At 39.3% G+C, this 922746-nt stretch carries 825 protein-coding genes, 6 tRNA genes, 3 rRNA genes and 156 pseudogenes (1 of these 990 running past the window's edge); 540 read left to right on the forward strand and 450 right to left on the reverse strand.

Going from position 1 to position 922746, the window contains the following annotated elements; genetic code table 11:
• Together V8V91_RS10410 and V8V91_RS10415 are read left to right on the forward strand one after the other, a co-directional pair.
• A protein-coding gene (locus V8V91_RS10410; RefSeq protein WP_373400005.1) for a DUF1080 domain-containing protein crosses the window boundary here: on the forward strand, positions 1 to 533 show its 3' portion. 178 nt of this gene lie to the left of the window's left edge; 533 of the gene's 711 nt are visible here — the last part of the coding sequence; its start codon lies off the left edge, out of view; its stop codon occupies positions 531 to 533.
• Between the two features lie 46 nt (positions 534 to 579).
• Positions 580 to 1329: pseudogene (locus V8V91_RS10415) on the forward strand (polysaccharide deacetylase family protein).
• Positions 1330 to 1654: 325 nt separating this feature from the next.
• On the opposite strand, the gene V8V91_RS10420 reads toward V8V91_RS10415, so the two are convergent.
• The 8 genes from V8V91_RS10420 to V8V91_RS10455 all read right to left on the reverse strand — a co-directional run bounded on the left by V8V91_RS10420 (position 1655) and on the right by V8V91_RS10455 (position 6511).
• Positions 1655 to 2104: an alpha/beta hydrolase gene (locus V8V91_RS10420; RefSeq protein WP_373400006.1), complete on the reverse strand. Its 450-nt coding sequence runs from the start codon at positions 2102 to 2104 to the stop codon at positions 1655 to 1657.
• On the reverse strand, positions 2011 to 2457 hold the full coding sequence (locus V8V91_RS10425; RefSeq protein ID WP_373400007.1) for a hypothetical protein: 447 nt from the start codon (positions 2455 to 2457) through the stop codon (positions 2011 to 2013). Before V8V91_RS10425 ends, V8V91_RS10420 begins: the two co-directional genes overlap by 94 nt.
• Positions 2458 to 2468: 11 nt before the next feature.
• A complete protein-coding gene (locus tag V8V91_RS10430) occupies positions 2469 to 3587 on the reverse strand; it encodes an alcohol dehydrogenase catalytic domain-containing protein (protein WP_373400008.1) in 1119 nt (372 codons plus the stop codon).
• Between the two features lie 145 nt (positions 3588 to 3732).
• Positions 3733 to 3846 carry a hypothetical protein gene (locus V8V91_RS10435; protein WP_373400009.1) on the reverse strand — a complete coding sequence of 38 codons (114 nt, stop codon included), beginning with the start codon at positions 3844 to 3846 and terminating at the stop codon, positions 3733 to 3735.
• The gene (locus V8V91_RS10440) at positions 3843 to 4502 is read right to left on the reverse strand and encodes an NAD(P)/FAD-dependent oxidoreductase (RefSeq protein WP_373400657.1); all 660 of its coding nucleotides are present in this window, start codon (positions 4500 to 4502) and stop codon (positions 3843 to 3845) included. Before V8V91_RS10440 ends, V8V91_RS10435 begins: the two co-directional genes overlap by 4 nt.
• 2 nt (positions 4503 to 4504) lie before the next feature.
• Complete coding sequence (locus V8V91_RS10445; RefSeq protein ID WP_373400010.1) at positions 4505 to 4987, reverse strand: FAD-dependent oxidoreductase; 483 nt, start codon at positions 4985 to 4987, stop codon at positions 4505 to 4507.
• Entirely contained in the window at positions 4984 to 5292 is a 309-nt protein-coding gene (locus V8V91_RS10450) for a 2Fe-2S iron-sulfur cluster-binding protein (protein WP_373400011.1), read from the reverse strand. The genes V8V91_RS10445 and V8V91_RS10450 overlap by 4 nt, the downstream gene beginning before the upstream one ends.
• A 4-nt stretch (positions 5293 to 5296) precedes the next feature.
• Positions 5297 to 6511 carry a cytochrome P450 gene (locus tag V8V91_RS10455; protein ID WP_373400012.1) on the reverse strand — a complete coding sequence of 405 codons (1215 nt, stop codon included), beginning with the start codon at positions 6509 to 6511 and terminating at the stop codon, positions 5297 to 5299.
• Positions 6512 to 6631: 120 nt separating this feature from the next.
• On the opposite strand from V8V91_RS10455, the gene V8V91_RS10460 reads away from it, so the two are divergent.
• Complete coding sequence (locus tag V8V91_RS10460; protein ID WP_373400013.1) at positions 6632 to 7474, forward strand: AraC family transcriptional regulator; 843 nt, start codon at positions 6632 to 6634, stop codon at positions 7472 to 7474.
• A 14-nt stretch (positions 7475 to 7488) separates the two neighbouring features.
• Here V8V91_RS10460 and V8V91_RS10465 read toward each other — a convergent pair whose 3' ends face one another.
• From V8V91_RS10465 to V8V91_RS10505, 9 genes and pseudogenes are all read right to left on the reverse strand, one after another.
• Positions 7489 to 8502 carry a family 16 glycosylhydrolase gene (locus V8V91_RS10465; protein WP_373400014.1) on the reverse strand — a complete coding sequence of 338 codons (1014 nt, stop codon included), beginning with the start codon at positions 8500 to 8502 and terminating at the stop codon, positions 7489 to 7491.
• A gap of 31 nt (positions 8503 to 8533) precedes the next feature.
• Positions 8534 to 9931 (reverse strand): sulfatase, encoded by a 1398-nt coding sequence (locus V8V91_RS10470; RefSeq protein ID WP_373400015.1) that lies wholly within the window; start codon positions 9929 to 9931, stop codon positions 8534 to 8536.
• A gap of 18 nt (positions 9932 to 9949) precedes the next feature.
• Entirely contained in the window at positions 9950 to 10963 is a 1014-nt protein-coding gene (locus V8V91_RS10475; protein WP_373400016.1) for an L-rhamnose/proton symporter RhaT, read from the reverse strand.
• 36 nt (positions 10964 to 10999) lie between these two features.
• Positions 11000 to 12043, reverse strand: a complete 1044-nt coding sequence (locus tag V8V91_RS10480; RefSeq protein ID WP_373400017.1) for an aldose epimerase family protein — start codon at positions 12041 to 12043, stop codon at positions 11000 to 11002.
• 9 nt (positions 12044 to 12052) lie between these two features.
• Positions 12053 to 13147: a mandelate racemase/muconate lactonizing enzyme family protein gene (locus V8V91_RS10485; RefSeq protein ID WP_373400018.1), complete on the reverse strand. Its 1095-nt coding sequence runs from the start codon at positions 13145 to 13147 to the stop codon at positions 12053 to 12055.
• The gene (aldA, locus tag V8V91_RS10490) at positions 13144 to 14601 is read right to left on the reverse strand and encodes an aldehyde dehydrogenase (protein WP_373400019.1); all 1458 of its coding nucleotides are present in this window, start codon (positions 14599 to 14601) and stop codon (positions 13144 to 13146) included. The genes V8V91_RS10485 and aldA overlap by 4 nt, the downstream gene beginning before the upstream one ends.
• A 27-nt stretch (positions 14602 to 14628) precedes the next feature.
• A pseudogene (locus V8V91_RS10495) lies at positions 14629 to 15398 on the reverse strand (SDR family NAD(P)-dependent oxidoreductase).
• Positions 15399 to 15423: 25 nt separating this feature from the next.
• A complete protein-coding gene (locus V8V91_RS10500; RefSeq protein WP_373400020.1) occupies positions 15424 to 16440 on the reverse strand; it encodes a zinc-binding dehydrogenase in 1017 nt (338 codons plus the stop codon).
• Positions 16441 to 16464: 24 nt separating this feature from the next.
• Positions 16465 to 17676: a family 43 glycosylhydrolase gene (locus V8V91_RS10505; protein WP_243430975.1), complete on the reverse strand. Its 1212-nt coding sequence runs from the start codon at positions 17674 to 17676 to the stop codon at positions 16465 to 16467.
• Between the two features lie 400 nt (positions 17677 to 18076).
• Here V8V91_RS10505 and V8V91_RS10510 point away from each other — a divergent pair, with 400 nt between their 5' ends.
• The 7 genes from V8V91_RS10510 (at position 18077) to V8V91_RS10540 (ending at position 27415) form a co-directional block, all read left to right on the forward strand.
• Complete coding sequence (locus V8V91_RS10510) at positions 18077 to 19747, forward strand: hypothetical protein (protein WP_373400021.1); 1671 nt, start codon at positions 18077 to 18079, stop codon at positions 19745 to 19747.
• Between the two features lie 415 nt (positions 19748 to 20162).
• Complete coding sequence (locus V8V91_RS10515) at positions 20163 to 20828, forward strand: TonB-dependent receptor plug domain-containing protein (RefSeq protein WP_373400022.1); 666 nt, start codon at positions 20163 to 20165, stop codon at positions 20826 to 20828.
• Between the two features lie 32 nt (positions 20829 to 20860).
• The gene (locus V8V91_RS10520; RefSeq protein ID WP_373400658.1) at positions 20861 to 23230 is read left to right on the forward strand and encodes a SusC/RagA family TonB-linked outer membrane protein; all 2370 of its coding nucleotides are present in this window, start codon (positions 20861 to 20863) and stop codon (positions 23228 to 23230) included.
• Between the two features lie 18 nt (positions 23231 to 23248).
• Positions 23249 to 23908: a RagB/SusD family nutrient uptake outer membrane protein gene (locus V8V91_RS10525; RefSeq protein WP_373400023.1), complete on the forward strand. Its 660-nt coding sequence runs from the start codon at positions 23249 to 23251 to the stop codon at positions 23906 to 23908.
• The gene (locus V8V91_RS10530; RefSeq protein ID WP_373400024.1) at positions 23887 to 24966 is read left to right on the forward strand and encodes a RagB/SusD family nutrient uptake outer membrane protein; all 1080 of its coding nucleotides are present in this window, start codon (positions 23887 to 23889) and stop codon (positions 24964 to 24966) included. Before V8V91_RS10525 ends, V8V91_RS10530 begins: the two co-directional genes overlap by 22 nt.
• Positions 24967 to 24977: 11 nt before the next feature.
• Positions 24978 to 26552 (forward strand): hypothetical protein, encoded by a 1575-nt coding sequence (locus tag V8V91_RS10535; protein WP_373400025.1) that lies wholly within the window; start codon positions 24978 to 24980, stop codon positions 26550 to 26552.
• Positions 26553 to 27088: 536 nt separating this feature from the next.
• Positions 27089 to 27415 carry a hypothetical protein gene (locus V8V91_RS10540; RefSeq protein WP_373400026.1) on the forward strand — a complete coding sequence of 109 codons (327 nt, stop codon included), beginning with the start codon at positions 27089 to 27091 and terminating at the stop codon, positions 27413 to 27415.
• Positions 27416 to 27665: 250 nt separating this feature from the next.
• Here V8V91_RS10540 and V8V91_RS10545 read toward each other — a convergent pair whose 3' ends face one another.
• Both V8V91_RS10545 and V8V91_RS10550 read right to left on the reverse strand, forming a co-directional pair.
• Positions 27666 to 28265 carry a hypothetical protein gene (locus V8V91_RS10545; protein WP_373400027.1) on the reverse strand — a complete coding sequence of 200 codons (600 nt, stop codon included), beginning with the start codon at positions 28263 to 28265 and terminating at the stop codon, positions 27666 to 27668.
• Positions 28266 to 28474: 209 nt separating this feature from the next.
• On the reverse strand, positions 28475 to 29200 hold the full coding sequence (locus V8V91_RS10550) for a hypothetical protein (protein WP_373400028.1): 726 nt from the start codon (positions 29198 to 29200) through the stop codon (positions 28475 to 28477).
• A 292-nt stretch (positions 29201 to 29492) separates the two neighbouring features.
• Here V8V91_RS10550 and V8V91_RS10555 point away from each other — a divergent pair, with 292 nt between their 5' ends.
• On the forward strand, positions 29493 to 29717 hold the full coding sequence (locus tag V8V91_RS10555) for a hypothetical protein (protein WP_373400029.1): 225 nt from the start codon (positions 29493 to 29495) through the stop codon (positions 29715 to 29717).
• Positions 29718 to 29800: 83 nt separating this feature from the next.
• On the opposite strand, the gene V8V91_RS10560 is transcribed toward V8V91_RS10555, so the two are convergent.
• From V8V91_RS10560 to V8V91_RS10585, 6 genes are all read right to left on the reverse strand, one after another.
• A complete protein-coding gene (locus V8V91_RS10560) occupies positions 29801 to 30460 on the reverse strand; it encodes a hypothetical protein (protein ID WP_373400030.1) in 660 nt (219 codons plus the stop codon).
• Between the two features lie 126 nt (positions 30461 to 30586).
• The gene (locus tag V8V91_RS10565; protein ID WP_373400031.1) at positions 30587 to 31654 is read right to left on the reverse strand and encodes a DUF4221 domain-containing protein; all 1068 of its coding nucleotides are present in this window, start codon (positions 31652 to 31654) and stop codon (positions 30587 to 30589) included.
• 300 nt (positions 31655 to 31954) lie between these two features.
• Positions 31955 to 32785, reverse strand: a complete 831-nt coding sequence (locus tag V8V91_RS10570; RefSeq protein WP_373400032.1) for a hypothetical protein — start codon at positions 32783 to 32785, stop codon at positions 31955 to 31957.
• Between the two features lie 522 nt (positions 32786 to 33307).
• Positions 33308 to 33919, reverse strand: coding sequence for a hypothetical protein (locus V8V91_RS10575; RefSeq protein ID WP_373400033.1), 612 nt, complete (start codon positions 33917 to 33919; stop codon positions 33308 to 33310).
• 240 nt (positions 33920 to 34159) lie between these two features.
• Complete coding sequence (locus V8V91_RS10580; protein WP_373400034.1) at positions 34160 to 34606, reverse strand: hypothetical protein; 447 nt, start codon at positions 34604 to 34606, stop codon at positions 34160 to 34162.
• A 53-nt stretch (positions 34607 to 34659) separates the two neighbouring features.
• Positions 34660 to 35340 carry a DUF4304 domain-containing protein gene (locus V8V91_RS10585; protein ID WP_373400035.1) on the reverse strand — a complete coding sequence of 227 codons (681 nt, stop codon included), beginning with the start codon at positions 35338 to 35340 and terminating at the stop codon, positions 34660 to 34662.
• Between the two features lie 268 nt (positions 35341 to 35608).
• Between V8V91_RS10585 and V8V91_RS10590 the strand changes: the two genes are divergently transcribed.
• Positions 35609 to 35731, forward strand: a complete 123-nt coding sequence (locus V8V91_RS10590) for a hypothetical protein (RefSeq protein ID WP_373400036.1) — start codon at positions 35609 to 35611, stop codon at positions 35729 to 35731.
• Between the two features lie 518 nt (positions 35732 to 36249).
• Here the strand turns inward: V8V91_RS10590 and V8V91_RS10595 are convergent.
• Positions 36250 to 36558, reverse strand: a complete 309-nt coding sequence (locus V8V91_RS10595) for a hypothetical protein (RefSeq protein WP_373400037.1) — start codon at positions 36556 to 36558, stop codon at positions 36250 to 36252.
• Between the two features lie 478 nt (positions 36559 to 37036).
• Here V8V91_RS10595 and V8V91_RS10600 point away from each other — a divergent pair, with 478 nt between their 5' ends.
• The 4 genes from V8V91_RS10600 to V8V91_RS10615 all read left to right on the forward strand — a co-directional run bounded on the left by V8V91_RS10600 (position 37037) and on the right by V8V91_RS10615 (position 38862).
• Positions 37037 to 37351 (forward strand): transposase, encoded by a 315-nt coding sequence (locus V8V91_RS10600; RefSeq protein WP_373400038.1) that lies wholly within the window; start codon positions 37037 to 37039, stop codon positions 37349 to 37351.
• Between the two features lie 74 nt (positions 37352 to 37425).
• Positions 37426 to 37800, forward strand: a complete 375-nt coding sequence (locus V8V91_RS10605; protein WP_373400039.1) for a hypothetical protein — start codon at positions 37426 to 37428, stop codon at positions 37798 to 37800.
• A gap of 21 nt (positions 37801 to 37821) precedes the next feature.
• Complete coding sequence (locus V8V91_RS10610) at positions 37822 to 38109, forward strand: integrase core domain-containing protein (protein ID WP_373400040.1); 288 nt, start codon at positions 37822 to 37824, stop codon at positions 38107 to 38109.
• A gap of 483 nt (positions 38110 to 38592) precedes the next feature.
• Positions 38593 to 38862, forward strand: a complete 270-nt coding sequence (locus V8V91_RS10615; RefSeq protein ID WP_373400041.1) for a hypothetical protein — start codon at positions 38593 to 38595, stop codon at positions 38860 to 38862.
• Positions 38863 to 38920: 58 nt separating this feature from the next.
• Here the strand turns inward: V8V91_RS10615 and V8V91_RS10620 are convergent, their stop codons facing one another.
• Both V8V91_RS10620 and V8V91_RS10625 read right to left on the reverse strand, forming a co-directional pair.
• Complete coding sequence (locus tag V8V91_RS10620) at positions 38921 to 39247, reverse strand: hypothetical protein (RefSeq protein WP_373400042.1); 327 nt, start codon at positions 39245 to 39247, stop codon at positions 38921 to 38923.
• 463 nt (positions 39248 to 39710) lie between these two features.
• Positions 39711 to 39965, reverse strand: a complete 255-nt coding sequence (locus tag V8V91_RS10625) for a hypothetical protein (protein ID WP_373400043.1) — start codon at positions 39963 to 39965, stop codon at positions 39711 to 39713.
• Between V8V91_RS10625 and V8V91_RS10630 the strand changes: the two genes are divergently transcribed.
• The 3 genes and pseudogenes from V8V91_RS10630 to V8V91_RS10640 all read left to right on the forward strand — a co-directional run bounded on the left by V8V91_RS10630 (position 39873) and on the right by V8V91_RS10640 (position 41490).
• Positions 39873 to 40094 carry a tyrosine-type recombinase/integrase gene (locus V8V91_RS10630; protein ID WP_373400660.1) on the forward strand — a complete coding sequence of 74 codons (222 nt, stop codon included), beginning with the start codon at positions 39873 to 39875 and terminating at the stop codon, positions 40092 to 40094. The two genes, V8V91_RS10625 and V8V91_RS10630, sit on opposite strands and share 93 nt — an antisense overlap.
• 111 nt (positions 40095 to 40205) lie before the next feature.
• Positions 40206 to 40265: pseudogene (locus V8V91_RS10635) on the forward strand (hypothetical protein); the annotation flags it as partial.
• Between the two features lie 96 nt (positions 40266 to 40361).
• Positions 40362 to 41490: pseudogene (locus V8V91_RS10640) on the forward strand (transposase).
• Positions 41491 to 41832: 342 nt separating this feature from the next.
• Here the strand turns inward: V8V91_RS10640 and V8V91_RS10645 are convergent.
• The 9 genes and pseudogenes from V8V91_RS10645 to V8V91_RS10685 all read right to left on the reverse strand — a co-directional run bounded on the left by V8V91_RS10645 (position 41833) and on the right by V8V91_RS10685 (position 49235).
• Positions 41833 to 42414 carry a hypothetical protein gene (locus V8V91_RS10645; RefSeq protein WP_373400044.1) on the reverse strand — a complete coding sequence of 194 codons (582 nt, stop codon included), beginning with the start codon at positions 42412 to 42414 and terminating at the stop codon, positions 41833 to 41835.
• A gap of 525 nt (positions 42415 to 42939) precedes the next feature.
• A tRNA-Ser gene (locus V8V91_RS10650) sits at positions 42940 to 43031 on the reverse strand.
• A gap of 92 nt (positions 43032 to 43123) precedes the next feature.
• Positions 43124 to 44191 carry an asparaginase gene (locus tag V8V91_RS10655; protein WP_074226279.1) on the reverse strand — a complete coding sequence of 356 codons (1068 nt, stop codon included), beginning with the start codon at positions 44189 to 44191 and terminating at the stop codon, positions 43124 to 43126.
• Positions 44188 to 44963: pseudogene (locus tag V8V91_RS10660) on the reverse strand (TatD family hydrolase). Before V8V91_RS10660 ends, V8V91_RS10655 begins: the two are co-directional and overlap by 4 nt.
• On the reverse strand, positions 44960 to 45946 hold the full coding sequence (locus tag V8V91_RS10665; RefSeq protein ID WP_373400045.1) for a glycosyltransferase: 987 nt from the start codon (positions 45944 to 45946) through the stop codon (positions 44960 to 44962). Before V8V91_RS10665 ends, V8V91_RS10660 begins: the two are co-directional and overlap by 4 nt.
• A 119-nt stretch (positions 45947 to 46065) precedes the next feature.
• Positions 46066 to 46692 (reverse strand): polysaccharide deacetylase family protein, encoded by a 627-nt coding sequence (locus V8V91_RS10670; protein WP_373400046.1) that lies wholly within the window; start codon positions 46690 to 46692, stop codon positions 46066 to 46068.
• Between the two features lie 2 nt (positions 46693 to 46694).
• Positions 46695 to 47904, reverse strand: a pseudogene (locus tag V8V91_RS10675) (PP2C family protein-serine/threonine phosphatase).
• A gap of 2 nt (positions 47905 to 47906) precedes the next feature.
• A complete protein-coding gene (locus V8V91_RS10680; RefSeq protein WP_074226275.1) occupies positions 47907 to 48158 on the reverse strand; it encodes a hypothetical protein in 252 nt (83 codons plus the stop codon).
• 189 nt (positions 48159 to 48347) lie between these two features.
• Positions 48348 to 49235, reverse strand: coding sequence for a glycosyltransferase (locus V8V91_RS10685; RefSeq protein ID WP_373400047.1), 888 nt, complete (start codon positions 49233 to 49235; stop codon positions 48348 to 48350).
• 75 nt (positions 49236 to 49310) lie between these two features.
• Here V8V91_RS10685 and ruvC point away from each other — a divergent pair.
• A pseudogene (gene ruvC, locus V8V91_RS10690) lies at positions 49311 to 49885 on the forward strand (crossover junction endodeoxyribonuclease RuvC).
• Between the two features lie 33 nt (positions 49886 to 49918).
• Here ruvC and V8V91_RS10695 read toward each other — a convergent pair.
• Positions 49919 to 50467, reverse strand: a complete 549-nt coding sequence (locus tag V8V91_RS10695; protein ID WP_373400048.1) for a porin family protein — start codon at positions 50465 to 50467, stop codon at positions 49919 to 49921.
• Between the two features lie 113 nt (positions 50468 to 50580).
• Positions 50581 to 51210, reverse strand: coding sequence for an outer membrane beta-barrel protein (locus V8V91_RS10700; RefSeq protein ID WP_373400661.1), 630 nt, complete (start codon positions 51208 to 51210; stop codon positions 50581 to 50583).
• 94 nt (positions 51211 to 51304) lie between these two features.
• Between V8V91_RS10700 and V8V91_RS10705 the strand changes: the two genes are divergently transcribed.
• From V8V91_RS10705 to V8V91_RS10730, 6 genes are read left to right on the forward strand one after another with little or no spacing between them, the layout of a single operon-like run.
• Positions 51305 to 51646, forward strand: a complete 342-nt coding sequence (locus V8V91_RS10705) for a Crp/Fnr family transcriptional regulator (protein WP_373400049.1) — start codon at positions 51305 to 51307, stop codon at positions 51644 to 51646.
• Positions 51637 to 51867, forward strand: a complete 231-nt coding sequence (locus V8V91_RS10710) for a hypothetical protein (RefSeq protein ID WP_373400050.1) — start codon at positions 51637 to 51639, stop codon at positions 51865 to 51867. The genes V8V91_RS10705 and V8V91_RS10710 overlap by 10 nt, the downstream gene beginning before the upstream one ends.
• Before the next feature lie 36 nt (positions 51868 to 51903).
• Positions 51904 to 53232 carry a parallel beta-helix domain-containing protein gene (locus V8V91_RS10715; RefSeq protein WP_373400051.1) on the forward strand — a complete coding sequence of 443 codons (1329 nt, stop codon included), beginning with the start codon at positions 51904 to 51906 and terminating at the stop codon, positions 53230 to 53232.
• A 2-nt stretch (positions 53233 to 53234) separates the two neighbouring features.
• Positions 53235 to 53411: a hypothetical protein gene (locus V8V91_RS10720; protein WP_373400052.1), complete on the forward strand. Its 177-nt coding sequence runs from the start codon at positions 53235 to 53237 to the stop codon at positions 53409 to 53411.
• Positions 53408 to 54109: a hypothetical protein gene (locus V8V91_RS10725; protein WP_373400053.1), complete on the forward strand. Its 702-nt coding sequence runs from the start codon at positions 53408 to 53410 to the stop codon at positions 54107 to 54109. The genes V8V91_RS10720 and V8V91_RS10725 overlap by 4 nt, the downstream gene beginning before the upstream one ends.
• Positions 54106 to 54321, forward strand: a complete 216-nt coding sequence (locus V8V91_RS10730; RefSeq protein ID WP_373400054.1) for a hypothetical protein — start codon at positions 54106 to 54108, stop codon at positions 54319 to 54321. Before V8V91_RS10725 ends, V8V91_RS10730 begins: the two co-directional genes overlap by 4 nt.
• A gap of 268 nt (positions 54322 to 54589) precedes the next feature.
• Here V8V91_RS10730 and V8V91_RS10735 read toward each other — a convergent pair whose 3' ends face one another.
• The 14 genes and pseudogenes from V8V91_RS10735 to V8V91_RS10800 form a co-directional block, all read right to left on the reverse strand.
• Entirely contained in the window at positions 54590 to 55180 is a 591-nt protein-coding gene (locus V8V91_RS10735) for a porin family protein (RefSeq protein WP_373400055.1), read from the reverse strand.
• A 72-nt stretch (positions 55181 to 55252) separates the two neighbouring features.
• Positions 55253 to 56326, reverse strand: a complete 1074-nt coding sequence (locus tag V8V91_RS10740) for an alanine racemase (protein ID WP_373400056.1) — start codon at positions 56324 to 56326, stop codon at positions 55253 to 55255.
• Positions 56327 to 56767 carry a GNAT family N-acetyltransferase gene (locus tag V8V91_RS10745; protein ID WP_074226266.1) on the reverse strand — a complete coding sequence of 147 codons (441 nt, stop codon included), beginning with the start codon at positions 56765 to 56767 and terminating at the stop codon, positions 56327 to 56329. It lies immediately after the preceding gene.
• Positions 56764 to 58197: pseudogene (locus V8V91_RS10750) on the reverse strand (sodium:solute symporter). Before V8V91_RS10750 ends, V8V91_RS10745 begins: the two are co-directional and overlap by 4 nt.
• A 374-nt stretch (positions 58198 to 58571) precedes the next feature.
• Positions 58572 to 58961, reverse strand: a complete 390-nt coding sequence (locus tag V8V91_RS10755) for a hypothetical protein (protein ID WP_373400057.1) — start codon at positions 58959 to 58961, stop codon at positions 58572 to 58574.
• A gap of 156 nt (positions 58962 to 59117) precedes the next feature.
• Positions 59118 to 59294 (reverse strand): NAD(P)H-binding protein, encoded by a 177-nt coding sequence (locus V8V91_RS10760; protein WP_373400058.1) that lies wholly within the window; start codon positions 59292 to 59294, stop codon positions 59118 to 59120.
• Between the two features lie 1032 nt (positions 59295 to 60326).
• The gene (locus V8V91_RS10765; protein WP_373400059.1) at positions 60327 to 60917 is read right to left on the reverse strand and encodes an ester cyclase; all 591 of its coding nucleotides are present in this window, start codon (positions 60915 to 60917) and stop codon (positions 60327 to 60329) included.
• Between the two features lie 87 nt (positions 60918 to 61004).
• Entirely contained in the window at positions 61005 to 61241 is a 237-nt protein-coding gene (locus tag V8V91_RS10770) for a helix-turn-helix domain-containing protein (protein ID WP_373400060.1), read from the reverse strand.
• A gap of 241 nt (positions 61242 to 61482) precedes the next feature.
• Positions 61483 to 61941 (reverse strand): hypothetical protein, encoded by a 459-nt coding sequence (locus V8V91_RS10775; RefSeq protein ID WP_373400061.1) that lies wholly within the window; start codon positions 61939 to 61941, stop codon positions 61483 to 61485.
• A 203-nt stretch (positions 61942 to 62144) separates the two neighbouring features.
• Positions 62145 to 62516 carry a hypothetical protein gene (locus V8V91_RS10780; RefSeq protein ID WP_373400062.1) on the reverse strand — a complete coding sequence of 124 codons (372 nt, stop codon included), beginning with the start codon at positions 62514 to 62516 and terminating at the stop codon, positions 62145 to 62147.
• Between the two features lie 357 nt (positions 62517 to 62873).
• Positions 62874 to 63659, reverse strand: coding sequence for a DUF6090 family protein (locus V8V91_RS10785; RefSeq protein WP_373400063.1), 786 nt, complete (start codon positions 63657 to 63659; stop codon positions 62874 to 62876).
• Between the two features lie 162 nt (positions 63660 to 63821).
• Positions 63822 to 64721 (reverse strand): hypothetical protein, encoded by a 900-nt coding sequence (locus V8V91_RS10790; protein WP_373400064.1) that lies wholly within the window; start codon positions 64719 to 64721, stop codon positions 63822 to 63824.
• A gap of 454 nt (positions 64722 to 65175) precedes the next feature.
• The gene (locus tag V8V91_RS10795) at positions 65176 to 65370 is read right to left on the reverse strand and encodes a hypothetical protein (RefSeq protein ID WP_373400065.1); all 195 of its coding nucleotides are present in this window, start codon (positions 65368 to 65370) and stop codon (positions 65176 to 65178) included.
• Positions 65371 to 65516: 146 nt separating this feature from the next.
• Positions 65517 to 66509, reverse strand: a complete 993-nt coding sequence (locus tag V8V91_RS10800; protein WP_373400066.1) for a DUF1214 domain-containing protein — start codon at positions 66507 to 66509, stop codon at positions 65517 to 65519.
• A 738-nt stretch (positions 66510 to 67247) separates the two neighbouring features.
• Here V8V91_RS10800 and V8V91_RS10805 point away from each other — a divergent pair.
• Positions 67248 to 68510 (forward strand): amidohydrolase family protein, encoded by a 1263-nt coding sequence (locus tag V8V91_RS10805; protein ID WP_373400067.1) that lies wholly within the window; start codon positions 67248 to 67250, stop codon positions 68508 to 68510.
• A 243-nt stretch (positions 68511 to 68753) separates the two neighbouring features.
• On the opposite strand, the gene V8V91_RS10810 is transcribed toward V8V91_RS10805, so the two are convergent.
• From V8V91_RS10810 to V8V91_RS10835, 6 genes are all read right to left on the reverse strand, one after another.
• A complete protein-coding gene (locus V8V91_RS10810) occupies positions 68754 to 69134 on the reverse strand; it encodes a nuclear transport factor 2 family protein (protein ID WP_373400068.1) in 381 nt (126 codons plus the stop codon).
• Between the two features lie 244 nt (positions 69135 to 69378).
• Positions 69379 to 69609: a hypothetical protein gene (locus tag V8V91_RS10815; protein WP_373400069.1), complete on the reverse strand. Its 231-nt coding sequence runs from the start codon at positions 69607 to 69609 to the stop codon at positions 69379 to 69381.
• On the reverse strand, positions 69584 to 69937 hold the full coding sequence (locus tag V8V91_RS10820; RefSeq protein WP_373400070.1) for a hypothetical protein: 354 nt from the start codon (positions 69935 to 69937) through the stop codon (positions 69584 to 69586). Before V8V91_RS10820 ends, V8V91_RS10815 begins: the two co-directional genes overlap by 26 nt.
• A 249-nt stretch (positions 69938 to 70186) precedes the next feature.
• On the reverse strand, positions 70187 to 71413 hold the full coding sequence (locus V8V91_RS10825; RefSeq protein WP_373400071.1) for a serine hydrolase domain-containing protein: 1227 nt from the start codon (positions 71411 to 71413) through the stop codon (positions 70187 to 70189).
• Positions 71414 to 71446: 33 nt separating this feature from the next.
• Positions 71447 to 72433 (reverse strand): GTP pyrophosphokinase family protein, encoded by a 987-nt coding sequence (locus tag V8V91_RS10830; protein WP_373400072.1) that lies wholly within the window; start codon positions 72431 to 72433, stop codon positions 71447 to 71449.
• A 131-nt stretch (positions 72434 to 72564) separates the two neighbouring features.
• Complete coding sequence (locus V8V91_RS10835; protein ID WP_373400073.1) at positions 72565 to 73830, reverse strand: IS110 family transposase; 1266 nt, start codon at positions 73828 to 73830, stop codon at positions 72565 to 72567.
• A gap of 1021 nt (positions 73831 to 74851) precedes the next feature.
• Here V8V91_RS10835 and V8V91_RS10840 point away from each other — a divergent pair.
• The 3 genes and pseudogenes from V8V91_RS10840 (at position 74852) to V8V91_RS10850 (ending at position 76395) form a co-directional block, all read left to right on the forward strand.
• Positions 74852 to 75016 (forward strand): hypothetical protein, encoded by a 165-nt coding sequence (locus tag V8V91_RS10840; RefSeq protein WP_373400074.1) that lies wholly within the window; start codon positions 74852 to 74854, stop codon positions 75014 to 75016.
• Positions 74955 to 75161, forward strand: a complete 207-nt coding sequence (locus V8V91_RS10845) for a hypothetical protein (RefSeq protein ID WP_373400876.1) — start codon at positions 74955 to 74957, stop codon at positions 75159 to 75161. The genes V8V91_RS10840 and V8V91_RS10845 overlap by 62 nt, the downstream gene beginning before the upstream one ends.
• Positions 75162 to 75297: 136 nt before the next feature.
• A pseudogene (locus V8V91_RS10850) lies at positions 75298 to 76395 on the forward strand (transposase).
• Positions 76396 to 76673: 278 nt separating this feature from the next.
• On the opposite strand, the gene V8V91_RS10855 reads toward V8V91_RS10850, so the two are convergent.
• Both V8V91_RS10855 and V8V91_RS10860 read right to left on the reverse strand, forming a co-directional pair.
• Positions 76674 to 77243 (reverse strand): hypothetical protein, encoded by a 570-nt coding sequence (locus V8V91_RS10855; protein WP_373400075.1) that lies wholly within the window; start codon positions 77241 to 77243, stop codon positions 76674 to 76676.
• 207 nt (positions 77244 to 77450) lie between these two features.
• Entirely contained in the window at positions 77451 to 78251 is an 801-nt protein-coding gene (locus V8V91_RS10860; RefSeq protein WP_373397886.1) for a hypothetical protein, read from the reverse strand.
• Positions 78252 to 78287: 36 nt separating this feature from the next.
• On the opposite strand from V8V91_RS10860, the gene V8V91_RS10865 reads away from it, so the two are divergent.
• The gene (locus V8V91_RS10865) at positions 78288 to 78620 is read left to right on the forward strand and encodes a hypothetical protein (protein WP_373400076.1); all 333 of its coding nucleotides are present in this window, start codon (positions 78288 to 78290) and stop codon (positions 78618 to 78620) included.
• A 374-nt stretch (positions 78621 to 78994) separates the two neighbouring features.
• On the opposite strand, the pseudogene V8V91_RS10870 reads toward V8V91_RS10865, so the two are convergent.
• From V8V91_RS10870 to V8V91_RS10880, 3 genes and pseudogenes are all read right to left on the reverse strand, one after another.
• A pseudogene (locus V8V91_RS10870) lies at positions 78995 to 79743 on the reverse strand (succinate dehydrogenase/fumarate reductase iron-sulfur subunit).
• Positions 79744 to 79768: 25 nt separating this feature from the next.
• Positions 79769 to 81703: a fumarate reductase/succinate dehydrogenase flavoprotein subunit gene (locus tag V8V91_RS10875; RefSeq protein WP_205646998.1), complete on the reverse strand. Its 1935-nt coding sequence runs from the start codon at positions 81701 to 81703 to the stop codon at positions 79769 to 79771.
• Between the two features lie 13 nt (positions 81704 to 81716).
• Positions 81717 to 82400: a succinate dehydrogenase cytochrome b subunit gene (locus tag V8V91_RS10880; RefSeq protein ID WP_074226253.1), complete on the reverse strand. Its 684-nt coding sequence runs from the start codon at positions 82398 to 82400 to the stop codon at positions 81717 to 81719.
• Between the two features lie 316 nt (positions 82401 to 82716).
• Here V8V91_RS10880 and V8V91_RS10885 point away from each other — a divergent pair, with 316 nt between their 5' ends.
• The 3 genes from V8V91_RS10885 to fabD are packed head-to-tail and all read left to right on the forward strand — an operon-like array spanning position 82717 to position 86864.
• Complete coding sequence (locus V8V91_RS10885) at positions 82717 to 85497, forward strand: gliding motility-associated C-terminal domain-containing protein (RefSeq protein WP_373400077.1); 2781 nt, start codon at positions 82717 to 82719, stop codon at positions 85495 to 85497.
• Positions 85494 to 85934, forward strand: coding sequence for a thiol-disulfide oxidoreductase DCC family protein (locus tag V8V91_RS10890; RefSeq protein ID WP_373400078.1), 441 nt, complete (start codon positions 85494 to 85496; stop codon positions 85932 to 85934). The genes V8V91_RS10885 and V8V91_RS10890 overlap by 4 nt, the downstream gene beginning before the upstream one ends.
• 54 nt (positions 85935 to 85988) lie before the next feature.
• Positions 85989 to 86864 (forward strand): ACP S-malonyltransferase, encoded by an 876-nt coding sequence (gene fabD / locus V8V91_RS10895; protein ID WP_373400079.1) that lies wholly within the window; start codon positions 85989 to 85991, stop codon positions 86862 to 86864.
• A 79-nt stretch (positions 86865 to 86943) separates the two neighbouring features.
• Here fabD and V8V91_RS10900 read toward each other — a convergent pair whose 3' ends face one another.
• The 3 genes from V8V91_RS10900 to folK all read right to left on the reverse strand — a co-directional run bounded on the left by V8V91_RS10900 (position 86944) and on the right by folK (position 89228).
• Positions 86944 to 87888, reverse strand: coding sequence for a hypothetical protein (locus V8V91_RS10900; protein ID WP_373400080.1), 945 nt, complete (start codon positions 87886 to 87888; stop codon positions 86944 to 86946).
• Between the two features lie 130 nt (positions 87889 to 88018).
• The gene (locus V8V91_RS10905; protein WP_373400081.1) at positions 88019 to 88516 is read right to left on the reverse strand and encodes a hypothetical protein; all 498 of its coding nucleotides are present in this window, start codon (positions 88514 to 88516) and stop codon (positions 88019 to 88021) included.
• A 232-nt stretch (positions 88517 to 88748) separates the two neighbouring features.
• Positions 88749 to 89228, reverse strand: coding sequence for a 2-amino-4-hydroxy-6-hydroxymethyldihydropteridine diphosphokinase (gene folK / locus V8V91_RS10910; RefSeq protein WP_373400082.1), 480 nt, complete (start codon positions 89226 to 89228; stop codon positions 88749 to 88751).
• A 71-nt stretch (positions 89229 to 89299) separates the two neighbouring features.
• Between folK and sppA the strand changes: the two genes are divergently transcribed.
• On the forward strand, positions 89300 to 91066 hold the full coding sequence (sppA, locus tag V8V91_RS10915; RefSeq protein ID WP_373400083.1) for a signal peptide peptidase SppA: 1767 nt from the start codon (positions 89300 to 89302) through the stop codon (positions 91064 to 91066).
• A 28-nt stretch (positions 91067 to 91094) separates the two neighbouring features.
• On the opposite strand, the gene V8V91_RS10920 is transcribed toward sppA, so the two are convergent.
• Positions 91095 to 91988, reverse strand: coding sequence for a flavin reductase (locus V8V91_RS10920; protein ID WP_373400084.1), 894 nt, complete (start codon positions 91986 to 91988; stop codon positions 91095 to 91097).
• Positions 91989 to 92051: 63 nt separating this feature from the next.
• Here V8V91_RS10920 and V8V91_RS10925 point away from each other — a divergent pair, with 63 nt between their 5' ends.
• Positions 92052 to 92909, forward strand: a complete 858-nt coding sequence (locus V8V91_RS10925) for an endonuclease/exonuclease/phosphatase family protein (protein WP_373400085.1) — start codon at positions 92052 to 92054, stop codon at positions 92907 to 92909.
• A gap of 74 nt (positions 92910 to 92983) precedes the next feature.
• Here the strand turns inward: V8V91_RS10925 and pgk are convergent, their stop codons facing one another.
• The 13 genes and pseudogenes from pgk to V8V91_RS10990 all read right to left on the reverse strand — a co-directional run bounded on the left by pgk (position 92984) and on the right by V8V91_RS10990 (position 104384).
• Positions 92984 to 94183: a phosphoglycerate kinase gene (gene pgk, locus V8V91_RS10930; protein WP_373400086.1), complete on the reverse strand. Its 1200-nt coding sequence runs from the start codon at positions 94181 to 94183 to the stop codon at positions 92984 to 92986.
• A gap of 132 nt (positions 94184 to 94315) precedes the next feature.
• Positions 94316 to 95280 (reverse strand): annotated as a pseudogene (locus V8V91_RS10935) (L-threonylcarbamoyladenylate synthase).
• A 1-nt stretch (position 95281) separates the two neighbouring features.
• Positions 95282 to 95989 (reverse strand): tetratricopeptide repeat protein, encoded by a 708-nt coding sequence (locus tag V8V91_RS10940; RefSeq protein WP_373400087.1) that lies wholly within the window; start codon positions 95987 to 95989, stop codon positions 95282 to 95284.
• Between the two features lie 48 nt (positions 95990 to 96037).
• Positions 96038 to 96469, reverse strand: a complete 432-nt coding sequence (locus V8V91_RS10945; protein ID WP_373400088.1) for an acyl-CoA thioesterase — start codon at positions 96467 to 96469, stop codon at positions 96038 to 96040.
• Entirely contained in the window at positions 96469 to 97020 is a 552-nt protein-coding gene (locus V8V91_RS10950) for an NUDIX hydrolase (RefSeq protein ID WP_074226240.1), read from the reverse strand. Before V8V91_RS10950 ends, V8V91_RS10945 begins: the two co-directional genes overlap by 1 nt.
• Positions 97013 to 97615, reverse strand: a complete 603-nt coding sequence (locus V8V91_RS10955; RefSeq protein WP_373400089.1) for a hypothetical protein — start codon at positions 97613 to 97615, stop codon at positions 97013 to 97015. The genes V8V91_RS10950 and V8V91_RS10955 overlap by 8 nt, the downstream gene beginning before the upstream one ends.
• Complete coding sequence (locus tag V8V91_RS10960; RefSeq protein WP_373400090.1) at positions 97608 to 97991, reverse strand: RecQ family zinc-binding domain-containing protein; 384 nt, start codon at positions 97989 to 97991, stop codon at positions 97608 to 97610. Before V8V91_RS10960 ends, V8V91_RS10955 begins: the two co-directional genes overlap by 8 nt.
• Before the next feature lie 97 nt (positions 97992 to 98088).
• The gene (locus V8V91_RS10965) at positions 98089 to 99369 is read right to left on the reverse strand and encodes a RecQ family ATP-dependent DNA helicase (protein WP_373400091.1); all 1281 of its coding nucleotides are present in this window, start codon (positions 99367 to 99369) and stop codon (positions 98089 to 98091) included.
• 158 nt (positions 99370 to 99527) lie between these two features.
• Positions 99528 to 100304 carry an enoyl-CoA hydratase/isomerase family protein gene (locus V8V91_RS10970; protein ID WP_373400662.1) on the reverse strand — a complete coding sequence of 259 codons (777 nt, stop codon included), beginning with the start codon at positions 100302 to 100304 and terminating at the stop codon, positions 99528 to 99530.
• Between the two features lie 227 nt (positions 100305 to 100531).
• The gene (locus V8V91_RS10975; RefSeq protein ID WP_373400092.1) at positions 100532 to 102274 is read right to left on the reverse strand and encodes a ComEC/Rec2 family competence protein; all 1743 of its coding nucleotides are present in this window, start codon (positions 102272 to 102274) and stop codon (positions 100532 to 100534) included.
• A 110-nt stretch (positions 102275 to 102384) separates the two neighbouring features.
• Positions 102385 to 102957 carry a DUF3575 domain-containing protein gene (locus tag V8V91_RS10980; RefSeq protein WP_373400094.1) on the reverse strand — a complete coding sequence of 191 codons (573 nt, stop codon included), beginning with the start codon at positions 102955 to 102957 and terminating at the stop codon, positions 102385 to 102387.
• 28 nt (positions 102958 to 102985) lie between these two features.
• Positions 102986 to 103426 carry a GNAT family N-acetyltransferase gene (locus V8V91_RS10985; protein WP_373400095.1) on the reverse strand — a complete coding sequence of 147 codons (441 nt, stop codon included), beginning with the start codon at positions 103424 to 103426 and terminating at the stop codon, positions 102986 to 102988.
• Positions 103395 to 104384 carry a PhoH family protein gene (locus V8V91_RS10990; RefSeq protein WP_373400096.1) on the reverse strand — a complete coding sequence of 330 codons (990 nt, stop codon included), beginning with the start codon at positions 104382 to 104384 and terminating at the stop codon, positions 103395 to 103397. Before V8V91_RS10990 ends, V8V91_RS10985 begins: the two co-directional genes overlap by 32 nt.
• Positions 104385 to 104486: 102 nt before the next feature.
• Here V8V91_RS10990 and V8V91_RS10995 point away from each other — a divergent pair, with 102 nt between their 5' ends.
• The 3 genes from V8V91_RS10995 to V8V91_RS11005 all read left to right on the forward strand — a co-directional run bounded on the left by V8V91_RS10995 (position 104487) and on the right by V8V91_RS11005 (position 105731).
• On the forward strand, positions 104487 to 105257 hold the full coding sequence (locus V8V91_RS10995; RefSeq protein ID WP_074226233.1) for an S-adenosyl-l-methionine hydroxide adenosyltransferase family protein: 771 nt from the start codon (positions 104487 to 104489) through the stop codon (positions 105255 to 105257).
• Between the two features lie 4 nt (positions 105258 to 105261).
• Entirely contained in the window at positions 105262 to 105561 is a 300-nt protein-coding gene (locus V8V91_RS11000; protein ID WP_373400098.1) for a putative quinol monooxygenase, read from the forward strand.
• An 88-nt stretch (positions 105562 to 105649) separates the two neighbouring features.
• A tRNA-Leu gene (locus V8V91_RS11005) sits at positions 105650 to 105731 on the forward strand.
• A gap of 211 nt (positions 105732 to 105942) precedes the next feature.
• Here V8V91_RS11005 and V8V91_RS11010 read toward each other — a convergent pair.
• Positions 105943 to 108465: an ABC transporter permease gene (locus V8V91_RS11010; protein ID WP_373400099.1), complete on the reverse strand. Its 2523-nt coding sequence runs from the start codon at positions 108463 to 108465 to the stop codon at positions 105943 to 105945.
• A pseudogene (locus V8V91_RS11015) lies at positions 108458 to 109134 on the reverse strand (ABC transporter ATP-binding protein). The gene V8V91_RS11010 and the pseudogene V8V91_RS11015 overlap by 8 nt, the downstream one beginning before the upstream one ends.
• Positions 109135 to 109557: 423 nt before the next feature.
• Here V8V91_RS11015 and V8V91_RS11020 point away from each other — a divergent pair.
• The 6 genes from V8V91_RS11020 (at position 109558) to V8V91_RS11045 (ending at position 115077) form a co-directional block, all read left to right on the forward strand.
• Positions 109558 to 110058: an arylesterase gene (locus tag V8V91_RS11020; protein WP_373400663.1), complete on the forward strand. Its 501-nt coding sequence runs from the start codon at positions 109558 to 109560 to the stop codon at positions 110056 to 110058.
• Positions 110059 to 110186: 128 nt separating this feature from the next.
• Positions 110187 to 111935: a GMC family oxidoreductase gene (locus V8V91_RS11025; RefSeq protein WP_373400100.1), complete on the forward strand. Its 1749-nt coding sequence runs from the start codon at positions 110187 to 110189 to the stop codon at positions 111933 to 111935.
• Positions 111932 to 112639 carry a gluconate 2-dehydrogenase subunit 3 family protein gene (locus V8V91_RS11030; RefSeq protein WP_373400101.1) on the forward strand — a complete coding sequence of 236 codons (708 nt, stop codon included), beginning with the start codon at positions 111932 to 111934 and terminating at the stop codon, positions 112637 to 112639. Before V8V91_RS11025 ends, V8V91_RS11030 begins: the two co-directional genes overlap by 4 nt.
• Positions 112640 to 113025: 386 nt before the next feature.
• A complete protein-coding gene (locus V8V91_RS11035) occupies positions 113026 to 113358 on the forward strand; it encodes a hypothetical protein (protein ID WP_373400102.1) in 333 nt (110 codons plus the stop codon).
• Entirely contained in the window at positions 113349 to 113813 is a 465-nt protein-coding gene (locus V8V91_RS11040) for a hypothetical protein (protein WP_373400103.1), read from the forward strand. The genes V8V91_RS11035 and V8V91_RS11040 overlap by 10 nt, the downstream gene beginning before the upstream one ends.
• Before the next feature lie 109 nt (positions 113814 to 113922).
• On the forward strand, positions 113923 to 115077 hold the full coding sequence (locus V8V91_RS11045; protein WP_373400104.1) for a hypothetical protein: 1155 nt from the start codon (positions 113923 to 113925) through the stop codon (positions 115075 to 115077).
• A gap of 51 nt (positions 115078 to 115128) precedes the next feature.
• On the opposite strand, the gene V8V91_RS11050 is transcribed toward V8V91_RS11045, so the two are convergent.
• The 12 genes and pseudogenes from V8V91_RS11050 to V8V91_RS11105 all read right to left on the reverse strand — a co-directional run bounded on the left by V8V91_RS11050 (position 115129) and on the right by V8V91_RS11105 (position 124489).
• Positions 115129 to 115722 carry a porin family protein gene (locus tag V8V91_RS11050; protein WP_074226224.1) on the reverse strand — a complete coding sequence of 198 codons (594 nt, stop codon included), beginning with the start codon at positions 115720 to 115722 and terminating at the stop codon, positions 115129 to 115131.
• 76 nt (positions 115723 to 115798) lie between these two features.
• On the reverse strand, positions 115799 to 116170 hold the full coding sequence (locus tag V8V91_RS11055) for a response regulator (RefSeq protein WP_074226223.1): 372 nt from the start codon (positions 116168 to 116170) through the stop codon (positions 115799 to 115801).
• Between the two features lie 138 nt (positions 116171 to 116308).
• Entirely contained in the window at positions 116309 to 117694 is a 1386-nt protein-coding gene (locus V8V91_RS11060; protein WP_074226222.1) for a sodium-dependent transporter, read from the reverse strand.
• 62 nt (positions 117695 to 117756) lie between these two features.
• Positions 117757 to 118692, reverse strand: coding sequence for an NAD(P)-dependent oxidoreductase (locus V8V91_RS11065; protein ID WP_373400106.1), 936 nt, complete (start codon positions 118690 to 118692; stop codon positions 117757 to 117759).
• A complete protein-coding gene (locus V8V91_RS11070) occupies positions 118664 to 119191 on the reverse strand; it encodes a peptidylprolyl isomerase (RefSeq protein WP_373400108.1) in 528 nt (175 codons plus the stop codon). Before V8V91_RS11070 ends, V8V91_RS11065 begins: the two co-directional genes overlap by 29 nt.
• A complete protein-coding gene (locus V8V91_RS11075; RefSeq protein ID WP_373400110.1) occupies positions 119188 to 119511 on the reverse strand; it encodes a peptidylprolyl isomerase in 324 nt (107 codons plus the stop codon). The genes V8V91_RS11070 and V8V91_RS11075 overlap by 4 nt, the downstream gene beginning before the upstream one ends.
• Positions 119508 to 120446, reverse strand: a pseudogene (gene hemC / locus V8V91_RS11080) (hydroxymethylbilane synthase). The gene V8V91_RS11075 and the pseudogene hemC overlap by 4 nt, the downstream one beginning before the upstream one ends.
• Positions 120418 to 121352 (reverse strand): annotated as a pseudogene (gene rimK, locus V8V91_RS11085) (30S ribosomal protein S6--L-glutamate ligase). Before rimK ends, hemC begins: the two co-directional pseudogenes overlap by 29 nt.
• 29 nt (positions 121353 to 121381) lie before the next feature.
• The gene (locus V8V91_RS11090) at positions 121382 to 121831 is read right to left on the reverse strand and encodes an ATP-dependent zinc protease (RefSeq protein WP_373400111.1); all 450 of its coding nucleotides are present in this window, start codon (positions 121829 to 121831) and stop codon (positions 121382 to 121384) included.
• A gap of 1 nt (position 121832) precedes the next feature.
• A complete protein-coding gene (locus V8V91_RS11095; RefSeq protein WP_373400112.1) occupies positions 121833 to 122963 on the reverse strand; it encodes an ATP-binding protein in 1131 nt (376 codons plus the stop codon).
• A gap of 12 nt (positions 122964 to 122975) precedes the next feature.
• Positions 122976 to 124171: pseudogene (locus tag V8V91_RS11100) on the reverse strand (GlmU family protein).
• A gap of 69 nt (positions 124172 to 124240) precedes the next feature.
• On the reverse strand, positions 124241 to 124489 hold the full coding sequence (locus V8V91_RS11105; RefSeq protein ID WP_074226215.1) for a type B 50S ribosomal protein L31: 249 nt from the start codon (positions 124487 to 124489) through the stop codon (positions 124241 to 124243).
• Between the two features lie 180 nt (positions 124490 to 124669).
• Between V8V91_RS11105 and V8V91_RS11110 the strand changes: the two genes are divergently transcribed.
• The 6 genes and pseudogenes from V8V91_RS11110 (at position 124670) to V8V91_RS11135 (ending at position 130583) form a co-directional block, all read left to right on the forward strand.
• Positions 124670 to 125077, forward strand: coding sequence for a hypothetical protein (locus V8V91_RS11110; RefSeq protein ID WP_373400113.1), 408 nt, complete (start codon positions 124670 to 124672; stop codon positions 125075 to 125077).
• A gap of 180 nt (positions 125078 to 125257) precedes the next feature.
• Positions 125258 to 126367 (forward strand): hypothetical protein, encoded by a 1110-nt coding sequence (locus V8V91_RS11115; protein WP_373400115.1) that lies wholly within the window; start codon positions 125258 to 125260, stop codon positions 126365 to 126367.
• 54 nt (positions 126368 to 126421) lie between these two features.
• Positions 126422 to 128252 (forward strand): annotated as a pseudogene (locus V8V91_RS11120) (ABC transporter ATP-binding protein).
• Between the two features lie 94 nt (positions 128253 to 128346).
• Positions 128347 to 128514: a hypothetical protein gene (locus V8V91_RS11125; protein WP_373400116.1), complete on the forward strand. Its 168-nt coding sequence runs from the start codon at positions 128347 to 128349 to the stop codon at positions 128512 to 128514.
• On the forward strand, positions 128511 to 128642 hold the full coding sequence (locus V8V91_RS11130; RefSeq protein ID WP_373400118.1) for a hypothetical protein: 132 nt from the start codon (positions 128511 to 128513) through the stop codon (positions 128640 to 128642). The genes V8V91_RS11125 and V8V91_RS11130 overlap by 4 nt, the downstream gene beginning before the upstream one ends.
• A gap of 402 nt (positions 128643 to 129044) precedes the next feature.
• The gene (locus V8V91_RS11135; RefSeq protein ID WP_373400120.1) at positions 129045 to 130583 is read left to right on the forward strand and encodes a YifB family Mg chelatase-like AAA ATPase; all 1539 of its coding nucleotides are present in this window, start codon (positions 129045 to 129047) and stop codon (positions 130581 to 130583) included.
• A 1-nt stretch (position 130584) separates the two neighbouring features.
• Here the strand turns inward: V8V91_RS11135 and V8V91_RS11140 are convergent, their stop codons facing one another.
• Genes V8V91_RS11140 through V8V91_RS11150 form a run of 3 tightly spaced genes read right to left on the reverse strand, consistent with a single transcriptional unit; the run spans position 130585 to position 131815 of the window.
• Complete coding sequence (locus tag V8V91_RS11140; protein WP_373400664.1) at positions 130585 to 131175, reverse strand: MBL fold metallo-hydrolase; 591 nt, start codon at positions 131173 to 131175, stop codon at positions 130585 to 130587.
• Complete coding sequence (locus tag V8V91_RS11145; protein WP_373400122.1) at positions 131139 to 131429, reverse strand: MBL fold metallo-hydrolase; 291 nt, start codon at positions 131427 to 131429, stop codon at positions 131139 to 131141. The genes V8V91_RS11140 and V8V91_RS11145 overlap by 37 nt, the downstream gene beginning before the upstream one ends.
• Positions 131426 to 131815, reverse strand: a complete 390-nt coding sequence (locus V8V91_RS11150; RefSeq protein ID WP_373400123.1) for a PAS domain-containing protein — start codon at positions 131813 to 131815, stop codon at positions 131426 to 131428. The genes V8V91_RS11145 and V8V91_RS11150 overlap by 4 nt, the downstream gene beginning before the upstream one ends.
• Before the next feature lie 233 nt (positions 131816 to 132048).
• Between V8V91_RS11150 and V8V91_RS11155 the strand changes: the two are divergent.
• Positions 132049 to 132788: pseudogene (locus V8V91_RS11155) on the forward strand (MBL fold metallo-hydrolase).
• Between the two features lie 110 nt (positions 132789 to 132898).
• Positions 132899 to 133264 carry a cupin domain-containing protein gene (locus V8V91_RS11160; protein ID WP_373400124.1) on the forward strand — a complete coding sequence of 122 codons (366 nt, stop codon included), beginning with the start codon at positions 132899 to 132901 and terminating at the stop codon, positions 133262 to 133264.
• A gap of 288 nt (positions 133265 to 133552) precedes the next feature.
• Here V8V91_RS11160 and V8V91_RS11165 read toward each other — a convergent pair.
• Positions 133553 to 134651, reverse strand: a pseudogene (locus V8V91_RS11165) (PLP-dependent aspartate aminotransferase family protein).
• A gap of 285 nt (positions 134652 to 134936) precedes the next feature.
• Between V8V91_RS11165 and V8V91_RS11170 the strand changes: the two are divergent.
• The 3 genes from V8V91_RS11170 to V8V91_RS11180 are packed head-to-tail and all read left to right on the forward strand — an operon-like array spanning position 134937 to position 136927.
• Positions 134937 to 135467 carry an RNA polymerase sigma factor gene (locus V8V91_RS11170; protein ID WP_373400125.1) on the forward strand — a complete coding sequence of 177 codons (531 nt, stop codon included), beginning with the start codon at positions 134937 to 134939 and terminating at the stop codon, positions 135465 to 135467.
• Complete coding sequence (locus V8V91_RS11175) at positions 135464 to 136141, forward strand: hypothetical protein (protein WP_373400126.1); 678 nt, start codon at positions 135464 to 135466, stop codon at positions 136139 to 136141. The genes V8V91_RS11170 and V8V91_RS11175 overlap by 4 nt, the downstream gene beginning before the upstream one ends.
• A gap of 27 nt (positions 136142 to 136168) precedes the next feature.
• Positions 136169 to 136927, forward strand: coding sequence for a hypothetical protein (locus V8V91_RS11180; RefSeq protein WP_373400127.1), 759 nt, complete (start codon positions 136169 to 136171; stop codon positions 136925 to 136927).
• A gap of 46 nt (positions 136928 to 136973) precedes the next feature.
• On the opposite strand, the gene V8V91_RS11185 is transcribed toward V8V91_RS11180, so the two are convergent.
• Entirely contained in the window at positions 136974 to 137450 is a 477-nt protein-coding gene (locus tag V8V91_RS11185; RefSeq protein ID WP_373400128.1) for a DUF4293 domain-containing protein, read from the reverse strand.
• Positions 137451 to 137551: 101 nt separating this feature from the next.
• Here V8V91_RS11185 and truA (V8V91_RS11190) point away from each other — a divergent pair, with 101 nt between their 5' ends.
• The 6 genes from truA (V8V91_RS11190) (at position 137552) to hemE (ending at position 143000) form a co-directional block, all read left to right on the forward strand.
• Positions 137552 to 138271, forward strand: coding sequence for a tRNA pseudouridine(38-40) synthase TruA (gene truA, locus V8V91_RS11190; RefSeq protein ID WP_373400129.1), 720 nt, complete (start codon positions 137552 to 137554; stop codon positions 138269 to 138271).
• 44 nt (positions 138272 to 138315) lie between these two features.
• A complete protein-coding gene (locus V8V91_RS11195; protein WP_373400131.1) occupies positions 138316 to 140088 on the forward strand; it encodes an ABC transporter ATP-binding protein in 1773 nt (590 codons plus the stop codon).
• Positions 140089 to 140121: 33 nt separating this feature from the next.
• Positions 140122 to 140706, forward strand: coding sequence for a hypothetical protein (locus V8V91_RS11200; RefSeq protein WP_074226200.1), 585 nt, complete (start codon positions 140122 to 140124; stop codon positions 140704 to 140706).
• Positions 140707 to 140708: 2 nt separating this feature from the next.
• The gene (locus V8V91_RS11205; RefSeq protein WP_373400133.1) at positions 140709 to 141224 is read left to right on the forward strand and encodes a hypothetical protein; all 516 of its coding nucleotides are present in this window, start codon (positions 140709 to 140711) and stop codon (positions 141222 to 141224) included.
• A gap of 103 nt (positions 141225 to 141327) precedes the next feature.
• Positions 141328 to 141861 (forward strand): hypothetical protein, encoded by a 534-nt coding sequence (locus tag V8V91_RS11210; protein WP_373400135.1) that lies wholly within the window; start codon positions 141328 to 141330, stop codon positions 141859 to 141861.
• A gap of 113 nt (positions 141862 to 141974) precedes the next feature.
• The gene (gene hemE, locus V8V91_RS11215; protein ID WP_373400136.1) at positions 141975 to 143000 is read left to right on the forward strand and encodes a uroporphyrinogen decarboxylase; all 1026 of its coding nucleotides are present in this window, start codon (positions 141975 to 141977) and stop codon (positions 142998 to 143000) included.
• A gap of 52 nt (positions 143001 to 143052) precedes the next feature.
• Here the strand turns inward: hemE and V8V91_RS11220 are convergent, their stop codons facing one another.
• The gene (locus tag V8V91_RS11220; RefSeq protein ID WP_373400138.1) at positions 143053 to 143862 is read right to left on the reverse strand and encodes an MOSC domain-containing protein; all 810 of its coding nucleotides are present in this window, start codon (positions 143860 to 143862) and stop codon (positions 143053 to 143055) included.
• A gap of 437 nt (positions 143863 to 144299) precedes the next feature.
• Between V8V91_RS11220 and dnaK the strand changes: the two are divergent.
• A pseudogene (dnaK, locus tag V8V91_RS11225) lies at positions 144300 to 146216 on the forward strand (molecular chaperone DnaK).
• Between the two features lie 78 nt (positions 146217 to 146294).
• A complete protein-coding gene (locus tag V8V91_RS11230; RefSeq protein ID WP_074226194.1) occupies positions 146295 to 146669 on the forward strand; it encodes a co-chaperone GroES family protein in 375 nt (124 codons plus the stop codon).
• A 34-nt stretch (positions 146670 to 146703) separates the two neighbouring features.
• Here the strand turns inward: V8V91_RS11230 and V8V91_RS11235 are convergent, their stop codons facing one another.
• The 6 genes and pseudogenes from V8V91_RS11235 to rocD form a co-directional block, all read right to left on the reverse strand.
• Positions 146704 to 147063, reverse strand: coding sequence for a hypothetical protein (locus V8V91_RS11235; RefSeq protein ID WP_373400139.1), 360 nt, complete (start codon positions 147061 to 147063; stop codon positions 146704 to 146706).
• Positions 147064 to 147363: 300 nt separating this feature from the next.
• Entirely contained in the window at positions 147364 to 148551 is a 1188-nt protein-coding gene (locus tag V8V91_RS11240; RefSeq protein WP_373400140.1) for a porin, read from the reverse strand.
• 95 nt (positions 148552 to 148646) lie between these two features.
• Positions 148647 to 149942: an ammonium transporter gene (locus V8V91_RS11245; RefSeq protein ID WP_373400665.1), complete on the reverse strand. Its 1296-nt coding sequence runs from the start codon at positions 149940 to 149942 to the stop codon at positions 148647 to 148649.
• Positions 149943 to 150466: 524 nt separating this feature from the next.
• Positions 150467 to 151383, reverse strand: a pseudogene (gene hemB / locus V8V91_RS11250) (porphobilinogen synthase).
• 52 nt (positions 151384 to 151435) lie between these two features.
• Positions 151436 to 152088, reverse strand: a pseudogene (locus V8V91_RS11255) (HAD family hydrolase).
• A gap of 2 nt (positions 152089 to 152090) precedes the next feature.
• Positions 152091 to 153322, reverse strand: a pseudogene (rocD, locus tag V8V91_RS11260) (ornithine--oxo-acid transaminase).
• A gap of 74 nt (positions 153323 to 153396) precedes the next feature.
• On the opposite strand from rocD, the gene V8V91_RS11265 reads away from it, so the two are divergent.
• From V8V91_RS11265 to V8V91_RS11300, 8 genes and pseudogenes are all read left to right on the forward strand, one after another.
• Positions 153397 to 153555 (forward strand): DUF5522 domain-containing protein, encoded by a 159-nt coding sequence (locus tag V8V91_RS11265; protein WP_159439240.1) that lies wholly within the window; start codon positions 153397 to 153399, stop codon positions 153553 to 153555.
• A gap of 102 nt (positions 153556 to 153657) precedes the next feature.
• The gene (gene rpmB / locus V8V91_RS11270) at positions 153658 to 153897 is read left to right on the forward strand and encodes a 50S ribosomal protein L28 (RefSeq protein ID WP_373400141.1); all 240 of its coding nucleotides are present in this window, start codon (positions 153658 to 153660) and stop codon (positions 153895 to 153897) included.
• A 31-nt stretch (positions 153898 to 153928) separates the two neighbouring features.
• Positions 153929 to 154111, forward strand: coding sequence for a 50S ribosomal protein L33 (gene rpmG / locus V8V91_RS11275; RefSeq protein WP_014020702.1), 183 nt, complete (start codon positions 153929 to 153931; stop codon positions 154109 to 154111).
• A gap of 36 nt (positions 154112 to 154147) precedes the next feature.
• A complete protein-coding gene (locus V8V91_RS11280) occupies positions 154148 to 154300 on the forward strand; it encodes a DUF4295 domain-containing protein (protein ID WP_074226188.1) in 153 nt (50 codons plus the stop codon).
• A gap of 89 nt (positions 154301 to 154389) precedes the next feature.
• Positions 154390 to 155345 (forward strand): annotated as a pseudogene (gene ftsY, locus V8V91_RS11285) (signal recognition particle-docking protein FtsY).
• A gap of 118 nt (positions 155346 to 155463) precedes the next feature.
• Positions 155464 to 156311 (forward strand): annotated as a pseudogene (locus tag V8V91_RS11290) (SPFH domain-containing protein).
• Positions 156312 to 156313: 2 nt separating this feature from the next.
• Positions 156314 to 156754 carry a hypothetical protein gene (locus V8V91_RS11295; protein ID WP_373400144.1) on the forward strand — a complete coding sequence of 147 codons (441 nt, stop codon included), beginning with the start codon at positions 156314 to 156316 and terminating at the stop codon, positions 156752 to 156754.
• Positions 156755 to 156803: 49 nt separating this feature from the next.
• Entirely contained in the window at positions 156804 to 156965 is a 162-nt protein-coding gene (locus V8V91_RS11300) for an Arc family DNA-binding protein (RefSeq protein ID WP_074226185.1), read from the forward strand.
• Positions 156966 to 157052: 87 nt separating this feature from the next.
• On the opposite strand, the pseudogene V8V91_RS11305 reads toward V8V91_RS11300, so the two are convergent.
• A pseudogene (locus V8V91_RS11305) lies at positions 157053 to 158437 on the reverse strand (TolC family protein).
• Positions 158438 to 158723: 286 nt separating this feature from the next.
• Between V8V91_RS11305 and V8V91_RS11310 the strand changes: the two are divergent.
• A pseudogene (locus V8V91_RS11310) lies at positions 158724 to 159485 on the forward strand (class I SAM-dependent methyltransferase).
• Here the strand turns inward: V8V91_RS11310 and V8V91_RS11315 are convergent.
• The 13 genes and pseudogenes from V8V91_RS11315 to V8V91_RS11375 form a co-directional block, all read right to left on the reverse strand.
• A complete protein-coding gene (locus tag V8V91_RS11315; RefSeq protein ID WP_373400146.1) occupies positions 159482 to 160444 on the reverse strand; it encodes a glycosyltransferase family 2 protein in 963 nt (320 codons plus the stop codon). The pseudogene V8V91_RS11310 and the gene V8V91_RS11315 overlap by 4 nt on opposite strands.
• A pseudogene (locus tag V8V91_RS11320) lies at positions 160444 to 161402 on the reverse strand (glycosyltransferase family 2 protein). Before V8V91_RS11320 ends, V8V91_RS11315 begins: the two are co-directional and overlap by 1 nt.
• Positions 161403 to 161405: 3 nt before the next feature.
• Complete coding sequence (locus tag V8V91_RS11325; protein ID WP_373400147.1) at positions 161406 to 161954, reverse strand: DUF4199 domain-containing protein; 549 nt, start codon at positions 161952 to 161954, stop codon at positions 161406 to 161408.
• A gap of 23 nt (positions 161955 to 161977) precedes the next feature.
• Positions 161978 to 162472: a DUF4199 domain-containing protein gene (locus V8V91_RS11330; RefSeq protein ID WP_373400148.1), complete on the reverse strand. Its 495-nt coding sequence runs from the start codon at positions 162470 to 162472 to the stop codon at positions 161978 to 161980.
• The gene (locus V8V91_RS11335; protein ID WP_373400149.1) at positions 162465 to 163706 is read right to left on the reverse strand and encodes a dihydroorotase; all 1242 of its coding nucleotides are present in this window, start codon (positions 163704 to 163706) and stop codon (positions 162465 to 162467) included. Before V8V91_RS11335 ends, V8V91_RS11330 begins: the two co-directional genes overlap by 8 nt.
• Before the next feature lie 284 nt (positions 163707 to 163990).
• A 5S ribosomal RNA gene (rrf, locus tag V8V91_RS11340) occupies positions 163991 to 164099 on the reverse strand.
• Between the two features lie 98 nt (positions 164100 to 164197).
• Positions 164198 to 167066 (reverse strand): 23S ribosomal RNA (locus V8V91_RS11345).
• Between the two features lie 128 nt (positions 167067 to 167194).
• Positions 167195 to 168704, reverse strand: a 16S ribosomal RNA gene (locus V8V91_RS11350).
• Together the 16S, 23S and 5S rRNA genes form the textbook arrangement of a ribosomal RNA operon.
• Positions 168705 to 169277: 573 nt before the next feature.
• The gene (locus tag V8V91_RS11355) at positions 169278 to 169874 is read right to left on the reverse strand and encodes a DUF1080 domain-containing protein (RefSeq protein ID WP_074225231.1); all 597 of its coding nucleotides are present in this window, start codon (positions 169872 to 169874) and stop codon (positions 169278 to 169280) included.
• On the reverse strand, positions 169871 to 170632 hold the full coding sequence (locus V8V91_RS11360) for a DUF1080 domain-containing protein (RefSeq protein ID WP_373400151.1): 762 nt from the start codon (positions 170630 to 170632) through the stop codon (positions 169871 to 169873). The genes V8V91_RS11355 and V8V91_RS11360 overlap by 4 nt, the downstream gene beginning before the upstream one ends.
• A gap of 123 nt (positions 170633 to 170755) precedes the next feature.
• The gene (locus tag V8V91_RS11365) at positions 170756 to 171520 is read right to left on the reverse strand and encodes an ABC transporter substrate-binding protein (protein ID WP_373400152.1); all 765 of its coding nucleotides are present in this window, start codon (positions 171518 to 171520) and stop codon (positions 170756 to 170758) included.
• A gap of 61 nt (positions 171521 to 171581) precedes the next feature.
• Positions 171582 to 172646: a M42 family metallopeptidase gene (locus V8V91_RS11370; RefSeq protein WP_373400154.1), complete on the reverse strand. Its 1065-nt coding sequence runs from the start codon at positions 172644 to 172646 to the stop codon at positions 171582 to 171584.
• 37 nt (positions 172647 to 172683) lie between these two features.
• Positions 172684 to 174267, reverse strand: coding sequence for an acyl-CoA carboxylase subunit beta (locus V8V91_RS11375; RefSeq protein ID WP_373400156.1), 1584 nt, complete (start codon positions 174265 to 174267; stop codon positions 172684 to 172686).
• Positions 174268 to 174526: 259 nt separating this feature from the next.
• On the opposite strand from V8V91_RS11375, the gene V8V91_RS11380 reads away from it, so the two are divergent.
• The 7 genes from V8V91_RS11380 to V8V91_RS11410 all read left to right on the forward strand — a co-directional run bounded on the left by V8V91_RS11380 (position 174527) and on the right by V8V91_RS11410 (position 181021).
• Positions 174527 to 175474 (forward strand): exopolyphosphatase, encoded by a 948-nt coding sequence (locus V8V91_RS11380; protein WP_373400157.1) that lies wholly within the window; start codon positions 174527 to 174529, stop codon positions 175472 to 175474.
• Between the two features lie 75 nt (positions 175475 to 175549).
• Complete coding sequence (locus V8V91_RS11385) at positions 175550 to 176620, forward strand: Ldh family oxidoreductase (protein ID WP_373400666.1); 1071 nt, start codon at positions 175550 to 175552, stop codon at positions 176618 to 176620.
• Between the two features lie 415 nt (positions 176621 to 177035).
• Complete coding sequence (locus tag V8V91_RS11390; RefSeq protein ID WP_373400158.1) at positions 177036 to 177497, forward strand: hypothetical protein; 462 nt, start codon at positions 177036 to 177038, stop codon at positions 177495 to 177497.
• A gap of 110 nt (positions 177498 to 177607) precedes the next feature.
• Complete coding sequence (locus V8V91_RS11395; protein ID WP_373400159.1) at positions 177608 to 178975, forward strand: Gfo/Idh/MocA family protein; 1368 nt, start codon at positions 177608 to 177610, stop codon at positions 178973 to 178975.
• A gap of 100 nt (positions 178976 to 179075) precedes the next feature.
• A complete protein-coding gene (locus V8V91_RS11400) occupies positions 179076 to 180443 on the forward strand; it encodes a Gfo/Idh/MocA family oxidoreductase (RefSeq protein ID WP_373400160.1) in 1368 nt (455 codons plus the stop codon).
• 81 nt (positions 180444 to 180524) lie between these two features.
• The gene (locus V8V91_RS11405; RefSeq protein ID WP_373400161.1) at positions 180525 to 180836 is read left to right on the forward strand and encodes a hypothetical protein; all 312 of its coding nucleotides are present in this window, start codon (positions 180525 to 180527) and stop codon (positions 180834 to 180836) included.
• Positions 180794 to 181021 (forward strand): GNAT family N-acetyltransferase, encoded by a 228-nt coding sequence (locus V8V91_RS11410; RefSeq protein ID WP_373400667.1) that lies wholly within the window; start codon positions 180794 to 180796, stop codon positions 181019 to 181021. The genes V8V91_RS11405 and V8V91_RS11410 overlap by 43 nt, the downstream gene beginning before the upstream one ends.
• Before the next feature lie 98 nt (positions 181022 to 181119).
• Here V8V91_RS11410 and truA (V8V91_RS11415) read toward each other — a convergent pair whose 3' ends face one another.
• From truA (V8V91_RS11415) to ilvD, 13 genes and pseudogenes are all read right to left on the reverse strand, one after another.
• Positions 181120 to 181905, reverse strand: coding sequence for a tRNA pseudouridine(38-40) synthase TruA (gene truA / locus V8V91_RS11415; protein ID WP_373400162.1), 786 nt, complete (start codon positions 181903 to 181905; stop codon positions 181120 to 181122).
• A gap of 44 nt (positions 181906 to 181949) precedes the next feature.
• Positions 181950 to 182189, reverse strand: coding sequence for a hypothetical protein (locus V8V91_RS11420; protein WP_373400163.1), 240 nt, complete (start codon positions 182187 to 182189; stop codon positions 181950 to 181952).
• Complete coding sequence (locus V8V91_RS11425; protein ID WP_373400165.1) at positions 182180 to 182446, reverse strand: hypothetical protein; 267 nt, start codon at positions 182444 to 182446, stop codon at positions 182180 to 182182. The genes V8V91_RS11420 and V8V91_RS11425 overlap by 10 nt, the downstream gene beginning before the upstream one ends.
• A 29-nt stretch (positions 182447 to 182475) precedes the next feature.
• Positions 182476 to 183102, reverse strand: coding sequence for a PHP domain-containing protein (locus tag V8V91_RS11430; RefSeq protein WP_373400166.1), 627 nt, complete (start codon positions 183100 to 183102; stop codon positions 182476 to 182478).
• Positions 183103 to 183327: 225 nt separating this feature from the next.
• Positions 183328 to 184395: a 3-isopropylmalate dehydrogenase gene (gene leuB, locus V8V91_RS11435; protein WP_373400167.1), complete on the reverse strand. Its 1068-nt coding sequence runs from the start codon at positions 184393 to 184395 to the stop codon at positions 183328 to 183330.
• Positions 184364 to 185947, reverse strand: a pseudogene (locus V8V91_RS11440) (alpha-isopropylmalate synthase regulatory domain-containing protein). The gene leuB and the pseudogene V8V91_RS11440 overlap by 32 nt, the downstream one beginning before the upstream one ends.
• A complete protein-coding gene (leuD, locus tag V8V91_RS11445; protein ID WP_373400169.1) occupies positions 185947 to 186543 on the reverse strand; it encodes a 3-isopropylmalate dehydratase small subunit in 597 nt (198 codons plus the stop codon). Before leuD ends, V8V91_RS11440 begins: the two are co-directional and overlap by 1 nt.
• A 10-nt stretch (positions 186544 to 186553) precedes the next feature.
• Positions 186554 to 187963 carry a 3-isopropylmalate dehydratase large subunit gene (leuC, locus tag V8V91_RS11450; RefSeq protein ID WP_373400170.1) on the reverse strand — a complete coding sequence of 470 codons (1410 nt, stop codon included), beginning with the start codon at positions 187961 to 187963 and terminating at the stop codon, positions 186554 to 186556.
• 4 nt (positions 187964 to 187967) lie between these two features.
• Positions 187968 to 189476, reverse strand: coding sequence for a 2-isopropylmalate synthase (locus V8V91_RS11455; protein WP_373400171.1), 1509 nt, complete (start codon positions 189474 to 189476; stop codon positions 187968 to 187970).
• A gap of 18 nt (positions 189477 to 189494) precedes the next feature.
• The gene (ilvC, locus tag V8V91_RS11460) at positions 189495 to 190538 is read right to left on the reverse strand and encodes a ketol-acid reductoisomerase (RefSeq protein WP_373400172.1); all 1044 of its coding nucleotides are present in this window, start codon (positions 190536 to 190538) and stop codon (positions 189495 to 189497) included.
• Between the two features lie 187 nt (positions 190539 to 190725).
• Positions 190726 to 191226, reverse strand: a complete 501-nt coding sequence (gene ilvN / locus V8V91_RS11465) for an acetolactate synthase small subunit (protein WP_074225251.1) — start codon at positions 191224 to 191226, stop codon at positions 190726 to 190728.
• A 9-nt stretch (positions 191227 to 191235) separates the two neighbouring features.
• Entirely contained in the window at positions 191236 to 192930 is a 1695-nt protein-coding gene (gene ilvB, locus V8V91_RS11470) for a biosynthetic-type acetolactate synthase large subunit (RefSeq protein ID WP_373400174.1), read from the reverse strand.
• A gap of 4 nt (positions 192931 to 192934) precedes the next feature.
• On the reverse strand, positions 192935 to 194614 hold the full coding sequence (ilvD, locus tag V8V91_RS11475) for a dihydroxy-acid dehydratase (protein ID WP_373400176.1): 1680 nt from the start codon (positions 194612 to 194614) through the stop codon (positions 192935 to 192937).
• Positions 194615 to 195143: 529 nt separating this feature from the next.
• On the opposite strand from ilvD, the pseudogene ispE reads away from it, so the two are divergent.
• A pseudogene (ispE, locus tag V8V91_RS11480) lies at positions 195144 to 195951 on the forward strand (4-(cytidine 5'-diphospho)-2-C-methyl-D-erythritol kinase).
• On the opposite strand, the pseudogene V8V91_RS11485 reads toward ispE, so the two are convergent.
• The 3 pseudogenes from V8V91_RS11485 to tgt form a co-directional block, all read right to left on the reverse strand.
• Positions 195948 to 196860, reverse strand: a pseudogene (locus V8V91_RS11485) (DMT family transporter). The pseudogenes ispE and V8V91_RS11485 overlap by 4 nt on opposite strands.
• Positions 196861 to 197870: pseudogene (locus V8V91_RS11490) on the reverse strand (LptF/LptG family permease).
• Positions 197871 to 197934: 64 nt separating this feature from the next.
• Positions 197935 to 199064 (reverse strand): annotated as a pseudogene (tgt, locus tag V8V91_RS11495) (tRNA guanosine(34) transglycosylase Tgt).
• A 122-nt stretch (positions 199065 to 199186) separates the two neighbouring features.
• On the opposite strand from tgt, the gene V8V91_RS11500 reads away from it, so the two are divergent.
• From V8V91_RS11500 to selD, 9 genes and pseudogenes are all read left to right on the forward strand, one after another.
• Positions 199187 to 199891 carry a glycosyltransferase gene (locus tag V8V91_RS11500; protein ID WP_373400178.1) on the forward strand — a complete coding sequence of 235 codons (705 nt, stop codon included), beginning with the start codon at positions 199187 to 199189 and terminating at the stop codon, positions 199889 to 199891.
• Complete coding sequence (locus tag V8V91_RS11505) at positions 199855 to 200322, forward strand: hypothetical protein (RefSeq protein ID WP_373400179.1); 468 nt, start codon at positions 199855 to 199857, stop codon at positions 200320 to 200322. The genes V8V91_RS11500 and V8V91_RS11505 overlap by 37 nt, the downstream gene beginning before the upstream one ends.
• Positions 200313 to 200923 (forward strand): annotated as a pseudogene (locus V8V91_RS11510) (RNA polymerase sigma factor). Before V8V91_RS11505 ends, V8V91_RS11510 begins: the two are co-directional and overlap by 10 nt.
• Positions 200923 to 201566, forward strand: a pseudogene (rsmG, locus tag V8V91_RS11515) (16S rRNA (guanine(527)-N(7))-methyltransferase RsmG). Before V8V91_RS11510 ends, rsmG begins: the two co-directional pseudogenes overlap by 1 nt.
• A gap of 88 nt (positions 201567 to 201654) precedes the next feature.
• A pseudogene (dnaE, locus tag V8V91_RS11520) lies at positions 201655 to 205938 on the forward strand (DNA polymerase III subunit alpha).
• Between the two features lie 131 nt (positions 205939 to 206069).
• The gene (trxA, locus tag V8V91_RS11525; RefSeq protein ID WP_074225261.1) at positions 206070 to 206390 is read left to right on the forward strand and encodes a thioredoxin; all 321 of its coding nucleotides are present in this window, start codon (positions 206070 to 206072) and stop codon (positions 206388 to 206390) included.
• Between the two features lie 66 nt (positions 206391 to 206456).
• On the forward strand, positions 206457 to 206732 hold the full coding sequence (locus tag V8V91_RS11530; protein WP_373400181.1) for a rhodanese-like domain-containing protein: 276 nt from the start codon (positions 206457 to 206459) through the stop codon (positions 206730 to 206732).
• Positions 206733 to 206752: 20 nt separating this feature from the next.
• The gene (gene mnmH, locus V8V91_RS11535; RefSeq protein ID WP_373400182.1) at positions 206753 to 207511 is read left to right on the forward strand and encodes a tRNA 2-selenouridine(34) synthase MnmH; all 759 of its coding nucleotides are present in this window, start codon (positions 206753 to 206755) and stop codon (positions 207509 to 207511) included.
• Positions 207483 to 208523 carry a selenide, water dikinase SelD gene (gene selD / locus V8V91_RS11540; RefSeq protein ID WP_373400183.1) on the forward strand — a complete coding sequence of 347 codons (1041 nt, stop codon included), beginning with the start codon at positions 207483 to 207485 and terminating at the stop codon, positions 208521 to 208523. The genes mnmH and selD overlap by 29 nt, the downstream gene beginning before the upstream one ends.
• Positions 208524 to 208557: 34 nt before the next feature.
• Here selD and V8V91_RS11545 read toward each other — a convergent pair.
• From V8V91_RS11545 to V8V91_RS11590, 10 genes and pseudogenes are all read right to left on the reverse strand, one after another.
• A pseudogene (locus tag V8V91_RS11545) lies at positions 208558 to 209117 on the reverse strand (DUF502 domain-containing protein).
• 80 nt (positions 209118 to 209197) lie between these two features.
• Positions 209198 to 209821 (reverse strand): DUF1080 domain-containing protein, encoded by a 624-nt coding sequence (locus V8V91_RS11550; RefSeq protein WP_373400184.1) that lies wholly within the window; start codon positions 209819 to 209821, stop codon positions 209198 to 209200.
• 132 nt (positions 209822 to 209953) lie between these two features.
• Positions 209954 to 210564: pseudogene (gene nqrE / locus V8V91_RS11555) on the reverse strand (NADH:ubiquinone reductase (Na(+)-transporting) subunit E).
• Positions 210565 to 210580: 16 nt separating this feature from the next.
• Positions 210581 to 211263: pseudogene (locus V8V91_RS11560) on the reverse strand (NADH:ubiquinone reductase (Na(+)-transporting) subunit D).
• A gap of 30 nt (positions 211264 to 211293) precedes the next feature.
• A complete protein-coding gene (gene nqrC / locus V8V91_RS11565; RefSeq protein ID WP_373400185.1) occupies positions 211294 to 212058 on the reverse strand; it encodes an NADH:ubiquinone reductase (Na(+)-transporting) subunit C in 765 nt (254 codons plus the stop codon).
• Positions 212045 to 213247, reverse strand: a complete 1203-nt coding sequence (locus V8V91_RS11570) for an NADH:ubiquinone reductase (Na(+)-transporting) subunit B (protein ID WP_373400187.1) — start codon at positions 213245 to 213247, stop codon at positions 212045 to 212047. The genes nqrC and V8V91_RS11570 overlap by 14 nt, the downstream gene beginning before the upstream one ends.
• A 4-nt stretch (positions 213248 to 213251) precedes the next feature.
• Positions 213252 to 214603, reverse strand: a pseudogene (locus tag V8V91_RS11575) (Na(+)-translocating NADH-quinone reductase subunit A).
• A 137-nt stretch (positions 214604 to 214740) separates the two neighbouring features.
• Positions 214741 to 215637 carry a 4-hydroxy-3-methylbut-2-enyl diphosphate reductase gene (locus tag V8V91_RS11580; protein ID WP_373400668.1) on the reverse strand — a complete coding sequence of 299 codons (897 nt, stop codon included), beginning with the start codon at positions 215635 to 215637 and terminating at the stop codon, positions 214741 to 214743.
• Between the two features lie 81 nt (positions 215638 to 215718).
• Positions 215719 to 216072, reverse strand: a pseudogene (locus tag V8V91_RS11585) (d(CMP) kinase); the annotation flags it as partial.
• 112 nt (positions 216073 to 216184) lie between these two features.
• A complete protein-coding gene (locus V8V91_RS11590; protein WP_373400188.1) occupies positions 216185 to 216322 on the reverse strand; it encodes a (d)CMP kinase in 138 nt (45 codons plus the stop codon).
• Between the two features lie 131 nt (positions 216323 to 216453).
• Between V8V91_RS11590 and ade the strand changes: the two are divergent.
• The 3 genes and pseudogenes from ade (at position 216454) to V8V91_RS11605 (ending at position 220933) form a co-directional block, all read left to right on the forward strand.
• Positions 216454 to 218081 (forward strand): annotated as a pseudogene (gene ade / locus V8V91_RS11595) (adenine deaminase).
• A gap of 634 nt (positions 218082 to 218715) precedes the next feature.
• A complete protein-coding gene (locus V8V91_RS11600; RefSeq protein ID WP_373400189.1) occupies positions 218716 to 220662 on the forward strand; it encodes a TonB-dependent receptor plug domain-containing protein in 1947 nt (648 codons plus the stop codon).
• Positions 220619 to 220933, forward strand: coding sequence for a hypothetical protein (locus V8V91_RS11605; protein WP_373400191.1), 315 nt, complete (start codon positions 220619 to 220621; stop codon positions 220931 to 220933). The genes V8V91_RS11600 and V8V91_RS11605 overlap by 44 nt, the downstream gene beginning before the upstream one ends.
• Before the next feature lie 36 nt (positions 220934 to 220969).
• Here the strand turns inward: V8V91_RS11605 and V8V91_RS11610 are convergent, their stop codons facing one another.
• Both V8V91_RS11610 and V8V91_RS11615 read right to left on the reverse strand, forming a co-directional pair.
• Positions 220970 to 222550: a peptide chain release factor 3 gene (locus V8V91_RS11610; protein WP_074225274.1), complete on the reverse strand. Its 1581-nt coding sequence runs from the start codon at positions 222548 to 222550 to the stop codon at positions 220970 to 220972.
• 266 nt (positions 222551 to 222816) lie between these two features.
• Complete coding sequence (locus V8V91_RS11615) at positions 222817 to 224052, reverse strand: sensor histidine kinase (RefSeq protein WP_373400193.1); 1236 nt, start codon at positions 224050 to 224052, stop codon at positions 222817 to 222819.
• Positions 224053 to 224195: 143 nt separating this feature from the next.
• Here V8V91_RS11615 and V8V91_RS11620 point away from each other — a divergent pair, with 143 nt between their 5' ends.
• A complete protein-coding gene (locus V8V91_RS11620) occupies positions 224196 to 224666 on the forward strand; it encodes a Dps family protein (protein WP_373400196.1) in 471 nt (156 codons plus the stop codon).
• Positions 224667 to 224712: 46 nt separating this feature from the next.
• Here V8V91_RS11620 and V8V91_RS11625 read toward each other — a convergent pair.
• From V8V91_RS11625 to V8V91_RS11665, 9 genes and pseudogenes are all read right to left on the reverse strand, one after another.
• Positions 224713 to 226020 (reverse strand): annotated as a pseudogene (locus V8V91_RS11625) (ABC transporter permease).
• Complete coding sequence (locus V8V91_RS11630) at positions 226013 to 226906, reverse strand: ABC transporter ATP-binding protein (protein ID WP_373400197.1); 894 nt, start codon at positions 226904 to 226906, stop codon at positions 226013 to 226015. The pseudogene V8V91_RS11625 and the gene V8V91_RS11630 overlap by 8 nt, the downstream one beginning before the upstream one ends.
• Before the next feature lie 18 nt (positions 226907 to 226924).
• The gene (locus V8V91_RS11635) at positions 226925 to 227812 is read right to left on the reverse strand and encodes a hypothetical protein (RefSeq protein WP_373400198.1); all 888 of its coding nucleotides are present in this window, start codon (positions 227810 to 227812) and stop codon (positions 226925 to 226927) included.
• 80 nt (positions 227813 to 227892) lie between these two features.
• Positions 227893 to 229001: pseudogene (gene dnaJ / locus V8V91_RS11640) on the reverse strand (molecular chaperone DnaJ).
• Positions 229002 to 229008: 7 nt separating this feature from the next.
• Positions 229009 to 229575 (reverse strand): nucleotide exchange factor GrpE, encoded by a 567-nt coding sequence (locus tag V8V91_RS11645; RefSeq protein WP_373400200.1) that lies wholly within the window; start codon positions 229573 to 229575, stop codon positions 229009 to 229011.
• Between the two features lie 76 nt (positions 229576 to 229651).
• A pseudogene (gene obgE / locus V8V91_RS11650) lies at positions 229652 to 230646 on the reverse strand (GTPase ObgE).
• Positions 230647 to 230718: 72 nt separating this feature from the next.
• Positions 230719 to 231291 (reverse strand): adenylate kinase, encoded by a 573-nt coding sequence (locus tag V8V91_RS11655; RefSeq protein WP_373400202.1) that lies wholly within the window; start codon positions 231289 to 231291, stop codon positions 230719 to 230721.
• Between the two features lie 15 nt (positions 231292 to 231306).
• Positions 231307 to 231843 (reverse strand): hypoxanthine phosphoribosyltransferase, encoded by a 537-nt coding sequence (hpt, locus tag V8V91_RS11660; RefSeq protein WP_373400204.1) that lies wholly within the window; start codon positions 231841 to 231843, stop codon positions 231307 to 231309.
• A 10-nt stretch (positions 231844 to 231853) separates the two neighbouring features.
• Entirely contained in the window at positions 231854 to 232762 is a 909-nt protein-coding gene (locus V8V91_RS11665; RefSeq protein WP_373400205.1) for a M20/M25/M40 family metallo-hydrolase, read from the reverse strand.
• A 172-nt stretch (positions 232763 to 232934) separates the two neighbouring features.
• On the opposite strand from V8V91_RS11665, the gene V8V91_RS11670 reads away from it, so the two are divergent.
• From V8V91_RS11670 to V8V91_RS11690, 5 genes and pseudogenes are all read left to right on the forward strand, one after another.
• Positions 232935 to 234215, forward strand: coding sequence for an OmpA family protein (locus V8V91_RS11670; protein ID WP_373400207.1), 1281 nt, complete (start codon positions 232935 to 232937; stop codon positions 234213 to 234215).
• A 119-nt stretch (positions 234216 to 234334) separates the two neighbouring features.
• A complete protein-coding gene (locus tag V8V91_RS11675) occupies positions 234335 to 235567 on the forward strand; it encodes an OmpA family protein (RefSeq protein WP_373400209.1) in 1233 nt (410 codons plus the stop codon).
• Between the two features lie 119 nt (positions 235568 to 235686).
• A pseudogene (upp, locus tag V8V91_RS11680) lies at positions 235687 to 236334 on the forward strand (uracil phosphoribosyltransferase).
• Between the two features lie 8 nt (positions 236335 to 236342).
• The gene (locus tag V8V91_RS11685; RefSeq protein WP_373400669.1) at positions 236343 to 237290 is read left to right on the forward strand and encodes a calcium/sodium antiporter; all 948 of its coding nucleotides are present in this window, start codon (positions 236343 to 236345) and stop codon (positions 237288 to 237290) included.
• Positions 237287 to 237529: a hypothetical protein gene (locus tag V8V91_RS11690; protein WP_373400210.1), complete on the forward strand. Its 243-nt coding sequence runs from the start codon at positions 237287 to 237289 to the stop codon at positions 237527 to 237529. The genes V8V91_RS11685 and V8V91_RS11690 overlap by 4 nt, the downstream gene beginning before the upstream one ends.
• 202 nt (positions 237530 to 237731) lie before the next feature.
• Here V8V91_RS11690 and sdaAA read toward each other — a convergent pair.
• Together sdaAA and V8V91_RS11700 are read right to left on the reverse strand one after the other, a co-directional pair.
• Positions 237732 to 238639: pseudogene (gene sdaAA / locus V8V91_RS11695) on the reverse strand (L-serine ammonia-lyase, iron-sulfur-dependent, subunit alpha).
• 38 nt (positions 238640 to 238677) lie between these two features.
• Positions 238678 to 239081 (reverse strand): annotated as a pseudogene (locus V8V91_RS11700) (OsmC family protein).
• Positions 239082 to 239152: 71 nt separating this feature from the next.
• Here V8V91_RS11700 and V8V91_RS11705 point away from each other — a divergent pair.
• From V8V91_RS11705 to V8V91_RS11715, 3 genes are all read left to right on the forward strand, one after another.
• Complete coding sequence (locus V8V91_RS11705; protein WP_373400212.1) at positions 239153 to 239881, forward strand: hypothetical protein; 729 nt, start codon at positions 239153 to 239155, stop codon at positions 239879 to 239881.
• Positions 239882 to 239935: 54 nt separating this feature from the next.
• On the forward strand, positions 239936 to 240814 hold the full coding sequence (lipA, locus tag V8V91_RS11710; protein WP_074225291.1) for a lipoyl synthase: 879 nt from the start codon (positions 239936 to 239938) through the stop codon (positions 240812 to 240814).
• Positions 240815 to 240905: 91 nt separating this feature from the next.
• Complete coding sequence (locus V8V91_RS11715; RefSeq protein ID WP_373400214.1) at positions 240906 to 241214, forward strand: hypothetical protein; 309 nt, start codon at positions 240906 to 240908, stop codon at positions 241212 to 241214.
• A 51-nt stretch (positions 241215 to 241265) separates the two neighbouring features.
• Here the strand turns inward: V8V91_RS11715 and gcvP are convergent.
• A pseudogene (gcvP, locus tag V8V91_RS11720) lies at positions 241266 to 244162 on the reverse strand (aminomethyl-transferring glycine dehydrogenase).
• A 274-nt stretch (positions 244163 to 244436) separates the two neighbouring features.
• Between gcvP and V8V91_RS11725 the strand changes: the two are divergent.
• Positions 244437 to 245930 (forward strand): annotated as a pseudogene (locus V8V91_RS11725) (M28 family peptidase).
• Positions 245931 to 245968: 38 nt separating this feature from the next.
• Here the strand turns inward: V8V91_RS11725 and V8V91_RS11730 are convergent.
• Positions 245969 to 247341: pseudogene (locus V8V91_RS11730) on the reverse strand (DEAD/DEAH box helicase).
• Between the two features lie 47 nt (positions 247342 to 247388).
• Between V8V91_RS11730 and V8V91_RS11735 the strand changes: the two are divergent.
• The 5 genes and pseudogenes from V8V91_RS11735 (at position 247389) to V8V91_RS11755 (ending at position 253640) form a co-directional block, all read left to right on the forward strand.
• Positions 247389 to 248731, forward strand: a pseudogene (locus V8V91_RS11735) (dihydroorotase).
• Positions 248732 to 248808: 77 nt separating this feature from the next.
• Positions 248809 to 248885 (forward strand) — tRNA-His (locus V8V91_RS11740).
• 338 nt (positions 248886 to 249223) lie between these two features.
• A pseudogene (locus tag V8V91_RS11745) lies at positions 249224 to 251138 on the forward strand (amylo-alpha-1,6-glucosidase).
• Between the two features lie 10 nt (positions 251139 to 251148).
• A pseudogene (locus V8V91_RS11750) lies at positions 251149 to 252436 on the forward strand (glycosyltransferase family 4 protein).
• A pseudogene (locus V8V91_RS11755) lies at positions 252433 to 253640 on the forward strand (glycoside hydrolase family 57 protein). Before V8V91_RS11750 ends, V8V91_RS11755 begins: the two co-directional pseudogenes overlap by 4 nt.
• Positions 253641 to 253692: 52 nt before the next feature.
• On the opposite strand, the pseudogene panB reads toward V8V91_RS11755, so the two are convergent.
• The 4 genes and pseudogenes from panB to V8V91_RS11775 all read right to left on the reverse strand — a co-directional run bounded on the left by panB (position 253693) and on the right by V8V91_RS11775 (position 257230).
• Positions 253693 to 254513 (reverse strand): annotated as a pseudogene (gene panB / locus V8V91_RS11760) (3-methyl-2-oxobutanoate hydroxymethyltransferase).
• A gap of 3 nt (positions 254514 to 254516) precedes the next feature.
• On the reverse strand, positions 254517 to 254960 hold the full coding sequence (locus tag V8V91_RS11765; protein WP_373400215.1) for a phosphoribosyltransferase family protein: 444 nt from the start codon (positions 254958 to 254960) through the stop codon (positions 254517 to 254519).
• Positions 254961 to 255068: 108 nt separating this feature from the next.
• A pseudogene (gene rsgA / locus V8V91_RS11770) lies at positions 255069 to 255991 on the reverse strand (ribosome small subunit-dependent GTPase A).
• Positions 255981 to 257230 (reverse strand): annotated as a pseudogene (locus V8V91_RS11775) (3-deoxy-D-manno-octulosonic acid transferase). Before V8V91_RS11775 ends, rsgA begins: the two co-directional pseudogenes overlap by 11 nt.
• 189 nt (positions 257231 to 257419) lie before the next feature.
• Here V8V91_RS11775 and V8V91_RS11780 point away from each other — a divergent pair.
• From V8V91_RS11780 to V8V91_RS11795, 4 genes are read left to right on the forward strand one after another with little or no spacing between them, the layout of a single operon-like run.
• Complete coding sequence (locus V8V91_RS11780) at positions 257420 to 257905, forward strand: low molecular weight protein-tyrosine-phosphatase (RefSeq protein ID WP_373400217.1); 486 nt, start codon at positions 257420 to 257422, stop codon at positions 257903 to 257905.
• Positions 257898 to 258539 carry a fructosamine kinase family protein gene (locus V8V91_RS11785; protein WP_373400219.1) on the forward strand — a complete coding sequence of 214 codons (642 nt, stop codon included), beginning with the start codon at positions 257898 to 257900 and terminating at the stop codon, positions 258537 to 258539. The genes V8V91_RS11780 and V8V91_RS11785 overlap by 8 nt, the downstream gene beginning before the upstream one ends.
• On the forward strand, positions 258434 to 258757 hold the full coding sequence (locus tag V8V91_RS11790; protein ID WP_373400670.1) for a fructosamine kinase family protein: 324 nt from the start codon (positions 258434 to 258436) through the stop codon (positions 258755 to 258757). The genes V8V91_RS11785 and V8V91_RS11790 overlap by 106 nt, the downstream gene beginning before the upstream one ends.
• Positions 258758 to 258760: 3 nt before the next feature.
• Positions 258761 to 259267, forward strand: a complete 507-nt coding sequence (locus tag V8V91_RS11795; protein WP_373400220.1) for an N-acetyltransferase family protein — start codon at positions 258761 to 258763, stop codon at positions 259265 to 259267.
• 8 nt (positions 259268 to 259275) lie between these two features.
• Here the strand turns inward: V8V91_RS11795 and V8V91_RS11800 are convergent.
• Positions 259276 to 260393: pseudogene (locus V8V91_RS11800) on the reverse strand (Gfo/Idh/MocA family protein).
• A gap of 69 nt (positions 260394 to 260462) precedes the next feature.
• Positions 260463 to 261731, reverse strand: coding sequence for an aspartate kinase (locus V8V91_RS11805; RefSeq protein ID WP_373400221.1), 1269 nt, complete (start codon positions 261729 to 261731; stop codon positions 260463 to 260465).
• 65 nt (positions 261732 to 261796) lie between these two features.
• Here V8V91_RS11805 and fbp point away from each other — a divergent pair, with 65 nt between their 5' ends.
• The gene (gene fbp / locus V8V91_RS11810; protein ID WP_373400222.1) at positions 261797 to 262831 is read left to right on the forward strand and encodes a class 1 fructose-bisphosphatase; all 1035 of its coding nucleotides are present in this window, start codon (positions 261797 to 261799) and stop codon (positions 262829 to 262831) included.
• Positions 262832 to 262905: 74 nt separating this feature from the next.
• The gene (locus tag V8V91_RS11815) at positions 262906 to 264081 is read left to right on the forward strand and encodes a PQQ-dependent sugar dehydrogenase (protein ID WP_373400223.1); all 1176 of its coding nucleotides are present in this window, start codon (positions 262906 to 262908) and stop codon (positions 264079 to 264081) included.
• A gap of 69 nt (positions 264082 to 264150) precedes the next feature.
• Here V8V91_RS11815 and V8V91_RS11820 read toward each other — a convergent pair.
• The 3 genes and pseudogenes from V8V91_RS11820 to V8V91_RS11830 form a co-directional block, all read right to left on the reverse strand.
• Positions 264151 to 265214, reverse strand: a pseudogene (locus tag V8V91_RS11820) (NAD(P)H-dependent glycerol-3-phosphate dehydrogenase).
• Positions 265192 to 266888, reverse strand: a pseudogene (locus V8V91_RS11825) (1-acyl-sn-glycerol-3-phosphate acyltransferase). Before V8V91_RS11825 ends, V8V91_RS11820 begins: the two co-directional pseudogenes overlap by 23 nt.
• A gap of 78 nt (positions 266889 to 266966) precedes the next feature.
• The gene (locus V8V91_RS11830; protein WP_373400224.1) at positions 266967 to 267380 is read right to left on the reverse strand and encodes a DUF4199 domain-containing protein; all 414 of its coding nucleotides are present in this window, start codon (positions 267378 to 267380) and stop codon (positions 266967 to 266969) included.
• 227 nt (positions 267381 to 267607) lie between these two features.
• Here V8V91_RS11830 and V8V91_RS11835 point away from each other — a divergent pair.
• From V8V91_RS11835 to V8V91_RS11845, 3 genes and pseudogenes are all read left to right on the forward strand, one after another.
• Positions 267608 to 268581: pseudogene (locus tag V8V91_RS11835) on the forward strand (polyprenyl synthetase family protein).
• A gap of 181 nt (positions 268582 to 268762) precedes the next feature.
• Positions 268763 to 269707, forward strand: a complete 945-nt coding sequence (locus V8V91_RS11840; RefSeq protein ID WP_373400225.1) for a glycosyltransferase — start codon at positions 268763 to 268765, stop codon at positions 269705 to 269707.
• A complete protein-coding gene (locus V8V91_RS11845; protein ID WP_373400671.1) occupies positions 269707 to 270138 on the forward strand; it encodes a ChbG/HpnK family deacetylase in 432 nt (143 codons plus the stop codon). Before V8V91_RS11840 ends, V8V91_RS11845 begins: the two co-directional genes overlap by 1 nt.
• A gap of 271 nt (positions 270139 to 270409) precedes the next feature.
• Here V8V91_RS11845 and thrC read toward each other — a convergent pair whose 3' ends face one another.
• From thrC to thrA, 3 genes and pseudogenes are all read right to left on the reverse strand, one after another.
• On the reverse strand, positions 270410 to 271708 hold the full coding sequence (gene thrC, locus V8V91_RS11850) for a threonine synthase (RefSeq protein ID WP_373400226.1): 1299 nt from the start codon (positions 271706 to 271708) through the stop codon (positions 270410 to 270412).
• 6 nt (positions 271709 to 271714) lie between these two features.
• Positions 271715 to 272648 (reverse strand): annotated as a pseudogene (locus V8V91_RS11855) (homoserine kinase).
• Positions 272648 to 275098: a bifunctional aspartate kinase/homoserine dehydrogenase I gene (thrA, locus tag V8V91_RS11860; protein ID WP_373400227.1), complete on the reverse strand. Its 2451-nt coding sequence runs from the start codon at positions 275096 to 275098 to the stop codon at positions 272648 to 272650. The pseudogene V8V91_RS11855 and the gene thrA overlap by 1 nt, the downstream one beginning before the upstream one ends.
• 415 nt (positions 275099 to 275513) lie before the next feature.
• Here thrA and V8V91_RS11865 point away from each other — a divergent pair, with 415 nt between their 5' ends.
• Positions 275514 to 275930: an META domain-containing protein gene (locus V8V91_RS11865; RefSeq protein ID WP_373400228.1), complete on the forward strand. Its 417-nt coding sequence runs from the start codon at positions 275514 to 275516 to the stop codon at positions 275928 to 275930.
• Here the strand turns inward: V8V91_RS11865 and V8V91_RS11870 are convergent.
• Genes V8V91_RS11870 through V8V91_RS11880 form a run of 3 tightly spaced genes read right to left on the reverse strand, consistent with a single transcriptional unit; the run spans position 275927 to position 277533 of the window.
• Positions 275927 to 276382, reverse strand: a complete 456-nt coding sequence (locus V8V91_RS11870) for a hypothetical protein (RefSeq protein WP_373400230.1) — start codon at positions 276380 to 276382, stop codon at positions 275927 to 275929. The two genes, V8V91_RS11865 and V8V91_RS11870, sit on opposite strands and share 4 nt — an antisense overlap.
• Positions 276383 to 276844 carry a nuclear transport factor 2 family protein gene (locus V8V91_RS11875; protein ID WP_373400232.1) on the reverse strand — a complete coding sequence of 154 codons (462 nt, stop codon included), beginning with the start codon at positions 276842 to 276844 and terminating at the stop codon, positions 276383 to 276385.
• 11 nt (positions 276845 to 276855) lie between these two features.
• Positions 276856 to 277533, reverse strand: coding sequence for an SDR family NAD(P)-dependent oxidoreductase (locus V8V91_RS11880; RefSeq protein ID WP_373400233.1), 678 nt, complete (start codon positions 277531 to 277533; stop codon positions 276856 to 276858).
• 157 nt (positions 277534 to 277690) lie between these two features.
• On the opposite strand from V8V91_RS11880, the gene V8V91_RS11885 reads away from it, so the two are divergent.
• Entirely contained in the window at positions 277691 to 278485 is a 795-nt protein-coding gene (locus V8V91_RS11885; RefSeq protein ID WP_373400235.1) for a mechanosensitive ion channel family protein, read from the forward strand.
• A complete protein-coding gene (locus V8V91_RS11890) occupies positions 278466 to 278804 on the forward strand; it encodes an MGMT family protein (RefSeq protein WP_373400237.1) in 339 nt (112 codons plus the stop codon). Before V8V91_RS11885 ends, V8V91_RS11890 begins: the two co-directional genes overlap by 20 nt.
• Here V8V91_RS11890 and V8V91_RS11895 read toward each other — a convergent pair whose 3' ends face one another.
• Entirely contained in the window at positions 278805 to 280247 is a 1443-nt protein-coding gene (locus V8V91_RS11895) for a sodium:solute symporter (RefSeq protein WP_373400239.1), read from the reverse strand.
• 52 nt (positions 280248 to 280299) lie between these two features.
• Here V8V91_RS11895 and V8V91_RS11900 point away from each other — a divergent pair.
• The 7 genes and pseudogenes from V8V91_RS11900 to V8V91_RS11930 all read left to right on the forward strand — a co-directional run bounded on the left by V8V91_RS11900 (position 280300) and on the right by V8V91_RS11930 (position 283609).
• Positions 280300 to 280592, forward strand: a pseudogene (locus tag V8V91_RS11900) (ATP-dependent Clp protease adaptor ClpS).
• Between the two features lie 10 nt (positions 280593 to 280602).
• On the forward strand, positions 280603 to 281229 hold the full coding sequence (gene recR, locus V8V91_RS11905) for a recombination mediator RecR (RefSeq protein ID WP_373400241.1): 627 nt from the start codon (positions 280603 to 280605) through the stop codon (positions 281227 to 281229).
• 48 nt (positions 281230 to 281277) lie between these two features.
• Positions 281278 to 281351 (forward strand) — tRNA-Ala (locus V8V91_RS11910).
• A gap of 185 nt (positions 281352 to 281536) precedes the next feature.
• On the forward strand, positions 281537 to 281962 hold the full coding sequence (locus tag V8V91_RS11915; protein ID WP_373400242.1) for a hypothetical protein: 426 nt from the start codon (positions 281537 to 281539) through the stop codon (positions 281960 to 281962).
• Positions 281963 to 281988: 26 nt separating this feature from the next.
• Entirely contained in the window at positions 281989 to 282225 is a 237-nt protein-coding gene (locus tag V8V91_RS11920; protein ID WP_373400244.1) for a hypothetical protein, read from the forward strand.
• Between the two features lie 220 nt (positions 282226 to 282445).
• Positions 282446 to 282712, forward strand: a complete 267-nt coding sequence (locus tag V8V91_RS11925) for a hypothetical protein (RefSeq protein WP_373400245.1) — start codon at positions 282446 to 282448, stop codon at positions 282710 to 282712.
• An 88-nt stretch (positions 282713 to 282800) separates the two neighbouring features.
• Positions 282801 to 283609, forward strand: a pseudogene (locus V8V91_RS11930) (Cof-type HAD-IIB family hydrolase).
• Here V8V91_RS11930 and V8V91_RS11935 read toward each other — a convergent pair.
• The 3 genes and pseudogenes from V8V91_RS11935 to murF all read right to left on the reverse strand — a co-directional run bounded on the left by V8V91_RS11935 (position 283604) and on the right by murF (position 285624).
• Positions 283604 to 283942 (reverse strand): DUF2461 family protein, encoded by a 339-nt coding sequence (locus V8V91_RS11935; RefSeq protein ID WP_373400672.1) that lies wholly within the window; start codon positions 283940 to 283942, stop codon positions 283604 to 283606. The pseudogene V8V91_RS11930 and the gene V8V91_RS11935 sit on opposite strands and share 6 nt — an antisense overlap.
• Positions 283920 to 284279 (reverse strand): DUF2461 domain-containing protein, encoded by a 360-nt coding sequence (locus V8V91_RS11940; RefSeq protein WP_373400247.1) that lies wholly within the window; start codon positions 284277 to 284279, stop codon positions 283920 to 283922. The genes V8V91_RS11935 and V8V91_RS11940 overlap by 23 nt, the downstream gene beginning before the upstream one ends.
• A gap of 50 nt (positions 284280 to 284329) precedes the next feature.
• Positions 284330 to 285624: pseudogene (murF, locus tag V8V91_RS11945) on the reverse strand (UDP-N-acetylmuramoyl-tripeptide--D-alanyl-D-alanine ligase).
• 89 nt (positions 285625 to 285713) lie between these two features.
• On the opposite strand from murF, the gene V8V91_RS11950 reads away from it, so the two are divergent.
• The 3 genes from V8V91_RS11950 (at position 285714) to V8V91_RS11960 (ending at position 289559) form a co-directional block, all read left to right on the forward strand.
• The gene (locus V8V91_RS11950) at positions 285714 to 287255 is read left to right on the forward strand and encodes a hypothetical protein (RefSeq protein ID WP_373400249.1); all 1542 of its coding nucleotides are present in this window, start codon (positions 285714 to 285716) and stop codon (positions 287253 to 287255) included.
• A gap of 29 nt (positions 287256 to 287284) precedes the next feature.
• Positions 287285 to 287800 (forward strand): T9SS type A sorting domain-containing protein, encoded by a 516-nt coding sequence (locus V8V91_RS11955; RefSeq protein ID WP_373400251.1) that lies wholly within the window; start codon positions 287285 to 287287, stop codon positions 287798 to 287800.
• A gap of 76 nt (positions 287801 to 287876) precedes the next feature.
• On the forward strand, positions 287877 to 289559 hold the full coding sequence (locus tag V8V91_RS11960; RefSeq protein ID WP_373400673.1) for an amidohydrolase: 1683 nt from the start codon (positions 287877 to 287879) through the stop codon (positions 289557 to 289559).
• 171 nt (positions 289560 to 289730) lie between these two features.
• Here V8V91_RS11960 and V8V91_RS11965 read toward each other — a convergent pair whose 3' ends face one another.
• Positions 289731 to 290666 carry a hypothetical protein gene (locus V8V91_RS11965; protein ID WP_373400252.1) on the reverse strand — a complete coding sequence of 312 codons (936 nt, stop codon included), beginning with the start codon at positions 290664 to 290666 and terminating at the stop codon, positions 289731 to 289733.
• 217 nt (positions 290667 to 290883) lie between these two features.
• Here V8V91_RS11965 and V8V91_RS11970 point away from each other — a divergent pair, with 217 nt between their 5' ends.
• The 7 genes from V8V91_RS11970 (at position 290884) to V8V91_RS12000 (ending at position 296890) form a co-directional block, all read left to right on the forward strand.
• Positions 290884 to 292353 (forward strand): hypothetical protein, encoded by a 1470-nt coding sequence (locus V8V91_RS11970; RefSeq protein WP_373400254.1) that lies wholly within the window; start codon positions 290884 to 290886, stop codon positions 292351 to 292353.
• On the forward strand, positions 292350 to 292718 hold the full coding sequence (locus tag V8V91_RS11975; RefSeq protein WP_373400255.1) for a hypothetical protein: 369 nt from the start codon (positions 292350 to 292352) through the stop codon (positions 292716 to 292718). The genes V8V91_RS11970 and V8V91_RS11975 overlap by 4 nt, the downstream gene beginning before the upstream one ends.
• A complete protein-coding gene (locus V8V91_RS11980) occupies positions 292697 to 293806 on the forward strand; it encodes an alpha/beta hydrolase family protein (protein ID WP_373400256.1) in 1110 nt (369 codons plus the stop codon). Before V8V91_RS11975 ends, V8V91_RS11980 begins: the two co-directional genes overlap by 22 nt.
• Positions 293807 to 294009: 203 nt before the next feature.
• Positions 294010 to 294591, forward strand: a complete 582-nt coding sequence (locus tag V8V91_RS11985) for a hypothetical protein (RefSeq protein ID WP_373400258.1) — start codon at positions 294010 to 294012, stop codon at positions 294589 to 294591.
• 124 nt (positions 294592 to 294715) lie between these two features.
• Positions 294716 to 294940 (forward strand): FAD-dependent oxidoreductase, encoded by a 225-nt coding sequence (locus V8V91_RS11990; RefSeq protein WP_373400260.1) that lies wholly within the window; start codon positions 294716 to 294718, stop codon positions 294938 to 294940.
• 7 nt (positions 294941 to 294947) lie between these two features.
• Positions 294948 to 296108: an FAD-dependent oxidoreductase gene (locus V8V91_RS11995; RefSeq protein WP_373400261.1), complete on the forward strand. Its 1161-nt coding sequence runs from the start codon at positions 294948 to 294950 to the stop codon at positions 296106 to 296108.
• Positions 296105 to 296890: a hypothetical protein gene (locus V8V91_RS12000; protein ID WP_373400263.1), complete on the forward strand. Its 786-nt coding sequence runs from the start codon at positions 296105 to 296107 to the stop codon at positions 296888 to 296890. Before V8V91_RS11995 ends, V8V91_RS12000 begins: the two co-directional genes overlap by 4 nt.
• A gap of 103 nt (positions 296891 to 296993) precedes the next feature.
• Here V8V91_RS12000 and V8V91_RS12005 read toward each other — a convergent pair whose 3' ends face one another.
• Complete coding sequence (locus tag V8V91_RS12005; RefSeq protein ID WP_373400264.1) at positions 296994 to 297575, reverse strand: DsrE family protein; 582 nt, start codon at positions 297573 to 297575, stop codon at positions 296994 to 296996.
• Between the two features lie 199 nt (positions 297576 to 297774).
• Between V8V91_RS12005 and V8V91_RS12010 the strand changes: the two genes are divergently transcribed.
• The 9 genes and pseudogenes from V8V91_RS12010 to V8V91_RS12050 all read left to right on the forward strand — a co-directional run bounded on the left by V8V91_RS12010 (position 297775) and on the right by V8V91_RS12050 (position 306897).
• Positions 297775 to 298755 (forward strand): calcium/sodium antiporter, encoded by a 981-nt coding sequence (locus V8V91_RS12010; protein WP_373400265.1) that lies wholly within the window; start codon positions 297775 to 297777, stop codon positions 298753 to 298755.
• A gap of 188 nt (positions 298756 to 298943) precedes the next feature.
• Entirely contained in the window at positions 298944 to 300155 is a 1212-nt protein-coding gene (locus V8V91_RS12015; protein ID WP_373400266.1) for a TonB-dependent receptor plug domain-containing protein, read from the forward strand.
• Positions 300152 to 301341: pseudogene (locus tag V8V91_RS12020) on the forward strand (outer membrane beta-barrel family protein). Before V8V91_RS12015 ends, V8V91_RS12020 begins: the two are co-directional and overlap by 4 nt.
• 191 nt (positions 301342 to 301532) lie before the next feature.
• The gene (locus V8V91_RS12025) at positions 301533 to 303581 is read left to right on the forward strand and encodes a DUF5916 domain-containing protein (protein ID WP_373400267.1); all 2049 of its coding nucleotides are present in this window, start codon (positions 301533 to 301535) and stop codon (positions 303579 to 303581) included.
• 80 nt (positions 303582 to 303661) lie between these two features.
• Positions 303662 to 304024, forward strand: coding sequence for a carboxypeptidase-like regulatory domain-containing protein (locus V8V91_RS12030; protein ID WP_373400268.1), 363 nt, complete (start codon positions 303662 to 303664; stop codon positions 304022 to 304024).
• Between the two features lie 160 nt (positions 304025 to 304184).
• Positions 304185 to 305060, forward strand: a complete 876-nt coding sequence (locus V8V91_RS12035) for a DPP IV N-terminal domain-containing protein (protein WP_373400269.1) — start codon at positions 304185 to 304187, stop codon at positions 305058 to 305060.
• Entirely contained in the window at positions 305030 to 305314 is a 285-nt protein-coding gene (locus V8V91_RS12040; protein ID WP_373400270.1) for a DPP IV N-terminal domain-containing protein, read from the forward strand. The genes V8V91_RS12035 and V8V91_RS12040 overlap by 31 nt, the downstream gene beginning before the upstream one ends.
• Positions 305311 to 306411 carry a prolyl oligopeptidase family serine peptidase gene (locus V8V91_RS12045; protein WP_373400272.1) on the forward strand — a complete coding sequence of 367 codons (1101 nt, stop codon included), beginning with the start codon at positions 305311 to 305313 and terminating at the stop codon, positions 306409 to 306411. The genes V8V91_RS12040 and V8V91_RS12045 overlap by 4 nt, the downstream gene beginning before the upstream one ends.
• A gap of 69 nt (positions 306412 to 306480) precedes the next feature.
• Positions 306481 to 306897, forward strand: coding sequence for a carboxypeptidase-like regulatory domain-containing protein (locus V8V91_RS12050; RefSeq protein WP_373400273.1), 417 nt, complete (start codon positions 306481 to 306483; stop codon positions 306895 to 306897).
• A 38-nt stretch (positions 306898 to 306935) separates the two neighbouring features.
• Here the strand turns inward: V8V91_RS12050 and V8V91_RS12055 are convergent, their stop codons facing one another.
• Complete coding sequence (locus V8V91_RS12055) at positions 306936 to 307118, reverse strand: CPXCG motif-containing cysteine-rich protein (protein WP_373400275.1); 183 nt, start codon at positions 307116 to 307118, stop codon at positions 306936 to 306938.
• Positions 307119 to 307290: 172 nt separating this feature from the next.
• Between V8V91_RS12055 and V8V91_RS12060 the strand changes: the two genes are divergently transcribed.
• The 3 genes and pseudogenes from V8V91_RS12060 (at position 307291) to V8V91_RS12070 (ending at position 307937) form a co-directional block, all read left to right on the forward strand.
• Entirely contained in the window at positions 307291 to 307629 is a 339-nt protein-coding gene (locus V8V91_RS12060) for a hypothetical protein (RefSeq protein WP_373400277.1), read from the forward strand.
• Positions 307629 to 307718 (forward strand): annotated as a pseudogene (locus V8V91_RS12065) (hypothetical protein); the annotation flags it as partial. The gene V8V91_RS12060 and the pseudogene V8V91_RS12065, both read left to right, overlap by 1 nt.
• A gap of 69 nt (positions 307719 to 307787) precedes the next feature.
• The gene (locus V8V91_RS12070; RefSeq protein ID WP_373400279.1) at positions 307788 to 307937 is read left to right on the forward strand and encodes a hypothetical protein; all 150 of its coding nucleotides are present in this window, start codon (positions 307788 to 307790) and stop codon (positions 307935 to 307937) included.
• 60 nt (positions 307938 to 307997) lie between these two features.
• Here V8V91_RS12070 and clpB read toward each other — a convergent pair whose 3' ends face one another.
• The 3 genes from clpB to V8V91_RS12085 all read right to left on the reverse strand — a co-directional run bounded on the left by clpB (position 307998) and on the right by V8V91_RS12085 (position 312313).
• Entirely contained in the window at positions 307998 to 310616 is a 2619-nt protein-coding gene (gene clpB / locus V8V91_RS12075; RefSeq protein WP_373400280.1) for an ATP-dependent chaperone ClpB, read from the reverse strand.
• A gap of 228 nt (positions 310617 to 310844) precedes the next feature.
• Positions 310845 to 311675: a c-type cytochrome domain-containing protein gene (locus V8V91_RS12080; RefSeq protein WP_373400281.1), complete on the reverse strand. Its 831-nt coding sequence runs from the start codon at positions 311673 to 311675 to the stop codon at positions 310845 to 310847.
• Positions 311642 to 312313: a DUF2231 domain-containing protein gene (locus V8V91_RS12085; protein ID WP_373400283.1), complete on the reverse strand. Its 672-nt coding sequence runs from the start codon at positions 312311 to 312313 to the stop codon at positions 311642 to 311644. The genes V8V91_RS12080 and V8V91_RS12085 overlap by 34 nt, the downstream gene beginning before the upstream one ends.
• Positions 312314 to 312547: 234 nt before the next feature.
• Between V8V91_RS12085 and V8V91_RS12090 the strand changes: the two genes are divergently transcribed.
• Positions 312548 to 313774, forward strand: coding sequence for an FG-GAP repeat domain-containing protein (locus V8V91_RS12090; protein WP_373400284.1), 1227 nt, complete (start codon positions 312548 to 312550; stop codon positions 313772 to 313774).
• A gap of 197 nt (positions 313775 to 313971) precedes the next feature.
• Here the strand turns inward: V8V91_RS12090 and V8V91_RS12095 are convergent.
• The 8 genes and pseudogenes from V8V91_RS12095 to V8V91_RS12130 all read right to left on the reverse strand — a co-directional run bounded on the left by V8V91_RS12095 (position 313972) and on the right by V8V91_RS12130 (position 320735).
• Positions 313972 to 315380 (reverse strand): annotated as a pseudogene (locus tag V8V91_RS12095) (DUF1501 domain-containing protein).
• A gap of 2 nt (positions 315381 to 315382) precedes the next feature.
• Positions 315383 to 316663, reverse strand: a complete 1281-nt coding sequence (locus tag V8V91_RS12100; protein ID WP_373400286.1) for a DUF1553 domain-containing protein — start codon at positions 316661 to 316663, stop codon at positions 315383 to 315385.
• A 22-nt stretch (positions 316664 to 316685) separates the two neighbouring features.
• Complete coding sequence (locus V8V91_RS12105) at positions 316686 to 317069, reverse strand: LamG-like jellyroll fold domain-containing protein (RefSeq protein WP_373400674.1); 384 nt, start codon at positions 317067 to 317069, stop codon at positions 316686 to 316688.
• Positions 317003 to 317230: a hypothetical protein gene (locus V8V91_RS12110; protein ID WP_373400287.1), complete on the reverse strand. Its 228-nt coding sequence runs from the start codon at positions 317228 to 317230 to the stop codon at positions 317003 to 317005. The genes V8V91_RS12105 and V8V91_RS12110 overlap by 67 nt, the downstream gene beginning before the upstream one ends.
• Positions 317227 to 317571: a hypothetical protein gene (locus V8V91_RS12115; protein ID WP_373400289.1), complete on the reverse strand. Its 345-nt coding sequence runs from the start codon at positions 317569 to 317571 to the stop codon at positions 317227 to 317229. Before V8V91_RS12115 ends, V8V91_RS12110 begins: the two co-directional genes overlap by 4 nt.
• Positions 317572 to 317597: 26 nt before the next feature.
• Positions 317598 to 318728, reverse strand: a complete 1131-nt coding sequence (locus tag V8V91_RS12120; RefSeq protein WP_373400290.1) for a DUF1549 domain-containing protein — start codon at positions 318726 to 318728, stop codon at positions 317598 to 317600.
• A 172-nt stretch (positions 318729 to 318900) separates the two neighbouring features.
• Positions 318901 to 319404, reverse strand: coding sequence for a hypothetical protein (locus V8V91_RS12125; protein ID WP_373400291.1), 504 nt, complete (start codon positions 319402 to 319404; stop codon positions 318901 to 318903).
• Between the two features lie 78 nt (positions 319405 to 319482).
• Positions 319483 to 320735: pseudogene (locus tag V8V91_RS12130) on the reverse strand (dipeptidase).
• A 172-nt stretch (positions 320736 to 320907) separates the two neighbouring features.
• Here V8V91_RS12130 and V8V91_RS12135 point away from each other — a divergent pair.
• The 7 genes and pseudogenes from V8V91_RS12135 to V8V91_RS12165 all read left to right on the forward strand — a co-directional run bounded on the left by V8V91_RS12135 (position 320908) and on the right by V8V91_RS12165 (position 327127).
• Positions 320908 to 322636, forward strand: a pseudogene (locus V8V91_RS12135) (alpha/beta hydrolase-fold protein).
• 6 nt (positions 322637 to 322642) lie between these two features.
• Complete coding sequence (locus tag V8V91_RS12140; RefSeq protein WP_373400292.1) at positions 322643 to 323530, forward strand: ATP-binding protein; 888 nt, start codon at positions 322643 to 322645, stop codon at positions 323528 to 323530.
• A 262-nt stretch (positions 323531 to 323792) separates the two neighbouring features.
• The gene (locus V8V91_RS12145; RefSeq protein ID WP_205645578.1) at positions 323793 to 324794 is read left to right on the forward strand and encodes an acyl-ACP desaturase; all 1002 of its coding nucleotides are present in this window, start codon (positions 323793 to 323795) and stop codon (positions 324792 to 324794) included.
• Between the two features lie 122 nt (positions 324795 to 324916).
• Positions 324917 to 325198, forward strand: coding sequence for a hypothetical protein (locus V8V91_RS12150; RefSeq protein WP_373400294.1), 282 nt, complete (start codon positions 324917 to 324919; stop codon positions 325196 to 325198).
• Between the two features lie 23 nt (positions 325199 to 325221).
• Positions 325222 to 325527 carry a M20/M25/M40 family metallo-hydrolase gene (locus tag V8V91_RS12155; RefSeq protein WP_373400675.1) on the forward strand — a complete coding sequence of 102 codons (306 nt, stop codon included), beginning with the start codon at positions 325222 to 325224 and terminating at the stop codon, positions 325525 to 325527.
• A gap of 26 nt (positions 325528 to 325553) precedes the next feature.
• Entirely contained in the window at positions 325554 to 326207 is a 654-nt protein-coding gene (locus V8V91_RS12160) for a hydantoinase/carbamoylase family amidase (protein ID WP_373400296.1), read from the forward strand.
• Positions 326208 to 326274: 67 nt separating this feature from the next.
• A pseudogene (locus V8V91_RS12165) lies at positions 326275 to 327127 on the forward strand (pirin family protein).
• Here the strand turns inward: V8V91_RS12165 and V8V91_RS12170 are convergent.
• From V8V91_RS12170 to bshC, 12 genes and pseudogenes are all read right to left on the reverse strand, one after another.
• Positions 327124 to 327897 (reverse strand): Rossmann-like and DUF2520 domain-containing protein, encoded by a 774-nt coding sequence (locus V8V91_RS12170; RefSeq protein ID WP_373400298.1) that lies wholly within the window; start codon positions 327895 to 327897, stop codon positions 327124 to 327126. The pseudogene V8V91_RS12165 and the gene V8V91_RS12170 sit on opposite strands and share 4 nt — an antisense overlap.
• Positions 327898 to 328039: 142 nt before the next feature.
• The gene (gene lpdA, locus V8V91_RS12175) at positions 328040 to 329437 is read right to left on the reverse strand and encodes a dihydrolipoyl dehydrogenase (RefSeq protein ID WP_373400300.1); all 1398 of its coding nucleotides are present in this window, start codon (positions 329435 to 329437) and stop codon (positions 328040 to 328042) included.
• A 50-nt stretch (positions 329438 to 329487) separates the two neighbouring features.
• Complete coding sequence (locus V8V91_RS12180; RefSeq protein ID WP_373400302.1) at positions 329488 to 329841, reverse strand: four helix bundle protein; 354 nt, start codon at positions 329839 to 329841, stop codon at positions 329488 to 329490.
• Positions 329842 to 329948: 107 nt separating this feature from the next.
• A pseudogene (odhB, locus tag V8V91_RS12185) lies at positions 329949 to 331470 on the reverse strand (2-oxoglutarate dehydrogenase complex dihydrolipoyllysine-residue succinyltransferase).
• A gap of 69 nt (positions 331471 to 331539) precedes the next feature.
• Positions 331540 to 334333, reverse strand: a pseudogene (locus V8V91_RS12190) (2-oxoglutarate dehydrogenase E1 component).
• 460 nt (positions 334334 to 334793) lie between these two features.
• Positions 334794 to 335738 carry a hypothetical protein gene (locus tag V8V91_RS12195; protein WP_373400304.1) on the reverse strand — a complete coding sequence of 315 codons (945 nt, stop codon included), beginning with the start codon at positions 335736 to 335738 and terminating at the stop codon, positions 334794 to 334796.
• Between the two features lie 19 nt (positions 335739 to 335757).
• Entirely contained in the window at positions 335758 to 337401 is a 1644-nt protein-coding gene (locus tag V8V91_RS12200) for a SusD/RagB family nutrient-binding outer membrane lipoprotein (RefSeq protein WP_373400306.1), read from the reverse strand.
• 19 nt (positions 337402 to 337420) lie between these two features.
• Positions 337421 to 340195, reverse strand: a complete 2775-nt coding sequence (locus V8V91_RS12205; RefSeq protein ID WP_373400307.1) for a SusC/RagA family TonB-linked outer membrane protein — start codon at positions 340193 to 340195, stop codon at positions 337421 to 337423.
• Positions 340196 to 340323: 128 nt separating this feature from the next.
• Positions 340324 to 340575, reverse strand: a complete 252-nt coding sequence (locus V8V91_RS12210; RefSeq protein ID WP_373400309.1) for a carboxypeptidase-like regulatory domain-containing protein — start codon at positions 340573 to 340575, stop codon at positions 340324 to 340326.
• Positions 340576 to 341190: 615 nt separating this feature from the next.
• Positions 341191 to 341613, reverse strand: coding sequence for a hypothetical protein (locus V8V91_RS12215; protein ID WP_373400311.1), 423 nt, complete (start codon positions 341611 to 341613; stop codon positions 341191 to 341193).
• Positions 341614 to 341751: 138 nt separating this feature from the next.
• A complete protein-coding gene (locus tag V8V91_RS12220) occupies positions 341752 to 342285 on the reverse strand; it encodes a 5-formyltetrahydrofolate cyclo-ligase (protein ID WP_373400313.1) in 534 nt (177 codons plus the stop codon).
• On the reverse strand, positions 342282 to 343841 hold the full coding sequence (bshC, locus tag V8V91_RS12225; RefSeq protein ID WP_373400315.1) for a bacillithiol biosynthesis cysteine-adding enzyme BshC: 1560 nt from the start codon (positions 343839 to 343841) through the stop codon (positions 342282 to 342284). The genes V8V91_RS12220 and bshC overlap by 4 nt, the downstream gene beginning before the upstream one ends.
• A gap of 203 nt (positions 343842 to 344044) precedes the next feature.
• Here bshC and V8V91_RS12230 point away from each other — a divergent pair.
• The 6 genes and pseudogenes from V8V91_RS12230 to V8V91_RS12255 all read left to right on the forward strand — a co-directional run bounded on the left by V8V91_RS12230 (position 344045) and on the right by V8V91_RS12255 (position 347476).
• Positions 344045 to 345285 (forward strand): annotated as a pseudogene (locus V8V91_RS12230) (M16 family metallopeptidase).
• The gene (ispF, locus tag V8V91_RS12235) at positions 345282 to 345764 is read left to right on the forward strand and encodes a 2-C-methyl-D-erythritol 2,4-cyclodiphosphate synthase (RefSeq protein WP_373400317.1); all 483 of its coding nucleotides are present in this window, start codon (positions 345282 to 345284) and stop codon (positions 345762 to 345764) included. The pseudogene V8V91_RS12230 and the gene ispF overlap by 4 nt, the downstream one beginning before the upstream one ends.
• Positions 345761 to 346442 (forward strand): annotated as a pseudogene (mnmD, locus tag V8V91_RS12240) (tRNA (5-methylaminomethyl-2-thiouridine)(34)-methyltransferase MnmD). The gene ispF and the pseudogene mnmD overlap by 4 nt, the downstream one beginning before the upstream one ends.
• Before the next feature lie 56 nt (positions 346443 to 346498).
• Complete coding sequence (locus tag V8V91_RS12245; RefSeq protein ID WP_373400318.1) at positions 346499 to 347011, forward strand: hypothetical protein; 513 nt, start codon at positions 346499 to 346501, stop codon at positions 347009 to 347011.
• The gene (locus V8V91_RS12250) at positions 347008 to 347184 is read left to right on the forward strand and encodes a hypothetical protein (protein WP_373400319.1); all 177 of its coding nucleotides are present in this window, start codon (positions 347008 to 347010) and stop codon (positions 347182 to 347184) included. Before V8V91_RS12245 ends, V8V91_RS12250 begins: the two co-directional genes overlap by 4 nt.
• Positions 347177 to 347476, forward strand: coding sequence for a hypothetical protein (locus V8V91_RS12255; RefSeq protein ID WP_373400320.1), 300 nt, complete (start codon positions 347177 to 347179; stop codon positions 347474 to 347476). Before V8V91_RS12250 ends, V8V91_RS12255 begins: the two co-directional genes overlap by 8 nt.
• Here V8V91_RS12255 and V8V91_RS12260 read toward each other — a convergent pair.
• The 6 genes and pseudogenes from V8V91_RS12260 to V8V91_RS12285 all read right to left on the reverse strand — a co-directional run bounded on the left by V8V91_RS12260 (position 347473) and on the right by V8V91_RS12285 (position 352082).
• Positions 347473 to 347976, reverse strand: a complete 504-nt coding sequence (locus tag V8V91_RS12260) for a hypothetical protein (RefSeq protein ID WP_373400321.1) — start codon at positions 347974 to 347976, stop codon at positions 347473 to 347475. The genes V8V91_RS12255 and V8V91_RS12260 overlap by 4 nt on opposite strands.
• Positions 347977 to 348044: 68 nt before the next feature.
• Positions 348045 to 348703: pseudogene (locus V8V91_RS12265) on the reverse strand (phosphatidylserine decarboxylase family protein).
• 74 nt (positions 348704 to 348777) lie between these two features.
• Positions 348778 to 350055, reverse strand: coding sequence for a Glu/Leu/Phe/Val dehydrogenase (locus V8V91_RS12270; RefSeq protein WP_373400322.1), 1278 nt, complete (start codon positions 350053 to 350055; stop codon positions 348778 to 348780).
• Positions 350056 to 350125: 70 nt separating this feature from the next.
• Positions 350126 to 350964 (reverse strand): annotated as a pseudogene (locus V8V91_RS12275) (phosphatidate cytidylyltransferase).
• On the reverse strand, positions 350948 to 351154 hold the full coding sequence (locus V8V91_RS12280; RefSeq protein WP_074225375.1) for a putative signal transducing protein: 207 nt from the start codon (positions 351152 to 351154) through the stop codon (positions 350948 to 350950). Before V8V91_RS12280 ends, V8V91_RS12275 begins: the two are co-directional and overlap by 17 nt.
• Positions 351138 to 352082: a lysostaphin resistance A-like protein gene (locus tag V8V91_RS12285; protein ID WP_373400323.1), complete on the reverse strand. Its 945-nt coding sequence runs from the start codon at positions 352080 to 352082 to the stop codon at positions 351138 to 351140. Before V8V91_RS12285 ends, V8V91_RS12280 begins: the two co-directional genes overlap by 17 nt.
• A gap of 38 nt (positions 352083 to 352120) precedes the next feature.
• Between V8V91_RS12285 and dusB the strand changes: the two genes are divergently transcribed.
• Positions 352121 to 353110 (forward strand): tRNA dihydrouridine synthase DusB, encoded by a 990-nt coding sequence (dusB, locus tag V8V91_RS12290; RefSeq protein WP_373400324.1) that lies wholly within the window; start codon positions 352121 to 352123, stop codon positions 353108 to 353110.
• A 105-nt stretch (positions 353111 to 353215) separates the two neighbouring features.
• The gene (locus V8V91_RS12295; RefSeq protein ID WP_373400325.1) at positions 353216 to 354112 is read left to right on the forward strand and encodes a DMT family transporter; all 897 of its coding nucleotides are present in this window, start codon (positions 353216 to 353218) and stop codon (positions 354110 to 354112) included.
• A 2-nt stretch (positions 354113 to 354114) separates the two neighbouring features.
• On the opposite strand, the gene V8V91_RS12300 is transcribed toward V8V91_RS12295, so the two are convergent.
• From V8V91_RS12300 to V8V91_RS12335, 8 genes are all read right to left on the reverse strand, one after another.
• The gene (locus tag V8V91_RS12300) at positions 354115 to 355014 is read right to left on the reverse strand and encodes a M23 family metallopeptidase (RefSeq protein ID WP_373400326.1); all 900 of its coding nucleotides are present in this window, start codon (positions 355012 to 355014) and stop codon (positions 354115 to 354117) included.
• Between the two features lie 59 nt (positions 355015 to 355073).
• Positions 355074 to 356039 carry a DUF3810 domain-containing protein gene (locus V8V91_RS12305; protein WP_373400676.1) on the reverse strand — a complete coding sequence of 322 codons (966 nt, stop codon included), beginning with the start codon at positions 356037 to 356039 and terminating at the stop codon, positions 355074 to 355076.
• A complete protein-coding gene (locus tag V8V91_RS12310; protein WP_373400327.1) occupies positions 355952 to 356146 on the reverse strand; it encodes a hypothetical protein in 195 nt (64 codons plus the stop codon). Before V8V91_RS12310 ends, V8V91_RS12305 begins: the two co-directional genes overlap by 88 nt.
• 14 nt (positions 356147 to 356160) lie before the next feature.
• Complete coding sequence (locus V8V91_RS12315; protein WP_373400328.1) at positions 356161 to 356742, reverse strand: NifU family protein; 582 nt, start codon at positions 356740 to 356742, stop codon at positions 356161 to 356163.
• Positions 356743 to 356818: 76 nt separating this feature from the next.
• Positions 356819 to 357553, reverse strand: coding sequence for a ThuA domain-containing protein (locus V8V91_RS12320; RefSeq protein ID WP_373400329.1), 735 nt, complete (start codon positions 357551 to 357553; stop codon positions 356819 to 356821).
• A 38-nt stretch (positions 357554 to 357591) separates the two neighbouring features.
• Positions 357592 to 358077: a M15 family metallopeptidase gene (locus tag V8V91_RS12325; RefSeq protein ID WP_373400330.1), complete on the reverse strand. Its 486-nt coding sequence runs from the start codon at positions 358075 to 358077 to the stop codon at positions 357592 to 357594.
• Entirely contained in the window at positions 358074 to 358358 is a 285-nt protein-coding gene (locus V8V91_RS12330) for a hypothetical protein (protein WP_373400331.1), read from the reverse strand. Before V8V91_RS12330 ends, V8V91_RS12325 begins: the two co-directional genes overlap by 4 nt.
• Positions 358355 to 359113 carry an SDR family NAD(P)-dependent oxidoreductase gene (locus V8V91_RS12335; RefSeq protein ID WP_373400332.1) on the reverse strand — a complete coding sequence of 253 codons (759 nt, stop codon included), beginning with the start codon at positions 359111 to 359113 and terminating at the stop codon, positions 358355 to 358357. The genes V8V91_RS12330 and V8V91_RS12335 overlap by 4 nt, the downstream gene beginning before the upstream one ends.
• 604 nt (positions 359114 to 359717) lie before the next feature.
• On the opposite strand from V8V91_RS12335, the gene V8V91_RS12340 reads away from it, so the two are divergent.
• The gene (locus V8V91_RS12340; protein ID WP_373400333.1) at positions 359718 to 360791 is read left to right on the forward strand and encodes a DUF4221 family protein; all 1074 of its coding nucleotides are present in this window, start codon (positions 359718 to 359720) and stop codon (positions 360789 to 360791) included.
• Between the two features lie 64 nt (positions 360792 to 360855).
• On the opposite strand, the gene V8V91_RS12345 is transcribed toward V8V91_RS12340, so the two are convergent.
• Positions 360856 to 361449 carry a porin family protein gene (locus V8V91_RS12345; protein WP_373400334.1) on the reverse strand — a complete coding sequence of 198 codons (594 nt, stop codon included), beginning with the start codon at positions 361447 to 361449 and terminating at the stop codon, positions 360856 to 360858.
• A gap of 160 nt (positions 361450 to 361609) precedes the next feature.
• Positions 361610 to 362331: pseudogene (gene ubiE, locus V8V91_RS12350) on the reverse strand (bifunctional demethylmenaquinone methyltransferase/2-methoxy-6-polyprenyl-1,4-benzoquinol methylase UbiE).
• A 121-nt stretch (positions 362332 to 362452) separates the two neighbouring features.
• On the opposite strand from ubiE, the gene yihA reads away from it, so the two are divergent.
• From yihA to V8V91_RS12365, 3 genes are read left to right on the forward strand one after another with little or no spacing between them, the layout of a single operon-like run.
• Complete coding sequence (gene yihA / locus V8V91_RS12355) at positions 362453 to 363064, forward strand: ribosome biogenesis GTP-binding protein YihA/YsxC (RefSeq protein WP_074225386.1); 612 nt, start codon at positions 362453 to 362455, stop codon at positions 363062 to 363064.
• Positions 363065 to 363103: 39 nt separating this feature from the next.
• Positions 363104 to 363526 (forward strand): DUF5606 domain-containing protein, encoded by a 423-nt coding sequence (locus V8V91_RS12360; RefSeq protein WP_373400335.1) that lies wholly within the window; start codon positions 363104 to 363106, stop codon positions 363524 to 363526.
• A 36-nt stretch (positions 363527 to 363562) separates the two neighbouring features.
• On the forward strand, positions 363563 to 363862 hold the full coding sequence (locus tag V8V91_RS12365) for a hypothetical protein (RefSeq protein ID WP_074225387.1): 300 nt from the start codon (positions 363563 to 363565) through the stop codon (positions 363860 to 363862).
• Positions 363863 to 364305: 443 nt separating this feature from the next.
• Here the strand turns inward: V8V91_RS12365 and V8V91_RS12370 are convergent, their stop codons facing one another.
• On the reverse strand, positions 364306 to 364626 hold the full coding sequence (locus V8V91_RS12370) for a GIY-YIG nuclease family protein (RefSeq protein WP_373400336.1): 321 nt from the start codon (positions 364624 to 364626) through the stop codon (positions 364306 to 364308).
• A 415-nt stretch (positions 364627 to 365041) separates the two neighbouring features.
• On the opposite strand from V8V91_RS12370, the gene V8V91_RS12375 reads away from it, so the two are divergent.
• Complete coding sequence (locus V8V91_RS12375; protein WP_373400337.1) at positions 365042 to 366163, forward strand: sugar phosphate isomerase/epimerase family protein; 1122 nt, start codon at positions 365042 to 365044, stop codon at positions 366161 to 366163.
• A 55-nt stretch (positions 366164 to 366218) separates the two neighbouring features.
• Here V8V91_RS12375 and V8V91_RS12380 read toward each other — a convergent pair.
• The 4 genes and pseudogenes from V8V91_RS12380 to aroQ all read right to left on the reverse strand — a co-directional run bounded on the left by V8V91_RS12380 (position 366219) and on the right by aroQ (position 368970).
• Positions 366219 to 366685: pseudogene (locus tag V8V91_RS12380) on the reverse strand (ribonuclease H).
• Between the two features lie 36 nt (positions 366686 to 366721).
• Positions 366722 to 367311, reverse strand: a pseudogene (locus tag V8V91_RS12385) (MarC family protein).
• 177 nt (positions 367312 to 367488) lie between these two features.
• Positions 367489 to 368544: an aminotransferase class V-fold PLP-dependent enzyme gene (locus V8V91_RS12390; RefSeq protein WP_373400338.1), complete on the reverse strand. Its 1056-nt coding sequence runs from the start codon at positions 368542 to 368544 to the stop codon at positions 367489 to 367491.
• Positions 368545 to 368556: 12 nt separating this feature from the next.
• Positions 368557 to 368970, reverse strand: a complete 414-nt coding sequence (aroQ, locus tag V8V91_RS12395) for a type II 3-dehydroquinate dehydratase (protein ID WP_373400339.1) — start codon at positions 368968 to 368970, stop codon at positions 368557 to 368559.
• Positions 368971 to 369191: 221 nt separating this feature from the next.
• On the opposite strand from aroQ, the gene xerD reads away from it, so the two are divergent.
• Both xerD and V8V91_RS12405 read left to right on the forward strand, forming a co-directional pair.
• Entirely contained in the window at positions 369192 to 370097 is a 906-nt protein-coding gene (gene xerD, locus V8V91_RS12400) for a site-specific tyrosine recombinase XerD (protein ID WP_373400340.1), read from the forward strand.
• 136 nt (positions 370098 to 370233) lie between these two features.
• Positions 370234 to 371272 (forward strand): annotated as a pseudogene (locus V8V91_RS12405) (quinone-dependent dihydroorotate dehydrogenase).
• Positions 371273 to 371375: 103 nt separating this feature from the next.
• Here V8V91_RS12405 and V8V91_RS12410 read toward each other — a convergent pair.
• Complete coding sequence (locus tag V8V91_RS12410) at positions 371376 to 371498, reverse strand: hypothetical protein (protein ID WP_373400878.1); 123 nt, start codon at positions 371496 to 371498, stop codon at positions 371376 to 371378.
• Here V8V91_RS12410 and V8V91_RS12415 point away from each other — a divergent pair.
• Together V8V91_RS12415 and V8V91_RS12420 are read left to right on the forward strand one after the other, a co-directional pair.
• Positions 371458 to 373842, forward strand: coding sequence for a DNA translocase FtsK 4TM domain-containing protein (locus tag V8V91_RS12415; RefSeq protein WP_373400341.1), 2385 nt, complete (start codon positions 371458 to 371460; stop codon positions 373840 to 373842). The genes V8V91_RS12410 and V8V91_RS12415 overlap by 41 nt on opposite strands.
• A 35-nt stretch (positions 373843 to 373877) precedes the next feature.
• Entirely contained in the window at positions 373878 to 374531 is a 654-nt protein-coding gene (locus V8V91_RS12420; protein ID WP_373400342.1) for an outer membrane lipoprotein carrier protein LolA, read from the forward strand.
• 2 nt (positions 374532 to 374533) lie between these two features.
• Here the strand turns inward: V8V91_RS12420 and V8V91_RS12425 are convergent.
• The 4 genes and pseudogenes from V8V91_RS12425 to V8V91_RS12440 all read right to left on the reverse strand — a co-directional run.
• Positions 374534 to 374704 (reverse strand): annotated as a pseudogene (locus tag V8V91_RS12425) (aminodeoxychorismate/anthranilate synthase component II); the annotation flags it as partial.
• Positions 374705 to 374741: 37 nt separating this feature from the next.
• Positions 374742 to 375098 (reverse strand): aminodeoxychorismate/anthranilate synthase component II, encoded by a 357-nt coding sequence (locus V8V91_RS12430; RefSeq protein WP_373400343.1) that lies wholly within the window; start codon positions 375096 to 375098, stop codon positions 374742 to 374744.
• Positions 375082 to 375627 carry a CvpA family protein gene (locus V8V91_RS12435; protein ID WP_373400344.1) on the reverse strand — a complete coding sequence of 182 codons (546 nt, stop codon included), beginning with the start codon at positions 375625 to 375627 and terminating at the stop codon, positions 375082 to 375084. The genes V8V91_RS12430 and V8V91_RS12435 overlap by 17 nt, the downstream gene beginning before the upstream one ends.
• Before the next feature lies 1 nt (position 375628).
• The gene (locus V8V91_RS12440; RefSeq protein WP_373400345.1) at positions 375629 to 376081 is read right to left on the reverse strand and encodes a GatB/YqeY domain-containing protein; all 453 of its coding nucleotides are present in this window, start codon (positions 376079 to 376081) and stop codon (positions 375629 to 375631) included.
• A gap of 59 nt (positions 376082 to 376140) precedes the next feature.
• On the opposite strand from V8V91_RS12440, the gene V8V91_RS12445 reads away from it, so the two are divergent.
• Together V8V91_RS12445 and V8V91_RS12450 are read left to right on the forward strand one after the other, a co-directional pair.
• Entirely contained in the window at positions 376141 to 376860 is a 720-nt protein-coding gene (locus V8V91_RS12445; protein ID WP_373400346.1) for a pyridoxine 5'-phosphate synthase, read from the forward strand.
• A gap of 106 nt (positions 376861 to 376966) precedes the next feature.
• A complete protein-coding gene (locus V8V91_RS12450) occupies positions 376967 to 377725 on the forward strand; it encodes an alpha/beta fold hydrolase (RefSeq protein WP_373400347.1) in 759 nt (252 codons plus the stop codon).
• A gap of 44 nt (positions 377726 to 377769) precedes the next feature.
• Here the strand turns inward: V8V91_RS12450 and V8V91_RS12455 are convergent, their stop codons facing one another.
• The gene (locus V8V91_RS12455; protein ID WP_373400348.1) at positions 377770 to 378969 is read right to left on the reverse strand and encodes an amidohydrolase family protein; all 1200 of its coding nucleotides are present in this window, start codon (positions 378967 to 378969) and stop codon (positions 377770 to 377772) included.
• 227 nt (positions 378970 to 379196) lie between these two features.
• On the opposite strand from V8V91_RS12455, the gene V8V91_RS12460 reads away from it, so the two are divergent.
• The 11 genes and pseudogenes from V8V91_RS12460 to V8V91_RS12510 all read left to right on the forward strand — a co-directional run bounded on the left by V8V91_RS12460 (position 379197) and on the right by V8V91_RS12510 (position 390740).
• Positions 379197 to 379907, forward strand: coding sequence for an SAM-dependent methyltransferase (locus V8V91_RS12460; RefSeq protein ID WP_373400349.1), 711 nt, complete (start codon positions 379197 to 379199; stop codon positions 379905 to 379907).
• A 3-nt stretch (positions 379908 to 379910) separates the two neighbouring features.
• Positions 379911 to 380981, forward strand: a complete 1071-nt coding sequence (locus tag V8V91_RS12465) for a dipeptidase (RefSeq protein ID WP_373400350.1) — start codon at positions 379911 to 379913, stop codon at positions 380979 to 380981.
• 93 nt (positions 380982 to 381074) lie between these two features.
• A complete protein-coding gene (locus tag V8V91_RS12470) occupies positions 381075 to 381572 on the forward strand; it encodes a PEGA domain-containing protein (RefSeq protein WP_373400351.1) in 498 nt (165 codons plus the stop codon).
• Positions 381569 to 382411 carry a hypothetical protein gene (locus V8V91_RS12475; RefSeq protein ID WP_373400352.1) on the forward strand — a complete coding sequence of 281 codons (843 nt, stop codon included), beginning with the start codon at positions 381569 to 381571 and terminating at the stop codon, positions 382409 to 382411. The genes V8V91_RS12470 and V8V91_RS12475 overlap by 4 nt, the downstream gene beginning before the upstream one ends.
• A gap of 160 nt (positions 382412 to 382571) precedes the next feature.
• Positions 382572 to 383279, forward strand: coding sequence for an orotidine 5'-phosphate decarboxylase / HUMPS family protein (locus V8V91_RS12480; protein ID WP_373400354.1), 708 nt, complete (start codon positions 382572 to 382574; stop codon positions 383277 to 383279).
• Between the two features lie 3 nt (positions 383280 to 383282).
• Entirely contained in the window at positions 383283 to 384317 is a 1035-nt protein-coding gene (locus V8V91_RS12485; protein WP_373400355.1) for a zinc-binding dehydrogenase, read from the forward strand.
• 1 nt (position 384318) lies between these two features.
• The gene (locus tag V8V91_RS12490) at positions 384319 to 385122 is read left to right on the forward strand and encodes an SDR family NAD(P)-dependent oxidoreductase (RefSeq protein WP_373400356.1); all 804 of its coding nucleotides are present in this window, start codon (positions 384319 to 384321) and stop codon (positions 385120 to 385122) included.
• Positions 385123 to 385134: 12 nt separating this feature from the next.
• Positions 385135 to 386020 (forward strand): annotated as a pseudogene (locus V8V91_RS12495) (sugar phosphate isomerase/epimerase family protein).
• A 120-nt stretch (positions 386021 to 386140) separates the two neighbouring features.
• On the forward strand, positions 386141 to 387022 hold the full coding sequence (locus tag V8V91_RS12500; protein ID WP_373400357.1) for an SMP-30/gluconolactonase/LRE family protein: 882 nt from the start codon (positions 386141 to 386143) through the stop codon (positions 387020 to 387022).
• A gap of 269 nt (positions 387023 to 387291) precedes the next feature.
• A complete protein-coding gene (locus V8V91_RS12505; RefSeq protein ID WP_373400358.1) occupies positions 387292 to 388773 on the forward strand; it encodes an MFS transporter in 1482 nt (493 codons plus the stop codon).
• Between the two features lie 20 nt (positions 388774 to 388793).
• Positions 388794 to 390740: an alpha-amylase family glycosyl hydrolase gene (locus tag V8V91_RS12510; protein WP_373400359.1), complete on the forward strand. Its 1947-nt coding sequence runs from the start codon at positions 388794 to 388796 to the stop codon at positions 390738 to 390740.
• Between the two features lie 66 nt (positions 390741 to 390806).
• Here the strand turns inward: V8V91_RS12510 and V8V91_RS12515 are convergent.
• The 3 genes from V8V91_RS12515 to V8V91_RS12525 all read right to left on the reverse strand — a co-directional run bounded on the left by V8V91_RS12515 (position 390807) and on the right by V8V91_RS12525 (position 391434).
• Positions 390807 to 390878, reverse strand: a tRNA-Arg gene (locus V8V91_RS12515).
• A 3-nt stretch (positions 390879 to 390881) separates the two neighbouring features.
• Entirely contained in the window at positions 390882 to 391124 is a 243-nt protein-coding gene (locus V8V91_RS12520; RefSeq protein ID WP_373400360.1) for a GIY-YIG nuclease family protein, read from the reverse strand.
• A 67-nt stretch (positions 391125 to 391191) separates the two neighbouring features.
• A complete protein-coding gene (locus tag V8V91_RS12525; RefSeq protein ID WP_373400361.1) occupies positions 391192 to 391434 on the reverse strand; it encodes a GIY-YIG nuclease family protein in 243 nt (80 codons plus the stop codon).
• Between the two features lie 328 nt (positions 391435 to 391762).
• Between V8V91_RS12525 and V8V91_RS12530 the strand changes: the two genes are divergently transcribed.
• The 16 genes from V8V91_RS12530 (at position 391763) to V8V91_RS12605 (ending at position 404647) form a co-directional block, all read left to right on the forward strand.
• Positions 391763 to 392338: a 30S ribosomal protein S16 gene (locus V8V91_RS12530; RefSeq protein ID WP_373400363.1), complete on the forward strand. Its 576-nt coding sequence runs from the start codon at positions 391763 to 391765 to the stop codon at positions 392336 to 392338.
• 15 nt (positions 392339 to 392353) lie between these two features.
• The gene (gene rimM, locus V8V91_RS12535) at positions 392354 to 392884 is read left to right on the forward strand and encodes a ribosome maturation factor RimM (protein WP_074225413.1); all 531 of its coding nucleotides are present in this window, start codon (positions 392354 to 392356) and stop codon (positions 392882 to 392884) included.
• Between the two features lie 3 nt (positions 392885 to 392887).
• Positions 392888 to 393571 carry a tRNA (guanosine(37)-N1)-methyltransferase TrmD gene (trmD, locus tag V8V91_RS12540; RefSeq protein ID WP_373400365.1) on the forward strand — a complete coding sequence of 228 codons (684 nt, stop codon included), beginning with the start codon at positions 392888 to 392890 and terminating at the stop codon, positions 393569 to 393571.
• An 84-nt stretch (positions 393572 to 393655) separates the two neighbouring features.
• Positions 393656 to 394021: a 50S ribosomal protein L19 gene (gene rplS / locus V8V91_RS12545; protein ID WP_008198488.1), complete on the forward strand. Its 366-nt coding sequence runs from the start codon at positions 393656 to 393658 to the stop codon at positions 394019 to 394021.
• 479 nt (positions 394022 to 394500) lie between these two features.
• A complete protein-coding gene (locus V8V91_RS12550) occupies positions 394501 to 394791 on the forward strand; it encodes a hypothetical protein (RefSeq protein ID WP_373400366.1) in 291 nt (96 codons plus the stop codon).
• A gap of 169 nt (positions 394792 to 394960) precedes the next feature.
• Complete coding sequence (gene gltX / locus V8V91_RS12555; RefSeq protein ID WP_373400368.1) at positions 394961 to 396499, forward strand: glutamate--tRNA ligase; 1539 nt, start codon at positions 394961 to 394963, stop codon at positions 396497 to 396499.
• 58 nt (positions 396500 to 396557) lie between these two features.
• Entirely contained in the window at positions 396558 to 396710 is a 153-nt protein-coding gene (locus V8V91_RS12560; RefSeq protein ID WP_373400879.1) for a hypothetical protein, read from the forward strand.
• 81 nt (positions 396711 to 396791) lie between these two features.
• Positions 396792 to 397289, forward strand: coding sequence for a carboxypeptidase-like regulatory domain-containing protein (locus V8V91_RS12565; RefSeq protein WP_373400369.1), 498 nt, complete (start codon positions 396792 to 396794; stop codon positions 397287 to 397289).
• A complete protein-coding gene (locus tag V8V91_RS12570; RefSeq protein WP_373400371.1) occupies positions 397289 to 399103 on the forward strand; it encodes a hypothetical protein in 1815 nt (604 codons plus the stop codon). Before V8V91_RS12565 ends, V8V91_RS12570 begins: the two co-directional genes overlap by 1 nt.
• On the forward strand, positions 399070 to 399450 hold the full coding sequence (locus V8V91_RS12575) for a hypothetical protein (protein WP_373400372.1): 381 nt from the start codon (positions 399070 to 399072) through the stop codon (positions 399448 to 399450). The genes V8V91_RS12570 and V8V91_RS12575 overlap by 34 nt, the downstream gene beginning before the upstream one ends.
• Positions 399451 to 399490: 40 nt before the next feature.
• Positions 399491 to 399784 (forward strand): carboxypeptidase-like regulatory domain-containing protein, encoded by a 294-nt coding sequence (locus tag V8V91_RS12580; RefSeq protein ID WP_373400373.1) that lies wholly within the window; start codon positions 399491 to 399493, stop codon positions 399782 to 399784.
• A 2-nt stretch (positions 399785 to 399786) separates the two neighbouring features.
• A complete protein-coding gene (locus V8V91_RS12585; protein WP_373400375.1) occupies positions 399787 to 402261 on the forward strand; it encodes a TonB-dependent receptor in 2475 nt (824 codons plus the stop codon).
• Between the two features lie 35 nt (positions 402262 to 402296).
• Positions 402297 to 402974, forward strand: a complete 678-nt coding sequence (locus V8V91_RS12590; RefSeq protein ID WP_373400376.1) for an outer membrane beta-barrel protein — start codon at positions 402297 to 402299, stop codon at positions 402972 to 402974.
• Between the two features lie 86 nt (positions 402975 to 403060).
• On the forward strand, positions 403061 to 403555 hold the full coding sequence (locus V8V91_RS12595; protein ID WP_373400378.1) for an RNA polymerase sigma factor: 495 nt from the start codon (positions 403061 to 403063) through the stop codon (positions 403553 to 403555).
• A gap of 27 nt (positions 403556 to 403582) precedes the next feature.
• On the forward strand, positions 403583 to 403855 hold the full coding sequence (locus V8V91_RS12600) for a hypothetical protein (protein ID WP_373400379.1): 273 nt from the start codon (positions 403583 to 403585) through the stop codon (positions 403853 to 403855).
• 54 nt (positions 403856 to 403909) lie between these two features.
• Positions 403910 to 404647 (forward strand): hypothetical protein, encoded by a 738-nt coding sequence (locus tag V8V91_RS12605; RefSeq protein ID WP_373400381.1) that lies wholly within the window; start codon positions 403910 to 403912, stop codon positions 404645 to 404647.
• 169 nt (positions 404648 to 404816) lie between these two features.
• Here the strand turns inward: V8V91_RS12605 and V8V91_RS12610 are convergent, their stop codons facing one another.
• From V8V91_RS12610 to V8V91_RS12620, 3 genes are all read right to left on the reverse strand, one after another.
• Positions 404817 to 406397, reverse strand: coding sequence for a DUF885 family protein (locus V8V91_RS12610; protein ID WP_373400382.1), 1581 nt, complete (start codon positions 406395 to 406397; stop codon positions 404817 to 404819).
• Positions 406398 to 406600: 203 nt separating this feature from the next.
• Positions 406601 to 407428: a VOC family protein gene (locus V8V91_RS12615; protein ID WP_373400383.1), complete on the reverse strand. Its 828-nt coding sequence runs from the start codon at positions 407426 to 407428 to the stop codon at positions 406601 to 406603.
• 58 nt (positions 407429 to 407486) lie between these two features.
• Positions 407487 to 407852 carry a hypothetical protein gene (locus V8V91_RS12620; RefSeq protein ID WP_373400384.1) on the reverse strand — a complete coding sequence of 122 codons (366 nt, stop codon included), beginning with the start codon at positions 407850 to 407852 and terminating at the stop codon, positions 407487 to 407489.
• Positions 407853 to 408077: 225 nt separating this feature from the next.
• On the opposite strand from V8V91_RS12620, the gene V8V91_RS12625 reads away from it, so the two are divergent.
• The 5 genes from V8V91_RS12625 to V8V91_RS12645 are packed head-to-tail and all read left to right on the forward strand — an operon-like array spanning position 408078 to position 412615.
• On the forward strand, positions 408078 to 408947 hold the full coding sequence (locus V8V91_RS12625; protein WP_373400385.1) for an ABC transporter ATP-binding protein: 870 nt from the start codon (positions 408078 to 408080) through the stop codon (positions 408945 to 408947).
• Positions 408948 to 408973: 26 nt separating this feature from the next.
• Complete coding sequence (locus V8V91_RS12630; protein ID WP_373400387.1) at positions 408974 to 409831, forward strand: ABC transporter permease; 858 nt, start codon at positions 408974 to 408976, stop codon at positions 409829 to 409831.
• Entirely contained in the window at positions 409828 to 410673 is an 846-nt protein-coding gene (locus tag V8V91_RS12635; RefSeq protein ID WP_373400388.1) for a hypothetical protein, read from the forward strand. Before V8V91_RS12630 ends, V8V91_RS12635 begins: the two co-directional genes overlap by 4 nt.
• Positions 410652 to 411125, forward strand: a complete 474-nt coding sequence (locus tag V8V91_RS12640) for a hypothetical protein (RefSeq protein ID WP_373400390.1) — start codon at positions 410652 to 410654, stop codon at positions 411123 to 411125. Before V8V91_RS12635 ends, V8V91_RS12640 begins: the two co-directional genes overlap by 22 nt.
• Complete coding sequence (locus V8V91_RS12645) at positions 411065 to 412615, forward strand: M1 family aminopeptidase (RefSeq protein ID WP_373400391.1); 1551 nt, start codon at positions 411065 to 411067, stop codon at positions 412613 to 412615. Before V8V91_RS12640 ends, V8V91_RS12645 begins: the two co-directional genes overlap by 61 nt.
• A gap of 148 nt (positions 412616 to 412763) precedes the next feature.
• Here V8V91_RS12645 and V8V91_RS12650 read toward each other — a convergent pair whose 3' ends face one another.
• The 3 genes from V8V91_RS12650 to V8V91_RS12660 all read right to left on the reverse strand — a co-directional run bounded on the left by V8V91_RS12650 (position 412764) and on the right by V8V91_RS12660 (position 414617).
• The gene (locus tag V8V91_RS12650) at positions 412764 to 412925 is read right to left on the reverse strand and encodes a hypothetical protein (protein ID WP_373400392.1); all 162 of its coding nucleotides are present in this window, start codon (positions 412923 to 412925) and stop codon (positions 412764 to 412766) included.
• Between the two features lie 68 nt (positions 412926 to 412993).
• Positions 412994 to 413539, reverse strand: coding sequence for a hypothetical protein (locus V8V91_RS12655; RefSeq protein ID WP_373400393.1), 546 nt, complete (start codon positions 413537 to 413539; stop codon positions 412994 to 412996).
• Positions 413540 to 413750: 211 nt separating this feature from the next.
• Positions 413751 to 414617: an AraC family transcriptional regulator gene (locus tag V8V91_RS12660; protein ID WP_373400394.1), complete on the reverse strand. Its 867-nt coding sequence runs from the start codon at positions 414615 to 414617 to the stop codon at positions 413751 to 413753.
• 132 nt (positions 414618 to 414749) lie between these two features.
• Between V8V91_RS12660 and V8V91_RS12665 the strand changes: the two genes are divergently transcribed.
• The 5 genes and pseudogenes from V8V91_RS12665 to V8V91_RS12685 all read left to right on the forward strand — a co-directional run bounded on the left by V8V91_RS12665 (position 414750) and on the right by V8V91_RS12685 (position 419587).
• On the forward strand, positions 414750 to 415640 hold the full coding sequence (locus V8V91_RS12665; protein WP_373400395.1) for a dihydrodipicolinate synthase family protein: 891 nt from the start codon (positions 414750 to 414752) through the stop codon (positions 415638 to 415640).
• A gap of 121 nt (positions 415641 to 415761) precedes the next feature.
• Positions 415762 to 416892, forward strand: a complete 1131-nt coding sequence (locus V8V91_RS12670) for an aldehyde dehydrogenase (NADP(+)) (RefSeq protein WP_373400396.1) — start codon at positions 415762 to 415764, stop codon at positions 416890 to 416892.
• 29 nt (positions 416893 to 416921) lie between these two features.
• Positions 416922 to 417215 carry an aldehyde dehydrogenase (NADP(+)) gene (locus tag V8V91_RS12675; RefSeq protein ID WP_373400397.1) on the forward strand — a complete coding sequence of 98 codons (294 nt, stop codon included), beginning with the start codon at positions 416922 to 416924 and terminating at the stop codon, positions 417213 to 417215.
• Positions 417216 to 417302: 87 nt separating this feature from the next.
• Positions 417303 to 418305, forward strand: a pseudogene (locus tag V8V91_RS12680) (4-hydroxyproline epimerase).
• A 34-nt stretch (positions 418306 to 418339) separates the two neighbouring features.
• The gene (locus V8V91_RS12685) at positions 418340 to 419587 is read left to right on the forward strand and encodes an NAD(P)/FAD-dependent oxidoreductase (protein WP_373400399.1); all 1248 of its coding nucleotides are present in this window, start codon (positions 418340 to 418342) and stop codon (positions 419585 to 419587) included.
• Positions 419588 to 419667: 80 nt separating this feature from the next.
• On the opposite strand, the gene argJ is transcribed toward V8V91_RS12685, so the two are convergent.
• The 4 genes and pseudogenes from argJ to argB all read right to left on the reverse strand — a co-directional run bounded on the left by argJ (position 419668) and on the right by argB (position 423947).
• On the reverse strand, positions 419668 to 420879 hold the full coding sequence (gene argJ / locus V8V91_RS12690; RefSeq protein ID WP_373400400.1) for a bifunctional glutamate N-acetyltransferase/amino-acid acetyltransferase ArgJ: 1212 nt from the start codon (positions 420877 to 420879) through the stop codon (positions 419668 to 419670).
• An 11-nt stretch (positions 420880 to 420890) separates the two neighbouring features.
• Entirely contained in the window at positions 420891 to 421934 is a 1044-nt protein-coding gene (argC, locus tag V8V91_RS12695) for an N-acetyl-gamma-glutamyl-phosphate reductase (RefSeq protein ID WP_373400401.1), read from the reverse strand.
• 1 nt (position 421935) lies between these two features.
• Positions 421936 to 423131 (reverse strand): annotated as a pseudogene (locus V8V91_RS12700) (aspartate aminotransferase family protein).
• Complete coding sequence (gene argB / locus V8V91_RS12705; protein ID WP_373400402.1) at positions 423132 to 423947, reverse strand: acetylglutamate kinase; 816 nt, start codon at positions 423945 to 423947, stop codon at positions 423132 to 423134.
• A 490-nt stretch (positions 423948 to 424437) separates the two neighbouring features.
• Here argB and V8V91_RS12710 point away from each other — a divergent pair, with 490 nt between their 5' ends.
• The gene (locus V8V91_RS12710; RefSeq protein ID WP_373400403.1) at positions 424438 to 424848 is read left to right on the forward strand and encodes a DoxX family protein; all 411 of its coding nucleotides are present in this window, start codon (positions 424438 to 424440) and stop codon (positions 424846 to 424848) included.
• Between the two features lie 70 nt (positions 424849 to 424918).
• Here the strand turns inward: V8V91_RS12710 and V8V91_RS12715 are convergent, their stop codons facing one another.
• Complete coding sequence (locus V8V91_RS12715) at positions 424919 to 425368, reverse strand: SRPBCC domain-containing protein (protein ID WP_373400404.1); 450 nt, start codon at positions 425366 to 425368, stop codon at positions 424919 to 424921.
• A gap of 4 nt (positions 425369 to 425372) precedes the next feature.
• Entirely contained in the window at positions 425373 to 425798 is a 426-nt protein-coding gene (locus V8V91_RS12720; protein ID WP_373400405.1) for an SRPBCC family protein, read from the reverse strand.
• 126 nt (positions 425799 to 425924) lie between these two features.
• Here V8V91_RS12720 and V8V91_RS12725 point away from each other — a divergent pair, with 126 nt between their 5' ends.
• Both V8V91_RS12725 and V8V91_RS12730 read left to right on the forward strand, forming a co-directional pair.
• Positions 425925 to 426176 carry a hypothetical protein gene (locus V8V91_RS12725; protein ID WP_373400406.1) on the forward strand — a complete coding sequence of 84 codons (252 nt, stop codon included), beginning with the start codon at positions 425925 to 425927 and terminating at the stop codon, positions 426174 to 426176.
• Between the two features lie 2 nt (positions 426177 to 426178).
• Positions 426179 to 426901 carry a GlxA family transcriptional regulator gene (locus tag V8V91_RS12730; RefSeq protein WP_373400407.1) on the forward strand — a complete coding sequence of 241 codons (723 nt, stop codon included), beginning with the start codon at positions 426179 to 426181 and terminating at the stop codon, positions 426899 to 426901.
• A gap of 14 nt (positions 426902 to 426915) precedes the next feature.
• Here V8V91_RS12730 and V8V91_RS12735 read toward each other — a convergent pair whose 3' ends face one another.
• From V8V91_RS12735 to V8V91_RS12745, 3 genes are all read right to left on the reverse strand, one after another.
• On the reverse strand, positions 426916 to 427464 hold the full coding sequence (locus V8V91_RS12735) for a YceI family protein (RefSeq protein ID WP_373400408.1): 549 nt from the start codon (positions 427462 to 427464) through the stop codon (positions 426916 to 426918).
• Positions 427465 to 427475: 11 nt separating this feature from the next.
• A complete protein-coding gene (locus V8V91_RS12740) occupies positions 427476 to 428345 on the reverse strand; it encodes a DUF5777 family beta-barrel protein (protein WP_373400409.1) in 870 nt (289 codons plus the stop codon).
• 132 nt (positions 428346 to 428477) lie between these two features.
• On the reverse strand, positions 428478 to 428858 hold the full coding sequence (locus V8V91_RS12745; protein WP_373400410.1) for a Rieske 2Fe-2S domain-containing protein: 381 nt from the start codon (positions 428856 to 428858) through the stop codon (positions 428478 to 428480).
• A 195-nt stretch (positions 428859 to 429053) separates the two neighbouring features.
• Between V8V91_RS12745 and V8V91_RS12750 the strand changes: the two genes are divergently transcribed.
• Both V8V91_RS12750 and V8V91_RS12755 read left to right on the forward strand, forming a co-directional pair.
• Positions 429054 to 429290: a hypothetical protein gene (locus V8V91_RS12750; RefSeq protein ID WP_373400412.1), complete on the forward strand. Its 237-nt coding sequence runs from the start codon at positions 429054 to 429056 to the stop codon at positions 429288 to 429290.
• A 149-nt stretch (positions 429291 to 429439) separates the two neighbouring features.
• On the forward strand, positions 429440 to 429967 hold the full coding sequence (locus V8V91_RS12755; protein ID WP_373400414.1) for a TolB family protein: 528 nt from the start codon (positions 429440 to 429442) through the stop codon (positions 429965 to 429967).
• Between the two features lie 553 nt (positions 429968 to 430520).
• On the opposite strand, the gene V8V91_RS12760 is transcribed toward V8V91_RS12755, so the two are convergent.
• The 6 genes from V8V91_RS12760 to V8V91_RS12785 all read right to left on the reverse strand — a co-directional run bounded on the left by V8V91_RS12760 (position 430521) and on the right by V8V91_RS12785 (position 437357).
• A complete protein-coding gene (locus V8V91_RS12760) occupies positions 430521 to 431051 on the reverse strand; it encodes a hypothetical protein (protein ID WP_373400416.1) in 531 nt (176 codons plus the stop codon).
• The gene (locus V8V91_RS12765; protein WP_373400417.1) at positions 431048 to 431956 is read right to left on the reverse strand and encodes a T9SS type A sorting domain-containing protein; all 909 of its coding nucleotides are present in this window, start codon (positions 431954 to 431956) and stop codon (positions 431048 to 431050) included. Before V8V91_RS12765 ends, V8V91_RS12760 begins: the two co-directional genes overlap by 4 nt.
• A gap of 86 nt (positions 431957 to 432042) precedes the next feature.
• Entirely contained in the window at positions 432043 to 432789 is a 747-nt protein-coding gene (locus tag V8V91_RS12770) for a hypothetical protein (RefSeq protein WP_373400418.1), read from the reverse strand.
• Positions 432790 to 433310: 521 nt separating this feature from the next.
• The gene (locus V8V91_RS12775; RefSeq protein WP_373400420.1) at positions 433311 to 434597 is read right to left on the reverse strand and encodes an RHS repeat domain-containing protein; all 1287 of its coding nucleotides are present in this window, start codon (positions 434595 to 434597) and stop codon (positions 433311 to 433313) included.
• A 92-nt stretch (positions 434598 to 434689) separates the two neighbouring features.
• Positions 434690 to 435517, reverse strand: coding sequence for a hypothetical protein (locus V8V91_RS12780; RefSeq protein WP_373400422.1), 828 nt, complete (start codon positions 435515 to 435517; stop codon positions 434690 to 434692).
• 268 nt (positions 435518 to 435785) lie between these two features.
• On the reverse strand, positions 435786 to 437357 hold the full coding sequence (locus V8V91_RS12785; protein WP_373400424.1) for an RHS repeat-associated core domain-containing protein: 1572 nt from the start codon (positions 437355 to 437357) through the stop codon (positions 435786 to 435788).
• A gap of 225 nt (positions 437358 to 437582) precedes the next feature.
• Here V8V91_RS12785 and V8V91_RS12790 point away from each other — a divergent pair, with 225 nt between their 5' ends.
• From V8V91_RS12790 to V8V91_RS12800, 3 genes are read left to right on the forward strand one after another with little or no spacing between them, the layout of a single operon-like run.
• On the forward strand, positions 437583 to 438182 hold the full coding sequence (locus tag V8V91_RS12790) for a hypothetical protein (RefSeq protein WP_373400425.1): 600 nt from the start codon (positions 437583 to 437585) through the stop codon (positions 438180 to 438182).
• Positions 438167 to 438457: a hypothetical protein gene (locus V8V91_RS12795; RefSeq protein ID WP_373400427.1), complete on the forward strand. Its 291-nt coding sequence runs from the start codon at positions 438167 to 438169 to the stop codon at positions 438455 to 438457. The genes V8V91_RS12790 and V8V91_RS12795 overlap by 16 nt, the downstream gene beginning before the upstream one ends.
• On the forward strand, positions 438454 to 438957 hold the full coding sequence (locus V8V91_RS12800) for a hypothetical protein (RefSeq protein WP_373400428.1): 504 nt from the start codon (positions 438454 to 438456) through the stop codon (positions 438955 to 438957). The genes V8V91_RS12795 and V8V91_RS12800 overlap by 4 nt, the downstream gene beginning before the upstream one ends.
• Before the next feature lie 219 nt (positions 438958 to 439176).
• On the opposite strand, the gene V8V91_RS12805 is transcribed toward V8V91_RS12800, so the two are convergent.
• Positions 439177 to 439249 (reverse strand) — tRNA-Met (locus V8V91_RS12805).
• A gap of 382 nt (positions 439250 to 439631) precedes the next feature.
• Here V8V91_RS12805 and era point away from each other — a divergent pair.
• From era to V8V91_RS12825, 4 genes and pseudogenes are all read left to right on the forward strand, one after another.
• Positions 439632 to 440524 (forward strand): annotated as a pseudogene (gene era / locus V8V91_RS12810) (GTPase Era).
• A gap of 2 nt (positions 440525 to 440526) precedes the next feature.
• Positions 440527 to 441840 carry a ribosome biogenesis GTPase Der gene (gene der / locus V8V91_RS12815; protein ID WP_074225455.1) on the forward strand — a complete coding sequence of 438 codons (1314 nt, stop codon included), beginning with the start codon at positions 440527 to 440529 and terminating at the stop codon, positions 441838 to 441840.
• A 76-nt stretch (positions 441841 to 441916) separates the two neighbouring features.
• Positions 441917 to 442114, forward strand: coding sequence for a hypothetical protein (locus V8V91_RS12820; RefSeq protein ID WP_373400430.1), 198 nt, complete (start codon positions 441917 to 441919; stop codon positions 442112 to 442114).
• A 65-nt stretch (positions 442115 to 442179) separates the two neighbouring features.
• Positions 442180 to 442767: a SprT-like domain-containing protein gene (locus V8V91_RS12825; RefSeq protein ID WP_373400431.1), complete on the forward strand. Its 588-nt coding sequence runs from the start codon at positions 442180 to 442182 to the stop codon at positions 442765 to 442767.
• Between the two features lie 76 nt (positions 442768 to 442843).
• Here V8V91_RS12825 and scpB read toward each other — a convergent pair.
• Both scpB and V8V91_RS12835 read right to left on the reverse strand, forming a co-directional pair.
• Positions 442844 to 443369: pseudogene (scpB, locus tag V8V91_RS12830) on the reverse strand (SMC-Scp complex subunit ScpB).
• 41 nt (positions 443370 to 443410) lie between these two features.
• On the reverse strand, positions 443411 to 443794 hold the full coding sequence (locus tag V8V91_RS12835; protein ID WP_074225459.1) for a TraR/DksA C4-type zinc finger protein: 384 nt from the start codon (positions 443792 to 443794) through the stop codon (positions 443411 to 443413).
• A 47-nt stretch (positions 443795 to 443841) separates the two neighbouring features.
• Here V8V91_RS12835 and V8V91_RS12840 point away from each other — a divergent pair, with 47 nt between their 5' ends.
• On the forward strand, positions 443842 to 444156 hold the full coding sequence (locus V8V91_RS12840; RefSeq protein WP_373400433.1) for a hypothetical protein: 315 nt from the start codon (positions 443842 to 443844) through the stop codon (positions 444154 to 444156).
• 128 nt (positions 444157 to 444284) lie between these two features.
• Here the strand turns inward: V8V91_RS12840 and V8V91_RS12845 are convergent, their stop codons facing one another.
• The gene (locus tag V8V91_RS12845) at positions 444285 to 445526 is read right to left on the reverse strand and encodes a hypothetical protein (protein ID WP_373400435.1); all 1242 of its coding nucleotides are present in this window, start codon (positions 445524 to 445526) and stop codon (positions 444285 to 444287) included.
• Positions 445527 to 445588: 62 nt separating this feature from the next.
• Entirely contained in the window at positions 445589 to 446755 is a 1167-nt protein-coding gene (locus V8V91_RS12850; protein ID WP_373400437.1) for a hypothetical protein, read from the reverse strand.
• A gap of 222 nt (positions 446756 to 446977) precedes the next feature.
• Between V8V91_RS12850 and V8V91_RS12855 the strand changes: the two are divergent.
• From V8V91_RS12855 to tnpA, 3 genes and pseudogenes are all read left to right on the forward strand, one after another.
• Positions 446978 to 447966, forward strand: a pseudogene (locus V8V91_RS12855) (aspartate-semialdehyde dehydrogenase).
• 190 nt (positions 447967 to 448156) lie between these two features.
• A complete protein-coding gene (locus V8V91_RS12860; RefSeq protein WP_373400439.1) occupies positions 448157 to 449152 on the forward strand; it encodes a class I SAM-dependent methyltransferase in 996 nt (331 codons plus the stop codon).
• 282 nt (positions 449153 to 449434) lie between these two features.
• Positions 449435 to 449896: an IS200/IS605 family transposase gene (tnpA, locus tag V8V91_RS12865; RefSeq protein WP_373400441.1), complete on the forward strand. Its 462-nt coding sequence runs from the start codon at positions 449435 to 449437 to the stop codon at positions 449894 to 449896.
• A 17-nt stretch (positions 449897 to 449913) separates the two neighbouring features.
• Here tnpA and V8V91_RS12870 read toward each other — a convergent pair whose 3' ends face one another.
• From V8V91_RS12870 to V8V91_RS12880, 3 genes and pseudogenes are all read right to left on the reverse strand, one after another.
• Positions 449914 to 450171 carry a DUF4834 family protein gene (locus V8V91_RS12870; RefSeq protein ID WP_074225462.1) on the reverse strand — a complete coding sequence of 86 codons (258 nt, stop codon included), beginning with the start codon at positions 450169 to 450171 and terminating at the stop codon, positions 449914 to 449916.
• A gap of 24 nt (positions 450172 to 450195) precedes the next feature.
• A pseudogene (carB, locus tag V8V91_RS12875) lies at positions 450196 to 453012 on the reverse strand (carbamoyl-phosphate synthase large subunit).
• Between the two features lie 152 nt (positions 453013 to 453164).
• On the reverse strand, positions 453165 to 453650 hold the full coding sequence (locus V8V91_RS12880; RefSeq protein ID WP_373400443.1) for a peptide deformylase: 486 nt from the start codon (positions 453648 to 453650) through the stop codon (positions 453165 to 453167).
• A 190-nt stretch (positions 453651 to 453840) separates the two neighbouring features.
• Here V8V91_RS12880 and V8V91_RS12885 point away from each other — a divergent pair, with 190 nt between their 5' ends.
• From V8V91_RS12885 to V8V91_RS12900, 4 genes are all read left to right on the forward strand, one after another.
• Positions 453841 to 454050, forward strand: coding sequence for a hypothetical protein (locus V8V91_RS12885; RefSeq protein WP_373400445.1), 210 nt, complete (start codon positions 453841 to 453843; stop codon positions 454048 to 454050).
• A gap of 141 nt (positions 454051 to 454191) precedes the next feature.
• Entirely contained in the window at positions 454192 to 454587 is a 396-nt protein-coding gene (locus V8V91_RS12890; protein WP_373400677.1) for a 6-bladed beta-propeller, read from the forward strand.
• Positions 454548 to 455381, forward strand: a complete 834-nt coding sequence (locus V8V91_RS12895) for a 6-bladed beta-propeller (RefSeq protein WP_373400446.1) — start codon at positions 454548 to 454550, stop codon at positions 455379 to 455381. The genes V8V91_RS12890 and V8V91_RS12895 overlap by 40 nt, the downstream gene beginning before the upstream one ends.
• A gap of 138 nt (positions 455382 to 455519) precedes the next feature.
• Positions 455520 to 457433 (forward strand): ABC-F family ATP-binding cassette domain-containing protein, encoded by a 1914-nt coding sequence (locus tag V8V91_RS12900; protein ID WP_373400448.1) that lies wholly within the window; start codon positions 455520 to 455522, stop codon positions 457431 to 457433.
• Between the two features lie 227 nt (positions 457434 to 457660).
• Here the strand turns inward: V8V91_RS12900 and V8V91_RS12905 are convergent.
• Positions 457661 to 458266: pseudogene (locus V8V91_RS12905) on the reverse strand (DNA alkylation repair protein); the annotation flags it as partial.
• Complete coding sequence (locus V8V91_RS12910; protein ID WP_373400450.1) at positions 458245 to 458376, reverse strand: hypothetical protein; 132 nt, start codon at positions 458374 to 458376, stop codon at positions 458245 to 458247. The gene V8V91_RS12910 and the pseudogene V8V91_RS12905, both read right to left, overlap by 22 nt.
• 504 nt (positions 458377 to 458880) lie before the next feature.
• Here V8V91_RS12910 and V8V91_RS12915 point away from each other — a divergent pair.
• The 4 genes from V8V91_RS12915 (at position 458881) to V8V91_RS12930 (ending at position 459897) form a co-directional block, all read left to right on the forward strand.
• Positions 458881 to 459015, forward strand: coding sequence for a hypothetical protein (locus tag V8V91_RS12915; protein ID WP_373400452.1), 135 nt, complete (start codon positions 458881 to 458883; stop codon positions 459013 to 459015).
• 35 nt (positions 459016 to 459050) lie between these two features.
• Complete coding sequence (locus tag V8V91_RS12920) at positions 459051 to 459317, forward strand: response regulator (protein ID WP_373400454.1); 267 nt, start codon at positions 459051 to 459053, stop codon at positions 459315 to 459317.
• Positions 459293 to 459550, forward strand: a complete 258-nt coding sequence (locus tag V8V91_RS12925; protein ID WP_373400456.1) for a response regulator transcription factor — start codon at positions 459293 to 459295, stop codon at positions 459548 to 459550. Before V8V91_RS12920 ends, V8V91_RS12925 begins: the two co-directional genes overlap by 25 nt.
• A gap of 71 nt (positions 459551 to 459621) precedes the next feature.
• Positions 459622 to 459897 (forward strand): hypothetical protein, encoded by a 276-nt coding sequence (locus V8V91_RS12930; RefSeq protein ID WP_373400458.1) that lies wholly within the window; start codon positions 459622 to 459624, stop codon positions 459895 to 459897.
• Between the two features lie 6 nt (positions 459898 to 459903).
• Here the strand turns inward: V8V91_RS12930 and V8V91_RS12935 are convergent, their stop codons facing one another.
• The 5 genes and pseudogenes from V8V91_RS12935 to pyrF form a co-directional block, all read right to left on the reverse strand.
• The gene (locus tag V8V91_RS12935; RefSeq protein WP_373400460.1) at positions 459904 to 460767 is read right to left on the reverse strand and encodes a nucleoside phosphorylase; all 864 of its coding nucleotides are present in this window, start codon (positions 460765 to 460767) and stop codon (positions 459904 to 459906) included.
• Positions 460748 to 461742: pseudogene (locus V8V91_RS12940) on the reverse strand (rhodanese-related sulfurtransferase). The gene V8V91_RS12935 and the pseudogene V8V91_RS12940 overlap by 20 nt, the downstream one beginning before the upstream one ends.
• Before the next feature lie 67 nt (positions 461743 to 461809).
• Complete coding sequence (locus V8V91_RS12945; RefSeq protein ID WP_373400462.1) at positions 461810 to 462448, reverse strand: acetyltransferase; 639 nt, start codon at positions 462446 to 462448, stop codon at positions 461810 to 461812.
• Between the two features lie 55 nt (positions 462449 to 462503).
• The gene (locus tag V8V91_RS12950) at positions 462504 to 463799 is read right to left on the reverse strand and encodes a DUF2851 family protein (protein ID WP_373400464.1); all 1296 of its coding nucleotides are present in this window, start codon (positions 463797 to 463799) and stop codon (positions 462504 to 462506) included.
• Positions 463800 to 463894: 95 nt separating this feature from the next.
• Positions 463895 to 464711 (reverse strand): annotated as a pseudogene (gene pyrF / locus V8V91_RS12955) (orotidine-5'-phosphate decarboxylase).
• A gap of 30 nt (positions 464712 to 464741) precedes the next feature.
• On the opposite strand from pyrF, the gene V8V91_RS12960 reads away from it, so the two are divergent.
• On the forward strand, positions 464742 to 465131 hold the full coding sequence (locus V8V91_RS12960) for a hypothetical protein (protein WP_373400465.1): 390 nt from the start codon (positions 464742 to 464744) through the stop codon (positions 465129 to 465131).
• A gap of 47 nt (positions 465132 to 465178) precedes the next feature.
• On the opposite strand, the gene V8V91_RS12965 is transcribed toward V8V91_RS12960, so the two are convergent.
• Positions 465179 to 466090: a YbhN family protein gene (locus tag V8V91_RS12965; RefSeq protein ID WP_373400679.1), complete on the reverse strand. Its 912-nt coding sequence runs from the start codon at positions 466088 to 466090 to the stop codon at positions 465179 to 465181.
• Between the two features lie 43 nt (positions 466091 to 466133).
• On the reverse strand, positions 466134 to 467087 hold the full coding sequence (locus V8V91_RS12970; RefSeq protein WP_373400680.1) for a glycosyltransferase family 2 protein: 954 nt from the start codon (positions 467085 to 467087) through the stop codon (positions 466134 to 466136).
• Positions 467088 to 467206: 119 nt separating this feature from the next.
• Between V8V91_RS12970 and V8V91_RS12975 the strand changes: the two genes are divergently transcribed.
• The gene (locus V8V91_RS12975; RefSeq protein WP_373400466.1) at positions 467207 to 468883 is read left to right on the forward strand and encodes an ArnT family glycosyltransferase; all 1677 of its coding nucleotides are present in this window, start codon (positions 467207 to 467209) and stop codon (positions 468881 to 468883) included.
• On the opposite strand, the gene V8V91_RS12980 is transcribed toward V8V91_RS12975, so the two are convergent.
• The 5 genes from V8V91_RS12980 to rpsU form a co-directional block, all read right to left on the reverse strand.
• A complete protein-coding gene (locus V8V91_RS12980) occupies positions 468880 to 469812 on the reverse strand; it encodes a hypothetical protein (protein ID WP_373400467.1) in 933 nt (310 codons plus the stop codon). The genes V8V91_RS12975 and V8V91_RS12980 overlap by 4 nt on opposite strands.
• Positions 469764 to 470390, reverse strand: coding sequence for an ArnT family glycosyltransferase (locus V8V91_RS12985; protein ID WP_373400469.1), 627 nt, complete (start codon positions 470388 to 470390; stop codon positions 469764 to 469766). Before V8V91_RS12985 ends, V8V91_RS12980 begins: the two co-directional genes overlap by 49 nt.
• A 68-nt stretch (positions 470391 to 470458) precedes the next feature.
• Positions 470459 to 470764 carry a ribosome hibernation-promoting factor, HPF/YfiA family gene (gene hpf / locus V8V91_RS12990; protein WP_074226131.1) on the reverse strand — a complete coding sequence of 102 codons (306 nt, stop codon included), beginning with the start codon at positions 470762 to 470764 and terminating at the stop codon, positions 470459 to 470461.
• Between the two features lie 35 nt (positions 470765 to 470799).
• Positions 470800 to 471684, reverse strand: a complete 885-nt coding sequence (locus V8V91_RS12995; RefSeq protein WP_373400471.1) for a tyrosine-type recombinase/integrase — start codon at positions 471682 to 471684, stop codon at positions 470800 to 470802.
• A 217-nt stretch (positions 471685 to 471901) separates the two neighbouring features.
• The gene (rpsU, locus tag V8V91_RS13000) at positions 471902 to 472096 is read right to left on the reverse strand and encodes a 30S ribosomal protein S21 (protein WP_074225478.1); all 195 of its coding nucleotides are present in this window, start codon (positions 472094 to 472096) and stop codon (positions 471902 to 471904) included.
• A gap of 250 nt (positions 472097 to 472346) precedes the next feature.
• Between rpsU and V8V91_RS13005 the strand changes: the two genes are divergently transcribed.
• Positions 472347 to 473588, forward strand: coding sequence for an alpha-L-fucosidase (locus V8V91_RS13005; RefSeq protein ID WP_373400472.1), 1242 nt, complete (start codon positions 472347 to 472349; stop codon positions 473586 to 473588).
• Positions 473589 to 473775: 187 nt separating this feature from the next.
• Here V8V91_RS13005 and V8V91_RS13010 read toward each other — a convergent pair whose 3' ends face one another.
• The gene (locus tag V8V91_RS13010) at positions 473776 to 473913 is read right to left on the reverse strand and encodes a hypothetical protein (protein ID WP_373400881.1); all 138 of its coding nucleotides are present in this window, start codon (positions 473911 to 473913) and stop codon (positions 473776 to 473778) included.
• A 166-nt stretch (positions 473914 to 474079) separates the two neighbouring features.
• Between V8V91_RS13010 and V8V91_RS13015 the strand changes: the two genes are divergently transcribed.
• From V8V91_RS13015 to V8V91_RS13025, 3 genes are all read left to right on the forward strand, one after another.
• Complete coding sequence (locus V8V91_RS13015; RefSeq protein ID WP_373400473.1) at positions 474080 to 474280, forward strand: hypothetical protein; 201 nt, start codon at positions 474080 to 474082, stop codon at positions 474278 to 474280.
• Positions 474281 to 474426: 146 nt separating this feature from the next.
• Positions 474427 to 475038: a DUF4221 family protein gene (locus V8V91_RS13020; protein WP_373400474.1), complete on the forward strand. Its 612-nt coding sequence runs from the start codon at positions 474427 to 474429 to the stop codon at positions 475036 to 475038.
• A gap of 230 nt (positions 475039 to 475268) precedes the next feature.
• The gene (locus V8V91_RS13025) at positions 475269 to 475577 is read left to right on the forward strand and encodes a hypothetical protein (protein WP_373400475.1); all 309 of its coding nucleotides are present in this window, start codon (positions 475269 to 475271) and stop codon (positions 475575 to 475577) included.
• Positions 475578 to 475754: 177 nt separating this feature from the next.
• Here the strand turns inward: V8V91_RS13025 and atpC are convergent, their stop codons facing one another.
• The 3 genes and pseudogenes from atpC to V8V91_RS13040 form a co-directional block, all read right to left on the reverse strand.
• The gene (gene atpC, locus V8V91_RS13030) at positions 475755 to 476000 is read right to left on the reverse strand and encodes an ATP synthase F1 subunit epsilon (protein WP_074225480.1); all 246 of its coding nucleotides are present in this window, start codon (positions 475998 to 476000) and stop codon (positions 475755 to 475757) included.
• A gap of 64 nt (positions 476001 to 476064) precedes the next feature.
• Positions 476065 to 477567, reverse strand: a complete 1503-nt coding sequence (atpD, locus tag V8V91_RS13035) for a F0F1 ATP synthase subunit beta (RefSeq protein ID WP_373400476.1) — start codon at positions 477565 to 477567, stop codon at positions 476065 to 476067.
• A gap of 153 nt (positions 477568 to 477720) precedes the next feature.
• Positions 477721 to 478198: pseudogene (locus V8V91_RS13040) on the reverse strand (C40 family peptidase).
• 107 nt (positions 478199 to 478305) lie between these two features.
• Between V8V91_RS13040 and V8V91_RS13045 the strand changes: the two are divergent.
• From V8V91_RS13045 to V8V91_RS13075, 7 genes are all read left to right on the forward strand, one after another.
• Positions 478306 to 478545 carry a hypothetical protein gene (locus V8V91_RS13045; RefSeq protein ID WP_074225483.1) on the forward strand — a complete coding sequence of 80 codons (240 nt, stop codon included), beginning with the start codon at positions 478306 to 478308 and terminating at the stop codon, positions 478543 to 478545.
• Positions 478546 to 478854: 309 nt separating this feature from the next.
• Entirely contained in the window at positions 478855 to 479232 is a 378-nt protein-coding gene (locus V8V91_RS13050) for a GxxExxY protein (RefSeq protein ID WP_373400477.1), read from the forward strand.
• Positions 479233 to 479414: 182 nt separating this feature from the next.
• Positions 479415 to 479561 (forward strand): GxxExxY protein, encoded by a 147-nt coding sequence (locus V8V91_RS13055; protein WP_373400681.1) that lies wholly within the window; start codon positions 479415 to 479417, stop codon positions 479559 to 479561.
• A gap of 227 nt (positions 479562 to 479788) precedes the next feature.
• The gene (locus V8V91_RS13060; RefSeq protein WP_373400682.1) at positions 479789 to 479899 is read left to right on the forward strand and encodes a GxxExxY protein; all 111 of its coding nucleotides are present in this window, start codon (positions 479789 to 479791) and stop codon (positions 479897 to 479899) included.
• A 160-nt stretch (positions 479900 to 480059) separates the two neighbouring features.
• Positions 480060 to 481043, forward strand: coding sequence for a D-alanine--D-alanine ligase (locus V8V91_RS13065; protein WP_373400478.1), 984 nt, complete (start codon positions 480060 to 480062; stop codon positions 481041 to 481043).
• 235 nt (positions 481044 to 481278) lie between these two features.
• A complete protein-coding gene (locus tag V8V91_RS13070; protein ID WP_373400479.1) occupies positions 481279 to 481764 on the forward strand; it encodes a hypothetical protein in 486 nt (161 codons plus the stop codon).
• An 848-nt stretch (positions 481765 to 482612) separates the two neighbouring features.
• A complete protein-coding gene (locus V8V91_RS13075) occupies positions 482613 to 482885 on the forward strand; it encodes a hypothetical protein (RefSeq protein ID WP_373400481.1) in 273 nt (90 codons plus the stop codon).
• Positions 482886 to 482958: 73 nt separating this feature from the next.
• On the opposite strand, the pseudogene metK reads toward V8V91_RS13075, so the two are convergent.
• A pseudogene (gene metK, locus V8V91_RS13080) lies at positions 482959 to 484213 on the reverse strand (methionine adenosyltransferase).
• A gap of 241 nt (positions 484214 to 484454) precedes the next feature.
• Between metK and V8V91_RS13085 the strand changes: the two are divergent.
• A complete protein-coding gene (locus V8V91_RS13085) occupies positions 484455 to 486089 on the forward strand; it encodes a hypothetical protein (RefSeq protein WP_373400482.1) in 1635 nt (544 codons plus the stop codon).
• A 24-nt stretch (positions 486090 to 486113) separates the two neighbouring features.
• Here V8V91_RS13085 and V8V91_RS13090 read toward each other — a convergent pair whose 3' ends face one another.
• The 9 genes and pseudogenes from V8V91_RS13090 to htpG form a co-directional block, all read right to left on the reverse strand.
• Positions 486114 to 486689: a bifunctional precorrin-2 dehydrogenase/sirohydrochlorin ferrochelatase gene (locus V8V91_RS13090; RefSeq protein ID WP_373400483.1), complete on the reverse strand. Its 576-nt coding sequence runs from the start codon at positions 486687 to 486689 to the stop codon at positions 486114 to 486116.
• 152 nt (positions 486690 to 486841) lie between these two features.
• Positions 486842 to 487611: pseudogene (gene cobA / locus V8V91_RS13095) on the reverse strand (uroporphyrinogen-III C-methyltransferase).
• Positions 487608 to 489706 (reverse strand): annotated as a pseudogene (locus V8V91_RS13100) (nitrite reductase). The pseudogenes cobA and V8V91_RS13100 overlap by 4 nt, the downstream one beginning before the upstream one ends.
• A gap of 133 nt (positions 489707 to 489839) precedes the next feature.
• Positions 489840 to 491096 carry a sulfate adenylyltransferase subunit 1 gene (locus V8V91_RS13105; RefSeq protein WP_373400484.1) on the reverse strand — a complete coding sequence of 419 codons (1257 nt, stop codon included), beginning with the start codon at positions 491094 to 491096 and terminating at the stop codon, positions 489840 to 489842.
• Positions 491097 to 491251: 155 nt separating this feature from the next.
• Positions 491252 to 492150, reverse strand: a pseudogene (gene cysD / locus V8V91_RS13110) (sulfate adenylyltransferase subunit CysD).
• A 168-nt stretch (positions 492151 to 492318) separates the two neighbouring features.
• Positions 492319 to 493004: pseudogene (locus tag V8V91_RS13115) on the reverse strand (phosphoadenylyl-sulfate reductase).
• Complete coding sequence (locus V8V91_RS13120; RefSeq protein ID WP_074225495.1) at positions 492997 to 493269, reverse strand: DUF2061 domain-containing protein; 273 nt, start codon at positions 493267 to 493269, stop codon at positions 492997 to 492999. The pseudogene V8V91_RS13115 and the gene V8V91_RS13120 overlap by 8 nt, the downstream one beginning before the upstream one ends.
• A 75-nt stretch (positions 493270 to 493344) precedes the next feature.
• Positions 493345 to 493761, reverse strand: coding sequence for an Rrf2 family transcriptional regulator (locus tag V8V91_RS13125; protein ID WP_373400485.1), 417 nt, complete (start codon positions 493759 to 493761; stop codon positions 493345 to 493347).
• Positions 493762 to 493879: 118 nt separating this feature from the next.
• Complete coding sequence (gene htpG, locus V8V91_RS13130; protein WP_373400486.1) at positions 493880 to 495766, reverse strand: molecular chaperone HtpG; 1887 nt, start codon at positions 495764 to 495766, stop codon at positions 493880 to 493882.
• Positions 495767 to 495941: 175 nt separating this feature from the next.
• Between htpG and V8V91_RS13135 the strand changes: the two are divergent.
• The 5 genes and pseudogenes from V8V91_RS13135 (at position 495942) to ccsA (V8V91_RS13155) (ending at position 500679) form a co-directional block, all read left to right on the forward strand.
• Positions 495942 to 496606 (forward strand): annotated as a pseudogene (locus tag V8V91_RS13135) (heme exporter protein CcmB).
• Between the two features lie 178 nt (positions 496607 to 496784).
• On the forward strand, positions 496785 to 497459 hold the full coding sequence (gene ccsA, locus V8V91_RS13140; protein ID WP_373400487.1) for a cytochrome c biogenesis protein CcsA: 675 nt from the start codon (positions 496785 to 496787) through the stop codon (positions 497457 to 497459).
• Positions 497460 to 497462: 3 nt separating this feature from the next.
• The gene (locus tag V8V91_RS13145) at positions 497463 to 497705 is read left to right on the forward strand and encodes a CcmD family protein (protein WP_373400488.1); all 243 of its coding nucleotides are present in this window, start codon (positions 497463 to 497465) and stop codon (positions 497703 to 497705) included.
• Between the two features lie 12 nt (positions 497706 to 497717).
• Entirely contained in the window at positions 497718 to 498134 is a 417-nt protein-coding gene (locus tag V8V91_RS13150; protein WP_373400490.1) for a cytochrome c maturation protein CcmE, read from the forward strand.
• A gap of 25 nt (positions 498135 to 498159) precedes the next feature.
• A complete protein-coding gene (ccsA, locus tag V8V91_RS13155; protein WP_373400491.1) occupies positions 498160 to 500679 on the forward strand; it encodes a cytochrome c biogenesis protein CcsA in 2520 nt (839 codons plus the stop codon).
• A gap of 75 nt (positions 500680 to 500754) precedes the next feature.
• On the opposite strand, the gene V8V91_RS13160 is transcribed toward ccsA (V8V91_RS13155), so the two are convergent.
• Positions 500755 to 501783: a phenylalanine--tRNA ligase subunit alpha gene (locus tag V8V91_RS13160; protein WP_373400492.1), complete on the reverse strand. Its 1029-nt coding sequence runs from the start codon at positions 501781 to 501783 to the stop codon at positions 500755 to 500757.
• Positions 501784 to 501980: 197 nt separating this feature from the next.
• Here V8V91_RS13160 and V8V91_RS13165 point away from each other — a divergent pair, with 197 nt between their 5' ends.
• On the forward strand, positions 501981 to 502547 hold the full coding sequence (locus V8V91_RS13165) for a fasciclin domain-containing protein (RefSeq protein WP_373400493.1): 567 nt from the start codon (positions 501981 to 501983) through the stop codon (positions 502545 to 502547).
• A 167-nt stretch (positions 502548 to 502714) separates the two neighbouring features.
• Here V8V91_RS13165 and V8V91_RS13170 read toward each other — a convergent pair whose 3' ends face one another.
• Entirely contained in the window at positions 502715 to 505561 is a 2847-nt protein-coding gene (locus V8V91_RS13170) for an outer membrane beta-barrel protein (RefSeq protein WP_373400494.1), read from the reverse strand.
• Between the two features lie 131 nt (positions 505562 to 505692).
• Positions 505693 to 506034 carry a bacillithiol system redox-active protein YtxJ gene (ytxJ, locus tag V8V91_RS13175; RefSeq protein WP_373400496.1) on the reverse strand — a complete coding sequence of 114 codons (342 nt, stop codon included), beginning with the start codon at positions 506032 to 506034 and terminating at the stop codon, positions 505693 to 505695.
• 71 nt (positions 506035 to 506105) lie between these two features.
• On the opposite strand from ytxJ, the gene V8V91_RS13180 reads away from it, so the two are divergent.
• The gene (locus tag V8V91_RS13180; protein ID WP_373400497.1) at positions 506106 to 507503 is read left to right on the forward strand and encodes a DUF4403 family protein; all 1398 of its coding nucleotides are present in this window, start codon (positions 506106 to 506108) and stop codon (positions 507501 to 507503) included.
• 59 nt (positions 507504 to 507562) lie between these two features.
• Here the strand turns inward: V8V91_RS13180 and V8V91_RS13185 are convergent, their stop codons facing one another.
• From V8V91_RS13185 to V8V91_RS13195, 3 genes are read right to left on the reverse strand one after another with little or no spacing between them, the layout of a single operon-like run.
• Positions 507563 to 508231 (reverse strand): PolC-type DNA polymerase III, encoded by a 669-nt coding sequence (locus V8V91_RS13185; protein ID WP_373400498.1) that lies wholly within the window; start codon positions 508229 to 508231, stop codon positions 507563 to 507565.
• A complete protein-coding gene (locus tag V8V91_RS13190) occupies positions 508228 to 509499 on the reverse strand; it encodes a DUF294 nucleotidyltransferase-like domain-containing protein (protein ID WP_373400500.1) in 1272 nt (423 codons plus the stop codon). The genes V8V91_RS13185 and V8V91_RS13190 overlap by 4 nt, the downstream gene beginning before the upstream one ends.
• A complete protein-coding gene (locus V8V91_RS13195; protein WP_373400501.1) occupies positions 509493 to 509951 on the reverse strand; it encodes a CBS domain-containing protein in 459 nt (152 codons plus the stop codon). The genes V8V91_RS13190 and V8V91_RS13195 overlap by 7 nt, the downstream gene beginning before the upstream one ends.
• A gap of 326 nt (positions 509952 to 510277) precedes the next feature.
• Between V8V91_RS13195 and V8V91_RS13200 the strand changes: the two genes are divergently transcribed.
• Positions 510278 to 510451: a hypothetical protein gene (locus V8V91_RS13200; RefSeq protein WP_373400502.1), complete on the forward strand. Its 174-nt coding sequence runs from the start codon at positions 510278 to 510280 to the stop codon at positions 510449 to 510451.
• Between the two features lie 34 nt (positions 510452 to 510485).
• On the opposite strand, the pseudogene acs reads toward V8V91_RS13200, so the two are convergent.
• From acs to V8V91_RS13225, 5 genes and pseudogenes are all read right to left on the reverse strand, one after another.
• Positions 510486 to 512377: pseudogene (gene acs, locus V8V91_RS13205) on the reverse strand (acetate--CoA ligase).
• Between the two features lie 51 nt (positions 512378 to 512428).
• Positions 512429 to 514113: pseudogene (locus V8V91_RS13210) on the reverse strand (sodium:solute symporter family protein).
• A 26-nt stretch (positions 514114 to 514139) separates the two neighbouring features.
• Positions 514140 to 514401 (reverse strand): annotated as a pseudogene (locus tag V8V91_RS13215) (DUF4212 domain-containing protein).
• Positions 514402 to 514588: 187 nt separating this feature from the next.
• Entirely contained in the window at positions 514589 to 515341 is a 753-nt protein-coding gene (locus tag V8V91_RS13220) for a zinc permease (protein WP_373400503.1), read from the reverse strand.
• 115 nt (positions 515342 to 515456) lie between these two features.
• Positions 515457 to 516521, reverse strand: a complete 1065-nt coding sequence (locus V8V91_RS13225; protein WP_373400504.1) for an FAD:protein FMN transferase — start codon at positions 516519 to 516521, stop codon at positions 515457 to 515459.
• A 122-nt stretch (positions 516522 to 516643) separates the two neighbouring features.
• Here V8V91_RS13225 and ruvB point away from each other — a divergent pair, with 122 nt between their 5' ends.
• Positions 516644 to 517678 carry a Holliday junction branch migration DNA helicase RuvB gene (ruvB, locus tag V8V91_RS13230; RefSeq protein ID WP_373400505.1) on the forward strand — a complete coding sequence of 345 codons (1035 nt, stop codon included), beginning with the start codon at positions 516644 to 516646 and terminating at the stop codon, positions 517676 to 517678.
• Positions 517679 to 517974: 296 nt separating this feature from the next.
• On the opposite strand, the gene pgl is transcribed toward ruvB, so the two are convergent.
• Both pgl and zwf read right to left on the reverse strand, forming a co-directional pair.
• The gene (gene pgl / locus V8V91_RS13235) at positions 517975 to 518547 is read right to left on the reverse strand and encodes a 6-phosphogluconolactonase (RefSeq protein WP_373400507.1); all 573 of its coding nucleotides are present in this window, start codon (positions 518545 to 518547) and stop codon (positions 517975 to 517977) included.
• Positions 518548 to 518589: 42 nt separating this feature from the next.
• On the reverse strand, positions 518590 to 520116 hold the full coding sequence (gene zwf / locus V8V91_RS13240) for a glucose-6-phosphate dehydrogenase (protein WP_373400508.1): 1527 nt from the start codon (positions 520114 to 520116) through the stop codon (positions 518590 to 518592).
• Positions 520117 to 520475: 359 nt separating this feature from the next.
• On the opposite strand from zwf, the pseudogene gndA reads away from it, so the two are divergent.
• Positions 520476 to 521842, forward strand: a pseudogene (gndA, locus tag V8V91_RS13245) (NADP-dependent phosphogluconate dehydrogenase).
• A 72-nt stretch (positions 521843 to 521914) separates the two neighbouring features.
• On the opposite strand, the gene V8V91_RS13250 reads toward gndA, so the two are convergent.
• From V8V91_RS13250 to V8V91_RS13265, 4 genes are all read right to left on the reverse strand, one after another.
• Complete coding sequence (locus tag V8V91_RS13250) at positions 521915 to 522418, reverse strand: hypothetical protein (protein WP_373400509.1); 504 nt, start codon at positions 522416 to 522418, stop codon at positions 521915 to 521917.
• 224 nt (positions 522419 to 522642) lie between these two features.
• A complete protein-coding gene (locus tag V8V91_RS13255; protein WP_373400684.1) occupies positions 522643 to 522843 on the reverse strand; it encodes a four helix bundle protein in 201 nt (66 codons plus the stop codon).
• The gene (locus tag V8V91_RS13260) at positions 522780 to 522932 is read right to left on the reverse strand and encodes a four helix bundle protein (RefSeq protein WP_373400685.1); all 153 of its coding nucleotides are present in this window, start codon (positions 522930 to 522932) and stop codon (positions 522780 to 522782) included. Before V8V91_RS13260 ends, V8V91_RS13255 begins: the two co-directional genes overlap by 64 nt.
• Before the next feature lie 241 nt (positions 522933 to 523173).
• The gene (locus tag V8V91_RS13265; protein ID WP_373400510.1) at positions 523174 to 523737 is read right to left on the reverse strand and encodes a TIGR00730 family Rossman fold protein; all 564 of its coding nucleotides are present in this window, start codon (positions 523735 to 523737) and stop codon (positions 523174 to 523176) included.
• Between the two features lie 139 nt (positions 523738 to 523876).
• Here V8V91_RS13265 and V8V91_RS13270 point away from each other — a divergent pair.
• From V8V91_RS13270 to crtD, 16 genes and pseudogenes are all read left to right on the forward strand, one after another.
• Positions 523877 to 524457, forward strand: a pseudogene (locus tag V8V91_RS13270) (non-canonical purine NTP diphosphatase).
• Between the two features lie 30 nt (positions 524458 to 524487).
• Positions 524488 to 525108, forward strand: coding sequence for a uridine kinase (gene udk, locus V8V91_RS13275; RefSeq protein WP_373400512.1), 621 nt, complete (start codon positions 524488 to 524490; stop codon positions 525106 to 525108).
• 61 nt (positions 525109 to 525169) lie between these two features.
• Positions 525170 to 525529 carry a hypothetical protein gene (locus V8V91_RS13280; protein ID WP_373400513.1) on the forward strand — a complete coding sequence of 120 codons (360 nt, stop codon included), beginning with the start codon at positions 525170 to 525172 and terminating at the stop codon, positions 525527 to 525529.
• Between the two features lie 94 nt (positions 525530 to 525623).
• Positions 525624 to 528593: a protein translocase subunit SecDF gene (gene secDF / locus V8V91_RS13285; protein WP_373400515.1), complete on the forward strand. Its 2970-nt coding sequence runs from the start codon at positions 525624 to 525626 to the stop codon at positions 528591 to 528593.
• 170 nt (positions 528594 to 528763) lie between these two features.
• Positions 528764 to 529513, forward strand: a complete 750-nt coding sequence (locus V8V91_RS13290) for a histidine kinase (protein ID WP_373400516.1) — start codon at positions 528764 to 528766, stop codon at positions 529511 to 529513.
• Positions 529514 to 529689: 176 nt separating this feature from the next.
• Positions 529690 to 530076, forward strand: coding sequence for a molecular chaperone DnaK (locus V8V91_RS13295; protein ID WP_373400517.1), 387 nt, complete (start codon positions 529690 to 529692; stop codon positions 530074 to 530076).
• Positions 530077 to 530725: 649 nt separating this feature from the next.
• Complete coding sequence (locus V8V91_RS13300) at positions 530726 to 531526, forward strand: histidine kinase (protein WP_373400519.1); 801 nt, start codon at positions 530726 to 530728, stop codon at positions 531524 to 531526.
• Positions 531527 to 532384: 858 nt separating this feature from the next.
• Complete coding sequence (locus V8V91_RS13305) at positions 532385 to 533164, forward strand: histidine kinase (RefSeq protein ID WP_373400520.1); 780 nt, start codon at positions 532385 to 532387, stop codon at positions 533162 to 533164.
• Positions 533165 to 533573: 409 nt separating this feature from the next.
• Complete coding sequence (locus V8V91_RS13310; protein WP_373400521.1) at positions 533574 to 534014, forward strand: hypothetical protein; 441 nt, start codon at positions 533574 to 533576, stop codon at positions 534012 to 534014.
• Entirely contained in the window at positions 534001 to 534756 is a 756-nt protein-coding gene (locus tag V8V91_RS13315; RefSeq protein ID WP_373400522.1) for a sensor histidine kinase, read from the forward strand. Before V8V91_RS13310 ends, V8V91_RS13315 begins: the two co-directional genes overlap by 14 nt.
• A 65-nt stretch (positions 534757 to 534821) precedes the next feature.
• Positions 534822 to 535448 (forward strand): response regulator transcription factor, encoded by a 627-nt coding sequence (locus V8V91_RS13320; RefSeq protein ID WP_074225531.1) that lies wholly within the window; start codon positions 534822 to 534824, stop codon positions 535446 to 535448.
• A gap of 3 nt (positions 535449 to 535451) precedes the next feature.
• Positions 535452 to 536498 (forward strand): oxidoreductase, encoded by a 1047-nt coding sequence (locus tag V8V91_RS13325; RefSeq protein WP_373400523.1) that lies wholly within the window; start codon positions 535452 to 535454, stop codon positions 536496 to 536498.
• A 141-nt stretch (positions 536499 to 536639) separates the two neighbouring features.
• Positions 536640 to 536810, forward strand: a complete 171-nt coding sequence (locus tag V8V91_RS13330) for a hypothetical protein (RefSeq protein WP_373400524.1) — start codon at positions 536640 to 536642, stop codon at positions 536808 to 536810.
• Positions 536811 to 536821: 11 nt separating this feature from the next.
• The gene (locus tag V8V91_RS13335) at positions 536822 to 537082 is read left to right on the forward strand and encodes a hypothetical protein (RefSeq protein WP_373400525.1); all 261 of its coding nucleotides are present in this window, start codon (positions 536822 to 536824) and stop codon (positions 537080 to 537082) included.
• A 139-nt stretch (positions 537083 to 537221) separates the two neighbouring features.
• Positions 537222 to 538688 carry a glycine--tRNA ligase gene (locus tag V8V91_RS13340; RefSeq protein WP_373400526.1) on the forward strand — a complete coding sequence of 489 codons (1467 nt, stop codon included), beginning with the start codon at positions 537222 to 537224 and terminating at the stop codon, positions 538686 to 538688.
• Positions 538689 to 538848: 160 nt separating this feature from the next.
• Positions 538849 to 540321: pseudogene (gene crtD, locus V8V91_RS13345) on the forward strand (1-hydroxycarotenoid 3,4-desaturase CrtD).
• Here the strand turns inward: crtD and V8V91_RS13350 are convergent.
• Entirely contained in the window at positions 540318 to 540827 is a 510-nt protein-coding gene (locus V8V91_RS13350; protein ID WP_373400527.1) for a regulatory protein RecX, read from the reverse strand. The pseudogene crtD and the gene V8V91_RS13350 sit on opposite strands and share 4 nt — an antisense overlap.
• Positions 540828 to 540901: 74 nt before the next feature.
• Between V8V91_RS13350 and tpiA the strand changes: the two genes are divergently transcribed.
• The 7 genes and pseudogenes from tpiA (at position 540902) to V8V91_RS13385 (ending at position 546780) form a co-directional block, all read left to right on the forward strand.
• Positions 540902 to 541663, forward strand: coding sequence for a triose-phosphate isomerase (gene tpiA / locus V8V91_RS13355; protein ID WP_373400528.1), 762 nt, complete (start codon positions 540902 to 540904; stop codon positions 541661 to 541663).
• A 7-nt stretch (positions 541664 to 541670) separates the two neighbouring features.
• Positions 541671 to 541826: a hypothetical protein gene (locus V8V91_RS13360; protein WP_373400529.1), complete on the forward strand. Its 156-nt coding sequence runs from the start codon at positions 541671 to 541673 to the stop codon at positions 541824 to 541826.
• 53 nt (positions 541827 to 541879) lie between these two features.
• On the forward strand, positions 541880 to 542497 hold the full coding sequence (prmA, locus tag V8V91_RS13365; RefSeq protein ID WP_373400530.1) for a 50S ribosomal protein L11 methyltransferase: 618 nt from the start codon (positions 541880 to 541882) through the stop codon (positions 542495 to 542497).
• Between the two features lies 1 nt (position 542498).
• Positions 542499 to 542687, forward strand: a complete 189-nt coding sequence (locus tag V8V91_RS13370) for a hypothetical protein (protein WP_074225540.1) — start codon at positions 542499 to 542501, stop codon at positions 542685 to 542687.
• 89 nt (positions 542688 to 542776) lie between these two features.
• Positions 542777 to 544501, forward strand: a complete 1725-nt coding sequence (recJ, locus tag V8V91_RS13375) for a single-stranded-DNA-specific exonuclease RecJ (RefSeq protein WP_373400531.1) — start codon at positions 542777 to 542779, stop codon at positions 544499 to 544501.
• A gap of 1 nt (position 544502) precedes the next feature.
• Entirely contained in the window at positions 544503 to 545240 is a 738-nt protein-coding gene (lptB, locus tag V8V91_RS13380; protein WP_074225542.1) for an LPS export ABC transporter ATP-binding protein, read from the forward strand.
• Positions 545240 to 546780, forward strand: a pseudogene (locus V8V91_RS13385) (GH3 auxin-responsive promoter family protein). Before lptB ends, V8V91_RS13385 begins: the two are co-directional and overlap by 1 nt.
• Before the next feature lie 103 nt (positions 546781 to 546883).
• Here the strand turns inward: V8V91_RS13385 and V8V91_RS13390 are convergent.
• The 3 genes and pseudogenes from V8V91_RS13390 to V8V91_RS13400 all read right to left on the reverse strand — a co-directional run bounded on the left by V8V91_RS13390 (position 546884) and on the right by V8V91_RS13400 (position 550122).
• Positions 546884 to 548234, reverse strand: a pseudogene (locus tag V8V91_RS13390) (FAD-dependent oxidoreductase).
• Positions 548235 to 548258: 24 nt separating this feature from the next.
• The gene (kynU, locus tag V8V91_RS13395) at positions 548259 to 549545 is read right to left on the reverse strand and encodes a kynureninase (protein WP_373400532.1); all 1287 of its coding nucleotides are present in this window, start codon (positions 549543 to 549545) and stop codon (positions 548259 to 548261) included.
• Between the two features lie 64 nt (positions 549546 to 549609).
• Positions 549610 to 550122, reverse strand: a complete 513-nt coding sequence (locus V8V91_RS13400; protein WP_373400533.1) for a 3-hydroxyanthranilate 3,4-dioxygenase — start codon at positions 550120 to 550122, stop codon at positions 549610 to 549612.
• A 119-nt stretch (positions 550123 to 550241) separates the two neighbouring features.
• Between V8V91_RS13400 and V8V91_RS13405 the strand changes: the two genes are divergently transcribed.
• Together V8V91_RS13405 and V8V91_RS13410 are read left to right on the forward strand one after the other, a co-directional pair.
• Positions 550242 to 551231: a dipeptidase gene (locus V8V91_RS13405; protein ID WP_373400534.1), complete on the forward strand. Its 990-nt coding sequence runs from the start codon at positions 550242 to 550244 to the stop codon at positions 551229 to 551231.
• A gap of 5 nt (positions 551232 to 551236) precedes the next feature.
• Positions 551237 to 551848, forward strand: a complete 612-nt coding sequence (locus V8V91_RS13410) for a thiamine pyrophosphokinase (RefSeq protein WP_373400536.1) — start codon at positions 551237 to 551239, stop codon at positions 551846 to 551848.
• On the opposite strand, the gene prmC is transcribed toward V8V91_RS13410, so the two are convergent.
• The gene (gene prmC / locus V8V91_RS13415; RefSeq protein WP_373400537.1) at positions 551849 to 552688 is read right to left on the reverse strand and encodes a peptide chain release factor N(5)-glutamine methyltransferase; all 840 of its coding nucleotides are present in this window, start codon (positions 552686 to 552688) and stop codon (positions 551849 to 551851) included.
• A gap of 57 nt (positions 552689 to 552745) precedes the next feature.
• On the opposite strand from prmC, the gene V8V91_RS13420 reads away from it, so the two are divergent.
• The 4 genes from V8V91_RS13420 (at position 552746) to guaB (ending at position 556963) form a co-directional block, all read left to right on the forward strand.
• Positions 552746 to 553588, forward strand: a complete 843-nt coding sequence (locus V8V91_RS13420) for a hypothetical protein (RefSeq protein ID WP_373400538.1) — start codon at positions 552746 to 552748, stop codon at positions 553586 to 553588.
• Positions 553589 to 553644: 56 nt separating this feature from the next.
• On the forward strand, positions 553645 to 554832 hold the full coding sequence (locus V8V91_RS13425; protein WP_373400539.1) for an RsmB/NOP family class I SAM-dependent RNA methyltransferase: 1188 nt from the start codon (positions 553645 to 553647) through the stop codon (positions 554830 to 554832).
• Between the two features lie 65 nt (positions 554833 to 554897).
• The gene (locus V8V91_RS13430; protein ID WP_373400540.1) at positions 554898 to 555356 is read left to right on the forward strand and encodes an ABA4-like family protein; all 459 of its coding nucleotides are present in this window, start codon (positions 554898 to 554900) and stop codon (positions 555354 to 555356) included.
• A gap of 128 nt (positions 555357 to 555484) precedes the next feature.
• The gene (guaB, locus tag V8V91_RS13435) at positions 555485 to 556963 is read left to right on the forward strand and encodes an IMP dehydrogenase (protein WP_373400541.1); all 1479 of its coding nucleotides are present in this window, start codon (positions 555485 to 555487) and stop codon (positions 556961 to 556963) included.
• Between the two features lie 71 nt (positions 556964 to 557034).
• Here guaB and V8V91_RS13440 read toward each other — a convergent pair.
• A pseudogene (locus V8V91_RS13440) lies at positions 557035 to 557510 on the reverse strand (N-acetyltransferase family protein).
• 75 nt (positions 557511 to 557585) lie between these two features.
• Between V8V91_RS13440 and V8V91_RS13445 the strand changes: the two are divergent.
• Entirely contained in the window at positions 557586 to 558356 is a 771-nt protein-coding gene (locus tag V8V91_RS13445) for a type III pantothenate kinase (RefSeq protein WP_373400542.1), read from the forward strand.
• On the opposite strand, the gene V8V91_RS13450 is transcribed toward V8V91_RS13445, so the two are convergent.
• Positions 558353 to 559021, reverse strand: a complete 669-nt coding sequence (locus V8V91_RS13450) for a peptidoglycan DD-metalloendopeptidase family protein (RefSeq protein WP_373400543.1) — start codon at positions 559019 to 559021, stop codon at positions 558353 to 558355. The genes V8V91_RS13445 and V8V91_RS13450 overlap by 4 nt on opposite strands.
• A 287-nt stretch (positions 559022 to 559308) precedes the next feature.
• Between V8V91_RS13450 and V8V91_RS13455 the strand changes: the two are divergent.
• A pseudogene (locus V8V91_RS13455) lies at positions 559309 to 560247 on the forward strand (pyridoxal-phosphate dependent enzyme).
• Between the two features lie 7 nt (positions 560248 to 560254).
• Here V8V91_RS13455 and V8V91_RS13460 read toward each other — a convergent pair.
• From V8V91_RS13460 to V8V91_RS13515, 12 genes are all read right to left on the reverse strand, one after another.
• Positions 560255 to 560908 carry a hypothetical protein gene (locus V8V91_RS13460; protein ID WP_373400544.1) on the reverse strand — a complete coding sequence of 218 codons (654 nt, stop codon included), beginning with the start codon at positions 560906 to 560908 and terminating at the stop codon, positions 560255 to 560257.
• Between the two features lie 507 nt (positions 560909 to 561415).
• Positions 561416 to 561841 (reverse strand): hypothetical protein, encoded by a 426-nt coding sequence (locus V8V91_RS13465; RefSeq protein WP_074225557.1) that lies wholly within the window; start codon positions 561839 to 561841, stop codon positions 561416 to 561418.
• Complete coding sequence (locus V8V91_RS13470; protein ID WP_074225558.1) at positions 561829 to 563337, reverse strand: hypothetical protein; 1509 nt, start codon at positions 563335 to 563337, stop codon at positions 561829 to 561831. Before V8V91_RS13470 ends, V8V91_RS13465 begins: the two co-directional genes overlap by 13 nt.
• 442 nt (positions 563338 to 563779) lie before the next feature.
• Positions 563780 to 564025, reverse strand: coding sequence for a hypothetical protein (locus V8V91_RS13475; protein WP_373400546.1), 246 nt, complete (start codon positions 564023 to 564025; stop codon positions 563780 to 563782).
• Positions 564026 to 564786: 761 nt separating this feature from the next.
• Positions 564787 to 566496 (reverse strand): GMC oxidoreductase, encoded by a 1710-nt coding sequence (locus V8V91_RS13480; RefSeq protein WP_373400547.1) that lies wholly within the window; start codon positions 566494 to 566496, stop codon positions 564787 to 564789.
• Positions 566489 to 566635, reverse strand: coding sequence for a hypothetical protein (locus V8V91_RS13485; RefSeq protein ID WP_373400548.1), 147 nt, complete (start codon positions 566633 to 566635; stop codon positions 566489 to 566491). Before V8V91_RS13485 ends, V8V91_RS13480 begins: the two co-directional genes overlap by 8 nt.
• On the reverse strand, positions 566632 to 567060 hold the full coding sequence (locus V8V91_RS13490) for a gluconate 2-dehydrogenase subunit 3 family protein (RefSeq protein WP_373400549.1): 429 nt from the start codon (positions 567058 to 567060) through the stop codon (positions 566632 to 566634). Before V8V91_RS13490 ends, V8V91_RS13485 begins: the two co-directional genes overlap by 4 nt.
• Positions 567061 to 567173: 113 nt before the next feature.
• Positions 567174 to 569222, reverse strand: a complete 2049-nt coding sequence (locus tag V8V91_RS13495; RefSeq protein ID WP_373400551.1) for an alpha-L-fucosidase — start codon at positions 569220 to 569222, stop codon at positions 567174 to 567176.
• Between the two features lie 211 nt (positions 569223 to 569433).
• On the reverse strand, positions 569434 to 570612 hold the full coding sequence (locus tag V8V91_RS13500; RefSeq protein ID WP_373400552.1) for an FG-GAP repeat domain-containing protein: 1179 nt from the start codon (positions 570610 to 570612) through the stop codon (positions 569434 to 569436).
• A 52-nt stretch (positions 570613 to 570664) separates the two neighbouring features.
• Positions 570665 to 573232, reverse strand: a complete 2568-nt coding sequence (locus V8V91_RS13505; protein WP_373400553.1) for a c-type cytochrome — start codon at positions 573230 to 573232, stop codon at positions 570665 to 570667.
• A 13-nt stretch (positions 573233 to 573245) separates the two neighbouring features.
• The gene (locus V8V91_RS13510; RefSeq protein ID WP_373400554.1) at positions 573246 to 573536 is read right to left on the reverse strand and encodes a hypothetical protein; all 291 of its coding nucleotides are present in this window, start codon (positions 573534 to 573536) and stop codon (positions 573246 to 573248) included.
• Positions 573503 to 573769: a hypothetical protein gene (locus V8V91_RS13515; RefSeq protein WP_373400555.1), complete on the reverse strand. Its 267-nt coding sequence runs from the start codon at positions 573767 to 573769 to the stop codon at positions 573503 to 573505. The genes V8V91_RS13510 and V8V91_RS13515 overlap by 34 nt, the downstream gene beginning before the upstream one ends.
• A 214-nt stretch (positions 573770 to 573983) precedes the next feature.
• Between V8V91_RS13515 and V8V91_RS13520 the strand changes: the two genes are divergently transcribed.
• The 5 genes from V8V91_RS13520 to V8V91_RS13540 all read left to right on the forward strand — a co-directional run bounded on the left by V8V91_RS13520 (position 573984) and on the right by V8V91_RS13540 (position 578438).
• Positions 573984 to 574880 carry a TonB-dependent receptor plug domain-containing protein gene (locus V8V91_RS13520; protein ID WP_373400556.1) on the forward strand — a complete coding sequence of 299 codons (897 nt, stop codon included), beginning with the start codon at positions 573984 to 573986 and terminating at the stop codon, positions 574878 to 574880.
• Complete coding sequence (locus tag V8V91_RS13525) at positions 574805 to 576223, forward strand: TonB-dependent receptor domain-containing protein (protein WP_373400557.1); 1419 nt, start codon at positions 574805 to 574807, stop codon at positions 576221 to 576223. The genes V8V91_RS13520 and V8V91_RS13525 overlap by 76 nt, the downstream gene beginning before the upstream one ends.
• Positions 576224 to 576257: 34 nt before the next feature.
• A complete protein-coding gene (locus V8V91_RS13530; protein ID WP_373400559.1) occupies positions 576258 to 577772 on the forward strand; it encodes a S10 family peptidase in 1515 nt (504 codons plus the stop codon).
• A gap of 65 nt (positions 577773 to 577837) precedes the next feature.
• Positions 577838 to 578116, forward strand: coding sequence for a nitroreductase family protein (locus tag V8V91_RS13535; RefSeq protein WP_373400560.1), 279 nt, complete (start codon positions 577838 to 577840; stop codon positions 578114 to 578116).
• 49 nt (positions 578117 to 578165) lie between these two features.
• Positions 578166 to 578438, forward strand: a complete 273-nt coding sequence (locus V8V91_RS13540) for a hypothetical protein (protein ID WP_373400561.1) — start codon at positions 578166 to 578168, stop codon at positions 578436 to 578438.
• A 54-nt stretch (positions 578439 to 578492) separates the two neighbouring features.
• Here the strand turns inward: V8V91_RS13540 and V8V91_RS13545 are convergent, their stop codons facing one another.
• Entirely contained in the window at positions 578493 to 579023 is a 531-nt protein-coding gene (locus tag V8V91_RS13545; RefSeq protein ID WP_373400562.1) for a DinB family protein, read from the reverse strand.
• Between the two features lie 76 nt (positions 579024 to 579099).
• Between V8V91_RS13545 and gldD the strand changes: the two genes are divergently transcribed.
• Positions 579100 to 579672, forward strand: coding sequence for a gliding motility lipoprotein GldD (gene gldD / locus V8V91_RS13550; RefSeq protein ID WP_373400563.1), 573 nt, complete (start codon positions 579100 to 579102; stop codon positions 579670 to 579672).
• Here the strand turns inward: gldD and V8V91_RS13555 are convergent, their stop codons facing one another.
• A complete protein-coding gene (locus V8V91_RS13555; protein WP_373400564.1) occupies positions 579673 to 581448 on the reverse strand; it encodes a sodium:solute symporter family protein in 1776 nt (591 codons plus the stop codon). It lies immediately after the preceding gene.
• A gap of 346 nt (positions 581449 to 581794) precedes the next feature.
• On the opposite strand from V8V91_RS13555, the gene V8V91_RS13560 reads away from it, so the two are divergent.
• The 4 genes and pseudogenes from V8V91_RS13560 (at position 581795) to recG (ending at position 586646) form a co-directional block, all read left to right on the forward strand.
• Positions 581795 to 583315 (forward strand): choice-of-anchor I family protein, encoded by a 1521-nt coding sequence (locus V8V91_RS13560; RefSeq protein ID WP_373400566.1) that lies wholly within the window; start codon positions 581795 to 581797, stop codon positions 583313 to 583315.
• Positions 583316 to 583406: 91 nt separating this feature from the next.
• Positions 583407 to 583607 carry a hypothetical protein gene (locus tag V8V91_RS13565; protein ID WP_373400567.1) on the forward strand — a complete coding sequence of 67 codons (201 nt, stop codon included), beginning with the start codon at positions 583407 to 583409 and terminating at the stop codon, positions 583605 to 583607.
• 23 nt (positions 583608 to 583630) lie between these two features.
• Positions 583631 to 584476 (forward strand): phosphotransferase enzyme family protein, encoded by an 846-nt coding sequence (locus tag V8V91_RS13570; RefSeq protein WP_373400686.1) that lies wholly within the window; start codon positions 583631 to 583633, stop codon positions 584474 to 584476.
• Positions 584477 to 584554: 78 nt separating this feature from the next.
• A pseudogene (recG, locus tag V8V91_RS13575) lies at positions 584555 to 586646 on the forward strand (ATP-dependent DNA helicase RecG).
• An 8-nt stretch (positions 586647 to 586654) separates the two neighbouring features.
• On the opposite strand, the pseudogene V8V91_RS13580 reads toward recG, so the two are convergent.
• From V8V91_RS13580 to pdhA, 5 genes and pseudogenes are all read right to left on the reverse strand, one after another.
• A pseudogene (locus V8V91_RS13580) lies at positions 586655 to 586972 on the reverse strand (DUF6787 family protein); the annotation flags it as partial.
• A 59-nt stretch (positions 586973 to 587031) separates the two neighbouring features.
• The gene (locus V8V91_RS13585; RefSeq protein ID WP_373400568.1) at positions 587032 to 588351 is read right to left on the reverse strand and encodes an aspartate kinase; all 1320 of its coding nucleotides are present in this window, start codon (positions 588349 to 588351) and stop codon (positions 587032 to 587034) included.
• Between the two features lie 122 nt (positions 588352 to 588473).
• Positions 588474 to 588950 (reverse strand): 6,7-dimethyl-8-ribityllumazine synthase, encoded by a 477-nt coding sequence (gene ribH, locus V8V91_RS13590; protein WP_074225577.1) that lies wholly within the window; start codon positions 588948 to 588950, stop codon positions 588474 to 588476.
• A gap of 81 nt (positions 588951 to 589031) precedes the next feature.
• Positions 589032 to 589745, reverse strand: coding sequence for a tetratricopeptide repeat protein (locus V8V91_RS13595; RefSeq protein ID WP_074225578.1), 714 nt, complete (start codon positions 589743 to 589745; stop codon positions 589032 to 589034).
• A 113-nt stretch (positions 589746 to 589858) separates the two neighbouring features.
• Positions 589859 to 590877: pseudogene (gene pdhA / locus V8V91_RS13600) on the reverse strand (pyruvate dehydrogenase (acetyl-transferring) E1 component subunit alpha).
• Between the two features lie 91 nt (positions 590878 to 590968).
• Between pdhA and V8V91_RS13605 the strand changes: the two are divergent.
• Positions 590969 to 592069 carry a DNA replication/repair protein RecF gene (locus V8V91_RS13605; protein ID WP_373400569.1) on the forward strand — a complete coding sequence of 367 codons (1101 nt, stop codon included), beginning with the start codon at positions 590969 to 590971 and terminating at the stop codon, positions 592067 to 592069.
• A 25-nt stretch (positions 592070 to 592094) separates the two neighbouring features.
• Here the strand turns inward: V8V91_RS13605 and V8V91_RS13610 are convergent, their stop codons facing one another.
• Positions 592095 to 593000: an NDP-sugar synthase gene (locus V8V91_RS13610; protein WP_373400570.1), complete on the reverse strand. Its 906-nt coding sequence runs from the start codon at positions 592998 to 593000 to the stop codon at positions 592095 to 592097.
• A gap of 278 nt (positions 593001 to 593278) precedes the next feature.
• Here V8V91_RS13610 and V8V91_RS13615 point away from each other — a divergent pair, with 278 nt between their 5' ends.
• The 5 genes and pseudogenes from V8V91_RS13615 to V8V91_RS13635 all read left to right on the forward strand — a co-directional run bounded on the left by V8V91_RS13615 (position 593279) and on the right by V8V91_RS13635 (position 599113).
• Complete coding sequence (locus tag V8V91_RS13615; RefSeq protein ID WP_074225582.1) at positions 593279 to 593617, forward strand: P-II family nitrogen regulator; 339 nt, start codon at positions 593279 to 593281, stop codon at positions 593615 to 593617.
• 31 nt (positions 593618 to 593648) lie between these two features.
• Positions 593649 to 594878: an ammonium transporter gene (locus V8V91_RS13620; protein WP_373400571.1), complete on the forward strand. Its 1230-nt coding sequence runs from the start codon at positions 593649 to 593651 to the stop codon at positions 594876 to 594878.
• Positions 594879 to 595246: 368 nt separating this feature from the next.
• Positions 595247 to 596692: a BatD family protein gene (locus V8V91_RS13625; protein ID WP_373400687.1), complete on the forward strand. Its 1446-nt coding sequence runs from the start codon at positions 595247 to 595249 to the stop codon at positions 596690 to 596692.
• Positions 596692 to 597767, forward strand: a pseudogene (aroC, locus tag V8V91_RS13630) (chorismate synthase). The gene V8V91_RS13625 and the pseudogene aroC overlap by 1 nt, the downstream one beginning before the upstream one ends.
• Before the next feature lie 18 nt (positions 597768 to 597785).
• Positions 597786 to 599113 (forward strand): annotated as a pseudogene (locus tag V8V91_RS13635) (dicarboxylate/amino acid:cation symporter).
• Positions 599114 to 599156: 43 nt separating this feature from the next.
• Here V8V91_RS13635 and fumC read toward each other — a convergent pair.
• From fumC to mazG, 4 genes and pseudogenes are all read right to left on the reverse strand, one after another.
• Positions 599157 to 600557, reverse strand: coding sequence for a class II fumarate hydratase (gene fumC / locus V8V91_RS13640; RefSeq protein WP_373400572.1), 1401 nt, complete (start codon positions 600555 to 600557; stop codon positions 599157 to 599159).
• Between the two features lie 73 nt (positions 600558 to 600630).
• Positions 600631 to 601116, reverse strand: a complete 486-nt coding sequence (locus tag V8V91_RS13645; protein ID WP_373400574.1) for a hypothetical protein — start codon at positions 601114 to 601116, stop codon at positions 600631 to 600633.
• Positions 601117 to 601122: 6 nt separating this feature from the next.
• Positions 601123 to 601503 (reverse strand): RidA family protein, encoded by a 381-nt coding sequence (locus tag V8V91_RS13650; RefSeq protein WP_373400576.1) that lies wholly within the window; start codon positions 601501 to 601503, stop codon positions 601123 to 601125.
• Between the two features lie 111 nt (positions 601504 to 601614).
• Positions 601615 to 602417: pseudogene (gene mazG, locus V8V91_RS13655) on the reverse strand (nucleoside triphosphate pyrophosphohydrolase).
• A gap of 72 nt (positions 602418 to 602489) precedes the next feature.
• Here mazG and V8V91_RS13660 point away from each other — a divergent pair.
• From V8V91_RS13660 to V8V91_RS13670, 3 genes and pseudogenes are all read left to right on the forward strand, one after another.
• Positions 602490 to 602720, forward strand: a complete 231-nt coding sequence (locus V8V91_RS13660) for a hypothetical protein (RefSeq protein WP_074225592.1) — start codon at positions 602490 to 602492, stop codon at positions 602718 to 602720.
• A 60-nt stretch (positions 602721 to 602780) separates the two neighbouring features.
• Positions 602781 to 604174, forward strand: a pseudogene (glmM, locus tag V8V91_RS13665) (phosphoglucosamine mutase).
• 98 nt (positions 604175 to 604272) lie between these two features.
• A pseudogene (locus V8V91_RS13670) lies at positions 604273 to 605354 on the forward strand (cysteine desulfurase family protein).
• Between the two features lie 31 nt (positions 605355 to 605385).
• Here V8V91_RS13670 and V8V91_RS13675 read toward each other — a convergent pair.
• Complete coding sequence (locus V8V91_RS13675) at positions 605386 to 606147, reverse strand: hypothetical protein (RefSeq protein WP_373400577.1); 762 nt, start codon at positions 606145 to 606147, stop codon at positions 605386 to 605388.
• Positions 606148 to 606260: 113 nt separating this feature from the next.
• On the opposite strand from V8V91_RS13675, the gene V8V91_RS13680 reads away from it, so the two are divergent.
• Positions 606261 to 606584, forward strand: a complete 324-nt coding sequence (locus V8V91_RS13680; RefSeq protein ID WP_373400579.1) for a Rieske (2Fe-2S) protein — start codon at positions 606261 to 606263, stop codon at positions 606582 to 606584.
• Here the strand turns inward: V8V91_RS13680 and V8V91_RS13685 are convergent.
• Positions 606581 to 606918: pseudogene (locus V8V91_RS13685) on the reverse strand (tRNA-binding protein). The gene V8V91_RS13680 and the pseudogene V8V91_RS13685 overlap by 4 nt on opposite strands.
• 191 nt (positions 606919 to 607109) lie before the next feature.
• Here V8V91_RS13685 and V8V91_RS13690 point away from each other — a divergent pair.
• Complete coding sequence (locus V8V91_RS13690) at positions 607110 to 607382, forward strand: hypothetical protein (protein WP_373400580.1); 273 nt, start codon at positions 607110 to 607112, stop codon at positions 607380 to 607382.
• Positions 607383 to 607408: 26 nt separating this feature from the next.
• Here V8V91_RS13690 and V8V91_RS13695 read toward each other — a convergent pair.
• The 11 genes and pseudogenes from V8V91_RS13695 to V8V91_RS13745 all read right to left on the reverse strand — a co-directional run bounded on the left by V8V91_RS13695 (position 607409) and on the right by V8V91_RS13745 (position 622097).
• Positions 607409 to 608142: pseudogene (locus tag V8V91_RS13695) on the reverse strand (HisA/HisF-related TIM barrel protein).
• 145 nt (positions 608143 to 608287) lie between these two features.
• Positions 608288 to 608572 (reverse strand): hypothetical protein, encoded by a 285-nt coding sequence (locus tag V8V91_RS13700; protein WP_373400581.1) that lies wholly within the window; start codon positions 608570 to 608572, stop codon positions 608288 to 608290.
• A 20-nt stretch (positions 608573 to 608592) separates the two neighbouring features.
• A complete protein-coding gene (locus V8V91_RS13705; RefSeq protein ID WP_373400582.1) occupies positions 608593 to 609210 on the reverse strand; it encodes a WD40/YVTN/BNR-like repeat-containing protein in 618 nt (205 codons plus the stop codon).
• Positions 609211 to 609325: 115 nt separating this feature from the next.
• Entirely contained in the window at positions 609326 to 610276 is a 951-nt protein-coding gene (locus V8V91_RS13710) for a hydroxypyruvate isomerase family protein (protein ID WP_373400583.1), read from the reverse strand.
• Positions 610245 to 611554: pseudogene (locus V8V91_RS13715) on the reverse strand (Gfo/Idh/MocA family protein). Before V8V91_RS13715 ends, V8V91_RS13710 begins: the two are co-directional and overlap by 32 nt.
• A 19-nt stretch (positions 611555 to 611573) precedes the next feature.
• Positions 611574 to 612532: pseudogene (locus V8V91_RS13720) on the reverse strand (formylglycine-generating enzyme family protein).
• Between the two features lie 109 nt (positions 612533 to 612641).
• Entirely contained in the window at positions 612642 to 612956 is a 315-nt protein-coding gene (locus V8V91_RS13725) for a hypothetical protein (RefSeq protein ID WP_373400584.1), read from the reverse strand.
• Complete coding sequence (locus tag V8V91_RS13730) at positions 612953 to 615742, reverse strand: VCBS repeat-containing protein (protein ID WP_373400586.1); 2790 nt, start codon at positions 615740 to 615742, stop codon at positions 612953 to 612955. The genes V8V91_RS13725 and V8V91_RS13730 overlap by 4 nt, the downstream gene beginning before the upstream one ends.
• A gap of 350 nt (positions 615743 to 616092) precedes the next feature.
• Positions 616093 to 617952, reverse strand: coding sequence for a RagB/SusD family nutrient uptake outer membrane protein (locus V8V91_RS13735; protein WP_373400587.1), 1860 nt, complete (start codon positions 617950 to 617952; stop codon positions 616093 to 616095).
• Between the two features lie 13 nt (positions 617953 to 617965).
• Positions 617966 to 621118, reverse strand: a complete 3153-nt coding sequence (locus V8V91_RS13740) for a SusC/RagA family TonB-linked outer membrane protein (RefSeq protein WP_373400588.1) — start codon at positions 621116 to 621118, stop codon at positions 617966 to 617968.
• Between the two features lie 325 nt (positions 621119 to 621443).
• On the reverse strand, positions 621444 to 622097 hold the full coding sequence (locus tag V8V91_RS13745; protein WP_373400589.1) for a DUF3365 domain-containing protein: 654 nt from the start codon (positions 622095 to 622097) through the stop codon (positions 621444 to 621446).
• 205 nt (positions 622098 to 622302) lie between these two features.
• On the opposite strand from V8V91_RS13745, the gene V8V91_RS13750 reads away from it, so the two are divergent.
• Complete coding sequence (locus V8V91_RS13750) at positions 622303 to 625113, forward strand: YCF48-related protein (RefSeq protein ID WP_373400591.1); 2811 nt, start codon at positions 622303 to 622305, stop codon at positions 625111 to 625113.
• 14 nt (positions 625114 to 625127) lie between these two features.
• Here the strand turns inward: V8V91_RS13750 and V8V91_RS13755 are convergent.
• The 5 genes and pseudogenes from V8V91_RS13755 to V8V91_RS13775 all read right to left on the reverse strand — a co-directional run bounded on the left by V8V91_RS13755 (position 625128) and on the right by V8V91_RS13775 (position 631067).
• Positions 625128 to 625657 (reverse strand): annotated as a pseudogene (locus tag V8V91_RS13755) (GNAT family N-acetyltransferase).
• Between the two features lie 84 nt (positions 625658 to 625741).
• Positions 625742 to 626817 (reverse strand): annotated as a pseudogene (gene prfA, locus V8V91_RS13760) (peptide chain release factor 1).
• 149 nt (positions 626818 to 626966) lie between these two features.
• Positions 626967 to 628807: pseudogene (gene glmS / locus V8V91_RS13765) on the reverse strand (glutamine--fructose-6-phosphate transaminase (isomerizing)).
• A 117-nt stretch (positions 628808 to 628924) separates the two neighbouring features.
• A complete protein-coding gene (locus V8V91_RS13770; RefSeq protein WP_373395581.1) occupies positions 628925 to 630295 on the reverse strand; it encodes a DUF4270 family protein in 1371 nt (456 codons plus the stop codon).
• Positions 630255 to 631067: a glycogen/starch synthase gene (locus tag V8V91_RS13775; RefSeq protein WP_074225613.1), complete on the reverse strand. Its 813-nt coding sequence runs from the start codon at positions 631065 to 631067 to the stop codon at positions 630255 to 630257. Before V8V91_RS13775 ends, V8V91_RS13770 begins: the two co-directional genes overlap by 41 nt.
• Positions 631068 to 631283: 216 nt before the next feature.
• Between V8V91_RS13775 and panC the strand changes: the two are divergent.
• From panC to V8V91_RS13805, 6 genes and pseudogenes are all read left to right on the forward strand, one after another.
• Positions 631284 to 632044 (forward strand): annotated as a pseudogene (gene panC / locus V8V91_RS13780) (pantoate--beta-alanine ligase).
• Between the two features lie 21 nt (positions 632045 to 632065).
• Positions 632066 to 632413, forward strand: a complete 348-nt coding sequence (panD, locus tag V8V91_RS13785; protein WP_074225615.1) for an aspartate 1-decarboxylase — start codon at positions 632066 to 632068, stop codon at positions 632411 to 632413.
• Entirely contained in the window at positions 632413 to 633417 is a 1005-nt protein-coding gene (locus V8V91_RS13790; protein WP_373395582.1) for a lysylphosphatidylglycerol synthase transmembrane domain-containing protein, read from the forward strand. Before panD ends, V8V91_RS13790 begins: the two co-directional genes overlap by 1 nt.
• Positions 633418 to 633445: 28 nt before the next feature.
• Positions 633446 to 634132 carry a zinc metallopeptidase gene (locus V8V91_RS13795; RefSeq protein ID WP_074225617.1) on the forward strand — a complete coding sequence of 229 codons (687 nt, stop codon included), beginning with the start codon at positions 633446 to 633448 and terminating at the stop codon, positions 634130 to 634132.
• Between the two features lie 98 nt (positions 634133 to 634230).
• A pseudogene (locus V8V91_RS13800) lies at positions 634231 to 635367 on the forward strand (acyl-CoA dehydrogenase).
• Between the two features lie 141 nt (positions 635368 to 635508).
• On the forward strand, positions 635509 to 636435 hold the full coding sequence (locus V8V91_RS13805; RefSeq protein ID WP_074225619.1) for a helix-turn-helix domain-containing protein: 927 nt from the start codon (positions 635509 to 635511) through the stop codon (positions 636433 to 636435).
• Positions 636436 to 636546: 111 nt separating this feature from the next.
• Here V8V91_RS13805 and V8V91_RS13810 read toward each other — a convergent pair whose 3' ends face one another.
• From V8V91_RS13810 to V8V91_RS13840, 7 genes are all read right to left on the reverse strand, one after another.
• Positions 636547 to 636996 carry a geranylgeranylglyceryl/heptaprenylglyceryl phosphate synthase gene (locus tag V8V91_RS13810; RefSeq protein ID WP_373395583.1) on the reverse strand — a complete coding sequence of 150 codons (450 nt, stop codon included), beginning with the start codon at positions 636994 to 636996 and terminating at the stop codon, positions 636547 to 636549.
• Positions 636990 to 637163 (reverse strand): hypothetical protein, encoded by a 174-nt coding sequence (locus V8V91_RS13815; RefSeq protein WP_373395584.1) that lies wholly within the window; start codon positions 637161 to 637163, stop codon positions 636990 to 636992. The genes V8V91_RS13810 and V8V91_RS13815 overlap by 7 nt, the downstream gene beginning before the upstream one ends.
• Before the next feature lie 4 nt (positions 637164 to 637167).
• Positions 637168 to 637365 (reverse strand): hypothetical protein, encoded by a 198-nt coding sequence (locus tag V8V91_RS13820; protein ID WP_373395586.1) that lies wholly within the window; start codon positions 637363 to 637365, stop codon positions 637168 to 637170.
• Positions 637366 to 637370: 5 nt separating this feature from the next.
• Complete coding sequence (locus V8V91_RS13825) at positions 637371 to 637514, reverse strand: hypothetical protein (protein WP_373395588.1); 144 nt, start codon at positions 637512 to 637514, stop codon at positions 637371 to 637373.
• Between the two features lie 27 nt (positions 637515 to 637541).
• Complete coding sequence (locus tag V8V91_RS13830) at positions 637542 to 637730, reverse strand: hypothetical protein (protein WP_373395590.1); 189 nt, start codon at positions 637728 to 637730, stop codon at positions 637542 to 637544.
• Positions 637727 to 637912: a hypothetical protein gene (locus V8V91_RS13835; RefSeq protein ID WP_373395593.1), complete on the reverse strand. Its 186-nt coding sequence runs from the start codon at positions 637910 to 637912 to the stop codon at positions 637727 to 637729. Before V8V91_RS13835 ends, V8V91_RS13830 begins: the two co-directional genes overlap by 4 nt.
• 61 nt (positions 637913 to 637973) lie before the next feature.
• Positions 637974 to 638570 carry a YkgJ family cysteine cluster protein gene (locus V8V91_RS13840; protein WP_373395595.1) on the reverse strand — a complete coding sequence of 199 codons (597 nt, stop codon included), beginning with the start codon at positions 638568 to 638570 and terminating at the stop codon, positions 637974 to 637976.
• A gap of 175 nt (positions 638571 to 638745) precedes the next feature.
• On the opposite strand from V8V91_RS13840, the gene V8V91_RS13845 reads away from it, so the two are divergent.
• The 8 genes and pseudogenes from V8V91_RS13845 to V8V91_RS13880 all read left to right on the forward strand — a co-directional run bounded on the left by V8V91_RS13845 (position 638746) and on the right by V8V91_RS13880 (position 647508).
• On the forward strand, positions 638746 to 639468 hold the full coding sequence (locus V8V91_RS13845; RefSeq protein WP_373395597.1) for a TIGR00730 family Rossman fold protein: 723 nt from the start codon (positions 638746 to 638748) through the stop codon (positions 639466 to 639468).
• Positions 639428 to 640408 carry a lytic transglycosylase domain-containing protein gene (locus tag V8V91_RS13850; protein WP_373395600.1) on the forward strand — a complete coding sequence of 327 codons (981 nt, stop codon included), beginning with the start codon at positions 639428 to 639430 and terminating at the stop codon, positions 640406 to 640408. Before V8V91_RS13845 ends, V8V91_RS13850 begins: the two co-directional genes overlap by 41 nt.
• Positions 640409 to 640481: 73 nt before the next feature.
• Positions 640482 to 640910 (forward strand): aminopeptidase P family N-terminal domain-containing protein, encoded by a 429-nt coding sequence (locus V8V91_RS13855; RefSeq protein WP_373395602.1) that lies wholly within the window; start codon positions 640482 to 640484, stop codon positions 640908 to 640910.
• The gene (locus V8V91_RS13860) at positions 640888 to 641757 is read left to right on the forward strand and encodes a M24 family metallopeptidase (protein WP_373395604.1); all 870 of its coding nucleotides are present in this window, start codon (positions 640888 to 640890) and stop codon (positions 641755 to 641757) included. Before V8V91_RS13855 ends, V8V91_RS13860 begins: the two co-directional genes overlap by 23 nt.
• Before the next feature lie 150 nt (positions 641758 to 641907).
• Positions 641908 to 644734, forward strand: a pseudogene (gene uvrA / locus V8V91_RS13865) (excinuclease ABC subunit UvrA).
• Positions 644735 to 644814: 80 nt separating this feature from the next.
• Entirely contained in the window at positions 644815 to 645870 is a 1056-nt protein-coding gene (locus tag V8V91_RS13870; RefSeq protein ID WP_373395606.1) for a sensor histidine kinase, read from the forward strand.
• 15 nt (positions 645871 to 645885) lie between these two features.
• Entirely contained in the window at positions 645886 to 646620 is a 735-nt protein-coding gene (locus V8V91_RS13875; RefSeq protein ID WP_373395608.1) for a LytR/AlgR family response regulator transcription factor, read from the forward strand.
• A gap of 132 nt (positions 646621 to 646752) precedes the next feature.
• Entirely contained in the window at positions 646753 to 647508 is a 756-nt protein-coding gene (locus V8V91_RS13880; RefSeq protein WP_373395610.1) for a LytR/AlgR family response regulator transcription factor, read from the forward strand.
• 79 nt (positions 647509 to 647587) lie between these two features.
• Here V8V91_RS13880 and V8V91_RS13885 read toward each other — a convergent pair whose 3' ends face one another.
• Entirely contained in the window at positions 647588 to 647779 is a 192-nt protein-coding gene (locus V8V91_RS13885) for a hypothetical protein (RefSeq protein WP_373395612.1), read from the reverse strand.
• 443 nt (positions 647780 to 648222) lie between these two features.
• Here V8V91_RS13885 and V8V91_RS13890 point away from each other — a divergent pair, with 443 nt between their 5' ends.
• Positions 648223 to 648990 (forward strand): DUF6090 family protein, encoded by a 768-nt coding sequence (locus V8V91_RS13890; RefSeq protein ID WP_373395615.1) that lies wholly within the window; start codon positions 648223 to 648225, stop codon positions 648988 to 648990.
• A 63-nt stretch (positions 648991 to 649053) separates the two neighbouring features.
• Here V8V91_RS13890 and V8V91_RS13895 read toward each other — a convergent pair.
• The 4 genes and pseudogenes from V8V91_RS13895 to ileS form a co-directional block, all read right to left on the reverse strand.
• Positions 649054 to 650399 (reverse strand): annotated as a pseudogene (locus V8V91_RS13895) (PhoH family protein).
• A 183-nt stretch (positions 650400 to 650582) separates the two neighbouring features.
• Positions 650583 to 653506 (reverse strand): annotated as a pseudogene (locus V8V91_RS13900) (SNF2-related protein).
• A gap of 222 nt (positions 653507 to 653728) precedes the next feature.
• Complete coding sequence (locus V8V91_RS13905; protein WP_373395618.1) at positions 653729 to 654370, reverse strand: lipoprotein signal peptidase; 642 nt, start codon at positions 654368 to 654370, stop codon at positions 653729 to 653731.
• Between the two features lie 16 nt (positions 654371 to 654386).
• Positions 654387 to 657760, reverse strand: a pseudogene (gene ileS, locus V8V91_RS13910) (isoleucine--tRNA ligase).
• Between the two features lie 399 nt (positions 657761 to 658159).
• On the opposite strand from ileS, the gene V8V91_RS13915 reads away from it, so the two are divergent.
• The 4 genes from V8V91_RS13915 (at position 658160) to V8V91_RS13930 (ending at position 661708) form a co-directional block, all read left to right on the forward strand.
• Entirely contained in the window at positions 658160 to 659185 is a 1026-nt protein-coding gene (locus V8V91_RS13915) for a glycoside hydrolase family 43 protein (RefSeq protein ID WP_373395621.1), read from the forward strand.
• 415 nt (positions 659186 to 659600) lie between these two features.
• Positions 659601 to 660518 carry a mechanosensitive ion channel family protein gene (locus tag V8V91_RS13920; protein ID WP_373395624.1) on the forward strand — a complete coding sequence of 306 codons (918 nt, stop codon included), beginning with the start codon at positions 659601 to 659603 and terminating at the stop codon, positions 660516 to 660518.
• 100 nt (positions 660519 to 660618) lie between these two features.
• Positions 660619 to 661134 carry an RNA polymerase sigma factor gene (locus tag V8V91_RS13925; protein ID WP_373395626.1) on the forward strand — a complete coding sequence of 172 codons (516 nt, stop codon included), beginning with the start codon at positions 660619 to 660621 and terminating at the stop codon, positions 661132 to 661134.
• Between the two features lies 1 nt (position 661135).
• Positions 661136 to 661708, forward strand: a complete 573-nt coding sequence (locus V8V91_RS13930; protein ID WP_373395628.1) for a hypothetical protein — start codon at positions 661136 to 661138, stop codon at positions 661706 to 661708.
• A gap of 101 nt (positions 661709 to 661809) precedes the next feature.
• On the opposite strand, the pseudogene V8V91_RS13935 reads toward V8V91_RS13930, so the two are convergent.
• From V8V91_RS13935 to lysA, 5 genes and pseudogenes are all read right to left on the reverse strand, one after another.
• A pseudogene (locus tag V8V91_RS13935) lies at positions 661810 to 662834 on the reverse strand (type IX secretion system membrane protein PorP/SprF).
• 3 nt (positions 662835 to 662837) lie between these two features.
• Positions 662838 to 664850 carry a gliding motility-associated C-terminal domain-containing protein gene (locus tag V8V91_RS13940; RefSeq protein WP_373395630.1) on the reverse strand — a complete coding sequence of 671 codons (2013 nt, stop codon included), beginning with the start codon at positions 664848 to 664850 and terminating at the stop codon, positions 662838 to 662840.
• Positions 664851 to 665277: 427 nt separating this feature from the next.
• Positions 665278 to 665529 carry a type IX secretion system membrane protein PorP/SprF gene (locus tag V8V91_RS13945; protein ID WP_373395631.1) on the reverse strand — a complete coding sequence of 84 codons (252 nt, stop codon included), beginning with the start codon at positions 665527 to 665529 and terminating at the stop codon, positions 665278 to 665280.
• 26 nt (positions 665530 to 665555) lie between these two features.
• A pseudogene (locus V8V91_RS13950) lies at positions 665556 to 666328 on the reverse strand (PorP/SprF family type IX secretion system membrane protein).
• A gap of 222 nt (positions 666329 to 666550) precedes the next feature.
• Positions 666551 to 667782 (reverse strand): annotated as a pseudogene (lysA, locus tag V8V91_RS13955) (diaminopimelate decarboxylase).
• Between the two features lie 215 nt (positions 667783 to 667997).
• On the opposite strand from lysA, the gene V8V91_RS13960 reads away from it, so the two are divergent.
• Genes V8V91_RS13960 through V8V91_RS13970 form a run of 3 tightly spaced genes read left to right on the forward strand, consistent with a single transcriptional unit; the run spans position 667998 to position 670403 of the window.
• Entirely contained in the window at positions 667998 to 669368 is a 1371-nt protein-coding gene (locus tag V8V91_RS13960; RefSeq protein ID WP_373395633.1) for a histidine kinase dimerization/phospho-acceptor domain-containing protein, read from the forward strand.
• The gene (locus V8V91_RS13965) at positions 669271 to 669711 is read left to right on the forward strand and encodes a sensor histidine kinase (RefSeq protein WP_373395635.1); all 441 of its coding nucleotides are present in this window, start codon (positions 669271 to 669273) and stop codon (positions 669709 to 669711) included. Before V8V91_RS13960 ends, V8V91_RS13965 begins: the two co-directional genes overlap by 98 nt.
• Positions 669708 to 670403, forward strand: coding sequence for a response regulator transcription factor (locus tag V8V91_RS13970; protein ID WP_373395636.1), 696 nt, complete (start codon positions 669708 to 669710; stop codon positions 670401 to 670403). Before V8V91_RS13965 ends, V8V91_RS13970 begins: the two co-directional genes overlap by 4 nt.
• A 168-nt stretch (positions 670404 to 670571) precedes the next feature.
• On the opposite strand, the gene V8V91_RS13975 is transcribed toward V8V91_RS13970, so the two are convergent.
• Positions 670572 to 671582, reverse strand: coding sequence for a dipeptide epimerase (locus tag V8V91_RS13975; protein WP_373395638.1), 1011 nt, complete (start codon positions 671580 to 671582; stop codon positions 670572 to 670574).
• A gap of 275 nt (positions 671583 to 671857) precedes the next feature.
• Between V8V91_RS13975 and V8V91_RS13980 the strand changes: the two genes are divergently transcribed.
• From V8V91_RS13980 to rlmF, 4 genes and pseudogenes are all read left to right on the forward strand, one after another.
• Complete coding sequence (locus tag V8V91_RS13980) at positions 671858 to 673153, forward strand: M14 family zinc carboxypeptidase (RefSeq protein WP_373395641.1); 1296 nt, start codon at positions 671858 to 671860, stop codon at positions 673151 to 673153.
• A gap of 101 nt (positions 673154 to 673254) precedes the next feature.
• The gene (locus V8V91_RS13985) at positions 673255 to 673986 is read left to right on the forward strand and encodes an SIMPL domain-containing protein (RefSeq protein ID WP_373395643.1); all 732 of its coding nucleotides are present in this window, start codon (positions 673255 to 673257) and stop codon (positions 673984 to 673986) included.
• Positions 673987 to 674061: 75 nt separating this feature from the next.
• Positions 674062 to 674553 (forward strand): CIA30 family protein, encoded by a 492-nt coding sequence (locus tag V8V91_RS13990; protein WP_373395644.1) that lies wholly within the window; start codon positions 674062 to 674064, stop codon positions 674551 to 674553.
• 214 nt (positions 674554 to 674767) lie between these two features.
• Positions 674768 to 675627, forward strand: a pseudogene (rlmF, locus tag V8V91_RS13995) (23S rRNA (adenine(1618)-N(6))-methyltransferase RlmF).
• Between the two features lie 102 nt (positions 675628 to 675729).
• Here rlmF and V8V91_RS14000 read toward each other — a convergent pair.
• From V8V91_RS14000 to V8V91_RS14080, 17 genes and pseudogenes are all read right to left on the reverse strand, one after another.
• Positions 675730 to 676143 carry an OsmC family protein gene (locus V8V91_RS14000; protein WP_373395645.1) on the reverse strand — a complete coding sequence of 138 codons (414 nt, stop codon included), beginning with the start codon at positions 676141 to 676143 and terminating at the stop codon, positions 675730 to 675732.
• Positions 676144 to 676193: 50 nt separating this feature from the next.
• Positions 676194 to 677404, reverse strand: a pseudogene (locus V8V91_RS14005) (glycosyltransferase).
• Positions 677380 to 678540, reverse strand: coding sequence for a glycosyltransferase family 4 protein (locus V8V91_RS14010; RefSeq protein ID WP_373395647.1), 1161 nt, complete (start codon positions 678538 to 678540; stop codon positions 677380 to 677382). Before V8V91_RS14010 ends, V8V91_RS14005 begins: the two are co-directional and overlap by 25 nt.
• The gene (locus V8V91_RS14015) at positions 678533 to 679432 is read right to left on the reverse strand and encodes a class I SAM-dependent methyltransferase (RefSeq protein ID WP_373395648.1); all 900 of its coding nucleotides are present in this window, start codon (positions 679430 to 679432) and stop codon (positions 678533 to 678535) included. Before V8V91_RS14015 ends, V8V91_RS14010 begins: the two co-directional genes overlap by 8 nt.
• Positions 679429 to 680211 carry a glycosyltransferase family 4 protein gene (locus V8V91_RS14020; RefSeq protein WP_373395649.1) on the reverse strand — a complete coding sequence of 261 codons (783 nt, stop codon included), beginning with the start codon at positions 680209 to 680211 and terminating at the stop codon, positions 679429 to 679431. The genes V8V91_RS14015 and V8V91_RS14020 overlap by 4 nt, the downstream gene beginning before the upstream one ends.
• On the reverse strand, positions 680169 to 680558 hold the full coding sequence (locus V8V91_RS14025; protein WP_373395650.1) for a hypothetical protein: 390 nt from the start codon (positions 680556 to 680558) through the stop codon (positions 680169 to 680171). Before V8V91_RS14025 ends, V8V91_RS14020 begins: the two co-directional genes overlap by 43 nt.
• Positions 680559 to 680717: 159 nt before the next feature.
• Positions 680718 to 681446: a hypothetical protein gene (locus V8V91_RS14030; protein ID WP_373395651.1), complete on the reverse strand. Its 729-nt coding sequence runs from the start codon at positions 681444 to 681446 to the stop codon at positions 680718 to 680720.
• Positions 681428 to 682120 (reverse strand): hypothetical protein, encoded by a 693-nt coding sequence (locus V8V91_RS14035; protein WP_373395652.1) that lies wholly within the window; start codon positions 682118 to 682120, stop codon positions 681428 to 681430. Before V8V91_RS14035 ends, V8V91_RS14030 begins: the two co-directional genes overlap by 19 nt.
• Before the next feature lie 110 nt (positions 682121 to 682230).
• Positions 682231 to 682722, reverse strand: coding sequence for a hypothetical protein (locus V8V91_RS14040; protein WP_373395653.1), 492 nt, complete (start codon positions 682720 to 682722; stop codon positions 682231 to 682233).
• A complete protein-coding gene (locus V8V91_RS14045) occupies positions 682719 to 683042 on the reverse strand; it encodes a glycosyltransferase family 2 protein (protein ID WP_373395654.1) in 324 nt (107 codons plus the stop codon). Before V8V91_RS14045 ends, V8V91_RS14040 begins: the two co-directional genes overlap by 4 nt.
• Before the next feature lie 87 nt (positions 683043 to 683129).
• A complete protein-coding gene (locus V8V91_RS14050; protein WP_373395656.1) occupies positions 683130 to 684248 on the reverse strand; it encodes an oligosaccharide flippase family protein in 1119 nt (372 codons plus the stop codon).
• A gap of 135 nt (positions 684249 to 684383) precedes the next feature.
• Positions 684384 to 685394 carry an exopolysaccharide biosynthesis protein gene (locus V8V91_RS14055; RefSeq protein ID WP_373395657.1) on the reverse strand — a complete coding sequence of 337 codons (1011 nt, stop codon included), beginning with the start codon at positions 685392 to 685394 and terminating at the stop codon, positions 684384 to 684386.
• A 123-nt stretch (positions 685395 to 685517) separates the two neighbouring features.
• Positions 685518 to 687287 carry an SLBB domain-containing protein gene (locus V8V91_RS14060; RefSeq protein ID WP_373395659.1) on the reverse strand — a complete coding sequence of 590 codons (1770 nt, stop codon included), beginning with the start codon at positions 687285 to 687287 and terminating at the stop codon, positions 685518 to 685520.
• A complete protein-coding gene (locus V8V91_RS14065) occupies positions 687284 to 687979 on the reverse strand; it encodes a polysaccharide biosynthesis/export family protein (RefSeq protein WP_373395661.1) in 696 nt (231 codons plus the stop codon). The genes V8V91_RS14060 and V8V91_RS14065 overlap by 4 nt, the downstream gene beginning before the upstream one ends.
• Positions 687980 to 688108: 129 nt before the next feature.
• Positions 688109 to 688344, reverse strand: a pseudogene (locus V8V91_RS14070) (SPASM domain-containing protein).
• Positions 688266 to 688544, reverse strand: a complete 279-nt coding sequence (locus tag V8V91_RS14075) for a hypothetical protein (RefSeq protein WP_373400850.1) — start codon at positions 688542 to 688544, stop codon at positions 688266 to 688268. Before V8V91_RS14075 ends, V8V91_RS14070 begins: the two are co-directional and overlap by 79 nt.
• A 35-nt stretch (positions 688545 to 688579) precedes the next feature.
• Complete coding sequence (locus V8V91_RS14080) at positions 688580 to 689110, reverse strand: radical SAM protein (RefSeq protein WP_373395663.1); 531 nt, start codon at positions 689108 to 689110, stop codon at positions 688580 to 688582.
• A 106-nt stretch (positions 689111 to 689216) separates the two neighbouring features.
• Between V8V91_RS14080 and gldB the strand changes: the two genes are divergently transcribed.
• Positions 689217 to 690221, forward strand: a complete 1005-nt coding sequence (gene gldB, locus V8V91_RS14085) for a gliding motility lipoprotein GldB (protein ID WP_373395664.1) — start codon at positions 689217 to 689219, stop codon at positions 690219 to 690221.
• On the opposite strand, the gene V8V91_RS14090 is transcribed toward gldB, so the two are convergent.
• From V8V91_RS14090 to nth, 5 genes are all read right to left on the reverse strand, one after another.
• On the reverse strand, positions 690184 to 691407 hold the full coding sequence (locus V8V91_RS14090; protein WP_373395665.1) for a glycosyltransferase family 4 protein: 1224 nt from the start codon (positions 691405 to 691407) through the stop codon (positions 690184 to 690186). The genes gldB and V8V91_RS14090 overlap by 38 nt on opposite strands.
• On the reverse strand, positions 691404 to 692096 hold the full coding sequence (locus V8V91_RS14095; protein WP_373395666.1) for an asparagine synthase-related protein: 693 nt from the start codon (positions 692094 to 692096) through the stop codon (positions 691404 to 691406). Before V8V91_RS14095 ends, V8V91_RS14090 begins: the two co-directional genes overlap by 4 nt.
• Positions 692059 to 692430, reverse strand: a complete 372-nt coding sequence (locus V8V91_RS14100; protein ID WP_373395667.1) for an asparagine synthase-related protein — start codon at positions 692428 to 692430, stop codon at positions 692059 to 692061. The genes V8V91_RS14095 and V8V91_RS14100 overlap by 38 nt, the downstream gene beginning before the upstream one ends.
• Positions 692431 to 692599: 169 nt before the next feature.
• Complete coding sequence (locus tag V8V91_RS14105) at positions 692600 to 693175, reverse strand: hypothetical protein (RefSeq protein WP_373395669.1); 576 nt, start codon at positions 693173 to 693175, stop codon at positions 692600 to 692602.
• Positions 693175 to 693840 (reverse strand): endonuclease III, encoded by a 666-nt coding sequence (gene nth, locus V8V91_RS14110; RefSeq protein WP_373395671.1) that lies wholly within the window; start codon positions 693838 to 693840, stop codon positions 693175 to 693177. The genes V8V91_RS14105 and nth overlap by 1 nt, the downstream gene beginning before the upstream one ends.
• Before the next feature lie 188 nt (positions 693841 to 694028).
• Here nth and V8V91_RS14115 point away from each other — a divergent pair, with 188 nt between their 5' ends.
• From V8V91_RS14115 to V8V91_RS14265, 31 genes and pseudogenes are all read left to right on the forward strand, one after another.
• The gene (locus tag V8V91_RS14115; RefSeq protein ID WP_373400688.1) at positions 694029 to 695111 is read left to right on the forward strand and encodes a P1 family peptidase; all 1083 of its coding nucleotides are present in this window, start codon (positions 694029 to 694031) and stop codon (positions 695109 to 695111) included.
• A gap of 11 nt (positions 695112 to 695122) precedes the next feature.
• Positions 695123 to 695539 carry a DUF3052 domain-containing protein gene (locus V8V91_RS14120; protein WP_373395673.1) on the forward strand — a complete coding sequence of 139 codons (417 nt, stop codon included), beginning with the start codon at positions 695123 to 695125 and terminating at the stop codon, positions 695537 to 695539.
• A gap of 211 nt (positions 695540 to 695750) precedes the next feature.
• Complete coding sequence (locus V8V91_RS14125; RefSeq protein ID WP_373395675.1) at positions 695751 to 696539, forward strand: methyltransferase; 789 nt, start codon at positions 695751 to 695753, stop codon at positions 696537 to 696539.
• Between the two features lie 5 nt (positions 696540 to 696544).
• Complete coding sequence (locus tag V8V91_RS14130) at positions 696545 to 696793, forward strand: methyltransferase (protein WP_373395677.1); 249 nt, start codon at positions 696545 to 696547, stop codon at positions 696791 to 696793.
• A gap of 234 nt (positions 696794 to 697027) precedes the next feature.
• The gene (locus V8V91_RS14135; RefSeq protein ID WP_373395679.1) at positions 697028 to 697441 is read left to right on the forward strand and encodes a hypothetical protein; all 414 of its coding nucleotides are present in this window, start codon (positions 697028 to 697030) and stop codon (positions 697439 to 697441) included.
• Positions 697438 to 697791, forward strand: a complete 354-nt coding sequence (locus tag V8V91_RS14140; protein WP_373395682.1) for a hypothetical protein — start codon at positions 697438 to 697440, stop codon at positions 697789 to 697791. Before V8V91_RS14135 ends, V8V91_RS14140 begins: the two co-directional genes overlap by 4 nt.
• Positions 697792 to 697802: 11 nt before the next feature.
• A complete protein-coding gene (locus V8V91_RS14145; RefSeq protein ID WP_373395684.1) occupies positions 697803 to 698162 on the forward strand; it encodes a hypothetical protein in 360 nt (119 codons plus the stop codon).
• Positions 698152 to 698682, forward strand: a complete 531-nt coding sequence (locus tag V8V91_RS14150; RefSeq protein WP_373395686.1) for a hypothetical protein — start codon at positions 698152 to 698154, stop codon at positions 698680 to 698682. The genes V8V91_RS14145 and V8V91_RS14150 overlap by 11 nt, the downstream gene beginning before the upstream one ends.
• 17 nt (positions 698683 to 698699) lie before the next feature.
• Positions 698700 to 698858 carry a hypothetical protein gene (locus tag V8V91_RS14155; RefSeq protein ID WP_373395687.1) on the forward strand — a complete coding sequence of 53 codons (159 nt, stop codon included), beginning with the start codon at positions 698700 to 698702 and terminating at the stop codon, positions 698856 to 698858.
• The gene (locus V8V91_RS14160) at positions 698834 to 699769 is read left to right on the forward strand and encodes a DUF3500 domain-containing protein (RefSeq protein WP_373400689.1); all 936 of its coding nucleotides are present in this window, start codon (positions 698834 to 698836) and stop codon (positions 699767 to 699769) included. Before V8V91_RS14155 ends, V8V91_RS14160 begins: the two co-directional genes overlap by 25 nt.
• A gap of 48 nt (positions 699770 to 699817) precedes the next feature.
• Positions 699818 to 700099 (forward strand): hypothetical protein, encoded by a 282-nt coding sequence (locus V8V91_RS14165; RefSeq protein WP_373395689.1) that lies wholly within the window; start codon positions 699818 to 699820, stop codon positions 700097 to 700099.
• A gap of 94 nt (positions 700100 to 700193) precedes the next feature.
• The gene (locus tag V8V91_RS14170; protein ID WP_373395690.1) at positions 700194 to 700724 is read left to right on the forward strand and encodes a hypothetical protein; all 531 of its coding nucleotides are present in this window, start codon (positions 700194 to 700196) and stop codon (positions 700722 to 700724) included.
• Positions 700721 to 701146 (forward strand): DUF418 domain-containing protein, encoded by a 426-nt coding sequence (locus V8V91_RS14175; protein WP_373400690.1) that lies wholly within the window; start codon positions 700721 to 700723, stop codon positions 701144 to 701146. Before V8V91_RS14170 ends, V8V91_RS14175 begins: the two co-directional genes overlap by 4 nt.
• Before the next feature lie 202 nt (positions 701147 to 701348).
• Complete coding sequence (locus tag V8V91_RS14180; RefSeq protein WP_373395691.1) at positions 701349 to 702791, forward strand: tetratricopeptide repeat protein; 1443 nt, start codon at positions 701349 to 701351, stop codon at positions 702789 to 702791.
• On the forward strand, positions 702788 to 703267 hold the full coding sequence (locus V8V91_RS14185) for an adenylate/guanylate cyclase domain-containing protein (protein ID WP_373395692.1): 480 nt from the start codon (positions 702788 to 702790) through the stop codon (positions 703265 to 703267). The genes V8V91_RS14180 and V8V91_RS14185 overlap by 4 nt, the downstream gene beginning before the upstream one ends.
• Before the next feature lie 132 nt (positions 703268 to 703399).
• The gene (locus tag V8V91_RS14190; protein ID WP_373395693.1) at positions 703400 to 704014 is read left to right on the forward strand and encodes a sulfatase-like hydrolase/transferase; all 615 of its coding nucleotides are present in this window, start codon (positions 703400 to 703402) and stop codon (positions 704012 to 704014) included.
• Positions 703954 to 704457 carry a sulfatase-like hydrolase/transferase gene (locus V8V91_RS14195; RefSeq protein WP_373395694.1) on the forward strand — a complete coding sequence of 168 codons (504 nt, stop codon included), beginning with the start codon at positions 703954 to 703956 and terminating at the stop codon, positions 704455 to 704457. Before V8V91_RS14190 ends, V8V91_RS14195 begins: the two co-directional genes overlap by 61 nt.
• The gene (locus tag V8V91_RS14200; RefSeq protein ID WP_373395696.1) at positions 704454 to 704903 is read left to right on the forward strand and encodes a sulfatase/phosphatase domain-containing protein; all 450 of its coding nucleotides are present in this window, start codon (positions 704454 to 704456) and stop codon (positions 704901 to 704903) included. Before V8V91_RS14195 ends, V8V91_RS14200 begins: the two co-directional genes overlap by 4 nt.
• A gap of 117 nt (positions 704904 to 705020) precedes the next feature.
• Positions 705021 to 706618, forward strand: a pseudogene (gene ggt / locus V8V91_RS14205) (gamma-glutamyltransferase).
• Positions 706619 to 706870: 252 nt separating this feature from the next.
• Positions 706871 to 708121, forward strand: coding sequence for an APC family permease (locus V8V91_RS14210; RefSeq protein ID WP_373395698.1), 1251 nt, complete (start codon positions 706871 to 706873; stop codon positions 708119 to 708121).
• A gap of 158 nt (positions 708122 to 708279) precedes the next feature.
• Complete coding sequence (locus tag V8V91_RS14215) at positions 708280 to 708555, forward strand: TolB family protein (RefSeq protein WP_373395700.1); 276 nt, start codon at positions 708280 to 708282, stop codon at positions 708553 to 708555.
• 77 nt (positions 708556 to 708632) lie between these two features.
• Positions 708633 to 710231, forward strand: a complete 1599-nt coding sequence (locus V8V91_RS14220) for a prolyl oligopeptidase family serine peptidase (protein ID WP_373395701.1) — start codon at positions 708633 to 708635, stop codon at positions 710229 to 710231.
• Between the two features lie 25 nt (positions 710232 to 710256).
• Positions 710257 to 710460 (forward strand): hypothetical protein, encoded by a 204-nt coding sequence (locus tag V8V91_RS14225; protein ID WP_373395702.1) that lies wholly within the window; start codon positions 710257 to 710259, stop codon positions 710458 to 710460.
• Positions 710435 to 710791, forward strand: coding sequence for a DsrE family protein (locus V8V91_RS14230; protein WP_373395703.1), 357 nt, complete (start codon positions 710435 to 710437; stop codon positions 710789 to 710791). Before V8V91_RS14225 ends, V8V91_RS14230 begins: the two co-directional genes overlap by 26 nt.
• Positions 710792 to 710800: 9 nt before the next feature.
• Positions 710801 to 711256 (forward strand): nuclear transport factor 2 family protein, encoded by a 456-nt coding sequence (locus tag V8V91_RS14235; protein ID WP_373395705.1) that lies wholly within the window; start codon positions 710801 to 710803, stop codon positions 711254 to 711256.
• 4 nt (positions 711257 to 711260) lie between these two features.
• Positions 711261 to 711725 carry a hypothetical protein gene (locus V8V91_RS14240; protein ID WP_373395707.1) on the forward strand — a complete coding sequence of 155 codons (465 nt, stop codon included), beginning with the start codon at positions 711261 to 711263 and terminating at the stop codon, positions 711723 to 711725.
• A gap of 56 nt (positions 711726 to 711781) precedes the next feature.
• A complete protein-coding gene (locus V8V91_RS14245) occupies positions 711782 to 712024 on the forward strand; it encodes a hypothetical protein (RefSeq protein ID WP_373395709.1) in 243 nt (80 codons plus the stop codon).
• Between the two features lie 2 nt (positions 712025 to 712026).
• A complete protein-coding gene (locus tag V8V91_RS14250) occupies positions 712027 to 712779 on the forward strand; it encodes a hypothetical protein (RefSeq protein ID WP_373395710.1) in 753 nt (250 codons plus the stop codon).
• A gap of 96 nt (positions 712780 to 712875) precedes the next feature.
• On the forward strand, positions 712876 to 713061 hold the full coding sequence (locus V8V91_RS14255) for a hypothetical protein (protein WP_373395711.1): 186 nt from the start codon (positions 712876 to 712878) through the stop codon (positions 713059 to 713061).
• A gap of 116 nt (positions 713062 to 713177) precedes the next feature.
• On the forward strand, positions 713178 to 713708 hold the full coding sequence (locus V8V91_RS14260) for a DUF6090 family protein (protein ID WP_373395712.1): 531 nt from the start codon (positions 713178 to 713180) through the stop codon (positions 713706 to 713708).
• Between the two features lie 521 nt (positions 713709 to 714229).
• Positions 714230 to 714577 (forward strand): annotated as a pseudogene (locus V8V91_RS14265) (DUF6090 family protein); the annotation flags it as partial.
• Positions 714578 to 714746: 169 nt separating this feature from the next.
• On the opposite strand, the gene V8V91_RS14270 reads toward V8V91_RS14265, so the two are convergent.
• The 3 genes from V8V91_RS14270 to V8V91_RS14280 form a co-directional block, all read right to left on the reverse strand.
• Positions 714747 to 717830: a glycosyl hydrolase gene (locus tag V8V91_RS14270; RefSeq protein WP_373395713.1), complete on the reverse strand. Its 3084-nt coding sequence runs from the start codon at positions 717828 to 717830 to the stop codon at positions 714747 to 714749.
• Positions 717831 to 718344: 514 nt separating this feature from the next.
• On the reverse strand, positions 718345 to 720003 hold the full coding sequence (locus V8V91_RS14275) for a hypothetical protein (protein ID WP_373395714.1): 1659 nt from the start codon (positions 720001 to 720003) through the stop codon (positions 718345 to 718347).
• On the reverse strand, positions 720003 to 721379 hold the full coding sequence (locus tag V8V91_RS14280; RefSeq protein ID WP_373395715.1) for a WD40/YVTN/BNR-like repeat-containing protein: 1377 nt from the start codon (positions 721377 to 721379) through the stop codon (positions 720003 to 720005). The genes V8V91_RS14275 and V8V91_RS14280 overlap by 1 nt, the downstream gene beginning before the upstream one ends.
• 472 nt (positions 721380 to 721851) lie before the next feature.
• On the opposite strand from V8V91_RS14280, the gene V8V91_RS14285 reads away from it, so the two are divergent.
• The 50 genes and pseudogenes from V8V91_RS14285 (at position 721852) to V8V91_RS14530 (ending at position 785229) form a co-directional block, all read left to right on the forward strand.
• The gene (locus tag V8V91_RS14285; RefSeq protein WP_373395717.1) at positions 721852 to 723288 is read left to right on the forward strand and encodes an FAD-dependent oxidoreductase; all 1437 of its coding nucleotides are present in this window, start codon (positions 721852 to 721854) and stop codon (positions 723286 to 723288) included.
• A gap of 46 nt (positions 723289 to 723334) precedes the next feature.
• A pseudogene (locus tag V8V91_RS14290) lies at positions 723335 to 725217 on the forward strand (adenylate/guanylate cyclase domain-containing protein).
• A gap of 317 nt (positions 725218 to 725534) precedes the next feature.
• Positions 725535 to 727418, forward strand: a complete 1884-nt coding sequence (locus tag V8V91_RS14295) for a hypothetical protein (protein WP_373395718.1) — start codon at positions 725535 to 725537, stop codon at positions 727416 to 727418.
• 48 nt (positions 727419 to 727466) lie between these two features.
• Positions 727467 to 728774, forward strand: a complete 1308-nt coding sequence (locus V8V91_RS14300) for a hypothetical protein (protein ID WP_373395719.1) — start codon at positions 727467 to 727469, stop codon at positions 728772 to 728774.
• 390 nt (positions 728775 to 729164) lie between these two features.
• Entirely contained in the window at positions 729165 to 730577 is a 1413-nt protein-coding gene (locus tag V8V91_RS14305; protein WP_373395720.1) for a nuclear transport factor 2 family protein, read from the forward strand.
• Between the two features lie 176 nt (positions 730578 to 730753).
• Positions 730754 to 733636 (forward strand): hypothetical protein, encoded by a 2883-nt coding sequence (locus tag V8V91_RS14310; protein ID WP_373395721.1) that lies wholly within the window; start codon positions 730754 to 730756, stop codon positions 733634 to 733636.
• On the forward strand, positions 733633 to 734469 hold the full coding sequence (locus V8V91_RS14315; protein ID WP_373395722.1) for a sensor histidine kinase: 837 nt from the start codon (positions 733633 to 733635) through the stop codon (positions 734467 to 734469). Before V8V91_RS14310 ends, V8V91_RS14315 begins: the two co-directional genes overlap by 4 nt.
• Positions 734466 to 734669, forward strand: coding sequence for a hypothetical protein (locus V8V91_RS14320; protein ID WP_373395723.1), 204 nt, complete (start codon positions 734466 to 734468; stop codon positions 734667 to 734669). The genes V8V91_RS14315 and V8V91_RS14320 overlap by 4 nt, the downstream gene beginning before the upstream one ends.
• A gap of 1649 nt (positions 734670 to 736318) precedes the next feature.
• A pseudogene (locus tag V8V91_RS14325) lies at positions 736319 to 736510 on the forward strand (histidine kinase dimerization/phospho-acceptor domain-containing protein); the annotation flags it as partial.
• Between the two features lie 403 nt (positions 736511 to 736913).
• Positions 736914 to 737081, forward strand: coding sequence for an ATP-binding protein (locus V8V91_RS14330; RefSeq protein WP_373400691.1), 168 nt, complete (start codon positions 736914 to 736916; stop codon positions 737079 to 737081).
• Positions 737078 to 738043: an FIST N-terminal domain-containing protein gene (locus tag V8V91_RS14335; RefSeq protein ID WP_373395725.1), complete on the forward strand. Its 966-nt coding sequence runs from the start codon at positions 737078 to 737080 to the stop codon at positions 738041 to 738043. The genes V8V91_RS14330 and V8V91_RS14335 overlap by 4 nt, the downstream gene beginning before the upstream one ends.
• A gap of 197 nt (positions 738044 to 738240) precedes the next feature.
• A complete protein-coding gene (locus V8V91_RS14340) occupies positions 738241 to 739380 on the forward strand; it encodes an FIST signal transduction protein (RefSeq protein ID WP_373395726.1) in 1140 nt (379 codons plus the stop codon).
• Positions 739381 to 740205: a sensor histidine kinase gene (locus tag V8V91_RS14345; protein ID WP_373395728.1), complete on the forward strand. Its 825-nt coding sequence runs from the start codon at positions 739381 to 739383 to the stop codon at positions 740203 to 740205. It abuts the gene before it with no gap.
• Positions 740206 to 740290: 85 nt separating this feature from the next.
• Positions 740291 to 740521 (forward strand): ATP-binding protein, encoded by a 231-nt coding sequence (locus V8V91_RS14350; RefSeq protein ID WP_373400693.1) that lies wholly within the window; start codon positions 740291 to 740293, stop codon positions 740519 to 740521.
• Entirely contained in the window at positions 740464 to 741828 is a 1365-nt protein-coding gene (locus V8V91_RS14355; protein ID WP_373395730.1) for a nuclear transport factor 2 family protein, read from the forward strand. Before V8V91_RS14350 ends, V8V91_RS14355 begins: the two co-directional genes overlap by 58 nt.
• Positions 741792 to 742739 carry a hypothetical protein gene (locus tag V8V91_RS14360; RefSeq protein WP_373395732.1) on the forward strand — a complete coding sequence of 316 codons (948 nt, stop codon included), beginning with the start codon at positions 741792 to 741794 and terminating at the stop codon, positions 742737 to 742739. Before V8V91_RS14355 ends, V8V91_RS14360 begins: the two co-directional genes overlap by 37 nt.
• On the forward strand, positions 742715 to 743269 hold the full coding sequence (locus V8V91_RS14365) for a hypothetical protein (protein WP_373395734.1): 555 nt from the start codon (positions 742715 to 742717) through the stop codon (positions 743267 to 743269). The genes V8V91_RS14360 and V8V91_RS14365 overlap by 25 nt, the downstream gene beginning before the upstream one ends.
• Positions 743266 to 744075, forward strand: a complete 810-nt coding sequence (locus tag V8V91_RS14370; protein ID WP_373395737.1) for a sensor histidine kinase — start codon at positions 743266 to 743268, stop codon at positions 744073 to 744075. The genes V8V91_RS14365 and V8V91_RS14370 overlap by 4 nt, the downstream gene beginning before the upstream one ends.
• A complete protein-coding gene (locus V8V91_RS14375; RefSeq protein WP_373395739.1) occupies positions 744072 to 744836 on the forward strand; it encodes a DUF6090 family protein in 765 nt (254 codons plus the stop codon). The genes V8V91_RS14370 and V8V91_RS14375 overlap by 4 nt, the downstream gene beginning before the upstream one ends.
• Before the next feature lie 89 nt (positions 744837 to 744925).
• Complete coding sequence (locus tag V8V91_RS14380; RefSeq protein ID WP_373395742.1) at positions 744926 to 746482, forward strand: hypothetical protein; 1557 nt, start codon at positions 744926 to 744928, stop codon at positions 746480 to 746482.
• Positions 746440 to 748317 (forward strand): ATP-binding protein, encoded by a 1878-nt coding sequence (locus V8V91_RS14385; protein ID WP_373395744.1) that lies wholly within the window; start codon positions 746440 to 746442, stop codon positions 748315 to 748317. Before V8V91_RS14380 ends, V8V91_RS14385 begins: the two co-directional genes overlap by 43 nt.
• Positions 748318 to 748322: 5 nt before the next feature.
• Positions 748323 to 748448, forward strand: coding sequence for a hypothetical protein (locus V8V91_RS14390; protein WP_373395746.1), 126 nt, complete (start codon positions 748323 to 748325; stop codon positions 748446 to 748448).
• 46 nt (positions 748449 to 748494) lie between these two features.
• Complete coding sequence (locus V8V91_RS14395) at positions 748495 to 749979, forward strand: two-component regulator propeller domain-containing protein (protein WP_373395748.1); 1485 nt, start codon at positions 748495 to 748497, stop codon at positions 749977 to 749979.
• Positions 749980 to 749981: 2 nt separating this feature from the next.
• Positions 749982 to 752147, forward strand: a complete 2166-nt coding sequence (locus V8V91_RS14400; RefSeq protein WP_373395750.1) for a triple tyrosine motif-containing protein — start codon at positions 749982 to 749984, stop codon at positions 752145 to 752147.
• Between the two features lie 32 nt (positions 752148 to 752179).
• Complete coding sequence (locus tag V8V91_RS14405) at positions 752180 to 752395, forward strand: ATP-binding protein (protein ID WP_373400694.1); 216 nt, start codon at positions 752180 to 752182, stop codon at positions 752393 to 752395.
• Between the two features lie 11 nt (positions 752396 to 752406).
• The gene (locus V8V91_RS14410) at positions 752407 to 754827 is read left to right on the forward strand and encodes a triple tyrosine motif-containing protein (RefSeq protein WP_373395752.1); all 2421 of its coding nucleotides are present in this window, start codon (positions 752407 to 752409) and stop codon (positions 754825 to 754827) included.
• Positions 754828 to 754901: 74 nt separating this feature from the next.
• Positions 754902 to 755651: a sensor histidine kinase gene (locus V8V91_RS14415; protein WP_373395754.1), complete on the forward strand. Its 750-nt coding sequence runs from the start codon at positions 754902 to 754904 to the stop codon at positions 755649 to 755651.
• Positions 755652 to 756167: 516 nt separating this feature from the next.
• Complete coding sequence (locus V8V91_RS14420) at positions 756168 to 756389, forward strand: hypothetical protein (protein ID WP_373395757.1); 222 nt, start codon at positions 756168 to 756170, stop codon at positions 756387 to 756389.
• Between the two features lie 512 nt (positions 756390 to 756901).
• Positions 756902 to 762337: a S8 family serine peptidase gene (locus tag V8V91_RS14425; RefSeq protein WP_373395759.1), complete on the forward strand. Its 5436-nt coding sequence runs from the start codon at positions 756902 to 756904 to the stop codon at positions 762335 to 762337.
• An 84-nt stretch (positions 762338 to 762421) separates the two neighbouring features.
• Positions 762422 to 763087: a tetratricopeptide repeat protein gene (locus V8V91_RS14430; RefSeq protein WP_373395761.1), complete on the forward strand. Its 666-nt coding sequence runs from the start codon at positions 762422 to 762424 to the stop codon at positions 763085 to 763087.
• Positions 763088 to 763165: 78 nt separating this feature from the next.
• A pseudogene (locus V8V91_RS14435) lies at positions 763166 to 763333 on the forward strand (hypothetical protein); the annotation flags it as partial.
• Between the two features lie 282 nt (positions 763334 to 763615).
• Positions 763616 to 764557, forward strand: a complete 942-nt coding sequence (locus tag V8V91_RS14440; RefSeq protein WP_373400695.1) for a sensor histidine kinase — start codon at positions 763616 to 763618, stop codon at positions 764555 to 764557.
• Between the two features lie 207 nt (positions 764558 to 764764).
• On the forward strand, positions 764765 to 766723 hold the full coding sequence (locus tag V8V91_RS14445; RefSeq protein WP_373395763.1) for a carotenoid oxygenase family protein: 1959 nt from the start codon (positions 764765 to 764767) through the stop codon (positions 766721 to 766723).
• A complete protein-coding gene (locus V8V91_RS14450) occupies positions 766723 to 767007 on the forward strand; it encodes a hypothetical protein (protein WP_373395765.1) in 285 nt (94 codons plus the stop codon). The genes V8V91_RS14445 and V8V91_RS14450 overlap by 1 nt, the downstream gene beginning before the upstream one ends.
• 85 nt (positions 767008 to 767092) lie before the next feature.
• Positions 767093 to 767635 (forward strand): serine/threonine protein kinase, encoded by a 543-nt coding sequence (locus V8V91_RS14455; RefSeq protein WP_373395767.1) that lies wholly within the window; start codon positions 767093 to 767095, stop codon positions 767633 to 767635.
• 338 nt (positions 767636 to 767973) lie between these two features.
• Positions 767974 to 769544 (forward strand): annotated as a pseudogene (locus V8V91_RS14460) (AAA family ATPase).
• Entirely contained in the window at positions 769541 to 770005 is a 465-nt protein-coding gene (locus V8V91_RS14465; RefSeq protein WP_373395770.1) for a hypothetical protein, read from the forward strand. Before V8V91_RS14460 ends, V8V91_RS14465 begins: the two are co-directional and overlap by 4 nt.
• Before the next feature lie 50 nt (positions 770006 to 770055).
• Positions 770056 to 770913 carry a hypothetical protein gene (locus V8V91_RS14470; protein WP_373395772.1) on the forward strand — a complete coding sequence of 286 codons (858 nt, stop codon included), beginning with the start codon at positions 770056 to 770058 and terminating at the stop codon, positions 770911 to 770913.
• A gap of 38 nt (positions 770914 to 770951) precedes the next feature.
• Entirely contained in the window at positions 770952 to 771080 is a 129-nt protein-coding gene (locus V8V91_RS14475; RefSeq protein ID WP_373395774.1) for a hypothetical protein, read from the forward strand.
• Complete coding sequence (locus V8V91_RS14480) at positions 771080 to 772372, forward strand: ATP-binding protein (protein WP_373395776.1); 1293 nt, start codon at positions 771080 to 771082, stop codon at positions 772370 to 772372. Before V8V91_RS14475 ends, V8V91_RS14480 begins: the two co-directional genes overlap by 1 nt.
• An 817-nt stretch (positions 772373 to 773189) precedes the next feature.
• Positions 773190 to 773858, forward strand: a pseudogene (locus V8V91_RS14485) (two-component regulator propeller domain-containing protein); the annotation flags it as partial.
• 191 nt (positions 773859 to 774049) lie between these two features.
• Positions 774050 to 776164 (forward strand): two-component regulator propeller domain-containing protein, encoded by a 2115-nt coding sequence (locus V8V91_RS14490; RefSeq protein WP_373395778.1) that lies wholly within the window; start codon positions 774050 to 774052, stop codon positions 776162 to 776164.
• Between the two features lie 77 nt (positions 776165 to 776241).
• Positions 776242 to 776607 (forward strand): sensor histidine kinase, encoded by a 366-nt coding sequence (locus V8V91_RS14495; protein WP_373395780.1) that lies wholly within the window; start codon positions 776242 to 776244, stop codon positions 776605 to 776607.
• A 49-nt stretch (positions 776608 to 776656) separates the two neighbouring features.
• The gene (locus V8V91_RS14500) at positions 776657 to 778057 is read left to right on the forward strand and encodes a sensor histidine kinase (RefSeq protein ID WP_373395782.1); all 1401 of its coding nucleotides are present in this window, start codon (positions 776657 to 776659) and stop codon (positions 778055 to 778057) included.
• Between the two features lie 45 nt (positions 778058 to 778102).
• A complete protein-coding gene (locus V8V91_RS14505; RefSeq protein WP_373395783.1) occupies positions 778103 to 778354 on the forward strand; it encodes a response regulator transcription factor in 252 nt (83 codons plus the stop codon).
• A gap of 138 nt (positions 778355 to 778492) precedes the next feature.
• Positions 778493 to 779533 carry a response regulator gene (locus tag V8V91_RS14510; protein WP_373395784.1) on the forward strand — a complete coding sequence of 347 codons (1041 nt, stop codon included), beginning with the start codon at positions 778493 to 778495 and terminating at the stop codon, positions 779531 to 779533.
• A gap of 139 nt (positions 779534 to 779672) precedes the next feature.
• Complete coding sequence (locus V8V91_RS14515; RefSeq protein ID WP_373395786.1) at positions 779673 to 781628, forward strand: hypothetical protein; 1956 nt, start codon at positions 779673 to 779675, stop codon at positions 781626 to 781628.
• 98 nt (positions 781629 to 781726) lie between these two features.
• The gene (locus V8V91_RS14520) at positions 781727 to 783301 is read left to right on the forward strand and encodes an amidohydrolase family protein (RefSeq protein WP_373395788.1); all 1575 of its coding nucleotides are present in this window, start codon (positions 781727 to 781729) and stop codon (positions 783299 to 783301) included.
• A gap of 160 nt (positions 783302 to 783461) precedes the next feature.
• The gene (locus V8V91_RS14525) at positions 783462 to 784631 is read left to right on the forward strand and encodes a tyrosine-type recombinase/integrase (protein ID WP_373395790.1); all 1170 of its coding nucleotides are present in this window, start codon (positions 783462 to 783464) and stop codon (positions 784629 to 784631) included.
• A gap of 274 nt (positions 784632 to 784905) precedes the next feature.
• Positions 784906 to 785229, forward strand: a complete 324-nt coding sequence (locus tag V8V91_RS14530; RefSeq protein ID WP_373400696.1) for an STM3941 family protein — start codon at positions 784906 to 784908, stop codon at positions 785227 to 785229.
• 173 nt (positions 785230 to 785402) lie between these two features.
• Here the strand turns inward: V8V91_RS14530 and V8V91_RS14535 are convergent, their stop codons facing one another.
• From V8V91_RS14535 to V8V91_RS14545, 3 genes are all read right to left on the reverse strand, one after another.
• Positions 785403 to 785606, reverse strand: coding sequence for a hypothetical protein (locus V8V91_RS14535; RefSeq protein WP_373395792.1), 204 nt, complete (start codon positions 785604 to 785606; stop codon positions 785403 to 785405).
• Between the two features lie 327 nt (positions 785607 to 785933).
• Positions 785934 to 786260 carry a reverse transcriptase domain-containing protein gene (locus V8V91_RS14540; RefSeq protein WP_373395793.1) on the reverse strand — a complete coding sequence of 109 codons (327 nt, stop codon included), beginning with the start codon at positions 786258 to 786260 and terminating at the stop codon, positions 785934 to 785936.
• A gap of 126 nt (positions 786261 to 786386) precedes the next feature.
• Positions 786387 to 786524 (reverse strand): hypothetical protein, encoded by a 138-nt coding sequence (locus tag V8V91_RS14545; protein WP_373395795.1) that lies wholly within the window; start codon positions 786522 to 786524, stop codon positions 786387 to 786389.
• A gap of 631 nt (positions 786525 to 787155) precedes the next feature.
• On the opposite strand from V8V91_RS14545, the gene V8V91_RS14550 reads away from it, so the two are divergent.
• Entirely contained in the window at positions 787156 to 787929 is a 774-nt protein-coding gene (locus tag V8V91_RS14550; RefSeq protein WP_373395797.1) for a hypothetical protein, read from the forward strand.
• A 474-nt stretch (positions 787930 to 788403) separates the two neighbouring features.
• Here the strand turns inward: V8V91_RS14550 and V8V91_RS14555 are convergent, their stop codons facing one another.
• Positions 788404 to 788694 (reverse strand): reverse transcriptase domain-containing protein, encoded by a 291-nt coding sequence (locus V8V91_RS14555; RefSeq protein WP_373395799.1) that lies wholly within the window; start codon positions 788692 to 788694, stop codon positions 788404 to 788406.
• A 169-nt stretch (positions 788695 to 788863) separates the two neighbouring features.
• On the opposite strand from V8V91_RS14555, the gene V8V91_RS14560 reads away from it, so the two are divergent.
• Positions 788864 to 789076, forward strand: coding sequence for a hypothetical protein (locus V8V91_RS14560; RefSeq protein WP_373395801.1), 213 nt, complete (start codon positions 788864 to 788866; stop codon positions 789074 to 789076).
• Between the two features lie 46 nt (positions 789077 to 789122).
• Here V8V91_RS14560 and V8V91_RS14565 read toward each other — a convergent pair whose 3' ends face one another.
• Positions 789123 to 789338, reverse strand: a complete 216-nt coding sequence (locus tag V8V91_RS14565) for a hypothetical protein (RefSeq protein ID WP_373395802.1) — start codon at positions 789336 to 789338, stop codon at positions 789123 to 789125.
• A 515-nt stretch (positions 789339 to 789853) separates the two neighbouring features.
• On the opposite strand from V8V91_RS14565, the gene V8V91_RS14570 reads away from it, so the two are divergent.
• Together V8V91_RS14570 and V8V91_RS14575 are read left to right on the forward strand one after the other, a co-directional pair.
• Complete coding sequence (locus tag V8V91_RS14570; protein ID WP_373395804.1) at positions 789854 to 790057, forward strand: hypothetical protein; 204 nt, start codon at positions 789854 to 789856, stop codon at positions 790055 to 790057.
• Complete coding sequence (locus tag V8V91_RS14575) at positions 790054 to 790596, forward strand: hypothetical protein (protein ID WP_373395805.1); 543 nt, start codon at positions 790054 to 790056, stop codon at positions 790594 to 790596. Before V8V91_RS14570 ends, V8V91_RS14575 begins: the two co-directional genes overlap by 4 nt.
• Before the next feature lie 457 nt (positions 790597 to 791053).
• Here the strand turns inward: V8V91_RS14575 and V8V91_RS14580 are convergent, their stop codons facing one another.
• The 8 genes and pseudogenes from V8V91_RS14580 to V8V91_RS14615 all read right to left on the reverse strand — a co-directional run bounded on the left by V8V91_RS14580 (position 791054) and on the right by V8V91_RS14615 (position 794372).
• The gene (locus V8V91_RS14580) at positions 791054 to 791317 is read right to left on the reverse strand and encodes a transposase (RefSeq protein ID WP_373395806.1); all 264 of its coding nucleotides are present in this window, start codon (positions 791315 to 791317) and stop codon (positions 791054 to 791056) included.
• A complete protein-coding gene (locus V8V91_RS14585) occupies positions 791263 to 791664 on the reverse strand; it encodes a transposase (RefSeq protein WP_373400698.1) in 402 nt (133 codons plus the stop codon). Before V8V91_RS14585 ends, V8V91_RS14580 begins: the two co-directional genes overlap by 55 nt.
• A 36-nt stretch (positions 791665 to 791700) precedes the next feature.
• Positions 791701 to 791856, reverse strand: a pseudogene (locus tag V8V91_RS14590) (transposase zinc-binding domain-containing protein); the annotation flags it as partial.
• A gap of 159 nt (positions 791857 to 792015) precedes the next feature.
• Complete coding sequence (locus tag V8V91_RS14595; protein WP_373395807.1) at positions 792016 to 792381, reverse strand: tyrosine-type recombinase/integrase; 366 nt, start codon at positions 792379 to 792381, stop codon at positions 792016 to 792018.
• A 113-nt stretch (positions 792382 to 792494) separates the two neighbouring features.
• Complete coding sequence (locus tag V8V91_RS14600) at positions 792495 to 792818, reverse strand: hypothetical protein (protein ID WP_373395808.1); 324 nt, start codon at positions 792816 to 792818, stop codon at positions 792495 to 792497.
• 350 nt (positions 792819 to 793168) lie between these two features.
• Complete coding sequence (locus V8V91_RS14605; RefSeq protein ID WP_373400699.1) at positions 793169 to 793492, reverse strand: group II intron maturase-specific domain-containing protein; 324 nt, start codon at positions 793490 to 793492, stop codon at positions 793169 to 793171.
• A gap of 111 nt (positions 793493 to 793603) precedes the next feature.
• Positions 793604 to 793960 carry a reverse transcriptase domain-containing protein gene (locus tag V8V91_RS14610; protein ID WP_373395809.1) on the reverse strand — a complete coding sequence of 119 codons (357 nt, stop codon included), beginning with the start codon at positions 793958 to 793960 and terminating at the stop codon, positions 793604 to 793606.
• A 229-nt stretch (positions 793961 to 794189) separates the two neighbouring features.
• Positions 794190 to 794372, reverse strand: a complete 183-nt coding sequence (locus V8V91_RS14615) for a hypothetical protein (RefSeq protein ID WP_373395811.1) — start codon at positions 794370 to 794372, stop codon at positions 794190 to 794192.
• A gap of 625 nt (positions 794373 to 794997) precedes the next feature.
• Between V8V91_RS14615 and V8V91_RS14620 the strand changes: the two genes are divergently transcribed.
• On the forward strand, positions 794998 to 795489 hold the full coding sequence (locus V8V91_RS14620) for a serine hydrolase domain-containing protein (protein WP_373395812.1): 492 nt from the start codon (positions 794998 to 795000) through the stop codon (positions 795487 to 795489).
• Between the two features lie 20 nt (positions 795490 to 795509).
• Entirely contained in the window at positions 795510 to 796022 is a 513-nt protein-coding gene (locus V8V91_RS14625) for a serine hydrolase domain-containing protein (protein ID WP_373400700.1), read from the forward strand.
• Between the two features lie 514 nt (positions 796023 to 796536).
• On the opposite strand, the gene V8V91_RS14630 is transcribed toward V8V91_RS14625, so the two are convergent.
• The 3 genes from V8V91_RS14630 to V8V91_RS14640 form a co-directional block, all read right to left on the reverse strand.
• The gene (locus tag V8V91_RS14630) at positions 796537 to 796743 is read right to left on the reverse strand and encodes an IS110 family transposase (RefSeq protein WP_373395813.1); all 207 of its coding nucleotides are present in this window, start codon (positions 796741 to 796743) and stop codon (positions 796537 to 796539) included.
• Positions 796744 to 797067: 324 nt separating this feature from the next.
• Positions 797068 to 797211: a hypothetical protein gene (locus V8V91_RS14635; protein WP_373395814.1), complete on the reverse strand. Its 144-nt coding sequence runs from the start codon at positions 797209 to 797211 to the stop codon at positions 797068 to 797070.
• Between the two features lie 96 nt (positions 797212 to 797307).
• Positions 797308 to 797454 (reverse strand): hypothetical protein, encoded by a 147-nt coding sequence (locus V8V91_RS14640; protein WP_373395815.1) that lies wholly within the window; start codon positions 797452 to 797454, stop codon positions 797308 to 797310.
• A 188-nt stretch (positions 797455 to 797642) separates the two neighbouring features.
• Here V8V91_RS14640 and V8V91_RS14645 point away from each other — a divergent pair, with 188 nt between their 5' ends.
• Positions 797643 to 798326 (forward strand): hypothetical protein, encoded by a 684-nt coding sequence (locus V8V91_RS14645; RefSeq protein ID WP_373395817.1) that lies wholly within the window; start codon positions 797643 to 797645, stop codon positions 798324 to 798326.
• Positions 798327 to 798676: 350 nt separating this feature from the next.
• On the opposite strand, the gene V8V91_RS14650 is transcribed toward V8V91_RS14645, so the two are convergent.
• The 4 genes from V8V91_RS14650 to V8V91_RS14665 all read right to left on the reverse strand — a co-directional run bounded on the left by V8V91_RS14650 (position 798677) and on the right by V8V91_RS14665 (position 800170).
• On the reverse strand, positions 798677 to 798892 hold the full coding sequence (locus V8V91_RS14650) for a group II intron maturase-specific domain-containing protein (protein WP_373395818.1): 216 nt from the start codon (positions 798890 to 798892) through the stop codon (positions 798677 to 798679).
• Between the two features lie 159 nt (positions 798893 to 799051).
• Positions 799052 to 799297, reverse strand: coding sequence for a reverse transcriptase domain-containing protein (locus V8V91_RS14655; protein ID WP_373395819.1), 246 nt, complete (start codon positions 799295 to 799297; stop codon positions 799052 to 799054).
• A gap of 47 nt (positions 799298 to 799344) precedes the next feature.
• On the reverse strand, positions 799345 to 799599 hold the full coding sequence (locus V8V91_RS14660; RefSeq protein WP_373395820.1) for a hypothetical protein: 255 nt from the start codon (positions 799597 to 799599) through the stop codon (positions 799345 to 799347).
• Positions 799600 to 799990: 391 nt separating this feature from the next.
• The gene (locus V8V91_RS14665; protein WP_373395822.1) at positions 799991 to 800170 is read right to left on the reverse strand and encodes a hypothetical protein; all 180 of its coding nucleotides are present in this window, start codon (positions 800168 to 800170) and stop codon (positions 799991 to 799993) included.
• 326 nt (positions 800171 to 800496) lie between these two features.
• Here V8V91_RS14665 and V8V91_RS14670 point away from each other — a divergent pair, with 326 nt between their 5' ends.
• From V8V91_RS14670 to V8V91_RS14685, 4 genes and pseudogenes are all read left to right on the forward strand, one after another.
• Complete coding sequence (locus V8V91_RS14670) at positions 800497 to 800691, forward strand: helix-turn-helix domain-containing protein (RefSeq protein WP_373395823.1); 195 nt, start codon at positions 800497 to 800499, stop codon at positions 800689 to 800691.
• Positions 800692 to 800693: 2 nt separating this feature from the next.
• Positions 800694 to 803337 (forward strand): annotated as a pseudogene (locus V8V91_RS14675) (TrlF family AAA-like ATPase).
• Positions 803337 to 803939: a helix-turn-helix domain-containing protein gene (locus tag V8V91_RS14680; RefSeq protein WP_373395825.1), complete on the forward strand. Its 603-nt coding sequence runs from the start codon at positions 803337 to 803339 to the stop codon at positions 803937 to 803939. Before V8V91_RS14675 ends, V8V91_RS14680 begins: the two are co-directional and overlap by 1 nt.
• A complete protein-coding gene (locus tag V8V91_RS14685) occupies positions 803936 to 804670 on the forward strand; it encodes an ATP-binding protein (protein WP_373395827.1) in 735 nt (244 codons plus the stop codon). Before V8V91_RS14680 ends, V8V91_RS14685 begins: the two co-directional genes overlap by 4 nt.
• Before the next feature lie 260 nt (positions 804671 to 804930).
• Here the strand turns inward: V8V91_RS14685 and V8V91_RS14690 are convergent, their stop codons facing one another.
• Together V8V91_RS14690 and V8V91_RS14695 are read right to left on the reverse strand one after the other, a co-directional pair.
• Positions 804931 to 805194, reverse strand: coding sequence for a group II intron maturase-specific domain-containing protein (locus V8V91_RS14690; RefSeq protein ID WP_373395830.1), 264 nt, complete (start codon positions 805192 to 805194; stop codon positions 804931 to 804933).
• A gap of 92 nt (positions 805195 to 805286) precedes the next feature.
• The gene (locus tag V8V91_RS14695) at positions 805287 to 805517 is read right to left on the reverse strand and encodes a hypothetical protein (RefSeq protein WP_373395832.1); all 231 of its coding nucleotides are present in this window, start codon (positions 805515 to 805517) and stop codon (positions 805287 to 805289) included.
• Here V8V91_RS14695 and V8V91_RS14700 point away from each other — a divergent pair.
• The 12 genes and pseudogenes from V8V91_RS14700 to V8V91_RS14755 form a co-directional block, all read left to right on the forward strand.
• Positions 805508 to 805732, forward strand: a complete 225-nt coding sequence (locus tag V8V91_RS14700; protein ID WP_373395833.1) for a hypothetical protein — start codon at positions 805508 to 805510, stop codon at positions 805730 to 805732. The genes V8V91_RS14695 and V8V91_RS14700 overlap by 10 nt on opposite strands.
• A gap of 1183 nt (positions 805733 to 806915) precedes the next feature.
• The gene (locus V8V91_RS14705) at positions 806916 to 807647 is read left to right on the forward strand and encodes a hypothetical protein (RefSeq protein WP_373395834.1); all 732 of its coding nucleotides are present in this window, start codon (positions 806916 to 806918) and stop codon (positions 807645 to 807647) included.
• 128 nt (positions 807648 to 807775) lie between these two features.
• Positions 807776 to 808468: a DUF6090 family protein gene (locus V8V91_RS14710; RefSeq protein WP_373395835.1), complete on the forward strand. Its 693-nt coding sequence runs from the start codon at positions 807776 to 807778 to the stop codon at positions 808466 to 808468.
• Between the two features lie 312 nt (positions 808469 to 808780).
• A pseudogene (locus V8V91_RS14715) lies at positions 808781 to 808918 on the forward strand (TetR/AcrR family transcriptional regulator); the annotation flags it as partial.
• Positions 808919 to 809016: 98 nt separating this feature from the next.
• Entirely contained in the window at positions 809017 to 809340 is a 324-nt protein-coding gene (locus V8V91_RS14720) for a hypothetical protein (protein WP_373400851.1), read from the forward strand.
• A 409-nt stretch (positions 809341 to 809749) separates the two neighbouring features.
• Positions 809750 to 810219, forward strand: a pseudogene (locus V8V91_RS14725) (DUF1254 domain-containing protein).
• Positions 810220 to 810251: 32 nt separating this feature from the next.
• Positions 810252 to 810431 (forward strand): hypothetical protein, encoded by a 180-nt coding sequence (locus V8V91_RS14730; protein WP_373395836.1) that lies wholly within the window; start codon positions 810252 to 810254, stop codon positions 810429 to 810431.
• Positions 810432 to 810451: 20 nt separating this feature from the next.
• Positions 810452 to 810943: a DUF1214 domain-containing protein gene (locus V8V91_RS14735; protein ID WP_373395838.1), complete on the forward strand. Its 492-nt coding sequence runs from the start codon at positions 810452 to 810454 to the stop codon at positions 810941 to 810943.
• Positions 810943 to 811449, forward strand: coding sequence for a DUF1254 domain-containing protein (locus tag V8V91_RS14740; RefSeq protein WP_373395839.1), 507 nt, complete (start codon positions 810943 to 810945; stop codon positions 811447 to 811449). Before V8V91_RS14735 ends, V8V91_RS14740 begins: the two co-directional genes overlap by 1 nt.
• Before the next feature lie 71 nt (positions 811450 to 811520).
• Positions 811521 to 812354 (forward strand): DUF1254 domain-containing protein, encoded by an 834-nt coding sequence (locus V8V91_RS14745; RefSeq protein ID WP_373395840.1) that lies wholly within the window; start codon positions 811521 to 811523, stop codon positions 812352 to 812354.
• 402 nt (positions 812355 to 812756) lie between these two features.
• A complete protein-coding gene (locus tag V8V91_RS14750) occupies positions 812757 to 813947 on the forward strand; it encodes a serine hydrolase domain-containing protein (protein ID WP_373395843.1) in 1191 nt (396 codons plus the stop codon).
• Between the two features lie 392 nt (positions 813948 to 814339).
• Positions 814340 to 815317, forward strand: a pseudogene (locus tag V8V91_RS14755) (sodium:solute symporter); the annotation flags it as partial.
• A gap of 145 nt (positions 815318 to 815462) precedes the next feature.
• On the opposite strand, the gene V8V91_RS14760 reads toward V8V91_RS14755, so the two are convergent.
• Complete coding sequence (locus V8V91_RS14760; RefSeq protein ID WP_373395845.1) at positions 815463 to 816317, reverse strand: hypothetical protein; 855 nt, start codon at positions 816315 to 816317, stop codon at positions 815463 to 815465.
• Positions 816290 to 816829 (reverse strand): hypothetical protein, encoded by a 540-nt coding sequence (locus V8V91_RS14765; protein WP_373395846.1) that lies wholly within the window; start codon positions 816827 to 816829, stop codon positions 816290 to 816292. Before V8V91_RS14765 ends, V8V91_RS14760 begins: the two co-directional genes overlap by 28 nt.
• A gap of 709 nt (positions 816830 to 817538) precedes the next feature.
• On the opposite strand from V8V91_RS14765, the gene V8V91_RS14770 reads away from it, so the two are divergent.
• The 47 genes and pseudogenes from V8V91_RS14770 to V8V91_RS15000 all read left to right on the forward strand — a co-directional run bounded on the left by V8V91_RS14770 (position 817539) and on the right by V8V91_RS15000 (position 851717).
• Complete coding sequence (locus V8V91_RS14770) at positions 817539 to 817919, forward strand: hypothetical protein (RefSeq protein ID WP_373395847.1); 381 nt, start codon at positions 817539 to 817541, stop codon at positions 817917 to 817919.
• The gene (locus tag V8V91_RS14775) at positions 817859 to 818770 is read left to right on the forward strand and encodes a hypothetical protein (protein WP_373395848.1); all 912 of its coding nucleotides are present in this window, start codon (positions 817859 to 817861) and stop codon (positions 818768 to 818770) included. Before V8V91_RS14770 ends, V8V91_RS14775 begins: the two co-directional genes overlap by 61 nt.
• Before the next feature lie 11 nt (positions 818771 to 818781).
• The gene (locus V8V91_RS14780) at positions 818782 to 819639 is read left to right on the forward strand and encodes a prolyl oligopeptidase family serine peptidase (protein ID WP_373395849.1); all 858 of its coding nucleotides are present in this window, start codon (positions 818782 to 818784) and stop codon (positions 819637 to 819639) included.
• A gap of 274 nt (positions 819640 to 819913) precedes the next feature.
• Positions 819914 to 820285 (forward strand): CPBP family intramembrane glutamic endopeptidase, encoded by a 372-nt coding sequence (locus tag V8V91_RS14785; protein ID WP_373395850.1) that lies wholly within the window; start codon positions 819914 to 819916, stop codon positions 820283 to 820285.
• Between the two features lie 468 nt (positions 820286 to 820753).
• Positions 820754 to 822004: an amidohydrolase family protein gene (locus tag V8V91_RS14790; RefSeq protein ID WP_373395851.1), complete on the forward strand. Its 1251-nt coding sequence runs from the start codon at positions 820754 to 820756 to the stop codon at positions 822002 to 822004.
• A gap of 265 nt (positions 822005 to 822269) precedes the next feature.
• A complete protein-coding gene (locus V8V91_RS14795) occupies positions 822270 to 822608 on the forward strand; it encodes a hypothetical protein (protein WP_373395852.1) in 339 nt (112 codons plus the stop codon).
• Between the two features lie 409 nt (positions 822609 to 823017).
• Positions 823018 to 823854: a hypothetical protein gene (locus V8V91_RS14800; protein WP_373395853.1), complete on the forward strand. Its 837-nt coding sequence runs from the start codon at positions 823018 to 823020 to the stop codon at positions 823852 to 823854.
• A 247-nt stretch (positions 823855 to 824101) separates the two neighbouring features.
• The gene (locus V8V91_RS14805; protein ID WP_373400701.1) at positions 824102 to 824290 is read left to right on the forward strand and encodes a DUF4372 domain-containing protein; all 189 of its coding nucleotides are present in this window, start codon (positions 824102 to 824104) and stop codon (positions 824288 to 824290) included.
• 93 nt (positions 824291 to 824383) lie between these two features.
• On the forward strand, positions 824384 to 824584 hold the full coding sequence (locus tag V8V91_RS14810) for a transposase (protein ID WP_373395855.1): 201 nt from the start codon (positions 824384 to 824386) through the stop codon (positions 824582 to 824584).
• Positions 824581 to 824874 carry a transposase gene (locus V8V91_RS14815; RefSeq protein WP_373395857.1) on the forward strand — a complete coding sequence of 98 codons (294 nt, stop codon included), beginning with the start codon at positions 824581 to 824583 and terminating at the stop codon, positions 824872 to 824874. The genes V8V91_RS14810 and V8V91_RS14815 overlap by 4 nt, the downstream gene beginning before the upstream one ends.
• A complete protein-coding gene (locus V8V91_RS14820) occupies positions 824810 to 825031 on the forward strand; it encodes a transposase (RefSeq protein WP_373400702.1) in 222 nt (73 codons plus the stop codon). Before V8V91_RS14815 ends, V8V91_RS14820 begins: the two co-directional genes overlap by 65 nt.
• Entirely contained in the window at positions 824926 to 825201 is a 276-nt protein-coding gene (locus tag V8V91_RS14825) for a hypothetical protein (protein WP_373400852.1), read from the forward strand. Before V8V91_RS14820 ends, V8V91_RS14825 begins: the two co-directional genes overlap by 106 nt.
• Positions 825202 to 825330: 129 nt before the next feature.
• Positions 825331 to 825813: a DUF4440 domain-containing protein gene (locus V8V91_RS14830; RefSeq protein WP_373395860.1), complete on the forward strand. Its 483-nt coding sequence runs from the start codon at positions 825331 to 825333 to the stop codon at positions 825811 to 825813.
• 369 nt (positions 825814 to 826182) lie between these two features.
• Positions 826183 to 826833 (forward strand): annotated as a pseudogene (locus tag V8V91_RS14835) (alpha/beta fold hydrolase); the annotation flags it as partial.
• Positions 826834 to 827057: 224 nt separating this feature from the next.
• Positions 827058 to 828812 (forward strand): DUF5060 domain-containing protein, encoded by a 1755-nt coding sequence (locus V8V91_RS14840; RefSeq protein WP_373395862.1) that lies wholly within the window; start codon positions 827058 to 827060, stop codon positions 828810 to 828812.
• A 311-nt stretch (positions 828813 to 829123) separates the two neighbouring features.
• Positions 829124 to 829621, forward strand: coding sequence for a DUF6597 domain-containing transcriptional factor (locus V8V91_RS14845; RefSeq protein WP_373395866.1), 498 nt, complete (start codon positions 829124 to 829126; stop codon positions 829619 to 829621).
• Positions 829573 to 829935 carry a helix-turn-helix domain-containing protein gene (locus tag V8V91_RS14850; RefSeq protein WP_373400853.1) on the forward strand — a complete coding sequence of 121 codons (363 nt, stop codon included), beginning with the start codon at positions 829573 to 829575 and terminating at the stop codon, positions 829933 to 829935. Before V8V91_RS14845 ends, V8V91_RS14850 begins: the two co-directional genes overlap by 49 nt.
• Before the next feature lie 47 nt (positions 829936 to 829982).
• A complete protein-coding gene (locus V8V91_RS14855; RefSeq protein WP_373395868.1) occupies positions 829983 to 830579 on the forward strand; it encodes a hypothetical protein in 597 nt (198 codons plus the stop codon).
• Between the two features lie 3 nt (positions 830580 to 830582).
• On the forward strand, positions 830583 to 831398 hold the full coding sequence (locus V8V91_RS14860) for an alpha/beta hydrolase (protein ID WP_373395870.1): 816 nt from the start codon (positions 830583 to 830585) through the stop codon (positions 831396 to 831398).
• Positions 831399 to 831441: 43 nt separating this feature from the next.
• Entirely contained in the window at positions 831442 to 831642 is a 201-nt protein-coding gene (locus V8V91_RS14865) for an alpha/beta fold hydrolase (RefSeq protein WP_373395871.1), read from the forward strand.
• 87 nt (positions 831643 to 831729) lie between these two features.
• The gene (locus tag V8V91_RS14870; protein ID WP_373395872.1) at positions 831730 to 831927 is read left to right on the forward strand and encodes a hypothetical protein; all 198 of its coding nucleotides are present in this window, start codon (positions 831730 to 831732) and stop codon (positions 831925 to 831927) included.
• A gap of 164 nt (positions 831928 to 832091) precedes the next feature.
• Positions 832092 to 832697, forward strand: coding sequence for a TolB family protein (locus tag V8V91_RS14875; protein WP_373395873.1), 606 nt, complete (start codon positions 832092 to 832094; stop codon positions 832695 to 832697).
• Between the two features lie 7 nt (positions 832698 to 832704).
• On the forward strand, positions 832705 to 833982 hold the full coding sequence (locus tag V8V91_RS14880) for an amidohydrolase family protein (RefSeq protein ID WP_373395875.1): 1278 nt from the start codon (positions 832705 to 832707) through the stop codon (positions 833980 to 833982).
• Positions 833983 to 834187: 205 nt separating this feature from the next.
• Positions 834188 to 835717, forward strand: coding sequence for a dienelactone hydrolase family protein (locus tag V8V91_RS14885; RefSeq protein WP_373395876.1), 1530 nt, complete (start codon positions 834188 to 834190; stop codon positions 835715 to 835717).
• A 621-nt stretch (positions 835718 to 836338) separates the two neighbouring features.
• The gene (locus tag V8V91_RS14890) at positions 836339 to 837007 is read left to right on the forward strand and encodes a rhomboid family intramembrane serine protease (RefSeq protein WP_373395877.1); all 669 of its coding nucleotides are present in this window, start codon (positions 836339 to 836341) and stop codon (positions 837005 to 837007) included.
• On the forward strand, positions 837004 to 837441 hold the full coding sequence (locus V8V91_RS14895) for a hypothetical protein (RefSeq protein WP_373395878.1): 438 nt from the start codon (positions 837004 to 837006) through the stop codon (positions 837439 to 837441). Before V8V91_RS14890 ends, V8V91_RS14895 begins: the two co-directional genes overlap by 4 nt.
• 61 nt (positions 837442 to 837502) lie before the next feature.
• The gene (locus V8V91_RS14900; RefSeq protein WP_373395879.1) at positions 837503 to 838159 is read left to right on the forward strand and encodes a hypothetical protein; all 657 of its coding nucleotides are present in this window, start codon (positions 837503 to 837505) and stop codon (positions 838157 to 838159) included.
• An 86-nt stretch (positions 838160 to 838245) separates the two neighbouring features.
• Positions 838246 to 839109, forward strand: a complete 864-nt coding sequence (locus tag V8V91_RS14905) for a hypothetical protein (RefSeq protein ID WP_373395881.1) — start codon at positions 838246 to 838248, stop codon at positions 839107 to 839109.
• 229 nt (positions 839110 to 839338) lie between these two features.
• Complete coding sequence (locus V8V91_RS14910) at positions 839339 to 839713, forward strand: TraB/GumN family protein (protein ID WP_373395882.1); 375 nt, start codon at positions 839339 to 839341, stop codon at positions 839711 to 839713.
• Complete coding sequence (locus V8V91_RS14915) at positions 839710 to 840213, forward strand: TraB/GumN family protein (RefSeq protein WP_373395883.1); 504 nt, start codon at positions 839710 to 839712, stop codon at positions 840211 to 840213. Before V8V91_RS14910 ends, V8V91_RS14915 begins: the two co-directional genes overlap by 4 nt.
• A gap of 102 nt (positions 840214 to 840315) precedes the next feature.
• On the forward strand, positions 840316 to 840531 hold the full coding sequence (locus V8V91_RS14920; RefSeq protein ID WP_373400703.1) for an ACT domain-containing protein: 216 nt from the start codon (positions 840316 to 840318) through the stop codon (positions 840529 to 840531).
• Positions 840477 to 840680, forward strand: a complete 204-nt coding sequence (locus V8V91_RS14925) for an ACT domain-containing protein (RefSeq protein WP_373395885.1) — start codon at positions 840477 to 840479, stop codon at positions 840678 to 840680. Before V8V91_RS14920 ends, V8V91_RS14925 begins: the two co-directional genes overlap by 55 nt.
• Before the next feature lie 70 nt (positions 840681 to 840750).
• The gene (locus V8V91_RS14930) at positions 840751 to 841269 is read left to right on the forward strand and encodes an O-acetyl-ADP-ribose deacetylase (protein ID WP_373395887.1); all 519 of its coding nucleotides are present in this window, start codon (positions 840751 to 840753) and stop codon (positions 841267 to 841269) included.
• A gap of 86 nt (positions 841270 to 841355) precedes the next feature.
• Positions 841356 to 841565, forward strand: a complete 210-nt coding sequence (locus tag V8V91_RS14935) for a GDCCVxC domain-containing (seleno)protein (protein ID WP_373395888.1) — start codon at positions 841356 to 841358, stop codon at positions 841563 to 841565.
• Positions 841566 to 842006: 441 nt separating this feature from the next.
• Positions 842007 to 842537, forward strand: a complete 531-nt coding sequence (locus tag V8V91_RS14940) for a LytR/AlgR family response regulator transcription factor (RefSeq protein ID WP_373395889.1) — start codon at positions 842007 to 842009, stop codon at positions 842535 to 842537.
• A 100-nt stretch (positions 842538 to 842637) separates the two neighbouring features.
• Positions 842638 to 843792, forward strand: a complete 1155-nt coding sequence (locus V8V91_RS14945; protein WP_373395890.1) for a serine hydrolase domain-containing protein — start codon at positions 842638 to 842640, stop codon at positions 843790 to 843792.
• Between the two features lie 2 nt (positions 843793 to 843794).
• Entirely contained in the window at positions 843795 to 844442 is a 648-nt protein-coding gene (locus tag V8V91_RS14950) for a hypothetical protein (RefSeq protein WP_373395891.1), read from the forward strand.
• Positions 844443 to 844685: 243 nt separating this feature from the next.
• A complete protein-coding gene (locus V8V91_RS14955) occupies positions 844686 to 844859 on the forward strand; it encodes a hypothetical protein (protein WP_373395892.1) in 174 nt (57 codons plus the stop codon).
• Positions 844859 to 845218 (forward strand): DUF4440 domain-containing protein, encoded by a 360-nt coding sequence (locus tag V8V91_RS14960; RefSeq protein WP_373400704.1) that lies wholly within the window; start codon positions 844859 to 844861, stop codon positions 845216 to 845218. The genes V8V91_RS14955 and V8V91_RS14960 overlap by 1 nt, the downstream gene beginning before the upstream one ends.
• A 250-nt stretch (positions 845219 to 845468) precedes the next feature.
• The gene (locus V8V91_RS14965) at positions 845469 to 846173 is read left to right on the forward strand and encodes an amidohydrolase family protein (protein WP_373395893.1); all 705 of its coding nucleotides are present in this window, start codon (positions 845469 to 845471) and stop codon (positions 846171 to 846173) included.
• Entirely contained in the window at positions 846170 to 846337 is a 168-nt protein-coding gene (locus tag V8V91_RS14970; RefSeq protein WP_373395894.1) for an amidohydrolase family protein, read from the forward strand. The genes V8V91_RS14965 and V8V91_RS14970 overlap by 4 nt, the downstream gene beginning before the upstream one ends.
• A gap of 226 nt (positions 846338 to 846563) precedes the next feature.
• Complete coding sequence (locus V8V91_RS14975; RefSeq protein WP_373395895.1) at positions 846564 to 847397, forward strand: TolB family protein; 834 nt, start codon at positions 846564 to 846566, stop codon at positions 847395 to 847397.
• Between the two features lie 333 nt (positions 847398 to 847730).
• Positions 847731 to 848111 (forward strand): group 1 truncated hemoglobin, encoded by a 381-nt coding sequence (locus V8V91_RS14980; RefSeq protein ID WP_373395897.1) that lies wholly within the window; start codon positions 847731 to 847733, stop codon positions 848109 to 848111.
• Between the two features lie 539 nt (positions 848112 to 848650).
• Positions 848651 to 848776, forward strand: coding sequence for a hypothetical protein (locus V8V91_RS14985; RefSeq protein ID WP_373395899.1), 126 nt, complete (start codon positions 848651 to 848653; stop codon positions 848774 to 848776).
• A gap of 11 nt (positions 848777 to 848787) precedes the next feature.
• Positions 848788 to 849570, forward strand: a complete 783-nt coding sequence (locus V8V91_RS14990; protein ID WP_373400705.1) for an alpha/beta hydrolase-fold protein — start codon at positions 848788 to 848790, stop codon at positions 849568 to 849570.
• 46 nt (positions 849571 to 849616) lie between these two features.
• Positions 849617 to 850195 (forward strand): Crp/Fnr family transcriptional regulator, encoded by a 579-nt coding sequence (locus V8V91_RS14995; protein ID WP_373395900.1) that lies wholly within the window; start codon positions 849617 to 849619, stop codon positions 850193 to 850195.
• A gap of 31 nt (positions 850196 to 850226) precedes the next feature.
• Entirely contained in the window at positions 850227 to 851717 is a 1491-nt protein-coding gene (locus V8V91_RS15000; protein WP_373395902.1) for an alpha/beta fold hydrolase, read from the forward strand.
• Positions 851718 to 851767: 50 nt separating this feature from the next.
• Here V8V91_RS15000 and alr read toward each other — a convergent pair whose 3' ends face one another.
• From alr to V8V91_RS15020, 4 genes are all read right to left on the reverse strand, one after another.
• Entirely contained in the window at positions 851768 to 852823 is a 1056-nt protein-coding gene (gene alr, locus V8V91_RS15005) for an alanine racemase (protein WP_373395903.1), read from the reverse strand.
• Between the two features lie 94 nt (positions 852824 to 852917).
• Positions 852918 to 853826 (reverse strand): hypothetical protein, encoded by a 909-nt coding sequence (locus V8V91_RS15010; protein WP_373395904.1) that lies wholly within the window; start codon positions 853824 to 853826, stop codon positions 852918 to 852920.
• Positions 853823 to 854683: a hypothetical protein gene (locus V8V91_RS15015; RefSeq protein WP_373395905.1), complete on the reverse strand. Its 861-nt coding sequence runs from the start codon at positions 854681 to 854683 to the stop codon at positions 853823 to 853825. Before V8V91_RS15015 ends, V8V91_RS15010 begins: the two co-directional genes overlap by 4 nt.
• Positions 854684 to 854917: 234 nt before the next feature.
• On the reverse strand, positions 854918 to 856141 hold the full coding sequence (locus V8V91_RS15020) for an acetyl-CoA carboxylase biotin carboxylase subunit family protein (RefSeq protein ID WP_373395907.1): 1224 nt from the start codon (positions 856139 to 856141) through the stop codon (positions 854918 to 854920).
• Positions 856142 to 856736: 595 nt separating this feature from the next.
• Here V8V91_RS15020 and V8V91_RS15025 point away from each other — a divergent pair.
• From V8V91_RS15025 to V8V91_RS15075, 11 genes and pseudogenes are all read left to right on the forward strand, one after another.
• Entirely contained in the window at positions 856737 to 856919 is a 183-nt protein-coding gene (locus V8V91_RS15025) for a hypothetical protein (RefSeq protein ID WP_373395908.1), read from the forward strand.
• Positions 856920 to 856951: 32 nt separating this feature from the next.
• Positions 856952 to 858210, forward strand: a pseudogene (locus tag V8V91_RS15030) (arylsulfatase).
• The gene (locus tag V8V91_RS15035; protein WP_373395909.1) at positions 858204 to 858911 is read left to right on the forward strand and encodes a hypothetical protein; all 708 of its coding nucleotides are present in this window, start codon (positions 858204 to 858206) and stop codon (positions 858909 to 858911) included. The pseudogene V8V91_RS15030 and the gene V8V91_RS15035 overlap by 7 nt, the downstream one beginning before the upstream one ends.
• Positions 858912 to 858985: 74 nt before the next feature.
• Positions 858986 to 859138, forward strand: coding sequence for a hypothetical protein (locus V8V91_RS15040; protein ID WP_373395910.1), 153 nt, complete (start codon positions 858986 to 858988; stop codon positions 859136 to 859138).
• 49 nt (positions 859139 to 859187) lie between these two features.
• On the forward strand, positions 859188 to 860621 hold the full coding sequence (locus V8V91_RS15045) for a DUF1214 domain-containing protein (protein ID WP_373395911.1): 1434 nt from the start codon (positions 859188 to 859190) through the stop codon (positions 860619 to 860621).
• 195 nt (positions 860622 to 860816) lie between these two features.
• Positions 860817 to 861002 (forward strand): hypothetical protein, encoded by a 186-nt coding sequence (locus V8V91_RS15050; protein ID WP_373395912.1) that lies wholly within the window; start codon positions 860817 to 860819, stop codon positions 861000 to 861002.
• A gap of 172 nt (positions 861003 to 861174) precedes the next feature.
• Complete coding sequence (locus V8V91_RS15055) at positions 861175 to 862218, forward strand: adenylate/guanylate cyclase domain-containing protein (protein ID WP_373395914.1); 1044 nt, start codon at positions 861175 to 861177, stop codon at positions 862216 to 862218.
• Positions 862219 to 862537: 319 nt separating this feature from the next.
• Positions 862538 to 863248, forward strand: coding sequence for an energy transducer TonB (locus V8V91_RS15060; RefSeq protein WP_373395915.1), 711 nt, complete (start codon positions 862538 to 862540; stop codon positions 863246 to 863248).
• Positions 863249 to 863449: 201 nt separating this feature from the next.
• On the forward strand, positions 863450 to 863911 hold the full coding sequence (locus V8V91_RS15065) for a (2Fe-2S)-binding protein (protein WP_373395916.1): 462 nt from the start codon (positions 863450 to 863452) through the stop codon (positions 863909 to 863911).
• 3 nt (positions 863912 to 863914) lie between these two features.
• Positions 863915 to 864088: a hypothetical protein gene (locus V8V91_RS15070; RefSeq protein ID WP_373395917.1), complete on the forward strand. Its 174-nt coding sequence runs from the start codon at positions 863915 to 863917 to the stop codon at positions 864086 to 864088.
• Between the two features lie 20 nt (positions 864089 to 864108).
• Positions 864109 to 866046, forward strand: a complete 1938-nt coding sequence (locus tag V8V91_RS15075; RefSeq protein ID WP_373400706.1) for a molybdopterin cofactor-binding domain-containing protein — start codon at positions 864109 to 864111, stop codon at positions 866044 to 866046.
• Between the two features lie 100 nt (positions 866047 to 866146).
• Here the strand turns inward: V8V91_RS15075 and V8V91_RS15080 are convergent, their stop codons facing one another.
• The 3 genes from V8V91_RS15080 to V8V91_RS15090 all read right to left on the reverse strand — a co-directional run bounded on the left by V8V91_RS15080 (position 866147) and on the right by V8V91_RS15090 (position 868036).
• Positions 866147 to 866362 (reverse strand): hypothetical protein, encoded by a 216-nt coding sequence (locus tag V8V91_RS15080; RefSeq protein ID WP_373395919.1) that lies wholly within the window; start codon positions 866360 to 866362, stop codon positions 866147 to 866149.
• A 304-nt stretch (positions 866363 to 866666) separates the two neighbouring features.
• On the reverse strand, positions 866667 to 866855 hold the full coding sequence (locus V8V91_RS15085; protein ID WP_373395921.1) for a twin-arginine translocation signal domain-containing protein: 189 nt from the start codon (positions 866853 to 866855) through the stop codon (positions 866667 to 866669).
• 287 nt (positions 866856 to 867142) lie between these two features.
• Complete coding sequence (locus V8V91_RS15090; protein WP_373395923.1) at positions 867143 to 868036, reverse strand: LysR family transcriptional regulator; 894 nt, start codon at positions 868034 to 868036, stop codon at positions 867143 to 867145.
• 143 nt (positions 868037 to 868179) lie between these two features.
• Between V8V91_RS15090 and V8V91_RS15095 the strand changes: the two genes are divergently transcribed.
• From V8V91_RS15095 to V8V91_RS15180, 18 genes are all read left to right on the forward strand, one after another.
• Positions 868180 to 868431, forward strand: a complete 252-nt coding sequence (locus V8V91_RS15095; protein WP_373395925.1) for a hypothetical protein — start codon at positions 868180 to 868182, stop codon at positions 868429 to 868431.
• Positions 868432 to 868445: 14 nt separating this feature from the next.
• Entirely contained in the window at positions 868446 to 868847 is a 402-nt protein-coding gene (locus V8V91_RS15100) for a hypothetical protein (RefSeq protein ID WP_373395927.1), read from the forward strand.
• Between the two features lie 32 nt (positions 868848 to 868879).
• Positions 868880 to 870109: a proton-conducting transporter membrane subunit gene (locus V8V91_RS15105; RefSeq protein ID WP_373395928.1), complete on the forward strand. Its 1230-nt coding sequence runs from the start codon at positions 868880 to 868882 to the stop codon at positions 870107 to 870109.
• A gap of 63 nt (positions 870110 to 870172) precedes the next feature.
• Positions 870173 to 872659 (forward strand): YbcC family protein, encoded by a 2487-nt coding sequence (locus V8V91_RS15110; RefSeq protein ID WP_373395930.1) that lies wholly within the window; start codon positions 870173 to 870175, stop codon positions 872657 to 872659.
• Between the two features lie 441 nt (positions 872660 to 873100).
• Positions 873101 to 874096, forward strand: coding sequence for a phytanoyl-CoA dioxygenase (locus V8V91_RS15115; protein WP_373395931.1), 996 nt, complete (start codon positions 873101 to 873103; stop codon positions 874094 to 874096).
• Positions 874097 to 874491: 395 nt separating this feature from the next.
• A complete protein-coding gene (locus tag V8V91_RS15120; RefSeq protein ID WP_373400707.1) occupies positions 874492 to 875658 on the forward strand; it encodes a D-arabinono-1,4-lactone oxidase in 1167 nt (388 codons plus the stop codon).
• A 142-nt stretch (positions 875659 to 875800) separates the two neighbouring features.
• Complete coding sequence (locus V8V91_RS15125) at positions 875801 to 876403, forward strand: hypothetical protein (RefSeq protein WP_373395933.1); 603 nt, start codon at positions 875801 to 875803, stop codon at positions 876401 to 876403.
• A 32-nt stretch (positions 876404 to 876435) separates the two neighbouring features.
• The gene (locus V8V91_RS15130; protein ID WP_373395934.1) at positions 876436 to 877374 is read left to right on the forward strand and encodes an amidohydrolase family protein; all 939 of its coding nucleotides are present in this window, start codon (positions 876436 to 876438) and stop codon (positions 877372 to 877374) included.
• Between the two features lie 206 nt (positions 877375 to 877580).
• Positions 877581 to 879443, forward strand: coding sequence for a sulfatase (locus V8V91_RS15135; protein ID WP_373395935.1), 1863 nt, complete (start codon positions 877581 to 877583; stop codon positions 879441 to 879443).
• 39 nt (positions 879444 to 879482) lie between these two features.
• The gene (locus V8V91_RS15140) at positions 879483 to 880019 is read left to right on the forward strand and encodes a dihydrofolate reductase family protein (RefSeq protein ID WP_373395936.1); all 537 of its coding nucleotides are present in this window, start codon (positions 879483 to 879485) and stop codon (positions 880017 to 880019) included.
• Between the two features lie 170 nt (positions 880020 to 880189).
• Entirely contained in the window at positions 880190 to 881110 is a 921-nt protein-coding gene (locus V8V91_RS15145; protein ID WP_373395938.1) for an alpha/beta hydrolase, read from the forward strand.
• Positions 881111 to 881400: 290 nt separating this feature from the next.
• Entirely contained in the window at positions 881401 to 882030 is a 630-nt protein-coding gene (locus V8V91_RS15150; protein ID WP_373395939.1) for a hypothetical protein, read from the forward strand.
• 35 nt (positions 882031 to 882065) lie between these two features.
• Positions 882066 to 882689, forward strand: coding sequence for a hypothetical protein (locus V8V91_RS15155; protein WP_373395940.1), 624 nt, complete (start codon positions 882066 to 882068; stop codon positions 882687 to 882689).
• 5 nt (positions 882690 to 882694) lie between these two features.
• Positions 882695 to 883375 carry a hypothetical protein gene (locus V8V91_RS15160; RefSeq protein WP_373395941.1) on the forward strand — a complete coding sequence of 227 codons (681 nt, stop codon included), beginning with the start codon at positions 882695 to 882697 and terminating at the stop codon, positions 883373 to 883375.
• 150 nt (positions 883376 to 883525) lie between these two features.
• Entirely contained in the window at positions 883526 to 883954 is a 429-nt protein-coding gene (locus tag V8V91_RS15165) for a hypothetical protein (RefSeq protein WP_373395942.1), read from the forward strand.
• A 92-nt stretch (positions 883955 to 884046) separates the two neighbouring features.
• On the forward strand, positions 884047 to 884970 hold the full coding sequence (locus V8V91_RS15170) for a serine hydrolase (RefSeq protein ID WP_373395943.1): 924 nt from the start codon (positions 884047 to 884049) through the stop codon (positions 884968 to 884970).
• A gap of 1 nt (position 884971) precedes the next feature.
• Positions 884972 to 886048, forward strand: a complete 1077-nt coding sequence (locus V8V91_RS15175) for a serine hydrolase domain-containing protein (RefSeq protein WP_373395944.1) — start codon at positions 884972 to 884974, stop codon at positions 886046 to 886048.
• Positions 886038 to 886661 carry a YdeI family protein gene (locus tag V8V91_RS15180; protein WP_373400709.1) on the forward strand — a complete coding sequence of 208 codons (624 nt, stop codon included), beginning with the start codon at positions 886038 to 886040 and terminating at the stop codon, positions 886659 to 886661. The genes V8V91_RS15175 and V8V91_RS15180 overlap by 11 nt, the downstream gene beginning before the upstream one ends.
• A gap of 59 nt (positions 886662 to 886720) precedes the next feature.
• Here V8V91_RS15180 and V8V91_RS15185 read toward each other — a convergent pair whose 3' ends face one another.
• From V8V91_RS15185 to V8V91_RS15225, 9 genes are all read right to left on the reverse strand, one after another.
• Positions 886721 to 887764 (reverse strand): aldose epimerase family protein, encoded by a 1044-nt coding sequence (locus V8V91_RS15185; protein ID WP_373395946.1) that lies wholly within the window; start codon positions 887762 to 887764, stop codon positions 886721 to 886723.
• A 159-nt stretch (positions 887765 to 887923) separates the two neighbouring features.
• A complete protein-coding gene (locus tag V8V91_RS15190; protein ID WP_373395948.1) occupies positions 887924 to 889777 on the reverse strand; it encodes a glycoside hydrolase family 2 protein in 1854 nt (617 codons plus the stop codon).
• Positions 889778 to 889830: 53 nt separating this feature from the next.
• Positions 889831 to 891243: a glycoside hydrolase family 43 protein gene (locus tag V8V91_RS15195; protein ID WP_373395949.1), complete on the reverse strand. Its 1413-nt coding sequence runs from the start codon at positions 891241 to 891243 to the stop codon at positions 889831 to 889833.
• A 126-nt stretch (positions 891244 to 891369) separates the two neighbouring features.
• Positions 891370 to 892359, reverse strand: a complete 990-nt coding sequence (locus V8V91_RS15200; RefSeq protein ID WP_373395950.1) for a hypothetical protein — start codon at positions 892357 to 892359, stop codon at positions 891370 to 891372.
• The gene (locus V8V91_RS15205; RefSeq protein WP_373395951.1) at positions 892257 to 893273 is read right to left on the reverse strand and encodes a beta-L-arabinofuranosidase domain-containing protein; all 1017 of its coding nucleotides are present in this window, start codon (positions 893271 to 893273) and stop codon (positions 892257 to 892259) included. The genes V8V91_RS15200 and V8V91_RS15205 overlap by 103 nt, the downstream gene beginning before the upstream one ends.
• A complete protein-coding gene (locus V8V91_RS15210) occupies positions 893270 to 893428 on the reverse strand; it encodes a hypothetical protein (protein WP_373395953.1) in 159 nt (52 codons plus the stop codon). Before V8V91_RS15210 ends, V8V91_RS15205 begins: the two co-directional genes overlap by 4 nt.
• 224 nt (positions 893429 to 893652) lie before the next feature.
• A complete protein-coding gene (locus V8V91_RS15215) occupies positions 893653 to 894054 on the reverse strand; it encodes a family 43 glycosylhydrolase (protein ID WP_373395954.1) in 402 nt (133 codons plus the stop codon).
• A complete protein-coding gene (locus tag V8V91_RS15220) occupies positions 894051 to 894413 on the reverse strand; it encodes a family 43 glycosylhydrolase (protein WP_373400711.1) in 363 nt (120 codons plus the stop codon). Before V8V91_RS15220 ends, V8V91_RS15215 begins: the two co-directional genes overlap by 4 nt.
• Entirely contained in the window at positions 894356 to 894568 is a 213-nt protein-coding gene (locus V8V91_RS15225) for a hypothetical protein (protein ID WP_373395956.1), read from the reverse strand. Before V8V91_RS15225 ends, V8V91_RS15220 begins: the two co-directional genes overlap by 58 nt.
• 230 nt (positions 894569 to 894798) lie before the next feature.
• Between V8V91_RS15225 and V8V91_RS15230 the strand changes: the two genes are divergently transcribed.
• From V8V91_RS15230 to V8V91_RS15245, 4 genes and pseudogenes are all read left to right on the forward strand, one after another.
• Positions 894799 to 895527, forward strand: a complete 729-nt coding sequence (locus V8V91_RS15230; protein WP_373395957.1) for a hypothetical protein — start codon at positions 894799 to 894801, stop codon at positions 895525 to 895527.
• Between the two features lie 146 nt (positions 895528 to 895673).
• A pseudogene (locus V8V91_RS15235) lies at positions 895674 to 896341 on the forward strand (M20/M25/M40 family metallo-hydrolase).
• Between the two features lie 254 nt (positions 896342 to 896595).
• The gene (locus V8V91_RS15240) at positions 896596 to 897237 is read left to right on the forward strand and encodes a serine hydrolase domain-containing protein (RefSeq protein ID WP_373400712.1); all 642 of its coding nucleotides are present in this window, start codon (positions 896596 to 896598) and stop codon (positions 897235 to 897237) included.
• Between the two features lie 50 nt (positions 897238 to 897287).
• Positions 897288 to 897557, forward strand: a pseudogene (locus V8V91_RS15245) (serine hydrolase); the annotation flags it as partial.
• Positions 897558 to 897577: 20 nt separating this feature from the next.
• Here the strand turns inward: V8V91_RS15245 and V8V91_RS15250 are convergent.
• The 3 pseudogenes from V8V91_RS15250 to pnuC form a co-directional block, all read right to left on the reverse strand.
• Positions 897578 to 899106 (reverse strand): annotated as a pseudogene (locus tag V8V91_RS15250) (arylsulfatase).
• Positions 899103 to 899641, reverse strand: a pseudogene (locus V8V91_RS15255) (AAA family ATPase). Before V8V91_RS15255 ends, V8V91_RS15250 begins: the two co-directional pseudogenes overlap by 4 nt.
• Positions 899631 to 900244, reverse strand: a pseudogene (gene pnuC / locus V8V91_RS15260) (nicotinamide riboside transporter PnuC). The pseudogenes V8V91_RS15255 and pnuC overlap by 11 nt, the downstream one beginning before the upstream one ends.
• 140 nt (positions 900245 to 900384) lie before the next feature.
• Here pnuC and uvrA (V8V91_RS15265) point away from each other — a divergent pair.
• Positions 900385 to 903207, forward strand: a pseudogene (gene uvrA, locus V8V91_RS15265) (excinuclease ABC subunit UvrA).
• Positions 903208 to 903275: 68 nt separating this feature from the next.
• Here the strand turns inward: uvrA (V8V91_RS15265) and V8V91_RS15270 are convergent.
• A complete protein-coding gene (locus tag V8V91_RS15270; protein WP_373395958.1) occupies positions 903276 to 903587 on the reverse strand; it encodes a rhodanese-like domain-containing protein in 312 nt (103 codons plus the stop codon).
• Between the two features lie 11 nt (positions 903588 to 903598).
• Positions 903599 to 905008 carry a rhodanese-like domain-containing protein gene (locus V8V91_RS15275; RefSeq protein WP_373395959.1) on the reverse strand — a complete coding sequence of 470 codons (1410 nt, stop codon included), beginning with the start codon at positions 905006 to 905008 and terminating at the stop codon, positions 903599 to 903601.
• Between the two features lie 221 nt (positions 905009 to 905229).
• Between V8V91_RS15275 and V8V91_RS15280 the strand changes: the two genes are divergently transcribed.
• The 14 genes from V8V91_RS15280 (at position 905230) to V8V91_RS15345 (ending at position 917856) form a co-directional block, all read left to right on the forward strand.
• Entirely contained in the window at positions 905230 to 905748 is a 519-nt protein-coding gene (locus V8V91_RS15280) for a M14 family zinc carboxypeptidase (protein ID WP_373395960.1), read from the forward strand.
• Complete coding sequence (locus V8V91_RS15285; protein WP_373395961.1) at positions 905661 to 907760, forward strand: zinc carboxypeptidase; 2100 nt, start codon at positions 905661 to 905663, stop codon at positions 907758 to 907760. Before V8V91_RS15280 ends, V8V91_RS15285 begins: the two co-directional genes overlap by 88 nt.
• A 199-nt stretch (positions 907761 to 907959) precedes the next feature.
• Positions 907960 to 909624, forward strand: a complete 1665-nt coding sequence (locus tag V8V91_RS15290) for a carboxylesterase/lipase family protein (protein WP_373395962.1) — start codon at positions 907960 to 907962, stop codon at positions 909622 to 909624.
• Positions 909625 to 909719: 95 nt separating this feature from the next.
• On the forward strand, positions 909720 to 910697 hold the full coding sequence (gene glgP / locus V8V91_RS15295) for an alpha-glucan family phosphorylase (protein WP_373395963.1): 978 nt from the start codon (positions 909720 to 909722) through the stop codon (positions 910695 to 910697).
• A 44-nt stretch (positions 910698 to 910741) separates the two neighbouring features.
• Entirely contained in the window at positions 910742 to 911386 is a 645-nt protein-coding gene (gene glgP, locus V8V91_RS15300; RefSeq protein ID WP_373395964.1) for an alpha-glucan family phosphorylase, read from the forward strand.
• Positions 911387 to 911484: 98 nt separating this feature from the next.
• Entirely contained in the window at positions 911485 to 911895 is a 411-nt protein-coding gene (locus V8V91_RS15305) for a hypothetical protein (RefSeq protein WP_373395965.1), read from the forward strand.
• Positions 911853 to 912821 carry an acetylxylan esterase gene (locus V8V91_RS15310; RefSeq protein WP_373395967.1) on the forward strand — a complete coding sequence of 323 codons (969 nt, stop codon included), beginning with the start codon at positions 911853 to 911855 and terminating at the stop codon, positions 912819 to 912821. Before V8V91_RS15305 ends, V8V91_RS15310 begins: the two co-directional genes overlap by 43 nt.
• A gap of 22 nt (positions 912822 to 912843) precedes the next feature.
• The gene (locus V8V91_RS15315; protein ID WP_373395968.1) at positions 912844 to 913668 is read left to right on the forward strand and encodes a sulfatase-like hydrolase/transferase; all 825 of its coding nucleotides are present in this window, start codon (positions 912844 to 912846) and stop codon (positions 913666 to 913668) included.
• 59 nt (positions 913669 to 913727) lie between these two features.
• Entirely contained in the window at positions 913728 to 914225 is a 498-nt protein-coding gene (locus V8V91_RS15320; RefSeq protein ID WP_373400713.1) for a sulfatase/phosphatase domain-containing protein, read from the forward strand.
• Between the two features lie 89 nt (positions 914226 to 914314).
• Positions 914315 to 915640, forward strand: a complete 1326-nt coding sequence (locus V8V91_RS15325; protein ID WP_373395970.1) for a M14 family metallopeptidase — start codon at positions 914315 to 914317, stop codon at positions 915638 to 915640.
• Complete coding sequence (locus V8V91_RS15330) at positions 915628 to 915768, forward strand: hypothetical protein (RefSeq protein ID WP_373395972.1); 141 nt, start codon at positions 915628 to 915630, stop codon at positions 915766 to 915768. The genes V8V91_RS15325 and V8V91_RS15330 overlap by 13 nt, the downstream gene beginning before the upstream one ends.
• Positions 915769 to 915913: 145 nt before the next feature.
• Positions 915914 to 916087: a hypothetical protein gene (locus V8V91_RS15335; protein WP_373395973.1), complete on the forward strand. Its 174-nt coding sequence runs from the start codon at positions 915914 to 915916 to the stop codon at positions 916085 to 916087.
• 129 nt (positions 916088 to 916216) lie between these two features.
• Positions 916217 to 916711, forward strand: a complete 495-nt coding sequence (locus V8V91_RS15340) for a hypothetical protein (RefSeq protein WP_373395975.1) — start codon at positions 916217 to 916219, stop codon at positions 916709 to 916711.
• Between the two features lie 23 nt (positions 916712 to 916734).
• Positions 916735 to 917856: a DUF748 domain-containing protein gene (locus V8V91_RS15345; protein WP_373395976.1), complete on the forward strand. Its 1122-nt coding sequence runs from the start codon at positions 916735 to 916737 to the stop codon at positions 917854 to 917856.
• A gap of 138 nt (positions 917857 to 917994) precedes the next feature.
• On the opposite strand, the gene V8V91_RS15350 is transcribed toward V8V91_RS15345, so the two are convergent.
• Both V8V91_RS15350 and V8V91_RS15355 read right to left on the reverse strand, forming a co-directional pair.
• The gene (locus tag V8V91_RS15350) at positions 917995 to 919398 is read right to left on the reverse strand and encodes an efflux transporter outer membrane subunit (RefSeq protein WP_373395978.1); all 1404 of its coding nucleotides are present in this window, start codon (positions 919396 to 919398) and stop codon (positions 917995 to 917997) included.
• Entirely contained in the window at positions 919395 to 922562 is a 3168-nt protein-coding gene (locus V8V91_RS15355; protein ID WP_373395980.1) for an efflux RND transporter permease subunit, read from the reverse strand. The genes V8V91_RS15350 and V8V91_RS15355 overlap by 4 nt, the downstream gene beginning before the upstream one ends.
• Positions 922563 to 922746 lie beyond the last annotated feature (184 nt).

Consider the following 922746-nt stretch of genomic DNA (forward strand, 5'->3'; position numbering starts at 1 on the left):
AAGGCTGGAAATTTGAAAACGGTGAACTGATGGCCTCCGGAGCAGGATGGGACGCCGGAGAAGATCTGATTACCAAAAACTCCTATGAAAATTTTGAATTGGAGCTTGAGTGGAAAATCGAAGAAGCCAACAGCTCTGGCATTTTTTATTACGTCCAAAAATCCGACAGTACTCCTATTTATGAAAATGCTCCTGAATATCAGGTTTTGGACGACAAAGGTTGGCCTGACCAAATGAAACCCAACCAACTTACGGCTGGTAGTTATGCGATGTATGCACCGGAGGGAGCCGAAGTGAAGCCAGTCAGAGAATGGAATTCTACGAAGATCATTGTCCAATATCCTCACGTGGAGCACTGGCTCAATGGCAAAAAAGTAGTGGAATATGAGTTTGGCAGTGAAGATTGGAAAAGTCGGAAAGCGGCTGGGAAATGGGCTGAAGTTCCTGACTATGGCATTGCCAAATCCGGGCATATCGGGCTTCAAAATGCCGGATTGGTCACTTACAGAAACGTAAAAATCAGAGAACTGTAATCCTTCTGTATTCGCGATTTTCAATATTTAGAATGTGTTTTCACAAATGAATAGCAATTACCCGGAAAACAGCAAATTGCTGATAATCCATGCGGATGATTCCGCTCTTTGCCATTCTGAAAACCTGGCGACAATTGGTGCTTTGGAAAAAGGAATGGTCACTTCCTACAGCATTATGGTGCCTTGTCCCTAGTTTTTTGAAATGCCAAAATTCGCCAAAAACAACCCCCAATTTGATTATGGGATACATCTTACACTCACCTGTGAGTGGAAAAACTATAAATTCGGACCCATTTTACCTATCCATGAAGTTCCAAGTCTGGTAGACGAGAATGCCTATTTCTAACCAAAAAGAAAATCGCTTAGTAAAAATGCCATTGCTAGCGAAGTCAGATTGGAGCTTCAAGCTCAAATTGAGTGAGCATTAGAACTTGGCCTTTCTCCCTCGCATCTTGATTCACATATGTACAGTGTAGGTTCACGCCCCGATCTCCTGAATATATTTAGTGAACTCGCCGAAGAATACCATCTTCCCTGTCTAATCAACCGACAATTGATGGAAGAAGTAGGTTTCGACTTCGAGAGTAACACCCGAAAGGATGATTTGATTTTTGACCATGTGTATGTGGGCAAATATGCAGATTTCGAAAAAGGCAAGCTCGCTATCTATTACGAACAAGTTCTGAGGGAGCTTTTTCCCGGTTTAAATATGATCTTGATCCATCTTTTGACACACAGGAAATGTAAGGTATCTCCATCAATCATCCGAATTTTGGATCGGAATGGCGAAAGATAGACTTCGATTTTTTCACTGGTGAAACATGCAGAATCCTACTAATGGAAAATAACATTCAATTGATAACTTGGAAGGATCTCGGACAAAAATAAATCCACTTTCACAAACCTCTGAGTATGTCTGGGAAAGGCTTTTGATTTGGTCATTATATGATTACAAAAAAATATTGAATTCCAGACAGCTATAAGCTTAAACGCAAGGCTTCTTTTAAACCTTCCTATCAGGAAAAATTCATTTTCGGCTTTAGATTGCCAATCTTCTAGCCCCTATTTTTCTGCCCTATCTTCTTGTATTTCAATAATTGAAAAAACTCACTATAAACAGATTATCTGCTACAGTGGTTATCAAAAAACCTAAGTGTACTCTCCAGATGCTTTTGCCAGTATTCCCACTGATGCCCTCCATCAAATTCCTCATAGGAATGCTCCACTCCTAATTCTGATAATTGCTCATGCAAAAGTCTATTCCCACTAAGCAATTCATCTTCTTTTCCGCAATCAAAGCGAATGGTAGGCAAAGAATTTACGTTCCTTTTGATCAAGTCAATTACATCATTGTCAGTATTTCGAAGCTTATAAGAATCGAGAGATTCTTCTACAAATAAGGACATTTCAGAAAACCTGGTGATGGCACTATGAGCTGAAATAGCAGTAAAAACCTCTGGATATTGAGCTCCTAATTTCAAAGCTCCGTAACCTCCCATGGAAAGACCACCAATGCAGATTGGGGATTTTTCACTGGCGCAGGGAATATTCTCGCGTATAGCTTTGGGCACATCCGAAACAATCCACTGAGCAAAATCCTGTCTTGATGTGTTAAATATCCTGAACCATCTCCCCACAGTCCATCTGAAGGCATGGCAATAATTGCTGGCCGTATTTTACCAGATTCCATCAGCCGCTTTGCTGTCACATGTGCACCTCCTTTCATCGCCCAAACCCAAGCAGATCCATAAACACCATGTAGTAATATGTAGATGGGAAGATCCGTTGGATTGTCTATCACATTGGGCACAAAGAGGCAGATATCTCCCCTACCTTTTAAGTTGGGCGTCTTGACTGTCAAAAAACGAAGGCCTGAATTCTCAAACATCTCGTCTGACAATTCTAAGGATCTAAAACTGCTCATAATTTATGGCTTTAGGGAAAAACGATTACTCCTTTGGCATTTACTCCAGCTAGCATATCATCAAATGCTTGTTGCAGATCATCCAACCTGTATTCCTTACTGATCATTTGATCTAATTTAAGCTGCCCTTTTTTATACAATTGCATCAGGACAGGAAAATCAATCTGGGGTCGGCACTTGCCATAGAGCGGATTGATATAAATTTTATCCCATTCAAAAAGCCGCATGTCTATCGTAATCTCCTCCTCGATTCCACTCACCTGGACAGCCGTTCCTGCATTTCGGATCATGGTCAGAGGCGCAGCTCCCAAAGCAGGAATAGCTGTGCATTCAAAGGCATAATCAGCTCCTCTTCCTACTAGCATCTTTTTGACTTTACCTGAAACGCTGATCAGTCCTACATCATCCTTTTCAGCCAAAATAACCTCAGTAGCTCCAAACATCTTCGCCATTTCCAATTTTGCTGGATTAATATCCACTGCGATAATCCTGCTTGCCCCGGCGATTTGGCAGGCATTGATTACATTCAATCCAACCCCTCCACAGCCTAGAACTACCACAGAGCTTCCAGCTTTCAGTTTGGCAGCATTTACCACAGACCCATAGCCAGTCATTACGCCACAGCTGATAATGCTGGCGGCAGAAAAATTCAGATTTGCCTCTTCTACTTTCACCACTGCTGACTCTTTTACTAAGGTATATTCACTTAAAGTTCCCAGATTGAATGATCGCTCTATAGGATTGCCCTCCCACTTGGTACTTCCCAAAGTGGCCTGACCAGGCGTATGTCCATTTCCCCCGGCAACTACCGGAGAATTATTTTCACAAATGTGCTGATTGCCTTCCTGACATTGAAAGCAATACATGCATGGCGTAGCCCAATTCAGGATCACCTGATCACCGGGTTTTACGCTTGTCACCGCAGCTCCAACTTGCTCAACTACTCCTGCTCCTTCATGCCCCATTACTATAGGTTTGCCCCAGCTTAATGAGTCATAATCAGTATGGCAAAGTCCGGCAGCTTTCATTTTCACCAGCACTTCATCAGGTTCCGGATCAGAAATACTGACCTCACAAATGTTAAAAGTGCCATCTCCTTTGGCTATGGCTGATTTGGAAAGTTTTGACATAGTTTGTATTTACTTTAAAACCACCATGAACACTGTGGTCAAAATGTTTTTTTGCTTACTCCTAAAGCTTTAAGCTAAATGGAATAATAGCCAATCTAAGTTTGGCTAGGTTGAATTACTATTTATTTACCCTGATCCCGTAGTTCTATCTCCCAATAGATTTAAGTTCAATTTCAGGATTCTTCAGTTTTTCTTTGTCTATAGGCTCTCCACTTTTGATGAATTTAGTACCCCAAACATAAGCTTTTGCTGAATTCACCGCGTCAACGGCCAGCAGCTCATTTCCCCGAAAGTACCAGATGGAAAAAACCAGCTCTGATTCTTTCGCAAAACTGCCTCATTATATCCAGCAGACAATCCAACTAGTTGCAGTTTCACTTCATATTGATCAGACCAAAACCAAGGAATCGCATCATAGAAAACATCTTTACCACAGATTGCCCCAGCAGCGATTTTGGCCTGATCCACCGCATTCTGCACACATTCCAGTCTGAGATATCGCTTGTAATGAGGGTTGAAATGATCTGTACAATCACCGATCGCATAAATATTCGGATCGTTCGTACATGAAGTCTCATCCACTCGAATTCCATTTTCTATCTGTAATCCAGCAGCGGATGCCAATTCTGAATTCACTTGAATACCCACTCCAAGTACCAGCAAATCGGCAGGAAAGCTTGAACCATTCTCACAAATTACCTGAACTTTCTCACCATCTTCTGTTATGGAAATCACTTGTTTATTGCAGTGGATGCTTACTCCATTTGCCGCATGAAGACTCTCAAAAAACGAAGACATCTCTGGCGCAGTCACGCGTGCAAGCACTCTGGATTCCCGCTCCAGCACGGTAACTTTTGCTCCTAATTTCCTTAAGGAAGCAGCTGTCTCCAGCCCAATATACCCACCTCCGATGATGACTACTTTTTGACTTGGTTCTTATAGATTTTATCCCGAATTCCGTTGACATCAGCGGCAGTTCGTAACGGATAAACATATTTAGCTTCGGACAAACCCTTGATCGATGGAATCAACGCCCGAGCACCTGTGGCAAGAACCAATTTATCGTAGGCTTGCCATGTACCATTATCCAGCTGTACTTTTTGAGTTTTTCGATCTATGCTTAGCGCTTTGATTCCAAGGAGTAATTGTATGTTTTCCTTGCCATAGCTTTCAGAAGACTTCAGGAGATTTTGTCCCAATGCTTCTGAGCTATGGAGGTAAGTTTTGGAAAGAGGAGGACGATGATAAGGTAATTCCGAGTCTGAGTCAATAAGCAATATTTTCCCTCCCCAACCTTCTTTGCGCAACGCAAATGCACAATTTACACCCGCATGACTAGCCCCGATTATCACACAGATCTGATTTTCCGCTAGGTTTTCTGCCAGGCTCAAATCCCTCATTTGGCAACGCGTAAAACTACTCCATCCAGGTCCTCGCTAATCTGCAGTTGACAGGAAAGCCGACTGTACTGATCCGTATGATCATCCAATTCCAGCATATCCGTTTCGATTTCGCTCGCCTCACCGGTTTTTGTGACATCCTCAGGTGCCACGTGAACATGGCAAGTGGCACAGGAACATACTCCCCCACAATCACCGTCAATCCCTTTTATTCCGTTTTCCACGGCCAATGCCATCACTGAACCTGAAAACCCTTCCACAGTAATCCTTTGCTCATCGCTAGTTATAAAAGTAATCTTTGCCATTTCTTTATGGGGTTATTGCATTGAATTTCACATTGATTTTATGGTAGCCTACCTTACGTTGGAATCTGCCCCATTGCTCTATATTTTCTTTCAAATCAAGAATGTCTATTGATTCTATTTTCTCTGAAAGTTCCTTTAATAGAATTCTCATAATCTGTCGGGCATGCGTAGCCCCAAGACAATTATGGTGACTGAAACCAAAACCCACATGAGGATTGATTTTTCGGTCCAGGACGATTTCATCCGGGTTTTCAAAAACATTTTCATCCCTATTGGCAGAGGCCCAGCAAAGGGAAACCCGACTATCTGCTTTCGCAGCATGCTCACAGACCTGCGTATCTTCCGTCACAACCCTGCCCATGTGGGTCAAAGGCGAAAAGTACCGGATCATTTCTTCCACTGCATTAGTAATGATTTCAGGCTCCTTTCTCAGCCTTTCCAAGGATTCAGGATGATCGGCAAAATAGGCGATTGCATTAGTGACGGCATTAATTACCGTATCACGACCTCCGGCGAAGGTCAAAACCATCACTCCTTTTGCTTCTTCTTTGCACAGCTTTCTCCCATCAAAATCTGACTGCATGAGTACCGAATACAAGTCATCGGATGGATTGGCTATCGCACGATCAATTTCACGATCTATATAATCATAAAGCACATTGGCTTTATCCGCATCCAAAGCTTCTCCTTCACTACGAAAAACGTGTGTCCCCCAGGATATCCAGGTTTCTGACTCTTTGAAAGGCGTATTGAGCAAAAGCGTCAGGGCACGGGACTGTAAGGGTAGCGCAAATTCATTGACCACTTCCAGAGATTCCTTAGCCAACATCTCATCAATAATACTTGAGACCATCGTAGTCAATGCTTCCTGATAGTCCGCATTAATAGGACGCTTAAACCATGCTTCTAGGACTGATCTGTATGCACCATGTTTTGGAGGATCCACTTCAAATGGAATCTGCCGTGTATCACGAATATTCACTTCAGAGGGAACTACAATCCTTCCAGGAACCGTCTCAGAAGTAAAGGTCTTATAATTATGCGCAGTCTTCCTGACATCTTTGTGGCGCAGCAACATGGTCACAGGATCATTTTGGTCGTCTATAGTCTCATAGCCACAATTGGATCTTTGCGTTGCAAAAGGATCAGGTATTTCACTTTTTTCATGGAGTTCGGTTTCAAGTAAGGGCCTTGTTTCTTGGTTTACAATAATTGCCAAAAAATCATTCAGATAACTTCCCTATTTTCACCAATAAGTAATCTATTATGTCGTCTATTGATAATTTTCTATAGATTATTGATTAAATAGTAAACTTAACCATACTATCTCTACACGATTTTGAAGCCAATTTTAGAACCCATCCCCTTAGGAAATCAGAAATCTATCTTAGGTTTCTGTTTTGATAAAAAGGATTTTGAAACACCCTGGCATTTCCATCCTCAGCATGAGCTGACCTACATTGAAGAAAGTGTAGGAACCAAATTTATTGGGGACTATGTAGGGGGATACCAGCCAGGAGAATTGGTTTTGTTGCGATCAAATCTTCCTCATTGCTGGAAAAACAATACCTCCCAGTCATCAAACTCCAAATCATTTGTAGTACAATGGAATTTGGGGATTTTTCCCGAAGTGCCAGAATTAGACTCAATTCATCAATTGTTAAAGACCGCCTCCAGAGGTTTGATTTTTGACAAGGAGCAGGTGAATCACCTAATTCCCCTGATAAAAACCTTCCCGGATTTGTCAGGGCAAGAGCTTTATATTCAACTTCTGGGCCTACTTTCAGCACTTAGTAAAGCATCCTATACCCCACTTTCAGCCGCGAGTTTTACAGATGATATTCCCAGCGAATACGGCACACGAATGGCCAAAATCCATGACTTTGTAGGGGGAAATTTTGGGAGGAAAATTTATCTGAAAGAATTAGCGGATTTAGTAAATCTCTCCGAGCAATCCTTTTCCAGGTTTTTCACCAAGATGATGGGAAGGCCATTCTTTACCTTCCTGAATGAATATAGAATAAACCATGCAGCGAGGATGCTGGTGGACACGGAGGAACCCATAGCGCAAATCGCCTATGCATGTGGCTACGATTCACTTCCTTTTTTCCATAAGAAATTCAACGAATCCTACCAGATATCCCCTGCACAGTATAGAAAGAGGTATTTCAAGAAAAGCTAAAATATGATAGCCTACTATTTTTCCACTGGCTTATACACCCTTATCCACTTCACTCTGAATGTATGATCCTCTGCATTGGCCAATTCTGCATCAGTAGGCGTGTAGGTTTCTGATTGTAAACCTGATTCAGGACTGGATCTCCAGGTTTGATCCTCCACATTGATGATGATATCCATTTCCTTACTCAGCCCGGTTCGGGTGTCCTTGGTGGTATTCCCCGGCTCTTCAGCATTTGTATAAAATTTGGGATCGATCATATCCTTGCCCGAAACGGTACGAACCAACTCCCCATCTATATAATATTCCAAATGCCAGGGATCTCTCCAATACACTCCATAGCGGTGAAATTCTTCCCTCCAGATCGTGCCATCTTGATACCAGGAACCGGAATCCGTGGGCTGATAGTCCTGAAAAGGATCTCTTATAAATACATGATGGCTGAGGTGTATCCGCTCGGCAAACCAGCTGGTATTCTGCTGTGCACTTGCCGAGTAACTGGCTCCATAGGCTTCTACAATGTCTATTTCCTGAGTATCATCAGGGCTTAGAAGCCACACATCGGAGGCCAAGGTAGAATTCATCACTTTGGCATAAACTTCCACATATACGGGATAAGAAACCCGAACTTTGGAAGTAATACAACCCAGCAAAATCTTATCTGAATCCGACTTGCGTGCAGCAATCATTTGCAACTGACCATCTTTTACTAAGGAATGATTTCTTCTCCACTCCGTCAGTCCGGGACCAGCCCACTGGTTATGATAAAAATCATCCCATTTTTCCAGAAATTTCTCACTTTTCCCATCTGCCGCAGCTTCATATTCAAAGTCGTCTGACAAATCCTGAAATTCCCAAATTTTGTTGTCACCTGCTTCCGCAGGAACAGGGATATCTTTCCAGCCCAACTCGGGCTCCGGAGTAACTGGCTCTTCAATTTGCTGCTCATCGTCGATTATCAATTCCTGGTCTTGGGAATTAGAACAAGATGCAAATCCCAATAAAATTATTGATATTAGAAAAAGCTTCATATGATTTCGTAATTAGTTGTGGTACAATATTTTACTTATAATTATTTTTAAACTGGCCCATCCTTTTCATGGCATCTCCCTCATATTTTCGCTGAAGTAGCCAAAGCGGTCTCTCTAAAGTCAATTCCCATTCAAACAATTTCTTATATAGCTCTTTCACAAAATCTGGGTATTTGCCAGCCAGATCATTACTTTCTGAAATGTCCCTACTCAAATCATACAGTTCAGCTGGTCGATCCGGAAATCGAATTAGCTTCCAATCTCCTTGACGAATAGCCCCCCTATTTTCCTTCTTCCAAAACAACACATCATGAGGTCTAGCTTTGTTTTCATTTTTAACAAATGGCATGAGGTTCACACCATCCAAACCTGGAATTTGAGTTGGATTTTCTCCCGCTAAATGCAGAAAAGTCGGAAGTAAATCCAAGGTACTTATTGGCATGTCGTAGGTGGTTCCTTCTGGTAGTTCTCCTGGAAAACTCATAATAAATGGCACTCTAATACCTCCCTCAAGGTGGTTTGCTTTGGTTCCACTCAGCGGAGAATTATCTGAGAAATTTGCGTCTGAAGGACCTCCGTTATCATTGGTGAATACAATCAGGGTATTATCCAGCAGACCCTCGGATTTAAGTTTTGCTATCAAAAGCCCGCAAGCCCGATCCATAGCATAGGTCATAGCTGCCAATTTTTGCCTTTGCTCAATCAATCCAGCAAAGATTTCCAAATCTTCAGGGCGAGTATCCATAGGTGTATGAACTGCATTGAAAGAAAGCATAATGAAAAATGGCTTTGCTTTATTTTCCTCCACAAAGTCAACAGCTTTATCTGCCAGGTAATCTGTGAGGTAAATAGGTGCTTCCTGATAATTCCTAAATCCTTGTTCCAATCTATCCTCAGGCCTGGTGTTGGGATTATTCTTATCAAAAGGGAAATAACTTCTAGCACCTCCCCGAAACCCGTTAAACTCGATGAATCCACGCTTCAGTGGGTGAAATTTGTCCGCATTTCCCTGATGCCATTTCCCGAACAAGGCTGTTTGATATCCTTGTGCCAGTAAATAATCTGCCAAAGTTTTTTGATCTAATGGTAGGCCCATTTCATCATCAGACAGGCAGGATTCTGACATATATCCGGGTACATTATTTTCCTCAAAGCCAAATTTTTGCTGATATTTCCCTGTCAACAACCCAGCTCTAGATGGTCCACAAACTGCTGCGGAAACATAGGCTTGGGTAAATTTCACACCTTTTGCCGCAAGCGAATCAAGATTGGGAGTAAGCATCTCTTTACTGCCCTGAAAACCAAAGTCTGCATATCCAGCATCATCGGCCAAAATCAACACAATATTAGGTTTAGACTGAACTTGAAGTGACTGATGGAAATTACCAGACCAAATCAATAGCAGGAGCATTAGGTATAGTTTCATCATCACTTTTATCTACTAATCTTAATTCCCCATGGCAATCACCACAATTCCTATAACCATGCATGCCACTCCTGCATACAGCAATTTTTTAGCTTTTAGTGAAGCCGAAATCCATTCTTTGGTGATAATCCCACTCAAAATTGCCGTCACCACACATGAAGTATTGTAAATAGCATACCCAACCGTGTTGCCAGCTTCCCCAAGTTTGAATGCTGCGAAAGCAAACAAGGCTGAGGCTGCATAGTGAAAAACTGCCATAAACAGGATGAAGAGGAAGTTCTTACCAAAGGCTGGAGTTTTAAATGATTTCCATGCCTTCTTTTTGGAAAGTTGGTAACCGAAATAGACCGTCATTACGATGCCCCCACTTATGAAAATCGGAAACATGACAGCTACAGCAGTGATCCAATCGGCATTTCCATGCGCTTGACTAGCTTCATGCAGATAAGGTCTACCCACAGCGTTGGCATAGCTAAAACCCGTAGCCAATAATCCACCAACTATTGCAATCAGTATCCCAGTAGCCATGGAACCTTTATTTCCAGCTTCCGAATCTTTATTATCAATTAGAGCTTCGTCTTTTTCACGAATGAGGCCAGCTTTTCTCTTGAGGACAATGCCTAAAAGCACTATCAGTATCCCAACTAGAATTAGGATCAAGGATTCCTGATCCGGTAAGCCATCTACTGCAAAGGGTATCAGCGAACCGATAAAAATCACAGTTCCAATGAAAATGGAAAAGCCCAGCGATAGCCCAATGTAGTTGATCGCTTTGCTCCACATCATCACTCCTATGCCCCAGAGGAAACTCGCTAGGCCCATTTTAATCCAGAGATCCATAGGCATTTCACTGAAAATCTCACTAAAGCCTTGAATCAGTACTACGGAGGCGATCACAGGAACCACAAACATGGTGAGCAAAAAGAAAAGGCTCCAGGTATTTTCGTATTGGAATCCTTTGGTGAATTTTTCGGGTAAGGCATATACGCCTAGCATAATGCCAGCAGTTATCGCCAATAATATTCCTTCGGTCATTTTGGGTGTAGTTTTGGGTGAATGTTAGGAATTGATCTATCTGAAAGAAAACTTGGTACAGCTCTTAAATTTCTCATCGGGTTTGAGAAAAGTACCTGGAGAATTGGGCAGATTTGGGCCATTAGGAAAGCGATGTGTTTCACAGCAAAAACCCCGGAATTTGCCATACGACAGGCCATTTTCACGCTTTAAGGAATCGCAGGTATATTTCCCAGTATAAAATAACATCCCCAATTCATCAGTAGCCACCTCTAGACCTATACCAGTTTCGGCACAGTTAAATTCCGCTACCTTTTCCATTTTGAAAGCAGGCTTGTCAAAGACATAGTAATGTTCAAACCCATCTGCTATGGCCTGTTGCACATCGCCGATGATTTTACTTTTACTTAGGTTATCAGGTTGATTTTCTAAGTCAATCACCGATCCGGTCACAGCTCCAGTTTCATCCATGACCAGCCTTCTGCCTGATGCAATTCGGGCCGTATGTCCTAAAATATTGGAAGAAAAACCCGAGAGATTAAAATAGGTATGGTTAGTCACTGCAAAAGGAGTTTCGAAATCCGTAATTGCTTCATAGTTGATGGTGAGCTCATTTACCTCATTAAGGGAGAAGATCACCAATACCTCTACATTCCCAGGAAAGCCCTCTTCCATGTCCTGACTTTTCAGTCTCATTTCCACAGCAGACAAGTTCGGGAGATCAAGAATACTAGCCTTCCAAACCTTCTTATCGAAACCGATTTTTCCTCCATGGAGATTATTTTTTCCTGCATTGGCCGCTAGTTTATACTGCTTATCCTTTAGGGTAAAGCTGGCATTTTTGATATGCGAGCAATACCTACCCACAGTACTTCCAAAATAGGGGGCGTTCGCCTGATAAGCTTCCGAGAAATAACCATCGAAGCTATCAAAGCCACAAGCTACTTCAAGCAATTCTCCCGAGCGATTGGGCACGCGGATAGAAGTGATCGTAGCTCCATAATTCATTATTTTCACCTGCATCCCAGATGAATTACTCAAGGTGTAGATGGAAATGGATTCGTCCTCAAGCCTACCAAAATCATTTACAATAGGTTTCATAGGCTATGCTTAAGAATTTAGAAATGGACCCAATTTTTCCCAATCGAACACTACTCCTGTACCAGCAGTGTCTGGAGCCACTGCTCTGAAATTTTCGACTACAAGTGGCCTTGTAGTATATTCATCTATTGGAAAACTATGAACTTCCAGCCAACCAGCATTGGGCTGTGCGGAAACCAAGCTAACGTGTAATTCCTGCATGCCATGTGAACAGGCAGGAACACCATACTTTGCCGCTAACCTAGCAGCTTTGAGCCAACCAGTGATTCCTCCACAATTCGAGGCATCAGGCTGTATAAAAGAAAGTTTTGCCTGCTCCATCGCGTACTCATACTCATGGATGGTATGGAGATTTTCCCCCATCGCCAGCGGAAAACCGGTTCTATCTACAATTTCAGCATAGCCTAGGTAATCATCAGGAATAATAGGTTCTTCAAACCAAGTGATGTCATACTCTCTGAACCCTTCAATAGCTTTGATAGCTTTCTCCACATCCATGGAGTAATTAGCATCTACCATGAAAGTGACATCAGGGCCAGTAAACTTCCTCACCGAGCAAATTCGATTCAAATCTTCCTGGAGATTTGGACGACCAATTTTGATTTTCACGGCATTAAAGCCCCTTGCCAGGTAGCTTTCTATACTATGCAGCAGCTTTTCCAACGGAAACTGAAGATCAATCCCTCCGCAGTAAGCTTTACAGGTATTGTCTACCCCACCTGCCATTTTCCAAAGGGGCTGGTTTGCTTTCTTGCATTTGATATCCCAAAGTGCAATATCAATGGTAGAAATAGCAAAAGAGGCAATTCCCCCACGTCCGACATAATGGATATGCCACTCCATGAAATCGTAGATTCCGTCTATATCACTCCCATCTTTTCCCACCAGAACTCCAGCGAAATCATATTCTACCATTGCCTTGATAGCATGACCTCCTTTTCCTCCAGTATAAGTATATCCGGTACCCTCAGTCCCATCTTCCAGGGTAATGGTCGTAGTAACCAATTCAAAATGGGTATGATCTCCATGCTTGGCATCATTCAAAACTTCAGGTAACGGAACCTTGAAAAGCTTACACTTTACTTCTTTTATCAAATTGCTCATGATCTGTTGTAGTTGACGTAGAAAGTCTTTTTCTCCAGGTACTGCTCGAAGCCATACTTGCCATCTTCACCGCCACTTCCGGAAAGTTTGTATCCATTGTGAAAGCCTTGATGTTGCTCTCCGTGACCTCTGTTGACATAGATTTCTCCATATTCCAGTTCCTCGTTGCAACGCATGATCAGGTTCATGTCATTAGTAAAAACCATCGCCGCCAAGCCATATTCACAGTCATTCGCGTAGGTGATGACTTCCTCGAAGGTTTTGAATTTCATGACCGGTAGAATCGGCCCAAATGACTCTTCATGCATAATCGTCATGTCCTGAGTGATATTGGTCAAGACTGTGGGCTCAAACCAAAAGCCTTTTTCAAAAGCAACACCAGCAGGTCGTTTTCCACCTGTGGCAATGGTAGCTCCTTCATCCAAACTGATTTGAACCAGTTTTTCCATGTGCGCCAGTTCAGCTTGATTAACCTTTGGCCCCATATCCGTGTCATCTAGCATGGGATCACCAACTTTGATAGCCTTAGTTTTGGCGATGAATTTTTCCATAAACTCATCATAAATATCCTCCTGCACATACATTCGCTCGTTGCAAGTACACACTTGACCACAGTTGTCAAATCGGGAATGAAGGGCGGAATCCACAGCAGCATCTATATCCGCATCTTTAAAGACAATGAAGGGGGCTTTACCCCCAAGCTCAAGCTGAACATGCGTCAGGTTCTTGGCCGCGTTTCTCGCAATATCCTGACCTACAGGAGTTGAACCAGTCATTGTCACCATTTTGGTAATGGGACTCTCCACGAGTGCGGTCCCCATAGCCCGGCCTGGACCGGTCAGAATATTGATAACACCTTTCGGAATACCTACTTTGTTGGCGAGATTGCCCAGTTCCAGAGTAGCCAAAGGAGTTTCTGAAGTTGGCTTAAGAACTAACGTATTCCCGGCGACTAAAGCAGGCCCGAGTTTTCTTCCGGCCAAAGCCAAAGGAAAATTCCAGGCGGTAATCGCAACCACTACTCCTCTAGGGATTTTCTGAATCCAGATTTGCTCCCCGGGATTGTCGGAAGGGATGATATCCCCTTCTATTCTTCTAGCACCTTCGCAGGCATATTCTATAAAAGATGCGGTCACAGCCACTTCCCCTTTGGCTACTTTGAGAAGTTTACCTTGTTCCTTTACCAGCAATTCTGCCAGGTAATCAGCATTGGTTCTGATTTCAGCTGCCAGCTTGTAAAGCAATTCCGCACGCTGACGAGGAGGCATTTTTCCCCAAGATTTCTGAGCTGCCTCTGCTGCTTCCAATGCCTGAAGTGCCTCGTCCACTGTCCCATTTTGAACTTTTGCTACTACCTCTTCTGTACTTGGATTGATGATATCTATGGTCTCTCCTGATTCAGAAGTCACCCACTCACCATTTATAAATAATTGATACTCTTTGATTGAAGACATATTTTCTAAAGGTTATTTTGGGTAAAATTATCTGCCCATCCAGCCGCCATCGACCAGCATAGTAGTGCCGTTCATATAGGATGCAGCCTCAGAGCAGAGAAAAACTGTAGGTCCGGCAAAATCCTCCGGCTTCCCCATCTTCCTGCTGGAATTCTGGATAAAATCGAAGCGGATCTTTCCGGATCGTTTCTCAAAGCCTCCGTATTATCTGTATTGATATAGCCTGGTGCAATCGCATTTACATTCACTCCTTTTCCGGCCCATTCATTGGCAAAAGCCATAGTCATTTGACCAATCGCACCTTTAGAAGCTGCATAGCCAGGAACTGTAATCCCTCCCTGGAAAGTCAATAGAGAAGCCGTAAACACAATTTTACCAGCTCCTCTTTTCACCATTTCCTTCCCAAATTCACGGGTTAGGATGAATTGAGAATTTTGGTTAACCTCTATCACTTTATCCCACATCTCATCGGGATGCTCGGCAGCAGGAGTTCTGAGAATAGTACCTGCATTGTTGATCAAAATATCTATGACCGGAAAATCCGCCTTTACCTTCTCTATGAATTGATAGACTGCTTTCCTATCGGAGAAATCACAGGCATATCCCTTAAATTCTCTTCCAAGAGATCTTATTTCATTTTCGACAGCGCTTCCATTTTCTTCTAAAGTGGCACTGACGCCTATGATATTTGCACCGGCTTCTGCCAGACCGATCGCCATTGCTTTGCCAATTCCGCGTTTACATCCTGTGACCAATGCAGTCTTCCCGTCTAATCTAAATGTTTCTAATACTCCCATTATTGCTGTTTTTTGTAGTAAAAATTTAAAGTTGGCAGTCCATCAAAACCTTCAATCCCTCAGGGTTCTTGTCTATGTTTTCGAAGACTTGCTGGATATTGCTAAGCGGCTGCACGTCTGTGATCATTTTTTCAAAAGGGAGCTCATTGGCTGTGATCAGTGCAATGGCTTTTTCATAATCCTCCTTTTCATAAACTCTAGCACCTATCAGCTTTAATTCCTTCCAGAAAAACTTGAATAAATCCACCGGTTTTTTCTGCCCATGAATAGCCACCATCACAATACGACCACGGATTCCAGCCAATTCTGTCATCACATCCAAGGCCGGCTGAACTCCAGCCACCTCAAAGACCACATCGGCAAGTCTCCCTTCTGTTTGCTCACGGACGTACTGCACTAGGTCTATTTTGGTTGGATTCACAGCCTTCAAGCCGAATTCACCTGCCATCTGTATGCGGGTTTCATTCACTTCCGAGATGATCACATTTGCTCCGGCTTCTTTGGCAACCAGTGCCACAAGAAGGCCAATTGGACCGCCACCAAGAACAACTGCCGTTTCTCCTGCCACAAGACCAGACATTCGCACATCATGAACAGCCACTGAAAGAGGCTCTATCAAGGCTGCCAGCTTCAAATCCGTCTCTGGCCTTAGCTTGTGAAGTACGAAAGCCGGCACATTCCAATACTGCTGCATGGAGCCTGGGCTGTCGATTCCAATGAATTTCAGATTCTCACAGATGTGATTGAATCCTTTGTCAGAAGGTTTTACCAGACGATCATCCAGTGGCCTAACCACTACTTTTTCTCCTTCGGTGAATCCTTCCACATCGGGACCTACTTTATCTATCACTCCCGACATCTCATGACCTATAGTCTGAGGAATGCTTACCCGCTTATCCATCATGCCATGGTAGATATGAACGTCAGTGCCGCAGACGCCAGAATAGGCTACTTTGATGCGGACTTCTCCTGATTTTGGCGCGTCGATTTCCTTCTCAATCACAGTGAAGGATTGATTGCCATTGTAAACTGTTGCTTTCAAAATGTTTTTGGTTTTTAGGTTTGCTTATTCTCCTTTAGCCTTATGAGTGGTTTTTCTTGCTGAAGAAAACCTCATGATGCTTTGGTAATCATAGCTGTTATAAATGTGGGATAATCCCCATCGAAGGATTTCCGTAGGTTCCTTTTCCGTATCGGCTGTACGATTCAGGCCGATTGCATGTGGCGCTCCTTGGATGGAGGACATTATCTCAAAATTGATTCCATCAGGAGCCCATTGGATCGTGTTTTTCTCTGGACCGTCAGTCGTAATCAAAGAAGCTATACCTCCATTGTAGGGCCAGACACAGATTTCGTGACCGCTATTACTGATTGGATTAAATTCTGATTTGATATAGGGACCTTTAGGATTGTCAGCGATAGCTACTCCATGTCTGATTTGGCGTCCGCCAAAAGTGATCTCCTCTCCCATCTGCTCACCTTTATAGTAGAGATAGAATTTGCCATTGTAAGGAATGATACATGGATCGTGAACCTTGTGGCTATCGAAATCCCCTTTTTTCTCCACTGCAAAGCGGTCCTGCTCCTCGCCTTTCCAGATGCCATTGTCGGCAGGACTTAGAATTGGTTCTTCACTTTTGGTCCAAGGACCATCAGGTGAATCTGCCCAGGCTAATCCGATTTGATTTTTGACCCGAACAGTGTAAGGAGATTTGACCGTCTGATAAGTCAGGTAATACTTATCCTCATGCTTCATGATTTCCACCGTGAACACTGATCTGTCATCGTAAGCACCCGGTTCACCTCGTCCCACAGCCATACCTTCCTCTTTCCAGGTCCAGCCATCCTCGGAAGTAGCATACCAGATATCACACCTGTCCCAAGGAAAGACTTTGTCTTTTTCTATATCTCCTGCAAAGCCATCTGTAGGCCCAACACTTTTACTGTACCAGACATAGTATTTGCCGTTTTCAAAAATCATCGCACTTGGATCACGACGAACGACACCTTCTTCATAGGCAAGATCTCCTTTGAGAGGCTGAAGCCCGGAAAATTCTATAAACCATTCATTACCGATATTCGGCCACTTTAAGGCGCGCTTAGAGGCAGCACTTAAGTGATCTGCATTGGTAATACCTAGTTTGTCGAGCTGCTCAGGAGTAATTGAAGTATCCTGATCTGATGCTATGGTATCCTTATTATCACCCTTATCGGAAGGTGAGCAAGACTGTAATATTACAAGCCCCACCACAGAAGCAATACACAAATTTTTAAACATATATAATTTTCATTTTGGGTTATACTTATTAAAAGACTTATATGTAAAGGACATTAAATTCTATAAAAAGACGAATCCATAAACTCGAATGTAAAGTGAGAGAGGTGCAAAATTGCCAGCCTTAATTATTGAGAAAGAAATCAAAATCCTCTTTTAAGACTGACTATCTAAATTCAAATTTTTTAGTGTTTCGCTTTGAACAAATATGCCATTAGAAAAGAATAAACCTCCAAAAACCATCTAGACAAAAACTGAACAAGTCGATAAAAAGTCTGAAAAAACGAAAAATTAATCTCGACGATCGATAAATTGACCTTACAAAATTTAAAGAACCTGATACGGTTCAGATTATTTTGCAAAAAACATCATTTACACCCAAAATACGCCTAATAACACGAAAATGAGCTCCAATCATTTCGATTTTCCGGTACTATCCTTCCTATGCTCCAAATGCATTTTTAGGAGGTTTTGCCTGATTTTCTCTCTATTTATAGGAGTGATCATCTTGACATGCCAATCAACACTTGCACAGGACAACTCTACAAGCCTAGAAAATGTGCTTCGAAAAAATGAACTGAAATACAGCAATCCTGACAGCTCCATTTTAGTATTAAAAAGTCAAATCGATCAATTCCGGGGAGAAAAGGACACCATAAACTTGATCAAATCCCTTAATGAATTATCAAGCATTCACGCGCACTTATTAGATTATGGTAATTCCTATGATGGGTACTGGGAAGCTCTGCTTCTGGCTGAGGAAATAAATAACGAAATGCTCAAAGCCAAAATATATCAGGAGCTTGGTTGGCTCTATAGCTTTTATCATAGAGATGAAGAGGCATTAAAATATTTCAATTTAGGATTATCTATTAATAAGGAATTGTATGCACAAAAAACTATCGATGTATCCTATATTATAAGTGACTATTTCTCACTGATTAATTTTTATAGAGTTAATGGTAATTTTGAACAGGCAGCTCACTATGTGGACAGCTGCTTTCAACTAAAAGACCAAACCACCAATTCCCTACTCTATGTCACTGCCGAAGATGGGTATTTGGACGGCATGAATGGGAATTACCAGAGTGCTCTAGCCAAATTAGATGAGGCTTTGGATTATTTTGAAAAAAACGACCGATCCTATCTCATCGTAATCCACACGCTGATAGGAAAAGTGTATCTCAAAAAAGGAGACCTTGCAAAAGGTGCGGAGCATTTCAATGAATCTCTGCGCCTGTCAGAAGTATTTCAAAGTCATTCCAATTACAAACTGATGTCTCATGAAGCACTGGCATCTTTATATTCTCAGACCCGTAATTTCCAGGATGCCTTTCAGCATTCGAGAGAAGTAAACAGTATCAATGCGGAAATTTTTGGACCAAATAGTAAGAACAATAAACACCTTTTTGCGATAAACGATCAGTACAGACTGCAAAAGGAAAAGGAAAAAGAGTTGATCAAGGAGCAGCACATCGCCAATCTGGAGAATGAAGAACGCCTAAATGTGCTGAAATTATGGCTCTTGGGAGTGGTCTTATGCTCACTGGTAATCTATGGAATGCTGCTGGTGAAGAATATCCGAAGAAAGCATAAATTGGAGAAAAAGGCCCTTGCTGAAAGGCGGGCCCTGGAACTTCAGAAGACCAATGAGATTCTGGAGTTGAAAAACAAGGAACTAACCACCACTGCTCTACAACTGATAGAAAAAGATGAATTCATCGATAAACTAAAAAACAGTCTATCTGATGACAAGGGCCTGGTGGATGTGAACAGTCTGAAAAAGATGATCAAATCCGTTCAAGGCTCTCCGGGAAGTAACTGGAAAGAATTTGAAGCTCGCTTTACTGCCATCAATCAAAGCTTCTACGAAAACCTGCAAAAGAAATATCCTGAGCTTACTCAGACTGACCTAAAAATTTGTGCCTTGGTAAAGCTTAATTTCAGCAGCAAGGAAATGGCTTCACTCCTCGGGATATCCATAGAAAGCGTACATACCTCTAGATATAGACTCCGAAAGAAATTTAATATAGACCGAAATGAAAATCTCGGAGAGTTTATAGCTAAATTCTAAAAAGAGTGGCAGCAACTAGACAAAATAATTAGCTAAGCCTACACTATATACACTTATACAATTAATAAGTATTCCACACCAAGCAAAATTGCTTGGTGTTTTTTTGTACCGTTTCAATAGTGCAAGCTTTTGCTTCAAATTGAGGTGAAAAAATATGTTCGTCAAGTGCTGTATAGTCAAAAATGGCTCCGCAATCGATATTTTAATCGATTTGTCCAGTTTTAATCGAGTTTGAAAAATGGATTGTAAGGTTTAGGATCTCTACATTGACCGAGGTTTTAAGATCCAAAAAGACTTTTGTGTAAGAAAAGTTGCCTTGATCAAATTTCCGAAAACAAATAACCTAAACTCAAAATACCGTATGAAACAACAACTCTACTACTGGAGGAAAAGCCTCCCTTTGACACTTATCCTGTTGTGTATATGGATACCTATTGTATCGGCACAACAAGAAATAAGAGGCAAGATCATAGATGATCTTGGTTCTCCTTTACCGGGTGCTTCTATTTTATTAAAGGGAACGACTACGGGTACCATTTCAGACATAGATGGTAATTATAGTATAAAAGCTAATCAAGGAGATATAATCATATATACTTTCATTGGCTTTAACGCAGTAGAGAAAACTGTAGGCTCTTCATCTGAAATCAATATACAGATGATGCCTGACACCCAAAGCCTTGAAGAAGTCGTGGTGATAGGTTACGGTACTCAGTCGAAGAAAGAAATTACCGGTGCTGTCGGACAAGTCAAGGCTGACGTCATCAGCAAGGCTCCTGTCTCCGATGTGGGGGAAGCTATCCAAGGTCAAGTGGCAGGTGTAAACGTACAGGCTGCAAGTGGGAGACCTGGCCAAGCGGCCAATATTCAAATCCGTGGTGTGGGTTCTCTCATGGGAGCTCTTGAGCCGCTTTATGTGGTGGACGGAGTACCGTATCAAAGTAATCCAAACATTTCCCCTGATCAGATCGAGTCGCTTGATATCCTTAAAGATGGCGCAGCTGCTTCTGTATATGGAACCCGTGCATCTAACGGTGTAATTCTGATTACAACCAAAAGAGGAAAAAAGGAAATATCGTAGTTGATCTCAATGCTTATGCCGGTGTACAGAACATTACCTCTGGTACACCTTTGATGAATTCCCAGCAGCAGATGTATGCTGAGGAAGTAAAATTGGAAGCCTTGGGAAGGGATCCTTTGATTTTCTTTTTCAATCCTGATGCTTTGGATTACGACACAGATTTTGTGGGTGATGTGCAAAACAACAATGCGCTGATCCAGAATTATGGATTAGGCGTTTCCGGTGGGACCGAAGATCTATCTCTAAACTTCAACACCAATTACTTTAGTCAGAATGGTGTCCTAATCAATTCTGGCTTTGATAGGCTAAGTAACAGATTGACTGCACAGTTCAACAAAGGCAAGTTTAAAGCTTTTGTGAGTTTGGGTTATACAGAAGAAAACACTTCCCAGGAACCTTGGTCACTCTATGAATACAGCATCGCACAGAGACCTTGGCTTGCCCCGCTAAATTCCCTGAAAACGGTGGGTGAAAACAATGTGCAAATCCCAGTGGACAATGCTATCCTGTATAGCTACTTGTCAAAAGAGTTGGAAAATGTAGATGACCGTAAAGTTACCACCTCAAACATTGCTCTGAATCTGGAATATGAATTCTTCAAAGGTTTCAAATACAAATTGAATCTGGGAAGTAACTCCTGGAATTACAGAAGGAATTTCTTCAGACCTCAGTATTTGGTGACCAACAGGGATGGTTCTTACAACCCAACGGCTTCCAGAGAAGATGCCTTATTGAATGAGGATTATACCTTCACTCAAAGAAATGTATTGGAAAACATTTTATCCTACGACAAGGAGTTTGGAAAGCATAAAATCAACTTAACTGCTGTGGCTTCTTATGAAAAATTTACCTCCAAGCAGATAGGAACAGGGATCATTGGCCTATTGAGTAATAAAACACCTGTACTTGGCGCAGGACAGCAAGCCACGAAACCTACCAGTTTTGATTATGTCAACACCTTAAGTGGTTTGATGGGAAGAGTACAATACAATTATGATGAGCGCTATCTGATCTCGGGTAGTTATAGACGGGATGGTTCTTCCAATTTTGGGCAAAGCAATGTGTACGGTGATTTTTATGGCGTCTCTGCCGGTTGGAATATTTCCGAAGAGCAGTTTTTCCAAAATGGAAATTTAAGCTTCATCGATAACTTGAAGTTAAGAGGAAGTTACGCTCAGGTAGGAAATCAAAGCATTCCTCCATATACCTATGCAAGTCAGATCGAAAGTGGCGTCAATTATCTTTTTGGTTCTTCTGAGGATCTTTATAATGGTGCTATCCAGAGAAGGTATTCCAATCCAAATGTGAAATGGGAATCCAGCATTTCTAGCAATATAGGGATTGATCTGGCCATGTTTTCCAACAGGTTAAACTTCACAGCTGACATCTACAAGAATGACAAGCAAGACATGCTGCTTCCTCGTGCAACTCCACCTTCAGGAGGTGCTTATCACCCTGGAGCTGTGGGCACGTATAGTCCAATCATTGTCAATGCAGGTAATATGACCAATAAGGGAATTGAACTTTCTCTTTCCTATAGAACAGAATATGCTTCTGGATTCAAATGGAATCTTGCATCTACTTTCACAAAGAATATTAATGAAATCACTGATTTGGAAGGAATCGAGAGAGGTTATGGCAATGGACAGCCTTCCTCCTCTTTGGGTCCAAATGTAGATTACACCACCTTCTTTGCCGTAGGCTATCAGGCAGGAGCATTCTTCCTGGTGCAGCATGATGGAGTGATCAAAACTCAGGAAGATCTAGTTGAATATAAGAAAATTGACCCAAGTGCTCAGATCGGAGACATGAAATACAAAGATCAATTGACTGAAGACACCAATGGAGATGGGATCCCAGATGCAGGGAACGGAAGAATTGACGAAAATGATCGTGTGTATTCCGGTTCAGGTCAAGATAAATTCAATATTGGACTAAGCGGTAATTTCGAATACAAAGGATTTGATCTGTATGTACAGAATTACTTTTCCTATGGAGCCAAGCTTTATAACGGCTCTAGATATTACGCATACACCCAAGGCAGACACACGGATCAGTATTACATGTGGACTCCACAAAATCCTGATGCGGACATCCCTACTGACCGTGGCGATGGTTATCACAACAATGTGCGTGCACGATCTGACTTCTTTTTGGAAGACGGTACCTATTTCCGAATCAGAAATATCACGCTGGGCTATACCATTCCAATGACAGCAACAAGCAAAATCGGAGTTAACAGAGCGAGAATCTACGGTACAGCTATGAATCCATTCACCTTCACTGAATACACAGGATATGATCCTGAAGTTGGTGGAAACGGCATCAGCACCAGAGGTGTGGATCAGGGAAATTATCCTGTATCAAGAAGATTCATTTTCGGTGTTCAGATTCAATTCTAATTCTAAAAAAGCATAACAATGAAACTCAAAATATATAAACGAACACTTGCCTCAGCTTCCCTATGCGCGATGCTGTTGACTGGATGTGGCCAGGATTTTCTGGAAGAAACCAATCCAAACGCAATAACTACAGACACATTCTGGGAAACTTCCTCTCAGTTCCAAAGTGCACTGGCTACCGTTTACGGAGCTACACAATTTCAGGCGATTTCGGGAGGTGGACTAGTGAATGAAATGATCCTGGGAGATATTGGAGGAACAGAAGCTTGGTATAGACCAACTGCCTACAGAAATCTCACCTACAATGACGCCAGCGATCAGGTGACTGATAAATGGAATCAGCTTTATATAGGGATATTCCGTGCCAATCAAGTCATCAATCAAATTCAGGAAGCTGATCCTAGCATCTTTTTAGCAAATGAAAAAGAAATCATAGAAGCTGAAGCTAGATTCCTTCGGGCTTTCTTTTACTTCCAATTAGCGACTACTTATGGCCAAGCAGTTATAAGAACTACAGTTCCTGTATCAGATGCTGATTTCAACACGCCGCCTAGTCCAAAGGAGGAAATTTTTACTACGGTAGTTATGCCGGATTTGGAATTTGCCAAAACTCATCTTCCTAAAATCTGGGATGATAAAAACAAAGGAAGAGTGACTTGGGGGCTGCAGCCTCATTGAGTGGAAAGACATTTCTTTTCCAGGAAAACTGGTCTGCAGCAGCTGCTGAATTCAAAAAAGTTATCGACTCTAACATCTATAGCCTTACGCCAAAAGTAAGAGATAACTACAGCGAAGAAAACGAATTCAATGAGGAGTCAATTTTCGAAGTAGCATATAATGCGGATATCAACCCTGGAGCAAATGGATCTGTGGTAGATGATGACCCAAGTAGGACTGGAGCTGAAGCTACCAATATTGCCACCCAACTTGGTCAGTTGAATTTTGCTGCCTACAACACGCTATTGCCAAGCTATTATCTGCATGAGTTGTATGTAAATGACGAGATTGACCCGAGCAACTCTATCAATAAGGGAAATCAGCAGTCCGTAAGAATGTCAGCTTCAATAGTTCCTATTAATGGAGAAGGACTCTATTATCAATTGCCTATAGGGACGAGGGGAGGCTGGGCATTCGGCCAAAGTGCTTATATCAAGAAATATACGAATTGGTACCACTTACCAAATGAAGATGGCAATTCACGTTCAGGTATCAACTTCAGACATATTCGCCTTGCCGATGTGTATCTAATGTATGCTGAAGCTTTGCTTAATTCCGGTGGATCGGTAGATGAAGCAATAGAATACATTGATATGGTAAGAGCAAGGGCAGGAGTTATTACTATTAAGCAATACTTAGCTGCAAATAACAATACATTTCCACAGTTGCACATCAGTAAACAAGTACATGGGGCTCAGCCGATGGTAGCTCCAAATGCGGAAAACATCATGACTCATATCCGAAGAGTGGAACGTCCTCTAGAACTGGCTTTTGAAGGACATAGATGGAAAGATCTGGTAAGATGGGGAATCGTAAAAGAAGTGTTTGATGAACTTCGTCAGGATGAGATTTGGAGAATGCAGAATCAGGCTTCCATTTTCAACCAACCGCCGCTTTACATAGCAGAGCGGATCAGACCAGACTTCTTACTTTCCTCGGCCAATTACTCTCCTGCAGTTCACAACTATTTTCCAATCCCTGCTCAGGAACTCCAAACCAATGATCAGATAGGAAATTAATCACGACTCACATGAAAAAATATATCAATATCATAAAAACATTGATTGCTGTACTCCTACTGCAATCCTGTGTAGATCCCTATGAGGGCATCAACTTAAATGAACCAAGTAATCAGGTGATTTTCACCTCAGAAATGGACTTTGAAAATACGGTTCAAATAGGTGGACAATTAGACTTTGGTGATGTATCAGCCGGAGTAATTTCCAGACTATGGACATTTCCGGAAGGTGCTGTGGATATAGAAGGTTCAGACAATGATGTGACCTCTACGGAAGCTACAGTAAAAACTACCTTCAAAATGTTAGGTGAGCATGAAGTAAAGCTTCATCAAGTATTCAAAGACAATGCTTTTGTAGGACTAGAGCAGCGGGGAAAAGAGTTGGACACTACGATTATTGTGAAAGTTATTCCTGAGATAACTATAAGTATAACAGCAAATATCCTGAACAATGACGGCACGCTTGGTGAAGCATTAAGTCTTCAAGACAATGCCAAAAATGAAGTAATGGCAGGAACTTTTATCCGCTATATCGTGAAGTCTGAAGGTGAACCAGCGCTTTATCAATGGAACCTAGATGGAGGAGATCCTTCATTCTCAGAGGAATTGGTGGATACACTTGACGTACGATACAAGAAAGTCGGAGAATTTGATTTCGGTTTGATCGCATCTCGAGCCAGACCCAGAGGGGAATTTGTTATTGCTATAGAAAATGTTTTGAAAATTATTCCTTCTACTGAACCTGTTACACTGGATGGTGCTCAGGAAAAAAATGGAGGAATTGCCTTGAATTTCAGTAGAGAAATGAACGGGGCCAGTCTTGATCCTGCTGACTTTACCGTTAGCATCATGAACAAAGGAAATCCTATTGTTGCTACAGTAGCAACCGCAACTGTAGATCCAATCGAAGGAAATTTTGTGATTTTGAATTTGGATAATCAGTCTATTTACAACGATGATCAGGTTACTGTCTCCTACAAACAAGGCGAAATGGCAACTGCAGATGGCGTGATGGCGGATGATTTTAAAGATATACCAGTATTTTTTATTGGTAAAAACATCCTCAAGGACACCGCTTTTGATTACAGCTTCGAAACTTCCACTAGTACTAATTGGCCTTACCAATGGTGGGGTGCTCCTTGGGACAAATATAAATTCAATATCAGTTCTGCAAAATCATTAGATGGTAAAAAGAGTGCATACGTGACCATGGAACCAAACGGAGGGATGATCATAGGTCATACTGATAATGACAATGCACCGATCACTTTCCCTGTAGAGAAAGGAAAAACCTATGAAATCGGGGTTTGGGTATATGTGGAAGATCTAGGTAAAAGTGATCCTAGCGCCAATCCACCAGATTTAAGATTCTACTGGAATCCAAATACTAACTGGGGAGTGGGACCAAACCCGGAATTCTCAGCAGATTTTGAAATTGGTAAGTGGGTCTATAGCTCTATGCTAGTAGAGTTTCAAGCTACTGGTAACTACAATTTGAATATCCGTGGTGCCAATGAAGGCAATAGTCAGACCATCAAATTCTATATGGATAACATTTCCATATCGGAAGCAAAATTAAGACAGTAATAGATAGATGGGTTATAATTAAGAATATGGGCGAATGCTGATTTAGCTTCGCCCTTATTTTTTCAACAGTAAAAATAGATCAATTACTTCTGTCAATTTAATAAATCAAAATGCACAGAATAAATAATCCGGATAAATTAGTCTGATTGATAGAAGTTCCTTTTTAAACATTTCGTAAAACAAACTTACCAAAATTCAATTTTTAGTTTATTGTTTATATAAATACATCTTTACTTTTTAAAAGACAACGGTTTCGACCATTACCCGTAAAGTCGGTTTAGTTCAACACCTCGCTAAACCCTAGTCCTACTTGTCTATTGCGTATATATTCGCTTTGTCCACAGGGGTACGGGGTGTTGTGGAAACTAAATTAAGGATTTCGTCCATCCCATCAAGTGGGCATTGAATAATTATTTTTTGAAATAAAGAGCCCATCTCCAGGACAATGATTCTCGGCTACAGTCTAGAATCCAATTGAGGAAAAGACTATGAAATGCTGGTTTAGGAAATTATCACCAAGCTAAACTGAAATCAAAATGGCAAAGAAGTTAAACTACCCTAGCAAGGGTAATAAAAATCTGGTAACTTCAAAAAGAGGCCTTGGGATGCTGATAAACTCAGAACCAGAATCACTGCAAAAAGAAAAAGCATCCAGTAAGGAATTCGACACCGAAGATGTAAAAATCTACTCTCTCCGAATCCCTACTCCTATGTTCGACAAACTCAAATACGAAATAGGCAGGGAAACCAAATTATCTATGCGGGATTTGATTTTAAAAGCGGTTGCGGAGCTATGCCCATGCAATAAAAAAGCCCCTCCAAAAGGCATTGGAAAGGCTAAAAAAAACAAAATTTTTCTTTAAATCGATACCGAATCTTCTGACTGGTATTACTTTTTAAACTAATTGGACACCTCGTTTCCTTCAAAAAATCTCGACTCAATCCCCATAAGAACCTCACCGGTTCTCCCGATACGCTGGGCTATCGGGACAGGCTGTGCAACATCGGTTTACCTCCGGTGAAAAGGTGATTTTATGACTCGGTGAATGCTTTGCATTTCATCGTTCGTGCTACGCACGCGACGAAAACCTAGTTGTTAGCCACAGTATTTTTTTATTCTTTTCCAATTGCGATATAAATTTCATGTCTGTACTTGGGAGTTGTGATTTTTATCTCGAGTTCTTGTCGATTTTGAAGAGTGATTTTCAATCCTTTTTCATACAAGGTTTCGTTTTCTCTCTTGTAAATCTCCTGTTCTTCAGTTTCACATTCTTCAAATTCTTTCTTGACTATCATTTTTCCGGTCGAAAGGTTAAAATCAACTTCTCTCCAATACTCACAAAGTTTTCCACCAATTCCGGTATATCCAATTAAATAGAAGTCTCCATTCTGGTATCGATACTTGTCGGTAAATCCCCATTTCCAACTACTTCCACCGTAATGGCTGATTTGAAGAATTCCTTTTTCAATTTTAAGTTCTGCAAATGGGTCGCCCATCATTCCGCCATCTTTGCTCCCGTAAACTGCTTGGTCAGATTTTTTCCATTCTGTCCAACTATCATTTTTGAGCTTATAGATTATTAGTTCGCGTGGAATACCGTCAATCTCGTTTTCAGGCCCCATGTTGTAAACAACAACAAGTTCAGCAATCGAATCTTTGTCTAAGTCGCCCGAAACGGAATCTACAACTGAGTAATTGTCAGGAATTGGCAATTCTTGTCCATATGAAAGTTGATTTAAAGTCAACAGGAATGTCAGTATGTAGATTGCATTTTTCATATTGTGGCTAACGTTTGACAATATGAAACGGTTGGGTTTTCGAAGTGCGTTCTTGTCCACCGACAAGAATGCTGATGCGAGAACCAAACCTTCGCAAACCACTGAACCCCAACTGTTTTATATTGTGTGTTGTAAGCCGTTTTTTATTCATTTTCCCAATAATATTCCAATAAAGAATAAGCAAATCCTGGTATCTTTTGTCTCATATCTTTATCCTGTTTTGGAACTGCTTGTAATTGTTCTTTCATGTACAAGTATACACTGTTCGTCAATCTACTCGAAACATAATCTACTTGTTTGAGTTCCTTTTCGATTTGCTCCTTAAGTACTGTTTTATCAATTGTAATATTCTCTAATAGGCGTAATCCTTTATCGAAAATTTTATTATCAAATAAGTCATTATACCTTTTGTCAAGAAATCGTAATCCAAATTGTTTGTAATCATCAACAATAGACTTTACAATCTTGGTTGTAGTTTCAATTTTGCCGTTATGAAAATAGTAGGCTTCTTCAATCGGAATACTTCCTTTATTCTTTTTGAGTACAATCAAATTCACATGTTGGGTCAAAATCCCACTATTATAAGTTCCAACGTATCTATATGTGGGATTTAGAGTCGAAGAAACTGAACATGAAAAATTTTTATCCTTTAATCCAAAAGACAAGTGAAGCGTTTCATAGATTTTATAGTTGTAAATACTCCGAATACGCTCAAAAAAATAAACACCATTTTTATAATCCAGAAACGGAAAGTCAGGAATTTGCTGCTTGAAATTATCAATCAAGATAGTCTTAATCTCACCACGTTTCATATCTCGACTTCCGTCAATTTTCTCTGTCTGTTTCTTTATTTTATCAAACCAATTCATTTGCTAATCTGTGTGCTGTGTGGTTTTTCAAAATGGCTTACAACACCTCGCTAAACCCTAGTCCTACTTGTCTATTGCGTATATATTCGCTTTGTCCACAGGGGTACGGGGTGTTGTGGAAACTAAATTAAGGATTTCGTCCATCCCATCAAGTGGGCATTGAATAATTATTTTTTGAAATAAAGAGCCCATCTCCAGGACAATGATTCTCGGCTACAGTCTAGAATCCAATTGAGGAAAAGACTATGAAATGCTGGTTTAGGAAATTATCACCAAAAAAACTGAAATACCAATGGCAAAGAAGCTAAACGACCCTAGCAAGGGAAATAAGAACCTTGAAACTCCAAAAAGAGGCCTAGGTATGCTGATCAACCCAGAAACTGAAACACAGCAAAAGAAAAAGCATCCAGCAGAGTATTCGACAATGAAGATGTCAAAATCTACTCCCTACGAATCCCAACTCCAATGTTCGACAAACTCAAATATGAAATTGGCAGGGAAACCAAACTATCCATGAGGAATTTGATTTTAAAGGCGATTGCGGAGCATTATGGGGTTTAGATTATTATTGCTACCGTTAAATGTTTAGTACCAATTTTTTTACTTCAACATTTGCTCTTCATTTCCAAGGAAGAAAGCGTTTCCTATCAATTCAATATTAAGACTGTCATTTTTTCGATTGTATCTCTGACCTATTATATAACCAACTTCATCTTTCCTATCAAACCCTTTCACCAAAATAGCATCAACTTTAATTCCGTCGCCCGTCAAATATCCATCATAAATAACTACACCGTATTGAGCTTCTTTATCAGTCTTAAGATATAACTCCCCTTTCTCAAGACCATCTTCTATACGTTCTGTTACGAATCGCTTCAAATGTCTTTCACCTTCTTTCTCTGTAATTACAATTGGGATTAAAGCTCCGGAAAAATCCCCCTGAATATTTTCAATTCCATAATCAAGGCCAAAGAACATTAAGTCAACAAGTTCTTCCTCAGCTTTTTCAAATTCTTTCATTTTAGGAGTTTGCTTTATACAACCAAATGTAGCCAAAACACTCATTAGGAAAACAAATCTATTCCTCATTTCATTCTCGAACAATAATTGAATAACCCCCAATTTGTCCTCAGTGGAATGGTCAGCGAGAAACCAAATTAAGAATCTCGTCGATCCCATTAACTTGACTTTGAAAATATTTTTAAAAACTACACCGGTGTTCTGCAAGCGATTGTTGAGATTGAATATTTCGTCACCCAAGTCAAGTATTAATGTGTGCGTTATTTGGTCGAATTTTTCTAAAACATTCCTAGATCTAGCACCTTCGGATTTGCCTTTTCACAGCAGACAGTTATTAGGATAGACTGTGAGTGGAAAATAGTCTTTTCATTGTTTATAGTTTGGTTTGACTCGAATAAATGCCATCTCATCATTTAGGTTAATGTAGGAATACAAAATCCCTTCCTTGAAAAAGGATTGATAATAGGAGTAATCATATTCCACCATTTCCTCATGCAATTGATTCAGATCAGAGTCAAAAATTGTCAGAACTGTTTTCATAGCAACAGAGTCTCCAATCATTCGATCCTTGTCATAACTGAATCTCCAAAATTTTTCATTCTGCTCATCATAGAGGAATTTGCCAAACTGTACTTCTTTAGAGTGCTCATTGAAACTGGCTTCTCGATCTTCATTGCGGTTAGATTCTTTTGTCGAATTTCCTTTTTTTGCATCTGCTGTGAGTTGAGAATGAAAAACCTTATGAATTAAAGTGTCATTTTCCATGTCAAAGACAAATGCTTCATTATAAGCACTTGTGGATACAATTAGATTGTTTTTTGTTTTTGCGATATAAGATGATTCTCCTTTTTCAAAGCCATATTGGTTTTGTATAATAAACTGTTTGAGGCTACTGAGTTCAGGAATTGGGATTTTAAGGATCGTGGAATTAACTAAATCAACCAATGCAAGACCTTTGGTTTCTCCCACCTTCTTACCAGCGTCTTCCTTATAGATTGCATAAAGATGAGATCCATCATCACTAAAGATGGGGTGGTATTCGAAACGTTCTCCTTCCTCCATCTCATCCCCTTTGAAATAATTTGGGCCGATTTTGATAGTTTTCATTTCAGTCCTCAGAGAGTCAAAAATTCTATACTCATTCCAACCTTCTACCACCAACTCATTCTGTTGAGTTACAAAAACCCCAAAAACTACTGGACCAATGCCTTTTGGGCCTTCTTTTGCCATTGGTTCTATTTTGATCAACTCCTGCTTATCCAAGTCAATGATTTCCAGGTTTGGGGCAAATGAATTTAAGTTGTATAAAAATTTCTTGTCAGGAGATACATTCGAGGTGGCCAAATAGATCTCCATAAAGTAAAACCTGTCCTTGAAATCTATTTGCACCGTGTCGATTTCAACAGAAAAATTGAAAGGCTGGGCCCCTCCCATTATTTTTCTTTTTCACCGTCACATGAGGCAAGGATAAAAAGTGCGATGATTGTAAATAATGTTCTCATGGATCTAAAAATTAATTGTGAGATAGGCAGGGAAACCAAATTATCCATGAGGGATATGATTTTGAAGGGGATTGCGGAGTATTATGGAATTTAGAAAAATAAATATCATGTTTATAAAAGCTATCAAAAGGTTAGCGATCTTCTTGCTAGATTCGGTAAAATTTCAATTTAGACAAAAGCTTAGCTTTCATATTCTATATAGAATGTATTAGAATTTCAAATAAATGAATTTCTATAGGCCATATTCTTTCTTGACTTTTTCGATAGTTGCATCATCGGCTAAATCACCACCTGATTGAGAACCAAAAATTTGATAACCATATTTCTTCATATAAACTCGATCAATAAGCATTTTTAATGGTGTTTTCGGTAATTCTCCATTAATTACACCTTCATGAACAACTGGTAAATACTTTTCTTGATGTCCAAGATCCGAATGTTGAATTACTGCCCACATTACGTGTTGATATTCACCACCAACTAAAGAATTGCCAATGTACTTTTTATGTAAAGAATAAAGAGAATCGATTATCTGAATATTTTCTTCATCAATAAGTTGTTGTTTCCCCATATCTGACATTCGAAATTCCTGATCTTTTTCATTCAAGTGCGCCATTAACGCAACGAGGACAGTATCAAGGTTATTTTCTAGAGCATACTCAGATGGGTTAAGTCTTATTTCATGCTTATTTTCCACAACTTCAGCAAATTTCCCTATTAATGAATCATACTCAGAGTCAGATAGATAACCGACTACACTTCTAGAAGATTGATAAATTAAAGGAAATAATTCAGCAGTACTTTCTAAATCCTCTTGCTGAGCGAGATACCATTGATCCACAACCTTTTGCCTAGGTTCTTTTAATTTAATAAAAGCAGTTGCGATGTTAAGGTGATCACCATATTTCAAATACCCACTATCCTTAGAAATTTGTTCATATATACTACGTAGTAGGAATGTCCATTTCCTGTAGTCTTCATCAGAAACTTCAGCTTTCTGCTTGGGTATGTAACCAATCTCAGTTGTAACTTCTCTTGTATTCTGAGCATTACATGCACTCAACAATACAAATGTTAAAAAGTAAAGAGGTATTTCATTTGATCTAAGGTTAATTCTAACAACAATGTAAACTATAAGCGATCACTCAATTTTTATTAACACAGTTTTCAAAAGGATTTATGAAATACTGTTTATCAAATTAAGAATTTCGTCAATCTCATCAAGAGGGATCTGAATATTTATTTTTTGATATAAAAACCTGGTGGCAGGGACAAACCATATTCGATTATGCTCCAGAATCCAACGGAGCAAAAGACTATGAAATGCTGGTTGGGAAAAACATTACCAAACTAAACTGAAATCAAAATGGCAAAGAAGTTAAACGACCCAAGAAAAGGGAATATAAACCTTGGAACTTTAAAAAAAGGCTTAGGATTGCTGCTCAGCTTTTGGGCGTTTGGCGAAAAAGCGGATTTCGAAGCACTAAATAGTCTGCCACCATTGAACTTGATACGAAGCACAAAGCTTCATTTATCCACTGAACTCCCAATATCTTGTAGGTGCTGTTATAGGGCATTTTTTTTTTTATCTGATTACTATCCAATCCGCATGTGTTGTCAGCTGTTTTGGCCTTGAAGGCTCTTCCAATTCAGGATAGTCTCCTATTTCTGTGTGTTCATTGGTCTTAAAAACAAAATCCCAATTGTTCGTTGTATCCTGATAAAACTCACCACCACTCATTAAATCTTGGTTTACTGTCAGGTCCGGATATTTTTCAAGAAGGTCTTCAACTGTTGAGTTTGGATTAAGTCCATTTGTTGTCAGTAAATTTTTATTTGCCGCAATTATCAAAAGCAAAGTGTCGGTTCCAAGTCTAGGGATTAGTCCAAACAATAATTCGTCTCCCAAGTAATATAGATTCGCTGAACTTCCACCACCAAATCCAAAATTTGTCGCTTGGTCTGTTTTCTTTTTCAGTCCAGTAAGCTGTTTTTCTGCTTCGGTAATAGTCATACCTATTTTAATTTCACCTAATTGTCCTTTACGGATTATGAAATTGTGAAAGTTGAAGTAAACAGATTGTTCAGATTCCTTCTCTATTTTCGAAACCGTTACACCTTCATAATTTTCTGTCTTTGTTGTCGAATTGCAGCCAAACAATAAAAGTCCAACTAAAAATATCAACATATTTTTCATTGTTGTGTCGCCCTAAAATTGGCTATAGAGTGTTCGCATATGGCAAGTAAGGCAATTAAAAAACCGTTAGTTCACTTCTCACCAAAGCGTTGTTTTGATTTTGAAATTAATACTTTTTTAAATGAAAACGACGCTTTGGGCGCCGATTGTCAAAGTCAATGACTTTTCCTAAAACCTAAATTAAGCCTTATTTGAAATATACAGTGTTGACAAAAGTGCTATGATCTATTTTTTGAAAGTTTAGGTTAACTTAAATGATTCCTCATTCAAATTTCTGTCTACAGTTTTATAGTGCCTGAATTTACCATCCACCTTTAAATTAATTTTATCAAAGGCTCTCCAGAACGTTCTCTTTTCTACCTCAAATTTTTCGAGTTCATTTAATGAAACTTTTACTTTCAGAGTTTTACCAATTGGATTTGTCAAGTCCAGAATCAAATAATTTTCTGTCTTGGTTAAATTGAAAAGATATGTTGGCTTGACATCTAATAAAAGATACCTTAGAAAAACAGCAATCCAAATACCACAAAGAGCACCAAAATTAACATCATTAATAGCTACAGCAAAAACCCATTTTAAGAGTAACGAAATAAAAGTTAACACTAAAGGTGCTAAAATGTAATTCTTCGCTATTCCCAAAAGCGTTTTATTCTTTCTTGAGTTAATAAAGTCATTAGGTTTCATCATTAATGGATTAGTGCCAACGGCCCTGGCTATGAGCAGTAGCGTCCCGCAGGGCGCTATTGCTTATAGGTTTTGCTGGGCGCTGGCTTTATTTTTATTTTCAGTCGGTACATCAAATCAGCTACATACTTTTTATGCGGTTTCTTGTCGTCAACCGAGTCATAATATTCTTGAAATAGTCTTTCTCCATCTTGTCTGTCAATGTTGAGTTGAACAATTGCAGCGTCAAGTTTTGCTCTTGGTGTAAGGAAGAACTCGTATGATTTGTCTTGCAAGTTTTTGACGATTTTGTCTCTCGTGTCAAAAAGGTCAAACCAAGTCTGTCCTTGTGAGTTTAGCCCGTCAATTATTTCTTGTGCAGTTTGCTCGTAATTGTCGTCAAGTGTCCACCATTTATCTTGTCCTTTTGTCAAATGTTCAAGTCTTTTCCTGATGGCACAGTCATACTCCTGTACAAATGTCCTTGTCTTATTGCCTTTTAATTCGTCAAGCTCGTCAACGTACACGCCAAGGTTAACGGTAAACTTTCCATAATAGCTCTCACGAATTCCTGGAACTACGTAGTTGTCCCCAATTGGAAATTGTCCCATTTGGAAGTTGACGGCTTGAATTAGTCCGGTGTCAACAGTCTTGTTGTGTGTCCGTCCCTTTTTCTTGAAGCCATTTGGCTTTAAGTCTTGGTGGACTAATTTCTGTATCTCGTCCAGAGTAGCTTTATAGGCGTTCTTGCCTTTCATTTTCAGCTTGCGCCCAACAATTGTGGTTACAGCATTACCACTACCCTATTGCGTCTATATCGCAATTGTCCACAGGGTTCCGGGTGCTGCTGTGACCAAATTAAGAATTTCGTCGATGCAGTCAAGCGGGCTTTGAAAATTTATTTTTTGAAATAAAAAGTCTGACTTCAGAATCAAAGAATCTTCTCCTATTCTTCAGAATCCAACAGAGCAAAAGACTATGAAATTCTAGTCGAAGAAATTATCACCAAACTAAACTGAAATACCAATGGCAAAGAAGCTAAACGACCCTAGCAAGGGAAATAAGAATCTTGGAACTCCAAAAAGAGGCCTAGGTATGCTGATCAACTCAGAACCTAAATCACAGCAAAAACAAAAAGCATCCAGCTAAGAGTTTGATACCGAAGATGTAAAAATCTACTCTCTACGAATCCCTACCCCCATGATTGACAAACTCAAATATGAAATAGGCCGAGAAACGAAATTATCTATGCGGGATATGATTTTGAAGGCAGTTGCGGATCATTTTAGTATTTAGGGAGAGAAACAGACTCCTGACGGCATTTACCCCAAATCTTAATGATTTGAAGAAAAGTGGTGAATTAAAAATTAACACAATACTAAGGACCACATCAAGTATAAATACAACTTAGAACGAATAGGAAATCCCCAGGTTTGTAAGAGTATAATAATGATCCAAATCAATTCCAAGGTCCAAAACAATCGGACTATTATTTATTCTATAGTTAATATTTGTACTAAACAAAACTCTAATTTGATCAATGTATTCATATTGCCTTTCACCCGTTTCAGGATTATAAAGCCAAGAGTCTGGCTTTGAAATTCCGAATCCTTTCATTCCTAGTACTATACCAAAATCTTTGTGTGAAAAAATTGAAATTTTCTTTTCTAAACCAGCACCACCCCAAATTGGATTTTGATACCATTCTGATTTTGAAATCCCCCTTCTCCAATCATCCAATCTGTCCCTAGAATTACTTTACCATCAATTCCAAGTTTATTAAATAATGGGAAGCTATAAGTCCCATAGATTCCAGATCCCACATTGGATTGATTAACAAAATTATTATGAACATTGAAGTATCTGATTCCAATCTGAAACCTATGTTTTTTTGGAATTTCAAGAGTATCAGATGCAAAACAATAGTTGGAAAAAAATCCCAAAAGTAGGAATAGGATTAAAAGTGGTTTTTTCATTTTATGGAATTTATTTTTTAAAACTAAAATCTAATCAATCTTGACCAAAGAGTAAAATTCAAAAGTGTCATAAAAATTAGTTAAGTACTCAATTACATTTCCTAATCTAATGTTTTTTAAAGCACTACTTGGACTGAAAATTATCAATTAATTTATTAATATTTACACCAAGGTTGAGAAAAAATAGTTTAAAATCCAATTTATCTTGCTACTAGAAAATCTGATTAACCTACCATACCATTACTTGGATTAATTGTAAGAGACCGAGTTGTTCTATAAATTTCTCCTGTGAACAAATTAAATTAAGCTTTCAGTTAGTAATGAATTAACAAAGCGTTGTATTCCCGCTTTTCTTTCTATTTTTAGAAAAATTAACAACTAAGAGACTTTGTGGATTTATCTATCTTCTAAACTGTAAGCTTCCCTAAAGTCGGCCATTTGAAAGTTGAATTGAAATTATCAACTTTAAATGGTTATTATGAAAAAATCGAGATTCACAGAAACGCAGATCGTCAAAGCGATCAAAGCTCATGAGGCCGGCAGAAAAGTAGAAGAAATCTGTCGTGAAATGGAAGTTACACCTGCCACTTTTTATAAATGGAAGCAGCGTTATGGCGGAATGGAAGCCAGTGAGGTCAAAAAGCTGAAAGAACTTCAGGAAGAGAATTCCCGCCTAAAGCGGATGTTTGCCGATCTGAGTCTGTGCATGAGGCTCTCAAGGATGCGGTGGCAAAAAGCTCTGACGCCTGACGAAAAGGCATGCTGGTTCAGTTCATGGTCGAACATGGAGTGAGCCAACGTCAGGCGTGTAAAACGCTTAGTGTGCCCCGAAGTACTTTCCAGTATCACCCCAAACCAAAAAACGATATGCCCGTGATCCAGGCGCTGGAAGAACTGGTAGCCAAACACCCTGCCATTGGCTTTTGGCAGTCCCATTACCGGCTTCGCAGAAAAGGCCATCTATGGAACCATAAAAAGGTCTACCGGATCTATTCTGCCATGCGGACTGAACATCAGACGCAGACACAAGAAGCGGCTACCGCAAGGATTAAACAGGCCCTATACAGGCCGGAATCGATCAACTGCGTCTGGTCTATCGACTTTATGAGCGATAGCCTTTGGAGCGGCAGGCACTTTCGGGTCTTTAACATTCTGGATGACTATAACCGGGAAATGCTGGCTATGGAAGTGGATTTTTCACTTCCTCGCACAACGGGTAATCCGAGTGTTGGAGTTTGTTGAGCTGGTCCGGGCCTCCCCAAAATGATCCGCGTGGACAATGGACCGGAGTTTATCTCCCGTCTGTTGGATCACTGGTGTAGGGAGAAGAACATTGAGCTGGTCTTTATCCAGCCGGGCAAGCCGATGCAAAACGGCTATGTGGAACGCTGTAACGGATCGTCAGAAAAGAACTGCTTAGCTCCAATGTATTTAATTCTCTGGATGAGGTCAGGGAAAGCGATGGAATGGATGGAAGATTATAACCGGGAAAGGCCCCATGAGGCACTTGGATATCGGACTCCCGTTGACTTATTGAAAGAACTAAAATGAACATATCTTTTGCTTTTCAAACCGTTAAGCAGCGCAAAAGTGAATGCGGAAAGCGGCTCAAGACCGGTTGGCCCAAGCCAACCGCTCGCCTTGGTCTTGAACCACTTGGAGTATTCACTTACCTTCGCTTATCGGGTGAAAAGTAAACTTTTGACTGGCCCAATTTTCGGGGGAGCTTACAAACGATTATTCTAAAACAGTAATAAGAAAAAAGTGGATTTGGAGCTAATACGGCAATCATACTTACTTTTCAATATACGGACATATGACTAATAACTATTTGCGCACAGGGGCATTAAGTGTGATAGAAACTAAATTAAGGATTTCGTCCATCTCATATAGTAGGCATTGAATAATTATTTTTTGATTTAAAAACCTGGTGTCAGAGACTAAGCGTCTTCGACTTTGCACCTGAATCCAATGGAGCAAACGACTATGAAATACATGTCGAGGAAATTATCACCAAACTAAACTGAAATACCAATGGCAAAGAAGCTAAACGACCCTAGCAAGGGAAATAAGAATCTTGGAACTCCAAAAAGAGGCCCAGGTATGCTAATCAACTCAGAACCAGAAACACAGCAAAAAGAAAAAGCATCCAGCAGAGTATTCGACAATGAAGATGTCAAAATCTACTCCCTACGAATCCCAACTCCAATGTTCGACAAACTCAAATATGAGATTGGCAGGGAAATTAAACTATCCATGAGGGATATGATATTAAAGGCGGTTGCTGAGTATTATGGGGTTTAGCAAATGTTTCATCTTACCTATTTCTGCGGACAAAAAGTGCTTCCCACGCGACGAAAACCTAGTTGTTTTGCGCAGTTATTTTTATTTCTTTTTCGTTTGGTAGTGAAATCAACGGACTAAAGTCGACTTTCCAAATGTCCAATTCGAATAAGTTTCCTTCATTGTCTGCTGTTAACTCGAAGTCAACCTTGATTCCGTCTTTGTCCTTAAAGTTTCCAGCAATTATTTGCTTTGTTCTTGATTGGTCACCTTTCAAGTCGAATGAAATTGATCCCATTCTTCCATCTTTCATTGATATTACCATTTCTGGTATTACAACATGATGGTTTGACCGTTTCAAGAGTATTGAAACGAACTGTCTTTCTTTATCCGTGATCTCTCTCATTTTTAAATGCGCACAACGTTTTGCAGCTTGCCGAAGGCGGGGCTTTCGAAGCACCATCTGTCAAGCTACTATTAATGATTATTCGGAGCCAAAAAGTTTCTGTAACCACGTCCGCCCCGCTTTTGGCAAGGTGCTGTTGCACTAAACCTGCAGTAGTTTCAGGAACAGCAAGAAGCGGTAACTTTTTAGATCATTCATTAACTCTTATTAATCATGAAAAAAACCATCCTCCGGGCTGCCTGTTCAGATAGCTGGATTTGCTGAACTATTAGCCAAGTTTGAGCAGAAAGTTGTCGTCGCCAGGAAAAAGTAAAAGTACCCTCTCCAACTACGCCAGACATCTGGCAAAACTGGCCATCCGCTTCAACGAACTGCCCACAGAAGTGGACCCTGACCGGATCCAACGATTACCTGCATTTGGTCAAGCGGAGCCACAGCACCCCTTCTGAAGCTTATTTCAAGTTTACAGTTTATGCCCTGAGGTTTGCCTACCGGATCGAAGGGATGAAGGATAAGCGAATCGAGCTTCCCTACCATTAAGCGGAGTAAAAGACTTCCCATTGTACTGAGTAAGGAAGAAGTCCGCAGACTTCTTAAAGCTCCCAAACTGCTCAAGCACCGCGTTCTGATAGCCCTGCTTTACGGCTGTGGACTCCGCTGCTTTGAGGTCAGGAACCTGAAAGATTGCCGATCGGATTTTGACAGAAAGATACTGCATGTGAAGGATGGCAAAGGAAAGAAAGACCGCTATGTTCCGCTAGCAGATATTCTGATCCGCGGGATTAAGACTACCTGGAGGCCGAACAGCCCATTGAGTGGCTGTTCAATAGTAAAGAACAGATCATAGGTCGTGCAGGTGGAGACTTTGACGGACGTTACTCCCAGCGAGGGGTGCAATGGGCGGTGAATGAAGCCAAAAAGAAAGCGGGTATCCTTAAGCCGATGAACGTCCACACGTTTGCGGCACACGTATGCCACCCACCTGCTGGAAGAGGGTCTGGACATTCTGACCATTAAAGATCTGCTGGGGCATGAATGCATCGACACCACGATGATCTACCTGCATGTCGCCCAGACAGAAAAATACCGTACCTTTAGTCCGCTCGACAGGCTAATACCTGTCCAGAAAGTGAAAGCACGCTTTGAAGTGGCCCATGTGCTCAAGCAACACTGGGCGGGGTGGAAAAGCACCCACATATCAATAGCTGAGAAGTTGCGGACCTTATTATCGGCGCTGAAACGCTGCCGTACTGCTGATCTGGGTGGACATGTGGATGCCTGTACAGACTGTGGCTCGATACGTATCAGTTATAACAGTTGTCGAAACAGACATTGCCCCAGTGCCAGGGCAAAAACAGGGAGGATTGGATCGCCAAGCGCGAAGCCGAGTTGCTTCCAGTACCCTATTTTCATGTGGTATTCACTTTGCCGGACACATTAAATCAACTGGCATTACACCAACCCAAAGCTGTCTATGACAGCCTGTTTGAAAGCGTCTTGGCAGACGGTAGCATGTTTTGCCAAAGACCCCAAGCATCTGGGCGCAAAGCTGGAATGATCGCCATTCTCCATACTTGGGGACAGACGATATCCTTCATCCCCATCTGCATTGCATCGTACCGGGAGGTGGATTGACAAAATACCAAAAGTGGAAAACAGCCAAAAGCAAAGGCAAGTACCTCTTTCGGTGATGGCTATGAGCAAAGTATTCAGAGCCAAGTATGTAAAAGCTCTAAAATCCAGAATCAATCCCGATAAGAGACGATCAATGCTTTGTTCCAAAAAGAATGGGTGGTATATGCCAAACGGCCGTTCGGACATCCCAAGGCAGTGCTGGAATATCTAGGTAGATACACCCACAAGGTCGCCATCTCCAACCATCGTATACTGGACATTGACCAAAAGCGCACTTCATTCAGTTACAAGGATTATCGTCAAGGCGCTCAGAAGCTGGAAATGACTCTGGATAATCTGGAGTTTATCAAGCCATGCATATTTTACCCAAAGGGCTGAAGCGTTCGGATCCGCCACTTCCGGGATATTGGGAAGTTCATCCAAGCTGATCACGATACCACTCATTCATCAGGAACTTGGAATTCCGATTCAGAAAAAGAGCCCCGCATTCCAGAGCCCTATAAACCACGATACTGCTCCTGCTGCCAGAAGAAACCATGGTGAGCATACAACGCCTGCCCAAGCGTGGCCCTCCGAAAGCCATCTTTCTGCTGTCACAATCAATTTAGTTCCTGATTTTACTCTGGCTGCCTGCCCGCTGCAGGAGGGGCGAAGCTATGCCCATGCAATAAAAGCCCTTCCAAAAAGGGAATGGAAAGGCTAAAAACAAAAGACTTTTCTTTAAATCGATTCCAAATCTTCTGACTGGTATTACTTTTAAACTAATTGGACACCTCGTTTTCTTCAAAAAATCTCACGACTCGTCCCCATAAGAACCTCACCGGTTCTCCCGATACGCTGGGCTATCGGGACAGGCTGTGCAACATCGGTTTACCTCCGGTGAAAAGGTGATTTTATGACTCGGTGAATGCTTTGCATTTCATCGTTCGTGCTACGCACGCGACGAAAACCTAGTTGTTAGGCACAGTAGTTTCTTCTCCATATAGTTCTGGATATTTTGTCTTTGAAATACAACAAACACTTTTCTCCAATGATTTGTCGATGATATTTTGCCAACCTAAATTGTCAAATTGCTTTTCTAACTCGATGCAAACTTTCAGGTCGTCCTCGGTTACTTCATAACGGTTTTCGTCTCGTGTCCCTGAAATAGTTATTTGAATTGAATTGTCATTAACCCAAACAAACGTTTTGTGTCCAAAAATTATTGAATGTCCAGGCTGTACTAAGTCTGTGAATTGTTTTATTTCATTTTTAAATTTATTGTATTCGTCAGCTGGATAAGGTTGTCCGATTATAGGTCTTGGAAAGTCGTCAGGGATTGTGTTTAAAGTCAAACCAAGTTGTCCAATTTTATTTAGTAGGTCTTGTCTGTCAGTAAATGCAAATGCTACTTGAAATTCGTCACCATCATTTGCGTGTCCACCCCAAGCTCTTTTAAAATAAAAATATCGCAACTGTCTTAACCACTCTCTAATTGTCTGTTTAGAGTGTCGTTCAAATAGCCAATTGTCCGATAGTTTTTCTATTTGCATTGTGTCGTCTTTCTATTGTGCCTAACACCTCGCTAAACCCTAGTCCTACTTGTCTATTTCGTATATATTCGCTTTGTCCACAGGGGTACGGGGAGTTGTTGAAACCAAATTAAGAATTTCGTCGATCCCGAAAAGCAGGTATTAGATATTTTTTTTAATCAAAAGCTAGTTCACAGGCCCAAAGCTTTTGTGAGAATGCCTCGAATTCCAATTGAATGAAAGACTACCTTTTCGTAAAACCTTCAAATCCTAGCTGTTTTAAGCTGTCTTTTAAAAACCTTAAAGCTTCAACTGAATGAACTCTTCAAATCCTGTCAACAGGCTTAAAAAGTCTCGACAAATGATATTCGTACGATTCGTACACCTCGTACCTCTCGTACCGTACGAAAGTACGAGTTGATAATGTGGACTTAATCTGGAAAATTTATTCTGAGGCTCTTTTTTGATCAAAAAATAGATGAATTCGCTACTGAATTAAAAAATAAAACCCTAACTACCACTATTTCAGATAATTAGGATTTTTACTGGCAGAGAGGAAGGGATTCGAACCCCGATAACCCCTTTAGGGGTATACACGCTTTCCAGGCGTGCTCCTTCAACCACTCGGACACCTCTCTAGTTGAATTTGACTTGCTATTGCAAATCGGAGTGCAAAGAAAAAATTATTCCCCCGTTTTCCAAATCTAACTCTAAAATATCCTGAATTTCTCTAGGTGGTCATTTCTCCAGCGAGTGGAACCATCAATTGTTTCTTCACTTCATCAGCAGAAGAATACTGCCCTAACAAGAACATTAATTTTGTTACCGCCGCCTCTGTGGTAATATCTGCCCCGCTAATAACACCAACATTCAACAACTCTTTACTCGTCTCATACCTTCCCTGAATTACTCTACCTCCATTGCACTGAGAAACATTTAAAAGGATCAACCCTTTTTTAACAGCCCTGGACAAGGAATTCATAAACCAGGTTTCACTAGGAGAATTCCCAGAACCATAGGTTTCTAAAACCACCCCTCTTAAACCAGGGATATCAAAACAAGCATCCATGATTTGGGAAGTGATCCCCGGGAATAGTTTTAAAATCATGACTCTATTATCCAGAAGGTTTTTATATACCAACTCCTTATTAGGTTCATAAGGTCTAATAGAAGCCGTATTATAATCAATCACAATCCCAGCCTCCGCCAAGGAAGGATAATTCTCTGATTCAAATGCATCAAAGTGGACAGACTGTACCTTTTTAGAACGGTTTCCTCTCAATAAAACATGATTAAAAAATACACAAACCTCAGGTACTATAGGATTCCCATTGATTTTAGCGGTCGCAATTTCCAATGAAGTCATCAAATTCTCCCGGGCATCTGAACGCATCGCCGAAATCGGCAATTGTGCACCAGTAAAAATCACAGGTTTATTGAGCCCTTGAAGCATATAACTCATCATGGATGCAGAATAGGCCATCGTATCAGTCCCATGTAGCACGACAAACCCATCATAGCTATCATAATTCTCATAGATAATATAGGCCATATCGGTCCAATGCTTCATAGAAACATTAGATGAGTCAATAGGCTCAGGAAATGAAATTACCGTGATCGCAATATTCATATTGGAGAGAATAGGAATCTTTTCCAGAATCTTTCCAAAATTAAATGGCACTAAAGACCCTGAATCATCGTAAGCCATACCCAAAGTTCCACCAGTATATATAATCAACACTGATGATGTCTTACTGGTACGAAGGCCTGTATTTAGTCTTACTATTTTATAATTCATAGCTCAAACTCCCTGAATAGGTTCAATGCATTCTCTTTGGTTTTCTTGGCTACCTCCTCTTTAGAAATTGCCAAATAGTCTCCAATTTTCTCTGCTATTATAGGTAAATAAACTGGAGAATTCCTTTTACCTCTATGAGGAACTGGCGCTAGGTAAGGAGAATCAGTCTCTAAAACCAAATTCCCTAATTCTAACTGCGGAATTACTTGATCCAAACCTCCGTTTTTAAAAGTGGAAACTCCACCTATTCCCAAGAGAAATCCCAACTCAATAATCTCCTGTGCTTGTTGCAACGTACCTGTAAAACAATGGAAAACACCAGTCAAGCTACCATCTTGCTCTTGTCTAATGAGTTCGATCGTTTCATCCATGGATTCTCTACAATGGATCACTACTGGAAGTTTCTTTTTCTTAGCCCATCCTATCTGTATTTTCAACGCTTCTTTTTGTTGCTCGAAAAATGTCTTATCCCAGTATAAGTCCAATCCTATTTCCCCTACCGCAGCAAATGGGCGCTTTTCCAACCATTCTTCCATCACATAAAGTTGTGTCTGAAAATCCTCCTTCACATCACAAGGATGAAGCCCCATCATCGGAATACAAAGATCCGGGTATTTCTCTTCGCAGGCCAACATGGCATCAATGGTTTCAACATCAACATTGGGCATATATACACGCTCAATTCGGCTTCACGGATTTGATCCATCACCTCGTCTCGGTCAGAATCGAATTTGGAAGAGTAAATATGTGCGTGGGTTTCAATCAGGTTCATAAGTAATTTCTAGACTTCCAAGTGATTTTGGAAGGCCAAAAATAATAAAGAATAGTAAGGGAGGAGGCAAGCAGGTAATAAAAATCATAGATTGCCAGTACAAACCAAGAAAGTTTTCTGCCCGCTTTATTAGAAACCGCTATTAAAAACATGGATTGTAAAAGGATTTTTAACGCCCAAATCCCAAATCCAAGACTTACATTACTTGCTAAAATCCAAGCCATAGCAGGGAAAAAGAGCAAATGAAAACCTAAGGACACTTTCCATTTCCATGGCAAAGAAACAACTCCTTTGAGCCATCGCTTTCGTTGTCTTAACAAATCAGACCAGCTTCTTTCCGCTTTGGTCTTTAAAAGCATACCCGGACTGACTTGTTGATGTACCTGAAAGCCCAAACGGTTTATAGACCTGGAAATCTCTAAATCTTCGGTCCAAGAAAATTTAGTGTTTTCATAACCTCCAGACTCCAAATAAGCCTTCCGTGAAATCACCATATTGTTTCCCAACCCAGTGGTATGAGCTCCCATATCCGAGACGATTTTGGTGATCGCTAGAATATTCCACCAATCTATTTTTTGAAATTCTGCGAAAAGAGTGTGAGATTCTAATTCAGTTACACCATTCAATAGCCCTATATCTTCCGAAAAACTGTTTACCCCTTCTTTAACCCAGTCTTTACCCACCACACAATCTGCATCCGTAAAAAATAAAAAATCTCCTTTTGCCTCTTTAGCCATGATGGCTAAGGCATTTGCTTTTCCATTGATGGGAAATTTCCCCAGGTGCTGTCCCTTAATGGAAAAAACCTTACAATTAGTGGTTCTTTCCTTCCATTCTTCCAATATCACCAGCGTACCATCTTCACTTTGGTCATCTGCCATTAAAAACTCAAGTTGCTCGGAAGGATAGTCCAAATCCTGAAGTGAAGCCAATAAGTTAGGAAGGTCTTTTTCCTCATTTCTAGAAGTCACCAAAACAGACACTTTAGGAAAGTTACTTGGATTCGATTTGGAAAAATCAACCCAGAAAAATAATGCCCGAAAGATAAGCACTAAGTACTGGGCAAGCAGAATGCTTACTGCAAAAAACGCCAAATAGAAAATTATAGTGTTGCCGTTGTCCAACCTTTGTCTAGAAGTTTATCTAAGTAAGTTGGTAAAATTTTGGGTAAAACTGAACTGGTCTTTTGCTGATCATGAAATAGCACGATTGATCCAGGACCTGTATTTTCAATAGACTTTCTCAGGACCTCTTCGGCATCGAGTTTTAGATCATAATCTCCACTCAACATATTCCACATCACTATGGAATGCGTTTTAGAAATTTCCTTGGCTTCCGCTGAAGTCATCAGTCCATAAGGAGGGCGAAATAATTTTGTCTGAACTCCCAGTTGATCCTCTATTATTTGATTACAAGCCAGAAAGTCTTGGACGTATTTTTCCCTTTTGGTTTTCCAGCCATTCAGATGATGAAAGGTATGGTTAGCTAATTGGTGTCCTTGAGAAAGCACTTCTTTGGCTAAGGAACTGTGCTTCCGAACATTATCACCAACCATGAAAAAAGTAGCTTTCATAGCCCGTTTAGAAAGCTCCTGAAGGACAAAGTCCGTCACTCCTGGTACAGGACCATCATCAAATGTCAAAAAGACTTGGTTTCCTTCTGAATTCTTTGACCAAATTCTTTGTGGAAATAATCGCTGAATAACCAATGGAACGGTATGAAATACCATGATTAACGGAACCTAAGACTCAATAATGTCAAATCATCTCTTAATGGTACATCTTTAGAAAAATCATTCATTTCCTTAAAGAACTCTCTGTGAAAATCATCTGGATCTACACACAAGTGCTGTAAGACAAAATCTTCCAATTTATCTTCACCATACTCCTCCCCCTCTTCATTGGTAGCTTCAGTTACTCCATCTGTGTACAGGTGAATTGTAAAGTCCTTTAGATTCTCTTTTTCATCAATCTCCAAGAAAGGAAGCTCTTCAAAAGCCCCTAAAATGGTGGTTCCAGCATTTAATAATTCGATCTTCCCTGGAATATTCCCGCATAAGAGGGGGCATTATGCCCAGCATTTACGTACTGAAACTTATTGGTTTTGAAATTATAGTACCCAAGAAAAAAAGTTATGAAGCGCTCCCCTTTTGTATTTTCAAAAAGCGTAAAATTCAACTGGTTCACGATCATTTTCAAATCTGCGTCACTTCTTAATAACGTGCGAAGGGTTGCCTGAAAATTTGACATTAGAAGAGCCGCTGCAAAGCCTTTTCCTGAAACATCCGCAATACAGAAGAATACCTCATCTTTGGATCGCTGAATCAGATCATAGTAATCTCCCCTACCATGCTATGAGGAAAATAAGTCACCTTGGCTTTCAGTTTATCTGTAACAGGTAATTCCGCAGGAAACAACATTTGCTGAACCTGACTCGCAATGGCAATTTCCCTGTTCAATACTTCCTGTTGCAATTGTTTTCTTGCAAAACGTTTATTTTCAAGGGCTACTACCAAAATATTGGTCAAGGCTTGCGTAAAATCAAGATCTAAATCCTGAGATAGGTCTTTCCTTTTGAGGAATAAAATCGCAAGCATTTTATCCTTGTGGTAAACCGGCAAATATGTCTCCAAATCTTGAAACGAATACCCATCGGGGAGTTCTATCCTGAGTTGATCCGAATCTTTTTCAGAGATAATATCATCTAAAGGAATCAATTGAGGAACATTTGATTTAACTCCATGTGCAATGATTTTCTCAAAGGCCCCTTCTTTAGCAACATACAAAACCATTGCTTTAATGTTTAAATGCACCAAGCAAGTAAACTTGAAGATATTTGCTAAAACCACCTCAGACTGATTTTCATTGATCGCCTGGGTGATTTCGAGCAATGCTTTAAGCTCTAATTCTTTACGTTGATATTTTATTGTCTCTGTAGTCAATGCTAAATCGTATTATGGGCCATAAGACCTTTTTTGGTGGCAAGGAAAAATAATTTCTCTCCTTCTTCCAAAACATTCACAGTATAAAAACACTCTTCATCGGGAGCAGTCAAACATTTGATCAAACCTTGCTTGTATAAAGAGTCCAAGGCTGTCAATATTTCTTTAGTCCCTAATTCAAGTGTTTCTTTTAAGTAATCAAATGACTGCACGAAATACAGTTCATCCATTACATCAAATTCTTCCTCACTCATAACTTATTAAATAGCTAAATTAATCAGATCTTTTGGTTACCCGACCCTTCCAAATGTATTTCCCTCGAAACACTCCCATCACAACCAAAATAACATAAAAAGGATGGATGAAGGAAGTCCCAATCAAAGCGGTTAATTTGAAAGGTTTTCCCAAACTTCTTAAAATTCTTTCAAAGGCTACGATTTCTGCTAGGATTTTGAAGAGCCAAATTGAACAAAAACCCAAAAAACTGATCTTCCCCAAAAAAGCAGCACCAGACTTGAAAGCCAAATCACTTGAAAGAGGGCTGGAACAGCTGCCGCCAAGGAATGAAAAAGAGAAGTGTGACTTTTCCATTTTCCTGCCCATCTAACTTTTTGATGAATCAATGAATTCCAATTGGGCTCTGGAACTGTCTGAATAAGAGCTTCTTTAAAAGGGAGGTATTGTACGGCACTTTCACCAAACACACTTTTTATCTTTTTGAGTAAGAACTCATCATCTCCAGATGGATTATGCTCATTCCCTACATAGCCTTGTACTTGATGAAAGGCAGATTTCCTAAATGCCATATTTGCAGCACTGCATGTCAAGGCTTTTCCTTTTGCAAAGCTATAATTGGTCACCAGCAAATTGCTCACCCACTCCATTAATTGAAAACCAGAAAAAAAATCTGATTGGTTCTGGGGTAAAATGGGCCCAGTCACTAATTGAATCTGTGGGTTTTCAAAGGTAGCTAAGAGGACCTCAGGCCATGTTTCCTCCCATTTACAATCAGCATCAGTGGTAAGGATAATCTCTCCGCTAGCTAGCGATATGGCATGAATAATTGCTGCTTTTTTACCAATTCCCGAGCTTTGGATTACCCTCACTCGCTCAGAATTCAAAAATTGCTGCTCAAGTTTCAATAATGTTCCATCCTCGCTATGATCGTCTACCAAAATCACCTCTTTTAATGAAGGTAAACTCCTGTTAATCGAAGATATCAAGGAAGGTAGATTCCCTGCCTCATTCCTTAGAGCAACCACCAAAGTCGCAGGTAATAGCTGGTTAGGACATTTCACTTCACGGCTTCCCTTTGGCCAGGTCAAACTCATTCTCCAGAGCAGAAAGAGATAGAAGAGATTACAAATCAGGTAAAAACTTAGCATCTTTTGGGCTAACTTGCGAGGGTGAGTAAAGAAGTGAAAAATACGGCTAAGGAAAAAATCATTTTAGGCATAGATCCAGGGACTACGGTCATGGGTTATGGATTAATAAAAACAGAAGGCAAGAAATATGAACTGCTTCAATATGGAGTCATTCATTTGAAGAAATATGATTCTCATGAATTAAAGCTCAAGAAAATTTTTGAAAGAATCACTGGGATCATCGAAGAGTATTTACCGGATAGTGTTGCACTGGAAGCCCCATTTTATGGAGTTAATGTACAATCTATGTTGAAATTGGGCAGAGCTCAAGGAGTAGCCATGGCCGCAGCTTTGGCAAGGGAAATTCCAATCACGGAGTATTCTCCCAAAAAGTAAAGCAGTCTGTAACCGGAAATGGAAATGCCTCCAAGGAACAAGTAGCAGCCATGCTCCAGACACTTTTCAAATTAACAGAAATCCCGAAAATGCTTGATGCAACCGATGCTTTGGCAGTGGCTTTATGCCATCATTTTCACGAAGGAAGGACGCAAACCAGGGGACGAAGTCAAGGCTGGAAATCCTTTATAGAAGAAAACCCAAATCGAGTGAAAAAATAAAACCCGGCCTAAACCGGGTTTCAAAATTGATTATTAAAGGTCAATTCCTAAAGACAATTTGAGTAGTCTGTTTTTGACGTTGGTATCAAAATAATTTAAACTAGTCAATCCAAAATCATAGCTGGCCTGCACATTAAATCCTAAAGGCAGATTGACTCCTACACCTACTACGCCACCAACATCATATCCTCTAATCACATCCGTACTTGTAGAGGTATTACCTCCTAAGGAATATTTTCGGGAAGCTAAAATAGAAGCCTGAGGCCCAGCAAACACATTGACAATTGGTAGGAAATCAAATCGTACCAAGACCGGAACATCGATGTAATTTAATTTTTCATTGATCTCATCTCCTGATGAACTTTCTACACCTTCATATCCTCTTTGAGAATATTGGATACCCGGTTCCACTGCAAATATCCCTAAGTCAAATTTATAATACCCTCCAGCATGGAAGCCTAGCTTGGCATCATAGTTTGTATTTGAGAAGTTAGCGGAACTTAACCCCGCCCTTAATCCAAATTGAGCCTGAGCGGCACCAATAAACCCTAAGGTCAATATCAAAAACAAGACTTTTTTCATTTGATCAATTAAATAATGATTGGAAATTTTTCTATTTACTAAGGATTGTTTTCTACAAAAATTCGACCAAGGATGGTGAGTTCAAAAATTTATAGACTTCTTCCTTCTATTAATTAAAAGAAATCAAAGCCCAGAGAAAGCTTCAACCCTTTATTTCTTCTATTTGGATAATTTTCTCCTAGATCATTTCTCGCAATATCAAAGCTGGCTTGAACATTCAATCCATAAGGCAAATGAATCCCTATACCTCCTACTCCACCAAACTCAGTCTTTGGAAATGCATCCATATTCGTATCTACCACTCCTTCCAACTCATATTTTCTAGACATCAACCAAGACATTTGAGGTCCTACGAATAAATGAATATCCGGAAAAAAGTTGATCCTGATTAATAAAGGAGCATCTACATAATTGAATCGCTCGTAGATAATTTTACCTGTATTTCTATCATTCCCGCGAAAGCCTTTTTGGGAAAATTGAACTCCTGGCTCAATTGCAAAAAAACCTAATTCAAGCCGGTAATACACCCCTCCATGTGCTCCCAACCTGGCATTGACATTTGAGTTGGTAATATTACTGGAGCTTAACCCTGCTCTAATCCCTGCTTGTCCATGTACTAAACTTATTAGACCAAGCGATAATAGGAGTAGAAAAAGAACCCCTATAAGTTGTTGATTAACTATATTTTGAACAAAATTTTTGATGGAGAAGAGAGTATTTTCAAATGTTTTCCAAAGAAAAATCGCTCATCTAATCTAGATTTTTTAATTTACTTCCTAAAACTAGCAGAAGCTTTTCATTATAAAATCAATCAATTAGACTTTTTCTACCGAATACATGGAAAAGATTCTTGGCATTTTTGACAAATTCCCATTTTTGAGCGACAGCGCAAAGACAGGTTTTTTGAGCAATCTCGAAGAGGTAGAGTTCAACAAGGGAGATTTACTGGCCAAAGAAGGTGAAGTGAGCCAATATTTGTATTACTTTTCTGAAGGAGCTGCTAGAAGTTATTATAGTAGAAACAATAGGGACATTACTGTTTCTTTCACCTTGGATGGCGAATTTGTTACAGCCATGCATTCCTTTATCACAAGGAAGCCATCCTATGAAAACATCGAGACCTTAGAAAAAGTAAGGCTTATCGAATTTCACATGATACACTTGAGAACATGTTTGTGAATTATCCTGAAACAGAGCGTGCCTATCGATTGATTTTAGAGGAATATTACATCGTTCTAGAGGAGCAGCAAATATTCTCCAAATTCAAGACCGCAAGAGAGCGATATTTAGAACTAATGGAGTATAGACCCAAGGTAATTCAGAAAGCCTCAGTAGGACATATAGCTTCCTATTTGGACATGAGTATTGAAACTTTGAGTAGAATCAGAAGTAAAATTTAATTAATTGATTTTTGTCAATAGTATTTTTTGCATAGCATGGCAATCTTTGAAGAAGTAACTTTATCTCAACCCAAATGCCATGAAAAATTTTCTTCCGTTTTTCGTTCTTTTTTGATCCTGGCCTCTTGTAGTAGCCGATCCAATGAGCAGACCTTTGACTCTTCCAAATTACCAAGAGCCTCAGAAGCACAAGTGGAAAAATTGGTGGAAGATTTCATTATGGTGGAAGATGGAGGGACCATTTCTATTGAACCGCTTTTTTACGATCTGAAAACGCAGCTGATTTTAGATAATAAAAAGAACATCAAAATCATTGGAGCAGGAATGGATCAATCCGTTCTTTCTTTCAGGAATTTGAAAACTGGAGGAGAAGGAGTCAAGATTGTAGGAGAGAATATCCTGATGGAAAACTTTAGCGTCGAGGATGCTCCGGGAGATGGCATTAAATCTCAGCACACCGATGGAATTACCTTTCGGAAATTGAATGTTACTTGGACGAATGGAGATAAATCCAAAAATGGAACGTATGCCATTTATCCGGTACAATGTAAAAATGTGGTAATCGATGGATGTATTGCCTCACATTCCAAAGATGCGGGTATTTATGTAGGGCAATCTGAAAATATCATTGTCAAAAATTCACTTGCCTTTGGGAACGTAGCAGGTATAGAAATTGAAAATTGTGACAATGCAGAGGTATTTGACAATGTAGCTAGAGACAATGCCGGTGGCATATTGGTTTTCAATCTTCCTGGACTACCTAAATCTGACGGAAGGGGAACCAAAATCTACAATAATGAAGTAATTGACAATAATCACGAAAACTTTGCAACTCCACTGGGAGATGGTCCAAATGGAAATACAGTCACCATGATCCCACCGGGGTCGGGCATTATCTTATTGGCCGCCAAAGAAGTAGAAATTTTCAACAATAAAATCCATAGGAATAAAACCACTGGTTTGGCTATTGCAAGCTATCAGATTACTGGTTTCCCTGCAGAAGCCCCCAATTGGTCTCCTTATTCCCATGACATTTATGTGCATGACAATAGCTATGAACGCACGCTTAAAATCCCTGATTTAACTCGAGAATTAGGGCAATTGATTTCGGTGTATAATGCCCATGGCAAAGCAAAGACCCAGGATATCGTATACGATGGAATCTGGGACAAAGAAATCAGCGATAAAATAGAAACCAACCCCATGCGAATTTGCCTGCAGGAAAAGGGAATGGATAAACTCCATTTTACCATGTTTTATTTGATGGATGGAGAAGACAACATCGAATCTTTTAAAGATTACAACCCATTCCAAGGATGTAATGTGAATGTATCTACTGACGTATCCAACTTGGCTTCTCTTTAATCATGCTGAAAATTACTTCAAGAATCCTCGGATTGGCAGGTATTTGCCTGTTTATCTCTTGCAAAGAGTCTACCCAAGAACCTGAACAACCTTCAAAAGAACCCTCCAAGAAGAGCTGGCAGATGGGGAATATCCGTATCGCAGATTGTCTACCTATGGTTTTTTTGAAGGAGAAATGAAAAAGCTCCAAGCATCCTCTTCTATTTTACCCTATGAACCAGCATCCTCCCTTTTCACAGATTATGCCCTTAAAAGCAGATTTATTTCAATTCCTGCCTCTGAAAAAGTAAAGATTCATGAAGGGAACTTTCTGTTTCCTATCGGTACGATCCTAATCAAAAACTTTTACTACCCTGCTGATTTCAATAGACCAGAAGAGAATTTAAAAATCATTGAAACAAGACTATTGATTCATTCAGAAAAGGGCTGGGAAGCATTTCCTTATATCTGGAATGAGGAACAGACGGATGCAGTCCTAAAAGTTGTAGGAGGAGAACAAAATGTTAAATTCATTCAAAAGAATGGAGAAGAGCAAGTGATCAATTATTTAATTCCGAATAAAAACCAGTGTAAGACCTGTCATAACAGTTCGGAGGAACTAGCTCCAATTGGAGTAAAAATCAAACATTTGAACCATGAGGTAAGCATTGGGCAAAAAATTCAAAATCAATTAACTTATTGGAAGGAAAAGGGAATCCTTGAAGGGTTTGAAGGCCCTAATGAACATCCTTCTTTGGTGAATTACGCCGATGAGTCACAAGCTTTATCGGATCGAGCCATGGCCTACTTGGACATCAATTGCTCCCATTGTCATCAATCTGAAGGTCCTGCCAGCACTTCTGGGCTTTTTTACATTTTGATCAACAAGACCCCATGAAACTTGGGGTAATGAAAACCCCGGTCGCCGCAGGAAATGGAGCAGGAGCTTTTGATTATGACATAGTCCCAGGAAAGGCTGATGAATCAATCATTACCTACCGTATGAATTCCACAGAAGTGGGTATTGCCATGCCTGAATTGGGCAGGACTACCATCCATCAAGAGGGGGTCGCATTGATCCGGGATTGGATAAATTCTATGGACAAATAGAAACGGAAGCTTTTTAAAACCACATCTGTCAGCGTGAGTCTTAAAAATTCTATGAACATACAAAAAAGGAAATGACAGAAATTTGTCTTAAAAAAGGGATTGCAGTCACCCTGAGCGGAGTCGAAGGGTCCTCGACTCCGCTCGGATTGACCTGTATATCGTTCTATAAAATCCATCTGTAATTGGTAGCAGAGTCGAAGGTTTCATTATGAAAACGTACCACATTTGGACTCCGCTCAGTGTGACAAAATTATTGATAAGACAGCCTTTAGAATGTATACCCAAGAGAAATCTTGAATCCACGATTATACACATCCGCATCACTATTTTTAAAGATCGGAGTCATTCCATAATCATAGGACCCCTGCACATTAAAGCCTTTAGGAAGATTATAACCTACACCAAAGACCAGTCCCAAATCAGTTTCTTTGGTGTTATCCCCTTCAAAGGAAATAGTAGAACCAAAGAAATCACCTTCATATTTTGAGTTGGCAAGAAATGAAATCTGTGGACCGGCAAAAACATTGAATCCTTCAGATGGATAAAGCCTAAACAATACCGGTACATCCACATAATTAAAGATGGCACGGCTATCCACTGCATCATTATTTTGGGTTCCTTTTACGGAATAATAGATTCCTGGCTCAATAGCAAAACGATCGGTAGCAAACATCATCGTATAAATACCAGCATGAAATCCTACTCGGTTGGTATAGTCATTTTCTTCTACATCAGAACCCCCAAAATTGAATAGATTGGCACCTCCTCTAATACCGAAACCTCCCAAATAATTTGTTTGAGCTTGTGTGGCTGAAATCCCAATGAATCCAAGGGCAATTACTAGAAATAACTTTTTCATGTGTTTTAATAGTTGGTTTCCCATCTATTATTCCAGAGTTATGCCAAAACGGAGGATCAGAAAAAAATACTACTAACTTATGACTTTCTTTTCTACATAGTCGGAGTTCAACAAGCCAAGCGCTCCCATGTACTTTAATTCAAAATTCAAGGTATCTCCCACTTTATATTCTGCAGGGTTTTCACCCAGGTTAATGATGATCATATCTGAACTTGCTCCTAATATTTCAAAGCTTTGATCTTTCGGGATGAGGTATTTTGGATCTACATCCAACAATCCAATATCTAAGATAGCCCGAAATGAGCTTTTCCCATAGAGTTCAGTATCTATCTCCGCTACCTCTCCTTGAGGGTTAGCTGCCAGATTCCCAACGGGTAACATGGGTTTTTCCTGCATTTCAATAATCTCTGCATGGAGTTCAAAAACATCTGCTTTCATCCCCTCAATAAGCTTTTCCTCAAATAGGTCCAAGCCAAAATAAAGGGTTTCACCCACTCTGAAATGGTTAATTCCTAGTGGCAATTGATGGTTTAAAATCAAGGGAATAGTCACAGACGTTCCAGCCGAAACCCAAGGAATTTTCTTGTTGAATTTTAATTCAATGATTTGCTTGTAAAGCGAAAGCTGGATCAATTTATCGGTAGAGGGCATGACCCCATTTAGGCAATTTAAATTGGTGCCTAATCCGATTACTTCAATATTGGGCAATTGAAAAATCTGGGAATAAAATTCCACTAATTGTTCCCCCATTACTCCTTCACGAAGATCTCCGGTCTCTACCATGATGATGATTTTATGCTTCTTATTTTGAAGCACTGCCTCTTCACTGATCCAGTGTATCGTATCTAGCTCACTGTTCAGGCTCACATCGGCAAATTCCACCATTTTCCCCACATTTCGTTTAGAAACGGGTTTGATGTACACGGTTTGGACTTCGGGATTGATCTTTTTGACCATCGCTAAATTACTGATCCTGCTGTCGTGAATTTCACGTACGCCCAAATTGATTAGTTCCTGAAGAAAAGTCCTGTTTCCACAAAGAAGTTTGGAAACCACTCCCCAGGAAATGGATTTTTCATCAAAAAGTTTTTTGAGAAACTCAAAATTTGTTTTGAGTTTGGTCTTATTTAAAGTCAGATAAGCCATTTATTTTGTCAATCTCATCTCGAGATATTTGTTAGTAAAGCCAAGTCTTTCATACAGTTTTTTAGCTGGGTTATCAGGTTCTACATGGAGAGCAATAGCTCCATTGGCCATTTTAATAGCCATTTCCATCAACTTTCCTCCAATGCCTTTCCCTCTTTGGGACTCATCTACGGCTATGTAAACTAATATATTCTCAGGAATATATCCAGACATTCCGGTCTTGTTCATTACCAGAGCCCCAACAATTTTCCCTTTTTCTCTAGCCATCACAACAAATCCCCCTGCATGGAGCCCTTGGTCCAAAGCATAGTCAAGACATTTCATGATGTCATCTTTTGGATCTCCGTATTTGCCTAAGTGATGGAAAAGGAAATCTGCAATTTCATTTTTTTGCAGGAAAGTAGCGGAATCAATCGCTGAAAGTGTTTCTAGCTTGATCATATAGATTTTAACTTTGAACTATTTAATTTTTGAAAATAAGTTACTGACAAAAATGCCAGAAAAGAGATTAGGAGCCCGAATAAATTGGCATCCAAATCGAAAGGTAGAGCTACTTCTGCAATCGTCAGGCCAGCCGTAACCGACCCGCCGGCAATCATAGAAACTACAGCAGCAGTCCCATTGTTTTGATTAAAAAACAATCCTCCAATGACCGGGATTAATAGTCCCGATACCATAAATGCATAACTATATAACATCAGGCTAAGCACTTCTGTCATTTGCCATGCAATTAGAATCGCTACTCCACCAATGATAAGTGTAAGGATTTGACTTAAGCGAATTTCTTGCTTGTGTGTCTTCCCTTTCATAAATCTACCCAATAAATCTGTGGTAAGATTACCCGATGCGGCCATCAAACAGGAATCCGCAGTAGAAAGCACCGCTGAGAAATAAGCGGACATCATCAATCCCAATATCCCGGCCGGTAAGATCTGGCTTAGTAGGACTGGCAATCCCATTTCAGGATCCATCCCCAGACCAAAGCCTTCCAATACTCCCTGCTCTACCGCCACTCTGGAAAGCAGACCTAATGAAACTCCAAGGAAAGCCATGATCGGCCATTCAAATAAACCCGCTATAAACCAGGCTTTTTTGCAGATCGAACGTCTCTCGCTGCAAAGATCCGTTGATAGAGCGTCATACCTACAAACCAAATTGGGACAATAGTAATTCCCCAATTGGCTAAATCTTGCCAACTAAGGTTTGAAAAGGAAAAGAATGATGCTGGAAGAGTGCTTGAGATTCCTTCCCAACCACCGACAAAATGGTAAGCCATGGGCACACCAATCAACATCAGTCCAAGCATCAATATGATCCATTGAATGGTGTCGGTGTAGATCACCGCTTTCAATCCGCCCATCACGGTGTAAACCACGGCAATACCTCCCATTATGAGTAAAGCATAATGCAAGTCTAATGCTTCAAATGTCCCTGAAGCCAATTTCGCCCCCGCTAACAATTGGGAAGAAGAAAAGCCTAGGTAACCCAAAAAACAAATGACTGCAGCGACTCTTGCTGCATTGGAATTATAGAGGTGCCCTATAATTTGTGGGAAAGTGAAAAAATTTGAAAATGCAGGATCTGACTTGACTCTTGGTATCAATAAGACGGCTGCTAACCAAGCCCCCAGTAATCCAGTAAAAAGCATCCAGGATCCTGAAATCCCCATGGCAAAACCTAATCCACCCAAACCTATTGAAAATCCTCCTCCTACATCAGTAGCAACGACGGAAAGTCCAATATGCCAACTACCTATATTTCTCCCTCCTACGTAATAATCCTCCTGATCTGTGTTTTTCTTCATGTAAAAATCCCACACCTAGCATTGCCAGCATGTAGGCCAAAAAGATCCCCAGATCTATCCAACTCATACCCTATTTTGATTTGTAATAAATTCATTCTAAATTATAACTTTTCAAAGTTAGGCTTTTATGCTCAATTAATCGAATTTTGAGCTTTTTAATATTGAATTTTTATTATTAGTATAATAAATTCTTTAAATAGTTAAAATTTATATAATTTTTAGAAACTAGGATTTTTATTCTAAAAAGACTGTTTGAAGCCATTAACTTTACATCCTTCAGCTAATTTAGAAAGGTCAATTAGTACATGAAATTCAATTCAGGTTTTATTTCATTTTACCCTATTTTTAAAATAAAAAAATGTAATCTTTTGAATCAGCACTATTCTATTTTGTCGATGGAATAAAGTCCTTGGCTTTTGTAAAATTGGTGTTGACTATTAATTAAGAAGTTTTGCTATAAACTACAGGCATTTGTCCTTTCCATTTATTCCAAAGTTCCTGATCCTCCATCAATTTTGCCATGAAATGCCCAACGTTAATTCGGCTTACAGTCCCAGCATCAAAAATCGCACTTCGTATGGGTGAAGGATAAACTTCATATTCACTGACTTGCTCTTCATTTACCAAACCATCTGGACGAACAGCTACCCACTCCATGAAATTACAATTTTGACCAACTTGGATCCGTAAATAACCTGCAGCTTTTTCATTGTCTACATGAGGAGGTAACACTAATCGAAGAAGCGCAATGATGAATCTTTCACGTTTGGATATGGGCTCGTCTAAATCTCTGTTACGGTTTCCTGAAGTATTCATCAAAACAAATTTCACAGGCTTAGCAGCGGCATTCTTTTTATAGCATGACTGAGGAGCTTGACAGTATCCGTAACAAGTCTTCGAGGTTTTCCATAAAGCCCCATTAAATCTACCGTATGACCTAAACAAGAAGCGACTGCCTGACAACCCTGAATATATTCCGCCATTTCATTAACTGTAAAATCTGATACATTTCTGAATGATCGAAAGTTGGTCATTCTTTATCCAAGATTCAGGCAACTTTTCAGGGGAACGGACAATCACCCTAACTTTTTGTTGATCCTTTAACAACTGCTCCACTACCTGTTTTCCGGTGGCTCCACTTGCACCAACTACTAATATTGTCATGCTCTTTAAATCTTAAAAAAATCCCAAAAAATGGATGTTTAATTTTTCTTAGAATACTTTAATATCACATTTTTTTGTTTAAGTCACTCCCTTTTTTCTTTCTACAAAGAAGAAGGTCAAGATTGCCAGAATAAAAATTAGGGTACCAAAAAAAGCAACATATTCATTTTTTAGAGCCAATAAACGCAGTCAAAGTTATCATTTGATTGGCCTCATCAATTAATTGACTTAGATAACCATTTAAAAAGAAAAGCCCGCAAACCAAAAGCCATGGCCAACCTGATTTCCATTGAATAAAGAATAAAATCAAGCCGAAAACTACACTAATATAAGTTGCGGTAATTCCTGAAGTTTCAAATCGATAGAATGTTTCTGGACCTTCAATTATATACCCCGGAATAAAACTTATTAATGTAAAAAAAGAGCTATCCCAAAGAATAAGAGAGATGTGCTCATTAATAAGTGCCCATGCAACAATCGTTTTTTCGGAAAAGGAACCCTAACAAAATAAGTATGGCCACCTCGAAAGCTGGAAAGATATTTTGAATGACAAACATATCAGCTTCACCCCGGGCAGCAGATTTTGATGCAGAGTGAACAGATAATAACATTAATGTTGCAATTAGAATGGGTCCTACTATAAAAATTGATTTACCTAGTCTCCTATGTGTAGAATTATTCTGGGACGTAATAAAAATCAACTGGATCAAAAGTAACCCTAGCCAACAAAAAGTAGTCAAAACGTGCAAGTTTTGATAAAAAGTTGGACTTGATTCAGGGCCGAAATAAATATTCCAAAACCCTGCAATACTTACCAAAATAGTAATTAACAAAAAGGCCTTATTGAATTTGTTTTTTAAAGAGACCTTCATTTTACTTAAGGAATTTCATTTATTGGATGATAAGGGTTTTAATCTAAAATCAGTAGCAGAATTTACGTACCGATTTTCATTGAGAAGATACTTAAATTAAATGAAAAGCGGGTTACGAATACCCCTAAACCGCCTTTGGTTAACTATTTTTAGTAAGCAATTATTCCAGGTTTTGAATGATTTTCAGCTTTCGCCTCAGTCTAAATGCAAATATTGTCGGGATTATGGCAACCAATAAGCCAATTAATAATCCTTGAATAGTGAATTTCATGGTTTGAGCAGTATCAATGTCATGCCGGTGATTCCATATCTCTACAATCTTTCCTTCATTATTGATTCTGAAAACATTAATGATGGGAATACTACCCGATCCGATTGCAATTTTTCCAAGTAAAGTAGAAGGATTATAGGTGGTCTCCCATCTAGTAGCAACCAAGTCCCCTTCCGCAATTTGATAGTAGATTTTGGAGTTTTCCCATGCTCCATTATCCCAGAAGAAGTCTGCAATGTTTTTCTGCTCAACAGCAGGCTCAGTTACTCCTTTACGGTCTCCAATATCGTGAACAACGTACTCAGGAGCCACATATTCCTCATATTTGTCAGTATTATTCGAGAACCAAAGGTCCTGGTAAAAATTACGGGCTATTGCTTTGTTCCTTTCTTGGATATTAGTTGGAGATAAATTAGCTTGTTGCGAATAGGATGTTAATGACAATCCTAAAACTCCCAAAATCAGAATGATGTGTTTCATGACAATCGTTTTCTTGCAAACTACACCATTGCTTGATCAGAGATTTAATGTAAAAAGCCATTTTAATAGTCTTGAAAGACGGGAAGACTAATTTGAGCCTGAAGGTAGATAACCGAAGAATTTTTTATAAGCCTTGGTGAAGTTGGAGGGATGAGAATAGCCGAGCAGATAGCTTACCTCTGTCGGACTCTTTGCATTTTTTTGAATTTCGGTCATTGCAAATTCCATTCGTACCCTATTACGGTATTCCATCGGCGGCAAGCCAAAGACCTGTTTAAAAGAACTCTTGAATTTAGATTGACCCATATGCGCCAATTTTGCCAATTCACTTATGGAGGGAATTTTAGTATTAGTTGGGTCTCGGAGAATGATCGAAATTTTGAAGAGATTTTTAGGTCTTCAGGGTGCAACTTACCTGAAGCCACCCCTTTTTTATGGCTTTTTAGCTTGTTGAAAAAGCGCTGCATAAAATCGAGTACGAGCCCATGACATTTTAGCTTATTGTCCATAGCTGATAATGCCAAAGAGAGTTTATTATCTAAAATTGGGTCTAAGTCTTCATAGACTAAACTTTTTCTCGGTCAATGATATTCTGCCAATCTTCGAAGTAAGAACTTAAAAAGGTGTCGCTAAACCGAATGGTAGCTACCTCGGATTCTATATTGGGTGGAATTTGAGTAACTATTTTAAGATCTGGACCATAGAGTAGAATTCCGATCGGAAGATATCTTTGGAAATGAATGACTTGATCACCTACCTTTTTCTCCTGCTTTATTTTGGAAAGATTGATATGGATAATAAACCATTTTGTGTCAGCTGGATTGACTGAAGTCATGGTAATGGGCACTTTGAATGGTGCTCTTCCGAAATGGTGAAATTCAAGTTCACCAGGGAACTCTATATATTTTACCTCACTTTCAATAATGGCAGGATTCGGTCTCAACCCATTCCCTGTTTTTGTAAAATTGAAGTAATGATCAAATTGATTGATGATGTTTTTGGTAATGTCTATATAAATTTCCATTGATCTACATTCTATTTCCTATGGATCGCTTGCCAACCTCACGATCGATAGTTTTCCATCACTCAAGACCCTGATCTTCCAACTAATGTAAATATAACCTAGAGAACCTAAACTGTAAATTAACCATAGGGCATTAACCTAGCCTTGAGACTGAGTTGATGATGTGCACAAGAAGCATATTGTCTTAAGCCAGGTTGAAACACTTAATATTGAAAGGATAATGGTAAGTTCTCGAACCTAATTTCCTGGTTAGACTTTGCGTTATCAAACTCAAGAATTAGATCGAACTCTTTAGATTTCAAGAAATCAATAGTTCCCCCAGAAAGCTTTTGAATCGATTCAGTTACCTCATTGACTTCGGGAGTTCGAAAAGTAGTCTTTGTAAGTTTCCTTAGCTTTTTTGGATGGTCCAATGGTTCATTCATTTCTTTTTTATGTCCATTGTAAGGTAGTCTGAAAATCCAAGGTAATTGAGGTTCTGTAATGAAATCAATTGTCTTACCATCCGGAAAATATACTGGTTGGTAGGTCGATGAGTTGGCGAAAATTAATTCAGAGTCCTCATCATTAATCAAGCAAAATCCAAAAGGAAGGTACTCGTTATTCTTAAAATTTGATCGTTCCCAAAGCTTGGTTGGTTGAGTTCGCTCATTCTGAATTTCGAGTTGATTGTGAACCCACAGGATCTCTAAAAGAAGTTCTCAAAATAGAATTTTCTATTTGTCGTTCCCTGACCTAGATGAGTTCTACTACTTCCTTCAGTTAGTCCGAACTTGACCAGTTCATCTGCCTCAACTCCTGAGTTGCTCGAAAAGATAAAGATGTGGTCGATTTTCACCTATATGGATTTTTTGGAATTGAGCATAAAGTAAAGTATATGTGGAGCGCGGCCGCATAGGGAGATTTACCGCATATTAATTCTTGTGCTTTCGTTAATTTTTGACATTATTTTTTCTTAATTCCTGTCCTATTTCAGCTACCATTTTTTTGCTATTTGCAATTATTTCTGTGATGTAATTTCGCTGTACTCCATTAACAGCGTCTATTACATGACTATAGAATCTAGCCAAGGCTAAATAAGAAGGTGAATTATGATTGCTGATCCAGGCAGTATCAATCTTTGTAATATCGGATGAAGTATCTCTATAGTGCCTCTTTCGAAAATCAAAAGAGTCTAAATTGGAGGCTTTATAATAATGCCGTGAATCCTCATTAATCTCTCTAAAGTTTTGTTGATACACTTCTATTAAACCATAATGATCACTCAATTCATTTAGCAAATCCTTATTCTTAATAATATATATGCCACTGGTATTAATCATTTCATCATAGGTCTTTCTACTTACTGTAAAACTTCGCCAACGGAATTGAATAAGAGAATCAACGGTTAAAATGTCATTTACTGATTTTGCATCAAGAAATAATTCCCACCCTTTCTCTTGATTCGATTGATAAACAGCTAAAATAGAATCTCTCAATATTAAATTCTGAATATCCAAATTGATATCATATTTCAGCTTTTGAAGAAATGACAATTCCTTTTCACGTTCTTTTCTATCTCCGTTAAAATCATTTAGCTGAATGGCAATTAGAATACCGATTACGACAAGTATGATCTCCCCGATAGCATAAATCAGATACTTGCTGAATTTATTTTCAGTAAGTAATTTTTGCCTAATTTTTCTAAAAATTTTATCATTGATTAGCGCTTGATTCAAATGATTTGCAACGTTTTGGCTATGATTTTGGTGTGGAATCGTTCACAGAATTATTTCTCTGAGAACTCAGTTTAGGTTTATGGCTTAGGTTTCTTTTTAGCACTAGCCTCATACTGAAATGTAGCTGTTTTTGACAGCTATTTTTAAAATTACCAACATCTCTTAGTCAAGAAGTAATAACCTCAGCAAAATTTCAATATAATCTTGATAAATTAAATGCCCACCATTACTTGCTATTACTAAAGCACCATGCGATTGCAAAAAATGAATTTCATGGTCCGATAGTGCTCCAACCCTATTATCTGTTTTCCCATATAAGAATATAACATTAGATAAATCGGTTTGTCCCAGTTCTTCGGTCAGTTTTCTATCTACGCCTGCTGCTTGAAATAAATTGATGTTTTTGTCCAATACTGTTGATGGTGGGTTTCCTAGGTAAATAGTTTTACCGTCACTCTTGAAAAGCGTACGCTCTCCTTTTAATCGTGGTTTCCACATCTCGTCATTCATGTCTAAACGTGATGTGGTGATGACATAGCCATCAGCGATGTTACCGTAAGTAGCAATCAGCCTAGATATTAGGAAACCACCTCCAGAACCGCCTATTAAAAATACTTTCTTGTTTTGGGATTTAAAAAATTGAACAACTTCATATAGATTTTTTTGGGATTGCCTTTCAAAGTTCTTTAGCTCTTCAAAAGTAAGCTCTTTGTTTTCGAAAGGATTAGGGTTAAGCATCTGACCTTGTTTGACATTCACCCATAAATAGTTGCCAACTATATCCTTTAACTTGGCAAACCTCCAAGTATCTAAGGCAAAACTAGGCCCTCCTTGAGAGCATATAATTATGGTGTCACTTTGAATATTGCCAACCGAATATCCAAGATTTTTGATGCTATCTGGTATATTAGGATAGTTTATTTTACTATCAACCTTATAAACAACCAGTGCTTTGTAATCTCCATTCTCGTCAACAAATGCTTCAGGGACAAGCTCCCCAGATTTTACTTGATTTATAACGGCATCAAAAGTGGTAGGTGTGCCATCAGCATAAAAAACCAAGTCTATTTTTTTGAGGGAGGATTTTTTAAAAGCTCTGCATGAGTAATGGGTTTTAATTGTTCAGGGATGAAGTCGAAATTCTGTCCATGTAAAACATTAAAAAAAATAAAATTTAGGGTTAGAAATAAGAAAAAGCGCTTCATGATATCTGAGGTTAATAGTTGTCAATGTCGGGGCTCCACACAGTTTGGAAACCGCCCCGACATTGAGAAACGACCGAAGGGATGTTTCTCAACGATTGTATATACGAAACTAGTTTAGTATATTTTTCATTTAGCTGAATGGGCATCTTGCTCTATTTTTTTCCCAACCAACATCTATTCAGTCTTTTAAATTAGGAAATAATCCACTTTAAAAATCATTTCTATTCATACACCCAAGTTAACATCAGGAAAACTTTAGAAAATTTGGTATCGATTTGCTCATCTATGCCAAAAAAACCAAGGAGGCTTTCTCATACAAGCTTTTTGTCACTTTGAGTTAAAGCATTGTCCAATCCAAAAAATGCTGAAAATATTTTGGCTTCTCTGGTTTTATCAATTTCAGGAACTGAAGATGATAATCGAATTTCACGATTTGTACAGCCAAAACTGATTACCATTAAAATCAGAATCATCATCAGATGGATATTTGACAAATTTATTTTCATTTCTCTTTACCAATATTTAAGTACATTTTCATAGTGACCAACGATTGTGTATAGTGCGTATCCCAGAGGATATTCACTATACACAGTTTAGGCAAACGTTTCTATTCTTTCAAATCGGTCAAGAATCAAATTATCATTATTCCATCTTAATTTGATATCTCAACTTCGGGAACCAAATAATCGCCACTTAAAACTTCTTCTCCAGGCAGATAAACTCTAAATAAAAAATTCCAACCTTCAGGCGCATCAAGACGATTAGGAACATCGCCACAAACATCTTTTGATCCAAAATGTACGGTGAAGGTTCCATCTCCGTTTAGTTGAACATTGGAATTATTCAACAGACAATTCTCCGTTTTGATATAACCGTCTTCTCCATAAACGGTAATGGACCAAAACCCTTTATTATCTGGTACTTTGTAAGTGGCCGTATAGCAGTCTGAAGCAATTATTTCTTTTGGCTTATAATTTAAATAGGTTGCAGCTTCTTCAGGCAACAAGCCCCAGGCTGCCGCCGCAGCAATGTGTCTTGTCTTTTCATTTACTTCACCTCTTTTTCCCATCATACCTTCCCAGCTAGAATACTTTGCACTTTCCTCATTGTAGACTGCTCTTAAAGAATCCAGAGACTCTAAACTCCATTTAAATTCAGGAAACTCATGTGCGGACTTGGACTTTACAATAAATTGATCTTGAAGATCATTGAGTTTTGCAATTTCTTCATTGTCATCTGCATCGAAGACCTGAAGTCTTATTATGATGTATAGAAAATCAGTGTTGCCTTCAATTTTGTATAGACCAGGTTGATAAATCAAATCTTGTACGTAATGGTCATTATCAATGATGAAAATAGATGCATATCGATCATCTGGCATTTCGGGAAATGTGATATCCAAGCCATCACTTGCATCAAATACACCTCCTGAATAGAGTACATCTCTATTCATACGAATCACTGTTTGCTTATCTAATGGTGTTGGTTGTCTAAAGTGGAAAAAATTGTTGGTTTGTCCCGCATTTTTAATCATTTCCATGAAGGCACGATCTGTTTCTGCTCGAATAAATGTTTCGGTGTAACCATGACTTGCTCTATTGAAGCTTTGGTTTTTTCTTGGTTTGATTTCTCGGTTTGATTGCATGCCAGCAGAGACATGGCTACAATCATAAATAATACTTTTTCATATCACCTTTTTTAATGTTTTCCAACGACCTTGAATACGCAACTAGTTTCACAACTATTTCATTTAGCTGAATGGGCATCGGGCTCTGTTTTTCCCCCAACCAACATCTATTCAGTCTTTTAAATTAGGAAATAATCCACTTTAAAAATCATTTCTATTCATTCACCCAAGTTAACATCAGGAAAACTTTAGAAAATTTGGTATCGATTAGCTCATCTATGCCAAAAAACCAAGGAGGCTGTTTCATACAAGCTTTTTGTCACTTTGAGTTAAAGCATTGTCCAATCCAAAAAATGCTGAAAATATTTTAGCTTCTCTGGTTTTATCAATTTCAGGAACTGAAGATGATAATCGAATTTCACGATTAGTACAGCCAAAACTGATTACCATTTAAATCAGAATCATCATCAGATGGATATTTGACAAATTTATTTTCATTTCTCTTGACCAATATTTAAGTACATTTTCCTAGCTACCCACGGTATCGGTAATGAGTAGTGGTATAGTTAAACTGCTAATTTTGAAAGTACTCACCAAACTGAAAATCCGTTAAGATTTTCTGAATTTGACGAGAGCGAGCAATTACTTATAGTTCCCGTTATTGGGCTTTCATTATATGTTGGTTTAAAGTTTCTTAATTTAAGAGACTAATTTTAAGGCTGTTCAGATCCTGACCCAAACAACAAATTATAAACCATGAAAAAAATTTCTCTGTTATATCTATCGTTGTTGATGATTTGGAGTTGTCAAAAACGACCAGAATATGATTTAGTAATACAAAATATAACCGTGTTCGATGGTAATGAAGACCTTGGTATAGTTAATCTTGCAATTTCGGGAGACACTATAGCTGCCATCAGCACCGAACGACTTTTAGCAGATTCGATAATTGAAGGTAATGGAAAATACATCATTCCGGGATTGGTAAATGCTCATGTTCATATGTGGGAATCAGATATGCTGAAAGAATCATTTAATAATGGTGTACTGACAGTTTTAGATTTATATGATCCATGGGGTATAGCTCCGCGCATGCGGGCCTATCGTGATTCATTAGGGCATTCTAACTACTATGGAGCAGGTATGGGTGCAACTGTTGAGGGAGCCCATCCTCATAGAACAATTCCACATCCACCTAATTATCCACTTATCTCAGACACCTTGACCCCAAAACAATTCGTGAAGATAGCGCAAGAATCAGGTTCTGAGGTCATCAAGATAATCCGACAACCAGATAATTTTGAAGGAGACAATTTTGAAGGAGATAGTTTGGTTCCAATGCCTACCTTGTCCTATGATCAGATACAGGAAATAATTGAAGAAGCTCGTGTTTACAAAATCCCTTCCATTGTTCATATCGATGATCTTGAGGACGCCTCAATCATTGCCGAGTTTCGGCCTAGTGGTTTTGCGCATCTTTGGGCAAAGAAAGGGGAGCTAACTCAAGAAGATATAGATGTCTTTCGGGAATCCGGGGTGTTCTTTATAGCCACACTCTTGTTGCAGCATAATCTTAATTTACGATTAGAGTACGACAAGACCCTAAGTCCAGAACGCATAGCATTTGAAAAGGAAAAGTTTCTTAATCCTGATTCGCTTTTTGAAAGAAAAATTTATGAATTATATGAGGCCGGAATTCCGATTATTGCAGGTACAGACCCTCCCAATGCTGGAGTTAACTACGGGTCTGATTTAATTGAAGAGCTGAGGATCTATTTAAAGGCAGGCATTCCTTTAAAAGAAACACTAAAAACCGCAACCGGTAATGCTGCGAAATATTTACCAATTGATGGAAATGGCTCGCTTGAAGTTGGCGGTCCCGCCACATTCCTTTTCCTCTCAAATGACCCGTTGAAAAATATTGATGCTCTAAAGTCTATCGAACTTATTTATAAAAATGGAACTTCTATTGTTCCAGTTGATTTCAAATACGAATTTGACGACACGCCATTTGACTAATTTTTAGAGATAAATTTAAATTATTTCCTACTGAAAGTCATTGATACAAAGTTTTCTAAAGGATTTTATCATTGATTACTTTTGGTCAAAATGAAGTACAATGTCGGGGCTATGCATATTGCGGAACTAAATAGCACTTCACTGTCCGTCTCCCGATATGTTTGTTAGTTTTTTTCCTTTCAATTTTGCCCTAAAACCCGAGTTGCTTATAGTTTTTTTTTTGGCAACTGGCTTTTTTCTTTTTCAGGAAACTCCAATTACATATGAGGTCATTGACTTAATTTTCGTCCCTTTTGCTACTTGAAAGACATAAAACTCTGAAAATGCATATTCTTTTCCGTCTTGCATTTTCATTATTCCATTTGCAGCTCCTTCTTTTCCGTGAGACAATATTTGCTCAAGAACTAATTCGCTTACTTTTTTGGATTTCATTTTTTCCAATTCCACGGCAAACCTTTCTTTCCCTTCGATTTTTTTGTTGCCAATTATATTCCAAACAATATCATCAGTTACACTATCAGAAATAAAGGCCAAGTCTCCTTTTGCAAAGGCAATGTTGAATTCCTTTAAGAATTCCATTTTCGGTGAATTTCCACAATTTGGACTTGAAATAATTTTTGTCATTCCCTATGTGTTCGATTTCAGTTCATTTTTTTTAGCTTGTTGCCAATGTCGGGGCGGTTTCCAAATGGGGTGGAGCCCGACATTGAGAAACGACCGAAGGGATGTTTCTCAACGGTCCTCAGCTAGGAGACGGCGGGCATTAGGAGCCTTTTTCTTCCAGCCTACTCCTAACTTCTTAAAGATTCTGCTTTTCATATTTACTCTGACCCACCCGCTGTATCTAAGGTGATGTTGTGCAACGTATTTAATTCTTAAAATCTTTTGGTACATCAGGTCTTACTTGAGTCAAAATAAGCTCAAAGCGAAAATTATTTTTCAATTTCAGAAAATTTGTTTTATCTAAACCGTTAAGATTCATACCATAAATTTTTAGTGTTTCTTCTTCTATAAATTGTTGTAAAGCTGAAAATGATTTGTCTACAACCTCGCTAATAGTTTTCTGTGACGCATCACGCCATTCTAATAAAAAATACATGCTCGTCTAGTTGTTGCCCTTCAATTTTTTTATAAAGCTCATCTAAAACATAATAATGAACTGAATCCATGGAGGTATATTCTAGGCCGACTCGAATCTCTTGGTTACTTTTTACTAAAATTTCGATAGTTCCCGAGCTGGGCGTGACAGGCGAACAAATATCAGAAATACTCAAGTTTACCAAAATTGGATCGTCATTTTCCAAAGTGATTAGACTTTTAAATGATAGAGTTGTGTCGCATAAATCCACTTGACTCTTTCTGGCTATGTCATATCTTAATTCAACGTAATCTTCAGAAAAATCCAATAATATCGTTTCTCTGTTCATATCATCCACCAAAAGATCTCTAAGTCTTGAGTTTTCATCTAGTGAGGTACATGATAAAAGAAATAGAAGTCCGAGAAGCTTTTTTTACCCTCATTTATTGTTGTCTTCATATGTTGCACAACGGTCTATGTATGATCAGTTGCGGTTTAAAGAACGAAAATATTCTTTAGGTATTACCGATAATCGATTGCAGGAATTTCCCTATGGAAATTCCTGCAATCGATTATACATTTTGTTGGCATTTCGTTTTTATTCAATTGTTTTCATTAGTTCAGGGGCTAATCCTGCAATATTTGCGGTCAATTTGCCTAGAGCTGAAACATTTGATAGAATTATTATGCCATTTTTAGATTTTGTGTTCAGTATCACCGAAGATGTATATCCGCCCGTGCCTCCGTTATGCCAGTCCCAAACTTCGCCAGAATCCGTTTTTATCAATCCCCAAGCCAAACCTGTCGAGTAATTTTCGTCTACTGTATAATGCTTTACTCTGGTCAATTTTAATTCCCTATTTGTTTCATCAAATTGTGCAAGGGCAAATTTTGATAGATCTTGAATGTTAGAAAGTATTCCTCCCGCTCCCATGTGTACGGACATATCCCAATTCGGGACTGAAATACCTTTGTCATTCAATCCCTCTACTAGTATTTCCCTTACTTTATCACGATTGGTTGTTGAGCTAGACATATGATATTTGGAGAATATTCTCTTCTGCAACAAATCTTCATAAGTGGTATTATCAATTTTCTCAAGTAGATAACCTAAAAGACCAAAACCCAGATTGGAGTAGGAGGACTTTGTTCCTGGCTCGTCGATTAATTCTAGCTTTTCGCTAAGATATAGCTCCAGTTTTTCTTCTCCATAGTCCTTGTATGGATTTTCTAAACTTAGATTCGGGGAGCTCAGACTAATTGGCACGCGTGGTAGCCCAGAGGTATGGGTCGCCAGTTGTTTGAAAGTAATTTGAAAGTTGTCCTTCAGCGAAAAATCAAGGTGCTCATTAATGTTGTCTTCAAGACCAATTTTTTTGTCCAATACAAAATCGGCTAGTAAGGTGGCAGTAAAAACCTTTGTGATGGAACCTATTTCGAAAACGCTAACTGAATTATCAATGGGCAGAATTGAATCATTTTCTTTACTATATCCAATGAAGTTTACGTTTCCATTTTCAATTAATGCAATTGACAATTGCGCTTTGTTCGGGAGGATGGTCAAACAATCGGAAATTAATTCTGATTGCTTTTCTGTGAGATGGATTTTCTCCTTTCGTTTCATAATTGACTTTTCTCGTTGTCCATATCCAGAAAGAAATATTAACGCAAAGAATGTTATCCAGAGATAGTTTTTCATTAGTTTTTTTAAATGAAGGCCAACTGCCAAGCTAAGAAACGTGGGGATTTCAAAGTGCATTCCTGTCCGCCCTTGACGAACTAAACTACGAACTTCTATGCTAGCTTTCAGTACGTTTCTCCCCATGTTTTCTTAGGTTTTGTTAGGCTCAGTCTTTTTTTAATCAAATTTACCCGTTAAATGAAAGTATAAGTAAGTGATTGATATTCCACGTGGGGAAGAAGCGTTACCATGAGTTTCTGGGAATGCTTTCCTGAATTCAATCCATGACTTGTTTTGTGTCTTATATGCTTCAATAATCTTTTCCGAATTAGTATTTAAAATATCGTCAAGTTCTTTCAGAGTTTTAATTTTCAAACTTTTAACTTGATTTAGGTTTTTCTGACTTATCGATTCTTCATTATAGTGGAGTGAGCTGTCTGTGAGGTTGGCTATTGCTAGATCAATTGCGTTGCATGTATCTGACTCCATAACATAGGCTTGAAGTGAGTCTATGTTAATTGGTGTATCTGATATTCTGTTAACTTTTCTTGGAACTAACTCTTTTTGGCTCTTAATTATTTCTTCTCTTATTGTTCCGAATTCCTGATCTGCAAGTTCCAATAAAGCAGCTACTCTAAATAATTTTCTCCTGTAAACAGTGCCTGGTTTATCTTTGGCTTTATAGTCGATTTTATGAGATATTTCCGCCCAAGCATGTTGTAAGATTGTTCGAACTTGAATCTCTGCTTTCAAGTCTGCGAAACGCTTTTCATGAGATTTGAAAGACTCAATTTTTGCATTTGAAATCACAATATGAAAAGAAGCATATCCAAATTCAGATTCTGACTTTGCGGCATTGGTATTTGTATTCTTCTCATCTATTTCAAATGCTTCTTCAAATTGCTTAATAATGAAAGGAATTTCGTCTTCATAAGTTGTTACTACTCGTAATCCAACCAAGTCTGTTACATCGTTTAAGGACTCGTATTTTAGGTCAGAAGCAATCTTTAGCGATAAACTAGTTGGGTCTTTAAGTCGTCCCGTAACTAGTTGAATATTTAGGCGCTCGTACTTTAGGACCTTATTATTTATGTCATCGAGCAAAGCTTCTGCGTACTCGTGATAAAGTCTATAATGATCTTTGTATTTATCTAGTAGTTTCATTTAGCTTCTGACTAACGAACCATAAAACCCTTAAAAATCAGATGTTTTAAGGCCCAGGTCGTCTTCTTTGAGACCGAATTTATCGATTTGCTTCTTTATCCTTTTAACTAATTCCAACTTTCTTTTCTGATCTAAAAAGAGATAGCCTTCCGGGTTGATGTACGGAACTCCTTTGACCACCATATTCCAGATAATAACTGCCAACTTTCGGGCTGTGGCACTGATAGCCGAAACCCTTCCCTTTCGGAAGTTAATCCGCCGTGGAAAAAGTCTCGCAATGGAGTGGAATCTTTCAGGTTTCCGATTGCATTTGCTGCATTCCGAAGTGCTATCTTCAGACGGTTGCTTCCTTTGGGGACTTTGCTGGAGAGAACCTTTCCTCCGCTGACTTTATTGTTGGGTGCAAGCCGGAGCCAACTGGCAAATTGCTTGGCAGTTTTGAATTTTCTGATCCCTTCCAACCCAACTTCACTCATCAGGGCCAAGACGGTCGAATAACTCATGCCTTCAATGGCCAAAAGATCTGTCCCTTCAAACATCTGATAGGATCTCAGATTCAGATCAATGTCTTTTGGCGTATTTTTATTCACCCTTTTGTGCGGCTTTGGGTCAAGGTGATGCTGCCTCTTATTATCATCCGAATTGATGATCTGTTCCAGCATTTTATCAATTTCCAGGTCACACTGTTCTATTTTATTTTGCAGATGGTCATACGTTTCCAACTCCTGCTGCAGGGCAAATAGGTAATCCCTACGTCCATTGCCCTGTAAAGCTCTGGCTATCTCTTCTTCACTTTTCCTGCAGTTCCCGTGCCGTAAAGAGGCGAGTTTTGCCGGATCCACCTCCCCTTCACAGATCGAACGGATGATCAGAAGGCCGGTCAGGCCACAGATATCTTTCACCACCACGTCAAGTCTGAAATTCATCAACCGCAGGTATTTCTGCATCTTCTTGGAAGTAGATGCTGCTAAATGAAGTAGATTCGAGCGATGGCGGCAGTAAGTCCGAAGTTCTTCAGTCTGCCCATCCGGAAGAAAGCTACCCGTTAAAAGTCCCAGGGTATGCAACTTTTGGATCCACTGACAGTCCTTGATATCAGTTTTCTTCCCCTTGATGTTTTTAGTGAACTTCCCATTGCATAGGATGACCTGAAAGTTTCTGGAGAGCAGTACTGCATACAGGTTTTGCCAATAGGTACCTGTACTTTCCATGGCAATAGTTTTTACACCCTTTTCATTCAGCCAGTCTGCCATGGCAAAAAGATCCTGGTTGAAAACCCCGTACTCCCGAACATCCTGTTCAGACTGGCCCACTGCCACCCAGTGGGAGCGACTGCCTACGTCAACACCCGCAGCATGCGGATTGACGACTTCCATAACGATAGATTCCTGTTCCATAAAAATCAGGTTTTGAATACTCTCCGGGGATGTGCTTTTGGCAAGAAAATATTCTGAACAGGGTTCCCGAAAAAATCGGGACCGCTACTGAAGTAATCGCAAGCATCCCAACCAGGATTGCGCCCGTGCTTCCCGATCTCTCAGGAGCAACAGTTTAAAAATCGGCCTTTCGGAGAGTCAATGAATTTACTAAAAAAGCGAATTCGAAACCGTTAGCTACGGAAGTAAATGTTTCAATATATAGGGGATTGTGGCTAACGGCCATGTATATGAAACGTAAGGGATTTGAAACACTTTCCTTTCAAGCTTGCACGTAGCCAAATTTGCGTTTTGACATAAATTTAAAATATTTAACAAAATTGTCAAATCGCAGATTTGGCGGACTTGATTAAACGCACAAATGTTCCGTAATCCACTGTCACCCTTATGTTTTATATACTTTGGTTGCACTAAACCTGCGGTAGTTTCGGAACAGCCAAGAAGCGGTATCTTTTTAGATCATTCATTAACTCTTATTAATCATGAAAAAAAGGAAACCATCCTCCAGGCTGCCTGTTCCAAGATAGCTGGATTTGCTGAACTAGTAGCCAAGTTTGAGCAGAAAGTTGTCGTTGCCAATAAAAAGCAAAAGTACCCCTCTCCAACTATGCCAGACATCTGGCAAAACTGGCCATCCACTTCAACGAATTACCCACTCAAGTGGACCTGACCGGATCAACGATTACCTGCATCTGGTCAAGCGGAGCCGCAACACCCCTTCTGAAGCTTATTTCAAGTTTACAGTTTATGCTCTTCGGTTTGCCTACCGCATTGAGGGGATGAAGGATAAGCGGATCGAGCTTCCGACCGTTAAGCGGAGTAAAAGACTTCCCATTGTACTGAGTAGGGAAGAAGTCCGCAGACTTCTTAAAGCTCCCAAACTTCTAAAACACCGCGTTCTGATAGCCCTGCTTTACGGCTGTGGACTTCGCTGTTTGAGGTCAGGAACCTGAAGATTGCCGATCTGGATTTTGACAGAAAGATGCTTCATGTAAAGGATGGCAAGGGAAAGAAAGACCGCTATGTTCCGCTGTCTGATTTATTGATCCGTGGCATTAAGACTTACCTAGAAGCCGAACAGCCCCTTGAGTGGCTGTTCAATAGCAAAAGGGGAACAGATCATCGGTCGTGCCGGAGGAGACTTTGACGGACGTTACTCCCAGCGAGGGGTGCAGTGGGCGGTGAATGAAGCCAAAAAGAAAGCAGGTATCCTTAAGCCGATGAACGTCCACACGTTTGCGGCACACGTATACCACCTGCTGGAAGAGGGTCTGGACATTCCTGACCATTAAAGATCTGCTGGGGCATGAATGCATCGACACCACGATGATCTACCTGCATGTCGCCCAGACAGAAAAATGCCGTGCCTTTAGTCCGCTCGACAGGCTGTACCTGTCAGAAAGTGAATGCACGCTTTGAAGTGGCCATGTGCTCAAGCAACACTGGGCAGAGGTGGAAAAGCACCCACATATCAATGGCTGGCAGTTGCGGACGCTATCGGCGCTGAAACGCTGCCGTACTGCTGATCTGGGTGGACATGTGGATGCCTGTACAGACTGTGGCTCGATACGTATCAGTTATAACAGTTGTCGAAACAGACATTGCCCCAGGTGCCGGGGCAAAAACGGGGAGGATTGGATCGCCAAGCGCGAAGCCGAGTTGCTTCCAGTACCCTATTTTCATGTGGTATTCACTTTGCCGGACACCTTAAATCAACTGGCATTGCACCAGCCCAAAGCTGTCTATGACAGCCTGTTTGAAACTTCTTGGAAAACGGTAGCCTGTTTCGCCGGGACCAAAGCATCTTGGGGCAAAGCCTGGAATGATCGCCATCCTACACACCTGGGGACAGACACTCAACCTTCACCCCATCTGCACTGCATCGTGCCGGGAGGTGGATTGACAAAATACCAAAAGTGGAAAACAGCCAAAAGCAAAGGCAAGTACTGTTTCCGGTGATGGCTATGAGCATAGTATTCAGAGCCAAGTATGTAAAAGCTCTAAAATCCAGAATCAATCCCGATAAAGAACTTGATCAATGCTTTGTTCCAAAAAGAATGGGTGGTATATGCCAAACGGCCGTTCGGACATCCCAAGGCAGTGCTGGAATATCTGGGTGAATACACCCACAAGGTCGCCATCTCCAACCATCGTATACTGGACATTGACCAAAAGCGCACTTCATTCAGTTACAAGGATTATCGTCAAGGCGCTCAGAGGCTGGAAATGACTCTGGATAATCTGGAGTTTATCAGAAGGTTTTCCATGCATATTTTACCCAAAGGGCTGGTTCGGATCCGCCACTTTGGAATACTCGGCAACTCGGCTAAACAACTCATCATTCAACTTATTCGTCAGGAACTGGAATTCCGATTCAGAAAAGGAGCCCCGGATCACCAAACCTATAACCCACGATACTGCCACTGCTGCCAGAAGGAAACCATGAGTGAGCAGCCAGCGCCTGCCCAAGCGCGTGGCCCTCCAAAGGCCGTCTTTTCTACTGTCACAATCAATTTTAGTTCCTGATTTTACTCGGGCTACCTGCCCGCCGCAGGAGGGGAAACCTATGCCCATGCAATAAAAAAGCCCCCTCAAAGGCGTTGGAAAGGCTAAAAACAAAGACTTTTCTTTAAATCGATACCGAATCTACTGGTAGGCATTACTTTTTAATCTAATTGGACACCTCGTTTTCTTCAAAAAAACCTGACTCAATCCCCATAAAGACCTCACCGGTCCGTGCAACATCGGTTTCATCGTTCGTGCTACGCACGCGACGAAAACCTAGTTGTTGGCATTTCGTTTTTTTAAAATTGGTAAGACACTCCAACGTTTGCAACTCCTCTATAACCCACACCTAATTCTACGAAGCCCGCCAAAGCTTTTCCAAAGCGAAACCCTAGAGCGTTCACATGAAAGTTGAAATATCCATCGCTCTTATCTTCAATATTCGAAGAAGTCGTGAAATCTGTGTTCTGCGATGTATAAGCAATGCTAGCTCCTGAATACATTTGAAACCAATCCTTAGAAATGTAGTGGTAGTCTGAGCCAAAGCCAACGGTAAAATATCGCTGCGAGACGTCTCCTGTTATTAGGCCGTTTTCAATTACATCTTCAGACACCACTTGATATGCAGCGTCTGCGTAGAAAAACCATTTATCCTTGATTGCTATTTTATATGTCAGGTTAAAGGCAGGAGTCACTGTAGTGTTAGCATAAGAAACTCCACTTATAATGTCTTCAACAGTGTTTAAGAATTCATTACTTGTTTCAAATCCTACACCAAATTTGATTTCATGTGTTCCCTTTTCTTGAGAAAATGCTAAAGTCGATACCAGACCGAAAATAGCAGCGAGTACTGTTTTTTCATCTTTCAATAAATTTAATTGGTCCTACTCTTGAGGTTTTTCGGATTCCACCATTTTGTTCTTTCTTCAATTTTGAATGAATGCCAACGGTTTGCATATGGCTTGTGGCGGTTTCGAAGCACTTTCCAGTCCACCGAAACCAAAGTTGGCTACGAAGCGAAAACCTTGCTGACAGCCGTTTACCCGCCATAAGCCATATGTGGTGTTATGTGGCGATTACTCTTCTTTCTCAAAAAATATCCTAACAATATTATCGGTTTTAACCGGAATACCTTTGATTGTCCCTGGTATCCATCTAGAATAACTAGTTTTTAGTTTCCTTACTGCAATTTTGAATAAATCATCTCGATATTTCTCATTCTCTTCCATTTGAGGGACAAAATTATTTATGTAAAAGTCTGATATTGTGCTGTCCTTTTCTACTATAAAACCTAGGTCAAGAAAGGGCCAACCTCCGAATTCAGATTTATTTTTCACAACGTTGATATTATTTACTTTTATAGTTGTTAAATAATCTCCGGTTCTTTCTATTTCTTTTGGTAGTCTTGGTCTTTCATCACAATCCCAGTATTTCACAAGTATATCTTCTGATTGAGTTCGAAATATGAAAAGACTATCAGCTTTTTCATGAAGTTTTTCTTTGAAACCTACTCCATATTTTTCAATAATTACTTTATCCATGAAATCCCCATAACAACCCTGTGTTTGACCTTCATAAATTACATCGCTTATTAAGTCAAAATCGAATACCAATCCATATTGTTTGCAAAGTTTCCTTAACTCATTTTCATATCGAATTTCTCCGAAAAGAAACCCTATAGTTTGGGTGAATACAATCCTTCCATTTTCTATATCCTTTTTAGCTCTTTCTATTTCAGAAATGCAGAGAGTGTCATTTGAATTAGGATTATTTACATAATGAATTCTTTGAAGTAATTCATCTTCATAAAAATTTTGCTCGTTCTGTGAACAAGCATCAATCGAAATAAGTAAGAAAAGTAGAAATAGCTGCCTCATATTTTTTCAATGCTACATAACGGCCAAGTATAAAAATTGGCCGCCACGACAAACGCTGAAATTATGCACTGGCTTTTCAGCGGCTTGTTTTTATACATTGTTGTAGCCAGTGCCTTTAACGAAAACATAATTATGAAAACTGGAATTGAATTAATTGCCGAAGAAAGGCAGCGACAAATTGAAAAAGAAGGGTGGACTTCTGAACATGATGCGAAACATAAAAATGGCGAGCTTGCCCACGCAGCCGCCACTTATGCAATGACCGACCTATATGGTGATTATGTGCCAAATACTTGGCCATTTGAAAAAGCTGGTACAAGCCAACTCCAAATAATCGTATTCGCGAACTGCAAAAAGCTGGCGCATTGATAGCCGCCGAAATTGATAGGCTAAACGCTCTTTAGGCATTGGTTACAACGATTGTGTATATGAAACTAGTTTCGTATATATTTCATTTAGCTGAATGGGTATCCGGTTCTGCTTTTACCCAAACAACATCCATTTAGCCTTTCAAAATAGGAAATAATCTACTCTAAAAATCACTCTTACCCCTGCTATCGGTCAAATTCTCCTAAAACTTTCGGAAAAGTCCAAAAAGAATAGCTTTTCACTACCAAAAATCAAGAGTTGCGCATATATCCTAAAAATGGAAGATATGCGCAACTTCTACTTCTCCTAGTAAAAACTCCCTAAAACCAAAAAAGCCGACTTGCGCCGGCTTTTGAAATTATGTTCTCTTAAGTTTAGACATTATCACTGCTGATGACTGCAGAGAAATACTCTCTATTCATTCTCGCAATGTTCGTCAAACTGATTTCCTTTGGACATTCTGCCGCACAAGCACCAGTGTTGGTACATGCTCCAAAACCTTCCGCATCCATTTGAGCGATCATTTTTTCTGCCCTGGATTTTTTCTCTACCTGCCCCTGTGGCAACAACGCCAACTGAGAGATTTTGGCAGAAGTAAATAGCATCGCGGAAGCATTCTTACAAGCCGCCACACATGCTCCACATCCAATACAAGTCGCTGCATCAAATGCTTCATCTGCAATGACCTTTGGAATAGGAATCTCATTTGCATCCGGAACACCACCTGTGTTGACGGAAACGTATCCACCAGCTTGGATAATTCTATCAAATGCTGATCTGTCTACTACCAAATCCTTTACTACTGGAAATGCTTTCGCTCTCCAAGGTTCAATGGTAATGGTATCTCCATCCGAGAAAGACCTCATATGCAGCTGACAAGTTGTAGTCTGCTGAGGTCCATGAGGCTTTCCATTAATGTACAAGGAACACATCCCGCAAATACCTTCACGGCAATCGTGGTCAAAGTGTACCGGGTCTTCTCCTTTTTCGGAAAGTTCCTCATTCAGTACATCCAACATTTCTAAAAGGACATATCCTTGGAAATTCCATCCAATGGATAATTGACAAAACCTCCTTGATCAGAAGCGTTCTTTTGTCTCCATACTTTCAATGTCAATTTCATATAGCTATGAATTTTAGTCTAGCGATTATTTGTAAGATCTCTGGGTCAACTTCACATTCTCAAATACAAGAGGCTCTTTGTTAAGTTCCTCTTCTTCCTCGTCTCCCATGTATTTCCAAGCGGCTACGTACGCAAAGTTTTCATCGTCACGCAAAGCCTCTCCCTCTGGAGTTTGGTATTCTTCTCTGAAGTGTCCTCCACAAGATTCATTTCTATTCAATGCATCATCCACCATCAATTCTCCTAATTCTAAGAAGTCAGCTACTCGATGCGCTTTTTCCAAAGATTGGTTCAATTCTTCATTAGCTCCCAATACTTTCACGTCCTTCCAGAATTCAGCTCTCAATTGCTTGATTTCAGCCTTTGCTTTCGTCAACCCCTCAGCAGTTCTGGCCATTCCGCATTCATTCCACATGATTTTACCCAACTTCTTATGGAAATAATCTACGGTCTTTGAACCGTTAATGGAAAGTAATTTCTGGATTTTGGCTTTCACCTCTGCCTCCGCTTTGGCAAACTCAGGATGGCTAGTATCTACTTTCTTAGCTAGATTTTGTGCTAGATAGTCTCCTAATGTATAAGGAATCACAAAATAACCGTCGGCCAATCCTTGCATCAAGGCAGAAGCCCCTAGTCTGTTCGCTCCGTGATCCGAGAAGTTTGCTTCTCCCAAAGCATACAATCCTGGCACCGTAGTCATCAAATTATAATCCACCCAAAGTCCACCCATGGTGTAGTGAACAGCTGGATAAATCATCATCGGAGTTTGATAAGGGTTTTCACCGGTGATCTGCTGATACATGTCAAACAAGTTGCCGTATCTAGCTCGAATGGCATCCTCTCCATCTCTGATAATGGCATCTCTGAAGTCCAAGAATACCGCTTCACCGGTTTCATTGACACCTCTACCTTCATCACACACATATTTCGCATTTCTGGAAGCCACGTCACGAGGAACGAGGTTACCGAAACTTGGGTATTTTCTTTCTAAGTAATAATCTCTGTCCTCATCTTTGATTTCAGATGGTTTGATCTGGCCTTTTCTCAATTTTTCAGCCATTTCCACTGTCTTTGGCACCCAAACTCTTCCGTCATTTCTTAGTGACTCAGACATCAAAGTCAACTTAGACTGATGATCTCCGGAAACTGGAATACAGGTAGGGTGAATCTGAGTATAGCAAGGATTCGCAAAATACGCTCCTTTCTTATGTGCTCTCCAAGCGGCTGTCACATTGGACCCCATGGCATTGGTAGAAAGGAAAAATACGTTACCATATCCACCAGTACAAAGCAATACAGCATGGGCAGCATGTGTTTCGATCGCTCCAGTGATTAAGTTTCTGGTCACAATCCCTCTAGCTTCCCCATCAATGGTCACCAAATCCATCATTTCCGTTCTTGGATACAGCTTTACTTTACCATTGGCTACCTGACGGCTCAAGGCTGAATAGGCACCCAACAACAACTGCTGTCCAGTTTGGCCACGAGCATAGAAGGTTCTGGAAACCTGTGCACCACCAAAAGATCGGTTGGCAAGCAATCCACCGTATTCACGTGCAAAAGGAACTCCTTGAGCCACGCATTGGTCAATAATATTGACAGAAACTTCAGCTAGTCTATATACATTGGACTCTCTTGCTCTATAGTCACCACCTTTAATGGTGTCATAAAACAATCTAAAAACGGAGTCACCATCATTTTGGTAATTCTTGGCAGCGTTGATCCCTCCTTGCGCAGCAATGGAGTGAGCCCTTCTCGGACTATCTTGAAAACAAAAAGCTTTCACATTGTATCCTAGTTCCGCCAAAGAGGCGGCTGCGGATGCACCAGCTAATCCGGTACCAACTACAATTACTTCGTATTTTCTTTTGTTTGCAGGATTAACCAGTTTGCTGGTAAATTTATGTTTGGTCCACTTTTCAGCTAAAGGGCCTGCAGGTGATTTTGAATCTAGTATCATACGGGTCTTTGGATTAGCTCTGTGTAAAATAGATGTACAGCGGCATACTTGCGAAAAGCGCAGGTACCACAATGCAATAAAGTTTGCCTAAACCTTCGATGGCCGGCGTGTATTTTTTATGGTTCAAGCCTAATGTTTGGAAAGCACTGGCAAATCCATGTGAAAGATGAACACCCAAAAAGATCATTGCGATTACATAAAGCGCAACCATCCACTCAATCTGGAATGCAGCCTTCACAATGGTATATAAATCCTTGTATTCTTCCCCACCATAGGTGACAGTTGGGATTGAACCCCAATGCATCTGAGCCCAAAAGCTCTGCATATGCACCACGATAAATAAAAGGATGATGGTTCCTAATACTCCCATGTTTCTGGAAGCAGCGCTTGAATTGGTAGACGCCTTTGAAACAGCATAACCTACAGGTCTTGCCGCCTTATTCTTGCTAGAAAGCATAATTGAATAAATGACATGTCCTATGATAGAGATGTAAGTCAAATAAGACAACAACTTTACCGCAGGATTGGTAGTCATAAACTTGGCGTAAATATTAAATGCTTCGCCTCCGTCACCTTTGAATAAAAGTAAGTTTCCGGAAACGTGTCCTGTCAAAAACAGGATGAGGAAAAGTCCGGTCAATGCCATGATCAATTTCCTGCCTAGTGTGCTACTTAAGGTTTTGGTAACCCAGCTCATACAGTTAGTGCGATTAGATTAGAACGAATTCTTATAATTATTGGAGCCAAATTTACATTTGGATGACTTAGTAAACAATCCAAGTAAATAAGGATTGCTTATTTTAATCGTTTCTAAATAACTAAATTCATTTATGCTATTTTAGTGTTTCGTTTGGTAGTGCAACACTTTGTTAAATTTTATTGTTTGATTTTAACTGAATTTTCTACTTTCTTCCGTTTATTTCGTATAGGTAGAAAATTATAGTTTTGAATTACCAACAAACCGCGTTTACAAGAAAGACGTATCTCAAATTGACCCGATCAAATTGACCAACATGAAACTGAAACTTTCCTTAGGATTTTTTTTACTATTCTTTCTCTTCGGCCTGTCCAATGCGTGGGCAACGCACATCAGAGCAGGTGAAATCATCGCTGAAAGAATTTCCGTACAAACTCTTACCTACAGGATTATTGTTGTAGGGTATACAGATACCCGTTCAAGTGTCGTTTTTGGTCCTGGAAATATCAATTTTGGAGATGGACGTGACGAACAACTCAATACTGAAAGTGATTTTTCTTTGGTAGAAAGTCTAGGAGATCAAATTGAAAAAAACACATTTGTAATTACTCATACCTACCAGGGTCCGGGGGTCTATAATATCCGTTTCCAGGAATTTAATAGAAATGACCGTACCCTGAATATGGACAATTCAGTGGACACTCCTTTTTATGTAGAAACTCAAATTACTATTGACCCATTTATCGGAGTCAACAATTCACCTGTTTTGACCATACCTCCTGTAGATAATGGAGCCATCAATTCCAGATACATCCATAATCCTGGTGCATATGATCCAGATGGAGACAGTTTGGCCTATGAAATGGATATTCCTAAGCAGGCATTTCAACGCCCTGTAAATAACTATAGAAGTCCTGCTTCCTCAGAATTTAGCTTTAATCAGCAGGACGGAAGCACTCCCGCTTTCTTAACATTAGACCCGATTTTTGGAGATTTAATATGGGATGCCCCAGGTACAGCAGGGCAGTTTAATGTGGCTTTTAAAATCAAGGAATTTCGGAAACTGGATGGAGAATGGGTGCAGATTGGCTATGTGATCCGTGATATGCAGATCATTATCGAGAATTCTGATAACCGAAGGCCTGAATTAATATTACCTCCTGATATCTGTGTGGAAGCAGGAACTTTGATTGAGGAGATTATTCAAGGTTCCGATCCAGATGGGGACCCAATCAGAATTGATGTTTATGGAGAACCTATAGAAATTACTACGTCACCGGCTACCTATTCTCCAGATGATGGCGATTACCAGCCTAGCCCAGGAATCGTAAACTTCAATTGGCAGACAGTCTGCAACCATGTTAGAGCAAGGGAATATGATGTACGTGTCCGTATTTCTGATCAACCGGCTTCAGGCCCTAGCTTAGTGGACATTCAGACTTGGAGAATTAAAGTGATTGGTCCTCCACCGGTTTTTGACGAGATCGAACAACAGGCAGGAAGGACTGCCGAACTTACTTGGGACCCTTATACTTGCTCGAATTCAGCAAGTGAAATGCAAGTTTGGAGAAGAATTAACTCTGACCCATACGAACCAGACAGCTGTGAAACGGGCATACGTCCAGGATATGAATTGGTAGGAATTACTGATATGTCTACCTTCAGCTTCACGGATCTTAATGGTTCTGAAGGTTTAGACCCAGGCAACACCTATTGTTATAGATTGGTGGCGGCATTCCCATCACCAAGATCTGGAGAAAGTGTAGTTTCTGAAGAAATCTGTATTACGGTGGATGTGGATGTACCGATCATCACCAATGTCAGTGTAGAAAACACCGATCCTTCTGATGGAGAAATCTTTGTAAAATGGACTCCGCCATATGACATAGACCGAACTGTCTATCCAGGACCATTTACCTATGAATTGCTCCGAAATACTGGGTTTGATGGCAACCAAGATCAAATTTCTCTAGGAGTCACTTCCGATACCTTGTTTACAGATACGGGATTGAATACTGAAAACTTGGTATATAACTACGAGGTAATCCTATTGGATCGTGATACCAAAATTGACACTTCATCTAAAGCATCTTCTGTTTGGTTGCAGCCGACCATCATAAATCAAGCAATTGAATTGAACTGGGAATTCCAAGTTCCATGGGATAATGCAGTGCAACAATATACCCATGAAGTGTATAGGAACAGAACAGACGCCGCTTCTGAAGACGAGGATACCTTTGTAAAAATAGCAGAAGTAGATGTCACTCAGGATGGTTTTACCTACTTGGACGATGGAAGCTTTAATGGCATTCCATTGGAAAGAGAGATTGAGTATTGCTATTATGTCATTACTAAAGGTTCTTACAATGTCGATGGCTTGGAATATCCATTGGAAAATAAGTCACAAATTGTTTGTGCAAAACCTGATGACAACAGATTGCCATGTCCACCAGTATTGACTTTTGAGGGCCCTCTTTGTGAGGAATACTTGGCGGAGCAACCATGTAATACTTCCACTTTCTACCACGATTTGAGTTGGGAACCTGACTTCAGTGGAGAATGCGACGATGAGTTGAGTGGATATAAGTTGTATTACACTTCTGATGGGGAAGACAGCGAGTTTACCCTGATTAAAGAAATTTCCGCTTTGGAATTACAAACTCGAATCAGCCAGCTGACCACTTACAGAGGTTGTTATTACATCACTGCAGTGGACAGATCTGGAAATGAAAGTGAACCAAGTAATATCGTATGCGTAGAAAATTGTCCTTCTTATAATCTTCCAAATGCTTTTACTCCGAATGGAGATGGTCTGAACGAGACCTTTATGGCATTTGATAACCCATTCTCCGAGTGTCCACGATTCGTGATTGGAGTGGAAATATTCATTGTTAATAGATGGGGGGCTGAAGTATTCTCTTACAACAGCCTTGAATCCAATGAAAATGACATTTTCATCAGATGGGATGGAAGAGATAAGAATGGAAATGAACTTCCAGCGGGTACTTACTATTATTCTGGTACGGTTACATATGATGTACTAGACCCAAGTCAACAAACTGAAAGTTTAAAAGGAACAATACAACTACTACGATGAGTCAAAAGCAATCCATCATATTCTTTGATGGGGTATGCAACTTGTGTAATACTTCCATTGATTTTGTAATCCAACGAGATAAAAAGGATCACTTCTTAGTGGGAGCGTTGCAAGATGAAACCAGTAAAAGGATCCTTGAGCGATTCGAGGTGGATAAAAACTACCTAGATTCTATTGTCCTTCTTGAATCAGATCAAATATATTATAAAAGTACTGCTGCCCTAAAAATCGCAAAAAACCTTTCAGGGCTTTGGCCTCTTTTGCACCCTTTGGTCATACTTCCGGAAAGTTTTAGAGATTTCATTTATGACTGGATAGGTAAAAACAGATACAAGTGGTTTGGCAAAAAATCTACCTGTAGACTCCCTACCAAAGAGGAACGACAAAAATTCTTAACAGAAGAAAATCTTCCTGACTATCTCTCTGCCAAAGTCTAAACCATCCGCTGGTCGAAAAGCCTTATATTTGCCCCAACAACAAAATCCAATTGAATGAAAGCATTTGTTTTTCCGGGCCAAGGCGCCCAATTTCCCGGTATGGGAAAAGCCCTTTACGAGGAAAATCCACAAGCAAAAGCATTGTTTGAGCAAGCCAATGACATTTTAGGCTTTAGAATAACAGACATCATGTTTGACGGAATAGCTGAAGAGCTCAAGCAAACTAAAGTCACCCAACCTGCTATTTTTCTTCACTCAGTAGTAATAGCTAAAACCACTCCCGATTTTGCTCCGAACATGGTAGCTGGACATTCCCTAGGAGAGTTTTCTGCCTTGGTTGCAAATGGGACCTTAGCATTTGAAGATGGCTTGAAATTGGTGTATCAAAGAGCATTGGCGATGCAGGAAGCCTGCGAGATCAATCCATCTACCATGGCTGCGATTTTGGGCTTGGCTGACGAAAAAGTAGAAGAAATCTGTGCAGGAATCACGGATGAAATCGTGGTGCCAGCCAACTATAACTGTCCTGGTCAATTAGTGATTTCTGGTTCCAACAAAGGGATTGAAATTGCTTGTGAGAAAATGAAAGAGGCGGGAGCAAAACGAGCATTACCACTACCGGTTGGTGGAGCTTTCCATTCTCCTTTGATGGAGCCAGCTAGTGAAAAATTGAAAAAGGCAATTGAAGCAACTCAATTCAATTCGCCGATCTGCCCTGTATACCAAAATGTAAGTACAACAGCAGTCAGTGATGTTGCAGAAATCAAAGCAAATCTAATTGCCCAACTTACTGCACCTGTTAAATGGACTCAATCTGTACAAAATATGGTGAAAGATGGAGCTACCGAGTTTGTGGAATGTGGCCCAGGAAAAGTACTCCAAGGATTGGTCAAGAAAATTCATGCAGAAGCCGAGGTTTCCGGAGTATAATCTGAAAATTCTTAGTTAAATCAAAAGGTCTAAGCCGTTAAGCTTAGACCTTTTTTTGGATTTAAGCAGTAACTCAACTCTATTTATTCTGTATGCCATTTTTCTTTGCGAGTTTTAAATCCCTCCAAAGTGAGTAAGCAAAAATTCCTACTCCAGATGCCCAAACAACTAGAACAACGTACATGAAAAGCTTGTCTTTTTTTAAGAATTCAAGCAAGTTGAAATGGGGAACATCAAAAATATAGGCAAATCTAAAGTACACAAGTATTAACAGAAAGGCAGATGAAGTCCATACGATAATTGGCTTAGAGAATAGTCTTTTAACCCAATCATAATATTTCCCAAAATCCAGAAAAGCCAGATAAAAGATAAAATTCGAAGAAAAGGAAATATTCAAAATCAGTAGATTAAATAGATGAAAGGTGCAGGCAGCTAATAACCAAAATTTCCAGAATTTCCTTCCAACCAATAGTAATACAAATGCGGATAGTTCGAAAAGCACTCCTCCCCAGTCAAAGGCATCAAGCCACGCATACGGCAAAGCATTTAACGAGCCTGAAAAAAATAGATCTGAATGCTTGACATAGATAGAGGAATAATACCAACGAAGGAATCCATTTCTTGAGGGATCAAAATCTATCCAATTCACGGCTTTGATTGATCCAGCAGTAAACATCCCAAAACAAAGCAGAACAGCCAAAAGCGCCATGCATCTTTGTACATTAATTTTCGGTACGGGATTATCAGGGATAATAGCGAATCCAGAGCCCCAGCCAGCGAAAGACATACCACTCAAAAAGATTAACAGAAATATGGTATGATCAATTTTCCCCATAGAAAATTGAAAATTAAATCCTGTAAAGAGTAAAAGTACCAAGGCTCTTGTTGCCCATTTAGCCTTGACACCAAGAATTATCAGTGTAATAGAAATACCGATCAGAATATCAATCAAAAAAAGAACCAAGCTGGAGGAAAGCCATTTAACAAATTGGGCAAACTCAACAATGGCGGATAAAAAAGACATTTGGAACCTCTCCTATCCAAGAAAAATAAGGCAATGAAATAACTAAAAGATAGACGCCTACAATCGGTCTCAACAACCATAAAGACACTTGGGACACCTCAGTAGATATCCTTACCCTCTCCCAAAAGCCTTATTTAAAGTCTCCGCCAAGATTAATAATCTTTTCATCGGTGATTATCTTTTCAAATTTCTCATCATTTGGGTAGGACAGGATCTCAACATCCACCATTTTAATCCTATATGGCTCAAAGCCCTGAGCTCTTAACTTACCTGCAAACCATTCTGTAGAATTACTTCTATCTTTTTCCGAGAGTTCCTTTTCTTGATTTCTCAGTAAAAATTTCAAAATCGGAGACAGTTTTGACTTAATCCCTTTCTCTTTTGAAGTTGACTTCGATTTAGGTTGAGCTCCCTCATCTTCAAACAGATCAATATTGTGTTTTAATATATTTCTGAGGTAATGTTGGGGAACAGGTTTTATAAGTTCAAACTCATCTATTTTCTCCCATCCGATTCCCTCTCGGTAGCCATGTAGTTCTGTAAATTGGTAATTAGTGATAGCTGAATCTAATGGAACAGAAACCATCCCCTCCCCACCAGGAAAAAGTAATGCTGGATAAGGCTCCAATCTATAGCTTAACGTCCTGAGAATGAAAGGAATCATTAAAACAAAAATCAGGACTATTGTAAATCTAACAGAAAACATCGTTAAATATATCATTTAATATGGATGCAAATAAACCTAAAAAACAATCCCCAAAAATCTTTCAAGATGCCTCCGGATCATTTGTCTTAAATAGAGAAATCTACAGTGATTCAATTCTCCACTTTCCGAAATGCGCCTTTAAACATAAAGAACTCTAAACCTTTCTAACCTCACTTTGGTCTTGACATTCCTTCAAAAGTTCCAAAGTACTTTTCCCTAGAACCGGATGGACAAATTCTGGTAGAATTTCAGCCAACGGTATCAACACAAACTTCCTCTGGGACATAAAAGGGTGTGGGATTTTAAGTTCCGGAGTGTCTATGATCCGGTCGTTCCAAAATAACACATCAATATCCATGGTGCGGTCGCCCCAATGTTCTTCTCTTCTTCTTCCTAAATCAGTTTCAATTTTCTGAATGAATCCTAAAAAAGTCATGGGATCAACCGAGGATTTGACTTGAATCACCTGATTTAGAAAAGGCCCTTCGGCGATTCCTCCCCATGCTTCCGTTTCATAAACAGAAGACTTCAACAAAAGTGTATTCCTGTCCGTTATAGATTTAACTGCTGCATTTAACAATAACTCCCGATCCCCTCTATTTCCTCCTAAAATTAAAGTAACCTTTGACTTCATGTCATTCGTATGATTCTACTTATTATCATTCGCCAAAATAGGTTATTTTCGCATCTTAACTTAATCTAAATATGAGATTCTTAGGTAATGTACTCGCAGTAATTGTGGGTCTAATTATATTCAGTGTTTTAAGCATTCTTGTTTCTTTCGGGATTATCGGCATGATTGCCGCCTCGGGAAACGAGGAGGTGACAGTGAAAGAAAACACCATTCTCCATCTTAACCTCAACGGAAGAACCATTGTAGAGCGTACCAGCGAAGACGATTTAGATATTCCGATTTTTGGGTCTGTACTTGGCCAACCAAATACGGCAGGTCTGGTCAACCTCAAAAAGGCAATTGAAGAAGCAAAGACCAACCCAAGCATCAAAGGGATTTACCTAAACACTGGATTCGTGCTCGCTGGACAAGCCAACCTTTTAGAACTTCGAGAAGCATTTGAAGATTTTAAAACTTCTGGAAAATTTATTCTAGCCTATGACGAGGTATACACCGAAGGAGGTTATTACCTAGCATCCGTAGCGGATGAAATTTACCTGAACCCTATGGGAGGAATTGATTTTAATGGCTATTCCTCAGATGTATTGTTTTTTACGGGCTTATTTGAAAAAGTAGGAATTAAGCCTGAAGTATTTAGAGTAGGTGAATTCAAGAGTGCTGTAGAACCTTTCATTTTAAAGAAAATGTCTGATGAAAACAGACTTCAGACTCAAGCATTTTTGTCCGACATCAATGCAAATGCATTAAAAGGCATTGCGGATTCCAGAGGCATCAATTTGGATTCTTTGACCAAAACAAACAACCTCATGCTCGTCCGTGAGCCTGAAGATGCTGTGACATATAACTTGATCACTGATTTGGCATATGAAGATGAAATCCATGCCAAATTGAGAGAGAAATTGGGTTTATCTGAGGATGATACTATTTCTACCATCAACGCCACCAAGTTAAACACCACTGTCAAATCTAAAAACATTACTTCCAGAAATAGGATTGCGGTGATCTTGGCTGAAGGCGAGATCGTCAGCGGAGATGCAGAAGGGGTGATCAGCTCAGATAAGTTTGCCAAGGAAATCCGAAAGGCAAGGAAAGATGACAATATCAAAGCCATCGTATTGAGAGTAAACTCACCTGGAGGATCCGTACTGGCTTCAGAGGTTATCTGGAGAGAGATGGTTGAGGCAAAAAGAGTGAAACCAGTCTATGTTTCTATGGGCGAGGTAGCTGCCTCAGGAGGCTATTACATTTCGGCTCCTGCCGATACTATTGTCGCTCAACCTAACACCATCACTGGTTCGATTGGTATTTTTGGTTTATGGTTCAACACCAAAGACTTCCTAAATGACAAACTTGGAATCACGACCGATGTAGTCGAAACTGGCGAGCTTTCTGACTTTATGAACCCTACTCGTGATCTGACAGAAGTAGAGCGTAAGATCGTTCAAACAAGTGTAGAGAAAGGATATGAGACTTTTATCTCAAAAGTTGCTAAAGGCAGAGGAATGAACCCTGAAGACGTTAAGGCGGTCGCTTCGGGAAGAGTTTGGACAGGAAACCAAGCCATCGAAAGAGGTTTGGTGGATGTCTTAGGGGGCTTAGATGATACCATTGAATTAGCTGCACAGCGGATCAATGCAGGTGATGATTACCGAGTGGTCTATTATCCTCAAAAGAAACCTTGGTTTGAGCAATTGATGAGTGATTTTGGAGAAAATGTGAAGCTAAAAATGCTAAAATCTGAGTTGGGTGAAAACTTCACCTTGTATCAGCAAGCTCAAAAACTGAAAAATTACCAAGGGATTCAGGTAAGGATGCCTTTGGAATACATCATTAAATAAAGAAAGCGGCTTGAAAAAGCCGCTTTCTTCATCTCTTCTGAAGTAATATTTTCCAAGCTTCCTCCATCTCCCCTAGTCTCAATTTTTCCTGAGCCAACAAGTGAATGTGATCTAGCCATGATTCTTCATCATTGACAAACCTAAGCCGAATTTCCTGGATTTCAGGACGAGAGGAATAGGCCTCCACCTCCTCCTGGGTTGGCAATTGTTCTACATTCCCTAATCTACCTAAGTTATTTCCTGTGAGTATAGCACTGTTCTTTATTTCATCAGGAATTTGATCTATTCCAATTCCCTTGGTTCTCAAAGGTTTTGGAATTTGAAATAAGGAATCTCCACTTGCTCTGGAATACCAATTCCCTCCTAACCTCGCTACAGCATCTAATTTATGGGGATCAATTCTTCCTAACTCGTCCAGGATATCCTCTGAAATATGAGCAACCATCACTTCGCAGATTACCAGGTTCCCTGATCCACCTACTTCCCCCAAAGGCTTTACCTCATTGACTTTACATTCGAAGGCTATCGGCGCCTCTTTTACCCGGGGTGGTTTCACCTTTGCAGATGGCATTTCTGTCAAACCTGCCTTCACAAACTCATTGACTCCTTTTTCATACTCTGTGCTGGCTAGAGACATTTGCTCCACCAAATTGAAACCGACTACATGAATGACCACCTCGGGAACCTCTTTTACATTCTCCAAGGTATGTTTGGTGGTATTATCCCTTACCCTTCTTGAAGGGGAAAAAATCAATATGGGAGGATTGGTGCTAAAAAGATTAAAGAAACTAAAAGGACTTAAGTTTACATTTCCTTTTAAATCTACGGTACTTACAAAAGCAATCGGCCTGGGAGCTATACTCCCTTGAAGGAGCGCGTGAAATTCCACAGGTGCGAGGTCATTGGGATAGATGGTTTTCATATTCTTAAATTAGAACGCAATTTTAAATCTTAAATATTTTTCTAAAGATTAAGTTCACCTTTCATGAAATCAACCCTGTTTAAATTTACATTATTTGCCTTAGTACTGGTCAACTGCTCCTTTTTGATTCAAACTTCAAGCCAGGCACAAACTCATAACTTTGCCACCTTTAATATTCGATATGCCAATCAAAATGACGTTGGGAACCTTTGGGCAGACCGATTGCCTCCTATCAAAAGTCTGATCCAATTCCATCAAATCGAACTTGTGGGAATTCAAGAAGGGCTTCATCATCAGGTAACAGATTTGGCCAATACTCTAGCCTTTTCGTACATTGGAGTCGGCAGGGATGATGGAACTGAAAAGGGTGAATTTGCAGCTATTTTGTATAACCCAGAAAAATTCAAACTGTTAGAAAATGGCACATTTTGGTTGTCTCCCACTCCAGAAAAACCAAGCAAAGGTTGGGATGCGGCCCTCAACAGAATTTGTACCTGGGGGAAATTTGAAGATGGAAACGGAAAGGAATTCTACATTTTCAATATCCATTATGACCATAGAGGGCAGCAGGCTAGAGAAGAAAGTAGTAAACTGGTGGTTTCCACAGTGAAAAAAATGAACACCGAAAATCTTCCAGTGATCTTAATGGGAGACTTTAATGTAACTCCTGAAAATGCTGCTTATTCTACCATCACCAATCAAGAAGGCTGGAAAGATGCACGATTAATTTCAAAGATTCCTTCCCATGGTCCAGCTGGAACATTCACTGGATTTGATTGGGAGAATATGCCAGATGGGATTATAGATCATGTTTTTGTTAATGGTGATCTTACGGTTCTTAGACATGGCATTTTATCAGATAATTATGGTAAAAAATATCCTTCAGACCATTTCCCTGTATTAGTAGAAGTGGAGTTTTAACGATTAAAAACTTTTCCATTAAAAAAGGGCTGTCTACTTGTGTAAACAGCCCTATATCTTTCTAGCAGTATTTATTAAGGTTCTAACGCCGCTACCCCAGGAAGAATTTTTCCTTCCATATGCTCCAATAATGCTCCACCACCTGTTGACACAAAAGATACCTCGTCCCCATAACCGAACTTATTGACGGCAGCAGCAGAGTCACCTCCACCAATCAGAGAATAGGCACCTGCTTTAGTTGCTTCTACCACTGCTTCAGCAATTGCTTTGGTACCTTTATCAAATGAGTCCATTTCGAAAACGCCCATAGGACCATTCCATAAAATAGTTTTGGAACCCATGATCACCTCTGCAAATAACTCTCTGGTTTTTGGTCCAATGTCCAAGCCCATCCATCCGTCAGGAATTTCTCCACTTACTGCTAAACCCTGCTCTGCATCATTAGCAAATGCCTTGGAAATCACCGTATCCACAGGTAGGTAAAGATTCACGCCTTTTGCTTTGGCTTTATCCATCAATTCAAGAACAAAATCCATTTTATCAGGCTCCTGTAAGGAATCACCAATAGATCCACCTTGCGCTTTCGCAAATGTATAGGACATACCTCCACCGATGATCAGGTTATTTACTTTTTCCAAAAGCTGCTCAATGATCAAAATCTTATCCGCAATTTTGGCTCCTCCCATGATGGCAGTATAAGGTCTTTCAGGATTACCGAGTACTTTATCCGCATTCTTCAATTCAGAAAGCATCAAGTATCCACAAACCTTATCCGTAAAAAACTGCGCAATAATAGAAGTAGATGCATGCGCTCTATGGGCTGTTCCAAATGCATCATTTACATAAATATCTCCTAGTCTAGCCAATTTTTTGGCAAATTCAGGATCACCTTTTTCTTCCTCTTTATAGAATCTCAAGTTCTCCAATAGTAAAACCTCGCCTGGCTTCAAAGACTCAGAAAGTAATTCTGCTTCCTGACCGATACAATCTGCTGCAAATTTCACAGGTCTACCCAGCGCTTTTTCTAAGGTGAGAACGATGTATTTCAAAGAAAATTTATCCTCAGGTCCAGACTTTGGCCTTCCTAAGTGGGACATTAGAATTGCAGATCCCCCATCGTTCAAAATCTTTTCGATGGTGGGTAGGGCTGCTTGAATTCTGGTATCATCAGACACATGAAAATGATCATCCAATGGCACATTAAAATCAACTCGAACAAGTGCTTTTTTCCCTTCAAAGCTAAGGTTATCTACATTTTTGATTCTAGGATTCATAAGTAGGTATATATAGGTATCTTGATTTAATAAAATCTATTATCTTCAAAAAGAAAGTGAATTTATTAAAGATTAGATCAAATACCGCCTTTCAGAGCATTTGAATTTAATTTGATAAAGAAAAAGTAATCATCAAGCCTTTGCAGCGGCCCTTTTTAGACGATCATTGATGGCATTTCCAAGTCCTTGAGCAGGCATTTCCTCAGCCAAGATTAATTCCACATCCAGCTCATCTAACTTTCTCATACTGGCAAACAAGCCTTGGGCAGCTTCTCTTAAATCTCCCTTCTTACTCAATTGAATCTGATGCTCTGGCTTTAGTTGCTCAATTTCCCGGGACAAACTCAGCACCGCAAATTCAATATTTTGAGCGTTATATTGTGGGACCAAAGAATCTAAGTCACCCAAAATAAACGGCTTTCTTGGAGCATAATGGCTTTCTAAAAGCCCTGGAGCTTGAGGATTCGAACTACTGTGACTTTTGATAGATACTAAACCTACTACTTCTTCTATTTCGACCACATCCAATCCCCCAATCGGTAAACGGTAACCTGATCTCCTTCCATCCCTACAATAGTACTTTCTAAGCCCACTTCACAACTTCCACCATCCAATATATACGGAATCTTTGCTCCCAATTGAGCTTCCACATGTTTAGCGGTGGTAGGTGAAATATATCCAAAGGGATTGGCGCTAGGTGCAGCTAAAGGAAAATCCAATGCCGCCAACAATTCTTGGGTCAGAGGATGCTGAGGAACTCGCACGGCCACTCTTTCCATACCAGAAGTAACCAGATCAGGAATCAATGCTTTTCTTGGAAGCAATAAGGTCAATGGACCTGGCCAGAAAGTCTGAGCTAATTGATACAGGGGTTTAGGAATAGATTCCACAAAATCTCCTACTCTTTCCAAAGAAGAGGTGTGGATGATCAGAGGGTCGAAACTTGGGCGGTTTTTCGTTTCAAAAATCAAAGTCACCGCAGAAGCATTTAAGGCATTGCCTGCTAGACCATACACTGTTTCAGTAGGTATGGCTACCAATTCACTTTTATCGAGGAAGCTTTTTGCTTGCGCTATGTCCTGACCAATGATCGCCATTTTACTCGCAAAAATCGTCAATCCAAGTTTTAGCCTCTGTATAACCAAGGCTTAAAGCCATTTTCAAATCGGCACACCCCTCTTCCTTTTCACCAGTGGCGCTCATGCGTGTGACGCCCAAGAGGTAAAATGCTGCTCCATTTCTTGGATCCAGGTTGACTGCATTGGTCAAAGATTCCATGGCACCTGCTGGATCATTATTTCCGATTTGAGCTTTTGCTCTGTTAAAATACACCAAAGGTTGGTTTGGATTCACTTGCAATGCTGCATCAAAATCCAGCAACGCATCTTCATATTGCTCCAAACCTAATAAGGCAAGACCGCGGTTGTAATAAATATCTGTTTGGGTTTGGTCTAAGCCATTTGCCATGTTATAATCGGCCAATGACTCTTTGAATTTACCTAGCTCAAAGCTGGCATTAGCACGGTTGAACCAAGGTTTATATAAGGAACTGTCTGCTTCAATGGAAGCTGTAAATACTGGGATAGACTCTTCGTATTTGCCTTGCTGAAATAGAGCAACACCTTTTGCATTTAAGGCCGAGGCATTTTCAGGATTTTGCGCTAGGGTACGATCAAAATATACAATCGCTTCTGCCCAAGCTTGCTGGTCCATTTTTTCAATTCCAGCTTGAAACAATTCTTCTTCACTTGGACTACAGCTGGCTATTCCAAATGCCAAAAGGCAAATACTTAAAATTCTTTTCACAGGTAATTTTTTTCGGCAAAGATAGGAAATCTCTAGGTGGAAAGCTGTCTAGCCTTCAAGTTTACTTCGGTAGATGGAAGGGATAGGTACCGGTCTCATTGTATTCATGTCCACCGATACCAGGGTGCAGTTACTTTTGGAAAACACCACCTCTTGATCATCCGAAGTCACTCCGATAATATATTGCACTAAATCAAAAGAAGTATTGCCAATTTTGACACATTTCACATAGGCTCTGATTTGATCACTCAAATGGATGGGACGATAGTAATCTATTCCCACATGCGCCACGACAGTTCCTACCTCCATGACATTCCAACCACAGGAATCCATCAAAAAAGCAGCTCTGGAATGTTCAAAATAATTGAAATATATTCCATTATTCACATGCTGATAACCATCGATATCAGAGAAACGAATTTGTATAGGAATGGAGAAATGAAATTCACCGATAATATCCGAAACTTCTACTTTAGGCATTAAAGTACAATTTCAGATTTACTGGTTTTTTCCAACATTCTAAGGATTGAAGGATTATACCCAATCATATCGACAACAGAATCAAAGGTAATCCAAGCAAGGGAGATACTTTCGTCACTGATCTGTAAAGGCTCATTGATATCTGCCTCCAAAATATACCTTACGTCATAGTGGAAATGTTCGGGTACATGTGGACGCTCCGGAATGATGTGTTTATCCAAATCAAAAATCGTGGAATCTACCAGCTCCAAGGACTTCAACCCACTTTCCTCCTTGGCCTCTTTCAAGGCGACTTCTATTAAATTTTCATCTCCGTCTGCATGACCTCCCAATTGGAGCCATCTTCCTAGTTTTCTATGCAGCGTCAGCAAGGTATGTGTTCTTCTTCTATTAACCACCCAAGCAGAGGCAGTGAAATGCCCCTCCAACCTTTCTCTCTTATAGGCCAAAGGATCCTCTGTCAACTCAATAAATGAATTGATGAATGCCGATTCCTCTTCATAAGGAGTTCGATACTTTTCCAGCTGACTTTTTAATAACGTTCTATCCATTGTAGTCTACCTCAAATAGTAAATCCAGAAATTGATCAAAAGGTTTTGGGTTTTTGTAAAGTCGATCTGAATAAATGGTCACCAAGAGCTTAATGAAACTTGGTGTATTGTCGATACTTATTTTTTCTAGGGTAATGTTACCAAATAACTGAGAGATTAACTCTCCATCATCTGATGATTTTAACGGCGGCTTGAAATAAAACTTCTCCGTGATTTTCACTTGGTCGTTTATTTCTTCAAACTTCCGATCTAAACTCACTTGCCGGTAACCCAAAGCTAAAACACGTTGGCTAAAAGCCAAGAAAAGCAGTGAAAAAGATTTTGGATCAAAAGGCAAATCATAGCTTATCGCAATTCCATTCGCATAAGGTGACTCTAATATGTGAACTTGGGGATTCTTATTAATCTGAGCCTTTTTGAAATGGTAATTCTTATTGATTAATTCCATAAACTTCCTTCCATCCTCACGCTGCGACCATTCTAAAGCTTCCCGAAGCTCATTTTCTTTAATGATGAAATTTTCTTTATGGTTAACCGGCATTACTTCAGAAGACTGAAAAACCTTTTTTAACAAATCGTCGAAGAAATTACCCATAGTTTGAAATTACGTATTTACCTGAGGAAGTGGAAGAGATCTTTCCTGAATCCTCTAATTTTCGAATGATCGAAAACAATTCTGGGGAAGCAGGTAGCTGAAGTTTTGCCAATAACTGACTTTCATTTAACCCTCCGAACTCTATAATAGTTTCAATGACTCTTCTTTCCAGTTTCTCTTCACTGGAGGCCAGATCTTTAGATTTTCGATTTTTAATACACCAATCACAGATTCCACATTCTCGATCTGTACGCTCTCCAAAGTACTCCTGAATAAACTGACTTCTACAAAGAGCATCCTGGTGAGCATAGGCAATGATTTGTTGGGCATGGTTCAAGGTCAATGCTCTTCTATCCTCAATGCGTTTAAAGTTCAAAGGTAATTTCCCGGCATCGAATCGTGGAGTCAAAAAGTCAATTGAGGTTTCTCTTTTCTCTGATCATAATCCATCACCTCCAGTTCTGCCAATTTCCTTAAGCGACTGATGACATCAATTTCCCGTATTTCAAGTGTTTTTGCCAGCTTTGCTTCTTGAATAGAAAGGTATTCTGAAAAGAGATTTCCCCATAGGTTCTAAGCAGGACCTTTACCAGCGGATCCAAATTCGCATAGGCAATTTGAACTTCATAAAGCCTGGCTGGATCCACCAAGAAATGGACTCTGGAAGGGGCATAAAAACTTTCATTCAAAGAAATAAAGCCTTCTTCCTCCAATACCTTGAGCGCATAAAAAGTCTCTAAAACACCTAAATCATAATTATGGGCAAATTCATGGTAAACGAAATCAAAACTGCTGAACATATTACTCCCTACCGCAAGCTTGTAATAATTTGCAAGGCATTGGTAGACTCGTTTGACAAAATCTATGGGAGGATAGACTAAAGCCGCTCTATCCATTAGAGCTTCAAAATCCTGTACATTGCTTATCAAAACCGCAAAAGATTTTTCTCCATCCCTGCCAGCTCTCCCAGCTTCCTGGTAATAATTCTCAATATTTTCGGGTAAATCCGTATGGATTACCACTCGAACATTGGGTTTATCAATCCCCATCCCAAAGGCATTAGTACTTACTATCACCCGTGTCTTGTCTGCCATCCAAGAAGCCTGTACAGCATTACGATCCGTCATGGTCATACCTGCATGATAGGGAGATGCGGAAATGCCCAGTTTCAATAAGGAACTAGATATCTGATGTGTGGCCTGCCTGTTTCTCACATACCATATTGCCGACCCTGCTACCCGTTGGAGGACCTCCACTCCTTTTTCAAATTTATTTTCAACAAGGCGAACGCTAAAACTTAGATTTTCACGGGCAAAACTTTGATGAAATTCCTGCTCGTTTTTCATCAATAGTTTATCCTTGATATCCTCACATACTTTTGCCGTTGCCGATGCCGTCAAAGCTAAAATGGGAACCTCAGGATGATGCTTTCTTATTTCTCCAATTTCCAGGTACTGAGGTCTGAAATCATAGCCCCATTGAGAAATACAATGTGCCTCATCTACCGCAATAAGATTGACTGGCATTTGCTTGAATCGCTCAATAAATAAATCCACTTTGAGGCGTTCTGGAGAAACATATAAAAATTTAAAATCTCCATAAATGCAGTTATCCAAGGTCGTGTCAATCTCTCGGTAACTCATACCGGAAAATATTGCTGCTGCTTTGACACCTTTTGCTTTCAAGGCATCTACCTGATCTTTCATCAAAGCAATCAGAGGACTGATTACCAAGCAAATACCCTCATTTACCAAGCCAGGTATTTGATAACACAGGGATTTCCTCCTCCTGTTGGCAATAAAGCCAACGTATCATGATGGGACAAAACTGAATTGATAACGTCCTTCTGAACGGGTCGAAAATCTTCGAATCCAAAGACCTTATGAAGTATTTCCTTGCTACGTTTTTCCAATTACCAGTCTGGGTTGTTCTTATTCAAAAAGGATGATATCCCTTTGATGCAATCCTCATGGGATCTTGCTTTTGCATTGACTTCGGAGGCGGTTAACAAGGCTTTCTCTCGTTTATCCCGATTGATAGATCGAAGTAAGGTCTTGGTTGCTGCCATGGAAAACCCCGAATTTTGATCAATGAGTTTATTGGCAAAATCCATCACTCCTTTTTGCAAAAATTCATCATGGCAAACTTCCGTAATTAATCCCAATTCAGCTGCCTTTGCAGCGGAAATAAGTTCACCGGAAAGTAAAAGCTCTTGGGTTTTGGCCATGCCTATCTGTTCAGCAAGAAATACCGAAACCAAGGCAGGGACAAAGCCTATTCTTACCTCTGTATAACCAAAAAGTGCATTGGGAACGGAAAAAGCAAAATCACATACGGTCACCAATCCACAGCCACCAGCCAATGCATGCCCTTGGATATTGGCAATCACAACTTTTGGCATGGTATAAATCAAAGTCAGTAATTCTTTTAAATGATTGCTATCTTCCAAGTTTTTCACATAAGAATAATTCTGTAGATCCTGAAGGTAGGCTAGATCAGCACCAGCGCAGAATGCTTTCCCCACCGCCTCCAGAATAATTACTTTGACATCTTCCCGCTGTTCCATCTCCACAAAAGCCTGATGCAATCCAGAAATCAATTCAGGACTTAAAGCATTTCGCTTTTCGGGTCTATTTAGTTTTATAAAACCGATCCGGTTCTCGACTCGGGTTAATACAGCGTGGGTCATGTAACTACTTGATTTAGGAATAATCAATTTACTTTCATAAATAGTCTTTCCCAAAAATAAGGTCTAGAAAAGAACCCGAAATGCAGCTCCTTCGAAGGAAATCTGACTTGATGTAGGCAATTCCACCCATTGATCATTCTCCCACTTTTGAATGGCTAAGGAAAGGGGGGCTTTTAAAAAGAGCATTTTTTCTTGAGGATCAATTCTAAATTTATCCAAAGGAAACCTTAAAACACCCCCTCTTCCTTGATGAAAAACAAAGAATCAGGGATTGCATCCCAGTTTTTCAGTACCCGATAGGGGTCAATCTGATAGCTGATATCCTGGGGCCTTACACCTTGATTCCAACTTTTCACCTTCCCTGAATAGGCGTAATCAAGCATTACCCCTTGGGATGTATGATAGATGATCAGTTCTTCCTGAGAGCTTTTGAAATTAGCATACACCGCAATGCCTGCCCAAGAAAAACACCCTATCAAGGCTAGCCAAACCAGCTTTCGCTTTGGGTAATAATCCCATGAAACCCAAATCAAGAGCATTAACCAAACTCCGATCATGGAGTAGAATGAAATAGTCAGTCTATCAAAATTTGAAAAGGGAAGTCCTTGAATGGATACAATTAAGAAGTTTTGAAATGTCACTAATTTACTGACCAGAAACCCTAACAACTCGCCAAGCCAGGGTATCCATCCAAAAAACAAAAGCGGTACCCCAAATTGTAAAACCAAAAAGGTAATCGGGATGATCAATAAGTTTCCGATCAAGAAATACGTAGGAAAAGAATGAAAATAGGAGACAGTCAATGGAAAAGTAGCCAGCTGAGCTGCCATACTTACGACCAATAGTTGCCACAAGTATTCTTGCCATTGATAGTCAGGCTGCCATAATCTGAGAAGTTTTGGTTGGAACAAAACAATTCCTGCTACAGCCAAATAGGAAAGCTGAAAGCCCACCTCAAAAATCACCTCCGGGTTAAAGGTAATCATCAGCATTGCAGAAAAGGCCAGGACATTAAAAATGGAAGGCTTTCTTTCCCTCATTTGTCCTAGGATCAGCAAAGAAAACATAATTGCAGCCCTTACCACGGAAGGAGACATCCCTGTTAACACCGCATAAACCCAAATCAGAACAATCACCCACCATAAATAGGTTTTTAGGGCTACTTTCTTTAATCCGAATGGTTTGATGACCACCATCAATAGTGCGTAGATGATCCCAACATGCAAGCCAGATACAGCTAGTAAATGCATGACCCCAATCTGACCATAAGCCTGCTTAAGGTCCTTTTCTAAAAATTGTTTTTGCCCCAGCAAAATTGCTTGAGCGATTTGATTGGAAGCTCTGTCTGGGATTTTGGATTCCAAAAACTCACTTAGCCTCTTTCTTAGGTGTTTAAAAAAATAGATGCTAATGAAGGGAGAGCTACTATTTAATACATAGATTTCCTCCTTTAGAAATTGTCGATATAAAATCCCTTTTCTTTCCAAATAGCCTGAATAATTAAATTCATTTGGATTCCTAGGAGATGAAATGGCTTCAGGAATGGAAGGGATCCACACCACATTACCCGGCAGTAAAGGAATCTTCGACTGATGATATATCACTACTTGTCCCGACCTATTCTCCCAGACTCCATCGGTATGGATGGATTTGATTTTTAGGACATTTTCAAATGAATTAGGTTTTTCCTCATCATAATTGACCACTTCGGCTAAATATCCATCCACCGAATTCCAAGCAATTTTCGAATACGAATTGACGGCATTTAGAGAAATCCAATTCCCAAAAAGAAATAACATGGAATACCCAAGTACTGCACTTCTTAACTGCCTGAAATGAAGAGGAGTAAAAATCAATAATCCTGCATAGAGGATCCATGTACCGATTAAAGCGATGAAGATGATACTTGGATCATTGTTCCAAGCTTTTCCCGCAAAAATCCCAGCGATAAAAAATGGGAGGTATCTCAAAAATGGAAAATCCGAAAACCGCACTTTTAATTGAATTAATTATTAAGTTAATGATTTTCGGGCAAAAAAAGAGCCCTAATTAAGAGCTCTTCAGTTTATTGAAAAGACTATTAAAAACGATAGCCTAAATTAAATCCTGCATTAAATTCAATCCCTGTAAATCGATCCACAACATCGTCACTAAAATTTCTCCCGATGCTAGCATAAGGACCAAAAGCAAAATGCTCAGAAACTTCCCACTTGTAACCAGCTCCTGCTCCTAAAATAAAGGCTGTCATATCAGTCGTATCTATACCTCCTGATTCGGAAGGCTCCTCAAAGTCCCCAAACCTGATTTTTGCCAAGGGAAAGAGGTAAAAACGACCGCTTCCATTACTATTCAGGTAAAAATTCATGGCAGCTTGTACGGAATTCGTCTTATATTTCTTCCCTTTCTTTTCATTATTAAATCCAAATCGGTCGTTGATGAACCCTTTGAACTCAAGGGAATGGTCTTCACTCAAATAACGTTCATACGCTACTTCAAAAGACCCAAACATGATTAGGGTGAGGAAGTTAACTTTTATTTCATTGTTGAAATCTCCATAATAATTACTTCCCGAGCTACTAGAAACTACTTCTTGTGCAGCTAAAGACCCTATCACTCCGAAGATCAATGCAATGGTTACAATGGATTTTCTCATATAATTTTTTTAAATAGAATGACAATTCTTACGCCAACTGCATTTGATAGTGAAGAATATTACATTCCTCAAAAACATCTCCTACCTTCTCAAACTTAAATTTGGCATATAATGGTACAGCATCCAACTGTGCATTTAAATATTTCATCTTGCCTTTTGACTTAGGATCTGACTGAATATCAAGCAAAACTGCTTTGACCATACTTTGACCTACTCCTTGGCCTCTTGCTTCTTTCAAAACTGCAAAGCGTTCCAATTTGACTCCCTTTTCAGTAAACCTCCATCGAGCAGCACCAACCGGTTCATCATCTAACGTAGCCAAAAAGTGGGTAGAATTTTCCTCAAATTCATCGTATTCTGCCTCTGCTGGTACTTTTTGTTCGACCACGAAAACCTGTTTCCGTATAGCATAGACCTTCTTCAACCGATCTTGGTCCTCAGCTGCTACTTTTTCTACTTCCAGTTTCATTTTTGATTCGGTCTTTTTCAGCTTGATCTTTTTCGTAAGCCTCTATGATAGATTTGACTAGTTTATGTCGGATTACATCTTTTCCACTCAAATTCACCACGCCGATTCCTTTCACATTTTTCAGAATCTTCAAAGCTTCAGAAAGACCAGATTTCTGACGAACAGGTAAATCTACCTGGGTTTGGTCCCCGGTAATAATCACCTTGGAATTAGGTCCCATACGAGTAAGGAACATTTTTATTTGTTCGTTAGTCGTGTTCTGAGCCTCATCCAATAATACAAAAGCATCATGAAGGGTTCTACCTCTCATATAGGCCAATGGTGCTATTTCTATGACCCTTGTTTCCTGGTAAAACTTCAGTTTTTCGGATGGAACCATGTCTGCAAGGGCATCATAGATCGGCCTCAAATAGGGGTCTAATTTCTCCTGAAGGTCTCCAGGAAGAAATCCAAGATTTTCTCCAGCCTCCACAGCTGGACGGGTAATGATGATTCGTTTCACCTCACGGTTCTTGAGCGCTCTTACTGCCAGCGCCACTGCGATGTATGTCTTACCTGTACCTGCTGGACCTAATGCAAAAACCAAATCATTATTCATCGCAGATTCGACCAATTTTCTCTGGTTAGGAGATTTGGGCTTAATGACCAATCCCTTATTTCCAAAAACGATTACTTGATCTCTATTTGCTTCTTCGAAAGGTACCCCTTCCACATCCAAATAATCCTTGACATTCTCTGGTGTGAGATGACCAAAGCGCTCCAAATGTTCCAACAATAAGTTGAGCACATCATTTATTCGCAAAATCTCTGGCGCTCCACCCTTGATTCGGATTTCGTTCCCTCTGGAAATAATCTTACTTTGGGGGAAAGCAAGCGCGATTTGCTTGATATTTTCATTGGCCTGACCTAAAAATTCGGCCAAAGGCACGTTTTCTAAAGTGATTACTTTTTCTACCAATCTGTTTTCTTTGATTAGATTATCCTTAGACGAACAAATAAATTTCTATTTTTGTCCGCAGCTCCTCTAACAAAAGTACACAATTTTAATTGACATGCTCCTATGGCTTTGGTGACATTCCTCTCAGATTTTGGGGACAAAGATTATTACGTTCCTGCAGTAAAAGCCAAAATGCTTGCAGTGAACCCACAATTGAACATTATAGATATTTCACATTCTATAGATACGTTTGACCTCGCCCACGCGGCATTTGTCTTACGATCTACTTTTCGTGATTTCCCAAAGGGTACCGTACATCTGGTGGCCATCAATACCACTGGATCCTATACGCATGGTTACATAGGGATCAAACTGGAAGAACATATTTTCTTAGGTCCCAACAATGGGATTTTGAGTTTATTGGCAGATCATGACCCAGGAATCATGGTTCAATTTGCAGACATTCACTTGAAGGATACTTCCTTTCCTGCCAAAGATATTTTAGCTCCTATTGCAGCCAAAGTAGCCAGTGGTGCCGCGATCCATGATTTTGGAGGACCATTGACAAATTTCCGGAAACTGATGGGACGTCAAGCCAAAGCTACCCGGGAGCAAATCCTTGGGCATGTGGTACGCGTAGATCGATATGGTAATTTGATTACCAACATCCAGAAAGAGGTGTTTGACAAACTAAACCCTGGAAAATTCACCATTGCATTCGGCAGAGAAGAAGTTACCCGATTGGATAAAGGATATGATCAAGTGGAACCAGGAGATTGCTTCGCTTTTTTCAACAGCTTGAATTTATTGGAAATCGGTATTAACCATGGGCATGGGGCAGATTTATTGGGGTTGAAATATGACAGTGTGGTCTTCGTGAATTTCAACCCTTAAAGCCATGTTGATCCGGATTGTACGTATGACATTTCATGAAGAAAAAGTGGCTGCTTTTTTAGAGAATTTTGAGATTCATAAGAAATCCATCCGGAATTTTCCTGGTTGTCATCATTTAGAGCTTTGGCAGGATGAAAATAAAAAAAATATTTTCATGACGTATAGCCATTGGGAAAGTGAAGAACACTTGAATCAATATCGTGATTCTGAGCTATTTAAAATCGTATGGGCTTTCACTAAGACCTTGTTTTCAGAAAAACCTCAAGCCTACAGCTCAAAAAAAATACAGAAAGTGGAAAAATGAGTTTGTAGAAAAAAAATTCTTTACTCATATTTGCATCCCGTTACGAAAGCAACGGACCGAGATTCTGAGAAATCAGAATTTACCAAAAGCCCAGGTGGCGGAATTGGTAGACGCGTTGGTCTCAAACACCAATGCCTTCGGGCGTGCCGGTTCGACTCCGGCCCTGGGTACAAAAGCTCGCTTTTCAGCGAGCTTTTTCTTTTACCAGGCTAATAATAATCCTTCAGATATTTACAACAACATGTTGAAATCAATCTTTGGGAATCAGCGTATTTTTCTCTGCGGGGATCTGCGGGAATAGATATACCATAAAAATAAAAGGCCCGCATTCCTGCGAGCCTTCCCATTATTTTAGACTTTTCACTTAAACTATCTGATTTTTTAATTCCCTCTCAATATCTCCATTGGAGGCTGATTGATGATTTTCCTTCCATTCAACCAACCCAAAACAATCGTCAAGGCAGTAATTCCCAAATAAAGGATCAATGCTGAACCCCAAGCTCCACGGAATTGGATATTAAATACAAATTCACTCAATAGCCAGGTAGCTCCAAAGGATAGTATGATCCCAGATAATGAGGCTAAACTTCCCAAAAAGAAATATTCCAAAGTGTTGATTTTACTGACTGTACCCGAATTGGCACCTAAGGTTCTCAACAAAATACTTTCACGCATCCGCTGATACTTTGAAATAATCAAGGAACTGATCAATACCAAAATCCCTGTAGCAATACTAAAGAAGGCCATAAACTGAATCACAAAGCTGATCTTCCCCAAAATTTCCTCCAAAGTTGCCACGATCGTCCCTAGGTTAATAATGGAAATATTGGGGAATTGCCTTACGATATCCGCCTGTACCGAACCTGCCTCTCGATCATTCTTGGTTTTGGTAATCAACACATGAAACTTAGGTGCTTGTTCTAATACCCCATTAGGAAACAGCACCAAAAAATTGGTAGAAACCTGATTAAACTTCACGTCACGGAAGCTCCCAATATAGGTTTTGATTGGACGTCCCTGCACATTAAACTCAATCTCATCACCTATTTTCAAACGATTCCCTTCCGCAAATCCTTTTTCAAAACTGACAAAAATACTATCCCCACGAGCACCAACTGGAATTAAATCTCCCGAAGTCAAAGTCTCTGAGGAGATCAAAGTATCCCGATAGGTCACCCTGAATTCCCGATTATAAATCCAACGAGAATAATCTTCCTCTTCTGGCAGTTCTTCATTTGCCTGTTTATCAATCCCATTGATCGCATTCAGTTGCATGGTCACAATGGGTACTTCTTGCATGATAGGTAAATCGTAAGATTCTATTTTATCCTTTACCGCCTGCAATTGGGCCGTTTGGATATCAAACATCAGCATATTGGGCTGGTCTTCTTTATCAGCGAAACGCGCTTCTTCCAACAATTGATTTTGAAGGAAAAAGAGGGTAGAAATCATCGCCGTACCCAATCCAATGGTAGCAATTAACGAAACCGTTTGGTTGTTTGGACGGTACAAGTTTGCCAACGACTGCCGTAAGGGATAGGAAAAAGAGATAGGTAGAAATTTTCTGACTGCCCAGATGATGGACTGTGCAATGCCCCATAATATGCCAAAAGCAAAAACCACGAAAGCAGTAAAACCAAAGGCAAAATCCACACGATCCAGCAGATAAAAACTAAATGCCCAAATAAACAATAAGATCCCAACAATTACCATCCATCGAAGCGGATCTTTCAACAAGGTAGTATCAGCTGTTTCAGGTCTTAAAGTAGCCATTGGAGACACGTTACGAACCTTCAATAAGGGCAATAAAGCAAACAACACTGAAACAAAAAGCCCAGTGATAATTCCAAAACCAACAGAAAGCCAAGAAACTCCAAAATTCACCTCCACAGGTAAGAAATCAGCAAATACAGCAGGCAGCACAAATTGTAACAGAGTCCCAAAAAAGGCCCCAAGTAGCGCGCCTACCAAGCCCATAATCTTGATTTCAGCCAAATAGATCAAAAGAACATCCCTGGATGAGACGCCCAGGCATCTTAACACTGCTACAGAGGCAAGCTTTTCCTTCACAAATACATTTACCGCACTAGCCACACCAACACAACCTAATAGTAAGGCGATAAATGCCACCAAACTCAGAAAGTTGGACAAATTGGAGAATGACCTTCCAGTGGATCGCTTTTGATCTTCTACAGTATCTGCATCTACCCGATCAATTTCCCATTGCTCATCATAAGGTTGGATCAGCTCATCTACATTGGTTCCTGGCTCAAACAAATAATACCGGTTGTAATTTACCCGGCTTCCATATTGAACCAAACCAGTTTCTTTTAGGTAATCCATGGGAATATATACCGCTGGTGCTACTGTCGCAGTGATCCCTGTTTGCCCTGGTACTGATTGTAACTCTCCGGCAACCACAAATTCCACATTCCCAACCTTGATCACATCTCCAACTTCAGCATTAAACTGTGCCATCAAAGTTTTTTCTACTAAAGCCTTTTTCCCTCCTGCCCTAAAATCAGCCTCTCCTGAGACAGGAATAGTTTCTAAAACACCATAAAAAGGGAAAGCTCCTTCCAACGCCCGAACTTGGGTAAGTCTACTGGCTCCAGTTCGAGGATAGGCTACCATCGAGGCAAAATTTACCTCAGAAGCCGTTTCAATTGCTAAAGAATCTACAGACTGATCCCCTAATGGTTGATTGTTTTCCAATCTCAAATCTGCCCCCAAAAGCTCTTTGGCTTGGTTGTCAATATCTTTTGTCAGGTTTTCGCCAAAACTACTAATCGCTACCAAAGCAGCTATTCCTACTACGATGGAACTGACAAATAATAAAAGTCTAGAGATGTTTTTTCGGAAGTCCCGAAAAGCCATCTTCATAATCCATCTAAAATCAGGCATGTGCATCCTCCTGTATTTTACCACCTTTGATATGAATAATACGCTGGGTCTTTGCTGCTAAATCCAAATCATGGGTTACCAAAACCAAAGTAGTTCCTTGCTCTTTATTTAAATCGAAGATCAACTTTTCGATCATTTCTCCTGTCTCAGTATCCAGATTTCCTGTTGGTTCATCCGCAAATAAAATCTTTGGTTCATTAGCAAATGCCCTCGCAATGGAAACCCGCTGTTGCTCCCCTCCTGAAAGTTGGGTTGGGTAATGGGTAGCCCGATTACTAAGACCTACTTTTTCCAACAGTTCCTGCGCCTTCACACGTGCATCTTTCCTTTTTTAAGCTCCAAAGGAACCATGACATTTTCTAAGGCAGTCAACGTTGGCAAAAGCTGAAAATTCTGGAAGATGAACCCAACATGCTGATTCCTCACCGCTGCACGTTGATCTTCATTCATGGTCTGAAGATTTTCTCCATTTAGACTAACACTTCCTTTAGAAGCGGAGTCCAATCCCGCACAAAGTCCCAAAAGGGTGGTTTTTCCGCTACCTGAAGGGCCTACAATGGAAATAATCTCTCCAGACTCTATATCAAATGACACTTCATCCAGCACAGTAAGTTTTCTACTGCCACTTTGGTAGACCTTGCTTAGGTCAGAAACTGATAAAATATTCATGGGGTGGTAAAAGAAGTAGGTAAAAGGATTGGCTATCACTTAACGATAAACCTCCAATTTAGTTTGTGGAAGATAGTAATCAAGCCATAAACCAACAAATTAGAGTAGGCACTCCCAGAAAAAGGGTTTATTTCCAACTCTAAAGTCCCATTTTTGAGTTTTTGAATCAGAATAATCGAACCTTTTGGCAGGAAATTGCTTTTGGGTATATAGTTTTACATGTTAAACTATTGAACCCTATGAACCTTCAATTCAAGTATTTTCCAATATTCATTCTTAGCCTAGCTCTTAGCCTTTCACTTATCTCTTGCTCAGAAAAAAAAGAAGGTTGCTCAAAATCAGACCAAAGAAGAAGTTGTAGAAGAAAAAAGTGACGAGAAGATCATCTTATTTTTTGGCAATAGCCTCACTGCTGGATACGGGATTGAGCAGGACCTCGCATTCCCAGGTTTGGTTCAAGCACGCTTAGATAGTTTAGGGGAAAACTATAAAGTAATCAATGGAGGACTGAGCGGAGAAACTACTGCTGGTGGAGTGGGAAGAATCGACTGGTTTCTAGAAGATGAACCAGACATTTTTGTCCTAGAGCTTGGGGGCAATGATGGTCTGAGAGGAATCCAATTAAGTGAAACCAAAAAGAATCTTTTAACGATCATTGATAAGGTTCAAACCAAATATCCAGATACCAAAATCATTTTGGCAGGAATGCAGATTCCACCTAACATGGGACCAGAATATTCTCAAGAATTCCAATCTATCTACCCAGAGGTAGCCAAAGAAAAGGATGTGACTCTTATTCCATTTTTATTACAAAATGTCGGAGGTATTAAAGAACTCAACTTACCCGATGGAATCCATCCCACTGAAGAAGGTCATAAGCTAGTGTTTGAAAATGTATGGGAATACCTGAAGGAAGAAATTTAGCAGATCAAATTCTTCAAAAATTCTAACTTTTCCGCCATTTATTGAAAATATCCCTACTCAAAGCTATTGTTAATTTCATTTTCGAAAAAATTGAAGTAATTTTTAAACTTCATTAAAAATTTTCAAAAATGAGTTTTCAGATAAAATCATCCGGAGACAGCTATGATGTAATCATTGTTGGATCTGGAGCTGGAGGCGGGATGGCCTCAAAAATCCTTTCTGAGGCCGGGTTGTCAGTAGCAGTAGTAGAAGCTGGAGGTGATTTTGACCCAGCAAAAGACGAAGATAGAACTCAGCTTCGTCCACCATGGGAATCACCAAGAAGAGGTGCAGGAACAAGAATTCGCCCATTTGGTGATTTTGATGCAGCAATTGGTGGTTGGGATATAGAAGGAGAACCCTATACCAGAGCCAATGGAACTAAATTTGATTGGTTCAGGTCAAGAATGGTCGGTGGACGTACCAACCACTGGGGAAGAATTTCTCTACGTTTCGGACCGAATGATTTTAAAAGAGCAAGTATTGATGGGTTAGGAGATGATTGGCCTATTGGTTATGACGATCTGAAACCATATTACGATAAAGTAGATAAATTAATCGGTGTATTTGGTTCAAAAGAAGGTATTTACAATGAACCAGATGGATTTTTCCTTCCTCCTCCAAAGCCAAGATTACACGAACTTTTCTTGAAAAAAGGAGCTGATAAAGCAGGAATGCCGATGATCCCGGGAAGACTTTCCATGTTGACCCGTCCGATCAATAATGAAAGAGGTGTTTGTTTCTTCTGTAGCCAATGTAATAGAGCTTGTCAAGTATATGCCGATTTCTCTGCAGGTACCTGCTTGGTACATCCGGCTATGAAAAAGGGTAAAGTTGACTTGTACACACACTCCATGGTAAGGAAGGTGACTACTGACGATACCGGAAAAGCCACAGGGGTATCTTTTGTGAGCAAGGTTGACATGAAAGAATACAAATTGAAATCCCGAGTGGTAGTACTTGGTGCTTCCGCTTGTGAGTCAGCTCGTATCATGATGAACTCCAAATCCAAAACCCATCCGAATGGTATTGGCGGTGATTCCGGTGCATTGGGACGTTACCTTCACGACTCTACCGGTGCAGATAGAATGGGAATCCTTCCTGATCTGATTGACAGAGATAGATACAATGAGGACGGTGTAGGCGGGATGCACATGTACACTCCATGGTGGTTGGACAACAAAAAGCTAGATTTCGCCAGAGGATACCATATTGAGTATTGGGGTGGAATGGGCCAACCTTCCTACGGAGCAGGCGGTGGCATGGACACCATGCGTAAATTCATCAAAGATGAGTTTGGCAACCCAAGCCCAAATGGAGGATATGGAGAAGGATTGAAGAAAGACGTGAGAAGAATCTACGGATCTACTCTAGGCATGTCAGGAAGAGGAGAAAGTATTCCTCGTTATGAAAACTACTGCGAAATCGATCCAAACACTGTAGATAAGTATGGTATCCCTGTATTGAAGTTCAATTACAACTGGACTGATCAGGAGTTGAAGCAAGCCAAGCACATGCATGATACCTTTGAGGAAATATTAACCAATGCAGGAGCGATCCTATTGGGTGAAAAGCCAGGACCAGAATCTCAGTATGGATTGCATGCTCCGGGTAGAATCATCCACGAAGTAGGTACTACCAGAATGGGGAATAGCCCTAAAGGCTCTGTGGTTAACTCAAATTGCCAGGCACATGACTGTGACAATTTGTTCGTGGTAGATGCTGGGCCTTTTGTATCTCAAGCAGACAAGAATCCAACTTGGACCATTTTAGCCCTAAGCTGGAGAACTTCAGAATACATTGTAGATCAATTGAAACAAAAAATATCTAAGCCATGAACAGAAGAGAAAACCTAAAATTACTCTTTACCGGTTCGGTTGGAACAGGCTTATTATTAGCAGGATGTTCTCCTGAAGAGCAGGCGCTACCTAAACAAGCACTACTTTCTGGGGGAACCATTGGAGGAAGAACCGAAGAGGAGAAATTAAGAGATCAAGAACTTCTTTCAGAAAACTTCTTTACAGAAGATGAAATGAAGAAACTCAATATCTTGGTGGATATCATTATCCCAAAGGATGCTGAATCTCCTTCTGCCACGGAAGTAAAAGTTCCAGAATTCATGGAATTCATCATGAAGGACATGCCCTATAATCAAACCCCGATGAGAGGTGGATTGATGTGGCTGGACTTTGAAGCTGATGAGAAATTCGGTAAGTCATTCTTGGAACTAAGCCATGATCAAGTAATTGAAATCGTGGAATTGGTAGCGTGGCCTGATAAAGCAACTCCTGAATATGAAGGAGCTGTCAAATGGTTTAATCTACTTAGAAATCTTACTTGTTCAGGTTATTTCTCTACCGAAGCGGGATGGAAATACATTGATTACAGAGGAAATCAACCTAATGTTTGGGATGGGGTACCTCAAGAAGTGATGGACAAGCATGGCTTTACCTTACCTGAAAAATATGTACCGATCTACCTCAAACCGGAAGACCGTGGTACGGTAGCCCAATGGGATGACGAAGGAAACCTGATCGGTTAAAATTTTGACCAGAGGCCTCTGAAAACTAATTTTTCAGAGGCTTTTTTCTTTCTTATTTTTCAAGACAAATTCTAATTAGTATTTTTCAAGAAACTAAACCACATGAAATCTTTACTCAAAACCAGCTTCTACCTTTTGCTGCTTTCTGCTATTTCTTGCTCCGAGAAATCAGAGACGATTAATGAACCCACTTCTTATTCTTTGGAAATATTGGACTCATTGGACCTAACTATACTTGGAAATCCTTTGATAGCTGATGTTAAATCTGATGGATCAAAATTTCTTTTTATGACTTTGCGAGCTCAGACCTAATCGTCACCAATGCGGAAGGTGAGATTCAAAGTAAATTCTCAAAAAAAGAAGACACCCCAGATGCCTATGGTTTCATGATGGAAGTACCCGGTTTTTTTGGCTCAAATCAAATAGCTGTTGTAGGAATGAAGGGCATTTTCCTTTATGATTATGAGGGTAATTTGATCAAGAAAATGGATCATCCAGAGTCCCTAGGAGGAGCAGGTTTTATGGCCTTTCCAGGGAAACACACAGAATCCACTGAAATCAATGGAAATGACTATTTGATCACAAAGTCTGTCAGGTCAAGGGATAGTTTTAATGGCGAAATGAAATTCTATAATACTTTCAAGGCATTGGAATTAGTCGATCCTGAATCTGCAAGTTTCACTGAAATGGTCCGTTTGAAGAGGGAAGTATGTTTTTGAACGGCACAGGTTATTATGAAAGCGACTATGCCCCAGCTTTTGAAACAAAAGATGGAAAACTATATATCAGTCTCGGAGCAGAACAAAAACTCCATGTTTACAATCTTTCTTCAGGAGGAACATCTCTTGATACTGCTATCTCCTTTTCAATTCCGGGATTTGAAACATTAGTACCTAAAGATCTATCTGAGTTTTCCGAAGGAACTGTTACAATTAGTGGAAGCACCCCTTCCATTCGGAATATCCATATTATTGACAACAAAATTTTATTGCATTACTACCCAGGTATAGATCCTGAAAAGATGAAAGAAGCAGAACTTCTTTGGGAACAAGGCAAACAAGAAGAGGCTGGTGAACTCTATGAAAAACTAGAAGCAGAACTGGACCAAGGACTTTTAGTGATTGATCAAAATTCTTTAAAACTTGAAGGGATCATCCCCTTCCAAAAAACTTAAATAATACGGGGTTTACTTCCGCAAATGGATTTCTCTGGATGGAAAAATCTGCCAATGAAGAACAGGAAGAAGACTTTTTAAGAATATACAAGGTGAAAATTCAAGAAAAATGAAATTCAAAACCAATTTATTGATTGTCACTTTAGCTGTTTTCTCAATTGCTTGCACGGAGGAAAAAGAGACGGCACAACCCTCCACTCCTCTTTCATCTCAAAATTTAGAGTTTGAAATATACGATTCACTGATAGTGGATCATTTAGGCAACTTGACCCTAATGGACATCAGTCCTGATGGAAGCACCTTTCTTTTGCAGGATCAAGGGTCCAATGATATTTTAGTTACCAATGCCCAAGGAGAAATCCTATACCAATACAACAACTCGGAAGAAGGCCCTAATTCCTACATAAATAAAAGTGGGAAAGCATTATTCATTAACAATGAAGAGTACCTTATCCCAACCACAATGGACCTCGTCCAATACAAGCTTTCGGGAGAACTTCTCAATACCTTTAAACCAGAATTTTCTGGCAGTGCCAATCTGATCGTTTCTTCTTCTAAAACAGTAATCAAACAAGGAGAAAACTATTTCTTCAAAATCCAAGGCAGATATCCAGATCAAAATGATCTTGTCAATAGTAGAAATTTAGAAAAGGTGAATATGAATACTGGAGAGTACCAGCCAATTATTCCAATTCCTAAGTCTTCTAAATTTGCAAATCCAGAAGCTACTTTTGCTGGCTTTGATTATTACCCTGTTTTTGACGTGGGTCAGGACTCCTTGTATTTCATATTTAGAAATGAACCCAAGCTTTACACTTACTCCTTATCCAATCTGGATAGTCCTGCATTTACCAAAACGATTCCGTTTGAGGAATTCATAGAGCGTAACAGCAGTCAAGGATTAGAAAACGGAGGCTTCAATATTAGGGACCTTTTACTGGGGTCAATCAATGACCTTAAAAAAATGGAGAATGGAGAATTCTTGATCTTTTACACTTCAGGGTTGACAGACCAAGAGGCCGAAGAAGCAATGTCTGGTGTTTCTAGTGATTTCAATCAAATTTTTGAAAATGCGGATAAAGTGAATACAACAGGCTATGTGATTTTTGACGGACAAGTGGTGAGTAAACTCATCGAAAAAAATGAGCTTTTATCCAATTTGGCAAAATTTGTCTCCAGAGATGAAATTTGGTTCAATTTGAATTTCTCAGAAGTAGAAAACGATTATTCCGTTATTTACAAAACCCGATTAGTACAGAAATAAAAAAAGCCATTTGAATTCTTTTTCAAATGGCTTTTCTATTCCCATGTGAGTTTAAAACAATCGGAATCCTAAGGATAGAATCCATTGGTTCAGTCGATGGTCTGTTTCATAACCTCCCACAGAGTTGGAGATATTCCCTAAAGCGCTTTCGTATTTGGCATCAATTATCAGGTTTCCTATATCCAAACCAAGACCTGCCTGGTAACCTAAGGTAGATTTTTTAAAGTCAACATCCCGCACATCTTCTCCCGCATTTTTTAATTCCGAGTTGACATTAAAGCTTGCAATAGGCCCCGCTTGAAGCCTCAACACATTGAATAACTTGAACCCTAGCATCACTGGGACATCCAGTCTATTAAAGCTAGACTCATACTCATTGCTTGGCTGAGATCCCATCTCCTCAAAGGAGAACCTTGCTTTGGTTTGAGTATACAGTAATTCAGGTTGAACAAAGAAACCACCTAATCCTACCCTTGCAAACAATCCGACATGATAGCCAAACTTGGCATCTCCAGATTTAAGGTACTCTTTTGAAAGGTCTAATTTGGTTTGGCTGATCCCCACCTTGGGTCCGATGGCAAAATCCTGAGAGAATGCCGATAGGGCAAAGCTCAAAAAGGCGAACGTAAAAAGAAGTTTTTTCATAGCTGCTAAATTGGTTTAGTCACCTAATAACGAAGGTTTGTGAAAAAATTTAGCAATGTTCTTGCCAAGCCAACGATCAATTGAGCTGGGCGTCCACTTTTAGTTTGGCTAAAGTGTATAAATCATAAAAATCCAGTGGTTTAGAAACCAGCGAATCGAAAGCAATTGCACTCTTTTTACGGTAATATTCTACATCTCCTGCAGTAAAACCGATAACTGGAATTCTTTTGGAAAAATCCTGCTTTTTGAAATTCATTAAAAATTCAATGCCATCCATTTCTGGCATGACTATATCGGTAAGGATTACATGAAATCCATGATCGGTTTCTAAAACCTTCAATGCCTCCAATCCATTATGCGCAGTAACCACCATGTCATGGGACTTTTCGAAAATCTTTCGAAGAATCAATAGGTGAATCTCATCATCGTCAACTACTAATACACGCATAACCGGTATGTCATTTTACAAAATACTTTTATAAGTATATGAAATTCATCTCATACCAACATCATTCCCAAAAAGATATTTATTCTAAACAAAAAAAGGGAGCTTAAAGGCCCCCTTCATTAATTCTTAGTATTGGTTTTATGCAGCTTGAGGATCCCCAAATACTCCAACCATGTTTAAAATTAACAAGATGATCACAATCGGACAAACCCATTTGATGAAGAACATCCATCCTGTTCTAAACAACCCTTTAAACCCAGGAGCTCCTGAAGCCAATTCATCTGCATAATCGGAAAGCTTTTGTCCCCAACCTGTATACAAACTTAACATCAGACAAATCACAATCACTGCGAAAGTACCGAATACAAAGTCCATGATTCCGAAGAACCCTTCCAATTGGTTACCGAAGAAATTTAAATGGAAAGAATGGAAGAAGTTACCTGGAATCTGGGACAAAGCTGAAGGCACAGATAGTAACATGGCTGCAATACCTACTGTCCACGTTGCTCTTTTTCTTCCCCACTTTTTGTCATCAATCAAATATGCAACTGGTACTTCCAACATGGAAATTGTGGAGGTCAAAGCAGCTACCATCAATAAAATGAAAAACAAACCTCCAATAATATTACCGCCTGGCATAGCATCAAATACCTTTGGAAGTACATCAAAAACCAATGCTGGACCTGCCGCTGGATCTTTCCCTGGTAGTAAAGCAAAAAGCGCCGGGAATACCATTAAACCACCTAAGAGTGCTACGGAAGTATCCATCCCAGCAATCCAACCAGAAGACTGGATGATATTGGCACTTTTAGGTAAATAAGACCCGAACGTAATCATCAAACCCCATCCTACGGACATGGAGAAGAATGCTTGACCGAGCGCCTGAAGGATTACCGTAGCATTAATCTTGGAGAAATCAGGGGTTAGGTAATATTCAATTCCAGCTTCAGCACCTTCCAGTGTAACTGACCTTCCAGCAATGAAAATGATAATAATGAATAATACAGGCATCAAAAATTTAGATGCTTTTTCAATTCCTCCACTTACTCCACCTAAAACGATCAAGATCGTCATCATGATGAAAATGAAAGTCAATGGAATCACATACATCGGCGTTTCTACAAACACCTCAAAATCAATGGGAATATTGATGATTTCGGTAAAAATATACCCTACCGTCCATCCAGCGATTACTGAATAGTAGCTAAAAACAAAAAAGCAGACCAATACACAAAGTACGCCTGCTATTTGCCAAAATTTATTCCCTCCTGTTTCACGAATAGCTCCAATAGGGTTTTTACCTGATTTTCTACCTAAAGCAATTTCATTGAACAAAAGAGGTAAAGCGATTAAGAGTACACAAATAATGTATACAAAAACAAAAGCGCCTCCTCCGTTTTCACCTACTAGATACGGGAATCTCCAAATGTTCCCCAGACCTACTGCCGAACCTGCTGCGGCCATGATAAATCCGAGGCTCGACCCCCACTGACCTCTTTCTTCGGTGTTTGGACTTGCTGCCATAAACTATTACTTAATTAAATTTGAGTGATACTAAAGTTAAATATTGGGTAAGACTAGCTGTTTTACGAGCTGGCTAAGATAATTTGTTTTGATAAAATACCAATTGCCGTTCGGAAAGTTTTAGGCTCAAAATCAAGGACTTTTCTGGCTTTTTCAATAGAAAATCCTGTTTTAAGGGGTCTTTTTGCTGTTTGAGTAAATGTTTTTGAATCAACTCTTGCGATAAGGGATTTGTCTAAGCCAAAATAGTCAGCCGTGATCATGGCCATCTCATAAGGAGTAAGAAAATCGGGACCAGAAATATTAAATATTCCTTCTGCTCCTTTCTCAGCAATTAAGATACAACCTTCTGCCAAATCTTCTGCAAGGGTTGGAGTCCTGAATTGATCATCGACTACTTGAATGTTTTTTCCGGATTCCAAAGAGGACTTTACCCAAAGGATAATGTTGCTGCGGCTCATGTCATGTGCGATACCAAATACCAACACGGTCCTTGCAATTGCCCATTTTGTGGCGGAAGCTTGCACCAATCGCTCTGCCTCTAACTTTGTCTCCCCGTAATAATTCACCGGAGCAGGAACTGCCTGTTCATCTAAAGGACCTTCTTCTCCCGAAAAAATAAAATCAGTGGAAACAAAAATAAAGTGTGCTCCCACGCTTTCAGCAGCTCGCAATAAGTATTCGGTGGCTTTTACATTAACCTTAAAGGCGGCTTCCTGGTGAAGTTCACATTCATCTACGTTGGTCATCGCTGCACCATGAATAATAATATCAGGATGAACCCTTTTAATTTCTGAATGGACTTTTGACTCGTCTGTAATATCCAGTGTGACATATTCAAATTCCTGATTGGGAATTCGACATGCACCTTTTCCAAAACCAATGACTTCAAAGGTCCCTCGGTCTATTAATTGGCTTACTAGCTTTTGACCAAGCAATCCATTTACCCCAGTGATCGCTATTTTCTGCTTACTTCTTTTTGGGGTAGACAAACCCATATTCTTTCTCTATTTTATCCTTAGACATTTTTTCCACGGTCACAGTCATCCAAACCGGGTCGGTTGGTTTATCTCGAAAACCAGTCGGTTCCTCCCCAATTCTATCTACCACTTCCATTCCCCGAACTACCTGACCAAAAACCGTGTATTCACCATCCAAGTGGGGAGTTCCCCCTACCGTCGTGTAAGCTTCTACCTGGGCAGGAGAGAAATTTTTCGTCACGTTTATATTCAGCGACTCCTCGATTTCTTTACTCTTTGAAATCAACAATGATGTCAAACTGTCAAATTCCTGAGCCTCATATAACCTCACATATTCATTTTTCAATTCTTCTTGGCTTCCCAATTGAATGTATTTCATAAAGGCAGGCTGAAGTAAACTCAGGTCCACCATCAATTCATCTTCAGAATACACTTTACCCAATACAATATAAAACTGGGATCCATTGGATCGTTTTTCAGGATTTATTCCATCTGGTTGGCGTGCAGCTGCAATCATCCCGCGTTGATGAAAATGATTCGAAGTGATTTCGGCAGGTAAGGTAGGCCAGGTAGCAGGATCAATCCTTCTTTTGTGAAGACATCTCCTCCTTGAGCCATGAAACCTTTCATTACCCGGTGAAATTCCGTGGAATCAAATCTTCCCTCTTCCGCAAGGGAAATGAAATTGGATTTATGAACTGGGGTATCGTCAAAAAACACTGCGACTATATCTCCATATTCGGTATGAATCGTGGCCACATAATCCTGATCCCCACCACAAGAAAAAGAGCTGATCAATATTACAGCCCAAAGGACTAATTTAATTGGATTCCTCACTTGTTCAATGTTGTTTTTATCTGATCTAATATCATTTTACCTCCTCTTGCAAATACTTCCTCTGCCAATTTCTCTCCCAACGCTTCCGGTTGATCTGCACTTCCGCTTACAGAAACACTGATTCTTTCTTTCCCATCTAAACTGACTATCCCCCCTTTCAAAGTAACGATATCTCCTTGATTATCAGCCAAAGCAAAGACCGGAATACTACACCCTCCTTCCAAGACCCGCAAATAGCCTCGCTCTGCACGCAATTTGATTTCTGTTTCCCGGTGGTTACACGCTGAAATGATGAGTCCTTTTACTTTGGGATCTAAAGTACTGGAAGCTTCAATGGCTACCGAACCTTGGCCCACAGCAGGAGTAAATTCTTCCAAGCTCAACTTTTCTACAATCATCCCATCATAGCCCATTCTATGCACTCCCGCATAGGCAAGCAAAAGTGCATCACAAAGTCCCTCTTCCATTTTTCAGATTCGGGTTTGCAAATTCCCTCTTACCTCCACAGTCTTGACATGTGGGTAAAAATGTTTGAGGGTGGCTACTCTTCTGGTAGAGGAAGTCCCCAAAACCAAAGGTTGGGAGCTATCCGAAAGTGTGATTCCTTTTTTATGTGAGGCAATCACATCATTTTCAGTTTCTCTCTTAGTAAATGCAATAATTTCAAAGCCATCAGGAAGGTTTGACTGCATATCCTTGGCACTGTGAACCGCAATGTCAATTCTTCCATCCAGTAATTGATCTTCTAATTCTTGGGTAAAAACTCCTTTACTTCCAATTTTAGAAATAGACACATCTAAGATTTGGTCTCCTTTTGTATCAATGATGACAATTTCTGTGGCTAGTCCGGACTTTTGAAGAAGTTGTTCTACATGGTGCGCTTGCCACAAGGCCAGTTTACTTCCTCTAGTTCCTATTTTGATCAATCTGCTCATTGATTAGTGACTCTACCGGAGTTTCTTTTTCTTTTACTCCGCCTTCTATAAATTTAATGATTTCACCTGCGATGTCTATTCCAGTAGCTTTTTCGATTCCCTCTAGTCCAGGTGAACTGTTTACTTCAAGAATTAATGGGCCTCTGGCCGACTGTAACATGTCTACTCCAGCAACATCCAATCCCAAGGCCTTGGCAGCTCCTAAGGCAGCAGCCTTCTCAGCTCTAGAAAGTTTTATGACTGTAGCCATTCCTCCTCGGTGGAGATTAGACCTGAATTCGCCTTCAGCACCTTGTCGTTTCATAGCCCCTACTACCTTTCCATTGACAACGAAAGCGCGAATATCGGCTCCTTTTGCCTCTTTTATAAATTCTTGCACAATAATTCTTGCCTTTAATCCATGAAAGGCTTCAATTACTGACTGTCCAGCTTTTTTGTTTCCGCCAAAACCACTCCCAACCCTTGGGTTCCTTCCAATAGTTTGATGATCAGAGGAGCTCCACCTACTTGCTCAATCAATTGCTTCTCTCCTCCTTTGGAAAAATTGGTGAAGGCAGTCTTAGGCATACCCAAACCCGCTGTTGATAAAATCTGCAAGCTTCTTAGCTTATCCCTGCTTCTCACAATCGCCTGGGAATTCACCACAGAAAAAGCCCCCATTAACTCAAATTGTCTTACTACAGCTGTTCCATAAAAAGTAACTGAAGCTCCTATCCTTGGAATGATGGCATCTACGTCAGTAATTTTTTCTCCTTTATAAATAATTGAAGGTCCTTCCTGCTCAATGATAATATCACAAATGCTATGATTGATCACCATTCCTTCGTGGCCAGCAGCATGAACTGCTTCCAAAAGCCTTCTGGTGGAGTATAAATTTGGGTTCCTAGAAAGGATTGCAATTTTCATGATTTTCTATTTTTCCTAAAAGAAATTGGTTATTTCTCTTCTGATTTTTGGCGGTAAACTTTAGCAAGATTATAGCCTGATACGTCTACAAGAAACTTATCCTTTAATATCTTCCTACCTAGTAAAATAGGATTACGCATTTTGGACCGATCCGAAAGAGTAAATTCCGCAGGATATTCTTCCCCTGCAAGTTGAAATGTCACTTGGATTAAATACCTGGTCTCTGCTTGTCCAAATGAATTTTTTACACTTTTCTCACGAAAATGATCCAACTTTATTTCTTTACCTGTATAAGATTTATGTCCGGGCATTAATACCCGAAAGGTAAGTACCTTTTTCCCATCCTCTTCTTTTACCTGAATGTTTTCCGCATGGATGCTACTGGTGTAGGCACCTGTATCTACTTTCGCCCAAACCAGATCAAGGTCAAAATCCGGAATGGAAACTTTCTCTTTTCTACCAATAACTTTCTTTTCCATTTTAACTGGTTTTTGCCATTGAAAGCAAAACTTTCATAGAAAGGTCAGTAAATATCATTTTGGCATTTCCATTACGTTCCAAATGATAGTGGGCCTCATTGAAAGATTCGTACAGTTCCATCACATGGGTTTCCTTGAGGACTCTACCGGAAATCTTTTCAATAAAACCACGATCTTCTCCTGTCGTTCTCAGCAGTTCCTCCAAACTGAAGTTCTTAAGCATGATTTCTCTCAATACATTCAAACCAGTCAGGATCATAGATTTCTGAGCCTCTTTGTCAATTTTATGGAAGTTGTCCGCCAGGTCAAACAAGTCTTTTAATTTCTTGCTGTAGCATAGAAGAAACCATTCTCTTATTTTGCTTACCTGTTCATCCTCCACCTCATTGACTAAGCGATAGGCAGCTCTTAAATCTCCATCGGCCAGCATGGATATTTGCTCCGCCAATTTACTTTCACACTGCCCGGATTCCACCAAATGATTTTTTACCTCTTCATCAGAGAAGGCTCTTACCATTACCTTTTGAGTCCTGGATAGAATGGTCGTCAGTAATTGGTCTGGTTGAGAAGTAACCAGCATAAACACAGTTTTAGCAGGTGGTTCCTCAATAATTTTCAAAAGAGAATTGGCTGCCGAAGGGTGTAGATACTCAACTCCCCAAATCAACATCACTTTATACCCTCCTTCAAAAGACATCAAAGACAAAGACTGAATGATCTTTCTGGCTGCGCCTTTCGAGATATTTAATTGTTTCTTCTCAAAACCATTAAAGTATATAAAGTCATGCATGTTCCCATAGGGCTGTTCCAATGCAAAAGTCCTCCAATTGGCCAGTTCATTATTTTTCTCATCCTCTTCTCCTTCTTTATCTTTTGAAATAGAAGGAAATGCAAAGTTCAAGTCCGGAACAATTAATTTTTCCATCCTTTTGCAATAGGAGCATTCTCCACAGGAATCTTTCTCACCTGGATTCTGACAAAACAAATAGGTAGAAAGCGCCAATGCCATGGTCAAGCTTGCAGAGCCTTCAGGTCCATGAAAAAGTAATGCATGTGCCAAATGATTGTTTTGGACAGCTTTGATCAGATTTTCTTTGGTCTCGGGTAAACCCGGAATATCAGCAAATAGCATGGTTTAATTTATTCAGGAAGAAGTCTCCCAAATTCTATAGGTTTTGGTTAATTCAAAAATCCAATGAAGAATTTCTTCATCTTTTTTGTCCATTCTACCTTTCTTCTTGCCATCACAGCAATGGCAGTCTCTTTGAATTTATGGAACTGGTAAGTAGACATACCCTCTCTTCCTCCCCAAGAAAAGGAAGGAATAAAGTTCCTGGGATATCCACCTCCAAAAATATTCGCCCCAACCCCTACTACAGTTCCCGTATTAAACATGGTGTTTATCCCAGATTTGGAATGATCCCCCATCATCAGTCCACAAAACTGTAAACCTGTATCTGCAAAGCTCCCTTTGGTATAATCCCAAATCTTGACGGATGCATAATTATTTTTCAGGTTACTGGTATTGGTATCTGCTCCTAAATTACACCACTCTCCAATGACAGAGTTCCCCAAAAATCCTTCATGCCCTTTATTACTGTAACCAAAGATCACAGAATTGGAGATTTCACCTCCCACTTTTGAAAAGGGACCCACCGTCGTATCTCCTCTTAATTTTGCCCCCATATTCACCGTAGAACTTTCGCAAAGAGCAAACGGACCACGAATTAAAGAACCTTCCTGGATCTCTGTATTTTTCCCAATATAAATCGGACCATTCTCGGCATTTAACACCGCGGCTCTTATGACTGCTCCTGCTTCAATAAATATATTTTCAGGGGAATAGACCTTGGTATGAGGGTCTGTAATTAAAGCAGACTCCCTACCTTCCGTAATCAGCTTAAAATCCGAGGTAATTTCAGCCCCGTTCAACTGAAATATAGCACTGCTTTTCTGAATCAGAACAGGGTCAAAATCCAACTGAATGACCTCTTTCTCCTTGGCTGAATCTAAGTTCTTCTCAGTTTCACCGATATAAGACGCCAATAGAGTTTTCCCAAAGTACAAAGCTTGGTTTTCTTTCAATTGTTTCAAACAGGCTATTGCTTGATCGTTAGGAAGCCAGGCTCCATTAATGGCAAGTTGTGTACCCGGTTTTCTTTGAAACCTGTCTTTGAGGTATTTCTGGGTAAGGTAAGATATCTCAGCGCCTAAATGGATACTCCATTTTTCTGAGATTTTTAATATCCCCACTCGGATATCTGCCACCGGCCTGGTAAAAGTAAAAGGGAGAAGTGATCCCCGAATCGCCGGATCATCAAATAATAACAAGTTATCCATGGGGCAAAAATAAAAAAGTCTCCCGGAATCCATGCTCCGGAAGACTTTTTAGAATGTGTCGCAGGAGAATTACTTCTTCTGAGCGTATCTTCTGTTGAATTTCTCAACTCTACCAGCTGTATCAAGCATCATTTTCTTACCAGTATAGAAAGGATGAGATTGAGAACTCACTTCAATTTTATATACAGGGTATTCATTACCATCTTCCCAAACGATGGTTTCGTTAGTTTCGATAGTTGACTTGGTCAAAAACTTGAACTCGCTAGAAGTGTCGTAGAAAACCACGTCTCTGTAGTTTGGATGAATATCGGCTTTCATTGTATCGTTAGTTTTATTGTACCTTTTTCAAATGAGGCACAAAGTTACCCTTTTTCAGAAAATCCACAAAATCTTTCTCAAGTATTTCTAAATGAATTATTAAAAACTAGGATCTTTGGCTTCGAAATTCAAAAATACTCTCTTTATTTAAGAATCATCCGCTTTTTTAGCTTTAATCCAATGCAAAAAAAACTACTTAGATCGACTGGACTCTTTTGGATTATCCTGATTTGTCTGATTTCTTCTCCTTTTTTGGCATCTGCACAAGGGTCTTACATCCCGTTTGATCGTGATTATTATCATCTGATAGATCGATATCAAATCCTCCAAGGCAAAAACAACGCGTTCTTTCACACGGCTACCAAACCCTACCGAAGGGATGATGTCGCCAAGTATTTAGATAGCATTGCAGATTCGGAGGTCATTCAATCCAGGTCAGATGAATTTAATTTGGCTTATCTCAGTCAGGACAACTGGGAATTTGTCAGTCGGGAAACCCCAGAATCTAAAAGCCTTTTCTTAAAAGTCTCTATAGGAGGCCTGGAGACTTTGCACATTATTATAGTGAAGATTTTGACATTCATGTAAGTCCTGTGATTTACTTGAACGGGGGATTCGAACCAGATAACGATCAAAACCCAAACCGCCTCTCTAGGGGGTAGTATTGAGGGGTCTATTGACAAGAAGGTAGGATTCTATACCTATTTCACTTCTTCAGAAGCATTTTTCCCAACCTGGGTCAAAGGGTACGCCCTCCACAATGGAGCTGTGCCAGGAGAAGGGTTTTGGAAACAATACAATACCAATGGTTATAGTTACTTCTCTGCATTGGGCCATGTCAGTTTTAATATCACCAAGCATATTGAAATCGAAGTAGGCCATGATCGCAACTTTATCGGAGAAGGCTATAGATCTTTTCTACTCTCGGACTTTTCTAATCCCTACATGTTTGTCAAGTTCAATACCCGAATATGGAAATTTCAGTTGACGAATATCTGGACGCAAATGACAGCTGATGTAGATTATGATCGAGGTAGACCTACGGACGGAAGGTATCCTCAAAAATGGTTTTCCTTCCACCGCCTGGGATTCAACATCGGCAAAAACGCCAATCTAGGGTTCTTTGAATCTGTCATGACTGACCAAGCTGATTTCAATTATTTCAACCCAATCGTCTTTTACCGTTGGGTAGAACAATCACTGGGCACTCCAGACAAAGTCATGCTGGGACTGGATGGTAAATGGAATTTCTATCCAGGCATGCAGGTTTATGGTCAATTTGCTTTGGATGAATTCGTTTTCTCAGAGTTTTTTGGACAAGATGGAAAAGGGTCCAAAAGAAATAAATATGGAATTCAGGCAGGCTTGAAGTATTACGACTTACTGAAAGTTTCAAACTTAGACCTTCAATTAGAATTCAACTCTGCAAGACCATACACATTCCAGGAGAAAAACGACTATCAATCCTATAGTAACTGGAGAACTCCATTGACACATCCCCGTGGCGCCAATTTTCGAGAAATGCTTGGAATCATTCGTTACCAACCTCTTCCTAGGTTAAGTCTTACTTTTCAAAGCATGTACCAATTGTACGGAGCTGACCCGGATGAAGAAACCAATTGGGGTGGAGATGTGCTGAAAAATAGGTTAGTGGGTAGCCCAACTGGGTTATTTGGGAATGAAATTGGTCAGGGAATTGAGAATAAAGTGGTGCAAACTCATGTGAATGCTTCTTACATGTTGAAGCATAACTTCTTTATCGACGCTTCCCATACTTGGAGAAGAAGGACTGCCCAGGATTTGGATGCACCAGCTACCAATAACTACCTTCAGTTAGCATTTCGATGGAACTTCATTAGACCGGATTACAATTACTAAAGTATGCCGCAGGAAATTCCGTAACTTGCGAGCTTATTTTCAGGATTTACTTACATGAAAACATACCTGCGGATATTGGCCTATGCCAAGCCTTATGGAAGGTTTGTTCCGACTTATATTATATACGCATTTCTATCCATTGTTTTTGGGTTACTCAATTTCACGCTCCTTAAGCCTCTATTTGATGTAATCTTTGAACAAGTGGATCCAGAAGTGTTGTCTGCCTATCAACAAAAGCCAGATTTCAGTTTTTCAATTGAATATTTCACTCATTTATTCAATTACAATTTCCTGCAGGTAGCAGAGGAGTTTGGTAAACTAGGCACACTATTTTATGTCTGTATCATTATTGTAGTATCGGTATTCTTATCTAACCTCTTTACTTATTTATCGGGAGTGGTCCTTGCCAAAGTACGAGCGATTGTGATAAAAAAGATGAGGATGGATATCTTCAACCACGTAAGTCAATTGCATATCGGTTATTTCTCTAATGAGCGTAAAGGAGATTTGATGTCTAAGATGACCAATGATGTACAAGAGGTTGAAAACACCATTGTTCAGTCTTTAAGAGTGGTATTTAGAGAACCTGTGACCATTATTTTATATTTCGGCGTATTATTTTTCATGTCTGCCAAGCTTACTTTTTCACCATTCTAATTATTCCAATTACCGGAGCCATTATTGGTGGGATCACCAGGAGGTTAAAAAAGAAGGCGGTAGAAAGCCAACAATCCTTAGGGAGATTGGTCAACATTTTGGATGAGTCCTTAGGTGGCATGCGAGTGATCAAAGCATTTAATGCCGAGAATTTCATGGAAAAGAAATTTGACCGAGAAACTGATTACTATTCCGGAGTCAATGTTAACATGGCCCGTAAAAATGAATTGGCCTCTCCAATTTCCCAATTCTTAGGTGTCACCGTAGTTGCAGGTATCTTGGTGTATGGGGGAAGTTTGGTTTTGAGTGGTGATTCACAATTGGGAGCCAGTGATTTTATTACCTATATCATCATTTTCACCCAAGTACTTAATCCAGCCAAAGAAATTTCAAGAGCGGTCAGCAGCATTCAAAGAGGCATTGCTTCTGCCGAAAGAATTTTTGAAGTGGTGGACACCCCTCCTCAGATAAATTCTGCCGAACCAGCCCTGACTTTAAACTCCTTTGAAAAAGAAATTTCTTTCCAGAAAGTAAGCTTTGCCTACCAAGATCAATTGGTCCTCAAAAACATCAATTTCAATTTAGAAAGAGGAAAAACGATTGCACTAGTTGGTCCATCAGGGGCGGAAAATCAACAATTGCAGATCTGGTACCGAGGTTTTATGATCCAAGTGAAGGACAAATATTATTGGATGGCAATGATCTTAAAAAGTTTAAGTTAGAAGACCTCCGAGCGTTGATGGGAATCGTCACGCAAGAATCTATTCTCTTCAATGATACCGTTTACAATAACATAGCGTTTGGGATTGAAAATGCGACTGAGCAGCAAGTAATCGAAGCTGCAAAAATTGCCAATGCCCACCAGTTTATATCCCAATTGGAAAACGGCTATCAGACTTCAATTGGAGAGCGAGGTTCCAAGCTGTCAGGGGGCCAACGTCAACGTGTCAGCATTGCAAGAGCTGTATTAAAGAATCCTCCCATCTTGATTTTGGATGAGGCGACATCTGCACTGGATTCTGAATCAGAGTTATTAGTTCAAGAGGCCCTTACCAAATTAATGTCCAACCGAACAACTTTAGTAATTGCCCACCGCCTTAGTACTATTCAACATGCAGACGAAATTCTAGTAATTGAAAGAGGGGAAATTGTTCAAAGAGGTACTCATCTAGAACTGATTGAGCAAGAAGGGCTTTACCAGAAACTTTCCAGTATTCAGTCGGTTTAGTATATTCGTAAAAAATATTAGTTGAAATGAAGAAATTCCATCAATTTGCCCAAATAGCACTGCTGATCTTTTTGTGGCATATCTCATCTTTTTTATGGCATTTAACACGCTAGGGAGCATGTTTGGAATGGATGAAATCACTTCTGATGGCCTTGTCAAAATATTTCTAGCAGGATTAGTATTGGTACTTCTCACTTGGGCGGGAGCTTATTTCGCTATGAAAAGCCTGTCAGATCAGCTTTCAAAAAAGAAGTTGAAATGAACAAACTGAAAGCCAAGCTATATGACTTAGAACATCCGGATACTCCTAGTACGCCAAAAGGTAAAGAACCAAAACCAACAGATTCTGACAGCTCAGGAATTAAACCTAGACAAAATTTTACTGAGTAGGATTTAATCCCTAAAAAAATCAAAAGTAAAGGAGGTCAATTAGACTTCCTTTTTTTATGAATAATTATATTTCTAACCTCCTAATAATTACTGTTTTCCAACCATAAAATTGCAGTTGCAATTAACTTGGAAATTGGGCAACATTAATCCAAAATCATTAAGTCCACCCACCTTCTATGAAGCACTTACAACCTAAATTCTTTATTCTTTCGGAAATGAAAATAACAAAAACCTACGCCTCAGTCTATTGAGAACGGCCACTAGCATCGGACTGGAATTCGTATCCATCGACTTTACACAATGAGGGTTTGGTTTTTCCTAAATCAATGAAATTCCTTGAAAATAAAGGTTTAATTCAACTAAACATGTATATTAAATAAAAGAAACTTTTCTTTTTTAATTATGGTAGCAAAAACTTTTGGAAGTGCAGTCTCAGGCGTAGATGCAAACCTAATTACGATCGAAGTAAATGTGGGACAGGGGACCAGTTTTTACATGGTAGGGTTACCTGATTCTGCAGTCAAAGAATCACAGCAGCGTGTAGAATCTGCACTTAAATATTTTGGATACAGAATGCCCCGACAAAAGGTAGTCATCAATTTGGCTCCAGCGGACATTAGAAAAGAAGGCTCTTCCTATGATTTGCCTATTGCGATGGGGATTCTACAAGCATCAGAGCAAGTAGAGTTTCCTGAACTTGATCAATACATCATTATGGGAGAATTAGCCCTGGACGGTAAGTTGAGGCCGATCAAAGGAGTTCTACCCATTGCTATAGAAGCGCGAAAGAAAGGGTTTAAAGGGTTCATTCTTCCTTCAGAAAATGCCCAAGAGGCATCCATAGTCAATAATCTGGATATCATCCCAGTAGAAACGCTGGAAGAAGCATCGCAATTTTTACAAGGTGATTTGAAAATAGCCCCCTTGGTTACTGATACCAGAGATATTTTCTACCATTCGTTAAATGAAAGCGAATTTGATTTTGCCGATGTTCAAGGGCAAGAAAACATCAAGCGTGCCATGGAAATTGCGGCTGCTGGAGGTCATAATGTGATTATGATTGGCCCTCCTGGTGCTGGTAAAACCATGCTGGCAAAAAGACTTCCTTCCATTTTACCTCCCTTGACCTTACAAGAAGCATTGGAGTCTACCAAAATACATTCTGTGGCAGGAAAATTAGACAAGAATGGAAGTTTGCTTGCCCAAAGGCCATTTCGAAGTCCTCATCATACAATCTCAGATGTAGCGCTGGTCGGTGGTGGTGGAAATCCGCAACCAGGAGAGATTTCCCTTGCTCATAATGGGGTCTTATTTTTAGATGAATTACCTGAGTTTAAAAGAACGGTTTTGGAGGTCATGCGACAGCCTTTGGAAGAACGAAAAGTGACAATTTCTAGGGCAAAAGTCTCGGTAGATTATCCTGCCAATTTCATGTTGATCGCCAGTATGAACCCATGCCCATGTGGCTATTATAATCACCCTGATAAAGAATGTGTGTGTGGCCCAGGGATAGTTCAACGGTACCTAAATAAAGTTTCAGGCCCTCTTCTGGATAGAATTGATTTACATGTAGAAGTCACACCAGTTAAGTTTGAAGAAATGACTTCTACCCGAAAAAGCGAATCGAGTCAAAATATTCGAGAACGAGTCATTATAGGTCGGGAGCGTCAAAAAGAACGTTTCAAAGATAATCCGGAAGTATTTTGTAATGCGATGATGCCCTCTCACCAAGTGAAAGAAGTATGTGAAATCAATGAGGCAGGTAAAATTCTTTTGAAAACAGCAATGGAAAGACTTGGGCTATCAGCAAGAGCTTATGATAGAATCTTGAAAGTAGCCAGAACCATAGCAGATATTTCTGACTCGGATCAGATAAAAGTAGAACATATCGCCGAAGCAATTCAATACAGAAGTCTAGACCGAGAAGGGTGGGCGGGTTGATTTATTCTCCACCACCTAGGTTATATACACTGCCTTCCTTACAGAGTTCGACAATAAATTGAGGATTTTTAAACTCCATACTTTGTTTAAAAATTTCTTCCAACTTCTCATCTGAATTTAAAGGATCATGGTGAAATATCCCCATTTTTCGAACACCACAGAGCCGCCCAAAATCGATGGCCCCATCTATTGAACTGTGCCCCCATCCAATTTTACCTTTGTATTCTTCTTCGGTGTACTCTCCATCATGCAGTAATAAGTCAGCATTTCTAGCCAGCTCAAACCCACTTGTCCATTCAGGGTCATAAGGAAAATTGGCTGAGCCCAAAAATGGTTCGTGATCTGGCAGGTAAGTAAATATACATTCCCCATCGTCAATCCTAAATCCCAAAGTTGGGCCAGGATGACAAATATATTCAGACTTGATTTTCAATTCCCCTATCATAAATTCAGAATTATCAATCTCATGAATCACCGGATGGTTGGGAAGTTCATTCATCCTTACGGGAAATAAGGGTGGAGAAAAATACCTTCTGAGCCTATGCAATAAAGGTTCTACGGTAGTAGAAGGGCCCCATAGATGAACGGTGATATCAGGATGGTATAAGGGCTGAAAAAACCTAAGCCCATCGTATGATCAATGTGCAAATGCGTTAAAAGGATATGGACTTCTTTAATTTTTGGATTTAGAAATTTCCCCAATCTTTGAATTCCTGACCCTCCGTCCAAGATTACACAGGTATCCTTGTACAACACTTGCACGCAAGAAGTATTCCCTCCATAAATAATATTTTCAGGCCCCGGAGACGGTAAAGATCCCCTACAGCCCCAAACTTTTATAATCATGAGAAATTAGAATTCCAGAATAATGCCATAGCTCCTAAAAACCTATTTGGCCTTCCCTCCAATGGAAAAGAGGTTACCGTAATAAGATGGCGTTCTCCTTTTAAGTTTTTAATATAAAATGAACCGTGAGCCGGTTTTCTATTCGTTAAAGTCTGAACCAATGGAAGTCCTTCCGGTGGTAAAGGCTTCCCTTCCATATCTGTGGGGGTAAAAACCGTAGACCACTCCTCAACAGGCATACTTCCGGTTTCACCAAACCTTAACCCAAGAATAGCTTCAGCAGGTTCGTTATAAAAAACTAATGTCCCTTCTGTGTCAACTAAAAATACCGGCATGCTCATGCTATCTGCAAATTGCCTACCTAGAATCATTTCTATTGGTTGCACTGATCTTATTATTTAGTTAAAATGCGAAAAGTGATAGAATATAGCAATTATTTTATAAAAACACCTGCACAACTCATCAATAATCCAAATATGATTTCCAAATAAAGGCACCGATAACAAAATCCTTAGGAAACAGTTATGAAGTATTAGTTTTCCAGCATGGTTTCATCTGGATAAATTTCAAATTTTCAACAAGTTATGTATCTTAAAATTAAGCTTTAAAACCACTTACTATGAAAAATATTTTATTCGGAATACTCTTTTTACCCATAACTTTATTTGGGCAAGATGTAATCCCTACCAATTCAGGAGACATCAAAATCACTCCGATTTTACACGGAACTCTTGTTTTAGAATACCAAGGAAAAACAATCTACGTAGATCCCTATGGAGGAGCCTCTGCATTTGATGGACAAAACATTCCTGACATTGTATTGATCACTGATATTCATGGGGACCATCATAATCCAGAAACCCTGGATGGAATAGACCTAAGCAAGGCAACCATAGTGGCTCCAAAAGCAGTTGCTGACCAATTGGATGAGTCCAAATCAAAGTCAATTTTGGTGATGAATAATGACCAAGGTCAAAAAGTATCAGATATTTTCATTTCCACTATCCCTATGTACAATCTGCCAGAAACTGATGATAGTAGGCACCCCAAAGGAAGAGGGAATGGTTATGTTTTAAGTATGGGGGCAAAAACATTTACCTTTCTGGGGATACGGAAGACATTCCTGAAATGCGGGCATTGAAAGAAATCGATGTTGCATTCGTGTGTATGAACCTACCTTACACCATGGATGTGGATCAAGCTGCTGACGCTGTTTCAGAATTTAAACCCTCCATCGTATATCCTTATCACTATCGTGGCACAGATGGACTTGCAGACGTTGAAAAATTCAAGTCTCTGGTCAACGCCAATGCGCCTGAAGTGGAAGTAAGACTTAAAAACTGGTATCCAAGCAACTAAAAAATGTGGGCAGAATTAACTGCCTATTTTTTTGTCCCTACGTATTGTCAATAAGGGTACATTTACCCTGTAAACAAATTGCAGCAATACGTACTTTAACAATTCAAAAAATGAACATAGATAAGGTCTCTATCCCAGGTAAACTAGCTCAATTTTCAGATTATTGGAACCCACGCATAGTCGGCGAACTAAATCAGCAACATGTTAAACTGGTCAAATTTAAAGGGGAGTTCGTTTGGCATCATCATGAACATGAGGATGAGCTTTTCTTAGTCCTTGAAGGAGAGTTTGATATGGAATTCAGGGATAAAACGATCCATTTAAACAAAAACGACTTCTTGATTGTCCCGAAAGGAGTCGAGCATAGACCTGTCGCTTCACAAGAAGTTTCAGTTCTTTTATTTGAACCTGCTAGTACTTTGAATACAGGTAATACGGTTGGGGATTTAACTAAGTCAGAATTGGAAAAACTTTAAAACCCATGTGATTTAATTAAGGCAATTTAATTTTTATGAGATGGAAGAATTAAACTACCTATTGGAAAAGTAACAACAAGTAGACGATTGGAACGGAATTTTAAGTTACTTCTTACTAATTCTCTTTAAATCATTCAATTTTTCCCTAAAAAACAAAAACATTTCTTAAAACGTAGTTCATATTCAAAAAAAGTATTTAATTTATTATCAAATCAAATGAGTAAAAGTTGATTGAATCACCACCTTAAGTTCCCTTAAGAAATGAGGCTGCATTTTTTGCGGCCTTTTTTATTTCAAAGCCTCGTCTAAATCTTCTAGCAAATCATCTAAATGCTCTAAGCCTACAGAGAGTCTAATTAAATTTTGTGGAGTTTTTGTATCGGGTCCTTCGGAAGCTGCCCTTCGCTCTATTAAGCTTTCTACTCCTCCCAAGCTCGTGGCATTGGTGTAATACTTTAACTTTGAAATCAGCCTATCTGCTGCTGTAGCATCCCCTTTTACTTGAAATGAGAGTATTCCTCCAAATCCTGTCATCTGCCGAGAAGCAATCTCGTGACCTGGATGATTTTTCAAGCCTGGATAATACACTTTTTCGATGTTTGGGTGTTGTGATAAATAATTTGCTAATACCATTGCATGTTCAGCATGCCCTTTCATCCTATAAGGAAGTGTTTTAATACTTCTACATAAATAGTAGCAATCCATTGGGGAAGGAACCGCTCCACCAGTGGTCTGCACATTCTTTATTTTTCCCAGAATTCATTTTTTTCTTTAGTCACCAAGGCTCCTCCTAAAATATCAGAGTGACCTCCAAAATATTTAGTACTGGAATGCATGACTATATCAGCTCCTAGCAACAACGGGTTTTGAAAAACAGGAGTCGCAAAGGTATTGTCACAGGCAAGGAAAGCACCTTTTGATTTTGCCAATTTTGAAATTGCCTCTACATCAGAAATTTTCAACAATGGATTCGAGGGTGTTTCTACCCAGACCAATTTGGTGTTTTCCTGGAAAGCTTCCTGCACTTTCTCTAAATCAGTCATATCCACAAATGAGGCCTCCAACACTCCATCAAACAAAGTCAAAATTCCTTTTTCAAACCATGATACATATCATCTGGAGCAATAATATGAGAACCAGGCTTCAAGGCTTGAAATACAGCTATTCCAGCCGCATTCCCCGAACTGAAAACTGCTGCGTCTTCTCCTGTTTCCAAACTTGCCAATAATTTTTCCAAAGAAGCTCTATTGGGATTATTTGCCCGAGAATAGATCATGGAGTTTTCCTGATGAATAAAAGTAGTACTCAAGGTAATAGGCTGGATTACTGGTTTTTCAGAATCCGACACGAAATTTCCTCCATGAATTGCGATTGTTTCAAATCTCATATTCTTGATTATTTATGTCTTGTTAATCAGAAATGGAAATTAACAGAATTATCTCCAGAAAGGAAGAAGCTTTACACCTATGTTTATTCAGCCTTTAAAGATTATGATTTTCTAAAATCCAGAAATTTCTAATCCTCTGCTTTTGTTAAAGATTCTAATCAAATACCATTATTATTATGTGAATCCTTTAAATTTTGAATACACACTATTTAAGAGAGGAAACTTTTTTAAGGACTTTCCAACCTTTTCGCTTGAAATACTCTCTTTTAAGTAGACAGCAATATTATGGGTATTCAAAAACTTAATTCAGAGTTAATCAACAAAGTGATCCAACAAGACCGATCCGCTCAATTCCAGCTTTTTGAATTAACCAAAAGTATGTTGTATTCCATTTGTTACAGAGTGTTGGCCAATGAAGATGAAGCAAATGATGTTTTGCAGGATGCATATGTGGAAGTATTTCAAAACATACGAAAACTCGAACATCCACAAGCACTTATTTCTTGGATGAAGACCATTACCATTCGGAAAGCAATTAAGGAAAGTAAAAAACAGATTCATTTTGCTCCGATTGAAGACCATAGTCCAGCAACTACCGAAAATTTTGATGCTTGGTTTGATGCGGAAGTCTTGGACCAAGCCATTCAAAGCCTTCCTGACGGTGCCAGAACTGTTTTCGTTTTAGTGGCAATAGAAGGTTACTCTCACCAAGAGTCAGCCAAGTTATTGGGGATTTCAGAAAGCACCTCCAAATCCCAACTTCATTATGCAAAAACCTTATTAAAATCCAGAATCACTAAACTCCTACAGGCATGAAAGAATTTAATCCAAATCCTGATTTATGGAGTAGAATTCAAAATCGAAAGGAATTTGATAACCAGCTCCAAGGATTAATCACAGAACTTCCCGAAAGAAGTCCAAAAGCAGAACTTTGGAGTAATATTGAGAATATTCTGGATCAACAGGAAGCACCAATGCCAATATGGAAATACCTGTCTATTGCAGCCGCGGTCTTATTGATCGTATCATTTTCAGGGGTCTATTTTATGAACCAAAATTCTACTTCCCTAAAGCCACAAGACCAAGTAGCCATAAATACCGATGATTTGGATTTAGCTCCCTCATTGGAAAAAGAAATAGTTTTAGAAAAGAATAATAATCCCGAAGAGTTTCAAAAGGAGGCCCCTATTCCATTCGTAAATAATATTGAGAAAAAGAGGCAGGATGTATCAGTTCCAAAAAAAGTGGATAAACCAGCTATAACCGAAATAAAAAACAATGGCCTACAGGCTTCCAGCCTAATTATTCCAGAAAGGAGTCTGCCTCAAAAAGCTCCATCTTACCACCAAGTTACAATCGCTTGGGAGATTCAGGAAAAAATAAAAATCAGAACACAATTTGGAAAACGACCTGAAACAAGTATTGATCAGCAAATAGGAAAAGCTGCACCTTCAAAACGGACGATCCAAATAGATTTTAAAAGAAAATAATTCCATCAAACAGAAAAAATAAAACTCATGAAAAGATACCTATTCGCATCTTGTCTGGCATTCCTATGCTTTTTTCAAGCGAGAGCCCAAGCCGTAGAAAACCAACTCGGTAATACCAATCAAGAATGGTTGGATCGAGACTGGCCAATTACAGACACCTTGATATTTGACTTCCCCAACGCAAGTTCATTGATTATTTATTTTAATAACCAGGAGTTTTCAGCAACAGCATTGGAGGAAGAGTTTGAACCCTTACTAAAAAAAGCAACTGACTTTCCTGAATCCACCACATTAGCCTATAGATTGGGAAAGGAATTTCCGAAAACTACTCTCAGCCATGTAAAATATGAACTAGAGAAAAAATATGTACCCTATGTAGACAGCCTTGAAATGACCTTTCCGGTTGGCCTGGATTTTACAGGAGGAGATTTCACCCCAGTAGTTGGTTTTAGAGCTCATCTCAATTGGAGGAATTTTTCAATGGGCGGTTCCATCACCAACACTATTTATTTCCCCGAAAGAATTGAAAACAATATAAAGGTCAATAGCAGCTGGTTTGCCAATGCAGAATTTTCTTGGGAATTCGGGAATCTAGAAGGACCTAGAAGAAATACATTTGGTGTCGGATATTTGATTAATGAAAACAAAAGCCAGCTATTTTCTGGAACCACCATGCAGGCATTTTACAATCGAAAACTCAACAAAAATATTTCTATCCAGGTAGGGGTGATCAGCACAGAAAACTTCAAGACTTTTTATCCTACAGTCGGAATTAGGTTTTGGTAACAAAAAAGCCAGCAAATGCTGGCTTTTTTCTTAATATCAGAAAGATCTATCTGATTCTATCTACGGATCTTACCAAAGCTTCATCTTTTCTAATGAATCGATTGGCAAGCATATTACAAACCATGGCAGCAAGAACTACCCAAAAACCGATCTTGTAATCCCCGCTTTGAGATAAGGAAAGTTCAGAATTAATTCCATTGGTAGTTATGAAAATAGTAGCAACCAAGCCTACCATGACCAATGAATTGACCATATTCAACATCATTTGCCTACCTCTATTTCTAAATTGGAAAATCGAAATGATTGCCAAAAACCCTACAAATGAGGCCAATGCAGCGATATACCATTTAGATTCTGAAAGTAATGCCTCCCCAGAAGCATCATATTTTTCCAAAAAAAGCGCGGTCAAAGAAAAACTTTCTCCTGAATCTGGAATCACTTGATGCCAAATTTCCATACTTAAGGTTATCCCCATAGCGACTGCCACTAAAAACAGGAATATTGTTTGAACTCGTTGAATCATTAGTTTTGAAATTTTTTGCAAATTAACAGGCTTATGAGATCAATCACAAGGATTGAAGGTTTCTCTACCTCTTTTGAGTTGGAATAGTATCTTTGCACCCGATGAACCAAACCAAACGATATTTTCTTGAATTAAGCTACAAAGGAACTCCCTTTCATGGCTGGCAAAAGCAAAGCAATGCTTTTACCGTTCAGGAATGCATTGAATCAGCTCTTTCGACTTACTTCAGAAGTGAGGTTTCCATTATGGGTAGCGGTAGAACTGATACTGGAGTACATGCCTCCATGCAGGTATGTCATTTTGATTGGGAACAGGAAATTGATCAATTCAGATTCTTGAAAGCGATCAATGGTATTTTACCAAAGGAAATAGCAATTCATAAAATTAGGGAAGTAAAAAAAGATGCTCATGCCCGTTTTGATGCGGATGAAAGGTCTTATTTCTACAGAATAATTTTCAGAAAGGACCCGTTTCTGGAAGATTTAGCGTGGTTAAGTTATTTCCAACCTGACGTCCCTAAAATGAACCAAGCCATAGAAGCTTTGTTAGTTCAGGATGATTTCGAGTGTTTCAGCAAAGTAAATACGGAAGTAAATCATTTCCGATGCAACATATTTTCTGCCCATTGGGAACAAAACGACAATGAATTGGTATTTCATATAACCGCAAACCGTTTTTTACGTGGAATGGTGAGAGCAATTGTCGGTACTTTAATGGAAATTGGACTTGGTAAAAGAAGCCCGGAAGACATGGAGAAAATTATTTTGTCAAAAGACCGAACAAAAGCGGGGAAATCAGCTCCTGCAAAAGGGCTTTTTTAAGCCGGATTAAATACCCAGAACTAATTTATTTAGACTAAGAAATTTTGAGCCTAGAAAAAGAAAAGCAGTCATCCGGTGAAATTGTAGACACCCAAGTACTCAAGCAGCTTTACAGTCATGTCAAGCCGTACCGAGCACAATTTTATTTCCTGGTGTTTTTGACCATTGCAATGGCCGCTTTGGCACCGACCAGACCTTATTTCATACAAGTGGCAATTGACGATTATGTTGCCAAAGGTGATGCCCCTGGTTTATTGAAAATCATTTATGTCTTGGTGGGACTAATGATCCTTCAAGCGGTAGTCCAATGGGCCCATACCTTTTATTCAGGATGGATTGGTCAGGTGATAATCAAGGACATCCGAATTAACCTCTATAAACACCTATTAAAATTACGCCTTAAGTTTTTTGACAATACGCCTATTGGAAGATTGGTTACAAGAAACGTTTCGGACATAGAAACATTGGCAGATGTTTTTAGCGAAGGATTGGCAGCAATTATTGGAGACCTACTTCAACTCGTGACCATACTTGGAGTGATGTTTTACATTGATTGGAAATTAACTTTAGTCAGTTTATGCACTCTTCCATTGATGATTATCTCCACCTATATATTTAAGGAGAAAATCAAGGTCACTTTCAATGATGTTCGGAATGCTGTTTCCAACCTCAATTCCTTTCTTCAGGAACACATCACGGGGATGAATATCGTTCAGATTTTTAATAGAGAAGATCGGGAGTTTGAAAAATTCAAGGAAATCAATAAAGCGCATCGAACTGCTCATATCAAATCGGTTCTTTATTACTCTATTTATTTTCCGGTTGCAGAAATTATCCAAGCCATTGGAATCGGGCTGGTCGTATGGTATGGGGCAGTAGGCGTTTTAGGAATGGATCTTCAAGTAGGAATCCTGATTTCCTTTATCATGTATTTACAACTCTTTTTCCGACCGATTCGAATGATTGCTGATCGTTTTAATACCCTTCAAATGGGCGTTGTCAGTTCATCTAGGATTTTCAAACTATTGGAAAGTGATGAGCATATTGCCAATGAAGGAGAATTTCAACCCGAGTCGGTAAAAGGAAATATCAGTTTGGAGCATGTATGGTTTGCCTACAACAATGATGAGTATGTTTTAAAAGACATCAATTTTGAAGTTAAAAGCGGACAGACAGTTGCCTTAGTTGGTGCTACCGGAGCGGGTAAATCCTCAATAATCAACCTGATTTCTCGTTTTTATGAAATCAATGAAGGAGTTATCTCCATTGATGGGAAAGATATTCGTGATTTTGACTTAGGAATTTTACGTAAGCATATCGGAGTGGTATTGCAAGATGTGTTTCTGTTTTCTGACACCATCTATTATAATATCACTTTGGGAAATCCTTCCATTTCCAGAGAACAAGTCATGGATGCAGCAGAACAAGTAGGTGCAAGAAAATTCATCGAAAGACTTCCAGGAGGCTTGGATTACAATGTAATGGAAAGAGGAGCTACTTTATCTGTGGGTCAAAGACAATTAATCTCTTTTGTCCGAGCGATGGTATATAATCCAGAAATCATCATTCTTGATGAGGCTACTTCCTCTGTGGATACAGAAACAGAAGAATTGATTCAGGAGTCGATCGATAAGATGATGAAAGGAAGAACTTCCATTGTCATCGCCCACCGTCTTTCAACCATTCAAAAAGCAGATAAAATTATTGTCTTAAACAAAGGTGAAATCGTGGAAACCGGCACCCATACTGAATTACTTGAACTGGGAGGGCATTACACTCAGCTTCACCAGATGCAATTGAAAACAATGGCTATTTAAGCCGATCACTAAACCAATAAAAAAGATTACCCTGTGAAATTAAAAGTTTTAGCACTCATCCTATTTATCCCATTCATCAGTTTAGCTCAAGAAAGAGGAGTTGGAATTCGACTTGGAGAACCTTTATCCATCACCTACAAGGATTTTATCAGTGATTACATTTCTATTGAAGGAATGATAGGAAGCGCTGGAGTCAACGGTGCAAGTTATTATCAGAAGGATTTTGAAAGTAACCCGCCTGCATCCAATGCCTTTTACATAGGTCATTCCGTTTCAAAAGGCGTTTCTTTCAACGTCAGATCTGCCTATCATGAGGATTTTACAGATAGTTTTGGAATCACTCAAGGGTATTTATTGGCCTATGGTGGGGCGGGTATTCAATTGAGAACTACCAAGGTGAATTACAGCTATGAGGTAAATCAGGTTTCCAATGGAAATCTTAGAACTGAAAATCGAACGAATGTAGACTTTGGACCGGAGGCATTTATTGGTTCTGAATATTATTTCTCAGACCTCCCTATGAATGTCTTTGCGGAATTTGGTCTTTTTCTGGAGTTATTAGACAGAGTTGGACACATGAAAGCCCAAGGAGGAATCGGAGTCCGTTACCTATTCTAACCATGATCAAGAAAATTGGCATAGGAGCCATTGCATTAGTAGCTATTATTATTGCTGGCTATTGGGGCTTTGATCAATTGGGAGGAAACACTCCTATAGAAATCAGTATAATTGAGAACCACCCTCCTACCTTAGTAGGCATTCATTTTCGAGGAACTCCACAGGATCCTGTATTAGAGAGGGCATTTAAAAGTGTAGAAGCACAAAAAGGTTTGCATCCGGGAAGCTCCTTGCATACCATCTATTACAGTGAACCTGCAGGGAAACTAGATACTATGGAAGTGTTTATTGGGATTGATCAAAAATTGCCCATTGAAGACTTTGAAGTAATGGATTTCAAGGAGACTAGTTTCTTGCTGGCATCTATTAAAAGCAACAAATGGGTGATGCCCAACCCCACAACGGTACAAGAAAAATTGAAAGAATATGCCCTCCAACATGATATTCAGTTAACAGGGATCTTCATCGATAAAATTGTTTCGAAATCAGAGGTTCAGGTATTAGCTCCCATTCAGTGAATCAACTAATTAGGTTTTTTAACAAAGGCAGGTGAAAAATTTTACCAACCCGAGCACAGTTATTGCCGTGAAAAGAACTATGTCAAAATTAAACCAAGCTAACATGAGAAAAATTACCGCCCTATTTGGACTGATTGGTCTAATGATATTTCAAGCGTGCGAGGGTCCTCAAGGACCTCCGGGATTAGATGGCTTGGATGGACAAGATGGTGTGAACATTGTGTCTGAAGTTTTTGAGGTTGAAGTTGATTTCACTGAAAACAATAATTTTCAAGAGATTTTTACTTTTGACCCTCCTATTTTTGATAGCGATGTGGTTCTTTCATTTATCCAATGGGAGTCAGACAACGGTACTCCGATCTGGAGAGCATTACCTCAAACAGTTTTCTTTGAAGAAGGTGTATTGATGTACAATTATGACTTTACCAGCAGTGATTTTAGTCTATTTCTAGATGGCCCTCTTGATTACAGTTTATTGGGACCTGAATGGACTAGAGATCAGTTATTCAGAGTTGTGGTAGTTCCAGGAGAATTTGCTTCAGCTCGAGTGGACCTAACTGACTATGAAGCAGTCATCAAATATTTAGGATTGACAGACGAGGATTTCAAAAGAGTTGAATTGAAAAACAAGCAATAAAATATACTAAACCAACAGATTACCACAGACAGGATTTATGTTTTACAGAGATCCTGTTTTTTTATGTCAACATTTTTCGATGCCAAATTTAAATTGGCTGTTATCTTTGCGGCATGCAATTACAAAATGATCTTCTGCTACGTGCTGCCAAAGGGGAACCAGTTGAAAGAACCCCAGTTTGGTTGATGCGCCAAGCGGGTAGAATACTACCAGAATATAGAGCTGTCAGAGAAAGTGTCAGCGGGTTTATTGAATTAGCACAAACACCGGAATTGGCTGCTGAAGTCACCATTCAGCCTGTGGACCATTTAGGGGTAGATGCTGCCATTATTTTTTCAGACATCTTAGTGATCCCGGAAGCAATGGGACTTCCTTATGAAATGGTGGAAAAACGAGGACCTTGGTTTCCCAACACAGTCAATAGCACAGCAGACCTAAAGAAATTAAGGATTGCAGATGGTGCCAACGATTTGAGTTATGTGATCAATGCAATTGAAATCACCAAGAAAAACCTCTATGGCCGTGTTCCTTTGATTGGATTTGCAGGGGCTCCATGGACTATTTTTGCCTACATGGTAGAAGGTAGTGGTAGCAAGACATTTTCTAAAGCTAGACAAATGCTCTATACCCAACCTTCATTTTCACATGAACTTTTGCAAATGATCACAGATAGCACCATCAATTATCTGCAAGCTCAAGTAAAAGCAGGAGCAGATTTAATTCAGGTGTTTGACAGTTGGGCCGGAATCTTAGGACCTAAACAGTATGCAGAATTCTCCCATCGCTACATCTCTCAGATTTGCGATGCAATTACGGAGGTTCCAGTTACTGTATTTGCAAAAGGTGCATTCTTCGCAAGGAAAGAAATGGGTAATTTAAATTGTGAGACGATTGGTCTTGACTGGAATATGGGAATTGAGGAATCCAGAAAACTAATAGGAGCGAATAAAACCCTTCAAGGCAACCTAGACCCTGCTGCATTGTATGGCAACCCGGAACAAGTAAGAGCTGCTACTTTGGATATGATGGAACAGTTCCGTGGATCCAGACATATTGCTAATTTAGGTCATGGAGTTTATCCGGATATAGACCCAGAAATGGTCAAAGTCTTTATCCAGACAGTCAAAGATTTCAATTAAACAGACTAACTAGAGAAAGCCCAATTCAAAAAATGAGTTGGGCTTCTTTATGTTATTCCATTACAATAAGCGAGTCTCCCACTTTTACTTTACCCAAACTTAAGGCCACCATATTTTGACCGAATAATATTTTATTGTTTTTGGTACGAAAACTTGCTAAGGTAGCAAGAGGTTCCTTTCCTTTCTTTCCAGTTTCCTGATCCACGGTAGTCAGTACACATCTAGCGCAAGGCTTAATAATACCAAACTCCACCTCTCCTATCCGTATAGAATTCATTTCATCTTCGCAAAAAGCCCTTCCTCCAGAAAAAACAATATTAGGCCTAAATCTATCCATGGGCACTGGATCAGTTAATTTCGAATTAAGTTCCTGTAAAGAAGACTGACCGATCAACAAGTAGGGCATCCCATCAGCAAAGCTTACTATTTCTCCATTTTTGGCATATTTAGGATCTACCTTTCTTTGGGTAGTTTGTGGCATTTTAACTAAAAACACCTTCATACCCAATTTCTTTTGAAACCATTTATCATATTCACCCCCTACCTTTTCAGCCATCATCACATCATCCCATACTGTTACTTCCATTTGCTCTGAAGTAGATTTATCAAAGGGGATTCTAATCTGACTTGCTCTGTCGTTTTTATCAAAAACCAGCAAAGCCTCTTTGGCCATTACGACTTGAAGTAATGCTAATTGGGGATACTTTCTTTGGGTAATAAAAGATCCATTCGGGTCTACAAGCATCCACCTTCTATCATGAAGAAAACCTCTTTCCTCTACCCATGCTTCTTCTACACGAACCCCTCCCAAGGATTTAATTGGATAAATGTAAATATCCTGAATTGCGAGATTTAATTGCATCCTTAAAAATAAGGGAGTTCTCTAGGAAAGAACAGTTTATCCCAAATATTTTCCAATAGAAAAGCCAGAAATATTGGATTTAAAAAACTCCCCGCAAAAAGGTATAATATCAAACTGAGCATTCAATTGGATCAAAACCGTTCCAATCAAAAACACCAAAATCCACCTTAATCGCTCCTTATTTCCTCTAAAAAGTTCTTCATTCTACTAAATAGATGCACTTGTATAGAAAAAGGTTGCAAGGGGAATTCATAAAAATGAAGAATCTGTCATAATTGGAAGATTTATCTATTCATAGTGACACTTCTGTAAAAATTCAGAATTGGCACTGCCAACATTTCTGACAAACTGACACAAATCCCTTAGTTTTTTGCAATGGCACATCCCTTGAAGAAAGGAGCTTGTAATAATTTGAAAAAACTTAAATAGATATAATTATGGGAAAAATTATCGGCATTGACTTGGGTACCACCAACTCCTGCGTAGCCGTAATGGAGGGTAATGAGCCTGTAGTCATCCAAAACAGCGAAGGGAAAAGAACCACTCCATCAATTGTGGCTTTTCTTGACAATGGAAACGGAGAACGAAAAGTAGGTGATCCTGCAAAACGTCAAGCAATCACTAACCCTGCTAATACGATTTCATCTGTAAAAAGATTTATGGGTAAAAAATTCTCTGAAGTTTCTGAAGAGAAAAAGCATGCCTCTTATAAAGTAGAAAAAGGATCAAACGACACGATTGTAGTTAAAATCGGTGACAGATCTTATACTCCTCAAGAGCTTTCCGCAATGATTCTTCAAAAAATGAAGACCACAGCAGAAGACTTTTGGGACAAGAAGTTACAGAAGCAGTAATTACCGTACCTGCATATTTTAATGACTCTGAGCGTCAAGCTACGAAAGAAGCTGGACAGATTGCAGGCCTTGAAGTAAAAGAATTATCAACGAGCCTACTGCTGCTGCATTGGCTTATGGTATGGATAAAAGAATCAGGACATGAAAATCGCTGTGTATGACCTTGGTGGTGGTACATTTGATATTTCAGTCTTGGAACTTGGTGACGGTGTTTTCGAAGTGAAGTCTACCAACGGTGATGTTCACTTAGGTGGAGACGACTTCGACCAAGTAATTATCAACTGGTTAGCAGATGAATTTAAAAGCGAAGAGCAAATTGATCTAAGACAAGATCCAATGGCACTTCAGAGATTGAAAGAAGCAGCTGAGAAAGCTAAAATTGAACTTTCAAGTTCTTCATCTACAGAGATCAACTTGCCGTATATCACAGCGACTCAATCAGGTCCCAAGCACTTGGTAAGAACTCTAAGCAGAGCAAAATTTGAGCAACTTTCTGAAGATCTTGTAAGAAGATCTATGGAGCCTTGTAAAAAAGCATTGGATGATGCTGGATTAAGCCCATCGGACATTGATGAAGTTATCTTGGTAGGCGGATCTACAAGAATCCCTAAAATCCAAGAAGAAGTTGAGAAGTTCTTTGGCAAGAAACCTTCTAAAGGTGTAAACCCTGATGAGGTGGTAGCAATTGGAGCTGCAATCCAAGGTGGTGTATTGACCGGTGAAGTAAAAGATGTGTTGCTACTTGATGTAACGCCTCTTTCTTTAGGAATCGAAACAATGGGTGGAGTATTCACCAAACTGATCGAATCTAACACCACGATCCCAACCAAGAAATCAGAGGTGTTCTCTACAGCTGCTGACAACCAGCCAGCGGTAGATATCCACGTCCTTCAAGGTGAAAGACCTATGGCGAAAGACAACAGAACAATTGGTAGATTCCAACTTACTGATATCCCGCCAGCTCAAAGAGGTGTTCCACAAATCGAAGTAACCTTTGATATTGATGCCAACGGTATTCTAAATGTTTCTGCAAAAGATAAAGGAACTGGTAAAGAGCAAAAGATCAAGATTGAAGCTTCATCTGGACTTTCTCAAGAGGAAATTGACAGAATGAAAAATGAAGCTGAAGCAAATGCTGCTGCAGATAAAGCTGAAAAAGAGAAGATTGAAAAATTGAATCAAGCTGACAGCTTAATCTTCCAGACTGAGAAGCAATTGAAAGAATATGGAGATAAGCTTTCCGAAGGAAACAAATCTGCCATTAATTCAGCACTAGAAACTTTGAAGGCTGCTCATCAGTCTCAAAATGTAGAAGGTCTAGATCCAGCTATAGAAGGCTTGAATAAGGCATGGGAAGCTGCTTCACAAGAAATGTATAATTCTGCGGGTGCAGAAGGAGCTCAACCAGGTCCTGATGCCTCAGCGGGTACAGATGAAGGAACTTCTGGAGATGGAGTTTCTGATGTAGATTACGAAGAAGTTAGCGAAGACAAGAAGTAATTTTCGTCTAAACCAACTAGATGCGGCATCTGTTATAGCTAACAGGTGCCGTTATTTGTTTATACTAGATTTTAAGAAATGGAACTGACAGCTGACAATAAATTGAAAAACCTGATCGTCGTAGGGGACAGAGTTTTGATTAAGCTAAAGAAGCCAAATGAAAAAACCGGTTCAGGCTTATACCTTCCGCCTGGTGTTCAGGAAAAAGAGAAAGTCCAACAAGGGTATATCATCAAAACAGGACCCGGCTATCCAATCCCAATGCCCACCGAAGATCCAGAACCTTGGATGGATAAAGAAGAACCCATTAAATATGTCCCGCTTCAAGCTAAAGAAGGGGATTTGGCAATTTTCCTTTTAAATGGATCTTTTGAGGTGATTTATGGAGGTGAAAAATATCATGTAGTCCCTCAAAGTTCTATTCTAATGCTGGAAAGAGAACAAGAGCTATAAAAAAAGCCCTGAAGATCAGGGCTTTCATTTTTTATTAATGCCACCAAAACTTTTTAGGTCGCATGGACTTCGGTAAAATGTAACTTGCTTTAGAACCGGCAACAGATAATTCTGGATCTTCCCATACTTTTCTGTTCTTCGCTTTTAAGCCTTTAGGGTTGTCTACGTTCTTTCTGGTATAAATCTTAGATGTAACTCCTGCCCTATCCCAAACTTTAGCATTTTTGGCTGCAGGACCTTTTAAAGATTCTGGTTGATCGTAGTACACTACTTGTATTGAATTTCTGGTCCTATCTGATACTTTCGCATTTTTTGCTTTAGGGCCTGTAACACTCTGTGAATAAGATGCAACAGCAATAAACATGGCCGCTATAATTAAAAACGGTCTTTTCATCGATTTACATTGGTTGATTTCAAATAATATACTCAAAACCAATCTTTTTGTTTCAACAAAACGATATATTTTACACGAATTTGACCATAATCAAAAATTATATTTTAATAATAACAACCCTAACCAGTTAATTCTTTTATTATATTTCGTTTTAAAAACAACTGATTTTTTGTCTTTCAATCTAAATCATACAAATAGAAGGTATTATTCTACCCTCAATGGCACAGATTTTACCCATAAAACAAAAAAACCGGAGTGAAAATCACCCCGGCTTTATTGACAATAGACCCTGTTTATTTTTTAGAAAGCAAATACTGCTGCCAATAGAAATGATGACAAACTTTTACTTCCTGCTAGATCTTTATTAAGGAAATAATCTTCCTCACTCATAGTATCTAATCTAATTTCTGGAATCAAGGTTAAGTTATTTCCAATCTTCGCATTTCCTGAAAGAGTTAAAGCAAATACATTTCCATCTCCATCTGGATCTGTTCCTACTACACCTTCTAACCCATTATTGAATACACTAAAATACTCTCCTCTAAGACCAATTGCAAAATTCTCGGAAGCAGAAGCCTGTAAATAACCCGCAAATCCATAAAACCCTGCATTATTATCTTCTAGTGAGAATATATCTGCCCCATCAAACTCTTCTCCTCCACTTGTAGAGTTATAGGTAGTATTTACTCCAAGATACCAAACGTCTGATAAATCAAAACCTGTTGTCAAATCCACCTGAAAGGTATTTCCATAGGAAACTTGACCCGGGATAAGATCTCCATTGTTAATCAATTTTCCATCGTTGTCCCCGTAAACAAAATTCAAAAACGTGCTGCCCGAACCAGTACTATAACCTAGTTGAGCTCCAAATGTATAAGTTCCGAAGGGATTGAATTCCGTAATATCTGTCGGATTCATCACTGAAGCCATTAAAGACCATTTTTCAGATAGAGCGAAATCTGCTTTCAAACCAGTATGAGAAAATGGACCGTAAGAGAACATGTAAGAAGTAGAGTAATTGAAATTCCCTGTTGGGGAAATGACCTCATATCCTAAGAAGGTATTGAAGTTACCAAAGGTCAAGGTGACTGCATCAGTCACATTCCAATAAACATACAATTGGTTAATAATTTGAGAACTACCTGCCATTCCTCCTGCATATAGTGGAGAACCAAAAACAGCATCTTCACCTCTTGGACCAAATACCAAGTCGGCAACAGCACCAACTTTTTCTCCTTCGTAGGTAGCAATGATATTAGCCATCCCTAGAGAAAAGCCAGGAAGGTTACCAAAAGAAGAGGCAGGAGCCTGAAAATTCTCACCTTTATTAGGTGCACCAAAGTTTGTTCTGAAATAAGCGTCCACAGAACCTGAAAAAGAGAATTTAGAAGGCTCTTTTTCTTCTTCCACAATAATTACATCCTGTCCAAAGCTTAATGTAGAGACAAAGAACATCCCCACGAATATTAGTAGATTAATATTTTTCATTTTAATTTTAAATGTTGGTTAATAAATAGATAGTTGACCATACAGGCCTTCGGAACCGGAAAGAGAGTCGCATTTTTTCCGATCGAAGGCTTTTTTTATTCGTCGTAAACGATAGTATATCCACGAATACCATGTTCATGAGAATCAAGACCACTTTTCTCATGCTCTTCAGAAACCCTGATCCCAACGGTCACTTTTAGTACATAGAAGATGATGAAAGCAGAAATAAATGCTGTTGCACCGCAAATCAACACACCGATCAATTGTGTAATAAATGAATGCTCTGGATTTGTAGAAAAAATACCTACTGCTAAAGTACCCCAAACACCACATGTCAAGTGAACGGATACAGCTCCAACTACATCATCTAATTTTAAACGGTCTAATAAAACGGCAGAAAGCACTACCAAAATTCCAGCAATAAAACCTACAATAACCGCTGAACCAGGATTGATCACATCAGCACCTGCCGTAATACCAACTAGGCCAGCAAGCACTCCGTTCAAAACCATCCCAAGGTCCAATCTTTTGAACACATAGTATCCTGCAAGGAAACCTCCCATGCCACCAGCACAAGCTGCAAGACATGTTGTCACCAAAACAAAAGAAACTAAAGCCGGATCAGCTGAAAGCACAGAGCCTCCATTAAAACCAAACCATCCTAACCAAAGAAGGAAAACACCAATAACAGCTAATGGAACAGAAGCACCTGGTTTATCTACTGTTTTTCCATTTACATATTTACCGATTCTTGGGCCAACAAGGATTACTCCTGCCAATGCACCCCATCCTCCAACAGAGTGAACCAAAGTACTACCAGCAAAATCATAGAAGCCCATTGCATCAAGAGCACCACCGCCCCATTTCCAACTTCCGATAATAGGATAAACAATTCCTACAAAGAATAAGGTAAAGACCAAATACGCCCAAAGCTTCACACGCTCAGCAATGGCACCAGATACTATCGTAGCAGCTGTTGCAGCAAACATTGCTTGGAACAAGAAATCTGTCCAGTAGGTATACCCTGCATCAGCATAATCTGCAGTCACATCGGCATCTCCGGGAGAAAACCAAAACATGCTCCAGCCTGAAGCATCAAATCCAAACCATCCCGGAGTCTCAAATCCTGGGTACATTAAATAGAACCCTGCTACTGCATAGGTCAAAATTCCAAGAATCGGAGTAATCGTATTCTTGAAAAGAATGTTTACTGTGTTTTTGGCTTGACCAAAACCAGCTTCAACGCCTGCGAAGCCCAAGTGCATAATGAACACGAGTGCTGTAGAAAGCATCATCCAAACATTGTTTGTGGTGAGGATGTTTTGCGTTAATGTCGCAGAAACATCCATGGTCGCGGCCGCATCTTGGGCCAACAGGGGTGCGAAATACATCATAGGTTTTATAGAAATTTTGAATTGATTTTCAGAATTTAATATAGGTTTGAAGAGAATTCTCAAATCGAATGTAAACAGATTAATACCAATAAAACAAATAGACTTTTTCAAAAAATGACATATTTAGTAAGATATTCAGGTGATTTTTGAGCCTTTTTTTAATGATTTTGCAAAAAATACCTTGTTTTCAATGTTTTTTACACCCTACACGGTAAAAGAATAATATTTGGAAAATATGCGCTTTATTCTTCGAAAACGATTTCTAAAATAGGCTTTTGGAATATTATTAATTTTTTAGCCTCAAAAACAATATTTTATTTCAAAAAAATAGAAAAAACAAGATTTTCATATATTTCTCTTGTTTTACAAAAAATATAAAAATTCACTTTTTACATTTTTTTTTAACCGATCAACCACAAAAACTACCGTTTCTTTTAAAAATGGGGTAAAATCTAACCACCCTTTCACAAAAAAACCGGAAAAAATCCGGTTTTTAATAAAATTTGAAACTAGAAGTAATTCTATCTCCCCAAATGGGCATATTCCTTTGCAAAATAGGTTAGAATGATCTTAGCACCTGACCTTTTAATACTGGTCAAAATCTCCAACATAGCTCTTTCCCCGTCCAGCCATCCTCTTTCTGCTGCCGCTTTCACCATGCTATATTCACCAGACACATTATAAGCAGCTATAGGTAGAGGATAATTATCACTTAATAGCTTGATGATATCCAAATAGGACAATGCTGGTTTCACCATTAAAAAATCCGCTCCCTCTTCCAAATCCAAATCTGCCTCGATCAAAGCCTCTTTAGAGTTGGCATAATCCATTTGGTATGTCTTTTTATCCCCGAATTTAGGAGCGGAATCTAGCGCATCCCGAAAAGGGCCGTAAAATGCACTGGCATATTTAGCGGTATAAGACATAATAGAGGTATCCGTGAAACCATGTTCATCTAAAAGATCCCTTATATACCCTACCCTGCCATCCATCATATCAGAGGGGCCTAGAATATCCACTCCAGCGTCAGCTTGTGCCAGAGACATTTTCCCTAATACTTCCAAAGTTTCGTCATTCAGCACTTTTCCATCTTTCACAATACCGTCATGACCATCACTACTATAAGGGTCCATAGCTACATCTGACATCAAGCAAACTTCAGGGAATTGCTTTTTAATTTCCCTCAAGGCTTTTAAATAAAATGTTTCGGGATTGAAACTTTCACTGGCTTTAGTATCCTTCAATTCTTCTGGGTAAGCAGGAAACACATCAAAGGAGGATATTCCAAGTTTTAAACAGGATTCAATCTCCGAAAGCATGGTATCAATTGAGTACCTGAAAATCCCTGGCATGGAATCTACTGCTACTTTTTCCTTGTCCCAGAAACTAGAAACAAAGGAAGAATCAAATCCTTCACTGAAACAGAGGTTTCTTCCACTAAACTTCAGACCACCTCAGATTTTCTATTTCTTCTTGGTCTTCTTTGCATGTTATTCAAATAATTCATTTAAATGAGCTAAATCCAGCCCTAAATAATCCTCTATATAATAGTGACATGTCGGAAGCTCATCTTTAGAATGGCTAGACAACACTCCTACTACCTTCATTCCTGCATTTAATCCAGCACTTGCTCCCGAAAAGGAATCCTCAAAAACCAAACAATCTGATGGGGCAACACCTAAATTATGTGCAGACTTTAAATATACTTCTGGGTCAGGCTTATGTTTCGAAACATCCTCTGAAGCCAACTGAGAATTCATTAAGCTTGAAATATCCAGGGTATTGATAATTAGTTCCAGATTCGCCCTTGGGGCTGAAGTAGCTACCGCAGTAGGCAAGCTTGATTTTTTAAACTTTGGAAGAAAGGCATAAAGCCAGGAATTGGATCTACCTCTGTTTTATAGATCTCCCGAAACAAACTCTCTTTTTCATCTTCTAATGTAGCCAATTCCTCCCCTTCGATCTTTCTCCCCAGGAAATGACTCAATATGTAGCCATTATTCTTCCCGTACATATGTTCTTGATATTCTTCCTCGGAGGGATTCAAATTTCTTTTGGCGAAGAATTGCTGAAACGCGACAGAATGATATGGGTTGGTGTGACAAATGACCCCATCCATATCGAAAATCACTGCTTTAAGCATAGTTATTTCTTGAATTCGGTAATTGTTTTCTCAATGATGTCACAGCATTCATGAATTTGCTCTTCGGTCATTACTAAAGGAGGAGCAAATCGAATAATATTTCCATGAGTAGGCTTTGCCAGTAGCCCATTATTCTTTAGCCCAATACAAATATCCCATGCAGTTGAACTGTCTTCAGTATCATTGATTACTACCGCATTCAACAAACCTTTCCCCCGGACGAGCTTCACCAAATCTGATTTATCAACCAGTTTTTGCATTCTGTTACGGAAAACTATACCGAGTTTCTCCGCATTTTCAGCCAACCTTTCATCTTTTACTACTTCCAAAGCAGCCATAGCCACTTTGGTTCCTAAAGGATTGCCTCCATAAGTAGAGCCATGCTGCCCGGGCTTAATGACATTCATGACTTCATCATCGGCAAGAACTGCAGAAACAGGGTAGAATCCTCCTGAAATAGCTTTCCCCAAAATAACCATATCAGGTCGCACATTTTCATGATCTACCGCCAACATCTTACCTGTTCTTGCAATGCCCGTTTGGATTTCATCCGCAATAAATAAGACCTTCTTATCCGCACAAGCATCCTTAGCGTTTCTCAAGTATCCAGCCGAAGGCACATAAACACCAGCTTCACCTTGAATTGGTTCTAAAAAAAGCAACTACGTCAGGGTCCTGAAGTGCTGCTTTCAATGCATTAATATCATCATAGGGAACTTTAATAAAGCCAGGGGTATATGGTCCAAAATTTTTCCTAGCAGATTCATCATTAGAAAAGGAAATAATCGTGGTTGTTCTACCATGAAAATTATTCTCTGCCACAATAATTTTGGCTTGTTGTTCATTTACACCTTTCCGCTCATACCCCCATTTTCTAGCAATTTTAATGGCTGTCTCGACTCCTTCCGCTCCTGTGTTCATAGGCAGTACTTTGTCATACCCAAAAAATTCCGTCAGGTATTTTTCAAATGGCCCTAACACATCATTATGAAATGCTCTGGAGGTAAGAGTCAAAATTCCTGCTTGCTCAATCAGCGCATTTTTTATTCTTGGATGACAATGGCCCTGGTTGACTGCTGAATACGCAGAAAGAAAATCATAATTTTTTCCCTTCCACATCCCAAAGGAAAACACCTTCTCCTTTAGCCAAAACAACAGGTAATGGATGATAATTATGAGCACCATACTTCTCTTCTAATTCAATTGCCTGAGAGCTAGATGTGATTGTCTGCATGTTTTTCTTATTTTTGTATCCTGAATTGTGATCTCTTATCAGCAAAAATAGGATAATTGGCTGTACCTCTAGGCATGAAACCAGAAAAGAACACTCAAAATACCCCTAATTTAACTTCGGAAGATTATTATTTCAACGAAGAAGGCTTGATGGTATTCACAAAACACTACCACTTAAAACGGGGATACTGCTGCGGAAACGGGTGTAAACACTGCCCTTACCCAAAAGGTTGAATTAAAAGGGAATAATTTTAAATTCCTTTGTTGTTAATTCCCAAAAAGTTCCGATATTTGCAGACTCATTACAGAAACGCATACAAATTACGATACTATATCATGGCAAAAGTTTGTGACATTACCGGAAAAAGACCTCGCGTAGGAAACAACGTGTCCCATGCAAACAACAAAACGAAGCGTAGATTTTATCCAAATCTTCATAAGAAGACTTTCTACGTTCCAGAAGAAGACGCATGGATCACACTTAAAGTGTGCACTAAGGCATTGAAGCATAACAAAAAAGGTATCTCTGCAGTTTTGAAAGAAGCTCAGGATTCTGGCATGATCGTAATCAGATAATCAAAGTCACGACCTTAAAATTTACACGAAGATGGCTAAGAAAGGAAACAGAGTACAAGTGATTTTGGAATGCACGGAGCATAAGACTTCAGGCATGCCAGGTACTTCAAGATATATCACTACCAAGAACAGAAAGAACACCACTGAAAGATTGGAGTTGAAAAAATTCAACCCAATTCTGAAGAAGGTTACTGTTCATAAAGAAATTAAGTAAATCAGCTCAGGATTATTCCTGTAAAACGAAAAAGATATGGCTAAGAAAGTAGTAGCAACCCTGAAGAAAAAAGACGGTGTAACATACGCTAAGGTCATCAGAGCTGTAAAGTCTGATAAGACTGGTGCTTATACATTCAGAGAAGAAATGGTTCCTTCCACCTCGGTACAGGAAACTTTAAGCAAATAATTGCCTAGTGCATCTTCATGCATTTAAGTCCCTCTGGTCAAAGGTCAGCAGGGACTTTTTCGTTATATTCCGTTTTTAAAACAATCACTATGGGAATTTTTGGTTTCTTTTCTAAAGACAAGAAAGAAAGCCTGGATCAAGGCTTGCAGAAATCTAGCGAAAACATCTTTTCCAAACTCAGCAAAGCGGTAGTTGGGAAGTCAAAAGTAGATGAGGAGATTTTAGATGAGCTGGAAGAAATCCTCATCACCTCTGATGTCGGAGTCGACACCACGATCAAAGTTATTCGAAGAATTGAAGAGCGAGTAGCAAGAGACAAATACGTCAATACAGAGGAACTCGATAAGATTCTTAAAGAAGAGATTTCAGGCCTGCTAGAAGAAAACAATACGCAGGATCTATTGGATTTCGAAATTCCAGAAGGAAAGAAACCCTATGTGATCATGGTGGTGGGTGTCAATGGAGTAGGAAAAACCACAACCATTGGCAAATTAGCCAACCTATTTAAATCAGCTGGTAAATCCGTAGTTCTGGGTGCCGCAGATACTTTTAGGGCTGCAGCAGTTGATCAATTGATTTTATGGGGTGAACGAGTAGGTGTTCCGGTGATATCACACGGAATGAATACAGATCCTGCTTCAGTAGCTTTTGATGCCGTAAAAAAGGAGTAGACAGTCAAGCTGATGTAGTCATTATTGATACTGCCGGCAGATTACACACCAAAGTCAATTTGATGAATGAACTGGGAAAGATCAAACGTGTCATGCAAAAGTTTATTCCTGATGCACCTCACGAGATTTTACTGGTTCTAGATGGCTCCACCGGGCAAAATGCCTTTATCCAAGCCAAAGAATTCACCAAAGTAACAGAAATTACTTCCCTGGCAGTCACCAAACTGGATGGCACCGCAAAAGGAGGGGTCGTAATTGGTATTTCTGACCAATTCAAAATCCCAGTGAAATACATTGGCGTAGGAGAAAAAATGACCGATTTACAATTGTTCAACAGAAAAGAATTTGTCGACTCTCTGTTTACAAAAAAATAACAAATCACCTCTTATCGTATTCAACCTCAGAGCCATCTGAGGTTTTTTTTGCTAAAATTTGAACAAATAAAAAATTCTACCGTAATTTAATATGATATCATTTTAACATCATATTGAAATGGAAAAAATAAGCAAACCATACTCAGGATACATTTTTATCCTCTTAGATCTAGCGCTAATAGTGACCACTATTTTCGCATTCGTAAACGGTCTTCCTTTAGTGGGAGCAGCGGCAGTTTTAATATCAATTCTTATAATTCCAGGATTTTTCATTGTGGAACCGAATAAAGCAATGGTTTTGCTTCTTTTCGGAGAATACAAAGGAAGTGTCAAAGACAATGGATTCTATTGGGTAAATCCTTTTATGACCAAAAAGAAAATCTCACTTCGAGTAAGAAACTTTGAAAACAAGCCAGTCAAGGTAAATGATAAAATCGGTAACCCTGTACTGATCGGAACTATCGTTGTTTGGCAAGTAGAAGACACTTTCAAGGCAACTTTTGATGTAGATGATTATGAAAACTTTGTTCACCTTCAATCAGATGCGGCTATCAGAAAAATGGCAGGGCTTTATCCATATGACAATTTTGAAGATGAAGAGGCTGAAATCACCCTACGCTCCGGGGTAGAAGATGTCAACCATTCGTTGGAGCAAGAAATCAGTGAAAGACTACATCATGCAGGAATTAAGGTAATTGAAGCCCGAATTTCTCACTTGGCTTACTCCTCAGAAATTGCATCTGCCATGCTTCAAAGACAACAAGCTACTGCGATAGTAGCGGCTCGCCAGAAAATTGTGGAAGGTGCAGTAGGAATGGTAGAAATGGCTTTGGAAGACTTAAAGCTGAAAGACATTATTGAATTTGATGATGAAAAAAGGCCGTTATGGTCTCTAATTTAATGGTGGTGCTTTGCTCAGACAAAAGTGCAAGTCCTGTTCTAAATGTTGGAACTCTACATCAATAACAATGGCTAATCGGGTTTTTAAAGAAGAACAAAATTACCGCGGGACGTGGATCATGTATTTGATCCTGCTCTTCGAATTACCCACGGTAGTTCTCCTTATCGTCCTTTATTTCAATGCCGACGATAAGACCGAAATTGGAATGGGTTTAACATTTGTAATGATAACGCTAGTCCTTATCCTAATATTCATCTCAAGTTTAAAACTTGAAACAAGAATAGATGATTTTGGGGTTTCATTTCGGTATTTTCCCTTTATTAGAAGTTGGCGGAAAATAGAAAAAAGCAATATTCTGTCTATCAAAGTGATTAATTATAGCCCTCTGACAGATTATGGAGGATGGGGCCTGAAGGGAAATAAAACCGCAAAAGCCTATAGTATTTTGGGTACTGAAGGAGTTTTGATTGATACAGGCGGAAAAAAAAATAATGATAGGTACATCTAAAGCTAAAGAGCTTAGATCGTTTTTAGAAAATTGGAAGGAGGTATAGAGTATGGCTGGGAAAAAGGCCTTTGCGCTGAGACTGGATGAAAAAATGATGAAGGCAATAGAAAAATGGGCATCCGATGAATTTAGAAGTACCAATGGTCAATTGGAATGGATTGTTAGGGAGGCTTTGAAGAAAAATGGAAGACTTCCAAAAAATGAAAATTAGTAAATCTTACCCTTGAGTTTGAATTTTTAATCAAAAAATCGGCCTAGGTAAAGAATTGAATTTCAACACTACACGATATTTCTAATTTCATTGTTCAAGTTCAGGTATATAAAGTAATTCCTTATTTTCAAAATCATAAAGGGTCAATGCCCTGAGTTCGTAGTATGCCATCCAATAATCTTTTAATGAATTAAAAAAAGCCCTCTTGTTCGTGTCTTTTTCATTCTGGGCAATGTTCAAATCAGAAATTGTCACATTCCCTGTCTGATACCTATTTAAAGCAATTTGATATCTTTTTTCGGCTACTTCATCTGATTTTTTGGTTACTTCAATCCGATCTCGAATCATCAGAAAATTCCTGACTTTTGTAAAAATCTCTTGTTCAAAATTGATCCTCTCCTGCTCCACTTCATATTCGGTCAATTGTTGATTCGCCAATGCTTGTGACATCCTTGCCTTATTTCTACCCCAATCTAAAATAGGAACTGAAATCCCTAAATTGACCAATGCTTGCGTATTGGGGTTATCGTAAATACCTCCCCAAGTCAATGCTGCATTATTGTATCCATAACTCGCATTTAAGTTCATAGCCAGTCTTTGACCTTTGGCATTGGCAACATCGGCCTCCGATTCAAGCATTCTCCTCTCAAAGCCCAAGGCTTCAGACCGATGCTGAAAAGCATAATTGATCGCTTCAGCAATATCTACATTAAAATCCGGGATCTCATTGGGCGAAAGCAACTTGATCTTGGCATTTTGATTTAGCCCTATGTAAGAATTTACCGCCAGAGAAGATCGCTCAAGGTCTAACTGTGCCTGAGCCAAATCTTGTTTTGCTTGCAGCGTTTGTAACTCCACTTGTAATAATTTATCCTCGAAAGTGGCTCCTATTTCATACCGTTTTTCTCAATAGAATAAATGTTCTCGGTATTGGTTAGATTCTTAGATGCTATTTCAAAATTCACTTGGGCAATTAAATAATCAAAAAATAGTTCCGTAACCATCATTGAGATTCTTTCAGCCTCTTCTACGAATTCTCGTTTACTTTCTTCAAATAATAAAGGTTGAATCTTTTTATCCCACTTGTAAGGATTATAGGCGAAAATAGGTTGTGACAAACTCACATTTAAAGGAATCCCTGACCAGCTTGTTTGAACCTCATTATCTCCAGCTAAAAAATTATCAAATCGATTAGTAGAAGTATTCACCGAGACAGTGCCTCCTGTGGGCGCAATTACTTGTTGCAAACCCAATCCCACATCAATAAAGTTTTGATTTACCTCTCTAAACTGAATGGATCCATCTGGTTGCTCCACATTGTTAAAAGCTTGAGAATAAGAAGGAATATTTCCATTAAGCCTCAATTGGGGATTATAATTTGATCGAAAGAATCTATATCCCCAATACCTGTTTTCTCTTCTAGTTTTTGCCCTTAAAGAGGCCGGTGACTGATCTTTTGCCCTTTGGACCATTTCCTCCAACGAATAGGTAATCGAGTCCTGTGCCTTAGATTGGGGAGAGATCAAGTAGGTCAATGCAAAAAAGTAAAGCCAAGTAATTTAGAAGAAAAGGGAAAGTCCATAGATTAATTATTGAGGAATCAGGTTTAAAAAGAGTTCAACTAAAATAATGATAGTTTAATGGGATGCAAAAGACATTTTGGGCTCAAATGCTAAAACTTCCTAAAGAGTTAAAAGAATAGTTAGAACTGGGCTACTAGCACAACATTGAGTAACTTGCAGCTTTAATAAGAATAGAATGAAGCCCATCATCAGTTTTGTCATCCGGTACATTCCAAGACCTATTTTACAAAAGTAAGTCCATTGGTCATGAAGTTTTTGCCCAACTCAATAAAGGGACCCATGTTAATTGCCCAGTATGCGATCATAGCTATAAAAATTCTTACCCTACGGGAGAGTAGCCAGGGAAAATGCGTTATGTCCTAACTGTTTAGCTTTAGAAAGACATCGATTGATGTGGTTATTCCTTCAAAACCAAACAAATTTCTTTTCAGCTCCTTTGAAAGTCCTTCATATTGCTCCCGAACATTGTTTCATTGATCGATTCGAAGCTTTACCCAACCTGGAATATATTACAGGGGATATTGAATCCCCTCTTGCCAAAGTAAAAATGGACGTTCATCAAATACCTTTTGAAGACAATTCCATTGATGTGGTATTTTGTAATCATGTGATGGAACATGTAGAAGATGACATAAAAGCTTGTTCTGAGATTAATCGGGTTTTGAAGAAAGATGGATGGGGAATCATTCAATCTCCAGTATATGACTTACCTGAAACCCTCGAAGATGCAAGCATTACTGACCCTGCAGAAAGAGAACGCGTTTTTGGCCAGCGGGACCATGTCAGAAAATATGGAAATGATTATGCCGCTAGACTAAGAAAATCAGGGATAGAAATTGAGGAAAACAATTATGTAAAGGATCTTTCCGAGGAAGTCATTAAAAAATACGCGTTACCGGAAAAAGAAATCATATTTGTGTGTAAGAAGGGGCATTAACCCTTAATCGCTTTTTTAAGCCACTCTACAATTAGACCTGTTCCATAGGAACATAATTGAGTGAATGAGGTAATTAAACTCAGCCCGCCCACCAAAAAAGACTTATATCGTTTACTTGCTGATATTAATACAGCCATAGCCCATCCAAGCAGCAACATCAATTGACCATAAAATACAGGGAATTGGAAAATCCCTGTGAATACCATACTGATCAAAAAGAATAAAAATAGACTTGGTAGCCAATGAACCAGCTTGATGGCATTCGGGTGAAACCTTGTCACATTTACCCTATTTCTACCAAAAGAAAATGCTTGTTTAGCAAAGGAAGCTAAGGTGTTCTTCCTCTTATGAAACACAAAAGCCTCTTCCACCAATTCCAATCGAAATCCTGCATTTTTTATTCGAATACTCCATTCTATATCCTCGCCTTGATTGGGATCCAAAAACCCTTGTGTAGATTCGAAAACTATGCGAGAAACCCCCATGTTAAAACCTCTAGCCTGGTACTTGGAAGGATCTTTTAATTTTCCCCTGATTCCTCCAGTCGTCCAAAAAGAAGTCATCGCAAAATCCATCGCTTTCTGTAGGGGATTAAAATCACTATCGGCTGCATCAGGGCCTCCGAAAGCATCTAGCTTTCTATCCAATATAGCCTCTTTAAGCAGTTTTAAGTAGTTATTGGGCAATAAGACGTCAGAATCCAGAATTATAAAAAAATCTCCCTTTGCCAATCGCATGCCATCATTTCGCGCAAATCCTTGGCCTTGGTTTTCTCCAAAATGATAATGGATATGAAGTTTATTCTTGTACTGATCGATTACCCTTTTTGAAGTAATAGATGAACCATCATCCATGACAATCACTTCAAAATCCTGTTCCGTTTGATGAACCAAACTAGTTAATAGATCTGCTAGTTCTTCAGGACGGTTATATACCGGTATGACAACCGAGAAAAACATCAATAGTCAAAGTTAAGCTCTTCGTCTATTTTATATTCGGCCTCTTTGGACTGATTAGAAGTCATCAACTCCGCAATAAACCCAGTTACAAATAATTGAACTCCTATAATTAATGCAACCAATGCTAAAAAGAACAGGGGTTGCTCTGTAATCTCACGTACTTCTAAACCTTTACTTAGTCCATAGACCTTTTGAAAAATAAGCCAACAGGTAATTACAAAGCCCGAAAAAAAGATAAAGAGCCTAATAACCCAAAAAGTGCATGGGCTTCTTTTTGTATCGATGTACAAATGAAACTGAAATTAAATCTAGAAATCCATTGAGAAAGCGCTCAATACCAAACTTGGAATATCCATATTTTCTGGCTTGATGTTGAACAATCTTCTCACCGATTTTGGGATAACCATTCCATTTTGCAAGCAAGGGGATGTATCTGTGCATTTCACCATAGATATGAATATTCTTCACGACCTTTAATCGATAGGCCTTTAGTCCACAATTAAAATCATGTAATTTAATTCCAGATATCCACCTCGTGACAGCATTAAAAAACCTAGAAGGTATCGTCTTGGTAATCGGATCATGTCTTTCCTTTTTCCATCCGGAAACTACATCAAAGCCCCCTCTTTGATCAAGGTATAGAGTCCTGGGATTTCATCAGGACTATCTTGAAGGTCTGCATCCATTGTAATTACCACCTCACCAGAAACTTTTGAAATCCTGCGTCCAAGGCTGCGGATTTTCCATAATTCCTCGTGAAATTTAACCCCTTTACAAATTCATTCTTTTCGGATAATCGATTAATAACAGACCAAGAGTCATCTGTACTACCATCATTGACAAAGAGTATCTCATAAGAAAAGCCGTGGTCATCCATGACACGGCTAATCCATTGAGTTAATTCATTCAGAGATTCCTCTTCGTTAAATACAGGAACGACTACGGAAATTTGAGGCATATTTTAATAATCCAGAGACTTATCTCTTTTTTTGAGAATAGCAGCTAAAATTAATGCAATAATAGCGTAGATAATAATCCCTATTCCAAAACTGGTCAATTGGCCTTTTAAGGTAAATTGATTAGCAGTGCTTTCTCTCATTTCTTCCAGTTGACCTGGGGGAAGTGAATCAGGAGAAGCTCCAAAATTCTCCATCATTTTTAAACTGTTTTCAAATGCTAAGTCTCCCAAAACACAAGGTAAGGAGGGATCTATTACATGAAAAAGTAAAATCTGTCCAATAAGACCTATGATACCGGAAATAAGAATAGCAATAAAGCTAAAATTGAAGGCAGTCCCAAAAGTCATAAAACCGCCAATTTCAGTCCTGTACTGTCTACCAAAATAGATGATCAATCCAAAAAAGACCACCAAAGCGATGAGGCCAAACCAAGCGGAACCTAATAAGGTGGCATCAATAAAATAAGCAATAAAAGTCAATGCAAGCGATATCAAGCCAATCGTTAATCCTGGTTGAATTGCAGCTTTAAAAGGAGATTGTTGCTCTTCCATAATTTTCTAGTTAGGGTTTTTTCTCAAAATAATTGAAATAATAATAGTAAAAAAAGACCCGGTACAATTTTCCAGATAGCATCATTTAGAGCGACATCAGAAATCTCCATGCCTTTTACACTTTCAAGAGTGGCCTCGTAGGAATTATCTCCTACCTGAGAAATGATCGTTTCTTTACTTGTTACTAAAGTATCAATTTTAGAAGACTTTATTAGCTCAAAAAGAGAAGAGTCAAAAGATAAAATCAGGTAAATCCCAATAAAAGAAATAATGGCAATAATCATATAGGCTACAAAACCTACACTCATTCCTTCCGCAAACGATATATAACCATGGTTAGAGTAATCCTTAAAATACCGTAAAGCCAAATAAATGGAGATCGGTACGATTACATAACCGAAAATTAAATTTAAGGTAGTGGGGTCTTCATCAAAGAAGGAAAGAGTTAAAAAAGAGATAATACCTAACACTCCTCCCAGCACACCAAATAGGTAAGCAGATTTGAAATACCTATTCATTGACTTTAATTAAACCTTCTTTTTGAATCACATATTTCACTTTCCCAGTGAGCTCTTTGCCAAACCATGGGGAATTAAATGAATTGGATTTATTGGACTTCCTATCAAACAACCATTTTTCACTTGGGTCAAAGATCGTCCATGATTTATTCTCTTGACCAATGATTGAAAGTGGACCTGTGGTCAATTTTTCAATCAATAATGGCCACGAAAGTTCCTTTTGAAGTTGCACCAATGCAGGTAAAAATGTTTGAAGGCCCACCATTCCAAAAGAAGCTAGGTCAAATTCCATGAACTTGGAATCGAAATCCTGAGGCCTATGATTAGAAACCAATGCATCAATGGTTCCATCTTTTAATCCTTCTATTAAAGCTTGTCTATCTGATTCACCTCTAAAAGGAGGTCTGACTTTAAAGTTCGCATCAAAAGACATCAGGTCTTTATCCGTAAAGAGCAATTGGTAAATGGACACATCACAGGAAATATTCAATCCCTGAGCCTTTCCTTTTCGAATTAAGTCCACACCTTTGGCAGTACTGACTGTCTGGAAGTGCACTTTACCTCCAGTGTATTTCAATATTTCCAGGTTTCTTTGAATGGCTACATCCTCTGCTAAGCTTGGGATTCCTTTCATCCCCAACATCGTAGAGTTTTCACCCTCATGCATTTGACCAAAAATAGCCAATAAAGGATCATACGCATGGTCAAACAGAACTCCGTTAAATTTCTGTAAGTATTGAAGGATTTTCATGTATCGGTCACCATTAGCCAGTGTTTTGGTTCCTTCCCCAAATATGGTCACACCGGATTGATGGTACATGTCTAATATTTCGGTAAGATCTTCCCCTTCATTGTTCTTCGTAACAGCTCCCTGTATCAAAATATTTAATGGATACTTTTTGGCTTTATTCAGAACAAAATCTACCTCATTTTTACTTTGAATAACAGGATCAGTATTTGGTAACACCACAGCAGTAGAAAAGCCGCTACTTATCAACGTTTCACAAAGAGACTCCACCGTTTCTTTGTATTCAAAGCCCGGATCCCCCACCATACATCTCAGATCTACCCAACCTTGGGACAGCATTAATGAAGAAGCGTCAATTACTTCTGTAGCCTGTATGTTAGTGTAATCTGATGCGGGAAGAAGTTCACCTTCGTGAAAAATAAAATCCTGAGCTTCTTGAACTCCTGAAGGAGTTATCAATTTTAATCCTTGAAATAGAATTGACATGAACTTTTTTCTTTGCTACAAAACTGCAACAATATTCTAAAAATGAAAAGTAGAAATTGAATTGTATTTAACAAAAACTTCTGAGTAAAACAGTGATCTGCGAACCGGATCCAATTCACTATTATTTAAATAAGGTCATTGGATAGAAAGAATCCATGACAGAAGGCATGGGCATAAACTAAAAAGCCAGCAATCGGCTGGCAAGAAGACAGGGGACCTTAGATCGCTTCGGAGCTTGGGGGCGAACACAAAAGCCCTTCGGAGGGATCCAAAGGGCTTGAATAATGTGGCGGCGACCTACTCTCCCGTGTAACCCCAGTACCATCGGCGCTGCAGGGCTTAACTTCTCTGTTCGGGATGGAAGAGGTGGGACCCCTGCGCTAGGCCGCCTAATCTGTAAGTATACAGTCATCAGTGATCTGTGGATCAGGCCTTTTCCTGTATCTAATATCTTAAGTTCTTAACATGTCTTGGCAGAAACTGTAACAAACAGCGGTAAGCTTTTGGGCAATTAGTACTACTCAGCTATGACATTACTGCTTTACACCTGTAGCCTATCAACGTCATCGTCTCTGACGGCCCTATTTGGAAGTCTCATCTTGAGGAGTTTCTGCACTTAGATGCTTTCAGCGCTTATCTCTTCCCGACGTAGCTACCCGGCAATGCAATTGGCATCACAACCGGTACACCAGCGGTCAGTCCAACCCGGTCCTCTCGTACTAAGGTCAGGTCCTCGCAAACTTCCCACGCCCGCAACAGATAGGGACCGAACTGTCTCACGTGACGCCTTGAACCCAGCTCGCGTGCCACTTTAATGGGCGAACAGCCCAACCCTTGGGACCTTCTCCAGCCCCAGGATGTGACGAGCCGACATCGAGGTGCCAAACTCTCCCCGTCGATAAGGAGCTCTGGGGGAGATCAGCCTGTTATCCCCACGTACCTTTTATCCTTTGAGCGGACGGTTCTTCCATTCAGAACCGCCGACCACTATACCCGTGTTTCCACCCTGCTCGGCTTGTCGGCCTTACAGTCAAGCTCCCTTATGCTATTGCACTCCTCGTACGGTTACCAAGCGTACTGAGGGAACCTTTGGAAGCCTCCGTTAGTCTTTTGAGGCGACCACCCCAGTCAAACTACCCACCAAGCAATGTCCCCCATTCGGGGTTAGATACCAAAACAAACAAAGGGTGTGGTATTTCAACAGTGACTCCACGAATCCTGGCGAACCCGCTTCATAGTCTCCCCACCTATCCTACACATCATTTGTCCAGTACCAATGCTAAGCCGCAGTAAAGGTGCATGGGGTCTTTCCGTCCCGTTGCGGGTACGCGGCATCTTCACCGCGACTACAATTTCACCGAGCTTCCATGGCTGAGACAGTGCCCAGATCGTTACACCATTCGTGCAGGTCGGAACTTACCCGACAAGGAATTTCGCTACCTTAGGACCGTTATAGTTACGGCCGCCGTTTACTGGGGCTTCGATTCAGAGCTTCTCTTGCGATAACTCCCCCTCTTAACCTTCCAGCACCGGGCAGGTGTCAGGCCTTATACTTAGTCGTTAAACTTTGCAAAGCCATGTGTTTTTGTTAAACAGTCGCCTGGGCCTCTTCACTGCGGCCGGATTTCTTGGGGCGCCCCTTTTCCCGAAGTTACAGGGCTATTTTGCCGAGTTCCTTAGCCATGATTCACTCGAGCACCTTAGGATACTCTCCTCGACCACCTGTGTCGGTTTGCGGTACGGGTAAATGGCGGCGCAGCCGCTTAACGCTAGAAGTTTTCTTGGAAGCCCTTAGATCACGATCCGATTGTCCGTAAACGCTCGGTACTATCAGCTTCGGCTAAACCCACGCATTTAACTATGGGTCCAATACCTACTACCTTTAACGCGGCATTCACCGCGCGGATCTTTCATCACTCCGTCGCTCCATCACCTGTATAATTAAGGCATGGAATAGAGTTGTCCCATTTGCCATCGACTACCCCTTCGGGTTCGGCCTGTCCCGACTAACCCTGATCCGATTAGCGTTGATCAGGAAACCTGGGTCTTACGGTGGCTTTCGCCCGCATTATCGTTACTTATGCCTACATTTGCTTTTCCAAGCTCCACCACAGCTGACGCTGTAGCTTCACCGCCGTTGGAATGCTCCTTACCACTGTCCGCCGTGGCGGACAATCCTTCGCTTCGGTACTATGTTTGATGCCCGATTATTATCGACGCCCTGTCGCTCGACCAGTGAGCTGTTACGCACTCTTTAAAGGAATAGCTGCTTCCAAGCTAACCTCCTGGCTGTCTCTGCAACTGGACCACCTTTGTTCAACTTAACATAGATTTGGGGACCTTAGCGGAAGGTCTTCGTGGTTCTTTTTCCCTCTCGGACTGGGACCTTAGCACCCCAGCCCTCACTGCCGGTTCTGTATGACGGCATTCGGAGTTCGTCAGGACGGTAGGATTTGACTCCCCCTAGTCCTATCGGTGGCTCTACCTCCGTCATACAATTCCCGACGCTGTTCCAAAAACATTTCGGGGAGTAATGAGCTATTTCTCAGTTTGATTAGCCTTTCACCCCTACCCACAGCTCATCCGGAAACTTTTCAACGTTTATCGGTTCGGTCCTCCATTGTGTGTTACCACAACTTCAACCTGGCCAAGGGTAGATCACTAAGTTTCGCGTCTTACCCCACCGACTCAAGCGCCCTTTCAGACTTCGCTCCGGGTACGGTACTGAATACCTTACCCTTGCCGATGAGGAGTAACTCGTAGGCTCATTATGCAAAGGCACGCCGTCACCACATCGCGTGGCTCCGACCGCTTGTAAGCGCACGGTTTCAGGTTCTATTTCACCCTCCTATTCGGAGTACTTTTCACCTTCTCACGGTACTAGTCATCGGTCTCTCAGGAGTATTTAGCCCACGCCTTCAGATGGTGCTGGCAGTTTCTAATCGGGATTCCTCCGTCCCGACCTACTCAGGATGTACTCCGTCTCGCAAACAACAATCCCAATACGGGACTCTCACCCTCTTTGTCAGAAGCCTCCTCCATGCCGCCTGCGTCTCGTTGTTCCTGATTATACAGGTCCTACAACCCCGTCCATGCCGTAACATGAACGGTTTGGGCCTCTTCCGCGTTCGCTCGCCACTACTTACGGAATCATTATTATTTTCTCCTCCTATGGGTACTTAGATGTTTCAGTTCCCCACGTTCGCTTCCTTTTCAGGATAGTCATTAAGACTGGGTTGCCCCATTCGGATATTCACGGATCAACTCGCATTGGCCAATCCCCGTAGCTTTTCGCAGCTTATCACGTCCTTCCTCGCCTCTGAGCCTAGGCATCCCCCGTGCGCCCTTATTCACTTACTCTACTTATGTCCCGATTATATCGGGACTTCTGTTACAATTTCTGCTAAACATGTCAATGAACTTGTTACCCCACATTCGAGGTACGTGTTTGAAGTATGTAAGGCTCCTGAGTGACAGGGTCTTTCCAGAAAGGAGGTGTTCCAGCCGCACCTTCCGGTACGGCTACCTTGTTACGACTTAGCCCCAGTTACCGGTTCTACCCTAAACAGCTCCTTGCGGTTACTGGCTTCAGGTCTACCCGACTTCCATGGCTTGACGGGCGGTGTGTACAAGGTCCGGGAACGTATTCACCGCGCCATGCTGATGCGCGATTACTAGCGATTCCAGCTTCACGGGTCGAGTTGCAGACCCCGGGATCCGAACTGAGACGCACTTTTAGAGGTTGGCTGACCGTTACCGCCTGCGACCCGCTGTATGCGCCATTGTAGCACGTGTGTCGCCCTGGGCGTAAGGGCCATGATGACTTGACGTCGTCCCCTCCTTCCCCTGCTTGCGCAGGCAGTCTGTCTAGAGTCCCCCACCCACATGTGCTGGCAACTAAACATAGGGGTTGCGCTCGTTGCGGGACTTAACCCAACACCTCACGGCACGAGCTGACGACAGCCATGCAGCACCTTGTTTCAGGTCATTGCTGACTGATCTATCTCTAAATCATTCCTTCACATTCTAGCCCAGGTAAGGTTCCTCGCGTATCATCGAATTAAACCACATGTGCTCCACCGCTTGTGCGGACCCCCGTCAATTCCTTTGAGTTTCACCTTGCGGGCGTACTCCCCAGGTGGATTACTTAACGCTTTCGCTTGGCCGCTACAACATAAAGCCATAACAGCGAGTAATCATCGTTTACGGCATGGACTACCAGGGTATCTAATCCTGTTCGCTCCCCATGCTTTCGTGCATCAGCGTCAGTTATTGGCCAGTACAGTTTCGCTATCGGTGTTCCTTGACGGTATCTATGCATTTCACCGCTACACCATCAATTCCATGTACCTCTCCAATACTCAAGCTATCCAGTATCAATGGCACTGCCTGGTTGAGCCGGAGTCTTTCACCACTGACTTAAATAGCCGCCTACGCACCCTTTAAACCCAATAAATCCGGACAACGCTTGCACCCTCCGTATTACCGCGGCTGCTGGCACGGAGTTAGCCGGTGCTTATTCATCTGGCATCAGTGTCCCACGCATGGGCCTTTTCTTCCCAGATAAAGCAGTTTACAAACGCAGAACGCCGTCTTCCTGCACGCGGCATGGCTGGGTCAGACTCTCGTCCATTGCCCAATATTCCCTACTGCTGCCTCCCGTAGGAGTCTGGCCCGTATCTCAGTGCCAGTGTGGGGACCTTCCTCTCAGAACCCCTACTGATCGTCGCCTTGGTGGTCCGTTACACCGCTAACTAGCTAATCAGACGCATGCCCATCCTATACCGATGAATCTTTAACTATATCGAAATGCTCAACATAGCTATGGGGTATTAATCCAGATTTCTCCGGGTTAACCCCCTGTATAGGGTAGGTTGCATACGCGTTACGCACCCGTGCGCCACTCTCAATTACCCGAAAGTAATCTACCGTTCGACTTTGCATGTATTAGGCCTGCCGCTAGCGTCTGTCCTGAGCCAGGATCAAACTCTCCATTGTAAATTATCATTATATACACTGTCAATAAACACGCACTAAGCAATGTCCATCAACCTTCCTCGTCTTTCTCAGGTTATTTTTTCGCCTTACATCACTTCAAAGAACTTGATACCACACCTTGTGGCCTCTGTCGATCACTCAAAAACTCCCGTTTCAAGCCTCAAATTTTCCTTCCTTGCTGAAGGGAGTGCAAAGGTAAGTAGCTTTTTTTAATCCGCAACACTCTTTGACTTTTTTATTTTTTAAAAGTTTCAGGAACCTCAATCCCTTCCGCTTTTAACCCCTTCGCTGCCGAAGGGTGCGCAAAGGTAAGTGATCTTTTTTGACTTCCTAACTCTTTTGCAAAATTTTATTTCCTTTCAATTTTCAGACCTCTCAGCCTCCCCGTTTCTTCCGCCGTTCGCGTCGTTTGGGAGTGCAAATATCCTACTTTTATCCGTAACAACAATATCAGATCACAAAAAATATCCCTACTCATCATAAACCCCTGAAACAGAAGAATAAAAATTTTAGGAAATAAAAATGCCCTGATAAGCATTTTATCTGGGCATAAATTTTTAATTAAATGGAGAATTAAAGCTTTTTCAAAACAATATTTCGCCAGTACACCTTAATTCCTCCTCCATCATGGATCTGAAGGCAGATTCCGCCTTTTCCTTCTCCAATTTTAGCATCTGAGAAGTTTACCATCTCATGTCCGTTCAAATAAGAAGTAACATTATCACCCTTAACAACGATTCTCATCTTGTTCCATTCTCCGAACTTTAAATATTTATCTTTTTCAGGATCTGGCTTTACTAACCAACCTCTTCCATAGGACTCGTAAATACCTCCTGTATCATGTCCTGGAGGTGCTACCTCGACCTGCCAACCAGAAACTTTGGTGCCGTCAACTGTAGATCTAATAAAAACTCCACTATTCCCATTTGCCTCTTGTTTAAACTCCAAAGTAACTTCAAAATCATCGTAGTGCTCATCAGTCCCTAAATATCCATACCCTTTGTCCGGGCCACTTTCAGAAATTAATAACCCATCCTCTACATACCACTTTTCAGTACCATAGATTGTCCAGCCAGAAAGATCTTTTCCATTGAACAACTTTACTTTCTTCTGGGCAAAAGCCAAGTTTACAGACGCCAACAAAAAAGCGGCAATCAATAATTTTCTCATAGTTTTCTAATTTTTAAATTTTTGAACCAAGTAACGGCTCCGTGATCTTGAAGTGATATTAAACCTGTTTTTGAAATTGCATAATCAGGGAAGTCATTCCACTTTCCAGAATTACGAGCAGCAGTCCACTCTTCAGAATATGGAATAAACTCAACGGTCTTCTTTCCATTTAACCAATAACTCGCGCCATCTTCGGAAAAAATAATTCTAGAAGTATTCCATTCACCTGCTGGCTTAACAGCCCCTTCATAATCCGGCTCTGTCATTGCATAATCAGCACCGATAGATTGCCACTTTTCTAAAGGATCAGGAAATCCTAATTGATCGATTACTTGGTACTCAGGTCCAGTCTCATAAGGAGCATGGTATTTTGGATCTTCCACTACGTGATACAAAACGCCACTATTTCCGCCTGGGGAGATCTTCCATTCCCATACCAATTCAAACTCCTCAAACTCCATTGGGCCAAAAACAATATCTCCTCCAATGTCTCCTCCTTTTCCTAATGCCTTCAACGCACCATCTTCAACGGTCCAGCCATCTGGAAATGTATCTCCATTGAATGCTCTCCAACCAGAAGGGTCTACCCCATCAAATAAAAGCATCCATCCCTCTGATCTTTCTTCCTCAGTCAACGTGTTGTCTGGAACAACTACTTCCTCCACTACTTCTGTTTCTGTAGTTTCTTCAGCTGGCTTTGGCCCACAGGACCAAGCTAAGGCTATCAATGCCACCCAAGCTAATTTTGTGTTTTTCATATGATTAATTCTATGTTTATTTTTCTCCTTACAATTAAACCCAAAAGTTAATTGAAATTTTTAATAAAGTCATTTAAGAAACTCTATTTTTTCAAGTCAAGAGATTATCCCAATACATACGGATCAACTGAATGCCTTTAACAAATATTGTTTGGTCCCCAGCAATCTGCTCCCGTACCAAGAGAAGTACTCGCCATCCACCAGACGAATCTTGGTTTCGGGCAAATAGCTCTCGAAATAATCAATATGTTTCTCTTTGAATGGAAAAGGTTCGGAACTAAGCAACAGGTAATCTGGATCTATTCCGACCAATTCGTCCAAAGAGATTTTTGGATACCTATTTTCAGATATCCTGTTTTCAAACCCTCCAAAAGTAAGTATTTGATCAATAAATGTATTGTTCCCAACAACCATCAAAGGATCTTTCCATATTAAATAGACACAAGTTCCTTTCCTCTCCAATGGTTTATGAAAGTCAGTTTCTAATTGAAAGGCAATTTTTTCTGCTTTTTCTACTACCTCCAGCATCTCTCCAATACTACGGATCATTGCAATCCCATCTTTGACTGAGTTTACATCGCTCATCCACACGGGATAATCCTGCATTAAATTTTCAATTCCCTTTTGGTCATTCTCTTCCTTATTACCAATAATCAGGTCAGGTTGAAGGGAATGAATCATATCCACCCTATAATTCTTAGTTCCTCCTACAATGGCCTTCTTTTTTGTCAAGCCCTTTGGATGAACACAGAATTTTGTGATTCCAACTAGCCTATCCTCCAATCCCAAATCCATCAACAATTCAGTTTGGGATGGGACAAGAGAAATAATCCTTTTTGGAGAATTCGAAAGATGAACCTCTCTATTAAGCTGATCAGTGTAAATCATCTGCCAAAAGTGCCAATGGTGTATCTATTTTCCTCTAGCTACCCCAATTGACCTGGGGGAATTATTTAATATACTTGAAGTCAAAACTTGGGTCAAAGTCCATTATGAATTCAAACATCAGATTAATAACCTGTTCAATATCAGACTTGCTCGCGGTTTCTACAGTTGTATGCATATATTTTAAAGGAAGTGAAATTAATGCAGAGGGCACCCCTTCGTTGGAATAAGCAAAAGCATCTGTATCTGTTCCTGTCACTCTCGAAGCTGCTGATCTTTGAAACGGTATATCTTTCTTTTTTGCTGTTTCAACAATCAAATCCAAGAGTTTCTTATGAACAGAAGCGCCATAGGTAAGTACTGGACCTTTTCCGGCAGTTTGATCTCCACTAGTCACCTTATTATACAGGGGTGCAGTCGTATCATGACATACATCAGTGATGATGGCTGCATTGGGTTTAATATTGGCAGCTATCATTTGAGCTCCTCTTAACCCAATCTCTTCCTGAACAGCATTCACCACATAAAGTCCAAAAGGAAGCTTCTTTCCAGATTCTTTGATCTTTTTTGCTACCTGAGCAATCATATAGCCCCCAATACGGTTATCCAATGCTCTCCCAGAATAGAATTTCCCATTCAGCTCTGTTAATTCATCCTTAAAGGTGATGACACAGCCTACATGAATACCTAATTCCTCAACTTCTTCTTTTGATCTAGCTCCTACATCAATAAAGATATTATCCAAAGTTGGCGCATCTTCTTTGCCTTCTTTCCTAACATGAATCGCTGGCCAACCAAAAACTCCCGGAATTGCTCCTTTATCTGTATGAATATTTACACGCATAGATGGAGCTATCATATGATCAGAGCCTCCATTTCTTCTTACATATATATATCCATCGTCTTTGATGTAGTTGACAAACCAACTTATCTCATCAGCATGGGCTTCTATCACTAATTTATATGCAGCTTCTGGATTGATCACGCCAACAGCTGTACCATAATTATCAGTAAAGTAATCATCAACAAATGGTTTGACATAATCAATCCATATCTGTTGACCGGATGCTTCAAACCCTGTCGGTGAAGCATTATTTAAATACCTATATAAAAAGGTGTTGGACTCCATAATCTTAATTGTATTGTATAATTGGGATTAAACTTAATTATAACGGAATATTTCCGTGTTTCTTTCTAGGTATCTTATCTACCTTATTTTCGAGCATTTTATATGCCTTAATTAATTTTGATCGTGTATCTGCAGGAATGATCACCTCATCAATAAATCCTCTGTGAGCTGCACGATAAGGGTTTGCAAATTTTTCAGTATAATCTTCCACTTTCTCCTGAAGTTTTGCCTCTGGATCTTCGGATTCGGCAATTTCTCTTTTAAAAATAATCTCAGAAGCCCCTTTTGCGCCCATAACAGCAATCTCTGCCGTTGGCCAAGCAAAATTAAGGTCAGCTCCAATGTGTTTTGAATTCATGACATCATAAGCTCCTCCATATGCTTTTCGGGTAATGACCGTAATTCTCGGAACAGTAGCTTCCGAAAACGCATAAAGTAATTTTGCCCCATTACTAATGATGCCATTCCATTCTTGGTCTGTTCCCGGCAAAAAACCTGGCACATCTACCAATACCAATAATGGTACATTAAAACTATCACAGGTTCGAACAAACCTTGCCGCTTTGGTAGAGGCATGATTATCCAAAACACCAGCCATGGATTGAGGCTGGTTACCTACGACCCCAATACTCCTACCTGCAATACGTGCAAAACCAACTACAATGTTATCAGCATAATTTCCATGAACCTCCAAAAAGGAACCTTCATCGACTATTCCTTTAACCACATCCCGCATATCATATGGGTGGTTCGGGTTATTTGGCACCAACGAATTAAGCTCTTCCCTAATTTCATCTTCCAATAATTCGTAAGGATAAACAGGCGCCACTTCCTCACAGTTTTGTGGAAGGTAACTCAATATACTTTTGATATGTTTAATGCATTCCAATTCATTAGGGCAAGCAAAATGAGTTACCCCACTTTTAGTACTATGGGCAGAAGCTCCTCCCAACTCCTCTGCCGTTACAGTTTCCTGTGTTACAGTTTTGACGACATTAGGCCCTGTTACAAACATGTATGAGGTATTCTCCACCATAAAAATAAAATCTGTAATGGCCGGAGAATAAACAGCTCCTCCTGCACAGGGTCCCATGATAGCTGAAATTTGAGGAATTACTCCAGAGGCTAAAGTGTTTCTATAAAAAATATCAGCATACCCTCCCAAGGAATTGACTCCTTCTTGGATTCGAGCCCCGCCAGAGTCATTCAATCCAATAACTGGGGCGCCATTCTTCATGGCCATATCCATGATTTTGCAGATCTTCTCTGCATGAGTTTCTGAAAGCGAACCACCAAACACTGTGAAATCCTGAGAAAACACATAAACAAGCCTTCCATTGATTTCACCATACCCAGTGACTACCCCATCACCTAAATAATGCTCCTTATCCAATCCAAAATCTTTGGCCCGGTGCATTACAAATCGATCTAATTCCTGAAAAGTCCCTTCATCCAACAATAATTCTAATCGTTCTCTCGCAGTAAGCTTTCCTTTCTTATGTTGTGCTTCAATCCTCTTTTCTCCTCCTCCTTTAAAAGCAGCTGCATTTTTCTGTTTTAACAACTCTATCTTCCCATCTATGCCGGGAAGAATATATTTGGGTGTATTGTTTTCGTTCATACGATATACATTAGACTAGTTCAAATATAGCAGGCTTTCGCAGGGATGGAAAAAAACTCTTTAGAATGAGTACATCGACTATAAATTTTAATCACCTATTTATGAGGAAATTTTAAGTTCTTTACTAGAAAGCTGATCTTCAATTTAACCTAATTCACATTAAATTGGCCTTTTTAAAAAAATCTTGGAATAAAATTAAAGTGGAAAGCACTCATTTCAAATAACTTTCTATATTCGCCCATCCAAAAATTGGCAACCTATGAATACCCAAAAGGCGGCGGTAATAGATATGGGAACCAATACATTTCATTTGTTATTGGTTGAATTGAATGAGTCCGGATTCAAGACGATTTACAAGGAAAAAATCCCTGTAAAGCTGGGAAAAGGTGGGATTAACCAAAATAATTTAGCGGAAGACGCTCAAAAAAGAGCTTTTCATACCTTAAAACATTTTAAAAACCTGATAGATGGAGAACACATCAATCAGGTTTTTGCTTTTGCTACCAGTGCAGTCCGAAACGCCGAAAATGGCCTTGGATTTGTTCATCAGGTAAAGGAAGAAATCGGGATAAGCATCCAAGTACTTTCGGGAGAAGAAGAAGCTCAAATGATCTATGAAGGCATCTGTCTTTCAGGGTCACTTAATGGGCAGATAGAGCTTATGATGGATATTGGAGGTGGATCCGTAGAATTTATCATAGGCACTTCCCAAGAGGTCTTTTGGAAAAAAAGTTTTGAAATAGGAGGCCAGAGACTACTCGAACTTTTCCATTACCATGATCCAATTCTTCCCGAAGAAGTGGAAAAACTTGAATCATATTTAGAAAGCAAACTTGGATCTTTGATAGAAGCAATTAAGACTTACCAACCTACTGGGTTGGTAGGAGCTTCAGGAACTTTTGACACCCTTACGGATATTTATTACGAATCCATGCTTCAGTGTAAATTGACTGGGCAACATGTATTCGAACTTCCTATCGATGAATTTGAAAAAATTCACGATATGTTATTGACTAAAAACAAAGAAGAAAGACTTCAAATCCCTGGAATGATCCCCATGCGGGTGGATATGATTGTAGTTGCTTCCAGTTTAATTGAATTTATACTGAGGTATATCCCTGTTCGGTCCATCACCTGCTCGCATTATGCCCTCAAAGAAGGAGCTATTTCTAGGGTCTTAAAGCAAATCTCAGCAATCAAAGCCTAGCATTAATTCTAGGTTTATTCGATTCCTGCTAGAAAATCAGCTCATTTGAAGGCGATTTACCAAATTCAAAAACTCATGACCTATTCTTACGAACAACTACGAGATTTCACTTTTGGAATGTTAACTAAAATTGGCTGTCCAGAAGATCAAGCAAAAACGGCTACAGAAGTTCTGCTCTCTGCTGACTTGAGAGGCGTAGATAGCCATGGAGTAGCTAGGTTGTCAGGGTATGTAAGGCTTTGGGAAAAAGGAAGAATCAATGCCACTCCTAACATCAAAGTCACTTATGAAACTCCTTCAACAGCGGTAGTGGATGGGGATGGAGGTCTAGGTTTGGTGGTCGCTCCTTTTGCTATGCAAGTAGCCATAGAAAAGGCGAAAGTTGCAGGAACAGGTTGGGTATCAGTAAAAAATTCAAATCATTATGGGATTGCAGGATATCATGCCATGAAAGCATTGGAACATGATATGATTGGTATCTCTTTAACCAATGCAAGTCCATTGGTTTCTCCTACTTTTTCGAAAGAAAGACTATTGGGAACCAATCCAATTTCGGTAGCCATTCCTGCTGACAAGCAACCTCCATTTGTTGCTGATATGGCAACTACTACAGCAGCCAATGGGAAATTGGAGATTTTACAACGCAAAGGCTTAGATACTCCAACCGGTTGGGTTCAAGACAAAGAAGGAAACCCTACTACTTCTGCCAATGGAGTAAAAGATGGAGGTGCCTTGTTGCCTTTGGGAGGAGATCGTGAACATGGTTCGCATAAAGGGTATGCCCTAGGGTCGATTGTGGATATTTTTTCAGCAGTTCTTTCAGGAGCCAACTATGGACCTTGGGTTCCGCCTTTCGTTGCATTTTTGGAGCCAGATCCAAACCCTGTGGGGAAAGGAATTGGTCATTTCTTTGGAGCCATGCGAGTGGATGCATTCCGACCGGCAGAAGAATTTAAATCCCATATGGATAATTGGATTAGTCGTTTCAGGGGAGCAAAACCCACTCCAGGAAATGAAAAAGTCTTAATTCCAGGTGATCCTGAGCGGGAATTAGAGGCAGTCCGAATGAAAGAAGGAATTCCTTTGCTTGATCCTGTAGTGAAAGATTTGACTGAATTGGGAGAGCGATTTGGAGTGAAGTTTTAAGCGTTTTTCCCTATGAAAGCACCATTTGGACTAAAAACACTTAAATTAGTTCAAAAACAATGAGCCAAAAGGTTGTTGCCAAGGATTTCTTTTCTGTAAAAGTTCTGAATTTCATTTTTTCAGGACTTTTAATACTTTCAAACATAATCGTTTTTATTCCATTTTCTTTTTTAATCTTACAGGCAGGAGGAGGCCCTTTTTCATTTGGAATTTTGTTACTTCCTTTTCAAATTATTTTTCATCTATACTTAATTCCTTCAATTATATGTCTAAAAAATAAAAATCAACACAATCGTACCTACACTTGGATTAATGGTATAGGTTCAACCGTGGCTATATTTTGGTCAATTTTAATTTTGAATTCTTTAAAATCTTATCAGCATCTGTTCCAATAAATGTTTTTTAAATTTACCATATGTCAATTACTCCACTTTCCTTTAAATCTTCTTTCGAAGAAAACCCTAAACTTGCAAAACCAGCTAGTAAGTTGAGATCTTTATTAATTTCAATTGAAAAAAAAGGAATTCCAGCATCTGTAGAAAGCAAAATCAATGAAATCATCACAGGTGTGAATGAATTTCCTGGTCCAGATCCCTTACTCATCAAACAGATTAAATTAGCAAAGACTTCTATATTAAAACTTCTGGAAAAGGAACTCAATATTTTTCCTAAAAATCACTTTCAAACCCAATGGATGGCTTTAGGAATGTCTGTTTTTGGTTTGCCTATGGGAGTGGCATTTGGACTTTCCTTTGGAAATCTCGCATTTTTAGGAATTGGGATTCCCTTCGGAATGGCCATAGGAATAGCGGTAGGGAATAGTAAGGATAAAGAAGTTGAAAAAGAAGGTAGACAACTGGACTGGGGAGGAGAATAAATTGATTCTCATTTTTAATCATTCCTAATTTAGGAGCTTCCCCCTTTTCCCCTTGCTAGAATCAGGGCTTTTTGTAATTTAAAGCAACAAATTACTCAAACCCAGAACTCATGAATCAGCTCAACAGAAGAGATTTTTTAAAAGGCAGCTCTTCCTTACTCACATTAGCAAGTTTCGGATTACTTGGCATGGATTTCAAAGATCAAGAAGGTCCTTTAAGAGTCGCATTAATAGGTACCGGTTGGTATGGCAAGTCTGATCTTTTCCGATTGATTCAAGTGGCGGATGTGGAAGTAGTCGCCCTTTGCGATGTAGATAGCAAGCAGTTGGAGGAAGCAGGAAAACTAGTTTCTACTCGCCAAAAGTCTAAAAATGTCCCTGCGCTGTATGAGAACTACAAAGAACTTTTAGCTAAAGAAAAACCTGAATTTGTACTTGTAGGAACTCCTGATCATTGGCATGCTTTGATAGCAATTGATGCAGTAAAGAGTGGAGCCCATGTGTATCTGCAAAAACCCATCTCCGTAGATGTCATAGAGGGCGAAGCTATTCTGGCCGCAGCTAGAAAATATGATCGAAAAGTTCAAATCGGAACCCAACGCAGGAGTACACCTCATTTAGTCCAGGCAAAAAAAGAAATTATCGATTCTGGGAAATTGGGTAAAATATCCCATGCAGAGGTTTGCTGTTATTATCATATGCGTAATAGAAGTCATCCAGATGTAATTCCTGTTCCAGCAAATTTGAATTATGATTTATGGGCCGGACCTGCTCCAAAGCTCCCTTATCGAGGAATCCTTCATAGAGGCTGGAGGGCATTTATGGAATATGGCAACGGTATAGTCGGTGATATGTGCGTTCATATGTTAGATTCTGTTAGATGGATGCTAGATTTAGGCTGGCCGGTTCAAGTGACTTCTACCGGTGGAATTTACGTGGACAAAGCCTCTATTTCTAATATTTCTGATACGCAAACGGCAATTTTTGAATTTCCGGAGCTCAACGTAGTCTGGCAACATCGAACATGGGGAAATCCAGTTGACAGAGATTACCCTTGGGCGTTTAAAATTTATGGTGAAAATGGAATGCTTGCGGGTAGCCCTATGCGAGCAGATTTTTACCCGGAAGGAAGAAATAATGGGGAGCCAATTCATTATCCGGTAGTTTTGGAAAAAGAACAATTCCCTGAAGATGTTACCGAAAAAGACATCGAAATTCATGCCGCTCCTGCTACCCGTGAGCAAATGAAAGATTGGCTTCAGGCAATAGAAAAGGATACGTTGCCAGTGGCAGACGTACTTCAAGGACATATTTCTACGGCTTCCTGCATCTTAGCGAATCTATCCATGGATTTAGGAGGAAGACCCTTGAAATATGACCCAAAATCTATGACGGTTCTCAATGATCCAGAAGCCACTGCCTTATTGAGGAGACCGTATCGGGAAGGGTACATGCATCCCGAGCCTGACAACATTTAATCTTCTAGGAAAAACAGACACCGCATTCATAGTATTCCATTTGGTAAAGGTTTGGGTTTTTGTATCTTAAGAGGTACAATAAACCTCAAACCCCAACTCAATGAATGCTCTCAACCGTAGAGATTTTCTCAAGGGCTCTTCTGCCCTCGCTACACTTGCCAGTTTTGGATTATTAGGAATGGATTTCAAAAATCCTGATGGTCCTTTAAAAGTTGCATTAATCGGTGCAGGCTGGTATGGGAAATCAGATCTTTTCAGGCTAATTCAAGTAGCTGATGTAGAAGTAGTAGGATTAAGCGATCCTGATCAGCACATGTTGCAAGCTGCTGGTGAAATGGTGGCTACTAGACAAAAATCTGGCAAAATACCACCTCTTTACGAAGACTACCAAGAACTTTTGGCAAAGGAAAAACCTGAATTCGTCTTGATCGGATCTCCTGATCATTGGCATGCTTTGCAGTGCATAGATGCACTTAAAGCTGGTGCCCATGTATATGTTCAAAAACCAATATCAGTAGATGTCATAGAAGGCGAAGCGATGGTAGCAGCGGCCAGAAAATATGGTAAAAAAGTTCAAGTTGGAACCCAACGTAAAAGCACCCCTCACCTAATCGATGCCAAAGAACAAATCATTGATTCAGGAAAATTGGGTAAAATTTCTCATGTTGAAATCTGCTGTTATTATCACATGAGAGCAAATGGCAATCCTCCAGTGGAGCCAGTTCCAGATTTTTTCAACTATGATTTATGGACTGGACCTGCACCATTACGTCCATATGATGGACTTCCTCATAGACGTTGGTGGAGAACCTTTATAGAATATGGAAACGGAATTACTGGTGATATGTGCGTTCATATGCTGGATACCGTTCGATGGATGCTCAAACTAGGCTGGCCTACCCAAATAAGTTCAACCGGAGGTATTTTTGTTCAGAAGGACGGAAAATCTAATATTTCGGATACTCAATCCGCTATCTTCGAATATCCAGAACTCAATGTCGTTTGGCAACATCGTACCTGGGGAAACCCTGATGATCCGGAATACCCTTGGGCATTTAAGATTTTCGGAGAAAAGGGAATGTTGGCTGGAAGCACCATGCAGGCAGACTTCACACCAGTTGACAGGAATGAAAAACCCATCCATTTTGCATGCCTTTTTGAGCGCGAGAAATACCCTGAAGATGTCAATGAGCCTGACATCGAATTAAATGCTGCGCCCGCTACAAGACTTCATATGAAAGATTGGTTAAAAGCAATTGACCAAAACACCTTGCCGGTTGCGGACATTGAAGAAGGTCATATCTCAACAGCTTCTTGTATCCTAGCAAATATTTCGATGGATTTGGGCGGGAGAATTCTAAAATACGACCCCAAAACTATGACAGTGGTTGGAGATAAAGAGGCGACAGCCTTGTTGAGAAGACCTTATAGAAATGGATATACACATCCTGATCCAAAATCTGTATAGAAAAATTAAGACCCAATCGTAAAACCGGCTACAAAAGATGTGGCCGGTTTTATTATTTTTAGGCTTCCTTCAAAAGAAAACATGATTCAAATAAGTCCTGCTCAAACCGAAGATTTAATCCATGTCCAGGCTATTGCTCATCAAACATGGCCTCACACTTTTGGGAATATCCTTGGTCCAAAGCAAATCGACTATATGCTCAATTGGATGTATGATTTGAATATGCTTGAAAAGCAGCTATTGGAACAAGGTCATACTTTCCTGATCGCGGAGGAAACGGGAGAGAAATTAGGATTTACTGGATTTCAAATAGACCAAGAACCGGAAAGACTAAAATCCATAAGATTTACATTTTACCCTCCGCCCAAGGCAAAGGGATTGGCAAAAAACTGATCGAAGCAATCAAAGAACTAGCGCTGGAGAAAAATCAATACAGTATTCTTCTCAATGTTAATAAGTACAATGAAGGCGCAATCAAATTTTATGAATACTTGGGATTTGTCAACATCAAAAGTGAAGTGATTGATATAGGTAACGGCTATGTGATGGATGACTTTGTATTTGAGATGAAGCTTTGAAAACCCAACCTTTGAGGTTTAGAAAACCTCGAAGGTTTCGATATGAAGAATAAAGGCTTTGAGGAGATTTCTCATTCGTTCCTCATTCGAAATGACCCTTAAACGTTTTCCAAGATAGTTTCCCACAGCACCAATCCATTGGCTGGAGCAGGGGGTAATTTTTCATATTTTTCGGGATACTCAAATCTTTGTTCGATTTCTGAAATTTCCATTTCTCCTTTCCCTATCTTCCAAATGGCAGACATCATCATTCGAACTTGATGGTGTAAAAAACCTGACCCTTTAATTTCAAAATAAAAGATCTGCTCTGGAAAAAATTGCCCCTGAAATTCATTCGAACTAACAATACACACTGAAATCACCTCTCGTTGGTAATCCGTTTTATTTTCTGAAGGTTTACAGAAACCTTTGAAGTTGTGTTTCCCAATAAACAATTCACATGCTTGATTCATCAGCTCCCAGCTTAATTTATTTGGAATATTGACCATAAAAGCAGAAGCTATTGGATGAAATGATGAAGAGTTAGAAAAATAGTATCGATAGGTCTTTTGTTGTACAGACTGAATGAGGTTAAAGCTTGCTGGAACTTCATTCACTTGGTTCAATTGGATATCCTGAGGCAGATGTTCATTGAATTGAGGTAAAAGAAAATCCATATCTACCTTTTCCCGAAGGAAAACTTGCACATAGCCTCCAAGGCAAGAAACCCCAGAATCTGTTCGACTTCCACCTATCAGAGAAAAATCCTCATGTCCCAACACATGCCTTAAGACCCTTTCCAAACGTCTTTGAATTGTTGGTTGGTTAGGCTGAGGAGCCCACCCTTTATACCTTGCCCCATAATAGGAGATAGAAAACAAGAAGGAATAGGGTCTGGATTGCATTGTCAAATATACTATCCAACAAGTAAATAAGGAATCCCTCCTTTTTAATTAGTAACCACAGGCTGGGTCCAAGCAACTTCAGTATCTCCCAATTGATATGGATTTTCTTTGGGCTTAGAGGAAATGATTTTCGCTCGAACATACATATCATCTGCTTCCAGCATAAAATCCGCTTTTATTCCACTTACTTCCTCCAACAATCGGCCGCTTTCCTCAGGGGCAGATTTTTTAGTACCAAAAAATTGTATGGTGTAGTCCGCACCTGGTTCAGGATCTACCTCCACATGAAGTTTTTTCCATCAAAATCTATGGAACTCAATGTCACTCCTGTAGTAGCGTAAAAATCTCCTTGTTCCATGGCCTCAATTAATGACTCTGGACTTAAATCATTGGCCAACACCATTACCCAGCCTCTACCTGGATTACTACTATTTTGATCAAACACATGGTAATTATGCGCATCATCAACTGCTAATCCATATAAAAGTGGCTTATTAGCTCTCAAATAGGCTGATTGGACTTTGTCCCAAAGCACTTCCATACTTGGTCTTAATGAATCCCCATAATTATTTACCTGAGGATGACCATTATAGACTTCAAAAATCGCTCTCCATTCAGTTCAATCATATCCTCTGGCGTAATTGCCCAAATAAAATTCGGATGGTTGATATGTAAAAACATGGGAACTCCAGTGGAATCCCGTTGCGCTTTAACACGATCCAATCCATTTTGTAAAATTTCTGAAACAGAATTTCCTCCTTCAGCAGGGATCAACTTTTGAATATTAGTCACATTCATGTGCAATGGCTTTTTTTCAAAGCTTTCAGTCAATTCCTGTGATTGAATAATCAAAAACTCTCCTTTCTCTTCAAACATTGGTCTATATTCAGACAGGGTTTTTAATTTCACTTCAATCCTACCAGCAGAGTCTTCCCGATATACCACCTCATCACCATATTTATCTAAGTATTTCTGAAACCCAATTTCGTGAGAAGGAGATTTAGGAATCAGCTTCCACTTTTCTCCGGCGGCTAAGGTATTATGATCTGAAAGTACTACGAAATCATAATCATGTGACTTGTACCAATCCATGATCATTTCAGGATAATTGTCCCCATCAGACCAGTAAGAATGAGTATGAAGGTTTCCTTTGTACCACTTTTTTGAGGTATTTCTTCTGAGGGCTTTTCTCCACAAGCAAAAATTATCAAACCAAAGATTCCTATCAGAAAAGGAGAGTATCGCATCTTTATTTACTTCAAAAGTATAATCTCTAATATAATCAAGTGATTCTTATTCAAGGTTGGCTTATTATTATCTTTTTTCTCATTTAGGGAATCATAAAAAAACCACCCCATACCGAGGTGGTTTTTGATAAAATTCGAGATTACAAATCTCGAATAGCTATAGTTGGGGTATTGATTAAGCCAAAATCTTTGCTGCTAGCCAATCTCCCACTTGAGAAGTTTTGTAAGATGGTCCGCCATCTGCAATATCTTCAGTGACAAATCCTTCCGCGAGGGATTGATTTACCACATCAGAAATTAATTGAGCTTCTTCTTTCAAGTCAAATGCATACTCAAACATCATGGCTGCAGAAAGTACCGTCGCCAATGGGTTGGCAATATCTTTACCAGCTGCTTGAGGATAAGATCCGTGAATTGGTTCAAATAATTTAATGGAAGTACCCAAAGAAGCCGATGGCATCAATCCCATAGAGCCAGAGATTACAGAAGCCTCATCCGTTAAGATGTCACCAAACAAATTTTCGGTAATTAAAACATCGTATGCTTTTGGCCATTGGATCAATCGCATTGCCACAGCATCTACAAATTCATACTCCACTTTTACATCTGGATATTCAGGAGCCAATTCTTGAACAGTTTCTCTCCAAAGTCTGGAAGTAGCCATGACATTTGCTTTATCTACACAAGTCAATAATTTCCTTCTTTTCTGTGCTGCTTCAAATCCCATTCTGGCAAGTCGCGTAATCTCTTCCTTGCTATATACATTGGTATCAAAAGCCTTAGTTCCTTGCTCATTTCTTCCTCTTGGTTCCCCAAAATACACCCCACCGGTCAACTCTCTAAAGAATACGAAATCAACTCCTTCTACTCTATCCAGTTTCAATGGTGATTTATGTACCAAAGAAGGAAATGTAAATGTAGGACGGACATTGGCAAACAAACCCAATTTTTGTCTCATCAAAAGAAGTCCTTGTTCAGGTCTTACTTTTGCTTTAGGATCATTGTCATATTTTGGATCACCAATAGCCCCGAAGAGAACTGCATCAGATGCTGCTGCAATTTCATGGGTAGCATCTGGGTAAGGTAGTCCAGTGGCATCAATTGCTGCCGCTCCAACTACTGCTTCTTTAAAAGAGATTTGGTGTCCGAATTTCTGCCCAATTGCTTTTACAACTTTGACAGCCTGGTCGATTACTTCAGGGCCGATGCCGTCACCCGGCAACAGCGCGATATTCATTTCCATAGAATTTGGATTCTTCTTGGGTTGGATTTTGATTAAATGTTTCGACGATATTCAGCATTTTCTCTGTGGCCATCATCGCTGCCACGGTCTGATCTGGATCAAGACCTTTTGTTTTAAATATTTTACCATAATCCCAGGTGATGACCGTTTCCACAAAGGCATCGGTTTTTCCTCCCGGAGGAATGGAGACATGATAGTCTATTAATTTAGGAAGCTCTTTTTTAGCCCCTTGTAAATTTTGCGAAGCGCTCTCATGAATGAATCATATTGACCATCACCGGTCGCACTTTCATCATAGGTTTTTCCATGTATTTTCATTCTTAATTGAACCGTAGGTTTCAATCCCTTAGAATGAGTCATATGATATCCCTCTATGTGGATATTCTTTTCAATGGAGTTATTCTGAAGAACGTCTGAGATGATATATGGAAGATCTTCAGTAGTAACGCGTTCTTTTTTATCCCCAAGTTCAATGATTCTTTGGGTAACTTTGGTCAATTCATCTTTCTCTAAAGAAATCCCCAATTCTTCTAGATTCTTTAGAATATTGGCTTTCCCAGAAGTTTTTCCCAACGCATACTTTCGCTGTCTACCAAATCGCTCTGGCATCAGGTCATTGAAGTAAAGGTTCTTTTTGTTATCCCCATCCGCATGAATTCCTGCGGTCTGCGTAAATACATTTTCACCCACTACCGGCTTATTCGCGGGAATATGTTGCCCAGAAAATTGCTCTACTAGTTTACTTACCCTGTAGATTTTTTGCTCTTGAACATTGATCTGTAGGTCAGTAAAATCTTTGATCACTGCAATCACAGATTCCAAAGGCGCATTTCCTGCACGTTCGCCTAAACCATTGACGGTAGTATGAATCCCTGCCACACCATTTAATATAGCCTCCATGGCATTAGCCACAGAAAGATCATAATCATTATGTGCGTGGAAATCAAAATGTACATCCGGAAATTGTGTTACAATTTCGATTATAAAAGCCTTGGTCTCCTCGGGAGATAATAAGCCCAACGTATCCGGAAGCATTATTCGCTTTACCGGTTGTTTAGAAAGGAACTCAATCAAGTCTAGCGTATACTCCTTAGAGTTGCGCATACCATTACTCCAATCCTCGAGATAGATATTGACATCGATCCCATTTTCCTGAGCATGAGCAATACTTTGAGCAATATCAGCGAAATGTTGTTCTTGGGTCTTTTTAATTGATGCGTCAAGTGATTCAATGACCCTTTAGTCAATAAATTCATCACTTTGGCACCTGCTTGAATAAGCCAGTTGACTGATGCCGGAGTGTCTACAAAACCCAACACCTCCACACGATCCAAATAGCCTTTTTCAGCTGCCCAATGGGTGATTTTTTGTACTCCCTCCAGCTCACCGTCAGAAACGCGAGCCGAAGCCACTTCAATTCTATCTACCCGGAGCTCTTCCAAAAGTAGCTTAGCAATTTGTAGCTTTTCAGAAGGCAAAAGGAAACACCTGAGGTCTGTTCTCCATCCCTCAGGGTTGTATCCATTATTTCTATGCGTCTCTGATGATTCATCAACTTTTATCTAGTTTTTCAAACTCATCGATCTCAGACTCCATGCTTAGCAAGTAGTCGATATCGTCAAAGCCATTTTGCATATTATCCTTTTTATAGGCATTGATGTCAAAAGACTCAGTCTCTCCTGTGGAGAGCAAGGTGATTGTTTGAGCAGGAATGCTCACTTCAATTTCCGTTTCTGGATTTTCAGTGATCGCATCCAATAATTTATCTGCAAACTCCGGGGAAACCGTCACTGGCAATACCCCAATATTCAGACAGTTATTTTTGAAAATATCTGCGAAGAAGCTGGAAACCACACATCTGAACCCATAATCATAGATGGCCCAAACTGCATGTTCTCTACTGGATCCTGATCCAAAATTTTTCCCTGCTACTAGAATTTTACCAGAATAAGTGGGGTCGTTCAAAACGAAATCCTTTTTTGGATTTCCTTCTACATCAAATCTCCAATCACGGAAAAGATTGTCACCAAAACCTTCACGCTCTGTTGCCTTTAGGAAACGAGCAGGGATGATTTGGTCTGTATCTACGTTTTCTGTAGGCAATGGAACTGCCGTACTCGTTAAAACGGTGAATTTATCGTAAGCCATTTTCTTTCTTTTAGGATTCTACAAACACTTCACGTGGATCGGTGATTTTACCAGTTACAGCTACTGCAGCAACTGTCAAAGGAGAAGCCAACATTGTTCTGGCACCTGGTCCTTGACGTCCTTCGAAGTTTCTATTGGAAGTGGAAACTGCATATTTGCCTGCTGGAATTTTATCATCATTCATTGCAAGACATGCAGAACATCCAGGTTGTCTCAACTCAAATCCTGCTTCTTCCAATATTTTCACCAGGCCTTCTTCTTGGGCCATTTTTTCTACTTCTTTTGATCCTGGAACAATCCAAGCTGTGATATTATCTGCTTTTTTATGACCTTTCACAAATCCTGCAACGGCACGGATATCTTCAATTCTACCATTGGTACAAGACCCAACAAAGACATAATCTACTTTCTTCCCTTTTACAGGCTCACCTGGGGCAAAACCCATATATTCCAAAGATTTCAAGTAAGAAGTTTTGTTACTTCCTTCCATTCCTTCCGTAGTAGGAATATTTCCAAGAACTTTGATCCCCATACCTGGATTGGTTCCATAGGTAATCATTGGTTCAATATCAGCCGCATCAAAATGATATTCTTTATCAAATACAGCACCTTCGTCTGTTTTCAATTTAGACCACTCTGCCACTGCTTTATCCCAATCTTCTCCCTTTGGGGCATATTGCTTTCCTTTTAGGTATTCAAAAGTCGTCTCATCAGGAGCGATCAATCCACCTCTTGCACCCATCTCAATTGACATGTTACAAATGGTCATTCTTGCTTCCATTGATAAACTTTGAATAGCAGTTCCTGCATATTCTACAAAGTAACCTGTAGCTCCTGCAGCAGAAATTTTAGCGATGATATACAAAATAATATCCTTGGAAGTTACTCCATTTCCCAATTCACCGTTCACGGTGATTCTCATTTTCTTAGGCTTAGACTGCATGATACACTGAGTAGCAAATACCATTTCCACTTCAGAAGTACCTATACCGAATGCGATCGCACCGAACGCACCATGAGTTGAGGTATGGCTATCTCCACAAACAATGGTCATTCCTGGCTGGGTAATACCCAATTCAGGTCCAATGACGTGAACAATTCCATGATGGGCAGAGCCTAGATCATGCAACTCAATTCCATACTTGTTACAGTTTTCTCTCAGTTTTTCAACTTGCATTCTTGACAATTTGTCCTTGATCGTTTGATCTTGCTCAATTGTCGGAACGTTATGATCTGGAGTGGCAATTGTACGGTGAGGATATTTTACTGAAACCCCTCTTTTCTCCAGATTTAGGAATGCCACAGGAGAGGTAACTTCATGGATAAAATGCTTATCAATGAAGAATACATCTGGTCCTGATGGTACGGAACGTACCACGTGAGCATCCCAGATTTTATCGAATAATGTTGTCTTTTCCATGATTTTATGCAGTCGTATATTCTTTGACTGGTATTTTGTTTAGCGCGTCAACAAAAGCTTGGGCAGAAGCCAAAACTATGTCCGTATTAGAAGAGAATCCATAATAAGGCTTATCTCCTTTGATCAATCTCATGTGTACTTTAGCCACATCATCACTACCATGGGTAATTGCCTGAATCAAGAATTCTTCCAGATCTACCTGTGGTTTCACAATTTTATCAATTGCTTTCAATACTGCATCTACAGGACCATTTCCATGAGAAGTCGCTTGATGTTGTTCCTCTCCAATTGTCAAGGAAACCTTTGCTTGAATAGCTCCATTAGAAGAATAGGAAACATCTCCAAGCTCAATGAAATTAGACTCTTCTAAATATTTACCTACCAAGCCCATCAAGTCTTTTCTTCCAATATCTCTTTTGCTATCTGCAAGAACCAAGAACGCCTCATACACTTCTCTCAATGCATCTCCTTCCAATTCAACACCCAAAGCATCCAAATGGTGCTTCAAAGCTGCTCTTCCAGATCTAGCCGTCAAAACAATGGTTGATTCTTCTACTCCAACATCTTTTGGATCGATGATTTCATAGTTTTCTCTATGCTTCAACACCCCATCCTGGTGAATACCTGATGAATGAGCAAATGCATTTCTACCAACGATAGCCTTGTTTGGTTGAACAGGCATATTCATCAGCTTAGAAACCAATCGGCTTGTTTTGTAGATTAGAGGAGTAACGATTTCAGTATGAACTGGGATGGATTGGTGACATTTGATTGCCATCACTACTTCTTCCATTGAAGTGTTTCCCGCTCTTTCCCCGATTCCATTAATTGTTACTTCTACTTGACGGGCACCTTGTTGAACTCCGGCAACCGTATTAGCAGTGGCCATTCCCAAATCATTGTGACAATGTGTGGCGATGATCGCCTTATCTATGTTTGGGACATTATTCTTAAGATTCGAAATAATCGCACCATATTGCTCAGGCAAACAATATCCTGTTGTATCAGGAATATTCACCACAGTCGCTCCTGCTTTGATTACCTCTTCAATAATTTTGCAAAGGAAATCTGGCTCCGAACGTCCTGCATCTTCTGCATAGAACTCTACATCGTCTACAAATTGTCTTGCAAACTTAACAGCTGCCACCCCACGCTTGATGATATCATCAGGCGTAGAGCGAAGCTTATATTGTATATGGTAAGGAGACACACCGATTCCAGTGTGAATCCTACCTTTCTTAGCAAATTTGAGTGCCTGGGCTGCTACTTCGATATCCTTCTCAACGGCTCTCGAGAGGGCACAAATGATTGGGTTTGAAACTGCCTTTGAAATCTCCACCACCGAGTTGAAATCTCCCGGACTGGAAATTGGAAAGCCGGCTTCGATGATATCTACACCTAGTTCTTCCAAAGCTTTCGCCACCACAATTTTCTCCTGGGTGTTTAGCTGACACCCTGGAACTTGCTCCCCGTCTCTTAGGGTTGTGTCAAATATCCATAGCTTTTCACTCATTGTTCTTGGGTTTTAGGTTTAATTGTTTTCTGGTCTCAATTGTCTGACGACAGCACCCGCTTGCCACATTTCAGAATCTCTCAATTCTTTCAATTCAGCTTCCAATTTCACTCTATAATCTTCTTTCGAATTCGAATCAATTGACTTCTGAGCCTCTTGACCAGTTTTTACACTATTATATAATTCTTCAAATACTGGCTTGGTTGCATCTCTGAAAGGCTTCCACCAATCCAAAGCTCCTCTTTGAGCTGTAGTGGAACAGTTAGCATACATCCAGTCCATTCCGTTCTCTGCTACCAATGGCATCAAAGATTGGGTAAGTTCCTCAACAGTTTCATTGAATGCCTCAGATGGGGTATGGCCATTTGCTCTCAACACTTCGTATTGTGCAGCAAAAATCCCTTGGATCGCTCCCATCAATGTACCTCTTTCCCCAGTAAGATCGGAAGTAACTTCTCTATAGAAATCAGTCTCAAATAGGTAGCCTGAACCTACACCGATTCCCAAAGCTATAACTCTGTCTTTCGCCTTACCAGTTCCATCTTGATAAATGGCATAAGAAGAATTCAATCCTCTACCTTCTACAAACATTCTTCTCAAAGAAGTTCCAGAGCCTTTTGGAGCTACCAAGATCACATCGATATCTGATGGAGGGATGATTCCTGTTTTATCTTTGTATGTCACACCGAATCCATGAGAGAAATACAATGCTTTCCCTGGAGTAAGGTGTTTTTTAACTGTTGGCCAAAGAGCAATCTGACCAGCATCAGAAAGAAGGAATTGAAGAATTGTACCTCTTTCGCAAGCTTCTTCCAATTCGAATAAGGTCTCACCAGGCACCCAGCCATCAGCAACAGCTTTATCCCAAGTTTTTGATCCTTTTCTTTGTCCTACAATCACATTAAAGCCATTATCTTTCAGGTTTAGTGCCTGACCAGGTCCTTGAACCCCGTAGCCTAATACCGCAATAACTTCATCCTTTAGGACTTCTCTAGCTTTTTCCAAAGGAAATTCTTCTCTGGTAACTACATTCTCCTCTACTGTGCCGAATTTTAATTTCATGTTCTTAAAATTTGATTTTCAATGAATCTTTGAAATTCAGGGTTCAAAATTAATTGATCCTGTTTTCCTAAGTACTCATCTCATGAGTTTATTTATTTGTTAAAATTTCTCATGGAATCTAAATGGACAAAAATCTTCAGAGAAGTCTTTGTCACATCTCGATTTCATAGGTTTGATTTGATTTGATTTATTTTACGTAACTATCGATGGTATGCATCCTTTTGGCTATAGCTACCCTACCTGATCGGGCAAACTCCAAAAGACCATATCCTTTTAATATTTCTAGAAGTTCCTGCGTTTGTTCTTTGTGACCAGATAATTCAAGCACGACGAACTCTGGCTCGGCCGCAATAATCTTAGCATTGTGCTGACGAATTATTTTTTCCAGACCACCATCCAATTTTGAAACTGGTATTTTATAGAGTGCAATCTCCTGATAAACCACCCCATCATCTTCATGGTAAAATGCTTTGATCACATCGATGATTTTCTCTATCTGATTCACCAACTGAATGACAGTGTCTTCACTGGCTGTCACCTCGATCGTAATCCGATGAATTCCTTCGATTCTGCTTTCTGAGGCAGTAAGAGCATCAATATTGATCCCTCTCCTTGTGAAGATGATAGTGATGCGGTTGAGAATACCGATAAAATTTTCGGTAATCACAAAAATGGTATAACGTTTCATAGGCCCGAATTAACTTAGTCTTACCTCTTCTACAGAACAGCCCGTTGCGATCATTGGGAAGACGTTGTCTTCCTTCTCTACCACCACTTCTAAGAAGTACGGCCCATCATGAATTAACATATCTTCAATTGCCTCATTCAAATCCGATCTGTCTGATATTTTTTGGGATTTGATGCCATAGGCTTCCGCAATCTTCACAAAATCAGGATTGTCCAGTTCAGTAAATGAATAGCGCTTATCGAAGAACATTTGTTGCCATTGTCTCACCATGCCTAAATAATTATTATTCAGCAAGATGATTTTCACAGGAGCTTTGGTCTGCATGATGGTTCCAAACTCTTGAATAGTCATCTGGATCCCTCCATCCCCAACCACACAAATTACTTGTCTGGAAAAATCAAACATTTGAGCTCCAAGGGCTGCAGGCAGTGCAAAACCCATAGTTCCTAATCCTCCAGACGTCACCTGGGTACGAGACTTTTTATAATTGAAATATCTCCAGGCAATCATTTGATGCTGGCCTACATCTGTAACTAATACTGCATCGTCTGCCTTGTATTGGTTCACTTGATAGATTACTTCCCCCATGGTAAGTCCCACCTTGGTAGGAGTGATATCATGTTGTACAACAGCTGAATTCTCCTCACGCTCCAATTCACGGAATTTCTCCAACCAATCTTTGTGGGATTTTGCGGTAACCGCCTCGGTCAACAAGGCCAAACTATCTTTACAATCACCCAAAACTGAATGGTGACATCTTATGGTTTTATTGATTTCTGCAGGATCCAATTCCAAATGGATAATCTTCGCTTGCTTCGCATAACGATTTACATCCCCAGTCACTCGATCATCAAACCTCATTCCAACAGCAATTAAAACATCACATTGGTTGGTCAGCATATTCGGTGCATAATTCCCATGCATTCCTAGTTTCCCCACATAAGAAGGGTGATCCTGTGGCAAAGCACCGGATCCCAATAAGGTAGAAGCTGCAGGAATTCCAGACTTATCCAAGAATGCTTTGAACTCCTCTTCCGCTTTACCCAGAACAACCCCTTGTCCATAAAGCACATAAGGTCTTTCTGCTGCATCAATCATTTCTGCGGCTTTCTGAATATCTGACTTATTGATTTCAATTTTGGTCTGATATGATCTGAAGCCTAGGCAAGGCACGTAATTGAATTCCCCAAAATCAGTCTGGGCATTTTTAGTAATATCTATCAATACTGGTCCTGGTCTTCCTGATCTCGCTATGAAAAACGCTTTGGCAATTGCCGGTGCTATTTCTTCTACAGTTCTCACTTGGATATTCCATTTAGTACAAGGCATTGACATCCCTACTACATCAGTTTCCTGAAAAGCATCGGTACCCAATAAGTGTGCAGCTACTTGTCCAGTAATACACACCAGTGGTGTACTATCTATCAATGCATCCGCTAATCCTGTAATCAAATTAGTAGCCCCTGGTCCGGATGTTGCTAAACAGACACCAACTTTCCCAGAGACTCGTGCATACCCTTGAGCAGCATGAATTGCACCTTGCTCATGGCGGGTAAGAACGTGTTTGATTTGATCGTGATAATCATACAGTGCATCATACACTGGCATGATTGCTCCTCCAGGATATCCGAAAATAATCTCGGCATTTTCCTCTATGAGAGTTCTGACTACGACATCTGCTCCTCGGATCATCAAGTCTTTCATAGGCTTAGAATTTATCTGTTACACAACCTTCGGATGCGGTGGCAACAAGTTTATTGTATTTTTTCAAAGTTCCCTGCAAATCAGAGATCTCTTTTGGCTTCCAGCTTTTCTTTCTTTCGGCCAGCTCTTCATCAGTAATCGCTACTGAAAGTTTTAAATTATCTGCGTCAATGGTGATAATGTCTCCATTTTTCACCAATCCAATAGGTCCTCCACAAAACGCTTCTGGAGTAACGTGTCCTACAACAAAACCGTGTGTTCCACCGGCAAATCTTCCATCAGTTATCAAAGCCACATCTGATCCCAATCCTGCTCCAATGATCATGGAAGTAGGCTTCAACATCTCAGGCATGCCAGGCCCGCCTTTTGGTCCGATATTACGAATCACGATTACCTCACCTTTTTCAATTTTATGATCCCTGATGGCGTCATTGGCATCCTGTTCTGAATCAAAAACATGGGCAGGACCTGTAAAAGAACTTCCTTCTTTTCCAGTGATCTTAGCCACTGCACCTTCTGGTGCTAGGTTTCCGGAAAGTATACAGAGATGTCCAGTTGCTTTAATTGGAGTTTCCAATGGGTGAATGACATTAACCATGGAAGGAACAATCGCCTCCACATTTTCAAGGTTCTCTGCTAATGTTTTACCAGTCACAGTTAGACAATCCCCATGCAAAAACCCATTTTGAAGCATATACTTCATAAAGGCAGGAAGACCACCTTGCTCGTGTAAATCCTCCATCATATACTTCCCAGATGGTTTGAAATCACCAATCATAGGAGTCTTAGCATTGATCGCTTTGAAATCTTCTAGTTTAAAATCAACCCCTGCGGTTCTGGCGATGGCGATGATGTGCATCACTGCATTGGTACTACCTCCTAATGCAATGGCAACCGTCACTGCATTTTCGATGCTCTTTTTAGAAATGATATCGCTTGGCTTGATATCTTTTTCTAACAAGACTCTTATGTATTTATTAACCTCCTGACATTCTCTCAATTTTTCTGGAGAATTTGCAGGATAGGAAGAAGAATAAGGTAAGGACATCCCCATAGCCTCAATAGCTGAAGACATAGTATTGGCGGTGTACATACCCCCACAAGCTCCTTTGCCAGGACAAGCATTTCTTATTACTCCATCATAATCTTCATCTGAAATATCCCCATTGACACGCTTTCCAAATGCTTCAAAAGCAGAGACAATATTCAGTTTTTCACCTTTATAATGTCCAGATGCAATGGTTCCTCCATAAAGTAAAATAGAAGGTCTATTTGTACGGATCATCCCCATTAAAGCACCGGGCATATTCTTATCGCAACCTGCTACTGCAATACATCCATCAAAAGAGTGACCGATGATAAAAGATTCAATGGAATCCGCAATGATTTCTCTGGAAACCAATGAGTAACGCATACCTAACGTCCCCATAGTTGTTCCGTCAGATATCCCGATGGTATTAAAAACTAAACCGGTCAGATCTTGCTCCTGGGAGGAGGCTTTGATCAGACCGGCAAAGTCGTTCAGGTGCATATTGCAGGGGTTACTTTCATAGCCACAACTCGCTATCCCTACAAATGGCTGTTTCATCTTTTTATCGCTCATGCCGGTGGCATACAACATAGCCATTCCGGCCGGATGCTCCGGATTTTCGCTGATTTCCCAACTGTGTTTTTTCAGGGTCATAATAGAGTGTAAAAAAAGTGCCTCAGGTTTAGTGAGGCACTTTAGATTTGGTTAATTCATTATAAATAGTCTAGTGCCTCACATTTAACATCCAATGAGAATAATTAAGCTTAGCAAAATGACTACTTTAAACATAGTTATGTCGAATGATTTCTTGAATCGATTTTAATTTCTACACAAACTTAAAACTGAATTTTCAGACTTACAATATTTAATTTTACCTCAGCGGTATTTGCCAGATATTTTATATAAGTAAATTCCGATTTTTCAATTTTAAATTCTACAAGAAAAGAATTTTACGCCGTTTTTTAAGAAATAGATTTGCCGTTTTTTCAATTTTCAAAATTTTGTACTGATTTCAGTTATTTGTGAAAATTTTTAAAAATCTCTGCCATCTATTAAACAGATTCTAATTAAAGCATCATTTCTTTTAAAAAGAAAGATCATTTCAAGTTATTTAGTAAAAAGTCTAATCTTTTTCCGGCAAGACAAAGAATCTTCTAATTTTGAACAAATCCTTTATATTTCTATGATTTGTTTTCCCAACGCCAAGATCAATTTAGGCCTTCACATTACTTCCAAAAGAAAAGATGGGTATCATGAGATTGAAACCTGCATGTATCCCATTCCACTTTTTGATGCGTTGGAAATAATTATTGACCATAAGAAATCATCATGGAACAGCAGTGGGCTACCTATTCCTGGAAACCCAAAGGATAACCTCATCTTAAAAGCCTATCAATTACTAAAGAAAGATTTCCCAAACCTTCCCCACATCAATGTTCATCTGCATAAAAACATCCCCATGGGAGCAGGTTTAGGAGGAGGGTCAGCTGATGCCGCATTTGCCCTGAATCTGATGAACAATCTGTTTGATTTGATATTAGACGACTTCTTTTTGGAAGAGTATGCCGCTGAATTGGGAAGTGATTGCCCTTTCTTTATAGAAAATACTCCAAAATTGCCTCTGGAAGAGGAGAGATACTTGAAGATGTAGCTATTGATCTGAAAGGCACCCATTTGGTTTTGATCAATCCTGGAGTCCATATTGGAACGAAAGAAGCCTATGCTGGAGTAACTCCAGCCATCCCGGAAATATCTTTGAAGGAAGTATTGAAAGATCGTTCCAATTGGAAAGATCAGTTGAAAAATGACTTTGAAACCAGCATATTTAACTCTCATCCGGAAATCAAAATCATTAAGGATCAACTATATGAGGCAGGTGCTTTCTATGCCTCCATGTCTGGTTCGGGATCTTCTGTATTCGGGCTCTTTGAAAACAAACCTGAAAAATAGAATGGGAAAGCGACTATTTTGTTTTTGGGTCAGAGCTCTAAGAGATACCAGTCATTCTCTTCGATTTTCTCCTCCGATTAAAATAGTTAAGTACAGGATAGGACAACACCGAAACCAATATAATTCCAGTCCCTAAGTAAAATTCAGGTGTCATCTTTTCACTTTCTCCAAAAACCATTACAGCAAGCACAATTCCATATACTGGTTCCAGGTTAATAGTCAGATTAATTGAAAACACAGATAAGCGTTTCATCAATTCTACTGATACGGAAAAAGCATATACTGTACACACTCCTCCTAGAATCAAAAGCCAAAACCAATCGTACCCTTCCCAATTAAGCTTCACTCCCCCATCACTAATGAATAAGGAATAAAACGGCATAAACAGCGCAGAACATAAGCAGGCACCTGCCATCTCATAAAAAGTAATTTGATAGGGGCTGTGTTTTTGAGTGAGATTTCCATTGATCACCGAAAACACGGCGGCAAGAAATGCGGAAGCAAGTGCCATAACCAATCCCAACCAATACCCACCTTCAAAAGAGAAGATCACCAACAATCCGGAAATTACCATCAAGCCAAGAGCCACTTCATACCATTTGATTTTGGTCTTGTTGAAAATTGGCTCTACAAAAGCAGTCCAAAGGAGGTAGTAGCCATACCTGCAAGACATACAGATGCTGTGGAAACTTTGGCTGACCAAAAAATAGAATCCAATGAGTAGCGATAATAAATCCTACCCCCGTCACTTGGATCATGTCTTTTGGCTTGATGATTAGCCTTTTCTTCTTAAGTAAGAATAGAAATGCGACTCCTATGGTAGCTATTAAGGTTCTGTAAAAAACCAGTTCGATGGAAGGAAGACTGATCAACAATCCTAGAATAGCTGTAAAACCCCAAATCAGCACTATGAAATGAAGCATCAAATAATCCTTGATCGAGGCAGTCATTTATCTTGGGACAGTTTTATAAAGCACCAATCCAGTTAAAGCAAATATGATATTTGGCAACCAAACAGAAAGAATTGGATAGGTTGCCCCATTTTCGGCAAAGGTCCTGGAAAGTATAAATAATAGGATGTAAACAAATGCAAGCAAAAATCCCATGGCAATCTGAAAACCTGAGCCTCCCTTGTTTTCCTAGCCGACATGATCACTCCGATAAATGTTAATATGATGGCTGCAAAAGGAGACATGAATCGCACATATCGTTCGATTTTATAGAATGCCACGTTATCAGCCCCACGTTCTTCAAGCACCCTAATTTGTCTACCTAATTCTGGAAGTTTTAGTGTCTCATGGTGATTATCAGGCAAATCAAAATCGTTGGGAGTTATAGATAATGTAGTGTCTTTACGTTCCCCAACAGTATACTCTTCTCCTTTCTCCTTCAGCTCCCTCAACCTCCAATTTCTTAATGTCCAGGCATTTTTTGCGGTGTCCCATTCAATTCGATCAGAAGAAAGTTTAGCAATCAATTTTCCATCTCTGATAGTTTCCAGTGTAAAGCTATATCCAGTATTCCCTGTTTTATAAAACCTACTGAGATATGCATATGAATCCGCTCCTACTTTAATATGTTGATTTGTTTCAGAGGAAGTATTCTTCTTATCCAAGTAACTTACACGGAATTCGGTAACTCCAGCAGTGGCTACAGGAAGCACCCACCCATTCAATAAAAAACTAACACCTCCAATCATCATGGCTGCAAAAATAAATGGCCTCAATAATCGTGGAAAGCTTACCCCTGAACTTAAAATTGCAATAATTTCTGTCCTTCCCGCCATTTTGGAGGTGATGAAAATAACAGAAATAAATACAGTAATTGGGGTTAGTAGATTATTGAGGTACAATCCATAATTCCCCATATATCTTAAAATTTCCTTGGTAGGAACATTATTACGAATGTAGGTATCATTCTTTTCAGTAAAGTCCAGGACCAACACAATAAGGACCAACATAACTACAACAAAAAGTAGGTCTTCAAAAATCCTTAATGATTAGTTTGTCGAGCAGTTTCATGGTTTACAATCTGGTACTAACTTTTTTCACCATTTGATCTTTCCAAACGGCAAAGTCCCCTGCAAGGATATGTTCCCTCGCTTGTTTCACCAACCAAAGGTAAAAGCTCAAGTTATGGATACTGGCAATCTGTGCGGCCAAAATCTCTTTACTAATTACTAAATGTCTTAAATAAGCTTTAGAATAAAATGTACTTACATGCCCTCCAATTGCTGAATCTATAGGGGAAAAATCATCTTTCCATTTCTCATTTCTGATATTAATGATCCCTTTAGAAGTAAACAGCATTCCATTTCGGGCATTTCTGGTAGGCATGACACAATCAAACATATCAACTCCCAAAGCAATACACTCCAAAATATTAGCCGGAGTGCCCACTCCCATTAAATACCTAGGTTTATCAGTAGGTAAAATATCCGTCACCAACTCCGTCATTTCATACATCATTTCAGCAGGCTCACCTACAGAAAGCCCTCCTATGGCATTCCCTTCTTGATGAGTATTGGCGATAAACTCAGCACTCTTTTGTCTTAGATCTTTATACACAGAACCCTGAACAATTGGAAAAAGGGTTTGACTATATCCATATTTTCCTTCTGTAGCGTCAAATCTTTCAATACAACGCTTCAGCCATCGATGTGTCATATCCATGGAATTCCTCGCATATCCATATTCACAAGGATAAGGAGTACATTCATCAAAAGCCATTATGATATCAGCCCCAATAGTACGCTGGATATCCATCACATTTTCTGGAGTAAAATGATGTTTGGAACCATCAATATGGGATTTGAACATCACCCCATCCTCCTTAATCTTCCTTGTTCCTGAAAAGAAAAAACCTGATATCCTCCACTATCTGTCAATATTGGTTTTGACCAACCATTAAATTTATGGAGGCCTCCTGCTTTTTCCAGAATTTCCAACCCTGGGCGGAGATATAAATGATAGGTATTTCCTAAAATAATCTCCGCTTTGACATCATACAACAATTCGCGCTGATGCACTGCTTTAACGGAACCAGCGGTCCCCACGGGCATAAAAATAGGAGTTTCTATTTCACCATGGTCAGTTTTCACTAACCCGGCTCTGGCTTTACTTTTAGAATCTTGATGAGATAAGGTAAACTTCATAGGTTAAAACGCAGAGTTGTAGAGGCAATCCGCAAAATGTATGATCTTGACTACAAAAATATACGCTTATTCTTAAATGACTTGCTGAATTTGATTTTATATTTGCCCAGCAAAATTGACCTATGGGCCTATTTTTACTTTGGTTTTTCTTCGGTGTGGGAATATTTATTCAGGTTATTTACCTGTTAATAATATTTGGGCGCACCGCGTTTTCAAAGCCTCAAAAGGCAAATTCGGACCCTCAAAAGGAAGAAGGGGTTACTGTTCTCGTCTCAGCACATAATGAGTTCAAAAACCTTAAAACCCTGATCCCTAAACTGTTTGAGCAAGACTACCCTACATTCGATGTAATGATCGTGAATGATAGGTCTACAGATAGAACGAAGCGACTCTTAGAAGAAATGATGTCAATCTATCCAAGGCTTCGCTCCGTTACTATCAAGTACACCCCTGCCCATGTTACTGCCAAAAAGTTTGCCATGACGCTGGGTATCAAAGTTTCTAAAAATGATGTGATTCTATTGACAGATGCAGATTGCATCCCAAATTCAGATCAATGGATTCGCAAAATGACTGCTCCTGTCCGTCAGGAAGGAAAAACTTTTGCACTTGGATTTTCTGGGTACGAAAAAGCAAAAGGGTTTCTTAACAATTGGATCCAATATGAAACACTATTAACTGCCCTTTATTACTTATCTTTTGGGCTTTGGAAGGCTCCTTTTATGGGAGTCGGAAGAAACTTATGTTATAGAAGGAGTTTTTTCATGGAGGTAAAAGCATTTAAAGGGTTTTGGCATGTAGAAGGGGGGATGATGATTTATTTGTAAACCAATATGCTACAGGAAAAAACACAGCGATTGTTTTGGATCCTGAGGCGAATACCACTTCCAAACCAAAGGTCACTTTCAAAGAATATATGGTGCAAAAGAAAAGACACCTTCATGCAGGAAAATATTATCGATCAGAAGACAAACAAAAAATTGGATTCTTTTCTCTTTCTCATGCATTATTCTGGTTAAGTGGTTTAGGATTGCTGATTTATTTCGGAATTGAGCAGAGTTGGGAACAATTTTTTATTGTTTTCGGTATTATTCTATTAAGGTCTGTTATAGTTGTCCGCATTTTTGCGTCAGCTAGTAAAAAGATCCAAGGGACTAAAGCTCCAAAAAATAGCTGGATGCATGATTTCTTGTATTTAGGTTACTTTTGGGTTTTGGGAACTATTTCCCACCAGGCAAAAGACATCCAATGGAAATAAACGAACGAGGTTTTTCAAATAAAGCACTAGAGGATTTTGCATTGATCGATCAAGCGGTCCAAGGCAAAGATCAACAAGCCTATGCGAGTTTGATGAAAAGGTATAAAAAAGCCGTTTATTTCATGATCCTGAAAATGATCCGAAATGCAGATGATGCAGAGGATTTGACCATGGAGGCCTTTGCCAAAGCTTTCAAAAATCTGGATCGTTTCAAAAAGGATTACACGTTTAGTACTTGGCTTTTTAGAATCGCAACTAACAATACCATTGATTTTATCCGAAAGAAAAACTCAAAACCATGAGTTTAAATAATACTTTAACGGATGATGGAGGTAATTCCGTAAATATCGACGTTGAGGATGATGACAATAATCCCCAGGATGAATTTATCAAATCCCAGCGAATCGAAATGGTGAGAATATTTGTAGATAAACTTCCTGCAAAATATCGTAAGCTGGTTCAGCTCCGTTATTTTGATGAATTATCATACGAAGAAATTGCCCAAGAATTGGAAAAACCACTTGGTACTGTCAAGGCACAATTACACCGTTCCAGAGAGTTGCTGTATGAAATAGCATCTGGTAAAGAAAAACATATTTAATGAACCCTGGAGTGGAACTTATTCAAGCTTATTTCCCAGAATTATCTGAAAAACAAGTAGAGCAGTTTTCAAGGCTTGGCGAAATTTATTCTGATTGGAATTCCAAAATCAATGTGATCAGCCGGAAAGACATGGACCAATTTTATATTCGCCATGTATTACACTCTTTGGGGATTTCCAAAGTGATGGCGTTTCAGCCAGGCACCAAAGTATTGGATATTGGAACAGGAGGAGGATTTCCTGGAATTCCACTAGCCATCTTATTTCCAGACACCCATTTTCATCTGGTTGATTCTATTGGAAAAAAAATCAGCGTAGTAAAAGATGTTGCCAAGCAACTGAAGCTTTCTAATGTAGAAGCTCAGCAAACCCGAGCTGAACAATTAGTTAGGAAATACGATTTTGTGGTCAGTCGTGCAGTTACCCGAATGATCAATTTTTATCCTTGGGTAAAAAATAAAATCCGTAAAGAAGACTTCAATGAATATCCCAACGGCATCCTTTATTTAAAAGGAGGAGATGTGGATGAAGAACTGGAGGAACTTGGAAAATCCTACGTGGTTTATCATTTAGAAGACTATTTCAAAGAAGATTTTTTGAGACCAAGAAGGTCGTATACATGCCTTGGGAGGACAAAAGATAATTTTCAATATTCTCTGACAATTAGCTCCAGAAGTACTGGCAGCTTTACGAGATTAGCCCTAATTTGAAGGCTCAATTTCCCAAGCTGTATGTATTTAATTTTTGATACCGAAACTACAGGTTTACCTCGCGATTACAATGCCCCTATGTCCGATGTGGACAACTGGCCCCGACTGGTTCAGTTAGCTTGGCAGCTGCATGATGCGACGGGAAAACTGATTTCCAATCATAATTATATTATCAAGCCGGAGGGCTTTACCATTCCTTACAATGCCGAAAAGGTCCACGGCATCTCTACCAAAAGAGCGTTGGCGGAGGGACATGACCTCAAGCAAATCCTCGGAATATTCGAAGGGGATGTTAGGCAGGCACAATACTTAGTCGGGCACAATGTTGAATTTGACATCAACGTAGTTGGTTCGGAATTTCTTCGTGCCGAGGCTCCGATGCCTTTGACCACGACCCAACTCGATACCAAAGATATATCTACTGACTTTTGTGCAATCCCAGGGGTAGAGGAGGTAAATACAAATGGCCTACGCTTACCGAACTGCATCAAAAACTTTTTGGGGAAGGCTTTGGAGATGCCCACGATGCTGCATATGATGTGGATGCTACTGCCCGTTGTTTCTTTGGGTTGATCACTCAGGGGGTCCAACCACCAGAAGCTGGACTGACACTTGAGCAAGTAATCTATGAGGCTCCCAAACTTGCAGAGGCAAACTTTGCCCAAGCAAAAGATGATCAAAAGGCCGCTGCCAAAGATATTCTAAAACAAGCAGGTAAAGCGGACATTTCGGACTTAACCGATGTCCCTTTTACTCACCTACATGTACATAGCCAATATTCCGTTTTACAGGCAACTTCTGAAATCCCCGCATTGGTCAGTAGAGCAAAAGAACTGGGAATGAGTGCCATTGCCTTAACTGATCATGGCAATATGATGGGGGCTTTCCATTTCGTTAAGGAGGCCATGGCCAAGGAAATCAAACCTATTCTAGGCTGTGAATTCAATCTATGTAGGGACAGGAAGAACAAGTCCAATAAAGACGATGGTTTCCAGACAGTATTAATAGCCAAGAATAAGGCAGGTTATCATAACCTCGCTAAACTGGCGTCCTATGCCAACATCGAAGGCTTTTACTACGTCCCAAGAATTGATCGGGAAGTATTGGTGGAATACAAAGAAAATTTAATCGCTACCACAGGAGGACTTTGGGGAGAAATACCTTTCCTTATTTTGAATGTCGGAGAAACCCAAGCAGAAGAAGCTTTCCTATGGTGGAAAGAACAATTTGGTGAAAACTTTTATGTGGAACTCAACCGACATGGTGTTCCAGAAGAAGAAAAAGTAAATGAAGTGTTGTTGGGTCTCGCCAAGAAGCATGATGTAAAATATTTTGCTGCCAACAACACTTATTACAATCAAAAGGTCGATGCCAAAGCCCATGATGTGTTATTGTGTGTGAAAGACGGGGAATTGGTAGAAAAACCGAAAAAATACATCGGGAAGCGGGGAAGAGAATTCAGGTATGGTTTTCCAAACGACGAATTTTATATCAAAAGTCCTGATGAAATGAAGAAGCTTTTCGCCGATTTACCAGAGGCAATTGAATGCACTCAGGAAATCGTCGACAAGATTGAAGCTTATAAACTTGCTAGAGAAGTATTGCTTCCAAAGTTTGATATTCCAGAGCAATTCAAGCATCCAGAAGATGAAGTAGACGGAGGGAAAAGAGGTGAAAATGCATTTTTAAGACACCTCACCTACGAAGGTGCACGAAAAAGGTACAAGGAGATCACTCCTGAAATTGAAGAAAGGCTGGATTTCGAATTGGCCACCATTGAAAAAACAGGGTATCCAGGCTACTTCTTGATTGTTCAGGACTTTACTGGTGAGGCTAGAAAAATGGGGGTTTCGGTCGGACCAGGAAGGGGTTCCGCTGCAGGATCAGCAGTAGCTTACTGTATTGGAATCACCAATGTCGACCCAATCGAGTATGATCTCCTTTTTGAGAGATTCCTAAATCCAGACAGGGTTTCCCTTCCCGATATTGATATTGACTTTGACGATGAAGGAAGGCAGCGGGTGATTGATTACGTGATCAAAAAATACGGTTCTAACCAAGTAGCCCAAATTATCACCTATGGTACCATGGCTGCAAAATCAGCTATACGGGATACTGCTAGGGTTTTAAATTTACCATTGGCGGAAGCCGGAAAATTGGCCAATCTAGTCCCTGACATCAAACTCAAGGCATTGTTTGGGATGGCTGGAAATAGAGCCGCTTTATCTGATAAATTAAAAGGACAAGGTGAGTTGATCGCTAAGGCAGACGAATTGATTCGGATTTCCAAAGGGCAAGATGATTTATCCAAGACCATCAATCAAGCCACCATGTTGGAAGGATCAGTCAGAAACCTTGGAATTCATGCCTGTGGAGTAATCATTACTCCTGATGATATTACCAACTTCGTTCCTGTGGCATTGGCGAAAGATTCGGATATGGTCTGTACCCAGTTTGACAACTCAGTGGTAGAGTCTGCAGGGCTTTTGAAGATGGACTTCTTGGGTCTAAAAACCCTAACATTAATTAAGACCGCTATTCGAATAGTCAAAGAAAGGCATGGAATAGAATTGGATGCCGATAATTTCCCTATCGATGATGAAAAAACCTATGAGCTTTTCCAAAGAGGTGAGACCGTAGGGATATTCCAATATGAATCTGCTGGGATGCAGAAATACATGCGAGAACTGAAACCAACTGTTTTTGCTGACTTAATTGCCATGAACGCCCTGTATAGACCAGGCCCTTTGGCTTACATCCCTTCCTTCATTAAGAGAAAACATGGCCTAGAACCAATCGAATACGATTTGGAGGACATGAAGGAATATCTGGAAGAAACCTATGGTATTACGGTTTACCAAGAGCAGGTGATGTTGTTGTCCCAAAAACTGGCAGGATTCACCAAAGGTGAGGCTGACGTACTCCGTAAGGCGATGGGTAAGAAACAGAAGGATGTCTTGGATAAAATGAAACCTAAATTCATTGAACAGGCATCTGCCAAAGGTCATGACGCAAAAAACTAGCCAAAATATGGACTGACTGGGAGGCATTTGCATCCTACGCATTTAACAAATCTCACTCCACCTGCTATGCTTGGATTGCTTACCAGACTGCTTATTTAAAAGCACATTATCCTGCGGAATATCTAGCTTCGGTATTGAGTAATAACATGAATGACATTACTCAGGTCACCTTTTTATGGAAGAATGTAAGCGAGCAAACATTCCTGTACTTGGCCCAGATGTCAATGAATCGAAAAATGGATTTACGGTAAATGCAGCTGGAGAAATCCGGTTTGGAATGGCAGCCATTAAAGGGGCTGGCTCAGCTGCCGTAGATGAAATCATCAAAGAAAGAGAGACCAACGGACCATTTAAAAACATCTTTGATTTTGCGAAGCGGGTCAACTCCAAAGCCCTAAACAAGAAAACGATGGAAGCTTTAGCCATGGCTGGTGGCTTTGATTGCTTCAAGGAGCATCATAGAAGACAATACCTAGAAGCAGTAGATGGTGATTTAACCCTGATTGAAAAGGCTACAAAATATGCTCAAAAGGTACAGCAGGAAGAAGAAAGTGCCCAAGTAAGTTTATTTGGAGGAAGTGGTGGAAGTATGGATATTCCTTTGCCATCAGTCGCACCTATGGAGCCTTTTTCACAGCTACAACAATTAAACATAGAGAAAGAGGTGGTAGGCCTTTATATCTCCGGGCATCCCTTGGATCAATACCGATTGGAAATTGAATCTTTTACCAATGCCAACCTTCCAGAATTAAATGATCTGGAAAGTCTAAAAAACAAAAAAAGACTTAAGATTGCTGGATCAGTAAGCAGTTTTGCGCATAGAACCACTAAAAATGGAAAGCCTTTTGGCACTTTAACCTTAGAAGATTACCATGGAGGGTTCACTTTCTTCTTATTTGGAGAGGATTATGTGAAGTTTAAAGAGTACTTCATGACGGGATGGTTTCTATTCCTAACCGGGCAAGTGGTCGGTAAAAAGTGGGCAGAAAACGAGCTAGAGTTTAAAATCACCAATATCATGTTGTTGAGTGAAGTTCGAGGCAAAATGGTCAAAGGATTAAGGGTAAATATTGACTTGGATGATTTGACTTATGATTTAATGGAAAAACTGCAGTCCATTACTGAGAAATATAAAGGAGACGCGAAGCTGTATTTTGATGTGGTAGATAGAAAAGAGAATATTTCATTGGAGCTTTTCTCTAAAAAATTCTCCATTGATCCTAGCGCTGAGATGATTAATGAGTTGAAAGAAATTCCGGAAGTCGTCTATAAAGTAATCTAAAGTTCTGACTGCCTATTAATTTTATCAATGGGCAATAGATAAAAAAATGAAATCCATCGGAACTTATTATCCTTCAATCGGCTTTTGCTCATATATTTGGAAAAATTAAGCAAAATTAAACTAAACATACAATGGGAAAAGCAATTGAAATCACGGATGCTAATTTCGAAGAAGTAATTAAATCAGAACAACCAATTTTGGTAGACTTCTGGGCAGAGTGGTGTGGACCATGTAAAATGATTGGTCCCGTGGTGGAAGAATTAGCAGGTGATTATGAAGGAAAAGCAGTGATCGGCAAAGTAGATGTTGACTCAAATCCTTCTGTAGCACAAGCATTCGGAATCAGATCTATACCTACACTATTATTCTTTAAAGGTGGAGAAATTGTAGACAAACAAGTTGGAGCTGTTCCAAAATCTGTATTGGCTCAAAAATTAGATGCTCAGCTTTAATAAAGCGAAACAATAGAAGTTAAGCCGTAAGGAATTCCTTGCGGCTTTTTTTATCTTAATGGTTCCATGAATGAACATTTAATTTCTTTAGACGAGTTATGGGAGCTGAGAGGACAAATTCCCATCGTGGATGCACGAAGCGAAAATGAATTTCATCAAAGCCACATCCCTGGTTCTATCAATTTACCTATTCTTACCAATGAGGAAAGAATTAGGGTGGGTACTCTTTATAAAAAAGAAGGCTCTTTAAGGGCAACCATTGAAGGATTTAGATTAGTTGGGCCAAGATTCTACAGCATCCAGAATACCGCCATTGAAAATTTCCCTGAAAAAAAGTACTGATATATTGTTGGAGAGGTGGAATGAGGAGCCAAATATTATCTTGGCTACTCAGTATGATTGGTTTTCAAGTATACCGATTGGTCGGAGGATATAAAGTCTATAGAACATTTACATTTCAATTGGTAAGAGGGGATTGGAATCTTCTTGTTTTAGGCGGAAAAACAGGAGTGGGAAAAACCCGTCTTTTGAATGCCTTAACTTCCTATGGAGAACAAATTTTGGATTTGGAAGCCATCGCAAATCACCGAGGTTCTGCATTTGGAGGCATCGGGCAAAAGCCTCAACCCAGTGTAGAGCAATTTGAAAACTTGATGGCGGAAGAATTACGGCACAAAGATCCCAATCAAATCATATGGTTAGAGAATGAAAGCCAACGTATTGGAAAAATCATCATCAATGATAAATTTTTTGAATGTATGGAAAGTGCCCCTTTGATCGATATTAAAAAATCCGAAGAAGAACGAATATCCTTAATAAAGGAAATCTATTCTACCCTTCCTAAAGAAGAGCTAATTGCCGCAGTTACCAGGTTGAAAAAGAAACTTGGAGGATTGAGGACTACTCAGGCTATTGAAGACATTATCAATGATCAACATGAATCATGGATATCAAATATGCTGATCTATTATGACAAATCTTATCAGTTTGATTTGGATAAGCACAATCCAAAAACCATTCAAACACTGGATTTTGAAGGATTAGATATTGAAACCTGCTGCCAACTATTAATAAACACAAAAAACCTATTGAATGGAAAACAAACCAATCCGGCTCACTGAATGGAGTGAGGGTTCAGGTTGCGGATGCAAAATTGCTCCTGCCATCTTAGATCAAATCCTTTCTTCAAGCCATTCATTTTCTCAGACTGACCCTAAGCTATTGGTAGGTAATTCGGGCAAAGATGATGCTGCCGTTTACCAAGTTTCTGATGATTTGGCATTGATCAACACTGTCGATTTTTTTACCCCCATAGTAGATGATCCCTTTGACTTTGGAAGAATCGCTGCTGCCAATGCAATTTCTGATGTATATGCTATGGGTGGCAAACCCATTTTTGCCAATGCTATTTTAAGCTGGCCTGTAGAAAAATTAGCTCCAGAACTCGCAGCAAAAGTAATGGAAGGAGCCAAAAGCATATGTAAAACTGCTGGAATTGAATTAGCAGGTGGTCATTCTATCGCAGCAAAAGATCCCATTTTCGGGCTCTCTGTCAATGGAACAATTAACCCTAGAAAAATTAAAACAAACCAAGGGGCTCAATCTGGAGACCTTCTTTACTTGACCAAACCACTAGGAATCGGGGTTTTGGCAACAGCGCTCAAACGTGAAAAAATACAAGAAGAAGATTACCAACTTCTAGTAGATACGGCATGTCGATTGAATTCCATAGGTGAAATCATCGGGAATCATGAGGAAGTCCATGCTATGACTGATGTCACAGGATTTGGTCTACTTGGTCATTTAATAGAAATGTGTGAGGCAGCAGATCTTACTGCAGAAATTGAGCTTCACCAGCTACCGATGATCAAAGGGGTTCAAGAATATATCAAGCAATTTATTTTTCCTGACAACACCTACAGAAACTGGAATGCCTATAGTTCCAAAACCACAGGAGTGGTAGGAATGGACCTGGTCCAATTGTGCGACCCACAAACTAGTGGAGGTCTTTTATTAGCTGTAGATCCAGAAAATCAAACTTGGTTTGAGGATGCTATGAAACAACAAAATCAAGTGGTATGGAAAATCGGAAAGTTTAAAAATAGATCAGAATCAAGGGTAGATGTGAAATAAAAAGAGGGCCAATAATATTGGCCCTCTTTTTATTTTAATGGCTTCCTAAAGGAGACACCCCTCCAGAAACCATGAACTTCATCACATCAGAACTTTTTACCCCAGTAAGAGGAGTCACTTTATCTTTTGGTACTAGAAACACGTTTCCAGACACATTATAGCTGTGTGGAAAATATACAGCCACCATATCTACTTCCCCAACCATTGACATGTCATCTTGGGTTATAAAACCCAAACGAATCAAGGTGTCGGAAATCTGAACTTTAACAGGAGATGAAAATTTCTTTTTTCTCCTACAAATGCCCCCATCAAATCCTTAATACTCGTGTAAATCAAGTTTACCAATGGGATTCTTACCAGTCCTTTTTCTAGCCAATCAAATAAGGGCTTGGCAAAGAATAAACTGGCTAGGTATCCAACAAAAGTGATTAGCGCCAACACCATTAATATTCCAATCCCAGGGATTGGCACAGGAATCAGATTATCTAAAAATAAGATGGTTTGAATGATAATGTAAAGTGTTACCACCACTGGGGTAACAAATAACAAGCCTCTTAAGAAATACGATAGAATGCGCTTGTAAGTAAATGCCATACTTTTAAAATTAAAATCCTGATTATTACTCAATAATAATCAGGATTTTACTAAGGTTCCTAAGATTGAAATTAAAATAATCAATCAGGAAGGATTTTTACTTTCACACTTCTGTAATAAATAACAGATCCAGGATCGTGTGCCTGTAGGGCAATCGTGCCATGATCCAATTTTTTAGTACCTAAGTCACCTTCTCTATCCTCACTTTCATCATACTCATTGATAGTTTCTCCATTGACTTTTACCGTTACTTCATCCCCTTTTACGATGATATGTTCAGTATACCATTCTCCATCTTCCACATATGTTTCTCTAACGTCTTTGAAGGAGTATACACTTCCGGTTTTTCTCCAGTCACCATGTGTTTGGTTTACTTGGATTTCGTGCCCGATACTTGGCCATCCATTTTCTTGGTATTGAGTATGAATGAAAATCCCAGAGTTTGCCTTTGGCATTGTTTTCAATTCAACAATTAATTCAAAATTATTGAAGTCATGGTTCCCAACTTCCCCCATATAAAACATATGGCCTCTTGGACCTTCAACTTTTAAGATCCCATCCGAAATAGTAAAAGAATCTGGATTCTCAGAAATCTTCCAACCGTCAAAATTTTTACCGTTGAATAGCTCCACCCACTCTCCTGTTTGAGCTGAAAGGTTTAACGAGGCTAAAAAGAACAAGGCTATTAAAAATGCATTTCTCATGATTACAATAAGTATTAGATTAGATTGGAAATTTAAAGCCAAATCGTGAATATCTCCCTACTCGACAAATAAAAAACCCGAAGAATTACTTCTTCGGGTTTTAATTATTTTAAACGAACGTTTTCGCTGATTTTACAAATCGATTCCCATGAATGACATAAATGCCATTCCCATCAATCCGGTTAAAAGCATGGTAATACCAAGACCTTTTAAACCATTTGGAACATTCGAATATTTTAATTTTTCTCTAATAGCTGCAAGTGCGACAATCGCTAAACAGAAACCAGTTCCTGAACCGAAACCATAAACTGCAGATTCTGCAAGGGTATAATCTCTCTGAGCCATAAAAAGGGATCCACCTAGAATCGCACAGTTTACTGCGATCAGAGGAAGGAAAATACCCAAAGCACCGTAAAGAGCAGGAGCAAATTTCTCAACAACCATCTCTACTAATTGAACCATCGCAGCGATAATTGCGATAAACATGATAAATCTTAAGAAAGAAAGATCTACAGAAGCAAGGTCTGCCATGGCCCAAGAAAGAGCACCTTCTTTCAACACATATTCATTCAATAACCAGTTTACTGGTACAGTTACTGTCAAAACGAAAATAACTGCAGCTCCCAAACCGATTGCTGTACTCACTTTTTGGATACCGCCAGGAAAGAACACATTCCAAGGAAGTAAGCGAAAACCATATTGTCGATAAAGATCGACCGAATTCCTAAGTTAAATAATTCCATTTTTCTTTACTGGTTTTTAGTGTTCAACATAACCTGTTTTGGTACGTTGTACCCAGATGATCAATCCTAAGATAATAAATGCTCCAACTGGAGATACCATCAGACCATTGGTAGCCAATTTGAAGTCAGGTCCAAAAATACCTGAAACAGTATCAAAAACTGGAATACCAAAGACAGAACCTGAACCCCAAAGCTCTCTAAAGAAAGCCACAGTTAAGATGATCCAAGAATAACCTAATGCGGAACCTAAACCATCCAATACAGAATCATATGGTTTATTTCCCAAAGCAAAGGCTTCAATCTACCCATTACTATACAGTTGGTGATGATCAAACCTACGAATACGGATAATTCTTTATACATATCGTAGGCAAAAGCTTTCAATACTTCGTTTACCAAGGTTACCAAAGTCGCTACCACTGCAAGCTGTACAATGATACGTACACGACTAGGGATGGTATTTCTCATTAAGGAGATAACAAAATTGGACATCGCAACTACGAAAATTACAGAAATAGCCATTACCAAAGTTGGCTTCATCTGTGTAGTTACGGCCAAGGCAGAACAGATTCCCAATACCTGAATGGTAATTGGGTTTTCATCTACCAAAGGATCTGTTACTAATTTTTTGCGACGCTTTGAAAGAAGAGCCTCAGCTGGCTTTTTCTCTATCGCTTTTTCTAAAGTTTCAGCACTCATGTTGATTATTTTCAGTGAGTTGTAATTCGGTTAAAGAGTGGCTACAGCCTGAGATGATTTCTTAGACTCGATATAAGCCTTATAATGTCCCAAGTAACTTTTCACCATGTTATTTACACCGGTACCAGTAATAGTAGCACCAGACATTCCATCAATTTTGTGAGGCTCAGAAGAATAATCTTTACCTTCTCCTTTTTGCATTTGTACCCCTACTAATTCACCTGATTCATCATAGATTTCTTTTCCAGAGAATCTAGACTGAACTTCTGGAGTGGTGATTCTTGCACCAAGTCCTGGAGTTTCTCCAGCATGAGACAAAGTAATACCACCAATGGTATTCATATCTGTATCTAAAGCAAGGTAACCCCAAATAGCATCCCATAAACCTGCTCCATATAATGGAAGGATGTAAGATTTTACTTTGGAATCATCTCCTTCTTCATGATAGATAAACACTGGGTATAGTCTATCTTCCGCAGGTAGTTTATAATTCTTAGCTACATCCACATTCTCAGCAGAAACAGCAACTCCATCTTTCTCAGTCACTTCTTTACCATTGATATCTACCACGGTTGCACCAATATGGCTGCTGTAATATGCATTTACTTCCTGAGGTGACATGGCAGCAATTTCTTCGCCGCTGATTACTGCACCTAAAATTTGCTTTTTCTTATCCAATGCAATGGCTTCCTGCTGTCTAGGACCCAATAATTGTGCGGTACCAGAAAGGAGTAAACCCAATACTACGGTAAGGATTACAGAAAAAGTAATAATATATGTATTAGACTGTTGCACGTTGTAACCTCCTTGTTTTGTTAGCTTTTACTACATAATAATCGATCAGCGGAGCAAATACGTTCATAAACAATACTGCAAGCATGATTCCTTCTGGGTAAGCAGGGTTGGTAACACGGATGATCACTGTCAATACACCGATCAACATTCCGTAAATCCACTTACCTGTTTCCGTTTGAGCCGCTGATACAGGGTCAGTTGCCATAAATACCAAACCAAAAGCCATACCTCCCATTACCCAGTGGTATTGAGGTGGTAAAGCCATGTATTCATTCACAGCTAGTAGGTTCAAAATTGTCCCCATGATATAAGCTCCAGCAAATCCAGAAACGATAATTTTCCAACTTGCCACCCCTGTACCAATTAAAATCACAGCTCCAACAAGGGCCATTAAAGTAGACGTCTCACCAATGGAACCTGGTATCCATCCCATGAACATGTTCATGAAACTAAAATCTCCTCCTATAGAAGCATTATGGGCGTTTAAGGCCTCCACAGCAGTCTGTGAACCTTCAACACCTGCATTGTAAGCAACAGAAAGTGCAGTAGCACCAGAGAAGCCATCCACTGCAGTTGCATCACTTAAATAAGTCCAAACTTGATCTCCAGAGATTTGAGCTGGGTAAGCAAAATATAAGAATGCTCTAGCAGTCATCGCTACGTTCAAAATATTCATCCCTGTACCACCAAATACTTCTTTTCCAATAACCACTGCAAAGATGGTGGCTAGTGCCACTTGCCACAATGGAATAAAAGGAGGCATCACTAGCGCGATCAACATCCCTGAAACCAAGTAACCTTCACTAATAGGGTGATTTCTGATGACACAGAAAGTAAATTCAGTTAATAGACCAACCGCATAAGAAACGATTAGGGTTGGTAGAACAGCCATTGCACCGAAAAGCGCTTTATCCAAAAAGGTAGCTTCCTCTCCAACTGCAAGAAAATGTTGGTATCCTACATTCAAAATCCCGAAAAGAAGTGCTGGAATCATTGCGATTACCACCGTGATCATCACTCTCTTCAAATCTACAGCATCTTTAATCTGTGCACCTTTTGCTTTTGTAGTCAAATCAGGAGCAAAAGCAATCGTCCGGTGACCTTCGTAAAGCGTGTAGAATTTCTCCCATTTTCCACCCTTTTCGAAATTCGGCTTAAGCTTATCAAATAAGTTTTGTAATGCCTTCATATTTTTAACTATACATTAATAATTCAATCCCATTTCTTACCAGTTCCTGCAAATCATTCTTCGAAGGATCTACAAATTCGCATAAGGCTACGTCCTCTTCAATAATTTCATAAAGCCCTAGCTCTTCCATTTCATCAAAATCTTCGGAGACGATTGCCTTGAAAAGATAGGTTGGAAGAATATCCATTGGAAGTACTTTTTCAAATACACCAGAAACTACAAATGGTCTTTCTTCACCATGTGTATTGGTATCTACCTTAAACTCACCTTTATGAAGGAAAGAGAAAATTCCTAATGCTTTGCTGAAGCTAAGTTTTGTGGTAGTAGGCTTAAGCCAACCTAAAAACTCTTCGTAATCACCTTCAGGAATTACCGTTATTTGATTATGGTAGAATCCAATAAAACCATCTAATGAAATTTTCTCACCAGAAAGCACATTGCCAGACACCACTCTTACATGTCCTGAATTCAGATTACCCTTCGTAAAGGTAGACACACAAGCACCGCTAAATGTTTTCACATAAGCCGCTTTTGTTACCTCAGAACCAGTAATCGCGATTACTTTAGAGGCATCATAAACCCCTTCTAATAGCAACTTACCGATCTGAACCACACCATACGGATTCACTGTCCAAGCAATCTCTCCTTTATTGATTGGGTCAAGGTGATGTATTTGGATTCCTACGTTTCCTGCAGGGTGTGGCCCTGAGAATTTGTTGATTTCCGCATTTTTAACATTTGCAAAAACTGCCGGAGGGTAGAAGCACCATCTAGGTTAAGGTGAACTTTCCCAGTCGTCAATTTTGCAAGGGCATCAATACCAGCCTGAAAATATTTTTCCTCTCCTTTCAGAGTAAAGCCATAATCAGCAGCCAAAGGATTGGTATCAAAACCTGATACGAAAATCGCTTTTGGAGTATCTGTTGGATTAGCTACAACCCCATAAGGTCTTTGAATGATATTTGGCCAAACTCCAGACCCCGCAATCTTGGCTGCCAATGCATCTCTATCAAGAGAAGCTACATCAGCTTTACCTAGATCCTCATGGGTAATGGTTTGATCAGCAAGGATCTTGATCTCAAGAAGCTTTCTCTTCTCTCCTCTTTTGATCTCTACCACCTCCCCGGAAACCGGAGAAGCATAGATTACTTGATCCATGGCTTTATCGAACATGATGGGAGTACCAGCCTTTACGGTATCTCCTTCGTTGACAAGTACTTTTGGCCTCTGAAGACCTATAAAGTCCGTCGGCTTAATCGCGAAGGTTTGAGCTGGCGCAAAATCAGCTAACTCCTGATTAGCCTTTCCTACCAGTTTGATATCAAAACCTTTCTTAAGCTTCACTATTTTAGACATATCTGTTTTTGAACTATGAGCCTTTGAAAAACGCCCCAAATCTAATAAATACAATTTTTATTTAGGGAGTATATGGGATATTATGTTTCACTTTTTAAGAGAATGGTTGCCAATTATTTCTGAAGGTACTATTTGTCTCAGATCGGCAAGGCACTTTCTTCCATTGATTCAAGATGAGATTTCACTTGTTCCATTAACCACATTGGGGTGGAAGTGGCTCCGCAAACGCCAACTTTATCTTCTGGCCTGAACCACTCTGGGTTCATTTCTGTCTCATTTTCAATGAAATAACTTCGCTTGTTTTCATTGAGACAAACCTGGTAAAGTGCTTTACCATTGGAGCTCTTCTTTCCTGACACAAATAAGATCACATCATTATCATGTGAAAATTTCTGCAATTGTGGTTCTCTATTGGAAACTTGTCTACAAATAGAATCATTGGCATTAAATGGAACCTCCTCAAAATTTGAATTAGCTTTCTTGATTCTATCTTCGATTTTTCCCGATAATTCGTAAAATCCTTTGGTGCTTTTGGTGGTCTGACTAAACAAGGTTACTGGTCTGGTGTAGTCGATTTTATCCAAATCGCTTTCTTCCATTACCACGATTGCTTTCTCCAAAGTCTGTCCAGTCAAGCCAATTACTTCTGCATGCCCTTTTTTGCCATAAATCACAATCTGACCGTTCTCCCTTTCCATCCTATCAAAAGCTGTTTTTACGCGATGTTGCAGCTTTAGGACAACAGGACAAGAAGCGTCAATCAATTCAATATTATTTTTAATGGCAGTCTTGTACGTTTCAGGGGGTTCACCATGAGCTCGAATCAGCACTTTGCAATCGCTGAGATCTTGTAATTCATCCCGATCGATTACCACCAACCCCTTTTCACGTAAGCGTTTCACCTCCATATCGTTATGCACGATATCCCCGAGGCAATAAAGCTTTTCGCTTTGCTCCATTTCATCCTCTGCCATTTTGATGGCAAATTCAACTCCGAAGCAATAACCAGAATTTTTATCTATGGTTACCTGCATAGCTTTTTCTTTTTCAATGATTTGCTTAGCCTTGTCGACAATTTGAGCTACTTGTTCCTGAAAGTTCAAGTAACTGGTATCGATTTCTATGGCATCAGATACTTTGATCAATGGGCCTACTTCACGAGAAGAGTCTATTTCATCTCTTTTCGCCAGGTTATTTTTAATTTCTTCCAAATCTACCAAGTCTCCTTTTTCAAGCAACTCTTGTTGACGCCTTTCGGCACGAGTCTGCAGATTTGCACTCATAAACACTTTTAATTCTGCATCAGGAAATACAACAGAACCTACATCTCTTCCATCCATCACGACACCCTTCTTTTTCCCGTATCCTTTTTGCTGAGCAACAAGTTCTTTTCGAACTTCCTTGATCGCGGCAATTTCACTCACCTTGGAGGAGATTTTCATCTTGCGGATTTCACTCTCAACATTCAACCCATTTAGAAAGGTTTCTTGCTGCCCTGTTTCAGGATTGTAATGAAAGCTGATATGAAGATTTTTAAAGCTTTTTCCACCTCATGTGGATTGGAAATCGTCACAAAGCTATTTAAAAATGTAAGGTTGCTGCTCGATACATAGCACCCGTATCTATATAGGTATATCCTAATTCTTTGGCAACTGCCTTAGCGGTCGAACTCTTACCACATCCTGAATATCCATCAATTGCAATGACGATTTTACTCATTCAAAAAACCTGCTTTAATCCGCTTTTTATTTAAGGCACAAATATAGTAGTTTTAATCTAAACCAATCCCCAACAGAGCAAAGACCTCATGAATTCCTGAGTTCCTTGTCCTATTTTCAATTGATTACATCATGATTATTAAAGGTCAGCTTGTTGACATTCCCAAAAAGGACATTTATACCGTTTCTTTGGAAGTTCTAGAAGGCAAAATCCTTCAAATTACCCCGATTGATCCAAATCCTAGCCTTCCTTTTTTGATGCCGGTTTTATTGATGCTCATGTGCATGTGGAAAGTTCCATGCTGGTTCCTTCCGAATTTGCTCGATTAGCAGTAGTGCATGGCACAGTGGCGACCGTTTCTGACCCCCATGAAATTGCCAATGTATGTGGAATGCAAGGCGTGGAGTACATGATCGATAATGGAAAACAAGTACCTTTCAAATTTTACTTTGGAGCCCCCTCCTGTGTTCCAGCTACTCCATTTGAAACTGCTGGAGGTAAAATCAATGCTCAAGAAATAGAAACTCTGATGAGGAGACCCGAAATCCACTACTTAGCAGAGATGATGAACTGGCCAGGCGCGGTAAACCGAGATGAATTAGTGATGGAGAAAATTCGGATTTCGAAGAAATACGATAAACCCATCGATGGACATGCACCGGGATTGAAAGGAGAATTGGCAGAAAAGTATGTTTCGGCAGGCCCAAGTACAGATCATGAATGCTTTACAGCTGAAGAGGCTCTTGGAAAATTAAAGCTGGGAATGAAAATTGCAATTCGGGAAGGCTCTGCGGCCAAAAATTTTGAAGCACTGATAGACCTGATCGATGAATATCCAGATCAAATTATGTTCTGTTCGGATGATAAACATCCTGATAACCTTGCCGTTTCTCATATCAATGAATTGGCTGCAAGGGCTGTCGCTAAGGGCAAAAATGTTTTTGATGTCTTAAAAGCAGCATGCTTGACTCCCATTGAACATTATTCTTTAGAAGTAGGTCAATTGAGAGAAGGTGATCCTGCTGATTTTATCTTGGTAAAGGATTTAAAAGAATTTCAAGTCATTAGCACTTACATCAACGGTGAGAAAGTTGCTGAAAATGGAAAGACATTAATTCAGCCCATTAAAAATGAGATCATCAACAACTTTCATGCTTCACTAAAGAAACCAGAAGACTTCCGTATCCAAGCCAATGGTTCCAAAGTGCGAGTCATCGAAGCTTTAGATGGACAATTGATCACACCTGAAAATTCCGGTGAAATCCTGATTAAAAATGGATTTGCTGAATCAAACCCTGCAGATGATATTTTAAAAATCACAGTGGTAAATCGATACGAAAATGCTCCGCCAGCTGTGGCTTTTATTAAAAACTTTGGATTGAAAACCGGGGCTATCGCTTCCTCTGTTGGACACGACTCACATAATATCATCGCTGTTGGAATAGACGATGCATCCATTTGCAAAGCGGTAAACCTAATAATCGAAGCCAAAGGAGGGGTATCAGCTGTTTCTGAAGATCAGGAAGAAATCCTACCTCTTCCTGTCGGGGGAATTATGTCCGCCTCGGATGGTTATGAAGTAGCAGCCGCCTACACTAGGATAGATCGACTTGCCAAAGAAATGGGCTCAACCCTGAACTCACCATTTATGACTTTAAGTTTTATGGCTTTGTTAGTGATTCCTGATTTGAAATTAAGCGATAAGGGTTTGTTTAATGGGCAGGAATTTGCATTTTTAAAGTTATTTTTAGTTGATTAATTAAATTTTACATTACTTTTAATATTTAGGTGGGATTTTACTCCCCCCTACCTATATTGCTAGTGATCTTTTGGCCGACTGATTAGGAAAACGAATCCGCCTATTCAAAGGAATCGCAAAAATGAAATTTGTTATAAAATGAAAAAATCGAGATTATTTACTGTTGTATTGGTAGGGTTAATTTTGAATTTACTCTTTCCAATCCAACAAGGTTTTGGGCAGGAAGCCTGTACCACTACTAATTATTGGGACGGTTGCGGAGAGTTAATTTGACCACGGGTGGCTCAAATTGTAGCAACGTAGTAGATGTCTTTCTGGAAACAGAGTGTGACACCTAATTTATCTGCTTAAATCTAAAATGGTTCAATCAAATATTATATTCTGGTTGAACCATTTAATAATCACCTCATTTGACAAATCTTCATAATTTGAAAAAAATAAAAACTACTTATTTACAGTAACGTCAGGTATTTTTATTTTAACGTTATTTTCCTTTTCATTACTAATTGATCCAATTATCAAGATCATTGCTTCTTATGAAGAAAACCTTTCCAAAAATCCGGTCGAGAAGGTTTATCTACATCTGGACCGATCTTACTATGCACCTGGCGAAACGATTTGGTTTAAAAGTTATTTGACCGCAGGTCCATTTCACCAGGCCTCCTCTCTCAGCAATACAGTGTATGTAGAGCTGATCGATCATGAGGGGGAAATCCTTCAATATCATAGACTTTTTTCCCCCGATGGGTTTGCATCGGGGCATTTGGCTTTACCGGACTCAATTCCATTTGGCAACTATCTTCTGAGAGCCTATACCAACTGGATGAGGAATTCCGAAGTGGAATACTTTTTCCAAAAACAAATCACAATTGTGGGCGGAATAGAAGACGAAGAAGAAAATGAATTCTCAAAAGACGCTATAGACCTCCAGTTTTTCCCAGAGGGAGGAAATCTTATTGAGGGTTTGATGAATAAAGTTGCTTTCAAAGCTATAGGCAGGGATGGATGGAGCCGAAATGTCACAGGTGAAATTCTGGAAAATGGAAATGTAATCAGGCAGTTTAAAAGCCATCATCTAGGGATGGGAGTTTTCGCTTTCATCCCTGAGAAAGGAAAAAACTATCAGGCAAGAGTAAAGGAAACCGGACAAACTATCAATTTGCCCAATCCCTTAGCCTCAGGGATACTCTTATCAGTGACCAATTCTCCCAAGTCAACCGACCTACTCATCAAAATACAATCCAGCAAAGACTTAGAACTGCAACAAGTTTTATTACTAGCTCAAACAAGAGGATTGATCGGTGCAACAAGCCAAATTGATATATCTAATAAAATTGCCTTTGCCAAAATCCCAAAAAAGGAATTTCCAAGCGGAATCAACCAAATCACTCTGATGGATGAAATGGGGACTCCGATGGCAGAGAGGCTGGTATTTATCGATCATCAAGATCAAATTCAGATCTCTGTCAAACCCGATAAAATGTCCTATGCTCCTAGAGATTCGGTACATCTCGATATAGAAGCTAAAGATCAAAATGGCAATCCAGTGATCGCCAACTTCTCCTTAAATGTTGTCGATGGTGGACAGATTTATTTGGATGAAAACGGTGAAACGATTCAATCTTATCTTTTGATGTCTTCTGAATTAAAAGGCCATCTAGAATCCCCTGGTTATTATTTCAATCCAGAAAATCAGGACCGTGAAGAAGCTTTGGATTTATTGATGATGACGCAGGGATGGAGAAAGTTTACAATTTTGGAAGCTCTTGAAGGAAATATTCCCAAACCTATCTATCCCATTGAAAAAGGATTAACGGTTAAAGGAAAACTTTTGGACAAAAACCAAAATCCTTTGGTAGGTGGATCTGTTTCTTATCTTTCTTTATTTCCATTCTCAGATTCTAAAATGGTTCAAACTACAGAAAACGGCAGATTTGAACTCAATGATTTAGTGTTTTTTGATACCACCAATCTGATAATGCAAGGCAAATCCGAAAATGGGAAAGCCGGTTTTATATTTATTGACACCAGCTTTCTTTCTCCTAAAATCTCGAATAGGCTGCCTTTATTCAATTCAAAAATTGCTGCTTTGCCCAAATCTTTCCTAAGTGAATCAGAGCTTCGCAAAAACAGCAAAAAGGCCTTTGATTTAGATAACTCTGACTACCTATTAGATGGAGTGGAGGTCAAAGGAAAGAAAATTGAGCCAAATTATACCGGCCCAAAAATCTATGGAGAGGGTTCCTTCAAAATGCAGGTAGCGGGAAATCCAGGTCTTGAAAACCAACAGCATCCTCTGGAACTGGTTCGAGGACGCGTCCCAGGTGTACAAGTTTCTGGGAATGGTTCAGACTGGAAGGTCTTGATTCAAGGTTATGGTTCTATCAAAAATGGGACAGATCCATTGATTATGATCGATGATATTCCGATTGATATTAAAAGTTTGCTTACTATTCCAGTCCAAGATATCGAAAGTTATACCGTATGGAAAGGTCCTGACACTGCCGTATTTGGCTCTAGAGGGGCAAATGGAGCCATTGGGTTTTATACTAAAAAATATCAATGGAAAAAGCTTCACTGAGCAGGAGGCAGAAACCCTGGTTTTAAAAGGGTATCAAGTTCAGAAGGAATTTTACTCTCCTCAATATCCGGTTCAAAACCCAAACAACCCAAAACCAGATCGAAGAGCTACTCTCTTTTGGGCTCCTTTTATCCAGACTGATTCTTTGGGAAATGCATCAGTGTCTTTCTACAACCACGATATAGAAACTGAAGTTTTTGGCCTGATTGAGGGACTTAGCAGTCAGGGACAAATTGGTTTTGGGAGATTAAGCTATACCATTGAAAAGTAGAAACCCTCCAAATTTTCAAATCTGGAGGGTTTACTTTTAAATATCGGAAGTAAAGTGAAACTCGATCTCCGGATAATTATCCTGAACCATTTGAAGCCAGGCTTTGGATTCGGCCATAAAAACCAGCTTTCCATCTTTGTCGTGGGCGATATGACGGTTTTTAGATCGGACAAATTCCTCGAGTTGCTTTTTGTCCTTGCTGGTAATCCAGCAGGCTTTGTATAAGTTCATCGGGTGAAATTCCACTGTGGCATTATATTCATTTTTCAAACGGAATTGGATAACCTCAAATTGAAGTTGACCAACAGTACCAACAACTTTTCTGGACCCCATATCAAAGGTAAATAGCTGTGCCACACCTTCTTCCATCAATTGCTGAAGACCTTTTTCCAACTGCTTGGTTTTCATGGCGTCTTTGTTGACCACTTCTCTAAAAATTTCCGGAGAGAAGCTTGGGATCCCCACAAACTGCATGTTTTCTCCATCCGTCAGCGTATCCCCGATTTTCAGATTTCCCGTATCATACAATCCCACAATATCACCTGGAAATGCCTCGTCGATCATCTCTTTATCCTGGGCCATAAACTGAGTCACATTGGAAAATCTTAATGGCTTAGGGCCTCGAACGTGGTTATAAGGTTTATTTCTTTCAAATTTTCCTGAACAGATTCTTAAAAAGGCGATTCTGTTTCGGTGATTTGGATCCATGTTGGCGTGGATCTTAAATACAAAACCAGAGAATTTCTTCTCATCAGGGAGCACTTCCCGGTCTTCTGTTCTTCGGCTTTTAGGTGCTGGAGCAATTTTGATAAACGTATCCAGCATCTCGTTAATCCCGAAATTATTTACTGCGGAACCAAAAAATACTGGAGCAACTTTCCCTTCCAGATATTCTTGGGTATTGAACTCAGGATATACCCCTTCGATTAATTCCACATCATCACGAAGCTGATTCGCGAAATTTTTCCCAATCAATTCATCCAATTCAGGATCCTGCACGTCCTCAAAAACCTGACGCACATCACTCAATTTTCTCTGAGAAGGGGTAAACAAATTCAATTTATGATCGAATAGGTTGTACACTCCCTTAAAGCTTTTTCCCATCCCAATCGGCCAGGAAAGCGGATGGCACTGAATATTCAGCTTTTGCTCCACCTCCTCTATCAACTCATAAGGATCTCTTCCTTCACGATCGAGCTTATTGATAAAACAAATCACAGGAGTATTTCTCATACGGCAGACCTCCATCAACTTCTCTGTCTGCATTTCCACCCCTTTCACACAGTCAATCACCATAATTACTGAGTCGACTGCCGTTAAAGTTCGGTAGGTATCTTCTGCGAAATCCTGGTGACCCGGAGTATCAAGCAAATTAATTTTGATGTCTTTGTACTCAAAACCCATGACGGAAGTAGCTACAGAGATCCCTCTTTGCTTTTCGATCGCCATCCAGTCAGATTTGGTAGCAGTATCGATTTTATTGGATTTTACAGCGCCGGCAGTTTGGATCGCTCCACCAAAAAGCAACAGTTTTTCTGTCAAAGTGGTCTTTCCCGCATCCGGGTGAGCAATAATGGCAAAGGTTCTGCGCTTCTTTATTTCGTCAGTCAAACTCATGGGAGATATCAAATTAGGGGGCAAAGGTAGGTAAAAACCACTAAAAATTAGACAGAAGTTCGAAAGTAGAATTCACGGAAGTAAGATTTACGAAATACGATATGCTAGATTATTAATAGCAGTAACATCGTTCTACAATAGTGAGATTTATGAAAAATGAAGCTTTTATCGGGAGTTATGCTTTTTTCAAAATTCATCATTAAAAAGTTACTTATCCAAAATACCCAAAGTTTCCATAGGGCTTGTAAATCGCACTTCGTAATTCGTCAATACTCAAGAATTCCTTCAGTGATAAATTGGGATGCTCCTTCAGCACTACAATGAAGCACGATCCTAAAGGTAGTTCCAACCCCCACCTCTGAGTGTTTAACAAAAATCTTACCCCCATGGTAACCTTCAATAATTCTTTTGGCCAAGGTCAAACCTAAGCCCCACCCTCTTTGTCGTGTAGAAAAGCCTGGGTTGAAAACCTTTTTGTACATTTTTTTATCCATGCCTTTTCCGGTATCGGTGATATCAATAATCACAAACTTCTCCGAATCCTGAATCACATCAATGGTGATGGAGCCTTTTCCTTTCATGGCATCTACTGCATTTTTACAGATATTTTCCACCACCCATTCAAATAGGGGCTTATTCATCATCGCTTCTAAATCTCTGGTATCGGAATTGATGATCAGATCAACTTTTGTGGAAATCCTTGGCCTTAAATAATTAACCGTTTCCTCTAGACTATAGTACAAGTTGCCTGGTTGAATCACAGGTTTACTACCAATACTACTAAACCGCTCAGTCACCATCCTCAACTTCACCACATCTTTATCCATTTCTGTAATGATTTCCTTATTCTCCTCCCAGACTGGTGAGTTCCGCAAATAATCGATCCAAGCCATTAAAGATGCGATTGGAGTCCCCAACTGATGGGCTGTTTCTTTGGTCAAGCCAGCCCATACCCGGTTTTGTTCAGAAATTTTACTTTGGTTGAATAGGGTATAGGCCAGCACCCCAAAAAGTAAAATGACTGCTAACTGTACATAGGGGTAATATTTTAGATTAGTCAGGAGCTCCGAGTTTCTATAATAGACGAGAATGTCCGCTTCCTGAAGCAGAATAGGTTCGTATTCCGCTTGCATTTCCACCAATTCCAATTCCAGGGTTTTGACAGAATCAGCACTTGTCGCTTTGGCTTTAAAAGGAATATTTCTAAACTCAATCGGTTCGCCTGCCGCATCTACCATAATGATGGGAATGGAATAATTTTGCTGAATAATTTCCTGATTGATAAAGGTCAGGTTCTCCACATTGGTTGCTGCGTATTCAAGAGCAGAAGACAGTAATTCTATTTGTCTTCTTTCTCGTTCTCTCAACTCCGCTACCAGCACATTGGTATAAAAAATAGAACCTCCACCAATGATGATAGAAACAGCAATTACCAGCCATTTGACTTGTTTCCTGTTTTTATAGAGGTCTAGTGTGGTAAGATCTTGAAAACGATTTTTCATGAATGCAAATAAGTACTTAAAGGTACAAACTGAAGAATCCGATAGATCGTATAACTTCCCTATAGAAATTATCAGTTGGCTTTTCCTTTAGCCCGATCGTAAATTTATACTTTAATAAATCAGAGAAAAACAAAGTAATAAATATGAAAACGAACGAGATCGGATTAGAGGTAAAAGAAAGTCAAATCCTGGTAGAAAAGCTAAATGAATTATTAGCAAACTATCAGGTCTATTATCAAAATCTAAGAAATTTCCACTGGAATGTTTCTGGACCAAACTTCTTCGAACTTCATGCGAAATTCGAAGAACTATATAACGAGGCTAATACAAGTATTGATGAAGTAGCTGAAAGAATTCTTACCCTTGGAGCGAGACCTTTGTCTTCTTTTGAGGAATATATTGAGACTTCAAAAATCAAAGAAGCAAAAGAGGTAAAGGATCCTACCGTGATGGTAGAAACTGTCAAAGGCAATCTTCAAACCTTGCTCCAAGTTGAAAGAGAGACCCTAGAAGCTTCAACTAGCTCCAACGATGAGGGAACTTCTTCTTTGATGAGTGATTACATTACTTCCAAAGAAAAGGTAATCTGGATGCTTTCAGCTTACTTAAAATAAAAAACGAAAACACCGGGTAATTGCCCGGTGTTTTCGTTTGGTTCTTTTATTGGCTTGTTCTAATCCATTTCCAGAGCAATTTATAAGAAGGCTTTGTACCATGCATCAAAATTCCAATTCTATATATTTTTCCTGCCATCCAGGTTGTAAATAAAAACCCTCCTATCAGCAGTCCCATGGAGAGCGCTAAATCTGTCCAAGGCACCCCATAACTCACTCTTCCCATCATGGCGATTGGGGAGGTTAAAGGTATCACAGACAACCAAAAGGAAGCTGAACTATCTGGATCATTCAAGACAAACACAAATAATCCCATATAAGCAGCAATCAATGGAATGGTCACCGGAAACATAAATTGCTGAGCTTCTGAGGGTGCCTCCACGGCAGAACCAATGGCGGCAAACAACGCACCATATAATAGGTATCCACCCAGAAAATAAAACAGAAAACTCAATACCAATCCTAAAAAGTCAATCCCTGAAAGCACTTGCATAATCTCAGCCACGTCGCTACTGGGAGCCATTGTGGATGCGAGTTCTGGGTTAGCCATCTCCAAAGCTGCTTGCTGAGGCATTTGCATTCCCAAATACCCCATGACTATCGTAGATAGGGTTCCGATTAATACTACCCAAATTAAAAATTGAGTCAAACCTACTGCACCGATCCCAACGATTTTACCAAGCATGAGTTGAAATGGTTTTAAGGAAGAAACCAAAATTTCTACGATTCGACTGGACTTTTCTTCTATCACTCCCTGCATGATTTGATTACCATACACAAAAATGAAAATATAAATAAGGATACCTGTTAGAAAGCCAAGTGCGTAATTGACGGTCGCATCATTGACGGTTTCTTCACCTTGCTCGTTTAGTGTAATAGATCGTATTCTTACTTTGGTTCGTACTTCATTAATCACCTTAGGATCAATACCACTTTCAAACAGTCTTTGTTCCTCTATTTTCTTTCTCAGGTTATTTTCTAAATAGGAAATCAAACTCATACTAGGATTGTCTTCTCCGTAAAAGACAATCCCTTCCGGATCTTTCAAATCAAACTTGGGGATATATAAAAAACCATATCGATCACCCTCCTGAACCATTTGTTTAGCTTCTTCCCTGCCAATGTCTGAAAATGAAAATGCATATTGTTCAGAACTTTCCAGGAAAAACATCTTATTCTCATCCACCACCTCGATAATTCTCAATGATTGAGAATCCTCTTCCCCAAAGAAATCCAGACAAATATTCCCATAATTGCCGGAAAGATTAAGGGGTAATCAAAGTGGCAAGCAAAAATGATTTTTCTTGACTCTTGCTAAATATTCACGTTGGATGACCAACCAGATTTTATCCATTTTGAGTTGCCTTTACTTGATGAATAAAAATCTCCTCCATACTTGGAACGACTTCTTGAAATTGTCTTACTTCTCCATATTGCATCAGCTCACTCAATAGTTCATTCGGAGTTTTCCCACTAAGGGGAAGGGTGAAGTTATAAATCCCATCTTCTTCCTTGATAATCCATTCATGCGGAAGTAGGTCTTTCAAATCAGCTAAGGAAATACTATATACTTCAGGTCTAAAACTTTTTTTGACTTCGCGTATGGTTCCATCTAAAATCTTTCTGGAACGATTGATCATGGCCACTTGATCACAAAGCAATTCTACGGATTCCATTCGATGAGTACTTAAAATAACCGTAGTACCTTTTTCCTTAAGTTCCAAAATTTCATTTTTAATCAATTCTGCATTCACAGGATCGAAGCCGGAAAATGGTTCATCTAAGATCAACAAAGGGGGTTCATGTATAATGGTAGAAATGAATTGGACTTTTTGGGCCATGCCTTTTGAAAGGTCTTCAATTTTTTTCTCTCGCCAACTACTAATATCCAGCTTCTCTAACCAATAATTTATTCTGTCTTTGGCTTGGGAATGACTCAGTGCCTTCAATCTGGCAAAATACATCAGCTGGTCCCAAACCTTCATTTTTTTATAAAGCCCCCTTTCCTCTGGCAAATAACCAATTTTGGCAACATGAGAAGGATTTAATAACTCTCCACCGATCCAAATATCGCCGGAATCTCCTTCAATGATTTGGTTGATGATTCTAATCAAGGTGGTTTTCCCAGCTCCATTCGGTCCCAAAAGGCCAAAAATCACGCCTTTGGAAACAGTTAGGTCTATATCCCTAAGGGCAACATTGGTACCGTAAGATTTATTGAGGTTCTTTATTTGAAGCATATAGCCAAAAATACTTTTCTATTCTATCGTTAAAGACCCAACTGCAACATCGAGAATAAGTTCAAGCAATCTTGGATCTGACTCCTTAAAGCCTTTGGTAATATAGGTGTGTTTATCGATAGATTTAAGATATTTTGGAAGAGTGGTTCTGCACATCGCGGTTGTTTTCATCCGGATTTTGATCGGATAAGAATCGTCAGGTAAATTTAATCTTAGAGAACCTGCTCCAACAGCAGCAATTACCTGACACTTATTGGGCATTGCATCGGAAAAGTTTAAATCGAGTGAACCATAATTCACTTCAAAAATCATCTTGGAGGCATTCGAAAAATTTACATCATCCAATTCAATAGTACCCATATTCAAAGTAACCAATAGGGTATCCATTTGAACCTGGTTAGGATCCTTTGAACCATAATGAATCAAAACATCTGCACTGGCACTATGCACTTTCAGTTTACTTACTGGGAGCTGCGCTAAGTCAATTTCAGTTTTGCCCATGCCGAGGTTAAATTCCAGATTGTACAGAAAGTTGGACGCCAACCCTAAATCCCATGTATGATCAAAATCTGAACTATTTCCAGAAAATAATTTGGAAGTAATACTTTTTCCGAGGTTATCCGCCTCCACATTTTTATGGACTAAAGAAGATTCAAGAATATTATTCTTGATTTCGTAAGAAAACACTGGAAGGATATTCGTCTGTTCAAGATGACCATGGATATATAGAGGCTCCATGGACCTTACCCTCTTCACAAGTGTTGTACTTTTATAAGAGGAAAAGTTTAAATGGACCATATCATAGCCCTTTTTCTCACTAATCTTGAATTCTTTAACTAGCTGTGCCCAACTCACACCTACACTTCCAATGATTCCCAGAAACAGCAGACACAATTTTCTAAGCATACCGATAGGTTACGAGGCGACTTTAAAAGGTTCTTTAAAAATATAAAAAAAGCCAGAATTGCTTCTGGCTAATTGAATTTTTAGAAAAACTCTTTCATTTTATCGAAAAAGTTTTGTCTGATTTCCCTGGGTCAGGCCTGAAATTTTCCGAATACCTAAGGTTTTCCAAAGATTGTTTTTCCTCTTTGGATAACTGGGTCGGAGTCCAAACATTCACCATGATCAATTGATCCCCTTTACTATACCCATTGATATCTTTGATTCCTTTCCCTTTCAAACGAAGCATTTTTCCGCTCTGAGTTCCAGGTTCTATTTTGATCTTTACTTTACCGTCTATGGTAGGAACTTCTAAAGAAGCGCCCAATGCCGCATCGATAAAGGAAACATATAAGTCGAAAATAACATTATTACCATCTCTTTGAAGAACTTGATCTTCAATCTCCTCAATAACAATCAATAAGTCTCCAGCGATTCCTCCTGGTGTTTCATTTCCTTTGCCAGACATGCTAAGCTGCATCCCTTCTGCAACACCACCTGGTATGTTGATAGAAATCACTTCTTCTTTGACAATCAAACCTCTTGCATCAGCATCAGCAGGCTTCTTATCAACGATCTGCCCACTTCCACCGCAGACATTACAATTGCTTGCCGAAACCATCTGGCCCAGCATGGTATTGACTACTTTTTTGATTTGTCCTGTACCTTGACAGGTAGAACAATTTTTAAAAGTAACGCCAGGCGCTACGACATGTCTTTTAACTTTAATTTTTTTCTCGACACCATTTGCTACCTCGGCAAGATTCAATTTTAATTTAACACGAAGATTTGTGCCCTTTTTGGTTCTGCGACCTCCGCCGCCTCCTGCTCCACCAAAGAAGGATCCGAAACCTCCACCTCCAAAAATATCGCCGAATTGAGAGAATATATCATCCATATTCATACCTCCGCCATAGCCGCCATTACCAGAAACGCCTTGATGACCGAATTGGTCATAGCGCTGACGTTTATCCTGATTGCTTAAGACTTCATAAGCTTCAGCAGCCTCTTTAAACTTTTCTTCCGCTTCTGGATTGTCCGGGTTTTTATCCGGGTGATATTTAATTGCAAGTTTTCGATATGCCTTTTTAATCTCATCAGAAGATGCAGACTTAGACACTCCTAATACCTCGTAATAATCTCTTTTTGCCATATTTTCTTTATGCTCCGGTTACCACTTTGGCAAATCGTACGACTTTATCACCAAGTGTATATCCTTTTTCAACTACATCAATTACTTTACCTCTTAAATCTTCGGTAGGTGCTGGTATCTGGGTTATTGCTTCTTGGGTATCTGCATCAAAAGGCTTACCAACCAAATCTTCCATTGGCTTCAATCCTTTGCTTTCCAAAATTCTCATCAATTTTTGATAGATCAAGAAGTTACCTTCGTTTTCCTTAGAAATCTCTTCTTGATTACCTGAAACTTTCAAAGATCTTTCAAAATCATCCACTACAGGAATCAAATCCCTTAGCACCTCCTCAGATGCGGTAGTAATTAATTCCAATCTCTCTTTTGAAGTTCTTTTTCTAAAGTTCTCAAAATCAGAATATAACCTTAAATATTTATCTTTCAATTCAGCAACTTCTGCAGTTAATTTCTCTTCAACGGAAACGACCTCTTCTTTACCCAAATTCTCTGAACTTCCTTGCTCCTCAGGAGATTCTTTCACTAATTGCTCCTCTGCCTGGTCCATTTCTTTATCTTCGTGTTCTTTATTTTTCATTTTAAAATTCGCAATAGTTGATACCTGCCATTTAACAATATTATTGCCATCCTATTCAAACTGACAATCTGACATTTTAATCCTTATGGATGGCCTGCCAAATCATGTCTTTTAGCTTATCTAAGTTGTATTGACTGACAGAAGAAATAAAAACAGAGGGAATTCCTTCTGGCAAATCTTCCTCCATTTCTTTCATTAACTCCTCATCTAGCATATCTACTTTGGAAACTGCCAGCAACCTCTGTTTGTCCAATAGCTCAGGATTGTACTTTTCCAGTTCATTCAATAAAATGGAATACTGTTCTTTAATGCTTGGAGCATCTGCAGGAACCATAAAGAGTAAAATGGAATTTCGCTCAATATGTCTCAAAAACCGGATACCAAGCCCTCTTCCTTCAGCAGCTCCTTCAATGATCCCAGGAATATCAGCCATCACAAATGATTTATCATCCCTATACCCTACTACTCCTAAATTCGGAACAAGTGTAGTAAAAGGATAATCCCCAATTTCTGGCTTCGCTGCAGAAATAGATGAAAGTAACGTGCTTTTTCCAGCATTAGGAAATCCTACCAAACCAACATCGGCAAGCAGTTTAAGTTCCAAAATTATCCACTCCTCAATCCCTTCTTCACCTGGCTGGGCATAATGAGGTGCTTGATTGGTAGAGCTTTTAAAGTGATCATTACCTAACCCTCCTCTTCCTCCTCTCGTCAAAATCACTTCTTGACCATCCTCGGTAATTTCGAATCTTTTTTCCCCTGTTTCAGCATCTTTGGCGACTGTACCCAAAGGAACATCGAGAATCATATCTTTTCCATCAGCTCCTGACCTTCTACCTCCTTCGCCTGCTTTACCTGACTCGGCAATCACATGTTTTTTATATTTCAAGTGAAGCAAAGTCCAATGCTGGGAATTCCCCTAAGGATAATATGTCCACCTCTTCCTCCATCGCCTCCGTCAGGACCACCTTTTGGCACATGCTTCTCCCTACGGAAATGAAGTGAACCTGCCCCTCCAGCACCTGATCGGGAACAAAACTTTACGTAGTCTATGAAATTTGAATCTGCCATTGTTTAAAATAAAAAGGCTAAGCATTGAAGCTTAGCCAAATGTGGATTGCAAAATTAGGAAAATTAAGCCAATCAGTAGCTATCTATCACGGAAGTGATTTGATTGAAGATTTCGCTGATCTCTCCTACTCCATTGATTTTCTGAAACTTTCCTTGCTTCTCATAATAAGATGCTACTGGAAGAGTTTCATTCATATATACTTGAATCCTCGTCGTAATCTTTTCGTCATCTTGATCATCTGCTCGATTAGATGTCTTTCCTCTTTCTTTAATTCGCTCTCTAAGAATATCCTGAGGAACATCTAAAGCGATCATTCCTGAGATTTCCAACTCATGCTTGGCCAGCATTTTATCCAAAGCCTCAGCTTGAGCGGTAGTTCTAGGAAATCCATCAAAAATAAAACCCTGGGAATCTTTAGTCTCACTGATTTTCTCTTCTACCATCTTAATAACCACCTCATCTGGAACCAAATGTCCCTCATTCATATATTTCTTTGCAAGAAGACCAAGCTCTGTTCCCTCACCTAAGTGTTTTCGGAACAAGTCTCCCGTTGAAAGATGGGTCAGTCCATATTTTTGGATTAATTTTTCACTTTGAGTGCCTTTGCCCGCACCTGGAGGGCCAAATAAAACGATATTATACATTCCTGATCTTATTAATTAAGGAGTATCAAGTTGATAGATTTCCTTTAAATTTCTACCTAAACCATCATAATCAAGGCCATAGCCGACGACAAATTTATTGGGAATTTCAAAACAGACATAATCAATCGGATAATTAAACCGAAAAGCTTCTGGTTTAAACAGCAAAGTCACCAAGGAAACACTTGCTGGATTTAAGGCATAAATCTGCTTTAACATGTGATCCATGCTGATTCCAGTGTCAATTATATCCTCGACGATAATGACATTTTTATTTTCTAAATTTTCTTGAATACCTAAAAGACCGGTTACTTTTTCTGAACTTTTAGTCCCTTGATAGGAACTTATTTTAACAAATGTGCAGGGAACTGGGAGTTCTATACTTCGACAGAGATCTGCCATAAACATAAAAGACCCATTCAGTACTCCCAACAAAACCACGTCTTTTCCTGAAAAATCCTGTGTGATCTGAGCCCCAACTTGGGTAATCTTTTGCTTTAATTGCTTCTCATTAATAAAAGGAACAAATGCTTTGTCTTTTATTTTTATAGTCATGAATCTTGATTTAAAGTTTCTCCATTAAAATTTTATATAGTTCTATCATCGAATTCAAGTCCGACAGTGATACTTTTTCGTTGGGTGAATGAACTTGATCTTCTGGGGCGCCAATAAAACACCAATCTATTGCGTAGGGAGAGTGTTGTATTTCTCTTCCATCACTTCCCCCATAATTCTCCACCTCTAGTTGAAATGGCACCTGACTTTCTTTCGCGATTGAAATAATTTTTTCTAAAAATTTCCTTCTAGGAATAAATTTATCGCGAATGGAAATAGCTACTCCTTCATGATGCTTTACACCTTCTGTCACCCAGGTGATATCTGATATCAAAGCTTGTTTAATAGGAGAGTTATCCTGAATAAATTTCAATAAAAAGGGCATACTTCCTCCCCCATGTTCTTCATAAGTAGAAAACACAACCCAACCATTTTCAAGTGTTTCGCACAACTTGAGTGCATTATAGACACCCAACCTATTATCTAAATATGCTGCTTCAATAAATTCAGAATCGATTCGAATATTCTGTTCAAATGAAAGGCGAGTACCAGGCTCAATTCCCCTAGGAAAATCATGGAATAGCCCCTCTTCATCTCCTTGAAGTCTGCATCTAATGGCTCCCAAACTATCCTCACCTACTAACCATGTCCCAGGAATTATTTCAGGACCCCCAACCGGAATCAATTGATTATCGTACCTTGACATAAAACCAATAGTATCGATATGGGCAAAAACAGCAGTCCTTGGATTGCCGAATTTCAAGAGTAAACAGTCATGAAAATCTTCGCCGAAAAATATTTTTGGCGAAACATTCCATATTTTCTTTTGTTTTTCGACATATTTGTATAAGAATTGAGATGTTGCGGACTCATCTCCAGAAACACCTTTCAATTCTAATAATTCATTTAATATTTTCATTTTGGCATTAAATATGTGCTGTAATTGTCAATAGACTGTAAAAATGTTAGGAATTATTTGATCAGTGGAATTGTGAATTAAATAATTCATCTAGATTTGCAGTAAGTTAAAAGTTTATAAATTTGTAATCACATCAATCAAACACTTAAAATTTGAACAAAAATTTTTTGTTATGAAAAAACTAATACTCTCAACACTTATGGCTGGAGCTTTGGCATTCAGCGCCAATGCTCAGAAGGAATTCGACAAATGGTCATTGGAAGTTAATGGCGGCTTTAATAAGCCTATGGCGCCTCTTTCTCCAGGGTTTCTTTCCCCAACCCTAAATCTTGGTCATGTTGATTTCGGAGCTCGTTACATGTTTAATGAGAAATTCGGTCTTAAGCTTGATTATGGTTTTGGTTCTATGAAAGAGGTTAAAGATGAATCTCCATCTTTCAACACTAAATATTACAGATTGGACCTTCAAGGAGTAGTGAACCTTGGTAGAGTAATGAACTTTGAATCATTCACTAGATCTTTTGGATTATTATTTCACGGTGGAGCGGGTATTGGTAACGTCAACCCTGATGAAAATACTTATAGTGATTTCACTGATGATGTTTACAATTTCATCTTCGGTGTTACTCCTCAGTTTAAGTTAGGTAATGGTGTAGCATTAGTTGCTGATATCAGTACAATCCTTAATGGTCGTCAGACTGTTACTTGGGATGGTGATGGTGCTTTAAGACCAGCAATTGATAATGGTTTTTATGGAACTAACGGAACGTGGTGGACTGGTACTTTAGGTCTTCAGTTCTACTTGGGCTCTGCTGAGCAACATGCGGACTGGTATATCGCTGCTGATAAATATGCTACTAAAGAAGAATTGGCATCTCAAATCAACGGAATCAAAGATATGTTGAAGGATTCTGACGGTGATGGTATCCCTGATTACTTAGATAAAGAACCAAATACTCCAGCTGGAGCAAGAGTTGATTCTCATGGTACTACCATGGATTCTGACGGTGATGGTACTCCTGATCACATGGATAAGTGTCCATTCCTTCCAGGTCCAGCATCTACCAACGGATGCCCTGTTGAAGAAGTAGTTGAAGAAGTTGATTACTTGCAGAAAGCTATCAATGATGGGTATGTAAATGTTTACTATGCATTTGATAGCGCTAAACCACTTGGATATTCTACTAGCTCTGCTAATTATGTAGCTAACTTTATGAAAAAGAATCCAGGTGTAAGTGTTGAAATCAAAGGATATGCTGATGAATTAGGCCCTGAAGATTACAACATGAAGCTTTCTGAAAGAAGAGCTAAAGCTGTTTACGACTTACTAATCGCTTCTGGAATCGATGCTTCAAGACTTTCTTACAAAGGCTATGGAGAAGATACTAGCGTTGACAAGTCTTCTGCTGACGCAAGACAAATGGCAAGAAGAGCAAGCTTCGAAGTGAAGTAAGCTTCATTCAAATAAAATTTAAAAGCCCGGATGATCCGGGCTTTTTTTTGCCAAAAATATTTATCAAGAATGGTATGATTTTTTCTACTTTTGTCGCACACCCTAAAAATTACACCTTCATGAAAAAATATCTATTGGCTTTCATCCTGTTTAGCCTTGGATTTTCTGCGTTTTCGCAATCAGAATTTAACAAATGGTCTTTTGAAACAAACTTTGGTTTCAACAAGCCTATGTCTCCGCTTACGCCTGGATTCTACAGTCCAACTTTAAATATTGGCCATATTGATTTTGGAGCCCGGTATATGATAAATGAAAAATTTGGCTTTAAAGGCGATATAGGCTTTGGCTCATTTAATGAGGTGAAAAATGAAAGTCCTGAATTCAAAACCAATTATTTGAGAGCCGATGTACAAGGCGTGGTGAATTGGGGAAGGATTTTGAATTTTGAAGCCTTTTCTAGAAGGATTGGCTTATTGGGGCACTTAGGAGCTGGATTTGGGAGAATGAGTTTTACCGAGACGGTTTTAAACCAGGTTCCTGAATATCAATACAATATCATTGCTGGAATTAAACCCCTATTTAAACTAAGTAATCGAATTGCACTTACAGGCGATGTATCGGTTATCTATAATGGTAGACAGACCTACACCTTTGATGGAAATGCTTATAATTCCAAAGTTCAGCCTGATGATTTAACTCAAAATCCATTTGTTCATGCACCTGGAACTTGGTGGACTGGTACATTGGGGATTAATGTTTATTTGGGTTCTGCAGAGGAGCACGCAGATTGGTTTATTGCGGCAGATAAATATGCTACAAAAGAGGAACTTGCCACTCAAATCAATGGAATCAAAGACATGTTAAAAGATTCTGATGGAGACGGAATTCCTGATTACTTGGATAAAGAATCTAATACACCCGCCGAAGCACGAGTTGATTTTCACGGAGTAACTTTGGATTCTGATGGAGACGGTACTCCTGACCATCTAGACAAATGTCCTTTTTTACCTGGTCCTGCTTCAACAAATGGATGCCCGGTGGAAGAGGTAGTTGATCAAGTGGATTACCTTCAGAAAGCCGTCAATGATGGATATGTAAACGTTTATTTTGCTTTTGATAGCTCGACGCCTCTTGCCTATTCTATTTCCGCAGCGAATTATGTAGCAAATTTCTTAAAGAAAAACCCAGGGGTTTCTCTTGAGGTGAAAGGATATGCAGATGAATTAGGTCCTGAGAATTATAATATCAAACTTTCTGAAAAAGAGCAAAAAGCGTCTATAACATTCTTATTTCAGCTGGAATTGATGCAAGCCGACTATCCTACAAGGGATATGGAGAAGATACTAGTGTAGACAAATCTTCCGCTGATGCAAGGCAAATGGCCAGAAGAGTAAGATTTGAAATAAAGTAAGTCTTCAAACTTGATAAAGCCCGGTTTCAAAAGAGCCGGGTTTTATTTTATCTTCGTAACATGTTTATACTTTCTAAAACGCCTTCAGTTGCAAATCATTTCATCAATGAGCTTCGTGATATCGAAATTCAAAAGGATAGAATGCGATTTAGAAAAACTGGAACGCTTAGGAGAAATACTTGCCTATGAAATCTCCAAAGAATTAGAATTCAATGAAATTGAAGTAAAAACCCCTTTGGATGTCGCTCCATCTAAAAAAATCATCTCTGAGTTGGTTATCATTACGATATTAAGAGCCTCACTTCCTTTTTACCAAGGTTTTTTAAATTACTTTGATCAGGCAGAAAGTGGGTTTATCGGAGCATTTCGTGAGGAGGAACAGGAAAATGGAGAAATAAAAATCAATCTCGGATATCAAGCAAGTCCCTCTTTAGAAGGTAAGGAAATAATCATAGCAGACCCTATGCTCGCCACTGGAAAGTCATTTATTAAAACAATCAATGCATTATTGGTTCATGGGAAACCAAAAAAATACACATTGCAGCTGCCTTCGCAGCCCCAGAGGGAATCGAGCACATTCAAAATAACCTAAAAGAAGTCCCATACTCCTTTTGGCTGGGAGTTCTTGACCAAAAACTAAACCATTTATCTTATATCGTTCCTGGTTTAGGTGATGCTGGGGATTTAGCATTTGGACCGAAACTTTAAATTCTATGATGGATTACATTCTTTTGGGTCTTGGCCTGGTTATTTTATTATATGGTGGTAAAATTCTAGTAGATGGAGCTGCGGCCATTGCTGTTAAGCTTGGTATGAGTGCCGGGTTGATCGGTCTTACCATTGTTGCTTTTGGGACCTCTGCCCCAGAACTTTTGGTCAGTGTCAATGCAGCTTTGAAAGGGAATGGCGACATCTCTATAGGAAATGTAGTTGGCTCCAATATCGCGAACATCGGCATGGTACTAGGTCTCAGTGGGTTATTTTACCCAATATTAATTCGTAAAAGCACCCTAAGATTTGATTACCTCATTACTGTCTTAGTCACTTTACTTTTCTATGCCTTAAGCTATAATGGTGAAATAGGCTTATGGGAAGGAATCGTCATGTTTTCTTTATTTATAGGATTCAATATCTATTTATTTAGAAATAGTGGCCAAGGAGGCTTGACGGACAGTACAGAAGGGGAAGAGGAAATTGAACAGGTAAAAGGTTATAGCTGGTTTTTAGCCATCACTTTATTTTTAGGGGGCATCGTCGGTTTGTATTTTGGGTCAGAATTATTGGTAAACAATGCAGTAAAAATCTCTCGGGAATTTGGCATATCCGAAAGAGTAATCAGCGTAACAATTATTGCTATTGGCACAAGCTTACCTGAATTGATTACCTCCATTATGGCCGCCTTATCCAAGAAAACAGATATGGCAATTGGAAATATCCTAGGAAGTAATATCATGAATATTCTTTCCATTTTAGGCATTACCGCCATCATTAAACCCATTGCAATTTCGGATGATTTTTTAAGTTCCGATTATCTTTGGATGATAGGTTTTACCTTGATCCTTTTCCCTTTAATCAGAACTAAAATGAAAATTTCCTTTATCGAAGGAGCTATTCTATTCCTAGGTTATGGTACTTATATGTATTTCTTGTTAAGAGTAATATGAGTGACTCTTTGATCACCTTTCTGGGAATCTACTTTTTAAGTCTTTTCAAGTTCATCGCTGGTCCTGTGCTCGGATCGGCAGCTGGATATGGAGTTATAGAATCCATTTTTGTAACCGTGGCAGGAATGATGACAAGTGTGTTTCTTTTCACTTTGGTTGGAAATAAGTTCAAAAAATATTTAAAACTCCGCTTTAACAAAAAGAAACCCATTTTCTCCAAAAAAACAGAACACTTGTAAAGGTCTGGAAAAAATATGGAGAGATAGGAATTGCTATCATAACCCCCTTAGTCTTGACCCCGATTGGAGGCACCTTAATCATGGTTTCGTTTGGGGCAAAAAAAGGCATATTTATCTAAATATGCTTTTAAGTAGTCTCTTTTGGGCAACTGTTTTTTGTTTAAGTATTGATCAATTATTGAACATACCTTTCTTTCATAAATTACTCGAGTAATTCATCATCAGGCAAGATCTCAATGTCTTGAATCAAAACCCTTTTGGATATTTCTTGCCCCGTTAGGGTGGCCGCTAAACCTCCTAGAGCTGTTTCTTTATACCTACTTTCCATAGAGGCACCTATTTCTCCCATAGCATCAATACATTCATCTACGGGTATTACAGAACTCACATCTGCGATGGCAATCTGGGTAGAACTGAAGGCAATTGAAGCGGCGCTTGCATTTCTCACTACACAGGGAACTTCCACTAAGCCAGCAACAGGGTCACAAACTAGTCCCAGCATACATTGAATCGTGATGGCTACAGCGTTAAAAACCTGATCAGTAGTTCCTCCTAGACAATAAACCATGGCTCCCGCTGCCATTGCAGCTGCAGATCCAGTTTCGGCTTGACATCCACCAACAGCTCCAGCTAAGCTTGCCTTTTCCTCAATGATTAAACCGATTCCTGCGCTTACGAGTAAACCCTCTACTAATTGCTCGTCTTCTAAACCATGGATCTCTTGTAATGTCACCAAAGTACCAGGTAAAATCCCTGAAGCTCCCGCGGTAGGTGCAGCAACCACCCTACCCATACAGGAATTTACTTCCTTGGCAGCCAAAGCCCGAGAAATCAATTTTTGAAATTCGGGGAAAAGACTTTCAAAGGGTGATTAAATACTTTCTTTGCACCATTGTTAATCATGCCAGACCTTGAAGTCATCTCCTCTTCCAAACCAGTCCTTACAGCATCTTTCATTACCTGATAAGCCTTCAGAATTCCCGATTTGATTTGCTGGGATTCGGCATTTTTCTGCTCTACTTCGTATTCAATCACTGAATCGTGTAGAGAAACATTTTTTTCTTCACAGTAGGATTTCCAACCCTTGAATGATTCAAAAAGGTAACACATACTAATGTTGTTAAATTTCTAAAATAGTTTTTGCCTGCTTAGAAATTGAAATTTATGGTCTGTTTTATGCCAGGATCTAAACTCAAAGCTACAGGGCAGGTTCGAGCAGCATTTTTCAACTTTTCGATCATCACTGGGTCAGAAACCGGATTTTCCCAATGAAAATCAATTATTATTTCCTGAATTTTTCTTGGAGAGGCACTCATAATTTTTGTCACCTCCCATGTTAATCCATCCAATTCCACATTTTCCCGGTTTGCTACAATACCCATAATCGTCACCATACAACTCCCTAAAGCACTAGATACCAAGTCGGTAGGAGAAAACTTCTCCCTTTCCCATTATTATCAACGGGAGCGTCCGTCATTAAGGTTGTCCCAGATTGAAGATGCTCTGAATTAGTTCTCAAATTTCCTAAATACGAACTTTTTATAGTTGGCATAAACTCTTACTTTTAAAATCAGTTTAAATAATTGTAACCACAAAATAGGGCAATATTTTCGACCTTTTCGAATGACCAAGCTGAAATTACTTCTTCCGCTCCTTTTCATTTTTGTTGCGATAGACACTTTCGCTCAAAGAGATGATATTGGTAATTATGAATATGACAAAGAATACCTCTTTGGAGTAAACAAGAACACCAATGGTGGGCTTATTGGAGGGTTTGTATTCAAAGTTGGAACAAGAATTACCGACGAACAATTCAGCTTCTGGTCGATTGAATTATCAAATGTAAAAAATCCAAAAGAAGTCCGTTACAACACGGTTTTGGGAAATAGTTACATTTTTGGAAAATCAAACTACCTCTATGCTATTCGTCCACAATATGGTCGAGAAATAGTTTTATTTAAAAAAGCCCCTAATCAGGGGGTACAGGTTTCTGCACTTGCAGCTTTTGGGCCTTCACTTGGCTTAATTGCCCCCTATTATATTGAATATGCTCTAAACAGGGTAGAAACAGTATCCGAACAATATGACCCTGAAGTACATCAAAGTAGATTTAATATTTTGGGAACAGGGAGATTATTTCAAGGGATTGGCCAATCAGAATTAGCAATTGGAGCTAATGTAAAAGCTGCTTTTAACTTCGAATTCGGGGTTTTTAGAAGTAATGTTACCGGATTGGAACTAGGATACATGCTTGAAGGGTTTACCAAGGAAATACCTTTAATTCCAACAGCAGAAAACAGGCAACTCTTCCAATCTGTTTATTTCACCTTTTATTACGGGTTTAGGAAGTAATACAAATTGGGTTTTACGACCTACTGCTGTAACTTTGCAAAAAATCACAATTCCATGATCGAATTACCTGTTATTTCCGAAGAGGCAACTCGCAGAAAAAAACCTGATTGGTTGAGAGTAAAGCTTCCTATTGGGAAAGAATATGCCAAAGTAAGAAAACTTGTAGACGAACATAAACTTCATACAATTTGTGAAAGTGGTAACTGTCCAAACATGGGAGAGTGTTGGGGAGCAGGGACCGCTACGTTTATGATCTTGGGTAATGTTTGTACCAGGTCATGTTCTTTCTGTGCTGTAGCCACAGGTAGACCACCGGAATACGATACAGATGAACCAAGAAGAGTGGCAGAAGCCATTAAATTGATGGGAGTTAAGCATGCAGTAATTACTTCTGTCAATAGAGATGAATTGAAAGATAAAGGAGCTGAGATATGGTACCAAACGGTAGTTCAGACCAAGGAACTTTCCCCTTCCACTACCATAGAGACACTTATTCCAGATGTAAAATCTAATTGGGATGCCTTGTATCGAATGATTGACGGTGGCCAAGAAGTAGTTTCTCACAATATGGAAACAGTGGGCAGTCTTTATAGAAGAGTACGTCCTCAAGCAAAATATGACCGTTCCTTGGAGCAAATCAAACTCACTAAAGAGTATGGGAAAAGGACAAAGACTGGGATTATGCTAGGATTAGGAGAGACGAAAGAAGAAGTATTTAAAGCAATGGATGATTTAGCAGCACATGGTTGCGATATCCTGACATTAGGACAATACCTTCAACCTACAAAAATGCATATTGAAGTGGCTGAATTTATTCATCCGGACATGTTTGATATGTACAGAGAGGAAGGTTTAAAAAGAGGACTGAAATATGTAGAATCAGGACCTTTGGTACGATCATCCTATCATGCAGAAAGACATGTAAACGTTTAAATTTCTTCAAAACGAATTAATTAAGGCACATTTTCAATAATGTGCTTTTTTTTTGCCTATATTTTTAAACTAAAACTTTAAAATTATTTTTATGCAAGTAATTAAAAAAATCGGGATTGGCTCCGCTGCTAGAATTTATGGACTGACTTTAGCTGGGATCGGCGCTATTATTGGAATTCCTTACGGGCTTTTTGTATTGGCTTTTATAGGAACAGAAGCTGCAGGGCTACCTTTTGGAAGTGGTTTTATCATTATTATTATCCTTGGCATCCCTATCTTTTATGGAATAATTGGTTTTCTCTTTGGGGCCCTTTTTGCTTGGATGTATAACCTCGTTGCCAGCAAAGTAGGAGGCCTCGAAATTGAATTGAGTGAACAAAAACCATTAACAGCTGAATAACAAAAAAAGGCTGCCAAGGGCAGCCTTTTCTTTAACTATTAAGTTTTGAACTTATGCTAGTTCGGACTCTTCACTTGCATATTCTTCCACAGGAATACAACTACAAACGAGGTTTCTATCACCATAGGCAGAGTCAATTCTTCTAACGGTAGGCCAAAATTTATTTTCCTTCACATAATCAATTGGGAATACGGCTTTCTCCCTTGTATAAGGAAAGTCCCATTCTCCTACTAATACCATATTGGCTGTATGAGGAGCGTTTTTCAGCACGTTATTTACCCTATCCGCTTTACCCTCTTCGATCTCCTTAATTTCAGCTCTAATAGAAATCAAAGCATTACAGAATCTATCCAACTCTGCTTTGGTCTCTGATTCAGTTGGCTCAATCATCAAGGTTCCTGCTACAGGGAAGGATACAGTTGGTGCGTGGAACCCGTAGTCCATCAATCTCTTAGCAATATCCTCAACTTCTACTCCAACTTCCTTAAATGCTCTACAGTCAACAATCATTTCGTGCGCCGCTCTACCTTTTGTTCCTGTATATAGGATTGGGTAATGACCGCTCAATCTTTCTTTGATATAGTTTGCATTCAAGATTGCCATTTTGGTAGCATTGGTCAAACCATCTCCACCCATCATTGCGATGTAGGCATAAGAAATTGGAAGTATGCTGGCACTTCCATAAGGAGCAGCAGAAATAGATGAAACAGCATCTTTTCCTCCTGTTTTTACCAATGGGTTTCCCGGTAAGAAAGGAACTAAATGACTAGCTACACAGATAGGCCCCATACCAGGTCCTCCTCCTCCATGAGGAATACAGAATGTTTTGTGTAGGTTCAAATGACAAACATCTGCCCCAATGTTTCCTGGACTCGTTAATCCTACCTGAGCATTCATATTGGCTCCATCCATGTATACTTGACCCCCATTATCGTGGATGGTAGCACAAATTTCTCTAATGGCTTCTTCAAATACTCCGTGAGTTGATGGGTAAGTAACCATCAAACAAGCAAGATCATTTGAGTGAGTTTCAGCTTTTGCTTTTAGATCCTCAAGATCTATATTTCCTTTTTCATCACACTTCACTAATACAACTTTCATTCCGGCCATCACAGCAGAGGCAGGATTAGTTCCATGAGCTGAGGTTGGAATTAATGCAATGTTTCTATGTGCCTCACCTCTATTTTGATGATATGCTCTGATCACCATCAACCCTGCAAATTCTCCTTGCGCTCCTGAGTTTGGTTGAAGGGAAGTTCCAGCAAAACCGGTAATTTCAGACAGCCATCTTTCCAAGTTGGCAAATAATTCTTGGTAACCTGCTGTTTGTGCCATTGGAGTGAATGGGTGCATCTGACCAAATTCAGGCCAAGTTACAGGAATCATCTCCGCTGTAGCATTCAGTTTCATGGTACAAGATCCCAAAGAAATCATGGAGTGAACCAAAGACAGATCTTTGTTTTCCAAACGCTTGATATAGCGTAGCATTTCGTGCTCGGAGTGGTAACTATTGAACACTGGATGGGTCAAGTACTCTGATTTTCTAGTCAAACTTTCAGAGAATTCGACTTCAAGGCTATCAGATTTTTCTTTTAACGAAACAGGATCTTTTCCTGCCGCAGAGGCAAATACATTAATTACCTCTTGTGCATCTCTCAATGATTTTGTCTCATCAAAAGCAATATAAACCACATCCTTGGCATATCTGAAGTTCATACCTGCTCCCACTGCAATCGCAGAAAAATGAGCTTGGTCATGAGAGCTTAGTGTTACTTTAATGGTATCAAAAAACTCATTTTCACTCACTTCAAATCCTAGCTCCTTTAATCCATTTGCAGTAAGTTTTGCAAGACCATGAGTCCTCAATGCAATATTCTGAAGCCCTTTTGGACCGTGATAAACTGCATAAAAGCTTGACATCACAGCAAGCAATACCTGTGCAGTACAAATATTGGAAGTTGCCTTTTCTCTTTTAATATGTTGCTCTCTCGTCTGGAGCGCCATTCTATATGCTTTGTTACCAGCTCTATCCAAAGAAACCCCTATGATTCTACCAGGAATCTGTCTTTTGAACTCTTCTTTTGTAGCGAAGAAGGCAGAATGCGGTCCACCATAGCCCATTGGAACGCCAAATCTTTGGGCAGTTCCTACCACCACATCTGCTCCCATTTCTCCCGGAGGGGTTAAAATGGTCAACGCTAATAAATCTGCAGCAAAAGCAGTATGGACTTTATTTTCTTTAGCAGCAGCTACAATTGCGCTATAATCTCTAACTACACCATCAGAATCAGGGTATTGGAATAAAACTCCAAATAATTCTGGATCAGTAACGTCTAATTCTTCAACAGAGCCATAGACGATTTCAATCCCAATTGGCTCAGCTCTTGTCTCAAGAACCGCTTTCGTCTGAGGAAACACATTTTCATCAACAAAGAACTTCGCAGCAGTTTTTTCTCTCTTCCTTTAACCGCAAACAACATCCCCATGGCTTCAGCGGCTGCAGTACCTTCATCCAATAAAGAGGCATTTGCCAATTCCATACCTGTCAATTCCATCACTACGGTCTGGAAATTAATCAGCGCCTCTAATCTACCTTGTGCAATCTCTGCTTGATAGGGCGTATAGGCAGTATACCATCCTGGATTTTCCAGCACATTTCTCAAAATCACATTTGGCACAAAAGTGTCATAGTATCCTAAACCAATGAAGGATTTCAGGACTTTGTTTTTGGAAGCAAGCTTTTTGAATTCAACCAAGAAATCTGTCTCTAACTGAGCAGATGGAAGATTAAGCGGCTTCTCTAACTGGATGGATTTTGGAACAGTCTCGTCGATTAACTCTTCTATTGAGGAAGCTCCGACTTTTTCTAACATCTCGGCGATCTCTGCGTCAGTAGGACCGTTATGCCTGTTTTCGAATTTTACTGCGTTTGAAAGATTGATCTTCATAAAGAACGTAGGGAAGAATGAATATTTGGGTTAAAACATGCCCTTGTTTTTCAAAGTGCAAAGGTACAATTTATTGACAGATAAAGCTTTTTAGATTTTCAATATTTTATCAAGCTTTTAACTCTTATTTACAGACGGTTGTTTGTAGGGTTAAAAAAATATCTAGTTTTGGGCCGGAAAATACTTTAACAAAGGATTTGATGCTGATTTTCAGCTTATTTTTGAAATTTCACGTATCAAAAAAGTTTTACATAAAACCCTAATTATAATCAAGATGAATAAAAGCTTGTTATTGACAGGCGCTTTAGCTCTTGGGCTTTCGCTTCCGTCTTTGGCACAAACACCTGCTCAGGTGAAATATGCCAACACCATCACCGTTGCCGATCTTACCAAAAACTTGACTTACCTCGCTTCTGATGAGATGAAGGGCAGAGACACTGGTTCAGAGGAACAAAAAATGGCAGCAGAATACATTGTTAATTTTTACAAAAATCTAGGATTGACTGGTCCAGTTGATGGCGGTTACCTTCAAAAAGTAGAATTGGTCAGTACTTCCTTTGAAGATGTATCCTTGAAAATCGGTAAAAATAAATTAGTCAATAACGAAGACTTTGTTTTTACTGGCGATGGTGACATGAAGAAATCAGCCAAATCTGAGTTAGTCTTTCTTGGATTAGTGTCTGATGAAAATTTAGCAAAAGTAGACGTTACTGATAAATTAGTAGGTATTTGGGCTGTAGGTGTACGCTCCAATGACTTAGTCAAAAAAGTAATGGATGCTGGTGCAGCAGGAATTGTGATCGTATCCATGGAAGGTCAGGCCAACTTTGATCGTATCGCCAATAGATACAAAACACTAGCAGGAAAAGGAAGAATTGGGTTTCCTAAAGAAGTAGAGCAAAGACCAATATTTATGGTAAGTTCTGACAAAATGGGAGAGTTATTCGATACTTCTGTAGAAGAATTGAAAGAAGCTGCTAAATCCAATCCTGAGTCCATCAAGGCTCAAAAGCCAGCTACCAAATCAAAAAGAAAGTAGAAGATGTGGAGTCTTCCAATATCCTAGCTTTCTTGGAAGGAACTGACAAAAAAGATGAAATCGTTGTAATTTCTTCTCACTACGACCATGTAGGGGTTAGCAGTACAGGAGAAGTCTTCAACGGTGCAGATGATGATGGCTCTGGAACTGTTTCTGTTATGGAAATTGCTGAAGCATTTGCAACTGCTGCAAAAGATGGTATCAAACCAAGAAGATCTATCTTATTCTTGAACGTGACTGGAGAAGAAAAAGGACTTTTGGGTTCTGAATACTATTCCGAAAACCCAGTTCTTCCATTGGAAAACACTATAGTAGATATCAATATCGATATGGTAGGTAGAATTGATTACGAATACCAAGATGCAGAAAACAAAGATTTCGTATATGTAATTGGCTCGGAGATGTTATCTACAGATCTGAAAAAATCTTGGAATACAACAACATCACGTACAGCAATTTGATCTTGGATTACAGATACGATGCTGAAGACGATCCAAACAGATTCTACTACAGATCAGACCACTACAACTTTGCGAAGCACAATATACCTGTTGCTTTTTCTTCAACGGTGTTCATGATGATTATCACCAAGTGACTGACACAGTGGATAAAATCGAATTCCCATTGATGGCCAAAAGAGCGAAACTGATTTTCTATACAGCTTGGGATCTTGCCAATAGAGAAAATAAAATTCGTGTAGACGGCACCAATACAAGAACCGACAGATAAAACATGAAGCCCCGGGATTATTTTCCGGGGCTTTTTCATTACTTCCCTTTATTTCGTTGATTTTTTTGTTTCAACTGATTTCTATTCTTTTTCGCCTTCGAATTTTTGTTGCCCCGTTTCTTCTCCTCTTTTGCTTTTTCAGTAAATGGATTCGCTTTTTTCTTTCCTTCTTTTCATGGAATGCCCCCTTGTAATTTGGATCATCCCGTTGTTTCAAACGATCAAGCTCTCTTGCATAAGCTTGCTTCTCTTCAAACGGCGTGTTGGTGATGTCTACTCCTGAAGGGATTGGTGACTCTTCCACTTTCATTCGAATGATTTCTTCAATCCGTTCAAAATGGTACTCTTCTGCAGGATTTACGAAAGTAATGGCCTTGCCCTCCTGCTCAGCTCTACCCGTCCTTCCAATACGGTGAACATAGTCTTCATAGATCAATGGCACATCGAAATTAATCACATGAGAGACCATACTAATATCTAGACCACGAGAGGCCACGTCTGTTGCCACCAAAATCCGAACCTCTCCACCCTTGAAGTCTTCCATGGAATTAATTCGTGTGTTTTGCCCTTTATTCGCATGAATAACTCGGATTTCTCCAAAATGCCTACGATCCAAGAAATGGAAGACTTCTTCGGCATTCTTTCTTGATCTGGTAAAAATAATTGCCCTGGTCACCGTTTCTTCTTCCAAAAGCTTCGCCAAGAGATTGATCTTTGTCTTGATATTTGGGACATGGTATTTGACCTGACCAATTGTCTCAGCAGTAGTGGCTTGTGGAGTTACTTCTACTCGCTCGGGGAATTCCAAAAACTCATGGGCCAACTTCTCAATTCTACCTCCAAAGGTTGCCGAAAAAAGAAGATTCTGCCTTTTGACAGGAATCACTTCCAAAATAGACCGAATCTGGGGCATAAAACCCATATCCATCATTTTATCTGCCTCATCCAGTACCATGGTTTTAAGATCCTTGGTATAGAGTTCATTCTTCCTATAAATATCCAAGAATCTTCCTGGAGTAGAAATTATGATATCTATCCCAGCTTTGATGGTTTCGATTTGAGTTTTAGGCCCCAAACCTCCATACAAACACACAAGACGGAGGTCAGTATACTTCGCCAGATCCTTTACCACAGACTCAATTTGCATCACCAATTCTCTAGTAGGAGCTAAAATCAGCGCTCTTGGGTGCATTCCCTGTGCATATTTTACTTTCATTAATATAGGAAGCACATAGGCTGCCGTTTTGCCGGTTCCCGTTTGAGCTATCCCCAAAACATCATGTCCAGCCAAGGCAAGGGGAATGGATTTCTCCTGAATGAGGGTTGGATGAGTGTATCCAGCCTCAGCAATTGCGTCTAATAATTGACGATTTAGCTTAAATGCTTCAAAACCTAAGGCCTCATTGCTCATGATTCGCTAATTTTATGGTATAATTTGTAAATGAATCTGATAAATCGATGAAAAGTATATTAATCACAGGCGCAAATATAGTCAATGAAGGCCGGATAAGTCCGGGTGATGTTTTAGTAATGAATGGAAGAATCGCCAAAATTGGGTCAGATTTAAGCTCTGAGGCCGCTGACACACATATTGATGCGAGAGGAAAATATTTACTTCCAGGATTAATTGATGATCAGGTTCACTTTAGGGAGCCCGGACTGACCCATAAAGCGGAAATATATACGGAAGCAAAAGCGGGAGTTGCTGGTGGAACCACTACCTATATGGAAATGCCCAATACCATCCCTCAATCCACCACGATCGAACTTTTGGAAGAAAAATACAAAAGAGCATCAGAAGTTTCCTTGGCGAATTATTCCTTTTTTTCGGAGCCACCAATGATAACCTGGAAGAGATACTAAAAGTTGACCCTTCCAATGTCTGCGGTGTAAAAGTTTTTCAAGGTTCCTCTACAGGCAATATGTTGGTCGACAATCCACATGTACTCGAAAAGATTTTTGAGAAATGTAAAACCTTGATTGCGATTCATAGCGAAAATGACAATATCATTAAGGCTAACCTGGAATCTTTTAAAGAAATTTACGGGGATGATATCCCTGTCAAATTCCATCCAAAAATCAGATCCGAGGAAGCTTGTTACGATGCTTCTAGCAGAGCCGTGGCAATGGCCAAAAAATACGGTACTAAACTCCATATACTTCATATTAGTACTGCCAAGGAACTTGAACTCTTTGATAATTCCATTCCATTAAAAGATAAAAAAATCACTTCTGAAGCATGTATTCATCACATGTGGTTTTCCGAAAAGGATTATGAAGAAAAGGGTAACCTGATCAAGTGGAATCCTGCTGTAAAAACTGCTAAAGACAGGGAGGCAATATTCAATGCTGTTTTAGATGGAACCATTGACGTGATCGCTACTGATCATGCCCCTCATACTTTGGAAGAAAAAGCACAACCATATACCAAAGCACCTTCTGGCGGACCATTAAATCAACACAGTCTAGTTGCCATGTTGGATTTTTACCATCAGGGTAAAATCAGTTTGGAAATGATTGTCCAGAAAATGTGTCACAATCTGGCCATTCTTTTTGAAATCAAGGATAGGGGATATATCCGGGAAGGTTATTTCGCCGATCTAGTATTAGTGGATTTAAATGCCCCTTGGACCGTTGAAAAAAGCAACATTCTTTCCAAATGTGGCTGGTCTCCATTTGAGGGACATACCTTTAAATCTAAAGTGACCCATACGATCGTTTCTGGACACTTGGCGTACGAAGAAGGAACATTCCATGAAGAGAAAAAAGGTGAGCGAATAAGTTTTTTAAGAAATTATTAACTGTAACCTTGCACTGGAATATCTTAATAATTACTTTTGCAGACCATTTGGAAGACAAGTCTCTCAAATGAAAAATGGTGATTGTAGCTCAGCTGGTTAGAGCGCTGGTTTGTGGCACCAGAGGTCGCCGGTTCGAACCCGGTCTTTCACCCCAAAACCCCTCATATCGAGGGGTTTTCTTGTTTTAAGAAGCTCTAACTGGCATAACATTTGTCTGTTCGACATTAAACTAAACCAATTTGCTATGTTTACTTTGTTCCAATCTTATCCGAAATTCCCGGTAGTGAAGCGCACCAATGTAAGGATGACTAAAAATTACATTTCAAAATTTGAGGAATCCCTGAAAAATTTTGAAGAATTCCAAAAAGAGGGAGTTCATTCCTAATTATCTTAAAAAAACAAAAGGTTATGGAAACATAACCTTTATTTTTTTCTATAATATTTTTCTTATGGATACAAAACTCTATTTTTAAATCTATTCAATGATTTATTATGAGTTACATCCATTTTGATAAAACCCAGCTGATTAATTTAAATTATTCTCTGGACCGTGAAATCATCAGAACCAATAGATCTGGCACCTACACCAGCACTACTATCATAGGGTGCAATACTCGAAAATATCATGGACTTCTAGTAGTTCCCCAACCTCAGATAGATTCCCAAAATCATGTCATGTTGTCTAATGTGCACGAAACGGTGATTCAGCATGGGGCAAGCTTCAATTTGGGAATCAGTAAATTTCCTGGTAATTATTCACCTAGAGGTCATAAATATCTGGAAGATTTTGACTCTGAGCCTATCCCAAAGCTGACTTATAGAGTGGGCGGCGTTTTACTTCAGAAAGAGTTGATTTTGGACACCAATCGGGATCGGGTAATGATTCGATATACCTTGTTGGACGCGCATTCTCCTACTAAAATTCGGGTGGCTCCTTTCCTAGCTTTCAGGCCTTACCATAACTTGATGAAAGCGAATACTTTTATCAATAAAAAATTCAACAAAGTACCCAACGGGGTCAAATTTCAATTATATGAAAAATATGACCCTCTCTACATGCAGCTTTCCAAAAAGGAGAGTTTATACCTGCTCCAGATTGGTATTATAACATAGAATATATTCAGGAAAGAGAACGTGGATATGACTACCAAGAGGATTTATATGTACCTGGCTATTTTGAATTTGATATTACAAAAGGTGAGTCTGTAATTCTTTCTGCAGGACTCACAGAAGCTGATCCTAAGACTAGAGAAGCAGCTTTTAAAAAGAAATTGCAAGAAGAATTCCCAGAAACAACTTTGAAAACTGTCTAAAAAATTCAGCGGGACAGTTTATTAGAAAAAGAAATGGAGATACCAGGATAATAGCTGGATATCCTTGGTTTGGATGGTGGGGAAGAGACACCTTTGTTGCAGCGCCTGGATTAACATTACCCTCAGGTGAATACCAAACATTTTTAGACATTATGGACAGCATGTCCAAAGACTTACATGGGCCTTTATTCCCTAATGTCGGTAGTGGAGTCATGACCAATATGAATTCCATCGATGCGCCTATGTGGTATTTCTGGTCTTTGCAGCAATATGTGATTTACACTAATGACTTAAAGACCATCAAGGATCGATACTTAGGAAAGATGCAGGGAATCATTGAGGGCTACATCAATGGAACTGATTTCAATATTAAAGTTCAGGAAAATGGTTTAGTCTATGGAGGAGAAGAAGGGAAAGCACTGACATGGATGGACGCTGTCACCCCTGAAGGCCCCGTTACTCCAAGAATGGGATGCCCAGTAGAAATCCAAGCACTATGGTACAATGCACTTTGTTTTTACCATGAACTTACCGGAGATGAAAAAATTCTTGCTCTTGCAGAAAAAACGAAAGCCTCCTTTATCAAAGAGTTCTGGTCAGAAAAACATGGATATTTAGCAGATGTAGTTGATGGAAATCAAAAAGATTGGTCAGTAAGGCCCAATATGGTATTTGCTACCTCACTTCCTTATACCATGCTTAGCGAATCCCAAAATGACCAAGTCTTAGAAATAATTAAATCCAAATTACTTACCACAAGAGGGCTTAGGTCTCTTTCACCTGACGATTATGCCTATAAAGGATACTATTTTGGTGACCAAATCACAAGAGATCAAGCCTACCACAATGGAACTGTGTGGACTTGGCCACTAGGTCATTTTGTAGAAGGATATATAAAACTTCACGGTAAATCTTCATTTAATTTTATCAAAAAGATAATTAAAGGATTTGATGGGGTAATGACCCAATATGGTGTGGGTACAGTTGCAGAATTGTATGATGGAGACCCTCCTCATAGGCCAAAAGGGGCTATTTCGCAAGCTTGGAGTGTGGCAGAATTGCTTCGTATGATGGATTTGGTCAAAAAGATATAACCAACTTTTTATGAAAGTATTAATGTTTGGGTGGGAATTTCCACCACATATTTCTGGAGGACTTGGAACTGCTTGTTATGGTTTGGTAAAAGGTCTTTGCCACCATAATCAAGACATTATTTTTGTCGTCCCAAAGCTTTGGGGGATGAAGAACCTATGGCTGATTTTGTTAATGCGAGTGACGTCACTATTGATTATAGAGAAAAGAGGTTCAAATCAATTTGGAAGAACTTAACCTATTTAGAAGTCAGTAGCTTTTTAGTTCCTTATCTGGGCCCAGAAGAGTATAAGAAATTCACGGACTATGCTATCCATGATCGAACCGATGTCGATGAAAGTATTTTTTCCACGAAATACGAGTTCAGTGGGAAATATGGAAAAAATCTAATGGAGGAAGTTTCCAGATATGCCTTGACAGGAGCTCAAATTGCCAGAGATAGAAGTGATTTTGAATTAATCCATGCCCACGATTGGTTATCTTTTCCTGCAGGAATTGCAGCTAAGGAAATAAGTGGTAAACCATTAGTAGCTCATGTACATGCTACCGAATTTGATCGGTCCGGAGAATCCGTCAATCAAGTGGTCTATGATATTGAGAGAGCTGGAATGCAAGCCGCTGATCATGTGGTTGCCGTAAGTCAGCTAACCAAAAACATTATCATCAGAAAATATGGAATCCCCGCTGAAAAGGTTTCAGTATTGCACAATGCCGTGTTGGATGCCAGTATCATTGAATCCACTTTTAAGAAAAAGTACCTGAAAAGATCGTGACTTTTTTGGGAAGAATTACTTTTCAAAAAGGTCCTGAATATTTTGTAGAAGCTGCAAAAAAAGTCATCGACCGAGATCCAAACGTTCGGTTTGTGATGGCAGGATCTGGAGATTTACTCAATAGAATGATCGATCGTGTAGCTGAATTAAGAATTGCCACCAAATTCAACTTCACAGGGTTCCTAAAAGGAAAAGATGTGGATCACATGTATGCTATCTCAGATGTATATGTCATGCCATCAGTTTCTGAGCCCTTTGGAATCTCCCCTTTGGAGGCTGTACGACATAATACCCCAGTCATTATTTCAAAACAATCAGGCGTAGCTGAGGTCTTGACCAATGCTATTAAAATTGACTTTTGGGATATTGATGCGATGGCCGATGCCATTTTTGCCCTTTTGCATTATAAGGGTATATCCCAAATGTTTAAAGAGCTCGGAAGTGAAGAATTGAAGAAATTAAAATGGGAACATGTAGCCGCTAAGCTTGTAACCGTATACGAAAAAACTTTATCCCAAAGATCATGAGAACTATTTGCTTTTATTTTCAAGTTCATCAACCCTTTCGCCTTAAACCTTACCGCTTTTTTGATATTGGTGAAGATCATCATTATTGGGATGATTTCAGCAATCGGTCCATTATGAGAAAAGTAGCTCAGAAGTGCTACTTACCTATGAATGCATTACTCCTTGATTTGATCCATCAGTACAACGGAGCATTCAAAGTAAGTTTTTCCATATCAGGAACGTTCATGGATCAAATGCAGGCATATGCTCCAGATGTGCTGGAAAGCTTCCAGAAACTGGTCAATACGGGTCATGTAGAACTTTTAAACGAGACATATTCCCATTCCTTAGCTTCTCTAAAAAGCAAGGATGAGTTTAAAGATCTGGCCCACAAACACCAAGCAAAAATCAAGGAGTTATTTAATGGCTATACTCCAAAGGTGTTCCGGAATACTGAATTAATCTATTCTGACGAAATTGGGGCAATGGTATCCGAGTTAGGTTACGATGCCATGTTGACGGAAGGCGCTAAACATATTCTGGGATGGAAAAGCCCTAATTATGTGTATGTAAATAGCATTGAACCGAAGCTGAAAGTTTTATTGAAAAATTTCCAGCTGAGTGATGATATCGCCTTTAGGTTTGGTAATAAATCTTGGGATGATTACCCATTGACTACTGAGAAATTCATCAATTGGATCAATGCGATTCCCAGTGAGGAAGAAACGCTGAACCTCTTCATGGATTACGAAACCTTTGGAGAACACCAGTGGGCTGAGACAGGAATTTTTGATTTCATGAAACACCTTCCTGAAGCAGTGTTTAAGGAGACTAACTTTTCTTTCTCAACTCCTTCAGAAGTGGCTTCAAAAATTCCACCTGTTGGCAAAATCCATGTTCCGATTCCAATCTCATGGGCAGATGAAGAACGGGATCTAACCGCCTGGCTCGGAAATGATTTACAAGACGAAGCATTCGATCGATTATATGATCTTGAAAAGTTGGTCAATACTATTGAAGATGAAGAAATAAAAGGGACTGGAGGTATTTACAGACCTCTGACCACTTTTATTACATGTGTACCAAATTCTTCTCTGATGGAGATATACATTCCTATTTTAGCCCCTATGACTCGCCCTATGATGCATTCATCAATTACATGAATGTACTCAGTGATTTTATGATCAGACTGAAAGAAAAATCCAGCGTATCTGTAGAGGCTTAAATGTCATTTAAACTAAAAAAGGCCGGTAAATCCGGCCTTTCATTTTCCAATCTTAATAACTTTCAGATTCATTGGGGAAATCCCGACTTTTGACATCCTTGATGTAATTGGTAAACGCATCCATCATGACAGATTGCAAATCCGCATATTGTCTCAAAAACCTCGGCTTAAACTCTTGGGTGATTCCTAATAAATCGTGTACCACTAACACTTGACCGTCTACATCTCCTCCTGCGCCGATTCCAATGACTGGGATTGATACTGATTCTGCTACTTTTTTAGCCAAGGAGGCAGGGATTTTTCCAACACAATGGCAAAACATCCACATTCCTCTAACAGCTTGGCATCTTCTAGCAATTTTTGAGCTTCTGCTGATTCTTTAGCTCTGACACTATAAGTCCCAAATTTATAAATGGACTGAGGAGTTAAGCCCAAATGCCCCATTACTGGAACACCAGCGCTCAAAATCCTCACTACAGATTCTTTAATCTCAGCCCCACCTTCTACTTTGATAGCATGAGCTCCTGACTCCTTCATGATTCGAATAGCAGAACGCAAAGCTTCAGAACTATTCCCCTGATAAGACCCGAAAGGAATGTCGACCACTACAAAGGCTCTGCTAACAGCTCTAACCACAGAAGATGCATGATAGATCATCTGGTCCAAAGTGATCGGAAGGGTGGTTTCATGACCTGCCATCACATTGGAAGCGGAATCTCCCACCAGAATAATATCGATTCCTGCATCATCTACGATTTTTGCCATCGAAAAATCATAGGCCGTAAGCATAGATATTTTTTCACCACGGTTCTTCATTTCCTGAAGGATATGAGTAGTGATTCTTTTAATATTTGCTGAAGAATGAACAGACATGATTTAAAGTAAATGGACAGAATATTGGTCACCGGAAAAATCTACCTTGATGTGCTCATTAAGAGTAGTTGAGAGTTCATAACCTGTATAATCCGGCTTGATTGGAAATTGGCCATGGCTCCTATTTACCAGTACCGCTATTTCCATCTTATATAATTCTTTGTCTAGAAAAGGTTTCATTGCGTAGGCAAGTGTTTTTCCAGTATTTAACACATCATCCACAAGGATTAATGTTTTTCCGGAAAGCTCGATCTCTTCAGACAACTCAATCTCTTCAGAATGTAAATTACTTTTGTCCAAAATAACCTCTATCTCCTCAATAGTTAATGGAGAGATAGTTTGTAATTCCTGGGCTAATAAATCCGCTAAAATGGTTCCCATTCCTGTGATTCCCGCAAATACTACACCTGCGGTATTGAGATTTCTTTCATAAATCTCAAATGCCATCCGGGTGATTTTTTCTTGATCTGATGATGATTGAGTACTTCGCTCATAGGATAAAATTATGATTTGAAAATTAGACCAATTCTCTAAGGTTTCAAAATTAAGATATGCTTAACGGTAGGAATCCTCCTCATTCAAGATGTTGAGATAACTCTGATATCGATAAGGATGGATATACCCTTCTTCTACTTTCTTCCGAACTACACAGCCAGGCTCGTTGATATGCCGACAATTATTGTATTTACATTCACCGAGGTATTTTCTCATCTCTGGGAAATAATGTGACAACTCATAGTCCTCTACATCCAAAATACCAAACTCCTTAATACCAGGTGTATCAATCAAATCTCCTCCCCCTTCACAGGAAAAAGCTCAGCGAAGGTAGTAGTATGAACACCTTTAGCACTAAACCCCGAAATTTCCTTGGTGTCTTGTGAGGCCTCAGGAACAAGCTTATTCAAAAGTGTTGATTTGCCTACGCCAGAATGCCCCGCGATCAAAGTAGATTTACCTTGCAGTAAGGGATGAAATTCATCCAATAAATCTTTGTCATTTAATGCTGAAATCTCCATCACCTGGTACCCCAATGGTTCATAAATCTCGTGGATATCAAGCAACCAATCTTCCGCATCCTCGCCTTCCAGAAGATCCACTTTATTCACAACCAAAATCGCCGGAATCCTAAAACTCTCAGTACTTACCAAAAATCGATCTATAAAACCCAAAGAAGTCCTTGGCTTTTTCATGGTAATTACCAGCATGGCCTGATCCACATTACTGGCAATGATATGTGAGAAATGCTGCTTCCGTGTGGATTTACGGATTACATAATTTTCCCTAGGATGTATTACAGAAATGACTGCTGTTTCTTGGTTTTCTTCTTTCGACAAAGTCACCCAGTCTCCTACTGCAATAGGATTCGTTAACTTCAAGTCCTCCTGCTTGAACTTGCCTTTCAACCTTGCAGAAATAAATTCTGAATCGGTTTTGACGACATACCAACTGCCTGTTGACTTTATAACTCTACCTTCCATTGAGTGGATAATTTAACAAAACCCGATTGATTATCTTTTCAGCTGCCCCTAGATTCGCAGAAACCCAAAGATTCGAGGCTTCTTTTGCTTTCTCGTAATATTCCTCTACCTGTAATTCCTCAAATACTTTTTTTAGTTCCTCCCCATTTTCTACTGCAAAACCACAGCCTTCATTCACACTTTGCTCTGATTCAGGGAATTTTGAGGTGTTTTTCAATAATCCGAAAAGTACAGGAATTCCAAATCCCAAAGGTTCTAGGATATTATGCAGTCCTTTACCGAAAGCCCCTCCCACATATGCCAAATCTCCATACTGATACAAAGAAGAAAGCATCCCAATATTATCGATAAACAACACCTTCTTTCCTTCAAAATCCTTAGTCTCAGAATATTTGATGGAAGGAAGTTGAATTGAATTCGCCCAAGCAGCCATAGGCTCAGGAGATAAATCATGCGGCGCTATGATCCATAAATAATCTTTTACCTGATTCATAAGTGGAATGAGGATTTCCATATCCTCTTCCCAAACTGATCCCAATACCATGACTTTTTTATCTTGGGCCCAAGATTCGATTTCAGGAAAAGTCTTTGGAGAGCGGGCAGTTTCCACCACTCGGTCAAATCTTGTATCCCCTGCCAAAATTCCATTTGAATAACCTATGTACTCTAAAAGGTCCAGACTAGCTTGATTTTGAGTAAATATTTGATCCAGTTTGAATAATATGCTTCTAAAGAAACCATCTGACTTGAAATACTTTTGAGTTGGCCTGAATGAAGCTGAAAAAAGAATAATAGGCACCTTTTTCTGGGACAAAGCCAAGATATGATGATACCATAGGTCATATTTCACAAAAAAGCAATACTCGGATTTAAGATGCTTACAAATTCAAAAGCCCATGATTTTCTATCCAAGGGAATATAAGTGATATAGTCTACATAAGCTTGAGATTTCCTGATCGCAATATCGTATCCCGATGGACTGAAGAAACTTACCAAAATAAATAGAGAAGGTTTTTCCTGCTTTAACTTGGCAATGACTGGTTTTGCTTGCTCATATTCTCCTAAGGACGCGACATGAAACCAAGCCAAATTTCCGGGATTTTTCGATCTGAAATTTTGCAGATTCTTATGCAGACCCTTTCTCCCTTTTAAAAAATGGTTAATCTTTGCACTAAATAAGCCAACTAAAGGCAATAAATAGGTTATCAGTGCGATCGCTATTCTATACAGCAAATTCATTTGCCAAAAGTAGCCAAACGCTATGACATCTTTAGCATGACTAACCAAGGGTTTGAATTAATCCCTTGAAAATGCTTTTATTTTTATTTCGACTCAAAAAAATAAAAATTCTCACGTGCATTTAACCTTAAAATTAAGTACTTTCAAAAGCATCTGTTTTAAAAAAAAATCGGTCGGAGTAATTGAGATATGATTAGAGTTTTATTCGTTTGTTTAGGTAATATTTGTAGGTCGCCTTTGGCGGAAGCTATTTTTGATGCGAAAATCAAAGAGGCGAATCTTCCCACGACTTTTAAATCAGATAGTGCTGGCACATCAGATTTTCATATTGGAGAGCTTCCTGATGAACGAACCATATTGATTGGAAAAAAATATGGGCTTCCTATCAACCATAGAGGAAGGCAAGTCAACAGAACGGATTTCAGGGATTTTGATTATATCCTTGCCATGGATGATAACAATCTCAGGAACTTAAACAATATGAAAGTTAGGTTTGGATTTCCTGACAAAGAAGTTCATCTCATGAGAGATTTTGTCCCAGGGTCCGAGGGTAAGTCTGTTCCAGACCCTTACTATGGGGGTGAGGAAGGCTTCGAAGAAATCTATAAAATTTTAGATAAAGCAATCGATAAGTTTCTTGAGAAAGTAATAGAGACACATCAACTCTATGTATGACTTGAATGATATCTATGAAAAAGTACTTTACCAAAGCCTGGGGCCCCAGGTAAAATTAAAATCAGCCTCTTTGGTTGCGGCGGGTAACCACAACCAAGGAATACGCATTGAAACCAACGATGGAAACTTCTTCCTCAAATTAAATTTTGACCATGAGAAAGATATTCTCAACAAAGAATCGCAAGGACTAGATTACCTTAGAAAAAACACATTTCTTCAAATCCCTGAAACATTTGGTTGTGGAAGGGTTGGAGATTACAATTTTTTATTATCTGAATTCATCCCCTCAGGGAGATATCAATTAGATTACTGGGAAACTTTAGGTTATGGACTGGCAGATTTACACTTAAAAACCAATAAATCATTTGGACTCTCAGATGACAATTATATCGCCACCTTAAATCAAAGAAATCTTCAAACTTCCAGTTGGGTAGACTTTTACATTGAACAACGATTGGAGCCCTTACTAGGCAAAGCCTATTTTGACAGGTTAATCCCTTTGGATTTTTTAAAAAAATTCCAATCGATATACCAGGTAATAGAAAAAATCATCCCCCCGAAAAACCTTCCTTACTCCATGGAGATTTATGGTCAGGGAATGTATTATGTAACCCAGAAGGTCAACCTTGCTTGATTGATCCTGCCGTTTATTTCGGTCATAGAGAAATGGACATTGCCTTTAGCAGACTTTTTGGAGGATTTGATTCTCGATTTTATCAATCTTATGAATCAATTATACCATTGGAACCTGATTTTGAAGCCAGAATGGGTATTTATAATTTATATCCTTTGCTTGTTCATTTGAACCTATTCGGGACTGCCTATCTCCCGGAATTGAAAGAATCATATTGAGATATGTCCGATGAAAATAAGACAAAAGTTCGATTTGCCTTAGAAAAAGACCTTCAGGCAATCTTGGAAATCAACAACCATGAAATCGAGCATTCCACAGTCAATTATGACTATGAACCCAAAACCCTAGAATTTCAAAACCATTGGTTCCAAGAAAAAGCTAAAGCAGGATTTCCTATTCTTGTTGCAGAACGAGAAAACCAAATTATTGGCTTCGCGACTTACGGTACCTTTAGGCCAAAACCAGGATATCAATTCACCGTAGAGCATTCCGTATATATCCATTCCCAATTTAGAGGAAAAGGAATAGGGTATTCATTGATGAAAGAATTGATTACCCACGCCAAAGGAAAAGGATTTCATCTCATGGTTGGTGGAATAGATGCAAGTAACCTTAATAGTCTTTATTTCCACAAGAAATTAGGCTTTCAGGAAGTCGGAAGATTTAAAGAAGTAGGCTGGAAATTTAACCAATGGCTGGATTTAATATTTGTCCAGCGAATACTTTAACCAATTTTTTAGACCAAAGATATTTTCCTCCCCTCTTTAACTGCTTTATAAATTGCATCAATGATGACCATGTCTTTCAAACCCTCCTCTCCATCAACCGGCACCAATGGCTTTTTCCCATCCAGAATGATCGCTGCCATTTCATCCATTTGTGTGGTTTGATGTGTGACATGTGGATGGTCCAAAGGACCTTTGTGGGTTCTACCTTCAATTGGACCATAGCCTGTAGAAGGTTGCATTTCTGCAAATCCATTTAAGCCATTTAGGAAGAACTTATCCAAATTATTCATGCTATATGTAGAAAGACAAGACGCTACAGCACCTCCTGGGAAACCTAACTGAAATTGAATCGTTTCGTCTACCCCCTCTTTAAATTTCTCAGGATTATTTTTGGTCTCTTGGGCAGTTACCCAAATAGGTTCTTCTCCTATCATATACCTTGCTCCATTAATGGAGTATATCCCAATATCCATCATAGCTCCTCCCCTGATAGCTCATAATTGAGTCTCCATTGGGTAGGATCACCTATAATAAACCCACTAAGTCCTTGAAAAAACAAGATTTTTCCAAATTCCCCATTCAACCTCATTTTAATCACTTCTTGGGTTTTGGCCTCAAAATGCATCCTATATCCAATCAGTAATTTTACTCCAGCAGCCTTACATGCATCCACCATTTCCTTTGCTTCAGTGGCATTCACCGCCATTGGTTTTTCGCAAATCACATGTTTTCCTGCATTTGCCACTCCAATCGCATGTTCCTTATGGAGTCCATTAGGAGTAATTACATAAACAGCATCTATGTCCGGATTATCCTTAATTTGGGAATAGGTCTCATAATTGTAGCAGTTTTTTGCAGGAATATTGTACTCTTTTTGCCAAGCTTCAATTTTGGAAGGAGTTCCACTGATTACCCCAACTAATTTTGCCCTTTTACAATCTTTCATAGCACGGGCAACACGACTGCCATAACTGCCCAATCCCATAATGGCTACTCTTAAAGGTTTTTCGTCCATTGCATTCATGTTTATTTTTTCATTTGCTCCCAATAGCGGAGAAAAAGGTGAAAGGTTCAAAGCTAAAGCTGATATGCCTGCCTTTTGTAGGAAAATTCTTCTGGTTTTCATAGAAATCTGAGGTGGAGGTTATCTTGTTTTTGAAAATACTCAAAATCAGACAAAAGAACCTGATAAAGGCTAATTTTCCATCTTTTTTCTCCTCACTACCTGAATGGTATTCCGGGTACTTTGTTCAAGAAGGACTTCATATCCTTTCAAATGCTCCGCGACAGAAATTTGTCCAGGATGCAAAATCGTGAGTAATTCCAGCCCCTCATTATACCTGATTTCAAAAAAGGGCTTCAGGTTGGTCAACAATTTCTCGAGCATAAACAGTTGAGAATCCATCACCAAAGAAATACTGATCGCAGAAATCTGCAGCATATTCACCCTAAGTTTTAATGCTCTTAACTGCTCATACACCTGATGAATATGGTTCTCCTCAATAAAAGTAAAATCTGTCACCTTAAAACTGACCAAGACCTGCTTCTCTTTTAGAATGTAAGTGGGAACCTGGGCTATTTGTTCGGTTTGATGAATTTTGGTACCATCAGAATCAGGCTTCAAAAATGATTTGACAAAAAGGGGGATCCCAGCGATCGCCAAAGGCTTGATCGTCTTCGGGTGGATTACCGAAGCTCCATAATAGGTCATTTCCGCAGCTTCTTCATATCCAATTTCCTGAAATAATACCGTATCGGAATACCTCTTTGGGTCAGCATTCAACACACCTGGCACATCTTTCCAAATAATAACTGACTGGGCATTTAAGGAGGTCGCTAAAATTGCTGCAGTAAAGTCAGACCCTTCCCTCCCTAAGGTAGTAGGAAGATTTTGCTCACTAGATCCAATAAACCCCTGTGTAACTATAGGATAGGATTCCAACAAAGGTTTCAGTTGGCTTTGACAAAGAGCCTTCGTCAATGACCAATTAATTTTTGCAAAACGAAAGTCACTGTTGGTTTTAATGAATTCCCGAGCATCTTTCCATAGTGTAATCATTCCTTCTAAACAGAGATACTCCATTACAATTCTAGAAGATAATAGTTCTCCATACCCTATTATTGAATCGTAATACTCATCATAATTCTCCTTGTTCAGGTCAAATTCAAGCCTTTTCTCCAATGCGATAAACAGATTTTCTAACAATAAAAAAACCCGGTGTCCATTTGGAAATAGTTCAGAACAAATCTGAAAATGAAACTCTTTTAATTTTGCACTATTCAAAGAAAAATCATTTCCATCGAGTTTCAATTCCAATATAGATTCCAACGCATTCGTTGTTTTACCCATTGCAGAAACAACAATTACCATATTTCTTCGCAATCGATTACGGAGAATTTCAGCCAAATTTTTAATTGCATCAGCATCTTTGACTGAGGCACCTCCAAATTTATAAACAACCATTTTTGCCATGAATATTTATTTCTAATTTAGTATATGTCAAATCAATTTTTGTACTTTTCTAATTCATGAAAATTTCATCATACCAGCCCGATCAAAGCGGCTTAGCTTACTCAGTAGGTACCACACTAGACCGATTTATTAAATTAAAACAAAGCGACTTTCCATTTGCTTCTGGAGAACTTTCCCAGCTATTGAGAGATATCGCTTTAGCCTCAAAGATCGTCAACAGAGAGACCAATCGAGCTGGACTTTCCAACATTGGCGGCGCTTTTGGCCAAACCAATGTACAAGGAGAAGAACAGCAGAAACTCGATGTCATTGCCAATATTAGATTTATCCGTGCATTAAGTAAGGGTGGCGAAGTCTGTGCCATAGTTTCCGAAGAAGAGGACGCAGTGATAGATTTAAATAATAAATCCGGAAAATATGTTGTAGCGATCGATCCTTTAGACGGTAGCTCCAATATTGATGTCAATATTAGCATCGGGACTATTTTTTCCATTTATCGGAGAAAAACTCCTGTTGGAAGCCCTATTCGAGAAGAAGACATCATGCAGCAAGGAACCGAACAGGTAGCATCTGGATATGTACTTTATGGTTCATCTACCATGCTTGTTTACACTACTGGGTTTGGAGTCAATGGATTTACCTACGAACAATCGCTTGGGGAGTTTTTCCTTTCTCACCCGATGATAAAAGCTCCAGAATCAGGATCTATTTACTCCATCAATGAAGGAACGCAGGAAGATTGGAATCCAGGGATAAAGGAGTATATCGATAATTGTAAGGTGAAAAAATTTTCGGCACGATACATCGGTAGTCTAGTAGCAGATTTTCACCGGAATTTGTTGAAAGGAGGAATTTATATCTATCCTGCTACCAAAAAGAATCCAAATGGAAAATTACGGTTAATGTATGAAGCCAATGCCCTTGCATTCATCGCGGAACAAGCAGGAGCCGTGGCAACTGATGGAAATAAACGAATCCTTGAAATTCAACCTACTAGCCTCCACCAAAGAACTCCTTTATTGATAGGATCCAAAAACATGGTTGCTGAGGCCTTGCAATTTTCCAACAAAACTGAATTTTCGACCAATTAAATCAAACCTACATCCTGAAATCCATTTTAAGATAAACTTATCTTATCTTCAAGGTTTAAAATAAGACTCACTTTATGATCCTATCAAAATCATTCACCCAAATAAGCGCCTTAGCATTCGGTACTGCTTTACTTTTTGCCTGCGAACAAAAAGCCACAGTATCGGAAGAAGCGCCTGCTGAACCAATCGATGAAACGTATGCGGTACAGTCAGAAAAATTATTATTCAACGTAGACACGCTTTACACAGAATTTGAAAATCCTTGGGGCATGACTTGGTTAAGTGACGGAACTATGTTGGTCACTGAAAAAAGAGGAGAAATTCTGGTTTTCAAAAACGACCAATTTACAGGAGAAAAAATCCAAGGTCTTCCAGAGGTCTCCACTAAAGGACAAGGCGGATTGCTGGATATTCAAGCACATCCAAATTACGGGGAAAACGGATGGATCTATATTAGCTATGCCAAGCCAGTAACAGAAGAGGAAAGCTCTACAGCAATAATGAGGTTTAGGCTTGATGGATATAATGCGGTAGATCAGGAAGAATTAACTCAGTCCCAACCTGCCACGAAAGGGGGCAATCATTATGGAAGCAGAATAGTTTTTGATAATGATGGGTATTTATTTTATTCAAGTGGTGACCGATTTAATCCCGCTATGAATGCCCAGGAGTTAACTAACTCCCATGGAAAAATCCACAGGATTCATGATGATGGAAGAATCCCTGAAGACAATCCTTTTGTAGACAGCCCTGGAGCAATTCCTACTATTTGGTCCTATGGGAGCAGAAATCCACAAGGACTCTATTTTGATAAAGAAAATAACAGACTTTGGGAATCAGAGCATGGCCCAATGGGAGGTGATGAGTTAAACCTGATCGAAAAAGGTAAAAACTATGGCTGGCCAGTGATCTCTTATGGCAAAAACTATGACGGGACCACCCTTACAGAAATCACTGAAAAAGAAGGGATGGAACAGCCAGTTACTTACTATGTTCCCTCTATCGCAACTGCGGGTATTACCATGGTAACTTCAGACAAATACCCAGCTTGGAAAGGCGATATTTTGATAGGAGCATTAGCGAAAATGCATATCAATCGAGTGGATATGGATGGAGACAAAGCTCTATCTCAAGAAATCATGCTTCAAGACATAGGAAGAGTAAGACAGGTGAAAGAAAGCCCTGATGGTTATCTTTATGCTGTTACTGAAGGTACAGGCTTGATGGTGAAAATTATCCCTATCAGATAATACCTGAAAACCATCATAAAAAAGGCTTCTGAAAATAACTATCAGAAGCCTTTTTCATTTTTGAATGCATCAAACAAAGTCAATATCCACATTAAAGGGGTACTTCATTAAAAATTGAAGTGCTTCTTTAATATCATAATTTTCAAACAAAACCCGATATAGGTATTCGGTGATTGGCGCCCTTAAATCCGCGGTTTCCAAGAATGCTTTTATCACGCGAATGGTATTGATTCCCTCTGCAACCTCATCCATGCTCGCAAGGATTTCATCCAACTTTTCCCCATTTGCCAGTCTAAATCCGACGGTAAAATTTCTGGAATTAACTGAATTACAAGTCGTTACCAAATCCCCTATTCCTGCCAATCCAATCACAGATTTGACACTACCTCCAAGTGCATTGCTGAGATGAACCATCTCCACCATACCCCTTGAAATGAGTAGTCCTTTGGCATTTTCTCCCAGCTTTAAACCTGCTAAGGCACCAGCAGCTATGGCAATGATGTTTTTCAAAACCCCACTTAACTCTACTCCAACAATATCTGAATTTCCATACACCTGAAATTTCTCAGAGCGTAACAAACTTTGCCCTTCCAAAATCACCTCATTGTATTTACTCGCAATGACTGTAGCCGCAGGTAAACTTTGGGTCAATTCCTTAGAAAGATTTGGACCAGCCAAACAACCCACTCTCACAACCACTGTCTCTTGCAAGATCACTTCGCTCATGGTCAGGATTTGAGACCTCTTTATTTTTTAACTGAATCCAAAGTCTGCCCTTTTTCCAAATTTAGACAGAGCCCTTTGGTACCATGAATTACTAAATGGTATGGAAAAAGATGTGGAGCAAAGGATTGGACTACATCTTGAAATCCAGAGGAAGAAATCATCAAAAACAACACCTCACAGACTTCACAGATTTCTTTTGGACTACTAGTACCTTTGATTTTGGGATTAAGTGATTTTCCTTGTGCCGAATGAAGGGAGTTTATTTCATGAACTACTTCCTCTTTTCTAGCATAAACCATTACTTGGTTTTTTTCTGCCAGCATATTGGCTATCACAGTACCGAAGCTCCCTACTCCGATTACCCCTATACATTTTTCTTGAGGTTTAAAAGAGTTTTTCGAGACCATAGCCGGTTAATCTATTATGATAAAAATAAAGTAAGCTCATATCCTCTGTAACGATATCGCCTTTGGAATCCCTAATTAAAGGCCTTTTGGCATGGTACATCCCCACATTATCCAATCCATGCGATATGATTTCATCCATATCATCCTGAAGATGGGGAGCCACATTAATCAATCCTTGACTTTTCAGTTCATACACTCGGTCCATCACCCGATGACAATTGGCTTTAAAATCCTCATAAGGAATGACAATATCCTCTTCTGGTAAACGGATTAAATCAAACAAATCCAGTTTGTTATTGGAAGCTTTAATCATTTCAAAGGCGGTAAAAGCCACTAAATGGGAACTGAAGACCCGGTTGATTTTATGAAATTCTTCCACGATTCTTCTACCAAGCATATTGGTATACTCCTCTTCCCGCTGATGATCTACGGTTACCTCGCCATCAGAAACAAAATAATCCCGGGTATTGATCTTCCTCCCTTTTTTGTCTAGGCTATCTCCTTTTTCATCCACATAGTTACCTAGCACATCCATCGCTTTTCCAATAGAAACAGAGATATCCGAACCTTTGGTAAAGAACTTGAAAAGGAATTTTGAAATTTTATAAGAGTTGGAAAACTCATCGTTTTCCTTGTAATACCGTTCTTGGCCCGTAATACTCAAATAATCCCGGATCAAGCTTGGAGCTTCCAAAACAAAATGGTAATTGATTGTAACAGGAACGATGAACACTTTTCCGGAAATATCATTTTTCTGATCTTGAAAATTCGCTCTTTGTGCTTCAATCGCCGTGCTTAGCAAGCCGAGTTTCAAACGCGATTCAATCATTCCACTTCTTGACCGAGTTCCCCCGGGAAAGAAAAGACTATGGCATCCAAACTTTATCGCTTCTTTTGAATAGGTCTTTAAGGTCTCCAGATACAACAAATTCTTTTTCCGACGGTCCACTTTATAGGCTCCAAGTGAGTCCATAAAATAAGCGAAAATAGAAATGTTGAATAGGTTCAATCCAGCACCATAAATAAAGGGAGGTAAGCCCAGAACTGAAATAGTCCAGCCGATAAGAATACTATCCAAGTTGCTGAAATGGGTAGGAACCATCACAACGGTCCCTTTAGTCGCTAAGTCTCTCAACTGGTCTGTTTCTCCAGTGATTTGGATTTTATCCTGAAGGGTATATTGGTTACTAAAAATGGATTTAAAGCCTTTTACTCGTGCTGCATTAAGTAATCTTGAAAACCCAAATGTCACCACACTTCGGGTAAACTTGTAATGGGTATGCTTGAAATTACTGGCTATTTCTTCAGCATAGCGGGAGGTAATTCTATTTAAAATCGATTTGTACCCATGAAGCTTTTTTCTTTAGAAAGATCTGTAGAGGTATTGATTTGAAGTAAAGATGCTTTTACCTCTCCCCAAAAAGTTCCTTCATCATCCGGATCAACAACCCATGGGTTTTGTTTAATCCGCAACTTCTCCCTATACAAAGTTGTTTCCAACTCCTCTTTTAAAATATCAGGGTTTTGGTCGGCAAGATCCAGAATTCTATCCTCGGCCAAATCTGAAACTTTCTTGACAAACTCTTTACGTTCTCTAGCCAGTTTGACAACCGGCCACTCATTCTTACTAGGAATGATTGGATCGTACTTATGTTTTAGATATTTCTCCTCCAAGTGGAATTCAATTTTAAAAACGCTTCAAAGATAACAAAAGCCTTTCGCTTCAACCCCACTTACTTGATCATCTCCTCTCTACTTCTTGGATTTTATAAAAATAGCCACTATTGCTGAGGTGATTACCCCCATGATTAAGGCTCCTATGGTAGCTTGAATAATATAACTTTTAAGATTAAACCAATCTTCGGCCTCCTGTTGGGTCAACTCACCTGAGCTTACCGAGTATTCGATGACATTGGTAAAGTAATCAGGGGTGATGTATTCCAAGGTGATGTATTGCGCAAAAGGCGTCAGCACCATTATGATCACGGAAATAATTAAGCCCGATAAGAATGCCTGTAGATAGGTAATATTTCCTCTGTAATAACTTTTCTTTTTATCACGCAAAGCAAATACAAATACCAAGATGGCTGGGATCGCAAAAAAATTCGTTCGTGAATACAGCGTGCTGATCAATATGCTCATCATGCCAGCCCAAAGATTTTTCAAGGACCATCCAGGCCAATGACATGAGAACGAAAATAATCGCCCACTTAGTTTCAATGCTTATGTTTTTCATAACAGATAGGATAAAGAGAAGTTATAGCAGTAGTTCTATCAATACAAAATACAAAAAAGTCGAAAAAGTAATACAATCTTCATGAATCTTGACCTATGCTGAGCATAATCCTTGTCCATGAAAGAAAGGGTATTAATTTTACGACACAATTTACCGGATGAAAGCAGACCTCAAGCAAATACAAGTTCCCATCGAAGCCGAAATGGCAGAATTCGAACAGAAGTTTCGAGGACTTATGAAGAGTAAGGTCAAACTTCTTGACCATATCATGAATTACATCGTGAAGCGCAAAGGAAAACAGATGCGCCCAATGTTTGTATTTCTAACAGCCGGAGTAACAGGAAACATCAATGAGTCTACCCACCGGGGCGCTGCTTTGATTGAACTTTTGCACACTGCTACCCTAGTTCATGATGACGTGGTAGATGATGCCAATTACCGAAGAGGCTTTTTCTCAGTCAATGCCTTATGGAAGAATAAAATAGCCGTTTTAGTGGGTGATTATCTTCTTTCCCGAGGTTTGCTTTTGAGCGTAGACAATGAAGATTTTCACTTGTTAAAAATCGTCTCCAACACGGTCAAAGAAATGTCCGAAGGAGAATTGCTCCAGATAGCCAAAGCCCGAAACTTGACATCACCGAAGAGGTTTATTATCAGATTATCCGCCAAAAAACTGCCAGTTTGATTGCATCCTGCTGCGCTGTAGGTGCTTCTAGCAATCAAAATGACACAGAGATCATAGATCGGATGAGGAATTTTGGAGAGAAAGTAGGAATGGCATTCCAGATCAAAGATGATTTGTTTGATTACGGCGAGGATGAAATCGGGAAACCTGTCGGCATTGACATCAAAGAAAAGAAAATGACATTGCCATTGATTTTTGCATTGAATCAAAGTGACTGGCTTGAGAAAAGAAGAATCATCAGTCTCATTCGAAATAAAAGCGAAGATAAAAAAGCAGTGAATGAGGTGATCGACTATGTAAAAAGGAGCGGTGGACTTGACTATGCCAAAAGCGTCATGAATCGTTTTTATCAGGAAGCTCTGGAAATACTCAGTACATTCCCTGATTCAGAATACAAGAAATCTCTTTCCAATTTAGTGAGCTTCACTATAGAGAGGAAAAAATAATAATATCAGCACTATCTTTAATATAGAGCTTTTTCATTCTCAGGGTACTTTTAAACTTAATTTCCAAAATGGAATTAGAAAAAATTTCAGTCATCATTCCTCTTTACAATGAGGAAGAGAACATTTCGCATTTAGCAGAGGAAGTTTTTTAGTTCTTGATCAGATTCCTAACGACTATGAAGTGATTTTGGTCAATGACGGGAGTGCTGACCTAACTTGGAATTCTATTGAGAAAATCTGTCAGAGGTATAACAAGTTCTCCGGGATTGACCTGGGAGGAAATTTCGGCCAATCCATTGCTTTAAGAAGTGGGTTTGAGAATTCTACTGGAGACATCATTGTCTTCATGGATGGAGATCTGCAACATAATCCAGCTTACATCCCAAAATTACTCGCCAAATTAAATGAAGGCTACGACATGGTAGGAGGATCAAAAGAATCCAGACCTGAAGGGTTTATCCAAAGTAAGCTATCCAGCATAGCCCATTACCTGATTTTTAAGATCACCAACGCTAAAATGCAATACTATGCTGCAACATTCCGTGTGTATCGTCGGTTTCTTTTAGAGAATACAAACATTTTAAAAGATACACACCGTTTTTTAGCTGCGATTCTTGCCACCAAGGGTGTAAGACAAACAGAAATCCCTATTTCTATCCGCTCGAGACATGCCGGAAAAAGCAACTACAAAATGACCAAGCTTTTTTCAGTAATCATTGACCTGGTCTTTTTGAAATTTGCTGTAAGTTATATGAACAAACCCTTTAGATTGTTTGGTTTCTTTGGTTTACTGATTTTTCTCACTGGTCTGATACCTGTGATTTATTTCATTTTCGGTTCTTTATTCCTCAGTTTCAACCTCAGCGCTGACTACCTTTCTGAGTTTTTGTTTTCCATATTCTTTATTCTGGTCGGAATCCTAATGATCAGTTTTGGGATAGTGGCAGAAATCGGTATTCATAAATTATTCAGGGAAGGAGATCAGCCCCTATTCCATCAGGAAGAAAACTCCAAAACCGTGAATAAAGCATTAATTATCAACGCAGATGATTTTGGCTTTGACTCTGAGGCGACAGAGGCAATTTTAGAACTATTGGAAAATAAAAAATCTCCAGCACAACTGTGATGGCGAATTTGGTCAAATTAAAAGACCTTGAATTATTAAAAAATATTCCAAATATAGGGACAGGAATTCATCTCAATATAATAGATGGGGCCCCACTCAGTAACCCATCCAAAATTCCTAATTTAACTCAAGCCAATGGGACTTTTTTAGGAGCAAAAGGACTGATAAAAAATGCGATTTTGGGTAAAATCACATTTGACGAAGTGTTTCTAGAAACAAAAGCACAATTAGAATTTTTAGTAAGAAATGGGATCAAAATCACCCATGCAGATAGTCATCAACATGCCCATCACTATCCTGTCCTGGGTAGGATGATCCAAAGGGCACTCATCAAACTGGGGATAAAAAAATCAGAAACTCCAAACCATTTGCTGCAGATACTACATTCAGGTCTGTTCTTCTGCAATCTTTTACTTTTTTCAACCCTGTAAAAGCCAAAGAATTTATTGCTCCTGAAGGTATCATCTCCAATTTTTCATTCGGTCAAGAAATATCAAGACCTTCCTTTCAGGACTCATTGCAAAGCAGTTTTCGAAAGGCTAAGACCCTCGAATTCATGACCCACCCAGCTTTAAATTCACGCCCTGACTCTTATCTAAAAAGGCAAGAAGAGTACTTATTTTGGAAAAATGAACCTGTTGAAGAAATTCTAAAAAGCAGGGAGATTTCGTTGATTCATTATGGAAACCTTAATTCTTAATTCTAATACTTTAACCTTAAATAGGTTTTGAATTCCTCAAAGTCATTTTGGATCGGCTTCACTTTTTTCTCACCTTCCATAAAAGCAGCAAGCCTCTCTGGCAAAGTCAGCTTCAAGTCTAAGGCCTTCTCCACTGTTTCACGAAATTTACCTGGATGTGCAGTTTCCAAAAACACCCCTTGGTAACCTGAATTTTCTCCTATAAAATCCTTTAGTCCTTTATACCCCACTGCTCCATGGGGATCGAGGGTATAGCCTGAATCGAAAACTTCTTGCATCACAGCTACTGTTTCTTGATCTGAATAGAAGTAGCCTTTGACATATTCTTTGAGCTGATTCTCGTCTCCTCCGAAAAGTGCCAATAGCCTTGGAAAATTACTTGGATTCCCAACATCCATGCTATTGCTGATAGTTTGGATTGAAGCCATTGCTTTAAATTCAGCCCCTCTCAAATAATCAGGAACTACTTTATTGACATTAGTAGCAGCCACAAAGTGATCAATTGGCAAGCCCATGCGCTGAGCCAGAATCCCTGCAGCTATATTTCCAAAATTTCCACTTGGGACGGAGAATACTACTTTTTTGCCATTTTTTGGCATGCGAGAAAAGGCGTAGAAATAATACAAAGCCTGAGGAATCCATCTTGCAATATTGATGGAGTTCGCTGAGGTCAATAGTAAATTTTCATTTAAATCTGGATCTAAAAATGCTTCTTTGACCATGCGTTGACAGTCATCAAAAACCCCATCTACTTCGAGGGCAGTAATATTCTGCCCCAAAGTGGTGAATTGCTTTTCCTGAAGCTCGCTAACCTTTCCTTTTGGAAACAAAATAATCACTTCCACTCCTTCCACACCTAAAAATCCATTTGCAACAGCACTTCCAGTATCACCTGAAGTCGCTACCAAAACTCTTACTTGTTTATCCGAATCTGCCAGTAACAAACTCATTAATTTGGAACAAAACCTTGCTCCAAAATCCTTAAAGGCAAGTGTTGGACCATGAAAAAGCTCCAGACTATAAACATCTTTTTCCACCTCTACTATTGGCGCATCAAAAGTCAAGGTATGATCCACTAAAGAGTGAATTTGGTCTTCCGTTAAATCCTCAGAAAAAATAGCGCTGATTACTTCATACCCGATTTCCTTAAAACTCTTCTCATGTAGTTTTCCAATGAATTCCTTCGAAAGGACAGGAATTCTTTCAGGCATATACAACCCTTGGTCAGGAGCGAGCCCTTTGATGACGGCTTCTGACAAACTCACTTGGTGTTGAGGATTATTCGTACTGTAAAACTTCATAGACTATTATTTTTCTTCGAGCACATAGGCTCCCACAGTATTAATAGCAGAGAAATGGACATCTACACCTAATCCTATTGCTTGATAGATTTCCTCTGCGGCTTTGGCCATTTCTTTGGATTTATCCGCTCCTTCAGATAATGCAAAATGTGGGACCGGAACCGGAAATCCCCATACCAAGAGCTCCTGCCGCTTTCAAGGCTTCTCTTACCTCATAAAACCCGGGAATCAAAACAGCTCTGTAAGGTTCTGCAATCACATCTCTCATCGATCTGGAAATCAGACCAAAATCCTGCTGGTACAATCCCGCAATAAATCCCGCTACATTCCCGGACTGGATAGTCGAGTGCTTCAAAGGGATTGAATCCCGAAGGACACTTCTGGAATCTGAAGTATTCAGCTGAAAATGGGGATGGAGCAACGTACAATACAAGCCTTCTGGAACCGGAAGTTTGATCACATCTAAAGGATGATAATCTCTGATCAGCACAAAACCACCAAGTAAACTAGGAGCAACATTATCAGCATGTCCGGCACCACAGGCTGCTTTTTCTGCGACAATAGCAAACGGTAGGAGATCCTTTTTCTCAAATGGATCACCCAAAAGCCTATTTGCTGCTACTAATGCAGCAACGGCACTCGCAGCACTGGAACCCATTCCTGAGCCAAGTGGAAGTCCTTTTCGCAAAGAAATGTCCATTCCTACCTGCTTCCCAAAACTATCCAGCATCGCTTGTATGGCAACAGCACAAGTGTTTTTCTCAACTTCCCAAGGGAGTTTTCCTCCATCTTCCTCTATAGATATGACTTTTAGCCCAGGCTTGTCACGAAGAGAAACTTCTACATAATCGCCCATGGCATCGATCGCAAATCCCAGGATATCAAAACCACAGGACACGTTGGCAACAGTAGCTGGCGCAAAAGCTTTGACAGATTTCATCACTCCCGGGTATAGTTTCCTATTCTGATCACATCCGCAAATACTCCAGCAGCAGTTACATCTGCTCCTGCACCAGGACCTCTGATTATCATAGGGAAATCATGATATCTTTCAGTGGTCAGCAAAATCATATTATCACTTCCTTGGAGGCTACTAAAAGGGTGTTCTACTTTCAATGAATTCAAGCCGACTTTCGCTGATCCGTTTTCCAAAGTTGCCATAAACCGAAGCTTTTCTCCCTTTTCTTTGGCTTCTTCTCTTACTTTTTCAAAATGTGAATCATGGCCTTTTAGTTTTTCAAAGAACTCATCTACAGAGGCCGTTTCCACACAATCCTCCGGCACCATCCCTTCGACAGTAACAGAATCAAATTCTAGTGTCTGCTCAGCTTCTCTACCCAAGATCAAAATTTTACGTGCTACATCCATACCACTTAAATCATCTCTTGGATCGGGCTCTGTATATCCTTTGTCTTTGGCTATTCTTACTACTTCAGAAAAAGAAGCTCCTTTTTCGAATTCAGAGAAAATGAAGTTCATCGAACCACTTAAAACCGCCTCAATTTTGATCACACGATCACCTGAGAGCATTAAATCCTGAAGGGTATTGATGACCGGTAAACCTGCAGCCACATTGGTTTCATAGAGGAATTTCACCCCACGCTTTTTAGCGATTTTCTTCAAAGCCAGGTATTGTTCCATTGAACCAGAATTGGCTTTCTTGTTTGGAGTGACTATTCCGATTTTGGCTTCAAGAATCCTCGAATAGGTGTTTGCTACTTCCAAAGAAGCGGTACAATCCACCATGACCGAGTTGGAGAAGTTCATCTGCTCCATGGTCTCAATAAATTTATTCAAATTCATTTTTTGATCTCCTGAGCCCAATTGATGTGGGTTTTTGAGATCGAAACCGTCTTCATGAAAAGCCATGTATCGGCTATTGGCAAGACCATGGATCTGAATATCCAACATGCTATCTTGCTGCAGCTTTTCCTGCTGTGAAGCGATCATCCGGATCAAAGCTTGACCGATCAGACCTGTTCCTATCAAGAACACGTGCAGCACCTTATTTTCAGAAAGGAAGAATGCCTCATGTAAAGCGTTCAACGCTTTCTGTAAATCCGCCTGAGGAATCACCGCAGAGATATTCAATTCAGAACTTCCCTGGGCAATAGCCGCTACGTTAATGTTATTACGACCCAATGCACGGAACATTCTCCCTGAAGCGCCTGGGTTATGTTTCATATTTTCACCTACTACTGCAACCGTAGAAAAACCATGCAGTAAGTTGACTTCTTCCATTTCACCAGACTTTATCTCATAGTGAAACTCCTTTTCCACCGCCTCTTTTGCCAAATAGGCCTCGTCAGTTTTGATGGCTAGACAGATACTATGTTCAGAAGAAGCTTGTGAAATCAATACGATATTTACCTCTGCATCTGCCAAAGCTTTAAATACTCTGCTAGTTCCAGAAACTGACTCAATCAATCCTGCTCCCTGAACTGTCACAATAGAAATATTGGACATGGAGCTCACACCTTTGATCAAAGCCTCTTTGGTTACTTCGCTATTGATTTTGGTACCTGGATTTTCAGGCTCAAAGGTATTTTTAATATAGATGGGAATATTCCGCTTCATGGCAGGTTGCATGGTAGCCGGGAATATTACTTTTGCTCCAAAATGCGAAAGTTCCATCGCCTCATTGTAGCTCAATTGAGGAACAGTAAACGCAGTATAAACCAAACGGGGATCAGAGGTCAATACCCCTGAAACATCAGTCCATATTTCTAAATCTTCAGCTTCTAAAGCACCTGCAAAAATAGAAGCAGTATAATCTGAACCAGACCTTCCTAAGGTAGTAGTCTCGCCTTTTGAGGTAGAAGCGATAAAACCAGTGATTACTTTTATTCCATCATTTTTACCAAAATAACTTCTAATCAAAGCGTTGGTAGTTTCAAAATCAACCTTTGCCTGACCAAATCGATCATTGGTTCTAATTACTTCCCTGGCATCTAAAAACTGAGTTTTCAACCCTTTACCTGCCAATGACTCTGATAAAATAAAAGCGGATAATCGCTCTCCAAAACTGGCTACATAATCCAAAGTTCTAGGAGAATTTTCTTTGATCAAGAAGGTACCATGAAACAAATCTTCCAGCTCTTTGAATCGAACTTTCACATAGGTCATGACGGTGGACTGATTTTGGACAGAAATAAGCTGTCTTACCATATCCAAGTGCTTCTCTTCTAAACTTTGAAGCATATCCCTGTAAGCTTGATCTCCTTCCCGAGCCATTTGGGAAATCTTCAACAGACTCTCCGTGACGCCACCAAATGCAGAAAAAACAATGGCTATTTCATGTTTCTTGAGCTTTTCCTGAATAATGGAAAATACTTTCTGGATGTTTTCGGGGTTCGCTACGGATGAACCACCAAACTTGATGACTTTCATAAAGAATCTTGTAATGAGTTATTTGAACTAAAGAGGGCCAATATACGGCCAAAGGGGCGGGTACTAATTATTAAAACACGGGATTACCCCGTAATGGTGGTGTAAATTCTTGTAGACATGAAAAAAGATGTACGCGCAACTGCTCCACGTAAAATGTACAGGTCGTCTGTTAAAGATGTGTTTGCTGCAAATACCATATCCGAAGAATTGACACGACAATCTTAACGCCAAATTTTTGATATGCCAAACAATCCCTTAGAGTTTTTCAAAAAAGTTACTATTTATTTAAAAAATCGATAAAAATTCTATCAAATTGAGCTTTTCACACTAAGTATTATCTGATTTATTAATCAAAGCCGAAAGAGTATTTGGGCTGAAAATTTTTTAAATTGTTCAAGAAATAATTACAAATTTTATGAAGGCTTTTAAACTAATCCCCATTTTTTTGTTGGTGTTTCTCCTAGTCGAATGTAAAACAATTCAAAAAACTGCTAAGGGCCAGTTAGGAAATGTCACGTGGATACTTCAGGAGTTGAATGGAAATTCGGCGATTTCAGAGTGGTTTCCAGAAAGTACCCCCACTTTGAATTTCAATGAAACCGGTACACTTAGTGGATTTACAGGCTGTAATAACTTTTCTGGAATCTATAGCTTGGAAAATTCAGACTTAAAACTAGATCCAGGAGCAATGACCAGAAAAGCCTGTCCTGATGTGAAAGAAGATGAATATTTGCAGGCTTTGGGAATGGTAAATTCCTTTGAGTTGGATCAAAACATACTAAAATTAAAAGGGCCGGCAGGTGATTTGATGACGTTTATTCCTCAAAATTAATACACCTCATTTATCCTTTTTGATTTTCCCCTGAAACTCACCTCTTGACCTTTTGCCTTTCCCATTAAAACTTGGCCCAAAGGAGAATTTTTACTTAATAAAAACACCTTTTTCCCATCCACCACTAATTCGCCTAAACTTGCGGATACAAATAATAAATCCTCTCCCCACTGCAACAAGGAACCTTCCGTAATTTTCTCTGAATCCTTCGAATTATTTAGTAAATATTGGATTTCTTGAAGCAATTGCTGATTCTGCTTGAATTGATTTTCAACCTTCCCTATTTCTTGCCTCATCATTTCTCGTCCTGTTTCGTATTTATCCCCGGCCGAACTCTTAGTTTCTTCTTTAATACTTAACTGAAGAGAAGACAACTCATTTGCCAACAAGGATTTTCTTTCTTCCAGCAAGTCAATCGCCTTCTGGAAAACTTGATGTTTAAAACCCTTCATTTATTCAACACAGGCTTCTTTTCTCCTTGTATCGATGATGTAGACGATCTTCCATTGCCCGTCAAATTTGACCAGCTGGAAAGAATTCACTCCACAGTGGCTGAATTTCTCATTGACATAAAACTGATAGGGAGTCCATGCCGTGGCCATGTTTGCATCTACATTGATGACGAAATCAGTCAATCTTTCATCCAAATAGGTTTCAGCCGGAACTGAACCTATACTATTGGCAAATTCAGCTACAGTGTTACTTCCAATCACAGTACCTTCCGGTTTATTTTGGATAGTCTGCATAATCGCATCTTCTGAAAAAGCCGAAATAATCTGCTCGGCATTTTTAGTACGCATTCCATCAAACATAGAGATGATTACTTCCTTCACTGCTGCTTCATCCGATTGTGCCTTTGACAAAAATGTGATAGACATCAGCAGACAAATACTTAATAGTAGCTTTGTTTTCATGAATTCAAGTTTTAAACTTCACCGTAAAGCTTAAAGGTCATATTTCTTAAAGCAGATGTGTTTACTGCATAATGCATGGCTTCCGCAATTTCATCTGGACGTACCCATTTTGTAAAATCGGCATCAGGCATAGACTCTCTATTCACAGGGGTATCAATGATGCTTGGAACAAATACGTGTGAACGAATAGGTGAATCTTTAATTTCCTCACCAAGAATTTCCGTAAGGGTGATCACTAGTCTTTTGCTCAATGAATAGGCAAGCATATCTGGGGCAGAAGATAGCTCCAAAGCTGGTCGAGCTCCAACAAACAAAAACGTACCTTTCTGCTGTTTTTTCATAATTGGTAAAAACCCTTTGACCAGATGGAATGCTGAGAAAAAATTCAGTTGAAACATCTTCTGGATATCTTCCTGACTGGTTTTATCAAATCCTCCCATAGAAAATCCCCCTACCAATAAAGCCAATGCATCCAATTCTCCATACTGAAGTTGAAATTCAGCTACAAATGCCTGTACTTCTTCTTCATTAGTGACATCTACCTCATAGCTATCGTCAGCTTCTTCGATAAATTCATCTTTTCCAGGATAGGTCAAAGTAATGATATGGTAACCTTCCCTTTTAAATTTTTCGACCACTGCAGATCCTAGATTCCCGCTCGCGCCTGTAATTATTATATTTCTGCTCATACTTATAAAATCTCTGTCCGATTATTCCTAAAATTACCCTTAATTTTTAGAATAAGGCATGAATCAACTAAAAACAAGCATTCAAAGTAAGGAGAACGTAAAAAGGCGGAATTTTGTCTTGAAGCTTATTTTACTTATCTCACTTGACTATATCTACGTGGGTAACACAATATTACGTCCATTCCTGGATAATTACCCAGCCATCAATAATCTGATTCGAGCGAGTGTTTTTTTGCTCAGCGGGAATTTGATCATTTCTCTTGGACGCTTTGCAGCTTTACGTTTTTACTTAAAAAAAACCAAGGATGAAAAAGTACAACCCAACTTTGTAATTGGAATCGGAAGAATCTCCTGGATCCTCAATGTGATCATTTTACTGATTTCACTGATGCTCGCTTTAGGAATTCGACCCTTGGAATTTTTAACGAGCATAACCATTGTGGCGGCCGCCATCGCAGTGCTCACCAAGGATTACATTACCAATATTGCAAATGGCCTAATCATCATGTTCTCGGACCAGTTGGAGATTGGAGACAAAATCCAAATTGGGAAAAACACAGGCTTCATAAGAGACATCACATTAATCAACCTAGTCCTTAAAAATGAAACTGGAGAAACAATCATAGTACCGAATTCCATGGTTTTGGCTTCAGAGATTGTCAACTTTAGTAGAAATAACGCGCATCAACTGGTTTTTGATTTTGAAGTGTCCACAAAATCAGACCTTCCTCTAGATGAGATTGAACGGCGATTAATTGGCAAATTGGGGCTTTATTCCGACTATATTTACCTCAAAGGGGCACAGTTAAGTGTTTTGGAGAGGAAATCAGATTACCAGCTTATCCGATTTCAATTCCCCATCAAAACAGGAGAAAAGGAAGTAGAATCAAAAGTTAGAAAAACGATTAATCAAGCGATTATAAATTTATTTCATGAAGAACGAGAAGCCTAATTATTTTGATTTGGTTTACCAGGTGGTTCGGGAAATTCCAGAAGGTAGAGCTACCAGCTATGGTACCATAGCCCATTATTTAGGGTTGAAAAGTGGAGCAAGAATGGTAGGGTACGCTATGAATGCAGCCCATTCATTACCTGATGTTCCTGCTCACCGGGTTGTAAATAGGATAGGGATGTTGACAGGTAAACACCATTTCTCTACCCCAACAGCCATGCAAGAAGCTTTAGAAAAAGAGGGAGTGATCGTTGAAAATGACAAAATCAAGAATTTTGACCAAGTGTTTTGGGATCCAGAAAAGGAACTCTCAATCTGATCATTTTTTACGGACCCACCAAAGGCCTAAAAACATCAGCAAGCCATTTAGTATCAGGGCTTCAAAACCAAACTTATATCCCCAGAGTAATTTCTCTGAATTGGACGCAATAAGATATGTTAAAGTAGGAGCAGCTACTGCGATATAAGGCACCCATTTATCATTCACATGCATCTTAGTAAATAAGCCAAAAGAATAGAGCCCCAACAAAGGGCCATAGGTATAACCCGCTATCACAAACACCGAATTAATGACGCTTTGATCATTGATCCAATAGAAAGCAAGAATTACGAAGTACATAACAAATGTGAAGATAATATGTACTTTCTGTCTTACCCTTACCTGTTTTTCTTTTGGATACTTTTTCTCCAATTCAAGAAAGTCCACACAAAATGAAGTGGTCAATGCTGTTAAGGTAGAATCGGCACTGGAATAGGCCGCCGCCGTAATTCCTAATACGAAAACAATTCCTGCAAATGGAGTAAAATATTGAGTAGCTAACAAAGGAAATAATTCATCTGTCCTTGCAGGCAACGTAATCCCTTTTGTTTCCGCAAAGAGATATAGCATGACTCCCAACCCTAAGAATAGCAAGTTCACAATCACCAAGCAGATAGTAAACCAAAACATGTTCTTTTGCGCATCTCCAATGTTTTTACAGGTTAAATTCTTTTGCATCATATCCTGATCCAACCCGGTCATGACAATGGTTATGAAAGCTCCTGAAATAAACTGTTTGAAGAAATTGGTACCATCTTTCCAGTTCCAATTGAAAATAGTCGAGCGGGAATCTTCTGATATTACTTTGAAATATTCGGAAATCCCTGATAGTTCTAACTCATTCCCAATCAAAACAATACTGACCACTACTGCCGCCAGCATAAAAAATGTCTGAAGGGTATCCGTCCAAACAACAGTTTTGATTCCACCTCGGAAGGTGTACAGCCAAATTAATCCTACGGTAATCAATACGGAAACCCAAAACGGGATTCCTAAAGAGTCGAATAAAATCAATTGCAGTACAGAAGCAACCAAAAAGACCCGCAAAGAGGAGCCTACTGTCCTGGAAAGAATAAAGAAGAAAGCTCCCGTTTTATAAGACCAAAAACCAAACCTATCCTCTAAATATGAGTATATTGATACGAGATTTAAGCGATAATAAAGAGGTAAGAGCACCTTGGCAATCGTGAAATACCCAAGCGTATAACCCAAAACAACTTCGAAATAAAAGAAGTTAGAATTACCTACCTCTCCTGGCACAGAGATAAATGTCACTCCAGAGAGTGAGGCGCCTATCATCCCAAAAGCAACCAAAAACCATGGAGATTGTCGATCTCCCGTAAAGAAGGTATCAGCAGTGATTTTGCGGGAAGTAAACCAGGAAATCAAAAAAAGCAGTAAAAAATAGCAGGAAATAACGATTAGAACTACCTGTGAATTCATAAATGCGGTTGGGATTAGCCGCTAATTTGTCCATTATTATTAATTTTGCAAAATGAATCGATTGAACATGACTTATCAATTTGAGGAAGAGACCGATGTATTGTTGGAGGAAGCGGTAGATTTAGACTCTTCGGATCTCATCGTTTATAACGACGATGTCAATACATTCGACCATGTAGCTAACATTCTGGTAAAAGTTTGCAAGCATAGCCCAGAGCAGGCCGAGCAATGTACTTTGATCATCCATTTCAAAGGAAAATGTGCGGTAAAAAAGGAAGTGTAGAAGAGCTTAAGCCGATGTGCGAGGCTATTTTAGACGCTGGAATCCAAGCTGCAATCGTATAATCGAAACTGAGTGAATATCCCTTCCAAATTAATTGAAGATGCTGTCACAGAAATTTCCAGATTACCTGGAATAGGGAAAAAGACAGCGTTACGATTGGCCCTACATTTATTAAAACAAAATGAGGTTCATACTGAAGCCCTGACGCTCGCTTTAACAAGAATGAGGCAGGAAGTTCAGTATTGTAAAAAATGTCATAACATCTCAGACGGAGAAATCTGCCAGATATGTGCCAGCATGCGCAGAGACAAAACAGTCATCTGTGTAGTAGAAGACATCAGGGATGTTTTAGCGATAGAAAACACCAACCAGTTTCAAGGAACCTATCATGTTTTAGGAGGAGTCATTTCACCAATTCAAGGAATTGGTCCTGAAGAGTTGACTATTGAATCTCTATTGGAACGAGTTTCTTTATCTCAAAAAGAAGGGGAAGAACCCATTCAGGAAATCATTTTAGCTCTTAGCGCTACCATGGAAGGGGATACAACCTCCTTTTATTTGGCCAAAAGATTAATAGAAAAAGGAATTAAAGTAAGTACCATCGCAAGAGGTATCCCAGTTGGGGGTGAACTCGAATATACCGATGAGGTAACCTTGGGAAGAAGTATTATGACCAGAATTAATTACTCCACCGAGTAATTATTTATTTGTTCAGTAAAAAGCCCTTTCTATATTTGCAAACCTTTTGGGGGATTAGCTCAGTTGGCTAGAGCGCTACACTGGCAGTGTAGAGGCCACCGGTTCGAATCCGGTATTCTCCACTTTCAAAGCTTCACAGAATTGTGAGGCTTTTTTGTTTCAACCTTTTTTATCAAAATTAGGACATCGATTTGCCATAATGAGTTGTCCAAATAAATTTCATTTTTTCCCTCTTTAAAATTTATACATTTCGAAAGTAGCTATTCCACTGCTTCACACGTAGTTAGTTTAAGCATCGAAAAATCCTGTGAAAAATCATTTCTTTCTAACCATCTGTTTCCTGTTTATTTTTTCTTCCTGTCAAAGTGAATCTCCTTGTGAGAACTTTCAATTAGGAAAACCAGTAAACATTGCCTTCCATGAAACCATTACTTTTTGTGAAGCACCTATTTCTATCACTTTCTCAAAAATCCTTGAGGACTCCCGTTGTCCTGAAAATGTAGTATGCATTTGGCAAGGTCTTGCTGAATTGGAAGTTCTTATTGAGTTAGAAGGAAAAGAAGAAGCTTATTTATTAAGTACTTATCCAACTTTTAGAAATATACCTTCTGAAGTGCAAGTGAAGGACTATCGCTTCTCTTTAAAAGAAGTCAGCCCTTACCCCAACACTACAAAGTCCTACCAAGAAAAAGACTATAACATCCAACTGCTTGTTGAAAAGGTAAATGAGTAATTGTATCTTGCTCTAAATCTTTTCTCATGAAAAAATCAATTTTCACGCTTTTTTCGATTTTAGCATGTTCTTGGCTATTTCTTTCATCTTGTTCTTGCAACCCTGAAAACATTGCAAAACTTGCCTTCAAAGGAATGGAAAGCATGATGGGGGAAGGATTTATGCCTTCAGAAGAAATACGTGCTATTGGGGATTTTAAAGGAATGAGTGTAGCACTCAATAGTTCGACTGTCGATGATCACACTGAATCCACTATTTTTTAAAACTGGAAAATGGAGACCCTGTAAAATTAGGCAATCAACCCGAAGTCCTTGCAAGAAACTGTGCAGAAATCTATCTGCGAGATTTTGAAAACTCTGAAAATTATCGACAGATTACAGTACAGTTTATTCAGACGGACCCAAACAATCCTGAGAATATTGCGATGCAAGAATATACTTTCGATACCAAAGACTTTTAATCTAACCTACTAATCTTATGGAAATGCCACCTGAGTTCAAAAAGCCAAAAACCACACTTGGAGACTGGATCATCTCAGTGATCATTAAAAGGCTTCCATTAATTGGGTTCATCATGTTAATTGTATGGGCTGTGGATAGTAACACGGATCCTGACAAAGCAAATTGGGCGAAAGCCGAACTAATTGTGAAACTTATTATTTTCGCAGCTGTCATGATTGTCATCGCTATTATTGGTTTTGGAGTATTCACCAATTTTGCCGATGAAATAGACTGGTCCGAATTCGATTAACGAAATCCAGCATGTGAATGAAAAATAACCTGACCCATTGGTTTGGTTTGCTGGATTCCATATGACCTTTAAAACCGTGCAAAGCCACATGAAAATAAAAGCCTTTTGTTCTGACGTAGATGGTACTTTACTAAATTCAGAACGTGACTTATCTCAACGCCTAAAAGCGATAGTAAGTAAATTTCACCCAGATTTCCCAGTCATACTTGCAAGTTCAAGAATGCCCAATGCCATGCGTCATTTAGTGAGAGACCTTGGAAAGTCTGACCAACCTTTGGTTAGTTATAATGGTGGTTATGTTTTGAGTGCACAAGGTGAAATCCTGGATTCTGTTTCAATTCCTTTAGCTCTGGTAAGTAAGATCTTGGAATTGACCAAAAACACCAATATCCATGTCAGCCTATACCATGGGGAAGATTGGTATGAAGAGAAAGATGATTATTGGTCTCAACGAGAAATCAGGAATACCAAAACTAATTGCATTTGGTTACCTAATCAAGAGGTCCTTGAACTCTGGGCGAAAGACAATTCAGGAGCTCATAAAGTAATGTGCATGGGGGATTCCCAGGAAATTTCATGGCTTTTCGGAGAACTCCATTTCGAGAATTCGGGAGATCTTCATTTGTATCGGTCTAATGACAACTACCTGGAAATAGCCCCAAAAGCAATTTCAAAAGCCACCGGATTGAAAAAATCCTGCAACACTCATTCGATTTTGGAATGAGATCGGTCATTGCTTTTGGGGATAATTACAATGACATTGACCTGTTACAATCCGTAGGCTATGGTGTAGCGGTAGCCAATGCTCGCCCTGAAGTAAAAGCGGTAGCAAAGGAAATCACCCTACACAATAAAGAGGATGGAGTTGCAGTCACTTTGGAAAAACTATTCTTATAATAATCCAGAACCATCCTCCACTTCTTCCACTGCTTTGGAAAGAAATTCCTGAAACGGTCTCATGGTATTAAAAGCCTCCAAGGCACGTTTTATAAATTGACCATTATTTATTTCCTGGTCTTTCAGGGGAGTTGTCACTGTAAAGCTTTTCAGTTTGAGATACTCAATGAATTCATGCTCCGCGTCATAATCGCGTGGGCTGGTTTTTAACTTCTCTCCCTGAATCTCTCCAAATGCTTTCTTAAAAGATGCCTCATTTTCGATCCTGATAAGTTCAGCTCCTGAATAATCAATTTCCTTGCGGATTTTTTCAAGGTTTCCCCATAGGCATATATATGCCCCCTCCTAAAAATGATTGTCCAGGCTGGATATGCAGATAATAGCCCGGCCCTTCAGACTTTTTCCCCTTGGGTGAAAAATAGGCTGCAAAATTGATTTTATAGGGGTCTTTATTCGCCGAAAAACGCACGTCTCGATTTTGCCTAAACACGCAATCTTTAGGTTTAAATGCTTCAAAAGCAGGCTCCCATTCTGCCAACCCTTTTAGAATTACAGCCACATCTTCCAAAAACTCCTCCTTGCATGCCAAATACTGCTTTTTGTGAGCATCCATCCACTCTTTGGAGTTGTTTTGGGCAAGTTCTGATAAGAATTCTATATAAGGTCGCATAGCTTTCAAAAGTTTTATTGGTTTATTAACCAAGACAATCAATTTTTGGTTTAGATAAAATCTACCAAAACCTCCAATTTCATACCTCTACTTCCTTTAATCAGGATCAGATAATCTTCCAGCTGGCTATCCTGAAGCCAGTTTCTGAATGAAAATGGATCTGGAAAGTACAATGCTTTTGGCGCTTTGGTCAAAGCCGATACAATCATTTTCCCGGTAAAACACACTTTATCTATCTGATATTCACTTACGATTTCGCCGAGCCTTGCATGCTCTGCTTCAGAATGATCTCCCAACTCATACATATCCCCCAAAATGATCATTTTGTGCTTTCTGCCAGTCATTTTACCAAAGGTACGGATAGCTACTTCCATACTGGAAGGGTTCGCATTGTAGGCATCCAGAATAATTAAATTACTACGTTTTTCGATCAATTGAGATCGCATATTAGATGGCTTATAAGCAACCACCGCTTCCACCGCCTGATTCATAGGTACTTCAAAAACTTTCCTACCGTTAGCGCTGTGGCAATGTTTCCAAAGTTATATGCTCCGATCAAAGAGCTCAAATACTCCTCATTTCCTCCCTCTACGGTGAATTTCACAAACGGATTAGCCTCTACAAATCCTACCTCACAAAAATCCCCATTTGCTGGGTATAGTACTGGATGATCGAATCGTTTTGCCATATTGGATAAAATCGGATCCTGAGAATTGATAAAAACTGTTCCTCCATTTACTCTCAAATGCTGAAACAATTCCGTTTTCGTTTTCAATACTCCTTCAGGTCCGCCCATTCCTTCCAAATGTGCCTTCCCTATGTTTGTGATAAATCCATGAGTAGGTTCGGCAATATCGCAAAGCTCTTCTATATCCCCTTGCTTGTTGGCACCCATTTCCACAATGGCAATTTCAGCATCTTCTGGAATGGACAGTAACGTCAAAGGTACCCCGATATGGTTATTTAGATTACCCAACGTGGCTACCGTCTTGTACTTGGTTTTCAAGACTGCATTCAACAACTCTTTAGAAGTGGTCTTTCCATTTGAACCAGTCAAACCAATTATAGGGATTGTCAGTTGCTTTCGGTGGTAATTGGCAAGATCCTGAAGCATTTTCAAAGCATCCTTTGCCAAAAAGTAACGCTCATCATCCTCTACAAAATGGGCTGGATCGTCAATCACCACTAACGAAGCCCCCATTTCCAAGGCTTTAGGAGCAAACTTGTTGGCATTGAAATTCGGGCCTTTTAATGCGAAAAACACATTTCCTGGTTCGATTTTCCGGGTATCGGTACTGACTCCTGTACTTTTCTTGAATAGCTGGTAAAGGATAGAAAGATTCATTTTAAGGGAATTTTACTCCCAAAATAAACGAATCATTCACATCTTTGAGGTGATACATCCGTATTAATTTTAGATTTCTTTGATTCCCGATGCGAAAACCGATATTCTGTCTATTTCTACTTTTCACCTTTCGTGTTCATGCCCAAGAAATTTATTCTTTTGATCATTCTCTGACGGTCAACCAGTCTGGAACCATTTTGAGTTCACCATTTTCAGGAGGGATTAATTCAGCACAGATTCAAACCATTGACTTGGATGGAGATGAGATAGAAGAATGGGTGATCTGGGACATCAATTCCCGTCAACTTCAGGTATACAAGAAATCTGGAAACACTTTTACTTACCTTCCCGAACTCAGCTATTTCTTTCCATCGGATATTGCTGGATTTCTGATTTTGGCCGATTTTGATTTCGACGGCAAGAAAGACCTTTTCACCTCCACTCCACTTGGTATTAAAGCCTATAAAAACACTTCGATAGGAGGTACTATTTCTTGGGAAGTAGCTCAAAATTTCTTGAAAATTGATAATTCTGGAAATATCCAGGCGAATAATTTGGACACTCCACTTATTCAGGATTTAGATGGGGATGGGGATTTAGATTTGGTCATTTTCAATTTTGCATCAGGGGACTACTTGGAGTTTTATGAAAACACCAGTATGGATCGAAAAGGGAATCCTGATATTGATGGATTTGCATTTCCTGAAACCCACTGGGGCAATTTTGAATTTTGTGGCTGCGGGGATATAGCTTTTGGTGCGACTTGTTCTGGAATAGATTTGCGAACCCTTTCTGAGGAAAATGATAGAATTCAGCACGCGGGAGGACATTCTATTCTTTATAGGGATTTTGATGGGGATGGTGTTTCCGATTTAGTGTTGGGTAGAGATGAATGTAGCGCCCTCTACTTTCTACCAAATCAGGGAGATGAAGAAAATGCACTTTTCTCCAATTTCACCAATGAACTCCCTACCTACGGAAGGTTGCCTGAATTCCCTATTTTTCATGCTGCTCAAGAAATTAATGAAGAGTTGATCATTAGCCTAAATACCAATGAATCTGCTATAAATTATGGAATTGACTTCCAGCAATCCCTTATAAAATTGGATAGGAACGGGCAAGAAATGGGTGGATTTCTTCAAGATCAAATGATTGATATGGGAGAAAACAGTAGACCAATCTATATCGGAAATAAAAACGCAGGTTCCATCTTCGCCTTGTCCAATCAATTGATCAATGGACAAATCGTCAGTAAACAATCCATTTTTGAATTAGAAGAGGGCAGTTTCCAAAAACTAGATGTATTTAACACCCAATTGGATGAATTGGAGCTGATCGATGCCCAAAACATCCTGTTTAATGATTTAGATAAAGTTCATCATAACTTGGTTTCTGGGATCAGATATATCAATGGAATTCCCTCCCAATCAATCTATGAACTAAACGAAGACCAAGGTCAATATTTACGCATCGAATGGGATGGCTATCAGCCAAATCGTGGGGATTATTTACAGTTCTTCCACTTTGAGGAACAGGATTACCTGTTAGTAGCTGCCCAAAATGGCAGCTTGGATCTCTACCAAATGGATTTTTCAACAAATACGGCCATACTCGTGGAGGAAGATTTTTAGGTTTTGAAGACAATCCTGCAAATCGAAATTTGACCATAGCAGTGGATGATAAGACTTTACCAGACCTGTATGCAGTAGATCAAAACGGCCTGCTGATAAAGATTGCCAACTTTATGAACTCTACTGCAAGGACTGATATTCAAATTAAAATCTCTGAAGAAAACTATCCTACCAGATTAGGCAGAAATACCTGGATTGCCTTGGTAAGGCCTATTTTTGAAGGAAACCCCGATTTGATTTTGGGAACTCGTGCAGGAGGACTTATTTATTTAAAGGCAGAAGAAAGCTCTAACCCTCCTACCGAAAATGAATTCCAGATCAGATTATTCCCTAATCCGAGCGACGGACCAATTAATATCCTATCCAATTTACCTGCAAAAGGAAGGTTGGTGACTGCTCTAGGGCAAGTACTTTTAGAAAATATTGAGATTAAACCCAATCAAGAGCTGGAAATTCAAAGTAGTTTCTTGACGCCAGGCTTGTACATTCTACAATTAGAAGTGGATGGAAAATTCACTACTTCCAGAAAAATCTGGATGAAGTAATCCTTTTGGGTTTTGGTACAAAAAGAGTAGCTTCAGTCCATTAAACCCACCACTTTATGAAACATATTGTTTTTTCATCCTTTTAGGGATTCTAATTCAAAGTTGTTCCAAAAAAGAATCCGCAGATTTGATCATCACCAATGGAAAGATTTACACGGTAGATGAAGCTAATCCCATCGTGGAGGCAGTTGCTGTAAAGGATGGTAAAATTCTAGCTTTGGGAAGTAGCAGTGAAATTGCTGATTATATTTCCGAAGTAACTCAACTTGTTGATTTGACAGGTAGGACAATGACTCCAGGATTTATAGAATCCCATGCCCACCTGATGGGAATTGGATACAACAAACTCGAACTGGACCTTATGTATGTACAATCCTATGATGAATTGTTGGATAAAGTAGCGGAAGCAGTTTCTAAAGCCCAACCTGGAGAATGGATCACAGGACGTGGATGGCATCAGGATAAATGGCTGGAAAAACCTGATAAAATGGTGAAAGGATTCCAAACTAACGATTTGTTGAATCAAGTATCCCCTAACAACCCTGTATTCTTAAGACATGCTTCAGGCCATGCGACTTTTGCTAATGCAAAAGCATTGGAATTAGCGGGCATCAATAACTTGAAAGGAGAAAGACCAGGGGAAGTAGAAGGAGGAGAAATTATTTTAGATGAACTAGGAAACCCTACTGGAGTTTTGACCGAAAGGGCTTCTTCTTTGGTAGGTAAGCTAGTCCCGGCAGAAACACCAGAGCGCGCTGAACAAGCCTTAACATTGGCTCTTCAGGAACTGGCAGAAAAAGGGATTACCAGTTTTCATGATGCCGGGAGTGGACAATCTACTATTGACCTGATTGAAAAATTCAAGAAAGAAGGAAAATTAACAGCCAGAATGTATGTAATGCTGGCGGGAAGCGATCCAGAATTATTGGAAAACTGGTATAAACAAGGCCCTAGGATTGATAGTGCAGACCATTTACTATCAGTAAGATCCATCAAACTATTCTGTGATGGCGCATTGGGATCCAGAGGCGCTTGGTTGTTAGAAGAATATTCAGATCGCCCTGGGCATTTTGGACATGAAACTCTCCCTATGGAAGTGGTAGGACAAGTTTCAGAAAAAGCGATCCCAGCAGGCTTCCAGGTTAATTCACATGCTATTGGAGATCGTGCCAATCGAGAAGTCCTCGACCAATACGAAGGAGCCTTTGGGAAATTCCCCGATAAAAATGACCTACGATTTAGAATTGAACATGCTCAACATATCGATCTGGAAGATATCCCACGTTTTGGTGAAATGGGTGTCATAGCTGCCATGCAAGCGATTCACTTGAGTTCGGACAGGCCCTGGGCAATCGACCGCTTGGGAGAAAAACGAATAGTTGATGGCGCATATGTTTGGCAGAAACTTCTTCAAACAGGGGCGGTAGTCACCAATGGCACCGATGCTCCAGTTGAGCCATTAGACCCAATCCCTTCTTTTTATGCCTCAGTTACCCGAAAAACACTTGCAGGAACGCCTGATGGTGGATATGAAGCCAATCAAAAACTTTCTCGGGAAGAAGCCTTAAAAGCCTATACTTTATCTGGAGCTTATGCAGAATTCGAAGAGGGCTTCAAAGGTTCTATTGAGGTAGGCAAAGCTGCTGATTTTACAGTTTTTGATCAAAATATCATGGAAATTCCTGAGGAAGAAATTTTAACAGCAAAAGTCATGATGACTGTAGTCGGAGGAAAAATTGTTTATCAGGAATCAAAATGATGAAATCGTAAGCTTGAAAATTTCGACTAAATCTTAAACCTGCTTTTTACGAGGCAGGTTTTTTTCAAAATTTAGGTATCCCAACATAGTATAAATCAAACCCTCCTAGACCTCCAGGTCGGTTGGAGGAGAATATCATTAGCTGATTAGTAAATTCCGGATGTGCAGATACTATTGGTCTAAATTCATCGTACTCAGAATTGATCTTGGAACCAAAATTCTCCGGATCAGACCAACTATCTCCTGAACGGAAGGAATAATACAAATCATAGCCTCCAAATCCCCCTGGACGATCTGAAGAAAAGACCAGCAAATCCCCATATACAAATGGCATATGATCATTGGCTGAAGTATTGATCCCGATTTTTTGAATGCTTTTTCTTGATCACTTAGCAGGTATTCCATCACTGATCCCTCATCAGGCAGGTCCAGTTCGTAGACATTAAAGACTCCGTCCCCATCCGAACTGAAAAGCATCTTTTCCGGCCTCCCTTGGCTTTCAACTCCCGATCCCTTCAAAAAATCAGCCCCGTAGAAACAAGGATACATTTCACTTGCTCCCTTCTCCAATAGCCTAAAAGAAGCACCTCTTATGTCATTTTGGTGAGAGGAGGTTTCATTTGGTTCGGCAAGAATGGAATACACTCCATTAGAATTGTCCCGACTAAATAACAAAACCTGTTGATTTTCAGAATCAAAAAAGGTGTAAGGCCCCTTTTCATTGAAACTCGTCTCGGTTCTCCTCACCCAATCCCTTAATCCGGTTTCAAAAAGGGAATTTCCTTGATCAACTCTTAAAACCCCCTCAGACTTATCCCAATAAAAACCCAAATTGGATTCCACCAAGTTGAAATGATTCAGCTGTGAATTGATTCGATTGGATGAAAAGACAATTTTGAAACCATGTGTAACCGCAGGTGCATCCGAGTTCACATCATCAAAGGACGAATTGATCACCGACAAATTCACGGCTTCCTCAGGAAAGACACCAATAGGATATTTATTTTGATTGCAGCCACCTAGAAGTACTTCAAGAAATAAGACTAGATAGAGGCCTTTCACCGAATTCCGATGGTTGAGGAATTCAAAATTCAGTTTGAATACCATAAAAAATAAGGGTTAGGAAGGTTTATTAAAACTATGAAATAAAACTAATAAATTACTCAACTAAAACAAGCTTGCAGTCTTCAGCTTTGAAATTTGCTATTTCTTCATTTAACTATTTCATTTCCAAAAAAACTTAAGAATTGCCTACTAATCAAGAGCAAACCTAATACTTCTTATTTTTTCCCTATTTTCACTGTTTAAATATAAATCCAATCCCATGAGAAAAATTTTATCACTTTTTTGGGTGCTTGCTTTTTTAGCTGTTAGCACTCATGCCCAAGATCTTAAACCCATTACTTGGAAGGATATCCCCTCCTGGAAATACCTGAATCGTGGAGGATTTGACATTTCTCCAGATGGCCAATGGGTAGCTTACACCATTGTCCAGCTGGAAGGAGATGGAAAACTCTATGTACAGAAAATCGGAGAGGAGGCAAGCAAAAAGTCCTATGATATAGGAGGAGTGACTGGACAACAAGTCGTTTTTAGTAAAGACTCCAAATGGATTGCATTCAAAGAAGATCCAAAATTTGCTGAAAAGGAAAAAAACAAAAAATCCAAGGGCAAGCCACTTTCTGACAAATTGCATTTAGTAAAACTTGGAACCGATGAAAAAAAGACCTGGGAAAAAGTAAGCACTTTCTCTTTCAACAATGAAGGTTCTTCCTACCTGGCTATTAATCTTCCAAAAGATGGGAATGGAGATGCCAAAGGATCAGATCTATTGATTTATAATCTAAATACAGAAAAAGCTTTAACCTTGGGGAATGTATTGGAATTCTCTTTCAATAAACCAGGAACCTACCTCGCCTATACAGTTGATGCGGCAAATAAGTCTGGAAACGGAATTTACCTATTCAATTTAGCTTCAAACAGTACCCAAGTTTTAGACAATGACAAAGCGAGTTACAAGTCTTTAAACTGGACTGAAAAAGGGGATGCATTTGCAGCATTGAAGATGGTGGAGGACAAGAAGTATAAGTCTGACCAGGGGAAAGTAATAGGGGTTAAAAGCCTTTCCTCCCCACAAGTGACGATTTATGATCCGGCAAAAGACTCCACCGGGTTTGATCAGGATTATACCATTAGCCCCAACAGAAGACCCATGTGGTCTGAAGATTTGACGAGATTATTTTATGGGATTCATCCTTTGGAATTAGCTAAAAAAGAAGAGACCAAGAAAGAATTGGATAAGGATTCTGTGGCAAGAGCAGAATCAGAGACTATGAAAAAGATCATGGCCGACACTTCTATTCATAGCATCAAAGATTTGCAAAAAGCAATTGCCAAATTGGACACTACCAAAGCCGCTCCACAAAAAAATGATGCTGACAAACCAGATATGACCATTTGGCACTGGAATGACAGTCGCCTACAGTCCAGACAACAAGTGATGGAAAACATGGACAAAAATTACAGTTTTTGGGCCATGTATGATGTAGCTACGAAAAAACACATCGCTCTTCAAGATAGCAGCATGAAAGATCTTAGCATCTTGCCAAAAGAGCATTATGCGGTAGGCTCTGATATGCAGGAGTATGAGTTGGACATTAATTTGAATGGTCAAAATTACCGCGACTTTTATTTGGTAAACCTAAAGACCGGAGAGAAGACTACACTTTTCAAAAACTTCTATTTACCTAGCTATTCTTCCTACCCTAGACCTTCCCCGATGGCACTAAATTGAATTATGGCTATGATGGCAATTACTATATGTATGACATCGCTAGTGGAGAGGAGAAAAATCTTACAGGTAGCCTACCTGTTACTTTTGTCAATGAGGATGACGACCACAATGTCAAAAAACCTTTGGAAAGCTTTTTGGGCTGGTCGAGCGACAGTAAATATGTACTAATCAGCGATGGTTGGGACATTTGGCAGATTCCTGTGGAGGATGGCAAAGAACAAGCAATTAATTTAACTCAGGACGGAAGGAAAGAAAGCATACGATATCAGTATAGATTCAGACTGGATCCTGAAGAAAAAGGATTTGACCTGAGTCAACCTCAGTATTTCCGCATGTATGGGGAATGGACCAAAAAAGTGGGATAGCTAAAATCAACCCTGCTAAAAAGAACGGTTTAGTCGCCGGTACCGAAAAACTGATTTGGGAAGACGCCTATATTGCTGGCCTTCAAAAGGCAGACAAAGCACCAGTATATATCTACACCAAAGAAACATTCAACGAGCCAACACAATATTATGTGACCGATGCAAGCTTATCTGAAGGAAAGCAGATAACGGAAAACGCTCCAGACTATGATAAGTATTCTTGGTCAGCAGGTACCAGATTAGTGGATTATGTTTCAGACAAAGGAGTGAAACTTCAAGGCACCCTATTCTTACCAGCTGGTTATGAGGAAGGCAAAAAATACCCAACCATGATCTACTATTATGAAAAGCTGTCTCAGACTAGACACAATTGGTCCGAACCTAGTTTCAGTGGAACTGGTTGGAACCCTAATATGTACACCAGCAATGGATTTGCAGTATTTATTCCAGACATTGTATACACCATGGATGATCCTGGAATGTCTGCAGTATGGTGTGTTATCCCAGGAGTAAAAGCAGCGATTGAGACAGGAATCATTGACGAGAACAACATTGGTATCCATGGACATTCATGGGGAGGTTACCAAACAGCTTTCCTCATTACTCAAACCAATATGTTTAAGGCAGCGGCAGCAGGAGCACCATTGACCAATATGATTTCAATGTATGATTTGATCTATTGGAACTCAGGGGGAGGAAACATGTCTATCTTTGAAGCTTCGCAAGGTAGATTTACAGGAGGTCCTTGGGAAAATTGGGATTCTTATGAGCGAAACAGCCCTGTATATCATGTGAAAAATGTGACCACTCCATTGTTGATGTTGCATAACGACAAAGATGGGGCAGTGGACTTTACTCAAGGAATTGAATATTATTCGGCATTGAGAAGGTTAAAAAAGCCAGTGGTTTTAGTTCAATACAAAGGAGAAAACCATGGTTTAGGTAAACCGGAAAACCGAAAAGACTATGCAGTAAGAATGATGGAGTTCTTTAACCATCACTTGAAAGGTGAAGAAGCTCCCGATTGGCTTTCGAAAGGAATCAACAAATTGGATTTGGATGAACACCTAGAAGAGAGGGCATTTTAATTTAAAATGGGATTCCTTTAAATATCAATTTGTCAGGCTGAGCGGAGTCGAAGCCAATTCGTGGCTATTAAGGTCACATTTCGACTCCGCTCAATGTGACAAAACTCGTCCAAATTTTATAATATCTATTTTAAACATGAAAAGGATTTACAACAAAAGTAAATCCTTTTCTTACCTCCTAACCTACGGGATCATTTGTTTCCATGAGTCATATTATCCAAGAATCCAAAAATTATCACACTTCCCCTTATTCCAAATTAAACTCGATTTGCTATTCAGAGTCAGACTCTAATTATCACGAGCATTTCGAAAAATATATTTATGATCTTCCTTTCGGTCAGGTTTGGGATACCTATGTGACTATTGATCCAGCCAAGGCCTGGGCTGGCCGGATGATTCATTTCAATCAGCTTTATTCTAGAGAAACGGGAGAAGAGGTTTTCCCAGGACAGGAATATTTAGGAGGAATGGGAGTTGGCCAGGTAATTATCCTTAACCTCCACGTATTCTTTGGCGCCATAAAACTGACAGTGGGCCATGAGGTGATGGAAGTGGATAAAAACAAAAAACTGATCCGAATCTGCTATTTGGAAAATTCAAAATCAGAAGGAAGTCAGTTCATCACCTTTAAATCTTTACCAAACGGAAAGACAGAAGTCTCTCATAAAACATTTTATAGAAGTGGATCTTGGTTTCGGGACAAAATCATCTACCCTTATTTCCATACCAAAGCTATCAATGAGTTTCACGGCAATGTGCGAAATGCCATTCCAAAAAAGAAATAGAAACCACATCATTCCACCCTTCAAAAAATAGATTAGAGAGCCAATTTACCATGGCTCCTTTTTTCATGGTCTCATCTTTGTAAATTATAGGAAGATATAATCAGGAAACTGAATCAATTTTTCTATGAAAGACGCAAAAAAACAGACTTTTGATGCCATTATCATCGGCTCAGGCCAGGCCGGAAATCCTCTTGCATTTGCCTTAGCAGAGCAAAATTTGAATGTTGCTCTGGTGGAAAAAGGGAAATTCGGAGGGACTTGTGTCAATACTGGCTGTACCCCAACAAAAGCTTATGTAGCAAGCGCTAAGCGCGCCTGGGAAATAAAAATCCGATTTGGGAATTCCTAACCCCAAATTGGATAAAATAGATTTACAAAAAGTAAAAGAAAGAAAAGACAAAATTGTTGCAGGTTCTCATGACGGTCTAGTAGAAGGATTTCGCAAAGAAAAGCGGATCAATACCTTTCAAGCAAAAGGATATTTCTTGGCCCCAACCACCGTCCAGGCTGGATCTGCAATCCTTACTGCCCCCAAAATCTTTATTAATGTGGGAACTAGACCAAGAATCCCTAGTGGTTTCGAAAATGTAAACTACCTCACCAATGAAAGTCTTCTTGAACTAGAGGAATTACCCGATCATTTAGTCATTATAGGCGGAAGCTATATAGGACTGGAATTTGCGCAGATCTTTCGAAGGCTTGGAAGCAAAGTCACGATTATTGAAATGAGCGATCGATTGATCTCGAAGGAAGATCCTGGTATCTCGAATAGAATCCGCAAAATATTGGAATCAGAAGGAATTAATGTTTTGTGCAATTCCCATTGCCTCGAAGGAAAAAACAATCCAAATGGAGGATTAACAGTTTTGATGAATTGTGGAGGCAAAAAGAAACAAGTATCAGGTTCTCACTTGCTTTTGGCAACGGGTAGAAAATCTAATATTGACTTGATCAATCCCCTAGCCGCGGAACTTGAGGTAGACGAGAAAGGCTTCGTGCAAGTCAATGACCTCTTGGAAACGAATGTAAAAGGAATCTATGCTTTGGGGGATTGCAATGGAAAAGGAGCATTTACCCATACTTCCTACCATGATTTTGAAGTGCTCAAAAACCAATTATTCGGAAACAAAGCAAGAAAAGTGAGTGATCGAATTCTCAATTACGCTTTGTATACGGATCCACCTCTAGGAAGGGCCGGAATGAACATTTCTCAAGCCAAAAAATCAAATAAGAAAATCCTGTATGCCGAAATGGAAATGTCGCAAATCAATCGCGCTCGAGAAAAAGGTGAAACAAAAGGAAAGATGGAAGTAATAGTAGATGCATCGACAGAACAAATTTTGGGTGCCACAGTTTTGGGAATAGGAGGAGATGAAATCATAGGGGTATTCCTGACTGCCATGTATAGTAAGATGACATATAAAACATTGATGAATTCAGTCCAAACTCACCCAACTGTCACAGAGTTGATTCCTACTTTACTGCAACAAGTGAAACCCTTAAAATCCGAATCATGAAAAAGTCTCATAAACTTTATGCTATTCTAAATTTCTTGGTATTGATTTTTGTCATTTATTGGAATTATTCAGTAGGTGTAAAAGGCTTGAATGGCAACACAGTAAGCTCCTTAAGCTCTGAATACCAGAACCTTTTCACCCCTGCTGGATATGCATTTTCTATCTGGGGAATTATCTTTTTATCGCTTTTGGCTCAGGCAATTTTCTTCATTTCCAGGGCATTCAGTAAAACCAAAGATTCAGATTTCCTTTCGCAAGTTGGTCCTTATTTAATACTTGCTAATATAGGTAATGGGTTATGGATCTATACCTGGTTGATGGAGTATACCGGTATCAGCGTGGTCGTGATGTTGGGAATTCTAGCCTCGCTCTTAATTGTGGTACTAAATACAAACATGGAAAAGTGGAATGCACCTAGACCTATTATTTTCTGGCTTTGGTGGCCAATTTGTATCTATGGCGGTTGGATAGCAGTGGCTACCATTGCCAATATATCAGCCTACCTTGCTAAAATAGGGTGGACAGGTCCATTCACTGAGATTACATGGACCATCATCATGATTGGAATAGGAACCCTGGTTAATCTATTTATGATTTACACTAGAAACATGAGAGAATTTGCTATGGTAGGTGTCTGGGCTTTTATTGCCATAGCGGTCAGACACTGGGAAAGCATTCCAGCCATTCAGTGGACAGCCCTGATAAGTGCTAGTGTTTTATTTATAGCAGCAAGTATTCATGGGTACAAAAACAGAGCAACCTCTCCCTTTAAACTGAATTGAATTAGGAGGAAAAAGTTTATTCAAGATAGGAGGCCATTGAAATTTGACCCGTAAATAGGTTTGGAATAAAAATCCCAGAATTAAAAACCCTGGGATTCTATTTTCAATCCTCACTTACATTCAAATAGGAATAACCCATCTGGCCTAAAGTAATAAAAGTAGTTTTAGCAGAGACTGCCATATTTACCATAGAAGTAATATTAGAAGCATCCAGGTTATAAAAAGCCATGCTTTGTCCACATACATAGAACTTCACTCCCACCTCTTCCAAGGCTTTGATAGCTACTAAATTGGGATTCGGTTGACTATATTTACTTTCGTAGTTTTCCTCATTCAGGATTGCCTGTACCAAACCTCCATGAATCACCGCAGCAATTTCTATTTTTTCAGGAGGAACCCCATTGGCAATATTTAAATTGTAGGTTCTAGCAACTTCCAAAATAGCAGAATGAATGGCTGTTGAATCCTTGACTGTACCATACAAATCAATGGCTACTTTATAATCCAATGCTGGGTTATAGGTCATTAGTGGATCTTGAACAGGCATCACACCTACCCAAGGATGAAAATCCAATACTGGGTAAGTAATTTTTTCCTTGATATGGGGAGGGATATCTTCTTGGGCAAAACTGTGCAAAGTTGAGACTAAAAACAGGATCAATAATACGGGGATAAAATTTTTCATAAAAATTTGATTTAAAGCTGATTAGAAAAATAAACATAAAAAAGATCAGTTCACCTTATTTAAAACTTCTTTTATAAATTGATTGCAAAATTCATCTGGATTAGCTTCAAAAATTAATCAAAAGCCATTGATTTAAATCCATATAATTAAACTTACTTTTGACCCATATTTCAAGTCAAAACGGCTACTTTAAATCTCTATGATCCTTTCTCTATTTTTATTGATCATTGGACTATTACTCCTAGTAAAAGGAGCAGATTGGTTAGTGGATGGGGCCTCTGTTTTGGCAAAGAAATACAACGTTTCTGACTTGGCAATAGGCCTGACCATCGTTGCATTTGGAACCTCAGCGCCCGAACTAGTCGTAAATTCTGTGGCTGCTTCGGGAGGTTATCCAGATATTGTTTTTGGTAATGTCATCGGTTCAAACAACTTCAATTTGTTTATCATCCTAGGCATTGCAGGATTAATAACGCCACTTTCGGTTCAGTCAAGTACCGTCTGGAAGGAAATCCCCTTCTCGTTATTGGCAGCCATTGTTCTTTTAGTATTTGCCAATGATTATTTTTCGAGCCCCAGCCCATTCTTATCAAGTTTGGATGGACTCATTTTATTGGGATTCTTTGCCGGATTTCTTTATTATGTATTCACTCAATTAAAATCTGAGGAAACTATTGAGTCGGTTGCACAAAAGGATTACTCCAATTTCAAGATCTGGAGGCTGATTTTCATAGGGCTTGCAGGACTTGTAGTTGGAGGCAAACTCGTAGTGGACAATGCGGTTTCCATGGCCCAGTCTTTAGGAGTAAGCGAAAAAATCATCGGATTGACCATTGTAGCGGCAGGGACTTCACTTCCAGAACTTGCTACTTCAGTGGTAGCCTCCATGAAAAAGAATAATGACATCGCCATCGGTAACATTATCGGCTCCAATATTTTTAACCTTTTTTTGATCCTGGGGGTAAGTTCCATTATTCGTCCACTAGCGTTCAAGCAAATTTTCAATTTGGACATTTATATCCTTTTAGGAGGCACCATTTTCCTGTTTCTAGCGATGTTTACTGGGAAAAGAAAAAGTCTTGACAGATGGGAAGCAGCCATCTTACTTCTAGCCTACTTGACTTATACTACATTCCTAGTCTTGAAGGAAATTTCCATGTCCAATGATTCAATATTTTAATATCCAATTCAAATAGATTTTCCAAGCGAGTACTTGCATTCTTTGTATTTTTCTTTCCATCCTAAGTTTTAGGCCTTTGATCAATTATTATCAGGAATCCTCACTATTTCAGAATATCTTTTCAGCTAATTACCCGAATTCATAATTTGATTTGGGTATACCCAAAAGTCAAACCTAGCCCTCTTCTCATGATTACATTCCCAAAATTCAGTTTGGGGAAATTCGGAGCTTTATTTCTATTTGCAATACTTTTAAGCTCAATCGGATTTTCTCAACAAAATACAGCCAAACTCACGGGGAACATCCAAGAAAAATCTACTGGAAATCCGCTAGGATTTGCTTCAATTGCCATTTATTCAGCCAAAGACAGTTTGGTGGCGGGAGGGATTTCTGAGGAAAATGGGAAATTTTCCATTGAAGTACCGAATGGTGAGTTCTATGCTTTGGTGGAATTCATGGGATTTGAATCTTATCAAAGTGACATGCTCACCTTCTCTAGAGAAAACAACAAGATCGATCTGGGCACCATTGAACTAGAAAGTGCTGCTGGTGACCTGGAAGAAGTAGTGGTACAAGGTGAGAAAACATTGATGGAATTATCGCTCGATAAAAGGGTTTTCAACGTAGGAAAGGACCTTGCCAATGCGGGTGGAACTGCAAATGACATTTTGATGAACCTGCCATCTGTGTCAGTGGACCCTGAAGGAAATGTTAGGCTTCGAGGTTCTTCGAACGTAAGAATTCTAATCGATGGCAAACCGTCTGGATTGGTAAGTTTTAAAGGAGGAGCCGGACTTAGACAACTTCAAGCCAACATGGTCGAACGAGTAGAAGTAATCACCAACCCATCAGCTCGATATGAGGCAGAAGGAATGGCAGGCGTCATCAATATCGTCCTTAAAAAAGATAATAATCAAGGGTTCAACGGATCTTTTGAAGTAATTGTCGGCACTCCTCTGAATTTGGGTTTTTCAACAAATCTAAACTACCGAAAAAATAGAATCAACTGGTTTATCAATTATAGCCTCGCTCGTAGACATCAGCCAAACGTAAACGAATTATATCAAGAAGTCTACAACGAAGATGGTACAACTTCCATTTTGAGTCAGAATAATGCAGGAATTCTCAAAGGATTCAATAATAATATCAGAGGAGGACTTGATTATTATTTTAATGAAAAAAGTATTCTGACAGCATCTTATCTCTGGAGAAGAAGTGATGCAAGACGCATCACCGATATCCGATATGAAGATTATCTAAATAATTTTGATACTTATTTAGGTTACTCACTGAGACAACAAGATGAAACTGAGGCAGAGCCAAATTCAGAAGTAATTGTGAGTTACAAAAAAGTTTTGAGCAGAAGGGGCATGAGCTCACCACTGCATTTACTTATTTGAACTATTGGGAGCGATCTGACCAAAAATTCACAGAGTCCGCTTATACACCAGATGATCAACTGATTCCTGGTTCCGATCTACTTCAAACATCATTGAACGATGAATATGAAAATCAGTATTTACTTCAATTGGATTATGTCAAGCCTTTGCAAAAGAGGGGAAATTCGAAACAGGTTTGCGCACCAGCTTCCGTGAAATGGAAAATGACTTTGTAGTCTCAGAAGAAAATGAAAGTGGAGAGTTGATCCCACTCCCTGGCTTAGACAATATTTTCCTTTACAATGAAAACATCCTGGCTGCATATGGGATTTTGGGAAATAAAACTGGTAAATGGAGCTATCAAGGAGGCCTGAGAGTAGAACATACTGATGTGGAAACCATTCTGGTAGAAACAAATGAACGGAACCCAAGGAAATACACTAACCTTTTCCCAAGTGCCCACTTGACCTATAATATTACATCAGAAAATGCTTTTCAATTAAGTTATAGCCGAAGAGTTCGAAGACCTGTTTACAATGACCTCAGTCCTTATGTGACCTTCTCAGATCAACGAAATTTCTTTAGTGGCAATCCGGATTTGAATCCTGAATTCACGGATGCATTTGAATTAGGACATATCAAATATTTTGAAAAAGGGACACTTTTCTCTACTGTTTATTTTAGAAACACAACTGACAAAATTGAACGCATCCGAACCGTAAATGAGGATGGATTTTCTGTTACGGCGCCTTACAATTTAACTGGTGAAAAATCCTTCGGAGTAGAATTCAGTTCAGATTATAGAGTAAACGAATGGTGGAAGCTAGATCTAAATTTAAACTTCTTTCATGCAGATATTGACGGAAGTAATATTGAAGCTGATTTTCAGGCTAAAACCTATAGTTGGCTGTTAAGGCAAACATCTCGATTTACTTTAAGCAATGGACTCGATATTCAAGTTCGCGCAAACTACGATGCTAGGCAGAAAACTGCTCAGGGAATCAGAAAAGGGATTTTCTTTATGGATCTTTCCGCTTCAAAAAGCATCTTTGGGGAACGTGGAAACCTGATACTCACTGCCAATGATATATTCAATTCCCGTAGAAATCGATATATAATCGAAGGTGAAAACTTCTTTACAGAAGGAAACTCACAGTTTATCCGAAGACAGGTAAATCTCACGATGAGCTACCGTTTAAGACAATAAATTAAAAATAAGCCCATTACATCTCCTAGGTAAATCATCGATTTACAGGAAAAATAATTGCCTCATGTGGAAATTCTCAATGTTGGTACTGATCCTTTCTGTACCACTCATTTTCTTCTAGCCCAAAAATAAATTCATCCTACCAACTGCATATCCAAAAAGCGAGTTCTGAAATAATCATTGATGGGGTTTTGGATGAACAGGCATGGAAAGATGCAGAAGTTGCTACAGACTTCTTTATGATCACTCCCATGGACACCAGTTTTGCCAGAGTGAAAACAGATGTACGGATGACTTATGATGAGGAAACACTTTATCTTATTGTAGTCAATCACCATGCGGTAGAAGGTCCATATATGGTAGAATCTCTTCGGAGAGATTTCTCATTTGGAAAAAATGACAACTTCCTATTGTTCATGGATCCATTCGACGACCAAACCAATGGCTTTTCTTTTGGTGCCAATGCGGCCGGAGCTCAATGGGACGGAATCATGTACAATGGTGGAAGTGTGGACTTAAGCTGGGATAATAAATGGAGATCCAAAGTGACCAATTATGAGGATAAATGGATTTTTGAAGCTGCAATCCCATTCAAATCCATCCGCTACAAAAAGGGCATTACAGAATGGGGTATTAACTTTTCTAGGCTAGACTTAAAAACCACAGAAAAATCAGGATGGGCTCCTGTACCAAGACAATTTCCTTCTGCTTCTTTAGCTTATACTGGTTCTTTAATTTGGGATGAAGCTCCTCCACAAACGGGGGCTAATATTTCTGTTATTCCCTATGCTCTGGGAGGATTTAGAACTGACGTGGCTGGAAGTGGAGAAACTGAATACAGAAGAGAAGTTGGATTAGATGCAAAAATTGGATTAACCTCTTCACTCAACTTGGATTTAACGGTCAATCCTGATTTCTCTCAAGTAGAGGTGGATAGGCAAGTCACTAATTTGGATCGCTTTGAGCTATTTTTCCCAGAAAGAAGACAATTTTTCTTAGAAAATGGAGACCTCTTTGCAAGTTTTGGGTATGAAACTATTCGCCCTTTCTTTTCAAGAAGAATTGGCTTGAACGCCCCCATTCAATTTGGAGCAAGACTTAGTGGGAAAATCAATAAAAACTGGAGAGTGGGTGCCATGAATATGCAAACTGGCGAAGTAAAAGAAGATGCCTTGCCTGCTCAAAACTTTACGGTCGTTTCAGTGCAACGACAGGTCGGAGCCAGATCAAATATTACGGGGATGTTTATTAACAAACAGTCCTTGAATTACAATCCTGACCCTAACACCGAAAACCCTATCTACTCTCAATTCAATAGGAATGCTGGGATTGAATACAACTTGGCATCCTCCAATAATTTATGGACTGGAAAGGCCATGTTTATGAAAAGCTTTGGTCCCGAAAATATCGATAATGGTTTTGTACACGCAGCCAACCTCAAATATTCCTCAGGCAATTTGACTTGGAACTGGGAGCATCAATATGTCTCTGAAAACTATACAGCTGAAGTAGGATATGTGCCAAGAAACGGTTTTTACAAAATCAATCCAGAAGTCAGTTACTTGTTCTTCCCAAAAAGTGATAAAATCCTAAATCATGGGCCAAAGGCTGGAATCAGATATTTCTTTAATATAGATGGAGAAAAAACGGATAACACCACTTTCTTGGCCTACAATGTAAAGTGGAGAAGCCAAAGTACTTTCCAGGCTTGGGTGTCTACTGACTATGTTTTACTTCAAAGACCATTTGACCCTACAAATTATAGTGGAGACACCCTGGCTAGGGGTACAGAACACCAATGGTATGCAGTTGGGGCTGAATTTACTTCCAAACCTCAAAGCGTATTCACCTATGCCTTTACCTCTAGATTTGGAGGGTATTATGCAGATGGAAAACGTTATAATGTTACAGCAGATATTGGGTACAGATTTCAGCCTTACGTCAGCATCTCAATGAGCGCCAATTACAATGATATTCATCTTCCAGAACCATGGAATCGCACCAATTTTTGGTTAGTAGGACCTAGAGTTGATGTCACTATGACCAATACCTTGTTTTTCACTGCTTTTGTTCAGTACAATGAGCAAATCGAAAATATTAACCTGAATACGCGCTTTCAATGGAGATTTAAACCTGCTTCAGATTTGTTCCTAGTTTATACTGACAATTATCTACCTGCTCCATTTTATACAAAAAACAGATCCTTGGTGCTAAAATTCACCTATTGGTGGAATATTTAAGAGATGAACTTCCCTAGTTATGGCTATGGCTAACAATAAAATTTAGTTAAATTAAAAGACACTTTTAATTTAATGCTGCCATGAGACGATTATCCCTAAGTAAGCTATTCATTTGCCTGGGCATTTTTGTATGCTTTTCTATATTTAATGAAGTACAAGCACAGAAATTCCCAAAACCACCAACAAAGCCAATTGTAAAAGGTCAGATGATAAATAAAGAAAGCCGTCCAATACCAGGAGCCACTATCATTGTAAAAGGAACCACTACAGGAACCGTTTCGGATATCAATGGATTTTTCCAATTGGACTTGACTCAATTCACGGAAAAGCAAGTAACATTGGTTTTTGGTTATGTGGGTACAGCTCGAAAAGAAATGGAAGTGATTTTAAAAGATTTGCCGAAAAGCTATGGCCAAATCAAATTAAAAGATGCAGCATTTTAGTTCTGAGTTTGTATACAGAAGCCTCTTCTAAATACCTTGGCATAATTATCAAAAAATGAAAACAGGTCATGATTGACCTGTTTTTCTTTTGAATTAACATCAAGGGTAAAGTCTACCAATATTATCTTATTTTTAAGACTACAATTCGAATAAAAACGCCATGCGATTTCCAATACGACTTCTCTTCTTAAGTATTCTATGTACGATTTTCTACCATCTGGCCTCAGCCCAGACCTCTGAATTATTGAGTCTGGAAAGAATCTACGCCTCAAACGAATTTCGTCAAGAGAGTCTTCAACCTATTCAATGGATTGAAGACGGAGCGGCTTACGTCACCGTGGAAAATGGAAATGCCTTGACTCGTTGGGATAGCAAAACATTGGAAAAATCAGTTTATGTGCCCGGAGTTATTGTCAATGGAGAACGCATTAATATTGAATCCTTTAGTCTTTCTGAAGATGGCAGCAAGGTTTTGATATTTACTAATTCAAGCAGAGTTTGGAGATCCAATACCAAGGGAGACTATTATGTATATGACCTGAACGAAAAACTATTGAAGAAACTAGGAACTCAATTTGAGCCCTCCTCGCTAATGTTTGCAAAGTTTTCGGCAGATAACTCACAAGTGGCCTACGTACAGAAGTTCAATTTATATCTGGAGGATTTTGAAACTGGAAAAGTCACTCAATTAACCACAGATGGTACTGACAAAATCATTAACGGTACTTTTGATTGGGCCTATGAAGAAGAGTTTGGCAAGCGTGATGGGTTTGCATGGAGTCCTGATGCCAAATTCATTTCTTATTGGCAGATCGATGCCTCGAATATTGGCACTTTTTACATGATCAACAATACTGATTCTGTCTATTCCAGACCTATTCCATTGCAGTATCCAAAAGTGGGAGAAGAACCTGCAGGTGCCAAAATCGGATTGATTGACATGGATTCAAAAAAGCCTTATGGATTCCAATTCCTGGTGGTGAAAAAGAAAATTATCTCCCTGGCATGCAATGGATCAATGAAGATTTATTGTTGATCCAACAGATGAATAGGAAGCAAAACCAATTGACCATCTGGACTTATCGGCCTTCAAATGCTGATTTGAAAAAGGTTTATGTGGAAACTGAAGAGACCTGGGTTGACTTGGCTTACCCCGATTTGTCTCGATATGGCTGGAGTGATAATAGTTTGCCTTTGGTAGACGATGGCAAGGCATTTTTGCGCATGACTGAAAATGATGCTTGGAGGCATATTTATAAGGTGAATATAGAGTCCGGAGAAAAACTTTGATTACTCCAGGTGAATTTGATGTGGCTTCTTTTGGGGGTGTTACTGACAAAGAAGTCTATTTCATCGCTTCTCCAGACAATCCTACCCAGCGCTATTTATATGCGATTGACCTGGCAGGAAAAGGAAAGCTTCGAAAAATCACACCTACTTCGTACTCAGGAGTCAATACCTATAATATTGCACCAAATGGGCAAGTGGCAGTTCATAACCACCAGAGCACAAAAGATCCACTCACCGTGAGACTAGTAAGTCTGCCAAAACATGAAACCATCAAAACGTTGGTAGAAAACAATGCCTATAAACAAAAACTCGCCTCCCTAGCACTACCGGAAATAAAATTCACAACAGTTACCACCTCGGAAGGAGTAACCCTTGATGCCCGAGTGATTTACCCCATCGACTTTGATGAGACAAAGAAATACCCGGTACTTTTCCATGTATATGGAGAACCTTGGGGAGCTGTGGCCATTGACACGCAAGTAGGTCTTTTCAATATCATGCTTGCTCAAAAAGGATATGTCATAATCGACATGGATAACCGGGGAACTCCAACCCTTAAAGGAAGTGCTTGGAGAAAAATCATTTATAGAAACATAGGCAAAGTAAACGCCCAGGATCAGGGATTGGCTGCTAAGGAAATTTTAAAACTTCCCTATTTAGATGAAAACAGAGTAGCTGTTTGGGGATGGAGCGGAGGTGGCTCCATGACTCTCAATTTATTATTTAAATTCCCTGAAGTTTACCAAACGGGAATGTCCGTAGCATCGGTTTCTAACCAATTGATTTATGACAATATCTATCAGGAAAGGTACATGGGATTACCCCAGGAAAATTTAGAAGATTTTATAGAAGGATCCCCTATCACTTATGCCAAAAACCTAGAAGGTAATTTATTGTTAGTGCATGGAACCGGTGATGACAATGTACATTATCAAAGTGCGGAAATGTTGATCAACGAGCTCATCAAACACAACAAACAGTTCCAGGTAATGCCATATCCGAATAGATCCCATGGAATTTATGAGGGTGCTGGTACCTCTTTGCACCTTTACACTTTACTGACAAATTATTTAATGGAACATACCCCAGTAAATTAAATATTTAGGAGTCGTTTATTTGAAAGTCAAACTAATTTTTGTTCATTCGTATGAGAAATTAGTAGACCTATGAACCAACTAACAAATCACCACAAAACCAGTGGATTGAAACGATTGCTGAATTTTCGTTCAATTCCTGAAAAAACTAGAATTGTACTCTTTTCAGCATTATTTCCTGTGCTTACTTTGGTTTCAATGACCTTTGCCCATGACTCTCAAACTACCAAGCATAAAAACCAGGTAGTCAACGGCAAAGTGATCTGCGCCTCAAGGGATATGATCGGTTCTGTGGTATCCGTGAAAGGAACCTCTACTGAAACAATCACAGACACCTTTGGGAATTTCACATTAGACCTAAGTAATGTTAATCAACATGAAGTGACCTTGGAATTCAATAAAGAGGGGTTTGAAGAAAAAGAGATTACAGTAAACCTAAAAACACTTCCTAAAATCCTAGAAATAGTAACCTTGGAAAGAGCATATTAAAATGACACAAAACCTAAAGCGATCTGTTTTAGGTTTTTTTATTGTTCTATGGAATTTGCATCAAATAAAAGGATCTCTCCTTCCTCGATTTCTATTTTTAATTCAATAGGATTACAACATACCTCGCAATCTTCAATGTATTGTTGCTTGGAAACTGAGGGGTCTATCAGCATTGATATCTCAGCGAGGCAATAGGGACATTGAAAGTAATGTTCAAGCATGGTATTTATGATTTATAGAAGATAAGAATCCATTTTTAAAGAGAACTTATAAAGAAATTCTTAATTTATATGAATGATTGAAAAAATTTCGATACCAAAACCTTGTTCTGAAAACCCCTCTAACTTTACTCCGACAAGTAAAGGAGGCTTCTGCAACTCTTGCCAAAAAGAAGTGTTTGACTTCCGGAGAATGAGTAATACAGAAGTACTAGATTTCATTCAAAAGAACTCTGGAAAAACCTGTGGGATTTTTAGACCAAACCAATTGGAAGTTCAAGAAATTCCTCCCAGAAAAGTCAGTTTCCCAGGTTTATGGGCATTCGGCTTTTTAGGGTTTCTAGGATTGGCAATTCCTGCTGAGGCTCAAATCACATCAAAACCAAAGACAGAAAAAACCATGGCTGAGAATTTTGAGGCCATACCTTTGGAGTACACTTACTCACTAAAAAAACGATCAAGGGTAGAATACTTGACACCAACAAAGAGACAATTCCAATCGCCTCAGTTTTAATCAAAGGATTCAAAATAGTAACTACAACAAATATCGATGGAGAATTCACACTGTTAATCCCAGATGAATTTACAAAGGAAAAATTCGAACTTGTTATTTCATTTTTAGGCTATCAACCTAAAGAGATTGAAATTTACCAATCAAATTTACCAATTGGCTTGGGTGATATCTTTCTTGAAGAAAGTGGTGAATTAATAGGAGAGTTAATAGTTATTCAAACCAAAAAGTCATTTTGGCAGAAAGTCAAAGGAGTCTTTAGAAAGGAAGATAAAGCAAGCTGTGGAAATGAATCTCACCAACATTCTTAAACCAAAAAAAACCCTCGAAACCTAAACGTTCCGAGGGTTTTAACCTAACCTATTTTATAATTACACTTCAACAGGAGCATCTATATTTTTAAAATACACCTGTTTATCTGCATCTAAGTCAACCAATACGGCTGAATCATTTTTGATATATCCAGCAAGAATCTGCTTAGACAATTCATTCAAAATCAGGCGCTGCATGGTTCTTTTCAATGGCCTTGCTCCAAAATTGGGATCAAAACCAACCTCTCCCAAATAATCCAGAACTTCTGTAGTCGCTTCAATTTCAATGTTTGCTTCAGCAAGTCGTTTTTGAATTTCTCTCCACTGAATATCGACGATTTTTCGAATGATCTTTTTGTTCAAAGGTTCAAACATTATCACCTCATCAATTCTATTTAGGAATTCAGGACGCACAGACTGCTTCAATAAATCAAAAGCTTCCTGTTTAGTTTTTTCCATGATTTCCTCTTTGTTCCATTCCTCGATTTCAGCAAACCTCTCTTGGATCAAATTGGAACCGATATTAGTTGTCAAAATGATGATGGTATTCTTGAAACTCGCAATTCTACCTTTATTATCAGTCAACCTTCCATCGTCCAAAACTTGAAGTAAGATGTTAAATACATCAGGGTGTGCTTTTTCTATCTCATCCAACAAGACCACAGAATATGGCTTTCTCCTTACTGCCTCCGTCAATTGGCCACCTTCATCATACCCCACGTATCCTGGAGGTGCTCCTACCAATCTACTTACTGCATGTCTTTCTTGGTATTCGGACATGTCAATTCTAACCATGGCATTTTCATCATTGAATAAGTACTCAGCCAAGGCTTTGGCCAATTCTGTCTTACCTACCCCAGTGGTACCCATGAAGATAAAACTACCAATTGGACGTTTCGGATCCTGTAAGCCTGCCCTACTTCTTCTGACCGCATCAGATAAGGCAGTGATTGCTTCTTTTTGTCCAGCCACTCGTTTGCCCAATTCTTCCTCCAAGTGCAATAATTTCTCTCGCTCAGATTGGATCATTTTTGACAAAGGAATGCCAGTCCATTTAGAAACAACTGCGGCAATGTCTTCATGATCTACTTCTTCTTTCAGCAAGGGAGATCCAGATTGCATCTCAGCCAATTGCTTTTTGAAAGATTCTAGCTTTTGTTCTGCTTCTCCGATTTTACCATATCGTATCTCTGCTACTTTCCCGAAATCACCGGCACGCTCCGCTTGTTCAGCCTCTAATTTGAATTTATCAATATTCTCTTTTTCACGCTGAATACCAGTAATGACCGCTTTTTCACTTTCCCACTTTGCTTTCACACTATCCCTCTTCTCAGAAAGCTCTGCTAATTCTTTGCTAAGGACGGTTTCCTTATCCTTATTTTTTTCTCTACGGATAGCTTCTCTTTCGATTTCCAACTGCATGATTCTTCTATTCAATTCATCCAGTTCCTGAGGAAGGGAGTCAATTTCCATTCTCAATTTGGCTGCAGCCTCATCCATCAAGTCTATGGCCTTGTCTGGAAGGAAACGATCCGAAATGTATCTCTGGGAAAGCTCCACAGCAGCTATTACTGCATCATCCTTGATTCTTACCCCATGGTGCAATTCATACTTGTCTTTGATACCTCTCAAGATGGAAATAGCATCTGCAGCATCCGGCTCATCCACTATGACAGCCTGGAACCTTCTTTCCAATGCTTTATCCTTCTCAATATATTTCTGGTATTCTTTGAGTGTGGTAGCACCGATTGCATGCAATTCACCTCTAGCCAAAGCAGGCTTCAACAAGTTGGCAGCATCCATTGCACCTTCTCCTCCACCTCCTGCTCCTATCAGCGTATGAATCTCATCGATGAATAGAATAATTTCTCCTTCTGCATCTGTCACTTCTTTGATTACAGCTTTCAATCGCTCCTCAAACTCTCCTTTGTATTTGGCACCAGCTACCAACAAACCCATATCCAAAGAGATCAAAGTTTTTGATTTAAGGTTTTCTGGAACATCACCAGATACAATTCGCTGGGCCAAACCTTCCACAATGGCAGTTTTACCTACACCTGGCTCACCTAATAAGATGGGGTTATTTTTAGTCCTTCTTGCTAAAATTTGAAGAACCCTTCTAATTTCTTCATCACGACCAATAACGGGATCTATTTTCCCCTTCTTAGCCATATCGTTCAGGTTTTTAGAATATTTCTCTAAAGCCTGATATTTACTTTCTGCATTTGGGTCTGTCACTTTATTGCCTTTTCTAAGTTCTTTTATTGCCTCGATCAAAGGTTTTTCGGAAATCCCCTGATCTTTTAAAATCCTTGAAGCAGGGTCCCCTGCCGCCAGAATGCTCAATAGTAAATGCTCAATTGCCACATATTCATCCCCAAAAGTTTTCAAATAATCTTTTGCTTTGGTCAATACTTGGTTGGCAGCATTACTAAGGTAAGGTTGTTGTCCTCCACTTACCTTTGGCAAACGCTCTAATTGCTCATCCAATTTCTGGTTGAGCAATTGCTTATTCGCACCGAGTTTTTTGAATAAAAAATCGGTCACATTTTCATCCTCAGAGAAAATTCCTTTCAGTATATGAGCGGGCTCGATATTAGGCTGACCTGCAGCTGATGCCAACTCCACCGCTTTCTGAATCGCCTCTTGGGACTTGATTGTAAATTGTTTGAAATCCATTATAGTTGGTTTTTTTATGTTTCTAATTTGAATGAGTACATCAGGAATTTCTCAAATTTCTCCAATCCCGGATGCAACACATTTTTTATTTAGCAAATCCAACTCCAAGTGCATTTTCAAGTCATTATGACCGATAAATATGCTTTTTATTCAAAATTTCGGATTTTTTGACAGTAAAAATATTCTTAACCCTTAAAAAAAGACGTTGAGTTACCAGATCCCTACTACCTACTTTTGCTCCTTGACTTCGGCCAAGTCTCCAATATCAATAGCTAAGTTAGGATGCTCTTCTTCCAACTGACTAGCTAATGCCTTGCTAACTTTTGTATTCCAGACATACACACTTTGCAAGCTCTTAATTTGGGCAAGCGAATTCAGTGTAGAATCCCCCACAGAGGTATTATAAAGATTGACAGTTTCTAAGTTAATCAACTTCCCCAATGCTGGGGCACCTTGATCACTGATGGGATTATTATCCAACAATAATTTTGTGAGATGCTGAAATTCTGCAATAATCCCTAAGGATTCATCTTTGATATCTGATTCACCCAAGTCAAGCCAAGTGATTTGCTCTCCAATCTCTTTCAATGCCTCAATATTTTCACTTTTCAACTTCCCGATGGCAACTACCTCCAGGAAATTATTTTCTTCAGATAAGGTAGCAATTCTAAACCCTTGCCCCCTGATCTCATTCAATGTTGTTTCAGGAACAGCTGCTACTTGTACTTTTTCATAATGAGCCTTTTTTCTAGTAGAAAGCCCATAAGTACTTTCAATCAATTCTTTGATTTCTTTAGGAATCTCTTCACTCGTCACACTTAATTGTTGATCAATTCCATTTTCAATCCAATACTTCAGCAGGGTTATTTCTCCATAAGAAAGTCCCGCGCCTTTGGGGGGCATAAACTTTTTACTTTCAGGATTCAACGTCACCCGTTGGTACAATTCACTGGTCGAAAGAGAGCCTTCCTCAATTGCAGGACCTGTCTCTCCCCCAAGTTTCAAATCCTCAAATGTCAAAACACTCAGTCCTCCTTTTTTGATTCCCCCTTGTGGCAAGAGGCACATTTTTGAATTAAAACTGGCTGGATTATATGTTCAAATACCAAAGTAGAATCTGCATCCTCAGGAAAAGAATAGATGCCCTTTACTGATTCAGCATTGGAAACTAATTCCTGAATAAAGGAAGGAGCATAATCAAAAAGGTATCCTTCACCATGTGTGAGATTCCCTCCCAAATGTCCCGTAACAGAAATACAGATCGCCAACATCCCCAAACAAACCCCAAGCTGCTTTTTCTGTTTGTTAATTTCAGAATCAAGAAAACTGATTTTCAATCGCTCTCTAAGCGGTATCCCAGATGAATTTTTATCGAACAATCCTAAGATCAATAGCAATGAAGCAACAGAAAGTAAGGCAACGACAATTCCCATCCACCTATGCCAGGATAGGGTTCCTTCGGGATAACCTCCTTCGGTAGCAAGAAAAAACCCAAATACCACTGCTAAAATTGCACTGATGGCACTCAATAGCAGGATCAAAGGAAGTGAAGTCAATAAGAAACGAAACTTCTTAAAAAGCGACAAAAGGAAAACTGCTACTCCCAGGAGAATAAAGCCAATAGGAAGATGGACTATTAATGAGTGAAAACGCCCAAAAAATAAGGTGGAATCTGATTGCAAAAAGATATTCAACATACATTTAAAATTGACTTATTTAAAGATAACATTTGTACCTTACATTTATGTAATACAAATTCTTGTAGATTAAATTAAATTTGGATAATGTTATTCCCAATGATCAATTTTTTCAAAACATTCATTCTTCTTAGCTCTATTTTTAGTTTTCTATTCTCATGCAATAAGCCAAAGGAAAAGCTCACTCTGAATAACTCAACTGATTATCTATGGGAAGACCAAACGGATATCTACTTGCCCAAAACGGCAGAGTGGACAAATCGAGTCGAAGCGGCAGACCTCAATCAGGATGGTAAGGTAGATCTGATTTTCGCGAATGGGGGAGATTATTCTGAGCCGGGTGCCTTAGAATCTAGCCGGATATTTCTTAACCAAGGCCCAAACACGCCATTTCTAGAAATCACCAAACAAGTCTTTGGTGAGGATAAATTCTATGCTAGAGTGATTAAAGCTAGGGACTTAAACCAAGATGGTTTTACAGATTTTTTGGTAGGCAACACTTTTCAAACCCAAAGTGAATTTTACCTCGGGCAGCACAACGGCTCATTTCTCAGAGTTACAGACACTCATCTACCCGATATGAAAGCAAGTGTAGGAGATTTGGAATTTGGAGACGTAGATGGAGATGGAGACCTTGATGTAATTTTATCTGATTGGGGCCCCGGCTCCAATATGAATAATGAAGGAGGCAAAACTCTATTATGGATTAATGACGGATTTGGAAAATTTGAAGATGTCACAGATTCCCAGATGCCAGACATTCTAATCCAATTCTCTTGGGATTTGGAATTCTTTGATTTCGATAATGATTTTGACCTAGATATTGCCATTTCATGTAAAAGGTGTGGCACCAGTCGAATTTTTGAAAATAATGGAAAGGGTCATTTCAAAGACAAAAGGATGTTACCTGCATATACCAATAATTATGAATTTGAAATTGCAGATATCAATCAAGATGGATTCTTAGACCTAGTCACTGTCAACGATGGGGAAATTGTAGATGGAAAATCTTGGTCCAGACGAGAGCATATTTTTGTAAATGACAGTGCCAAGAGATTCCTTGATGCTACCTCTCGACTTTGGCTGGACCAAGACAATACAGGTGAGGACGATAACAATGTCGCATTTTTGGATTATGATTCCGATGGTGATCCTGATTTTATCCTCAGTTCGCTCACCGGAGAAGACCGATTGTTGATCAATGATGGAACTGGAAAATTTAAACTTCAAGAAAGCATTCTCTCCGGAGATCTCACCCCTCATACACTTTCCTTAGTCTTCGCTGATCTCAACAATGACCATCAAATGGATATTATTATGGGACAAGGAGAAGGAGAAGAATCCATAGAAGAACGAATCTATATAGGTAAAAAAATCCAAGCAGATGTAGCTGCTCCTATTATTTCTCATCTTACACAGACAACCTCTGCTGTAGGAACAAAAAAGTATTTGCTCGAATAACTGACAATAAAAGTCCTAGCATGCCACAGGACTGGAAAGAGGTGGTAGTGATCTCAGGCACAAAAAAATTCCGATGACTTGGTACGGAGAATATTTATGGGTCGCCGAGCTCTCAGAATTAGAATCCGAAAAACCTATAGAAATTTGCGCCACTGATGCAGCGGGAAATCAAACCTGTAGAAAGATTAATTGAAAATTTAGCTTAAAATATCCCTGACAACATTCCCTTCCACATCAGTTAATCTGAATCTTCTACCTTGGAATTTATAAGTCAACCGCTCGTGATCCAATCCCATTAAATGAAGTAAAGTCGCATTGAGGTCATGTACATGTACAGGGTTTTCGACAACATGGTAGCCGAAGTCATCCGTTCTTCCATAAGTCACCCCTTCTTCACTCCTGCTCCTGCCAAAAGCATGGTATAGGCGTCTGGATGGTGATCCCTTCCAAAATTATCCTTGGTCAGCTCTCCTTGCGAAAAACAGGTCCTACCAAATTCTCCTCCCCACACGACCAAAGTATCTTCCAATAAACCTCTTTGTTTTAAGTCCAAAATTAAGGTGGCACTCGCTTTATCTACCTCTTTGGCACGCCTCGCAATACTTTTAGGCAAATCATTATGATGGTCCCAACCCCCATGGTATACTTGAATAAATTTCACGCCACGTTCCGCTAATCTCCTTGCCAACAAACAATTACTGGCAAAGGTCCCCGACTTTTGCTATCCTCTCCATATTGCTCATAAATGTAATCTGGCTCACCTTTGGTATCTACCACTTCGAACAGAAGTCTGCATTCTAAAAGCCATTTCATATTGAGCCATTTTTGCCTTGATAGAGGGGTCTTCCCAAAATTCAAATGCACCTTCTTGCATTTTTTTTAAATAGTCCAACTGTTCTCTCCTAGCTGCTTCTGTGACCCCAGGAGGATTTGTTAAATACAAAACAGGATCTTTACCTCCACGAAACCGCACTCCTTGGTGCTCAGCCGGCAAAAATGCGCTGGAATATAATCCTGCAAAGCCACCTTCTAATCCTTCGGTTTTCAAAACAATAAACGCAGGTAAATTCTCATTATCAGAACCTAAACCATAGCTTATCCAAGACCCAAAAGAAGGTCTTCCAGGAAGTTCAGATCCAGTATTAGTAAACATCTGCGCAGGTTCATGTTGAACAGAGGCCGTATGCATGGACTGAATTTTACACAACTCATCAGTGATTTTTGACATATTCGGAAGCAAATCACTCATCCACATCCCACTTTCACCATGCTGCTTAAAATTCCAACGTGTACCCACCATGGGGAAAGAATTCTGTGTAGCTGCAGTTCCGGTCAGTCGATCTCCAAATACGCTTGAAGGCAGATTTTCTCCATTCATTTTAACCAACTGAGGTTTGTAATCAAATAAGTCCAATTGGGAAGGTGCCCCTGCCATATAGAGGTATATGATTCTTTTAGCTTTTGGGACGAAATGAGGTTTATTTCCAAACGCAAAAAGCGAGGTAGGATTCAACAAGGAAGCGAGCGAAACCGCTCCTATCCCCAAAGATGTTTTTGTCAAAAACTCTCTCCTAGTCAAAGGTATATGTATATGATTATGTCCCATGGTTACCTTTTCATATAGGTTTCATCAAAATTTAAAATTGAATTTGCCACTAAGGTCAATGCAGCAGTTTGCGTCTTGTCAAGCGCTAAATCTCTTGGCAATTCTCCTACAGCCAATAAAGAATCAGCTGATAAAGGATTTTCCTGAAAATGCGTATAGGCACTTTCATAATATTCTTTTAAGGTAGCCAATAGTTTCTCATTTGGAGTAACTCCTGTAGCTAGTCGAAAACTTAGTTTAAGCCGATCTTCTAATGTCTCTTCCTCTTTGATTACCCTTTCAGACATAAACCTGGAAGCTTCTATAAACTGAGGTCCATTCAATAAATTCAGTGCTTGAAGGGGCGTATTTGTATTGACTCTTTTCGTAATACAAATCTCCCTGTTGGATGCATCGAAGGTGATCATGTAGGGTGCAGGAGAAAATCTTCTCGTAAACGTGTAGAGACTTCTCCGATGGAGGTTACTTCCTGTATCCTGTTTGTATTTATGTAACTTGAATGAGAAATCTCCCAATTCCTCCCATAATCCTTCTGGTTGATACGGCTTAACACTTGGACCTCCTATTTTTTTATCTAAAATACCACTGGATGCCAAGGCATTATCTCGGATAAATTCTGCGGGAAGTCTATAACTACTTGACCTGGCATAATATTTATTTTCAGGATCAGCTTCGTACTTCTCAGGATCAGCAAAAGAAGATTGCTGGTAGGCAGCTGACATCACCATCAATTTCAGCATACTCCTCAAATCCCAACCACTATCCATAAACTCATACGCTAACCAATCCAATAACTCAGGATGAGTAGGCAGGTCTCCCTGAATCCCAAAATCTCCGGAAGTCTTAACGATTCCTGTTCCAAAGATCATTTGCCAATACCGATTAATGATTACCCTTGATGGCAAAGGATTGTCGGGATTTATGATCCATTTTGCCAGCCCTAACCTATTTTGAGGATAATCTTCAGGAAAAGGAAGGACATTTTCCGGAGTACTTGGTAAAACTTTTTCTCCATAATCATTATAAACTCCTCTCTTCAACAAGAAGGTAGGCCTGGGTTCCGGCATATCTTCCATTACCATCACTTCTTGGGTCTTTTCCAAAATCTCCAATTTCGCTTTTCTTAGAGAGCGAATATTATTCCTGAGTTGAATGGCTTTTTGTTCCTTAGCTAATAAATATTCCTTGGAGTTTTCAGAAGACAATTGAATGGAAGAATTTCCTACTAAGCTTGCCATTTCCAAACTAGTAAGTTCCCGATCAAAGAGTTTTACCTCATCCATGTATCCTTTATAAATACCAGGATCAAGAAAAAAAGACGATGCTTTTTCCTAATCGAACAGGCAGCGTATCAATTTTTGCCGTGTACTCATCAATAGGTAAAATACTCCTCGACAGCTGATCTGAAACAACACTCACTTGTTGACTTTCGCCATCCATATAAAGTGTAACACCTGCTGCATTTCCAGTTCCATCATAGGAAAACCCTACTTGAGTCCATGTCTCAAATTTCACAGACTTTTCAGTAATCACTTCCAGATAATCATCGGGAAGTCTATGAATGAGGCGTACAGATAGATGGTTTGCGGAATCCAAAAACATTTCCCATCCTCGGTAAAATCCTAAGAAATTATTACTGTTTCCAATGATGTTTTGAATATGCCTCTTTTCATTTTCTTGAGGTTTAATCCAAGCACTTGCAGAAAATGAATCATATTGATCAAAAAGCCAACCTTATTCAAACTGACATAATCATAATCATCATCAAATAATAACCCTTTCCCTTTCCAGCCATTCACCAATTCTACACCTAGGGTTGCCTCAGCGTTTTTATTATTATCAAGGATCAAGATTTCCTCGTATTCTTTTTTCTTTTTTTGTTTGCCTTTTTTAGGGAATCAATTTTAGCTTTTTCCTTTGCTGTTTTAGTCTTGTACTCCTCTGCTTCTTCCTCAGCAAATGGGTTTCTTCTTTTCTTCTCCTTTTTAATCTTTTCAAACGACTCAAACGAATATGAAGCAATTTCTTTTGGAAGTAATTTATCGGGAGAAATTGTCCCTACATAATCCTTGATTTCACTCACTTGATATTCTTCTAAAATCTTTTCTTTTTGAAGAATTAATTGATCCAAGGAGTCTAACTTTTTTCGTTGATAGTCTTTAAAAAGCATCAAGGTGGGAGCTCTATTCAAATCGGTGGGACCCAATCCAAATTCATCTATGCTGTTGAAAAAGCAGATAGTTGGAAAAAATTCTTTTGACTGATTGGATCAAATTTATGGTCATGACATCTGGCACATCCAATGGTAAGGCCCAGAAAAGCTGTACCAGTTGTCGCGGTTCTTTCAGCCACATATTCTACTCTGTATTCTTCTTGGATGGAACCTGCTGAAGCCTCCATGGGATTAAGCCTATAAAATGCCGTGGCCAATTTATCTTCAGTAGTTCCATTTGGAAGTAAGTCCCCAGCAACTTGTTTGGTAATAAAGTCACTGATAGGAATATTATTTTTAAAGGCATTAATCACCCAATCCCGGTAAGGCCAAACCTCCCTATAACCATCAAATGAAACTCCATGAGAATCGGCATATCTGGCTATATCCAGCCATTCCATGGTTAACCGTTCCGCATGCTCTTGGGATGCAAGCAGTCTATCCACCACCTTCTCATAAGCACGTTCAGAGTTGTCATTTAAAAAATCATCAATCTGTTGGATGGTAGGTGGAAGTCCTGTCAAATCCATCGTCACTCTTCTCAAAAGTCTTTCTTTGTCTGCTTGAGGGTTAGGAGAAAGTCCTTGTCTTCCCAATTCAGCTTGAACAAAATAATCAATCTCATTATTCCTTTTCCAGTCCTCTTTAACTTCAGGAATCGCAGGAGATTCCACTTTCAAAAAAGACCAATGCTCTTTCCATTCCGCTCCTTGCTCCACCCATTTGGCAATGGTCGCAATTTCGGCTGGAGTAAGAGTGAGATTCGATTCTGGCGGAGGCATAACAGTCTCAGGATTTAGACTAATCATCCGGTGATACACTTCACTACCTCCTAAACTTCCTTTTGAAAATGCCCTATTTCCGGAGGACAACTTCATAAACGCATTTTCCTCAATATCCAATCTCAATCCCGCTTTCCTTGATCCTTCGTCTGGACCATGGCAAGCATAGCAACGGTCAGCCAAAATTGGTTTAACATGGAAATTATAATCTATTTTTTCTGGTAAAGTCTCATATGCCAACTCCACATCTTCTGGCAAGGAAGGCTGACAGCCGAAAACCAACAAGAGACCTAACAAAGAAAGTATAGGGATTTGCGCCGCCAAACGAGACGATGAAAAGCTATTTGGGTTCATAAAAAAATATTTATATCCAATTTAGCAAATTACTCTTAATTCACTGAAAAATAGACAAATAATTATCTTCAAAAAATACAATTAAGGATGTAGTAGAACGTACAAACTCATAAAAAAGCCCCCAAAAAAAATGATACTTTTTGGAGGCTTTCCTTTCTAGAGAATTTGTTTCTTACATTCCATCGGACTTCAATAAGACATTAGCTGGTGGAGCTTTTTTATTACCCCCATGATCCGGATGGATAAATGTGTGAAAAAACAAACGAACATGATATTTTTCTTGAGTCTGAAAAACATTACTCATTCCATCAGTGATAGTGTATAAAGTTTCCAAATCCTGCTCTTCCAACCAGTCTTGGTCCAACGCCTTAAACATCCTGGCTACTGGGATGTATGTCCCATCCGCTTTTTGAATGGTGGTAGGTGAAACTAGCTGACCATTTTTTACATTGGCTTTAGCCATATAGCATTCACTTTTCCCTTGGTTAATGACCACCAAAACCGCTTCATGCTCTCCATCAGGAATTTCATAGGCTCCTCGATCATGGAAAGTAATATAATAATCAGAATAACAACCACTCACACCTGTGGAAAATATACTTTGGGCTCCCTGAGTTTGTGAAATTCCTTGAAAACAAATCAAAAGAATGAGCAGAGATGTAAATAAAAACTTCATATAAAATTTGTTAGAATTGGTGATTAATTATACTAATAAAAAGGCATTTCATAAAATGAAATGCCTTTTTAATAAATTCTAACCTTTTTGATTTTGAGCATATTCCTCCACTGCCCTCCAAACCCTAAAAATATTTCCCGAACATATTTTCTCAATATCCTCTTCTGAATAACCTCTTTTCAAGAGTTCAGCTATCAAATTAGGATACATGGAAACATCTTTTAATCCGGTAGGCAAGGAATCTCCCACTCCATCGAAATCAGAACCAAGCCCCACATAGTCAATACCTACCAAGGCTACTACATGGTCTATATGATCGGCAACTTTCTGTACAGTTGGAAAAGGGTTATTTGCAGCAGTATATTCGGTGATATAAGCCTGAGCGGCAGAATCCCTTCTACTGAGGTTGTTTTCAGCAAGCCAGTTGACAATATGCTCTCGCACTTTAGCAGACCCAGCTGCGTAGGCGGAGTCAATGAAACTACCCCCAAAATTGATCATCATCACTCCTCCATTCTTAGCCATGGCCTGGATCAGTTCATCACTCATATTTCTTTCAAATCCAGGAGTAAATTTCCTTACTGAGGAATGCGAAGCTATAACCGGTACCTTAGTCACTTCCAAAGCATCCAAAAATGTTTCATCAGAAACGTGAGAAACATCTACCATAATACCTACTCGGTTCATTTCTTGAACCACTTGTTTGCCATATTCGCTGAGGCCATTATAAAGCCTTACCGTATCATAACTACTATCTCCTATAAGGTTTGCCTTTCCATGGGTTAGCGTAATGTATCGAATGCCTCTTTTGTGAAAATATTCAACATTGGCAATATCATCTTCCAACCCTGCTCCATTTTCCATTCCCATAGGAAGAGAAATTTTACCCGCAGCAAAGTTGGCCTCGATATCTGCTGGACTATAAGCCATGGCAAACTTGTCAGGAAAAGTCTCTGTCAGCCTTTCGGTCATAAGAATCAGGGAATCTGCCAATGCTTTGGAGGCTCCAGGGATCTGTTGATTTCCTGCTGGGATATAGATAGACATAAAGGGAGCATCTAACCCTCCCTCTTTGGTTCTGGGGTAGTCAAAATTCCCCCTTCTGTTCTTACGGAAACATCAAGAATTTCTCTTTGTAAGGTAAATCCGCCAACTTTCATTCGATAAGGCAAATCGACATGCCCGTCTACCATGATCGTTTTATGTGCAATTTCTGTAGCGGCTTTCAGTCGCTCTTCATCACTCATACTGGTGTAATCTACTGCTGCTTCTTTTGGCTGGCAAGCCCAAGCCATTAAGCCAATTAATAATAGGGAATAGCTTTTCTTCATATTGGTTGGTGGTTATTAAAGAAAGAAAGATACTTTGTTTTTATGACTCCTTTCAAAAATTCCACTAAAGGCCATTTCATCCATCTTGGAAGTCATATCTTTTCATTTTTCACCCTTGAATTGCTTCATCTACCAGTTAATTATTAACTTTTAATAGAAAAACCACCATCAAATGAAAAAACTCATCTATTTAATCTTATTCTCAGCGCTGCTATCGTCTTGTAGTAGCAATGACGATTTACCTGAAATAAAAATTGAAATAGCCTCTGACCTGGGTCAGGATATTTCTGATGGGCGATTACTCTTATTTTTCTCAAAAGACGAGTCTAGAGAGCCTCGTTTTTCTGTTTCTGACAATGTGAATACTGCCCAAGTTTTCGGAATGGATGTAGAGTCTTTTGAACCCGGATCTATCATTGAGTTCAAAATGGATAGTTTTGGATACCCATTAGAACAACTTTCCAATTTAGAGGAAGGAAACTATTTGGTACAGGCATTCTTCATCAAGTACGAAACTTTCGAGAGGGCAGATGGCCACCAAGTGAAACTTGCCATGGATCAAGGAGAAGGCAGAAAATGGGCAAGCACTCCTGGAAACATCTATTCATTCCCCTCTCCATTGATTGGAAAAAAGGGAGCGATTTTCAGCTTATTATCGACCAAAAAATTCCTCCGGTAGTTGAACCAGAGGACAGTAAATACATCAAGCATATCAAGATGAAATCCGAACTCTTGTCCGAGTTTTGGGGAAGAGACATGTTTTTAGGTGCCCATGTCTTATTGCCTGAGGGTTTTGATGAGCATCCCAATCAATATTATCCCTTGATGGTATTCCATGGGCATTTCCCAAGTGATTTTGGGGGATTTCGTACCAGTCCACCGGACCCAAATTTAAGTGAAGACGATTATTCTGCTCGTTTTGGAATTTATGGATATGAGAAAATCCAACAACAAGAAGCCTATGATTTTTACCAAAAATGGATTTCACCTGACTTCAAACGGTTTATTATAATTGAGATTCAACACGCCAATCCATTTTACGATGACAGCTATGCGGTAAACTCTGCGAATATAGGACCCTATGGTGATGCCATTACTTATGAACTGATCCCATATATAGAAAAAGAATTTAGGGGAATTGGAGAAGGTTGGGCCAGATTTTTATATGGCGGATCCACAGGTGGTTGGGAAGCTTTAGCTGCTCAGGTATTTTATCCAGATGAATACAATGGTTGCTTCGCAGCCTGTCCTGATCCGATTGATTTTAGGGCTTTTACTACCATTAATCTTTATGAGGACCAAAATGCCTATTATCAGGATGGAGATTTTAAAAAATCTTACGTCCTGGCCATCGGGATTACCTAGGTCATGTTTCTTCCATGGTGAAAGATATGAACCATAGAGAATTAGCGATTGGCGGGGTACAAACTAGATCAGGGGAGCAATTTGATATTTGGCAGGCAGTATATTCCCCTGTAGGAGAAGATGGTTACCCCAAACCAATTTGGGATAAAAAATCGGGTGAAATTGATCCCCAGGTTGCTGAATATTGGAAAGAGAATTACGACCTTCGTTATATTATGGAAAGAGACTGGGAAACCTTAGGTCCAAAATTAGAAGGGAAAGTAAATATTTATTGTGGAGATATGGATAATTACTATTTAAACAATGCGGTATACCTCACGGAAGAATTTTTGGAACAAACCCAAAATCCTTACTATAATGGGGAGGTGGCCTATGGAGATCGTGCTGAGCATTGTTGGAATGGAGATCCTACACTTCCAAATTACATTTCCAGATTACGATACAACACGATGTACTTGGATAAAATCGAGGACCGATTCAAGGCCTCTTCACCAGCCAATTTTAATCAACAAAATTGGACGATCACTAAAAATTAATAGCATATGAAAAATGTATTAAAGACATGTCTTTACGGCTTGGGAACTACTTTACTTCTTTCTCAATGTAGTCCCCAAAAAACAGAAGAATCCAACGAATCAGAAACAATGGTAGTGGAAGATGCCAAAATCCCCACTCTCACAATGGTTTGGGAAACACCAGAAACACTAATCACCTGTGAATCTGTTTTATACGATTCTGCAACTGGCAAAATCTATGTTTCCAATATTGAAGGAACTCCAACGGACAAAGATGGAAAAGGATCGATTTCAATCATTGATAAAAATGGAACTATCGTCACTCAAGATTGGGTAACTGGATTAAATGCCCCAAAAGGAATGGCTATATCTGATGGAAAGCTTTATGTCACAGATATAGATCAATTGGTGGAGATTGACATAGAATCTGCTACCATCTCAAATAAATACCCAGTAGAAGGAGCTGAATTCTTAAATGATGTTGCTCAATACGAAGGCAAAATTTATTTCTCAGGAATGAACAAAGGGTTGTTACACGTTTTGGATGAAGGTACTGTCACTACTATTTCAGAAGGAAACGCCTCCTTGAACGGAGTAGCGGTTGATTCGAATGGTGATATTTATGGTTTGGATGAATCTGGATTGAAAAGATTTTCACAAGATGGAAGTTCTGAAATCATCAATGGAACGGTCACTGGTGGAGATGGTCTGATCATCTTAGGTGAGGGGAATTATGTTGCTTCAAGATGGGTAGGAGAAATCTATTTTGTGAGTGGTGATGGGGAAACCCTTCTTTTGGATACTAAGGATATTGAATCCAACACAGCAGATGTTGGCTATATTCCCGAGGAGAATTTAATTTTAGTACCGACTTTCTTTAAAAATAAGGTAGTTGCCTATAAATTAGATTACTAACCAGTATTCCAAATTTAGAAAGAGGTTGTATCCTGATTGATGTTTTCACATTTTGACAATGCTCAATGTGACAATACGATTATTGGAACAGCCCCTTTTTGTATCTGTCAATCAGGAAACTATTCGAATGTCAAGTTTGAAATCTCCTTATCTGGTTTTTTGTCCGTATCTTGTGGAAGATTTATACGTTAGATAAAATAAGTGTCTTTTACTAGATACTGTCTAAAATCGAATAAATCACTTCACCCTAAGAAGTATTATTATGAGAAATATAAAACCAATAGATTACGAGCTGGAGAAAAACATGGAGGTCATCTCTCAATTAGATGACCAAGTGGGAGAAGCTGTTGAAAATATTTTGGTAGACCCTGAAACCTGCTGGCAGCCCTCTGACTTTTTGCCTGATTTTGGTAATCCAGATATACACGACGAAATCAAAGCATTACAAAAACGAGCGGAAGGAATTCCAGATACAGTTCTGACTTCTTTAGTAGGAAATATGATCACTGAGGAAGCTCTACCTTCCTATCAAACCTATTTCAACCTGCTGGAAGGGATCAATGAAGATAGAAGCCTTGTTTCTCCTTCTGGTTGGGTAAGATGGTCAAAAGCTTGGACTGCAGAAGAAAATCGACATGGAGACCTGTTAAATAAATATTTGTATATGACAGGTCGTGTGGACATGAAAGCAGTAGAGATCACGATTCATAGACTATTGACGAACGGTTTTGATCCAAAGTCAGAAAGTGACCCTTATCAAGCCATGATTTATACCTCTTTCCAGGAAAGAGCTACAAAAATATCCCACGTTAATACTGGTAAACTTGCAGACAAAGCTGGAGACCCAGTCCTTTCCAGAATCTGTAAGACGATCGCTGGTGATGAAGCGAGACATGAAAAGGCTTACAAATCATTCATGTCAAGCATTTTTGAAATCGACCCTAACGGAGCCATTCTTGCTTTTGAGAAAATGATGAAAAAGCAAATAGTTATGCCAGCCGTGTTGATGGGAGAAGGTGGCCCTAATCCATCTATTTACACTAGATTTTCTGAAATCACACAAAAAGTAGGAATCTATACCGGATGGGATTATGCCAGAATCATCGATCACTTGGTCAAACTTTGGAAAATCGAAAACTTGACCGGATTGAATGATGCTGCATCCAAAGCACAAATATACCTTTCCAAACTAGCAGAAAGATACATGAGGGTAGCTGATCGAATGAAAGCTCCTGATGAAATCCAACTTGCTTGGTTAAAATAATCAACTCTCAAATTGATAAACCAATTGGAAAAACCTCTTCATTACTGGAGAGGTTTTTTTATTACCATATCCATAGAAACACGTAACTTTTTACTCAAAACAATTACCTCAGTACATGACCTATGAAAAAGATCATCCTACCTTTTCTCTTTTTGGTTACATTCGGAATGACCCGAGCCCAATCCGATCTAAAAGTAAATCAGGAACGACTTTCCAATTCGATCCAACAACTTGCTAGCTACGGCAAGAACCAAGCTGGGGGTTCTGATCGTGTAGCATACAGTAAACATGATATTGCCGCTAGAGCCTATGTCAAAGGATTGATGCTTCAAGCAGGATTGGAAGTCAGTGTGGATTATGCAGGGAACCTGATCGGAAAAAGGAGGGAAAAAGGCCTGACCTGAAGCCTATTGCATTTGGATCTCACATAGATGAAGTCCCCAATGGAGGAGATTACGATGGCCCTGTAGGTTCCTTGAGTGCCATAGAAGTAGTACAAACACTTTCTGAGAATCAAGTAAACACCGACCACCCATTAGAAGTGATTATTTTCACCAATGAAGAGGGAGGTGTAGTAGGCAGCCGGGCTTTAGTTGGTCAATTAAGTCCAGAAGCTTTACAAGTCAAAAGTTCCAGCGGCTTGACACAGTATGAAGGCATCAAAGCAGTTGGAGGCAACCCAGATCGAATTATGGAAATCAAAAGAAAAAAGGAGATCTCGCCGCATTTTTAGAATTACACATCGAACAAGGAGGCAATTTGGATCGAGAGGGAATAGCCATTGGAGTGGTAGAAGGAATAGTCGCGATTGAGTGGTATGAATTTACTTTCAAGGGATTTGCAAACCATGCGGGAACCACACCAATGAATATGAGAAAGGACCCCATGCTCCCAGCAGCAAGGTTAGTTCTTGCTGTAAATGAAATTGTCAATTCATTTGAAGGATCCCAAGTTGCCACGGTAGGAAAAATCGAAGCTTTTCCAGGAGCTGGAAATGTAATTCCTGGAGAAGTGAAATTGAATGTAGAAATCCGTGACTTGTCTTCAGAAAAAATCCATCAGGTGTATCAGGCTATTGAAGAGAAAGCTCAGCTGCAAGCAAAAGAAAGTGGTACGGAAGTCAGTGTGCGCCATATCGAAGTAGCCAGTAAACCAGCTTTGGCCAATCCGGAAATTCAAAAGGTCATAGAATCATCTGCTAAGGAATTAGGCCTAAGCAGCATTTATTTACCCAGCGGCGCAGGCCATGATACTCAAGAAATGGCCCGAATTGCACCAATAGGGATGATTTTTATTCCTAGCAAAGATGGGATCAGTCATTCTCCTCAAGAGTATTCCTCCCCAGAAGATATTGCCAATGGAGCCAATGTGTTATTAAAAACAATTTTAGCCTTGGATAAACAGCTTCAATAAAATGATCAAACGCTAAACTTTTTTCATCTCAAATTCATTTAATGTATATACATCAAAAATTTCCATCATGTCTCAAATAAAGAAAATACATCCCGGTGAATATAGACCCATAGCGGACCTTATTACCTATAGTCCAATGCCTACTCGGCAGCTTCAACAAATTGATCCGTTTATTTTTTTGAACCATCATGGTTTCCAAACCTACCCTGCTCCTAATAATGGGTTACCTTTTGGTCCACACCCCCACCGAGGAATGGAAACAGTTACGTTTATTTTGGAAGGCGACATCATGCATTTGGATTCCTCTGGACATGAATCCGTCATCGGTCCTGGTGGAGTACAATATATGACCGCAGGCAGGGGATTAATTCACTCAGAAGTCAGCAGTTCACAATTCAAGAAAAATGGAGGCGATTTAGAGATCCTCCAGCTCTGGTTGAATTTACCTGCTAAATTAAAAATGACGGACCCCTTGTATGTTGGACTTCAAAAGAGGATATCCCAAGCTTTACGTTGGACGAAGGGAAAGTAACGGTTCAACAGCTATTCGGGGAGTGGAATGGAGTAAAAGGAGCCTTTAAAGAATCTTTTCCGCTTACCATGAGCACTATTTATATGAAAGAAGGAGGCGCCTTCAAAAACAAATTCCGGCATCGGATAACATCTTTTTCTACATTGTTAGAGGAGAATTGAAAGTAAATGGACAATCTGTACCGTTTAGAAACCTGGTGGAATTTGAATCCGGGGAAGTGGATTTAGAAGTCACAGCCTCTTCCGACGCTATTTTAATATTGGGTCACGCCCAACCTTTTAATGAACCGATGGTAGCCCAGGGTCCATTTGTCATGAATACTGAAGAGGAGATCCACCAAGCTTATGAAGATTACCGAATTGGCAAATTCGGGACTTGGAATCATTAACTATCAATAATATCCTGGGAAATCAGTCTATAGATTTCAGCAAATGACTCATTGTAGTTCAAAAATCTATGATGGTTTTCCAGGGTCTCATAATCTTCTCTACTAGCTGGTCCAGTCTGGGCATTTCTAGCTCCTATTTGTAATGCTTTGGATATTTGTTCAATAATTAATGGTTTCAACATTTCAAAGTCTAAGCCCTGTCTCCGCATGATTTTCTCACTCATTCGAATCATATGATTGGTGAAATTGCTTGCAAAAACAGCAGCGACATGAATGGCTAACCTATCCTTGGATCTGACATTGTAATATTGGGATTTCAAGCTTTTTGCCAACTTCCGAAGCTTTTGAAGCGTTTCTTCATCATCAGATTCCAGCAAAAATGCTACATCTTCAAATTCCATTTTTCTGGATTTGGTAAATGATTGTAATGGATAAAAAATGCCTGTGTAAGTTGCTGAACTATAGCCTAAAATATCCAAAGACATAGCCCCTGAGGTATGTACCAAAATACTTCCTTCAGGTAAAATCACTGAATCTGCCAATTCAGGTATTCCCTGATCACTTACTGCCAAAATAAAAATCTCTGCCTCAGAATCAGAAAAATCCAGTTCATCTTTTGGCTCTGCAGCATATACCCTTTCCGTTATTTTTCTGGCACTTGATAGATCCCGTGCATACACCTCAGTCACTTCATGTCCTGCATCTTCAATTGCCGGAGCTAAGTGCCAAGCCACATTCCCAGCACCTAGTATGGCTACTTTAAACTTCATAAACGAAATAAGGTAAAAAATAAGGACAATGAAAAGGGAGGCTATTTAAGAAGATCTCTACTAGTAAATTAGAACCTATTTTTTGACAAAAAAAGCCATTCCTTTTGGATAAAGAATGGCTTTTAGGTAAAGCTTAATGTTCCTAAATATGTAATGCTCTATTGTCAGTGGCCGCTAAGCAGGCTTCTTTGAAAGCTTCTGTATAAGTTGGGTGTGCGTGAGACATTCTTGCAATATCTTCTGCTGAAGCTCGGTACTCCATCGCTACTACCGCTTCTGCAATCATATCAGCAGTTCTTGGCCCAATCATGTGAACACCAAGAATTTCATCCGTTTCAGCATCCGCCAAGACTTTCACCAAGCCATCTGTATCCATAGAAGCTCTTGCCCTTCCTGACGCCATAAAAGGGAATTTACCGGCTTTGTATTTAATTCCTTTCTCTTTCAATTGCTCTTCAGTATATCCTACTGCGGCAACTTCTGGCCAGGTATACACTACCCCAGGAATTAAATTATAATTGATATGTGGTTTTTGGCCTACCAAAGTTTCCGCAACAAAAACTCCTTCTTCTTCTGCCTTATGAGCAAGCATTGCTCCTTTTACCACATCCCCAATCGCATAAATATTTGGCACATTGGTCTGCAAATGATCATTTACTTCAATTTGTCCACGTTCAGTCAACTTCACTCCAGCTGCTTCTGCATTCAGCCCTTCAGTATAAGGCCTTCTTCCAATAGAAACCAAGACATAATCACCTTTCACTTCAATGGTTTCTCCTTTGGCATTATCCGCCTTTACGGTTACTTCCTTACCCTTCTTCTCTACAGAGGTTACTTTATGTTTTAGATAGAATTCAAAGCCTAATTTTTTCAAAGACTTTTGAAGTTCTTTACCCATGGTTTTATCCATGGTTGGGATCAAAGAATCCATGAACTCAATCACTGATACTTTGGCACCCAATCTTGCATAAACAGATCCAAGCTCAAGACCGATTACTCCTCCTCCAATCACCACCAAATGCTTTGGAATCTCTTTAAGGTTCAATGCTTCTGTAGAGGTAATTATCCGATCCTTATCCAATTTGATAAATGGCAAAGAAGATGGCTTCGATCCAGTGGCGATGATAATATTCTTTCCTTCAATATCAGAAGAAGAACCATCATCCTTTGTTACTTTGACGGTAGTTGAATTGACAAAAGAGCCCAATCCTTGATGAACATCAATTTTGTTCTTTTTCATCAGGTATTGAATACCGTCTGTATTTTGCTTCACCACATCGTTTTTACGAGTGATCATTTGCTTCAAATTAACTTTCAAATTACTCAGGCCAATTCCATGAGTTTCAAAAGTATGTGCAGCATTATGATAATGCTCGGAAGAATCCAATAATGCTTTGGAAGGGATACATCCAACATTTAAACAGGTGCCTCCTAATGTGGAATATTTTTCTATTAAGGCGGTTTTCATCCCTAGTTGCGCGCAACGGATTGCCGCTACATATCCTCCAGGTCCAGAACCGATAACTATTACGTCGTACATTTTATTGTCTTTTACCAGGTACTAAGTACAAAGTACCAAGTATCCGGAAGTTAAACATTTAGACTCTTTTTCAACTTGGCAATCATGTTTTGAATATGCTCAAGCTGAGTTTCTATTTTTTGAAAGTCATCCTTTGAAATAAAATCCAGTCGATTAGATATAATCAACTGAGTTTCCAGCTCAAATGATGAACCCTGGGCAATCCCCAAGAAATTATTAAAATCTTTGTTGGTGTTTCTTCCTGCTCCTTCTGCAATATTGGAAGGAATCGAAATCACACTTCTGTTAATCTGGCTTATCAATCCGTACCGCTCTTCTTTTGGTAAATTTTCCGTGATTTGATAAACTTCAACCGCCAAATCAACAGCTTTTTGCCAAACAAGTAATTCTTTGAAACGATTCATAAAAATGAAATTTAGATAAAACTAATAATTAGATTCACCTAAATCTACATTATTTTCTATGATTGATTACTTGGTACATGGTACTTTTTACCTTGTACAATTTAAACTTAAACTCCAAACAACAATCTAGTCGGATCCTCAAGTAATTCTTTCACCCTTACCAAGAAGCTTACAGATTCACGACCATCGATGATTCTATGATCATAGGATAATGCTATGTACATCATTGGAAGAATTTTCACCTCTCCATTTACTGCCATTGGTCTCTGCACAATATTGTGCATGCCCAAAATTGCAGATTGAGGGGCGTTGATGATTGGAGTAGACATCATGGATCCAAATACTCCACCATTGGTGATGGTAAAGGTACCTCCAGTCATTTCTTCAATCGAAAGCTTGTTATCCCTAGCCTTTACAGCCAATCGCACCACTTCTTTTTCAATCTGATCAAAGCTCATTGCCTCAGCATTTCTGATGACAGGCACAACTAGTCCTTTTGGAGCAGAAACTGCGATCGAAATATCACAGTAGTCGTTAAAGACCATTTCATTTCCATCAATCTTGGCATTTACTGCTGGCCATTCTTGCAGAGCTACACAGACAGCTTTGGTAAAGAAGGACATGAATCCAAGACCTACTCCATGCTTCTCTTTGAATTGTTCTTTGAACTTAGCTCTCAAATCCATGATCGGCTTCATGTTCACCTCATTAAATGTGGTCAACATAGCCGTTTCATTTTCACGGAAACCAATCTTTTGGCAACCGTTTTACGAAGAGAAGACATTCTTTCCCTTCTTTCATTTCTAGAGCCTAATACTGGAGCCGATGGTTCTGCCGCTGGTGCAGGAGCTGCTTTGGCTGGTGCTGGTGCAGGAGCTGCTTTCTGAGCAGATTGGGCATCCTCTTTAGTGATTCTACCGTCTTTTCCTGTGCCTGATACAGATTCAGGAGAAATACCTTTCTCTGCTAATATTTTTGATGCTGCTGGTGAAGCATGTCCAGTTGCATAATTTGTAGATCCAGAGGCTGCTGCTGGTGAAGCACTTTCTGGAGCACTTGATTCTGCTGCTTTAGGCGCACCTTCAGTCACTTCAATCTTGCAGATCAATCCTCCAATTTCCAACACATCTCCTTCTTGAGCAACATGTCTTAAAATCCCTGAAGCTTCTGCAGGTAATTCAAAAGTTGCTTTATCAGAGTCTACCTCAGCAATAATTTCGTCCAAGGCAACATAATCTCCGTCATTCTTCAACCAATTGGCAAGAGTTACCTCTGTAATTGATTCTCCTACTGTTGGTACAATCATTTCTTTAACTTCCCCGGTAGTGGAAGGTCCTGCACTCTTGGTTTCCTCTTTTTAGGTGCTTCTGAAGGAGAGGAAGTAGCCGCAACGCCTTCCTCATCTATTGTACAGATAACGGCTCCAATTTCTAAGGTATCACCTGCTTGTGCATTGATCTTTAATATTCCTGTTGCTTCTGCTGGCAGTTCAAAAGTAGCTTTGTCAGATTCCAATTCACAAAGGATCTCATCCATTTGAACCTGGTCTCCATCATTTTTAAACCATTGCCCAACGGTAACCTCGGTAATGGATTCGCCTACTGCAGGCACTTTAATTTCTTTGCTCATGAGTTTTTCTTTTTTACTCTTACTATCTCAATAGTGAGAGTTGGAACAAAATGATATGATTATTTCGGATTATTTCAGTTTTAAAGCTTTAGCAACAATTGTTTTTTGTTCTTCCACATGGACTTTATTGTAACCTGTTGCAGGGGAAGCAGATGATTTCCTAGCAATGACATCCATTGGAAGCTCTTTGTAAAGCAATCTTAGGATATAATTCCAATATCCCATGTTTTCTGGTTCCTCTTGAACCCAAACTACCTCAGCTCCTTTATATTCTGCCAAAACATCAACAATCTGCTTTTTGGAAGTGGGTGAATTTGTTCAATTCTTACAATCGCAACATCTTCTACTTTTTCTTTTTCTCTAGCTTCATCCAAATCATAGTAAATTTTTCCAGAGCAAAGAATAACACGTTTTACCTTTTTGGCATCCACTGCTGTATCCTTAATTACTTCACGGAATGAACCGGATGTAAACTCAGAAATAGGAGATACCACTTTTGGGTGACGCAACAATGATTTTGGAGACATAACCACACATGGCTTTCTAAATTCCCAAGCAAGCTGTCTTCTTAACAAATGGAAGAAATTGGAAGGCTCCGTGATATTGGCCACCACCATGTTGTATTCCGCAGACAACTGTAAGAATCGCTCAGGTCTGGCATTGGAGTGCTCAGGCCCCTGACCTTCATATCCATGAGGAAGTAGCATTACCAAACCATTCATTCGCTGCCATTTTGATTCACCAGAAGAAATAAACTGGTCAATCATTGTTTGAGCACCGTTGGCAAAATCTCCAAATTGTGCTTCCCAAATCGTCAATGAGTTAGGATTAGCCATCCCGTAACCATACTCAAAGCCAAGCACAGCATATTCTGAAAGCAAGGAATTGTAAATTTGGAACAATCCTTTTCTCTCCTTCATCTCTAATAAAGAGTTGTAAGGTTGATTGGTGTTCGCATCATGGATCACCGCATGTCTATGCGAAAAAGTACCTCTTTGACAATCCTGCCCAGTAATTCTTACTTGTTTCCCTTCAGTGAGTAGGGAACCATAAGCCAATAATTCTGCCGCAGCCCAATTCAACTCTTTGGATTTAAAGAACATATCTTGCTACGCTGCTTCATTTGTGCCTCAATCTGTTTGATCGGCTTAAATCCTTTAGGAACAGTGGTCAAGGCTTCCGCCACTACCTTAATGGTACCTTCATCAATCCCGGTTTCAGGAGATTGATCAAAATCAGCTGGAGTTGATCTTCGTAAGTTACCCCATTCTTGCTCAAACTTGGTTGCTTGATAGGGCAATGGCTTTTCTTTGACCATATTCAATCTATCCTGAAGCAATTGACGGAATTCAGCATCCATTTGAGAGGCAATCTTGGCATCAATATCCCCTCTTTCAGTCAATCTTTTTACATAGATCTCTCTAGGATTGGGGTGCTTTGAAATCAAGTTGTAAAGTTCCGGCTGGGTAAATTTAGGTTCGTCTGACTCATTGTGACCATGACGTCTATAGCACACCATATCCACAAAAATATCTCTGCTGAACTTTTGTCTGAACTCTGCAGCTAGTTTCGCCGCAAAAACAACCTCTTCTGCATTATCCCCATTGACGTGGATCACGGGAGCATCAATGATTTTCGCTACATCCGTACAATAGATAGAGGACCTGGCATCATCAAAATCTGTAGTGAATCCGACTTGGTTATTAATCACAAAATGGATAGTACCACCAGTATTATACCCTTTAAGATCCGCCATTTGGGTTACTTCATACACAATTCCTTGACCAGCCACAGCCGCATCACCATGGATCAATATTGGAAGTGCTTTTGTCTTATCCCCCTTATGCTCTGTATCGATCTTTGCTCTTATAAATCCTTCTACCACAGGGTTGACAGCCTCTAAGTGGGAAGGGTTAGGAGCTAATTTCAAATGAACTTTTTTGGAATCCGGAGTCACGATATCACTGGAATATCCCATGTGATATTTCACGTCTCCATCCCCCATCGTCAAATCAGGCTTTGCAGTGCCCTCAAACTCAGAAAAAATTTGTTCATAGGTTTTACCCATGATATTAGCCAATACGTTCAATCTGCCTCGGTGAGCCATCCCGATCATCACTTCTTCCACTCCAAATGAAGCAGCGGTAGTAATCACCGCATCCAAGAAAGGAATAGTACTTTCACCACCCTCAAGGGAGAATCTTTTCTGTCCTAAGTATTTGGTATGAAGGAAGTTTTCAAAAACAACCGCCTGATTCAGTTTAAAAAGAATTCTTTTCTTTTCTTCAACTTGTGGATTAAAGGCCAAGGCTTCTTTTTCAACCTTAGTCTTAAACCAATCCAGCATTTCAGGATCACGGATATATAAATATTCAAATCCAATAGGGCCTTCATATATCTTTTTCAAAGAATCAATGATGGTAGAAAGCTTCGCTTTTCCTATACCAATTTCATTTCCTGCCTGAAACTCGGTATTCATATCATCAGCTCCCAATCCAAAATATTCTGGATCTATAAGCGCTTTTCGATCTCTTCTTTCTCTAACAGGGTTAGTTTTGGATCTTAAATGGGCTCTAGACCGATATGCATGAATCAAGGCTCTCACCTTTATTTCTTTTGGAAGTTGCTCCATGTCCATGATGGTACCTGGAGTAGCCAAAGCGCCATTTTTTGGTTGAGGCTTTCCATTAGAAGAAGGAGCTACATCCGAAGATTCAACATCGTAATTCGTCAATGCAAAATCAAAACCTTCGAAAAACTCTTTCCAGCTAGGGTCAATTGAATTAGGTTCGCTTTTGTAGGAAGCGTATAGCTCATCGATATAGGATACATGAGCGTTGGCAATAAATGAAAATTTATCCATGATGGGTTAATCAGATCTCCACAAAACTATGGGGTTACGTTGATATAAAAAAACTGCATATTTGCATCTTCAAATATTCAATTCATATTACCAAATATCTTTATTAATCAGAGACCTACTAAGTTTAAGAAGGATATTTTGTAAAAGAATAAACGATACCTATCTAGCAGTTAATGCAATTAGGTTAACCTAAAATATCCCAATATTGTTTTGTGATATAAAACTAACCCAATGAAGATTTTGAAAAATATGGTTAGTCTCATGCAAACTAAAAATTCTAAACCAGTTAGCAAATGGTAATCAAAAAGGACTAAAAAGGCATTAAATTATTAAAATTAAAGTCTTTTGGAATCACTATAATTACCTGAACCTATATAATGAATTGATTCCATGCAATGAATTAAAGGTTAAAAAAGCGGTGCTAAAAATAGCACCGCTTAAAATCAAATTACTCTTTTTATTAGTTCAGAATTGGCAATGGCTTACCATCTTGAGCCATAAGTGTTACTTCACCAGTTTCACCATCAGAGTTCAACCAAGTGAATACTAATTCCTCTGGAGTACTGCTTAGTACAGTCATGGAATAGCTAGCACCATATTTATCAGATCCTGTCATAGACAAGTTACCGCAAGCATCATTGATTCTTACGTTACCACTTCCCCATGAATCACCATAGCAATTCCAGAAACCGAAGGTTCCATCAGTAATTGAATAAGCTCCTGGAGAACTAGCAATTGGAGTAAATGTAGTGGTACCAGAAATAGTACCAGGACAAGAACCGTAGATTGAATCCATATTAGTAGCAGTGAATTCATAAGTACCTCCTAAATCAGAAGGACAAATCACGTTAACAAAATATTGGAAAGGTGAATCATAGAATGGAGCACCAGCTACGTTACCAGAAACATTCTCTCTATTGAAGGATCTTCCTTTATTATCATTCAGGATTAAGCTGAATTCAAATACATCACCACCTTCGATATCACCTGGAGTAAGACCCACAGCGGAGATAGCTTCAGAAGCAGAAATTTCAAAAGAAGTTCTTAAGAATCTTGACTCTGTATTTGGAGCAAAATCAGAAGCAGAAAGAGTCTTGATCAACACTGGCTCAGAAGGAGTATACTCCAATCCAACACCAGGAATCAATCTTCTATGCTGCACCTTAATTTCTACAGTCTCGACTGTAGCGCCATCCTCAATATCCACAGCCTCGAGGGTTAAGGCAAATTTCGAACTACCTAAACTAAAGTAGTTGAAAGTGATACTGGTTCTCGCTATGGTTCTCAAGTAAGCTGCAGTATCAAACTCCGAATAAGGGATATTTGGTTCTACAAAGTCTCTACAAGAGCTTAGGAATACTAAGGCACCAAGCAATAAACCAAAAGTATATTTTAACATTTTCATATTATCTCAATTTTTTTGGTTAGTAAACCCAAGAATTACCTGCAGGATTATTATCCCAGAATACTTGAACATCAAGCCCAGACTTCTGAGTTGCGTTTGTATTGGTAACCATGTAGTTGTTAGGATACAAGAAAGATCTTGGGAAGTTACCTGGGTTAGCTTCTAGACCAGGTTGCATATTTCCAGGCTCACCAGTTCTCTTATACAAGTTATAAGCTTCTACACCATTACCGAAAAGAGACAACCAGTACTCACGTCCGATGACACGCATCTTGTTAGAGGCATTATCAAATTCCGCACCTACATAACCTAGGTATGCTTCGATGTCCTCATCAAGAGAAGTATCTTGAGAATCAAAGAAACTGTTGATATTGGCTGCTTCACGAGTACTTAAGGCAAAGCCAGTTACATAATCCATGTGCTTCTCAATACCAGATAGCAAATAACCTTTTGCTGCAGCCGCATCACCATCTATTTCTAAAGCAGCTTCTGCTAGCATAAAGTCAACATAAGCAGCTAACATGATTGGATATAAACCTTCACCTTGAGCTCCTAAAGTAGGGTTATTCACAGGAGTAGCAGAATTATCATCGAATCTTCCACCTACAGGATAAATACCCCATACAGTTCTTTTCAAACCATCTGGTGGAACACCGTCTGGATCTAGGTGATCTCTACCCCAATATCCTCTTTCACCTGGAAGACAGTAGATGAATCCACCAGCTAGGTAATGAGGAGGAGCAATCTGAGCAATACACTCAATCTCATCCACGTTAGTTGAATTCACCAAAACTTGACGATACCAGTAGAATCTAGCTCTTGGATCATCAAAACCTTTGGCTTCAGTCATATGCCACATGTAATAAGTAGAGTGATAAGTACCCCCACCAGAAGTATAAGTTCCAGCAAAGTTACCATGTCTAGAATCTGGGTTAGCAGTAGAAGTACCGAATCTAAAGATGAAGTCATCTCCTACTTTCAGCATGTTATTTTCTGCTTTCAACGCATCGATTCCAGCTTTAGCAGCACCTTCTTGAGTCAATCTTAGATTCAAGAAATATCTAAGTTTCAAGGTATTTACCAATCTAGTCCATTTGGTATAGTTTCTTCCGTAATAATAATCATTAGGAGAACCTGAACCAGCAGTAGCAAAGTGCGTTTTAGCTTCGTCTAATAAAGCAGCAGCTGCTTCATATACAGACTGGCCTGGATCCACTTCAGGATTGAAGTTTGCAGGATCAATTGCCTGAGAATAAGGAACATCTCCGTACACATCTACTAAATGGAATAACACCATTGCTTTAATAGTCTTCGCAATACCCAAATGCTTTTGCAAATCACCTTCTTCAGCAATAGGCTCTAAGAAAGCAATATCCGCAAGAATATTTGAGTAAGAGTTGGACCACCATCCGTTGGTAGACTGTACTGTATAAGCATTTTCATACAATGCACTACCTTGGTTTACGATTCTTGTCAAAGACATTCCTGTATTAGAAATACCCTGATAAAAATCTTTGTAATCAAGTTGAATCCTATTAAGTAGGAAATCAGGAGAAGCTGTTGATGCAGTTACCGCATTTGGGTTGTCTAGCAAATCTAAGTCGCAAGACGTCGCAAATAACATGGTTGCTGCACACAACAAACTATATATTAATTTTTTCATAGTAGTTTCAGTTTTGGGATTAGAATGCAAGAGTTACAGTTCCACCAAATCTTCTGGAGCTAGGACCAGTCACAAAGTCGAAACCAAGACCGTTACCAACACCAGTACCCAACACGTCCACATCGTAGTTCATGTTTGGAGGGAAGTTCAACGCTTTGAACCATAAGTTGCTACCACTTACTGCGATAGAAGCTCTCTTGAATGGAGTTTTAGCCATCAAGCTAGTAGGTAATTCATAACCCAATGATACTTCACGAAGACGAATCATAGAACCATCAAATACGTTCGCTTCATCAGCACCTAGGTGGTAACCACCAAAGAAGTAATCAGAAGCGGTGATCTGAATGTCGTTAGGAGTTCCATCTTCTTTCACACCTGGCATAATGAATGTCATCTCTCTATCTACCACTGGATCTTTAGTCACACCTCTAGCCAATGTACCTGTTACAGTATTGGAGAAAACTGCTCCCTTATGTCTGTACTCTAACATTGCATTCAAAGTAAATCCTTTGAAAGTAAATGTGTTAATCCAAGAACCATTCCATCTTGGGTTAGGATCACCTAAGACTTGTAGATCAGCATCTTGCTTCTGTAGACCAGTTGATAAAATGATTGGCAAACCAGTTTGCTCATCTCTTTCAAATCCAGAACCTTTGATGATGTTGAAAGGCTCACCAGGAATAGCAAAGTTACCTAGTGTGGTAAAACCAGCTACAACAATCTCATCCAATCCTTCACCTAATTCAACTGTTACTGATCTATAAAGACCCCAGTTAACAGTGGAATTCCAAGTAAATCCTGAAGCTGTAGAAACCGGAGTAACAGTAGCCTGGAATTCAACCCCTCTAGTTCTAATCTTACCGATGTTAATATCAGTAGAAGTAAATCCAGTAGATGGGTCAATTGGAGCAGAAGTAATCAAGTCTCTTGTATTCTTCTCGTACAAAGAAAGATCAAATCTCAATTTGTTGTTGAACATTACTGCCTCCACACCAAATTCCAATTCTTCCTGAAGCTCTGGCTTCAAGTTAGGGTTACCCAATCTATTACTTACAGAGTGAGTTTGAGTCAATTGACCACCTCTCAAGAATGCTTGAGGATCCTGATTCAAGACATTTCTTGTTCTATAAGGACTTGGGAAACCAGCAGAAGTACCGTAGCCCAATCTCAATTTCAAATCATTCAAAGTAGAGGAGTTCCAGTCAAATGCAGTAGTTGGAATGAAGGAAACGGAAGCTCCTGGATACAAGATTCTTCTATTTTCTTTCTCTACAGTTGATGTCCAGTCATTTCTAGCAGAAAGGTTGAAATACAAATAATTTGCATAATCAAATGTCAAGTTGGCATAAACCCCCATTCTTCTTTGTTCTTCGTTATAATTCAAGCCTCCAGAAGATTGACTTGTGAAGTTAGAGTGGTTGAATAAACCGAATGCCAATTGGTTTTGAGATTCAATACCAGTTCTATTGAATACGTCATATCTAGAGTTACCTCCCAATAATGCACTCATACCAAACTTATCTGAGAAATCCTTTTTCCAATTTAGGATCAAATCCTGGTTCCAGATTGTATTTACAATATTTGCAGTTTCATAAAGACCAGATTGAATTGCTGCACTACCAGATCCAGCACCTCTGTTATATCTTTTCTCTTGCGTTTCAGTATAGGTGTCTAAACCAATTCTATAAGTGATAGAGAAATCGTCAGTGACGTCATAAATTACTGAGGTAGAGTTGAAGAAACGCTTCACATCAGAAGTGTTTTGATAATACTTCACTAACCACAATGGGTTCACGATATCATTACCACCTCTATAATAAACAGACCCTCTAGTAGTTGGATTCTCAAATGGAAGACCACCTAAATCCACAGATCTTGGAGTATACAATACGTGAGCAAAAGCAGATGGAATACCACCTGATGGTCCAGAACCAAACGCTGCGTTAACTGGAGGAGACTCCAAGTCAGTGATCGCAAACGTAAAGGAAGACTTCACAGATAATTTATCAGAAATCGCTGAATTCACACCCAATCCAAAGTTATACTTCTTCAATTCGTTACCTGGAGTAAATCCTTCCTCATCTGTGTAACCGAAACTTGCACTGAAACCAGTTCTGTCAGATCCACCAGCAATTTGAACGGAAGTATTACTGATTAAACCAGTTCTAAAGAATACTTCAGATGGATCCGCATACGCCTTGTAATCATACTTGATAGGTGTACCTCCTACGATTCCGTCTACCCAAAACTGAGGAAACGCTTCTCTTACAGACGCTACAGAAGATGAAGCGTAAGGGTGATTTACTTGAATTCCTTCATCCAATCTAGGACCAAAGTTAGAGAAGAAGAATCCTGGAGCTTGCTGGAAACCGTTACCATAAGTAGTACCATAAGTTGGCAATGATGCCGCCGTATTGGAGAATACAGACTGGTTAATTGTTACTTCAGCAGCTTTTCTTTTAGATGCACCAGATTTGGTAGTAATCAAAATTACACCGTTTCTACCTTGGTCACCATAAAGTACAGTCGCAGAAAGACCTTTCAAAACAGACATGCTCTCAATGTTATTTGGATCGATATCCAAGAAACGAGAAGAAGTAGTAGCACCACCAGTAGTAAATCCATTGGTTGCGTTAGTACTTGTGTTGAAAGGAACACCATCTACTACAAATAAAGGCTGGTTAGAACCAGTAGCAGAAGAGTAACCTCTAATTACCATGTTCGTACCAGAACCAGACATACCGTTAGTAGAGGTGATGTTTACACCGAACTTTACCTTGCAAAACGCGGGCAACGTCTTGCTCAGGACGATTCTCAAGTTGCTCGTCACCTACAGTGGTAACCGCATAACCCAAGGCTTTTTCTCCCTTTCGATACCAATCGCAGTTACTACCACTTCGGATAGCTGTGCAGCGTCGGTTGTCAGGGTAACATTAATAATGGTTCTATTACCGATCGTCTCTTCAGCAGTCTCAAGACCGACAAAGAGAAAATCAATACGTCAGAACCCGCAGGAACGTTAATGGAATAATTACCATCCAAATCGGTGGTAGTACCCACTGTCGTACCTTTCACGAGGACGGTTGCACCCGGCAAACCTAGTCCGTCTTCCTCGGAAATTACCGTACCGGTAATTACCCGTTGTTGCGCCGACACCTCATAACTGAGGGCCATGGTGAAAAGCGCAACAACAAAGAGTAAAGCTTTTCTCATAAGGTATTTAGTTTAGTTGATAAGCGTAAAGAAAAATTATTTGATTTTAATTTCAAAATAGTGCTTACCAACAAAAAATACTTACCAAAGTTCAATATTAAGTTTATAAAATCACATTAGACTTTTTAAAATTACTTTAATCCATATTTTTTTATTTTAATTACAATTTTAACGAAAAATCGTCAACTAGCGGTTGATTATTTGTTTTAGCGGTGACAAACAGTAATAATTTGGTTTATTGTATCATTTTAACAAATTTTAACTGATTTGTATGCAATAATTGATTTTTACAAAACATTATTTTGAAAAATCATAAAAATCAGGTTTCGAAAAAAAAATTAAAGATTGGAAAAAAAATTTTTTTGGAATTTCCAACCTATTTAAAGCCGTTTTTAGGAATTTTTTCTATGCTTTACAGGATTTGAACAAATTTTATTCTTATTATTTTATTTTAACAAGAGATAAAAATGATAATTCTGCGAAAACTGATGGCCAAGGGTCTAAAAAATTATTTTTATCTCTCTTTTTTTGTCAAAAATTTAAAAACAGGTTTAAAAATCTAGAGATTTCGTAAAATTAAAAGGAATATCTTAAAGTGAAGGCTGTTTCGTCCCACCAAAGGTTAGTAAAGTCTTGAAAATTGTACGAAGGCTTCCAATCCAAGCTGATAAACCAGTTGGAATGGTCAATATTATAATCAAGCCCCACGATTAAATCCAATCCATATGCAGCATAGTCTTCGGTTGCTTTATAGACCCATGGTGGTTCACTTTTTCCAACTTTCCACATTCCATAATGCCCTCCAGCACCAACATACCATTCCAAACCCTCAAACTCTCGAATATTCATATGGCGCTCGTACAACAAATTACCGACCCATCCTTTCCAACGGGTAAATACCATCAACTCCACTGCATCACGATCCGTAACAAATCGTTTTACAGATCCACCCACACTTGTCCCTCCTCTAATTCCAATTGACGTATTATAAGCTTTCAATTGGGCTTTTGCCGCCGGAATACCCGAAAAAAGGCAACAAAAAGTATTGCCGCCACAAACAAGTGTTTCATCATCATCTTAAGTATGGAATAATTAACTGCTAAAAAGTAAAAACTTTTTCGCTAGTTATACAATAATCTAATGGGATATCGTGCATTTCGGATGGAATTTGAAGTAATGGCTTAAAAAACTCAATCCTACTTTTAGGACCTTCTTATCTAATCCAGAAAGAAAAACATCATAATAGCCTTTCCCAAAACCAATCCGATTACCCTTTATATCAAAAGCCAAAAGAGGAATTAGTACTAATTGAATCTTATTTGGAGGAATGACCGTAACTTTTTGAGGTATTGGTATCCCCCATTTATTATTGACAAAATCGGTGTTGGAATCAATCTTTACCGTATCCAGCTGAAGTGATCCTGTTTTTACAATAGAAGTATAAACAGATTTACCTCGAGCCAGCAAATAATCCCGAATCAATAGGGTATTGATCTCATTTTGATGGGCAATGGGTAAGTAAATATGGATATGGGAAATCTTAGGGTGTGAATTGAACCAAATTTGAAATTGTCTAAAAACCAATTCAGACTGCCCCTGTACCTCTTCAGGAGAAAGAGCTTTCCTTTTTTCTTTAAATAATTGCCTAATCTGCTCCTTCTCAGTATTCATAGATCTAGAACCATCATTCTGAAATCCAAAGGATCAAAACAGGCAGCCAAATCATCAATAAGTTCAGGAGAAGACAAATAAAACTGCATCATGTTGACCACCCTTTCCTGTGGTGACCCATTTGGTTTGGTGAACGCATGGATGGCCAAGGCTCGATCTAGTTGGACTTGCTGTTTCTTTTCCTCTGCCTTTCTTAATTTACGGCTCATCTGGTCCAAAATCTTAAGAGACCTAACTTTACCTGCTGCAAAAGCTTCTTTCAAACTTCCTTCGAGCAAAGCCGCTTCTGCTCCCTTCTTCTCAAACAAAGAAGAAATCAATTCTTTTTCTTCTTGAAGTTCCAAATCCATACTGGCCTCAGAACGAACAAACTCTTTTTTCCAAGAATCATAATCTTCAAAGATTTGGGTCTCATCCCATCCTAATTGAACTATTTTCTTTCTAATTAGAGGAGTTATTAACAAAGCAAAGTTTCTAGGAAGCAAAATAGGGAAAGGAACCTCGAAGTAATCGAAAACTCCTTTTAACTGTAGCCAATAGATGACTTCTGCTGGACCTCCTAAATAAGCTAAATTAGGTAGAATTACCTCCTGATATAATGGCCTTAACACTACATTCGGACTGAAGCGCTCTGGATTTGTCTCAATTAACTTCTCTAGTTCAGTTTTCGAAAACTTAAGTTCGGTATTCAAGACCTTAAACTCATCTCCCGATCGCTCTATCCGCTCCCGAATCCCTTGATGTAAGTAAAAGAAGTTGATTTCTCTTGGAAAAATCTGTCCCTTGTATCCTAACTCTTCCAGCTTTTGGGTGGCCTCTTCAGCTTTTTGGTTCGAATGATGAAGGAATAGATCATCCTGAATCACGTCCTTGAATTGACTTTTTAATGCCGGACTATTCCCATCCAATATTACCAACCCATGTTCTCCAAATAAATGATTTACATATTTCCTTACAGCCTCAGCAAGGGTTTTGGAGGTGGAATAAGCTTCCTTAAAAAAATCAGGAGCAAAGGAAACAGATTTTAAAAAGGATTGAAAGGAATCGTCCAGATGGAAATCTCCCACTGCACCGGTCTGATCAGAATTCCACTGGTATTTTTCCCCATCTAGCTTGAAATAGTTGATTTCATCAAAATCATGGTCCTCACTGGCCATCCAATATACCGGAACAAACTTATTTACCGGATACTTTTGAGACAACTGTTTAGCAAGATTGATGGTAGATACAATCTTGTATATGAAATACAAAGGCCCAGTAAATAAATTCAGCTGATGCCCAGTGGTGACAGTAAAGGTTTGGTCAAGCGCCAGAGATTGAATATTAGTCTTTACCTTCTCACTGATTTCAATTCCTTCATATTGCGAATGAAGCTCCTTCACCAATGTTTCCCGGGCACTATTAGAGAAATTCTTATTCTTGATCGCCTCTGAAAAACTTTCCAACTTTGGTTCAAGCGAATAAAAAGGTTTTAATTGCTCCTTCCCATTTAAGTAATCCAAAAAAAAATCTGAAAATTGTCCTGTTTCCTGGAGACTTACACAATGTTTTTTCATGGTTGGATGGGGTGAAGTATATTTTGGGAAGCTAACTTAGTGTCTTGAACCAAAGTTCGGTTTTTTTTGTAAAAAAATTGAAAAGCTTCGATTAACGGTAATTTCTTGGGATGATTCATTTAAAATATTACTAACCAAACGGAGTTTTAAGCTTTCTGTTTCACCCAATTTCAGGAAAACCTTAGCTTTGTCGGCCAAATAACATGCTACCATACCATCAATTTTTCTTAAACAACGGACTTGAGGTTATTGTCCATGAAGACCCAAGCAGTAAAATGGCGGTCTTTAATTTACTGTACAAAGTAGGGTCCAGAAATGAAGAAGTCGGAAAAACTGGACTTGCTCATTTTTTGAGCATTTGATGTTCGGGAGTTCCAAAAATGTACCCGTGTTTGACCGAGAATTAGAACGCGTTGGTGGTTCATGTAATGCCTTCACCAGTCCAGACATTACCAACTATTACATCACCCTTCCTGCCAGCAATATAGAAACAGCTTTTTGGCTAGAATCTGATCGTATGCTTCAACTCACATTAAGTGATAAAACCATCGAGACTCAGAGAAAAGTAGTAATAGAAGAATACAAGCAACGGTACTTAAACCAACCATATGGCGACATTTGGCATCACTTAAGAGACTTGTCTTATGTGAAACATCCATATAGGTGGCCTACCATTGGGCAGCACCTTAGCGACATTGAAAATTACCAGCGCAAAGATGTCTGGGATTTTTACCAAACCTATTACAGCCCAGAAAACGCCATTTTAGTCGTGGGCGGAAATGTCACCAAATCCCAAATTGAAAGGCTTTCGCAAAAATGGTTTGGTCCTATCCCATCAAAAAAGCAGGAATTATTAGCTGTTGTTCCTGAACCTATTCAACAAGAGAAGCGAGTCAAAACAATAGAGGCAAAAGTTCCTACAGATGCACTATATAAAGCATACAAAATGCCAGGTAAACTGGCCGAAGGATATGCTGCGGCAGATTTGATATCCGATTTACTAGGATTTGGCAAATCATCCATTTTGGAGCAAAAACTTGTAAAAAAAGGAAAACTTTTCGCTTCTGTAGGTGCTTATGTGTTGGGTTCCGTAGATCCAGGTCTTTTGGTATTTTCAGGAAAAATGGACTCTGGGGTTACTTCTGAGGAAGGAGAACAAGCTTTGGAAGAAGAAATCCAGGCATTCCTCAGTAAAGAAATCTCTGAAGAATCTCTTCAAAAAATCAAAAATCAAGGCGAAGCCATGAAATCCTATGAATCTATCCAGCTATTAAACAGGGTATTTAACCTTGCTTATTATGCATCGTTGGGTAGTCCGGAGTTATACATGACTGAGTTTGAAAATAAATCGAAAATTAAGGCAGAGGAGATTTCCAGTTGGGCATCCAAAATCCTAGTGGAAGAAAACTCTAACGTCATACATTATAAATCTCTTCCTTTATGAACGCATTTAAAATAGGCATGGGATACGATGTCCACCAGTTGAAAGAAGGTTATGACTTTTGGCTAGGTGGAATCAAACTAGAACATGAAAAAGGAGCTGTTGGTCACTCGGATGCAGATGTATTGATTCATGTAATTTGCGATGCACTTCTAGGTGCAGCAAATCTGAGAGACATTGGATATCATTTTTCGGACAAAGACCCCCAATTTAAAGGGATAGACAGTAAAATACTGTTGAAAGAAGTGATGGAAAAAATCAGGGAGGCAGGGTTTGAAGTAGGCAACATAGACGCTACCATTTGTCTTCAGGTGCCAAAAGTAAATCCTCACATTCCAACCATGAAATCATGCTTAGCGGAAGTGATGAATATTCCTGAAAGTTCAATATCCATCAAAGCAACTACCACCGAATGGCTTGGTTTCGTAGGCAGAGAAGAGGGTATTTCGGCCTATTGTGTGGCATTAATCTATCATGTATGAGCGACAAATTAAAAATCATCACAACCGAAGACGGTTCCCATTCCCTTTATAATGAAGAGCTCAAAGAAACTTATCATAGCTTCCATGGAGCATTGAAAGAGTCTGTACATGTCTTCATGCTTTATGGGATTGATTCTTGGTTGATGGAAAATCCAACTAAAAAACCTCTACGGATATTTGAAGTTGGTTTTGGCACCGGCCTGAATGCTTGGCTTACCTTGATTTGGGCAGAACAAAATCAAATTCCTGTTTTATATCATACTATCGAACCATTTCCACTTTCTGAGGAAATATATTCTCAATTGAATTACGGTGATCTCGATGATGGCTTTTTCCATTATAAGCCATATCTACAAAAATTGCATAAAATGGAATGGGGTAAAGGCGCCATCGTTTCAGAATATTTCAATATGAAAAAAGAAAAACCAGCCTTGAAGAAGTAACATTATATCCAAGCGATGTGGTATTTTTTGACGCCTTTGCACCAAGCAAACAGCCCGAATTATGGGAAAAACCTCTTTTACAAAAGGTTTTTGACTCAATGAACCCTGGAGGGATATTCACAACCTACTGTGCCCAAGGCCAATTAAAAGGGACTTAAAAGAAATTGGATTAGAAGTGGAAACTTTGCCAGGACCTCCAGGTAAAAAGGAAATGACCCGAGGTTGGAAAAAATAATTTCTAATTTGGAATAAGCTTTGGAAGATGTGAAGGGAAACCAACCTTTTACTATCATGAAAAGTATCTTATTCTTCTGGGTGTATTTACTCCCCTTCCAAATAATTGCTCAGGTTCCAGTAGAGAATTTATTGAAAGAGCGTCAAAACTTACTCTACCAACTTCAAGAGACCAAGAGAAACACTCCAACAGTAATGGGAGTGGCTTTAGAATCCCGACCTTCGCCTGAAGGACACTTGGCTATGCGGATAATTGAAAAAGACAATGCAATTATTCAAAAGCTACAATTAAGTGATCGGATTGACCATTCTTCTATCCTTTCGGAAAATGAGCAATATAAAACCATCACACTTTCACAGGAACAGGATATCCAAAAGCTCAAAAATGCATTGACTCAAAAGGGGTATGAAGTGAATGCTTCTCGACTGGAAAAACGCAAATTTGAATTAGCCACACTGATATTTTTCATAGGAACGATCACTTTTGGTTGGCTTTTTGTCAGAGATAAAATATCTTTTGACAATCCTATACAACTGTCTTCCATTCCAATTTTCACAAAAAAAGAATGATACTTGGCTTTTTACTTCTGATATTATCCATTACTCCACCTCAATTCACCAAGGCAGGCAAAGCTAAACTGGAACGCATGGTCCAAGAGCGTGATGCCTTGACTGCTGAATGGAAAAAAGTGAAAGTAAAAAGTCAGGAACTTTGGAAATCGCACCAAAAAAGACATGATTGAGACCAATGAATGGCTTGAAAGAATCCTGGCGAAGGACAATTTGATCATGGATGAACTTCGAATGATTGGGGATATAGAAACTACAGTAGCCACACAAACAGGAGAAGACTATAAGGCCATTACCTTGAAATTGGAGCAAGATGTGCAGGCATTGAAAAGAGCATTGGCAGAACGAGACAAAACCATCAATGAAATGCTTGATACCCGCAGGACTTTTGAATGGACTACCCTGATTTTTCCCAGCACCCTTGGACTAGGGTATTGGATCTACAGGATCAAAAAATCTACTTAATTTCTCTTCACATAGATCTTTGTAATAGGGCAAATCCCATCAAAGGATGGGCATCCATATGAAATCTCCATCTGGTTTTGACCCTCAGAAAATATAAGTTCCGTTGGCCCATTTGGCTCAGAAAAATCTACCAAAAAAGGTCTCAATTCGTCTTTTGGAACATAAAAAGGTGGTTCACTGGTAGTGTAGAATCTACTCATCCTAAATCCCTCCTCTATAAAATAGATAAAATCAAGTCCATTGAGGGTATAATCCCCCATGAGGATGTTTCTATATCCCAAATCGTCTCCACCTTCAGTTAACCTTACCGTAGTCTGAATATTGAATGTGCTGTCACTTGTAAACTCAAGTGTTTCTATCACCCAATAATTCAGCGAGTCGACAAAAACTTTGCTTTCCCAAGTCCCAATAAGTGGTGATTTTGGTTCTTCCTTCTCGTTGCAAGCAATGAAAAACACTAAAAGCAATGGGAAAAGAAAAAAAGATGAAGCCCTTTTCATAAAAATCAAATTAGTTGATGATTTCATAACGAACTCACCAACTAAAACAATATGTGATCCCCCTATTTTTATTTCAATCTTGCAATAGGAGTTCTAGCACCTTTGGTTTTTTGTTCCAAATCAACCAAAATTTCTGCATCCAAAGGCAAAAACAAATCTACTCTAGAGCCGAACTTAATAAACCCGAACTCTCCCCCTTGCTCCAATTCAGAACCAGGTTTTACATACCATTTGATTCTTCTAGCTACGGCACCTGCGATTTGTCTCACCAAAATCTGAGTACCTTTAGCGTGACGAATCACCATGGTAGTTCTTTCATTTTCTGTACTGGATTTTGGATGCCATGCTACTAGGTATTTGCCGGGATGGTATTGAAAAAAATCAACCACTCCTTTGATCGGAGAACGGTTTACATGAACATTCACAGGAGACATAAAAATAGAAACCTGCCTTCTGTTTTCTTTTAAATACTCATCCTCAAAGGTCTCCTCAATTACTACTACTTTCCCATCTGCTGGAGCATAAACCAAGTTTTCATCATTAGGAAGCGGAAAAACCGGATTTCTAAAGAATTGAAGAACCAGCACGTAAATTATAATACTGCCTAACATGGATATGTTGAGCAATACTGTTTGCTCTGGCATGAAGTAATAAAGCAAGTAATTCAACGCTACAAGGATGATCATCATCCAAAAAGCAAAACTCTACCTTCTCTGTGTATTGTCATATCTGGGTCAAATAAAAGGCGTGGAGATTAAATCCACGCCTCAAAGATAAACTATTTGATGGATTGATTAAATATTAGAACCCTCCACGATAAGTATAAGTTTTAGCAACTTTATCAATTGCTACAATATATGCCGCAATTCTCATCGGCACCTCATATTTCTGAGATGCTTGATATACATGATCAAAAGCATCTTTCATGATTCGGTCCGAACGTCTGTTTACACGATCAGCTGTCCATTTATAACCAAGTCTATTTTGTACCCATTCAAAGTAAGAAACGGTCACCCCACCAGCATTCGCTAAAATATCTGGTACAGCCATGATTCCTTTATCATTGATAATGGCGTCTGCTTTAGCTGAGGTAGGTCCATTGGCACCTTCCACAATTAGCTTGGCTTTGATTTTCTCCACATTGTGAATGGTAATGACATCCTCTACCGCTGCAGGAACCAAGACGTCTACATCCAAAAGCAGTAATTCACCTGGATCAGATAATTTCTCAGCTCCTTTGAAACCTTCTAATGTTCCATTATTGGTATCTCTATACGCTACAGCTTCCTGGATATTGATCCCATTGCTATTGTAGTATGCTCCGGAGATATCAGAAACTGAAACGATTTTCAAACCTCTCTCTTCCAACAACAAGGCAGCCCAAGACCCTACATTTCCAAAACCTTGTACTGCACAGGTCGCTTGGAAAGGGTTGATTTTCAATTTTTGCATGGCTGCCATAGCAGAAACCATCACTCCACGACCAGTCGCTTCAGTTCTTCCTAAAGAACCTCCTAAAACCAAAGGTTTACCGGTTACTACTGCGTTGATCGTCATCCCTTGTGCTTTGGAGTACTCATCCATCAACCAAGCCATTTCTCTTGGACCTGTACCCATATCAGGAGCAGGAATATCCTTATCAGGACCAAACACATCGATCATCGCCAAAGTATAAGCTCGAACTAATCGCTCGATCTCTCCCTTTGACATTTCTCTAGGATTGCAACGAACCCCACCTTTACCACCACCGTAGGGAATATCCACGACAGCGCACTTCCAGGTCATCCAAGCAGCCAACGCTTTTACCTCGTCCAAATGAACATCCGGAGCGAATCGAATACCACCTTTGGCAGGACCTAGAATGTTTGAATGAATTACTCTGATTCCTTCGAAAACCTGAATTTTTCCATTATCCATGGTAATCGGTAAGGAAACGATTACTTGTTTAGCGGGATTTTTTAAGACGCTATAAACCTCATCAGAAAGACCAAGTTTTTCGGCGGCAATGTTAAATCTCTCCATCATTGACTCCAATGGATTTTCTTTATCCATTATTGGAGCCGGTTCGATATAAGCCATATTGGGTTTTTATTTAGAATATCAAATTCGACGCAAAATTAAGTAGATTTTCAGTATACAGATACAGGAATTAGAATATTTTCAAAAACGCGGTAATAAAAGGGGCCGAAAGTAACAATCCGTCAAAACGATCCATAAATCCTCCATGCCCTGGCAAAATATGACCACTATCTTTAATTTCTATAGAACGTTTGAACAAGGACTCAATCAAATCTCCATATGTTCCGGCTATGATAATGATTCCTGCAATGACCAACCATTTCCAATCTTCAATTACATGAAAATACCTTGCCAACACAAAGGCTACGGCTATCGCTGAAAATGCACCTCCCAAAAATCCTTCCCAGGATTTCTTCGGGGATACACGTTCAAATAACTTCGTTTTACCAAACTTTGTTCCTGCAAAATAAGCCCCTGTATCACTTGCCCATAATATCAACAAACAGCCAATTAGGATTTCAAAATGGTACACTTGGTCCACAGAAAAGACCGCCAAATTCAATAAAGAAAATGGAACGGCTACGTAAAAAATCCCCAGATAGGTAAAGGCAACTCCAGTAAATGGTTTTTTGTCTGTTTTTCGATACAGCTTAATAAATAAGGTTAAAGACACCAGGGGGAACATGAGGTACAAATACTCATGAGGGAACTGTTCTTTTTCTATCAAAAATGTCAAGGTAAAAATCATGAGACCTAAAAAGGTTCCAAAACTTTTTAGAGGTAACATTCCATCCAAGCCAGATAATTTGTAAAACTCCATTTGAGAGAAGCCAAGAATGACGGCAAAAATGAAGAAATAGGTCCAATCTGAATAAATACTCCCCCTACAACTACCAAGGCTCCGAAAAATGCGGTGATGGCTCTTTGCCCCAGATTGCTGTAATTATTGATATTAAAACGTGATCTCATTCTGGATTATATTGTTTGCAAGCAGCAGGTCTTTTTTCTGTACCAATACTTCATAAGTACCAAACACATGATAGATCGTTTCTTTCTTATTTAAAACTACTGCGTTAATTTCATTTTCTTCCAGGACTCCCTTGACTATCTCCGCCCGGACCTGCATGTCACTTTCAAATACTTTAATCCAATTTTCCATTTTCGGGCAAATTAATTTTCTTAAGGTAATAGATTCCTACTACAAGTACCAATAAGCCTAAAAATGCTGCTGAATAAGAAACATCATCCGTAGACTCCAAATCAAAATCAATCATCCCTTGATTGGATAAGTATACCATGATGACGGTAAAGCTATTGTTGAAAATATGGGCTAATATTGGATATAGCAGACTTCCGGTAAACAGGTATAAATACCCGAAAATAGCACCTAAGAAAACTCTGGGTAAAAAGCCATAAAACTGAAGGTGAATTGCCGAGAAAATAATGGCTGTCAACCAAACACCCCAATGCCCAGATTTTAGGTAACGGTGCATTTTGGCCTGAACCAAACCTCTAAAAAACATTTCTTCACCAATGCCCGCAAAGACTCCGATGACTAAAATCCCTGTGACCAACTCAGGAATCGTCTGAAAATCTGTCAAAAATTTGGTCAATTCCATTAATTGCTCTTCTGTCTCTTTCATCCAGGCCTCCAGTCCTGCCATGGATTCAGGAAGAGCCAAGTTAGAATTTAAGTACACCAGCAAAGAGTTAAAGAACATCCCGCCAACAGTAATGGCAAGAACAATTAACAAAGCATTCCACTGAAATCTGGAAATTTGTACTTTCCATTGCAAGTTCGCCTTATCAATAAATCTGGTAATTACCCAAGCTGCCACCCAAAACCCAATTCCTGATCCAATTCCTTGGACAAAAAGCATGGCCATTCTACCATTGGGCACGTCAAATTCTCCATTTATTAGCCCCAAAAGGTCTTCTACTGGGATTTTAAATAAGACCGGAACAAGGGCCAAAGCGATTCCCTGCAATAAAACTAATACCCCAATAGCTACTAAAACAATGACAATCAGGGATAAAAGCCAGTTTTTCCGTTGAGCTATTTCTGAGTTGGTTTCGTAAATCTCCATATTTGAGGTAAATTTACGCGCAAATTTATAATACAGAAGTGGTTAAGATAGGAAAGTTGGAATTGGGAGAGTTTCCCTTGCTGTTAGCACCGATGGAAGATGTGAGTGATCCGCCTTTCAGAGCCGTATGCAAACAAAATGGTGCTGATCTCATGTATACAGAATTTATCAGTTCAGAAGGACTGATTCGTGATGCTGCAAAAAGCGTCCAAAAACTCGATATTTTCGATTATGAGAAACCTATTGGGATTCAAATTTTTGGAAATGACATCGAGTCCATGCGTGAAGCAGCTGCAATTGCTGCAGAAGCTGGACCAGATATTTTGGACATCAATTACGGTTGCCCAGTAAATAAGGTAGCCTGTAAGGGAGCTGGAGCTGGCATATTGCTGGATATCGATAAAATGGTCTCCATGACAGCTGAAATCGTAAAAGCAGTAAACATACCAGTTACTGTTAAAACCAGATTAGGTTGGGATAATGACACCATCCGCATTGTAGAAGTAGCAGAACGATTACAAGATGTAGGAATTCAAGCCATCAGCATACACGCCCGCACCAGGAAACAAATGTACAAGGGAGAGGCGGATTGGAGCTATTTAAATTTAGTCAAAGACAATCCTCGTCTTCATATTCCTGTTTTCGGAAATGGAGATATTGATTCTCCTGAGAAAGCCCTAGAGTATAAAAACAAGTACAATGTGGATGGAATGATGATCGGTAGAGCCGCTATAGGTTATCCATGGATCTTTGATGAAATCAAACATTTCCTTGCAACTGGTGAAAAACTAGAGGCTCCTACCATTGAGGAACGAATCGCAGTTACCAAAAAGCATTTGGACTTTTCGGTCGAATGGAAAGGCGAAAAGCAGGGAATTTTGGAAATGAGAAGACACTATACCAATTATTTCCGTGGCATGCCCAACTTCAAACCGATACGAACCGAAATGGTCACGGCAGATAGTTACGAGCATGTCTGTCATTTGCTAGACCAAGTAGCAGATCAATATGCCGACTACGTTTTCTAAAAATTATCAAAGGGCTTGAAATTTATTTTTTCAAGCCCTACTTTTTTGAAACAAATATTATTTGGTTTTGCTTCCTTTGTAAGAGCTTTTTAAAGCAGACGATCCATGAAAACTACCACCAACGATGAATCTCTGAAAAATTGGGGAATGCTTATCCTTTTGGCATTGGTATGGGGAAGTTCTTTTATCCTCATCAAAAGGGGCTTGGAAGTTTTCTCTCCAGGGGAAGTCGGCGCTTATAGAATTGTAGCGGCAGCGACATTTCTGCTTCCCTTATCTCTTCCAAGAATAAAAAACCTCAACAAGCACCAGATCACCTATTTAATCATAGTAGGATTGGTAGGAAGTTTTATACCCGCTTTTCTTTTTGCCAAAGCACAAACCCAGCTCAGTAGTTCCTTGACGGGAGTTCTTAATGCTCTTACTCCATTATTTGTAGTAATAATAGGGGCTATTTTCTTTGGTTCCAGGATCACAAGGAGGAATGGAATAGGTTTGGCCATTGCTTTTATCGGTGTTTTTATTCTAGTCACCGTCAAAGAAGGGGAAGGATTTAACGCATTCTCAGGAATCAACGCTTATGCATTATTCGTGATTCTTGCCTGTATTTGTTATGGCTTCAATTTGAACATCATCAAGTTTAAATTCGAACTACTAAAGCCAATTGAAATCACTGCTATATCACTTTTGATGGTCCTTCCATTGGCCCTGGTATTTCTATTTACGAGTACTGATTTCTCGTATAAAGTGGTGAACGTTCCGGGTGCATTAAAAGCATTAGGCTACCTGACACTCTTGGGAGTTTTAGGAACGGCCTTAGCACTCATCATATTCAATGTCATGGTAAAGAGAGTCACTCCAGTCTTTGCCAGCTCGGTAACTTACCTCATCCCAATTGTCGCCATCATGTGGGGAGTATTAGATGGTGAAGTTTTATTACTAGGCCATTATATAGGAATCGTGGCAGTGATTTTGGGAGTTTGGTATGGGAATAGGAAATAAAACTATTGTTTTTCGCTTCTATATTTTTTCAATTCCCTTTTAGACATTTCTGAAGTGATGAGTTCTTTTGGATGGACTACTGTCAGATTCTCCGGTTGATTGATTTCTATGGTACCATCTGATGTAGCAAACTTTACTGGAAAAGGTTCATACTTTAGTTTTTCCACCTCATCCTTTGCAGGCTTTAAATTTACCATTCTAACATGAGCACCTGAATTATAATTCTCTCCAGCTGAAGTAGCGATTACCTGCCCAGGAAGAACCGGATCCCCTACTTTTACTTGTTGACTTCCAGTTTTTAAAACCATGATTTTTGTGAAGCTACCATCCTCATGATAGATCTCAATAAAATTCTCTTCCCGTTGAAAGTCTAGATTCTCTTTTTGTCCCGCCACTCCCATATTCATGGAGGCTATGACGCCCTTTCGAGGAGCTACAATTTCTGTAGGTCCTTCCAACTTAAATGAAAGCCCTACATAATCATTATTTTTCTCCTTGGGTTGAAGTCTATTTTCTATATGTGTCATCGGCTGAGCCAAGATCTTTTCACCTTCACTTACAGGAAAAAAATAGGTCGGTTCTACCTTATTCTTTCCATACATATTCCCTTTAACATAGCTGATGGAATAACGATAATTGGTAGAAGCATTCTCCTGAATTCGTTTTAAGGTTGTAGCTCTATTCTTTCCAGGCATCGCCACAACGACCACGACATTTCCGCTAGTAGTACTCAGGTTTTCCAAACTGGAAAAATTTAAAAGAACTGTATAAGGAATTTCAGCTGTATTGACTGTTGACAAATCAACAGATCCATCCGCTTGTCTATCAGCCTCAATTGTGATTTGAGCAAATGATTTACTACAAAATAAAAAGGTAAGTAGGGCTACTTGAATTCCTCTCATACTTCAAAAGAGATTTTAGTTTTTCTACTAAAATCTCTTTTGAAAAAGAAAAACCAAATTTATTCTCCATTCATTCTCTTCCTCCAGGCGAAAGCCAACATAGGAAGTTGCTGGTAACTTTTCACGCCGGCTTTTACTCCTTGGGATTTCAAAAATATATCATTTGACTTTCGACTCAATTCATAAGAGATTGGCTGAATGGCCTCACTGGCTTCCCTGATAGAAAGTATGTCTTTTTTCACACCAAGGTCAAGACCTTGAATAAACACTTTGTAATCATCAGGGTCCATTCGATAATAATCGCGGATTTGATACATCAGCAACCTCAACTGAGCTGAATATTTCAACAAAGGATCATTACTGTTTCCACATATTACCCAAGCAATAAAGTTCGCTTCCCCTTCATTGGTCACTCCATAGCTATGTGCCATTTCATGGGCTACTGTAAAAGGCTGCTCCAATGGATGCAAGGTTGGATCTATATAGCTCTCACCCGTGAAGGGGAAATAAATACCTAAAATCCCCATTCTTCTCATGAAACCCGGCGGGGGAAATAATTTGGTTCTAGGCCTACCGGTAAAGTTCAACCCCAACATATCCAAATTCTCTCCCATATTAACCCGAACGACCTTTTCCAACTCGGGATAAGGTAAAATTTCAGTAATGGCAACCGTATCAGTGGTAATCAATCTTCTATATTGCTCCACCAACCGTTGGGTAATCATTACTTCCTCCTTCAGCTTCTCCAAATCCAAAGATTCGGTTTTCAAACCTAATTGCTGGAAGATAGGCGTACGCTGATAATTGTAACCCCACAGCACTAAAAAGAAAAATATTAGGGCCCCCAAACCATTGGCTAATGCCCTCAATGAATACAAAAGCTTTCTTTTCCATCCATATCTTTCTCTGAGACGATGGATAAAGATCCCTAAAACAATCAGTACTGCGATGATAAAAAATAAACGCTGGGAAACGGCAAATATCCCAGCGTCTGATCTATCACATTCCGAATTACCGGAAAGAATTTTCTTGAATAAATTTCATCTGTAGCTTCTGGATTGAGAGATGCTACATATCGAATTCCTAATGCATTTACACCAAGAATTACCCAAGTCCAATCTCTTTTCCCCATCAGTACGGATTTGCTTAAATGCCTTCTGCTTCTACTTCCTTCACTTCTGGAAGCATTCTGGTCAAAAGGTTTTGTATTCCAGCCTTTAAGGTAACTGTGCTAGAAGGACATCCTGAGCAAGAGCCTTGAAGCAAAACTTTGACTACTCCGTCATGGAATGAATGAAATACAATGGCTCCACCATCCTGCTCTACAGCCGGTCTGATATATTCATCCAGAATACCTTTAATTTTCTTCACAACTTCTGAATCGTTCTCATCAAACAAAGGATCCTTGTCAAAACTTGCTTTTACCACAGGCTGTCCTGATTCTAAATACGCCTTGATATGATCTCTGAATATATTCTGAACTTCAGACCATTCCACATCCTCAGATTTGGTGACAGTCACGAAATTAGATGCAACAAAAACTCTCCGAACAGCTGCAAAATTAAACAGTTCTTTAGCCAAAGGACTATTTTCTGCACTTTCAGCATCTGGGTAATCAAAACTTACTCCATCTTCTGCCAACATGAAATTTGCGACAAACTTCAAGGAGTTTGGATTTGGATTAGCCTCCATGTATAAATGGACAGGTCTCGCTTGTGCTTTTAGCATGGTATTCTCTTTTTGTTTAGAAAACCGAAATCATAGGATTTAGTTCCGGCAGCTGCAAATTTCAACAAGAAATCTCTTATTTCATAGGATGGCCTGTAGCGGCATACCAAATGCCTCCATAAAGATGTTTCAAGAAATCAGGATCTTCCCAAGCAGACTCCACGTGTCCCAAAGCAGTGTAAAATACTCTACCTCCATCAAACTCATGGTACCATGCCATTGGGTGGTTGTCTCCATTTCCCTTCGCCACTTTATACGTACTTTCATCAGCTTTTACCAAGACTTTTATATCAGGATTGATTTCTCTGAATTCATATAATTCATCTGTCCAAAGCCAGTATTTAGGCAAATGCCAAGTTGCTGGGTGATTCTGATCCACCACTTCCAATCTTAGGGTTTGTTGAGCTGGGTGAGAAAGGAAATAAGCACCGATCATCTTATTATACCATGGCCACTCGTATTCAGTGTCCGTCGCTGAGTGAATTCCAACTACTCCTTTTCCACTTTGAACAAATTTCTGGAAAGCCGCTTTTTGTTCTGCGTTAAAAATGGTACCTGTAGTAGTGGTAAGGATCACCACATCGTATTTCGCCAAGTTTTCATCCGTAAATACACTGGCATCTTCTGTAGTGTATACACTGAATACATGGGTTTTCCCCATTTTCTTCAAGGCAACTACCGCATCGGAAATAGATTGATGACGGAATCCAGCGGTCTTACTGAATACCAAAGCTCTGAATTGTTGAGCAGGCGCTACTAAAGCAATACTGAAAATCAGCCCTAGTGTGAGCAAAGATTTTTTTAGGTTCATTGGTTTTAAGATTTGATTATTAGGTATTTGATAAGTTTTTATTTAATGATTTGAAATTTCTCTCCAGCTTCTTTTCTGGAAAATGCATTGAAATGCCACCATTCGGAACCTATTCCCATAAATCCGGAGTTGGTCATCACTTTTCGGAGGATTTCTCTATTTGCAATTTGAGCAGAAGAGATTACGCCTTCTTCCAACATCTGGCTTTCACGATCAGGATAGGCAGCATATCCAAAGAAATCATAGCCAGTTCCCATATCCAATGGTTCTGATTTAGAAGTATCGTAAATGGTCAGATCGACCGCTACCCCATAATTATGCAAGCTTCCCACTTTTGGGTCGGCTACATACAATGGTTTGATGCTATCTGGTTTATCCAAGTTGTCCCAAAGAATTTGCTGTACACTTAGAGGCCGTGCTCCATCATAGATTAATAAGGTATAATCCGGATATTCTGACTGTAGCTGCTGCTGAGCCTTTTTCAAACTTTCCGCTACCTCTGGCTGTAAATATGCATTTATCAATTCTCCGTAAACGTCTTCTCCAAAAAAATATCTTCGGTAGAATATTTTAATTCCACTCTGATCCCAGGTACAACTTCCTCTACATTGACTAAATTTTGCTCAATCATTTGCTTTTCCAACACTGGAATTTCAGAGGATTGAACTGTAGTCTTATGATCACTTAACTGTTCCGCTATTTCCTTTTGTAGTTCTCCTTCAATGGACCTTAACTCCTTTTGGTTACAGCCTAAAAGGATTACCACACATACCAATAAAATGAAATTGGATCTCAATGAAATCATAGTTCTTTATTCACAATGGTGGCAGAAGCTTGAGCTGTAGGCAAAACCACTACATCAGCGATTACCACGTGAGGGGGTCTAGTTACGGCAAATTCCACAATGTCTGCAATATCCTGAGCGAGCAATGGTTCAAATCCCTGATAAACAAACTCAGATCTCTTCTCATCCCCTTTAAATCTTACCAACGAAAACTCAGTTTCCACCAAACCCGGGTGAATAGCTATTACTTTTAGTCCAAAAGGGTTTAGATCAATACGCATTCCTTTGGTAATGGCATCTACTGCATGTTTGCTCCCGCAATAAACATTTCCATTGGGGTACACTTCTTTTCCCGCAATAGAGCCTATATTAATAATTATTCCGGATTTTCGCTTGGTCATCCCTGGAATGATTGCCTTGGAAACATACAACAATCCTTTCACATTGATGTCCATCATGGCATCCCAATCGTCCAAACTACCATTTTGAATTGGATCTAGCCCATGGGCATTTCCTGCATTATTGATCAACACATCGATAGCCTTCCACTCCTCAGGCAATGCTCCCAAGATATCCAACACCTTCTCCCTTTCCCGTACATCAAACACTAAAGGAAGGTAATTAATGGTATCTGGAAGTTCATGTTCTAATTCCTGCAGTCTTTCTGACCTTCTACCAGTAGCAATGATATTGTATCCTAATTTGGCCAATGTCAGGGCACAGGCTTTTCCGATACCTGAAGTTGCACCTGTAACCAAAGCAATTTTATTTTTCATCCTGAAAGATAAAAAATATGATTGTGCTAAAAAATGAAAGCATTAAGTACGCAAGACTTAATAGCCATTAAAAAAAATAAACCATTCATCTAATTATTCGAACTTATTAATTCACCTAAATACATATTGCACCTATGTTTTACTTTTAAATAAATCAATATGTTTAAAAATCATTTTAAATAACTAGTTGCAAGTTTTGCTCTTGCACTTACTTTTATTGGAGGGATTACAAGTTTAAATGCACAAACAAGAGACCATTTGTGCATGTGGGACGAATCGCTTAATGCATGTTTGATGTCTGCACCAGATGATTATTGTGCCTTCGTTGGGGATAATTGTATTACAACAGTTCCTACCGTGGAGTAATAATTTATTTTATGAGGCTGACTCAATAGTCGATAATTTGTCAGGCTGAGTGAATTCGAAGACTTAATTGAGCAAATTAAACCACATTTCGACTTCGCTCAATGTGATAAAAAAATTATGAGACAGCCTCATTTTAGAATTAATCTATCATTTATGAAAAACTTTTTTTAGTATTTCTTTTTGCAATAGCAGTCTTTTTTTCCTGTTCAAAAAAAGAATTGAATCATCTAACAATATATTGGATTACAAAGCAGATACCACAAATATTTCCATAGACTTAAAGACTGACCCATCAACTCGCGCAATGCAATACATAAATGGAAATCTTTATTGGTGGAATTCTAACAGGGGTACTATAAGTGTTTTTAATATCTCATCAAAAAATCAAACTTCAACTATAAAACTTCATGAGGATGGACCAAATGGAATTGGCTCTCCGCTAGGATTTTTTGTGATAAATTCTGACAGCATTTACATACCCACAATGGCCTACGAAATTAATTTAGTGAACTCTAAAGGTCAAAGGGTTGCTAAATATGATTATAACAATTTATCAAAACTTGGAGTGGTAATACCTTCTATGACAAGGTACTCAAATATGGCTCAGGCAGACAACTCTGGAAAAATATACTTCAAAATGAGGGATTTAAACATTATTTCACCATCTGACTTAAATGAAAAAGCCCTTCTTGAATATCCTCCAATTCTTTCATTTGATATAAATAATCAAACTTTTAGATATCTAGACTTCAAAGTACCTCCCTCTTTTTTAAAGTTTGAAAACTCAATCGATTTTGGGATAGCAGCTTCACAAAATTCAATACTTCTACTTCATAACCAAAGTAGTACATTATTAGAAGTTAATTTCAATGGAGTAGATTACGAACAGCATCAACTTCAAAGCACACTTATAAAAAACTTTTCTAATATTTATTACAAATCGCCTAGAATGTCAAGTTCAATAGATAATAATATGCGCCTTCTTTATAAAAGTGCTCAAAATCTTGGAATGGCCTATGACACTAAAAATAAAATGATTTATCGATTTGGCTGGCCAGGAGAAGAAATTCCTGATGGGATAGACCCTATGGAGTACAGTGCTAATCTTCCCTATTTTATACTATCCATTTATGATGACGAGGATTATTCACTTTTGCAGGAATTCACCTTACCTAGGAACACTTATCTCGCACATCATTACTTTGTGGATGAAAAAGGCCTGAATCTATTTCCCATGCATCCAGACAACCCTGAATTCAACGAAGATGAAATGGTCATCCATACCTTTGATTTTTCCAGCTTAAAAAAGTAAAAATTGCTTTGTATCAAGAATGAAATAGTCCAATCTTCAACCCTCCCAATTTTAAACTCTCGGCTTACTGAAAATTCAAATAAAGGGTAATGGACTTTCTTTTGATAGAAGAAATGGCATCAGCAAGTTCGGGGATGGTATTCTCCCTTCTAAAGGCATTATTCAAGCCATGTGAAAAGCGGATCTCCGGCGCGAATTTGAAGTACTTAAAATAAATCTCGAACCCCATTCCCATCTCCAAAGAGACATCCTGTCCAGTGGTCACCAGATCTTCAATATCCGCTTCGTCTTGGGCCTTGGTACGGAAATTATAGCTGGCTCCTCCCAAGAAGTACATTCGAGTATTGTTAAATCGCTGCGATCGATATTTAAAAAGTAAAGGAAGCTCTACCATGGTGGCTTCTGAGGTTAGCATTTGAGTACTTGTAGTATTGTTCAATGTATTGCCCTCATCTGCAGGAAAATCATCTAAAGAAGAGTCCGCTGTCCCAAAATAACTAACTTCTGTCTTATACTCATAGAAGCCTACTTTTGGAGTAAAGAGCAATTGAACCTGATCATGAAACCGTAACATTCCGATAAATCCCAAAGAAAATCCTGGGGAATATTTAGGAAAGACCGCTCTGACTCCTGCCGAACTCGTTGTGGCAGGATTCATAAAGGCATCCGAATATTTTATTTGATAGGCATTGGTATGTGCGGCCAGAAAAACCCATAGGACAAGGTCTTATTATCCGAACCAGACCCTGAGGTAAGTCCAAACATCCCTTGCCCAAAGGAGGACAGGGTCATGACCATCATCAAAAATACTGTCAGGCTTATTTCACGCCCACATAAATGGAGCTGATGCCGAATGTAAGTGGTTTGCATAGAGTACAGGTAAATCCGACCTTATTTAATACAGCCAGAAAATCTTCTCCGTCAGGAAAGGCCTGAACGGATTCAGGAAGATAAGTATAAGCAGAATTGTCTTTGGATACAATTTTGCCAACCTGAGGAAGAACAAAGTTGGAGTAAAATCCATAAGCCTGTTTCATTGGAAAACTCCTAGGCTTACTGAATTCCAAAATTACTGCTTTTCCTCCAGGTTTTAAGACCCGATACATATCTGCCAGTCCCTTCTCCAGATTTTCAAAGTTTCTAACTCCAAAAGAAACGATGACAGCATCAAACTTATTATCTTCAAAGAGTAAACCTTCGGAATCCCCAAGCTGCAGCTCGATTTTATCATCCAGACCTCTCTTGGTCATTTTCTTCCTTCCTTCGGCAAGCATTCCTTCAGAGATATCTACTCCGATTACCTTGTCAGGATTAAGCGCTAATGCTTCAATGGCAAAATCACCAGTTCCGGTAGCAATATCCAAAATCAGTTTTGGCTGATCTTTCTTAAGATAGCTGATGGCTTTTTTCTCCAAATAATATCAATCCCCATGCTGAGCACGTGATTGAGCAGGTCATACTTGCCTGAAATATTGTTAAACATCTCAGCAACCTGAGCTTTTTTAGGGTCTTGCTTATCTTTATAAGGTACTACAGACATCACGAATCGTTCTTTGAAGGCGCAATAATACTCAAGAAACCCGAGGATTGGAAAATTGTTGCCATTTATGAGAAAGACATTCCTAAACTATTATTAGTATTTTTGCCACAAATCCACGTTTATGATCCAAAAAGCACAATTTGTAGTCAGTAACACAAACCCCGGAAATTGTCCAAAACCTGATCGGGCGGAAGTAGCATTTATCGGTAGATCAAATGTAGGAAAAAGCTCCCTGATCAACATGCTGACAGGGAAAAATGACTTGGCCAAAACTTCCCAAAAACCAGGAAAAACACAATTGATCAATCATTTTATGATCAATGACCGTTGGTATTTGGTGGATTTGCCTGGATATGGTTTTGCCAAAGTCAATGTAAAAGTGAAGCAGGGCTGGGAAAATATGATCAGTACTTACTTGACCAAAAGAGAAAATTTGTGTGGAGTATTTGTATTGGTGGATAGCCGTTTGGAACCTCAAAAAATTGATTTGGAATTTTTACTTTGGTGTGGAACGGAAGGAGTTCCTGCTGCTTTGGTTTTTACAAAAGCGGATAAGCAATCTAAAACCAAGACCGATCAAAATATCCGGAAGTTTCTGAAAAAAATGGAAGAGATCTTCGAGGAAGCACCAGATTACTTTATTACTTCTGCTGAAAATGGGCAGGGGAAAGAACAATTGACCACATTTATAGAAGAACTGGTACAAGAATATGAATCTGGGGAAATCATTTAATTGATAATCCTATATTTGCAGCCTGAAAAAAACAAACCAATGAATTTTAAAGACATCGCAACAGTAGCCGGAAAGCCGGGTTTATTCAAAGTTTTGAAACCATCTAGATCGGGAGTGATCTTGGAAAGTTTGGATGAGAAGAAAGCTAAACTAGTAGCAGGAATGTCTCAGCGCGTTTCTATCCTGAGCGATATTTCTATTTATACCATGACGGAGGAAGGTGCTGAGCCATTGGAATCCATCATGAAAAAAATCGAGGCTGAATTTCAAGGAGATTTGGGATTGGATGCTAATCCTGATGACTCTGAATTAAGAGCTTTCATGAAACATGTACTTCCAGAAGTAGATGAATCCAGAGTCTATACCTCTGACATCAAAAAATTGATCTCATGGTATAAGATCATCAGAACTCAGGTTCCTGAAACCTTAGAGGAAAGCAAAGAAGAAAACAAAGAAGAATAATTTACAGCCCTGCCATGCGGGGCTTTTTAATATTTTATGGCCAACTCACTTATTCAAGAAACTTTTCAGCTTCTGGAAAAAGATTTTCAGTTGCCCGAGGCCAAAACTGCTTTTGACGAGGAAAAAGCGATTGATTTTCTTTCCAAAGTCATCCGCCAAATGCTGGACAGGGAGTTTGAACGCCTCCTCCAAATTTGCTATCGAGTCGATTTGGGAGAAGAAAAGCTGAAAAGAATCCTTCATGAATCCAAACCGGACCAAGTCGCACCTGATCTCGCCCGTGCACTGTGGGAACGACAAAAAATGAAGGTAGAGATGCGGAGGAGGTATTCTTGATGTAAGATTTATGATGTAAGATTTCAGATTTGTGAAATTAGAGCTTTGTCAGGCTGAGCGAAGTCGAAGCTATTAAATTACTTATCATTTTTTTGTCAGGCTGAGCACTGGATCGACGAAAGTCGAGTAAATCGAAGCTTTTTAATTCTAAATCCATTTTACTATTTGTCAGGCTGAGCGAAGTCGAAGCCTATATACCATAACCTGAATTTTCTTTTTGTCACCCTGATAACTTGAGAGACGAGAGTCTCGAAATCGAAGCCCAATAACCTTATCCCGAAATCACTTTTGTCTCCCTGAGCAGAGTCGAAGGGTCCTCGACTCCGTTCGGACAGACACAAAACAAGATTCAATTCCGAATGTCTGGCTGAGCGGAATCGAAGCCCCTTTAAGTATATATGAGTTTTTGTTAGGCTGTGCGGACTCGAAGCCATTTCCTTACTTCACTTTTCTTTTCTTCTATTCAAATGGCTAGACTCATTATTACATTTCGATAACTCTTTTAATTGCTCCCAATCCCCTCTAATTAGAGCCTCTTTTTTAGCTCTACTCCATTTTTTGATTTGTTTTTCAAAAGCAATTGCTTCTTTTATTTCTTGGAAATCTTGCTGAAAAACTAAATTAACAGGTCTTCGATAATAGGTGTAGCTAAATGAATCAATTCCATCTTGATGCTCTGCAAATCTTCTATCTATATTATTAGTAACTCCCGTATAATAAGATGAATCAGAACATTCTAAAATGTAAACAAAATATCTTTCCAATAGAATTTTAACCCATTTAATAAAGACCTAATTAACTGTAAATTAATCATTTAATTTACATAAATATTTAAAACAAATTGGTTATAATCCTCGACTCCGCTCGGACTGACAAAGTTCACTGATTTTAGATATAAAATATCAGAATTATTAAGATTTAATATTTGTCAAGCTGAGCACTGGAGCGACGAATGTCGCGTATATCGAAGCCCTTTAATTCTATTTCAAATTTTGTCAGGCTGAGCACATGGCTACCGATAGTCTGATAGGCGATACTCAAAAATAAAAATGATTAAGAAGACCTCGACTCCGCTCGGTCTGACAAGTTAAATCTTATTTAAAATTCCATTTTTAAGATTTGAGACTTTAACTTTCTGACTTAAAATCTATTTCTTTTTTCACCATAATCCCCCAACAAATGGCTCATCCGATTTGGATCATGACATCTGCCTTCGATCAACTCAACCTAGAACAAACCATAGAAAAAGCGACTGAAATAGGTGTGCAAGGTTTAGACTTATGTGTTTTTAGAAAAGACGGTACTCGAGATGATTTTGTGGCTACGCATTTGGACTATGAAAATTTTGGTCCAGAAGAAGCAAAATATCTAATTGAGCAGTTCAACGGAGCTAAACTCCGACTTTCTATTGGAGCTTTTGAAAATTTGATAGGAGGTGATCCGGCTCAGCGAATCAAGAATCAAAATCACTTACTTCGCTTGATCCGCATGGCTTATTTGTTAGGTGGAGATGAAAACGATGTAAAAGTAGGAACCTTTGTAGGCTACAACCACGAGTTAGGAAATCAAGAAGGTGGATTTGAGAAAAATTTATTAGAATACCAACGAATTTTTGGCCCTATCATTCGCTATGCCAATAGTTTGGGAGTTACCGTCCTTTATGAAAATTGCCCGATGGAAGGTTGGAGAAGTTCAGGACACTTCGGAACCTTCAACAATCTTACAGGAGTTTTGGCAGCTCGGAAAATCATGTATGAATTGGTTCCAGAACTCAATCATGGAGAAATCTACGATCCATCCCATGACATCTGGCAACATACCGATCCAATTTCTGTTATCCGACAAACAGATATGAATCGCCTTCAAAGAATTCATGTCAAATCCACTCGAAACAACCCAGATCCATTCTGGGGAAATATGTATCCTATGCAGAAAGTAAAAGCAGAATGGGCAGAGAAGTTGGGAATCCCTTCCAGTACTAACCCTTGGGATAGACATCATTATGAAGCTACACTTCCAGGTTTTGGATTGGGAGACTCCATGGATTGGAGGGCTTTTATCAATGTATTGAAAGACAGAGGTTTTTCTGGCCCCTTTGAAATCGAAAATGAGGCGGTGCTATCGAAGCAAACCGGAAACATGGGGGCTATTGTTCAAGGCTGTAAAGCGGCTGTTCAGAATCTCGCGCCTTTGCTATATGAATTAGGTGATGACGGCTGGCAATATCCGAAATCAGAGTACAAAACACTTTTAGAGGTGAATAGAAAAGACATTCCTCTGATGACAATGGAAAAATTATAGACTCTAAAGTGAGAAGTTTAAAATTTCAGCCTTCTCACTTCTTACTTCCTTACTTTTATCGCTGGCTTTCTTCATAGCCTGCATCAGCAGGTAAATTATACCCTTCCGATGCAGCAACTGCCAGTTGATCGCATCGCTCATTTTCAGGATTACCAGCGTGGCCTTTTACCCAAATAAACTTGGGCTTGTATTTCAGGTGAAGGGGAATATACCTTAGCCAAAGGTCTGGATTCTTTTATCCTTAAACCCTTTCTTTTGCCAGCCCCAAAGCCACCCTTTTTCGATGGCATCTACTACATATTTGCTATCGGAATAAATCCGTACAGGAATCCCGGTCACTTTCAAGGCCTGTAAAGCCCGGATTACTGCCAGTAATTCCATGCGGTTGTTGGTGGTCAATCAGAACCCCTCAGAAAGTTCCTTACGAAGAATTTCTCCTTTATTGTTGAAAAGTAAAACGGCGCCATAGCCTCCTGGCCCTGGATTGCCTTTGGCAGCGCCATCCGTGTAAATGGTAATCATGGTACAAAGAAAAGGAAAATGATCAAGAGAAGAGTTTTAAACTCCGGAATCTACTCCGATTGGGAAAGCATTTGTCTTGAAAATTTTCACTGCGATGGATAGAAGAATAATTCCAAAAATTCTTCTCAGCACATCCAACCCAGTCTTACCCAGCTTTCTCTCCAGCCAACTGGTACTTTTCAATACCCCATAGACAAAGATCAAATTCAACAAAATTCCTATGGCAATATTGAGTTGGGCAAATTCAGCCTTCAGTGTAAGGATGGTGGTCAAAGTACCTGCACCTGCTATCAATGGAAACGCAATGGGAACAATGGAAGCTCCTTCAGAAGCATCTGGATCAGGCTTAAAAAGTTCAATTCCCAAAATCATTTCTGCTCCTATCGCAAAAATGATCAATGCACCCGCAATCGCAAAGTCCTCTACTCCGATTCCAAAAAGGCTCAAAACTGACTTCCCTCCAATCAAAAACAAGATCATCAATATGCCCGCTGCCAAGGTGGCTTTTTCGGACTGGATATGCCCTACTTTTTCCGCAAATTGACTATAATCGGAATCGAACCTAGAATATCAATCACTGAAAATAAGATCAGCGATACAGATAAAATTTCCTTGACATCAAACATGCCGCGAAAGTACGGAATTTATAATTGCAGAAATATGATTTCTGATTTAAGAAATAGTGAATGCTTCAGTCTTTTCGACGATCGAAGGGAGGAGAAATCTTATTTTTTCATTTATACTTACTTGAGATTTCTCCTCGTCGTTCCTCCTCGTTCGAAATGACCCCAAAGGGCATCCTATTAATATTTCGATAAAAAACTCTTCAATTTATCCATTTCATCATTGGTGATGGCTGGAAAATTCGCAATCCTAAAACTAGTTGGTTTTAAGGGACCATATCCTGATCCTAATTGCATGCCCTCCTTTTCAGCCTCTTTTTTCACAGTGGCGATTAACTCCTCCGGTCCGGCAACCGCTAAAACAGTCACGCTTCTCGTTTCGGAATTATCCACTAGCATTCTTAAAGAGTTGGTATGAGCAATACAGCTTTCCAATTGTAACATACGCTCTCTAAGATTGGCGTCAATATGTTGGATTTCCTCCAAATCTTTCAAAACCCTGCTCAACAAGTAAATCCCTAATACATTCGGGGTATAATGGGTTTGATAGCCTTCTGCATTTTCCAGCATAAAACTTAAGCTATTGTACCTTCCGCTCTCACCTTTTGCGGCACACTTTTCAATGGCTTTTGGAGAAAGAATCAAAATCCCTAGGCCAGCTGGAAGACCAAAGCATTTTTGTACCGATGCATACCAAACGTCTGCCAAACTGAAATCCAATTCTATCCCTGCCATAGAAGAAGTAGTGTCCACAGCAATCATTTTCTCTGGATATTTTTCTTTGATGGCTCCAATAACCGACATCGGAACTTGGGTAGCATTGGCTGTTTCGTTTTGGGTCAAAGCGATCAAGTCAAACTCCTCCGACACTTCAAGCCCTGCTACATCAATCGCTTGATTCGCTTCAATCTTTATTCCGTCTGTGGCGGGATTGATATGTTTCGCAAAGCCGATCCATTTTTTACCAAAAGAGCCAGAATAAATATGAAAGCTTGCCTTTTCAACCAAAGACTGAGTGATGATTTCCCAATTTTCGGTTGCACTGGAAGTGAACAATAATTTGTAATCATCTGGCATATGAAGCTTTTCCCGCATCAAAGATTCTGTTTCTTGATACAAATTCATAAATGCCGAACTTCTGTGGTTGGCACTCAAGATCCCCTCTTGATAGGCATCCTGCAGGTAAGTTGGCAGAGAATCGTAGACCTTAGAAGGTCCTGGAGCAAAGGTTAACATAGGTTTGTAGGTTTATAGAAAATAGCGGATTCCCAATTCATAGCCCTTCAGTCCAAGCCCTGAAATCATGCCGATACAGGATTTGGAAATGATACTTTTATGGCGAAATTCTTCCCGCTTGTAAATATTGGAAATATGCACTTCTAAAGTCGGAGTAGTCACTCCAGCGATGGCATCTGAAATGGCCACAGAGGTATGGGTATATCCTCCTGCATTCAATAAGATGGCATCATAGCTAAATCCGACTTCATGGATTTTATTGATCAACTCTCCCTCCACATTGCTTTGATAATACTCGAGTTGAATCTCAGGAAACATGGACTTCAAGGTTTCAAAATATTCTTCAAAAGAAGTACTTCCATAGACCTCTGGTTCTCTTTTTCCCAAAAGATTTAAATTAGGCCCGTTGATAATCAGTATTTTCATGTGTTTATTATTGATCTTTATTCGTCACATGGAATCTCACTTTGGTAATAATCATCCCATTGTTTGATTCTTGAGTCATGTTCGATTTCAAAACAATATTCGGTTGATAAATTTCAGTTCAAAGGTAATTAGTTTCTGATTGGAAAGTTAAGACCTTTAAACATTTGAACCTTCCAACTTTCCAACCTAATTTTCCAAACTTTCAATATTTATTCGCTCCAATGCAAAAAATCTGGGAAAATCATATTAAACAATTCCGTCATTACCTAAAAATCGAGCGGTCTCTTAGTGAAAACTCCATCGAGGCCTATAGCAGGGATGTAGAAAAATTAGCGAATTACAGTGACGTGAATTTCCCAGAATTAAGTCCCCTTTCCTTAGAGCTGGAGCACCTACGCAAATTCGTGAATGAAATTGCCAAACTAGGAATATCTGACTACACCCAGGCAAGGATCATTTCGGGCATCAATGCTTTTTATAGGTTCTTGATGTACGAAGACAAAATTAATGAAGACCCTGCGCAACTTTTGGAGGCTCCAAAACTGGGAAGAAAGCTTCCAGACACTTTGAGTTATGAAGAAATAGTCCAACTTCTAGAAGCCATCCCGCTTGGGGAACCAGAAGGTCATCGTAACCGGGCCATGTTAGAAATGCTTTATAGTTCTGGTCTCCGAGTTTCGGAACTGATCGAACTTAAAAAAGGGCAGATTTTTGAAGATGTAGGTTTTCTGAAAGTCGTTGGGAAAGGCAACAAAGAAAGACTTGTCCCCATCGGAAAAGACGCCTTGAAATATTTGAATATCTACAAAGATGAAGTTCGTGTGCATCAAGCGATCGCCAAAGGCCATGAGGAATATGTGTTTTTGAATAGAAGAGGTAAAAAACTTACCCGGGTGATGATTTTTCTAATCATCAAAAAAACAGCAGAACTGGCAGGAATAGAAAAGAATATCAGCCCCCACACCTTTCGACATTCTTTTGCCACACATTTGATTGAAGGAGGAGCGGATCTTCGCGCTGTTCAGGAAATGTTAGGACATGAAAGCATCACTACGACAGAAATTTACACGCACTTAGACCGCGATTACCTAAGGCAGGTTTTGACCGATTTTCATCCGAGGAAGTAAACCTCCATGATAGTCAATAAAATTACACCCATCACTGATCATCTATTGAGATCAATTTCGAGGCAGAAAGCAATATTTTCCTAAGTTTCCAATGCTGCATTGATTAACTTTGTAAGCTGAAAAGAAAATCAAGACCGTGTACAAATCCATCCTGAAACCTCTCTTCTTCCTTAAGAATCCGGAAGATGCTCATCATTTCACATTTGATCTTACCAAATTCACTTTCAATTTCCCTATTGCCAAATCAATTGTCAAATCTACTTTTCAATTAGAGGATCCGAAATTGGAACGGGAAGTCTTTGGATTGAAATTCAAAAATCCGGTGGGATTGGCAGCTGGCTTTGACAAGGATGCCAAACTGATTGATGAGATGGCGATGTTAGGATTTGGATTTATTGAAATTGGGACTCTAACTCCCAAACCTCAAGACGGGAATCCTCTGCCACGTTTATTCCGACTTCCTCAGGATGAATCTTTGGTAAACCGAATGGGCTTTAACAATGGAGGGGTAAAAGAGGCGGTAGGACGATTAAAAAAAGAAAGTCAGATGTCATTGTAGGCGGAAACATTGGCAAAAACAAAGTCACCCCCAATGAAAATGCGGTGGATGATTACCTGTTCTGTCTAGAAGAACTTCACCCCTATGTGGATTATTTTGTAGTGAATGTGAGTTCCCCGAATACGCCCAACCTAAGAGATCTGCAAGAAAAAGAACCTTTAAAGCAATTGCTTCAGGCTGTTAAAAATGCAAATGATCAAAAGAGAAACCCAAACCAATCTTATTGAAGATTGCACCTGACTTGACAGAAGGACAGCTGGATGACATTGTAGAAATCGTGTTGGAAACAAAAATAGACGGAGTCATTGCCACCAACACTACCATTGATCGTTCACAATTGTCCACTCCAGTATCTCAAGTCAAAGCAATTGGAGCTGGAGGAGTGTCTGGAAAAGTTTTAGCGAGTAGAAGTACAGAAGTAATCCGATACCTTGCTGAGAAATCAAACAAGGCGTTTCCCATCATTGGAGTAGGAGGAATCTTCTCTGCTGAAGATGCCATTGAGAAGTTAGAAGCAGGAGCAAGCCTGATTCAAGTATACTCGGGCATGATTTATGAGGGACCTGGGTTGATCAAAAAGATCAAGAAAGGATTATTGGCATATTTTTCTAAGTAATGTGCTAAACTCAATCCAATCATCTTATCTTAAAATCGGATTTTAAAGGAATACATGGCCACCAATTCACCTAGGACCAATACTTTTAGAAAAAAGGGAGAAACTACCAAGAAAAATCAGCCTCTAAATCAACAGGCTTCAAGTTTTCTTTTGGTAAAATCAAAAGCTCCAAGCTGGTGTTGACCATGGGTATTTTACTCATGTCGATTGGGATTTTCCTTTTCATAGCCTTTTTAAGCTATTTACTCAATGGGCCAAACGATCAGAGTTTAGTCATGAATGCACCCGTGGATGACGAAATCCGCGAAACTGCGAGAAACTCTACCAATTGGCTGGGATATTTAGGAGCCCAAGCGGCACATTGGATGATTTACCGATGGTTTGGGATTGCAGCATTCCTTTTCCCTCCATTTCTTTTTCTTCTGGGATTCAAATGGAGTTTCAAAGTCTCTCTCATTTCACTTACCAGATACACCACTTTCGCCTTATTCTTTACTTTTTGGTTGGGCTTATTAACTGGCTACATCGTCATTTTAGTCGAAGGCTATTCTTATTGGAGTTTCCTATCGGGAGGTTTTGGATATGAGCTGGCTAGACTATCCGCAGATTTTCTGAGCTGGGGAACCTTTATTGTCATAGGTGCGGCCTTGCTGATTTTTGTAATCTTCTTCTTTGACATTGATAAACTGGAATGGTTTACAGCTAAATCAGAGCACATGGATGATTCTTCTGAAGAGTTGGATGAAGCCATTAATACTGCCAGAAACCCATTTGAAAAGGAAAGTAAGAAATCAAAATCGGAAGATTTTATTGAAGAAGAACTGGATGAAGAAGAGGAGTTTGAAGACGATGGAAGTGATTGGATAGTCAAAAATGACGAGGTGGAAATTGTAGATGAACCTAATCCTGCTCCAATAGAAGAAGAGGAAGACATCTTCAATATTTCCCAAGTCAATTTATTGGATGAAATAGTAGAAAAGCCTGCCAGTCCTATCGATGACAAAAACTTCTCAGTAACCAAGGCTACTGGAGAAGAAAAAACAGCTTCCGAAGTTGAAAATTTAGATCCTTTTGACCCTACGCTGGACCTACCGAGATATAAATATCCTACGCTCGATTTGCTGAACGAATACGATGTTCAGAAAGTTACGGTTTCTCGCCAAGAGCTGGAAGACAACAAAAACAAGATAGTTGAAACCCTGGAAAACTTTAAAATCGGAATCCAGGAGATCAAGGCTACTATTGGGCCAACTGTAACCCTCTATGAAATTGTACCCGAACCAGGGGTAAAAATCTCCAAAATCAAAAATTTGGAAGATGACATCGCCTTGAGTTTAGCAGCATTGGGGATTCGTATTATTGCTCCAATTCCTGGCAAAGGAACCATCGGTATTGAAGTTCCAAATAAAAACAGAGAATTGGTTCCTGCGCGGGCAGTACTGGGAACAGAAAAGTTCATGCGTTCGGACAAGGACTTACCAATCGCATTAGGTAAAACCATTTCCAACGAAGTATTCGTGGCGGATTTAGCTAAAATGCCCCACTTGCTGATGGCTGGAGCCACTGGACAGGGTAAGTCTGTAGGCTTAAATATGATTTTGGCCTCTTTGATCTATAAGAAACACCCTTCACAGTTGAAGTTTGTTTTGGTCGATCCTAAAAAAGTAGAATTGACTCTTTTCAACAAGATTGAAAGACATTTCTTAGCCAAACTCCCAGGAGCGGAAGAAGCCATTATTACTGATACCAAAAAGGTCATTTACACCTTAAACTCACTTTGTATTGAAATGGATAACCGCTACAATCTTTTGAAAGATGCGGGAGCCAGAAATTTAAAAGAATACAATGCGAAGTTTATAGGCAGGAAACTCAACCCTGAAAAAGGCCATCATTTCATGCCTTACATCGTTTTGGTCATTGATGAGTTGGCGGATTTAATGATGACTGCAGGGAAAGAAATTGAAGCGCCTATCGCCCGATTAGCCCAGTTGGCAAGGGCTATTGGTATCCACTTAGTAGTGGCGACCCAAAGACCCTCTGTCAATGTAATTACCGGTATCATCAAGGCCAATTTCCCAGCTAGACTTTCTTTCCGAGTTACTTCCAAAATCGATAGCCGAACCATCCTCGATGCAGGTGGGGCAGATCAATTGATCGGTATGGGAGATATGTTGCTTTCTTTAGGTTCAGATGTCACTAGGATCCAGTGCGCATTTTTAGACACTCCAGAGGTGGATGCGATCTGTGATTGGATTGGAGAGCAAAAAGGTTATTCCGATGCACACTTACTTCCAGAATTTGAAGGAGAGGACGGAGATGGATCGGTAGGAGATGTGGACCTTTCAGATAGAGACCCGCTTTTTGACGATGCGGCCAAGCTAATTGTCATGCACCAGCAAGGCAGTACCTCCTTGATTCAAAGAAAGCTGAAATTAGGATACAACAGAGCGGGCAGAATCATTGACCAACTGGAAGCAGCAGGAATTGTCGGCGCATTTGAAGGATCAAAAGCCAGAGAAGTCTTGGTACAGGATGAAGCTAGTTTGGAACGGTTATTGAATAGCCTATAGTGGCTTTCAAATAGCGTTCTAAAAGCCTATATTCCATGAAAAGATTTGCCCTAGTATTTACCCTATTTCTTTCTTTATATTCTGTATTTGAAGCTTCTGCTCAAAAAGATCCAAAAGCCAAAGCGGTACTGGACGGGATGAGTCAAAAGTATCAGAGTATGAAAGGATTTACAGCTAGCTTTGACTATACTTATTCAGATCAAGCAGGCACCAGCGACCGCCAGAGTGGTGATATTTCAGTAAAAGGAAACCAATACCGATTGAAACTTCCTGATCAAGAAATATTCAATGACGGGAAAACTGTTTGGACTTTTATAGAAACTCCTACTTACAAGGAAGTGACCATCAATGATGTTTCCCAAATGGAAGGAGAGTTAACTCCCACCAACATTTATAAGATGTATGAAAAGGGTTTTAACTACAAACTGTTAGCAGATAAATCTTATCAAGGAAAACAAGCCAATGTAGTAGAGCTAGATGCTGAGAGCTCCAGTGCTCCATTCCAGAGAGTAAAATTGATGATCGACAAAAACACGAAGGACTTATTAGGTTGGGAGATGTTTGACGGTCAAGGAGGTTTTTTTACTTATGCCTTCAAAAATCTAAAGCCTGATCCAAGTCTTCCTGATTCCAATTTTGTGTTTGACCCCAAAAAACATGCAGGCGTAGAAATCATTGACCTTCGATAAACTTAGGTTTCAAAAATTTTTACCCAGTTTTGAATAAGCTGTAATCCATATTCAGTTAAAAATGCTTCCGGGTGGTATTGAATCCCCAGAATAGGCAGATCTCGGTGTACAAGTCCCATAACTTCACCTTTTGGGGTTTCCAATAATACTTTTAACATAGTAGGGATTTCTCCTAATTGTAAGGAGTGATATCGGGTGACATAAAAGTATTCAGGTAAACCTTCTACGAATGGATGTTTTACCGTTTTTTACCTGATGGACTTTACCATGAACCGGGATTTCATTTTTCACCAACTTGGCCCCGAAAAACTCTCCGATTGCCTGATGGCCAAGACAAACTCCTAAAACGGGCACCTTTTTATAATATTCCTCAAAAATTTGCATTAAGTTCCCTGCCTGATCAGGCCTACCAGGACCTGGAGAAAGAATTAATGCAGAAAATTCTATTGCATGGATTTCCTCAAGTGAGGTGTCGTTTCTTAGAATTTTTAATTCTACACCAGTTTGACGAACCAAGTCGGCCAACATATGGCTAAAAGAATCAAAATTATCAATCAGCAGAATCATTTAATATTTCATCTACAATTTCCTCCAACCTCTCAAGATTCTCCTCCACTTTCGGGAAAAATGGTTCAATAGCCTCTACAATTGCCGGAGCAACTGGTTCTATAAAACCCAAATATTCAGACTCTGCAGTCCATTGTTTAGGTAAATCCAATTTAAATAGGCTTGCTTGCCAGAAAAACAAGCTAATAAAAAATGCGGCTTTCACTACTCCTAGAAATACCCCTGCCAAAGAATCCAATGACCCTAACAAAACCATATCCATCGCTCTTTTCAATACCCAACCTACTGAATTGATTAAAACCAAGGTGAATATAAAAATGACAAAAAATCCAAGAATGGGATAGCCTAAATTGAATTCAGTTACATTTTCCTGCAACCAATCCGTCATTGGATCCATGAAGTAAATCCCCAATATAATGGCAATTACAAAACCAAAAAGGCCAAGGACTCCCATCAGGAATCCTTGTCTATAGCCTTCGAAAGCTCCAAGACCAAGTATGACCAGCAATATGATGTCTACTGTACTCAACTTAGCTATTCAATAATGCTTTTACTTTATCTGCAATAGCCTTACCATCTGCTTTTCCTGCTAATTGCTTACTGGCTACTCCCATTACTTTTCCCATCTCTTTTGGGCTGGAGGCTCCCGTTTGAGCAATGATTTCCTGGATCGCCTGAGTTAGCTCTTCGTCAGTCAAGGCTTTTGGCAAAAACTCCTGAATAATTGAAAGTTCTGCCATTTCAACAGCATATAAATCCTCTCGGTTTTGCTCTTTGTAGATGTCTGCAGAATCTTTCCTTTGTTTGGCTGCTTTGGTCAAGATTTTCATTTCTTCATCTACAGATAGCTCGCCAGCTGCTCCTCCTTTTGTCTCTTCCAATAAGATTAAAGATTTCACAGCTCTTAATGCTCTTAATCTATCCTTATCTTTAGCGATCATTGCGGATTTAATTTCACTATCTACTTTCTGCTTTAAACTCATAAGCCCTAAGTTTGTGTTATTGGTTAAAATCAAACAAAAATACCTTTTTCGACCCGGAAATGACTAAACTGAGCGTAAATATTAATAAGATCGCCACTTTGCGTAATGCAAGAGGGGCAAACAACCCGGATGTAGTCAAAGTAGCTCTGGACGCTGAGCGATTTGGTGCTCAAGGAATTACCGTGCATCCTAGACCTGATGAGCGACATATACGACATCAAGACGTGTATGACTTAGCCAAAGTTGTAACGACAGAATTTAACATCGAGGGATACCCCGACAAAAGATTTATGGATTTAGTGAAGGAGGTTAAGCCTGCCCAAGCCACGCTTGTTCCTGATCCACCTAATGCCATTACTTCCAATACAGGTTGGGATACCATTTCAAACCAGGGGATGCTTAAGGACATCGTAGCAGAACTACAAGAATCCGGCATTCGGGTTTCTATCTTTATCAATCCCGAAATCCGGTACTTTGAACCAGCCAAATTAACGGGAACCGATCGAGTGGAATTGTATACCGAACCCTATGCGGTGGGATATCCTCAAAACAAAGAAATGGCAGTAAAGCCTTATGTAGAAGTTGCAGAGATAGCAAAAGAATTAGGATTAGGACTCAATGCAGGACATGACCTGGATCTACATAACTTGGCATTTTTAAAGCAATCCATACCCTTCATAGATGAAGTATCCATTGGACATGCATTAATTTGTGATGCGCTTTATTTTGGTTTGGAAAACACTATTCAAATGTATAGAAGGCAGTTGGAAGTTTTGTAATTAGTAATCAGTTGACAGTGGTCAGTAATCAACAAAGAGATATTAATTCTTCCCCTAATAAATAACCTAGACTTCCTTTTTCACATTTCGTAATTCGTATTTCAAAATGAAATTAAACTTTAAAAAATTAGGAGCCGGTAAACCATTAGTGATCCTTCACGGACTCTTTGGTTCCGCAGATAATTGGCTCAGTATTGCCAAAGGTTTAGAGAATCATTTCACCTTATATTTGGTAGATCAAAGAAACCATGGAGATTCCCCACACGCGGATGAGTGGAATTATAAAGTCATGGTAGAAGATTTAAAAGAGCTTCTGGATGACCAGAAACTGGACATGGTTTATTTGATGGGACACTCAATGGGAGGAAAAACAGCAATGAAGTTTGCATGTACTTATCCCGAAAAAGTGGAGAAGTTAATTGTAGCAGATATTTCTCCGAGATATTACTCAGTCCATCACCAGAAAATTTTAGAAGGCCTAAATGCCATTGATCTATCATCTATTAAATCCAGAAAAGAAGCAGATGATATCTTGGCAGGTTATATCCCGGAGTTGGGAATCCGTCAGTTTTTACTTAAAAGCTTAGGGAGAGACTCTAACGGTTTTGTATGGAGAATCAATTTACCAGTGATTACCAGAAATATCGAGGAGGTGGGAAAAGCCTTAAAAGAAGGTGAACTGTATGATGGTAGGACCCTATTTCTTGCGGGAGAAAACTCGAATTATATCCAACAGTCAGACTTGTCTGATATTGAGCAACATTTCCCGAAATACGAAGTGGAATTTATTTCCAATGCAGATCATTGGTTGCATGCAGAACAACCCGAATCAGTCATCGCTGAAGTCCTTAATTTCATGAATTAATAAAAGAGCTGTTCATTAAATGAACAGCTCTTTTATCATCTGCTTTATTTTACTCGCTTGCCATTTTTGATTACCATGTCCACATCCTGCAAGAGGCTGATATGCCTTAGTACATCTCCTCTTACTGCGATAATATCTGCCTTTTTCCCTTCTGAGATTGTTCCTACCTGATCTGAAACTCCCATGGCAACGGAAGGCCAATAGGTTGCGGATTTAATTGCTAGCATGGGGTCGTACCCAAATTCATTTACCCACACATCCAATTCATTCCATGTACTTTGGCTATGAAATTTCATTGGTATCCCGCTATCCGTTCCAATTAACATCACTACCCCACTTTGTTTAAGTTGATTGAATTTGCGTTCCAAAGTTGGCTTCCTCACGGGTGTCAATTGAAAATACGGCATTCTGCCTGGGTATTTTAATGAAGCTTTGATATCTGCGATAATAGAATCCGGCAGATCCAAATGCCAGGATGGATCATCTAATTTTTCTGGATTATCTCTAACTGATTCATAATTATATAAGCCTTCTACCGTCGGAGTCCAAAACAATGGCCCCATATTCATTTTGGCAGCTCTTTCCTGAATCATAAGCATGATATCTTCAGGGTATTCCGGCGCAGAAGACAACCCAGTGTGTTCGAAACAATCCACTCCTATTTTAAGGCCTATTCTAATTTCCTCCGGCCGATGGGAGTGTCCTACCACCGGCAAACCATATTTATGAGCTTCATCTACCACTGCCTGTGCTTCCTCCAATGTCATCTGGTCTTGATCAATGAGCTTGATCACATCCACACCGGCATCTGCCAGCTTTTTAACTTTTTCCCTTGCATCTGCTACCCCATTTACTCCCCAACGGAATGCTTCTGTATTTGGGTAAGGGGCTTTTTGAATAAAGGGACCAGAAACGTAAATCGTTGGCCCTGGTATTTCTCCCCTGTTAATTCGATCTCTAACATTGATACTTGCTTCCAAAGGTGCTCCTAAGTCTCTTGCACTAGTTACCCCTGCAAGTAATAATTGATGGGCAGAGGCTGGCATAATTACCGGGTCCAACACATCTATATAGGTACTATCCCAATGTGCATAATCACTATGTCCATTGATCATCAAATGCACATGCATATCCCATAATCCCGGCATCACAGACATTCCTTCCGTTGAAATCACTTCCACTCCATAAGGCACCTCCAAACTTCCTTCCTGACCTACTGCAACAATTTTTTCATCTTGGATCAAGATCACTGAATTTTGGATTGGAACACCTCCAAAGCCATCGATGAGCGTCCCCCCACCAAGGCTTTCATATTCTGGGAAAAGGAAGAAAAACTAATAAGAGCAAATACTGCCGAAAACAAAAACTTCATTCTTTTCATAAATAGACCTTCTTTCTAGTATGCTATTAAGTTAATGAATTTGCCATATTAACCTTACCTTTCGAGCAATATCAGAATGAATTCAAAAAAATGCCCAAAGGAAAACTTTTTCTAATCCCCAATGTACTTGCAGAAAACACTGCCAATGAGGTAATCAGCCCTCAAATCAAAGAGGTGGTCAAACATACCAAGGTGTACCTGGTAGAGAATTTAAGGACTGCAAGGCGGTATATCAGCAGCCTGAAATTGGGAGTAAATATTGAGGAAATCCATATGGAGATTTTGGATAAAAAAACAAAACCTGAGATGATCAACCGATTAATGCAACCTCTCCTTAATGGTGCAGATATGGGAATCATTTCAGAGGCTGGATGTCCAGGAATTGCGGACCCAGGAGCTTTAGCAGTAGCGCATGCGCACGTAAAAGGAATCCAGGTGGTCCCACTTTCAGGACCTAGTTCAATGTTTTTGGCATTAATGGGCTCGGGTTTTTCGGGACAATCTTTTGCTTTCCATGGCTACCTCCCTATAGATAGAAAAGAGCGTGCGGCGGCATTAAAAGCATTGGAATCCGAATCTTTAAGAGAAAAGAGAGCTCAGATTTTTATGGAAACACCTTTTAGAAATAACCAAATGTTAGAAGATTGTTTGAGAACACTTTCCTCAAATACCAAACTTTGCATTGCAAAAAATATAACGGCCAAGGATGAGCTGATCCTCACCAAAACCATTGGAGAATGGAAAAAACTCCAAATTGACTTACATAAAATCCCTACTGTTTTTATCCTTCAAAGTTTTTAAGACATGTTTACAATTGATGCCCATTTGGACTTAAGTATGAATGCATTGGAATGGAATAGGGATCTGACTCGCCCAGTTTCTGAAATTAATGCCAGAGAAGTTGGACTAAAGGATAAACCTGATCGGGGAAATGCAGTAGTTTCGCTACCTGAGCTTAGAAAAGGGAACATTGGCTTAGTCGTAGCCACCCAAATTGCAAGGTATGTAGCCCCAGACAATTCTTTGCCTGGATGGCATTCTCCTGCTCAAGCATGGGCACAAACCCAAGGACAATTAGCTTGGTTTCAAGCTATGGTGGATCAAGGAGAAATGTCTCAAATCCGAAATTTGGACGAATTAAATAAGCATCTGGCGCTATGGGAAATCGAGGATGACAATTCTGTAAAGCCAGTTGGTTTTATTTTATCTCTAGAGGGTGCTGATTCCATCATCGACGTAAGTTATTTGGAAAAAGCCTATGAATATGGATTAAGAGCTTTAGGACCAGCTCACTACGGTCCTGGAAGATATGCTCACGGAACGGATGCCTCTGCTCCATTGAGTCAAAATGGAAAAGAGCTACTTCGAAAAATGGATGAGTTGGGGATTATTTTGGACGCGACCCATCTTTGTGATCAGGCATTTTGGGAAGCCCTGGATCTTTACCAAGGTCCTGTATGGGCTAGCCATAACAACTGCCGCGCCTTGGTAGATCACAATAGACAATTTTCGGATGAAATGATCAAAGCATTGATTGAAAGAGGAGCTGTGATTGGAGGCGCCATGGATGCCTGGATGCTTAGTCCTGGCTGGGAAAGAGGGAAAACCACCCCACAAGAACGCAATGTAACTTTGAATACTGTTTTAGATCATTTGGATCATATTTGCCAGGTGGCAGGAAATGCCAATCACATTGGAATTGGCTCGGATTTGGATGGGGCCTTCGGAAAAGAGCAAGCTCCTTATGACTTAGAATCCATCAAAGATCTGGACAAAGTACCTGATTTACTGAGGATAAGAGGGTACTCAGACCAAGATGTAGCGAAGGTAATGCATGGAAATTGGTTGAATTTTTTGAAAAAAGCATGGGCTTAATTGGGGAATAATTGGACAATTCCTTTGAGAATATATTGCATTAATAATTCATATTGAATTATTTAGCGAAAGCTAAACGCAAACCACCAATTTATGAAGTGTAAAAATTTACTCACCCTTACTTTATTATTTCTTCTTACCCTTACTTATTCATATTCCCAAAAACTTCAGATTACTGCTAATCATTCAGATGCAAAGTTCATCTTATTGAATGATTATGATGACTCTGACAAACAGGAACTCGGAACAGGAGCTATTGAGTACAAACTTGAAAAAGACAGTAGAAATAGAATCAAGGTAACCAAGCCAGGTTACGAACCTGTCATTAAAGAATTCAACAAAGACCTGAAGTGGGACAAAGAGCAATATGTTTCTTTAGACTCAAGAAGAGTTGAGATTACAGCCGAACCCTATGATGCAGAAATCTACGTGGATGGAAGAATGATCGGGACCAAAGCTATTTATCTGATCATTCAAAAAGACCGTTTTCACACGGTAGAAGTAAAAAACCAGGGTTTGCGCCCATTACGAAAAGTTATTACAATTCCCCTGACCGGGAAACCCCTCCTTCCAAGGATTATTTTGAGTTGAAGGATCGCCAAGTAAGACTGGAAGTAAGTCCTGCAGATGGTGTGGTCACTGCAAATGGAGTCAGCGTTGGCAGAGGAAACCAAGACATCAAAATCCCTTTGAATGATTGCGTAACAGTTACTGTCAACAAAGACGGCTATGTTGAATACACCAAAGTATTCTGTAACAAACCTGATACTGATCCAGAACCACCGGTTAGAGAAATGGCACAATTGGAAGACAGATTGGTGAAGAATACGACCAACCCAAATGATGCTGCCATTGAAATTGCAGGAAAGAGAGTAGGTACAGGTAGCTATGACCTGAAGGTTCCTAAAAATGGAAGTGTGGAAGTTCGAGTATCTAAAGATGGTTACGTACGCTACATCAAAAATTATTACAACCAACCAAATATGCAGGAACCTCCTGTGACAGATTTCATAGAAATGAATGTAGATGAGGCCTACACCTCTTCTGTATCTTCAGACTTGGCAAATGTACGGATCACTGTCCCGGTCAATACTGAATACACTTCTGAAGAAGCTTGGAGAATTTTAAGCTCGATCATCACCAGGTACTTCGATATTTTAGAAACTGTTGATTATAACACAGGGTACTTGACTACATCATGGCAGGTTCAGAATTTCCAATCCAGTGTTATCAGAACAAGGGTAATTGTAAGCAGTGGCGGAAATTCAGACCAATTGGCCTATGCAATCAAGTTAATTAGCCAAGAGGCCTACCTTGATGGACAAAACGCAGTAACCGTAAAAGACGATGAGAAATTTGAAGATTGGGCCCGTATCCTCAAAAAATATGAGGGTCTCATCGAGGAAGTGCAAGCAAGGCTTCAACAATAAAAAAACCCATCATCCTAAACTCAGCCCTCCACGGCTGAGTTTTTTTGCCTCTATCGATAAAAACCTTAGAAATAATTACCGTTCAGGTAAGAGACAGAAAGTAGACTTTCAAAAATGGGTTATATTAAGAATCTAATTTTTCCAATTAAACCCAAAACATATGAAACCTATTGTACAGATCTCTTTGGATCTTACAAACATCGATGAAGCACTGGAAACCGCTGAGATGGCCATTCGTGCAGGAGTAGACTGGCTAGAAGCAGGAACTCCATTAATTTTAGCAGAAGGACTTCATGGCGTCAGAATACTCCGAGAAGCATTTCCAAGCGTCCCCTTAGTAGCAGACCTCAAAACCATGGATGGAGGCTACCTCGAAGCAGAGATGATGGCCAAAGCAGGGGCTACTCATGTGGTTGTCATGGCTAGAGCTCATGAGGAAACCATCAAATGTGTGGTACAGGCTGGGAAAGATTTCGGAGTAAAAGTCATGGGAGATAATATGGTCTTTCCAAATATGGTGGAAGGAGCAAAATTTTTGGAAGATTTAGGCTGTGATTACGTAATCCATCATATTGGATACGATGAAAGAAGGGGTATTGCTGCCTCTGGTAAAAGAATGCCTAGCCCTCTTGACCAACTTCAAGAAGTAGTGGCAGCTGTTAATATACCAGTTCAGGCAGTGGGAGGACTTTCCCTAGAACAAGCCATTAAATGCCCTCAATATGGGGCCCCATTAGTGGTTTTGGGAGCACCGTTGACCATCGATGCGGACTCATTCAAAACTGCAAGTGGAGATCTGGAAAGTTCCCTCAAGAAGATTTGTGAGGCTATCCATAGTCAAGAAACTGTTTTACCTACTAAATCCTAACTCATGTCCAGCACGAAATCCGCAGCAGTAGTCAACTACGCTGAAGAAAAATATTCAGTTGAAGTCAGAGAAATCTCCATTCCTGATATTGGAGAAGAAGATGTATTACTGGAAGTAGAGAATGTAGGAGTTTGTGGCAGTGATCTTCATCAATGGACTTCAGATCACAGTTGGCCGGTAAACTATCCGGTGGTGTTGGGCCATGAATTCGGAGGAAAAATAGCCGCTATTGGAGATAAAGTACCTGGATGGAAGGTTGGAGATAGAGTAGTCAGCGAAACAGCTGCGGTAATTGACAAGCAGAACCCCATGAGCAAAATTGGTTTATACAATTTAGATCCTACCAGGAAAGGGTTTGGATATGGGGTAAATGGAGCAATGACACGCTTTGTTAGAGTACCTGCCCGATGTCTTCATACCGTCCCAGAAAATCTCTCATTTGAAGAGGCGTGTCTGACCGAGCCCTGTTGTGTTGCTTATAATGCTGTAGTTGGAAATTCTTCTATAAAACCCGGAGATCGGGTAATTGTAATTGGTCCTGGAACGATAGGGATTCTTTGTGCAGCTGTAGCTAGACTTTGTGGAGCCGAAGTTGCGGTAATTGGATTGGAGGCTGATAAAGGCCGATTACAAATTGCCAGAAAATACGGTTGTGAGGTGATTATAGGAGATGCAGAACGTTGGGCTAGAAAAAGAGATGGGTTAGGAGCTGATTTAATCATTGATGCTGCAGGGGTAAGTGCTACCTTACAGATAGCCATGAAACTAGTTCGACCAAATGGTCAAATCACGAAAGTAGGTTGGGGGCCTCAACCCTGTAATTTTTCATTGGATCCTATCATTCAGAAAAATGTAAGACTTCAAGGAAGTTTTAGCCACAACTGGCCTATTTGGGAACGTGTCATTGCCTTGCTTGCGAGTGGGGCTTTGGATGTTAAACCCATTATTGGAGGTGTTTGGCCTATCACAGAATGGAAAGAAGCATTTCAAAAAATGCATCATGGTCAAGTTGTCAAATCTGTTTTAAAACCTGTTTAATATGAGACTCAAAGGAAAGGTCATCATCGTCACTGGAAGTACCATGGGGATTGGTAAAGCTATTGCCAAGAAAGTTGTGGAAGAAGGTGCAAAAGTTATCATCCATGGACTGGAAGAAGATCTAGGGATTCAGGTGGTTGAGGAGATTGGAGCTGAACAAGCCAAGCTACACATTGAAGACATCACTAATGATGGAGCTGGACAACGTTTAGTAGACTTAGCCATTGCAACTTGGGGAAGATTAGATTCTATTGTGAATAATGCTGCACTCGTGGCAGCTTCTACTATTCACACCACAGACAAAGCATTTTTAAACCGCATACTGGACATTAATACATTTGCTCCTTTATTTTTGATCAAATCAGCTCTTCCATATTTAATAGAAAGTCGAGGAGCAGTGCTTAATATTGGCTCAATCAATGCGTGGAGCGGTGAGGATAATTTGTTGGCATACAGTATTTCCAAAGGTGCTTTAATGACCATGACCAGGAATTTGGGGGATTCTATATTTCGAGAAAATGGAGTGAGAGTCAACCAAATAAATCCTGGATGGGTACTTACCGAAAAAGAGATTGAACGTAAAAAAGAACATGGACTCGCAGATTCTTGGTACAAGGAATTATCTAAAATGTACGCTCCTGCTGGAAGAATCATTTGGCCAGAAGAAATAGGAGCGGCAACGATTTATTGGCTCTCTGATGAAAGCGGCCCAATTAGTGGGCAAGTGGTTGATTTGGAGCAATTCCCGATGATTGGAAGAAATATCCCGAAAGATTCGACTACTATCCCTCATAAAAAGAATTAACACGAAACTCAAATGCCTAAAATAGCCGCCTTCCCAAAAGCATTTATGCAGGCCCTTTGCAAAGACGGGTCCATGAAAATTTCCGAATGGATTGATCTTGCTGCTCCCCTGGACATTGATGGACTGGAGTGGTATGCAGGATTTTTGGAAATGGAAAACAAGAAAAACTGGCCTGTATTCAGGAGAATGGTAGAGGATAAAGGAATGGTCATTCCAATGATGTGCTGCTCTCCAGACTTTACACATCGAGACAAGGCTTTTCGGGAAAAAGAGATACAAAAGCAAAAGCGTTGGATAGAAATGACCGATGAATTGGGGGGCAAATATTGTCGGGTCCTTTCCGGTCAATATAGACCTGAATTATCAGTCGAGGAAGGAATCAAATTAGCTAAAGAATGTATCGAAAACTGTCTTCCTTATGCTCAATCATTAGGAATTACCTTGATTATAGAAAACCATTACAAAGATGATTTTTGGGAGTACCCTGAGTTTGCACAAAAAAGAGAGATTTTCACAAAACTGGTGAATAGCATTCATCATCCCTATTTTGGTGTAAACTACGACCCCAGCAATACTTATTTAGCGGGGAAGACCCTTTGGACTTATTGTATGATGTTTCAGAAAGAGTAGTCACCATGCATGCCAGTGATCGGTATCTGAAATATGGTACTATAGAAGATCTGAGAAAAGAAGAAGGAGGAGCGCAAGGCTATGCCAAAAGACTAAGTCATGGAGAAATCGGACAAGGAATGAATGATTACGATGCCATTTTTTCTGAATTAAAAAGAGTGGGCTTTGACTCCTGGATCAGCATTGAAGATGGGGTTGAAGGGATGGATCAGCTCGAACGAAGTGTAGGGTTTTTGAAGAAAAAATAGCTCAGTATTGGCATCAATGATATGCGAAAAGAGAAATACGGAATACGTTATTTTCGTAACCTTTGAGGTGTCATTTTGAAGGAGGTACGACTGAGAAATCTCCTCCATGGTTTAAATTAATCTAATAAAAATAAAGTCTTTTGAAAGCCTATAACTATACTTCCGTTCCCTCACAATGCTTTCTTGGTGAAGGCCCCTATTGGCATCATGACCGACAAAGCTTTTTCTGGGTTGATATTGAAAACGGGAAACTCTTTGAACATAAAATTAGCTCTGGAAAAACAAATTCAATTTCATTTCCTCATCGTCTAGCTGTTGTTTTGGAGGGGAATGACGGCAATTTTATATTAGGATTGGACCGGAAACTAGCACACTACAACCTGGAAACGAAAGAATTGACTTGGCTTTTGGAGGTTGAACCAGAAGAAAGTCTTCATCGATTCAATGATGGAAAAGTAGACCCTAAAGGCAGGATTTGGATAGGAACTTTAAGCACCAAATTCACTAAAGGTGCAGGTTCACTTTATTGTATAGATCAAGAATTAATACCTCAAAAGAAACTTCCCAATCTGACCATTTCCAATGGAATGGCATGGACAAAAGACTCCAAGACTTTTTATTTTATTGATTCTCCAACCCAACAAATTCAGGAATTTGATTTTAACATAGACACTGGGGCAATTGAATTTAAAAGAATAGCAGTGGAAGTACCTCAAGAAATCGGAACGCCAGACGGTATGTGTATCGATCAGGAAGGAATGCTCTGGGTTGCTCATTATGGTGGTTCGGGAGTCTTTCGATGGAATCCAAACTCTGGAGAATTAGTAGATAAAATAAAACTTCCGGTTCCTCATGTGACTTCCTGTTGTTTCGGAGGAAAAGACCTAGACTATTTATTGATTACTACAGCCCAAGAAAATCTAACCCAAGATCAATTAAAAGAGTATCCTCAAAGTGGCGATGCATTTTTGGTGAAGACAGATACAAAAGGCTTTTTGCCAAATCATGCACAACTCAAATAAATTGGAAATCCATCGGCTTATGAGTGGTAAACAGAAAAGTTTTTAGAAAATTGAAAAAACATAAAATAGTCTTGGGGATATTTTATTCATTTCAACCGTTTGAAATAGCACTTTTTTAATATTTGTATTGAACATCAGCTTGGTGGGTAGAGTTGAATGACAGGCTCTCTTTGTTTGAATGAAGAGTTAAATGTGTATTTTGATTGCTGATTTAAAGGGCGCTGACTCTTTTTTCAAAATACCCAAACCACCGAACCCAAAATAATCCAATGAGAAAGCCCCAGCTCTCCTTTTCCCAAATCATCAACATGAATGTTGGCTTTTTTGGGATTCAATACAGTTTTGGTTTACAACAGAGTGCAGTCAACCCCATCTATGATATGTTGGGAGCTGCACCAGATGAAATCCCGATCTTAAATCTCGCTGGCCCTATGACCGGCTTGTTAATTCAACCTATAATTGGAGCTCTCAGTGACAGTACCTGGAGTCCTCGGTTTGGGAGGAGAAAACCATTTTTCTTCATCGGGGCATTGATGTGTAGTATCTGTCTTTTCTTCTACCCATTCAGTAGCTCTCTTTGGATGGCTGCTGGTCTGCTTTGGGTTTTGGATGCCGCTAATAATACAGCAATGGAGCCTTATCGGGCTTTAATTGCAGATGTGCTACCCGATGAACAATACAGCAAAGGTTTTCTAACTCAAAGTTTCTTCACAGGACTGGGTATTACACTTGCTAATATCTCTTTATTCGTATTCCAAAAATACATTCCAGGAATTGCAGGTTCATTACCTGTTTGGGTATATGCTTCTTTCTTCTTAGGGACGATTTGCTCCATTGGATCAGTAATTTGGAGTATTTCCAAAACTCCAGAATATCCACCTTCAGAAAAAGAATTGGAGATACTAAATGAAAGGAATAAAGGCATGCCACATCCTGCCATCCAATTTTTCCTATCTATTCTCACCACCCTATTTGCCTATTTAGTCTTATTCATTCTAGTTATCCCAGCTTTATTTGATCGAAAAATCATCAGAAGGACAATTCATTGGGCTGAAAATCACCCTACTTTAAAAGTAGTTTTTGCCCAAAACCTTGAAATTATCGAAGCATTGACACAAATGCCTTCCGTGATGTGGAAACTTGCTTTAGTCTACCTTTTCCAGTGGTATGCATTATTTTGTTATTGGCAAAACGCAGCAAAAAGTATTGCCCAATCTGTCTGGAACACTGCCCCTCTAGAAAACAAATCATTGTATGAGGAAGCCGTAGGTTGGACAGGACTTGTCAATGGATGGTACAATGTAGTTACTTTTCTCTCTGCCTTCTTTTTGGCAAGAATGGCCACGAAATTTGGCCCAAAGAAAGTACACTTAATTTGCCTGATCATGGCCGGAGTAGGATTACTTGCTTTTCCTCATATTGAAAACAAATACTTACTATTTGCCCCGATGACAGGATTTGGAATCGCATGGGCAAGTATGATGGGAGTCCCGTACCTTTTGGTTGTCAACGAAATTCCGAAAGAACGATATGGAGTATACATGGGAATCATCAATATGATGATTGTGATCCCGATGATTCTCCAAACCTTAAGTTTTGGATTTATTTCCAAGACATTATTAAACAACAATCCAGGGTCTGCAATCTCCTTTGCAGGAATTCTATTGCTCATAGGAGCTTTGGCTGTCCTTCGAATTAAAGAAAATAAAAATATTACTAATGGACCTACCCCTGGCCCTATTGGACACTAATATTTAATCACCCGATGAATATGATGGATCAACCTGCTTATTCTTTTGCTTTTGATATTTTATCAAAAAATGGTTTTTCGCAAAAAGAAAACTCCGCGTTTTTCTTTCGACTTTCCAATTCCATAGATACTATAAAAGATTTATATCATGAGATTTATGGCCGAACTCCCGGTGTGCAACAGGGTTTTGGTCAACTCATATTGTCCTTAGCCAAAGCAAACTCAGAAAGAGGGAAAGATTTGATAAAAAGGGATGCTGAAAAGGAAAAAAGAGGAGACTGGTTTCTCAGTAACGAGCTAGTGGGAATGAGTTTGTATGTAGACAGATTTGCTGGACAGTTGAAAAACATGAAATCAAAATTGGAATATTTTGAAGAGTTAGGGGTGAATTTCCTCCATCTCATGCCCTTGTTTGAAAGTCCCGTAGGTGAAAGTGATGGGGGTTATGCAGTATCAAATTTCCGAAAAGTAGATGAGAGGTATGGAACGCTAGAGGAACTGATTGCATTGAGAAAATCCATGCAAAAGAAAGGGATGTATTTAATGCTGGACATCGTATTAAACCATACTTCCCATCGACATGAGTGGGCCGAAAAGGCCAAAAAAGGAGATCCCGAATTCCAGAATTATTTCTACATGTATGACGACCTTTGGATCCCTAACCAGTACGATTCTTCCATGCCAGAAATATTTCCCGAAAGCTCTCCAGGTAATTTCACCTTCATACCGGAATGCAATAAATGGGTAATGACCGTTTTCCATAATTATCAATGGGATTTGAATTATATGAATCCCAATGTATTTCGTGCCATGTTGGAAAACATTCTGTTTTATGCCAATCTAGGTGTGGATGTGCTTCGAATCGATGCTCCTGCTTTTATTTGGAAGCAAACCGGAACCAGCTCCCAAAATTTACCTCAGGCTCATACGCTGCTCAGGCTGATCAAACAATGTGTTTCAGTCGCTACACCTGGGATGGCCCTTTTGGGGGAAGCGATCGTGGCACCAAAAGAAATCATCAACTATTTCGGGACGGGAGATTTTTTGGCCAAAGAATGCGATTTCGCATACAATGCCACTCAAATGGCGCTTCAATGGGACATGTTAGCATCAGGCGAAACCAAGGTCATGCTTGCTGCCCAACACGAAATCCTCAAAAAGCCAGAAGGTACCAGTTGGATTACATACACCCGCTGTCATGATGATATAGGATTAGGTTATGATGATTATATGATCGAACAGGCTGGTAAAAACCCATATGAACACCGACTGTTTTTGAAAAATTATTTCACAGGAATCCATCCACATAGTCCTTCAATAGGAGCATTGTTTTCTTCTAACCCCAAAACTGGAGATGCCAGAATCAGTGGTTCTTTAGCCTCCCTTTGTGGACTTGAAAAAGCCATAAATGAACAAAATAAATACAGCATCCAACGATCCATCCAAAAGATATTGATGATGCAGGCCCATTCATTTTTTATTGGAGGGCTTCCCATGCTTTTTTATGGAGACGAGGTAGGGTATACCAATGACTACAGCTATTTGGATGATCCTGGAAAAAGTTATGATAACCGATGGATGCACCGCCCTATTATAGATTGGGGAAAAAATGAAAAACGAAAAGACAAAGGAAGTGTTGAATATGAGATTTTTGAAGGGACACGGAAATTGATCTCACTCAGGAAAAAACTGAGTGTGATAGCTGACCATAAAAACTTAAGTTGGATTCCACCACATAACATCCATGTTGCAGGTTTTTTGCGCCAGTTTGGAGATAAAAAATTGTATGGGATTTTTAATTTCAGTGCTGAAACCTCCTTTTTAACTTGGTACGCCTTTAAAGAAACTAGACCAGTACCTGAAAAATTAATGGATCATTGGAGTGGACAGGAATTTGAAATTAGAATGGACCATGAATATCTGATTATGGAGCCTTATTCCTTTTACCTATTTGAGCCAATCAGTTAGTCGTTGGTTCTAAATCGGAGGATTTTTTAATTAAAACTCTATCCAATCAATTAAAAAAAGAAAAAGTAGCCCTGCTAGGAATCGAACCTAGATCTAGCGTTTAGGAAACGCTTGTTCTATCCGTTGAACTACAGGGCCATTTTATTTTAAAGACTTCAAATATTCTTTTCCAATACCAGATTTCAAATACTTTTCTCTATTTCTTGCTTCTATTCGAGTTGAAACTTTCTCAGAATACCATAATAACCAAGGTGTCCAAGCTTTTGTGGAGCTAGTCTTACCAGAATTATGCTCTTTTATCCTTCTTTCCAAGTCTTCTGTAAATCCAACATATATCCTACCGTCTTTCAAACTTTTTAAGGCATATACAAAAAAATGAGCCATATCTTATTAATTAGTGAACAGCCCCGCTAAGAATCCCTGCCTGCCGGCAGGCAGGTACAGGGCCATTTTATTTTAAAGACTTCAAATATTCTTTTCCAATACCAGATTTCAAATACTTTTCTCTATTTCTTGCTTCTATTCGAGTTGAAACTTTCTCAGAATACCATAATAACCAAGGTGTCCGAGCTTTTGTGGAGCTAGTCTTACCAGAATTATGCTCTTTAATCCTTCTTTCCAAGTCTTCTGTAAACCCAACATATATCCTACCGTCTTTCAAACTTTTTAAGGCATATACAAAAAAATGAGCCATATCTTATTAATTAGTGAACAGCCCCGCTAAGAATCCCTGCCTGCCGGCAGGCAGGTACAGGGCCAGAAAAGGTTACTTATTCGAAAAAAAGGATTTTGTCCCAAATTGGAAACCCTTTTTTATCTGGAATGGTTGATTAAGCCTATTTCCAGTCTTTTTCAAGCAAAATAGTGGAATTACTCCCAATTCGACTTGCAAGATAAAAGAAACGTCCACTTTCCGGCAAATATTCTTTAGCCAACTTATGGCTTTACAAGGATTTACACTATCTTTGCACTCCAAAATTAGGATGGACGGGTTCCATCCACTCACTAAATACAACAAATTTATGTCAGTAAAAATCAGATTAGCACGAAGAGGTAGAAAGAAAATGGCTATCTACGACGTGGTTGTAGCTGATGCAAGAGCTCCACGTGATGGACGCTTCATCGAAAAAATCGGGTCTTATAACCCAAACACAGATCCTGCTTCTATTAACATCAACAATGAGCGCGCTCTAAAATGGTTGTTGAATGGAGCTCAGCCTACCGATACTGTAAAGGCAATGCTTTCTTACAGAGGTATCATGCTGAAAAAACACCTTCAAATTGGTGTATTGAAAGGTGCAATCACTCAAGAACAAGCAGACGCGAAATTTGAAGCTTGGTTAAGCGAAAAAGACGCGAAAATCGCTGGTAAGACTGAAGGTATCAATAAAGCAAAAGCTGACGCACGTCAGAAGGCTTTGGATGCTGAAGCCGCTAAAAACCAAGCTAGATTGGACGCTATCAAAGCAAGAGAAGAAGAACAAAAAGCTCTTCTAGCTGCTGAGGCTGCAAACAATCCTGCTGCTGAAGAAGCAAGCGAAGAAGAAGCAACTGATGCTCCTGAGGCTTCCGCAGAAGGCGACGAAGCAAAAGCTTAATAAAAAAATCTCCCCATGAACAAGGAGCAATGCTTTCAATTAGGCTATGTAGCCAAAGTTCATGGACTTCGTGGAGAAGTGGTCGTGATGTTGGATACAGATAATCCAGAGGATTATGAAAATCTAGAACATCTCTTCCTTGAGCAAAAATCCCGGCTAGTGCCGTTTTTCCTGGAGCACTTTGTACTCCAACCCGGAAATAAAGCATTGGCAAAATTTGAGGATTATGATTCGCTCGATCAAGTAGAAGGATTAGTAGGTTCGGAAGTTTATCTTCCACTCACTGAACTTCCCGAACTGGAAGATGACCAATATTATTTTCACGAGTTGATCGGATTTGAGGTCTTTGATGAGACCAAAGGTTTGATAGGAACTGTCCAGGTTGTTTATGACCTGGAAACACAGGATCTCCTCGGGGTGACGCACCAGGGTAAGGAAGTTTTGATCCCCATTCAAGATGGAATTATCCAACAGGTGGATAAGGCAGCAAAAAAAGTTTTCTGTCAATTACCCGAAGGTTTACTTGAAATTTATCTGGAAGACTGACCCATGCACATTGATATAGTCACCGTGGTTCCGGGATTGTTGGATAGTCCCTTTTCCCATTCCATTCTGAAAAGAGCGGAAGACAAAGGACTAGCAAGCATCCGTGTGATCAATTTGAGAGATTATGCAATGGGCAAGCAAAAGCAAGTCGATGATTATGCTTTTGGAGGGGGAGCAGGGATGGTCATGATGATCGAGCCAATAGCCCGATGCATCGAAGCACTTCAACAAGAGCGTACCTATGATGAAATCATCTACATGACGCCTGATGGAGCTACTTTTGATCAACCCATGGCCAATGCACTTTCACTCAAAAAAAACCTTTTGATCCTTTGTGGTCATTATAAGGGAATAGATGAGCGGGTGAGAGAAAAATTCATTACCAAAGAAATCAGCATTGGAGACTTCGTATTGTCCGGAGGAGAATTGGCCGCAGCGGTAGTTGCTGATGCAGTCATTCGATTGATTCCGGGAGTATTGAATGACGAAACTTCTGCTTTGACAGATTCTTTCCAAGACGGCTTACTGGCGCCACCAGTATATACAAGGCCTGCAGATTATGAAGGAATGAAAGTCCCTGATGTCCTGCTGTCAGGCCATGAAGCCAAGATAAATGAATGGAGATTTGAAGCGTCGGTTCGTAGGACCCAAGAAAGAAGACCTGATCTGCTCAGCGGACAGGAATAAGGGAACTTCGATACAGCATCGAACGAAAAGTAATTAAATAAGCCACAGAGATGGCAAAAAGCGAAAGCATAAAAAGATAAAGCTATGAGCGAACTAATTAAAATAGTAGAGGCGGAATACAGCGAGGTTAGAGCTAAGTTCCCTACTTTCAAAGCTGGTGATACCATCAACGTACACGTACGTATCAAAGAAGGTAACAAAGAGCGTGTTCAGCAGTTCCAAGGAACTGTGATCCAGCGTAAAAACCCAAATACCAATGGCGAAACTTTCACAGTAAGAAAGATCTCTAACGGTATTGGTGTTGAGCGTATTTTCCCTATCATCTCTCCAGCAATCGAGCAAATCGATCTATTGAGACAAGGTAGAGTGAGAAGAGCTCGTCTATTCTACTTGAGAGGACGTCAGGGTAAAGCTGCACGTATCAAGGAGAAAATCAGAGTGAAACACTAAGAGCAATTGCTCTTTCAATAAAAAAGGAACCTAGTACTAGGTTCCTTTTTTATTGCTCAAACCTCTGAGATTTTCTAAACCTCGAAGGATTTTATTTTAGCCTCAAACTATTTAAGTTAAAACTACTTCTCCTATTTGCAGGCACCATTTTTTAAAGAAAACTTCCATTGTCTTCGCTTTTTAAACCTGAAAAAATGACGTTGACCCAATCTTGAATAGTCTAAAATAAACGCCTTTCCTTGACATTTAATCAAATTTAAGGTTTCAAATATTTTATAGTAATAGAGCCCATCCTGTTATGGATAAAATGACCGCAAGAAAAATCTCTTTCGAATAACTTTGGTAATAAATACCAAGAACAGTTCGTTTTAAATACAATCAAGTACTTTTTGCATCAAAACTGAATTTAACTCGTTTTAAGAATTAAACCATTGACAATCTGACCGATACTATCTAGTTTCACTAAAACTTTTTACCACATGAATACTTTAAACACCCTAGATCCAGCAAAAGGATTGGCACATGTGGCCATCCGTGTCTTTCAGGTCTTATCGGTCTTAATCCTTTGCCTATCGGTGTATTTGATTTATTTATCCTATCTGGATTTATTGCCTGAATGGGAAGTGTCCAACCATTACTCAGGACATGATGATAATTGGTCCAGCAATTCAAACACTTGGCAAATGCTCGTCTTAGCTGTCCCTGGCATCATTGCCATTGCCTTTTTCTTTCTTTTGGGATACTTGGGAAAGGTTATCCAAAAAGAATAGAACTGATTTTTTTGCACAGACAAAATATCTCATGCTTTTCCCAACACTTCCATTCCAAACAAGATTATCCGCAGCCCCTTTACGTAAAGGCATACATTTCCTTATCTTTGCAGCCTGAATGAATGAAAAATCCCTGAAACCCAGTTTCAGAAAGCATAATTAGCAAAGCATGAGTAAAGAAGTTCGCGTAAGATTTGCCCCATCCCCTACCGGCCCCTTACATATTGGTGGTGTACGTACTGCCCTTTACAATTACCTTTTTGCCCGAAAAATGGGAGGAAAGTTTTTGTTGAGAATTGAGGATACAGACCAAATGAGATTTGTTCCCGGCGCTGAAAAATACATTCAGGAATCATTGGCTTGGTTAGGAATATCTGCTGACGAAAGCCCATGGAAACCTGGAGACTGCGGACCTTATAGACAATCAGAAAGAAAAGCTGATTACATGCAATATGCGTTGGATCTAGTGGAAGCTGGTCATGCTTATTATGCTTTTGATACGTCTGAGGAGTTGGAAGCTATGCGTGAGCGTCTAACCGCTGCTCGGGTAGTTCAACCCCAATACAACAGCATTACCAGAACCCAAATGAAAAACTCTTTGACACTTCCTGCAGAAGAAGTAAAAGAGCGTTTGGCCTCTGGAGAACCCTATGTCATCCGTGTCAAAATCCCAAGAAAAGAAGAGGTAAGATTAAACGACATGATCCGTGGTTGGGTGATGGTCCATTCCAGCACCTTGGACGACAAAGTCTTGATGAAGTCTGACGGAATGCCTACCTACCATTTAGCAAATATCGTGGATGATCATCTAATGGGGATTACCCATGTCATCAGAGGAGAAGAATGGTTGCCTTCGGCTCCATTACACGTGTTGTTGTATAAGTTCTTTGGCTGGGAAGATACCATGCCTCGATTCGCTCACTTACCGCTTTTATTAAAGCCTAATGGAAACGGAAAACTTTCCAAGCGAGATGGAGATAAGCTTGGTTTCCCTGTTTTTCCTCTCAATTGGGAGAATCAAGAAACAGGAGAGACTGCTGCCGGATTTAGAGAGCAAGGATACTTACCTGATGCATTTGTAAATTTCTTAGCATTCCTAGGGTGGAACCCAGGTGATGATCGAGAGTTATTTTCTTTAGAAGAATTAGTAGATGCATTTTCTGTTGAAAGAATTGGCAAATCAGGAACCAAGTTTGATATAGAAAAAGCCAAATGGTACAATGAACAATACCTGAGAAGCAAAACCGATCAGGAACTTGCCAATTACATCATTGAAGATGCCTCCAAAGAAGGAATTGAATTAAAACAAGAAGTGGCAGAACAAGCAGCCGGATTAACCAAAGGCAGAGTTACCTTCCCTCAAGACCTTTGGAATGAAAGCAAGTTTTTATTTGTGCCGTTAACTTCATTCGATGAGGGAGTAGCTGCTAAGAAATGGAATGGAGATGCTGTAAAAGTATTGACCCACTATTCAGAAGCAATTACCAATTATGAAGGAACTTTTGACGCAGAAACGGCCAAAACCATGTTGGGCGCCTCCGCAGAAATAGAAGGCATTAAGCTAGGGAAAGTAATGCAAGCAGTACGACTTGCAGTAACTGGATCGGGAGCTGGACCGGATTTGATGGAAGTTTTTGCTATTTTAGGTGCTCAAGAAGTGTCCAACCGCATTCAATTTGCGTTAAATACACTTCCAGTAATTGCCTAAACTATAAGATGATGGCCAAAAAAAGAAGAAAGATACCGATCCAAAAGTGCATGAAGATTTGAAAGGATTCAAAATGGATATCAATTCATTTGGAGAAATTTCATCCAGTTTTTCCATTGATAAAATCAATGAATTCCTAAATAAGAATGTAGAAGATAAGAAGCTGAAAGACAGAGATGATCTGGATACCAGTGAGGATGAAAAAGAATGAAATTTCGGTAATAAATTTTAACATAACTAAAAGCTCCTATTTGGAGCTTTTTTGTTTTATTTAGAAAACAAAATTGTCAAAATGCTTCGAAATCAACTTTTTTTGTCTTTTAGACCAATTATATTTTCTATCCTTTTTTTACTTGCTCCCCTTTGTCTTTTCGGACAAAATCTCAACTTCTCAGGTAGGGTTACCGATAAATCGACCGGACAAGCCTTGAAAGACATTCATATTTTTGTCCCCAATTCTACCTTCCAAACTTTTTCAGATTCCCTAGGCCGATTTACTATTCCAAATATGCCTGCTGGAAGATGGGAAATTGCATTGATAGGTGAGGATTATGAGGAAATTCAACAAGTCATAGAGCTAAAGAAAACACAGGTCTCCAACTTTGGCTTTTCGCTTTTACCTACCAAAACAAAAGCTCCTCCAGTCTTAAAATTAACAGAGAAAAAGAGAGAGAAATTAGTAGAAGATTTTACCTCTAATTTTTTATCAACCAGCAAGTATCAGAATCAGATACGCCTTCTAAACCCGGAAGGATTGGTATTTTTGAAGAGGATAATTCAAAAGAGCTGATGGTCGACACCAATGGATATCTGATCTTCATCAATGATCAAACGGGCTTCCTTTTCACCATATATTTTAACCAACCTCAATCTCTTGAAAACCCCATTTCTACAGATCATCTCCAACTTGCCTTTTTAGATTTAATCAATGAAGTACCTGAATTAATTGAAGCAAGAAATTTAGAGCGGGAAAAGATTTTCTTGAATTCCCCTGCTTTCACCTTGAGGCAAATGCTGACTGGGGAAATCAGTACTTCTAACGAACCTGAAGGAATTCAGGTAGCCTTTGGTAAATATCCGGGAGAATATCTTTTAACCTTTCCTAAGCCTTTTATTATCCAAGGAAAAGGATCGATTAGTTATTCTGATGACCAGCTTGCCCTAAGGTCTGAAGGAGCCGTGGTTTTTGAAGATCAGCTGATGCTAGAGGGAGGCTTTTCAGAGATCCATCCCTTAGATCAATTGCCAAGAAATTTCAATGGCGAAAAAACCCTTCAATTGGCCAACATTGAAAAGAATGCCCAAGTCATGCAAGAAAAAGTGTTTTTGCAGACGGATCGAAGTTATTACCTAAAAGGGGAGACATTATTTTTCAAAGCCAATATGATTTATGCCAACCCATTATTGGGACCAGAATTGAGCAAAGTACTCCACATAGAAATTTTAGATACAACAGGCTACCAGGAAATCCATGAAATCTTCAAGATTAACCAGGGTAAAGCATTCGGTTCAATAGAATTGCCTATAGGGCTGAATCAGCAAAATTATTTGATAAGGGCCTATACCTCATGGAGCCTTAATTATGGTAATCATCAAGGAACAATACTTCCTATTCAAATTCTAGATCCCAGCTTAAGACCATTGAACTCAACTCCCGAAACATTGGCAAAAAAAGTAAGTATCTTTTCAGACAAGCAAGTATATCAGGCAGGAGAACTAGTCAACTTAAATGTCATGGTTCGAGATGATCAGGGAAGACCCATTGCTTCTGATCTAGCGATCAGGGTATTGGATTTAAGTCAAAGTAATCCTGTAAACTCTTCAAAAACCATTGAGGGAAGTTTTGAGCTCTCTCCTGTTCCAATTGACACGGACTTCACCAAATACCAATATCCTATAGAAAGTAGATTTACTGTAAAAGGAGAAATCCAGGACACTGATAAGAACCCCATAGAAGGGAACGTAACTGCCTTAATCAATGGATTGGGAAACATAGAAAAGTATAAAGTTGGGAAGGATGGAGAATTTGAAATCCCTCAGCTCTCCTTTGAAGGTGACTTTGAAATTGCAGTACAAGGTACTTCGAAAGAAGGTCTTCCAATAAGGGAAATATCATTGGAAGTAGAAGATTATCACCTAGAGGGCCCTCTCACTAATTTTAATTTCCCAAAACTGACATCCAATAATGTCCCTCCTCTGACGGCACAGGAAATACAGGCTAACATGGAGCAGGGCGAGATTTTGTTGGATGAATTTGTGATTGATGAGGAGAAATCAGACCCAACAGGCCCCATGATTTATGGACAGCCTGATAGTTCTGTTGACCCAAGCAAATTACAGTTGAATGGCAGCACATCTCAATTCATTTATTTATTAGCAGGCCAGGTGGCTGGAATGAGCGTTACTGGAAATCCTCCATCCATCAGATTCAGAAACGGAGGAGAGCCTTTGGTGATGATTGATGGAGTACCTGTGAATCCTCCATCAGGATCCATGATCGGTGGGGGAGTCCTGCAGCACGTACAGCAACGGAAATTATTTCCGGAATCAATGTATTTGCTATTGAGCGAGTGGAAGTTATCAAAAGAACTGTCCCTATGTTAGGTGAAGCAGGAAGAAATGGCATTATTTCTATTTTCATGAAAACTGGAGAAGAACTTCAAAAGGCGAATGACGCCATCAGAAATAATTTTACTCCTTTCAAACTTCAAGGATTTCAAAAACAAAAATCTTTTCAAGAAGTGGTGGAGGAACAACAGCTCAATCCTTTGTTGAGGGGGTTGAAACCTACCTTGTATTGGAACCCAGAAGTAATCACCAATACAGAAGAACTATCCCAAGCAATTCAATTTAAAAGTTCAGAATCAGCTGCGCCAATGTGGGTGGAAATCAAAGGAATTACAGCAGATGGACAACCGGTGGAAGGTAAATTCGTCATTAATCAACAATAGCTTACTTTTAATGTTTAAACCCCAACTATAAACAAAGAACATGAAGTTCATTTTAACAACCCTTTTCATATTCCTTGGAATTCACTTTTTGGTTCTTGCCCAATCAGGCACAGTCACTGGAGTCGTCACTGATGCGGAAACAGGTGAAACCTTGCCATTTTGTAATGTATTTATCAATAATACGACCATCGCTACAGTCACTGACATGGATGGAAAATACGTACTTTCCAATCTGGAACCAGGTCCTTTGGAAATTGGGTTCTCATTTATCGGCTATGTAGCTGAAACAAAAAAATCACACTTAATCCAGGGGGTACCTCCACAGTCAACTTAACCATGCAACCCTTTGCTCAGGAATTGAGCGATGTGGAAATCAAAGCCTCTAGAGACAAAAGTTGGGAAAGAGACCTTAGAAAATTTGAAAATCTATTTTTAGGGAATGACGAGATTGCCAGTAAGTCAACTATTGAAAACCCTTGGGTGATCGATTTCCCAGAAAGCGAGGAGAAAAACACGTTCCAAGCTACTGCTGGGATTCCTTTAGAAATCACCAATAATTATTTAGGCTATAAAATCAGCTTTGATTTAAAAGAATTTTTTGACTCCCCTACCAACTATAGAATTGCTGGAGCTGCCAGATTCGAAGAAATGGTTCCAGAAACAGAGGATCAACGTAGTACTTGGGAAAACAACCGAGCGGAGGTCTATAGAAAGTCTCCTATGAATATGTTTCGAGCGATGATCACTGGTGATCAAGAAAAAGAAGGTTTCTTCCTTTACGGAGATAAACCAGGTGGATCTCCATCCATGAATATGCGCTCAGATATTTTCGCAAACGAATTGGGTAAGTCAGTAGTGCCTTACAAACCAGAAAATTTGGTCACACCTGCTCCAAATAAAGAGGGTGAGTATTTGATCAATTTGAAAGGAAGAATAGAGATTCATTACCAAAAAGGATATTCTCAAGTCAACACCTATAAAGACGCTCCTTATCCTGTTTCTTGGTTAGAAGTCTATAAAAACACGGTCCGTGTCAAGGAGAACGGAATGGTCTTAAACCCTCAGGATTTGGTATTCTCAGGAGATATGGATCGGAAAAGAATTTCTACTCTACTCCCTTTGGATTATGATGCAGAGAAAGCCATCCAGCTTCAAGACTTAGAAAAAACAGCTGCAAATTATCAGGAGAAAGTATTTGTCCATAAAGACAAACCCTACTACTACGCAGGAGATGAACTTTATTTAAAGGCCTATTTTAAATATGGGAATCCGTACTTACGGGATGAACTTAGCAAGGTATTGTATGTAGAAGTGATTAATCAAAATAGAGACTTGATTATTGAAAAGAAACTTCCAATAAGAGATGGGATCGCTGTTGGAAATTTTTCACTTCCAGACACGCTTTCTCAGGAAAATTATTTCTTAAGAGCCTATACCAATTGGCAAAAAAATTATGGCCCTAACCACTATTTTGTGGAACCTGTCAGCATACTAACTCCTTACCAAAGAGTGGTAGAATTTGAATTCAGAGAATTTCGAGAGCCTACTGGAATCGCGGTAACGGCTGATAAGGAAGATTATGGAAAAAAAGAAAAAGTCACTTTGACAATCAAAACGCTTTCTGAAAAACAGATGCCTCTTTCTTCCAATATTTCTGTGGCTGTAGTAGATCAAACACAGGTTTTACCTATTGAGGAAACAAGTAATATCAGTAATGACTTCCAACTTGAATCCATTCCATCCAGTATGGGATTGGACCGTTTTACTTATCCGGTAGAAAAATCTCTTTCCTTGGAGGGCTTTGTAACCGATGATAAAGGCAAACCCACTTCTGCCTTGATTACGGCCTTTGTCAACGATTTTGAGGGAATGGTGGACCTAGAATCCAATAGAGATGGAGAATTTACGATGGAAGAAATGGAGTTTTACGGCCCCTTAAAACTTGCATTTAAAGCCACGGACAAAAAAGGAAATACAGCAGGAACCGTAAAATTAATTGATGATTTAAAGGCACCAGTAGCACTTCCAGCGAATGCATATTTCCCAAAAAAGGAAACCGTATCCACTTCTATCAGACCTGAACCACCGTTATTAGAAGAACAAGAAGAGGCTCCAGAGGAAGAAGAAACAAAAGAAAAAACTGAGAAAAAAGCCCTCTATGGCACTCCAAACTATATTGTACCCGGAGAAAAATTAATGGCCACTGGCAATACCGTTGACTTAGTCAATAGTTTGGCAGGAAATGTTCCAAGTATGCGAGTAACCTTAGCGGGAGCCTCTGGCCAGCAACAAATCAGGTTGAGAGGTGGCGCTGTTTCTGCAAATGGAAATCTAGAGCCATTAGTGATGGTGAATGGAACAATACTGGCCCAAACTGGGGCAACCACGGCCGCAGACAATTTAAGGAGTATTAATGTTCAGGATATTGACCGAGTGGAAGTGGTAACCAGAACGGTATCTATGCTGGGTGACCAAGGTAGAAATGGTGTAATTGCTGTTTATCTGAAGGAATATGATCCAAATGCAGAAAATCCATTGATGTCTGGAGAAGGCCTGAATACTTATACTGTTGAAGGTTATACCACTTATAAGCCTATTTATGTAATGGATTATTCCCAGGAAAACGATCCCGACCTGATTGACAAAAGACAAACTTTATACTGGAATCCTTATTTAGTTACGGATGATAATGGAACTGTAACAATTTCCTTTTACACCAATGAAAATGGAGGTCCAATGAGTGTATATGTAAAAGGTCTGGGAGTAAATGGACAGGGATTATCCGGTTCTTTTACGATCAATTCCAAATAATTACGAGTGCTAGTTGGATTTCTTTAATTTTGAGCATGAACCGAATTATTTTGGCATTGGTCCTTGTGATCAGTTCCTTTTCTCTACAAGCACAGACAAGTATTGGAATCAAAGGAGGATATACCACCTCCTCCTTTTCTTACATCCCTGCCTTGAATATCAGAAGCATTTCCGTTGACGGACTCTCTGCTCCTACTTTTGCATTTGTATTCGAACATTTCAATGCAAAAAATGCAGGAATAGAATTGAATATTCAATATCTGTCTACTGGTTACAACCAGAGCATTACAGATACAGAAGGGGCTATTTTGACCAATGAAACTCAGCTTGATTACCTGAAAATACCCATGATGGCGAGCTTCTTTGTGGGGAGATCCGGAAGATTTCAAATCAAATTCGGGCCACATCTTGGTTACTTATTGAGTGCAAATGATATCCAGAGGGATATTGTAGATAGCACCCCTCCTGAAATCCCTACTTATGGAGGAGCCGAGGACAATCCGAAAAAATTAATGTACGGTCTTAGCGCCGGAGCAGGTATTTCTAAACTTTTTGGTAAAAGTACCATAGCAGGTGAGGTTCGATTTGGTTATGATTTTACCAATCCAGAATCCCAAGAAAGGATCTTTGATTTAAATTTCACCACTTTGGAATTCACTCTTGCTTACCTTTTTCAAATCAAGGATGCTAAGGTGAAAGTGACACCAAAATAATTCAGCAGATAAGAATTGGCTGAAACTTTTTATTTTTTTAAACCCATTGTCATATATCCCGAATAATATCCGACTAACCTATGTAAATGAATCGCCAGCAACTTGACCATATTCTCCAAACCTACCACAGGGATGCTTACATCTGGGCAAGGCAGTGCTGTTCATTTGATGACGAATTAGCCAAGGATGTTCTTCAACAGGTTTATTTGAAAATCTTAGAAGGAAAAGCAAAGCTGAAAAATATTGATAAGGCAAAGACATGGCTTTTCTCCATTATTCGATATACCTCCATAGACCAATTAAGAGCCTCCGGCAAATTAGTGACTTTGGAAGAGTCCTATGAAGTACCAGATGTACAGGAGGAAATCGATCATACGGATTACCAAGGGTTAATCAAGAAATTACCCAAAATGCAACAGGAGGTACTACTGATGGTATTTTATCATCAGATGACGATAGAACAAAGTGCCGAAGTTTTACAAATCGGACTAGGAACCGCAAGAACACATTACGATCGCGGGAAAAAGAAACTCAAGGAAATCATTACAAAAACCCAAACACAGGAGCACTATGGAAGATAACGCAGAACTGAAAAGGTTTTTGAAAATATGAAGGAGCAGGATCAACAATTGGAAATCCCTCCTTACCCAAGCTATAAAACAAGAAAAATTAATTTCTGGATACCGGCGGGGATTGCAGCCTCCTTGGCATTGTTAGGCTTGATTATGAACGAGCCTCAACCAATTCCTGAAGCACCAAAAGAAGTTTTAATTATCACACTTCAGGAAGATGAAAACAATGAACAAGAATTTGTCATTGAAGAAACTACCTATTTGGATGTTTGGGAATCTCCCACTGCCTCTTTACTTTCTGACTACTAAACCAATTTATATTATGAAATACCTACTCATCCTCTTTTTATCCTAAGCGCAGGAATGGCCCAGGGGCAGGTAGCCACCTCAGTTTATTCCAATCAGGATATTTTCCAAAGGAACTTGTATTCTGCAGACCGAATCATGGGAATGCGAGAAGAATTGAAGCTAACAGATGCTCAGGTCGCCAATATCAAAAAAGCATACAGCAAAAATGCAGGAGAATTCAGCACCCTTAAATGGGACTTAGATGCAGCCACTTTAAAATTGAAAAACTTACTGGATCAACCGAAAATCGATCAAGTGGAAGTCCAAAAGCAGATGGATGCTGTGCTGAAATTGGAAAACCAGTTGAAGAAATTGCAATTGGACAACCTGGTCTCCATTAAAAATGAGTTGACTGAGGAGCAGCAAGAAAGCCTTCAATCTTCCCCTGAATTATTCTTTGGGAGAGTTTCTGGTGTCCAGTCGATGACGGGAGGACAAGCCATTCAATTCGGCCAAAATGGTCTTTCCCAGACAAAAGTGATTGGATATCCCGCAGCCACTAGTATTAAGGGTGGAGGCGCAGTAAGCCCAAGTGTATCAGTTCATGTGGCAGGAAGTGCCAAAGATGGAAATGAACCAATGTATTTTCTGGATACAAAAAACGGCATGAAGCCCATCAAAGAAATTAAGGATATCGAACCGAATAACATTGAAAGTATCTCTGTGTTAAAAGGCGATGCAGCTATTGAAAAGTTTGGAGAAAAAGCTAAAAATGGTGCTATCGTTATCAAACTTAAAAACGAGCCTAAATAATATTTGGTTGATTTATAATTTAAAAAAGGAACCCAAAATGGGTTCCTTTTTTTATGGGAGAGATTTGATTAATCCAAAAACTTCCAACTGGCTTTATGATCCCTCTTCAAAGGATTCCCAGTCACTTTCGCCCTCAAAATTTCAATTGGCATGGCGTTCTGACTTAAAATCAAATCATGAAATTCCTTTTCACCCATTTTACCGAATTGACCACTTCGTCTCTCATAGAGTAAATTTCCAACGCCCCAATCATGTAGGCAATTTGATAAAGCGGACCATATCTTCCTTCAAAAGATCTTCTGACTTCCGCTTCGGCATTAGCTCTTTCGTGTCCTACTTTATCTACCAACAAGTCAATACATTCTTGTGGAGTCATTTCTTCCAGATGATAGCTCAAGGAGAAGATAATTCTGGCACATCTATGCATTCTCCAAAATAGCATCCCAATTTTATCTTTCGCATCTCTTGGAAAACCTCTGTCCCAAAGAACAAACTCCCAGTACAAAGCCCATCCTTCTGTCCAAAATGGAGTTCTGAACATCCGTCTATGTGTCATGTTTCTTTGGTTCATAAACTGCTGAAGATGGTGTCCAGGAATCAATTCATGTTGTACTGTGGCTCTGGAAAAATGAGGATTATTCCCTCTCATGCTCATCATTTTATCTTCATGGCTCATCTCTGAGGTAGGATAAGAAATCTGAATGGTCTCACCTCCCAGGAAGAATGGACTTACTCGCTGTCTCTCCGCAGAAATCATGGTGGTTCTCCAAGTTTCTTTTGCCATTGGAGGTACAGTTACCAAATCATTTTTTTCTACATATTCGGTAGCTTCTTCTGCTAGTCGAATCACCTCTGCAGGCCATTCTCCTGCTGGCAAATACGTCTCTTTGACCATCTCCAGGGCAGCTTTCCAATCATTTCCAAATCCCAATTCATTGGATGCTTTCAGCATTTCTGCCTCACACCATTCAAATTGCTTTTCTGCTTCTTCGATTAATTCTTCCGGGCTATAAGCAATCATTTCGAAAGCCAACTGATTCAACAATGCCTCGCGCCCAATAGGTTTCCCGATAATCCCACTCCCATCATCCTTCACAGAATTGGTAAAATGCCCACGTAATGCTTTGGCATAAGCCTTCATGCTTTCATCCAGTTTTTTCCAAGGTTCAGGCATCCACCAAGTAAACATTGGATCATAATCATAATAGTAGGAATAAGCTTCTCCAACTACTCTATTCAATCGTTCAACCGCTTCTGCAGCCAAATCTGCTTTTTGCCAACTGGTATATTTTGGCATACTAGGAAGTGCTGCTAATTGATCATCTACTTTTTTGGCTACCTCATTCCACGTAGCTGCCAAGGCTTGGGAATCCGGAGTTTTCGCTCTTCTCCTTCCTACCGCAAACTCTTCAAGCGGCGCTCCAAATGCCACCACGGAAGAAATTTCTTCAAAGGCTCTTCGCTCCAGATCTAATTCAGCCAATTCCTTTTCCAAAAAATTTCTGAACAAGACGTAATCAATCTTGCCGTCTTCAGATAGGCTATTGTAATTCAACTTATTTAAGTCATTTAGGTAGTTGGTGTTGAATTCTTCAATTCGATCAAAGTATTCAATAGACAAGTTATTTGTGTATAACCTCCTCAAAGCACCCCAGTCAGCCTGGTAAGTTTCAATGGTCTGAACTAGTTCTGTGGCAGATATACTATTCAAAACCATACTCAATAATACGAGTAGTAGTGTTTTCTTCATTTGGTTGATGGTTAGGTTAATTCCTTAAATTAATTCATTTGATCCGAAACTCGGGGAATATTTGATAAGCGTCATTTTTTCAGTTTTTAGGAAAAAATTTTTCATGTATGATTAAGCCAAAACTGTAGAACTCTAGATGACATGAATTAAAATGAAGCAGACCAACAAGTATACTACCTCCTGATTATGAATGGATTGGCGCTTTAAAAGCGAAATAGATACCCACCCAAATCGCTGAAAGTATTAGAACTACGTGTGGAGTCAGAATCCTTCTTTTTAAGATAGGTTTCCCATCCATCCGAATCAGACAATCCAATTTTTACTTCCACTAATTTTTCTTCAGAAAAAGAGTTCATCCCACGCATTTCGTCTACCAAACCCACATAACTATTATCCGATAGACGATATATTTTTGCCCAACCTTGATCCGCAGACAATTCCAAACCGAGATTCTGAGTCATGAAATTTTCCATTGGAAGCATGTCTTTATAGTAGAGCCAGGTGATGCTTGCATAAAAATTATATTCAGCCCCTAAAGAAGTTGCCAAGGGTTTCCTACCTTTCAATTCTGGAATGAATTTTTCATTTTCAGGATGCATTCTGAACATTTCAAATTCCAATAAATAGCCTTCCGGATCCACCGCCACAAACCCATCATGTGCACCATCTGGCTTAACTTTCAAGGTGTATTTGATCGTTACTTTTTCCTTTTGTAAGTGACTATACCATGCTTCCAAATTATCAGTCAATAAAGCTAGGGCAACGGATTTTGCTTCATTTCCTGAATACCCACTTCCCTCAACACTTTTGATAACAAGTCTGGAGTCCCCAGCAATCTGAAAAGTAACGGATTTCTCTTCCTCAGAAAGTATTTTCAACCCCAGCGTCTCGCTGTAAAATTTCTTTGCTTCAGGTAAATCCTTATAAAACCAAATTAATTCTTGACCAGTAATCCCAAAGTCTCCTAGTTCTTTAAAATCTGAATTCTGAGCCAGCAAATTGTTAATATTCGATTCAGGATACCCAAGCATTCTTCCGAAAGACCTTGAAACATCTTCCTTTTTTGACCTGAGTATTCCTTTGAAGCTTCTAATTCATTTGCTCTTTTTTCAGCATTTGATAAGCTTCTAAGGATTCTCCTTTATACAGAATTAATACCTCTTTTCCCTGGACCACTGAGGAATCAAACAGACTAGTCCCAATCAGATTAGGCTCTCGAAAAACTGAAATTTCATATTTCTCAGCAATTTTAGTTGCTTCCGGCATAAATAAATCCATTTCAGAAGGACTTAAAGGTTGACTCAAAGCAATAGGTTTCACACCAGCTTGGACCATTTCAGCAAACACTTCAAAAGCCCCTGATTCCTTTTTAAATTCTACCTTTTGGCAAGAGTATAGAATCATAATTAGAGAGATCAAAATCAAGGGAGGAAGATGATTTTTCCTAAAGTTCATAAGGGTAGATTCTTTGATTTAATAATCGAGTTTAGGAATAAGTTTCCAAAAAGGAGCAACCACACAGGGAAATCCTGCATCTATTATCAAAGAACTGCGATACTCCTGAACACCTAAACCATTTAAAAACAATTTCTTATATTCCAATAGCAAAAAATATCACTTCCAAATACATGCTTTTCTAGACTTTTTTTAACGATCACTTCAACCCCCAATCAATTTCATATGGAGTTAATTATCAAAAATTTATCAAAGACTTATCCTAATGGAGTAAAGGCTTTGAATGACATTTCTCTCACTATACCACAAGGGATGTTTGGACTACTTGGTCCCAACGGAGCAGGTAAATCCACCTTGATGAGAACTATTGCCACCCTTCAGGATGCCGACAATGGAAGTATCCTATTGGATGACATAAATGTATTGAAAGACAAACAATCTGTTCGTGAGCGTTTAGGCTATCTACCTCAGGATTTTGGATTGTATCCTAGAATCAATGCAGAGGTTATGTTGGACCATATAGCCCAAATGAAAGGAATAGGAAATAAATCCGACCGTAAGGTATTGGTCGAGAATCTCCTTCAAAAAGTAAACCTCTATGCCGATAGAAAGAAAGGATTAGGCACCTATTCAGGAGGAATGAGGCAGCGTTTTGGTATTGCACAGGCCCTTGTTGGAAATCCATCTTTAATCATTGTAGATGAGCCGACTGCTGGCTTAGATCCTTCCGAACGAAACAGATTCTACAATTTGCTTTCCGAAATCGGGGAAAACACCATTGTAATCCTTTCTACCCATATCGTAGAAGACGTGAATACCCTTTGTTCTAATATGGCTATCATCTGTAAAGGAGAGGTATTAATGCAAGGGAAACCCAAAGATGGAATCACCTCTATTCAGGGAAGGATCTATCAGAAAGCCATAGATAAATCGGAGTTAGACACCTATAGAAACGAATACAACCTTATTTCCACCAAATTAATTGAAGGAAGATTAAGTTTAAGAATTGAAAGTGAAACAGACCCTGGAAACGGATTTGAACCAACTCCTGCTGATCTTGAAGATGTCTATTTCAGTCACATTTCAAAAAAGTAGACCCTATCACTATTTAAGAAATTGACATGTTTTTAGACATTTTCATTTTTGAACTGAGATACCGGTTTAGTCGGCCGGCAACTTATATCTACTTTGGACTATTGCTTATTGTGGCGATGCTATTAATTGGCTTCGGAAACACCCCTGCTTCCGAAAAAGTATATCACAACGCTCCTATTGTAATTGCCAACCTTCAATTATTGATTTCTCTGTTTGGAATCTTGTTGGCTTCTGCGGTAATGGGTGTTCCCCTTTATAGAGATTTAGAGCATAAAACAGGTACATTCCTTTTTAGTTACCCTATTTCCAAATTCAGCTATTTTATGGGAAGGTTTTGGGGCTCTTTTGTCACCTTGCTTTTCATTTCTTTAGGAAGCCTTATTGGTATTTACCTAGGAAGTATTTTGGGCCCTACCTTTGGAACCGATGCACTTCGATATGGACCAAACCCGCTTTGGAACTACCTTCAACCTTGGCTGACTTTGACCTTGCCAAATCTATGGTTTGCTTCCACATTATTCTTTGCATTGATTGTTTTTACCAGAAACATCAAATCCATTTACTCGGGAGGAATCGTAGTATTCATCGCCTATCTATTGGCAAATTTTCTAGCCAGCGATATAGAAAACAAAGACTTAGTACAGCTTTTAGATCCGTTTGGATTAAACACCTTTGATTACCAAACTCGGTATTTAACACCCTTTGAGCAAAACAATTTCATCCTTCCCCTTAGTGGAAACTTGCTTTTAAATAGGATAATTTGGTCTGGGATTGGATTGGCATTTTTCCTAGCTTCCTATTTCAAATTTAGCTTCTCGTATTTCTTCAGTACGATTCAGAAAAAGAGCAAAAAGAAGCTGAAAAGAGCGAAACACCTGTATTGAAAAAAGTACTGGCAAAAGCAGATTTCACAGGAAACTATCAATGGAATAGCTTTATAACACTTACCAAAATAGAAGTACAAAACATCCTTAAGGATGTCTATTTCCGTTCCATTTTATTGGGCGGTTCTGTATTTTTGATTTTGGATTTTTGGATTGGCAATACACTCTATAGCGTACCCAACTTCCCTTCCACTTCCTTTTTGATGGAGTACAAAACCTTTGATTATAATATTTTTGTCTTCATCATCATCGTGTTTTTCACTGGAGAAACACTGCATCGAGACAAGTCTTCGGGTTACTCTGTCATCAATGATACTTTTCCTGTAAAAGATGGGGCGGTAATTGCATCCAAATTCTCTGGGATGGCTTTTATCTGCCTTTTATTGACGACTTTGCCCATCGTAGTTGGGATCATTATCCAAACTTTAAAAGGATATTTCAACTATGATTTAGGCGTCTACCTAGTAGATAGTTACCTCATTTCCTTACCAGATTACCTTCAAATGGTCATGTTGGTATTTGCTGTCCATTTGTTAGTCAATAACAAATTCGCAGGCCATGCTGCTGCCATTGGAATTTGGGTCTTGATTATAGTTTTAAGGAATTTCGCCAATTACGATTTCAACATGTTCTTCTTCTCCTATAAACCGGGATATAGATGGAGTGACATGAATGGGTTGGGGCACTTTGGAGAACCGCTATTCTGGTTCAACTTATATTGGACGGCATTCGGAATATTTCTAATCCTTTTTTCAGCATTTTCTATAGCAGGGGAACTGATAGCTCCACAAAAAGTAGGATTACCACCGCAAAAAATAAATTGGGTAAAAAGACTGCTTTGACTTCTTATGGTTTTTTGTTTATAGCCCTTCTTTCCGGTACCTACATATACCAATCGACGGTATATGAGAATGGCTACCAAACTTCCGACGAAGGCGAAAAAAGACAAGTGGCCTATGAAAAACAGCTCAAGCAATATGAGTTTATGGCCCAACCTAAAATCATTAAGGTCAATCTAAAAGCGGATCTTTATCCGCTAGAAAGAGACGCTTATTTTGAGGCTGAAGTAAGCATGGTAAATAAGACTGATGAGCCTATAGATTCGGTTCATTTCAATAGTGCCTCATTAACCGACTTTGAAATTCTTTACAATGGTCAGGAATTGCCCTATCGTTTTCCTCTCCATTACGAGCCGAGAAAGTTTCAAATCTTTGGTAAAAAAGCTGAGAAGGAATGGTATCGAATTACTGCCTTACCTCAAACACTGATGCCGGGGACACCTTGGACCTGGTGATCAAGAGTAAGGTCATCAATGATAAATTTCCTAACTCAGGTTTTGGAAGAGAGTTAGTTCATAATGGTTCTTTTATTGCTGGAGGAATGCCGGAAATTGGTTATTCATCAAGTATTGAGTTGAGTAGTGATGAAAAAAGAAGAGAATATGAATTGCCAGAAAAGCCAGATGATCTACCTCCACATGATGATCCCTATGGAAAAAAGACTTTGTTATTTCAAGACGATGCGGATTTCATCGATTTTGAGGCAACTGTCAGTACTATTCCGAGCCAAATTGCTGTGGCACCAGGGTATTTGCAAAGGGAATGGATTGAGGGAGACCGACGCTATTTCCATTATATACAGGATAGTCCAATTCAGGCATTCTTTTCAGTTTTGTCAGCAGAATATGAAGTCTTAAGAGACAAGACCAGTTTACCGAATGGACAGAGTATAGATATTGAAATTTATTACCAAAAAGGCCATGAATACAATCTGGATCGATTTGTACAATCCTATAAAGATGGATTGACTTATTTCTCTGAAACGTATGGACCATTTCAATTCAGGCAAATGAGGATTTTGGAATTCCCTCGCTATGCAGGTTTTGCCCAATCTTTTCCAAACACAGTTCCTTTTGCAGAAAGCTTTGGTTGGGTAGCAGATTTCTCCGATCCAAACAGCTTTGATTATGTCTATTATGTTACTGCTCACGAATTGGCTCACCAATGGTGGGGGCATCAAATCACACCAAACTATACAAGAGGAGCCAATTTAACTTCTGAAGCTTTGGCGGAATTTTCAGCTTTGATTCTTTCTGAACGAAAATATGGGAAGGAAAACATGAAAAGATTCCTCAAAGATGAATTAGATGATTACCTACGGGGTAGATCGAACGAAAGCAAAAAAGAAAATGTATTCATTAACTGTAATAGGCCCTACCAATGGTATAACAAAGGAAGTTTGATCTTATATGGACTTCGGGATTTGATTGGCGAAGAAGCGATAGATAGTGCGCTATATAATTTTAATGCCGAATTTGGTTTAAAAACTATCCCTCCATTCCCTGGAAGTTCAGATCTGTATAGGCATTTGGAAGCGTATACTCCTGATAGTTTGCGATATTATTTGGATGATACTTGGAACAAAATCACGTTGTACGACAACAAAACGGTGGAAGTCACAGCCACAAAAATTGCTGATGATGAATATGATGTAACTATCAAAATCCATTCTCAGAAACTTTATGCTGATTCAGCCGGTGAAGAATCTGATGCCTCTTATGAAGGTGATTATATAGATATTGGCATATTCGCTGCGGAAGACCAAGACGAAAATGGAAAGGATCGTGTAAATCCCCTCTATGTCCAGAAATATAAAATAAAACCTGGTGAAACCACTCTTACAATTAGGGTGAAAGGAGAACCCGTCAAAGCTGGAATTGATCCCTACAATAAATTGATAGATCGAATTCCTGATGACAATACGATTTTAGTTGAAATTCTCTAACATAAAAAAGAGGCTGTCTTATAAATACGTCTTGTCACATTGAGCGAAGTAGAAATGTAGTTTAATTCGCTGCATTTAGCCTTCGACTCCGCTCAGGCTGACAAAACGATGAACTTTTGAGACAGCCTCTTTCCTTTTTAGATAAGTTTTACTTTCTTTTTCTAAGTAGTGCAACTAGTATTAATACGAAAACTGCTGCTCCTACTACCCAAACCCAGGTTTGTTGGTACCATTCTGGCTCTCCGATATTGACATCAATGTCCAGCCCTCCATCCTGTGCAAAAGATGTAAGACTTGTAGTCATTGCCATTATCAATAAAAAAGATTTTGCGTGTATTTGATCAATTGATTTTTCATGGTTGAAATGGTTTTAGTGAATTATTTAAATCGAATATTATAGGTAACAGCCACACCTATACTTTGAATATCAATGGATGGGTCTGCTCTAAAAACTTGATTGTAATACCCGAAAATATTCCAATCATAATTGTGATACCCTAACTGTGGTCTGATATAGGCTCCTCCGTCAGCAGAATTAACACTAGTCAAAAACGTGTACCCCACGTCAGTTCCTACAAAGAATCCTTCGGGTTGAGGGTAATACCGAAACATGATCCCTAGTGGAATAGCACCAAAGCCATCATTCAGGCCATCATAATTTTCAGCACTGGATTTTTCAAAATACTTGGTATAACCTGTGGCAATACCCAATCCAAAATTGTCTGTTCTCATAAACTGAGCAGCTACATCAAGGCCCAATGCAAAGGAAGAGTAATTTCCAACGTCTCCGACTGGAGCACCTAAATTGACACCTAATTTCAACCAGGAATTATCCTCATTGATTTCATCAAGTTCCCTTACTTGTTGAGCTTGAACTGTAAGACCTGCAATCAGCAGTGTAATGGATAAAATAAGCTTTTTCATAGTTGGTTAGTTTTGAACTATGAAAGCCAAAGCGAGTGCCTTACTTTATTAGGGACTTAGGAATCAATAAGCTAAAATATTTAATTATCTGTAAATCAATTATTTAAATATATTATTTTTATAATATTTACCTATTTTAACCAACTTTTTTCAGGCTATTATTGAAAAGCAACGACCCTATTTCGGGGAATTTAGTCCCCTTTGATTGAATTTAATTTAACTTTCTCCAAGACTTTGGAGTTTGATTCGTGAGGCTTTTGAAGGTTTTATTAAAATGAGATAATGTTTGAAAACCTACCTGAAAAGAGATCTGTGAAATCCCCAGGTCGGTTTCAATCAAAAGTTTTTTGGCCTCGGTGATTCGTAGTTGTTGGAGGTATTGGGTAAATGTCTTCCTTGTTCTTAGTTTGAAAAATCTGCAAAATGCTTCTTTACTCATAAATGCTTGCTCTGCCACCTCATCCAAAGAAATAGGCCTGGAACTATTTTCTAGAATAAATCGCATTACCTGATCCATTCTTTTCCCATCTCGCTCGGATAGTGACTTCAAAAAAGGAATCATGTTTAATGCCTTCAAATCCTTGGATTCAAAATTCAACAGAGCTAACATATGAAGTGCCCGCTGTAGTTTTTCTAATCCTGATAAAGAGGGGAAGCCGTCAAACAGTCTCATTATTTCTTCTTTAGTCTTCCCTTTTATTTTGAAACAGCCATTAATTCGCTCATTTAATTGAATCAGTTCTTTAAACTCATCTACCTCCTCCAATGATTTTCCAAAAGCTTGAAAATCTAAAAATATAGTATTTCCTGCAGTAGATAACTTACTATCATCTTCAAAATACTCCGCATCACTTCTAAAAACATGGGGAATACTTTCGCCTAATAGGAATACATCACCTGCTTCAAAACGCCCAACATAGTCTCCAACTAATAACTGACCTCGACCTTCTAAAATCACGGTCAACTGGCATTGTGGATGCTGGTGAAGGTTATTATAAAAATACTTTCCTCTATCTTCTTGGTACTGTACAAAGGTCTTTCCAGACTTAGGGATTTGGAAAGAAATTACTTTACTCATAAGCTATAATGGTATTCAATTGCCGCAATTTTAACAATTTTTTCATTATAACATCAATATAGAATCATTTTTTACTAATTCAGTGAGCGAAAAACATTCCTGCATCCCCTAATTTTGAAATAAAAAAACGATATGAACTGGAAAGGCGTATTCCCTGCGGTAACTACTAAATTCCATGCGGACGGAAGTCTAGATATGGATTTGTTTTTCAAAAACATTGATTTCCAATTGGAATCAGGAGTACATGGAATTATCCTTGGAGGGACTCTTGGAGAAAGCTCTGTATTGAGCCAAGAAGAAAAAATCACCTTGACCAAAGAAACGGTTGATTATGTTGCAGGTAAAGTTCCTGTCATTCTAAACATCGCTGAAGGTGCTACCAAAGATGCATTATTCTGGGCTGCGAAGGCAAAAGAATTAGGTGCTTCAGGATTGATGATGTTGCCTCCAATGAGATATGCTGCTGATGCCAGAGAAGTAGTCACTTATTTAAAAACTGTAGCAAATAGTACAGACCTACCGATTATGATCTATAATAATCCAGTGGATTATAAAACATTAGTGACGATTGACATGTTTGCTGAGTTAGCAGACTGTTCTAATATTCAAGCGATCAAGGAATCTACTCGTGACATTTCCAATGTTACCAGAATGATCAACAGATTTGGTGACCGTTTCCAATTATTATGTGGTGTAGATACACTTGCGATGGAAGAATTGTTAATGGGAGCTGTAGGATGGGTTGCTGGATTAGTTTGTGCTTTCCCAAAAGAGACCGTAACTATTTTCAATTTAGTCAATGAAGGAAAAATCGAAGAAGCTCGGAAGATTTATCGCTGGTTCCTTCCATTGCTAGAACTTGACATCCATCCAAAATTAGTTCAGTACATCAAATTAGCTGAATATCATTGTGGAATCGGGTCTGAACATGTTCGTGCACCGAGATTGACGCTTATTGGAGAAGAAAGAGAACGAATTGAAAAAATTATCAAAGACGGAATTGCCAATAGGCCTAGTCTTTAATCATTAAGTTGTAATCACCAAAATAAAAAGTCAGGGCTTAGGAACAAAAATTGTAACTTAAGCTCTGGCTTTTAGCTTAATGAATTTTCTTATCTGATAACCTTTTCAATTTTAAATTTCTATGAATCTCGATACAATATTTTCCGCAGCTCAAGAAGCATTTCTATCCTATAAAAATTTACCTGCCGGAAAGAAAGCTGATTTCTTGGAAAAAATCGCTGAAATACTGGAGGAGAACAGAAGTGCTATAGTTCTGATGGCTGTAAGAGAATCTAATCTTCCTGAAGGAAGAATAAATGGAGAGCTTGGAAGGACTACTGGCCAAATAAAACTTTTTGCATCTCTAGTTAGAGAAGGAAGCTGGTTGGAAGCGACTATAGATCCTGCCGATCCTAATCGAACTCCATTACCTAAAGCAGATATTCGAAGAATGTTGACTCCATTAGGCCCTGTAGTGGTATTTGGAGCCAGTAACTTTCCTCTGGCATTTTCTACTGCAGGGGGTGATACCATCTCTGCATTAGCAGCGGGTTGCCCTGTGGTATACAAAGGACACCCAGCACACCCTGACACCTCAAAATTTGTAGGAGAATGTATTTCTCAGGCAGTTAAAAAATCAGGCTTACCAGCTGGAGTGTTTACCCACGTAGAAGGTGGTGTAAAAATGGGACAGGACTTGGTCAAACATCCTTTGGCGAAAGCAGTAGGTTTTACTGGTTCTTATGGGGCAGGAAAATCCCTTTTCAATATTGCTAACGATCGAAAAGAACCAATTCCTGTCTATGCGGAAATGGGTTCGGTTAATCCAGTTTTTGCCTTTCCTGAGCGATTGGAAAACGAATTGGTACCGATGGCTCAAAGCTACGTAAGTTCACTTACTTTAGGAGCCGGTCAATTCTGTACCAATCCAGGATTAATTTTTGTTCCAAGGGCATTGGCATCCAGATTTGAAAATGCAGTCTCTGAAGCCTTGCAAACTGCGGCAGCTGGACCGATGTTACACGAAGGAATTGCTTCCTCCTACTATACGGCCATTGAAAATCTTCAAGCCCGTCCAGAATTAAAATGGGTAAAAGTTCCAGATGCAAAGCACCTTATCAATGTCAGTCCTGCATTGGCAGAGATTAAAGCTTCTGACTGGATTGCAGATGATCTCTTCCAAGCAGAAGTATTTGGTTCCTTTGCATTGATGGTAGTCTATGAAGATGAAAGTGAATTGATTGAGGTAGCCAAAAACTTCACGGACAATTAACCATCACCCTTTGGGCGGACAAATCTGAATTGAAAGCTCAATCTGAACTGATCAACCTTCTAGAAGAAAAATGTGGAAGATTGTTGTTTACGGGTGTTCCCACTGGGGTAGAAGTTGGATATGCGATGCAACATGGCGGGCCTTTCCCTTCTACCACTGATTCAAGAAGCACATCAGTTGGGGCGCATGCCATCAAGCGTTTTGCTAGACCTATTGCATTCCAAGACATGCCTTCTGAATTGCTCCCGGATGCCCTGAAAGATGAAAATCCTTTAGGTATTATGAGACAAGTGAACGGGAAATTCACCTCAGATAAAATTTAATATCCAAGACCTTAGAGGGCTTTTGAAATGGATAAGTTCAGTTTATCGTACCCAAACGTCCTTCAAGGTATAATTGCGCACTAATTCATGTCAACAAGACACACTTTCTCGTGCATTGATGCACATACTTGTGGGAACCCTGTTCGGGTAGTATCAGGAGGTGTCCCATTCCTAAAAGGGGATAACATGTTGGAAAAACGACAGTTTTTCCTTGATAACTATGACTGGATTAGAACAGGATTGATGTTTGAACCCCGAGGTCATGATATGATGTCGGGTTCCATGCTTTTCCCTCCTCACAATCCTGAAAATGATGTAGCCGTTTTGTTTATCGAAACGAGTGGTTGTTTAGCCATGTGTGGCCATGGTACCATCGGGACAGTCACCATCGCCATAGAGGAAGGATTGATATATCCTAAAACACCTGGACAATTAAGACTTGAAACTCCTGCCGGATTGGTATTGGTAGAATACAAGCAGGAAGGTAAAAAGTAAAGTCTGTCAAGCTCACAAATGTTAAAAGTTTCCTCGCCTCTGAAGGTTTGGAAATAGATTCAGATGAATTAGGAATATTGACGGTGGACGTTGCGTATGGCGGAAACTTCTATTGCATCGTGGATCCTCAGGAAAACTTTCCGGGACTAGAGCATTTCAAAGCTGAGCAGTTAATATCAATGGCCCGCTCGCTTCGGAAAAAATGAATGAAAAATACGACTTCGTTCACCCTGAACACCCTCAAATCCGAGGATTATCTCATATCCTGTGGACAGGTAAAACTTTAGATCCTACTAGCACAGCCAGAAATGCTGTATTCTATGGAGATAAAGCTATCGATAGATCACCATGTGGAACAGGGACCTCTGCAAGATTGGCACAATGGTATGCCAAAGGACTACTGAAACCTGGAGAGGACTTTATTCATGAAAGCTTTATCGGATCCAAGTTTATAGGAAGAATAGAAGAAGAAACTGAAATTAATGGTAAACCAGCGATCATCCCAAGCATTGAAGGTTGGGCCAAAGTGTATGGGTACAACACCATCCTTTTGGACGATGATGATCCTTATGTACATGGATTCCAAGTAATATAAATTGTACCAAGTACCAATTACTTGAAGCTAAATTATGAAACCAACTATCATCATTGGAGGCGGAATTACAGGATTATTTACCGCTTATTTCCTTCAAAAAGAGGGGATAGAAGTTCAGATTATTGATCAAACTGACCTGCAGGCCAATTGTTCTACTGGTAATGCAGGGATGATTGTACCAAGTCATATTATCCCATTGGCCGCTCCTGGCATGATCAGCAAAGGCATTTCTTGGATGTTTTCTTCCAAAAGCCCTTTCTATATTCAGCCAAGATTGGATGCAAAACTATTAAAATGGGGACTGCTTTTCTACAAAGCAGCTAACCCTGCCCATGTGGAGCGAAGCATCCCTTATTTGAAAAATCTAAGTTTGCTAAGCAAAGCACTTTATCTTGATTTTAAAGAAGAGCACCCCGAATCTGCTATTGCCTTGCAAGAGAAAGGGCTGATGATGATCTATCAAACCAAAGCTGTGGAAACAGAAGAGGTTGAATTTGCCCACTTGGCTCGCAAACATGGCTTGGAAGCCGAAATACTAAGCCCAGAAGATATTCAGAAAATAGAACCAAATCTGGAAGTAAATGCCAGGGGAGCTGTTTTATTCCCTGGAGATGCCCACTTGGACCCTGGAAAGTTATATAGTTTCTTAAAAAGCTATTTGGAAGAGAAAGGCGTTTCATTCCTTTCCAATACACAAGTTCATGGATTTGAAAAATCACATGGAAAAGCACAAGCAGTATTAACTGACAAAGGAAAAATCGATGCCGAGAAGGTCATTCTTTGTGGAGGATCCTGGTCAGGGGAATTGGCTAAAATGCTAGGTTTCACTCTTCCAATGATGGGAGGAAAAGGATACTCCTTTATCCAAGAAAACAAACCTGAGATCAAACAAGCTGCTATTTTAACTGAAATGAAGGTTGCAGTAAGTCCCTATGGAGAGCAAATCCGATTCGGAGGCACCATGGAAATAACAGGTACCAATCAAAAAATAAACCTCAATCGAGTGAAGGGGATTTATGAATCGATCAATCGCTATTACCCTGATTTCGAAGCAAAATTCCCGAAAACGGATCAAATTTGGAAAGGCTTGAGACCTTGCTCTCCAGATGGATTACCTTACATTGGTTTTGCCCCAGGATATTCCAATGTGCTGGTAAACTCTGGTCATTCCATGATGGGAGTGAGCTTGGCTCCCGCCTCTGGAAAAGTCACTGCAGAGCTTCATCAACAAAAAGATGCCAGCCTGGAAATCAAAGGGTTTGAAGTAGGCAGGTTTAATTGATTCTACTACCGATTTCTTTAAACTAAAAAAGGCTTCCCAGTGATCTGGGAAGCCTTTTTTAAATTCTATTATATTAAAACTTAGGTAGTATATACAGAATTAAACATGACATAATCGGTGGTCAAATCACTACCCCATCCTATGCCTTCTTCCTCTCCTGAATTAAGCTCCAATAACACTTGAATTTGACTTTCTCTTAGTAGTTTTTTCATATAAGCTTTGTCAAATTCCAAAGGATTCCCTTTATCCAAAACCTGAACAAGATGATTCTGATCCCCAATAAATAGATTGACTTTTTTATAATTGAAGGGAACACCGGCATTGCCACATGCTGCCACAATTCTTCCCCAGTTAGGATCTCGACCAAACATGGCTGTTTTTACTAAGGTAGAATCTGAAATTGCCCGGATTAAGGTCCTCGCAATTTGTTCTGTTTTGGCTTTGGTAACCTTGTATTCGATGAACTTGGAAGCCCCTTCTCCATCAGACACGATCAGTTTTGCCAAGTGAGTTAAAATCTCCAATAACTTATTTTGAAATAACTCATAGCCTGGATCTTCCTTATTAGTAACTTTTCTGTTGCCAGCCAAACCATTGGCCATCACAGCTACCATATCATTGGTAGAAGTATCCCCATCTACGGTAATCATATTGAAAGAACGGTCTACGCAGTAGCTTACTGCTTCCTGAAGTAGGTGTTCATCGATATTAAAGTCAGTTACAATAAATGCCAGCATGGTCGCCATATTGGGATGAATCATACCAGACCCCTTGGCTACACCTCCCATATTGATGGATTCGCCTTCATGCTTGAATTCCACAAATCCTTCTTTGGCAAAGGTATCCGTAGTCAAAATGGCATTTGCAACAAATGAACCTGCTTTCAGTTCATCGCTCAGTTTGGGAAGGTTTACTTTCAGTCCTTCTACCACATCCTCTGTAGGAAACTCTACCCCGATAATCCCAGTAGAGGCGACAATCACATCATCTTCTGGTATCCCCAAAATTTCAGCAGTAGTCTTTACCATTGCTTCGGCTCCTTCTCGCCCTTGGTCACCAGTACAGGCATTTGCATTCCCCGCATTACAGATTATCACTTGAGCTTTATTATTTTTCAAATGCTTTTCAGTGATTTTGATTGGTTCGGCCCGCACTTTGTTTTGGGTTAATGTCCCTGCTGCTGCGGCGGGAACCTCAGAATATATAATTGCCAAGTCACGCTTCATTGACTTAACGCCGGTATGTGCTCCCCAACATTTAATACCTCTTACATTCGTTATATTCTTGATCATTATTTTTCCTGTTAAGGTTTAAGTGGTAGTTGATTTAGTCCAGTATCCTCGGGTAAATCAAACATTAGATTCATATTATGAACAGCTTGACTAGCCGCTCCTTTAAGTAAATTATCAATAGCCGATAAGACGATCACACGGGATGTTCTTGTATCCCAAACAGGGAAAACATCACAAAAATGACTTCCTCTGACATCTTTGATTCCCGGAGCCTGATTCCTAAGTCTGACAAACGGTTTATCCTGATAAAATTCATGATAAATTTCCGTCAGCTTTTCTTGGTTCATATCTCCTTTGACTTTGGCATAAGATGTGGCCAAAATCCCTCTGTCTACAGGTAATAAATGAGGTGTAAACTGTACTGTGGTAGCAGAACCCGCTAAACCACCTAATTGTTCTTCGATCTCAATGGTATGTCTATGCCCTGCAATCCCATAGGCTTTAAAGTTTTCATTCACATTGGAAAAATGTGTCGTGGCATTCGCTTTGATCCCTGCACCAGTTAAACCTGATTTTGCATCAATGACAACCGAATCAGCCTCTATCACCCCAAGTGCATATAGAGGTGCCAAACTCAAAATGGACGCGGTTGGGTAGCAACCTGGATTTGCAACTAAATCAGCATCACCAATTTGCTTGGAAAATAATTCTGGTAGACCATAAACACTGGTCTTAAATCCATCCGGAAAAGTATGTTTCTTACCATACCATTCTTCATAAACCTCTTTGGAAGAGAGCCTAAAGTCACCTGACAAGTCAATGATTTTTGACCCTTTATCCTTCCATCTGGCTACAAAGTCCATAGAAACCCCGTGAGGTAAGGCAAGAAAAATGACATCCACATCCACTTTTTCCACCTGATCTGCACTCTCCAACGGAATATCCAACCTAGAAAAAAATTGAGGATGTAAATCAGAAAATGGTTTTCCTACATGAGATTCAGAAGTAATCATTGATATGGTTACTTCTGGATGGCTAATTAGCAATCGAGCCAATTCTGAACCCGTAAATCCAGAAGCTCCAACGATAGCAACTTTTAATTTTTCAGGATTCATATTAGGCGTTTGTTGTAGTTTCAATCAATATTTCATCCATTTTGTCCAAGAAAATCTGAAGCTCTTCCTGATGAATATTCAGAGCTGGGACTAATCTTAGGATATCTCCTGCGGTAGCATTTGCAACAATTCCTTCTTCCAGCAATCTTTTAACTAAAGGTGCTCCAGGAGATTTTACCTTAACACCAATCATCAAACCGAGACCTCTTACAAATTCCATTTCCTCATGCTTGGCAATCAGTTCTTCGAGTTTCTCCCTTAACCAGGCGCCAGTTTCAAAGGCTTTTTTACACAATTGCTCTTCAGCTATAGTATCAATGGTGGCAATAGCAGAAGCTGCTGCCAAAGGATTTCCACCAAAAGTGGTCCCGTGGTCTCCAAACTGGATCGCATCTGCAACTTTTTCATTGCAAAGCACTGCCCCGATAGGCATTCCTCCACCCAGTCCCTTTGCCAAGGTCATAATATCAGGCTGCACTCCATAATGGTCTTTAGCAAACCATTTCCCAGTTCGCCCTATTCCACATTGGATTTCGTCAAAAATTAAAAGTACTCCTTGTTCGTCACAAAGCTTCCGAAGTCCTTCAAGGTACGACTTGTCAGCCGGAATTACCCCTCCTTCTCCTTGTACTGGCTCTAAGATCACAGCTGCAGTATCTTGATCGATCGCAGAAGCTACAGCTTCTAAATCGTTAAATGGAACCTGAGCAAAACCTGTCGGTATAGGTCCAAATCCTTCTTGATATTTCTTCTGACCGGTAGCAATGGTAGCCAAAGTCCTACCATGGAAAGAGTTTTCCATAGAAATCACTTTCCCCCTTTACCATGTTTATGGGCATATCTTCTCGCAATTTTAATGGCTCCCTCTACCGATTCAGCTCCACTATTGGTTAGAAAAACCCGATCTAAGCCAGAAATTTTAACCAATAATTCACTAAGTGCTACCTGCTGTGGGCTCACGAAGAAATTGGAAATATGCATCAATTCCGCAGCTTGTTTTTGGATCACGGATACTACTTTGGGATGGCAATGACCTACATTATTAACTGCAATTCCCGCCAATAAATCAACATATTCCTTTCCATCTGCATCCCAAAGCCGGCTTCCTTTTCCTTTGATAAAGGCAATAGGAAACCGGTTAAAGGTCGGTAAATAATTCTCCCTGTCCTGAGTATATAAATCTTGGTTATTCATCATTTATTTGAGTGTCAGTGTAGTTCCAATTTGTTTTCCTTTGATCGCATAATCTGCGATTTGTTGAGGTTTCGTTCCATTAAGAATAATGGACTTCTTCACTCCTTCTTTCAATGCCAAAACACAGGACTGAATCTTCGGGATCATACCGCCTTGAATAGCTTTCCCCATGTATTCATTTACTTGAGATTCGTTAAGTTCATGAATGATTGAGTCAGGGTCTGGATAGTTTAAAAATAACCCATCTACATCCGTCAGTACGATAAATTGATCTGCTTTCACAGCTGCAGCCAATTTTCCTGCAAAAGTATCCGCATTGATATTATAGCTTAGACCATCCGGACCATCAGCGATACATGCTACTACTGGTACATAATCTGCATCACATAAAGTTTCCAGTAAACCCTCATCAATCTCTGTGATCTCACCTACTAAGCCTAAATCCACCAATTGCCCATTGGCGGACGTATGTTGCAATTTCTTGGCCTGAACCATTCCAGCATCTTTTCCAGATAGGCCAATAGCTTTTAAGTTGTTTTTATTGAGAGTAGAAATAAGATCGGCATTGACTTCGCCAATCAATGCTTTTTGGATTTCTGCAAAAGCATTTTTCTCCGTTACTCTCAAACCATCCACAAACTGGGTGGTAATTGCTGCTTTCTCTAGCGCTTTATTGATAAATGGACCACCTCCATGAACCATGATGACTTCAAAACCTGCTTGCTGAAGTTTAAAAATTTGCGTCGCAATCTCTTCTTGCAAGTCTGAATTGACCATCGCATTCCCACCATACTTGATGAGAATTCTTTGCTTAGACATTTTTACTTTTTTTATAATAAATTGATCTTTTTCTAAAATGAATTTTCCGTTTGAATCCTCATTCCTAAAATCGATCAGAATTGAATTTCTACTGTTTAATAATGAATACTTGATTTTTATGCTATTTTAAAGATTGAGCATAGGCTTTTTGGAACAACCATCATACCGAAAATAGCCAATTGTATAAATCAATGGTTCCATAGAAAAAATTAAAGTACATTATTAGAATAATTCAATTACATATTATTATTTCATGAACAATGGTGACAAGCTGTCAGTAAAAACTTAAAAAACTTACTTAAAACGCCCATTTTTTCAAACCGAAATTCCCCAGATTGGGGAAATAATTGGACATAGGTTTTTGAAAAAAAATCTACTTAATAAACGCCCTGATACCGATTGTTAATAATATAGAGCAGTTTCTATAAATCTGGTTTTAAATGAACGTAATAATTATAATTTAATCTATTCAACTAGAAATAGCTTAATCATGATGGATACTGTGTTAAAAAATGCTGGAAAATTATTCGTTCGCTTGAGCGCTGGAGCTATGATGCTTACCCATGGTATTCCTAAAATCAGCAGATTATTCGGAGAAGGTCCTGTAAGATTTCATGACCCGTTTGGGCTAGGACCAGAAATATCCTTGGCATTGGCAATCATTGCAGAAGTTATTTGTACTGCTTTGATCATGGTTGGATTTAAAACAAGGCTTGCTACTATTCCCCTGATCCTAACAATGCTCACTGCTGCATTCTATGCGCATGCCGATGATCCTTTTGGTACCAAAGAAAAACCGCTATTATTTATTGTCGTATTTATAGCCATTGCTATCATGGGGCCTGGAAAATATTCTGTTGACGGACTTAAAAAGAAAAAAGAAGCCTTTTTTAAGTGGTAAAAAAGGCTCTTTACTCTTTTAATATTTCATTAAACCAAAAAAGAAAGGGTAAACCTTCGTAATTAAAAAATTATTTTTCGCAAATTTCCTTGAGTTTTGATAAAGCCTTGGGCCAAATCCCCTCAAAATAGGAGGCAAACTCCTCATTGGAATCAAGTTCGACCTTCAATAAGGTCTGTTTCCCTTGATTGACAAAAATGTAATTTTCATGAGCTCCTGCCCATTCTTTCACTTCAGGAGAATCTAAGTCTTCCTCGCCATTTTTGAATACTCCAAGATGCAAAATGCTCACAAATTCATTGGGAATTATTTTATCAATTTTGCTGACCATTCCACCTTTCTGACCTTGTTCATCTTCCCCAACAAACAATATTTTACTCCCTTCTATCCAAGATCCTTCAAATGTTGAGGTTGGAGAAAAAACAGCAGTCCACTCTTCATAGGTAGGCTTTTCAAGCATCACCTTAAAAACATGCGAAGGATCCGCATTTATGACAATTTCAAATTTAAGTTTTTCCATCTCTTTAAAGGTTTTCAGTATAGCTTTTGTAATTATGCAATATGGCCTGCCATCCATCCTTTTGCATCTCTTTGGAGTTTTCTTCCTCTGCTTCAAAAGTCTGAAGAATCAACACCTTCCCATCTTTTTCTTCAAATGTGATTCTGACAGTACGTGTATCATCTAGGATATAACTAATCAGCTGATGCTTGACCACCTCTTGATAAACTCCTCCAAAATCAAATCCAAAGCTACCGTCTTTTGCCTCCATTCTGAATTTAAAATTACCTCCTGCTTGTAAATCATTTTCTGATGTTGGACAATGCCAATCTGGAGAAGCAAAATACCAATTCACAATGTGTTTTGGATTAACCCAAGTATCCCAGGCTTTTTCTATCGGGGAATTGACCAAAACTTGTACAGTGATTTTAGTTTTTTCTGATGTTGTCATATTCTAATTATTTAAATAGGCTTAACCTGATTTCTTATTCAAAAGTACATTGTTGGAAATCCAAAAACCATGTACAATTTAGACAAACTAGAGGCTATTTACGACAAGACTATGTATTTTTAGTTCATGAAAACAATTTACATTCTAGCATTAGAGCATGCTGTGACTCAGGTGATTCCGGCCACTCAATATTGTTTTAGCACCGTAAATCTTATGGCTCTTCAGTCAGGTAGACCTGCTCCATTTCAAGTGAAGCTTATTGGACTGAAAGAGACGATTGAACCTTCCGGGCCCAATTTTTTAATAAAACCCGATCTTTTGATCAAAGATGCCAAAAAAGCTGACCTCATCATCATCCCCCTTTATTTGGAGATCTAAATTTGGCGATTTCAACTAACCGTGCCTTCATCCCATGGCTTCAAGACCAATATCATCAAGGGGTAGAAATTGCCTCCTTATGTTTAGGAACATTCTTTTTGGGAGCAACTGGACTATTAGATGGCAAAAAATGCTCTACTCATTGGGGTTTTATAGATCAATTCCGTGACATGTATCCTGAAATTGATGTACAGGATGGGAGTATTGTCACTGAAGAGAATGGCCTTTATTCCAGTGGTGGCGCCAACTCATATTGGAATCTTCTTTTACACCTTGTGGAAAAATATACTGACCGAGAAACTGCTATTGTTTTAGCGAAGTATTTTGCCATTGACATAGATAGAAACAGTCAATCTGCCTTCACCATTTTTTCTGGTCAAAAACGACATCAAGATGAGGCAGTAAAAAAGGCTCAGGAGCTAATAGAAGAAATGATAGAAGATAAAATATCTGTTGAAGCCCTAGCCGAAAAAGTAGCGGTAGGAAGAAGGAGCTTTGAACGAAGATTTAAAAGAGTGACCAACAATTCTGTTTTAGAATACATCCAACGAGTCAAAGTGGAAGCTGCCAAAAGAAGCTTTGAATCCACCATGAAGAATATTTCCGAAGTCATGTTTGATGTAGGCTATTCTGACACTAAAGCCTTTAGAACCACTTTCAAAAAGATTACAGGATTGACTCCAAATGAGTATAGGAATAAATACAATAAACTCTCCCAAAATTAGGAGAGTCTGTCAATCTATTTTTTCACCAAAGTCATGGATCCACTTACCTCCACCACTTCGGCAATTTTCTTAAATACGATCGTGGGGATTTCCACTTTATAATCCTCGAGTTTTACGGGAAACTTAAAATCAAATTTTAGTTGGCCTCCTGAACTCTGGATCGTCCCAGGAATAGTCACCGCCTTTGTAACTCCGTGTATAGTCATACTTCCTTCTGCAGTAGCTGGATAATTCCCAGAATTCCCAGCAGCTATCTTTTCTTTAATTCTTCCTTTGAACACCGCAGTAGGATACTTCTCACTTTCCAGGTAGTTTTCATTAAAATGTTCCTGCATCAATTTGTTTTGGAATTCAAATTCTGTTATTCTGATTTGAACAGCCAGCTCTTGGTTATCTGCATTATAAATTGCTGCACTTGACTTATTGATTGCTTCTATGGTTTCAAGTGGAGCATCGGAATAAAACGACACCTCTCCTTTGGTTGTGGAATAGAGCGTTTGGGCAGCAGCCATTACACTACTAAAACACAACAGTAAAACGAGTTTAAATTTTATCAGTTTCATATTATCCTTGGCTATCTTTTTTTATCAAAGCTGAATGTTCTTGAAATATTAAACCCATAGAAAATATCCGCATTTTCCCAGGTTCCGGTATTCAAGGCAATGAAATGTCTTTCTATCATTCCTCGAGCATTGGTGAAATGCAATTGAAACACATGGCCACCAGTATCTATATCAAAACCCATAGACAAGGAATTATGATATGGATAAACCTGGCCCGTAGCTAGCTGATATGCATCCCTATCAACAAAATTGAAATAGTATTCTAAGGAGAATGTCAACCGATTACTGATCTTATATCTACCTCCTGCACCAAGTGAAAACAAGTTATTTTCAAACAAGGAATTTTCTACCTTATTGATATGAATGAAGGTTGGCATGAACTGAAATGAAAATTTTTCATTGAACTTTCTAGCAATCAAAGCCTGTGTGGTATAGGTTAGCCTTTCTGTATTGTTATAAAATCTCATTTCACTACCAGAGTTCATGGTATAGCCTGTAGCCATGGTGTTCAATGCCAAACTTCCAAAAGCAGACAAGGTGAAAGGAAATACTGTGGATTGTCGAAGTAACTTGTACTTGGTATAGAAATCATACGTCTTTTCTTCAGAACTCCTTCCGACTCCAATCAACCATTTATCAGTCAATCCATATTCCAATCCAAGGCGGATGCGGGCTTCATCCAATCCAAAGAAATTGGAAAGAAATCCAGAGTTTACCGATCCAAACCGGTGAGAAATCCAGAAATTAAGATGGTTTTTGGAAAGTGTTTCTACGGTCTGCCCATTGATGAGACGGGAAGCCTTGAAAGTAGCTTGCGTATACACCGTTTCTTTTCCCACCTCTTCATTTAGCATATTCAACAAATCATCTTGAGAAAACACGAGCTGAGAAAAAAACCTAGGAATAGCGTTAGGATGGTTTTTTAAATAATGTAGTTGGCATTTGAATTCAGTTAATTAAGCAAAAACCCGAAGTTGAGTACCTGTAAATTCTGTATTGTAGGCTTTTATCCCCTATCTTCCATGGGAATTGAGTCCCACTCCATTTAGGTCATATTTTGCTCCATGTTCTGTACAATAAAATTCTGATCCTTGGTAAATCACTTTCGATTTATTTTCGTGTGAGCAGATCTGGGTAACTGCAGCAAATTGATCAGACGAAACCCTAGCCACTACTACTTTATTGATAATTAGATAATTACCTACCGTGTTTAGACTGGAATTTGCCGCCTCTGACAAATCCAATGTAAAATCAACACCTACTCCACCGGAAGGATCTCCTGCTTCATTAATACAGGATGTTAAGGTGGAAGCACCACAATAAATCGCTAATAAGGATGCTCCTTTAAAACCAAGAGACTTCAGAAATTCATTCCTTGAAATTCTATCATTCATAATAAAAAGAGTAAAGTTTATAGGAAACAATTTCAGTAAATCCCCATTAGACAATTCTTATCAAAAGATTAAGATTGTCTTAAAAATTAAGTACGAAGTGTGTTTGTTATCTGGATTATTTTCAATTGATTATCTTATGATTAGTAAAGCCATAATCCTTGATGGAATTCAAGTTTTTAACCCAGAAGCAACCAGATGAAACGTATCACCTTACTCTTATTCCTTTTAAGCAATATCTTACTAGCGCAGGTTCCCGAAGGAAAGCAAGTGATCAGCTCTTTATACATTTACGATCTTCAGTCAGGAGAATCCACTTTAATTTTAAAAGAGGAAAGACACTTCGAAGCCCCAAATTGGTCTCCTGATGGAACATTTCTCTTAATAAACAGTGCGGGAAAATTGGAGAAAATAGCCTTAGATGGAAAAATTTAGGGGCTTTATATACCGGAGAAATCCAAAAAGCCAATAACGATCATGGGTATACCTTTGATGGGGAAACCCTATTTATTTCCAGTGGAAAACCTAATGTACAGGGAGGTTCATATATCTACCAAGTAGAAGCTAATGGCGGCATACCTGAATTGATCACCGAACTTAGTCCATCCTATTGGCATGGTGTTTCTCCTGACGGAAAAGATATTGTGTACTGTGCACAGAGAAACAATAATTTTGATGTGTATAAAATCAGCACCCATGGAGGTGAAGAAATACGTTTGACGTCGGAATCGGTTCTGGATGATGGCCCTGAATATTCTCCTGATGGTAAGTTTATTTATTTTAATTCCTATAGGTCTGGAATGATGCAAATTTGGAGGATGAAACCCGATGGTTCCGATTCAGAGCAAATGACTTTTGACAATCATTCTAATTGGTTTGCCCATATTTCACCGAACAACAAGGTGGCAACAATCATTACCTACATCGAGGATCAAAAAGAGAGTCATCCTTTTGGCAGACAGGTAAAGCTGAGATTGCTTGATTTGCAAACCAAAGATGTAAATGATTTAACTGAGGAATTTTATGGAGGCCAAGGAACCATCAATGTTCCTTCTTGGAATCCTGAAGGAACCCAGTTTGCATATGTGCGGTATGCTTTGGAGGATCTTTAAAAAAAGCTGATTATTTCTGATCGACTCAATTTAGGGAATTCGCCCAGATAATTCTGGTATCCAATCTTTGACATAATATCCAGAAAATAAAAAAAGGACACTATTTCTAGTGTCCTTGTAGTAGCGGGAACAGGACTATTTTATAATACTGGTTATTAATAGTTTATGACTTATTGAGGACAAATCGGGGGACAGGTTCATTTTAGGTCAAAAATTTCAAATTCATTTGAATTGTTTTTAATCTACAACCTGAATTTATCAATAAAATCACGATTTGAGAGCCAATTAAGGCGTTCGAGATTTGAATGATTTTTTTTTTGAAGTCAAAATCCGAATCCCGAAATAATTTCCAATTCGAAGATCTTAAACTGGATTTTGTTATTCCGCAATTTAGCCATTCAAAATTCATTTGAACGATTTCCAATTTCGTACCTCGAACAATTCGTACCGTGCGATATGTACGAGCTGTACGAAGAGTACGATTAGATAATCCTGTTGCTACTATTTCCATTTTGTCATGCTACATACATCATTTGGATATTTTGCAACAAATCTAATCAGCCCCCTCATTAAAGTCCTCTTTGACAATTGGGATAATAATTAAATTTTCTTTAAACCTATTCCCATTTCTTAACATTAGGTCCTGCCAAGAGGGAGTATCATTTTTAAAATCATAACGAAACACTTTCTTTCCATTATAAAAAACATCAAAATAATCGAGGTTATTAAAGTTACTGCTAGGGTCTACATTTGGACTCCATTGATAGCTTAAAGTATCAATATCACCGTTTCCGAAATCTAAATACCTATCACCTTTTCTCCCTACACCAATTACTTTGAAACCATCTTTTTCGGTATAGTAAAGCGTATCCGAAGTTACTAGAGTACAAAATGGTTCACTTAGATTTGTGCATAATTTCAATTCTGAAATTTTATAGTTCCCTTTTACTGAAAAATAATCTTCTCCATCTGCTGTTTCAAGTCTGATAAAATGACTCCATATCGGTGGTTCACCCGGTGATTCTTGTGGTTGGCATGAAAGTGAAATCAAAGCACCTGCCAAAATTAAAAGGAAATTCCTCATTGAATTAAAAGTTTAGCGTTACGGATTTTTCCATCCAAAACATAAGTTACGATATAAACTCCTGACTTAAGCGAACTAACATCAATAGGTTCTGATGATCTCCAGCATTCAAGAAACTTTACTGGAATAGCGTCAGTGCTACTCATAATTGTCACATTTAAAATGTCAGTGTCGGCTGTTTCTGGGATGCTAAAACTGACCTGATTGGAAATCACAGGGTTGGGATAAAAAACAGCCTCCGCTCCCGTAGAAATTCTAGCAATAGGACCTCCGCCGCCATCACTGGAGACTGTAACATATTTACTGGCGTTGGCTGGAATACCGCACAGACCAGGTGTTGAAACATTCAAATAAAATGAAGGAGCCCCACTACTGGCACTAACGGTTACCAAATGGGAATTCTGCCCCGAACATATAGTAATCCCAGAACCTGATGGAGCAGATGTATACCAATAATAACTCAGACCCGGAAGATTATCAACATAATATGATCTACAGTATCCATCATCTGCAATAGTGGATGGTCCTGTAATATTCATTTGTGAATCATTGAAAGTGACTTTTTTGGGGGCTATAGAGCCTGTGCTGCCGGCAGGAAAAGCATTCACATAAATATAGTGATCACCTGGATCCCAATTTGGAACAGTCACCGTAACAGAACTACTTCCCTGGCCTGATAGAATCCAGCCATCCGGAACTTGCCATTGGTAAGAATTTGCACCACTTAAAGTAGGCGCATTGAAAGTATAAGTGGCATTCGGACAAAGTAAGGAAGGTCCAGAAATGATATAATTTGCTGAGGTAGACTTAAAGTTAAATTTAGAAGTTTGTAACTCATAGAACATCGCTGCAGCTTGACTATAGCTAAACTTCCCTCTACATTCCTTTCTTTCCGCATATGACATTATATTTTTTGGATCAGTTACCCACGTTGCTCCCCAATTATCTGTTGGATAGTCATGGTTGCTTATCACCAAATTACAATTAGAATTTACCACACCAGTATTCCCTCTTCCAAGATTTGGATCAGCTGGTGTGTCACAAAATCCATCTCCATTGGTTTCACATTTTTTGAATTGTTATAGTTAAAGCAACCAACTCCCTGTAAGATGTACCTACTAACAGGTTCTTGACCACAATTATCTAATGTAGCATTGTAAGTATCTTGATTTCCATGAGTATGGGTTAAACTAAAATTATGACCAAATTCATGAGTTAAAGTTGTTTCATCACTTTGATTTAAGGAAACAACTAATCTCCTTCCAGGTCTATTTGCACTCCCTGCAAAAGGAGCGTTTCTAACTAAATGCACATTTAATGCATTCCCATCAAAATTTCCAGAGAACAACGAACTTTTCTCCTCTTCAGAAAGATCAAAATATATTGAGTTAGTGAAAACTTCAATTGATTTGATGTAAAATTCTATAGAACCTACATGGGTTCGAAAAGCCTTGAAATTTTCAGCGAAATAATCATAAATCTGTTGATCAGTAAAAGCAGGCTCACCAGAACTGTTTGCATAATTATATATCCTGACAGGGAGGTAATATATGGTGCCAGTGCCAGGGAATACTTGTGTACGAGAATTTTTAGAATCCTTATTCTTTCCATTCCCATTATCCATTGGCTTACGTAAATCTTTCATTTCAAGACTTTTCCCCTTATAAAGACCCTTTGAATCCAAACTTTCATAATAATCCTCAGGTAGAAATATACCATGATCCTTGAGCACACCCAATAAAAACCGGTTGTTCCCAACATAGGGCCTAATGAAACCTGGCTCATCTGTATTTATTACGGAGCAATTCTGATCTTGCCCAAAGGATTCAAAAAACAGAAAAAAAATTATCGAGTATAAAATTATTCTTCTCATTCTAAATATATAGTTAAGATTCAAGAATATTATTTTAAAATAAAGTATTACCTATCAATAAAAAGAAATACAAAAATGGACTCCTGAATTACCAAGCTTTTCTAATAATTGGGGGGGGAACTCAATATTTGTTTGTTCTGACATTGCAGAGACAAACCAAATAGAAATACTCTTTTTTTGATTCCAATTGATTCCAACTTATCAGAATTTATTTCGATTATGTCAAGAATTCTATTTAAACAGGTCCAATAATTTTCTTTAAAATCACAATTGAATTCAAATCTACCTGTCTGATTATCCCATTCAAAATCCAATCCCAAAACTGAACTTATTTCTGGATATTTATCTTGGCTGAGATAAAAACTAATACTGTAATAATTCATATTTTAAAATATTAAATCAAAAATTGTTAATGTGGTTTTAAATGATTTGCCTTTAAATGGTCCATTTGTTGCTCCTTTTAACACAATAGAAACCCCTTCTAAACTTATATCCGGATTATTACCTACAATTTTGGAATAGTCCCCTGCTTTACTTAGGATCTTAGGTTTAAACACCCTATGGAAAAACCTCGAGTTGAAAGCATACTTCCCTAATTTAATCACTTTGTCACCTCTCATTAATGGACCTCCGATCAAATCTGGCGGAGTCCCTGTTATTGGTGCCAATCCCAATGGATTACCTTTAATATCATACTGTACTCCATTTGAAATACCTCCATTTAAAAAGTAGTCTAAATATCCCCAAAAACCAGAATAGGGATCTCTTTTAGAAAAAGTAATTAATAAAAAATTATTGTTATTTGAGGTATTAGGCTGTTCTCTTTTGGCACTTACTGTAAATTCTGGCAAGCTCATACAATTAACACAATCATCCCCTCCTAAAGGTGTAACATTTTCATCATTCAACACACTTTTCGTCAATGGGTCCTCTGGTTCCCTTTCAGCAGTTAGAACAGTTGTCCCCATCACCGAATACGCCTCCATCCCATCCGGATCCATAAAACGCATCGGGTTATTTAGGGCATAGTTATATGGACTATATCTTCTCGCCTTCTCCGCCAGCGGATCATGCACAAACCATCTCCCTATCGCAGGAATATAGAACCTCGCCCCGTAATCGTACATGATCACACCCAAGCCGCTTGTCAGCTCTTTGCCATTGTATAGATACGGATTTGTTTTGATACCTCCATATTGGTAACCAAGACCTGATAGATCCACTCCCCAAGGGTCATAATGAGTTTCCTGCACGATCAGCGGACCTGTACTCATGATCCGGTACTGGTCAAACCAGACGTTTTCAGCCGTTTCATTGACCAAATAGGTTTCTATGTACCCATCCTTTTTGATCGCCAGCTTTTGAATCAGTTCCTCGTGTTTGTTTCGGGCTTTTTTGGATAAGATGACCTTTCCATATTCATATAGATTACTGTCTGCATCATAAAGCACGTAGCCCATATAGGCTTCCGGAGCCGGCTTTTGCTGGACTTCTGAGATTACTAAGGCAATCACATTGGCGATGGCGATTTCATTTGGAGCAGCTGCCAGATTCTGACTATACTCCCCTAAGGTTCGGATTATCTTTTGGTCCAATCCTGTTCGAACGAAACTAGCCGGGCTTAATCTGACTTTCTTGGGATCCACATATTTCCCGAAAACTCCGATTTCCACTCTGTCTCCCTATTGGACCTCTTGGTTACGGGAAGGGCCGAGTATTCTTCTGCAATCGGCATTGAGCCAGGCAGTGGGATGGTTTTGATGTTTTATTCGATGTGGGCTATTTCAAAATCAAATCCTCTTAACTTTTCATCTTCTATCATTTTCCTAAATGCCTGTGAACAAAAGTATAAAGGTTCTGGCCGTAGCAATCCACGTTTAACACCGATCTTCTGTTTGCTTACTAAAAAATCGAATTCGCTAATTGATGGACTATTTAAAACATAAGCTTCTGACAAAAGATTTAATCCAATTGTGTGGCCTTTCGGACATTTATAAATTTCACCTTCACTAGTTGTTGATAAATCAAATGGGTTGATTCCCACAATAATAGTATTTACTGATAAATCAATCTCGGTATTTGCTTTAAGTTGGTAATATTTTTCAATATTGGTGGGACTATACTGTAAGCCTTTCAAATTCCTCTGCCTTACCGCGTTTACAAACTTTTCTGATACAACAATTTCACTACCAATTGTTTTGGCAATATCCTTTTTGGGTATAGTTCCCTTTTTGAGGATTAAGGAGCTTATTTGTTTTCTGTTTGCTCCGCAAAACTCACATGCTACAGTTTCATCATAAAGCGTTCCGCATTCTTCACCTGTAGGCTCAAAAACATCACTAATATTCAATGTGAAAAGTAAAGCATTTGACAACTCCGACTTACTGTATTTTCTATTGATGCCCCAACCATAGAAAAAACTCTCGTTGTTTTTAGCTTTGATTTTTTCAGCAATTTCTTTTGTTAATTGATATTCAGATGTTCCCTTTTCAATTTTAACCCTCGTGACAGGGCCCATGTCATTACCAATAATAGTCTTAGGTAATAATTCAACGAATTTATTATTTATTCGTAATTCACAAAATTCTTTCATAAAGGCTTGATTTAATTACTGGGTAACGGAAACTTACTGTACACATTCTCCATTATCTCTTTTGCTTGTTGTACAGTTGGATAAACTCTTGGTTGGCCAGGTAACTTCTTCGGCCAGTATTTGTAAAATTCATTTGTTATTTGTTGATGATACGGCGCAGGTAATCTAACTAAATCTTGCTTTTCTGCACCACCCATATATTTAGGAAAAGGATGGTGCAATTCAAATTTTCCTGCTTTTTTTGGATAAAGTTTCTGTGCTGCTTCTACTAAGTCATCATAATTAGCCTCCCCTTCGCAACAGCCTTACCAAGCTTTAATGCTTTAAGAAATCCAAGAATTGGAAAGGTAAGTCCTTCAATAGTATAGTCTGGAGATACTGCGCCCGTGGCTAAAGGTCTTCCAATATCGGAAGGTCTCCCAGTAGACATAGGATATATACCAATTCCATTTCCAAGGAATTGATTATTAACCAAAGTACTCCCACCTACTACTCTTCCTGTACTCTCAACATAGCTTTCAATGTAGGAATGATAAATCTCTCCGGTTCTACCATTACTGAAAACTATCAAATCTGTTTTAATGGTTTCAGTGGTATAAGATCCACCAAAGGATATTGACCCTGTACTATTTCGAGCGCTATAGGTTCCATATCCGTCCGAATAGGTGAAATCTCCATCCTCCTGTGCTGCATTTTCTCCAGAATTTACTGGAGTACCCTGTATTGAATATGGGGCCATCCCGTCTGGATCTATAAACCTTATGGGGTTATTGAATGCATAATTGTAGGGTGAATGCCTTCGCATATCTTCCGCCAGCGGATCATGCACAAACCATCTCCCAATCGCCGGGATGTAGAATCTTGCACCGTAATCGTACATGATCACGCCTAAGCCGCTTGTCAGCTCTTTGCCATTGTATAGATACGGATTTGTTTTGATTCCTCCATATTGGTAACCAAGACCTGATAGATCCACTCCCCAAGGATCATAATGGGTCTCTTGCACGATCAGCGGACCTGTACTCATGATCCGGAACTGGTCAAACCAAACGTTTTCAGCCGTTTCATTGACCAAATAGGTCTCGATATAGCCATCCTTTTTGATCGCCAGCTTTTGTATCAGTTCTTCGTGTTTGTTTCGGGCTTTTTTGGATAGGATGACCTTTCCTTGTTCATATAAAACCGAATCAGAATCATAGAGCGCATAGCCCATATAGGCTTCAGGAGCCGGCTTTTGCTGAAGTTCTGAGATTACCAAGGCAATCACATTGGCAATGGCTATTTCGTTGGGAGCAGCGGTTAGAGTCTGACCATACTCGCCTAAGGTTCGGATTATCTTTTGGTCCAATCCTGTACGGACGAAACTGGCAGGGCTTAATCTGACTTTCTTAGGATCCACATATTTCCCCAAAACTCCCAGTTCCACACTGTCTCCCTGCTGAACTTCCTGACTTCGGGACGGCCCGAGTATCCTCCCCCGATCCGCATTGAGCCAGGCCGTCGCATACCCTCCAGGAGTCTTGTTGTGCTCACCCGCTCCCTGTCTGGATTCCCGGATATTGTCAAACAGCTCTTCCTCCTCCTCCGCTTTTTCCGGTTCCATTGTGGCGATCCTCATTGCAGAAACCGGAGCTCTCACTACCTGACGGACATTTCCCAGGTGGTCTTTGACGAAGAATTCGTATTGGAACGCTGAATTCTCATAGGCCGCGCGTCCTTCTTCATGCATGATATAGGACAGCGTATTGGCTCCAGAATTGATTTTTTCAAATACAAATTCCCCCAAATAATCCAACGTAGTGGTAGTGGACCCTTCTACATTTACCTGACGAACCTTCACTCCTTCGGCATTGTACCAATAGGTGAGGCTTCTCCCAGTCCCTGAGAATATGATGGACTTGGGAAGGTTAAGATGATTGTAGGTAATGACAACGCTGTATTGATCATTTAAAAGTATTGAACCATTTTTTGACGCGATTTAACTATTGCGTCAATTATCGTGACGCTATTCTTCTTATTGCGTCATTTTTATGCTATTATTGTCGCGATACAAATGGGATTAAAAATGGAAAATCGAGATGAGCTCCAACTGATTAAAGATATAATTGCATCATCTGATGGAATAGGAATAGAACAACTCCTTCGATTGCTCCCATTTCAAATTGAAAAGAGAGCGCTTCAAAGACGACTAAAAAGCCTCATAGAAAAGAATCTGATTCTAAAAAAAGGTGAAGCTCGATCCACAAAGTATTATGCAAATGTCCCTGAACAAACCCATAATTCTGGAAAGATAAAATCAGAAAAGGAACTTCAATCGACCATTCCCCTTTCACAAGAAGGCAAAGACGTTTGGGCCTTGGTCTCACGTCCTGTAGCACAACGAAAACCTGTCGGATACGAACGAAGTTTCCTGGAAAATTACCGTCCCAACATCGACAGCTTTCTTAGCGGAGAAGAAAAACAAAAACTGGCTGAATGGGGAAATACCAGGAATGGAGAACAACCAGCAGGAACCTATGCCAGAGAAATATTAAATCGCCTTTTGATCGACCTATCTTGGAATTCAAGCAGACTGGAAGGGAACACCTATTCCTTGTTGGATACAGAGTTGTTAATCCACAACGGAAAAACCCCTCGAACAAGTCTCCGATGGAAACCCAGATGATTCTCAATCACAAGGAAGCTATCGAGTTTTTGGTAGAATCGTCTGATGGGGTGGGCTTCAATCGCTACACTTTTCTTAATCTCCATGCCCTGCTTTCAAACAACCTGTTGCCAAATCCGGCTGCATCCGGCAAGCTTAGAACATTTGGCGTGGGAATCACCAATTCGGTATTTACTCCGTTGGGAATTCCGCAACTCATCGAAGAATCCTTTGACCTAATCCTGGAAAAGGTAAGCCAAATCGAAAATCCATTTGAGCAGGCTTTTTTGTATTGATTCAACTTCCCTATCTCCAACCATTTGATGATATCAATAAGCGAGTATCCAGATTGGCAGCCAATATTCCATTAAACAAACATAACCTTGCCCCTCTTTCATTTATAGATGTACCTGAAGAAAGCTATATCAAAGGAATGCTTGGCATTTATGAATTAAACCGCATCGAATTATTCAAGGATGTGTTTCTGTGGGCCTATGAGCGGTCTGCCTTAAGGTATGCGGCCATTCGTCAGTCTCTTGGCGAGCCGGATCCTTTTCGAATGAAATACCGGGAGGAAATACGCGGGATCGTCAGCCAAATCGTAAGTAATGCAATGGGAAAAGAAGAAGCATCCTTAGCAATAAAATCTGAAGTAAAAAAATTGCAAGAACCAGATAGATCCCGATTAGCTGAAGTAGTAGAAACTGAACTACTTGGATTACATGAAGGAAATTTTGCACGGTATCGGATCAGACCTTCTGAATTTTCTGCTTGGAAAATGAAATGGGATTCCTAGTTAGAAATCAAAAAACGAAAACCATATTAATACTCTCGCAAACTGCTTAATTCTTGGCTTCACTATGCTCTAAAACCTAAAAAAAGAAAAAGGGGACGAATTGGGGGACAGAATCGGGGACAATTCGAATCAATTCCATTTGATTCGAATTTACATACCGCACCAGAAACCCTTTAAAACACAAAAAGTTGACCGTAAAACGATCAACTAATTGCTTAGTAGCGGGAACAGGACTCGAACCTGTGACCTTCGGGTTATGAGCCCGACGAGCTACCAACTGCTCCATCCCGCGATATGTCTTTTGCTTGATTGAACCCTACGAGCTACCTCCCGATAGCTATTGTGGATGCTCCATCCCGCAATATATTTTTAAGCTTTAAAGCGAATTATTCTGTTCTGAATCTGCCCTTGTGGCGAATTGTGATACAAAAGTAGTGGTTTAAATTTCAAATGCAAAATACCAAACCAAAAAAAATTTGTAATAATTAGGTTTCACCCTTTTTCCTTCCAATTAAGATAAAAACAATTTCCCCCAAGCCTCTCAAGGCCAATCTGTTTCATCATCTGAAAAAAACTTCTTTAAATCTTTTAAAATTCACCAAATTTTATTTTGCTGAAAACCAAAAAACCCCTATTGTCTAAAAATCAAGTACCTTTGTGGAAAATTTCTCAGAATGACTCAAGTAAAACACCAAGCCGGATTTGTCAATATTATTGGCAAACCCAATGTAGGAAAATCTACATTGATGAATATCCTTGTTGGAGAGAGGCTTTCCATCATTTCCTCGAAAGCCCAAACTACCAGGCATAGAATCCTAGGCTTGACCAATTCTGAGAATTACCAAATTGTATTTTCTGATACTCCAGGGATGCTCAAGCCTCAGTATGAGCTTCACAAAAACATGATGAGTTTTGTCAACATCTCCCTAGAAGATGCGGATATCATCTTGTTTGTCACTGACCTGTATGAAACAGATGAGGAAATTGAAGAAGTGATTGAGAAAATCAATCAATCTGGAATCCCAGTCATCCTAGTGATCAATAAAATAGACCTAGCCAAAGAAGGTCAATTAGATGCAGTGACCGAGTATTGGACTTCCAGAATTAAATCTTCAGTAGTAATCCCAATTTCGGCCGGTGAGAAATTCAATACCGACAAAATTTTACAGGAAATACTAGCCAGACTTCCTGAGCACCCTGCTTTTTACGATAAGGAGGAACTTACTGACCGCTCAGAAAGGTTCTTTGCCTCTGAGATTATCCGTGAGAAGATTTTCAAAAACTATAAAAAAGAAATCCCTTACAGTTCCGAGGTAAACATTGAAGAATTTCATGTAAAGAACAAAATCATCCGAATCCGGGCTACTATTTATGTGGAAAGGGATAGTCAAAAAGGAATTATTATAGGAGAAAAAGGGAAAGCTCTAAAAAAGTAGGAATTGAGGCGAGAGAGGAGTTGGAAAAATTCTTTGGTAAGCAAGTCATGCTCGAAACCTTTGTGAAGGTGGAGTCAGACTGGAGAAAAAATAAATTGAAACTGAAAAAATTTGGGTACGACCCAACTTGATTATGGCAAATATTGTAGCAATTGTAGGTAGACCCAACGTAGGTAAGTCTACTTTATTTAATAGACTGGTAGAGGAGAGAAAAGCGATCGAGGACAACATGAGTGGTGTGACCCGTGATCGTCATTATGGCCATGCTCAATGGATCGGTAAATTTTTCTCAGTCATCGATACGGGCGGATATGTGACCGGTTCGGACGACATTTACGAAGCTGAAATTAGAAAACAAGTAAAACTTGCGGTAGAAGAATCGGATGTAATCCTATTTGTGGTGGATTGCCACGACGGATTAACTGATTTAGACATGGAGTTTGCAAATGAACTGAGAGGCACAGAGAAGCCCATTTACATTGTAGCCAATAAAGCAGACAATCAAGACCTCAGCTTTATGTCAGCAGAATTCTATTCTTTAGGCATAAGTGACTTTGAGGTATTCCCTATTGCCGCTGCCAGTGGAAGCGGTACTGGTGATTTATTGGATAAAGTTGTTGAACATTTCGAGGATGAAGGAACGGAAGACCCAGATGCCGGAATTCCTAAAATCTCCATTCTAGGAAGACCCAATGTGGGTAAATCGTCTTTCTTGAATGCCTTACTTGGAAAAGAAAGATCAATCGTTACCAATGAAGCAGGTACGACCAGAGACGCCATTCATACGAGATACAAACTTTTCGGTCAAGATTTTATCATCACTGATACTGCCGGAATTAGGAAAAAAGCCAAAGTTCATGAAGACATTGAGTTTTACTCTGTGATGAGATCTTTAAGAACCTTGGAAGAATCCGATGTCATCATCGTTATGGTAGATGCTACTAGAGGTTTAGAAGCCCAGGACATGAACTTGATTTCCTTAGGAATCAAAAATAATAAAGGGATCATGATCATGGTTAATAAATGGGATCTGATTGAAAAGGACCACAAGACCATGAACAAAGTGAAGGAAGATATGCTGGAGCGCTTGGGAGAAAACAAGTGGATCCCCATAATTTTTACATCAGTGACAGAGAAGCAACGAATTTTTCAGGCGATCGAACTGGCAGTAAAAGTTTATGAAAACAAAACACGAAAAGTACAGACTTCAAAGCTGAATGATGTCATGCTTCCTGAAATAGAAAAATATCCTCCCCCAGCGTGGAAAGGGAAGTATATTAAAATCAAGTATGTCACACAGTTACCGACCAAAAACCCCGTTTTTGCCTTCTTCTGCAACCTTCCTCAATACATCAAATCTCCTTACACGAGGTACTTAGAAAATCGTTTAAGAGAGAACTTTGAATTCGACGGAGTGCCTGTAAAAATTATTTATAAAAACAAGTAAAAAATATTTAAACGGTCTCTTGTTTAATTGCGAAATCCTATAATACTTTGTACTGTAATTAAGAAAATCACAACAAATGAAAAAAGTATTTGCAATTTTCGCAATCTCCAGCGTAATGTTCGCTACTTCTTGCGGTAATAAAGAAGTGAAAGAAGAGACTGTAGAAGTAACTGAAACAGTTGAAACTGTTGAAGAAGAAGTGATCATTGAAGAGTCTACTTCTGACTCTACTGAGATTGTAATCGTTGAAGAAACGGTTGAAGAGGTAAAATAAAATAAACCACTTCCTAAAATTGAGAGTCCTGAAATTTCGGGACTCTTTTTTTTGTATTTTACGCCATGCTTGCTCCCTCAAAATTGGAAGAAGTTTTCTCAAAACACTTACCTGCAAATGCAGTGGACCCTTGTCTCAAACTTTGGGAAGAAAGACCATTCCATTTTAAAATTACATCCAGCAGAAAAACAAAACTCGGAGACTTCAGATATAGAAAAGACCAGCAGTTCCAAACCATCACGTTAAATGCTGATCTGAACCCTTATCAGTTCCTTTTAACATTCGTCCATGAGGTCGCCCACTTACACGCATTCACAAAATTTGGGTATGGAATCGCCCCGCATGGAAGAGAATGGAAGTCTACTTTCCAACAACTTCTCTTTCCATTTTTAAGGGAGAATATCTTTCCAATAGATATTCTGATCCCTCTCAAAAAGCATATGAAAAACCCAAAAGCAAGTTCGGCAGCAGATCTGTTTTTGATGAAGGAAATGAGTAAATATGACAAGCATCTACCAGGAAATGACACCTTCTTTTTATCTGACCTAAAACCAGGAAGTAACTTTACTATTTCTGGAAGGGTATTCAGAAAAGGGGAAACTAGAAGAACAAGAGTACTTTGCGAAGAGGTAAATACCGGAAAAAATACTTGATCGCTCAATTGGCAAAAATACAGCCGCTGGAATAAATTCAGTTTCCAACTGGTTACCCCCTACATTTAGTATCATATCACTCTTTCTCCTCTCCAATCTGATTTTCCGGTTGGGAAAAATCTTTCGGTTGAGGAAGATCCTGAATGGAATTAATACCAAAATACTCCATGAATTTGTCAGAAGTTCCAAAAAGTAATGGCCGGCCTATTCCATCTGATTTACCCTTGACTTCCACCAATTCTTTCTCCAATAGCTTTTGAACTGAATAATCAGAATTCACCCCCTTATTTGCTCAATATCCCCTTTGGTAACAGGCTGCTTATACGCAATGATGGAAAGGGTTTCCAACTGAGCTGTGGACAATCTTTTTGGGATTGTTGCTTGAGCAAAATACTAATACTAGTCTGGTAGGCAGGTTTGGTTAGGAATTGATAGCCTCCACCGAGATTTTCCAATGCAAAAGAAAACTCTTCTGAGTCGTACTTTTCCCTTAATTCTTCAATAGCTTTTTCGACATGATCTTTGGGCACCTCAGCCTCAAACATTTCTGTAAGACACTTCCCAATTTCATCTACCCCTAATGGGGAAGGGGCACAAAATATCAATGCTTCAATATGCCTATGAAGAAATTCCAATGATCAGATTACTTTTTAGCCAGTTTCGCTTCAATTGAATGCATCGTATGGGGAACAGCTTTTAATCGCTCCTTGGAAATTAATTTTCCTGTATCCACGCACACACCATAAGTTCCATTTTTAATACGTATCAATGCATTCTCCAAATTGATAATGAACTTTTGTTGCCTAGCGGCCAATTGATTGAGGCTTTCTCGCTCTAGCGTGTCTGCACCATCTTCAAGCAATTTTGATGTTGAGGCAGTAAAATCAGTCCCACTATCATTTTTCTTGCTCAAAGTTTCCTTTAACGAATGTAATTCTTCCTTAGCTACTGATAACTTCTGAAGAATGATCTCTTCGAATTCTTTTAGCTCACTCGCAGAGTAAGCGGTCTTACCTTCCTGACTCATAATACGCTGGGATTAGATGATATACTTGGGACGAATATTTTCAATAAATGTTCCCTAAAATACATTTAGCTAGCTTAATTACAAAGATTAAGTACGGAGAAGAATTTAAAAAAGCGGGAAACGGAAATCAAATTAAACTAAAAAATAAAAACACTTCTCATTATCAATACATTATAAATTTCTGCACTTTTTCCCAAGTTGTATTAATTGATAAATATGATTTTAATCAAAGGAATGGATCAAAAAAAGCTGTTAGGCAACAGCTTTCTCTTCACTTAAAATTTTCTCTAATCTTTTTTGCAGCACCAGAAGATCCACGTCCATTCTATACTTCATCAGCAAATATTGATGTACTTCTTTAGGGTCTTTTCCTTGTTGTATGCAAAGATTCTGTAGGGCAAGGGTAATGAGGTCTCTTTCCATAGTTCTCCATTTATTATATCTAATTTATTTATTTTTCCTGTCAACTAATAGAAATATTTCAAGAAAGTTAAAATTGAGTCGCTACCACCATCGTTTTTCTAAATCTGATCACCTGTCCCTGTAAATCAAACAGTTCCACCAATAATACATAATAACCAGGCCTTACCTTTCTTCCTGAATCATCTGTACCACTCCAAGTATACATTCCTGAATTACCTAAAATTGCATTTCGATCCAGGACTTCAATAATTCTACCTCCTACATCATAAATTTCAAAAGTCCCCACCCAACCAGACTGGTCCAATTCATAAGATATTACAGTGAACGTATTCCCATTATTTCCTTCTGGATCAAATACCTCTGGACTAATGGTAATCAATTGTGATCCAAACTCTCCTGTAAATGAATTGGAGTTTTTCTTACCAGGAGTTCCATAGTCCTCTACCCCAGACGCGGAATGCCAATTGCTTTTTATATTGGAAGGAGTATTAAAAGATATCCTTTCTAAGGACACTCCTTTTGGATCTCTTAATAATGGATGGTGCATTTCCTCATCAAACGAAAATTCTTCCAACAATTCTTGTTCCTCCGAAACTAGCACTACTGTTCCTCCACTAATTGGATAACTGGGCAAAGTAGACATCTGAAGAAAATTCCCATTTGCAGATTTAGGAAAATCCTGTTGAAGCAAAATAGTATCTGTCGTGATAGCCAAATACGATTGGGGAGGAAAAATAAAGCCTTGCTCTCTGACCTTTTTGAGCTGATCCGGAAGACCATTTTCATCCAGATTTCCTAACTGAAGGTTCCCAATTTGTACGTAATTCGAACTCCTATTGTATAATTCCACATACTTTGGTCTACCTGATTTAGGATTAAATAATAGTTCATTGATGATTACATCACCTCTCAAAGGACTTGCTGGCAAAATCACAGTTACTAGTGGTTTTTCTAAACCATTCCCTGTACAATCAAGAATAGAACTCAAATCCAATCCATATTCAATAGATTTTGTAGCTGCACTTTGTAATTCAAGCTTTAAAGTATTCGGACCACTCAAATAAACTGTATCAATATTCAATTCGTGTTGATTTTTTATTTCCTCGAAGTCCAATGTGATTGGTTCGGAAAATTGCACTTGCAAGGTCAATGAATCCAAAAACTTAATTTCTTGAATCCAAGGAGAAATCTCATCAGGACTTAAATCAAAGACCGAGTTTTCACTTCCTGGGGTGCCTCGGAGGGGTGAATTAGATGCTAATAGAAAAGCCGATTGCTCACAATCCAAAAATGGGTTTACTACTTCCAAACTAAACCCCGAATTCCTTAATCCTGGGTCATCCCAACTCTCTGAAGAATAGCTTATACGGTCTACCAGGTTTCCCCCTTATCATTTAATTCCAATCGATCTCCTGTATTCAATAGGGTTGGCCAAGAATCCATAGGAATCAGTAACCCAAAATCATTCATTTCTTCTTGCTGGTTTGATGGAACCAGCAAAATTAACTCCTCAGGATTTATCCAAACATCAGGCAATTCGACTGTATTTCTGGAATTAGACCATTTCATGTCTCCGGTACGAATCTGATAATTCAGGTTATTTCTCAGCTCCACATATTCCACATTAGGCAAATCCAAATCTGCTTTGGGGGCAGGCATGATTTCATTGATGACAAGAGATTTGTAAGGGATTAACGTGGGATCATGGTACCGAAAACTGAGTAAAGTATCCTTGATAAAATTCCCCGCTAAATCAGGTATTTGAGAAATTTGTAGATTAATCTCTTTTCCATGAGCAAGCGGATTTGAAAAAGTCAAAACAGCTAAAGAATCATTATCCAATCTCACCAACTCTGGCTCTTGACCATCTAGTTTATAGTTGAGCTGGATAATTGAAAATACCGAATCAATAGCTTCGGAAAATTCAACCTGAATTTCATTTTCACTAAAACCTCGAACCATTTGAACAGTAGGAGGCAAAGTGTCTTCAGCTATATCTCCAAACATAAAATCATCTATGAGCCAGCGAGCACAAGTCCCAGCTCCAGGGCCATATTTGATCTCAAGTTTTAGATATACCACATCTTTACCTTTAAATTCATTAGGAATTTCAAGTTCAAATCTTCGAAACTCTTGGTTTTCATTTGCAAATTCATTTTGGGAACCCAAAATCATGGAAGTTAAAAATCCACCCTGTAATGTTTCTGACCAAGAATAATAAACTTCTGCAACCCTGCTTCCATTTCCATTCTTTCTGGACTTTGCCCAAAATTGGACTATTGGTGCTGAAAATTCTGAAACGGAAAGCCTGACTATTAACTCTCCATTAAAGGTTGATATTGGCTGAACCGCCAAAGCATTAGATTGATTAATCCCTTGCCCCTTGGCTTGGAAAATTCTTGTATTGGAACTTCTTACCTCATTTCCATACCATCCTGGCAAAAATTGGGATGGAAAGGTTACCGGATTAAAATCAAGTTCGAAGGCTTGAGTTTGTGCATGAACTTCTGACGCTTGGCATAAAAAAGTGCCATGCAAAAAAGATGAACCAATAAATTAGAACCCAAAAATAAAGGCTTCATAGTTTATTAATTAAAAAATTAATAATTAAATATACTGATGAATATTAAACTATTAGTAGTTTCAGGATAGAATTTTAACTCGAGTTTGATAAATTTTTTAGCAGATTATCCTGAAAATGAACCCATAGCCATTACTTTTGCAATCCAAAATAAAAACAACCTATTAAAAACCAGTCTGATGAAATTAGCAGTGGTAGGAGCTACCGGTTTGGTGGGCTCCGAAATCTTAGAGGTGCTGGATGAGCACAATTTCCCTTTTGACGAACTTCTATTAGTTGCTTCCGAGCGATCTGTAGGTAAACAGATTGAGTACAAGGGTAAACAGTATACCGTGATTGGCCTTGCTGAAGCTGTTTCATTAAAACCTGAAATTGCAATTTTCTCAGCTGGAGGAGGTACCTCTTTGGAATGGGCTCCAAAATTCGCAGAAGTTGGAACTATCGTAGTAGACAATTCTTCTGCTTGGAGAATGGACCCAAGTAAGAAGTTAGTGGTGCCCGAAATCAATGCAAAAGAACTCACAGCTGAAGATAAAATCATTGCAAACCCAAACTGCTCAACCATCCAAATGGTATTGGCATTGGAACCTTTGCGTCAGCGATATGGAATCAAGAGAATCGTAGTTTCTACCTATCAATCGGTAACAGGAACGGGAAAAGCTGCGGTAGATCAAATGATGGCAGAACGTGCAGGAGAGACCCCTGAAATGGTCTACCCTCACAAGATAGACATGAATGTACTTCCTCACATCGATGTATTCCAACCAAATGGATACACTAAAGAGGAAATGAAGATGATCAACGAAACCAAAAAATCTTCTCTGATGATAGTATTCAAGTAACTGCTACTACCGTTCGAATCCCTACTATGGGTGGACATTCAGAGGCTGTTAACGTAGAATTCAAAGAGGATTTTGATCTAGATGAAGTAAGAAAATTACTTTCAGAAACTCCTGGAATCATAGTTCAAGACGATCCTGCCAACTTTGTATACCCAATGCCTATCCATGCTCATAAGAAGGACGAAGTGTTTGTAGGAAGATTAAGAAGAGACGAATCTCAAGCAAATACCTTGAATATGTGGATCGTGGCTGACAACCTTCGAAAAGGTGCAGCAACTAATGCAGTTCAAATTGCAGAGTATTTAAAAGAACATAGCCTAGTTTGATGAACTGGGAAGACGTTCATAGTCCCGAATTTCAAAAATTTGTGCAGGATCATCTCCAGGAAGATCCTGCACTTTTGCTTTTAAATATCAAGGAAAAACAATTTTTGACCTGAAAACTGCTGTCCATCAAATCGCGGCCAGACAGAAAACTTCCAAGAAACTTCCCTCTTGGGCAAAAGATCCAAATCTTGTGTTTCCAGCCAGTATTTCCCTAGAGCAATCCTCATCAGAAGAGACTGCCTTATTCAAATCCAAAGGTCTTTCAGGAAAATGGATGATCGATTTGACTGGTGGGTTTGGTGTGGATTCCTTTTATTTAAGTCAAGGTTTTAAAAAAGCAACCTATTGTGAATATCAAGAGGAGCTTGCCCAAATCGCTTCCTATAATCTGGAACACCTTGCTCCTGGCAAATTTGAATTCGTAGCGGGAGATGGACTAGCTCATTTATTATCCAACAAACGGAACTATGACCTTATCTATGTTGATCCTGCCAGAAGGGGTGATGCCAATCAGAAGTTATATAAACTCCAAGACTGTCAACCTGACGTAGTTTCTGTTTGGGACCAGCTTACGGAAAAATCGGAGCAAATCTTGATCAAAGCTTCTCCTATGCTGGACATTTCCCAAGCATTTTTAGAATTACCAGATATTCAACTGATTCAAATCGTATCTTCAAAAAATGAGGTCAAAGAACTTCTGCTACATTGGAAAAAAGGTGAAAACTTATCTGGGAAAAGAATTGAAGCACATGATTTAGGAAGTGATCTACCAGCATTTTCCTTTTCCTTGGAACAGGAAGAGAAAGCTGTGTCTGAATTTGGAGAGATCGCCGAATATCTAATTGAACCGATGAGTGGAATTCTAAAAGCCGGAGCATTCAAGCTATATGGAAATCAATTCAAATTGAAAAAACTTGAGCCAAATAGCCACATTTATACCAGTGACGTCCTTCCTGAAAACATTCCAGGTAGAGTTTTTAAAGTCATTCAAGAAGTCGCGGCAAATAAAAAAGAGATCAAGAAAATTCTTCCAAAGGGGAAAGCAAATGTGATCACCCGTAACTATGTCCAAGGTACAAACGAGCTGAAAAAGAAATTAGGGTTAAAAGATGGTGGGGAGGACTTTTTAATAGGTACAAAAACCAACAATGGCTATAAATTAATTTGGTGTAGAAGAGTTAAATAGGGTCGTCCTTACAGGACTTTACTATGCACATTCATTTTTACATTTCTACCAATCTCAAATCCCGAGGGGATTTTATACAAAGAGGATTATTGGCATAGAAGATTTGTCTTATTTATTTTTAATAATTAATTTTATAGTTTTAATTCTGTGCCGTAGGCACGCCAGCTTGTTAGAATAATTAATAAAAATAAATATTAAATGCCTTAGGCATGATCCATTTATTCTTTTTGATGATTATTAAACATTTTTTTCAGTTCCCTCATTCATTTAAAAAACATTTTTATGGCAAATACCTATACCCAAATTCCTTTACATGTAATATTTGCTACAAAATTCAGATCTGGACAAATTGCAGCCTTTTGGGAACACCGGTTATTTGAATACATAATTGCCATAATACAAAAACACAACCATAAGGTATTAGCTATCAATGGGATGCCAGACCATATTCATATCTTATTGGGATTGCGCCCTAATCAATCCCTAAGTGAGCTGATCCAAAAAGTCAAAGCTTCTTCTTCAAAATGGATAAATGAAAATAATTTTTGTAAGGCAAAGTTTGCTTGGCATGAAGGTTATTCAGCATTTTCCTATACCAAATCTCATCTACCAAGAGTCATAAACTATATAGTAAACCAAAAAACTCATCATCAAAAAATCGATTTTTTGAATGAGTATAAAAATTTACTTACCGAATTAGAGGTTGAATTTGACCTAAATTACATATTCAAAGAACCCACATAAAAAAAATGAAGGATTGATTAATCCTTCACTTCTTCAAAATCGACGTAGTCACCGCCTTTAATATCCTTCTGTCTTTTCTCTTTAAACTGCTTAGGCACATAATCCACTACCACTTCATCTTTTGGTCTGGAAGCGTGAGCCTGGGCCCTCTGCTGTTCCTTTGCTGCTTCGTTTACCTGTTGGGCAAATTTAGCCAACTTAGATCTGAGAAAATATCGGATTAGCTGGCCCAAAAGCCAGCCAACTCCAAGAACTATGACAAGAAATTTTATCAAAACTAATTATATTTTTAATCAGGGTTATCTACTCAAATACAAGTTTCGTTCTGAGTAAATCTTCAAGAAATAATCATCCATCAGGTCATCTATAAAGTAAATCGCTTCACCAGTAGATTTCATTTCGGGCCCCAATTCTTTGTTAACATTCGGGAATTTATGGAATGAGAAAACAGGTTCCTTAATTGCATAACCTTTTTTGTAAGGTTTGAATTCAAAATCTGTTACTTTATTCTCTCCCAGCATCACCTTTACGGCGTAATTTACATAAGGTTCTTTGTATGCCTTACAAATAAACGGAACGGTTCTAGATGCTCTTGGGTTTGCTTCAATGATGAATACTTTATCATTTTTGATGGCAAACTGAATGTTGATCAAACCTACTGTCTTCAATGCCAAGGCAATTTTTTCAGTATAAGTTTCAATCTGACGGATTACCAAGTCTCCCAAATTGTAAGGAGGAAGAACCGCATAGGAATCTCCAGAGTGGATACCTGCAGGCTCGATATGTTGCATAATCCCAATGATGTAGACATTCTCTCCATCACAGATCGCGTCCGCTTCCGCCTCAATAGCACCTTCTAAGAAATGATCCAGAAGAATCTCATTGTTTGGAATGTCTCTTAATACTTCTACCACATGTTCTTCTAGTTCCTTCTCATTGATCACAATCTTCATCCCTTGTCCACCCAATACATAACTTGGACGTACCAGTAAAGGGAATCCGATAGTCTTACAAAGATCTAACGCTTCATCAGTAGTATGGACCGTTCCAAATTCAGGATAAGGAACATCATTTTCTTTCAATAAGGTAGAGAATCTTCCTCTGTCTTCAGCCAAATCCAATGCTTCGAAACTGGTACCTATGATTTTGATTCCATATTTCTCTAATTTTTCTGCCAGTTTCAAGGCAGTTTGTCCACCCAACTGAACGATTACACCTTCAGGCTTCTCGTGCAAGATAATTTCATAAATATGCTCCCAGAATACTGGCTCAAAGTAAAGCTTATCCGCCACATCAAAGTCTGTAGACACCGTCTCAGGGTTACAGTTGATCATGATTGTCTCATAACCACACTCTTTGGCTGCAAGGACCCCATGAACACAGGAATAATCAAATTCAATTCCTTGCCCAACACGGTTTGGACCTGAACCTAATACAACCACTTTCTTACGATCAGTTTTTATAGATTCATTTTCCTCACCAAAAGTAGAATAGTAATATGGAGTTTGCGCCTCAAATTCAGCGGCACAAGTATCTACAAGTTTATAAACTCGCTTGATACCCATTTCATCGTAACGCTTATTGAATACTTCACTTTCCAAGCAACCAAGTAAATGTGCTAACTGACGGTCGGCATACCCTCGTTTCTTGGCCATATCCATAATTTCATATGGAATGGTATTCACATTATATTTCCCAATCTCTTCTTCGAGATGGATCAGTTCTTCAATTTGTCTTAGGAACCACTTATCGATTTTTGTTAAATCGTAAATTGTTCTGAATGAGATACCCAATTTGAAGGCATCATAAATATGGAACAATCGATTCCAGCTTGGATTAGCTAAAGAATACAAGATTTTTCCTGATCTCTCAACTCTTTTCCATCAGCCCCTAGTCCATTACGTTTGATCTCAAGGGATTGACAAGCTTTTTGCAAGGCCTCTTGGAAATTTCTACCGATTCCCATTACCTCACCTACTGCTTTCATAGAAAGACCCAATCTTCTATCAGATCCTTTGAATTTGTCAAAGTTCCAACGAGGCACCTTCACGATTACGTAGTCAATAGAAGGCTCAAAGTAAGCAGAGGTAGTACCCGTGATCGAATTTGGCAGCTCATCCAAATTATATCCGATCGCCAACTTAGCTGCAACTTTTGCGATCGGGTAACCAGTCGCTTTAGATGCCAAAGCAGAAGAACGAGAAACACGAGGGTTAATTTCTATCCCGATGATGGTTTCGTTGTCAGGGCTAACTGAGAATTGCACGTTACAACCACCCGCAAAATTACCAATGCTATTCATCATAGTAATTGCATAATTTCTCATTCGCTGATAAACTGTGTCAGGCAAAGTCATAGCAGGAGCAACGGTGATGGAGTCTCCTGTGTGAACGCCCATTGGGTCAAAATTCTCGATAGAACAGATCACAATCATGTTCCCGATATTATCTCTCATGACCTCCAGCTCGTATTCTTTCCAGCCCAAAATGCTTTGCTCGATCAACACTTCATGAACTGGAGAAGCCTGTAAACCAGCACTCAACAATTTTTCAAAATCCTCAGCTTTTTCCACAAAAGCTCCTCCTGCCCCACCAAGGGTATAAGAAGCTCTAATGATTAATGGAAAGCCAATTTCCTGAGCAATTTCTTTACCTTGAAGAAAGGAAGTAGCAGTATCACCTTTGCAGACACCCACTCCAATTTTCTTCATCAATTCTTTAAACTTCTCACGATCTTCTGCAGTATCGATGGCCTCGATATCTACACCGATCATACGGGTATTGAATTTTTCCAAATACCTGCTTTTTCACAATCTATTGCCAAGTTCAAGGCTGTTTGACCACCCATGGTAGGCAGAACTGCATCAATATCCGGATGCTCTGTCAGGATCTTGATAATGGATTTTTCTCAAGTGGAAGCAAATACACGTGATCTGCTGTCACCGGGTCAGTCATGATGGTGGCAGGATTGGAATTGATCAATGTCACGATAATTCCTTCTTCTCGAAGGGACCTAGCAGCCTGGGAACCAGAATAGTCAAACTCACAAGCTTGACCGATGACGATGGGACCAGAACCGATAATTAATACGTGCTTGATGCTACTGTCTTTTGGCATTACAAAAGGGGAATAGAGAGATGAAATTACTTACGTCCAAATTGGGGCAAAATTAGAAAAAATTCCCGAAGGGGAAGGATAAATCCAGATTAAAATGGAAAAGTCACCTCAATGAGCTCAACAAAAGTGACTTATCAATTGAAACTAAAGGATCATTCTTTCCAACGAAAGCTTTTCTGGTCAATCGCACGCATCGTACATAGAATTCCATCCAAATGATCATATTCGTGCTGAATCAATTCAGATTCGGCTCCAGAAACCTCCCATTCATGTTCCTTCCAATGTTCATCCCAGTACTTCAACGTCAAGGACTGATGACGACGCACCTTGACCAAAAGGTTCGGAAAACTCATGCAATCATCCCAAAGCTCAAACTTTGATTCACTTTTGTTTTTCAATTCAGGATTTAAAATTACATAAGGCTTATCCAGATTAAGATAAAACATACGCTTCATAATACCCAACTGTGGAGCCGCGATTCCTCTTCCGAAACCATACACTCTTCGAATATCTTCCATGGCCTCATGAAGTTGCTGGACCCAATTTGGGACCTGGTTTAATTCTGATTCTAAAACAGGCTCACACACTTCGTAAAGCCTGGGATCACCGAGTTTCAGGATGTCATGGATGGTTTTCATAGGTTAAATCTAACATTCTTAAAAAATCACCTACCCAATATTGGGTATTTTTCAACTAGAAAGTGAATTTAAATGAATTTCTATTTGGACTATAATAATAATAATAATAATAATATGTTAGTAAAAGCTAACTAGTTGGTTAGTGCTCTTGGCCAAGGGGTATTTTATCTTAACCAAAAATTTAATAAAAATGAAAAAAGTAATTTTAGGAATTTCGATGTTAGTATTTCCGACAATTTTATTCTCTCCCTCTTTTTCAGCTCATGCTTCAGGAGTTTATTATATGCAAAATATTAAATGCCCACTTGGTGGTAGTGTATATAGATGTAGGCCAGGAGGTAATGAATCTTGTGATGTTTCAGGTCAAAAACATTGTGATGAAGTAACTCCAATTACTTAAAGTTCAAAATGATTGATATTGTCAAAAAAATTAACCTTTTGGCAGTCTGAGCGAAGTTGAAGGCCTTACTATTCAATTTATGCCATATTTTAACTTCGCTCATTGTTACTAAATATTCTTAAAAGGACCTTAAATGTTTTTATGAGGCATCTTCTTTTCACTTTAGGTCTTTCACTAATCACAGCTTGTTTTATTTCCTGTGAAAATAACAATAGTGAAAGGAATTCAAGTGAGTTAACTGTTGTCATAAATCTTAAAGACTCAAAAAATAATAGATTATCTGAAGCTTTTGAAAGCATCACTTATTCAATTTTAAATGCTCCTGATTCATCACCTCTCGTAGAACCCTATCTAATGAAATTTGATAATGAATCGATGTATATTCAGGACTTTTATACTGGCCATATCCATAAGTTTGATAAGAAAGGTCAGCCTCAATTTGTTTACCAAGCGACAGGTTCGGGACCTGGAGAATTTAGGCAATCGGATTACTTTTTTTGGAAGATTCAGCAATTACCATTTTGGATAGAGTACTAGGTAAAGCTGTGACTTACGGTCCATTTCAAAATTTAATTTATGAGGAGAAAATCACCAAAAACATTCCCATGTTTGAAAAACGAGGCAATCGAATGCTTTATTTCATGAATAATCTGAGGGATGGTACTGACTTCAATTTTCTTCTTTATGAAAATGAAAAGGTGATAGGGGAATGGGAAAGAATTAGACCAGGATTTGAAAAAGCCCAATATGGAGACAATAATGGTTTCAACCAAGATTTTGACGGAGGACTTGTTTTCCCGATCCCATATTCTACCGAGGTATTATTCTTTGACAGCCATCTAAATCGCACTCAAAAAGTAACATTTGATATCGGTGATGCACTAGTTGATAAAACGGATTTTGTTAGACTAAACAATATGAGTCGAGATGATTACCAACAATTCATCCGGGAAAAAGAATTAGTAGAAGGCATTTCTCTATTTTCAAAACTTGGACCCTATTACTTTCTATCCCTTCAGCAGTACAATAAAGGAGTCCATTTAATTTTTATGAATAAGGATTTTAAGGTTTTAATCCAGTCTAAAAGTTTGGAAAATGATTTAGACCAGATGCTAATAAGAGGAATCCCATGGACCTACGATGAAGATAAACTTATTTTTATGATCAACTCGGTTTATTTTTATAATGATTATATCAAAACATTTTCTGGCAAAAAAGTCGCTGTGAGACCGAACAATGTCCATGATTTTTTTGAGAAAAATCAGAATCTTTTAAAGGAGGATAGGTATGTCCTGATTTCGTTGAAAATCAAAAGCCAAATAGAAAAATAATAATTTATCTACTCATAATATTTTGCAACTCATTATTGATCCACAGGAGAGGGATAAGTTTTCGAATATTTTAATTACTATAAGGGGAATATAATTGGTCATGCGTATACTCCCTTTCCTTTTCCCTACTTTTGCGGCATGAATTACCTTTCAGTCGAAAATCTCAGTAAAGCGTTCGGGGAACGCAAGCTTTTTTCCAATATCTCTTTTGGCATTTCCCAAGGCCAGAAAATCGCTTTAGTCGGTATCAATGGTGCCGGCAAATCTACCTTGATGAAAATTATCATGGGCTTGGAAATCCCTGACACCGGAAATGTAGCCATCAATCAACAGGTAAAAGTGGCCTATGTTCATCAAAACCCTGTTTTTGAAGGCAAAATGAGTATTTATCAGACCATTTTTGACCAAAGTAATTCAGAAGTCCTGCAAGTAATTGAGGATTATCATAAGGCCATGCTAGAGGCAGAACGAGGCATTGATAACTCCGAAAAAATGGCTGGTTTATTCGAAAAAATGGATGCTTTCCAGGCTTGGGATTTTGAGTATCAAGTAAAGGAAGTTTTGGGAAAATTGGGACTACATGACACAGAATTGCCTGTAGGAACACTTTCCGGTGGTCAGCGAAAGCGAGTAGCTTTGGCAAAAGCAATCTTGGAAAAGCCTGACTTATTGCTTCTCGATGAACCAACCAACCACTTGGATTTGGAAACCATCGAATGGCTAGAAGATTATTTATCAAAAGCGAATCTTGCCCTTTTTATGGTCACTCACGATCGATATTTTTTAGAGAAAGTGACCAATGAAATCCTGGAGCTTGATCAAGGGAAAGTTCATCGCTACCTAGGTAATTACGGTTATTTCTTGGACAAGAAAGCTGAGCGAATGATGCAGGAAGATGTGGAGTTGGAAAAAGCGAAAAGCCTTTATAAAAAGGAGCTGGAATGGATTCGTAGACAGCCTAAAGCCAGAGGAACCAAAGCCAAATACAGAGTAGACGCATTTGAGGAAACGAAAGAAAAGGCCTCTCAGAAGAGAGAGGAACGTGACATCCAACTGACCGTGACTACCCAGCGTCTAGGAAATAAAATCATTGAAATCGAAAAGATGCAAAAGTCCTTTGGAGATAAAACCATAATCAAGGACTTCTCATATACCTTCAGAAAAAAAGACCGTGTAGGGATTGTAGGACCCAATGGAGCTGGAAAAACCACTTTCCTTAATATGATTACTGGGCAACTTGAACCAGATGCAGGAAAAATCTCGATCGGACAAACGACTGCTTTTGGCTATTACAGACAGGAGGAAAGTTCATTTGATGAGGAAAAACGTCTGATTGATATTGTCAAGGAAGTAGCCGAAGTGGTGAATATTGCTGGAGGTGCAACAATTACTGTTTCTCAGTTTTTAACACAGTTTGGTTTCCCTCCGAAGCAACAACATACTCCTATTGCCAAATTAAGTGGAGGAGAGCGTAGGAGACTTCAATTATTGATGGTTTTGATCAAGAATCCAAACTTCTTGATTCTCGATGAACCTACCAATGATCTGGATTTGATGACTTTGAATACCCTTGAAGAATTCCTAGACACCTTCCCTGGCTGTTTGATCATTGTGTCCCACGATCGATATTTTATGGATCGATTGGTGGAGCATTTATTTGTTTTTGAAGGAGAAGGAGAGATCAAAGACTTCCCAGGCAACTATACTGATTTCAGAGAGTGGGAAAAAGAAGAAAGTACAAAGTCTAAAGTACCAAGTACCAAGACTACGGATTATAAAAGTGAGCCTGAAACTATATTAGAGATTTCGACTCCGCCCAGCCAAACAAAAGTAAAAGCAAGCTATAAGCAAAAGCAAGAATTCAAAGAAGTAAATACTTCTATTGCCAAGTTGGAAGAAGAAAAAGCCAATATCACAGATAAAATCGCTGCTGGAATTGAAGATCATGAAGAATTGATCAAGCAGTCGAATCGGATAGCAGAAATAGATGCTGAGTTAGAGGAGTTAGAATTGACTTGGTTAGAACTCAGTGAATTGGAGGGAATAGAATAAAGCTAAAGAGAAATAAGCTTCGCTGAGATACGCCTGAGGCTAGATAGGCTTCGCGAGATAAACTTGACTTTCATATTATCTCCAAAGCTATCTTATTAAATATCTGCTCTAAGAGCTATCTTTTTAAAAAATTAATATTTGTCTAAGGCGCCAGGGGCTTCGATCCCGTACAACTGTCGGGACGCTCATCCTGACTTTTTCATATTTCTGATTTTAGACTTCTGACTTCAAACTCTTCCTTTCAAAAAATCCTGCCTAACATCCTCATCAAATTTTTCGATGGCATAGCGTAAGGCCGTTCTAGGCATCTGTTGATAATGCTTTTTCAAAAACTCGAATTCCACTTCGTAATCCTTATTTCCAATTTCTCGAAGCATCCACCCCACGGCTTTGTGCATCAAGTCATGAGGATGATCCAGGAGTTTTTTAGCCAAGGCCAATGCATCCTCAAACTTTCCTCTTTTGATCCAATAATAGGTGCTAACCATGGCCACACGTTGGCTCCAAAGGTCATCTTTCGAAGCGAGTTCGTAAAACAAAGATTTATCCTTATTCAGATAGTAATGCCCTAAAATATGATGGCAGGAGCTATCGACCAAGTCCCAATTATTTACCCACTTAAGATTTTTCAAATAGAAATCAACCAACTTTTTCCGGTCTTCATCAGATTTCAACTTTTCATAGCGATAGACTAAAATCATCACGCCAGTCAAACGAACTTCATGGTATTCATCTTGAATCAAGGTCTCAATTTCATCTAGGCTTATCTCTTTGTATACTGACTTGGCTATTTTCCTTTGCTCTGGAACTTTCACCCCCAAGAATTTATCTCCTTCCCCATATTCACCAGGTCCAGATTTGAAAAATCTCGGAAAAAAGCAGCTTTTTCTGGGATGGCCTTATCCTCCAAAGCTGCTTTGATTTGTTCAACAAGTAAAGTCATTCTTTAAAGTTAGGAGAAGATTGATTAAATATCATCGCCTATTCCTCTTTTTACTCTTTGAAACGATAGGTGTAGGAACAGGAACTAACCCTGGATACAAGATATAATTTACGGAATTGGTTGAATCATTCCTCATTAGTCTCAATTCTGAAATTACGGGTATTGAGGGTATAAATTACATTCTAACTGACTGTGGCTTTATTATCTTTTGCAATGGCTCATTTATTTTGCTTATATGGACATCAAAAATCCATAAAACGTAAACCACATGATTCTAATTACCTAGTGCCCAAGTAATAAATTGATTTAGCTATATTTAAAATTAGATCTGCGTATTATTTTAAAAATGGAAGGCATTTGAAAAGGATCTGATAATTCTGAATAATCTAATAATTCCTAGAGCCTCGGTCTAAAAACAATAAAGAAAAGAATTGCTTCACTTAGATTTAAGCATCAAAGTAATCCGCCAAATAGTATCGGCCGCCAGTTTAAGTTTCATTACCTATGTCTAAGCCAACAGTAGTAATAGCAGACGATCACCCTTTGTTATTGAAAGGGCTCCAGGAGTTTTTGGAGGAAAATAATATTAATGTCTTGGACTCTGCTAGTAATGGTAAAGATGCCTTAGAAAAATCCTGAAGCATCGTCCACAACTGGCGATTTTGGACATGGAAATGCCTCATTTTTCTGGACTAGAAATTGCTGCTCAATGCAAGAAACTAAAGCTTCCCACCAAGATTATTTTATTGACACTGCATAAAGAGTTGTATTTGTACCACCAAGCCAAAGAGCTGAATCTATCTGGTTATATTTTAAAGGAGTTTGCTCTAGGAGAATTATCCAAAGCCATTGAAACCGTTTTAAATGGAAATCATTTTTTAGTGAAAAAATTTTTGAAGACAAAGAAATTGGGAATTTGGATTCGGAACAGACCCAATTAACCCCTTCCGAAAAGAAAATCCTCAGGCTAATTGCCGACGGACTTTCTACCAAAGAAATCGCAGAGAAATTATTCATCGCTGAACGAACTGTAGATAAGCACAGAAGTAATATGATTGCAAAGCTTAAACTGGAAAAAAGCACAATTCCCTACTTCTTTGGGCACAAAAAAACAAAGATATCATCAATTGAAATAGTGATTTTTGCATTTCACATTTTTAAAAATAGGTATTAATACGTATTGAGTGCTGCTGATTTTTGATCTAGTTTTGATATATCGAATCAGTTAAACCAACTTTTTACGTCATGAAAATATCCACCTCAAAAGGAAATTTTAAAATCATTCAAACTGTCAAGAATCAAGACGAACTTCTCATTCTTGGCTCATGGAATGATCTTGTGAACAACTTTGAAAGCAGCCGAGTATTTTTAGTAAATAAGCCTGATAGCTTGTTTGGCATTTATGTGTGCAAACAAGAGTGTACAGATTTTTTAGGCGAGTTGCTTTTGTCAATTAACTATAACGAATGGGAAGATTTCAAATTGGGAGAAATGAATTCTTATCGAACGTATTTAGCGTAAGGGTGATTATTTTTTAACAAGCAACTTCAGAGCTGCGCGGATCAGGGAATCCACGGTTTTTTCAGCCTCTTTATCAAACTCTTTTAGTTTTCTATTTGCAACAATCGCATTAAGGCTAAGCACCTGATGCCCCAATAAGGTCCCCATGGCATAATATCCTGCCGTTTCCATTTCAAAATTAGTCAATCGTTCACCTTCAATTTCCATTGCTGCCAAGCGGTCCAGCATCTGATCAATTGCAGGTTTTAATTTGACTGTTCTTCCTTGTGGGGCATAAAAACCTGGGCAGGTTAAAGTAATACCTTTCAAAAATTCCGGTCCAAGCATTGATAGTAATTTTGAGCTAGCCTCGGCTTGATAGGGAGTAAAGCCTAATTTCAATTTCTGGCGGATTGCTTCTCCCCAGACTTGAGAACTGTTTAACTCAGGATAAAACTGCATCAACGTATCCATTCCAACTGCTTTTGATGAGGCCAATAATGAACCTAAAGGAATATCCGATTGCATTGCACCAGAGGTACCAATTCTAACTATCTGTAGACTTCGGTGGGTAGGTTTGAGGGTTCGGGTTTCTAGGTCAATATTAACCAAAGCGTCGAGTTCTGTCATGAAGATCTCGATGTTGTCAGTCCCCATCCCTGTACTCATGACTGTGACACGTTCTCCACCAATCCTTCCAGTATGGGTCACAAACTCCCTTTTTCTAGTCTGAAACTCAATCTCATCAAAATACCGGGAAACCAAAGGGACTCGGTCCGGATCACCTACCGTAAAAACAAAAGAAGCCAGATTTTCTGGCTTCAAATGTAAATGATATACGCTTCCATCAGCGTTTAATATTAGTTCGGATTCAGGAATTCGTTGGCTCACCCTCTAATTTAGTAATTTGATTTTTATTGCCAGAACGTTTCAGGCCTTTATAAGGGTTATATCCATTGGTATTCTTTTGGTAATAACCCGTTCCATCATAGGTTCTTTTTCAGGATGATCCTTGCATTCATCTGAACATGCACCTTCCATTTTCCAACCACATTTTTCACAAATGGCGACATGGGCATTACAGCTTGGGTTGGCGCAATTGACCATTCTGTCGGAGGCAGTACCGCACACATGACAAGTTGAAATTACTTTTGGATTCACCTTATTGACATCCACTGCGATCCTGTTATCAAAAACATAACATTTCCCCTCAAAATCTTCTCCTCCAGCTTCCATTCCATACTTGATGATCCCTCCATGAAGTTGGTACACATCCTCAAAGCCTTGCTCCAATAAAAAAGCTGAAGCTTTTTCACACTTGATCCCTCCAGTACAATAGGTCAGTACTTTTTTGTTTTTCAAGTGTTCCAGTTCCTTTACTTTATCTGGAAAATCCCGGAAGTTATCGATATCCAAGGTTAGGGCATTTTTGAATCTCCCTAATTCATGCTCGTAGTTTGACCGTACATCTAGAATGACCACGTCCTCCTGATCTTTCAATTTTTTAAATTCTTCCGGATCTAGATGTTTTCCAGTTTTGACATTTGGGTCCAAATGTCTTAGTGCAGAATGAACAATTTCAGGCTTATACCTTACATGAATCTTTGTAAATGCATGCTTGTCATGCTCATCGATTTTAAATTCAGTTTTGACGAATCTTGGATCAGCATGAACATAAGCCATGTACTTTTCACAGTCTTCTTTCAGGCCGGAAACTGTACCATTCAAACCTTCATCGGAAATAATGATTCTACCTCGGATGTTGTTTTCTACGCAAAACAAGTGATGCTGCTCCCGGTATTCTTCAGGATTTTCAATCTTGGCGTAGCAATAATAAAGGAGGATGCAATAATTGTTGTTTTCCATAACTAGAGCCCTGTTTCGGCAGGGTGTTTAAGGATGTATAATATGTACTATAAATTAAAAGGCAAATTTAAGATTTAATTTTTGCAGCTGGGTTACCAAAAACCGTTTCATTGTCCCCTACAGAAGAAATTACTACTGAACCAGCTCCTACTCTTGCATTTTTACCGATGGTCACACCTGATACGATTGTCACTCCTGAACCAATAAATGCTCCTTCTCCTATGGTTACTTCAGAGTTAATAATAGAGCCTGCTCCCACTTGAACAAAATCTCCCAACTTCGCTTTATGATCAATGATCGCACCTGTATTCAAAATACAGTGTTGACCGATCTCTGCTCCTGTTCCTACAGTTACTTTGGCATTAATAAAGTTTCCATGACCAATGACCGCATCAGTAGAAATATAGGCTGTTTGATGTATAGCATTGATAGGCTGAACCTTTCTACGCTCGTTCAACAATTTCACAAGAAATTTTCGATACTTGACATCATCTACAGCCACAAAAGCTTCCGCTTTTTTCCCTACTAGCTTTAAAAACCCATCGTCTTCAGGATTTCCTAAAACAGAAACGGTATTGATTTCAGTGCCATGAAGCTTTTCATCTTCATCTAGAAAACCATATACCACAACATCATTACTGTTAAATATTTCAAGAGCGGGATGAGCAATACCTGTTGCTCCCAAAATAATTACTGGTTTTTCCATAGTATTTTCCTTTTCGGACTGCAAAAGTACGGTAAATCATATCCTTACGCAAAATTCATTTGCTTTCTCTCTTTACCAAACTCTGGGCGATTTTACATTGAAGACACTTCTTAGGTAGGCAATAATTTTTGTATAAACCAAGCATCCCCTGGGTATCAAAGGCATTGGAAGCAATCCAATTGGCTGTTTGAAATTTCTTAACAATCCTATTATCCTCAGGCGCCACCTCTTGAATTAAATCAAAACAACGTTCTTTCCATTCCGGTTGCTGGAAATATCTTCCATAGGCAAACCACAAAGGCAAAACATAGTTGATAATCAACAACTGTAAGACTGTATTGGAAACACCATTTGAGACTTTTCTTGAGGCGGGTTTCCCAAAAGAATAATGATGAATCCAGTAATCACTAGGACTGATTTGAAACAATTTTTTAAACGAGGAAAAATCTCTAGAATCTTCTAAAATTGCCCTCAACAAGCTGGGCGCATTGGATAAAATAGCCGCTAGCTGTGCAATCCTCAAAGTAGGAAAATTACTAGGTCTTGCTCCCATGAAAGACCAGTGCTGACGGCTCAGTGAACGCTCCCATTGATATTTCTTCTTTAAAAACTCCAACTCCTTGATTAAATATTGAACATAAGGCTCTTCTGTCTCTTCTGGCAACAAGCCCGCCTGCCCAAATAGAATGGCTTCCAATACAGGTAGTTTATCCCGGTGTTTCATCAAGATTTTATACGGAACTAACTTAGCCAACTCGGCCATACCTTTACTATTTGTTTTGAATCCAAATGTGGTAAATAACCATTGATAGGCTGTCTCTTCCCAATCTCCTTTGTTTTCCTCTAACAGATTTAAAATTAATTGAGACTTTTCTTGAAGCCGTTCTACCAGGGATTTTTCCAAACTCGAAAAGCGAATGATTTCTGGAACTTGGTGCACGGCATGAGCACAGGGGAGCTCAGATTGATAATCCAACAGTCGCTCGTAATTTCTCCAGATATTTAAGAATATTTTCCCTTTCAATTCCACGGTCGGAATCAAGGTTCCATCATTTCGAAACACTGGCTTGTCATTTTCCCATACTACGTGCAGGACTACTGAATTATAGGCAGGATTTGCCTCATGATCATGATTCTTCCAATCGGAAGCATATTTATGAACCTCTACATGACCATGAAAGGCTACCCCATCTATCATAACCACTGAATCTAAAAAATCAGGGCCTTCCGCTAGATTATGGAAACCAATTTGAATCACATGGACTTGTTCCTGATTGGCAGTTTGGAAATACCGTTTTTCGAAATATTGAAATTTCCAGACGAGTTGTAAAAAATCTTCTCTGAAATTCATAAAAATTCACCTAAAGTCTTCTTTAAATTAAAAAAACTTTACAAAAAAAAAAGCCAGTAAAAACTGGCTTTAAAAACAATTATCAATCTCCTTCATTAAAGATAAGTATCCAATAGACTGGACATTTCTTCCTGAAGTTTTTGTGCTTCTGATCTGGCCGATTTTCCAAAATTTTCATCTTGAGACGCATAAATAATTCCTCGACTAGAATTCACAAGCAACCCACAGGAAGAATTCATTCCATATTTGGCAACATCAGCTAGGCTACCCCCTTTGCGCTCCTACACCTGGAACCAAAAAGAAATGATCTGGCACCACCTTCCTTACCTCTCCAATCAATTCACCGCGGGTAGCTCCTACCACATACATCATATTATCGGAGTTCCCCCATTGTTGGCTTTTTTCTAACACCGATTGATACAGCGGCTTGCCAGTTTCATCTTTAATGAGTTGAAAATCCATTGATCCAGCATTAGAAGTTAGTGCCAATAGAATAACCCATTTATTCTCAAACTCTAAAAAAGGAGTCACACTATCCACTCCCATATAGGGAGCTACTGTCACCGAGTCAAAGTTCATTTTCTCGAAAAAGGCCTTGGCATATAGCTTAGAGGTATTTCCAATATCTCCTCTTTTTGCATCTGCAATTGTAAAAATATCCTTAGGAATTAATTCATTTACTTTTTGAAGAGTTTCCCAACCTTGCGGACCTAAGGCTTCAAAAAATGCGATATTTGGCTTGTAGGCTACTGCAAAATCAGCGGTCTGTTCTATAATTTCTTTACAGAAAGTGAAAATTGGATCTTTCTCCGACTTAAGATGTGCTGGAATTTTCTGGATATCTGCATCGAGCCCTACACATAGAAAGGATGACTTTTTCTGAATTTGGGAAAATAGCTCGGCTTTGTTCATGAATTATAGGATTTTGGGCAAAGGTAAGAAATGCTGTTTAGCTATTTTTGGGAAAAGTTAATATATGAAGACAGTCCTTCTTACTTTCTTATTTTTTTATGCTATACCTTAAGCTTTGGGCAAGAACTCCTTGGGAATTGGGAATGGATCGAAAATACAGAGGAAAGGTCCTTTAGGATCACTCTGTTCCAAGATCAAGACAAATCAAAATCACCTATTAAAGGAATCCATTGTGGAGAATATTACAATAGAGGCCGAGTAGATTGCGCTTCCGCAAAGTCCATATTTTTAAAACCAGGAGAACTTCCAAATAGCTGGACAGGAAGCATTACAAGCGACTTTTCTGGAGAAACTTCCAAGATTAGAGTTACATACATCACTACCAAAGATCAATTGTCTTGGGAAATAATAATTCCCTAAGGTCAATTCTATTTCCCACATGATGCGATCCTAAAAGAAAAAATAGTTTATAAATCTGACTCTATTTTTTCGTCAAATTCCACTTTAATCATAGCACCTGTAAGTGAGACCAATGCGGTGATCAAGAAGAAGATTAAACTAAAAGCCACTGCCGTAGCTTCGTTTATCCCTGCATAGGTATGCGCATAAATAAACACCAGTTCCCGGGCCCCAACCCCACCAATGGTCAAAGGAAGCACGGCAACGATAGAGGATAATAAAAACACCAATTGATATGCTAAGAAGTTTGCTTCAACTCCTAGCGCCAACAAAATAAACACGGCACAGACCAACTGGGAGATTTGTCCCAACATGGACCAACTATTAGATTTTAAAAAAGAAGGTAAAAAAGGTTTAAAGAAAAGCTTTTGAACTAACCAAAATGAAGGAAACACCAACATGGAAGCGATTACGATCAATACTTCCCATGGTACTTGAGATTCAAATGGAAGCACTAAATCTACTGGGAGAACAAGAATAAGTAACAAAAACACGATGGCAACCAGCCCTCCTAAACGATCCAAAAGAGAAGCTTGAATCAGTGATTTTACGGAAGTTTTATAATTCTTATTGAGTAAATAGATTTTGTATCCATCCCCTCCAATTCCTCCTGGAAGAAATAGGTTATAGAACATGCCTACCAAATACAATCGGAAATTCAGCTTTTCAGAAATATTCAAGCCAATATTCCTGAAATAAAGATTTAACCTCAATGCTGTAAAAACCTTACTCATTACAAATAAGATCATGGCAGGTACTAACCAAAACCAATGAATCGACTTGGTGATCAACCAGAGTTCCTCGGTATCAATTTTTCGGAATACCAGGAATATAGCCAACCCCGTCAAAAGAAGTTTCAGTCCGGTTTTGAGTTTCTTACCTAGAGTACTTGCTTTTTTTCCAAGGAAAGTCAGGTCTATTCTTCTGAATTGAACAGCTCAACGAATTGGGAATGAGACAGTCTTATACTGTCAAAGCTTCCCCTTGATAAACTGATTTAATGGTGTAGGTAGTTTTATTTTGAGATTCAAAGTAAGTTCGGACAATGATCTCGGCAATAATTCCAGTCGTGATAAATTGAATACCTCCAAGCACCAATATAAAGCCTAAAATCATGATTGGCCTTCCCCAAATATCCTCTCCCATGATTTTCAGCACCAACAAGTAAAAATTAATTAGAACACCTATTAGGAAAGCGATTATTCCGATTCCACCAAACAAGTGAATCGGACGTTGGAAATACTTTTGAAAAAATAGCATTAAGATCAGATCAGCCATTACTTTAAAAGTCCGGCTCAACCCATATTTAGATTCACCATGGATTCTAGGGTGATGTTTCACATCCATTTCTGTCATCCTCGCACCTTGTTGCTTGGCAAGAACCGGGATAAAACGGTGCAATTCCCCATATAAGCCCATTCCTTGAGCGATCTCAGCTTTATAAACTCTGAGCGTGCAACCATAATCCTTCAAATAGACTTTGGTAGTATTTCGGATCACCCAGTTAGCTATTTTACTCGGAATCTTCCTCAACACAAACCCATCTTTTCTATTGGCCCTTCTACCTGCTACTACATCCCAGTCTTCATCAATCGCTTTTTGAAGCATAATAGGGATGTCTGTGGGGTCATTTTGCAAATCTCCATCCATGGTTGAAATATACTCGCCTGTAGCCATGTCAATTCCCGCAGCCAATGCGGTGGTTTGACCATAATTCCGATTGAAAATAATCAGCTTAGTCCGATCATTTGCATACTTTTTCACTTCGGCCACTGTCTTATCAGTAGAACCATCCTCTATTAGAATGACCTCATAGTCGATTTCGGAAAGTGCGGAATAGGTAGCTTCCAATAATGGCTTGATGTTTTCTTCTTCGTTGTAGATCGTAATAACTACAGACAACAGGGGCTTGCTCATGATCATAAATTTGGTCAAAAATACGGCAAAATACTTCCGTTGCCAATAAACTGCGTATCGGCTTTCGGTTGCCAACGAAAATTTGGTGTAACAAAGTTCATTCATCTTATCTTTGCAAGATGTTTTCAAAAGAGCTTCATATTAATCCATGGGTAATAATGGCTGCCTTTGCCATTTTGGTGGGACCATTTGCCTTGAGCTTCCACATGCATTTCCCAGATGAAATGTACTATAGTGATGCTGCTGTTAAAATGATGCAAAATGGAGACTATCTCACCACCTATCTCGGGAACGGAGAGTTGAGGTTTAGAAAACCCATAGGAACATACTGGGTGGTTTTAGCCGGATTCAAACTATTTGGAGTCAGTGCTTTTTCATCCAGGATCTTCTTTTTATTAGCCGGTTCATTGACAATCGGAATCACCTATCTGGTTGCAAAAGTCTTATTCTCGGATAAAAAGATTGCAGGACTATCTGCCCTGATTATCGCTTCCAATATTGTTTTGATATTTGCTTCCACCCGTTCCATACCAGACGTGTTGTTAGGCCTTACTATGACAGCCAGTGCCATTGGATTTGCAGGATTAATGAGATTTGGAGACCAAGCTCCGAAAAAGTATATATGGATACTATATCTCAGTTTGGCATTGGCCTTTGAAGTAAAAGGGCTTCCAGCGGCTGCCTTAGGAGGAATCGGAATACTTTACCTGCTATTCAATCCCTGGAAAAAAATATCATGGAAGACATTCCTTCATTTACCTTCTCTCCTTCTCGCTATTATTATCGGTTTATTCTGGTTTGTGGCCATGTGGAAAATCCACGGCCCTACTTACCTAGACAGCTTTTTGGAAGATCAAGTTGGAGGAAGAGTAGCATCACGCTACTTGCTTATTCTAAAAAACGGAGTACTTGCCTCAATCATTCTGTTTGTAATTTACCTGCCTTGGGGGTTCTATTCTTTCCCGAAATTCAAAGAGACCATTCAAAAAACATGGAAAGAAAATGCAGTATTCTTTGGATTTGCAGTTCTATGGGGATTGGCAATTCTAGGAATGGGAGCTATGACTACCAAATTTTATGAACGCTACTTATTACCAGTTGCTCCTATTTTAGCAATCTTTCTGAGCTGGATCTTGGTGAAAGCTGATTTTCAATCGCGTCAAAAAGGCTTGAAAATAGGCACTACACTTTTCATTCTATTATCCCTCATAGTCGGTCTTGCAGGATTCTGGATAAATTTCCAATTAGGGAGTACCTTTTGGGTTTATTTGCAATTGGCAATTGGATTTGCCCTTTTGATTTATTTAGTCCAATTAGTCTATAAAGGAAGTCAGCTGCCTAGGGGATTATCATTTTCCATTTTACTAGTATTCTTTTTTCTTTCTACTGTTACCGCAAAAATCTCTCTTCCAGAGCAAGGAGCCCAGGTTCAAGCTTTTGTTTCTTCCAATAAAATTGACTCTACTAAGGAAATTGGTTTCATTGGCAACATTCATGTCAGCAGTAAGATTCGGGTATACTTAGGACCCGATTATTACATGACTGATATTACTGGAGAGAAATCCTTGAGTGAGCAGGAATTATTGCAAAGGTCTTCCATATATCCGAACTTAATCGTAGAAGACAAATACCTGCAGCAACTTCCACTTCAAAATTATGAAGTCAAGGTCGCTTCAATGAATTGGGATTCGAAAAAGATCCCTTATTTACTTCAACATCTAGGAGCCCCAAATTTCAAAGACCTTTTAGAAGAAAATGGGAAAGTCTATTATTGGCTTCAAAAAATAGGGGATTAATAGGTTTCTGGAATATAGGGATCAAACTCTTTTAATTCTTTCCATACTTGAATGGTGGCAGTCCTCAAGGGCTCTCCGCGAAAATACACCTCGAACTTTTCCTCATAAAGTAAAGAGTCAAATTCAGCAAATTTACCAGGAGAGTCATAATTCCAGCTAACAAAAATCCCCTCCTTATTTTGCCCTAAAAACTGCTCCATCCCATCCCAAAGATCAAATTGGTTTCTTCTTGCACCCATGTTCAACACATATGGCTGCGGATGCTCCTTTAAATAAAAAGATAGCTCGGAAGCCATGTGATAAGTTTCGGAAAAGACAAAAGGAGCTGACAGCCCCAAGCTATCTTGTAAAAAATCAACTCTTGCAGCAAGCGGATCATAGCCAGACATCCTTCTGAACAATTGCTTTTCACCTTTTTTAATAGGAGGAATAGATTTGACAAAAGTGAGGTCAGGAAGGATGAGCAATAAAGGTAGCCCAATACTGATTCCAAGACCCCAATTACGGAGTTTCTTCCACTTATTTGATTGGTTTAATACCCATTCACTCATGATAATCGGCAATCCCACATAGGAGAAAACCGGCCAATTCACTAGAACCTCTGTAAAGAAGCTTAAAAAAGAGAAACTAATTAAAGTAAGTAGGGCAGGTAGAATAAGGTAAAATTTTTCTTGGCTTCTATATTTAAACACACTTTTAATGGAATAGAGCAGGATTGGCAGCAAGAAAATGGAGAGCATTGCCAATTGCCCACACAAAAATTCGAAAAACTGAGCTGCGGATTCCCCCAAAGAGGTAGTAGACTCTTCATTTCCTCCTCCAGCTCCAGCTAGGTTAGCGAGATGCTTGAACGTATTGAAGTCATTTTGAAAGTTCCATACTAGAATCGGGATAAATCCCAGGGACATGACCAGAAAGAAAAGTAGCATGTTTCTCCACTTCTTACCCATCTTTCCTTCTTGCAAAATGAATAAAAAAGGAATGGAAATGCTAATACCATCATTACCTTAGCCATCAGTCCTAATGCGGCAGCTAATCCAGCTAGAATCCACCAATTAAGATTTTTCTCTTTCAAGGCCTTATATAATAAAAACACAGTCAAAGACCAGAAAAAAGTTAGAGAGGTATCGGTGGTGTGAAAGGAAGAAATCATCCACCAAAAAGGCATTGCCTGCAAGAATATGGAAGCCCAAAAACCAACCTTTTCATCGTATATATAAGACCCGAATTTATAAGTCACCCAAGAAGTACCCAAGCCAAAAAGTATGGGATTGATGCGAACTCCTAATTCGGTAACTCCAAAAATGGAGGTACTGATGTAATTCAAAAAGGCCACTAAAGGAGGTTTGGAATAATAATGCCAAGCTAAGTTTTTTGACCAAAGCCAATACTGGGCTTCTTCTGTAAACAAATCGAGTTCGGGGCGGAAAACGAAGACTATTTTTGCCAAAACGATAGCCAGACTGACTATCCAAAATGCCGATTTATAAGATAAGTTGGACCTCATAATAAAAGCTCGCAAGAAAAAGAAAAACCCTCGGAAATCCGAGGGTTTATAAAAGATTTTAGGGTCTATTATTGCCTTACGAGAACAACCTTTTCTTTGTACTTCTTAATTTGCCTTCTTAGCCCTTCTATCGCTTCATCAGCGGCCCCTTCGAAAGAATCTGACTGATTCTTTGCAAAAAACTGCTTCCCTGGCACATTTAATTTGATTTCAACAATCTTGTTTTCATTGTTGTCATTCTTATCGAGCCTCATAAAAACCTCACCATCTATGATTCGATCATAAAAGGTCTCCAGCTTGTCTGCTTTTCTTTGAATAAAATCGATCAATTTTCGATCAGCATCGAAGTGGATTGAGTGCATCTGCAGTTTCATATTGATTTGCATTTAATGGTTGAACAATAATTTATTTACGCTTTAGGATGTGCCTGTTCAAACACAGCCTTGAGTTTTTCTAATGAATTGTGGGTATATACCTGCGTCGCCGCAAGGTTGGAATGCCCAAGTAAATCTTTAACAGCATTGAGGTCTGCTCCCTTGTTGAGTAGATGAGTCGCAAAAGTATGACGCAGGATATGAGGACTGCGCTTGGAAGTCTGTGCAAAAAGGTCCAGATATTGTCTGACTACACGGTATATCATCATAGGGTAACTTGGCTTTCCGTGATTTGTAACAATAAAATAGTCACTTTGAGCAACATTTGAAAACCTTTGCTCAAATACTTTTTTATACAAAATGATATTTTGAACAAGCCCCTTTGTCAGAGGTATTATTCGTTCCTTTTTTCGTTTTCCTAAAACTTTCACCACTTTTTCCTGAAGGTTTATATTTTCCCATTTTAATCCTGTGAGCTCAGAAAGTCTTACTCCCGTCAGGTACAAAAACTCCATCACCATTCGGTCTCTATTCCCTTCAAAAGTTTCTTCATAAACACTTTCCTCTAGAACGGAAGAAATGGTAGTTTCTTGAAGAAATTCTGGTAATTTTTTCGGGTTTTTAAGGGATTTTAACTTATAGGTTGGATCCTTAGCAATAAGCCTAGAGCGAAGCAAAAACTTATAAAAAGAACGTAGGGTGGCGATTTTTCGGTTAACCGTAGTGGTACTCAGACCGTTCTCTACCAAGTCAATTACCCAAGCCCGAATTTCAGAATGATCGGACATCGAAATATCCTCTCTTTCAAAAGCAGTGGATATGAATTCCTCAAATTGCTCCAAGTCTTTTTGATAAGCCAATACGGTATGCTGACTGGATTTTTTCTCGAATTCTAAATAATTGATAAATGAGTCGATCATGTACTGTGATTACTTATTTAAGGTACATGAAAAAAATGAAATAAGTAATGAAAAATGAAAGGAAATAATAGCTACATAAGTCATCAAAACCATTGATGGCTCACAACCAGACAAATAAAATCTCTGAAAATTTAATAAAGAAAGAACCTTAAAGTGAAAACAAAAAAAGCGCACTCACCGAAGTCAGTACGCTTTTGTATGTTTTTGTCAAAAACGATTACTTATTAGCTTCCTCTTGAAGTTTTTGCTTATAAGACGCTTTGATGACCTGTGCTCTTCTTTTTACAGAAGGTTTTGTGAACGCTTGTCTAGCTCTAAGTTCTCTGACTGCACCAGTCTTGTCAAACTTCTTTTTAAAACGCTTTAGCGCTTTTTCGATAGATTCGTTCTCTTTTACGTTTACTACGATCATATTTTTACACCTCCTTTCGCGACTGCAAAGGTATGGATAATACTTTACAAACAATAATATTCCTCTAAATTATCCTTATCAATGTTTTGACCTTGAAGTTCCTAGTCAATTAACTATTTTCGGGGCTCTAAAAAAGAAATTCAATTACCCCATGTTATTCAGAAAAACAACTTCTCTTATAATTCTAACTTTTTGTCTGATCGCCTTTCTAACCCCCAAACCAGCTATTTCACAAGAAAATCCTGATAAAATGGAGTGGTTTAAAGATGCTAAACTTGGGATCTTTATCCACTGGGGAATTTACTCAGTCAATGGAATCGATGAATCCTGGTCTTTTTTTAACGATTACATCAAGTACGAAGACTATATGAAGCAGCTGGACGGATTCACTGCTTCTAAATATGATCCTGAAAAATGGGCCAGATTAATTAAAGCCAGTGGAGCAAAATATGCTGTATTGACTGCAAAACATCATGATGGAGTCGCTCTTTGGGATACCAAGGCTAGCGATCTTTCAGTTGTAAAAAAATCTCCAGCAGGAAAAGACCTAGTAGGGCCATTTATGACAGCTTTGGAAAAAGAAGGAATAAAAAAAGGAATCTATTTTTCTGTACTGGATTGGTCACACCCCGATTATGATAGGAATACTCGTGAAACTTTTCGGTACAAAAATGATCCGGAAAGATTCCGCAAATTCACCGATTTCAATTTTGCTCAATTAAGTGAATTATCAAACCAATACAATCCGGATTTGTATTGGTTTGATGGAGACTGGGAACACAAGCCAGAGGAATGGAGAAGTGCTGAATTGAAAGAAAAATTACTAGGCTTTAATCCAAATTTGATTATCAATTCCCGATTGGGACCTGGATTTGGAGACTATGCTACACCTGAACAAGGAGTACCTGTTTCAAGACCTGATAGTGAGTATTGGGAATTGTGTATGACCATGAATAACAGCTGGGGGTATCAAGGAAATGACCACGCCTATAAATCTCCAAGTGAACTTTTAAGAATCTTTGTGGATTGCTTGCATATGGGAGGGAATCTTTTGATGGACTTTGGTCCCAAGCCTGATGGTTCTATTCCTGAAGAAGCAGAAAATATTTTAAACGAATTTGCACGTTGGACATCCAAGCATGAATCAGCCATTTACGAAACCCAGGCGGGAATTCCTGATGGTCATATTTTTGCTCCTACCACACTTTCTAAGGATAAAACTATCCTATATATTTATCTGGATTACAAAGTCAATGAGTCTCTAGCCATCAAAGGCTTGAAAAATAAGATCCAACGTGTCTGGGTGGTAGGAAATGGCACCAAATTACAATCTAGGGAAGTGGGAAAAATGTACTGGAGCTCCGTTCCCGGCATGAAATACATCGATATTCCAGATAATGTTTACGACAAAGACATTACGGTAATAGCAGTATTATTGGACGGCCCGGTGGATTTGTATCGTGAAAAAGGTCAGGTGATTGAAAGTAATTAGGAAAAAGTTGAAGGCTAAAGTTTGAACGCTGAAAGCCTGAATAATTGGTTTCCGATGTCTGATAGCTGAAGACCAATAACGATAATTTAATAATATATATATGTAAAAGCTTTCTCAATCCCTTAGAGAAATAAAACCAAAAAGTCCAACCCGAACGGGTTGGACTTTCTTTATAAACTTAGGTAGCTTAGGCTACAACTTTCTCGGCTAGCAAAACAATTACATTGTCTTTTACTTCCACAACTCCGCCATCCCCGACCATGGATTGCTTTCCTTCAGCAGTGGTAAAGGAAACAGCTCCTTCTAAATTGAAGTTAATTTTCACCTTCTTTATCAATATTTTCAAACTAATTTCCCCCACCCAGCGAAATTAACCGTCAATCATAATATAGATCATATTTAGGCTGACGACAAAACTAGTTTTAAAATTTTCAACTAGATTTAACGCAAGCTAGCTTTTTAATAGTTCTTTAATTTTAACTAAATTTCAAATGAAAAAATCAATTATTTTTACCCTTGCTGGACTAAGTATGGTCCTGGGCAGTTTTGCAGTGGTTCAGCCAGTGAAGGCACAATCAGAGCCTTTATGCAGATGGAGTGAACAAGTACAATTCTGTTTAGCCTCAGCTCCTGATGGATATTGTGCTTATGGTGGACCTGATTGTAGTACTACCTATCCTGTAGTTGAATAAATATTCTAATTTAATATGAGGCTGTCTAAAGAAGTAAGGCAGCCTTATTTATTTTTCGGTAAGTTTTTTAATTCAATTTCTTTATTACCAAATCTCTGTCCAAAATTTCGCTTAAAAACATTGCTACAAACTGTTATAAGTTACATATGAAAAATATACTCATATTATTAACGATAGCGAGCATAATTTCTTGCTCAACTAAGAAACAATCATCAAACAATCCTCTAGACTATTTAACAGATACAATTGTAATTCCTATTGATAGAAAAACAGAGACTTATTCACGTACCATGCAATTTGTAGAAGGCAAACTCTATTGGTGGAACTCAAATCGCGAAACAATAAGCATTTTAGATATAACAAAAAAAGCCCTGATAAACACTATCCAAATTGAAAGAGATGGACCAAATGGGTTGGGCAATCCTTTAGGTTTTTATGTCCTGAATGCCGACAGCATTTACATCCCAACCATGTCATATGAGCTTAGCTTAATTAACTCAAAAGGAAAGTGGCTTGCAGATTATAATTATCACAACTTTTCAAAACTAGGTGTCTTGGCTGCTTCAATGACAAGGTATTCTAATATGATTGAGACTAATAATTTAGGTAATTTATACCTAATTATTCGGGATCTTGAAGTCCTATCACCAGCAGATTTAAATGAAGAAGCATTACAAAATTATCCACCCATCCTTTCATTTGATAAAACACAGGAAATTTTGAATATCTCAATTTCAAAGTACCAACCTCCCTTCTAAAATTTAAAAACTTTATTAATTTTGGTGTTACAGCTACTTCAAAATCACTGCTTCTGCTCAATTATTATAGCAACACACTTATCGAACTTGATTATAATGGAATTGATTTTAAAGAATTTAATCTCAATTCAGATTTAATAAAAAACTTTTCAAACGAATATTATTATTCTTCTAGAATGTCTCAATCAATAGATGAGAATACTAGATTAACTTTTAAAAGTTCAAAAAATTTGGGAATTTATTTTGACCCATACAAAAACCTATTATATCGATTTGGATGGCCTGGAGAAGAAATCTCGAAAGACGAGGATCCAATGCAATTCAGTTCAACCTCTCCATTTTTTACGATAAGTATTTATGATCCATCAGACTTTTCATTAATTAAAGAGTTTTCACTTCCCAGAAACATTTACTTAGCACACCACTATTTTGTCAATGAAAAAGGACTAAACTTATTCCCAATGCATCCAAACAACCCAGAATTCAATGAGGATAAAATGGTTATTCACACATTTGATTTTAGTAGTTTAAAACCATAAAAGCGATATTAATACGTAAGTTAAACGATTAAAAAGTAATAAGGCAAAAAAACTATCGTACATAATCAAAATCAATTCAAGAATGACCCCCTTTGAGCATTCGTTACGGCTAGTAATAAACCAAAAAAAGGTCTCCCATTTACACAGAAGACCTTTTTATATAGATTGATAAATTGCTTAAGCGACTACTTTCTCAGCTAGCAATACAATTACATTGTCTTTTACTTCCACTACTCCGCCATCCACGACCATGGATTGCTTACCTTCTGCTGTGGTAAAGGAAACAGTTCCTTTTGCCAAAGCTGAAACGATAGGAGCGTGATTATTCAGCACCTGAAATGCACCTCCGGCACCTGGGAAACTGGCCTCGGTCACTTCACCCTGAAATACTTTTTTGTCCGGTGTGACGATTTCTAAATGCATCTGATTCGGATTTATATAAAAGCAAGCGGCCAGGAAAAACCGAAGCCGCCACTCTATTTTCTAATTATTTAACTTCAGCCAACATTTTCTCACCCTTAGCGATCGCATCTTCGATGCTACCTACCAAGTTGAATGCTGCTTCTGGAAGGTGATCCAACTCACCGTCCATGATCATATTGAAGCCTTTGATAGTATCCTTGATATCTACCAATACTCCTTTAAGACCTGTAAATTGCTCAGCTACGTGGAAAGGCTGAGACAAGAAACGCTGAACACGTCTTGCTCTGTGAACTACTTGCTTATCCTCTTCAGAAAGTTCTTCCATACCCAAGATCGCAATGATATCCTGCAATTCTTTGTAACGCTGAAGAGTTTCTTTTACTCGTTGAGCACAATCATAATGCTCATCACCCAAGATTTCTGCAGAAAGAATTCTTGAAGAAGAATCCAAAGGATCCACCGCTGGATAAATACCTAGCTCGGCGATCTTTCTTGACAATACCGTAGTAGCATCCAAGTGAGCAAAAGTTGTCGCTGGAGCAGGGTCAGTCAAGTCATCCGCAGGTACGTAAACTGCCTGTACGGAAGTAATGGAACCATTCTTAGTAGAGGTAATTCTTTCCTGCATAGCACCCATTTCTGTTGCCAATGTTGGCTGGTAACCTACCGCAGATGGCATACGACCTAGAAGTGCAGACACTTCAGAACCTGCCTGAGTGAAACGGAAAATGTTATCGATGAAGAAAAGGATATCTTTACCAGCTCCTTCTCCATCACCATCTCTATAATATTCAGCCAAAGTCAAACCAGTCAAGGCCACACGAGCACGCGCCCCTGGAGGCTCATTCATCTGACCGAATACAAAGGTTGCCTTAGAATCTTCTAATTTTTTCAAATCCACTTTGGAAAGATCCCATCCACCTTCTTCTTCTAAGCTGTGGATGAAGTCATCTCCGTAGGTTACGATTCCTGACTCGATCATTTCACGAAGCAAGTCATTTCCTTCTCTTGTTCTTTCACCTACACCGGCGAATACAGAAAGACCAGCATATGCTTTCGCAATGTTGTTGATCAATTCCTGGATCAATACAGTTTTACCTACACCGGCACCACCGAACAAACCAATCTTACCACCTTTTGCATAAGGTTCGATCAAGTCAATTACTTTAATTCCAGTGAAGAGAACTTCTGTAGATGTAGAAAGGTCTTCAAATTTTGGTGCAGGTCTGTGAATAGGAAGTCTAGCTCCAGTAGTAACTTGTGGAAGACCGTCGATCGCATCTCCAACTACGTTGAAAAGTCGACCTTTAATAGCCTCGCCAGTCGGTACAGAGATTGGTTGACCCAAGTCTTTTACCTCCATGCCACGTACCATCCCCTCGGATGAGTCCATTGCGATAGTTCTTACTCTGTCTTCACCCAAGTGCTGTTGAACTTCCATAACGACTACTTGGCCGTTTTCTTTGGTTACTACAACCGCGTCAAGGATGTTTGGCAGTTTACCGCCTTCGAAGGAAACGTCCACTACGGGTCCAATTACCTGAGTTATCTTTCCAATATTTGCCATTTGATAGAATGAAATGTAAAAAGGATATGCTTTTTGAATTCGTCCGCAAAATTAACCAATAAAGCCTAATCCCAAAGGATATTTGGGAAATAATCCGAAGCTTATCAATTATTTGTTAAGGAATTGCTCCAAAATGAACCTAGAGCGAAAAAATCACTCCATCACTCTACGCGCAAATAAAAATACTTTGGACCAATAGCGATTACTCAAATAATCTTCCGAAACGCCCAAAGAAGTGGAAGAATGTATAAATCGAACATCATTTTTGCTTACTTCAGTCACAATTCCAGCATGGGTCACCCTGTTTTTTCTTCTCCCTGTAGCAAAAAATAATAAGTCTCCTCGCTGCAAATCTCTTTGATTAATTTTTTCCTACCTGACTCTGATCTGCAGAAACTCGAGGCATCGTGACTCCAACAGAATAATAAGCATGGTACACTAAAGCCGAACAATCCATTCCTGCTCTTGTTGTGCCGCCATATTTATAAGGAGTCCCAGTATAGCTTCTAGCGGTAGAAATCACCACATCAAACGGATCCGATGCTACTTTCTTCTTGGATGCACAGGAAAAGGCCAAGAAAGCCAAAATTGGAATCAAATAGAAAAAGGAAGAAATTCCTTGTTTGATCATTCGCGTAATTACTCTTTCAAGTATATGATTCTTGAACGAAGGAATCAACCCTAATATATCAAAATCAACCTATCATTTCGTTATATTCGTAGTTTGAAGCGAAGGATATGAGTAGAGAAGAATTCACAAACCTCCCTTTCCATAAAAAAATCACCACCTTATATACTGAGGGCACATTTGTAGTGGGTATACGTTATTACCGACATAAGGTCAACTTATATCTATTAAATAATGAATACATCGAGGTATTTTACAATCACAAACTGGATAAGATTGACAAAATCGATTTTCTTCCCAGAGATCATTCAAGAATGAAGTTTTATCTGGATCAGATCAAATTAGCTTAAACACCCCCGCTGATATCTTTAGAAAAAGATGCTGATTTTATCCCAAAAGCTTCAACATCCGTGAATATCTGCGCTAGTTATTCGCAGTAATAATCTTTGGAGAAATTTTAAAATTGTCTCCCGCAGATTTCCGCAGAAAAAGACGCAGATTCAAGCTGATTTTTATTAGGCCACATCCTAGAACTTAATACTTCTGCGAATATCTGCGCTAGTTATCTGCGGAAATCTGCGGGGTAAATCCTAACTAACAAAGCGAGTAGATATCTAAGGATTTCGTTATATTAGTCATAAATTTTTTAATTCTTAGTTATGATTGAAAACGAAATTTCCTATATAATCAGAGGAGCAATTTTTAAAGTATACAACGCTTTAGGACCAGGGCTATTGGAGTCAGCTTATGAAGTTGCTCTAGCTCATGAATTAATAGAAAACAATCTGAATGTCAGAAGACAGGTTGGTTTGCCATTAATCTATGACAATATCAAAATGGAAATCGGCTATAGAATAGATTTAATCGTAGAAAATAAAGTGATTATAGAAATAAAATCCGTCGAAAATTTACTAGACGTACACCACAAGCAGGTCATCACATATTTGAAACTATCAAATATAAAACTCGGGATTTTAGTAAATTTCAATGTAGATCAAATCACAAAGGGGATTTTTAGAAAAGTCAATAATTTATAACTCCCGCTGATATCCGCAGAAAAAGTCGCTGATTCAAGCTGATTTTTATTTCTCTACCCTATACCAACTTTTCCTTAAGTAAAAATCTGCGCTAAAAATCCGCGAGAATCTGCGGGGAAAAGCCTAACAAATAAAGCGAGTCGATATCTAAGGGTTTCGTTATATTAGATATAAATTTTTTAATTAAATCCGTCGAAAATTTACTAGACGTACACCACAAGCAGGTCATCACATATTTGAAACTATCAAATATAAAACTCGGGATTTTAGTAAATTTCAATGTAGATCAAATCACAAAGGGGATTTTTAGAAAAGTCAATAATTTATAACTCCCGCTGATATCCGCAGAAAAAGTCGCTGATTCAAGCTGATTTTTATTTCTCTACCCTATACCAACTTTTCGTTAAGTAAAAATCTGCGCTAAAAATCCGCGAGAATCTGCGGGGAAAAGCCTAACAAATAAAGCGAGTCGATATCTAAGGGTTTCGTTATATTAGATATAAATTTTTTAATTAAATCCGTCGAAAATTTACTAGACGTACACCACAAGCAGGTCATCACATATTTGAAACTATCAAATATAAAACTCGGGATTTTGGTAAATTTCAATGTAGATCAATCACAAAGGGGATTTTTAGAAAAGTCAATAATTTATAACTCCCGCTGATATCCGCAGAAAAGTCGCTGATTCAAGCTGATTTTTATTTCCCTACCCTCTAACAACTTTTCATTAAGCAAAAATCTGCTGTATTTATCCGAGAGAATCTGCGGGAACTGCGGGAAATAAAAGAAAATTCAAGTAATTCGTAGTTCTAATTTTTATCCAAATGAAGAAGAAAATAGCTTTGGTGACTGGAGGATTTACCGGTGAGTCAGTCATTTCATTAAAAAGTGCGGCAGTTGTTGAAAAAACAATTGACCGAAACCTCTATGATATTTATAAAATTCTGATTTATCCTGGGGACTGGTATTTTTTAAATGATGCGGGAATTAAAATTCCTGTCAACTTGAATGACTTTAGCATAGAGGTAGATAGCCAAAAAATCACCTTTGATGGTATCTTCAATATCCTCCATGGATCACCAGGAGAAGACGGAAAGCTAGCAGGATATTTTGATATGATTGGAATCCCTTATACCACCTGTGATCAATTGACTTCGGCTATTACCATGAATAAAGGCTATACAAAGGCAATCGTAGATGATATTGAGGAATTACACATTGCAAAGTCTCTCCAACTTTTTGAGAACTCTTTAGAGAATCGAGAAAAAGTGGTGAATGAGTTAACTCTACCCTTGTTTATTAAACCAAACAATGGAGGAAGTTCCATTGGCATGAGCAAAGTCAAGACTTGGGAGGAATTACAAGAAGCCCTGGACAAAGCTTTTGCTGAAGACAAGCAAGTCTTAGTGGAAGAATTCGTTTCAGGAAGGGAATTTTCTATAGGTTGCTTCAAAGGCAAAGGAAATATCCAGGTATTACCTGCTACAGAAATAGTGAGTAGCAAAGAGTTTTTTGATTATGAAGCAAAATACGTGGCAGGGGTAACAGAAGAAATTACTCCTGGAAGAATGACTGAAGAGGAGGTAGAAAGAGTCAATCGCATCATCCCAAAAATTTATGAAAAACTGAACTGCAAAGGTGCCGTGAGAATCGATTACTTTCTTCAAAAAGAAACCGGTAAATTCTACTTTATTGAAATCAATACAGTGCCAGGTCAAACTGAAACAAGCCTGATTTCCCAACAAGTCCGTGCAATTGGCATGGAAGTAAAAGACTTCTACACCCAGATAATTGAAGAAATGTTTTAATTCCTCTTGTACAAGAACCTCTTGTGCAAGAAAAAAAGCCCCTTGGACTATTATCGAATTTTGGAATAACATTTGGACTATTTAGGCTAGAAATAGTTTTTAATTCATTGATCAAGCCTTTAAGAGTTATATGAAAGCTTTTTTAGGTCAAAAGCATGCATTCCATGTGTAATTAAATCCCCATTCCTGGGAAATTTTTGGTCTGTGAACTTCATCCTAAAACCCCAAATTCGATATGAAAAACTACATGTTTGTACTGGTGCTTTTTGGATTGATTGTAAGTTGCGGTCCATCTGATAGGCAAGAAGAAAAGTTAAAAGACCTCATTGCAGAATGGAAAAATACTTCTGAAAAAGTAGCGGACCTTTCTGAACAAGTAGGGAATCAAATGTATTTATTGGAAACGAAGAAAGAAGAAAATGGAACTACCGAAATGATTCCTATTCGTTTTCAAGGTGAGGAGAGTAATTGTGAAACTGCCTATAAAACTCTTCGGAAGGATATTGATGAGTTTATTGCCGTCTGGAAAGAAAACTCTTTAAAAGTTGACCAACTCACCAATAATATGGCAGTAGGAAAATGGACTGTTGAAGATGATGAAAGTCTCAAAGCCTTGGATTTAGAGGTAAAAGAAAGAGATGTAGACATCGAACAATGGTTAAACCAACTGATGGAATTAAAGGAAAACTGCGGAATCAATACAGAATCTTCAAATTCCTAAATTCTACACCTGTTTAGGCAAATGATAAGTACTGATTAGACGATACAATTATCAAGTATAAAGTTGGATAGCATTGGGTTTTGACTCAATGCTATTTTTTTGATAGTTATATTCACCTACTCTACTTTCTGATCCTTATCAATTTCACCTTATTTAAAGATTAGCTCACCCCAGAATCTCGGTCCCAAAATCAAAACCCAGCTACCTATCCACATCTGATCATTCCCTTTCTCTAAGTTTTTTAGTCAGAATTAAAATTTACTTTTAAAGGTGCCCCCTTAATCGTCGACTCTTCACCATCGGTTTTAGATAGGTTTCTATTATTTAACTATTTCTTAAGTGTGACAATCTCTCCTTATTTAAAGTACAAACAAGCCCGATAAAAAATAAGATTCCGCATAAGACCGGATAGTCACCTCCAAAACGGATCTTAGTTTTCGAGCCAACTAAAGCTCACTTCATTTATTGGAATATTATTTGGACAATTATATATGAAAATTATTTCAGTTCATTTTATCCTCCTGAATAGTCTGTATAAGGCTAATCAAAAAATTAATTCGTCTTATTTGGGGGGATTGTTTTCCTCATTTTCGGGAAAATAATAAACAATGAACTTCATCCTAAAATTTAGATTGATATGAAAAATTATATGATAATTTTTGTTTTTATCGGGCTGATTATCAGCTGTGGCCCATCAGAACAAAAAGGGATAAGCTTACAAAGCTACTTGCTGAATGGAAAACTACGTCCAAGATGATCGGAGATCTTTCTAAGGAAATCGGAGATCAGCAGTTCCTTTTGAAAACAAAAAAGAAGAGAATCAGACCACAGACGTTATACCGATTAGTGTGAATGGCGAGGCAAGTAATTGTGAAACTGAATATGCCAATTTAAAAGAAAAGATTGATGGATTAATCGGTGTATGGCAGGAAAACACTAAAGAAGTTGAGGACCTGACTACAAAGATGGCATCAGGAAAATGGACTTTAGAAGATGATGAAAATCTTGAAGGTCTTGCAAGTGAGGCAAAGAAAGCAAAAACTAACGTAGATCTTTGGATGATTAAATTAAATGAGCTCAAAACGAAATGTGAGCTTCAATCAGAAAATTCGAATTCCTAAAAGATTTGAAACATCCAATTAAATACCAGCATTGAAAAACAAAGCCTTCCGAGTATTCGGAAGGCTTTTCGTTTTATAATCCGAAAGCGGATTTAATCTTGTCTACAAAATCTAATTTTTCCCATGTAAAGAGCTCCACCTCTAAAGTGATTTCATCTCTATAAGGAGAAAGGAAAGTTTTTGAAAACGACTTCATTTTGTCTACCCATATGGCCATAGGCAGCGGTTTCCTCATAAATCGGATTTCTCAACTTCAATCGTTGTTCGATTGCATAAGGCCTCATATCAAATAGCTCTTCTACTTTTTTGGCAATTTCCCCATCATGCATATCTACTTTAGCAGTGCCATAAGTATTTACATAGATACCCATTGGCGCAGCAACTCCGATTGCATAAGAAACCTGAACTAAGATCTCGTCCGCAATTCCAGCAGCTACCATGTTTTTGGCAATATGTCGGGTGGCATAAGCAGCAGATCTATCTACTTTTGAAGGGTCTTTCCCAGAGAATGCACCTCCACCATGAGCCCCCTTACCTCCGTAAGTATCTACGATGATTTTTCTTCCAGTTAACCCAGTATCCCCATGAGGTCCCCCAATTACAAATTTACCAGTAGGGTTGATATGGTATTTAATATCGTCTGTAAATAGCTTCTGAATTTCTGGTTTTAATGGTGCGATCACCCTTGGAATCAGGATAGAAACAATATCTGATTTGATTTTTGCAAGCATCGCTTCCTCCTCATCAAAATCATCATGCTGAGTAGAAACTACAATTGCTTCTATTCTTTGAGGTACATTGTCATCAGAATATTCGATAGTCACCTGGGCTTTAGAATCTGGTCTTAGATAGGTGATCTCTTTATTTTCTCTCCTTAATGCGGCCAATTCCCGAAGGATCATATGAGAAAGATCCAATGCCAAAGGCATATAGTTCTCAGTCTCATTGGTTGCATATCCAAACATCATCCCCTGATCACCAGCTCCTTGTTCTTCAGGGCTCTTTCGATCTACTCCTTGATTAATGTCTTGAGATTGTTCATGAATCGCAGATAAAACACCACAAGAGTTACCTTCGAACATGTAATCGGATTTGGTATATCCTATCCGGTTAATCACATCACGTGCGATTTTCTGTACGTCCAAATAAATATCGGATTTTACTTCTCCGGCCAAGACTACTTGTCCTGTAGTCACCAAAGTTTCACAAGCAACCTTAGAATTAGGATCAAATGCCAAAAAATTATCAATTAATGCGTCGGAAATTTGATCCGCAATTTTATCTGGATGCCCCTCAGATACTGACTCTGAGGTAAATAAATATGCCATAAATATTAATTTGTAATGCGTTTTTTAAGCAAGCACAAAAATACAGGAACTGTACGAAATAAAAAATCGAAGTAGAATACCTTTCAATTTGTTTTTGACTGAGCCTAAGCAACATCCTATATTTCTACAAAAACCCACCTAACTAATCAGTTTGTAAAGAATTAAAGCTCCTCCCAATCTGAAACTGGTTTTACCAATTCTATACATTATCTTACTTTTTAATTAAAATCTACCATCCATTATGAAGCTTAAAATTTTACTTTTCACCTATCTGACCTTCTTTTGCTCACTCCTTTTTTATTGTCATGCAATGGCAATGCAACCAGTTTCATCCTACAATGAATTAGTAGTTCTTTTTAAAAACTGGAGGGCATTTGAAACTCCACCATTACATGAAGGAGCACCTGATTACCGAAAGGAAACTTTTGAGAAAAGACAAACTGAGTTTAAGAAAATTCAAACTCAATTTTCCCAACTCGATACTTCTGGTTGGACTATTCCAGAGCAAGTGGACTATCGAATTGTACAAGCAGAATTAAATGGGTATGATTTTAATCAACGAATCCTTAAACCTTGGGAAAGAGATCCTGCTTTTTATAAAACCATCTGGACTGAAAGAAGTGATGTTCCTGCCCATGAAGGACCGACCCATCATGGGGTTTTAGAACTTTGGCAATACAAATTTCCCTTGCAAGGTGAATCCCTTTCTAAATTTATTAAGGAGATTAAAATTATTCCTGCTTTAAACCAACAAGCTAAGCAAAACCTAACGGGAAATGCCAGAGAACTGTGGGTTGCAGGCATTCCTTCTATTGCTACACAGGTCATAGACTTGGATAATATTCTGAAACTAGAAGGGGTTTCTGATCAACCTGAATTAGTAATTGCCATAAATGAAGCCAAAATCGCTACTCAAGATCTGGTCACTTGGTTAGAGAAAGAAGCTTTGACCAAAACCGGAGAATCCGGTATAGGGAAAGAAAATTACACATGGTATTTACAAAATGTACATTTAGTACCCTTAACTTGGGAAGATGAGGTAATGATCTTGAAACGGGAGTTGGCAAGAGCTTGGTCTTCATTGAAACTTGAAGAATATAGAAATGCAGGACTGCCTGAAATGAAAGATGCAAGTTCACCCGAAGAATTTGACCTCATGGCCGAAGCATCAGTGCAAAGCATCTTGAAATTCTTAGATGAAAAGGACATCGTCACAGTCAAAGACTATTTTGAACCAGCACTTAGAGAACACATGGGTTCATTTATTCCTAAAGAAAAACGAAACTTCTTTACCATAGGGATGCATTATGATCCAAGGCCTTTGTATTCTCACTTTTATCATTGGTTTGAATTGGCAAGAATGGATAACGAGCCTCATCCAAGTGAAATAAGAAAAGCTCCTTTGTTGTATAATATATGGGATTCAAGAAATGAAGGAACCGCCACTGCTGTAGAGGAAATATTTATGGATGCTGGGCTGTATGAAGACTCCCCTCGATCCAGGGAAATCGTTTACATCATGATTGCTCAAAGAGCTGCAAGAGGTTTGGGTTCTCTCTATGCACAAGCTAACGAAATGACCATGGTAGAAGCTGGTGGCATTCATTCCAATTATACTCCTCGAGGCTGGATGAAAACTGAAAAAGAATTACTTCTTTTTGAGCAACATTTATATATGAGACAGCCAGGCTATGGAAGTAGTTATATCACTGGGAAGTATTTACTGGAAAATGCAATGGCTGATTATTTCAGGATCAACGAAGGCAGGTCTTTTCCATTAAAAGAATTCTTTGACAAACTTAATTCAATTGGAAGCATCCCAATCTCACTTGGGCATTGGGAAATGACAGGTATTGATCAGCAAACTGGCAAATAAGATTTTATGTAAACCCAAAGGGCTTTAACGATTTGTGACTAGCCCTTTGGTAATTTTATTCATTGCTTTCACCTTATATTCAAAGTCTCCTTTTAAAGTATCTCGATAAGCATTCAGGTTATTCAATAACTCATCCATTTCTTCTGGAAGTACCTCTTCAAACAATTGCCTTAATCTTTTCGCTGCCGTAGGGGATTTACCATTGGTACTGATCGCAATTTTTAAATTTCCTTTGGTCACAATTCCTCCTAAATAAAAGTCACATAGTGCAGGTGTGTCTGCTACATTGACCAATAAAAATCGCTCCTTCGCCTGATCATGTATCAGTTTATTAACCTCCATATCGTCTGTTGCCGCAATTACCAAATGCTTTGCACCCAAGTATTTTTCATCATAGGTATCCGTGATCATAGAAACAGTTTCTGCCTTTGAAGCCAATTCCAAAAAAGAAGGTGAAAACTCCTTTGAAACTGCTGTGACTTGGGCATTGGGACTTGACTTCAAAAGAAATTCTAATTTTTCAGTACCCACATTCCCTCCGCCAACGAGAAGGATATTGAGTTCATGAACTTTTAGAAAAACAGGATAAAGATGATTCATTGAGATTCTGGGGTTAACTATTGGATGATTATTCAAAAGATAGGAAATCTATCTTGGAATAGGCCGATTCTTGATAAAGAAGGACTTCAAGCCCCTAAACATTAGAAAACAAGGAAGGCGATAAATCACCTTTCAAATAATTTAACTTTAGTCTAAGCATTAATTTTTACCACCTCTCTATACAGCTCCGCCAATTTTTGACTTTCTCTTACTACTTCTCCCAAAATGATGATAGCGGGTGCTTTTACATGTTCATAGAAAGCCTTTTGGGTAATATCCTCAATAACTCCTGCGACAATTTTCTCATCTGCAGTGGTCCCGCTTTGAATAATCGCTACTGGCAAGTCAGATTTCCCAAAATCTTGATATACCCTGACTATTTCATTTAGTTTTTTTGTTCCCATCAAAACTACCACAGTAGCGGTAGATTGTGCAGCCAAGGCAAGGTCTTTGGAAAGCTCTCCTTGCGAAGTCGTTCCAGTCACCACCCAAAAACTTTCTGAAACACCACGTTTAGTCACAGGAATACCTGCAGCCGTGGGTACAGCAATGGCCGAGGTTATTCCTGGCACAACTTCAGTTTTTATTCCGAAGGTTTCGATGTAATCCAGTTCTTCCGAGCCACGCCCAAAAACAAATGGATCCCCCCTTTCAATCGGACCACATGACCGTGTTGAATCGCCATGCTTACACAAAGTTCGTTGGTGTCTTGCTGAGGCATGGAGTGTTTCCCTACCCTTTTCCCAACATATATTTTGATGGCGGTTTCCGGTGCGTGCTTCAACAAAGCAGGATCAATCAAGGCATCATAAAGAACCACGTCAGCCTGATTCAATGCCAATACTCCCTTGAGGGTGATCAGGTCCGGATCTCCCCGACCCGCTCCCACGAGGGTTACTTTAGGGTTTAAATTTTTGTTCATGCCTCTACCTCTTCCTCTCTGTGGCTTTTCAGCAAGTCATAGATCTCCAAAGCTTGAGCAGCATAAGCTTTCGCAAACTCTTCCGTAGGCTCATTTTTATTGATCTGATAAACTTTATCTGCGAAAGTCCCTCCTAAATCAATCTTCCCTTTTTCCACAAAGTGTTCATCAAACTTTGCGATGATATTCGCATAACTATTCGTAGTTATATTTTCACCCAGAAGGATTGCTTTTGCAGCATTAATTAAGCCTGCATAATGATGATAGATACTATCTGACCATCTGCCTTCTTCCAGAGCTTCTTTTCCAAGATCAATTTTTTCGTAAGCTTCCAACAGCAAGGTGGCTACCAAGTCCAATACCACTCCAGCACATTCTCCAACCCCTACTGCGACTTTGTACTCCTCAGTATTCCCCCAGTCTATAAAATCAGCTGGAGTCACGGTAGAAGCATCTCCTAATTCTTTTAAAAGCTCATAAAAATAGATCTGCCCTTTTTCATCATAATAGGATAGGAAGTCTTTTCCAGCAGCATTTTCTTCAAAATCATTCAATAAAATGCGTAATGCTTCTGGCCCTCTTTTACTTGGAATTTTGGTTACTTTATCTGCAAACCTGCCATTCCCGTCTCCAAGGTTTCCGCCACCTAGCAGTACTTGCAGAGCTGGAATTACCACTTTCCCAGCTTTCATGGACATTCCCTGAAAACCTATATGTGCCATATTGTGCTGACCACAGGCATTCATACAACCTGAGATCTTGATCACAAGGTCTTTGTTTTTCAAATACTGAGGGTATTCTGCCAAAATCACCTTCTCCAGTTCAGCAGCAATTCCCGTTGAACTGGCAATTCCCAGATTACAAGTATCAGTACCAGGGCAAGCAGTAATATCTGCCAAAGAATTATACCCCCTTCAGCCAAACCGATTTTCTTTAATTCCTGATGGAAATAAGGAGCTAAATCCTCTCTCACATCACGAATCAAGAAATTCTGTCGAAGGGTAAAACGAAGCTCAGAATTAGCATAAGTTTCCACCAAGTCTGCCAATTTTCTTGCTTGATCGATGTAAAAATCGCCCAATGGAACTCGTACCCCAATAGAAACAAAACCCTTTTGTTTTTGAGGAAGGACATTGGTTAATTTCCAAAGCTCATAATCCAAACCTGGCTCTGAATCTAATTTAGCTTCAGGGGCGTTGGGCAAGGTTTGCGATGTATCATAGGTAGCTGCATCAATAGGATAGGTAGAGAAAGGCAATGCTTTCTTTTCTTGTTCTACTAATTCAAGAAATGCTTCCAAACCCAAATCCTTTACCAAGAACTTCATTCTCGCTTTATTTCTTCTTGCCCTTTCTCCATGACGGTCAAAAATCCTCAAAACCGCCTCAATAAAAGGGATAATCTGATCTGTTTCCAGAAAATCATAAACTGCATCGGCGTGTCTAGGTTGAGAACCTAATCCTCCTCCTAATAACACTTTAAATCCACGAACTTCTTGTCCATTGACTGTTTTCACTTTTGGAATGAACCCCAAATCATGTAGATAGCTCAATCCAGTATCCTCATCTGAGGAAGAGAAAGCCATTTTAAACTTTCTTCCCATTTCCTGGCAAACCGGATTTCTCAAAAAGTATTTGAAGGTAGCATCAGCATAAGGAGTCACATCAAATGGTTCATTCGGATCAATACCTGCAGTCTCTGAAGCAGTGACATTCCTAACAGTATTTCCACATGCTTCTCGCAAGGTTACATCATCCTTCTCCAACTCAGCCCAGAGTTCAGGCGTTCTATCCAAACTGACATAGTGAATCTGAATATCTTGACGAGTGGTAATATGTAATCTTCCGGTAGAATATTCCTCAGAAACTTTTGAGATTCTTCTTAGCTGATCCGAACTCACCCTACCATAGGGTAATTTGATTCGGATCATCTGAACACCCTGTTGTCTTTGCCCATATACTCCTCTGGCAAGACGCAGGCTTCTGAATTTCTCTTCATCAATTTTACCATCTTTAAAAAGCGCTATTTTACGCTCCAACTCGATGATATCTTTTTCTACAATAGGATTTTCTAATTCGGTTCTAAAGCTTTGCATGGCTTTACTGTTTTTTCCCTATAGGGATAGTGGTTAAAAGGTATGAGGAAACGTCCGGTGTTTCCCGGACGTTTAATTTTCTATAAATCAACTTCATTGAAGCTGATTACCAATGTCTATTCTAAAACAAGTTTCAATCGATGAAGCCAACTGAAACGGTATCAAATTCACCTTCTTCAATGAGGATAAAGCTACCGTTTGACTTATTCTCTTTATAAGAATCAAAATGTATAGGTTTACTCAACCTAAATTTCACCTTTCCGATATCATTCAATTTCAATTGATCTGCCTCCTCTGAACCGGAAAAATCTGTATGAATTTTAGATTCAATTTGATCCACTTTTGCCAGCACTCGATTGACGCCGTGCTGCAAAATATACTTAGCTCCTACTCGAAGACCTTTGCTATTTACCTGACAAATAGTGGCCGAAATCTGCTTTTCACTTCTTGGAACAGCATCACTCTTGACTAACATATCACCTCGGCTCAAATCTACTTCTGAATTCAAAGTCACTGTAATCGAACTTCCTGGGGCCGCCTCATCCAACTCTTGGTCAAAGAAGTGAATACTTTTGATAGAGGAAGTATTCATGGAGGGAAGTAAAGTCACTTCATCTCCAACTTTCAAACTTGCACCATACAATTTTCCGGAGAATCCCCTAAAGTCATGAAAGGCTTCTGTTTTCGGTCGGATTACGTATTGAACCGGGAATCTTGCCACTGAGCTTTCCTGTAAATCTTCTGGCTCCAAAACCTCCAAGTGATCCAATAAGGAATTTCCAATGTACCATGGCATTTCCTCTGACTTTCTGGCAATATTTTCACCATTTAAAGCCGATACAGGAATAAAGGTGATTTGATCTTCTGAGAAATCAGATTTAGCTACCAACTCATCAAAATCCTTTTTGATATTTAGAAACACTTCCTCGTCATAATTGACCAAATCCATTTTGTTGATAGCGACCACTACATGGCTCATTCGAAGCAAATTGGAAATAAAGAAATGTCTATATGTTTGCTCTATTACGCCTTTACGGGCATCAATCAAAATAATAGCTACCTGTGAAGTAGAAGCACCCGTTACCATATTTCGGGTATATTCCACATGTCCTGGAGTATCTGCTACGATGAAGTTTGTTTTCTCTGTATTAAAATAAATATGGGCTACGTCGATGGTAATCCCTTGCTCACGCTCTGCCACCAAACCATCCGTCGCCAAAGAAAAATCAAGATAATCGTATCCTCGCTGCTTAGAGCTACGTTCGATTGCTTCGATTTTATCCGTAGTCATTGACTTTGTATCATATAATAATCGTCCGATCAAGGTGCTTTTACCATCATCCACGGATCCGGCAGTTGCGATTTTGATAAGTTTTCTATTTTCAGACATATTGTTTCTAGTTTTCAGTTGTCCTGCTTCTCCAGAAGCTGGACTTGGCTTAATTCTAATATTGAGAGTTTATAGTTTGATCCATGCTGCTTCTGGAGAAGCATCATAACGACATGGTGGCCTAGTCGACTCTGTATTTGAGACTTTATACTTTTTTAAAAGTATCCCACTTTCTTTCTGGTTTCCATCGCCGCTTCAGAGCGCTTATCGTCAATTCTTGCCCCACGTTCAGAAATGGTAGATGCTCTGATTTCTCCTACTACATCCTCTAATGAAACTGCTTCAGAAAGTACTGCTGCGGTACAGGTCATGTCCCCTACAGTTCTGAATCGCACCATTTTTACGGTTACTTCTTCATGTTCCTCTCTGTAGACATGCTCATTAGCAGTCCAGATCATTCCATCTCTAAAGAATACTTCCCGCTCATGGGCAAAGTAAATCGATGGAATTTCAATGTTTTCTGTTTTGATATACTCCCAAACATCCAATTCAGTCCAATTGGAAATTGGGAAACACCTAACATTTTGTCCTACATGAATTTTACCATTGAGCATATCAAAAAGCTCAGGACGTTGATTTTTCTCATCCCATTGACCGAAATCATCTCTGACAGAGAAAACCCGCTCTTTGGCCCTGGCTTTTTCCTCATCCCTTCTTGCTCCACCAATACATGCATCAAATTTGAATTCTTCGATCGCATCCAAAAGGGTGGTAGTTTGAAGGGAATTTCGGCTAGAATACCTGCCTCGTTCCTCTCTAACTTTTCCTTGATCGATGGAATCCTGAACATTTCTTACAATTAATTCCAGCCCTAGTTCTTCTACCAATTTGTCTCTAAACTCGATCGTCTCTGGGAAATTATGCCCCGTATCTACATGTAATAAAGGGAAAGGAATCTTTGCTGGATAAAATGCTTTTTGAGCAAGTCTAACTAATGTAATCGAGTCTTTTCCACCTGAAAAAGCAAAACCGGACGCTCAAACTGAGCTGCCACCTCACGAATGATGTGGATCGATTCTGCTTCTTTTGGATTAGGTATTAATAGGTTGTTCATAATATTTATGATTTACGAAGTACGATTTACGGGTTGAAACCATACATCAAACTTTATCTTCTTTTTGTCTTCGACTTCGCTCAGACCGACAAATTTGTTTCAGTCTTGGATCTTTTGTCTACTTAATTGTCTCTTGACTCTAAAATCTCACGTCTTAAATCTGATATTTCACTTGGCATGTAGCCCGCACTCTTTTTAGAATCTTCCCACCACCATCTACCAGCTCTGGCATCTTCACCTTCCATAATGGCTCTAGTACAAGGTGCGCACCCAATACTGATGAATCCTTTGTCATGTAGAGGATTATAAGGAATGCTCTTTTCAGAGATATAAGCTATCATCTCATCAAAAGTCCAATCCAATAAGGGATTGAATTTTAAGATCTGATTTCCCTCATCCCATTCTATTCGCTTCATATCAGATCTATTGGCAGACTGCTCTGCACGAAGTCCCGTCACCCAAACCTCATTTCCTGCCAATGCCCTTTTTAAAGGCTCCACTTTACGGACAAAGCAACAAGACTTTCTATTTTCTACAGACTCATAAAATCCATTGATCCCGATCTCGGAAACCAATTTTTCCACTGATTCGGTATTCGGGTAATACACCTTGATCTGTTGCTTGTACTTTGCCTCTGTCCTAGAAAGCAATTCCAAGGTTTCTGGGAATAATCTTCCAGTGTCCAAAGAAAATATAGAGATAGGCAAATGTGCATCGGCAATCAGCTGGGTAATCACCTGATCTTCCTGCCCCAAGGAGGTGGAGAAAGTTACTTTTCCCGGAAACAGATCAGCAATGAGTGCCAACCCTTCCTGTGCACTCAGTTGATTTAACTGAGCTTCCAGTTCATGCATATTCTTTTTGAGTGTCATCTTCTTTTGCTTTAGGTGCAGCTTCCCAAACTCGCTCGTGTAAATAGTATAAAATGATCTTAGAGAACACTTCCACAGAACCAATTGATATGGCCATTACAAATTGTCCGGTGACGAAATAGGAAATGATAATCGTATCAATCGTCCCTACAATTCTCCAAGAAATTGACTTGAGCAGACTCTTTGCATTGCTGTCTTTTCCAGACTTGTTGCTAAATAGTTTCTTAAGTGGTTGATCTAAAATCATATCAGGTTTATACGAGCGTAAAGCACAAAAGTATACAAACCCTATTTAATTTATAGGGTTTATGGTAAAAAAATTTTAACCTGTTTTTAAAATATCTTCTAATGTCTTGTTTTCCAGTATCTTAAGAGTTTCATCTCGAACCTGTATCATGACCTTATTAATCCCACAAAGTGCTTCATTTTTACATTCAGCACAGGGTTCATAGTAATTCAAACTCACACAAGGAAGTAATGCAATGGGACCATCTAGAAGCCTGATTACTTTTGATAGCGGAATATCCTTTGGCTCTTTAATCAAGTAATAGCCTCCACCTTTGCCTTTTTTGCTCCCAAGCATCCCAGCCTTTTTCAATTCCAGTAAAATATTTTCTAAAAACTTATGGGATATCCCATGTTCCTCCGCTATATCATGGATTAATACTGTTTTTTCATCTTTGTGCTTACCCAAGTAAGTCAAAGCATGTAGGGCATATTTGGTCTTTTTTGAAAGCATGGACAAAAATAAGTTATTTCGGGTAATACCCTAGTATGGAACTAGGCTTTTATAAATATGATAAAAAAACGGGCATGCAAGCACACCCGTTTAAAAATTCATATTAAAACTAGCTTATTTAAAGCAATTCCACACTTCTCTTGACGAAAGCAGTGAGATCTTTACCTGTCAATAAGCCTTGAGAAAGCTTCGCCAAATCAAAGGCTTGCTTGGCCAACTTGGTTTTCTCTTCTTCCGTTTCAGCTTTCAAGACCTTGTCTACCACCGGGTGGTTTCCGTTGATCGCTACTTTATAAGCATCAGGAAGTGAACCATAGAAGCCCATTCCTCCGCCACCAGTAGCAGCCATTTCCTTCATTCTGCGCATGAATTCCTCCATGGTGATCGTCACCGGAAGTTCCTCAGGACTCAAACCTTCCACTTCTACTGTATAGGTTTTATTACCAATCGCCTTTTCGAAGATTTCCTTCACTTCTTTGCTCTGCTCTTCAGTAAGCAAATTAGAATAAGTATCTTCTTTTTGGATCAATTTCTCCACCACATCAGAGTCCACTCGCTTCAAGGAAGTTTTTTCCAACTTAGATTCTAAGTTTTGGATAAAATGACTGTCTATTGGGGAATCCATCACCAATACATCATAATCCTTCTTATTGGCAGATTGGATAAAGCTATCTTGCTTTTCTACATCTGTAGCATACAAGACGATGGTTTGCTCATTTTTATCGGTTTGGATAGTCTTTACTTTGGATTGGTATTCTTCTAAAGTAAAGTACTCACCCTTGGTATTTTTAAGCAAGGCAAAGTCTTTTCCTTTTTCATAGAACTTGTCTTCGGAAATCATTCCGTATTTCACGAACAAGCCGATATCATCCCACTTCTCCTCATAAGCTTTTCTGTCTTTCTTGAAAAGCTCAGCCAACTTGTCAGCCACTTTCTTAGTAATGTAAGAGTTGATCTTCTTTACATTTCCGTCGGCCTGCAAGAAGCTTCTAGACACGTTTAAAGGAATATCCGGAGAATCAATCACCCCATGTAGCAACATTAAGAATTCAGGAACGATATCCTTCACTTCGTCCGTAATGAATACCTGGCGAGAGAATAGCTTGATCTTATTTCTCTGAAGCTCAAATTCATTTTTCACTTTTGGGAAATAGAGCACTCCAGTCAAATTGAATGGGTAATCCACATTCAAATGAATCCAGAAAAGAGGATCCTCAGACATTGGATACAGCTCTTTGTAGAACTTCAAATAATCCTCGTCTGTCAAATCACTTGGAGACTTGGTCCAGATTGGCTCAGTAGTATTGATGATATTATCAACTTCAACTGATTTCCATTTCTTTTCTCCTTTGTCATCTACTCCATCTTCAACAGATTCGTTCTTGGTACCAAACTTAATCGGCACAGGAAGGAATTTCGCATATTTATCAAGGATACCTTGAAGCTTCCATTTATCCAAGAATTCTTCAGAATCCTTGTTGATATGAAGAATGACGTCAGTTCCTCTTTCTTTTCTCTTTCCTTTGGAAATTTCAAAAGAAGTTGAACCATCACAAGTCCATTTTGCAGCCTCAGCACCTTCTTGGTAAGAAAGAGTGTTGATCTCCACTTTATCAGCAACCATGAAAGCAGAGTAGAAACCTAAACCAAATTTACCGATGATCTCATTGGCATCTTTGGCATCTTTAAATTTCTCCACAAACTCTTCTGCTCCGGAGAAGGCCACTTGGTTGATGTACTTTTTAATTTCCTCAGCGGTCATCCCTAGACCACGGTCTGAAATGGTAATAGTCTTCTTCTTTTCGTCAAACTTTACCTCTACGGTCGTGTCACCTAGTTCTCCTGAATACTGACCTAATGTCGCTAATCGTTTGATTTTTTGAGTCGCATCCACTGCGTTCGAAACGAGTTCACGAAGAAAAATCTCATTGTCAGAATAGAGAAACTTCTTGATAATTGGGAAAATATTCTCGGTATGAATCGAGATGGTGCCTTTTTCCTGCATGGCTATAAATTTGTTTAGTTAAACACAATGTTTTTCGGGCTCAGGATTGCAACAGTTGTTCCAGTTGAAAAAAAGTGACAAGATGACAGAGATTAAAATCAGAAATTTAAAATTAGAAGTTTGAAAAATCTTGTCATATGTATTCCGAATCTAACTTCTGACTTATCTTTGGCCGATGTTAAAAGAAATCTCCATTTTAATCCAAAAAGAACTGACTCTTGAATGGCGCCAGAAATACGCATTAAATGGAATTCTTTTGTATGTAGTTTCAGCGGTGTTTATCACCTACCTCAGTGTAGGAGCAAAGCAAGGAAATATTTCAGCTCCAACCTGGAATGCACTTTATTGGATTATCATTCTTTTTTCTGCGGTGAATGCTGTGGCCAAAAGTTTTGTACAGGAACACCAAGGGAGGCAGCTTTATTACTACATGATCGCCTCACCTGAATCTATCATTTTATCCAAAATTATCTATAATACAGGGCTAACCTTAGTATTGGCACTTTTGGGATATGGGGTGTTTTCTGTAATTCTAGGGAATCAAGTCCTAGACCAAGGTTTATTTATTCTAAATTTAATTTTAGGAGCCATGGGTTTTTCAGCTAGCTTGACCATGGTGAGTGGAATCGCTTCCAAAGCGGGAAATAATGCGACTTTAATGGCCATATTGAGCTTTCCAGTCATCATCCCTATTCTTTTGATGGCAATCCGGATTTCAAAAATGCCATGGACGGATTGGACTGGAGCGTCAGTGCGGATAAAATCATTTCCCTTTTTGCCATCAACGCCATCGTGGCGGCAGCAGCCTATATATTATTTCCTTATTTGTGGAGGTCCTGATCAATGGAATCTACAAATAGAATTATCTGACATTCATCCAAAAATATAAAGTCAAGCTTTAAGTGTGATTTCTATTTAAGTTTTACGAAATGATCTCCCATTTCAAAAGACTTTAGAAAAAGCAGCGAAATCAGGAACTTATGACTTATTTTTGCGCTTGAATTAGCAAAAATACCCTATGCGCCAAAGTTGGTGGAAAATCCTTACCATCGCCCTGCTGCTATATACCTTGACTGCAGGTTTGCTGATGGATGTACCACGTCTCCCGATTCTAAACGAAACGATCAGAGCATTGCATTTCCATGTGACCATGTGGTTTGGAATGATCTTGATGCTAATAGTTTCCGTTTTCTACAGTATCAAATACCTTCGAACCAATGATATCAAGAATGATGACATGGCCATTGAATTTGCAGGAGCTGCCATTTTATTCGGAGTATTGGGAATCGTAACCGGCATGCTTTGGGCCAAATTTACTTGGGGAGACTATTGGAGTGGAGACCCAAAACAAAACGCGGCAGCCATCGGCATTCTGATGTACTTTGCCTATTTGATTTTGCGCAATTCTCTTACCGATACTCAACAAAGAGCGAGGATAGGAGCCATTTACAACATCTTTGCTTTTGCCGCATTTATTCCATTAATATTTGTGCTTCCAAGGTTGACAGATAGTCTTCACCCGGGCAATGGTGGAAACCCAGGTTTTAATGCCTATGACCTGGACTCTAAACTTCGAATGGTTTTTTATCCTGCTATCATAGGTTGGACGCTTTTAGGCAGCTGGATTGCAACTGTTCGCGTGAGAATGCGTAGGGTGGAAAGGGTACTTGAAGACCGAATGATTAATTCCTGATAAATGAAAAAATTACTGATTATAGCTTTAATGATTTTCTCATTTGGTGCCATGGCCCAAGAGAAGATTCCTGTAACTGAATCTGATTACACTAATAATACTGTAGATATGGCTGATGCCATGAGAGCAGATGGGAAGATTTATGTCTTGGTAGGTGTAATTATATTAATCTTCGCAGGAATTACAATTTACTTGATCAGCACAGATCGTAAGATCAGCAGACTAGAAAAAAATATTCAATCCTAACATTCAGAAATCATGAAAAAGGGACATTTAATAGGAATTGGAATTATTGCCATTGCCATTGTCATCATTATGACTTCTATCGGTGATGCCAGTAGTTATGAAAGTTTCAACACTGCTTTGGAGATGAAGCAAGATGGAAATGACAAACCGATTCACGTAGTAGGACAATTGAAGAAAGACCAAACGGGAGCTGTTACTGGTTTGAATATTAGAGAAGATAAAACCTCATTTACTTTTGTGTTGGTGGATAATGACGGCACTGAGCAGGAAGTCTTTTACAACGAGCCTGTTCCAGCAGATTTCACCCGATCTGAATCGGTGGTTGTGATTGGACAATACAAAACTGATGATATTTTCATTGCAGATAAAATCCTGATGAAATGCCCATCCAAATATCAGGAAACAGATGTACAGGCAGCGGGAATGTGAGAAGCGTAGCTAGAATAAAAACCCCATGATCAATACCTTTATCGGAAATCTTGGCCACATGATGACCATCGTGGCCTTTGTTAGTGCATTGGTTACGGCCTATGCATACATTCAATATTTCCGTGCAAACGAACTAGAAAAAGATAGCTGGAGAAAATTCAGTAGGATAAGTTCCTTAATCCATGGTGTATCAGCAACCTTGATTGCAGTTTCACTTTTTGAAATTATTTATAACCACCGGTTTGAATATTTCTACGCCTATTCTCACAGTTCGAAAGCCTTACCAGTCCATTATATGATCTCCAGTTTCTGGGAAGGTCAAGAAGGAGCTTTTATCCTTTGGATCTTCTGGAACGTGATACTAGGAGCAGTTTTAATCAAGACCAATAAGTTTTGGGAAGCTCCTGTGATGGTGGTATTTGCCTTGGTCCAAGCATTTTTGGTTTCCATGATTTTGGGAGTGGTCATTGGGGATTTAAAAATAGGGAGTTCACCCTTCATTCTACTTAGGGATGCCACTCAAGCGCCTATATTCCATGTAAACCCAGACTTCGTACCGGAAGATGGAACTGGCCTTAACCCATTACTTCAAAACATTTGGATGGTCATCCATCCACCTACCCTTTTCTTAGGGTATGCATCCACCCTTGTCCCGTTCGCTTTTTTGATGGGAGGGTTGGTGATGAAAAGATATTCAGAATGGATTCGTCCTGCTTTGCCGTGGGCTATTTTCTCTGCCATGATCCTAGGAATGGGAATCATTATGGGAGCCTATTGGGCTTATGTAACGCTTAACTTTGGCGGTTATTGGAACTGGGATCCTGTAGAAAATGCGGTATACGTTCCCTGGCTGATCTTAGTGGCAGCCATTCACACCATGATCACTTTCAAGAAAAGTGCTACCGCATTGAAGACTTCTATCATATTGGTGATATCCACCTTTATATTGGTGTTGTATGCTACATTCTTGGTGAGATCTGGAGTTTTGGGAGATGCTTCGGTACACTCTTTCACGGATCTTGGTTTATCAGGTCAGCTTTTGATCTACATGCTGTTCTTTTTGGTAGTGGCCATTGTTCTTTCTGCAAGAGCATGGAAACATATCCCAAGTTCAGAAAAAGAAGCTTCTGTATACTCTCGAGAATTTTGGGTATTCATTGGAGCAACCACTTTAGCATTAATGGCTTTCCAGGTAATCTTACCTACCTCTATACCTGTTTGGAATACCTTGGTAGAAAGCTTTGGTGGAATTTCCAATATGGCACCTCCTGCTGACCAAATTGAATTCTACACGAAGTTCCAATTATGGTTTGCAGTAGCATTGTCACTTTTAACTGCAGTAGGACAATTCTTCTGGTGGCAAAAAATGGACAAACAGAAATTGAAAGAAACATTGGTGACGCCTTATATCGTTTCCGTATTAATTTCTGCAGTGATCATTGTATTGGCCAAAGTTTACGACTGGAAATACATTATTATTATTCTGGCTGGCACCTTTACAATCGTAGCCAACTCCGTGATTTTGGCTAAGATTCTCAAGAAATCCACTTTCAAGCTAGCAGGTGGATCTCTAGCACACATTGGCTTAGGAATGGTTTTGATTGGTATCATGTTTAGCTCTGGTTACTCAGATGTTATCTCCATCAACATGTCAGGACTAACTTATAGCAACAGCTGGGAAGACGAATTGAATAAGGAGCATGTATTGCTTTGGATCAATAAACCTACTCAGATGAAAGACTATACAGTCACGTATAGAGGCCGACAAAAGAAAGTGGTAGGAGTTCCTGAATACGTTCCTGCAAAAATTCTGGAAACTACCGGTTTGGTCAACAAATCCATCGCATTGGAATCCTACAAGGACTATTTCCAAAAAGGGGATACCGTTAATTTGGTATTGGAAGAAAATGATTACTTTAAAATCGACTATTACCAAAACAATACCCTACAATTTTCCCTGAACCCTATGTCTCAATTCAATGCAGGCATGGGAGGTTTGATCTCTTCTCCAGATTCTAAGATTTATTTAGATAAGGATCTTTATACCTATGTAGCAGCCATGAATGACTACGAAGATCCTGACTGGAAAGAGGATGAAATCTATGAAGTAGCTCCTGGAGAGCAGTTCCACGTAGCTGATTTCGTTACTTATTTTGATGGTGCGGAGGTATTGCAGGAACTAGATGACTATGTCTTACAAGAAGGAGATGTCGCTGTGAAAGCCAAACTTAGAATATTGGATTATGATGTAGAAAAAGTATTGGAGCCTACTTTCATCATTAGAAACAGTCAAGTTGGCAAAATCCCAGTAGTAGATTCTGAATTAGGAATTAAGATTTCTTTGGAGAACATTCTTCCAGAGGAGAATAAATTTGTCTTTAAGGTCAATCAATACCAGAAAGATTATGTGGTTATGAAAGCCATTGTAAAACCGTATATCAATGTGTTATGGATCGGAACCATCATTATGTTGACAGGCTTTACCGTAGCCATTTTCAGAAGGTTCGATGAATTCAAGAAAATGAGGGATAAAGGTTTGGAGTAACCCTAAAATAAATACTAACAAAAAAAAAAGCCCGAATAATTCGGGCTTTTCTGCTATCTAACATATCCTTTACACTTAAAGCAAAGGAGTAAATTGTTTCAAGAACCTGACATCGTTTTCTGTGAATAAACGAAGATCTTTGATTTGATATTTCAACATGGCAATTCGCTCAATTCCCATACCAAAGGCAAAGCCTGTATATTTCTTCGAATCGATTCCACAGTTTTCCAGCACATTAGGATCTACCATTCCAGAACCTCCAATTTCAACCCAGCCAGTTCCTTTACAAACATTACAACCTGATCCTCCACAGATCAAACAAGTAATATCAATCTCGGCACTAGGCTCTGTAAAAGGGAAATATGAAGGTCTAAAACGTACTTTAGTGCCTTTGCCAAACATCTCTTTAGCAAAGTGGTAAACAGTGTTTTTCAAGTCAGCAAAGCCCACATTCTCGTCCACATAAAGCCCTTCTACTTGATGGAAGATACAATGTGCTCGTGCAGAGATTGCTTCATTTCTATACACTCTACCAGGGGAAAGAGTTCTGATAGGTGGTTGTTGGTTTTCCATTACACGCACCTGTACCGACGAAGTATGCGTTCTGAGGGCGATGTCTGGATTTTTCTCAATGAAGAAAGTGTCCTGCATTTCACGCGCAGGGTGATTTTCAGGAAAATTCAAGGCAGTGAAATTATGCCAATCATCTTCTATCTCTGGCCCTTCTGAAAGGTTGAAACCTATTCTTTCAAAAATTTCAATTATACGTTGTCTGGTAGCCGTAAGAGGATGAATTCCTCCCAGACCTTGATTGGAAGGAGGCAAAGTCAAATCAATATCAGCAGACTTAGATTTTTTATTTGCTTCGCTTACCTTTTCGATCAGCTCTTTAAACTTAGTTTCAGCCAGCAGCTTTACTCCATTAACCAATTGCCCGTAAGCACGCTTTTCTTCATTGGGAACCTTTCCCATTCCTGCAAAAAGCTCTCCCACCACAGACTTTTTGGAGATATACTCCATTCTGTAGGATTCCAACTCCTCTGGGGTATTCGCATCAGCGGCTGCAATGGCTGCTTTGATCGCTTCAATTTTTTCCTGATACATGCTTTGCAATTTTATCAAGCCACAAAGCTAAGGGTTTTAGGATTTTTTGGACAAAAAATCAGGAGGGATTGCAAGCATTTCATGATAGTCGGGTCAAGATTCTAAAATAGTTTGAATCTCTTGCGATCCAGTTGGTATAGCAACCGCGTATTTCCTTTCAAATACAAAAACTAAGAATCATCAAAATCTAAAAAATCATGAACATTCAAAAATTCTTCAAATTGGCATTTGCTGCCTTTATTTTTCTATCTGCAAACTCAGCTTTTGCTCAAATGGAAAAAACGGTCCTAGTCGGAGGAGCAGAAATGTATCCCTCTAAAAACATTGTAGAAAATGCGGTCAACTCCATGGATCATACCACCTTGGTAGCAGCTGTAAAAGCCGCTGGTTTGGTAGAAACTTTACAAGGAGCTGGTCCCTTTACGGTGTTTGCACCAGACAACATGGCTTTCGAAAAATTACCAGCTGGAACAGTTGAAACCTTATTAAAACCTGAAAATAAAGCTCAGCTTCAAGCCGTATTGACCTACCATGTGGTATCAGGTAAAATGGGGTCAAAAGATATTGCCACTGCGATCAAAAAAGGAAATGGGAAAGCTACTTTCACCACGGTGCAAGGAGGTAAATTAACCGCATGGATGAAGGGAAAAGATCTGTATATCACTGATGAAAATGGCGGTCAATCAAAAGTAACCATTGCTGATGTATGGCAGAAAAACGGCGTCATTCACTCTGTGGACACAGTAGTACTTCCAAAAATGTAACACTATTGCTACCGAATCAAAAACCGACTTCCTCTAGGAAGTCGGTTTTTTTAAGTTCAATTCATCCGGGAGCTGAAAAAGAGTAATTCTGGGATCTTTACCTGTAGTCAAAGCTTAGAATTCCTTGGTCTATTCATTCTTAGAATTATTAAATCAAAATTAAGTTTTTACCAAGTTCTACTACCGCCAGGTCTTCTCCGCTCCCAAGGGTTGTCTGAAGGCTCCGGCTGCTTGAAATTCCCTATGATATAAGTGAATGTCAGCATTCCATATCTAGTAAGTACATTGGTATAAACATCAGTTACTGAAACGTCAGAAATGGTTCTTTGAATGCTGTTATTCTGATTCAACAAATCAAAAACTACCACTTTTAACTCTGCCTTGTTATTCTTGCCAAATCGATAGCCTCCTTCAATATTCCAAAGCCAGAACGATTGATCAAACCCTTCAGACAAACCACTGTATAAGCTATGATTGATATTATTTCCAATAAATAACTTTCCTCCGTTTGGAGAATAATACAATCTCAGATTGGACTCTTGTACATAGTAATTATTATCCTGTGTAGTTTGAAGGCTGGAATTGACAATATTATAATTACCTGTCGTACTCAAGGTGAAATCTACATTCTCACTGATGTTCGAGGTAAAAGTGATCCCTTGCCTTAAAGACAGGTTATCATTAAGGTTTGTTTCCCCATTGATCAACCCTGGAATTCTATTGAAATTCACCCGCGTATTCATATTAAATTGAGTCTTGATTCCTTTTATAGGAGTTCCATAAGTGAAGAAGAAAGTGGTTCTAAAGTTTCCATCCAAGTTGGTCGGCTGGGTAATTTGCCCTCCTGGCCTCAATAATATTTCTCCATTAATCAAGGTGTCTTGTGCTGTCAAAAAGGTGCTAGAACCTATATAATTCTTCGTTCCTGAGTAGTTAAAAAACATAAACATGGTATGGTTCTTCTCCATATTTATTTTGCTCATGTTGATGAAAATATTGTGATTGTAGCTTTGTCCCAGATTTGGATTTCCAACACTCAAATTCAATGGGTTTTGATTGTTTACCACATTTTGAAGTTGGGATACATTTGGTTCGTCGGTATTGGTTCTATACCTCATCCGATAAGAAATTCCAGTCTCTCGATTTCTATAGCTCAAACTTGCACCCGGCAAAATGTTATTGAAGTTTCTATTGAACACTCCTGGTTCTGGAAAAAACGCCTCATTATCTAATTTCGCATTTTGATAATCTAAGTTGAAGTTTAAGTTTAACCCATTGTTATTATAAGCATATCCAGAACGTACTCGTTGAGTTATAAACTTATTGTCAAACTCATTACTCAAGGCAGTATCCAAGAGATAAATTCCCTGTTCTGCTCCCAGCACATATGTCTTTTGATCTGAATTGGATTTATTATTTCCAACTTGATAACCAATAGTACCTATAGACTTTTCTCCCAAAGGTTCAGTCAAAGTAGCGTTGACCCTATAATTAAACCCTTTTGACAGGTTATAAGTCTCCTGCAGTGTAGTATCTAAAACATCTCTATTATAATCTATGCTGGCAGCAAGCAAATCGGAAATTTGATCTCGGTTGGACCAGGTGGTATTGATATCAGTGGAAAAAGTCCTCCCTTTTTTATCAAATTTATAACGATAGGTAATGTTGTTAGAAATGTTGTAGGACTTATTCTCCGCATTGGTGATCGATCTTAAAGCACTTAGAGAATCCCCTGTACTTGCGGTGGTCAAAGCATCCCTGTCACTGAAACTAGTACTGTTTTGAATGGATACATTGGGGGTCACTATAAAGGAATTCTTTTCATTTAAATCGGCCTCCAATCTTCCGCTAAATCGATGATTATAATTGTCTGTAGTACTAATCAGATTTTCCTGATAATACTGGGTCAAAGTTTCATTGACAACCGTCTCACGATTGGTGATTTCCTGTAAATTATTGGCCGAGTTATTGAAAAAATAGCTACCTGTGAAATTCACTTTTTGTCCCCATTTATCAGAGTAATTGAGGCCTATTGAATTAGTAGTGTTAATCCCGCTATTGTTCCCTGCATTGAAATTATTATTTCCACCTCCAAAACCTCCACGGCCTCTACCTCTGCCTCCACCGGAACTATTAGCATTCACTCCTGCCAAATCCTGACTTGAAAAGTTTTGTTGATTGATATTATTCGCCAATCCTAAAATGGAAATTCTTCGGTCTCCACTAAACAAGTTCAAACTTCCTCCGGCAGAATATCGATCATCCGTTCCATACCCTCCATATACACGTCCAAATTGACCATTTTTCCGATCTTCTCTTAAAATGATGTTGATCGTTTTGGTATAGGAACCATCATCGAATCCTGTCAACCTACTTTGATCAGATCTTTGGTCTAATACCTCTACTCGATCAATAGCATCTGCAGGAAGATTTCTTAAGGCAATATTTGGATCAGAACCGAAAAATTCCCTTCCATCCACCAAAATCTTTTGAACAGTTTCCCCTTGGGCCTGCACTTCGCCATTTTGAATGGTGACCCCTGGAAGTTTTCTAATCAGATCTTCCGCTTGGGCATTTTGTTGCGTTTTGAATGCTGAGGCATTAAAAGAGGTGGTATCTCCTCTCATTTCCCCAACTGGAGACTGTCCTTCAATCACTACCTCTCCCAAAGTTTGGGTATCTTCATTTAAAACCAAGGTTCCTAGATCTGCCGGTTCACGAAAGCTATGAGTCTTGGAAATCGTTTCATAGCCAATGAATTTTATTTCAATTTTTACTTGAGGAATCATCGGTCTATTCAATTCGAATTTCCCTTGGGCATCTGTAACGCCTCCCACTAACAAAGAATCCGTAACAGTCTTAATTAAAACATTGGCTCCATTCATTGGAGTTTTCGTGGTTCCGTCCATGACGGTACCTGTAAGTTTTATTTGAGGTCTTTGACCCTGAGGCCGTTGCCCATACACATTAAAAACTAGTAGCAGGCAAAAAATCAGTAAAAGGTATCTATACATGTTTCCCATAGTTGCGCAAATATCTGACTCTTTGACCCTAGAAAAGTGCCAAAGGTTTAGTGCTCAACTAAAGAAAAATTAGAATGGAATATCGGGAGGATAAATGGCTAAAATATGATTTAAAAGATGAATTATTTTTTCACCACTTCCATGATTTCAGGATAGGATATTCCAAAATGGCTATTGTCATAAACTGCCACTCCGTCTTTTAATACAATTACCTGTGGAGATTGATGAGGAATACCAAATTCCTTGCTTACCTGATTAGACAACTCTCTGTTCTCAATGATGTCCAAGTGGTAAGGAATAACCGATTTATGATCGTCCTCCTTCCAATTTCGAAGTAGTCGATCCAAAGACATACTGCTTAGCGAGCAGCGGGTGCTATGTTTAAATATCATTACCGGAACATCCTCACTTAAAACTTTGATGTCCTCTATTTGACCCAATTGTGTTAATTTATTCCAATTCATTTTCTATCCTTTAATAAAGGGTAATATTTTTGGGGAAGATAAAGTTCCCTGATTAACCAAGGAATTTACAAATGAAATTAAAATCCAAGTTTGATTTAGTCAAATCATCTATACTATTCGTTTTTGCAATCGCTAGCTTCGCTTCTTGCAAAACTTTTAATCCGCATTTAAACCCTGAGCCAGAAATTGCTCCTCCGGCATTTTCCTCAGTCAATGTACCTGTGCAAATCCCAAAGAAAACCTTGGATAAAATATTTAATCAGGCCATCCCCCAGGTATTGGTGGATGATGAATCGATCGGCTCTGGAAATTTTGAAGGAAACTTATTACTGACAAGAAACGGAAGTCCTTCCTATACCGCTTTGGACAGCCAGCGAATTCAATTAACCCTTCCTTTAAAACTTCAGGGAGAGATTGGGTTAAAAAGAGGTGGTCTAGGTAGTTTTATTCAATCCAAAATCCCTTTAGACGAAACCCTTTCCCCGATTTTTATCCTAAACCCCACGATCAACCCGGATTGGAGCATTTCAATAACTGACTTTGAACTGGTTGACTTAGGAGGAAAATTAGCTTTATCAGTATTAGGAATGGAAGTGGATCTTTCAGGGCTTTTAGAGAAGGAGATCAATCGCTGGGGAGAACAAAACTTAAACTCCTCCAAATCCATCGTTAGTTTGAAGACTTTTATTGATCTAGCATGGAATCAAGTGGGAAGGCCTTTTACGATCAATTGGGAAGGAGATGCTTCTACATTTTCTATTCAGCCTGATTCTGTTAAGCTTCAAGAATTCTTTGATCAAGAGGATCAATTAAATGTTTGGCTAGGTTTGAACGGAAAGGTAAATAACCATCCTGTTAATGCCGCACCAAGCCGTGCATTCCCTCTACCCAAACTTATCCCAAACTCTGATTCTGAAAATCATTTGGAAATTACTCTACCTTGGGTCCTTGATTATGAAAAATTAAATCAACTACTGGGAGAAAACCTGAATGATCGCCCAATTCGGATAGATAAAAAGACCATACTCACCCCTGACAATATTCAAAGCGAATCCTTTGGAGATCTTTTGAAAATAACCATGGATTTTATGGCAGAACAAACCAATGGAAAAAGCTTAGATGGAAAGCTCTACATTATCGGGAAACCAGCATATGATGCCGAAAATCAAAATCTTTATTTCACGGATATCAATTTTAAAATGGAAAGTGGCAACCTAGGAGCCCAGACAAGTATTGGTCTCAAAAAAAGAAAGATCATCCGAAATATTGAAAAAAGAGCTGTCTTTCCAATTGGCGACTATTTGGATGAAGGAATGTTAAGCATTCAGGACAGATTGGCTTTGAAGACGGGAATTGCTGATTTGCAAATAATTGATTTAGTAATCAGTCCAGAAGATTTCTATCCTACCAAAAATGGGTTAACGGTGCACATGAAGGCACGGGGCAAAGTGAATTTTGATTGGAAATAAAAATAAAGCAAAAAACATCATACGTAATGACTCACATACAGTCCCTAATCTGGGTTCGATTATTTTTTTAACTGTCCCCAATTATTTATGCCTTTCTTGCTAGCAAGTTTCAAGAGCTTCAAAAATAAATTAGCTGTCAAAAAAGCGTCTCCTCCAGCCGTATGTCTATCATCTGTTTCGATTTTAAATCGTTTGCAAAGTGAGTCTAGCGTGTAGTCCTGAAAGTTTAACCTACTAGGATCCACCATTAAGCCATGGTCTAATCGAATTGCCAAATCTCTGGTATCAATACTTGAGTTTGGGAAATCAACCAGCCCAAAAGGTCTTAGCGCTTTTTCTAACATTGCTAAATCAAAATTGATGGAATGGCCTATAATCACATGATTACCTAAGTAAGACAAGAGTTGAATAGCAAATGATTCCAAGGAGATCTCCTCTTCATTTTTTAGTAAACCATGTACTGGTATGGAGTCTTTTCCCGTTTTGGAAGAAGCTAAATACCATTCAACTGCTGTGGAAATATGGATTTTTTGCTCTTGTATTTTTACAGCGCCAAAGGACAATATATGATCTTTGGAAAGGTCAAGCCCAGTGGTTTCTGTATCCAAAACCACAAAAGATAACTCATCGAATTGCCTAATTTCGGGAATAGTACTTTTAAACTCCTTCAGAAAATCTTTGACAAAGGACTTTGGAGAAATCTTTTTCTTGAACAACGACCAACTCATTTCGAAAAGTAGTCTAATTGAAACCTTACTTTCACTAATTCCTGAAGCTCCAGTAGCGGAGTAAATGTATTCTTCAATAGTTGCTTATGAAGCTTTCCAAGACTCTCAGGATCTATAAATCTCCCACTATTCTCATGATGAAGTCCTTCCAAAGCTCTCATTCGCATAAGTATTTCATAGGCTTTACCTGCCTGAATAAATAATTCTTGATTGACTGGCTCTAATTCAGCAAGCTTTTCAAAACGCTTAAACGTATTGTTAATCCCAACTACTCCATGACTTAAAACTAACAACCTCGCTAGGTCAGCCAAAGGCATCATCGCCCTGGCTTTAATATCAAATTGGTCTCTATGTTCCCCGGATCTCTCCACCATAAATCCTCTGAAAAACCCTAAAGGTGCGGGTTTCAAATAAGCGTTTTTAGCCAGAAAATTTAGGAAAAAATGCTTCTTCCTAACTTCTTCATAAATATGATCTGTCAATTGATCAGCCAGAAAATTTGTCCCGCCAATTGCCCTGTAATCAAAAAATATGGTAGAGTTTAATAAAGCTTCTTCCGTGGGCCTGAGTATCCATTCAGAAAAATAATCTTTCCATGTACTAATTGGCTGAACCCATTTGGAATTACTTGCCATAATATTTCCTGGACAGGGGGATATTCCACAGTGGATTAATACCTCCACCATTTCAACCCCTATTTTCAGAAAAAATTCAGCAGCTTTATCTTGGAGTTCCTGTGGGACATCTTCATAAATTATCGCATTATCCTGATCTGTCCGTAATAACTGCTCTTCTCTTCCTTCGCTACCCAATGACAAAAAACAGAATTTGATTCCTTCCATTTCAGGGTATTCTCTACGATATTTCGTAAGCGCAATGATTCTTGCCTGACTGATAATTACATCATTGATTTCAGTCATGACTGATGCTACAAAATCCATTGCCACTTCATTTTCTAAATAATAACGAAGCATTTGCTCGGCTCTAAGTCGAATACTTTTCATCTCATCAAGATCCATGGTGTTGAGCAGGGCATGAATCAAAATAGCGGGGCTATTTCCCATGGATAATAGCACATCATGATCAGAAATTATTCCAGTTACCGGACTTTGAGAAGTTCCGTCTTTTGTAAGCACCAAATGGTGAAGTCTATTCTTGATCATACACAAATAGAGGTCTGAAAAAGACGCGTCACTTTTGCGGACAATCAATTCTTCACTCATTATTTCAGAAACCGGAGCATCCAGTGATAATCCTCCTGCTACCACTTTTTTCTAAGGTCCTTATCAGTAATGATTCCAAGTGGATACTTGTGCTCATTCACCACAACGATACTGCTTACTTCTTCAAAACTCATTTGTTGGGCCGCTTCCTGAATGGAGAGATCTTTCAACCCAGTTAACACGTTTTCTGAAATCTTGATGACTGAAGGATCTGAAAAAATCAATAAGGAGTGGTCATTCGATTCATTTCTAAAAACTCCCCTGGCTTTTTGTCCTTGCGATAAATCTTGCCGGACGACCACCTGACCACTTGCAAATCCTGCTGCAAAATAGAGTGCTACTTTACTATTCTGCTCTAGAATCAACTCAAAGATGGATACTGGAACAAAGTAAACGATCGTTTCTTCTGCTACAATTGCATTCAACACATATGGCCTTTTACCCATAAGGGCTAAAACTCCAAATACATCACCTTGGTCACAATACTCTTTAACCAACTCACCAGATGTCTGATTCTCTGTCAGTTTGACAGATCCTTCCCGAATAATAAAAAATGAGATTGGGCTGGTTCACCTTGGGAGAATAAGCGTTCACCTTCCTCAAAATACTTGATAGAGACCTGCTGTGCTACGTTCTCCAAATCATCTTTGCTCAAAAATTAAACGGAGGATACGTTTTTAAGAACTCTGCTACCCGATTGACAATTACATTAGACATGCTTGGAACATTGAATTTCGAATAAATTGGCCATGGACGAGTGTCAAGCTGACAATCAATCGAATATGGAATAAAAATTGGTAATTTAATTTAAACCTTAAACCACATGAGGCTATTTAAGCAAATTTTTAGACCATTACGTAGAATAGTTTGGGCATTGATCGTTGCCTTCATGGTCGGGGTTCATAATTTTTATAAACAAGAAATGGACTCTCCTGATACTATCTTTTCTCAAATTGAAATAGATGCAGAGGAGGAAGATTCTTCCCCAAAGAATTAAAAAAGAGCCATAGTTTCCCATGGCCCTGTCTCTTTTATTTCCTTCCTTCGATAATCTTAGTAACTACCTCCGGATCAAGAAGCGTACTGGTATCTCCCATATTGTCCAGACTATTTTCTGCCACCTTTCTTAAGATCCTTCTCATGATTTTACCTGATCTTGTTTTAGGTAAACCAGGGACTATTTGGATTTTATCTGGCTTGGCAATCGGTCCTATGATTTTGGATACCATTTCTTTGATTTCATTCACCAAGTTATCCTCCGTACGATTTGTCATGTCACAGATGACATACGCATAAATCCCCTGCCCTTTGACATCGTGAGGATAACCCACGACAGCAGACTCGATTACTTTTGGATGTTCGTTTATCGCATTTTCTACTTCGGCAGTTCCCATTCTATGGCCAGAGACATTGATCACATCATCTACACGTCCCAGGATTCTATAGTACCCATCATGATCTCTCTTTACTCCATCTCCTGTAAAATACATGCCTTTATAGGTTGAGAAATAGGTTTGCTTGCATCGATCATGATCCCCATAGGTCGTCCTAATCATTGATGGCCAAGGAAATTTGATACAAAGGTTACCTTCGGACAGAATTCCCTTTAATTCGTTTCCCTCGGGATCCACTATACAAAGCTGTACTCCAGGCAAAGGCAATGTTGCATATGCAGGTTTGGTAGGTGTAATACCCGCTATTGGAGAAACCATAATTCCTCCTGTTTCGGTTTGCCACCATGTATCTACAATAGGACATCTATTTTGCCCAATATGAGTATGGTACCAATGCCAAGCTTCTTCATTGATAGGTTCACCTACAGAACCTAAAACTTTCAAGGAGCTTAAATCATATCCTTGAATCAAATCTGTCCCATAAGCCTGTAAAGCTCTAATGGCTGTAGGAGCCGTATAAAATTGATTTACTTTATATTTTTCTACGATCGCCCAGAACCTCCCAGCATCTGGGTAGGTAGGAACTCCTTCAAACATCAAGGTTGTGGCCCCAGCTAATAAAGGTCCGTAAACAATATAAGAGTGACCAGTAATCCATCCTACATCCGCAGTACACCAATAGATATCTCCAGAGGAATATTGGAATACATTCTCAAAGGAATATTTGGTATACACCATGTAACCTCCAGTAGTATGCACCACCCCTTTTGGCTTTCCTGTAGACCCAGAAGTGTAGAGAATAAACAACATATCCTCACTGTCCATTTCCTCGGCCACACACTCCGTTGATTCGGCTGCGATTACATCATGCCACCAGAAGTCTCTTCCATCTTTCAACGTCACCTCTTGCTTGGTGCGTTGATATACAATGACGCTTTCTACCGAACTTTTCTCCAAAGCTTCATCTACTATTGCCTTCACAGCTATTTTCTTACTTCCTCTGAAGTTCCCATCGGAAGTTAAAATAGCTTTTGCTTCACAATCGTTTACGCGATCTGCCAAAGCAGTACTTGAAAATCCTGCAAAAACTACTGAGTGGATCGCCCCGATTCTGGCACAAGCTAGCATTGCTATGGCTGCCTCTGGCACCATAGGCATATAAATAATCACTTTATCGCCTTTGCCAATCCCTTTGCTTTTTAAGGCATTTGCAAAACGGCAAACTTCCTGATATAACTCTTTATAGGTAAGCGTTCTACCTTCCTCATTCGGGTCACTTGGCTCCCAAATAATCGCTGGTCTATCACCAATAGTAAATAAATACCGCTCAAAAATATTTTCTGTAATATTCAACTTTCCATTGACAAACCATTGAACATTAGGTTCGTCAAAATTCCATTTCAACACTCTGTCCCACCTCTTCCTCCAATAAAATGAATCTGCAATCCTTGCCCAGAATTCTTCTGGTTGGGTGGCACTTTTTGGTACTCGTGTAAATATCCGCTTAGGGTATGTATTCTATCACTCATGATATTATTGGGTTATCAAAATCATTATTAATTGATTCTTCTAAGTTACGATTAATGATCAACAGCCTTGCCTGCGCCTCTAGGAATTCTTATTTCCTGGATCATATCTTGTACAGATTGGGGTGGTGCTGGAGTAAATTGAGATACTACGATACAAACCAAAAAGTTGATGAGCATTCCGATAGATCCTATTCCTTCTGGAGAAACCCCAAACCACCAATGGTCTGCTGTGTTTAATTCTGGTGAAATAAATTTAAAGTAAATGATGTAGGCCAGCGTAAATACTAAACCAGAAACCATTCCTGCAATTGCTCCCTCTTTATTAATTCTTGAAGAAAAAATCCCCATGATAATCACTGGGAAGAAAGAAGCGGCAGCCAATCCAAATGCAAAAGCCACCACTTGTGCTACAAATCCTGGAGGATTCACACCAAAATATCCAGCTAGAAGCACGGCGCCTGCGGCAGCCAATCTTGCTATCCTCAACTCTTTCTTTTCTGATATTTCCGGTTTAAAGGTCTTAAAAAGATCACGGCTTACAGAAGTGGAAATCACCAATAGTAATCCAGCCGCAGTGGACAAGGCCGCTGCCATCGCCCCTGCAGCTACCAAGCCAACTACCCAGTTAGGAAGTTCAGCAATCTCTGGACTAGCCAGCACCATAATATCCCGATCAATCGTTAATTCATTGGTAGTTGGATCTGCTACATATTGGATTTTCCCATCTCCATTTTTATCATCCACTGCAATCAAATTCGTTTTTTGCCAATTTGACACCCAAACCGGGAGACTGGAAATCTCTTTCCCTGAAGTACTATTAATTGCATTATAGATTCCAAAGGCTGCAATTGCTGGTGCTGTCGTATATAAAATGGCAATGAAAACCAATGCATAACCTGCCGAAAGCCTGGCATCTTTTACTTTAGGTACTGTAAAGAATCGGACGATGACATGAGGCAATCCTGCAGTACCTACCATTAAGGCCAAAGTGATCATAAAAACATCCATCATCCCTTTCCTACCTGCCGTATATTCTGCAAAGCCAAGTTCTCCTAACACACCATCCAATTTATCCAAAAGTGGCGTTCCATCCGCTAACTCCCCTCCTAAACCCAACTGAGGTACGGGGTTACCAGTCAATTGCATGGAAACGAATATCGCAGGAACCATATAGGCAAATATTAATACACAGTATTGAGCCACTTGTGTGTAAGTAATTCCTTTCATTCCCCCTAATACCGCATAGAAAAACACGATGCACATCCCAATAACCACTCCCCACTCAATAGGGACTTCCAAATACCTTGAAAACACGATTCCTACTCCTCGCATCTGACCAGCTACATAGGTAAATGAAATGAAAAGCGCACATATGACAGCCACTACTTTGGCTGTATTCGAATAGTAGCGATCCCCTACAAAATCAGGAACAGTAAATTTTCCAAATTTCCTCAAGTAGGGTGCTAACAGCAAAGCCAGTAATACATAGCCACCAGTCCATCCCATCAGATAAACGGAGCCATCATACCCTGCAAAAGAAATAATTCCTGCCATGGAAATAAATGAAGCAGCGGACATCCAATCTGCTGCTGTGGCCATCCCATTGGCCAAGGGAGAAACTCCACCCCCGCTACATAAAATTCTTTAGTCGAACCTGCTCTGGACCAAATCGCTATCCCAATGTATAATGAGAATGAAAGTCCAACAAGTATATATGTCCAGGTTAATATATCCATTTAATAAAAGGGTTTTGATGATTGATTTACTCTTCGTTGACGTCAAATTCCTTATCTAGCTTATTCATGCGATAAACGTAGACGAAAATCAATACAACAAATGCATAAATGGATCCCTGTTGAGCAAACCAAAACCCTAATTTATAGCCTCCCAAACGAATCGAATTCAATTCTTCTACCCAAAGAATCCCAAAGCCAAAAGAGACTAAAAACCAGATGAGCAATAAAAAATAAGGTTTTGAGGTTCTTTTGCCAGTAGGCTTTCATTTTGCCAGAATCCTTGGACATAATCGTGCGGGTTTATTATTTGGAATCAAATTTAAAAGTAAGTGTAGATTCTTACGAAATGCAACCCATTCGTCATTAATTAATGAAAAATTAAGGTTTAGAACTCTCCATTCCTCATAATATTCTGATTGATAGATAAAACTCCAATCATTTTATGGAACCAAACCGGACTTAAAAAATCAGTATCCTAAAACATATATTCTGATAGAATTGCCAACCCAGCTGCCAAAAAACTAACCAATAGCTTATTCCAATTAAATTTATGATGTGGGCTACTTTCAAAGAATATGGTCGTGGAGATATGTAAAAACCCTCCCGCTACTAGTCCGAAAAGCATACCTACTCCTTCTCTTTCCAACAAACCACTTTGAAATAAATACGCGCTGGAAAACATACCCATTGGGGAAGCAAGCGCAAACAAAGTCAATAAGATCAAAGTCCACTTTTTACTCATGGAGGTGGACAACACTGCTGCCAAGGCAAAAGCGGCTGGACCTTTATGTAGAATTACTCCTGCTAAAACAGTTTTACTATTATGTACATGCCCGAAAGCCTCAGAATCTGCCCCTATTAAGCTCCCATGTGAAAGTAGAGTTCCTTCTAAAAATGCATGCACAAATAATCCTAACATCACCGTTAAAATCCCTGCCTTGGTTTCCCCATGATGGTGATGAATATGGCCATGCTCGATTCCGCTGGACAAAAACTCCAACAATTGCTGAAGGAGAAATCCAATCAAAATATATAGTCCCATTTTTCCTCCCTCATATCCGCTATGGAATAGCTCTGGAAGAATATGTAAAATAGTGATGGAAAATAGATAGGAGCCAGCAAAAACCAATACCAGCTTAAAGTATTTATCCCTGAAATTCGGAGCGATAAAAACCAAAGAACCAGCAAGCAATGCGGTCAAAAAAAGAAGAAGAAAATTTAAAACCATAACCTAGTTTGACCTTTCCTTCATGGAAAGTTGGAGGTATAACTGCGGCAAAGGTAATAAAATTCAATAATGTTGCATTTAAATAGTAGGAGTCTTCAATATAGCCTTGCAAGTTTTAATTTTGAACGAAGGATAAATAGGGCTTGATTTCCGGACTTGCATAGGTTTGATATTCGCCATTGGTATCACTATAAATCAGGAAAACTTGGATTTCTTCTAGCTCTTCATCTAATGCAATTGCTTTTTCTGTCCCCATCACCATCAATGCAGTAGCATAGGCATCAGCGGTCATGCAATCTTCTGCGAGTACAGTGGCGCTTAACAAATTGTGCTCAACAGGGTAACCAGTTTCTGGATTAATGGTATGAGAAATTTTGACAGAATCTCTCACATAAAAATTTCTATAATTACCAGAGGTAGCCATGGCTTTGTCTTGCAAGGCAATGATGCTAAACAGATCAGAAGCATTTGCAGATTCCTCTGGTCTATTTACACCTACCTTCCATAATTCTCCACTTTCATTCACTCCTCGGGCTACCAGCTCACCTCCAATTTCGACTAGATAATTGTTAATCCCTTTTTCCCTTAAGAGATCAGCTACTACATCTACTCCATATCCTTTCGCAATCGAACTAAAGTCCAGATAAATATCATGCAGCTTTTTTCTGACTTCTTTGGAATCAAAGTCTACTTTTTCAAAACCCACTAAATTGAGTAAGTTTTGAATATCAACACTGTCCTTTAACTCAGGACCACTTGGACCAAACCCCCAAATATTAACCAATGGCCCCACTGTTGGATCAAAAGCTCCATCGGTTTTTTGGTTAATTTCTTTACTTGCTTGAAGAACTGGCAATAAATAGGGAAGCTCAAATTCCAGTGTATCTCCTATATTAAATCTACTTAATTCTGATTCTGGGATATAAGTAGACAAACTTTGGTTGAAAACCACTAAGATTGAATCTATAGATGTTTGAAAATCTCTTCCCTCTTTATCCAAGTAAGTGATGTTATAGGTAGTCCCCATGGTTTTACCAGAAAGCGTAATCTTTCCGTTCACCACTACTTCTTCCCTTTCAATTGTGCTAGAAGGGTTTTGATTTCTCCAAATATAAACAAGGATCACCATTGCCAACAGCACCAGTGAATAGATGATATTTTTTCGAGTATTGGGACGCATAGCATTCTTAATTTCGTTGCGAAGTTAAGAGATATTTTTCAGTTTAATGGATTCAGAAGCCTTTCAAAAAGCCTCTCTTCAAGACAGGTATTTTTCTATCTTTGTAGGAGTACGCTAAAATTATGAGAGAAGATTATCTGACAGGTGACGACGAACATCTAAGTTCTAAAGACAAGGAATATGAAAAAGCATTACGTCCGCTAAGCTTTGAAGATTTCACTGGACAGTTCAAAATCGTTGAAAACTTGCGGGTTTTCGTTTTGGCCGCAAAACGCCGAAACGAACCATTGGATCATGTCTTACTTCATGGTCCTCCAGGATTAGGCAAGACTACCCTGAGTCATATCATTGCCAATGAACTTCAGACTGGAATTAAAATTACTTCCGGCCCTGTGTTGGATAAGCCCTCTGATTTAGCTGGTTTATTGACTAATCTAGAGGAAGGCGATGTACTATTCATAGATGAGATTCATAGACTAAACCCCATTGTAGAAGAATATTTGTATTCAGCTATGGAGGATTTCAGGATCGATATCATGTTAGACTCTGGCCCTAATGCTAGATCGGTACAAATTTCTCTCAGCCCGTTCACTTTGATCGGAGCTACTACACGATCAGGACTGCTGACCTCTCCACTCAGGGCTCGTTTTGGTATTATTCTAGACTTGGAATACTATGATGCGAAATTACTAACAGATATAGTCAGTAGATCTGCAGGTATTTTGCAAACTCCAATAGATGAAATAGCAGCCTATGAAATAGCTAGAAGAAGCCGAGGCACCCCTCGAATTGCAAATATGCTCTTAAGAAGAACCCGTGATTTTGCCGAAGTGAAAGGAAATGGAACCATTACCTTAGAAATTTCCAAAATTGCGTTGGATGCATTGGATGTGGATATGAATGGCTTGGATGAAATGGATAATCGAATCCTGATGACCATCATCGATAAATTCAAGGGTGGACCAGTAGGACTAAGTACCATCGCCACAGCCTGTGGGGAAGAAGCTGAAACTATCGAGGAGGTATATGAACCCTTCCTGATCCAAGAAGGATATTTAAAAAGAACTTCAAGAGGTAGAATGGCTACTGAAATGGCCTATAAACACCTCAACATCAAACCTACCCAAGGAATGGGTGGACTATTTGATGGGATTTAATAATAGGGTTAAATCAAAAAATAGTGGTCGATTAAACTCAGGATTACAACCATTTAATCAAAAAAAACCTGAATACAGGTTTATTCTTAAATTCAATAAAAAACCCTCTAAAGTAATTTCAGAGGGCTTTTACATATTTTTTCTAATTGATCAAAAATCCAATTCTTTGGCAGCTTCTTTATCTAAATACCAAATCAAGTCCTCGGAAGTAGGTTTTACCAAGGAGGCAGGATACTTTTCATAATCACCTTCTAGCATCACAATCTCTTTACTTTTTCGGCTTTATTGGGTCCAGTTCAACTAATAAAAGCTACCGCCTTGGCATTGTTAACCACCTTTCCGGTGATGGTCACTCGCTTTTGTCCCGAATCAGGATGAACCGCCACTACACAAGTTTCTTTTGCATCCCATAATTCAATATTGTAAGGGAATATAGAAACAGTATGTCCATCATCTCCCATTCCCAACATGACCAAATCAAATTGAGGGATTCCATTGACGATTGGCAATTCATTCTCTAATATCTTGCTGTACCGAATAGCCTCTTCTTCCGGATCATTTTCCCCTAAAACACGAAAGATATTCTCCTCAGGCATATCCACTTTTGATAATAAGTGGTCTACCGTCATTTTATAGTTGCTTTCCGAATCTGTAGGAGGAACGCATCGTTCATCGCCCCAATAAAAATTGATGTTATCCCACAAGATGTCATCTCCTAGCTCATCAGCGATGTAATCAAAAATGACTTTAGGAGTACTTCCTCCAGAAAGAGCTACATGGATTTTCTCACCTGTATCTGACATTTCCTTCAAAACATAGGCAAATTCTTCTGCGAGGCTATCTTTTGAACTTGAAACAGTAATATTCATCGATTTTAATTTATTATTGATAAAGGATTGGAATGGTAGGCATTAAAGAATGCAGAAGCCAGTTTCGTCAGTTAAGCGCTTACCCGGATTTCTCCAACCAAAATGCCCTTCAAACATTTCGTCAGAATTTCTTGGTCCCCAAGTACCTGCCGCATACCCATATGTTGGAACATCCTCATTTTCCCAATACTTCAAAATAGGGTCCACAAATCTCCATGCTGCCTCCACTTCATCCGCTCTGGCGTACAAGGTAGCATCTCCTTGCATAGCATCTAACAATAGTCGCTCGTACGCATCCATCACCTGCGCAGAATCCAAGTCAGAATAATAAAAGTCTAAATTAGCTTGCTCCACATTGAAACCAAGCCCTGGGACCTTCACTCCAAATTTGATCAAAATGCCCTCATCAGGTTGAATTCGGATGATCAACTTGTTGTCTTTTTGATAGGCATCATGACTTTTAAATACCTCATGTGCAGGAGATTTAAAATGGATGACTACTTCAGTTACTTTAGTAGGCATGTATTTGGCGGTACGCACGTAAAAAGGGACGTCCTTCCATCTCCAATTGTCCACAAAGAATTTGATCGCAGCAAAAGTTTCTGTTTTCGATTCCGGATCAACTCCTTCCTCTTCCCTATAGCCTTTTACTTTTTCACCATTGATAGTGGAGGCTACATATTGGCCTTTCATGGTATGAGTAGACAATACCTTCTCATCTGTCATGATTCGAAGTGATTTTAATGCTTTCACTTTTTCATCACGAATCTCTTCAGCGCTTGCATTGATGGGAGGCTCCATGACGATCAGAGACAAAATTTGAAGCAAATGACTCTGGAACATATCTCTCAGCGCTCCAGACTTATCATAATATCCTCCTCTTTTCTCCACACCTACTGTTTCTGCATTGGTAATCTCTACGTGATGAATATACCTTCTATTCCAAGTAGGTTCGAAAATTGAATTGGAAAAACGAGTTACCAACAAGTTTTGAACTGTCTCTTTCCCTAAGTAATGATCGATTCGGTAAACCTGTTGCTCGTTAAAATACTTATGCAAGCCTTCATTTAATTCTTTGGCAGTCTCTAAACTGTATCCAAAAGGCTTTTCTACAATAATTCTCTTCCATCCATTATCCTCTTTTGTCAATCCAGCCTCACAAAGATTCTTGGCAATGACTTCATACAAACTTGGAGGGGTAGACAGATAAAAAATATAGTTTCCTTCACATCCTTTCTCCTCATTCAAGTGGGCAATCCTATTCGCAAGCATCGAATAATCTGTATCGTATTCCTTACCCAAATCTTGGTAAAAAAGCTTATCAGCAAACTCTTCTATATAGGAAGCCTCCTCTTTGCTGATTTTCTCTTTTAAAAATTTGCTTTCCTGAACTACTTTCTTCCGAAACACTTCGTCACTCATATCACTTCTACTTGCTCCCAACACCACAAAGTTTTCAGGTAGGTGCTTGCCTTTGTATAAGTTGAATAAAGCTGGTACTAGCTTTCGAGCTGTTAAATCTCCTGATGCCCCAAAAATAATGAGCATCTGGTTTAATGTTTTTTTCATGTGTAGGTCTGTATTTTCAGCTCTTCAATCCAATTAAATGCCTTGAATCTCCCAATGTATTTTTTAGCAAACAGGTTCCTCTTTAGGGATAATTCACCAAAATTAATTCACTTCAGAAGGTTCATGCTTCATTTTTTATAGTTGAATAGGCCAAATTTGAGAAACAGGGTTAATTGATTAAGATAAAAAAGTGAACAATTGCCACTTTAATTTAATTTTGCTCTGCAGTCGCAAAATTAAGGCTTATTTATTTTAATTAACATAAGATCTAAAAATGAATGCCTTGATAATTTTAAGTACAATAGAACTAAAAAATGGATTATAAAGACTACGATTTTGGCCTGGTTGGTCTAGGAGTAATGGGTCGGAATTTTATTTTGAATGTTGCGGATAATAATTTCAAGGCATTTGGATATGACCTAGATGAGGAGAAAGTGGAAGCACTTAAGAAAGAAGGTGGAGATCTTTCAAAAGTAAGTGCTTCTACGGATATCAAAACATTTGTACAGGCATTAAGCAGCCCAAGAAAAATCATGCTGCTAGTACCTGCCGGTAAAATCGTAGATCAAGCCATTGAAAGTCTCCTTCCTTATTTAGATAAAGACGATATCATTATCGATGGAGGAAACTCTTTTTTTACTGATACTGACAGAAGAGAAGCCTATTTGAAGGAAAGAGGAATTCACTTTTTGGTTCTGGAGTTTCTGGAGGTGCTGAAGGTGCAAGAAAAGGCCCAAGCATTATGCCTGGAGGGGATAAAGAAGCCTACCAGCATGTAAAACCAATTTTTGAAGCAGTTTCAGCTAAATACAAAGGAGAGCCTTGTGTCGCTTATTTGGGCCCTAAATCTGCCGGAAACTATGTGAAAATGGTGCATAACGGGATTGAATATGCCATGATGCAATTGACATCTGAAATTTATGATTTGTTGAAGAAGTCCAGTGGATTGTCAAATGAAGAACTTCATCAGGTTTACTCCAAATGGAATGAGGGTAGGCTTCAATCCTTCTTGGTGGAAATTACAGCTGAAATCTTTACCCAAAAAGATGATCTTACGGATGGCGATTTGGTGGATATGATCCTGGATAAAGCCAAACAAAAAGGAACGGGTAAGTGGACTTCTCAAAATGCGATGGATTTAGGAATCCCTGTTCCAACCATTGACATGGCGGTAAGCATGCGTGAAATTTCAGCCTTGAAAGATGAAAGAATTCTGGCAGACAATCTCTACAATCGCCCTGAAAAACCTTCAATTTCAAAAGAGGAATTAATTGAAAAGGCAGAACAATCACTGTATTTTGCTTTCATCATCGCCTATGCACAAGGATTACATCAGCTTTCCTATGCATCAAAAGATTATGGTTATGAGTTGGATATGGCTACAATTGCCAGAATCTGGAGAGCAGGTTGCATTATTCGAGCAGGTTTATTAGCCGATATTGCTGAAGCATATATTGCTGACAAAGAAGTTCCTAACCTTTTACTTTCCCCTTCTTTTGTTCCCAAAGTCCAAGAGACTTTACCTGCAGTGAGAGACATGGTAGCCTTTGCAGCCAAATCAGGAATTCCTGTACCTGGTCTATCTAGTGCGCTTAGCTATTTTGATGCCTACACATCCAGCAAACTTCCTCTAAATTTAATTCAGGCACAAAGAGACCATTTTGGTTCTCATACTTATGAAAGAATTGATAGAGATGGGATTTTCCACACCGAGTGGGGAGCATGATAAAAAGCAATGGTCAATAGTCAGTGATCAGAAAATAGAAAAAAAGGAAGTAAAATATTTTACTTCCTTTTTTTATCCGATTTTTAGTTTCAGTTCACCGTGTCTTTTCACCACCTTGAGCTCAAAATATTGATTTATAAATCCTTTGCAATGGTTTTCAGCCCACTCTGCTCTGGACTCGGTATCAAAAAGTAAAGTCATTCGGAGCATCGTTTTGACATATTGCTCATAAATACCCATCTCTTGCACATATCCAACTAATGCAGCAGACCAATCTTCTTTGAATTTATCCAGGTGAGTTCTACCGTCAAACAACATCTCCAATTGATTATCACCATGCTTAAACCGATAGATTCCGCAAAGTTGTCTATAGATTAACTTTACTCGATCTCTTGGAAATTCAAAAGTATCCAAGATTTGTGCATAGGTCTGATCCATCAATCTTAAAGGATTATACAAAAGCGTATAGGATCTCTTTAATTCAAATACCATTCGATCGATTAAATCCTCCTCCAACTCTGATTGAGCTTGGCGTAGGATGTAGTTTTTGTCTAATGGAAAAAGCTTTTGAATCATTTTAATACTGTTGACCCGCAAAAATAAGAAATATTATTTTTAGTATGGTTTTAAATTTTCAAAAGGAATATTGGAAGTTTATGGAGATAAGAAAAAAGATTAGAGATTGGGAGAAAAAGAGATTAAGCATTTGGGAAAATACAAGATTGTGGATTCCAATATAAAGACATTAGTAAGACAAGGAGAGTAAATTGTATGAGCTTAAGGTATTAGAGATTGAAAGATTAAGATGATTTATTTTTTAGGTTTTCCTTTTTTAAATAGTATATAAAGCCATTCAAAACCTTTATTGATTCTAAAATTAAACTTCTTATTTCCGAATAGACTTCCTCTTCAATAAAGCCATTATCTTTTATCTCAATCAAATGATCCAATAATTCTGATAAAGATCCTCTTGAATAATAGTAAAACTTGTTGGACTCCAAAAATGAAATCGTCCCCAACCTTCTGCTATGTTAGCTGTAGTAGACCTAGAAGCTCTTAAAAGTTGAGAGCGAAGTTCAATTTTCAGAATCTGGTAAGCAAGGAATGACCTTAGTTTTTATTTCTCCTTTCAATTTGTAAGCTAATTGCCAACATCTAAGATCCTCAAAAGTATCTGCTCGAGTCATATTAAAAATATTTTTAATCGAAAATACTAATTTATTCGTTGAGCCAAATCACTTGATAAATATTTAGTGTCCAAAATGGGGCTTAATCTTCCATTTAGGTTACTCTCCCATTCTCTATTTTCCATTCTCTTTTCTCTACACCATCTACCAATCCCCCTGCCCTTTGGCTTTGTAAGCACTCATTTTATCTAAAATTTCTACAGGATCATCAGATACAATCAACAATTCTTCCTGCTCAGGATATAGGAATCCTTCTTCCATGGCATGTTTTAAAAAATCCAACAACTTATCATAATATCCATTCACATTATAAAGTGCCAATGGCTTTTGAATGTAATGTAGCTGGTTCAAGGTCATGATTTCAAACAATTCTTCTAGTGTCCCTATTCCTCCTGGAAGTGCGATAAACCCATCTCCTTTCTCGGCCATTAGCCATTTTCTATCTCGCATAGTTTCTACAATGACCAAATCAGTACAACCTCGATGAGCCACTTCTCGATCTACCAGCTTCTGAGGGATAATTCCAATCACTTCTTTACCTGCTTGCAGCATTTCATCTGCAATCACCCCCATCAATCCTACTCTCCCTGCTCCATATACCAATGAATGATCTCTTTTGATCATTTCTAAAGCCAGTGACCTGACTCCAGCTTCATAGTACGGGCCTTCCCCTTTTCGAGAACCGCAATAAACGGTGATCTTTTTCATAGTCTTCCAATAAAAAGTTGAATTCGAAATTACGACTTTCAGGTTCAAAGTAGATAAAACCGTATCTATTAATCCGATCCCCGAGCCAATCCACAGGATTCTTAACACAAATTTCACAAGGATATGTTAATTTTAAGCTATGAAAATCTGTTTTGCTACCAACAACCAAAAGAAAATTGAAGAGGTCAAAGCTGCCTTAGGAAACGATGTAGAAATTTTATCTCTTCAAGAAATTGGTTGCTATGAAGAACTTCCAGAAACTGGAGACACCTTAGAGCATAACGCATTTCAGAAAGCCCAATATGTCAAGGACCATTATAGGGTCGATTGCTTCGCAGATGATACTGGACTGGAAGTGGATGCTCTAGAGGGAGAGCCAGGAGTATATTCTGGAAGGTATGCAGGGGAGCCGAGAAGTGATGAGCGAAACATCGATTTGTTGTTGAAAAACTTAGGGGAATCTAGCAACAGAACAGCTCGTTTTAAAACTGTCATCGCACTCCTCATCGGAGATGAAAAATATAAATTTGAAGGAATAGCAGAAGGGGAAATACTAAAAGTAAGAATCGGCTCAGGTGGTTTTGGTTATGACCCTATTTTTAAACCTAATGGATTTTCAAAGACATTTGCCGAATTGAATATGGAAGAAAAAATGCAATCAGTCACCGAGGAAAGGCCGTGAAGGGACTTATCAACTTTTTGAACCAAACAAAATCCTGAGAAAGGTCTGAAAAATTTTAACTTTGCCCCATGAAAAAACCATTAATCGTCGGGATAACCGGAGGTTCTGCCTCTGGCAAAACTCTTTTTTTAGAAAAGCTACTTAGCTCATTTGAACCTGACGAAGTATGTTTGATTTCACAGGACAATTATTACAAACCACGGCATCAACAGCCCATCGATGCTCAAGGAATTCATAATTTTGACACTCCACATAGCATTGATTTTGAGGAATACGCATCTGATATTCGAAAAATTCAAGCCGGAGAATCTGTTCAGCGGGAAGAATACACCTTCAATAATGCCTCAAAAACACCAAAAATCCTTACTTTCCGTGCTGCACCTGTGGTGGTGGTGGAGGGAATCTTTGTACTATATTATCCAGAGCTTGCAGAGTTACTTGATCTCAAAATTTTTATTGACGCGAAAGATCATATAAAACTTAAACGCAGGATTATCCGTGATAAAGTAGAACGAGGCTATGACTTAGACGATGTATTATATCGGTATGAAATGCATGTGATGCCTACCTATGAGAAGTATATCAAGCCCTTTAAAAACGAAGCTGATTTGATTGTTCCAAACAATCATAATTTTGATAAAGCTCTGGAAGTCATAAGAATATACCTTAGAGCCAGGTCTGGAAAGTAGTCATCGTGAAAAAGTTCCACGAATTCGTGTGATTTTCAAATAATACCTATATTTGCGCCGCATGAAAGGTAATAATCCAAATAGCAAGATTTTTCAACAGCGCATCACGATGATGCTGGCTTTGCTATTGTGTTTATTTATCTCGAGCGTAGAATACCTTCCTGAGACGACCCAAGCTATTTACGAAGAACAGCAACAGGAGAATCCATCAGATCAGGATCAACACCAAACTTTTTTAAATGTTGCAGTTGATGCAGTAGTACCATTTGTGGTACATGTTTCTCACACTGTAATGTACCTTATTTACCAAATAGAGCAAGAAAATACTCCTGGTTATCATGTTGAAACCAATGTATTCTCGCATCCCAATCAACTGGTAGAAATTCTCTTTGAGCGGATTATCTCTACCAAAGGACCCTGAATCTTCTTCTGAGTTCCCTATTACCCCTGCTTCCTATCGAATAGGAAAGCAATTCATCTGTATTTACAATTCAATTAATTAATATCTAATCCTTATGCAAAATAAAGGTGTCATTGTGTTTTTGACAGCGATTATTACAGCACTTTGTCTGTATTATCTGTCATTCACATTTGTATCAAATGGCGTACAGCAAAAAGCAGAAGCTTATGCTACCGACGCATCCGGCAATGTTGATTTTGCCTTAAGAAGAGCTTATCTCGATTCAGTTTGGAGAGAGCCAGTTTATAATTTCCTAGGTGCTGACTATACGTATCAGGAAGTAAAAGAAACCGAACTTGGATTAGGCCTAGACCTTCAGGGCGGTATGCATGTTACCTTGGCGGTTTCTCCAGTTGAGATCGTGAAAGGAATTGCTGGAAATCCAAAAGATGTGGCTTTCAACAAATCAGTAGATGATGCCAAGGAAATGGCAAAAACCTCTGATGACAAATTTGTAGACTTGTTTTATGCTGAATGGCAAAAAAATAGCCCAGACAAAAACCTGAGCTCCATTTTCGCAACTGCTGCCAACAGAGGAAAAATCTCTTTGGAAACTTCAGATTCTGAAATTCTGGATATCATCGATACTGAAATCGAAAATGCAATTGAACGTTCTTTCAACATCCTAAGAACTCGTATTGACAGATTCGGTACTTCTCAGCCAAATATTCAAAGAATTCAGGGTTCTGGAAGAATCCAGATTGAACTTCCTGGTGTAGACAACCAAGAGCGTGTAAGAAACTTACTACAAGGAGTTGCTAAACTTCAATTCTGGGAAGTTGCAGAAGTAAACGAATTTGGCTCTTCTTTAGAAGCAATCAACACTGCTTATGTTGCAGATCAAAAATCTACTTCTTCTACAGTAGAAACTGAAGAAGAATCTACTGAGCCACTTTCTGAAGAAGACTCTTTGAGAAAGGCTTTGGAAGAGCAATTGAGTCAAATTGACCCAATGAATCCAGACGCGGGTACCTCTCCTATTTTCAGCTTGTTGAAAGCAAACTACGGTTTGGTATATGATGTAAAAGATACTGTTACCATCAACAGAATCCTGAAAAGAGATGAGTACAAAGCAATGCTTCCAAGGGACATCAAGTTGCTTTGGGGTGTGAAGCCTCAAGTGTTGGAAGATGGTACAGAAGCATTGGAACTTTACGGAATCAAAATTCCAAAAGGATCTGATCAAGCTCCTTTGGAAGGTGATGTGGTTACAGACGCAAGACAAGTATTGGATCAAACTTCCAGACCTGCTGTATCCATGCAAATGAATGCTGAAGGTGCTAGAAAGTGGAGAAAATTAACTGCTGAGAATATCGGTAAAAGAATCGCTGTAGTATTGGATGACTATGTGTACACTGCGCCCGTAGTAAATGGTGAAATCCCAACGGGCCAATCTGAGATTTCTGGTAACTTCACATTATTAGAAGCACAGGATTTAGCTAACATCCTTAAGTCAGGTTCTCTTCCTGCACCTACACAAATTGTTGAAGAAAGCATTATCGGTCCAACTTTGGGTAAAGAAGCCTTGAATCAAGGTTTGATCTCCATGGTGGCTGGTTTGGCGATCGTAGTACTATTTATGGTTGCTTATTATGCTAAAGGTGGTTTGATCGCTATCTCTGCATTGGTTTTCAACATCTTCTTCATTTTAGGAATCCTAGCACAGCTTCAAACATCATTGACCTTGCCAGGTATTGCCGGTATCGTGTTGACGATCGGTATGTCCATTGATGCCAACGTACTGATATTTGAACGTATCAAGAAAGAACTCCGAAATGGGGTTGGTCTGATTGCTGCGATTAATGCTGGTTATAACAAGGCATTCTCAGCGATTCTTGACTCCAACGTGACTACGTTCTTAACTGGTGCAATCCTGTATGCTTTAGGACAGGGTCCGGTAAAAGGCTTTGCGATCGTATTGATGATCGGTATTGCTTGTTCCTTCTTCTCTGCAGTATTCATCACCAGAGTGATTGTTTCTTGGATGAGCAAAAAAGGTGATAAGAGCAACATCAGTTTTGCCACTCCATTTGCTAAGAATGCACTAAGCACCTTGAGTATCGACTTCCTTGGAAAGAGAAAAGTAGCTTATTTGATTTCTACTGGTATCATCATCGTAGGTCTTGTAATTGCTGGAATCAATGGTTTGAAATTCGGTGTGGATTTCACAGGTGGTAGATCTTACATCGTAGCATTTGCAGAACCAGTAGCAGCTTCTGATTTGAAAACTGGTCTGGATCGTGAGTTTGATGGCTCTGTAGAAGTAAAAACTTATGGTGCTACCAACGTATTGAAAGTAACTACTTCTTACCTGATCAATGAAGATGATGATGCTTCCAATGCAGAAGTAGAATCGAAAGTGAAGGAGGGAATCGCTACTGTAACTGGACTTCAATTTACAGAAGATGCGGAAGACCTTAGCACTGAAGAATTTGCGATTACAGGTTCCTCTAAAGTAGGAGCAACAGTGGCAGATGACATCAAAGCATCTTCTGCTGAAGCAATGGTCGTAGCATTGATTGCCATCTTCTTGTACATCTTATTGAGATTCCGTAAGTGGCAATTCTCCTTGGCATCTATCATTGCCTTGATCCACGATACTTTGTTTGTAATTGCTGCCTTTGCAATTGCGAGTGCTTTGGGTGCAACTTTCGAAATCGACCAGGTATTTATTGCGGCGGTCCTTACCGTAATCGGTTACTCTATCAATGATACCGTAATCGTATTTGACCGTATCAGGGAAAATATTGAAAATAGAGGTACACACAGATTGGTGAAAGTATTTAACGATGCGATCAACCAAACTCTAGGTAGAACTTTGATTACTTCATTTACTACTTTAATCGTGGTTCTTGTATTATTGATCTTCGGTGGAGAAGTATTGAGAGGGTTCTCATTCGCACTTCTTGTAGGTATCTTGGTGGGTACTTATTCATCTGTATTTATCGCTACTCCTATCGTAGTGGATTTGATGAAAAGAGAAATCGATCAAGAAGAACCAAAAGAATCCAAGAAATTGGCTTAATAGAATTTAGAATTCGAGTATCTAAAAGAGCGGGTGTTTCCCGCTCTTTTTTTGCTCAAAACAAATATTTATTTTAAGGCATGAAAAGTCCAATTTAGGATAGTATGAAAAAATAAAAAGCTAGAACATATCAATAGACATACTTGTATTCTTGACCTTATTGGACGTATATGGGAAATCGATTAGCGGAGATTTTGATCAATTGGTATTTAGTAACCCTCTATCTTTGTTTGATCACTGGAATCTATTTTTTCCTCCAATTACCAAAAGCTCAACAAAACAGCAAAAAATTCTGGTTCCCTTTCATTATCCTTGTTTTTGTAGTCTTCTATGAGTCTATGGGTTTTTTCACCCGTTATCATATACCATTAAATAGATATGTTAATGAACTTTTGGGAAATACAGAATTCCCTCGATACAATCTATGGGTATTTAATGTCGCCAATACAATTATCGCCACAGTCCTATATCTGTTCTTAATTAAATCTTGGCTTCCTCCTACCCAAAAGAGAATTTTAACATGGATGATCTATGGTTTTATTGTAACTAGTTTAGTGTTCCAATTTTCAAGTATTGAACCCCTTTATTTGGATCAACCCATGCTATTTGCCATTGCGGCCAATCTGATATTAATAGCTTGTGGTATTTATTTTTTACAAATGATTTCGGACCCTTCATTCCTCCGTGCAAACCCCCTGAGATTACTTTCGTTCTGGAAGGTTACTATTTTATTGTTTACGTATTCTTTGACCTATATCTTTTCTGTCTCAATAATATATGTGTATAACATAAATCCAGAATTGTCAGAGTTCTTAGTGTTGCTGAATAGGTTAATGGGAATCTTAAATCAAAGTGTCTTAATCCTGATTATTGCATCTCCAAGACTAACACATCTATTTGATCAAGAACCTTATTCGTAACCTTGGAAGACCCAAAAAGAATAAAAAGTTTTGATTCATCTTTATAAAGCATATTTTAAATAGTCAATGGATTCAATTCCATATTGTTATCATTGCCTATAAGGAAAAAAATAGTATATTTTGAATCTTATTCTTATTACGAAATTGATTTATCACTTAACGAAAAACATTTTTCTATGAAAATTTCAAAAGCGGACTTTGAGTCCATGAAGGCAAAGTATGACAAAGAAGTAAAGAAAGGAAAACCCGCCAAAGACAAAAAAGGCAAGGACAAGACCAACCAAACTGATTGGATATTTTTTGATAGAGAAACTTTAGAAAAATTATTAGCAAAAGCAGATCAAAATCCAAAAGTAGGAGGTATTCAATTTTATTTTACCGAATACACGGAGGAAACAGCAAAAAAATTCTATCCGAATGAGGCTGATGAATATACCGGTCAAATGACACTGGTGATGAGAGCAGCAAATCTCAATGAAAATCAAATCACCTCGATTGAGGTAGAAGAAGGTGGAGAAGAGTATCAAAACAGAGGTACTCAATGCCCTTATGTTTGCGAGTAAATTTTACATCTTAAACAAAAACCATTAGGAATTTCTTACAAAAACATACTGACTAACAAACCAGAAAAGCCAAAATTATTTTGGCTTTTCTTTTATCTCAACTATGAAAGAATTGCTCCAATCATCTATTCAAATTAAATATTAATTTATCATAATACCTACTTCATAGTTGTTGCCTCTACTAGGCAAAATATGCTATCTTTTGCGACTCATTATGGAAATGAATTTTATTGTTTTAAAAAACTAATTTTTCAATGAAAATCTCAAATAAAGACTTCAAGTCCATGAAGGACAAGTATGACAAAGAAGTAAAAAAGGAAAACCTGCCAAAGACAAAAACGGCAAAGATAAAACGGATCAAACGAATTGGATTTTTTTGACAGAGAGACATTAGAAGGCCTTCTTGCCAAAGCTGACCAGGATCCCAAAAAGGTGGAATTCAGTTTTACATAACTGAATATACCGAAGAGGTAGCTACAAAATATTATCCAAATGATGTAGACAAAGTAACAGGAGCGCTAGCTCTAGTGATGAGACCTGCTAATTTGGATGAGGGGCAACTTTCTTTGACTGCTGGAGAGGATGACTATGCAAACCATGGCACAATCTGCCCTCCATTCTGTGATCCAGAGCCTACTGATGCTTAAACATGGACAGTAGGTTTGTTGAAGCATTTGTAAACTGGTATTTAATATTAATTGATATTTTACTAGTACTTGGGATCATTTATTTCTTAAAACTTCCCAAAGAAAAGAGAGCCAATAGTTTTTATTGGCTCCCTTTTTTGATTTTGTCATTTACCGTATTTTATGAGAATCTCGGAGCTTATACTTTATATGACTTTGAGTTTAGAAAAGCTGCAAATGCTTTCTTAGGAAATACTGAAAATCCAAGATTTAACATCTGGATTTTTAACATTGGAAATAAACACATTTCAACAATCCTTTACCTTTTTTTAATTAAATCCTGGCTAGAGCCTTCCAAAAAAATATATCAATTGGATGATGATTACTTTTTTATAGTAGTTCAAGTATTACAGCTTTCTGGTATTGAACCAGTTTATTTAAATCAACCACTCATTTTTACTTTTGGAGCTAATTTAATTTTATTAGGAAGTGGGTTCTACTTTATTGGTCTGATGACTAATGAACAATACTTATCGGTCAATCCACTTCGATTATTATCTTTTTGGCAGATGACCTTTATTTTATTTACCTATTCATTGACTTATATTTCATCAGCTTCACTGATGTACCTCTATACTAATTACCCTCAATTATTAGCTTCTCTTTTAAAAATTGATTGGGTCATGGGGGTATTAAATTTAGCGATTTTGGTCTTAACTGTAGCTTCACCAAGGTATCCATATCTTTTTGAAAGAGAACCCTACTTCGAGTTTAAGCAATCTAACAACCCGGAAAAAGTACCAGATTTATCCCCTCAAATTTGATGATTAATCTAGGTAGAAATCACGATTGTAAGGCTTTGGCTAAAGACCAAAAATAACAAGTGATGGACGAAAGATTGATTGAAGCCTTTTTTACTGCCTACCCGCAATACACCATTCCACCTGACCTGCTTCTCTTGATTGGAATATTTGTTTATTTAAAATTACCAAAGGATAAAAAACGGAATATTCACTTTTAACTTCCTTTTGTGATCCTATGCTTTACGGTTTTTTATGGAAATCTTGGCAGTTACAAGAATTACAATTTTGAGTTCAAAAAATCAGTCAATGCACTTTTAGGGAACACGGAATTCCCAAAGTATAATCTATGGTTATATAATATTACCAATAAGCAGATATCGACCATTTTATACCTTTTTTAATTAAAAACTGGCTGGAACCTACCAAAAAAAATACATCAATTGGATGGTGATGATTTTTGTGATCGTCTCTCTAGTTTTACAAATCACTGGGATTGAACCTCTTTACTTGAATCAACCTATCATTTTTTCCATGGGTGCCAATATGATCTTACTTGGAAGCGGGCTTTATTTTGTAGCCTTGAATTCCAACCCCTTAAAACTTCTTTCCTTTTGGCAAATAACTTTTCTCCTATTTACCTACTCACTGACCTACATTAATTCGATGACTGTTATTTATCTTTATGAAATAAACCCCCAACTTTGAATTGGCCATATAGATCGGGTGTTGGGTATTTAAATAAAGTGATTTTGGTGTTGATTATCGCTTCTCCTCTACTAAAAAAGGTCTTTGTGAAAGAACCTATTTTTAAAGCCGCTTAAGGGCTTTACTAATTTTGTCACACTTAATTTTTAAAAAAAGTTAACCAAATCATTTTTAATGGACAGTAAACTGATTGAAGCCTTATTTACAGCATATCCATTAGATACCATTCCAATGGATGTATTGATGGTTATTGGCTTGGTTTGTTTTCTTAAATTACCTAAGGAAAAAAGAGGAAACATTCATTTTTACCTTCCTTTTATCATCTTGAGTTTTACCTTTTTATATGAAAATTTCGGAAGCTACACTAACTACAATTATGAATTTAAAAAGTCTGTCAATGAATATTTAGGAAACTACAAATACCCAAGGTTTAATCTTTGGTTATTCAATGTGGCCAAAAGACAAATCGGCACTATCCTTTATTTATTATTAATCAAGTCATGGCTGGAGCCTTCCAAAAAGAAATACATCAATTGGATGATCATCCTGTTTATAGTCGTTTCCATGACTTTACAATTATCAGGAATTGAACCACTTTACCTAAACCAACCTATCATTTTTGCAATGGGTGCCAACTTTATTTTAATTGGAAGTGCTTTGTATTTCACTGGCATGATTACCCACCCTCAATATTTGGACAAGAATCCATTACGATTGATTTCTTTTTGGCAAATGACCTTTGTCATGTTTACATTTACCTTAACTTACGTCAGTTCAGTGGCCTTGTTATACCTCTATGAGGTGAACCCTGTATTAGGTGAGGCTATCCAAAAAATAGATATCATTATGAAGATCATCAATCTTGGAATTCTTACCTTGACTATTGCCTCTCCTTTTCTTCCAAGGGTTTTTGAGGAAGAACCATTCTATATATCTCACGAAACTTCAGCTTAACTTTGCTATTTTTCCTTTCTTATGTAAAATTAGCTTTTTGCCAGTTTTAAAACTTAAAATGAATTTGAGCAGAGAGTCTATTTTTTTCTATTATGGATAGAAGCATTATTGAGCAATTTGGGAGTTGGTATCTAATTATAATTGATAGCTTTTTAATAATTGGAAGCCTAATATTCTTCCGTCTACCTAAATCACGTAAAACCAAAATTTTCTATTGGCTCCCCTATGTCATCTTAGCTTTCACTGTTTTTTATGAAAACTTAGGAGCTTACACTAATTATAATTTAGACTTTAAAAAATCTGTAAATGCTTTATTGGGAAATACTGAAAATCCCAATTATAATCTTTGGGTATTTAATATTTGTTTTCAGCAAATCACCACGATTCTTTACTTACTATTAATTAGGAATTGGCTAGAGCCCACCAAGAAAAAATCATCACCTGGATGCTCTTGGTTTTTATCATCACCGCTTTTGTTTTACAGATTATTGGAATAGAACCCCTGTATTTAGATCAACCCATCATTTCTGCCATGGGTGCCAATATGATATTAATAGGAAGCGGTTTATATTTTATGGGATTAATTACGAACCAGTACTATTTAGAAACCGAACCACTCCGATTAATTTCTTTTTGGCAAATGACCTTTTTGCTTTTTACTTACTCATTGACATATATTAGCTCTGTTGCTTACCTATATCTTTATGAATTCAACCCAGACTTAGGTCAAAGTATTTCTCAAATTGATATGTATATGGGTATCATCAACATTGGCATATTGATCTTAATTATCGCATCCCCTTTATTACCAAATGTTTTTTTAAGAGAACCATTATATGAACCCAACTGAAGATCAAATTTACGTCATCATTTTTAGCACTCTTTTTCTAGGAGGTCTGATGTCCACTTTCGTAGTTGCCATGGTCTTTATTCATAGACAAAGACAGGCACAAAACAAACAAAAGCTTGATCAGATCAAGTCTGAACATGAAAAAACCTTGCTTAACATAGAGAATGAAATTCAGCAGGACACTCTTACCCATGTAGGTAGAGAACTACACGACAATATTGGCCAGTTACTTTCCTTGGCTAAACTTTATTTAGGTTCTTCCAAGCCAGAAAAACAACAAGAAGGGAAGGAAACCATCAATCAAGTAATCTCTGAAGTAAGGGCCTTGTCCAAAAATTTAAACTTGGACTGGGTGGATTCTCTGACAATTGAAGAATTTATAGAACAACAATTACAAAAAATAGAATCCACAGGTTTTTGCAAAACTTCCTTTCAACATTCCATAGAACTTGGTGAATTACCTAAAGATCAAAAATTGGTATTGATTCGGGTAATCCAGGAAGTATTAAACAATGCGATGAAGCATGCCTCTCCCGAGGAAATCAAGGTAAAGATTTGGAAAGATGGTGAAACACGAACCATCCAAATAAAAGACAATGGTAAAGGATTCGATACTTCTATAGAGTCTTCTGGAAGTGGCATGTATAATTTAAAAAAGAGAATGGAAACCATTGGAGGAGATTTTTCTATTACCTCCAGTATAGGAAATGGAACACTTATCCATTTATTGTTGCCTAATTAATATCCATGAAGTAATTTGTACTAATCTTTTTGTACAAAGCTTACATTATACCCTGAATACCCCACATGATCAGAATTGCTTTAGCTGATGACCATAAACTATTCGCTAAAGGCTTAGAAGGACTTTTAGAGGAATATGACGATTTATTGATTACCGGTCTTTATCCTAATGGAAAAGAGTTGGTAGATGAAATCGCTACAGATCTTCCGGATGTGATCCTTACTGACCTGAATATGCCCGTACTAGATGGATTTGGAGTCCTAGAATATGCAAAAAAAAATCACCCTGAGATTAAAGTTGTTGTATTATCCATGTATGACGAAGAAAAAATCTATAAAAAGTGCATGCATGATGGGGCAGATGCCTTTGTATTAAAAGATGCCGACCCAGATGAATTGGTATACACCATCCATGAAGTGTTTGAAGGAAGACACTTACCAAATTTTCAAAGGGTGATCCAGCAAGCCAACCAAAGCTCATTTTTTGATGCTTTCCGAGAAAAATTCAAATTATCCAGAAGGGAAGTACAGATTATCAAATTAATCAAAGAAGGACGTCAGAATAAAGAAATTGCAGATGACCTCAGCTTGAGTGTGCAGACTATTGAAACTCATAGAAAAAACATACATAGCAAATTACAAGTCTCCTCTAGGATCGAACTAGTCAATAAGGTCCAGGATATGCACCTATAAATTATGAACACTCCTATCAAAACTGCTATCGTGGGCTATGGCTCAGTTGCGGAAAAAATGCACGCTCCTTTGATTACCGTATGCCCAGACTTAGAGCTAGTGGCAGTGGTAGAACGTAAATCCAATAAAAGCAAGGAGAAGTATCCGTCAGTTACTATTTACAGAAGTCTCGAGGAGTTACTGGAAAAAAGCGAGGTAGAATTAGTGGTCATCACTACCCCAAACACCTTCCATTTCCCGATGGCCAAACAATGTCTAGAAGCTGGAAAACATGTGGTGATAGACAAACCCGTCACTATTTATTCTCATGAGGCAGAGGAGCTATTGCAATTAGCAAATAAAACTGGAAAAGTTTGCTCAGTATTTCATAATAGAAGATTTGACGGAGATATCATGACCCTCCAAAAATTGATTCAAGAAGGGATACTAGGTGATTTGGTGTATTTGGAGTCTCACTTTGACCGGTTTAGACCAGAACTTTCAGGTAATTGGAGGGAAGAAGCAGGTCCAGGAAATGGAATTACTTATGATTTAGGTTCCCATTTGATCGATCAAGTGGTGATGATATTTGGTGCACCCGATAGTATTCAAGCAGATATCCAAAAACAAAGAAAAGGAGCGATGGCTGATGATCACTTCGACATCGTCATGCATTATGAGAACTTCAAAGCCAGAGTAACCGCCGGTGTTTTGGTCAATGCACCTACTCCTAAATACCTAATGTTGGGTCAGAACGGCTCTTATTTGAAGTTTGGTATGGACGTACAAGAACAAGCTTTTAAAGAAGGCATCAAGCCAGTTGGAAAGGATTGGGGTGTAGAACCTGAGGAAAATTGGGGAAAAATATTCCTCAATTCAGAAACTAAATCTTACCAAAGCGTCCCAGGCGATTATAGAATTTATTACGCTAATGTAGCTGATGCTATTTTGAAAGGAAATCCTCTTAAAGTCACCATTCCTCAGACAATCAGTGTTTTAAAAATGATAGAAGCCTCCTTTCTAAGCTCCAAAGAACAACGCACTATCTCTAAAGCTGAAGGAAAATGGTGATTTTTTAAGTTTGGCTTCTTCTTGGTGTATAAGGTTAAAAACTAAACCACCATGAAATCGAGCATTGCTAAGATTACACACTTTGTAAATAGTATTTAAATGCGAGATTCCATGTGACCAAAAGATCCAAACTAATATCACATGAATAAAATATTCTTATTAGCATTTGCCCTATTCGGCTTTATATCAATCTCCAAAGCTCAGGTTGCAGTTGGAGTTAACTTTCAAAGTTCAGATACATTTATCACCGTCGGAACAAATCCGACAAGGAGTTTTTCGGAGAAGCAAGACTTGGTATTGGTCATGATATAGGCCTAGAGCTGATGGGCGGATATAATTTTGTCAGAAAAAGTGAAGTGAATGCCTATGTCGGAGCTGGATTAGGCTTGTTAGGTCATCATCATAACCATAAGCATCACGACGACCACAATGAAATTTATTTAGCGATACCGGTTGGAGTCTTGATCAAGCCATTCAGCAATACTAGGAATTTAGGGTTCCTGGTGGAAGCCGCACCTGTCTTTGCCGACCATTCCCATAGTTATCTTAGAGGAGGAGTCGGTGTCAAATATACATTTAGATAAACTAACCAACTCAATTTAAGGCCATCTTACCCAAGTAATGATGGCCTTTTTCAATTTGTAACAAGAGAATACTAGTTTTTAGAGATTTAGAACTTTTTTAGGTTCATAGTTATCAATATGTTTCTTTATTTTTGCGCCCATGGCAAAAACAGCAACTCCGGCGGAAAACGCCCAATTAAAAGATATTATTTCCCATGCCAAAGAGTATGGTTTTGTTTACCCAAGCTCTGAGATTTATGATGGGCTTCAGGCAGTCTATGATTATGGTGCATATGGGGTAGAATTAAAGAATAACTTGAAAAGACTTTGGTGGGAAACTATGACCAGAGTCCAAGATAATATTGTGGGGATCGATGCAGCTATTTTTATGCATCCCACCACTTGGAAGGCTTCGGGTCACGTGGATTCATTCAATGATCCAATGATCGATAACAAGGACTCCAAAAAACGATATAGAGCGGATGTGTTGATCGAGGAGCATGCTGCTACGTTTGAAAAAGCGGGTGACATCGAAAAAGCCAATTCATTAACTGGAGCCTTGGCAAGAATGCTAGAAGCAGAAGACTTGGCCGGTGTAAGGGATTTGATCATCAATGAAGACATTAAATGTCCTATTTCCGGGACCTCCAACTGGACGGATGTACGTCAATTTAATTTGATGTTCTCTACTCAGGTAGGTTCTGTAGCAGAAGATGCCTCCACCATTTACCTACGCCCTGAAACTGCCCAAGGGATTTTTGTCAACTTCCTGAATGTGCAGAAAACAGCCAGAATGAAAGTTCCTTTTGGAATCGCCCAAATCGGTAAAGCTTTCAGAAATGAGATTGTTGCTCGCCAGTTCATCTTCAGAATGCGTGAATTCGAACAAATGGAAATGCAATTTTTCGTGCGACCTGGTACTGAATTGGAATGGTACAAGCAATGGGCGGAAATGAGAATGAAATGGCATTTGGCTCTTGGAACTCCTGAAGATAAGTTGAGAAAGCATGACCATGAAAAATTGGCCCACTATGCTAATGCTGCCATGGATATTGAATATGAATTCCCATTTGGATTTAAAGAGGTAGAAGGGATTCACTCCAGAACTGATTTTGATTTGAAATCCCATCAGGAATTTTCTAAAAAGAAACAGCAGTACTTTGATCCCGAAGTCAATCAAAATTACATTCCTTATGTAATTGAGACTTCAATCGGAGCAGATAGATTGTTCTTACTGACACTTTGCAACGCATACACCGAAGAAAAGACTGAAGAGAAAAGCAGAACCTATTTGAAATTGCATCCTGCTATTGCACCAGTAAAAGCAGCCATTCTTCCTATTACTAAAAAGGATGGCCTACCTGAAAAAGGAAAGGAAATTGTAGAATTATTGAAATATGATTTCAATATCATTTATGAAGATGCTGCTTCTATCGGAAAGCGCTATACAAGACAGGATTTAATCGGAACACCTTTCTGTATTGCAGTGGATCACCAGACCTTAGAAGACAATACAGTGACTATCCGTCATCGAGACACTACAGAACAAGAGCGAGTGCCAATAGCAGAACTTCATGGAAGAATCGCTGAAGCTACCAGCTTTAGAAGAGTATTTGAAAAGCTGTAATTTTAAACAAACCATGAAAAGGCTTGAGTTCTTACTCAAGCCTTTTTTATTGAAATTTTGTTTAATGGAATACCAAATCCCATTTTTCGATAAATTCTTTTAATTTTCCATAATATCAAAAGTAGGCTATAACTCGGAAATTATTAGCTCATTAAATTCAATACCAATGAAGGCCATCATTATTGGTTCAGGGATCGCAGGCATCGCTTCATCCATTCGCCTAGCATTAAAAGGATACGATGTAGCCGTATTCGAGTCCAATTCTTACCCTGGAGGAAAACTTTCAAAAATTGATCTAGGAGAATACCGGTTTGATGCAGGTCCTTCCCTCTTTACTTTACCAGAACAAGTAGAAGAATTATTTCATTTGGCCGAAAAAGACCCAAAAGAACACTTTGATTACCTCAAGCTTCCAGTCACCTGTCATTACTTTTGGGAAGATGGGAAAAAGTTGAAAGCATACGCTGACTTAGACTTATTTGCAGAGGAGGTAAATCAGCAACTGGGCGAGCCAAAGTCCCATATCAAAGAGGCATTGATTAACTCCTCCTATATCTATGACCATTTGGCCCCACTTTTTATGCATAAGTCCCTACATGATTGGAAAACATGGACCAATCAGGATGCGATGAAGGCTTATCTAAAAATGGGTAAACTGGGCATCTTCTCCACCATGAATGAAGCCAACGAAAAGCAATTTGACAATCCTAAACTCATTCAACTTTTCAATAGGTACGCCACCTACAATGGATCCAACCCCTACGAAACACCTGCTACGCTAAATATTATCCCTCATTTAGAATTTAATATCGGAGCCTTTTTCCCGAAAAAGGCATGCATGACATTACTAACAGCTTATTTCAGTTATCCTTGGATCTTGGAGTTACATACACTTTCAATCAAAAAGTGGATGAAATTATGGTAGAACAGGGAAAAGCTACAGGGGTTATCCTAGCAGACAATAAAAAAATAGAGGCAGAGATCGTAATCAATAACATGGATATGGTTAATGCGTATAAGACCATTTTAAAAAACAAAAGCAACCAAAACTCCTTTTAAATCAACCTAAATCCAGCTCAGCATTAATTTTTTATTGGGGTATCAAGCGCAAATTCGAAGAGTTGGATCTACATAATATTTTCTTCTCTGATAATTATTTGGAGGAATTTGACCATATTTTTAAAAAGGGAAAGATTTACCATGACCCAACTGTCTACATTAATATCACCTCCCTTTACAAACCTGATGACGCCCCTGAAGGCTGCATGAATTGGTTTACAATGATTAATGTCCCCAATAATCAAGGCCAGGATTGGGACCAATTAATTTTGGAATCCAAAAAGAATATTATCCATAAACTCAATAGAATTTTAAAAACAGATATAGAGCCTTTAATTGAGGTAGAAGAAATTCTGGATCCAAGAACGATCGAGTTGAAGACATCCTCAGCGCAGGGAGCACTCTATGGAAACTCTTCAAACAATAAGTTCTCCGCCTTTTTAGGCATGCAAACTATTCCTCCAAAATCCAAAACCTTTATTTCTGCGGAGGGTCTGTCCATCCTGGAGGAGGCATCCCGCTTTGTTTGCTTTCTGCCAAAATTATGTCAGATATGATCCCGGGTACTGTTTAATCACCCATATTTAATTCCTCAATCGCCTCCTTGATCAAATCCATTTCAAAACCTTTGGAAAATAAGTATTGGATAACTTTAAACTTCTTTTTATAAGGATCCTGCTCCTTGATTCTTCCCCAATGTTTCTCCACTTGAGACAATAAGGTGTCATAATATTCATAGGGATCAATTTCAGAAAGTCCCATTTTTATCAAACTTTCCGGAATCTGGCGCATCTTCAATTCTTGCCTTATCCTTCCCCTACCCCATTTTTTCAGTCTGAATTTACCTCGAGAGAAAGACCTTGCAAAACGCTCCTCATCTATAAATTTCTCTTCTATCAAATAGGCAATTAATTCATCAGAATCCTCTTCTTTGATTCCCTTTTCGTAAAGTTTTCGCTTGGTTTCCCAAATACAACGTTCCTGATAGGCACAAAAAGTAGAGAGCTTTTCTTTGGCTTCCTCTAGAGACCAAGACTTTTTTATGGACTGTTCTGAGTTATTTTTTCGCCAGACGGACATTTTCTTTAATTTTAAGCCAAATTACCCTTGAATTAGATTCTTTCAAATCTTAATTAGATAAACAACCCACAACCATGCGTAAGAAAATTGTAGCCGGCAACTGGAAAATGAATATGACTTTTGAAGAAGGTCAAATCCTGACTTCTGAGATTGTCAACATGTATAAAGACGAAAACATCAAGGATGTTGTAGCGATCTTGAATCCTCCATTCCCACATATTTTTCCAGTTAAGAAATTGGTAGGCGATGTGTCAGGAGTTAAGATAGGAGCTCAAAATTGTTCTGATAAGGCATCTGGAGCATTTACTGGTGAGGTATCTGCTAAAATCCTGGCTTCATTTGGAGTAGAATATGTCATCATTGGTCATAGTGAAAGAAGAGAATACTTCCATGAAGGAAATGAATTGCTAGCTGTCAAAGTAAAAGAAGCTTTGGCCCATGGGTTGAAACCGATTTTCTGCTGTGGCGAGTCCTTGGATATCAGAACTGCCGGGACACATGAACCGAATGTCAAATTTCAGCTAACTGAAAGCCTTTTTGACTTGAGTCCTGAAGATTTTAGCAAAGTAGTGATTGCATATGAACCAATCTGGGCAATTGGAACCGGAAAAACGGCCACCGCAGAGCAGGCACAGGAGATGCATGCTGCTTTAAGAAGGCATATTGCGAGCAAATATGGTAAAGACATCGCTGCTGAAACCTCTATTTTGTATGGTGGAAGTTGCAACCCTAAAAATGCGCAAGAAATATTTTCCAAAGAAGATGTGGATGGTGGATTGATAGGAGGAGCCTCTCTGAAATCAAGAGACTTTATGGACATCATCAAATCATTCTAATTTAGAAATGGATTACCTGGAATTAAAAATCAATTGCCTGGAAGATTTCCGGGAAATCCTAATTGCAGAATTAGCTGAGATAGGCTTTGATTCCTTTTTAGAAACAGAAGAAGGAGTGGATGCCTATGCACCTGAACAAGAATTTGACCGGGAGGCTTTTTAGAGTTAATCGAAAAATATAAGCTTCCCGCTCAAATTTCTTGGCATGAAAGTAAAATGCCAAAAGTCAACTGGAATGAGGAATGGGAAAAAAATTACGATCCTATTGAAGTAGATGATCTTGTTTTTGTAAGAGCTTCGTTCCACGACCCAGCCCCAGGGTTTCAATACGAAATTGTCATCAACCCCAAAATGTCATTTGGTACAGGGCACCATGCTACCACATACCAAATGTTAAAGCATCAAGCCGAGATTGACCACAAAGGAAAACGCGTATTGGACGTAGGTTCAGGAACTGGAATCTTAGCAATTATGGCTCATTTGCTGGAAGCGCAGGAAATAGAAGCCTTTGATATTGATGAATGGTGTGTCGAAAATGGCAATGAGAATTTTGATTTAAATGGTCTCTCAACCAGAATGGATATTGGAACCATTCGAGAGGTAAATCCACAAGGGAAATTCGATATTATTTTAGCCAACATCAATAAAAACATCCTGTTGGACGAAATGGAGATCTATGCTGAGTTATTAGATTCAAAAGGGTTTCTTTTGCTGAGCGGCTTTTATACGGAAGATATTGAGGATTTATTGGACCATGCTGCTCCTTTAGGTCTAAGTCTCTACAAGAAAAACAGCAAAGACAATTGGGCCGCATTAATATTGCAAAAAGACTAATATGAATGAACTGATTATTTATGCAGTTGTATTCGCCGCATTAATAGGCCATTGCTTATTAGCAGGCAAAATGTATCGTACAGTGCATCAGGATTCAGGCCTAACATTGAGAGAGAAAAATGACTGGAAATTGAAAGCACTCATATTTCCGGGTTATTTTTGGTTTCAATACAAAAAGAGTAAAGCTTAAGGCAATTTCTCTTTTTTAGAACTTTTTTATCGAATTATAGGATTAAGGTAGATACACTTTTACCTTTTATTAAACCCAAGTATCAAACCATGGAGTACGTTTGGAAGCAGAAACCACGAGCAACGCCAGAACTAGTTGAGCAGCTAGGAAGGGATATCAACGTAAATCCAATCCTGGCTAATATGTTGATTAATCGCGGTGTGGAGAACTATGAGCAGGCCAAAAACTATTTTAGACCTAGTTTAAGCCATCTGCATGACCCTTTCTTGATGAAAGATATGTCTGAGGCAATAGATAGGATTGAACAAGCCATTGATCAAAATGAAAAAATCCTAGTGTATGGAGATTATGATGTAGATGGTACTACTGCGGTTGCCTTGGTTTACAGTTTTCTTCAGACATTTTATAGTAGAGTAGATTTCTATATCCCCGACCGATACAAGGAAGGCTATGGAATTTCCGATAGAGGAGTAAGGTTTGCCGCAGACAACGATTACAAGCTCGTCATTGCGCTAGACTGCGGAATCAAAGCCATTGACAAAGTGAAGCTTGCCAAAGAGCTAGGAGTAGATTTCATCATTTGTGATCATCACACTCCCGGAGAAGATTTACCACAGGCTATTGCTGTCTTAGATGCAAAAAGAACCGATTGTGAATATCCTTACAAGGAGCTTAGTGGCGCCGGTGTTGGATTCAAATTAATTCAAGCACATGCCAAAAGGCGTGGAATTGATGAAGCAGGTTTGTATCCATATTTGGACTTATTGGTCGTAAGCATTGCTGCAGATATTGTTCCTATAACCGGAGAAAACAGAATTCTGGCTTATTATGGATTGGACCGAATCAATAATACCCCTAGACCAGGATTAAAGGCCTTGATGCTGAGTGCCAAAATTGAAAAAGAAATCGGCATCTCTGACATCGTTTTTAAAATAGGTCCAAGAATCAATGCTTCAGGAAGATTGGAACATGCCAAAGCATCGGTAGAACTGTTAATTTCCACCGATCTCAATTTAGCGATCGAACGGGCCAAATTAGTAGATGAGGTGAATACCACTCGGAGAAACTTTGATGAAAATATCACCAAAGAGGCTTTTGAGATGATTGCGGATCAAGAAATGGACACAGAATGGAATTCTACTGTACTATTTAAAGAGGATTGGCACAAGGGTGTAATTGGTATTGTTGCCAGTCGATGTATAGAAAAATACTATAGACCTACAATCATTTTAACCGAATCGAACGGAAAAGCCACTGGAAGTGCACGTTCAGTGGTAGATTTCGATATTTACGAAGCTATTGCAGAATGTTCTGGTCTGTTAGATCAATTTGGAGGGCATAAATATGCGGCAGGTTTAACCCTTTCGGTAGACAAGGTTCCCGACTTTCAAAAGATGTTTGAATCAGTGGTCAAAAGAAGAATCGAAGAAGTTCATAGAAAGCCTGTCATAGAAACTGACGATGAATTGTTGCTGGATCAAATAAATTATAAGTTTTATAATATATTGAAGCAAATGGCTCCTTTTGGTCCGGGAAATACTGAGCCCATTTTCAGAATTTCTCAGGCCTACGCAGAAAATGTGATCATTCTTAAGGATAAACACCTTCGGTTTAATATCGTACAAGATGGTCAAGTGACAAAACCAGTTTGCTTAGGATTCGGATTAGCCGACCGAGTAAAGGATCCAGATCACACGATTGTTAAAATGTTACAAGGAAAAATGCGTTTTGATATTGTGGCTGAAATGCGGGAAAATTTCTTCCGTGACAAATCCAGCTTACAGCTCTACGTAAAAGACATCAAATTTGACTAATATGATTCTAAAAGCCGACAACCTCGTCAAAATTTACAAAGGTCGCCGTGTGGTGAATGATATTTCAGTACAAGTAGAGCAAGGAGAAATTGTAGGTTTGCTGGGTCCAAATGGGGCAGGTAAAACCACTTCTTTCTATATGATCGTAGGATTAGTCCAACCTAATGAGGGCAAAATATTTTTGGAAAGTGAAAATATCACAAGCCTTCCCATGTACAAAAGAGCTAAATTAGGAATAGGGTATTTAGCCCAAGAAGCTTCGGTATTTCGAAAACTCTCGGTAGAGGAGAATATTATGGCCGTATTGGAAATGACCAAAATGCCCAAGCAAGAGCGTAAAGAGAAGGTAGAAAGTTTACTGGAAGAATTCAGTTTAACGCATGTGAGGAAAAACCTAGGGATGGTACTTTCTGGAGGAGAGAGAAGAAGAACGGAAATTGCCAGGGCTTTGGCAGTAGATCCTAAATTTGTATTATTAGATGAGCCATTTGCAGGAGTTGACCCCATTGCAGTTGAAGAAATCCAGACAATAGTAGCAAAACTAAAGACTAAAAATATCGGGATTCTGATCACGGACCACAATGTAAATGAAACACTTTCAATCACAGATCGAGCCTATTTAATGTTTGAAGGAAGATTATTGAAAGCCGGAACAGCCGAAGAGCTTGCTGCTGATGAACAAGTCCGAAAAGTTTATTTGGGTAGTCAGTTTGAGCTAAAACGCAAAATTTTTAATTAATGGAGGTATTAAATTCCTTTATGACCTGGATTTTTAAAAATCGGATTGGTCAAATAGAAAACTTTAAAAAAACCCAATACAGGTCCAGGACACTACTTTTTTTGAATTAATAGAGGCTGGAAAAAACACTGAATTTGGAAAGGAGTTTGGTTTTGCTAAAATCAAACACTACGATGATTTTGCCAGACAAGTTCCTATTCTAGATTATGAGGGGATCAAACCCTACATCGATAAAACGATGAGAGGCACTCAAAATGTGCTTTGGAACACCACGATTGAGTGGTTTGCCAAATCTTCTGGAACCACTTCTTCCCGTAGCAAATACATCCCTGTTACTACCGAAAGTTTAGAGGACTGCCATTACAGCGGTGGGAAAGACATGGTTTCCTTATACATCGCCAATAACCCTGACTCCAGACTTTTTGCAGGAAAAAGCTTGACTATTGGAGGGACCCTTGAGAAGAATCCGTTGAATCCTCAAGGTTCTGCCAGAGCAGGAGATATTTCCGCGGTAATCATGCAAAACCTCCCCATCTGGGCTCAATTTGTCAGAACTCCATCTTTAGAAACAGCCTTGATGAGTGAATGGGAGGCAAAAATTGAGAAAATGGCCAGAGAAACCATGAACGAAGATGTCACTTGCATTGCAGGTGTACCTACTTGGACAGTGGTTTTAATGCAGCGAATTCTGGAAATAAAAAAGGCAAAGAACATTTTGGAAGTATGGCCCAATTTGGAAGTTTTCTTTCATGGGGCTGTAGCTTTTGGGCCCTATAGAAGTCTTTTCAAAGAACTGATCCCTTCTGAAAAAATGAGGTATGTAGAAACCTACAATGCTTCTGAAGGATTTTTCGGCATCCAAGATCAACCTAACTCAGAAGAATTACTTCTGCTGTTGGATTACGGAATTTTCTATGAATTCATTCCGATGGAAGATTGGGAAAAAGAAAACCCCAAAGTAGTCCCATTGGCAGGAGTAGAAATAGGAAAAAATTATGCCTTAGTAATTTCCACTAATGGAGGGCTATGGAGGTATAAAATCGGTGATACAGTCAAATTTACGTCTATCAAACCTTATCGATTCAAAATCTCAGGCAGGACCAAACATTTTATCAATGCTTTTGGAGAAGAGGTCATTGTAGAAAACGCTGAGAAAGCCATCCAATATGCCGCAGAACATACGGGAGCTACCATCTCAAATTTCACTGCCGCTCCGGTTTATTTTGATGCCTCAGGATCCAAAGGGGCGCATGAATGGCTCATTGAATTCCACAAGGAACCCATAGACCAAGATCAATTTAACTTACTCCTGGATCAGCACTTACGAGAGGTCAATTCAGATTACGATGCCAAAAGGCACAAGGATCTTGCTTTAGTAGCTCCTATCATTCATACTGCACCTCACGGGATCTTTGAAATGTGGCTAGGCAAAAAAGGAAAGTTGGGTGGTCAACACAAAATCCCTAGACTTTCCAATAGCAGGGAATATTTAGATGAAATTTTAAATCTGAAGGAAGAGATCAAAATTTCAAAGGAGTAAACACTTTAAAGACTAGTTCCAAACAAAATTCACACTTCCTAGACTCGAGAATTTCAGAGGAATAACTGACACAATTAGCTATTAAATAAAAAAAGCGGTCAATTTAGACCGCTTTTGCTGTTTCCATCTGGAAAATAATGTCTTCATAATCGAGCTTGTTCCAATTTTCAGTAATCAAAGGATCAGCCATTACTTTATCCATGATTTCCTCCTGCAACTTACCCCGCGCATAGGCTTCAGAATAACTGATATCTGAAAATGTAACCAAGGTATAGAGTGGAATCCAGTCATTAGGATATAATTCATGAAGCTTAGCTTCAATTTTCTTTCTCAACAAAAATTTGGGGTCAGCAACTGAATCTCTCATTTCAATGAAATTTTCCATTGCCAATTGACAAACCGCATCGGTATCTCTTTTTCTGTTTTTCTGGAATTTTTCAAAAACCAAGTCCCAGGTGTTGGTTCCTAATTTATCTATCAGTCCATTCAGGATAAAACAATCCTCGAAACCGCAATTCATTCCCTGACCATAAAATGGCACCATGGCATGAGATGCATCTCCAATCAATAAACTTCTCCCTTGTACCCATGGATAACAATCCACATTTACTAGCGCAGAGGTAGGGTTTCTGAAAAACTCCTCCACTAAATCAGGCATGAGCTGATAAGCATCGTCAAAATAATTGCTGAATAAGCTTATAAGATCTTTTTCATCTGTGATTTTATCAAAACAGATTTTTGTGCCTTCAAAGGGCAAAAACAAAGTACAGGTAAAAGATTTATCCGGATTAGGTAAGGCAATTAACATAAACTTGCCTCTAGGCCATATATGTAATGCATTTGGATCCATTGCAAACTCACCCTTAGCGGTGGCAGGAATGGTCAACTCCTTATATCCATGCGAAATATATTCCTGCTTATAGTTAAAGCGGATTTGCTTTTGCATGCTTAAACGAAGTGCAGAATAGGCTCCATCAGCCCCTATAATCACCGGAGCATCTAAAGTTTCTTCCCCTTCGGTGGTTTCAAAGGTAATCTTCTGAGAAGGGAAATCTACCTCTAGGCATTTATGTTCAAATTTGAATTCAGCTCCAAGTCTTTCAGCTTCTTCAGCCAACAATTGATTGAATTTACCTCTTGAAATGGAATAAATTGCTTGATCTTTTTACCGTATGGGATAAAGGAAGTCCCCCCATGTTCGTCATGGATTTTTCTACCATACATTGGAATAGACAAAGGAAGCACCTGATCTTTCAGTCCCACCTCTTCCAAGCTTTTCCAACCTCTATGACTCAAAGCCATATTGATGGAGCGCCCCCTTCATAATAGGGAGTTTTCCGCTTGTCAGGTCTCTTATCGTAAACAGTGACATCAAGGCCCTGACGCTTGAGATATATGGCCATCAAGGAGCCAATTAGACCGGCTCCAAGAATAGTTATTTCATTTTTTTTCATTCGGATAAGTTTTATCCCAGTTTCTTAAGCGAATTTTTTCAAGCTTTGTTCCAAAATCTGTGCAAATCTGAAAACATCCAAGAAACTATTATACAGCGGAGTAGGCGCTAATCGGATCACATTTGGGTTTCTCCAATCACCTACCACTCCATGACTATACCAATCATCGAATACAGCTTTGCCTCCACGATGAATGTGCAAAGATAATTGACAACCCCTCTCATCAGGTTTTTTCGGAGTAATAATTTCCAAAATGCCTGATTTTCCACTGATTTGCTCAATTAGATAGGCTAAATACCCCGTCAATTTTTCACTTTTTGCCCGCAAATTGCTCATTCCTGCTTCCATGAATATATCCAGCGAAGCTTGATGGGCTGCCAAAGCCAAGATGTTGGTGTTAGAAACCTGCCAACCATCAGCCCCATGCATCGGAACAAACCCTTTTTCCATGAGGAATCTTTGTCCCTCATCATGTCCCCACCATCCAGCAAACCTTGGTAAATCAGGCCTATCGGCAAATCGCTCATGGACAAATACTCCAGAAATATTGCCTGGACCAGAATTCATATACTTATAACTACACCAAGTGGCAAAATCCACATCCCACTCATGGAGCTTGAGTTCAGCATTTCCTGCTGCATGAGCCAGGTCAAACCCTGCATACGCTCCTACTGAATGGGCTGCTGATGTGATTTCCTTCATGTCAAATAATTGACCAGTATAATATTGTAAACCCGCCATATTCACCATCGCCAGGGAATCTCCATGCTTTTTTATCTCGGAGATAATATCTTCAGTCCGAAGGATATGCTCCCCATCTCTTGGAATCAACTCAACGATAGCTTCATCTGGATTTAACCCATGAAATTTGACCTGAGTCTCCAACATGTACATATCTGATGGGAATGCTCCTCCGTCAACGATGATTTTGAACCGTTCTGAAGTAGGTCTGTAAAACGACACCATCAGAAAATGAAGATTGGAGCTGAGATTGTTCATGGCCACTACCTCATGCGTATGTGCCCCCATAATTTCGGCCAAGGCAGGTTTTGACTTTTGCCTTGCATGATACCAGGCATCTTCTCCCTGAAAATGTCCATCCACTCCTAATTTTGCCCAATTATCCAATTCTTTTTCCAAATAGGATTTGACGGACTTGGGCTGTAAGCCTAAAGAATTTCCACAGAAATAAATCGCTTTTCCCCCATTTACTTCAGGAAATAAAAATCGATCCCTAAAGGAATTGATGGGGTCCTCAACATCCATTTTTCTAGCAAACTCTTCGGTAAACTGATAATCTATTTGGGTCATATATTTAATGGTTGAGGATGTTGTATCAAGCATCCGCTAATTGTTTCACAGGTTTGTTTAGCTACTATTTTTGCATTACCGTTCCACAGTTTTTGCAGGTAGTATGCTCTGGATTGGACCAAAACCTTTCCATGATAGGAGGTAGTTGATTGACGATATCGGTTACATCAGCATATTCCTCATACAGTTTTTCTCCACAATTTTCACAGTGCCAGATAAACCCATCTCTTTCCCCTTCTTTTCTATATCGCTCAATGACCAATCCGATGGTATTAGCCGGTCTTCTCGGAGAATGGGGAACTTTTGGAGGAAGAAGAAAAATCTCACCTTCTTTAATCGGTACATCCACTGGCTTACCGTCTTCAATAATCTTCAATACGATATCCCCTTCTATTTGGTAGAAAAACTCCTCTCCCTCATTGTAGTGATAGTCTTTTCTTGAATTAGGGCCTCCTACGACCATGATGATAAAATCCTCATTTTCAAGGTAAACTTGCTTATTCCCAACCGGTGGTTTAAGCAGGTGTCTATTATCATCAATCCATTTTTTAAAATTGAAGGGTTTTGCAATTGCCATTAGCTTTTTGTTTCGGTTAAAAATGAATTTTACCTTTCAAAGTAGGTAACACATATCAGGCTTAAAAGTATTAAAAATCATCCTCTTTTTTGGTTTACTTTGTTCCAAAGCCCAAAAACATGCGTCTTCCTATTGCTGATTTACACTGTGACATGCTTTCTTACCTCGCGAAAGTCCCTGCAGCCAACCCATATTCCAAAGATGATATAGCTTGTGCTATTCCCTTAATGAAATCAGGTGGGGTACGTTTGCAGGTCATGGCAATTTATACAGATGTGAATCCTGACTCGATGATGTTGGCCAGCAAACAAGCCGATATCTTTTTGGAATTACTTGAAAAGAATCCCTCGGATTTGAGTTTTGCAAATGAGGATTTTCTTGCCAACTGGAAAAGCCAGAATAACATAGGCATCCTTGCTTCCATAGAAAATGCTGCTGGAATCGGTCACGAAACAGCTTCTCTAACTGAAATAAAATCCCAGTTTGACAGCATCTTGAAAAGAACTCAAAAACTAGCTTATATCAGTTTGACCCATCATACTGAAAATAGATTTGGAGGAGGGAATTATACAGATGGAATAGGCTTAAAAGAGGATGGCAAATTTATTCTGGATTACATGGCAGGAAAAAAGATTCCGATTGACTTGTCACATACTTCGGATTTATTGGCCGAAGGAATATTAAACCATATTGATCAGGAAAAGCTTGACATTCCTATCATTGCCAGCCACTCTAATTTTAGACAGATCTGGAATCATAGAAGAAATCTGACAGACGAATTTGCAAAGGAAGTAATCCATCGAGGTGGGATAATTGGTATAAACTTTTTAAGGGCTTTTCTAGACAATGATGTTCCAGAAAGGCTATTCGAGCATTTGCTTCACGGCTTTGATATTGGGGGAAAAAAGTCTATATGTTTTGGTTCGGACTTTTTCTACACTAAAAATTTTGGAGATCCTTCGAGAATACCTTTTTACTTTCCTTTGGCAGAGAATTCAAGTAAATATCCTAGCCTGTTAGACCACTTAGAAACGGATTTAAGTGAGCAAAATTTGGTACGTTTAGCGTACGAAAACGCTGTCAATTTTTACAAAAAACTCTGGAGCTAATCCCTATGTCTTCCCATCATTTCGTCAAAGAACAACAAGAACCAGCCGTTTTTATATTAAATGCGGATGAGGTTCATTTTGACCAGGTTTCTCCTTTATTAGAATGGGTTCCAACAGTATTGGTTGCACAACAGGCCTTGGATCAAGTCCTGAGTTGGGGAATCAAAATTGACGTAATCTTAGCCTCTGAGTCCTTCCAAAAGGAAAATATTCAGCTTCTGGAGGAGCAATACCCTGTGCGTTTTTTGAATTCAACACCTGAAAATGCCCTGGAAGAAGGCTTACAATATTTATTGGCGAGCAAACACTACGCAGCCCATTTGATTGGAATCCCCCATCTACAAGCCTTAGACCTGCAAGATAAGATTCAGCTGATGGACCTTACCTTACTAGATGGAGATTGGAAGTACTATCCAGTTAAAGAAGGGGACTTTAAAAAGTGGTTTGCAAAGTCCACCATCCATATTCATGCAAAAGAGGGCCTTCCTGTGGAAGTTATCAACGAAAATGGTCAGCTAATACTGCCCATCACCTATGCAACATTTTTGGAAGTTCCAGAAGGGATAACTGAAATTAAGGCTTCAGGAATATTTTGGATTGGTGAACAAATCCGCTGATCAACCGGGAAAAATTGCTGAAACCATTCGGTTCTTATCATTTAGATCACGAACCAAATTTATCTCCTTATAGCCCAATCCTTCCAACAACTCCACTGTTTCTGGGCCAAAATTATTATGAATTTCATAATACAGTTTACCCCCTGGCTTCAATAATATCTTCGCTTTTTCAGCAATCACTCGATAAAATAACAAGGGATCATGATCTGGAACAAATAGGGCTAATCCGGGTTCAAAATCGCGCACATTACTGTGCAGATCCACCCATTCTGCTTCAGGCACATAAGGAGGGTTGCTTACCAAAATATCCAAATCAGATAGGTTTGGCATCTCCTTTAAAATATCCAAGTGTAGGAAAGTCACTTCAGCCTCAAGGTGTTCCGCATTTTCCATAGCCACTTCAATGGCATCTTCAGATACATCGGCCGTATATACTTCCGAATCTTTCATTTCTAAGGCTAAGCTGATCGGAATACAACCGGAACCTGTCCCAATGTCCAAGATTTTCATTCCTGAAGTTGGGTTTTCCTTGATGATCATATGCACTAACTCCTCCGTCTCATTTCTAGGAATGAGTACAGATTCATCCACAAAGAATTCTCTTCCATAAAAAGGGGCCTTCCCAATGATGTATTGAACAGGTTCTCCAGACTTTAGTCGTTCGAAGTCCTGGTAGAGGGATTCAGACAAACTATTCTCCTCAAATGCATCTATCATATCTACTTTTCGGATTCCTAAATGGTATTCTAAAAGCCAGTTTATCAAGTTGTTTGCCTCTTCCGGAGAATATTGAGTGAGCTCACTCGCCCATTGTTTTACTAGTTCGTTATAGTTGCTCATAGCTGTAGCGAATGACCTTAATTTACCGTAAAGGTAGCAATCCCTATTCTTTCTAAGATGAAAAAAATTCAACTCTTGATATTTGCCCTATTTTTCTCATTGGGCAGCATGGCGCAAAATGCAGATTCCAAATTTTATTTCGGTTTTGATGCCAGCTACTGGCAACGGAGCTTACACCAATCTGACCCATTGGCGGTTCAACGAAATATGTTAGGAAGTATCCGCCCCATGGTTGGTTTCAAACTACAAAACGATTGGTCAATCGGAATCCTGTCCAACTTTAGCTCTTATCAAAGTCAGGTTTCCCCCATCGAGTTTAGCTATCCAATTTATGGGGAACCTGATGAAAATGAGTATTACCCAATCATAGGTTCTAGGAATGTGTATCAGGAAGCTTCCATGAAAAATAATCTTCGTGGGTATGGGCTATTTTTAAAGAAGTTCATCAGTCTAGGTAAAAAGACCTCCCTGAATTTCAACCTGTATGGATTGAAAGAATCAGGGAAGGATGGGAACATAGTCTTGGCTCCTGATTTAGGGTTCTATTTTCCTTGTCCATATTGCGAATTCGAAGAATCCTTAAATGACTACTGTGCCACTTGCTTGAGTATCGCCTATTTTCGAAGGGAAATTCCGATGAAAGAAACTAATTGGAGAGTTGGGATGGATCTTGCCTTTGCTTACCAATGGAAAACTTGGATTAGCATGGAAATAAGAGCCAATCTTCTGGAATACAGAAAACAAATCCTAAAAGATAAAAGAGAAATAAATCACACCATAGATTTTGCCTACGATCCATTTTACGGTGCTTCTACCCAATATTTTGGAAATCACACCGATTTTGGCTCGGCAGTAGCAAGAGATGGAGTACGTTTTGGCTTGATCTTTAGCCCATTTTAAAAACTGATTCCCAGAGAACAGAAAGAAAAACTACCTTTGTGGAGAATTTCTTTCCCATGAAGCTACATAACAATACTATACGCGGAGTGCATTCTGCACTTGCAGCAATTTTCGAAGAAGGGCAATATGCCGATAAAGTGATTGAAAGAACACTTAAGTCCAACCCTAAATGGGGAGCACGTGACCGTTCATTTATTGCCGAAACGACTTATGAAATGGTTCGTTGGTGGAGGCTCATTAATTACCTAAGCCCTTCCAATAATCCATATGATCTTTTCGGAACATATTGGCTCATGCAAGGACACAGTCTTCCGCCTTGGGAAGAATTTCAAAAAATCCAGCCTGAGAAGCTCAAAGGAAAGTATGAGAAACTTGAAGACCCAGCTTTGATTGAATCTATCCCTGATTGGTTAGAGGAACTAGGGCAGAAGGAATTGGGAGATAAATGGGAAGCTGAAATCCACAGCTTAAATCAAGAAGCAGATGTGGTTTTGCGGGTAAATACTCTAAAAACTACACGTGAAAAGCTAAAAAACATACTTGCTGAATCCAAAATCCAAACTCATATCATCAAAGGATATAAAGATGCTTTGATATTGGATGAGAGACAAAATGTATTCAGACACCCTGCCTTCAAAGAAGGTTTATTTGAAGTACAAGATGGTTCCTCTCAATTGGTTGCGGATTCGCTTGCGGTTGAACCAGGAATGCGAGTGATCGATGCTTGTGCAGGTGCAGGTGGCAAATCCTTGCATTTAGCAGCTTTAATGGAAAACAAAGGCAAAATCCTCTCCATGGATGTGGAAGAATGGAAATTGCAACAGACTAAACTTAGAGCAAGAAGAGATGGGGTATCCATCATCGAAAGAAAAGTCATTGAAGGCTCCAAAACCATCAAAAGGTTAAAAGAATCTGCCGACCGTTTGTTGCTAGACGTTCCTTGCTCTGGTTTAGGAGTTTTAAAAAGAAATCCAGACACTAAATGGAAGCTAAGTCCAGAGTCAATTGAAAAAGTAAAGCAAACGCAACAGGAGATTCTCCAATCCTATCCATCCATGCTTAAACCAGGTGGACAAATGGTCTATGCTACTTGCAGTATTTTACCTTCGGAGAATCAGGAACAGGTACAAAAATTCCTAAACAGTGAAGCGGGAAAGAATTTTGAATTGATTGAAGACCACAAAGTTCTTTCTCACGAAAGCGGGTTTGATGGATTCTACATTGCCCGACTTCTTAAAAAATAGTTTTAGAACTTATACACCTCAAAATCAAAAGTTATTTCTAACTTCATAGCTTAATTTTTAAAGCAATGAAGTTAGAATTGATTTTTACCATCGCCAACTCCATCGCGTTTCTGTGCTGGATCTTTCTATTTGTCTTGTACCAAAAACGATGGGTTTACCAATTTTTATTCAGCATCATTTTCGTTTTGCTGGGCGGGCTTTACCTAATTTACATCATCCGAGGGATGGGAGCAGACACAGGAGGGGGCTTTGATACCTTAGCGAATGTGAAATTGCTTTTCAGTAGCGATGATGCACTTTTGGCTGGTTGGATTCATTACTTGACGTTTGATTTATTCGTGGGTATGTGGATTTGTCATAATGCAGACAAGTGTGGAATTAACCGGTGGATTTTACTTCCATGTTTGGTTTTGACATTTATAGCTGGCCCCACAGGTCTTTTACTTTATATTATCATCAGGGTAATCCATTCCAAAAATTGGTTCAAGAGCCCTTTGCACAGCAATTCTCTACCTGATTTTTAAAAGGAAATTTCATTTTCTTCAAATTTTCTGCTGAGTTTCAATATTAATTTTGTCAAAGATTAGTTTGATAAAGAATTTTGTTTGTAATTTTGACGGGCAAATAGGGTTACCTACAACCAATATTTGCCATGAATAGAAACTCCGACAAGTTCCTTTATGAAGCACTCACCTACGACGATGTGCTTCTTGTTCCAGGATATTCTGAAGTCTTGCCAAGAGACACGAATACCTCCACACAACTCACCAAAAAAATCAGGCTGAACATTCCTTTGGTTTCCTCTGCAATGGACACGGTTACAGAGGCTGAATTAGCAATTGCGATTGCTTTAGAAGGCGGTTTGGGATTCATCCACAAAAACATGTCTATCGAACAACAAGCTGCGCAAGTACGCAAAGTAAAGCGTTCTCAGGCTGGGATGATTTTGGACCCCATCACACTAAACATCGATGCCAAAGTTCGTGATGCAGAAACAATTATGCGTGAATATCATATTGGTGGTATTCCGGTTGTGGATGAAAATAGAACTTTAAAGGGCATTATCACCAACAGAGACCTTCGATTCATCAAAGATCAAAATCGTCCGATAAGAGAGATCATGACGATTGAGAACCTAATCACTGCTAAATCTGGGGTTTCTCTAGAGCAGGCAGAAGAAATCCTTCAGGAATACAAGATCGAAAAGCTTCCCATTGTTGATGAGGACAACAAACTGACAGGTTTGATTACCTACAAGGATATCCTGAAGAGAAAAGACAAGCCTAATGCTTGTAAAGATGAATATGGAAGATTAAGAGTCGGAGCTGCAGTAGGTGTTACTGCCGACATTGTTGAAAGAGTAGAGGCTTTGAAAAATGCAGGTGTAGATGTGGTTTCTATCGACACAGCCCATGGACATTCCAAAGGAGTAATTGATACGTGTAAGAAAATCAAGGATGCATTTCCTGATTTGGAGGTAATCGTAGGAAATATTGCAACTCCAGAAGCAGCCATTGCGCTAGCAGATGCTGGTGCGGATGCCGTAAAAGTAGGTGTAGGTCCTGGATCTATTTGTACCACTAGAATCATCGCAGGAGTAGGAGTTCCTCAGCTATCAGCTGTTTTTGAATGTTCCCAAGTATTGAAAGACCGTGGAGTTCCAGTAATTGCAGACGGTGGTATTCGATATTCAGGAGATTTGGTAAAAGCGGTTGCTGCTGGAGGAAGTTCAATCATGATCGGGTCACTATTGGCAGGAACAGAAGAAGCTCCAGGAGAGATGATTATTTTCCAAGGCAGAAAATTCAAGTCTTATAGAGGAATGGGCTCTTTAGAAGCTATGGAATCCGGATCAAAAGACCGTTACTTCCAAGATGCTGAAGACAATATCAAAAAACTGGTCCCAGAAGGTATCGTTGGTAGAGTTCCATATAAGGGTTTGGTAGCAGAAGTACTTTATCAACTTGTGGGTGGACTTCAGGCTGGCATGGGATATTGTGGCACCAAAACCATTGAAGATCTACAAAGAGATGGCAAATTTGTGAAAATCACTGCAGCGGGGGTAAAAGAATCACACCCTCATGATGTAAGTGTCACCAGAGAGGCTCCAAACTACAGCATCAAAGGCTAATTTGACATCAGATTTAAATAAAAAATCCGGCCAAGGTGCCGGATTTTTTATTTAAAGTGTTTTGCTGAACCTTAAGACAATACCTCTTTGATCTCATAATCTTGGATGTGTACGTTGTACCAGCCCCTTCAATACTCGCTCCATACTTTTTATAGAAGTTGATCGCTGGTTCGTTCCAGTCCAACACTTGCCACATCATTCCCGTACAGCCATCTTCCAAAGATTTGGCCATAACACGCTCTAAAAGCAATTTCCCGGCTCCTTTTCCTCTCTCCGATTGAGTCACAATCAAATCTTCCAAATAAAGTCTCTTCCCTTTCCAAGTACTATATCGATAGTAATAGATGGCAATTCCAATGATTTCCTTGGTATCATCTTTCTCGCAAACGAACATTCCATATACAGGATTTGGACCGAAGCCATCCTCTTTCATCATTTCCACCGTGTTAGTCACCTGTTCCGGTGCTTTTTCATACAGCGCTAATTCTTGTACTAATTCTAAAACCCTTGGGAGGTCTTCAACTTGGCCTTCTCGCAATGAATACATTTCTAATTTAATTAGGAGGTTATTATTTGGAATTTCCTTTTTTGAAAAGCTAAATTTAATGAAATCAAAGAAACAATGTTTTTAGCAATTGATGCAGGTAATTCCAATGTGGTGTTTGCCCTTTACCATGAACAGAATAAAAAATGGACCAATCACTTTAGGATAGAAACCAAGGGGCCCAAACTACATTCACAACTCAGCAAAAAAGTACCCCTCTATTTTTTGGAACATGGAATCTCACCTACCGGTATTTCAGAAATTGGTTTTAGCTCCGTAGTGCCCGAAATAAATAATTCCATTATAGCCTTTTGTCAAAATTATTTTGGAACAAACCCTTATGTGATTTCTCCCAAAAGCTACCCAAAACTTCCGGTCAAATCTTTGCGCCCCACAGAAATAGGATCTGATTTGATGTGCAATGTAATGGCAGCCTATTCCAAGTACCAAAAGTCCGTCATCATTGTAGATTTCGGTACTGCATTGACCTTTACTGTGGTTGACCAGACAGGAAAGATCAAAGGAATAAACATTGTCCCTGGACTTAGAACCGCCATCAATTCACTGTTTAACAATACGGCTAAACTTCCTGCCGTAGAATTGAAAATGCCTGAATCAGCCTTGGGGCAAAGCACCGTTCATGCGATTCAAGCAGGTATTTTGTATGGCTACACAGGCCTAGTCAAAGGAATGATAGAGACGATAGAAAAGGAAACCCAACAAAGCTACCAAGTGATTGCAACGGGAGGATTATCCTCTGTTTTGACTCCATTGACCGAAGTATTCAATGAAATTGATAGAAACCTAACTCTAGAAGGGCTACGGTTAATTACTAAGGCCAATTCTTAAATCAAAGGGCATCTTATCATTAAATTAGGGTCAGGACAGACGGTCCGGAACTTTTCTATTTCACGTTGAGAACATACTCCTGGAAAATCGCCAAAATTCCCTAACATATCCCACATCAATTGAAAATGTAAATGCGGAGGCCAATCCCCATTTTCGGGAAAAGGTCCAATATGACATAACAAATCTCCAGGCTTTACCTGATCTCCAACTTTCCATAGAGTAAGATCGGTACGCATCAAATGACCATAAAGGGAATAGAGAGGTTGTCCATTAATAATATGTTTTATGATAAAGGTAGCCCCATAATCTCCAAAGCCTTGATTATCCTGTAAACTATACACTTCCCCTTCAAAAGGCGTAAAAATAGGAGTCCCGGACTCGGCCCATATATCTACACCCAAATGAATATTCCTGAAATCAGATTCCTGAGTAGAAAATACTTCAGAACGCTGGTAAATCGCTCGATGCTCAAAGTACCCCCCAATTCCATACTTTTTATTTTCTTTTGCAAGCTCTTGGAACACATAATCATGAAAAGACTGGGTATTACCCAGGTCTATGGAATCCAATGCTTTATTAGCTGGACTAAAATCCATTTTCAACGTATTGCTTTCTGTTAGGGCCTCACCCATCAAAGGGTAAAAATCCAATTCATTCCAATTCATGCTTGAAGATAAAAACTCCGTGGTAATGTTTGAATCATATGTGAAAACAATTTGAGAGGGGCTATTAATGGGTTTTGTTTTATAGGCGATTGGTTAAATTTAATTAAGGTGTCAGGCTGAGCGGAGTCGAAGCCTTGTTCAAACAAGAAAATTTAATTGTCCTCGACTCCGCTCGGACTGACAGCTATAACTTTTTTCCTAAATATCTCAAGGGAGTATTCTCTCCACTATTGATAATTGAAAAAATAATAATTCCCAAATTCTCTTCAATTCCCTATTTTCGAAACATGAGCCAATCTTTCCCTTCACTAGCTGACATCAAAGCTGCCCACAAACGCATTCAGCCATTTATTCATCGAACTCCAATTTTAAGTCCTTCTGCTATCAATGAGATTGCTGGTTGTTAGATTATAATTGCGAAATTTTCAGAAAGTGGGAGCATTTAAGGCAAGAGGGGCTGCCAATGCGGTGATGAAATTGACTGATTCGCAGAAAAAAAGGGAGTTGCCACCCATAGCAGTGGTAATCATGCTGCTGCCTTGGCGAGAGCAGCTTGTTGCAGGAATCCCCTCTTACATTGTAATGCCTTCCAACGCACCAGAGATCAAAAAGAAAGCAGTCAAAGGCTATGGTGGAGAAATCATTGAGTGCGAACCCAATCTCAAAGCAAGAGAAACCACCTTGGAGGAAGTAGTGTCAAAAACCGGAGCAACCTTCATCCCTCCTTACGATTTTATGGATGTGATCGAAGGACAAGCGACTTGTGCGTTGGAATTATTAGAGGATCAATCCGATTTGGACATCATCATGGCCCCAGTAGGAGGCGGAGGTCTATGGGGGACGGCATTGACTACCCATTATCTAAACCCGGAAATTGAAATAATCGCAGGGGAACCAGCAGGAGCAGATGATGCTTTTCAATCCTTCCATGCGGGAAAAATCATTCCACAATCAGGACCCAATACGATTGCTGACGGACTATTGACCTCATTGGGAGTCTTGAATTTCAAACTGATCCAGAATTACGTTTCAGATATTCTTCTGGCAACTGATCCTCAGATTATCGAAGCCATGCGCTTGATTTATGAGCGGATGAAAATAGTCATAGAACCTCTGCAGTGGTACCCTTAGCAGCTTTATTGGCAAATCAGGATCGCTTTGCAGGAAAGAAAGTCGGGATTATCTTATCTGGCGGAAATGTGGATTTGGGGAAGTTGCCTTTCTAATGAAAAATTAATCATCGCATGCCTTACATTCCACTTTGATATCTCCTTCGGTAGTCAAGAATAGACCTTCTGAAAAGTAATCTAAGGAATAGCCATTCGAGCAATGGTACAAGGCTGTAGCTTCTGGTACACCATATCTTAAATCAGTGGTCTGATCTAATTCATCACCATTGTCCACTACTGTCCAAATTGCATATTTCCCAATATAAAACGGATCAGTACTTTCGGTGATGATGCCAGTCATTCTAACAGTTTTGCAATCTTTTTGAAAAACAACACAGGTCACTTTCCCTTTTGCATCCTTTCTCATAACACCGTTTTTGTCATAGTTAAATGCTTCAAACGAACCACCTACTACTCCATTAATCACAGTAGCTTTGTAAGAATGTACTTCAGAACTTTCACCAAAAATAGTTTCTGCACCGAAAGACAAAGGAATGTCTTTTGCGATTGCCCAACCATCTCCAACTAAGGCAGTATTTTCTCCCGAAGTAGGATCCTTTTTACCTTCTCCTGGCACTGGTAAATCAGGCTTAAAGAATCCAGTTTCGTCAGTAGGCTTTATACTGGTATTTTCATCATCCAAATGACAGGCAGTAACCAAGATCAATTGGAAAAAAATCAGTATAAAAGTCACATTATTTTTCTTGAAATTTTTCATGATTAAAAAATTTATAAAAATATCTAAGAGTAAATTAAATGATTTTAATATGAAAGTAACAAGAAAATGAAATTCATTTTTATATATATGAAATGCTTTTTATATAGTTTTTATTATATTTTTTATTGATATATTCATGATTATATGTAGACATTAATCAATATCAATACTGAAATAGTTTAATTATTTTTTAAGTACAGCTAAAAATATTTAGATTTTTTTGAAGAATTTAGGTAGGTAAGGGCAAAAAACCCTTAAAATATTCATAAAAAGTTGCTTTCAATATAAATAGGTTCTTATACAAATGCTCCAATTTCACGATGAACTGGATGGGATTTGTATTACCACTCTACTATTCTTATAAATCTCCAACTGTTTGGAATTTAGTTGATGAAATTTCACCTTTTAATCGAATTACAAATTCGATAGAATATGAAGGCGTAATTTCAATTTAGGCCTAGCAAAGGTTTTCAAATTTCAGACTTTAGATTTTACAATTTAACTTTTTCATTCATTCCTTTGAAAATATATGTTCACCTCATAAAGCGTAAATGAATAACCATATACAAACCTATTTCTGGAACAAAAATCTTCGGCAATTACAATAAATACCTTTCTGTTTTTCAATTGGTCAATATCATTCCAATCGTAAAAATTTAATTCAGAAGAATAATAAAACTCCTTATCTTGAATCTCTTTCAGTGTCAATTTCCTAGTTTGAAGCTCAGGTTTATCCTTCTTATTAACGTGACTTAAAAAGACTCCTAGATAGTCTGGCAATTCTTTATTGTAAATGAAATTTCTTTCATCACCTAATCCATTTCTTACGATCCTCCATTTTTCGCAATCATCCAATACAATTATTACTGCGTCCTTTTGATCAAAAGGAAAAACCCTCCAAAATAAGGTTAAGATCAATATTAGTTTCCACATGGTTTGTCCAAATTCATTGAAAGGTCTGAATCTCTAATATACTTTTCGTATGGTGATAAAATTGGGTAATTGGTTTCTATAGACTTCATTATATCAAAAGCATGAGTATTTTTGAGCCCATCCCAAAATAAATTCATATAAAAATCAACTGGTATTCCTTTTGGATATGCACCTTGACTGTTAGCTTCCTGAATTAATTTTTCAAAATCTTCCACAAAATAGGTTTTATGAATATTCATCAATTCAGTCCCCATTTCGAACAAAAGTTGCTCGGCCATGTAAGTATGATGCTGGTTTCCACTAAGATTTGTTGTTCCGTATAAAACACTTACGGAATTATTGAAATTTTGAGCAAAATTTGCATCCAAAGGGGTAATACCATTTGCTTCTAATGTTGCCATAATTTCAGCATGAACTAGTTCATGAAGAAATGTTCTTGCAATCAAAAGATCTGGCCTATCTAAATAATTTGAATTAATAGATATTACATATTGACCATTCCTTTTAACAGTCTGACCGTTTCTATCTAATGGTAATGATTCTAGTTTTAATATTGAATTTGTATTTAAATCTTCTGTTTCTGTGATTTCAGCAATATCTTTAACGAAAGATCCAAGTGAAAACTTATCTAATATACAACTGATTCGTGGGTCATTCCTAATAGATGAATCTATATAAATAGTTAATTTAGGTGCGGGAACTTCTGGTGGATAATATCCTGAACCAGAACTTCCTCCTGAATAAGTTCCTCCGACTGGGGCCCCTCCACCTGTAGTATTTCCATCTTCTACAAAATCACAAGTCGTGCTATGTGTAGTATCCAAATACTCTCCAGTTCTTCCATCGTACCAGTCTGTGGCTACCTCATAACATCTATATACCACATCTTTATTTTCATATCCAAAAGACTTTTTCCCATTTTCCATTCCTTTTTGCATAGTTCGAGTGTGGGTAACCTGCCCTCTATCTATCTTATACCCAACCAAATAATGTTCGTCATAGGAAAATAAATCGATCCAACCATTCCACTTTTCATCAATCATCTGATAATTAACCTCCTCAAATTTTCTATTAGATTCAATCTCTTCAGGGTAATACCTTATGATCAAAGGATCAAATCGATCTTCAGTTTGGTGTTTGACAAATAGAATATTCTGAAAGTATTTTAATTCAGCAGTCTTTTTTGGTTTAGATTTTTCTTTTGGAAAATAAAGAGAATTACCCTCTAAACTCACCTCAAAAACTTCTCTACCATCCGTAAAGTAATAATGATGAAATTTATCCCAATCAGGTTCTTTTTCAAAAAAGGGTAAAATCAATTCTTGGGATTCTGATCTGAAATTTAAGCCTCGCTCAGGAAGTCTCAGTTTCGTTTTATTCTCTTCAAACCAGGCTTTGACTTTCATCAGTTGACCGTTTTCTACTGCTTGGATTTTTGGAGCTTCTGGTTCTTCTACACAGGAAGTAAAAAGAAAAGATGTCACTAAAAATAGCATCAAAAATAAGCCTAAAGAATATTTATTCAGGTTTTTGTACTTGGGGGGATAAAGTGTTTTTCATGAAATTTGTTTAGTTGATACTTTAAAAACATATTTAAAATGATAGTTTAAAAATTACCAAACAAGAATTAGTTCATTTATTTCTAAAAACTCGGCTGTTAAGGATTTTTAATCCTAAACTTAGATCATAGGATTAATAATCCAGTAATTTAGTGGTTGAAAAACTTAAAAAAAGTACTTCGGGATTGCAAATCCCGAAGAGCTAGTTAATGTGTCAGGCTGAGCGGAGTCGAAGCCTTGTTCAAACATGAAAATTTAATTGTCCTCGACTCCGCTCGGACTGACTCCATTATTAGATTTGTTTTCTAACTTTAAAACTTAAATCCTTAGTAACAGGTGAGTATGGCCCTTTTTCAAACACAAACTCCGAAGACTTATACTACTTGATAATTGGGTCCACAAACGGTTCTTGATATAAATCCAATGAACATCGCCTATTCCACTTTCCATTTTCTTTAATAAGGATAAACAGAAACTGATTATCTTCGGCCTCTTGAAAAACAAAAGCATACTTACCAACAATAATAGGTTCAGTTGTTCTAACAAGAACAAGATCATATCTATCAACAATCTCGATCCCAGCGGGGAGTTTCTTTTTTCTAAGTGTTTGCTGTGCAATCCCCAAAGTTTAGATTCAACTTCTTGGCTAGCCAAAATAAATTCTTCATCGAAGAAATCACAAGTTGCAGACTTGTAAAAGTTTAAATCACTTGAATTTAAAAATTTGCTCCAGACTTTAGTTTCAATAGTGTAGTTGAACAATTTTACAGAAGTATCCTTGTAACTAACATTGAGGACATCATATTGTTCTTTAGACAATTGCGCAGAACTTTCATTAGCAATGAGCATATAAATCATTGAACTTAAAACGAAAATTATATTATATCTTTTCATCATTAATCATCGTTACAGGATTCTAAATTCACACCTAAAGCCCAGCTGTTCAGGTCCCGATTGCTAGCGAGGATGCAATCCTGAACTTAGATCGTAGGATTTAAAATCCAGTAATTTAGAGGTCCGCTGTTCAGGATTTGCAATCCTGAACCTTAATTATAAGATTTTCAATCCTACAAACCGAACCATCTAATAATTTAGGTAATCCTTGTTTAAATTGAAATAATATTCTTTAAAGTAAAGTCGATACTTAATTGAAGATTAAAAATCTTCGGAAAAAACTTCGGGATTGCAAATCCCGAAGAGCTAAAAAGATCTTAGAAACCCGAAGATCAAAAAACCCTCCCAGAATCTATTCCAAGAGGGTTTTTGAAATGGTTTATTTTAGAGAGATTTCCTACCTCCAGTAGGAAGGCTCCTTTCGCAAGCTACAGTCGAAATGACTTCTAGCCCATTTTCAGACTTCTGATTTTAGATTTCTGACTTTCAGACTTATTTTTTGCTTTCCGCAACCGCATGATGTGCTGCTCTTGCCGCAAAAGCCATATAAGTTAAGGAAGGGTTTTGCGTAGAAGTAGAAGTCATACTTGCTCCATCAGTGACATAGACATTCGGAACGGCATGAAGCTGATGGTTGGCATTCAGCAGGGATGTTTTCGGGTCTTTGCCCATTCTTACGCCTCCCATTTCATGGATATCTAAACCCGGAACCCGGTGGTCATCATTCACTCGAATATTGGTAAAACCAGCTTTCTCAAACATCTCTGACATCTGCTCTTGATAATCCTTGATCATCTTCTCATCATTGTCATCGTAATCCACATTTATTTTCAGCTGAGGCATACCATATGGATCCGTCAAGTTTGGATCCAAGACCACATAATTGCTTTCCTTTGGAATGGTCTCTCCCATCATATGCGAACCCACATACCAAGGACCGTATTGATCAGGATTTAGCAAATTGTTTTTCAAATCCATTCCGATTCCTTCTGTATTAGGCCTTACCCCACGGCTCGCGGAGAAACCAGCTGCATAACCCCGTAGGAAATCCGTTTCTTGCTTGTACACATTTCGGAATCTTGGAAAATACCCACTGGTAGGTCTTCCTCCCGAAGTGGTGTACTCTAAATGACCTTCATACTGCCCAGAAACCTGAGCTCTGTAATTATGGAAGGCCACATATTTACCTAATAGACCATTGTCATTCCCTAAACCGTTTGGAAAACGATTGGAAGTGGAATTCATTAAGATCAAATTGGAGTTCAAAGCCGCTGCATTCAGGAAAATCACCGGAGCATAAAACTCCTCCATTTCTTTCGTATGCGCATCAATGATTCTTACTCCAGTTGCTTTTCCCGCCGCATCATCATAAATGATGGAATGAACCACGGCATCTGGTCTCAATGTCAGATTCCCAGTTTTCAATGCCCATGGAATAGTCGAAGAATTGGAACTGAAATAGCCACCAAAAGGACATCCTCTTTGGCAGAGGTTCCTATTTTGGCAAAAAGCCCTGCCTTGCGCAGTAAATTCTGGCCTAGCCTCATGGATGTGTGCACAACGGGCAGAAATCATATGACGATCATTGCCATAATTCTTTTTCAGTTGTTCTTGAAAGTGCTTCTCCACAATATTTAAATCATAGCCAGGCAAAAACTCCCCATCTGGCAAATTAGGAAGCCCGTCTTTGTTTCCAGAAACTCCGGCAAACTTCTCCACATGGCTGTACCAAGAAGCAATATCCTTGTATCGGATCGGCCAATCTACCGCAAAACCATCTCTGGCCGGTCCTTCAAAATCAAAGTCAGACCAACGCTGTACTTGTCTGGCCCATAATAGTGACTTTCCTCCTACTTGATAGCCACGAATCCAATCAAAGGGTTTTTCCTGTACATAGGGATGCTCAGCGTCTTTGACAAAGAAATGCATCGCATCCTCACGGAACGCGTAACACTTGCTGACAACAGGATTTTCATCTTTGATTTTTTGAGGAATCTGACCTCTATGCTCAAATTCATAAGGAAGCATATTGGTGGTTGGATAATCCTTGATATGCTCCACATTCCTTCCACGTTCCAACATCAAGGTTTTTACACCCAAATCACATAATTCTTTCGCTGCCCAGCTTCCGCTGATCCCAGATCCGATGACAATGGCTTCGTAAGTACGTTGTTCTTTACTTTGGATATTTAGATTAGCCATTGATTCTAGGTTTTTGGATATCCGAGATCAAAACAGAGCCATTGTAAGCCCCTGGAATTAGTGAATATGGCATAATTTCAGACTGGATATATTCGGAGGCCATATAGCCTTGAATGGTAAATCGTTTGGTTGTATTCAAAAATAAGAAATTGCTTTGTTAGTAGCACCTTCTTCTGTTTCATCTCCTTCCAATTTCTGTCCAGAAAGGATGATAGTTTCTTTTTCTTTATTACTCAATCCGCTAAAGTTTCCATTCCCGGTCTTCTTTGCATAGTCAGGAAACGCGGTCAAACCTGTGGTGAACAGCGTTTGCTGCTCTGAGGTCAAACAATCATCCACCATGACCAAAATAAAATCAGGAACTTCAATCTCAAGAGCACCTTTAATCTCTCCAGCTGGAATAATAACATTGGATATATCCCCTAGCAATTGCTTCTGGGATTGGGTGATTTTTAAATTCTCATACGCGGTGAGGATATCATCAGAGCTGAAATCACAGGAAGGGATAAATGCCAATCCTCCTGAAATCAATGCCAGATGCCTCAGGGCAATCCTTCTATTCATAGATATATTATTTTGGGTAAGTTTTAAATCGGGCAAATAATGTAACCAAAAAGGTAATCAAAATCTATTTTTTTATGATTGATGGCACATTTTGCCCAAACTTATCGGCTAGACTAGTTTGTTAAGACTCCTACTTCACCAAATGTAGCTCCATTGCCATCGGCAGTTTTGGTTGCTTTCAATCGAATGAACTTTGCATTGGCCGGATCAAATCGTACCAATTGCTCAATTGGGCTATTTACAATGTTGGAAAATTCACCAGAAGCCACCGTTTTCCAGGAATTCCCATCTGCACTTATCTGAAACTCAAAATTGGTAATGATTCCACTTGGATACCTTGCCTGCATTGGCATATAGCTGAAACCTTGGATTTCGATTGGTTCTCCCAAATCTATGGTTAACATCCCGTTCTTGCTAGTGAAATACGTATAGGTATTTTCATCGATGGCTTTCGCATCCTCATCTCCAATGGCTTTCCAAGTCCCCTTTGGCAAGTCCAGATCCAGTCGAACAGGATCAGAGATTTTACCGGTGGCAGGGTCATAAGAACTTGCTAGCAAGGTTGTCGCTTTAGTTACTGGAATTGGACCCGTATATGATTGGCTATCCTTCGTTGGATTGCTTCCATCCAAGGTATAATATAATTCCAAATTGGTATCCGGTGCAGTTAAAGTCACTTCTCCTGAAGTGGATCTTTTAGTAGTTGGTGGCAACAAAAGCTTTGGTGCATGGTAAACACCTACTTCTGCAATCACTGGCACATCCTTGGAATTCAAGAAGTTTACTCTTATTTTTTGTGCTTCCGTATCTGGGAACCTTAAAATCCGTTTATGACCTACAGTCGTTGCTTCTGTTACCTTTTCCCAGTTTCCATTCACTTCTTTTTCTAAAGAAAAAGCTTTGATCCGCTGACCCAAAACCACATATTCTTGAATCAATAATCTGTTGAAAACGGTTGGTTTTCCAAAATCAATTTCTATACTTCCTGATTTTTGTCCATCTGGCACGGACCAATAAGTTTCATAATCCTCGTCTTGAACGTTTTCAGAAACATAATCCGAACCTCTTTCAACCGAAGCAGATACAGCTGCCTGAGAGACCAAATTGACCGCAAAATCTTCTTTGATCTTTTCCCCCAATTTCAATATGGCTTCTTCGTCATTTTCATGAATCAGCCCTCGAGTGTCAATTGGGAAATTTATCAATAAAGAAGTGTTTCTGCCAATACTATTGTAATAGATATCCACCAAATTAGCCAGACTTCTCACCCGGTGATCTTCATAAGTATGATAATACCATCCTGGACGAATGGATACATTGGTTTCTGCTGGAACCCAGTGCGTTCCATTTTCCTGACCTGGAGCATATTTCTGAGGATAATCCGGCATTCCGGCATACACCGAATCACGCATCAAGTTCGCCCAGTTAGTTTCAAAAGCCTCTCCATGCTCATTTCCAACCCATCTGACATCCGGTCCACCATCACTGAACATCACAGCATTTGGCTGTAATTCTCTTACCAGTTCATAAACTTCTGGCCACTTATAATAGGTTAATTTATCCACTTTTCGGGTTTCATTCGCTCCCCCGTAATATCCATCTCCACCATTGGCTCCATCAAACCAAACTTCAAAAATCTCCCCATAATTGGTCAGTAACTCGGTCAGCTGATTTCTCATGTAGGTGATGTATTCTGGCTTTCCATAATCAGGATGATTTCTATCCCATGGAGAATAATAAATCCCAAATTTCAATCCATACTCTTTACAAGCTTCCGATAAATCTTTGATCAAATCCCCTTTTCCATCTTTCCAGGGACTGTTTTTGACAGAATGCTCTGTATAAGCAGATGGCCAAAGAACGAATCCATCATGGTGCTTGGCGGTAATGATCAACCCTTTCATTCCCGCTTCACTGGCTACTCTAGCCCATTGCCTGGCATCCAATGCTGTAGGATTGAACTGTTCTGGTCTTTCATCCCCAAAACCCCACTCACGATCAGAAAATGTATTCATATTGAAATGAAGGAATCCATAATATTCCAATTCCTGCCATGCAATTTGGCGAGGTGCTGGAGTCGGCTCAACGGGTGTAATTGGAGCTCCTTTTTCTTGACAAAAGGTAAGTCCCAGCAATAAAGCTGGCCATATATACTTCTTCATGACTTTAAATTTCTGATGGGTAAAGCAAATTCTGACTCGAATATTAATGAAAAATTTACAAAAAGTACCCTTGGGTTTTTCTAAAAAAACAAACAACCATGATTCGTTTGGTTGAAATCAATTTTTCAAAATAATAATTCACCAAAACCTCTCCTTCAGCAAGTCATTTTACAATTACCTCTTTCCAATCCAATATTTATACTTGGGGGGACTAATTCGAGATTTGTTCAAAAACAAAAATTCCTTTCTTATTTGCAACCACTACATCTACCAAACCATCTTGGTTGATATCTTCTGCTACCACATTGAGTCCTACTCCGGAGTCATCATCAATTTGATGTGCTAGCCATTTAGGATTCTCCCCAGGAATATATTCAAACCAATATAAATAGGCTGGCTCTAAGGCCCCAGTACCTTCTCTCATATGGGCATAATACCTTTTGCCAGTAACAAAATCCTTTCTCCCATCTCCATTAATATCTACAAAAGCTACTGCATGGGGTTCAGACATTTCCTCTGTCAATGTATAGGTGTTGAATTTTTGATCACTTCCATCGCCTAGATTTTCATGATACCAAATCCCACGTTCGTGTGCGGAAGTAGCAAACACGTCGATGTATCCATCCTCATTCATATCTACAGCATACATTTGGGAACTAGGTTCTCCCAAGTTAGCTGGATTCCATTTCCAATTAGGCTGAGTTACATCTGCTGGACCTTCCCACCAGCCTTCACGAATGATTACATCGTTTTTTCCATCTCCATTAATATCTCCATAGCCCAAACCATGAGAGAAATTTTCCGAACCGGGTGTATTAGGAAGGCTAATCGAATATTTTCCCCAGGATAAATCTTTGGGATCATTGGGAGCCTTGAGCCATATCATTTGCTTGTTAGCAACATCTCCACAAAGAATATCTTTTCTACCATCACCGTCAATATCATAAAAGCCAGGAGACTCATTGCCGACGGTTTCATGGATTAAATGCTCCTTCCAATTCAATTCCTTTCCTCTGGGGTTTTCATGCCAATACACCGCTTTTCCGGGAAAGTCAACTCTAATGAAATCAATCCATCCGTCTTGGTTCACATCCATAGAAAAATTGAGCATGGAATTACTCCATTCTTTTTCTGGGAAAAACACCTTAGGTTCATAAATCTCATGTCGGACCCAATTAGGTGCCTCAAACCAAAACGGCCCAGCCATTACATCCGTCAATCCATCTTGATTCACATCGCCTAAAGCTACCCCTTCAGATACAAAATCAGAAAACAGAACCGTTTTCTTGAATGGAATATCCAGGCTTTTATCCCGATTCGCCATCAATTGAGCTTCACAAGTAATACTAATGAGCATTACCGATAGAAATGAAAAAGGAAAGAATCTCATGGCCAATTAATTAATTCAGAATTCTTATTCCATACTTTTTATCTTCAAAAAATTATTTTTGAGTCAATAAATACCCGATCAACGCATCAAAGTCTTCCTCAGAAATACTTTCCCCGAAATTATCTGGCATCAAGGTGTATTGGGATACTTTCTTGTTTTGAATCTCATCTTTTCTTACCGAAAATTCTTTCCCATCATTGCTAGCATATACCTCCAACTCACCCTCTGTTCTTCGGAACAAACCAGACAATACTTCTCCATTTTTTAGAGTAATCGTATACGTTTTGAACGCCTGGGAAATAGTCCTATTGGGGTCTAAAACTTTTTCTGTCAAAGCCCTTCTACCCCAATTCCCAATTCCATCCAGCTGGGGGCCAACTACTCCTCCTTGTCCTTCAATTTGATGGCAAACTGCACAAACATTTACAAAGACTGCTTTCCCTTTTTCTAGATCGGGTTTTGGTACAAACCTGGCTAATCTCGCTTCAATTAGCTTTTCCCGCTCTTCCAATACGGATTCCAATCCTGAGGTAAGCTGATCGTAATCTTTCCTTTCGGAAGAACTCATTTGAGCCAAAAGCTGCTCATTTATTCTTCTATCCAACAAAATTCTAGGAGGAATCACTTCTGATTTAGCAGCTGTCAACAAATACTCTCTCCCTATCGGGCTATTCACAAAAACGGAAGCAATCGCCACCTGTAGTCCACTCGGAGCATCTTTTATAGCATCATTCAGGATGTTTAAGACCTTAGGATCGTTGCTCACACCAATCGTTCTGGCCAATTCTTCCCTGAAAGCAAGATCTTCCCCAGGAGCATTTAAAATTTCTGCAACCAAATCAATCTGTTCATCCGGGCTGATATCAATCAATGCTTTTGCAGCTTGGGCCCGAGGCCTGTTTTTTGCCCAATCGGATTGAAGTAATTCTGTCAACCCCTCTTGAAAATCCAGTAAGGAGTATTGGCTAGCAATCTGCGCTGCAAAGGCCTGTTGTCGGGCAATCTCTTCATAAAATTCATAAGCCTCATCTGCATGGGCTGAGGGAGCATCTGCTACCGGAGCAGGTTGTTCTTCCAAATCAGTGATGAAAGCTTTTGCAAAACTGATAGACCAGTCTTTCATTTGTTCCCTATCAATGATTCCACCACGTTGATTCAATCCTGATTGAATGGTTTGAAACAAAGCAAATTGAGCCGAGGGATCGTTTTCAAATTTTTGCCGGATCAGATTAATCCCTTCATTTATTTGCCCTTCTGGGATATATCTCCCTACGTGCGCGAAATATTGAACAAGTCTATCATGAGGATATTCATGTTTCTTCAGATTGGTAAAAATAAATTCAGAAGCAATAGACGAAGGCACATCCGTCATCGCGTCCATGAGAATGGAAGTTTCCAGTTGCCCCCAATTCTCTGCTACTGCCGTATTTAAAATCTCATCATTTTTTAAGTGATCGCGTAGTGCAATCATCAAGGTGTATTTCAGATGAGAGTCCTTATCAGGAACTCCTTGAACAGCCTCAACCAAATTCGTGATTTGAGAAGCTTCGGGATGTCTAACTAAGACCTCGGCTGCGGCTCGTTGAACATGTGGATCCTCTGACTTCAAACCATTTTTCGCCAATTGCCTCTCCAGATCATTTATCTTCTCATATTCACTTAACACCCGAAATGCATGCACACTCAATTCCTGTTCATCGCTTGTTGCAGCATTTTCCAACTCTTCATAATCGAGTTGATTTAACCTTTTTAACACCCAAAGCACATGAACTTTTTGCTTTGTGGAGGCCGTTCGGTCAGATAGCAACTTTTTCAAAGCAGGAACTGATTCCTCCGCTTTATAATCCACTAATCGGTTTGAAGCCATGATACGTTGACTGATAACACTACTTCCTAAACCTTCCAATAATTGATCGAGGGTAGCTTTTGACCAATCCATCTTTTCATTGGTCCTTCCTCTATAGGTTATTCTCCAGATTCTTCCACTTTTTCTATCTCGTCCCGGGTGATCCAAAGGAACTTCATAGTGTCCAATGATTCTATTGTAAAAATCAGCGATATACAGCGCTCCATCTGGCCCAATTTTAATATCTACTGGCCGGAACCAAGGGTCTTCACTCACTAGGAAATCCTGCTGAGGGACTGCCTGAGGTGTAGATCCGTTATAAACAATGGTATTCCTACTCACTCTACAAGCCACTACATCCCCTGAATAAAAACTATTTCTATACTCTTCAGGAAAAGCCGAACCATTGTAATATTCCAATCCGGAAAGCGCTGTAGATCCAATCTGATAATCCATCATGGCGGGTCCAAAACCCAAGCCAGGAGCCTTCTTTCCAAAATGAGGATAATCCCCTTGGTTAATGAGTTGGTATATCGGCATGGAATGGCAATCGGCTGAATAGAGATTCCCTAAATCATCTAAAGCAAAACCAAAGGGGTTTACCCTTCCATAGGTGGTTTGTTCTACCTGGCTCCCATCAATTTTAAAACGGAAGGTGTTCCCAGAAGTCATACTGATAGAATCATGATCAGCCCCAGCCACTTTTGATTCATTTCTGAAGCCATGAGATGAATGAATCCACCCATCTAAGCCTCTCATAAAATTATTGATCATACCATGTGTATCCTCATGGCCAAAAGGTCCAACCAGCACCTTTTTTCATCGTATTGATCATCCCCATCTTTGTCTTCAAAAAATAGATATTCGGAATACTGTAGGCAATGGCCCCTCCTTTTACCGGCATAATGCCAATGGGAATATTCAAATCACTGGCAAAATCAGTAAACTTATCTGCTTTCCCATCTCCATCGGTATCTTCTAAAATCGTAATCTTATCCTGACCAGAACCTATCGAAGCTTCATAAGGATATTCTATAGAATGAGTTACCCAAAGCCTACCTTGATCATCAAACTCCATATTGATGGGTTTGGTAATGTCAGGTTCAGAAGCAAAAAGATTAATTTCAAATCCGGAGGTAGGTGGAAGCCTGCCATCTCTTCTTCTGGAGTTTGAAAGTCTGTTACTCGAATGTGATCTTTAAAAAGTTCAGGATCAATAAACGATTCAGGATCATATTCATTGGAAATTTGATTCGATTCACATGAAAATAGAATCAAAACCCCTAGGCAAAGAGGAAAGCCAACTCGCATATTCAAGAATAATTTTGGGTTTATTAAAATTCTTTCTTCAACATTGAATCCGTAAAAGAAAGCCATAGAAAGTATCCTATTTCGCTAAATATTCCAAATAGAATTACATCAATACCAAAATAGATTCATTGAAATTCTTCATTTGATTTAATTAATTGAAACCTTTGATGGAGAATCTCACTTATCTGTCGGACAATCCTGTTATTTTTCGATTATGAAAAAAGCATTAACGATATTATTTCTGCTCTTTAGTTTTCACCTAAGTGCACAAATCAATATTCGAGTTTTAGATGGAAACTCAAATTCACCTTTAGAAAATGTGAGGGTGAAAGCAGAAGGGCATCCCTTAACAAGTACAGATTCGGAAGGAGAAATTTCGATCCCAGAAACCAATACCATAGTCATATCATTTGCTTTAGAAGGATATGAAAAATTGGAAAAGGCATTTGGCCCAGGGAATCATGAATTAACTCTTCAACCTACTATCTACAATCTATCGGCTGTCACAGTTTCAGCTTTCGAATCAGAACGCCCTATTTTGGAGCAATCCGCTTCAATTTCGGTTGTCAATGAAAGAGACCTCAATCGCTTTAACGAAACTTCTATAGTCAATTCCTTTAACACGAAACCTGGGATCAGGATTGAAGAAAGAGCCCCCGCTTCCTATCGAGTGTCTATTCGTGGTAGTTCCTTACGGGCCCCTTTTGGAGTAAGAAATGTTAAAGTTTATTGGAATGAAGTTCCCTTTACTTCCCCCGATGGAACCACGGCTTTAAACCTCCTTGACTTGACAAATATCCGAACGGCTGAGGTGATCAAGGGGCCTTCTGGAAGTATTTATGGTGCTGGAAACGGTGGTGTAATCAATTTGGCCAGTAAAGCAGATCCCAATGGAGGAAGAGTCAGTACGGATTTTTCTGCCGGAAGCTTTGGGATGTCCCGGTATCGGATTGGTTTATCCCAGCAAGTAGGACAAGGGGCTTTGACGCCGCATTTGTCCAACAAAAATCAGATGGGTACCGGGAACAATCTGCTATGGATAGAAAAGTTTTTCAATTGGGAGGCTATTTCCCTGTTTCCAAAGAGCAGGAAATTAGAACTCAGCTCTTGATTTCGGACTTGAATTATCAAATTCCTGGGGGCCTTAATGCCGACCAAGTTGCAGAGGACCCAACCCAGGCAAGACCTGGATCAGTTGAACAAAATAGCTCGATTTTCCAGCAATCTGTTTTTGCTTCATTCGCTCATTTGTACAATTTTTCAGAAAAAATAAACAACAACACGGTAGTCTATATAAATACCAATGATTTTGAAAACCCATTCAATTTGGATTACAAGAAAGAATTGGGATTTGGTTTTGGAGGAAGGACCAAATTTACATTTGACACTGACCTTGGAGGAAAAGAGTTAAGAATCATTGCAGGTGGAGAATATCAAACCAGTTATACTGACGCACAAAACTTTGGTAACCGGGGTGGAGTTGCGGACACCATACGATTTGCAGATAAACTAACAGCAACTCAAGGATTCCTTTTCCAACAGGCTGAATGGCAGGGGACAGAAAAATTATTGATAACGCTTGGGCTAAGTGAGAATTTCTCAAGTTTTGAGATTGACCGATTGGTAGATGCTGCAGGAGGAGATTTAGGAGTACAGAAAAGAAGCTTTGATCCAATAGTCGTCCCAAGATTGGCATTTAACTACCTGCTTAATCCCTCCTCTTCCCTGTTCACTAGTATCAGCAGTGGTTTTTCCCCTCCTACCATCGACGAAGTAAGAACCAACGAGGGTAGTCTCAACTTGGACTTAGAGGCCGAAAAAGGACTGAATACAGAGATAGGATATAGAATGGGAAAAGACAGATTGAATATTGAAGCCACCGCGTTTTACTTTCAATTAAAACAAACCATTACAACTTACACCAACGAGCAGGGGGTGGTATTATTCAGAAATGCTGGAGCTACAGACCAAAAAGGGATTGAAGCTTCCATCGACTATGCCTTGATTCAAAACAACAATGCATTTCTAAGAGATTTGAAAATCGGCACCGCCTTTACTGGACATTATTTCAAATTCAAAGACTACCAGAAACGAGATAATGACTATTCAGGAAATGACCTTACCGGAGTTTCACCCAACACGGTAGTAAGTAGGTTAGATTTTCGAACTGCTCCAGGAATTTACCTTAATTTCACTCATCAGTTTACGGATGAAATCCCATTAAATGATGCGAATACCGTCTATCAGGATTCCTATAACTTGGTCAACCTAAGATTTGGTTGGTCCAAGTGGCTGGGCAAATCCTGGGAACTTGAAGCTTTTGGTGGGGTAGACAACTTACTGAATGAAAGTTATTCTTTGGGGAATGATTTGAATCCGTTTGGTGGAAGATATTATCAACCAGCCCCCACCAGAAATTGGTATGGGGGTATCAAAGTAGCATTCAATTATTAAAATAATCTTCAACGATTTAATATCAACATCAACCATGAAAACCAATCTTTCGATTTTAGTCTTTTTGCTTGGTATGATCTCCCAATCTTTTGCTCAAGAGGAGAAGGCTGAAAAAAATGAGGTGAACCGAGATCCAATTAAGTTTGAAAAGGCCATGTCAGGTACTTTTAATGGTCAAAAGGTAGACTATAAGGCAGTAGTAAGTGAGACCTTCCTTCGTAATTCAAAAGGAGAAGTTACAGCTGGCTTATGGAGTACTGCCTATATCAGAATGGGTGTGGACTCTTCTAAGCGTCCTGTCACCTTTATTTTTAATGGTGGACCAGGCTCAGCCTCATTCTGGCTACATATGGGCTTCTTTGGGCCTAAAGTAGTCAAGACTGACTCAGGAGCTACAATGGATGATGGGTCTGCTCCTTACACATTTGTGGACAATCCACAGGCGCTTTTGGACATCACCGATTTGGTTTTTATAGACCCGATAGGCACAGGTTATAGTCAAGTAGAAGGTGTTGGTGAAAACGAGGACTTTTGGGGATTGAATGAAGACGCGAGATCCATTGCCCAATTCATGAGAATTTGGGTTACCAAACATGGAAGATGGCAAGCACCCAAGTTTATCGCAGGAGAGAGCTTTGGGACCACAAGAGCAGCAAAAATTGCGGAAGTCCTGGAAGGAGGAGGACAAACCATGGCAGTCAATGGAATTATATTGATTTCACAAGCCTTGGATTACGCGGGTTCTTCCTCTTGGGAGGACAATATCACATCGTTCTTCACTTACCTACCATCAATGGCGGCCACTGCTTGGTACCATAATAAAGCAGGAGAAGGAAAAGAGTTGGAGGCCTTTGTTCAGGAAGCCAGAGAATTCGCTTATAATGATTATTTAACGGCCCTTTACAAAGGAGAAAAACAGACTGAAAGCGAAAAATCAGCCATTGCAGATAAACTGGTTTACTTTACCGGGCTAGATAAAGATTTCATCCTACGTTCCGATAATCAAATCTTAATGCATCGATTTAAGAAGGAACTACTAAGAGACCAAGGAAAAGCAATCGGAACTTTAGATGGTCGCTATTTAGCTACTGAAACAGACAAAGCTGCTGAGGGACCAGTGCTAGGAGATCCAAGTAGTTATATGACTGGTGCCGCTTATACAGCTACCTGGAATGATTACGTCACGAGAGAATTGGGAGTGGTCATGGATAGACCATATTATTCCTCTGCGGTAGGAATGGGGGGAAACTGGAATTGGAAACCGGTACCAGATGGGGCATATTGGGAGCCTACCTACGTGAGTACAGCCAGATCTTTAAGTGAAGCCATGCACAGAAATACGGCTATGAAAGTGATGGTGGCCAACGGATATTATGATTTGATTACTCCCTTCTTTGATGCAGAATACACCTTTGCAAGGCATAATTTCCCCCAGGAGAGAATAGAAATGAAGTATTATGAAGCAGGACATATGATGTATAACCATCAAGAAGACTTCGATGCATTATCCCAGGACATTCGTGAATTTTTGACCAAATTGATCCAATAAAAAACAAATCATTGAACTTTAATTGTTCAAAATCCGATTTGAATTAAAGTAAAAATTAAATCACCATGCAAAGACCTGATTTCAATATAGAAGAAGTCAATAAAATCATTCGTGGACGAAGATCCATGTTTGTCGCTCAGTTTAAAGAAAATGATCCGATTGAGGACAGCATCATTGAAGAGATGTTGGAAAATGCCAGCTGGGCTCCTACCCATAAACTTACTCAGCCTTGGAGATTTATCGTCTATAAAGGAGAAGGATTAAAGACTTTTGGGAAATATCAAGCTGAACTTTATAAAAAAGAGCAGAAAAAATGGAACTCCATTTATAGAGGCCACCTATGAAAAATTTCTGAATAACCCCCAAAAAGCTTCTCATGTCATTGCAATTCTATTGAATCGATCTGAGGGAATTCCATTGATGGAAGAGATCTCTGCAGTAGCGATGGCTGTTCAAAACATGTATTTGACTGCTTCAGCTTATGGATTAGCAGGATATTGGGGCACGGGAGGCCCTACCTTTTGGCCAGAAGCTAGAGAGGATTTTGGATTGGAAGGAGAAGATATGCTGATGGGTTTCTTCTATGTAGCTAAACCAGCCACCGACCAATGGCCTGCTGGCAAAAGGGATACAATGGAAGATAAAGTTGCCTGGATTACAGAATAAAAAAGTAAAGGCAGATCCTCCGATCTGCCTTTACTTTTTTAAATGATCATAAATTTAGAACCCTACATAAGCAGGCGGTTCAGCACCTTGAACTCTAATATAAGCTACTGCTGATCCATTATGGTGTGAAGTATGATCCATCAATAATGCTGCAACTTGCCTTCTAGATACAGTATTACCAAAAACCTCTATTTTTTCACCAAGATCATCCGCAGATAATGCTGCTAAGGTTTTCTTCCCATAATCAAAGCATTTGCTTACATATTCAGCTAATTCTGCTCTACTTGCGGTTTCCAAATTGATTTCAAATCCCGGATCTGAACCTTTGAGAAACCCCTGAGAAATCCCAACAATTGCATTTCCAACGTGATGGATTTGCCCTTTGAAAGACATAGCCTTTGGGTCGGTTTTGTAATCCATCCCAGAATCAGGCATTTTATCTAAAATGGCAAGGGTATAATTCTTGGTGTTTTCCCATTTTACCATATACTCATCCATCGTAGTCTGTGCATTGACAACTACTGCTGTCAGCATCAAAAATGAAGCGAAAACCGCTCCTGCAAATAATCGTATTACTTTGTTCATGGAATAAAGAGTTTGTTTCTACTTTAAATTTCATCTATTCTCCCATCATTTCAAACCTATTGGCTAATTTTAAGCTATGCGAAAAATTCTTTTGTATATACCTATTTTGTTAGGACTTACGGCTTGTGAGGAATCCTACCTTCCAAAACCTCCAGGATATAACCGAATAGACTTACCTGCCCATAGTTTTCAAACTTTATCAAGTGGATATCCATATCAGTTGGAATTTTCGAAATACAGTCAGGTAGAAGCAGATTCCTTTAATATAGAGGAAGAAGAGTGGATCAACTTACACTATGCGGATTTTGGAGCAAAAGTCCATTTAACCTATAAGAAAATCGGAGATGGGGTGAGTTTCGAAAAGTTATCCAATGATGCGTTCAAATTAACTGCAAAGCATCAAGTGAAAGCCTATGGGATTCAGGAATCTGTCGCTCTTACGCCTGAAGGATATACTGGAGTCATCGCAGAGTTAACAGGAGAAGTTCCTACTCAATTTCAGTTTTTTGTGACCGACTCGACAAAAAACTTCTTAAGAGGCGCGCTGTATTTCAATACTGCGACAAAAAATGATTCACTCGCTCCTGTGATAGAATACATCAAGGTGGACATGGCCCACCTGATGAATTCCGTACAATTTCAAAATTGATTAATGGATACTTTTCCAGGATTTAATCAAAATAAATCCTCCTGCCACGGCAATTACCCCGGCAATAATTCCGCCCATTAGATTCCCATAGATAAAGAATCCGGTAGAGAATAATGCTGAATAAATCATGATCGTTCCGATCACCATCAAGCCAATTTCTTTTGGCAATTGGCCGATTACTTGCTTTTCAGCCGGATATCTATCTAATACTTTTTTCCAACCGAAAGCCGCTGGGGTAACCTTTCTATAGAAAGAAAGCAATACTTCGTCTTTCTCTGGCTGGGTAATGAAGGTTACGATCAACCAACCTACGGTCGTAATACTTACACTATAAATCAATTTGAGGTAAGCCTGATTTTCAGGAATCAAAATCCAGTTAACTTTTGGATTGATGACTTCAAAGAAGATCGCTACTACAAATGAAATCGCCATGGCGGATATTTCAGTGTACGCATTAATTCTCCACCAGAACCATCTTAGAATAAAGATCAAACCTGTTCCAGCACCAATCTGTAATAGTATATTGAATGCGTCTAATGCTGAGGATAATGCCAACGCTAAAATCGCTGAGAAGGTCATTAACAATACTGTAGAGATTCTTCCTACAGCTACTAGTTGCTTATCTGAAGCATCAGGCTTGACGAATCTTAAATAAAAATCATTTACCACATAGGATGATCCCCAATTCAAGTGAGTAGACAAGGTGGACATCACCGCTGCGATCAAAGAAGCCAGAACGATACCGATCAACCCGGTAGGTAGATAGGTCAACATTGCAGAATATGCTAAGTCATCTCCTAATTTATCAACTGGTATTTCTGGAAAGGCAGCCTGCAAATCCGAAATGTTTGGGAAGATTACCAAAGAAGATAAAGCAATTAAAATCCAAGGCCATGGTCTCATGGCATAATGGGCAATATTAAAGAACAAGGTAGCCCCAATCGCATTTTTCTCATCCTTGGCAGATAGCATACGCTGAGCGATGTACCCTCCTCCTCCAGGCTCAGCACCTGGATACCAAGTAGCCCACCATTGAATGGCAATTGGCATGATAAACAATGGTATATAGACATTAGGATCTGAAAACTCAGGAAGGAAATTTAATTTATCAGCAACATTTTCATGGGCTAACAAATTATTTAAGGACCCGATTTCAGGGAGATCCAAAATAAAATATGCCGCTCCAAAGGAACCGATCATCGCGATAAAGAACTGGAAAAAATCGGTAAGTAATACTCCTTTAAGTCCGCCTAAGGAACTGTAAATCACCGTCACAATGGATGCAATTAATAAGGTCTGAATTGGACTTAACCCAAGCATAACCCCACCAATTTTAATAGCTGCAAGAGAAACTGTTGCCATGATCACTACATTGAAAAACACCCCGAGGTAAATGGCACGGAATGCTCTCAAAAATGCAGCGCCTTTACCGGCGTATCTTAATTCATAAAACTCCAAGTCTGTAGTAACCTCTGATCTTCTCCACAACTTGGCATACACAAAAACAGTAAGCATCCCAGTCAAAAGGAAAGCCCACCATGCCCAGTTACCTGCGACTCCATTCTTTCTGACAATATCAGTTACCAAATTTGGAGTATCTGCAGAAAAGGTAGTGGCAACCATAGAAACACCTAATAGCCACCAAGGCATGTTTCTACCTGAAAGGAAGAATTCTTTTGCAGAGCTTCCCGCTTTTTTGGCAGTGAAAAGACCAATTAACAGTGAGATCACAAAGAAGGCGGCTATAATGCCCCAATCAATGGCGGTTACATTCATAATGATGGGTTTTGAAACTCAATTTCTCTCATTTTTTTCATAAATGAGAAAGACTTTATTAATATTTTTTACTAATGTATTTATTTTTTTTAATCTGATAATAATATTCGCATGATTTAGCGGTAAAAATGAAAATCAAAGCCAAATCCGAAGGTAAAGAATTGGATTGGCAGAAGGATCTATGCTCTTTCCATGATTCCAATTTATTAACCATAAGCTAAGTCCATATTATGGAATCCTAAATTTTTTGAAGATTTTTTAAAGTAATCATAATCAACAAGTAAGTGCAATCCCCTCACAAGTAAGTAATTTAATTCTCTAAAGTTTTAAATAACATTTATAAAAAATGAGAAAGTTTTACTTAGTATTTTTAATTGGAGTATTAGCCTCCAGTTGTAGAGAGAGGATTTCTTCTCCAGGTCCAGTTAGCCTCACTTTTGATGAAATCAGTAGCTTAAAAGTTGGAGGAGAAGCAGCGGCTGAAATCACTACTTATGATCCCATTACCCAAAAACTATTCGTAGTAAACAATAGTGATGGCCTTTCGCAAGTGGATGTAATTGATTTTTCAGATCCGGTAAACCCAACTTTACTAAGTCCAATTGACATCACTCCTTTTGGAGGTGGTCTTAATTCGGTCGCAGTAAAAAATGGAATGCTTGCCATTGCGATTGAAGCCAAAACCAAAACGGATCCAGGCACCATCGTGGTATTCGAAACTTCTAATTTATTGGCCCCAGTTGCTAATTTGACGGTTGGCGCACTTCCAGACATGGTTGCGTTTAGTCCTGATGGCCGCTACATAGTATCCGCCAATGAAGGGGAGCCAAATGATGATTATGATATTGACCCAGAAGGTTCCATCTCAATTATCGATACTCAAAAAGGATTTGAAGTGATTACACTCGGCTTTGAATCTTTCGAAAATCAACGTGCTGAGTTAGAGGCTAAGGGTTTTAGGATTTTTGGACCCAATGCTACATTTGCTCAAGATATAGAGCCAGAATATGTGACAATCGACCCCTCTTCTGATTTTGCCTGGGTAACCTTACAGGAAAATAATGGAATCGCAAAAGTGGACCTGAATAATAAAATGATTACTGATATTTTTCCTATGGGATTGAAAGACCATATGCTTTCAGGAAATGAAATTGATGTGAGTGATCGAGATGGAATCTCAGGAAATTTCCAAAATTGGCCTTTGTTATCATTTTACATGCCTGATGCCATTGAAACTTTCCAAGTCGGAAATAACAATTTCTTAATCACGGCGAATGAAGGCGACACTAGAGATTATGACGGATTCAGTGAAGAAGAAAGGATTAAAGACTTAGACTTGGACCCTGTCGCTTTTCCAAATGCTGAATGGCTTCAGGAAGACGAAAATATGGGTAGGCTAACCATTACAACGAGTCAAGGTGATATAGACCAAGATGGAGATTATGATGTCCTTTTTGGGATCGGAGGAAGGTCTTTTTCCATTTGGAATGGAAGTACTGGAGAATTGGTAAGAGATTATAATAGGCTGGAAAAAGATTTAATCTCCGCCCAACCTAATCTTTATGATGATGGAAGAAGTGATAACAAAGGGGTAGAGGCAGAAGGAATCGAAATCGGTGAAATAAGAGGAAAAACCATCGTCTTTGTAGGTCTGGAAAGATCAGATGCAATAATGGTCTATCAAATAAATGGTGCTGCAGGTTTACAACTTCTTCAGGTTTTGGATGGAATTACTAGACCTGGAGACACAGGACATGATGCTCCGGAAGGATTGCTGTTTATTCCAGCTGAAGAAAGTCCAAATGGAAGGCCACTATTTATTGTGAGTTCTGAAGATGATGGAAAAATTACTGTCTATCAGAATTAATTTTATAATTAAATTGAAGAAAAGCCGACCGAATGGTCGGCTTTTCTAATTCTCATCTTTTTAATTTTTGAAGAAGGGCTAGCTTTGCAAAATGAATAATGAGCAAATCGCAGCTATCTTAAATCAATACGATTTCTTAAAAGGAACAGCGTTCTCTTTCAAAACTTTTGGTTCAGGACTCATTCATGGAACCTTTTTGGTTCAAACTCCGGAGTCAAAGTTCATTTTACAAGAATTCAACAATTCTGTTTTTGGTACCCTGAACGTATTGCCCACAACCATTGGATTTTAGGCGAACAAGGAAACGTAAATGAACTGCCTTTTGCCTTACCTTTACCTCGTTTGAACGAATCTAGAGATTCACTCACCAAGTTTGAAAACAAGCTGTTTAGACTATTTGATTTTGTCAATGGAGAAACACTACAAGAGATTCAAAAGTCTGAACAGGCCTATTTAGCAGCTAAAGCCTATGGTGTTTTTGCCAGTTGGGCTAAAGATATTGATGCCCATCAAATGCAAGAGTCTATTCCTAGATTCCATCAGTTGGATTGGAGATTCGAGAATTTGGAAAAAGCAGCCAAAGAAGCGAATATCTTATCGCCTGAGGAACAAGAAGTACTCAATTTCTATTTATTACAAAAGCCCCTGGTTGAAAAGTATCTGGAATTCCAAGCTTCCTGTCCACTTAGAATTACACATAATGACACTAAAATCAACAACCTTATTTTTTCAGAAGATTTAGAATCCATTGCCGCAGTTATTGATTTGGATACCTTGATGGGAGGATTACTGCTATATGATTTTGGAGACTTGGTAAGAACAGTCGCTTGCTCAGAAGTCGAAACCAGCCAAAACTGGGATCAATTGAGCCTTCGACCTGCCATTTTTGAAGAGTTATTAAAAGGCTATTGGGAAGGGATTTCAGAGATAGCATCCAAAGAAGAAGCAAAATCACTATTAATTGCAGGAGAGGTTATGACCTGCATCATGGGATTGCGGTTTTTGACGGACCACTTACAAGGAAATGTATATTATAAAGTTCAATACCCAGAGCAAAACTTTCATAGAGCAAAAAACCAGATGATCTACCTTAAAAGTCAGCAAGATCATGCTGAAGAGATCAAATCTTTATGGAATAAAATTACTGGCCTAAAAAATTGATCTGGACATTTCCTGTCATTTCAGTTGGCAATTGAATAGTCTACGATTAATTTGCCAGCTTCCTAACCATCCAAAAACTTGCCTGGTATTTTTGACACAAAAATAGAATTCCTAAAAGGAGTAGGTCCTCAACGTGCCGCTCTCCTAAATAAGGAATTGGCGATTTTCACTTATGGAGAACTGATTCAACATTACCCATTCAGGTATGAGGATAGAACCCGATTTTTAAAATAAGAGAACTCAACCCAGACGTAGAAAATGTCCAAGTGATCGCCAAAATCAAGAAGATCGAACTGATCGGCATGGGGAATAAACGGAGGTTGGTCGCCCAGGTATTTGATGAAACTGGCGAAATGGAAATGACCTGGTTTAAAGGAATCCAATGGGTTCAGAAAAAACTTCCTGCCGGGGCAGTGTATGTATTCTTTGGAAAACCAGCACGATTTGGGAGTAAATGGAGTATTGCACATCCTGAAATGGAACCTCTTAGCTCAGCCAATGAGCAGCGAAATAATTTCCAACCTGTCTATTCTACTACCGAAAAACTACGAGCCCGATTTTTAGATTCGAAAGGCATATCCAAAATCATGGAATCACTCGTACAGGCCTGTCTGCCTCATATCCATGAAACCATGCCAGCTAAACTCCTCCAGCAATACCAGTTGATTGATAAAAAAGAAGCTATTCGACAAATTCACTTTCCTACCCAACCTGAATTACTTCATCGGGCGAGGAAAAGGCTGAAGTTTGAAGAATTCTTTTTCCTTCAACTACGATTGTTATTGATGAAGGTCACCAGAACAGAAAAGTTTAAAGGACAATCATTAGGCAATACTGAGTTACTGACTGAATTTTATAAAAAACACATCCCCTTTGAGCTCACCAATGCTCAAAAGCGGGTAATTCGAGAATCATTTACCGATATGAAATCAGGCACTCAAATGAATCGATTAATTCAAGGGGATGTAGGCAGTGGAAAAACCATGGTGGCATTTATCTGCATGCTCATAGCAATTGGTTCGGGTGCTCAGGCATGTTTGATGGCTCCCACGGAAATCCTTGCCAACCAACATTATGAAGGCTTGAAGGAGTTTGCGGATATGATGGATTTGGAGATTGAAATCCTAACAGGATCAGTCAAGAAATCCAAGCGTAAAATCATCCATGAAAAGCTACTTTCTGGGGAATTGAAGATCCTTATAGGAACACATGCGCTACTAGAAGATATAGTGCAATTCCAAAACCTAGGTCTGGCAATCGTAGACGAGCAGCATCGATTCGGCGTGGCGCAACGTGCCAAATTGTGGGCTAAAAACAGAGAGTATATACCTCATGTATTGGTCATGACTGCAACTCCAATTCCTAGGACCCTGGCCATGACTTTATATGGTGATTTAGATGTGTCAGTCATCGATGAACTACCTGCCGGAAGGAAACCTATCCAAACAGTCCATCGCTATGATAAGGACCGATTGAAAGTCTTTGGGTTTATCAATGAGGAGATTAAAAAAGGGAGACAGGTTTATATAGTTTACCCACTAATCGAAGAATCTGAGAGCCTCAATCTTAAAAACTTAATGGATGGCTACGAAAGTATTGCAAGGGCATTTCCCCAATACCCATTGAGTATCGTCCATGGTAGCATGAAATCCGAGGACAAGGATTATGAAATGCAGCGTTTTGTTAAGGGGGAAACAAAAATCATGGTTGCTACCACGGTCATAGAAGTTGGGGTGAACGTTCCCAATGCCTCAGTAATGATCATTGAGAATGCGGAGCGGTTTGGACTGTCCCAGCTTCACCAATTGAGAGGAAGAGTAGGAAGGGGTGCAGAACAGAGCTATTGCATCTTGATGAGTAAATATGAGCTTTCCAAAGAAGGCAGAATCCGCTTAGAGACCATGGTAAGAACCAATGACGGATTTGAAATCGCAGACGTAGATTTAAAATTACGAGGACCGGGAGATTTGATGGGCACACAACAAAGTGGAATTACCGACCTTCTGATTGCTGACCTTAGTAAGGATGCTCCAATATTAACTTTAGCTAGAGAGGCCGCACAACAATTATTAGCAGAAGATCCTCATTTGAACTCAACTGAAAATGCTCCGGTCCTACGACAGGTAAAACAACAAAAAAGACCGCAGTAAACTGGAGTCGGATATCTTGATTATTTTTCTTGGAAAACAGACTACCGATTCTTCTAAAGATCTGCTTTTCCTTTTCCCAAAAAAAATTAAACTGACCAAATAGAAACCCATATACCAATAGGAAAATCTGATATAGAGGCAAAACCAACAATAAGTAAAGTAGGGTATTGACAAAGCCACCTTTTTCTACCCCAAAAAAATCAAGAATAGGATCTTTGATGAAAAGTATGGTAAATCCAGTGCAGGCAAATACTACCAAAACCAGGACGACTTGAAAAACCGAATCCAACTTCCATTTTGTTTGAAGTCTTTGAAGAAATCCTGGACGGCTTTTTGGTTTTGGCATACCCAAAAGTAATAAGAATCATTCTAAAGAAAATAACCGGCACAAGGCCGGTTATCGAATTACCAGGAAAATAATCCTGTATTTAGTTTTTGTAATGCCTCGTTTTTGAATTTTGCATCAATCAATAAAGATACATTGTGTCTACTTCCTCCATAAGATACCATTCTCACTGGGATATCTTCCAAGGCATCCATCACAGATTTGATCACTCCCTTGGTCTCGGAAATCTCATTACCAACAATACATACAATTGCTTGATTTCTATCTACTTCCACAGATCCCAAGGCTTCTAATTCAGCTGTAATTTGCCCCAAATGACTTAAATCATCAATGGTAACCGAAACAGCCACCTCTGAAGTAGTAATCATGTCGATTGGGGTTTTGTATTTCTCAAAAATTTCAAATATTCTTCTCAAAAAACCATAAGCCAATAACATTCGACTGGATTTGATTTTTACCGCTGTAATCCCATCCTTCGCTGCGATTGCTTTAACTCCAATAGCATCTACTTCTGCTTTGATCAATGTACCATGGGCTTGAGGCTGCATGGTATTGAGTAATTTCACAGGTACATTATAAAGTTGAGCAGGCCAGATGGAGGCAGGGTGAAGTATTTTGGCTCCGAAATAAGCCAACTCTGCTGCTTCATCAAATGAAAGCTCCGCAATTGGACGAGTCTGGTCCACAATTCTTGGATCATTATTGTGCATCCCATCGATATCTGTCCAAATCTCACATGCTGAAGCCTGAATTGCCGCAGCGATCAAAGATGCAGTATAGTCACTCCCTCCACGCTTCAGGTTATCAACCTCATTTCTGTGATTCTTACAGATATACCCTTGCGTCACTAAAAGCTTTGTATCCCCAAACTCAGCTAAAATTGCTTTTAGCTTTTCTGAAATCTTTCCGAGTTCAGGCTCCGAATTTTCATCAATGCTCATAAAATCGAGCGCCGGAAGAAATACCGCAGGTATCTCCAATTCTTCCAAAAGAGTATAAAACAACTTAGTAGAAAGCAGTTCTCCTTGAGCCAAGATATCTCTATTTATCGCTTCATTAAATGAAATTTTCAATAGAATATTCAAAAACTCAAAATGCTCCTTGATAATCCCCTCTGCTTTTGTTCGAGCTGAATCAGACTGAAGCAACTCCTTGTAGAACACTAAGTAATGGGCATGAAGGGAATCTATTCTCTCCTTGGCCAAAGCTTTATCGGCATCTGCTAATGCTTCTCCAATCCCCACCAAGGCATTGGTGGTTCCGGAAAGTGCAGAAAGAACTACGATGGTGGGCTCATCACCAGAGGTAACCAGGTCTTTCACCTGATGCATTCGCTCGGGTCGACCTACTGAGGTCCCACCGAATTTCATGATTTTCATGTGTTTTAATAGATTTTAATGGTCAAATGAAATCTCACATTATTACTATTCGATTCAGTCAGGAAGACTTAAATCATGCTCGATTTCATCAAGGGTAAATTGTATAGGTTTGAAAGCGTAATTTAAAATCCGAGCATTTTTACAGCAGTAATCGCTGCCTCATCTCCTTTGTTGCCATGTTTTCCCCCTGCACGATCCAAAGCCTGTTGCTGTGTATTAGGAGTCAATACACCAAAAATCACAGGTTTATTATACTTCAGACTGACATTGGTGATTCCATGTGCTACTGCATCACAAATAAAATCGAAGTGTTTGGTCTCACCTTGGATCACACAACCCAAGCATATTACCGCATCAATACTTTCTTCTTGCGCCAACCATTGAGCTGCTAAAGAGAGTTCAAATGAACCGGGAACGTTCTTACGGATAATGTTTTCTTTTTTTGCACCATTATCTAATAAGGTTTGTAATGCACCAATGTAAAGTGCCTCCGTAACTTCCTCATTCCATTCGGAAACAATAATGCCAAATGTTTTTGTACTGATATCGGTGATATTCTTTGAAGAATGGTCGCTTAGGCTTTTTAAAGAAGTTGCCATATGTTAATTTTTAAATTTTTAAACAAAAAAAGAGTAAGACTTTTGGTCTTACTCTTCTCTATTATGCTTTTTAAAGCAGCATTATTGAGCAGCAAGACCCTCTAATCGTGCCTTGTGTTTTCGTGCTGCAGAAAATTCGTATGATTCAAAATACTTTTCTTCAATCTCTCCATATGCATCAATTGCATTTTGGATTTGACCCGCCTCTTCATAAGCGATTGCCAACTTCATCAAATACTTAGGAGTGAAGAATTTGTTAGGCTCATAAGATGCCGCTTTTTCAAAGAAAGAAATTGCTTGCTCATTATTTCCAAGTTCCAAATGGGCATCACCCAAAAGCGAATAGGCTTGTCCTTGCATCAAATAGTCATCTGCTGAGAACTGCTCCAATTCTGTGATTGCTTCCTGAAACTTTCTTTCTGAAAGGTAAATGGAACCAATGTAGAAATGTGCAAGATTCGCTGCGTCAGTTCTTGGATATTCTTCTACGATAGACAAGAAGCCGGAATTAATTCCATCGCCATTTAAAGCAAAATCCACAGAATCTTGCTCAAAATAATAAACTGCTTGGAACATTTCTGCCTGAGCAGCCTTGTTTTGGTTTTGGGTATTGAATTGGAAAAACAGAATTCCACCAATCAAAATAATCGCTGCGGCTAGTACGCCTCCCAATACTTTACTGTTTTTCTTTAAAAAAGCTTCGCCTTGACCAAGTCTTTCTGCCAGTTCTTCTGGATTCTCCAAAATATCTGACTGATGGTGAGGTTGTGCTTTATTAGATTGTTTCGTTGCCATGATACTCAAATTTCGACCGCAAATATACGCTTTTTATGAATTACACAAAGTCAAATAAAAAAGCCACGAAGCATTTGTAACTTCATGGCTTTCTGAACAATGCTTTTTTCTATTTATTCCATCACAAATGGATAGTCTTCCTGAACATAAACGTCCTTGAAAGCATCCATTCCGTCAGGCCAAGGGGACTCTTCAGCGAATTTCACTGCATCCGTTACTTTTTTCTTTACTTTATCAACTATTTCAGAAATTTCTTCTTCGGTCAAAATTTTATTTTCCTTGATAGTAGATAAAACTTGTTCGATAGGATCACGCTTCTTGTATTCCTCCACCTCTTCTTTGGTTCTGTATTTCTGAGGATCAGACATAGAGTGACCTTTATAACGATAGGTTCTCATTTCTAACAAAGTCGGTCCATCCCCTCTTCTTGCTCTTTCTGCAGCTTCCGCAACCGCCTCATGAACCGCCTCTACATTCATTCCGTCTACTGCAAAGGATGGCATGTCATAAGATTCTCCCAAAGTAGATAAATCATCCACATTAGAAGATCTCTTAACAGCAGTCCCCATGGCATACCCGTTATTTTCAATTACAAAAATAACTGGGGTCTTATACAACATCGCCAAGTTTAAGGCCTCGTGGAAGGCTCCTTGACGTACTGCACCATCTCCCATATAGGTAATGCAAAGGTTTTTGGTACCATTATATTTTTCAGCGAAGCCAATCCCTAGTCCCATAGGAACTTGCGCACCTACGATACCATGACCTCCCATGAAATTTCTTTCCTTATCAAAAATGTGCATGGATCCACCTTTACCCTTGGTAGTACCTGTTGCTTTTCCAAAAGTTCTGCCATCACCGCACCTGGGTCTGTACCCAAACCTAGTGGATGCGCATGACAACGGTAAGCAGTGATCCACTTATCGTCTTTCGTCAAGGCTGTGATTGCACCGGAAGCACAAGCCTCCTGCCCAATATATAAATGACAGAATCCTCTAATTTTTTGCTGACCGTAAAGTTGTCCTGCTTTTTCTTCGAACCTCCTCATTAAGAGCATGCTCTCATACCAATAAGCGTAGGTTTCTTTCGAATATTTTACTTTAGACTTAGTCGCTGCAGTTTTCTTTGCCATATCGTAATGATCAAAATATGCTATTTTAGGCCTCAAATATAATCATCCCGACCTAAAAATCAGGCTGCCGCCAAAATAATTCATCAAACTCATGTACCTCAAGTCGCTGGAGCTATTACAATTCAAAAATCATGAGAAGACCAAATTGGAGTTTTCACCACAGATAAATTGTATCGTAGGATTGAATGGAAGTGGTAAAACCAACATTCTTGATGGAATTCATTACCTCTCCCTTACCAAAAGTGCGGTTCAATCAAGCGATAGCCTCAACGTTCAGCATGAAAAAGATTTTTTTGCGATTAAAGGGAATTTCGAACTTTCCCAAAAACCTTTGGAAGTTCGCTGTACGGTAGAATTAGGAAAAAAGAAACTCATCTATCAAAATGGAAAAGCCTTGGATAAAACCTCTGAACATGTAGGTTTGATTCCTCTCGTCTTGATCGCACCAGACGATACGGATTTAATTAAAGGAGGAAGCGAGGGGCGAAGGAAATTTTTTGATGGATTGTTATCTCAACTTGACCGAAGTTACTTAGATCAGTTGATTCGATATCACCATTTCTTAAAACAGCGGAATGCTTTGTTGAAAAAATTCGCAGAAACAGGAAGAAGGGATTTCACGCTATTGGAAGGCTATGACACAGAATTAATTGAGCTCAGTATCATCTTATCCAAAAGGAGAAATGAGCTATTAGATGAAGTAGCTCCTTTGCTACAAAGTCACTATGCAGATATCTCCCAAGGACAAGAACTGGTCAGCATAGAGTATGACACCCAAGCCATACAAACAGATTTCGAAGCCTATTTCAAAAGTCAAAGGAAGAAAGACCTCGTTACCAAAAACTCCAATGCGGGAATTCATAAAGATGATTTCAAATTCCAAATTGGGGAACACCCAATCCGTAAAATTGGAAGCCAGGGTCAGCAAAAATCCTTTATCATATCCTTAAAGCTCGCCCAATTCAAAATTTTCGAAAAAGCGAAAGGCGAAAAGCCCATCCTTTTATTAGATGATATTTTTGATAAGCTGGATGATTTAAGAATTGCCAAAATGATGGAATTGATTTCGCATCACACATTTGGACAAATATTCTTGACAGATGCAAGACCAGAGAGGTCCAAAAATATCTTAAGTGAGCTAGATTCCGAGGTGTTTTATTTCTCCTTAAAAGCAGGAAAAATAGAAGCATAAAAAAAGAGGCCGAAGCCTCTTTCAATTATTTCCACAAGTTTGCTGGATACGCACCTTCTGCATGAAGCTTCTTCAATGCTTCAATAACGACAGGCCGATCATCCGTGTAGGTTACTCCAAACCAAACTTTTCCTCCTTTTAAAATTTCGAAAGCAGACTTACCGGATTGAATCAAGTTATTTGCTACCGTAGGAATATAAAATTCAGATTTCAAATTATCGAGGTTAGCCGGAAGGAACTCATTCCACATTTCTTCAATATCTTGGAATACCTCCTGATGGAAGCCCCAAAAATTCATACTCACAGGTGTATCTTCTGCAATTTCCAACACTTCATTTTCTCCTCTACTCACAATCTTTTCCCCTTCTCGAGCGATGGAAGTTCTCTCTACCATCCCAATCAACTGCCCTTTTTCATTGGTATCACATACTCCACGACTCACGGTACCATTCTCAGAAAGTACATTTTGAATGGCATAACCCACCATTGCATTCAAATCAGGTTTCACCTCAGTGGACAAAAATTTCCCAACCTCCACAAAGGCCTCTCGACCATAAAAATCATCCGCATTAATCACCGCAAAAGGCTCTTTGATGGCGTCTTTTGCACATAAAACTGCGTGGGCTGTTCCAAATGGTTTTTTTCTCCCTTCTTGTTTCAATTCAACAGGCACAAAGCTATCCAAAGTTTGAACCACAAAATCCAGTTCAATTTTACCTGCCATTTTTGGAACAAACATTTCTTTTGCCTCCTCCAAAATCTCATCCCTTACGATAAATACCACTTTACCAAATCCTGCCTGAATGGCATCGTAAATAGAATATTCTAAAATAGTTTCACCATTAGGCCCAAATCCATCGATTTGCTTATTCCCACCATAACGGCTCCCCATACCGGCAGCTAATACTAAAAGTGTTGGTTTCTGATTCATAGTTTCTCGTTAATAAGGCAGCAAAATTAAATTTTTATTGTTTGGACACAAACTTTATAAATCTACCTTTTCCATTCTTCTGGGTATATTAGAAACCATGCTGCATAGCAAATCATAGAAACAAACCCCTTTTAGGGTATTATGAAAACCCCTACTTTATTTTTTTGTGCTTTTTATCAGAGGAGAGGTTATTTTTTTAACCAGCATTTGAAATTGATTTAATTTTTCTATTACCTTCATGCCAAAATTTCAATAAACCACCAAACCCATTGTGAAATATGAAAAAAATAGAGGCGATTATTCGAACATCTCGATTTGATCAGATTCATTCATGCGTTGCTGCATTGGGAGTTAAGTTCCTCACCTTTTATGAGGTAAAAGGGATGGGCTTAGAACATGCCCGTCAACAAACCTACCGTGGGGTAGCTTATGAACCTGCTTATATCCCGAGAACAAAGCTTGAAATCGTAACAGTCGAAGAACTGGTCGAGCCAGTCATCAATTGCATCCTTTCCGAAGGAAAAACCGGAGAAATCGGTGATGGAAAAATCTTTGTCTATGATGTTTTGGAGGCCTATAGAATCAGAAACACAGACAAAGGAGAGCAAGCCCTATAATTTTCAATTTCACTAAAGACTTATCAAACCTATGCAAGAATTATTTACCGTCAATAACCTATGGATGATGGTAGCCACTACGATGGTTTTCATCATGCACTTGGGATTTGCCAGTTTGGAAGCTGGATTGACCCGTGCAAAAAACACTGTAAACATTCTTTTTAAAAACACCATTATCCCTGCTATTGGGCTTTTAACTTACGCTTTTGTAGGGTTTAACCTCATGTATCCAGGAGCTGATTTTGCAGGATCTTTCTTTGGATTTGCGGGATTTGGATTACCTCTACCTGAAGGCTGGGATTCCAGCAATTACAATGAAGGATATACTTTCTTCACCGATTTTATCTTCCAGGCAATGTTTGCTGCCACAGCGGCCACCATAGTTTCTGGAGCTGTAGCTGAGCGCGTGAAATTGGGTCCTTTTATCTTTTTCTCTATCCTTTATGTGGCGATTTGCTACCCAATCGTAGGGATGTGGAAATGGGGAGGTGGATTCTTAGACGCACTAGACACTTCATTTTATGACTTTGCAGGGTCAACTATTGTTCACTCCGTAGGAGGATGGGGAGCTTTGGTAGGAGCTTATTTATTAGGCCCAAGAATTGGGAAATACACAGAAAGAGGGATGACTGCAATTCCAGGACATAACATCCCAATGGCTACAGCAGGAGTCTTTTTATTGTGGTTTGGATGGTTTGGATTCAACGGTGGGTCTGTATTAAGTGCTGATCCAGGTTTGGTTTCAAAGGTATTTGTGACCACCTGTATTGCAGCTTCAGCCGGAGCATTTGGGGCACTTATTGTATCCTATTTGAAATTTAAGTCCTATGATATTACCATGGTACTAAATGGTATCCTTGCTGGATTAGTAGGAATCACTGCTGGTGCAGACCAAATGGGAGTAGGAGAATCTGCTATTATTGGATTTATAGGAGGAGGATTGATTGTCTTTGCAGTGGTCTTCTTTGACAAAGTCAAAATAGACGATCCAGTAGGAGCAATCTCGGTTCACTTAGTTGGTGGAATCTGGGGAACTTTAGCTGTTGGAATCTTCGGAGATTTAGCAGGAATGGGACAATTCATTTCTCAGCTGATTGGAGTTGCTTCAGTAGGTGTGTTCTGTGTATTGTTTAGCTGGATTATATTCTTCACTTTGAAGAAAACGATTGGAATCCGAGTAGATGAAAAAGAAGAAACTGAAGGTTTGGATATCAATGAGCATTCCATGAGTGCTTATCCTGACTTTAACATAAAAGATTAAAAATAATAACTACCACCAACCAAGAAAAAGCCCCGAACCTTCATTGGAACGGGGCTTTTGCAATTCTTAAATGGGTTGAAAGTATCGATTCAGGGTATTTTGATGAATTTTACCGAACATCTCGTAACACCAGTCTTTAAATTCTTCTATTTCTGATGGTAAAATAAGCTTAAGGCCTTTCTTCAGTTCTCGTTCAAATAAATACGCGCTGAAGCTAACTTTTTGCAGAATGGTCTTCACATATTCTATCATAGTTTAAAGAGTTTAGGGTTTATTAACTGAAATTAATTACTAGTACGGAAGCATTTATCCATATGTTACGTAAAATAAGGGCTTCTAAAAATAGAATAATCCCTAATTTCGCAACCATGATTAAAACGATCCTTCAAACAACTTTGGTATACATGGCTTTGCTATTTGTTAGTAACGCCTATGGTCAAGATGTCCAAATAGAGCTGGGTCCTGATGAAATTGGATTAAATGAAACGTTTACCATTAAAGTAACATTATCCAATGATAAAATAAAGTCATACGACCAGTTTCCAGATATCCCTAGCTTTCAAAAACAAGGTATTTCGCAATCATCCTCCATGAACTTGATCAATGGACAGATGAGTAGCTCTAATAGCATTATCCAATATTATAAGCCTACCCGTAAAGGGGATTTCACTTTACCTTCCTTTGACATCTTGATCAATGGAAATGCTTACTCTTCCCCGGGAAAAACCATCACAGTGGGCGATGCTTCCAGTGCATCTTCATCTAGGGCTCCAGATCCTTTTGCTGATTTCTTTGGTCGGTCTTCCCCTTCCGAGGAACCAGAATATGTGGAATTGGAAGATGATGCATTCTTTTCTTTAGCAGTGGATAAGGAAGAAGTCTATGTAGGAGAAGGGTTTAACCTGAGCTTGGCTTTTTATATGTCTGAAGCCAACCAAGCTCCTTTTCAATTCTATGAACCGGGCAGGCAACTGGATGAGATTCTGAAAAAAGTAAAACCTACGAATGTTTGGGAAGAGAATTACAATATCACCAATATTGAGCCAGAACAAGTAACGATCAATGGCAAGCGTTGGACAAGATACAAGGTGTTTGAGGCTACTTTCTTCCCTTTTTCAGAAGGAGAAATAGAAATCCCCAGAATTTCTTGGGAAATGATCAAATATCGAGTGGCCAAAAATCCAACGTTTTTTGGAGCAAATAGACAGGAAGATTTCAAAACATTTTATTCCAGCGCAAAAAACATTAAAGTAAAGCCTCTTCCACCTCATCCTCTAAAGAATGAGGTAAGTGTAGGTGAATATCAGATTCGAGAGAACATAAAAAATATTGAGGTAGAAACGGGACAGGGCTTTGATTATAATTTCGGAGTCAGCGGAATAGGAAATATCAATGCCATACAGGCTCCTAGAATGCTTTCAACTGCTAATCTTAATACCTATGACCCCAACGTACGTCAACAGATCAATCGTGGCTATGGAAGGGTTTCAGGCATCAAAGAATTTAATTATTACATCACGATCACCGAAGCTGGAGACATTGATTTGGCAGACCATTTTGAATGGATATATTTTGACCCCTCCAGGGAAGTTTACGACACTCTCCGTCCGCAGGCAAAAATAAAAGTGGTAGGGGAAAGTAAAGTAAATCAAGCACTGTCCAACCAAAGATTAGGAGGACTGTACGATCGAATTGATGTAGAGGACAATAGGTTTTTAAACGAGCAATATAAATACTATTTTACGACCGCAATCAACGTGCTTTTGCTAGCATCAGTCATATTGTTGGCGGTTTTGATTATAAGAAAGAAGTAATGGGGAATTCATTTGGTAAGCTATTCAAGATCACCACATTTGGGGAGTCTCATGGAATTGCTTTAGGAGTAACGTTGGAGGGATGTCCTGCAGGACTGGAAATAGATGAGGCAAAAATCCGTCAGGAAATGCAACGCCGGAAACCAGGCCAATCTAAAATTACCACACAACGAAAAGAAGAAGACGAAATCGAAATTCTTTCAGGAGTTTTTGAAGGAAAAAGCACGGGTACGCCCATAGGAATCGTCATTCGAAATGCAGATCAAAAAAGTAAAGACTACTCTCATATTTCAGATAAGTTTAGACCCTCTCATGCGGACTACACCTACTTTGAGAAATATGGAATCAGGGATTATCGGGGAGGGGGAAGAAGTAGTGCCAGGGAAACTGCCGCTAGAGTAGCAGCAGGAGCCATTGCCAAACAATTGTTAGACCATTATGGAGTTTCTATTCAGGCATTTGTCTCTCAAGTAGGTGACCTGAAGCTAGAAAAGCCCTATCAGGAAATGGATCTTAATAAGGCGGAGGAGAATATTGTCCGATGTCCTGATCCGGAAATGGCTGATCAAATGATTCAATTGATTGATGCTGTTCGTTTAGAGAGGGACACGATTGGAGGTGTTGTTACCTGTGTCATTAAAAAGACCCCTGTTGGAATAGGTGAACCTGTTTTTGATCGATTGCATGCAGAATTGGGCAAAGCAATGCTGAGTATTAATGCAGTCAAAGGATTTGAATTTGGAAGCGGATTTGATGGGGTCACCATGCGAGGATCTCAGCACAATGACGCTTTCTATAAAGAAGAGGGACAGGTTAAGACAAAGACCAATTATTCAGGTGGAATCCAAGGGGTATTTCCAATGGACAAGACATCTATTTTAGAGTAGCATTCAAACCTGTTGCCACGATCATGCAGGATCAAGAATCTTTGAATGAAGCTGGAGAAACAATCACAGTTTCAGGAAAAGGACGACATGACCCTTGTGTAGTTCCTCGTGCGGTACCGATTGTGGAAGCCATGGCTGCATTGGTCATAGCTGATTATATATTATTGGCAAAAAGCAATAAACTTTAAGGCTTAAAGAACTACTAGATGTTTAAAAAAATACCCTTACATACAAAAATAATCATAGGCCTTGTTCTGGGGTTGGTTTTTGGATTGGTCGTCATCAAAACATCCATTCCCAATACTTTTACCTTAGATTACATTAAACCGATAGGAACCATATTTATCAATTCCTTGAAAATGATTGCCGTTCCTCTGGTTTTCGCCTCTTTAATTGTAGGGGTGTCCAACCTGGGCGATATATCCAAACTAAGTAGAATTGGAGGAAAAACGATCGGAACGTACCTCGTTACCACCGTCATCGCGATTTCTTTTGGCTTAATTCTAGTGAATGTATTTGCCCCCGGTAAGAGCCTTCCTCCTGAAACTAGGGAGAATTTAATGAGCCTTTATGAAGGTGACGCTGGCTCCAGGGTAGGTCAAGCAGCTCAATTACAACAACAAAGTCCTTTACAGCCATTAGTAGATATTGTTCCACAAAACATCTTTTTAGCAACCACCGATAATGGAGCGATGCTTCAGGTAGTTTTCTTCGCAATCATTGTGGGTATCTCATTGCTGCAAATCCAAAAATCGAAAGCGGAACCTGTCATCGCATTTTTTGATGGTATGAATGATGTCATCATCCAAATTGTCAATTACATCATGTTGATTGCTCCCTACGGAGTTTTTGCCCTGATGGCTTCTTTGATTGTGGAAATAGCCGGAGATAACCCAGACTCCGCAGTACAATTGCTATTTGCTCTATTAAAATATAGTTTGGTCGTGGTGGGAGGTTTATTTGCCATGATCCTGATCGTTTATCCATTGATCTTAATGGCATTTACGAAAGTGAAATACAAAGACTTTTTAAAGCTATCCGGCCAGCACAGCTTCTTGCTTTTTCTACTAGTTCTAGTTCGGCCACGCTTCCTGTCACTATGAAACAAGTTGAGGAAGAATTGGGTGTTTCTGAAGAAGTTTCCAGTTTTGTATTGCCTTTGGGAGCCACCGTAAATATGGATGGAACCAGTCTATACCAAGGAGTTGCAGCGGTATTTATTGCTCAAGCGTTGGGAATGGATTTATCCTTTTCGCAACAATTAATGATTGTCTTGACTGCTACCTTGGCCTCCATTGGGTCTGCAGGAGTACCAGGAGCTGGGTTAATTATGTTGATCATCGTATTGGAATCAATTGGAGTTCCAGCAGCAGGGATCGCTTTAATTATTGCCCCAGATAGAATATTGGATATGTTTAGAACCGTGGTCAATGTCACTGGAGACGCAACTGTTTGTACAATCGTTGCCAGTACGGAAGGGGAATTGCCAGATGGATTAATTCGAAAATCCAATCCCCTGACACCTAACGAGTAACAAAAAAGGCTTCCGATTGGAAGCCTTTTTTGATTTGGAAACCTTATTTCAAACTTCCTATCATATCTTCTGGTTTCACCCATTCATCAAACTGCTCATTGGTCAAAAGTCCCAATGCTATGGCTGCTTCTCTTAGGCTAGTGCCTTCTTTATGTGCTTTCTTGGCAATTGCTGCAGCATTCTCATATCCGATATGAGGATTCAATGCAGTCACTAACATCAACGAATTCTCCAAATGCCTCTTGATCATTGCATTGTTTGGCTTAATACCTACAGCACAATTATCATTAAAGGACACACATGCATCCCCGATTAGTCTCGCAGACTGTAGGAAGTTCGCAGCAATCAAAGGTTTGAATACGTTCAACTCAAAATGTCCAGTTGCTCCACCAATTGAAATGGCCACATCGTTACCCATTACTTGCGCTGCTACCATAGTCATGGCTTCCACTTGAGTTGGGTTGACTTTTCCTGGCATAATGGAGGAACCTGGTTCATTTTCCGGAATCAAAATTTCTCCAATTCCTGATCTAGGCCCTGAGGATAGCATTCTGATATCATTGGCTATCTTCATCAAACTAACTGCTACTTGTTTCAATGCTCCATGCGTTTCTACCATCGCATCATGCGCTGCAAGGGCTTCAAATTTGTTCGCAGCAGTAATCAATGGCAAATCAGAAATATCCGCGATTTTCTGTGCAACCAATTCCGCGTATCCTTGCGGAGTATTCAATCCAGTACCTACGGCAGTTCCTCCAAGAGCTAATTCTGAAAGGTGCGGCAAGGTGTTTTTAATGGCTTTGATACCATGATCCAATTGGGCAACATAACCACTAAACTCTTGACCAAGAGTAAGAGGCGTAGCGTCCATGAAGTGGGTACGGCCAATCTTCACCACTTTTTTAAAGGATTCAGCTTTATCTTGAAGGGTATCTCTTAATTTTTGGATTCCAGGTAAGGTAGTTTCAACTACCATTTTATAGGCAGCGATATGCATCGCCGTAGGATAAGTATCATTAGAAGATTGAGACTTATTCACATCGTCATTCGGATGTATTTTTTTCTTTGCATCTTCTAGTGACCCTCCCAGCAATACATGGGCACGATAAGCTATCACCTCATTCGCATTCATATTGGATTGGGTGCCAGAACCAGTTTGCCAAACCACTAATGGAAATTGATCGTCTAGTTTTCCTTCCAAAATCTCATCACAAACTTGCCCTATGATGATGGCTTTATCTTTATCCAAAACCCCTAGCTCCGCATTGGTAAATGCAGCTGCCTTTTTCAGAATGGCAAATGCCCTGATAATTTCAATGGGCATTCTATTTTTCTCACCTCCAATTTTAAAATTGTTGATAGATCGCTGAGTTTGGGCGCCCCAATATTTATCAGCAGGCACCTCTACAGGCCCCATGGTATCATTTTCGATTCTTATGCTCATATTTTCGGAATATTGAATTGATTTTCGCCGCTAAATTAACCTCTGGCTTCTTTTTTCCCTAGTTTGCAATCATTTAATCCTTCAATTGGAAGTTGATCAATTGATGGAATATCTTACGTGAAGCCCTCACCTGCCTTTGAAAAAAATACATAGCTAAGCCATAATTTCCCAAACCCAAGGCCAGACAAATTGCCCCATAATTGTACTGATGTATTATTGCAAAAAAGTACACTGTAAAGGCAGCCAGAATAAAAGACCAAAATGCCAGGAAGAAAATAGCTCCTGGAAACAATCTATATTTCAGAAAAATAATACTTCCTCTTGGCGTTTCCTCTACCTGACCCAATACCAAAGGCAAGAAAGTGTCTCCTTTATCTACAACCTTTGATATCCTAAATCCTTTTTGACCTACCATCCCATTGAAAAGAATTTTTTTGTTACCTCTGGTCCGTTGATCCAGGTAATTCACCTCAGCCGTCACACGGATTAAGTGCCCCAAGACCTCTTGCTTACTCAAAGCACTGACTAAGGTTTCAGTATGGTATGGTAAAAGTTTCACGTTGCTTTATTTCACTGCGATACAAGAAATCTCCACATTCACATTCTTTGGAAGCTTACTTACTTCCACGGTTTCTCTTGCAGGTGGGTTCACTTTAAAATATTGACCATAAGCTTCATTGATCGTACTGAACTCATCCATACTTTTAATAAAAATGGTGCATTTAACTACATCAGCAAATGAAAATCCTGCTGCGCGCAACACCGCTTCCAGATTTTTCATGACTGCATGTGTTTCTTCCGTGATATTCTCATTGATCAACTCCCCAGTATCTGCATCTAAAGGAATCTGTCCCGATACATAAAGTGTATTACCTGCAAGTACTGCTTGGGAATAAGGGCCTATTGGTGCTGGAGCTTCTTTTGTAAATATGATTTTATTTGCCATGTTCTTTATAAGTATCAATTATCATGTATCAAGAATTGGTACTAAGTCCAAAGTACAAGGTACAAAGTAAGGTCAAAGATAGGCTCGGCTTTAAGATTTTTCACTTTAGCCTTAAGACTTTAATTTTGCTTCATTCCAAAACACATCCATTTCGGCCAAGGTCATATCAGCTAAACTTCGGCCTGAATTTCTCGCTGCATTTTCCAGATACTGAAATCTTTTGATAAACTTCAGGTTTGTCCTTTCTAACGCTTCTTCGGGATTGATGTCTATAAACCGCGCATAATTTATTAGTGAAAACAACAAGTCTCCGAATTCACCAGTAGCCTTTTCCTGATCAATTTCCAATCCGTTGGCTGCATTGAATTCTTCTTTAAACTCCTGCATTTCTTCCTCTACCTTTTCCCAAACCTGGCTCTTCTCTTCCCAATCAAAGCCTACTCCTCTTGCCTTCTCTTGAATCCGCATGGACTTGATTAAAGCAGGAAGAGATTTGGGAACCCCTCCTAACACCGAGGTATTCCCCTTTTCCTTCAGTTTAATTTTCTCCCAATTCTGCTTCACTGCTTCTTCATCCTCAGCTTTGGTATCTCCATAAATATGAGGATGTCTACGGATCAATTTTTCACACAAAGCATCAATTAAGGTCTTGATATCAAAATTTCCTTCCTCAGACCCTATTTTGGCATAGAAAACGATATGTAACAAAATGTCTCCTAGTTCTTTTTGATCTCATCTGGGTTTCCCTCCAAAATAGCATCCGATAATTCAAAAGTTTCCTCAATGGTTAAATGCCGAAGACTCTCCGTAGTTTGCTTTTTATCCCAAGGACATTGGGCACGAAGCTCATCCATGATGGTCAATAATCTATCAAAAGCAGCCAATTGTTGGGCTCTGGTACTCAATTTTGTCATTCGGAAGGAAACTAAGCTAGAATTGTGGACGTTTTCGAAGTAAAGCTTTAAATTTGCGCAAATTTATCCGTTATGGCAACTGTATATCTAACTCTAGGCTTTGTGGCGTTGTTCTTCATTTTGATGTCAGTAAGGCTGATTTTCTTAAAGAACGGTGAGTTCAAAGGCACCTGTGCTTCACAAAATCCTTATTTGAATAAAGATGGCGAAACCTGCAGCTATTGTGGGAAAACTGTGGATGCGAACAGCAGCTGTGGAAATCCTGACAATGAAGTGGACAAAGTATTGGCCAAATTCAAATAATTATTCAATCTGAGCCTAAGCTTAGAAAATTTCCATTTTTCACACATAAAATTACCATACGTGTCGCTAATAAAATCTATCTCTGGAATCAGAGGTACTATTGGAGGTAAAGCTGGCGAGGGTCTAACCCCTGTCGATGTTGTTAAATTCACTTCTGCATACGGTGCTTGGGTATTGGAAAATACCGGCAACCCCAAGATTGTGATTGGTCGAGATGCAAGAATTTCTGGCGAAATGGTTTCCAAATTGGTATCAGCCACACTTCAAGGCATGGGTATTCATGTTATTGATCTAGGCTTAAGTACCACCCCAACTGTGGAATTTGCGGTTCCATTGGAAAAAGCTGGAGGAGGAATAATCCTGACAGCCAGTCATAATCCTATTCAATGGAATGCATTGAAATTATTAAACTCTAAGGGAGAATTTATTTCAGATTCAGAAGGAAAAGATATTCTTGCAAAAGCAGAAAAAGAGGATTTCTCATTTGCTGAAGTAAAGAAACTAGGAGACTACACGCTGATTGAAGATTACATAGACAGACATATTCAGCATGTATTGGATTTAGAGCTAGTTGATCAAGAGGCAATTTCTGCCCGAAAATTCAAAATTGTGGTAGATGCAGTGAACTCTACCGGAGGAATTGCTATCCCAAAATTGCTAAAGGCATTGGGAGTTTCTGAAGTCGAAGAAATGTTTTGTACTCCTGATGGACATTTCCCCCATAACCCAGAACCACTTCCAGAAAACCTTAGAGATATCTCACAAAAACTGGAAAAGGGAAGTTTCGATCTTGGCATTGTGGTAGATCCCGATGTAGATAGATTAGCATTTATCAATGAAGATGGTTCTCCATTCGGAGAAGAATATACATTAGTAGCAGTCGCAGACTACATTCTTTCCAAAACCAAAGGCAATACTGTATCCAATTTAAGTTCCACTCGAGCACTTCGAGATGTAACCGAAAAGCATGGTGGAATTTATACGGCTGCTGCCGTAGGGGAGGTTAATGTAGTCAACCAAATGAAAGCCGTAGAGGCTGTAATTGGAGGAGAAGGAAATGGTGGAATCATTTATCCCGCTTCTCATTATGGAAGAGACGCATTGGTTGGTGTGGGACTATTCTTAACCCATCTGGCAAATTTTGGAAAATCAATTTCCAGATTAAGGGCGACTTACCCTAACTATTTTATCTCTAAAAACAAGATCGAACTTACTCCAGAAATCGATGTAGATAAAATTCTAGTCGAGATAAAGGAAAAGTATAAGAAGCAACCGATCAACGATATCGATGGAGTAAAAATAGAATTTGATAAAGAATGGGTACATTTGCGAAAATCAAATACCGAACCGATCATCAGAATTTATTCTGAGTCTGAGTCCGAAGCCACTGCAGAGCACTTGGCAAAAAAATCATGCAGGATATCAAGGAAATTGTAAGTGAATCCCTTCTTTGAGAGATTCCTAGATAGTCTATAACCCAAGTATATTGAAGATGAAAGTTTATTTAGATAATGCTGCTACCACAGCGATGGATGATCGAGTGATCGAAGCGATGCTTCCGTTCATGAAATCCCATTATGGAAATCCTTCATCGGTCCATAGTCAAGGAAGAGAAGTACGTACAGCGATAGAAAGAGCAAGGAAAAAGTAGCAGAATTACTAAATGCCACACCATCAGAAATCTTCTTTACTTCAGGAGGCACAGAAGCTGACAATACTGCGATTGTTTGCGGAATAGAAAGTCATGGCATCAAACACGCAATCACTTCTCCTTTAGAGCATCATGCGGTGCTTCATACCTTGGAAGTATGTGAGAAAAAAGGCTTGATCAAGCTAAGCATCCTAGATGTAAATGAAAAAGGTGAAATCGATCTATTTCAACTTGAGGAACTCCTTAAAGCCAATCCAAATTCATTGGTTTCATTGATGCATGCCAACAATGAGATTGGAAATCTTAATGACCTTGAAAAAATCGGAACCCTATGTAAGGAATATGGAGCATTTTACCATTCCGACACCGTACAGACGATGGGACATTATACCCATAATCTAAAAGAACTACCGATCAATTCATTGGTAGCTGGAGGTCATAAATTTCATGGTCCAAAAGGGTCAGGTTTCTTGTATGTAAATAAGGACAAAAAAATCCATCCTTTTATTCATGGTGGAGCTCAGGAAAGAAATATGAGAGGGGGAACTGAAAATGTCATTGGGATCATTGGGATCACCAAAGCCCTTGAATTGGCCTATGAAGAAATGGAAAGTCATCAACAACATGTTGGGGCGATCAAACAACATTTTATCAAAAGTTTAACTGAAGCGATCCCAGAGGTTCAATTTAATGGACTTTCCGCTGAGATGGATAAATCTTTATATACGGTATTGAATGTGAGCCTTCCCCCATCTGAAGCCAATAGAGGAATGTTATTATTCAACCTAGATTTAGAGGGGATTTCAGCATCTGGAGGTTCTGCATGTAGCTCCGGAGCTACTGTTGGCTCCCATGTATTGAGAGCTTTAAATCATAAGCCTGAACGCGATGCAGTTAGATTCTCCTTTAGTAGGTTTAATACCATAGAGGAGGTTGACTACACCATCTCTAAATTAAAAGAATTATACACCGTAGAGGTGTAATTAAAAAAGGAGCTTTAAAAAGCTCCTTTTTTTATTGCCGCTCCGTCATTAAAACAGGAGGCTTATACCCTATGGCATAAGGGGTCCAAATTTCATAGATAGGATTTCCGGTAGAACTCTTTCCAGAATGGTGCCACTCGCCATCTATTACTTCATAATCGAATCCTAAATTTGCTCCTACTCTGCTATCATCCCTTGAAAAGAAAGTGATACTTTCTACATATTTTCCATTTTCTGCGGTATAGGTTCCACCACCTGATCCTGAAAATTCCTTTGTTTCTGAATTAAATGCAACCCACTGGAATCTTCCTCCTCCTAGAATCTTGATAGTTCTTCTCGCACCTGGAGTAGATCTTGAAATCTCACCATCTCTTTTCCTTCCGGTGATCACCCAATTACCAGTCAAATCATCCACTCTTTCAGGCAATTTCTCCCAGATTTCTACCAGCATTCTTCCATTTATTTCTGAAGAGATCACCATTTTACCATTGGTCAAGTCCAACTTATATTTATTGGTAGTTCCTACTTGAAATGGATCCAAAGTGAAAAAGTCAAGTGTTTCGTAATACATCCCATCTTCGAACCTATATGGCCCTCCTCCTGCACTTATAAAATGATTATCGGCCACCTTTTTCGCCCCAAAGGCAAAGTAATTGTCCTGGTAGATTTTTACATATTCCTCATCTGTAACCTCAGTTCCATTTTGGTGAGTAAGCTTCCAAGCACCGTTTAAATCTTGCGCACTTACCCATCCGAAGAGCAATAGCAAGGGAAGGAAAACAAATTTTTTCATGGCTTTTAGGGTTTAAAAATTTCTTCATTCTGAAAATTCACTAAGAATTTGGACAAAACCAATCATTTCTATTTTAATTACCGAGTAATTTGATAGAATACTTATCAAAAGTTATGAAAAAATACACCCTAGGAACCTCAAAAGAATCCGTTATGAAAATGATTCCCGAAAGATCTGTTAAAAAGATCATTTTAGGAGACAAAAATATAACCTTAGTGAGAGTCGATGCTGAGTTTTATGCATTTCAAGGGTATTGCCCCCACAGGGGCGCACCATTGTATCAAGGTTCCTTAAATAACACGAATGAAATCATTTGTCCCTTGCACCAATACCGATTTGATATACGGTCCGGAGAGGTAAAAGCCGGGGCATGTCCTGATCTAGAAACTTTTCCTACTCAGTTGACAGATCAGGGCCTAGAAATTTCTATACCTTAATGTAATTTGGAGCCATTTGGAACAGGTTGATCCACGGTAGCCAACATAATTCCACCATCCTCGGCAGTAAAACCAGTAACCAATACTTCTGACATAAAATCTGCTATTTGTCTAGGCATAAAATTACATACGCAGATCACTTGCTTTCCTATTAATTGGTCAGGCTGGTAATGATCCGTGATCTGGGCAGAAGATTTTTTATACCAATTTCATCTCCCAGGTCAATCCAAATTTTATAGGCGGGTTTCCGGGCTTTCTCAAAAATTTCTGCACGTATTATTGTCCCAATAATTAGTTGAATTTTGTCGAATTCTTTATAGTCAATCGTTTGCATAGACAAATTTTTTTATAATTTTAGGAACCTTTTGCAAATTCTGTAGTTAACCTAGTAAGAACACTATTTTAAAAATGTCCACAAAACCTTTATTTCCTTTTAAGAAAATCGGCTTTTTAGCATTAACCATGATTGGATTATGCCTAATCGCAGGTGAATCTTTTGCCCAAAGCGAGCAGGAAAAGGTGGATTTGGAAAATGCAAAATCTTCGGATAGACCAATTTTAGAGGATCAGATTCAAAATTCTGAAAATATTTCTACTAAAATATTGGCTCCTAAGGTTATAACAAATTCTTCCAACAAAGTAGCTGTGAAAAGAGATTTACCTGCTGGGGGAGTAGACAAAGAAATCAAAAAAGGGAATCTGTTCCATCCACTTTATCCTTTAATATATTTCTTTATATCGTGGATAAATTCAAAGCCGATTAATCTAATTTTAAAAGTTAAACTGAAGAGGCTTTAAAGCCTCTTTTTTTATGTTTAAGCAATTTACTTTTCAGATATAAATTTCTCAAGGTCACTAAGCTTCAGCATCCCTTCATAATAAGCTCGTCCAAATACCGCAGCGCCAAGTCCTATATCTCTTAATCGTTTAAAGTCGTCAATATTCCTCACCCCTCCACTCGCAGCAATATTAAGATTCGGGAATTTTTTAACCAACTGCGTATACAGCTCAAAATTTGGACCCTGCATCACGCCATCTCTCGTTACATCAGAGCACTTCAAGTATTTTAGACCTCTATCGTGAAAGAACTCAATATGATCATAAAGGTCAATCTCAGTCTTCTTTAACCAGCCTTTAATTTTAATTTTTAAATCTTCTGGATTGGTGTCTGCTGCTAGATTGATTTTTCCCGACCATAGGATAGGATGAATTGACTGAACCTTTCTGGGTAATTGGCTGCCGCAGATGCAATAGTAACAGTCTTTGCTCCGAACTCAAAGCATTTAATCACATCTCCATCAGTAGAAATCCCGCCTGTAAAATCAACCTTTAGGTTTGTATAACCAGCTATGGCTTCCAAAATATGGTAATTTTTAGGCTCTCCTCTTCTAGCTCCATCTAAATCCACCAAATGAAGGCGCTCAATCCCAATAGACTCAAAGTCCTGTGCGATTTCGAGAGGATTATTGGAAATAGCCTCTTCAGTAGAAAAATCGCCCCTTTTTAAGCGGACGCATTTGCCATTAATTAGCCAAATCGATGGAATTATTTCAAACATGAGTTAAAATTAAAAGAGTATAGTTCGAATTCTAGTCGGAAACTTTTCCATAAAGATAATACAGAAGTACCAATCCTATCCTTTGAACTTTGAAATCTAGTGAAAATTCAAACGTATTTTGCCGAAACTGGCATAAATACTAAGACTATTGGATTTTTAAACGAGCAATACGACCATTGGATCCCGAAGCCCATATGGTTCCTTCCGTATGCCCAAGCTTCACAGCATGAAAGCCTTCAGATGAAAAGTTTTCCCAGCTGGCACCACCATCTTTTGAGAAATCAGAACCTGTTGGTCCGACAGCTATTAACCAATGGTATTTTGGAAAATACACCACACCTGATCTATACCCTTTTGGAGCAGCTTTGGGAAGCTCCCATTCTTCTTCACTCAGGTTGAAAGTAGCGGCTACTGAACTAGTATCTTCCATGTTGAGGTAATCTCCACCTACTAAAAAAACTCCACCATTTCCAAGATTGGTAAGGAGAAAATCCCTTTGCTTGCTTCACCTTGCATTAAAGGAGAATTCCACTGCTTCCAAGAAATTCCTTGATCCGGAGAAAAGTGTAGGTTTGCTTCAGTACCGCCACTACCTAGCCAAAGGTTTTCTCCATCCGAAATCAAAGAAGAAGCACTTGCCGCAAAACCTGCCTCCCCTTCTTTTGCAGACGGTAAATTAAGAAGTGAATACCATGATTCCCCTTGGTTGGCAGATTGTAAGATCATCCATTTGCCATCTATAGGATCTCCAAAAACATATCCCTTGTCTGGACCTGAAAAAGAAATCCCATCCAAAAATGCGGTTTCTACTTCTTGGTGTTTCAATTCCCAAGTTTTTCCTCCATCAATAGTCTTATAAATCACAGCAGGTTGGCCTGCAGAAACTACTACAGCCTGCTCAGCATCAAAGGCATGAATAGATCGAAAATCTACAGTATCGAGTCCGGAAATTACGCCGTGATCCCAAGTAGCTCCTCCATCAAGGGTTCGCAACCAAGTACCACCGCTTCCAGATGCCCAGGCTATTTCATTCGTAACAGGTGAAAGCCCCCTTAAGGAGGCTTTCACAGGTACTTCAAATATTTCCCAACCAAAAGGTTTTCAGGGACTTTTATTTCACTTGTCTGGCAGGAAAATAAAATTCCCAAAGACAATATGGATAAGATTTTTCGCATAGGCGAAATTAAGATATATCTACTTTTCTGTACGCTTCAATTAATGCTTTTTCTCCCTCAACTCCTGGATTTGCATTTCCGTGTTCCATGCCGCAGATACCCGTAAATCCTTTCTCGTGGATAAACTTAAAGACATTGCTATAATTTATTTCACCGGTTCCTGGCTCCTTTCTTCCGGGATTATCTCCAATTTGTATATAGGCAATTTCATCCCATGTTTTCTGCATGGTAGCAATAAGATTCCCCTCATTTCTCTGCATATGATAGATGTCATAAAGAATCTTACAAGCTGGACTATCCACAGCCTTACAAATCATATAAGATTGGTCAGCATGCCTTAAAAACAAGTCTGGATTATCACTCAAGGGCTCCATGACCATGACCAAACCATGCGGTTCAAATATTTCTGCAGCACGCTTATACGCCTCGATCACATTTCCAGTTTGCACTCCTATGGGTAAGTTTCTTTCGAAATATCCAGGTACAACAGTCATCCATTTCGCGTTTACCCGCTTGGCGACTTCCACTGATTTTCTACAAGTATCAAGGAAATGATCCATGAACTCTTGTTTTCCTGAAGTCAATGAAACTTTCCAATTATCTCCTCCATCAACCACAAACACGCCCATCCGCATATCCAATGATTCCATCGTTCTTGCGATCAATGTCTGATCCTCAATAGATCTTCCTAGCATCCCATTGTCTTCCAGTGATCTGAAACCTTGATCTGCCATAAACTTGAGTTGATCAACAAATCCACCTGGAGCAGAATTTCGGAACATTCCAAAATGCGGTGCAAAATCCATTTTAAATGTTGGCTCTGCTTTGGCAGAATTACTTGCAAAAGAAGGCAATACAGCTCCAGAAGCCAACGTCAATGCGGAACTACTTAGTCCTAGGTTTTTTAAAACTTTCTTCTTAGCATGTTTAGACCGTTTTAGTTTTACCAGGAATAGCATGTGGATAGAATCCATCTGCATTAGGAAACAACTTAGGAGTTGCATCCCATGCCAAGGTATCTGGGAATAGGTTAATATCTGAATTGATCGCCTCTTCCATAGTGATCACTTTGCCAGAATAGGTAGCATATCTACCCAAAATAGAAGTCATCGTACTTCTTGCTCCATTTTCAGCATCGGCAAATTTGTATTCCCCATTGACAATGGCAGCCCAAAGCTCATTATGTTCTTGTTGATATGGATTGATATTGTTCTCTCGATCATGCTCGTACAATTTTTTACCCGTATAATCAGTCAATATACCATGGTTTCCCGCACTTAGATAGGCGGTTCCTTTTGTTCCTTGGAAGTTTCGTCCACCCGGTTAGCTGCACCTGGGAAATGACGACACTCACTGTGAATTACCGTTCCGTCTTCATAAGTAAATTGTACCGTATGATGGTCAAAAATTTCACCAAATTCTTTTCCGGTTCTTACCATTCTACCGCCAGTACCTTCCGCTTTGACAGGATACCCCTTCTTCACCCAGTTTGCCACATCAATGTTGTGAACATGCTGCTCGGTTATATGGTCGCCACATAACCAGTTGAAATAATACCAGTTTCTCATTTGGTATTCCATTTCAGTCTGCTCTGGTTTACGAGGTCTAACCCATACACCCCCATCGTTCCAATACACCTGTCCTCCGATGATATCACCGATCTCGCCAGCATGGATCTTTGCGATGGTTTTTCTATAATTATCCTGATAGTGTCTTTGAAGACCTACTACCACATTCAATTTTTTGGCTTTTGCTTCTTCCGCTGCCTTCAATACTTTACGAATCCCTACTGCATCCGTAGCAACAGGCTTCTCCATGAAAATATGCTTTCCTTGCTTCACAGCTTCCGTAAAATGGTCTGGTCTAAACCCCGGAGGTGTTGCAAGAATTACCACATCCGCTTCCGCGATTGCATGTTTGTAAGCATCAAAACCAACAAACTTTCTATCTTCAGGTACATCTACTTTTTCAGCACCATACTTGTCTAAAATTGGCTTTAAACTTCCATCTAATCTATCTCGGAACGCATCGGCCATTGCTACCAATTTGATAGGATGCCCAGTTTCCATTGCCTGGAAAACGGCTCCGGTTCCTCTTCCTCCACAACCGATCAACGCAAGTTTAAGATGAGTCTCAGGGGCAGCATAAGCACCCGGAACAATGAAAGAATTTGCAGCAAGTACTCCGCCTGTGGCTATTGCTGAAGTTTTGATAAAGTCTCTTCTTGTGTTTTTCATAGTATTGTCATTTCAGGGTTTAATAGTCCGCAATAGGAGCTGCGGTATAGTATGCATTAATTTCTTCAGGACTTGGCGGATTAAGTGGTCTAACCAATCTTAACCCAATAAATGGCGCTTCCGGAAACCACCATTGACTTTTTGGGATTTGAGGATCTAATTGTTTCCATTTTGGATCATTCACAAATCTTTTAGCAGAGCTGACTTCTTCAGCTGGAGTTTTAAAACTTCCCCTCTTACAATTCGAGGATATAGTTCCTCCGAAGGATTCACTGGATTTTTTGAAGGTGAGTTTTTGTAGAACTCAGGATCATATTGATCAGCAGTCCATTCCAAAACATTCCCATAAATATCATATAGTCCCCATGGGTTAGGTTTCTTTTGGCCTACCAATTGGGTCATTCCATCACTATTCTCTTTAGTCCAAGCATATTCTTCCAATTTGGATGCATCCTCACCAAAGAAATATTTACTGTCAGATCCTGCACGAGCAGCATATTCCCACTCTGCTTCAGTAGGTAGTCTATAAAATATACCCGTCTTCAAATAAAGCCAATGACAATATTGGATGGCTCCATATTGTGTCATTCCAATAGCAGGCTTATTTTCTTTCCCCATTCCAAAGGTCATATCTAAATACGGGATACTAGGCCTCGTTAAACCATCTACAATTTCGCCAATCGGTTCTTCTGATATAGCTAACTCATAATTCTTATCTAAAAACAATTCAAATGCATCCCAAGTGACTTCATGGGTTCCCATCCAAAAAGGGTCTAATGTTACTTCGTGTACAGGTTTTTCATCTGCATTGGAGCTTGTGGAAGACCCCATTTTGAAAGTCCCTCCCTCTATAGGTGTCATGTCAAATACAACAGGAGTTCCAGGGATTTTTTGACTGTAGGGTTCAAATAGTGGCTTTTCAATGATGTAAAATGCCAAAATACCGATCAACAAGATCGGAGAAAGTACTCTTTTCATTTTAAATAGTAATCGAAAGAAATTAAGAAGTAAATTAATCAGTAATTATGTAAATACATTCAATCTTTTGACGAAAGGAAAGAATAGGATACGATCCCCTTATCTTTTACTAAAAAAGCAATTTATGATCGACAATCTGACTATTTCTGATATCTCCTTTTTCAGAAATTCCAGAAACTATTTTGTCCAGATAGGTAAAATCCCCTTTTCCATTTCCTAAAAACACCATCGCATGGTTTGCGTCATATTTTCCATAACGCAACTTGGTATGATTCATATTGCCAGCAATGATCAGATCTTTGTTACCATCCCCATTGATATCCGCAAAAGTGCTCGTGAATACAGGAGAAAACTGAACCTGAATAGGTAATTGATTTTCTACAAATTTACCAGAATTGCTTCTGACAAATAGGGTCGATTTCAATCGATTAATGTAGATTTTTTCGCCCCCTCCCTTTCTTGGGCTGTAAAAATATCATCTGTCTTTACAGTGGCAAATGATTTAAAGTCCAGGTATCTCTTTTTCAAAAAATTAACCTGTCCCAATAATTCATCTCGACTAATGGTAGGATATCGTTCTGATCCAATATAGGAACTCAATATGGCATCGATGGAACCATTTCCATCAAAATCCTTGTAAAGTAGCTCCGCCGGTTCTTGGTCAGAAACTTTCAGTTGGGAATTCAAACCAAGGTTCCCCGCAAAAATATCCATCTGGCCATCTCCATTAAAATCATCTATGGTTAAGTTATTCCAAAAACCAACTTCTTGTTGATCAAAGAAATCTGAAGTTTTGTCAGAGATTGTAGCTGACTGAATTCCAAAAACTTTGATAGGCATTGCCTCTCCCACAACCACTAATTCAATGGATCCATCTTGATCCAAGTCCAACACTTCAGCATCAGTCACCATCCCCAATTCCATGAATTCAGGAGCCATACTAGAAGTTTGATCCGAAAACTTGCCACTTCCATCATTGATTAAAAGCTTGGATCCAGGAGATAAAGGATATTGACCTGGAACTACCCTCCCGCCAACAAACAAATCCAAGGCTTGATCTTGATTGAAGTCAAATGCGACTACCGTGCCTGTTGCAAAGTTATCAGCAGGCAAAGCATTGAATGATAGGGTGAACTTACCTTCCCCATCATTGAGGTATAAACGGTCAGTTAATCGAGAATCGGATTCTGTAAAATCGAATACGCCTCCGCTACTTACATACAAATCCATAAATCCATCTCCGTTCGCATCAAATGCAATCGCATCTGAATCTTCGGAATCTCTTGTATTTACGAATGCCGAGGAATCGACTTTGTTAAAGCTTCCTGATTGACTTTGGAAATAGAGCCTTGCACTAATTCCAACTCCACCACCAACAAATAGGTCCTCTAGTCCATCTCCATTGAAATCCTGTGCTACAAAAGCTTTTCCATTACCTGAAATCTGATTGGTTAAAAGAGGCTGCCTCTTAAAATCATTGATTTGTTTTCCCTGGGGAATTTCAAAGGTATTCGAAGCTTTAAAAATATTAGCAGGAGTAGAAGTGCTTGAATTGGAAGACTTTCCACTGTCAGATTGGTTGAGGACTAATTGCTGATTTGCCTGTACATTGATTTCAGTTGACTCCCTTCCATCTGGCCAGGTAACTTCCAGAGAATCTACTTTAGAAACATTCCCTAAACCAAAATGCAAGATAGGGCTTACAGAGGATTGAAAGCCTCGATGAATGTTTTGTTCCAGAAACTGTGTTTTTCCTTGACTATAGAGTTTAACCGAAGCACCCAATGCAAGAGAGTTTTGATCATCCCCAACTAGCTTCACTTGAAGGTAATTTGTCTGGTCTTTTTCTACTGAGAGGTTTTGGTAAACAAAAGCTTTCGAGTTGATATTATTTACGATTAAATCTAAATCACCATCATTATCCAGGTCAGCATAGGCTACTCCATTACTATTAGCAGGTTGATTTAGCCCCCATTCTTGGGTGACATTTTCAAATGTTAGATTTCTGTTATTTCTATAAATGTAATTTGTCAAATTGGAGGAAGGCATATTCTTTACCATGTTCAACAAATCCTCTCTTTTCAACTTTCCGCCGGAAGTCTGAACGTAATTGTCCATGTACTTTAAGAAATCCATATTATTGTAATCTCTCAAGTACCCGTTACTTACAAAAAGGTCTTTCCAACCATCATTATCGAAATCAGCAAACAAACTGGCCCAACTCCAATCAGTATTGGAGATTCCAGCCACTTGACCAATTTCGTAAAAAGTGCCATCACCATTATTCACATGTAGCATATTACGCATGTATTGATGGTGAAAGCCTTTTCTCACATTTAAGTCAAAAACTTCATAATTATCAGGAGCCAACAATAATTTTTGACGTGTATTTTCTTCTGGCATCATATCCAAAGTCATGACATCTACCAGGCCATCGTTATTAATATCAGCGATATCATTCCCCATGGAAAAGTTGGAAACATGATCCATCATTTCCAGAATTTGATCTTTAAATGTCCCGTCCTTTTGATTGATATATAAGTAATCCGGAATGGTATAATCATTCCCAATGTAAATGTCTGGCCAGCCATCTCTATTAATGTCTGATATGGCAAGTCCAAGGCCATAAGATAAACTGGAACTTGAAATACCAGCTTTCTCTGTTATTTCTATAAACTTCCCATTTTGATTTTCAAAAAGCTGAGGTCCTGCTTCATGCTTTTGCTTTAAGGCAGACTTTGTCACTGAAACGTCGAGCACCTGGGTTGATTTCGTATTATGATTTAATAAGAATAGGTCTAAGTCGCCGTCTAGGTCAAAATCAAAAAAGCTTGCAGAAGTACTAGGAGAACCAGATGCAATTCCATATTCTTCAGCCATTTCCTTAAAAATAGGAAACCCATTTTCGTCATTTCCCTGATTGACAAATAATTGATTTTTTCGTTTTTCAGGCCTCAAATTGCCCGAATAACAGAGATAAATATCCAACAGTTTATCTCCATTGATGTCCACAAAAGTGACTCCTGTTTTCCATGGTCCGGGTCTTCCTTCCGTTCCAGAAATTTTTGAGATTTCCTGAAATTTAAACCCTCCTTTATTTAGGTAGAGTTGATTTCCCGAAACATTGGCAGAGAAGTAAATGTCTTCGAACCCATCTCCATTCAAATCTCCTACAGCAACTCCACCTCCATTGTAGAGGTATTCGTACATCAGGACATTGAGATTAAGAGATTCATTCAGGGTATTTTGAAAATTAATTCCTGAATCGGTTGAATTTATTAGTTTAAAAAGAGGAGGTGCAGTTGGTTCTTCTAATTGCTCAACTTCTGAATTATTGGAACAAGAAAAAAATGGAAAGGGATATTAGGGTAAGATAGGGAACTAATTTTTTCATGAGTTAATAGCTGTCTTTCAGAGGCCATATTTGCCTGACGGCATAAAGTTAGAATCTTGCAAAAAATAGTTGATATCCAATTACGCATAATTGTCTTTATGCTTGATTTCATAACCAAATTAAAGAACCAAGCCACCTAAAAAAGGTGGCTTGGATTTTTTTAAACTTATTCGAATCCTGGATTCTGTACCAGAAGTGTGTTTCTGTTTAATTCATCCCTTAAAATCGGGATATAATACATTTTATCTAACCAGGTTCTGTTTTCTTTTCCTGGATCGATAGGAACTACCTTGTAAACGTAGTTATAGATTTCAGGATCATATCTATACAAGGAGTTAGTCACTCCAGGTTTCAATGTACCTGTAATACTAATCGTGTTCGCTTTTCTTCCCAAAGTCTCTTCTGCAATCATCCAACGACGTGCATCATGATATCTTTGTTCTTCATAAGCCATTTCGATTCTACGTTCATTTCTGTAATCCTCCATTAACTGTTCACCACTAGAGGTTAAAGCAGGTTGACCTACTCTAAATCTGATCTGGTTCAACCAAGCTCTTGCTTCATCTTCCTGACCTAATTCCAAGGATGCTTCTACGTAATTCAATACAGCTTCAGTATATCTTAAGATTGGCCATGGAACTTCCTGCCAAGTGTTTTGATCTACAATTGCTGGATCTGGATCGATGAATTTTCTAACATAATAACCTGTGTAGCTACCATTCCAGTCCTCAATTGGGCTGTTTCTAGTATCCAAACCGAAGTGGGTTACTTTATTACCAGACTCATCAGTTATTTCATAAGTACCTGTTTGGATTTGACCTAGTGGATCTCTCGCTTGATTAGCTGAAGATCTTGGTTTCCACTGAGCACCATCATACAAAATTGACGCATAGAAACGTGCATCACGATTTTCATATGGATTAGCAGCATGCTCTGGATTGTTCCAGTCAAATTTAGTACCATCCATCATTTCATAATCGTCTACCAATAATTGTACAGGGCTATTTCCTGCCCAGTTATTATATCCATTTGGTCCATTGAATAAGCCTTGACGTCCTCCGTTTTCCTGCTTTGCATTGATGAAGTATCTCGCCATGATCAATTCATTCTCTCCTCCATTTCTGGAAAGTGAATTATTGATATAGTTCTGAATACCTTCTTCATGGGATACAGGCTCAGAAAGACCGTATAAATTACCAGAAGCTTTATCCAACACCGCTTTTGCAGCAGCTTGTGCTTGTTGCCATCTTTGAGTTCTATCTCCACTTGGATAAGCCAATAAATCTAGATCAGAATAACCTGCCAAAAGAGAAGATTTTGCAGATGCAGTTGGTCCATCATGTAGGTCACTAGCTGCATACAACAATACTCTAGATTTTAATGCAAGAGCAGCTAATTCAGAAGCTCTACCTGCAGCCATTGACTTTCCAGCCAATAAAGAGGCAGCATCATTTAGGTCAGACACGATGAAATTGATAGTTTCTTCCCAAGTATTACGAGGGGCTTCATAGGTTTCTTCACCTAATCCATATGGTCTATCCACAATAGGAACACCGCCATAATATCTAGCCAATTGTTGATAGTAGTAAGCTCTCATGAACTTAGCTTCTCCCAACAATCTGTCTACAATACCTCCGTCATTTGCAAATTGAGGTTCAGAAAGCTCCTCGATTGCAATATTTGCTCTTCTGATGTAGCTATACATGTTACCCCAGAAAATGGTATTGTTTACCCATCCGTCATCAGCTGAGTTAGTTCTAGCTTCTGTGATAGTAGTAATACCTCTACCTGGGTGGGTGAAGATGGCTTCATCTGTAAGAGAAGCAAGCATTTGCTCGTCGAAACCGCCATTTCCAAATCCTTGATAAATACCTGTAACGAAAGCCTCCGCTAATGCAGGGTCAGTCCAAACAGCTGCTTGGGATACTTCCCCTAACGGATCAGTATTCAAGAAATCATTGTTACAGCTTGCAATTGTAAAAAGGGCTGCAACGAGTACGAATATGTGTTTTATGTTTCTTTTCATTATTTCGGGTTGTTTAGAATGAAACAGAAATACCTGTGTTAATCACCCTTGCTTGTGGGTAATATTGTCCTGTAGCGTTGCTTGATTCAGGATCGTACACTTTTAACTTATCCCAAGTGATTAAGTTCAAACCGTTCACATAAATTCTAGCATTTCTGATTCCAACTTTTTCAGTTAGAGTTGCTGGCAAGTTGTATCCAATCTCCAAGTTTTTCAATCTTAGATAATCAGTTTTTCTGAACCAGTATGTATTACCATTGGAATAATATTGATCAGATCTGTTAGCAATTCTTGGATGAGTGCTGCTTGGATTATCAATAGTCCATCTGTTTTCATAGATATCTAATAAGTAGTTACCAATGTTTCCAGATTCTCCAGCACTTACATATTGTCTAGCACCTAGTGCACCTTGGAATAGAATTGCTAAATCAAATCCCTTCCAGTTGGCAGAAATATTCACACCTCCTTGGAATGTTGGGATATTATTTTGATCCATTCTTACACGGTCATCTGGAGTGATTTTACCATCCCCATTGTAATCCTTATATCTCATATCACCAGGACGAAGGTTATTAGTGATTGCAGTATAATCCAAAGACTCTGCATCAATTGACTGCTGATCTGGGAATACACCATCATATTGGTATACCAAGAAAGTGTTCATTGGGCTTCCAGTCGATTGCTGCCATTCTGGAGCACCTGGAGACTCATCCCAGAACAAGATCTTGTTTTTCGCATATCCACCGTTTGCACTAATAGAGTATTGGAATTCTCCTTTACCACCTCTATAGCCTAAGTTTAGGTCAAATCCTTTGTTTTCCACTTCACCGATGTTTTCAGCCGGTAGGGAAAGTCCTGTACTTTGAGGAACAGAAGCATTTCTTTGCCAAAGGATATTGGTTCTCTTGTTGTAGAACAAGTCAAATTCGAAAAACACTTTACCTTGTAAGAACTGACCTTCAAAACCTAAGTTTGAGTTGTTTGCAACTTCCCATGTTACAGAAGTATTAGGAACTCTTGTTTCAAACAAGGTCTTGGTCTCAGCTCCACCGATGATGTAAGAGCTAAATCCGTAAGTGGATAGGAACTGATATTCCGCGATCTGGTCATTACCCAATTGTCCCCAAGATCCTCTGATTTTGAAGAAATCGAATGTTCCACCCAAAGAGTTTTTCCAGAAATTTTCTTCAGAAACTACCCAACCCAACATGATGCCAGGGAAGAAACCAAATCTAGTTTCTTCTGGGAAGATGTAAGATCCATCATTTCTCCATAAGAATTCCGCTAGGTATTTCTCTTTGTAGTTATAAGCAACTCTACCAAAGTAGTTTAAACGAGCACGTTCAAATGCTCCACCACCGTTGTCTTTTTGCAAGTCTCCACCAGCAAACATCTGGTCAATAGCTGTAGAGATAAAGAATCTTCTAAAAGCATTGAAGTTATTTCCTTCAACTGTCTCTCTGTTTACACCAGCTACCACGTTAATGGTATGGTCTTCACCAAATGTCTTATCGTAGCTTAGTACACCACCTAATAAGATATTCAATTGATTCTCGTTTGCTTCTCTCAATCTTGGCTCAGCAGGACCTCTTTTACTTGGTACTAAAACAGGAGTAACTCCGTCATCTTCAAATCCATTTCCTAATTGATACAAAGTCCATGGAATCTCCCATCTTTTAGTATATCTGATATATTTATCGATTGCTGCTGTACCAGTGAATTTCAAACCTTCCACTCCAGGAATTTTAATTTCCAAATTACCTGTAGTTTGGATGTAATCTCTTTTATCACGGTCATACCCTGTTGCATTGGTAGTAATTACCACTGGGTTTTCACCATTTTCGATATCTGGTCCTGGTAATCCATTTGGCCAATAAGCAGGTTGATTTGGCTTACCTCTCATTTGCATACGGAAGATAGCGCCAGCACCTCTTGTTGGGAAGAATCTATATTCCTCTCTTGCCAAAATCCCTAATCCCACTTTCACATACTTATTAACATTCGCATCTAGGTTGATTCTGAAATCATACTGCTTGTAACCTGTAGCTGCATCTTTGTAATAAGCATCTTGGTTTTGATAACCCAAAGAAGTCAAATACTTCACATTTTCACTACCACCAACCAATTGAAGGTTATATCTGCTTTGAGGAGACCAATTTTTCAAGGTCGCATCATACCAGTCAGTATTTGGATAGAACCAAGGATCAGAACCATTTCTATACAATTCCAATTCGGAAGGAGTATAAGGAGCAGAACGTACCTGACCATTTGGTCTAGTGTATTCCCCAGTCTGCTTGTAAGCTTCATTAGCAGCAGCCCATTCTGAAGTAGGAAGCGCATAAATATCCAAGTCATTCAACATCTCGGCATATTGTGCAGCATTCGCCAAATCAGGCACTACTGTTGGTTGAGCCCAACCTTGGTTTGCTTGGAAAGTCAATTCTGGTGCACCAGTGGACCCTCTTTTGGTAGTTACCAAGATTACTCCGTTTGCAGCTCTTGAACCATAAATGGCAGCAGAAGCATCCTTCAATACAGAGATGTTCTCAATGTCATTTGGATTCAATCGCTGAAGACCACCCGCTCTAGCAGGGATACCATCAATTACAACCAATGCTTCGTTGTTTCCTAATGTATTACTACCTCTAATACGGATTCCGGATCCATCGTAGCCAGGCTCACCAGATCTGTTTACCGCAACTACACCTGCCATACGACCAGCAAGAGAGTTGGATAAGTTTACAGCTGGAGACTTCACCAAGTCTTTACCTTTTACGGTAGCTACCGAACCTGTAATCGTTTCTTTCTTCTGCTCACCATAACCTACAACTACCACTTCTTCCAAAGATTGGGTGTCAGGTAATAAGGTAAGGTCTAGAGTTGAACGACTTCCTACAGGAACTTCAAGAGTAGTAAATCCAATAAATGATAGTACCAATGTGGCGTCATTACCATCTATGTTTACACTAAATTTTCCGTCTATATCAGTTACAGTACCAGTGGTAGTACCTTTCACTAAAACGGAAACCCCAGGGAGCGGCAAATTATCCTCCCCTGAAATTACGACACCAGACACCTCCCGGGTCTGCGCCAAAACTGAGCCCATTAGGCCCAGAAACATTAAAAATGTTAAGCCAAAAAGCTTAAAACGAGTAGAGTTTTTCATACACGGTTATTGGTTTGGGTTGCATTAAAATATTAACTAACAATATTGCCTATAAATCTAGGCAAAATCTCACTGAATACTTTTGAAAACTGACTGTATTTTATCTTATTCAATCGATTGCATAGCCCAAAAACGCTCTTTCTTTTGTACTTTTAAAAGAATCGTTAGATTATTTTAACAGATTTTAAGAAGCGTGATTTTTGATTATTCAATGAAATGAATTCATTATTAATTTTTTATTAACAAAAATTAATATTTTTTGATTATTCAACAATGCAGGAGAAAAACTCTCTTTAATCAATGGAGTTTTTATAAAAATTAGGCTTTACAACCTTTTTACCACTTCTTTTTTGGGAATCTTTAATGACCACATTCCCCTTAAATCTCCTGGCTTAAACCCGGTCGCTTGATCATCTGGATATTGTTCTTTTATTGATTTAAAAACTTCACTGGGGATTTCTGAATCAGGGTCACCATGGCAATTGGAACAAATACCACCCGGAAAAATGATTGCCTTGGTATATAAAAAAACTTCCCCATTCTCAATTTTTTGAATATTGGGTGTATTATCAATTCCATTCTCCGCATTGTAGGCATAGGCATCTATAATCAAGGCCTCATCAGCATCTGGCTCATTCTGGGGGTTTCTATTTTTAATCGCTACTCTTTTCAACTGGATTTCTTCAGTTGGAAGCTTACTGCCTGTAATGGTAGAAGCATTTTCCTTACAAAAGGAAATGGCATGTTCAAATCCTCCTTCCTCTATCGCTCTTTGAAGGCTGGAAATCAAGTTCTTCTGGGCTTCTGAGGTCAATGAATCCCCCAAAACCATGGCTTCTTGAAGGATTTCTGCATCACTTAGCCGCTTTACTTCCATAGTCTTATTTACCTCATCAAATACTTCCTTCGAAACTCGTTCACGGGGCCCGCAGGATATCAACACTAAAAAGAGAGCGAGAAGTAGACACGTGTTTTTCATTGTACTTTGATTAAATAAGAGCATATAAAATTACAAATAATCTGGAAGGTTCGGCTTCATATACACTTAGGATATTCGAGGAAATAAAATTGAAAATCTTGGTCATTGGATCATCTATTCCAATTAAAGCTGTAGTAAATACCGTACAGGCAACTTTGTCAAGTAAGGAATTCGCGTATTTTTGTTTTATCAATGCATCCCACTTATGCGTAAAGCTTTTTACTTACTTATAGTTTGCCTATTTATCGGAAACTCACTTTTTGGGCAAAGCTGGAAAAGGATGCAAAGCTGGGGATTAGATTTAGAAGACATTACCTGGATTGATAATTTGGTAGGCTATGCAGGTGGAGAAAACTTATTGATCAAGACCATAGATGGCGGGCTGACTTGGGAAGAACAATTGATTCCCACAACCACAAGAATTAATGATCTGGATTTCTGGGATGAGCAAATTGGAATTGCAGTTGGAGATATTGGAGAACTATTAATAACCACGGATGGAGGTTTGATTTGGAATTCTTTAGCAGGCCCTTCCTCCTTGGACCTAAATGGGGTTTCTTTTATCAATGAAAATACACTTCTGATTATCGGGGAATCCGGCATCATTTATAGAAGTGAAGACTTGGGTAATTCTTGGCAGCAAATTGATTCTGGAGTTTCTGCCAACCTAAATGACCTTTATTTTATTGATGAAAACTTAGGTTTCATCACCGGGGATGTGGGGATTATCCTCAAAACCATAAATGGAGGTGCCTCTTTCGAAAAACTGACCACCTCGATTAACACACAATTGAATGCCATCACTTTTTCTAATGAAACAACTGGATATGCAGTAGGCTCCGAAGGAACCATTATTAAAACAGAGGATGGAGGGAGTAGCTGGAACCTACTAAACTCAGGTGTAAGCAATGAATTAAAGGATATAGGATTCAGCCCTCTTAACCCTAACATTATTGTGATCATTGGTTCCGAAGCTACCGCTATCAAATCCATCAATGCTGGGGCTACTTTTTCAAAAGCAAACCTAGGTTCTGGAAATTTAAGAAACCTGAATGCGTTGGAATTCATTCCTGAATCAAATGTTCTGTTGGCCGTAGGAGAAAATGGCTATGTGATCAGCTCAGGGAATGCAGGAAGTAATTATAGTACCAAATTAGCGGGTTACCGAAATGATTTTAGCTCTATTGACTTCAAATCTGAGCGGGTTGGGTACATCGCTGGAACACAAGGAACGGTATACCTAACTACGAATGGGGCTACGTCTATTATTAATAGATCCCTACCGGATGCTACAGATATTCTTTCCATTTCTTTCTGGAATAATGGATTTGGATATGTTTCTAGTAATACTGGAAAAATATTTAGAACCAGTAATTCAGGGTCTTCTTGGGTACCTGTACCAGCAAATACCCCAGAGGATATCACTGGATTCTATTTGTTTGCGCCTTCGGTATTGTATGTTACAGGAACGAATGGGTATATCGCCAGATCATTTAATTCAGGTGGAACATGGGATTCTGAAATTGTAACTAATACAAACGAAAATCTGAAAGACGTTACCTACTTTGATTTTCAGGTCGGCTTTGCCATGGGAGAGAATGGGCAGATCAGTTGGACCAATGGTGGAAATACATGGGAAAATCTTCCAAAACTCAGTAAGGAACATTTAAACGCCTTAGCCAAAGTGGATTCAAGTACCGCCGTAATTGTTGGTGATGGCGGTATTATTCTAAAATCAGAGGATATGGCCAAAACTTGGAGAATCATTCCCTCTGATATCACAGAAAACCTAAACTCTGTAGATTTTTGGGATGAAAACATTGGGATCATAGCAGGAGACAATGGATTGACGCTACAAACCAAAGATGGAGGAGAGACCTGGCTCCAAATAGAGACTGGGACAAGCAGAAATTTGAATTCAGTCAGCATGGGGACCTCTTTAGTTGCTTTTGCTGCGGGTGATGATGGCACCATATTAAACTATACTTGTAGCACTCCACCTGGAATAAGTGAAATTACGGGAGAGACAAGTGTATGCTTGGGTAACTCCACCTACCAAGTGGATGATCAAGCCATTTCTGGATCACAAATAGTTTGGAGAGTGGATGGAGGTGAAATTATTTCAGGACAAGGAACTTCCCAAGTGGAAGTAAAATGGAGCAAGACTGGTAGACAAGGGCTTTTTGTAAGTCGACAAAATTTCTGTGGTAATGGCGAAACCTCTGCCTTAGAGGTGGAAGTATTGACCTCTCCTATCATAGACTTAGAAATAGAAGGCCTTGGTACAGTTTGTACGAATCAAGCAGAAATCTATTCTTTACCTTTAGAACAAGGGGTTACCTACACTTGGACAGCAATAGGAGGAGAAATCCTTTCTGGACAAAATAGTTCTGAAATAGAAGTTCTTTGGCAAAACGTGGGTACACAAACACTTTCAGTGGTTTTAGAAAATAGTTGTGGTAGTACAGCTCCAATTACAAGAACGATTATTGTAGGTGCACCGCCAGAACAGCCTAGCATTATAATAGGAGAACAATTAGTGGGATTTGGAGAAGCCTCTTATACCATTGAACTACAGGAAGGAGTAGATTATCGTTGGGAAATATCGGGAAATGGAGGCATCATTCTATCGGGACAAGGCAGTTCTTCCATCATAGTCGATTGGCAATTGGAAGGAGATTTTATGTTGACAGTCACTCCTCAAAATAATTGCAATGAGGGAGAAGCAAGAGCTCTTGAAGTTACGGTGAATATTATTACTGGGCTTGAGCCCAATTCAGATCCATCACTTAGTTTTTACCCTAATCCTAGTCAGGGAAGTTTAACAATTACCTCAGATAATTTATCCGTATACCAAGAGGTATCCGTTTTGAATACGCTAGGACAAGAACTTGTTCATTCGGAAATCCAAGAAGGTCAAAGGGAAATCTATTTTACTGACTTGCCTAGAGGATTGGCATTGATTCGACTACGAAATCATTCCAAAACTGTAGTGAAGAAGATTATTGTGAGGTAAATGAATTTAGAGGGTTAACTATTTTGCTCTCCTCTTACAATGACATATTGGAACAAATCTCCAACTACTCCATTTTTAATGAATCCTTTCTTTAGGATTGCTTCAGGTATATATCCTGCTTTTTCCAATACGTTCATTGATTGCCCATTGAAATCATAGATTTGGGCATACAATCGCTGAATGTCAAATTTTTCAAAAATGTATTTAGTATACAACTTCACCGCCTCATTGGCTATTCCCTTGCCCCAAAAGGTTCCCCTACCCAGAAACCTAATTCCATGTTGGTTCTGAGTTCATCCTTTCCTCGTTCCGCACCGATAGCTCCAGCCAACCTACCCTCAAACTCAATGGCAAAATTTTGTGGTGGATTAAACTTTTGATTATGTTCTATCCAATGCCTAGCATCGTGAATTGTATAGGGTTGCGGAAAGCTATCCCTCAAATTCATCGCAATTTTCGGATTATTGGCAAGAGGATAGAGTTGATGGAAATGAGATTCATTCCATGTAACTAAGTTAATTCCTCTTTCTCCTGCGATGTTCATAAAAGTCGTTTGATTAATCCTTTAAGATACTATGCTTATCTCAAAAACAATAAAATTGCCAAAAATTCTCTTTAATCTGAAATGCTAATCTTCTAGCCCGGTTGATTGCATTTTTTCGAGGTTTTCCGCCATTCTCAATGCTGAGATAAAATCCTCAATGTGCCCATCCATTACATCCGGAAGATTATAAACGGTCTTATTAATTCTATGATCCGTCACCCTAGATTGCGAATAATTATAGGTCCTGATTTTATCGGATCTATCCCCACTCCCTACCATGGATCTTCTTTGGGCACCTACCGCCTCATTATGTTTGGCAAGTTCAATCTCATAGATTCTGGACCTCAATACCTTCAGGGCTTTTTCAAAGTTTTTGATCTGAGACTTTTCATCCTGGCAGGTTACCACCAAGCCAGTGGGAGCGTGAGTCAATCGAACTGCCGAATAAGTGGTATTCACCGATTGACCTCCTGGACCCGAAGAACAAAAGTATCTTTTCTAACATCATTCATATCCAAGTGTACTTCCACCTCATCCATTTCGGGAAGTACAGCAACAGAAGCCGCAGAAGTATGCACTCTACCTTGTGATTCTGTGGCAGGCACTCGCTGAACCCGGTGTACTCCTGATTCATATTTAAGCATTCCGTAGACATCTGCCCCAGAAACTGTAGCAATGATTTCTTTATATCCTCCTGCTGAACCAAAGGTCAAATCGAGCACTGTTAATTTCCATCCTTGCATTTCGCAGAAGCGTTCATACATTCTAAACAAATCCCCCGCAAAGATGGCCGCTTCATCTCCTCCAGTTCCACCACGAATTTCGAGGATACAATCTTTGGAATCATTAGGATCTTTTGGAATTAATAACTGCTTCAAGTCTGCTTCCAACACTTCCTTTCTATCTTTCAACTCTTCAATCTCAGCCTTGGCCATTTCCCGGAAATCAGGATCTTTTTCTTTATCCAGGATTTCCTTTGAACTGGTGATATTTTGAAGGACCAACTTGTATTCATCATAGACCTCGACAATTTTTTCCAAGTCTTTGTATTCCTTAGTCAGCTTGGCATATTTACTCATATCTGCCATACTTTCCGGCAATACAATGAGCTGGCCAACTTCTTCAAATCGATCTTTTAGGGCTTGTAATTTATCTAGCATAGTTATTCTTTCGCATTGCAAAAGTAGGGATTTTTATTCGATGCTTGAAAATCCCAAAAAAGTAAAACGTAAGAATCCTATGGAATTTTGAAGTGTTCCTTAACTAGACAAGATTAAAAAAAGGCCGTCCTAAAAGACGACCTCAGATTTTATTCTACTGTAACTGATTTGGCCAAATTCCTCGGCTGATCTACGTTACAACCTCGCATAACTGCGATATGATAAGATAGCAACTGTAATGGTACCACGGCTACCAATGGGACAAAAGCCTCATGAATAGCTGGGATTTCAATCACATGGTCTGCCATATTTTTAACGGTGGTATCTCCTTCGGTCACCACTGCAATCACTTTTCCTTTTCTTGCCTTTACTTCTTGAATATTGCTCACCACTTTTTCATAGGAGCTATCCTGGGTGGCAATAAAAATCACAGGCATTTCTTCATCGATCAATGCGATCGGACCATGCTTCATCTCTGCAGCTGGATACCCTTCCGCATGGATATAAGAAATTTCTTTGAGTTTCAGTGCACCTTCCAATGCAACTGGGAAATTGTAGCCTCTTCCCAAATACAGTGCATTTCTTACATCTTTATATTCTGAGGCAATGTATTGGATTACGTCATTTGATTTCAATGCCGCCTCCACTTTTGATGGAACTGATGCCAATTCATGCAATAATTGAATATACCTGCTTTCTGGTAAAGTGCCTCTTTGGTAACCCAACTTCAAAGCCATCATTGCCAATACAGATATTTGGGCTGTAAATGCTTTCGTGGAAGCCACTCCTATTTCAGGGCCCGCGTGGGTATAGGAACCTGCATGTGTAGCCCTAGGAATAGAGGATCCTACCACATTACACACCCCAAAAATGGTCGCTCCTTTGGATTTTGCCAATTCGATTGCTGCCAAAGTATCAGCAGTTTCTCCAGATTGGGAAATTGCAATCACAAAATCTTTTTCGCTGATCACAGGATTTCTATACCTGAATTCCGAAGCATATTCTACTTCCACAGGTACACGGGCAAACTCCTCAAACAGATATTCGGCTACCAAACCAGCATGCCAAGAGGTACCGCAGGCAGTAATAATGATCCGTTCGGCATTTTGGAACTTATTCATATAGTCCCTTAAGCCACCTAGGACTAATCTCCCAGATTTTGCATCCAATCTACCTCTCAAGCAATCTGCAATAGATTTAGGTTGCTCATAAATTTCTTTTAGCATAAAATGCTCATAACCACCTTTTTCGATGGCTTCCAACTCCAATTCCAATTGGTTGATATAGGGATTGGTCTCCACATTTTCAATCGTTTTGATTTGAAGCCTGTTATCTCGAATTACGGCGATTTCATAGTCATCCAAATACACGACCTTGTTGGTGTATTCAATAATTGGAGTAGCATCAGAAGCCAAGAAGTATTCATCTTCACCTACTCCGATTACCAAAGGAGAACCTTTTCTTGCGGCGATTAAGGTATCGGGTTCATCTTTATTGATTAATACAATAGCATATGCCCCAACTACCTTATGAAGGGCCAGCCGTAGGGCTTCTTCCAAGCTACAGTCATTATTGGCATAGATATCTTCAATAAACTTGATGAAAACCTCGGTATCCGTTTCACTTTGGAATTGATATCCTTTTTCTCCAAATCCTTTTTGAGGACTTCATAATTCTCGATAATCCCATTATGAATAATCGCCAAATGTTCTGAAGATGAATAATGAGGGTGAGCATTCACATCATTGGGTTCTCCATGAGTAGCCCAACGGGTATGCCCAATCCCTATTTTGGAACGGAGGTTTCCATTGCCTTGGAGGTGTTTTTCCAATTCAGAAACTTTCCCCTTCTTCTTGTAAATTCCTAATCCTTGATCATCTAAAAGTGCGACTCCAGCACTATCATATCCTCTGTATTCCAATCGACGAAGTCCTTTGATGATAATAGGCAAAGCTTCTTGCTGGCCTACATATGCAACAATTCCACACATATTTAAAAATTCTTGAGTAATAATTGAACTTGCACAAATAAACAGTATTCATGCCAAAAAATAGCCGACTTCTTAAAAAGAAAGAAGTCGGCCAATATTATTTATTAAAATCTGGAGTTACCTAATCTTGGAATAGATAACTTGAACTTTTACTTTATCACTTCCCACTTTGAATTGTCTTAAAGACTCTCGGAATGGGTCATTATTGATGCCTACAGGACTACTAATGTAACCTCCATAGATCAACCAATCTCTTCTTGTTAATTGGCCTCTGAAAACAGCATTTACATGCGAGGTAATTAATTCAGAATAGGTATTTGTTTCAGAATCAAATCTTACAGATGCAGGAGCAGTAACATTGGGAACGACATCTCCATCTTCATTTGTATAAACTTGAGATTGCCCATCTGCTTGCACAGTTAGATAAACTGTGTTCTTACTCTGCAAGAAATTATTATTTGCGTCCGTGTAATACATAGCAAGAGAAGACGGTGGAGTTTGACCTTCTGGAAATTCCTCTATCTCCCCAAATGTCAACAACACTTGATTAAATGTTACACCGGATATTGTATCCAAAAAGGAATCTAAAGGACTGGTATCCAATCTAATCATCATCCCAAGACCTGATTTTAACCCTACTGTGGATCCTGTAGAATAATTTTTGCCCGGTTCGGTAACCACACTGGTCGGAGTATTACTTCTGTCGCTATCCACATTATTGAAGTACCTTGAAGAAGTAGTATTGATCTCATAAGAAGTAGAAACCGTATCCCCAGCATAATGATAATAGGTGATTATCCTCGTTTTTTCATTTAAATCGATCCCAAAAGAGGTATTATCTCCCTCTCTTCCTTTAAAGGCCATTCCAGGTAAGAATTCTCTGAATTTGAAAATATCTTCAAACTCTAATCCTCTTTTCATTTTACCAAATAACTCTTCCTGGAATTCCTCATTGACAGGCATGGACACCACAGTATCCTTCACTTCTCCAAATACAAATTCTCCAGACGCGATTGGACTTTCTTCGTAGGCAAGTTTATCAAAATTATAATAAACTGTATCGAGTATTGGCTCCGTCAAGCGGTGGATAGAAAGGAGCTTTGGCTCATCAAGATTTGAACCATTCACACTTATTACGTCTACCTCAAACAACATAGAATCTAAAAATGCTTCAGATTCTGGTCGCTCTGCTGCGGTACTGATATACATACGGGTATAACCTGTGCCCTCTGTTCTCCCGAAATAGTCGTCCTCTTCCACCCCAACGATCAAGTTTCCTTTGTTGGTAGTATTAAACGAATCCAACAACACTACCTCTGCAGGGAATTCGAACTCCTCGAAAAACACACCAATCTGATCGTTTCCGGGGCCAAGTTCGATACCTACAGAGGCAGGGTCGCTACAAGAATTTGTTAGAATAATGGACAAGAGGGCCAAAAAGGCCAATTTAACCGGCGAGACTTGTGTAGATGCCGTAGAGCTCTTCATGAGCTTGTTCTTCTGCTTCGATGCTGATTTCAAACTTCTTGTCTTTTGAGAAATCCTCTATTAGTTGGTTCAATTTATCTGACACTTCGCCGCCTTTCACCACCATGTCTGCATATTGCATACCCATGCTGATAAAGCCTTCGAAGTCTTTGCTTTTCAAAGGTGCTAAAATAGTATCATCTATGTCTACCATCTTAACCTTGTTTAACAAATCATCGCCAAAGGTATGAGAAAATCCGTTGTTATAAATAGCAAAAACAGATTTCGTCTCCTTAAATAGAGGCTCATTTTTATAGGTGGTCTTCAAATACATTGGAATCAAGCTGGTCATCCAGTCATTACAATGCACAATATCAGGTGCCCAACCCAATTTTTTAACAGTTTCAATTACTCCTTTACAGAAGAAAATGGCTCTTTCATCATTATCTTCGTAAAACTTCTGCTGCTTATCGTGGAATACACTCTTCCTTTGGAAGTAGTCTTCGTTATCGATGAAGTAAACCTGAAGTTTGGCGTTTGGAATAGACGCCACTTTAATTACTAATGGTTTTTCCTCTTCTCCGACTGCGATGTTGATTCCTGAGAGTCGGACTACTTCATGTAGTCTGTTTTTTCTTTCATTGATCAAACCGAATCTTGGAACCAAAATACGAATTTCCATACCGCGCTCTTGCATAGCTTGAGGAAGCGATCTTAGGAAATTGGCTACTTCGGAAGTTTCGAGAAAAGGGTTGATTTCACTGGCAACGTAGAGAATACGTAGTTTAGACATGCTCTTTGGATTTTAGCGTTATTAGGTGATAAACAACGACACAAAGATAATAAAAAAGCCCAAAACGCATTGTTTTTCTAAATATTAATCTACTTTTGCGGCTATTTACCTATCAAACACCCTATTCCCTTGCAGGTATTCAATAATGGGGCCGAATGGCATAATAACTGGATTCAGACCCTCCAAACGCATAAATCAATAGGATTTGTCCCAACAATGGGAGCTCTTCACGATGGCCATTTAGACTTGATCAAAGCATCTAAAAAACCTGCGACATCACTGTTGTTTCCATCTTCGTCAATCCAATTCAATTTAATAATGCGGAGGATTTTGAGAAATACCCTGTCCTGACTGATCAGGATTTGTCTTTGTTAAGGAAGGAAGAAGTCGATTATGTTTTTTTACCCTCCAAGGAAACCATTTATCCAGAATCACCGGTATTAAGTTTCAATTTTGGAAACTTAGAAAACGTTTTGGAAGGAGAATTTAGACCGGGACATTTTAGTGGAGTAGGAATTATCGTTTCCAAACTGTTTAATATCATACGGCCCACCATTGCATTTTTTGGGCAAAAGGACCTCCAACAAGTTGCTATCATCAAAAGAATGGTACTAGACCTTTCTTTTCCATTGGAAATTCAGGTGGTCCCTACCAAAAGGGAAAAAGATGGATTGGCACTTTCATCAAGGAACATGAGATTAACTTCTACTGAAAGAGAAAAGGCACTCCTTCTAATAAAAAGTTTAAATCAAGCAAAAAATGAACTATTGACCGGCAAAAGTTGGTTGGAGGTTCGGAACAACGTTCAGCAATTATTTAAGGAAGAGCCACTGACGCAATTAGAATACTTTGAACTGGTTCACCCTGAAACATTTAAGGTTTTCAGTGAATTTGATCCACATGAAAAGTCCTCCATTTGCGTGGCCTCGTTTGTAGGAAATGTCAGATTAATAGACAACCTATTAATTAATCCTTAATTTTGCGGCAAATTTCAAACAATGCAAATTCAGGTATTAAAGTCCAAGATTCACCGAGTTAAAATTACTCAAGCGGAACTCAATTATGTAGGATCGATCACCATCGATGAGGATTTGATGGATGCTGCAAATCTGATAGAAAACGAAAAAGTCCAAATTGTCAATGTGAATAATGGCGAACGATTAGAAACTTACGTAATTACAGGAGAAAGAGGAAGCGGTCAAGTTTGTCTTAATGGACCCGCTGCAAGAAAAGCACAAGTAGGAGATGTAGTAATTATCATTTCTTATGCAGGAATGGAACTAGAGGAAGCTAAACAACACAAACCCGTGTTAGTATTCCCTGACGATAGCAATAAAATTATTTGATGATCAATCAAAAACTTAAACAATGGATCCAGATCGCAATTTCTTTGGGAATAGCTGTCTGGATTTTTTGGTTTCTATACAAAGACATCGCGATTGAAAGTTTAATAGAACAACTTCAATCCAGTAATTGGTTTTGGATAGGAACTTCCATTTTTGTTTCATTTTTTGGGTACTTTCTAAGAGGCTGGAGATGGACCTTGCTGATTCATCCTGAACAAGGAGAGAAAGTTACTCCCGCTCGTGCCTATCATGCGACCATGGTTGGTTACTTAGTCAATCTTTTAATACCTAGAGCTGGTGAAGTGGCCAAATGCGGTGTGCTTAATCGAACAAATGGTATTTCAATGGGCCACTTACTGGGAACAGTCATTCTCGAAAGAAGTGTAGACCTACTATGCTTGGTTGGTACCATCCTATTGGCATTCATTTTACAAAACTCCATGTTTCTTGAACTTGCAGGACAATTGGTCAACTTAGATGATCTATTTGCAAGTTTAAAATCTAACCTTCCAATTGTCATTGGCGGTATCCTAATCCTAATCCTAGTAGTTCGGTTTATTTTGAATAGGTTCCGAGACCATGGACTGATCAATAAAATCCAACATTTCTTTCGGGAAATGGGCGGTGGAATTAAAAGAATCAACCAACTTGAAAATCCACTTGGGTTTTGGATAAGCTCTATTGTACTCTGGGTGATTTATTTTCTTACGATGTATACAGTGTCTCTCGGAATTGAAAGTACTGCCAATTTGTCCTCTGGGGAAGTTCTTTTAGTCATGGTTATGGGAAGTATTGGCATGGTAGCACCCGTTCAAGGCGGTATTGGAACCTTCCATGCACTTGTGGCCTTTATTTTGATCCAACTTGGAGTAACCGAGGTAGATGGTAAAATTTTCGCAGCCATCATCCATGGTACCCAGTTAATTCTTGTTTTGGTTATGGGAATTATTAGTTGGCTTTCTATGATGAAATTACCAACTTGGAAACAACCCGAACAAGCATAAATCGTTATCAATAGCAAATTAATAAACTATGATTATCCTAATTGTAATTGTCTTTGCAATTGCCGGCTTTGCGGTCAGCAATCGATTAAAAAGCAAATTCAAAAAGTACTCCCAAATCAGCTTGGAAGCAAATCTATCTGGAGCTGATATTGCTAAACTGATGCTTGCAGACAATAATATCCACGATGTACAAGTTGTTTGCGTAGAGGGTCAATTAACTGACCATTATAACCCTGCAAATAAAACTGTCAATCTTAGCCCAGATGTATATTATGGTAGAAATGCTGCAGCTGCTGCAGTTGCCTCCCATGAATGTGGTCACGCGGTACAGCATGCCACATCTTACGCTTGGCTCAATTTGCGATCCACTCTGGTCCCTATTCAAAATAGCGCTAGTAAGATTCTGAATATCGTTTTGATTGCCTCTTTATTTGGAGGTTTTGCCTTAGGGTTACCCGTCCCATTCATTGGATATATTGTAGTAGGCTCTTATTCTGTGATTACGCTATTTACTATTGTTACCCTACCTGTTGAGTTTGATGCTAGTAATCGAGCACTTGCTTGGGTAAAAAACAGAAACATTGTAACTCCATCGGAATATGAAATGTCCAAAGATGCTTTAAAATGGGCTGCAATGACTTACGTTGTAGCTGCTTTAGCCTCCATTACCACACTTGCATACTACATTATGGTGTTTTTTGGGAATAGGGATTGATCCAGATCAAATAAGAATTTCGAAGAGGGACAAGCTTTTGCCCCTCTTCTTTTTTTGCTATATCTTCCTAAATAAGATCATAAACCCAATTATTGAATATGGATTTTCAATTAACAGAAGAACATTTAGCAGTTAGAGAGGCAGCAAAAGAATTTACCCAAACTGAGCTTTTACCTGGAGTCATTGAAAGAGATACCCATGCTATTTTTCCAAAAGAACAGGTCAAAAAGATGGGCGAATTGGGATTTTTGGGAATGATGGTAGACCCCAAATACCATGGAGGGGGAATGGACACGCTTTCCTATGTCATTGCGATGGAGGAATTATCCAAAGTAGATGCTTCTGCCTCTGTAGCTATGTCCGTCAACAATTCTTTGGTCTGTTGGGGTCTCGAAAAATATGGAACCGAGGAACAAAAAGAAAAATACCTTAAACCTTTAGCAGCTGGAGAGGTCTTAGGCGCTTTTTGTCTTTCCGAACCAGAGGCAGGATCAGACGCCACTTCTCAAAGAACTGAAGCTGTTTTAAATGGAGATCACTACGTACTCAACGGGACAAAAAAGGATCACCAACGGTTCTTCAGCAAGCATTTACCTAGTTATTGCTCAAACCCATCCAGAATTAGGGCATAAAGGTATTTCTGTATTTATAGTTAAAAAAACTGGGAAGGGTTTGTGGTTGGTAAAAAAGAAGATAAATTGGGCATTCGTGGATCCGATACACATAGCTTAATGTTTACCGATGTTAAAGTTCCTGTAGAAAATAGAATTGGGGAAGAAGGGTTTGGATTTACGTTTGCAATGGAAACCTTAAACGGAGGTAGAATCGGAATTGCTGCTCAAGCATTGGGGATTGCTGCCGGAGCTTATGAATTGGCCTTGGCCTATTCAAAAGAACGGAAAGCTTTTGGGAAGCCAATCAGTCAACATCAAGCAATCCAGTTTAAACTGGCAGATATGGCTACCCAAATTGAAGCGGCAAGACTCCTAGTATACAAGGCAGCTTGGACCAAAGACCAAGGAGAAGACTACTCGCAAGCTTCAGCGATAGCAAAATTATATGCTTCCCAAGTGGCGATGGATGTGACAGTAGAAGCCATTCAAGTTCATGGAGGCTATGGTTACGTCAAAGAGTACCATGTAGAACGATTGATGAGGGATGCAAAAATCACCCAGATTTATGAGGGCACTTCCGAAATTCAAAAAATTGTAATATCCAGAGGGATATTGAGATAATCCAGTTTTTTCTAGTTATCAGAGGGTATAATAACATAAAATTATACCCTCCTTTTATTTTTATATACCTTTTATCAAATTTTTACGTTATTAAGTAAGAAAAATCATATTTTTGTGATTCTGTTTTTCTACTAAAAAATAATGGAATATTACAACAAAGTAATTGAGTCAATAAATGTCCGCTTCTTAAGAGGTAATAATTATCGCGTGGAAAAGCCTGCGACAATTGTAAATTACGAAGAACCTGACAATACCCTTGTTTTACTACACCATGGCACCCTGAAATTTGGGGAAGACCAAGAATTGGTCAATGAAGGGGAGGTTTTGTTTTTACCTGGAGGTCAAAAGACCGTGCTTACCATCGGCGGAAGCGCTAAAAAAAGTGAAATTAATCTAGATCAGTTTACTGAATCGAAGAAAAAACACCTTCAAAGTTTAAGCTTTAGGGAGATCAAAAATACGGAAGACGACTGTATCTCTATGGTCAGCTTTGAGTCAAAGGTTTTTGATGTTGTCAATTTCTTCAACTCGCTGGACATCCCGCCTTTTATTATCCGCTTTAATGATCGCTTGGCAACCATTATTGAGGATTTAATGAAGGAAATGGAGCAAACTCATGTGGGAAGAGAAAGAGCATTAAAATCTCTTACCGAAATCCTCGTAATTGAATTGCTCAGACATATCCTTAAAAACAGATTGTTCTTGGAAGAGCTTTCTACCAACTCTACCTATTTCAAGGACCCTCGATTAATTGATCTATTCAATTACATCAAAACCAATTTGGGAGGAGACCTATCTAATAAAATCCTAGCCAAAGTAGCGAATGTTTCTGAAGATTATGTGGGTCAGTATTTCAAAATGTTGACAGGAATCAATCCTCAAGACTACATTGAATACCAGCGAATGGAAGCAGCAGTGGAATTGCTTAGAACCACTAAGAAATCAATTCGAGATATCGGAAAAGAAGTAGGGTATAAAGACACCGCTTATTTCTGTAGAAGATTTAAAATGATGTATGGTGTGCCTGCTGGAAAAATGAGAAGAAGAGAATCCTTAATTAATGTTTAAGGATAGATTATATAAAGATTTATAATTTAAGACCTCAGCCAAAAAGCTGGGGTCTTTTTCTATGGTGTTTCCTATGACGACCAAATCTGCGCCAGCCTGATAAGTTTTTTATTAGTCTCCAACGTATCGATCCCCCCGCCTACAATTACAGGGCAAGGAACCTCCTGCTTGACCAATTTGATTACTTGGGGAGATACTTGACTTTGCACCACTACCTGCATCAAGGAACACATACTTCATTCCTAAAAAATGACCTGCCAATGCGGTATCTTTCACTAAATTGGATTGGGAGTTAAGAATGGGCAATGTTTGGCTCACCGCATGAACACTGGTGATTTCCCCGTCATTTACCAAAAGATAAGCTGTAGGCAAAACCTCTATTCCCAACTTAGAAATCTTGGGAGCTGCAGCAATTTGTTGGCCTATGAGATAGTCGGGATTTCTTCCAGAAATCAGAGAAAGAAACAAAATTCCATCTGCATTTTTAGACACTTGTAATTGAGACCCTGGAAAAATAACAACTGGGATTTGCCCAGCAATCTGCCTCACAGCATCTACCACCGTCGAAAAGTCTTTTTGCCATTGCTACTTCCTCCAACAAATATCAAATCCAAGTCAGAATCTTTCACCCAAGCAAAATTCTTGGCTAAGATTTCTGCATCATGACATTTATCCGGATCTATCAGCCAAGCCAGACCTTTTCTCTTGAACTGGCATATCTCCTTCAATAACTTACTGACTTTCTTCTTCTCCCTTTTCAGCATCTTCTGAGGCCTGGTCGCTAAACAAATTTGGAAGATACTTTTCCTTGGCATAAGCCAATCCCAACACTAATAAACGCTGGCTTAAAGAAGGCCAAAAACCGCCAGACTTGGCTTTACTTTTAATTTTTTCTTCTAACTCTCCAGTAAGCAATCCCTCTTTTTCCAATAAGGCTAAGGCCTTCTCCGTATTTCGGTTATTCTTCCGTTTTTAGTTTTTAGGATGGCAAAGGCAATCAGTCCACCCGCCAAAGCTAAGCCACCAATTTTTACCCATTCCTCAGAATCTTTTTTAAGTAACTCTAATTGCTTTGCCAAAGTCTGCTCCAGCTCTTCAGCCTTTTTTCAAGCTCCTGGTTCATCTTCTTTTCTTTTGACTTTTCTAGCATTCAATATAAAAACCTTCAACCCGTCCTGAACATTTCTCTGGATAGTTTTAGAGTATCGAGTATAGTATAAAAAGCCCAGAAAAGCGAGATACATCAATCCGACCAACAAAAATCCCAGGTAAGGAGAATTGGTATATTGGCTCAAGAAAAAGCTAATGAAAAACTAAAAAACAGCAAGACCAAAAGGAAAACTGCACACATAAAAAAGAGCAGGACCAGTCTGGAAACAATCCCTAAGAATTCTTCCTGGATTTCTAGTTTTACGATGTCTATTTTAGTTTCTACAATACCTTTTAAGGTCTGTATGATTTCTCCAATCTTTAGCATAAAGGCAAAATTCGGTTCCGATTTATGTCACAATATACTCGAAATCGAAAGAGCAAAAAAATCAAGTAGTCAGGTCGACCTCTTGTTGGTAGTATTTAAACCTCAACACTAGTTCTAGGGCAAAGGCTATGGCTTGGTTTATTGGCAATTGTTTGCAAAGAGATTCGTCAATTTCCTCTAAATACATGTAAAATTTTGAAGCACTTGGAATAGGTAATTCCTCGTTTATTTTCTTTGAAACAGCCAAATATGCTTCTTGCTTTTGTTCCTTTAAAGTCTTGCATATAATAATATCCTTCTGACCATATTTGTTCTTCCTGGCAGATGCAGCAAAAAGCCTACAGATCATCCCTCTATTTACATAATTGGTACAATATCCCATTTTACCTGAAATGGAATTGGTTCGGTACACGATGCAATTACCTTGGTCATCTCCAGACTCAATAAGACTTAGGATGGTTTCTGCTAGGCCCTTATTAAAAAAATCAAATGCTAAGGGTAGGAATTCCAATGCTGAAGCTGGAATTTGGGGATTGGCGCAGCAAGCGCCACATCCTGTAAGACAACTTAAGCCACTCCCGGAAGTAAATTGCTTTGCTTCCTCCTCTAACTCTTTGAAAACTTTCAATACGGCCAGAGACTTTTCTTCGAGATTCAACGATATGTTCAAATAGTGCGCAAATCTACAGAAAGGAATGACACGAAATTCAAATCGAAGAACTTAATTTTTTGAGCTGATTTACAGAGATTTACCAAAATAAAGTAAGGAATAACTAGGCATGGACTGTCCATTTTTAACTAGAGATCGTTTTCTTTAATAAACGATTTAAATTATGAGCAATACGGACGAACAAAACCAAGAAGATAGAATCCGACAGGCTTTTAAAGAACGGGATTGGAATGAAATCAAAAGTTCTGATTCCTGGGTAATTTTTAAAGTGATGTCAGAATTTGTAGAGGGATTTGAAAAACTGGCTAAAATTGGACCCTGCGTTTCTGTGTTTGGTTCCGCGAGAACTCCTCGTGATCACCAGCACTACAAAATGGCCGAAGAAATTGCCGCCAAACTTGTCCGACATGGATATGGAGTAATCACTGGGGGTGGCCCAGGAATCATGGAGGCTGGTAATAGAGGAGCCCATTCTGAAGGAGGAAAATCTGTAGGATTAAATATTGAGCTTCCTTTCGAACAATTTAATAACATCTACATAGACCGAGATAAACTTTTAACTTTTGATTACTTCTTTGTCAGAAAAGTAATGTTTGTAAAATATTCTCAAGGGTTTGTGGTACTTCCTGGAGGGTTCGGTACCATGGACGAATTCTTTGAGGCATTAACCTTAATACAAACCAATAAAATCGGAAGATTTCCTATTGTTTTAGTAGGAAAGAAGTATTGGACAGGATTGTTGGATTGGATCAAAAACACAATTTTGGAAAATAATTACATCAATGAAGAAGATTTAGAGCTTTTCAGCATAGTAGAAGATGCTACAGAAGCTGTTAAAGTAATTGATGATTTCTACAGCAAATACCTTCTTAGTCCTAATTTCTAATGTCCCAAAAAAACTAATTCCAATTTATGCGTTAGTAGTCTTGTCTCTTGGACTCGCTATATATGCAGTAATCAAAACCTCCCCTTCAACCACATCATTCTTAAACCCTGTCGCAAGTGAGGGAGTACTTCAGTCCATGCCCCGCCCCTCCAGGGATTCTTTGATGTTGTTTGATATCCCTTCAAAACTTTCTTTTGCGGGGGAAGAAGTCCCCCTGAATATTCCGGATGTAAAAGAAAGATTGGAAAGAGAAATATATGTGAATGCTTATTGGCAGTCAAACATGATCCTTTTGATGAAACGATCTTCCAAATTCTTGCCGGAAATTGAAGAGATCTTAAAAGAAAATGGGGTGCCAGACGATTTCAAATATTTAGCCATGGCTGAATCGGGATTGATGAATGTAGCTTCACCTGCAGGAGCCAAAGGCTTTTGGCAATTTCTTTCTTCCACTGGGAAAGAATATGGCTTAGAAATTTCCAAAGATGTAGATGAACGATACCATCTTCAAAAAGCCACGGTGGCAGCAAGCAAATACCTTAAAAAGGCCCATCAAAAATTCGGTGACTGGACTGCGGTGGCTGCAAGTTATAACATGGGACAGACGGGCTTTGCAAGAAGACAAACCGAGCAGCTTCAACAAAACTACTATGACCTGTATTTGAATGATGAAACCAGCAGGTATATGTTCAGGATTCTAGCCTTTAAAGTGGTTTTTGAAAATCCAGGTGAATTTGGCTTCCATCTTCGAGCATCTGATTTTTATCAAACCCCTGAAATGAAGACCGTTTCGGTATCTTCAGATATTAAAAACCTAGCTAGTTGGGCTAAAAACGAAGGAAGCAGCTATAAAGAATTGAAATTGTACAACCCTTGGCTAAGAGATAAAAACTTAAATGTAAAGAGAGGTAAATCTTATGAGATTATCCTTCCTAAATAGATGAACTGAATTCTCCCAACTTCCTATTTTTATTAGTTAATTTGGTTAACCACACGACCTTAAACTACTAAGAATGAAAAGAAGAGATTTTATCAACCTATCTGCAATGAGTGCTGGAGTCAGCATGATGGCCGGCGGCATCGCATGTGAATCTAAAGAAGTCAATCACCTAAATATATCTCCGTTGGAACAACTCAGCTCAAGAACTACCGACATTCAGCCGATTACAGTAGAAGAAAGAAAATCAAGAATAGCCAAGGCACAGGACTTAATGAATAGCATTGGTATGAAAGCTATGTTACTCGATGGCGGCACTTCTTTGGATTATTTTACAGGAATCAAATGGGAAGGTAGCGAACGACCAATGGTTGCCCTGATCCCAGCATCTGGTGAAGTAAGCTATGTTTGTCCAGGTTTTGAAGAGGATCGATTAAAAGAACTCATCAAGATTGGAGACCGAGTTTATCCTTGGCAAGAAGATGAAAGCCCCTTTACAGATTAAACAGGCCCTTAACGACTTTGGAATTACCAGCGGAGATGTAGGAATGGAAGAGAGAGTCCGCTTTTTCATTGTAGATGGATTGAAGAAAGTAGCTCCTTCCTTGAACCTAATCAGTGCAGATCCAGTGACGATTCCTTGCCGCCTTATCAAATCTCCGGCAGAGATCGCCCTGATGCAAAGAGCCACAGAAATCACGATTGAGGCAATGACCCTCAGTTTAACCTTCCTAAAAGAAGGTGGAAGCCCGTCAGACTTTTCCTCTGCAGTGGCACAGGCTCACCAGAAAATGGGAGCTCAACATGCATTTGCTTTAGCCAACTTTGGAGAAGCATCTGCTTTCCCACACGGAAGTATACAGCCCCAAATTCTTAAAAAAGGAGATATAGTTCTCATAGATTGTGGATGTGAAGTAGAAGGTTACAATTCCGATATCAGTAGGACCATCGTATTTGGAGCAGAGCCTACTGCTAGGCAACAAGAAATTTGGGATTTAGAAAAAGAAGCTCAAGCAGCTGGTTTCGCAGCGGCCCAACTAGGCGCTACCTTAGGTGAGGTAGACGCAGCCGCCAGAAAAGTAATTACCGATGCAGGCTTCGGTCCAGGATATCAATTGCCAGGATTGCCACATCGAACTGGACATGGAATTGGAATGGATGGCCATGAATGGGGTAATGCTGTGAAAGGTAATACTATGGTCCTCAAGCCTGGAATGTGCTTTAGCATAGAACCAAACATCTCCATTGTAGGGGAGTTTGGAGTAAGACACGAAGATTGTGTTTACATGACAGAATCTGGTCCAAAATGGTTTTCTCAACCGAGCCCTTCTATCAGCCAGCCTTTTGCTTAATACCGATTTATTAGAGATAAGAACCTTCATTTTGAAGGAAAATGTCTGAAAATGTAACAACCAAAGGAAAAGCCGGTTACATTTTAGAATTCGACTACCTCTTACCCTCTAAATTTCGTACCTTTGCCGATTGTATTTGCCAAACGATTTATGAGTCAATCTACTTCTAATCAAGAAGAATTTATTGAGATTTTTGGTGCCAGAGAGCATAATCTAAAAAACTTAGACCTTAAAATTCCACGAAATAAATTAGTGGTTGTAACAGGACTGAGCGGAAGTGGAAAAAGCTCCCTCGCTTTTGATACGATCTATGCAGAAGGTCAAAGACGATATATGGAGTCTTTCTCTGCCTACGCAAGATCTTTTTGGGAGGCTTGGAGAGACCTGATGTAGATAAAATCAATGGATTATCACCGGTGATTGCCATTGAGCAAAAACCACTTCCAAGAACCCACGGTCTACCGTAGGTACCGTCACGGAAATTTATGATTTTATGCGTTTGCTCTACGCAAGAGCTGGAGAAGCATTCTCCTACTTAACCGGCTCAAAAATGATTCGACAAACCGAAGATCAAATCATAGAGCAGCTATTTTCAAACTTTGCCAACAAGAAACTCTATTTATTGGCTCCAGTGGTCAAAGGGCGTAAAGGACATTACCGAGAGCTTTTTGAACAGATTCGAAAAATGGGTTTTTCCAAAGTTCGGGTAGATGGGGTAGTGTTGGACATGGTTCCCAAAATGCAAGTGGACCGATACAAAATCCATGATATTGAAATAGTCATAGACCGTATCGTTGCCGAGGAATCAGATAGATTTAGAATCACTCAATCCTTGAAATCTGCATTGCAACATGGGAAAGGTGTCATGATGATTCGTGATGAAGAAGGTGAAATCCATCATTTCTCCAAGTATTTGATGGACCCTGAAACTGGCCTTTCTTACGATGAGCCTGCCCCAAATAACTTTTCTTTCAACAGCCCCTATGGAGCTTGCCCTACCTGTAATGGTCTAGGCATCAAAGAAGAAATTACTCGTGAAAGTATTATTCCTGACCCTAACTTAAGTATTACAAGAGGAGGCATTGCTCCTTTGGGAGAATATCGGGATATCTGGATTTTCAAAAAATCGAAGCAATACTCAAGCATTACAAATGCTCCATGAGTTCCCCGATTAAAGATCTTCCTGAAGAAGTGGTAGAAATTTTACTCAATGGGGATAAAATGGAAGTGGCAGTAGATTCTGTCAAATACCCTGGGACTAAATGGCATACTACATTTGAAGGAATTATCAATTTCCTCCAAAAATACCAGGAAGGTAGCTCCGACAAAATCCAGGAATGGGTCAGTGAGTTTACCACCACCCAAATATGTCCAGACTGTGATGGATATCGTTTGAAAAAAGAATCTCTTCATTTCAAAATCGACGACAAACATATCGGCCAACTTGCCGTCATGGACATTCGTGGGCTTGGTGAATGGTTTGAAGGCTTAGAAGACCGACTTACTGATAAGCAAAATATAATCGCAAGTGAAGTCTTGAAGGAAATCAGAAAACGAATCGGTTTTCTTCTGGATATCGGCTTGGATTACCTTTCCCTAAACAGACCATTAAGAACCTTATCGGGAGGAGAAGCTCAAAGAATTCGATTGGCCACCCAGATAGGTACACAGCTCGTTGGTGTTCTTTACATATTAGATGAACCTAGCATTGGTTTGCACCAACGTGATAATGTCAAATTAATTAAGGCTCTTCAAAATTTACGGGACCTAGGTAATTCTGTTTTGGTGGTAGAGCATGACAAAGACATGATGTTGGAGTCTGATTTTGTCCTTGATATGGGACCAGGTGCAGGTAGACACGGAGGACATGTAGTTGCTTCTGGCTCTCCAAAAGAAGTCCTGAGTTCTTCTGGGACTACAGCAAAATACCTCCAGGGCAAGCTTGGAAATGCCATCCCTAAGGTAAGAAGAGGGGGAAAAGGAATAGAATTGGTGCTTAAAGGCGCCTCTGGTAATAACTTGAAAAATGTGGATCTTAGACTTCCCTGGGCACAATGATCTGTATCACCGGAGTTTCCGGGAGTGGGAAAAGTACTTTAATACATGAAACTTTATACCCATTATTAAGTCAGGAATTTTACCGCTCTAAAAAAGAGCCCATGCCTTATAAAAGCATTGATGGGCTAAAGGAACTGGATAAGGTTATAGAAGTGGACCAATCCCCGATTGGTAGAACCCCAAGATCCAATCCTGCTACTTATACAGGAGTATTTTCGGATATACGTAAATTATTTACGGAGCTACCAGAAGCCAAAATCAGAGGCTATAAACCGGGTCGTTTCTCATTCAATGTCAAAGGAGGAAGATGTGAAGATTGCGAAGGCGCAGGGATGAAATTAATCGAAATGGACTTTTTGCCAGATGTGCATATTCCATGTGAAACCTGCAAAGGAAAAAGGTACAATCGAGAAACCCTTGAAATTAGGTTTAAAGGAAAATCAATCTCCGATGTGTTGGATATGACCGTTGAGCAAGCGGTGGAGTTTTTGAAAATCAACCTAAAATTTTGAGGAAAATCAGTACCCTCAATGATGTAGGCTTAGGCTATATTACTTTGGGTCAACATGCCACCACACTTTCTGGAGGTGAGGCACAGCGTGTAAAATTGGCAACAGAACTATCCAAAAAAGATACTGGGAAGACCTTTTATATTTTGGATGAGCCAACCACTGGACTTCATTTTCAGGACATCGATCTGTTGATGCTTGTTTTAAACAGATTGGTAGATAAGGGCAATACAGTCTTGATCATTGAACATAATATGGACGTGATCAAAATGGCTGATTATATTGTGGACTTAGGTCCAGAAGGAGGTAATAAGGGCGGAACGATTGTAGATCAGGGTACCCCAGAGCATGTTGCAAAAAATCCAAAAAGCCATACAGCCAAGTTTTTGAGATTGGAATTAAATAACTGATCTGAATAAAAATCAATGCTTTACTCCTTTTATCACATTAAAGGAAATCAATCTTATGTGATAACTATCTTTGGAATCGAATGAACAGATTTAGTTTATATTGGATTCTACAGATCATAGGCTGGGGATCCTTTGCTTCCATCCTTATATTCTTTGCCTCTTTATCCGGAGGAAGTCTTACGCCCGCACAAATTTGGGCCTTTATTACATTATCTGCTTTTTATCTATTATCAAGCCACCTATTAAGATATATAGTTAAAACCTATGAATGGTTTAAATTGGAATTGCCCCAATTACTCCTTCAGGTAATACTGGCATTACTTGCCCTGAGCTTGGTAACTACCATTGCTCAAATATTTATAAATCTGGGTTTTGGTTTATTAAATCCGAAAGAGGACTTCAAGTTCTTGATTATTTCTGCTAATCTATTCCTCAGCTTCCTTTTTTATGCGCTGTGGTTTTTATGTTACTTTTTATTTCATTTCCTTGATAATTATAACAACTCATTAAAATATGAGGCCAAGATCAATGAGATTCGACTCAACCACCTGAAAAGCCAGCTGAATCCTCATTTTATTTTCAATGCCTTAAACAGCGTTCGGGCTTTGGTAGATGAAGATCCTGTAAAGGCCAAATCTGCAATTACTCGAATTTCCAATATACTTCGCTTTAGCCTAATGATGGATAAAAAGCAAGTGATTGAATTTGCTGATGAATTAGCGACTGTAAAGGATTATTTGGCATTAGAAAGTATTAGATTTGAGGAGCGCCTGGAAGTAATTTATAACATCGAAGAGGACGCATATAGCTATAAAATCCCTCCTATGATGCTTCAAACTATTGTGGAAAATGCAATCAAACATGGCATTTCCAATTTAGTCAAAGGAGGGCTCATTGAAATAAAATGTAGAGAAGGAATCGATGATGATCTCTATATCCAAGTAAAAAATAGTGGCAGGTTAATCACCCCTCCTACCCTAAAAACCAAACGAGAAGGCGGACATGGTCTCAGTAACACCCTGCAGAGACTCAAACTCATTTATGGAGAAAAGGGTACATTGCGTATCTTTAACTCAGGAACCCAGTTCGTTATCACTGAAATTAAAATCCCAAAACAAAGAGTTAACTTAGAGTAATCAATAAAAAATAACATGCGAGCAATTGTAATAGATGATGAAAGACTAGCTCGAAAAGAGCTGATCACCCTTTTAAATCAATTGGAAAGTGTAGAGGTAGTCGGAGAAGCCGTGAACGTGGACGATGCCAAAGAAAAAATTGACCAACTTAATCCAGATGTGATTTTTCTAGATATTCAAATGCCGGAAAAAACGGGCTTTGAATTATTGGAGGAATTGGATCAGGTACCTCATGTGATCTTCACAACTGCCTATGATGAATATGCCTTGAAAGCATTTCAAGTGAATGCACTAGATTATTTATTAAAACCTATTGAGCCTAAAAGACTTGAAGAGGCAATTAATAAATTATCTACAAAAATTGAAGGCGGATCTAAAAAGGAAGACGTTACCTATTCTGATAATCAGAAAAAACTTACGTTGGATGATCAAGTATTCGTCAAAGATGGTGACCGATGCTGGTTTGTTAGACTTTCAAATGTCCGATTATTTGAATCAGATGGTAATTACATCAAAGTATACTTTGACAACTTCAAACCGATGATTCATAAATCATTAAATGCTTTGGATGAACGATTGGATGAAAAATCCTTCTTCAGAGCCAGTAGAAAGCATATCATCAATTTAGGATGGGTTGAAGGGATAGAACCATGGTTTAATGGAGGCTTAGTAGTTACCTTAAAAGGAGGGGATAGAATTGAAGTAAGTAGAAGACAAGCAGCACGATTTAAGGAAATGATGAGTCTTTAATCTTTAGTCAAAAATTTCATATGCAAAAAAAGCATTTGATTTTATACATTAAATTCGGTAATTAGTGTAAATTATAGTTCGATGAATTTCATCCAAAACTAATCATCACTAACTGAATACCTTAAGCGTCTTATGAAAGAAGAGCGGATTTTAATAGTCGAAGACGAACTCAGTATTGCTGAAAATATCCAAGAGATACTAGAACTTTTGGGTTATGTCAATATTGATATCGCTAATTCGGCAAACCAATGTATTAAAGTCATCAAGAAATACCGACCGGATTTGATATTTATGGATATCAAACTCAAGGGTGACAAAGATGGAATTGAATTAGGTGAAATCGTAAAACAAATGGTCGATGCTCCTTTGGTGTATGTGACCTCTTACAGTGACCCTACCATCATCGAAAGAGCTAAAAGAATTAACCCTGCTGGCTTTATAGTGAAACCATTCAACACGAATGATATTCATGCCATCGTAGAAATTGTTCTTTATAATAAGCGGACTAAACCAAGCACAGAAGCTGCGGTTGCTAAATCAACAAATGACAGTCCCTACTTAGTTACAGATGCTGTCTTTATTAAAGCAGATAATGCTTTTGAACGGGTTCCCTATAATGATATTTATTATGTTGAAGCCAATGGTAATATGGTCACCATATTTACCAAAAATCGAGATTTCAGTATTCGTAAGTCTATGAAAGAAATTGAGGATATTCTTCCTTCCCAATATTTCTTACGAGTTCAGAAATCTTACATTGTACATTTAGGGCAAATCGAATACTTCAACACCAAAGAAATCACGCTCAAGCAAGGTGCCGTTGTTCAAGTGGGTAGACAATATTATAATAGTTTCCTTTCCAAATTGAATACTATTACTGAAAGTTAATAAACAAAAAAGGTGAGCAAAACTCACCTCTTTTGATAACCAAACAATCAACCAAATTAACCCTTACGAGTAATTATCTTTAAGATTTTACAGGCCTGAGAACAATCAATTCAGTTTGATTCTCAGGCTTTAGTGTTTTTAAGTAGATGTGATAAACATCCTCATTTTGTCCGATAGTATTCGTTGGTTTAGTATTTTCAAATCGGGCAGTATGCTTTTGTGTGATTGAACTTGCTTCTGTTTTAGCTTTCCAAACAATGGTGAAAGCCATTAGTAAGCCAAGTACAGCACAAATGTTTTTTGGGATAAATATGTAGCTATCATGGCAGTAGTATTTATAGTTGGTTTAATTTCGATGATAGGTATATGCCAAAAAGTGACCCAAAGTGTAAAATCGGCCTTTAACAGCAAATAGAGCAGGTTTGCCTAATTTGGACTGTACAATAACGTACACAACATCCCCATTGACGGACAAAAACCCAAACAAAATTTGGTTGTCCTTTTTAGTAGTTTTTTAAAGACTATTCCTAAAATTCTAAAAGCTTTCTATTTAGGTCCTTAAAATCAAGAAAATCAACAAATAATACATTTCAATAGTGGATACAAAACCTATCATTTGAGTAAAAAGCATTTGTAATTATATTACCCAGGAAAAGTTTACTTACAGCTACTTTATGAGGAAATCTGCAAGTTTAGAATCTTAAGCTTTTTAATATGATCAAATTCTTCAGAAAAATCAGACAGCAACTTCTTTCAAAAAATCAAGTGAGTAAATACTTGGTATACGCTTTTGGAGAAATCATCTTGGTAGTCATAGGTATTCTGATAGCGCTAGGAATCAACAACCTCAATCAAGAGAGAATCAACAAAAACACCGAACAAATCTACCTTCATGGGCTTGAGGAAGAGTTCAAGACAAGTAAGCTCAAACTGGAAGAATTAATCCAGGTAAATCAAGGAAATATTGATGGAGCAAAAAGTATATTGAAATATATCGCAGACCCTAACAAAAGCCCGGGAGAAAAAGAGTTTTCACAATTACTCTATCAATCATTTTCTTCTGACATTGCCTTTAACCCCAATAATTCCCTATTAAATGAGATGATCAATTCCGGGAATCTAAAAATTTTAAGTAACTCGGAATTAAGGCGTTTACTTACCAACTGGATTTCTACGCTAGAAGATATCAAGAGACAAGAAAATGAACTGGATATACAACGAGAGCACGTGTTAAATGAGTTTCGAACCGAAGGTAATAGCCTTCAAACAGTTTTAAAGCAAGTTGGAGTCTACCAACAATTGGGTATACCTATTGGGCCACAAAAAGAACAAAGTAACTTGAAACTATTGTCCTCCTCAGCATTTGAAAACAATATCCTGATGTTTATTTTGGCTAGTTATGCGACAGGAGAAGCACATTACCAACCATTGATGCGGGAAATGGAACAAATTTTAAGTTTGATCCAGAAAGAAATAGATTGATGAAGGGTTAAAAGAAAAAAGCTCCGATCAAATCGGAGCTTATTAAATTGGTTGGAAACTATTCTATAATAATTCATTAGCTAAGTTTGCCAACTCAGAACGTTCCCCTTTTTCCAGTTTTATATGAGCATAGAGCGGGTGGTCTTTAACCCGATCGATGAGATACGACAATCCATTTGATTGAGAATCCAAATAAGGAGTATCAATCTGATGCACATCTCCGGTAAAAACAATCTTCGTATTTTCTCCTGCTCTGGAAATAATCGTTTTTATCTCATGTGGTGTCAAGTTTTGAGCCTCATCCACGATAAAGAAAATATTCGATAGGGATCTACCTCTGATATAAGCCAAAGGCTGAATAACCAATTTTTCCTGATTGACCAATTCTGTGATCTTTTGAAATTCCTTATCGGTCTCTTTATATTGATTTTGGATAAATTTCAAGTTATCCCAAAGCGGCTCCATATATGGATTTAACTTAGACTTGATATCACCAGGCAAATACCCAATATCTTTATTGCTTAAAGGAACAATGGGTCTCGCCAAGAATATCTGTTTGTAATCTCTTCGTTGTTCCAAAGCTCCAGCCAATGCTAATAAAGTCTTTCCAGTACCCGCAACGCCCTGAATAGATACCAAGCGAATTCTAGGATTTGTAATCGCATTAAGCGCAAAGGTCTGTTCGGCATTTTTCGGCTTAATATTATAAGCTAATTTCTTATCCACGCGCTCCAAAATATTCTCTTCCGGATTGAAATAGGCTAGCACAGAATTCTTATCGCTTTTAAGAATGTAATAGGCATTTGCTTTCCTCTTTCGAGTTCCTAAAACCAACTTCGCCTCTATATAACCAATTTCATACAGTTTATTAATCGCATCCGGATCTACATTATCCAAGACATATTTACCGGTATTTTCAAGCTCTGTAATATTCTTGATTTTACCGGTTTCATAATCTTCAGCGAGTAATTCCAGTGATTTCGCCTTGAGTCGAAGATTAATGTCTTTGGATACCAATATGACCTTCCTGTCTTTTCATGCTGTTTGAGATATAGCGCAGCATTTAGAATTTTATGATCATTCTTCTCTTCACCAAAAATTTCATTGGCATTCATCTGGTTTTCTGGATTCATTAGGACTCGAAAGTTTCCTCTCGACTTTCCATTCAGAGGAGTCCAATTGTGAATCATCTGATCTTTGGATAGTTTATCCAATAATCGAATGAATTCCCTTGCCTCAAAATTCTTGGTGTCATTGCCCTTTTTGAACTGATCCAGTTCCTCCAACACAGTGATCGGAATGACCACATCGTGTTCGGCAAAATTCATGATGGAGTTGTGTGCATATAGGATTACTGATGTATCCAGCACAAAGATTTTCCGATCTTTATCGGCTTTTGCTCTTGGCATGCGTGCGGTAGGTTCTAATGGTACTGACTTAGTATAATTTAGAAAAATATTGATTGTAATGCCTCCATTTCTACAATAAATTATTATTAAAAAAACTGAAAAACCGCCTATTTATTTGACTATCAAGTGAATAAAAAAGGCAGAAATTATCTTCCTACCCTTTTAAAAAGCCTAAACTTCAAATTATGCCAACAAAGCAGCGATGTCATCTTGATCCAAGCTCTTCATGAAACTTTCTTCAGTTCCAATTAACTCCCCTGCAAGTGCCAGTTTTCTATTTTGTAAAGCCATAATTTTTTCCTCCACAGAATTTCGACTGATAAACTTGTAAATAATTACTTTATTTTCTTGTCCAATTCTGTGTGCTCGATCGATGGCCTGAGCTTCTACTGCTGGGTTCCACCATGGATCAAGCAAGAACACATATTCTGCTTTTGTCAAGTTCAAACCTACACCCCCTGCCTTCAAAGAGATTAAGAACACCTTAATTTCATCTTGCTCTTGAAATGCCTCTACTTGAGCCTGTCGGTCCTTAGTTGAACCATCCAAATAAGAAAATGGTATTTGCTCTTTCTCGAGATATTCTTTCACGATCGCCAAATGCCTCACAAACTGACTAAATACCAGCACTTTATGACCTTCTGAGATGGTAGACTGAAGCATATAAGTAATATCTTCTAACTTACCGGACTCTCCTTCATAATCGTCTCTAACCAATTTTGGATGATTGGCAATTTGCCTTAATTGGGTAAGTCCTCGTAGTAAAGTGAATTGCTGTGAATTTCTTCCAGTTGCTTTAATATCTGAAATAATCTTTTCTCTATAATAGCTTTTCACCTCCTCATAAACCGATTCCTGCTCCGCAGTCATAGCGGAATATTTCACGTTGGTGATCTTTTCAGGTAAATCAGTAGCCACCTGGGATTTTAGCCTTCTCATGATAAAAGGCTTTATCATTGAATGAAGCTTAGTAGCCTTATTCTTATCATTTTGCTTCTCAATAGGCAAAAGGAATTGCTTTTTGAAGGAATGTTGAGTTCCAAGCAATCCAGGATTCACAAAATTCATTTGCGACCAAAGATCCATAGTACCATTTTCTACAGGAGTACCTGTAAGAATCAATCGCTGTTTACTTTTCAGTTGATTTACCGCAGAAGCAATATTACTATTAGGATTCTTGATCGCTTGAGATTCGTCGAGTATCACGTAATTGAAAAAGAAGTCCTTGAGAATATCTATGTCCAACCGAATGATCCCATACGATGTCAGTACAAGATCATATTCACTGAACCGATAAGGGTCTTTAATACGATTTGTGCCGGTATAAACCAGAATCTTTAAATCTGGAGTGAATTTTCTAGCCTCTAGTTCCCAATTGTAAATCAAAGAAGTAGGCATTACCAATAAGGAAGTTTGTCCTTTATTCACCTCTGCCTCATGAGCCAACAAGGCTAAAGTTTGGACTGTTTTACCCAAACCCATGTCATCAGCCAGACATCCGCCAAACTTAAATTCATTAAGAAATCTAAGCCAATTATAGCCGGCGTGCTGGTAAGGCCTTAAGGTTCCTGCGAACTTCTTAGGAACTTCGTATTCCTCTATGGTCTCAAAATCACGAAGCTGTTCCAATTTCCTACTCAAGGTCAATTGAACAAGGTTTCCTGACTCTAAGGTCTTGGCTAAAGCCAAATGATGTTTTCTCATCATCATTTGTCCCGTCCCTCCTTTATCTTCTAAAAATGAAAAGAGTTCCGAATAATTGACAAACCATGAAGCAGGAATCACCGCATATTCTCCATTGGGAAGCTCAAATTCTGTTTTCCCTTGTACCAATAGTTTCCTTAATTTGGCAAAAGGCACCAGGTAAATTCCAAACTTGATCTGGGCATTTACATCAAACCAATCGATGTTTTCGTTTACTTCGATCGAAATTTGAGCCCGACCGATATGGTACGTTTTCCCTTTTGGACTTTCCTTTTGCTCAAACTTAAACCCTTCGATTTCCAGCCTATCCAAATGCTCACTGATCCAATCAAAAGCCAAGGATTTGCTCATAGCACGTTTACCATGTACAAAATCAAGTCCTCGTTCTTCCAAGTACTTGACAATGGCTCTTTCCTTTTCCTTGCTTCTAATTACTTTATGGAAAATGTAATGCTCTCCATTTTCTTCTAATCGTACTGAATTGTTGATGGATTCTGCAGAGTCAAACGTATAGTCTCCATATTTATATTTGAGAGAAAACACCAATTGATCCTCTTGGTTTTTTTCTATTTCTTCACCAAAGAGGTCTTTTCCAGAATTCCCCGGAAGATCAGCAATACAAAGTATGGGCTGTGGATTGCCTCTTTCTACTTTAATATCAAAACCTTCTGCATAAACGTCAAATATTGAAAGTAACTGGGTGATGAATTTCCTATAATATTCTCTTTCAAACCGCTTATCAATGACAATAAACTTCTTATTTAAGAAGGGCTTAAGCTTTTTGCCATCTATGCCTTTTTCAAAGCTGAACAGCATTTGATTCACTACTAGCCAAGCAGGATTGTGGCAGACTAAATAGCCATGTTTATACTGCCATTCCAGCTTCGCTCCCTTGTATTTAATCGTAGGAAAATAATGAGTATTTTCTTCGTTTTTCCTAAAGTGGAACAACACGGTTGCTTTCTGATCCGTCACCTCAATTTCTTTCCAAATGGGATTCCCATCGTTACCCATTTCAAAAATCTCTTGCCTCTCAGCAAAGGAAATATCTTAGATCTAGTATGCTCTAAATTCTCCTCAATCAGCTTTTGAATGGTTTCATTCCCGGAATTCTCATCATAAATTTTCCGAAGAAATTCCTTTGGTTTCAGGTTTCTTTTGTTGTGCTTTCTAACCACCACTTCCTGCTGCATACTGTCCATTAATTTGATCAGCTCAAAATCTGCCTTATCCAATTTGGAAGAAAACTCATGGGCATTGACAGAACTGATATTTTGATGGGCCAAAGAAAGCCTTCCTTGTTCATCGAGTTGAATTACAAAAGAGTCAAGTAATAAGCCGAGGTATTCATGACTAAAAAGGGAATAAATAATCTCAAAGGGTTTCTCTGGATCTACTATCATAATCAGGGTCTTAGTATAACAGCACGGTCTTCTATTAAAGTGAGATTTAACAAAAGCAACCAAAAATGTAGTATTCATCACTTTTTGCGATGAATGCAGCTTGAAAATTACATAAAAATTGATCAGAATGGAGCCTTAACGGCCCTTTTTTCACCAATCAGTGAAAAAAAGTGATAAAATAAAGAAAAAGCTCTCCTTTTAAATTAAAAAGGAGAGCTTCTTTTATTCACTTTCTACGGAAGATTTAACTTCTTCTATTTCTTCCTTTTTAGGTTCTTCTTCTTTGTGCTCTGGAAAAAACCGCCCTTGGAATATCAAGATGATTGCTACTCCAACAAAAATAGAAGCATCGGCAACGTTAAATATAGGCCATAAAGCAGTATAATCGCCGCCCCAAATTGGAACCCATTCTGGTATATATCCTTCCCATATATCAAAATAGAACATATCTACAACCTGCCCATGAAACCAAGGTGAAGGAGCATTGTATGGAGCATTATTTAACCAAACCCCATAAAATATGGAATCTACCAAGTTTCCTATGGCACCTCCTAAAATCATCGCAATACATACAATAAATACTGGGTGACTTTTTTGCTTGATAATATGGTATAAATAATATCCTATTCCGGCCATTGCTACCAAACGAAAGGAAGTCAAAATCAATTTTCCATATTCAGATCCGATTTCCATCCCGAAAGCCATTCCAGGATTAGTGGTATAATGAAGCTTAAACCAATCACCGAAAATCGGGATTTGACCCGGCGAACCGAAATCCATTTCGAAATGGACTAGCATTTTCACCGCTTGATCAATTAAGATCACCAACAATGCTATGCCAAAATATTTAATGTATTTATTCATTCTTAATCGATTGACCTCAGGCCTTTTCTACTTTTACTGCTATTTCAAAATCATCCATCTCCAAAGTAATTGCTTCCTGAAGGTCTTTTTCAAGAGTAAGACCTAAAGCCTGAGTTTCAGATTGAATATAATCTCCAAAATTCTCCGTAGAAGCCACTACCAAATCAGAAGTAGGTTCTATAGTAATTTTGATTTTATCCTGAACTTCCAGCCCCATATCTTTTCTTAGGTTTTGGATTCTGTTCACCAAATCTCTTGCCACTCCTTCTTGCTTCAATTCTTCCGAGATGGTGACATCTAAGGCTACAGTAACTCCCATATCAGAGGCAACGGACCAACCAGGAATATCTTGTGAAGTGATCAATACTTCTTCTAACAATAATTCCAAAGCTTCTCCATCCACATCGATAGAAATCTTTCCATCACGCTCGATAGAAGCAATTTCTCCTTGTCCCCATGAATTGATGGCCGCCACTACAAATCTCATTTTAGGACCAAGCTTTTTGCCCAAAACAGGAAGATTTGGCTTCACGCTTTTCACAAGAATACCGGATGCATCGTCAATGAATTCAATTTCTTTGATATTCACTTCTGATTTAATCAACTCTTCCACATGTTGAATTTGTTCCTTTGTTTTCTCCTTAAGTATAGGGATCAATATTCGTTGTAAAGGCTGACGTACTTTTACTTTTTCCTTCTTTCTCAAAGAGTGAACCAAAGATGATATGGTTTGAGCCAACTCCATGCTTTCTTCCAGATCTTTATTGATCAAATTGGAATCTGCATTATTCCAGTCCGTCAAGTGAACGGATTCTTTTCCTTCTTTGCTGGACTTAGTCAAATTCTGGTACATCCAATCTGAATAGAATGGAGAGAAGGATGACATCAACTGAGTCAGCGTAAGAAGACATTCATACAAGGTTTCATAAGCTGCTTGCTTATCTGTATTCATATCTCCTCTCCAGAATCTCTTTCTAGCTAGTCTTACATACCAATTGGATAATTGATCTACCGTAAAATTCATGATCGCTCGGGTAGCTTTGGTAGCATCATAGTTATCCATTGCTTCCTCCACCTCTACTATTAGAGACTGTAATTTGGAAACAATCCATTGGTCCAATTCAGCACGCTCACTGACAGGTACAAGCTTGGATGGATCATATACAAAAGCATCCAAATTTGCATAAAGAGCAAAGAAATTATAAGTATTTTGAAGGGTTCCAAAGAACCTCCTTTGTACCTCTCCAACACCATCTAAGTTGAATTTCAAGTTGTCCCAAGGGTTGGCATTACTCAACATGTACCAACGAACTGCATCCGGACCATATTCTTTTAAGGTCTTGAATGGATCCACTGCATTGCCCAATCTCTTGGACATTTTGTTTCCATTTTTGTCCAGAACCAAACCGTTTGCAATTACATTCTTGAATGCCACGCTGTCAAACAACATTACTGCGATTGCATGTAACGTAAAGAACCAACCTCTTGTCTGATCTACTCCTTCTGCAATGTAATCAGCCGGATAATTCGCTTTAAACACATCTTGGTTCTCAAATGGGTAGTGCCATTGTGCATATGGCATAGCACCTGAATCGAACCAAACATCAATCAAGTCTGGTTCCCGGAACATTTTTTCACCCTTTTCAGATACCAGCACCACATCATCCACATAAGGTCTGTGTAGGTCTAGCTCTTTGCCTTCATAGGGAGATTTTTCCATGAATCCTTTTGCAACAGACTTTTCTATTTCATCCTGTAAATCAGCAATAGATCCAATGCATTTCTCTTCCGTTCCATCCTCTGTTCTCCAGATAGGCAAAGGAGTTCCCCAGAATCTTGATCTACTCAAGTTCCAGTCTACCAAATTCTCTAACCAGTTTCCAAATCGTCCAGTCCCAGTTGCTTCCGGCTTCCAATTGATAGTCTTGTTTAATTCAACCAAACGGTCTTTATAGGCCGTGGTTTTAATAAACCAGCTTTCTAATGGGTAGTACAATACAGGCTTATCTGTTCTCCAACAATGAGGATAACTGTGCTCATACTTTTCTACCTTAAAAGCTTTATTTTCATTCTTTAAAATAATGGAGATGATGACATCCGTATTTTTAAAATCTGCGGCATTCTCATCATCGTCCGTATAATTTTTTACATAGAAATCATTCACCCCATATTCTTTATGGGCTGTGATTCCATGTTCTTTCATCTTTGAAGATAAATATTCTCCTACCACAGGAATGAATTTCCCTTGGCGATCTACAATCGGCAATTCATTTCCTTGCTCATCTTTCACAAAAACACCTGGCACGTCGTTTTGAACCAAGGTCCTAAAGTCATCCGCACCAAAAGCCTTTGCCAAATGGACAATACCGGTACCATCTTCTGTAGTCACATAGTCTCCTGAAACCACCCTAAATGCAGGTACAGGAAGTGCTAATGCTTCAATTGGAAAAAGTTGTTCATATTCCCAACCTAACATATCCTTTCCTTTGAACTCAGCTACGATCTCAAAAGGAATTAATTTATCTCCAGCTTTGTAATCTTCTACTTTCAGTTCAGCGGCCTTTGGGTTGAGGTATGCATTCATACGTGCCTTTGCCAAAATCACCTGACAAGGCTCATGGGTATATGGATTAAATGTTTTTACTTTCACATAATCCAAATTCTCGCCAATGGCCAAAGCTGAGTTGGATGGCAATGTCCAAGGTGTGGTAGTCCATGCAAGAATGAAAGTGTTGTCCTCTCCCTTGAGTTTAAATTGAGCAGTGATGGAAGTATCCTTCACATCTTTATAGGTGCCTGGTTGGTTCAACTCGTGTGAACTCAATCCGGTCCCTGCAGCTGGAGAAAAAGGTTGGATGGTATATCCTTTATACAATAAACCTTTATCATAAAACTTCTTCAGCAAATGCCAAAGCGTTTCAATGTAGTTGGAATCAAACGTGATATAAGGATCATCCAAATCTACCCAGTAGCCAATTTTTTCAGTCAATTCATCCCATTCATTTTTGAATCGCATGACTGTTTCTTTACACTTCTTGTTGTATTCCTCGACAGATATTTTCTTACCGATATCTTCTTTGGTAATACCCAATTCCTTTTCAACTTGAAGTTCTACCGGTAGGCCATGGGTATCCCAACCACCTTTTCTTTTTACCTGAAACCCTTTCAAGGTTTTATATCGGCAAAAAATATCTTTTAGGGTTCTCGCCATGACATGGTGGATCCCTGGAGTACCATTGGCAGATGGTGGTCCCTCAAAAAAGTAAAGGTTTCTGCACCTTCACGATTTGAAATAGATTTTTCAAAAATCTGATTGTCTTTCCAGTACTGAAGTACGTCTTCTCCTATAGCCGGGTAATCGACTTGTTTGAACTCTTTATATGTTTTCACAATTTCCTTTCTTGTAAGCAAGTAGGTGATTTGATTCCAATTATTGCTTTTTAAGCTCCCAACAGTCCAATTTGTTCGGACTCTTAATTATCGGAAAGAAAACCAAAAGGTTTTCATGCTCCTCAAAAGCAGGCACAAAGATAAGAGAAATACCCCTTTTTATGTGAGTTGAAGGGAAAAAATGGAGGGATTGGGCAAGACTGATTTTATTTTTGAAAATAAACGAGCAAGTGTGAAGGTCCTCTGGAAATCAATAGCCTCTTTAGCGATTCTCGAATTAAGAGTATTTTCTAGTCTAATTCAGTAAACCAGGTATTTTTATCTAGTATTTTACACCAGTGACAATTTGCTCTGAAATGGAGTTTGTAATTTTCAAGAAATTTCAAACCTCTATTATTGATGAATACAAAAATCCCTTTTTATACCTTATTGGTAAGTTTGGCTTTTTCATGCGCCAGTCCAAAAGAGCAGTCTGCTGAAATTTTATCTGGCAACCCTATCTCCACCGGTTGGTATGCTGACCCAGAAGGAATTGTTTTTGGCGACGAATATTGGATTTACCCTACCTTTTCAGCGGGTTTTACAGACCAGCTTCACTTTGATGCGTTCTCCTCCAAGGATTTAGTAACCTGGGAAAAACATGAAAACATCTTAGATACCTCAGCCATAAAATGGGCTAAACAAGCCATGTGGGCACCAGCTGCCATAGAAAAGGATGGTAAATACTACTTATTCTTCTCAGCCAATGATGTTCAAAGACCGAGCAGGGCAGGATGGGATCCTGACAATGATATCAATCATTATGGCGGCATTGGAGTGGCTGTGGCTGATTCACCAGCAGGACCTTTCAAAGATTATCTAGGAAAACCTTTAATTGATGATTTTTACAATGATGCTCAACCGATTGATCAATTTGTATTTAAAGATACCGATGGGCAATACTATATGTTTTATGGAGGCTGGAGCCATTGCAATATTGGAAAATTGAATGACGACTTTACCGGGTTTGAGCCTTGGGAAGATGGAGAGTTGTTTCACGAAATCACCCCTGAAGGGTATGTAGAAGGACCTTTCATGTTTATCCGAAATGGTAAATATTATTTCATGTGGTCAGAGGGTGGATGGACCAACGACAGTTATAAAGTTGCCTATGCCATATCAGACAAGGTAACTGGCCCCTACGAACGAATTGGAACTATTCTGGAATCTGATACTACTGTAGCTACTGGAGCAGGTCATAATTCTGTCATTCAAAAACCAAATTCAGATGACTGGTATATGGTATACCATAGAAGGCCAATTCCTAATCAAGGCAGAGATCACCGGGTAACTTGTGTGGATGTGATGGAATTCAATGAAGATGGTACCATTAAACCCATTAAAATGACATTTGAAGGAGTAGCTGCCAACCCTATTATTGAATAAGGAAAAAAGTTTCTTTATTTATTATTAAGCCTTAGGTAATTGAAAGAAACAAGAAAAGAATAATAAGTACCGCTACCTAGGTAGCGGTTTTTTTGTGACATATCAGATTCTTTACCCTCAAAATCAAAAGAAGACCTTTTCTTCTAACTTCTAGAGATTATTTATTGATCTCATCTTTTTATCAGAAAATAGGATTAGATCATTCTATAGAGAAAATTGGTCATGTCATCTTAAATAGTCTCAATCCACTGAGTTTCACTAATTCAATCCTACTTAAAAAATAAACTTGAAGCTTGCTCAAACTTGCCTTTCTAAGGCTATTTACCTAATTTTCAAACTCATACCTCCCAAAATCACCTTTTTCAATGGTTGGTACACCCCATCCATTCAAGCTTCATTCTTTAACCTATAGCACATGAAACATTATTCTCGCTTAGTGATCCCTTTGCTGGTCACGATCATTCTTGCAGGATTGAAACTTTATTTGGGAGGACAATCTAAAGATTGGGAGGGGTGGATGGCTTATTTACCCTCCATCAATACCGTGTTGATAATTAGTGGGTTTACCTGGTGTTTCTTGGTTGGAATGCAGATCGTAAAGACCATGTTCTTAAAACAATATGATATCTCTCAGGAGGACAATCTCAGAGCCAGAAAAGTCTATACTCAAATCAATATTCTTGTAAAAATTGCCAATTTCATTATCATTCTTTTCTCCATAGGGTTAGTACTATTATCTTTTGAATCAGTCAGAAAAGTAGGTGTCGGATTTTTTGCCTCAGCTGGGGTTGCTGGAATCATTATTGGCTTTTCGGCCCAAAAAGCTATTGGAACCTTGATTGCCGGAATTCAAATTGCATTTACCCAACCATTTAGACTGGAAGATGCGGTAGTGGTAGAAGGTGAATGGGGATGGATCGAAGAAATCAATCTGAATTACATCGTGGTAAGAATTTGGGATCTAAGGAGATTAGTACTTCCAACCACCTATTTTTTGGAAACTCCTTTCCAAAACTGGACAAGGACTTCAGGTGATTTACTGGGCTCTGTTTTTCTCTATACGGATTATACAATTCCTTTCAACGAACTCAGAAAAGAATTGGACCGCATTCTGGAAACAACAGATCTATGGGACAAGAAAGTAAAGGTATTACAGGTCAGCGACACGAATGAACACACGGTTGAAACAAGGATTTTGGTAAGCGCTAAAAATTCTCCAATTGCCTGGGATCTGAGAGTTTATGTGAGGGAAAAAATGATTGAATTCATTCAAAAAAATTACCCTGAATGCCTCCCAAAAACCCGTGTATTAATGGAAAAGGAAAAGAGCTAATCCCCTCAATCCTCTTTATTATACCGAATTACTTGAAAAAATTTTCATCCATCTGTGATTTTTTAAATGGCTTTGCGAATAATTGAGAAAAGCAAAACAGATGCAATCTAAGCAAATTGATAAGCCCTCCGAATTTATAGAACTCCTTCAAACCAATAAAGGAATCCTATATAAAGTGGCTCGTTCTTATTGTAATTCTGAAGAGGAAAGAAAAGATTTAATTCAGGAAATCACCTTCCATGTCTGGAAAGCATTTCCAAACTATGACGACAAGTTTAAATTCTCCACATGGCTTTTCAGAATTGCCCTAAACGTGGCTATCTCCTACTTGAGAAAAGAAACCAAGCGTAAGAAAATCAATGAAGCGATACAAGTTGACCTCATTGAACTCACAAATACGAAAGAGGATCCAATAGACCATCAGATTGGTATTCTGTATGCTTCTATTTCAGAATTAAATGCATTTGACAAGGCACTCATGCTCTTATATCTCGATGAAAATTCCTACAGGGAAATTGCAGAAATCATGGGGATTTCGGAGTCTAATGTCGCTACGAAAATCAGTCGTATTAAAAAGGTGATCAAAGAAAAGTTTCAAAAACTAAATCAACTGTAAAATGGAAGATCAAGAATTACTTAGACTTTGGAAAAAACAAGAAAACAAAATAGATGAACTATTGAATATCAATTCTCAACTACTCAAAGAACAGATTTCCCAAAAAGCGAGAAAAGCATTGGTAGGATTAAAAGCAGAAAAAGTTCTCGGAATTGTTACTGGAGCCATTTACATTTTGTTTTTGGGAGCTCTTCTTGGGATCGGGGTTGCTGCCACCCCTTATAAAATAGACTTCTTTGTCCTCTCTATTGGGGCTATATTCCTGGTAAACCTAAAAGTATTTATTGATTACATCAGGCATTTGGTTATGGTTAGTCAAATAAATTTTGAAAGGCCTGTAGCAGATATACAGGAACAACTTTTGAATCTCAAGCTATCCTTGATAAACAGTACGAGAATTGTAGTTTTACAAATTCCATTTTACACTACTTGGCATTTGAGCAATTCATGGTTTCCTGATCATGCGAATCCAAGTTGGGTAATTATTCAATATGTAATAACAGGTCTCTTTGCTTGTTTGTCAGTGTTTCTATTTTGGCATATAAAACCAAAAAATGCCGAAAAAAATGGGTAAAATGGGTGATTTCAAGCGCCGGCATAAGTCACATTGAAAAATCATTAATCCAATTACAAGAATTAAAAGATTTTAAAGCTGATTCATAATCAGCTAAATTCTTAATATTTAAAGCAAGGCATAGAGGATTTTCTGCCAGCTCCAGAAGCTTTTCCCCAAAGGAAACTATATCGAAGGGATATTTCGTGTGCACCTCCCGTATTAGCATTTCCAAGGGAAGAAATCGTAAAATCATGGCTATATCCCACATCTAAGCCTCCACCTAATGACATTCCTACTAGGGCAATGATAGATTCATGATTAGGCTGTTCGGAATTGGAAACTGGAATTCCTCTATACCAAATCCCCAAAACTAAAGGCTGAATATTGAGCTGGGCTCCCATATCCAATTGGGTGAAAGGTTTTTGGTTTTTGTAATTAAAAGCCAATGTTAACTCTTTGGTCCCTGATTTTTGATTGTAAAATGCAGTAGATGAACCACCAGATAGATCAAATTTCACCCCACCATGAGCGGAAACTTTAAGTGGCAACTTACTATTTTGACCATCAACAAAGGACAAATTAGGCTGTGTAACATGCGCTGTGGATACTCCAAACCAAACCTTCTCATTGTTGTAAAGGAAACCAAAGCTATAATCCATGAATTGTCTGCGAACATCTTGGCCAAGGTTTTCTCCACTGAAATCACCAATTGATCCAGTTTGATCATCTATTTGACTTCCGAAGATCAGATCACCAAAATAAGCATCCCTATCCATAAAGCTAACTTGCCCCCAATCCTCAAAAAGGAGCGGAACCCTAGCCTCATCCTGTAAGAATAAACAGCGCCAATTTCAGATACACTAAGGTTGGCCATGCTTTGTTGGGATTTATTGAAAATTAATCCTATCCCACTATTAATATTAAACATGTAATGATCCACATATGCAGAATAAGAAGTGAAGGATTGATCTAAGCCAGGCCACTGATTCCTATAATTAACTCCAATTCTAGTCATTTCGGAGGATCCAGCCATCGCTGGATTTAAATAGAGAGGAGCTGCATAAAATTGGGAATACTGCACATCCTGGGCTTGTAAAGTCAGGCTCAGCATTCCTAAAATAATTAATGTAAAAATTCTTTTCATAACCTATCTAATAAGGGTGATTCCGCCTCTGCGACTTTGATTTTCGCCAGCAGCATTGGTGTAGGTAATTTTATATAGGTAGTTACCGGCAGGTAAAGCCTGTCCCTTGTAAGTACCATCCCAACCTTGAGATTCCAGGCTGTTGGTCATAAACATTCTTTCTCCCCAAGTATTGAATACCTCCATGGAGAAATTTGAAACAGCCTTCATTTTGGGGATAAACACGTCATTGAGGCCATCTCCATTTGGAGTAAATGCATTCGGAATGACAATCATTTCCTCAGGCACATTTACTTGAACAGTATTTTTTTCGATGCTTGAACAGCCATAAATATCGAAGGCAGTAAGTGTGACTTCAAATGACCCTGCTTTTTCAAAAATGTGAATTGGGTCTTTTTCAGATGATTTATTTCCATCTCCAAAATGCCATTCCCAGGCAATGAATTCCTCAGAGATTTCACTTTCAAAAATTATTTCTTCATGCACTTGAACTTCTGGTTCATTTGAAATTTCCAATTTTCTATACTGGAAATTCAATCTACTTCCCTGAGTGTTCAAATTAGGGTAATCTACTTTGGCTTCAGTAACCACTGAGCAACCTGTAGCATCAATTACTTTTACTTTTAGGGTTCCCGTTTTAAAATAATTGATCTCTCGGGCATTGGTATTCCCATTATTCCACTCGATGGTATAAGGTTCCACACCACCTTCTATAGAGACCCAAGCGACTCCTGTGAAAGAGCCTTCTTCACAATCCACATCAAGCATACTTTCAATTCTTGCGTTGATATTTCCAGAACCCTTCACCTCAAAAGATTTATTGATTTCACAGCCTGAGACATCTTTAACAGAAATTGAATAAGTACCTGGAGCTAAATCTTCTCTCTTAGAAAGCCCCTTGACGCCATCTGACCATTCTATAGAATATTCCCCAGAAGCGCCTTGAACTTCCAGTTCTACTAAGCCATCTTCACCTCCTTCACAAGAAGCAGGTTGGCTATTTGTAATAAAGAGATCCAGATTGGAAGAATTAGAAAGATTGAACTGCTTTTCAATGGTACATCCAGAAGCATCAGAGACAAGCAAAGAATAGTTACCAGAAGAAAGGTTGGTGGCTTTTTTTGAATTCTGTCCATTGCTCCATTGGTAAGTATAAGGAGCTTTCCCGCCTATTACTCCTACTTCAATTTCTCCATTTGCATTTCCATCACAGCTAGGAGAAAGGATTGACTCAGTTAAATTCATTACCTCTGGACTTTTCACCTCGTAATTAGCTGTAAAGGAACAACCCGTTTGATCTTTGACGATTACGGTGTAATTACCCGCAGAGAGGTTATCTACATTTTGGGTAGTAGCTCCATTACTCCAGCTATAGATATAAGGAGCTTGTCCTCCACTTACAGAAAGGTTGATTGCCCCATCTTCAATCCCACTGCAAGACAGGTCTTTTGTGGATTCTTGTACCGAAATACCTTCAGATTCAGATTTTACTTCAAAAGATACCGTTACATCACAATTATAAATATCAGCAACCTTCACTGAATAGGTTCCTGGTGCTAAGCCATCCACTTCCCATTGATCCACTACTCCATTGCTCCAAGTGACTTTATAAGGCTCACCTCTTCCTACCTTCACGCTAAGCTTTGCCGAACCATCAGCTCCCGATCCACAAGAAGCTGAAGTAATTTCAATAGGGTTTAAAATCAATGGGTAGGGAGGCTGAACTATTATATTCTCTTTATGGACCGCACCTTTTGCATCAGTAATTTCAACAGTATAGGTTCCTGCGTATAAATTGGTACGGTCTTTGGTAATTTCATTTGTATTCCACTTATAGGTATATGGAGCCTCGCCTCCGGTGACCGTTAAATTAATGTGGCCTTTCTCTGAATGAGAGCAAAGAGCAAGTTTTCCTGAAACAGCAACCTGAATACCGGAAGCTCCCATTGTTCGAGCCTGCACGAAATCAAGGCCTTTCAAAGATGATTGCGCATGAATGGAATTGATATATCCCATCACTATTAGGGGAGAAATATCATTAAGCCATATGTAGAGAATGCCTTCTTCATCTTTTTTCGCCTGATTCTCAAGCGCCTGATTTTCAATTGGGTAAAATTGCCTTATATAATAGGGTTTTTGTATTTCGTTTTTAAGAATAATATTTTTTGCAAATCGTATACAACAAAATGATATTCTTTCGTTTGGTATTTATCTTAAAATAAGTGCAGAAAAATTCTATTATCCAAAGATTGGAAGCATGTCAAAAGGGAATAGTTCAAACTTGAAAAAGTATCATTTTTATTAAAAAATTACCATAATCAAAAAAAGTATGAAATGATGCTTTTTTTTGATCATAAAAGACAAAAGCCTGAAAATCAGGCTCTGAATATTTTTTAAAAAAAATCGATTTTTTTTAAAAAAGTTTACTGAATGTTACTCAACGCTAGTATTTAAAGCAAGGAATAACTCTTCCTCTTTGGTTTCTAGATTTTGGATCACCCCATAAAAAAGTATATCTGATGGATAGTTCATGGGCACCTCCACTGTTTTTTTGTCCTAATTTTGAGACAGTCACATCATAGGAATATCCAATATCCAACCCGGAAGGAAGTGAAACACCAACCAATCCAATTACGGCCTCATTATTAGGCAAAGAATTCTTGGTTGGAAGTCCTCTATACCAAAGCCCCAACACTAGTGGTTCAAGAAAAACTTGGGCGCCTAAATCGAGCTGATTAAAAGGATCTTGTTGCTTATAGTTGAAGGCAAAGGAAATAGATCTTTCCGAATAAGCATGAGTAAAATAATCTCTCCCCCATGCCCTAAATCAAACTTTACACCTCCTTGAGCAGAAAGCTTCATGGGTAGTTTAGAAATTTGACCTTCTACAAAAGACCGGTTAGGTTCAGACAAGTGATGGGCTGAAACTCCTAACCAATACTTATTGGTATAAAATAACCCCCGACCGCATAGTCCATAAAGCTATACTTGGAATCCAGCGGTACCCCATCCAATTCATCAGTGATTCCGCCTATGGTTCCATTTACAATATCTATTTGACTTCCAAATACCAAGTCTGAGAAAAAGGCATTCCGCTGCATAAAGCTGACTTGCCCTCCCACTCGGAAGAATAAATCCTGGCTAATCTGTAAACGGTAGGCATAAGATAAACCAATTTCATTTGTGGAAAGCTGCGCCATGCTTTCTTGGCTTCCATTAAAAATCAATCCTATACCCGAATTGTAATCCATAATATAGTGATCTATATAAGCGGAATAGGAATTGAAGCTTTGATCTAATCCAGGCCATTGGTTTCTATAATTGACACCAATCCGTGTGAGCTCACTTGCTCCTGTAAGGGCAGGATTTAAATAAATTGGGGCTGCATAAAACTGGGAGTATTGGGTATCTTGGGCATAGATATCTAACCGTACAAAAAATTGTACTATCAAAATCACACATACGCCTAAGATCTTCCTCAACATAATCTTCATCACGATCCCTATACGGCAAAGGTAAAATACCTGCAACGGAAAACCGTGAATTTAAAATGAAATGTAGGTTGTGAAACTACTAGGGCTTATGATTGAGAAATACAATCTTATTGGGTTTCAAACCGTTATGATTAAACGCATTTTCCCTATGCGATTAAGTCAATTAATGGCTTTGAAACTCAATAATTATACCAAAGAGATTTTATTTGGAAATATTCCTGATTAAATATCAAGAATTACCTGATTGCGAATAAGATCTTGAAATTCTTCTCTTTTTCGAATCAATTGGGCTTTACCTTCCCATACCAAGACTTCAGCCGGCCTTAACCTTGAATTATAATTAGAGGCCATACTTATCCCATATGCTCCAGCATTTTTGATAGCTAATATATCTCCCCTTCTAACTTCCTCAATTGCTCTCCCAGCAGCGATGGTATCTGTTTCACAAATGTATCCCACTACGTGGTAGGTAGCAGGCTTTCCTTCTGGATTACTTACATTATAAATTCCATGGTAAGCATCATACATCATGGGTCTAATCAAATGATTCAACCCAGAATTCACTCCTACAAAGGTAATTTGCGGAGTCTTTTTTACCACGTTGGCTTCAACCAACAAATATCCTGATTCGCTTACGACAAATTTTCCCGGCTCCAACCACAATTCCAGGTCTCGCCCATATTTTTTGCAAAATTCCAGAAAAGCTTCGGAAACCCTATTTCCCACTGCCATGATATCCGTTACCACATCACCTTCCTTATATCCCACTTTAAAACCTCCTCCAAAGTCAAGAAACTTCAAGTCCGGAAAATTCATGGCAGCATCAAAAAGAACATTTCCCCTTTCAAGAATACTTCAGCATCCAGAATATCCGAACCAGTATGTAAATGGAGGCCTATCACTTTCATCTGATAGCGTGCTACTACCTCTAGGATATCGTCTAATTGCTGAATGGAGATACCGAACTTACTTGCAATATGCCCAACTGAAATTTTCGCATTTCCTCCAGCCATGATATGTGGATTAATTCGGATACAAACCGGTACTGAATCTCCAAAGGACTGTCCAAATTGCTCCAATATTGAAATACTGTCCAAATTGATCATGGCGCCCAGTCCAACTACCTCTTTGATTTCATCCATACTCACCCCACTCGGGGTATACATGACGTCTTTCCCTTCATAGCCCGCTTCAAGACATATTTTTACCTCCTCCAAGGAGACCGCATCTACCTCACCACCTGCTCTTTTCACCAATTTCAAAATCGAAATATTGGTCAATGCCTTCGTAGCATATTTAATCTTCAAAGGAACCTTTTCAAATGCCTTCTTTAGAGTAAGTATCTGATTAGTGATTTTCTCACCATCATAAACATACAATGGAGTACCAAATTCTTTTGCAATAGTTTCCAAGGAAACCCCTTGGATTGAAATAGGGTTGTGTGATGCTGACATGATCTGAAATTTGCGCCCAAAGATAGCCAAATAACAAAAAAAGGAGGCATAAGCCTCCTCTTTTCCTTTATCGTAAATGTAATTAAGAAATCATAATTTAAAGAACGGAATCAAATTTCAGATTGTTCCAATTAAACTTAAGCGTTTGTGCCTTAATAGCAGTTAAATATTGTTAAGCCCTATTTCACCCCTAAGAATCAGGCTAAATTTGTAAAATGTCCAAAGGAAACATAATTCTTATCATCGTTTTGATGTCCCTGGCCAGCTTTGGCCTAATGGGATTCCAATACTATTGGGTAAGAAATGCGGTAAGGATCAACCGCGAACGGTTCGACCAAAACGTGTATATGGCGTTATCCGGGACAGTAGAGCAATTGGAAAAAGGGGAGACTTCTGACGTCTTACTCAGCTACTTGATGAAAGATTCACTTTTTCAGGAATCCTTATTTGAAAAAATTGAACCAATCACTTTCCAAATCCAGCAACGCCCCGTCTATAGAAATAGACCTTCTATTGTGGACACGCTTCTGAATGAAACAGCACCGGAAGTAAGTCCAACTTTCAGGAGAATCCTTGAATCTAGAGGGTTTGACATGAATGCGTTGAAAGAATTGGAAATGTTTTTTGCCTATATGACTCCTGAACTGGCTTCTAGCATGTTTACTCCGGATGAGATGGAAATTCTTTTAGAAGAAAAAGAACGACAACTCAACTACTTAAGTAAAGCAGAAAGTACAAGAGTTAGGCCTAATGTTGAAATTGTCCCCGGTCCAGAAGTATTGACAGAAATAAATATTTCGGATGATATTCTAGACAAAATCCGTCGAGCCAATTTCAAAATTGACATGGTGGAACGTACCTGGAATGAACTAGCGGCAGGGCAAAAAGAAATCTTGGATAGACTAGACACGCTCCAAGTAAGGGAGCTTCTACGAAACCATCTTTTGGAAAGAGGGATTACCGAATCTTTTGAATTGGGACTTTTAAAAGACAATGGAGAAGTTTTACCATTAGGCCCGGTAACTCAACAAAGTACCCTACTTCAAAACGGAATCAAGGCTAAACTCTTCCCAAATGACATCCTTGGTAAGGAAAATTTCCTTTATATCTTCTTCCCGGAAAAGAACTATCATGTTATCCGTCAAGTGTGGATTCCAATTTCAAGCTCCATCCTGTTTATTGGAGTAATCATATTCTGTTTCATCTACGCGATCAAAGTCATCATCCGACAGAAAGCACTTTCGGATACCAAAAATGATTTTATCAATAATATGACTCATGAGTTCAAAACTCCGTTAGCTACAGTAAGTCTTGCAGTAGAAGCTTTACAAGACCCTGAATTATCTACCCAAGACAAATTCAGGAAGCGTTACCTTGGGATCATCAAAGATGAAAACAAACGTCTGACCACCCAAGTAGAGAAAGTTTTACAAGCGGCTGCGCTGGATAAGCAAGACTTTAAATTAAAAATAGAGGAGTTGAATCTGAGTGAATTATTGGAATCTACGATGCAGCACATCAGTCTTCAAGTGGAAAAAAGGAGGGACTCTTTCGTTTACAGATCGGCTAAAAGAACCTTCAGTTGAAGGAGATGCTTTCCATTTAACTCACATCTTTAATAATTTACTGGATAACGCGTTGAAATACACTCCACACACGCCAACCATAAAAATGGAGGCGACGGAAGAAAAAGATCAGTTCATCGTTAAGATTACAGATAATGGGATTGGGATGTCAAAGGATGCCCAAAAGAAAATTTTTGATAAGTTTTATAGAGTTCCTACCGGAAACGTTCACGATGTGAAAGGATTTGGTTTAGGGTTATCATATGTAAAAACCATGCTTGAAGCACATCAGGGAGGCATTCAAGTAGAAAGTGAAGTAGGAAGAGGAACAACGTTCACTATAACTTTACCCAAAAAGCAATGAGCAAAGCTAAACTATTGGTCGTAGAAGACGACCCAAACCTAGGGGATATTCTTCAGGAATATCTAGAAATGAAAGGCTATGAACCAACCCTATGTAGAGATGGGGAAGAAGGTTGGAGTAAATTCAAAAAGGGTAAATACGATTTATGCCTTTTGGATATCATGATGCCTAAAAAAGACGGCTTTACCCTTGCCAAAGAAATCAAAAAAGTACAAGAGGATCTCCCTGTGCTGTTTTTGACTGCAAAAAATCAAAAAGACGATATTATAGAAGGGTTAAAAATCGGAGCAGATGATTACATCACCAAGCCATTTAGCATGGAAGAATTGCTGCTTCGTGTCACTGCAATCCTAAGAAGAACCCAAAAAAGTACAGAAGTCACTCCATTAAAAATTTATCAGTTTGGTGGATTTGTTCTTCATTACGATGAGCAATACCTTGAGGGACCAAAAGGCAAACATAAACTTACTTCCAAGGAGAATGAGCTCATCCGACTTTTGGCTTCCGAAATCAATAAATTGGTCAATAGAAGTCATGCATTAAAGCAAATCTGGGGAGATGACAGCTACTTCAATGCCCGTAGTATGGATGTGTACCTAAGCAAGATTCGAAAACTACTCAAAGATGATCCAAAGGTTCAAATCATCACCGTTCACGGAGAAGGTTTTAAATTGATCGTCTCAGAAGACTAAAAAAAGAGGCTTTCTCAAAAGTCGACTATTTGTCAGCCTGAGCGCCTGCCTTCCGATAGGCAGGGAGTCGAAGGCTTAATTGAGCGAATTAACCACATTTCGACTTCGCTCAATGTGACAAAATTTATTTATGAGACAGCCTCATTTCTTTTATTCTAGAAGCAAGTTTTATACTAAACTTGCGCCAATTCCATTTCCATCAGGGAAGGTTACTTTTTCTGGTGTTATCTTCACTCCCGTGGCAGGGTCTTTTGCCAACAACATGGCACCATCCATATCCACATAATCCAGTAAAGGAGCGATATGGGCAATGGCAGTAATCCCAATAGAAGATTCTGTCATGCATCCTACCATGGTTTTCATCCCTAAAGATTTTGCTTCATGGATCATTCTAAGCCCAGGAGTAATTCCCCCAGCCTTTACCAACTTCACATTAATACCATGGAATAGCCCATGGCATTTTTTCACATCACTTTCCACAATGCAACTCTCATCTGCAATTACTGGTAGTTTGGAATATTTGAACACTTCCTTCATCCCATCCAAATCATCTTTACCTAAAGGCTGCTCCATAAATTCCACCCCTAGTTTTTGAAGTGCTATCGAATATTCAATGGCCTGATCCGCAGTCCATGCACAATTGGCGTCTATTCTAAATATAGCATCCGTATGCTTTCTTAACTCTCGCACTATTTCTAAATCCTCCGTTGTCCCCAATTTTATTTTATAAATAGGCCAATGGACCTCTTTCATTTTCGAGACCATTTTTGTGACTGTATCTATCCCAATGGTAAAATTGGTGGTAGGGATATCCGCAGGGTTCAGCATTAAAAATTCATACAGTTTTTTGCCTTTTTTCTTGGTATATAAATCCCAAGCAGCCATATCTAGGGCACATTGGGCAAATGGATTATTCTTAAAATGCGTTTTCCCTAGCTCCCATAATTCTTCAGGGCTTTCCCAACTTCCACCCTCCACTACTCCCCGGAACGCATCCAGTACCTCACTCATATTTTCTACAGTCATTCCGTAAAAAGGATTGGTAGTGGACTCACCCAAGCCCACCAAATCACCCTCTTCCAGTTTGACAATCAAGGTATCTTGAATATCCCTACTTTGATGGGCAATGGTAAATGTATGTTTCAAGGGTAGATCTTCTACAAAATACGATAGCTTCATTCTCGATTTGAAATTTTGAGCTTAAGACATATACTATTTAAATCACATTGGCTAGTTTTACTCTTCACTATTAAGAAAATCCAACCATGATGAGCATTTCAAAGGGCATTTACACACGCATTTTTTTGCTGTTTTTAATTTCCCTAATTGGGTGTAAAACTGCAAATAAAAATACTACCGAACCACTTTCTATTGAAACTTTAGAGTCAGCTTTCAATAATTTTAAGGAATCGGCAATCACCCATCGAAGATTTAAGCACGAAGACCTGCAGCCTTTGATTCAAAAACATGCAAGTCAGTTTGAAACACAAGTTCTAGGAAACTCCATTGACGGAAGAAGTATTTCCAGTTTAGACTGGGGAAATGGGGAAACCAAAGTCATGCTTTGGTCACAAATGCATGGAAATGAAAGCACTGCTACCATGGCCCTTTTTGACTTATTTAACTTTTTGGAAGGCAGTGGAGATGAGTATGAGGAAATCAGAAACACATTGAGAAGCAATTTGAATATCAAATTCATCCCGATGATTAATCCTGACGGTGCTGAGGCATTCAAAAGAAGAAATAGTCTGGACATTGATTTGAACAGGGATGCCATCTCTCAAATCTCCCCTGAAGCAATTATTTTAAAGAATGCGAGAGATGATTTCGAACCAGAATTCGGTTTTAACCTACACGATCAGCAAGTGTATTACAATGTAGAAGGCACTGACAAACAAGCAACCATTTCCGTTTTGGCCCCAGCATACAATGTCGCCACCGATGTGAATGAGGTTAGAAAAAGGGCCATGCAGACTATTGTGGGTATGAATAAAGTCCTTCAACAAGTTGTTCCGGGGCAGGTAGGAAAGTATGATGACGCATTTGAACCAAGGGCATTTGGAGATAACATTCAAAAATGGGGAACAAGCACAATTCTGATCGAATCAGGAGGATATTGGGGAGATCCGGATAAGCAGTATATCCGCCAACTCAATTTTATGATCATTTTAGATGCCTTATATCAGATTGCAACCAAAGGGTACGAACAGTACACTACAGAGGAGTATTTTGCAATCCCAGATAACGATTCCAAACTGGCAGATTTGATGATCAATGAAATGCTAGTTGAGGTAGGAGGAAAGAAATATCCAATTGACCTTATCATCAGAAGGAGAGAATCTGAAGTACCCGGAGGTTATTACGTATCTGGTTCCATTGAAGACCTAGGCGATATGCAAGTATATTATGCTCCGGAGGTTTTTGATGCAAGTGAGTTTGAGTTTGAAGAAGGCAAGGTATATGAATCTACTTTGGAAGACATTGGCTCATTAGATTTTAAACAAGCAATAGACTTATTAAAACAAGGATATTTGGCAGTGAAAGTAAAAAATGGAGCATCTAAAGACCTTCATTCCTTACCTATTCTGGTATTAAAAAGCGTGGATTCTTTTCCAAGTGTATGGACTACAGGTTCTGCCCCAAACTTTTATTTAGCTAAAGATGGAGAATTAAAATATGCCATTGTCAATGGTTATCTGATCGACTTGGAAAATCCTAAACAGCAAGACTTTAAGCAAAGAATCTATTAATTGTTAATTAATGTTTCCATAGTACTAAAACCCGCTGATTGGCGGGTTTTTTGATGATTCAAGTGAGTATTATTTCATGATCAAAAGCAACTTTTAGCCCTATGAATAAGAACCTGTCCTCCATATTATTTGCTTTGGCAATCGTCCTTGCCTCGATCGTCTTAGGAAATGCAATCATTAATAGAAATAGGCCTCAAGGAACCATCAACGTGACCGGTTTGGGTGAAAGTAACTTCACTTCAGACCTAGTGGTTTGGGAAGGGAATTTTTCCAGAGAAAGTTTTGATTTAAAATCTGCTTACGAGGATTTGGAAAAAGACAAGAAATTAGTGTCCGATTACTTGGTATCCAAAGGAATCCCAGCAGACAAGTTGATCTTCAATGCCGTTCAGACCAACCCAAAATACCAGCAAAATTATTCCGAAACTGGAAGATACCTTGGACAGACATTTGATGGTTATTCTTTGAATCAATCGCTCAAAATAGAATCTAAAGAAGTAGAGAAAGTTGAAAAGATCAGTCGTGAAATCACAGAGTTATTAAATCAGGGGATTGCATTCTATTCACAAGCTCCACGGTATTATTATACCGGACTGGAATCTTTGAAACTTGAAATGATAGCCAAAGCGACAGAAGATGCCAGGGTACGAGCTGAGCGCATCGCAGAAAACTCCAAAGGGGATCTTGGAGACCTAATTTCAGCGAATATGGGTATTTTTCAGATTACTGGCCAAAATTCCGGGGAGGACTATTCCTGGGGTGGTACATTCAATACCGCAGACAAAAACAAAACCGCTTCCATTACCATAAAACTGGTTTTTGAAGTGGATTAAGAAAAGGTTGGCTTCAAACAATTAGACCCATTAAGGCCTTATTAGAATGTGAACGCTTTAATCATATTATTACTTATGTCCTCGACCATTATCCTTTATCAGTTTGACAAAAATTCACCTACAAGAGACTGGAGGGTTGTAGATGATGGGGTAATGGGAGGAAGATCATCAGGCAATTTCTATGTCAATGAATCCGGAAACGGGGTATTTGAAGGTTTCGTTTCCTTGGAAAATAATGGGGGTTTTTCTTCGGTGAGATATAGGGAGGCATTTCAAATTCAGGACCAAAGCACTATTAGAATCCAATTAAAGGGAGATGGAAACAAGTATCAATTTCGAGTCAAAGCAAATTCCTATGACCGCCATTCCTATATCGCTGAGTTTACAACCAGCGGAGAATGGGAAACAATTGAAATTGAACTCACTACTATGTACCCAGCTTTTAGAGGGAGATCACTTTCGATTCCAAACTTCGATAAGGATCAGATTGAAGAGTTGGCATTTTTGATAGGTAATAAAAAGGAACAAAAATTCCATTTGGAAATAAAGTCTATCCAACTAAACTGATTTTTTGATCGATTTTGAAAGTAAAAAAAAGTAAATCTACTCTTGAATCTCAAGACTTATGTGGAGATTACTTGTTAGATAACTTCTTAAACCCGTCGATTAACACTAATTTGCCTTGATATTCATGAAGTAGATTGAATTGAAAAAACAAGAAAAGACCAAATCCGGACTTCACCCACGAAATACCCATCGGGAACGCTACGATTTCCCTTCATTGATTCATTCCCTTCCTTCCTTAAAGCAATATGTCTCGGAAAATAAATACGGAGATCTCGGTATTGATTTTGCCAACCCTAAAGCAGTAAAGGAACTCAACAAAGCTTTACTAAAGCATTTCTACCAGATTTCAAATTGGAATATCCCAGAAGGATACCTTTGCCCTCCTATCCCAGGAAGGGCAGACTATATTCATCATGTGGCTGATTTATTAGCACAGTGCAATGCCGATATTATTCCAGAAAAAGTTCATGTGCTGGATATTGGAACTGGAGCAAACTGTATTTATCCCATCTTGGGCAATGCGATTTATGATTGGTCCTTTGTAGGAACTGACATTGACATCCAGGCTCTGCAGGCGGCTCAAAAAACCCTGGGTTCAAATCCGAAACTCCAGCAAGAAATCACCCTTCGCTATCAGGAAAACACTGCCCTGATTTTAAAAGGAATTATCCGATCTGATGATGTATTCGATATTTCCATTTGCAACCCCCTTTTCACGAATCTCAAGCCGAAGCTGAAGCAGGAAGTAGAAGAAAAGTGAAAAACTTAAAAGGCAAAGTAGCAAAAAAAGTACCTCTAAATTTCGGAGGACAAAGCAATGAATTATGGTGTGAAGGAGGAGAACTTTCGTTTATTAAAACCATGATCAAGGAAAGTGTGGAATACAAATACAATTGCTTTTGGTTTACCAGCTTGGTCAGCAAAGAAGAACAACTCAAAGAACTTATCCTAGCTTTGAAAAAGCTAGAGTATCAGAGAGAAAAATTATTGATATGGCTCATGGAAATAAAAAGAGCCGAATACTTGCCTGGACATTTTTATCTCCCGAAAAGCAGGAAAACTGGAGGAGGATGAAATGGAATAAAGGCTAATCCATAAAAAAACAGCGAATGAATAATCCACTCGCTGTTTTTTCATTTTATGGATATGGGACACACCTTTACCCAGTTAATTACCTTAAGAATTAAGGGTACTCTCCACAGAGATTTCCATATTCAACGCTCTGGAAATTGGACAATTTGTTTCTGCATCTTTTACCAATTCATCAAACTTTTCTTGTGTCACACCATCCACTGTTGCCTTCAGCACCAGATGGGATTTCTTAAGTGTTCCCTCCTCAAAAGTAATATTGGAAGTAACATCCAGCTCAGTAGCAGTAAAGCCTGCTTCCTGTAGATTAAAACTTAATTTCATGGCAAAACAACCAGCGTGAGCAGCAGCCACCAACTCTTCCGGGTTGGTACCTACCCCATCTTCAAAACGTGATTTAAAAGAATATTGTGTTTTGTCTAAAACTGTGCTTGCCGTAGTCAAATGACCTTTTCCGTCTTTTCCGGATCCTTGCCAAACGGCCGTTGCTTTTCTAATCATGGTTTTATTTTTAGGGTTAAAAGTATGCTTATATAAACCAAAGTTAGAGATCAAAGTTCAGAATTAATCCATTCTCTTTGATCCAAATTAATTATCCACCCCTTCCAGTTTTCTTTTTCAGTGGAAACTTTTTCGATTTTAAAACCAGCCAATTCTTCAAATACTTCCAGGTATTGATCTGTGACATGATCCCAATTATATTTTTTAACCAATCCCTCTCGAGCGGTCTTCCGAAAATAATCCATACGTTCTTGGCTGTTTTCTGCAGCCTCGACAATGTCCTTCACAGAGTCCACTGATTTTTTGAAATACCAGCCATGTTTCCCCTCTTGAAGCATTTCCTGGTTGAAAGGAGTATCCAATGCTAAGATCGCACACCCATACCCTAAGGCTTTCAGCATCGCAGGATTAGTCCCACCATATTCGTGTCCATGGAAATAGGCATAACAATGGGTGTACCAAGCAGCTAAATCAGTAGGATCAGTGACATAACCCAAAAACAACAAGCGATCATCTTCAATGTTTTTTAACACCTGAGCATAATCATCTAGGTAAGGCACATCACCTACAATCACCAGTTTTCTTTTTGAATCAGAATTTAAAAATCCCTGAATGATTAAATCAGCATTATTATCAGGCACCAGTCTACCCACAATCAGAAAGTAATCTTGAGGCTCTACTCCCCATTTCATTACCGGTGAAGGTTCTACTTCCTCTTTTGGATTAGCACCGTAGGCAATTACTTTAGATTCGGCATTAAATAATTCCTTATATACCCGTTGCATTTCATCCGAATCATTGATAATTCGATCGTAATATTTGGTTGCCATTTTGGAGGCCCAGAAAAAATACTTAGATCCTAGTCCTCTCCATTTAGGCCGTAGCCATTCCAATCCATCTACATTAATCAAGGTAGCTTTTCGGAAAAATCGAGAAATCAACCCAAAAGGGCCATTTCCACTATTGACCACAAAAATCACATCTACATCCGACAGACAGGCATGGATCATAGAGAAAAAGTATGAGATAGTTGTGTTAAATACTTTGACTCAATCGCCGGAGTATAGATGCATTCAATTCCATTGACATACCTAGGTTTCTCTACAAACAAGGCTTTATGGTTGTACACTCGAACGTGTACGCCTTTCAAAACCAACCTTTCTCCCAGCTCTTTCACCATGGTATCATATCCCCCGTAAACGTAAGGATATCCTTTGGCACCCATGATTGCTACTTTTAGTTTTCGTTGAGATGCCTCCATAGGTGTTTTTGCATTTTTTCCTTAAATGTATTCAAATTATATTCAATCAACACTTTACTTCTTCCAGCTTCACCAAAGCTTTTAATTTTTTCATTATCCAATATCAGCGTTTTTAAAGCTTCCACTCCCTTTTCCACATCCCCAATCGGAATCAAAAACCCAGTTTTTCCAGGCTCAACCATTTCCTCTGCTCCACCAGATTGCGTAGCGATTACTGGCTTGCCAGAAGCCATGGCCTCCAAGATTACTGTGGGAAAAGAATCAGGTAATATAGATGGCAACATAAAAATATCCGTTGCTGCTAAAACTTCCGGAATATCCTTCCGAAACCCTAAATCACTAACGGATTCTTGTAATCCATTGTCCCTAATTACGGATTTAATTTCTTCTTGGATTGATTCATATCCAGGAAAAGGATCACCCACTAAAACAAAATGACATTGTGGATAAGTCTGCAATATACGCTTTGCAATTTCTAAAAAGAAAAGTTGACCCTTTCCAGGATTAATCCTCCCCACCATAGTGATCACCAATTTATCCTCTGGCAAGCCTAAACCTGTTTTGGGATCTGAATAGGTAGCCATGTACTCCTCATATGGAATCCCATTGTGAATCACCTCAGGTTTCGCCATTTTCAACTTGGTATCCCAATGATTTTTCACCGCCTCCGAAACCACAATCGGATATGGGGTACTGGAATCCAACATCTTTGCCAGCAACTTCACCAGTGGACCTGGACCCAAGACTATTTCATGAATATGCCAAATGTGAGCAAGTTTATTTTTCTTGGCCCAATATGCTCCAACGATTACTGCAAGGGTATTGGAATACACTAATTCAAATTGAAACTCCTCATGTAGTTGATTCAAAAACTGGTAAGCTTTGTAGTTTTTTGAAAATCGGTTGACCAAGCCTTTCGCATTCACATACTTCCTTCGTAAAATTCCAAGATTTTGAACTTTTACGATAAAGCCTTCAGACTCCATTAATTCACCAAGAGGACCCTCTCCAGTCATGACCACGACCGGATTCAACCCTTGATCTTTGTAAATCCTCAATACCTGAAGTAAGATTTTGCCAGAACCATACAGCTCTGAACTACTTTGAAGAAAAAGTACGTTTCTCTTCTTACCCATTCTTCTTAAAATAAACTCCCACTATACCAGATTTTCCAAAAGCGGAAGCAAGAGATTCGATCAAATAAGCAACAGGTGTCAACAGGGCAACACCCAGCATTAATCCTACTGTCTTCTTCTTTTTTAATGCCAAAATCAAATGGTCTTTATATCCAAATAAGCTGAATAAAGCTTGAAGCATTCCCAATACTCCCAAATGAATAGAAAAGGATTTTCCTCCTACTTTCTTGTATCCAACATCCTCAAACTGTTTCACCAATCCCGATTCCGTCCAGTGGTTTAAATGTTTGGGAATATCCCAATGTAACCACTTGGTTCCTGCAATGTTTGCCTGCCAGGAATCAGTTCTTGGAACTTCAATATACAATAGACCCGTTTCAGCCAAATTCGATTTAATCAACTCCTTAACCATTGAAATAGGGGCTGGGAGATGCTCTAGGACATGGTTAAGCGTAATCAAATCAAATGGTTGACCAGTAACTTTTCCATGAGAATAAAACTCTTGTATCACTTCCACTTGATACTTATCCACAGCAAAAACTGCTCTATCCCTGGCAGTTTCAATACCAATACCATTCCAACCTAACTTTTTGGCCTCTGCTAAAAATTGCCCTTTTCCACATCCAAAGTCCAATAACTTATTTTGAGCTGGACTAAGTAAATATCTTGCTTTGTTTAAGACTTTTCGAGCTTCACGAAAAATCAGCTTTTCAAATACAGATTGTCGGTTATCCACCACTGCATATACTTCATCTTCATAGAGTGCGTCTGAATCTAATTCATCAGAAATAAAAGTCCACTTTACCCGACAATTAGGGCAATTAATAATTGAAAATTCCTCTGGTGATGAATTAGGTTCTTGGTTGCAGACTGGACATGCAATTTGCCTCATATTCTAGGGGCAGCATTCAAAATCAAATGCTGAAAAGCTTCTATAAAATGTTGAGGGGAAAACTCTTTGCTTCGTTGAAGACCTTTTTTGACCAATTCTTCCCGAAATGCCTTTTCCCGGCCCAAAAGTATCATTTTTTCTGCCAAATCTGATAAATCACCGGTCTTGAATGCAATTCCCGCTGATCCACTTACTTCCATTAAGGCCTCCTGATCTGAATGTATGACCGGAATCCCCTCTCGCATCGCCTCTAGAATTGGTATTCCAAAGCCCTCATTTTCAGAAGGAAAAACATAGGCTAAAGCATGTTGATATAAACTCCTGATCTGTGCATCTGAGATATATCCCGGCAAAATCACCCGATCTTCCAACCCTTTTTCAAGAATTAGTCTTTCAATCAAAGGATAATCATTCATTTGGACGCTTTGCCCAGGTCCTCCAGCAAGAACCAATTTGAATTCTTCTTCCTGAATTTTCAAAAACGCCTCAAATGCTTCTACCAAAAGCCGTAAATTCTTTCGCTTATCAAAAGTTCCTACATGCAGAAAATAAGGAGTTCGGTCCAATGAGTATTTTTTAATCAGAAACTGATCCTCTTCCTTACTGATACTTTTGGGGCTCTGGTAAATCACATGGATCGGAAGACTATTTCCAAAATACTTGACCAAAGTCTTTTTAGAGTATTCTGTAGTCGTGATAATTTTTGTACCCTCTTTTAATCCCTTTCGGATTAAGCTTAGAAAATACTTCCTCCACCAAAGCGGGTAATTTTGGGGCATCTGCCAAAAAAAGCATCATGAATGACAGTAAGTCGTTTGCAAGGTAAACTAGCAGCAGGTGAAACAAAATCAGGACAGATTAAGATATCCGGTTGAACCTTCTTGACTAAATCAGGAAGTTGAAACTCTTTCCATCGAAAGTAATCCAAATGATAATTCAGACGCTGAAATTTGGATTCAGGATTTTTAAAAGTCTGATCAGCAGCCTGGGATTTTGGATCATGGGAAAATATCCATTCTATTTCAGGATGCGGATAGTCTACCGCAGCTTGGGCCAATTCCATCATGTAGGTCTTGATGCCTGTAGTAGCTACATTAAGATATTGTAAGTCTAAAAGTACTTTCAAAGGATTGATTTTGACTCGAATTTAGAGATTTTGGAGGAAAAAATAGTTGGGGATACTTTGAACATGTACTCAGTAGTCTTATAACCATTCTGAATAAAGCAATAAACCGACCAAGGAGAATAATTGCACACACTCCCATTCAAAATTGTAAAATCTATTTTATCCAAGTATCATTCTTTGCTCCACTTTTAATCTGCTGTAGGCATGAACTGAATACCCTGCCATCCACCAGGTAGTCCAGGCAACATAGGTATACATTTCAGCATTGGCGGTAAAAAGAGGCAATAACAACCCTACTTTCACAGCTGCTGCTACAAATGCTATCCGGGCATCCATGGTATTATCAGATCGATAGAAAACACGCAAACTCAATATAACTGAGGATGCTAGTGTCAAGATATATAAAATCATGCCCAACCATCCTAATTGTACCCCATAAATTAAAAACTGATTTTCGCCTCCAACACGAAGTTCATCTGAGACACTACCAGCATTCCCACTCATCGCCAGTCCAATTCCAAAAGGGTTTCCTATCATGGAATCCAATGCCAATAACCATTCTACCACGTGGCCAATACTTGAAGTATTTTCAAATGTTAAGGTATCCACCACAAAAAAGTAAAAGTCATCAGAAGCAAAGAAGATCACATAGACTCCAAAGGCTAACAAACTTAAAAATCCAGCGGCAATCAACTTATACAGGCCAAACACCAAAGCCAAGAAGAAGATCATCACGAAGAAAGCTCCAAATGCAGCTCGAGAAGCTGAAAACACCAGACTTCCCAAAGAGCAAATCATTACTAAGATGTACAACCAATTATATTCCTTTTTACTGGTCAAAAACCAAATTAAGCCAGCAGCAAACCCCATCAGCACAGAGCTGGCCATTTCCAATGGATCTGAAAAAAACTTGCCAAACGCTTGGTCACGGCCTGAGTTTCAAATGTCCAAGTCAATCCAAAATTTCCAGTTGGATCAATATCATTGATAGCATGATTGTACAGCGCATATCCCGTGTATTGCTGCAAATGGGCATTCAGCAGATAATTTTCAAACAAATTGACTAGGAAAGCCCCGATAGCGATGGCAAAAATCATCTGAAATAAACCTCGAATCTCATCCTGGTTGAAGGTGGTATTCCTCCCCAAAAAGTAGACAATTCCGGGAATCAGCATTCCCTTAAAATAAAGGGCTTTGTTAATAAAAGAGGCCTGTCCCAAAGGAAGAACTAAATAGATACTTCCCAGAGCCAAAAACGCCAACATAAACCAATCTACCGATTGTAATCGAAAAGGGTATTCGAAGATATTCTTTCGAAAAAATATAAAGGAGAATAAAGCTAAAAGTACGATTGCTTCTTTCAACACTTGAAAAACTCCCACCAATGAACTGGAGCCAGTAGTCAGATACACCAAACTCAAAGTGGTAATATAAAAAGGCAACAATCCGATAAGGAAATAGATAAAGTATTGCCAGTTTCCTTTAAACGCAACTTCCTGAACCACCCAGAATAGACCTGCCGCGACCACAAAGACAATTAAAATAAAAAGAATCAAGGCCATTGCATTGGATTTTGTAATGGAAATTTGAACCCATCTTTGATCCCTCTTGCCACAGATTTTAATTTCTGAAACCTACCCCGAATAAAAAATATCCCATCCATAATAAGAACCTACTTATATGATAGGCAAAAGCAAAAGGTTTCTCCAATCCAGAACAGGCACTTCTTAGTAGGAATAACTGGTTTCTTACATGCAGATAGAACACTCGCGCACTCAACGTACCTTCCGAATGCTTTTTTGGAGGAGGCCCCAGCTTCATGATAAATTTTTGCTTTGGAGGCCAGCGCAATCCCATATCCATTTTCTAGAAATCGTAAGGACCATTCTACATCTTCGAAATACGCAAAATACCCCTCATTCAGTAATCCGACTTTCAATAATGCTTCCCTTGTCACCAGCATACAGCATCCTGTAGCCCAATCCAAAGGACGATCAGCAACGTTGGAATTCGATAGAAATTCCCTGTCACCTAAGGTAATTGCCCTACCCAGAAAAGAATTCCATTTCCCTCCCGCGCTCCAGATTTGGTCTTTTTCATGTAGAAAACAGATCAAGGGCTGAACCATTCCCAACTGGGAATTTGACTGAAACCTTCGGATCATTTCTCCCAAAAATCAGACTCAACCTCCGTATCATTATTCAACAACATGATATGAGAATATCCATCTTCTAAAGCTTTCCTGATTCCTACATTATTGCCACCTGTGAATCCCAAGTTTTGCTCGTTTTGAATCAAATGAATATCCGGATATGCTGCTTTCAGACGGCTTCCTTCCTGATTTTCTGACGCATTATCTACTACAATTATTTTGTAATCAGGAAATTTAAGATGCTGAAGCGATTGCAAACAGGCTTCGGTAAACTCAAACCCGTTCCAGTTTACTAATACAATAGCTACCGAAGGTTCAGGTATAAAAGCCATGGATCAGTTTTCTATTATTTTGATACAACAACACCATGCAAATTAAAAAGACAATTACCTCCGTTGAAATAATGGCAATACACACACCTACACCCCCATCATTGAGGTCAAAATAGTAGCCGCTACAATCATGTACAAACACATCATCCAAGAGGCTTTAAACAACAGATTCTTGAGATCAGCTACCAACATCATGATTACATTGGCAATGTTAAGGCAAGCCAAGAATGGAACCAAGGCCAACAATTGAAGATATGTAACTGATTCAATCAACTCAGATCTTGAAAGTACTTGAATCGTCCAAGGAGCCGTCAAATAGGTTGCACCTGCCAAAAATGCTCCAAAAGCGAGTACCCTGAAATAAACACTTCTCAAAAATTTATAAAATCCGGCCTCATCACTTTTATATAATTTGGCTGCATTCGGGTAAATCGCCTGTATGATCAATGCAGGAAACATTCTCAACACCATCACTACACGCTCTGCCAAAGAATACATCCCCAGGGTCTCGGCCACGGAGAAGAAACTTAGAATTATCAATCCTCCATTGATTGAAATATGGCTAGCCAAATTACTAAAGAATAATAGAATATTATCTTTTAAGCTTTTTCGAATCGCTGAAAACTCAGGTCGATACACTCTAACCCCCATAAAAGTATGGATGTAAAAGAGCAGAAAAATATTGATGGATAAACCGAAGAATCCCATCATAAAATTCACCCATCTGCTTTGACCTGGATTGTGAATAAATAAGACGATCCCCATCAAGAATAGCAGCTTACTAAAAATATTGGCAATGCTGATCAACTTCATTTTCTCCATCCCTTGGAAAAACCAAAGTGGAAGAGTGGCTTCAGAAAACAACATTAAAGAGGAAAAAACCAAAATCATCTGGTACTCTTTGAATAAGTTCAATCCAAATACCGAAATCAGAATAATTAACGTGGCGATAGTAGCCAATAAGATTTTGGCAGAAAACACATTGGACACCAAATGAGATAAAGCAGTCTTGTCTCCTTGATTGATCGCAACTTCACGTGGGGCACTTAGATTGTACCCAAAGCCTACCAAAATATTCAATAAGATAATTACCGCAAGTGAAAGGTTTACCAACCCAAATTGATCGACCCCAATACTTTGTATAAGCAAAGGCATGCTAATAATGGAAATCAGGACATTAGAAGATTGAATAATTGCTAAAAACAAAAAATTTTGAATGGATTTGTTCCTGATAATATTGCCGATCGGAAGGAGTAATAATTTTTCAAACATGCCAGCTTTTCATTTAGCTTTCCTGCACATGCTTCTGATACAATCGGCGGAAATACACCACCAATAGGGTCAACATCCCAACAATTGCACATCCAAAAACATTCCTTTAACCAATCGTATCTCCGTTCGCTCCAACGGCAATCTTGGTGAATCAATAATTTGTATTAAGGGAGAGTTATTACGGTGATTTACTTTTGCAATCTCCAAATTTTTTACGATTTCCTCATAAACAGCCCCAGTTGCCTGAACATCAATTTGCCTCTTTTTACTTTCTATGGTGGCAGAACTCAACAATGGATTCGCATTGGGAACTTTATCAGTGGCAGTGGCATAAGCACCAATACTTTCATCCAAAATAGCTCTCACAGAATCTGCCTGAGATTGTAAAATGGCTAAGTTCTCACTGGTCTTCTTTGTCTTTGTCTCCTTGTAAAACTCATTGACATTTTCAACTAAGCGCTCGTTGAATACTTTGGCATACAATTCATCCTTTGAAGATACCGTTACCTGGATTATACTCAACTTTCTATCGGGCTTGGTCACACTCAGTTGATTTTCGCGAATAAGCTTTGCTACTTCTTTGACGACTGAATCCTGAGATACTGTAAAGTCCTCCCGGTTAATAGAAAAATCCATGGACGGGATATCTACTTTTGAGGCCCATTTTTTATCAATCTCTTCAAATGCTATAAAACGATCAATTAAGAGTTCATTTTCATTGAATGGACTGAGTAAGGCATCGTCTAGCATTCTATCCGAGCGGTACAGTTCCATGATATTATCTCCCTGAAACAAACCACTAGTGCTTCCTAAGGATCCTAAATTTACTCCCACCAAGGATGCCAATCCCGACATTTGCCCCATGCTAGCTGCATCTCCTTCTTCTAATACAAAAGAGGTACTAGCATTGAAAATCGGTTTTTTAAAAATGGAAACCAGTGCACCAAGAACCATCCCAATAATCCCTGCTAAGATCAAAATTTTCCATTGTGAAAGGAAATAGGCGATCCAACTGGAAAAGTTTTGAAATACTTCCTTTAGTGTAAATTGATTTTCCGAAAAGTGCTTTCCTCCTGCCATTACCAGTTAATTTGGGATACGACCAATGCCAAGGTAGCCAAGCCAGTGGTGATTCCTACAATCTCACCTAAACGCAATGGAATCTTTGGACCTTTGGTAGGTACAATTACTTCTGCTCCGGTTCTACAGGTGGATAATTTCTAATACCCAAAAATCCTTTGGTTCTTTTACAGCACCATTGGCATAAACCACATAGGTTTGCTTTTTATTGGCTCTTCTTTCAAATCCTCCAGCACCATTGATGTAATGCTTCAAACTTCTATTGGATTCATGTCTTAAAGTCGTTGGATACACCACATCACCTCTCATTCTGACCGTTTGCAATAGTTTGGGTACGGATAAAATATCTCCTTCTTCCAGTAACAGGTCATCTTCGGAACCTGGGTTATTTACAATTGCTTCCAAATCAATAGCAACCGCTTCTGTTTCTTTGATTTTGACTGCAAATCCAGGGGTTTCCGAAGCAATTTGATCCAAGGACTCTTTTTTATTTTGGGCCAACTGGGTATCCACTGGTGAATCCTTCTCTTTGGGAAGGTCCTTAAATAGTCTTTCCAATAATTGTTCCTGTGCTTCGGAATTATTCGGATCAGCCAGCAATTGAAGTTTCAAATTCTCCAAATTCCTCTGTCTTCTTAATTGCTCGGATTCGGTATTGAAAAATTCGGTTCTCCGGATCAAGGTAGCTCCTTTAGAATACGCAAATTGGTTGAGTCCTCCAGCTCGTTTTACCAAATCGGAAATTCGTTCTCCACTGGTTTGAATGGCAAAAATACCCGGCGAATTGACTTGACCTTCTACTGCCACCAACTTCTGCATATTAAAATTTGCCCTTTTTCTTACAATCACCTGATCATAGGGCTGTAGTACTTCACCATCTAAATTGAAAGACAAATCAGCATTTACTTGAACAGGAATTATTTCAGACAAAGTCCCTAAATCTGCATCTTCCAGCCTTCTTGCTATTTCAATATCATTAGTATTGGCAGATTCTTGGAGGCCCCCCGCCATGATTATCAACTCCTCCACTTTCATCTCAGAGGAATAAGGGAAAATTCCTGGCCGCTTTACTTCCCCAAGAATCTGAACATATTTTTCGTTATTGATATCATAAATACTGGCAATTCTAACCACGTCTTCACGCTGCAAAGGAATATCAGAAGCTGTTCCATCCAAAATAGATTGGAGATTTACCTGCACCATTTCCGTACTAAGATCATCTTTGGTTCGAAGGATACTGGCCTGCTGTGTATAGGCATCTCCTCTGAGCCCCTCGGCATTCTTTATCAATTGAGAAAGGGTCAGCCCATCGGTCAAAGCAAAAGTACCTTCTCTAAAAACTGCTCCTTTGATTTGAACTCGATTGGAATACCTGTTTAAAATTCGCTGAACTGTGATCTCATCTCCACCTTTCAAGGGGAACATGTTAAACTGGCTTTGGTATAAGTCCGAAACCGATCGTTGATTCCCGGTAATTCTGGAAATGGCTACCCGATCTTTAAATGCTTCATCCGTAAATCCTCCAGCATATTGAAGTAAATCCTCAAAGGTGTCCTCATGGGCTATTTCAAAGGTCATAGGACGCTTTACCTCTCCTTTGATTTTTGCTCTGGAAATAAATGGAGAAACCAATATCACATCTTGATCTTGTAGCTGTTTATCCAAGTCAGCCGTCCCTTTTATCAACAAATCGTAGACATCGATTTCCGCAATCTGTTTATTGTTTCTTACCAATTTGATGGCCCGCATGGTACCATTAGAGTTTGGTCCTCCTGCTGCATACAGTGCATTGAAAACTGTAGAAAATGCACTTAAAGTGAAAGTGCCTGGGAGTCTTACCTCACCCAAAATATGTACTTTGATCGTACGAACATCACCCAAGGTGACGTTCAAAAAGTAGATGGATTACTTCCAGTTAACCCGGTATAATACCTGGAAACCCTATTTTTAATAATGCCAGTGGCCTCCTCAATACTTTTTCCAGAAACGGATACCGGCCCAATATTATCCAATAGCACAAACCCATCAGGGTTTACTGTTGCCTCATAATACTGCTCAGATTCACCGTAAATATCTACATACAACAAATCCCCTGGGCCCAAAATATAACTGCTTGGTGTAGCTTGGTTCAAACTTGGCTCAAAACTCAAGTTTCTCGTTTTATTATAAAACAGGGAGGTTCCAAAAATTTGATTCTCGGGGTCGATCTCCTCCATTTCCGCTTGAGGCCGAAAAATCCCTCCAGCAATCAAATCAAAGTCAGCTTGCTTTCTCGGATCTCTTTTGGAGGCTTCCGAGGACCTTTTGAGGCCTCGTTCACCCAAATCCAATTTGGCAATACGAGCTTTTAACTTCGTCACTTCCATGGTAGGCATTCCCCTTAACTCTGCCATTTCCAAAAATTCCTCAATGGAAAGGCCTGCTTGTGCGGACCTGTTCAGTAACTCCTGAATCTCGGCATCGCTCATATCATCCACCTGTATTTTGGTAAAATCACTGTTTTGCTGAGCAATTACCTGTGGAGTTGCCAATCCTAGGAAGGCAAGTAAGGCAAAAAAGTACCAGAATCTTTTCTTTAAAATCATGTTATAGGCTAGCTGTACCGATCAACTTGGGTGTACGTCGAACAAATATTGACATTAAAAATCCGTGAATTTCTTATTTCTACCAAATATAGTTCCAAAAACCTACTTTCCAGTATTCCTGATTTCAGGCTATTGGGTGCAATTTTGACAGATATCAATCTGGGAACGATCCGCAAGTAATTGATTCCTAAAAAGTTGATAAGCTGGAGATTTCCAAACATCCAGTAAAGGTTCTTTTTCAATTCTCCCATGACATGATTTGCATCTTTATCAAAACAACAAGGGACTACTTTACCATCCCAAGTAACCACAGCTCCTTGCCACATCCGCCAACACTTGTTTTCCAACTTCTTTTGAGTTTCCATTTCCCATCATTACTGGGCACATACCTAGAATATCCCAGATCAGAAGGAATCAGCTCAGAACCATTTTCAAAGTCATAAATCTGGGTAGTTTTCAATTGCAACTCATCTACCTTCATCTCCTGAGCCCATTGCTTTAATTTAGGAAGTTGATGTTCATTTTGTCCAGTCACCAAAAACTGAAGTACAATCCTAGGATACATCGAATTTGATTTCTCTCTTTCTCCTATTAGAAGGCTTAGTCCTTCTTTGACTTTTTCCAAATCACCTCCCACCCGATATTGTTGTAAACGTCTTGCGTGATTCCATCCATGGAAACAATCAATTGCTTGAGCCCACTTTTCAAAATTTCCTGTACGGTCTCCTCTTTCAAATAATGCGCATTGGTGGAAGTAGAAGTAAAAATCTTTTGAGAGTCAGCAAATTTGACCATTTCTAAAAATCTCGGGTTTAAGAATGGTTCTCCTTGAAAATATAGATGCAGCCAGCTAAGATGGGCTTTGGATTGAAGGATGACTTTTTCAAACAACTGATCCTGGAGCATCCCTGTAGGACGGGAAAAAGATCTTAACCCTGAAGGACACTCCGGACATCTGAGGTTACAGCTGGTCGTCGGTTCAATGGATAAGGTAGTAGGCATTCCCCATAAAACCGGCCTTCCCATGATTCTGGAAATTTGAAATGAAATTCGCAGCAAGAAATAATTCCAAACTTTCCAAAAAGTAAGGTAGTTGAGAAATGCTTTTGCTGTAATCCATTTGTTTTTCACCTTAGCAAGTAAATCAAATGCTTTGTTGCTACAAAGTGTATTTCTTTGAATTAATAAAAAGTACTTCCGATCGTTTACTTACTTTTGAAAGTCAAAACCATCATTCATGAAGCTTCTAAGATTTTCGATTTACGTATTCTTGTTAATCATCGCCTTTTCCTGTGTGAAAAAGGAAGTAGCATGTGAACTTGACTCTGAGATATTAGATCAAGACTTAATCCTTGAAATTGTCCGGTTAGAAGATGAATTTTTCAATGCGGAGTCGAAAGAAGATTTTGAGTTTCTACTTGAAAAATATCCTGATTTTGCGGAAGGGTATTTAGGGAAAAGTCTTTATTCAAGTCCTGATTCTTTGATTTCAGAACTCCTCGCCATTCATCAGGATTCTGCAATGAATGTGCTTTATGATTCCGTTAAAGTGGAATTTCAAGATATTTCCGAAGTACAGAAAGACCTTGAAAATGCCTTCAAAGCCATCAAATATTACTTCCCCGAGTTTCAGGTCCCTAAAGTTTATACCTTTTTAAGTGGCTTCAATTCAGATTTGATTCTTACTGAGGACATGATTGTGATTGGATTGGATTATTATTTACCCATCACTCACACATTTCAGCCGGACTTACCTCGATACATGGCCGAGCGGTATGCTCGCCCCTATATCGTTCCTATGATTGTCACGGCCATTTCATCTCAATTCAATGAAATCAATCCACAGGACAATACCATGCTGGCAGAGATGATCTATTATGGCAAAGCCTATCATTTTACCAAAGCAATTATGCCCTGTACTTCAGACCAATTTATTATTGGGTATACCGAAGATGAAATTGCTGAATGCTATGCCAATGAGGAATACATTTGGGCTCATTTTGTAGAAAATGAACTTCTGTACGAAACCAATCCTTTTGAAATCACCAAATACTTGGGAGAAGCCCCTTTTACGGATGCCATCAGTACCAAAGCCCCAGGTCGATTAGGAAGATGGTTAGGTTGGAACATCGTGGATGATTATCAGTTTAATCAAGACGTAACCTTAACGGAATTGATGGATAATCCTGATGCAGAAGAGATTTTTAGGCAGTCAGGATATAGGCCTCGTCCCCAAAATTAGTGGGGAATTTACTAGGGTCAATCACCTGTAGGACCTTCGAAACGGCCAAATCCTTGGAAAAATAGCGTTCGGCCAGGGTTCTGGAGTTCTGTTTCATCTGCATCAAAAGAGCCGGGTTTTCTTCCAGATTTTCCAATTTTGAAAAACTCCCTTCCAATTTTCCGGGAAGAAATGACACTCCCAATTTATTCTGTTTCGAAAGCTGATAAACCCAGCCTTTATGGTTGACCAAAATTGCTTTTCCTGCAGCAATGGCATCGAAAAACTTATTGGGGCTATTGGTTTTTAAAACAGGTAAATGTGCAAAGGAAATCCAGACAAAATCAGCAAGAGATAAAACCTCCTTCACCTTCTCCTTAGAGCCAAAAGGTATAAACTTGACATTTTTCAACCCATTTGATTCCGCAGTTTTCTTTAATGCTATCTCCAAACTTCCCGTTCCCATGATCAAAAATTGCCAGTTCTTTTCTTTGAACTGAGCATACTTTGCCAAATCCAACAGTTCTTCCACTGCATTCACTTGGCCCAAAGCCCCGGTATAGGCAATCGTAATAGCATCTGAAAGCCCATATTTATTCAGAATGGAAGAATTCTTTTTCTCTGGTTTGAAGAGATGAATGTCGGAGAAATTTGGAATCAGAAACACTTCAGATTTAGGACTCACTAGCCTTAGATGACTTGCAATCCCAGGGGATAGCGCAACCAATTTCAAGGCATTGTTATAAATTTTCTTCTCCAATCTGCGAAAGTAATTAATCAGGAATCTGCTCTTAAGCGCTCCCACCTCAATAGGTGCTTGTGGCCAAAGATCCCTAATTTCAAAAATATAGGGAATTGCCATTTTTCGCTTTGCCCAAAGTCCAATCCACCCAGTAGTCAAAGGGGTGGAGGTAATGTAGAGAAGATCAGGCCTACTCAGCTTTTTTAAAAGCTTTTTTGCCTGGACACTAAACTCATAAAATGCTTTGCTTCGCTTAAAAAATCCAAATTTTTGATCATAGGCAACTGGCAAATAATGCACCTTTATCCCATCTATCCATCGCTGATCGTAGTGCTTTTGCTTTCCAGCTGTAATTATTTCTACATTGATCCCAGCATCCACCATACCTTTGGCCAGATGATAGGACCGAACGGCTCCCCCTTCGCTTGGAGTCCGAAAATACTGATGGATATAGATGACTTTCATAGCTTTTTTAATTCAACCCATTCTGCCAACAAAAAGATGTTGTATAAGATCAAAAAATGAGATTTGGCGGCAGGTGCTGGATTTTGAACCATCTCTCTAATAGGGGAAGGAATATATTCACCATATGATTTTTCAAATAATTCCAATCGGTTGAATACTCTTTTAGAAAACGATCCTTCCTCCGCAAACCATTCTTGCAAAGGTAAACCAAACCCAAACTTTTCCCTTTTAGTAACCATTTCCAAACCTGCTTCAATCAGCAGCTCTTTGATCCAGACTTTTCCTTTCATTACGGATTCTTCCTGTATTTCATTCCAAAATGCAAGCATGCTTCCGGAAAGGTAAGGGGCTCTCCCTTCTAGGCTATGTGCCATCAATGCCTGGTCATGGATTTTGAGCACATCCTGCACTAAATAAACTTGTCTGTCAAAATCTAATGCCCTTTTATATGGACTCAATTTTGAGTTGAAAACCCGGTCATATTCTGAAGCCAGATCGTCGGAAATAGGCTCCAGAGCAGTAAAATTTAGAAAGGTTTTAGTTGGGTTGTTTTCCAAAGAGTTTAGAAACTTCTTTGTCTTCCTTCCCATAGGCAAATAGTTCAACCAGGGCTGAAGCATCATCAATAAATTTTGATTTTTTAGGTAAAAATCAAATGCTCCATGTCTGGAATACCCCCCATAGTTCATCGGCTCCAGCTCCAGAGATTAACACTTTTACCTCTTTTTTGGCTTCTTTTCCGATCAGCCAAGTCAGGAATCCAGCAGAATCCCCAATTGGAAAATCCAATGACCTCAAATAGGCCTCCCAATTATCCCAAAATACCTGCTGGTCCACATGGATCAGATGATGCTCCATAGGGATCCTCTCGGTCAATGCGATGGCAGCATCTCCGTCAGCATATTTTTTTCTGTATTTCTTTTCGACCTGAATGGAATAAGCTGGTAAGGATGTGCGGGATAGTTCATACCAAATCGAATACAACAAACTGCTATCCATTCCTCCGCTCAGCATGATTCCCACAGGAACATCCGCTTGGAATTGTGTGGTGACCGCTTGAGATAAAATACTCTTGAATTCCTTTTTAGTAAACTCCTGAGCTTTTGATTTAGCAATGGGGATGTTGTCCCATCTAAATGTAGAATGCTGCTGGATATGGCTATACCTGGCAGGCTTCCATTCTTTGACACCTTTAAAAAGTCTTACCCGGGATAGGGGTCCTCATAAAACTATAATTCTCTAGTTGTTTTTTGTCCAGCTTTGGCTCTGAAAGTTTTGCTATGCCACTTGCTACCGAGGAAATGATCAATCTATCTTGATTCTGGGAGTAATAGAGCGGCTTTTCTCCATTTGGATCTCTCGCCACTAAAATTGAATTATCTTTTAGGTCTACAAAGATCAAGGCAAACATACCCTCTAGCTTTTCTAGACCCTTGACGCCAAAAACCTGAATCCAATTGATCAAAACTTCAGTATCGCAATTGGTGGAGAACTCAATCCCCATCTTTTCCAATAAGATACGAAGTGTTTTATGATTATATATTTCACCATTCCAGACCAACAAAGTCTTTCCGTCATTAGACCAAAAGGGCTGATCAGCCTCTGGACCTGGATGTAAGATCTTGAGTCTATTTGCTCCTACCCACATTCCTGGCCAAGGACTGAGCGCATTTTCCTGATCTGGACCCCGGTAGGCACCTTCTCCCATCAGGCTTTGAATAGCAGCTTTATTTGCTCCCTTCCCCCAATAAAGATGAATCCCACACATTACTTTGTAGATCTGGTCACTGTGCCGTAATTCTTCTCGAAGTATTTGCAGAGATGGGTAATGGAGCATTCCTCGCATTTAGGTTTCCTAGCCAAGCAAGTATACCTTCCATGTAAAATCAACCAGTGATGTGCTACATGCACATATTCTTTTGGAATGTGTCGTATCAGCTGCTTTTCCACTTCCAAGGGAGTCTTGGCGGTTTGGGTAACTAAGCCTAATCTTTTGGAGACCCGGAAAACATGTGTATCTACGGCCATATTGGGTTGGTTCCAAACTACAGAAGTAATCACATTTGCAGTTTTCCTGCCCACTCCAGGCAATTTGATCAACTCCGCTACTGTCTCTGGAACTTTCCCTCCAAAGTCCTCCACTAGCATTTTGCCTAGCCCTAACAAGTGTTTGGTTTTATTATTAGGGTAAGAAACAGATTTGATATAAGGAAACAGCTCATCAAAATTAGAAGCTGCCAAATATTCAGGTCCTGGGAAGTCCCTGAAAAGTGCGGGCGTCACCATATTGATTCTCTTATCTGTACACTGAGCAGATAATACCACTGCCACCAACAATTGAAATGGATTTTCATAATGCAGCTCAGTTTCAGCCACTGGCATATTTTCAGAAAAGTGTTTTATAAAAGCTTCATACCGTTCTTTCTTCAGCATGGAATCAAAATTTCTTTGAGTTTTGAAGATAGTTAAATTGGAAAATTTGAAGTATCAAAGGGAAGAATTTAGTTGAATTTTAAGAAAACTTTATTGGAATGAGGAAAAGAGTCCTGACAATTTTATCTTTTATCATGCAACTGAACCGATCCAACTTAGGACTGCCTAAACTATTATTCTCACTAATCATGATTTCTATCACTTCAGCTAGTTTTTCACAGCAGGGACCACGTGAATTGGGAATTCACTTCGGAATTCTACCTACTGGAACTTACAATGCTATTACAGATGTGCCAGGAATCAAAGTGGGACAACTTACCAAAATTGAAGGGAATTCTATACGAACTGGGGTGACCGCAATCCTTCCACATGGAGGAAATATTTTTCAGCAGAAAGTACCCGCAGCGATATATGTGGGAAATGGCTTTGGGAAATTAGCTGGTGTTACTCAAGTACAAGAATTGGGAAATATAGAGACTCCGATTGTTCTGACCAACACCTTGAGTGTTGCTGCAGGGATTGAGGGTGTGGTAAAATACAGTTTGAACCTTTCTGGAAACGAACAGGTGCAATCTGTGAATGCATTGGTAGGAGAAACGAATGATGGATATTTGAATGATATCCGAGGAATGCATATTTCAGTAGAAGAAGTTTTAGAAACGATCCAGTCGGCCAAATCTGGTCCCGTAACCCAAGGAAATGTGGGGGCAGGTACCGGAACCGTTTGTTTTGGATGGAAAGGTGGAATCGGAACTTCATCCAGAAAACTACCTGAAAGCCTGGGCGGATATACTCTGGGAGTACTCGTCCAAACCAACTTTGGAGGAAATCTTCAAATTGGAGGAATTCCTGTTGGAGAGAAATTGGGCAAATATCCGTTTAGAGATGCACTGGAAAAATCTGATGGTAGTTGTATGATTGTGGTTGCGACTGATGCTCCTTTATCTGATCGGAACTTAGAGCGGTTAGCAAAAAGAGCGATGATGGGTTTGGCAAAAACTGGAGGGATCGCTTCCAATGGTTCGGGAGATTATGTGATTGCCTTTAGTACTGCTGAAGGATTAAGAATCCCTTATTCAGCAAAATCAGGAGAGTTGATGCAAACTGAAACGTTAAGAAATGACGACATGACTCCACTTTTTTTGGCTGTAATTGAAGCGACGGAAGAAGCCATTATCAATTCACTTTTTGCGGCTGAAACCATGGAAGGGAAAGATGGTAGAAAGGTGGAAAAACTGCCCATTGAAAAAATCATCGAATGGTATAAATAATTGAAATTGCGATGACAGAAATTGGATATTCAGGAACACCACTAGCCAAAAAACTTGGAATCAAACCAGGAATGGTGATCCAGGCTCTCTATTCGCCAAAGCCCTATATCCAGTTTTTCCATGATTTTCCAATGGAAGTCATTATCGAGGAAAACACTCCATTTTCTCCCCAAGCGGATTTGATCCATTTTTTTGTAACAAGTGAAAAAGAGCTGAAAAGTGGTTTCAACCATGTATTAACTCATCTAAAAAAATCTGGATCCGCTTGGGTCAGTTGGCCAAAAAGAACTTCAGAAATTCCTACGGAAGTAGATAAATATCCAATCATGAAATATGGATTGGATGTGGGGTTGGTAGATGTCAAAGTAGCCGCCATTGACCAGGATTGGAGTGGGCTAAAATTTATGTATCGACTGAAGGATCGGTAATTGAAATTTGTTATCATTCCATATCAACTTCCTCATATTGAAATATCTGTAGTTAAAAATTTAACTTTTCTAATAAAAACGGTTAACTTTTAAGTCTAATAACTCCAATTTTTAAAGTTGTTAGACTTGCTGTCAGTTTGCACCTTAATTCTTTTGCAAGCTAACCGATTGCTCAACTAGTACTTTTTTCAATTGATAAACAAAAACACTAATGGAATCTTCATCAAATCATCCCACACCTGAACATATATTAAAAGTCGGATCTGGATTCATAGCTTGCAAAGCCCTACTTACTGCGGTAAAATTCCAGCTTTTCACCAAATTAGCCGCTCATCCCGACCAAACGGCCTTGGGATTGAAAAAGCAGTTGGATTTAAAATGTTCGGATCGGCATTTTTATGATTTCATGGATGCATTGACCGGTCTGGGCTTTCTTCAAAGAACCGGTTTATTGGAAAATGCCTGGTACGCAAATAGTCCAGATGCTGAAGTTTTTCTAGATAAAAATAGACCCTCCTATATTGGAGGTATTCTGGAAATGATGGATGCCAGATTATATGGGTTTTGGGACAATTTGGATGTGGGGTTGAAATCCGGCAAACCTCAAAATGAAGCTGTTCATGGAGTTAATATTTTTGAGGAAATTTATAAAGACCCTTTCCTCCTTGAAAATTTTGTCAATGGGATGACCGGAGTACAACTCGGTAATTTTATGGCATTTGCGAAGCAATTTGACTTCTCAACGATCAACACATTGACCGATGCAGGAGGATCTGCGGGATACCTATCCTTATTGGTGGCGCAAGAAAATCCACATATGACCTGCACCAGTTTTGACTTGCCTCCTGTGGGTCCAATTACCAAATCCACTATCAAAAAATTTCATCTGGAGGATCGGGTAAAAAGTATGGATGGAAACTTTTTTGAAGACCCGATACCCAGTGCTGATATGATTGTAATGGGAAATATTCTCCATGATTGGAATGAAGAAGAAAAATAAGTCTCATGAAAAAAGCATACGAATCCTTGCCAGAAGGAGGTGTATTTGTCGCAATCGAAAATATCATCGATCAGGAAAGAAAGCAAAATGTCTTTGGCTTATTGATGAGTTTAAACATGCTGATCGAAACAGAAGGAGGATTTGATTATACCTTTAGCGATTTTTGTACTTGGGGAGAAAAGGCAGGCTTCAAATCATTCAAGTTGATGCCATTGGAAGGACCAGCTAGTGCGGCATTCGCCTACAAAAAATAAAAATGCCTGTTCATTTAATATAGCATCATGATTTAACTAATTCTATCTTAAATTGAACTGGTCCTTCATTCTATCTATGAAATTTATATTTTTAGCATATGAATTGCATTTTTTAGTATATTAATAACCAATAGGAGTTTTTCTAATTTGGATTACCATAGTGCTTTTTCAAAACTAGACCAAAAAACAGTCCAATCCGAAAAAAACGGATACCCCATTTTAATTCTCTTTCTGATGAAAGCTAAGGAGTCTATTAGTGCAATTTACCCAAACCTGGGTTATTGGTTGATGCTATTTATTTTTGCCACGTTCGCAGGGTTTTATGTCACCTATTTTTCAAAGCTCACCTATACCTTCCCTGGTATAGTTCACATCCATTTTGCTTTTATGGGCACCTGGATGGCCATGGCCATTGCCCAACCCTTACTCATCAAATACAAAAAGATTTCTTTACACCGTAAAGTAGGAAAGTTAAGCTATGTGGTATTGCCTCTCGTGATTATTACCTCCTTTCTCATGATCAGGCATAGTTATCAAACCCAATTGAGCTTGATGACAGAAAATATAGCCTCAGGTATGGAGTCAATGTCGTTGGAACAGGGGTTAATTTTATTGGTTCTTATCAAGCACTACCCATTGTCTATTTGATCTGGTTGGCTATTTTCTATACGCTGGCCATTTACAAGAAGAAAAGCCCAAGTGTGCATGCTCGATACATGATCGCAGCTGTGCTCACTTTCATAGGCCCCACATTTGATCGCATCTTATTTTACCTATTTGATATGCCATTTATTCTTCCGGGCATTCCTGCAGAATATGCTTCTTTCTTTTTAATTGATTTGATTCTTTGCTACCTAATAATAAAGGATGTCCGAAAAGAAAAGAACTATATGCCTGTTGCTTTTTCTCTGGGGATTTACATACTAATTCAGGTGCTTTATTTCCTAGTACCAAAGACAGAACTGTTCTCCAACCTAGTCAATTCCTTATTTAGTTAAACCCAAGTAAAATGAAACGAAGAAAATTTATCGAAGCCTCTACCATTAGTGTTGTTGCAATCAGCTCTTTCGGATTTATTCGATTTGACGGTAAGAAATATGTGGGAGATTGTGAAACTACTACAGATATTTTAGGGCCTTTTTATAGGCCTGATAGTCCTATGAGAAGTAATCTGAATATTTCGGGAAGCAAAGGGAAACCCATTCATTTGACAGGCATTATCTTAAATGAGGACTGCACAACTCCTTATGCCAACGCAAAAGTTGAACTCTGGCATTGTGATCATGAAGGGGTTTATGATAATTCGACACCTGCTTACAATTACCGCGGAACTGTGATGACAGATTCCAAGGGTCAATATGGCTTTTGATACCATTTTGCCAGTTCCTTATGATGCTGGAGGAGGATTGATCAGACCAGCACATTACCATATGATGGTTACGGCGGCTGGATACCAAACCCTAGTGACGCAACTTTATTTTTCAGGAGATGAAAACATCAAAAAAGATCCGTGGGCATCCAATGATGCTGCAAAGAATAGAGTGTTGGAAATATCTCCCGATGGCAGAAATGGAAATATAGTCACATATCATGTAGGACTTTCCAAAAAATTAAACGTGGAAGAAGCGTCCTTGGAAAAACTAACTGGAATGTATACGTCTGAAAATGGGGATGATTCACTGGAGCTCTTCCAAAAGGAAGGAAGACTTTGGCAAAAAAATGAGGTCTTTGGAATTGTCTACGATTACTTAGGAAATAATACGTTCGAGTTTCCTGGATTACACGATGGCTCCTATCAAAGATTAATATTTCAAAATGGAATCTTAAAGCAGGAAATGTTTCAACCTGGTTCAGAAGTAAAATCACGATCTTTTACGAAAATTTCTTAATTCAACTTATTTATTAAATGAAAAAATCACTTCTTCTTTTGGTCATTCTGGCGGTTACTGGTTTGGGACTAAAAGCTCAAACATCCGAAAAACTTATCCATACTGCACAAGACTTTCTAAGCTCCTTAGATCCAGATCAAAAAGCCAAGTCCTGTTCACCATGGAAGATTCCATGAGAACCAAATGGACCAATCTTCCTTTGGGCCTTGCACCAAGAGCAGGCCTTCGCTACGGAGATTTTTCAGAAGAATCGAAAATCAAGTTCCATAAAGTATTGAGTGCCATTTTCAGCTCTCAAGGATATCTTAAAACCTTCAGCATCATGCAGGTGGATGATATTTTACATGAATTGTTTGAGATCCAATACAAAGAGGGAAAGATTCCTGAAAATACCATTCAGATGATCAGAGGACTCAATTGGGATTATGGGAATTATTTTGCGGCAGTGTGGGGAGAGCCCAAAGCGGAAGGCACCTGGGGAATAAAGTTTGAGGGACATCATATTTCTATCAACCTGACCATGGTGGATTCAGAATATTCAATGACTCCTCTGTTTTTTGGATCTGATCCAGCAGTGGTGGAACAAACCCAATATGCTGGGTTAAGACCCTTGAGTAAAGAAGAAGATTATGGCTTTTGGTTTGTGAATCTGCTTAATGATGAACAAAAAGCCAAAGCTGTATTTGAGGATAAGGTCCCTGGAGATATCATAACCAGTCCAGACCGACCTCAATGGATTTCTGAGTTTAGGGGAATCAAAGGCTCTGAACTGAATCCCGAGCAGCAGAAAATACTACATTATTTAATTGAGGAATATATCGGAAATCTTGAAACTCAAAAAGCAGAGGAGTATATGGCTATTCTTCATGAAGGAGGATTGGATCAAGTTTATTTCTCCTGGATCGGCAGTTTAGAACCCATGAAACCACACTATTACCTTATCCATAGCCCAGATTTTATCATTGAATATGACAATGTAGGATTTTTGGATAATGCCAACCACATCCATTCAATCCTAAGACAAAACAACAATGACTTCGGTGCTGATCTTTTGAGAAAGCATCGAATGGAACATAATCATAATTAATACCAATAGCCAAAAAGTTCTTTTTACCCATGTTTCATTTTATCACCTATGCTAGATCAAACTTCACCAAAAATTGCTGCTACTCTTGGAATGGAGCGCATTCAGTCTCTCGATGTCATGAGAGGCTTTGTTTTATTTGGTATTCTATTAATGAATATCAACGGATTCGGATTAGCCAAAGCCTATATTGACCCAACGGTGGCTGGTGGATACACCGGATATAATCTGTACACCTGGATCACTACCAATATGTTTTTCGAAGGCACCATGCGTGCCTTGTTCTCTCTTTTATTTGGAGTTGGGATGTATATTTTTTGGATAGACTTTTAAAAAAGATGCAGGGATCAAAGCAGCAGATATTTACTTCAGGAGACTTATGTATCTTTTGGTCTTCGGCCTTTTCCACGGCTACCTCCTGCTTTGGGTGGGAGAGATCCTTTATCAATATGCCTTGATGGGTTTCTTGGTCTATTCTTTTAGACAGATGGCCCCCAAACGTTTGATTGCAGTGTCTATTTTATTGATTTCCATCGGCACTTTTTGGAATTATATGGATTATAAAGACACTAAAAAGTTTGTGGCAAATGTGGAGGAAGCTGCTGTTTACAAAGCTGAGGATAAAGAGCTGACCAAGGAATTGAAAGGCGCTTCAGAGCGATGGGAAAAAAGAGAAAAAGACCGCTCCTCCGAAGCTATTGCAGAGTATAATGCAGAAATGCATAAGGGATATTTTAGCGTAGTTGCTTTCCTTGCCCCTACCAATTTTGAATATGACACCGTATGGCCTTACCGAGGTGATGTTTGGGATGTCCTGAGCATGATGCTAATTGGGATTGCCCTTTTTCGGTGGAATGTACTTTCAGGTGCCAAGTCCTATAGATTTTATGGAACTATGGCTCTCATAGGCTATGCCCTAGGTCTTGCCATCAACTATTATGAAGTAAAAACATTCTGAATGATGATTTCTCCTTATTGGCTTTTTCCAAATCCGATATCACCTACTATTGGGGAAGGCTCTTTATCTCATTCGGGCATGTGGGTGCCATCATGATTTTCTGTAAATCCGGAATTTTGGCAGGTTTTCAACAAAGTATGGCAGCCGTAGGAAAAATGGCCTTAACCAATTACATAATGCATTCTGTCATTTGCATGATTATTTTCACTGGGGTAGGTTTTGGAATGTTCGGTAAACTCCAACGATATGAATTACTCTATGTGGTTTTCAGTATCTGGATTTTTCAGTTAATTCTAAGTCCAATTTGGCTGAAGTATTTCTATTTCGGCCCTATGGAATGGCTCTGGAGAAGCTTGAGTTATCAGAAAAGACAACTCTTTAAACGACCAAAAATAAGCCCACCTTCATTGGCAGTACAATAGAAGCCTATCGGGTGAAGAAAAAATCGGTGAATTCGGAGTAGACATTCTTAGAAAACAGCCCATGGATTATGTACACTGAATATCCAATTCAGAAGTAACTTATTGTGGAATTCAGCATAGACTATGGAAAAAAAATTTAAATTATTGAATCTTAAATCTTTAACCTCAAATCTTATGGATTGAGAATGAGAATTTTTTGGCTATGGCAAAATTTCGGTTTCTATTTATTCTACTTTTCACCATCTCTTTTTCTCTGAAAGGACAAGACTTAGATAGCCTCCTTTTAAAGGCTTATTCCTATTATTCAGATTACAACTATGAGGAGTCCATCCGATTTGCAGATGAAGCAATTCTACTGGCCAAAAAAGAAGGAAATGAGTCTGGCATGCTCATCGGGGAGTTTTATAAAACGTTCAGTGTACAAGAAAGGGACCCTACTCAATCCGATACAGAAATAATCGAGCGCATGATAATCCAAATGGATAGTTTAGGTTTGAGGTTAGAGCAAGCAAGAGCCCATAACTTTCTGGCTAATACCTATGCCCGCTTTGGAGATATTGAAAAAGCGGTTGAAAATCATCAGGCTGCCATGGACATTTATGAATCTACTGGCAATTTAACTGGTGTGTCTTCTTCCCATTCGAATCTCAGTTTGCTTTATTATGATCAACATGATTACGAGGAGGCTTTTTATCATGCAAGGAAGGCCTTGGAAATGGACCTCTCCTTAGGGAACCCAGAAAACATTCAAAGTAGCTATAACAATCTAGCCATCATATTTGAACACACAGGCCCGCTTGATTCTGCGATTTACTACCATAAATTTTCTTTGGAATATGCAAAAGAGGATGAAAATCCCTATTCCATCGGTTTAGCCCTCAGTAATTTGGGGAATAATTATGCCAACAAAGGAGACCTTAAGTTAGCCGAAGAAACTTTACTCGAGGCACTCCGAATTCGAGATTCTTTAGGCTATTCTCGCGGCCTCGCTTATACTCATAACCGACTTGCCAATCTTTATCAAAAGACCAATCAATTGTCAAAAGCCAAATACCATGCGGATAAATCATTGGAACATGCCCAAAAAGCAAGAGAAGTAAAAGTACTTCGAATGGCTTATGAACGACTTCAAGAGGTAGCAGAAAAAATGGGGGATTATCGGGCTGAATTAGCTTATTTAAAAGAGGCAACCCTACTCAAGGATAGTATTCTGAATGAATCGAATACAAAAAGTATCACCCAGATGATGCTTAATTATGAATTCGAGAAAAAGCAAATTCTAGATAGTATCAAAAATGAACAAGAAAAACGGGAGCGTGATTTGATTTTCAATGAACGTCTTGAATTAGAGAGAAGTCGTAAGATCATTTTCATGATTTCCGGATTATTCCTTTTCCTTTTAGTAGTTGGGCTTTTTCTCCGGTACCAATTCATTAAACAATCAAAAGAAGTTCTTACAAAAGAGAAGGATCGATCAGATAAACTTTTGCTAAACATCCTCCCTTCAGAAGTGGCAGAAGAACTAAAAGCAAAAGGAAGTTCAGATGCCAGAGACTTTGATCAGGTCACGGTTATTTTCACGGACTTTGCCGACTTCACCAAAAAGCCCAGCATCTCAGCGCAAAAGAACTTGTCAAAGAATTGAATATTTGCTTCAAAACATTTGATGAGATCATTGTAAACCTCGGTTTAGAAAAGATTAAAACTATCGGGGATGCCTACATGGCAGCAGGCGGGCTCAATTCCAAAGCTGGAGTAAAAGAAGTTGCCTTAGCGGCAATTCAGATGAAGAAATTTATAGATGATCGAAATGCCGACCCAAATATTCCCAAAAAAATCAAATTCGATATGCGTTGTGGAATCAATACGGGGCCAGTTGTAGCAGGAATTGTAGGGATCAAGAAGTTCCAATATGATATCTGGGGTGATACGGTAAATACTGCTCAAAGAATGGAAGCAAATTGTGAAATAAACAGAATAAATATTTCTGAAAATACCTATTTGCTTTTAAAAGAGGATCCACAATTCACTTTTACAGAAAGAGGAACCCTACCTGTAAAAGGAAAAGGTGAAATGAAAATGTGGTATTTAGAATCTTATGATAAGGAAATTGATGAATAGAAAAAATCTTGGGCTATTAGTTTTGTTGGTTTATGGTTCTTTGGATGCACTAATAACCTATTAGAAGATGATTCTGCAGATTCTCGCCCTAATATTTTATTAATTGTAGCGGACGATTTAGGCTACGCAGATATGGGAGCCTATGGCGGGGATATAGAAACCCCTAACCTTGATGCATTGGCTGCCAGTGGAATTCGGTTTAGCCGATTTCACACTGCTCCTCTTTGTGCGGTGACCCGGGCCATGTTATTATCAGGTAATAATAACCATATTGCTGGTATGGGATCGCAACAATTACAAACCCAAGTTCCAGGTTACGAAGGTCACCTAACGGATCGAATCATACCATTGCCAGCCTTGCTTCGATCTGCAGGTTACCATACCTACATGGCAGGCAAATGGCATTTAGGAGATCGATTGGAAGATGGGCCTATGGCTAAAGGATTTGAGCATTCTTTTTCAATCAACGGGGAAGGGGCGGCAAATCACTATAGTAATTTGGGCATCTTCTCGGAATCTGCAATTACAGGCTATACCGAGGATGGAGAAAAAGCTGATTGGAAGGAAGGAGATTATTCCACCGATTTTTATACAGACAAACTTATTTCATACATTGATAGACACCGGGAAGATGGAAAGCCTTTTTCACTTTTGCAGCTTACACCTCACCGCATTGGCCATTACAAGTGGATGAAAAATACTGGAAGAAATATGAAGGACGCTATGATGATGGGTATGAATCCTTAAAAGAAAAACGATTTAAAAGCCTTAAGAAAGCTGGAATGATTCCGATAGATGCGGTACTTCCAAAAACCCATCCCAGTGTAAAGGCTTGGGGTTCTCTTTCTCCAGAAGAGCAAAAAAAGGAAGCCCGAAAGATGGAATTATATGCCGGTATGGTAGATAACCTGGATTACAACATTGGAAGATTGATTAATTACCTAAAGGAAACAGGACAATACGAGAATACGCTGATAATATTTATGTCAGACAATGGCGCTGCTGCGGAGGATTTTTATTACCATGAGTACTTGGGGCCTTTCATCAAAGAACACTATTCGGATGAATATTCCGAAATGGGAAAAGTAAACTCTTTTATTTCTTATGGGCCTCAATGGGCCGAAGCAGGATCCTCTCCTTTCAAATATTTTAAAGGCTTTACCACCGAAGGGGTATCAACACACCAATGATTGTCGCGGGACCAGGAGTAGAAAATATTGGAAAGATCAACGATTCATTCCTGACTTTGATGGATTTTGCTCCTACCTTTTATGAGTTGGCCAATGTACAATACCCAAATGAATGGAAAGGAAAAGTAGTAAAGCCCTTACTTGGTAAATCAATTCTACCCTTACTCTCAGGAAAATCAACTACAGTTCACGATTCTACTTATGTCTTTGGATTGGAGCTTGAAGGTTATTCTATGATCAGAAAAGGAGATTGGAAAATAGTTAATATTGATTGGCCATTTCTTTTGGAAAATTTCCAATTGATGAATCTCCAAACTGATCTTGCGGAACAACAAGATTTGAAGGAAATCTACCCAGAAAAATATCAAGAAATGCTTTCCGAGTGGGAACGCTTTTCCAAAGAAGTTGGAATCGTTTATCCTACCCCTAGTCCAGAATCAAATTAAACCACCAGTATAAATTACATGAAGATTAACCCTTACCTTAATTATTTAGCTTTTAGCCTATTTCTAAGCACATTCCTCTCAACGCACCTATTTGCCCAGACCTATGGTCAACACGGCATGGTGGTTTCGGACCATTATTTAGCTTCAGAAGTGGGAGTAGATATTTTAAAAAAAGGTGGAAATGCCATAGATGCGACAGTGGCCACTGCATTTGCATTGGCAGTAACCCATCCTGAAGCAGGAAATATTGGTGGAGGGGCTTTATCGTTTACTTATCTTCAGATGGGGAGGTGACTACTTTTGATTTTCGGGAAAAAGCTCCATTAGCCGCTAGTCCGACGATGTTTCTGGGAGAAGATGGCAAAATCAAAGATAATTCCAATCATCGAGGTTTATTGTCAGTGGGAGTTCCCGGAACAGTGGCAGGACTCTATCAAGCGCATCAAAAATATGGAAAACTACCTTGGAAAGACTTGGTTGAACCATCTATAAAATTAGCAAAAAAGGGATTTTCCATGTCCTGGGGTTTGTACAAGGCGGCTTTAAGAATGTCAGAGGGAGATGAATCTTGGGATATTATGAAAGATTATTTCCGAAACGCAGATGGCGAGGTGGTCGCTCCCGGAGAACTATGGAAGCAACCAGCATTAGCAAAAACCCTGGAAGAAATCAAAAAGCATGGTAGAGATGGTTTCTATAAAGGAAAAATAGCGGAAGAAATTGAGACCTACATGCAGGCAAATGGGGGGATTATCACCCAAGAAGATTTGGCCAAATACGAGGCGGTAGAAAGAAAGCCGGTAACAACCAAGTTTAAAGACTTTGAGATTTTCTCCATGCCTCCACCGAGTTCCGGCGGGGTGGCACTGATCGAGATGATGAACCTATTGGAAGCAGCTGATATCTCTTCCGTGGAATTTAACTCTACTGCTTATGTGCATTTGGTAGCCGAAGCCATGAGAAGAGCTTTTGCAGATAGAGCAGAATTTTTAGGAGACCCGGACTTCAATCCCGACATGCCTGTTGACAAGTTGATTTCTAAGGATTTTGCCAATGAAAGATTCGAAAATCTGGATTTAAAACATGCTTCTAAAAGTGATTCTTCAAAATTTGGGCAACTTTATGGAGGGGACCACACCACCCATTTTTCGGTGGTGGACAAAGATGGAAATGCCATTTCCATGACTTACACCTTGGAGAATTCTTATGGAGTCAAAATGGGATCCTCCAAACTCGGATTTATTTTCAATAATGAGATGGGTGATTTCAATCCCATCCCAGGAGTAACAACTTCCACCGGACTTATTGGCTCCAACCCTAATCTGGTAGCTCCAGAAAAACGCATGCTATCCAGCATGACACCCACGATTGTATCCAAGAACGGGAAACCTTATTTAGTCATCGGGAGCCCAGGAGGAAGAACCATCATCAACACCGTATTCCAAACAGTGCTCAATGTATTGGTATATGACATGAGAATAGACCGGGCCATTGAGGCAATGAAAATTCATCATCAATGGTTACCAGATCAAATTCTCTACGAAAGAAATCTATTATCACCAGACACAAGAAAAGCCTTGGAAGAAATGGGACATACTTTACGTCCCACAACCAATCTTGGTGTATTGATGGGAATCACATACGATTCCAATTTAAAAGTATACATGGGGGCAGCCGACTCTTCAAGTGAAGATGGAGCGGCTAGGGGTTTTTAAATTCAGTAGGTAGAAGACAGTCGCAGATGGCAGTGGCAAGGGAAGTCTGAAAGCTAAAGTGAAAAAGCTGAAAAGACGGTAGACAGGAGGCGGAAGTTGGAAACGCATCCAATCCCCCTTGGAGAAGATTTATATTTTGGATTCGGATTTTGAACAAAGGGGGCCGGGGGGATTTTAAAATAGTTTGTAGAAAAATGCTGGCAATGGTCAGAAAAAATATAAGTAGGAAGTAACCTAAAATCAACTAAACGAGTGGAAAAAGAAACAGGTTTAAAAAGAGAAATTGGCGTCTGGGGACTTTCTGCCAACATTGTCAACATTATAGTAGGAGCAGGGATTTTTGTCTTGCCAGCCATTGTTGCAGAAATCATGGGTTCCTCGGGAATCATCGTCTACCTTTTCTGTGGATTTTTGATCGCCTTGGTCATGCTTTGCTTTGCGGAAGCAGGAAGTAAAGTGACACGTTCAGGTGGAGGCTATGCCTACGTAGAAACCGCATTTGGCCCCTATACAGGATTTTTAGCTGCTATTTTTATGGTAACTGGAAGCGTATTTTCCGATGCTGCCGTAGCCAATGCCTTGGTGGAATTAATCGGCTTGGCATTTCCTGTCTTTACAGACCCTGTCAATAGGTTCCTGTTATTGTTTGTCTTCTTTTCAGGATTAGCCTTCTTAAATGTAATCGGAGTGAAACAGGGAATTGGATTAGTTAAAATCAATACTGTAGCAAAACTCACTCCGATCCTGCTATTAATATTCTTTAGCTGGAAGGATGTGTCATTTTCCAACCTTTACTGGGAAACAGCTCCCTCCTTTAATCAATTTGGACAGGCTTGCTTGATTCTGTTCTTTGCCTTCCAAGGTGGTGATGCAGGCCTATCTGTAGGTGGCGAAATCAAAGACCCTCAAAAGACTGTGCCAAAAGCCATTTTCATTGGGATCCTCTTTGTATTAATTCTGTATATACTCATTCAAACTGTGGCCCAGGGAGTGATGGGAGACCAACTTCCAGAATTCAAAGAAGCTCCACTGGCAGCCGTTGCAAATGTTGTTTTTGGTCCAATTGGATATACTGCATTATTGGTAGGTGCTGGAATTTCCATGTTTGGCATGCTGAGTGGTGAAATTCTAAATCTTCCACGGGTCATCTTTGGCCTGGCAAGCGACCAAGTCATTCCAATGAAAAAGTTGGCATCAATTCATCCTAGATTCAAAACCCCATATTTAGCCATTTTACTGTATGCAGGCTTGGGCTTCACTTTAGCAGCCTTGGGAGGATTCCGACAACTCGCGGTCATCGCTTCAGCGAGTATGCTTTTGGTTTATTTTGGAGTTTGTTTATCTGTAATCTGGCTTAGAAGGAAACAAACAGCTAAAAAAGGCGATTTCAAAATCCCATTTGGTAATACGGTACCAATCCTATCAGCGGGAATTATACTCTTTTTTCTTTCCAATTTGACAGGCTACGAGAAAACTGGTCTTTTCGTTTTTTCCTCGCATTGACAGTAATTTATTATATGGTGAAAACTATTCGAGACAAGAGATCCTAAATCAACCTTCAATGAACCCTATAAACCATTCCATATCATGAAAAAACCATCTTCTTTTTTGCCTTGCTTTTTGTGGCTTTGTCAAGTTTAAACGCCCAGCAGAAATCAAACTTGGAACTCAAAGACATTTTTGATCTGGAGTATGTGACAAACCCTTCCATCTCACCAGATGGTACCAAAGTGGTTTATGTCAGAAATTTCAAAGACATCATGACTGACAGAGATTATTCTAACCTCTGGATCAGTAATATTGATGGGACTCAAAACCGCCCATTAACTCAAGGGAATCATCGGGACCTGGGCCCAGTTTGGTCTCATGATGGCAACAAAATCGCCTATCGATCCAATCAGCAGGATGAGAAGATGAAGCTTTTGTCCTTTATTTAGACACCCAAGAATCCGTAGCGTTAACCAATTCTGCAAATGCTCCAGGTTCAGTTTCCTGGTCCTATGACAATCGGGAATTGGCTTTTACTCAGTTTGTGCCTAAAGCCAAAAAATCATTATTGAAGATTCCAAATAAGCCTGAAGGGGCTAACTGGAATGAAGCTCCTATTTTCATTGATGAGATGAATTACCGCGGTGATGGTGCGGGATATTTCAAAGCCGGAAATTCTCAGATATTTACAATCGGTCTAGCAGGCGGTACGGCGAGACAACGGACTTTTGATGACAATAATTACGGTTCCCCAATTTGGAGTAAAGATGGAGAAAGCCTGTTTTTTTCTGCCAATCTTCATGAAAATCATGATTTGGAACCTGGCAATTCCGAAATCTACCAACTCAATCTTCATTCGGGAAATGTCTCTGCATTGACATCCAGATTTGGTCCGGATAGTGGGCCTGTACTATCTCCTGATGGGACACAGATTGCATACACTGGATTTGACGATTCATATCAGGGGTATCAAGTAACGAATCTTTATGTAATGAACATGGATGGTTCAGGGGTCAAAAACCTGACTGAAGATCTGGATCGAGATGTCGGAAATCCACAATGGGAGGCAAATGGAAAAGGAATCTATTTTCAATATGATGAATTTGGTGATACAAAAATTGGACATGTAGCACTCACCGGCAAAATAAGCACCGTAGTGGAAGGACTTGGTGGCTTGGATCTAGGTAGACCATATAATGCGGGTGATTTTTCAGTTTCAAACAATACCAAATTTGCCTTCACCCTAGGAGGTCCAGAACACCCTTCAGATTTAGCAGTTTGGTCCGACGGGGAAATCAAAAGGATTACTGCTCTAAATGACGATGTGTTTTCCTACCGTAATTTGGGAAAAGTGGAAGAAATCTGGTGGGAATCCTCTTTTGATGGATTGAAAATCCAAGGATGGATCGTCACTCCTCCAAATTTTGATCCAAGCAAAAAATACCCTTTCATCCTTGAAATCCATGGGGGTCCTTTTGCCATGTATGGCCCTGCTTTTTCGTATGAAATCCAGCAATATGCAGCTGCAGGATATGTAGTGCTTTATTCCAATCCGAGAGGAAGTACCGGTTACGGGCAGGAATTCGGGAACGCTATTCACCATGATTATCCGAATCATGATTATGATGATTTGATGACTGGGGTAGATGCAGTCATTGAAAAAGGATATATAGACACTGACAACCTCTTTGTGACTGGAGGTAGTGGCGGTGGTCTGCTGACTGCCTGGATTGTTGGTAAAACCAATCGTTTTAAAGCCGCAGTAGTTGCTAAGCCGGTGATCAATTGGTCTACCCATGTTTTGTATGCAGATAATCCGGCGTTTTTTACGAAATACTGGTTTCCCGGAAATCCATGGGAAGAACCTGAAAGTTATACCAAGCGCTCCCCGATTACTTTTGTTGGAAATGTCACAACTCCTACCATGCTCCTGACTGGAGAAGCAGATTACCGAACTCCTATAGCCGAGTCGGAGCAATTCTATGCAGCATTGAAATTACAGGAGGTGGAGACCGCGATGGTACGCATTCCCAATGCCTCCCACGGTTTGGTCGATAGACCAAGTATGCTCATGAGCAAATCAGCTTCTATTTTAAGTTGGTTCAACCATTACAGAGATCAATAATAACTTCCCTTCAACTCACATTGCCATGAAAAAGCTCTTATTCACTTTGATTATTACCTGTTCCGTGATGGTATTCATACATGCCCAAGGAATCGTATATCCAGCCATTAAAGGATATGGAGGCGTCAACGAAGTTCCGTTTGAAACAATTAAACCAGATCCTACCAAGAAGTATCATTTCGTGATCGAATTTAGCAACAGGATTGAAGACAAAAAAGGTATCAGATGATTTAGACTATGCTGCCAGAATGTACAATCTGCATATTTATGCAGGTGTACCAAAGGAAAATATCGACCTGGCCTTCGTGGTCTTTTCAGGTTCCACGTCTATTATCCTTTCGAACGAAGAATACAAAAAGCGATTTGGGGTGGAAAATCCAAATAGGGAACTTTTGGACGAGTTTAAAAAACATGGTGTCAGAGTAATTGTATGTGGACAATCCATGATGAAACAAAGGCTTGACCCTGCCATGATTTATCCTGGAGTGGAAATGGCAGTATCCAGATTTACTGCAACTACTGATTTGATGAATAAAGGGTACTTATTGTTCAGCCTTTAATCTTATCCTATGCAGCCTTTTATAAAGCCATTTTTAAAGTTTTTCTTAGTCATATTGATGCTTCAGACTTTCCAAGTATTTGGGCAGCAAACTGAAATCAATCAAATCCTTACCCAAAGGGAAGCATCCAATCAAGCATTAAGAAATTTTGATGAGGACCTCAACAGTACTTTCTTGACTGAGGATGTATTGATAACTACGGGAGCAGGAACCTTGATATCTGGAAAAGCTAAGCTGATGGAATATATCAAAAATTCAAGCGGCCCAAGAATGTATTGGGTGAGAACCCCTGATGAAATCAAGGTAAATCCAGAATCCAATTTAGCCTGGGAAACTGGAACTTGGAAAGGGTTTGTAGAGGGATCAATGGAATCGGTTGTAGGTGGAAAGTATTCCGCTCAATGGATAAAGAAATCTGACACTTGGCTGATCCAATCGCAGTTGTTTGTTACCCTACCTAATTGAACTCATGATGGGAAAGAATGAAGAGGTGGAAAAGGAATCCACTTCCAATAAACCAAAGGAAAAACGAGGTTGGGCCTCCTACCTCAAAGAATTCTTCATGCTTTTCCTGGCAATATTTTGTGGCTTCCTAGCTGAAAATTACCGGGAATCTCTGAGTGCCCAAAAGATTGAAAAAGAATACATGGTTTCTCTGATGGAAGATCTGAAAACAGACACTACTAACCTTAAATCTTATATCTCATCAATGAAAGAAAGGAGCAAAATCATGGATTCTTTAGCATTGATGATGCTTTCTGATGAAAGAAATCAATTTGGAAATCAGATATACTTTTTGGCAAGGCAAGTCTTTAACGAAGAGCCATTTATCTACTCTGATGGCACCATCCAACAGCTAAAAAATGCCGGAAACCTTCGCCTAATCAAAAAAGAAACATTGTCGATGAATTACTCAAGTATGAAAAGAAAGTAAGGATCCTGGAAGAATGGGACCAAAATGAAAGCAAAACAAAATCAACATTCCGAGAGATGGGAGGTAAAGTATTTAATTCCAATGACCTTAACGCGACAATGGATGCAACCATGAAATTTGTCCTACCCACCACTAATCCCCAGTTGATTACAGATGATTTCAACACCATTAATGAGTTGGCCTTTCAAATTCATTTTATATCCAAAATGTCCTTGGGCAATAGTAATCGAGCAGAATCATTACGAAAAAGCGCCAAAGAACTATTGAGCCTTGTACACGAAGAATATAACTTAAATTGACTATGGGAAAGTCCTCAAAAAACCAAGACCCCACTAGCAAAAGAAGTCAGTTTATTCAACCATTAAGTCTGGGTAAAAGGAACTGGGAATCCTACATTAAAGAATTTTTGATGCTATTCCTGGCAATTGTACTCGGTTTTTTTGTGGAAAATCTTCGGGAGTCCTATGTGGAGCAGCAAAGTGCCAAAGTACTTACCCAATCGATGCTGGAGGATTTAAAACAGGACAGAAAAGCATTAAAGGAAGCAATAAGTTTCGCTGAAGAAAAAGACTTGGTGATCGAAAATTTCCTCCAAATGCTTCACACCCCAAAAGAATCTTGGGATACAGTAGCCATTTATAAAAGTATGACAACAGTTTTCACCACTTTCCCTTTTTCCCCAACTGACGGAACCTACTCCCAAATGAAATCATCGGGAACGCTTCGATATTTTAATCAAACGCTGGTCAATCAAATGAATGCCTATGACAACCAACTGAAGAAAACGGTTTTTCGAGATGAAATTGTTGAGAAAGCCGAATGGGAATTAGTCCCGTTAGCAGGTACTCTGATCAATTTTGAGGTAACTGGAGAATTACGGTTTAACAAACCAATTACCAAAGAAATGTACCTCAAGATTCCTGATAAAAACACATTGGATATTCTTATCAATAATGTCGCCGTTGTTCGGACAATGATGGGTAGATCTCTTCAGGAGTATAAGTCTCAACTTGCTTTGGCAGAGGACCTTATTACAAAGCTAGAATCTCGGTAATCTCTGGAAAAATATCGATATTATATTTTTTACTTTATAAACCTTCTGAAAAATTCAGTTGAAATGGATGTAAACAAAAATTAGAAAGTCATGGGAATGTTTTGGGATTTAATTCAGCAAAGTGAAATAGAAGAACAAAAGGAAAAGGCAGTTTCAATCGAGCAACGTGTATTGTACTTAGAGGAAGAGCTTGAAAAGACGAGACTCTTATTAATAAAAACGCTGCATTTACTCGAAAAAGAGCTCGGGAAAGATATTGATGGGGATGGAAAAGTTGGGTAAACCTAAGCGGTTAAAAAAGAGAAGATGATTTCTTTTTTAGAAAAATCCGCCAGAAACTCCTAAGCCAAAACAGGGTCACCCAATACCTAGCATACGCTATAGGAGAAATATTTTTAGTGGTGATCGGAATATTGATTGCCTTGCAGATAAATACTTGGAATCAGCAGCGAATTGAAAATAATGAAGAATTAGAAATTCTTTTAGGGCTAAAAGATGAATTTGAAAATAATCTTGAGGAGTTAAACTTTAGTATCACTATCAATACTAAAGTAACTGAGGCCTGTGTGCAACTCACCCAATTAATAAGATCCAACTCTATCGCAAATGATTCTGATTTGTTGGATGACCTGCTCGTGAGGATTGGTACATTTAATTCATTTGATGCTCAAACAGGAGTATCTAGTGAAATCGTCAATTCAGGAAAATTAACCCTGCTTAAGAATGATGCCCTTCGCACTCGGATTATTAATTGGCTGACACTCTTAATAGATCAAGAAGAGGATATTCTTTTTAGATCTGATAATTATACCATGAACATGATGCCTTTTTTAATGAAACGTTTCCCTTTAGCAAATGGAGAGCTCACAAAAAAACTTCCATTTGATAAGAAAATATCTTCAGAACTACCAGGAAAAATCCCCATTTAAGTTCAATATAGCTAAGGAGGAATATTTAGAGTTTGAGAATCAAATTTGGCATCACAAGCATAACAATGATTACGTGTCAATAAACGAATTAAACTTAAAAGACTTTCTAAAAATAACACTCCAGATGATAGAGGAAGAATTGAATAAAAAAATAGCATGATCACATTTTTTAGAAAATTCCGTCAAAAACTCCTAACTCATAATAGAGTGACCTAATACCTTGCATATGCTGTAGGAGAAATCCTTCTGGTGGTGATTGGAATTCCGGTTGCCTAGAAGGTAAATAACTGGAATGTTGACAGGCAGTCAAAAAAATAGCAAACAGATTTTTTAGTTGACACGCTAAACGAGCTAGAAAAAGACCAAAGGCCATTGGAAGAAATAATCGAATTTCAGGAATTAAAAGAACTTAAATCCCTAGAATTAATTGCCTTGCTTGAAAAGCCGATACCCGATAAAAAAGATCAAATTGATTTTTTGTTTTCCTATTTAAGTTCGAGCAACGCTACCTTTTTCCAAACGTCGGTGTTTTTGAAAATGCCTTATCTGCAGGAAAAATTGACTTGATCAAAAACGATGAATTGAAATACACCATTATGGACCTTTACATGAGATCCTATAAAAGGTTAGTCTATAATGGTGAAATATATGATGAACGCTATGACTTGGTTTCTTGGGAAAGGAAAAAGTATTTTAATAAAATCATACAATCCATTAATTCCTGGGAGCAGGTAATATCAAAGGAATTTTACTCCCATGTTGAATTCCTGTACATACAAAATGAGATTTATACCCGATTGGCGAAAACCAGTCTTCAAGAAATTCAGAAAGTTATTGAAGCTATTGAAATTGTAGAAACTTCCAAATAACTAACCATACATTGATTTCATTTTTTAGAAAAAACCCCAAAAATAGCCCCATTAGAATCATGTTAAACCGCATAGAATCTATTTTGCCTGAACATATCAAGAAAATTGGAATGACGTGAAAGGTTTACGTCATTCCGGAATGAACGAATCGAAAATCTGAAACCTCATTTTAGTTCTTTATCTCAATAATTCTTCCTGGTGTCCAAGGAGCTTGATTTGCGTCGAGCTCTGCATTGATGGCCGGTACATTAACCTCTACCAGTTGCTTCAGGCTTGCAATGACTGGATTCAAATAGTTCTCTGCAATTCGTTTTACCTCTTTAGAAGTAGTGGTGGGATCCGTTAAACTGGTAGATCCGGAATATATTGCCGTATTCACCCGACTACTTAGCGATGGCGCCTGATCGATTTCAAGCTCTCTTTTGATTGGATCCCCAAACATGGTCAGTTCAATCTCATCCAGTGCATTTTCCATGACATCAATTTTTTCATCCAAAGAAGTGCTTTTCACTAATCTTGCAGCTGCCTGATAATATTTCAATGCTTCACGCAACTGATTATAAGAATTTCTCGCACCATTTGCTGATTTGGAAAGCTCCATCAGTTCCTGATGAAATGCGAGCATCGCTGCAGGATCTGCCAATGGGACAGTTTGATTATCCAATGTTTTTACCTCGAAAGGTACTGCTTCCGTGAGTGGGGTTATTTCCCCATTGATACTTTTTGCCAGCTCAACAGTATAGGTTCCAGGCAGTACCATAATTCCTGATGGGAGATCTTTCATTGGATCTGCGAGACTGGTATTTACTTGATCGATGGCAGGATATGTTAAATCCCAGTATACTCGATTAATACCTTCTGTTGCACCTCTTCTAATCTCGTTTACTACTTCACCATTCACATCTTTAATGGTAAAAATCAGGAAGGGCTTTTCTTCCTCTTTCTCAGCCATTAGCTGCTCATAGCTGGGATAATAAACGGTCTCACCAGCTTTTCTTTTCTCATCCTCACTTTTCTTTCGTTCACTTTCTAGTGTAGGGTATTTTTCCTTAAGAAAATAGGTAAAGGCGGCTCCAAATGGAGGGTTTTCACCCAAGTAGTACGTCTCCCCTTGAAATCCTTTTGGGCCTAACCAAGAGATGGTTTTACTTGCAGCGATGGGACTATAAGGTTCATATTGTAAAGCCTCTGAAACAGGGAAAATATGTGCTTCTTTTTCCAGAAGTTCATTGGAAAGCTCTCGCAGCGCCGAGTAATCGTCGAGAATATAAAATCCCCTTCCGAATGTACCCAATACCAGGTCCTTTTCTCTATCCTGAATGTTGATATCTCGAACAGCGATGGTGGGTAATCCTTTTGACAGTTTTTGCCAATATTGACCTCCATCGAGTGTAGCATAACATCCAAATTCAGTCCCAACAAATAACAAGTTCGCTGCAACGGGGTCTTCTGCAATGGCATAAACTGATCCTTTTTCAGGCAGATTTGCTTTTATGGTTGTCCAGCTTTTTCCCATATCCGTACTTTTCAAAATATAGGGTTTAAAATCACCTTGTTTGTGATTATTAAATGCTGCATATACAGTATTCTTATCATGGGCAGAAGCAATGATTTCATTCACATAGGTCATGTCAGGTACCCCTGGAAATGAACTATAACGCGTCCAGCTTTCTCCTCCATTGGCGGACACGTGAATCAATCCATCGTCAGTGCCAGCGTAAAGCAGATTCTCATCAATGGGAGATTCAGCAATGGCCACAATACTACCAAAAGCCGTAGTAGATTGATTTTTTGCTACAGCGTCCATAGGCCAAACCTTCCCCATTACTTCTAGCTTGTTTCGATCTATCCCTCTGGTCAGATCGCCGCTCACTTCTCGCCAGCTTTCGCCCATATCATCACTTCGATGAACTCGATCAGAAGCATAATACAAGCGTTTGTGATCGTGGCTGCTCACCAGCAAAGGTGAATCCCAATTCCAATTGTAGGAATAATCTCCCTCCAAAGGTTGAGGTACAATGTTTTTGGTCTGGCCTGTTTTCCTATCAAATCTCGCCAGGTTACCATACTGAGATTGACTGTAAATAATATCTGGGTTTTCGGGGTCCACATGTGGCTCAAAACCATCTCCCAGTGTTGTCACGAACCAATCGCGATTGCTAATTCCGGTAGTCTCTGTTGTTTGTGAGGGACCTCCGAAGCTGAAATTATCTTGGGTGCCTCCATAAACATAGTAGAAAGGATAGTCGTTGCTCACTCCGAGCTTATAAAACTGTGTCACGGGAAGATTGGGGAAGAAACGCCAGGTTTTTCCACGGTCCCAAGACTCATAAACTCCCCCATCATTTCCATTAAGCAAATAATTGGGATTATTGGGGTCAATCCACAAGGCATGATTATCAATGTGCTTATTCTGCTCACCTACATTATTGAATGTCTTCCCTCCATCTTCAGAAACAGCCGCATAGGTATTCATCACATAGACCAGGTCGACATCCACTGGATCAGCGATTACCTCCTGGTAATAGTTTCCACTGGATGAATAGTCACTTTGGCGCACCCAGGACTCTCCAAGGTCTGTGGATTTGTAAAAGCCACCTTTATCCTCCTGGGCTTCTACCACCGCATAGACTACGTCCGGATTGACTGGAGAAATATCTAATCCTATTCGTCCTAAATCACCACTCGGAAGTCCTTTGACAATCTTGCGAAAATTCTCCCCTCCGTCTGTGGATTTGTAAACAGAGGATTCTGGCCCTCCACTGATGTAGGTAAACACATGGCGTCTTCGTTGATGTGCTACAGCATAAATCACATTAGGATTTCTAGGGTCAAGATGCACCTCATGAATGCCTGTATGCTCACTAATATCCAGAATCTTTGTCCAGTTATCACCTCCATCTGTCGTTTTGTACAATCCACGATCACCCCCGGCACTCCAAAGAGGGCCAGTAGCCGCCACATAAACAACATCCGAGTTTCTCGGATCAATAGCAATCATCCCAATATGCTCAGATGCTTTGAGCCCTTTATGCTTCCAGCTTTTTCCTCCATCCATACTTTTATAAATCCCATCCCCATAAGCTACACTTCGCTGGTTATTGTTTTCTCCTGTTCCAACCCATATGACGTTATGGTTATTGGGGTCCATCTCCACCACACCAATCGAGTAAGACCCCTCAGAGTCGAAAACTGGATCAAAGTTGAGTCCCTTGTTGGTTGTTTTCCAAACTCCTCCAGCGGCAACACCCACATAAAATTCACTTGGATTATCTGGATTTATAGCAAAATCTGCGATCCTACCCGAAGTAAATGCAGGCCCAATGGACCGGAAGGAAAGGCTATTCCAATTGGTTTTATAAATGGCAGGTTTATCATCTTCCTTTTTTGAGCTACTGCGAAAAAAGCAGAGCAGGTAAGTAGTAGAAGCAACAGCGAAAAAGCGATGGTTTTTTGTAGCATAAGAAATTACTTAGGTCAGTAGTATAGAGGAAGTTATAAAAAATCTTAGAAAATAGCAGGAAAGCGTGTGGAAGAAGCAGGTGGAATACCTTCATGACCTTTATCTTTGGTTGAAATAGAGGGCGTGACAGCCAAAACCATGTTTTTCACAGGACCTGACGGAGAGACCATAGAGCTACTCCAACTTATCTCTGGAGGAATTTAACTCCTTAAAAACCTATTAAGCACTAGCCTAAAACTGCTAGCATTTAAATGGTACTTTTCATTAAAATGCTAGATGGGCAAAACAAAACTATCTGACCAAATTATTCTTTCACCTCCTTCCAACGCAATTTAATTTTCTCCAAACTCTCTTTTAAAGAGTTCACTGCTCGAATGGTTTGTTGGGTAGGTTGCACATCCGCTGCTTGGATCAGATTCATCATAAATAGGAACTTTTGCTGAAGGCCTACCAAAGTTTCATCAGCCGGATCTGTCTCACGGATACTTCCATACATAGTATCTGGATTTCCTACCCTCCCCATTCCTCTCAGTCCCAATTGCTCCCTACTTGGCTTGGAATAATCATCTATCGCTTCAACAATCGCTTGTAATTCATGGTAACTGTCATAGCAAGTTTTGCTCAAATCCGTTTGCATTTGTAATGCCTCTTCCGAAATAGTTACCCGAGGATCCATTTTGATCGTCAATGGTTTTTCAATGACCTCACCATCCACTTCCAATCTTACATGGTAAGTTCCAGGCTTCACAAAAGGTCCTTGGGGTGCACTCGGCGTGTTTTTATAAACTGCTGCAATTGAAAACTCTCTCTTGGAACCTCTAGGAGCTTCATACTTTAAATCCCATATGAATCGATGGTGTCCCTTAGAAACACCTACTTTTTGCTCTGGCCTGATCCAATAGGTAGGATGAGGCAAAGCAGTGCTGTCTATTTCTTCCGGTTCCTGATCACTTGAAAAGGTCCTAATTACTTGCCCTTGTTCATCAACAATTTCCAATTTGACTTGCTGAGCCGACTGATTGAGTTGGTAATCCAAAATCGCCCCATCTGGAGGGTTTTGGCCGGTCGGCTCTTCCGGAGGAAGCGGAGTATCTGAAAACATATTCCACCTTACTCGATAGGTATCAGAAGGAGTAAATAAATAAGCGGACCTTCCTCGGGATTGAGCCATTTCTCTCAATGGAGCTATGTTATCTAATATCCAAGCAGATCGACCATGTGTTCCTACCACTAAATCATTTTCATGAATCACTAAATCTCTAATAGAAGTAGCTGGCATATTATTTCTGAGAGACTGCCAATGTTCCCCATCATCTATTGAAAAATACACTTCCCGCTCGGTTCCTGCATATAATAACCCTTCTTTGACGGGATCCTCACGGACTACATTCACGGGACCGTTTGGATTCAAGCCATTCGTGATTAAGTCCCACGTTTCCCCACCATCTCGGGTCCGATAAATGTAAGGAACCATGTCATCTTTTCGGATGGCATTTATGGCAATATATGCGGTCTTTTCATCAAAATGGCTTGCATCTATTTGGGATACCTTGTCCCAAGAACTCATCGCAGGAGGAGTAACTTCTTTCCAGTCTTTCCCTCCATTAGTAGTCAAATGTACACGTCCATCATCTGTACCCGCCCAAATAATATCTACATTCAAAGGAGAAGGCCCAAGCGCATAAATCACCCCTCTTCTTGCCATCGTTTCCATTTCAGGAGTCTTGTAATGGCCTACGCTGGACGGGACCTCTGGTTGCTCGTAGGTCAGGTCAGGACTTATTATTTCCCAGCTTTGACCTTCATTGGTAGTTTTCCATAATACATTGGTGCCAAAAAGAAGTATCGAATCATCTGCAGGATGGAAAAGCAAAGGCATGGTCCTCACAAATCGGTAATCACCTGAACGCAAAGCTTCCGGAGCTACATTGGTAGATTGGCCTGTTCGCTTATCAAAACGCATCACTCGGCCTCCATAAATAATATCAGGATTTTTGGGTCAGGTGCCACGTAAGCATATTCGTCTGCTCCCACACCCATAAATTCCCTAAAGCTAATTTGCCCTCCATTTCCCCTACTGGCAACACCGATGGCACCACTTTCTTGCTGACCACCATAAACCCAATAAGGAAATGCATTATCAGTAGTTACATGGTAAAGTTGTGTAGTTGGCTGGTTGTACCAAGAACTCCAAGTACGACCCGCATTCACTGTAACCACCGCTCCTTGATCTGCCACGAAAAGCATGATATCTGGATTTAATGGATTGATCCAGATTCTATGGTAATCATCTCCTCCCGGGGCACCTTTCAGAGAAGACCAGGTTTTCCCACCATCAGCAGAAGTATAAGAGGCAATATTGGCTACGTAAACCCGATTGGGGTCTTTCGGGTGAACTTTAATTTCTGCAAAATCCCCTCCTCGACCCCAAAGTCTCCTGTCTTGATGAATCAATGACCAGCTTTCTCCACCGTCCACACTTTTATAAATCCCTCCATTGTCCCTGGCATCGACAGTAGCAAACATAATGTTGGAATTACTTGGAGCAATTCCTACCCCAATTCTTCCCAAGCCTTGATCAGCCCCCGGTAGCCCTTTAGTAATCTTTCTCCAAGTTTCGCCTCCATCTGTACTTTTATAAAGCCCACTATTAGGACCAGAAAATGCTGCATTTTCCCAAGGGCCTTCCTGATGCTCCCACATATCAGCAAATAGAATTGATGGGTTATTGGGGTCAAACTCTACCTGAATTGCACCTGTATTCTCATTGATATAGAGGACTTTTTTCCAGGTCTTTCCACCATCCACTGTCTTAAACACTCCTCTTTGTTCGTTTGGTCCATAAGGGTGGCCTAATCCTGCGACAAAAACAATGTCAGGATCAGTTGGGTGCACAATTAACCTACCTACTTGCTGTATGTCATTCAGTCCTATGTGGGTCCAAGTCTTTCCTCCATCAATACTTTTGAAAATACCATCTCCAACCCCTAAATCAGGCCTATGAAGCCCTTCCCCACTTCCCACATAGATAATATCGGGATTACTGGGAGCTACGGCGATGTCACCTACTGAACCTGTGGGAGCATCATCGAAAATCGGGAACCAAGTCCTCCCATAATCATCTGTTTTCCAAACCCCTCCATTATTCACTCCCATAAAAAACACATTCGGTTGGGAGGGTATCCCCACTCCCCCCACTGTTCTACTAGCCCTGAACGGACCAATCAATCGGTAGTCAAGGTTTTGATAGTGAGAGGATGGAACTTGCCCAAATAATGGGGAGAGAGAAAAAATAAGTATCCCTACTAAAAGAATTCGGAGTTGTTGAAATTGAAGCATTTGGCAAAGATTGGTTTTACTTATAATTAGAAAGATAAAAAAACTATGCTTTAGAAAGCGATCTACTAGCCTACTCACAAGCATGCATTCCATTTTTTGAAACTGAAATTCAAGATATCAATATATTTCAAACCTGATTCAGATTAATTCAATAAAAGAAACCTCAACTCCAATGACGAAGAGCAACCGTCTATTCAAATAAACTGATGCTTAATAAATTAAATAATAAGTTGACCTATCTATCAAATAGATTGTTTCTATATTTTTTTAATTGAGTATTGGATAAAATCAAGACCCAAACATTCATTAATTGATCTAAATTCTTACATTGAGATAATAACTTTTATTTATCAATACTTAGTAACCTGATGAGTCACCGATTGACACCTTTGCAAGAGAAAAAGGCCAAGTCCCTAAATTTTTTAAGGAGCAAAAAGGCTTCAAAAAGATTCCTTCCAGCTATAAATTATCATTGGAAAAACTAGCCAAACTGGAAGAGAAACTTCATGGAAAAGTAGTATATCCTTGGTCCAAGGGATATAATAAAGATCGTCAGGAGTTTGATGATTTATACCCTACTTACCCTAAACTAATTGTCTATTCACTTTCTTTCACGGACATCAGGAAATGCCTGACTTTTGCAAAATCAGAAAATCTTCAGGTGGCTATTAGGTCAAGCGGGCACAGCTTAGCTTGTTTCTCTGTCTGTGATGGAATGGTGATCGATTTGAGTCTGATGAAGTCTATCCATGTGGATAAAGATCAATTAATTGCCGATGTAGAATCAGGAGCAAATTTCGGGGATCTCTACCCCAAAATCGAACAATACAACCTTCATACACCTACCGGGGATTGTCCTACCGTATGTCCATCAGGATTTATGATGGGAGGAGGTTACAGTATTACCTCCAGAATGTACGGCATGGGATGCGATAATGTAAAGGAGGTCAAGGTAATGCTGGCTGACGGAAAAATTGTCATTGCAAACGAAGAAAAAAACAAAGATTTGTTTTGGGCAATTCGAGGAGGAACCGGCGGAAATTTCGGAGTCCTATTAAATACAAAATTGAAGCTCCATCCACTTGAAACCATTTTTGGAGTTCAAATGAGATGGCCCATCGAGAAAGACCCTGCTCTTGCCGCCAAGGTTCTATTTACGATTCAGGAAGCTTATTTAAAACCCGGCAAACTCCCCCAGCTTGGGATTGAAACGATCATTTCAAGTAATGACAATAAGGAGAAAATGGTCTTTTTCTGCGCGACTTGGATAGGATCCGAAAAAGATTTTATGGATGCATTAAAGCCATTATTGGATATCTCTGGATTTTCTATGGATTCCTATCAAGGAAAGTATTCCAAGGTCAACAATCTGGTTTTAGAAGGCACTCCTGATATACCCGAAGATGTGATGGCATTTAGTAAAAGTACCTATATCGATAAGCCATTAGGCTATAATCACTGGTATGACATTCTTAAATTTTTCTACAAACATGCGCCAAATCAATACACCATGATTGACATGGAAGCCTATGGTGGAAACGTAAGTCTAATTCCTGAAGAAAACTGTGCATTTATTCATAGAAATGTCACCATGGATTTCTTTACGGAGGCATTTTTCAATAAAGAAACCCATGATAGGGGAGCTAGTGAAAAATGGGTCAATGACCTGTTTGAATTTATGAAACCATTGGCAAATGGCCGCTCCTATCAAAACTATCCATACAGGGGACAAGAGGATTTCAGAACTGCCTATTGGGGCAAATATTACAACCAACTAGTTCAAATTAAGAAAAAATATGATCCAGATAATTTCTTTTGGTATCAACAATCCATCGGGCCTGATTTAATAGAGGATCCAAATCAAGTCACATTATTCGAAAATTGCGCTATTGAATATGAAGCTTATTAAAACAATTCTATTTCTTGTTTTATTCTTTGCTGCTATCAGCTTATCGATGGCTCAATCCCTTATCAAAATTGGGGATAATGAAGGCGTGACTTTAGGTCCTCAGCTTGAATATTATGTAGATTCCACGAATTCATTGACTATTGAAGGGGTACAAAGTCTTCCTTTTGAACGAAGCAATGCTAAAATTCTAAACCTTGAAAACCTCAGTTTTGATGCTTGGGTCAGGTTTGACCTTGAAAGACAAACAGAGGAGGAAATTTATTTAACCATAGACAACGCTCTTCTTGAGGAACTTGTGGTATACATCATTTCGGATGGAGTAGTCACCAACCATTTTGAGGGCAGTTTTCTCAAACCCTTCAAAAACCGACCTATTCAATCAGAAAATTTCCAATTTAAATTACCGATTGCCTCCGGAAGCAGGAGTTCTATCTATTTAAAAGTACATAGTAAATTCCCTCTTCTCTTACCAATAGAAGTCTCGACCTATAAAGTCTTTTCCCAGAATAATCAAGAACACAATTTGTTTTGGGGTCTTTATGCCGGTACTATCCTGTTTGCCTTCTTATATAACCTATTTGTTTATTTCTCTATTAGGGAAAAAAGATACCTTTATTACCTCTTATATATTCTGGGTTCGGTTATTTTTTACATGGGATTACAGGGTTATTCCTTCCAGTTTTTATGGCCAAACCACCCTATTCTGAATGTTAGATTGGGCTTCTTGATTTGTATCACCAATATCATTATCACGGTGTTTACCATGAATTTTCTTCGGATCACCAAGAAGCAAAAAGTCATCTACTATATAGGGGTAGGCACCATCATTGCCTATGGGTTGATCTCCATCATGAACTTTACGCCCGCTTATTCTATAGGGCTGGGATTAGCACAATTACTTAGCTTGATTACATGTATTTACTTTATTGTAGTCGCAGTCATTAGCTACTTCCGAGGAATTCAAAGTGCAAAATACTACCTCATCGGGTGGTCAATATTTCTGGTTTTGGTAGTAGTGTATATCCTGACCTTGAATGGGGTTATTTCAGGTAATTTTTTCACCACCCATTCCATTTTTATTGGTCATATGTCTGAGGTTCTGTTGTTGTCATTTGCATTAGCAGACCAGATCAATATCCTTAAAAAGGAAAATGAACAGAATCAGAAAAAGATCATCGCTCAATTGGAGGAAAATGAAAAGCTTCAATTAAAAGTCAATCTGGAATTGGAGGAAAAAGTATTGCAGAGAACAGCAGAGGTGGTAAAACAGAAAAATGAAGCAGAATATCAGCGAAAAAGAAGTGATGAATTACTTCTGAATATTTTACCTGCAGAAACTGCTGAAGAATTAAAAAACACGGGAAAAGCCAAAGCAAAACTTATTTCAGAAGTAACAGTAATTTTTGCTGACATTCAGGATTTTACACACTTATCAGAAAGTATGTCTCCCTCCGATTTGGTCAAAGAAATCAATGAGTGTTTTTCCGCTTTTGACAAAATCATGGGCAAATACAACGTAGAAAAAATAAAAACCATTGGTGATTCTTACATGGCAGCAGGAGGCTTACCTGTTCCCAATCAAACTCATGCCAGGGACGTGGTTAAAGCGGGTTTAGAAATTCAGGAATACCTAGCATCCTACAAAGAACGAAAAATCGCTAATGGGGAATCCCCTTTTGAGATGAGAATTGGAATTCATACAGGTCCCGTAGTGGCAGGTATCGTAGGCATAAAAAGTTCGCCTATGACATCTGGGGGGATACAGTAAACCTAGCCAGTAGAATGGAAAGCTCTGGAGAAATCGGAAGAGTAAATATTTCTGAAGCTACCTATCATTACGTGAAAGAAGATTTTAAATGTACCTATCGAGGTAAAATAGAGGCCAAAAACAAAGGAATGATCGACATGTATTTTGTCGAAAGATTATAAAACACCATGCATCACTAGTAAGAAACTTAAAATTTTATGGGACTTTTAGACTTTCCAAGGATTCATTTTAGTGGGAAAATTGACATCAATGTACCTACTATCAATAATTCTTATTATTTCCCTTTAACCATGTATGACCAAACAAGGTCGAAAGCTTTTTACCACCAAGGTTATACTTTTCAGATCCTGCTATTCCTGAAAAGGTAAAGCCAACAATTAACCCCAAGATCATCCATGATGTTGAGAATGGATATTGGTACATAGAAGTCGAGCCTATCAATACGATTGACAAACTACGGGAATGGTGTAGGACCCCATTGGGAAAAGATTCCAAAGCTTTGGATGTTGCTTATAATCCTTATTACGAAGCGGCTGACAAGGACTTAGGAAAGGTAGAAGGAGCCGATTTGATAGGAAACCCACCTGGCTATTGGAATATGTATGGGGACATGAGCGTGAAAATGTATGATGCAAAAGTAGCTGGTGTCCAAACCTATCAGGGAGGTAAAGTCAATACCTGGACAGAAAACAATCCTTCTCAAACCAAAGAAATTGGAGAATTACTAACCTGTGCATTTAACCTAGACACGAAACCGGATAGTGGAATTAGTACTGCCGTGATTGCGGAAACCATCTCTAGCCAAAGCATCTATGCTAATATCTTTTGCTCTTCCGTGAATTTATTCAAAGAAACTGAACCAGATCAAGTATTTCTCCAAGGTAAACCCTTCCGGTTTTCAGCAATGATCTACGGAAGTTGGAGAGTAGTCAATTGGCTTCCAGCCATGGCAGGTTCTGCAAGATGGGTTTCGAGCATTCCTATGGATTCCATCCCAAATTCAGAACAAAGCAAACTGATCTCATTTTTCGAATCTCAGAATAATTATGACGGCAGACCTTTGAAAGGCGTTTTTGTCAGCTTTTCCACCTTCGAAGTATTTGAAAATAGATATGATCCAGAACTCTATCAACCCGAAGGAATAATCAAAAATCCTGCACAAGCCACTACAGTAGGAAGTATTTCTCCTTGGTATGAAGAAGATATGAAATCAGCCGTATCGGGAAGAAATTTGATTGCATTGAATACCCAGCCCATTTTTACCAATACAGGTAACGATGGTAAGATTCCTATTCAAATGACGCCAGCAATTGCCTCTAACCGTAAACTTTCTGAAACCTTATCCATTTTCTCTGTGGACATGGGTAATAGTTGGCCGGAATTGATGGATCCTCCATTTCAGGTGGACAAAGTTCAGCCCGCCAAAAGAGGGGAGGCAACCTTTGAGACTTTGAACTTGGGCACTTTAAGCTTTAGAACCGGACCCGATTCATCTTCGGAATTTGCTTCCATTCAGGTAGACCCAATGAACAATCCCCTTTCCAAAGTATTTGCTCAGGGCTGTTTATTCGATTTTGTGATCACTGATCCTGCTACTATTGACACCATAGAAAACGAGTACATCTATGTGTATGCTTTAATAGACGGCTCAGAAAAACTTGTTTTAAAAGAATCCACCTATATGATCCTAACAGATGAAAAGGGTCTTTATGGGGAAGAAGGAGACGATCCCGATGAGGGCTATATGTCTTTCTCAGAGCAGAAACAACCTTGTAGATTAAGGATTTTCCAAAGAGGTAAACCAATCGTTCAACCCATAGAAATTTATATCGCTGAATACATTGTTCCAGAGGCGGCCAATGATCCTTTAAAAGGGCCGGATAATGTGTGGACTCAGCAGGTTGCAGACAAAGACATCGTTCATTTGGTATCCAATCAAATCAAAATAAAAAACACTGCGGTTTACTACTTTGTCTACAAGGGTCAATATCCGGACGATGTAATCCCTACATTCACCACTTCCAATTATACCATCATGGATACTGGAAGTTTTGCTACCCTACGGGTTTATCCGAAGAAAGATTACGATAAATATATCAATCCAAACCATTCGGAATATGCACCTCCTACTTTTGAAGTCATGTACGAAGAGGTTTTCAAGCTTTACGATGTGGTGTATCCAATCATGGCGGAAATCCACCCTTTTACAAAAGAAGCATGGGAGAATGGTATCATGGCAGGCATGGTCAAACAACGTACAAATCCAAGCCTTTGGGACGACGTGCTATATATGGGAAGATCCAGGGAGTTGAGCCGATCCCAAAGAGAATTAATTCTGGCCTGGGCTAAAAAGTATGAGTAATCCTTTGTTTTCACATACCAAGTTTTTCATCTATTAACCCTAAAGTTTATGCATACTGATTCTTTAGATTTTCCTTCCTTTTCCATTCGGCTTGAGCCTATGACCAAACCTGAAAGGATGCCCTTGATACAATCTGGAGCTTGGGCAGTTTGGGATAATAAATTAATAATTCTTGGAGGTAGAGATGAAGGTTTTCATGGCTTAAATCAATTACAAAAACCCTTCAAACAAAGCCGGGTCAATCAATCGATTTGGGCGATAGATTTAAACAGTTTTGAATCTCTTGAATTAAAGTTAGACCCCAAGAATCCTGAATGGGAGCAGCTGTTCTCTTCCAACATGCAATTTGAACAAGATGGAAGCACTCTCTATATCGTAGGAGGATTTGGAGCCCGACATTCCACGGATAAGCAGAGTGATGACACTTTTGATACCTTAATTGCTTTTGACTTACCAAAATTGTTGAGTGAAATTGAGCAACAGGGAGATCCTTCTAAAGCTGTTGTAGCAAAAGCTTGTAGCCCTCATTTAAAAGTTACGGGAGGAGAATTACTGAAAATCGGAGACTTGTTTTATCTCTGTTTCGGGCAATGCTTTGAGGGTGTTTATGATCCTGGAAAATCTGGTCTTTACACAGGAGCCATCCGAGTATTTCAACTTAAGGATCAAGAAATAACCTTAGTCCGGGAAATCAAACACGAAAGTTTACACCGAAGGGATTTAAATGCAGTAAAAATTTATCAAAATGAAAAAACATTCCTAGCAGGACTTGGAGGAGTATTTGATCCCAAAGGGAACGGGTATTATAATCCCGTTTATTACGACCCTAAAAAGGATGAATGTTCAGTTACTGTTGACTCTTTGAAACAGCTTAGCAATCAATACAATTGTGCCAAAGCAAGTATTTTTGACAAAGAATCCAATAGCTGCATTACAGTTCTATTAGGAGGTATAGGTCAGAACCAATATCATACTACTGGTAACTCTTGGGAAAATGGAGACAGTGGCGCAAAAATTCCATTTGTGAAAAGCATTACTCAAATGATCTTTTCAAAAGGTCAGATGTACCAATACATTCAATCCCCTCCACAAGACCCAGAAATGCCGGGGCTTCTTGGTGCCAATGCAATATTCATCCCTTCTTCAGCATTTAAAAATGAAGAATCCTTTATTGATTATAGCCTTTTGAAAAATCAGGTGTCTACAATTGGTCTCTTATATGGAGGAATCGAAGCTCAAAGACCTACTTCCAGTACCATCTACCCCACTCGGGTAAACCAAGTTATATACAAGGTTTTGCTGGAAAAAAATGAAGACAAAAGTTTTCAGACTCTTACGAGGAGCAGATTAGGATAGGTTAGTAAGAAATTAGCATCCTTAAAAACGGGGGATCAATCCAATAAATACCTCCCGAGAAAGACTGATACAGCTCAAGTGTAGATGCATTTTTTTACCATTCAATTACATTTTTAAAATGTTGTATTTAAATTATTTCCTGCAATTAATTAAAAATCAATAGGTTCTTAGCGGGTATCAGCATTTGATTTTGTATTTTGTTTAAACCAAACAGAATAACACCAACTAGTTAGTAGAAACTAAGCTTTTGAAGGAGTTCAGACCGCTTTCTTTCAGGATTACCACCAGTATTAGCATTTGAGTTTAGTAATTGATTTTTAGATCATCGAATCATTTTTCTCAGATCTGGGACATCAGTTTCTACCAACTTGAATTTTAATTTTTAATAAAATGAAGTTGAGTAATATAGAAGCTTCTGAAATAGCTCAAGTTTATGAAACTTGGTTGAACAGTTATATTTCAGGAGATATTGAAACCTACGATTCCTTTTTTGACGATGGATATCACTTTATCGGCTCCACTAATAATGAGGAATATTTGTCTCGGAAAGAAACTACCGATTTCTTACGGAAAACAGCCGACCAACTTGCTGGGAAAACACAGCTTAGAAATGACGAAAAAACATTTGAGCGGCAAGGGAATTTGGTAATCATTACACATTTTTTTGATGCCTATTTTTTAAGTGGCACCGAATGGACCTATTATGACCGTTTTCGCTTTTCGTCTGCTTTACACCATACTGAACAGGGATGGCTTTTTGTCTATCAACATTTTTCTACTCCAGATAGCAATGCAAATGAAGGTGAAACTATTGGATATGATCAAATCAGTGCAGAAAACAAGGAACTGAGAGAAGCTATCATCCGGCGGACGGCCGAGCTGGAAAACAAAACCAGAGACTTGGAAATCCAAAACTCACTCGAGCGGATAAGAGCAATAGCCATGGGTATGAGTAGGACCGATGATTTATTGCATATCGCAGAAAGTATCTTCACCGAACTTAAAAAGCATGGATTCGACTCTCTTCGAAATACCATGATCAATATTTATCAGGACCAGCTTGAGTCCTTCCTTAATTATGATTTTTCTCCTAATTCAGGCAAAACCCTTACCAACATTGAGTATAAGAGTCACCCCTTTACTGAAAACCTAATCCAAGAAACCCGAAGTTCGAAAGACGTATTCTCAGAATTTCAGGTAAAAGGCAAGGAGCTAGAGGAATGGAGAAATTATAGAAAAGGAATGGGAGAGGCAGACGATCCAGCTTTGGATACGAGGACTACTCTCAGCTATTATTTCTATTCTTTCGAAAATGGGTCAATTGGAATTTCTACCTATGAACCCATCAACCAAAATCAACTAGGTGTTCTCAAGTTGTTCAAAAACACCTTTGAACTAACCTACAAGCGCTATTTGGATCTTCAAAATGCCTTGGCTCTAGCACGTGAGTCCCAAATAGAGGCGGCTTTAGAGCGATTGAGAGCCAGAAGTTTATCCATGCAAAAAAGTGATGAACTAGCAGATGCATCCATTCTTTTAGAAGAAGAAATAAGAAAATTGGGGATTGAAAATTGGGGTTGTGCTTTTCATATCTATGATGAGGAAACTGCTGATGGGACTCCTTGGGATTTAGAATGGTTTACTTCTTTTGCTGGATTCCTTCCTTTCTACAAAACACCTCGGGAAAATATTTTCCTCAAATACTATGAGGAAAGTAAAAAGGAAATCCCCTCTTTATTCAGGAATTTGGTCCAGAAGTCATCAAAGAACATTACGATTACCTCAAATCTCTACCTGTTTTAGGAGAAGCATTAACCGAATTACATGATTCTGGAGTCCCGCTTCCCGAAAGGCAAATTGACCATGTAGCATTTTTCAACCATGGCCATTTACTGTTTATTACCTACAAGCCTGTACCAGAATCACATGACATCTTTATTCGATTTGCCAAGGTATTTAATCAGGCATACACTAGGTTTTTGGACTTAGAAAAAGCGGAAAACCAGGCCAAGGAAGCTAAAATAGAATCAGCACTGGAGCGGATAAGAGGTCAAGTAGCCTCCATGAGAGAATCTTCCGAGCTTTTGGAAATCATGGTTTCCATGCGAAAAGAGTTTGTAAATCTTGGACATGAAGCCCATTATTTCTGGCACATGCGATGGCTTCCTGAATCCTATGAAAAGGCTATGACATCAGGGGATGGTACTCAGATTGGGATGGTCATGAGCTTGCCGAGACAGATTCATGGAGATATTCAGGCAGTGGCAGATTGGGAAAAAGGCTCCGACCCTCTTTTTGTATTGGCAATGGAAACAGAGGATGCCGTGGACTATGTACATAAAATGATCACCTGGGGAGATTTTGAAAAAGTAGATCCACAAGCTCCAACGCTTGAGGATATCAGACATATAGGAGGTTTGACTTTTGTGATGGCAAGAACCTCACATGGAGAGATCGGTTACAGTCTCCCTGGTTCGGTGCCTAATCCACCCCAAGAGGATATGGACACGCTGGTACGCTTTGCAAGAGTATTTGACTTGGCCTACCAACGCTTTGAGGATTTAAAGAAAGCAGAGCATCAAACGCGTGAAACTCAAATCGAACTGGCACTGGAGCGGGTTAGAAGCCGTAGTATGGCAATGCAGAAAAGTGAGGAGTTGCAAGAAGTCATTCAGGTGGTTTTCGAACAATTTGTCTCATTGGATATCCTGGTTGAGCATACCGGATTTATCTTGGATTATAAAGACCGAGAAGACATGTTTATCTGGTTGGCAGATAAAAATGGAGTTCCTTCTCAAATCACACTTCCTTACTTTGATTGTCCCCACTGGAACAGCTTTTTGGAGACAAAGAAAAATGGCGGCAATTTTTTCACCAACCTCCATTCATTTGAGGAAAAAAACAAGTTTTACAATGACCTCTTTGAATTGATTCCTGGGGCTGAGGAAGGTCTCCGGAAAATCTATTTATCCTATCCAGGACTTGCGATTTCTACTGTATTATTAGATAACATCGGGCTGTACATCGAAAACTTCGAAAGTAAACCCTTTACCCAAGAGGAAAATGCGATTCTCATGCGATTTGGGAAAGTTTTCCAACAGACTTACACGCGTTTTCTCGATTTAAAAAGAGCAGAAGCACAGGCAAAAGAAGCACAAATTGAATCTTCCTTAGAGAGAGTCCGTGCCCAAACAATGGCTATGCATAATAGCCAGGACATTGGAAAGTGTATTGTGATGATGTTTGAGGAACTTACTGCCTTAGGGGTAAATGAAAAAACCCGTTTTGGTATCGGGATCCTGAACCATGAGAACGAAAACAATCAGCTTTGGACTGCCTCAAAAATTGGAGCAGAATTCAAACTGCATATTGGGCATTTGGAAATGTCTTGGCATCCTTTGTTGAAGAGTGCAAGGAAGGCTTGGAAGGAACAGATTCCACTCCATACTTATGTATTGGAAGGCGAGGATTTGCTCAATTATTATAAAATGCTGAACCAAGCTCCTGATTATAAAATCCAAATACCACTAGAAAAACTTCCCAAAAGAGAGTTCCACTATGGTTTCGTCTTCGAACATGGGTTTTTCTATGCCTTTAGCCCCATCGAATTTCCGGCTGATATAATCCAAATTATTCATCGTTTCAGTTCTCTTTTTAGTCAAACCTATCGACGGTATCTAGACCTAAAAAGAGCAGAAGCACAAGCCAGGGAAGCACAAATAAATTTAGGAGTAGAACGGGTAAGAGCCAAAGCATTGGCCATGCATAACTCATCGCAGATTCTAGAGGTGGTCGATGTTTTGAAAAATGAAATGCTTGGCTTGGAGATCTCAGGGGTAGTGGCGGCAACGATTTATCTAAAGGAAGAAGAGGATTTGATCCGGATGTGGGACCTTACTTCTGTACAAGATACAACTGATGGCTTTCAGGTTACTTTGGATTTGAAATTCAAATTATCAGAAACCCATCCTAAGTTCTTTGTTCGGAGAATTTGGAATAATACGGCACAGTATTTTATTGAAAAGCAGGATCCAAAAGATATGGCCATCACCATCGATTGGCTGAGACAATATAATGCAGAAGAGGCGGATAATGTGGCTGAATTTTTAGCAACTAACACTTTTGAATATTTACTCCATCCCACTGTAAAATTGGCAAATGGAAAAATGTCGGTTGACATTTTGAATACTTCTCCTCCCACCGAAATGGAATCCATTATGGTAAAAATGGGAGCTGCTTTTGATTTGGCCTATAAGCGCTTCCAAGACTTACAAAAAGCAGAAGCTCAAGTAAGAGAAGCCAAAATTGAGGCCGCTTTGGAAAAAATAAGATCCCGCACGATGGCCATGCAGCAAAGTGATGAGCTTCCAGAGGCTGCAAATGTCTTATTCAATGAGGTAAGAAAATTAGGTATTCCCGCCTGGAGTTGCGGGTATAATATTTTATCAGAGGACCTTAAATCCACCACGTGTTGGATGAGTAGTGAAAATGAAATTCAGACTCCTTTTCGATTGCCGCTTACCGAACATGAAAGTATGCTTCCTTGGCACCAAGCTATTTTGGACCAACAAGAGTTTTTTGTTTACGAGCAAGGAGGCGAAGATTTAGTTGAACACTATCGATACTTGGGAGAGCTCCCCGAGCTAAAGCCAGTTTTTGAACAATTTGATGCTGCAGGTATTTCTTTGCCTACTTTCCAGGTGAATCATCTGGGACGCTTTACTCATGGCTTTTTACTATTTATCACCTATGAGCGGGTACCTGAGGCCCATGATATTTTCATGCGTTTCACCAAGGTTTTCGAGCAAACCTATACTCGTTTTCTTGATCTCCAACAAAAAAAGAGCAGGGTAAAAAATTGATCGAAGAAAAATTAAGATTAGAACGGACCTTAAAGGATTTACAAGCAACACAAGCCCAACTAATTCAATCCGAAAAGATGGCCTCTTTGGGAGAACTCACGGCTGGGATTGCACATGAAATTCAAAATCCTTTAAACTTCGTGAATAACTTCTCAGAAGTCAGCAGTGAAATGCTGGAGGAATTAATCGAGGAAATTGAAAATGGAGACTTGGAAGAGGTAAGAGCCATTTCGGAAGACATCAAAGAAAACCTCCACAAAATCAATCATCATGGCAAACGAGCAGATTCTATTGTTAAGAGCATGCTGGACCATAGTAGATCAAGTTCTGGAGAAAAATCTCTGACGGACCTCAATGCTTTAGCAGATGAGTTTTTACGACTTTCCTATCACGGGATTCGTGCCAAAGACAAAAGCTTCAATTCGGAATTTAAGTTGGAATTAGATCCCGAGCTTCCAAAAGTAAATATCATCGCAAAGGATGTAGGAAGGGTAATACTAAATTTGGTAAACAATGCTTTTTATGCAGTCAATGAAAAAGCAAAGGCTTCAAATGGCACCTATCAACCCGAGGTGGTATTGACCAGTAAAAAGATTTTTTATGGAATTGAATTATCTGTAAAAGACAATGGGAACGGAATTCCTGAATCGGCGAAAGAAAAGATTTTTCAGCCATTTTTTACTACCAAGCCGACTGGCTCTGGTACAGGTTTAGGATTAAGCTTAAGCTATGATATTGTAAAGGCACATGGTGGAGATTTTAGAGTTCAAAGTGCAGTGGGAGAAGGTACCGAGATGACGCTCTTCCTACCGATAGACCCAGACAACCAATGAAAAGCGAGGCCCAATTAAAAGCGGAAATTAAAAGACTCCAACAGTCCGTCAAGGCACAAGCCTTGGAGTTGGAATCTAAAAATCGAGAGCTGGAGATTGAGGCAGCATTGGAAAGGGTAAGAAACCGAACACTGTTGATGAAAGATAGTGCTGAACTGAATGAGACAGTATCAATCTTTTTCAGCAGTTTGATTTATTAGAATTATTACCAAAGGAGGCAAGAACCTATTTCAGTCATGTTGATGCAAAAACAGATACAGTGGAGGTTTGGATGACGCACGCAGACGGTCGGGTCATGTCGGGAAGCCATTTTACTCCATTGAACCAATCTGCACAATTAAAAGCATTTTACACGAAGTGGAAGAAAGACAGAGGAATAATTAATATCCGTATTTATCAGGAGGAAGATTTAGCTAACTATATGGCATTCCTAGCTACACTGGCCCACGTGGCTAAGGATGAAGATTATCAAAAACTATTTAAATCTCCGCCTGATCAAATTGTGATGACTGATGCCGGTTTTTTGCAAGGATTCCTAGGCATCATGAGTTTTGAGCCTTTGAAAAAGGAAGCCATTGAAATTCTTTCCCGTTTTGCCAAAGCCTTCGAATTTACCTACACCCGATTTCTTGACCTTCAAAAAGCAGAAGCTCAGGCTAGAGAAGCACAAATCGAAGCTGCTCTGGAGCGAGTACGTAGCCAATCAATGGCGATGCAACATTCCAGTGAACTGAATTTAATTCTTGCCAAGGTCTTTAAAGAATTAACCAATCTGGAATTACAGATGGAACGTGCTGTGATCTGGATTTATTATCCAGAAAATAAATCCGTTCGCTGGTGGGCAGCCAATCCAGAAGCGGAAAGCGGAACAGACAGCTTTTTAATTACCAATCAGGATCATCCAGTTTATCTGGAATATTGGAAATATTGGGAAGAAAAAAGGACTAAACACCTTTACATTTTGGAAGGTGAAAACATGGTAAGCTGGTGTGATGTACTTTTCAATGAAATGGAATTGGGAAGACTACCCAAGGAAGTCCAAGAAGCCATGAGAGCTCCTGAAAAAGTCTATTTATACAATACATTTAATGATTTTGGAGTCTTATTTCTTGCCTGTATCGAACCTTTATCTGATGACAAATTTTCAGTTCTCGAACGATTTGGAAAGGTATTCGATCAATCCTATACCCGATTCAAAGATATCAAACAAGCTGAAGCTCGTGAAAAAGAAGCAATCAAACAATCTTCTTTAGATCGCGTCAGAGCAGAAATCGCCTCCATGCGAAAAACGGAGGATTTGCAGCGGATTACCCCTTTGATTTGGAGAGAGCTTTTGACACTAGGGGTACCTTTCTTCCGATGCGGCTTGATGATAGTCGATGAAAAAGAGGAGAAAATCCGTTTTTATTTATCCACTCCTGATGGCAAACCTTTAGCTGCCCTGAACTTAGACTATGAGAGCAATCAGATAAGTTCCAATGGGGTAAAACACTGGAGAAAACAACAGCCTTATATTGCCCATTGGAACAAAGAGGAATTTTTAGCTTTTGCAAAAACGCTACTGGAACAACAGCAGATAGAAAATCCTATTACCTACCAGGGAGGAGAAGAAGCTCCAGAATCACTGACATTACAATTCCTCCCTTTCCCTCAAGGAATGTTGTATGTGGGAAGTGCTGCAGATTTAACCTCTGCTCAAATTGATCTGGTACAGAATCTAGCAGATGCTTTTTCTGTTGCCTATGCACGATACGAAGATTTCAAGCAGCTGGAAGATGCAAAATCAAAGATTGAATATACCCTCAGCGAACTAAAATCCACCCAAGCCCAGCTGATCCAATCCGAAAAGATGGCTTCCCTTGGTGAACTAACCGCAGGTATCGCTCATGAGATTCAAAATCCTTTAAACTTTGTCAATAACTTCTCAGAAGTCAGTGAAGAGTTGGTCGATGAAATGAATGAGGAATTGGAAAATGGAGAATTAGAAGAAGCCAAAGCCATCGGCAAAGACCTGAAAGAAAACTTAAGCAAGATCAACCTTCACGGTAAGCGCGCGGATGCTATCGTCAAAGGAATGCTGGAGCATAGCCGCATCAATAAAGGTGAAAAGGCTCCTACTGACTTAAATGCTCTGGCGGATGAATTTGTACGGCTTTCCTACCATGGACTTCGGGCAAAAGACAAGAGCTTTAATGCAGACTTTAAACTGGAGCTTGATCCTAATTTGCCAAAGGTAAATGTCGTGGCTTCCGATATCGGCCGGGTTATTCTGAATCTGGTGAATAATGCCTTTTACGCGGTTCATGAAAAATCAAAATCAGGAAACAAAGACACTGATTATAAACCAATCGTTACTGTGAGTACTAGCCAAATCCCCCTCGAGGGGGGCAAGGGGGTACATCGAAGTCTCCGTCCAAGACAACGGCCCAGGCATTCTAGACTCCATCAAAGAAAAAATCTTTCAGCCTTTCTTTACTACCAAACCTACGGGTTCGGGAACAGGCCTGGGATTATCCTTATCTTATGATATCGTGAAGGCGCATGGAGGGGAATTAGAAATAGATACTACTGTAAATGAGGGGACAGTATTTATCATAAAACTGAACATATGAAAGCAAAAACCATCAACGGAAGAACCCCTAATGAAATTCAAAAGGATTTAGATGAATGCAAAAGCCAAGGTTTCATTCCAACCCTAGCCATTATCATTCTAACCCACAAAAAAGATGCTGAAGCACTACGTTCCATTTTTGGGGAACAGGGAATTGAGATCTTCGGAATCACCTCTCCCCAGAAATTTTCTGAAGATGGAATTACGGAAGAGGATATCCTTGTCATGCTGCTGGATATTAATCCTGATCATTTTAAAATAGTATTGAACGAATATGAGGGATCGTCTGCCTACCAAGCCGGGTATAATGCAGGGATATCAGGAAAAACTGCTTTTGCGAATCCCGGATTCATCATTTCACCATTGGATTTCAGAGTTTCAAACGATGAACTGATCAAAGGATTGACGAATGCCGCAGGACATGACACTCTGATCGCAGGTGGTGGAAGCGGTGATCCGGCTGATTTTTCAGGGGTCGTTTTTACCAAGGATGAATCAAGTACAGGAGGTTTGCTTGCTCTCATTATTGATCGGGACAAGGTTGCAATAAGCGGTCTGGCAGTTTCAGGCTGGAAACCTGTAGGAACAACCAAAAAAATCACGAAAAGTGAAGGCTCTTGGGCTTTCACTATTGATCATGAACCTGCGATGCATGTCATTCAAAGATTCTTAGGGAAAGATATTGTTAGAGCGAATTCTGAAGGAAGTGGATTTATTCCAACAGATCTAGGTTATCCTCTACAGTTTGAAAGGGCATCAGGAAATGCGATTATGAAGCCCGCACTGTTTTTTAATCCTGCCGAACAATCCGTCATGATAGCAGGTGGTGTAAATGAAGGAGATCAATTCCGGTTTTCCCTTCCACCGGATTTTGATGTGATTGACAAAGTGGTGGAAAGCACCAGGGATAGTAAAAGAAAAGAGATGCCGGATGCCGATGTGTTAATGGTTTTTCCTGTGTAGGAAGGTTAGGGACTTTCGGGCCTTTGATTTCCACAGAGATAGAAGGACTGGCATCTACCTGGGGAAAGCCTATGATCGGCTTTTTTCACTGGGTGAATTTGGGAAATTGGATGAAGGCCGCTGCGAATTTCAAGGTACAACTGTAAGCTGGGTAGCATTGAAAGAGAAGTAGTCTTACTAAAAAAACATTTAAAAAAATGAAAGCAAAATCAATCAAAGGAAGATCTTCTGATGAAATTAAAGCAGCACTCAATCAATGTATAGGGGATAATTTTAAGCCCACATTGGCATTCGTTTTCCTGTCTGTTTCTCAAGACCGTAAGACAATTTGTGACTACCTCGACCAAGCGGGAATAGCCATTTTTGGCTCAACTACCAATGGTGAGTTTATTGATGAGGAAACTGAAGGAGGGGCTGCGGCCATTCTTTTGCTGGATATGAAAAAAGAGTATTTCAAAATTCATTCAGCCGAATTTCAGCATAATAACTATCGGAGCACCTCTAAATCCATTGCCGAAAAAGCTCAAAAGGAATTTGGAAAAGTTGCTTTCCTCATGGCAGTGAGTAATGCGGCAACTGATGGAGAAGAAGTGTTGCTAGGCCTTCAGGAAATCGCAGGTGAACAAGTCAATGCATTTGGTGGAGCTGCAGGTGATGATTTGGCCTTCAGTAAAACATGGGCTTTTACAAATGGATGGGAAAGTGATCATGGGATAGTCTGCTTAGCCTTAGATGAAGAAAAAGTATCGGTAAGTGGCATAGCTACCTGTGGCTGGAAAGCTATGGGAACGGAAAAAACAGTTACCAAAAGCGAAGGTAATCATGTGTTCACCATCGATAACGAACCAGCACTCGATATCACCACCAAATATGGAGGTCTTGAAAATATCACTCCAGAGAATAAAGATGTATTGTTGGAGCTCGCTGCCAATTTTCCTCTGCAATTGCAACGTGAAAAAGGTGACCCGGTCATGCGCCCCGGTTTGGTGGTGGATTGGTCTGACCATTCATTTTATACAAGCGGGTCTGTTCCTCAAGGCTCCAAAATAAGGTTTTCCTTACCGCCCGACTGGGATGTGATGGAGAAGGTCGTGAAAGGAGTTCAAAATCTGAAAGACACTGAAATGCCAGAAGCAGATGCACTGGTGGTATTCAGTTGTGCTGGCAGAGTACTTTCCTTTGGACCCATGATGAATGCTGAGATTGAAGGGGTTAAGCAAGTTTGGAATGTTCCTATGATTGGGATGTTTTCCTATGCAGAATTGGGAAGAATGGCCGGAGGAAACTTGGAAATGCACAACTTAACTACCTGCTGTGTGGCATTAAAAGAAAAATAAATGAACATACATCTCCAGCAAATTCTCGACACCCTTTTACAGCTTGATGCCATCTCTGATGAGCAAAAATCTTCATTAACTAAATCCCTGAAAGATGCAGATAAAGAACTGACCATTTTGGAATTCAAACTAGATCGAACAGAAAAAGTAAAAAGAACCACCGCAATTTTACTTGAGGAGACTATAGAAGAACTGGAGCTGAAAAGAAAGTCTATAGAAGAATCCAACTCAGCGTTAGAAAAATCATTGGAAGAACTCAAATCCACTCAAGCACAACTGATCCAATCGGAAAAGATGGCTTCTCTCGGCCAACTCACTGCTGGAATTGCCCATGAAATACAGAACCCACTGAATTTTGTGAATAACTTCTCTGAGGTAAATAGAGAATTAATAGCAGAGCTTTTAGAAGAAATCGAAAAAGGGGATTTAGAAGAAGTCAAATTAATTGCCACGGACCTAGAGGCAAATGAGCATAAAATCAACCTCCACGGAAAGCGCGCCGATGCCATTGTCAAAGGCATGCTGGAACATAGCAAAAGAGGCTCAGGTCAAAAGGAATCAACCAATCTAAATGCCATCGCAGAAGAGTTTCTCCGCTTGAGTTATCAATCCTTTTTGGCAAAGGAACCCGAATTCAAATGTGAGTTGAAAACAGATTTGGCTCCTGATCCTCCTATGGTTTCGGTGATTCCACAGGATATTGGAAAGGTATTGCTCAATCTATTGAACAACGCTTTTTATGCTGTCCATGAAAAAACAAAATCAGTACATACAGATTCCGACTTTAAACCAACCGTAACGGTGAGCAGTATCTACTCCCCCTAATAGGGGGGCAGGGCTTGTCCCGAGATATCGGGAGGGATTCATTGAAATTTCTATAAAAGACAACGGCATCGGTATTCCCGATCAAATCAAAGAAAAAATCTTCCAGCCTTTCTTTACTACCAAGCCGACTGGTTCAGGAACTGGGCTAGGTTTGTCTTTGAGCTATGATATTGTGAAGGCACATGGAGGAGAACTACTTGTAAATACAAAAGAAGGTGAAGGTTCGAGCTTTATCATTCAACTAAAAAAATGTAAAGAATGGGATCTGAGAAGGGACAGCTACTTGAAAAAAATTACGATCGTATCGTCAATGTAGGCTATTGCTTAACTCCTTATGAGAACTTACGTGACATCATTCACCCTGATGCAGTAGTTTTTGGTACTGCAAAGGATGAGCAACTTTTTACTTTTGAACAAATAGACGAGCTATTTAAAGCCCAATATATTCAAATGAGTCAGCTTGACTCGAAAATTGAGCGAAAGCGGATCACCACACACTTTTCTCTAGATGGCAACCATGCCATCATCATTGAGCTGGTAAATATGAATATGGCATCAGAGGATGTGACAATTAACCTTGAGCTAAGAACCAGTTGCTCAATGGAGTTTATCAGTGGAACATGGGTATTAACACATTGGCATGCTTCTACTGCCGCTAATACAGAAAATGATCCTTGGCACTTAGAAGAATGGCGCAGAGAGCGAGAAACACTCCAGAACCTTGTGGATCAACAGACAAAAGAATTATTGTTGAAAAACAGAGAGCTGGAGATTGAAACGGCTTTGGAAAGGATACGAGCCAAAACGATGGCTATGGAAAAGAGCGAGGAGCTTGCTCCGACCGCTTCGCTATTATTTCAACAATTAAAAAACTTAGGTATCAATACTTATAGTAGCGGATTTACAATCTGGGATGAAAAACAAAACCAGCTTATTTCTTGGATGTGCAATGCTGATGGTTCCATGAATCCTCCATTTATCATGCCTATTGCTGAAAATGAATGGCATCAATCCCAATTTGAATCATGGAAAAAAGGAGAGCATTTTTTGGTCAAAGACTTATCGGGGGATGAGTTGCAAGCCTATTTCAAATATTTGCAATCCTTTCCTATGCTTAGCCAAGCATTTCAAAAATCAATAAAAGCAGGATTTCCTATGCCAAAAAGGCAAATACATCATGTGGCTAATTTTACCTCTGGTAATCTATTACTTATCACACTAGAACCTCTGCCTGAAGCGCATGGTTTATTCCAACGTTTTGCAAAAGTCTTCGAACAAACCTATACCAGATTTCTTGACCTTCAAAAAGCAGAAGAACAGGCGAAAGAGGCTCGCATCGAAGCAGCTTTAGAGCGAGTACGTTCACGAACCATGGGAATGCAAAAGGCCGAGGAGTTGGGCGAAGTAGCAACAGTTCTATTTAGCGAATTAAATGCACTAGTTGATAATCTTTGGACTTGCGGATTTGTTCTTTGTGAAAAAAACAGGCAGGAAGATGAGTGGTGGTTGAGTTTGGATAATGGGTTAATTCAACCATTTAGGCTACCGAATGTAGGAGACTTTGCTCATGAAAAACTCTATGAAGGTTGGGAAAAGGGGAAGCTTATAGAACTGTTACCCTAGAAGACAAGAGGCTGCAGGAGCACTATGATTGGCTCATGAAAATCCCAATTGCAGCACAAATATTTGAGGAAATGGAAGCATCAGGAATTCCACGTCCAAAATGGCAACGCTTACATGCGGCATATTTCAAGACTGGGTACCTAGTGATTATCACAGAAGTCCCTTGTGCGGAAGAGGAAATCTTTAAGCGCTTTGCTCAGGTTTTTGACCTGACCTACACACGTTTCCTTGACCTTTCCAAAGCTGAAGCTCAGGCCAAGGAAGCAAAATTGGAATTATCTCTACAACGCATCCGGGCACAGGTGACCTCCATGAGTCATTCGGATGAACTCTTTGACATAGTGGTTTCCATGCGGAAGGAATTTGTTCTTCTTGGACATGAGGCGGACTACTTTTGGCATATGAAATGGACCCCTGAAAGCTATGAAATGTCAATGACTTCAGAAGAAGGTGATCGAGTGGGTATGATCATCTCGGTACCCAAATTTGTGCACGATGAAATTCCTAGACTAGCTGCCTGGGAAAAGAGTGACTCTCCCATTATTGCCTTGGATTTGAATGGGCGTGAGGCTTGGGATTATATCAATAAAATGAATACTTATGGCAAATATCATCTGGCGGATCCCCATGCTCCATCGGAAGAAGATATTTTATCAATTGGGGGTCTGACCTTTGTGATAGCTCGAACTACTCATGGTGAAATTGGATTCAGTTTGCCCGGTCAGGTTCCTAATCCCCTGAAGAATCTTTGGCTACTTTGGTTCGATTCGCCAGTGTATTTGACCTGGCATATAGACGTTTTGAGGATTTACTTACCTCTGAAAAGCAGACTAGAAAAGCAAAAATCGAACTGGCATTGGAACGGGTCCGAGCTCGAGCTATGGCCATGCAGGAACCGGAGGAGCTTATAGAAGTAGCTCAGGTAATGCGAGAGGAAATGGGTTTATTGGGTGTAGAAGAGTTAGAAACCAGCTCCATCTATATCAACAAAGCCGCCGGAGAAGCAGAATGCTGGTATTCGATCAAAGACATTCGAGATGGCAAAAAAACCTATTTGGCAGATCATTTTAACCTCAATTACAAGGACACTTGGGTGGGGAGGCAAATGCTGGATTTTTATACTAGTGATCAGACCAAAACTTCCATTCTCATGAAGGGAGAAAACCGAGTAGAATGGATCAATTACTGTGCAAACCAATCTCCGAAACTTGATGGCTATTACGGTACTAAAATCCCGGAACGCACCTATCATCTGACCAAATTTTCGAATGGAGCAATAGGAGCCGCAACACCAGGAGAAATTTCCAACGAAAGTTGGGACCTTTTGCATCGGGCCGCATTGGTTTTCTCCTTAGCCTATTCAAGATTTAAGGATCTCTCACAAGCAAAAGAAGATTTAAAACGGCTAAAAAAGCGAAAGCCAGAGCTGAAAAGGCTTTGAATGAATTGAAAGCAGCTCAAGAACAACTTATACAGCAAGAAAAACTTGCATCTCTAGGCCAGTTAACTGCAGGAATCGCTCATGAGATCAAAAACCCACTCAACTTTGTCAATAATTTCTCCGATCTCAGCAGAGAACTTATCGAAGAGGTATTTGAAGAATTAGAAAATCTGGAAGATTCGGATAGCAAAGAAGAAATTATAGCCATCCTGAATGATGTAAAAAGCAATCTCCTCAAAGTTCATGAACATAGTACTCGAGCAGATAGCATTGTTAAATCCATGCTGCAACACAGCCGGGCTTCTGACGGTAAGCGGGAGGACAAAGCCTTCAATGCCTTGGTACGGGAGTTTGTGAACCTTTCCTTCCATGGAATGCGAGCAGGCAAAGCTCCTATCAATGTGGACATAGAATTCAAATTGGATCCTGAAGTAGGCGAAGTATCGCTAATCAGTGAAGATTTTTCGAGAGTAATTCTCAACCTCTGCAATAATGGATTTGATGCCATGCGAGAAAAACTCAAAATGGTAGGAGCGAAAGATTATCTACCCAAACTTACGGTGACCACTGGTTTACTGAAAGACAAAATTCATTTTTCTATTTCAGATAATGGTCCGGGAATCCCAAAAGAAATTAAGGATAAAATTCTCCAGCCTTTTTTCACCACAAAAAAAGGAACCGAAGGCACTGGACTTGGACTTAGCATCACGCATGATATTATCAAAGCACATGGTGGAGAATTACAGGTAGAAACAAATGAACAAGTTGGAAGTGAGTTTATTATTCATCTACCCCTCAAAAAATGATCTCTTTCTTTCGAAAAATTCGCCAGCAACTTCTCATTCAAAACGGGCTAACTCGATACCTCCTCTATGCCTTGGGTGAGATATTCTTGGTGGTAATTGGAATTTTGATAGCGCTTCAAGTAAATAACTGGAATGAGGAAAACAAACTGAAGAAACAAAAAGCCATCCTCCTTGAAAGTCTAAAAACTGAATTTGAAGAAAACCAAAATAGACTGGATATTTTGCTAAGCTTTATTAATCAAAGAGAAGCTTATGTAAGAAGTCTTTTAGGAATGATGCAGCAAATTCCTTTTCAAGTAGACAGCGTGGAAACAGTCTTCGCATTGGAAAGAACTGGTTTTGTCCATTATTTTAACTCAACCCTTCCTACCTATGAGGAAATGAAATCCTCGGGGACTTTAAGACTTATCGATAATAAAGATCTGAAAAGGCGGATGGCTGATTACCAAACTTTTCTCGAATACAGTTTTAGAATAGAAGATGATAACAAAGGCCCCATTCAACAATTTTCTGAGCATATCTTGAAATATATGGAATCCGATTTTGGTGATGTGAACATCACATTCAATGAGTCAAGAAAATATGCCTCTGTAAAATTTGACCTTGAAGCCATGTCAAATGATCCTGAAATTCAGTATCTTCTGAAAATTATTATCCAAAAGAGTGTTTCCGAGGCCGGATATAAGGAGCGTATCTTCAGTCCGGGATTAACTAGAAATATAGATTTGATTGAAGGAGAACTAAACCAAACAGCGGAATAACAACTTGAATTCTTGTTTTCCGCCTCTCTTCATTCATTAGTTGATCTTTCCTGTGGCATTCTCACACATGTTATATAGACAGTTTTTTAATGAAAAAGCTATTCCAAACACCATTTTTTATGATGTTTCTGTTCTGCGGTTTGGTCATGATTCCTTTGGCTCTAAACGCTCAGAACATATCTCAGAATGCAGTTTTCAACAACATCACATCAGATGAAGGACTGCCTAGTACTTCAGTCACCGATGTGACTCAAGACACCTATGGATTTATCTACCTGGGTACTTGGGAAGGAGTTTTCCAGTTTGATGGGAAAAATTATAAAAAGATTCATTACGAAGGCAGATATGTAGAAGCAGATGAAAAGGGAGGGGTCTGGATAGAAGCCCAAGATGGGGATTTGGTTTATTATGACTCCCATACAGATAGCCTTTCATTTTACTGGGATATTGATTTGAATAGGAGGTATCTCCAAGTCCTTTTGGGAAAGCAAGGTGAAGTATTTGCCTCCACCACAAAAGGAATCATGAAGCTAGACCCAGAAACTCAAAAATTTATTTTAGAGCCTGGGCAGGAATCAGGTGAAGTATATAATCTTCAACTTGGGGACGATGGAAGAGTAAATTTTATTCTTGTTCAAAATGGGAAAGAGGCAATAATGGGGAGGAGGCATCCTAATGGGAAATTCAGCTATGAACAATTTCCTGTAGATGAAAACACTATCAATAAAACATCCTTTGCCATATACCGCCAAACTATCATTCTTCCTTACGGGAATTCAGGCACAGTCCTTTTAAATCCGAATGGATTGGCTACACGGGCATCCGATTCTGAACCTTGGACATTTAAAAAATTCAGTGAACCTGAACTATTGAAGGCAAGAGGCCTTGGGAGTGAAGCTTCTTATATCATTCATGGTCCATTTATATGGCTCAACCAACTGAACGCGATCACCAAAATCAATGTAGAAACGGGGGAATCCTTAACTATCCAATCTGGTACGAATACCCACAAAGAACTACTTCCAATGTCCAGTGATCACGGATGCAAGTTATATTTGGATCGACAAGGGGTCATATGGATCACCAGATTCGCCTATGGAATCAGCCTTTTAAATACGCATCAATCTGATTTTGGCCTTTTACGGGATGAACAAGGAAAAATCATCCCTGATATCCTTTCTTCTTACGAACTGGAAGATGGATCTTTTTGGATAGGACAGCGGATTTCTATGGAAAGTGGACTTATTCATTTTGCTAAAGATGGAAAGAACATTCTCCACAGAATTGGAGCTTCCCAGGATAATCCTCCTGCTGGAAAAACATTCGGATCAGAATTATCGCATCCCTATCCTTGGGCAATTGCAGAGACTTCTGATTCTACACTTTGGGTAGGAACAGGCTCTCCTGGAGATCAAAATGGAGGACTCAATCGGATAGACCCAAAAACAGGTTTGATTACCCGGTATCGAAATGATCCAAATGATTCAACCTCATTAAGTAAAAATTGGATTTTTGGTATTCAAGTAGATGCCAGAGACAAACTTTGGATCAGTCATATCGATGGAATAGATTTTTTGATCCTGAAACAGAAAAATTCACCCCTATGGTCAAAGATTCTTCCGATTCCAGACCACGAGGAGCATTGATTGATTCTCAGGAAAATCTTTTGGTCCAAAGAACTGAAGGTGAAAGCTCTTGGATATTGATCGACACCAAATCTAAATCTGTAATTAAACAAGGTACATTCTTCGGTAAAGATTTAGATTATTCAACATCTCGGCCGGTTCTTGATACTAAAGGAAGAGTCTGGATTGCTACCGTTGATGGATTTGGCTATACAGATGAGGAATACAATGGATTAAAATTCTGGCAGAGTTATGAAGAGTTTGGATTTCCAGACCTTGAAATCAGAGCCTTGAGCTATGATGAGGATGGGTACCTTTATTTTGGAACTTCGGATGGCATTTTTCAATACCTACCAGAAACTGGCAAAACAGTAAGATTTGGGATTGAAAGGGGGCTTCAATCCAGTTCATTCAATTCCAAACTGCAAAATCGCGGCCCATCTGGAAAAATCTACTTTTCGGGAAATGGTGGGATGAATGTGTTTGATCCCAGTGAACTTCAAACTAATCCATACCCTCCACAAATCATTATTAGAGGAATAACCTTGGATGGTAAAAATTACCAAAACTATTTGGACTCCACAGAAAGGAAACCAAACCATACTATTTCTTCTCTGCTTATTCCTCCTGGAATCACCACTTTAAATATCAATTTTGCGGCCATTCATTTTGGGGGAAGCGGGAATAATAATACGCAATACCGATTGGTCAATTTTGATGACAATTGGCAAGATGCAAATGGAAATGCTGTTTTTACCAACCTTCCAGCAGGAAATTATACGCTTGAATTAAAATCAGAAAACCTTGATGGGATCTGGAATGAAGAACCTAAACTGTTATCTATAAAAGTATTACCTCCTTGGTATCAAACCTGGTGGGCTTATCTACTTTATTCTTGCCTATTTTTCCTAGCCGCTTATGGCTTCATTCGGGAACAAAGGAAAAGAGCCGCTAGAAAGGAAAGGGAATTAGCAAAAGATCGAGAGCTAGCTCAGGCCAAAGAGATTGAAAAAGCCTACTCCGAACTTAAATCTACTCAGGCCCAACTAATCCAATCAGAAAAGATGGCTTCACTCGGAGAGCTGACAGCAGGAATTGCACACGAAATACAAAACCCCCTCAATTTTGTCAATAACTTCTCAGAAGTAAGTTCTGAAATGATTGATGAACTACAAGAAGAATTACAAAATGGAGAGTTGGAAGAAGCCAAGCTCCTAGCTACCGATATTAAAGGTAATCTCAACAAAATCACCCACCATGGGAAACGAGCAGATTCTATTGTCAAAGGAATGCTCGAACATAGTCGCACCAACAAAGGAGAAAAGGAACTAACCGACATTAATACGCTAGTTGATGAGTTTATAAGACTTTCTTACCATGGTTTACGTGCAAAAGATAAATCTTTCAATGCTGATTTTAAGCTAGATCTTGACCCTAATCTTCCTAAAGTAATGATTGTGGCTTCCGATATCGGAAGAGTGATTTTAAACTTGGTGAATAACGCATTTTATGCAGTAGACGAAAAAGCAAAATCTACCTCCCAAACCTCAGAAGTAGGAGATGGCTACAAACCAGAAGTTACTGTAAAAACAACGACGACCCCATCCCATTCAGGACTGCCGGACGGTCAAGTAGGGGTAGAAATTTCCGTTCAGGACAATGGATCCGGCATCCCGGGATCCATCAAAGAGAAAATCTTCCAACCTTTCTTTACCACCAAGCCGACTGGCTCTGGTACCGGGCTGGGATTGTCTCTCAGCTATGATATAGTGAAAGCACATGGAGGAGACTTACAAGTCAGGAGTATGGAGGGAGAAGAAACTGAGATAAGTATCATTTTGCCAATTGAACCTTAGAACTTATGCTACTAACCAAAATTCAATTTGCTATAGCAGAAATCAAAGATGACAACTCTTGGGGAATTCATCTTAAAGGGGAATTGGAGACTATTTCCAACAGGTTCGATAACAGATATGGATTGCTATGAATATTCCCTTTCAAACCAAAATTTCAATTAATAAAACAGGTCAAATATGAACCATTCGATTTTAAACTCTACCCAACTTTTCTTTTTCCTATTTGGTTTGATTTGGGTAACAATCCCTGAAGCTAAGTCCCAGGAAATCCAACTGGAAACCATCTCTATCTCCAACGGACTCGCATCTCCTCAAGTAATGGATATTATGCAAGATAGTTATGGATTAATTTGGGTTGGTACTTCAAACGGGCTTCAACGATATGATGGTTATAGCTGGAAAACCTACCGTAACATCATTGGAAATACGAATAGCCTTCAACATAATATGATTTTTGATATTGCTGAAGATGCCAACCGCAACCTTTGGATTGCTAACGAATTTGGACTTACCTACTTTGACCGGGCAAAAAACACCTTCAAAAATTATAATATTGATTCCACTTTTAAGACAGCAGGAGCATCAAGAACGCTCCAGGTCCTTACCGATTCTCAAGGTAGAGTTTGGGCCAGTACTTTAGGATTTGAAATTATTCAATTTGACCCGGAATCAGATACATGGATTCAAGCCCCCTATGCAAATATAAATGGAAAACCAGCAGTCCATTCTTACATATCCATGTTTGTATATGAGGATAATGCAGGAGGAATATGGGGAGGTTCAGCCAACCATGGTCTCATGTACCTTCCCAAAGGAGCTTCAGAGTTTAGACCGATAAAATTTGATATTGAAAACACCTTAAACAGCTTTGAAAATACCATTTCAGAAATCTATGAAGACAAAGATGGATTTCTTTGGATTACCAGCCGCCAAGGAATTTTCAAATATGATGTAGCAAATAACAAGCTCAGAGAAATAGTCACATATAATTCTGGAAATGAAGATATTGCTACTTTTTTAAATTCGATAAGGGAGGATTCTGAGGGTAATATTTGGATTTTGAACAATTATCGTGGCATACTTAAGTTTGAAGGAAATAGCGACCAATACACCGAAGTTTTAATACCTGGAAATCGGAAAATGAATACTGGGTTTTGGACAAATCGATTGACAGAATTGATGATTGACAAAAGTGGAATATTTTGGTTTGGTTCACGCGCAGAAGGCCTATTCAAATACGATCCTGTCAATCAACCTTTTAAGTTTTATAGCCACAACGCAGAAGATCCAAGCTCATTGAGCCAAGGAGGAACGTATGGACTCTTTGCTTCCAAGATCTCACCGGGGAAAATTTATATAGGTACTCGTGGAAATGGAATAAACATCTTCAATGAAGAAGATGAGAGTATACAAAAAGTAGGATTCTCATCAGCAAATGACATGTTTGGAGGGTCGGCTAGATCAATTTATGAGCAGGCCGATGGTACTATTTGGGTGGGTACTTGGGGAGACGGGTTGATTAAAATGGATCAAAACTACCAAGAACTTAAACGGTACAAAAGAACCAATGAGGACGACAAAAAGGGGTTGCCAAATGATCAAGTAAGGGTAATCCGGGAAGATAAAAAGGTAATATTTGGATCGGAACCAATGGCGGGTTAACAGTGCTCAATCCTGCTTCAGATGATTTTAATGAAATAGTAAGTAAATACAGCCAAACCTACCCCAATGAAATTCTCGAACAGGTAAGAACCTGGCTGCAGACGGGGCAGGAGATTACAAGTATCAAGGAAGTAGGACAATCCGAAGAGCTAATGCAAGGATTTGAAATTTCTGAACGGGGCTCATATTACCTAGTGACAGTAGGAGAAGGAGATGCTGCAAGTATGGCTGATTATGGATGGCTTCAAAATTCCGCAGGAGAAACCATCATTGGAATGGAATCGATAGATAATTCACTTTGGGCAGGTGGGTCTTTCAAAAATAGACTTCAGATCACTCAGGTCGAACTCAATCCAGGGTCCTATTCTCTACGGTATCGATCAGATGATAGCCACCATTTCAATAGTTGGAATGATCTTGAACCTGACTTGTTACCACTTTATGGTATTGCCATTTTTAAGCAAGACGGAGAAATGGCAAAACAATCCACTGTAGTCAATGTCAATGAACAGAATGTCGAAATCATTATTCAGGATGCCAATATCTCTGACATAGAAATGGGTGAGAAATATATATGGATTGCCAGTGCCAATGCAGGAGTTACAAGAATTGATCCTGAAACCAATTCGGTAAAGTACTATACGAGTGATCCTTTAGACCCTACTACTTTAAGTAATACGCAGGTTTTTGATGTAATGGAATATAATGGGCAGCTTTGGATGGCTACTTATGGAGGGATTAATATTTTGGATATAGCAACCGATGAAATCACTTACTACACAGAACAGGATGGCCTGCCCACCAATTTTATAGAAACTGTTTTGCCAGGGGAAAATGGAGAAATGTGGTTTTCAACCCAAAATGGACTAATCCAAATGATGCAAAGTGAAGCTTTGGATAAAGTCACTTTTATTAATTACAATGAGGATGATGGTCTTGGCGGTGATTCCTTTATTTCCCTTGCAGCGGATAAAACTCGAGAAGGTAATTTTTATTTCGGAGGAGATCATGGGCTTACTACTTTCTCTACCGTGGCCTCAAATAAAATTCCCCCTTCAGTGATCATATCAAATTTATTGATATCCAATCTATCCGTGTACGAGATGGGAGAAAACTCTCCATTGGAGATGGATTTACTTTCCTCAGATGAAATTAGCCTTCAGTACGATCAGAATGATTTGAGTTTTGAATACGCAGCACTTCATTATGCCAATCCTACGAAAAACCAATATGCACATATGCTCGAAGGTTTAGACCAGGATTGGATTTATGATAATAGAAATTTTGCCTCTTATACCAACCTTGAGCCAGGAACCTATATTTTCAAAGTCATCGCTTCCAATGCATACGGGATATGGAATGAAGAAGGGAAGAACCTTCAAATCACAATACTACCTCCTTGGTGGAAAACTTGGTGGGCTTATCTGATTTACCTATTGATTGCAATAGGCATTATTGCAGCTGTTTTTGCCCTATTTAGAAAAAGAATCCAACTAAAAGAAAGGGAGAAAACCAGGCTCAAAGAAATCGCCCATGCCAAAGAAATAGAAAAAGCCTATGCAGAGCTGAAATCCACCCAAAATCAACTCATCCAATCTGAAAAAATGGCTTCGCTTGGAGAACTGACAGCTGGCATTGCCCATGAAATTCAAAATCCGCTCAACTTCGTGAATAACTTCTCAGAGGTAAGTTCAGAAATGTTAGATGAACTTCATGAAGAATTGGAAAAAGGAGAGTTGGAGGAAGTCAAGCTCCTAGCTTCAGAAATTAAAGGCAACCTCAACAAAATCACCCACCATGGGAAACGTGCAGACTCCATTGTCAAAGGAATGCTAGAACATAGCCGCACCAACAAAGGTGAGAAAGAAATTACTGACCTCAATGCATTGGCAGATGAGTTTGTTAGACTTTCATATCATGGCCTTCGTGCCAAAGACAAAACATTCAATTCAGATTTTATCTTGAAGCTCGATCCTGATCTTCCAAACCTTTATGTTGTAGCTTCTGATATTGGTAGAGTGGTGCTGAACTTAGTGAATAATGCATTTTACGCTTGCTCTGAGCGAAGCCGAAGTTCAGGCAAGGAAAATGGGAAATCAGGATCAAATGACTATCATCCTGAAGTGGTTGTGAGCACGAGAAAAGTAAAAAAGGAATCGAACTCATAGTAAAAGATAATGGCTCGGGCATCCCGGAATCCATCAAAGAGAAAATCTTCCAACCTTTCTTTACCACCAAGCCGACTGGCTCTGGTACCGGGCTTGGATTGTCTCTCAGCTATGATATAGTGAAAGCACATGGAGGAGACTTACGTGTGAAAAGTGTGGTCGGAGAGGGTACTGAAATGGTCCTCTTCTTACCATTAACAGATCAAATAAAAATCAATGAGGTGTTGACCCCAAACACTCAACCTTAATAGATGAAATCATGAAACACGACTTTTTGAAATATCTAGCACTGTCCAGTACGCTCATCTTAAGTTTACTGGCTTTCCAATCTTACAGCCAAATTAATGCATCAAAAGGAGTACCTAGCTTTACCAATTATGTGGTAGGTGATGATAATTTTGCCGGTCAACAAATCTGGGATGTGAACCAAAATAAGGAAGGTTTCTTATTTGTTGGCACAAGTTCAGGTCTTCAAAAATTTGACGGTAAAAACTGGGAACTCCTTTCCGCTCCTACTACTGAATTCAATACCAATGTTAGGTCTACCCTTCTTGCCTCTGACAGCACCTTCTATTTCGGATCGCTTGGAGATTTTGGTATTGTCACCACTGATTCCACTGGAAAAACCATAGAAACATCCCTCATAGATGGCTATCCTTCGGACTTGATTTTTAATGATATCTGGTCGATTCGCGAAAGTCAGGGGAAAATTTACTTCCAAGCCAGAGAAGCAATTTTCATTTATACACCAGCTTCGGAAAATCAGGGAAGTAACCTCAAAGTTTGGAAACCGGACACCGAATTCATGTATGGATTTAGCCTAAATGATACTTATTACGCCCATCAGATTAATCTGGGCCTGTTTAAGGAACAAAATGGCGCATTGGAGTTGGTTCCCGGCAGTCAATTCCTGGGAGAGGATCGAGTACAGGTTTTATTACCCTACCAGGACTCTAAGGGATTTTTAGTAGGTGCCTTCTCAGGAGGACTGTATCATTACGATGGTCAGGATTTCATCCCTTTTCCAACTGAAATCGACCCTCTTCTAAAAGATAGAAGCTTATACAAAGCACTTAGTCTTCCTGATAACACCTATGCCCTTAGTGTTTTGGGTCATGGCTTTTTTATCATCGATCAAGAGGGGAAAATAAAATCGCAGTTCAACACCAAAAATTCTATTACCGACCAAAGTGTCTATGCTTTTTTCCTGGACAATACTTCCAATTTATGGGTGGGTACGAATAGCGGCCTTTCAAAAATTGAAATCTTTTCACCGATTTCTCGATTTGATTCTGACCAATATGAAATAGGTAGTCCATTATCCCTTGGTGCCTACGATGACAATTTATACATAGGAACATCAACTAATGTGCTGTACCTAGATAAGTCCGATGGGATTGTCAAGCAGGTAGAGGGAATTCCCAATACTCAGGTATTTGGTCTTGTTCCAGATGGTAATCAGATGTTGAGCACTGGAGTTGGGGTTTATTCAATTAGGGGAAAAACCTCCAAGATTATCCCAGGCACGGAGAGCTACCAGACCCTAAAAATTGTGATTTCGGAATTTCATCCAGGTTATGTGTTTATTAGTGGTGGTTTTGGAATTCAGGTATTCAAAAGAGAAAAGGGCATCAATGGAGAGTATGATTATGAAAATATCGGCTCAATTTCCGGTGTGGAACGATCGATCTATAGTTTGGCCGAAAACCAAGAAGGTGAACTCTGGGGCGGTACCCAGGCAGGGGTACTATTTAGGATTGTTTTCCAAAAAACGGCATCTGGCAATCTAGATGTTCCCAACGCAAGGGTAACAGAAATCAGCGAAAAAGACGGAGTTAGAGGCTTATCAGGTCTTGCTGTGGGTCCGATCGAAGGTAAAGTATATACTTCTGGTATCGATGGGTTCTACTTTTTCAATTCAAGTATCAATGAATTTGAGCGTGACCCTGTATTCAGTTTCTCTGATGAGGTAGCCAATATCAACCTAGACACTTATGGTCTTGGAGTCGGTGAAACCGGCAATGTATATTTGGACTTCAAAGGAGAAAAACGCTTGGCTGTACGGCAAGATGATGGAAGCTTTCAGCTCCAATCTTATCCGTTTAATTTGATAACGGCCAGTTCAGTGGCCTCGGGATTTACTGAACCCAATGGGGTCATATGGTTTGGTACAGATGACGGACTAATCAGGCTTGATCCCAATAAAGATTATAGAACAGACCATCCGCTTCCACTATATTTCACATCCGTATCCACGAGTGAGAATATCTTATCCATTAACATGCCGTCTGAGGAATCAACAGTGGAAATTCCTTATAAGGGTAATTCTATCAATTTTAACTTCACTGCCCCCTTCTTTGTAAAAGAAAATCAGATTCGATATCAGACATTTTTGGAGGGTTTGGATGAAGAATGGTCTGACTGGACAGAAAATGTCTCAAGGGAATTCTCCAATCTCCCTTATGGCTCCTACACCTTTCGAGTACGTGCAAAAAACACATTTAACACCATCTCTAATGAGATCGCCTACCCCTTTGAAATACTTCCCCCTTGGTATGCTACTTGGTGGGCATTCCTCATTTACTTTATTGTCTTTGTCTTAATCGTCTATGGGCTGGTTAAATTCCAGACTAACAGGGTTTTGGCAAGAGAAAAAGTAAAAACACAGGAACGGAATTAGCTCAGGCCAAAGAAATTGAAAAAGCATATAAAGAGCTCAAGGCTACCCAGGCTCAACTAATTCAATCCGAAAAAATGGCTTCTCTTGGAGAACTCACAGCAGGAATAGCCCATGAAATTCAAAATCCATTGAATTTCGTAAACAACTTTTCCGACCTCAATCAAGAGCTCATCGATGAATTAGAAGATGAAATCGAAAAAGGAAACCTTGCTGAAGTGAAGCAAATTGCCGCCTCCATCAAGGAGAATGAGGCCAAAATCCAACAGCATGGTAGACGTGCAGATCTAATCGTCAAAGGAATGCTTCAACACAGCAGAGCTAATTCCGGTGAGAAAAAGGAAACCGATCTCAACTCCCTTGCTGAGGAATTTCTGAAGCTCTCCTATCATGGGCTTCGTGCAAAAGACAAGAGTTTTAATGCAAACTTCAAACTTGATCTCGACCCTACTCTTCCTAAAGTAAAAGTTGTGGCTTCAGATATCGGAAGAGTGATTTTAAATTTGGTGAATAATGCCTTTTATGCCTGTGCAGATAGAAGCCAAAGCACCCTCAATGGAAAAGCATCACTTGTCCAAGATAGCCATCAAGAAAATGGGTACGATCCAGAAGTAATTGTCAGCTCCAGACAGACTCCAAATGGGATCGAGCTCTCGGTGAGAGACAATGGTCCAGGCATTCCGGACTCTATCAAAGAAAAAATCTTCCAACCCTTCTATACCACCAAGCCAACAGGTTCTGGGACTGGTCTTGGGTTATCGCTGAGCTATGATATTATTAGAGCACACGGGGGAAAATTAAAGTCTTTTCTAAAAAAGGGGAAATGACCGAATTCATAATATCTCTCCCTTTTTCTAATTAATTCGAATGGTATGAAAAGATCATTTTATCATTCCATCAAATTGGGAGAAGCCGTATATCACCTGATCTTGTCAAAAAGCAAATCTGTCTAATTGTATTCTAAACTCATTCCTTCAAAAGTTATGGAAGGAATGAGTCCAAGATTTTGAAAATCACAAAGTAATTTTCACTTCGTTGGTTCAAAAAAATTCAATTTTAATATTGGTATTTTTATATATTTTCCATTACCAAAATAAATTATTAAAAAAACCCATCTCCATTCTTTTAAAACTTTTTAGCGCCAAAATCGGGCAATATTTTACAGATTTATAAATTCCTGATTACTAACATTTTGAAATATTTTTTCTTATTTTAGATTATATTTCATAAGAAATTAAATGTTTTTCACTCGTAGAAAAATGTTGTTTTTGACACTTTTTACCTGATTTCTGATTTTTCAAAAACACGGTCTACAAAACGTTTTATTCTTTAAACTGAATGTTATGCAGAAATTACTGACGCTCGCAAAGGGGATAGTGATTGTTTTTTTACTTGCATCAAATTTCACTTATGCCCAATCTGTCAAATTGGAGCAAGGACAAAATGGTGGAGTCGATAAGGAAGCTACAAGTCCCGTAATTTGGTCAACAGGAAACTCCAACTCCGGAAATAGCCATTTTTTGAAGGCCAATCCATTCCCTATCGTCTTACCATTTCCAAACTAAAAGCAGGAAGCCATACAGTAGAAATTGAATGGGATACCAAAAAGGACGATAAAAATGCCATTGATTACATCACCAATTTCAATAGAATCTGCGAGGAAGTTATCCCTGGCACAGGCACTCCCAGTTTCGCTGCAATTCCTGCACCAGAAGGAAATCCACAGCCTTTTACAAGTTTTACTCAACTTACAGAAGACGAGCGGAAACTCGCCATTTATGGTGGAACGATAGAAAATGTTTCTTACACGATACAGGAGAACAGTTCCTCCACAACAATCACCCGCCTTCGTATTTCTTTTGTTGTAGAGGGAGACAATGGGGCCAATAATACTGCAGTCATTGCCTGGGGAGGCCATATTGCCAAAGCCCAGGATTGGGGAGAGGGTAATTCAGCCGCTAGTATAAACGGGTCTCCGTACCATACCAGAGTAGTTTCTCTTAACGACAAATCCGTAGGAAGCCAAAGCAGTTCTGTACAGGCTGCGACAGAAGTTCTAGAATCCGTAACTGAATGCTTGATTGAAGGAGAAACCGAGGTTTGTGAAGGTTCTATAGCTACCTATAATGCCCCCGAAGGAGGGTTTTCCTATGTTTGGACGATCAGCGGAGAGGGAGAAATCAGTGGGGGTCAAGGTACTAATAGTATTACAGTCAATTGGGCAGGATCTGGAACAGTTGCCGTTGCAATAGAAAATGAAGGAACTTGCCTGCCCATCCAATGCAGCTTAGATGTTACCTATACGATCCCACCAACCTTCTCTGTATTTGAAGCAGTACTGTGTAGCACTGAAAATGGAGGAAATACTGCCATTGGAAATCTCTATGATTTTATTTCTGTAGATTTTGGAGAGGTAACTTTTGTTCGTAATGGACAAACAATCGAAACTCCAGAGGAACTTTTAGTCACTGACGGAGATGTCTTCGAAGTATCTACCGTCGGAAATTGTAGCACTTCAGAATCATTCACTGTGACAGTCAATGACCGTCAGATTTTTGGAATTTGTACCCAAGGAAAAGTCTACGAACTGATAGGCTCTGAATTGAGTGCTTTGAATGAAATATTCAATCAAGGGGAAACCGTGGAATCCAATAAAGTATTCTACATCGATGGGGATGAGGTCCTCATTGAGGTAGTTTATTTTAAAGATCGATTTGCAGAAGCAAAGGCAATTTTAGAAAACTTAGGCTTTGTAACCCCTACCGAAAAAGAGCTTAAGCAAGATCCCAACTCGTTGATTATTGCTGGATTTTTCCCAATTGCAAACCTGCTGGAATTAAATCAATACTTCGAAATTCTAAACCACGTTAGACCTGCATTTCCTCCTGTAGCCAATAAAGGAGCAATCACTACCCAAGGCGATCGGGTCATGCGATCTAATCTGGTACGAGCCGGATATACACATTTTGAAGGAGATCAGCCCATTGATGGTACAGGAATAAAAATAGGAGTGCTTTCGGATAGCTATGCTACACGAACAGATGCAGGGGTAAATACCTTGGAGACCGATATTTCAAACGGTGATTTACCTGAAAACATCTATTTCTTGAGAGATCTGCCAAGTCGATTTGGAACAGGCACAGATGAAGGTCGTGCCATGATGCAAATCATCCATGACATTGCTCCAGGAGCAGAGTTGGCCTTCCGTACCGGAATAATTACAGCAGGAGATTTTGCCCAAGGAATACGAGACTTAGCGGCCGCTGGAAGTGATGTTCTAGTAGATGACATATCTTATATGACTGAACCTAGTTTTAGAGATGGTAAAGTCGCTAATGCTATCAATGACGTGACTGCTGAAGGGGTATCCTATTTTACCTCTGCTGGTAATTTTGGCATCAAATCTTTTGAATCGACCTTTAACCCAGTAATCGATCCCACTATTCAATTGCCTTTAAATAGCGGTACTTGGGAGGAACAAGGAAGAGTTCATCAGTTTAGTAACGGATCCACCACACAATCCATCAATGTCTTCCCGGCAGAAAATGGGCCTGCTGTTTATATGATTGCATTGCAATGGGAAGACCCGCTTTATTCAGTGGATCAGGTAGGAAGTCAATACGATCTAGACATTTATTTGAAAAACTTTGATGTCCCACTTTTTGGCTTTAATCGGGATAATGCCAATGGAGACCCCTTTGAAATCCTTTCTTTTACCATCACAGAGCCAACAACCATCGAACTCTTGATTGCAAGGGAATGCGAGAGTTGCAACGACCTGGATACCAACACAGGCATTAAATTTAAGTATGTAGTATACAGAGGTGAACTGGATCCGAATGATCAAAATGGCATCAATGCATCCACAGTAGTGGGTCATGCTAATTCTGAAGGAGCCATGACGGTGGGTGCTGTACTTTACGCCAATACTTCAGTATTTGGATTTAATCCAGCATTGGTGCCTAGTGGAACAGAACCCTTTACCGTAGCCTCTTTCTCCTCACGAGGAGGAACCACCACCAATGGGGTCGTTCGAGCGAAGCCAGATTTTACAGCTCCTAATGGGGTGAATACCACCGTCAATTTGGGTGCTCCCAATTTAGAGGGTGATGATTTTCCAAATTTCTATGGTACCTCTGCCGCAGCTCCTCATGCAGCTGCTCTTGCTGCCTTGATCAAACAAGCCCGAGTCAAATATTACCCAGAAAGTTCTCCTCCCGACTGGGAAGGCGAAGTAGGAACTACCACACCAGGGGACATCCGAAGAGTACTTAAAACAACGGCCCAAGACATGCATGATCCTGGAGAAGACTTCCTTTCCGGAGCGGGAATGGTTCGGGCAGATAAAGCATTATTGACTTTAGCATCTCCTAATCCCAATAATATTGAATTGGTGTATGAGGAGGGAATAAATCCTGGAGAGGTAGAGTTTCAATTGATCATCCAGGGGACCAATATCTATGAAGGTTCGAATGTGTATTTGAGAGAAGAACAATTAAACGCTGTCTATGGTGTGGATGAATTTGGAACAGGATATTTGGAAGTGACAGTACCAACTTTTGAAGGAAATCCAGGCGTAACAGTCGTCAATAATTCCATTTCCGATAGTGAACTAGATGGGGGTACTGCTGGACCTGAATATTTCTTTGATGTGGTTAAAAAAACCATCGCCATCCGGGCAGATGATCTATCCAAAAAATATGCACAGAAAGTACCTGATTTAACAGCAAGTGTTTATGAAAGAATTGAAAATAATTGGGAATTAAGCGAGCTGAGCTTGGAGGAAGTAGGATTGACTTTGGATCCTGAGAATCCGAATCCTTCTTTACAATTATTGACCTTATCCAGTACCATTACTGGTGATTTGGCCGAAGTAGGAACTTATGTTATAACCGCTTCACATCCTCAAACTACCTATACCTACTCAGATTTCTTCAATTATGTAGGAGTGCTTCAAGAAGATGGCACCTTCTACTATGACGGAACCAATGATGATTTTGGAAATTATGGTCCTGGAATTATCACCGTGGAAGCCTTACCGATCTCTATCAAGCCGAAAGACCTGATCGATCAATTTGCGGTTGAATACGGAGAGTCCATTGGAGATGCATTGGAATTTGAGGTTTTGATTGCTGATAGCCTCATAGGCCCAGAAAGCAATCCGAAAATCATGGATGTGGCCGGGTTGAAAAACAGCGTTCTTACTCAGTATATGGAGGACTTGGAACTTGCCAAAAGAACAGGAGACAATAGCCTTCCATTGGGAATCTTTAATGGAAGATCCATTATCAACAAAGAAAGCTTTGTCAACAAAAGCTTCATGGTCAGCGGACGAAGCATTATCAATGCTAGAACCATCATCAACGGCAGATCCATCATCAATGGGCGAACCATTATTAATTCTGCATTTGATGTTCCTTCTGACTCCTTCTTAGATTACCTAGAAGATCCAGAAAACCAAGAATTGCAAGCCGTCAGCATTAATGGAAGAACGATGATCAATGGGAGAACCATCATCAATGCCCGAAGTATCATTAATGGTAGAACCATCATCAATGGAAGGACCATTATCAATGCTAGAAGCATCATTAATGGACGAAGCATAATTAATTCTAGAACAATCATCAATAGTACCGGAGGTGAAGAAGAGGAAACAAACTTCAATAACCTGGTCATTTTTGGAGAAAAAGATCTGGAATTAGCTGAAGAAGGGGAAAATGCAGAAATCGGGAAGTACTATGACTTTGGTGCTGAAACAGGAGAAAATAACGATGATTTCAACTTGGAATTCTTCTCCATCACTATGGTAACTGGCACTGATGTAGGGCCACAAGTAATTATCCCGGGAACTTTTGAATCCAGGAATTTTATCTCACACTATCTACCGGCTGATCTTACCATTACTCCTGCATCCTTACTTGCTGAAACTTCAGCGACACCAGATGCCATGATTTATGGAGATTCTATTCCTCCATTAAGTACCTCATTTGAAGGGTTTAAAATGAGCACCAGCTTCCTCAATTCTGAAGAAGTCGAAATCACTTTAGAAGAAAATGCCGAATCCGTGGTGGATACAGTAACCTATCAACTGCTGTATCAGGAAATTGCATTCCCACGAGTGGGGGTGATTCCAGTAGGTACCTATGAAATAGATCCGGAAATCACCCTTATTGAACCTTCAAATTATATTATTGATCCTATAAATAAAGGAATACTTTCAGTAGGAAAAGCTACACCTACGGTTATTGTTACCGGTGGAGAATTTGAATATTTAGGAGAACCAATCGAAGCTAGCGCTTACGCATATGGTATTGGAGGAGAGGAGGATTTGCTAGATAGGAAACTTATCTCTATTGAATACGAAGGAGTTGGTCAAACCAGCTATGGGCCTACCACTTTTGCACCTGTATTCCCTGGCACGTATCAGGTAATTGCACAATTCGCAGGAGATGAAAATTACAATCTCGCAAGTTCTGAGTATGCGCCTTTCCTAATAGTAGGATGTGCCAATGAAGCTCCTGAAATTGGAGATTTTGAAACTGCCATGGGAGCCGGAAGCTCCAGTAACCCTGCGACCATTAAAAAACCTGCTAATACCAAAATCGGTGATTTGCTGATTGTCGGACTTATGTTTGAAAAAGGAGAAGCTCCTTCGGTAACCCCTACAGAAGATGGCTGGGTATTAATTCAGCGGGTCAACCAGGAAAATCAAGTCGCCATGGTCACCTATTACAAAGTGGTGGAAAACAAAAATGAGCAAGAAACTTATGGGTTCCGAATCAATCAAGCGCCAAAATGGACCATGGGAATTACAAGAGTGGAAGGGGCCGATATCCATCATCCAGATGGGCCGATTGTCACCTTCAGTGGAGATTCAGGATCCCAAGGTTCTGCAGGAACTGCACCATCCTTGACCACCACGGATTGTAATACTCTAATTATGTTATTCTACACTAACAAGAAAAATGCAACCTGGACTCCTCCAGCAGGCACGATAGAAGTATATGATGATCCTAATGATCAGCAAGGTCTGACCTCTAATATGATGAGCTATTTTATTCAAAGTGATGCTGGCGAAACTGGAGACTTAAGCGCTGAAGCTTCGGTGAGTGAGCAGTGGGTGGCCCAAGCAATTGCCATTAGGCCAATCGTAACAAATTTTGAAAACGCTAGAGTTAAACCAGTTACCGGAGAAACCAATCCTGAAATTTCATTATCTTATGACAGCAAGGAATTGGATCAAGAGGGAACTTCAAGTGAATTGATTGCTTATCCAAATCCCGTCAATGATCGATTGAACCTAAATCTGAAAGGATTGGTCAATGAAGAGCCAAGTGATTTCTCTTTGGTAATTCTTGATGCCATGGGTAGAATCCGTCATTTGCCAAGAATATGGCACGAAAGCGAAAGTAGACTTGAGTTGGACTTCTCTCAAATGAATGTCGGTTTCTACATAATCAACATCAATACTAAGAAAGGGATGAAAACCATTCATATCATCAAAGACCCATAAAAATAGATCTCCATATTACCGAAACATCCACCGACTAAATGAAGGTAACGTAATTCGCAAAAACTAAGGAACCAGGACCATTATATGACTACTTTTAGATATGTGCTCATTCTATTTTTGTTTGAAGCTCTCTATTTACCCAAAAGTTTTGCCCAAACGAATAGGATAGATAGTCTTGTACAGTCCATTGGGGAATTAAATGAAGATAGAACAATGGTTACAGCCTATTTAGATATAGGCCGCGAATACTTTGACACTGATCTGAATATGACTATCCATTACATGGATTCAGCTATTCAATTGGGCAAAAAAGTCGATTACAAAAAAGGATTAGCCGATGCATACAATCTAAAAGGAAGAGCTTATGCCCAACTGGGAAATTTTCAGGAAGCTATTCTTACTTTTCAGGAAGCTCTAAAGTTCTACCAGGAAATTGGAGACCAAACAGGGGAGGCTAATATTTTGAGCAACCAGGGTTCCATTTACTTTAGACTTGGAAACAGTACCAGAGCGCTGGAATTACATTTTCAATCCCTCAGTATTTCAGAACAACTAGATAATAAGCTTCGGATTGGGACTTCTCTAAATAATATTGGGACTGTTTACAGCAAAAATAATTCGACCATCCAGGAAGCCCTAACCTATTTTAAACGGTCGCTACAGGTATTCGAAGAAATTAATCTAGAGCCGGGAATGGCCATAGCTGCCATGAATATAGGGGAGGTCTATTTTTTGAGATTCCAATTATGATTCTGCAACATTTTACCACCAAAAGGCTTTAAAATTATGTGATGGAACGATTGATGCCACTTTCCCCTCACCCAACTCGGAGAAATTAGTTCTCAATTGGGAAATTTTCAGGATGCTTATGGATACCACCAAAGAGCAATGGACATTTCAGAAAAGTTGGATGCTAAGTTCGAATTGACACAAAGTCTAATAGGTCTGGCCAAAACCCAGATTAAGCAGCAAGATTATCGGGGAGCTATTTCCAGCTTTGAGCGGGCTAAAACCTTAGGGGTAGAAATTGATGCCAAAAATGAATTGGTAGATATTTATGAAAATCTAGCCAACACTGAAGCACAAATTGGAAACTATAAGGCTGCTTATGAAAATGAAATCAATGCCAAATCCGTCAAAGAAGAAATAGCAAAATCAAGTACCGAAAAGAAAATACAACAGCTCCAATTTGAATTTGAATTGGACAAAAAAGAGGCTGAAATCGAACTTCTTCAAAAGGATACAGAGCTAAAAAATGCAGAAGTATTAAATCAAAGAGTGATCATTTTCGCTTCCTTGGGAGGCTTGGCAATGTTTGTCATTATCAGCATTTCTCTTTTCCGAAATAATCTGAGTAAGCAAAAAGCCAACCGCCTGTTGCAAATCCAAAAAGAAGAAATCCGAACCCAAAGAGAAAATGTAGTTTCTGCTTATGATAAATTGAAATCGACTCAGGCCCAATTGATCCAGTCAGAGAAAATGGCTTCTTTGGGAGAACTGACCGCAGGGATTGCCCATGAGATCCAGAACCCTCTCAATTTTGTAAACAATTTCTCCGAGGTTAGTGAAGAAATGGTGGATGAAATGAAGGAAGAACTGGAAAAAGGTGATTATGAAGAAGCAAAATCCATCGGAGAAGAAATCAAACAAAATCTATCCAGGATCAGATTGCATGGAAAGCGTGCGGACTCCATAGTCAAAGGGATGTTGGAACATAGTAGATCCAATGCTAGGGAAAAGGTGCCTACAGATTTGAATTTACTGGCCAATGAATTTTTACGACTTTCTTATCATGGTATTAGAGCTAAAGACAAGGCTTTCAATGCAGACTTTGAGCTGGAATTAGATGAGGAACTGCCTAAAGTGACTGTGGTACCCCAAGATATTGGAAGGGTCATTCTCAACATGGTTAATAATGCCTTCTACACGGTCAACGAAAAATCAAAAACCGGAATTCCTGACTACCACCCGATGGTTCGTGTGAAAACCAAAAAAACTAATAATGGCATAGAGCTGTGCATTCAGGATAATGGCAGTGGTATCCCAGAGTCTATCAAGGACAAAGTATTCCAACCATTTTTCACTACCAAACCAACCGGTTCTGGAACAGGTCTTGGCTTGAGTTTAAGCTATGACATTATTAAAGCCCATAATGGGGAGTTAAAAGTAGAAAGTAAAGAAGGGGAAGGCACTGAATTTACCATTTTCTTACCGAATTGAATTGAAAAATCAAGATCCGAATCCTCCAAATCATTCACCACAACCCAATTTATAAAATGCATTTATAGTCATTCATTATACCTATTAATGCAGTTGAAACAATTGATTAAAACTGAGACAATATTTTAGTATGGCTTTTTAAATGTGTGCTACAATGAGAAAAGTTTTATTTATCTTGATAAACATCAACGTTTTTCAACTATAATTATGTTTCAACTCGATAAACTCCAAAAAGGTAGGGCTGAACTAAACCCACCAATTCGCCCATTGATTTCATCAACTAGAGATCCATTGGATTTGGAGTTGAAAGTAGTGTATGGTGAAATTCCGGATGATATCACAGGCCATGTTTTTATCAACTCTTCTAGTGGCTCAGTAAACTCCCCTTATCCATATCCCAAAACATTTCCAGATGGAAGTAAAAATCCAGAATACGGATCTCCGATTCTACTTGGTGGGGGATTTGTGATGAGATATGATTTTGATCAGGAGGGAAAGGTTTCTCTTAAAGCAAGATTGCTAAAATCCCCGGCCTATTACGCAGATGAAGCATTAAAGCACGGGAGTCATCCGCAATACCCAAAATGGGAACAAGGATTTAGTGCTTTCAAAAACCTGGGGATTACCAGAATGTCATTTTGGTTAGGCTGCTGTGACTTGCTTTCTACAGCCATCACTCCTATCCGTTATGGGAATGATCAATTTGATCGATTGGTCGCCACTACCGACGTGGGAAGGCCTTTTGAATTTGATCCCAAGACCTTAGAACTTAAAACTGCCATTGGCTACTTAAAGGAATATGCCAACGGGGTGCCGGGCATTGTACCTTGGCCATTTCCGGTACTACAAACGACCGCCCACCCAGCCTTTGACCCTGTTACCAAAGAACTCTTTTCGGTCAACTATACAAAATCTACCAAACTTCAACTCCAAGAATCTAATCTATGGCCCTCCCTGCATAGACACCACCATGCCATCGAGAAGGACCTAGAGGATAAAGTTAAAGCTTGGAGTTCCATCGAGGATAAGACAGAAGCCCGCGAAAAACTGAATGAGTATTTTGGAAATGTTCATAAAAAATTCCCCTCCCATGAAAGTAAATCCAAGAGGTTTTTCAGAAAATTAAAACACTCCATTTCAAAATTCTTTGGGAAAGTCATGAAATTCTTCGGAATACCATCCAATGAGTTTGCAGTGAAAGACGAGGTTTATGTGCATGTGTTTGATGGATCCAAAGATTTGAAGACCTGGAGATTAGTCGATGAACAAGGAAATGACCTGCAAATCACACAATGCTGTCATCAAACTACTGTTTCCGAGGATTACTTTGTCTTTATTGACGCTGCTTTCAAAATTTCCATGGATTTGATGTTCAACAATCCATTTCCTCATAATGATGAAATTGACAATTTCATTCGTAAGCATACTACCCTTCCTCAGGAACCCTATACCTATGTCTACATCGTGGCAAGAAAAGATTTAAAAGAAGGTTCGAAAACTGTGGTTGCCAAGAAAATAAAACTGGAACCTGAGTTTATCCACTGCTACCTAAATTATAAAAACCCCGACGGCAAGCTTACGCTATATGGAGCCAGCAACAGTGCCGCCTGTCTAGCAGAATGGGTAAGACCTTTCGATAAACTGGTAAACGGATCCGATATAGAAAAAGACACGGCTGGAATCATCTCCGCGGGTGTCATGGATATTGGTAGAATAAGCAAGTACGAATTGGATGGAGAACAAGGAAGCCTGATTTCAGAACAAATTCTGGATGCTGTAGGAAAACTGGATCAACCCGAAGACTTGGGGGCTCATACTTGGGGCGTTGGAATCTATACCTTCCGAGACATCATTTCCGGAAGTATCCCAAGCAATGAAATTACAGATATCTATTTCCAATGCTATGGATTGGAACCACGAAGATTGACCGAATTCATTTATGAACTTTATAAGGATTATCCCAACAGGAAGGTACCTGCTCCAGAGGTCAAAAAACTTTCTGAGGAAGGCATTCCTCACCAGTTAGTAAGACTCAATGCCCAAACCTTTGAACTTGAGGATTACTTTCAATTCCCAAAGGCTATGAAATTAGGTCTTTGCAGTTTACACATAGAAAAACTATCAAAAACCCAAGACCTGGAATTGATGGGTACATCACGGTACTGATGATCAATGAAGATGAAGTGAATGGCGTGAAAAATTTCTTTAGAGAGGTCTGGATATTTGATGCCGCCAATTTGAAGGATGGGCCCAAAACCGTGTTGTCTCACCAAGAGTTGAATTTTGCGTTTACGCTACATTCGGTATGGACACCTTCCTTGGAAACCAATCCGGAAGACCCCTATCTAGTGCCTGTGAAAGAAGACTATCAATACATGATTGATAAAATCTGGCTGGACAAACACAAAATTCAGGAATTCTTCGATAAGGAGATTTTCCCACACTTTTGAAGGAATCCTTGATTCCATCGAAATTTTAAATTAATTGCAGCATACAACCCACTACAAGTCAACTACTTGTATCGTTTTTGAGTAAATGAACATAGGAGAATATTTATTAAAGAATAAACTGTACGAAGACTCCGAAACTTCTGTATATGAAGCGGTACATCATCAAACCGGGGTCAAAGTAATTATAAAGGTTCATTCGGATGACTTTCCATCTCCTCAGAAAATTGAACGGATCAAAAATGAGTTCAAGCTAGGAGAAGGAATTACCGGCGAAGGCCTTGCGCATTACCTAGAACTAGTTAGAATTGGTAATGGATTTGCGATCATCCAAGAATATTTTGATGGAAAATCTCTGGATAATTTTGTCAAAAATAACCAGCACCTTTCCATCGGTAATTTTTTGAAAGTAGCTCCAAAAATTGTTCATGCACTTGGCGAGATGCACCGCCAGAAAATTGTACACCGGGATATCAGTACCGATAATATCTTAGTATCCGAAGACTTCAGTGCCATTCGCTTGATCGATTTTGGGGTTTCAGCTACTTTCCTTGAAATCAGCAATGAAAGAATAGGTGGGGGAAAATCCATTACCTCTCACCAGAACAAACAGGTAGAATCAATCGATTAACAGATTATAGAACAGATTTCTATTCTATTGGGGTTTTGTTCTATAGAATTCTTACAGGAGTTTTTCCTTTTGACAGTGAGGATTCATTTCAGATCATTCACCAACACATTGCCTCACCTCCTCCACCACTCAAAGACTACTTGCAATCGATTCCTCCGGTTTTGGAAAAGATTATTTTCAAATTGCTATCCAAATCGGCTGACGATCGATACCAATCTGCTGCAGGATTGGAGAGAGACCTCATCATTTGTGCAGATTATTTTGAGGAGCTTGGGGAAATTCCTGATTTCGAGCTGGCAAAACATGACTTCTCTTCCATATTCAGACTGCCCAGGCAGTTGTTTGGTAGAGATAAGGAATTAAAAGAACTAAATTCCCATTGGAAGAAATGTCTGGATAAAAAGAAAACCCAATTTCTTCTGGTTAAAGGGGCTCCAGGAATTGGAAAGTCTGCGTTCATACAGGAATTAAAAAGGCCTGTCTTAGAACAGAATGGATTTTTCTCCAAGGTAAATATGAGTTGCTCAACCAGCCTATTCCTTATAGTGGGTTAATTCAGGCCTTTGAAAGTCTTCTCACTCAATTACTCAGGGAACACAAAACTTCTCTGACCTTTTGGAAAGATCAATTGACCAATGCCCTTGGTCAAAATGGAAAACTTTTAACAGAAGTATTTCCTACGCTGGAGAAAATCATAGGAGTTCAGAATGCCTTAGAATCCTTATCCCCACTGGAATCCCAAAATAGATTTGAATATGTCTTTGAGGAATTCATCAAAGTCTTCACAGCGCAACCCTATCCTATTGCCCTCTTTTTAGATGATTTACAATGGATGGATTTAGCAAGTATCAACTTACTTGCCCAGCTATTGAAAAATAATCAAAATCAAACCTTTTTTATCGTTGGGGCTTATCGGGACAATGAAGTGGATGAAACTCATCCCTTAAGTCGGATGCTTTCGGATGTTTCCAAACTTGGGGTGGAATTCAATCAAATAGAATTGGATTTGCTCCCAGTCATTGAAATCACTCATATTTTAAGTTATTGTTTGATGCGGGATAGCTCAGAGGTAGCCGAAGTCTCTCATCAGATTCATCAAAAAACAAGTGGAAATCCATTTTATGTCCACCGTTTCATTACCAGCCTTTACGACAAAGGACTTATCTATCCGGATACCCAACTTGGACTTTGGAAATGGAATAAAGAAGAGATTGCCATTGAAAGCGCCACAGAAAATGTAGTGGATTTCTTGATGAAGCAAATGGAAAGCCTGCCTGCCGAAGTACGATCCTATCTGGGAACTGGTGCTGCTATAGGAAACCGCTTTTCGAGTTCAGAAATGGCAAGTTTATTTGGTGTAATCGAAACCCAATTCATAGAAAATTTAGCTCCAGCGGTTAATGATTCTTTCCTTCTTTTTGATGGTTCCTATTATTTCTTTGTTCATGATAGAATACAGCAGGCTTCCTACCTCTACCTAAAGGACAAAAAGAAAGTCCATCTGGAGATAGGCGAATTCTATGAATTGAATTTGGACCGAACAAAAGAGGATTGGGCTTTTCTGATTACCAATCAATTGAACCGTGCACAATCCTTAATTACAGATCCAAAAAAGCAGATCAAACTTGCCCAATACAACTACGAGGCAGGTATTAAGGCCAAAGATGCCGTGGCCTTTGATGAATCATTGAATTTATTAAACCAAGCGGCGAGTCTTCTGGAGGATAAAGAACCTTGGGTAACAGAATACGATTTGAAATGGAAAATTCTTTCCGCACAGATAGAGGTAGAGTTTATCGCAGGAGAACAATCCAAGGCATTTAGTTTAGCCGAGGAGGCAATTAAATACGGTAAAACCAACTTAGAGAAAGCCTTGATCTATAATCAGCTGATTATTTTCTCACTATGAAAATCCAATTTCAAGAAGCCTTAGATTATGGTGCAAAAGGATTGGAATTGATTGGATTAACTATTCCTGAGGAGCAATCTATAGAAGCAGCGATTGGTCAAGGATTTGGAACTATCATGGGTTTAATGGCAAACAAGAAGCCTATTGATCTCCTTTCGAATAGAACTTTGTCGGATTCGGAAATACCCAATATCCAACTTAAACTTCTGGTCAACATGCTTTCTCCTGCCTTCTTGAGTGGGCAAAGCAATTTATGGTCTTATTTAGTGTTAACTAGTACGGCAATTTCTATTGACCATGGAAATAATGCAGAAAGTTGTACCGCCTACAGTTCTTATGGAATTTTATGTGGTTTAGCTTTTAGCGATTTCCAACAAGGATATGATTATGGAGACCTTTCCTATCAGCTCTCCAAAAACTTAACAGCCTTCGCCAAAGAAGTAACACCTGCTTTGTTTTAGGGGCCTTCCTGAATATCTATGCCAGACCTGCTAAGGATAGTTTAACATACATGGATGAAGGATTAATCTCTGGACTTCAATCTGGTGAACTGCAATTTGCAGGTTATAATATTTCCGGTATGGGTCAGACTATCACTACAGCTGGAAATTCACTAGCCCAACTGGATCAAAAGCTCTACCAAGGATTGCAAATCGTAGAAAAGACCAAAAACCAATTTGTGAAGAGTACCATATTGGCTTTTTACCAAATGATCAAAGATTTAGGAGGCTCATCTTCACTTGAAACGATCGATTCGGAAAGTGTGATTTATTCACATCTAGAGAAAGAGCAAAACTATTTTGGGCGCTTCTATTTCTTCCTTTACAAGGGCTTTTCTTCCTATTTATTGGGGGATATTCCTTTTGCTTACGAACAAGTATCCATTGCCAAAAACTACCTATCTGCCCTCCCCGGCTCCACGGTTTTGGCAGATTACTATACCTATCTTCCTTTGATTGCTCTAGAGTTAGTTTCTGGAAAAACACCTTCTGAAGAAATCACAGCTGAGATAGATGAATCCTTGGCAATCCTTGAAAAGTGGAATGCTTCTATTCCAGAAAATTTTCAATTTCGTATTGATTTAATCCGGGCCACTCAGTTGGAGCAAAAAGGACATCTTTTAGAAGCCTTGGACCTTTATGATTCAGTAATTAGCCTGGCATCGAAGCAGGAAATGTTGCCATTGAAAGCCATAGCATTTGAAAAGGCCGGTAAAATGATGCTGAATAATCAAAAAATACGCATTGGAGAAATTTACCTCAAGGATGCATATCTGGCTTATTTGGAATATGGAGCCAGTAAAAAACTGGATCAGCTTCAACAAGACTTCCCTACCATTTTCCAAAGCGGTAAGGCTGAAAAACCTTAACGCTCAGCGAAACTACACGGACCATCCAGTCTCTGGAAATGTTCGATTCACATACCCTTATTAAAGCCTCCTCCGCCATCTCCCAACAGGTAACCCTCAAAGGGGTGCTAGGAAAAATGATGGAGGTGGTTCTGGAAATGCAGGTGCAGAAAAAGGGTATTTTCTGATGTATACCGAAGGGGCCTGGAAAATAGAAGCAGAAGGAACCATCAATCCTCCTTCTTATACCCTGCTACAAGGTATTCCTTATCCTTCGGATACGGTTCAATTACCAGTAGAGATCATCAATTATGTGCAAAACAGTCAAAAATCGCTTTTGCTTGAGGATGCACAAAATCATCCGGAATTTGGGCTCATCCCTTATTTAAGGACCAAGGAAGTCAAGTCTATGCTTTGTCTTCCGGTCATTCACCAGGGTAAATTATCTGCTATCCTTTTATTGGAAAACTCCCTTTCGGTAGGAGCTTTTACCAGCTCACATGAAGAATTGCTCCAGACGCTTTCTACTCAAATCGCGATTTCCATTTCCAATGCTCAACTTTACGAAAACCTGGAAAGAAAAGTACTGCTTAGAACAAAAGAACTCCAGCTTCAAAAAGAAGATTTGGAACAAACCTTGAATGACCTCAAAAAAGCACAGCGTCAGTTGGTAAACTCTGAAAAAATGGCCTCCATGGGAGAATTGGCTTCGGGAATAGCACATGAAATTCAAAACCCATTGAATTTTGTGAACAACTTCACTGAAGTAAGTGATGAGATGATTGATGAGTTATTGGAGGAATACCGAAAGTCATCAGATTCAAGAGATGAATCCTTGTTTCAAGAATTGCTTTCGGATGTGAAATCCAATCTTCAAAAGATTAGAAAACATGGCTTACAAGCAGATGCCATCGTCAAAAATATGCTCGAACATAGCAAGCAAGGTCAAGGAAGACATGAACTGACTGATCTCAATGCGATGGCCAATGGATTCCTTCGAATCTCTTACCACAGTTTCTTGGCAAAATATAAAAACATCATTTCCAAGGATATAGAAATTGAAATGGACATATCCACCGATGAAAAGATCCCAAAAGTCCATGTGATTCCCCAGGAAATAGGAAAAGCCTTACTAAACCTATTGAATAATGGATTTTATGCAGTACTCGACCGAAAATTAAAGGATGAGGAAAGGAAGGTGGACTACCAACCCATTGTGAAGGTGAGTACGGAACTGGCAAGTCATGGGAATAGCGGTAAAAAAATCCTGATCAAGGTAAAAGACAATGGCATGGGAATTCCTGATTCCATCAAGGATAAAATTTTCCAACCTTTTTTCACCACTAAACCCACAGGATCCGGAACAGGCTTGGGATTGTCATTGGCTTATGAAATCATCATTTCCCATGGAGGAGAATTAACTGTTCAAAGTAAAGAAGGAGAAGGAGCTGAATTCATCGTTTCATTGCCCCTGAAATAAATTACTCCGCCGTATCTCCTTTACTATCATCCTTCAAATCTTAATTTCCCTACCTGATCAATTTCGCCTTAGCCTGCTTTAGAAAACTCCAGTCTTCTCAATCGAAAATCCAATAATCCTCATTTTTTATACTACGAAAACTAGTTTTAAGGCTACCTATTGCTTGATATTGAAGGATTTAGTTTTGATTCTATTTCTGAATACCTATGGAAATTCCCGTAATAAAATGTAGATTAAAATGCCAAACAGGAAGGAAGGGTGATAGATAGAAATGAATACATAGTTGTGTGAGCTTTTTTTAAATGAAACCCAACAAAAGCGAAATACCTCTGAGTACTTTTTCTATTGATCACATTCGGTGAACAACTGGTTTCATTTTTTCAAAGGATATACCAGGCAAACACCTTTAGCATAGGTTGCTCTCAAATGCAGATTTTTGAAACCTACATGGCCTCCACCCTATTTGGGAAAAATTTGTAAAGGTGGAATACAAGTATATGATTCATCAATTCTTCACGTATTTATCAAACCATACCAAATGAAAACCACTTATTTTTCATTTGTAGTGTCTTTGGCTTTTATTTTTTCTTGCTCAGAAAGTCCAGAAAAAGTGGCAACTGAGGTAAAAACCCCTATCTCTAAACCAACTGTGGTGCAACTGGATGCATTACCCGATTCTTTACAGCCTATTCCTCGGTTTATATCAGAATTAAAAGCACCGCAAGTAGTAAGCGTTCCTCTGAGTTTCTCAGAACAAAGAAGCTATTTCAACGATGGAGAACTGATTAACCTCAGCCCACCTTCTATCTCTCCTTTAATGGTGTTGCAGGATGAAGATGGAAATCCCGTAGAGGGAACAAATGGCCCCTTCATCCTTGGAGAAGGAGGAAGAGCACAATTTACTACCTATACATCTGATGACGGATTGGCCTTAGATGCGGTCAACTCTTCCTTATTAGACAGTCAAGGTCACTTATGGTTTGGAACTTCAGGAGGAGGAGTAAGTCATTTTGATGGAAATACTTTTACCAATTACACGACAGTTCAAGGACTGGCAGCCAATAACTTAAGATCCATTATTGAAGATCAAAGTGGAAATATTTGGTTTGGAACTGTTGGTGGAGGAGCCAGTAAATATGATGGAGTAAGATTTACTAATTTCAATACCAGCAATGGATTGGTGGATGATATTGTCTTTATCATCAAAGAAGACCAGCAAGGAAATCTCTGGTTTGGCACTAATGAAGGAGTAAGCAAATACGATGGGAACACTTTCATCAATTATACCACCGAAGAAGGGCTGGCCGGAAATGTAGTGGTGAGTATAGAAGAAGATAAAGAAGGGAACCTGTGGTTTGGTACCTATGGAAATGGAGTCAGCAGGTATGATGGTAATCAGTTCATTTCTATTGCCGCTACCGAAGGACTGTCAGGCGATCGGGTTCGGGTAATCTTAAAAGACTCCAAAGAAAACTTATGGTTTGGGACTGTAGGAGAAGGGGTCACAAAATATAATGGAGAAACTTTTGAAAACTACCGAATTGAAGATGGGCTGGCCAGCAACCTAATTCGAAATATTGCTGAAGACAAAAAGGAAATCTCTGGTTTGCTACCTCAGGGGGCGGAATCAGCAAATTTGATGGAAACACATTCACTACTTACACCACTGGACAGGGATTGGCGAGCAATAATGTCCTCAGTATTTCTGAAGATAACTCCGGAAAATTATGGTTTGGAACCGATGGAGGAGGAATCAGCAGATACGATGGGCTTGGTTTTACCACCTTTACCACTTCTCAGGGATTGGCGGCAAATATTGTAATGAGCATAGCCGAAGATCCCCAGCAAAACCTTTGGTTTGGAACACCTCTGGGAGGTATCAGCAAGTTTAACGGGAAAAATTTCATTAACTACACCACCGCCCAAGGCTTGGCTTCGGATGTCATATTCAGCCTATATGCCAACCGAAATGAAGAACTATGGATAGGCCGCGTGGGTGGAATCAGCTTGTTTGATGGCAAGAGTTTTACCAACTATTCATCTGACCAAGGTCTCACTGGGTATGATGTTTTTAGCATTTTGGAAGATAAAAATGGAATTCTCTGGATCGGTACCGATGGAGGTGGTGTCACTCAATTTAACGGAGAATCATTTACCAATTTTACCCCAGATCAAGGCCTGGCAGGATATGCCATTCTCAGTATTATAGAAGACAAATCCGGTAGAATCTGGTTTGGTGCTGCCGATGGAGGAATCAGTATTTTTGATGGTAAAAGCTTTACAAATCTCACTACAGAGCAAGGATTAATTGATAACACAGTCCTTAGCATTGAGGAAGATTTTGCAGGGAATTTCTGGGTCGGCACTGAACATGGGTTAAACTTTATCAGCTCCAATGATTTGAATGCCCTGCTTCAAGGAAACTTCTCAGATACAGAAAATCTTTTCAAATCCTTTACAACTACCGAAGGGTTACCCAATGATGTCATCCTTCAAATCGAATCATTCCCAACTGGCAAAATAGCCGTTGGTACAAACTTAGGCTTGGCGATTTTTGATAGCCCTACAGCCAATGAGCCTATGCAGGAGCTCAAAAACCTCGAGCTTTTTAATTCCAACACAGGCTATCCCGTTAAAGACCTAACAGACGGTCAAAAAGGAATGTTTTTGGACAGCAGGGGCATTCTTTGGGCGGGCACAGGTAGCAACAAAACTGCTTTGAGCAGGTTTGATTACTCCTCTTTACTTAGAAATGAGGATTTACCAAAAGTAGCCCTGAAGCAAGTAAAGATCAATGAGGAAAACCTCTCTTGGAACCTTTTGGCTCAAAGTGTCAATAATCCAGAAAGTGAAGGCATTCCTGCTCCTCAAATCAATGAAGAGGTCAGTGTATTTGGAAGAAGCCTAAGTGAAAAAGAACGGGAAGCCATGCGAAACCGATTCAATTCGATTGAGTTCGATAGTATCGCTCCTTTCCATCCTATTCCACTTAATTTGGAGCTACCCTATAAAAACAATCACTTAACCATCGATTTTGGTACCAACGAAATTTCAAAACCCGAATTAATTGAATATCGGTACATGTTGGAAGGCTATGACCAGGAATGGAGCCCCGTTCTCAAAAAATCCGAGGCCACATTTGGTAATATCAGTGAAGGAACCTATACCTTCAAAGTCATGGCCAGATATAATGGGCCTGCAGCAACAGGAGCGAGGGAGTGGACCAACCCGACCAATTACACCTTTACCGTTTTACCTCCTTGGTTTAGGACCTGGTGGGCTTATGGATTGTATACCCTGATCTTTCTATCATTGATTTACCCTGTATCCCGATACCAAAAGAATCAGGTACTAAAAGCCGAACAAAAGAAAGCCCGAGAACGGGAATTGGCACATGCCCGGGAAATTGAAAAGGCTTATGCAAAGCTAGAAGCCTCCCATGAGCACTTAAAAGAAACCCAGTCACAATTGATCCAAGCTGAAAAAATGGCTTCCTTGGGAGAGTTGACAGCAGGAATCGCACATGAAATCCAAAATCCCTTGAACTTTGTCAATAATTTCTCCGACGTTAGCAATGAATTGATGGATGAAATGATCGAGGAATTAGAAAATGGGGATATGGAAGAAACCAAGGCCATTGCAGAAGATATCAAACAAAACCTCGAGCGAATCAACCTGCATGGAAAACGAGCCGATTCCATTGTCAAAGCTATGTTGCAACATAGTCGGGTAGGTTCGGGTAAAAAGAACCCACAGACCTCAATGCACTGGCAGATGAATGTTTACGCTTAAGTTTCCATGGACTCAAAGCAAAGGACAAAACATTCAATGCCGATTTTCTCACTGACTTTGACAAAAAACTACCTCAATTGGAAGTCATCCAGCAAGATATAGGTAGAGTCATTCTGAATATGGTAAACAATTCATTTTATGCAGTAAACGAGAAATCAAAAGCAGTAAATGGTACTGCATACCAACCCTATGTTAAAATTACCACCAAACACATCTTGGGAGGAGCAGAAATTACCATAGAGGATAATGGGCCAGGAATCTCTACTGAAATCATCAATAAGATATTCCAACCCTTCTTTACCACAAAACCTACAGGGCAAGGAACTGGGCTAGGTCTATCGTTGAGTTATGACATCATCAAGTCCCATGGAGGGGATTTGAGAGTAAAAAGTAGTACCACAACTGACCAAGGAACCGCATTTACTATTTATATTCCAGAATAATTCTTTTAAACTATCTAATTCATAGCTTTTACATCAACAAAAAAACGTCGTGCTTTCAGTAAATATCATTTCCATCATTCTTCTATTTACCCTCAAGAGGCCCCTAGGTACTATTCAGGTCTCTGAAGAGTGGAAACGTTTATTCAATTATGGAATAATAGCAGCGATAGCCTTGATGGTGATTGAGTGGATTCCTATGCCTTCACTCATTTCCTTCATAGCCAGCATCGCAGGATATCTATTGATTAGTGCGATTGTCTATGTCACCCTTCAATTTCCTGCGCTAGAGCACAAGAAAGGCGTGATATATGCCTGGTTGCCAATTATTGTCATATCCATCATTACGGAGATTTTTGTGGCGCTGGCGCCGGACTTTTACAATAAATGGGATTCCTACTTCGAAACCGCTGAGGCATTTGCGTTTATCTGGGCCATTGCTATGTGGATTATCAATGCCAAGCAAAAGAAAAACCTGGAGAAAGAGCGAATCAAGGCACTGGAGAAGGAAAAGGAACTGGAAATCACTGAGCAGTTAAAAAATCAGTTTGAGCAACAGGTGAAAGCTCGAACAGCAGAATTGACTGCCCAGAAAAACGAGTTGGAGAAAATCGTGCAGGAACTAAAATCCACCCAATCCCAACTGATCCACGCCGAAAAAATGGCTTCTCTCGGTGAGCTGACCGCCGGCATTGCGCATGAAATCCAAAACCCGCTGAATTTTGTGAATAATTTCTCTGAATTGAGTAATGAGCTTTTAGTGGAGATGAAGGAAGAAATTGAGGCTGGGAATTATGAACTGGCTTTGGAAATCGTGGATGACATCACGCAAAACCTACAAAAAATCGCGCACCACGGTAACCGCGCTGATTCCATTGTCAAAGGAATGCTACAACATAGCCGAATCAATTCAGGGGAAAAGGAATTGACCGACCTCAATGCTCTAGCGGATGAATTCCTAAGGCTTTCCTATCATGGGCTGCGAGCCAAAGACAAAAGCTTCAATTCGGATTTCAAGTTGAAGTTAGACCCCAACCTTCCTAAAGTGAAGGTGGTAGCACAAGATTTCGGCAGGCTGATCTTAAATCTGGTCAACAATGCTTTCTTCGCGGTCAATGAGAAAAAGAGCAAATTGGATCCTAATTCGGAGGAGGGAAAAAACTACCAGCCTACCGTAGAAGTTACCACTTCTCTCGAAAATAATAAGATCAAAATTACGGTATCGGATAATGGAAGTGGAATCCCTAAATCCATTAAAGAAAAAATATTTCAGCCCTTTTTTACTACTAAACCAACAGGGTCTGGAACAGGCTTAGGCTTGAGTTTGAGTTATGATATTGTCAAAGCTCATGGAGGTGATTTCAAAGTGGATTCGGTAGAAGGTGAGGAAACTACCTTTACCATTATTCTTCCACTGGATAAGCTAGAAAAATCAGATAAAGCGGAAGAATAAAAAAAGAGTAAAAAGTCATCATGAGTTTACTTTAACGAAAGAAAAATGAATATTTTGATAGTAGATGATGAAACGGATGTAGAAATACTTTTTCGTCAAAAATTCAGGAAAGAAATAAAGAAAGGAGAGATCAGCTTGTCTTTTGCCTTTTCCGGACAAGAAGCATTGGATTTTTTAGAACAAGAAAATCCTCCCCAAGTTGTATATGTGTTTTCGGATATTAACATGCCCGGGATGACGGGCTTGGAACTGTTGAAAAAATTAAGGAACGTTTTCCACAAATCAATGTCAGCATGATATCCGCATATGGGGATACCGAAAACTATGAGAAGGCGATTGATTCAGGGGCGAAGGAGTTTTTACCAAACCCATTGACTTTGAATTTTTAAAAACTGAAATCGCCAATTTGGTTCACAAACAAAAATCAAACAAGCCATGATCAGAATATTAGTGGTAGACGATGAGGCGGATCTTGAGGTATTGATCAGACAGAAATTCAGAAAGAAAATCCGCTCACAGGAATACGAATTCTATTTTGCCCTCAATGGTAAAAAAGCATTGGAACTCATGGAGGAATCAAAGAACATTGACATGATTCTGAGTGACATCAATATGCCTGAAATGGATGGGTTGACCCTGCTTTCGCGGGTTAAAGAACAAAACTCCTTATTGAAAACGGTCATCATTTCCGCCTATGGAGATATGGAAAATATCCGTACCGCCATGAACTTGGGTGCTTTTGACTTTATCACCAAACCAGTAGATTTTCAAGACCTCGAAATTACCATTGAAAAAACCATCACCTACATCAATCAGATCAAGGATACCCTCAAAGCTATGAAGGAAAATAACATCCTAAGGATGTATGTAGATGAAACGGTATTGAATTTCATGGGAGGCCGGGAAATAGAAAGTGGACTGATAGAAAACGAAACCATGGAAGCGGCAGTGGCCTTTATTGACCTCTGCGGATTTACAGCAATCAGTGAAAACGAAGAACCCAATGTGGTGGTGGGCCAGCTCAATGATTATTTTGACATGATGGTGAGAGAAATCATCGCCGAACAAGGAATTATAGACAAGTTTATTGGCGACGCGGTAATGGCAGTGTTCAAAGGAGAAGATTATGAAAAGCGGGCCATACGTGCGAGTATCGCGATTCGGGATAAGATGAACGCCATGCCGGTGTTTTCAGAAAAATCCGGATTCCAACCCAAAGTATCCATCGGAATTAATAAGGGAGAAATGGTCTCTGGTAACATCGGGTCGATCTCCTTGAAGCGATTGGACTACACCGTGATTGGGGATACCGTCAATGTAGCTTCCCGGCTGCAATCAAAAGCCAATCCGGGACAAATACTGATTTTAGAACAATACCAACATGATGTGAAAGATGATTTCAAAATCTCCAAGATCGGGGAAATGGTCTTGAAAAATAAAGCAAAACCTGTCACCGTTTACGAAGTAAATTCTTAACTCATTCAGCCACAGTAGCTATCAAATAATCAGTAATTATTAAAGAATTGGCCGCAAGCGGTCAATTTTTTAATTTCAGGGCCAATCATTTGCCTATAAACAGGATTAAGCTGTAGATTATTTACCCAAATACCACTATATGAAAAAATTTACCCAACCTGCCTTGTTGGTTGCCTTGGGAGCATCGGTGAGTTTTGCCACGATGATTCCAAAATCAACTAAGAAACTGCTGCCCATGGACCACGCCACAATGGTTCAGACAGACAGCACCAAAAAAGATTCCATTGTAACGCCGAAGTTTAAAGATCTTCCTCTCAAGCCCGAACGAGAAGTAAAATTCAATACCAAACAAGGTACTTGGATGAGCGTGGACGTGAGCCCGGATGGAAAGACCTTAGCTTTTGACCTGCTGGGAGACATTTACACTATTCCGATCGAAGGTGGAAAAGCAACTCCAGTTACCACAGGAATGGCCTATGAAACCCACCCTAGATTTTCTCCGGATGGAGAGAAAATCCTTTTCACTTCCGATCGCGCCGGAAACGACAACCTTTGGTACATCAATCTGGTCAAAAAAGACACGGTACAGATCACCAAAGACAAAAATGGGGACGTACCTGGTGCAGACTGGACCCCAGATTCCGAATACATTGTGGTCAGCAAAGGAAGAAGGATTTCCAAATTGTGGATGTACCATAAAGATGGAGGCGGCGGCATTCAGTTGAATGAAAACCCAAGCAGCATCAAAACCATCGACCCATTCGTAAGCCCGGATGGAAAAAAGGTCTACTATTCTATGCGAAGTGGTTCTTGGAACTACAATGCCTTGCTTCCCCAATACCAAATCGGAACCTATGATTTTGAAAAAGGAGAAATCAACCGGATTACCTCCCGATATGGTTCTGCTTTCACGCCTACCCTAAGTGATGATGGCAAATGGATGGTCTATGGTTCTCGCTGGGAAGAAAAAACCGGCTTGGTACTCAGAAACCTGGAAACAGGAGAAGAAAATTGGTTGGCCTACCCGGTTCAGCGGGACGAACAGGAATCCATCGCTCCACAAGGAGTATTACCAGCCATGGCCTTTACGCCTGACAGCAAACATGTCATCGCTTCTTATGATGGTAAAATCTGGAAAATCTCCGTGGATGGCGCCAGCCCTCAGGAAATTCCGTTCGAAGTGGATGTGAACCTGGCCATGGGGCCTCGTTTGTATTTCAACTACGAAATCAAAGATACAACCGCTGCAAGAGCCACTCAGATCCGGGATGCAGTTCCTTCTCCTGATGGCAAGAAATTAGCCTTTACGGCTTTGAATAGATTGTATGTCATGGACTATCCGGATGGGGAACCAAAACGAATCACTAATCATGATTTCACCGAAGCCATGCCTACCTGGAGTCCTGATGGAACCCAACTGGCATTTGTAGGATGGAATGAAACCGAAGGAGGACATATTTACAAGGCTACCTTAGGAAACAGAGGCAGCGTTTCTCAGCTTACTTCCGAAAGTGCGCTATACATGCAGCCCGCTTGGAGTCCAAGAAATAGAATCGCTGTTTTCAAGGCATCCAATCAAGTCATGAAAGATGCGGAAGGCCCGGGAATCAATGGTTCGGAAGCAGAATTGGTTTGGATCCCATCTGCTGGTGGAGAATTCAGAAAAATCATGGATGCCGGAAATCATGGCAACGTACATTTTACCAAAGACACATCCCGAGTATTCTTGAATGGTCCTGGTGGCACCTTGCTAAGTGTCAGATGGGATGGAACCGACGAAAAGGAATATGCAAAAATCACAGGCATCACTCCTTTTGGATCAGTTGCTGAATCCCATGATGATCATGGACATACCACCAATCCTGAAGAAGCATCAGATATCCGCTATGTGATGGGACTTCCAAGGTCCAATGCAGATGCAGTGAATTACTGCATGCTTCCTGAGGGAGCCTCAGCACAGGAGCCTCAAATGAGACCTAGTAGTGCCAGCACCATATTGATGGCTCCAGAAGGAAATCTTGCCTTGGCACAGGTCAATAACAATGTGTATGTGGTAACGATTCCTACGGCAGGAAAAACCCTAGCATCAATGTAGGTAATCCGGAATCCAGTAATTTCCCTTCCCGTCAACTCACAGAAATCGGAGGAGAATGGCCTGCTTGGGAAGCCAATGGTAAGAAAGTTCACTGGTCCTTGGGCAATGGACACTGGGTATATGACATCGACAGAGCTGAGTTTATCGAAGATTCTGTGAAGACAGCCAAAAAAGCGAAGAAACTAGCCGAAGCAGATTCCGTGGCAGCCTTGAAAGCATTGGGACCTGAAGCAGTAAAAGCAGCTGATTCGGTAGCCAAAGCCAAAAAAGAGGCCTTGGCAGAATTGTTAAAGAATGACAAAGAAAAAGCCAAAGCAGATAGTATTTACAAAGCCGAGCAAAAAGAAAAAGAAACCTATAAACCGGTAGAAAAGCAGGTTTCTGTGTATTACCAAAAAGACATTCCAAAAGGAACCGTATTACTGAGCAATGCTCGAATCGTCACCATGAAAGGGGATGAAATTATTGAGCAGGGAGATATTCTGATCGAAAATAACCGCATCAAAGCCGTGGGTGCTTCAGGTACTTTGGATGCTGGCAATGCCGAAGTCATGGATCTGTCTGGAAAAACCATTACCCCAGGATTTATCGATACCCATGCACATATGTGGCCTACTTGGGGATTGCATAAAAACTCGGTGTGGATCTATGCAGCCAACTTGGCCTATGGAGTGACCACCACCCGAGATCCACAAACAGCTACTACCGACGTATTGACTTATGGAGATATGGTGGAAGCTGGAATGGTGCCAGGACCTAGAGTGTACAGCACTGGACCAGGCGTGGGCTATTGGATGTATAATCTGAAGTCTTTGGACCAAACCAAAAATGTACTGAAGCAATACAGCAAGTACTACAATACCCAATACATCAAGATGTATCTGGTGGGCAACCGTCAGCATAGGCAGTGGGTAATCATGGCTGCCAAAGAGCAGAAACTAATGCCTACTACTGAAGGCGGCTTGGATTTCAAACTGAACATGACCCAACTGATCGATGGCTATCCGGGACATGAGCATTCTATTCCTATTCATCCACTGTATCAGGATGTGACCAAAACCATTGCAGAAAGCAAGATGGCCGTAACTCCTACCCTTTTGGTGGCTTATGGTGGACCTTGGGCAGAAAATTATTACTACACTACAGAAAGTCCGCTTCATGATCCGAAGCTGAACCGCTTCACGCCCTATGAAGAACTAAATGCCAAGGCAAGAAGAAGAGCCGGCGGATTAGGTGGCTGGTTTGCTCCAGAAGACCATGTATTTATGAAGCATGCAGAAGGCATCAAGTCCATCTTCGAGCAAGGTGGATTAGCGGGTGTAGGTTCCCATGGTCAGCTGCAAGGCTTGGGTTACCACTGGGAACTTTGGTCCGTAGCCAGTGGAGGCATGGAAGCCCATGATGCGCTGAAAGTAGCAACCATCTCCGGCGCGGAAGCTTTGGGATTGGACAAAGAACTGGGAAGTATCGAAGTAGGCAAACTGGCGGACTTGGTGATTATGGACAGCAATCCTTTGGAGAATATCCGAAATACCAATACCATATCCCATGTGGTGAAAAACGGAAGAATCTACGATGGCAATACCTTGGATGAGGTCTATCCTACGCCAAGAAAGATGGATGTAAGTCCTTGGACCAAAGTTGCTCCAGTTCCAAATACCAGTTTGAAGTAAGAAACTCTTAAACGAATAGAAATCCCTCAGAGCGATCTGGGGGATTTTTTTGAAATTCGAACAAATAGGAATATTCGACAACAAACGTTTACAAACGACTACAAACGTTTATCAACCGGTTAATTTGAATTGATTCAATTAGAATGCTTTTCAAAAAGAAATGGAAACAAATCAATCAATTATCATTTATCGACCATTACCCAAAGCAGGTAGAATTAAGGTGTATATACCGTTCCAACTAAAAAACGAAAGAGAAAAATTCAAAAAGCTAAATACCAGCTTTTACCATCCTACACAGAAACTTTGGAGTATAGTCCATACCGAAGAGAATTGGAATTTACTTCAGGAAATCTATCAGGGGAAGGTGAACATCCAAGAGTCGGCAAAAAGAACTGTAATTCCATCAAAAAAGCTAAATAAAACTTCTGAAGCCATTTTACTTGCATTAAGGCAAAAGCTGATTCTGAAGGCATTTAGTCCATCTACAGTAAATGGTTATTGTTCAGCATTGAAACCCTTTCTATCATTTTTTGAATCCAGAGAATTAAAGGATTTAAGTAAAGAAGAAATTGAATCTTTTGTGTACCATCAAATAAGTAAATACAAAATTTCGGAAAGTGCCCAAAATACCTTAATCAATGCAATCAAGGCTTATTACGAACATGTATTAGGTAGAGAACGGACTGTTTATGAGATACAAAGGCCTAAAAAAAGTGTTACCCTTCCCAATATCTTAAGTCAAGAAGAAATAAAAAGTATTTTGCAGAGTGTAGAAAACCTGAAACACCGGACCGTGCTGATGCTGATTTATAGTGCTGGTTTAAGGATCAGTGAAGCCATCAAGCTTAGAGTCAGGGACATTCATTCAGATGAAGGGTATATTTTTATCAAAGGGGCAAAAGGCAAAAAAGATAGAAAATCGGTATTGTCTCCAGTTTTACTGACGTTATTGAGACAATACTATCTAGCTTACAAACCTTCCTATTGGTTATTTGAAGGTCAGGAGGGAGGTCAATATTCCGCGACAAGCATTCAAGCTGTATTCCGAAGGGCTGTAGAAAAAAGCAATTCAAACCCTTGGGCAACAGTACATACTTTAAGACATAGTTTTGCCACTCATCTACTTCAGAAAGGAACAAATCTTCGCTATGTCCAAGCCTTGTTGGGGCATGAAAGTAGTAAGACTACTGAAGTATACACCCATGTGCTCTCCATTTCGAACAAAAATATACAGAGCCCACTAGATGGAATCGACGAAATTCTTAATTTGGTTTCCAAAACACCAAATACCCCTGTGGACAATGCGAATATATACGCAATAGACAAGTAGGACTAGGGTTTAGCGAGGTGTTGTGGTGCATTTAAAACAGACAAATGACAGATAAGATTGAAATTCAACTAAGCAAGACTAAAATTCTTCTTCTTCTAATCGGAGCGACCGTTTTTGTAGTTCTTGGAATCCTATTCATAATGAATCCAGAACAATTTGAAAGTACACGTTTCAGAAATTCTGAAATGATTAGAATAGCAGGAATTGCTTCAGTTGTTTTTTTGGACTTTGTCTTGTATTCATCGCAAGAAAGCTTTTTGATAAAAAAGTAGGACTGACCATTGACCAGGATGGAATAACAGATAACTCTAATGCAACAAGTGTAGGACTTATAGAATGGGGTGATATTACTGACATTGGGACTGTTCAGGTTGCTTCAACAAAAATTCTAATGCTTGAAACTGACAAACCTGACAAATACATTGAACAAGCAAAAAACGGAATTTCTAAAAGGGCAATGAAAGCAAATCATAAAATGTACGGCTCGCCATTGTCGATAATTTCAAACTCACTGAAAATAAAATATGACGACTTGGAGAAATTGATTAGAGAAGAATTTGAGAAGAGAAAAAAGAAAAAACGACACCACATCGAGTAGACGGCCTCGCCAACCATTAAGCTAGCAAGGTGCGCCTCACACCACCGTACGTACGGGTCTCGTATACGGCGGTTCACTGGGTTGTAGGTTGCGTTTTGAGGTAATAGGAAAGCATAGATTCGTAGCCTTTTCTTCTAAGTGGCAGGAGTGATTGTTGTAATCAATATCGGACTCTAAGCTACTGCCCATCCTCCTTTTCTGGTCCTGCTCCATGAGTAAGCATGATCTTGATCTACTCCCAATCTGATTAGGTTTTTACGTTTCCGCTCAGGCTTCTTCCAATCATGCCAGATGCAATATCGGAGACGGTTTCTTAACCACTCATCAAGTGATTTCAGTTTGGTTGCATACTGGCGAGACGATAATTGTTCACCCATCCGCGCCAGACTTCAGCCAGCTTTTCAACCGTTCCTCCAAGCCGTATGGTTTTGTTTTCTTGGTGAGCTGCTTGAGCTTTCGTTTGAGTGATTCCCAACTATTCTTTTTCGCTACCAACTGGTATTTTCCTTTCACCCTTTCTGGTATGTCGGAACAAATGCATGTCCCAACATTTCGAAGTTAGAGGGTCTGCGGATGCCACTTTTCTCTTTGTTAATGGGTAGTTTAAGCTTGCTCTTTAGAAAAAGATAAATCTCGTTACCCACTTTTCTAGCCTCTCTCTTGATTTGGTGTAGATGCTGAAGTCATCAGCATATCTGACATACTTAAGGTTTCTTCTTCTCCAGTTCCTTGTCCAATAAATCCAGAAGGATGTTGGACAAAGCGGGCTGATAGAGATCCCTGTGGTACACCTTTCTACGCCTGTGCAGTTTTCCGTTGATCTGGATGGGTGCACGTAGCCACTTTCTGATGAGACGGAGAGTTGTCGGACATTTTACCCGTTGGTAGATCAATTGGAGTAGCGTCGAGTGGTCAACCTCATCAAAGAACCCCTTCAGATCAATATCCACGATGTCCTGATAGCCATCATTGATGTTTATCAGGGCTTGTCTTACCGCCTTATGGATACCCTTTTTCAGGGCGGAACCCATAGCTGTGTTCCTCGAACGTGAGTTCGTATTTGGTCATCAGCACTTGGCTTACTGCTTGTTGAAGCCACCTGTCTACTACTGTGGGAACACCTAATAATCTGGTCTTTCCGTTACTCTTGGGGATTTCTACCCCTTTGATAGGTTTCGGTACATACGCATGGTCTGTAAAATGGATGTGGCAATCCCGCCCCTGTTGCCTTCCAAGTAGGAAAGTAGTTCAGTCACATTCATGTTGTCCACACTCTGCCGAACCTTGTTCTGCACCACCTGTCGGTAGGCTTTATAAAGTTGTCTTACGGTTGAGTACTTTTTCTATCATCATTTACTTGATAACCCTGTCCGCTTAAGATAAGGCTATACCAAAACAGTACTCCCCATCGAATTTGGACGTAATCCAATGTTCAGTCCTTCACTACTTTTGTGAGACCTCCATATAAGTCTTATGGCTCGTTCCTCATAGCTACTATGACTTCTGCTGACTCTCTTAGATGTTCACGACAGCCAGAGATCTCCCCTGCAAGAGCATATTCCTTCCCTCAATATCCACTGGATCTACCATCTAAGCACATGTTGGTTAACTAACTCCCGGACGTCAGTATGATGTGCTACCTCATCCGACTTAAATAGCCTCCGTATCCAGTTCCTGTTCGTTGGAACCAAGGTTTGCAGTCTCGCTTCCTTCAGTGAATGTCTCACGACAAACCACCTTGCGACTTGCTAATGCTTCGGGGCGTTACCCCTGCGCACATAAGGGACTTTCACCTCTGAATAATTTGATATCTTCGATATCTGATGCCCATGCTGGGCACACACAATTACCTTGGAATACAGCGGGTGGTTTCAAGTAAATAGAAATATTCGTACGTGTAATAAGTTAGGAATAGGCTGAATAGGGATGGACTCTGAATGCCCGCCGTTTCCAAGCCAAACCGTTGCCAGCCATAAACAGATGAAGATTACAATAAATATTCTGATTGCTTTAACCCTTTTAGGGTGTTCAAGAAATACTGAAGGATTAAAGGGTGATTTTGTGGCAATTAATGATTTAATCGGAGATGGATATGCAACAATTGATATTGAAGATTCAATAGTGCTGTTGAACAAATATTCAGTTTTCTATGATGAAAGAGATACTATAATAATTGATCCAAAAAGAAAGACATTTATAAGATCGAACCGAAATTTATTTCCAATCTATGATTTTAAAGCTCTCAAAGACACAGTTTATATTTCTTATAGTTATGATGCGGGAGAAGAAACTATAAAATTTATTCGAAGGGAAATTTCTCCTATGTTCAAGTATTTCGCTGAAAGTTCTATTGATATTCAGTTAATGACTTATAACAATGAAACAGTCGTATTAATTGAACAAAATAAAGTGCTAAATCTAATTATTGGGAGATTAAAAGATGGGATAGATTGGCCTAACGCACAACCCGACTCGATATTTATTGAATTCGAAAGATATGATTATTTAGGAAACAAGGAATTGTCTGAACTAATCGGGCATACTGAACAAGTGCAAGATCAGGTTCTGTGTTTGCATTTTGACAAACGGGTGCCTACAGAAGTGATGATTTCCATTCGAAATAAGATTAAAAATACAGTATCAGCCAGCAAAGTTGTTGAATCCAGAATCACCGAAACAGGATTAGTTTATATAAAATAATTAAGGCTGGCAATCAGTGAACGGCCGTGAGCCATAAGCCCACGGTGCGCCTCTCACACCACCGTACGTACGGGTCTCGTATACGGCGGTTCATTGAATCTCGGGCTTTGATTTTGAGTAATAGTCCAGCATACTTACACTTAGCCCTTTCTTTTCAGTCTGGAAAGTGTAATCGTTGTTACCAGTATGGGACTCTGAGCTACAGCCCATCCTCCTTTTCTGGTTCTACTCCATGCGTAGGCATGGTCTTGATCCACTCCCAGTCGAGTAGGTTTTTGCGTTTCCTTTCAGGCTTTCCAGTCATGCCAAATGCAATATCTAGGTCTGTTCCTCAGCCACTCGTCGAGTTGTTTGAGCTTGGCCTGAATACTGGCCAGTCGAGTAATTGTTTACCCAGCCCATCCATACCTCTCTGAGTTTTGAAGTCGCTCTTCAAAGCTGTATGGTAGGTTTTCTTGGTTATTCTTGGAGGCTTTACTTCAGGTTTTCCCAGCTTTGCTTCTTCACTACCAGTTGGTATTTACCCTTTTCCCCCTTTTTGTAGGTTGGCACGAAGCCATGACCTAGCAGCTCAAAGTCAGAGGGTCTTCGGATTCCATTTTTCTCCCTGTTGATAGGCAAGTCCAGTCTGTTCTTCAGGAACATATAGACTTCATTTCCTACTTTTTGGGCAGCTGATTTTGACTGAGTATAGATACTAAAGTCATCGGCATAGCGGACAAATTTCAACCCTTTACTTTTGAGATACTTGTCCAGTTCGTCCAATAATATATTGGATAGAGAGGACTAAGGGGACTTCCCTGTGGCATACCCTTTCGGCGTTTGTGCAGTTTTCCGTTGATCTGGATTGGTGCTCTCAGCCATTTTCGGATCAGCCACAAAGTTGTGGGACATTTCCTTACCTGTTGTAGATTAACTGAAGCAACTTGTAGTGTTGTACTTCATCAAAAGAACCTTTCAGATCAATGTCAACAATATCCTGATAGCCATCATTGATGTTTTTCAGTGTGTGTTACTGCTCCGTGAAGGTTCTTTCCAGGTCGAAAACCGTGGCTCTCCTCTTCGAAAGTTAATTCGAATCGGGTGGCTATTGCTGGCTAACTGCCTGTTGAAGCCATCTATCCACTACGCATGGGACTCCGAGTAATCTGGTTTTTCCGTTACTCTTTGGGATTTCAACCCCTCTGATAGCTTTAGGTACATGCCCTCCTTTTCAGGATGTCGGTTAATACAGCTGTCTTGCCTTGGTCGATAAACGACTTCAATTCGGTCACCTGCATACCGTCCACTCCCGATAGGCCTTTATTACCCACTACTTGACGGTAGGCTTTATAAAGGTTTTGGATTGAAGTGCTTTTTCTATCATTACTTTGTTCTCCTTGTCCGCTTAAGAATAGGCTATCTCGCATGTGCGGATTCCTATCCGAATTAGGACGCGATTCAATGTTCCGTCCTTCATTATCCAGTGAGACCTCTGCAGTATTTACAGCTCGTTTCCGATAACTACTATGACCTCGGCTGACTTCTCTTGGACGTTCCAGACGTCTAGAGACCTCCCTCGGTAAGGTGAACTCATCATGGTACTATCGCTGCTCTATCCTACTATTTTGGCTTATCTCTGTTTCCAGAGCTTTGGACTTCGGCATGATGTGCTACCTCATCCATCACATAGCCTCAGTATAGAGTTCCTGTTCGTCAGTACAGACACCGCAGTCTGGCTTACTTCAGTGTATACCTCGCGGTAAACCACCTTGCCACTTGCTTGGCTTCGGGTAACGACTCCCGCGCTTAAGGGACTTTCACCCGTTGGAACGACCATCTTTTTGGTCTATATTCACCATTCAAGGCACACATCAACTATACTGCATACCCTTCGGGATACGCAGAATAGCCAAACCATTGTATGCCATTTAAACACAAGAAAATGAGAAAAATTATAATTGGATTTTTATTGATTTTTACAATAAGCTATTCGTATAGCCAAGAATGGAATGAAGATTTTGGGGCACCTGTAGTTGTTTTAGTGGAAACCAATCCTTGGCTAATGGTTATAGGTTCGGACGTTCCAACAATAGCCATTTACGAAAGTGGTAATATTGTTTATAAAAGAATAGAAAAAAGAAAATGAATTATTATTCAGTAAAATTAGATTCAACTCAAACTCAAGATTTAATCTATAGTTTGGGAATAACTGATAGTCTTGTAAATATGAAAGAATATATCGAAGCTGCATATTCTACTGACCAACCAACAAATGAATTAATTTTAAATTTTAATGAACCCATAGTAAAACAAGTTTATGGAAATTTAAGAGACGACAAAGTGGTAAGAGAAAAAACGCCAAAAGAATTTTTAACTGTCTACGATAATCTCATAAAATATAAAAACAAAAAAGAGAAAGAATGGATTCCAGATAGTATTGAAATTATGTTAACCGATTATAGTCATTCGCCAGAAAAACCAAAAGAATGGCCAGAAAATTGGCCTAATTTGGAAAGTGAATTGACGGTTAAAAGAAGTGAATCCTTATATAGTCTATACTTACCAAAAGAACACTTTGAGGAATTCAAAGCACTTATATCAAACTTGAAGGAAAAACAAGCTATTGAAATAAATGGAAAGAAATTTTCGGTTTCATATCGTCTACCTTTTCCGAATTTAAGATAAAAAACGGCATAAACAACTAGGTTTTTCGTCGCGTGCGTAGCACGAACGATAAAACCGATGTTGCACGGAACCGGTGAGGTTCCTTATGGGGATTGAGCTGAGATTTTTGAAGAAAACGAGGTGTCCAATTAGTTTAAAAAGTAATACCAGTCAGAAGATTCGGTATCGATTTAAAGAAAAATCTTTGTTTTTAGCCTTTCCATTCCCTTTTGGAAGGCTTTTTATTGCATGGGCATAGCTTCGCCAGCCCGATCAAAATCAGGAATTAAAATTGGGTTGTGACAGCAGAAAAGACGGCCTTGATGGGCCACGCCTGGGTAGGCGTGTTGAATGCTTACCATGCTTTCCTTCTGGCAGCAGTGGCAGTATCATCGTGGGTTATAGGTTTCAAGAATGCGGGCTCCTTTTCTGGAATCGGAATTCCAAGTTCCCGATGAATAAGCGGAATGATGAGCTGTTAGCCGAGCTGCTGATATTCAGCGGCGGATCCGAACCGCCCTTTGGGTAAAATATGCATGGAAAACCTTCTGATAAACTCCAGATTATCCAGAGTCATTTCCAGCTTCTGAGCGCCTCGACGATAATCCTTGTAACTGAATGAAGTGCGCTTTTGGTCAATGTCCAGTATACGATGGTTGGAGATGGCGACCTTGTGGGTGTATCTACCTAGATATTCCAGCACTGCCTTGGGATGTCCGAACGGCCGTTTGGCATATACCACCCATTCTTTTTGGAACAAAGCATTGGATCAAGTCCCTTATCGGGATTGATTCTGGATTTTAGAGCTTTTACATACTTCGGCTCTGAATACTTTGTCATAGCCGCCATCACCGGAAACAGGTACTTGCCTTTGCTTTTGGCTGTTTTCCACTTTTGGTATTTTGTCAATCCACCTCCCGGCACGATGCAGTGCAGATGGGGGTGAAGGTTGAGTGTCTGTCCCCAGGTGTGTAGGATGGCGATCATTCCAGGCTTTGCGCCCAGATGCTTTGGGTCTCTAAGAAATATTCTACCGTCTGCCAAGACGTTTTCAAACAGGCTGTCATAGACAAAGCCGGGCTGGTGCAATGCCAGTTGATTTAAGGTGTCCCGCAAAGTGAATACCACATGAAAATAGGTACTGGAAGCAACCCGGCTTCGCGCTTTCTGCGATCCAATCCTCCCTGTTTTTGCCCTGGCACCGGGGCAATGTCTGTTTCGACAACTGTTATAACTGATACGTATCGAGCCACAGTCTGTACAGGCATCCAATACGTCCACCCAGATCAGCAGTACGGCAGCGTTTCAGCGCCGATAAGGTCCGCAACTGCCAGCTATTGATATGTGGGTGCTTTTCACCTCTGCCCAGTGTTGCTTGAGCACATGGGCCACTTCAAAGCGTGCATTCACTTTCTGGACAGGTACAGCCTGTCGAGCGGACTAAAGGCACGGCATTTTTCTGGTCTGGGCGACATGCAGGATCATCGTGTCGATGCATTCATGCCCCAGCAGATCTTTAATGGTCAGAATGTCCAGACCCTCTTCCAGCAGGTGTATACGGTGCCGCAACGTGTGGACGTTCATCGGCTTATGATGTCTCGCTTTCTTTTTGGCTTCATTCACCGCCCACTGCACCCCTCGGGAGTAACGTCCGTCAAAGTCTCCTCCGGCACGACCGATGATCTGTTCCCCTTTTGCTATTGAACAGCCACTCAAGGGGCTGTTCGGCTTTGTGGGGTAAGTCTTAATGCCACGGATCAATAAATCAGACAGCGGAACATAGCGGTCTTTCTTTTCCCTTGCCATCCTTTACATGAAGCATCTTTCTGTCAAAATCCAGATCGGCAATCTTCAGGTTCCTGACCTCAAAACAGCCAGGTGTCCACAGCCGTAAAGCAGGGCTATCAGAACGCGGTGTTTTAGAAGTTTGGGAGCTTTAAGAAGTCTGGCAGGACTTCTTCCCTACTCAGTACAATGGGAAGTCTTTTACTCCGCTTAATGGCCGGAAGCTCGATCCGCTTATCCTTCATCCCCTCAATGCGGTAGGCAAACCGAAGAGCATAAACTGTAAACTTGAAATAAGCTTCAGAAGGGGTGTTGTAGGCTCCGCTTGACCAGATGCAGGTAATCGTTGATCTCCGCTTCAGTCCACTTGAGTGGGTAATTCGTTGAAGTGGATGGCCAGTTTCGGCCATGTGATGTCCGGTGGCAGCTTGAGAGGGTACTTTTGCTTTTGCCGGCAACGACAACTTTCTGCTCAAACTTGGCTAATAATTCAGCAAATCCAGCTATCTTGGAACAGGCAGCCTGGAGGATGGTTTCCTTTTTTTCATGATTAATAAGAGTTAATGAATGATCTAAAAAGATACCGCTTCTTGGTTGTCTTGAAACTACCGAAGGTTTAGTGCAATCGAGTAGACGGCCGTGAGCCATAAGCCCACGGTGTGCGCCTACACCACCGTACGTACGGGTCTCGTATACGGCGGTTCATTGAATCTCGGGCTTTGATTTTGAGTAATAGTCCAGCATACTTACATAGCCCTTTCTTTTCAGTCTGAAAGTGTAATCGTTGTTACCAGTATGGGACTCTGAGCTACAGCCCATCCTCCTTTTCTGTTCTACTCCATGCGTAGGCATGGTCTTGATCCACTCCCAGTCTAATTAGGTTTTTGCGTTTTCGCTCAGGCTTTTTCCAGTCATGCCAAATGCAATATCTGAGTCTGTCCTTCAGCCACTCGTCGAGTTGTTTGAGCTTGGCCTGAATACTGGCCAGTCGATAATTGTTTACCCAGCCCATCCATACCTCTCTGAGTTTTTGAAGTCGCTCTTCAAAGCTGTATGGTAAGGTTTTGGTTATTCCTTTGAGCTTACGCTTCAGGTTTTCCTTTAGCTTTGCTTCTTCACTACCAGTTGGTATTTACCCTTTTCCCCTTTTTGTAGGTTGCACGAAGGCGATCTAGCAGCGCTCAAAGTCAGAGGGTCTTCGGATTCCGCTTTTCTCCCTGTTGCCATAAAACCAGTCTGTCTTTCAGAACATATAGACTTCATTTCCTACTTTTTGGGCAGCTGATTTTGACTGAGCATAGATACTAAAGTCATCGGCATAGCGGACAAATTTCAACCCTTTACTTTTGAGATACTTGTCCAGTTCTGTCCAATAATATATTGGATAGAAGAGGACTAAGGGACTTCCCTGTGGCATACCTCTTTCGGCGTTTGTGCAGTTTTCCGTTGATCTGGATTGGTGCTTCAGCCATTTTCGGATCAGCCACAAAGTTGTGGGACATTTCACCCTGTTGTAGATTAACTGAAGCAACTTGTAGTGTTGTACTTCATCAAAGAAACCTTTCAGGATCAATGTCAACAATATCCTGATAGCCATCATTGCTGTTTTTCAGTGCTTGTGTTGACGTTCGTGAAGGTCTTTTCCAGGTCGAAAACCGTGCCTCCTCTTCGAAAAGTTAATTCGAATCGGGGTGGCTAATTGCTGGCTAACGCCTGTTGAAGCCATCTATCCACTACGGCTGACCTGAGTAATCTGGTTTTTCCTCGGGTTAACTTGGGATTTCCCCAACCCCGATAGCTTTAGGTACGTACCTCTTTCAGGATGTCGGTTACCCAGCTGTCTTGCCTTGGTCGATAAACGACTTCAATTCGGTCACCTGCATACCGTCCACTCCCGATGAGCCTTTATTACCCACTACTTGACGGTAGGCTTTATAAAGGTTTTTGGATTGAAGTACTTTTTCTATCATTACTTTGTTCTCTTGTCCGCTTAAGAATAGGCTATCTCGCATGTGCGGGATTCCTATCCGAATTAGGGACGCGATTCAATGTTCAGTCCTTCATTATCCAGTGAGACCTCTGCAGTATTTACAGCTCGTTTCCGATAACTACTATGACCCGGCTGACTTCTCTTGGACGTTCCAGACGTCTAGAGACCTCCCTCGGTAAGGTGAATATCCTTTGTGCCTATCGCTGCTCTATCTACTATTTTGGCTTATCTCTGTTTCCAGAGCTTTGGACTTCGGCATGATGTGCTACCTCATCCATCCTCATAGCCCAGTATAAAGCTCCTGTTCGTCAGTAATAATAATCGCAGTCTGGCTTACTTCAGTGTATACCTCGCGGTAAAACCACCTTGCCACTTGCTTGGCTTCGGGTAACGACTCCCGCGCTTAAGGGATTCCTCAATTCGTTGAATCGACCATCTTTTGGTCTATATTCACCATTCAAGGCACACATGTATAACCGCAATTACGGCGGATTCGACTACGTCCGAATCCACTCGGAATTGCTAACGTCAGTGCTAAACCAAAAATAAACGCATATTAACCCGTAACTGACGGTTATACGAGACCGTTAGCAAATATTAAAAACAGCTTTATAAAGATGAAATATATAATTTCATTAATGCTAAGTATGATTTCCGTAACTTGTTTTTGTCAGGATACTAAATTCACAGGATATGGAATTGCGGATGTAAATCAAGATAGCATTATCAATTTAAAAACTATTGGATATTCTGACAAGCAGCATAAAATCCCCTACTCAAAAGAGACCGTACAGCCGATTGGCTCAGTAAGTAAAACATTAATCGGAATCTCACTAATGATTGCCAAAGAAAAGGGTCTAATCAATTTGGATGAAGATATCAATAATTATCTGGACTTTAACATTACAAACCCTCATTTAAAAGGAGCTAACGTTATTACACTAAGGCATCTTGCAACTCATACCTCTGGAATTATTGATAACGAAAAAATCTATGAAGAATCATACTGCTTTGATACAATACCTAATACCTCGCTCAAAGATTATTTAAAAAAACATTTAAGTTCTGACGATAACAAACATTTAAAAAGAGTTATTACAAATCAAAAGCAGGAGAAAGATATTCATATTCCAATGTAGGTTCTGCACTGGCTGCTTTTATTATCGAAAAAGTTAGTGGACAATCATACTCTGATTTTACAAAAGAGAATATTCTAGAACCTTTAGGTATGTTAAATTCTGGTTGGTTTTACAGTGACATTGATTATCATGCCGTTCTATATGACGAAAAAGACAATAGTTTAAAACCTTATACCCTAATTACCTATCCAGATGGTGGATTTAAAACAACGATAACTGACCTTTCCAAATATCTAATTCAAATCATAAAGGGATATAATGGGAATTCCAGCTTACTAACGAAAGAGTCTTGGAGCGAACTTTTTAGAAAGAATTTTAATACTGATGTTGAAAATATAGATGAAAAAGAGCCCAATACAGGCTTATTCATGGTTTACTTTAAATCGGGGAAAATAGGTCATACAGGTTCAGACCCTGGAGTGTCATGCATAATGATATTTGACCCAATATCTAATAGCGGCAAAATATTTATGGCAAATGAAGATATTACAAAAGAAAACCTCACAGAATTTAAAAAAATATGGGGAATTTAATAAAAAACATTTGCTAACAATGTATTCCATGAATAATCAAAAGTTCATTTCCTAGCATTTTTTCTTTGTTTGTGCTGTCTTTGACTTGATTGCCTGCTTTTGGACTGATTGTAAGAAGTCAAGAATGGAGAAAGCGGCTGCCTTGCGGGTGGATTGTCCACTCGCCTTGTCTACTTCTGTAGTATCAGTCCATACTGGCATCATCAAATACAAGCCATGCTTCCATTAGGAGTCTCTTACATATGAGCCCCAGTTTCCGTTAGTTTTAGGCAAGTGCTCCAGCCCCATACTATAATAGAATTCAGACTTTTCGATTCACACAGTGTTGAGAGGTCTGGAGCTTTTTGAAGGGCTTGTTCCGATGGTCTCTGCCAGGGACTAAGTTGAATATCCTACCTGTAAGGTTCACCAGTTTTTAGGACATGATATATTCTTGACAAGAGTTTTCTTGCTATGATTACTATGGCCCGTTTGCCGGTATGTCTTTGCAATAGTTCCTCGTATCGACTCAGCATCACCGATCTCGTTGGACGGTGGTCCAGGCACATTTGATCAGTGAGCTTCTCAGTCCCTGATGATGGCGATAAGTCATGTATCCTTTTTCGTCTGATTCACCGCTGGAATGGACCATCGGTTTGAGCCCGATATAGCTATTGAAGTGTTTGAAATTCCTGAAGCGATGGATATCCTCAATCTCAGTGAGTAACTGGACTGTTGTCAAGGGTCCTATTCGGAATCTGTCTCAGCAGCTTGGAGTTTGCCTTGTATTTTGCCTTTCGCTGAAGCGCACGGACAGAAATGGAGACCTTTAAAAAGTGTCGGTAGGTAAATTCAAATTGGTCGAGTAATAAATCCATTACCAGTCTGCTGCTATCCGAAGGGAGCTCTACGATGGCCAGCCAGTCCAGAAAGTCCTTTGTCCAATAAGGATTATCGTATTCTTAGGAGGTGTTTCAATGCCGTTTTGAAGGAGTTTGTCCTTGATCCTGTTTTTCACCCGACCAAGTCTGCCTGTGAGCCTTTGCGATATCGGAAGAGTTGTCGATCACCTTCTGTTTCCCTGAGTTGGAACGTGGATTCCTCTCAGCAGTCCTGCACGGAGAGCTTTGGCCATTTTACGACTGTCTACAGGATCAGTTTTTTCACTACTTTCTTTATTGGCTGTGGGAAGATCTGCTGGGTTGATCACCAGACATTGGTAACCAAAAGATTTTAGATCCCGATAGATCCAAAAACCAAACTTACAGGCTTCATAACAGCAGATGACCTGATATTTTGGAAAAACTTATCCAAGTAAGACTTCAAGGTTTGGGATCAGGTGTGCCTGACTGAAGGTTTTATGATGGCAATTGGCTGTAAAGATGCAAACGCTCCATTGTCGCTTGTGCACATCGATACCAATGAATAACTTAGGAGAAACTTCGGTGTCCATGATATATCTTTTTTGGTTCTGTCCCAAACGAACCAGATTATATCATGGGAACTATAAAAAATAGGCCAAACCGTGATAAATTCGCAGATTTTGGATTGCATCATACTTTGTGCTTAACCGAATGATTAGTGCTTAGCAATCGCCTACTTTTCATATACTAACCTTTACCTGCAAGCTGAAAAACGATAATGAGACAACTAATCATAGTAATTCTATCAATCTTGACACTCAGCTGTCAAAGCCAAGAACTTGAATACAGAAGTGTTGATTACTATTTTGACCAAGTTGCTGAACTTGAACTCAATGGACTAATTGAACGAAAAATACTAATCGACTCCACAACGATTGCTGACAAGTATCTTGACAAAGAAACTAAAGGCTTAAACGAAGAAGGGTTTATGAAATATTCAGAAATTAAGATGGATGTTTATATGTCATTCTTCAAAGACTATTTGTATCAGCAACACATTGAATATGGCGACAATGTTTATGTTCTGTATTTTACAATCGCAGGATTTGATGACGTTGAATGGGATATAATAAAATGGAACAAAAGCGATTGGAAGAACGATGACAGATTAAGTCGTGACAAGCTGAAATCCGATTCTTCATTGACAAAAATATTTTGGAACTATGACGAAGGACCAAAGAATATGGAGAATATCAAATTGTTCATCGAAAACGACTATTTAGTATTTGAACGTGGAAATTTATACCATTCACTTTATGACTTGAAAACCGATTCACTTTTGTTCAATGAAGAAAGTCCTTGGCACGCTTCGAAAGGAGAAGATAAAGACAAAATGAATGAGTGGATTAAGACAAACCTTCACGACAAGATTGAAGAGAAATTAAATGATAAAAGAAAATAAAGCCAGCAGGTATCGAGTAGACGGCCTCGCCAACCATTAAGCTAGCAAGGTGCGCCTCTCACACCACCGTACGTACGGGTCTCGTATACGGCGGTTCACTGGGTTGTAGGTTGCGTTTTGAGTGTACGAGGGTTACAGATTCGTAGCCTTTTCTTCTTAAGCGTGGCAGAGTGATTATTGTAATCAATATCGGACTCTGGGCTACTGCCCATCCTCCTTTTCTTGGTCCCGGCTCCATGAGTAAGCATGATCTTGATCTACTCCCAATCTGATTAGGTTTTTACGTTTCCGCCTGTGTTTCTTCCAATCAGCGCGAGATGCAATATCGGAGACGGTTTCTTAACCACTCATCAAGTGATTTCAGTTTGGCTGTGATACGCGAGACGATAATTGTTCACCCATCCGCGCCAGACTTCAGCCAGCTTTTTCAACCGTTCCTCCAAGCCGTATGGTTTTGTTTTCTTGGTGAGCTGCTTGAGCTTTCGTTTGAGTGATTCCCAACTATTCTTTTTCGCTACCAACTGGTATTTTCCTTCACCCCTTTCTGGTATGTCGAACAAATGCATGTCCCAACATTTCGAAGTTAGAGGGTCTGCGGATGCCACTTTTCTCTTGTTAATGGGTAGTTTAAGCTTCGTTTTTAGAAAAAGATAAACTCGTTACCCACTTTCTAGCCTCTCTTTGATTTGGTGTAGATGCTGAAGTCATCAGCATATCTGACATACTTAAGGTTTCTTCTTCAGTTCCTTGTCCAATAAATCCAGAAGGATGTTGGACAAAAGCGGGCTGATAGGAGATCCCTGTGGTACACCTTTCCTACGCCTGTGCAGTTTTCCGTTGATCTGGATGGGTGCACGTAGCCACTTTCTGATGAGACGGAGAGTTGTCGGACATTTTACCCGTTGGTAGATCAATTGGAGTAGCGTCGAGTGGTCAACCTCATCAAGAACCCCCTTCAGATCAATATCCACGATGTCCTGATAGCCATCATTGATGTTTATCAGGCTTGTCTACCGCCTTATGGATGTCTTTCAGGGCGGAACCCATAGCTGTGTTCCTCGAACGTGAGTTCGTACTTGGTCATCAGCACTTGGCTTACTGCTTGTTGAAGCCACCTGTCTACTACTGTGGGAACACCTAATAATCTGGTCTTTCCGTTACTCTGGGGATTTCTACCTTTGATAGGTTTCGGTACATACGCATGGTTCAGAATGGATGCGGCAATCCCGCCCCTGTTGCCTTCCAAGTAGGAAAGTAGTTCAGTCACATTCATGCTGTCCACAAATTCGCTGAACCTTTGAATGCACCACCTGTCGGTAGGCTTTATAAAGTTGTCTCTTACGGTTGAGTACTTTTTCTATCATCATTTACTTGATAACCCTGTCCGCTTAAGATAAGGCTATATACCAAAACAGTACTCCCTATCGAATTTGGACGTAATCCAATGTTCAGTCCTTCACTACTTCGTGAGACCTCCATAGTCTTTATGGCTCACCCTCATAGCTACTATGACTTCTGCTGACTTCTCTTAGATGTTCACGACAGCCAGAGATTTCCCCAGGTAAGAGCATATTCCTTCCCTCAATATCCACTTGGATCTACCATCTAAGCACATGTTGGTTAACCAACCTTGACGTTGTGTATGATGTGCTACCTCATCCGACTTAAATAGCCTCCGTATCCAGTTCCTGTTCGTTGAACCCAAGGTTTGCAGTCTCGCTTCCTTCAGTGAATGTCTCACGACAAACCACCTTGCGACTTGCTAATGCTTCGGGCGTTATACCCGCACATAAGGGACTTTCACCCTCTGGAATAATTTGATATCTTCGATATCTGATGCCCATGCTGTAGCAGCCACAAATGTATATAAAAAATAGGCGAGACAGTAATAAAATCAAGGCTTTCAGCTTGTGTCAAACTTTGTGTTTAACCGAAAGATTTGTGCTTCGAAATCGTCTACTTTTCATATACTAACCGTTATCGCTCAGTGTAGAAAACCAACCTCACGGTCAAGCACATTTGATTTTTTTCGACACACAAAGCCAACCCTGAAAAACCAAAAGAGCTTACCCTTTTCCACCGGATCCAAATATAATGATGATTTAAATACTCACCTTGTGAGATATTGAATTTTTATCCATACTTTTGAAGATTAAAAACAAGTTCAAGAATGAACCGAATAAAAGACGTTTTAGAACAGAAAGGAATTAAGCAGAAATGGTTGGCCGAACAATTAGGCAAGAGCTACAATATGATAAACTCTTATGCCCAAAACAGACGACAACCAAGTTTAGAGGACTTATACAAGATTGCAGAAATCCTTGATGTTGAAGTCAAAGAATTATTAATTGAAAGAAAAGCGTAATAATGGAAAACGAAACCAAAAATATTTTTGAAAATGGAGCGACCTGGCTTCGGGGCGATTTCCATTTGCACACTAAAGCAGACAAAGAATTTTCGTACACTGGTACTGAAAATGATTTTTGCCGTCTTTATGTAGAGAAACTTAAAGAGCAGAACATTAATCTTGGAGTTATTACCAATCATAATAAGTTTGACAAATCCGAGTTTGTAGCCCTTAGTAAAAAGGCCTTAAAAGTAGGTATTGGATTATTTGCTGGAGTTGAACTTTCAGTAAATGATGGAGCAAATGGGATTCATTGCTTACTTGTTTTCGATTTTGAAAAATGGTGTGTCAATGGTGAAGATTTCATTAATCAATTTCTTACTGCTGCATTTGAAGGTATAGCAAATAGAGAAAATGAAAATACAAGGTGCAGATATAACTTTGAAACCGTATTACAGAAATTAAGCGACCATGAAAACAATGGTAGAGATTCATTTATCATTCTTGCGCATGTAGAGCAGAACAGTGGTTTTTTAACGAATTAGACGGAGGACGAATTCAACAGCTTATATCAAATGACCTGTTCAGACATTTTGTCTTAGGTTTCCAGAAAGTAAGAACTTATGATAAAGTTGCTACATGGAAAAACTGGTTTAACGATAAATTACCTGCATTTATTGAAGGTTCAGACTGTAAATCATTGGAAGATATAGGAAGGCCACACCAACAAAAAAATGAGGAAAAAAGGACGTTTATCAAAATTGGAGAATTCAATTTCGAAGCATTGAAATATGCCCTTACTGACTTTAATTATAGAATTTCGCTGAATACCAAGCCTGAAATTAAAAACTCCTACATTAAATCAATTTCTTTTGAAGGAGGATTATTGGAAGGAACTAAAATTGATTTTTCTCCTGAACTAAACAACCTTATTGGAATTAGGGGAAGCGGAAAATCATCATTATTAGAAGTTTTACGCTATGTTCTTGGGATTTCTCTACCATTTAACGCTGCTGACCCAGAATATAAGAATTCTTTAGTAACACGCTCAATGGGTAGTGGAGGAAAAGCTATAGTTACCATAGTCAACAAACAAAATGAAGAATACAGAATAGAAAAACTATATGGTCAAAAGGAGGATATTTACAAAAACAACTTGCTACAGCCAGGAATTACTATAGACGCTACAGGATTTCACTCCCCTATTTATTTTGGGCAAAAAGACCTTTCAAACAAAGGAAAGGATTTTGAAGGAGATTTGATTCAACGATTAATTGGAACACGATTGAAAACAGTTCAAGCCAAAATCGAGCAAAAGAAAAGAGAAGTTGAAAATATTATATCGGAATTAAAAAAGCTTCAAAATTTAAAAGAATTAAAAAGAGATACAGAGGCCCAAATAAAAAACTCAAAACATCAGCTTAATTTTTTTAAGGAAAAAGGAGTTGAAGACAAATTAAAACAACAAACACTTTTTGATTCTGATATATCAAAGCTTATACAAATAGAATCAACAGTCAGAAGTTATTTAAGTGAATTAGCATCATTAGTTTCTAATCATGATTATTTCTTTCAACAAGAAATTAGTGGTTCGGAAGTCAATAAAGAACTATTTGAAGAAGCAAAGACAATTATTCAGGAATTAAAAATTGAGTTTGAAAAACTTAAAGCGATTCAAAAGAATTCTGTCCTGAGTCAACAAAAATTGAAAGATGTAATATCAAAAATTAATACTAAGAAAGAAGGCTTAAAAGAAGAGTTTGCCAAGATTAAACGGGAAATAAATACAGAAACCATTAACCCCGATAATTTTCTTAACCTGAACAGGCAAATCGAAACAGCCATATTGAAATTAAAGGAAATCGAAAAATCTGAAAAAGAAGAAGCGATTTGCAGACCAATTTATTGGAACGACTTACTGAATTGGACAATCTTTGGCTAGAAGAATATAATGTTTTAAATAAGGAGGTTAAAAGAATTAATGAAGCTGAAAGTAAAATTTCAATTGAAGTTGATTTCAAAGGCAGGAGAGATAAACTAACTGATAAGATGAAACAGGTTTTCAGAGGGTCAGGTATTCGGGAAACAGCTTATCAGGAGATTGAAGCAGCCTACAAAGACTTCATCCAGATTTACAGGAACAGCAGTAAATTGGATGACATATTGAATGAAAATCATGTTGTTGATTTTAAGAGAAGATTTTTTGAAAATCTGGATGACTTGCTAACATTTAAAATAGAAAATAAAATAGTCATTCAATACAATGGGAAATCATTAGACAAACACTCATTAGGGCAAAGAGCATCGGCATTGATTCTTTTCTTGTTGGCTCAAAAAGAAAATGACGTATTGATAATAGACCAACCCGAAGATGATTTGGATAATCAAACTATCTATGATGAGGTCATAAAGGAACTAAAGAAAATAAAAGGCAATATGCAATTCATCTTTGCTACGCATAATGCCAATATTCCAGTACTTGGTGACAGTGAAAAAGTCATTTCATGCAGCTATGACGAGAAGAAAATTACAGTACATTCAGGCACTATTGATAATCACCAAACACAACGGTTTATTGTAGATATAATGGAAGGTGGAGATGAAGCGTTTAACAGAAGGAAAAATATTTACAGCATTTGGAACATTGAAAAATTGAAATCATAATGAACGCAATAGAACTACTGGATATAATCAGCACAGGAGAAACAAGTAAGGTTCAGTTCAAGGAAGAACTGCCCCATCGTGATAGCGTTTCACAGGAAATTGTTGCAATATCTAATTCTTTAGGCGGTGTAATTCTAATTGGAGTCAAAGATGTAACAGGAGAAATTACTGGCTTAACATCAGAACAAATTGAAGAATACGATAGGGTGGTTTCACAAGTAGCAGACAACCTTAAACCACCTGTTTATTTAGCTACTGAAGTTGTAAAGATTGAACAGGAAGAATCTTCTAAAAATGTGCTTATTGTTCATATACAAGAAGGCATAAATAAACCATATAAAACTGCAAAAGGTGAAATATATGTGAAACAAGGGTCGAACAAACGACTATTAACTGACAATGCTGAAATCATGCGGTTGTTTCAACACAGTGGAAATTTACTTGCAGATGAAATGGAAGTGCACGGAACCTCTATTGAGGATATAGATCAAAAGAGATTTTCTGATTATTTCAAAAAAGAGTTTGAAAAGTCTTATGAAGAGAAAGGTCTTACCTTCGAGCAAGCACTTAGGGCAAAAGAGTTTTACGTAATAATCAGTTGACACTGGCAGGATTATTATTTTTTGGTATAGACCCGCAAGCTGTTAAACCTGCATTTACAATAAAAGCCGTTTCCTATTTCGGGAATGATATAGAAGGAAATCAATACAGAAGTAAGCCTAAAGATTTGACAGGAACAATTCCTGAACTCTTTGAAAAGGGAATTGATTTTCTAAACAACAACTTAGATTTTATTCAGGCAAGTGAAAGTTTCAATGCACAAGGGAAACTTGAAGTTTCGAGTATTGCACTTGAAGAACTTTTGCAGAACGCTTTAGTTCACAGAGATTATTTCAAAAATTCACCTATAAGGCTACTCATTTTTGATAATCGTATTGAGATAATCAGTCCGGGAAAGCTTCCGAACAGTTTAACCGTAGAAGATATTAAATTCGGGAATCCTGTAATAAGAAATAACCAACTGGTTTCCTTTAGTACTCATACATTGCCATTTAGTGGATTAGGTTCGGGAGTTAAAAGGGCTTTAGCCGAACAGCCAAATATTGAATTAATTAATGATATTGAAGGCGAACAATTCAAAGTCATTATTCCAAGACCAGAAAAAAATAGAGAATATCAATATCATCTAAGTTTATGCTCAACAGCCACACACATTGCCAAGCCCCACCAGCCATTGCTCAAATCGAAGCTTGGCAAAGAGTGTGTCTGTCCAACCGCACAACCAAAACGACCGACAAACAAGCGGGTCGATAAAGAACACCGAAGCGATTAATCGAGTAGACGGCCTCGGCCAACCATTAAGTTTAGCAAGGTGCGCCTTCACACCACCGTACGTACGGGTCTCGTATACGGCGGTTCACTGGGTTGTAGGTTGCGTTTTGAGGTAATAGGAAAGCATAGATTCGTAGCCTTTTCTTCTTAAGCGTGGCAGAGTGATTGTTGTAATCAATATCGGACTCCGGGCTACTGCCCATCCTCCTTTTCTGGTCCTGCTCCACGAGTAAGCATGATCTTGATCTACTCCTAATCTGATTAGGTTTTACGTTTCCGCTCAGGCTTCTTCCAATCATGCCAGATGCAATATCGGAGACGGTTTAACCACTCATCAAGTGATTTCAGTTTGGCTGTGATACTGGCGAGACGATAATTGTTCACCCATCCGCGCCAGACTTCAGCCAGCTTTTTCAACCGTTCCTCCAAGCCGTATGGTTTTGTTTTCTTGGTGAGCTGCTTGAGCTTTCGTTTGAGGATACCCCTAACTATTCTTTTCGCTACCAACTGGTATTTTCCTTTCACCCTTTCTGGTATGTCGGAACAAATGCATGTCCCAACATTTCGAAGTTAGGAGTGGTCTGCGGATGCCACTTTTCTCTTTGTTAATGGGTAGTTTAAGCTTGCCTTTTAGAAAGATAAATCTCGTTACCCACTTTTCTAGCCTCTCTTTGATTTGGTGTAGATGCTGAAGTCATCAGTATATCTGACATACTTAAGGTTTCTTCTTTCCCAGTTCCTTGTCCAATAAATCCAGAAGGATGTTGGACAAAAGCGGCTGGATAGGAGATCCTGCGGTACACCTTTCCTACGCCTGTGCAGTTTTCCGTTGATCTGGATGGGTGCACGTAGCCACTTTCTGAGAGACGGAGAGTTGTCGGACATTTTACCCGTTGGTAGATCAATTGAGTGGAAGCGTCGAGTGGTCAACCTCATCAAAGAACCCCTTCAGATCAATATCCACGATGTCCTGATAGCCATCATTGATGTTTATCAGGCTTGTCTTACCGCCTTATGGATGTCTTTTCAGGGCGGAACCCATAGCTGTGTTCCTCGAACGTGAGTTCGTATTTGGTCATCAGCACTTGGCTTACTGCTTGTTGAAGCCACCCGTCTACCACTGTGGGAACACCTAATAATCTGTCTTTCCGTTACTCTTGGGGATTTCTACCCCTTTGATAGCTTCGGTACACATACGCATGGTTCAGAATGGATGTGGCAATCCCGCCCCTGTTGCCTTCCAGAAGTAGGAAAGTAGTTCAGTCACATTCATGCCGTCCACACCTGCCGAACCCTTGTTCTGCACCACCTGTCGGTAGGCTTTATAAAGAACTTACGGTTGAGTACTTTTTCTATCATCATTTACTTGATAACCCTGTCCGCTTAAGATAAGGCTATACCAAAACAGTACTCCCTATCGAATTTGGACAATCCAATGTTCAGTCCTTCACTACTTTTGTGAGACCTCCATAGTTCTTATTATGGCCTTCGTTCTATAGCTACTATGACTTTGCCGACTTCTTAGATGTCTAATGACAGCCAGAGATCTCCCCAGGTAAGAGCATATTCCTTCCCTCAATATCCACTGGATCTACCATCTAAGCACATGTTGGTTAACCAACCTTTTGGACGTCAGTATGATGTGCTACCTCATCCGACTTTAAATAGCCTCCGTATCCAGTTCCTGTTCGTTGGAACCGCTGCTTCAGGTCTCGCTTCCTTCAGTGAATGTCTCACGACAAACCACCTTGCGACTTGCTAATGCTTCGGGGCGTTACCCCCGCACATAAGGGACTTTCACCTCTGGAATAATTTGATATCTTCGATATCTGATGCCCATGCTGGGCACACATGTATATAAAAAATAGGCCAAACCGTGATAAATTCGCAGATTTTGGATTGCATCAAACTTTGTGCTTAACCGAATGATTAGTGCTTAGCAATCGCCTACTTTTCATATACTAACCGTTGTGAGTATTTAAGAATGCAACTTACTATACCTATTAGGTGCATCTACGCCTTTCTTTTAAGAAATTTACAATTCCCTCAGAGCGATCTGGGGGATTTTTTTGCTTTAGGGGAAAAATAAATACGGAACCATCCAAATTACCTAAGGAAGTCATACCCGAAATCCTTATTTTACGTGCTAGACCCCTGTGAACAAGGCGGATAGCTTCGAAATTGAGTAGTCGAGCTTGGGTTTATTAAGGTATTATGGAACATATTAACCAAAAAATTTAACCCATATGAATCAATACAAATCATTGCATAAGTGGATGCTGATCCCCTTTGCAGTTATGCAACTTGGCATATTTAAGGATTATTGGGGCGACTTTTTAGAGAATGCATGGTCTGTGCATATTCATTATTGGACAGGTACTATTTGGTATTTCTATTTGATCATACAGCCATACTATGCTACACACGGGCAATTGGAAAAGCATCGCACCAATGGTATCATTGGAATGTTTCTAGCAGGTGGTGTTTGCTTGACTGCATTGAGCATGATGGGGAGGGATATGGAACGCACTATTATGTCCATGGAGAGGCGTGAAGCATTTGGCCCTTTCGAACCCTGGTTTTTTTATGGTGTCGCAGTTTTAGAAATTGTAAAGATCCTATCATTTGGGTATGCTGTAATCATGAGTATTATTCATCGAAAGAATTTAGAGAATCATGCATGGTGGTTGATTTCAACAGTATTTATCATAATAGAACCAGCTGTAGCTAGGGGACTTCAAAGCATTTATGTGGGGATAAACATAGAGAATTGGCCTAATGTCGATATTCTGATTCCTTTCTATTTTGGACAAGGACTGATTCTTCTAATGATAATTGGCGCTGCTCTTAAGTATGGGAAAATGAGGCATCCAGCCACCTACTTAGCTATTGGCGTGAACTTGTTCAACTGTTTTCTTGAACCTATCGGGCGATCAAAAAGTATCCAAACTTTCTTAGAAGCATTTATTATTGCCTAATGCCGTTACCTCCTTGCTAATGCGGGAAGGAACAAAAAACAAGTCGGACTTGAGTTTTTACTTCAATTGCGCCTCAAAAGGAAATCCAAAAAACAATGATAAAATTCTTTAGAAAGATTCGACAAAAAATGCTGACTGAAAACAAGTTTAGTAAATATTTGATGTATGCAATTGGTGAAATAATACTTGTTGTTATTGGAATTTTGATTGCGCTGCAGGTTAGTAATTGGAATACACAAAGAATTAATGCAAACTCCGAACAAATCATTTTACAAGATTTGAACAGCGAACTTGAACGCAATATCTCATCTTTGGAATACATTATAGAGGAACACCAAAAGTCTCTTGATGCTGCAATAGAAATTAGAAATTTAATACAAGACCCAGTAAAACTTGAAAAAAAATCAGAGGAATATTTGGTTTCTGTCCTAAATACCATGAATTATAATTGGACTTATGACCCCAAATTAGGGATTTTAAATTCATCAATAAATTCGGGGAAAATGGACTTAATTCAAAATAAAGAAATCAGGTACATGTTATCTTCCATACAAGAATCTATCGTCGACGCCAATGAATCAACTGAAGAAATTGGAGATATGAGAAATAATTTTTATTGGCCAGTAATCGCTTCAAAAAGAGAAGTAACTGACTTTGAAAGCCTTAATTTTAAATCGAAAGAAACTTTTCGAAACCCAGAATTTATTTGGTGGAACACATTCATGATAGCCGTTAGAGAAGAAGGTTTGGAAGAAGAGAATGAGTTATTAATGTTCCTCAAAAATCTAAATAAGATGATGATATCTGAATTAGAAAACTAACGAATGCCTGCCCCTACTCTTTTCTATTTATAGAAATTTACAATTCCCTCAGAGCGATCTGGGGGATTTTTTTGCTTTAGGGGAAAAATAAAACCGGAACTCTCCCACTACAACCAAAATGACTATTGACAAAACTTAATTATTGTTAGTTATTTTGGTGGTATTTACTGGATTAGTGAAATTTCAAATAAATGGAATCTAAAACCACCTGAAAATTCTTGCCTCCTGGGCTTTTTTCAATGAATTTGTCCCGATTTTTAATTAGATTTTTTTAAGTTCAATTTATTATTTCAGCTTTTTTGCTAAGTTTTTATGAAAGATAAATGGATTGAAACAGGTTATAAACAATTTGCACTTTTTGGGCCTAAGCTTTTAAATGTCAATAAATTAAGCAATGAAGTGGGTGTTTCCCGAGCATCTTTTTATCACCACTTTGGAGATATGGATGTATTTATTCAAGAGCTATTGATAGTTCATTGGAAGATAGTTACCGAGTTTAATGAAAGGGGAAATCCTGTAAATGTCTTTTTCCTGATTTTTATCAATTTTTGGCTGACTATCCTATCCCTCTTCAATTCAATATGCAACTCTTTCATAACCGGAACATACCAGAATACAATTTGCTGTTTATCAAAACCTATGAAGGGTCGGCAAAATCCTTCTTATTAGATCTTTTTGCCAAGCAATTCGCTCTTTCAATGGATAGAAAAGATCTCTATGACCTCTGGTTAACAGTGGGAGAAGCTTGGTATTCAAGAATTACGAAAGATGACCTATCAGCCCCCACATTACAATTACATGGAGAAGAAATCATGAAATCTGTATTGAGGTTTGCAAAAAGCCAATTGTATTCTACTTTTAATATCACTTAAATCCTTCATTCTGTACAGAATTGTCTAGAATCTGGGATATGCTTTTTTAATTTTTAGCAATCTGCTATTCGGTAATTAAAGTTGGCATAGTAGTCCTCAGATTTGGATTATAACCAATCCAAAAGGTATAGTACCTCAAAAAAGCGGAATGCGATGATGTATTTATAATGTTTTTAACCCAGTGAAGTAAAGCAGAATGAAAAAGTTACTAGCCGTCATTTTTATTTCTTCAGTCATTTTAGTTTCAACACATTGTACTGAAAAAGAGCAAAATATCCCCCCTTCAGAGGCTCAACAAATTGCAGAAGAGGCCTATATCTATGCCTATCCTATGTTGGAGCATTATAAAATGATGTTTGCAATGGCTATGTATCCACAGTCAGGAGCATATACAGCTCCTTTCAATGTCATGTACCATAATCCAGAATTAAGTACACCAAAGGATACCATTATTGTAAGACCCAACAACGACACTTTCTATTCAGGTGTTTGGTTTGATTTAAGTGAGCAGCCCCAAGTTTTAAAAGTCCCCAAGATTGAAGACAATCGCTATTATTCATTCCAGATTATTGATTTATACACTCACAACATCGGTTACGTGGGAACACGTGCCACAGGTTTTGAGGGGGCAGCTACTTGTTTGCAGGCCCTAATTGGGACGGAGAGGTTCCTGATGGCATTAATAAGGTATTTCGATCTGAAGGCAATTACCTCCTAGCCCTTGGCAGAACGCAGGTCTTTGGGCCAGATGATTTGGAAACTACCAAAAAGGTTCTCGAAGGGTTTTCAGTAGAATCACTCAATGTTTTCAACGGCTTGAGTGAAGTAGCAAAGATTCCTGAAAACCCGAATATCCCCCTTTCGATCCGAATCAGATAAAGAATGTAAATTTCATCTCCTATCTAAATGCATTGATGGCGACAGCCTCCATTCATCCTTCTGAAAAAGAGTTGTTCGACATATTTTCTAAAATTGGTATCGAACCCGGGAGAATAGTTAATGAAGCTGACCTTGATCCAGAGCTAAAAGAGGCGATTGAAAGGGGAATAGCCAATGCGATGAAAAAATTGAAGCAGAAGTTTCCAACCTAGGAGAGCGGCAAAATGGATGGATGTTGATTTCGGGAGCATTTGGAAACCGGGAAGCCATGCAGGGTAAATATTTGAGAAGAGCAGCGGCAGCATATTTTGGACTTTGGGGAAATAACTTGGAAGAAGCTTACTATCCTGAAGCAAACGTGGATGAAGACGGTGAAGAATTAGACGGGTCTAAGCACAATTACACAATTCATTTTGAAGCAGATCGGCTTCCACCTGTAAAAGCTTTTTGGTCCTTTACTATGTACAAATTACCGGAGCAATTGCTTGTGGCAAATGAGATTAATCGCTACATCATAGCGAGTAATACAAAAGGCCTAAAGTATAATGCCGACGGCTCTCTGGATATCTATATTCAAAAGGAGAATCCAGGACCCGAATTAGAGTCGAATTGGCTTCCAGCACATGACGGCCCCTTTTCTCTTCAGGCCCGCTTTTACTGGCCGGAGCCTGAATCCCTTGATCCACTTTATGTACCACCAGTAGTACAAAAAATTAGAGAGTGATGAAAAAGCAAACTATTTATCCCCTTATCAAATCAGGCCTTTTTTTAGCTGCCTTATTCTTCTTGAATTCTTGCAACACCCAAGAGGAACTTAGCCCCGAGGAGGCGCGCGCCATCGCCAAAGAAGCTTACACTTATGCGAATCCCTTGGTGGATCACTATCGAGGACTTTATAATTATTTCATAGACAAAAACAGTCCGGACTACAAGGGGCCCTGGAATAAAGTGATCAATCTGGCCAGGGTTTATACTCCTGAAGACCGTACAATACAGACTCCAAATTCGGATACTCCCTATAGCTTTGCTGCATTGGATTTGCGTTCAGAACCTATGGTACTTACCCTTCCGGAAATTGAAGAAGGACGTTATTTCAGCGTGCAATTAATTGATATGTACACCCATAACTTTGCCTTTATCGGAACCCGAACCACAGGCAATGGTGGTGGTAACTTTCTTATTGCCGGACCTGGATGGGATGGTGAAACTCCTGATGGTGTAAAAAATTAATCCGTTCCGAAACGGACTGGGTTTATGCTGTATTTCGAACTCAACTTTTCAATTCCAATGATCTTGAAAATGTGAACCATATCCAGGCTGGATATCATATTGAACCACTATCCTCGTTTTTAGGCATTCCTGCACCAGAAACAGCACCTGAGGTGCAATTTATTGAACCATTGACTCAAGAGGAAATTAGGACATCTCCAAGGGTATTTGAACAACTAAATTACCTTCTGCAATTCTGTCCTGTTCATCCGTCAGAAGTGGATTTAATGAATCGCTTTGCAAAGCTGAAAATCGGAGCGGGTCTAGAATTTAATTGGGGAGATTTTTCACCTGAAATTCAAGAAGCAATTAAACTCGGAATAGCAGATGCTTGGGAAGACTTCGCAGCAATCAAGGCAAAAGCAGAAGCCGGTGAATTAGGTTCCGGAGATGTATTTGGTACTCGCGATCATTTAGACAATAATTACAGCCTTAGAATGGCTGGAGCGGTATTGGGAATATGGGGAGTGAGTGCTGAAGAAGCTGTTTATCCTTCTTATTATGTTGACTCGGAAAATGAACCTCTCAATGGTGCAAACAGGTACAAACTGCGATTTGAGCCAGGAAATTTACCTCCAGTGGATGCCTTTTGGTCCTTGACCATGTATGAGCTTCCTACAAGCCTTCTGGTAGAGAACCCGCTTAATCGGTATCTTCTCAATTCACCAATGATGGATGATTTCGTTTTTGACGAAGATGGAGGGCTAACCCTTTATTTTCAAAATGAATCACCGGGAAAAGAAAAAGAAACCAATTGGCTGCCTGCACCAAAGGGACCATTTTCAATAGTTATGAGATTATACTTACCTAGAAAAGAAGTGCTAGATGGAAGCTGGAAAAAACCTAAAATATACAAGGTGAATTAAATTATAGATCAGCAGGAAGTAGTTGAGCTCTAATCCCGCTTTCATCTACTCTCATTGGTTTTACTTACACTAAATTCCATATAAAGAAAAACAAGAACTAGTGATTCCTCCTATTTCGAAAAATCAGCCCCCAATATTTCACCAATTCTTGGTGATAAGGCTCCCCTAAGCGTATGCACCGATATCAGATACATCTACTCTTTTCTATTTCTGAAAATTTACAATTCCCTCAGAGCGATCTGGGGGATTTTTTTGCTTTAGGGGAAAAATAAAACCGGAACTCTCCACTATCCCCAAGGAAGTCATACCCGAAATCCTTATATTAAATGCTTTATCCCCTGAAAATAAACGTAGTAGGCTATCTGGACTGGAATTTAACCAAGCGTTATCAATCATAAAACCATGGATCTTAAGAATGTAATTATTACCAGTATCCTTCTATGCTTTCTATTATCATGTGATAATCAAAATACAGAAAATCAGTTTCCCAAAGAGTCATGGGAAAAGTCAACTTTTGAGGCTGAAGGCTTGAATAAAGCTCCTTTTGATGATATACTAAGTGGGATAGAAAATGGAGTTTACGGGAATGTTGATCAACTGCTCTTAATTAAAAACGGGAAATTGGTTTTTGACCAATCCTTTTCGAATGACTATGAAAAAATAAGTAAAGGAAAGTCAGGTGTTCTTGGATGCGGATTTGCAACCTGTGAAGATTCGACGATTTTTGGAGACTATAATTACTATCATCCCACTTGGCATCCATATTATCAAAATCAACGGATTCATACCCTACAATCTGTTACCAAATCAATTGCTTCTATCATGATTGGCGTTGCAATTAAAGAAGGGAAAATTAGCAGTACAGACGTCAGAGTAGTTGATTTTTTTGAAGATTATGACTTATCTATGGCCGACGAATCCCTCAAATCAGCAACCTTAGAAAATTTGCTGACTATGCAACTGGGGATGGAATGGCATGAAATAGACAGGCCAATAGATTCAACAAATACTACAGGACAGCTTGAAGCAAGTCAAGATTGGATTCAGTTTACCTTGAATCAACCTATGGACACGATTCCAGGAACTAAATGGGTTTATAATAGTGGGGCAAGTCACCTAATGTCAGGGATCATCAAAAAAGCAACAGGATTATACATGGATGAATATGCAGAGAAACATCTATTTACACCTCTGGGGATAGAAAACTATCATTGGAAAAAAACACCTTCTGGATATACCGATACTGAGGGTGGATTGTATTTAGAAGCCCAAGATTTGGCGAAAATTGGTTTTTTAATGCTTAGAGATGGTAAATGGGAAGGACAGCAGATAATTTCTTCTGAGTGGGTAAAAAAGAGTGTCACAAAACAGGTCTATTTCGACAAAGAAAAAGGATATGGGTATCAATGGTGGAGAGACGATCAAGATGGTATAGAAATTTGGGCTTGTCATGGTTTTGGCAATCAATACCTTCTGGTTTTTCCGGAATATAAAACCATAGCAGTAGTCAATGCTTGGAATATTTTTGATGAAGAGACAGAGAATATTTTGAAAGCGACCAAAACTGCTGTGATTCAGTCCAACACTCAATAAGGATCCTATGAACTCAAGCCAATGGGTAATTCTTATTTTCGGAATATTGTATTCTAGCTTCATCCTTTTTACCCGAAAAAAAGGAAATTTTGAAGAGTATTCAGTAGCTGGAAGAGGCCTTGGCTTTTTTCTTATTTTTCTTCGCTTTGTGCTTCTTTTATAGGGCCAGGTTGGTCTATGGGGTTGGTAAGGGAAGGTTTCTCCTCAGGAATGTTTATGGCTTATCTACTTCCGTTTTGCGGGTTGGGTTTGGCATTTGTCGGTGTCTTTTTGGTTCCCAGAATTAGAAATAAATTCACTGATATATATTCTATTGGAGATTTAGTGGGAGGTATCAAAAGTCACAATCATAAGTTAGTTCGGATCGTTACTGGAGTTTTCTCTCTTCTTTTTTTGGATCTATCACAGTGGCCATGAGTTATGCAGGTGGTGAATTAGTGAATAACGTTTTTGGCTTTTCTAAGATATGGTCTATAGTTATAGTAACTACAATTGTAATAGGCTATTCTTATTTTGGTGGTATTAGGGCAACCATTCAAACTGATTCAATTCAATTTGTTCATTTTATAATTCTGATACCCATATTGGCTATTTTGATATTATCGGAGGACCGGTTTATTTGGAAAGATTACTTAGAGACAACTTCTTCCAAGACATCAAGCACATTCGATTCGCATCCAATTATTGGAATCTTCAGTTTCGGATTGTTATGGCTTCTTAGTTCAACAGGCCTTGATTCAGGTGGATTGGGGAGGTTTCTTGCTTCAAAAAGCAATAAAGTTGGTCGAAATTCGACTGTTGCCGCAGGTGTATTTTTGGCCATTTGGCTAGTCTTAATGGTTTTTATTGGAAGTACAGGGTATTACTTGTATCCTGAACTTGACAATAATGATCAAGTATTACTTCATATTGCTTCAGAACACTTTCCTGGCATCCTTTATGGCATTTTCATCATTGCTATGTTAGGTGTAGTCATGTCGTCTCAAGACACCGTACTAAATGCAGGTAGCATTCTATTTAGCGAAGATATTATAGGCGTATTGAAGCCGATGACAGAAAAGCAAAAACTTAAGATTGCAAAACTTTTTACCCTTTTGATGGGAGTGATTTGTATAATATTGGCTAGTTATTTGTCTTCAATTCTTGAAGTAATTATGATCATAACCGAATATTACATTCCAGTTATGATTCCCGTAATTGTTTTCTCAATCCTCAAGAAAAAGTTGCATTGGCAATCGGCACTTATTTCTATGTTGGTAGGACTTATTTCCTACATTATTTGGAAACAGTTTTTCAGTTCCATCATGCCAGAGTTGTTAATGGCTTTTTCACTTAGTATTCTATCTTATTTAATAAGTGATTTTTCCTGACCAAGAAAGCGATGAATTTAGCACGATAGGCTTTAAGAAAATTGACTAACAAGGAGTAGGTAAAAGCACTACGATCCAAAGGAATTCGAAATACCTTTTCTCCTATCATAATTTCCTTTAATCCTTTAACTCCTAGATTGATTCATTAATCATTCCCAACAAAATTGGCTCTCCCAAAAAATCTTCGATTTACGAAGTTATTGAGATTAGAACCAAAACGGTAATTAAATCCAAATCTGGAATCGATGTTATATGCGGAAGGTAGGGTTACCCTCCCACTCAAAATATCCTGTTCGGTGTAATCTCCCGATGCCAGGTAAATCTGGTCCTTTACGTAGTTGCCTTCTACTCTCATAAAGAAGGAAAAATTCCCAGTGACACGGACTTCAGCACTAATATTTAATCCTGTTGACCAAGAGCTAAAATCATCAAGGTAATTTCTAATACGATACCCTACTTCCAGATTACCCCAACGCTGGTTGAGTCCCAAACTGGCTCTCAAGCTATGGAGAACCCTGGTTTCTTTAACGACTCCGGAAATGGTTTCTTCTACATATTTATTATTCCTGACTTCCACCCCGTAGTTCACCCGGAGAAATCTGGAATTCTGCACGGATTCTGGAAAGAAATTATACTCTACAGCTGGTCTAAAACTGGTCTGAAACTTATAATTAAAACGAGTATTCTGACGACCTGCAATATCATAGCCATAAGACCATTGGGGGAAAATAGACTTCACCAGTTGGTGACTAAATCCAAATTCTGATACATCAAAACTATTCTCCACTTCATCGATGATCTGATTACCGTCTTCTCCAAGAACCGGATTGCCATTTTCATCTACCCTTGGCACTTTTTGAATCGTTCTTCTCAGTCGTTCGTCGATTCTGCCATTTACAGTTATTTTCCATTCATCCGTAATACGGTTAACCTCGATTTCTCCACCAAAATTGATTTGCTTGCTCAATTCCTCTATTTCAATATTAGAATCACCACCCACATTAAAAACCCAATAATTCCAGGGGTCAATGGTTTCCTGAATGGTATCTTCTTGAATGCCACCCCTGTCTTCATATTTATTTCGATGTTCTCTCCAGCTGTGGTTTTTGCAACATAGGGAGCTAAACCCAATTTGATGTACCTGGTAAGTTTTTCTCGCACCTCAAAGTCGGTATCTGTCTGTTTATTATTTACATAGAGCGTGTCGGTTCTTCCCGCATGGATGTTTTGTTGGCCTATGAATAGAAGTTGATATTGTCTTCCTCCCCCACCTGATCTATTATCGTTTATCAGTACAAAAACATCAGCCGATTGATTATCCAGGTAGAAGTCAACCGCTGTAATTTCCGTTCTGATAAAATCCATATCGCAGCCTCCATCCCTTCGATCACAGCCATCGATAAACACTCTGAGTTTATTGGGCTGGCTGTTATTCCCAATTAATGTTTGACTAATTGCATAAGGATTCAAGGAAAAAAATATCAGAATCAATAACAGTAATAATTTTCTCATTTTTTTAGGGGTATCTCGGGGTGATCGTTTCATTTCAATCGAAGTCGAGGGGAAGATATCAACCTAGATACTGTATTAACCCTACATTGTTTGAAATGAATATACTTTTTACACGAAAGAGCAAAGAAAACAGCACCCGATCCTTTGATATCCCATAATTTGAATCAGGCAAGAAGCCTTCCTTTTTTATGAATGAAATTAATCACAGGATTTGAAATAGATACAAGCTTTGGGTTCGAGTAGGTATTTGGAATTATATGAAGTTATAAACAAACTAATTAGCTAACAATGTATATCAGCATTAGCGGTTTCTTAGGGTATTCGAGCGGTAGTGTTTCTAAGCAATTCCACCAAATTTTCCCGCTAAAAAAAACAAAGCTAGGCAATACTGTTTCAAATAGATTGCGCTTATAAAAACCTTGATTTTTTCAATGCACCCTCCAAACCATCTGGATTTATCTTAAAGTGGAAAAAATAATTTCCTACCTATGTAATATCCCCAAGGAAGTCTACGCAAATTTCGAAATTGGCTTCCACAATACCTTTTTATACAAAGGATATATGCTATTGACGACTAGAACTAAAAGTAATTGATACCTCTATCCTATTTAGAAAACCAGGAGGATTTTCTTTGCTCTTCCATTTTTGTTATCTTAAAAAGAATCATACAATTTTTTTACTCTAATCATTGGCACTTACACTGTTTACAATGAAACTATTCAAGACTTTCCCAATCATTGGAACAAAGAACTTTTCAAAATTTCTAACTATTTTTCTATTTAGCTTCTCAGTTCATGCACAAGAAGACCCATACTTGTGGTTGGAAGAAATAGACAGTAAAAAGTCAATTGACTTTGTCAATAAACAAAGCAAAATAACTGAAGCCAAATTGACTGGTGTTGATGGGTACCAGGATATATATAATAACTGTTTAGAAATACTAAATTCCACTGATAGAATAGTTTACCCATCGATTTATGGTGAATTTGTCTATAACTTTTGGCAAGACAAAGATCATGCAAGAGGTATTTGGAGACGAAGTCCAAAAAAGAATACATTAATGATAATCCAGCCTGGGAGATACTTTTAGATTTAGATGAAATGTCTAAGTCGGATAGTATACCATGGGTTTTTAAAGGTGCAACTGGTTTATATCCAGATTATAGTCGATTCATTGTTAACCTTTCTAAAGGTGGTGGTGATGCCACGGTTAAAAGAGAATTCGATGTGAATTCAAAGAATTTTTTAGACAATGGTTTTTATGTTCCAGAATCTAAAGGCAGTGTAAGTTACCTAGACAAGAACACTTTGATTATATCCTCTGATTTTGGCGAAAACTCCATGACCACTGCCGGATATCCAAGACAAGTTAAACAATGGAAAAGAGGGACATCCTTAAAAGACGCTACACTATTATTTGAAGGAAATAAAGAAGATATACTTGCATCTGGATTTGTATTTCGAAATGATGAAACAAAGTATAAAGCAGTTGTAAGGGTTGCTTCGGCATCTGATATTTCTTATTTAATATCGGTTGACGACAAACAAATAAAACTGGATATACCAAGTGATGCATCTCCCCAAAACCTTCTAAACAATCAGTTAATTGTCCTGTTGAAGTCAGACTGGAGTGTAGGAGATAAAACCTATAAACATGGCTCATTACTGAGTTTAAACTTCACTAAACTCCTAGAAGGGGAAAAAGAGATTCAACTAATTCTTGAACCTACTGAATCATCAAGTATTTCTGGAGTTTCAACCACTAAAAATAAGCTCCTAATAACCTTACTTCACAACGTGAGTAGTGAATTGTTTATCTATACTTTTGAGAATAATAAATGGATAAGTGAAAAAGTAAATGCACCCGATTTCGGAACAATTTCTGTTCAAGGGGTGAGTGACTTATCAGATGAATATTTTTTTCATTTAGAAACTTTCTGACACCAACCACCTTGTACATTGCCAATGCAGAGTCTAACACTATAAAACCATTTAAATCGCTTACATCATATTTCGATGGCACCAAATATAAAGTCGATCAGTTCATGTCAACATCAAAAGACGGAACACTCATACCCTATTTTATGGTGTCATCAAAAACAATGGAAAAAGACGGAAATAACCCAACCTTACTTTTAGCTTATGGTGGGTTTGGAGAGTCTAGAGAACCATTTTATGATGCAACTATTGGAACATTATGGTTAGATAACAGAGGTGTTTTTGTCCTTGCTAATATTAGAGGTGGTGGAGAATTTGGTCCAAAATGGCATCAGGCTGGAATAAAGGAAAAGCGACAAAATGTATTTGATGACTTTCATTCGGTAGCCGAGGATTTAATTAAGAAGAAGATAACATCCCCAACACATTTAGGTATCATGGGAAGCAGTAATGGCGGGTTATTAGTGGGTGTTGCTTTCACACAAAGACCTGATTTATACAATGCGGTAGTTTGCCAAAGTCCGATATTAGATATGCAACGTTTTAATAAATTACTTGCAGGAGCCAGTTGGATTGGTGAATATGGAAATCCTGATATTCCAGAAGAATGGAATTATATAAAAAAATACTCTCCTTATCATAATTTGAAGAGCGACATGGATTATCCTGAGGTCTATTTTTATGCTTCAACCCGTGATGATCGTGTGCACCCAGGACATGCGAGAAAAATGGCAGCCAAAATGATTGATATGGATTATCCTGTTTATTACTATGAAAACTTTGAAGGAGGACATAGAGGCTCCTCTACAAATGAACAATTAGCAAAATCTCGCGCGATGATATTTTCATACTTATTGATGAAATTAAAGTAACTAAATTTTTTGTCTAATTGTATCAGGCTTAAGGTTGAAAAATTATACTGAAGATAAAATCAATAATCGCTATGTCTTTAAAAAATTCTAATATTCCACCATACTTGAGTATCTATGGCATAGTATTTTTCTATATGATGTTGACCGGTTTTGCTATGTTCATATTGCTCAAGCTGGAAGAGTATGAATATAAACATATCATCGGATTTTTGAAATAGTAGCCTTTGCATTTATTTCTTATTCTATTAACAAATATTATTTTTCAAGAATCAATTTGGAATCACCCAAGTCAGTTGGAATTAATTCAACACTATTTAAAAGCGTAGTAATAGGAATTTTGTTCGCTGCATTATTAAATTTCCCTTATCGTATATATGCTACAGTTAAATCTGGAGCTTTAGAGTATATCATATTAGCCTTTACGCCAGAGGAGTTTATTAAATCATTAGGAGCAGGAATTTTTGAAGAAATCACATTTAGAGGCACTCTTTTAAATTTCTACAATCAAAAGAAAAAGAAGTATTTAGGCCTTGTTATTTCTTCAGCTATTTTTTGCTTAATACATGCTCCTAATTCGTTTTTTGGAGTTGATATCACTTTTTTTACCTCTTGGATATGTTTATTTTCGGTCTATTATTTGGTTTAATATATCTCAATTATGGATTGGTTACTGCTATCACAACACACTTTGTAGGCAACCTACTTATCGGAGGTTTTATTCAAGCAACCCGATATGGCTCTTATTACAGTTTTGGTATAGCTTTGATTATTTGTATTTGGCTATTTATTCGTGATAGAAACAAGCAAAAAATAAGTTGGGCTAATTAATAAAGCAAATCATAAGGAGGGCCTCTCCAACAGTTAAGTTAGCGAGGTTCGCTTAGGCAAATAGATACAGGTCTCACAGCAAACCATGCCTATAGCTTTGGGTACAGCTTACAAACAGGCTTAACCAACTCGCCAATAATGGACTTCCACCCTCTTAAATAATTTGGTATATTGGGTAACAGATGCCCATACTTGGCACACTCAAGGTGTGTATGCAATAAAAATTTTATTAATTTTTTTAAAGGAAAATTTTTACTGGATAAATCTAGTATTAACTGTAATTGTCATGAAAAAGAAATACATTTTATTGTTATCCTTTACATTAATTTGGTCATGTCTTTATAGTCAGAATAAAGCCAATGAATATATTATCAAAGATGTTAATCTAATTGATGGTACTGGAAATGATCCACAAATAAAATCGGTATGGATAAAAGATAAATCCATATTCAAAATCAGTGATTTTGACCTTTTAGTTGCCTCTGATTCGATCAAGATAATAGAGGGTGCAGGAAAATTTTTAATCCCTGGCCTTATCGATAGTCACGTACACCTCTTGGCAGGAAGGACTTTAGAGGGAGAAACGGAATTGCTTCAAAAAATGCTTAAAACAGGTGTGACTTCAGTTTTGGATTTAGCTGGAGATGCCAGAGATTTTGCCTACTTATCCAAACAACAAAAAAGAGGCAGCTTAGAAGTTCCCGAACTCTATTTTTCAGCTCTATTTACAGATATCGAATGGATGAAGAAGGATTTTAGAATGGTTGCTTTTCCGGATGGTAAAAACGGAGACCTACCTTTTCTTCAAGCAGTTAACAAAGAAACGGAAATTAAAATAGCTGTAGCCAAGGCAAAAGGAACTGGTGCTTCAGTTATTAAAATTTATGCAAATCTTTCACCTGAAATCATTGGAGAAATAGCAAGTGAAGCAAAAAAGTTAGGAATGATGGTTTGGTGCCATGCAACACAGTTCCCGACGACATCAGAGCAATTACTTGGAAAAGATATCGATGTTTTCGTTCATGCTGATCTTCTGGCATTCAAACCAAATAAAGATGTTCCGACTGACTACCATACTTGGTTACAAACTTATTACAATAATGATTCGACTTATCAAAAACTCTATGATGATTTGGATATAGAAGACTTGTTGAATAAAATGAAGGAGGAAAAAATCATTTTAGACCCCACTATTATTAATTACCCTAGTGAGAAGGTCCCTTTGGCGGTCACTATTGCAAAAATGGCACATGAAAAAGGTATAAAAATGACTACCGGCACTGACGTACCCGGCCATCCGACATTAAGAGAAATTTATGCATTGGTTGAAAAGGTTGGTCTTACTCCAATAGAAGCAATAATGTCCTCTTCCAAAAATGGAGCCGAGGCTATAGGAATTTCAAATTCTCACGGAACCATTGAAGAAGGAAAAATGGCAAACATGGTATTATTGAACAAAAATCCTTTGATAAACATAAGAAATTTGGAAACAATTGATTCAGTTATCCTTAATGGTAGACAAATCGGTATGGATTAAAATGTTAAGTTTTTCTATAAGCCATTAATGCGGCTAATAGACAGACCGTTGTACCACATAAAAGCCAAATGGTGCGAAAATCAATATTATTCATTCTTGCCATTTCCTTGTTATTCTCGTGCAGTGAAAATGAGAAAACAACCAATAACGCTGTAATTCAAGAACAAATTGAACAAGAAATTTGGGGAGCCATCGAAAGTCGATTTAATGCTTGGAAAGATAATGATTTACAATCTTACATGAATTACTACCATCCTATTTGGAAATGATGGTCATCAAAAAAGATCAATTAATTACTAAACAAGATATTGCCGATTTTTGGGATGTAATGAAAAAGGAGGAGGAGTGTTTAGAAATGAAGATTACTCCTACTGCTATTGAAATTTTAGATGGAGGGAACTCAGCTATTGCTCATTATACCCATACGGAATCATTTAGATACAATGGCGAGGATAAGGAAGATGGTAGAAAAAAGGGAAGTGTTTTCAAAGGAACATTAAGATGGAGTGACTTTATGGTTAAGGAAAACGATAAATGGCTTGTTCTTGGCGGACATAGAGATATGACTTTTCCCGAAGGGAATTTAGTTCAATTAAATGAATAATTAAAAATACGAGGTACAATCAAGTAGCCGATCCTTAGTTATAAGCCCGCAGCCTATCACCATATAAGGGAATTCGCTTAAGCCAAGGCCCCCACAGGTCTCACAAAATAATAAATACGGGAGTCTCGATAAATCGGGAGTTCCTTCGTATAAGTGACTTTATTCTCGAAGTGATTGTAATTATTTGCGAACATAAATACTTCGCATTTGACCCGTTGGAATGACCATCTTTTTGGCCTAATTTCTCTAATCAAGACATAAGAAATGGCTAAAATCCATTGATTTATTTGTAATTAAAATGAATATTCCCAACATTTAAAACCCTATGATTTTTATTCGAAAATCTTGCAGATTTTGCAAGCAACGAAATCAAAACCAGACCTTTGGCTTTGAATTAAACCAAACAATTATGAGAGGAACTGTTTTAGTAATTACACTTTTAACTCTTTTGACCTCTTGCGATTCTGGGAAATCAGATAAAAGTGAAAACACAAAAATAAATAAGGAAATCCCGTCCTTATCAGTTTTAATTTCAGAAGACACTTATGTAGCACCCGATTCGGTTGCTGCTGGATATGTACACTTAAAATTATCTAACGAAGCATCCGAAATGCACTCTGCTCACCTTATTAAGTTGGACAAAGGTTATAACACTGATCAGTTAATACAAGCTTATGCAGACTCCATGAAAACCGGTGGTCCAAGACCGCAATGGATGACACACCGAGGCGGAGTTATTGCTGAACCTGGAACAAGTGAAATATATCTACTTCTTGAACCTGGGAATTATACTTGGGTTTGTGTGATGGGTGATGAATCCGCACCACATTTTGCTGGTCACGAACATAAAGCATTCAAAGTCTACGGGGAGATTGATCAGTCTCAAAAATTACAAGCTCAAGATCTGACCATTGAAATGACAGATGAAAATTTTGAATTGGACAAGTCTATTTCTCAAGGTAAACAATCTATTGAAATCGTGAATTCAGGCTCAAAGTATCATTTGGTCGCCATTTCAAAATTAAATGAAGATGCAAAAGCTGAAGATCTTATCAAATGGTACAGTAATTATAATGGGCCACCGCCTGCTCGAGGAATTATTGCAACCTCGGCGATAGGGCCTGATTTAACGGCAAGGATAAATGTTGATTTTGAACCCGGGGACTATGTACTTTATTGTATGGCTAATGCTGAAGGAACATTTCATTTATTGGATGGAGCAATCACATCATTTACAGTAGAATAAAATAATGAAGGAGGGCATAGAGTCTCCTCAACAAACAAAGACCCAAATGAAAACTAAAATTTATTATCACTACTGTCCGAGAAACGTTTTAAAATTTAGGGTAAGCTTCTGTTAAGAAGCCTACCCTTTTTGCTGTATTTTAGGTTTACGACAACTTTAAACAACAGCGGGTGAAAAATACACATTTCTTCGGACAGCCGATTTTTTCTCAACTTCTTTCTTTGATCGATCGGAGCCTTGTTGCAAAATTGTTTCCAAAAACCAATCGGATCGGTACTACAAAAGCTTTGACACCTGGCAACATTTGGTCACGATGCTGCATTGTCTTTTCAGTGGCTCCACTTCGCCAGGAGCTTTCCACGGGTCTTTTGGCCTGGCAGAACAAGTTGATACATATCGGCATGGCCCAAGGCTCCCGCAGATCCACCATCTCTGACGGGAACAAGCGAAGACCAAGTGAGGTGTTCAAAGCGCTCTATCTTTCTCTTTTGAAAATACAGAGGTGTTTTGCCGGACAGCCGACTCCAAGATGGAAGTGATCCAGAAGCTGTTTATTGTCGATTCGACTGTCATCAGCCTGTTCAAAGACATCCTCAAGGTGGCCGGAAGACCCCGAAAGGACGGCAGGAGCAAAGGCGGTATCAAAGCCCATGTGATGATTCATGCGGCTGAACTGATGCCCTGCCTGGTCCAGTTTACAGAAGCAAGCCGCCACGATCACACCTTTTGAAGTATTCCCAGCTGCCGGAAGGTCTCTATCTGGTCATGGACAAGGGGTACACAGACTACCATCAATATGCCCAATGGACGGACCGAGGGATTTTCTTTGTGTCCAGGATGAAGAATAATGCAAAGTTCGAAAGCCTGGAAGAAATAGAACTGCCCGAAGACAGAGACCATGAAATCCTCAAGGACGAAACCATCACGGTCCAATACACCGTGGACAAGGAAAAACATCCGCTCAAACTCCGAAGAATCGCCTACTGGGACCAGAAAAACCAAAACTGCTCATCTTCCTGACCAACAACCTGAACTGGATGCGGCAACCGTAGCGGCTATTTACAGGCACCGATGGCAAATCGAGCTGCTGTTCAAAAAACTCAAACAAACTTTCCGCTCAAATACTTCTTGGGAGACAACCAAAACGCGATCGAAATCCAAATCTGGTGCGCGCTGATATCCTTGCTACTGATGGAAGTTGTCCGTAAACAGCTCAAAAGGAACTGGGTTTTCTCCAACATGGTGGCAATCGTCAGATTCCACCTGCCCAGCTATGTGCACCTGACAAACTTCCTCAACAACCCTGAAAAAGAACCTGGGAAAGCCTTGCTAAATCCTCCCAAATGAACCTGTTTCAACATAGGGGGCTTCTACCTTTTCAAAAATCAACCAAAAAACCCCAAATTAGAGCATAAGAAAACAAATGTCCGATTATTCTATTTTAGTCGGACAGTAGTGATTTATTATCTAACATTTATGTTTATTTTATTTTTTGTTTCAAGTCAATTGAAAGCACAAGAAAATAATATAGGTTCAGATTCATCTTCCATAAAACAACAAATTTTAGAATTCAATAGTGATTATTGGAAAGCTTATAATGCATGTGATGTTGAAAAGATACTTTCGATGGAAAGTGAGGATATTGAATTTTACCATGATAGAGGTGGTCTCACAATTGGCCAATCGGAAAGCAAAAAAGTATGGGAAAATTTCTGTAAAAAGAAGGAGTGGAAATTGGAAGCTATTTTAATGGATGATATTAAAGTTTACGAATTGAAAGATTCTGGAAATTTGTATGCAGCAATTATTATTGGAGAATTAAGCTTCCATGCAATCAGACTGTCTGATGGAGAAAAATTTCCAGCTGGCTTTAGCAGTTATACAACGGTCTTGAATTATGAAAATGGGGAATGGAGAATGTCCCGCGCTTTAAGTTATAATCATAGGGATTCTAGATAAAAAATTGTGTTAACAATGGATTCAACTAATTACTTGGTCTAGTTTACTTTTAAAAATCCTCTTGGATTTTCACTTTGGTGTGTATTCCTAAAAATAAGTGTTAAAACAAAGCAAATAGTCACAGTCAAAATCGGTTAAATGATCAGATTAAATATGAGATTTTTAAACCTTTCAAAAAGCCCTCTGATTTACTTAACCCTAATTCTCCTAATATTTTCAATCAATTCTTTTGCCCAGTCCGAATTGAAAGAGGGCATTCAGTATGTAAATCTTGATGGCTATAATTTTGAAGTAAAAATTCAAGGTAAAAAACATCTAGAATCTGATGTCCCGGTAGTAGTTTTTTAATATGGTGCAGGGGGAAGTTTAAATGGCAAATCTTGGGCTTCCGTATTGGACTCTATTGCAGAATTTGCTCCAGTTTTTAGTTATTCGCGTTCAGGAATGGGCAATTCTGAATGGAACGGTTTGGAACCTACACCCAAAAATGTAGCCTTAACACTTCATAAACTTTTAGCCAAACTAAAATTACCAAAACCTTATTTAATGATGGGGCATTCCTGGGGAGGTGTTTTAATAAGAGCATTTGGAGGGCTGTATCCCGATAATGTAAAAGCACTTATATATGTTGAGCCTGATAATTTTATGGCTGAACCAGGTGAAGGAGATGAAGCTTTTGTAAAAAGAGGAATGGACCCGAAAGAGGTTGATAAGTTTGACAGAGAAAGCTACGCAGCAATGTTAAAAATAATAGAAGCACCTGTAGGCCTTATAGCCGAATCCAAAGAGCTTATAAAATATTGGGACCAAAGTGTAGCAGAAAGAGATCTTGGTCCACATCCAGAAAAGCCAATGGTTTTATTATTGGGTACGAAAGGGTTTCCAAGTTATCCTCCAGCCCCCGAAGGAATCACAAAACCATGGGATGACGATGACCTTTGGTTTGAAGCCCATATTGAAAAAAGAATTAACCCAAAGCGTAAATTGCATCTACGCTTTTCTATTTTTAGGAATTTGTAATTCCCCCAACCAAAGACAGCCATTTAGGAGTAAGTAAGAGAAGTATTCAAAAATTGTTGAAATTAGTGGTAAAGAATCCATATCATCAGACGAAGTCAACCAGCATAAACCATGAAGTATATTTTTAAAGTATTTCTTTTTTTCCACTCCTCAGTATACTGTTTCTTCAAAGCTGTGACGATGCAGAACCAATATCAGAAAAATTAGATACCACCACAGTCCACATGCAGTGGCACACATTAACACTTTCCTTCAAAGGGCCAGAATCATCTGAATTGGCTCAGGAAAATCCGTTTTTAAACTATCGATTGAGTGTTGAATTTAAAAACGAAGAAACCCAATATACGATCCGTGGATTTTATGCCGCTGACGGAAATGCTTCTGAAACGAGTTCAGACGCAGGTCCTATCTGGAAAGTTCGTTTTACTCCCGATAAAATAGGGACCTGGTCATACTCCGCAAAATTATACAAGGGAGATAGCATTGCATTAAACTATGATACAAGTAGTGGGGAATTGGTTTCTATCTCGAATGCCAAAGGCAATTTCCAAGTGACCAAATCAGATAAAGAGGGAAATGATTTTAGAGCTCATGGACGAATAGAAACCTCCAATGGGTACTTTAAATTTACCGGCACTGATAAATATTGGATAAAAGCCGGTACAAATAGTCCTGAAAACTTATTGGCTTACATTGATTTTGATGATACTTATCGTATCAAAGCGGAAGCAAGAGAGGGAGAGGCTGCAACCTCGGGCGAAATTCATACCTATGAGCCACACCTGAAAGATTGGAATACAGGAGACCCCACATGGCAAGATGGGAAAGGGAAAGCACTGATCGGCGGCATTAATTATTTGGCATCAAAAGGCATGAATGCAGCCTATTTCTTGACTTTAAATATTTTAGGCGATGGCAAAGATGTATGGCCTTATGTAAGCCCTAATGACTTTACCCGATTTGATGTGAGTAAATTAGATCAATGGGAGATCCTATTTGAACACATGCAATCAAAAGGGATACTATTGCATATGGTGATCCAAGAAACTGAAAACGAAACCATGTTAGACGGTGGTGATACAGGTCCTTTACGTCAGCTATACCTTTATGAATTGATTGCCCGGTTTGGACATCACAATGCTTTAATTTGGAATATGGGAGAGGAAAATGGACTTGCACCATGGGTTACAACCGGAGCTCAAACGGATGCGCAGCGGAAAGCCACAGCAACATTTATTAAAAAGAATGACCCTTATCTTCACCCAGTGGTAAACCATACATTACCTACCGAAGAGTTAAGAGCTACAGTTTTAGACAGTCTACTTGGATTTTCTCATGTGGATGGGATTTCATTACAACAAGACGAGCGGAAGAATGCACCAGAGGTGGTACATGATCTTAAAGAAAGGTCTAAAAATGCCGGACACGAGTGGCTAGTCACAATGGATGAAATTGGGATGTGGTTTGACGGTGCCAAAACTGATGCTGAAGATCCTAATCATACGACACTTCGACGCTATGCACTTTGGGGAACATTACTATCAGGAGGAGCTGGCGTGGAATGGTATTTTGGGGCTCAACATCCACACACCGATCTAACCTCCGAAGACTGGCGGCAGCGAGACCGACTCTGGGAAATTACCAACTATGCGAAATCGTTTTTTAACACCTACCTGCCGTATTGGGAAATGCATCCTGAGCATAGTTTGATAAACTCGAAAGATGCCTATTGCCTGAGCAAAAAGAATGAAGTTTATGCGATCTATTTACCAAATTCCAAGACCTATACGATTGATTTAAGTAGCGCAAATGGAAGCTTTACCGTACAATGGTTTAATCCATTAACTGGAGATCAATTACAAATCGGTTCGGTGAATAAAATTGACGGAGGTCAAATTCGTTCATTTGGAAATCCTCCTAAGATTGAGAATTCGGTCCCTGACCAAGATTGGGTCGTATTGATCAAGCGGTCCAATTAATTAAGTCCATTATTTAATTTCTGATGTAAATTTTCTGTCAAAAGTTAAAAGATCAAATCCCATAAATTGCTCTCCCCTAAATTTAGACCAAGAAACTATAGGGGGCATCTACGTTTTTCTATTTTTAGAAATTTGTAATTCCATCAGATCTATCTGGTCTTCTTGCCTAAGCAGGAAAAGTGAAACTAGTCAGAGAATTTATTGCATGTAGACAACTTTGCCTCAGAAGCTTTTGATTCAACATCGGGAAACATAGTTGAAATCACACCGTTTTTAAATCAATATTGATCCTGATTGAATTATTTTAAAAAATGGATTGGGACTACCATGAAATCAGGCTAGAAGGAAAATTGTCTGAACTTATAGATTGCATCTGGTGGGAGAATTATTCAGATTTTCATCCTAATAACAACCAGCACCTCCTTATTCCCGACAATTCCATAGAATTGATTTTTACTGATACACTTATTGAAAGATTTTTTCAACTTTCAGAGAAAGTTAAATCCAGAAAAAGCCAACTTGCAGGGCTCCGAACAGCACCTCAAATATGTAAAGTCATAAAAAGTCCAGTAATAGGAGTTAGGTTTAGGCCAAAAACATTTTATCGATTATGCAAAACTGAATTAAGCCAAACCATCAATGATTGCTTAAACCCAATTGAATGTTTTGGCCAGTCGGTTTTGAATCTTGAAAAAGAAATTTTTAAAGCCGCTAATCAACAAAAAAGGACTGATCTAATTCAATCCTTTTTGAAGACTTCTTGCCTTCCGAAAGCAACCCTATCGATGAGTTGTTTGAAAAAATGGTAGAACATATAGAAAAAAGCAAGGGCGATTGCAGCATACGGGAATTACCCATTCTTTTTAACACCTCTGCAAGCACCATTGAAAGAAAATTCAAAAAGAATTTAGGAATCACCCCAAAGAAATATGGCATGCTGGTCAGGTTTGTAAATCAAGTGCTTGCAAAAAGGGAGAAACTTAACTCATTCAACAGCAACTCTGGTTTCATTTACTTTGATCAAGCACATTTTATCAAGGAAGTGAGCAAATTTTCAGGCCTAACTCCGAAACAATTGGCTTCATTCAAAATTGGAATTCAGGAGGTTTATTCTAAAAAATGAGCAATTGATGATTTTTTACAATTTTCATAAGTTTTGATGACTTAGAATTGTGGAAAAAAATGAGAATTCTATCAATAATAATTTTTATCCTCATTTCTACATTTTGCCATGCCCAAACTAAAAAACTGGAATCATTTTCAGTCTCTTATTATGGCGAAATGATCACCCATCCCGGATTAAAGATAAATGTTGACTACTCTTTAAAGGAATGGGGTAAAACAAAGGTTACCAATAAAGGTGCTTCGTTCCATGTTACAAAAGGATTTTTCATTAGCCCATCCATTGGACTATTTTACCATAGACGTTATCAAACCGGTCTATTTTTCCTTCCAGAAATTAAATACAAAAGACAGAATCCTAAAGGCAGATTTTTTGAACTAGGTATTGGAGCAGGATACCTTAGAAGATTTATTCCAAACACATTTGAGGTAAATGGAAACAGTGAAGTAAATAGTACTCATGCAGGTTCTAATTATTTCGCGACAAATTACTTTTTCGCTTTTGGAAGAGACCTTAGGATAAAAGAGAACCTTCCAATCGGGTATTTTATTAAACCACAACTAGTATATGCAATACCAAACTTCCCAAAAGGAACTGCCTATTTTATACTGGAAGTAGGAATCAAATACTATTTAAAAAAATAGGAAATGAAAAAAATACGATCAATTCTAATATTAGCTTCACTATTGCTCTTTAATGCTTGTGAGCAATTCGAACTTGAAACAAACACAGACACATTTTTCCATGTAAAAGTGGATGATGCGTCCTTACCTGTTTGGATTAAGGGAAATACTGCATCTTCAAAACTTGTAATCTATATCAATGGAGGCCCTGGATTAACCAGTATTGATGTGGCAAGGGCAGATTTATTTAATTGGGAAGAAGGATTTGAAGAAAACTTTGCAATGGTTTATTATGACCAGAGAGGATGTGGAAATGCTCAGGGAAATTTAGATGAAAGGTTACTTACCATTCAACAGTATGTAAAAGATCTAGATGCTATCATTTCCGTTTTAAATTCAAAATATCAAAATCCTGAAATCTTCCTTATGGGGCATAGTTTTGGGGCATTTATTGGAGTCAACTATTTATTATCCCCCAAATTTCAAGACAAAATAAGGGGTTGGATTTCTATCGATGGAGCATATAATTTTGATTATGATTTAAGTTGGCAATATCGAAGAACATTTTTGATCAATATTGCAAACGAGGAAATCCAAAAAGGTAATAGGATAGACCATTGGACATCTGCTCTTCAATGGACCGATAATAATCAAATTATTACGACAAGAGAGCAAAAAAACGAATGGAGAGAATTTGTAGGCTGGCCAGGAGAGATCATCATTCCTGAAGAGTTAGCTACACTATCGGTTCGCCAATATCTTCAAATTGGATTTTTTCAAGCTATAACCCATTTCCATCTTATTTATCCTCCAATCTTGAAATCGTCAATGACAGATTAAACAAAGATGTAGAAGGAAAAATTTCATAAACGAAGTTTCCAAAGTGAAGATCCCTTCTTTATTAATTTGGGGCAGATACGATGATCTAATCGTGCCAGAAGAGGGAATGGATGTGTTCAATAACTTTGGAACCCCTCTCAATGATAAATTTTATAGGATTTTACCAAACTCAAGTCATGAACCTTACATCAGTGATCCAGAATTATTTAAATTAGAGATAATGGATTTTATCTCAAAGTATTAATGTCATTCAATGATTGCTTTGACACTTAAGAATCATCTGAACAATTTTGAAGCTTAATAAAACTCTAATCAGTATTCAGAACTTTTTATGAAAAAGGTCAGCATTTTTCTCGGTCCCTGGGTAGTATTTTTATTGGCCTCTTGTCAAGAAGCAAAAAGATCATCGCAATTATCAACTACTTCATTGGATGAATATGCTATTGTTTATAATGTTTTGGTGAACGATTCTACTGACAATTATGAAGTGTTCACCATGAATATGGATGGTTCACAACAAAAAATATAACAAACCTAAAGGGTGTAGAATGGTCATATTATTCATTTAAGGACAAGGTTTATTTCATATCAGATAAAGATTCTTGCCAACGTTGTGCCTATTATCTGTATGAGACAAATTCTAAAGGAGATCATCCTCAAAAAGTATCAACTATTCCTTTGGCTGATAGCTGGATGAGCGGGAGAAATGAAGGTAAAGAATTGATTATCAAACCAAAATCAGATTCAGTATTCTACATCATTGATCTTGAGGGGAAGGTCCTTAGTACATTAAATACAGGTTTACCCTATTCAGGCGACCCACTTTTTGTTAATGGCGGGAAGCAAGTAGTTTTCAGGGGCGGTCAAACCAAATCAAAATTAATCGAAGGCTTCAAGGAAGAACTTTATATCATAGATGAAGACGGCAAAAACAAAAAGCAATTAACCCAATATCCTCCAATGGACACAACCGCTGGAAAATTTGGATACAAAGCGGGAACACCAAAACTTCATCCAACTGAAAACTATATCACCTATCAAAGCAAACAAAATGGGAAATACAGCTTGTACGCAGTCAGTCTTGATGGACAAAAGCATTGGAAACTAACTGAAAATAAGGAAAATGAAGGGTGGCATGATTGGAGCCCTGATGGAAAATGGTTGGCGATTGAACTTTTTGATAATGACCAAACGCAATTTCATATTGGACTGATGAATTGGGAAACGCAAGAATTAAAAATATTGACTGACTCGACCTATCAATATCAACAAAGTCCAAGCTTTGTTCTTAAAAAATAAAGGTGCTATGAAGCAGTTAATCATTCTGATATCCTTTTTGTATTTACTAAGCTGCAGTTCTAAGCAATCGAATCCATTCGATTTAGTGATCTCCAATGTAAATCTAATTGATGGTACAGGGGCCCCAATTCAACATTCCGTTTCAATAGGAATCTTTGAAGGAAAAATAATTGCCATTGAACCTGAATTACAAACAGATGGGTTTAATCATATTGATGGTACGGACAAGTTTCTTATCCCTGGATTATTTGACTGCCATGTTCACACCGGAGATTTTGAAAGAGACTTTCCCAGATTTGTCCATTATGGAGTGACATCTGTCTTTGTAACGGGAGGAAGTTTGTGTACAAATGAATACTATGCTTCCATGCGGAAACAAGGGAATCAAGATTCTATTCCGGCACCTTTGGTTTTCCACACAAGTCAGCACTTTACCATGGAAGGACGACATCCATCAAAAACTTATTCTAGTAGTAATTGGCGTAATGGAGAATCGATATTTTACTTAACAGACACCTTACAAATTGAACGACTTGTACACGACGTTGCTCAATATCCTATCGTAGGAATCAAGTTGACCATTGAGGATGGCCCTTCTCCTCCATTCGTGGAAAGAATCCCTCAAAAATTCATAGAAAAGACGGTAAAAGAAGCTTCAAAATATGACCTGGAAGTATTCGCTCATGTGAGTGATAATACCGAACTAGAAATGGCTATTAAAGGAGGGGCCCAAAATCTTGTTCACTTTACTGGGGTAAACATAGAACCCCAAGATGGTCCTCAAATGGAGTTACTTCAGGAATTTATCCAAAGAGATCCCTATTGGGTAACCACTTTAATGATTGATAAATCATTCCTGTACCCCTTATATCCTGAATGGTTTGAGTCTGAATCGATGCTTAGATCCTATCAAGAATCTGTCAATGATTTGGATTCTAGTTTAGTAGATAGGGCAAGACGCTATGTCCAAACTCTGATGGATGAATACGGGCTAAGCGATGATAGTTTGGAAGCCTTTATGTTGCCCCAAGTTGAGGACATCCAGTTTTTAAACATGATGGGATTTAAAATGGTATTAGGAACAGATACCGGAAATGACTTCAACTTTCCTGGATACAGTCTCCATGAGGAAATGCAGTTATTGAACATGGGAGGGTTGGAGCCATTGGACATTATAAAAATGGGAACTTTGAATGCGGCCAAAATGATGAATGCACAAGATAGCTTGGGCTCCATTGAAATTGGAAAACTTGCGAATCTTATATTGCTCGATAAAAACCCCTAGAAGATATCAGCAATACTTTATCAATCAATTTGGTTATAAAAAGAGGTAAAATTCAAGACCGTTTGAATTAGTAAATACAATAATAAAATAGATTCAATTTTTTTTCTGTCGCTTCCCTAAAAAACAACCATTCACCAAACCACAATCAAAACCAGTAACATCAATCCAATCTTCGTATCTTGAAAAAAACCTAACTAGGTGGCCGATGCGACAGACCTTTTTACTGATTATTCTATTTTTTCAACTTAAACTCTTAACAGCACAAACTTCCCTACTAGAAATTGATCTTGAAAATGGACCTTATCGAGTAGGATTTCGACATTACACGAAGTCAGACAGCACCCGAACTTACAGTCGGGTTTTTGATTACACCAATAATAAAGTACCTAGACCCATTCCGATCAGCATTTGGTATCCAGTAGAACTGCAGGTAACCGACTTGGAGCCCATGAAGGTCTTGGATTACTTGGAAATCCTAAAAGATGAAGAGGAATGGGAACATTTACCCAATGAGCAGATTTTAAATTGGTTTTATTATGCCAATACCCCTTCCAACCAACAACACCTGAACGAACAAACCACAGCCTACGAAAATATAGAACCCGGAAAAGGGAAATTTCCGGTTATTGTCTATGCACCTAGTTTTCAAGCCTCCTCCATCGAGAATTTTGCCCTGTGTGAATTTTTGGCTAGTCATGGGTATGTAGTCCTGTCAAGTCCCAGTCGAGGTTCCGAAACCCGTTGGTTTAGTAATCATTTAGCAAAGGAAATGGAGACTCAGGCCAGAGATGTGGAGTTTTTACTGAAAGAAGCTGGGCAATTCCGGCAATCTGATTTAGACAAAATTGGCTTGATGGGTTTTAGCTTTGGAGGCTTGGCTACCATGATCACCCAAAATCGAAACGAATGGATCAAAGCAGTTGTAAGTTTGGACGGAACAGAGCGGTACCAATATGAGCTATTGAGCCAGTCCCCCTTTTTTGCTCCTCAAACCTTAAACGTTCCCTACCTCCACATGGCACAGAAAGATATTCCTGAAGTAGTCTTAAAGGAAGATCGCATAGATCCTGAAGTCAACACGAGCTTTCAGCTTTTTGACAGCCTTAGCCATAGTGTAGCGTATCAATTAAAATTTCACGATCTTACACATAGTTATTTTAGCACCTTGGGAGTACTCTTCGCTGATCGAGATACAAGACAGGACAAGACGGATTTGGAAATCATGGATTCCTATCGGCTAATGGCCAATTATACCTTGAATTTTTTAAATGCATCACTGAAAGAGGATTCTCTAGCCTCCAGCTTTCTTGAACACCAAGCTAGCTCATCTGAAGAAACAAAGAGTCTCATCTCTCAAAAAGTCAAAAGACCAGAAGAAGTCCCTTTCTCCTTTCAGGATTTTAATGACCTGGCTTCTAGCCAGCATTATGAAAACCTATCTGAACTTTATGAATCCATCCTAACAACCCATCCTTCGTTTGAAATTCCAGAAGGGCCTTTAAATACTCTTGGGCTTCAATTGGTGTTCAATCCAGCTACTTCCAACCAGGGTATTAAGGTATTTCAATTGGCTGTTTCTTTATTTCCCAATTCTGCCAATTTGTACGATAGTTTAGGGGAAGGATACTTGTTCATCGGTGACAAGACAAAGGCGATGGAAAGTTTTGAAAAATCCCTGGAGCTCAATTCCCAAAATCAAAATGCCATCCATCGGTTGGAACAATTAAGAAACTGACTTTGACCCAACCCCATTTTTTACTTCAAAAGTCAGGAGAAAAAATAATTCAAACTAGGAGAATCAATTTCACTTAGACCTAAGGAATTATTCAATGAAACAATTAATTTAGAAGGTTTATTGTCTACCACCTTTTTGGATAAATCTGAAATTATCAACCTTTAGTCTAGGGGTTCCAATTGGTATTGCTAATAAATAAAAAACCTTTTTACAACCCTCTTAGATTATGGCATTTGGTTTATCCCCAAAGTATGTTCAGTACATTCGAACTGAACACATAGAACCCAAAATTTTCTTGATACTAGCTATCGAAGCGGCCAAGAAAAAGGCTGGAACGTCAGCTTCTTAAGTGAAACTGGTTTTATAGCTTATACAAATTTCTCTTGGAGCTCTTGGAGCGAAGAAATCTCAGTTTCCATTACCAGTGGATCCGTCCTTCTAAAAGTGAATGCACTGGAAATCAGTTGATGGACTGGGGTAAGAATAAAAAACATACAAGCGCTACTCAAAATACTCGAGGAGTTAAAAACTACAATTACTCAGGAAGAAATTGAGGTAAAGCTAGAAGAATTACGAGAGGCAAGTGTTTCCAAAAAAGAAGATATTTTTAGCCAGCCGGCCTTGTCTTCCAAAGAAAAAATCACAGGTTTCTTTTCCATTTTTAACCCGATAGATGGATATTTTGTAACCCCGTTGCTCATCATTTGTAACCTCCTGATTTTCATTGCAATGATCTATACAGGAACTCATTTTTTGTTTCCTGATATTCAAGATTTATTGGATTGGGGTGCTAATTATAGACCTTTTACAGTAGATGGCCAATGGTGGCGATTGTTGGTATCATGTTTCCTTCATATCGGGATATTGCACTTACTTTTTAATATGTATGCCCTATTTTACATTGGTCTTTTGTTAGAACCTTACCTTGGAAAGGCCAGATTCTTGGCAGCCTATCTTATTTCAGGAATTGCAGCAAGCATAGCTAGCATATGGTGGAATGGCATGGTGGTAAGTGCTGGTGCTTCAGGAGCCATTTTTGGGATGTATGGTGTATTTCTTGCGCTACTTTCCACCAACTTAGTTGACAAATCTATCAGGAAATCTTTATTCACCAGCATTGGGGTTTTCGTGGTATACAACCTTGTAAATGGACTCAATCCCAATAATGGAGTGGATAATGCTGCTCATATCGGAGGGCTACTTACTGGATTTGTTTTAGGCTATGGCTTTGTTCCAAGCTTGAAAAATTTGAAAATAGGCTACTCAAATTTTCAACAATTGGGGGAATGACTCTTATCCTATTGATTTCATCTTTTACAGTTTATAAAACTATTCCAAATGAGATGGAAGTTTATGGGGAGGGAAGCGACTTGGGGATATATCAAAAAGAAATGGAAAGATTTGTTTCCATGGAATCTATGGCTCTAGAAGTCTTCGAATTACCAGAAGATACACCAAAAGATATTTTACTCTCCGAAATAAAAGATAGAGGTATATATTATTGGGTTGAGAACGTAAAACTCATTGACAATCTAGATAAACTCGACCTGCCTTTATCGCTAAAAGAAAAAAATTTAAGGTTAAAAGATTACTGCCAACTTAGAATTAAAATTTTTAATCTACTTTATAAGTCTATTGAAGAGGACACTGACAGATACGAAAAAGAGATTCAATTTTACAGCGAGGAAATAGAGTTTATCATTACTGAATTAACCGGCAATTAAACAAGTTGAAGTGTCCACAAATATTGGTTTTCGATTTGCCGGGATAGTCAATACCTTTTAAATGGAAGAATATTTTCTTGATAAATATCAGAGCAAAACAAAGATTGAACTCCAACGAATCGTTGATAATAAAGAGCATTATCAGCCAGATGCTGTATTAGCTGCGTCCAAGTTATTGTATCTTAGACTGAATGAAAAGCTACCACAAATACTAGGTGATTCTGTCAATGAGTCAAAAGGAGAAAACATAAAAGTTGATAGAATTTCTTTAAGCTTTGATTATCATCCATTTTTCCGAACCTTGAGTTATAGAGAGTTTTTGACCTCTATTTCCATAGCGTTATTTTACCTGGCAGTATTTGAAATTATTGATTATTACTCAGACGAGCGATTTTTTGAAGATTCTCAAGGTACTTGGAAATGGTTTACTCTTCTATTGGTTTTCTTAATAAACCACATCCTATATAGGTTTGAGCACAACAGGTCAAATAACTTAATTGGGAGATCAATTAATGACCTCTTCTTACTTGTTTCAATTTTTCTAATTAGATCTTCTTATGCCTTAATCGTGGATATCAGCTATGACTTTAGTGTCGACGCTAGTGTAATGGGGGTTGTTTTAGTTTTATTTATTTTACCCTTTTTCATTTTTGCTTTCGAAATAGGAGTAGGCATTCTCAAATATTTATTAAAAATAATAAGGTGTCAAATTTTTTAAAATTCAAGATAGCCTTGATATTGGGGTCCATTGGCATTTTGACTCTTATCCCTCTTTTTAAGAGTAATTTTAATGCACCTGTAACTATGCACAGGTGGAAGCATTTGGAATGGGAAGATTTTCAAGGTTTTGTAAAGCCATTTACAGGATGGGGAGCTGGAATCAGTAGCTCTGTTTTTGTTGAATACGACTCCATCCAGAAAAAATACTCCGCCTATGCAGCAATGAACAACCAATATTCTTGGAAAAGTAGGTATGTCTTAAATTCTGATTATGTATTGAATCATGAACAGTATCATTTCAACATAACAGAATACCATGCTCGGAAGCTGAATGGCATTTTCGAAAACAAGGATTTTGGACATGAATCACAAGTCATGTATGAACTGCTTCGGATACGATCTGACCTTTATCGAATGCAAATAAAATATGATGCTGAAACCGATCATTCATTAAATAGAGCATACCAAAAAAAGTGGGAGTATCAGATTGATTCTCTACTGAATAAATCCGAAGACTACCCCCTATTTCCAGAAAAGGAGAAAGTGGAATTATACTTTCCGGAAAAACCTAAGACTCTGATTTTAACGATCGATCATGAAAAATATTCAGGCTATATTCTTGAAAAGTATGATGCTACTTTTTGGATAGTTGATTTGGAAATTTTTAGTAATGATACCCTATCAATCGAATCCTTTGCAGCACAAATCTTAGCGAATGCTGGCCAAACCGATATTTTCTTAAATAGAAATTTACCCCATCAAAATTCAATATTTGAATCGTATAGCAAGGACACTTTAAAAAATGAAATCGTCTTGGACAAATTTCTCCTTGGGAAGAATACGACCTTTTGGTTAAAATATAAATATCCTAATGAGAGAGAAAATCGAGAGATTTTTCAAGTGATAGGTGACCAGTTCTTCGGCTCGTATAGGATGCTTGATGAATGAAAATTCTCTCAAATTAATCACTCCCTCTTAAGCTTAGACTTTCATAATACTCGGGTGCATCTATGCTTTTCTATTTTTGAGAATTTGCAATTCCTCAAGCCAAGTAAATTCACAGCAGTAAAATCAGATACTTAATCCCAATTGAATAAACTTATACACCACCATTTACACCAAATCTATACATTAGTGCAATTTTACTATCTTAATCTTAAAACTATAAAGCTGGATAATGCGATCAATCCTTTTATTGATTCTTCTACTTTTTCAATCCAACTCACTAAAAGCTCAAGAGGGAAGTGGCGACCAAACATTCAACACAATTTTGTTTAAGGTTAGCTCTTCAGAAAACGATCGGGTTTCTTACTTATTTGGAACCCATCACGCTTTTGGAAAATCATTCTTCGACACCCTTACTAAAGCGAACCAAGCACTACACTCCAGTGATTTGTTGATCAAGGAAAATCTCAATATTCCTGGAGAAATGGCAGAAGATCTCATCAATCGAAGATCCACGACTACCAAGTGGAATAAATTGTTAAACAGGGAGGACTTGTCTTTCATAGAGGCCCTTTTTCTTCTAGTCCCACTGATTACCACAAAATGACAGCTGCTGAGATGTATACTTTCCTTAACAGATACTTCAAACAGCAAGTCTGTTTAAACAAAAGTACCCAAGACAGCTCACTCTCCTTAGATGATTATATTGGTTCTTTAGCCAGTTCCCAAAACATGGAGCTGATGGGTCTTGAAACTACCGAAGATCAGATCAACCTGATCAATAAAGATGTGGAAGGAATGCCAACTAAAAACCATAAAAGAAGGCTCTCTAATATTATTTCTAAAATCAGGAACAACAAGGGAAATGACTGTGAGGAAACTGATTGGTATTCACAAATGGAAATGGATTACCAATTGAGTATACATTGTGGAAATTCTTTGGTTTTAACCGACCGAAATAACAAATGGATGGTTAATATTTTGGAAAAATTAAAATCCAACAATTGTTTTATCGCAGTAGGACTAAGCCATTTGATGTACGAATGTGGATTGATCAATCAACTGAGAGAAAGAGGATATACCATCACTCCAATAGAATTAAAATAAATTTACCAAATGTAATGTGCTATCGATTGGCATCTTCAAATTGGAATTCATTAGCTCAATAATATGGCAGGAGAAACTAATTTAAAGAAGTTGATTCATGGAATGACCCCGGTCCTAAATGAGGGAGAATATGTCTATGCAAGCCTTACAGATCTTTCGAAAATTGATCGTCAGGGTACCATTTGTGAGTTTAAGGAAAAGGAAGGAACTACTGTGGTTATCGAAAGAAAAAGGCTGACCAGCTCAAGCTACACTATGAATTTGTGGCTTCCTGGATCACTTTGGAAATCCACTCTTCCTTGGAGGCTGTTGGCCTGACAGCAGCATTTTCAAAAGCATTGGCAGAACACTCAATCAGCTGCAATATCATGGCCGGCTTTTATCATGACCATCTTTTTGTAGATGCAAAAGATGCACTCAAAGCCATGGAAGTTTTAAAGAATCTTTCAGGAAATAGAACCAGCTAAAACTGATTGTTACCAGGTATTCCCAACCCCTCAAGCATCAACCAATTGAGAAACACGAACCCTGAAAAAAATGGAGATTGAACTAATTAAAGGAGATATTACCCAACTAGCCGTAGATGCCATTGTCAAAGCAGCAAATTCTTCCTTATTGGGAGGCGGAGGTGTGGATGGAGCAATCCACCGTGCGGGTGGAACGGAAATTTTAGCCGAATGTCAAAAAATCCGAGCTCAACAAGGAGGATGTAAGGTCGGTGAAGCTGTGATTACGACTGCGGGAAATCTTAAAGCAAACTATGTCATTCACACTGTAGGCCCAGTTTGGAAGGGTGGAAAGTCCGGCGAAGCAGAGCGATTGAAGAATTGCTATATCAACTCCCTGAAAATTGCCAGTGAACATGGGGTCAAATCCATTGCCTTCCCCAATATCAGCACAGGAGTCTATGGATACCCATTGGAAGAAGCCGCGGAGATTGCCATCACAGCAGTATCTGGAGCCAATTTCCCAGAAATAGAAACCCTCACCTTTGTATGTTTCAATCAGGAAAACTATGAACTCTATGATCAAAAACTGAATCAAATGAGCCAATAATTTTACTCAGTATTTTGACTAAAACTTTCTCCGCTATAATGGTGTGTTGGATTTACTCACTTGTCGTTGGCTCCGAATAAAGACCTATGAATCTCATTTTACAATCGACAATCACTTGCCCTGCTTGTGGACATGAAAAAGAAGAAAGGATGCCTACCGATGCATGTCAATACTTTTACGAATGTGAAAACTGTAAGAAAATTATTAAACCTAAACAGGGTGACTGTTGTGTTTATTGCAGTTATGGAACAGTGAAATGTCCACCGATTCAAAAAGGAACGAATTGCTGTGGATGATTTTGATTTGAATCAGTAATTCTTAAAACTATATCCTCCCCAAGCATTCTTAAAACACACAAGCTTTCAATCTCTGAATCTTTGCTAAATTAGTACATCACTTGGCAAAACTTCATTCAGTTCTTTTAGTGATTTGAATGATAATCAAGTATTCCACTCTAAAACAGGTTGAAAAAAAGTGACCAAAGAATTGAAAATAGCAGGATCCATCCACTTTAACAAACGCTATTTATCCAGGTATTTTCCAGTTGTTTTTGGGATTCTTTCCGGCTTTTCGGTCTTCTATTTTCTGTATTTTTTGAGGCCTATGGAATTCAAAAAGGACTGTCTTACTCAGGCCATTCCCATCTATTTCGAAGCATCAGTTTCGGTGTGTTGACTTTTACCTATCTCACAATATTCGAAACTTGGCTCAAGCCAAAATGGGCAAAGGGTCGCTGGTTGAATCAAACCGCCTGGTATGTAGGTTTGGTGATGTTGGGCAGCCATCTCATCTTTATCCTATTCAATTTTTTCTGGAATTGGCAAGAGTGGGATCTAATAGGCTATGGATTGATTATTAAAGAATTCCCTTTGATGATGGTACTCCCGCTATCTTTTTATTTAGTTCTAAAAGCCATGATCAAACCAAAAGGGATTAACGCGGATTATTTACTATTCCAATCTGAAAATGGCAAAGACCTCTTAAAGGTGAAGTTGAGTGATTTTATGTTTGCAAACTCTTCTGATAACTACATCACCATTTTTTATCTGTCTCATAATCAAAGCAAGCAGCACTTGATCCGAAAGCCCTTGAAGGTGCTGGAAGAAGAATTAAAAACCCATATAGAAATTGAGCGTGCCCACAGAAGTTATTTGGTCAATAGAAGGAATATTCAGGCAGTAAAGCAACTCAAAGGGAAAGTGCATGTTGAAATAAATGGTCACAGTTTACCTGTATCCAAACAGTTTCAAACACACTTTCTAAATTAAGCCTTCGTTTCGTCCCTCAAGTAAAATTTTTATCCCAAAACGGCCAAATTATTCGTCAAACAGCAATCTAGGCTTTCATATTTGTAAAAAACGAAAGTCCATGAAGAACATTTTAAACCTGCTGTTTTGGGGAATATTCTTGAGCTTCACAATCGGCTGCCAATCAAAGAAAGAGGATGGCAACATGTCTTCAATGCCGGATCGAGCTCAAAAAATAGACTCACTGATCCAAGCACATTTTCAACAGAATCAATTCCACGGGGGAATAGTCATTACCGAAAAAGGAGAAATCCTCTACGAAAACTACCTGGGAATGGCAGATAGAACTTGGGGGATTTCTGTGGCAAATGACACCAAATTCGATATTGCTTCGGTCAACAAATCCATGATTGCTGCACTTGTTTTAAAAGGTGTAGAAGAAGGAAAGCTAAGCCTAGAGGATAAATTGGTGGATTTGTTATCTTCATTTTCTTATCAGGGAAGTTTTCACCCGGACATTACCCTCCATCACCTCATGAGTCACAGTTCGGGATTACCTGATTATGATGGCGTGGCCAAAGAATTACAGGAAGATTTCTTTTTGCCTTTTAAGCGTTTGCGTTTTACGAATGAGGGCTATGTTGATTTCATCAGTACCCTCAAGCCGATCAATAGCCCAGGTCAACAATTTTACTACAGCAATTTCGCCTATCACCTCCTTGCTATCCTCTTGGAAGAAGCTTATGATATGCCTTTTGCAGCACTGTTAAAGGAAAAACTGACTAGTCCTTTGGGACTAAAACATACAGTCTCTGAAAGTCAAAACGAAATCATCATCCCACAACTTGCCAGAGCATATAACTACCAAGAGCAGACAGGAAGCTGGCTTGAGAATAGGTTCATTGACTTAAGCCTAGGAAGAAGAATATTTTCTACTCCCTCTGACCTAAACCGATGGGCACATGTCATGGATAATCCGGGATGGTTATCTGCAGAATCCTTGAATTTGATGCAGCAAAATCACCAAGCTACCATAGACCAAAACTTTAGCTATGGTTACGGCTGGGTGGTCATAAACGAAGAAAACAAAAGTAGGATGGTCGATTTAGGAATAACTCAACCCTACATCATTCATGGGGGTAGTACGGAAGGGTACAAAGCCATGCTCATCAATATCAATCATGGAGCATATGTCATCAGCTTCCTAAGTAATGTGGGAAGCAAGACTAATGAAATCCAACTCGCAAAAGCAATTGTAAACATTCTAATAAACTAAAGATGAAAAAAGAATTGAACCACCTCCTAGGATGTATCCTTTTACTCCTCTCTATCCCTGCTCAAGCCCAAAAAGAAAAGGTCGTAGGATTTTGGGCAGTTGAAAATGTAAAGGTTGGAGAAGAAAACATGACGCCGGTGGCCAAATGGTTCAAAATAAACCAAGATGGAACCTATCAAGCAGGAAATGGATGGTTACAAAATGGGGAGGGTCATTGGGATTTCGACGCGAAAACAAATAAGTATGCTGCTCAAGACAATTTAGATGTGGAAGATGATTTCGGGGATTTTGACGTCTCATTTACGGGTGAAAAAATGATATTCGAACGCGAAGAAGAAGGGATGCATGTAAAAGTGATATTAGTACCCACCGAAAAATTACCGATGTCACCTACAGATTATTTGGAAGGAATTTGGGATTTGGTGGAAATCACAGAAAACGAGCAATCCATTTTAAACGAATTCGATGGAGAGGGAAAACATAAATTATTTATTCGTTGGGACAGGATCTACATTAATTTTTCTCCAGAAGGAAAAAGACTTTCGGGTTATTGGCATATCAATGGGCATAGGCCAGAAATCACCTTACTCCCCATCAAGGAGATCAGGGCCCTGAAAGCTGGAAAATCGAAGTGGATGAAAAGGAATTAGTAATGACCGGGATTTCAGATAGCAATCGAGGCATTCAACGAAAATACCAGAGGTTAAAAAGTTTTTAAATCAATTAAAACGAGTTTGGAAGACAAAATTACCCTTCTCCTCTTGAAGGATTCGAGGAATTTCCTAACTTTTATGATCTATAAACAATTGATGCACATAGAGATATGTTCGATTTAAGTAATTATCTCTATGGCAGCATCAAATAATGGACACTTTTTTAAAGATCAAAAATTTATGAAAAACCTTATTTCAAGCCTACTTATTGCCTTACTGTTCTCCCTTTCTATTTCAAGTTGCCAAGATTCCAAAAGTCCAGAATTGTCATCAGGTGCTGAATATTCAGAGCAAATCAAAAAAATCATTGAAGAAAAAATGCGAAGATCGAAACGTGGTATGCTGCAGGATTAATTGATTCTGTAGCCTCCCATTTTGCAGAAGACTGCATTCAATTACCTCCGAATCAGCCTCCTATCATCGGAAATGAAAATTTTAAAGAGGTGTGGAATCAAAATATTCAAATTGGTCAATGGGATTTTGATTTACGCACAGAGAAAGTGAAGGCAAGTGGAGATCTGGCCACAGAATATGGAACCTATACGCTTTCATTTACGCCAAATGAAAATTCACCCATACCAGCGATGACAGATCATGGAAGCTATGTGGTGTTGTGGGAAAAAATAGATCAGGAATGGAAAGTGCTTTGGGATGCGCCGGTGAGTGACCTACCCTTACCAGGATCAGGTCCTGAATTAAGTCCGGAAGAATAGCAAGGAGGTTATAAGGGATTCTCTACCAATAATTATCCATAGCCAATCTTTTCAAACTCATTTTTTCAGACTTTCATTTCTTGCGTAATACAATGAAAATGAATAACTTAAAGAACAACTGATTTAATTGATCGCTTTTTGGAAACTGTCCATTTGCCTATTAGAGGCTGTTTGTGGGAATAAATTATTGGGACAACTTGACTTGGCGTTTACACCTAAATCAACTTTTGACAGTAGCTCTCCCAAAATTATGAAACGTATTTTTTTATTCCTGACCTTTTTTTCTAACCTGGCATTTGCCCAAGATGGGGTAAAACCCATCATTGATGTTCACTTACATGGGTATACAGAACGCTCTTATTTCCCAATTCCAGGTGCTCCTGCCACCTTAGAGGAATTTAAAATGGAAATGAAAAAGAACTTTCAAAAATTTAACATCGTGGCTGCCATGAAAAGTGGAGGAATGTATGATCCTGAAATGGAAGAAAAATTTTTGCAGGGTTATGAGTCCAATAACTATCCGAAATTCGATACGCTGGAGTTTAAGAAGATGATCGAAGAAGGAAAAATTCAAGTCTGGGGAGAATTTATGCCTATGTTCAATGGCCTGACACTTGCAGATCCAAAATTCGCCCCTTATTTGGCCATTTGTGAACGTGAAGGAATCCCTATTGCCCTTCATTCAGGTGGTGGGCCTCCTGGAATTTCAAACCAATACAAAAAATTTAGATTGAGCTTAGGAGACCCATTACTTATCGAGGAAGTGTTGATTAACTATCCGAAGCTCAAAATATACTTAATGCACTCAGGCGGCCTATTTTATGACAACTCCCTTGCCCTAATGGAATTGTACCCTCAATTGTATTGTGGTTTAGGAGCTTTACTATGGATAAAAGATACCCCTACCGCTCTTTATGTAGAGGATTTTTTGATGAAGGCAAAAAAGGAAGAATGATCGACAGGATTATGTATGGTTCAGATGCAATGTATTGGCCAGATAATGTGAAAACCAGTATCGAAACTCTTGATTCTTTCAAATTTCTTTCGGAAGAAGATAAACGGAAAATATTTTATGAAAATGCTTTAGAATTTTTTGAATTGGATTATTTGAAAAAGTGAAGTTTGTTTTTAACCAAGCCCCTTTTTTCTGTAATTAAATGCATGGTAAATGAATTCTTTTATCATGTCGATAAACTGGAAAATATCATGATCCAATAAGCATTAAGAGAAACAAATAAAGCGCTATTCGGTTAGTTTACCATATCTTTCTGAAATTCAAGAAGTTTAATCCTAAAACTTAACCCAGGGGTAAGTAGCAAGACATGGACCTCATCATTTTATTTTTTTGACAATTCTTCCCTTCTTTTCTGTACAAGAAAAGCATACTGATTTAGTCTTATTCTCTTCAGATAGATCAGGAAACTCCGATATTTATTTGCTTTCCCCAAAGAGTCCAACACCAAAACAAATCACCTATTCTGATGCCGAAGAATGGGCTGCGACCTGGGTAAATTCTACAGAAATCTCATTTTTAAGGCAAAAAGGAAAAGTTATTACCAGACATCTTATCAATATTGAAACAGGTATAGAGTCAGTACTCCAACATCCTGTAAATTGCAGGTTGGATGATAAAAACATATTGTATTCCGCGGAAGGGAATTTACAATTATACCCTTGCGGAGGCGACATCTATCTATTTAATCGAGAGGATAGCAGCACTCTTAACCTAACTGAAGGAATCTCGGGCACATCCTCCTATCCTTGCTTGTCATTTGACGGGAATCAAGTTACTTTTACCAATAATCAATCCGGATCAAATGATATTTATGTGATGGATCTAAATAGCAGGGAAATGACCCAGCTTACACATTTTGATTCCAATGAAGAAAGGGGAGCACTTTCTCCAAATAATGAACTTCTAGTCTTCAGTTCAGACCATTTCGAAACAGGGAATCAAGACATTGTGATTATGAATTTGGAAACCAAAGAGCTGAGAAATATCACCTCTAGCCTGGGAACTGAATTAATTGCTAGATGGAATTCAGATGGAACTTCCCTTTATTTTGGAAGTAATCAAGCAGGAAACTGGGAGATTTATGTGTATGATTTGAAAGACCAATCTACGCAAAGGTTAACTTTCCATGATGGTTTTGATGGAGATCCAAGAATATTGAAATAAGCTTTTTCCAATAATTAAAATCAAAAAACTCGATTGAACTTTAATTTTAATATTAAACCTAAAATATTCATAGACCACCTACTCTTTTTTACTATTTTTTCTTAACTTTAATATAAGTGATTGATTTTCACCTTTTTACAACTCTCCCTTTCACTAGCTGAATTTATTTTTGTGTCTATTTCTCGATTCGCAGACACATATTTAGTATGATAGCAAATCCTTCCCTCGATTTTTGGTGGTATTTGTTCCATGTTTTGAGTTTGCTTTTAATTTCTTGCTTCGCGTATTGAAGTGTTGCAGTTTATATATTTTTCAACTTGAACTACATAAACCATGAGTACTCAAGCTTCACATTCTAACCAAACCCTTTATCAACGATTAGGAGGCGAAATGAAACTTAAGATCATTGTCGATGATGTTTTAGACAAGAATGCAAGTAACCCGATGATTGCCTATTATTTTGAAAAGATAGATATGGACCGGCTAAAGCTACTGGTATTTGAATTTTTCTCTATGTGTATTGGAGGACCTCATTCTTACTCAGGAAGAGACATGCGTACAGCCCATACCGGTCTAAATATTACGGACGAGGAATGGGATAGTGGAACTGAAGATACGATATGGGCTCTGGATAAAAATGGTGTGGATCCATCCACCAGAGATGAGGTCATTGCTATTCTTGAAACGATGAGGGGTGATATAGTTGGAGTTTAATCGTTCATCGCTCCTAGACCATAAATAATTCATTAAACCTTCAGGCCTAGGGATTACTACGCCTGTTTTACTTTCAACTTTTTCAGTATTCTACTAATTACAGTATTCCCCTAATCACAAATAGAATTGTTATCAAGAATTTAATTTCTTAAAAGCAACGCTCAAAGGAAAATTTTAACCTTGACTAGTTAATTCCCGTGAAATAGCCACAATCCAACATTAATTGGATTAAAACCCAAAATTAAAAGTCCATTATCTTAGGGAATTAAACCCCTTACCCCAAAAAGCATGAGTAAAAACCTCCTACTCCTTATTTTTTCTTATCTGGAATACAACTTATCAAAGCCCAAGAAACAAAAGAAATCACCATCGGCACCGTACACCAAATTCACTCTGATCAACTTAATGAGGATCGGGAATATTGGGTCAACTTACCCGAATCTTACCTTCAAGATGGCTCTTCCTATAAAAGATATCCCCTTCTGATCCTGCTAGATGGAAATGCACATTTTCGGTCCATCACGGGGATGGTAAACTATATGAGTACAGGCTACAATGGGAATCGGGTTATTCCTGAAATGATCGTAGTATCCATTCAGAATGTGGACCGAAGAAGGGACTTTACTCCAGACAAAATCATCACCGTTCGGGAAAATACTTCCTGAGGTGGAGAGCAATTTTTAAGTTTTTGGAAGAAGAACTGATTCCTGAGTTGGACGCCAATTACAGAACGGATTCTTATCGTATCCTATTCGGACATTCCTTAGGTGGCCTATTGGCTACACATGCTTACATGAAAGAAAAAACGCTGTTTAATGCATTTATAGCCGTAGACCCCAGCTTTGGAACCTGGGATGCGGAAACCTTGGATCAAAAACTCGAAGCAGTGACCGATCAGACTTATCAACGATACCTGTATCTAGCCACCGCAAACTGGGGAAAAAGGAATATCAGAAACCGAGATCGACATGTGAGATTATATGAGTCTTTGCATAGCAAAAGCCCTGGAGAATTTCCCGCCAAATTGGAGTACTTCGAACATGAAAATCATGGATCTGTTCCTCCCATTGCTTTTTATCAAGGCATCTCTTCTATGTTTGAGGGATATGGTATTTCTTACAGAGATATAGAAAGCATGGATCAACTGCTACTGCAATATCAATTGATTTCCCATCGACTTTCCTATGATTTTCACCCTCCGGAATACTTGGTCAATAGAGTCGGTTATGGGTTCCTTCAAAGCAAAAATCCGGAAGAGCTAGCCATGGCCTTGGAATTCTTTCTCCTAAATACCCAAAACTATCCTGAATCTTACAATGCTTTTGACAGCCTAGGAGAAGCATATGAAACTTTAGGTGATACTGAAAAGGCTATTGAGAGTTATCAGCAATCGCTAAATCTTTATCCTGCCCATGAACATGCCAAGAAAAAGATTGAAATTTTAAGAGCAAGTAAGTAATAAGGCATGATCAAGGCTAATTTCATAAATTGAAACTATGAAAGAGATGCTTAATTCAATAATATGCCTTACAGAAGAGAATTTTCAACTCTTTTCCAATGCATCAAAAAAGAAAGAATCGGCAAAAGGTGAGTTGCTTTTTACCCCTCAAAATATCTGTAGAAAAATCCTTTTCATAGAAAATGGGCTTTTACGAGGTTTTAAGATCAGTGAAGGCAAAGATTTTACCCATCACTTTTTTTCTGAAAATTGGTTTGCGACTGATTTTGAAAGTTTTTTAACCGGCAAAACCGGATCTTTATATATCGAAGCCCTAACTCCAATTACCTATTACGAATTTCAGAAAGATGGCTTGGAACAACTCTATGAACTTCACCCACAATTTCAAAAACTTGGAAGAATCATCGCCGAAAAAGCCTTCCTGTCAACAGTTGAAAAATTAAATGATATCCAAACACTCGATTTAAAAGGAAGGTACCAAGGAATGGTTGCAAAGAATAAAGAGTTATTTCAAAAAGTTCCTCAAAAGTACATCGCCTCCTATCTGGGCGTCTCGGAACAGAGTTTAAGCAGAATTAAAAAAGATTTTTTTCTTAACATTTGTGAATGCCTAGTAAAAAATTGAGCTGTTTTTTTGTGAATAAATTATTCTAAACATGCGACTCGGGATCTATCTATCCACATTTCTCCTTTTTATTTCAAGCTTTAGTTTAAAGCAAAAAAAAGCATCTGACTTTACCCCAACTTTTACTATTTCAGAGAATCCAACACATAAAATTCCCAAAGGACAGATTTATACATTTGGATATTTGGAAGTTCTTGAAAACAGGAAGTCCCCTTCAAGTAAAACTATTAAGGTCCCGGTCTACATTTTCAAAAGCCGAAATCCCAACCCAAAAAAAGATCCGATCATCTATACCGTTGGAGGTCCGGGATCAAGTACCATGCCTTCAGCTCAGTATATGAATTCCTACCAATACCTGGATGACAGGGATTTCATTTTGATAGAACAAAGAGGAACTTACTATGCTGAACCACACTTGGATTGCCCAGAATGGTCACTAGCAATTTATGAATCCAACCAACCGAATTTTGATTCAAGAAACAAAGATGAACTTTTCGAAAATGCTGCAAGAGCTTGCAAAGAGAGGCTGGAAAATAGGGGGATAGATTTAAATGCTTTTACCACAAATGAAATTGCAGCAGACATACATGACCTTGTTCAGGTGTTAGGAATCGAGGAGTACAACCTTTTGACCATTTCATACAGTACAAAAATCGCTCAGGTTCTAATGCGTGACTTTCCTGAAAAGATCAGAAGTGTGGTCATGGATTCCCCTCTTCCTTTAGAGGTGAACTATGATGAGGAAAGCGTAGGCAATCTCTTACAGACTGCAGAGAAGTTATTTGCTGACTGTGAATCTGAGGAGAATTGTAATTATGCATTCCCCTTGATAAAAAGACGATTTTTTGATTACCTCATCGAAAAAACAAATAATCCATTGGAGGTTTCTGTTCAAAACCCTAAAAATGGGGAAAGAGAAACATTCTATCTAAAAGGGAAAGATTTTATATCCATATTCTCATCTGCTTCCACTGAAGAAGTAGCAAGAATTCCCTTTGAGATCAATAAGCTTCTCGATGGTGATTTAACCTCTGTGAAGGAGCAATTAATCAGCTTGTTTCAAGAGCCAGGAGATGGAGCCGGAAGGGGAATGAGACTTTCTGTTTGGTGTGCAGAGGAAAACCCATTCAATTCAAGCGAAGTAATTGAAAATGAAACATACAAATACCCAGAAGTAACAGGATTGTCTCCTGTCGTTTTCAAGGATGAAATCTGTAAAATTTGGTCAGTGAAAACGGTGTCTGAAATTGAAAATGAACCAGTGGAGAGCAATATCCCTGTCTTGTTAATCAGCGGGGAATATGATCATGAAACTCCAGTCAAATGGGCTGCATCAATGACTACTCATCTAAGCAAAAGTTACCATTTAGTTTTTAAAGGATGGAAACATACCCCTACCACCAATTGGAGTAATCCTTGTGCTATGGAAGCAGCAAACGAGTTTTTCAATAATCCGAATAGATTACCAAATCCCTTATGTCTGAATGAGCTAAAGAACCTGGAGTTTTATACAGGCTATTGATTTCTTCCACTAAGGAAAGCAGGTAACGTTTGTTATCTAGTGAGTAAATCTTACTTTACAATCTTCCTAGGTATCGCCGAAGGCAAGCGACTCAACATTTCATTATTCAACAGCTGGGTCACTTGAGTAAATGAGCTGATATTGATGGTATTGTTATTTTGCCGACCAACCAGCACCACTTCATCTCCCACTTGTACATCCGGGATATGGGAGACATCCACCATAAACAAATTCATATTGATCAATCCCACAATCTGGGCTTTCTTTCCCTTGATCAATACATGTCCTCGATTGGATTGGGCTCGCGGATATCCATTGGAATAGCCTAAAGGCATCACAGCCACTTTCATGTTTTGGGAAGCTTGATAGGAAGTCCCATAGCCGATAAACTCACCAGCCTCCACATCCCTGACATCCATCACATCAGTTTTCCAGGTAAAAATTCGCTTCAGTGCTCCATCAGATTGCTTCCCGATTTCCTGCAAATGGGAATAATAAATATCGGGACTGGGCCAGAATCCATACTGTGCTACCCCTATTCGCACCATGTCATACACGGTATCTTTGTAAGCCAAGGCGGCCGCAGAGCAAGCGATGTGTCGGATTTCAGGAAGAATTTTCTTTTGCTGGCATTGCTTTAGGAATCCTTTGAACCGTTCATGCTGTGCATTGATCTTGAATAAGTTTGAAAAATTTTCTGCTCCCCCAAAATGAGTGCAGAGACCTTTGAAAGCAATCTCCTCTGGATGCTTCTTGAGAAAACTTAAAGTAGGAGCGAATTCTTTTTTGGTCATTCCGGTACGGTTGGCACCAGTCTCTACCTCGATATGCACTTTTGCTTGCTTTCCTACCTTCTTTGCCAACTCCAGCACCAGTGGTAGGCGCTCATAGTTGAACACGTAAAATTCAATTTCATTTCGGATTGCCCATTCAATATCCTCGTCATAAAGAATACCCATAATCATCACATCACTGACCTCTGATTTGGCTTCCAGAACTTCCTCCGCTTCAAAAGCTGAAGCAGTAGCAAAATGCCCTACTCCAGCTTTTTCGGCCATCTTTACAAAAGATCGAATGCCATGGCCATAGGCATTAGCTTTGACCACAGAGGAAATCCGAACCCCATCTCCGACCTTTTTCCGATGAAATTTATATTATTCGTTAGCGAGGATTGACTCAATTCTATTCTCGACGAATGTCTTACCATAATTTTGTTTGTTGATTCCATACATAAGATTTTCCCCAGCTTTCCCTAGCCATTTTTTCCACCTTATTGAGCTCCTCTTGGGGCACCTCATTGAGCTTATTTCTCACATTCAATGTACTATAATGAAAGGCATAAACCCGTGCAGCAAAATGATGGAATGGTAAAGAAGATTCACCCTGTTTTTCTCCTTGACCATGCACGGAAGGCTTAATTCCCTGTCCCCAATCTTGTCGACCTTCGTTGTTTGGATTGAGAAAATAAGCCCGCAATTCACCTTTTTTATTTTCCTCTACTCTAAGTAAGGACACAGCATGAAAGCCGATCATATCTCCTTTGTTGCTCGTAATGAAAATTCCTACGGGATTAGGATACACCATTTGTTGATTCCCATTAAAGTGAGGATGAAAAGCCCCATAAAAGATTCGAAGATAGCCTGGGTAATCCATGATGGAGTTACTTAGGTAATCGTAACAGGAAGCAAAGCCCACTTGTATCCACTGACCATACATCGCCGGATTGACCCATTTGTGTGGGTCGTCTAACCTACCTGCAGATAACCTCATCATTTCATTGTAGATCTTATCCAAATGAGGAACTAACACCACAGATACTACATCCAAGTTGTAGTCGAGCTGATCCACTAAGCCTTTCAACAGATTGTTTGAAACCAAATTTTGGTTTTCAAATCGCATTATCAGGTTGTTTTGGGTGGACACTGTGATGATCATGTCAATCAGTTTTGCAGGAGAGTGCTGACTCCACATACTGATCCCCCTAGCCGATTGGCAGGTAGGGTTATTGCCTTGACCCACTCCAAGCGGTTGACCCAGAACCTTGATCGTACCCCCAATCAAATATTGAAGTGCCGTGATATCCGCATCTGGGTTTGTCAAGGATTTCATAATCTTTTTTCCACTTGAGGATTGATTTTAATGCGTCGTAGGTTTTCCAAGCCTATTCTAACAGCCCTTCTGGAAAACAGGTTTTTGCCAAGCATCCTGGCCAAACCATAAATGCATTGGCAATTGTCCCAGCTGACTGTTTCCAAAATCAAGTTGGAAACCATGTCATGGAATTTTTCCCATTCAGCAATTCCACGGTCATTCAGATCCAGACAAATAGGAACCAAGTTTGGATTTTTCTCAACTATAAATCGCAGTAGGAGGGCATGATATCCACTTACCAATCCTGTGGCATTCATATACTCCCCCATGGAAAGAGATTCCGATGCGAGTTCCGTTTCAGTAGCCTGATCTAAAAACTCTAGGTAGGCTTCTTTTCCTTCTTGCAGTTTGGCTCCTTCAGATGGTGCAAAAAGCGCATTGATGTAAATGCGAATCGCTTTATCCTTCTTAGTAGTACCGGAAGTATCAAATCTTCTATTAACCAAGCTGATCAATTCACGAGCTTTTTGGGTCCGAATAGGTCGTTGCTCACATACCATCTGAACTTCATCCACTAACTTTCCATAGACTCCATTGAGATCCATTTCAGACATGATAAAACCAAAGAGATTGAAGGCTTTTTTCAACTCCCGGTCTGACATCTGTACTCGGGTTTCCTCATTTGGCTCCCTGAGTGCAAATTCAAGATTATGCACAATGACTTCTTCTAGAAAACTTTGCGCATCTTCTGCAGAAAGTAGCTCATGGACATCCTCCCCTTTGGCATAACGAAGCATGCGCAATTCGGATAAGGTTTCAAAACTAGAGGATGGATGCCCATGCTTGAGCGTACCTTTCACTAAAAATGGAACCAACTTATCAGGATCATTCCATGAAGTCCCCTGAAAAAGCCCGCTTGCTCTAGCTCCACACTTTTGTGATAAAGGTAAGCAAGACCTGATCTTGTCAAACTCAAAATATCAATGTGGCTGGCTAACTTGGTTGCTTTTTCTTTCTTTGTGAGTGCTCCAGAGTCGATAAACTCCTGGAGACTTTGATCGAAATTATTAAATACCTTTTCGGTCGTCAATCCCATTAATTACTTCAGATTATACATAAAATTCTTCTTCCTCATAATGTTTTAGAAGCTCAGTCATACGATCCGGATCCTCCCCTTTGAAATTGATGGTTCCAAAGTGATTACCGAATCCATTTCGGTCTGCACTTAACTTCTGCCCTTCATAAGGTGCAATCAACGTATGCTCCACGAAATAAGGCTCATTATTGAGAGACTCAGGGATTTCTAACTTGGAGAACTGACGCTTCTGTGGATAGATCATTACATTGCCATGGTAGTTTTTGGGTTTGAAATCCTTGGCAGGGAATATTTCATCCAATTCTTCCTCCGTAATATTTGGATCATGGCTAATCACAAAGGCTGACAAGGCGTCAAATTCATAGGATTTAGAACATAGTTCCAGAATATGACCTCCTGGAATTCTACAGGCAGTTTCTCCGAAATTAAGCTCATCTTTTTCAGTCAAGAACCACTCTGGGTGAACCATACCATATTCGATTCCAAAGATGTCTACCATCTTTTGAACTTCTTTGTGGATCAAATCCCGCTTGCTTTCCAAATACCTTCCTTCTGGGATAAAGTTTGAGTAACCCAGTTTCACATATTCTGTAATATTAAGGAATCTGATTTTTCCTTTGTTGATAAATGCTTCACATGAAAACTCACGACCTGGCAAATGGCTTTCCGCCAAACAAGGAAAATCACTATCCTCACATTTTTCATCTATATCACTCATGGAGCGAAGTAGTCTGTGTCCTACCGTACCTGCTGAAGCAAATGGCTTGATGTGTACCCAGCTATCTTCTTCTCCTTCTAACTGAAGGTTTGCTTGATTCAACCGTTTCATAAAGGCCTTGACACCTTCCTTATTATATACCTCTTCAAACAGTCCAACTCGCAAACCACCGATCAATGCCTTTCGCTTCATCATGGCCTTATTACGGAATAAAAATGCCCTATTTAGTACACGTGGGTCTCCACGATAAATTGAGTTAAGAGCTCCTGCCCATTCCACTGTTTCTTCGTATAAAGGAACTGCCACATCCGCGTCAAATGCTTTCAGCTTTTCATAAAGGTCAAGGGAATTGGAGCTATCACTCCACTCATCTAGTTGATAGGGAAGAAAAGGGATATTATTTTCTTGTGCATATGGTTCAAAATCTGGAAAGGAAACTACTACAAAAGGTCTTCCTGTTTTTTGCATACTTTCTATGACGGGCAAACTCCAGCCCATTAGTGCGAAACATTTAGCCATGATTTAAATGGATTAAGGGTTAAAAACTGATTAATTGGATGTCTAATGCAACACTGGATGGTGTGATAGAGAATTGGACAGATCAGTCAAAAGATCAGACATCCTCTTATACAAGGGATCTTACAAGAAGTTCGTTCCATAAATTTTCAATCCCTTAGTAGAGTACAAGAATTCTTAGAATATTAGAATGAATTTGGATTTTAGGAAGTGGAAAAAAGCAGATTTAAACTGTATTCTAGTTTACACCTGCACTTTTTTGTGAAAATAACCTAGCTGCTTAAAACAGTTCTAAAGGAATACCATTTAAGTACAACCCTATCTATTTATTTTCTAACTACTGTTGATTATCAGAAAATTAAACGAGCTTCAAATTGATTTATAATAAGTTATTACATGATTTTAATCATATTTAAACCTACCCATATTGACTAACTTAACATTTGTATTAAAGATTGAAATCTTCTTTTCAGTAGTCAGTAATTTTTCCCAATTCGAATCGCTATGCAAATAGTCCGCTATTCAGTTTTTTAAACGAAGACAAGATCTAAGAATACGCAGATCATTTAGATAACAAATCGAAAAACCTAGCTCAGTTATGAATTCTTCATTTTCACAAAAAGCAGTCGGATTCCTAGTATTAATACTTGGTATTTTAAGCTACATTCCTACTAGCATAGCTCAAGAGGTGATCCCATTTCCACAAAAGAAATCAGGTGGAACTCCTGGCTTGACGATTCAGGAATCAATTTATAGCCCTAACAAAGAAAAAGCTATTTAAGTAAAGACGCTCCAAATATCATTATCATATTAATTGATGATGTAGGTCCAGCTCAGTCAAATACGTTTGGAGGGGAAATCAATACTCCAACAATGGACAAGATCGCTGGACAGGGGATTACCTACAATCGATTCCACACCACTGCCATGTGTTCTCCTACTCGTGCTGCCTTATTGACAGGAAGAAATCACCACATGGTTGGAGCAGGTCAAATTGCAGAACTAGCTAATGATTGGGATGGCTATTCGGGAGTTCAACCTAAAACCAGCGCAATGCTTCCGGAAGTTCTTAAAGCGTATGGATATCACACCGGCGCTTGGGGTAAATGGCATAATACTCCAGCCCAATATACAACTGCTGCAGGTCCTTTTGATTTTTGGCCCACTGGATATGGATTTGAATATTTCTATGGATTTTTGGCTGGCGAAGCTTCTCAATATGAGCCAAATATGGTTCGTAATACTTCCATTGTACACCCTAATGAACCAAAAGATGGAAAACCCTATCATTTGACAGAAGATATCGCTGATGATGCAATTGAATGGCTACAGGACCATAAAGCATTTTCTCCAGATAAACCCTTTTTATGTATTGGGCTCCAGGTGCAGTCCATGGTCCTCACCATGTTGCCAAAGAATGGGCTGACAAGTACAAAGGAAAATTTGACGATGGTTGGGATGCCTATAGAGAACGAGTATTTGCCAATGCAAAGGCCAAAGGATGGATTCCTCAGGATGCTCAACTCACTCCTAGACCAGCCACTTTGCCTGCATGGGAGGATATACCAGAAAGCGAGAAGCCTTTTCAAAGGAGGTTGATGGAAGTATTTGCTGGTTTTGTAGAGCATACCGATGTACAAGTAGGTAAAGTTATCGATGAAGTGGATCGCTTAGGTTATGGTGACAACACCCTCATCTTTTATATATGGGGAGATAATGGAGCTTCTGCAGAAGGTCAGGCGGGAACCATCAGTGAATTGTTGGCTCAAAATGGAATTCCTACCACCATTGAACAACATATTAATGCATTGAATCAATTAGGTGGGTTGGATGTCTTGGGAAGTCCTAAAACTGACAACATGTACCATGGAGGTTGGGCATGGGCTGGTAGCACACCTTACCAATCGACCAAATTGATTGCCGCCCATTTTGGAGGTACCAGAAATCCAATGGCCATTCGCTGGCCTAAGATTATCAAGCCAGATTCAGAACCCCACACGCAATTTCATCATGTAAATGACATAGTCCCTACCATTTATGATGTCTTAAATATTACTCCCCTAAGGTGGTAAATGGATTCCCACAAGATCCTATCCAAGGTGTAAGTATGTTGTACAGCTTCGAAAATGGCCAAGCTAAAGGCGAAAAACATATCCAATATTTTGAAATCATGGGTAGTCGGGGAGTTTATCATGATGGATGGTTTGCTAGTGCTAAGGGACCAAGGGAACCTTGGGTACCAGGATTACCTAAAGGAATGTTTAATGAAAATGAAGAATTAATCTGGAACCCTAATGAAGACGAGTGGGAGCTTTATAATTTGGAGAAAGATTGGACACAAGCCAATGATCTATCAGATGAAATGCCTATGAAACTCCGAGAAATGCAGGATCTATTTTTGACAGAATTTGCCCAAAATAAGGGGCTACCAGTAGGGGGTGGAATATTCGTTCCTATGGTTCGCCCAGATTTAAGAATTACTCCTCCATATACTGAATGGACTTTTTCAGGAAATATGACAAGAATGCCCGAGTTTGCAGCTCCTGCATTAGGCAATAAAGAAAATATTGTCACTATCACCACCACTATTCCTGCCAATGCATCTGGAGTAATTTATTCATTGGGGGATTTTCTGCTGGTCTCAGTTTGTATATGGAAAAAGGAATTCTCTCTTACGAATACAACCTTTTTGAAATCAACCGGACGCATATTAAATCAAAAAACAAGATATCTGCCGGGAATAAAAAAATCGAAGTCATCACTAAATATGTAGAAAAAAGGGCAGCAGGACCTTTAGAAGTATCCATTTATGTAGATGGAAAGGAAGTTGCCAAAGGGATAGTCCCAGTGAGTGCTCCTTTAGGCTTTACCGCTAACGATTGTTTGGATATTGGTATAGACCTGGGTTCTCCTGTGTCCATCGATTATTATGATGCGGCACCTTTCCAATTTAATGGACAAATAGATGAGGTACTGGTAAAATATACTGGTTTAAACTAACCGAATTACAAAAGCCTCCATAAGATTAAACATGCTAAAAATCGAAACAATGAAAACTAAAATTTCTGTCCTACTGTGTTTGGTACTTAGCATTTTTCTTGCAGCCTGCGCTAAGCAGACTGAAAAAACAGGGGAATTGAAAGTCGACGAACAAGGCTATGTAATGCTCACAGACGCTGAGGTTGAAAACTTGGTCAAACGTTCCTACCAGTATGTCGCCATGTACAATGTCAATAACAAATTTGCATTGGCAGATGCGGGAATGACTACAAAAGGCTATAACAAAGGGCTTAAAAATACCCAATTATTAGACCACACCGTCAAAGCAATTGCAAGGCCCAATAATGATGTGATGTATCAAATGGCCATGTTGGACTTACGGAAAGATGCCGCTGTATTTGAATTTCCTGCCATGGAATCGAAGTATGTCTCCTTGATGGCCACTGCCTATGATCACTATGTGAATGTTCCCCTCACTACTACTGAAGGTGATTTTAAAGAACCGACCACTATTCTTTTCTATACGCAGCGAACAGAAAATTATGACGGATCTCCTGTAGAAGGCGTGGACGAAATCTTCGAAATGACTGGAGATTTTATCTCATTAGTACTTAGAGTCATGCCTCATGCTAATGAACCAGAAAAGTTTCAAAGGATGGTAGATCAAATTAATCAGATCAAAGGCATGACGCTATCCCAGTTTCAAGGCCAATCAAAACTTCCGGAAGAACCCATTGAATTCCCCGATTATGGAGCCACAGATGCAGATGTATTCGAACATAACTTATTGGAGGTAATGCAATTCATCTTCAACCATACCACATTCGATACCACCAAGATCTTGGATAAGGCTGTTTTAGCTGCCTACCAACCCTTAGGCATAGAACCAGGAAAAACCTATGATCCAGAAACAGCTTACAAGATAGATAGAAAGCGTTTTCGGGAAAAATCCATCCAAATCAAAGAGGAGTTTTTGGCTAAAATGAATAATCCAGAAGAAAGTAAAAGTCTATTACCAAAGTTGTTTCAGTTGAAAGGAAATATGACTCTAGAATCCATGGTATTGCAATCTGTTGTAGGGCCTATAGGCCTTCCACTCAAAGAGGCAGTATATCCTCCTGTGGTATCATCAGATGGAGCTCCAATGAATGCCATGAATGATTATGTCATTGAAATGTCAAAAGAGGAAATCCCTCCTGCCACTGCTTTTTGGTCCCTAACTCTCTATGATACTGAAAATGGATTTTTCATTCCTAATGACCACAAGAAATACAGTGTAGGAGAAAACTCAGGCATGCAATTGAATCCAGATGGAGGCATCAAAATTTACATTTCCGAGAAAAAACCAGACGATATCCCCATGGACAATTGGCTTCCTATCAATAGAATTGACCAGAATATTGATGTCATATTAAGGGTTTATGCACCGGATCTTGAAAAATATACAACCTGGACTCCCCCAAAAGCTGTAAAGATCAAATAAAACCCAAAAAAATTTTCTGATAATACCCGTAGTATTCCTTTATTTAAAAATGAAAGCTACCATTACTTCCATTGAATTAAGAGGTCCACTTCAATTTTTTGTTTTATCCTCCAAAGCTTTTAGCATCATCCGAAAATTGAAAAGTACGGACTGCAAAAGCTTTAAGAAAAAGGATATTGGACCAAACATTATACCATGACCCTATGGAATAATGAGGAGGAGTTAAAATCCTTTGCGAGTAGTGGACCTCATCTTCAAGCCATGAAAACCAGCAGTAGAATAGCAAAAGAAATCCGAACTATCACCATTGATGCCGAAACACTTCCTTCTTGGGCAGAGGCAATGGAATTGCTAAAACAGGCAAATACCATCCATTATTAAGGCCCATTTCTCAACTTTCCTTCTATCTCCTGCTTCAGTGAAGCAATACTCATGATTTGCCAATCAGCTAATTTTCAGTAATTTGATGGACAGGCTTTCTAATTTTTTTAACTATTAAAATTTCTTTATCAGCCTTTTGAATTAGACAGAAGTTTTTAAAAAATCCTACTACATGAATTTCCAGAACAAACGCAGATTTCAAATCCTGAAGCAATACATCATTGGTTGGACTATAGGGTTTATATTCTTAAGTATTGTTCGTGGAGAAGGTACCACAGAGTTAGGTTCAGTTAAGATGGATTTATGGGAAGCTATTTCCGCCTCTTTATTCATGGGACCTATTTTTGGTAGTATTTCAGCCATTGGCCAGATCATAACAGAGGAGATAGGATACCGTCAGATCTCATTATTAAAACTGACATTACTTCGAATTTTATTTGATATTTTATTTTTAGCATCCATTGTTATACTAGCTTATTTCATTTTCGCCGGTAGCATTAGCCTTCTTCAATTTGCCTTTGAACCAGGTAGTTTCGCAATCTATTTTTATATCCTCAGTGTAGATATTTTTATGTATGCCATACGACTCACAAATCTGTTTCTTGGAGGCAGTAATTTTTGGGATCTTTTTCGTGGAAAATTTTATACACCTCGCGAAGAGGAGCGAATATTTATGTTTCTCGACCTTCAAGCCTCTACTAGTCATGCTGAAAGATTAGGCCATATTAACTATAGCAAGATGATTCAGGATTGCTTTATAGACCTAGGTGTTGTGCTTGAAAATGATGCAGAAATCTATCAATATGTAGGGGATGAAGCCATTTTGACTTGGAAACTTCGAGATGGAATAAAAGAACAAAACTGTCTGAATGCCTATTTTAATTTCAAAAAGCAATTGATAAAAAGGAAAGATTATTACCAAAAAAATTATGATTGCCTTCCCCATTTTAAAGCCGGTATGAACGCTGGTATCGTCACAGTGGCTGAGGTAGGTAAATACAAAAAAGAAATTGCTTACCATGGAGATACGATCAACACCGCGGCAAGGATCCAAGGAAAATGCAACGAGCTCAATCAGGAGTTTTTGATTTCAGAAAGATTAAAAAATGAATGGATAGATACATATTATGATTTTTCACCCTTAGGCAGCATCGAACTCAAAGGAAAAGAAAGCCAAACTCAACTTTACGGCATTCATTTACCAAAAAGTAAGTAACCCTTTATCAAGATTTGGGAATCAAAGCTCCTTGACTGCATTCTCAATTTTTTCAATTTCCAGAAGCCACAGTTCATATAATAGTTTCCCTTATTCTAATATAGAATTGAACATATACTAAATAATATTCAATTGCTAATTAATTTATTTTAATAATATATAAACAGATATTATTAATATAAAATCTATTGTATAACTAAATTTTTTAAATATTATGGAACAATTCATCTATTATATTTGTAATAATAGTAAGAGTGAAAACAAAAATCACTTGAATTATATATTATTTTACATTAAAAGAAAGAATAAGGAGTAAGAAATGAAATTTACATATAGTAAGAAAAATAAAAATTATACTAACATACTAATAATTATAGGAGCATTGTTATTAAGTCTTTTTGTACTTCCTGCAAATGCGCAGGTGGAGAGAGCTTTAACGATGGAAGAAATGGAGCACATGCAGGATCAAGACATGGAATTCATGAAGCAGCTCCATAAGATCACGAAAAATTACCCAGCCTTCTCCTATGAATACACAATGAATGACGGAAAAATATCTGATGTCATCGTTACAGGAGTTGACTCAGACATGGATAGAAAAAGATTGGAGGTAATCTTATTTGATCTCCAAACCAACAGAAATATGCTGAAAAATAAAGCAAACAGAGTTGGAGTATTTTACTCTGTTGATGATCCTGCAGATTTTAAAGGGGACTTGACCAGAACTGTAGTAAATAATCTGAAATACCCCGAAGATGCAAAAGATTGGGGAGTGGAAGGTACCATATTTGTTAAATTTGTAGTAGATGAAAATGGAGAAATTCCATTTGCCACCACTGCCAGCAACATTGAAACCTCTGTAGATATTTATTTAGAAGACCTTCAAAATCAGGCTGTGGAAGCTGTAGAAGCTACTTCTGGAGAATGGGAACCAGCTACAGTAGAAGGAGTTCAAGTATCTTCTCTTGAAGTGTTACCTATCACTTTTGATTTCCAGAAAAACCCAACATTACCTGCAGTCATGAAATAATATCATGATCCCTAATTATGAAAAGCAACTGGTAATTACCTGATTGCTTGAAGAGACCAGATGAAAATTTCATCTGGTTTTTTTAATATATGAGTGCAAAGAAATTTTGGACTAGAAAGATTTTACTGTCTTTAAATTACAGAAACCACCCATTGACAAATGGCTTAATTTCAGTAATTTGAAGGATAACCATTTTACATTATGCCATCTTATAAACTATCGGTCAATGATCAAAATCATACCGTGGAAGTAGACAAAGGCACCTCATTATTGTGGGTGTTGAGAGAACATTTGGGTTTGACAGGAACTAAATATGGATGTGGAATAGCCCAATGCGGTGCTTGTACCATTCATGTAGACAATACCCCAATGAAAGCTTGTGTACTTTCTGTGGAAGACTTTTCCAACGGAGAAAAGATCAAAACCATCGAAGGATTATCCGAAAAGGGGGATCATCCTCTCCAAAAAGCTTGGGTGGAGGTTCAGGCCCCCCAATGTGGCTATTGTCATTCTGGACAGATCATGCAGGCTGCGGCACTCTTAGAAAGTAATCCCAGCCCCTCAACAGAGGAAATCAAAGCACATATGAATGGCAATATTTGTAGATGTGGAACCTATCTGAGGATAATCAAAGCCATCCAATTAGCCGCCCAAAGCCAATAAGCCATGTCCCATAAATCATCTAAAACTGGAAATTTGAATCGAAGAGAATTCTTGAAATCATCGAGTGGAATTGTCTTATTTATCGGAGCATCGGGCATTTTTCCAGCTTTGGTTTCCTGTACAGATACCAAAAAATCCAAGAGCAATTTGAAAAACATGCCATTACTGCATGGGTAAAGATTTCAGAAGATGGACAGATTTTAATCTATAATCCAGCTTCGGAAATGGGGCAGGGATCTATGACCTCTTTACCCTTGATATTTGCAGAAGAAATGGATGCAGATTGGTCCAAGGTACATGTAGAATTCTCTCCACAAGAAAGTGATATTTACGGCTCTCCAGGTTGGGCTCCGGGCAGTAAATTAATGTTTACAGTAGGCAGTAGAACTACCAATAGCTATTTCAATGTGATGCGAAAGGCGGGGGCCCAAGCCCGGTCAATTTTACTTTTCACTGCTGCACAGCATTGGAAAGTACCGGTAGAAGGGCTTAGCACTAGCAATAGCCTAATCACCCATAAAAGCTCCGGGAAAAAGATAAGTTATGCAGAGTTGATCCCGTTCCTAACTGAGATGGAAACGCTACCAGATGTGTCTGAAGTAGCATTGAAAGATGCAGCCAATTTTCAGTTAATCGGAACAGATATTCCCAGAACTGAGATCCCATCCAAAATTGATGGCACTGCCCAATTTGCGATTGATGTTCGCCTCCCAAATATGCTTTATGGAGTACTGGAAAGAGGAAATCTTCATGGAGCCAAACCCACTTTACTTAATGAGTCTGAAATTTTGGGATTGGAAGGGATAGTCAAAATCGTACCTTTCGATTATGCCATAGGAATCATTGCAACAAAGCTAGAACAAGCCTTAAAGGCAAAAAGTCAGCTCAAAATCGATTGGAGTACCTCGAATGCTTCAGGCTTCAAATCAGAAGAAATTTACAGGGAATACGAAAAGATCGCCAACCAAAATCAATCGGGGGAAGTCATCACCAATGAAGGTAATGTAAACCAAGCGTTTCGGAATGCTTCCAAAGTTTATCAAGCCGATTTTAAAAACGATTATGTCTATCATGCCCAACTAGAACCCTTAAATGCGGTCATTCAGGTTACTGAAGATCTTCAGAAAGCCGAAGTTTGGGTAGGCAGTCAACAAGGGACCGATACTAAACTTGGCGTTCCCGGAGTGTTGGGAATTCCTCCTGAAAATGTCAACGTTCATTTACAATATCTGGGAGGCGGCTTTGGCAGAAGAAGCCTCAGTGATTTTGTGGTAGAATGTGCTGTATTGGCTAAGGAAGTAGCTCCAAAACCAGTGAAATTGATCTGGACACGTGAAGATGACTTGCGTTATGGAACATACCGACCCATGTCCCTTCAACGAATCAAAGCATGTGTAGACTCTTCGGGAACTATCCAGGCCTTTTCTCACACGGTAGTGGGAGACGGTGGAAATCTGGTGGCCAGTGGCATCCGAAATGATCACTATGCCATTCCGAATCAGTTTGCCGATTGGAGATCCACTTCCCATGGGATTCGATTAAAACATTGGCGCTCAGTAGGACATGGTCCAAATAAATTTGCCATTGAATCCATGATGGATCAAATTGCCTATGACCAAAAAATGGATCCTGTTGCTCTAAGAAGAAAGTTGATGGTCAACTCTCCTAGGGCATTGGCCACCTTGGAGAAAGCCGTAGAAATTTCCAACTGGGAAGAACCATCTCCTGAGGGGTATGCAAAAGGGGTTTCATTCGTGGAACACGGATCTTTGGGTACAGGAGTAGTGGAGATTTCATTAAATAGGGAAACCGGTGAAATCAAAGTACATCGAGTCTGGATCGCATTAGACGCTGGAACCATCATACAGCCTGATAATGTCAAAGCGCAAATGGAAGGTGGGATTATTATGGGGGTTAGCAGTGCCTTGAAAGAGCGAATTTCTATAGTAAATGGTCAAGTTCAGCAACGCAATTTCAATGATTATTCTTTGTTGAGAATGCAAGATGCCCCTGAGAGTATTGAAACGGTATTAATTCCGTCCGGAGAAACTCCTCAAGGAGTGGGAGAAACAGCTACACCGATGGTAGCTGGGGCCATTGCCAATGCTTTTTACATCTTACAGGCAAACATTTAAGGCATATGCCTTTCACCCCAGAACGGGTCCTAGAGGCTTTGAATTCATAAAAAATATAAAACACCTTCTGACGATTTTTTACTTCAGAAGGTGTTTTGTTTTAACCTAAGCTTGAATCGATATAGGCAATTTTATTCTCTGCCAATCGACCTAATGCCCAAACTCCTGAAGGGGCAGTTAGAATCCCAGGAAGAGTTCCTGATACAAAATCCTGATACACCTCCTCTTGTTTCAAGCCCATCTTCTGGGCCACAAACATGGCATTTACTTTTCTAGCCATATCACAAACACAGAAAACTGCACCCTGATCCTGCAATCCTTTGATCCCAGCAAGACCCGGAAGTGGAAAAACCCCATCCTCTGGGATATAGTAAGGATTTTTTACTGCAGGTTGCTTGGTAACTGGGTCATTATACCCAAAAATTCTCCCAGCTTATACTTGGAAATCGTCTCATCATTCAAGGCGAATATCATCCCGTGATGACGAAGTACATTAAAAACACCAAGCTGTTCGCCTGGGGTACCAGTCTCTGCATTAGTCATATAATACACATTGGACCAAATGAATCCCCATGGATTGGCTTGAGAGATATCATAGGAAACCGGATGCTTCTTCTTCCCTATTTTTTGATTTCCTCATCCAGTTCCGCTCCACCAGCACCCATATTGCTCATGGTAAATCCGGATGAAGCAACTTTGTTGATTTTAGCCTGAAGGCTGTTTGGAAGTAAACTAAGACCAGAGGCAACCGCCCCTGTGGCAACTAACCCTATGAAATTTCTTCTTGATTGTTTGATATCCTCTTTCATAATAAAATGTGGTTTATGATTTAAATTGATTAAAAAGCAGAATTGAGGATGGGGACTTCTGATACTTAAAACAATCCGCTTCCTTGCCCTATACCATTTCAGGAAGCTGGTTTCCCATTACCTCTTCAATTGTGAGGAATAATGATGAGTCAAAGTTGCGAAGAGCAAAAAAAGGATACTACACCCAAAAAGGTGATTTTAAAAAATCACACAATAGTGTGAGATGGTTCTAGGATTGATTGCTCCAGATAATGTTAGACAAAAAAATATAAATGACATTTTGAGGATTAATGACTTAAATACCAACTGAAGCTATTTTCCTGGATATGCTTCTTTTCAGAACGGATAAATTCTAGAAATGCCTGACTTATGGGAGAAAGTTTTTTGCCTTTGAGCCAAATCAAACGCCATTCTGTTTTGATAGGTAAATCCACAGATTCAAGTATAAATAATTCTTGGTTTTCCAATTCATTATGTATCCCAATCATGGGCATGATGGAATAACCCAATCCTGCAATCACTGCTTGTTTTACTGCCTCATTGGAAGTCAACTCCATTCTTTTTCTCTGTTTTCCTTGGTGCTCCTCAAAATATTTCTCCATAGCCGATCGGGTAGCAGACCCCTCTTCTCTATAAATCAAGGGCTTTTTCTCATCTCTAAAATCTTGATTTCCAATAAGATAAAGCCTATTTTCTATCAATAGTTCTTCTTCTACAGGTAGCTTTTCAGGAACAACCGACACCAAGGCAAAATCGGTTTCATTATTTTTTAGGCTCTCTATCACACGACTTTTATTGGTCACATCCAAAACCAAATCAATGCCTGTATGCAATTCCATAAATCCTGATAGAAAGTATGGAATGACATACTTCCCGGTTGAAGCAGAGGAAATGCTTAGTCGTCCTGTCAAAATCCCTTGATAGGCTTGTGTTTTATAGGTGATATTATCCAACTCTTGAATCACCCGCTCCGCAACCTGAGCGATTTCCCTCCCAAAATCTGTAATGTACAACTGGCGGCCAATGACTTCAGTCAAAGGGATTTCAAATTGATCCTGAAGATTTTTTAACTGGATAGAGACTGCTGGTTGAGTCATGAATAGCTCCTCAGAGGCCTTAGTAATACTCCTTGTCTGTACTACTTTTAAAAAGATCTGTAATTGATGTATCGTATAATTCATAAATTTTGTTTATGTATATTATAATAAATATAAATAAAAATTTATAAATAAGATTTCCAAACTTTGTATCGAAAACTAAAAACAAGAAGTATGATACAAACAGAATTAACGGAAAAAAACCAGTTGAACTTCAAGAGTATGACTTGATCAAAGGAGATTTTTCTCCGGAGGATGCCTCAGAAATGATTTATCATATGATCTCCAAGAAGATAAATTTCCACGAACACAGAAATTTTAGTAGCGAGATCAGGTTTGGAGAAGTGGATCAGCATTCAGTCGAACGTATCCAACAATTAAAAGCCAGCTTATCCTCGTTTAATGCAGTAATCAATGAAGCAAAAGAGCAGGGTAGAAACCTGAGAATTTCCTCCACGATTTCTGTAGAACTGATTTAATCAATCGATTAGCTATGCTTCAAAACCTACCTATATCTCTCACCTTAGTTTCTCCTGTTGTCTTTATTTTGACAGCAATAGTTTCTTGGTTCCAACCGGGAATTCGACCATTTTTTCTTAAAAAGTTGGCAACGGCTGCTTCTATCATAAGTATTTCCATCGCCGCTTTAAGCGGTTTTTTTGTAGCCAAATACTCCTTGTTGGAATCTCCATTTTATGGAATAGCAGATTTGGGTTTCAGTATTAGACTGGATGCCTTGAGTGTAATTATGCTGAATATGATTGCCTTATTAGGATTTATTGTGATCAGATTTAGCTTGAATTACTTAGATGGTGATTCCCGACATGGAACATTCATCGGAAGACTGGCAGCAGCCATCGCTTCTGTTCAGCTTTTGGTCCTTTCGGAAACCTAGGAATATTATTTATTGCTTGGGTACTCACTAGTATGTCTCTTCATAGATTACTAGTATTTTACAAGGAAAGACCTGGTGCTATCATTGCTGCACGCAAAAAATTCATTGTGGCACGACTCGGAGATGTCAGCCTTTTGGCAGCAGTAATTATCCTGTATTCAAAATTTGGGACTGGAAATTTGGAAGTACTTTTCCAAACAATAAAAAGCAATCTGGCTACAGGAATCTCCATGCCAGGAATCGAGGTGGTTGCAGTACTACTAGCATTGGCTGCTATCTTGAAATCTGCTCAATTCCCTACCCACGGTTGGTTGATAGAAGTGATGGAAACCCCTACTCCTGTATCTGCACTTTTGCATGCAGGGCTACTTAATGCAGGGCCATTTCTGATTATTAGAATGGCCTTTGTAATGGATGCAAGTACTTACGCATCGGGAATCCTAATCGGAATTGGAGGGTTTACCGCGCTTTTTGCATCGGTAGTTTTCCTTACTCAAACATCTGTCAAAACAGCTTTGGGATATTCAAGTGTGGCACACATGGGATTTAGCCTGATGACTTGTGGTTTGGGAGTATATCCTGCCGCTATGCTTCACTTGGTTTCACATTCCTTCTATAAAGCCCATTCCTTCCTATCCTCAGGAAGTGTAATCGAGGTAATCAGAGCTTCAAATGTTATTAACTCCAAACGATTTGGTAGTCCAATAAGAATATTGATGGGTGCCCTTCTAGCTTTGGGCTTATATTCAGGGTTCGCCATGCTTTGGGGCATAGACCCAGAAAAAGAGCTATCCTTACTCGCCATTGGAGGAATCATCATCTTGGGGCTGACCCGACTCTTTACATCCGCATTAGATTCTAATGGAGGAAAGAAGCTGATCCTAAGAGCCATTGCATTATCAATCCTGGTCACATTATCCTTCTTCACCCTTGAATCAGGTGCGCACTTCCTGCTTTCATCTCAGGTTCCAGAATTGACTCAGCCCAATTTGTTTGAAAGCATCTTATTAGGCATCATGTTAATTGCCTTTGGAATTACAGTGTTCATTCAAATCATTGCCCCTACACTATCCTCCAATCCTACCTACTTGGCACTGGCGGTTCATATTAGAAATGGGCTATATATCAATACCATATTTGACAGAATGGTGAGATCGCTGTATACGCACAAACCTCTTCAGCATCCGGTTTTGATTTCAAGAACAGTCAAACAAAAATCCCGACAAGAGGAAACTTTGGAAAAAACTCTTGCAGAAGCTTAATCCAAGTTTAGAAATATTCAACCCGCTAAATGTCATCAAATGAGCCATCTCAAAACCTCTACCATGAATACACTTGAAAATTTGGATCAGGATTTTATAATCCTGATGAAATCCATGAAAACAGCAGGAAAGAAAATCGCACCTGTCTGGCCGTTGGAGAATTTTGTAGCAGTAAACCCCTACCTCGGATTTACTGAAAGGAGATTTGAGCAGGTAGCGCATGAATTGGCTACAGCGGGAGACATTCAAATGACTCTTCCCAGCTCTTTCTACCTCAAAAAAATCGAGGAAGGAAGTTTGAAAAAGGAGGACATTCTTCAGGTTTTGAAGCAAAGAAAAAGCAAACTAGGATATAAGGAGTTTATTCAATCAGTAGAAAAAAACAAGGATTCCGATGAATCCATGATTTATGTCTCTACAGTGGCAGACTTAGCTACTCAAATCACTCAAAAGGACTGGAACCGCTTCGTCACCTCCAGAATATCTCAATGGGCAGCCTCCTATTTCGACAAGGGACAGGCGATCTGGATTGCGGCGGATCAACAGGAAAGTATTTTCAAAGCTTGGAAAACGGAAGCCCAATTTGATAAAACTCCTGAGCTGAGTGGTTTAAAGGATTTTAGAAAAATCATCCAATCTTTTCCTGACCATCCGATCCAAGCTGCTCAAAAAGCAATTGAATTACTTGGAATACCAGTTGATCAAACCTCATTTTACTTTCATAGACTACTCCTGAAACAAGGAGGATGGGCAGCTCATGTTGCTAGATTAGATTGGGATAATCAATTAGCAGGAGGAAAAGACGGAATGATGGAGGAATTTCTTGCTGTACTGATTTGCTGGGAAGCAGGTCTGTTGAAAAGTCTTCAAGGTTTTGAAATCATGCCTTCGTGGGAAGATTTAAAAGATCAATGGATCAGAAGTGAAGCAGACTTGGAAGTCAACCAGCAGCTCACCGAAAATCTGATTCTTCAAGAAGCATTTGATTTGGCTACTCAACGTAAGCTGATAGAGAAATTTAAAAATATTCAAGGCGAAAATAAAACAAAGAAAAAGCAGCCCAAGGCACAGGCAGTATTTTGCATCGATGTAAGATCAGAAGTCTTCCGAAGAAACTTGGAATTAGTAGATCAGTCGATCGAAACCCTGGGATTTGCTGGATTTTTCGGATTCCCGATCAACTACATCCCCCTAGGACATCAAAGTGGAGAAGCCCAATGTCCGGTATTATTGAAAACAGGGCCTACAATTGAGGAAAAACTTCCGGATCCTGAAAGCCATGAGAAAGCAGTTAAAGAACGTATTTTGTCTCATCAACTTGGAAATGTTTGGAAAACTTTCAAATCAGGAGCGGTTACCTGCTTCAGCTTTGTAAGTCCCATGGGTATCTCTTACCTACCCAAAATCTTCACAGATTCCTTCCGGTGGACAAGACCGGTTCCCCATCCAGATAAACATGGAATTTCCTCCAACATTTTAAAGGGCAAAACCGTCCAATTGGAACCTCATTACCATGAAGCAGACACGGCAGGGATTCCACTTGATCAACAAATTCAGATGGCCAAAAACGCCCTAAAAGCCATGTCGCTGACGGATGATTTTGGAAAGTTTGTCCTAATTGTGGGACATGGTTCAAGTACCGTCAACAACCCTCATGCCACAGGATATGATTGTGGGGCCTGCGGAGGACATACAGGCGAGGCCAATGCCAAAGTAGCAGCAGCCGTGTTAAACAACCGGGAAGTCAGAACCGGATTGCTTCAAGAAAACATTTTCATCCCTGTTCAGACCATCTTCTTGGCCTGTTTACATGACACCACTACTGACGAGGTGACCATTTTCAATGAACAGCAGGTTCCTTCCGAAAGAGCACAAGAATTGGAAGAACTGAATAATTCCCTGAAAAATGCCGGGAAAGCTTCCAGAACAGAACGAGCACTTCGAATGTCAAGTCAAAAGAATTCAAGTGTAGAAAAGATGATTTTTGCAAAAAGCAAGGATTGGTCAGAAACCCGACCCGAATGGGGATTGGCTGGCTGCTCCACATTTGTGGTTGCCAACCGGGAGAAAACAAGAAATCTAGACTTAGAAGGAAAATCTTTCCTACATTCTTATGATTGGAAAAAAGATCAAGGCTTCTCCATCCTCGAGTTGATTATGACTGCTCCTATGGTTGTGACGAGTTGGATCAACCTCCAATATTATGGATCAACTGTGGACAACAAGCACCATGGGTCTGGGAACAAAACCTTGCACAATGTCACAGCTGGACTGGGGGTTATAGAAGGATTCTCCGGAGATTTAAGAGTAGGGCTTCCTTTACAAGCAGTTCATGATGGAGAGAATTATCAACATGAGCCCAATCGATTACAGGTGATTATTCATGCGCCACTTGAGGCTATCAATGGGATTTTGGAAAAGCACCCCACTGTAAAAAATCTATGCGATAATGAATGGATATTTCTAATGGCCATGGATGAGGAAGGCAACATTTCCGATAGGTACAAAGGGAACCTGAAATGGGAAAGCTTAACCCAACATGTAGCCTAAACTTCTTATGAGGCTGTCTCAAAAGCCGATTATTTTGTCAAACAGAGCATTAAACATTCTACGTACATACAAAAAGTAAATAACAGGTATTTGTTTTGAGACCAATAAAGTGGTCCCCTTGAGCACTTGAGAGACGATAGTCTCGAAATCGAAGGGTCCTCGACTCCGCTCGGACTGACTTACTTTTGGTGTCTTTAAATCAATCTGTCATTGGTATCACTGGAGTGACGAAAATAGCGTATCTCGAAGGTGTAATGCAGCGAATTAAAATAGATTTCGACCCTGTACAATTACCAGGGTGCTCGATGTGATAAAAAGTATTTATGAGACAGCCTCATTGTTTTTTCTCCCTTATCCTCGAGTTTATTAGAGTGCTCTAAGTTTTTGGTTTATCTTGAGTATTTTCAAATAACTTTTCACAAAGATGAACCATCCTAATAGATGCCAGATCACCCTGCTATTACATTAATTCAACAATTCAGCTCTTCATTACAAAACGGTGAGATAGAGTCACTTCAGGCCGAACGATTAATTAATGAAATCCACAGTCATTTTTCCAAGCTGACTGATATTTCTGGCTTTGACTTGAAGGTTGAATATTTAGCCGCCATCCCAACTTCAAAAGGAAAAGCGCTTGGTCTTAATCATGCTGCTCAATGCCTATTGGATTACCGTCGAACGGTGAAATTTGTCAAGGCTATTTTACAGGCCATCAAAGAAAGGCAAGCGCTACACCCAGAAGTAGCAATTCAGGTCTTTTATGCTGGATGCGGTCCATATGCTCCCTTTTTAACCTTAATAGCTCCACTTTTTTCTTCAGATGAGATTCAATTCACCCTCCTAGAGATCAATAAAAACTCCCTCAACTCAGCCAATAAATTAATCCAATCTTTAGGTTTATCAGACTTTTTAAAGACGGCTTTTCTCGAAGATGCAGTAACTGTTCAAGTTCATGATCCAGGCCAATACCATATTCTAATCAGTGAAACACTGGATGCCTTGCTATACCGGGAATGTTATGTTCCAATTTTGAATAATCTACTGCCACAATTTGATTCAGACGTGACTTTGATTCCGGAAAATGTGACCATTCATCTCAGCTTGCGAAAAAACTCCGACACGCAAAACCCCAAAGAGGAAGAAATCAGCACAATTTTTAATGTTCGGGAAACCCTATCCAACTTATCAAAAGAAAAATTTTCCAGCGCTTTTTTACCAGATGTGGTCATCCCGATTTCTACAATTGAAATCCAGCCCAATCATCGATTTATCCTTGATACTATTGTCCACATCTATAAGGACATTGCTCTTTTGAGAAATGAATCCTCGCTTACTTTACCCATTGAACTTCCTGTAGAGTGTGCAGCTAATACTCAATCATTGATTTTCAATTACTATTTGGAGCCTGAAGTTGAATTGAAATATAGAGTTCAATGATATTTATCAGAACGTATCTGACAGTTTGTATAGGCCAATTTTAGAATTCATAAGGAAAAAAGATTTGATTTCGGAACCTAATTGGTTTTTCAGTTTTTGAACTTAAACCTTCAGTCCTGTCACTGAATCAATAAATTATTGGGTATATCCCTGAAAAAGAGTCCTTCAAAATTCTTTATCTTACTGAAAATAAGGAATATGAAAAGGAAAGAATTTATCAAAACATCATCAGTACTTTTTGCTGGGAGTCTACTTTCCCCTACTTAGCATGTACTCCCCAAAATACAACGAAAGAAGACCTGCAAGAAATCATTAGGAAAAACTGGGCTGGAAATTATACCTACCAAGCAAAAAACCTATATGAGCCCACTTCGGTAGAAGAACTACAAAATCTAATTAAGTCTTTAAACAAGCAAAAAGCCTTAGGATCCAGACATTGTTTTAATAACATTGCAGACAGCCCGGAAAATCAAATCTCCACCAGAAACTTAAATCAAATTGTCTCACTGGATGAACAAAACAAGACCCTCACAGTAGAGGCAGGGGCTCGCTATGGGGATTTTTCTGAAGAACTCTATCAAAAAGGATACGCCTTACATAATCTAGCCTCCTTGCCCCATATTACTGTAGCCGGTGCATGTGCTACGGCAACTCATGGCTCTGGTGTAAATAATGGAAATTTAGCGACCTCGGTAGAAGCAATAGAATTAATCAAGCCGACAGGTGAACTGGTTAAAATTAATCGAGATCACCCAGATTTTCCCGCTGTGGTAGTAGGCTTAGGAGCTTTTGGTATTATCAGTAAAGTTACATTAGCAATCCAGGATGCCTTTGACGTGAGACAAGATGTTTTCCAGGATTTACCACTCTCTTCTGTGGAAAATAACTTTGATGAAATCATGTCCAGTGGTTATAGTGTCAGCTTGTTTACAGACTGGATGGATAATAAGGTTAGCGAAGTCTGGGTCAAAAGAAGAATGGACAACGATCCACAAGAGTTGGGAGATGATTTTTATGGAGCAAAAGCAGCTACTAAAAACCTGCATCCCATCGTAGAACTATCAGCAGAAGCTTGTTCAGAGCAAATGGGAGTTCCCGGTCCTTGGTACGATAGACTCCCTCATTTTAAAATGGGATTCACCCCAAGTGCAGGAGAAGAATTGCAATCTGAATATTTTATTCCAAGAGAACATGCAGTATCGGCAATCATGGCAGTAGAAAAACTGAAAGAGGAAATTAACCCTTACTTAATGATTACTGAAATTAGAACCATCGCCGCAGACAACTTTTGGATGAGCCCATGCTATCAACAAGATTCAATCGCCATTCATTTTACCTGGAAACCAAAAACCAAGGAAGTAATGGAAACCTTGCCAAAAATTGAAGAGGTACTGGCTCCATTCGGAGTTAAGCCACACTGGGGCAAATTATTCACGATTTCTCCAGCTCTACTTCATGTATTGTATGAGAAATTTCCTGAATTCCTGGCCTTGGCCAATAGTTATGACCCTGATGGCAAGTTTCGAAATAGTTATCTGGATTTAAATATTTATAAAATGTAACGGCTAACTCAATCAATTTAAAGTTTTGCTGTCTATTAACTGGTACTGATTGTATTTTGTCAGGAATTCGACTGATTCCCTCAAAACTTTGGTAATCAAGTACTTTTTAGCGTTTTTATTGAAGCAATCAACCACCAAGCATATGAAACATCTACTAACTTTTTGTCTTGGGCTCATACTCACAAGTTCCAGTGTGTATTCCCAAGTTCAACTCAACCCCGCCCCAGATCGAAGAGCAGATGAAGGAGAAGGCCCCTTTGAACGGTTAATCATTAGAGGTGCCATCGTCATTGATGGTTCAGGGGCTCCTCCTGCAGGACCTGCCGACATTGTTATTGAAGGAAATAAAATTGTGGAAATCCGACAGGTGGGAGTTCCAAATGTCCCAATAGACGATGCTTCCAGACCTCAAGGGGCCACCAAGGAAATTGATGCTCATGGATCCTACATTATGCCTGGATTCATCAATCTTCATGCTCACATCGGGGGAGCTGAAAAGTCACCCAATTCAGAATATCCCTACAAGTTGTATTTGGCACATGGAGTTACCACGATTAGAGGAGTCCCTGCTGCCAATGTAGCTTGGACGCAAAGCGAGAAAATACGCTCCGCAGCAAATGAAATTGTGGCTCCGAGAATCGTTGCATTTCATACCTTGGGACAAGGAGAAAACTGGAAGGGGGACCTGTTTATACTCCTGAAAAAGCCAAAGAATGGGTCACTTGGGCTGCCAGCCAAGGAGTAGAGGGAATCAAATTCTTTAACCATGATCCAGATGTGCTTCAAGCTGCCATTGACGCTGCCCACGAAAATGGAATGGGAACAGTTGCTCATATCGCTCAGCCAATGGTTGCCCAAACCAATGCCTTGGATGCAGCAAGAATGGGCCTTGACAACATGACCCATTATTACGGTTTATTTGAAGCATTGTATAAAAATGAAGACATCCAGCATTGGCCTGCTGAATTCAACTATAATGACGAGCAGCATCGCTTTAGTCAGGTAGCTTACCAATGGGACAAAATTCATCCTAGGGGTAGTGAAAAATGGAATGCTTTGATCCAGGAATTTTTGGAGCATGATTTCATTATAGATCCCACGATGACTGCCTACTTAGCCGGAAGAGATCTAATGCGAGAGCGAAATGCTGAATGGCATCAGGAATACACTTTGCCTTCTCTTTGGGACTTCTATACACCAAACCGTGAAAACCATGGATCCTATTTTTACAATTGGACTTCTTGGGATGAAACTGCCTGGCGAAATTTCTACAGAGTATGGATGTCATTCTTGAACGACTATAAAAATGCGGGAGGTAGGGTTACTGTCAGTGATGATGCCTCCTTTATCTACAATCTTTGGGGCTTTGGGTTGATCGAAGAAATGGAATTGCTTCAAGAGGCAGGATTCCATCCATTGGAAGTCATCAGAGGGGCAACCCTTCACGCAGCCCAAGCCATCTTTGAACCAAAAGGAAAGCCCATTGAATTTGGGGTAATTCGTCCCGGTCTATTGGCAGATTTGGTGATAGTGGATGAAAACCCAATAGAAAATCTCAAGGTGCTATATGGAACTGGCTTCTTGAAGCTCAATGATGAGACTGGGCAAATGGAGCGAGTGGGTGGAGTAAAATACACCATCAAAGATGGAATAGTTTACGATGCCGTTCAACTTCGAGAGGATATCAAAGAAATGGTTCGAAATCAAAAGAAATAAGGACTTCCTGTTTACAAATATCTCCCAGAGCGGTTTCCTCTCTGGGATTTTTTCCCTTTTCTGGTTTCATCAATATCAATAAATTTATCATGACATGGGGATCAATTTCATGGTTCGAATAGATTCATTAAGAGTGTCTTCCTAATTAACAAAACAGAATCTACCATATCACAGGTCAATTCCCCCAACATCCCAAAAAACCTAAGATGTACCTTCAAGTCCTAATACTGAGCAGTCTTCTACAACTTATCAGTTGCTACAGTTTACTTGCACAAAATAGTCCTACACCTCCTCCAAACATTGTATGGATTACCTCTGAGGATAATTCCATGCATTATTTAAAGCTCTTCAATGAAAATGGTATAGCAACTCCAAATATTGAAAGCTTGGCAGATCATGGACTGCTATTTACTCACGCATTTTCAAATGCACCTGTTTGTAGCGTAGCTAGATCCACTATCATTTCAGGAAGTTATGCTCCAAGAATCGGCGCTCAATTTCATAGAAAAAGCAAGACTGTTCCACTGCCGGATTCCCTTCGAATGTTTCCCTTTTATTTAAGAAGAGCAGGCTATCACACGAGTAACAATAACAAAAAGGACTATAATATCATTGAGGGAGAGGGGGTTTGGGATGAATCTTCACGGGAGGCAAGTTGGAAGTCTAGAAAACCTGATCAACCCTTTTTTCATGTTTTTAATATTGGAGTTAGCCATGAATCAAGTCTGCACTTTTCTGAAGAAAAGATGAAAAGTACTCCCACTAAAACCAATCTAAGTTCATTTTCAATCCAGCCCAACCATCCGAACACAGAATTATTCCGCTACACCAATGCCTATTATCGGGATAAAATCATAGAAATGGACCAAAGAGTAGGCGAAGTAATCCGAGAACTTGAAAATGACGGCTTATTGGAAAACACCTTCATTTTTTATTTTGGAGATCATGGAGGCGTACTTCCCGGAAGTAAAGGCTACCTCTACGAAACTGGACTGCACGTTCCCATGGTAGTTCATGTGCCTGAGAAGTATAAAAACCTCGCCCAGATTGGAGAAGAAGGCAAGGTGAATGGATTTGTGAGTTTTATTGATCTGGCGCCTACAGTACTTCAATTGGCAGGCATAAAAACTCCTGAGGGAATGGATGGAAAGTCCTTTTTAGGAGCCAATGTTACTAAAGAAATGATCGATTCTAGAAATACCAGCTTTAGCTATGCAGATCGATTCGATGAAAAGTACGATATGGTAAGAGCGGTAAGAAAAGGAAAGTACAAATACATCAGAAATTTTCAACCTTTCAATTTTGACGGGTTGATGAATAATTACCGTTACATCCAATTAGCCTATCAAGAATGGGAAGAACTTTATGAAAAAGGAGCCTTAAATGCGGTACAGGCTGCATTCTTCAAACCGAAGGAAGCAGAAATGCTATTTGATGTAGAATCAGACCCCTATGAGACGGTTAATCTTATTTCAGATCCAACCTACAGAAAAATAGTCGAGGACCTACGAATGGAACTGAATAACTGGCTCCAAGAAATGCCTGACCTCTCTTTCTACCCTGAGCATGTACTAATAGATCAGGCATTTTCAAATCCAACAGCTTTTGGAAAAGCACATCATAAAGATATTCAACGATATATAGAAATAGCCAATTGGAGCATTTTGCCTTTTGTAGTAGTTGAAAACTTGTTAAAGACAAGTCTGATGTCAAAGGATCCTTGGGAAAGGTATTGGGGGTTGATTACCTCCAGTAATTTTGGTCCAGAGGCAAAAAGCCTGAGCTCTCTCATTTCCGAAATCTCAAAAGAAGATGAGGAATTAATCAACAAAGTAAGAGCAGCCGAATTTTTAGCTATTTCCAATCAAACTGACCCAAGCCAAGTGATGGTAGAAAGCTTGTACCAAAGCAAAAAACCAATGGAAGCCTTGCTCATTTTAAACTCCATTGTTCTCCTGAATTCTTTTGAATATGGCTATAAAATCATATTGGATACTATCAAAATTTCATCTGCCGTCATTCAAGACAGTGAAGTGAAAAGAAGGCTGGCGTATTTAAAAGGAGATTGAATCCTTTACTGAAATTTTTGAAACCTAACTTAGTGAAACATGGGAAAGATCATCTATTATGTCGCAAGCTCTCTGGACGGATTTATTTCTGGTCCCAATGAAGATATTAGCATGTTTGGTTCTGGAGGAACAGGGATAAAAAAATACTTCGAGGATTTAAAAGATTTTAGGACAGTGATCATGGGAAGAAAAACGTATGAATTTGGATACAAATACGGTCTTGTCCCAGGTCAGGCAGCCTATCAACACATGCAGCATCATATATTTTCAGATTCACTCACCTTTGAAACCAAAGCTGAGTCGGTCCATGTAGAACCTAGGAAAATCACTCGGGTTCAAGAAATTAAAGCATCTGCTTCCTCGGATATCTATTTATGTGGTGGTGGAGTATTTGCAGGATGGCTATTGGATCACCAACTGATCGACCAATTAAAAATTAAGCTTAACCCAATTATTCTAGGTGCTGGAACCCGCCTTTTTGGTCCTTCCAAGACAAATGCAAAGTTGGATTTAATCCAGGATGAAACCTTCGAAGATGGTCTAAAAATTATAACCTATTCTATTAGTAAAGATTAAATCAACATCCCTTTCTGGTTGATGGGATTAGAGCCTGTATCTAAAGTTACCATCGTTAAATGAGGTACTCATTATTTGAAAAGAATAGGATAGAAAGATTTTTAATTTAAGGGAAAGCATATATTTTTAAAAACCTAATTATCAATTAGTTATATTAACCCAATAAACCTATGAAATTTACAAAAATCGCCACTTTTGTTGGCTTGCTGTGCATTACTGCATCCGCTTTTGCCCAAGACGGAACCATTTACCCTTTAGAAATTCCATCTGAACCGAATGCCATTTTACTTAATACCGGTGGAGTAGATGATCAACCTGCCTCCGAAACTTGGTTTCGACAATGGGGAGATCCAATGGCTAGAAATATTACCACTGCAACCTTAACTCCATTTCTTCCAGAGCCAGGAACTGGCAATGGAGCAGCTGTGATCGTAGCTCCAGGAGGTGGATTTAGATGGCTTTCTATGGGAAATGAAGGATGGGAAGTAGCTGAGGCCCTTGCGAAACAGGGAATCGCCGCCTTCGTCCTCAAATACCGCTTACATCCTACTCCTGAATCATTAGATGATTTTAGCGACTGGATGAATCGTCCTCGACCTACTACTCCTGCGGCATCTTCAGATGCAGCCCCTCGCCCTGCACCTATGGATCTTACCAACCAACTGGAAGATGCGGAAGCTGCCTATGCAATGATCCTCGATCGTGCTGAGGAGTGGGGAGTAGATACTGATAGAATTGGAATGATTGGATTTTCTGCTGGAGCTGGACTTACTATGCATTCTACTTTAAACTCCCAAACCATGAAGTTGGCATTTATAGGTCCAATTTATGGTGGGATGGGGCCTGTAGAAGTTCCAAAAGATGCTCCCCCAATGTTTAATGTCATTGCTTCTGATGACTTTTTATTTAGAGGTCAATTTGGAGTAATCGACTCTTGGTACAAAGCTGGAATCCCTGTTGAGTTTCATTTGTTTCAAAATGGAGGTCATGGTTTCGGATTAGGCAATCCAAATCGAACTAGTAACCGTTGGTTCGATGCTTTTATTCATTGGCTGGATGTCAATCAATTTCTTATTGCCAAGACAAAATAGTGCCATTCGATCAATCCCTATTTCTAAAAATCCCCATAAAATTATGGGGATTTTTTGTTAACTAATTTCTAAGGATTAATGTACTTTTTCTTATTAAATTGTATTTATCTTATATTTTTTTGTATTTTGATACACTAGAATTGTATTTAAAAGACAAGTCTTTGTTTTTTGTCTCAAGAGAAATAAATGGTCTAGGTTTTTTTGAATTCAATTTTTCTTGTCTTGTTCTTCCTTTTTAAAGCTAGTACATAGACATCATTGGCTTTAATTTTTACCTAATTAATAAAGAGATGAAATTTTCTTATTCATTATTAGTGGGGTCAGTGTTTGGGATTTTTCTATTTGCATGTTCCAGTCCGAATAGTAATAGTACCCTTCCTATTACCCAAAGTGTAAATTGGTCCTCATATGCCTCAGACAAATTCAATTCCAAGTATTCCCCGTTAGATCAAATCAACAAAGACAATGTTGAAAGCCTAACCATAAAATGGACCTGGGACTCTCCGGATAATGCCTTGGTAAATCAGTTTAACTTCCCAGTATCTATCTACCAAGCAACCCCTATTGCCATTGATGGAATATTGTACGTAAGTTCTTCTTCGGCAATTGTATCGGCAATTCATGGTGTTACTGGAGAAACGATTTGGACCTATGACCCTGAGACCTATAAGTCCAATGCTCCAGCCCATGGAGCTTTTATCCATCGCGGGGTTTCCTATTGGGATGATGGCATGGATGGGAGAATCATTTTTGGTACTCCTGATGCCCGTTTGATCGCCTTGAATGCAAAGGATGGGAGTTTGGTCGAATCATTTGGTGAAGGGGGATTGTGGACCTTTCCAAAGGACTGGGTAGAGAATTTGACCCATCTCATTACGGAGTATCGACACCTCCTATTATCGCTAATGATGTCATTGTAATTGGCGCATCCATCACAGACAATAACCCCCAAAGTATGCGTCCTCCGGGAGACATTCGAGGATTTGATGTGAAAACCGGAAAACAGCTTTGGGTATTTCATACTATTCCGCAGAAAGGGGAATTTGGAAATGAAACTTGGGAAAATGAATCCTGGAAATTCACTGGAAACACCAATGTATGGACTAGAATGAGTGCCGATGAGGAGTTAGGCTATGTATATCTTCCCATCAGCACCCCAACCAACGACTGGTATGGAGGAAATCGATTAGGAGACAACCTCTTTGCCGAAAGCTTAGTCTGTCTAAATATCAAAACCGGTGAACGAATTTGGCATTTCCAAATGGTTCACCACGGTGTATGGGATTATGATCTCCCCGCTGCCCCCAACTTATTGGATATTACCAAAGATGGTAAAACTGTTAAAGCAGTCGCTCAGGTTAGTAAGCAAGGGTTTACTTATGTTTTTAACAGGGTAACCGGTGAACCTATTTGGCCAATTGAGGAACGGCCTGTACCCCAATCTACCGTCCCAGGAGAAAGAACTTCTCCCACTCAACCTTTTCCAACCAAACCAGCCCCATTTGACAGACAAGGTGTCACAAAAGAAGATATTATTGACTTTACACCGAAAATTTCGAGGACGCATGGTCCAGTTTAGAGGGGGTGGACTTAGGCGAACTTTTTACTCCTCCTACTGAGAATGGGTTAATGTATCTTCCCGGAGCACTTGGCGGCGCCAACTGGCACGGCGCTGCGGTAGATCCCGAAACTGGAATTTTATATGTCCCGTCCATGACTTTCCCGGTATTTTTTAGAATCATCAAATCTGATCCATCTAAAACAGACGCTAATTACGAATGGGAAAATTTCGGATTTCCCGGCCCAAATGGATTGCCCTTCTTAAAACCTCCATATGGCAGGATCACAGCAATAGATATGAAAGAGGGTAACCATATTTGGCAATCTCCCATGGGGGAAGGGCCCAGAAATCATCCCCTATTAAAAGATTTGAATTTACCTAGGCTAGGATGGAATTTACGTGGCTCTCCAGTTTTGACGAAAACACTTCTATTTATTGGTCAAGAAGGTAAGTACTGGGAGTACGTACCAGCTCTGGTGGGAGGAGCTAAGCTAACTGAAGTACAAACTCAGGAAATCATCAAGTTTGATCCAAAAATGCAGGTTTTCGATAAGGAAAATGGGGAATTGATATTTGAACTAGAACTCCCTCTTAATGTCACGGGTGCACCAATGACCTATATGGCCAATGGAAAACAGTATATTGCCTTTGCAGTGGGAGGATCGATAGGCCCAGCTAAAATTATTGCTTTAGGTTTAAAATAGAAGTGGACAAACCCATTTCTCCTACCATTTGAAAGATCAACTCAGCTGCTTAGAAAAACCCTGTATTGGTATAATGAAAGAATCCCAATGCAGTTTTGGGAATGAATAAATTGAAAAGAATTCGTCTTAAAGACTATCTTTAAATGACAAATGGAAAGGAAATTCAAAATTATTCTTGCCGGACTTGTTGGAGGTTTTGTTGGGGAAGGTATCATGGGAGCTCTTTTTATGAGTCCACCGATCCATTCTATTTTATATGACCCTTCTTTGCAAAGCGAGCTTTTTATCCAACTTACTCCAGAGAGAAACTTAGTCCTGTCCATCGCAGGAATGGTAATTTTGAGCATAGCCCATGCATGGTTTTATTCCCTCTTTAAAAAATCTATTCCCGGCACCACTTGGGCGAAAAAAGGCTTATTCTGGGGGTTTACTATTTGGTTGCTATACTGGGTATTCCAAGAATGGTTCATTTACCATACGCTGATTGGAGAACCCATATTATTGAATTTGTTGGAGTTGGTGGTTCTATTGCTTGGCTCTTTGGTAGAAGGACTCATCATAGCAAGGATCCTCAAATGAAAACTTTTTAATACTTCTTCATCTCTTTGAAGTAATACAGATTTCATAAATTAGAAGATTCCTATTTCTGATTTTAAGTGAACCCTGCACAAATGATTAAATTGATTTCTATCCCTTCCTATTTTCAACAAGTGACGATTACCTTGGCATTCCTCACTTTAATTTCCTGCCAAAAGAAACCTATAGAAATACCAAGCCTTAGGGAAAATGTGCTAGCTCAGCTTGACTCGATCCAAGGGGATGTAGCGGTAGCATATATCAATTTGGATGATCCATCTGATACCTTGATGATTCATGCATCTGAAGAATTTCATGCTGCTAGCACAATGAAAGTTCCCGTCATGATCGAATTGTACAAACAAGAAGAAGAAGGCAAATTGGATCTTGGTGATTCTATTGTTTTGGTCAATGAATTCAAAAGTATAGTCGATGGGAGCCCATACAGTATGGATATAGGAGATGATAGTGACGATGTGATTTACAGTAAAATTGGAACTACTGTTTCATTGAATGATCTAACGTATAGCATGATTACAGTCAGTAGCAATTTGGCAACCAACGTATTAATTGAATTAGTTGGTGCAAAAAATGTAACCGCAACGATGAGAACATTGGGTGCTGACAAAATTGAGGTGCTTAGAGGAGTGGAAGATCAAAAGGCGTATGATCTGGGGTTAAGCAACTCTACTACAGCCAATGACTTAATGATGATTATGAAAGCCATCTCTGAGAATCAAGCTGGTACTCCTGCTGATTGCGAGGAAATGATCTCCATTTTGAAAGATCAACAATTCAATGAAATAATTCCCTTTTACCTACCCAAGGATGTTACTGTCGCCCATAAAACTGGATCCATTACGGGTGTTCACCACGATGCAGGAATTGTTTACTTACCAGATGGGAGAAGTTACGTGCTTGTACTACTTTCTAAAAACTTAGAGGATTTTGACAAAGGAACCAATCAATTGGCTAAAGTTTCAAAGCTTATTTATGATCACTTCATGACTCAAAATTGACATGCGGAAGGTTAAGCTTTTCAAAGTTGGTGTTCACTTCATTTTTTGGGGAATTCTAATTTCCCACTCCATATCCGCCCAGGTAAATGTTCAGAAGATTGATGGCTCACTTCCAACAATTTTGGATAGTGCCAACATACCTGGCATCAGCATCGCCATCCTCGACCAAGGAAAGATCACTTATTCCAAAACTTTCGGAAGTAAGGAACAAGGAAAGGAGGGTAAAATCGGTAAACAAACCATTTTTGAGGCCGCTTCCCTGACCAAACCCATAGTTGCCTTCTGTGCCATGAAGTTAGTAGAAATTGGAAAGTTGGACCTGGATAAGCCTCTTTTCCAGTACATGGAATATCCAGATGTAGCTTCCGATCCTAGGTATCAAATGATCACGGCCAGAATGGTGCTATCTCACCAGACGGGATTCCCAAACTGGAGGAAAAACAGGAATAGTAATAAGTTAGAAATCAAATTCGAACCCGGATCCAAATTTGGATACTCAGGGGAGGGCTTCGTATTCCTTCAAAAAGTAATGGAACACATCGAAGGGAAAAGCTTGGAAGAAATCGCTCAGGAATTTGTTTTTCAACCTTTGCAAATGCATCGGAGCTTCCTGACTTTCCCTGAAACAGATGATTTTGCCGTAGGGCATAACCCAAAAAATGAACCTACTCAAAAATTCAAACCAAAGAAGGCAAATGCAGCTTATAGCTTACACACTACTGCCGAGGATTATTCGAAATTCTTGCTAGAACTCATGCAGCCGAGTTTGATAGATCCTACATTGGTGTCAAGAATGATTTCCCAAGAAACGCTCATGGACTCCAAAGATCCTTCACTTGGATGGGGATTAGGCTTAGGAATCAATACTACATCACGAGATCAATATATCTGGCATTGGGGAGACAATGGCATTTTTAGAGCTTTCTTTATCTTTTCCCCCAAAACAGAAGTGGGGCTTGTCTATTTCACCAATAGCCAAAATGGCCTAAGCATTGTCAAAAGAATGATCCATCTTACTTTTTCAGATCCAGAAGTCATGGAAAATTGGAACGAATACAAGCAGTTTGATGATAAATAAAAATGTAGACAACTACTTCCTGGATGGATGTGGAAGATGTCCCTTGGGAGGAACTCCCAATTGTAAAGTCCATTCTTGGGCTCAGGAACTCGATCTTCTTCGCACAATACTTCAAGAAAGTGAGTTAAAGGAAGAATGCAAATGGGGCGTTCCCTGTTATACCTACCAAGGAGCAAATGTACTGATTCTTAGTGCTTTCAAAGAATACTGTTGTCTTAGCTTTTTTAAAGGAGCACTGCTAAAAGACCCTTATAAAATCTTGTCCAAACAGGGCGAAAATACCTATGCAGCAAGATTGATCCGGTTTACTCATGTCCAGGAAATAAAAAAAACCTCTGAAATCAAGTCTACAATTTCAGAGGCCATAGAAGTTGAAAATTCCGGCACAAAGTTGCCAGCAAAGGAACATACAGCAAATGATTTTGTAGATGAACTTCAGCAAAAGCTGGAGGAAGATCCTTCTTTCAAATCTGCATTTGAAGCATTGACCCCAGGAAGGCAAAGAGGTTATAACCTCTATTTTTCACAAGCCAAACAATCAGTCACTCGTTTTTCAAGGATAGAAAAATCCATGATCAAGATTTTTGAAGGGAAAGGGTGGAACGAACGATAAAAAAAGGGACCAGATTACATGAAATCTGATCCCCTTTTGTATTCAATCAAATCAGAATTCTATTTTATCCCAAATTTGTAAATACAAGTTTGTTCGTATTGATCTCCAGGCTCCAAAATCGTAGATGGGAAGTTCGGTTGATTTGGAGAATCTGGAAAATGCTGTGTTTCAAGGCAAAATGCAGATCTATATTCATAGGTGACCCCACCTTTGCCTATGGCAGTGCCGTCTAAGAAATTTCCTGCATAAAACTGGATTCCTGGTTCGGTAGTATAAACCTCCATTTCAATACCTGAATTCGGTGAATAGGCAGTAGCAGCTAATTCCAATGCCCCTTGTTGTTCTTTATCCAGTACCCAATTATGGTCAAATCCTCCACCAAATTTCAATTGTTGATTGTCTTTGTTGATATCCTGACCGATAGGTTTAGACTTGGTAAAATCAAAAGGCGTTCCGGCTACAGGTTCATTGGTTCCCAAAGGAATCAGGGTACTATCAACTGGGGTATATTTACTAGCCTTAAGCTGAAGCTCCTGATCCAGCACATCACCACTTCCCGCACCATCTAAATTGAAAAAGGAATGATGGGTTAAGTTGACTGGTGTAGCTTTATCGGTTTCGGCCTCATATGTGATCTTAAACTCATTATCCTCTGTTAGAAAATAGGTCATTTTCACATTCAAATTCCCAGGAAAACCTTCCTCCCCATCTTTAGATAAGTAGGTAAAAACGATATGAGAATCATCAGCCTCTTCAATTTTCCAGATCACATTGTGGAAACCTCCTGGTCCACCATGTAAGGAATTTGCTCCGTTATTGAGAGCCAAAGAATATGTTTGTCCATTCAAATCAAATTTTCCTTTAGCAATTCTATTTCCATACCTACCCACTGCAGTTCCAAAAAATGGTTCGGGTGACGTGAGGTATTCCAAAGGAGTGTCAAATCCTAACACTACATCGATTAATTCCCCATTCTTATTGGGAACAAGTAAGGTCATTACCCTTGCACCTAAATTGGTGACCGTCATTTTCATCCCATTGCTATTGGATAACGTCAGGATTTGGTAGGGGCTTTCTTCTGGGATCATAGTTTCTTCAGGCATTTCGGTTTGTTTTTTTGAGCACAGGCAAACATAAGAACGATACAGCTCAGGCCTAGGATTTGGATTATATTTTTCATCGTTTTTGGAATCAGTTTGAATTGGAAAATTGGGATAGAAAGGACTCCAATGAACCATTCTACCATATCAATTTACCTGATTTTACTGAATAGAAACCTTATATAGTCGATCATGAAGAGATTTTAACTCAGCCGCTTTCATTTTAATGATTTTACGGTCATAGGTCATCAAACCATTCGTCTCCACTTCCACATCGGTAGTTTGGGTGTACACTGCTGCTGAAAGACCTGCTGCTATTAATTCTTCCATCCTATTCATCAATTGGGAGTATTTGGCTAAAAGCTCTTGTTCATTTTTGAAGCTCTGATATCCCCAATTGTCTTTCTGTTGCCAGACGTGACCATCTACTGGAAGCCCTAAGCCACCAAATTCACCTAAGACAAGGATATTATCCTTACCATAAATTCCAGGGGCAGGCATTTTTGCATCAGGGTAATTGTGAAGGTCAATGATGTCACCCGTGATCTTTGTGCCATCCATTTCAAAATTCCCTCCACTAGCAGAATTCACTAATCTACTTGGATCATGGGACTCGGTCCATTCTGTGATTTCTTTGGTCTTAAACTGTCCCCAAGCCTCGTTGAAAGGTACCCATACCACGATAGAAGGAAAATTGTAAAAATCATCCATGATTTCTTTCCATTCCGTTCTATAAATCGCTTCAGATTCAGGAGTACGATCCCGGTCTGTTTGACTTCCTAGTACAGCCAATTTCATCTCCCATCCATTCCCCATATCACCGCTTGGCATATCCTGCCACACCAACATACCCATTTTATCGCAGGCATAATACCATCTAGCTGGTTCCACTTTCACATGCTTTCTAATCATGTTGAACCCCATCTCCTTGGTTTTGGCAATGTCATAAACCATCGCCTCCTCAGAAGGAGCCGTATACAATCCATCTGGCCACCATCCCTGATCTAGGGGTCCATACTGGAAAAGGAATTTACCGTTTAACATCATGCGCTGGATACCATTTGCGTCAGGAGCCTTCTTGATTTCACGAAGTGCTGCATAACTTCCTACTTCATCAAGGATTTTCTTTCCATTGATCAATTCAACCTTCAAATCATATAGCACCGGATTTCCGGGCTCCCATAATTCTGCATTGGGTATGCTCAGCTTTGCTGTCCCATTAGGACTGATTGTTTGTTCGGCCAGCATAGTTCCATCTTTCCATGCAGAAACCTTTACTTGATGACCTTCTTCAACCCCGCTCACTTCAGGGCTCACTATAATTTGCTTGGAATGAATGTCAGAGGAATTTCTAATCCCAGAAATATAACTTGTAGGAACTGTTTCTAGCCAAACAGTTTCCCAAATCCCGGTCACAGGAGTATACCAAATCCCTCCCGGCTTGTTTACTTGCTTTCCTCTTGGTTGTGGTCCATCATTGCTGGGATCCCAAATCCTTACCTGAAGCGATTGGTTTTTCCCAGATTTTAAAAATTCAGTAATATCAAATTGAAAAGGATCATACCCTCCTTTATGCACACCTACGGATTGCCCATTGACAAATACTTCTGTCTCCCAGTCTGATGCTACAAAGTGTAACAATACTTTATCCTTGCTTCCTTTTTTTGGAGTCGAAAAAGTGGTGTTATACCATAATTCGTTGTCTTTTCCCACGGTCTTACCAACTCCAGAAAGAGCTGATTCTATCGCAAAGGGGACTAAAATCTCACCATCATAATTGCTGGGCATTGTTGTCCCTTTGGGTAGAATAGCATAGTCCCAAAGTCCATTCAAATTGACCCAGTTTCCTCGGGTCATTTGAGGTCTTGGATATTCTTGATGCACATTCTCTGGATTTACTTTTGCTGCCCATTCGGTCATTATTTTTCCCGAAACTGGTTGATATTCGCTTGTCTGTGCTGTTGCAAATTGATGAGCAGCTAATAGGCATACTCCCGCCGTCAAAATTTTTTTCATAGGTCTACTGGTTATCAAACAATATAATTTTATACAATCTATTTTAAGAATTCTCAATATGAAATTTTTACCTCTTTAAAATGAGCAAAGGAATCAGATTGGCCTTTGGCAACCATACCTAGTCTAAATCCCATTCCCCAAGGAACCAGGTGTTTTACATCCTGAACTTCACCTAATGATATGGACTCTTCTCCTACTTCTGCAGAGGTGCTCATTTTGTACCCATCCTTCATGGCCAAAATAAGTTTTACTTCCTTGCCTTTCGGAATCTTATGTGAGGCGATTTCTTTTGTTTGTTGGTTGATCGTTTCCCAATGTATAAGTTGATCGCCTTTTACCGATATTCCCATTCCAGCCACGGGTGCTCCAAAGCCATTGTTGGCTCCTCCAATGACAGCCAAGCCAGCCTCCACCTGTTCATGAGGAATAATGATGGCTTCATATTGGTAATCCAAGGATTTCGTTCCTTGCACAAGTAAGGTTCCGAGCTTTTCATTTTCCTCTGAAGCCTGAAGTTTTAGCCCTTCTTTCCCCGTATCAAAATGAATATCCTGAGTTACTCTCCACTGCCAAACCGGGTCCAATCTGCTTTTGAAATTATCAATAAAATCAAGGGAGGATTTGCTACGAGAATACTCTTCATCATTTGCAAATACAGGCCAAAAATCATCCGTCCATTCAACTTTTTGCAATACTCCCTGCCTGCCCACATAAACACTCCCCTCCTGATTGTAGGCATGGTTGAGCAACCAAAGCTCCCCATCTTTCTCGACCACTGTACCATGCCCTGGACATTTCCAATTTTCATTATCCTTGATCACCGGATTCATCTCATATTTCTCCCAAGGGCCTAAAAGCGATTTACTTCTGGCAACTCCAGTGACATAATCGCAGGAAATTTCACAACAACCTCTAGCGGAATAGGTGGCATAGAAATACCCATTTTTTCTAAAAATCGCGATTCCTTCCACCAATCCTCCTTCCCACTCTTGGTCATTATGAAAGAGTTCATGTCTTTCACCTATTAGTTTGGAACGATCTTCTGTAATTTCCTGGGCCCAAATCGGGGTTTTCTGTCCTTTACTGTTTCCATCCTCTTTCCACAGTATATAGAGTTTTCCGTTTTCATCTCTCGCTTCAAATGCATCTATGGAACCATATTCCTGTGCTACCAATGGACCGTGATCAGTGAATTTGCTTTCTGGTGTCGAGGCACTTGCCACTGCTACACTCAATCGGTTACTTTCCTTATCCCTAGCTGTGTAATAGGCATAGATTCTCTTTTGATCCTCATCATAAGAAAGCTCGGGGGCCCAAAAGTTATTTTTTGCCCAAGTTGGCGCACCATCTGGAAACACATAATTTACCAACTCCCAATTCACTAAATCATCGGATTTAAAAATAGGAAATAGAGGGGCCCACTCATTGGAAGTAGCAGAGGCATAATAATACTTGCCAATTTTCACAACAGTAGGGTCTGGCCTATCACCGGCTAAAACAGGGTTTTCGAATGACTTTTTTGGGCCGACCCAACTTGGGAAAACCCTTCAAACAAAAGAAAGATCAGGATTAATCTGATTAGAAAAAATCTCTTATTCATTGGTGCTTGGACTATTTTTTAATTCTGGAAAAGCGGTAATTCTTAACCTTGCAGCTCCCATCGGGATCAAGGTCACATCTACTACAGGTTGATCGGAAGTTTTGGGAAGGTCATTCAATTCCCCGACCAAACCATATTGATCGAATTGCCATTCGGGAATTTGCTGGGCCTTTACCACCATTTTTATTGGAACCTCTTCCAGTGTAAATGGAAAGTTAGAAGAAGGCCATTTCCCCTTCATCACTTCAAAAGAGGATGCAGGATCATTTTCATCGACAATGATGCTATAATTCCAGTCCGTTACAGGATGAACTTCCCAAGAAGGCCATTTTTTGGTATCCACCCCATCTTGCCATTTGGAATCCCTGATTGCCGTTTCATCACTATCCTTTTTTAGATATTTCTCTCTGATTTTCAAGGAATAAGTCAAAGGACCTCTGCTCACACTTAAACTGTTACTGTTTTTCTCCCAACGTTTGGTCTCTATTTCCATTGGCAGTTGAATGGATATCTGATCTCCACTGGACCAAGTTCGATTGATTTTAGCAAAGCCAATTCCCGAAATTTGATCTCTTACAAGTTCTCCATTAATGGAAATAGAAGCACTTTTTACCCATTCAGGAATCCTTAAATAAAGTGGGAATTTCACTGGCTTTTCCATACTGAAGGAAAACCGAATTTCTTCATCAAATGGATAGTGTGTGGATTCCTTGATGGTAACCAGCGTTCCATCTCCCACTTTGACTTCCACTTGATTTGCCCCATAGAGTGTCGCTGCAACCCCGTTGTCGGGTGTGGCCATCCATAGGTTTTCTATAAAATATGGCCAACCCTGCGAATGATTATGCTGGCAACATCTAGAGCTAAACGGGTTCATCATCAAAAATGGCCCTTTGTTTCCAATTCCTGGAAAATGATTTTCCGCATCCAACAAAGCCATATTGGGAGAGGTGATGTAATGCAATGCCTTAAAATCCGGCATGACTGCAGCTGGATAGGTATTATAGGCAACTTCCTCTGCATGATCTCCCCAAAAGGGTCTCCGGTGATTCTAAGCATATGTTCGTCTGAATTCATTTGCTCAACCATCCCACAGGTTTCTACTCCTTGTCTTGGGTCTGCATACCCAGGTCTAGCATCTTCATCAGCACCAAACATTCCCCCTGGTACCTGTCCAAAGTGGTTCCGAATGATTTCAAAATTTTCGTATGAAGCCTTTAAGTCCTGTTCATTTTTGGAAAGCAAGTAATATTGAGCAGGTTCTCTAAATGCTTGGGCATGGTTCACATTATGCCAATCCACCTGATCTCTATACCAGTCAGGAACTTCCCCTCCGTCTCGTACTTCGTAGTAGTTTTTAATATCTTCTAAGGGTAAATTCCTTCCTGTCCAATTGGCGGTATTTCGATGAATTTTCTCCGCCAAATCCAATAAAAATTCGTCTCCTGTTCGATTGTATAGCCAGAATACGCTATGCAAATTATCTCCTCCACGAAGCTTTTGCCAATAGCCTTCTAGAAAATTTTCATCCGGAACAGTCAACTCGTACTTGAAATATTTGGTCATTAACTCCAACACCCGAGGATCTTGGGAATATTCATAATACGACTGGAGACAATAGAGCATGATCATATTTGCCCAAAAATCCTGATTGTCCCCATCAAAATGCTTTGGACCAAAATTTCCATCTTCCCGTTGGCTATTCAAAGTCCCTTCAATCCAGACCATCGCCTCGTCGATCATTTTTTGATCCTCTAAAATGTATCCAATATTTGCATAGCCTTTCAACCAATAAGGAACCTCTTCCCATCCCCATTTACCTTCTCCATCCGGAGAAAGCCAAGCGTTATCCGTTTTTTGAAGCCAGGCAGAAATTTCCCCTAAATTCCCTGTCAATCCTTCTTTTGTCTCAACAGGAATTCCTTTAAAAAACCATCTGGCTTTACTGAACCCACAGGCAGTTTTATTAATGAACTTGGGATCAATGGCGCTCGATTACTTACATAATATTGATTGGTAGCTTGAGTTTCAATCTTATCAACTAGGGTCACTTCCTTATTGCCCGAACCATTTTGGCAGGCAAAAGAAGTTATTGTAATACCTAGAAGTAAAAAGCTTTTCTGGTGTACTGATACATTAGTTTAGATTGGGTTTTATTCATCAAATTGGGGCGCAATTTTTGGAGCAGCGCTAGGTTCATAATTTTCAATTCTTGGCCAACCTTCCTTCCAAATCAATTGATCCAAAAGCAAGACTCTCCGATTGGTTCCATTGCCTAATTTCGGCTTTTTTTATCCATTCCATGATATAGCAACCAGTCATTCCCATTTGAATCAGAAATGATCTCCGCATTATGTCCAGGTCCGGCAAAACCATTATCTCCCAGGTTGCTCCTTACCACGAAAGTTCCTGAGGATTCATTCAATAAATTCCCTCCTTCTTGATCTACATAAGGCCCTTCTATATTTTTTGATCTTCCCACTAGCACTCGATAAGTACTATTGGCTCCTTCACAACAGGTTCCAGAAGAACCAAAAAGATAAAAATACTCTCCTTTCTTTACTAAGTATGCTGCTTCCAAATGATTTCCAGCAAGTTTAATTATATCCCCTATGGCTTTGGTACCATCAGCGGAAAGCTGAGTCAAATAAAGTCCATGAAAACTTCCCCAAATCATGTACTTATTGGAATCCTGCTCAAAATAGAAAGGATCAATTGAGTTTTTACTCCTATTTCTTCAGAAGTGAAAACCGGACCCTGATCCACAAATGGTCCCTCAGGAGAATTCGCAATGGCCAATCCAATACCCGGGTTAGGGTCACCCCAAGTTGAAAAAGAATAATACATGAAAAATCGGTTGCCTACTTTGGTCACATCTGGAGCCCAGATTCCTCCTCGCTTTTTCCAATTGGGTTTTTGGGCCATGGAGTTCCCTAAAAATTGCCAATTGACCAGATCTTTGGATTGGATTACCGGAACTAAATGATAGCCTCCTTCTTCCCCCCAGTGTCCTCCGTACCATAAGCATAAAAGAATTCTCCATCATAGATCACTGTAGGGTCTGCAAGAACTGGCTCAAATACTGGATTTTGATAATACAAAGTATCAGATAATGCTACAGGATTTCTATCCCATACATCAGATGGATTAAACTGGAGAAATAAAAAGAATTGAAAAAGAGTTGCAATCATTCAATAAGGGTTGAGCAGATCTGAAATCTACAAAATTATACAGATAGCCCCATGGATAAGAAGCATCTTAGATCATTGAAAAACGCTGGAATTATTTGTTTTACCATTTATCAAAACCCAGAGTTTTGTGGGAAACGTCCAGTGTAACTTTCTTTAGACAAATACAAATCCACCAGCGGTGTGGAAAAGCGTTTTTCAAAGCCTATTTTTATCGTTTAAATACACCAAATATGAAAAAGAGATACCTACTCGGTCTTAGTTTGATGTTAATTTTGGGAGGTCAAGCACAAGCCCAAGACGAAATCATCGAAAAGATCATCAAGGAAGAAACTGAAAATTCTCAGTTGAAAGAGATTGCTCATGAATTAATGGACGGAATCGGTCCAAGGTTAGTGGGGACTCCCAATATGCAGAAAGCTCATGAATGGGCCGTAACGAAATATGAAGGTTGGGGAATTGAAGCCCGAAACGAACAATGGGGTGAGTGGAAAGGATGGGAAAGAGGAATCACCCATATCGATATGGTGGCTCCTTGGACCAAATCTTTGGCAGGTCAACAATTAGCCTGGAGCCCAGCATCCCCAAAAGGAGGAGCCGAAGGAGAAGTAGTAGTTATTCCTGATGTGGCAGATGAAGCTGCTTTCCAGGCTTGGTTGCCATCTGTAAAAGGTAAATATGTGATGATCTCTGCACCACAAATCACAGGTAGACCAGATTATAATTGGGAAGAATTTGCCACGGAAGAATCTTTCGAAAAGATGAAAGAGGAACGCACCGAATCCAATAGAGCGTGGAATGAAAGACTTCAAAAAACGGGTAAAGGCAGAAGAGAACTTCCAACCGCTTTGGAAGATGCAGGGGCGTTGGGAATCATTACCTCTTATTGGTCTCAAGGATTCGGAGCAAATAAAATTTTCTCTGCTTATACCAAAAAGTGCCTACCATCGATCTTTCATTAGAAGATTATGGCCTACTATTTAGACTAGCAGAAGGTGGAGAAAAACCAATGATCCATCTCAATGCACAATCCAAAGATCTTGGGGTTGTTCCTACATTCAACACCATTGCTGAAATCAAAGGAACAGAAAAACCAGATGAGTACGTAATGTTATCAGCCCATTTTGACTCTTGGGATGGTGGTACAGGAGCTACCGATAATGGAACAGGAACCATTATGATGATGGAAGTAATGAGAGTTTTGAAAAAATCTATCCAAATCCTAAAAGAACAATTTTGGTAGGACATTGGGGCTCTGAGGAACAAGGATTAAACGGATCAAGAGCATTTGTAGAAGATCATCCAGAAATGATGGATAAAATCCAAGCCTTATTTAACCAAGACAACGGAACAGGTAGAGTAGCCAATGTTTCAGGGCAAGGGTTTGTAGATAGCTATGAATATTTAGGAAGATGGATGTCCAAAGTTCCAAGAGAAATCACGAGAGATATCAATACGAATTTCCCTGGGAATCCAGGCGGAGGAGGTTCTGATTATGCTTCTTTCGTAGCTGCAGGAGTCCCAGCATTCTCTTTGAGTTCCTTGAACTGGTCTTATTTCAACTACACCTGGCATACCAACTTGGACACTTATGACAAAATTGTTTTTGATGATGTTCAAAGCAATGTGATCATGGCTGCTATCATGGTTTATATGGCCAGTGAAGAAGAAAATATGGTGTCCAGAGAAGTGAGAGTTCCTATAGGAAGGAACGGTGAACCAACTGAATGGCCTGCAAAAAGATCTCCAACTAGAAGAGGCGGATTGGATAACTAATTCCAATCCAAACTGGATCAGATTAGAAAAGCCACAGTCACCTGTGGCTTTCTTATTTTCCACTTTTTTCATTTCCCCTATTAGTGCATGAGGCAAAGGTTTTGTATTTTTCTATTCACTTACCCTAAGCGCATGAAAAAATTCATCTTCCAATTCATCCTCCTATTTTTTGCATTTACCTCTTTGGCGATTGCTCAAGAAAAATTCTGGTAGACGCAGTAGAAAAAGCAAGAAGTGAAGGGTTTTCGGGAGTCATATTAGTAGCTCAGGAAGGTAAAGTCCTGTACCAAGAAGCCATAGGCTTACGAGACTTTGAGAACCTGGTCGCTTTAAAGAAGAACGACATTTTTGAAATGGCATCCGTATCCAAGCAATTTACTGCTATGATGATTATGATGTGCCAGGAGAAAGGACTGCTGGATTATGATGATCCAGTTGGGAAATACCTGGACATCCCGTACCGTGGAATTACAATTCGACAATTATTAACACATACAAGTGGCGTACCCGATTATCAAGCGGTCATGGATGAGCATTGGGATAAGAGCAAAGTAGCAGGTAATCCTGATATTCTCGAATACCTGAACCAGTATCAACCTCCTATGCTTTTTGAACCAGGAGAAAAGTACGAATACAGCAACACCGGGTATGTATTTTTGGCAAGTATTGTCGAAAAAGCTACAGGTAGGGATTTCGTAGAATTAATGAGGGAATGGATATTTCAACCTTTAGGTATGAAAAACACCGATATCCGATCCCCTGAAGCAAAAGCCAAAGTAAAAAACTTTGCGGCTGGACACATAAAAAATGAAGCTGGAGAATATGTCAACGCAAATAACTTCCACTCCTCGGATTATACCGTATGGTTAGGAAATAGAAAAGGTCCGGGGAAGTAAGTAGTACTCCCCTAGACCTTTTATTATGGGATCAAGCTTTATATACCGATCAATTGGTTTCCCAACAAACCATGGAACTTGCATATTCTCCTGCCAAGCTAAATGATGGAACCAGAAGCTATTATGGATTCGGTTGGGAATTGGAACCCAAAAGCCCCTTAGGAAAAATGGTGATGCATACAGGAGATAACCCCGGTTACAAGACCATTATTGTAAGATACATTGAAGAAAATAAGACCATCATCATCCTGAACAATAATTATCATCCAGATATGATGAGGCTCGTCGAGGCTGCAACACTTTCTTTAGGAAAGTGGTAAACAATTAAGTTGTGTAAAACTTATTTATCTCCCAATGCAGCCATTTTAAAGCGATCTATTTCTGGAGTGGTATGTTCCTCCTTCATGATCTTTTCCATCTTTTTCACGATTTCCGGATGGGTTTCTGCCACATTGTTTTGCTCCTTTGGGTCTACCAATAAGTCATACAATTCAATTTCAAGATTTTCTTCCTTCACAATATTCTGGCGAACCGCCTTCCATTTCCCCATTCTTACAGCCTGCTGTCCTCCATATTCCGGAAATTCCCAAAACAAGTAATCATGTTCCTCTTGCTCCTGTCCAAGTAATGTCGGTAAAAAGCTTTTCCCATCTGCATCAGCAGGAACGGGAATTCCCAATAGATCACATAAAGTAGGCATAACATCATAAAAGGCCGAGATGTGATCAGTGGTAGATCCGGCTTGAACTTTACCTGGCCAACTCACCAACATTGGTATTCTGATCCCTCCTTCATATACAAAGCCCTTGGTTCTCCCATAGCCATTGGTAAACGGCTTTGAACTTTCGAAATAATCAAAATCCACTCCACCTGTATAAGTAGGGCCATTATCGCTTGTTACCACAATGATGGTATTCTCCTCCAATCCCAATTCTTTCAGTTTATTACGAACCTCACCGATTTGTTGGTCAAGGAGGGTGATCATGGCAGCATAAGTGGCATGTGGATATCTATTTGGAAAGTATCCTCTTGATCCATCATATGGAACTTCGTCCCCAAATTCCGATTCATATTTATCCACATCTTCTTCTGGCGCCTGCAGAGGGACATGAGGCAGGGGGAAGCATAGTACAAGAAGAAAGGTTCATCTTTGCTTTCCTCCAAGAAACTTAAAACCTTTTCATGCATTAAGGTTGGCGCATAATCCTGCTGCTGGTATTTAGCATAGCTGGCGGGGTCATTGGGATCAGCTTCAGGGTCCAATTTTGTATTGGGAACCACAATAGGATTATTAAGTGGTACTTTCGTCTCATTTTCCCACATATGTGGTGGATAAAGGTTGTGTGCTTGTCTTTGACAATTGTAACCATAGAAGTAATCAAAGCCCATTTTTGTGGGAATACTCTCTGTGGTTGGAGCTCCTAAACCCCATTTACCCACAATTCCAGTTTTATAACCTTGACCTTGCAAAAGAGAAGCAAGTGTCACTGTTCCGGTAGGTAAAGGTCGTTGCCCTTCAAGATTGGGATCTGCTGCAGCTTTGGCATAATCCCAAACCTCTCCTCTTTCTCTCCATTCGTCATTTCCACGGATATAAGCATGTCCCCCATGCTTACCCGTTAACAAAATACATCTTGCTGGAGCACAAACAGGAGCTCCTGTGTAATGATTCGTAAATACCATTCCGGAAGCCGCTAATGCATCAATATTCGGAGTATGAATCTTTTCCTGTCCTTGGTAACCAACTTCCCCAAAGCCCAAATCATCAGCGAGGATATATACAATATTAGGCTTGGTTGGCTTTTCTTCTGGTGAGGAGCATCCAATAAACAGAATGGCAGCTAAAAGAGATAAAAAGAATCGATTCATTCTGGGTTGATTTTGTTAAGGTACTTGTTAATATAATCTATTGCTTGTTTAAGTCTAGAAGCCTCATTCCCACTGACCACCTCGAATGGAAATCCGCTTTCTTGAGCGAGTTGAAAATATTTATCAAAGAAATACTTCCTCATTTCCAGTTCAGGATATTCCCGTTGTGGGTCAGGTTCCCAGGGCAAGTCTGTATCAGTCAATAAAATCAGACTATAGGTTCTCTTTAGGATTTGATCTAAGACCCACGGGTCAGTTTTTGGAATCGATGTTCGGACCAAATGTGGATAACTCGTAAATCTGTATCGCAAAAAGGGTATTTATTCGCCTTATGTGCAAGTTGATCTTCCAATTTCACTTGCCCTTTGGCAATTTCCAATAAATCTTCATATTGATATGGTTTGCCCAGTTTTTCCAAATATTCCCGGGCGAACTCTGGAACCCAAGGTTCCTGATAGGCTGTGGATAAGTCTTGACATAAGGTGCTTTTCCCAGTTGACTCAGGACCTAGAATCAGTATTCGTTTAGGCTGCATAGCTTCGTTCAGATTTTATCCAGGCCAACAAGCCCATCGTTGCCAACACGGTGAAAAACATAAATTGAAAGGAAGTTAAAATTAACCCCTTATAGAAATAAAGAGGCACAGAAACCAAATCAGTAATAATCCAAAAAATCCAGTTTTCCACTTTCTTCTTTGCCATCAGCCACATCCCAACAAAAGCAGAGGCGGTAGTAAATGAATCCCAATAAGGCACATCACTATCTGTAAATTGAGATAAGATCAAGTATAAAGCCCCATAGGAAAATAAGAAAAGGACGATTGAAAAACCCAACCAGATGGCTTCAACCAAGTAACCGGTAAGACAGTTTCTCCTTCTTTTGGGTGTGTCCATACATACCATCCATAGATGGACATGCTAAAATAATAAGCATTGATCCCCATGTCTGCGTACAACTTGTAGTGAAAGCAGATCCAGACATAAATTAAGGTAGAGATGATTCCCGTAGGGTACACCAAAATGTTCTCTTTGATAGAATAATAAACAGATGCGATCCCAAAGAAGACCGCGATCCCTTCTAGCAAGCTCATCTGCTGTAAGCCTTCTTTTAAACCATCAACGAGCCATTGGAAATCCATCCCCGAAATAAGTGAATTTTTCTAAACCAATTCCCCTTTCAATGAGGTTATCATCATTCCAGCCTATTCTTGTCTTGAATGTGAAACAAGTTTCCATTCCTACTATCCATTTCCCTAGATCATGATTATCTTTGCCAGCTATGACTTTGAGCACTTTATCCTCCAATATCGACATTGATTCTTTTGACCCTAAGAATTTTATTATCATAAAAAATGCGAGGGTCAATAACTTAAAAAATTTAAGTGTCGCCATTCCTCGAAATAAATTGATTGTTGTGACTGGACTTTCCGGCTCAGGAAAATCTTCTCTGGCTTTCGATACACTTTTTGCTGAGGGACAACGCATGTATGTGGAGAGCCTTTCCTCCTATGCACGGCAGTTTTTGGGAAGGATGGAAAAACCCGATGTTGAATACATCAAAGGGGTAGCTCCTGCCATAGCGATTCAACAAAAAGTCAACACCAAAAACCCTCGCTCTACCGTTGGAACGACCACTGAAATCTATGATTATCTGAAGTTACTTTTCTCCAGAGTCGGAAAAACCTATTCGCCCATTTCCGGAAATGAAGTCAAACACCATACAGTAACTGACATTGTAGACTTTATCCAATCTTTTGAAGAAGGTACCAAAGTCATGATTTCCTGTCCGCTTCAAATTCAAAGAGGTAGAAAAATCGAGCAGGAACTGGAGCTTTTGCTTCAAAAAGGATATACCCGAATTTTGATTGATGAAGAGGTATATTTTGTAGAAGACTTATTGGGAGAGAAAAGTGTACCCAAAGGAACCTATGAAATCTTAATTGATCGGGCATCTGTCATCCAGGATGATGAAGACAATCAATTCAGACTAGCAGATTCCGTACAAACGGCCTTATTTGAAGGTCATGGAGACTGTAAAATCACGATTCCAGGAAAAGAGACCCGTACCTTTTCGGATCGGTTCGAGCTGGATGGAATGTCATTCGAAATTCCGTCTGTCAATTTTTTCTCTTTCAACAACCCCTATGGTGCTTGTAGAACCTGTGAAGGATTTGGAAATGTATTAGGTATAGATCCTGATCTGGTAATTCCTGACAAAGAAATGTCGGTGTTTGAAGGAGCCATTGCCCCATGGAGAGGAGAGACCTCTAGAAGTTGGTTAGAGCCTTTGCTGAAAAAGGAATTGAGGAATTGAATTCGATTTCCCTATTCACAGATCGTATAGTGAATTGACAGAAAAGGAGCAAAACTTGATCTGGAAAGGGAACAAGTATTTCAAAGGCTTGGATGCTTTCTTCAAAGACCTGGAATCCAAAACCCACAAAATCCAGTACCGAGTGATGCTTTCACGATTCCGAGGCAGGACGACCTGTCCGGATTGCCAAGGAACCCGACTTCGAAAGGATGCTTCTTATGTAAAAATTAATGGAAAATCCATTATTGACTTAGTCTTGATGCCCATTGATGAAGCTTTGGCATTTTTCCAGAAATTGGATTTACCGGCACATCAGGCAAAAATCGCCAATCGTTTACTTAAAGAAATCCAAAGTCGGTTGGAATACATGGATCAAGTGGGATTGGGCTATTTGACATTGAATAGGCTTACCTCTACCCTTTCCGGTGGAGAATACCAACGAATCAAACTGGCAACTTCTTTGGGATCTGCTTTGGTAGGTTCCATGTATATTTTGGATGAACCGAGTATTGGGTTACATCCCAGGGATACCGATCGTTTGATTGGAGTTTTAAAATCCCTTCGTGATTTAGGCAATACCGTCATTGTGGTAGAACATGAGGAGAAGGTGATGAAAGCTGCAGATCAAATTATTGATATTGGTCCGGATGCAGGCGTCAATGGAGGAGAGCTGTTATTTCAAGGCCCTATTCAAGATTTGATGGCATCTGCTCAAACTTATACAGCCAAATACCTCCGTGGAGAGGAGTTGATTTTCGAGAAGGACGGAAATAGAAAATGGAAAGACAGCATTATCGTCAAAGGCGCAAGAGAGAACAACCTTAAAAACCTGACTGTCAAATTCCCATTGAAGACATTAACGGTGGTAACGGGTGTTTCTGGTTCCGAAAATCAACTTTGGTGAAGAAAGTCTTGTATCCTGCCTTAGGAAAAATGCTGGGCACTGTGATTGATGAGAGTGGGAAATATGATAAGATCGATGGGGACTATAGATCTGTTTCCCAAATTGAATTCGTGGATCAAAACCCAATCGGAAAATCCTCGAGGTCTAACCCGGTAACCTATGTAAAGGCATATGATGCCATCCGGTCCTTGTATTCGGACCAGACCATCTCTAAACAGAGAGGCTACAAACCTGCCTTTTTCTCTTTCAATGTGGATGGTGGAAGATGTGAAGCCTGTGCGGGTGAAGGTACTACTACTGTAGAAATGCAGTTTATGGCAGATATTCATTTGACCTGCGAATCCTGTAAAGGAAAACGTTTCAAAAATGAAATCCTGGATGTTAAATACAAGGAAAAAGACATTGCCGAGGTGCTGGACATGACCATTGATGAAGCCATTGAGTTCTTCCAAGGCAAAACTCAAATTGTCAACAAACTACTTCCTCTTCAGGAGGTGGGTCTGGGCTATATTGGGATGGGACAAAGCTCCAACACCCTATCTGGGGGAGAGGCCCAACGTGTAAAACTAGCCTCCTTTTTAGGCAAAGGTGGCAGTAAATCCAATGAGCACATCCTTTTCATTTTTGATGAGCCGACCACTGGCCTACATTTCCATGACATCAAAAAATTACTCCATTCCATCAATGCCTTGATTGATCAGGGACATTCGGTCATCATCATCGAGCATAATACTGAAGTAATCAAATCAGCGGATTGGGTAATTGATCTTGGTCCAGAAGGAGGAAACAAAGGTGGTTATTTGACCTTTGAAGGAACTCCTGAAGATATGATGAAGGAACAAAACAACTATACTGCGAAGTATTTGAGAGAGGCGTTTTCCTAAAAAAACCTATTTAAGACAAAAAAAGAGAGTCAACATTGACTCTCTTTTCATATAACCCAAACCTTTTTTTAACCTACACACTCTTTGACATTACCCACAGTACCACCATCAATGACATTTGAAATCCCATAATGTTGTAAAATACTTTGAGCCTGTCCGCTTCGGTTTCCACTTCTACAAAACACCACTACGTGCTTTTTGTTTTTAAATTGTGCCAATTGGCTAGCAATTCTATCCAAAGGGATATTCACCGCTCCTTTGACACTACCCAAGGCAAACTCACCTGGAGTTCTTACATCCACCAGAAATGCCCCATCCTTGATGGCTTCCACTAATTGAGTGTTGTCCGTCGTTCCGAATATTGCTGAGAAAAAACCCATATCTATTTTCTTTAAATGTTTACTAATTCATTGGTGACAGTTTCCTGTCCAGCCTCTTTCCATTCCTTCATTCCAGCGGAATAGTTTTTCACGTTTTCAAATCCATTTCTTCTAAGAAGAGAATAGGCAATTGCTGCCCGATCTCCACTTTGACAATGGATCACCACTTGCTTATCCTGATTGATCTTATCTAAGTTGTCTCCAAGAGTTCCCACAAATACGTGATCTGCTCCTTTCACATGTCCTTGTTTAAACTCTGTGGTATTTCTTACATCCACAATTTGAACATCCTCTTTGCCTACCATGGATTTGAATTCTTCCAATCCAATCACTTCTGAGCTCTGTAGTTCAATTCCCAATTCCTCTACTGATTCCACAAATCCATAAATGTTATCCAAACCGATTCGCATCAATTTTCTAGTCAAATCATCCATTTGGCTCTCTTCTGCCACCAGAATAAACTGCTCCTGATAGTTCAACAACCAACCTGCCCAAGTAGCAAAGGAGTTATTTCCTTGGATATTAATGCTACCAGGTAAGAACCCTTTGGCAAAATCCACTTTGTTTCTAGTATCTATAACTTTCAACCCATCTTGGTAAGCGGATAGAAATTCCTCTTTTGATAATTTTGGATGCTTTGGAACTTCCACCAACAAAGGTCTATCTACCTTATTGAGGTGTTTCATCATTGCAAAATACTTTGGAGGCTCTGGTTGACCGTCCAATAAGTAATCAATGAAACCATTCTCATCTGTTTCAAATTGGAATGCCCAGTTTCTAACTTTTTCGTATCCTACAGTAGAACTTGGAACTGAGCCCAAAGCTTTTCCACAGGCAGAACCTGCTCCATGACCTGGCCATACCTGTACATAATCAGGAAGCTTGGCAAATCGCTGGATGGACTCATACATTTGCTTGGCACCTTTTTCTTGGGTACCTACGATACCAGCAGCTTTTTCCAATAAATCCGGCCTTCCTACATCTCCCACAAAGACAAAGTCTCCTGTAAATACCATCACAGGTTTATCTGTAGCAGGGTGATCAGTCAATAAGAAACTGATACTTTCAGGGGTATGGCCTGGTGTATGCAGTACCTCTAAAGTCAAGTTACCTACCTTGATTTTATCTCCATGCTTTAATCCTTCATGCTGAAATTCGTACTGCCATTCAGCAGGTCCTTCATCGGAAAGATACATTTTAGCACCCGTTACTGCAGCCAATTCACGCGCTCCGCTTAAGAAGTCTGCGTGGATGTGGGTCTCAGTAATATGAGTGATCTTCATATTATTCTGCTTGGCAATTGCCAAATAAACATCCATGTCTCGCTGAGGATCAATGACAATTGCTTCTCCTTTGGCTTGACATCCGATGAAATAACTGGCTTGTGCCAAGGTCTTATCATATACATGTTGAAAATACATATCGCTTTCTTTTTTTAATTTCTATGACAAATGTCAACATTCTTAATCCCCTCTACAGGAACTTTTGTCACATTAGGGTGCTAAGTAATCACATAAATGAGTTGGGGCAGAGCACCTAATAGATTTATTTGAATTCAAGGGCTCCGAGGAGTTTTTTTGATCGGTGTGAATGGAAAAGACAATTCCTTTTAACTTCATGGCATCATTCTTTACCAAACTTTATGAAAAAACATTTACTTCTCTCATTATTCGTTTTTTCGATCACTATTTGCTCTTGGGCTCAAATTCAGACTCCGGAGCAATTTTTAGGTTATAAGCCTGGTGATCGATTTACCCCACATCATCGGATGGTGGATTATTTTGAGCACGTTGCTGCCAACAATCCAAACGTCAAATTGATTCAATACGGGGAGACAAACGAAAAGCGTCCTTTGATCATCGCGATTCTTTCCAGTCCTGAAAACATGGCGAATTTGGAGCAAATCCGTACGGACAACCTGAAAAGAGCTGGTTTAATGGAAGGAACTCCTTCCACTGCGATTCCGATCAACTGGATGTCTTTTAATGTACATGGCAATGAGTCCGTAGGAATGGAAGCTGCCATTTCCTCATTTTATACCTTAGCAAATCCAGAAAATGCTAAATCACAGGAATGGGCAAAAACCAAATTGTCATCATCGATCCAGCCATCAATCCTGACGGCAGAGATCGATATGCCATGTGGTACAACCAAAAAATGAATACCACCCTTCAGCCTGACTTACAATCTGTAGAACATAATGAACCTTGGCCAGGAGGTCGAGCAAACCATTACCTCTTTGACCTAAACAGAGATTGGGCATGGCAAGTACAAGTAGAATCTCAAGCAAGATTGAAAGTCTATCAAGCATGGATGCCTCAGCTGCATTTGGATTTCCATGAACAGGGAATCAATAATCCCTTCTACATGGCACCTGCAGCAGAGCCTTTGCATGAGCAATTGACTCCTTGGCAACATGAGTTCCAGGATACTTTTGGAAAAAATACAGCAAAATACTTTGACGAGGCTGGAAGATTTTACTTCACCAAGGAGCGATTTGACTTGCTCTACCCATCTTATGGAGATTCCTACCCGATGTTTAATGGTGCTATCGGAATGACCATCGAGCAAGGCGGCGGCGGTCAGGCAGGTATTGGAGGTTATAATTCTGTAGGTGATACTGTGACTTTGAGCTATAGGATTGCGGGGCATTATACTGCCGCAATGTCGGCTGCAGAAGTTACCAGTCAAAACGCTGAAAAATTGCTCTCGGAATATGCCAAATTCTACGAGGATAACTCAACCAATCCAAAAGGGAAATACAAAAGCTTTGTCATTAAAGGAGAAAGCAACCCTGCCCAAGTAGCCAAATTATTGGAACTGTTGGATAAGAATGGAATAAGATATGGCAAGGCAGGTTCCAAATCCGGCCTTAAAGGATATGAATACCAAACAGGAAAAAGTGGTTCTTTTGCTACCTCTGAAGAAGATATTATCATCAGTGCCTACCAACCCAAATCTGTATTGGCACAGGTTTTCTTTGAACCTAACCCGGCTCTTCACGATAGCATTACCTATGACATCACTAGTTGGGCTTTACCTTACGCATATGGACTAGAAGCCTATGCAGTGGAAACAAGATTAGATCCTGCTGGAAAATACCAAGCTCCTGAGTTTACAGCCAATACTGTAGGAAAAACTCCTGTAGCCTACATGGCTGCTTGGGAAGGGACAAGAGATGTGGCCTTCCTAGCTGAGTTGTTAAATGCAGGAATCCGGGTTAAGTATCCAGAGTTTCCTTTTGAAGTAGAAGGGAAAAGCTTCCCTGCCGGATCCTTATTGATCACCAAGGGAGGAAATGAATATGTGCCGAATTTTGATCAAAAGGTTGTGGAGATCGCCAATAAATTTGGAATCACCTTGGAAACCACCATGAGTGGATACATGGACAAAGGTAAAGACTTTGGTTCACCAAATATCAGAATTATCCAGGCTCCAAAAGTGGCCTTAATCGGAGGATCTGGAACTAGCTCTTTGAATTATGGAGCGATCTGGCACTTCTTTGAAAAAGAGCTGAATTATCCATTGGTGAATCTTGAGCTGGAAAACATGGCGCGGTATGATTTAAGCAATTACAATGTATTGATCATGCCTTCTACCAGAGGAGGAGGTTTGTCAAAACCTGCCATGGACCATGTCATGGAATGGGTTCGCGGAGGAGGAAAATTAATAGCCATCGATGGTGCCTTGAACACATTTGCCAACAAAGAAGGGTTTGAGCTAAAAACATTTGATACAGAAGAAGAAAAGAAAGCAGCAGAAAAAGAATCTACTGAGTTAGCAAAAGAAGAGCGACTTGCTCCCTACCAGGAAGGTGAGAGAGTGGCTATTTCTGGTGGAGCTGCCGGTGCAATCTATGAAGTTACCATGGATAAAACTCATCCTTTGGGATATGGAACGGGTGGTAAATACTACACCTTGAAAAACAATTCTAGTAGATATGCCTACTTAACCCGAGGTGTAAATGCTGGGATTATCGCTGATAATGATGCCTATAGAACAGGTTATATCGGCTTTAAAATCAAATCTAAAATGGGTGAATCCATGGCTATAGGCACAGAAAGAGCTGGTAGAGGACAAATTGTCTATTTTGTAGATGATCCGATTTTCAGAGGTTTCTGGGAATCAGGAAAACTGGTATTAAGCAACGCCATATTTATGGTAGGTCAATAAAGACAAAATTGAAAATAGGAAAACCGGCTACTAAAAAGTAGTCGGTTTTTTTTATGGTCTTTATCTATTATTTCAATTTGAAACAATATTTGTCCACTTAAATAATTCTTCATTAAGAATTCCTGATTAAATTGAGTTTAATAATAATACAAGACTATATTTTACTGCTAATCAAACCATTAACATTAGACCCAAAACTATGAAAAACCAAAGACGCGAATTCTTTAAGAAAGTGGGAGTAGGAACTGCAGGCCTTGGCCTAGCTGCTTCGGTTCCTTTTACCGCAAATGCAAATAACCCTAATCCAGCACGTCATGCACCCTCAGTTCAGTTTCTCCAAATAGGTGATGACATCGCTGTAGCCAATACGGATTCAGGAAAAATTAGAGGATACATTTTGAATGATGTGTATACCTTTCTTGGAGTTCCCTATGGAGCAGACACTTCAGGTAAAAACCGGTTTATGCCTCCACAGAAACCCGAAAAATGGACCGGAGTGAAGCCAACGATTTGGTGGGGAAATACAGCTCCACAAATTATGGATAAGCGCTATGCAAGCCCTGATTACTCCTTTGCAGATCATTGGAATTATGACGATGTCAGCGAGGATTGCCTCAAACTGAATGTGTGGACTCCAGCTTTGGATACAAAAAAGAGACCAGTATTGGTATGGCTACATGGAGGAGGATTTACCAACGGAAATGGCATCGAGCAAGATGGGTACCATGGAGAAAATATCAGCAAAAACGGAGATATCGTTTTTGTATCCATTAATCATCGACTTGGTCCAATAGGATTTACAGATCTTTCAGGTGTAGGAGGCTCAAAATATGCCCACTCGGGCAATGTAAGCCAATTAGACATCATTGCCTCTTTGGAATGGGTGAGAGACAACATTGCTAATTTTGGTGGGGATCCAGGAAACGTGACCATCATGGGACAATCAGGTGGTGGAGCGAAAGTCACAACTACCATGTCTATGCCTGCGTCTAAAGGATTATTTCACAAAGGCGTCCCCTTGAGTGGTTCCATGCTACGTGCCAATGACCAAGAATATTCCAGAAAATTAGGAGAATACGTAATGAAAGAAGCTGGCCTTACCCCAGATTCTATCGATAAGCTTCAGGAATTAAGTTGGAGAGAATATATAGACATTGCCAATAAGGCTTTGGAAAAAATGAGAAGAGATAACCCAACTCCTGGTTTTAGAGGTGGATTTGGACCAGTGGCTGATGGCGTAACCATTCCAAAAGGAGAATTTTTTTCTGATCCAAATGGATTGGCTTCCGAAATTCCAATGCTGATCTGTACTACATTTCATGAATGGAACCCAACCCGAACTGCTCCCGAACTTGAAAAAATAGACTGGGCAGGGGTTGTGGAAAAGATTCAACCAAGATTTGGGGATAATTCCCAAAAAATTGTGGATGCCTACAAACAGGATTTCCCAGAAGCATCACCAGCAGATATTTGGGCTATGGTACTATCCAACCGTCAAGGAGCCATCAATACTGCTAATGCAAAGTCCAAACAAAAAGCACCTGTTTATCTAGCTTGGTTTGGATGGGAACCAGACCTTTACAATGGAAGAATGAAAGCATTCCACTGCATCGATATTTGTTTTTGGTTTGACAATACGGATCGTATGTATACGCATACCGGTGGAGGTGACAGGCCAAGAAAATTATCTAAAGCCATGTCTGCTTCTCTACTGGCATTTATGAAAACAGGAAATCCAAACGCCGGTGCTTTGCCAAATTGGAAAGAATACACAGCAGAGGATGGAGAAACCATGATATTGAATGATGTCAGTTCCTTAAAAAATAATCCCGATAAACGGGGAAGGACAGCATTAGAAGCTTAAGGTGAAACCGGGTGTTCAAAAAACATCCGGTTTTTATTTTTATGCACTTTAGAGCGAATGATAATCATTAAATTAGGAAGAGCAATTTTCAATATATGACTGACTTTCAAAACTTTTCCGTTCCTTACACTCCTTCTGTCGCCTACCCTGAAAAAGTCGCTTACTTTTCCATGGAGTTTGCGATCCATCAGCCTCTCAAAATCTATTCCGGCGGATTAGGTTTTTTATCTGGCTCCCATTTACGAAGTGCGTATGATCTAAAGCAAAACCTCATAGGAATAGGGATCTTGTGGAGATATGGCTATTACGATCAAGGAAGAAACCAAGACCAAACACTTAAACCAGAATGGTTCGAAAAAACCTACAGCTTCTTGGTGGACACAGGGATCAGATTCCAAATTGAGGTGCATAATTCCCCTGTATGGGTCAAAGCTTTTTATTTACCTCCAGAAACATTTGGGAGTGCCCCTTTATTTTTATTAAGCACAGACACCCCAGAAAATGACTATTTGAGTCAAACCATCACTCACAAACTTTATGATTCAGATGTAGCTGGTAAAATTGCCCAATTTATGCTCCTTGGATTAGGAGGAGCCAAGTTATTGGATGAACTCAATTTTAATCCTGATGTGTATCATTTGAATGAGGCCCATGGGGTCAGTGCTATTTTCCATCTATTGAGAAAATTTGGAAGCAAGTCAGCAGTGAAAAAGCAATTAGTATTCACAACCCATACTCCAGAAGAAGCTGGGAATGAGAAGCATGACATTTATTTATGTGAAAAAATGGGCTATTTCAACGGATACTCACTTTCCGAAGTAAGATCATTGACCGGAATGTCTGGTGACTTATTTAACCATAGCTTAGCTGCATTTCGATTTGCAAGAAAAGCCAATGGGGTCAGCAAACTACATGGAGAGGTCAGTAGACATATGTGGGAAAATTACGAGGACATTCCTGAAATCACCTCCATCACCAATTCCCAAAACTATCACTACTGGGCGGATAAACAGCTGTACAAATATTTGGATGAGGAAGATAAGGATCGATTTGACGACAGGAAATATTTTTAAAAAAACGGGCTTTTGAAATTGTGGCTGACCAAACCGGCAAACTCATGGACCCATCTATCTTGACGATCGTTTGGGCTCGAAGATTCGCCAGTTATAAACGACCTGATTTGTTGACTAGAGACTTAAAACGCTTTGAAAAACTGATTAATAATCCTACGAAACCTGTTCAATTTATATGGGCAGGAAAACCTTATCCTATGGATTATGGAGCAATTTCAGTATTCAATCAATTGGTTCATCTGAGTAAGAAGTATCCTAATGTAGCAGTGTGTGTCGGGTATGAACTGGCATTAAGTAAAAGATTGAAACAAGCTTCTGATATCTGGCTTAACAATCCAAGGGTACCCAGAGAAGCCAGTGGGACTTCTGGCATGACCGCTGCCATGAACGGAGCAGTAAATTTTAGCACCTTCGATGGATGGATCTGTGAATTCGCTAAGCATGGGGAGAATAGCTTTATTGTCCCTTCGGCAGATTATAAAAAGATGAATATTCCGGAACAGGATGATTTCGACTTGAATAATCTATTTCAAGTATTGGAGGAGGAAATTGTTCCTATTTATTATGATGATCCTTCAGCCTGGAGAAATATCGTTCAGAATGGCATGAGAGAAGTGGTAGAAAACTTTGAAAGTGATCGAATGGCCAAGGAATACTATGAATTGATGTATCAGGACAAAAAGCTGTAGCCTCTTTTTAATCGTTTCACTAAAAATGCGAGGCCTATTCAAGCCTTAACATAAGCATTGTTTAAATTGACTTACTACGATTTACCCAAAAAAATCCCATGAGATATTTTGTCTTTTTATTTTCCTGTTTTTGCATAGGTGCTCACTTATCCACAGTCGCCCAACAGTCACAACAAGGACGAGATAGCATTGCAAAATTAAGTCGGGAAGATCATCAATTGATGATGGAAAAATTGGGAATTGAAGAATTGAGGCCCGGTCCCTCTGGAAATCCAAGCGCCCCCAACGCCGCCAACTCCGATGAGTCCAAAGCTACTCCTTACAAAGATCTGCCCAATCCACTCATCTTTGATAATGGGGCCAGGGTCAATTCCAAAAAGGACTGGGAGAAAAGGAAAAAAGAACTCAAAGAGCATTTTGATTCAGAAGTATATGGACGAATGCCAAAGAATACTCCAAGAGTAACTTGGGAGATTGTAGAAGAAAAAGACAGCCTTTTTGGGGGGTAAATGCTAGGTATAAGAAGTTAATTGGACATGTGGATAACTCTTCCTATCCCGAGATACAAGTGGATATTGAAATGCGGATGGCTACACCTATTGGAAACAATGGTCCAGTCCCACTGATCATGCAATTTAGTTGGATTTGGCCTGCCAGTATGCAAAGACCCAAGCCTGAAGGTCCCACTTGGCAGGAGCAACTTCTATCTGAAGGATGGGGATTTGCCATGTTGATACCTACCAGTTTTCAGGCGGACAATGGAGCAGGTTTAAGGGAAGGAATAATCGGATTGGTCAATAAGGGCCAAGCAAGGAAACTGGACGATTGGGGAACCCTGAAAGCTTGGGGATGGGGAGCCAGCAGGGCTTTGGATTATTTTGAAACTGATCCCCTGGTCAATGCCAAAAAGGTAGAGATTGAAGGGCTTTCAAGGTATGGCAAAGCTGCTTTGGTAACGATGGTGGACGAACCTAGATTTACTATTGGATTTTTTGCTTCCTCGGGTGCTGGAGGAACCAAGATATTTAGAAGGGTGTATGGGGAACAAGTGGAAAATTTAGCTTCCTCAGGAGAATATCATTGGTTTACACCTAACTTCATCAAATATGCGGGTCCTTTGACACCTATGGATTTACCCATCGATGCCCATGAAATGCTTGCTTTATGTGCTCCTAGACCTGTTTTTATATCAAGTGGAGACCCCAATGTGGAGGGTCATTGGATCGATGCGGAGGGGATGTTTAAGACAGCCGTAGCAGCAAGTCCTGTGTACAAATTGCTTGGAAAAAAGGGATTAGATACCAATCAATATCCTGGCACCAATGTAGGCCTTCTCAATGGAGATTTAGTATTTAGACAACATGATGGCGGGCATACAGAAGGCCCCAACTGGACTTATTTTATAGAGTTTGCCAGAAAGTATTTGAATGACTAGCTTCAGTTTTTAATTCTTCTCCATGCAAAAAGTCATTTTCTCAATTTACTGCTTTTTTACGCTCTCCCTTATTTCCGCGCAACAGAATCAACCCAACATCATTTTAATCAATATTGATGACATGGGATGGAGAGATGTAGGATTTATGGGAAGTGATTATTACGAAACTCCCACCATAGATAGCTTGGCAAAAGCTGGGATGATCTTTACACAAGGATATGCCTCTGCAGCCAATTGTGCTCCCAGTAGGGCTTCTATGATGACTGGACTCTGGTCACCAAGACATGGAGTATATACTGTGGCAACTTCGGAAAGAGGAAAGTCAAAAGACCGAAAAATAATCCCCACACCAAACACAACCACCATCTCTTCTAAACATGAGCTAATTCCAAAATCCTTACGCAGAGCTGGCTATCGCACAATTCATGCAGGCAAATGGCATTTAAGTGACTCTCCTTTGGATTTTGGATTTGATGTCAATATCGGAGGGGGACAAAATGGTCATCCCAGTAGCTATTACCCACCTTATGGAAATGTTGAATTGGAAGGAGATGGATCCTATTTAACGGATGCCATCATGGCAAAAACCTTGGAGGCGCTTAGTCAAACCCAATCTCCTTTCTTTTTGTATTATTCACCCTATGCAGTGCATACTCCTATTCAACCGGTTCATTCATTGGTGGATAAGTACCAACATAAATCATCCAAAATAGGACAAGAAAATGCCGATTATGCTAGCATGGTGGAAAACTTAGACCGAAATATTGGGTTACTTTTCCACAACCTAAAAACTAACCATCAATTGGAAAACACCCTGATCATTTTTGTCTCTGATAATGGGGGCTGAAAGGCATCACCAGTCAACAACCTCTGAGATCCGGGAAAGGCAGTTATTATGAAGGGGGCATTCGGGTACCTTTCTTCTTTCTTTGGGAGGGAAAGATCTCAGCTGGAACTTCCAATTCAACGCCCATTTCAAATTTAGATATCTATCCCACCATCTTGGAAGCTTCTGGAATCACCAATTCAAGCTCAAAACTGGATGGGATCAGTCTTCTTCCAATGTTGACTGGAGAGGGAAGTATTCCTGAAAGAGCTCTCTTTTGGCATTTCCCGATTTATTTAGAGGCCTATCAATATGGTCAGAATGAGACCCGAGATCCACTATTCAGAACAAGGCCAGGTACTGCCATGCGGCTAGGTAAATGGAAATTACACTACTATTTCGAGGAAAATGAAGTCGAACTATTTGATTTGGAAGCAGACATTTCTGAAAAGAATGATTTATCCTCCTCTCTTCCCGAGATTACCAATGAATTACTGGAAAAAATGAAGGCTTGGTGGGAAGCAACCTCAGCCCCAATTCCACAAACCGAAAACCCAGAATACATTAAAGTTAACTAAGAAAAATTTACATTGAATTTGAACCATTGAAATGTTAATCCTATTAGAATCCTTGATTATAAACCATATTTAGGCCTTAATCAGTAGCTATGAAAAATTTAAGGAAATCTCTTCTGTTGCCAATCATCGGCTTTATCTCAATTCAAGCTTCGGGACAGGATTTCCTTCCTCCGACACTACCTTGGGAAGGGAAAAGTAAAAGTTTGATCGCTGACCCCACTGATCCTTGGGTTACTCCCGGCGAAATAACAGGACTTACTGAATCTCCAAGCTATGAGGAAACGATGGCTTGGCTGGAAAAATTAAGTGAAAGCTCACCCTATATAGCGATTAATTCTATTGGTGTCAGTGAACAAGGCAGAGCCATTCAACTAGTGATGGTATCCAAAGATCAAGACTTCACCGCACAGGAGTTATCCACATCTAAAAAGCCTCTCATTCTTTTCCAGGCAGGAATTCATGCGGGAGAAATTGACGGAAAAGATGCTGGGATGATGCTACTTAGAGATATCAATGTTGGAGAAAAATTGGAGCTTTTAGACTACGCTAACCTCCTGTTTATCCCCATCTTGAATGTGGATGGACATGAAAGAAAAAGCGAATACGGAAGAGTCAACCAAAGAGGGCCTAAAGTAATGGGATGGAGAACGAATGCCAATAACCTAAATTTAAATAGGGATTACACCAAATTGGAAACCGCAGGAATCAAAGCCATTGCCCAGGTGATAAACAATTATGATCCGGATTTGTATGTAGACATTCATGTTACTGATGGTGCTGATTACCAATACGACATCACCTACGGTTTTGTGGAAACAGGAGGATATTCTCCAGAGATTTCTTCTTGGTTGGCTGAAAAATTCAAACCTGAAGTAGATCAGGCTTTGAAAGATCAAGGTCATATCCCAGGCCCTTTACTTTTTGCTGCCAATGGACAGGATTTTACAGAGGGAAATATTGCTTTTTCTTTTAGCCCTAGATTTTCCCATACCTACGGAGATATCCGACATCTACCCGCCATATTAATAGAAAACCACTCTTTAAAACCATTTGAACAACGGGTTTTGGGAACCTATGTGTTTTTGGAACAAATGATCAAATCTGTAGGAAACCATTTTGATGAACTTCAAGAGGCAATAGCATCGGACAGAGATCAATCCATGGAAACAGTAGTTGTAAAATTTGGGTTTCGGGATACTCCTGCCGATTCTGTAGAGTTTTTAGGGGTAAAATCCGAATTGGTAAAATCTGAGATTACTGGAAATGAATATGTAGACTGGAAAGGCGAACCCACTACTCAAATAGTACCAAGTATACTGATGGACAAGCCAGTTTCTTCTGTGCCGGTACCTAAAGCTTATTGGATTCCAGTAGAATGGGCTGAAGTAATTCAAAAATGGAAATGCACGGGATAGAAATGGAAGTCTTGGAAGAACCCAAAGAACTGAATTTAGAATATTCTACCGTCAATGATTTCGAAATGGTCAGTAGGCCTTATGAAGGCTTGATGAGATTCCAATCTTTTGACTTGAATAAGGGCTAAAAAAAGTTACCCTGCAACCAGGTTCAGTCCGAATAAAAACCGATCAAGCACTTGGTGAGTTAGCAGTCATTCTGTTAGAACCTGAATCTGTGGATAGTTTTTTCAATGGGGGTATTTCAATACAATCTTATCCCAAACTGAATACATGGAAACCTATGTGATGGAACCTATGATTCAGGACATTCTGGGTAAAGATCCGGAATTGAAGAAAAGATTTGACGAAAAAATGGAAAGTGAGGAAGACTTCGCCGCCTCCCTCGACAAATCTACCGGTGGTTTTATGAGCAAACACCCTATATTGACCAAAACTGGAAAGTGATTCCTGTAGGTAGGGAATGGTAATTCTAATTCCAAAGACTTTCGGAGGGATTTTATCCTGATCGTACTTTAGACTCTATTAATTCGCTGGTTTTTATTAAATTGACTTAAACCCTTTTTAGTCATTTCAATGAAAAAATTAGTCATAATATTAGGGTCCATTCTACTATTTTTATTTGCCTCGATTATTTTGTTGGAGAATTGGGTGGAAACGAAATTTGTAAACACTTTAAACACCAATCCAAATCGAAAGTATGATCTAAATTTTGATAATTTATCGGTAAGCATTTTAAAAGGAAAAATTGAGCTAAACCAATTACAAATCACTCCTTTGTCAGTCGATAGTATTCCGACGATCATAGCTGGTTCGGTGGAACGAGCGAATTTAGAAGGAATTGGATTTATCAGTTTTCTGAGAAATAAAGAAATAAGCATTGAAATCTTGGAGTTCCTAAACCCAGAATTCACCCTCACTCGAACGGATTTTCAAAAAGACCAAGTTGAGTCTACTCGGCCATTTCAAACACTTTTTAGAGATATCATTTCCAGAGGCGAAATTAAGAATTTCTCTCTATCTGGGGGAAAGCCATCTTATTTGAACAAAATGATAGTCTCCAAAGAATAGGCTCTTTTGATGATCTTGAAATCATGGCGAGTGGTATTGAGACTGATTCTGTTCAGCTAGATAAAGCTATTCCTTTTAAGTTGGAGGAATTGAAAATAGGCCTTAAAAACCTTTCCTATCTGCTTTCAGAAAATCAGATTTTTAGGTTTGAATCTTATGCCTTTGATTTTTCAGGAGGTCGGATGGACTTAGAAAAAATCAGTTTAGAGCTTAATCAGGAATGGTATGAACAAGCCAAAAATCAACCCGAACAAAAGGAAATTATGGAATTCGACATTGGAAGTGTTGCCATAAGAGGGTTGAGCGAAGCTAGCCAATTTGGAGATTCATTAATGATCATCGCAGAATCGATCACCTTGGATAGTGTTGATTTTAAGATCGGGAAAGATAAAAACAGACCCTTTCCACCAAAGGAACTCAAACAAGACTTTTCCTATTTATTGGAGGCATTGACCTTTCCCATGAAAGTAGATTCCGTAAAGGTCACCAATTCTGCGGTAACCTATTCCGAAATAGGAAGTGGTCAAACCTTACCTGGAAAAATTAATTTATCAGAGGTCAATGGTCTGGTCTTGAATGTTTCTACCATCGAAGAAGTTGAGCGGGAAAACAGTCTCTATGTAACATTATCTGCAGTTTTTGACGGATCTGGAAAATTAAGCTTGGAAGTTCATGAAAATTACTTTGAGCGTGAATGGGAAGCTGACCTGACTTTAGAAGATATGGATATGAAAGACCTCAATCAAACTGTGAACAATTTAGCTGGCATCTTCATCGCTTCTGGAAAATTGAACAAGCTCCACCTTAATATGGAGGCAAATGCGAGTTTCTCGGACAACCATTTTTTGATGGAATATGAAGATTTTAAAATTGAACTACTGAACCCTGAACACCATAAAAAAGGATTCTTAAGTAGCCTGGCAAATTTGGCAGTACACAAACAACACAAGCCTGGGGATAAACATTTCCAAGAACTTGCTTATGCCACTCCTAGAGACCCCTATAAGGGACCTATCAATTTAATTTGGCTGAGTGCCAAGGACGGGCTCTTGGCCACCGTTCCCATCAAAGCTGCAAGGAAATTAATGGTTCACTCCAAAAATGATAAGAGAGGGAGAAAGAATGGAAAAAAAGAAAACAACTAGTAATAAGCTTCCCAGGCTTGAATATAGTTGTATCAAGCAGTCTCTATTTTTGAGCTATTTTTCAATGGAGTACTTTGTTCCCTTTTCATACTTTCTAATTCGTAGTACGCTAGATTGGAAGCTCAAGTCAATTTTAAATTACCAACCTCCTCCCAAGGCTTTGTATAACTGCGCATAGCTGCTCAATAAATCTTGTTTTGTTCCAGCATAATTCAGTTGAGAATCAAAAGCTTGACGTTGGGATTCTAGGTACTCCAAGTAGCTTGTCACCCCTTGATTATATCTTTCTTGGGATAAAAACATGGCTCGAACAGCTGCATTGACGTGGTCTTCCCTGGCTTTGAGCTCGTCTCGTAAAGATTCAATGGCTATCAGTGTGTTTTCTACTTCTCTAAAAGCTTCCAACACTGTTCGCTCGTAATTTAAAACAGCCTGTCTAGTCCTACTTTCTTCAATATCTACTTGTCTTTGTAAGGCCCCCCAATTAATTAATGGGCCAATGATAGAGCCTCCTAGGTTCCAGGCCGCTCCACCTGATCCCAAGCTATTAAATTCATTTCCTGCAACACCAAGAATTCCTGTGAGTGAAATGTTAGGCAGACGATTTGCTTTAGCTGCACCTACTAAGGCATTAGAGGAAATCAATTCTTGTTCGGCAATCAGAATATCAGGTCGCCTTGCCAAAAGCTGACTTGGTAAGCCCTCTGGAATAGAAATTTCCAAAGTTTGGTCTAATAATCCTGTATTTGTAGTGATCGATTGTGGTAATTCCCCCACTAGTACACTGAGTAAATTTTCGGTTTGCCGAATCAATCGTTGCCATAAAGGCACACTTCCTTTTGCAATGGCAGATTGGATTTGTGCTTGGTTCAAATCAATTTCTGCAATCACTCCTTTTTCAAATCGCTCTTCTATGATTAACTCCATACTATCCCGAAGAGTCACGGTCTCATTTGAGATCTGAAGCCTTAATTTATATTCCAAGAGCTGAAAATAGGAAGTAGCCACTGTACTCATCAAGCTAAGTTGAGTAGCCCTATACCCTTCTTGACTGGCTAAAATAGTAGCTTTGGCCGCTTCGTTCAGTCTCCTATATTTTCCCCAAAAATCCAATTCCCAGTTGACCGTACCGAAACCCGTAAAGATATTTTGGGTTGGGATGGTATTAAATCCCGCAAAGTTACCTCGAGAAGCATTCCCTGAATAACCAATGGAAGGTAGCATTTGAGATCTCTGAATCACCAAAGCGCTTTGGGCCTGCAAAATATTTTCAGCAGCAATCTCTAGATCCTGATTATTTTGGATGGCTCGTTGGATCAGGGTATCCAATACGGGATCATGAAAAATAGTAAACCAATCAATATTCACTAAGGAGTCCACCTGAAGGGTATCAATCTTGACCAGTTCAAAGTTTTGCTGATAAGTAGAATCCACTTCTCTATATTGATCAGGTATCAACACTTCTATTCCTTGATAGTTCTGTCCAGACTTACAAGACCACAGCGTATACATTAATAAACTAAATAGAAGCAGTTTCCTCATGACTTTTTGGCATTTACAAGTGCATCACGCTTAGCTTCATATTTCCCCAACTTCCCGATAAGAACAAAAAGCATGGGATAAAGAAATAGTCCCAATAAAGTGGCTACTCCGATTCCTCCTAATAAGGCAACACCCATCACTTTTCTGGCTTCTGCGCCAGATCCTGAAGCAAAAATCAGTGGTAAAATCCCTAAAATAAAAGAGAATACCGTCATCAAAATCGGCCTAAAACGAAGTTTGGCTGCCTCAACTGCCGCATCAAAAAGCGACATCCCTTCATCAAACTTAATTTTGGCAAACTCTACAATTAATATCGCATTTTTGGCAGCCATCGCTATAAGCATCACCAATGAGATTTGTGCAAAAATATTATTGAGATAAGCTTCATCCATCTGCCTTGCTAAAAACAGGAACAAGAAGGCCCCAAAAAGTGCAAAGGGCGTTCCTAATAAAATAGCAAAAGGCATGGACCAACTTTCGTATTGGGCTGCCAAAATCAAGAATACGAAAAATAAGGAAAAGGCGAAAACTATTCCCGTTTGACCCGAAGAAGCTTTTTCCTGAAAGCTCATTCCATTCCAGCTAAATGCCATGTCCTCAGGTAAGGTTTCGATTGCCACCTCTTCTAGGGCTTTCAATGCTTGAGAGGAGGAGTACCCTGGTGCTGGTGACCCTGTGACTTCTGCCGATCGAAATAAGTTAAACCGATTGGTATAATCAGGCCCAGAAATTCTTTTTACCTCTACAAAGCTCGAAACCGGCACTGATTCTCCATTATTGTTTTTCACAAAAAACAGATCCAATCCCTCTTCATTTTGCCTATACTCAGGTTCAGCCTGAACATAGGCCTTGTATAACCTTCCGAATCTGTTAAAATCATTGATATAGGCTCCTCCCAAATAGGCAGCAAAAGTATTGTAAACATCTCCTAATCTTACCCCTGTTTTTAGAATCTTATCTTGATTGATTTCCATAAAACGTTGCGGAACAGAAGCTTGATAAGTGGTAAATGCACTGGCAATTTCAGGCCTTGCTTGTGCTGCTTTGATGAAAGCATAGGTTTTTTGAGCCAAATAAGTTGGGTCTTGACCTTTTTTATCCTGGATCATAATACTAAAACCCGACCCATTTCCAAGTCCCGGTATCGCCGGGGGACCAAAAGAAAAGACCCTAGCTTGTTGAATTTCTTTTGCGAAAATTATATTGAGTCTCTGAATAATTTCAGATGCTTCTGCATCTCTTTCATCCCAGTCTTTCAAAGTAATGAACATAAAACCTGTGTTAGGGATAAAAGACCCTGCAAGTAAACTAAAGCCAGATAGAGCAGTGGCAAATTCAGTCTCTGGTTGAGCCAAAACGATCTCTTCTATCTTTTTCATGACCTCGTCTGACCTTTGGATGGAGGCTGCATCAGGAAGCTGTACATTGACATAAATAAATCCTTGATCTTCCTCTGGTAAAAATCCTCCTGGAACCATAGAGCCCAAAACCCCAGCAGCCAATAGTGTTATCAAAATATACAAGGATCCTCTTTTCAGCTTTCCTGTAATCCCCTTTGTAAGCCCATAATAGCCTTCTGTACTTTTATCAAAACCAGTATTGAATTTGGAGAAAAAACGACCTAATAAACCTTTAGAAGGTCCTGTTGGGCTCTTCAGCAAGACGGAACATAGTGCTGGGCTTAATGTCAAGGCATTAATGGATGAAAATACAACTGACACTGCAATGGTGATAGCAAATTGCTGATACAACCTCCCCGTAATTCCGGCCATGGCTGCTACTGGAACAAAAACTGCTATCATTACCAAAGTAGTGGCAATGACTGGCGCAGTCACCTCACGCATAGCTGCAGTTGTTGCTGTTTTAGGATCCATCCCTTTTTGCATATTCACCTGAACAGCCTCTACCACCACAATCGCATCATCTACTACAATCCCAATCGCTAAAACCAAGCCTAGAAGGGATAGGGTATTGATGGAAAAACCCAACAGGGGAAAAACCATAAACGCAGCCAACAAGGACACCGGAATAGCCAGAGTAGGAATCAAAGTTGCTCTCCAATCCTGGATGAAAAGGAATACCACTACAATTACGAGTAATAAAGCGATTACTAGCGTTTCTATAATTTCAGATATCCCGGCTTTGATGGGAGCAGTAGAATCTAAAGAAACCTTGTATTCAATGCCTTCAGGAAAATCTGCTGCCAGCTCATCCATGGTTTCTCTAACTGTTGAAGCCAGTTGCACTGCATTTGATCCTGGAGCTTGGTAAAGCGCAATAATGGCACATTCATTTTTATTGAGCCTAGTAAATGCATTGTAGGACTCCACTCCCAATTCTACTCTGGCAACATCTTTAATGAAAATCTGGCTACCGTCTGGATTGGTTCGAATGACCACATTTCTAAATTCCTCTTCTGATACCAGTCTATCTGGTAGGCGCACCGTATAGGTAAATTCAGTGCCTGGAGGAGCAGGTTCTGAGCCAAACTTCCCTCCCGGTGCAATTACATTCTGCTGCCTTACTGCATCCACTATTTCTGGAATAGTAATACCAAGTTTGGCTAATCTATCAGGCTTAACCCAAATCCTCATCGAATAATCACTTGCCCCCAATACCTGTACTCTACCTATTCCCTTAATTCTCGCCAGTTGGTCTTTGACATTGATAATTCCATAGTTCCCCAGAAATTCCTGATCATATTCGCTTTCGGAAGTCAGAGTCACCAACATCAAAATATTGGGCATGGACTTTTCCGTTTTCACACCAAGCCTTTTTACTTCCTCAGGCAATTTTGGAGTTGCAGCTGCTGCTCTCGTTTGGGTAAAAACGGTATTCATATCTGGATCCGTACCTAGATCAAACGTAACATCTATCGCTAATGAACCATCATTTGCATTGGTCGACCTCATGTAGAGCATGTTCTCTACTCCATTTATTTCCTGCTCCAAAGGAGAAGCTACCGATTGTTCGACACTAATCGCGTTAGCACCAGTAAAGGAAGTACTTACCCTCACCACAGGTGGGGTTATATCAGGATATTGTTCTATTGCAAGACCTAGTATGGAAATACCCCCTATGACAACCATAAAAATGGCTATTACGATGGCTACAACGGGTCTTTTTACAAAGAATATCTGCTTGGAATCGTCTAGTTCAGCCATTTACCTAGTCGTCGTACTGTGATTGAAATGTAACTTCATTGGGTACCACCACTTGTCCTTCAGCCACTTTTTGGATCGCGTCCAATACTACTTTATCTCCCGAATTTAAACCGGATTGGACCAAATAATAGTCTCTGTAAGTGCCGGCAATCTCTACCGGTTGTTGATGAACGGTGTTATCTTC

It is taken from the genome of Algoriphagus halophilus (assembly GCF_041729275.1).
GTDB classification, from domain to species: Bacteria; Bacteroidota; Bacteroidia; order Cytophagales; family Cyclobacteriaceae; genus Algoriphagus; species Algoriphagus halophilus_A.

Bases quoted from the DNA above. Each gene is read 5' to 3' on its own strand.
- gldD (WP_373400563.1), top strand. From the start codon at position 579,100: ATGCGAAAAATTCTTTTGTATATACCTATTTTGTTAGGACTTACGGCT.
- V8V91_RS14465 (WP_373395770.1), top strand. From the start codon at position 769,541: ATGAAAATCCAATTTCAAGAAGCCTTAGATTATGGTGCAAAAGGATTG.
- V8V91_RS12410 (WP_373400878.1), bottom strand. From the start codon at position 371,498: ATGAAAAGGAAAATCCCAATCGACATGAGTAAAATACCCATGGTCAAC.
- V8V91_RS15150 (WP_373395939.1), top strand. From the start codon at position 881,401: ATGAAATTTTCTTATTCATTATTAGTGGGGTCAGTGTTTGGGATTTTT.
- V8V91_RS13735 (WP_373400587.1), bottom strand. From the start codon at position 617,952: ATGAAAAGAAACATAAAACACATATTCGTACTCGTTGCAGCCCTTTTT.
- V8V91_RS13300 (WP_373400519.1), top strand. From the start codon at position 530,726: ATGGACAGTAGGTTTGTTGAAGCATTTGTAAACTGGTATTTAATATTA.
- V8V91_RS14365 (WP_373395734.1), top strand. From the start codon at position 742,715: ATGCAGGAACCGGAGGAGCTTATAGAAGTAGCTCAGGTAATGCGAGAG.
- V8V91_RS15270 (WP_373395958.1), bottom strand. From the start codon at position 903,587: ATGGGTTTTTTCTCAGCAATATTCGGAACGACGGACAACACTCAATTA.
- V8V91_RS10805 (WP_373400067.1), top strand. From the start codon at position 67,248: ATGAAAAAAATTTCTCTGTTATATCTATCGTTGTTGATGATTTGGAGT.
- V8V91_RS13405 (WP_373400534.1), top strand. From the start codon at position 550,242: ATGCGTCTTCCTATTGCTGATTTACACTGTGACATGCTTTCTTACCTC.
- V8V91_RS14385 (WP_373395744.1), top strand. From the start codon at position 746,440: ATGGTCAAAGATTCTTCCGATTCCAGACCACGAGGAGCATTGATTGAT.
- V8V91_RS14860 (WP_373395870.1), top strand. From the start codon at position 830,583: ATGAAAAAAATACGATCAATTCTAATATTAGCTTCACTATTGCTCTTT.
- V8V91_RS12450 (WP_373400347.1), top strand. From the start codon at position 376,967: ATGAAATTAAACTTTAAAAAATTAGGAGCCGGTAAACCATTAGTGATC.
- V8V91_RS11175 (WP_373400126.1), top strand. From the start codon at position 135,464: ATGAAAGAATTTAATCCAAATCCTGATTTATGGAGTAGAATTCAAAAT.
- rpsU (WP_074225478.1), bottom strand. From the start codon at position 472,096: ATGATCGTAGTAAACGTAAAAGAGAACGAATCTATCGAAAAAGCGCTA.
- V8V91_RS10505 (WP_243430975.1), bottom strand. From the start codon at position 17,676: ATGTTTAAAAATTTGTGTATTGCTTCTGTGGTGGGGCTTGTAATATTA.
- V8V91_RS11685 (WP_373400669.1), top strand. From the start codon at position 236,343: ATGGATTACATTCTTTTGGGTCTTGGCCTGGTTATTTTATTATATGGT.
- V8V91_RS10830 (WP_373400072.1), bottom strand. From the start codon at position 72,433: ATGAAACTACTAGATAAATACAAAGATCATTATAGACTTTATCACGAG.
- V8V91_RS15330 (WP_373395972.1), top strand. From the start codon at position 915,628: ATGCACGGGATAGAAATGGAAGTCTTGGAAGAACCCAAAGAACTGAAT.
- V8V91_RS12480 (WP_373400354.1), top strand. From the start codon at position 382,572: ATGAAACCTATTGTACAGATCTCTTTGGATCTTACAAACATCGATGAA.
- V8V91_RS12470 (WP_373400351.1), top strand. From the start codon at position 381,075: ATGAAGTGTAAAAATTTACTCACCCTTACTTTATTATTTCTTCTTACC.
- ilvN (WP_074225251.1), bottom strand. From the start codon at position 191,226: ATGAAACGTTATACCATTTTTGTGATTACCGAAAATTTTATCGGTATT.
- V8V91_RS15145 (WP_373395938.1), top strand. From the start codon at position 880,190: ATGAAATTTACAAAAATCGCCACTTTTGTTGGCTTGCTGTGCATTACT.
- V8V91_RS13885 (WP_373395612.1), bottom strand. From the start codon at position 647,779: ATGGCTTTCACCATTGTTTGGAAAGCTAAAACAGAAGCAAGTTCAATC.
- V8V91_RS12595 (WP_373400378.1), top strand. From the start codon at position 403,061: ATGAATCGCCAGCAACTTGACCATATTCTCCAAACCTACCACAGGGAT.
- V8V91_RS15090 (WP_373395923.1), bottom strand. From the start codon at position 868,036: ATGAATTATACGATACATCAATTACAGATCTTTTTAAAAGTAGTACAG.
- V8V91_RS13620 (WP_373400571.1), top strand. From the start codon at position 593,649: ATGCAAGAATTATTTACCGTCAATAACCTATGGATGATGGTAGCCACT.
- rplS (WP_008198488.1), top strand. From the start codon at position 393,656: ATGAGCGAACTAATTAAAATAGTAGAGGCGGAATACAGCGAGGTTAGA.
- V8V91_RS10655 (WP_074226279.1), bottom strand. From the start codon at position 44,191: ATGAATTATAAAATAGTAAGACTAAATACAGGCCTTCGTACCAGTAAG.
- V8V91_RS14415 (WP_373395754.1), top strand. From the start codon at position 754,902: ATGGCTTCTCTTGGAGAACTCACAGCAGGAATAGCCCATGAAATTCAA.
- V8V91_RS13730 (WP_373400586.1), bottom strand. From the start codon at position 615,742: ATGTACGAATACCTCTACAATGGAGGTGGAGTTGCTGTAGGAGATTTG.
- V8V91_RS11355 (WP_074225231.1), bottom strand. From the start codon at position 169,874: ATGAGAAAATTATTGATTGCCGCTTTTTTGTTGGCGTCTGTAAACTTG.
- V8V91_RS12885 (WP_373400445.1), top strand. From the start codon at position 453,841: ATGAAAAAAGTAATTTTAGGAATTTCGATGTTAGTATTTCCGACAATT.
- V8V91_RS15305 (WP_373395965.1), top strand. From the start codon at position 911,485: ATGAGATATTTTGTCTTTTTATTTTCCTGTTTTTGCATAGGTGCTCAC.
- ribH (WP_074225577.1), bottom strand. From the start codon at position 588,950: ATGGCAACTTCTTTAAAAAGCCTAAGCGACCATTCTTCAAAGAATATC.
- V8V91_RS14965 (WP_373395893.1), top strand. From the start codon at position 845,469: ATGAAACGTATTTTTTTATTCCTGACCTTTTTTTCTAACCTGGCATTT.
- V8V91_RS14795 (WP_373395852.1), top strand. From the start codon at position 822,270: ATGATGGTCATCAAAAAAGATCAATTAATTACTAAACAAGATATTGCC.
- V8V91_RS11030 (WP_373400101.1), top strand. From the start codon at position 111,932: ATGAACAGAAGAGAAAACCTAAAATTACTCTTTACCGGTTCGGTTGGA.
- V8V91_RS15070 (WP_373395917.1), top strand. From the start codon at position 863,915: ATGTCCCATAAATCATCTAAAACTGGAAATTTGAATCGAAGAGAATTC.
- V8V91_RS10555 (WP_373400029.1), top strand. From the start codon at position 29,493: ATGGCAAAGAAGCTAAACGACCCTAGCAAGGGAAATAAGAACCTTGAA.
- atpC (WP_074225480.1), bottom strand. From the start codon at position 476,000: ATGCATTTAGAAATCGTCACACCGGACAAAAAAGTATTTCAGGGTGAA.
- V8V91_RS14750 (WP_373395843.1), top strand. From the start codon at position 812,757: ATGGATCTTAAGAATGTAATTATTACCAGTATCCTTCTATGCTTTCTA.
- V8V91_RS12630 (WP_373400387.1), top strand. From the start codon at position 408,974: ATGTTTTTAGACATTTTCATTTTTGAACTGAGATACCGGTTTAGTCGG.
- V8V91_RS13850 (WP_373395600.1), top strand. From the start codon at position 639,428: ATGATTTCTACAGCAAATACCTTCTTAGTCCTAATTTCTAATGTCCCA.
- V8V91_RS10835 (WP_373400073.1), bottom strand. From the start codon at position 73,830: ATGGAACAGGAATCTATCGTTATGGAAGTCGTCAATCCGCATGCTGCG.
- udk (WP_373400512.1), top strand. From the start codon at position 524,488: ATGAAAAAACCATTAATCGTCGGGATAACCGGAGGTTCTGCCTCTGGC.
- hemE (WP_373400136.1), top strand. From the start codon at position 141,975: ATGCAATTACAAAATGATCTTCTGCTACGTGCTGCCAAAGGGGAACCA.
- V8V91_RS12750 (WP_373400412.1), top strand. From the start codon at position 429,054: ATGAAACGTATCACCTTACTCTTATTCCTTTTAAGCAATATCTTACTA.
- V8V91_RS10585 (WP_373400035.1), bottom strand. From the start codon at position 35,340: ATGAAAGGCAAGAACGCCTATAAAGCTACTCTGGACGAGATACAGAAA.
- clpB (WP_373400280.1), bottom strand. From the start codon at position 310,616: ATGGATTTCAAACAATTTACAATCAAGTCCCAAGAGGCGATTCAGAAA.
- V8V91_RS11425 (WP_373400165.1), bottom strand. From the start codon at position 182,446: ATGGAAGTGCTTTGGGACAAAGTCCAATCAGCCTATTTGAGAGCTAAT.
- V8V91_RS14870 (WP_373395872.1), top strand. From the start codon at position 831,730: ATGAAAAAGGTCAGCATTTTTCTCGGTCCCTGGGTAGTATTTTTATTG.
- V8V91_RS11455 (WP_373400171.1), bottom strand. From the start codon at position 189,476: ATGAGTGAAAAGCTATGGATATTTGACACAACCCTAAGAGACGGGGAG.
- V8V91_RS11135 (WP_373400120.1), top strand. From the start codon at position 129,045: ATGGTAGCAAAAACTTTTGGAAGTGCAGTCTCAGGCGTAGATGCAAAC.
- V8V91_RS12220 (WP_373400313.1), bottom strand. From the start codon at position 342,285: ATGAATACTGAGAAGGAGCAGATTAGGCAATTATTTAAAGAAAAAAGG.
- V8V91_RS13160 (WP_373400492.1), bottom strand. From the start codon at position 501,783: ATGTATCAGGAAAAAATTGAAGCGATCAAAGCAGCCATTGCAGCCGCT.
- V8V91_RS10725 (WP_373400053.1), top strand. From the start codon at position 53,408: ATGAAAAAGCTCCAAGCATCCTCTTCTATTTTACCCTATGAACCAGCA.
- V8V91_RS10685 (WP_373400047.1), bottom strand. From the start codon at position 49,235: ATGAGTTTGACCTGGCCAAAGGGAAGCCGTGAAGTGAAATGTCCTAAC.
- V8V91_RS15225 (WP_373395956.1), bottom strand. From the start codon at position 894,568: ATGATTGCAACTCTTTTTCAATTCTTTTTATTTCTCCAGTTTAATCCA.
- V8V91_RS10695 (WP_373400048.1), bottom strand. From the start codon at position 50,467: ATGAAAAAAGTCTTGTTTTTGATATTGACCTTAGGGTTTATTGGTGCC.
- V8V91_RS12390 (WP_373400338.1), bottom strand. From the start codon at position 368,544: ATGTTAACCTTTGCTCCAGGACCTTCTAAGGTCTACGATTCTCTGCCA.
- V8V91_RS12900 (WP_373400448.1), top strand. From the start codon at position 455,520: ATGAATTACCTTTCAGTCGAAAATCTCAGTAAAGCGTTCGGGGAACGC.
- V8V91_RS12760 (WP_373400416.1), bottom strand. From the start codon at position 431,051: ATGAGGAATTTCCTTTTAATTTTGGCAGGTGCTTTGATTTCACTTTCA.
- prmC (WP_373400537.1), bottom strand. From the start codon at position 552,688: ATGAGCAACTATAACGAACTAGTAAAACAATGGGCGAGTGAGCTCACT.
- V8V91_RS10465 (WP_373400014.1), bottom strand. From the start codon at position 8,502: ATGAAGCTTTTTCTAATATCAATAATTTTATTGGGATTTGCATCTTGT.
- V8V91_RS14095 (WP_373395666.1), bottom strand. From the start codon at position 692,096: ATGAACTATGGGGGGTATTCCAGACATGGAGCATTTGATTTTTACCTA.
- V8V91_RS12055 (WP_373400275.1), bottom strand. From the start codon at position 307,118: ATGCTTGAACATTACTTTCAATGTCCCTATTGCCTCGCTGAGATATCA.
- V8V91_RS15230 (WP_373395957.1), top strand. From the start codon at position 894,799: ATGAAAAAGAGATACCTACTCGGTCTTAGTTTGATGTTAATTTTGGGA.
- V8V91_RS12270 (WP_373400322.1), bottom strand. From the start codon at position 350,055: ATGGCTTATATCGAACCGGCTCCAATAATGGATAAAGAAAATCCATTG.
- lptB (WP_074225542.1), top strand. From the start codon at position 544,503: ATGATTCTAAAAGCCGACAACCTCGTCAAAATTTACAAAGGTCGCCGT.
- V8V91_RS14375 (WP_373395739.1), top strand. From the start codon at position 744,072: ATGATCTCTTTCTTTCGAAAAATTCGCCAGCAACTTCTCATTCAAAAC.
- V8V91_RS11145 (WP_373400122.1), bottom strand. From the start codon at position 131,429: ATGATTATAAAAGTTTGGGGCTGTAGGGGATCTTTACCGTCTCCGGGG.
- V8V91_RS13105 (WP_373400484.1), bottom strand. From the start codon at position 491,096: ATGTCTGAAAATAGAAAACTTATCAAAATCGCAACTGCCGGATCCGTG.
- V8V91_RS11990 (WP_373400260.1), top strand. From the start codon at position 294,716: ATGAAAGACGCAAAAAAACAGACTTTTGATGCCATTATCATCGGCTCA.
- V8V91_RS11375 (WP_373400156.1), bottom strand. From the start codon at position 174,267: ATGAACGAAAACAATACACCCAAATATATTCTTCCCGGCATAGATGGG.
- V8V91_RS14875 (WP_373395873.1), top strand. From the start codon at position 832,092: ATGAGCGGGAGAAATGAAGGTAAAGAATTGATTATCAAACCAAAATCA.
- V8V91_RS12430 (WP_373400343.1), bottom strand. From the start codon at position 375,098: ATGATTCTGCTGATTGATAATTTTGATTCTTTTAGCCATATGTTGGCC.
- V8V91_RS15100 (WP_373395927.1), top strand. From the start codon at position 868,446: ATGCTTCAAAACCTACCTATATCTCTCACCTTAGTTTCTCCTGTTGTC.
- V8V91_RS12360 (WP_373400335.1), top strand. From the start codon at position 363,104: ATGAATTTTAAAGACATCGCAACAGTAGCCGGAAAGCCGGGTTTATTC.
- V8V91_RS13970 (WP_373395636.1), top strand. From the start codon at position 669,708: ATGAGCAAAGCTAAACTATTGGTCGTAGAAGACGACCCAAACCTAGGG.
- V8V91_RS13740 (WP_373400588.1), bottom strand. From the start codon at position 621,118: ATGAAAAACTCTACTCGTTTTAAGCTTTTTGGCTTAACATTTTTAATG.
- V8V91_RS10775 (WP_373400061.1), bottom strand. From the start codon at position 61,941: ATGGAAATTTATATAGACATTACCAAAAACATCATCAATCAATTTGAT.
- V8V91_RS14610 (WP_373395809.1), bottom strand. From the start codon at position 793,960: ATGATGGCTATCAGGATATTGTTGACATTGATCCTGAAAGGTTTCTTT.
- V8V91_RS13545 (WP_373400562.1), bottom strand. From the start codon at position 579,023: ATGAACAAAGTAATACGATTATTTGCAGGAGCGGTTTTCGCTTCATTT.
- V8V91_RS11780 (WP_373400217.1), top strand. From the start codon at position 257,420: ATGATTAGAGTTTTATTCGTTTGTTTAGGTAATATTTGTAGGTCGCCT.
- V8V91_RS12725 (WP_373400406.1), top strand. From the start codon at position 425,925: ATGAAAACAATTTACATTCTAGCATTAGAGCATGCTGTGACTCAGGTG.
- V8V91_RS14510 (WP_373395784.1), top strand. From the start codon at position 778,493: ATGATCAGAATATTAGTGGTAGACGATGAGGCGGATCTTGAGGTATTG.
- V8V91_RS10825 (WP_373400071.1), bottom strand. From the start codon at position 71,413: ATGGGGAGAAACGTACTGAAAGCTAGCATAGAAGTTCGTAGTTTAGTT.
- fumC (WP_373400572.1), bottom strand. From the start codon at position 600,557: ATGAGCATAAGAATCGAAAATGATACCATGGGGCCTGTAGAGGTGCCT.
- V8V91_RS14120 (WP_373395673.1), top strand. From the start codon at position 695,123: ATGACAGAAATTGGATATTCAGGAACACCACTAGCCAAAAAACTTGGA.
- V8V91_RS11365 (WP_373400152.1), bottom strand. From the start codon at position 171,520: ATGATTTACACTGATCAGCTTAATAGAGAGGTTCATCTTTCGAATTCT.
- V8V91_RS11965 (WP_373400252.1), bottom strand. From the start codon at position 290,666: ATGGTATTCAAACTGAATTTTGAATTCCTCAACCATCGGAATTCGGTG.
- rpmG (WP_014020702.1), top strand. From the start codon at position 153,929: ATGGCTAAGAAAGGAAACAGAGTACAAGTGATTTTGGAATGCACGGAG.
- V8V91_RS13535 (WP_373400560.1), top strand. From the start codon at position 577,838: ATGCAAAGACCTGATTTCAATATAGAAGAAGTCAATAAAATCATTCGT.
- V8V91_RS12010 (WP_373400265.1), top strand. From the start codon at position 297,775: ATGATCCTTTCTCTATTTTTATTGATCATTGGACTATTACTCCTAGTA.
- V8V91_RS14540 (WP_373395793.1), bottom strand. From the start codon at position 786,260: ATGGGTTCCGCCCTGAAAAAGGGTATCCATAAGGCGGTAAGACAAGCC.
- V8V91_RS13360 (WP_373400529.1), top strand. From the start codon at position 541,671: ATGGATTACCTGGAATTAAAAATCAATTGCCTGGAAGATTTCCGGGAA.
- V8V91_RS15325 (WP_373395970.1), top strand. From the start codon at position 914,315: ATGAAAAATTTAAGGAAATCTCTTCTGTTGCCAATCATCGGCTTTATC.
- V8V91_RS13335 (WP_373400525.1), top strand. From the start codon at position 536,822: ATGGGCGGATATAATTTTGTCAGAAAAAGTGAAGTGAATGCCTATGTC.
- V8V91_RS11185 (WP_373400128.1), bottom strand. From the start codon at position 137,450: ATGATTCAACGAGTTCAAACAATATTCCTGTTTTTAGTGGCAGTCGCT.
- V8V91_RS13410 (WP_373400536.1), top strand. From the start codon at position 551,237: ATGTCTTCCCATCATTTCGTCAAAGAACAACAAGAACCAGCCGTTTTT.
- V8V91_RS13510 (WP_373400554.1), bottom strand. From the start codon at position 573,536: ATGGAGTTTGATGATCAAGGTAGGCTTTGGGTAACTCATTCTATAGAA.
- V8V91_RS10925 (WP_373400085.1), top strand. From the start codon at position 92,052: ATGAAATCAACCCTGTTTAAATTTACATTATTTGCCTTAGTACTGGTC.
- V8V91_RS10610 (WP_373400040.1), top strand. From the start codon at position 37,822: ATGATCCGCGTGGACAATGGACCGGAGTTTATCTCCCGTCTGTTGGAT.
- V8V91_RS14245 (WP_373395709.1), top strand. From the start codon at position 711,782: ATGGGAGGTAAAGTATTTAATTCCAATGACCTTAACGCGACAATGGAT.
- V8V91_RS14380 (WP_373395742.1), top strand. From the start codon at position 744,926: ATGAAAAAGCTATTCCAAACACCATTTTTTATGATGTTTCTGTTCTGC.
- V8V91_RS14105 (WP_373395669.1), bottom strand. From the start codon at position 693,175: ATGTGTGGGATTCATCTTTATTGGGGGAAGGGAGCAAATAAAGCTGCT.
- V8V91_RS12580 (WP_373400373.1), top strand. From the start codon at position 399,491: ATGAAGTTCATTTTAACAACCCTTTTCATATTCCTTGGAATTCACTTT.
- V8V91_RS11110 (WP_373400113.1), top strand. From the start codon at position 124,670: ATGCAAAAAAAACTACTTAGATCGACTGGACTCTTTTGGATTATCCTG.
- V8V91_RS15020 (WP_373395907.1), bottom strand. From the start codon at position 856,141: ATGGCTAAATGTTTCGCACTAATGGGCTGGAGTTTGCCCGTCATAGAA.
- V8V91_RS12615 (WP_373400383.1), bottom strand. From the start codon at position 407,428: ATGCTTGGGTATCCTGAATCGAATATTAACAATTTGCTGGCTCAGAAT.
- V8V91_RS13625 (WP_373400687.1), top strand. From the start codon at position 595,247: ATGATTAAAACGATCCTTCAAACAACTTTGGTATACATGGCTTTGCTA.
- V8V91_RS11125 (WP_373400116.1), top strand. From the start codon at position 128,347: ATGGCATTTAACACGCTAGGGAGCATGTTTGGAATGGATGAAATCACT.
- V8V91_RS14055 (WP_373395657.1), bottom strand. From the start codon at position 685,394: ATGGCAGGAGGAAAGCACTTTTCGGAAAATCAATTTACACTAAAGGAA.
- V8V91_RS12330 (WP_373400331.1), bottom strand. From the start codon at position 358,358: ATGATTTCATTGAGATCCAATTTCATTTTATTGGTATGTGTGGTAATC.
- V8V91_RS11245 (WP_373400665.1), bottom strand. From the start codon at position 149,942: ATGTATTTCGCACCCCTGTTGGCCCAAGATGCGGCCGCGACCATGGAT.
- V8V91_RS12460 (WP_373400349.1), top strand. From the start codon at position 379,197: ATGCCCAAAGGAAAACTTTTTCTAATCCCCAATGTACTTGCAGAAAAC.
- V8V91_RS11895 (WP_373400239.1), bottom strand. From the start codon at position 280,247: ATGAATTCACAGGTAGTTCTAATCGTTATTTCCTGCTATTTTTTACTG.
- recJ (WP_373400531.1), top strand. From the start codon at position 542,777: ATGGAGTACGTTTGGAAGCAGAAACCACGAGCAACGCCAGAACTAGTT.
- zwf (WP_373400508.1), bottom strand. From the start codon at position 520,116: ATGAAAAAAACATTAAACCAGATGCTCATTATTTTTGGGGCATCAGGA.
- V8V91_RS13305 (WP_373400520.1), top strand. From the start codon at position 532,385: ATGGACAGTAAACTGATTGAAGCCTTATTTACAGCATATCCATTAGAT.
- hpf (WP_074226131.1), bottom strand. From the start codon at position 470,764: ATGAAACTGCAGATGCACTCAATCCACTTCGATGCTGATCGAAAATTG.
- V8V91_RS14650 (WP_373395818.1), bottom strand. From the start codon at position 798,892: ATGCATTTGTTCGACATACCAGAAAGGGGTGAAGGAAAATACCAGTTG.
- V8V91_RS13085 (WP_373400482.1), top strand. From the start codon at position 484,455: ATGAAGCTTAAAATTTTACTTTTCACCTATCTGACCTTCTTTTGCTCA.
- V8V91_RS11620 (WP_373400196.1), top strand. From the start codon at position 224,196: ATGAAAACGAACGAGATCGGATTAGAGGTAAAAGAAAGTCAAATCCTG.
- V8V91_RS12170 (WP_373400298.1), bottom strand. From the start codon at position 327,897: ATGAAGTTTAAAGTAGCCATACTAGGTGCTGGGAATGTGGCTTGGCAC.
- V8V91_RS11090 (WP_373400111.1), bottom strand. From the start codon at position 121,831: ATGGAAAAGAAAGTTATTGGTAGAAAAGAGAAAGTTTCCATTCCGGAT.
- V8V91_RS13855 (WP_373395602.1), top strand. From the start codon at position 640,482: ATGAAAAGAAGAGATTTTATCAACCTATCTGCAATGAGTGCTGGAGTC.
- V8V91_RS13495 (WP_373400551.1), bottom strand. From the start codon at position 569,222: ATGAAGAAGTATATATGGCCAGCTTTATTGCTGGGACTTACCTTTTGT.
- V8V91_RS12245 (WP_373400318.1), top strand. From the start codon at position 346,499: ATGAAAAGTATCTTATTCTTCTGGGTGTATTTACTCCCCTTCCAAATA.
- V8V91_RS13500 (WP_373400552.1), bottom strand. From the start codon at position 570,612: ATGAGATTCTTTCCTTTTTCATTTCTATCGGTAATGCTCATTAGTATT.
- V8V91_RS13880 (WP_373395610.1), top strand. From the start codon at position 646,753: ATGAAAGAAGAGCGGATTTTAATAGTCGAAGACGAACTCAGTATTGCT.
- V8V91_RS12620 (WP_373400384.1), bottom strand. From the start codon at position 407,852: ATGAACTTTAGGAAAAATCATCTTCCTCCCTTGATTTTGATCTCTCTA.
- V8V91_RS15110 (WP_373395930.1), top strand. From the start codon at position 870,173: ATGAATACACTTGAAAATTTGGATCAGGATTTTATAATCCTGATGAAA.
- V8V91_RS15115 (WP_373395931.1), top strand. From the start codon at position 873,101: ATGCCAGATCACCCTGCTATTACATTAATTCAACAATTCAGCTCTTCA.
- V8V91_RS12525 (WP_373400361.1), bottom strand. From the start codon at position 391,434: ATGGCTCATTTTTTTGTATATGCCTTAAAAAGTTTGAAAGACGGTAGG.
- V8V91_RS11390 (WP_373400158.1), top strand. From the start codon at position 177,036: ATGTCAATTACTCCACTTTCCTTTAAATCTTCTTTCGAAGAAAACCCT.
- V8V91_RS14810 (WP_373395855.1), top strand. From the start codon at position 824,384: ATGGAAGTGATCCAGAAGCTGTTTATTGTCGATTCGACTGTCATCAGC.
- V8V91_RS12180 (WP_373400302.1), bottom strand. From the start codon at position 329,841: ATGAATCGTTTCAAAGAATTACTTGTTTGGCAAAAAGCTGTTGATTTG.
- V8V91_RS10470 (WP_373400015.1), bottom strand. From the start codon at position 9,931: ATGATGAAACTATACCTAATGCTCCTGCTATTGATTTGGTCTGGTAAT.
- V8V91_RS10510 (WP_373400021.1), top strand. From the start codon at position 18,077: ATGAGCTCCAATCATTTCGATTTTCCGGTACTATCCTTCCTATGCTCC.
- ispF (WP_373400317.1), top strand. From the start codon at position 345,282: ATGAACGCATTTAAAATAGGCATGGGATACGATGTCCACCAGTTGAAA.
- V8V91_RS10600 (WP_373400038.1), top strand. From the start codon at position 37,037: ATGAAAAAATCGAGATTCACAGAAACGCAGATCGTCAAAGCGATCAAA.
- V8V91_RS14390 (WP_373395746.1), top strand. From the start codon at position 748,323: ATGCTACTAACCAAAATTCAATTTGCTATAGCAGAAATCAAAGATGAC.
- sppA (WP_373400083.1), top strand. From the start codon at position 89,300: ATGAGATTCTTAGGTAATGTACTCGCAGTAATTGTGGGTCTAATTATA.
- V8V91_RS13460 (WP_373400544.1), bottom strand. From the start codon at position 560,908: ATGAAAAATTTCAAGAAAAATAATGTGACTTTTATACTGATTTTTTTC.
- V8V91_RS11045 (WP_373400104.1), top strand. From the start codon at position 113,923: ATGAAATTCAAAACCAATTTATTGATTGTCACTTTAGCTGTTTTCTCA.
- V8V91_RS12015 (WP_373400266.1), top strand. From the start codon at position 298,944: ATGATTACATTCCCAAAATTCAGTTTGGGGAAATTCGGAGCTTTATTT.
- V8V91_RS10795 (WP_373400065.1), bottom strand. From the start codon at position 65,370: ATGAAAATAAATTTGTCAAATATCCATCTGATGATGATTCTGATTTTA.
- V8V91_RS14340 (WP_373395726.1), top strand. From the start codon at position 738,241: ATGAAAGCAAAATCAATCAAAGGAAGATCTTCTGATGAAATTAAAGCA.
- V8V91_RS15190 (WP_373395948.1), bottom strand. From the start codon at position 889,777: ATGAAAAAAATTTTGACGGCGGGAGTATGCCTATTAGCTGCTCATCAA.
- V8V91_RS12605 (WP_373400381.1), top strand. From the start codon at position 403,910: ATGGCCCAGGGGCAGGTAGCCACCTCAGTTTATTCCAATCAGGATATT.
- V8V91_RS13430 (WP_373400540.1), top strand. From the start codon at position 554,898: ATGAAGTTAGAATTGATTTTTACCATCGCCAACTCCATCGCGTTTCTG.
- V8V91_RS11795 (WP_373400220.1), top strand. From the start codon at position 258,761: ATGTCCGATGAAAATAAGACAAAAGTTCGATTTGCCTTAGAAAAAGAC.
- V8V91_RS14320 (WP_373395723.1), top strand. From the start codon at position 734,466: ATGAAAAGCGAGGCCCAATTAAAAGCGGAAATTAAAAGACTCCAACAG.
- V8V91_RS12300 (WP_373400326.1), bottom strand. From the start codon at position 355,014: ATGAGAGGAATTCAAGTAGCCCTACTTACCTTTTTATTTTGTAGTAAA.
- V8V91_RS13020 (WP_373400474.1), top strand. From the start codon at position 474,427: ATGAAAAATATACTCATATTATTAACGATAGCGAGCATAATTTCTTGC.
- V8V91_RS10840 (WP_373400074.1), top strand. From the start codon at position 74,852: ATGCTTCATGTAAAGGATGGCAAGGGAAAGAAAGACCGCTATGTTCCG.
- atpD (WP_373400476.1), bottom strand. From the start codon at position 477,567: ATGGCAAATATTGGAAAGATAACTCAGGTAATTGGACCCGTAGTGGAC.
- V8V91_RS13860 (WP_373395604.1), top strand. From the start codon at position 640,888: ATGAAAGCCCCTTTACAGATTAAACAGGCCCTTAACGACTTTGGAATT.
- V8V91_RS14790 (WP_373395851.1), top strand. From the start codon at position 820,754: ATGAAAAAGAAATACATTTTATTGTTATCCTTTACATTAATTTGGTCA.
- V8V91_RS14660 (WP_373395820.1), bottom strand. From the start codon at position 799,599: ATGAATGTGACTGAACTACTTTCCTACTTGGAAGGCAACAGGGGCGGG.
- V8V91_RS10890 (WP_373400078.1), top strand. From the start codon at position 85,494: ATGAGTCAAAAGCAATCCATCATATTCTTTGATGGGGTATGCAACTTG.
- V8V91_RS13490 (WP_373400549.1), bottom strand. From the start codon at position 567,060: ATGAATAGAAGGATTGCCCTGAGGCATCTGGCATTGATTTCAGGAGGA.
- V8V91_RS11865 (WP_373400228.1), top strand. From the start codon at position 275,514: ATGAAGGCTTTTAAACTAATCCCCATTTTTTTGTTGGTGTTTCTCCTA.
- V8V91_RS12825 (WP_373400431.1), top strand. From the start codon at position 442,180: ATGCTTGCTCCCTCAAAATTGGAAGAAGTTTTCTCAAAACACTTACCT.
- V8V91_RS10645 (WP_373400044.1), bottom strand. From the start codon at position 42,414: ATGCAAATAGAAAAACTATCGGACAATTGGCTATTTGAACGACACTCT.
- V8V91_RS14115 (WP_373400688.1), top strand. From the start codon at position 694,029: ATGATTTCTATCACTTCAGCTAGTTTTTCACAGCAGGGACCACGTGAA.
- V8V91_RS15340 (WP_373395975.1), top strand. From the start codon at position 916,217: ATGAAAAAATTAGTCATAATATTAGGGTCCATTCTACTATTTTTATTT.
- V8V91_RS15215 (WP_373395954.1), bottom strand. From the start codon at position 894,054: ATGATTTGGGGAAGTTTTCATGGACTTTATTTGACTCAGCTTTCCGCT.
- V8V91_RS15125 (WP_373395933.1), top strand. From the start codon at position 875,801: ATGAAACATCTACTAACTTTTTGTCTTGGGCTCATACTCACAAGTTCC.
- V8V91_RS13225 (WP_373400504.1), bottom strand. From the start codon at position 516,521: ATGCGTCCCAATACTCGAAAAAATATCATCTATTCACTGGTGCTGTTG.
- V8V91_RS14305 (WP_373395720.1), top strand. From the start codon at position 729,165: ATGAAGTTGAGTAATATAGAAGCTTCTGAAATAGCTCAAGTTTATGAA.
- V8V91_RS12040 (WP_373400270.1), top strand. From the start codon at position 305,030: ATGCAATGGATCAATGAAGATTTATTGTTGATCCAACAGATGAATAGG.
- V8V91_RS14915 (WP_373395883.1), top strand. From the start codon at position 839,710: ATGACAGCTGCTGAGATGTATACTTTCCTTAACAGATACTTCAAACAG.
- V8V91_RS14280 (WP_373395715.1), bottom strand. From the start codon at position 721,379: ATGCTTCAATTTCAACAACTCCGAATTCTTTTAGTAGGGATACTTATT.
- V8V91_RS13615 (WP_074225582.1), top strand. From the start codon at position 593,279: ATGAAAAAAATAGAGGCGATTATTCGAACATCTCGATTTGATCAGATT.
- V8V91_RS10920 (WP_373400084.1), bottom strand. From the start codon at position 91,988: ATGAAAACCATCTATCCCAATGACCTCGCACCTGTGGAATTTCACGCG.
- V8V91_RS13290 (WP_373400516.1), top strand. From the start codon at position 528,764: ATGGGAAATCGATTAGCGGAGATTTTGATCAATTGGTATTTAGTAACC.
- V8V91_RS10735 (WP_373400055.1), bottom strand. From the start codon at position 55,180: ATGAAAAAGTTATTTCTAGTAATTGCCCTTGGATTCATTGGGATTTCA.
- V8V91_RS14735 (WP_373395838.1), top strand. From the start codon at position 810,452: ATGTTGATTTCGGGAGCATTTGGAAACCGGGAAGCCATGCAGGGTAAA.
- V8V91_RS15055 (WP_373395914.1), top strand. From the start codon at position 861,175: ATGAATTTCCAGAACAAACGCAGATTTCAAATCCTGAAGCAATACATC.
- V8V91_RS12295 (WP_373400325.1), top strand. From the start codon at position 353,216: ATGAAAACTACCACCAACGATGAATCTCTGAAAAATTGGGGAATGCTT.
- V8V91_RS11765 (WP_373400215.1), bottom strand. From the start codon at position 254,960: ATGGCATTTGAGATTTATGAAAGAAATCTCAATACCGCAGGTGTAGTA.
- V8V91_RS13775 (WP_074225613.1), bottom strand. From the start codon at position 631,067: ATGTCTAAACTACGTATTCTCTACGTTGCCAGTGAAATCAACCCTTTT.
- pgl (WP_373400507.1), bottom strand. From the start codon at position 518,547: ATGAATATTACTGTTTCAAGTTCAAAAGATAGCCTCGCAGAAGAATTT.
- V8V91_RS10475 (WP_373400016.1), bottom strand. From the start codon at position 10,963: ATGACCGAAGGAATATTATTGGCGATAACTGCTGGCATTATGCTAGGC.
- V8V91_RS12980 (WP_373400467.1), bottom strand. From the start codon at position 469,812: ATGCTACTTTTCTTTCTGGTCATGTCCCTGGGATTTATCCCGATTCTA.
- V8V91_RS13265 (WP_373400510.1), bottom strand. From the start codon at position 523,737: ATGAAAAAGATCACCGTTTATTGCGGTTCTCGAAAAGGGGAAGGCCCG.
- xerD (WP_373400340.1), top strand. From the start codon at position 369,192: ATGCAAAAAATCTGGGAAAATCATATTAAACAATTCCGTCATTACCTA.
- V8V91_RS15180 (WP_373400709.1), top strand. From the start codon at position 886,038: ATGATAAATAAAAATGTAGACAACTACTTCCTGGATGGATGTGGAAGA.
- V8V91_RS13090 (WP_373400483.1), bottom strand. From the start codon at position 486,689: ATGAATCATCTTTATCCTGTTTTTCTAAAAGTTCATGAACTCAATATC.
- V8V91_RS14455 (WP_373395767.1), top strand. From the start codon at position 767,093: ATGAACATAGGAGAATATTTATTAAAGAATAAACTGTACGAAGACTCC.
- V8V91_RS11315 (WP_373400146.1), bottom strand. From the start codon at position 160,444: ATGTTTTTCTCGGTTGTCATACCGGTATATAACCGTCCTGAAGAACTA.
- rimM (WP_074225413.1), top strand. From the start codon at position 392,354: ATGAACAAGGAGCAATGCTTTCAATTAGGCTATGTAGCCAAAGTTCAT.
- V8V91_RS13610 (WP_373400570.1), bottom strand. From the start codon at position 593,000: ATGAATCAGAAACCAACACTTTTAGTATTAGCTGCCGGTATGGGGAGC.
- V8V91_RS13295 (WP_373400517.1), top strand. From the start codon at position 529,690: ATGAAAATTTCAAAAGCGGACTTTGAGTCCATGAAGGCAAAGTATGAC.
- thrA (WP_373400227.1), bottom strand. From the start codon at position 275,098: ATGAAAGTCATCAAGTTTGGTGGTTCATCCGTAGCGAACCCCGAAAAC.
- V8V91_RS13005 (WP_373400472.1), top strand. From the start codon at position 472,347: ATGGAGTGGTTTAAAGATGCTAAACTTGGGATCTTTATCCACTGGGGA.
- V8V91_RS11675 (WP_373400209.1), top strand. From the start codon at position 234,335: ATGAAAAAATATCTATTGGCTTTCATCCTGTTTAGCCTTGGATTTTCT.
- V8V91_RS14255 (WP_373395711.1), top strand. From the start codon at position 712,876: ATGTTTTGGGATTTAATTCAGCAAAGTGAAATAGAAGAACAAAAGGAA.
- V8V91_RS10430 (WP_373400008.1), bottom strand. From the start codon at position 3,587: ATGTCAAAACTTTCCAAATCAGCCATAGCCAAAGGAGATGGCACTTTT.
- V8V91_RS13835 (WP_373395593.1), bottom strand. From the start codon at position 637,912: ATGCTAAAGATTGGAGAAATCATACAGACCTTAAAAGGTATTGTAGAA.
- fbp (WP_373400222.1), top strand. From the start codon at position 261,797: ATGAAAATTTCATCATACCAGCCCGATCAAAGCGGCTTAGCTTACTCA.
- V8V91_RS13650 (WP_373400576.1), bottom strand. From the start codon at position 601,503: ATGGCAAATAAAATCATATTTACAAAAGAAGCTCCAGCACCAATAGGC.
- V8V91_RS12035 (WP_373400269.1), top strand. From the start codon at position 304,185: ATGCGATTTCCAATACGACTTCTCTTCTTAAGTATTCTATGTACGATT.
- V8V91_RS10590 (WP_373400036.1), top strand. From the start codon at position 35,609: ATGGCAAAGAAGCTAAACGACCCTAGCAAGGGAAATAAGAATCTTGGA.
- V8V91_RS11325 (WP_373400147.1), bottom strand. From the start codon at position 161,954: ATGGAAGAGCAACAATCTCCTTTTAAAGCTGCAATTCAACCAGGATTA.
- V8V91_RS13525 (WP_373400557.1), top strand. From the start codon at position 574,805: ATGGATAGAAAAGTTTTTCAATTGGGAGGCTATTTCCCTGTTTCCAAA.
- V8V91_RS14125 (WP_373395675.1), top strand. From the start codon at position 695,751: ATGGAATCTTCATCAAATCATCCCACACCTGAACATATATTAAAAGTC.
- V8V91_RS10445 (WP_373400010.1), bottom strand. From the start codon at position 4,987: ATGAGGGATTTGAGCCTGGCAGAAAACCTAGCGGAAAATCAGATCTGT.
- V8V91_RS15060 (WP_373395915.1), top strand. From the start codon at position 862,538: ATGAAATTTACATATAGTAAGAAAAATAAAAATTATACTAACATACTA.
- V8V91_RS13960 (WP_373395633.1), top strand. From the start codon at position 667,998: ATGTCCAAAGGAAACATAATTCTTATCATCGTTTTGATGTCCCTGGCC.
- V8V91_RS13145 (WP_373400488.1), top strand. From the start codon at position 497,463: ATGAAAAAATTACTGATTATAGCTTTAATGATTTTCTCATTTGGTGCC.
- V8V91_RS10955 (WP_373400089.1), bottom strand. From the start codon at position 97,615: ATGGGTAATTTCTTCGACGATTTGTTAAAAAAGGTTTTTCAGTCTTCT.
- V8V91_RS12650 (WP_373400392.1), bottom strand. From the start codon at position 412,925: ATGGCAATGACTACAAGTCTTACATCTTTTGCACAGGATGGAGGGCTG.
- V8V91_RS11205 (WP_373400133.1), top strand. From the start codon at position 140,709: ATGATCAAGAAAATTGGCATAGGAGCCATTGCATTAGTAGCTATTATT.
- V8V91_RS12795 (WP_373400427.1), top strand. From the start codon at position 438,167: ATGGAAACCCAGATGATTCTCAATCACAAGGAAGCTATCGAGTTTTTG.
- V8V91_RS12420 (WP_373400342.1), top strand. From the start codon at position 373,878: ATGAAAAGATTTGCCCTAGTATTTACCCTATTTCTTTCTTTATATTCT.
- V8V91_RS12100 (WP_373400286.1), bottom strand. From the start codon at position 316,663: ATGGATGAGGTAAAACTCTTTGATCGGGAACTTACTAGTTTGGAAATG.
- V8V91_RS15165 (WP_373395942.1), top strand. From the start codon at position 883,526: ATGGAAAGGAAATTCAAAATTATTCTTGCCGGACTTGTTGGAGGTTTT.
- V8V91_RS12970 (WP_373400680.1), bottom strand. From the start codon at position 467,087: ATGAGCAAGCCCCTGTTGTCTGTAGTTATTACGATCTACAACGAAGAA.
- V8V91_RS11635 (WP_373400198.1), bottom strand. From the start codon at position 227,812: ATGCTTAGAAAATTGTGTCTGCTGTTTCTGGGAATCATTGGAAGTGTA.
- V8V91_RS14955 (WP_373395892.1), top strand. From the start codon at position 844,686: ATGAAAAACCTTATTTCAAGCCTACTTATTGCCTTACTGTTCTCCCTT.
- V8V91_RS13750 (WP_373400591.1), top strand. From the start codon at position 622,303: ATGCGTAAAGCTTTTTACTTACTTATAGTTTGCCTATTTATCGGAAAC.
- V8V91_RS12260 (WP_373400321.1), bottom strand. From the start codon at position 347,976: ATGAAAAGGGCTTCATCTTTTTTTCTTTTCCCATTGCTTTTAGTGTTT.
- V8V91_RS13065 (WP_373400478.1), top strand. From the start codon at position 480,060: ATGAAGAAGAAAATAGCTTTGGTGACTGGAGGATTTACCGGTGAGTCA.
- V8V91_RS13875 (WP_373395608.1), top strand. From the start codon at position 645,886: ATGCGAGCAATTGTAATAGATGATGAAAGACTAGCTCGAAAAGAGCTG.
- V8V91_RS12610 (WP_373400382.1), bottom strand. From the start codon at position 406,397: ATGAAGAAAACACTACTACTCGTATTATTGAGTATGGTTTTGAATAGT.
- V8V91_RS15025 (WP_373395908.1), top strand. From the start codon at position 856,737: ATGAATTCTTCATTTTCACAAAAAGCAGTCGGATTCCTAGTATTAATA.
- V8V91_RS13845 (WP_373395597.1), top strand. From the start codon at position 638,746: ATGAGCAATACGGACGAACAAAACCAAGAAGATAGAATCCGACAGGCT.
- V8V91_RS13890 (WP_373395615.1), top strand. From the start codon at position 648,223: ATGATCAAATTCTTCAGAAAAATCAGACAGCAACTTCTTTCAAAAAAT.
- V8V91_RS14900 (WP_373395879.1), top strand. From the start codon at position 837,503: ATGGAAGAATATTTTCTTGATAAATATCAGAGCAAAACAAAGATTGAA.
- V8V91_RS12255 (WP_373400320.1), top strand. From the start codon at position 347,177: ATGATTGAGACCAATGAATGGCTTGAAAGAATCCTGGCGAAGGACAAT.
- V8V91_RS11610 (WP_074225274.1), bottom strand. From the start codon at position 222,550: ATGAGTTTGACTGACGAAATAAAGAAGCGCAGAACCTTTGCCATTATT.
- V8V91_RS10705 (WP_373400049.1), top strand. From the start codon at position 51,305: ATGGAAAAGATTCTTGGCATTTTTGACAAATTCCCATTTTTGAGCGAC.
- V8V91_RS12930 (WP_373400458.1), top strand. From the start codon at position 459,622: ATGAAAATATCCACCTCAAAAGGAAATTTTAAAATCATTCAAACTGTC.
- V8V91_RS14920 (WP_373400703.1), top strand. From the start codon at position 840,316: ATGACCCCGGTCCTAAATGAGGGAGAATATGTCTATGCAAGCCTTACA.
- V8V91_RS13015 (WP_373400473.1), top strand. From the start codon at position 474,080: ATGAAAAAATCAATTATTTTTACCCTTGCTGGACTAAGTATGGTCCTG.
- glgP (WP_373395964.1), top strand. From the start codon at position 910,742: ATGGACCCATCTATCTTGACGATCGTTTGGGCTCGAAGATTCGCCAGT.
- V8V91_RS14665 (WP_373395822.1), bottom strand. From the start codon at position 800,170: ATGGGCATCAGATATCGAAGATATCAAATTATTCCAGAGGGTGAAAGT.
- rpmB (WP_373400141.1), top strand. From the start codon at position 153,658: ATGGCAAAAGTTTGTGACATTACCGGAAAAAGACCTCGCGTAGGAAAC.
- V8V91_RS14710 (WP_373395835.1), top strand. From the start codon at position 807,776: ATGCTGACTGAAAACAAGTTTAGTAAATATTTGATGTATGCAATTGGT.
- V8V91_RS14300 (WP_373395719.1), top strand. From the start codon at position 727,467: ATGCATACTGATTCTTTAGATTTTCCTTCCTTTTCCATTCGGCTTGAG.
- V8V91_RS14155 (WP_373395687.1), top strand. From the start codon at position 698,700: ATGAAAAAATCACTTCTTCTTTTGGTCATTCTGGCGGTTACTGGTTTG.
- gldB (WP_373395664.1), top strand. From the start codon at position 689,217: ATGAAGCTTCTAAGATTTTCGATTTACGTATTCTTGTTAATCATCGCC.
- V8V91_RS14800 (WP_373395853.1), top strand. From the start codon at position 823,018: ATGAGAGGAACTGTTTTAGTAATTACACTTTTAACTCTTTTGACCTCT.
- V8V91_RS12710 (WP_373400403.1), top strand. From the start codon at position 424,438: ATGATGGATACTGTGTTAAAAAATGCTGGAAAATTATTCGTTCGCTTG.
- V8V91_RS12310 (WP_373400327.1), bottom strand. From the start codon at position 356,146: ATGGGGAAAAGAGATTGGACTTGGGTAATTCTTGGTGTAAATGCATTA.
- V8V91_RS11235 (WP_373400139.1), bottom strand. From the start codon at position 147,063: ATGAAAAGACCGTTTTTAATTATAGCGGCCATGTTTATTGCTGTTGCA.
- V8V91_RS12085 (WP_373400283.1), bottom strand. From the start codon at position 312,313: ATGTTGAATATCTTTTTGCAATCAGATTCCACCTTATTTTTTGGGCGT.
- V8V91_RS13200 (WP_373400502.1), top strand. From the start codon at position 510,278: ATGAGGCTATTTAAGCAAATTTTTAGACCATTACGTAGAATAGTTTGG.
- V8V91_RS12445 (WP_373400346.1), top strand. From the start codon at position 376,141: ATGACTAAACTGAGCGTAAATATTAATAAGATCGCCACTTTGCGTAAT.
- V8V91_RS13470 (WP_074225558.1), bottom strand. From the start codon at position 563,337: ATGCTATTTTTAGTGACATCTTTTCTTTTTACTTCCTGTGTAGAAGAA.
- V8V91_RS15045 (WP_373395911.1), top strand. From the start codon at position 859,188: ATGAAAACTAAAATTTCTGTCCTACTGTGTTTGGTACTTAGCATTTTT.
- V8V91_RS10680 (WP_074226275.1), bottom strand. From the start codon at position 48,158: ATGAGTGAGGAAGAATTTGATGTAATGGATGAACTGTATTTCGTGCAG.
- V8V91_RS12995 (WP_373400471.1), bottom strand. From the start codon at position 471,684: ATGATCGACTCATTTATCAATTATTTAGAATTCGAGAAAAAATCCAGT.
- V8V91_RS13350 (WP_373400527.1), bottom strand. From the start codon at position 540,827: ATGTCCGTCTGGCGAAAAAATAACTCAGAACAGTCCATAAAAAAGTCT.
- mnmH (WP_373400182.1), top strand. From the start codon at position 206,753: ATGAGGAGCCAAATATTATCTTGGCTACTCAGTATGATTGGTTTTCAA.
- V8V91_RS13125 (WP_373400485.1), bottom strand. From the start codon at position 493,761: ATGCTTTCAAAAAAGACCAAATATGCCCTACATGCTTTGACTTACTTG.
- V8V91_RS12720 (WP_373400405.1), bottom strand. From the start codon at position 425,798: ATGACAACATCAGAAAAAACTAAAATCACTGTACAAGTTTTGGTCAAT.
- V8V91_RS13325 (WP_373400523.1), top strand. From the start codon at position 535,452: ATGAACACTCCTATCAAAACTGCTATCGTGGGCTATGGCTCAGTTGCG.
- V8V91_RS10615 (WP_373400041.1), top strand. From the start codon at position 38,593: ATGGCAAAGAAGCTAAACGACCCTAGCAAGGGAAATAAGAATCTTGGA.
- V8V91_RS12280 (WP_074225375.1), bottom strand. From the start codon at position 351,154: ATGGAAAATTGGATTAAAGTATTTGAAAGTGACATGCAGGTCCGGGCG.
- V8V91_RS14090 (WP_373395665.1), bottom strand. From the start codon at position 691,407: ATGAAAGTCATCTATATCCATCAGTATTTTCGGACTCCAAGCGAAGGG.
- V8V91_RS13370 (WP_074225540.1), top strand. From the start codon at position 542,499: ATGAATGAACTGATTATTTATGCAGTTGTATTCGCCGCATTAATAGGC.
- V8V91_RS13520 (WP_373400556.1), top strand. From the start codon at position 573,984: ATGAAAAAAGCATTAACGATATTATTTCTGCTCTTTAGTTTTCACCTA.
- V8V91_RS11630 (WP_373400197.1), bottom strand. From the start codon at position 226,906: ATGCTTCAAATAAAGAACCTCAATAAATCTTACGGTACCAATGTTGCC.
- V8V91_RS14980 (WP_373395897.1), top strand. From the start codon at position 847,731: ATGAGTACTCAAGCTTCACATTCTAACCAAACCCTTTATCAACGATTA.
- V8V91_RS11550 (WP_373400184.1), bottom strand. From the start codon at position 209,821: ATGAGAAATGCATTTTTAATAGCCTTGTTCTTTTTAGCCTCGTTAAAC.
- V8V91_RS13120 (WP_074225495.1), bottom strand. From the start codon at position 493,269: ATGATTTTAGATCAACCACTTAAGAAACTATTTAGCAACAAGTCTGGA.
- V8V91_RS11180 (WP_373400127.1), top strand. From the start codon at position 136,169: ATGAAAAGATACCTATTCGCATCTTGTCTGGCATTCCTATGCTTTTTT.
- lpdA (WP_373400300.1), bottom strand. From the start codon at position 329,437: ATGTACGACGTAATAGTTATCGGTTCTGGACCTGGAGGATATGTAGCG.
- V8V91_RS11210 (WP_373400135.1), top strand. From the start codon at position 141,328: ATGAGAAAAATTACCGCCCTATTTGGACTGATTGGTCTAATGATATTT.
- V8V91_RS12465 (WP_373400350.1), top strand. From the start codon at position 379,911: ATGTTTACAATTGATGCCCATTTGGACTTAAGTATGAATGCATTGGAA.
- V8V91_RS12365 (WP_074225387.1), top strand. From the start codon at position 363,563: ATGGCCAACTCACTTATTCAAGAAACTTTTCAGCTTCTGGAAAAAGAT.
- V8V91_RS10620 (WP_373400042.1), bottom strand. From the start codon at position 39,247: ATGAGAGAGATCACGGATAAAGAAAGACAGTTCGTTTCAATACTCTTG.
- V8V91_RS11220 (WP_373400138.1), bottom strand. From the start codon at position 143,862: ATGCAATTAAATCTCGCAATTCAGGATATTTACATTTATCCAATTAAA.
- V8V91_RS10540 (WP_373400026.1), top strand. From the start codon at position 27,089: ATGGCAAAGAAGTTAAACTACCCTAGCAAGGGTAATAAAAATCTGGTA.
- leuD (WP_373400169.1), bottom strand. From the start codon at position 186,543: ATGGCTTACGATAAATTCACCGTTTTAACGAGTACGGCAGTTCCATTG.
- V8V91_RS13420 (WP_373400538.1), top strand. From the start codon at position 552,746: ATGAAAAAAATTCAACTCTTGATATTTGCCCTATTTTTCTCATTGGGC.
- V8V91_RS11035 (WP_373400102.1), top strand. From the start codon at position 113,026: ATGATGGAAGTACCCGGTTTTTTTGGCTCAAATCAAATAGCTGTTGTA.
- V8V91_RS10730 (WP_373400054.1), top strand. From the start codon at position 54,106: ATGAAACTTGGGGTAATGAAAACCCCGGTCGCCGCAGGAAATGGAGCA.
- V8V91_RS14135 (WP_373395679.1), top strand. From the start codon at position 697,028: ATGAAAGCTAAGGAGTCTATTAGTGCAATTTACCCAAACCTGGGTTAT.
- V8V91_RS13515 (WP_373400555.1), bottom strand. From the start codon at position 573,769: ATGCGAGTTGGCTTTCCTCTTTGCCTAGGGGTTTTGATTCTATTTTCA.
- V8V91_RS10525 (WP_373400023.1), top strand. From the start codon at position 23,249: ATGAAACTCAAAATATATAAACGAACACTTGCCTCAGCTTCCCTATGC.
- V8V91_RS11065 (WP_373400106.1), bottom strand. From the start codon at position 118,692: ATGGGTTTGTCTACCCCAAAAAGAAGTAAGCAGAAAATAGCGATCACT.
- V8V91_RS11940 (WP_373400247.1), bottom strand. From the start codon at position 284,279: ATGCGACCTTATATAGAATTCTTATCAGAACTTGCCCAAAACAACTCC.
- V8V91_RS13560 (WP_373400566.1), top strand. From the start codon at position 581,795: ATGAGAAAGTTTTACTTAGTATTTTTAATTGGAGTATTAGCCTCCAGT.
- V8V91_RS12505 (WP_373400358.1), top strand. From the start codon at position 387,292: ATGAGAAAGCCCCAGCTCTCCTTTTCCCAAATCATCAACATGAATGTT.
- V8V91_RS11400 (WP_373400160.1), top strand. From the start codon at position 179,076: ATGAATGCTCTCAACCGTAGAGATTTTCTCAAGGGCTCTTCTGCCCTC.
- V8V91_RS13250 (WP_373400509.1), bottom strand. From the start codon at position 522,418: ATGATTCAAAAGCTTTTTCCATTAGACAAAAACTACATCCTACGCCAA.
- V8V91_RS11000 (WP_373400098.1), top strand. From the start codon at position 105,262: ATGTTGATCCGGATTGTACGTATGACATTTCATGAAGAAAAAGTGGCT.
- V8V91_RS11060 (WP_074226222.1), bottom strand. From the start codon at position 117,694: ATGGCAGCAAGTCCAAACACCGAAGAAAGAGGTCAGTGGGGGTCGAGC.
- pgk (WP_373400086.1), bottom strand. From the start codon at position 94,183: ATGAATCCTAGAATCAAAAATGTAGATAACCTTAGCTTTGAAGGGAAA.
- V8V91_RS13770 (WP_373395581.1), bottom strand. From the start codon at position 630,295: ATGAAGAGCTCTACGGCATCTACACAAGTCTCGCCGGTTAAATTGGCC.
- V8V91_RS15050 (WP_373395912.1), top strand. From the start codon at position 860,817: ATGACCCTATGGAATAATGAGGAGGAGTTAAAATCCTTTGCGAGTAGT.
- V8V91_RS14420 (WP_373395757.1), top strand. From the start codon at position 756,168: ATGCAGAAATTACTGACGCTCGCAAAGGGGATAGTGATTGTTTTTTTA.
- V8V91_RS14680 (WP_373395825.1), top strand. From the start codon at position 803,337: ATGAACGCAATAGAACTACTGGATATAATCAGCACAGGAGAAACAAGT.
- V8V91_RS12910 (WP_373400450.1), bottom strand. From the start codon at position 458,376: ATGACTTTACTTGTTGAACAAATCAAAGCAGCTTTGGAGGATAAGGCC.
- V8V91_RS14240 (WP_373395707.1), top strand. From the start codon at position 711,261: ATGATGGGAAAGAATGAAGAGGTGGAAAAGGAATCCACTTCCAATAAA.
- V8V91_RS12145 (WP_205645578.1), top strand. From the start codon at position 323,793: ATGAGAAATATAAAACCAATAGATTACGAGCTGGAGAAAAACATGGAG.
- V8V91_RS11570 (WP_373400187.1), bottom strand. From the start codon at position 213,247: ATGAAGGCATTACAAAACTTATTTGATAAGCTTAAGCCGAATTTCGAA.
- V8V91_RS11300 (WP_074226185.1), top strand. From the start codon at position 156,804: ATGGCTGGGAAAAAGGCCTTTGCGCTGAGACTGGATGAAAAAATGATG.
- V8V91_RS11010 (WP_373400099.1), bottom strand. From the start codon at position 108,465: ATGCCTGATTTTAGATGGATTATGAAGATGGCTTTTCGGGACTTCCGA.
- V8V91_RS13710 (WP_373400583.1), bottom strand. From the start codon at position 610,276: ATGCTATTCCTGGTAAAACTAAAACGGTCTAAACATGCTAAGAAGAAA.
- V8V91_RS11280 (WP_074226188.1), top strand. From the start codon at position 154,148: ATGGCTAAGAAAGTAGTAGCAACCCTGAAGAAAAAAGACGGTGTAACA.
- V8V91_RS14740 (WP_373395839.1), top strand. From the start codon at position 810,943: ATGAAAAAGCAAACTATTTATCCCCTTATCAAATCAGGCCTTTTTTTA.
- V8V91_RS12335 (WP_373400332.1), bottom strand. From the start codon at position 359,113: ATGAAAAATAAAATTGCTTTGGTTACAGGTGCAACTTCAGGTATCGGA.
- V8V91_RS14515 (WP_373395786.1), top strand. From the start codon at position 779,673: ATGAAAAAATTTACCCAACCTGCCTTGTTGGTTGCCTTGGGAGCATCG.
- V8V91_RS12975 (WP_373400466.1), top strand. From the start codon at position 467,207: ATGTTTTCAAAAGAGCTTCATATTAATCCATGGGTAATAATGGCTGCC.
- V8V91_RS14830 (WP_373395860.1), top strand. From the start codon at position 825,331: ATGTTTATTTTATTTTTTGTTTCAAGTCAATTGAAAGCACAAGAAAAT.
- V8V91_RS11970 (WP_373400254.1), top strand. From the start codon at position 290,884: ATGAGAAAAATTTTATCACTTTTTTGGGTGCTTGCTTTTTTAGCTGTT.
- V8V91_RS12590 (WP_373400376.1), top strand. From the start codon at position 402,297: ATGAACCGAATTATTTTGGCATTGGTCCTTGTGATCAGTTCCTTTTCT.
- V8V91_RS11870 (WP_373400230.1), bottom strand. From the start codon at position 276,382: ATGAAGGGTTTTAAACATCAAGTTTTCCAGAAGGCGATTGACTTGCTG.
- V8V91_RS12125 (WP_373400291.1), bottom strand. From the start codon at position 319,404: ATGAAGTTTTTATTTACATCTCTGCTCATTCTTTTGATTTGTTTTCAA.
- trmD (WP_373400365.1), top strand. From the start codon at position 392,888: ATGCACATTGATATAGTCACCGTGGTTCCGGGATTGTTGGATAGTCCC.
- argC (WP_373400401.1), bottom strand. From the start codon at position 421,934: ATGAATCCTGAAAAATTAAAAGTTGCTATCGTTGGAGCTTCTGGATTT.
- V8V91_RS12000 (WP_373400263.1), top strand. From the start codon at position 296,105: ATGAAAAAGTCTCATAAACTTTATGCTATTCTAAATTTCTTGGTATTG.
- V8V91_RS12120 (WP_373400290.1), bottom strand. From the start codon at position 318,728: ATGAACCCAAATAGCTTTTCATCGTCTCGTTTGGCGGCGCAAATCCCT.
- V8V91_RS14035 (WP_373395652.1), bottom strand. From the start codon at position 682,120: ATGGCCTTGATTCTTTTTATTTTAATTGTCTTTGTGGTCGCGGCAGGT.
- V8V91_RS10485 (WP_373400018.1), bottom strand. From the start codon at position 13,147: ATGAGCAATTTGATAAAAGAAGTAAAGTGTAAGCTTTTCAAGGTTCCG.
- V8V91_RS10995 (WP_074226233.1), top strand. From the start codon at position 104,487: ATGGCTTTGGTGACATTCCTCTCAGATTTTGGGGACAAAGATTATTAC.
- V8V91_RS14410 (WP_373395752.1), top strand. From the start codon at position 752,407: ATGAAACACGACTTTTTGAAATATCTAGCACTGTCCAGTACGCTCATC.
- V8V91_RS13555 (WP_373400564.1), bottom strand. From the start codon at position 581,448: ATGAATGTAACCGCCATTGATTGGGGCATTATAGCCGCCTTCTTTGTG.
- V8V91_RS11655 (WP_373400202.1), bottom strand. From the start codon at position 231,291: ATGTATAATATCGTTTTATTTGGCCCTCCAGGTGCGGGCAAAGGCACT.
- V8V91_RS11845 (WP_373400671.1), top strand. From the start codon at position 269,707: ATGGCGAATTTGGTCAAATTAAAAGACCTTGAATTATTAAAAAATATT.
- V8V91_RS12530 (WP_373400363.1), top strand. From the start codon at position 391,763: ATGTCAGTAAAAATCAGATTAGCACGAAGAGGTAGAAAGAAAATGGCT.
- V8V91_RS14235 (WP_373395705.1), top strand. From the start codon at position 710,801: ATGCAGCCTTTTATAAAGCCATTTTTAAAGTTTTTCTTAGTCATATTG.
- bshC (WP_373400315.1), bottom strand. From the start codon at position 343,841: ATGAAAAAACATTGTGTAAGTCTCCAGGAAACAGGACAATTTTCAGAT.
- V8V91_RS14705 (WP_373395834.1), top strand. From the start codon at position 806,916: ATGAATCAATACAAATCATTGCATAAGTGGATGCTGATCCCCTTTGCA.
- V8V91_RS11590 (WP_373400188.1), bottom strand. From the start codon at position 216,322: ATGAGTAAAATCGTCATTGCAATTGATGGATATTCAGGATGTGGTAAG.
- yihA (WP_074225386.1), top strand. From the start codon at position 362,453: ATGATCCAAAAAGCACAATTTGTAGTCAGTAACACAAACCCCGGAAAT.
- V8V91_RS12745 (WP_373400410.1), bottom strand. From the start codon at position 428,858: ATGAATGATAGAATTTCAAGGAATGAATTTCTGAAGTCTCTTGGTTTT.
- V8V91_RS14250 (WP_373395710.1), top strand. From the start codon at position 712,027: ATGGGAAAGTCCTCAAAAAACCAAGACCCCACTAGCAAAAGAAGTCAG.
- V8V91_RS14595 (WP_373395807.1), bottom strand. From the start codon at position 792,381: ATGGCAAGGGAAAAGAAAGACCGCTATGTTCCGCTGTCTGATTTATTG.
- V8V91_RS13680 (WP_373400579.1), top strand. From the start codon at position 606,261: ATGAAAAAATACACCCTAGGAACCTCAAAAGAATCCGTTATGAAAATG.
- secDF (WP_373400515.1), top strand. From the start codon at position 525,624: ATGCAAAATAAAGGTGTCATTGTGTTTTTGACAGCGATTATTACAGCA.
- V8V91_RS11040 (WP_373400103.1), top strand. From the start codon at position 113,349: ATGTTTTTGAACGGCACAGGTTATTATGAAAGCGACTATGCCCCAGCT.
- aldA (WP_373400019.1), bottom strand. From the start codon at position 14,601: ATGTCTTCAATCAAAGAGTATCAATTATTTATAAATGGTGAGTGGGTG.
- V8V91_RS10625 (WP_373400043.1), bottom strand. From the start codon at position 39,965: ATGCAGTATCTTTCTGTCAAAATCCGATCGGCAATCTTTCAGGTTCCT.
- V8V91_RS12570 (WP_373400371.1), top strand. From the start codon at position 397,289: ATGGTCGACACCAATGGATATCTGATCTTCATCAATGATCAAACGGGC.
- V8V91_RS14505 (WP_373395783.1), top strand. From the start codon at position 778,103: ATGAATATTTTGATAGTAGATGATGAAACGGATGTAGAAATACTTTTT.
- V8V91_RS15290 (WP_373395962.1), top strand. From the start codon at position 907,960: ATGAAAAACCAAAGACGCGAATTCTTTAAGAAAGTGGGAGTAGGAACT.
- V8V91_RS14945 (WP_373395890.1), top strand. From the start codon at position 842,638: ATGAAGAACATTTTAAACCTGCTGTTTTGGGGAATATTCTTGAGCTTC.
- V8V91_RS13315 (WP_373400522.1), top strand. From the start codon at position 534,001: ATGAACCCAACTGAAGATCAAATTTACGTCATCATTTTTAGCACTCTT.
- V8V91_RS10605 (WP_373400039.1), top strand. From the start codon at position 37,426: ATGCCCGTGATCCAGGCGCTGGAAGAACTGGTAGCCAAACACCCTGCC.
- V8V91_RS15350 (WP_373395978.1), bottom strand. From the start codon at position 919,398: ATGAGGAAACTGCTTCTATTTAGTTTATTAATGTATACGCTGTGGTCT.
- V8V91_RS13185 (WP_373400498.1), bottom strand. From the start codon at position 508,231: ATGAGTTGGTCGTTGTTCAAGAAAAAGATTTCTCCAAAGTCCTTTGTC.
- ccsA (WP_373400491.1), top strand. From the start codon at position 498,160: ATGATCAATACCTTTATCGGAAATCTTGGCCACATGATGACCATCGTG.
- V8V91_RS10710 (WP_373400050.1), top strand. From the start codon at position 51,637: ATGTTTGTGAATTATCCTGAAACAGAGCGTGCCTATCGATTGATTTTA.
- V8V91_RS10900 (WP_373400080.1), bottom strand. From the start codon at position 87,888: ATGTCTTTTTTATCCGCCATTGTTGAGTTTGCCCAATTTGTTAAATGG.
- V8V91_RS12685 (WP_373400399.1), top strand. From the start codon at position 418,340: ATGAAACCAACTATCATCATTGGAGGCGGAATTACAGGATTATTTACC.
- V8V91_RS10985 (WP_373400095.1), bottom strand. From the start codon at position 103,426: ATGAAACTGGAAGTAGAAAAAGTAGCAGCTGAGGACCAAGATCGGTTG.
- V8V91_RS11130 (WP_373400118.1), top strand. From the start codon at position 128,511: ATGAACAAACTGAAAGCCAAGCTATATGACTTAGAACATCCGGATACT.
- V8V91_RS14150 (WP_373395686.1), top strand. From the start codon at position 698,152: ATGGCTTTTGATACCATTTTGCCAGTTCCTTATGATGCTGGAGGAGGA.
- V8V91_RS12375 (WP_373400337.1), top strand. From the start codon at position 365,042: ATGGCTCATCCGATTTGGATCATGACATCTGCCTTCGATCAACTCAAC.
- V8V91_RS11095 (WP_373400112.1), bottom strand. From the start codon at position 122,963: ATGCTATTTGCTGATATTCCGGGTTTACCCGAGACCAAAGAAAATCTG.
- V8V91_RS10580 (WP_373400034.1), bottom strand. From the start codon at position 34,606: ATGATGAAACCTAATGACTTTATTAACTCAAGAAAGAATAAAACGCTT.
- V8V91_RS10565 (WP_373400031.1), bottom strand. From the start codon at position 31,654: ATGGGAGGGGCCCAGCCTTTCAATTTTTCTGTTGAAATCGACACGGTG.
- tpiA (WP_373400528.1), top strand. From the start codon at position 540,902: ATGCGTAAGAAAATTGTAGCCGGCAACTGGAAAATGAATATGACTTTT.
- V8V91_RS10885 (WP_373400077.1), top strand. From the start codon at position 82,717: ATGAAACTGAAACTTTCCTTAGGATTTTTTTTACTATTCTTTCTCTTC.
- V8V91_RS12920 (WP_373400454.1), top strand. From the start codon at position 459,051: ATGCCTCATTTTTCTGGACTAGAAATTGCTGCTCAATGCAAGAAACTA.
- V8V91_RS14575 (WP_373395805.1), top strand. From the start codon at position 790,054: ATGAATTATTATTCAGTAAAATTAGATTCAACTCAAACTCAAGATTTA.
- V8V91_RS14570 (WP_373395804.1), top strand. From the start codon at position 789,854: ATGAGAAAAATTATAATTGGATTTTTATTGATTTTTACAATAAGCTAT.
- V8V91_RS13925 (WP_373395626.1), top strand. From the start codon at position 660,619: ATGCAATCTAAGCAAATTGATAAGCCCTCCGAATTTATAGAACTCCTT.
- V8V91_RS14970 (WP_373395894.1), top strand. From the start codon at position 846,170: ATGATCGACAGGATTATGTATGGTTCAGATGCAATGTATTGGCCAGAT.
- V8V91_RS12195 (WP_373400304.1), bottom strand. From the start codon at position 335,738: ATGAAAATGTTAAAATATACTTTTGGTTTATTGCTTGGTGCCTTAGTA.
- V8V91_RS11070 (WP_373400108.1), bottom strand. From the start codon at position 119,191: ATGATTGCAGCTGCACGCCAACCAGATGGAATAAATCCTGAAAAACGA.
- V8V91_RS13050 (WP_373400477.1), top strand. From the start codon at position 478,855: ATGATTGAAAACGAAATTTCCTATATAATCAGAGGAGCAATTTTTAAA.
- V8V91_RS14015 (WP_373395648.1), bottom strand. From the start codon at position 679,432: ATGAGGCAAATTGCATGTCCAGTCTGCAACCAAGAACCTAATTCATCA.
- V8V91_RS14275 (WP_373395714.1), bottom strand. From the start codon at position 720,003: ATGCGTTTTGATAAGCGAACAGGCCAATCTACCAATGTAGCTCCGGAA.
- V8V91_RS14550 (WP_373395797.1), top strand. From the start codon at position 787,156: ATGGACTCTGAATGCCCGCCGTTTCCAAGCCAAACCGTTGCCAGCCAT.
- V8V91_RS12285 (WP_373400323.1), bottom strand. From the start codon at position 352,082: ATGGAGATTTACGAAACCAACTCAGAAATAGCTCAACGGAAAAACTGG.
- V8V91_RS15105 (WP_373395928.1), top strand. From the start codon at position 868,880: ATGTCTCTTCATAGATTACTAGTATTTTACAAGGAAAGACCTGGTGCT.
- V8V91_RS11295 (WP_373400144.1), top strand. From the start codon at position 156,314: ATGGCTAATCGGGTTTTTAAAGAAGAACAAAATTACCGCGGGACGTGG.
- V8V91_RS13675 (WP_373400577.1), bottom strand. From the start codon at position 606,147: ATGAAAAAATTTGTTTTCCTTCCCTTGCTATTGCTCTTCGGATGGGTA.
- V8V91_RS15135 (WP_373395935.1), top strand. From the start codon at position 877,581: ATGTACCTTCAAGTCCTAATACTGAGCAGTCTTCTACAACTTATCAGT.
- V8V91_RS10880 (WP_074226253.1), bottom strand. From the start codon at position 82,400: ATGAGCTGGGTTACCAAAACCTTAAGTAGCACACTAGGCAGGAAATTG.
- V8V91_RS15010 (WP_373395904.1), bottom strand. From the start codon at position 853,826: ATGAAATCCTTGACAAACCCAGATGCGGATATCACGGCACTTCAATAT.
- V8V91_RS12625 (WP_373400385.1), top strand. From the start codon at position 408,078: ATGGAGTTAATTATCAAAAATTTATCAAAGACTTATCCTAATGGAGTA.
- V8V91_RS13940 (WP_373395630.1), bottom strand. From the start codon at position 664,850: ATGGGATATATCAATTCCATTCATGCGCAATCATCTTTGAAAGGCCTT.
- V8V91_RS14985 (WP_373395899.1), top strand. From the start codon at position 848,651: ATGAGTACAGGCTACAATGGGAATCGGGTTATTCCTGAAATGATCGTA.
- V8V91_RS14045 (WP_373395654.1), bottom strand. From the start codon at position 683,042: ATGGCTTTTATACCTGAACCTTCGGTAGCTATTGTATTAGTAAACTGG.
- V8V91_RS12320 (WP_373400329.1), bottom strand. From the start codon at position 357,553: ATGAACCTAAAAAAATCTTTGCTCACACTAGGGCTGATTTTCAGTATT.
- V8V91_RS10980 (WP_373400094.1), bottom strand. From the start codon at position 102,957: ATGAGAAAATCCATTGTAACCATTGCATTGATCTTCGGAGTGATAGGG.
- V8V91_RS14180 (WP_373395691.1), top strand. From the start codon at position 701,349: ATGGCAAAATTTCGGTTTCTATTTATTCTACTTTTCACCATCTCTTTT.
- V8V91_RS11385 (WP_373400666.1), top strand. From the start codon at position 175,550: ATGACCTATTCTTACGAACAACTACGAGATTTCACTTTTGGAATGTTA.
- V8V91_RS14910 (WP_373395882.1), top strand. From the start codon at position 839,339: ATGCGATCAATCCTTTTATTGATTCTTCTACTTTTTCAATCCAACTCA.
- V8V91_RS12670 (WP_373400396.1), top strand. From the start codon at position 415,762: ATGAATCTCGATACAATATTTTCCGCAGCTCAAGAAGCATTTCTATCC.
- V8V91_RS14905 (WP_373395881.1), top strand. From the start codon at position 838,246: ATGCACAGGTGGAAGCATTTGGAATGGGAAGATTTTCAAGGTTTTGTA.
- V8V91_RS14930 (WP_373395887.1), top strand. From the start codon at position 840,751: ATGGAGATTGAACTAATTAAAGGAGATATTACCCAACTAGCCGTAGAT.
- folK (WP_373400082.1), bottom strand. From the start codon at position 89,228: ATGAAGTCAAAGGTTACTTTAATTTTAGGAGGAAATAGAGGGGATCGG.
- V8V91_RS13605 (WP_373400569.1), top strand. From the start codon at position 590,969: ATGTACCTCAAGTCGCTGGAGCTATTACAATTCAAAAATCATGAGAAG.
- V8V91_RS10860 (WP_373397886.1), bottom strand. From the start codon at position 78,251: ATGAGGCAGCTATTTCTACTTTTCTTACTTATTTCGATTGATGCTTGT.
- V8V91_RS10720 (WP_373400052.1), top strand. From the start codon at position 53,235: ATGCTGAAAATTACTTCAAGAATCCTCGGATTGGCAGGTATTTGCCTG.
- V8V91_RS13585 (WP_373400568.1), bottom strand. From the start codon at position 588,351: ATGAAAATCATGAAATTCGGTGGGACCTCAGTAGGTCGACCCGAGCGA.
- V8V91_RS14885 (WP_373395876.1), top strand. From the start codon at position 834,188: ATGCGACAGACCTTTTTACTGATTATTCTATTTTTTCAACTTAAACTC.
- argJ (WP_373400400.1), bottom strand. From the start codon at position 420,879: ATGATCAAGAATATAACGAATGTAAGAGGTATTAAATGTTGGGGAGCA.
- V8V91_RS13745 (WP_373400589.1), bottom strand. From the start codon at position 622,097: ATGAAAAACACGTGTCTACTTCTCGCTCTCTTTTTAGTGTTGATATCC.
- V8V91_RS11530 (WP_373400181.1), top strand. From the start codon at position 206,457: ATGAATGAACATTTAATTTCTTTAGACGAGTTATGGGAGCTGAGAGGA.
- V8V91_RS10815 (WP_373400069.1), bottom strand. From the start codon at position 69,609: ATGTATTTTTTATTAGAATGGCGTGATGCGTCACAGAAAACTATTAGC.
- V8V91_RS14165 (WP_373395689.1), top strand. From the start codon at position 699,818: ATGCTAGATCAAACTTCACCAAAAATTGCTGCTACTCTTGGAATGGAG.
- V8V91_RS12315 (WP_373400328.1), bottom strand. From the start codon at position 356,742: ATGCTAAAAGCACAAGCGAGACCTGTCCATTTATACATGGAGGCTAAT.
- V8V91_RS13565 (WP_373400567.1), top strand. From the start codon at position 583,407: ATGAATAATGAGCAAATCGCAGCTATCTTAAATCAATACGATTTCTTA.
- V8V91_RS10450 (WP_373400011.1), bottom strand. From the start codon at position 5,292: ATGGCAAAGATTACTTTTATAACTAGCGATGAGCAAAGGATTACTGTG.
- V8V91_RS12950 (WP_373400464.1), bottom strand. From the start codon at position 463,799: ATGAATTTCAGAGAAGATTTTTTACAACTCGTCTGGAAATTTCAATAT.
- V8V91_RS10810 (WP_373400068.1), bottom strand. From the start codon at position 69,134: ATGACAAAAATTATTTCAAGTCCAAATTGTGGAAATTCACCGAAAATG.
- V8V91_RS14535 (WP_373395792.1), bottom strand. From the start codon at position 785,606: ATGGGTGAACAATTATCGTCTCGCCAGTATGCAACCAAACTGAAATCA.
- V8V91_RS13790 (WP_373395582.1), top strand. From the start codon at position 632,413: ATGATCAATCAAAAACTTAAACAATGGATCCAGATCGCAATTTCTTTG.
- ruvB (WP_373400505.1), top strand. From the start codon at position 516,644: ATGAGAGAAGATTATCTGACAGGTGACGACGAACATCTAAGTTCTAAA.
- V8V91_RS11230 (WP_074226194.1), top strand. From the start codon at position 146,295: ATGGAACTGACAGCTGACAATAAATTGAAAAACCTGATCGTCGTAGGG.
- V8V91_RS12665 (WP_373400395.1), top strand. From the start codon at position 414,750: ATGAACTGGAAAGGCGTATTCCCTGCGGTAACTACTAAATTCCATGCG.
- V8V91_RS13795 (WP_074225617.1), top strand. From the start codon at position 633,446: ATGATTATCCTAATTGTAATTGTCTTTGCAATTGCCGGCTTTGCGGTC.
- leuB (WP_373400167.1), bottom strand. From the start codon at position 184,395: ATGGAAATGAATATCGCGCTGTTGCCGGGTGACGGCATCGGCCCTGAA.
- V8V91_RS11880 (WP_373400233.1), bottom strand. From the start codon at position 277,533: ATGAGCAGAAATATAATAATTACAGGCGCGAGCGGGAATCTAGGATCT.
- V8V91_RS13905 (WP_373395618.1), bottom strand. From the start codon at position 654,370: ATGAATAAATACATTAAATATTTTGGCATAGCATTGTTGGTGATCTTA.
- V8V91_RS13805 (WP_074225619.1), top strand. From the start codon at position 635,509: ATGGAATATTACAACAAAGTAATTGAGTCAATAAATGTCCGCTTCTTA.
- V8V91_RS14700 (WP_373395833.1), top strand. From the start codon at position 805,508: ATGGGTGCACGTAGCCACTTTCTGAGAGACGGAGAGTTGTCGGACATT.
- V8V91_RS14895 (WP_373395878.1), top strand. From the start codon at position 837,004: ATGACTCTTATCCTATTGATTTCATCTTTTACAGTTTATAAAACTATT.
- V8V91_RS12835 (WP_074225459.1), bottom strand. From the start codon at position 443,794: ATGAGTCAGGAAGGTAAGACCGCTTACTCTGCGAGTGAGCTAAAAGAA.
- V8V91_RS11025 (WP_373400100.1), top strand. From the start codon at position 110,187: ATGAGTTTTCAGATAAAATCATCCGGAGACAGCTATGATGTAATCATT.
- V8V91_RS11645 (WP_373400200.1), bottom strand. From the start codon at position 229,575: ATGAAAAATAAAGAACACGAAGATAAAGAAATGGACCAGGCAGAGGAG.
- V8V91_RS14225 (WP_373395702.1), top strand. From the start codon at position 710,257: ATGAAAAAGCTCTTATTCACTTTGATTATTACCTGTTCCGTGATGGTA.
- V8V91_RS13870 (WP_373395606.1), top strand. From the start codon at position 644,815: ATGAACAGATTTAGTTTATATTGGATTCTACAGATCATAGGCTGGGGA.
- V8V91_RS14075 (WP_373400850.1), bottom strand. From the start codon at position 688,544: ATGTATCCTAGGATTGTACTTCAGTTTTTGGTGACTGGACAAAATGAA.
- V8V91_RS14335 (WP_373395725.1), top strand. From the start codon at position 737,078: ATGAAAGCAAAAACCATCAACGGAAGAACCCCTAATGAAATTCAAAAG.
- V8V91_RS14200 (WP_373395696.1), top strand. From the start codon at position 704,454: ATGATTGTCGCGGGACCAGGAGTAGAAAATATTGGAAAGATCAACGAT.
- V8V91_RS10945 (WP_373400088.1), bottom strand. From the start codon at position 96,469: ATGCCTAAAGTAGAAGTTTCGGATATTATCGGTGAATTTCATTTCTCC.
- V8V91_RS14355 (WP_373395730.1), top strand. From the start codon at position 740,464: ATGGGATCTGAGAAGGGACAGCTACTTGAAAAAAATTACGATCGTATC.
- V8V91_RS12660 (WP_373400394.1), bottom strand. From the start codon at position 414,617: ATGAGTAAAGTAATTTCTTTCCAAATCCCTAAGTCTGGAAAGACCTTT.
- hpt (WP_373400204.1), bottom strand. From the start codon at position 231,843: ATGACTATAAAAATAAAAGACAAAGCATTTGTTCCTTTTATTAATGAG.
- lipA (WP_074225291.1), top strand. From the start codon at position 239,936: ATGATCGAATTACCTGTTATTTCCGAAGAGGCAACTCGCAGAAAAAAA.
- V8V91_RS15285 (WP_373395961.1), top strand. From the start codon at position 905,661: ATGGGCAAAAACCAAATTGTCATCATCGATCCAGCCATCAATCCTGAC.
- V8V91_RS15140 (WP_373395936.1), top strand. From the start codon at position 879,483: ATGGGAAAGATCATCTATTATGTCGCAAGCTCTCTGGACGGATTTATT.
- V8V91_RS13505 (WP_373400553.1), bottom strand. From the start codon at position 573,232: ATGATCAATAATTTTATGAGAGGCTTAGATGGGTGGATTCATTCATCT.
- V8V91_RS15175 (WP_373395944.1), top strand. From the start codon at position 884,972: ATGCGGAAGGTTAAGCTTTTCAAAGTTGGTGTTCACTTCATTTTTTGG.
- V8V91_RS12945 (WP_373400462.1), bottom strand. From the start codon at position 462,448: ATGGAAAAACCAGTAATTATTTTGGGAGCAACAGGTATTGCTCATCCC.
- V8V91_RS13480 (WP_373400547.1), bottom strand. From the start codon at position 566,496: ATGGCTAATCTAAATATCCAAAGTAAAGAACAACGTACTTACGAAGCC.
- V8V91_RS15000 (WP_373395902.1), top strand. From the start codon at position 850,227: ATGCGACTCGGGATCTATCTATCCACATTTCTCCTTTTTATTTCAAGC.
- V8V91_RS13450 (WP_373400543.1), bottom strand. From the start codon at position 559,021: ATGAATTGGAATGAATTGGATTTTTACCCTTTGATGGGTGAGGCCCTA.
- V8V91_RS13070 (WP_373400479.1), top strand. From the start codon at position 481,279: ATGAAAAACTACATGTTTGTACTGGTGCTTTTTGGATTGATTGTAAGT.
- V8V91_RS11715 (WP_373400214.1), top strand. From the start codon at position 240,906: ATGCAAGTAATTAAAAAAATCGGGATTGGCTCCGCTGCTAGAATTTAT.
- V8V91_RS15355 (WP_373395980.1), bottom strand. From the start codon at position 922,562: ATGGCTGAACTAGACGATTCCAAGCAGATATTCTTTGTAAAAAGACCC.
- argB (WP_373400402.1), bottom strand. From the start codon at position 423,947: ATGTCTAAGCAAAGAATTCTCATCAAGTATGGTGGGAATGCGATGGTC.
- fabD (WP_373400079.1), top strand. From the start codon at position 85,989: ATGAAAGCATTTGTTTTTCCGGGCCAAGGCGCCCAATTTCCCGGTATG.
- V8V91_RS12550 (WP_373400366.1), top strand. From the start codon at position 394,501: ATGAATACTTTAAACACCCTAGATCCAGCAAAAGGATTGGCACATGTG.
- ilvC (WP_373400172.1), bottom strand. From the start codon at position 190,538: ATGAAATTAAAATTCGGCACAGTAGAGGAGAATGTAGTTACCAGAGAA.
- V8V91_RS12030 (WP_373400268.1), top strand. From the start codon at position 303,662: ATGAGACGATTATCCCTAAGTAAGCTATTCATTTGCCTGGGCATTTTT.
- V8V91_RS14000 (WP_373395645.1), bottom strand. From the start codon at position 676,143: ATGATTAGAAAAGCAACGGCCGTTTGGCAAGGATCCGGAAAAGACGGA.
- panD (WP_074225615.1), top strand. From the start codon at position 632,066: ATGCAAATTCAGGTATTAAAGTCCAAGATTCACCGAGTTAAAATTACT.
- V8V91_RS12915 (WP_373400452.1), top strand. From the start codon at position 458,881: ATGTCTAAGCCAACAGTAGTAATAGCAGACGATCACCCTTTGTTATTG.
- V8V91_RS10715 (WP_373400051.1), top strand. From the start codon at position 51,904: ATGGCAATCTTTGAAGAAGTAACTTTATCTCAACCCAAATGCCATGAA.
- V8V91_RS13320 (WP_074225531.1), top strand. From the start codon at position 534,822: ATGATCAGAATTGCTTTAGCTGATGACCATAAACTATTCGCTAAAGGC.
- ilvD (WP_373400176.1), bottom strand. From the start codon at position 194,614: ATGACCCTGAAAAAACACAGTTGGGAAATCAGCGAAAATCCGGAGCAT.
- V8V91_RS11805 (WP_373400221.1), bottom strand. From the start codon at position 261,731: ATGGTTGTTTATAAATTTGGAGGTGCCTCAGTCAAAGATGCTGATGCA.
- V8V91_RS12250 (WP_373400319.1), top strand. From the start codon at position 347,008: ATGATACTTGGCTTTTTACTTCTGATATTATCCATTACTCCACCTCAA.
- leuC (WP_373400170.1), bottom strand. From the start codon at position 187,963: ATGGAAAAGACAACATTATTCGATAAAATCTGGGATGCTCACGTGGTA.
- V8V91_RS14480 (WP_373395776.1), top strand. From the start codon at position 771,080: ATGTATACCGAAGGGGCCTGGAAAATAGAAGCAGAAGGAACCATCAAT.
- V8V91_RS11370 (WP_373400154.1), bottom strand. From the start codon at position 172,646: ATGGAGTCCAACACCTTTTTATATAGGTATTTAAATAATGCTTCACCG.
- V8V91_RS14565 (WP_373395802.1), bottom strand. From the start codon at position 789,338: ATGCGAGATAGCCTATTCTTAAGCGGACAAGGAGAACAAAGTAATGAT.
- V8V91_RS10765 (WP_373400059.1), bottom strand. From the start codon at position 60,917: ATGAAACACATCATTCTGATTTTGGGAGTTTTAGGATTGTCATTAACA.
- V8V91_RS14615 (WP_373395811.1), bottom strand. From the start codon at position 794,372: ATGCGAGATAGCCTATTCTTAAGCGGACAAGAGAACAAAGTAATGATA.
- V8V91_RS15275 (WP_373395959.1), bottom strand. From the start codon at position 905,008: ATGTATTTTCAACATGTATATGATAAGACCTTGGCACAAGCCAGTTAT.
- der (WP_074225455.1), top strand. From the start codon at position 440,527: ATGGCAAATATTGTAGCAATTGTAGGTAGACCCAACGTAGGTAAGTCT.
- V8V91_RS13170 (WP_373400494.1), bottom strand. From the start codon at position 505,561: ATGTATAGATACCTTTTACTGATTTTTTGCCTGCTACTAGTTTTTAAT.
- V8V91_RS11500 (WP_373400178.1), top strand. From the start codon at position 199,187: ATGGGCCTATTTTTACTTTGGTTTTTCTTCGGTGTGGGAATATTTATT.
- V8V91_RS11670 (WP_373400207.1), top strand. From the start codon at position 232,935: ATGAAAAAACTAATACTCTCAACACTTATGGCTGGAGCTTTGGCATTC.
- V8V91_RS14450 (WP_373395765.1), top strand. From the start codon at position 766,723: ATGATCAATGAAGATGAAGTGAATGGCGTGAAAAATTTCTTTAGAGAG.
- truA (WP_373400162.1), bottom strand. From the start codon at position 181,905: ATGCAATCCAGACCCTATTCCTTCTTGTTTTCTATCTCCTATTATGGG.
- glgP (WP_373395963.1), top strand. From the start codon at position 909,720: ATGACTGACTTTCAAAACTTTTCCGTTCCTTACACTCCTTCTGTCGCC.
- trxA (WP_074225261.1), top strand. From the start codon at position 206,070: ATGGGAAAAGCAATTGAAATCACGGATGCTAATTTCGAAGAAGTAATT.
- V8V91_RS14645 (WP_373395817.1), top strand. From the start codon at position 797,643: ATGAGACAACTAATCATAGTAATTCTATCAATCTTGACACTCAGCTGT.
- V8V91_RS14475 (WP_373395774.1), top strand. From the start codon at position 770,952: ATGTTCGATTCACATACCCTTATTAAAGCCTCCTCCGCCATCTCCCAA.
- V8V91_RS10800 (WP_373400066.1), bottom strand. From the start codon at position 66,509: ATGCAATCAAACCGAGAAATCAAACCAAGAAAAAACCAAAGCTTCAAT.
- V8V91_RS13930 (WP_373395628.1), top strand. From the start codon at position 661,136: ATGGAAGATCAAGAATTACTTAGACTTTGGAAAAAACAAGAAAACAAA.
- V8V91_RS10595 (WP_373400037.1), bottom strand. From the start codon at position 36,558: ATGAAAAAACCACTTTTAATCCTATTCCTACTTTTGGGATTTTTTTCC.
- V8V91_RS12140 (WP_373400292.1), top strand. From the start codon at position 322,643: ATGAAAAATGTATTAAAGACATGTCTTTACGGCTTGGGAACTACTTTA.
- V8V91_RS13220 (WP_373400503.1), bottom strand. From the start codon at position 515,341: ATGGTTTTAAATTTTCTTCTTCTTTTTTTGACCGCATTGCTTGCTGGT.
- V8V91_RS10760 (WP_373400058.1), bottom strand. From the start codon at position 59,294: ATGACAATATTAGTAGTTGGTGCAAGTGGAGCCACCGGAAAACAGGTA.
- V8V91_RS13330 (WP_373400524.1), top strand. From the start codon at position 536,640: ATGAATAAAATATTCTTATTAGCATTTGCCCTATTCGGCTTTATATCA.
- V8V91_RS14190 (WP_373395693.1), top strand. From the start codon at position 703,400: ATGGGAGCCTATGGCGGGGATATAGAAACCCCTAACCTTGATGCATTG.
- V8V91_RS14145 (WP_373395684.1), top strand. From the start codon at position 697,803: ATGAAACGAAGAAAATTTATCGAAGCCTCTACCATTAGTGTTGTTGCA.
- V8V91_RS10745 (WP_074226266.1), bottom strand. From the start codon at position 56,767: ATGATCAAGCTAGAAACACTTTCAGCGATTGATTCCGCTACTTTCCTG.
- V8V91_RS10875 (WP_205646998.1), bottom strand. From the start codon at position 81,703: ATGATACTAGATTCAAAATCACCTGCAGGCCCTTTAGCTGAAAAGTGG.
- prmA (WP_373400530.1), top strand. From the start codon at position 541,880: ATGCCAAAAGTCAACTGGAATGAGGAATGGGAAAAAAATTACGATCCT.
- V8V91_RS14640 (WP_373395815.1), bottom strand. From the start codon at position 797,454: ATGGACACCGAAGTTTCTCCTAAGTTATTCATTGGTATCGATGTGCAC.
- V8V91_RS14445 (WP_373395763.1), top strand. From the start codon at position 764,765: ATGTTTCAACTCGATAAACTCCAAAAAGGTAGGGCTGAACTAAACCCA.
- V8V91_RS12510 (WP_373400359.1), top strand. From the start codon at position 388,794: ATGATGGATCAACCTGCTTATTCTTTTGCTTTTGATATTTTATCAAAA.
- V8V91_RS11170 (WP_373400125.1), top strand. From the start codon at position 134,937: ATGGGTATTCAAAAACTTAATTCAGAGTTAATCAACAAAGTGATCCAA.
- V8V91_RS12415 (WP_373400341.1), top strand. From the start codon at position 371,458: ATGGGTATTTTACTCATGTCGATTGGGATTTTCCTTTTCATAGCCTTT.
- V8V91_RS12150 (WP_373400294.1), top strand. From the start codon at position 324,917: ATGAAAAAGATCATCCTACCTTTTCTCTTTTTGGTTACATTCGGAATG.
- tnpA (WP_373400441.1), top strand. From the start codon at position 449,435: ATGGCAAATACCTATACCCAAATTCCTTTACATGTAATATTTGCTACA.
- V8V91_RS12485 (WP_373400355.1), top strand. From the start codon at position 383,283: ATGTCCAGCACGAAATCCGCAGCAGTAGTCAACTACGCTGAAGAAAAA.
- V8V91_RS13280 (WP_373400513.1), top strand. From the start codon at position 525,170: ATGAAAGGTAATAATCCAAATAGCAAGATTTTTCAACAGCGCATCACG.
- V8V91_RS11925 (WP_373400245.1), top strand. From the start codon at position 282,446: ATGCCACCTGAGTTCAAAAAGCCAAAAACCACACTTGGAGACTGGATC.
- guaB (WP_373400541.1), top strand. From the start codon at position 555,485: ATGAATAGAAACTCCGACAAGTTCCTTTATGAAGCACTCACCTACGAC.
- V8V91_RS14040 (WP_373395653.1), bottom strand. From the start codon at position 682,722: ATGATCCGAAGGTTTCAGTCAAATTCCCAGTTGGGAATGGTTCAGCCC.
- V8V91_RS14770 (WP_373395847.1), top strand. From the start codon at position 817,539: ATGAAACTATTCAAGACTTTCCCAATCATTGGAACAAAGAACTTTTCA.
- V8V91_RS12960 (WP_373400465.1), top strand. From the start codon at position 464,742: ATGCTGTTTAGCTATTTTTGGGAAAAGTTAATATATGAAGACAGTCCT.
- V8V91_RS10820 (WP_373400070.1), bottom strand. From the start codon at position 69,937: ATGAACAGAGAAACGATATTATTGGATTTTTCTGAAGATTACGTTGAA.
- V8V91_RS12880 (WP_373400443.1), bottom strand. From the start codon at position 453,650: ATGAAAACCATCCATGACATCCTGAAACTCGGTGATCCCAGGCTTTAC.
- V8V91_RS11980 (WP_373400256.1), top strand. From the start codon at position 292,697: ATGGACCAAAAAAGTGGGATAGCTAAAATCAACCCTGCTAAAAAGAAC.
- V8V91_RS14030 (WP_373395651.1), bottom strand. From the start codon at position 681,446: ATGGCCAGCTCTGTGCTGATGGGGTTTGCTGCTGGCTTAATTTGGTTT.
- V8V91_RS11875 (WP_373400232.1), bottom strand. From the start codon at position 276,844: ATGAAAACAAAGCTACTATTAAGTATTTGTCTGCTGATGTCTATCACA.
- V8V91_RS10550 (WP_373400028.1), bottom strand. From the start codon at position 29,200: ATGAATTGGTTTGATAAAATAAAGAAACAGACAGAGAAAATTGACGGA.
- V8V91_RS14825 (WP_373400852.1), top strand. From the start codon at position 824,926: ATGGCAAATCGAGCTGCTGTTCAAAAAACTCAAACAAACTTTCCGCTC.
- V8V91_RS14395 (WP_373395748.1), top strand. From the start codon at position 748,495: ATGAACCATTCGATTTTAAACTCTACCCAACTTTTCTTTTTCCTATTT.
- V8V91_RS11055 (WP_074226223.1), bottom strand. From the start codon at position 116,170: ATGCGTGTATTAGTAGTTGACGATGATGAGATTCACCTATTGATTCTT.
- V8V91_RS15345 (WP_373395976.1), top strand. From the start codon at position 916,735: ATGGCGAGTGGTATTGAGACTGATTCTGTTCAGCTAGATAAAGCTATT.
- V8V91_RS15315 (WP_373395968.1), top strand. From the start codon at position 912,844: ATGCAAAAAGTCATTTTCTCAATTTACTGCTTTTTTACGCTCTCCCTT.
- V8V91_RS11105 (WP_074226215.1), bottom strand. From the start codon at position 124,489: ATGAAAGCCGATATTCATCCAAACTACAGAGACGTGGTTTTCTACGAC.
- V8V91_RS13915 (WP_373395621.1), top strand. From the start codon at position 658,160: ATGAATACAAAAATCCCTTTTTATACCTTATTGGTAAGTTTGGCTTTT.
- V8V91_RS14880 (WP_373395875.1), top strand. From the start codon at position 832,705: ATGAAGCAGTTAATCATTCTGATATCCTTTTTGTATTTACTAAGCTGC.
- V8V91_RS11050 (WP_074226224.1), bottom strand. From the start codon at position 115,722: ATGAAAAAACTTCTTTTTACGTTCGCCTTTTTGAGCTTTGCCCTATCG.
- V8V91_RS13150 (WP_373400490.1), top strand. From the start codon at position 497,718: ATGAAAAAGGGACATTTAATAGGAATTGGAATTATTGCCATTGCCATT.
- V8V91_RS10480 (WP_373400017.1), bottom strand. From the start codon at position 12,043: ATGAAACCTATTGTAAATGATTTTGGTAGGCTTGAGGACGAATCCATT.
- V8V91_RS13990 (WP_373395644.1), top strand. From the start codon at position 674,062: ATGTCCTCGACCATTATCCTTTATCAGTTTGACAAAAATTCACCTACA.
- V8V91_RS13660 (WP_074225592.1), top strand. From the start codon at position 602,490: ATGGCAACTGTATATCTAACTCTAGGCTTTGTGGCGTTGTTCTTCATT.
- V8V91_RS10950 (WP_074226240.1), bottom strand. From the start codon at position 97,020: ATGGATAGAACGTTATTAAAAAGTCAGCTGGAAAAGTATCGAACTCCT.
- V8V91_RS14670 (WP_373395823.1), top strand. From the start codon at position 800,497: ATGAACCGAATAAAAGACGTTTTAGAACAGAAAGGAATTAAGCAGAAA.
- V8V91_RS12890 (WP_373400677.1), top strand. From the start codon at position 454,192: ATGAGGCATCTTCTTTTCACTTTAGGTCTTTCACTAATCACAGCTTGT.
- V8V91_RS12820 (WP_373400430.1), top strand. From the start codon at position 441,917: ATGAAAAAAGTATTTGCAATTTTCGCAATCTCCAGCGTAATGTTCGCT.
- V8V91_RS14765 (WP_373395846.1), bottom strand. From the start codon at position 816,829: ATGAGAAAATTATTACTGTTATTGATTCTGATATTTTTTTCCTTGAAT.
- V8V91_RS11360 (WP_373400151.1), bottom strand. From the start codon at position 170,632: ATGAAAAACACAAAATTAGCTTGGGTGGCATTGATAGCCTTAGCTTGG.
- V8V91_RS13920 (WP_373395624.1), top strand. From the start codon at position 659,601: ATGAAACATTATTCTCGCTTAGTGATCCCTTTGCTGGTCACGATCATT.
- V8V91_RS14470 (WP_373395772.1), top strand. From the start codon at position 770,056: ATGGATGAAGGATTAATCTCTGGACTTCAATCTGGTGAACTGCAATTT.
- aroQ (WP_373400339.1), bottom strand. From the start codon at position 368,970: ATGAAAATACTGATTATCAACGGGCCTAATTTAAATCTTTTGGGAAAA.
- V8V91_RS10425 (WP_373400007.1), bottom strand. From the start codon at position 2,457: ATGAGCAGTTTTAGATCCTTAGAATTGTCAGACGAGATGTTTGAGAAT.
- thrC (WP_373400226.1), bottom strand. From the start codon at position 271,708: ATGAAGTTTTACAGTACGAATAATCCTCAACACCAAGTGAGTTTGTCA.
- V8V91_RS13985 (WP_373395643.1), top strand. From the start codon at position 673,255: ATGAATAAGAACCTGTCCTCCATATTATTTGCTTTGGCAATCGTCCTT.
- V8V91_RS11665 (WP_373400205.1), bottom strand. From the start codon at position 232,762: ATGAAAATATTAAATGAATTATTAGAATTGAAAGGTGTTTCTGGAGAT.
- V8V91_RS14345 (WP_373395728.1), top strand. From the start codon at position 739,381: ATGAACATACATCTCCAGCAAATTCTCGACACCCTTTTACAGCTTGAT.
- truA (WP_373400129.1), top strand. From the start codon at position 137,552: ATGAACCAAACCAAACGATATTTTCTTGAATTAAGCTACAAAGGAACT.
- V8V91_RS12790 (WP_373400425.1), top strand. From the start codon at position 437,583: ATGGAAAATCGAGATGAGCTCCAACTGATTAAAGATATAATTGCATCA.
- V8V91_RS10970 (WP_373400662.1), bottom strand. From the start codon at position 100,304: ATGACCCACGCTGTATTAACCCGAGTCGAGAACCGGATCGGTTTTATA.
- V8V91_RS15065 (WP_373395916.1), top strand. From the start codon at position 863,450: ATGCCATCTTATAAACTATCGGTCAATGATCAAAATCATACCGTGGAA.
- V8V91_RS11785 (WP_373400219.1), top strand. From the start codon at position 257,898: ATGTATGACTTGAATGATATCTATGAAAAAGTACTTTACCAAAGCCTG.
- V8V91_RS13045 (WP_074225483.1), top strand. From the start codon at position 478,306: ATGAGTAGAGAAGAATTCACAAACCTCCCTTTCCATAAAAAAATCACC.
- V8V91_RS12210 (WP_373400309.1), bottom strand. From the start codon at position 340,575: ATGGCCCTCAGTTATGAGGTGTCGGCGCAACAACGGGTAATTACCGGT.
- V8V91_RS15185 (WP_373395946.1), bottom strand. From the start codon at position 887,764: ATGCCTGAAGAAACTATGATCCCAGAAGAAAGCCCCTACCAAATCCTG.
- V8V91_RS15335 (WP_373395973.1), top strand. From the start codon at position 915,914: ATGGAAACCTATGTGATGGAACCTATGATTCAGGACATTCTGGGTAAA.
- V8V91_RS15170 (WP_373395943.1), top strand. From the start codon at position 884,047: ATGATTAAATTGATTTCTATCCCTTCCTATTTTCAACAAGTGACGATT.
- V8V91_RS13445 (WP_373400542.1), top strand. From the start codon at position 557,586: ATGTTTTTAGCAATTGATGCAGGTAATTCCAATGTGGTGTTTGCCCTT.
- V8V91_RS14620 (WP_373395812.1), top strand. From the start codon at position 794,998: ATGATTTCCGTAACTTGTTTTTGTCAGGATACTAAATTCACAGGATAT.
- V8V91_RS13465 (WP_074225557.1), bottom strand. From the start codon at position 561,841: ATGTGGAAACTAATATTGATCTTAACCTTATTTTGGAGGGTTTTTCCT.
- V8V91_RS12520 (WP_373400360.1), bottom strand. From the start codon at position 391,124: ATGGCTCATTTTTTTGTATATGCCTTAAAAAGTTTGAAAGACGGTAGG.
- V8V91_RS14845 (WP_373395866.1), top strand. From the start codon at position 829,124: ATGGATTGGGACTACCATGAAATCAGGCTAGAAGGAAAATTGTCTGAA.
- V8V91_RS12600 (WP_373400379.1), top strand. From the start codon at position 403,583: ATGAAGGAGCAGGATCAACAATTGGAAATCCCTCCTTACCCAAGCTAT.
- V8V91_RS12005 (WP_373400264.1), bottom strand. From the start codon at position 297,575: ATGAAAAATTTTATCCCCGTATTATTGATCCTGTTTTTAGTCTCAACT.
- kynU (WP_373400532.1), bottom strand. From the start codon at position 549,545: ATGACCCAAATAGATTATCAGTTTACCGAAGAGTTTGCTAGAAAAATG.
- V8V91_RS14840 (WP_373395862.1), top strand. From the start codon at position 827,058: ATGCAGTGGCACACATTAACACTTTCCTTCAAAGGGCCAGAATCATCT.
- V8V91_RS12715 (WP_373400404.1), bottom strand. From the start codon at position 425,368: ATGGAAAAACTTAAATTTGAAATTGTCATAAATGCGGATCCTTCGCAT.
- V8V91_RS12765 (WP_373400417.1), bottom strand. From the start codon at position 431,956: ATGTCATATGCGGAAAGAAAGGAATGTAGAGGGAAGTTTAGCTATAGT.
- V8V91_RS10535 (WP_373400025.1), top strand. From the start codon at position 24,978: ATGAAAAAATATATCAATATCATAAAAACATTGATTGCTGTACTCCTA.
- V8V91_RS13400 (WP_373400533.1), bottom strand. From the start codon at position 550,122: ATGGCAATTGCAAAACCCTTCAATTTTAAAAAATGGATTGATGATAAT.
- V8V91_RS12585 (WP_373400375.1), top strand. From the start codon at position 399,787: ATGCAACCCTTTGCTCAGGAATTGAGCGATGTGGAAATCAAAGCCTCT.
- V8V91_RS13180 (WP_373400497.1), top strand. From the start codon at position 506,106: ATGAAATTAAAATCCAAGTTTGATTTAGTCAAATCATCTATACTATTC.
- V8V91_RS13700 (WP_373400581.1), bottom strand. From the start codon at position 608,572: ATGGAAGATACTAGTTCAGTAGCCGCTACTTTCAACCTGAGTGAAGAA.
- ytxJ (WP_373400496.1), bottom strand. From the start codon at position 506,034: ATGAATTGGAATAAATTAACACAATTGGGTCAAATAGAGGACATCAAA.
- V8V91_RS14010 (WP_373395647.1), bottom strand. From the start codon at position 678,540: ATGGGTAAGAAGAGAAACGTACTTTTTCTTCAAAGTAGTTCAGAGCTG.
- V8V91_RS13340 (WP_373400526.1), top strand. From the start codon at position 537,222: ATGGCAAAAACAGCAACTCCGGCGGAAAACGCCCAATTAAAAGATATT.
- V8V91_RS11950 (WP_373400249.1), top strand. From the start codon at position 285,714: ATGCGAAAACCGATATTCTGTCTATTTCTACTTTTCACCTTTCGTGTT.
- V8V91_RS11985 (WP_373400258.1), top strand. From the start codon at position 294,010: ATGAGTCATATTATCCAAGAATCCAAAAATTATCACACTTCCCCTTAT.
- V8V91_RS14130 (WP_373395677.1), top strand. From the start codon at position 696,545: ATGAAAAAAGCATACGAATCCTTGCCAGAAGGAGGTGTATTTGTCGCA.
- V8V91_RS13975 (WP_373395638.1), bottom strand. From the start codon at position 671,582: ATGAAGCTATCGTATTTTGTAGAAGATCTACCCTTGAAACATACATTT.
- V8V91_RS14020 (WP_373395649.1), bottom strand. From the start codon at position 680,211: ATGCCCCAAAATTACCCGCTTTGGTGGAGGAAGTATTTTCTAAGCTTA.
- V8V91_RS11240 (WP_373400140.1), bottom strand. From the start codon at position 148,551: ATGAAAAATATTAATCTACTAATATTCGTGGGGATGTTCTTTGTCTCT.
- V8V91_RS14995 (WP_373395900.1), top strand. From the start codon at position 849,617: ATGCTTAATTCAATAATATGCCTTACAGAAGAGAATTTTCAACTCTTT.
- V8V91_RS11330 (WP_373400148.1), bottom strand. From the start codon at position 162,472: ATGAATAGGTATTTCAAATCTGCTTACCTATTTGGTGTGCTGGGAGGA.
- V8V91_RS12840 (WP_373400433.1), top strand. From the start codon at position 443,842: ATGTTCCCTAAAATACATTTAGCTAGCTTAATTACAAAGATTAAGTAC.
- ccsA (WP_373400487.1), top strand. From the start codon at position 496,785: ATGCGCCAAAGTTGGTGGAAAATCCTTACCATCGCCCTGCTGCTATAT.
- V8V91_RS10740 (WP_373400056.1), bottom strand. From the start codon at position 56,326: ATGGCTTATCTGACTTTAAATAAGACCAAACTCAAAACAAATTTTGAG.
- V8V91_RS13165 (WP_373400493.1), top strand. From the start codon at position 501,981: ATGAACATTCAAAAATTCTTCAAATTGGCATTTGCTGCCTTTATTTTT.
- V8V91_RS11405 (WP_373400161.1), top strand. From the start codon at position 180,525: ATGATTCAAATAAGTCCTGCTCAAACCGAAGATTTAATCCATGTCCAG.
- V8V91_RS12565 (WP_373400369.1), top strand. From the start codon at position 396,792: ATGCTTCGAAATCAACTTTTTTTGTCTTTTAGACCAATTATATTTTCT.
- V8V91_RS14430 (WP_373395761.1), top strand. From the start codon at position 762,422: ATGACTACTTTTAGATATGTGCTCATTCTATTTTTGTTTGAAGCTCTC.
- V8V91_RS11380 (WP_373400157.1), top strand. From the start codon at position 174,527: ATGAATACCCAAAAGGCGGCGGTAATAGATATGGGAACCAATACATTT.
- V8V91_RS15155 (WP_373395940.1), top strand. From the start codon at position 882,066: ATGCGTCCTCCGGGAGACATTCGAGGATTTGATGTGAAAACCGGAAAA.
- V8V91_RS11890 (WP_373400237.1), top strand. From the start codon at position 278,466: ATGAAGAACGAGAAGCCTAATTATTTTGATTTGGTTTACCAGGTGGTT.
- V8V91_RS13595 (WP_074225578.1), bottom strand. From the start codon at position 589,745: ATGGCAACGAAACAATCTAATAAAGCACAACCTCACCATCAGTCAGAT.
- ilvB (WP_373400174.1), bottom strand. From the start codon at position 192,930: ATGAAAGACTTGATGATCCGAGGAGCAGATGTCGTAGTCAGAACTCTC.
- htpG (WP_373400486.1), bottom strand. From the start codon at position 495,766: ATGCAGGAAAAAGGCACCATCTCGATTCATACCGAGAATATTTTCCCA.
- V8V91_RS13530 (WP_373400559.1), top strand. From the start codon at position 576,258: ATGAAAACCAATCTTTCGATTTTAGTCTTTTTGCTTGGTATGATCTCC.
- V8V91_RS14065 (WP_373395661.1), bottom strand. From the start codon at position 687,979: ATGATTTTAAAGAAAAGATTCTGGTACTTTTTTGCCTTACTTGCCTTC.
- V8V91_RS10670 (WP_373400046.1), bottom strand. From the start codon at position 46,692: ATGGTATTTCATACCGTTCCATTGGTTATTCAGCGATTATTTCCACAA.
- nth (WP_373395671.1), bottom strand. From the start codon at position 693,840: ATGCTGAAGAAAGAACGGTATGAAGCTTTTATAAAACACTTTTCTGAA.
- V8V91_RS11265 (WP_159439240.1), top strand. From the start codon at position 153,397: ATGAAACCAGAAAAGAACACTCAAAATACCCCTAATTTAACTTCGGAA.
- V8V91_RS12440 (WP_373400345.1), bottom strand. From the start codon at position 376,081: ATGAGTTTAAAGCAGAAAGTAGATAGTGAAATTAAATCCGCAATGATC.
- V8V91_RS11580 (WP_373400668.1), bottom strand. From the start codon at position 215,637: ATGCAGGTAACCATAGATAAAAATTCTGGTTATTGCTTCGGAGTTGAA.
- selD (WP_373400183.1), top strand. From the start codon at position 207,483: ATGGAAAACAAACCAATCCGGCTCACTGAATGGAGTGAGGGTTCAGGT.
- V8V91_RS15085 (WP_373395921.1), bottom strand. From the start codon at position 866,855: ATGAAAGAGGATATCAAACAATCAAGAAGAAATTTCATAGGGTTAGTT.
- V8V91_RS12780 (WP_373400422.1), bottom strand. From the start codon at position 435,517: ATGAAAGAATTTTGTGAATTACGAATAAATAATAAATTCGTTGAATTA.
- V8V91_RS11705 (WP_373400212.1), top strand. From the start codon at position 239,153: ATGACCAAGCTGAAATTACTTCTTCCGCTCCTTTTCATTTTTGTTGCG.
- V8V91_RS12735 (WP_373400408.1), bottom strand. From the start codon at position 427,464: ATGAAACTGATAAAATTTAAACTCGTTTTACTGTTGTGTTTTAGTAGT.
- gltX (WP_373400368.1), top strand. From the start codon at position 394,961: ATGAGTAAAGAAGTTCGCGTAAGATTTGCCCCATCCCCTACCGGCCCC.
- V8V91_RS12655 (WP_373400393.1), bottom strand. From the start codon at position 413,539: ATGAAAAAGCTTATTTTATCCATTACACTGCTGATTGCAGGTCTTACA.
- V8V91_RS12985 (WP_373400469.1), bottom strand. From the start codon at position 470,390: ATGAGGTCCAACTTATCTTATAAATCGGCATTTTGGATAGTCAGTCTG.
- V8V91_RS12490 (WP_373400356.1), top strand. From the start codon at position 384,319: ATGAGACTCAAAGGAAAGGTCATCATCGTCACTGGAAGTACCATGGGG.
- V8V91_RS13425 (WP_373400539.1), top strand. From the start codon at position 553,645: ATGAAGCTACATAACAATACTATACGCGGAGTGCATTCTGCACTTGCA.
- V8V91_RS15200 (WP_373395950.1), bottom strand. From the start codon at position 892,359: ATGCCGGATTTTAAGGCATTGCATTACATCACCTCTCCCAATATGGCT.
- V8V91_RS11395 (WP_373400159.1), top strand. From the start codon at position 177,608: ATGAATCAGCTCAACAGAAGAGATTTTTTAAAAGGCAGCTCTTCCTTA.
- V8V91_RS14950 (WP_373395891.1), top strand. From the start codon at position 843,795: ATGAAAAAAGAATTGAACCACCTCCTAGGATGTATCCTTTTACTCCTC.
- V8V91_RS12200 (WP_373400306.1), bottom strand. From the start codon at position 337,401: ATGAAAAAATTAATATATAGTTTGTTGTGTGCAGCAACCATGTTATTT.
- V8V91_RS15280 (WP_373395960.1), top strand. From the start codon at position 905,230: ATGAAAAAACATTTACTTCTCTCATTATTCGTTTTTTCGATCACTATT.
- V8V91_RS12345 (WP_373400334.1), bottom strand. From the start codon at position 361,449: ATGAATCCTGCCACAACGAGTTCGGCAGGAGTCAGAGCGGTCTTTCCT.
- V8V91_RS11690 (WP_373400210.1), top strand. From the start codon at position 237,287: ATGAGTGACTCTTTGATCACCTTTCTGGGAATCTACTTTTTAAGTCTT.
- V8V91_RS11615 (WP_373400193.1), bottom strand. From the start codon at position 224,052: ATGAAAAATCGTTTTCAAGATCTTACCACACTAGACCTCTATAAAAAC.
- V8V91_RS11160 (WP_373400124.1), top strand. From the start codon at position 132,899: ATGAACATAGATAAGGTCTCTATCCCAGGTAAACTAGCTCAATTTTCA.
- V8V91_RS12645 (WP_373400391.1), top strand. From the start codon at position 411,065: ATGGTATCGAATTACTGCCTTACCTCAAACACTGATGCCGGGGACACC.
- V8V91_RS11920 (WP_373400244.1), top strand. From the start codon at position 281,989: ATGAAAAAATCAATTTTCACGCTTTTTTCGATTTTAGCATGTTCTTGG.
- V8V91_RS11335 (WP_373400149.1), bottom strand. From the start codon at position 163,706: ATGTCAATTCTATTTCAAGGATTAAAATTGATAACTCCTTCAGGAGTT.
- V8V91_RS12050 (WP_373400273.1), top strand. From the start codon at position 306,481: ATGAACCAACTAACAAATCACCACAAAACCAGTGGATTGAAACGATTG.
- V8V91_RS14525 (WP_373395790.1), top strand. From the start codon at position 783,462: ATGGAAACAAATCAATCAATTATCATTTATCGACCATTACCCAAAGCA.
- V8V91_RS14935 (WP_373395888.1), top strand. From the start codon at position 841,356: ATGAATCTCATTTTACAATCGACAATCACTTGCCCTGCTTGTGGACAT.
- V8V91_RS10575 (WP_373400033.1), bottom strand. From the start codon at position 33,919: ATGAAAAATATGTTGATATTTTTAGTTGGACTTTTATTGTTTGGCTGC.
- V8V91_RS11815 (WP_373400223.1), top strand. From the start codon at position 262,906: ATGATCCTATCAAAATCATTCACCCAAATAAGCGCCTTAGCATTCGGT.